The sequence below is a fragment of the Yersinia sp. 2540 StPb PI genome, assembly GCF_052217165.1.
Lineage (GTDB): Bacteria > Pseudomonadota > Gammaproteobacteria > Enterobacterales > Enterobacteriaceae > Yersinia > Yersinia enterocolitica_E.
Map to the genome: position 1 here is coordinate 1,268,493 of NZ_JAZGQC010000001.1, position 922,746 is coordinate 2,191,238.

The following is a 922,746-nucleotide window of genomic DNA, read 5'->3' on the forward strand; positions in this document are numbered from 1 at the left end:
TCAGGTGAAACTCTTCGTTAGTATGTTCTGCTGCCGGAACTAATCGGGCATATGCTAATCAGAGGTTGCGGTAAGCGATATAATGATGTGGCGATAAGTAAAGTGCAGTAGCCAACAACCAGTGAGGAAATAGTAAGTATGGACAAGTGGCGATATCTGGCGATTGGCGTGTGTCTGGTGACGACTTCAGGAGTGGCATTCGCTGACTCCATTGATGCCCAACGGCAACGCTATCAGCAAGTTAAACTGGCCTGGGACAGCAATCAGATGGACACAGTGACACAACTGATGCCCACGTTGCGTGATTATCCCCTGTACCCATATCTGGAGTACCGCCAGTTAACGCAAGACCTGAGCCAGGTGAGCGCGGTGCAAGTGAACGATTTCCTTAGCCGTAATCCAACCTTGCCGCCAGCACGTTCACTGTCATCCCGTTTTGTTAATGAACTGGCTCGCCGGGAAGATTGGCGGGGGTTATTGGCATTCAGCCCGACAGCACCGAAGCCGGTTGCAGCCCGTTGTAACTATTACTATGCCAAATGGGCCACTGGCGAACAGCAGGTGGCCTGGGATGGTGCGAGTGAAATTTGGCTGAACGGCCAGACACTTCCGGGCAGTTGCACTAAATTATTCAGTGTCTGGCAACAAGCCGGGCATCAAACCCCACTGGCAACACTGGCGCGGATGAAGTTAGCCTTGAAAGAGGGCAATGCCAGTTTAGTGAGTTATTTACTTAAACAACTGCCAGCGGATTATCAGACCATGGGTACTGCACTGGCAAAACTGCAAAGTGACCCGGCCAGTGTTGAAAGCTTTGCCCGTACGGTCGGGCCGACAGATTTTACCCGTTCTGCCACCATCATTGCTTTTACCCGTTTGGCTCGCCAAGACGTGGAGAACGCGCGAGCGATGATCCCGACCTTGGCCCGGCTACAAAAAATGAGTGATAGCGAAAAGCTGGAGCTGGAAGAGGCGGTGGCCTGGCGTTTGATGGGGACCGATGCGACTTACGATCAGGCCAAATGGCGAGATCAAGTCACCTTGCGTAGCCATTCAACGTCGTTGCTGGAGCGGCGTATTCGCATGTCTCTGGGCAGTGGCGATCGTCAGGGGTTAGCGACCTGGCTGGCACGCTTACCGGCCGATGCGCAAGATAAAGATGAATGGCGCTACTGGCGTGCATCGCTGTTATTGGAACAAGGTAAAAAAACCGAGGGTGAAGCTATCCTGCGCAGCCTGATGCAGGAACGTGGCTTTTACCCGATGGTTGCAGCTCAAAAATTGGGCGTTCCTTACCCCATTAATGTTGAGGTAGCGACCAAACCGGATGCATCGTTAGCACAGCGGCCGGAAATTATCCGGGTGCGTGAATTGATGTACTGGAATATGGACAATCTGGCCCGTAACGAGTGGAGCTATCTGGTCGCTAGCCGCAGTAAGCCGGAACAGGAAGCACTGGCGCGCTACGCTTTTAACCAGAAGTGGGCGGACTTAAGCGTACAGGCCACCATCGTTGCCAAATTGTGGGACCATCTGGAAGAGCGCTTCCCGCTGGCATGGCCAAAGGAGTTCCGTCAGGCGACAGAAGGCAAAGGGATAACCCCAAGTTATGCCATGGCTATTGCCCGTCAGGAAAGTGCCTGGAACCCGAAAGCACAGTCACCAGTAGGGGCGACGGGGTTAATGCAGGTGATGCCGCGTACCGCTGAACACACAGTAAAACTCAATAATATCAGTGGTTATGTCAATAGCAGCCAATTACTGGATCCGCTTACAAACATTGAGATCGGTACCAGCTATCTGGAAGAGGTTTACCAGCAGTTCGGGTGCAACCGTATCTTATCCAGTGCCGCCTATAACGCCGGCCCATCGCGGGTGAATACCTGGTTAGGTAACAGTGGCGGGCAAGTGGATGCAGTGGCATTCATCGAGAGTATTCCTTTCTCAGAAACCCGTGGCTATGTGAAAAATGTGTTGGCATACGATGCCTTTTATCGGCACTTTATGAATCGCCCAGCGAAGGTGCTGAGTGATGCCGAGTGGCAGCGGCGTTACTAATCCCCCTTTGTACTTGAAGTCGCAGGGGTGTTAGCTACGCGCACTTACCCGAATCACTTACTGGAGTAAGCTCATCGGGATGCGTTTGCTTGCTGCCTACCTGCGACTCCAATTACTTTGGGGTTACTCTTCGTCCTTGACGCTGCGGCGGTGTTAGCGGCGCTCGCGCACCCGAATCACTTACTTGTGTAAGCTCATCGGGGTTTGCTCGCTTGCAGCCTTGCCGCAACGTCAATGACTTTGAGGATACTCCTTCGTTCTGGACGCTGCGGCGGTGTTAGCGGCGCTCGCGCACCCGAATCACTTGACTGTGTAAGCTCATCGGGGTTTGCTCGCTTGCAGCCTTGCCGCAACGCCAATGACTTTGAGGATACTCCTTCGTTCTGGACGCTGTGGCGGTGTTAGCGCACCCGAATCACTTGACTGTGTAAGCTCATCGGGATGCGTTTGCTTGCTGCCTGCCTGCGACGCCAATGACTTTGGGGTTACTCTTCGTCCTTGACGCTGCGGCGGTGTTAGCGGCGCTTACTACCTTGGCGTTGCAGGCTTGTTTACTGGCAGCTCTGCAACGCCAAGTTCTTTGGCTAAATCTCACGTTATGGTATGCTCTCGTACTAGTTAAATAGTACCTTGGGTATCTATCATGACAAAACTACGATTGACCGATGATCTGTCGGCTGACGAAATAAACATGCCTAATATCCACAGCCCGGTTAATACTGCTTTCGCGCCAGATCCGGCGTTATCCCCAGAAGATAATCAGCACTGGCTGAGCTTTGTTGCGCTATTGGAAAACGCGATTGCGCAAGACCTGCATTTGCCCTTGCTGCAATTGATGCTGACACCGGATGAGCGCACGGCTCTGGGTACCCGGGTACGTATCATTGAGGAGTTAATGCGCGGGGAATTAAGTCAGCGTGAATTGAAAACCCAGTTAGGTGCAGGTATCGCGACCATTACCCGTGGCTCTAACAGCTTGAAAACGGCCCCGCCACAGCTCAAAAGCTGGCTTGAGACCCAATTATTGACAAACGATGTAAAGCCTTCCTGAGTTTAGTATCACGGTGCCGGGCGTTGATATATTTCGTTGTGAAATGGTACCAGCGCTAACAGCAGTGCCTGGTGATAAACACTGGTGCGGGTCAATTTACCGTCGGTAAAAATACCGATGGCACCACCCTGATGTTTTACATTCGATATGCCGGTTAAAACTGCCATTTCGTCGCCCAGCTCACGGCCTTGGCGAATCCCATGCAATATAATGTCGGGCAGCATTAAGCTGGCAGAACGGGATTCTCCCCGTAACTGTAAGTGTTCAATTACCATCCAGGCAAAGGTCATATTATCTTCAATACCGGCTTCAACCCCAACCCAAAAATCAGCCTCAGGGCGAATCTTACGTGCGTTACTCACACGCTGTCTGGCGCCACTGAGTGTCTCAAGACTGCCGATGGGTTGCAGGGGAACACCGCTATCGACATTGACACCTTCAATACGATACTGGCCGGGGCCATAAACATCATCGAAGGCGAGGGTGATAGCCTTAATCTTTGCAGGGTTGGTAGTTGCGGCAACAACATGGTACATAATGAGTCTAGTATCCTATTCCCTTGGGAGTTGAAGCAGCAGGGCTGTTAGCTGTCTATCTGCCACGCCAACGTCTTTGGGTTTATCTAAAGTAATGGTTTTTGTGCCTATTTTACGCAGTATAACGGAAAAACGACATGTTACAGGTATATCTCGTGCGTCACGGTGAAACCCTCTGGAATGCCTCACGCCGCATTCAGGGCCAATCAGACAGTCCTCTGACCGACATCGGTATCCGTCAGGCCAACTTGGTTGCGCAACGGGTTAGCAGCCAGGGTATCACCCATATTATTACCAGCGACCTTGGCCGCACACAGCAGACAGCTAAAATTATTGCTGATGCTTGCGGCCTAACCATGGTGACAGACTCACGCCTGCGTGAGCTGAATATGGGCGTGTTGGAGGCGCGCCCCATTGAAAGCTTATCGGTGGAAGAAGAGCAGTGGCGTAAGCAGATGGTTAATGGTACCGAGGGCGGGCGTATTCCTGAAGGTGAGTCGATGACTGAACTGGGTAGCCGTATGCATGCAGCGCTGGATAGCTGTCTGAAGTTACCTGCTGGCAGCAAGCCACTGTTAGTTAGCCATGGTATGGCGCTGGGATGTTTGTTGAGTACATTACTGGGTCTGCCCGCGCATGCCGAACGGCGTCTGCGTTTGCGCAACTGTTCGTTATCACGGGTTGATTATCAAGAAAGCCCTTGGCTGGCCTCTGGCTGGGTCATTGAAAGTGCTGGCGATACCGCTCACTTGGATATGCCAGCACTTGATGAGCTACAGCGTTAACGACGGATAGGAATGAGATATTCACATTTCAACGAGGTTGGAGGCCCGTCTTTCGGCCTCCCCTGCGGGAAGAAGCGCTCTATATCGTACCCTCGCCGGCGGGTTAGCCCTAATTGCGGCAGACTGGTGCCATAGAGTGTCAGAATGAAGTTTTGCAATCCCTCCAGCGGCCCCTCATAGCTGAACTGCACGTACTCGCCACCTTGCAAGATAACCGGTTGCCCTTCCGGCACATTGCCCGGAACATGTTGTGGCTCAATGGCGGTGGTATAGAAAATCTCCTGCTCATCATCTTTCTCCTGATTAGGGCGGGAGTGATGTAAACCATAGAGCACTGGCGGCAAGTGATCGGCATCACCGAGATATTGTTGCCAAAAATGCGAACGTAGTTCAGTACGATAAGTTGATATCTGTTCAAGCGTACAAGAGTAGCTTTGTGTCAGACCAATCAGGTGCTGTTCAGGCAAGGTGATGAATTCAGGTTGAGGTAGCGTATATTCCCCCAGCCGAATCGGTGGGCAAATCCCAGCCGAGTGCCAATCTTCTGCCCGTCGGTACAGCGCCGGTGTTTGCGCAAACTGTTTTTTAAATGCCCGGGTAAAGGTTTGCTGCGAATCAAAGCGATATTGTAGGGCAATGTCCAGAATAGGACGGCTGGTTAATCGTAACGCTACAGCGGCTTTAGATAACCTTCTGGCACGGATATAGGCACCGATAGCATTCCCGGTGACATCCTTGAACATTCGCTGCAAATGCCATTTAGAATAGCCGGCTTTGGCAGCAACATTGTCCAGTGCTAAAGGCTGGTCTAAATGACTTTCTAGCCAGCTAAGCAAATCACGAATGATACTGGCTTGATCCATAGATCTTCCTCGTAAAGCGGCCTAAATTTAGGGTGTTAGTCATATGAAAAGAATAGCTCTGGCGAATAGTAGCAACTTTTTATGTTCCCGACTGCTTAAGAATTTTGTGGCATAGTGTGTTAAAAAAGAACCTAAGATTTATAAAATGTCTTTTTAACGAATATTTTATTTTTAGTACAAATAGTTAACGCTGAGTAACGTTATTCAGCGGAATGGAGTAAGTGTATGAAAAAGAATTGGATATTCCTTGGTTGTCTGCTTTCATTTGGGGCCATAACTGCTCATGCAGAGGAAATTGGCTCCGTCGATACGGTCTTTAAACTGCTCGGGCCAGATCATAAAATCGTGGTTGAAGCCTTCGACGACCCCGATGTTAAAAATGTAACTTGTTATATCAGCCGCGCTAAAACCGGGGGCATCAAAGGTGGATTGGGGTTGGCAGAGGATACGTCTGATGCAGCAATTTCCTGTCAGCAAGTGGGGCCGATTGAGCTGAGTGATAAAATTAAGAATAAAAAATCCGAAGGTACAGTGGTTTTCCAGAAACGGACTTCTTTGGTGTTTAAAAAGTTACAGGTAGTGCGTTTCTATGATCAAAAGCGTAATGCCTTAATCTATCTGACCTATTCCGATCGCGTTGTCGACGGCTCGCCGAAAAATGCGATCAGCGCCGTTCCGATTATGCCGTGGTAAAAATTGGATAGATATAAAAAAGCCAGCATAGAATGCTGGCTTTTTACTGTGGATAGCAGGCAGAGGTTTACTCTTCCAGGTCACCACAGAAACGGTAACCTTCACCATGGATAGTGGCGATGATTTCTGGTGTGTCCGGCGTGGATTCAAAATGTTTACGAATGCGGCGGATAGTCACGTCAACAGTACGGTCATGAGGCTTCAGCTCACGGCCGGTCATTTTCTTCAACAATTCGCCACGGGATTGAATTTTGCCTGGGTTTTCACAGAAGTGCAGCATGGCGCGGAACTCACTACGTGGCAGCTTATAATGCTCGCCAGCAGGGCTTATCAGTGAGCGGCTATTGATATCCAGCTCCCAGCCATTAAATTTGTAACTCTCAACCAAGCGGCGCTCTTCACCCACGCTACCCAAATTCATGGTGCGTGACAGTAAGTTACGTGCCCGAATGGTTAATTCGCGCGGATTGAAAGGTTTGGTGATGTAATCATCAGCGCCAATTTCCAAGCCAAGGATCTTATCTACTTCGTTATCACGACCTGTCAGGAACATTAGGGCAACACTTGCTTGTTCACGAAGTTCTCGTGCTAGCAACAGGCCATTCTTGCCCGGCAGATTGATGTCCATGATAACTAAGTTGATATCATTCTCAGACAGAATGTGGTGCATTTCTGCGCCATCATTGGCCTCATGAACTACATAGCCTTCCGCCTCGAAAATGCTCTTCAGGGTGTTACGAGTAACTATCTCGTCTTCTACGATCAGAATGTGCGGGGTCTGCATGTTTGCTACCTAAAATTGCCAACAAAATAGAAATAGGAAGTACAGAAGTCTTTGTTATATTAGGATTTTTATTGACTTGTTACTCGTCATCCCGTTCATCACATGACTAAAGTACGTAAACGCGTTCTTGATGCACTTTCCATCAACGTCAACAACATCACTAGCTTGGTCGGGGTGTTACTCCCTACAGCCCCAAAGGTGACAAAAGCGGCGCATATCCTAACCCTATTAACAGCAATATAACAGTGTGAGCCGAATCTACCACCCAACAAAACTACGCTTTGTTGACATATATCAAATTCAATTGTAGCACGTTAACACTTTTGTGAAAAAGACTTACAAGAATACCAGCTTATGCGCGAGTTGGTTAAATTATGTGATCGATTCAGTGTTATTAATATTAAAAATTGAATGTCAAACGTAACAAAAAAATGATTTTTCTAATCTATTGATTTTTATTGTTTAAAATCAATATTCTTTCAGCATTACAGCCATGAAGGGATTTTTCTTGTCAGCGCCCTATTTCGCCTAAAAGCATAAGAAGAATTATCGTCAATGTTAGTTAAATGTAAAGTAATAGAGGAAACTTTTCATATTTGTTGTTTTTTAAGTCACTCATGCAAATCAATGATGATTAATTTGCCATTTTATGTCTTCAATTGGATTTTGCTATCGCGATCCTATCAATTGTCCGTTGGCGTGTTTTCTGTCATTTAGTCGAAAAAAAATCTTACAGTGGATAGTAGTGATTAAAATTAACATTACAGATTTATTATCTGGTATATCGCGGGATTTTTTATTTGTATCTGCTGATTACCCCCATTGAATTAGTTGATTACCCATTGTGGGTGGGGGCGTTTCTTTAGGGAATTGGATGAAAAAATTTGACTTGAGGGGGCGATTGCTTTAACCAATAGAGGGACAGCTTCATTTATGAGACAGACAGACGACATGCGATATATCAGCCTGAACACAACAATTATTACCACCACCGAAACCACTGGTTACGGGGCGGGCTGACGCGTACAGGAAACAACAGAAAAAAGCCCGCACCTAGACAGTGCGGGCTTTTTTTTTCAATCAAATCTTTGCAAAAAAAGTTTGCGATAAAAAAAGCGCGAAAGCGGGAGAGAATCAGAAATGCGAGTGTTGAAATTTGGCGGGACATCAGTAGCAAATGCAGAACGCTTTATGCGTGTTGCCGATATCATCGAAAGTAATGCACGTCAGGGACAAGTGGCTACCGTGTTATCCGCTCCCGCTAAAATTACCAATCATCTGGTTGCGATGATCGACAAAATGGTCGCAGGGCAAGATATCTCGCCGAATATCAGCGATGCGGAGCGGATTTTTTCCGAGCTGTTACGTGGGTTGGCCGACACTCAACCCGGATTTGACTATGAACGCTTGAAAGCGCTGGTGGCGCATGAGTTTGCGCAACTCAAACATGTCCTGCATGGTATCTCATTGCTCGGCCAGTGCCCGGATAGCATCAATGCGTCAATCATTTGCCGTGGCGAAAAACTCTCCATTGCAATCATGGAGGCGCTATTTCAGGCCAAAGGTTATCCGGTTACTGTGATTAATCCGGTCGAGAAGTTGCTGGCGCAAGGCCATTACCTCGAATCCACTGTTGATATCACGGAATCTACCCGCCGTATCGGGTCCAGCAGCATTCCGGCCAACCACATCATCTTGATGGCAGGTTTCACTGCCGGTAACGACAAAGGTGAGTTAGTGGTGCTGGGGCGTAATGGCTCCGACTATTCAGCCGCGGTGCTGGCTGCTTGTTTACGCGCTGATTGTTGTGAGATCTGGACGGATGTTGATGGGGTTTATACCTGTGACCCGCGTACTGTACCCGATGCCCGTTTACTGAAATCGATGTCATACCAAGAGGCGATGGAGCTGTCCTATTTTGGCGCTTCAGTTCTTCACCCCCGCACTATCGCCCCCATTGCCCAGTTCCAGATCCCTTGCCTGATTAAAAACACCTCTAATCCACAGGCACCTGGCACCCTAATTGGCGGGGAAAGCAGTGATGATGGCTTCCCAGTCAAAGGTATCACCAACCTGAATAACATGGCGATGATTAACGTCTCAGGTCCGGGGATGAAAGGCATGGTCGGTATGGCTGCCCGTGTCTTTGCGGTGATGTCACGCAGCGGCATTTCAGTGGTACTTATCACCCAGTCTTCTTCTGAATACAGCATTAGCTTCTGTGTGCCGCAGGGGGAGCTAGAGCGTGCCCGTAGAGCATTGGAAGATGAGTTCTATCTGGAATTGAAAGATGGCCTCTTGGAACCCCTGGATGTGATGGAGCATCTGGCGATTATCTCCGTGGTGGGTGATGGTATGCGCACATTGCGTGGCATCTCCGCTCGCTTCTTCTCGGCGTTGGCGCGTGCCAATATTAATATCATTGCGATTGCGCAAGGCTCGTCTGAGCGCTCTATTTCGGTGGTGGTGAGTAATGATGCGGTTACCACCGGTGTGCGTGTCTGCCATCAAATGCTGTTTAACACTGACCAAGTGATTGAAGTGTTTGTAATAGGTGTTGGCGGTGTCGGTGGGGCATTAATCGAACAAATCTATCGTCAGCAGCCGTGGTTGAAACAGCGCCATATCGATCTGCGGGTGTGTGGTATTGCTAATTCCAAAGCCATGCTGACCAATGTCCATGGCATTGCGTTGGATAACTGGCGTCAGGAACTGGCTGAGGTGAAGGAGCCATTTAACTTAAGCCGTCTGATTCGGTTGGTAAAAGAGTATCACTTGCTCAACCCGGTGATTGTCGATTGTACTTCCAGTCAGGCTGTTGCCGATCAATATGCTGATTTCCTGGCCGATGGTTTCCATGTTGTGACGCCAAATAAGAAAGCCAACACCTCGTCGATGAATTACTACCGTCAGATGCGTGCGGCGGCGGCGAAATCTTGTCGCAAATTCCTGTATGACACTAACGTGGGTGCTGGTTTACCGGTAATCGAAAACTTACAGAATCTGCTCAATGCCGGTGACGAACTGATGCGTTTTTCTGGCATTCTGTCAGGGTCGCTGTCGTTTATCTTCGGCAAGCTGGATGAAGGGATGACATTGTCAGAGGCAACCTTGCAAGCCAGGGAGATGGGATACACTGAACCTGACCCACGCGATGACCTCTCTGGCATGGACGTGGCGCGTAAATTGTTGATCTTGGCCCGTGAAGCAGGTTACAAACTTGAGTTGACGGATATTGAAGTTGAATCCGTTCTGCCAGCCAGTTTTGATGCTTCTGGTGATGTAGATAGCTTCCTGGCGCGTTTGCCGTCACTGGATGCCGAGTTTACCCGTTTGGTGGCGAATGCGGCGGAGCAGGGCAAAGTGCTGCGTTATGTTGGGGTTATCGAAGAAGGGCGTTGTATCGTCAGAATGGATGCTGTTGACGGTAACGACCCGCTGTATAAAGTTAAAAATGGTGAGAATGCGTTGGCTTTCTATACCCACTATTATCAGCCTATTCCGTTGGTGCTGCGCGGATACGGTGCGGGTAATGACGTGACTGCTGCCGGGGTATTCGCTGATCTTTTACGCACATTATCCTGGAAGTTGGGAGTTTAAATATGGTTAAGATCTATGCTCCGGCATCGATTGGCAATGTCAGCGTTGGATTTGATGTGTTGGGTGCGGCGGTTTCGCCGCTAGATGGTACCTTACTCGGCGATTGTGTCAGCGTGACGGCGGCAGACCGTTTCAGTCTGCGCAATGAAGGCCGCTTTGTCAGCAAACTGCCTGATGACCCGAAAGAGAATATTGTTTATCAATGCTGGGAGCGTTTTTGTCAGGAAATGGGCAAACAGATCCCGGTGGCGATGGTGCTGGAAAAGAATATGCCGATTGGTTCTGGGCTAGGTTCCAGTGCTTGTTCGGTAGTTGCTGGGTTAATGGCGATGAACGAGTTCTGTGGCAAGCCACTGGATAAAGTCACGTTACTCGGCCTGATGGGGGAGCTGGAAGGGCGTGTTTCCGGCAGTGTGCATTATGATAATGTTGCACCTTGCTATCTGGGTGGGATGCAACTGATCCTCGAACAGGAAGGTTACATCAGCCAGAACGTTCCCGGCTTTGATGATTGGCTGTGGGTCATGGCGTATCCGGGTATTAAGGTCTCGACCGCTGAAGCGCGCGCCATTTTACCGGCGCAATATCGCCGTCAGGATTGTATCGCTCATGGCCGTAATTTGGCTGGATTCATTCACGCTTGTCACACTCAGCAACCTGATTTGGCCGCTAAGATGATGAAAGATGTTATCGCCGAACCTTACCGCACCCAACTGTTGCCGGGCTTTGCTGCCGCCCGCCAAGCCGCACATGATATTGGTGCATTGGCTTGTGGTATTTCCGGCTCTGGCCCGACGCTATTTGCTGTCTGCAATGATCATGAAACCGCACAACGCATGGCGGGCTGGCTACAAAATCATTACCTGCAAAACGACGAAGGTTTTGTTCATATTTGCCGTCTGGATACCGCAGGCGCACGACTACTGGGATAACGCATGAAACTGTATAACCTTAAAGATCACAACGAGCAGGTCAGCTTCGCGCAAGCGATCAAACAAGGCCTGGGTAAGCATCAGGGGTTGTTCTTCCCACTGGAATTGCCAGAATTTGAACTGACAGAAATTGATAAACTGCTGGATCTGGATTTTGTTACCCGCAGTAGCCGTATTCTGTCTGCTTTTATTGGCAGTGAGATTGCCCCTGAAACCTTAACCAAACGCGTTCAGGCCGCATTTGAATTCCCGGCACCCGTGGCTCAGGTTGAGAATGATATCGCCGCACTGGAGCTGTTCCACGGCCCGACACTCGCGTTTAAAGATTTCGGCGCGCGTTTTATGGCGCAAATGTTGGCTGAAGTGGCGGGTGATCAGCCGGTGACAATCTTAACGGCGACTTCCGGTGACACTGGGGCGGCGGTAGCACATGCATTCTATGGCCTGAAAAACGTGCGGGTGGTTATTCTCTACCCACGTGGCAAAATCAGCCCCTTGCAGGAAAAACTGTTCTGCACATTAGGTGGCAATATCCACACCGTGGCAATTGAGGGCGATTTTGATGCCTGCCAGGCCTTGGTGAAACAGGCCTTTGATGATGAAGAGCTGAAGCAGGAACTGAGCCTAAACTCCGCCAACTCGATCAACATCAGCCGCTTATTGGCACAAATCTGCTATTACTTTGAAGCGGTAGCCCAGTTGCCACAAGAAGCACGTAATCAACTGGTTATCTCGGTACCCAGTGGTAACTTTGGTGATTTGACCGCCGGGCTGTTAGCGAAATCATTAGGTTTGCCGGTTAAGCGCTTTATTGCTGCAACCAACGCCAACGACACAGTGCCGCGCTTCCTGGTTAACGGCCAGTGGCAGCCAAAACCCACCGTCGCGACGCTCTCGAATGCGATGGATGTCAGCCAACCGAATAACTGGCCACGTGTTGAAGAGTTATATCGCCGTAAAATCTGGCAGTTGAAGGATTTAGGCCACGGTGCGGTGAGTGATGAAGTGACCAAAGAGACCATGCGTGAGCTGGCGGAGCTGGGTTATATCTCTGAACCTCATGCGGCGATTGCGTATCGTGTCTTGCGTGATCAGTTGCAGGACGGTGAGTTTGGGTTGTTCATCGGTACCGCTCATCCGGCGAAATTCAAAGAGAGCGTGGAAGAGATCCTCGGCCAGGAACTTCCGTTGCCGAAACCACTGGCTGTTCGGGCGCAACTGCCTTTGTTATCCCATGATTTACCAGCCGATTTTGCGCAATTGCGGGCTTTCTTGATGGCTTTGCCAAAGTAATTACCCGTCTTACTTGGTGTTGCAGCGTTGTTAGCCGCTCTCACTCACCCGAATCACTTACTTGACTGAGTAAGCTCATCGGGATGTGTTCGTTTGCTGCCTGGCTGCAACACCAATTACTTAGGGTAATGCTTTTTCTACTTGAAGTTGTTAAAACTGCTCAGCGCGCTTAAATACCAGTTCATTTTTTGCCGACAGCCCGGCATCAAACTCATAGCCTTCCAGATTGAAATCAACCAGTTGTTCTGGTTTGGTTAACTTATTCTGGATGATAAAGCGGCTCATCAGGCCACGGGCTTTCTTGGCATAGAAACTGATGATTTTGTATTTACTATTTTTCTCATCCAAAAATACCGGTTTAATCAGTGAGCCTGCCAGTTTGGCCGGTTTAACCGCTTTAAAATATTCATCAGAGGCCAGATTAATCAGCACATTATCACCTTGTTGCTCCAATGCCTGATTCAGTTTTTCAGTTATCTGGTCACCCCAGAACGAATAGAGATCTTTGCCGCGCGGATTAGCCAGCTTAATCCCCATTTCCAGGCGGTAAGGTTGCATTAAATCCAGCGGGCGTAACAGGCCGTACAAGCCAGAGAGCATGCGCAAATGCTTTTGCGCAAAATCAAAATCGGCGGCGCTGAAATTCTGTGCTTGCATGCCGGTATAGACATCACCTTTAAAAGCCAAAATCGCCTGACGTGCATTGTCCGGGGTAAAATCAGGCTGCCAGTCGCTAAAGCGGGCAGCATTTAAACCGGCCAGCTTGTCGCTAATCCCCATCAGACGGCTGATTTGGGCTGGCGTCAGCTCACGACAAATCTCAATAAGCACTTGTGACTTATCCAACATTTCAGGCTGAGTAAACTTCTTGGTCGCTAATGGACTTTGATAATCAAGGGTTTTAGCCGGAGAGATAATAATAAGCATAACGATATCCTGTTAATACCCGTCATACTTCAAGCGGCATGTGCGTTGGCTACTTTCGTTCACCTCAGTCACTTACTTATGTAAGCTCCTGAGGATTCACTCACTTGCCGTCTTTCTGCCATTCGAATTATTTAGGGTATATTTAAATAAGACACTGTAGCAAAAAGCGCACGTCAGCAAAAAAAGATTGGGCGATTGCTAAGATAGGTATCCCCATCGGACATGACGTTGTAGGGTTGTCTGCGATGATAGAGCTTGGCTAAATCGTCTCAGCACGATAAGAATGGACGAAATTGCTATTAACCAACCGGATTCTGGCTGTTTTGCACGGCGAAAACGGTTGCTAAGCAAAAAGCCTGTCTTTGCGCTTTTTTTAATCAGTTTAACTGCCTTGCACCAAGGCTTACGCATGTTATTATCAAGACAAGGCAGTGCGTCCAGATAGCCACTATTGCGAAATGGCTAACATTTCGAAAGAGCAGAAAGCAGCTTGAGAAAACAGATTCTTGAGAACATGCGTTCTTTAGGAAATGAACAGTTTTGACATGCCAAAAGTTCATGCACAAACGACGAGAAACGACAACATGACCGATAAACTTACTTCCCTACGTCAAATTACCACTGTAGTAGCAGATACCGGGGATATCGCGGCAATGAAGCTGTACCAGCCGCAAGATGCAACCACTAACCCATCACTTATCCTGAATGCGGCTCAAATTCCTGAATATCGCAAACTGATCGATGAAGCCATTGCCTGGGCACGCGAGCAAAGCAGTGACCATGCTCAGCAGATTGTTGATGCCACTGACAAATTGGCTGTGAATATCGGTTTGGAAATTCTGAAACTGATCCCAGGGCGCATTTCTACCGAAGTTGATGCTCGTCTTTCCTATGACACCGTTGCCAGCGTGGCAAAAGCCAAGCGCCTGATTAAACTGTATAACGAAGCTGGCATCAGCAATGATCGTATTCTGATCAAACTGGCCTCGACCTGGCAGGGTATCCGTGCTGCGGAACAACTGGAAAAAGAAGGCATTAACTGTAACCTGACTCTGCTGTTCTCCTTCGCTCAGGCGCGTGCTTGTGCTGAAGCGGGTGTATTCCTGATTTCACCGTTTGTTGGCCGTATTCTTGACTGGTACAAAGCCAATGGCGACAAAAAAGAGTTCGCGCCACACGAAGATCCAGGTGTCGTTTCAGTAACCGAGATTTATCAGTATTACAAAAAACACGGTTATAGCACTGTGGTGATGGGCGCAAGCTTCCGTAATCTGGGTGAAATAATTGAACTGGCGGGTTGTGATCGCTTAACTATCGCACCTTCTCTGTTGAAAGAACTGGCAGAAAGCGAAGGCCCGATCGAGCGTAAACTCGCTTATACCGGTGAAGTTCAGGCGAAGCCTGCACCACTGACCGAAGCTGAGTTCTACTGGCAGCATAATCAGGACCCTATGGCTATCGATAAACTGGCTGACGGTATCCGTAAGTTTGCTATCGACCAAGGCAAACTTGAGAAAATGATCTCTGACCTGCTGTAATTCGAGCGGTATGTCTGATAAAAGGTGGCGTAAGCCGCCTTTTTTATTGCCTGTTAGCTGGCCAGGTTTGTGCTGCTCCCCCCACGTTAATTATGTTGGATATGCTATTATTCGCCCTGGATAACAGGCATTTCGTCGAGGTAGTCGCATGAATACATTACGTATAGGTTTAGTCTCCGTCTCTGATCGGGCGTCAAGTGGGGTATATCAAGATAAAGGCATTCCGGCACTGGAAGAGTGGCTGGCAAGTGCGTTAACCACCCCTTTTGAAATAGAAACTCGTCTTATCCCCGATGAGCAAACTCTGATTGAGCAGACATTGTGTGAGTTAGTCGATGAAATGGGCTGCCATTTGGTGCTGACCACTGGCGGTACCGGCCCGGCGAGACGTGATGTTACCCCTGATGCCACGCTGGCAATTGCGGATCGGCAAATGCCAGGTTTTGGCGAACAAATGCGTCAAATCAGCCTTCATTTCGTTCCCACCGCTATTTTATCCCGTCAGGTAGGGGTTATCCGCAAGCAGGCATTGATCATCAACTTGCCGGGGCAGCCTAAATCAATCAAAGAGACGCTTGAAGGCGTGAAAGACGCCGAGGCGAACGTGGTGGTTGCCGGTATTTTTGCCAGTGTGCCTTATTGCATTCAACTACTGGATGGGCCTTATATAGAGACCAGTGCTGAAGTGGTAGCGGCTTTTCGCCCGAAGAATGCCATTATCGATATAAAAAGCTAAATTAAAACTTTTTACAACATAAGGCACCATTCTAACCGTGTGGGGAATTTTGTACGGTATAGTCCTATTAACTTTACAAAAAGCTGAAAATATTTTTCTTCCCCAACTCTGGTTTATTACGGTGTCATATGTCTCAAGAACACAATTCATCTCAAGTCGACTTATCGCAACCGCATGTTGCTCAAGAGCATAATCCTAACCGTCGATTGAATAAGCAAGATTATAAAACGCTCACTCTGGCTGCATTAGGGGGCGCTTTGGAATTTTATGATTTCATTATTTTCGTCTTCTTTGCTGCGGTTATCGGCGATCTTTTCTTCCCGGTAGATATGCCTGAGTGGCTGCGCCAGGTACAGACATTCGGTATTTTTGCGGCCGGTTATCTGGCTCGCCCATTAGGCGGCATCATCATGGCGCATTTTGGTGATCTTGTTGGCCGTAAAAAGATGTTTACTCTCAGTATTTTGTTAATGGCCTTACCCACGTTGGCGATCGGTATGTTGCCGACTTACGCTTCGATCGGTATTGCTGCGCCATTACTGTTGCTGTTAATGCGGGTGTTACAAGGGGCGGCAATTGGCGGCGAAGTCCCCGGAGCATGGGTTTTCGTGGCTGAACATGTACCGCGTCGGCGTATCGGGATCGCTTGTGGCACGTTAACTGCGGGTCTGACCGCGGGGATCTTGCTGGGGTCGCTGGTGGCTACCGCCATGAATACCACCTTAAGTCCTCAGGCTATTTTAGATGGCGGCTGGCGTGTACCATTCTTCCTGGGGGGAATTTTTGGTCTGTTCGCGATGTATCTGCGCCGTTGGTTGCAAGAAACACCTATCTTTAAAGAGATGCAGGCACGTAAAGCCTTGGCTGAAGAGTTACCGCTGAAATCTGTCGTGGTTAATCATAAGAAAGAAGTGTTTGTTTCCATGCTGCTGACCTGGTTGCTCTCTGCCGGGATCGTGGTGGTTATCCTGATGACCCCGACGTATTTACAAAAGCAGTTCGGCGTACTGCCAGCGCTGGCATTGCAGGCCAATAGTTTGGCGATTGTCGCATTGGTGTTTGGCTGTGTGATTGCCGGGCTGGTCATTGACCGTTTCGGTGCCAGTAAAACCTTTATTGTTGGCAGCCTGATGCTGGCGGCATCCACATGGTCGTTCTACCACACAAATTTGACTGATCCAACTCAACTCATTACGCATTATATGATGGCCGGATTTTGTGTCGGCATTGTCGGTGCGGTACCTTATGTGATGGTCCGTGCATTCCCGGCAGAGGTCCGTTTTACGGGGATATCCTTCTCTTACAATGTGGCCTACGCCATTTTTGGTGGTCTGACACCGATTGTGGTGACCCTATTAATGAAAATGACACCGATGGCCCCGGCCTATTACATGCTGTTGTTATCGCTGGTAGGATTGTTGCTGGGGATTTATCTGCGTAATGATATTAATAGCGATGTGAAAGTGCATCTGCCAAAGAAGGTTTTGGTTGAGTAAGAGAGCGGGTAAATAGATCTCATCTTCAAAAATAGCCCATACAATATATGGGCTATTTTTTGACCCATATAATTTAAAATTCATTCTTAAAATTAAAACCAACCTTCTGTTTGACTCGAGCCGAGGGCTGAGTAATGACTTCAGAGAATAATATTCTGGCACCCTGTTGCTGTAAATATCGGCTTAGCTCTCTGACTGCTGCTGTGCCAGCGCCTCTTACGGTTCCTTCGCGATCAGGAAATAAGACATAGTCTGGCAGTGTTGCCGACGCGACTAGTTCAACTTCATCCCGGCTATTAAAACGGTCAGCAAGTACTATCGCGATAACTCTTCCCCGCAGTTTAACTATTACATATATTTCACCGGGACGATGGAGAATGAGTCTTCGATTGATAATACCCGTCACAACATTTCCAGCAAGAAGCAGTTTATTGAGGGCATCATTAATTTCATCTGTAGCGGCATCTGCATTGGCACCTTGATCGGGGTAACCTCGCTGATACTGTTGCTCCCAGTGAGCAATGATTTCTTTCAGTTTTTTCCGCATCGCTTGGGCATTACTAATTTCTACACCTGAAAGCTTTTCTTCTTCCTCTGGTGTCGGTGTTGGGAGTATTTCTATTTCGAATTCTAATTCAGTTTGCTCAACAAATTCACCCTGTGAAATAATTTTTGGAGGAGTTGGTTTAAAGATGAAAGTCTCCAATAGCAACTCATAAATGCCTAATGGTAAGAGCTCCACCTGTGATGGTGACTCATCAGATAAGGAAAGAAGGTTATAAGAGGTATAACTAAGCTGAGCATAATCAAAAGCGGTTTTAATATCGGCAAGGGCATTATTAGTGGTTCTATCGGTTATTTTTTCTGTTATAGCATGGATGAGCCTATTTTCTACTGCTGCATTTTCGGCGGTGACGCCGGTACTTCCTGTTCTTATTATTGAATCTACTATTTGGCCAAAAAATGCTGTATTCCAGGTTTCTAAGCTATTACCAAACAACAAAGTAAAGTCAGTCATGATTTCTAATGTCCAGTCAATGCAATGGGGTCTTACTTGACGTGTTGGACGAGAGTTAAATAAAGAGTGGAGCGAAACCATGCAGGCTTTGGCTACCGCCGGGAGGCTTAGAGATTGTCTACGTTGACTGTAATCTATATAAGTCAATGTCATGTAGTTATCTACACTCTTAGGTATGCGTAACTCTGCTTCTTTGCTGGACTTTGGTTTTAGTGGGGAGCTGTTTCCAGCAATATGTAATGTTTTTCCTTTTGTATTATGGTTGAAAAAATCATTTGCACTGAATATGATGCCATTCAATTGTTGGCATTTACCTTGTATAATATAATTATAGATATTTAAAAAAGGAGTGAAAGCACATAATATTTTACTTGCTTGTGCTAAATCTCTTTTTTCCCAATCCTTATCTCCTGTATCTGCGGTAAGTATAGTTTTGACGATAACTAAAGGTTTATCTTTATTGTAGTTAGTTATTACTATCTCTGGGGGGTCGCTAATGCCATTATCCCAATCAAAAAAATAATGGGGGATGTATCCACTAAATGATTTTCCAATGTCCGAATGTATTGTACTTTTACTGTGTCTTTTTCTATTTGTATAATGAAAGACAGATTGTCGCTGCGTCTATAATGTTCAAAATAAAACTTATCATTCATTTTTTCATTGTAGAAATTAATTGTATTTTTATTAATGTTAATGTTCGCACCGTTAAATAATGTGAGAACATAATTATCGTCTTCTCCTAAATTCATAGTGTTAAAAACCAATAAAATCTGCTTATTTTTCAATCGTTCGTCGTTCCAGTATTTACCAAATACATCAGCGAGTTTTATTTTATGGTTGGTTACAATGACACACTGTTGATCACAGCTCAGGCCTTTGCTTTCTGATACCTTGATACCAGTGATTGTATTACTCATTTCCAGTGCTTTTAAACTATTATCAGTAATGCTTTCTGTTAACTTAAAAAAAGGAGCATTGAAATTATCATTCTTGTAGATTGTTGCTATCATTCCTTGGGGTATGGTGATGGATTGAATACTATCATTATGAATAGGTAGTACTTCTCTGTCAGACTCAAGGATATTCTCTGTATCGTGATAAAAATCTATTTGTTGATTGGATGCTAAACAAGTAGTTTCACCCTGAAACCCATCTTCTGTATAAAAACAGATTGCCGGTGCTATTTGATATGATTTTATTCTGTTATAAAACCCTGATGATTTTAGTTGCTGTAGATTAATATCATTCTTTAATGTTATTTTTTCACCATAAAGATCAATGTCATCATAAAGGGTTACAATCATGCCCGGTGGGACCGAAATTGATTCTATTTTACTATTAAATTTATGATTATAAGCAGACATTGATTCACTCTCTACTGAGCAAAATGATTCCCCACTAAAATCCGCTAGTTCATAAAAACAAACATTTCCCTCACTTGAATAGACTGATTCTGATATTATTAATATAGTGTTTATCAATAGTTTTGTGACTATTCGCATAGGTTAGCCCTTAAGTCTATTAACTTGAATGTTTCATATTACTTACCTCATCTTGATGTTATATGATTTGTTTTTTATTTACTTTATCTATTTTAATTATTCTATTTAATTATTTTGTAATGCTAATTTTAATCAAGTAATCAATTTTTTTAGACGTAATAAGTAAACATAAAAAAGCCCCTGAAACATGAATGCTCCAGGGGCTTTAAATCTAAACTTCCTAATTAAACTACATGTTGCGCTTGTAAAGTTGGGCTTGGTTCACCAATCGGCAATACGGTACGGCCATATTGTTCGTTCAATACTTCTGCCATTGCCAGGTAAATTGCACTTGCACCACAAATGATGCCTTCGAAACCGGCGAAAACCAGCAGTGAATGGTTGCCGGTGAAGTTACCGACGGCCAGCAGCGCAAACAGCAGCGTCAGGCTACCGAACACAAACTGCAAAGCACGGTTAGCGGGCAAAGTTCCGAAGAACATAAACAGTGTGAAGATGCCCCATAAACCTAAATAAACGCCGAGGAATTGTGCATCAGTTGCGTCAGCCATACCCATCTTAGGTAACATCAGCAAACCGACCAGGCTCAGCCAAAATGCGCCATAGGAGGTAAATGCAGTGGCCGCGAAAGTATTACCCTTCTTATATTCCAGCATACCCGCCAGAATTTGTGCCAGACCGCCGTAAAAAATCCCCATACTCAAAATAACAGAGGTCAGGGGGAAGAAACCTGCATTGTGTAGGTTGAGCAAGACGGTTGTCATCCCAAAACCCATCAGGCCTAACGGGCCAGGATTTGCCAACTTGGTGGTGTTCATAAGTCCTCTGCAATTAACAGAATGCTAAAAAATGGATAGTTATCCGAATAAGTATCAAACGCCTGAATGACCAAAAAGTCGTCGATTCCCTCAGTGCGCGCCGCATCATAATGATCCACGCGGTTGGAAACAATGATCTCGAGGGTGATAAAAAGTAATTTTTTTTCATCTCCCCCCTTGATGCTGCGTTTCGTGGCCCCATCTTATTCCCAACCGCAGGGACTAATCGTGGATCAGCGGACACATGCATCAGTAAAATATTGGGCATGAAAACATTGATTAACAAAATACGGGCAGTTGAAAACAAACAATCCGCCCACATATAGATTAGTAACTTGACCGAATATGACTTTTTAGTGGAGGCGTTTTAGATGGGTAAAATTATTGGTATCGACTTGGGTACTACCAACTCTTGTGTAGCAATTATGGATGGCACTAAAGCTCGTGTGCTGGAAAACAGCGAAGGCGACCGTACTACGCCTTCTATCATCGCTTATACCCAAGATGGTGAGATTCTGGTTGGTCAACCGGCTAAACGTCAGGCTATTACTAACCCACAAAACACACTGTTTGCCATCAAACGTTTGATTGGCCGTCGTTTCCAGGATGAAGAAGCGCAGCGTGATAAAGATATCATGCCGTACAAAATCGTGGCAGCCGACAATGGTGATGCTTGGGTTGAAGTAAAAGGCCAGAAAGTTGCACCACCACAGATTTCTGCTGAAGTTCTGAAGAAAATGAAGAAAACAGCTGAAGATTTTCTGGGTGAACCAGTCACTGAAGCGGTTATCACTGTACCGGCTTACTTCAACGATGCTCAGCGTCAGGCAACGAAAGATGCTGGCCGTATCGCCGGTCTGGAAGTAAAACGTATCATCAACGAACCAACCGCAGCGGCACTGGCCTACGGTCTGGACAAAGAAGTCGGCAACCGTACTATCGCGGTTTATGACCTCGGTGGTGGTACTTTCGATATCTCTATCATCGAAATCGACGAAGTTGACGGTGAAAAAACCTTCGAAGTTCTGGCAACCAACGGTGATACTCACTTGGGTGGTGAAGACTTTGATAGCCGTCTGATCAACTATCTGGTTGACGAATTCAAGAAAGACCAGGGTATGGATCTGCGTACCGATCCACTGGCAATGCAGCGCCTGAAAGAAGCCGCTGAAAAAGCAAAAATCGAGCTGTCTTCAGCTCAACAGACCGACGTTAACCTGCCGTACATCACGGCTGATGGCAGCGGTCCAAAACACATGAACATCAAAGTGACCCGCGCTAAATTGGAGTCACTGGTAGAAGATTTGGTTAATCGTTCTATTGAACCACTGAAAGTGGCTTTACAAGATGCTGGCCTGTCTGTTTCCGATATCCAGGACGTTATCCTGGTTGGTGGTCAGACTCGTATGCCAATGGTTCAGAAGAAAGTTGCTGATTTCTTCGGTAAAGAACCACGCAAAGACGTTAACCCAGATGAAGCTGTAGCCATTGGTGCGGCAGTGCAGGGTGGTGTTCTGTCTGGTGAAGTGAAAGACGTTCTGTTATTGGACGTTACCCCACTGTCACTGGGTATTGAAACCATGGGTGGTGTGATGACCCCGCTTATCACTAAAAACACCACTATCCCAACTAAGCACAGCCAGGTGTTCTCTACTGCAGAAGACAACCAGTCTGCGGTAACCATCCATGTGCTTCAGGGTGAGCGTAAACGCGCTCAGGATAACAAGTCTCTGGGTCAGTTCAATTTGGACGGTATCCAGGCTGCTCCTCGCGGTATGGCGCAAATCGAAGTGACTTTCGATATCGACGCCGATGGTATTCTGCATGTGTCTGCTAAAGACAAGAATACCGGTCGTGAGCAGAAGATAACCATCAAGGCATCTTCTGGTTTGAACGAGGAAGAGATCCAGAAAATGGTACGTGATGCAGAAGCTAACGCAGAAGCAGACCGTAAGTTTGAGGAACTGGTTCAGACTCGCAACCAGGCTGACCATCTGATTCACGGCACCCGTAAACAGTTGGAAGAAGCCGGCGACAAACTGCCAGCAGAAGACAAAACTGCGATCGAAGATGCTTTGAAAGCGCTGGAAGCTGCTCTGAAAGGCGAAGACAAAGCTGAAATTGAAGCGAAAACTCAGGCTCTGGTGCAGGTTTCTGGCAAATTGCTGGAAATGGCTCAGCAGCAGCAAGCAGCCGCAGGCGGCGATGCTGGTGACACCAGTGCCAAGAAAGAAGACGACGTGGTAGACGCCGAATTCGAAGAAGTGAAAGACAAAAAATAATCGCCCTTAAGCGGGCACAGCAGTGGTAGGCCTTACTGTTGCTGGAAACCAGCACGGGCGTCGAGGAAACTCTACGCCCGTGCACGCATGTTAAGGGTAGGAAAAAAAGAGAATGGCGAAGAGAGATTATTACGAGGTTTTAGGCGTCAGTAAGGGCGCCGATGAACGTGAAATCAAAAAGGCCTATAAACGCCTGGCAGTAAAGTATCACCCGGACCGTAATCAGGACGAGAACGATACCGGTGAAAATTTTAAAGAAGTTAAAGAAGCTTACGAAATTCTGACTGACCCACAAAAACGTGCAGCATATGATCAATATGGTCATGCAGCCTTTGAACAAGGTGGCATGGGCGGCGGCGGTTTTGGTGGTGGCGGTGGTGCTGATTTTAGCGACATTTTTGGTGATGTTTTCGGTGATATCTTTGGTGGTGGCCGCCGTCAGCGTGCTTCCCGTGGTTCCGATCTACGCTACAACATGGATCTGACACTGGAAGAAGCCGTGCGCGGCGTGACTAAAGAAATTCGCATCCCAACGCTGAATGAGTGTGATGTTTGCCACGGTAGTGGCGCTAAGCCGGGAAGTTCGCCAGTCACTTGTTCGACTTGCCGTGGTGCAGGTCAGGTACATATGCGCCAAGGGTTCTTTACCGTCCAGCAGGCATGTCCTACTTGTCAGGGTAATGGTCAAATCATTAAAGATCCTTGCAACAAGTGCCATGGGCATGGCCGTGTTGAAAAATCCAAAACACTGTCGGTTAAGATCCCCGCCGGTGTTGATACCGGTGACCGCATTCGCTTAAGTGGCGAAGGTGAAGCGGGTGAACATGGCGCGCCAGCAGGTGATTTATATGTTCAGGTGCAAGTTAAAGCGCACCCAATCTTCGAACGTGAAGGCAATAACCTGTATTGTGAAGTGCCAATTAACTTTGCTATGGCAGCCTTAGGCGGCGAGATTGAAGTCCCAACGCTGGATGGCCGGGTTAAGCTGAAAGTCCCAGCAGAGACCCAAACCGGCAAGCTGTTTCGCATGCGTGGCAAAGGTGTTAAATCTGTGCGTGGCGGAAGTCAGGGTGACCTGTTATGCCGTGTTGTGGTTGAGACACCAGTCCATCTGAGCGAAAAACAGAAACAGCTACTGCGTGAACTGGAAGAGAGTTTCGTCGGTGCTGCGGGTGAGAAAAATAGTCCCCGCTCTAAAAGCTTCTTAGATGGCGTTAAGAAATTCTTTGACGATTTGACTCGCTGATCAATGAGTTGTTAATCGGCTAAGAAAGTGCAAGAAAACGAAAAATCCTCGATTAACGTCGGGGATTTTTTTCATCATCGACTAAATATATATGTGAAGTAAATCATCAATGGCTCGGTTTTTTCGATCATTTGATGTCATAAAAACGACTTTTTTCGAGTTGAAGACTATCTTAAAATTGATGCATTGATTCGCCGGGCACAGGCTCACTGTCCGATGTAAGGAGTTATTCATTGTGACAAACATGATCCGTCAATTTTTACGCCAAGAGGCCGCGGGTGGGCTGATTCTAATTTTTGCTGCCACCGTCGCTTTATTTATGGCTAACAGCCCCCTATTTAGCATTTACCAATCATTTCTTGATGTACCGGTATCGGTAAAGATAGCCTCGCTGGATATCAGCAAGCCACTATTACTGTGGATTAATGACGGTTTAATGGCGATATTCTTCCTGATGATTGGGCTGGAAGTTAAGCGCGAACTGATGGAAGGTTCGTTAGCTGGCCGCGATAAAGCGGTTTTTCCGGCCATAGCAGCATTAGGTGGTATGCTGGCACCGGCTTTGATTTATCTATTATTTAACGCTGCTGATGAGGTTACCCGCCAGGGCTGGGCAATTCCTGCGGCTACTGATATCGCCTTTGCGTTAGGTGTGATGGCTCTGTTGGGGAATCGGGTTCCAACCAGTCTTAAAGTCTTTTTACTGGCGCTGGCCATTATTGATGACTTGGGTGTCATCATCATTATTGCGTTGTTCTATACCCACGAGGTTTCACTGCAAGCCTTAGGCATAGCTGCTGCGGCTATTGCGCTACTGGCTTACATGAATTGGCGTGGGGTAGGGAAAACCTCTGCCTATCTACTGGTGGGATTGGTATTGTGGGTCTGCATCCTCAAATCAGGTGTGCATGCGACCTTAGCCGGGGTCATTGTCGGCTTTATGATACCGTTGCACACTAAAGATAAGCGTTCACCGTCAGAATCGCTCGAACATGGTTTGCACCCATGGGTTGCTTATTTGATCTTGCCACTGTTTGCGTTTGCCAATGCGGGGGTTTCATTGCAAGGCGTTTCACTCGCTGGATTGACATCGCTATTGCCTCTGGGGATTGCGAGCGGTCTGTTTATTGGTAAGCCACTGGGGATTTTCCTCTTTAGTTGGCTCGCGGTTAAGTTAGGGGTGGCTAAACTACCTGACGCGATAAACTTTAAGCAGATTTTTGCGGTGTCGGTGCTATGCGGTATCGGTTTTACTATGTCGATATTTATTGCGTCGCTGGCATTTGATGGCGCCGATCTCGCTTTGCTTACCTATTCTAAGTTGGGCATATTATTAGGCTCCACCACCGCAGCCATTGTGGGTTATAGCTTGTTGCGTATGGCCTTGCCAGCAACAAGAAAAATAACTCGCTGATTACTATTTGAATGACCAGTGCCGCTCGTAAAGGTACTGGTGTTCTACCTGATGGATTTCTAGGCTTACCGTCAGAACAGGGAACGTTTAGTCGTGCATGAGGTTATATACACCCTAAATAATTCGAGTTGCAGGAAGTCGGCAAGTGAAAGGCAGATTGGTTGTAAACCATTTTGAACGCTGCCAATGCACATGCAACTTGAAGTAGGACGGGTATATCTGGCTCGCCGATATGTTAAGGGGATAACAACATGCGAATGTCACATATCAATTTCAATCATCTTTATTACTTTTGGCAGGTCTGTAAAGAAGGTTCAGTCGTCGGTGCAGCAGAAGCATTATTCCTGACGCCACAAACAATTACCGGGCAAATTAAAGCGTTGGAAGAGCGTCTGGGGGGGAAGTTATTTAAGCGACAAGGGCGAGGCTTGGTGCCATCAGAGTTGGGGCAGTTGGTCTTTCGTTATGCGGATAAAATGTTCATGCTTAGCCATGAAATGCTGGATATCGTTAATTATCGCAAAGAATCTAATCTACTTTTCGATGTTGGTGTTGCCGATGCATTATCCAAGCGCTTGGTGAGCCAGGTTCTGGAAACGGCTGTCGTTGAGAACGAAAAGATTCATCTGCGCTGTTTTGAATCGACCCACGAAATGCTGCTGGAGCAGTTGAGTCAGCACAAACTGGATATGATTCTGTCCGATTGTCCGGTTGATTCCAGCCAACAAGAAGGGTTGTTCTCTGTCAAACTGGGCGAATGCAGCGTGAGTTTTTATTGTCGTCAGCCGATCCCTGATTTACCTTTCCCTGCTTGTTTACAGCAAAAGCGTTTGTTGATACCGGGCCGTCGTTCCATGCTTGGGCGCAAATTGCTGAACTGGATTAACAGTAAAGGGCTACAGGTAGAGATTTTGGGTGAGTTTGATGACGCGGCACTGATGAATGCTTTCGCTATTTATAACAATGCTATTTTTGTTGCACCGACAATGTACGCTGCTGATACCTACGCTAAAGATGACCAGATAGTCGAAATTGGCCGCTTAGACAGTGTGCAGGAAGAATATTATGTGATTTTTGCCGAGCGTATGATCCAACATCCGGCAGTGCAGCGGGTATGTAACAAAGATTTTTCCGCGCTCTTTAGTGGCTAAATAGCCACGTTACCTTGCAAACTACAGCTGTGTTGATTGCACTCGTTCATAAATATGTCAGCTTATCGGGATTAATGAGTGCCACCCTAGGGGCTGACATAAATGCTGTCACCTCGGGTTTATACCAATTTGTCATTTGATGGCTGACTTTCTGCGTTTTGAACTCTATAGGCTATAAATGGGTCTTGCCGTGAATAGGCTAAATTATAAGCAATTCAAAAAATAGATATAAAAAAACCGGCCTAGGCCGGTCTTTTTACTAAGCAATCGACGTAATGCAATTACTGCATTGCGTTGATTTGCGCGACTAAGTTTGACTTATGGCGCGCTGCTTTGTTTTTGTGGATCAGACCTTTACAGGACTGACGATCCACGATTGGTTGCATTTCATTAAATGCTTTTTGCGCTGCGTCTTTATCGCCAGCTGCAATTGCCGCATACACCTTCTTAATGAAGGTACGCACCATTGAGCGACGGCTAGCGTTATGCTTGCGGCGTTTCTCAGACTGTACGGCGCGTTTCTTAGCTGATTTGATATTAGCCAAGGTCCAACTCCCAAATATATTCTATTGAGGACAATTCAAAGGCCGAGGAATATGCCCTTTTAGCCTTCGTTTGTCAATGGATTTGTGCAAATAAGCGCCGTTTGTACGGGCGGCACTTGCTACGTTGTGATGGAGCGGGATTTTACCAGCTTCGCACTGCGGAATACAGTCTTTCGAAAGAAAAATCCACAGTTCACTGCCTTGAAGGGATTCGACGGTGGTTCTTGTAAAAATCTCAGCCTGCTTCTGTATTCAAACTCCGTGCGCATTCTACAGGATAAAGTCAGTAAAAGGGATTTTACCTGCACAATATTGGCAAAATGGTATGACTTTCGGTTAAAGGTACCAATCGCGGGTTAACCTTAACGGCTGTACAAGGTATAATCCGGCGATTTCCACTGTTTTGAGCCAGCTATGGAGCTAATTCGCGGTATACATAATATCCGGGCACGCCACCATGGTTGCGTGCTAACTATCGGTAACTTTGATGGTGTCCATCGTGGACATCAGGCCTTATTGGAGCAGCTAAAGTGTGAAGGTCAGCGCTTGGGCTTGCCCGTAATGGTTATGATATTTGAACCGCAACCACTGGAATTGTTTGCAGCGGACAAAGCACCAGCAAGGCTAACGCGCCTGCGGGATAAAGCCAGATATCTGGCTGAGGCCGGCGTTGATTATCTGTTGTGCGTAAAATTTGATCCGCGTTTTGCAGCTAATACTGCGCAAGCTTTTGTTGCTCAGTTGCTGGTAGAGAAGTTGGGTGTTAAGTTTTTAACTGTTGGTGATGACTTCCGCTTTGGCGCAGAGCGTCAGGGGGATTTTCAACTGTTACAGCAAGCCGGTGCTGAATTTGGTTTCGATGTTATCAGCACAGATAGCTTTTGTGATGGTGGGTTACGCATTAGCAGCACCGCAATTCGTCAGGCACTTTATAATGACGATTTGATGTTGGCTGAGGCGTTGCTTGGCCACCCCTATAGCATTTCCGGCCGAGTGGTTCATGGTGATGAACTGGGGCGCACGATTGGCTTCCCCACGGCGAATTTGCCATTAAAACGTTTAGTCGCTCCGGTGAAAGGAGTGTATGCGGTTGATGTGTATGGCTTGGGTCCAGAGCCATTACCCGGAGTTGCCAACATTGGTACCCGGCCTACCGTTGCTGGTGTTCGCCAGCAACTAGAGGTTCATCTGCTGGATGTAACTATGGATCTTTATGGGTGCCATATTGACGTGGTGCTCCGCGCGAAACTGCGCAACGAACAGCGTTTTGCTTCGCTCGATGCCCTGAAGCAGCAAATCGCCCATGATGTGGTGACGGCCCGAACATTTTTCGGGCTAAAGACACCGGTTTAATATTTCTAGCCGAAACGGAACCGAGAATCTAATGAGTGACTACAAGAATACCCTGAACTTGCCTGAAACAGGGTTCCCGATGCGCGGCGATCTGGCTAAGCGTGAACCTGACATGCTGAAACGTTGGTATGAGCAGGATCTGTACGGGATTATTCGTACGGCCAAGAAAGGTAAAAAAACCTTTATTTTGCACGACGGCCCTCCTTATGCGAACGGCAACATTCACATTGGTCACTCTGTTAACAAAATTCTCAAAGACATTATTGTTAAATCGAAAGGAATGGCGGGTTACGACTCTCCTTATATTCCAGGGTGGGACTGCCATGGTTTGCCGATTGAGTTAAAAGTTGAACAGTTAATTGGTAAGCCGGGCGAGAAAGTCAGTGCCGCAGAGTTCCGTACTGCTTGCCGTAAATATGCGGCTGAGCAGGTTGAAGGTCAGAAGAAAGACTTCATCCGCCTGGGGGTATTGGGCGATTGGGACCATCCTTATCTGACGATGGATTTCAAAACTGAAGCCAATATCATTCGTGCATTAAGCAAAATCATTGATAACGGTCACTTGCACAAAGGCGCGAAGCCAGTGCATTGGTGTACTGATTGTGGTTCGTCACTGGCTGAAGCAGAAGTTGAATATTACGATAAAACCTCACCTTCCATTGATGTGCGCTTTAATGCCGTCGATGTAGCGGCTGTTGCCACCAAATTTAATGTTTCGGCGATTAAAGGCCCGATTTCACTGGTTATCTGGACGACAACTCCGTGGACCTTGCCCGCTAACCGTGCGATTTCACTGAATGCTGAATACATTTACCAACTTGTTCAGGTTCATGGCGAATGCCTGATTCTGGCAGAAGATCTGGTGGAAAGTGTCATGAAGCGCGCAGGGATTGCTGAATGGACGGTATTGGGGAGCTGCAAAGGCTCTGATTTGGAACTGCTGCGTTTCAATCATCCGTTTATGGGCTTTGATGTTCCGGCAATTTTAGGTGATCACGTTACACTGGATGCCGGTACTGGTGCAGTTCACACAGCACCTGGTCACGGCCCGGATGACTTTGTTATCGGCCAGAAATACGGTTTAGAAGTTGCCAACCCGGTGGGGCCGAATGGCTGTTATTTGGCGGGGACGTATCCTACTCTGGACGGCATGTTCGTGTTTAAAGCCAACGATGTGATTGTTGAGCTGCTACGTGAAAAAGGCGCACTGCTGAAAGTTGAAAAACTGGTTCACAGCTACCCGTGCTGCTGGCGTCACAAAACACCGATTATCTTCCGGGCTACACCGCAATGGTTCATCAGCATGGATCAAAAAGGTCTGCGCAAGCAGTCGCTGGAAGAGATAAAAGGCGTGCAGTGGATCCCCGAATGGGGCCAGGCGCGTATCGAAACCATGGTAGCAAATCGCCCAGACTGGTGTATTTCGCGTCAGCGTACTTGGGGGGTGCCAATGTCTCTGTTTGTGCACAAAGAGACTGAAGCACTACATCCACGCAGCACTGAGCTGATGGAAGAAGTCGCCAAACGCGTTGAGCAAGACGGCATTCAGGCATGGTGGGATCTGGATCCTGCTGAAATTTTAGGTGCCGATGCTGCTGATTACATCAAAGTGCCAGACACCTTGGACGTATGGTTCGATTCCGGCTCAACCCACTCTTCTGTGGTCGACGCGCGCCCAGAATTTGGTGGCCATAGCCCTGATATGTATCTGGAAGGTTCTGACCAACACCGCGGCTGGTTTATGTCTTCACTGATGATTGCGACCGCGATGAAAGGCAAAGCGCCTTATCGCCAAGTGCTGACTCATGGATTCACCGTTGATGGTCAGGGGCGTAAAATGTCCAAATCCATCGGGAATACTATCAGCCCGCAAGATGTGATGAACAAACTGGGTGGTGACATTCTGCGTCTGTGGGTGGCATCAACCGATTACACCGGTGAGATCGCGGTTTCTGACGAAATCCTCAAACGCTCTGCTGACTCTTATCGCCGTATCCGTAACACTGCGCGCTTCTTGCTGGCGAATCTAAATGGGTTTGATCCTGCGCTGCATCAGGTGAAACCGGAAGATATGGTAGTCGCGGACCGCTGGGCAGTCGGCCGTGCCCAGGCAGCTCAAGCTGAGATCATGGCAGCGTACGAAAGTTACGATTTCCACTTGGTGGTGCAGCGCTTGATGCAGTTCTGCTCGGTTGAGATGGGGTCCTTCTATTTGGATATCATTAAAGACCGTCAGTACACCGCGAAAGGCGACAGCGTTGCCCGCCGCAGTTGCCAGACCGCGTTGTTCCATATCGCAGAAGCATTGGTGCGCTGGATGGCACCTATTATGTCCTTTACCGCAGATGAGATCTGGAACCAACTGCCAGGCAGTCGTCCACAGTATGTCTTCACTGAAGAGTGGTATGACGGTCTGTTCGGGTTGGCGGGTGATGAAAGTATGAACGATACTTTCTGGGCCGAGCTGTTAAAAGTCCGTGGTGAAGTCAACAAGGTGTTAGAGCAGGCCCGTAGTGATAAGCGTATCGGTGGTTCATTGGAGGCGGCAGTTACCTTGTTCGCCGAGCCTGAACTGGCTGCGCGATTGAACAGTTTGCAAGATGAATTGCGTTTTGTGCTGTTGACCTCAGCTGCGAAAGTTGCCCCTTATGCTGATGCGGGTGATGATGCGCTGCAAAGTGAGTTGATTGCCGGGCTGAAAATCACCTTTAATAAGGCTGATGGTGAGAAGTGCCCGCGTTGCTGGCATTACACTCAAGATGTCGGTTTGGTAGCGGAACATGCTGAATTGTGCGGCCGCTGTGTCACTAACGTTGCCGGAGACGGTGAAGAGCGTAAGTTCGCCTAATGAGTAAACCTATTTGTTCGACCGGATTGCGCTGGTTATGGCTGGCGGTATTGGTGGTTATTTTGGATCTCAGCAGCAAACAGTGGGTCATGACCCACTTTGCCTTGTATGAGTCAGTGCCGCTGATCCCGTTTTTTAACCTGACCTACGCACAGAATTTTGGCGCAGCCTTTAGCTTCCTTGCCGATAAAAGTGGCTGGCAGCGTTGGTTCTTTGCGGGCATAGCTATTGGTATTTCAGTGGTATTAATGGTGCTGATGTATCGCTCTACTGCCAAACAACGCCTGCTCAATTGTGCTTATGCTCTGATTATTGGTGGGGCATTAGGTAACTTATTTGATCGCATGGTGCATGGTGCGGTGATCGATTTTATCGATTTCCACGTCAATAACTGGCATTTCCCAACCTTTAACATCGCCGATACCGCTATCTGTATCGGTGCTGCGTTGGTTATCTTTGAGGGTTTTTTAAGCCCTGCTGAAAAAACGGCCATGAATAAAGGTGAATGAGATGTCCGAGCGTGTACCCGCTAATCAAGTACAAAACCATTTTGTACAAGACAAGAGCGCCGTATTGGTGCACTTCACTCTGAAACTGGAAGATGGTTCAACGGCGGAATCAACACATATTCACGGCAAACCTGCGCTGTTTCGTTTAGGTGATGACAGCCTTTCTGATGCACTTGAGCAGCAGTTAATTGGTTTGAAAGTAGGTGATAAGCATGCTTTCACTTTACAACCTGAAGATGCGTTTGGTTTGGAAAGCCCTGATCTGATTCAGTACTTCACCCAGCGTGACTTTGCTCAAACCGGCGTGCCAGATGCCGGTACTATTATGCTATTTACCTCCCGTGATGGCAGTGAAATGCCAGGTGTGGTGCGGGAAGTGGCGCAAGAGTCTATTACTGTTGATTTTAATCACCCGTTGGCAGGGCATTCCATTAGCTTTGAAATTGAAGTGTTGGAGATTGACCCGCAACAGGAGGCAATGCATGCAGATATTGCTGGCTAATCCACGCGGCTTTTGTGCCGGAGTTGATCGGGCTATCAGTATTGTTGAACGCGCGATCGAAATGTATGGTGCGCCAATCTATGTGCGCCATGAAGTGGTACACAACCGTTATGTGGTTGATAGCTTGCGTGAACGTGGTGCTATCTTTATCGAGGAGATTTCAGAAGTGCCAGATGGCTCTATTCTGATTTTCTCGGCCCATGGCGTGTCGCAGGCTGTGCGAGCAGAAGCTCGTGAGCGCAAGCTTACTATGCTGTTTGACGCAACCTGCCCATTGGTGACCAAAGTTCATATGGAAGTCGCACGTGCTAGTCGCAAGGGTAAAGAAGCCATCTTGATAGGCCACGCCGGTCACCCGGAAGTGGAGGGTACCATGGGGCAATACAGCAACCCGAAAGGGGGGATGTATCTGGTTGAATCACCTGATGATGTCTGGGCTTTGCAGGTTAAAGATGAGAACAATCTGTGCTTTATGACACAGACGACCTTGTCGGTTGATGACACCTCTGCAATTATCGATGCCTTACACCAGCGTTTCCCGAAGATTGTCGGTCCACGCAAAGATGATATCTGCTATGCCACGACCAACCGGCAAGAAGCGGTGCGCAATCTGGCTAATGATGCCGATGTGGTCTTAGTGGTTGGCTCGAAAAACTCCTCTAACTCTAATCGGTTGGCTGAGTTGGCACAGCGGATGGGTAAGCCTGCTTATCTCATTGATTCAGCGGCCGATATACAAGAGTTATGGTTACAGGGGGCTGCGTGTATCGGTGTTACCGCTGGCGCATCTGCTCCCGATATTCTGGTACAGCAAGTTATTGCGCGCTTGCAAGCTCTCGGTGCTGGTGGGTCTATCGAACTTAGTGGCCGTGAAGAGAGTATCGTCTTCGAAGTACCTAAAGAATTACGTGTCGATGTAAAACAGATCGACTGATTGATACCGTGCTTCAACGTTAAAAAGCAGCCCTCAGTGGCTGCTTTTTTATGGGTGTATTTCACCATAACTGCATGAATATGCGAAATAACCGCATTATGCCAGATGAAGTGTTACCGCGTATTTAAGGAATTAAGTGGTTTCACTGATAAAAGCATGCGTATATCATTTTTTTCTAATACAGATTAAATAGGCTGGCAGAGTCCATAGCGGGCGGCTAATCTGAACCTTGGTCAGGGTAGATGACACAATATGAGAGGAAGTATGACTGATTCAACAATTCGTATCGCTGTTGTCGGCGCGGGCGGCCGTATGGGCCGACAACTTATCCAGGCAATTACTCACACTGAAGGTGTGGTGCTGGGGGCTGCTGTTGAACGTGTTGGATCGACATTAGTGGGGAGTGATGCTGGCGAACTGGCCGGAGCGGGGTTGTTAAAAATCACAGTAAGTGATGATTTATCTAATGTAATTGATGATTTTGATGTTTTGATCGATTTTACCCGGCCTGAGGGCACGCTGGAGCATTTAGCCATTTGTCATCAATATCGTAAGGCGATGATAATTGGCACTACTGGCTTTGATGATGCAGGTAAAGAAGCAATCAGGGCTGCGGCAACGGACATTGCTATTGTGTTCGCTGCCAATTTCAGTGTTGGGGTTAATGTGGTGCTAAAGCTGCTAGAGAAGGCAGCGAAAGTGATGGGTGACTATACCGATATCGAAATAATCGAGGCACATCATCGGCATAAAGTTGATGCACCTTCAGGTACCGCGCTGGCGATGGGGGAGGCAATTGCTGACTCATTAGGGCGTTCACTGAAAGATTGCGCGGTTTATAGCCGTGAAGGTCATACCGGCGAACGCAAACCCGGCACTATTGGTTTCGCAACCGTACGTGCTGGCGATATTGTTGGAGAGCATACGGCTATGTTTGCTGATATTGGCGAGCGCGTTGAAATCACACACAAAGCGACCAGTCGCATGACTTTCGCCAATGGCGCGGTTAAATCGGCTATTTGGGTGTCAATGCGGGATAATGGCTTATTTGATATGCGTGATGTATTGAATTTGAATGAACTTTAAAGATGTAAAGCACAGCCAGTGATGTGGTTGTTTTTATCATAATAGTTTGATAACAGGGCAATATTTTATTGTCCTTTTTTATTTGTATTTATAAATAACATGTTTAGCTTATATTGTTTGTGTAATCTGTTTTTTGTTGTGTTTTTACTGTTTTTTTTCGTCTTTAAATCCCTTCTTTAGATATTGGTAGTGATTTTTACTGCCCCAGAGCGATATTTCTCAGTCACTACACCTCGCAACCGTTTACTATGTTAAGTTAGCATGTGTTTTTACCGCTATAATCCACTCATTTTAATGAGAACGGTAAAAAACAGAGAAAAAATGGCACTTTGGCTAGACAAGAGCGTCACTCATCATTAAAATGCGCCCAATTTGCCAAAAATTAGCTTTGAGGGCGGTTTTTGCATTGATTTAGATCGCTAGATATGAATTAATATGCAAATAATGTGACTGTTTATTCCTTGGAGGATGTTTTGATTAAGTCAGCGCTATTGGTTCTCGAAGACGGAACCCAATTTCACGGTCGGGCCATCGGGGCAGAGGGTACGGCAGTGGGGGAAGTGGTCTTCAATACGTCGATGACCGGTTATCAAGAAATCCTCACTGATCCTTCCTACTCCCGCCAGATCGTTACTCTTACTTATCCTCATATCGGCAATGTCGGCACTAATGCTTCCGACGAAGAATCCTCCGCAGTACACGCCCAAGGTCTTGTTATTCGCGACCTGCCTTTGATTGCCAGCAACTACCGTAATGAAGAAGGCTTAGCTGAGTATCTCAAGCGCCACAACATTGTTGCGATTGCTGATATCGATACGCGTAAGCTGACACGTTTGCTGCGTGAGAAAGGGGCACAAAACGGCTGCATTATTGTGGGTGATTTGTCTGATGCCACTTTAGCACTAGAAAAGGCGAAAGCATTCCCGGGCCTGAAGGGGATGGATCTGGCAAAAGAAGTGAGCACGAAAGAGCGTTATGACTGGTTGCAAGGTAGCTGGACTCTGGAAGGTGACTTACCTGCGGCAACGCCACCAGAAGATTTGCCATTCCATGTGGTGGCATACGACTACGGCGTGAAGCGCAATATTCTGCGCATGCTGGTGGATAGAGGCTGTCGTCTGACGGTAGTTCCGGCACAGACACCGGCAGAAGAGGTGCTGAAGCTGAACCCAGATGGCATTTTCTTATCCAACGGCCCAGGTGACCCAGAACCATGTGATTATGCTATCGCGGCCATTAAGCGTTTTCTGGAAACTGACATTCCGGTGTTCGGCATCTGTTTAGGCCACCAATTACTGGCGTTGGCCAGTGGTGCAAAAACGGTAAAAATGAAGTTTGGTCACCACGGTGGCAACCATCCGGTGAAAGATTTAGATGCCGATTGCGTGATGATCACCGCACAGAACCACGGTTTTGCGGTAGATGAAACCACATTGCCATCCAACCTGCGAACTACGCATGTTTCTTTATTCGATGGTTCTCTGCAAGGGATTCACCGTACTGATAAAGCCGCATTTAGCTTCCAGGGGCACCCAGAGGCCAGCCCAGGCCCGCATGATGCAGCGCCATTGTTCAATCACTTTATCGAACTGATTGAAGCTTACCGCGCAACAACTGCAAGCCGTAACAGTAGCCATACCAATAAATAATCAGGAGCGTCAAACCATGCCAAAACGTACAGATATAAAAAGCATCCTGATTCTGGGCGCTGGCCCAATCGTTATCGGCCAGGCCTGTGAGTTTGACTACTCCGGTGCCCAGGCTTGTAAGGCACTGCGTGAAGAAGGTTACCGTGTCATTCTGGTGAACTCCAACCCGGCAACCATCATGACTGACCCGGAAATGGCCGATGCCACTTATATCGAGCCAATCCACTGGGAAGTGGTACGCAAAATTATTGAAAAAGAGCGTCCAGATGCCGTTTTGCCCACTATGGGTGGCCAAACCGCACTGAACTGTGCGCTGGAGCTGGAACGCAAGGGCGTTCTGGCTGAGTTCGGTGTCACCATGATTGGTGCCACTGCCGATGCTATCGATAAAGCAGAAGACCGCCGTCGCTTTGATATCGCGATGAAGAAAATTGGTTTGGACACTGCACGTTCAGGTATCGCGCACAATATGGAAGAAGCACTGGCCGTAGCGGCTGATGTGGGCTTCCCTTGTATTATCCGCCCTTCCTTTACTATGGGTGGCACCGGCGGCGGTATCGCGTATAACCGTGAAGAGTTTGAAGAGATTTGTGAACGTGGGCTGGATTTATCGCCAACCAAAGAGCTGTTGATCGATGAGTCACTGATTGGTTGGAAAGAGTATGAGATGGAAGTTGTGCGCGACAAAAACGACAACTGCATCATCGTCTGCTCCATCGAAAACTTCGATGCGATGGGTATCCACACTGGTGACTCGATAACCGTTGCTCCAGCTCAGACTCTGACTGATAAAGAATACCAAATCATGCGTAATGCCTCGATGGCAGTGCTGCGTGAAATCGGCGTAGAAACCGGTGGCTCCAACGTGCAGTTCTCGGTTAACCCGAAAAATGGCCGTTTGATTGTTATCGAAATGAACCCACGGGTATCCCGTTCTTCCGCTCTGGCCTCTAAAGCAACCGGCTTCCCGATTGCTAAAATTGCCGCCAAGTTGGCAGTAGGTTACACGCTGGATGAGTTGATGAATGATATCACTGGTGGCCGCACGCCGGCCTCCTTTGAGCCATCTATCGACTATGTTGTGACCAAAATTCCACGTTTTAACTTCGAAAAATTTGCCGGTGCGAATGACCGTCTGACCACACAGATGAAATCGGTCGGCGAAGTGATGGCGATTGGCCGCACCTTGCAGGAATCGCTGCAAAAAGCCTTGCGCGGTCTGGAAGTTGGCGCGACCGGTTTTGACCCGAAAGTGAGTTTGGATGACCCAGAAGCACTGACTAAAATTCGCCGTGAGTTGAAAGAAGCCGGTTCTGATCGTATCTGGTATATCGCCGATGCTTTCCGTGCAGGCATGTCGGTTGATGGTGTTTTCAATCTGACTAACGTTGACCGCTGGTTCCTGGTGCAGATTGAAGAATTGGTTCGTCTGGAAGAGAGCGTGGCAGAGTGCGGTATCAATGGCCTGAATGCTGATTTTATGCGCCAGTTGAAGCGCAAAGGCTTTGCCGATGCCCGTTTGGCAAAATTGGTCGGCGCGGCGGAAAGTGAAGTGCGTAAGCTGCGTTACAAGCAGGGTTTGCATCCGGTTTATAAGCGTGTAGATACCTGTGCGGCTGAATTCTCTACCGATACCGCTTACATGTACTCAACCTACGAGGAAGAGTGTGAATCCAACCCAACCAGTGATCGTCCGAAAGTGATGGTACTGGGCGGCGGCCCGAACCGTATCGGTCAGGGTATTGAATTCGACTACTGTTGTGTACATGCGTCACTGGCGCTGCGTGAAGACGGTTACGAGACCATCATGGTGAACTGTAACCCTGAAACAGTTTCGACCGACTACGATACCTCTGATCGCCTCTATTTCGAATCTGTCACCCTGGAAGATGTGCTGGAAATCGTGCGTATTGAGAAGCCGCAAGGCGTTATCGTGCAGTACGGTGGTCAGACTCCATTAAAATTAGCACGTGAACTGGAAGCCGCCGGTGTTCCTGTTATCGGTACTAGCCCAGATGCTATCGACCGTGCAGAAGATCGTGAGCGTTTCCAACAGGCGGTAAATCGTCTGGGCTTGAAACAACCCGCGAACGCGACGGTTGCTACTATCGAACAAGCCGTAGAGAAAGCCACGGGTCTGGGTTATCCACTAGTGGTCCGCCCATCGTATGTCTTGGGTGGTCGCGCGATGGAAATCGTTTATGACGAAGTTGACTTGCGCCGCTACTTCCAAAATGCAGTGAGTGTCTCCAACGATGCACCAGTGCTGTTGGATCGTTTCCTCGATGACGCTGTTGAAGTGGATGTTGATGCCATTTGCGACGGTGAGCGCGTGTTGATCGGTGGCATTATGGAGCACATTGAGCAAGCAGGGGTGCACTCCGGTGACTCAGCCTGTTCATTGCCCGCTTACACCCTGAGTAAAGAAATTCAGGATGTGATGCGCCAACAAGTTGAAAAACTGGCGTTTGAACTCTGCGTGCGCGGTTTAATGAATGTGCAGTTTGCCGTAAAGAATAACGAAGTTTATCTGATTGAAGTTAACCCTCGAGCAGCCCGTACCGTACCATTTGTGTCTAAAGCCACCGGTATGCCACTGGCAAAAATCGCCGCACGCGTGATGGTGGGGCAGTCATTGGCAGAGCAGGGTATTCTGGAAGAAATTATTCCGCCTTATTACTCGGTAAAAGAAGTGGTATTGCCGTTTAACAAGTTCCCAGGTGTGGATCCGATTTTAGGGCCAGAAATGCGTTCTACCGGTGAAGTGATGGGGGTGGGCCGGACCTTCGCTGAAGCTTTCTCTAAAGCGATGCTGGGCAGTCAATCGGGCATGAAAAAGAGTGGCCGCGCACTGTTATCGGTTCGTGAGGGAGATAAACACCGGGTGGTTGACTTGGCTGCCAAGTTGCTCAAACAGGGCTTTGAATTGGATGCAACCCACGGTACTGCGGTGGTTCTAGGCGAGGCAGGGATAAATCCACGCTTAGTCAACAAGGTACATGAAGGTCGTCCACACATTCAGGACCGTATCAAGAATGGCGAATATACTTATATTGTGAATACAACGGCAGGGCGTCAGGCGATTGAAGATTCTAAACTGATTCGCCGTAGTGCTTTGCAATATAAAGTGCATTACGACACCACCTTGAATGGTGGCTTCGCAACCGCAATGGCTTTGAATGCGGACCCTACCGAGCAAGTGATTTCAGTACAAGAAATGCATGCCAAGATTAAGAATATGAAAGCTTAATTTGGGCGCTAAGAAAGGGGGCGATGGAAACATCGCCCTTTTTTATGCTTACTATTTATAAAATCGCGCTTTTTACCCGCATAAACAGTATTTTTTATGCGCAGAAGTATTATTCATAAACGATAGTATTGTTCATAAACAACATTGGTGAAGATCAATGTTCGTGCGGGTTGTGGATAGTAGCTTATAGCCAGGCGTTAACAATCGGCGCAGCTAGCTTAATGCAACTTTGATACCCAGGCCGATTAACAGGCCGCCCAGTAATTTATCGACAACTTTTTGCACTTTCGCCAAACCGCGACGTACCGGCGCACTTTGAATCAGAATTACCAATAGAGGCCACCAGATAACGGCCAGTAGCCAGATGATTGAGGCGTACCACAGTTTCTCACCCACGCCGGAGTCTATCTGTAATATTTGTGTGAAAACGGCGAGAAAGAAAAGAGTCGCTTTGGGATTCAATAAATTGCAAAGATATCCCTGCAAGAATGCGGCTTTCAGCGTGACGGGATATTGTGCAGTGTTATCGATACTAAGCTTACTATCTCCTCGTGATAGCAGTGCCTGGATACCAATCCAGATCAAATAACCGGCTCCGGCATATTTCAGCAGGTTGAATAGCCATGGTGTGGTAGTGATAACAACTGCCAGGCCAGCCACGCAATAAGACATATGTGTCGCAACACCCAAAATTACGCCAAGGGCTGTCATCATGGCTGCGGGGCGGCGATAGCGGGCAGCATTTTTGATTACCAGAAAGAAATCTGGCCCGGGGGAGAGCATGCCCAAGGTAGCAAGGGTGGCAACAAATATAGAGGTTTCAAGCATAAGGATTACCGAGTGATAGTGGTGCTATCTGGCGATCATAACGCCACTTGGCTCCCTCTGCATTATTCTTATTTGTTATCTGTGGTGGTTTGGTTATCAGTAGTGATGGGATTGCAACAGATGTCTTTTACTTTTTGACGGATAGCGATGCACGAATATGAGCCTGGAAAATGTAATAAACAGTGATGTTTCGCATCAACAGCAGCGAGAGATTACGCGATTGTGCATCAAATGCGCCCTAATGCTGTTGCAGCATGGGGCTGAAAGTATGCTAGTTGAGCAGCTATCTGCACGGCTTGGTATGGCTCTGGGGATGGACAGCGTTGAGAGTTCTATCTCGGCTAACGTAATCGTGTTGACCACTATCAGCGAAGGTAACTGCCTGACATCTACCCGTAAAAATACCGATCGTGGCATCAATATGCAGGTAGTCACTGAAGTACAGCATATTGTGATTATGGCGGAGCATCGCTTATTGGATGCAAAAGATGTGGAAAAACGCTTCGAGCATATCAAACCTCTGCGTTATCCGCGCTGGCTGGTCGTTGTGATGGTGGCGCTCTCTTGTGGCTGTTTCAGTAAATTAAACGGTGGTGGTTGGGATGCGTTTTCCATTAGCTTTTTAGCCAGTGGGTTGGCGATGTTTGTTCGCCAGAGTCTGACGATTAATCATATGAATCCGCTGATTAATTTCTGTATCACTGCTTTTGTTGCCACATCCGCATCCGGTTTGTTGATGCGTTTACCGTTTTTCCAGGAAGCATCCAGCGTGGCGATGGCGGCCAGCGTACTGCTACTCGTGCCTGGGTTCCCGCTGATTAATGCGGTAGCCGATATGTTTAAGGGCCACGTTAATACCGGTTTGGCCCGTTGGGCGATGGCAAGTTTATTAACGTTATCAACCTGCATTGGGGTGATATTCGCGATGGCGTTATGGGGATTGCGGGGGTGGTAATGAATTTACTTTGGGCATTATTACAAGACATGGTGTTGGCGGCTATCCCGGCACTGGGTTTTGCTATGGTATTTAATGTGCCGGTACGGGCATTGCGTTACTGCGCATTGCTGGGAGCGGTCGGGCACGGTTCGCGTATGTTAATGATCCATTTTGGTATGAATATCGAGCTGGCTTCATTATTGGCTTCAATTATGATTGGCGTCATCGGGATTAACTGGTCACGTTGGTTGCTGGCACATCCAAAAGTTTTCACTGTCGCGGCTGTTATTCCTATGTTTCCGGGTATTTCCGCCTATACCGCAATGATATCGGTCGTTGAGATTTCTCACTTGGGTTATAGCGAAGCGTTAATGTCCACGATGGTGACCAATTTCTTGAAAGCGTCATTTATTGTTGGAGCGTTGTCGATTGGTTTATCTTTGCCAGGATTATGGTTATATCGCAAACGTCCTGGTGTATAAGACTTTTTTTCTGCTCTGTTCATGTATCAGGCTAAGAGCAATCTTATATGTGTGATTAGCCTGCTTATCGCTATCGACGCTTGATTAGGCTTTACGTATAGTGTGAGCAATTTTTCGGTACTGGCTCTTGTAGCCTACAGGGTTTAAAAATGATTATCAGCCTGATCGCTGCGTTGGCGGCGGATCGCGTTATTGGTATGGAAAACGCCATGCCATGGCACTTACCGGCTGATTTAGCGTGGTTCAAACGTAACACGTTAAATAAACCGGTAATTATGGGTCGTAAGACCTTCGAATCAATCGGTCGTCCTTTGCCGGGGCGGTTGAATATTGTTATCAGTAGCCAGCCGGGTACTGATGAGCGCGTGACCTGGGCTACGTCAATTGAAGAAGCTCTCTCTTTCGCTGGCGACGTAGAAGAAGTTATGGTGATGGGGGGGGGGCGGGTCTATAAGCAATTCTTAGCTCGCGCGAATCGTATGTATCTTACCCATATCGATGCGGAAGTAGGGGGGGACACTCATTTCCCTGACTATGAGCCGGATGAGTGGGAAAGCACATTCAGTGAGTTTCATGACGCAGATGAAGCGAACTCGCACAGCTATTGTTTTGAGATCCTTGAGCGCCGCTGATTATTGCTACCATCCCAAATAAGACCTGCCTGCCTCAAACAAGAACGGCACCAACAATAAAGGCGCATATTATGCGCCTTTATTGTTTAACATATAATTATCAGTATGTTACAGATAACTAAAGGGATCTTTTGCCGCTGCTATTTCATCAGTGTTACTTACTTCTGCTTCCACTTTGAATGCATGCTGTGTGAAATAGCGTTTATCTTCCCAGCGCAGCAGCGTTAAATCGCCGCCCCAGCAACAACCGGTATCCAAGCCATAAATACCTTCAGGAACACCTTTTCCTTCCAGCGACGCCCAGTGACCAAAAATAATTGAATAGTCAGGGGAGACCAATCTTGGCAACTCGAACCAAGGCTTGAGTGGAGCGGGGGCATTTTCTGGCGTATCTTTACAGATCATATCCAACTGCCCGTTCGGGAAACAAAAACGCATGCGGGTCAGTGCATTAGTACTAAAACGCAAGCGTGCTAGCCCGGATAGCTCTGGTGACCAGTTATTCGGCATATCGCCGTACATGGCATCGAGGAAGAGTGGATAGCTATCACTACTTAATACCGCCTCCACTTCACGTGCACACATTTGGGCGGTTTCAATATCCCATTGAGGTGTTATCCCGGCATGAGCCATGATCAATTTTAATTCATCATCAACTTGTAAGACCGGTTGGCGACGCAGCCAATTAATCAACTCATCAGCATCCGGCGCCTCAAGCAGTGGAGTAATACGATCTTTGGGTTTATTACGGCTGATACCGGCATAAACGGCCAGTAAATGCAGGTCATGGTTACCCAGAACCATACGAACAGCAGGCCCTAATGAGCGGACATAACGTAAAACATCCAGTGATGCTGGGCCACGGGCAACTAAATCACCGGTTAACCACAAAGTATCCTGCTGCGGATCAAAGCTTACCTGTGCTAATAGCGCAAGCAGCTCATCGAGGCAGCCATGAACATCGCCAATAAGATAAGTAGACATAGTTGAAAGATCAGAGTTAATGGATCAGTGCTGGGATCGCTAAGCGGAACACCGGAATTGCAGTACGGAAGGGCTGACCAAGGTGATCAACCATCTCATAATGCCCTTCCATGGTACCCAGCGGGGTTTCCAGTACAGCACCGCTGGTGTATTGAAACTCATTACCTGGCTGGATCAATGGCTGTTCGCCGATGACCCCTTCACCCTGAACTTCAGTCTGCCGGCCATTACTATTAGTGATTAACCAATAACGGCCAATCAGTTGCACATTTGAACGACCCAAATTGCGTATCGTCACGGTATAGGCGAAGACGAAACGTTCTTCATCAGGTATCGACTGGGTTTCCACATAGATACTTTGCACCTGTACACAAACGCGGGGCTGTTCAATCATAATGTGCTCCTGCTTATTCTTGCGGTGTCGATTGAGCTGAAAGCCAGTTAGCCAGCTTACAGTATTGCGCTACCGAAATATTCTCTGCCCGTAATATCGGGTCAATACCTAATTCGATTAACTGCTCTGGGGTGAATAGATCACCTAAGCTGTTACGCACGGTTTTTCTGCGCTGATTAAATGCTTGCGTGGTAATGCGGCTAAGCATACGAACGTCACCAACCGGATTCGGCATGTTGACATGCGGAATCAAGCGCACCACGGCCGAATCAACTTTTGGCGCGGGGGTAAACGCCGTTGGCGGTACTTCTAGCACCGGGATAACATTGCAATAGTATTGCGCCATCACCGTCAGTCGGCCATACGCTTTACTATTAGGTCCTGCGACCAGACGATTAACCACTTCTTTTTGCAACATGAAATGCATGTCACGAATAGCATCAGTATAGCTGAAAAGATGGAACATCAGCGGGGTGGAAATGTTGTATGGCAAGTTACCAAACACACGTAATGGCTGCCCAGCAAGCTCTGCTAACTCAGAAAAATTAACTTTCATCGCATCTTGTTGATGGATGGTTAGCTTGTCTTTCAGTTGCGGATGGCTGGCTAAACGAGCCGCCAGATCGCGATCAAGCTCGATCACCGTCATATGATCCATACGCGCAGCAACAGGTTCAGTCAATGCCCCTAAACCGGGACCTATTTCAACTACGGCTTCGCCAGGAACGGGGTGAATTGCAGAAACAATACTGTCGATGACAAACTGATCGTTTAAAAAGTTTTGTCCAAAGCGTTTGCGGGCAAAATGCCCTTGGTGGACTCTATTATTCATTGCTGTTATTTATCATTTTAATGGCTAAGTTTAATGCCGTAATGAAACTGCCAACATCGGCAGAACCGGTTGCGGCGAGTTCTAAAGCGGTACCGTGATCCACAGAAGTGCGGATAAAAGGCAAACCGAGAGTGATATTTACTGCCCGGCCAAACCCTTGATACTTCAGCACTGGCAATCCTTGATCATGATACATCGCCAGAACCGCATCTGCATGTTGTAGATATTTAGGTTGAAATAGGGTGTCTGCTGGTAGAGGGCCGATAAGATTTATACCTTGCTGACGCAGTGCATCTAGTGCAGGAATAATGGTATCGATCTCTTCATGGCCCATATGGCCACCTTCACCTGCGTGAGGATTCAGTCCGCACACATAAATCTGTGGTTGGCTAATGCCAAATTTGGTTTTCAGGTCGCTATCAAGAATCGTGATCACTTCATGCAGGCTAGCTTGGGTGATCGCGCCAGGTACGGCCAGCAGAGGTAAGTGGGTTGTCGCCAATGCCACACGTAACTCTTCAGTTGCCAGCATCATCACTACCCGTGGGCAGAGGCAGCGATCTGCAAAAAACTCGGTGTGTCCGATAAAAGGGATGCCAGCATCATTGATAATACTTTTTTGTACCGGGCCGGTGACCAATGCAGAAAATTCCCCGCTTATCGCGCCATCACAAGCCTTGGCCAATGTTTCCACAACATAGTGGCTGTTTTGGACGTCGAGTTTGCCGGGGATCACCTCTGTGGCCGTTTTTACCGGTAAGATAGTCAGTGACCCCGCTTGTTGCGCTAACGCAGGCTTGCTGGCTTGATATTCACGTAACTGCAAAGGCAGATTAAGCTGACGGGCCCGAGCAAGTAGCAAGGCCGGATCGGCACACACCACTAACTCAACAGGCCAATCCTGTTGAGCCAGAGCGACGACTAAATCTGGCCCGACCCCGGCTGGCTCACCGGGGGTAATAACAATACGATTATTGTGGTTGTGCATTACTACCATCAAGAATTTTTACATAAGCAGCAGCACGCTGCTCTTGCATCCAAGTTTGAGCTTCTTCAGCAAATTTACGGCTAAAGAGCATACGGTATGCCTTGTCTTTCTGTGCTGCATCAGTCTTGTCTACCTGACGTGTATCGACAACCTGAATTAAGTGCCAGCCGAAAGAAGAGTGAACCGGTGCACTGATCTCACCTTTTTGCAGTTTCATCAGCGCATCACGGAACGCCGGGTCATAAATATCTGGTGATGCCCAACCTAAGTCACCGCCTTGCATTGCAGAACCAGGATCCTGAGAGATCTCTTTGGCAATAGTGGCGAAGCTGGATTTACCACTCTTAATATCTGCCGCCGCTGCCGCTAACTTGGCACGAGCCTGATCGTCGGTCATTACCGGTGAAGGCTTCAGCAAGATGTGGCGGGCGTGAACTTCAGTCACGGAAACGGTCTTATCCGCACCACGGATATCATTTACTTTCAGGATGTGGAAACCGACACCAGAACGGATTGGCCCGACAACATCACCTTTGTTCGCAGTTTGTAATCTTTCAGCAAACAAAGAAGGCAGTTCCTGTAATTTGCCCCAACCCATCTGGCCGCCTTTCAGCGCCTGAGAGTCCGCCGAGTTGGCGATAGCCAATTTACCAAAATCAGCGCCGCCTTTAATGTCGGAGACTAATTTATTAGCCAGCTCTTCAGCCTGATCAACTTGCTGCTGAGAGGGATTTTCTGGCAATGGGATAAGAATGTGGCTGAGGTTCAGTTCAGCATCACCGCTGGTCTGGTTCCCAACTTGTTTGGCCAATGACTCAACTTCCTGTGGCAGGATAGTTATTCGGCGGCGTACTTCGTTGTTACGCACTTCAGAAGTCAGCATCTCTTTACGGATCTGCTCGCGGTAAGTGTCATAATTCAGGCCATCAGCAGCCAGACGACTACGCATCTGAGCGGGAGTCATGCGGTTTTGCGCAGCGATATCAGCAATGGCTTTATCCAATGCTTCATCACTGATAGTAATACCCATCTTCTTCGCCATCTGTAACTGGATATTATCCATGATCAGACGCTCAAGAATCTGATGACGTAACGTCGCATCATCAGGAACTTGTTGCCCAGACTGCTGTGCATTCAGTTTCACGGATTGTAACAGACCGTCAACGTCACTTTGCAAAACGACGCCGTTATCAACCACTGCGGCAACTTTATCAACTTCTTGTGGTGCTGCGAACGCGGTATTGGCACAGACAACCAATCCGAGAATAAGCGTTCTCCAGTTCTTCATACCTTTTCCATTTATGTAATCCGCTTTAGCGGGTTAAAATTCACTGTATTCAGTGTGTTACACAGTATCAGAATGCACTTTGATAAGGCAGAATGCCTGAGCGCAGCATTTGTGCAGTACCCAGGTTGTGGTCGCTGCTCAGACCACGTAATTCGATGTTAAAACCAATCTTGTTATCATACTTACTGGCTTCTGTTTGTGAATTCCAGCCAGTAATTTTACGTTCATAGCCCACGTTTATTGCCCAGCAGCACGTGTTGTATTGTAAGCCAACTAACTGGCTAGCGGGCTGATTGGCTTTGGTATCGTAGTAATAAGCACCGACTAGTGCCCAACGATCCGCAATCGGCCAACTGGCGGTAGCACCAATCTGAGAAATGCCTTGCTGATAACCAGGACTTTTTACATTTGGTACTGCTGCCTGAATATATTCCGGGCTGGCATAGCGGTAATTCAATTGCATCATACGCTCTGAGTCTTTTCTATACTCCATTACCGCGTTACCCAGGGTCAAACTCCCCAAGCGGGTATCATACTGCACGCCACCTTTTAGGCCCACTTGATCACTGATACGCCAGAATGTATCACCAGCCCAAACAAGGCTACCAGTATCATCACTGTTATCAATTGTTTCGCTATTACCGGTACGCGAACGGCTGAAGTAATAGATTTGACCCACAGAAGCATTAAAACGTTCAACCAGCGCATCATCATATATGCGTGAAGTTAAACCGGTAGATACCTGATTCGCAGACGCTATACGGTCCAGGCCACTATAGGTACGGTCACGGAACAGTCCCGAGTAGTCTGACTGCATCAGCGTGGTGTCGTAAATATAGATATCATCCTGATTGCGGTATGGAACATAGAGATACTGCATTCGTGGTTCGAGTGTCTGGGTGAAGCCTTCACTCCAATCCATTGGCCGATCAAATACCACTTTGCCATCAATTTTAAATTGCGGCATCACCCGGTTAATCGAGTCTTTCAGATCAGGAACCGTCGCGTCCTGCCCATTCTGGTTTTTGTAATTACCGGCAAAACCATTTGGGATATCCTGCTGATAATGGGTTGCCAGTAATTTGGCTTCGGTATTCAGGCTACCCCAACCGTTGGACAGTGGTAGGTTAATCGCCGGTTCAATATGGAAGCGGCTGGCTTCTGGGTTTTCTGGATTGACGCTGGTGAATTTGGCGGCTTGACCGTAAACATGCAGATCAAACAGGCCAATATCATTTTTATAGTAGTTCATATCCAACTGAGGTTGGGCACGGTAAGCATTATTATTACCGGCGTTAGTAAAGACTTGGAACTGTTTAGAGGACAAGGTGGCATCCCAGTTTTGATCAGCATAGCCAACGCTGAATATTTGGGTTGCATAGCCGTCAGTGGTCGATCCGTATTGCGACGTTAAATCAGTAAAGTAATCTGGGTCACTAACACGGGTATAGTTGACGTTGAAACGCCAGACTTTATCCATCACACCGGAATGGCCCCAGTAGTACAACCAGCGGGTGGCCTCTTTATCGGTACCATCGGTGCCGTGGTATAAGCGATCACTCGGTAGCCAGTCTAATGCCATGGTGCCGCTGCCCGGAGCCAGCAAGTAGCGGAACTCGTTCTGCCACTGTAACCCACGCCGTTCCATGTAGTAAGGCGTAATTGTAGCATCGAAGTTGGGCGCAATATTCCAGTAGTATGGCAGCATAAATTCGATGCCGTTATTACTGGTATATTTAGCATTAGGGATCAGGAAGCCTGAGCGGCGTTTATCACCAATCGGTAATTGCATATAAGGACTGTAGAACACCGGTACTTTGCCAATCTTAAAGCGGGCATTCCAGATTTCTGCTACTTCTTCTTCGCGGTCATGAATAACCTCAGAACCCACGACACTCCAGCTATTATCACCTGGTAGACAGGAGGTAAACGTCCCATTTTCTAATATGGTGTAACGGTTCTGACCTCGTAACTTCATTAAATCCGCATCACCACGCCCTTGACGGCCAACCATCTGATATTTGCCTTTATCCATATCAGTGTCTTTGGTATTCAAGTTTGACCAGCCTTTCGGGCCTTTCAGCTTGATTTGCGGATCGTCATAATTAACGTCGCCAGTGGCCGTGACAGTACGAACCGGGATAGCTTCACCAGGTTTTTGTACCTGCGTCAGTTCAACCTGATTCGCGGTCAGGGTGCTATTGCCCTGCTGGACAATGACATTGCCGGTGAACAAGGCATTATCGGGATAATTGGCTTCGGTTTTATCCGCATTAATACGGACCGGTAGCTGATTCGGATCACCGCTGACCAATGGCTGGTCATAGGTGGGTACACCAAGCATACATTGCTCAGCGAGGCCGGCCAGCGATTGCTGGCTATATAGTGCCGTCCATATCAATGTGGCCAGCAGTGTTGGGAATCTTTTTTTCATACGCGGTTTTGGTGTTCCGTCATCGGGGGGCATCATGCCGGCAAACGGTCTGAGACTATATTACTCATCACAGTTGCGCTAGCGTTAAATCCGGCCGTTTGCACGTCTCGTTGTTAGGCGCTGAGCTGAATGCCGAGTATGATAATGCAAATTTTGACTGACGGCATGATGAATTGAGGAGTATATGCGGTATTGGGGAAAACTGCTCGGTCTGGTATTGGGCTTAATGTCTGGTGCTGGTTTCTGGGGTGTGGTACTGGGGTTGCTTGTCGGCCATATGGTAGACAGGGTGCGAAGCACGAAGCGCCGCGGCTATTTTGCCGATCAACAAACACGACAATTAATTTTTTTCCGCGCCACTTTTCAGGTCATGGGGCATTTAACCAAGGCTAAAGGGCGGGTTACGGAAGTTGATATTCAACTCGCCAGCCAGTTGATGGATCGAATGCAATTGCACGGTGAAGCTCGAACAGCCGCACAGCAAGCGTTTCGCGAAGGGAAAGAAAGCGATTTCCCGTTGCGTGAAAGATTGCAGGAATTACGTGGTGTCTGTTTTGGGCGTTTCGATTTAATTCGGATGTTTCTGGAAATTCAATTACAGGCCGCATTTGCTGATGGATCTTTGCATCCTAACGAGCGGCAAGTGTTGTATGTCATTGCTGAAGAGTTAGGGATTTCGCGCGGCCAGTTTGATCAGTTCTTGAGCATGATTGAAGGCGGCCGTCAATTTGGTGGTCACGGCGGTTGGCAGGGCCAGCAGGGTGGATATTCTCAGGGGGGCTATCAGCAAGCCTCGAATGGCCCGACCTTAGAGGATGCCTGCAAAGTGCTGGGTATTAGCAATACTGACGACAGTGTGACCATCAAGCGTGCTTACCGTAAGTTAATGGGGGAGCATCATCCAGATAAGTTGGTGGCAAAAGGTCTGCCACCTGAAATGATGGAGATGGCGAAGCAAAAAGCCCAAGAGATTCAAGCTGCGTATGATTTGATTAAGCGCGAGAAGGGATTTAAATAGGTTTTGTTTCAACAGTGCCCACCTCAGATCGGCGTTAATGCGCCGTTCTGAGGTAATTTCGGGCCAATATTCTTACGACAAAAATTAAAATTCCGCCTCACATTTAAAATGCATCGCCGTTCCAAACTCAGGGTGAGTAATACACAGCTCCTGCGCATGTAACTGCAAGCGGGATGCCATCGCTTTGGCCTCTGGATGGGCGTAGAAGCCATCACCAAGGATTGGGTGACCCATCGCCAGCATATGGACCCGTAATTGGTGTGAGCGCCCTGTGATGGGCGATAACTTCACTCGTGTGCTGCCATCAGTATCGCGTGACAGCACCAGATACTCAGTTTGTGCAGATTTACCGGTTTCATAACAGACTTTCTGCTTTGGCCGGTTTGGCCAGTCACAGATTAACGGCAGATCTATCAGCCCTTCATCTTCGGCCAGATGCCCCCAGACGCGGGCAATATAAGACTTTTTCGGTTCACGTTCGCGAAATTGGCGCTTAAGCTCGCGCTCAGCCGCTTTGGTCAGTGCCACGATAATTACGCCACTGGTGGCCATATCTAGCCGATGAACGGACTCTGCCGCCGGAAATTCAGCCTGAATACGAGTCATCACACTGTCTTTATTCTCCGGTGCGCGACCGGGCACAGAAAGTAACCCACTAGGTTTGTTGACCACCATGATGTGCTCATCCTGATACAGGATGTGCAGCCAAGGGTCGCGTGGGGGATTATAGGGTTCCATTAGTGCTCCATTTATACCCTGCATCGTTCAAGTCACAGGTGTGTTGGCTGCTCTCGTTAACCCGAATCATTTGACTGTATAAGCTCATCAGGATTAATGCGCCTCATCCTTGAGGCTAGCATAAATGCTATTCAAATCGGTTCCCAACCGATTTGTCGCTGCTTGGTCGCCTGCCTGCATCTTGAAATCTATGGGGTATATTGCAGAAACAGATGATTACTCAGGGTTACTGATGTGTGACCACCACCAGGCGAATAGCATCTAAACGCCAGCCCGCTTGATTGAGGTTTTCCAGTACCATTTTACGGTTATGCTCTAGTGCTTCTATTTCGTCATCACGAATATTCGGGTTAACCGCTTTCAGGGCTTCCAAACGCGCCAGTTCGGTACTCAGCTTATCATCTGCTTCGTGCTTGGCCGATTCAATCAACAGTTGTGCCTGCTCTTCAACCAGTGCTTCTGCTTGTTGCAACATGGCGTGGACTTCTTGTTGCACAGCGTTGACCAGCTTACTGGAGGTGTGACGGTTTACCGCATTCAACTGACGGTTAAAGGTTTCAAATTCAACTTGTGCCGCCAGATTGGTGCCGTTTCGGTCCATCAGCATCCGCACTGGGGTGGGTGGCAAGAAACGGGTTAATTGCAAGTGTTTCGGCGCTTGAGCTTCTACCACATAAACCAATTCAGCCAACAGTGTTCCTACCGGTAATGCTTTGTTTTTCAATAAAGAAACTGCACAGCTTCCGGTATCGCCGGACAAGATCAAATCCAAACCATTACGGATGATCGGGTGCTCCCAACTCACAAACTGGGCATCTTCCCGCGATAACGCCTGTTCACGATCGAATGTCACGGTACAGCCGTCTTGCGGCAGCCCAGGGAAGTCCGGTACCAGCATATGATCAGAGGGGGTCAGTACGATCAGGTTGTCACTGCGATCTTCTTGGTTAATCCCGACAATATCGAACAGGTTAAGTGCGAAACTAACCAAATTAACGTCATTATCTTGATCTGCAATGATCTGCGCCAGTTGTTGACCATGCTCGCCACCGTTGGAATGCATCTCCAGTAGCCGATCACGACCTTGCTCCAGTTGCAGTTTCAGCTCTTCGTGCTGTTGACGGCAGGCGTGAATAAATTCATCCAACCCTTCTTGTTCACTTGGCGTTGCCAGATAGCCGATCAGTTCTTGATAGCCACTGTCATAAATGGTGCGCCCGGTCGGGCAGGTGTGCTCGAAAGCATCCAAACCTTCATGATACCAACGCACCAATATCGCCTGCGCAGTATGTTCCAGATAAGGCACCATAATCTGGATTTCGCGGTTTTGACCGATACGGTCCAGACGGCCAATACGTTGTTCCAGCAAGTCCGGGTTAAACGGCAGGTCGAACATCACCAACTGGCAGGCAAACTGGAAATTACGGCCTTCTGAACCTATCTCAGAACACAGTAATACCTGAGCCCCATCTTCTTCAGAGGCAAAATAGGCCGCAGCGCGGTCACGCTCTATCAGTGATAAACCTTCATGGAACACGGCAGCACGAATAGCTTCACGCTCACGTAGCACCTGTTCAAGTTGTAAGGCAGTGGCTGCCTGGGCACAGATAACCAACACTTTCTCATTACGGTTAGCAATCAGATAGTTAAGTAACCACTCTACCCGTGGGTCAAAGTTCCACCAGGTGGCATTTTCCCCTTCAAACTCCTGATAGATTTGTTCCGGGTAAAGCATATCTTTGGCGCGCGCTTCCAACGTTTTTTTGGCACCCATGATGCCTGATACTTTAATCGCCGTCTGATATTGGGTTGGCAATGGCAGTTTGATTTGATGCAGGACGCGGTGCGGGAAGCCTTTCACCCCATTACGGGTATTACGGAACAAGATCCGGCTGGTACCATGTCTGTCCATCAGCATTGTTACCAACTCTTGGCGAGCGGCTTCGCTATCTGCACTTTGGCTGTTGGCCGCTTTCAGCAAGGGCTCAATATCCTGCTCATCAATGAGTTCGCCCAACAGATTCAGTTTATCGTCAGTTAAGCGCTCACCACCCAGCAGCAGCGTCACAGCATCTGCAATCGGACGATACTTCTGCTGTTCATTGACGAACTCTTCGTAATCGTGGAAGCGATCGGGATCCAGCAAACGCAGACGAGCAAAATGGCTCTGCTGGCCCAATTGCTCTGGTGTTGCGGTCAACAGCAGCACACCTGGGATATTCTCAGCCAATTGTTCAATGACTTGATATTCACGACTTGGGGCTTCTTCGCTCCAGGCCAGATGGTGCGCCTCATCCACCACCAACAGATCCCAAGACGCATCTGCCAGTTGTTCCAGCCGTTGCTTATTGCGGCGCACAAAATCCAGTGAACAGATAACCATCTGCTCGGTTTCAAACGGATTGGTGCTGTCGAGCAGGGCTTCGGAGTAGCGGCTGTCATCAAACAGTGAGAAGCGCAAATTGAAGCGGCGCAACATTTCCACCAACCACTGATGTTGTAGGCTTTCTGGCACTACAATCAGGATACGTTCAGCACGGCCTGATAACAGCTGTTGGTGAATGATCATCCCGGCTTCGATGGTTTTACCTAAACCTACTTCATCGGCCAATAATACCCTTGGTGCATGGCGCTGACCCACTTCATAGGCGATATGTAATTGGTGTGGGATCAGGCTGGCACGGATACCGCGTAACCCACTCCATGGCAGACGGAACTGCTCACTTTGATATTTACGAGCACGAAAACGCAGGGCAAAGCGATCCATACGATCGATCTGACCGGCAAATAGCCGATCCTGCGGTTTGCTAAACGTCAGTTTGCTATCGAGCAACACTTCACGCATTGAGACGCCGGTTTCCTCAGTATCCAAACGGGTCCCAATATAAGTAATCAGCCCATTTTCATGAGTCACTTCTTCCACTTTTAGCTGCCAGCCTTCGTGGTTGGTGATGGTATCGCCCGGATTGAACATGACGCGGGTGATTGGCGAATCATTTCTAGCGTAAAGGCGGTTTTCACCGGTTGCGGGAAACAGTAAGGTAATCATGCGTACGTCGATGGCAACGACAGTACCCAATCCAAGTTCGCTTTCTGTGTCGCTGATCCAGCGTTGACCAAGTGTAAAAGGCATAAATTATCGGCTCGATTTTTTGTTGGACAGTTAAGGAAATGCTTTTTAAATTATCTGGTTATAAATAATTAGTGGCAGCCAAATATCATAAAACCACTGGCAATAGTCTACCCTCCGCGCAGGCGATGCGGCCTGAGAGTCTGTCTGAAAATGTGGCATCTACAGGCAGCACCCAATAAGAAGGAGTATTACGGCTAGCGGTTATGTAATGTGATTAATGCGAATTTTGGCAAGGGCGCTATGGTAATGGAAGCGGAGCGTTTCGTCACCTGTAAAATACCCGTCATACTTCAAGCTGCATGTGCGTTGGCGGCCGCAGTTTACCCCAGTCACTTACTGCTCTTGATCTTAAAATTAATAAGCTCTTGGGATTATGAGCCTCATCAGAGGCTCACCCTACGGGCCAGAGCAAGCGCTGTTAAAATGGTTTACCACCAATTTGTCGCTCATTTGCCGTCTTCCTGCACTCGAATTATCTAGGGTATAAGTATCAGAATAGCCCCATCTGGCCTGTTATTAAGGTGGTGAAGTCATCGTGCATAAAAGGAAGTATAGCGTCTGCTACCGGTTGCAACTGTCGTGTCAGGTAGTGATCGTAGTCGATAGGGGATTGCCGAATCTCAAGGGGTTCGGGGCCAGCGGTGGTCATGACATAGCTTATCCAGCCCCCATTTTGATATTGCAGCGGGCGACCGAGCTTGCGGTTAAACTCATCCGCCAAGCGTGCCGCTCTGGCGTGAGGTGGCACATTACGCTGATAGTCATCCAGCCGTCGGCGTAGACGTTTGCGGTAAACTAGCTGTTCATCTAATTCGCCATTCAGGGTTCGCGCTACGTAATCCCGCAGATAATCCTGATAGGGTTGCCGCTGAAAAATGCGCAGATACAATTCTCGCTGAAATTGCTGTGCCAGTGGTGTCCAGTCAGTGCGCACGGTTTCCAACCCTTTGTACACCATCTGATCACCCTCGGGCGTAGAAATCAGCCCGGCATAGCGTTTTTTACTGCCTTGCTCGGCACCCCGGATGGTAGGCATCAGAAAACGTCGATAGTGAGTTTCAAATTCCAGTTCCAGGGCGCAGGGTAGATTAAAGGTTTGTTGTATATGATCTTTCCACCATAGATTGACCTGGCGTACCAACTCTTTACCTATCTGTGATGCCTGCTCTTCACTGTGAGCATTTTTCAGCCAGACGAAGGTTGAATCGGTATCACCATAAATCACCTGATAGCCCTGTGCTTCAATGAGCTCGCGGGTCTGGCGCATGATGTCATGGCCGCGCAAGGTGATAGACGATGCCAGTCTGGGATCGAAAAAGCGGCAGCCGCTGGAACCCAATACGCCATAAAAGGCGTTCATAATGATCTTCAGTGCTTGTGATAACGGTTTGTTTTTCTGACGTTTAGCCTCTTCCCGGCCCTGCCAGATTTGGTTAACGATGGCGGGCAAACAGTGTTTCTCGCGCGAGAACCAGGCACCGCGAAATCCCGGCACTGAGTGCTGTTCATCAGGCTGAGCCATACCTGCCACTAACCCGACCGGATCGATTAAAAAGGTGCGAATAATCGACGGATACAGGCTTTTATAGTCAAGCACCAATACCGAGTCATACAAGCCGGGTTGGGAGTCCATCACAAAACCACCGGGGCTGTGCTCTTCTGGCAACTCTCCTAAATTGGGGGCGACATAGCCGATGCGGTGCATCCGTGGCAGGTAAAGATGGGTGAACGCTGCCACGGAGCCACCGCTACGATCCGCGGCTAACCCCGTCACCGTGGCACGTTCCAACAGGAAGCTGAGCAGCTCGGTCTTGGCAAAAATCCGTGTCACCAGCTCGCAATCTTTCAGGTTATAGCGCGCCAGTGCCGGTTTGTCATGGGCGAAACGTTGATTGATTTCATCCATTCGTTGATAAGGGCTGTCGCTGGCTTTGCCTTCGCCCAGCAGGGTTTGCGAAACAGATTCCAGACTAAATGACGGGAAATTCCAGGTGGCGGATTTTAGCGCCTCAATCCCGTCGATAATCAATCGACCGGCTGCCGAGGCAAAAAAGTGCCCTTGTTTAAAGCCGTGTTCACGCCATTCCAGCAGGTTGCCACCACGGCCAAAGCGCAGTGGGATCTGATAGCGGTCAGCGTGTTTTTGCAGAACACGTAAGTCGAACTGCACCAGATTCCAGCCGATAATGGCATCGGGATCATGCACTGCCAGCCACTGGTTTAGTTTTTCCAACAACTGTGGGCGGCTGGCGACGTATTCCAGATTGAAATCCAGCGCCGCACTTTCAACCGTATCACCGTTAGGTGGCCCCAACATGTAAACCTGACGCTGGCCGCATCCTTCCAGCCCAATACAGTACAGCTCGCCATGTTCACTGGTTTCGATATCCAGCGACAGCAGTTTCAGTGTCGGACGATAATCCTCGGCCGGTTTCATTTGGGTATTAAGCAGCGGGCCATGGTTATTGTCATCACCGCTGAACCACACCGGCGCGGTAATAAATCGTTCCATCAGAAACCGTTCTGGTGGGCGAATATCACCTTCATAGACATTTACACCACTTTCGCGCAGCAGTTTCTCCAAACGAATTAATTGACGATGTTGGCTGCAATACAGGCCCAGCACCGGGCGCTGATGGAAATCGGTCAGTTCAAGTGGGCGCAACTGCCAGCGGCGTTCATCACGCAGCACGGTTTCAGCCCGTTGCCGTTGTTCGGCCGGGATAAATGCCACCGAGGGTTGCGGCGGCAGCCTGACTTGCTGCGGCCCTTCATCGGTAGCTAACCAGAATTCAACTTCGGTGCCTGCCTGCGTGTCGCGCCAATGGCGAGTGAGCAGGAAGCCCTGACGATGTTGCGCCACAATGCTAACCTTTATAGGTAATGTACAGGCTATTTTATTTGTCATTTTGAACTTGGGCAGTGCTCGATATCCTCACGTACTACGTGTACGCTCCGGTTTCTCCGCGCTGTCCCCATCCAAACTGACGGCAACAATTACGCCTGAGAGTTTATGCTATCTTAGTATGGTTATTTATACAGTATTTGTCTATTTTAATGATGATTTCCATTCGCTCCATGTATACCCAAAGTCATTGGAGTTGCAGGTAGGCAGCAAGTGGTCTAATCCCGATGAGTCTATTCATTTTAAGGTCAACGGCCAGTAAGTGATTTGGGTGAGTAAGCGCAGCTAACAACCCTGCGGCTTCAAGGACGAAGGGGAAATTTGTTGATTGACTCATTTCACGACACACCGGACAATCCTCCGCCCTGAACCTTGGGTGTTAACCAACGGACAACTCTATGGAAGCCTATTTATTACATTTATTGACGCAATCTCTGGCTTTCACGCTATTTATCGTCATGTTCGTTACTTTTCTCGAATCATTAGCACTGGTGGGGATGTTGCTTCCCGGCACGGTAATGATGACCAGTGTGGGGGCGTTGATTGGCAGTGGTGAAGTCGGTTTTTACTCGGCCTGGGCTGCTGCAACTGTCGGCTGCCTACTGGGGGATTGGATCTCGTATTTTATCGGTCGGCGCTTTAAAGAACCGTTGCACCGCTGGTCCTTCCTGAAAAAGCATAAGTCGATGCTGGATAAAACTGAGCATGCGCTGCATAACCACAGTATGGCAACAGTCCTACTGGGGCGCTTTATCGGCCCGGCACGGCCTATTGTCCCGATGGTTGCTGGCATGCTCAACCTGCCACCGGCAAAATTTGCCTTGCCCAACGTGATTGGCTGCCTGACCTGGCCACCGCTCTACTTTTTCCCAGGCATACTGGCAGGTGTTGCTATTGATATCCCACCGAGCGCCAATAGCTATATGTTTAAGTGGTTGCTATTTGTGGTGGTGATGCTGATTTGGTTGGCACTGTGGCTATCATGGCGCTGGTGGCGGTTTGGCAAACGTAGCCCCGACCGCCTGAGCCAATGGTTACCACTGGCTCGCCTGCGCTGGGTGACGGTGCTGGCTATGGTGGCAGCGATTGCCAGCTTTGCCTGGCTGCATATGCAGCCCATTATGCCGATTTATCGTCATCTGTTGTGGAAGGTTCTCGCTGGGTAATCCCCTTGGGTATACAAGTTATTATGGTCGGGTAGTAATGCCCAGCACACTGGCTTCGGGGGCACTGCCGTTAACCAGCGCCTGGGTTGGGCCGTCGTAGTAAATACGGCCATCGACAATGAGCAATGTCCGATCGGCGATGCGGGCGGCATCATCCAAATTGTGTGACACCATCAGTAATGTCAGTTGCCGATGGGTACAGACGTGATCGACCAATTGCAGCATCTCATTGCGCAACGCAGGGTCGAGCGCGGAAAATGGCTCATCCAGTAGCAGGATTGGCTGACTACGCACTAAACAGCGTGCCAATGCTGCCCGCTGACGTTGGCCGCCGGAAAGTTGTGCGGGTAACCTCTCAAGGCAATCTTCCAGTCCAACCTGCTGGGCAATCTGGCGTAACAGTAACTTTTGCTCATGGCTGAGTTTCAACCCCGGATGTAAACCCAACCCGATATTCTGTGCGACGGTCAAGTGTGAGAACAGATTGTTCTCCTGAAACAGCATCGATACTGGCCGCTCGGCGGGGGCTGTTGCCGTATTATCCTGATTATTCAGTAGTATACGTCCACTGGCGGGGGCGAGAAAACCAGCAATCAGGCTTAACAGGGTACTTTTGCCAGCACCACTTGGGCCAAGAATCGCCACCCGCTCACCGGGCTGAATATGCAAATCGAAACGCATCGGTAAGTGGTCATACAAATAGGTGATTTTCTCAAGCTTTAACATGGCGGCTCGGCAGTCGTTCAATAAGAGTAAACAGCAAGAAACAGAGTAACAACAGCAGTAGGGCGGTAACTGCACCGTCGTTGCTGCGATAAGAACCTATCTGCTGGTAAAGGTAAAACGGCAGCGTGCGGAAGTGCTCATTGCCAAACAGTGCCACCACACCAAAATCACCAATCGATAGCACACAGGCAAAGGCAAGTGCTTGAGCCAGCGGGCGTTTTAGTGCCCTTAATTCAATCAGGCGCACACGGTGCCAGTCACGAATATCCAGTGATAAACACAGCGGCGTGTAGCGTTCAGCCAGATCCCGCATTGGGTTATCCAACACTTTTAGTGCGTAGGGCACAGCCATCAGTGCGTTGGTGAGGATAACCAGCCCGTAAGGGGATTGTGGCAAGCCAAAGGTATCGTTGAGCAATAAAAAGAAGCCGGTCGCCAGGACAATGCCCGGCATCGCCAGAATCACCATACCACTGACTTCCAGTGCCTGCCCACAGGCCATCCGTTGGCGCAGTTTCAGTTCACGGCTGCTCCACAACAACATCATCGTGAGTGTCACGCACAGCAACCCCGCCCCGATAGCGATAGTCAATGAGGTAAAGAAGGCTTGCCATAGCGCAGTTTGTTGTAGCACCGTCACCATAGTTTGATTACTGCCATCAATCACTACCGCTAGCAATGGCGGCACCATCAATAGCAAAGCAGTACCAATTAACAGGGTGTCGCTGATGCGAGACCAATAGCTATCCTGCTGACTACGCCAAATTTGACCGTGAGTATTACCTACTGCCAATACTGTGTTTAACCGCAGGCTTAGCACCACTAAACCCAGACAGCAACCCAGTTGGATTAGCGCCAATAAGGCCGCACGCCCCAGATCGTAGTCATAACTGAGTGCCTGATAGATGGCCAGCTCGATAGTGGTGGCTTGCGGCCCGCCACCCAGTGACAGCACGGTGGCAAAACTGGCAAAACAGAGCATAAAAATCAACGCCGCGGTTGGCAGGATTTGGCGGCGCAGATAGGGCCATTCAACCCAGCGCAAGTGCTGCCAGCCATTCATCCCCAGTTGTGCGGCTAACTGGCGTTGTTCAACCGCGATGCTGTCCAGTGACTGCAATAGCAAGCGAGTCGCCAGTGGCATATTGAAGAAGATATGTGCCAGCAAAATGCCCTGTAAACCATAAGGTGAGAAGCGGTAATCAACCCCCAGCCAGCTAAACAGGGCTGCCAGCCAACCCTGACGGCCATAAACCGTCAGAATACCAAACAGCGCCACTAACACCGGTAGCACCAGTGTCATGGCGCATAAACGCAACATCAGTTGTCGGCCGGGAAAGCGGCGGCGATACAGGGCTCGTGCTAAGAAAATGGCAGGGATGACTGACAGCAGGGCGGATAAGAATGCCTGCCAAAAGGTAAAGCGGATCACATGCCACAGATAGCGGTCATGCCAGATACTGTGCCAGTCTGCCGCAGGCGCGTGACGCCAGATAGCGGTGAACGCCAGTAAGGCGACACCGACTATCAGTAAGGCCGCCAGTAGCCCTGGCCACAACCATGGAGGGATCAGTGGCTGACGGCGGATTGCCATGCCTGAATCCATTTGCCGCGATTATCTGCCACATCTTTAGCATCAAATTGCAACGCTTTTTGTGGCACGGTAAGGGTTTCAAACCCAGCCGGCAAATCCATTTTAATCACCGGATACATCCAATTACCGGTGGGAATATGGTCCTGGAATGCTGGCGTCACAATAAATTGCATAAAGCGCTGTGCCAGTTGCGGCTGTTTGCTCGAGGCAACTAAGCCTGCGACTTCGACTTGCAGATAGTGGCCTTCGCTGAAATTAGCCGCTGCATAGTTGCTTTTCTTCTCTTCAATCAGATGATAAGCCGGAGAAGTGGTATAGCTCAGCACCAAATCCCCTTCACCTTTCAGGAACAAGCCATAAGCTTCGCTCCAACCCTTGGTAACGGTGACGGTTTTTTTCGCCAGTTGCTGCCATGCCTGTGGCGCTTTATCACCATACACTTTCTGCATCCACAGCATCAGACCAAGGCCCGGGGTACTGGTGCGCGGGTCTTGATAAATCACTTTCCACGGCTCTTTGCTATCAACTAATTCTTGCAAGCTCTTCGGCGGATTTTTCAGTTTGTCTTTGTTATACACAAAGGCGAAATAGCCATAATCGTACGGGACGAAAGTCTTATTCTGCCACTTCTCCGGGAGAGTAAGGTTCGCGGTATCCACCTGACTTGGTGCGAATAATCCAGTTTGTTCTGCCGCCTGCACCAGATTATTATCCAATCCTAAAATCACGTCAGCCTGACTGTTTTTACCTTCCATCCGCAGGCGATTCAGTAATGAAACACCGTCTTCCAGCGCCACAAATTTAAGCTGGCAATCACACTCGGCTTCAAAGGCTTTTTTAATCGCAGGCCCTGGACCCCAGTCGGCGGCAAAGGAGTCATAGGTGTAAACCGTCAGTGTCGGTTTATCGGCGGCCACCGCAGCGGCAGATAGCAAAAACAAGCAGGGAATAATGCGTTTAAACACTTTGCACTCCTTAACAATAAAGGTGGCAAAGGTATCTGAGGCGGTAAATAACAGCGATATCATGATAATGCAGCGTTATTTTTCTCAAATCCCTCCGCCGGTGTTAGCCGGATCAGGTTCGACGGGTTTGCTCTCAGCGAAAAACTTGCTGCGGTTAGGTTGATCCGGTGTTGGGCAGTACTCGAAATCCTCACGTACTACTTGTACGCTCCGGTTTCTGCGTGCTGTCCGCCTCCGACTGAACCTACCTCGCGACGTTTTTGTTTCATTGTTAATGGAACGAACCAGCATGAATTCTGGACACGACCACAACAGTTTTTCCGCACCCCGTTGAGACAACGCCATTGTAGAGACTAATCTGGGCGGATGAAAGCAGGTTAGCCCTCTGGTGGTGTAAACCAGGCCGATTTGAAATCAAACCAGCCGAGCGTGTTCATGCGCACCCCGCGCATACTGTGCTGCCCATATAATTCTAACCAATGATGGAACAGTGGGTGGAATTGATTCTGGCTAACCAACCGTTGGCTCCAATCCGCCATCGGCAGGGTATTATTTCGCCATAATTCAACATCCTGATGCAGTTTTTCATCCAAACAATGTTGTAGTAGCGGCAGTTCGTACAGGGTGGCAAACAGGGAGAACTCCAGTGGCAGATAGAAATTCGCGCTGCCAAGCCAGATATCACTCTGTGCATCGCCCTGATACCAACTGACATAATCCAACACTTGTATCACCAGTGTGACGCCGTGTGCCGCCAACAATGTGGTTAATGTTTGGCTGATGGCGTCAAACTCGGAATGCTCGCTGTAAAATGTCAGCGTCAATTCGGTCAGCCCTACGGGCTTTGGCTCAAGGGTGGTTAGTCGGTTGTGATGCCAGCGGGGCAGCATGCCGTAGGCCGGTGACCAGTAGCGTTGATAGAAAGGATCTGCATGGCTGAGCAGGGCGACCGGTGTTATCAACTCACACAACCAGCGGCGGATCTCTGGGTTACTGGTCTGAGGCGATCGCTGATCAAACAGTAAAAAATAGCAGCCTTCCTCCAGCCGACTTTCCAGCTCGTTTTTACTGGTATCGTCAGCCTGCAATTGCACACCGGAATAAACCAGCTCCTCAGACAACTCAGGTAGCACCCAGATATTGACCTCATCAATCAGTGCGCGGAAACCAAAATAGTTATCAAAAGCCTGTATCTTCAACTGATTATGGTGATTTCTAATCACCGAGTAGGGGCCGGTACCAATAGGATGGCGGCGGAAGTCGGGTTGATTCTCCCACTCTTGCGGCAAAATCATGGCGTGAACACTACCCAACAACCATGGCAACCAGTGATCCGGGCAACTTAGATGGATATCAATCACATAGGGCGTTGGTGAGCGCACGGCGGTGATATGAGAGAACAAGGGCTGTGGAATCAGCCGGGTCAGGCTGCTGATGACATCATCCATTTCCAGTTCACGGCCATGGTGAAAATGGATGGCAGGGCGCAAATAAAAACGCCAATGCAACGGGCTGATAGCTTGCCAGTGATGGGATAAATCCGGTTCTAGTTCCCCATTTTCCTCATTTATGCGTGTCAGGCCATTAAAAATCTGCCGCACCATATGCGTTTCGGAGCGGCGCAGCGCGGTACCGGGCAGCAGGTTTTGTAGCGGGCGATAATAGAGCACCCGTAGGATGTGTTTCCCTTGGCGGAAACTGCGCCCCAACTGGGATAGCAGCATTTGGCGCACTGCTTTTTTATCCCCTACCAACTGCACTAACTGATCGATATGGTCCTGCTCCAGCAGTTCTTCGGCCCGCTGTTGTTGCAGTGCCAACCCGGAGTAGAGGAAGGCCAGTTGTGAGCGTTTACCGCGACCCGCTTCAGCCTGCCAGCTTAGCCAACCCTCTTGCTGCATGCTGCCCAGCAAGGATCGTACATGGCGGCGTGAACAACTGAGCACGTCTGCCAGCTCCTGCAAGGTGGTTTCCGTCGGCTGGCCATTAAAACGTTGCCAGAGGCGAATAAACTGCTGTTGTAGACGTGAGGCAGACATAAAAGAGGAACTCCACGGCAAATTTCATCAATTTTTCTTTCCCTATATTACGCAGATACTGATTGCCAATGAAAGCGGGTTATCGTGGCAATGCCGCCAACGGGAGGAATAAATGATTTTTAATTTACAGCGTTATTCCACCCATGACGGCCCCGGTATTCGCAGTGTGGTATTCCTGAAAGGCTGTTCGCTGAGTTGCCGTTGGTGCCAAAACCCGGAAAGCCGATCACGTAAAGCGGAGGTGTTATTTGACTCGCGCCTGTGCTTATCAGGTTGTGAGTTGTGCCAACAGACCTGCCCGCAGGCAATAGAGCGCATTGACGATTGCATTGTTATCACGCGCCAACGGCTGGAAGAGGATGACCTTCAGGCACTCACCGTGCGTTGTCCGAGTGGTGCACTGATGGTGTGTGGTAGCCCGATTGATATTGATACCACTATGGCAACACTGTTGCGCGATATGCCGTTTTATCGGCGCAGTGGCGGTGGTGTGACGCTATCCGGTGGTGAGCCATTTATGCAACCCGATGTAGCAGCTGAGTTATTGCAACGCTGTCATCAGCTTGGTATCCACACGGCGGTTGAGTCTTGTCTGCATACGCCGTGGCATTACATCGCGCCCTCTTTGCCGTGGCTGGATCTGATGCTGGCGGATTTAAAGCACACGGATGAAAACCGTTTTCGCCAGTGGACTGGAGGTTCGGCTAAACGGGTGATGGACAACTTTCGTCAGTTAGCGGCTGCGGGCACCAACATCACAGTACGGGTGCCGTTGATCCCAGATTTCAATGCAGATCGCCACTCGATACAAGGGATCGTCGATTTTGCGGCTGATGAGATAGGCGTTAAAGAGATTCACTTTTTGCCTTACCACACGTTGGGTATCAACAAATATTCGCTGCTGGGTGAAGAGTATCGGGCAGCAAGCACACCTTTGGATGCTCCTGAACTGCTTTACTTCGCGGAAAGCTATGCCCGTGATAAAGGCTTGACCGCAATTTTACGAGGATAATGCTATGACCACCCTTGATTTGGTAACGCTAAGTGAACGGACGAAACAGCATAAAAACGCACTGATCCACATTGTGCAACCGCCGGTTTGTACCGAACGAGCGCAGCATTATACCGAGGCTTATCAGCAGCATCAGGACAAACCTCTCCCCGTCAGGCGCGCGCTGGCGCTGGCGCATCATTTACAGCTTCGCACCGTCTGGATCAAAAATGATGAGCTGATTATCGGTAATCAGGCCAGTCAACTGCGCGCCGCGCCAATTTTCCCTGAATACACCGTGAGTTGGATTGAAAACGAAATTGATGAGCTGGCCGATCGCCCCGGTGCGGGTTTCTCGGTCAGTGCAGCAGATAAAGCGGTATTGCACCGTATCTGCCCGTGGTGGCGCGGCCAAACAGTGCAGGACCGCTGCTACGGCATGTTTACCGATGAGCAAAAAGCGTTATTGGCCACCGGCATTATAAAAGCCGAAGGTAATATGACCTCCGGCGATGCGCATTTGGCGGTTAACTTCCCGTTATTGCTGGAGAAAGGACTGGATGGCCTGCGCAGCAAAGTGGCAAGTCGCCGCGAACGGTTACAACTGACGGACTGGAGTGACCTGCATAAAGAGCAATTTCTTAAAGCCATTGATATTTCATTGGCGGCGCTGAGCGAGCATATCGAACGTTATGCGGCGGTTGCGCGGCAAATGGCAGAAGAAGAGAGCCGTGATTGGCGGCGCATTGAGTTACAAACTATCGCCACAAACTGCGAGCTGATTGCTCACCAGCCGCCACAGACCTTCTGGCAAGCCTTGCAGTTGTGCTATTTCATCCAATTGATGCTGCAAATTGAATCTAATGGCCACTCGGTTTCCTTTGGCCGCCTCGACCAATACCTCTATCCGTGGTATCGCCGTGACGTGGAGCTGGAAAATACCCTTAGTCGCGAAAAAGCCATTGAGATGTTGCATAGCTGCTGGCTCAAGTTGTTGGAAGTGAACAAGATCCGTTCCGGTTCGCACTCTAAAGCCTCGGCAGGCAGCCCGTTGTATCAGAATGTCACTATTGGTGGGCAGAAGCTGGTGCAGGGTAAAGCGATTGATGCGGTTAACCCGCTCTCTTATGCGGTGTTGGAGTCTTGCGGCCGTTTACGTTCAACTCAGCCGAATCTCAGCGTGCGCTACCATGCCGGTATCAGTGATGATTTCCTCGATGCCTGTGTGCAGGTCATTCGCTGCGGCTTTGGTATGCCTGCATTTAATAATGATGAAATTGTTATTCCTGAATTTATTAAATTGGGTGTAGAGCCACAGGATGCTTACGATTACGCCGCCATCGGTTGCATTGAAACTGCGGTGGGGGGGAAATGGGGCTATCGCTGTACCGGCATGAGTTTTATTAATTTTGCTCGCGTGATGCTAGCGGCGCTGGAGCAAGGTAAAGATGCGACCTCTGGGCAAGTATTCTTGCCGCAAGAGCAGGGGTTATCGAAGGGTAACTTCACTGATTTCTCACAAGTGATGGCGCAATGGGATCAGCAGATTCGTTACTACACGCGAAAATCCATCGAAATTGAGTGTGTGGTGGACACGGTGTTGGAAGAGAATGCCCACGATATTGTCTGTTCTGCACTGGTGGATGACTGTATTGAGCGCGGTAAAAGTATCAAGCAGGGGGGCGCGCGTTATGACTGGGTTTCCGGCTTGCAGGTGGGCATTGCCAATTTGGGTAATAGTCTGGCAGCGGTACGAAAACTGGTGTTTGAACAACAGCTTATCGGCCAGCAGCAACTGGCAACGGCGTTAACGAATGACTTTGCTGGCCTGAACGGTGAGCAATTACGCCAACATCTGATTAATTCAGCACCGAAATACGGTAATGATGTTGATGATGTAGACCAACTGCTGGTACGCGCTTATCAGACGTATATTGATGAGCTGAAGCAATATCACAATACCCGCTTTGGTCGCGGCCCGATAGGCGGTACCTATTACGCCGGGACGTCCTCTATCTCTGCTAACGTGCCGTTTGGTGCGGCAACGATGGCAACACCGGATGGCCGCAAAGCGCACAGCCCGCTGGCGGAGGGAGCAAGCCCTGCTTCTGGTACTGATCATCTGGGGCCAACTGCGGTGTTTAACTCCCTGTCAAAACTGCCGACAGCCTCTATTCTGGGCGGGGTGCTACTGAATCAAAAACTGAATCCGTCAACTTTGGATAACCCGCGTGATCGCGAAAAGCTGATGATGATGTTGCGTACCTTCTTTGAGGAGTATCTGGGCTGGCATGTGCAGTACAACATTGTATCGCGTGAGACATTGCTTGCTGCCAAGCAGCACCCAGACCGCTACCGTGATCTGGTGGTGCGGGTTGCCGGTTACTCGGCATTCTTTACCGCGCTATCGCCAGATGCACAAGACGATATCATCGCCCGAACCGAGCACACTTTGTGAGCTGTCGTAGATGATAATTGATATTGATGTTTGTTAAATGAACCAAGTCTTGCCTTGCTGTGTACCAAAAATTTCTGAGTAATGGTGACTTTCACCAGCCAGTGGGCTTAACAACCTGCTGGCTTTTTTTATCCTGACTCCTTAAGGCTATAGCGTTGTTAGCTGCGTTCACGCACCCGAATCACTTACTTGAGTAAGCTCATCGGGATTTGCTCGCTTGCTGCCTGGCTATAGCCCCAATGACTTTGGATAATATCCTGCCTCCTTGAGGCTGAAACACGGTCAGCCGCATCCATTATTTGGATGTGAAATTTATGCTGCTGGTATACTTTTCTCTATATAAATCTACCCGCTTCTGTAGCATAGCGTTTAATTGTTATTTCTGGCGCTGGAGCCTGGAATGAAATCTGCTTTGACCTTTTCCCGCCGTATTAACCCGGTGTTTCTCGCTTTCTTCGTGGTGGCTTTTCTTTCCGGTATCGCTGGCGCGTTACAGGCACCGACATTAAGCTTGTTCTTAAGCACTGAAGTGAAAGTACGCCCACTGTGGGTGGGATTGTTTTATACCGTCAATGCCATTGCCGGGATTACCGTCAGCTTTGTACTGGCCAAACGATCAGATTTACGTGGTGACCGCCGCAAGCTAATTATGGTCTGCTACTTGATGGCGGTGGGGAACTGCCTGCTATTTGCTTTTAATCGTGACTATCTGACGCTAATCACCGCCGGTGTGTTGCTGGCAGCAGTAGCAAATACCGCCATGCCGCAGATTTTCGCCTTAGCGCGAGAATATGCCGATAGCTCGGCGCGGGAAGTGGTGATGTTTAGCTCGATTATGCGTGCGCAGCTTTCATTGGCTTGGGTTATCGGCCCGCCGCTGTCGTTTATGCTAGCGCTGAATTATGGCTTTACGTTGATGTTCAGTATCGCCGCCGGTATTTTTGTCCTCAGTGCGCTGGTGGTGTGGTTTATTTTGCCCTCGGTGCAGCGAGCAGAGCCGGTAGTAGATGCGCCAGCGGTGGTGCAGGGCAGTTTGTTTGCCGATAAAGACGTTTTGTTGCTGTTTATTGCTTCAATGCTGATGTGGACCTGCAACACCATGTACATCATTGATATGCCTCTGTATATCACAGCAAACTTGGGGTTGCCTGAGCGGTTGGCTGGTCTGTTGATGGGGACTGCTGCCGGGTTGGAAATCCCTATTATGCTGCTGGCGGGTTACTCGGTCAGGCGTTTTGGTAAGCGCAAAATTATGCTGTTTGCGGTGCTGGCGGGTGTGCTGTTTTATACCGGATTGGTGTTATTCAAATTCAAAACTGCACTGATGCTATTGCAGATTTTTAATGCCATTTTTATTGGTATTGTCGCCGGGATTGGCATGCTCTATTTTCAGGATTTAATGCCAGGCAGAGCCGGAGCAGCAACCACGCTGTTTACCAATAGCATTTCCACTGGGGTGATTCTGGCTGGGGTTCTGCAAGGGGTATTGACCGAAACCTGGGGCCATAATTCGGTATATGTGGTGGCGATGGGATTAGCTATTCTGGCGTTAATCATCTGTGCACGGGTGAGAGAGGCATAGCGCCCGGTAGGGCGCTAAGGGTAATGACCAACCGATTTGGCAGCAATATTCCCCCAGCCTGAAGTGAGCAGGGGGAGAGTGGCAGTCGCGCTTTATTCGACCGGTTTTAATCGCGCAACAAAGTGGCGCAGAACCGGGGGTTCGTAGGTACCCTTGGAACTTGAAGCCGCAGCTAACGTTTCTGCAACGCCAATTATTTTGGGTATTTTTATTATTAATATTTAAGATGCAGTCATATTTTGGCGAGTGAAAATAGCCATTCACATTACCAATGACGGCAACAAAATAAAGAGATGAATTTTTTCAGCCTAAGCTGAATAAGCAATGGGGGAATTAACGCGGGAAATCGTTGGCGAGGCGCTAATCTATATTAAACCAGGCTCGGCTATCGCCGGAGATACGTGCTTCGTAACGCGGTATAATGCGTATCGCGTCGATGGTGAATAATAGCATACCGTGATTGAAGAAATAAAAAGTGACCGCCAGCACAAAATATAATCAAATAAATCAATATTAGAATAATTAATATCTAGTTAAAATAATGACTTGAGAATATTTCATGTAACCAATTGATTGGTGTGGGGTTTGTTTTTGTGAATGATGAAAGAAAGAAGGGGGCGTTTCAAAATGGGGTTTTTATCTATTTTGCATTGTTGGGTCAGGGCTTACCTGACACCAACAATATACTCACCAAATGAACTTAAAATAAATTAACGTAAAAATGCCGGTTGCTGTTTTTCATATGCAGAAATATTACTTTCATGCTGCAACGTCAGGCCAATACTGTCCAAACCATTAATCATACAATGGCGGCGGAAGCTGTCTATTTCAAAAGAATAACTATTGCCACCGGCATTCACTGTTTGCTGTTCCAAATCAACAATAAACTCGATGCCTTCACTATCGTTAACCAATTGGAATAAGGTATCGATATCTGCTTCGCTTAAGGTCACCGGTAATAATTGGTTATTAAACGAGTTACCGTAAAATATATCAGCGAAACTAGGGGCAATAACCACTTTAAAACCGAAGTCGGTCAATGCCCACGGCGCGTGTTCCCGTGAGGAGCCACAACCGAAATTCTCACGTGCTAACAAAATGGTTGCACCCAGATAGCGGGGTTGGTTCAGCACAAATTCAGGGTTTGGCACTTTGCCTGCGTCGTCGAGAAAACGCCAATCGTTAAACAAGTGTTGGCCAAAGCCAGTACGCGTCACTTTTTGTAAAAATTGTTTTGGGATAATCGCGTCGGTATCGACGTTTGCCGCATCCAACGGAGCAACCAAACCCGTGTGTTGAGTAAATTTAGCCATAATGGTGTCTCCGGTTAGTGGGTGGCGGCTTCTAAGGCGCGAACATCAGCAAAATGACCACTGACAGCGGCGGCGGCGGCCATTGCCGGGCTAACCAAATGTGTGCGGCCACCACGGCCCTGACGGCCTTCAAAGTTACGGTTGCTGGTGGAGGCACAACGCTCTCCGGGTTCCAGACGGTCGTTGTTCATCGCCAAACACATGGAACAACCAGGCAAACGCCACTCAAAACCGGCCTCGATAAAGATCTTATCCAAACCTTCCGCTTCAGCCTGTGCTTTTACCGGGCCTGAGCCGGGTACCACAATAGCTTGCACGCCAGTCGCGACTTTACGACCTTGCGCCACCGCTGCTGCGGCACGCAAATCTTCAATGCGTGAGTTAGTGCAGGAACCGATAAAGACTTTATCAATGGCTACCTCGGTCAACTTAATGCCGGGGCGCAAATCCATATATGCCAACGCTTTTTCCGCCGAGGCACGTTCAACGGGATCACTGAAGGACTCAGGAGCAGGAATCATGTCATTAACCGCAATGACCTGGCCCGGGTTGGTTCCCCAAGTGACTTGTGGCGCGATGTCGGCGGCATCCAGGGTGACGATAGTGTCAAATTTAGCATCAGCATCAGATTTCAAGGTGCGCCAGTAAGCCACGCCTTGTTCCCACTGCTCGCCAGTTGGGGCGAACTGACGACCTTTCAGGTAGTCGAAAGTGGTGTCATCCGGGGCGACTAAACCGGCTTTAGCACCCATCTCGATCGCCATATTACATAATGTCATCCGGCCTTCCATGCTCAGCGCTGCAATCGCGCTGCCACAGAACTCCACCACATGGCCGGTGCCGCCCGCGCTGCCGGTTTTGCCGATAATCGCCAAGACGATGTCTTTGGCGGTAATCCCTGCACCGACAGTACCGTTAACTTCGATTTTCATGGTTTTGGCTCGGCCCTGTTTCAGGGTCTGGGTTGCCAGCACATGCTCAACTTCTGAAGTGCCGATACCGAAGGCCAATGAGCCGAATGCACCATGGGTCGCGGTATGTGAGTCACCACAGACGATAGTCATGCCCGGTAAAGTCATACCTTGTTCAGGGCCAATCACATGGACGATGCCTTGGAACGGATGATTCAGGTCATATAAAGAGACACCGAACTCAGCACAGTTCTTAATCAGCTCCTGCATCTGGATCCGCGCCATTTCGCCGCTGGCATTGATATCTTTGGTTTGGGTTGAAACGTTGTGGTCCATCGTGGCAAAGGTTTTACCCGGCTGACGCACCGGACGACCCATGGCGCGCAAACCATCAAAGGCTTGCGGCGAAGTAACTTCATGCACCAGATGGCGGTCGATGTACAACAATGGGGTTTCATTTGGCGCTTCGTAAACGATGTGCGCATCGTACAATTTTTGATATAAAGTCTTGTTTTGATATAACGTCTTACCCATTTTACACCCCCTCCATCACGAATTTAGCGATAACATCGCCCATTTCGTTGGTACCGATGGCTTTACCTTCGCCGGCCAAATCAGCCGTGCGATAGCCTTGTTCCAATGCCTGGTTGATCGCATGCTCAATAGCATCGGCGGCCTTGTCTTTACCTAAACTGAAACGCAACAGCAGGGTTAATGACAAAATCTGGGCAATTGGGTTAGCGATATTTTTGCCCGCGATATCGGGTGCGGAGCCACCTGCGGGTTCGTATAAACCGAAACCTTGTTCGTTCAGGCTGGCCGACGGCAACATCCCCATTGAACCCGTTATCATGGCGCACTCATCAGACAAAATATCGCCAAACAAGTTAGAACACAGCAATACATCAAACTGGGAAGGGTCTTTGATCAACTGCATGGTGGCGTTATCGATATACATATGGGACAACACAACATCTGGGTAATCGGCCGCAATGGCAGTTACCACTTCACGCCACAGAATAGAGCTTTGCAACACATTGGCTTTATCAATAGAAGTAACTTTGCCACGACGTTTACGCGCAGATTCAAAGGCAATACGGGCAATACGTTCAATCTCAAAGCGATGATAAACTTCGGTATCAAAAGCACGCTCGTGCTGGCCTTGGCCTTCACGACCTTTGGGTTGGCCGAAGTAGATACCACCGGTTAATTCACGCACACACAGAATATCAAAACCTTTGGCGGCAATATCGCTGCGCAATGGGCAGAAGTCTTCTAACCCTTGATACAACCGCGCCGGGCGCAAGTTGCTGAATAATTTGAAGTGCTTGCGCAAAGGCAACAACGCACCACGCTCGGGTTGTTCCGCCGGTGGCAAATGTTCCCATTTCGGGCCGCCTACCGAGCCAAACAAGATAGCATCAGCCTGCTCACATCCGCTGACTGTCGCTGCCGGTAACGGGCTGCCGTGACGGTCGATGGCTGCACCACCTACATCATAAACGCTGGTTGAAATCTTGATGCCGAAACGTTGACGCACCGCATCCAATACTTTATTTGCCTGAGCCATTACTTCAGGGCCAATACCGTCTCCGGGCAAAACGGCAATATGATAAGTCTTAGTCATGTTCACACCATTTCCTGATTATTTTGTTGCAAGCGCTGCTTCTCAATCTCTACCTGATGAGCGCGCCAGATGTTATTTAATACGTGAACCAACGCTTTAGCGGATGACTCGACAATATCTGTTGCCAGACCCACGCCGTGGAAGCGGCGGCCTTTATGGTCAACCACGATATCAACCTGACCCAATGCGTCTTTACCCTGACCGTTGGCAGACAGTTGATATTTCACCAGTTCGATCTCATAACCGGTAATGCGATTGATGGCCTGATACACCGCATCAACCGGGCCATTACCTGTGGCCGCTTCTGATTTAATATCTTCGCCACAGACCAATTTCACGGATGCTGTTGCCATTACGCTGGAACCCGACTGCACGCTGAAATAGTCTAAACGGTAGTGTTCCGGCTCTTCCTGTTGTTTATTAATGAAGGCTAACGCTTCTAAATCGTAATCAAATACTTGGCCCTTTTTATCTGCCAGCTTCAGGAATGCGTCGTACAAAGAGTCCAAATTGTAATCTTTATCCTGATAACCCATCTCTTCCATACGGTGTTTGACCGCCGCGCGACCAGAACGGGAGGTCAGGTTCAACTGCACTTCTTTCAGGCCAATGGATTGTGGTGTCATGATTTCGTAGTTTTCACGATTTTTCAGCACGCCATCCTGATGAATACCGGATGAGTGAGCGAAAGCATTACTACCGACAATGGCTTTGTTAGCGGGTATTGGCATATTGCATAACTTACTGACCAACTGGCTGGTGCGGTAAATCTCTTGATGATTGATATTGGTATGCACGCCCAACATCTTTTCACGCACTTTGATAGCCATGATCACTTCTTCCAGTGAACAGTTACCTGCGCGTTCGCCCAAACCATTAATCGTGCCTTCTACCTGACGCGCACCGGCTTGTACTGCGGTGATGGAGTTGGCAACGGACATGCCCAAATCGTCATGGCAATGCACTGATATAATGGCTTTATCAATATTTGGCACCCGCTCATACAAGTCGGTGATAATTCCGCCGAATTGATAAGGAGTGGTGTAACCGACAGTATCAGGGATATTGATGGTAGTCGCGCCGGCATTAATCGCAGCTTCTACGATGCGGCACAGGTTATCAATAGGGGTACGGCCAGCATCTTCACAAGAGAATTCAACATCATTGGTATAGTTGCGAGCGCGTTTCACCGAGTGCACTGCCATCGCCAACACATCATCAAATGAGCGCTTTAATTTGGATTCGATATGTAAGGTGGATGTCGCCAAAAACACATGAATACGGAAGGCTTCAGCAATACGTAAAGCTTCGGCGGCGACATCAATATCTTTGTCTACACAGCGAGCCAGAGCACACACGCGGCTGTTTTTGACTTGCTGAGCGATGGTGCGCACTGACTCAAAATCGCCAGGGGAGGAAACCGGGAAACCGACTTCCATTACATCGACACCCATTCTTTCCAGTGCAAGCGCGATTTGCAGCTTCTCTTTAACACTCAGGCTGGCTTGCAATGCTTGTTCACCGTCGCGCAATGTTGTATCGAAAATAATGACTTGTTGGCTCATGGGTTGTTCCTTGTCGTGTTTACATTTGCGCTTAGCGGGTAAAAAAAAACCCGCGCATTTGCGCGGGCTTGTTAATCTTGATGACTGAATCAGTTCTGATTTCCGTCCACCAACATACCGCGCAAGTGAGATGCGTTAAGTAGTAGGCTTAGTAGGCGGGTTGAGTAGAACATAATTTTTCAGTTTCTCATGGGTTAAAATAGTGCGTTGCCTAAATTGATACGTGAATTTTGTGGTCATGTCAACTTTTGTTTAAAATGGCGTGTTCAACTGGTTGCACGGCTTATCAATTCCTTATGACGACACAAAAAACCTAAAAATTAAAAATATAGGATTTTTAATCTAAAAATAGATGCTGATGATTTTGTTTTATTTGGCATAGTCTTAATAATATGGATTATTGTGCTTTTTTGATATTTGGATAGTAAATTCTCTAGCTAGAGAGGTGAAAGTCAGTTTTGGGACGTTATATTTAAGTCTCCCGGAGATGGAATGAGGTAAGTAAGAGTAACCCATTAGTAATCCATTAGTAATCCATGATTATAAATTCACAATAAGCCTTATTATCTTTCTATTATATATTTGTTGAATATAAATATTCATCACTCTAATAAATGCTATTATTTATTGGCTTTAGATGTTATGAATATGGCGTGAATTCATACTTAAGTGTGGTTAGATCCAATCCACTATTTAATATATTCACACTAATAAATAAGAACTAATAAGTTTCAATTGATGAATTTATTATTTATTAATGGCATAGTTGTCAACTATCCCATTTTGTGATGTGATCATCTTGTTGATTTTATTATTGGTACTTATAATTTAATGGTTTGGTATTCCTGATGTAAATTACTGTATGAGCATATATAAGATACTTTATGTGAATATCTTGTTCACGCACTTATCTATGGGCGTTATTAACTGAAAGGTAGGGAGGGAGGGAATTAATACTTTTGCATTTATACAAGGATGAGACTCATTTTACCTGATAAGAGTAATGATGAGAACATTGGCATCGTTAATAGTAAGAGAATAAAGATATTTTGAGGTATGCAAAAGTATCAGCAGGATTCTTCTATTAATCATGTCATCTGCATAAAGATCAGTGGAGTTAAGCATGCTTGAACACAACTTAGTAGCCGACGACCAAGTAACTAAAAAAGAAGGTAGTGATGTTCACTTAAGAAGTGTCGACCTCAATTTATTAACGGTTTTTGATGCTGTGATGCAAATGCATAATGTAACACGTGCAGCCCAGTCACTGGGGATGTCCCAGCCTGCGGTGAGTAACGCAGTCGCCCGCTTGAAAGTGATGTTTAATGATGAGCTGTTTGTTCGTTATGGCCGTGGTATCCAGCCTACCGCCAGGGCTCGTCAGTTGTTTGGCCCGGTTAGACAAGCTCTACAATTAGTTCAAAATGAGCTACCCGGTGCTGGCTTTGAAGCCAAAAAAAGTGGGCGAATCTTTAATCTATCTATTTGTAGCCCGTTAGATATTAGATTGACGGCACAAATAATAGAAAGTGTTAAGCAATTAGCGCCTAATGTTCAACTCATTATCAAATCTTATTTGAATGATAATATTGAGCATCAGTTACGTTATCAAGAGACCGAGTTTGTGATAGGTTATACCAAGTTTGAGCGCCCAGACTTCCATTACTTATCAATATCTAATGATGAGTCCGTTTTGGCGGTCTCAAAAAATCACCCCCGTATTGATAATTCAATTACGCAAGAACAGCTCCTTTCAGAGTCACACGCGGTAGTGTCATTGGATAAAATAGGTTCTTTCAGTGAGCATTATTATGAATCAGAAATAAGTGCTCAAACTATTGTATATGAAAGTACCGATATGAATAGTGTGCTTAATATTGTATCCCAAACTTGCTTTGTGGCTATTGCCCCTCGCTGGCTTGTTCAAACATACAGTGAAGCACTTAATCTGAAACTTATCTCTTTACCTTGGAAGGAAACATGCCGCCCATGTTATCTCACGTGGCACGAATCTACTGATAGAGATAAAGGCCATCAGTGGATGAAAGAGTTACTCAGCCAATTGGATACTCCTGAGTAATTACTTTTGTTAACCCCTGCTGCTGGAATCATATTATTTTCAGTGGCAGGTAAAGGTAACAACTAAATTAAAACATATTTTGTTTCCAGCCATTGGTCAGTTCAATACAACGTTATTGCCGTGTTTACCCCTCACTCCTATGGTTTTAAACGCTCTCTTTTTCATCAAAGTCAATTTCAGCTCACACTTCTACTCTGAATTTTGTTTGCCATAGCCAATAGAGCAGGTAGACTGCGCGAAAAAAAGTGAACACATGTAAGCTGAATGCCAATTAGTGGTAAGTTACAGTACACTTTAATGGATAATCAATACCCAATAGATTTCAAGGTGTAGCAAGGCGGTAAATGAAAGGCTCCGAATGAACGGACTCCGTCACGTGATTTGGATGAGCACCCGCCATCACACAGTAGCAACTTGGAAGACAGCAAGTATATAGCGAGCGGCGATGTTATGACCCACACATTAGAGCAATACCACCTTGTGCGCCGTCTGCGCCAACAAATCAGCCACCGTGCTGACCAGATAGCTTGGCGTGAATGGTCACCCGAGGGTGAAAAACAACTAAGCTGGCAGCAGGTTGACACGCATGTCACCCGGATTTCAGCAGCTTTGTTATCCCTCGGGGTTGCCATTCAGGAGCGTATTGGGATTTTTGCCAACAACAGTATGACTTGGTCGTTGGCGGATTTAGCTATTTTACAGTTGCGTGGCGTCAGCGTCCCACTGTATGCCACCAATACCAGCACTCAGGCGGCTTATGTGCTCAATGATGCCGATGTGCGTATTTTATTTGTCGGTGGACAGACACAATTTGATGTTGCCGCAACACTAAAGCCGCTGTGCCCGCAACTTGCTCAAATTATTGTATTAGACCCCGCAGTCGATTTGCGCGGTTGTGAATACGCCCAACACTTAGCTGATTTTGAGCAACAACCTGATGCGGTCCAACAGCACCTACTCACTACGCGTATAGATAGTTGCGACTTAAATGATTTATTCACACTGATTTATACCTCGGGTACCACGGGTGAACCTAAAGGTGTGATGCTGGATTACCGTAATATGGCAGCCCAGCTTTATTTGCACGATCAGCGCTTAACCCTGACAGCAGAGGATGTCTCTCTTAGTTTCCTGCCATTATCCCATGTGTTTGAGCGGGCGTGGAGCTTCTATGTAATGCATACCGGCGCACAAAATGTCTATATCAGCGACACTGATTGGGTGCGCTCGGCGATGCAGGTAGTAAAGCCGACAGTGATGTGTGCCGTCCCTCGTTTTTACGAGAAGATATTCAGTGCCATCAATGACAAAGTTGCTCTGGCAAAATGGCATCGCCGGATATTGTTTCGCTGGGCGGTAGGCCGGGGTGAGCGCAAATTCCAAAGCCTGCAACGTGGGGAAACATTATCATTGTTATCCGAACAGCTGTACCAGCTGGCGGATCGTCTGGTGTTGAGGAAATTGCGAGGGGTGTTGGGGGGTAGAGTGCGCTTTTTACCGGCCGCCGGTGCTCGGTTAGATGACAATATCATCCTGTTTTTCCAGTCCATCGGTATCAACATTAAGTACGGCTATGGCATGACCGAAACCTGTGCCACCGTCTCTTGTTGGGAAGAGCAAGACTTCCGGTTCGGCTCTATCGGTAAGCCATTACCGGGGATTGATGTGCGTTTGGGCGCAGAGAATGAAATTCAGGTACGTGGCCCGATTGTGATGCGTGGTTACTTTAATAAACCGCAACAGACGGCAGAGTCGTTCACCGAAGATGGTTGGCTCAAAACGGGGGATGCCGGGGCGTTGGATGCTCAGGGTAATTTGTTTATCACCGAACGGCTGAAAGATTTGATGAAAACCTCCGGCGGCAAATACATTGCGCCGCAAATGATTGAGGGCACACTCGGTCAGGATCGTTTCATTGAGCAGGTCGCGATTATTGCCGATACGCGCAAATTTGTCTCAGCGCTGATTGTGCCCTGTTTTGAATCACTTGAAGAGTATGCTCGTTCGATAAACCTGAAATACCACGACCGGTTAGAGTTGTTACGCCATAGCCATATTGTCGGTTTGTTTGAACAAAGACTGAAAGATATGCAAAAAGAGTTGGCGATGTTCGAGCAGGTTAAGCGCTTTACGTTGTTACCACAGGCATTCACCATGGAAACCGGTGAACTGACACCGACGATGAAATTGCGTCGCAAAATCATTCTCCAGCGTTATCAGAATGAAATTGATTCGATGTACCGTGATTAATCGATAGTGTTATTACGTTGCTGTCTGTTGTTAACAGGCAGCCGCTGTTTTTCTGAACGTTCAGCACTTTCGCCACCTGGCTCGGTATCGCCCCCGGTTTTTTCTTCCTCCGATGCATAAAAATTATCAGCCTAATTAAGTTCTATGATTGGTCATCTTGACGGTGTTTAAACTAAGTTCACTCCTTAACAGGCAGTGTTTTATGTTTGGAATGCGAGCAAAAACAGAGTGCGACCAACAGAATTGTCTTTAGCGCAGCGAATTGCCATTTGCCTGCCAGAAAATCTGACGTTATGTTAATAAGTTGGTTACGTTAAAAATAATAAATATAGGAATCAGGGCGTAGTGCCTTTCCTACAGGATCCCGTGGAAATGACTTCCCGTTATCCAATGAGCAAACAAAGCCTGGAGGCAAAACCCATGGAGATGTTGTCAGGAGCCGAGATGGTTGTCCGGTCGTTAATCGACCAGGGCGTGAAGCATGTATTCGGTTATCCCGGCGGGGCCGTACTTGATATCTACGATGCCCTGCACACGGTCGGCGGCATCGATCACGTGCTGGTACGCCATGAACAAGGCGCGGTTCACATGGCCGATGGTTATGCTCGGGCAACCGGTGAGGTTGGCGTGGTGCTGGTCACTTCCGGCCCTGGGGCGACCAATGCCATTACCGGTATTGCTACCGCGTATATGGATTCTGTACCGATGGTGGTGCTTTCCGGTCAGGTACCTAGCTCATTGATAGGTTACGATGCTTTTCAGGAATGTGACATGGTGGGGATCTCCCGCCCAGTGGTGAAACACAGTTTTCTGGTGAAGCGCACTGAAGATATTCCAATGGTACTGAAAAAAGCCTTCTATCTGGCATCGACTGGCCGCCCAGGTCCGGTCGTTATCGATTTGCCAAAAGATATCGTTGGCCCTGCGGTAAAAATGCCTTACGCCTACCCGGATCAGGTTAGCTTGCGCTCTTATAATCCCACGGTACAAGGCCATCGTGGGCAGATTAAACGCGCGCTGCAAACTATTCTGGCGGCTAAAAAGCCCATCATGTATGTCGGCGGTGGGGCGATTAATTCTGCCTGCCACGAAGAGCTGCTAGCTCTTGCTGAGCAACTGAATTTGCCGGTGACCAGCTCTTTGATGGGGCTGGGGAGCTTCCCGGGCACTCATCGCCAAAGCGTGGGCATGTTGGGGATGCACGGGACATTCGAAGCCAATATGGCGATGCACAATACGGATCTGATTTTTGCCGTTGGCGTGCGCTTTGATGACCGAACCACCAATAATCTGGCGAAATACTGCCCGAATGCCACTGTGGTACACATTGATATCGACCCGACTTCAATTTCGAAAACCGTAAATGCTGATATTCCGATTGTTGGTGATGCCAAACAAGTCTTGGTACAGATGCTGGAGCTGCTGTCTCAGATTGATTGCACACAAGATTGCGATAGTTTGCGTGATTGGTGGCAATCCATCGAACAATGGCGTGCCCGTAATTGCCTGAGTTACAACAAAGACAGCGGAAAAATCAAGCCGCAGGCAGTGATCGAAACCCTACATCGCCTCACCAGCGGTGATGCCTATGTCACCTCTGATGTCGGTCAACACCAGATGTTCGCCGCACTTTATTATCCGTTTGATAAACCACGCCGTTGGATTAACTCAGGAGGCCTTGGGACAATGGGCTTTGGCCTGCCGGCAGCGCTTGGCGTTAAACTGGCGTTACCAGACGAAACCGTAGTTTGCGTTACCGGTGATGGTAGCATCCAGATGAATATTCAGGAGTTATCTACTGCACTGCAATATAACTTGCCAGTGCTGGTGCTGAACCTGAACAACCGCTATCTCGGCATGGTGAAACAGTGGCAGGATATGATCTACTCTGGCCGCCACTCACAGTCTTATATGGATTCGCTGCCTGACTTCGTCAAATTGGCTGAAGCTTATGGTCATATTGGTGTTTCCATCCGCACGCCGGATGAGTTGGAAAGCAAACTGGCTGATGCCCTGACACAATTATCCGCGACCAAGCGTTTGGTATTTGTAGATGTGACGGTTGATGAAACGGAGCATGTTTACCCGATGCAGATTCGTGGTGGTGGCATGGACGAAATGTGGCTTAGCAAAACGGAGAGGACATAATTATGCGCCGCCGGATTTTATCAGTTCTACTGGAAAACGAATCAGGTGCCCTCTCAAGAGTGGTGGGTCTGTTTTCTCAACGTGGTTATAACATTGAGAGTTTAACGGTTGCGCCGACCGACGATCCTACACTTTCCCGCATGACGATTCAGACCGTAGGTGATGCCAAAGTTCTGGAGCAGATAGAAAAACAGCTACATAAATTGGTGGATGTACTGCGCGTCAGTGAGCTGGTTTCTGGCTCACATGTTGAACGTGAGATTATGCTGGTGAAGTTGCAGGCCAGTGGCTACGGGCGTGAGGAAGTGAAACGGTGTGCGGAAATATTCCGTGGGCAAATTGTGGATGTTACCGCCACGCTCTACACCGTCCAACTGGCGGGCACCAGTGATAAACTGGATGCATTCCTCAATGCGGTGCGGGAAGTGGCAGAAATTGTTGAAGTTGCCCGCTCAGGCATTGTTGGTGTGTCACGCGGTGACAAGATTATGCGTTAATGAAACTTATTAACACTGACTAATCTCCAATAATCAGGCTCGGCAGGTGTGTCGGGCTTTTTTTTTCTTATTTTTTAACCGAGATAGCGTTATAGGGCGGTTAAAGCGGTTGCTCAATAGTGGGTTCTGCGGTTAGATCTACAGTGTGCTATATCCGTAGTTAAACTATGTCTATAAATCGTGTGTTTTAGCCTGTAACACTGCGGTTTATTGGCGTATTGAGAAACGCTGGGATATTTAGCTCTGGCAGACATCATGCCTTTCATCACTTTATTGGGTTTATAAGGGGTTAATGTGAAACTGGATGAAATCGCGCGTCTTGCGGGCGTTTCGCGTACAACGGCCAGTTATGTCATTAATGGCAAAGCGAAACAGTACCGAGTCAGCGATAAAACAGTAGACAAAGTTATGGCGGTTGTCAGGGAACATAACTATCACCCAAATGCTGTTGCGGCAGGATTGCGCGCGGGCAGAACCCGCTCCATCGGTTTGGTGATCCCGGATCTTGAGAATACCAGCTATACCCGCATTGCAAATTATCTGGAACGCCAGGCGCGCCAGCGCGGTTATCAACTGTTGATAGCCTGCTCGGAAGATCAACCAGATAACGAGATGCGTTGTATCGAACATCTGTTACAGCGTCAGGTTGATGCCATTATCGTTTCTACCGCATTGCCCCCTGAGCACCCTTTTTACCAGCGCTGGGCTAATGATCCATTGCCAATAATTGCATTGGATCGGGCGCTAGATCGGGAGCATTTCATTAGCGTCGTCGGCGCGGATCAAGAAGATGCACTGATGTTGGCACAAGAACTGCGTGCCTTCCCGGCGGAATCTGTATTGTATTTAGGCGCGCTGCCGGAGCTGTCAGTCAGTTTCTTGCGTGAGATGGGATTCCGTGAGGCGTGGAAAGATGATCCACGTAAAGTCGATTACCTGTATGCCAATAGCTACGAGCGCGAAGCTGCCGGTGTGCTGTTTGCGCAGTGGCTTAAGACCCACCCAATGCCACAGGCGTTGTTTACCACCTCATTTCAGCTACTACAGGGCGTTATGGATGTTACCTTAAAGCAAAGTGGGCGTTTACCCAGTAATCTGGCGATTGCTACTTTTGGTGATAACGAGCTGCTGGACTTCCTTGAGTGCCCAGTACTGGCGGTGGCACAGCGTCACCGCGATGTTGCCGAGCGCGTACTGGAGCTGGTATTAGCCAGTCTGGATGAACCGCATAAACCGAAACCGGGTTTAACCCGTATTCGCCGTAATTTGTTCCGCCGTGGCAGTTTGAGCCGCAAGTAACCGAGTAATAAACATTTCGGTTAAGACGCTTAATACCCAATAGATTTTATGGTGCAGGAGGCGGCAGCGGCCTCAACGAGGTGAGGCCCATGGATGGGCCGAGTAGTGAGCACAGCGAACACACCTGCACCATGAAAGATGACGGGTATTCAAATATAGCCCGCCACGCGGAACAATCGACGGCAATATTCCAGGAAATAGCCGTAAGCCACACCCATCGCCATAGAAACCAACGCGTTACTGGTAACCGCTGTAGTGATTTGCTCTAAATCAGCCCCGACCGACCACAAAATCATGGCATAAACCGGAGATTGGAAGCTGACATAGGCCAGTAAGTCTGCCAGATTCCGTGCCCAAAAATACTTGCCGACATGATGACGCGCAAAGCGGATAAAGGCATCCCGATACACCCCATAAGGCCAGGCAATAAGGATATTGACCGGTATTGAAACCAGGCGAGAAGAAAGAGACTGCTGGAAGGTCATTCCCGAGATCACGATTTCAATTATCATGCCGATGACAAAACAATACACTACCAGTGCAAAAGTATCGGCTGCGGCACTACGCAGACGGGACCCAGTTGAAAACATTGTGATTAACTCCCTACTTGGGGGAAAAATCTGCTAAAACGCCAATTCATGAGATTATTAGCAGGATTTATATATTGCTCATCATTTGAATATCAGGTGATTGTATTGCTTTTTTGCTTTTGATGTAGTTTACAGTGCTATTGTTTGTAATATAACCAGCTCAAAATTTTTATTTTTAACATTTGGCTGATTTTTATACTTTGTACTGTGAGGAATTGAGCTTTTGGTGGTTTTTTAAATGGTAAGGTGTCTTGTTTTACTTTAAAAACAGATAGTTGTGTTTCTACGTTATCAGCCGAGGGGGGCCGGCAAAGGTCAGTCAAATTTAAAATAATGAGTGAGGCAAAAACTAAATCATTCAATTTTGCTAATTTAAGATTTATCTGTCTGAAGGCATTCATATTTCAGTGATGCCCGGAAATAGACACCAATAATTTATTTCAAAATAGATTAATCCCCGTCGGTTAATTGAAGTAAAATGTCGCGCCAGTAACACTTGTTGTTCTCAAGGTTATTATTGTGTTGCTGTGGGTTTTGCCGTCGATTACCGCTGTTTTTCCTTAGGAGACGCCAGCGGCAGCGGGTTTTGTGCTCAGGCTGTTTATTTTTAGACCGTACAATTTTCATACTAAAAATGAGACATTCCTTGCAGAAGGAAATAATGAGACAATTAATCGACAATTAATTATTTATTTAAGTAGCTGGAATTACTGGCGGAAAAATAGCCCGTTTATCATGACGTTAATTTCTATTACAACCACTAAAATAGCCCCTTCTACGAGATATATCTCAAAAACGGCCCATAAATATTGTCAAAGCGCATCGGCTCTGGCTTGACAAGGTTTTCATACCATCCGTAAACTCTTTAATGTGGGGATTTGTGGGGTAAAGTGGCGAATTGGGTCATGAAGGGGTAACTCAGTCATGTTTCGTGGTGCAACGATGGTTAACCTCGACAGTAAAGGGCGGCTTGCCGTACCTACCCGTTATCGGGATCTACTGAATGAGGAATCGCAGGGCCAGATGGTCTGTACCATAGACCTTCACCAACCATGCCTGTTGCTTTATCCACTCCCTGAATGGGAAATCATTGAACAAAAATTATCCCGTCTGTCGAGCATGAATCCGGTTGAACGTCGGGTTCAGCGTTTGCTGTTAGGGCACGCCAGTGAATGTCAGATGGATGGTGCTGGGCGCTTACTGATCGCAGGAACACTGCGACAGCATGCCGGGCTGAATAAAGAAGTGATGCTGGTTGGGCAGTTCAACAAGTTTGAACTGTGGGATGAACAGACCTGGTATCAACAAGTCAAGGATGACATCGACGCAGAACAGTCCACTCAGGAACCATTGTCTGAGCGGCTACAGGACTTATCGCTATAAGCATGGTAGATAACAACAAAATTGTAGATAACAACTACAAGCATACAAGCGTATTGCTGGATGAGGCGGTAAATGGCCTGAACATCCGCGATAACGGCATCTATATTGACGGAACTTTTGGCCGTGGTGGCCATTCGCGTCTGATTCTGTCCCAGCTTGGGCCAGAAGGGCGTCTGATTGCAATTGACCGTGACCCACAAGCTATCGAAGCGGCAAAATCTATTACAGATCCGCGTTTCTCTATCGTACACGGTCCTTTTTCCGAGTTAGCACATTATGTGCGAGAGCTGGACTTAGTGGGCCGGATTGACGGTGTATTGCTGGATCTCGGGGTTTCATCACCACAGTTGGATGACCCTGAGCGTGGCTTCTCTTTCATGCGTGACGGGCCGTTGGATATGCGCATGGACCCCTCCCGTGGATTATCTGCTGCTGAATGGTTGATGAAAGCCAGCGCTGAAGATATCGCGTGGGTGCTGAAAACCTTTGGTGAAGAGCGTTTTGCCAAGCGTCTGGCCAAAGCCATTGTGGAGCGCAACCTTACTCAACCGATGACTCGCACCAAAGAGCTGGCGGATTTGATTGCCAACGCCAGTCCATTTCGCGAAAAGCACAAACATCCTGCTACCCGTAGCTTCCAGGCTATTCGTATCTATATCAATAGTGAGTTGGAAGAGATTGAGCGCGCACTTGATGGCGCACTTGAAGTCCTGGCCCCTGCGGGCCGTTTGTCAGTGATTAGCTTCCACTCTCTTGAAGATCGCATTGTTAAAAACTTTATTCGTCATCACAGCCGTGGACCACAGGTGCCGGCGGGGTTGCCATTGACGGAAGCGCAGTTGCGCAGCATGGGTGGGCGCACATTGAAATCGGTTGGCAAGATGATGCCTCCAGATGCTGAAGTGGCTGAAAACCCACGGGCACGAAGCTCGGTATTGCGTTTTGCCGAGAGGATTAAAGAGTGATAGGCAGCGAACGCCACGGTTTAGTTGGGGTCATCGGCGGTGATTTAATCCGCAATGCGAAGATCCCGTTGATTTTACTGATCGCGGTGTTGGTATCTGCTGTTTTCGTGGTAACCACCGCCCACCGTACACGCTTGTTGACCGCAGAGCGTGAGCAGTTGGTGCTGGAACGGGACGCGCTGGATATCGAGTGGCGTAACCTGATTCTGGAAGAGAATGCGTTGGGTGACCACAGTCGTGTGGAAAGTATCGCGACTGACAAATTGAAAATGCAACATGTTGATCCATCACAAGAAAATATTGTGGTTAAACAATAAATTTCTCCAATAAATAAAGGAATGAGTCGCCACCATGACGCCTAGCAGCCAAGGTAACGGATGAAAGCAACGCGCCCCGGGAAGTTAAAGCGCCAGGAAGAACAAGCCAGCTTTATTAGCTGGCGTTTTGCGTTGCTGTGCGGCTGTATTTTACTGGCATTGGTCGGTTTGATGTTACGTACGGCATACCTGCAAGTGATTAACCCTGACAGACTGGTGCGTGAGGGTGATATGCGCTCGTTGCGGGTACAGGAAGTGCCAACAGCCCGTGGCATGATCAGTGACCGTTCAGGCCGCCCGTTGGCGGTTAGCGTACCGGTTAATGCGGTTTGGGCAGATCCGAAAGAGCTGACCGAGCGCGGGGGTATTACGTTAGATACTCGCTGGAAAGCGCTATCGGATGCACTGGAAATCCCACTGGATCAATTGGCGGCCCGAATTAATGCTAACCCGAAGGGACGTTTCGTTTATCTGGCGCGTCAGGTTAATCCTGCGATTGGCGACTATATCCATAAACTGAAACTCCCCGGTATCTATTTGCGCCAGGAATCACGCCGTTACTATCCGGCAGGCCAAGTGATGGCACACATTATCGGTGTGACCAACATCGATAGCCAAGGTATTGAAGGGGTTGAGAAAAGTTTTGACCGTTGGCTTACCGGGCAACCGGGTGAGCGTACGGTACGTAAAGACCGCTATGGCCGTGTCATTGAGGATATCTCTTCTGTCGATAGTCAGGCAGCACATAATCTGGTGTTGAGTGTTGATGAGCGTTTACAGGCGCTGGTGTATCGCGAATTGAACAATGCGGTGGCATTCAACAAAGCAGAATCAGGCACTGCGGTGCTGGTAGATGTGAGTACCGGCGAAGTATTAGCAATGGCGAATAGCCCGTCTTATAACCCGAATAACCTGACCGGAACGCCGAAAGATGCCATGCGTAACCGGGCGATAACCGATATTTTTGAACCCGGCTCCACAGTGAAGCCCATGGTAGTGATGACGGCATTGCAGCATGGCGTTGTGAAAGAAAACAGCGTGCTGAACACCTTGCCGTACTTTGTTAACGGTCACCAGATTAAAGACGTGGCCCGTTATGCAGAACTATCTGTGACCGGGATCTTGCAGAAGTCGAGTAACGTCGGCGTTTCTAAGCTGGCGTTAGCGATGCCATCCTCAGCGTTAGTAGATACTTACTCACGGTTTGGGTTTGGGAAAGCGACCAATTTGGGGTTGGTCGGAGAAAGCAGTGGCTTATATCCTAAAAAACAACGGTGGTCTGACATAGAGAGGGCCACCTTCTCTTTCGGCTACGGGCTAATGGTAACACCGTTACAACTAGCGCGAGTCTATGCAACCATCGGCAGCATGGGGATTTATCGCCCGCTGTCGATCACTAAAGTTGACCCGCCAGTGGCCGGTGAACGCGTTTTCCCTGAACCGCTGGTTCGTACCGTGGTTCATATGATGGAAAGCGTGGCATTACCTGGCGGCGGGGGCACCAAAGCCGCCATTAAAGGCTACCGTATTGCCATTAAAACCGGTACCGCCAAGAAAGTTGGCCCGGACGGTAAATATATGGACCGATACCTCGCTTACACCGCCGGCGTAGCGCCCGCGAGTAACCCTCGATTTGCTCTGGTTGTGGTCATCAATGACCCGCAGGCAGGGAAATATTACGGTGGTGCGGTTTCTGCACCGGTGTTCGGTGCCATCATGGGCGGCGTCCTGCGTACCATGAACATTGAGCCAGATGCGTTACCCACCGGTGATAAAAGCGAATTAGTGATTAATACAAAAGAGGGTTCAGGTGGCAGATCGTAACTTGCGCGACTTACTCGCTCCTTGGGGGCTAGACGTCCCGGAGCGTGCGCTACGGGAAATGACATTAGACAGCCGTGTTGCCGCTGCCGGGGATTTGTTTGTCGCCATTGTCGGCCATCAGACGGACGGGCGTCGCTATATCCCGCAAGCCATTGCACAAGGTGTTGCGGCAGTGGTCGCTGAAGCCGATGGTGTAGCGCCGGATGCCAGTGTGGTAGAGATGCACGGCATTCCTGTTATTTATTTGCGTAATTTGAATCAACATTTATCCAAGCTGGCGGGGCAATTCTACCATCAGCCGGGTACAGCATTACGTTTGGTCGGTGTGACGGGGACCAACGGCAAAACCACCACCACCCAACTGCTGGCACAATGGAGTCAGGCACTGGGGGAAACCAGCGCGGTAATGGGTACGGTTGGCAATGGTCTGTTAGGGCAAGTGATTCCGACGGAAAATACCACCGGTTCAGCGGTTGATATTCAACATTTACTGCGCAATTTGGTTGAGCAAGGGGCTACTTTTGCGGCGATGGAAGTTTCTTCCCACGGTTTGATTCAGAACCGCGTAGCCGCACTGCCGTTTGCAGCAGCAGTGTTTACTAACTTAAGCCGCGATCATCTGGATTATCACGGTAATATGGCGAGTTATGAGGCGGCAAAATGGTTGCTGTTCTCCACCCATCAATCCGAACATAAAATTATCAATGCTGATGACGAAGTTGGTCGCCGCTGGTTAGGGCAGTTGCCGCAAGCTGTTGCTGTCAGCATGGAAGACAAAGTTCCTACGGGCTGGAATGGCCCGTGGTTATCGGCGAGTAACGTTCATTATCACGATAACGGTGCCAGCATCACTTTTGACTCAAGCTGGGGCGAAGGCCAATTAGAAAGCCGTCTGATGGGGGCGTTTAACGTCAGTAATCTGCTGGTGGCACTGTCAACCCTCCTTTCTCTGGGGTATCCGTTAGCACAATTATTAGCAACCGCACCAAGCCTGCAACCGGTGTGCGGGCGTATGGAAGTGTTTAACGCGCCCGGTAAGCCGACGGTGGTGGTGGATTATGCCCACACCCCGGATGCCTTGGAAAAAGCCCTGGCTGCGGCCCGCTTACACTGTAAAGGCCAGTTGTGGTGTGTGTTTGGTTGCGGTGGTGATCGTGACAAGGGTAAGCGCCCACTTATGGGCGGTATCGCAGAACAACTGGCGGATCGGGTGGTCGTCACCGACGATAACCCGCGCAGTGAAGAGCCGCAGGCTATCGTGGCGGATATTCTCAGTGGCTTGCTGGATGCCGGACATGCATTGGCAATTCATGGTCGTGCTGAAGCGGTGACCAGTGCCATTATGCAAGCCAAAGAAGAAGATGTCGTGCTGGTGGCGGGTAAAGGACATGAAGATTATCAATTAGTGGGTAATCGCCGCCTGGATTATTCAGACAGAGTTACCGTCGCCCGTTTATTGGGGGTGATGGCATGATTAAGGTCTCACTGCATTTCCTGTCTACGCTGCTTAATGCTGAATATATTGGCAGTGAAAACGTCGACATCACCGAAGTGACCATTGATACCCGTAAGATCACACCGGGGTGTTTGTTCGTGGCGCTGAAAGGCGAGCGTTTTGATGGGCATGATTTTGCAGAAGATGCTGTTGCCGCAGGTGCAGGCGCTTTGCTGGTAAGTAAACGCTTACTTGTGGGGGCACCTCAGTTAGTGGTCAAAGACACGCGTCTGGCACTGGGGCAATTTGCTGCGTGGGTGCGTGAACAAGTGCCTGCTCGGGTGGTGGCTTTAACCGGCTCATCCGGTAAAACCTCGGTAAAAGAAATGGTTGCCGCCATTTTGCGTCAATGCGGCAATGTGCTGTATACCGCCGGTAACTTCAATAACGATATTGGGGTGCCACTGACTTTACTGCGTTTGACGCCTGAACATGATTTTGCCGTGATTGAGCTGGGTGCTAATCATGTGGGCGAAATCGCCTACACCACGGATTTAAGCCGCCCTGAAAGTGCTTTGGTTAATAATTTAGCGGCCGCTCATCTGGAAGGTTTTGGTTCACTGGCAGGGGTGGCGAAGGCTAAAGGTGAAATTTTTGCCGGGTTGCCTGCTAACGGGACGGCAATTATTAATGCTGATAGCAATGACTGGCCGCATTGGCAGGAAATGCTGCACAACAAGCGTGTTTGGTATTTTTCACCTCGCGGCGCAGAAGATATCGATTTCCATGCCAGTGATGTGCGTATTACACCACAGGCGACACATTTCACCCTGCATTCGCCATTTGGCACCATAGCCATCGAATTGCCACTGCCGGGGCGACACAATATTGCTAACGCCTTGGCTGCAACGGCGTTAGCCATGTCGGTTGGCGCTGATTTAGCTGCCGTCCGCCAAGGGCTGGCACAATTACAAGCTGTACCGGGCCGTTTATTCCCGATTCAATTATCGGCAGGTAAATTGCTGCTCGATGACTCCTACAACGCCAATGTCGGCTCTATGACTGCCGCGGCCCAAGTGTTGGCAGAAATGCCCGGTTACCGCGTGCTGGTGGTGGGGGATATGGCCGAATTGGGTGATACCGCCGTAGATTGTCATCGCCAGGTGGGTGAGGCGGCCAGGCAGGCGGGAGTGGATAAAGTGCTGAGTGTTGGCACATTGAGTCAAACACTGAGTGATGCGAGCGGCAACGGCGAACATTTTCAGGATAAGAACACATTAGCAGCCCGTGTGAGTGAATTGCTGCTCGAACATCCGGTTATCACCGTCTTAATTAAAGGTTCACGTAGCGCCGCCATGGAAAATGTTGTGCGTGCGTTACAGGAGAATGCATCATGTTAGTTTGGTTGGCTGAATACTTAGTAAAATTTTACTCGGGCTTTAACGTCTTTTCCTATTTGACGTTCCGAGCCATTGTCAGTCTGTTGACGGCACTGTTTATTTCTTTGTGGATGGGGCCGCACCTGATTGCTTATTTGCAGAAATTGCAGATTGGTCAGGTAGTACGTAACGATGGGCCAGAGTCACACTTCAGTAAACGCGGCACGCCGACCATGGGCGGCCTGATGATTCTGTTCTCTATCACCATTTCAGTGCTGATGTGGGCTTACCCCTCCAATCCGTATGTCTGGTGTGTACTATTCATTCTTATCGGTTATGGCATCGTCGGTTTTATCGATGATTATCGCAAAGTAGTGCGTAAAAACACCAAAGGGTTGATCGCCCGCTGGAAGTATTTCTGGCAGTCAGTGATTGCACTGGCGGCAGCATTCGCCATGTACAGCATCGGTAAAGACACCGCGGCTACCGAGCTGGTGGTGCCATTTTTCAAAGACGTCATGCCGCAACTGGGTTTGATGTATATCTTGCTGGCTTACTTTGTGATTGTCGGTACCAGTAACGCGGTGAACCTGACTGACGGATTAGATGGTTTGGCCATTATGCCGACCGTGTTCGTCGCCGGTGGTTTTGCCTTGGTTGCCTGGGCGACCGGTAACGTGAATTTCGCCGCATACCTGCACATTCCTTATCTGCGCCATGCCGGTGAACTGGTGATTGTCTGTACCGCGATTGTGGGGGCTGGGCTGGGCTTCTTATGGTTTAACACCTATCCGGCACAGGTCTTTATGGGGGATGTCGGCTCGTTGGCCTTGGGTGGTGCGTTAGGCACTATCGCGGTATTACTGCGCCAAGAGTTCTTATTAGTGATTATGGGCGGGGTATTCGTGGTTGAAACGCTGTCGGTAATCCTACAGGTAGGTTCCTTTAAGTTGCGTGGGCAGCGTATTTTCCGCATGGCCCCGATTCATCATCACTACGAACTTAAAGGCTGGCCAGAACCACGGGTTATCGTGCGTTTCTGGATTATTTCGCTGATGCTGGTGCTGATTGGCCTGGCGACGCTGAAGGTGCGGTAATTATGGCTGATTATCAGGGTAAAAAAGTAGTCATTATCGGGCTGGGGCTAACCGGCCTTTCCTGCGTTGATTTCTTTATGGCGCGCGGGGTTACGCCGCGTGTGATGGATACCCGTATTAATCCGCCAGGCCTGGATAAATTGCCTGAAAGCGTTGAGCGCCATGTCGGCGACCTTCATCAGCAGTGGTTATTAGATGCAGATTTGATTGTGGCCAGCCCAGGCATCGCGCTGGCACATCCTGCCTTGAGTGACGCCGCTGAGGCGGGTGTCGAGATTGTCGGCGATATCGAGCTGTTCTGCCGTGAGAATCAGGCGCCAGTAGTAGCGATTACCGGCTCTAACGGTAAAAGTACCGTGACCACGCTGGTGGGCGAGATGGCTAAAGCGGCGGGCTGGCAGGTTGGCGTCGGTGGCAATATCGGTGTTCCGGCTCTTACGCTATTGAAACAAGAAAACCAGTTGGTGGTATTAGAGCTATCGAGCTTCCAGTTGGAAACTACCTCAAGCTTGCATGCCAGTGCGGCCACCATCTTGAACGTAACAGAAGATCATACCGACCGTTATCCGTTCGGTTTGCAGCAATATCGCGCAGCTAAACTGCGAGTCTATGAAAACGCTAAAGTTTGTGTGGTGAATGCCGATGACGCGCTTACCATGCCGGTGCGTGGCGCTGATAGCCGCTGTATCAGCTTTGGTGTGGATGTGGGTGACTACCACCTGAATAAGCAGCAGGGGGAAATCTGGCTGCGGGTTCGGGGTGAGAAAGTGTTGAATACCCGTGAAATGAAATTGACCGGTCGCCATAACTATACCAATGCGTTGGCAGCACTGGCGCTGGCTGATGCTGTGGGGATTCCCCGCTCGTCAAGTTTGAAAGCATTGACCACCTTTACCGGTTTATCACACCGTTTCCAACTGGTGTTTGAGCACAATGGCGTGCGTTGGATTAATGACTCTAAAGCCACCAATGTTGGCAGTACGGAAGCAGCGTTGGATGGCTTGCAGGTTGACGGCACCTTGCATTTATTGTTGGGCGGCGACGGTAAATCCGCTGATTTCTCTGGGTTGACGCGTTTTCTGCAAGGCGACCATATCAAAATTTACTGCTTTGGCCGTGATGGTGAGCAACTGGCTGAATTACGCTCTGAGGTCTCTCAGCTTACCGAGACGATGGAACAGGCCATGGTACTGCTGGCGCAGAGACTGGCACCGGGAGATATGGTGTTGCTGTCTCCTGCTTGCGCCAGTTTGGACCAATTCCGCAGTTTTGAACAACGTGGTGATGAGTTTGCTCGCCTGGCAGAGGAGTTGGGCTGATGCGCATGCCGGGGCTGGGGCTGTTTAATACCGTAAAACATTTTGTGATGGGATCGCGCGAAAGCGACACCACCAGCATGGTGCTTTACGACAGAACCTTGCTGTGGCTGACATTCGGTTTGGCGATTATCGGCTTTGTGATGGTGACATCGGCATCAATGCCGATTGGTCAGCGTCTGGCCAGTGATCCCTTCTTATTTGCCAAACGTGATGCTCTCTATCTGGCGCTGGCATTGGGTTTGTCGCTGGTGACATTACGTATCCCGATGGCGGTCTGGCAGCGCTATAGCAATATCATGTTACTGATTTCGATAGTAATGTTGCTGGTGGTGTTGGTGGTGGGTAGCTCGGTAAACGGGGCATCACGCTGGATTTCATTGGGGCCGCTGCGTATTCAGCCAGCGGAATTATCCAAGCTGTCACTGTTTTGTTATCTGGCCAGCTATCTGGTGCGTAAGGTTGAAGAGGTTCGCAGTAATTTCTGGGGCTTCTGTAAACCGATGGGGGTCATGGTTATTCTGGCGGTGTTACTGCTGGCACAGCCTGATCTAGGCACGGTGGTGGTGCTGTTTATTACCACGCTGGCGATGCTGTTTCTAGCTGGCGCGAAAATGTGGCAGTTTTTGGCGATTATCGGCTCTGGTGTGTTTGCGGTTTGTCTGCTGATTGTTGCTGAACCCTACCGTATGCGCCGTGTGACATCCTTCTGGAATCCATGGGCGGATCCGTTCGGTAGTGGTTATCAGTTAACCCAGTCGCTGATGGCTTTTGGCCGTGGTGAATTCTGGGGGCAAGGCTTAGGTAACTCAGTGCAGAAACTGGAGTATTTACCGGAAGCGCATACCGACTTTATTTTCTCGATTTTAGGCGAGGAACTGGGGTATTTCGGTGTGGTTCTGGCACTGTTAATGGTATTCTTCGTCGCTTTTCGTGCTATGTCCATCGGCCGTCGCGCGTTGGAGATAGATCAGCGATTTTCTGGCTTTTTGGCTTGCTCAATCGGCGTCTGGTTCAGTTTTCAGGCTCTGGTTAACGTTGGGGCTGCTGCCGGAATGTTGCCGACCAAAGGGTTGACCTTACCACTGATCAGTTACGGTGGTTCGAGCTTGATTATTATGTCAACGGCAATTGTGCTGTTGCTACGCATTGATTTTGAAACACGTCTGGCAAAAGCCCAGGCGTTTGTAAGGAGTGCCCGATGAGTGGCAAGACCAAGCGTTTAATGGTGATGGCTGGTGGCACCGGGGGGCATGTCTTCCCCGGATTGGCCGTGGCACATCATCTGATGGCGCAAGGCTGGCAGGTGCGTTGGCTCGGCACCGCAGACCGAATGGAAGCGTCATTGGTACCCCAAAATGGCATTGAGATTGATTTCATCCAGATTTCTGGTTTACGCGGCAAGGGGCTAATGGCTCAACTGATGGCACCCGTGCGGATTTATCGTGCGGTGCGTCAGGCCAGGAAAATCATGCGTGACTACCAGCCGGACGTGGTGCTGGGCATGGGCGGTTATGTTTCCGGTCCCGGTGGTTTGGCGGCATGGCTGTGCGGTATTCCAGTAGTGTTGCATGAGCAAAATGGCATTGCCGGTTTGACTAATCGCTGGCTAGCCAGAATTGCCAAAAAAGTGTTACAGGCCTTCCCCGGCGCATTCCCAAATGCTGATGTGGTGGGCAATCCGGTTCGTACCGATGTTCTTGCGCTGCCATTGCCGGCGCAACGTTTGGTCGGCCGTGAAGGCCCGGTTCGTGTGTTGGTTATCGGTGGTAGCCAAGGTGCGCGGGTGCTAAATCAGACGATGCCGCAGGTTGCCGCACAGTTGGGTGAGAAAATCACGCTGTGGCATCAGGTAGGTAAAGGCGCATTGCCAGAAGTATTACAGGCATACCAGCAAGTCGGGCAGGGCGATGATAAGCATAAAATTACTGAGTTTATCGACGATATGGCAGCCGCTTATAGTTGGGCCGATGTGGTGGTGTGCCGTTCAGGTGCGCTGACGGTCAGTGAAATTGCCGCCGCAGGTTTACCGGCGATTTTTGTGCCGTTTCAGCATAAAGACCGGCAGCAGTATTGGAATGCACTGCCGCTGGAAAAGGCCGGTGCGGCCAAGATTATCGAGCAGCCGCAATTTAGCGCCGAGGCGGTCAGCAGCTTATTGGAACAGTGGGATCGAGCAACCTTACTAACTATGGCTGAACAGGCAAGGTCCGTGGCTATCCCGGATGCTACTGAGCGCGTAGCTGCTGAAGTGGTCGCGGCCAGTAAGTAATAGTAAAAACAGATAATGAACAGCAGGTAGTTAGGTTAATGCGGGCTGTGAATATGCAACAGACAAAAAAGTGAAGAGAAACGTGAATACACAACAACTGGCGAAACTACGAACTATCGTGCCCGAGATGCGTCGCGTCCGGCACATTCACTTTGTTGGCATCGGTGGTGCCGGCATGGGTGGTATCGCTGAAGTGTTGGCTAACGAAGGTTATCAGATTAGCGGTTCAGATTTGGCACCTAACCCGGTCACTCAGCATTTGGCCTCTTTGGGCGCACAAATCTATTTCCATCACCGTCCTGAAAACGTTCTGGACGCCAGTGTGGTCGTGGTTTCAACTGCAATCTCTGCGGATAATCCAGAGATAGTTGCGGCTCGCGAGGCGCGTATTCCGGTGATCCGCCGCGCAGAAATGCTGGCAGAGTTGATGCGTTTTCGTCATGGCATTGCGGTTGCAGGCACTCACGGCAAAACCACCACCACGGCGATGGTTTCCAGTATCTATGCTGAAGCCGGTCTGGATCCAACCTTTGTTAACGGCGGGTTGGTGAAAGCGGCAGGGACCCATGCTCGTCTTGGGTCCAGCCGTTACCTGATAGCAGAAGCCGATGAAAGTGATGCGTCATTTTTGCATCTGCAACCGATGGTGGCGATTGTCACGAATATCGAAGCCGACCATATGGATACTTATCAGGGCGACTTTGAGAACTTAAAACAGACGTTTATTAACTTTTTACACAACTTGCCATTCTATGGTCGTGCGGTGATGTGTATTGACGATCCGGTGGTGCGCGAGTTGCTACCACGGGTAGGCCGCCACATTACCACCTACGGTTTCAGTGATGATGCCGATGTGCAGATCGCCAGCTACCGGCAGGAAGGCCCACAGGGGCACTTCACGCTCAAACGCTTGGATAAGCCATTGATGACGGTGACCTTGAATGCACCGGGTCGTCATAACGCGCTGAATGCAGCGGCGGCGGTGGCCGTGGCGACAGAAGAAGGTATCGAAGACGAAGATATTCTGCGTGCGTTGGCAGGGTTCCAGGGGACTGGTCGCCGCTTTGATTTCCTCGGCAACTTCCCGCTGGCATCGGTCAATGGCAAAGAAGGCAGTGCGATGCTGGTTGATGACTACGGCCATCATCCAACTGAAGTGGATGCCACCATTAAAGCTGCGCGCGCGGGTTGGCCGGATAAGCGCATCGTGATGGTCTTCCAGCCGCACCGTTATACCCGTACCCGTGACCTGTACGACGACTTCGCCAATGTGTTATCGCAGGTTGATGTGCTACTGATGTTGGATGTGTACGCTGCCGGTGAACCGCCGATCCCAGGGGCTGATAGCCGCTCGTTGTGCCGCACCATCCGTAATCGTGGCAAGTTAGACCCAATTTTGGTTTCAGACAGTGAAACCGTACCTGAAATATTGGCGCAAGTGCTGAAAGGCGATGACCTGATTCTGGTTCAAGGCGCAGGTAACATTGGTAAAATTGCCCGTAAATTGGCTGAGCTTAAATTGCAGCCACAGATAAAAGATGAGGAACATCATGGCTGAGAAAGTCGCGGTACTGCTGGGTGGTACCTCCGCTGAACGTGAAGTGTCATTGCTATCAGGTCAGGCGGTATTAGCGGGCTTGAGAGAAGCAGGTATCGATGCCCATGGGATTGATACCCGAGACTTCCCAGTGACTCAGCTTAAAGAACAGGGCTTCGATAAGGTCTTTATCGCTTTACATGGCCGTGGTGGTGAAGATGGCACCTTGCAAGGGGTACTGGAATTCCTGCAACTGCCTTATACCGGCAGTGGTGTGATGGCGTCAGCCCTGACGATGGACAAATTACGCACCAAATTGGTGTGGCAGGCTTCAGATCTGCCGATTTCGCCTTATGTCGCGTTGAATCGTCAACAGTTTGAAACACTTTCGTCAGAGGAATTAGCAGCGGGTGTCGCTAAGCTTGGCCTGCCATTAATTGTTAAGCCAAGCCACGAAGGCTCCAGCGTTGGCATGAGTAAGGTTGATCACGTCGATCAATTGCAGAGTGCCTTGGTTGAAGCTTTCCGGCACGACAGTGATGTGCTAATAGAGCAATGGTTGAGTGGCCCGGAATACACCGTCGCGATCCTCGGTGATGATGTTTTACCGTCAATCCGTATTCAGGCGCCCGGCGTGTTCTATGATTATGAAGCCAAGTATCTGTCTGACGAAACACAATATTTTTGCCCAAGCGGTTTGAGCAATGAGTTGGAGCAACAATTGGCGACGCTGGCATTGCAGGCTTATCAGGCGCTGGGTTGCAGCGGTTGGGGCCGGGTGGATGTCATGCAAGACAGTGACGGCAGTTTTTACCTGCTTGAAGTGAACACTTCACCGGGTATGACTAGCCACAGTTTAGTGCCGATGGCAGCCCGCCAGTCAGGGTTGAGTTTCTCCCAACTGGTCGCTCGAATTTTGATGTTGGCTGACTGATATGTCGCAAGCTGCCCTGAATGCGCGTGAACGTGCGGCTGAAAACAGCGTGGCCCGACGCAGTAACGGAGGCCAACTAGCAGGTCTGATTTTCCTGCTAATGGTTCTGGGTACCATGCTCTGGGGTGGGTGGGTCGTAGTGGGGTGGATGAAAGATGCCAGCCGACTGCCACTGTCAAAACTGGTGGTGACCGGTGAGCGCCATTACACCACCAATGATGATATTCGCCAGGCAATTCTGGCATTAGGCGCACCGGGTACCTTTATGACGCAGGATGTGAACATCATCCAACAGCAGATTGAAAGGTTGCCTTGGATTCAGCAGGCCAGTGTGCGTAAACAGTGGCCGGATGAGCTGAAAATCCATCTGGTGGAGTATGTGCCTTTTGCTCGCTGGAATGATTTGCATATGGTTGATGAGCAAGGGCGGTCATTTAGTGTGCCGTCCGAGCGGGTCGGCACACAGAAATTGCCATTACTGTATGGCCCGGAAGGCAGTGAACAGGATGTTCTGGAAGGCTACCGGGCAATAAATAAGGTGTTAGCGGCCAATAAATATCAGCTAAAGATGGTGGCAATGAGCGCCAGACATTCTTGGCAGTTGGCCTTAGATAATGATGTTCGGCTGGAGCTGGGACGGGATGACCGGATGGGGCGTTTGCAACGTTTCATCGAGTTATATCCGATGTTGCAACAGCAGCCAGATAAACGAGTCAGTTATGTTGATTTGCGATATGAGACAGGGGCTGCAATAGGTTGGGCTCCGGTATTTATCGGCAGTCAGGGTGGTGAGCCACCAATAAATGGCCAGCAGAACAGTAATCCGCAACAGAATCAGGCACAGGCAAAACAACAATGATCAAGTCGACGGACAGAAAACTGGTAGTAGGTCTTGAGATCGGCACGGCAAAGGTCTCCGCATTGGTAGGGGAAGTTCTGCCCGATGGCATGGTCAATATTATTGGGGTCGGCAGTTGCCCATCCCGTGGCATGGATAAGGGTGGGGTTAATGATCTTGAATCGGTAGTGAAATGCGTGCAGCGCGCTATCGATCAGGCTGAGTTAATGGCGGATTGCCAAATTTCATCTGTTTATTTGGCGTTATCGGGTAAACATATCAGTTGCCAGAATGAAATAGGGATGGTTCCTATTTCAGAAGAAGAAGTAACTCAGGAAGATGTAGAGAACGTAGTGCATACCGCGAAGTCGGTGCGTGTGCGTGATGAGCATCGTATCCTGCACGTTATTCCACAGGAATATGCCATCGATTATCAGGAAGGCATCAAAAATCCTGTTGGTCTGTCTGGCGTGCGGATGCAGGCTAAAGTGCACCTGATTACCTGCCATAACGATATGGCGAAGAATATTGTTAAAGCGGTGGAACGTTGTGGTCTGAAAGTGGACCAACTGATTTTCGCCGGTTTGGCAGCAAGTTATGCAGTATTGACTGAAGATGAGCGTGAGCTGGGGGTCTGTGTCGTTGATATCGGCGGTGGCACCATGGATATGGCGGTTTATACCGGTGGCGCTTTACGGCACACCAAAGTTATCCCTTACGCCGGGAACGTGGTCACCAGCGACATAGCTTATGCTTTTGGTACGCCGCCTACAGATGCGGAAGCGATTAAAGTTCGGCACGGCTGTGCGCTCGGGTCGATAGTCAGCAAGGACGAAAGTGTAGAAGTGCCAAGTGTTGGCGGACGCCCTCCCCGTAGTCTGCAAAGACAGACGCTCGCTGAGGTTATAGAACCACGCTACACCGAGTTGCTGAATTTAGTTAATGACGAGATTTTACAATTGCAGGAGCAGTTGCGTCAGCAAGGCGTGAAGCATCATCTGGCAGCCGGTATCGTGCTGACTGGCGGTGCTGCACAAATTGATGGGCTGGCTGAATGCGCACAACGGGTGTTCCATGCCCAGGTTCGTATCGGTCAACCGCTCAATATCACCGGGCTGACGGATTATGCACAGGAACCTTATTACTCCACTGCTGTTGGGTTATTGCATTACGGTAAAGAATCTCATCTCAGTGGTGAGTCAGAAGTAGAAAAACGTGCCTCAGTGGGCAATTGGTTTAAACGTATCAATAGCTGGCTGAGAAAAGAGTTTTAATGTTTCAACAAAGAGATCATGCTGAACATATTTTTTGATCTCGAAGCGACAGGCACAAAACGGAGAGAAACTATGTTTGAACCTATGGAACTAACCAATGACGCGGTGATTAAAGTCATCGGCGTCGGTGGTGGCGGTGGTAATGCCGTCGAACACATGGTGCGCGAGCGCATCGAAGGTGTTGAATTCTTCGCCGTTAATACAGACGCTCAGGCGCTACGTAAGACGGCTGTTGGCCAAACCATCCAAATTGGTAGCGGTATTACCAAAGGGTTGGGTGCTGGCGCGAACCCAGAAGTGGGTCGTAATTCAGCCGAAGAAGACCGTGAAGCTCTGCGTGCAGCTCTTGAAGGCGCGGACATGGTCTTTATCGCCGCAGGTATGGGCGGTGGTACCGGTACTGGTGCTGCTCCTGTTGTTGCCGAAGTGGCAAAAGAACTGGGTATTCTGACAGTCGCCGTGGTTACCAAGCCTTTCAACTTCGAAGGCAAGAAACGCATGGCATTTGCTGAGCAGGGTATTGCTGAGTTGTCCAAGCATGTGGACTCACTGATCACTATCCCGAATGACAAATTATTGAAAGTTCTGGGGCGTGGCATCTCTTTACTGGATGCTTTCGGTGCAGCGAACGACGTATTAAAAGGTGCTGTTCAGGGGATCGCCGAATTGATTACCCGCCCAGGCCTGATGAACGTTGACTTTGCCGACGTGCGCACCGTGATGTCCGAAATGGGTTATGCCATGATGGGCTCCGGTGTGGCTTGTGGTGAAGATCGTGCAGAAGAAGCCGCAGAAATGGCTATCTCCAGCCCGTTGCTGGAAGATATCGACCTGTCTGGTGCCCGTGGTGTATTGGTTAACATCACTGCTGGTTTCGATTTACGTTTGGATGAGTTCGAAACTGTGGGTAATACTATCCGTGCATTCGCGTCCGACAATGCCACCGTTGTTATCGGTACATCGTTAGACCCGGAAATGAACGACGAACTGCGCGTAACTGTTGTTGCGACCGGTATCGGCATGGATAAACGCCCAGAAATTACGCTGGTTACCAACAAGCAGACTCAGCCTGTTATGGACCATCGTTACCAGCAGCATGGCATGTCACCTTTACCTCAGGAAGTTAAACCTGCGGCTAAAGTGGTCAATGACCCTACTGCTCAAACCAATAAAGAGCCCGATTATTTGGATATCCCGGCATTTTTGCGTAAGCAAGCCGATTAATTTTCGAATATTTGGAATCTCCGCTCTTTGTGCTAAACTGTCCCACCGATCTTGTTATAAGCTTGGTCGGTAGGATGGATAACATTGCGAGATAAAACGATGATCAAACAAAGGACTTTAAAACGTATTGTTCAGGCGACTGGCGTCGGTTTGCACACCGGTAAGAAAGTCACGCTGACAATGCGACCCGCGCCGGCTAATACCGGGGTCATCTATCGTCGCACTGACTTGAATCCACCGGTTGATTTTCCGGCAGATGCAAAATCCGTGCGTGATACCATGCTCTGTACTTGCCTGGTCAATGAGCATGACGTGCGTATTTCTACTGTTGAGCATCTCAACGCTGCTTTGGCAGGGTTAGGGATTGATAACATTATTATTGAAGTTAACGCTCCCGAAGTGCCGATTATGGACGGTAGTGCCAGTCCATTCGTGTACTTGCTGCTGGATGCCGGTATCGAAGAGTTAAACTCTGCGAAGAAATTCCTGCGTCTGAAAGAGACTGTGCGGGTTGAAGACGGTGATAAATGGGCTGAATTGTCTCCATTCAATGGATTCCGTTTAGATTTTACCATTGATTTTAATCACCCGGCGATTGACTCAAGTACTCAGCGTTACCGTCTGGATTTCTCGGCCGATTCATTCGTCCGTCAAATCAGTCGTGCGCGTACTTTTGGTTTCATGCGTGATATCGAATATTTACAGTCCCGTGGTTTGTGCCTGGGCGGTAGTTTCGATTGTGCCATTGTGGTAGATGATTACCGCGTGCTTAACGAAGATGGCTTACGCTTTGAAGATGAGTTTGTTCGTCACAAAATGCTGGACGCGATTGGCGACCTGTTTATGTGTGGCCACAATATTATTGGCGCATTTACTGCGTTCAAATCCGGTCACGCCTTAAATAACAAGTTGTTGCAAGCTGTTTTAGCGAAGCAAGAAGCTTGGGAATTTGTGACGTTCCAAGATGAAGCCGAAATGCCACTGGCATTTAAAGCTCCGTCTACAGTATTAGCTTACTAAGTACTTTTGTACCCAAACTCATTGGCATTACAGCCAGCTAACATCGCTGTAAGTTCAAGTGTGAAGGGAAAAGCTACTTATCACTTTTGGTTGCGTTGGCACTCTCTCCGGCCAACGCAGCCAATCGTTCCAATATTATTCTAAGTTTTTCAGGGCTACGGCTCGCTAATCCTCTTAATTCCTTAGCACTTTCCAGACTTAAATGACGTAATGGCGGCGATTTCTCAGGATCTTGCGCCGATTTTGCCACATCTTGCGTAATGTTATGGCCCTTGGCCATTAACGACGGATTAATCCTGATGTCGATTGAAGACAATGATGGTAGAATTTGTGCTCGTAGTGCAGAGAGCAGAGCGGGTTGTTCATAACGTAAGCGCATTAACCAGCTAGCGTTCGCAGTCTCTAGCACTAAAACACTCTGTCGATAGTTAGCGACACGGCACCACGGCTGCATTTGTGAAGGGAGCAATCCTTTTACCGCACGGTTAAGTTTTAACAGTGCAGTAGCGCGTTGTTGTACGTTATGTAGCGGTCCGTTTTCTGCTGCAATGGCATCATCGAACAGAACATCTAATAATTGTGGGCGGTTTTCACGCATTGACAAGGCTCCGGCGGATTTTAAACTTGTGATCGGTATTCTAAATCGTTGGCGACAATTTGGTAGACGTTATTTCTGGCCGCATCTCTTGTTAGGGATGGTAGCGGCGAGTCTTGGCGTGCCATCAAACCTGTCTGGCGTTCCAGATCAAACTGCAATACCGAATACATCATCAAGCCAAAGCCGTCAGAATTACGGTGTGACAAACTTTAACAGTTTGGCATTGTTGCATGATATGCATCGCCGTCCTTCATTCAGCGTAGACTACTGGCAACAGCATGCACTGCGCACGGTTATTCGTCACCTCTCATTTGCGTTGGCACCTCAGGTCGCTTATGCGCGGGTGCAAGAAGTTACAGCAGTCGAGCAAGCTGAGCCATCACAAATTCAGCAGCTTGCACTGTTGGATACCCTCAATGCGCTACTGACACATGAGTTTAAGCCACCGGCTATCATTCGTTACACCGAGCAAGTTAAGCGGCCTATTCTTTCGTTACACAAACCCGGACTCTGGCTTGCACAAGTGCAAGGCATTCGTGCCGGGCCTACTATCCTATACCTTAAATAATTCGAGTTGCAGGAAGGCGGCAAGCGAAAGACAAATTGGTTGTAAACCATTTTGAACAGCGCTTGCGCTGGCCCGTAGGGTGAGCCTCTGATGTGGTTCATAATCTCGATGAGCTTACATAAGTAAGTGATTCGGGTGATTGAATGTAGCCAACGCACATGCAGCTTGAAGTATGACGGGTATAAGCTAATTATTCTCTTGGTTTACCTCAATTTTATACAACCTTTGGCCGCCGGTTTGGTGGTCTTGTAAGAGATATTAAGAATCATGCTAATCAAATTATTAACCAAAGTCTTTGGCAGCCGTAACGATCGAACTCTGCGCCGTATGCGCAAAGTAGTTGATCAAATCAGCCGTATGGAACCAGAAATTGAAAAACTGACCGATGCTGAGTTGCGTGCCAAAACAGATGAATTCCGCGAGCGTCTGGCAAAAGGCGCGGTGCTGGAAACCTTGATCCCTGAAGCTTTTGCGGTTGTTCGTGAATCAAGTAAACGCGTGTTTGGTATGCGTCACTTCGACGTGCAGTTGCTCGGCGGTATGGTATTGAATGAGCGTTGCATCGCAGAAATGCGTACCGGTGAAGGTAAAACGCTGACTGCAACGCTGCCAGCTTACCTGAATGCGTTGAGTGGCCGTGGTGTTCACGTGGTTACCGTCAATGACTATTTGGCTCAACGTGACGCCGAAAATAACCGCCCATTGTTCGAGTTCCTCGGTCTGAGCGTCGGTATCAACTTGCCGAATATGACAGCACCAGCCAAGCGTGCCGCTTATGCTGCTGACATCACTTATGGTACTAACAACGAATACGGTTTTGACTATCTGCGCGATAACATGGCTTTCAGCCCGGAAGAGCGTGTGCAGCGTAAATTGCATTATGCGCTGGTGGATGAGGTTGACTCCATCTTGATCGATGAGGCCCGTACCCCGCTGATTATCTCTGGTCCGGCGGAAGACAGTTCCGAGATGTATATTCGAGTTAACAAACTGATTCCAAAACTGATTCGTCAGGAAAAAGAAGACTCGGACACCTTCCAGGGTGAAGGCCACTTCTCGGTCGATGAAAAATCACGTCAGGTTCACTTAACTGAACGTGGCCTGATTCTGATTGAACAAATGTTAGTGGAAGCGGGCATCATGGAAGAAGGCGAGTCGCTGTACTCTCCAACCAACATTATGCTGATGCACCACGTCACGGCCGCGCTGCGCGCCCATGTGCTGTTTGCCCGTGATGTTGACTACATTGTGAAAGATGGTGAAGTTATCATCGTCGACGAACACACCGGCCGTACCATGCAAGGGCGCCGTTGGTCAGATGGCTTACATCAGGCTGTTGAAGCAAAAGAAGGCGTGGAAATCCAGAACGAAAACCAAACACTGGCTTCCATTACCTTCCAGAACTATTTCCGTCTTTATGAAAAACTGGCCGGGATGACCGGTACGGCGGATACCGAAGCGTTTGAATTTAGCTCAATCTACAAGCTCGATACCATTGTTGTACCCACTAACCGCCCAATGATTCGTAAGGATTTAGCTGATTTGGTCTATATGACTGAACAGGAAAAAATTGGTGCGATTATCGAAGATATCCGTGAGCGTACTGCGAACGGTCAGCCAGTATTGGTTGGTACTATCTCGATTGAGAAATCTGAAGTGGTATCTGCCGAATTGACCAAAGCTGGCATTGAGCACAAAGTTCTGAACGCCAAGTTCCATGCCATGGAAGCAGAGATAGTCTCTCAGGCGGGTCAACCAGGCGCGGTAACTATCGCTACCAACATGGCTGGTCGTGGTACCGATATCGTGTTGGGGGGGAGCTGGCAGAGTGAGATTGCTTTGCTGGAAGATCCGACTGAAGATCAAATTGCCGCCATTAAGGCCGCCTGGCAGATTCGCCATGATGCCGTGCTGGCATCTGGTGGTTTACACATTATTGGTACCGAGCGTCATGAGTCACGCCGTATTGATAACCAGTTACGTGGTCGTGCGGGCCGTCAGGGTGATGCCGGTTCTTCACGCTTCTACTTATCAATGGAAGATGCCTTGATGCGTATTTTTGCCTCTGACCGTGTGTCTGGCATGATGCGTAAATTGGGTATGAAACCGGGCGAAGCCATTGAGCATCCATGGGTGACGAAGGCCATTGCTAACGCACAGCGTAAAGTTGAAAGTCGTAACTTCGATATTCGTAAGCAACTGCTTGAATATGATGATGTGGCCAGTGACCAGCGTCGTGCCATCTACAGCCAGCGTAATGAACTGCTGGACGTATCTGATGTTAGCGAAACCATTAACAGCATCCGTGAAGATGTATTCAAAACAGTTATCGACAGCTACATTCCTACCCAGTCACTGGAAGAAATGTGGGATATTGAAGGCCTAGAACAGCGCCTGAAAAATGATTTCGACTTGGATATGCCAATTGCACAATGGTTGCAAGATGAGCCACAATTGCATGAAGAAACATTACGTGAACGCATTCTTCAGCAAGCGATTGAGGTATATCACCGCAAAGAAGAAGTTGTTGGCATCGATATGATGCGTAACTTCGAAAAAGGCGTGATGCTACAAACGCTCGACTCCTTGTGGAAAGAACACTTGGCTGCAATGGATTATCTGCGTCAGGGGATCCATCTACGTGGTTATGCGCAAAAAGATCCTAAACAGGAATATAAGCGTGAATCTTTCGCCATGTTCGCTGCCATGTTGGAATCACTAAAATATGAAGTGATCAGTGTGCTGAGCAAAGTACAAGTGCGGATGCCAGAAGAGGTAGAAGCGCTGGAAGTACAACGTCGTGAAGAAGCCGAGCGTTTGGCGAAACAGCAGCAACTAAGCCATCAGTCTGACAACAGTGCCTTGATGTCAAAGGATGAAGTCAATGTAGCCGCTAGCCTTGAGCGTAAAGTGGGTCGTAATGATCCGTGCCCATGTGGTTCAGGCAAAAAATACAAACAGTGTCACGGCAGCCTACAGTAATACTTTAGGCCATTGGTAATACTGAAAATGAGGGCGGCTTAAAAACCGCCCTTTATTTTGTCGTTCTTTTTAGGACAGATACCAAGAGGCCATATAACTTACTGTTTATGCTCTGATCAGGAGAAAGAGAATTGAAACATTTACAGATAGCGGTAGGGATTATCCGCAACCCCCAGCAGGAGATTTTTATTACTCAGCGCGCTGCTGATTCTCATATGGCGGGTTTTTGGGAGTTTCCCGGTGGCAAGGTTGAGCAGGGTGAAACAGCGGAGCTTGCTTTAAAACGTGAGTTGTCAGAAGAAGTAGGGATCGTGGTACAAGAGGCTGTTCTACTCAACGTCTTGGAGCATACTTTTACCGACCGTATCGTGACATTAAGTTTCTATATGGTTGAAGCGTGGGATGGTGAACCCTTTGGCCGCGAAGGGCAACCCATTCGCTGGGTAAGGCAATCCGAATTGGTTGCCGAGGAGTTTCCGCCAGCGAATGCCGCAATCATTGCATTACTCACCCGATAACTCCATGTTGCGCTTAATAAAATTGTAATTAATATAATGGGAAGGGAGCAAAATAGGGTTGCTCCCCAATGATATGCACATCAATGAGTTGGGGGTTCTTCCTCACTCCATTCATCACTGTCAGATAACTCGCCATGGCTTGAAATACGCTTTTCTTCGTCAGCCCACTCGCCTAGGTCGATCAGTTGACAGCGTTTGCAGCAGAAAGGGCGATATGGGCTTTGCTCTCCCCAGATAACGATTTTCCCACAGGTAGGGCAGTTAACTTCGATTTCTTCTAAGTCCATATTCTCTCCTTAAAAACCAACTGATTGATTGCCACATCAGCAGCAGGCTAATTCAAACGATAAACGGGCCGGAACAGTACCATTTTCACTGTCGAGCGGTAAAAAGCGAATAGCATACCGTGTTTTATGACCAGAAATTTGTGGGTATAGTTGTGGGTCTAATGGCAAGCGCAGCCGGAGTAGATCAGCACCTTCGGCATTATCTTGAAAGAAACCATTCAAGCTGATTTGTGCCCGTAACGGACCCGACTGACGAATTAAATCTAAAATGATGGTCAGAGACTGATTGAGTGGCGCTAAGCTTACCAGCAATTTATCAATATGTTGGTCACGCTGCTCCTGTGGCTGATGTAGCCAGGTATGTAACGTGGGTAAATCAAAGCTACAGTAGCCACCGGGAATGCTAAGGCGCTGGCGAACGACAGCGATTAAGCGGTCTTCTTTTAATGATTGTCCGATACGTGGTGCGGACATTAATACTGTGGCATGGTTTTTTAGTTTACTGCGCAAGGAGTCCACTCGCGACATATCCACACCGGGTATATCGGCCCATTGCTGTAACTTTTGTTGTTGGCGCTCAAGCTCTTTGAGCAAATCAGTGCGGACTTCGCCGCGATCCAAAACTTCAATCAAATCGCATGCGGCGCGGAAAAACGTTAATGCAGTGGCAATATTATCTAACGAACGTTGGCTTTCTAATTGTTGTAATAAAAATTCTATTCTCAGCCAGGTACGCATTTTTTCATTCAGCGGATGTTCAAAAAGTATTGTTGAGGTGAGGTCACTCATTGGTGTAGATCCTGTTGGGCCGCGGCTGCCAATATTAAATACTGTTGGTGTAATGAAGCAACTTGCGAGGCGATAATGGATGGATCGCCGCTATTGTCAATAATATCATCGGCACAGGCTAGCCGTTGTTGCCGCGAAACCTGTGACGCTAAAATATGTTCTGCCTGTTGGCGGGTAATACCATCTCTTGCCATCGTGCGCGTGAGTTGTATTTCAGGCGCTACATCTACCACTAACACACGATTAGCACGGTGCTGTAAACCATTTTCAAGCAACAAAGGAACAATCCAAAGTGCATATGGTTTATCAATATTCGCTAATTGGTGCTCAGTTTCTTGCTGAATAAGTGGATGCAACAGTGAATTTAACCATGCTTTTTCCTGTGGTTCACTGAAAATTTTTGCGCGTAATGCACTCCGGTTTAATGAACCATCTGCTTGCAAAATAGTGTCGCCATAGCGGGATGCGATAGCCGCTAATGCTGGCATACCCAGTTCAACAACCTGGCGAGCGATAATGTCAGCATCAACAAGGGGCACCCCAAAATCGGCGAATGCATCTGCTACGGTACTTTTGCCGCTGCCAATCCCGCCGGTGAGAGCCACAATATAGGTCATTACCTAGCCTTGTATACTGTTTATGAGTGGCAGAATTGTATCTGAAAGCGGGCGGGAAGGGATAGTAAGGTATGCATTCTGTTTGAGCTAGATGGAAAAATAAGTGAAGTGAGCGCGCAGATAAAAGAGTGGTTGCTATTCTCCAAGTAATTTGTGGGATTATAGCGTAAATAAAGGTGGATTCGCAGTCTTGCCGTAGAATTATTCATGCGTATGATAGCTTCACTGGGATGGCGTGATTTACGCCCGATCACTTTTTGCGATCTATCGCCACTAACCAGGAAATAATAAGCCATGCGCATTGAAGAAGGTTTGAAATTAGGTTTTAAAGATGTGTTAATCCGCCCTAAACGTTCCACACTGAAAAGCCGCTCTGAAGTAGAGCTCGAGCGCCAGTTTACCTTCAAACATTCAGGTTGGAATTGGTCTGGTGTACCTATCATCGCTGCTAATATGGATACTGTTGGCACCTTCCGCATGGCTGAAGTTTTGGCATCATTTGATGTGCTTACCGCAGTTCATAAGCACTACACGGTTGAACAATGGGCTGAATTTGTAAAACGGGTTCCTGAATCTGTATTGCGTCATGTCATGGTGTCGACAGGGACTTCCTCTGCCGATTTCGACAAAATGAAGCAAATTCTGGCATTATCACCGGCACTGAAATTCATCTGTATCGATGTAGCTAATGGCTACTCTGAGCATTTTGTTTCCTTCCTGCAAAAAGCTCGCGAAGCCTGCCCGGACAAAGTGATTTGTGCTGGCAATGTGGTGACTGGTGAGATGGTAGAAGAGCTTATCCTTTCTGGTGCAGATATTGTTAAAGTGGGTATTGGTCCAGGTTCTGTTTGTACCACGCGAGTTAAGACCGGTGTTGGTTATCCACAGCTATCTGCTGTGATCGAGTGTGCCGATGCTGCCCACGGTTTGGGGGGACAGATTGTCAGTGATGGCGGCTGCTCTGCACCGGGCGATGTGGCTAAAGCTTTCGGTGGTGGTGCTGATTTCGTGATGCTGGGTGGCATGCTAGCAGGACACGATGAGTGTGAAGGCCGCGTGGTGGAAGAAAATGGCGAGAAATTCATGCTGTTCTACGGTATGAGTTCAGAGTCTGCTATGAAACGCCACGTAGGCGGAGTCGCTGAATATCGCGCCGCAGAAGGTAAAACAGTTAAACTGCCATTACGCGGTTCCGTTGATAACACAGTGCGCGACATTATGGGTGGCTTGCGTTCTGCTTGTACCTACGTGGGTGCTTCGCATTTAAAAGAACTGACCAAGCGCACCACCTTTATCCGAGTTGCAGAGCAAGAAAACCGTGTATTTGGCAGTAACTGATTACTGATGGAAACAGGGCGTTATTTAACGCCCTGTTTCGACCTCCCTTTCCCCACGATACTTCGCCCTTAATACCCGTATTACCCAATAACATCCCCTAGTTGAAATATCGGTAAATACATTGCGATCACTAGAACCCCGACGATGCTGCCAATAATCAACATCAACAGTGGTTCCAACATTTGTGTGAGATTATCGGCTAAATCCTGTGTTTTTTGCCGATGCCAACCTGCTAGTTTTTCTAATAACACATCCAACGCGCCAGATTCTTCACCCACCCGAACCATTTGTTGGCATAGCGACGGGAATAGATGATGTTGTGCAAGAGCGATATGCAGAGGCTCACCTTGGTTGATCTGTTGTTGAATATGTTTTAGTGCTTGCTGATAGGTACAGTTATTGATGGAAAGGAGTGCGGCATCCAATCCGGCAGTTAGCGGTAATCCGGCATGTTGAGTGATAGCTAATGTTTGAAAAATTTGGCTAAGGCAACTTCCTCGGATTAATGTGGAGATGAGTGGGAGACGTAATAACAGTGTTTGCTCCCATTGTTGCACGTGCACCTGACGCCGCCGCGCATAAAGGTATCCCATACATATTGATGTTAATAACACCGCAATATACGGCCCGTAAGTAGTAAGAAATACTGAAATCAGCAGCAGCGTGGCAGTCAGTGTGGGTAATGGTGTATCAAATGATTGATAGATTTGTGCAAATTCAGGCAGCACCATGACCAGCATAACGAGGCTAACAACCATCGCGATAACGCAGACAAATATTGGATATTTGAGTGCCTTAATCACTTTCTTTTGTAATTTTTGCTGCCGTTCCTGGTGCTGTACTAACTGAATACAGCACTGTTCAAGGTTACCCGTCAGCTCCCCCATTGCAATCACTGGGGGGTATAATCGGGGGAATGTGTGTGGGTAACTCGCCATCGCTTCAGATAGTGATTGGCCCTGTGAAACCAGTTGGCTTATGTCCTGCAATAAGCAGCGCCACGGTAATGCATCTATCTCTTTCGCTAGCAGTTGCAGGCTATTAACCAAAGGCAGTCCGGCTTGCAGTAGCGTCGCCAATTGGCGAGTAACAGCCACCAGGTGCTCACCTTGCCAATAACTGATTGATAATCGCTTACCACCCTTAACGTTTAATGGTTGTAACCCTTGGCGGAACATTTGTTCATAAACAATATTTCGCTCTGTTGCCAATTGTGCTCCAGTCTGTAACTGTCCTGTAGTATCAATGGCTTTCCAGTAAAATAAACGTTGATAACTCACAGGATTGCCTCGAATTCTTTCAGAGTTCCCACAACACGATTAATTTCACTAAGCGTAGTAACACCGCTTTCAACTAATGCTAAACCAGCAGAAAGTAATGTTACTTGTTCTTGCTCTTGTGCAATCTGAGTGAGCTTTGCCGGGCTGACATTGTTGAGCAAAGCTTGCTGGATTGGCGGGGTGACACTTAACATTTCGTAAATACCTGTGCGACCATAATAGCCTGCGCAACAGTGTTCACAGCCCACGGCGAGATAATGTTGCAATGGACTCGCCCAAACACCTGCCGGAGCCTGAAAAAGAGTGGGAGATGCCTGGCGACAGTGCAGGCAGAGCCTGCGAACCAGTCGTTGGGCGATAACTAACGTCAGGCTCGATGCAATTAAGTGACGTTCTATTCCCATTTGTGTCAGGCGTATTAGGGTTTCAGATGTTGAGTTGGTATGCAGTGTTGAAAGTACCAGATGCCCCGTTAATGCGGCCTTAACCGCTATCTCGGCAGTTTCATTATCGCGAATCTCGCCGAGCATAATCACATCAGGATCCTGGCGTAGCATCGCGCGTAATACGCAAGAAAAATCCAATCCAATCCTATTGTTAGTCTGAGTCTGATTTATGCCATCAACCTGGATCTCTATAGGATCTTCAACACTACAGATGTTTCTTTGCGGTTGATTGAGTTGGTCTAAACTGCAATAGAGCGTCACAGTTTTTCCACTTCCGGTAGGCCCAGTCACCAGAACTAAACCTTGCGGAGCAGATAATGCGCGCGTGAGTTGTTGGTGGGCCATGGTTGTCAGACCCAGACTGGCCAGCGTTGGTTGTTGATGAATATTCAGTATACGCAGCACCACTTTTTCACCGAACTGTACGGGGAGGGTGGCTATTCTTATGGAGTAGCGGGTGCCATTTAACACTAAAGCTAGCTGGCCATCCTGCGGTAACCGTTTTTCCGCGATATTCAATTTAGCCATAACTTTTAGGCAACTGCTGATACGGCTGGCTAATTCAGTTGTTGGAGGTGGGGATTCGTGCAAAACACCATCAATTCTTAAACGAATACGATAATGATGCTGATAAGGTTCAAAATGGATATCTGAGGAACGTTTCTGAATCGCCAATCTGAGTGTTTGCGTTATAAATTGAATAACGGGAATATCACTTTCATTATCCAGCAATGTCTCATCTAAATCCTGTTGTGGCAGAGAAGCTGAGCCTCCTCCTCCTTGTCGTTTTCTCTCTTGTCGCGATACGCCTTGACTATTTTCGGTAGATTCTACTTCTAGGTTTAGGTGCTCTTTTGCTGATGGTTCAAGGTTTAATAACTGTTCAATCTTAGCCTCAGGCCAGTATTCTACGGTAATTTTACGACCACAGGTAAAACGCAGGGCAGTTAATAATTCGTCATTCACTGGTTTGGATGACGCTATAGCGAGGTTTTTGCCATCGAGTTTTAAGGCTATTGCCCTATAACGACGACAGAGTTTGTGTAATTCAGCGCTGATTCGCTCGGGTTGGTGTGCCATGAATTCAGTCATTGGATTAGGCCTTATCATTGAAACGGAACACGGTCTTACAGCTATCAGCAAGGTTGTTATCTACGGTGGTACATGTTCTGGTCCAGACAATATTTCCACTACTACTAAGTGTGGGGGTCATCGAGAGACTCAGGTCAGCAAGGGTATGTTGACCCGTAAGTGTAATCACACCTTTATCAATGGTTGTTGCACTGACATAACGCGATGGTTGCCCAGCCGGTACGCCGTTATTGCCCGCATTACAGCTATCGAACTTGGCATGCTCCAGAGCACAAAGTTCTACCGCCATTTTGTAGGGCACGATGGCTTGTAACATATCGGTGAGGGCTGCTTTTTGGATATAGCGCTGATAGGAAGGAATACCAATACCGCTAAGTACAGCAATGATGGCGATGGCAACCATTAATTCAATTAAGGTAAAACCCTGTTGCTTATTCATTTGTCACTCTCCTTGTGTGTGAGAAAACAAGGCAAGGGTGCAACTTTTTAATTGATGGCAACAGGGGCATTACATTGATTTGCGAAGCAGGCTGTCGAATATTTAGGTTGTTACAGTGAAATCACAGATAACTTCGGCGATGCTCGCAAAAACAGAATTAGAGTCTGCTAATGGCTATCATCGGCCGAAGATAATTTGGTAGGCTTATTTAAATCGCATGGACAGGTCTAAAGCTGTCACGTGTTTTGTTAGTGCACCGACTGAGATGAAATCAATACTGGTTTCGGCATAGCTTCGCAGTGTTTCTAGCGTAACGTTGCCAGAAACTTCCAGTTGAGCACTCTCTTGGGTCTTGGCCAACTCATTACGCATGTGCACAGCATCACGCATCATTGGGATGGTAAAATTATCCAACATAATGATATCGGCGCCAGCGGTTAATGCTTGTTGCAATTCATCAAGGGATTCAACTTCAACTTCGACGGGAACATCGGAATGAATCCAAAATGCTTTAGCAACCGCTTCTTTGATAGAACCAGCAGCAATAATGTGATTTTCCTTGATAAGGAAAGCATCAGATAAGCCGAGTCGATGATTATTACCGCCACCGCAGAGGACGGCATATTTTAAGGCGGTACGCAGCCCTGGCAAGGTTTTCCTGGTATCGAGTAATTGCGTATGCAACCCAGAGAGCTCCGCCACATAACGGCTGACCTCGGTAGCGACACCGGATAAGGTTTGCAAGAAATTAAGTGCGGTGCGTTCACCGGTAAGTAGGATACGGGCAGGGCCAGTCAGATGGCAAAGTGTCTGATTAGCTATCAACTTGTCTCCATCGTTGACTAACCATTCAACTGTCACTTGGGCACCAAGTTGAATAAACACTTCATTTAGCCAGCGCTGACCACAAAAGATACCAGCTTCGCGCGTAATAATCGTGGCATTAGCCTGTTTATCTGCTGGGAGTAATTGTGCGGTGAGGTCGCGATCTGCATTAACCTCACCACCCAGGTCTTCGCTCAAAGCTTGGGCAACAGTGAAAGGGATATCACATTGAATTCGTTCCAATAGCTCGGCACGGCGGCTGTCGGCATTATAGCTGCGGGTCGGCATATAAAACTCCGAAATGGCGGATAGATAATAGTTCAAACATGCTACTCTGTTGCTGGCTGAAGTGCCATAAAAGAGCCAGTTGAAGTGTACTATTAGGGGGCTTAGATAAACAATGCAGTTAGAAAATGGCTGGATTTTAGGGGTTAAACGGGTCGTTTCTCCCCATTTTGATCAACGGCCAGAATGCGAGGTACCTTCGCTGCTGGTAATTCATAATATCAGTTTGCCCCCTGGTGAATTTGGTGGCCCCTATATCGATCAGCTTTTCACTGGCACACTAAATGCCGATGAACATCCTTATTTTGCTGATATTGTTCACTTGCGAGTTTCAGCCCACTGTCTGATTCGTCGTGATGGTGAAATTATTCAATATGTTCCGTTTGATCAACGCGCTTGGCATGCTGGAGTCTCAAGCTTTGGCGGGCGTGAGCGGTGTAACGATTTTTCTATTGGGATCGAGCTGGAAGGAACGGATATGTTACCGTTTACGCCCGCACAATATCGGAGTTTGAATGAGATAAGTGTGCTGTTATTTGCTCATTATCCGATAACTGTTGATCGGGTGACGGGCCATAGTGACATTGCGCCACAACGTAAAACCGACCCTGGCCCCGCTTTTGATTGGGCTTTGTATCAGCAGAGTTTGGTGAAGTTAACATCGCCATCGTGATGCTGGTCAGTCTTCACCACAGGTTTGTTGTCGAGCAGCTCAGCTGCTTGTTGCCTGGTTTTATAGTGTGGTTTATACATGCCGGGAGGCATATGCCCTGTTTCCAGGGCTGGTTAAGTGCAAAGGGAGAATAAGAGCTAATGACACTGTTTACGCTGTTGCTGGTGCTAGCATGGGAGCGCTTGTTTAAACTCGGCGAACATTGGCAGTTAGACCACCGCCTTGAAGTCGTATTCACGCGTTTACACCGTTTTTCGTTGGCACAAACTATTTTGCTGACTGCCGTGTGGATGGCCTTGGTATGGCTGATTTTGCAGTTAGTGCAGAATATCTTGTTTGGTTTCCCCCTGTTGTTGATTTGGATTCTGATTTGCCTGCTATGCATTGGTGCCGGGGGGATTCGTAAACACTATCGAGCCTACCTTAAAGCTGCGCGCCAAAATGATGCCCATGCCACCGATAAAATGGCAGAAGAGTTAGCATTAATCCATGGTTTACCCATGGATAGCGGAGAGAAAGCTCGCTTACAATCCCTACAAAATGCCTTGTTGTGGATAAACTTCCGTTACTATTTAGCGCCTATCTTCTGGTTTGTTGTGTGTGTTAACTATGGTCCCGTGGCGCTAGCAGGTTATGCGATGTTACGCGGATACCAAACCTGGTTAGCCCGACACCATACGCCTTTACAGCGTTCTCAATCTGGTATTGATCGTCTGTTACATTGGCTGGACTGGATACCTGTGCGGTTGGTGGGCGCGGCATATGCCTTGTTGGGGCACGGCGAAAGAGCATTACCAGCTTGGTTTGCCTCATTAGGTGATTTCAGAACTCAGCAGTATCAGGTTCTGACCCAATTAGCGCAGTACTCTTTGGCTCGTGAGCCTCATTTAGACCCAGTACAGACGCCAAGGTCTGCGGTCTCGTTAGCACGAAAAGTGACACTAACGGTGATTGTAGTCGTGGCTTTACTGACCATTTATGGTGCACTAGTTTAGTTTTCTGATTTATGGCACTGGCCGGAGAGTTTGTGCCCGGCCAGTGCGGTCTTAACGAAATATGATTAATTAGCCCGCATACCTCACCCCCATCTCATATCTGATCTTTTCCTTCACTAATTAGTTCTATATTCATGGATATTCTCTCCGTTATGGATCAAAAACAGTCATTGAAGATGGATTATTGCTGTTCAATCGGGGAGATATCAGAAGTTAATGGTTATAGAGATGGACAAATGTACCATCGCCATCAAAGTCTGAACCAGACGGCAAAAAAGAGACGTGACAAATTCAATACATAAGTAATATCAAACTGTTCATTATCTGGTTTGTACTGTTGGGGGGAGCAGCACTATAGGATCAGTGGGTTATGGAAGATGGCGGGTCAGTCGAACACGGTTTTGTTAAACAATAAAATAAACGGGTCAGCGCTGTAGCTGACCCGTTAGCTATGATGTCGTCAGATTCTCGAGAGAAATCTGCTATGTTCTGCTATCAGGATTTGGCGCGTTGGTTACGATTTTTTAGGATGTAACCAATAGCTAGTAGCAATACCCAAGCTGGAATTAATAGCACAGAAATCTGGATACCCGGTGTCAGATACATAATGACCAAAATGCCGGTGAGGAACAGCAAGCACAGGTAGTTGCTGAACGGATACCAGAAGGCTTTGAACTGTGGGATCACGCCTTGGCGGTTTTTAGCGGCACGGAATTTAAGGTGCGCAAGGCTAATCATCGCCCAGTTGATCACCAGCGCCGATACTACCAGTGCCATCAGTAATTCGAAGGCTCGGCCTGGGATCAGATAGTTAATCAGCACGCAGAAAGCGGTGGCAAATGCAGAGACGGCGATAGCAATAACAGGTACCCCGCGACCATCGACTTTTAGCAGCATTTTCGGGCCGTTGCCTTGTTTGGCTAAACCAAACAACATGCGGCTGTTACAGTAAACACAACTGTTATAGACCGACAATGCTGCTGTCAGTACCACGATATTCAATACAGTTGCGACCACATTGCTGTTCAGTGCATGGAAGATCAGTACAAATGGACTACCGCCTTCGACCACTTTTCCCCACGGGTAGAGTGATAATAAGATTGCCAGAGAACCAATATAGAACAGCAAGATACGGTAGATAACCTGATTGGTTGCTTTGGGGATGCTTTGGGCTGGGTTTTCGGCTTCTGCAGCGGTAATCCCGACTAACTCAAGGCCACCGAAGGAGAACATGATCACCGCCATTGCCATAACCAAGCCCATGACACCGTTAGGGAAGAAGCCGCCTTGTGCCCACAAGTTAGTCACAGTGGCTTCCGGGCCGCCTTGCCCGCTAAGTAGTAACCATCCACCGAACAGAATCATTGCAATGATAGCGACCACTTTAATGATGGCGAACCAAAACTCCATTTCACCATACACTTTGACATTCGCCAGGTTGATGGCATTGATAGCTAAGAAGAATACTGCCGCTGACACCCATGTTGGGATCTCCGGCCACCAATATTGTACATAGATACCTACGGCGGTCAGTTCGGCCATCGCCACTAACACATACAGTACCCAGTAGTTCCAACCGGAAGCGAAACCGGCAAAGTTCCCCCAATATTTGTAAGCAAAGTGGCTAAAAGAACCCGCGACTGGTTCTTCGACTACCATTTCTCCTAACTGGCGCATAATCAGAAACGCGATAAAGCCGCCGATTGCATACCCCAGTAGCACTGAAGGCCCCGCCATTTGAATGGTTTGCGCGATACCAAGGAATAATCCGGTACCAATTGCGCCACCTAAGGCAATAAGCTGTATGTGGCGGTTTTTAAGCCCCCGCTTTAGCTCTGCACCTTCCTGTTGAACACTCATTGTTGCATCCTCTGTCGTTGTCACTTTTAGCGGGCAAACCCGTCATCTTTCAAACTGCAAATATATTGGCTGTACTCGTTACTCAGCCCATCCTTGGAATAATCTGTTACCGCCTTCCCGCAACTTGAAATCTATTGGGTATAAATAGGTGCCGTTTGCTATGCGTAAGGTTTTGATTACATTATTTGTATTATTTTGTTTACGGTGGCTTTTATGGGAATTTTCTCTTTAGGCTACCGTTTAAAAGAGAATAGTGGTAGGCGAGAATTATTGCATCTGCTTTTTATTTTAATCGGTGAAGTTTTAGCCAAAACAGCAAGAAAAATGTTGATGCGTGATCAAGCTGTTGTTTTGAGGAAAAGCAGGAATGTGCTTTTTTGGGTTGAAAAGCCACCAGTAAGCCATTTTTATAATGGTCATACCAGTTTTAAGGCGAGAGACCGAGGGATACAGACTTTTCTTGTTTTAGTTTGAATATAAATTCAAATTTATAGAAGTTATATTCACAAATAAAATCACTTTAACGCTTCAGCTTGCCTAATTACCCGTTTCATAAAAGTTAAAACCCGAGGCTGCCAGGTAATGGTATTACCACTGCTACGTTATCACTTTGCATTGCTTTATCAGTGAAGTTGTTAAAATGTGCTGGGTTTCATGATTTTGGTCAAGGTCCGTATGGACAGCTAGTGAATACTTTGTTACTTTATCGTCACGTTTTTGAAATTGGTATTACCAATTGACTCCGCGCTACTCGCAGAGACGATTCACTCAATACGGCTTACAGCGCGACTTACAACAAATTATGGCCTACAACAAAATACGTCAGCCCAAATTATCAGATGTCATCGAGCAGCAGCTCGAATACCTGATCTTGGAAGGGACGCTGCGTCCGGGGGAGAAATTACTGCCTGAACGCGAGTTGGCGAAGCAATTTGATGTTTCCCGGCCTTCTTTGCGAGAAGCAATTCAGCGCTTAGAAGCTAAGGGACTGCTGTTGCGTCGTCAGGGGGGCGGGACTTTCGTGCAAACCAATCTGTGGCAAAGCTTTAGCGATCCGCTAGCAGAGCTACTGGCTGACCATCCAGAATCACAATTCGATCTGTTAGAAACCCGTCATGCCCTCGAAGGTGTTGCTGCCTATTATGCAGCATTGCGCGGCACTGATGAAGATCTGCAACGTATCCGTGAATGCCATACTGTTATTCAGCAAGCGCAGGATAACGGCGATTTAGATGCTGAGGCAGATGCCGTTATGCAGTATCAAGTGGCTGTCACAGAGGCTGCGCATAATGTGGTTTTGCTGCATTTACTGCGTTGCATGGGGCCGATGCTGGAACAAAACGTAAGACAGAACTTTGAATTGCTTTACTCGCGCCGCGAAATGCTGGCAACGGTGAGCAGTCACCGCGCCGGGATTTTTGAGGCGATTGTGGCACGCGAGCCAGAGAAAGCCCGCGAAGCTTCACACCGTCACTTGGCGTTTATCGAGGAAATTCTGTTGGATCTTAGTCGGGAGCACAGTCGCCGTGAGCGATCTTTGCGTCGGCTCCAACAGCGCAAGGACTAGAAACGAATCATTCAGGTTGCGCCTCTGCAAGACCTCAATAACTCGTTTTGTACCCTTTGTACTTGAAGCTACAGGGTTGTTAGCTGCGTGAACTCACCCGAATCACTGACTTGGGTCAGCTTATCGAGATTCGTTCTCTGGCAGCGGCACGGTAACTTCAATTTCATTGGGTAGTTATTCTCATTTGAGAATTATTAGCGGCAACTATACCCAAAATAATTCGAGTTGTAGGTAGGCGGCAAGGGAATGACAAATCGGTCGTAGGCCGATTTGAACAGCATTTATGCTAGCCCGTAGGGTGAGTCTCAAAGAGACTCATTAATCCCCAGGAGCTTACTTGAGTAAGTGACTGGGGTGAGAGAGTACAGCCAACGCCTCTACAGCTTGAAGTATGACGGGGACAAACTGATGGGCCTATCTTCCGGTGTTTTCACCAGGGCACGTGCTTTAGCCTGGGGTTAAAGCACAGGAAGATAGGCTCCAAATAAACCATTAGAAACAGATAAGGAATACCACCATGTCAGAACGTTTAAATAATGACGTGGATCCGATCGAAACCCGCGACTGGCTACAGGCGATCGAATCGGTCATCCGTGAAGAGGGTGTTGAGCGTGCTCAGTATCTGATTGATCAGGTTTTGGGCGAAGCCCGTAAAGGTGGTGTGAGCGTTGCGGCAGGTTCTGCCAACCGTGATTACATCAACACCATCGCGGTAGAAGACGAACCCGCTTACCCTGGCAACCTGGAGCTTGAGCGTCGTATTCGCAGCGCTATCCGTTGGAATGCTGTGATGACCGTGTTGCGTGCGTCGAAGAAAGATCTGGATTTGGGCGGCCACATGGCATCCTTCCAGTCTTCCGCTACCTTCTACGAGGTTTGCTTCAACCACTTCTTCCGTGCTCGTAACCAAAAAGACGGCGGCGATCTGGTTTACTTCCAGGGCCACATTTCTCCAGGTGTTTACGCGCGTGCTTTCCTTGAAGGCCGCCTGACTCAAGAGCAAATGGATAACTTCCGTCAGGAAGTCGATGGTAAGGGTCTGTCTTCTTACCCGCATCCGAAACTGATGCCTGAATTCTGGCAGTTCCCAACGGTATCGATGGGCCTTGGCCCAATCAGTGCAATCTATCAGGCCAAGTTCCTGAAATACCTCCATCACCGTGGTCTGAAAGACACTGCAGCACAGACCGTGTACGCCTTCTTGGGCGACGGCGAGATGGATGAGCCAGAATCCAAAGGTGCGATCACCATCGCGACCCGTGAAAAACTGGATAACCTGGTCTTCGTTATCAACTGTAACTTGCAGCGCCTGGATGGCCCGGTTACCGGTAACGGCAAGATTATCAATGAGCTGGATGGCATCTTCAATGGTGCTGGCTGGCAGGTTCTGAAAGTGATTTGGGGTAGTCGTTGGGATGAGCTGCTGCGTAAAGATACCAGCGGTAAACTGATCCAACTGATGAACGAAACCCTGGATGGCGACTACCAGACCTTTAAATCCAAAGACGGCGCCTATGTCCGCGAACACTTCTTTGGCCGTTTCCCAGAAACTGCTGCATTAGTGAAAGACATGAGCGACGACGAGATCTGGTCTCTGAACCGTGGTGGTCATGATCCGAAGAAAGTCTTTGCCGCACTGAAGAAAGCACAAGAAACCACCGGTAAACCAACTGTTATCCTGGCCCACACCATTAAAGGTTACGGCATGGGCGAAACAGCAGAAGGTAAAAATATTGCTCACCAGGTGAAGAAAATGAACATGGAAGGGGTTCACCACTTCCGCGATCGTTTCAATGTGCCAGTTGCCGATGCTGATATCGAAAAACTGCCTTACATCACCTTCGAGAAAGATTCCGAAGAGCACAAATATCTGCATGAACGTCGTCAGGCGCTGGAAGGCTATGTGCCAACCCGCATGCCTAAGTTCACCGAGAAGCTGGAAATCCCTGCGTTGTCAGATTTCAGCTCCTTGCTGGAAGAGCAGAACAAAGAGATCTCTACCACTATCGCCTTCGTGCGTGTGCTGAACGTGATGCTGAAGAACAAATCTATCAAAGACAGAATTGTTCCAATCATTGCTGACGAAGCGCGTACTTTTGGTATGGAAGGTCTGTTCCGTCAGATTGGTATTTACAGCCCGAATGGTCAGCAGTACACCCCGCAAGACCGTGAGCAGGTTGCTTACTACAAAGAAGACGAAAAAGGCCAGATCCTGCAAGAAGGGATCAACGAACTGGGTGCTGCCTCTTCATGGCTGGCTGCTGCGACCTCATACAGCACCAATGATCTGCCAATGATCCCGTTCTACATCTACTACTCCATGTTCGGTTTCCAACGTATCGGTGACCTGTGCTGGGCTGCGGGTGACCAACAGGCGCGTGGCTTCCTGATCGGTGGTACTTCAGGTCGTACTACTCTGAATGGCGAAGGTCTGCAACATGAAGATGGTCATAGCCACATTCAGTCACTGACCATCCCGAACTGTATCTCTTACGATCCGGCCTATGCTTATGAAGTTGCTGTCATCATGCATGACGGTCTGGAGCGTATGTACGGTGAAGCGCAGGAAAACGTCTATTACTACCTGACCACGCTGAACGAAAACTACCACATGCCAGCAATGCCACAGGGCGCAGAAGAAGGTATCCGTAAAGGTATCTACAAACTGGAAACTGTTGCAGGTAGCAAAGGCAAAGTGCAGTTGATGAGTTCAGGTGCAATCCTGCGTCACGTTCGCGAAGCGGCTCAGATTCTGGCTAACGACTACGGTGTTGGTTCTGATGTGTACAGCGTAACATCCTTCACTGAACTGGCCCGTGATGGTCAGGATTGTGAGCGTTGGAACATGCTGCACCCAACAGAAACGCCACGTGTTCCTTATGTGGCTCAAGTCATGAACGACGCGCCAGCGGTTGCTTCTACTGACTACATGAAGTTGTTCGCTGAACAAATTCGTAACTTCATTCCTGCCAGCGAGTTCCGCGTGTTGGGTACAGATGGTTTCGGCCGCTCTGACAGCCGTGAGAACCTGCGTCACCACTTCGAAGTTGATGCTTCTTACGTTGTGGTTGCAGCTCTGGGTGAATTGGCTAAACGCGGTGACATCGACGCCAGCGTAGTTGCACAAGCAATTACTAAGTTTGGTATCGACGCCGATAAAGTTAACCCGCGTCTGGCATAAGAGGTAAAGAACAAATGGCTATTGAAATTAACGTACCAGACATCGGTGCAGATGAAGTGGAAGTCACCGAAATTATGGTGAAAGTAGGCGATACCGTTGAAGCGGAACAATCGCTTATCACTGTTGAAGGTGATAAAGCTTCCATGGAAGTCCCATCACCGCAGGCGGGCGTAGTTAAAGAAATCAAAATTGCAGTTGGCGATACTGTCGCGACCGGCAAACTGATGATGATCTTCGAAGCAACAGGTGCCGCTGCGGCGCCTGCAGCAGCCGAAGAAAAGCCAGCAGCCCCTGCTCAGGCAGCGGCGCCAGCGGCATCTGCGGTAAAAAATGTTGAAGTGCCAGATATCGGCAGCGACGAAGTTGAAGTGACTGAAATACTAGTGAAAGTGGGCGATACTGTTGCCGCTGAACAATCTCTGATCACAGTAGAGGGCGATAAAGCCTCTATGGAAGTGCCAGCGCCATTCGCCGGTACCGTTAAAGAGATCAAAATCAGCACTGGCGATAAAGTCAGCACCGGTTCTCCTATCATGATATTTGAAGTGGCAGGTGCTGCGGCACCCGCCGCGGCAACTGAGTCAGCTCCGGCCGCAGCGGCTGCTGCACCGGCTGCCTCAGCAGCAAAAAATGTCGAAGTGCCAGACATCGGTGACGATGAAGTTGAAGTCACAGAAGTGATGGTTAAAGTGGGTGATAAAGTTGCCGCTGAACAATCACTGATCACCGTTGAAGGCGATAAAGCCTCAATGGAAGTGCCAGCACCATTTGCCGGTACCGTTAAAGAGATCAAAATCAGCACTGGCGACAAAGTTAAAACCGGCTCGCTTATCATGGTGTTCGAAGTGGAAGGCGCAGCCCCTGCTGTTGCACCTGCCCAGCCAGCGGCTCCTGCGGCTCCTGCGGCACCGGCTAAAGCGGCCACCGCTCCTGGCGCGAAAGCTGAGAGCAAAGGCGAGTTTGCTGAGAATGACGCTTACGTGCATGCCACGCCGGTTATCCGTCGTTTAGCGCGTGAATTTGGCGTAAACCTGGCGAAAGTGAAAGGTACCGGTCGTAAAGGTCGTATCCTGCGCGAAGACGTTCAGGCCTACGTGAAAGATGCGGTCAAACGTGCTGAAACAGCCCCTGCTGCCACTGGCGGCGGTCTGCCAGGTATGTTGCCTTGGCCGAAAGTTGATTTCAGCAAGTTCGGTGAGATTGAAGAAGTTGAATTAGGCCGTATCCAGAAAATCTCTGGTGCGAACCTGAGCCGTAACTGGGTCACTATCCCTCATGTGACCCAATTCGATGAAGCGGATATCACTGAAGTTGAAGTGTTCCGTAAGCAACAGAACATCGAAGCTGAGAAGAAAAAACAAGATCTGAAAATCACCCCGCTGGTGTTCCTGATGAAGGCGGCTGCTAAGGCGTTGGAAGAGTTCCCACGTTTCAACAGCTCGATTTCTGAAGATGGTCAGAAACTGACATTGAAAAAATACATCAATATCGGTGTGGCGGTTGATACCCCTAACGGTCTGGTTGTTCCAGTATTCCGTGATGTGAACAAAAAAGGTATTGTCGAGTTGTCTCGCGAGCTGGCTGTTATTTCCAAGAAAGCGCGTGATGGCAAATTGACTGCATCTGACATGCAAGGCGGTTGTTTCACTATCTCCAGCCTGGGCGGCATCGGCGGGACGGCGTTTACGCCAATCGTCAATGCGCCAGAAGTGGCTATCTTGGGTGTGTCTAAATCATCCATGAAGCCAGTCTGGAATGGTAAAGAGTTTGCGCCACGTCTGATGCTGCCTCTGTCTCTGTCCTTCGACCACCGTGTGATCGATGGCGCAGCAGGTGCTCGCTTCGCAGCCTATATCGCGACCATTATGGCTGATATTCGCCGTTTGGTGATGTAATCGCCAAGGCCGGCTTCGTGCCGGCCTTGTTTTTATATAGATTAGGGTTGTTGAGACACTCGTCACTCGATGTTGCTTTTCAGATTATTAACAATTCTGTAAACTGCTCGCGGTGCAAGCGTCCCGGTGGATGAAGGGCGTTATGAAATTAATTAGCCTAATATATTCGATAGATTTCAAAATGATGTCTGACCCGCCGGACAAACAATTAAGAGGTCATGATGAGTACTGAAATTAAAACTCAGGTCGTGGTACTTGGGGCAGGTCCAGCAGGGTACTCTGCTGCTTTTCGTTGCGCGGATTTAGGTTTGGAAACCATTCTGGTTGAGCGTTACTCTACTTTGGGTGGTGTTTGCCTGAATGTGGGTTGTATCCCTTCCAAGGCATTGTTGCACGTTGCCAAAGTTATCGAAGAAGCTAAGGCGCTGGCTGAACACGGTATCGTTTTTGGTGAGCCTAAAACTGACATTGATAAAGTCCGTGTCTGGAAAGAGAAAGTTATCAATCAGTTAACCGGTGGTTTGGCAGGTATGGCTAAAGGCCGTAAAGTCAAAGTGGTTAATGGTTTTGGTAAATTTACTGGCGCGAACACCTTAGTGGTTGAAGGCGAAAATGGCCCAACTACCATTACCTTCGATAACGCGATTATCGCGGCCGGTTCTCGCCCAATCCAACTGCCATTTATTCCTCATGAAGACCCACGTGTTTGGGACTCAACTGATGCACTGGCACTGAAAAGCGTTCCTGAACGTCTGCTGGTTATGGGCGGTGGCATCATCGGTCTGGAAATGGGTACGGTTTACCATGCGCTGGGCTCGAAAATTGATGTGGTAGAAATGGCTGACCAGGTTATTCCGGCTGCTGATAAAGACGTGGTGAAAGTTTTCACCAAGCGCATCAGTAAGCAGTTCAACCTGATGCTGGAAACCAAAGTGACGGCGGTAGAAGCCAAAGAAGACGGTATCTATGTCACGATGGAAGGCAAAAAAGCGCCAGCAGAACCACAGCGCTATGATGCCGTTCTGGTGGCTATCGGCCGTGTACCTAACGGCAAATTGCTGGATGCCGGTCAGGCTGGTGTAGAAGTTGATGAGCGTGGCTTTATCCACGTTGATAAACAACTGCGTACCAACGTGCCGCATATCTTTGCTATCGGTGACATCGTGGGTCAGCCAATGCTGGCACATAAAGGTGTGCACGAAGGTCATGTTGCTGCTGAAGTTATCTCCGGCCTGAAACATTACTTCGATCCGAAAGTCATTCCATCTATTGCGTACACTGAACCTGAAGTCGCATGGGTGGGTCTGACCGAGAAAGAAGCGAAAGAAAAAGGCATCAGCTTTGAGACCTCCACCTTCCCGTGGGCGGCATCGGGCCGTGCTATCGCTTCAGATTGCGCAGACGGTATGACTAAACTTATCTTCGACAAAGAAACTCACCGTATCATCGGTGGTGCCATTGTTGGGACTAACGGTGGTGAACTGTTAGGTGAAATCGGTCTGGCGATCGAGATGGGTTGTGATGCGGAAGATATCGCGTTGACCATCCATGCTCACCCTACCTTGCATGAATCTGTCGGTCTGGCCGCGGAAATCTACGAAGGTAGCATTACCGACTTGCCTAACCCGAAAGCGAAAAAGAAATAATTTTCGCTAATACAGCAAGATAATGAAGCGGCTCCTTAACAGGGGCCGTTTTTTGTTTAAAGGTTTTTATCACTCAGGCATTTTTTAGCGATCAAAAATCGATCCCGCCCGTAGTTGACTGGGCGAGATATGAAAGGTCCGCCGCAGTGCGGTGGCAAAGTTGGCAGGGCTGGTATAACCAGCAATGGCGGCGGCTTGATCGATACTGACTCCTTCTTTCTGTAATGCCAGCATGGCCCGCTTTAAACGACAATGGCGCAGATATTCAAATACCGTAATGTGGTAACTTTCACGAAAACGTCGCTGCAAGGTACTCTGGCTCATATTCACCAGACCGGCTAATTCACTCATCGATAGGTGGTCAGCCTCACCACTTTCCAGCCAGTCACGTACCTGCTGAACCCGGTTCAACCCACGTAATGAGATTTTATTTTGCTGCTGAGCTTGCTGCTCCAGTGAACTGAACGCTTCAATGATCAGCCCAATACATTGTGTTTCCCATTGCAACCGCTCCAGCGGCGTTGAAAAGGGTGGGGCGCTCGCTATTTTCTGAGCAATGGCTTGCGAGTGAACTGATGGGCGCCATAAATGAATCGCCAGATGCTGTTGGGTAAAGTTATACAACGTATCCCATGCGCCGGCTTGTGGCAGCAAATCGCCATACAGCCATTCACGGTCAAAAGTCAGTGTTAACGTGCGCTCGTGACTGTTGTTTTTACCGTGGCGAGTAAACAGGGTGCTTTCAGTTAATGAGACCAGCGAGGCATCGCCTTTTTCCTGCAAATGCAACTGTTGACCGCCGAATGAGATATGCGCGCTGCCACTAACCACAATAGCCAGTTTCAGTGCTGGATTAAGCCGGTTTTGCGTCTTGATATCACAGAGGTTGGTGACATTCGCGGTATGTAAAATCAGATGTGGGTTCAGACGCAATACTTGAAAGTCGCCAAACAATACCGGGTCAGTGGACAATGATTTCACGCTGCTCAGTTGATAATCACTGGCAACCAGATTCGATTGTTGCACAATTTGTTCACGATAAATCGGTTTGGATGAAGGAGAGACATTGCGTAATTTGTTTTGCTTCACCGTCGACATGACGAACTCTCCACTGACATTATGACAACATTGACGTTCTGACAAACAGATTTGCTGTTTGCACAAACCTTTTCCCTATATGCAAATGTAACAATTAACGCGATGAATTGATAATGGAAATAATTATCAATCTTGTTCGTCTTTATCGCCCAACGAATAGATTGCCAGAGATTTTACTCTGCGGATATTTGCTGTGGGCTTTTTTGCATCAGGGGAAAGTGTAATGAAAGTAAAATGGCAACGGCGTTCTCTGACGACATTGATCGGTATTTGCATATCGACTCCGCTCTGGGCACAAACTCAAGCGACAAATCAAGCTGAGTCCACAGCAGCGACACAGGCGACAGCGCAAACAACCGCCACCACATCGCAGCAAGAGCCTGCTGTGGCCGGTGGGTCGGCAACCACCGGTGATACGCTGGTGGTGACCGCTCAACAGCAAGTTCGTCAGGCGCTGGGGGCATCAACTATCACCGCAGAGGATATCCGCAAACGGCCACCCGCGAATGACCTGTCCGAAATTATCCGCACCATGCCGGGTGTTAATCTTTCCGGTAACTCTGCCAGTGGTCAGCGTGGTAATAATCGGCAAATTGATATTCGTGGCATGGGGCCTGAAAATACGCTGATTATGATTGATGGCATACCGGTCTCCAGCCGTAATGCGGTGCGTTATGGCTGGCGTGGTGAACGTGATACCCGTGGTGATACCAACTGGGTTCCCGCGAATATGGTTGAGAAAATCGAAGTTTTACGCGGGCCGTCAGCGGCACGCTATGGCAACGGTGCAGCCGGTGGTGTAGTGAATATCATCACCAAACAGCCGGACAAAGAACTACATGGTAGCTGGAACGCCTACATGAACCTGCCGCAGCACAGCGAGGAAGGCGCGACCCGTCGTACCGATTTCAGTCTGTTGGGGCCGCTAAGTGATACCGTCAGTTTCCGCTTGTACGGTGGATACAATAAAACCGATGCTGATGATTGGGATATTAACCAAGGCCATGAATCTGCCCGTACCGGTAACCAGGCCGGTACACTGCCGGCCGGCCGTGAAGGGGTACGAAATAAAGATATCAACGGGTTACTGCGTTGGGAATTCGCCCAAGGCCAATCTCTGGAATTCGAGGCAGGTTATAGCCGCCAGGGAAATATTTATGCCGGTGATACACAAAACACAAACAGCAATGCCATAGTTCGCAGCTTATACGGTGCGGAAACTAACGTGATGTACCGCGATAATTTCTCGCTAACACACCGTGGTTTTTGGGATAACGGCGTCAGTACAACCTCCTATTTTCAGTATGAAGATACGCGCAACTCACGAATCAATGAGGGGCTGGCGGGCGGTACAGAAGGCATATTCTCAAATAAATATTTCAGTACTATCAAGCTGGACAACTATCTGGCCCACTCCGAGGTTAACCTGCCATTTGAATTGGGCGTTAATCAGGTGCTGACCGTGGGGGCGGAATGGAATGACCAGAAAATGAACGATCCAAGCTCTAATACCCAAACGACGAGTGAGGGTGGCAGTGTCAGCGGTTTGACGGGGACTGGGCGCAATACTCGTAGCTCGGCGCAGATAGCCTCGGTATTTGTTGAGGATAATATCGAGTTGACGGATACCACCATGCTCACCCCAGCACTGCGCTTTGATCATCACAGCACCGCGGGAAGTAACTGGAGTCCAGGCCTGAATCTGTCACAGGAACTGGGTGATTACTTCACCATGAAAATGGGTATTGCCCGTTCTTATAAAGCGCCAAATCTCTATCAAACCAACCCTAACTATCTGTTATATAGCCGTGGTCAAGGTTGCTATGGCGGTGGCGGCAGTTGCTACCTGATGGGTAATGATTCTCTGTCTGCTGAAACCAGCGTAAACAAAGAGATCGGGTTCGAGTTCCACGATGACGGCATTATTGCCGGTATCACTTACTTCCGTAATGATTATCGTAATAAGATCGAGCCGGGTTTGCTCTCCCTCGGGACTGCCAGTGGCGGTACCGGTGCTTATGCTAATTCCGATATCTTCAAGTGGAGTAACGTGCCGAAAGCGTTGGTGGAAGGGTTGGAAGGTAATCTGACTGTGCCCTTCACTGAGACAGTACAGTGGAGCAGCAATCTGACCTATATGCTGGAGTCGAAGAACAAAAGCACCGGCGATTACTTATCGATCACGCCGGAGTTTACTTTGAATAGTTCACTGAACTGGCAGGCAACTGATGATTTGTCACTGCTATCCACCGTGACCTGGTATGGGCGTCAGAAGCCGAAAAAATATGACTATCAAGGTCTGCCGGTTACGGGTACGGCACGCAATGAAGTCAGCCCATATGCCATCTTTGGTCTCAGTGCTAGCTATACAGTGACAAAAAATGTCAGTGTCACCACTGGGATTGAAAACCTGTTCGACAAACGCCAGTTCCGTGCCGGTAATGCCCAGAGCGTAGCCGGTATCGCGGGTGCAGGGGCAGCGACTTACAATGAGCCGGGCCGGACCTATTTTGTTAGCTTGAATACCCAATTCTAATTGCCCTTCATACTTGGGGCATAGAGTCTTTTATCAAAGCAGAAACAGTGGTTATCGGCTGTTTCTGCTTCATTTATCGCCACAATATCTTCCCTTCGTTATTTATCACCCTAAAAGTCATATCAATAGCACGAGATTCTCATAGAGAGATGGTATCCATTCATTTACTGTGGTTATCATACAGCGGTGTTTTTGCGGATATTGCCCTAGGGTGAGAGGCTAACTGAGAGCCATTATCAATACTTCAGGTGATTACACTGCGCTCAACGATTCAGCAAAAATTTAATGTTGCTTTTATGTGAACGAATTAACACTGAGTTCAAATACTGGTATGCTGGCTGGGCAAACAGGGCGTCTTACCTACACCTACTGCATCAGTGATGATGGCTGGTGACAACAGATAAGCCTGGAAAATATATGATAATTAAAGCGAGGAGAGAGTCGTGCTAGAAGAATACCGTAAGCACGTAGCCGAGCGTGCTGCTGAGGGTATCGTCCCCAAGCCATTAGATGCATCACAAATGGCCGCGCTGGTTGAATCATTAAAAAATCCGCCGGCGGGCGAAGAAGAATTTTTATTAGATCTGCTGATCAACCGTGTTCCACCCGGTGTTGATGAAGCAGCCTACGTTAAAGCCGGTTTCCTGGCGGCGATTGCCAAGGGTGAAGCCAACTCCCCTCTGATTAACGCTGAAAAAGCGATTGAACTGCTTGGCACTATGCAGGGCGGTTATAACATTCATCCGCTGATTGATGCGTTAGATAACGAACAGCTGGCACCGATTGCGGGCAAAGCGTTATCTCACACCTTGCTGATGTTTGATAACTTCTACGATGTGGAAGAAAAAGCCAAAGCGGGTAACCCACATGCCAGGAAGGTGATGCAATCCTGGGCTGATGCCGAATGGTATCTCTCCCGACCGCCTTTGGCCGAAAAAATCACGGTCACCGTATTCAAAGTAACCGGTGAAACCAATACCGATGATTTGTCCCCGGCGCAAGATGCCTGGTCGCGCCCTGATATTCCACTGCATGCCTTGGCGATGCTGAAAAATGCCCGTGAAGGCATTCACCCAGATCAACCGGGTAGCGTTGGCCCGATCAAACAGATCGAAGAACTGAACAAAATCGGTTTCCCGCTGGCCTACGTCGGTGATGTGGTCGGTACCGGTTCTTCCCGTAAATCCGCCACCAACTCGGTGCTGTGGTTTATGGGCGACGACATCCCTTACGTGCCGAACAAGCGCGGCGGTGGCGTGGTGCTGGGCAGCAAAATTGCCCCGATCTTCTTTAACACCATGGAAGATGCCGGTGCTTTGCCAATCGAAGTGGATGTTGCCAATCTAAACATGGGCGACGTGATTGATATCTTCCCGTATCTGGGCGAAGTACGCCGCCATGATACCGGTGAGATACTCGCGACCTTCGAGCTGAAAACTGACGTGTTGCTGGACGAAGTCCGTGCTGGTGGCCGTATTCCACTGATTGTTGGCCGTGGCTTGACCACTAAAGCTCGTGAGTCGCTGGGTCTGCCAGTCAGCGAAGTATTCCGTGTGGCGAAGCCAGTTGCCAAAAGCAATAAAGGCTTCTCGCTGGCACAGAAAATGGTTGGCCGCGCATGTGGCGTTGAAGGTGTGCGCCCAGGCGAATACTGCGAACCTAAGATGACCTCGGTCGGTTCACAAGACACCACCGGCCCGATGACCCGTGATGAGCTGAAAGACTTGGCATGTCTGGGCTTCTCCGCTGATTTGGTGATGCAGTCATTCTGTCATACTGCCGCTTATCCTAAGCCCGTTGATGTGACCACTCACCATACTTTGCCTGATTTCATTATGAACCGTGGTGGCGTATCGCTGCGTCCTGGTGATGGCATCATCCACTCGTGGTTGAACCGCATGCTGCTGCCAGATACGGTTGGTACCGGTGGTGACTCCCATACTCGCTTCCCGATTGGGATCTCCTTCCCGGCAGGTTCTGGTTTGGTGGCCTTTGCGGCCGCAACAGGTGTAATGCCTTTGGACATGCCTGAATCGGTGCTGGTGCGTTTTAAAGGTAAAATGCAGCCGGGTATCACTCTGCGTGATCTGGTGCATGCAATTCCTTACTACGCGATTCAGGAAGGCCTGCTGACGGTTGAGAAGCAAGGCAAGAAGAACATCTTCTCTGGCCGAATTCTGGAAATTGAAGGCCTGCCAGAGCTGAAAGTCGAACAGGCATTCGAGTTGGCCGATGCTTCCGCTGAACGTTCTGCTGCTGGTTGTACCATTAAATTGGATAAAGCGCCGATCACCGAATACCTACAATCCAATATCGTCTTGTTGAAGTGGATGATTGCGGAAGGCTACGGCGACCGCCGTACGCTGGAGCGCCGGGTTAATGGTATGGAAAGCTGGCTGGCGAATCCAAATCTACTGGAAGGCGATGCCGATGCGGAATATGCAGCGGTAATCGAAATCGATCTGGCTGATATCACACAACCTATTCTGTGTGCGCCAAACGATCCAGATGATGCTCGCTTGTTGTCTGATGTGGCTAACAGCAAGATCGATGAAGTGTTTATCGGTTCTTGCATGACCAACATTGGCCACTTCCGCGCGGCGGGTAAGTTGCTGGATCAACATAAAGGCCAATTGCCAACACGTTTGTGGGTTGCACCTCCGACCAAAATGGATGCCGCACAGTTAACCGAAGAGGGCTACTACAGCGTCTTTGGTAAGAGTGGTGCCCGTATTGAGATTCCGGGCTGTTCACTGTGTATGGGTAACCAGGCTCGTGTGGCTGATGGTGCGACAGTGGTTTCTACGTCAACCCGTAACTTCCCGAATCGCTTGGGGAATGGGGCGAATGTCTATCTGGCGTCGGCTGAACTGGCGGCGATTGCATCACTGCTGGGGCGTCTGCCAACGCCTGAGGAATATCAAACTTATATGGCTCAGGTTGATAAGACCGCAGAGGATACTTATCGCTACCTGAACTTCGATCAGTTGAGCCAATATACGGACAAAGCTGACGGTGTTATCTTCCAAACCGCAGTCTAAACAGCTATACCCTTTGTCTTTGGAGTGACAGGGCGGTTAGCTTGCCGCCTATCTGTAACCCCAATTACTTTGGGTATGATGTATAATACGTATCTGACGGGAGGCCTATGGCCTCCCGTTTCTATTTTAAACAAACCGTCTGGTAGTGAAATCTTAGCGGTATTTACCGGCTTTGCGAGCTTGCGCCAAGTGGGTGGGCTAAATACGGTTACAATAATTATAAGAGCATCAGGAGGGCATGCTATGGACTATGAATTCTTGCGTGATTTAACAGGGCAAGTGCTGGTCAGATTCTCCATGGGACATGAAGTGATCGGCCATTGGCTCAATGAAGAGATTAAGGGCGACCTGGCAAAACTCGATCAAATTGAAGCCGCCGCTATGGAAGTGAAAGGCAGTGAGCGCCAATGGCAGTTGACCGGCCATGAATATACCTTGTGGCTGGATGGGGAAGAAGTGATGGTGCGTGCCAATCAACTGGATCTCGACGGCGATGAGATGGAAGAGGGCATGAATTACTATGATGAAGAAAGCCTCTGTCTGTGCGGATTAGAGGACTTTCTGCTGGTATTGAAAGGCTATCGTAACTTCATTACTTCTAAATAAAATATTTACTCAAAGAACTTGGCGTTGCTGCCTACCTGCGGCTTCAAGTTCGAAGGGGATTGCGGCTGGCAGACCAGCACAGCAGAGAACCTACCACCACCATCGCCACTCCGGGCCAGAAAGCGGCTGAGGGCAGGGTATTGAGCCACAAGCTGGCAATCAATATCGATAGCAGTGGTGTGAAGTAGGACAGAGCAGCCACTAATGTGGCATTGCCCTTTTTCATGGCAATATCCCAACACAGATAGGCCAGCGCAGTGTTGGCTCCCATAAGTAACAGTTCAAACGTTGCCCGTGTGGTGAAATGCAACTTGCCGGGGGTCAGCATAAAGAACATGACCCACAAACACAGGGCGCAGGCGAGTAAAAACAGCGGCAACGCCCCTGGCCCACGGCTGTACAAACGGACCAGATTGGAATAAGCCGCCCAGGTAAACGCCGCGATGAGAGCCAGGCTGTAGGCCAGAGGGTTACTGCTAACATTGGTGCTCAATACATTGATATCTAGCCCGTTTCCACCGCTGACTACCCAGATTACACCGAATAGAGCAAGTGCAACTCCCAGCCATAACCACCAACGGGCGCGCAGCTTAAGTAATGGAACTGCTAACAGCAAGGTTAAACTCGGCCACAGGTAATTGATCAGGCCAATTTCCAGTGTCTGCTGACGGTCATTAGCCATACCAATAGCCAAAGCGAACGCCACCATATACACCACAAATAGCAAACCACAACCGTACAGATAAGCTGGATGCTGTCCACGCAACGTGGGTTTACCCGCCACCAACCACACCAAAACTCCACTCACGCTGTAAATTGCCGCTCCGGCCCCAAATGGACCCAAGGTTTCAGATAGTCCGCGCGTCAAAGCGACACTCATGCTCCAAAGTAGGATTGCAATAATGCCATACAGGGTGGGGAGGCGGTTCATTCGCGGGGTCATTCCTTGAGTTGGAGGTATTAACCGGGCAAAAAGAGTTATGCCCGATTAATTGGTTTCTTGTCTGACTTATTACTGATTAATAACATATAAATACAGTGGTATTACCGGCAACGTATCACATTTCTGGCAAATTACGCCCGTAGTAAATTTCCTGCATCTCTTTATATAACAGGCGAGTAATACGTTCTCTTTCTGCGGCACTCAGCTCTTCCGGCTTGGCGTTAAACAGATAATGCTTCAAATCGAAGTCTTTCAACATCATCTTGGTATGAAAGATGTTTTCTTGATAAACATTCACATCCATCATGTGATACAGCGACTTCATATCGTCAGACATGAAATTCTGAATCGAGTTGATCTTATGATCGATAAAATGCTTTATCCCATTGATATCACGGGTAAAACCCCGTACGCGATAATCCATCGTAACAATGTCGGACTCCAACTGATGGATAAGGTAATTCAGGGCTTTCAGCGGTGAAATCACTCCACAGGTAGAGACTTCGATATCTGCGCGGAAAGTGCATAACCCCGCTTCAGGGTGGCTTTCTGGGTAGGTATGAACGCAGATATGGCTCTTGTCCAAATGGGCAACCACTGCATTTGGCAGCGGGCCGGGGTGCTCAGAGGTATCAACATCGCGCGGATCGACCGGTTCTTCGCTGACCAGAATGGTAACACTCGCCCCCTGAGGGTCGTAATCCTGACGTGCGACATTCAATATATTTGCGCCAATGATCGAGCAGGTTTCGCTCAAGATCTCGGTCAGGCGGTTGGCGTTGTACTGTTCGTCAATGTAGGCGATATAGCCATCGCGGTCGTCTGCGGTCTCGGCATAACAAATATCGTAAATACAAAAACTCAGGCTTTTGGTCAGGTTGTTGAAGCCGTGTAGTTTAAGCTTGGACAATTTAGTTCACCTCCTTATTTGGCTGTTAAGGCATCCAGCAGATACTGCGGCAAGGCAAAGCTGCCGACATGAATGGCTGGGTTATAGTAGCGGCAGTTTAGGCCTGCTTTAGCAAAACGCTGTTGTAGCGTGGCAAGATCCAGCTGACGCAGCGAGGGGTTTTGAGTCGCCCACGCGAAGGTCATAATACCGCCATAATAGGTCGGAATTGCGGCCTGATAAAAACTGACATCACTGAAATAGTGGCTAAGCTTATTGTGGCTGCCGACGGCTTCATCCTGTTGTAGGAAGCATACGCCGTTTTGTGCCACAAAAATGCCGCCTTGGTTCAGGCTACGGGCACATCCCTGGTAGAAAACTGAGGTAAACAGGCTTTCTCCTGGGCCGATGGGATCGGTACAGTCGGAGATGATGACATCGAATTTTTCAGTGGTCTGGTTAACGAAGTTAACACCATCATCAATAACTAATGTGAAACGAGGATCGTCATAGGCACCCGCACTGTGATTCGGCAGATATTGGCGGCAGAACTCCACGACACCGGTGTCAATTTCCACCATGGTAATCTGTTCGATATTTTTATGGCGGCTGACTTCACGCAGCATGGCACCATCACCACCACCGATGATAAGTACCTTCTTCACCTGACCGTGGGCCAGTAAAGGCACATGAGTCATCATTTCGTGATAGATAAACTCATCGCGCTCGGTCGTCTGAACCACGCCATCCAGTGCCATGACACGGCCCAGCACGGGATTTTCAAAAATCACCAGATCCTGATGCTCGGTTTTCTCGTGGTACAGCACATTTTCTACTGAAAAATACTGACCGAAGTTGGCATGCAATGTTTCATACCATAGTTCTTTCTGTGACATGTTCGGGGCTTCTCCTTCGCAGTAACAGCCATGAAAAATGGGGGCAATATCATAGCCAACTCTGGATGAGGTTGCACGGTGGAATTTCAGACTGAAAGGGTAAAGGCGGGATTGTTAGTTCGCGTAAGCCAATAAACTCAACGAGTCACGGGCCAGAGACTTGCATTTGGTAGGAACTGGAATAGCAATACCACGCAGGTCGCGATAACTCTCTTCGCCCAACGCTTTCATATTAAAGCTATTATAGTTACGCAGGTCCCAGCGATTTTGCTGAGCAAAATAGACGATAGCCCGTTTGATTTCGTTATTGGGTAATTCGTTATAACCACAATCATTTTTCAGATAGACAAATACCGCAGTCAGATCCGCAAGATCTTCTGCTTCGGATTCACTTAATGCAGAACTGGCAGATGAAAATCCGCACAGAGTAAGCAGCAGCATAACTAACGTTGTTCTTTTCATAGCGGAAACAGGCTTGTTCATTGTTAACAGACGTTATCACACTGTGATGGTTCAGAGTAAATTTTATTATACCCTTCGTACTTGAAGCCGCAGGGGTGTTAGCGATGCAGGTGACTCTCCCGCACCCTGGACCTTGCCAGGCGAGGTTAGTGCAAGCAGATTTATCACCAGAATCACTTACCTGATTTGGATTGACTCACCAAGTGATTGATTACATCTTGACCTTCCTGTAAGGGGAGGGTTTAAGCTCACAAACTGCTGTTTTTGTGTCTTGCAGGCACTCACTCATTATCAAGATGGAGACGACCATGCATCGCCGTGATTTTATTAAGTTAACGGCAGCTCTTGGAGCCGCCACTTCACTGCCGTTATGGAGCCGCGCGGCCTTGGCCGCAGATTTATCACCACTGCCTATTCCGCCTCTGCTCCAGCCCGATGCCAATAGCAAAATTAATTTGAATATCCAGACCGGTACTGTGGCCTGGCTACCCTCCGTAGCAACGCAGACCTGGGGTTATAATGGCAATCTACTGGGGCCTGCCATCCGTTTGCAACGAGGCAAACCGGTCACTATTGATATCACTAATTCCCTACCAGAAGCGACCACGGTGCACTGGCACGGACTGGAAATCCCCGGCGAAGTGGACGGTGGTCCACAGGCACTGATTCAACCCGGCACAACCCGGCAGGTTGTTTTTAGTGTCGATCAACCGGCGGCTACCTGCTGGTTCCATCCCCACACTCATGGGAAGACTGGCCAGCAAGTGGCCATGGGCTTAGGCGGATTGGTCCTGATCGATGACAGTGAGAGCGAGAAACTTCCTCTGCCAAAGCTGTGGGGTGTAGACGATATTCCGGTTATTTTGCAGGATAAATTACTGGGTAAAGATGGGCAGATTGATTATCAGTTAGATGTGATGACGGCGGCTGTTGGTTGGTTTGGCGATCGGATGTTTACCAATGGAGCACATTATCCGCAGCAAATCACCCCACGCGGTTGGGTGCGACTAAGGCTGCTCAATGGCTGTAATGCCCGCTCCCTTAATTTGGCACTCAGCGATGGCCGCCCGATGTATGTGATTGCCAGCGACGGTGGCTTACTGGCCGAACCGGTAGCCGTGCGTGAGTTGCCAATACTGATGGGTGAACGTTTTGAGGTGCTGGTAGATACTGCTGATGGTAAGCCGCTTGATCTGGTTACTTTGCCAGTGAAACAGATGGGTATGACCCTGGCCCCGTTCGATAAGCCATTACCGGTATTGCGCATTCAGCCATCACTGGCCGCGGGTAGCAAGGTGCTCCCGGATTCGCTGGTTGTGGTGCCGGCATTAGCCGATGCCACTGGCTTGCAAGAGCGCTGGTTCCAACTGATGATGGATCCGAAATTGGATATGTTAGGGATGCAAGCGCTGATGAGCCGTTATGGTATGCAAGCAATGGCTGGCATGAACATGGGTAACGGTGCCATGAATGGCATGGATCACAGCAATATGGCCGGTATGGAGAGTGGCGCGATGAAAGGCGCGGCGGCTTTTGATTTCAGCCATGCCAATATGATTAACGGCAAACCGTTCTCGATGATTGAACCGGCGTTTGACGCGAAGCTCGGGAAATTCGAGAAGTGGACCGTTTCTGGTGAAGGCGACATGATGTTACATCCCTTCCATGTCCACGGGACACAGTTCCGTATTTTGACAGAAAACGGCAAACCACCGGCAGAGCATCGCCGTGGCTGGAAAGATATTGTACGAGTGGAAGGTGCGCGCAGTGAGATATTAGTGCGTTTTAGTCACCTCGCACCAGCCAGTATGCCTTATATGGCCCACTGCCATCTGTTGGAACATGAAGATACTGGCATGATGTTGGGCTTTACCGTCAGCGCTTAGGGGGTATCAACAGGTTATGTGTGCGGCGGGTGAGTCCGTCGCAACATCGCTTAGGCTATGGTAAACTCAGCGGCTTTCTTGTGGCAAGTAACGTAAAAAAGCGACGTAAATACTTATGAAACACACTGTAGAAGTCATGATTTCCGAGCAGGAAGTCAAAGCCCGAATTGCCGAATTAGGCCACCAAATCTCCGAACACTACCGCGATAGCGGCAGTGAAATGGTGCTGGTCGGGTTGCTCCGTGGCTCATTTATGTTTATGGCTGACTTATGCCGTGCCATTGATGTTTCCCATGAAGTCGATTTTATGACGGCCTCCAGCTACGGCAATGGCATGAGTACCACGCGAGATGTGAAAATCCTGAAAGATTTGGATGAAGATATCCGTGGTAAGGATGTGCTGATTGTTGAAGATATAATCGACTCCGGTAATACATTAAGTAAAGTGCGTGAAATTCTGCAATTGCGTGGGCCGAAATCACTGGCTATCTGCACGTTGCTGGATAAACCAGAGCGTCGCGAAGTTCAGGTGCCGGTTGAGTGGGTCGGCTTCGCCATTCCTGATGAATTCGTGGTGGGTTACGGTATCGATTATGCCCAGCGCTACAGGCATTTGCCATATGTAGGCAAAGTCGTGATGTTTGACGAGTGATCAGGAGCGGCTACTGCGCGTCGCCATTTTGAGATTCCGCAGTACTAAGAATCCTCACGTAGCCATGATTTATAAAGTCATGGTGTACGCTCCGGTTCTTGCGTACTGGGCGCACTCAAACTGATTTAGCTCGCTACGCCTTATTTGCCGATGGTCACGGCACGTCAATATTTTGAGTTCGAGTGTCTTTAGCAGCATTTAGGGATGGGATAGGGTGTGTTTTAACACCCTCCCGTAGCACTTATTAGTTTTGTCTGTTTGGTTGCAGTATTTTTGCCATTGCTTCGCGGTACTTTATTTCCAGTTCGCTTAGGCTGGTGGCCGAGACTTTCAAATCAGTCAGTTTGCCATCGTCAATACCATAGACCCAGCCGTGAATCATGGCTTTCTGCCCGCGCTTCCAGGCGGAACGGACAATGGTCGAATGACCCAAGTTATACACTTGTTCTACGACATTGATTTTACATAACATATTGCTGCGCTCTTCAGCTGGCAATTCACCCAGCAGTGAGCTGTGTTTAAACCAAAGATCCCGGATGTGCAGTAACCAGTTATCGATAAGCCCTAATTCAAGGTCTTTTTGCATAGCGGCTTCAACACCGCCACAGCCCAGGTGGCCACAGATAATGATATGCTCGACCTGCAAAACATCGATGGCGTATTGCACCACGGACAAGCAATTGAGATCCGTATGGATAACCAGATTGGCTACATTGCGGTGAACGAATAATTCACCCGCTTTCAGGCCGGTCAACTGTTCCGCGGGGACGCGGCTATCTGAACAGCCTATCCACAGAAAGCGAGGTTTCTGGGCTTGTGCCAGGTGTTCAAAAAAATCGGGGTCATCTTTACTGATTGAATTTGACCAGATGTCATTGTTCGCGAGAAGCTTCTCTATTTCTTTCATTAATGTAAATAGCCTGTAATGAACGGATTGCGATAGGATAATATACGGCAACGATAACGATTTTGAAATCGGAACAGTGACCCTGTTGATCGCGCAATTTTCGTCTGCGTAACATCTTCTCGGTATCGACCCATGATCCCTTCTGCTCCCCGTAACTTGCCCTGACAGGCGAGCTAAGTCAGGCATGGGTATGCTGTTATCGCTGAGAAACTCATAGAATAAGGTTCTTTTTTACTTATGACATATGCACTGGAAATAACGCAACTAACCAAAACCTATGCAGGTGGCGTTCAGGCACTACGTGGCATTGATCTGCGCGTAGAGGCAGGTGATTTTTATGCCCTGCTTGGGCCGAATGGTGCGGGTAAATCGACCACCATTGGCATTATCAGTTCATTAGTGAACAAAACGTCCGGTAAGGTACAAGTTTTTGGTTACGATATTGATAATGATATCGTGAATGCCAAACGCCAACTTGGGTTAGTACCACAGGAGTTTAACTTCAACCCATTCGAGACGGTGTTGCAGATTGTGATTACCCAAGCGGGGTATTACGGCGTCACGCGGCGTGACGCGTTACAACGTGCCGAGAAATACCTCACTCAGTTGGATTTGTGGAGCAAACGCAATGAGCGCGCTATCCGGCTGTCGGGCGGGATGAAGCGCCGTTTGATGATTGCGCGTGCGCTGATGCATGAGCCGAAGTTGCTAATCCTTGATGAACCTACCGCTGGGGTGGATATCGAGTTACGCCGCTCGATGTGGGGGTTCCTGAAAGAGCTGAATGCGCAGGGGACTACCATCATTCTGACTACCCACTATCTGGAAGAAGCAGAAATGCTGTGCCGTAACATTGGTATTATCCAGAATGGTGAACTGGTGGAAAATACCACCATGAAGCAGTTGCTTGGCAAACTTGAGTCAGAAACCTTTATTTTTGATTTGGGTATTAAAAGCCCGCTACCTAAGCTGGAAGGTTATGGTTATCGTCTGACGGACACCTCAACGCTGGAGGTTGATGTTAAGCGTGAGCAAGGTCTGAATGGTTTATTCAGTCAATTGAACGCTCAGGGAATTCAGGTACAAAGTATGCGCAACAAGGCTAACCGTCTGGAAGAGCTATTTGTCACCTTGGTTAATGGTAACGGGGGAGAGAAAGCATGACCCGCCTATATTGGGTAGCATTACAGAGTATTTGGATCAAAGAAATTACGCGTTTTGCTCGTATCTGGATTCAAACACTGGTACCACCGGTGATTACTATGTCGCTCTATTTCGTTATTTTCGGCAACCTGATTGGTGCCCGAATTGGTGATATGGGCGGTTTTAATTATATGCAATTTATCGTTCCCGGCTTGATTATGATGGCGGTTATCACCAACTCATATGCCAACGTCGCTGCATCGTTCTTTGGTGCTAAATTCCAGCGCAGTATTGAAGAGTTGCTGGTAGCTCCGGTACCCACACATATTGTGATTATCGGTTATGTCGGTGGTGGGGTCGCCCGTGGGATCTGTGTCGGTATTCTGGTAACGATTATCTCACTGTTCTTCGTACCGTTGCATGTCCACTCTTGGTCAATGATTGCACTGACATTGATGCTGACGGCCATTCTGTTTTCCCTCGGTGGGTTACTGAATGCGGTATTTGCCAAAACGTTCGATGATATCAGCCTGGTGCCTACTTTTGTGCTGACCCCCTTGACGTATCTGGGCGGGGTATTTTACTCGCTATCATTACTGCCCCCTTTTTGGCAGGTGGTATCGAAACTAAATCCCATTGTGTACATGATAAGTGGGTTCCGTTATGGCTTCCTTGGGATTTCTGATGTGCCATTGGTATTGACCATTGGTGTTTTGGTGGTATTCATCGCGGTGTTTTATGCGTGGGCTTGGTATTTGATAGAGCGTGGTCGTGGGCTACGCACCTAATACCCTTCGGCCTTGACGTTACAGCGGTGTTGGCTACGTTCACTTACCCGAATCACTTACTGATGTAAGCTCATCGGGATGCGCTGACTTACCGCCTTGCTGTAACGCCAATGACTTTGGCTATTAGCAGAGATTGATCGTGAATTATTAGTTAGTTAATTGTTGTTAATACTGGAATTTAAACGTAATAAATAATGTCCCCATCTAATATCGTCTTTCTCAACTTCTGGCGTCTCGTGCTATGCTGGCGCACCAGATTTTCCCCTTTTCAATTCAGCGCCAAATGCGCATAAGTAGAACGATAATGTGGCATAAAAACAGAATAGCTATTGGGATGCTACTCGGTCTTGTCATGTCGGTAATGATACCGGCAACCCATGCAGATCTCTTACCTGATGAAGCAACACTTACGCCTAAATATATGGTTGCACAGCGTGATAGCGAAATATATTCACTGGTTGGTGAGAAGGTCATTCCTGTCGGTGAGATTAAAGAAGATCAACTTATTCAGGTTTTACCCGCCGCGGCAGAATACTATGAATTTAAATTTGGTAATGGCATCGGTTTTATTGATAAGGACGATTTAGAAGATATCAACAAAGCACGAAAAACCAACGATATCTTGGGTGATCTGAATAAACCCCTACCCAATCAAAATATATTGATCAAGCGCGAAACTCCTGTCTATCTGGCGGCGGATGTGCGCAGTGAGCAGTTTGCTACGCTGGTAGATAACTTGCGTTACCCTATCGTGGGTAAATTGAAAGACCGGTTAGGGAATACCTGGTATCAGGTCAATATTGGTGATCGCTTAGGCTATGTCAGTAGTGTCGATGCTGAAATCGATAACGGCATCCCGATCCTGACCTATCACCATATGTTGAAGAATGAGGAGAATAAACGTTTCCTCAATACATCAACCACCACCTCTGATGCGGCATTCAGTAACCAGATGACCTATCTCAAGCAGACAGGTTACGACACGATTTCGCTCTATCAGCTTGAAGGTTATCTCAATAACAAGATTAATCTGCCCGCAAAAGTTGTAGTACTGACCTTTGACGATGGTCTTAAATCGGTCCACCGCTACGCATATCCTATATTGAAAGAAAATGGCTTCCGGGCTACGGCATTTATTATTTCATCACGAATTAAGCGCCATCCACAAAAATGGAACCCTGATTCATTACAGTTTATGAGTATCTCTGAATTGAAAGAGATTCAGGATGTATTTGATGTTCAGTCTCATACTCATTTCTTACATCGGACTGATAATAAACGTAACCCTATCTTATTGAGCCGTTCTTATCACAATATTGTTTTTGATTTTGAACACTCACGACGAGCGTTATCTCAATTTAATCCGCACGTGATCTTTCTGTCATATCCCTTTGGTGGTTTTAACCAAACCGCAATCGATGCGGCGAAAAATGCGGGTTTCCATTTGGCGGTGACCACCCTACAAGGCAAGGTAAAACCGGGTGATAATCCGTATACCCTTAAGCGGCTATATATTTTGCGTACTGATTCAATACCGACCATGGCTGAACGTATTGCCAATGAACCGGGTCAGATACCCGTACCTGCCGCACCGACAGTGATGGAATCAGATTAGCTGTTTGATAGTGTGAGTTTATGATGTGAAAAAGGCGCTGTATTTAAGCGCCTTTTTTATGGTGCAACTGCACGTGTAAAGGGCAATTAAGCGACTTGAACCGGCACTGCTTTGGCCTTGCGTTGCAGTTGATTCTGACCTTCAAAATACGCCACTTTAGGGTGGTGCAATCGGGCATCAGCATCAGACATCTGTACGTAGGAACAGATGATCAGCTTATCACCGACACAAGCACAACGCGCCGCGGCACCATTCACCGAGATAATCCGTGAACCGCGTTCGGCGGCGATAGCATAAGTGGAAAAACGCTGACCATTATCAACGTTATAAATATCAATGGCTTCGTATTCCAGAATGCCTGCGGCTTCCAGGAAATCCTGATCGATAGCGCAGGAACCTTCATAGTGCAAATCAGCTTGAGTGACTTTGACCCGATGCAGTTTGCCTTGCAACATAGTGCGTATCATAACTCTTACCTTTGACCCCGGTTATTACCCAGAATAAGTCTGGCATCCTATCCCATCATCGATTGATTTAGGGAGAAGCATCCAGTTTTGCTGATTTTATACCGCTTGTCTATGACTCAGCGATTGAGTGATAAAAACAGGGGCTTAAAACGGGTCTACGGCTGGCTGAACAGGGTTATGTGATCAAACCCCCGATCCCATACTCTCTCGGTTGCTTGTGCAGGCGTTGGTCGCAAAGATAGGGATGCTTTGGTGCCATCAGAGGTGGAGATTGAGTATTTATTGGTGTTAATGTTAATTATTATATTTAATATAAATGCGCCATTATTATCAGTAATAATGAAATGTTGCTCTTGCTCATTCGGGCTATCAGGATGAGAAAATCTATCTTCATATCCTGGTGCTGCTAACTGTTTTAATTGATTAAACGCTTTTGCTATGTTGTCGCGAATTTCCTCCGGGTTCATTGCATCGGTATTATTCACAGGATGGCACAGTTGATAGAGACAATCCAATGCTTCAGCATGATGGGTACAACAGAAAAAGTCCTTTATTATCTCCCATAGACTCATCGATGGTGGTGTTGTGTTTTTCGCTATATTTGCGATGACTGAGTGACTAATCTCAGTAGAAAACAGAGGGTTTCCAACCCTAATTTCCATCTTCAATCCCCTTTTATTTATTCGATGTATTACATACCAAAGACAGAGAAAATGCTTTCGGGTTAACACCTTGTTTAGTGAAGAATAAGAGGAGCAGGGAAAGGGGATGTGCGGTGAAAACCGGGCTAGGCCGCTATTCACCGCAGTCCGGGGTTAACTACGTAAATCAACCTGTTGGTTATCAATCAGGCGTGCTTTACCCAGCCAGGCGGCCAGCAGGATAACGGCTTGTTTACTGTCGACGGTCAATGGTTGCAAGGTGTGGGCATCGCGGATAAACAGTTCATCCGGGGTAAAACCGGCATGACGTAATTGCTCTGCGGTGTCAGCCAGCAAATCATCAATCTGCCTTTCACCCAAGATCAGTTTCTCGGCCAGAGCTTGCATTATCTTATTGAGCTGCGGGGCGATTTTTCGCTCTTCAGCCGTCAGATAGCCATTGCGGGAACTCAGTGCCAGACCATCTTTCGCCCGCACAATCGGCACCCCGATAATATTGATGTCATAGCCCATATCCGCCACCATTTTACGGATCAGTGCCAGTTGCTGATAATCTTTTTCACCAAAACAGGCAACATCTGGTTGCACCAGATTGAACAGTTTGCTGACGATAGTGGATACACCACGGAAATGACCAGGGCGACTGGCACCTTCTAAAATAGTAGACAGGGCAGGGACGTCGACATAGGTCTGGCTTTCCAGACCGGCTGGATAGACATCGACTGCCGCAGGGGCGAATACCAGATCCACACCGTGACGGGTCAACTTCTCGCAATCTTCCTGCAAAGTGCGTGGGTAGCGAGCTAAATCATCCGGGCGTTCAAATTGCAGCGGATTGACAAAAATACTCACGACCACCACATCGGCACGGGTTTTGGCATCTTCCACTAATGTCATATGCCCTTCATGCAGGTTACCCATGGTTGGTACCAGTGCAACTCGCTTTCCTTCCTGACGCCAACGGCGAATTTGCTGGCGCAATAGCGGCAGGGTTTCAATAATCAGCATTCTTTTCTCCGATACCGGTCATCTTTCAAATTGCAGGTGGTGGTTACTCGACCCATTCATGGGCCTCGCCTCTGCTTGCCGCCTTCCTGCATCTTGAAATCTATTGGGTATAAATAGGATGTAATAGCAGCGTATTATCAGCAAAATTTACTGGAATGTATGTTCTTCCGCCGGATATAGGCCACTTTCAACTTCCTGAATATACAGCTTAATGGCGGCGCGAATATCACCGGCACTTTGTGCTAGGAAATTCTTACTGAATTTAGGGGTATGACCGCCAGTAATGCCCAGCGCATCGTGCATAACCAGTATCTGCCCGTCAGTGACATTACCAGCACCAATACCAATCACCGGAATAGCCAGCTCTTCGCTAACCCGTTTTGCCAGTTCTACTGGCACGCATTCCAGTACCAATAATTGCGCCCCCGCGAGTTCAAGTGCCAGTGCATCTTTCAGTAGCTGATTCGCTGCTACTTCTTCGCGGCCTTGTACTTTGTAGCCACCGAAGATATTAACTGACTGCGGGGTTAATCCCAGATGTCCGCATACCGGAACGGCACGTTCAGCGAGCATGCGCACGGTATCACATAACCAGCTACCGCCTTCCAGTTTGACCATATTGGCCCCGGCGCGCATCAACTCTGCGGCATTAGTAAATGTTTGCTCTGGTGTGGCATAACTCATGAAGGGCATATCGGCCAATAATAGGCAATGAGGCGCACCTCGGCGCACCGCACGGGTGTGATAAGCCACATCCGCGGTGGTGACTGGCAGAGTCGAGTCGAAGCCTTGTAACGTCATACCGAGCGAATCACCCACCAGCAGTACCTCAATACCTTGCTCGACAAACAACTGGGCAAAACTGGCATCATAGGCTGTCAGTGTGGCGAACTTACGCTTTTCTTGTTTCCATTGACGCAAGTGGCTCATGGTGGTGGCTTTCATCACTCTTTTCTCCTGAGACAAGGGGTTAAGATGGAGGGGATATCAGATAGGGATGCTATATGTTGAATTTGGCAAGTATGAGTTACCAAGGCACCAGACCGTTTTTATCCACCCATTTAAGACGTTCTGATAATGCTTCGCCATCGGGGAAAATCAGATCAGGTGCGATATCAGCCAGCGGATAGAGCATAAACTCGCGCTCTTTCAAACCATAGTGCGGCACAGTCAGGCGATCGGTTGTTATCACCTGTGAGCCATACAGCATGATATCCAGGTCCAGCGTTCGTGGCCCCCAACGTTGTTCTTTCCTTACCCGGCCCTGATTGCGTTCAATAGCTTGAGTGTGGTCCAGCAGTTGCTCGGGTGGTAGTGAGGTATCTAACGCTACCACGGCATTAAGAAAATCTGGCTGATCTTGTGGGCCTAACGGTTTGGTGCGATAAAATGGCGAACATGCAACTAACCGGGTGCGTGGTAGATGCTCCAACGCTTCCAGGGCGGTTTTAACCTGTTGCAGTGGCATGGCCTGATTGCTGCCTAACGCGATATAGACCCGGATCATGATGCGAATTATGCCCCTTCTTTACGTGGTGCTGGCTTACGTGGGCGGCGGGGACGAGAGCGTCGTGGTGCCGGATCAGCCCCTAACGTATTCAGCATGGTTTTCTGCTGTAGCGGCGTGGCTTCCTGGAACTCCCCCCACCATTGTGTCAAACGCTGCAACTCATGGTTATTTTCCACTTCAGCCCGCAGCGCTAACAGATCATAAGCAGCACGGAATTTCGGATGTTCCATCAACTTGTGCGCACGTTTACCCTGACGGCGAGACAGGCGCAGTTGCAGCAGCCAGATATCCCGTACCAGTGAGGTAATACGTTTTGGAACGGCCAACGAACGGCACTCTTCATCCAGCACATCATTCATTGCCAGCGCAAAGGCATCGTAATACGCCAAACCGCTTTCCTGCGTCAGTTTTTGCGCATGTTCAATCAACGGATACCAAAGCATAGCCGCAAATAAGAACGCTGGGTTGACGCGTTGATCATTATGCAAACGATGGTCAGTATTTTTTAGTACCTGAACCAGAATGCGCTCCATCGGAGAGTCATGCTGCTCAGTGAAATTACGTGCAATCAATGGGAATAATGGTTGGAACAACTGATATTCACACAGTTTTAAATAGGTTTTATAACCATAACCCGATTGCAACAGTTTGAGTGATTCTTCAAACAGGCGCGCTGGCGGGATCTCGTGCAGTAATGAGGCCAGACGTGGGATCGGCTCAGCGGTTTCCGGGCTGATCGTCATATCCAATTTGGCGGCAAAACGCACTGCACGCAGCATGCGCACGGGATCTTCACGGTAACGAGTTTCAGGATCACCAATCAGCCGGATAATGCCCTCTTTCAGATCACGCAAGCCACCGGTGTAATCACGCAGGGCAAAATCAGAAATACCGTAGTAGAGGCTGTTAATGGTGAAATCACGGCGCTGAGCATCATCTTCGATGGTGCCAAAAATATTGTCACGCAGCAGCATGCCATTTTGCGCTTGCTGGGAAGAGTTCTTGTCGCTATCTTCCGCCGGTTGTTGCTCATGGTGGCCACGGAAAGTGGCAACTTCAATGATCTCAGGGCCAAACATGACATGGGCCAGGCGAAAACGGCGGCCAACCAGACGACAGTTACGGAATAATTTCCGCACTTGTTCTGGTGTCGCGCTGGTGGTGATATCAAAATCTTTCGGTTTTTTGCCCAGTAACAGGTCGCGGACGCCGCCGCCAACCAGATAGGCTTCATAGCCTGATTTATTCAGGCGATAGAGAACCTTCAGCGCATTATCGCTGATCTCTCTACGGGAAATATTGTGCTGATCTCGCGGAATAATCGTCATCGCACTCTGTTGTGAAGCAGGCACCGCATGATTCTTGCGGCCAGTATTTGTTCTGGCAGGCCTTTTCTCTTTGCGGGCCACGTTATCTTCACCGGGCACTTTATCTTTACGGGCACTACCATCACGGACAGCTTTGTTATCGCGTTCTGATTTATCATCGCGAATCAGTACCTTACGGCAGAAATTGGCTACTCGGGTAAAAATGGTACACCTCGATAGTGGCTAATAAATAACAGAACTACAGAAAAACAGCGGCTAATCATAGCTCACCGTGCTTACTTTGAGAATGCCGTTGTGTTTTCAGTGACTGCTATTGCCCCGTGAAGCGGAATTGCTGCCAACGTCCAATTTTCGACTGCAAAACGTAATAATAACGGTAAATCAAGATCTTGCCAGCATTCTGGCAGCGGTTGATGTAAAAACTTCAATGCATCAACCAAAATCGGGCGCGGATCGCCATCCGGTAGCGGTGTTGCATGGTTTTGCTTGGATAACTTATTACCGTCATGATTCAGTGCCAATGGCAAGTGCAAATAGCTCGGAGCGGGCTGCTGTAACTGTTGGTAGAGGGCTATTTGGCGCACGGTAGGTTCAATCAAATCAGCCCCACGCACAATTTCTGTCACGCCTTGAAAAGCATCATCAACCACCACAGCTAAATTATAAGCAAATAAGCCATCTCTGCGGCGGATAATAAAATCCTCTTGTGCCAGCGCAGATTCAACATGCAACTCACTCAGTAATTTATCATAAAAGGCATAAATCGGCTGTGTCTGTCGCAAACGAATGGCGGCACTATCAGCAGGTAAATGGCGGTCACGGCAATAACCGTCGTAGAATCCCCCTAGCTGTTGAATGCGGCTGCGTGTACACGTGCAGTAATAACTCAGGCCCTGCTGTTTCAACCAGTCTAATGTGGCGCGATAGGCTTCATGACGCTGGGACTGATAGATAACCTGACTGTCCCAATGGAGGCCATAGTGATCTAATGCCGCCAGGATACGGGAAGCAGCTCCGGGAATTTCTCGGGGGGGGTCAATATCTTCAATGCGAACTAGCCAGTTCCCGCGTTGAGCACGGGCTTGCAGGTAACTCCCGAGTGCGGCAATCAGTGAACCAAAATGTAAATCACCAGACGGGGATGGGGCAAAACGGCCCACGTACTTATGTTGCTGAACATAGTGTTGCTGAACATAATGTTGCAGCACACTGGGCTGTTGAGTACTGATATCTTCGGACATAAAAAGGGAAGGGAATTCCGCTTAATAGATACGGTGCCGGAGGTGACTCTGGCACCGTGTTATACCCTTCATATTTGGAGTTGTAGGGTTGTTAGCTACGCCTCTCGCCCGAATTACTTGTTTGTTAGCGCATCGGGATTCGTTCGCTTGCTGCCTATCTACAACGCCAATTTCATTGGGTATGCAGTTAGCCTGCCATCTGCTTTTCGCGGATTTCGGCCAGGGTTTTACAGTCAATGCACAAATCTGCAGTTGGCCGTGCTTCCAGACGACGGATACCAATTTCTACACCACAAGACTCGCAGAAACCGAAATCGTCATCCTCGACTTTTTTCAGCGTTTTTTCGATCTTTTTAATCAGTTTACGCTCGCGGTCGCGGTTACGAAGTTCAAGACTAAACTCTTCTTCCTGCGCAGCGCGGTCTACCGGATCAGGGAAATTAGCGGCTTCGTCTTGCATGTGCGATACAGTACGATCCACTTCATCCCTGAGCTGGTTGCGCCATGCTTCAAGAATCAGCTTGAAATGCGACAGCTGGGCGGCATTCATATACTCTTCGCCTGGCTTCTCTTGGTACGGTTCTACCCCAGCGATGGCGAGAATGCTCAAGGACGAGGTTTTACGTTTTTGCCCTTCTTGCATGATGCTTCTCCTACATTCATACGCACTATCGAAATCCCCAATACGGGGAAAAATCAGGCCGCTATAAATACCAGAAGGAAGGTAGGTTAGCAATTATTCCTGTCGCCTGCTTGACAATGGTGTGAAGGAAGGCGTATTTGGCGAACAACTTTCTCCAATAATCGCTTCTTTATTCAGCGCTTGTTGGTGAGAGCGTTTCGGCCAGTAATAACGGTAAGCGGGCGTCCAGCGCAATACCGTCAGGCGATAGTTGAAAACCGTAGCAAATAACCTCCACTCCTGCTTGCTGAGCCTGGGCCAGCAATTCTGCATAGCGATTGTCAATGTGTCGGGCCGCAGCGACTTGCCTGATGCCCGTATGCAATACGGCAAAAAAAAGTACCGCCCGGTGACCGTCGGCAACCATGCTTTGTAACTCCCTGAGATGCTTCTGACCCCGTAGGGTGACGGCATCCGGGAAATACCCACACTGTTGCTGTAATAAGGTAACCGACTTGACTTCAATATAGCAGTTAGACCTATTTTCTGCCTGCAATAACAAGTCTATACGGCTGTTCTCGTCTCCATATTTAATCTCTCTTTTGACAGAAGTGTAACCAGATAATTCAACAATATGGTTTTTATCTATAGCAGAGCTAACTAACTCATTGGCCCGTAAGGTATTTACGCAAATCCAATCACCACTTTGGGTGTGCGTTAACTCCCAACTGTGGGGATACTTACGTTTCGGGTTATCTGAGGTCGAATACCAAACTGTATCTCCGGGCGTCGCGCAACCCGTCATTGCCCCGGTATTAGCGCAATGAATAGTTAATGATTCTCCAGCGGGTGTCACAATATCAGCTAAAAAGCGTTTATACCGCAGGATAAGTGTGGCGGGCTGTAACCGTGGGTTAAAAGATAACAATTGAGGGTTAGACGTCATCAAATTTCCTTTCGCCGCCAGCCAGCGGCCAGCTTTGTATCAGGGTATAGCGGGTGCGACCGCGCACCAATACTGACTCATACAGTGAGAAGTGGTCTACGCACAAGCGTTGATTATTGGTTTTGGCCGGTATAACTACCGGGCGGGTAGCGCCACGCAACAAGGTCACATGGGGGTGGAATGGCAGTGATGTTTGGGCGCAACCACTGCGCGCAGCCTGAGATCGCAGCAACTGCGCCAACTGCAACAGGCCCCGGGGCGGATTTTTACAGCCAAGCCATATCACGCCCGAACCAGGCCAATGGCCGACATCATCTAAGGTTACGCTGAAGCCAGCCTGGCTGATACGCCCGGCTTGCTGCTGCAATACCTGTGCTTTAGCGGCACTTATATCGCCAAGAAATGCCAGTGTCAGGTGCATATTAGCGGCCTCGATAGGGCGACCGGCCTCTGGTGGGAAGCTCGCCGCCCGCCATTGCACAATATCCTGCTGCATGGTTTCAGGCAGTGTCAGGGCAAAGAACATGCGACGGAGACTTGTTTTAGTTTTATCAACGGTATCTATCATCTGGTTGGCATAATCACTCGGCTAAATACGCTCTACGACCATGATGTTACAATGACTGACGATGAAAGTAGAGCATGGAGACAAATGTGGTGGTGAACCAGAAAGAGCGTGATGCGACAGTGACTGCTTTACCGGTAAGTGAAGTGCTCAGCGAGATACTCTCTGCGTTGCAAACCTCATCGCAAGTCTTACTCCATGCCCCGACCGGCGCGGGAAAATCGACCTGGTTACCGCTGCAAATCCTGCAATACAGTGGGTTGCCGGGGCGGATTATCATGCTGGAACCACGGCGGCTGGCGGCGAAAAATGTGGCTTACCGCCTGGCGCAACAACTGGGGGAACAACCCGGCCAGACGGTAGGCTATCGGATGCGCGCTGAAAGCAAAAGCGGGCCAGATACGCGTTTGGAAGTGGTAACCGAAGGCATTTTGACGCGCATGCTCCAGCAGGATGCTGAGCTAACGGGCGTCTCGCTGGTGATCCTCGATGAATTCCATGAACGTAGTTTGCAAGCTGATTTAGCGCTGGCGCTATTGCTGGATGTACAGCAGGGGCTGCGCGATGACCTGAAACTGTTAATCATGTCCGCGACTCTGGACAATCAGCGTCTTTCCTCGCTACTTCCTTGCGCGCCAGCCATTGTCTCGGCAGGGCGCAGCTTTCCCGTCGATCGCTGCTATCAGCCGCTATCAAGCCATGAGCGGATTGAAGATGGGGTTGCCAGTCGGGTTAAGCGTTTATTAAATGAGCAAACCGGTTCTTTATTGCTATTTTTACCCGGTGTCGGTGAAATCCATCGCGTGATGGAGCGCTTGCACGGTGCAGTAGCCAACGACACAGATCTTTGCCCGCTGTATGGTGCGCTGCCGCTCAGTGAACAGCAGAAAGCGATTCAACCGGCTCTCGCCGGACGGCGCAAAGTGGTGCTGGCGACTAATATTGCCGAAACCAGTTTGACCATTGAAGGCATCCGGCTGGTGGTGGACAGTGGCTTGGAACGGGTAGCGTGTTTTGATGTTAAAAATGGCCTGACCCGATTAGTCACCCAGCGTATCAGTCAGGCCTCAATGATTCAGCGTGCCGGGCGTGCCGGGCGGCTGGAGCCGGGTATCTGCTGGCATTTGTTTGCTAAAGAGCAAGCCGAGCGAGCAGCGGAATACAGTGAGCCGGAAATCCTCAACAGCGATCTATGCAGCTTATGGTTGGAACTGCTGAATTGGGGCTGTCAGGATGTGGCACAACTGAGCTGGCTGGATCAACCGCCGCAGGCGGCACTCACTGTCGCGCGCGAGTTATTGATGCGACTCGGGGCCATCGACACCCATGGCCACCTTAGTGCTACGGGGCGCAGTATGGCGAGTTTAGGTTGTGAACCGCGTTTGGCGGCCATGTTGTGCTTTGCCGCAGAGCAAAGCCCCGATGCGTTGGCAACGGCGGCATTGCTGGCCGCCATTTTGGAAGAGCCACCCCGTTCTGGTCAGATTGATTTACACGATTGGCTTAGTCGGCCGCAACCTCACTGGCAGCGCCGGGCACGGCAATTGACGCAAAGAGTCAACCGCCGTTCAGGCAACGTGGACAGTAATCTCGCCGGCCAATTACTGGCACTGGCTTACCCTGATCGCATCGCGCAGCAGAGAGGGCTGGATGGTCGCTACCTGTTGGCTAACGGTATGGGGGCTGCAATGGCTCAGGATGAGGCGCTGTCACGTACCCCCTGGCTGGTGGCCGCCAACTTATTACAAAGCAACAGCGGGCCGGATGCGCGTATTTTGCTGGCATTGCCGATTGATGTTGAACAACTAGTAAAACAATTACCCCGGTTAGTCGACGAGCGGACGGTGGTGGAATGGGATGAAGAAAAGGGTACGCTGCGGGCCTGGCGACGCTGGCAAATCGGGCGTTTGACCTTACGGGCGCAACCGTTAGCCAAGCCGAGCGATGAGGCATTGCAATCGGCATTACTTAACTGGATACGCGAGCAAGGGTTGCAGGTACTCAATTGGGATGAGCATGCCGAGCAGTTACGCATTCGATTACAATGTGCTGCCCGCTGGCTACCTGAGGAGCCTTGGCCTGCGATGGATGATGACAGTTTGCTGAGCAAACTTGAGCTGTGGTTACAGCCGTCGCTGTCCGGCGTGCGGGCTTTCCGCGGATTGCGGCAAGTGAATATTAGCGAGGCATTAACCCGCTTGTTGAGCTGGCAGTTACGTCAACGGCTGGATACTGAGCTGCCAACTCATTACACTGTGCCCACGGGGAGCCGCCTGCCAATCCGTTATTATGTCGAGCGGCCACCGGTACTGGCGGTGCGTTTGCAGGAGGTCTTTGGCGAACAACACAGCCCGATGCTGGCCTGCGGGCGGGTGGCGGTGGTGTTAGAACTGCTCTCCCCGGCACATCGGCCATTACAGATTACGGGTGATCTAGCCGCTTTCTGGCAAGGCGCATATCGGGAGGTACAAAAAGAGATGAAAGGGCGTTATCCCAAACATGTCTGGCCAGATGATCCCGCGAACACCCGCCCGACTCGCCGGACTAAAAACTACCAAGATAAATAAGATCACATGGCCAACAGCCAATAATTTCAGATGTTTCCCCTTTCTATCCGACAAATTGGGGAATATATGATACCCAAAGTAATTCGAGTTGCAGGAAGGCGGCAAGCGAGTGAGTCCCGATGAGCTTACATAAGTAAGTGATTCGGGTGATTGAACGCAGCCAACGCGCATGCAGCTTGAAGTATGACGGGTATAAGCCGCAATAATCGCCAATGCGCGTGGAGAGAAATACATGTCTGGGGATGACCGCGAGCCAATAGGGCGCAAGGGCAAGAAAGCCCTACCCAAAGCCACATCGAAACGGCCACTGCGCCGGCGGCGTGATGAAGATGAGTTCGAAGAAGAAGACTATTTAGATGACGAAGAGCACGACGATGATGACTACGATGACGAGGAAGAGCCGATGCCAAGAAAGGTAGCATCACGTCCGCCCCGTAAAAAACGCCGCTGGCTCGGCTTATTTATCAAACTGTTTTTAGTCGGTGCCGTGGTGCTGGCTATTTATGGGGTTTACCTCGATTCGCAAATTCGCAGCCGCATCGATGGCAAAGTTTGGCAACTGCCAGCCGCTGTGTATGGCCGCATGGTTAACCTTGAACCGGGGATGTCCTACAGCAAAAAAGAGATGGTCGATTTGCTGGAAGGCATGCAATACCGGCAGGTTACCCGTATGACCCGTCCAGGTGAATTCACGGTTCAGGGCGATAGTATTGATATCTTGCGCCGCCCATTTGATTTCCCTGATGCGAAAGAGGGCCAGATCCGCGCGCGTTTGGTGTTTAAAAACGATCGTCTGGCCCAGATCCAAAATCTGGATAATCAGCGTGATTTCGGTTTCCTGCGCCTTGATCCTAAGTTGATTACCATGCTGCAATCACCTAACGGTGAACAGCGTCTGTTTGTGCCGCGTGCCGGTTTCCCTGATTTGTTAGTCGATACTTTGCTGGCAACCGAAGACCGCCATTTCTATGAGCACGATGGCATCAGCCCGTACTCCATTGGCCGCGCAGTAGTCGCTAACCTGACTGCCGGTAAAGCGGTGCAGGGCGGCAGTACCCTGACGCAGCAATTGGTGAAAAACCTGTTCCTGACCAACGAGCGTTCACTGTGGCGCAAACTTAACGAAGCCTATATGGCTCTGTTGGTGGATTACCGTTACAGCAAAGATCGGATTCTGGAACTGTATCTGAACGAAGTGTATCTCGGTCAAAGTGGTAGTGATCAGATTCGTGGTTTCCCGCTGGCAAGCCTGTATTACTTTGGTCGCCCGGTAAATGAACTGAGCCTTGATCAGCAAGCGATGCTGGTGGGTATGGTGAAGGGGGCGTCGCTGTATAACCCATGGCGTAACCCAACGCTGGCACTTGAACGTCGCAATCTGGTGTTGCGCCTGTTACAGAATCAAGGTGTGATTGACGCAGAGCTTTACACCATGCTTAGTGCCCGCCCGCTGGGGGTACAGCCAAAAGGCGGTGTTATTACTCCCCAGCCAGCTTTTATGCAGATGGTGCGTCAGGAACTGCAACAGAAACTGGGTGACAAGATTAACGATCTGTCTGGTGTGAAGATCTTCACCACACTGGATCCGGTTTCACAAGATGCAGCAGAAAAAGCCATTGAAGACGGCATTCCGGCGCTGAAAGCCGCTCGTCATTTGGATGATCTGGAAGCGGCGATGGTGATTGTTGACCGCTTCAGTGGTGAAGTTCGTGCCATGGTGGGCGGCGCACAGCCGCAGTATGCAGGCTTTAACCGTGCAATGCAGGCTCGTCGTTTAGTCGGTTCTCTTGCCAAACCACCCACTTATCTGACGGCATTGAGTGAGCCAGATAAATACCGCCTTAACACTTGGTTATCTGATCAACCGTTGTCGATCAAATTACCAAACGGTTCATCATGGCAACCAAAAAACTATGATCGCCAGTTCCGTGGTCAGGTGATGTTGCTTGATGGGCTGGCTAACTCGCTGAACGTGCCGACGGTGAATCTGGGAATGTCGGTTGGGTTGGATCAAATCAGTGCGATGTTGCAGCGATTAGGGATCCCGAAAGCTGCTATTACTCCAGTTCCGGCCATGTTACTGGGGGCGATTGACCTGACTCCGGTTGAAGTAGCACAGGAGTATCAGACTATCGCCAGTGGCGGTAACCGTGCACCGTTATCGGCGGTGCGTTCGGTTATTGCCGAAGATGGCACCGTGCTGTATCAGAGCTTCCCACAGGCGGAACGCATGGTACCTGCTCAGGCGGCCTATTTGACACTTTATGCGATGCAACAAGGGGTGGCCCGTGGTACCTCTCGTTCGCTGTCAGTGAAATTCTCCAAATACACACTGGCGGCCAAAACCGGTACTACCAACGACCTGCGTGATAGCTGGTTTGCCGGTATTGATGGTAAGGAAGTGGCGATTGCCTGGGTTGGTCGTGACAATAACGGCCCGGCAAAACTGACCGGAGCCAATGGCGCGCTAACCTTGTATCGCCGCTATCTGGAGAACCAGACTCCACTGCCGTTGGTGTTGCAACCACCGGAAGGGATTAGCGAGATGAGCATTGATTCGGCGGGTAACTTTGTCTGTGGTGAGACTGGTGGTATGCGCACCATTCCTGTCTGGACTGAGAATCCGCAAGGGTTGTGTAAGGCGGCCCAGCCCGCTTCGCAACCACAAGCCGAAGGCGACGGTGTTGCCGGTTGGATAAAAGATATGTTCGGCCAGTAACAGTTAACCCACTGGCACGGTTATCGCGACCGTGCCAGTCTATTCATGCCCCACAGCTCCACTGTTTTGCCTCCGCACCTTATCCTCTCATTTCTTACTACTCAATCGACTGGCTTAGCGCTTGCAGTTCGTCGCAGGTTACGCATAAACTACCTGCTTTGATAATTATTTCACTTTGATAATTATTATCGTTTCGATTCACTTTCTCGCTATTTTTCGATAACGTTCGGGTCGCAATAATTGTTAAACCCGTTAACTTTTAATCGCAGGGCACCATCTTGGACCAACAGGCAAGCCAATCCAGCACTTTTATCCTCCGTGAGCTGAGTTTTTCGGTTCCCGGCCGAACCTTATTACAGCCACTGTCACTGACATTCCCACAAGGCAAAGTCTGCGGACTTATCGGCCATAATGGTTCCGGTAAATCAACACTATTAAAAATGCTGGGTCGCCATCAGTCACCATCAAGTGGCGAAGCCTTACTCAATGATGTGCCATTAGCGCTGTGGGACAGCAAAGCGTTTGCCCGTGAAGTTGCTTATTTGCCACAACAGTTACCGGCGGCTGAAGGGATGACGGTACGCGAACTGGTGGCGATTGGCCGCTATCCGTGGCATGGCGCGTTAGGCCGTTTTCGTCAGGAAGACCGCCAACAAGTGGAAGAGGCAATTGCGCTGGTCGATTTAAAACCCTTGGCTAGCCGGTTGGTTGACAGCTTATCCGGTGGCGAACGGCAGCGTGCCTGGTTGGCCATGCTGGTGGCACAAAATAGCCGTTGCCTGTTGCTCGATGAACCGACTTCGGCACTGGACATTGCGCATCAGGTAGAGGTATTAGGGTTAATTCAACATCTCAGCCGTGAACGCGGATTGACGGTCATTGCTGTGTTGCATGATATCAATATGGCCGCCCGTTATTGCGACCACTTAGTGGCATTGCGTGGCGGGGAGATGATTGCACAAGGGCCGGCTGACAGCCTGATGCAGGGAGAGGTATTGGAGCAAATCTACGGTATCCCAATGGGGATATTACCGCATCCGGCCGGTGGTGCGCCGGTAAGCTTCGTGTACTAATGACAACACATTTATCCATGGTTGAATCTCATTGCGCGATGCCAGATCACTCTCGGCGCAGACTGCTTACCGCATTAGCATTATCGCCGTTACTGCTGTCATTGCCCAGTTGGGCGCAGAATAGCGGCAAGATTGATGTTAATCGAGTTGTCACGTTAGAGTGGTTACCCACTGAGTTACTGTTGGCATTGGGGGTTACACCTTATGGTGTGGCTGACACCCATAATTACCGACTATGGGTTGAAGATCCTGAATTGCCTGCCAGTGTTATTGATGTGGGGCAGCGTACTGAACCTAACCTGGAACTGCTACAGCAAATGGCACCGTCGCTAATCCTGATGTCGCAAGGCTTTGGCCCTTCGCCGGAAAAACTCGCTCCTATCGCTCCCTCGATGAGTTTTGCCTTTAATGAAGAGGGCAGTTCACCGCTGGCAGTTGGCCGGAACTCATTGCGTACGCTGGGCCAACGGCTAGGGCTAGAAACGGTTGCGGAGCAGCATATTGCTGACTTTACCCACTTTATGCAGGTAGCTCGTCAACGTCTTTATCGCACCAGCCAGGCACCACTACTGATGTTTACTCTGTTGGACACTCGCCATGCGCTGGTCATCGGCAAAGGCAGCCTATTCCAAGATGTATTGGACCAATTGAAGATTGAAAATGCCTGGCAGGGGGAAACCAATCTCTGGGGTAGCTCGGTTGTGGGTATTGAACGTTTAGCGACCATAAAACAGGGGCGCGCCATCTGCTTCGATCATGGTAATCGTGAAATGTTACAACAGGTTGCTCGCACTCCGTTGTGGCAATCTATGTCGTTTGTGCGTCAAAACCAATTACGAATATTGCCGCCGGTATGGTTCTACGGCTCAACGTTGTCTGCCATGCGTTTTGTGCGTCTTTTGGAGCAGGCATGGGGTAATGCATCATGATGGCAACCCATCCACGCAAGAGCGGGTTACTGCCCATTGGATTACTTGGGCTGTTATTGATAATTGCTGTGGCACTGACTCTATATAACCTGCGCCAATTATTACCCGTTTCATTATGGGCTGAAGCGTTATGGCGGCCAGACAACAATGATGTTCGCCAGATGTTATTCCATTACAGCCAGTTACCGAGGTTGGTCGTCGCATTGCTCACCGGTGCTGGATTAGGGTTAGTCGGTGTTTTATTCCAGCAAGTATTGCGTAACCCATTGGCCGAACCCGCCACACTCGGTGTCGCGGCGGGTGCCCAACTTGGGCTGACAGTCGCTACCCTATGGATGCTACCCGGTGGCGAATTGACCCGCCAACTGGCAGCAATGGCCGGTGGTATGGTCATCGGTGCGTTGGTATTTGGTGTCGCCTGGGGAAAACGACTCTCGCCTGTCACTCTGATTCTGGCCGGCCTGGTTCTTGGTTTGTACTGTGGTGCAGTTAATGGTCTGTTGGCACTATTTAACTATGACCAGTTGCAGGGGCTATTCTTATGGAGCAGTGGCGCACTGAATCAGCAGGATTGGAGTACGGTGCAATTTATTCTGCCACGCTTAGTGATTACCTGCATATTGGCAGCTTTACTGATACGCCCATTAACCTTATTGGGGCTAGATGATGGCATTGCCCGTAATCTAGGACTGGGGTTATCACTGGCGCGGTTGAGTGCGCTGGGCGTGGCAATTATTTTCAGTGCGATGTTAGTTAATGCAGTCGGAGTCATTGGGTTTATCGGTTTATTTGCGCCACTGTTGGCGAAAATTTTTGGTGCGCGGCGGTTATCTCAGCGCTTGATACTGGCACCGGTAGTCGGGGCGTTACTGCTCTGGGTTACCGATCAGAGCATCATCTGGCTGACGCAAGTCTGGCGGGAGATTCCTACCGGTGCGGCGACCGCCTTGATTGGTGCGCCACTACTGTTGTGGCTACTGCCACGTTTACACAGTGCGACCGCACCCAATATGGATTTTGGCGATAATGTTCCTGCTGAACGACAGCATTTAGGATTATGGATAAGTGTTGGTTTGCTGTTACTGCTGGCTGGGTTGACGGTAGCGCTTATGCTCGGCCGCGACAATCAGGGCTGGAGCTGGATTACCGGTGATGAACTTCAGGCAGTGTTACATTGGCGCTGGCCACGTGTGCTCGCGGCATTATCGGCCGGTATGATGCTGGCGGTGGCGGGGACCTTAATCCAAAAACTGACGGGTAACCCAATGGCTAGCCCCGAAGTTCTGGGTATCAGCTCTGGTGCTTCTTTCGGCGTGGTGGTCATGATGTTTATCGTGCCAGGTAATGCGTTGCTATGGTTGCTACCCGCCGGGAGCTTAGGGGCTGCGGCCACGTTATTGTTGATTCTGGTGGTTGCTGGTCGTGGCGGGTTCTCTCCCGGCAGAATGCTATTAGCAGGGATTGCACTGAGCACCGCCTTTACCACGGTAATCACGATGTTACTGGCCAGTGGCGACCCACGTATGCGCGGCTTGCTGGCGTGGATTTCTGGCTCTACCTACTCGGTTAATGGAACACAGGCAGTAACAACCGGTTTAGTTGCTTTGGTGCTGATTGCATTAGCGCCACTGTGCCGCAGATGGTTAATGATTTTGCCATTGGGCAGTGTCACCGCCAGAGCACTGGGTATGGCGCTTGCACCTAGCCGGTTAGCCATTTTGTTATTGGCTGCCATCTTAACTGCCGCTGCTACCCTGACAGTTGGGCCTTTAAGTTTTGTCGGGCTGATGGCACCACATATGGCGCGTATGATGGGCTTTCGCCGAGCCATTCCACAACTGTTTATCGCGGCTATTTTAGGTGGACTGCTGATGGTATTTGCCGACTGGTGTGGCCGCATGCTGTTGTTCCCGAACCAAATCCCCGCAGGGTTGTTGGCAACATTTATTGGTGCTCCTTACTTTGTTTATTTATTGCGTAAACAAGGGCGGTAAGCATTTATTATGTCAATAATCTGCTTCGTTTGAATATGGACTCTGATCCGTAGTTAGATTTTTATCAAATATATCATCGAGCTATTAATTATGAGTCGATGATATGGAGGGTATTGGGTTAATTTATAGTAATATCATTTAATAATTATTGTATTTAAAATTATTATAAATAAAAATACTACATGTATTGTTAATTATATTTAAACTCAGTTAAATTTAATAAGTAATAAAGTATTGCTCATGAGTTTTTATATGATAGTGTGAAAGAGTCAGGCAGAAAATCCATCGCGTTACTTAGACGCTAATTGTGATTGTCAATTTGATAGTTACCTGTATATTATCAAGCTAAATAATGCAATATAAATTATTTTTAAGTTATTAGTTTGTCTGATTATTCTACTCATTATTTAGTGATAATTAAATTGGAGAGAAATAAGATGACTGAATTAATTCATGAAAAAAGTAAGTTTTTTCTGCATGGAGTTAATGACAAGGTATTGATTAATATCTTGTTAATATATGGCCTGATAGTGACAGGCTTTGGTGTGTTACTCATTCTCGATGTATTAACTTTTTCTCTGACGACGCACATTGATACTGTTCAGCCAGTAACCCGTAATATAATAGATTATCACCCAGTTGAAGTTAAAATGCCTACACTTCCTATGGGGCCAAGTTGGAATGGTAGTAGTGGTGGTGATATTCCACAGAATGTGGAAATATCAGAATTACTTTATACCGTTAATCGGCATTAAATTAATTAAGCGCATTAAACCTCTGGGCTTTAATTTATAACCACCTCCAGTGTTTTGGCGGTGGTTATAGTATCTATAGATATTAAAGTTTGGCAAAACACCGGCGGGCAGCATCGACGGTTCTCTGGATATCGTCTTTGCTATGTGCGACGGACATAAAACCGGCTTCAAACGCAGAAGGGGCCAGATAGACGCCTTCTGCCAGCATCAAATGGAAGAAACGTTTAAAGCGTTCGACATCACAATTCATGACATCCTGATAGCAGGTGACAGTTGGTGAATTGCTAAAGAAGATACCAAACATGCCACCCACGTGGTTAACCACCAGCGGGATGTTCTCTGTTTGTGCCGCATTGAGCAGGCCAGTTGCCAGTAAATCGGTTAACTCGGTCAGGGTTTCATGAATACCTACCTGTGCCACTTCAGTCAAACAGGCATAACCCGCCGCCATAGCGATAGGGTTCCCGGAGAGAGTACCCGCCTGATAAACTGGTCCAGTCGGTGCCAGTGCCTCCATGACATCACGACGACCACCGAAAGCACCCACCGGCATACCACCACCGATAATTTTCCCCAGACAGGTTAAGTCAGGAATGACATGGTAGTAATCCTGCGCCCCGGCTAATGCCACCCGGAAACCCGTCATGACCTCATCAATAATCAGCAATGCACCAAATTCATCACATAGATCACGCAGCCCCGGCAGGAATTCTGGCTGCGGTAATATGCAGTTCATATTGCCAGCGACAGGCTCAACAATGATACAGGCGATTTCTTGTGGGTATTGCTCAAAGGCTTCGCGTACAGAGGCTAGATCGTTATAAATACAGGTCAGCGTGTGCTTAGCGAAGTCAGCCGGTACCCCCGGAGAGTTTGGCTGACCGAGGGTCAATGCGCCAGAGCCCGCTTTTACTAATAGGCAGTCGGCGTGGCCGTGATAGCAGCCTTCAAACTTGATGATTTTATCGCGCGCAGTGAAACCTCGGGCTAGACGAATGGCGCTCATGGTGGCTTCGGTACCGGAGTTAACCATCCGTACCATATCCATGGTTGGCACTAATTCTGTCACCAACTCAGCCATTTTGACTTCCATCGCTGTCGGTGCACCAAAGCTTAGGCCGCGCTCGACAGCTTCAATTACGGCCTGACGAATAGCGGGATGATTGTGACCAAGCACCATCGGACCCCAGGAGCCGACATAATCGATGTAGGCTTTACCATCGACATCAAATAGATAAGCGCCGTCAGCACGTTCGATAAACAATGGAACGCCACCGACACCGGTGAATGCACGCACCGGAGAGTTAACCCCGCCTGGGATCACCTGCTGTGCCTGGGCATACAGACTTTCGGACTTACTCATAAACTGGCTCCTGAATTGGGCTTGGTGACATTGGCTGAGATGATATTATATTAAATAACAGTGAGTTATATAACATCAATATTGTTAACATCAGCTATAACAATAGACAATGGTGCCTATTCTAAAGAACTGGCCGCGGTTATCAAATGATTGGGCATAATTAACTGCTAGCTTGCGCGACGTGCCGCATATCCGAAACTTTCATCGCTAAACTTACGTTCTAAGCCAGAGCGTTTCATCGACGTTTAAGCAGGCACATCATGATGATGTAGTCTAAACTCAGACTACTGTTCATTTGTATTACTTATTACTCAATTGATAAATAGACTAATCATGACTGATTCAACGCAACCAATGCCTGCTGAAGGCGTTACTGAACTCAAACGGGGTCGTTTTATTCGAGCATTGGTTAATCGTGATAAAACGCCGTTGGTTATTCTTATCATGGCTGGTGTGGTCGGGGTTGTTACCGGTTTGCTGGCTGTGGCTTTTGATCGCGGCGTCGATTGGATCCAACAACAAAGGTTGGCAACGCTGGCCAAAGTCGCGGATTACGCAATTTTGGTATGGCCGTTGGCTTTCGTTATGTCGGCGCTGCTGGCGATGGTAGGTTATTTTTTGGTGCGTCGTTTTGCTCCTGAGGCTGGTGGTTCAGGTATTCCTGAAATCGAAGGGGCAATGGAGGAGATGCGGCCAGTGCGCTGGTGGCGGGTTATTCCGGTTAAATTTATTGGCGGCCTTGGAACATTAGGGGCGGGCATGGTGTTAGGCCGGGAAGGGCCGATGGTACAGATGGGGGGTAATAGCGGGCGGATGATTGTCGATATCTTTCGTCTGCACAGCCCTGAAGCACGTCATTCATTGCTGGCAACCGGTGCAGCTGCCGGGTTGTCTGCGGCCTTCAATGCCCCGCTGGCGGGGATTTTGTTCGTTATTGAAGAGATGCGCTCTCAGTTCCGCTACAGTCTGGTATCAATCAAAGCCGTATTTGTCGGGGTGATAACATCTACTATCGTCTACCGCTATTTTAACGGTGAACATGCGGTTATTAATGTCGGTAAAATGAGCGAAGTGCCACTGGACACATTATGGCTTTACCTTGTGCTGGGGATTATTTTCGGTGCCATCGGTGTAATGTTCAATGCGTTAATATTCCGCACGCAGGATATGTTCATGCGTTTCCATGGTGGTGATTGGCGCAAGTTAGTTTTGCTTGGCGGCCTGCTGGGAGGAATGTGTGGTTTATTGGCATTGTTTCATGGCGAGGCTGTGGGGGGCGGTTTTGCATTAATTCCTATTGCGGCAGCCGGTAACTTCAGTATCGGCATGTTGCTATTCATTTTTATTGCTCGAGTTATTACGACACTATTGTGCTTTGGTTCTGGTGCACCTGGCGGGATATTTGCCCCAATGTTGGCTTTAGGAACTATTTTGGGCACCGCTTTCGGCTTGTCCTGTGCGTATTTTTTCCCCGAATACGGCATTGAGGCCGGGACTTTTGCTATTGCCGGGATGGGGGCGCTGTTTGCTGCATCGGTACGTGCACCACTGACTGGGATAGTTTTGGTGTTGGAGATGACCGATAATTATCAGCTTATTTTACCGATGATAGTGACCTGCTTGGGCGCCACATTAATAGCACAATTTATGGGGGGTAAGCCCTTGTATTCAGCTATTTTAGCCCGCACATTACAAAGACAAGAGCAGGCTGCATCTGCGAGTGAACAACAACAACCGGTGGTTGAAAATGATACTCAAACAGGTAGATAATATATAACATTAGCCAGCAATACTTGAATGAATTACTCAGGTATTAGATAATTGATGATTAGATCAGGCTGCCATTGTAGTAACCTGCAACTCGAACACCGGTTGGGAGTGATGAGTATGAGCGATGAAACAGTACTGCCCCTACAGTTTACTGAGGCAGCAGCTAAGAAAGTTAAACTGCTGATTTCTGATGAGGAAAATCCGAATCTGAAGCTGCGGGTTTATATTACCGGTGGCGGATGCAGCGGGTTCCAGTATGGTTTTACTTTCGATGATCAAATCAACGATGGGGATATGACCATCGAAAAGCAAGGCGTGGAATTGGTTGTTGATCCGATGAGCCTGCAATATCTGGTCGGCGGTGCGGTGGATTATACCGAAGGGTTGGAAGGTTCACGCTTTATTGTGACGAACCCGAATGCGAAAAGTACTTGTGGTTGCGGTTCTTCTTTCAGCATTTAATTTATCCTGTGTCCTTGATGCTACAGCGACGTTAGCTGTATTCACTTACCCGAACCACTGAATTGGGCCAGCTCATCGGGATTAGTGAGCCTCATTTTGAAGGTACACTCTACGGGCTAGCATCAATGCTGTTCAAATCGCTTCTGACTGATTTGTCGTTCGTTTGCTGCCCTGCTGTAACACCAATGACTTTGGCTATAATTAGTCCACTAAATTTCCGATAAAAAACCGCAACTTTAACAGTTGCGGTTTTTTTCATCTGAATATTACCATTCTACAGTGATCAACTGTGTCATCTGGCTGTTACTGGTTTGGCTGAGTAATGAGCCATCTGTCGCAATAAAAGAATGGCTGATTTTAGGTTCGCTAACCAAGCCACCTCCTCGTTGGCAGTGTATTTGTGGATAATTTACTTTTGCATCATTCGCTATGTGTTCATTTTGATTCGGTGATTGCACCTGACAAGATGGCACGATAGTTAAGCTTAATTCTATTGTGCCGCTTAGCCCCTGAGCCAGCGACGGACTGGCAATAAATGCCAGCCAAAACGTAAACAAAAAATATTTCATGATTTATGACTGCATTTTTATCTGTCGGTGTCCCATTCAGCCAGCTAAATGGGGATATCCTGCTTATTGACGCCGCAGCGTTGTTAGCTATCAGGGCCAATTATTTTGGATAGATATATCGGCTAATTATTTAAAAACTTGAAGATTTAGATCATACAAATTAGACCAATCACTCTATTAGTGCTCTATTTCAAATGTGGGTAGTTTTAAACGCCAGCGGATAGCTGCAAGCCGGATACCGAGCGTAATCACCATGCCCAGCATCATTGCTTGTTGTAAGGGCATACCAAAAGTATAGAACGCGGTAGCATGAACGATACCACCAATAATGCAGGCGGTAGCATAAATTTCAGTGCGCAGGATCATTGGGATCTCGCGGGCTAATACATCGCGGATAATCCCACCGCCGACTCCGGTTATAACACCCATACAGATAGCCACTAGCGGGCTGGCACCAGCAGCAAAGGCTTTATTGACGCCGATACCGACGAACACTGCCAGACCAATAGCATCAAGCACCGGCAGGATCCATTTCGGTGTTCGACGAGGTTGACGCACCAACAAAATGGTTGCCAGACAGGTCACCATTGCAACCACCAAGTCAGTAGGATCTTTCACCCAAAAAACCGGGCCATTGGCCAAGGCCATATCGCGGATTGTTCCGCCACCGACAGCCGTCACCACCCCTAAAACCAGCACACCAAACGGGTCCATACGCAACTTCCCCGCTAGCAATACACCAGAGATAGCAAATACCGCAGTACCTAAAATATCCAGCCAATAAACCAGCATTAATGTGACTCCGCCACGGGGGATTGAACGCTGGCCATTTGTTGGCACAACTGTTCAGCGGCCAGCAGGATACGCGGACCCGAACGATTAAACCAGTCCTCATTCAGCGTTATAACAGGAATTGCAAGCTGAGGTTGCCAGAAGTCTCTGACATTATCAGCCTGTGGCTGGTCACCGCTGACTACGATCACCTGTGGTTGGCGTGTCATGACTTGTTCCCGACTGACTTGAGGCCAAGGAACACGACTGCCAGCAAAAATATTTTCTCCACCACACAGGGAAATAACCTCACTTTGTAACGTATGCCCAGAGCTGGTAAACAGCGGCTGAGTACCAAACTGTAAAAAGGTACGCAAGGGCGTGTTACGGGCATTGTGGCGACGTAATTCAGTAACCTTCTGACGGAGTTGAGCTGCGGCTTGGTGGGCCTGTTCAGGATGCTGGCTGTATTGCGCCAATTTATCCAGATCACCAGCAATTTGATCAATATTTACCGGATCAGAATAGAAAATTGGAATACCAAAGGCGGCGAGTTGATCAAGCGGGCGTTGTGGATTACCGCCACGCCACGCGAGGATCAAGTCTGGCTTTAATGCCAAAATACGTTCGACATTCACGCCTTGCCAGGATGCAACTTGCTCAAGCTTTTTAGCCGCTTCCGGGTAATCAGAGTAAGCACTTACTGCAACCAGTTTATCGCCTAATCCCGCGGCATAAGCCAGTTCGGTGGTGCTGGGGGATAAGCTGATAATCCGCTCTACTGCCACTGCGTATGGTGCAAACAGGGCAAACGAAAACAGGCCGAGCAACAACGTTATTGCTGCTCGTGATAGGGAGAAAATACGGGAACGGACCATTAATTGCGATTAGCCAGTGTGGTTAACATGGCTTCGATCATAAGCGTCGACTGCTGAGCGGCGACCACTAAGAACTCTTCAAAGCTCAGGTGAGACTCCTGATCAGCCACATCAGAAATCGCACGAACCACAACGAAAGGTGTCTTGAACAGATGGCAAACATGGCCGATAGCGGCGGCTTCCATCTCGACTGCTGCCACCGACGGGAAGGCCGCGCGGATACGGGCCAGGGGGGCTGAACCATTAATAAAGGCATCGCCGCTGCAAATCAGGCCGCGTACTGCATGTAAGTTCAATTGATTAATGCAGCTTTCTGCCAGTGCAATCAACTCAGCATCAGCAATGAAAGCGGGAGGGCAACCGGCCATTTGGCCTGCTTCATAGCCGAATGCGGTCACATCAGCATCGTGATAGCGAACTTCGTTAGAAACAACGATATCACCCACTTTCAAACTGGAGGCTAAGCCACCCGCAGAGCCGGTATTGATTACCACGTCTGGCTGGCAATGCTCTAACAGCAATGTTGTTCCCATGGCCGCAGAGACTTTACCAATGCCGGATTTTAGTAATGCGACATCAACGCCATTGAGTTTACCAGTGTAAATTTCGCAACCTGCTCGCGCCAAGGTTTGGCGATTTTCAATTTTATCACGCAGCAACGTAACTTCTTGCTCCATTGCACCAATAATGCCTACTTTCATATGGATACCCGCTGATTTTAAAGAGTGGATTAAGTTGTAATTATCAACGCACAGTTTATCAGTTAAGTGAGATATCCGGGTAGCTCAGCAAAGATAATGCGTAATGTGCCGCAGTTCATGCGTAATCAATTGCATCTGTTGGCGGGAGTCGGTATCACTGTTTATATTAAATGATCAGGGGGATAACATGTCCGGGATCGACTTTAAGCAGAAAATCAGTTTTCAGCGGCCGTTTGGTAAATCCAGTTCGGCGGAAGATGAATATGAGATTACCCGAGTATTTGAAAGTGATCGGGGTCGGATTGTGAATTCTGCGGCCATTCGGCGTTTGCAGCAAAAAACGCAGGTCTTCCCACTGGAACGTAATGCCGCTGTTCGTAGCCGTTTAACCCATTCGTTGGAAGTGCAACAAGTGGGGCGTTACATTGCCAAAGAGATCCTTAATCGGTTTAAGCAGGATAAAAAAATCACAGCTTATGGGCTGGATAAGCTGCTTGATCCCTTTGAAAGCATAGTGGAAATGGCTTGCCTGATGCATGACATCGGTAATCCTCCCTTTGGTCATTTTGGTGAATCAGCTATCAATAACTGGTTTACAAAACAGATGGACCCTAACGGCGGTGGTGCGGAACCTCGTGGTAAGGATCATTGCCAGGTTAATGCATTAAGGCTGCGGGAAGGGGAAACAGAACTTAATATCCTACGCAGTAAAATCCGCCATGACCTAAGCCAGTTTGAAGGTAACGCACAAGCCATTCGGTTGGTTTACAGTTTATTAAAACTGAATCTGACTTATGCTCAGGTGGGATGCATTCTTAAATATACCAAACCGGCGTATTGGTCAGGCGATATTCCTGCTTCTCATCACTATTTGATGAAGAAACCAGGGTTTTATCTGGCTGAAGAAGACTATGTTAAAGATTTACGTCGTGAACTCAATATGGGAGAGTTCAATCGTTTCCCTCTGACATATATTATGGAAGCTGCTGATGATATTTCTTATTGTATTGCTGACTTAGAAGATGCAGTAGAAAAAAGTATTTTCAGTGTCGAGCAACTTTACGATCATATGATGCAAGAGTGGGGCGAAGTTACCCATGGTGACTTGTTTGATAAAGTTGTTGGTGGCGCATTTCGGCAATTAGGTCGCGGGCAAGGCCGGCGCAGTTCGGAAGATCAATTCTTTATGTATTTACGGGTAAATACTGTCGGGAAGTTAGTTCCCCATGCAGCACAACGGTTTATTGAAAATTTACCCACGGTATTTTCTGGCTCGTTTAATCAGGCATTATTAGAAGACTCCAGCCCCGCGTGTAAATTACTGCAAATTTTTAAAAAGGTGGCAGTAAAACATGTGTTTAATCATCCTGAAGTAGAACAGCTTGAATTACAAGGATATAGAGTTATTAGTGGGCTACTTGATATTTATAGCCCACTATTATCTATGCCGCAAACGGCCTTTACACAGTTAGTGGCAGAAGACAGCCACCGCCAGTATCCTATTGAGACGCGGTTATTCCATAAATTGTCTACTAAGCATCGCTTGGCTTATGCAGAATCGACAGAGCGGTTACGTAATTTATCGTCAGAACAACATGAGATCTATGAATATTATTATCGTGCTCGCTTAATTCAGGATTATATCAGTGGGATGACGGATCTTTATGCTTATGATGAATATCGGCGATTGATGGCTGCGGAATAGTATCCAAGCAAAGTAAGTTGTCCGTTTAATTAACTGTAGTTTTGTAAAGACGGACAATATTTTTTACTATTCCGATTATTGGTTCTATGAACTTCATCCCCCATATTTAATCTTACTATGCAAGACGGCTATATCCTTCTCTTGGCGTTGCCGCGTAGTGAGTGGCTTTCGTTACTCGACCCATCCCTACCGTTGAGCTTTAGTTCGCTCATTAGGATTCGCGCGATTGCTCACTGACTGCTACGTCAATTATTTTGGATATAAGTCAGTTATACCCTTTGTCTCTGAAGCTGCCAGGTTGTTAGCTGCAACTTCAATTTCTTTGGGTATATATACCATTTATTGACCCCTTATTAATTGTACAGCGAGAACCAGAATACATGAAAAAAACAACTTTAGTGTTAAGTGCATTGGCATTGAGCATCGGTTTAGCCATGGGGCCGGTTTCTTCTGCTATTTCGGCAGAGACGGCCTCTTCTAGCAGCCAGCAGCTCCCTAGCCTGGCGCCAATGCTAGAGAAAGTGATGCCTTCTGTTGTGAGCATCAACGTGGAGGGTAGCACCCAGGTTAGCAACTCCGGTGCTGGTGGTGTGCCACCACAGTTCCAGCAGTTCTTTGGTGATGACTCGCCGTTCTGTCAAGACGGTTCACCGTTCCAAGGCTCCCCGATGTGTCAGGGCGGGCAGGGTGGCAAAGGGGGATCACCTAGCAAGCAGGATTTCCGGGCGCTCGGTTCAGGTGTCATTATTGACGCTGCCAAAGGTTATGTCGTTACCAATAACCACGTGGTAGATAATGCGACTAAAATCAGCGTTAAACTGAGCGATGGCCGTAGCTATGAAGCAAAAGTGATCGGTAAAGATCCGCGAACTGATATCGCGTTATTGCAGTTAAAAGATTTTAAAAATCTGACTGCAATTAAAATCGCAGATTCTGATCAATTGCGTGTGGGTGATTATACCGTTGCTATCGGTAACCCATATGGTCTGGGTGAAACCGTAACATCCGGTATCGTGTCTGCTTTGGGGCGCAGTGGTCTGAACGTGGAAAACTACGAAAACTTTATCCAGACTGATGCCGCGATTAACCGTGGTAACTCCGGTGGCGCATTGATCAACCTGAACGGTGAGCTGATTGGTATCAACACTGCGATCCTGGCACCAGATGGTGGTAACATCGGTATTGGTTTCGCTATCCCAAGTAACATGGTGAAAAACCTGACATCTCAAATGGTTGAATTTGGTCAGGTGAAACGTGGTGAATTGGGCATTATGGGCACCGAGCTGAACTCTGAGCTGGCCAAAGCCATGAATGTCGATGCACAGAAAGGTGCCTTTATCAGTCAGGTCTTGCCAAAATCTGCGGCGGCCAAAGCCGGGATCAAAGCTGGTGACGTGATTGTCAGCATGAATGGTAAAGCAATCAATAGCTTCGCAGGTTTCCGTGCTGAGATTGGTACTCTGCCAGTGGGCAGTAAAATGACCTTAGGTCTGCTACGTGACGGTAAACCTGTCAATGTGGAAGTGACCTTAGAGCAGAGCAGCCAGACTCAGGTTGATTCCGGTAATCTCTATACTGGAATTGAAGGTGCGGAGCTGAGTAACTCTGATGTTAATGGTAAAAAAGGTGTGAAAGTTGATAGCGTGAAAGCCGGCACTGCCGCTGCACGTATTGGCCTGAAAAAAGGCGATATCATCATGGGGATTAACCAGCAGTCAGTTCAAAATCTGGGTGAGCTTCGGAAGATTCTCGATACCAAACCATCAGTGCTGGCGCTGAATATTCAGCGTGGTGACACTTCACTCTATTTATTAATGCAGTAATCGGCATTAATAACGCCAAAAGGGCGCAGTTCATTATGACTGTGCCCTTTTTTTATGCTGAAGCGGAGGTGTGCTAAGCAGTACCTAAATAGCTTTTGGCAGCATAGCGAACATTCTCTATCTCATCTAATAATTCAAGCCATTCAGGTTGCAAGTCTTGTAAATCTGTTTGCTGGCGCAATTGCTGCTCAATTGTCATGCACAATTGCTTCAGTCGCGGCACACCGCTACATGCACAACTGCCATGGAACTTATGAATTAGGTTCAGAATATCGTTGTCATGACTGCCTGCCAATATAGCCTGCACGCGACCTATTACTTGCGGCATAAATTCTAATAACATAGTTAACAGGTCTCTGGCGAGAGCCTCTTTATTGGCTGCTTGCCTGACTGCCAGTGGCCAATCTATCGCCCCATCACATTCAGATTGCAGTACCGGCAGGTGAGTAGCCTGCGCCAGAAGGGGGGCTGAACTATCATGCTGAAAGCGGGAAAGTGCCTGAATTAATCGAGCTTCATCAATCGGTTTTGCCAGATAGTCAGCCATCCCCAGTTTTAACAACTGTTCTTGCTGGCCTCTTACGGCGTGGGCGGTGACTGCAATAATGGGTGTATCCAGATGATGGGACATCTGATGAATGACTTCGCTGGCACGGATACCATCAATTTCAGGCATTTGAATATCCATTAAGATGATATCCAGCGTGTTTTCTCGGGCATAGGCAATGGCTTTCGCGCCACTGTCACACAACACGGTCTCTTCGACCTGTTCTTCAAGCAGGGTGCCAATGAGTTTTAGGTTAGCTGGATTGTCGTCAACTGCCATTACCTTAAACGGTAATTTAGCCAGCTTGTCCGCTTGCTCCACTACGGGTAATTCACTGTGAGGTTCTTCAGATAACAGTAATGGAATCAATCTATTCGATGACAAAGGTTTGACCAGACATGCTTTGGCACCGAGCTGTTTAAGTTGCTCTGCCTCCACCTGTGACTGGCTTGGTAGGGCCAGAATTACGCGCTCGGAAATTTTCAGCGCCGCTACCAGTTTATCTTGATGAACCGCCATATTATTACGGAACGGAATGGGTACCCCAACCAGCAGGAAATCATAATGTTGGCGCGGTAATTGCGCTAACGACGGACTATGAGTGACCTGCAAGGGCGTGACACTCAGAATATCTAGCGCGGCCCTTGCTGCACAAGTATTGCGCTCAACATAGGCGAGTGTTTTCCCCTCTAAGTACGACATATCAGGATGGCGATAAGAGAGGGTTTCGTTAAGATCCAGTGTGAGATGGAACCTAAAGGTTGAGCCGCGATCCACTTGGCTGTGAAAGCTAATATCGCCCCCCATCTCTTTGACCAATCTTTCGGTAATGACCAATCCAAGACCGGTCCCTCCGTGTCGACGCGAGATACTGGCATCTGCCTGACGAAAAGCCTGGAATAGCTGAGCCTGTTGGGATTCAGAAATACCAATGCCCGTATCGTGAATCTCTACCACCAGAGTGACTTGTTGTGCCGTCTTCGCCTGCACAGCAACCAGAATATCGATATTGCCCTGTTCGGTGAATTTAATCGCATTACCGAGCAAGTTCGTGACAATTTGCTGCAAACGCATCGCATCCCCGACTACCTGCTCGGGGACATCATTATTAACATGCAGTGTCAGCTCCAGCCCTTTCTCATGTGCGGTGTGTGCCAGTAAGATAATGACTTCATCCAGTGCACCACGTAGTGGGAAGGGAATGTGTTCAAGAATGAGTTTTTCGGCCTCCAGTTTGGAGAAGTCGAGAACATCATTAATGATACATAACAGGTTGTTGGCTGAACGTTGGATAGTCTGCAAATAGTCAGTTTGTGTGGGGGTTAGCGACGTTTTCAACGTTTGGCGCGTAAAACCAATGACACCATTTAGCGGAGTTCGTAGCTCGTGAGACATGTTAGCCAGAAACTCCGACTTAATGCGTGCCGCTTCCTGTGCCCGTTTTTTTGCCAGCCCCAGCTCGACATTTTGTATCTCCATCTGTTCCAGTGTTTCGCGTAAATCAGATGTTGCTTGATCGATATTTTGCTGCATCTCTTCGTGATAGGCCGCCAACGACATCGCCATCGAATTGATACCATTTTTCAGAATATTCAGCTCGCCGAGCATATGTCCTTCGACCCGGCTATCCAATTGCCCTCGACGAATACGGTCAACAGCATTCACCATGTTACGGATTGGGCCGGTAACATCGCGCATCAAACGATAAGCAAACAAAATCGCCACACACATGCAAAACAGCAACAGCAGGGTTGAAATAAAGATCTCTTTGTATTGCTGCAAACGCACCGATTGTAAATCCAAATCTATGGCGATATAGCCTAGTGGCTGATGGGTTATATCCGAATCCGAGACTCTGTCACTGGATAAGTTGGATTCCGAGACAATAGGCATTCGCATAATCAGCGAGTCGCCGCGATAAGAGAGCATCAGCGACTCAGGGATAGAATCACCTTTAGGTAACCTTAATTGTGAGGAATTGTAATTATAGTTAGATGTGACAAAAAGATTGTTATCTGCGTCGAAAACGGATATTGACCGAACAATATTCGAGTGACGGCGATGAAGCAGGTTAATCAACTGACGGACAGTATCGCGGTTGCGAAAGGTCATGCCATATTCACTGGCAACCGCCAACGGTTCGATAATATTAGTGCCTGCATTAACTATTTGTTTTTGAAGCTCATTATAACGATTTACCATAAAGGAAGTACTGAGTAACAGCCCAAGAAGCAGCGTGGGGGCCAGGATTAAAATCATCATGCGCGCGCGAAGACTGTATTTGGTCATGGTATTCCAATGTGGGAGAATCGGCAGCTTACAAAACCAGTGCTTGATCAATCAATATGGCGCAATTCTACTCTCCAAACCGACGTGTGACGACCCGACAAACGATAACTGTGACAGTAAATTCTCTTGATCCCTTTGGTCAGGGGGTTGCACGCGATAAAGGCAAAGCTATTTTTATCCCCGGGGTTCTACCGGGAGAGCAAGCTGAAATTGAGCTGATCGAGCAAAAACGCCAGTATGGTCGCGGTAAACTTAAACGTTTGTTGAACCAATGTAGCGAAAGAGTGGCTCCTCCTTGCCCTCACTTTGGAATTTGTGGAGGCTGTCAGCAGCAGCACGCTTGTAGCCAGTTGCAACAAGATAGCAAAGTAGATTCGCTCAGGCGACTGCTGGTGCAGGCCACGGGGGGCTGCCCTACATTAGACTCGGTTATCTGTGGGCCAGAGTATGGTTATCGGCGGCGGGCGAGGTTGGGGTTGCTCTATCAGCCAAAACAGCAGCGATTACAAATGGGCTTCCATCAAACTGAATCTCACGACTTGGTTAGCATAAAACATTGTCCCGTCCTGCGGCCTGAATTGGAGCGTCTGCTACATCCGCTCTATCAATGTTTATCTGCCTTACAGGCTGTGCGCCGGTTAGGGCATGTGGAACTGGTACTGGCTGATAATGGGCCGTTGCTGGTTTTACGTCACCTTGATACCCTTAATGAGGTAGATCGTGCAGCGCTTACAGATTTTGCCCTGCGGGAGGGGGTTGCCGTTTATCTGGCTGCCGACAGCGAGAATCTGGAAAAACTCTTTGGTGAGGACCCCTATTACCAGATAGACGGTCTACGCTTAGCATTTCATCCACGGGATTTTATTCAGGTCAATGATACGGTCAACCAACAAATGGTGGCTCAGGCTCTGGCATGGCTTGATGTACAACCTGACGAGCGGGTACTGGATCTCTTCTGCGGCATGGGTAATTTTACATTGCCGCTAGCAAAGCGTGCGCGTGAAGTTGTCGGGGTGGAAGGAGTTGCGGAGCTGGTGGCTAATGGGCAGTATAATGCGCAGAACAATGCATTAGCCAACGTGTCATTTTTTCATGAAAATCTGGAATCCGATATCAGTCGTCAGCCGTGGGCGATGCAAGGATTCGATAAAGTATTATTAGACCCCGCTCGCGCAGGTGCTGCCGGGGTGATGTCACATATAGTCAAACTGGCGCCAAAGCGGGTGGTGTATGTTTCGTGTAATCCCACCACGCTGGCACGGGATAGTCAGGTGTTGTTAGCCGCCGGTTACCGTCTTGCTCAGGTGCGAATGTTGGATATGTTTCCCCACACCGGGCATCTTGAATCTATGGCGCTGTTCATGCAGGAGCCAGGGGTCGCAAAGTAGGGAGAAGTTATGGTTGCGGTACGAAGTGCACATTTGAATCCGGCGGGTGAGTTTGCTCTCGACGACTGGATCGCCAGCTTGGGGCTTCCTAATCCGCAGTCAGGTGAGCGATTGGCCGAAACCTGGCGTTACTGTGAGCAACAGACGCAAAACCATCCTGATGCCTCGTTATTGTTGTGGCGCGGTCTCGAAATGGTTGAGATTCTTTCCACTCTGAGCATGGATAACGACAGTATGCGCGCGGCGCTACTGTTCCCGCTGGTGGATGCCAATGTGGTGGATGAAACCACCCTGACTGAGCAATTTGGCAAGGGTATCACCTATCTGGTGCATGGCGTGCGTGACATGGACGCTATCCGCCAATTAAAAGCCACTCACAACGATTCCATGAGCTCTGAGCAAGTGGATAACGTGCGCCGTATGCTGCTGGCGATGGTGGAAGATTTTCGCTGCGTGGTCATCAAACTGGCTGAGCGTATTGCTCATTTGCGTGAAGTGAAAGATGCACCGGAAGACGAACGCGTGCTGGCGGCCAAAGAGTGTTCCAATATTTATGCCCCGCTGGCTAACCGCTTGGGTATTGGCCAGATTAAGTGGGAGTTGGAAGACTTCTGCTTCCGCTATCTGCATCCCGATGAATATAAACAAATTGCTAAATTGCTTCATGAGCGTCGTATTGATCGTGAACAATTCATTGATGATTTTGTCGCTTCATTGCACAAAGCAATGGCGGATGAAGGTATCAAAGCTGATATTTATGGCCGACCAAAGCATATCTACAGTATTTGGCGCAAGATGCAGAAAAAGTCGTTGGCCTTCGATGAGTTATTCGATGTGCGCGCTGTGCGAGTGGTCGTCGAGCGTTTGCAGGACTGCTATGCCGCATTGGGGATTGTGCATACTCATTTCCGTCATTTGCCTGATGAGTTTGATGATTACGTCGCTAACCCTAAACCCAATGGCTATCAGTCAATTCATACTGTAGTCCTCGGGCCGCGTGGGAAAACGCTGGAGATTCAAATTCGTACCCGCCAGATGCATGAAGATGCTGAACTGGGGGTTGCTGCCCACTGGAAGTACAAAGAAGGTGCTGTGGCGGCGGGGCGTTCTGGCTATGAAGGGCGCATTGCCTGGTTACGTAAGCTGATTGCTTGGCAGGAAGAGATGGCAGATTCTGGCGAGATGCTGGATGAAGTGCGCAGTCAGGTATTTGACGACCGGGTCTATGTGTTTACCCCGAAAGGCGATGTTATTGATTTACCTGCCGGTTCTACCCCACTCGACTTTGCTTATCATATTCACAGTGATGTGGGGCACCGCTGCATAGGTGCTAAAATCAGTGGCCGAATTGTGCCGTTTACCTATCAGTTACAGATGGGTGACCAGATTGAAATTATCACCCAGAAGCAGCCCAACCCAAGCCGTGACTGGCTGAATCCTAACCTCGGTTATGTCACTACCAGTCGTGGGCGATCCAAGATCCATAACTGGTTTAGAAAACAAGATAGAGACAAGAATATTCTTGCTGGCCGGCAGATGCTGGACGACGAATTGGAACATATGGATATCAGCCTAAAAGAGGCTGAGAAGCTGCTGGTTCCGCGCTATAACATGAATTCGATGGATGAAGTGTTGGCGGCCATTGGCGGTGGTGATATCCGTCTGAATCAGATGGTCAACTTCCTGCAAGGCAAGCTGAACAAGCCAACAGCGGAAGAGGCTGATTTAGAGGCATTGCGCCATCTGAATAATAAGCATCAGCCACCACCACGCAACGCCAGCAAAGACAGCGGGCGCATTGTGGTCGAAGGTGTTGGCAATCTGATGCACCATATTGCCCGCTGCTGCCAACCGATTCCCGGTGATGAGATTATTGGTTTTATTACCCAGGGGCGGGGGATATCCATTCATCGTGCTGATTGTGAACAACTGGCTGAATTGCAGTCTCATGCACCAGAGCGGATTGTTGATGCGGTTTGGGGTGAAAGCTACTCCAGTGGCTATTCATTAGTGGTGCGGGTGACCGCCAATGATCGCAGTGGTTTGTTACGTGATATCACCACCATACTGGCGAACGAAAAGGTCAATGTATTGGGGGTTGCCAGCCGCAGCGATACCAAAAAGATGCTCGCCACCATCGATATGGATATCGAGATTTACAACTTGCAGGTGCTGGGTAGGGTGTTAGCCAAGCTGAATCAGTTGCCGGATGTGATAGATGCCCGTCGGCTCCACGGCAATTAGTGAACTTTAAACGGCTACTGCGCTTTAGCATCTTGATATTGGGCAGTGCTCGCCCTCCTCACGTACTGCGTGTACGCTCCGGGGGCTGTGCGCTGGCCGCAATCTGCCTGCGCCCGCTACGCCTCGAATTTTAAACAGCAAAAGTGAATAAATTGAGATGACCCAGCCAGTAACTACCCCTGATATCAACGCCTTAGCTTTGCAACGTTTGTTGGATATTATGCGTACCTTACGTGACCCGGAACACGGCTGCCCGTGGGATCGTAAACAGACGTTTGACACCATCGCTCCCTATACATTAGAAGAAACCTATGAGGTGCTTGACGCGATTGCGCGCAAGGATTTTGACGATTTACGTGATGAGCTGGGCGATTTGCTGTTTCAGGTGGTGTTTTATGCCCAAATGGGGCAGGAACAGGGGCTGTTTGCGTTTGATGATGTTTGTCATGCCATCAGCGACAAACTGGAGCGTCGTCACCCTCATGTATTCCCTAATGCTGCGCTAAACGCCACTGACGTAGCGATTGGCAGTGAAGCGGCGCTGGCGGGTTGGGAATCGCGTAAAGCCGAGGAAAGAGCGGAGAAAGCCCTGTATTCGGCACTGGATGATATTCCCGATGCACTACCAGCATTGATGAAAGCCCATAAAATCCAAAAGCGCTGCGCAGCGGTTGGTTTTGATTGGGACACACTTGGTCCGGTTTTGGACAAAGTCTATGAAGAGATCGATGAAGTGATGTTCGAAGCTCGCCAGGCGGTGGTGGATGAAGAAAAACTGGGGGAAGAAATTGGCGATTTGCTGTTTGCTACGGTTAACTTATCTCGTCATTTAGGCCATAAAGCTGAAAATGCCTTACAGGCAGCTAACCGCAAGTTTGAACGTCGTTTTCGTCAGGTAGAACAAATAGTTACGGCATCAGGGAAGAGCATGGAGCGCGCGACGCTGGAAGAAATGGAAGCCGCCTGGCAGCAAGTTAAAAAGCAAGAAACTGAAATTTAAGGTGTTTTAATTCATTCGGCGGATGGTTGTTGGATTTTAATTACGTTAATATATTGAATTATAACGGATAGCAAGACGATGTTCCGTGCGGTTTTGGTCGCGAAAATGGCCACTGGCGCGGAGATAGTTTGTAGCGAAACCAAGGTTCGAGTATACTACTTTCCCGTCTTGGTTCTTCCATCGTCTTTAAACCTAAACTCTCAGGTTCAGCATGACAACTAATTATATTTTTGTGACCGGCGGGGTCGTATCCTCTCTGGGTAAAGGCATTGCCGCAGCCTCTCTGGCGGCTATACTTGAAGCCCGTGGCCTCAACGTTACCATCATGAAACTGGACCCGTACATCAACGTGGATCCGGGCACCATGAGCCCGACTCAACACGGGGAAGTTTTCGTCACCGAAGATGGTGCTGAAACCGATCTGGATTTAGGGCATTACGAGCGTTTCATTCGCACCAAAATGACCCGTCGTAACAACTTCACCACTGGCCGTATCTATTCTGAAGTTCTGCGTAAAGAACGCCGTGGCGACTATCTGGGTGCGACTATCCAGGTTATCCCTCATATTACCAATGCTATCAAAGAGCGCATCATCGAAGGCGGCGAAGGCCACGATGTGGTTTTGGTTGAAATTGGTGGCACCGTGGGCGATATCGAATCCTTGCCATTCCTGGAAGCTATTCGCCAGATGGCAGTTGATGTTGGCCGCGAGCACACGCTTTATATGCATCTGACGTTGGTTCCTTACCTGGCGGCTGCCGGTGAAGTGAAAACTAAGCCAACGCAACATTCGGTAAAAGAGCTGCTTTCCATTGGTATTCAGCCAGATGTGCTAATTTGCCGTTCTGATCGCGCAGTTCCTGCTAATGAACGGGCCAAAATTGCCTTGTTCTGTAATGTGCCAGAAAAAGCGGTTATCTCCCTAAAAGATGTTGATTCCATTTATAAAATCCCAGGGCTATTGAAATCACAGGGCCTTGACGATTATATTTGTAAACGATTCAGCTTAACTTGTCCTGAAGCAAATCTTGCTGAATGGGAACAGGTATTATACGAAGAGTCGAATCCAGGTGGCGAAGTGACCATCGGGATGATCGGTAAATACGTAGAATTGCCGGATGCTTATAAATCTGTGATTGAAGCGCTCAAACACGGTGGGCTGAAAAATCGCCTGACGGTGAACATCAAGCTGATTGATTCGCAAGATGTTGAGACACGCGGCGAAGAGATGCTGAAAGGACTGGATGCTATTCTGATCCCAGGTGGCTTTGGTTACCGTGGTGTGGAAGGCAAGGTTCTGGCAGCGCGTTATGCCCGTGAACACAATATTCCTTATCTGGGTATTTGCCTGGGTATGCAAGTTGCACTGATGGAGTTTGCCCGCAACGTAGCGGGGATGGAAAACGCAAACTCCACCGAATTTGTGCCAGACTGTAAGTATCCGGTGGTTGCATTAATCACCGAATGGCGTGATGAAGACGGCAACGTTGAAGTACGCACGGAAGAGAGCGATTTGGGCGGTACCATGCGGGTGGGTGGGCAACAATGTCACCTGACCGAAGGTAGCCTGGTACGTCAGATGTATGGCGAACCTACCATCGTTGAGCGCCATCGTCATCGCTATGAAGTAAACAACATGTTGTTGAAGCAGATTGAAGCCGCCGGGTTACGTGTAGCAGGGCGTTCTGCGGATAACAAACTGGTGGAAATTATTGAGTTACCAAACCACCCGTGGTTTGTAGCTTGTCAGTTCCATCCAGAATTTACTTCGACGCCACGTGATGGTCACCCGTTGTTCGCCGGCTTTGTTAAAGCGGCTGGTGATTATCAGAAGCGCCAGGTGAAATAAAATATTTGGTAGAAGGGGCGGCAGCGATGTCGCCCCCTCTGTCTGGAGTTTTAGTTTAACTTGTACTGAGGAAAATCTAATGTCCAAAATCGTTAAAGTCATCGGTCGCGAAATCATCGACTCCCGTGGTAACCCAACTGTAGAAGCTGAAGTTCATCTGGAAGGCGGTTTTGTTGGTTTGGCTGCGGCACCATCAGGTGCTTCTACCGGTTCCCGTGAAGCACTGGAACTGCGTGACGGTGACAAATCCCGTTTCCTGGGCAAAGGCGTTCTGAAAGCCGTTGCAGCAGTAAATGGCCCAATTGCTCAGGCAGTTATGGGTAAAGATGCTAAAGACCAGGCTAACATCGATAAGATCATGATCGATCTGGATGGTACTGAGAACAAATCCCAGTTTGGTGCTAACGCCATCCTGGCTGTTTCTCTGGCAGCAGCGAAAGCAGCAGCAGCGTCTAAAGGCATGCCTTTGTACGAGCACATTGCTGAACTGAACGGCACCCCAGGCAAATTCTCTATGCCACTGCCTATGATGAACATCATCAACGGCGGCGAACATGCTGATAACAACGTTGATATTCAAGAGTTTATGATTCAGCCAGTAGGCGCGAAAACTCTGAAAGAAGCGGTTCGCATCGGTTCAGAAGTGTTCCATACTTTGGCTAAAGTTCTGAAGTCTAAAGGCATGAGCACTGCGGTAGGCGACGAAGGCGGTTATGCACCAAATCTGGGTTCTAACGCCGAAGCACTGGCTGTTATCGCTGAAGCGGTAAAACAAGCAGGCTACGTGTTGGGCAAAGACGTTACTCTGGCTATGGACTGTGCGGCATCTGAGTTCTACAAAGATGGCAAATATGTTCTGGCTGGCGAAGGCAACAAAGCGTTCACTTCTGAAGAGTTCACTCACTTCCTGGAAGACCTGACCAAACAGTACCCAATCGTCTCCATCGAAGATGGCTTGGACGAATCTGACTGGGCTGGCTTCAAATACCAGACCGAAGTTTTGGGTGACAAAATCCAACTGGTTGGTGACGACCTGTTTGTAACCAACACCAAGATCCTGAAAGAAGGTATCGAGAAAGGTGTTGCTAACTCTATCTTGATCAAATTCAACCAGATCGGTTCTCTGACCGAAACTCTGGCTGCTATCAAGATGGCGAAAGATGCAGGTTACACCGCGGTTATCTCTCACCGTTCAGGCGAAACCGAAGATGCTACCATTGCCGACCTGGCAGTAGGTACCGCAGCAGGCCAAATCAAAACTGGTTCAATGAGCCGTTCTGACCGTGTTGCTAAATACAACCAGCTTATTCGGATTGAGGAAGCGCTGGGCGACCGCGCACCATTCAACGGTCTGAAAGAAGTGAAAGGCCAGTAATTACTGCGCTTTACCTTCAGTAAAACAGTTTGTTGATAAAGCCCGCCTTAATAGGCGGGTTTTTTTATGGGATATGGCGGGGCAAGCTTCGGTAATATGCGGATCGTGAGCTGTCATTGTTACAAATTAGCCTGTTATTACCACTTACTTACCTCTGCGGGATTAATCTGAATCTCACCCACCCCACACATCGGCTTCACATCTCTTACACCGCTGCCGTGCAGATAATTCATCACCCGTTATCATTAATGTGTACCCGAATGATTCGACAATAATGCATAAAGGAAGATAACGGATGAAACTGAAATACTTAATGTTGCCAGCGATGCTTTTTACCAGCAGTGTGCTGGCTGCGGGCGTTACTGTGACCATGAACGAAGCACTCCCTGAAGGTAATGGTAAAGCTCTGGGCACGGTGACAGTGACTGAAACACCTTATGGTTTACTGTTCACGCCTAATTTGACCGGGCTGGTGGCGGGAATTCATGGATTCCATCTGCATGAATTCCCAAGTTGTGCACCAGGGCAGAAAGACGGCAAACCCGTGCCAGCCCTTGCCGCTGGCGGCCATTTGGACCCACAAAAAACGGCCGTACACCTTGGCCCTTATAATGACAAAGGGCATCTGGGGGATTTGCCGGGGCTGGTAGTGAATGCTGATGGCAGTGCGACTTATCAGGTATTGGCTCCGCGGCTGAAATCACTCTCTGAACTGAAGCAGCATGCCTTGATGATTCATGCCGGTGGTGACAACTATGCCGATCATCCAATGCCGTTAGGCGGTGGCGGTGCGCGCATGGCTTGTGGTGTGATTGAGTAATACTCTGATACAGACAAACTGGCAGCATAAGCGTTGCCAGTTTGGTCACAGTCAGAGAATCTGCGATAATCGCCGATTGGCTTGAATGAATATAGAGAAACTGATGCTGTACCCGATTAATGAGATGTTCCAAACCTTGCAAGGCGAGGGTTACTTCACCGGTGTACCGGCGATCTTTGTGCGTTTGCAGGGCTGCCCGGTAGGTTGTAGCTGGTGCGATACCAAACACACTTGGGAAAAGGAAGCCGATCGGGAAGTTGATATGCAGCGTATTATGGTGAAAACTGCCGAAAGTGATGCCTGGGGGGAAGCCTGCGCACAACAGCTACTGGAGATTTTCTCTCAGCAGGGATATACCGCTCGCCATGTTGTTATCACTGGCGGAGAACCCGCTATTTACGACTTATTCCCCTTAACCTCATTGTTGGAGCAGGCCGGTTATAGCTGTCAGATTGAAACCAGCGGCACGCATGATGTGCGGTGTTCAGCGACGACCTGGGTGACGGTTTCGCCAAAAGTAAATATGCGCGGTGGCCTGAAAGTATTGCCTCAGGCATTGCAACGCGCCGATGAAATCAAACATCCGGTTGGCCGCATGCGTGATATCGAGGCATTAGAGGCACTGCTTGCCACGCTGGATGACGACAAAAAGCGGATTATTGCGTTACAACCCATCAGCCAGAAAGACGACGCTACTAAGCTCTGTATCGAAACTTGTATTGCCAAGAATTGGCGGTTGTCGATGCAGACGCATAAGTATTTAAATATCGCTTAATCCCCTTCGTCCTTGCCGCCGCAGCGGTGTTGCGGCGCTCATTACTCGGCCCGTCCATGGGCCTCGCCTCTGTGAGGCCGCTGCAAGCAGCGTTCAAATCTGCTCCCGACAGATTTGTCACCCAAATCACTTACTCATGTAAGCTCATTGGGATTATGAGCCTTATAAGAGGCTCACCCTGCGGGCCAGCGCAAGCGCTGCAACATCAATGACTTTGGGTATCGATTTGTTAGTCGCGATTTATTATCCGCGATAAACGCAGCCCGCAGAACAGGTCTCTTTCACCATTACTGCGCTCAGTTCTGGTAACTGCGGTTTAAGCTGTTGCCAAATCCAACTGGCCAGTACTTCACTGGTCGGGTTTTCCAAACCGGGAATATCATTCAGATAGTAGTGATCCAGTCGTTCCCAAATAGGTTTAAATGCCGCTTTCAGATCAGCAAAATCCATCACCCAGCCGGAGTGAGCATCGACTTCACCGGTAACCTCGATACGGACCATAAATGAATGACCGTGCAAACGGCCACACTTATGACCTTCCGCAACATGGGGCAGCCGGTGAGCGGCTTCAAATTGAAAATCTTTAAATAGGGTGGTGCTCATAGTCCTGACCTTATTGACTCAAAAAACCGCCGCATAGTACCGGAAAGCACCTCTGCTGGCTATGAAAGCGCACAACGGGGAGCGCTTCCTGGCCCCTGGCAAACCGGCCTTTTACCCGTAGCTTACTGATTTATATGTAGACGTGGCAAATTAATAGCTTGATATGGGTTAGTGAAAATTTTCTTAATAAGTTGAACACTTTAACTCATATCCATTACCTGAAAAACCGCTTAGTCGTTTTGGTTATTTATTATTTCTATCGCTTCTTTAATTGTTATTATCGGGATGGTTAACCTTACAAACATTAAGAAATATGTGCTGAAAATAGATCGACTGACACTGGCTAAAGCTTAAGGGAATGCGTACTGCAATGACGACTCAGGTTCCTCCTACTTCTTTACTTCCGCTATCGCCGGAGCAGTTAGCCCGCTTACAGGCGGCGGTTGGTGAGTTTTCCCCAACCCAAATGGCATGGTTGTCCGGTTATTTCTGGGGCATGGTTAATCAACAGCCAGGTGTGGCTGCAACCCCAGCGGCAGTGGCTCCGCCAGCGCTGACGATTACCCTTATCTCTGCCTCTCAGACCGGTAATGCACGCCGCTTGGCGGAACAGCTACGTGATGACCTTCTGGCGGCTAAACTTAATGTCAATTTGGTCAATGCGGGTGATTATAAGTTTAAGCAAATTGCACAAGAACGCCTATTAATTGTCGTTGCCTCCACTCAGGGCGAAGGTGAACCCGCGGAAGAAGCGGTTGCATTGCACAAATACTTATTCTCTAAAAAAGCGCCTAAGTTGCCGGAAACCGCCTTTGCTGTGTTTGGATTAGGGGACACCTCTTACGAGCACTTTTGCCAGGCAGGTAAAGATTTCGACAGCAAATTGGCGGAACTTGGTGCTCAGCGCTTATTGGATCGTGTCGATGCGGATGTGGAATATCAGGAATCGGCACAGCAGTGGCGTCAGCAGATCGTTGCAGTGTTACAGGCTCGGGTGCCGGCACAATCGGCAACTGCGGCGGCGGTAACTCAAAGTGGTGTCGTGGATGAAATCACATCCAGCCCATACAGCAAAACGGCACCACTGACCGCGCAATTATCGGTACAGCAGAAAGTGACAGGCCGTAACTCCGAAAAAGATGTCCGCCACATTGAAATAGATTTAGCCGATTCAGGTCTGCGTTACCAACCCGGTGATGCACTGGGGGTCTGGTTTGATAATGACCCGGCCCTGGTAGACGAGCTGCTCGCTCTGTTGTGGCTTAAAGGTGACGAACAGGTCAGTGTCGACGGGCAGAATCTGCCACTGGCACAGGCATTGCGCAGCCATTTTGAACTGACACAAAATACGACGCTGATCGTTGATAAGTATGCGGCACTTTCCCGTGATGAGAAGCTGATTGCGCTGCTGGCAGATAAACCGGCGCTGCAACAATATGCCAAAAATACCCCGATCGTTGATATGGTTAGACAGGCCCCGTCTGATCTCAATGCTGATCAGCTGATTGCGCTGTTACGGCCACTGACGCCGCGCTTGTACTCCATTGCTTCCTCACAGGCTGAGACTGAAAACGAAGTACATATCACTGTGGGTGTGGTGCGCTATGACATTGATGGGCGGCCACGTACCGGAGGGGCGTCAGGGTATTTGGCTGATCGGCTGGAAGTGGAGGGTGATATTCGAGTCTTTATCGAACATAACGATAACTTCCGCCTGCCTGCTAACCCGCAAACGCCAGTTATCATGATTGGTCCCGGTACCGGTATTGCACCTTTCCGCGCCTTTATGCAACAGCGTGAGGCCGATGGTGCGAGTGGCAAGAATTGGTTGTTCTTTGGCAACCCTCATTTCACCGAGGATTTCCTCTATCAGGTTGAATGGCAGCGCTATGTTAAAGACGGCTTGCTGACCCGCATTGATCTGGCTTGGTCGCGCGATCAGGCCCATAAAATATACGTACAAGACAAACTGCGCGCACAGGGCGCAGAACTGTGGAACTGGATACAACAAGGTGCCCACATTTACGTCTGTGGCGATGCTAACCGCATGGCCAAAGACGTTGAGCAGGTTTTACTGGACGTGGTGGCTCTGCACGGTGCAATGGATACCGAGCAGGCTGATGAATATTTAAGTGAGCTGCGCCTGGCGCGCCGTTATCAGCGGGATGTGTACTGATGAATGAAAAACACCCAGGGCCATTAGTCGTTACTGGAAAACTGTCTGATGGCGAACGTATGAAGTCGGAAAGCAATTTCCTGCGTGGGACCATTGCCAAAGACTTGAATGACGGTCTAACGGGTGGTTTCAATGGCGACAACTTCCTGTTAATCCGCTTCCACGGTATGTACCAGCAGGATGACCGTGATATCCGCGCCGAACGCGCCGAGCAGAAGCTGGAACCACGTCATGCCATGATGCTACGTTGCCGCTTGCCAGGGGGGATTATTACCCCACAGCAATGGTTGGGAATTGATAAGTTTGCGGCGGATAACACCTTATACGGCAGCATCCGTATCACCAATCGCCAGACATTCCAGTTCCATGGCATTCTGAAAGGTAATGTTAAACCGGCCCATCAGTTGCTTAATCAATTGGGGCTGGATGCGTTGGCGACGGCAAACGATGTAAACCGTAATGTACTGTGTACGTCGAACCCGGTGGAATCGGTGCTACATCAGGAAGCCTACGAATGGGCGAAAAAGATTTCTGAGCATTTGCTGCCGCGTACTCGCGCTTATGCCGAAATTTGGTTGGATGCGGAAAAAGTGGCGACCACCGATGAGGAGCCGATTCTCGGCGCGACCTATTTACCGCGTAAATTTAAAACTACAGTTGTTATTCCTCCGCAAAATGATGTGGATCTACACGCCAACGATCTCAACTTTGTGGCTGTCGCCGATAAAGGCAAACTGATTGGCTTTAACGTGTTGGTAGGCGGTGGGCTATCCATTGCTCATGGTGATAAGAATACCTATCCCCGTAAAGCAAGTGAATTTGGCTACATTCCGCTACAGCACACGCTGGCTATCGCTGAAGCGGTTGTTACCACTCAACGTGATTGGGGCAATCGTACCGATCGCAAAAATGCTAAAACCAAATATACGCTGGAGCGAGTAGGGGTAGAAACCTTCAAAGCGGAAGTTGAAAAGCGCGCAGGCGTCAGTTTCGGCGCTATTAAGCCTTATCAATTTACTGGTCGTGGCGATCGTATTGGCTGGGTGAAAGGCATTGATAAAAAATGGCATTTAACCCTGTTTATCGAAAATGGCCGTTTGCTAGATTATCCTGGCCGTAGCCTGAAAACCGGTGTGGCAGAAATTGCTAAAATCCATCAGGGTGATTTCCGCTTAACTGCGAATCAGAACCTGATTGTGGCAGGGGTGCCGGAAAAAGATAAAGCCCGTATTGAGGCGCTGGCCCGTGAGCATGGCTTGATGGATGACAGTGTCAGCCCGCAGCGTGAGAACTCCATGGCGTGTGTTTCATTCCCAACCTGCCCATTGGCTATGGCCGAAGCTGAACGCTTCCTGCCAGAGTTTGTTACCCGTATTGAAGGTATTTTGCAGCAACACGGTTTGCCCAATGAACATATTGTGATGCGAGTTACCGGCTGCCCGAACGGCTGTGGCCGGGCTTTACTGGCAGAAGTAGGGCTGGTGGGTAAAGCCGTTGGTCGTTATAACCTGCATCTGGGTGGCAACCGGGAAGGCACTCGGATACCGCGGATGTATCGTGAAAACATCACCGAAGATGAAATTCTGGCAATTACCGATCAGTTGGTTGGGCGCTGGGCAAAAGAGCGCCATGCTGATGAAGGTTTCGGTGACTTTGTGATTCGCGTTGGTGTGATTGCTCCAGTGATTGATTCAGCCCGTGATTTTTATGACGTACAGGAGGCGGTGTGAGCCAATTTAACTTGAGTGAACTTAATGCCCTGCCGAAAGCAGAACAAGCGGCGGCACTGGTACTGGTTAACGGTCAACTTGAGCATTTAACCGCGCAAGAGCGGGTGAGCTGGGCATTGGAAAATCTACCGGGCGAGTTTGTACTTTCTTCCAGCTTTGGTATTCAGGCCGCCGTTTGTTTGCATCTTGTTACGCGGCAACGTTCTGATATTCCAGTAATTCTTACTGATACCGGTTACCTATTCCCAGAAACTTATCAGTTTATTGATGACTTGACCGAGAAGCTTCAACTTAACTTACAGGTATTTCGTGCCCCTCATAGCCCGGCTTGGCAGGAAGCCCGTTACGGTAAATTGTGGCAGCAAGGAGTCGAGGGTATTGAACGTTACAATGACCTGAACAAAGTGGAACCCATGAATCGGGCGTTGGAAACGCTGGGGGCTCAAACGTGGTTTGCTGGTCTTCGCCGTGAACAATCAGGCAGCCGGGCACAGCTACCGGTGTTAGCCATTCAGCGTGGCGTTTTCAAATTGCTACCGATTATCGATTGGGATAATCGGCAGATTTATCAATATCTGACCCAAAATGGCCTGAGCTATCACCCTCTTTGGGAACAGGGTTACTTATCGGTCGGGGATACTCACACTACCCGTAAATGGGAACCGGGAATGAGCGAAGAGGAAACTCGCTTCTTTGGGTTGAAACGCGAATGCGGCCTGCATGAAGGTTGAAGCTAATATCAACGCTATTTATAGCCCTGTGAGTGTTACAGCTCAGTGAATGAAGAGTAGACCATCCCCGATGGGCGTTCCGGCGACTGATGCGTAACGCCTACACCCAACCGCACGTTCTCCCTTTATTTGAATTTGTCTGTGGTCTGAGGGCGCTGCCTGTGCCCTCATTTTCATTATCTATTAGCTGATGATTCTCTCACGTGCCAATTCAGCCAGAAATTGGCTACGGTTCTTATAACCCCGGTGTGTGGCGATAAACTTATCAATGGCGGTCAGCAGATTTTGCGACATGGTCAGATTGAATTTGACCGCCTTACTTTCATATTTGGCCGGATCAATCTCAACAAACCCCAAAATCCCCGCTTCTTCTTTTAACCGGGGATCCCCAATGTAACGCTGTGGATCTTTCGGGGGCGTGGGTAATGGAAAACCTTCATCCATCAGTGCTTCAATATGAACAGCAAAGGCTTCTTCGGCATTTTTACTGATATCGGCAAAGGTATTGCCAGCAAAGAAACAACCGTCAAGATCGGGAAAATATCCATCGAATCCTTCAGTGGTACTGAAAATAAAAATAGGGTAGATCATGGTTAACTCCCTAAGCGTTTATACCCGTCATCATTCAAACCCAATGTGTGGAGGCGGTTCCCAGTGGGTGACTTCACACCTTCCTGCAACTTGAATGATTTAGGGTATACGGCTTTGTTTAAATCAATTTAATCCCGGCAATCTGCTGAGCCTGCCGCAGAACACCTTTGGATGTATCCTTGCGCGGATGGGGTAGCGTAATGATCTTGCGTACACCCGGTTTGCACATCGTGACATGGCTACCGCCATTGGTTTTTTACAGCCCCTGATTTGCCAGCCCGTATCCTGCAATCGCTTTATTAATTCGCCACTCTCCATGTGATCTCCTGGTGAGTTGCGGGTGGGCATTATACCCACTAGCGAGATTGAGTCAATTAATTATGGGTGCTATACCCACCAGGAGTTATACGTGAAAAGCACGAAAAAGGGCGATCATAATGATCACCCTGACGTTGAATTTGTTGGTTTTTATCTGTATTTTGCGCGAAGTTACGCAAAGCCAATATTATTTTTTATCAGCAGCGAGCGCTTGTATCAGGGGCAACAATATTTTCACACTATCGTGTGAACGTTTACTGATACGACCCGGTAAGTACTTATCCAGATAATTTAAGTTATCTAGCTGGCTTTGATGACGGGTTATACCTTGAGGAAAGTGGCTACTGATGGCCCGTTGCTGACAACCCTCTTTGTTACCCAGGCTGTAGTTGCTTGCTTCGACAGATAACACCGGTAATCCGGCGTTATAGAAGATATTTTTATCCGCCCTACAGGGGGAGCTAATCTGGTTTTTAACTGTGGCGGCAGTAATGCCATACCGACGTGCCAACGCAAGTGCCTGATCCCTTGCCGCAATGGCTGTGGGCTGGTTACTGGCATTAAAATAGAGCCGGTCACCGGTTATCAGACTATCTAAGTTGATCACCAGCAGTGTGTTGGCTTTCTCCGTTTTACTCATTCGTTGCAGATAGTTCTCGGCACCTTGTGCACCTATCTCCTCGGCGCTGAGTGCCACAAAACGCAAATCATAGCGCAATGGTGTGTCTTTCAGATGTTCAGCCAGTTCCAGCATAACGCCGACCCCTGCCGCATTGTCATCGACCCCTTGTAGCGTCAGCCCACCCAGATTCTTATCTAAATCTTTATCACTTTGCGGTGTGTAGGTATCAAAGTGCGCCATGATAATTATCTGTTTCTGGTCATCCGCTTTGCCAGTCGCCTGCTTTTTATCGAGAGTTGTTATGTTGCGAGCGGCAATCACCGAGGTGGCAGTCAGTGTGTGCCAGCTTGATTTACCGTTTTTACTGGTATACAGATAGCGGGTATTAAAACCCCGCAGGTTGCTTTGATAACCCATTTGCTGAAAACGGTGGTTGATATACTCAGCAGCCAGTAATTCTGCCGGGCTACCCGCCATACGGCCGGGAAAGTAGGTGCTGATATGGCGGATTTGTTGTTCAGCGATTCGACCAACGGCCTGAGTCGTAGCGGCATGCAACGGTAAGACGGTACTGAAACACAGGGTGAATAGTGCCCACTTTAGGCGACGGCGGGAAAACATACCGAAATATCCTTGTTATAGTCTGGGCCATGCCTCGCAGCATGGACAATACAACTCTTTCCGGTGCTTAGTATGAAACTGTCTACACCAATAGACAATTTGTATACTTCCTAAAGTGTAGAAATTTTATGTCAGTAAGTAAGAAAATCGCCCTGAGTGCGAATTGGCTAACTTAGCTGCAAGCCATGCTGTTACGCCTATATATCATTATGGAACTTGTAATTACTTTTCGTCATTTCATAAGGCCATGCCCCCCCCCTATAGTCACCCTACGCTTTATCATGTAATTGAAGGACGTTGTGGACTATCTACCTCTATTTGCCGACTTGAAACAGCGCCCAGTATTGGTTGTTGGCGGCGGCGAAGTCGCTGCGCGAAAAATTGATTTACTCCACCGCGCGGGTGCACAGGTGAGGGTAGTGGCACAGGCTCTTTCATCTGAACTGGAACAACAGCATCAGGATGGCCGCATTAACTGGCTTGCAAAGGTTTTCTTGCCGGAACAGTTGGATGATGTTTTTTTGGTGATTGCCGCCACCAACGATACCGTGCTGAATGCCGCTGTTTTTACCGCTGCGGATCAGCGACATCTTTTGGCTAACGTGGTTGATGACCAACCCCGCTGCTCGTTTATCTTCCCGTCGATTGTCGATCGCTCCCCTCTGGTGGTGGCTATCTCCTCTGCCGGTCAAGCTCCGGTGCTGGCGCGTTTACTGCGTGAGAAGTTAGAGGCTCTGCTACCTGCCAGCCTGAGTGATATGGCAGCCGTTGCCGGGCGCTGGCGTGGTCGGGTTAAACAGCATATCGCCTCGATGGGAGAGCGCCGTCGCTTTTGGGAAAATGCATTTAGTGGCCGCTTTGCGAGTCTGATTAGCCGTGGTCAGTTAGCACAAGCCGAAGAGGAATTACAACGGGAGCTGGAGGGGCAGCGCAGCACTCAGGGTGAGGTTGCTTTGGTGGGGGCGGGGCCTGGTTGTCCAGGTTTGCTGACATTACGTGGCCTGCAAGTGATTCAGCAGGCTGATGTGGTGTTATATGACCATTTAGTCAGCCCGGAAGTGTTGGATCTGGTACGGCGTGACGCTGAACGTATCTGTGTCGGCAAACGGGCGGGAGCGCACTCGGTAGCACAGGAAGAAACCAATCAATTACTTGTCTCGCTGGCGCAGCAGGGGAAACGGGTAGTGCGGCTGAAAGGCGGTGATCCGTTTATCTTTGGCCGTGGTGGTGAAGAGCTGCAAATGGTGGCGCGTGCGGGCATCGCGTTTCAGGTGGTGCCGGGAGTGACGGCGGCAAGTGGGGCGACAGCCTATGCGGGTATCCCCCTGACGCATCGTGACTATGCTCAGAGCGTGACCTTTATTACCGGGCATTGCCGCGCCGATGGCGATGATTTGGATTGGCCGGCACTGGCTCGAGGCCGCCAAACTTTGGCGATTTATATGGGAACAGTGAAAGCCGCCGAGATTAGCCGTCAGCTCATAGCCCATGGTCGGGCAAGCACCACCCCTGTAGCGGTAATTGGCCGGGGAACCCGTGCTGACCAACAAGTTTTGACGGGCACACTGGCCCAACTGGAATCATTAGCACATCAGGCGCCGACCCCAGCACTGCTGGTTATCGGTGAAGTGGTGGATTTACATCACCAAATCGCCTGGTTTGGGCAACAACCACAGACTGAACAGGCTATCAGCCCGTCAGTCGTGAATTTGGCATAAAGGATCTGTTATGGACGAAAAACGACTCACTCATTTGCGGCAATTGGAGGCGGAGAGTATCCATATCATCCGTGAAGTGGCCGCTGAATTCGGTAATCCGGTGATGCTCTATTCTATCGGTAAGGATTCCTCTGTGATGCTGCATTTGGCGCGCAAGGCCTTCTTCCCCGGTAATTTGCCATTCCCGTTATTGCATGTGGATACCGGTTGGAAATTCCGCGAGATGTATGAATTTCGCGACCGTACCGCTAAAGCATTTGGCTGCGAGCTACTGGTCCACCGCAACCCGGAAGGGGTAGCAATGGGCATTAACCCGTTTGTTCACGGCAGCGCCAAACACACCGATATCATGAAAACCGAAGGCTTGAAGCAAGCGCTGAACAAATATGGTTTTGATGCTGCATTTGGTGGCGCACGGCGTGACGAAGAGAAATCCCGCGCCAAAGAGCGTATTTATTCGTTCCGTGACCGCTTCCATCGCTGGGATCCAAAAAATCAGCGCCCGGAACTGTGGCACAACTACAACGGCCAAATTAACAAAGGCGAAAGTATCCGCGTGTTCCCGCTGTCCAACTGGACTGAGCTGGATATTTGGCAATATATCTTCTTGGAAAAAATCGACATTGTTCCACTGTATCTGGCAAAGCCTCGCCCGGTGGTTGAGCGTGATGGCATGTTACTGATGGTGGATGACGACCGAATTGATTTACAACCGGGTGAGGTCATTACTCAGAAGATGGTGCGTTTTCGCACCTTGGGCTGTTGGCCATTGACTGGCGCGGTAGAGTCCGAGGCTGAAACTTTACCGGCCATCATCGAAGAGATGCTTATCTCTACCACCAGTGAGCGTCAGGGGCGAATGATCGACCGTGACCAATCCGGCTCGATGGAGCTTAAAAAGCGTCAGGGATATTTCTGAGGAGCGCCCAATGAGCACGAAATTACAAGATCAGCCCGTTGTCGATGAGCTGTCAGTTTCAGAGAACAAATCGATGATTTTACAAAATACCTCTATCGCCCAGCAGATTGCCAACGAGGGTGGAGTAGAAGCTTACCTGCATGCCCAACAGCATAAAACGATGTTGCGTTTTCTGACCTGTGGCAGTGTGGATGACGGTAAGAGCACCCTGATTGGGCGTTTACTGCATGATACCCGCCAAATCTATGAAGATCAGTTATCAACGCTGCACACTGACAGTAAACGTATTGGCACTCAGGGTGAAAAATTGGATTTGGCGTTATTGGTTGATGGCTTGCAGGCCGAGCGTGAGCAGGGCATCACCATTGATGTGGCTTATCGCTATTTCTCAACCGAGAAACGCAAATTTATCATCGCGGATACACCGGGGCATGAGCAATATACCCGCAATATGGCGACCGGGGCTTCTACCTGCGATCTGGCGATTTTGTTGATCGATGCCCGCAAAGGGGTATTGGATCAAACTCGCCGTCACAGCTTTATCGCTACATTGCTGGGGATCCGCCATTTGGTAGTGGCGGTGAATAAGATGGATTTGGTGGAATATCAGGAAAGCGTCTTCGAACAATTTAAAGAAGATTACCTGGGTTTTGCCGAGCAATTACCCACGGATCTCGACATCAAGTTTGTCCCTCTATCTGCGCTGGATGGCGATAATGTGGCATCACCGAGCGAGAAAATGAATTGGTATTCCGGCCCGACACTCCTGGAAGTGCTGGAAAGTGTTGATGTGGTCAATACCAGCCGGCAGCAGCCGCTGCGCTTCCCGGTGCAGTATGTTAACCGGCCAAACCTGGATTTTCGTGGTTATTCTGGCACCTTGTCTGCCGGTGTGGTGCGCGTTGGGCAGAGAGTAAAAGTGCTGCCGTCCGGTGTGGAATCAAGTGTGGCGCGCATTGTTACTTTTGATGGTGACTTGGAGCAAGCCATCCCCGGCGAAGCCATAACCTTGGTGCTGACTGATGAAGTGGATATCAGCCGTGGCGATTTATTGGTTGATGCCAGTGAGACCTTAACAGCGGCGCAAAATGCGCTGGTGGATGTGGTGTGGATGGCGGAACAGCCGTTAGTGGCTGGACAAAGTTATGACATCAAAGTAGCGGGGAAAAAGACCCGTGCGCGGGTGGAAAATATTCAATATCAGGTGGAAATCAACTCATTGACCCAGCGGGTAGTTGACAGCCTGCCGCTTAATGGCATTGGTTTGGTTGAACTGGCATTTGATGAACCGCTGGTGCTCGACAGCTATCAACGCAATCGGGATACCGGTGGCATGATCTTTATTGATCGGCTGACTAATGTCACTGTTGGTGCAGGGTTAATTCGCGAAACGCTGGCGTCGGTTTATCAGGAAAATACTGAATTCAGTACGTTTGAGTTAGAACTGAATGCTTTGGTTCGCCGCCATTTCCCACACTGGGGCGCGCGTGATCTGTTAGGGGGTAAATAACTTGTACGCCGATCCGTTGAAAACGCATGATGTTAATGAATCGGGCGCTCTGCCGGCTGATGAGAATATCATCTGGCATCCCCATGCGGTGACCCGAGAGGATCGGGAGCAACAGCATGGGCACCAAGGGGTGGTGCTGTGGTTTACCGGTTTATCTGGCTCAGGGAAATCTACCCTTGCCGGTGCGCTGGAACAGGCACTGTTTGCTCGCGGTGTTAGCACTTACTTACTGGATGGCGACAATGTGCGCCATGGTTTATGCCGTGATTTGGGTTTTTCTGATACTGACCGGCGCGAGAATATTCGTCGCGTCGGGGAGGTGGCCAAACTGATGGTAGATGCCGGGTTGGTGGTGCTGACGGCGTTTATCTCACCTCATCGGGCTGAGCGGGAAATGGTGCGCAATATGTTGGCATCAGGCCAGTTTATTGAGGTATTTGTCGATACACCGTTGGCTATTTGTGAGGCCCGTGACCCTAAAGGTTTGTACAAAAAAGCCCGTGCTGGCGAGCTGAAAAATTTTACTGGCATTGACTCTATTTATGAATCACCCGAACACGCTGATATTCATTTGCCGGGTGAACAATTAGTAACAAATTTGATTGAACAATTGTTAGACGTACTGCGTGGTCGAGCTATTATCAAATCCTAAATGATACCCTTTGTACTTGAAGCTACAGGGCCGTTAGCTGCACGCATTCACCCGAATCACTTGACTGTGTAAGCGCATCGGGATGTATTAGCTTGCTGCCTACCTGTAACGCTAATTACGCTGGGTATCTATACTAATGGCTACCGGCAAAACGCCCTTAGAGCGTGCTGGTAAACTGTGCCCACAGGATTGCTATGCAGAATATCACCCAAATTATTATCGACGAACAGCGGGAAAGGGAGGAGCCGTCATACTCCTTTCTCGGTGGTGTTACAGGCTTTGTTTTCTATTGGCTGGCGTTTGCGATACCTTTCTTTGTCTATGGTCCCAATACCGTCTTCTTCCTGCTGTACACTTGGCCGTTCTTTCTGGCGCTGATGCCGGTTTCAGTGTTGGTAGGTATTGCTTTGAGTGTGTTATCGCGCGGTAATCTCTTATTTACCATTGGTGGGAGTGGTATTGCCGTATTGTGTTTATTCTGGATGCTGTTTTCATTTCTTACTGGTTGGTGAGCAAATCGGCGGGCTATTCGGTTTCACCCGATAATAACCCGCTTCAATTTGTAACATCTTCAATGGGTAACCGTTTACCCTTGCGCTGAAAGCACCTTACTGAGAAATGCCTGAGTTCGCGGGTTAGTCGGGGCGGTAAAGATTTTTTCCGGTTGCCCCTCTTCCTGTATCACCCCTTGATCAATAAACAACACCCGGTCGGCAACATCTCGGGCAAAGCCCATTTCATGAGTCACTACCACCATGGTCATCCCTTCCAGTGCTAATGCTTTCATCACCGCCAGCACTTCACCGACTAACTCCGGGTCCAGCGCTGAAGTCGGTTCGTCAAACAACATGATTTTAGGTTCCATTGCCAAGGCTCGGGCAATGGCGACGCGTTGCTGTTGACCGCCAGAAAGACTGCTGGGATAGGCATCAATCTTATCGAGCAATCCCACCTTGCGTAACAACAATTCAGCCCGTTCTATGGCTTGCGCTCGTGGCAGCTTTTTAACATCCATAGGTGCCATGGTTAGGTTTTCCAACACCGTCATATGAGGGAATAGATTAAAACGTTGGAACACCATGCCGACACTTTCGCGCATCCGGTTGAGATCGGTTTTCGGGTTATGGATCTCAAAACCATTAACGGTTATTTCCCCCCCGGATAACGTCTCCAACGCATTAATACAGCGCAAAAAGGTGCTTTTACCCGAACCGGATGGGCCAATGATGCAAACCACTTCTTTTGGCTGAATGTCGCAAGAAATGCCACGCAACACATGGGTTTCGCCAAATTGTTTTTGTAGGTTATGTACGTGAATCACTTTTACCGAACCTCTTTTCCATATGCCGCACTAATAGCGAAAGTAAGAATGTGATAACCCAATAAACCAGTGAGATGGTCAGGTAGGGTTCCCAATAAGTCGCATAGGCACCAGAAACGGTGCGAGCAGCATAGGCTAAGTCAGCCAGGCCAATCGCAGAGGCCAGCGATGAATCTTTTACGATAGCGATGGCATTGTTACCCAGTGGCGGTAACATCCGGCGGAAAGCCTGAGGCAGAATAACCTTGCGCATCGTTTTGCCGTAGCTCATTCCCAATGAGCGCGAGGCTTCCATCTGGCCGCGATCAATTGACTGAATACCCGCACGGAAAATCTCAGAAACATAAGCACCCGCGTTCAGCGTGATAGCCACGACGCAGGATAAAAAAGCACCGTAATCTGAGCGCAGCATTCTGGCAAAATCAGAAGACATAATGCCATTGGTGACCAGAATGCCATCCCGTGGGTTAATAAACAGTGGTACCAGCGCGAAATGCACCACCATTATTTGCACAAATAAGGGTGTGCCACGAATAGCACTAATATAGATGCGTACTGGCCATTGAACGAAATAGTACAATACTGGCTTCCAGATACCGTGAGGCGCTTGCGCCAGACGGCCCAGACCGAGGGTTAACCCCCAGGTTGTGCCCAAAATCACACAGATAATGGTGCACTTAATTGTCATCCAGGCACCGTCCATAAACAGTGGGGCGTATTCCTGAATGATTTCCCAACGAAATCCTGACATAGGGTGATCCGGTCAATCAAGCCACCGCGCATTCACGCAGCGGTGGCGTATATAAGAAAGGGTTATTTTGCTGGCTGGGTTGCGGCTGGCAGTGTTGGTACCTGTGCATCAAACCATTTTTCATAGATTTTGGCGTAAGTGCCGTCAGCAATGATTTTCTGTAAACCACTGTTGATTTTGGTGCGTAATTCTTCATTACCTTTCGCCACCGCAATACCGAAATATTGGCGCTCAAACTTGGTATCGGAAACCAGTTCAAAGGCTTTTTCCGGGTGGGTTTTCAGGTAGAACTTGGCGACACCTACATCACCTACGGCGGCAGCGATGCCATCTTCGTAGAGTTCTTGCAGCATCAGTGGCGTGTTATCAAAGCGTTTGATCGCAGTGCTGTTTTTACCCAGAACATCGGATACCACGATGTCGCCGGTGCTTGAGTTCACCACGCCAACATTCAGATCTTTCAGTGCCGCAATGGAATCAACTTTAGAGCCTTTAGCCACGACGATAGTTTGTTCGGCAGGGAAATAAGGATCTGAAAAATCAACCATTTGTTTACGTTTATCCGTAATGGTGATACCCGAAATGATGATATCGCGATCACCGGAGCCTAATGTGGCAAAAATCCCTTCCCACGGCGTATTCACCAATTTGACCTGAAAACCTTCAGCTTTACCGATAGCTTTGATGATATCTATATCAAAACCTTCCAGTTGTTTTTGGCTATTTTCATACTCAAATGGGCGGTAGGTACCACCGGAACCGACAACATAAGTCGGCTCGGCTGCAACAACGCTACCCGCAGACAATACGGCGGCCAGACAAGTTCCGACCAGCATTAAACGTTTAAACATGTGAATCTCCCGGTAAAAGTAGCAACGAGTTAAGGTAAATTTTTTATTTATGCAGTTTGAGTGCATAAAAATAAACTTTTATACCTATAAACTCAACTGTAATGGGGTTTATTTGTTTTAGGCGAGATTAAATATGCATTTTTAACTTGAGTGTTGGTATAAGCTAATGCCAAAAACAGTTTTTGCAGTGTTTATCTCTGCATGATTTGCAGGGGGCAATAAGAGGTAGTGACAGCAGGGCTTACCGCGCACTCAAAACCAGCAATTAATGACATTTTGTAGATTTGCATGGTATTTTTGCCGGAAATCATCCTTAATCTGAGCTTTATGACCTATTTCCTTCACAGAGTGGAGTCCGACGAAAAGTTGTGGGATGATTAGGCAGTTTTTCAGGGGGCGGGAATGGGAAAACTTACACTACTATTGCTGATTTTACTTGGCTGGCTACAGTATTCACTGTGGTTGGGCAAGAATGGTGTTCATGATTTTGTTCGGGTTAAGGATGACGTGGCGCTGCAAGAGGCCAATAACGGCAAACTTAAAGCTCGGAACGATCAGCTATTTGCTGAAATTGATGATTTAAATGGTGGTCAAGAGGCTATCGAAGAACGCGCACGTAACGAACTGGGCATGATCAAGCCTGGCGAAAGTTTCTATCGTCTGGTTCCTGACCAATCCAGACGTAATGCGGGTATCCCTTCGTCGTCCAATAACGCGCAATAATAAATAATGAGTAATTTTGCAGTTTCCCTTCCTGACGTCATTGCGGTATTACCGGCTGCAGGTATTGGCAGCCGTATGCAGGCTGATTGCCCTAAACAGTATTTAACTGTGGCAGGCAAGACAATCATTGAACATGCTATTTTTTCTTTGCTTCGGCATCCACGCGTTCAGCGGATTATTGTGGCAATACATCCGCAGGACACGCAGTTTTCAACGTTACCTATTGCGCAGGACCCGCGGATCACGCTTGTTCACGGTGGTGAGCAGCGGGCTGATTCGGTGATGGCGGGCTTACAATGTGCAGGGCAGACTGAGTGGGTGCTGGTCCATGATGCGGCTCGTCCTTGTTTACATCTCGATGACCTTGAAAGGTTGCTGTCGATTATCGACCATAGCCATGTCGGGGGCATTCTGGCAGCACCAGTACGTGACACCATGAAGCGCAGTGAGGCCGTTGTCCAAATTGGCGATCATCCAGCCATTGCCCATACTGTAGATCGTCAAGCGTTGTGGCATGCCCTGACACCTCAACTTTTCCCGCTTGAGTTATTAAAAACATGCTTGGCCCGCGCCTTGCGCGAAGGGGCGGTGGTCACTGATGAAGCTTCTGCATTAGAACATTGCGGCTATCATCCGATATTAGTGTCTGGTCGTTCGGATAATATCAAAGTGACGCGCCCTGAAGATCTGGCCTTGGCCGAGTTTTATTTAACCCAACGTCAATAGCCCAACTAATGGGTGTTGCCGCCAGTAAATTTCAGCAGGCCTGGCCCAGTCATTGTGATTCTGGTGAGTAACAGCGACTAATGCTGCTGCAACCTCAAGTAATAAAGGCATTATAAGGAGTGCAATTAATGCGAATTGGTCATGGTTTCGATGTTCATAAATTTGGCGGAGCTGGCCCACTTATTATCGGCGGTGTGCGTATCCCATATGAGATGGGCCTATTGGCACATTCCGACGGTGATGTCGCATTACATGCTGCTACCGATGCAATATTGGGGGCGGCTGCGTTAGGTGATATCGGCAAATTATTCCCTGATACCGATCCGGCATTTAAAGGTGCTGATAGCCGTGCTTTGCTGCGTGAAGCTTATCGCCGTATTCTGGCGAAAGGCTACCAGCTGGGTAATCTGGACATTACCATTATTGCCCAGGCGCCTAAAATGGCCCCCCATATCCCGCAAATGCGCGTGCATTTGGCGGAAGACCTACAATGTCATATGGATGATATCAACGTAAAAGCCACCACCACGGAACAACTTGGTTTTACTGGCCGTGGTGAAGGTATTGCATGTGAAGCCGTGGCGCTTTTGGTTAAAGCATAACAGGGTTAAGGCATAACGATGGACATGGAAAATCTAACCTGGCTGCACGGCAAACCCAAAGCGAGTGGCATTTTAAAAGCCAATCCCGAAGATTTTGTGGTGGTTGAGGACTTAGGCTTTGAACCTGATGGTGAAGGCGAACATTTGCTGATCCGTATTCGCAAAAATGGCTGTAATACGCAATTTGTTGCTGACTATCTGGCGCGTTTTGCCAAGCTTCATCCGCGTTTAGTGAGCTATGCGGGTTTGAAAGATCGCCACGCTGTCACAGAGCAGTGGTTTTGCTTGCACCTACCGGGCAAAGAAGCACCGGATCTCGCTACGTTCGAGCTGGAAGGGTGTGAAGTGCTGGAAGCAGTGCGGCAGAAACGTAAGCTGCGTATCGGTTCACTGAAAGGCAATGCTTTTACCCTGGTGTTGCGTCATATCACTGATCGTCAGGATGTAGAACAACGGTTGCAGCAGATTGCCGCACAGGGAGTGCCCAACTATTTTGGCAGCCAACGGTTTGGCCGTGGTGGTAATAATCTGGTGCAGGCTCGTCTGTGGGCGAATAATGAAATTCGGGTCAAAGAGCGCAGTAAACGCAGCTTTTACTTGTCCGCTAGCCGTAGTGCGATGTTCAACCTGATTAGCAGTTGCCGTCTGGCGCAACAGCAAGCAACCACGGTGCTGACAGGCGATGCTTTACAGTTATCTGGTCGTGGCAGTTGGTTTGTGGCCAGTGCTGATGAATTGGTGGCGTTACAGCAGCGTGTTGATGCGGGTGAATTGAATGTGACGGCCCCACTGCCAGGCGACGGCGAACTGGGAACGCAGGACGAAGCATTGGCTTTTGAACAGTCATGTATCGCGGATCAAAGTGAATTACTGGCGTTGATTAAGCGTGAACGTGTTGAGGCTGCTCGCCGGGCTGTACTGCTAAAGCCACAGAATATGGTGTGGAGCTGGTGGGATGACGTAACCCTTGAACTCAGCTTCTGGCTACCCGCGGGCAGTTTTGCCACCAGTGTGGTAAGAGAAATAATGAATCAGGATAATGCCGATGCTGCGGATATTGCTGAGTAACGACGACGGTATTTCTGCGCCAGGGATACAAGCGCTCGCCGCTGCATTGCGCGAGTTTGCGCAGGTACAAATCGTCGCCCCAGATCGTAATCGCAGCGGTTCTTCCAATGCACTGACTTTGGACTGTGCATTACGCATTACCACATTATCCAATGGCGATATTGCCGTGCAGCAAGGTACTCCGACAGATTGTGTCTATCTCGGGGTAAATGCGTTAATGCGCCCCCGGCCTGACATTGTGGTTTCCGGTATCAACGCAGGCCCGAACCTGGGGGATGATGTTATCTATTCCGGCACGGTGGCCGCCGCAATGGAAGGGCGGCATTTAGGCTTTCCTGCTCTGGCGGTGTCACTCAACGGCCATCAGCATTATGCTACGGCAGCAGCAGTCACTTGCCGTTTATTGCGTGCTTTACAACAAAAGCCGTTGCGTACCGGTAAGATACTTAATATTAATGTACCTGACTTACCCTTATCTGAAATTAAAGGTATTCGAGTTACACGTTGTGGTAGTCGCCATCCAGCAGAGCAGGTATTTTGTCAGCAGGACCCACGGGGGCAAGATCTCTATTGGATTGGACCGCCGGGGGAGAAATTTGATGTAGCACCGGACACTGATTTTGCTGCGATTGAACAAGGTTATGTTTCTATAACACCACTTCAAGTTGATTTAACCGCCTATGCGGCGCAAGACGTGGTTGAAAACTGGTTAGCCAACATTACTGGTTAAAACACCTAGGGTGACGAGGAATGGTAAATAAACGCATGCAGACATTGTTGATGCTGTTACGTCAGCAAGGTATTCACGACGAGCGCTTGTTACAAGCGATCGAAGCGGTGCCGCGCGAGCGTTTTGTTGATGAGGCGTTGTCCCATAAGGCATATGAGAATACAGCTCTACCTATAGGTTCAGGGCAAACTATTTCTCAGCCGTACATGGTGGCACGGATGACCGAATTGTTGCAATTGACACCGACTTCTCGGGTATTAGAGATAGGTACCGGTTCTGGCTATCAGACCGCAATTTTGGCGCATTTAGTCGAACATGTCTGTTCAGTTGAACGAATCAAAGGGTTACAGTGGCAGGCAAAACGTCGCCTAAAGCAACTGGATCTGCATAATGTCTCTACCCGCCATGGTGATGGCTGGTTAGGTTGGGCATCACGCGGGCCATTTGATGCGATCATTGTCACAGCAGCTCCGCCAGAAATTCCAAGTGCCTTACTTGAACAATTGGATGAAGGTGGGATATTAGTTCTTCCCGTTGGGGAGCAGGCTCAAACCTTGAAATGTGTGCAACGCCGTAACAATGAATTCCAAATTGAGACGGTAGAGGCCGTGCGTTTTGTTCCTTTGGTTAAAGGTGAATTGGCCTGAATAAATGCCTTTAGACCCATCATACTTCAAGCTGCATGTGCGTTGGCTGCGCTCAATTGCCGCCTTCCTGCAACTTGAATTATTTAGGGTATATTTCAGTCTTAATCTTTAACTAAAGTCGAAGTGCAGTTTTTTTGTGCTAAAGATTGGCCGAAAATCAGTAATATAAATTTTATGGTATGGCAGGCGCGGTATTGATAGCATGCGCGCTTCTGTATCTTGTTTCTTCAGTGCGAGTCAGCATGTGTCTTGCCTGCGCTGTGGAACCTTTTAATACTCGAAAATGAGTGGAATAGTCGTATTCGGCATGGCGTTTTAACAGTCGTTAACTGACCACTTTAACTACAGTGTAAAAGGTATTTTGGATATATCGCTTATTATTGCTGTCATGGGGGAAGCATGAGCACGGGAAGCCCAATGATTACATTACGCCGGGTAGCGGCATGTACGGTTATGAGTTTATGGTTGGTAGGTTGTAGTAATGACTCCTCAACATCTGCGCCAATCAGCAGTGTTGGCGGTGATCGTTCAGGTACCATGCTAAGTGGCTCGGATACGAATAGTTCCGGTAGCCGCATCGTTTATAACCGTAGTTACAACAGTATCCCCAAAGGAAGTTACAACGGTAATACCTATACCGTTAAGCGTGGTGACACGCTGTTTTATATTGCCTGGATAACCGGGAATGACTTCCGTGACCTGGCAGCAAAAAACAATATTGCTGAGCCATATAGCCTGAATGTTGGACAATCTATCCAGTTGGGTAATGGGTCGGGTGGTGGAATGTTAGCCGCGACCGATGCCACATCAGGTGGAATGACAAAACCGCCGGCAAATATTCAGAACACAACTACAACGGTTGATTCTCAATCAACTAGCGCGTATTCTGGAAACTCGGGTAAACAGAATGTTGGTAAAATGTTACCAGCGTCAGGGGCAGTTGTCGCTACGACCGCACCTGTTACCGCGCCAAGCAGTACCATCAGTGATCCAACCAGTAATGGTGGTCCAGTCAGTAGCTGGAAATGGCCAACTGAGGGTAAAACGATCGATAGCTTCTCGGCTTCCGAAGGGGGCAATAAAGGGATAGATATCGCCGGTTCTCGTGGGCAACCCATCTTCGCTACAGCAAACGGGCGAGTTGTGTATGCTGGGAACGCACTGCGTGGTTACGGTAATCTTATTATCATCAAACATAATGATGATTACCTGAGCGCCTACGCTCATAACGATACAATGCTGGTCCGGGAACAAGAAGAAGTGAAGGCGGGTCAAAAAATAGCAACCATGGGTAGCACCGGAACCAGTTCAGTTAGATTGCATTTTGAAATTCGTTACAAGGGGAAATCCGTAAACCCGCTGCGTTACCTTCCGCAGCGATAGATTGGGCAGAATACGCTGTATTCTGCTCGCCGGATTCACGGGTAGGAGCAGCATATGAGCCAAAATACGCTGAAAGTTAACGAGTTGCATGAAGATGCTGATTTTGATGAAAACAGTACGGAAACTGAAATTTTCGACGAAAAAGCATTAGTAGAGGATGAACCTACTGAAAGCGAGTTAGCAGAAGATGAGCTGTTGGCGCAAGGTGTTACCCAGCGAGTGCTGGACGCGACGCAGCTCTATCTTGGTGAGATTGGTTATTCGCCGCTGTTAACCGCAGAAGAAGAGGTTTATTTTGCCCGGCGTGCATTGCGCGGTGATGTGCCTTCACGTCGGCGTATGATTGAAAGTAACTTGCGGTTGGTGGTGAAGATCGCCCGCCGTTACAGTAATCGCGGTTTAGCACTGCTGGATTTGATTGAAGAGGGAAACCTCGGTCTTATTCGGGCGGTGGAAAAATTTGATCCTGAACGCGGTTTCCGTTTCTCCACTTATGCCACTTGGTGGATTCGTCAAACGATTGAACGGGCGATAATGAACCAAACCCGGACCATCCGTTTACCTATCCATATCGTTAAAGAATTAAACGTTTATTTGCGTACTGCACGAGAACTTTCTCATAAATTGGATCATGAACCGAGCGCTGAAGAGATTGCTGAGCAACTCGACAAACCGGTTGATGACGTGAGCCGTATGTTACGTCTGAACGAACGTATCACTTCTGTTGATACACCGTTAGGCGGCGACTCAGAGAAAGCTTTGTTAGATATTCTGTCCGACGAAAATGAAAATGGTCCAGAAGATACAACGCAAGATGACGATATGAAGCAAAGTATCGTTAAATGGCTGTTTGAATTGAATGCTAAACAGCGCGAAGTGCTGGCCCGTCGTTTTGGTCTTTTAGGATATGAAGCAGCAACGCTGGAAGATGTTGGCCGTGAAATTGGTTTGACGCGTGAGCGTGTCCGCCAGATTCAGGTTGAAGGCTTACGTCGTTTGCGGGAAATTTTGCAAACACAAGGCTTGAGCATTGAGGCGTTGTTCCGTGAATAAATTTACCCGCCTTTCTGCAACACGAAATAGTTAGGGTATAGATAGTTATTCTTATAAAACACAAAAACGGTGAACAGATGTTCACCGTTTTTTTATGCCCGTTTACACCATATTCTTCAGGCGATAAATCCATTCCAATGCCTGACGTGGTGATAGTGAGTCTGGATCCAGTGCTTCCAATGCTTCAACCGCAGGTGGTGTCTCTTCATTTAACAACGTCAGTTGTGAGCCATCAATCTTACTGGCTGCGGCATTATTAGACAGGGACTCCAGCTCTTTCAGTTTTTGCCGTGCCCGCTTAATCACATCACGTGGTACACCAGCCAGGGCTGCGACTGCCAGACCATAACTTTTACTGGCTGCCCCATCCTGCACACTGTGCATGAAGGCGATAGTTTCGCCATGTTCCAGAGCATCAAGGTGGACGTTTACCACACCTTCCATTTTTTCCGGTAGGGTGGTTAACTCAAAGTAATGAGTGGCGAACAGCGTCATCGCTTTAATACGGCTCGCCAGATTTTCAGCACAAGCCCAGGCCAATGAAAGGCCATCATAAGTGGATGTACCGCGACCAATCTCATCCATCAGCACCAGACTTTGCTCCGTGGCGTTATGCAGGATATTGGCTGTTTCCGTCATTTCGACCATGAAGGTGGAACGGCCTGAAGCCAGATCGTCAGCGGCACCTACGCGGGTAAATATGCGATCAACCGGGCCAATGATAGCGCTTTCCGCCGGAACATAACTCCCCATGTGTGCCAACAAAACTATTAAGGCTGTTTGGCGCATATAGGTACTTTTACCCCCCATATTCGGGCCGGTAATGATCAGCATCCGCCGCTGAGGTGATAACGTCAGCGGGTTAGAAATAAAGGGCTCACTGAGAACCTGCTCGACGACCGGGTGGCGGCCAGCAGTAATTTTAATCCCCGGTTTATCACTCAGGGTTGGGCAGTTGTAGTTGAGTGTTTCCGCTCTTTCAGCCAGATTCGCCAGTACATCCAGTTCCGCCAACGCATTAGCACTGATTTGCAATTCAGGCAGATGTGGCAACAGAAGATCGAAAATCTCTTCATATAACCCTTTTTCAATCGCCAGCGCTTTGCCTTTAGAGGTCAGAACCTTGTCTTCATACTCTTTCAGTTCTGGAATGATATAGCGCTCAGCATTCTTCAGGGTTTGTCTACGGACATAATGAATCGGAACCAAGTGGCTCTGACCACGACTTACCTGAATGTAATAGCCGTGGACGCCATTAAAACCGACCTTCAGTGTATCCAGGCCCAGCTTTTCACGCTCACGGATCTCCAACCGATCCAGATAATCGGTAGCACCATCGGCCAGAGCTCGCCATTCATCGAGTTCAGCATTATAACCCGGCGCAATGACACCACCATCACGTACTAACACTGGCGGTGCTTCTACAATTGCCCGTACCAACAGATCCTGTAATTCATCAAACTGACCGACTTGTGACAGCAAATTTTGCACGTGGGGAACATCCACCGATTGCAGTAGACGGTGAATCTCCGGCAATTGCTGGAAAGCATGGCGCATCCGCGCTAAATCTCTTGGGCGCGCAGTGCGCAGCGCCAAACGAGCCAGAATACGTTCTAAGTCGCCTACCTGACGCAACGGCGTTTGCAGTTCGGCGGTGATATCTTGCAAGCCGCCGATTGCTTGTTGGCGATCGCTTAATATCTTGATATCGCGCACCGGCATATGCAGCCAGCGTTTTAGCATACGACTGCCCATTGCGGTCACACTGCAATCGAGAATAGCAGCTAACGTATTTTCAGACCCACCAGACAGGTTCTGGGTCAGTTCAAGGTTACGACGGGTCGCGGCATCCATCACAATGCCATCTTGCTGGCGCTCCATGGTTAAACCGCGGATATGGGGTAGAGAGGTACGTTGGGTATCTTTGACATATTGCAGTAGGCAACCCGCAGCGCGCAGTGCCTGATGGGCCTGCTCTACACCAAACCCGATTAAATCACGGGTGCCGAATTGCAGATTAAGCTGCTGGCGGGCGGTTTCTAGCTCAAACTCCCATAATGGACGGCGGCGCAAGCCATGCCGGTGTTCTATCAACGACATCTGCTCAAAGTTTTCTGGGTAAAGTAACTCTGCGGGATGCGTTCGCTGCAACTCGGCAGCCATGGTTTCAAGATCTGCGGGTTCCGCAACCCTAAAGCGACCGGAACTGATATCTAACGTCGCATAGCCAAAACCGCGCGCATCCTGCCAGATAGCCGCCAGCAGATTATCCTGACGTTCTTGTAGCAGAGCTTCATCACTGACAGTACCTGGTGTCACGATACGCACTACTTTACGCTCAACTGGCCCTTTACTGGTGGCGGGATCACCGATTTGCTCGCAAATTGCGGCAGATTCACCTAACTGGACCAGCTTCGCCAGATAGTTTTCTATCGAATGATAAGGTACCCCAGCCATCGGAATAGGCTCACCAGCGGAGGCTCCGCGTTTAGTGAGTGAGATATCCAGTAGCTGTGAAGCTCGCTTGGCATCACTGTAGAACAGTTCGTAAAAATCCCCCATCCGGTAGAACAATAGAATGTCAGGATGCTGGGCCTTGAGCCGAAGATACTGCTGCATCATCGGGGTGTGAGAATCGAGTTTATCGGTATTATTCATGTGGTTATGATTTATAGTCCATTGAATTTAAAGTTAATTGTGATTTTTATTATTATCGTTAGCTATCACATGATTTTACGGTTAACACGGAAATCTCGCTATCAATGCCGGCACAACAGCCGATAAAAATAAGCTATGAGCTTGAAACAGAAGGGGATGTAATTACAACCATTTATCAAGTCCTTTTTCCAGCCGATATACTAGCCCAGCAGCCCCAAAACTGACATAGGTAAAACTCGAGGCTGCCCGCAAACGGTGTAATAAGCCCCTTGATTTAGGGGCCAGGTGATTTGTGATTGCTGATAAGGTCGGCGCTATTGAAAGGCCGGGTTGGCGGGGAATAAAGCGCGAGCAGTTTGGTACAACTGGTCGGCGTAAGCTGTTTCCTTCTGATACCGAGCAATCATGATCAGACTTTGATAAACATTCGGATCATTGTGTAATTGAATATACTGCTCGGCCCATACCCTAAATTGGCGCAATAACATGGGGTCAGGATGCTGGTTAAATTGCAATAATAGATTAATATTTCTTATGTATTGATACCTTTCCCACTGGATATAGGGATTGGTCAGGCTATCTAAAGGCTGCATGTTAACCAAGCCACTTCTCTCGGCCAGTGTGAGTACCCGGCCAGTTTTAAAGCCTGTCACCATAAACACCAGTGTGCATAGCGCCGATAAAATCACGGCAGTGCGCAGCCAGCGTTGCCAGCGAGTTGACTTCGATGTGGTGGGTTGCAGCATATCTTCTGTGACCATTAGGCGGCCAAGTAAAATCAGCACCAGCCAGTGGGCTGCTGATTGATACAGAGGGAACTCCGTCATCAAATGCAACGCGATCGGCAACGTGAGAACCCACAGAGGGAAAACGGTTTTTGGTTGCATTAAGAGTGGCTTCACATAGCCGATAGCCAATAGCAACATCCCGATCAGTGCGGCAATGCCACCCTCAACCCAACCATAAAGCACTTCATTATGAGGGTGGGAAGGATAAGTTAAGTAAGTCGGTACCCGCCAGTGCTGCGCCAATTCATGGGCAAAACTTGACTCAAAGCTACCATATCCCCAACCCTGCCATGGGTGCTGCTGTATCATCTGCCAGGTATATTGCAGTATCAGCCAGCGCTCGGTGTTGCTGGCATCTTTGGATACATGCATACCGATATTCATCTGTTCCAACAGATAAACGGCGACCAGTAAACTTAGCAGGCTACTCAGCCACACCCAGGCTATCTGTCGCTGACGCCAGTAATATAGCGACAGTAATAGCAAAGTTGTTATCCCGCCAACCCAACCTATCCTTGATTGCAACAGCACCAATAAGCCTGGGAATAGCAGCAGGGTAAGTGTGCTGATGCCTCGAACGGCCCGGTTGCTTGATAACATAAACAGATAGATTGCAATGCTATAACCGGTTGCCAGGTAACTGGCCAGTACATTGGTTTGCTGGAATATGCCATAAGGCCGCTGTGCACTATCAAATTCCATCCAATTATCGGATGTAAAAACAAAAAATTGCAACAGAGTCAGCACAGCTTGCCCCCAGGCCGACAAGAGGATGATCACCAGCCATCTCTGTCGCAGGGCTACATTCAGTTTCAGGCGGAACAACCCCAGTAGCAGTATTATCCCACCCCACAGGCCTAAAATCCGCGGTAACCAGGCAACGACATGCTGTAATGAGGCAGGAAATAGCCCCGGCAGGCTTATCATCAAGGCGCCAAACAGCAGCCACAAACGGCCAGGAGAATTTACACGCTGAGTGGCTTCAGTATGGGGTAAATAGAGTGTTATTGTCAGCAGTGCCATCATGGCCCAGATGACTATATTGGCAGGAAGATGAAGCCCAGCCCCTCCTCGGTTGATTTCATAGTGCATCATGGTGACAAAGGTAATGGACATCAGCGCCATAACAACAAGGTTGAGCACTGGTACTGAAAGAGTGGGTCTTATAGATGGGGGTAAACAAAGTTTCATTTTTCTATCAACAAGTTACATATATAGCTAACATCCTGTTGTACGGAAACAGGTTAACTAATTGTCCAATATTGGGGTTATAACAGCTCAATGGGATAGTGTCTGGCAGCAATTAAAGCTGACTCTTTATCGCTATTCGAATCTATCTCGTTGAAAAATAATGTCTTTACCCTAAGATGATGGCCGTTTCATTTTTTTTCTGGCTGAGTAACAAACCAGCGTAATGAGTTCATCACTTTGGTTTCTGACATTCTGGCCCTGTCTTCCTCTACTAGCTTCATTAATACTAATCTTGCCGTATAAATATCCAGGTGCGCTTTATCGGCAAGTTCTCTGGTTTTTGGCCAATTGATAACAGGTGGTGGCGACTCAGTAAACTGCTCCATTAACGAATTACAGTGGTCCTCCAGGATACCCATCACTTCTTCTTTTCTCTGATTCTTCGGTTTCATTGTTATTTACCCTATTAAGTTTATATGTTGAGAATGTATAACTTTAAATTTCCTATATTCTTTATTTCTAATCAGTGCTTCCTACATATTTTGTGGATATTTCCTACACTCGCGGTAATTGTTCTTACATTAACGTGGTTGTGTTCTCATTCCTTTTTATATGTTTTTATATTCTGTATTTTATCACCCAGTATCTTACGCTCAGGATTTAACTTTTTGTCATTTTTGCTACATAAGGAAAATAGGGTTATTAATTTACATGTGAAATAAATGATATTTTAAGTAATTAAATAAAAACCTTTAAAATCAAGTTGTTGCTTTATTTTTTATGGGTTTTGTTGAGATTTAACATATAAAAAAACCAAGCTAATCTAAGAAGGAATCAAAGGGTTCTCGGGTATTTATACCGTTATTACTAAGGTTTTTCTGCTTCTTAGGCTGAAATGTTAAGGATTTAATGTCGATTATAGATTGGGTCATGAAATAAGCAATCATTAATTTTGAAAAATCGCTCTTTAGCGATCAAATGTGTCGGGATGCTTATTTTGGGAGTGTTATATGTCGAGGGTGTAATGTTTATCGATCAATCTTATCGATTTTATTTCGTTACTGTAATCAATTAAGTTAAACACTCTGAATTATAGTTATTTGAATTAAATGACTATCAACTAGATGTCTATATTTGTATTATCTGCCTCGAACAAAATAAGGGCTTTAAACGTTATTTAAATTTTTTCTTAATGTGCAGGTGTTACCAATGCCTACATATTGACTTTATGGCTCTGTGCAGTTCTCAGCTTGTCCTTTGGTATTTTAATGGCAAGAAGCAACATGCATTTGTATTTTAAAACAACTTTTACGCGGTATTTACTTTGATTTTTTCAAAGCAAATCAGCGTATTAAATTTTAATTGTGTATAAAGGAATCACGTAATGAAACTGAATAAAACTGTCTTGGCTGCTGCTCTGGTATTAGGTTTTGCTTCTATGGCTAACGCTGCTGATCAAGGCCACGGTACTGTGACTTTCAATGGTTCAATCATTGATGCACCTTGCTCAATCGCAGCAGGTTCAGATGCACAGACTGTTGAAATGGGCCAGATCTCTAACGTGGCACTGCAGAATGGCGGCAAATCAACTGCACAAGATTTCAAAATCAAACTGGAAAACTGTGACATCACTACTCTGCAATCTGTAACCACCACTTTCGGCGGTGCAGAATCAGCAGCAGTACCTGGCCTGTTGGGCATTACTGGTGTAGCTGAAGGCGCTGGTATCGCTATCGTTGATGGTACAGGTACCGTTATTACTCTGGGCCAAGCAACTGCTGAGCAGACTCTGGTTACTGGTAACAACACCCTGGCATTCTCTGCTTACCTGCAAGGTAGCACTGCATCTGACGCTATCAAACCAGGCAACTTCTCAAGCGTTGCTGATTTCACCCTAGCTTACCAATAAGTCACCCTTTTCTAATTGGACATGCGGATTTTTCCGCATGTCTTTTTCTCTTGAGAAAGATACGTATTGGATGAGTTAGGTGATTTATGTTCAGGTCATTTTTTTTGATAGTGCTTCCTTCCTTACTGATGGCGTCATTGCTGAGCTTACCGGTAACGGCAGATCCCATGAAAACAGCCTGGGGCCGCGTGAGTATGGAAGGAAGTATTACTGATACTGCTTGTGCGATAGATCCCGGGAGCTTGGAACAGACCATCGATATGGCGATTTTGCCTATTGGTAAATTGGTTCAGAACGGCGCAGGGGATGAACACCCGTTTGAGATTCGGTTGTTGCATTGCACGATAGCTCACCCTGATCCAGATAAGTCGAACCAGCAGCATTTTGTTGTGACATTTGACGGTGCCGCGGACGGTAATAATTTTGCGGTTAATGGTGAAGCCGAAGGAGTGGCAATGCAAATTATTGATGATAAAGGCAATGTTTCGACGCCAGGGGTGGCATCACCGGAGATCAATATAATTCCTGCTGATATGAAACTCAATTATGCCCTGCGGTTAGTGGGCAATGGTAAGACACTGCGTGCTGGAACTTATCATTCTAGCGTTCGTTTCAAATTGGATTATTACTGATTTCAATGAGTAAGGTGACATATCCCATGGTATCCGCTCGTTCCATCACCTCCGGTTTTGCCCGTCGTGATTTATTGCGAATTTTGATTGCAGTTGCATTAAGTGGCAATGCTTATGGAGCGCAAGCCCGTGATGATATTCAGTTTAATACCGATGTGCTGGATACCAAGGATCGCGCTAATTTTGACCTGAGTCAGTTCTCCCAACGCGGCTACATCATGCCTGGGCACTATAACTTATTGGTTAGTATGAATAAGCAGGAGCTCAGCGAACAGCCGGTTGTGTTCTACGTCTCAGAAAAAGATCCTAATAAAAGTGAGGCGTGTTTAACACCCCAGTTAATTGAGTTGCTGGCATTGAAAGAAGACAGCTTCCAAAAGCTGACCTGGTCGCGTGATGGGGAGTGTCTCGATATCAGCAGCTTACCCGGTCTGACCGTGGAAGGTGATTTGGCGAAGTCAGCACTGCACCTGAGTGTGCCGCAAGCCTGGCTGGAATACAGCGAACCCGATTGGGATCCCCCTTCTCGTTGGGAGGATGGTATTCCCGGTGTGCTGTTCGATTACAACTTGTTAGGGCAATTGAACCGCCAGGAAACGAACAATACCAATAACAACTCGTTAAGCGGGAACGGGACCACCGGCGCTAACTTGGGTGCCTGGCGATTCCGTGCTGATTGGCAAACGCGGGTTGACCAATCATCGGGTTCATCGACTGAGCGTCAGTGGGATTGGAGCCGCTATTACGCCTATCGCGCTATCCCGAGTTTGGGTGCCAAGTTGACGTTGGGTGAAGATTTTCTGAACTCCGCCATCTTTGATAGCTTCCGCTTTAGCGGCGCTAGTCTGGCGACCGATGACAATATGTTACCGCCTAATTTGCGTGGCTATGCCCCTGAAATTACTGGTGTTGCCCGTACCAACGCGCGAGTTGTTGTGAGTCAGCAAGGGCGTGTGTTGAGTGAAACACTGGTCGCTGCCGGTCCTTTCCGTATTCAGAACTTGAACAGTTTTGTTTCCGGCACGCTGGATGTGCGGGTCGAGGAACTTGACGGACAAGTTCAACAATTCCAAGTGAATACCGCCAGTATTCCTTATCTGACCCGCCCTGGCATGGTGCGCTATCGCATGGCTGCCGGTAAGCCTTCGGATATCGGACATCGGTCTGAAGGGCCAGTATTTGGTACCGGGGAATTCTCCTGGGGGATCAATAGTGGCTGGTCATTGTTTGGTGGTGGGATCAGTGGTGAAAACGAATATCAAGCGGCATCCATCGGGGTTGGCCGTGATTTGATGGAATTTGGTGCCGTATCGGTTGATATGACCCAATCTTGGGCCAATTTACCCGAGCAAGGTACGTTGAGTGGCGGCTCTTACCGAGTCAACTATTCGAAAAACTTTCAGGAAACAGGCAGTCAGGTGACATTTGCGGGCTATCGCTTCTCTGAACGTAACTTTATGAGCATGACTGAATATCTCGATGCGCGTTATCGCAACAATGACGTGGGTGGCAATAAAGAGATGTACACCATCAGCTTCAACCAGCAATTTCAAGATCTGGGGCTGAGCGCGTATCTGAACTATAGCCATCAGACCTATTGGGATCGTTCGGCGAATGACCGCTATAACCTGTCGCTCTCGCGTTATTTTGATATCGGTAAAGTGAAAAACGTCAGTTTGACCTTCTCGGCTTACCGTAACCGCTATAACGAAAGCAATGACGATGGCGTGTATCTCTCCATGTCGATGCCGTTTGGTAACAGCGCAACAATCAGTTATAGCGCGACGGTGAGTGGTCGTGAACACAGTCAGCGAGTGGGTTATACCGATCGTCTGGATGCTCACAACAACTACCAGATCAATACCGGCGTAGCACGTAGCGGCGCGCTAGTCAGTGGTAACTATAACCACATAGGTAATAGTGCGGATATCAATGCCAACGCCAGCTATCAGGAAGGACAATACTCTTCTGTTGGTTTAGGTATTCAGGGCGGGGCAACTATCACCCCTGAAGGCGGGGCTTTGCATCGGGTTAATACCCTTGGCGGCACTCGCTTGTTACTCGATACCCAAGGGGTATCCGGCGTTCCGGTTCAGGGATATGGCTCATCGATACAGACCAACCAGTTTGGTAAAGCTGTGGTCGGTGATGTGAATAGCTACTACCGCAATCGGGCCAGTATAGATATCGATAACCTGGCAGACGATGTTGAAGCCAGAGGAACCATAGCCCAGGTCACATTGACTGAAGGTGCTATTGGTTATCGCCGCTTTAATGTGATTTCCGGCGAAAAAGCGATGGCCATGATACGTATGGCAGATGGCACATCACCGCCATTTGGGGCCACCGTGTTAAATGAAAATCAGCAAGAGACCGGCATTGTTAACGACGACGGTTCCACCTATCTCAGTGGGATCAAAGCCGGTGAAACCATGTCAGTACACTGGAATGGGAAGGCGCAATGCAGCATCACTCTGCCGCAGGCTCTTTCTCCAGCAATACTGGCGAATCTACTGTTGCCTTGCCAGCCAATAGCGACGGGGGATAAACCTCCGGTGTCGCAGTAGAAAGGTTTGGTAATGAACCTGCGGGTAACCGCCCGTTCAGCTAAGTGAAAACGATCGGCGCCACCAGGTTCTGACAAGATTAATTCGAAGGAAAAGGTAATGAAATTGAATAACAAACTGCGTATCACCGCGATTTTGGTGACGGCACTTATGGCTCAGCAAGCAACAGCAGCGATTGCACTGGACAGAACCCGGGCGATTCTTAATGGCGGCGATAAGTCGATCAGCTTGAACATCAGCAACCAGAATAAGGAGCTACCTTATCTGGCGCAGGGATGGATTGAAGATGAGCAGGGTAACAAAATCAATTCACCGTTGACGGTAGTTCCACCGGTTCAGCGAGTAGAGCCTGGCGCGATGAGTCAGTTAAAAATACAAAGCTTGCCTGCGGTGAGTCAGTTGGCGCAAGACCGGGAAACCTTGTTCTATTTTAACCTGCGTGAAATTCCACCGCGGTCGGACAAGCCAAATACTTTGCAGATTGCACTGCAAACGCGCATCAAACTTTTCTACCGCCCAGTTAGCATCGTGCCACAAAAGGCTGATATGTCGACACCTTGGCAAGAGAAGTTACAGCTGACTCGTCAGGGTGATCGTTATCAGGTTAATAACCCAACGCCGTATTACATCACGTTGGTCGATGCCAGTGACGGCAAAGCCGGGAAAACAGCAGCCGACTTCAAGCCGCTGATGATCGCACCAAAAGCGCAAAGCATGTTGGATGTCAGTGCCGCCGCATTGGGCAGCAAACCGGTACTAACTTATGTCAATGATTTTGGTGGTCGTCCCAAGCTGATCTTTAGCTGTTCGGGGAGCACGTGTTCTGTGGTTGAAAGCATCAAGTAACGGTGTATTTCAGGGCGCTGCATAAGAAGAATACTGGGCGGGTGTCAGGCTGAACGATGAATAAGGAATATGGGATGACTGTTGTTTGTAAGGGAATAGTTACCCGGCGGGCCATGACGTCCATCTTTGGGATGACAGCCATCGTAGGGACAGCGGCCGCAGTGATGGCTATGTTGTTTAGTAGCTCAGCATGGGCATTAAATAAGTCTGCGACAGTCAATGTCTCAGTCACTATTTTTGCCGCACCGCCTTGCGAGATTAACAGTAACAACACTATCAACGTTAATTTTGGCGATACCGTCCTGACATCAAATATTGATGGTAGCAACTACATACAGCCGGTGAATTATACGTTGAACTGTACTTCGGCCGCCTCTAATGCACTGAAATTAAGCATTAATGGTAATGGGGCAAATTTTGATACCAGTGTCTTGAAAACGAGTAATTCAGGTCTGGGGATCAAGTTGATACGTAATGGGCAGTCATTCCCACTGAATACGGCATCCAACTTTACTTATCCGAATGTTCCTGTATTGCAGGCGGTACCGGTTAAACAAACAAATGCAACGTTGAGCACGGGCTATTTTTCCGGCACAGCGACCCTGGTTGTGGAGTACCAGTAATGAAAATTAATTCACTGATTTCACGCTGTTCCATTGCGGTGGTACTGACTCTCGGCAGTACGTTGGCCTATGCGGACAACATGCTGTTCTCCGGCACATTAATTAATCCTCCACCCTGCGTGATTAACAATACCGGCACTATCCTTGTCGGTTTTGGCAATGATGTTCTGACTTCGCGGGTTGATGGCACTCAGTATATGCAGCCGGTGACCTATACATTGAATTGTACTGGGGCGGTATCCAATGCGCTGAAAATGACAATTAAAGGAAACGGTGCGGGTTTTGATTCCAGTGTCTTGAGCACGAATAATTCGGCGCTGGGGATCAAATTGCTACGTAATGATCAAGCATTGTCACTGAATAGTGCTTTCACCTTTTCCTATCCGACTATCCCGGTGCTGAAGGCCGTACCGGTCAAACAACCCGGTGCAACGTTGAGCGCGGGAGATTTTTACGGTACAGCGACCATGGTTGTGGAGTATCAGTAATGAAAAACGGATCACTGATATCGCGTTGTTCCATTGCGGTGGTACTGACACTGAGTAGCACGCTGGTGTATGCGGATGACGTATTGTTCACGGGGACATTAATTAACCCCGCCCCTTGTGTGATTAATGGGGGAAATACGATAGATGTGCCTTTCGGGGAAAATCTGGGCGTGAACAAGATTGATGGTATTAATTATACCCAGGATGTGCCTTACAGCATGACCTGCGAAACAACCAGTAGCAGTTTGGAATTAGGTCTAACGATTGTCAGTGCATCGGTTACTACATTTGACCCCGCAGCGATACAAACCGATGTTCAGGATCTGGGTATTCGTTTACTGAAAAACGGTGTTCCTTTTGCACTTAATACCCGTGTTGCTTATGACAAAAATAACCCACCGGTACTTAAGGCTGTACCTGTTAAAGCTGCTGGGGCAACATTAAGTGAAGGAAGTTTTGAGGCTACCGCTACTTTATTAGTGGATTATCAATAGGATCAAATGATGACTAATTTAAATCTGCTGATGCGCCGTGGGCGAGCTATTTTAAGTATTCTAATTCTGAATTTATTTTGGATGATACCGGTATCGGCCGCTGACAATATGCGTTTTCATGGCGCCTTGGTCGCAGAGCCTTGCACTATTCGTCCCGGTGATGAAGCTATTAGTTTGAATTTTGGCACTATCGTCGATAAATATCTGTATTCGAATCAGCGTACATCAGGCAAACAGTTTCAACTACATCTGGTCGATTGCGATATCAGCTTAGGTACGACAGCCAACATTGTATTTACTGGTAATGATAGTGTTAATTTACCAGGGTTATTGGCGGTTGATGGCAGTGATGTTGGAATCGCGATTGGTCTTGAAACAATGGCGGGGACACCTCTGTATCTGAATCAGTCGAGTGACGATATTGCACTTGATACAGGTAATAACGTTATTACCTTGAAAGCTTATGTTCGGGGTGAACCCGAGGCGATATCTCAACGTACTATTAAGCGCGGTGAGTTCAATGCGGTCGCAACATTTAATCTGCAATATTATTAATGGGATCTCCCCTCTAATCTTATTTCAATACGAATATGTTAACGCTGAAACTCATTATCAACAGCTTAAATGCCGATATGCGGATAGAGACAATGGAACTTAAACGAATGACAAAGCCTAATATGCGACTAAGTCATAAATATTGCTGGCTAATTGCTTGCGTACTGTTTTTATTTCCGCTTTATAGTCAGGCCAGTGCCTGGGTTTCGACACAAACGCGGGTAGGGCAACAATACCAAGGGACATTCTCTTGGCCGAGCGAAGAAATGCAGGGGACACTTTGTACTGCTGCATCTTGTTCTGTGGCGATATGTCACTACTCGACGGCGGCCAATGCTGAAATATGTGGTAACCCATCCAATGCCTTGACGCGAGTTATTGTTTCTCAAGGGGCAACGGCAGAGGTGATGAGAGCAGCCTTTATTGCTAAAAATGGGGTGTCGGGAAGTTGGAGTACTGTGACACCTGACCCATTGCGTGCGGCTGGTAGCTGCTTTGGTGTGATGTATTGGCAAGGTTCGAATGATGGTAATACCAGTGGTAGGGTTATTCCCGGCTCTTATTGTGGCGCTGTTCCACCGACCCCGGAAACCTGTGAAATCACCGGTGATGTCTATATCAATTATGGTTCACTTAATCAGCAAAATGTTGATGGTGCAATAAAAAGTGAGCCATTAAACATCAAATGTACGGTTAGCACATCGGTGATATTGACACTGGTAGGTGGCAAAAGTATCAATCTTGGACAAAACGGTAAACTGACTTCAACATTAAAAGTGTCAGGTCAAGACTTGTCCAGTGGTGTCACAGTCACCGCCCCCGTTGGGCAGACAGGTTTCCTGATTGAATCAACACTTCATTCGGTGGGATTACCTGATGCGGGTACGTTTAGTGGTAGTGGGGTGGTTATTATGTCCTACCTCTAAATACAAAATTATATGTACTCATTGGCTGAGTACATGATTATTGTGAATATAAAATAGCGTTTTAAATTCGCTACTTTTATATTCACAACTTGGGTTGCTTTACTGTTATTTAATTATAGCGGCGGGCTCCCGTGGCATTTATTTATATATTGGTTTAAATTAAATAAATGTTGTATTTTGGTTGTAATGTATTGCATTAATATAGTATAAATTCACTGCGTTAGATTAATTGGGTGTTGGCAATAAACCTGAAATTAAAAACGCATACTTCAATGGGCTATTAGATAATAGGCTATAAATTTTTATTTTCCTTTAAGGATTTTTCTCATGAAAAAAATGAACATGGCTGAAGCAAATACAATCGTTGGCGGTACTGGTGTAACTTGTAAAGATACTTATGAGTGGCTGTCAGGTAGTACTACTTTGACTTGCCAGGCTATTACTACTTGTACTGACAAGCACGGTAAAGTAACTAGCCGTACTGCTACAGCTACCAACATTGCTAACTGCAAATAAGATATAAATTAAGTATTCGTTAATTTTTATCGATATTTAATAGTATCCCAGGCAAGTGCGGGAGGGATTTCTGTACTTGCCTGATTTTTTAAAACTACCATCGATACTTAAATTCAAGAATTTTCGTATTAACTGAATATTAGAAAATTCATTTCTCGGACATAAATGTCATTTTACTCTGTTTATGTCTTACCTGAACTCTGATTGTGAATAGAACTAACTATGTCTACTGAAAAAAATATGTTTAGGAGTAAGGGATTCTTTATAGGCTACACACTGTTGGTTATCCTTATTTCTTCATTGATAACAACCGCTTATTTCCACTATTTCGTCCTCAATCAGGATGCGCAGGAAAGCTTGTTCGCTGTCAGTAGCAGCGACATTGAAAATAGCCCAATCAAAGACGATAAAAGCATTATCGAGATTTTCTCTTATGGCTGCCATTACTGCGCCATCAATGAAGAGAATGTCACCCAATTAGAAAACCGCATGCCAGAAGGGACGCGTTTTATCCGCCTGCATATCAGCAGTGATAAAACTACCGGTTTGGGGCGTTTTGCACCTATTTTCGCCACTTTATCCGTCATGGGTATTGAGCCGCAGCACCGCCAAAACGCATACAAAGCGGTACTGGAAGACAACATTGACCTGAGTGATAACAGCCAGCTCGAAACCTGGCTAAAAGCCAATAGCATTGATGTCGCCAAATATCAGCAAGTCAGCCAATCCGCTGAAGTGAAAGAGTTACTCGCCTATATGACGGCAGTGACTGCGCATTACAAGATAGACGCCACCCCGAGCTTTATTGTCGGCAAAAAATGGATAGCGTTGCAGGACAGGGAATTCCCTGCGTTCTCGGATCATCTCTTGTCATTACTCGAGCACGATAAGGCGCTGGAGAAATAATGAGACTGTTAGCCGTATGGAGCTATTTCGCCTGGAGAAACCAGCTCGATAAGCTGGCTTTGAGTGGGCGGTTACTTGCCCGCGGGCAGGCCAGGCTGGCTTGCTGGCTGTTACGGCACGGTGATTATCGTTTCTTACTGATGCTCGGTGCTTTGCGCCGGGCTTTAGGCTTGATGCCAAAGCGACAGAAGAATCTGGCGCGAGTGGCGGCGGCCAACAGCCAGTGTTTATTGAATGGTGACAATAGCCCATCAGCACAGAATTTTATGCGTACCGCCCAGCGCCGTCAGGTATTGGAGCTGGCGGCGACTTATGGTCAAAACCGGCGGGTTTTAGCTCAGTTAGCAGCATGTACTCAGCAGTTAGATAGCCAGGTTCGTGCACTGCATGAGGCCGGTTCACCGGTTATTTTAGCGCCGCTGCATATGGTTTCTGATGTGCTCGCCGGCATGGTGGGGGCTAATGCTTATCCGGGGCAGGCGACCGTGGTGGTATCAGCCAGTGCCGAGGCGTATGAAGAGCAGGCGCGGCAGATGGGCGGGGTGAATATTTCCTATTGTTCCATCCATGCTGACAGCCGTGCAATCGCCGGTAACCTGATGGAAGGCATCATGGAAGCGGCCGAGCATAAGCGCAATATTATGATTTTCCCGGATATTACGCCGGATTACACCGTCAATAACCAGATGGCTGAAACGGCAAAAATACCCTGCCAATTGTTCAACCGCCCAGCCAATTTACACAGTGGCATTATTCGCCTTGCCAGAGCACTTTCAGCGCAGGTGGTTTTTTATTATCTGTACTACGACAAAGAAATAAAAATAAATATTTATCCTGCACTTAGCGCGCGAGAAGTGAAAAGTAAATTACCCGAATTGATTGAAACATCAATGACGCAACATCCGCAAGATTGGCTGTTATGGCACTCACATTCGTTATTTTTTATTAACGAATAATGGCACTCATAAAGAATAGTAGAAAATGGAAAAGATAATCCCGACCCAAGTTTTTCAAAGCGAAACCAATGAATGCGGTTTAGCCTGTATTGCGATGCTGGCACAGACGCAAGGCATCAACGCGCCGTTGGAAAGCTTACGGGAGCGTTATCCTGCCTCGGCGCATGGCACATCATTGGCTACGCTTTGTACTATTTTATCTGAATTGGCGATACCCGCTTACCCTGTGGTGTTTGAACATCAGGAGCTGTCTGCCTTACCGCTGCCCGCCATTCTGCATTATGGCGCGAACCACTACGTGTTACTTGCTTACCGTAAAGGCAACTATGTCTGTGTGATGAATCCGGCAATCGGTCAGCAGTTGTTGCCAATGGATGCTTTGAAAGCGGAAATTAGCGGTTATGCCTTGGTGTTGGATCCAGAAACACCGGCAGACCCAGAGGCGGTGAAGAAAATTGAACACAGTACGCGATTAAGCGCACTGGACTGCATGAGCTTGAAAGAGACCGCCAGTGTTCGTGGCATCTACTGGCTGATGACACTGGCATTTTTGATCTCGCTGACACTGTTTATCATGCCGACCATGGTCAGTAGCGCCATTAATGACGTATTTTCTTCCGCGGGTGATAAAGACTTCCCCTATTTCTATTTCCTATTGGCTTTTGTGGTCTCAACGTCACTTGCTTTTTGCGTGCGATACATCACTGAGCGTTATATCAAACATTTTGTGGTGCTAAATAGTGTCGCCGGCTTCTCCCGTTTGCTCAGTCATTCGCTTAACTTTTTTGATAAACGCGCACCGGGTGATATTTTCAGCCGCTTCTCCAACTGGCAAATGGCGGCTACGCAAAAAATAGAACTGGATAACGGCCTGCGTACCGACTGGATAATTGGTGCTATTGCGCTGGCGGTGATGTGCTATATGAGTCCGGTGCTGGCGATGGTTTCTGCCGTCGGCGTGATGCTGATGGGGCTTATCAGTATTTGGGCCATCTACCGTGACCGTTATTACACCCAACAGTTACAAGTAAAAGGTGCTGAGCAAAGTGATTTTATTCTGGAAACCATTCAGGGATTTTCCACTATTAAATCAGCCGGTTTGGCCAGTCAACGCCAAGGGGTGTTTGCCGGTCTGGCACTTTCATTATTCAGTGCGTTACAGAAGAAGAAAATTTACGATCAGGTCAAAAATAGTCTGTATCAACTGATCGGCAGCCTGGAAATGGTGTTCTTTATGCTGTTGGCGTTGCCGTTGTTGAAGCAGGGGACGCTGAGTTTGGGGGAATTCTTTGCCTATAGCTTTGTCCGTGAGATCTTTACCTCGTATATCACCAAGATCTTCTATGCGATTTTGCAGAAAAACCAACTGCATGTCATTGATATCCGTGCCCGTGATCTGTTCCCTGCCGGGCAGGCAACACCCTCAACCAGCAGTTCACCGATTCCGCAGGCGATCCCGGCATTTACCCGCCAATTGGTCTATCAGAATATCCGTTTTGCCTATGACGCCAGTCAGCCGGTATTGCGCAATTTGTCGCTGTCACTGACGCGCGGGCAAAGTGTGGCGATCATCGGGGAATCTGGTGCGGGCAAAAGTACTTTGTTGAAAGTGATGGCGGGGTTGATGCCACCACAGCAAGGGCAGGTATTGGTGGATGGGGAGCCGGTAGATTTTCAGCAGGCCCATGCCTTGTTCTTCCTGCAAAGCCAGGAAGATATCCTGTTTAATGCCTCGGTATTACAAAACATCACTTTGTTTGATGGGCATGTCGATGCTGAAAAACGTCAACGTATTGAACGTTCACTCCAAGGGCTGCAATTAACCCCGGTTATCGATAAGTTGCCCGGTGGCCTCAGCGCTTTGGTACGTGAAAGCCATGCCGCACTCTCTTTAGGCCAGCGTCAGCGGTTATTGCTGGCCAGAGCGATGTACAGCGATTGCCCGGTATTGGTGTTAGATGAACCTACAGCCAATCTGGATGAAGACACCGCCCATCAGGTGATGCAGACCTTATTGGCACATTGCCGGGAATATCAGAAAACACTGATCACCGTGACACACAGTGAAAGTGTCTTACCCATGTTTGACAGTGTTTTCCGCTTAAATGACGGTCAGTTGGCGCGTTTTGCGCAATCTGCGGCATTAAGCCGCCTGACACCGGTTGCAGGTTAATCATGCGTATAAACATAGTGAACAACAGACCACGGTTACTCCTGATCCTGCTTATTACACTGCTGTTAGTTATCGGCGGTGGGGTAGTGCTGTGGCTATCTAATAGCGAGCAGGACGTACCGCAATTAACCGAAACTATTGGTCGCGGTGATATCGAACGAAACGTCATGGCAACCGGCAGCTTAAAACCCTCATTGCAGGTGAATGTTGGCGCACAGGTCAACGGACAGCTAACCAAACTCTATGTTAAACAGGGCGATCGCGTCACTCGTGGCCAATTGTTAGCTGAAATAGACCCGACCTTGCAGCAAAACGAGTTACGTAAATCGGAAGCTGAATTACAGAGCGCGCAGGCACAAAAGCAGGCGAGCCAAGCGTTGTTACGCCAATATCTACTTGAATTTCGCCGTCAACAGACTTTGGCAACGGAAGGTTCTGGTGTGAAAAGTGCGCTAGAAAAAGCGCAGGCGCAATACGACAGCCAGTTAGCACAATTGCACGTTAACGAAGCGCAAATTGTGCAAAGCCAAATGTCACTGGAAACCGCCAAAGCCAATCTGGGTTTTACCCGCATCATGGCGCCGATTGACGGCGAAGTACTGGGGATTGTCACCAAAGAGGGGCAAACCATTGTTTCCTCGCAAACTGTGCCGACAATTTTGGTGCTGGCGAATGTCGATACCATGACGGTTCACACCCGTATTTCAGAAACCGATATTCTCAAAGTCAGCGTTGGGCAGCCGCTATGGTTCTATGTGGTCGCTGACCCCGAGCGCCGCTATGAGAGCCGGATGGATGCTATTCAGGAAGCGTCGGCAGAAAGCTTACGCGAAGAGAGTTCCGGCACATCTAACAGTCAGCAACCTTCTGCCGTCTATTACAACGGCATATTCAGCATTGCCAACCGTGAGCGACTATTGCGCACATCAATGACGGCGCAGGTATTCATTATCACCGCGCAGGCGAAAAATGTGTTGCGAGTACCGCTGTCAGCGCTGGGGAGTCAACAGTCAGATAAACGCTATCAGGTTCAGGTCATCCAAGGCAAACAAACGGTGGTTCGTGAGGTATTGCTCGGTCTGTGTAATGATCAATATGCCGAAGTAAAAGAAGGATTACAGCCAGGTGATCAGGTGGTGCTAATGGGTGCACCTTCGGGAGTCACCAATGCGCGCTAATACCGTTGATTCTCCATGTCCGTTGATCGAACTTAATGGCATTTATCGCCATTTTGCGTCGGGTAGCCAATCGGTCGCGGTCCTTAAAGATATCTCGCTGTCTATTGGTAGCGGCGAAATGGTGGCGATCATCGGTGCTTCCGGGTCAGGTAAATCGACGCTAATGAATATCATTGGTTGTCTTGATAAGCCAACACAGGGGGAGATGTCGATTCATAACATCTCTACCCGGCAGGCCAGCAGTGAGCAACTGGCGCAATTAAGAAGCCAGTACATCGGTTTTATTTTTCAGCGCTACCACCTGATGCCATATCTGACGGCAACGGAGAATGTGGTCATTCCGGCACTTTACACTGCTATGCCATCTGCTGAGCGTCAGGAGCGTGCGACCTATTTATTGCGCCGCTTAGGTCTTGGTCAGCATCTGTTACACAAACCAGCACAGCTCTCGGGCGGGCAACAGCAGCGTGTCAGTATTGCCCGCGCTCTGATGAATGGTGCCGGTATTATTTTGGCCGATGAGCCGACCGGTGCGCTCGACAAAGCCAGTGGGCAAGAGTTGATGGGAATATTGCATGGCCTGCATCAGTCCGGCCACACCATTATTATCGTGACCCATGATCGTAATATCGCTAATCAGGCCCAGCGCATTATTGAGATAAGCGACGGTGAAATCATTGCTGATCGCCATAATGAGGCATCTGAGACAGAGGCTGTTCACGCCGCGTTACCCGCCACACTGGCAACGGGTCGGCCACACTGGTGGTTGAGTGTCAGGGAAGCTATCAAAATGGCCTGGCGCTCACTGCTCGGGCATCGCATCCGTGCTTTCTTATCGATGTTGGGCATCATTATCGGCATCTCATCGGTGGTCTCTTCCATGGCGGTGGGCGAAGGTGCGCGTCAAGAAATTCTAAGTGAAATCAGTCAACTGGGTACCAGTAATCTGGATATTCGTCCCGGATTGGGCTGGGATAAACCGCGCCCTGATTTTGAGCGCGCACTCACGCAGGCAGATGTGGCATTACTTAGCCAACAACCCTATGTCGATAGCTTGTCACCGGTGGTGAGCAAGATGGTTGCCGCGGTGCGTGGCGACAAACAAGTGATGATTTCGCTCTCTGGGGTCAGTAACGGTTTCTTTCAAGTAAAAGGGCTGAGTTTTACTGTGGGTGATGGTTTTACCCAGCACCACGTCAATGCGCGTGAGCCGGTGGTTATCTTGCAACCTGAGCTCAGTGACACCCTGTTTGCTGTCGGGGAAAATCCGATTGGCGAAATTGTTCAACTCGATGGTATTCCTCTGCGGGTGATCGGGGTCGCCAAGCGTAATGGTTCGTCATTTGGCGGGTTATTGGCCGCCTGGATGCCTTATACCTCACTCACCGAGCGCATTTCAGGTGATATTCCACTCGAATCAATCACCGTGCGGGTACGTGAGGGTTACAACCTGAATGAGGTGCAGCGCGAGGTTGAAACGCTGCTGGATATGGCCCACGGCCAGCGGGACTTTTTCATTCTGAGCAATGACCAGATGAGCAAAGCGATTCAGAAAACCTCTGATTCGATGACATTGTTAATCACCTCCATTGCCGCGATTTCGTTGCTGGTGGGTGGGGTCGGGGTGATGAATATTATGCTGGTGTCGGTGACTGAACGGACCCATGAAATTGGTATTCGCTTGTCAGTTGGTGCTCGCCCCAGCGACATCATGATCCAGTTTCTGATTGAGGCGGTGGTTATCTGTACTCTCGGCGGCTTGATTGGGATTATCGGTTCGGCACTGGCGGGGGTGATTTTCTCGTGGGTTACCCAAGAATTTACCCTAATTTTCACCTGGCCGCCGTTAGTGCTGGCGTGCAGTTTCTCTGCGCTTATCGGGCTAGGGTTTGGTTTTTTCCCGGCGCGCAATGCCGCCCGTTTGCACCCAACCGAGGCACTGGCACGAGAATGAGCAGACTGATTAATGTAGGACTTATCATGCTGCTGTTAACCGGCTGCGGTTCATTACTGAAAAGCGATTATCAGCGCCCCATGCTGTCGGTTCCCGAGGAGTGGCGGGTTAAAGATACCGGCGGGGGTTACCTGCATCACAGTGTGCACTGGTGGGAAAATTTCGATGATCCACAGCTGTCTGACAGCATCAGTCGCATGTTGGTCAGTAATAATGACTTAGCTGCTGCTGGCCTGAAATTACAGCAGGCGCGCCTGACGGCAGGGCTGACCAATACCAATTTGACACCGGATATCACCATGACCGGTGCGGGCAGTAATACCCGTTCGTTGAATGAAAATACCCAGCCGCGAGAAAGCTATAGCACCTCGCTTGGTCTGAGTTACGAGCTGGATTTGTGGGGCAAACTGGCCCGCGCCCGTGAGCAATCTGCCTGGCTGGTCAATGCGACCGAACAGGATCGACAAGAAACTGCGCTGTCACTGATTGGGACCACTGCGGATCTCTATTGGCAGATTGCTAAATTTAACCAGCAGTTGGGCTACCAACAGGCGGCGTTGGCTATTTCGCAAGATACGCTCAACATTGTGCGCTCGCGTCTGGCGGCGGGGGATGCCAGTGAAATTGAACTATTGCAGGCACAACAAGCCCTGCTGGATAGACAAAATCAGTATCAAAATCTCGAACAACTGCGGGAAGCTGCACGTAATGCCATGGCACTGCTGTTTAACCGCGCGCCTGATTATCGTCAGGCCGAACGCAAGTCATTGGATTTACAACAGCAAGTTGCGATAGCGGAAAGTTTACCGTTACAGGTGATTGCTCAACGGCCTGATGTGCAGGCTGCCGAATGGCGCTTGCGTGCAGCCTTGGCCGGATCTGATGTTGCCAAGCTGAATTTCTACCCGACCCTTTCGCTAGGAGCGAGTTTAGATGCCGGCAGCGCGGTGTTTTCACAATGGTTTAGCAACCCGAGCCGGACACTCAGTGTCAACAGCGCACTGCCTTTCCTCCAGTGGAACACTGTGCAGCTCACCATCGAGCAGTCAAAGCTGGAAGTGAAATTGGCGGCCATCGAGTTTCGCAGCAAGGTATATAGCGCCTTGAAAGATGTCGATGACGCGATGACGGCACGGCTGAGCTATCAGCAACAAAAACAGAATCAGTGGCAAAACCTGCAACTCAGCCAACGTCGGTTAATCCTGACCAACAGCCAATATCAAGCCGGTGCCGTCTCATTTCAGACCTTACTGGATGCGCAGGATGCCCTGCTGACCAGTGAAACCAATTTGCTCGAACTTCAATATAACTACCTAAATGCCACCATGAAACTGTGGTTGGCACTAGGGGGTGGTGTTGATAACAGCAGGGAAAGTAAAGGAATTAAATCATGACAAATACAAATAAACAGCGCCGCGTGGTGGTAACCGGCTATGGCAGCGTGACCCCGATGGGCATGACGGCACAGCAGAGCTGGGCGGCGATTATGGACTATCAATTGGGTTATCGTTATTACGATAAATCTGAGCAGGGTATCAAGTCGCGCTTTTTTGGTTTGCTTGATGCTGAGCCGAATCTGAAATCAGTGCCTGCGGCTATCCGCCGCCGCCTACCGCGTTATGCCCGTTTGGTACTGGCGGCAGCGAAAGAGGCGATGGGGATGGCCTTCGCCGAGCAATCTCCCGAGGCTCATTATGACTTGTTGGACTGCGGAACCATCATTGGTAGCGGTTGGGCGGGGCAGGATGAAACACATGATAACTATGAAGGTTATCTGGCAACCGGGCTGGGTACGCCTTTTGGCTGCTTCCTCTCAATGCCTAATGCGGGCACTGCGGCGTGCAGCCTGTACTGGGGGTTACGCGGCTATCAGAACTCCCCGATTGCTGCCTGCGCTACCGGGACCATAGCCATCGGTGATGCATTTGAAATTATCCGTAGTGGTCGGGCGTCAATGATGCTGGCAGGGGCGGGTGAATCATTGCGCAGCGATGCCGCAGTATGGAATATCGATATTCTGGGTGCACTGGCGCGCGAGCAAGACGATATCACCAAAGCCAGTTGCCCGTTTAGTTTGGATCGCAACGGCTTTGTGCTGTCTGAAGGTGCGGCGGTACTGTGCCTGGAAGAACGAGAAGGTGCGATTGCACGCGGTGCGACCATCCTCGGTGAGATCAAAGGTTACGGTAACTACTCTGATGCATTTGATTTCACCGCACCGGCGGAAGATCGGGTGGCGCGGGTGAAGACTATCCGTCACGCCTTGCAACAGGCCGGTTTGAGTGCTGATGAGATTGATTATGTGAACTTGCACGGCACCTCGACCCAGCTTAACGACCTCAATGAGACTCAGGCCATTAAACAGGCCTTTGGCGATGCGGCTTATACCACGCCACTGTCCAGCACCAAATCTTATTCCGGCCATCTGATTGCGGCGGCGGGCAGTTTTGAATCCATTATCTGTCTGCAAGCGCTTGAGCATCAGATAATGCCCGCCACCTGTAATTTGAAAAATGCTGATCCACAGTGCGATCTTGATTACATCAGCGAGGGGCATCGACCTAAAGTACTGCGCAATACCCTAAACCTGAGTTTCGGTTTTGGTGGCGCCAATGCCGCCTTGGTTATCGGGCTGGATTGAGCATGATATTCAACTACACCCTCAGTGATGCACAGCGTTGGGCTGCGTTTTCCGGCGATTACAATCCGATCCATTTTGATCTGCAACATGCACAACGGTTCGGCCAACAGGCACTTACCGTACATGGTATGCGTGCGATGTTAGATATCAAATATCAGCTCAGTGCTGGGTTATTACCCTGCTTGCCTGCAACGGATTTTCTGCGTTTTAACACCCGTTTACGTCAGCCGGTTCTGTGCAACACCCCCTACTACCTGCAACTCGAGCAAGGGGCAGGGCAAGCCAGTGGCAATCTGGTGGATATTGGCAGCGGCGAAAACTGTTTTAACAGCAAATTGCGCAGCGCACCGGCGTTGGTATTGTCAGAAAGCGAGCATTGGTCGGTCCTCTCGGCGGATAACCTTCATCAGTTAAGCCAACAGTATCCAGGAGATGCCACGCAACCATCTGAATGTTGGGGGTTTTTCGATGCATTGCTGTTTAAATTATTAGTCGCCGCCCCACAAACACTGGCCACCGCTAAACAGGTGTTACCGGGCATTCAGGCTGACACCTTGATTGATGTCTTTAAGCATGTGCCAGTCATCCAGACTCACCATGACGTGCATTTCAGTGCTGAATTTATGGGCGTCAATAACCCAAATTTATTTGTCCGTGGCGCATTGCGCTACAGCATCGAGCCAACACTTATTGTCGGTAATGCCGATGATGGGTGGGTATTGCGCGCCGCTATTCAGGCCCGCTTAGATGCTGGGGCATTAATTACCACCGCTGTAACATTAAAAACGTGGCCATTAGCCGCGCACTAAATAAGGATAAGACCATGGAAAAGTATCAACACGTCTATGACACCGTTTGTGAAATGTTATCTGACGCCAAAGATCTGGAAATGTCGGCATTGTCACCGGATATGCCGCTGCATCAGCTAAAACTCGACAGCCTTGATTATGTCGAACTGATGGTGCTGGCAAAGCGCGAATTCGGGGCGACGCTGAATGCGGAAATGTTTATGGAAAATCCAGATATGACTTTAGGCGAGCTTTGCCAGAAGTTGGCAGAACAGAAGAAATAATATTATGAGTAGGCAATGGGTATTAATTACCGGTGGCAGTCGTGGTATTGGCCGTGCTTTGGTCGAAGAACTGGCCAAAGAGTGGAATGTGGTCTTTACCTGGCGCAGTGGTGAGCAACAGAGTCACGATGTGATAGCAAGCTGTGCGGGCCTGCCCGGCTGGGTAACCCACTATCGTTGTGATGGTAGCGACGAAGCGGATGTCGACCACCTCGCGCCACAACTGCTGGCGAAGTATGGTGCGCCCGGCGCGGTAATCCATAATGCGGGTATTACTGGTGATGGCCTGCATATTCAGCAAAATGGCGATAACTGGCGCAATGTGATGAACACCAATTTGAACGCTATCTTCTATTGGAATAAGCACCTATTGCCGCCGATGATCATGCAGGGCGAGGGCGCAGTTTTGCTGATGTCGTCGGTAACCGCTAGCAAAGGCAATGTCGGGCAGAGCGCATATGGTGCCAGTAAAGCCGCAATGATTGGCCTTGGCCGCTCATTGGCGCTGGAGATGGGACGTTTTGGTATCCGGGTTAATTGCCTGCTGCCGGGGATAATCGACAGCGATATGACGCGCGCGATGCCTGCCGATGCCTTAAAAGGCTTGCGTAAACAGATACCACTACGGCGTTTAGGTGATGCGCAAGAAGTCGCCCGTGTCAGTGCTTTTATGATAGGCAATGACAGCCGCTATATGACCGGGCAAACACTGGTATTGGACGGCGGATTGACCGCCTAATTCAGGTTGCCTGTTCAAATGCACTTGGCCTGATCCCATCCTGAATTTCGTATGGATGGCGGGCAAAATCCCACTTTTCGCGGTGTTGTTATCCACGTATTTGTCGGGTAATCGGGGGGCCAGCCCCCCTTTATATCGTAGGTCGACATATCGTAAGTCGACACAGGATAACGGCGGTTACACCCAACCCTTGGTGCGGAACATTTTTAGCACCGAGACAAAGGCCATCATCTCTTCCGGCGTCCCTAACGTGAGGCGGTTCCAACCCACAGCGGGGGGAAATTCACGCCCGACAAACACGTGATATTGTTTCATGCGGTTTTGATAGGTTTTCACATCCCCGTTCACCTGATGAAAAACAAAGTTCGCCTGTGACGGAACATAGGATAATTTCAGTTCGTCCAGGGTCTGAGTAACAATTCGACGCGCCTGATCGGCTGACTGGCGGCTGTATTGTACAAAGGCTTTGTCTTGCAACGAGGCTAAAGCCGCCGCTGCGCCGGCGGTATTGGTGTTATCCAGCGAAACAAAATTTTCCACCGCGGCTATCAGTTCTGGATGCGCGATACCATAACCTACCCGAAGGCCCGCTAGCGCGTAAATTTTGGAGAATGTCCGAGTAACCAACAGATTTTTGTGGCCGGCTTGAACCAGCCCGATAGCACTGCGAAATGCAGGATCGCTGACAAACTCGGCATAAGCCTCGTCGATGATAAACAAGGTTTCCGGTGAGGCATTTTTAATCCAGGCTTCAATAAGGTTTGCCGGGGTAATGGTCGCGGTAGGGTTATTCGGATTACACAGATAGACGATTGAACGCCCTTTGAAGCTGGCGACTTTCTGCTGCATTACAGGCAGGTCAAATGCCATTTCTTTGGTCAGAACGACTTTCTCAATGGGAATGCCAAAAGGCTTGGCATAGAGTTCGGCGTAGTTAAATGTAGGGTCCGGCACCACGAGCTGGATTGGTGTATTCGCAAGTTCAGCCTGGCGGATAACCGCTTGAATGACTGCCTGAATCGTCTCTGATGAGCCATTCCCCAGCGAGATATTCTCAGTTTTGAGTTGGTATTGTGTGGCGATATTAGCAATCAATTGTTCGCGGGCAGCATCGGGGTAGCGAAATGCAGTCGGCAACGCGGCGATAATCGCCTGATGCGCTTTGGGTGACATTCCTAACGAGTTTTCATTAAAATTCAACAGCAGTGGCTGCTGTTCAGTAGGGATCAGCGGTTGTGCGTTTATCTTAGAACTTTTGGCCTGAGCCGTTGAAATAAAGTTACCCAGTGTTAATCCGCCCAGTAATAGACCGGATGATTTTAAAAGTGTACGACGATCCATGCTAACTTCCCCTGTATACCCCTTTACTTGTAGTTATAGGTGTATTAGCGACGTTCACTCACCCGAATGGCTTACTGACGTAAGTTGAACTGGATTAATGAGCCTTTTGAGATTCACCCTACGGGCATGGCATACATGCTGTTCAAATCAGTTCATAACCGATTTTCCCTTCATCTACCGCTCACCTGCAACTACAACTTCTTTGGGTATAACGCTCTGTTACATTTAGTTATAAGTGGGATGAGCATAGCCTGAGGCCTTATTTTTAAGCAATATCTTTTATCATAAACTCATTTTTTACCAGTAACTTACAAGATTATTCTTATCACTATCGGCGAATTCAATTTAGTTTGGGCTATTGGCTATTCATGGCGAAGATATCCGTTACCAAATGGATAATAGCCCCTCAACATCCAGCCGGTATTGCGGGGGGGAATACTCGTTATTGACGCGGAATATATCCCCCTATCGGCCTTTCCCGACCCGTCATCGTGATGCTGCTCACAATAATTTGTGCAGTTGCCTAAAAAAACACGTCTTTATTGCCAATTTTGCAGCCAATCTCCTAATGACTAATGCAGGGTTATCTTCAATACTGGTAAGGTGAAATGACATTCCATTTAAATAGATCCGATGTTTTATTATTTTAAGTGAGTTAAATAATCATAAAAAATAGGGGTTTACTGCGTTAACTGACCAGAGACTCAATGAATTATAAAGGCAGGTAATCAGGTGAAAATAATATCAGTAGATGTAACCGTTTTTTCTTATCCGACCCGGCGTGTTTCTGATACCGCAGGGCACTCGCATCCAGGCGCAGAGTCCTTAGCCAAAATGGCCATGCTGACGCTGACCACTGACGAAGGTGATTGCGGTTATGCATTTGCACCACCGGAAGTGATTCGCCCGCACATCGTCAATAGCTTCTTTAAAAAAGTTCTGATTGGGCAAAACCCGTTTGACCGCGAACGGTTATGGAATGATCTGGTGCATTGGCAGCGCGGCAGTGCCAATCAGTTAACCGACCGGGCGCTGGCCATTGCCGAGCAAGCCATTTGGGATTTGTTGGGGCGCAAACTGGGTCAGCCAGTCTATAAATTGCTGGGCGGATATCGCGACAAAGTATTGGCTTACGGTAGCACCATGTGTGGTGATGAGTTAGCTGATGGATTGTCGACCCCGGATGAGTATGCGCGTTTTGCCGAGCAACTGGTCGCCCGTGGCTATAAGGGGATTAAGCTGCATACCTGGATGCCGCCAGTCTCTTTTGCGCCAAGTCCGCAGATGGATGTTCGTGCTTGTGCGGCGGTGCGTGAAGCCGTCGGCCCGGATATTGCTCTGATGCTGGATGGCTACCATTGGTACAGCCGCAGTGATGCCCTCTATATTGGTCGCGAACTGCAAAAACTTAATTTCAGTTGGTTCGAAGAGCCGATGGAAGAGCAGAGCATGGCCTCTTACTGCTGGCTGCGGGAAAACCTGCAAATTGACATTATCGGACCTGAAAGTCTGGCCGGTAAATACTTTAGCCGTGCTGATTGGGTGAAGGCCGGTGCCTGCGATATTTTACGCGCTGGCGTCCAAGGCGTGGGCGGTATCACACCTTGTCTGAAAGTGGCTCATCTGGCGGAATCGTTCGGCATGGATTGTGAAATCCACGGCAATGGTGCGCCGAATCTGGCGGTAGTCGGTGCAATCCGTAACTGTCGTTGGTATGAGCGTGGGTTGTTGCATCCATTCCTGGATTATGACGAGCCTGCCGCGTATCTCAACAGCATCATTGACCCGATGGACAGTGATGGCTATGTCTCTCTGCCGACGAGAGCAGGCTTGGGCGAAGATATTAATTTCGATTATATCGCCGCCAATACCCTTAGTGCTTGAAGCCGCGGCAGTGCGAGCTGCCTACCTGCGACTCCAATCACTTTGGGGATAACCTATTGTATCGACCTATAAAAACAAGCATTCAGATCTAGCCTTTTCTTACCGGAGATGGTCCATGAACGCGATAATAATAGTAAGAACACTCCTCCTTACCCTACTGATCACCCTGACGTCGACCGGCGTCAGTGTCGCTAAAACACCCGATGACCAACTGATTGTTGGCATGAATATGAATAACCTGCTGTCGCTCGATCCGGCAGCCATGACCGGCAATGATGCTGTCGCTATCATTGTTAACCTGTACGACTCTTTGGTGGAACTGGATCCACACACTCCCAGTAAGGTGCTGCCCGGCGCTGCCACCGAGTGGAAAATCAGTGACGACGGCAAGTTGATCACCTTTACGTTGCGTGAGGGTATGAAGTTTCACTCCGGCAATCCCGTGACGGCGGCAGATTTTGCCTGGTCGATGAACCGCTTGATGCATCTGAATCTGGCACAGGCCACCACCTGGAAATCCTACGGTTTTACCGCCGATAACGTGGAGCAATTGATCCGCGCCAAAGATCCACTGACGGTCGAAATTGAGTTACCGAAACCCACCGATCCCAAGCTGGTAATTTATTCATTAGGTACCTTAGGCAGTGGATCGATCCTTGATCGCGCCACCGTCATGCAGCATGAGAAAAACGGTGACTGGGGTAATGGCTGGCTGACCACCAATGAAGCTGGCTCCGGCCCATTCAAACTGGATGTTTGGCAGGCAAAAGATGTGTTACGTATCAGCCGGGTAGATAATTACTGGCAAGGTGACGCCAAAATGAAGCGGGTGATATTCCGCCACATGACTGAGTCGCAGGCGCTGCGCTTAATGATTGAAAAGGGCGATATTGATATCGCCAGCGGGATGTCGGTACCGGATATCAATGCACTGAAAAGTAACCCGCAAATCCAGGTTGATGAGGTCCAGCGCGGCACTATTTATTATGTCGCGATGAGCCTGAAAGAGCCGCATTTCGCTAACCCTAAAGTACGGGAAGCGGTGCGCTACCTGGTTGATTATGATGGTATTAATAAAACGATTATGCCGGGTTATGGCATCTTCCATCAGCGGCCAATCCAGAAGGGTATGGATGTCACGCTACCGGATCCCGGCTACAAGTTGGATGTGGCTAGAGCTAAAGCATTGTTAGCAGAAGCCGGCTATCCCGACGGTTTCACCACCACCCTGCGGGTATTGTCTGATCCGCCGTTTATTAATGTCGCCACCTCGGTTCAATCGACACTGGCACAGGCAGGGATTCAGGCCAAAATTCTGACGGGCACCGGTAATCAGGTGTATGGCGCAATGCGTGATCGTCAGTTCGATATGCTGGTGGGCCGTGGTGGTGGTGGTGTCGATCCGCACCCGCACTCCAGTTTGCGTTCCATTGCCTATAACCCCGATAACAGCGATGCCGCCAAACTGACCAACTTCCAGGGTTGGCGCACTTCATTCTATGATCAACAACTCAACTCGCTGATCGACAACGCGTTAATCGAGAAAGATCCGGCTAAACAGAAGCAGATGTACATTGAAGTTCAGCAGCGTTATGACGCGCTATTCCCAGCCATTTTGCCGATTTCCCAAATGGTTGATTCGGTCGTCGTGCGTAAAGACGTGATGGATTATGTACCACATCCGTCGACCACAACCCGCCTGTTGCAGGTGTATAAGCAGCGTTAAACCGCTGCATGTTGGGGGAGATAGCATGAATGTTTCAGATTGGATGGCGCCACACGGGATCGTACGGCGTTTATCGAAGCGCTTTTTGCAGGTGGCCGTGACCTTATTCGGTTTATTGATTCTTACTTTTATTATTGGTCGGGTGATGCCGATTGATCCGGTACTGGCGATTGTGGGTCAGGATGCGGATCAAAGTACCTATCAGCAGGTCTACCTGCAATTGGGGCTGGATAAACCGCTATGGTCACAGTTCTTTATCTATTTTAACTCACTGATCCACGGTGATTTGGGCAATGCCTTACTCACCGGCCGTCCGGTAGTGGATGACATTATCCGGGTCTTCCCGGCCACCATTGAGCTGGCAACCATGGCGATTCTGGTCGGGGCTGGTCTCGGTATCCCGCTGGGGGTCATGGCGGCAGCACGTCGCGGCAAGTTTGCCGACTATGTGGTGCGGTTTATCAGTCTGGCGGGTTACTCAACTCCGATTTTCTGGGTGGGCATGATGGGCCTGTTGGTGTTCTACGCCTGGCTAAACTGGGTGGGGGGCGCGGGTCGGGTAGATATGGCCTACGACGGTTTAGTTGATCGCCGCACCGGCTTATTGTTGATTGATTCGGCGCTGGCGGGGGAGTGGGAGGTGTTTCGCAGCGCGGCAAACCATCTGGTGCTGCCCGCTACCATTCTCGGTTTCCACTCGCTGGCCTATATCAGCCGTATGACCCGCAGTTTTATGCTGGCGCAGTTGTCACAGGAATACATCATTACCGCCAAAGTGAAAGGATTGTCAGAGTTTCAGGTGCTGTGGGGCCATGCATTCCGCAATATTCTGGTGCAATTGCTGACCGTGGTGGCACTGGCCTACGGCTCATTACTGGAAGGCGCAGTCTTGATCGAAACCGTCTTTTCATGGCCCGGTTTTGGCTCTTATCTGACGGGCAGTCTGTTATTGGGTGACATGAATGCGGTGATGGGCTGTGTATTACTGGTGGGGCTGATCTTTGTTTCACTGAATTTACTGTCTGACATGCTGTATCAGATCTTCGACCCGAGGACGAATCAATGATGCTTTCCTCCGAACCCGATAATGTCGTAGCGCGCCCTGAGATGAAACCTCAGGGATGGAAGCGCGGGCTACGGCGGGTAGTTAATTTCTTCCGTTTGTTAATGGGCAACCCGCTGACGGCTATTGGTGTCGCTATCATCGGTTTGCTGTTAGTGGTGGCATTCTTGGCTCCGTGGCTGGCGACCCATGATCCATTGGCGCAAGATCTCAATAACTCACTACAGGCACCCGGTAGCCAACACTGGTTTGGCACCGATGAGTTTGGCCGTGATCAGTACAGTCGGTTGATTTATGGTGCCCGTACCACGCTGTATATCGTGGCGCTGGTGTCAGTGACTGTTGGGCCAATCGGCCTGTTACTGGGGGTGGTGGCGGGTTACTTCGGCGGTAAAGTCGACAGTATCCTGATGCGTATTACCGATATTTTCATCTCATTCCCGAGCCTGGTGCTGGCGCTGGCTTTTGTCGCGGCATTAGGCCCCGGTCTGGAGCATGTGGTTATTGCTATTACCCTGACGGCATGGCCGCCGATTGCCCGTCTGGCAAGGGCGGAAACCCTCTCTTTGCGTAATGCGGACTTTGTTTCTGCGGTGAAATTGCAGGGCGCGTCGCCACTGCGGATCTTGCTGCGTCACATTGTGCCACTGTGCCTGCCGTCGGTAATCATCCGTATCACCATGAATATGGCCGGTATCATTCTGACTGCTGCTGGTCTGGGCTTCCTTGGTTTGGGTGCTCAGCCACCGGACCCTGAGTGGGGAGCGATGATCTCCAGTGGCCGCCGTTACATGATGGAGTGCTGGTGGCTGGTGACAATTCCTGGTCTGGCGATTCTGCTGAACAGCCTGGCATTCAACTTCCTAGGAGATGGCCTACGTGACATTCTTGACCCCAGAACAGAATAAATCAGTGCCTTTGCTGGAAGTGGATGACCTGCGGGTTAGCTTCGTTAATGGCAAACAGGTGACCGACGCGGTGCGTGGTGTTTCGTTTTCCCTTGGTAAGGAGAAACTGGCGATTGTCGGTGAGTCTGGTTCGGGTAAATCAACGGTTGGCAGGGCGCTGCTCAAGCTGCATCCGGCCAGCGCGCAGATCCACGCTAATAGGTTGCGCTTTGCCGAAGTGGATTTGCTGAACGCAAGTGAAGCCCACATGCGTGAAGTGCGTGGTAAGCGTATGTCGATGATTATGCAGGACCCAAAATACTCGCTCAATCCGGTGGTGTGCGTGGGTGATCAGGTGGCAGAAGCCTATCTGGCGCACCATAAAGTCTCGCGACAGGAAGCGCGCGAGCGCGTATTGGCGATGTTTGATGTGGTGCGTATCCGCCAGCCACAAAGGGTGTATCACCTCTATCCGCACGAGGTATCCGGCGGGCAGGGGCAGCGCATCATGATAGCGATGATGCTGATAACCGGGCCGGAAATGGTGATCGCCGATGAGCCAACCTCGGCACTGGATGTCTCGGTGCGTTTGCAGGTATTGGCGATGCTGGATGATTTGGTGCAAGAGCGTGGCTTGGGGCTGATCTTTATTAGTCATGATATCAATCTGGTGCGCAGTTTCTGCGATCGGGTGCTGGTGATGTATGCCGGCCGGGTCGTGGAGTCGATCGCGGCCTGTGACCTTGATCTGGCGCAACACCCCTATACCCGTGGTTTGCTAAATGCATTACCGGATATCGGCAACCGCCGTGATCGCTTGCCGGTTATGGTGCGTGATCCGGCCTGGATGAATGGTTAAGGAGCCTGTTATGTCTGCAAATGCGATGATTGAAATCAATAACCTTAACCTTATTTTTGGTGAAGGCAGCCAGCAGAATCAGGTGCTGTTTGATGTTAATCTGACGGTGAATAACGGTGAGATTTTTGGCTTGGTTGGGGAGTCCGGTTCGGGTAAAACCACAGTGCTGAAATGCCTGGCGGGGCTGTTTAACCATTGGAGCGGTCAGCTAACCTTGAATCAGATCCCCCTGGCACACCGGATTGAGCGTGAGCGCTGCCGCCATGTTCAGATGGTGTTTCAGGATCCCTATGGTTCGCTGCACCCGCGTCATACCATCGAATACATTTTGTCTGAGCCACTGATTATCCATGGCATTGGTGATCGCGACCAACGGATCGACACTATTTTAGATAAAGTGGGCCTCAACCGGCAGTTTCGCCAGCGCTATCCCCACCAGCTCTCGGGTGGGCAGCGCCAGCGCGTCGCCATTGCGCGGGCATTGATTCTCGAGCCGCGGGTATTGCTGCTGGATGAACCGACCTCGGCTCTGGATGTGTCGGTGCAGGCAGAGATCCTTAATCTGCTGGCTGAGTTGCAACAGCGGGAGAAGCTAACCTATCTGATGGTAACTCATGATTTGGGGGTCATTGCTCACCTTTGTCATCGGGTCGCGGTGATGCAACATGGCCGGATTCTGGAAACACTGAACACTGAGGATTTGACCACTGACTGCGAAAAAACCGCCTATACCCATATGCTGGTAGATGCCAGCCGCCACTATAGCCGTGATTTGGCGCAAAAAGCCGCCGAGATGTCGTAATAGCCTCAGGCGCTTCTGTGAGGGAGCGCCTGTATCTTAGGACTCATCAGCCATCTTCTTAAGCCACTGAATAAACGCGTTAATCTTTGGCCATTGCCGGTCGGATAATGTTGAAATGTAATAGCGTTGTTCACATCTGACTTCCATGTCGGGGAACGGCATAATCAACTCTTGGTTTTCCAACCGTTTGTTGACCAGCTTTTTACGGCCCATCGCTACCCCAACGTGATTTATGGCTGCGATAATCGCTAAATCGGAGCGATCAAACCCCATGCTGCGCTGGGTAGGATCAAGATCAAAACCGATTTGCTGACTCCAGCTATTCCACTCACTGCGATCGGAGTCATAGCTCCAGGCTTGCCGATCGTGCAGTAAGGTGCACTGCCGCAGATTGATCAGATTGCCGTGTAACTGATGTTTTTCCGCATATTCCGGGCTGCATACGGGGACCATCGATTCATCCATCAGGTGCTGATATGACAGTTTCTCCGGCGTTTTATCATCGAAATAAATCGCTAAATCAATGCCGCCGCCCTGAAAGTTAACATTCTCATTACCGGTCAGAATATTCAGGCTAATGGCAGGATAGCGATGGGCAAAGTCCGCCAATTTCGGTACCAGCCAACATTGGGCGATGGATGGCCGGGAATAGACGGTTAATGTACCGGACAACTCCTGATTTTTTATCTCCAAAATTTCCTGATTCAGGTACTCCAGCGACGATTTAAGCACCCAAAAGACACGTTCTCCCTCGCCGGTTAGCTCCACTTTACGATGAAAACGCTGGAACAGTTTGAACCCTAACTCCTCTTCCAAACTATTGATCCGGTGGCTAACGGCACTGGGGCTGATGGATAACTCATCAGCCGCCAGCGCAAATGAGCTGTGCCGCGCGGCAATTTCAAAGGTATAGAGTTTGGATAGCTGATAACCATTAAGCAGCTTATTACGAGTGATATAGCTTTTTTCCGGGTACATGGCGGCGGCTCAGACAATCATTTTTGACTAAATAGCATACCGTATTTATTGCTGGAGCAGACATTTAGGGTTATCTAATGTGATGCAAACCTGAATAAATCATAAAACTTTGACCAATATTACATGTTTGGGTCAATCCAGTTCATCTTAAGCTTGGTTTTCATCATTTGTCAGCCCCGGCTAATTCTTATTCAATAGTGATAGAACTTATTATTAGATGAGGTTGGCTATGGACTCACAAATATGGGTAGTGGGTACGTTATTATCAAGTATCATTATTATCATCTTCACCATTGTAAAACTGAAAATACATCCTTTTCTGGCGCTATTATTAGCCAGTTTTTATGTCGGGCTATTAATGGGCATGAATCCCATTGAGATGGTTAACTCCATTGAAAGTGGGATTGGCGGGACGCTGGGCTTTTTAGCCGCAGTGATCGGGCTGGGCACCATTTTAGGCAAAATGATGGAGATTTCTGGTGCGGCAGAGCGCATCGGTATCACCTTACAACGTTGCCGCTGGCTATCACCTGATGTCACGATGGTGTTAGTTGGATTGATCTGTGGCATTACGCTATTTGTTGAAGTGGGGGTGGTGTTATTGATTCCACTGGCTTTTTCCATCGCAAAAAAGACCAATACCTCGCTATTAAAACTGGCAATCCCGTTGTGTACGGCGCTAATGGCCGTTCACTGTGTGGTGCCACCGCATCCGGCAGCCATGTATGTCACCAATGCCTTAGGGGCTGACATTGGCACTGTGATTGTCTACGGGCTGGTGGTTGGGCTGTCAGCATCATTAATTGGTGGGCCGTTATTCTTGCGGCTAGTGGGTAATCGACTGCCCTTTAAAGCGGTACCGCAAGCGTTCTCTGAAATTAAAGTGCGCAATGAAGATGAATTGCCATCTCTGGGTGCAACCCTATTTACCGTGTTACTGCCCATTATTCTGATGTTGGCGAAAACCGCCGCAGAACTGAATATGGAAAAAGGCACTCCGCTATATTCAGTATTATCGTTTATCGGTAACCCCATTACCGCCATGTTTATTGCCGCATTTGTGGCCTACTACATGCTGGGCATTCGCCAAAATATAGGTATGAGTACGCTGCTGGCTAAAACCGAAGATAGTTTCTCCTCGATTGCTAATATCCTGTTGATTATCGGTGCCGGTGGGGCATTTAACGGCATATTAAAAGCCAGTGGTTTGGCAGATACGCTGGCGGTGATTTTATCTAATCTGGATATGCACCCGATTCTACTGGCCTGGTTGGTGGCATTGATTCTGCATGCGGCGGTTGGCTCGGCTACGGTAGCAATGATGGGGGCGACGGCGATAGTGGCACCGATATTACCGATGTATCCCAATGTCAGCCCGGAAATTATCACCTTGGCGATTGGCTCTGGTGCCATTGGTTTCACCATCGTCACTGACTCGCTATTCTGGTTGGTAAAGCAATACTGCGGTGCCACCCTTAATGAGACATTTAAATATTACACCACCGCGACTTTTATCGCCTCGGTGATCGCATTAGGTACTACCTTCCTACTTTCTTACATCATATGACCGAAAAGAGACATGCTATGAAACACACTGAAATTGATAAATTGATTACCGACTTTCCTTTGGTCAAAAAGCTTATCAATTTAGAGGAGGTCACTTGGTTTAACCCGTTATCGACCATATTGGCAGAGGGATTGCCGTATGTTGGATTAACGTCGTGGGATGTGGCGGATGCCGAGGCACGGCTGCAACGTTTTGCGCCCTATCTGTGTCAGGCATTCCCTGAAACACAAAAGACTCACGGTATTATTGAATCTGATATCGTGGCGATTCCCACCATGAAAGAGACGTTGCAACAGCGATACGGCGTTGAAATTAGCGGTCGACTGTTATTAAAAAAAGATAGCCACCTGCCGATTTCTGGTTCGATTAAAGCGCGTGGCGGCATCTATGAAGTGTTAACCCATGCTGAAAAATTGGCGCTACAGGCTGGGCTATTGGCCGAAACCGATGATTACAGCAAACTGTTCTCAGATGATTTCCGCCAATTTTTCAGCCAGTACAGTATCGCGGTGGGGTCTACCGGTAATCTGGGGATGTCGATTGGCATCATGAGTGCCAAGCTGGGGTTCAGTGTCAGTGTGCATATGTCTGCCGATGCGCGTGAATGGAAAAAACGTAAACTGCGTGAACACGGCGTAAATGTGGTTGAGTATGCACAGGATTACGGCGTGGCGGTGGCACAAGGGCGCAAAGAGGCAGAATCTGATCCGAATTGCTTCTTTATCGACGATGAGAACTCGCCAACACTCTTTCTTGGCTACTCGGTGGCAGGCAGTCGGCTGAAAAAACAGTTTGCCGAGCAGCAGATTGTGGTTGATGAAAACCACCCGCTGTTCGTTTATCTGCCTTGCGGGGTTGGTGGCGGCCCCGGTGGTGTTGCTTTCGGCCTGAAGCTAGCGTTTGGTGACCATGTGCACTGTATTTTTGCCGAACCAACCCATTCACCTTGCATGTTGTTGGGGGTGTACACCGGCCTGCACGATGGTATTTCCGTGCAGGATATCGGTATCGACAACATCACCGCCGCCGATGGTTTGGCGGTAGGGCGGGCATCAGGGTTTGTTGGCCGTGCGATGGAGCATTTACTGGACGGTTTCTATACCTTAAGTGATGCTGAGATGTACGATCTGCTCGGCTTGCTAAATCGCGATGAAGGTATTCAGTTGGAGCCTTCGGCACTGGCTGGAATGCCGGGTGCAGCGCGGGTAAGTCAGTGTTCTGACTATTTAAGTAATAACCACTTTAGTGCTGAGAAAATGCAGAATGCAACCCATCTGGTTTGGGCTACCGGCGGTGGGATGGTACCTGCCGAAGAGATGAAAAAATATCTCGCAACAGCGAAGATTTGATTTCATGAGATGATAACAATATAAAAACGGGGTAAATGATTACCCCGTTTTTATATGGGGGATTATGTTATCGGCTGGGCGTCGCCAGCGATATCTGTACTCTCAGCCCTTGAAGGTCTGAAAATTGTTCTCCCAGACGCTCAACCCTATATTTATATTGGCACCATCAATTGGCTATTAATGATAGTGACTATATTTCTGGCTGTATTCTTTAAATCCTCTGAAAACCTGGCTGCAGCTTACGGTATTGCAGTGTCGTTAACGATGTTGATGACGTCTGGTTTGTTATTTGTCGCTATGCACAAGATATGGCGTTGGAGTTTACCAACCAGCATGTTAGTGGCGGGGGGATTTCTTATTATCGATACCAGCTTTTTAATCGCTAATCTCATCAAAGTGTTGGACGGCGGTTATATCCCTCTGCTGCTGGCGACCGTGGTCTGTACAGTCAGGTGGTAGAGATTAGCCGGCGGGTCGCTATCTAGCCAATTAAAAGCCGCCAGCGTAAAATTTTCCACTGGCGGCTGAGTATGTTACTGCGGTTTAACGTTTAGCCCTTACTGCCCCGGGCGGCAATAATCGTATCGGCGACATTACGTGGTGCCTCAGCATAGTGCTTGAACTCCATGGTATAGGTGGCACGGCCTTGCGACATGGAACGCAACACGGTGGAGTAACCGAACATTTCGGATAACGGCACTTCTGCGCGGATAATCTTCCCGCCGCCAATCATCTCTTCCATGCCTTGTACCAAGCCACGGCGAGAGGAAAGGTCGCCCATCACATTACCGGCGTACTCTTCCGGTGTTTCTACTTCCACACTCATCACGGGTTCCAGAATCACCGGTGACGCCTGTTTGACCGCTTCTTTAAAACCAAAGATGGCAGCCATTTTAAACGCCAGTTCCGATGAGTCCACTTCGTGATAGGAACCGAAAGTCAGTGTTACTTTCACATCCACTACCGGATAACCGGCCAATACACCGGTATTGGTGGCTTCGAGTACACCTTTCTCTACCGCACCAATATATTCACGCGGGACCACACCGCCTTTAGTTGCATCAACAAACGCAAAGCCGCTGCCCGCTTCCTGCGGTTCGAGGGTAAAGACCACATGGCCATATTGCCCCTTACCGCCAGACTGGCGCACAAATTTGCCTTCGACGTCAGTCACGGTTTTACGCACAGTTTCACGGTAGGTCACCTGTGGTTTACCGATATTGGCTTCCACACCGAACTCACGTTTCATCCGATCGACAATTATCTCCAGATGTAACTCGCCCATACCGGAAATAATAGTCTGGCCTGATTCCTCGTCAGTACGGATACGGAACGACGGATCTTCTGATGCCAACCGTTGCAATGCGATCCCCATTTTCTCCTGATCGACTTTGGTCTTCGGTTCAATCGCTTGCGAAATCACTGGTTCGGGGAACTCCATCCGTACCAAGGTAATCACGGCATCCGGGTCACATAACGTCTCGCCGGTGGTGACATCTTTCAAACCGACACAGGCCGCAATATCACCGGCGCAGATTTCATCGACTTCAATGCGGTTGTTGGCATGCATCTGAACAATACGGCCAATACGCTCTTTCTTGCCGCGAATCGGGTTATAAACGCTATCACCTTTTCGCAACACACCGGAGTAAACCCGCACGAATGTTAACTGGCCGACATAGGGGTCAGTCATCAGTTTAAATGCCAGTGCCGAGAATTTTTCATTATCATCGGCGCGGCGACTGACTTCATTGCCCTCTTCATCAGTGCCACTGACCGGTGGGATATCGACCGGTGACGGCATCAGTTCAACCACCGCATCCAGCATCCGTTGCACGCCCTTGTTTTTAAAGGCACTGCCGCACATCATGGGTTGTATTTCGCCCGCAATGGTACGGATACGCAGACCTTGGGTGACCTCTTCCAGCGTCAGGTCACCGGTCTCCAGATACTCGGTCATTAGCGCCTCAGAGGCTTCAGCCGCTTCAGCGACCATCTTCTCGCGCCACTGATTGGCGGTTGCCAGCAAGTTTTCCGGGATCGGGGCGTAACTGAATGTCATACCCTGAGAGGCTTCATCCCAGATAATGGCCCGCATCAAACGAAGATCTACCACACCGATAAAGTGCTCTTCACTGCCGATCGGAATCACAATGGGCACTGGATTGGCCTTCAGGCGGTCAATCATCATCTGCCTAACGCGGAAGAAATCAGCACCTGGGCGGTCCATCTTATTGACGAAAGCCAATCGTGGCACGCGGTATTTGTTGGCCTGACGCCAGACCGTTTCTGATTGTGGCTGTACGCCACCGACCGCGTCATACACCATCACTGCACCGTCGAGTACCCGCATAGAGCGTTCCACCTCAATGGTGAAATCCACGTGCCCGGGGGTGTCGATAATATTAATACGGTGTTCCGGTAAGGTACGGTCCATACCTTTCCAGAAGCAGGTCACGGCAGCCGATGTAATGGTAATGCCACGTTCCTGCTCCTGAGCCATCCAGTCAGTTGTCGCGCCACCATCATGCACTTCACCCAGCTTATGACTGACGCCGGTGTAGAACAGAATACGCTCAGTGGTGGTTGTTTTACCGGCGTCGATGTGGGCGGAGATACCGATGTTGCGATAGCGCTCGATAGGAGTTTTACGTGCCATATTAAGTCCTTAAAAGATAATGGCAATTTCGGGGCGGGCGGTTTGCTGCTCTGCCGGGAAGTTGTTAAGTGATGATCTTGGTTGATCAATCGGTCGAGAGCAGTATAGTCCAATTGTACGAATATACACGTACAATTTGATTATTTGTTCTTAAAATATGCAATAATGGCGGCGTACAACGGCTGAGGTAGCTTTCAGCATGGCATGAGAATTAATTGTAGGGTCGACATGGCGTATAGGCTATATTGCGGCGCGCTAAGCTGTGTAGCGGTAACCAAATCAGGCGTGCTGGCCTGTCACTTTTCTATAGGAATACTATGATTGCAAATCACCCTGAGCGTGAGCAGATCCGGCTGGAAAATGTGCTGACGGCTTTAGGTAATCCGCTGCGGTTAGCGGTAGTACGTAGGTTGGCGGCTGGTGGGGAGCATGCATGTGGCACCTTAGTGCAAGGGTTGTCTAAATCCACCCTGACCCATCATTGGCGCGTATTGCGGGAAAGCGGTGTTATCTGGCAGCGGCCTTGCGGGCGCGAGAGTTTGCTATCACTGCGACGCGATGATATCGATGCCCGTTTCCCCGGTTTATTGGATGTGTTGTTGAGCGCGGTGGAGAATGATGCAACCACCGATGAATCAACGGCGAAGCATCTGCCGGAGTGAGTTGAGGGCGACAGTGGCTATTTGCCGCCCTCAGTCAAAAGGTTAAATCTCTTGGGCGTGCGCCAAAACAAAATCTTCCGCTTCTTTCGACCACAAACCGTCGGTTTTACGCAAAATAGCCTGGAGTTGCTGTAATAACGGCAGCTCTTGTGATTGACTCATCAACTCACTTAATGATGTCAGCGGGATATTTTTACCGGTATAGACCAATTTCTTACCACCAATAATCTGCGGTAGATTTAAGGTGGTCTCTGCCGCGTCATTTAAACCCAGAATATGGGAGACCACTTTGCCGGCATTCACCTTCTTCGTTTCAATTAATTTTACCGCTTCGCGCATATCATCGGTATTACCGCCAGAGGTACCGACATAATGGGTAAATGAATAATGGATATCGTAGAAATTAACCGACGCCATAAAATTCTTATCCTGCGGGCCGGCAAAGAAATTAAAGCAGCCGTCCGGTGCCAATAAGCTTGAAGCCAGGGTGACTAATTCTGCAGAAGGTACGAAGACAAATATATCGTCGTAGCCTTTTCCGCCAGTCAGAGCCATTAAACGCTCAAACTGATCCTCTGTTTGTTTGGTATTGAGATAATGTACTGCTGTTGATGATTCGCTCGGATACAGGCGGGCGGCATAGTCTAGTTTTTGCTGGTGACGGTCAGTTATCACCAGTAATTGTGGATTGACTGGCCCGTGCAGCGCGTAATCAATGGCCAATAATCCCATCGGGCCAGTACCGCCGAGAATTAGCACATTCCCACCAGGTTTTATGCCCATTTTATGCTGGTATGTGCCGGGAATAAGATGGTAATTGGCGTTAAATGCGCCGATAACACAAGAAAGTGGTTCTACCAAGGATCCTTCGAAATAGCTTTCACCTTCATAAGGTAGCAGACAGTCTTGTTCCATCACCTCATTAGGGATAACCACATGGGTGGCTTCGCCGCCGACATAAGGGAATGAATAGCCTGGGCAGTCAGGGCGGTCGGGTAATTGCAAGTTGGCTTGAATCACATAACGGCTGCCGGGTTTAAATTTATGCTGCCATTTTTTACCCACTTGTAAAATATCACCGCAAAATTCATGACCGATAATAATCGGATTTTCTGCCACATTATCCGGCACCTTTTTATGCTCAGCCCCCAGATTGGCCTCTTTCCACGAAGAAAGACAAATACTGTCGGTCACTACCGTGGCCAGAATTTCATCATCATTTATTTCCGGTAAGGTGAAGCTTTCCAGTCGTAGGTCATTCTTACCATATAAACGCAATGCTTTGGTCTTCATTTGGAACCACCTCAATCATTTTTAAATATAAAAAAACAGCAGATCGAATAAAAAATCTCCCCGGCATAAATCAGGAAAGAATGCCAAGCCATGAGCCTAAAATACCAAGGCCAAACAAGGAGAAGATAAGCCAGATAGGGTTAATTTTACGTTTGAGTAATCGCATCATTAACAGGGTTAGTGCCAGTGCCAACAGGCCGGGACAGAGCTGATCCAGAATGTTTTGCACCGTCATGGTTACCGTGCTGCCGTCCTGTGCCGGTGTTTTCGAAATCACCAGTGGCACATTGATGCTGGTCCATTTGGTGATCAAAACCCCCATGATAAACAGGCCCAGAATGGACGCGCCTTCCGTCAGTTTTTGTAGCAGATTGCCGCCAAGGTCTTTGACGATATTGACTCCCTTGGTAAAGCCGTATTGCAGGCCAAACCATTTCAATGCCAGACGAACAGAGTTGAAGGATAAGAAGAACAGTATCGGGCCTAGTACATTGCCATTTAGCGCCAGCGAGGCCCCCAAGGCTGCGGTGATTGGGCGTAAGGTTCCCCAGATCAATGGGTCACCGACTCCGGCCAATGGCCCCATTAACCCGACTTTCAGACTATTAATTGCCCCTTCATCAATGTCGGCCCCATTGGCTCGCGCTTCTTCCATCGCCGCCGTCACCCCGATAACCGGGCCACAGACGGCGGGAGTGGTGTTGAAGAACACTAAATGACGTTTTAAGGCAGCAACCTGATCTTCTTTCAGTGGGTACAAACGCTTGATTGCGGGCACCATGTCATAGCAAAAACCTAAGCCGTGGATACGTTCATAGTTAAAAGAGGCTTGTTGTAAGTTACTGCGTAAGAACATTTTAAACAGATCAGAGCGAGTTAATTGTTTGTGAGGTGTGCTCATTTCAGCGTCTCCTAATCTTCTAATTCATCAAGTTTGGTGTGGCTGGCTGACGTCGCAGGAGCCGCCGGTTTCTGATACAGAGGATTTAACTGGATATATAGCAAGGCAATAATCAGGCCGATGCCACCGAAGGCGAGCAGGCTGAAACCAAGGTAGCCACCGACAATAAAACCGAGGAAGAAGAAGGGCATAAGGTATTTCACGCCCATCATGTTGAGTACCATGGCATAACCGACCACCACAATAAATCCGCCCGCGATTTGTAACCCATGGGTGACCACGGTTGGAATCGCGCTGAGCATGTGACTGACGGTATCGGCACTGACAAAGATGGATACGATCAAAACCGGTATCGCCACGCGCAGAGCCTGAACCAGTAGGGCTGAGACATGCATTAAGTCGATCATGGCAAAGTTGGCTTTTTCTGCGGCCCTATCTGCTGCGTGCTGGAAAACCACGGTAATGGTACGGGCGAACACTGTCAGCACCTGACCGGCTGCCGCCACGGGTAGGGCGATAGCAATCCCGGTGGCAATGTTTTGATGGCCGACAATCACCAGAATGGTTGAGATAATACTGGCGAGGGCGGAGTCGGGGGATTGCGCCGCACCGACGTTCATCCACCCGAGGGCGATCAATTCCAAGGTACCGCCGAGAATCACGCCGGTGGTCATATCACCGAGGATCAGGCCAGTAATGGTACAGGCGATTAATGGCCGGTGAGTTTGAAATTCATCCAGCACACTGCCCATACCGGCGATGCATGAGAAAATAAAGATTAAGATTATCTGTACTAAACTTATTTCCATGGTGGACCCCTTTCGGCAATATATTCCTATTAACCCTGGCCACTATCGCCATGGATTATCATTAAATAGTTTCATTACCCAGGTTGAGTAATCGGATTTAAATGTTTAATAAAACCTGAGTTATTATTTGTCGGTTGTGTTAAATGTCGTTATTTAGACTCCAGTTCACGTATTTTTTTAATCACATCTACCTGTGGGTCGGAAGTGACTACCCGTAAATCCAAATGTACGCCACGTTCAGCTAATGCATAAAAGGCTTTAATATCTTCCTGATCAACTGATACTGCTTTAGTTAATTGCCTTTTACCTTGTTTAAATGCCATGCCACCAATATTAATAACTTCAATCTTCACACCTTGATCCACCAGGCGCAAAACATCGGTCGGATTGGTAAATAAATAAAACACGGTATCATTACTGTAATTAGGATTGTGGTAAACCGCGACGGCTTTTTCTATATTAACCACGTTTACTTTTATTCCCGGAGGTGCTGCCTGTTTTAATAACGTTTTACGAATATCATCGTTATAGACTTCGTCGCTACAGATAATAATCCGCCCAGCTTTGGCCTCTTTCGCCCATACCGTGGTGACCTGACCGTGAATCAGCCGGTCGTCAATTCTTGCCAGATTGATTTTCATATAAAGTCGGCCTCTTCTTCTTCGACATTCTGTAAGTGGTGGAATGACTGCACACACTGCGCGCCGATTTCCAGTAAGTAATCAGCCAATTCTCTTACTGCCATCGAGTGCTGGTTATCGACAATTTCCAGTGCCAGTGGTAGTGATAACCCACTGATAACTTGAATGTTGTGATTGTTGAATGCCAACCGTGCGGCAGCGTTGTATGGGCTGCCACCTTGCAAATCAACCGCAATCAGCCAAGAGCAACTGTCACTATGTGCCATCACATCCTGCATTTTTGTCACTAAATCTTCGGCATTTTCACCACGGTTAAATAACAGCGGGGTAATATTTTGTGTTTCGCCATACACCATATTGACGGAGTTAAGCATTGAAACCGCTAAATCACCGTGAGCGCAAAAAATGACACTAACCATCATGCCTCCTGTTTAGCCTCGGGTTTTACCACCGGCAATGTTGTAGGTAACGCCGGTAATATAGCTGGCACGTTCGGATAATAAGTAAGTCACAAAATCAGCCACTTCTGATAGTTTTCCAGCCCGGCCAATTGGAATGGCATTCTTGGTATAACCGTCACGCAACTGCTCAACCGTTATATTACGGGTGTAGGCCAGTGCTTCTTCATAATCCAGGGTGCGCAAACCGGTTTTCTCCAAAATACCCGGGGCGACGCCCACCACACGGATACCGTATTTTCCCAGTTCTTTGGCCCAGGAGCGGGTAAAACTATATAGTGCGGCTTTAGTTGCGGCATAACAGCTTTGTCCTTCAGAGCCTTCTAATCCACTTTCCGACGTGAGATTAATAATGACACCGCGTTTATTCTCAACCATATTGCGTGCCACGGCTTGTGACATCAGATACACCCCTTTCTGATTCACATTTACCATTTTTTCAAATTCGTTATCTTTCAGTTCATATTGGCTGTGGCTCTGTTTCGGATCGACCAGCAGACGGGGGAGATTAATCCCGGCATTATTAACTAATGCATCAATATGCCCATGTTGGGTTAGAATATTATCAATTGCAGTCTGTACACTGCTACGGTCTGAAATATCCAATTGAATAAAATTCAGCTGTGGATTATTTTTAATGCCACCGTCAAGTTTATTAACATCGGCTAATTGCACCTTGGCACCTGCCGCCAGTAACTCTTCCACAATAGCGTAGCCAATCCCTGATGCACCACCGGTTACAATGACAACTTTATCTTTTAAATTAAGCCAATCGTTCATAGAAATTCCCTGCTGTTCTGAATTTTGCTAATACTCAGCCATACACCCTAAGGCGCAATTAATTGAGTTGTTTTTGATATAAAGAGGAAAGGTTAATGATGACTGACAGTAAGCTTTTCCTCATTGTATTTCTTTAGCTGCTTTTTATGCCGTTAGTTTGAGTATCTCCTCAGCAGTTTCTTTCGTGGTCACCAGACTATTAATATACTTTCCTTTAATTGCTCCGATGATCCCGCTGATTTTTTCATGGGAATGCGCAATACCGATGGAATAACGGGCTTTTTTAATTTTCTCTAAGTCGATAGTGATCGTCTTATCGCTAATGTAGGTTTCCACCGGGTTGCCCTGCAAATCGTAAAAACGTGAACAAATATCGCCAGCAACCTGTCGGTCATTAAAGTGATCAATAACATCACTGCCATAAAAAGCGCGCCAGGTGGAATTCCCCGAGATATTGGGTGAACCAATACCGAATATAGCGATATCCAGCCGCTGCCAATAGTCAGCGATAGCCTGATAATGCTGAGATTGCACAATGCCATCACGGATAACACTTTTTTCCAGAATTGCCGGGAAATCGATCAACAATGACTCGCCTTTTAATTTCATTGCGGCGCTATAAACCAGGGTATTCACATGATAACGGCTTTCCAGCTTACCTGAGGGGCCACCCACCATTGGGATACAGGTTAACTGACGCGATACCGGTGATATATCCATTTGCTCAATCAGGGTGGCAATTGCACTGCCCCAAGAGAAGCCGAGAATATCGCCATTTTCAATAATTCGGTTCAACAATGCGGCACACTGTTTTGCCATTAATATCAACTGATGTTCTGGCGATTGATCATGCTCTGAAGAGACGACAATCGCCTCACGTAATTTAAAGCGCGACTTCAACTGCTGTTCCAGTAACAGATTCTCGTTATAGTTATAATTGATTGAAATAGTAACAATGCCCTGTTCGCGTACTTTTTTTAGCATTCGGCTGATACTGGTGCGATAAATACCGAGCGCGCGTGCTATCTCCGCTTGCGTGAAGTTTTGCTCGTAATACATTTGTGCAATTTTCACCATCAGGCGCAGATCGTCGCTCTTTTCCATTTTCAACCTCTTGCACATTTGTGCAAATGTCATTAAGTTATCTATGGCTTGATATAATCACTTTCCATTTTTGAAGTCAAAAGCACAATATAACGAATAACTTCCAATATCTTCCATAAAAAACCAATTCAAACGCTATTACCCACTTTAGTTATTGCACAGATGTGCATTCATATTTAATGAATTGATTTATATTAAATAAATTGAAATAGGGTTTTTGTGTGCAGCAACGATCTTGACGACAAAATTTGGATTGTGATCACATTTTTATTTTGCGTGATGTGGTTGGTTTTGCACATATGTGCAGAATGGCGCGGTTATAGCACTAACCCCGGTAATACTTATCCGAGGTTAGTCAGGGAGAGGGACTAATTCAGTAACGGTTTGTAGTGATGGGGCTGGCGCATGGTGACCAGATCTTTACGGCGCACTACATTGGTTGGGTAGGGGCTGCCGGCGAGAGACGCGGTATTAATGGTTTGTGTTACGGCTTGCGTTTCTTGCCACAGCAGCCGCTCAAGACGTGGGAAAGTGAAGGTTTCCGGCCCGAATATTCCGCTATATCCTCCTTGCTGATTGAGGTCATCGACAGCATTGGCAAAGGCCAGATAAAGATTATTTTCCCCCGCGCGGGTTCTGAATAAGTGCCAGTGTAGCGGGTCGGCTCCCATTGGAATCGGATAGTTTTGCACCACGACACTGCCCGCATGCGCAGCAGTGAACCCCGCAGGAAGTGCGGCGGAACAGGCGATAATATCGCATCCCATCAGGGCCAAAATACGTGCTGATTCGGGTAACAGTGCATCATGGCCCAGCAGCAATCCGACTCTTCCGAGCGCAGTATCAAATACGCGCCAGTGCTCCCCAGCGCTAGCCCACGCTTGATGTGCTCGAGACAGATGTATTTGCCGATAGGTGCCAATGACCCCCTCCGGCCCCAATAGAATCTGGGTGTTGTAGCACTTATCTTGCTGTTTTTCGGCCATTCCTACTACCAGATATACCCGTAACTTTATAGCCAGACGAGCCAGCACCTGCACCGCGGGACTTTCTGGTGTTTGGGCCTGAGCCGCACCCGCGAGATAACCGGTCAGGGATAACTCCGGGAACACGATAAGCTCACTGTCTTGCTGTAACACCGCCTCTTCTGTCAGGGCGGTAATTGCTGCCAAATTGTCCTCCACCCGTTCTGTTGGGGAGAACTGCGCTACCGTGATCCGGCTCTGCTTACCGGGTGGCAACGGCCGTTGCCCGTAAAGCCCAAAGAAATCCTGTGGGTTCCACAAAAAACTGTCACTTAATAGCGCGTGATAATAGTCAGGGCGGCGCTGCTCAAACACTAACTCGCCTAACACTTGACGCTGACGGCTACGGCTGATGTCAATTTCGGCATAAGCAATTCCATCGCCGCCATCCACCACCGCAGCAATGTTGCCATCAGGCTCAATGATGCAACTGCCACCGCTAAATTGCACGCCGCGCTCTAATCCCCAGCGGTTGCTTTCCAACAGATAGCAGCCATTTTCCATGGCCCGGCTGATCCAGTAAGGGGCCGGAGTGCGCTCTGCCAGCCAGTTGCTGATATGGCAAATGACATCAACACCATCCAGTGCCAGCAGACGGGCCGTTTCGGGAAAATGAATATCCATACACACCAGCATGCCAATACGTCCCAGCGGTGTATCAAACACTTGATGCCCGACGTCACCCGCAGCAGCCCATTTAGGCTCTGAAATATAGGGGTGGCTTTTGCGATGGCAGCCAATCACCCCCTGTGGCCCGATGAGTACCGCACTGTTGTAATACAGCGCTGTTTGCGGATCCACTTCTGGCATCCCTAAGACGATATAGCATTGATAGCGCTGTGCCAGTTGCGCAAAGCGGGCGGTGCTCTCACCGGGGACGGTTTCGACCATGGGCGCAATCTCTTGTCGATCAAACCAACAGTAACCGGTGGTCGCCATTTCTGGCGTGGTAATCAGACGAGCACCTTTCTGTGCCGCCTGTTCAACCAATGCCAGTAACTGACGCACATTCGCTTCTTTGGCAAACATTAAGGGTTCAAATTGAATTGTGGCTGCAAGAAAAGGCGTTATCGACATGATTATCCTCATAAATAATAAGTTTTAGGTTCGGCATATAGCGGCAATTAAACTCAATTCTTCCGGCTATTAGCAGCAGCTGGGGTGGTCCAAGAGAAAATATCGTTGGCCTGAATCAATGCACACGAGATCTCTTCGACGGTAATGCGCTTATCCATGGCCTGATGGCGCAGGATGTCGTAAGCCTGCTCTTCACCAATGCTGTGCATCCGCATCAGGATGGCTTTGGCCTCACTGACCTGGCGAACCCCGAGCACTTTCTTCTCCAGCCGTTCGATTCGATCACTCATCTGCCGCTGCTGTTGGGCATGGTGTAAAGCAAACACCATGGCTGACAATAAGCCTGAGGCACGAATGGGAGTGGTTATCGAGGTGCCCGCGCCCATATTGAGTGCTTGATCAATAAACGTCGGATTTTCATAGGTAATAACTGCTATCAGGGCATGTTTGTTAGGGTTGAGCCATGACACATCTGGTTCCGGGTTATCTGACTGTAATGCATAGAAAATCAGATCCGTATCGGCGGGGAGTTGCTCAGGGGTAGGCCAGAAAGCCTGAACCTTAAACCCCATTCGGCGTAAATGATTGGTGAGGGTGGCACCGTCTTCGTCGTCGGGATGTAACACCACACAACGGATCCCACGACTGAGTAATAGGGCGGTCGCACTGATTCTGCTATCGCTAGGTCGCATGTGGATACCCCACTGTCGTTAACTTCGTGACCCAATCGCCCTGAATCTGATTGGTCATATAGGGGTCGGGTTCGACGATACGGCGAGACTCCTGCACGATGGTAAATTGCCCATGCTCATTCGCCATACCAATGCGTGGATACAGTCCGGTATGTTGATTCAGTGGGTCAATACGAATGCGGCCTTGAGGGGCATCAAATTGGCTCCCACGCAGTGCGGCAGACAGCGGGAAGATATGGTCGCTGCCGCATTCTGCCATGGCTTTGGCAAACAGATGCACCTGGCTGTAAGTGGCTTCCCAATTCATGTCGGTGGTGAGTCCCGGCCCAAATTGTTGATGGAATTGTTTAAGTGCTGATTGATTTGCTTTGGTGCTAATGCTTTGGAAATAGGGGGCTGAACTGAAATGGCCCTGTGCCACTTGTGCCCCCATAATGGCAATCTCGGTTTCTGATGTATTCAGACTGCCAATTGGCATGCGGCCAGGATCCAGCCCCGCAGCCTGATAAGCCTGATACAAAAAGGGGACTGTTTGACCTACCACGGTACTGAAGATGAAGTCGGGCTGCTTTTTGGTTATCTCCTCAATGATGGGCAGAAACGCCTCATAAGGTGCATTCAGATCTAAATAGCGTTCGCCAATGACCGCGCCATCGTGGCGTTGCAGAATTAACTCCTGCATGTTGCGATTACATTCATAAGGGTAAATATAACGGGAGCCAATCAAATAAACCCGCGCGCCAAACTGCCCGGTGAGATAGTCCGCCAGTTGTACACAGTTTTGATTAGGTGCCGCGCCGCCGTAAAAGATATTCTCCGAAAACTCAAAACCTTCATACAGTTGCGAGTAGAACAGCAGCCGACGGTACTTTTCGACGACGGGTGACATGGCTTTACGGCTACTGGAGGTGTAGCCGCCAAAAATCACATTAACCTCATGTTCGACGATCAATTGTTCGGCCAAGGCACGGAACTGCGTATCGTCAGATTGTGGGTCAAAATGAATCGCATTCAGTGGCCTGCCGTTGATGCCGCCATTTTGGTTAATTTCGGCAATAGCCTGTGTTGCTCCCCGCCATTGCGACAGCTCTTGTGCCGCCGTCACACCGCTGAAGGAGTACAGTAAGCCAATGTTGACCGGTGTATCTGAACTCATAGGCACCTGCTTATCCAAACTCGATGAATACCCGTCATACTTCAAGCTGCAGGGGGTTGGCTGCCCTCGTTACTCGGCCCGTCCATGGGCCTCGCCTCTGCGAGGCCGCTGCAAACAGCGTTCAAATCGGTTCCTGGCTGATTTGCCACTCACTTGCCGCCTTCCTGCAACTCGAATTATTTAGGGTCTAGAATGTTTACTGTGCTAGCTGTTTTTACTGCGCTAAAAGTTCTTTGTTAAGCATCGCGCCGACGGTGTATTTCGGGTCGACCATGTTGCCCAGCCGCACTTTGCCGCATTGGCTCAGTAACATGTAGGCATCCCACTGCTCGAAGCCAAAATCGGCCACCAGCCAGTAAATCAGGTCGCGATAAGCAATGCGGGTGGCATCCTCTAACGGGCGCGCACTGCCGATACTCATGATGGTTTCGGCGTTCTCCATTCGTGGCCAGGAGAGTTGCCAGTTCTTAATCAAATCCACTTTGATGGTGGTGATTGAGGCGAACTCCACCGCGGTGCCGCAAATCTCCCCATCCCCCTGACAGGCATGAGCATCACCAATAAACAGGCGTCCTCCGGGGGCGCGCACCGGCAGATAAGTAATACTCCCCGGCCCGATATCCGGGACATCCATATTTCCGCCGTGATTATCCGGCGTGAGTGAATTGATTGAGTCAATTTCTGGCGACACACTTAGGGTGCCAATGTGAGGTTTATAGGGCAGGGTGTGGCGCTCGCTCCAGTAGACCTTTTCGCTGTCGAGCTTAATCATGCGCACTTTTTCTGGCAGTGGGTCATTGAGCATGGCGGTTAGATCTGTTCCGGTCAGCCCGCCAAAATGGGGGATCATGGCACAGATGCCGTGCGGGTTAACGCCACGCGGCAACATGGATTCGATATAAACTGCAATCACATCCCCTTTCTCGGCACCATTGACCATGATCGGGCCATTTTGCGGGTTGAGAAAGGGCATTTTGAGCAGTTGACTCGGAATATCTTGCTCTGAGCTAATGGCACCTTCAAAGGCATCGCGGGTATCGACAATCACCCGATCACCCGGCTCAATGGTCAGCACCGGTGTTGAGTAGGGGCCGATGGTATAGTGAAATTCTTTTTGCATCTCTTCGGTCAGATGATGGGTCACCGGTTTACGTCCAGCACCGACACCGCGTTTGACCATGATTGATTCTTCCAGCCATTTCATTAGCAATTCTCCACGTAATAAGGGCATCCGGTTACAAAGCCAGATGACGGCGCATTAAAAGATCATCAGAAAGTTGTTGTTGGGTCAGGTTTTCTACTATTTGGCCTTTGTCCATCACCGCGCACCGTTGTGCGGCCCGCTGGATCATCGCGATATCCTGTTCAACCAGAATCACCGCCACATGCAGTTCGCGGGCAATGCGCACCAGGGTATCGGCAATGATATTGACGATAGAGGGCTGAACACCTTCCGAGGGTTCATCCAACAGTAATACTTTGGGTGAGCCGACCAAGGCTCTGGCGATAGCCAATTGTTGTTGCTCGCCGCCACTCATGGTGCCGGCTTTTTGTTTGAGTCTTTGGCGCAAGATGGGGAAGTAATCCAGCACCCGCTCCAGCAAGTCTTTAGCAAACTCACGGTGTTCTCGTACAAACTGCATGCCGACTTGCAGGTTCTCCGCCACCGTCAGACCAGCAAACACTTCACGTCCTTGCGGGACGTAACCCATCCCCAAGCGGGCACGGCGCTGCGGTGAGGCTAGGGTGATGTCAGTCTCGCCCAACAAAATGCTGCCTTGTTTCGTCGGTACCGCGCCAATTAAAGTGCGCATCAGTGTGGTTTTCCCCACCCCATTGCGGCCAATCAAACCTAAGACTTCTGCGGCGTGCAGTTGCAGTGTTACGCCATTAAGCACTTGCCCACCGCCATAACCGCCGGTCAGCCCCTCTATTTGCAACACCACGTTATTCATACCGCTTTCCCCAAATAGATATCCGCCACATCCTCACGGGCCAACACGTCGGCGGCATTGCCGTCAGCAAAAACCTGCCCGCCATGGAGGACCGTGACTTGTGAGGCAATCTGGCGCACGAATGTCATGTCGTGTTCCACTACCATCAGCGTCAGACCATCACTCTGCATCTGCTTAATCAGCTCGCCAGTGAGATAGGTTTCATCAATAGATAAGCCCGCCACCGGCTCATCAAGCATTAGCAACGTCGGTTGCAGCGACACAGCCATCGCAATTTCCAGCCACTGTTTTTTGCCGTGAGACAAGTTACCGGCCAACTGATGGTATTCAGCGCTGAGCTTAAAGCGCTCGAGTAGCTCATCGACACTGACCGCTTGTGAGCGAACCTCTGGGCGTAAGTGGCTGAGTGATAATTGCAAATGTTGCTCAACGGTCAATTCAGGGAAAATACCGGGGATCTGAAACTTAATGCTCATGCCCATCCTGATGCGCTGAAACGGTGCTAAAGTATTCAGCCGACGATTGAAGAAACGGATATCCCCATCACTTGGCGTATGTTCACCCGTCAGTAATTTGAAAAAGGTACTTTTACCGGCGCCATTCGGGCCAATGACACAGCGCACTTCACCGCGACGTATTTGCAAATCGACCTTATTGATAACCTGAATGCCACCGAAGCGCTTACTCAGCCCACGGGTTTCGAGGATCAAATCCTGTGATACCTGATTCATAGCGATTCCCCTTTCTTCTGACGTGCGGCAGATAAGCGGGTGATTTTCTCTGCCAGCCAAGGTAATAGGCCATTAGGGGCGGCCAGCACTACAAACAGCAAAATGGCACCCAGCAAAATCATGGCGTATTCGCTGCCATAGATAGCCAACCATTGGGATAACCACACCAGCAGGGCAGTGATGACCACCGTGCCGAAAATGTTTTTACGCCCAGCGGTCGCTACCCAGATAACCGGCATCGCGGCGGCGGTTAGCCCCATGGAAGAGGGGGTAATGTAAGAACCCCACAGGGTATAAAGTGCGCCGGATAACCCGGAGAGCACGCCACCCAGCACGAACACCAGTAATTGATAGCGGCGGATATCAATACCGAGCATTTCTGCCCGACGTGGGTTCTCACGGATAGAGGCCAGTGTCAGGCCAAAATCGGAGCGCAATAAGCGCCGAACAGCCCAATAAACCCCCGCGATCAGCACGATAATCAGGTAGTAGAACGCATTGCCTTCCAGTGTCAGTAATTCGCCGCCAAACCACGGTAGGGAGAGTGGCGGCATACCTGACATACCATTAAACCCATTCAGTCGCGCGCTGCCGATAGCCCATTGCGGGCCAGCGGTCTGGGACATAAAGGTTTCCAATACCAGCGTGAAAGAGAGCGTCACAATGCCGATAAAAATACCGGTCACCCCGCCGTAAAACATCAGATAACCCAGTGCCGCCGCCACGGTGGCAGCCACTAGCAGTGCCATGACCAGACCCGACCAGGTGGAGAGTACCCCATCGCCAAAATTCAGCGTCATCACGCCATAGGTGTAACCGGCAAGGCCAAAGAAGGCGGTCTGCCCGAAAGATAAAATGCCGCCATGCCCCCACATTGCGGCCAATCCGATGGCACAGAAGGTCCAGAGTAGGAAGTAGGAGAAGTCGCCTATCATGGCGCTATCGACCACTAACGGCAGCGCGAGTGCGCCGGCCAGAATTAACAGTGCCGCCAGCCGAGTGGTGGACGGCGTGCGTTGCTTCACCGTCGATAAATTAACAGAGGTCATTGTCACATTAGGCTCCTAGCGGTTACGGGTAAACAGGCTGCCAATACCGTTAGGCAGTAAGCGGATAACCAAGACAGCGGTGACCAGTAAGCCAATTTGCCCCGCCAGTTGCCCATACCAGGAGTTCAGCCCGGTTTGTATCGCACCTAAGGCAATTGCTGCAGGAATGGTGCCAACAAGTACATTGGCGCCACCGACCACTACCGAAACAAAGGCTTGAACAATAAAGCTGCTGCCCATGGTGGGTACGGCGGTTAGCGTCGGGGCATAAATGGCACCTGCGAGCCCCGCCAGCCCTGCGCCCAGCGCGAATGTCAGGGTATAAATACGATCAGTTTCTAACCCCAGGCAGGAGGCCATGCGGGCGTTTTGAATGGTAGCTCTGGCACAGACGCCGTAATTGGTGTGGAAGAACAACCAATAGAGCACCATTAATATGGTAATGGCGAAAAAGGGCAGTAATGCGCGGTAAGTGGCAAACGAGTATTCGCCAAGGGTGAAAGAGCCGAAAGGCGTAGACAATCCCTCCAGTGATGGACCGGCGATCAGCAACATACTTTGCTGCACAATCAGGCTGATAGCCCATGTCACCACCACCGAATCATACAAACGGCTATAGAGATGGCGCACCACAAGGCGCTCGACCACCCCGCCGAAGAACGCCGCCGCTAAGGTACCGGCGAGCATGGCAAAAGGCAGTGGCAAGCCTGCTTTGTTCATCAGGATGGTGACATAAGCACCACACATAATGAATTCGCCATGTGCCAGATTTATCACGCCCATCATGCCAAAAATAACCGCCAGCCCCAGTGCTGCCAGCACCAGATAGGCGAAGTTATCGCCAAACTGATAAATCACCGAATAGAGAAAGGATAGCGTTAACATCGTTTGGCAATCTCTGGTGTCCTGATTGACACTATTGAAAATGGATAACACAGGGAAGCCCGCTCAAGCAGTGACTTCCCTATAAAATAGCCCGTTCAAACTGCTGACAAAGTCAAATGAAGGGGAAACGTGCCGTTGGGGTCGCTCTTAGTTTCAAATACAAGTGCGTAAGCCACCGGAGCGCCCCGAGGTGTGGTCACCCCTTCACTCACCAAGCTATCAATAGCTTTGTCATTAGCGTGGTTTAGGCCTTTTTCGGCGGAGATGATGGCGTGTATTGGCTGTTATCCGGTTTCACCGGCAAGTTACAACCGGCTTCACCCAACCAATACGGTTTGATATCGGCCCACACTTTCGGGATCTCGATTGAGTGGTCATCTTTGACATGAGCCAGATAGATGGTGTGGCTCAAATGATGGCTTTTCGGATCGATACAGACTTTTCCTGAAGGGCCATCGGTACAGATATCACCACTTTCCAGTGATTTACGCACTGCGTCCATATCGGTGCTGCCTGCTTTTTCTACCGCCGCTTTGTACAGATAAACTGCGTCGTAGGCATTGGCCGCTTCCTGATTGATGTACGGTTCATTCGGGAATTTGGCGTGGAAACGCTGTTTGAAATCATTACTGGCGGGGCTATCCACCTCTTCAATGTAGTTAGCCGTGATATACATATCTTTCAGTGCCGGGGCTTTAAAGCGTTTGTGTTCATAAGCCTGGCCGACGTTAACTGAACTCCCCATCGGCAAGTTCAATTTTGCTGCGGCTTGTTGCTCGTAATAAGAAGATTGGTTCGCCCCGACCAGCAAAGTCATCACGAAATCAGGTTTGGCTTTCTGGATGTTCTGAATGGTTTGACCAAATTGCGAAACACTCAGCGGGATAAACTCCTCACCCACCATGGTGCCGCCATTCTCTTCCACAATTTTGCGCACCCATTCAGCCGAGATTTGCCCGAAGTTATAGTCGGCAGCAATGGTGTAAACTTTTTTGCCGTACTTCTCCATCATCCACGGGATCAGGGTTGAGAACTGCTGTTCAGGCACGGCGCCGGTGACGAAAACATTGGAGTCACACACGCCGCCTTCATACTGATTGTTATACCAATAGAGCTGCTTTTCACGATCCATTATCGGGCGGATAGCTTCGCGTGAGGCACTGGAAAACGCCCCGAATATCACATCTACTTTGTCATTTTTAATTAAGCGGCGAGCCATTTGTTGAAAGCGGGTGTTATCGGATTGCGTATCGTATTTGACCAACTCGATTGGGCGTCCGAGTATGCCGCCTTTGGCATTGATTTCTTCTACTGCCAGTTCTGTGGCATGAATTTTGGGAATAACCGGCAAAGCAAAGTTACCGGAAGCATCTTCCAATAAACCAATTTTCACCGGTTTTTCTGCCGCGATCGTCATACCTGAGTAGGTCACGGCAAATGCAGTTGCCAGCGCGATTGAGAGCGCAGCGTAATGACATTTTATTCTTGACCGTTTTATTCTGGACATAAGTACCCCTGATATTGGTTAAAAAAGTGGGTCTGAAAAAAAGCCAAAAAAAAAGCCCGGCAAAGTCAGATGACATTGCGAGGGCTCTATTGCCATAACCACAAGCCGACAACGTTGGCGTTCTTGCGGAGAAGTCAGGGTCACTATAAAAAGTAATCAGAGTTATTGTCAACGAAGAATTTTCAATAAAAATCAAATAGTAAAATTGAAATTCGTTGCACTAAATCAGGGCTTTACGTTGCACGTAAATGGTTCATTCGTTTGGGGCTGGTGGTCGGCGCTAACTGTGGATGATGAAAAGCAAAATGGCGAGATTATCCATGTAGAGCATAGCGAAGAGAATGGCGGAGGTTAATAAATTGCACCAGTGGGGTGCTTAAAAACTATTCGAAATTTTATCTGCTTTTTATCTGTAAATTTTTTATTTGTAAACTTTTTATTTGTAATAAATCCAACCCCGGCGAAACCACCGAGGTTGGATTTTAATGTTAACCGCAGCGGTTACATCTTGATGCCTGGATCTGTTGGAAGAAATCATTACCTTTATCATCTACCAAGATAAAGGCTGGGAAGTCTTCCACTTCAATTTTCCAGATGGCTTCCATACCCAGTTCAGGATATTCCACACACTCCAGACTCTTAATGCTGTTTTGTGCCAATACTGCGGCTGGGCCGCCAATGCTGCCCAAATAGAAGCCGCCATGTTTGTGACAGGCATCGGTCACTTGCTGGCTACGGTTGCCTTTTGCCAGCATGATCATGCTGCCGCAGTGGGATTGCAGAAGGTCCACGTAGGAATCCATGCGGCCCGCGGTGGTTGGCCCGAGGGAACCTGATGCATAACCTTCCGGTGTTTTGGCCGGCCCGGCGTAGTAGATCGGATGATCTTTAATGTATTGCGGCAAACCTTCACCGTTATCCAACCGTTCTTTTAATTTGGCATGGGCAATATCACGGCCAACAATAATCGTCCCACTCAGTGACAGACGGGTTGATACCGGATACTGAGACAGCTCTTTTAAGATATCGGCCATTGGGCGGTTAAGGTCGATTTTAACCACTTTGCCTTCGGTGCTCTGGCGCAAATGCTCAGGAATATATTTCCCTGGGTTTTGCTCTAGCCTTTCCAGCCAAATCCCTTTGCGGTTAATCTTGCCTTTAATATTACGGTCGGCAGAGCAGGAGACCCCCATCCCGACAGGGCAGGATGCACCATGACGCGGCAAACGCACCACCCGCACATCATGAGCAAAGTATTTGCCGCCGAACTGCGCGCCTAAACCTAAGTCCTGTGCCGCTTCCAGTAGCTCTTGTTCCAGCGCGGTATCACGGAAAGCTTGCCCGTGCTCATTCCCTTCAGTCGGCAGACCATCATAATATTTGGTTGAGGCTAACTTGACGGTCTTGAGGGTACTTTCAGCCGACGTCCCACCAATCACAAAGGCGATATGGTATGGCGGGCAGGCCGCGGTACCCAAGGTGCGCATTTTCTCGACCAGATACTCTTTCAGCTTGCCCGGAGACAGCAGCGCCTTGGTTTCCTGATACAGATAAGTCTTGTTGGCTGAACCGCCACCTTTGGTGACGAACAGGAATTTGTAGTCCTCGCCTTCAGTGCTGTACAGGTCAATTTGTGCTGGCAGGTTGGTGCCGGTGTTCACTTCTTGGTACATATCCAGCGCCGCGTTTTGCGAGTAGCGCAGGTTATCTTCAATAAAGGTGTTATACACGCCGCGTGACAGGGCTTCTGCGTCATTGCCACCGGTCCAAACACGTTGGCCTTTTTTGCCGACGATAATTGCGGTGCCGGTATCCTGACAGGTCGGTAAAATCCCTTTGGCGGAAATTTCCGAATTACGCAGGAATTGCAGAGCAACATATTGGTCATTTTCGCTCGCTTCTGGGTCATCCAAAATAGCGGCAACTTGCTTTTGGTGAGCGGGGCGTAGCAGGAATGAGGCATCGTGGAAAGCGTGTTGGGCGAGGAGGGTCAGGGCTTCTGGCTCGACTTTTAGCATGTCGTGGCCTTCAAACTGGGTAACCGAGACGTGATTATTACTGACAAGGTAATACTCAGTATCATCTTCCTTTAACGGGAAGGGATCCTGATAGTGGAACGGTTTGTTTGACATATTTTTCTCACATTCAACATCAGTTAGCGAAAGCGTTCGATAACAGAAACAATCGTTAGTAATCGATAGAAGAACCAAGCCGATATTTTTTAGTATGACTTTAACAAGAATTTTACTATAGATTGTCAGTGCGAGGCGACGGCTCCACCCTCTTTATAACGGGTGGATCTCATTTTCCGCACTTATCGGTGGTTCTGGCAGGATGATGTTATTGTATTTTTACTAAATTCTGCCTGTGATGCCGCTACATGACTCTGCTTAACGCCTCGGCAATGCACTTAAATTTGTCAAAACGCGCTCTCAATATCCGGTGTTTTTCAGCATTGGGTAACCACTACACCGATAGTGAATGGTTTATTGGCTTTTTGTGGCACTTTACTGTCATCCGCCCAAGCGGCATGGGAAGCTATTAATGTGGTTATTAAGCAGGGTAAGATTAACTTTTTCATTATTAAATCCTCTGAAAGAACAATTTTAGAAAGCATCAAGACGTCCTGCTTTGTATATATAAAGAGAGAAAGCAAAGCAGCTTGGCTTATTCTTATTGTGTGACTGTTTCACTGGTGTTGACGCTATTATTCTGATGAATAATTTTGTTATTTATCTGATTCAATAATATTTAATTTTGGATTGTCACTGCGATAGTTTTGCGAACTTAATCTATTAGTAATAAGAATATCGACTTCATCTAACATGCATATTTTACAAAATGCATATTGGTCAAATTTACTGGAGTCGGCCAATAATATTTTTTGGCCCGAAACTTGTAACATAACTTGTTTTAACTTGGCGTTAATATCGTTGCCATCACGCACCCCACTTTCCTGATTAATACCCTGGCAAGAGAAGAAAAAAGTATTGATCTGGAAATTGCGGATAGCATTCTCCGCCACCGGGCCATGGAAGTCATCATGGCGAGCAGAATACTCACCGCCAATACCAATGATGCGCACTTTGTCACGGCAGGCCAGTGCCTGGATAATCTTCACTGAGTTGGTGACGACGGTAATCTCAATGTCTGGGATTTGGCGTGCCAGAAACCAGCAAGAGCTACTGTTATCCAGTAAAATACAGTCGCGCGGATGGATAAATTGTAATGCTGCTTTAGCAATTTTCATTTTAGTATCAGGATGTTCCTCCGTACGTTTACGGAAGGATTCGGCCCGATCAATAGCATTAAGGCTGTAGTGGGTCTCTTTAATATCAATGACGGAGAGATCAGGGCCATCCAGTGCCACCGCGCCACCAAAGCTACGGATCAGTTTTTGCTTTTTTTCCAGCACCGTCAGGTCACGGCGAATAGTTTCTCGCGAAACCTGGCATAATACCGATAACTCAGTTACCAGCGCCGAGCCTTGCTGCTGCACATGGCTACAGATGATTTTATAGCGTTCGGCTTGTAACATATTTACCTCAAAAATTGTCTTAGCGCTTAATGCTAAAAAGCACCCGTAGCACCCGTAGCACCCATGCTGCTATACCTGAAGTGGTTGGCATTGCAGGTAGCACTTCTGCGGCTTCAAATACGATGATGGTATATTGGTATTTATCTGCTGTTTATACAGTGACTGAATTCAAGTATTGCTTTAAGGAGTATTTTTCGCTGAGATTGTGTGGTGAAGGTCACATATATTAATTACTGATCCATTTAATTATCATAAATAATGTGATTCATACCTCATATTAAGGGCCTCTTTGCCTTACGAATGGTCAATCTTGGTAATAAAAACACACATTCGGGCATGGTAAGTATGCCCGTTTGTGACCGAATACAACCGATTTCTTTTGTTTGATGATTGACTCGCCTTTCATCCTCTTTAATTTAGCCATAAATAGAGTTAGGTTAGTTTGCAGCCGGATATTATGTTTGGGGATAGATAAAGCCTGGGCTGAATAATAGATTTTGAATGACGGATTTAAGTTAGTTGTTTTTAATTAACAGTTTTCTTATTTATTAGGCTCATTGCCAATGATGGCTATTTATAGCGAGTTGCTTGTTTAATTACAGCCATTAAATAATCTAACGACATCATTTGCGTTATTGGTGATTGTTAATTGCCGTACTGAATATTATTTCATGAGGTGGCATCATGTTAGAACAGTTAAAACAACAGGTTTTTGACGCTAATTTAGCATTACCAAAATATAAGCTCGTGACTTTTACCTGGGGTAATGTCAGCGGTATTGATCGTGAGCGCGGGTTAGTGGTGATTAAGCCCTCTGGTGTTGAATACGAGGCCATGAGTGTGAATGACATGGTGGTGGTGGATTTGGCAACCGGTAAGGTGGTGGAGGGAAATAAAAAACCGTCTTCCGATACCGATACCCATCTGGTGCTATACCGGGCCTTTCCCGAAATAGGTGGTATTGTCCACACCCATTCTCGCCACGCCACCATTTGGGCGCAGGCGGGTAAGTCGCTCTCAGCATTAGGCACCACCCATGCTGATTATTTCTATGGCCCCATCCCATGCACCCGCCTTATGACTGATGCCGAAATTGCTGGCGACTATGAGTATGAAACCGGCAATGTCATTGTCGAAACCTTTGCCCATCAGGCGTTAAGTGCGGGGGAAATTCCGGCGGTTCTGGTCAATGGCCATGGCCCGTTTGCCTGGGGTAGCGATGCGGCCAGTGCGGTGCATAACGCGGTAGTGCTGGAAGAAATTGCTTATATGAACCTGTTTACTCATCAACTTCGGCCTGCGGTGGCTAATATGCAGCAAACATTGTTGGATAAACACTATCTGCGCAAGCATGGTGCAAAAGCCTATTACGGTCAGTAAGGTGAAGGGCAGCTTAGCGGCGTAGAGCAAGTCTGCGCCATCAGTTACTCTGCATCGACATTGGAGATGACCTGTTCTACATCATCCAGCGTCCCGATTTTTACCTCTCCCGTTCGGCACATTTTACTTTTGTCGATCAGTAAGATGGATTGCGTGGCCCGTTTTAACAGCATGGTCTTGAATTCGGCATTAAACGGGTTTGAATCCCATAAGGTACCGTCGGCATCAATGCCTTCGCACGAGAAAATAAACAGATCAATTTCGATGGTTTTTAGCAGTGAAAAGAGTGCGGGGTTAACGTAGCAGGCATATTTACGCTGTAAGCGGCCACCGGCACTGATCAACTCAATATTTTGGTGTTTCACCAATTCCTGGCAAATCCGCACACTATTGGTAAACACCGTTATATCGATATCGGGCAGCTTTTTGGCTAAATACCAGCAGGTGGAACTGGCATCCAATGCGATCACCATGCCACTGTCAATCAGTGACAGGGCATGGTCGGCAATGCTGGCTTTGCTGGATAGGTGACTTTTTAGCCGGGTGGTGAAAGGATCGCCGCTGTCTTTGGTGGCACGCTTAATGCTTTTGGCGCGCCCGTGCTGGCGGATGATCAGCCCTTGCGCCTGTAACTCGTTCAAGTCACGGCGAATGGTCTCTTGGCTGACCTCAAGTAACTGAGCCAGATCTGCGGTTGTCAGCGTTTCATGCTGTTTGATATGTTGCAGGATTTTCTGGTGACGAGATGCTTTCATGATCCTCTCCGTCAGCAAAGCCATGTATACATTGATTGATATTAATATATTGGTTAATACCAACACATCAGTTAATACCAACAAAGAGTACATGGCTAAAGGGATGAGGTTACGTGATCACGGGTTTAAAAAACAGGCGTCACCCCCTTCTTTAACAGAATATTACCGTATTTGGCGGTCTCTCCGGTGATGACGATGGCATAGGCTTGCTGAGCGCGCTGATAAAACGCAAAACGATCAATACGTTCCACTGGCAACGCTTCCTGGCTACCAAACAGGGCCTGTAAATAGCGTTTTTCAACCGCGGCATCAAGGGTGTCGCCTGCCACCGCGGCCATCATTACCAATGGTGGTGCGTAGCTGTCCAGTTCAAATAACGGAATAGTGGCCGCTAGCAATGCACTAACAGATAAACCATCGGCATGAATCACCAACGGGCCACCGTTTTTTCCAATCGCGTGCGCCGGGAAATGGGCATCCGAAAAGATTATTTCATCACCGTGCCCCATCTCTGCCAGCGTTTTTAGCAGTTGTGGTGACAGTAATGGCGAAATAGTTTTAAGCATGAATGGCTCCTTCAGTAATGGGATATGGGCTGTCGCTCAGTGCCTGATAAAGCGGTTGTTGCTCGCCAGGCTGATAGTATTGATAGCGGTAATTGACCTGCCCCCGCGCTTGTTCAGCACTGCGGTAATAGCCAGTGGCACTCCAGACAAACAACGCCGCCCCCAGAACCGTAGTTTCAGCTTCATCAATTACTTTGATGGGCAGATTGAGCACATCGGCTTTGATCTGGTTCCACAAGGTATTACGGCTACCACCGCCAACCAGCAGCAGTTCGCGGGTACGGAATTCACCAATCTCTTCGAGTAATGACAGATTGCTTTTTAACTGCCAGGTAAGGCTTTCCAACGCAGAACGGTAAAAATGCCCGCGCCGCGCCGCCAGCGAGACCCCTTGCCAGCCGCCCGATTGATGATGCTGAGCACTGCCCAGTAGGTTGCAATTCATACGTATGCCGTTTGCCCCGGGTACGATAGCCTCAGCTTCACTAATCATTTGCTGGTAGACCTCGGCACTGGCTTCGTTATGCCAATACAACTGCCGCACCCATTCCAGTACCCCTGAAGCCAGCCATTGCAAACCTGGGTTAAACAACCTTGGGCAGCTATCAAGTTCACAAGTGGAACCGGCAAATTGTGGCAATAGTGTCGTATTCACTTTTGGGGTCCGAACCATCAGAATTTCCCAGGTACCTGATGACAGTACCGGTTGATCCAAATCGGCACCCGAACCAAATAATGCAAACTGGGTATCGTGACCGGCTGATATCACCGGCAAACCCGCGGGTAACCCTAACTCTGCGGCGATATCTGGCAGTAGCTGACCAATGATTTCACCGGCGGCCACCATTGGTGGGAATAAATCAGCGTGAATACCGATCTTTTGTAAAATCGTGCTGCTGAATTGCTCACGTTTCACATCCAACAGTTGGCTGGTGCCAGCCATGGTGCGGTCGGTGGTAAATTCTCCGGTGAGGCGATGGTTGATTAAAGATGAAATAAACAGCCAGGCATGGGCTTGTTCAACTAAATCGGGTCGATTTTCCTGTAACCAAATCAACTTGTATAAGGTGTTAAAACTGAACTGACCGATACCGGATATTTGCTGTAACTTTTCAGCAGACATATAGCGGGAGATACTCTCCATCACCGCCACGGTACGTGGGCATTTCCAACTGATAATGGGGTACAGCATTTTGCCGTTGGCATCCACCAATGCACCGTCTACACCGAAGGTAGTGACAGTCATGCCATGGATCTTATCCTGATGAATCTGTGGCAGTAATTGGCGGCAACACTGAGCGAAACTGTGCAAGATGCCATCGAGCGGCCACAACTGCCATTGCGGATTAGCCGGATCGGGTTGGCTGTGGTTCGGCATCACAGCTTTCGCCACCACCACACCTTGAGGATCGACTGCGATCGCCCGGATATTGGTTGCGCCGCAATCTAAAACAATGACCACATCGCGCTTCATAAATGCTCCTGTTACTGCTGTCAGGCAGAAAATGTCTTGCCACGGGGGGCGAATAACGTGGAACGAAGGGAATATGGGGCGTCGAGGCGGTAACGATGTGAGTCGCTAAACCCTCGGGGCACGATAAACCCTTCGTTCACCTTGCTGACAGCAAGGGTTGTTTTATGACTCAGGTAAGGAGTGCTCCACACCTGCGACCCTGCTCAAACATCACATTATCTTTTATACAATGGGCCGTAGTTTTGGCAGGCGCGGTAATCCTGCCCTTCGATATCCATACCGTGCGCGCCCCACGCAGTTGGCCGGTAAACACTCTCTTCTTCGACGTTATGCATGCACACCGGGATGCGTAACATCGAGGCGAGTGTAATCAGGTCCGCCCCGACATGGCCGATGGTCAGCACGCCATGGTTAGCTCCCCAGTTCGCCATTACCGAGTAAACATCGCTGAATGGCCCTTTGCCGGTCAGGCGTGGAGCAAACCAGGTGGTTGGCCAACTTGAATCGGTTCGCTTGTCCAGGGTGTCGTGAACGGATTTCGGTAATTCGACACTCCAGCCCTCGGCAATTTGCAAGACCGGCCCGACGCCTTTAATCAGATTGATACGGCTCATGGTGAATGGCACACCGCCACGGGTCAGGAAACGCGAAGAGAAGCCACCGCCACGGAAGTATTCATGGATAGCGGGGCACCATTCGGTTGCCGCCAGACAAGCATCGGCTTCTTGCTGGCTCACTTGCCAGTGCGGTTTGATGGTCGGTTTACCTTGCGCATCGTTTTGGCGGCAAGTGCCGTCCAACGCGGCAGAACCGGAGTTAATCAGATGGATAATGCCGTGTTCGGCAACCCCCTCCAGTTGATGGCCGGTAACCCGCTGTACCGCTTCCGGTGACCAGTAGGTACGGACATCCGCAAAGATCTGCGCGGTGCCGGTCAGGGTATGGCCAAATAGCATCGCCACGCCGTTCAAACTGTCGTTTTCGGTGGCGACAACCATCGGTTCGCGCACGCCGTTCCAGTCGAACGAACTATTCAGCAAGGCTTCAGCGGTATCACCATTTGGATATTGATCGGTCCAGTGGCGCTGACCCTGGAAACCGGCAGCAATGGCGTTATAGCCCAAGGCTTCCTCACCAAAACCTTTCGTTGCCAGTGTTGGATTACCTTGCATCATGTCGCGGATACATAACGCCATTTGCAGGCTTTCACGCAGTACCGCGCGGCTGCTTTCCGGTGAACGGCGGTATTGTTCTGCGTTTTTATCCGGTCCGTATTTGAAGTTTTTATCTGCCCATGACAACGCCAGCTCTAGCTCTTGCTCGTCATAGATTTTCTGATCAATGCGGCGGCGCAACTCTGTCATATCGACCGCTTGCACTTTCATTCCTAACCAGGATTCAAAGAAGTTATGGTCAACAATGGAGCCGGCAATCCCCATGGATACCCCACCGAGAGAGAGGTAACTTTTGCCCTTTAAGCTGGCAACGGCTAAACCTGCGCGAGCGAAGCGCAGCAGTTTTTCCTGCACATCGGCAGGGATGCGGGTGTCATTAGCATCCTGCACGTCATGGCCGTAAATAGAGAAGGCTGGCAATCCTTTTTGATTGTGCGCCGCCAGTGCTGCTGCCAGATAGACCGCGCCAGGGCGTTCGGTACCATTAAAGCCCCAAATAGCTTTCGGGCGGAACGGGTCCATATCAATGGTTTCGCTGCCGTAGCACCAACAAGGTGTCACCGTGATGGTTAGGCCAATATTCTGTGCGCTGAATTTATCGTCACAGGCGGCGGATTCTGCCATGCCGGCAATGCAGGTATCAGCAATGACACATTCAACGGGCGTGCCGCAAGGATGGCGTACCACCTCTTGCAGAAACTCTGCGGTGGCACGGGCCATTTTCATGGTTTGCTCTTCCAGCGATTCACGCACACCCATTCTGCGTCCATCAATGACCGGGCGAATGCCAATTTTAGGTAATTGAATTGTCTTTTTCATTATTAGTCCTTGTGTTCAGTAGCAAGAATTTAATGTTAATTTGTCCGTTACCCGTATTATTAATTAACGGGAACTGTTTTGTACTTGGCAAAAATAAAGATAATGGCAAAACATAAAGCAGGAATAATTTCAGCCGTAGGTATATTCCCTGCCGCATCGCTAACTAATCCCATGATCGGGGTGACGATACCACCACCGACAATGGTCATAACAATAATAGATGCGCCATATTTAGTGTCTTGATTTAGATTCTTAATGCCTAATGAGAATATGGTTGGGTATTGGATCGACATAAACATACTGCACAGGGTGAGTGCTAATAATCCAATATGTCCGCCGAAGGCCGCAGAGATAATACATAACAGCATAGAGATAAATGCATAAGCCGCTAAAACTTTCTCTGGTGCGAAACGAGTAATTAACCAGGTGCCACTGAATCGACCGATAAAGAAACATACCATGGTGGCCGTTAAATAATTAGCCGCATATCCCGGTGTGATATTCGGTAGCTCTTCAATGGCATAACGAATTAAATAGCTCCAACATGCGGTTTGTGCGCCAACATAACAGAACTGTGCTAATACCGCCCAGCGCCAATGTGTTATCTTTAATAACCGTGGTAGTGATGCAAAGAAAGAACCGTTATGCGAATCATCCGATTCACTTTTTATTGCCGGGAAACGAGTGATTAAAATTAATAGCGCAACAAAAATAACCACAGCAACAATAATCAGATAGGGTAATTGAACAGCTTTTACTAAACTATGATGATAGCTATTCAAATCCTCAGCAGACAATTTATCCAGCACTTCCTGTGTTTGGTGGGGCACATTGGAGAGTATTAAGCTTTGGCCGAACACTACCGCAATAATGGCCCCGAAAGAGTTAAAGGTCTGTGCCAGGTTAATACGGAAGTGACCGGTTTTTTCTGGCCCCAATACAGTAACAAAAGGATTGGCAGCCGTTTCCAGGCAACCTAAACCGGCAGCGATAATAAATAATCCGATTAAAAACAAGGTGTAATTCATCGTTTCTGCCGCAGGCCAGAACAATGCCGCCCCGAAGGCATAGAACAGTAATCCAGTAATAATCCCCGCCTTATAGCTAAACCTTTTCATCAATATCCCGGCAGATATTGGGATTAAGAAGTAGCCAAAATAGAAGGAGGATTGAATCAGCCCCGCTTGAAAGTTGGTCAGGGTGAAAGCCTGCTGAAATTGAGGTAATAAAATATCATTTAGGTTGTTTGCTACTGCCCAAAGGAAGAACAGTGAACACAGTAATGCGAAAGGAATCAGATACCTTTTTTTATTTGCAGCCTCGTCACTTACCGAGGCGGAAATTTTAGTGCTATCTGTTTGTATTAAAATATTTCCCATGATGCCCTCGTCAGATACTTCACTAGTCCGAAAGTTTGTAATGTTCGACGGAATTATTTTTGTTTAATGAGTGATACTTTCTCTGGCGAGCCACAACTGCCTGAGTGACAAATTTAAATATCCTCATTGCGATAAGTCCCGTTCTTTATAAGGTAAAAATTGCTAAAAAGTATGAGCTGAATCACATTGGTAACTCAATGCTGATATTTTGTGATGACAGTCACTTTAAATAAAAACATTTCATGACCGTTTGAAATGAATTGTGTTTCAAACACACATGGGTAATGACCGATTTTTCTATTTCTGTCACAAACGGTCAGTTATTGGAAAATAGCCCGACACTTAATCATTCGGCGTCACTTGACCGTTTGTCCATATTGTTTTTTCAAACGGACATTTCATGCAAATAAATAAGATCTAAATTGCGATTAAGTTATGAATAGTCATGACATGGCTCACATTTTGGTGTGCTTTATTTCTCAGTTGAATTAAATGAGCGAAAGATATATCCACAGTTGTTAACGCTTATTCACCTACATCCATTATTCAATGCATTTTTATATTTAGGTATTTGCATCTTAAGAGAGGAACAAATGAAGAGAGAAGCACTGGCGCGCGATATTATCAATACTTGCCTGGAAATGACCCGTTTAGGGTTGAATCAAGGGACGGCTGGCAATGTTAGTGTGCGCTATCAGGATGGATTTTTGATTACGCCCTCCGGTATTGCCTACGACAAACTGACGGAGTCGCATATTGTTTATATCGATGCCAGCGGCCACCATGAGCCTGGCAAAGTCCCTTCCAGTGAGTGGCGTTTTCATCAGGCGGTTTATCATACCCGGGCAGACGCCAATGCGGTGGTACACAACCACTCAGTCCATTGCACCGCAGTATCGATTCTTAACCGCCCGATCCCGGCGATTCATTACATGATTGCCGCTGCCGGTGGCGATGATATCCCCTGTGCGCCCTACGCCACTTTTGGTACCAAAGCGCTGTCTGAACATGTCGCCGTGGCGATGAAGCACCGCAAGGCCACGCTGTTGCAGCACCATGGCCTGATTGCTTGTGAGGAGAATTTGGCCAAAGCGTTGTGGCTTGCTCATGAAGTTGAGGTGTTGGCAACACTGCTGCTGGCTATCTTGCCGATTATTGATGAGGTGCCGGTGTTATCCAAAGAAGAAATCAGCGTGGTACTGGAGAAATTCAAAACCTACGGTTTACGGGTTGAAGATTAGCGTGCGGGTTAAAATACCGAGAGGAATCAGTCATGAACAGAATGATTTTAAACGAAATGGCATGGTTTGGGCGCGGTTCACTGGATGCGCTCACCGATGAAGTGACACGGCGGGGATATAAAAAAGCGTTAGTGGTCACCGACAAAATACTGATGGAGTGCGGTGTCGCGGCTTGCCTAATCAGCCGCTTGCAACAGGCCGGTCTGGATTTTGCTGTCTTTGATGCGGTAACGCCCAACCCGACAATCGCCATCGTACAACAAGGTGTGGCTGTTTTTCGCCAAAGCGAGGCGGATTATCTCATCGCGCTGGGCGGCGGTTCGCCACAAGATACCAGCAAGGCCATCGGCATTATTATCAATAATCCTGAGTTTGCTGATGTGCGCAGTTTGGAAGGGGTGGCTGACACCCGCAACGCTTGTGTACCTATTCTGGCCATTCCAACCACAGCCGGTACTGCGGCAGAAGTGACCATTAACTATGTAATTACTGATGAAGAGCGGCGGCGCAAATTTGTTTGCGTCGATCCTCATGCTATTCCGGCAGTGGCATTTATTGATGCTGACATGATAGACAGTATGCCAGCGGCCCTGAAAGCCGCGACCGGGGTTGATGCGTTGACCCACGCCATCGAAGGTTATCTGACTAAAGGGGCTTGGGAACTGACAGATGCTTTGCATCTTAAAGCCATTGAAGTCATCAGTCGTTCATTGCGGGCTTCTGTGCAAGGTGATGCCGCCGCCACCGAAGATATGGCACTTGGGCAGTATATCGCTGGAATGGGGTTCTCAAACGTAGGGCTGGGGTTGGTTCATGGTATGGCACACCCTCTGGGGGCGTTTTACAACATGCCACACGGTGTCGCCAACGCCATTTTACTGCCTTATATCATGCGTTATAACGCCGCTTATACCGGTGAACGCTTGCGTCAAATCGCGATGGCGATGGGCCTCGACAATGCCCTGAGTGGGTCATTGGCACAGGTTCGTGAGCAAACCATTCAGGCAGTAATTGAATTGAACCGTGATATTGGCATTCCGTCATCCCTGAGTGCGGTGGGTCTGCTGGCTGATGATATTCCCGCGCTGGCAGCAGCAGCCTTCGCGGATGTATGTACCGGCGGGAACCCGCGTGAAGCATCGATTGATGAAATTATGGCGCTGTATCATCAGGCTTGTTAAACAGAACGGTTATTTGTCACAGATTCATCATAAAGCAGTGAGGAGAAGGTAATCCCCACTGCTTTATTGATACCAGACAACACCCGCACTACCCATAAGGGGTAGGCTCATAACTGCGGGAAGAACTGTTTATCATCCTAACTATAATAACTGCTGTAGCTGGGCCACTGCGCTCTCATTCATGACACAACCTCTCCCGCAGAATTACTCATTTTTTTGAATTAATCGGATTTCATCTATCACGGATGTTGTCCATTTTCTGGAATGCAACCAAGTGGGAATCTTATGAAAGAGACCAACGAATCCCGGCTATTAACGGCAGAAGTCACGCGCCGAAAACTGGTCCAAACGACGCTTATCGGCAGTCTTGCCATGGCAACCGGAGCCTTTTCGCTCCCGTTCTCCCGCGCCGCCCGCGCGGTGCAATCGGCAATAAATCCGCTCAATAATGACAAAGTGATCTGGAGTGCTTGTACTGTCAACTGCGGTAGCCGCTGCCCGCTACGTATGCATGTCGTTGATGGCGAAATCAAATATGTCGAAACCGACAACACTGGCAATGATGATTTTGATGGCTTGCATCAGGTGCGTGCCTGTTTGCGTGGCCGCTCCATGCGCCGCCGGGTATACAACCCTGACCGTCTGAAATACCCAATGAAGCGTATTGGCGCACGTGGGGAAGGCAAATTCAAGCGCATCTCATGGGAAGAGGCATTCGACACCCTTGCGGGCAGCATGCAAAGCATCATTAAAGAATATGGTAACGAAGCTATCTATCTGAATTACGGCACCGGCACCTTAGGTGGCACCATGACCCGCTCATGGCCACCGGGAGCGACGCTATTGGCGCGGCTGATGAATTGCTGTGGTGGCTACCTTAATCATTATGGTGACTACAGTACTGCGCAAATCGCTGCTGGCCTGAATTACACTTATGGTGGCTGGGCTGATGGCAACAGCCCGTCCGATATCGAAAACAGCAAGCTGGTGGTGCTGTTTGGTAACAATCCGGCTGAAACGCGCATGAGTGGTGGTGGGGTCACCTACTATCTGGAGCAGGCACGGGAGAAATCCGATGCCAAGATGATAGTGATTGACCCACGCTATACCGATACCGCAGCAGGTCGAGAAGATGAATGGATCCCGCTGCGGCCCGGTACCGATGCGGCACTGGCATCGGCCTTGGCCTATGTGATGATTAGCGAGAATCTGGTCGATCAACCGTTCCTCGATAAATATTGTGTCGGTTACGATGAGAAAACCCTGCCGGCAGATGCGCCAAAAAATAGCCACTACAAAGCCTATATTTTAGGGCAGGGCGCAGATGAAACCGCCAAAACACCACAATGGGCGCAAGCCATCACCGGTATTCCAGCCGCAAGAATCATTAAACTGGGGCGTGAAATAGGGTCGGTGAAACCGGCTTATATTGCGCAAGGGTGGGGGCCGCAGCGCCATTCCAACGGCGAAAATACCAGTCGGGCCATTGCCATGTTGGCTATCCTGACCGGTAACGTTGGCATTAATGGCGGTAATTCTGGTGCCCGCGAAGGCTCTTACGGTTTGCCGTTTGTCCGCATGCCAACACTGGAAAACCCAGTTAAAACCAGTATCTCGATGTTCCTGTGGACTGACGCGATTGAACGCGGGCCAGAAATGACCGCTACCCGTGATGGTGTGCGCGGTAAAGATAAGCTGGATGTACCGATCAAGTTTATCTGGAATTACGCCAGTAACTGTTTGATTAATCAGCATTCAGAAATCAACCGTACCCACGACATTCTGCAAGATGATAAAAAATGTGAAATGGTGGTGGTTATCGATAATCACATGACCTCGTCAGCCAAATACGCCGATATCATCCTGCCTGACTGTACCGCCTCTGAGCAGATGGACTTCTGCCTTGACGCTTCCAGCGGCAATATGGCGTATGTGATTTTTGCCGATCAAGTCATCAAACCGCGTTTTGAATGCAAAAACATCTATGAAATGACCACAGAACTGGCAAAACGCATGGGGGTGGAGCAGCAATTTACCGAAGGGCGCACGCAAGAAGAGTGGTTGCGTCATCTCTACCAACAATCGCAACAGGCCATTCCTGAACTGCCTTCTTTTGAGGCGTTCCGCGAACAGGGTATCTTTAAAAAACGCGATCCGGCGGGGCATCATGTTGCCTATAAAGCGTTCCGCGCAGACCCTATTGCCAATCCGTTGACCACACCATCGGGCAAAATTGAGATTTACTCTGCCGAACTGGCACAGATTGCCGCCACGTGGGAACTGCAACAAGACGATGTTATCGATCCGCTGCCGGTCTATGCCGCAGGTTTTGAAAGCTACGATGACCCGCTCAATCAGCAGTATCCATTACAGTTAACGGGTTTCCACTACAAAGCCAGAACCCACTCCACCTACGGCAACGTCGATGTTTTAAAAGCGTCCTGCCGTCAGGAAATGTGGATTAACCCAATGGATGCCCGCGAGCGAGAGATCAAAAATGGCGATATGGTGCGTATTTTCAATGGCCGGGGCGAAGTTCAGATTAACGCCAAAGTCACACCGCGCATGATGCCAGGGGTTGTGGCACTGGGTGAGGGGGCATGGTATAGCCCGGATGAGAAACGTATTGATCGCGCGGGCAGTATTAACGTATTGACCACTCAGCGACCTTCTCCGTTGGCGAAAGGGAATCCATCCCATACCAACCTCGTTCAAGTTACCAAGGCATAAGGAGCTGACTGATGACAACGCAATATGGTTTTTACATCGACTCCAGCCGCTGCACTGGGTGCAAAACTTGCGAGTTGGCCTGCAAGGATTTCAAAAACTTATCCACCGATGTTAGCTTCCGGCGTATCTACGAATATGCCGGTGGGGATTGGCAGCAAGATAACGGCGCATGGCACCAAAATGTGTTCGCTTACTATCTCTCTATCGCCTGTAATCACTGTAGTGATCCCGCCTGTACCAAAGTATGTCCGAGTGGCGCAATGCATAAGCGTGATGATGGTTTCGTTGTGGTAAACGAAGACATTTGCATCGGTTGCCGCTATTGCCATATGGCATGCCCATACGGTGCGCCGCAATATGACGAAGCAAAAGGGCATATGACCAAGTGTGACGGCTGCTATGAAAGAGTCGCTGCCGGTAAGAAACCGATTTGTGTCGATTCTTGCCCACTGCGGGCGCTGGATATGGCCCCTATTGATGAATTACGCGAGAAATACGGTGATTTGGCCGAAGTCGCACCATTGCCAGCAGCCCATTTCACGCTGCCGAATATCGTAGTGAAACCTAATGCCAACAGCCGTCCGGTCAGAGATACCACCGGTCATCTGGCAAATCCGAAGGAGGTATAATATGGGCATGGGATGGCATGAATGGCCTCTAATGGTCTTTACGGTACTGGGGCAGTGCGTGGTCGGAGGCTTTATTGTGCTGGGACTGGCGCTGATATTCGGTGGTTTGAGTCACGACCAGCAACAGCGGATTCACCGCAGCATGTTGGTACTGTGGGTGCTGATGGCACTGGCTTTTATCGCCTCGACACTGCATTTAGGTTCGCCAATGCGAGCATTCAATTCATTAAGCCGCATTGGCGAGTCGGCGCTCAGTAATGAAATAGCCGCCGGTTCGCTGTTCTTTGCGGTGGCAGGTTTTTACTGGTTGTTGGCCGTATTGGGTAAAATGCCTGCGGTACTCGGCAAAGTCTGGCTAGTGGTCGCCATGGTGCTGGGCGTCGTATTTGTCTATGCCATGTGTCGAGTCTATTCCATTGATACTGTTCCCACTTGGGACAACCTCTATACCCCGCTAGGTTTTGTTCTTACCACCTTGATTGGCGGCCCGATGTTGGGTTATCTGTTGTTACAACTGGCCGGGATTAATGGGCGAATGATGCTGCAACTACCGATGATCAGTGTATTGGCACTGATTATCAGTATTGCCAGTGTCATTATGCAGGCGGCCAGTTTGTCGACGATTTACAGCTCGGTACAGCAAGCCTCAGAGCTTATTCCCCACTATGGCACCCTGATGGTATGGCGTTTGGTGTTACTGGTTCTGGGGCTGGGTTGCTGGATTTGTCCGTTAATCAGAGGCCGCACACCGATGACGCTCGGCATGATCTTCGCTATGCTGCTTATCTTTGCGGGTGAGCTAATTGGCCGTGGCGTGTTTTACGGGTTGCATATGACGGTCGGAATGGCAATCGGCGGTTAAATGATAGCTTGATGGCGACTGAGCAAAGCCCTGCTGGGTTTACGCCCAACCTGGCTTTGCTCGCAATGCTTCACCCGTTTGATGGCGAATTGATCGCGCTTCTGAGGTAACGAAATGGTTGGAAACAATATGACTTATCAACAAATTGCGCTGACTGGCCACGTATTGGGTGCGCTGTTTTATTGTGAACCGGACAGTCCGGCGTGCAGTGATATTGTGGCGCAACTCAGCAGTGATGAGTGGGTAGCCCAGTGGCCTTATGGCCTGGAAACTCAACTAATGCCCATTGCCGCTTTATTGGTGCAAGACAAGTCAGATGAAACCCTGGAAGAGGCTTGGCAGCGGCTGTTTATTGGCCCATATGCACTGCCCGCTCCCCCGTGGGGATCGGTTTATCTGGATAAAGAAAATGTCCTGTTTGGCGACTCGACGCTCAAACTGCGTGATTGGATGGCGCAGCAGCAAGTGGAGGTGACACTGGAGCAGCAAGAGCCAGAGGATCATTTCGGCTTATTGCTGATGATGGCCGCCTGGCTGGCAGAACATCAACCAGCGGATTTACCAGTTTTACTGGCAGAACACCTGTTGCCGTGGGGGTATCGTTACCTCGCCTTGCTGCAATCTGATGCCGGACACCCGTTTTATCAGGGGCTGGCTGAGTTAACGACCCTGACGTTGACCCACTGGCAACACGAATTACAGGTGACGCCTGCGGTGATTGAGTTATATCGCTGACTCAGAATTTATTTATTCAATAACGAGTGTCACTTTTTTGCCAATATTGCCAGCCATACTAATCAGAGAATCAAGAGTGAATTTTTCAGTTTTTTGATTAACAACATCGGAAACTCTCGGACGCGACACATGTAATAATGTGGCTGCGTCCACTTGCCGTATTCCTTCTGATTTAATCCAATTGGCAATAGATGTCATGAGCGCTTTTTTCATTGCTAAAGCCTGTTCAATTTCTGCATTTGACTCCGCTAACAATTGAGTTGCTTTGTCATCAGTAAAGCCTAAATCAGTAAAAATATTGTCTCCAGCGGTAGTGATGTGACGTGATGCTGTGTCAATTTTATCTATCATTTTTTGTTCTCCGCTCATGAATAACTTCTTTATAACGAACCTTAATAATATTGACGTCTTTCTGACTGGTTCTTTGCGATTTTTTTTGGAAACTGTGTAATACGTAAATTTTATCTTCGAATTTGGCAATATAAACAACACGATAAGCTTTGGAATTATCATCTAACCGTATTTCAATAACCCCCGCTCCCCAATCATTTATAGGTTTGGAATCATTAGGTTCGATACCATGCTGGATATTGCGTAGTTGCTTCCCCGCTACCGCACAAGCACTTTCTGGGAAAGCCTTCAGATCCTCAAGTGAACTACCACGCCAATCGATTATTTTTCCAATCATTCATCACTCCTTGATGTCTGTATAAAATTTTATACATTCGAGTGAAATAATCAATCCGTTTTTTGTACTGTTACATTCTTATCTAAGCGGCTTTTATCCGAGCTATCTCTCTATCCGTGTCGACTAATTTGTGACCGGCTTCTACTTTCCTTGCACTCACATTGGACAAGCTGCGGGGCGTTTGTATTATTACGTTGAATATAAATTTAATAGTGAATATATATTCAATGCGGAGAAAAATAATGAAAAATACCCTACTGAAATCCTGTCTTACCGCAGCATTGATCTCAATGGCGGGTGTTGCTGGTGCCGCCAGTAACGGCCTGATCGCCATTATCACCCCATCCCACGATAACCCGTTCTTTAAAGCGGAGGCGGAAGGTGCTAAAGCCAAAGCAACGGAACTGGGATACACCGTACTGGTGGCTTCTCATGATGATGATGTGAACAAACAAAACCAACTGCTGGAAACTGCCATTGCTCGTAAGGCTAAAGCGATCATTCTGGATAACGCCGGATCGGATGCCACTATCGGGCCATTGAAAAAAGCCAAAGCGGCCGGTATTCCGACTTTCCTGATTGACCGTGAAATTAATGAAACTGGAATCGCAGTATCGCAAATCGTGTCGAACAATTATCAGGGTGCACAACTGGGCGCTGAGAAATTCGTTACGTTGATGGGTGGCAAAGGCAAATATGTTGAATTGCTCGGCCGTGAGTCCGATACCAATGCTCATGTTCGTTCACAGGGTTATCACGACGTGATTGACGAACATAGCGACATGAAGATGGTTGCCCAACAGACTGCAAACTGGAGCCAGACTGAAGCATTCAACCGTATGGAGTCCATTTTGCAGGCTAACCCAGATATCACTGGGGTGATTTCCGGCAACGACACCATGGCACTCGGTGCAGAAGCGGCATTGAAAGCTGCGGGGCGCAATGATGTCATTGTCGTCGGCTTTGACGGCAGTGACTATGTTCGCGACTCGATCATCAACAAAGGCAATATCAAAGCCACTGTATTACAGCCGGGTTGGGCACAAGCTCAGATGGCGGTGGTGCAGGCTGATAAATATCTGAAAACCGGCAAAACCGGGTTGGAAGAAAAGCAACTGATGGATTGCGTATTGATTGATGAAAACAATGCCAAGAATCTGAATGTCTTTGCACTGAAACAATAATCGCGACTGAAACACCCATCTTATAATCACCGGTTATTAAAACCATGGTTTAAGAATGAGGGGCGTAATCGCCCCTCCTGACAGGAGGCAGTATGTGGTTCAGTGCCTTATCGAAAGCAGGCGGTTTGTTGGTTATCAGTACGGTGCTGGTGGCTTGTACCGTGGTTGATTTGGATGAAAACGGTAAACCGATTCTGCCAGTCGATCCTAACGCGGTGGTCAGTGACTATAACCAGCCACCGGATAAAGTCGCCTCCACCATTTGGGTGAGTAAAGTTATGCCGTTTGCCAATAGCAATGCGCTCAGTTGGCAGCAGGTAAAGCAGCAACAAAGTCAGCCAGCAGCAGGGAAAAATAGCCAAAGTCGTTTTGTTCGTTTTAACGGCAAAGTGGTGGCGGTAGACACAGAAGGGCGGGAAGGGTTGATTCGTTTGGCCATTGACGGTGATGAACAAGTGCTGCAAGTGGGGCCAATCGTCAAAGGTAATGCCATTCGTGATGCATCAACGTTTATCCGCTTCGAAGATTTTAAAAATCAGGTGCAATACGCCCAGCTCTCTAAAGCATTAAGCAAGCGTGCTTTGCAGGATGTGGCAAAACCCGATGCCAGTTGGGTCGGGCAGCAAGTCGAGGTATTGGCAGCGGTGACACTCACCCCTACCGGTCTGAGCAATGGTGTGCCGCTCAGTTTGAATAAGGAGAGCCACTAATGGATCACAGACCTGACATCGTCATGCGTGCTGAGGACATTTCAATGCGTTTTCCTGGCACATTGGCGCTAGATGCCGTCAGTTATAACGTTTATCGCGGCAAAGTGAATGTGATTATCGGCGAAAATGGCGCCGGAAAATCTACCTTAATGAAGATCTTGGCTGGGGTACAGCAACAAACATCCGGCCAAATCTACCTGAATGGTAACGCGGTGAGTATTGCCAATACTCGTGAGGCGGCGGCGCTGGGTATTGGCATGGTTCATCAGGAGCTGAACCTGTCGGAAAACCTCAATGTTGCGGAAAACATCTTTCTGGGGCGTGAGATTCAGCAAGGCTTGAAACCCATTAATCAGGCGGCGCAGGAGCTGATTGCTGAACAGTTAATGGTGCGTCTTGATCAGGTTATTTCGCCGAAAGAGATGGTGTCAAACCTGAAAGTAGGCCAGCAGCAATTAATTGAAATCGCCAAGGCACTGGCAGAACAGGCGGATATTCTGATTCTGGATGAGCCGACGTCGGCGTTGAGTAAAACCGAAGTTGATATCTTGTTTCGGGTTATTCGCGAACTGACGCGACAGGGTGTTTCCATCGTCTACATCTCACATCGTTTGGAAGAGTTGATGGCGATTGGTGACTACATCACGATTTTGCGTGATGGCCGTTTTCAGGCTGAAGCTGCGGTAAAAGATATTGATGTACCGTGGATTGTGCGTGAAATGCTGGGCAGTGACCCGGTTTCCAGTTTTCTTCACCCGGACCGCACATTCGGTGCCCCGATGATGGAGGTTGATAATGTCACGTTAATCAATGAATCCGGCAACACGGTAGTGAATCAGGTCTCATTGCAAGTGCGGGCGGGTGAAATTGTCGGCATCTATGGGTTGATGGGGGCAGGTCGTACCGAATTGTTTGAATGTCTGCTGGGCACGCAGCAGAGCTATCTTGGCACTATCCGGCTCAATGGCACGTCGATTAATGCCAAAACCTCAACCGCAGAGCGCATTCGTCTGGGAATGAGTCTGGTACCGGAAGACCGTAAAAAAACCGGTATTTTCCCTGTGTCATCGGTGGCCAATAACCTGACTATTTCCAGCTTATGGCGTCGGTTAAAACACAGCTTCACTATCTGGCAAGAGAGTGAGTCACAAGTGGTGGCGTCGGTTATCGGGGATTTGTCGATCAAAGTCTCTTCACCGGAAGTAGAGATTCAGGCTCTCAGTGGCGGTAATCAGCAAAAAGTGGTGATAGGGCGCTCATTACTGACCAGTCCAAACATTTTGCTGTTGGATGAGCCAACGCGAGGCATTGATGTCGGGGCGAAAGCTGATGTGTTTGAAATGATGGTGAAACTCTCTGAGCAGGGGATTGGTATTTTGTTCTCAACCTCTGATCTGAAAGAGATCATGGCGGTATCTGACCGCATACTGGTGATGTCGAATGGCAAGCTGACCGCGAACTTATCCCGTCAGTCGGCCAGTGAATCGGCATTGGTTACGGCAAGCGCACAAGGGTTCGAATGATGAAAGCAACAACTGGCACTGCGTTGGCGAGTCACCGGCCCGGTGGCGCGTCGTGGTCACGGGAAAATATGCTGCTGCTTCTGCTCAAGATGCGCACTTTTATTGCCCTGTTTTTGATTCTTGGTTTCTTCTCCGTGATGGTTCCGGGCTTTCTGGCGACGGGTAGCTTGATCATTATGGTGAAGCATATCGCTATCAATGCCTTCCTCGCACTGGGCATCACGTTTGTCATTATCACCGCAGGGATTGACCTCTCTATCGGGGCAACCTTGGGGCTGTGCGGCATGATCGCAGGCTGGATGATCACCCAAGGTATTGTATTACCGATGTTTGGTATTGCCATTTTCCCTAGTGTTTGGGTGGTAGTCCCGGTGGTATTGGTCATCGGTGCACTGATTGGCGCGGTCAATGGTTGGATTATAACCCGCTATAACGTCGCGCCGTTTATCTGCACCCTCGGTACCATGTATGTGGTTCGTGGTGCGGCGATGCTGATTTCTGGCGGTGAAACCTTCCCAGGCTTACAGGGTAATCCACAACTCGGAAACACCGGTTTTGATCTACTGGGGTCTGGCACGTTACTGGGTTTGCCGATCGCCATCTGGATCATGTTCATTTTGGCTCTGGTGATTGCCTATGTAGCGCGTCGCCTACCTTTTGGTCGCCATGTCTACGCTATCGGTGATAACGAGAGAGCCGCCGAACTGTCTGGCGTTAAAGTCCGGCAGGTCAAAGTTTGGGTTTACACCATTTCCGGTTTCTGTGCGGCAATTGCCGGGATCATTGTTTCCGCTCAATTGGTGGCCAGCCACCCTGCGAACGGCAGCGGCTTTGAGATGAATGCGATAGCGGCCGTGGTATTGGGGGGAACTTCTCTGGCCGGTGGCCGTGGCACCATCCTCGGCACACTGATCGGCGCATTTGTTATCGGTATTTTGGCTGACGGGCTGGTGATGATGGGGGTCAGTGAATTCTGGCAAATGGTTATTAAAGGTATCGTAATTATTGTGGCTGTGATTATCGACCAGATGCAAAACCGTATGCAGCATAAAGCAGCAATTGTGTCGCAAAAAGCCAACGTAGTTGCGCAAGTGGGCAAAAGCGAGCAGGCATAAAGAACCCATAACGGCTAATGAGCTGATGGGGTAACACCTTGCCCTAAGCCGCAGAACACTGAAGAGGTAACGCCGGAGGAGGCTTTCCGGTCAGGCTTGATGAAAGCTATTTTTTAGCACCATCAGGAATAAATATTCGCTAATGAGTAAAAATTCAATGGCGAAGGAAAATATAAGAGAGGTAATGTCATGAATCCGTATTCACTGTCAATCGATGAGCTGGTGAGAAAGGCGCGGGCTATCCGCCGCCGGATCGTCCTGCTTAATGCGAACAGCCCCGCAGGGGGGCATACCGGTGCTGATCTTTCGCAGGTAGAGATTCTGACCGCACTCTATTTCCGCATCCTTAATTGCGCACCTGACCGGTTAACTGATCCTGAGCGCGATATCTATGTGCAATCTAAGGGCCATGCCGTTGGCGGCTATTACTGCTGTCTGGCGGAAGCGGGTTATTTCCCAGAGGAATGGTTGGCAACTTATCAACACGCTAACTCTCATCTGCCGGGCCATCCGGTAAAACACAAAACGCCGGGGATCGAATTAAATACCGGCGCGTTAGGACATGGTTTGCCGGTCGCCGTCGGGATCGCATTAGCGGCAAAACGCGCCAACAGCCAACGCCGAGTATTTGTTCTGACCGGCGACGGTGAGTTAGCCGAAGGCAGTAACTGGGAAGCGGCATTAGTGGCTGCTCACTATCAGTTAGACAATCTGATAATCATTAACGATAAAAACAAACTCCAACTGGCGGGCACCACCAAGTCAATTATGAATACCGACCCGTTGGCGGATAAATGGCGTGCATTTGGTTTAGAAGTAACGGAATGCCAGGGTAATAACATGCAATCGGTGGTGGAAACATTGGAGGCATTACAACCCAAGGGTAAACCCAATGTGGTGATTGCCAACACCGAAAAAGGTGCCGGTATCTCCTTTATTCAAGGGCGCGTGGAGTGGCACCATCGGGTGCCGAAAGGTGCTGAAATTGATCTGGCACTGGAGGAATTGAGCGATGAGTAATGCAGAACATTTGGCCTCAGTGATGGTTGAGCAGTTTATCAAAGCCGTGGATAACGGTGTTGATCTGGTTCCGGTGGTGGCTGATTCCACTTCGACGGCGAAAATCGGGCCGTTTACTGCTCGCTTCCCTGATCGCGTGGTTAACGTAGGTATTGCCGAACAAGCGATGGTCGGCACAGCCGTGGGCTTATCCATGGGCGGGAAAGTTGCAGTAACCTGTAATGCCGCGCCATTCCTGATTTCACGCTCCAATGAGCAGCTAAAAATCGATGTTTGCTACAACAATAGCAATGTTAAGTTGTTCGGTCTCAATTCTGGCGCCAGTTACGGGCCGCTGGCCAGTACTCATCACTGTATCGATGATATTTCTATCTTACGTGGTTTTGGCAATATCGAAATTTATGCTCCCTCTGACCCACAAGAGTGCCGTCAAATAATTGATTATGCTATCGCCCATCAGGGACCGGTCTATATTCGTCTGGACGGCAAATCCTTGCCACAACTCCATGATGAGCACTACCACTTTGTACCGGGGCAGATTGATGTCTTGCAGGATGGTCAGGATATTGCTCTGGTAGCGATGGGTTCTACAGTGCATGAGGCTGTAAGTGCTGCCGCGATACTGGCGGATAACAACGTTTCTGCTGCGGTGGTCAACGTTTCTTCTATTCGTCCGTGTGATACTCAGCAACTGTTAACCATTCTCCAGAAGAGTCAGCGGGTGATTACCATCGAAGAGCACAACATTAATGGTGGTGTGGGCAGTTTGGTGGCTGAAGTGTTGGCCGAAGCGGGCAGTGGGATCCCATTGGTGAGATTAGGTATTCCTGATGGCGGCTATGCGATTGCTGCCGACAGGGCAGATATGCGTGCCTGGCATGGTTTTGATGCGGCAGGCATTGTAGCGCGTGCTCTGCGGTTTTGCCGAGGAGAGTAATCATGTCAACGCCGATTATTCTGGCTATTGATGAAGGCACCACCAATGCCAAAGCCATTGCAGTGGACACTGCCGGGCAGATTCTGGCGAAGGCTTCAGTGCCTCTTCTGCTGAATCACCCAAGGCCTGGTTGGGCAGAGCAGGACCCGCTGGCTATCTGGCAGGCGGTCTGTTTGGCAATCGAAGGCTGTCTGAACCAGTTGGCAGGTGCGCGGGTGGCCGGTGTTGCCATCAGTAACCAGCGTGAGTCGGTGCTGATTTGGGAGCGGGATACCGGCACACCACTGACGCCAGTGGTGAGTTGGCAATGTCGGCGCTCAGAGCTTTTCTGTCAAACGCTGAGCCAGTTACCTGAGGCGGCAATGATTGCCGAACGCACTGGATTGCAGATTGATCCGCTGTTTCCGGCCGCCAAGGTTCACGGCATGCTGGCAGAAATCCCACGTGGTGTGGAACGTGCGGCTCACGGTGAACTGTGCGTCGGAACCATCGACTGCTGGCTAACCTGGCAGCTCAGTGGCGGCCAAAGTTTCTCGACCGATTTCTCCAATGCAGCCCGTACCCAACTGTTTAATATTCATTCCGGCCAATGGGATCCTGACCTGCTGGCGCTATTTGGTATTCCCAGTCTTTGTCTGCCTGCGGTATTACCCTCGGCGGCTATCCACGGACATACCGGTAATACCGGTATTATTGGCTTGCCACAGGGGGTACCGATTGTGGCACAAATCGGCGACTCCCACGCTGCGCTCTATGGGCAGGGCGGTGACCGTGCGGGCGAAATAAAAGCGACCTATGGTACCGGCTCTTCCCTGATGACTACCGTGAAGCAGGCGGTAACACAGAGCAATGGTCTGAGTACCACCATTGCCTGGCATGACGGCGAACTACGTTATGCCCTCGAAGGCAATATCACGCATACCGGTTCGGGGGTGGCGTGGGTTTCACGCATGCTAGGTATCACGGATTTAGCGCACTTGACCGAGATGGCGCAAAGTCAGTCAGGTAATCAGGGGGTCTATTTTGTTCCAGCCCTCTCGGGATTAGGGGCGCCTTATTGGGATAGCCAGGCTCGTGGTCTGTTCTGCGGCTTGACCGATGCTACCACCCCTGCGGTATTAGCCCGCGCCGGGTTAGAGTCGGTCGCCTACCAAATAGCCGACGTCTTTTTTGCTATGGAGCGGGCTGGCAACCATCGTCTTGAACGGCTGCGGGTAGATGGTGGAGCGACCAGCAACCGCTGGTTGATGCAATTTCAAGCCGACCTGTTGCAGCGCACGTTGATACGCAACCATACCGCCGAAGTATCGGCACTGGGAGCGGCATATTTAGGCGGGAAAACCCTCGGTTGGTGGCAGGATAACCAGCAATTAGCCGCACTTCCCCGTGAAGTGGAATACATCGAACCGCGCGCTCAAAGTGCGGAGATGCAAGATAACTATAGCCTCTGGCAAACGGCCATCGCGCGCGCGCGTTTTCAGCCGAAATAACCCACACTAGGAGTAAGCATATGTCAGCAATACCTCGTAAGTTAACTTTCGCGGTGATTATCGGCAACCGGGGGTTTTTCCCAAGCTATCTGGTGGCTGACGCGCGCCGTGATGCTCAGGCGCTGTTTGATAGACTGGGCATCAACATCATTATGCTCAATGAAGAGCAAACCCCCTTGGGGGGGGTTGAAAACTGGCGTGATGCCAACGTGTGTGCCGAGTTATTCCGTAAGCACAGCGAAGAGATCCATGGTGTAGTAGTGATTCTGCCCAACTTTGGTGATGAAAAAAGTGTCTCAGATGCTATTCGCCTTTCGGGCCTCAAAGTACCGGTATTAGTACAGGCTGAAGAAGATGCGCTGGATAAAATGGGGCTAGCGACGCGTCGCGACAGCTTCTGCGGCAAAATCTCGTTATGTAACAACCTGCGCCAATATGGCATTCCATTCACATTGACCAAGCAGCATGTTTGTAGTCTAAACAGCGAAATATTTAGCCACGACGTCGAGCAATTTGTACAACTGTGCCGTGTGGTGCATGCCATGAAACGGGTGCGTGTCGGGGCTATTGGTGCTCGTCCAACTAACTTTAATACCGTGCGCTACAGCGAGAAGTTATTGGAGAATTTGGGCATTACTGTTGAAACGCTCGATTTATCCGAAGTGTTCTTCCGCGTCGCTAATCTCAGTGATAACGATATTCGTGTTGGTGAAAAACTGGCGCTGTTAAAAGCCAACGGTGACACCAGTGCTATCCCACAAGATAAGTTACACAAAATGGCGAAACTGTTTGTGGTTATCAGTGAATGGATTATCGCCAACGATATCGATACCACCGCCATGCAGTGCTGGACCTCGCTGCAACAGAATTTGGGTATCAACGTCTGTTCCATTATGAGCGTGATGTCCGGGCAACTGATGCCAAGTGCCTGTGAAGTGGATGTCATGGGGGCACTATCGATGTATGCGCTGGCGAGTTGCTCACTGGCGCCGGCCTCAATTGCTGACTGGAATAATAACTTTGGCGCAGAGCGTGATAAATGTGTGTTATTCCACTGTGGCAACTTTGCCAGTGAAAGTCTGGAAAGCTCAACCATGGGCACCGCTGATATTATCGGAACAACTGTAGGTTGCGAGAATACCTGTGGTGCTGTCCATGGCCGCATGAAATCCGGGCCATTGACCTATTTCCGCCTCTCTTCTGATGATTTTACCGGCCAGGTTCGGGCTTATGTCGGTGAAGGCCGTTCTGTCAGTGACGAGTTAGATACCGTGGGTTGCCGTGCGGTAGTGGAAGTGCCACAGCTGGAAAGCTTACTTACGCATATCTGTAATAATGGTTTCGAACACCATGTGGCGATGAACCATTCAGCGACAGCTCAGGTATTGCAAGAAGCATTCAGTAAGTATCTGGGAGTTGATTGTTACTGGCATGGGAAGTCGCCGCTTTAGTTTCAATGACGTTATCAAATGCCGCACCAGGGAGGGCGCGGCGAATCATTATGGTGATTATTAACCGAGCGCAGTCGCTTTAAAGCAAGGTTTCGGCGGTTAATCTGTCGGTAATCAATACATCAACATAGTTACCCGTCAGTGCGCCACGAATGGCAGCACTTTTCCCTACCCCTCCTGCCAGCGCTACCACTCGGGGGCAGGCGCGCAGTTGTGGTAGCGACATACCAATCACTGGATCTTCTTCATCGCTGAGTACCGCATCGCCAGCAGCATCAAAATAATGCAGACATAAATCACCCACGGCGCCACGCTCTGCCAGCAACTTGAGCATCTCTTCGTGATAATAGTTACCGGAGTTTCTCAATAGCTGTGATGGCTCCAGATCACCAATTCCCACCAATGCCAGATCAACTTCGGCGAATTTATTCACTACATCGGCAACTTCACCACTGGATATCAGGCGTGCACGGTCTTCTGTCGAACGTTCAATGCTTTGAGCGGGCAGCAAGTAAGCCGGGCAATTTAAAATATTGGCTAATGCTTGAGTTAACAAGGTGGCTTGCACATTACCATTGGGGCCAACCCCTCCCAGTAATTGGATAACCCCGCTGGTTTTGATGTTAAGCGGATGAAGGTTATCAACCATCGCCCGGATAGTGCTACTCCACGAAGAGATCCCCACCATATCGTTTGGGCGAATACTGGTTTGCATGTAATGGGCAGCAGCAGAACCAATAGCTTGCTTTATTTGGACTGGGTTGGCGTCATCAGCAATATCCACCACAATGGCCTGATCGATTCCATAGTGTTTTTGAATCCGTGATTCGATACCAATAAACATATTGGCAGGCTGAATCACGCTGATTTTCACCACTCCTTCTTTAACGCAGCGGGTGATCGCTCGGGAGACAAAAGATTGAGATAAATGCAGGCTGTCAGCAATTTCAGATTGCTTCATACCTTCGCTGTAATACAGCGTGGCTATTTTCACCAGCAACCGTTGCTCATCTTGTCTCGACATGGTTCCGTCCCGCTAATTACCTGATGTTGGTATTTTTATTCAAAGCTGAATAAATAACAAGCTGTACCGAATTTTAACGTCAGAGAGGTTGCACAAACAAACTGATACCCCTATGACCCCGAGTTACGGGGCGTTAGGTGTGTCTGTTGCAGACGATTCCTCTGTTTTTTCTGCTTCTTCTTGTTGATCAGGAGGCGGCATAACATCGTGGATCATTTGCTCGTCAAAACTAGGGTTCAGCGCTGGTGACAGTGGGGAACTGACCAGACTGTCCGGTATTGCCATATGTGGAACCGGGGCATCGTTAACAAATTCGTCCTGATCTTGTTTCACCGTTCTGCTCAGTGTTATCAGGCCCACACCACACAGTACGAAGAATGCATACAGAATATTGCCACCCAATGGCTGAATCAGGGCACCTACAGCAAGCGGCCCGATGCTGGCGCCAACGCCAAATGACATCAGTAAGCATGCCGCCAGTGACACACGCCGCTCTGGTGCAATCAGGTCATTAGCCAGAGCGACCACCAGTGGGTAGAGGGTGAACTGCAACATGCTGACGACAAACCCCAGACCCAGTAAGAAATGGAACGAGATATGGGGCACCAGGGCCAACGGCAGCGCAGTTAATGCCAGTAATAATGCGTTAATACGGATCAATAGCGTGCGGTTATAGCGATCGGACAACCAACTGAGAGGAAGTTGGGCCACTAAACCGGCAAAGATAGATAATGCCATAAACAAACCGGTCTCCTGCGTTGATAGCGATTGCAGGCTGGCATAGACCGGTGCCAGACCATAGAAGGAGCCGACAATCATGCCAATCACCAAAGTTGATGCCAGTATTTTGGGAATTGAACTGATAAAGAATTTCAGCTCCATAGGGGCTGGGGACATTTGTTGGGCATTACTGCGCGTTGTCAGGGCTACAGGCACCAGGCAAAGGGCAAAAAATAGCGCAATAATCATCAGGGTGCTCAAACCCAACTCAGGTTGGAGCATTAATACCACCTGACCTAACGCCATACCGGCATAGGTTGCAGCCATATAAACACCAAACACGATACCGCGTTGATTAGAGGCTGCCTGATCATTGAGCCAACTTTCCAGCACCATAAACTGACACATCATACAGAGGCCAATAATCAAGCGCAGAACTACCCATGCGGGGATGTATTCAGTAAGTCCATGGCTTAACACGGCTGCCGTGATAATACCGGCACAGGCGACATAAGCGCGAATATGGCCTACGCGGGCAATCAGGAAATGGCCAACCTTGCCACCGATCACCAGACCAATATAATTTGCGGCAATAATTGCCCCAATTAATGCACCTGAGACATGGATGGCGGTCAACCTTAGCGAAATATAGGTCGTCAATAAGCCTGAACCCAGCAACATCAAAACGGTTGCACTATAAAGTGGGAAAAAGGCGTTAAGCGTTTTTTTCACTATCTCGTCCTTAGTTCATCATCCCGGATAACTATCCAGTACCCCTGATGCAACTTGCCGCATCCTACGTTGCCGATAAATTCGAACAGCCCTTTTGATACTAACAGCTAAGCCTGTGAGGTAAAGCTTTGTACGGGAAAGCGCTTTTTTTCATTCCTCCTTGCGAGAGGTTTCGCATAACTGACAGTGGTTGTCGTTACGGGCTAAAGAAGTGCTACTATCGGCGGCGGGAGATTTTATTAGAGTAGGGGGCAACAATGAGCGAGAAACAATTACGTCAGCTCAGTATTGCAATCGGGAATAAGCTAAAGGCCCGTGGTGCCTGGGTGACCTGTGCTGAGTCCTGTACAGGGGGTTGGGTGGCCAAAGCATTAACTGATATTGCGGGGAGTTCAGCGTACTTTGACCGTGGTTTCGTGACATACAGTAATGCAGCCAAACACGATTTGCTCGGTGTGGACGAAATCACGTTGGCAAATTATGGTGCTGTGAGTGAAGCCGTAGTACGAGAGATGGCGCTCGGAGCATTGAGAGAAGCGAATGCTGACTTCGCGGTATCTATTAGTGGCATTGCCGGGCCTGATGGTGGCAGTGCGGATAAACCGGTTGGTACGGTATGGTTTGCTTTCGCGGCACGTGAAGGGCAGATTTTGGCATGCAAACAGATTTTCCCCGGTGATCGCGATGCAGTAAGGCTGCAAGCGGCTGTTTTCGCGCTACAAACACTATTCGATGATTTTCTGTAAAAATAGGCTTGATACTGTATGATTGTACAGTATAATTAGCGGTAATTTCCTGCATAAAACAACATTCAGTGGTAATGGTAGGGGTAACCCCTGCATACCAGAGAGGGAGTAAAAATGGCTATTGATGAGAATAAACAAAAGGCGTTAGCAGCAGCACTGGGCCAAATTGAAAAACAATTCGGTAAAGGCTCTATTATGCGCCTTGGCGAAGACCGCTCAATGGATGTTGAAACCATCTCTACCGGTTCCCTTTCTCTTGATATCGCATTGGGGGCGGGTGGCTTGCCAATGGGGCGTATTGTTGAGATTTATGGCCCTGAGTCATCAGGTAAAACAACGCTAACGTTACAGGTTATTGCTTCCGCACAGCGTGAAGGCAAGACTTGTGCATTTATCGATGCTGAGCATGCTCTTGACCCAATTTATGCCAAAAAATTAGGTGTAGATATTGATAACCTGCTTTGTTCTCAGCCAGATACTGGCGAGCAAGCATTGGAAATCTGTGATGCATTGACTCGTTCTGGTGCTGTTGACGTTATCATCGTTGACTCGGTTGCTGCATTGACGCCTAAAGCCGAGATTGAAGGCGAAATCGGTGACTCTCACATGGGCCTTGCGGCACGTATGATGAGCCAGGCTATGCGTAAGCTGGCGGGTAACTTGAAGAATGCGAATACCTTACTGATCTTCATTAACCAGATTCGTATGAAGATCGGCGTTATGTTTGGTAACCCTGAAACCACCACTGGTGGTAACGCACTTAAATTTTACGCGTCTGTACGTTTGGATATTCGCCGTATTGGCGCAGTAAAAGAAGGCGATGTGGTTGTTGGTAGCGAAACTCGCGTTAAAGTTGTGAAAAATAAAATTGCAGCGCCATTTAAACAAGCTGAATTCCAGATTCTGTACGGTGAAGGCATCAATATTAACGGCGAACTCGTTGATTTGGGTGTTAAACACAAACTGATTGAGAAAGCAGGTGCATGGTATAGCTACAACGGCGACAAAATTGGTCAAGGTAAAGCGAATGCCAGCAACTATTTAAAAGAAAACCCAGCGGTTGCGGCAGAGTTGGATAAAAAACTGCGTGAAATGCTACTTAACGGTGGGAACGGCGAACAACCTGTAGCAACAGCAGCATTTGCCGATGAGACTGATGAAACTAGCGAAGAGTTTTAATTAATAAGGTTAAAACAGCGCGTTAATATCAGCAGATTAAGTAGTTAACAAGCGGCCCATCAATTGGGCCGCTTGAGTAAATAGCAATTCGTATTCAGCCCTCCACTCCTGCTCATATCCAAAATAATCAGAACCCGTACCTACCTGCAACGCCGAGAGAGAAGGCTGTTACCCAAAATAATTTGATTACAGCAAGGCAGCCAACGAATGAGTCCCGATGAGTTGACCCTTGTCAGTAATTCGGGCGAGTGAGCGCCGCTAACACAATAGTAACGTCAAGTAAGAAGGGTAATACCCAAAGTAATTGGGGTTACAGCAAGGCAGCCAACGAATGAGTCCCGATGAGTTGACCCTTGTCAGTAATTCGGGCGAGTGAGCGCCGCTAACACAGTAGTAACGTCAAGTAAGAAGGGTAATACCCAAAGTAATTGGGGTTACAGCAAGGCAGCCAACGAATGAGTCCCGATGAGCTGACCCTTGTCAGTAATTCGGGCGAGTGAGAGCCGCTAACACAGTAGTAACGTCAAGTAAGAAGGGTAATACCCAAAGTAATTGGGGTTACAGCAAGGCAGCCAACGAATGAGTCCCGATGAGCTGACCCTTGTCAGTAATTCGGGCGAGTGAGAGCCGCTAACACAGCAGTAACGTCAAGTAAGAAGGGTATATGAATGACCTGTTAAGCCGTGCCATGAGATTACTCTCTCAGCGTGATCATAGTGAATCGGAGTTGCGTCGTAAGCTTGCAGCCCAGCCTTTTTCGGCAAAAGGGAATTGGGGCAGGCGCACCAGCGGTGAAAATAGCAAACCTGTCGAAGATATTGATCCTCAAGCTATCGAACAAGTTATTGCTTATTGCTACCAACACGATTGGCTAGACGATTCCCGCTTTGCCACCAGTTATATTAATAGCCGTAGTCGGAAAGGATATGGGGCACAGCGCATCCGTTCGGAATTGATGCAAAAAGGGGTCGATAAAGAGCTAATTCAAGCTGCTTTTGAAATTAGTGAAATCGACTGGTGTCTGCTCGCAAAAGAAGTCGCACAGCGTAAATTTAGTGAAACTTTACCTCTTGAGTGGAAAGAAAAGGCGAAAGTTCAGCGTTATCTCCTCTATCGTGGCTTCTTCCAAGAAGAAATTCAGTCGATTTACAATGATTTTGTCGAATGAATGCACGCGGGATTTTACTTCCCCTCGAAGAAAATTTATCTTATTCCCACTTTTTGTTCGTGAGCTTACCCACTGCGTTATCAATAATTGATGCGCAATATGCTTGCGGGCCATTCTTTTAGCTTGTTTCCGGGGCAATTATGAGCAAGAGCACCGCTGAGATTCGTCAAGCGTTTCTCGATTTCTTCCATAGCAAGGGACACCAGGTTGTATCAAGCAGCTCTTTGGTTCCCAATAATGACCCGACGCTGTTGTTTACCAATGCGGGGATGAACCAGTTCAAGGACGTTTTCTTAGGTTTGGATAAACGGGCTTATTCTCGTGCAACGACCTCTCAACGTTGTGTGCGTGCAGGTGGTAAGCATAACGATCTGGAAAACGTAGGTTATACCGCGCGTCATCACACATTTTTCGAAATGTTGGGTAACTTCAGCTTTGGTGATTATTTCAAACATGATGCTATCAGTTTTGCTTGGGAATTATTGACCAGCGAACAGTGGTTTAACTTACCAAAAGAAAAACTTTGGGTAACCGTCTACGAAACCGATGATGAGGCCTATGAAATCTGGGCTAACGACGTTGGTGTTCCTCGTGAACGTATCATTCGTATCGGTGATAACAAAGGTGGTGCTTTTGCGTCAGATAACTTCTGGCAAATGGGTGATACCGGCCCATGTGGTCCATGCACAGAGATTTTCTTTGATCATGGTGACCATATCTGGGGCGGACCTCCTGGGTCGGCAGAAGAAGATGGCGATCGCTATATTGAGATCTGGAACCTCGTCTTCATGCAGTTTAACCGCCAGTCAGATGGCACTATGCTGCCATTGCCTAAGCCCTCGGTTGATACCGGTATGGGGCTTGAGCGTATTGCTGCGGTATTACAACACGTTAATTCTAACTATGAGATTGACCTGTTCCGCGATTTGATTAAAGCGGTGGCGCAAGCCACTGGTGCAACCGATCTTTCCAGCAAGTCGCTGCGTGTCATCGCTGACCATATTCGATCTTGTGCCTTCCTGATTTCTGATGGGGTTATCCCGTCAAATGAAAACCGTGGTTATGTTTTGCGTCGTATTATTCGCCGCGCTATTCGCCATGGCAACATGTTGGGGGCTAAAGAGACTTTCTTCTACAAATTAGTTGCTCCGTTGATTGCCGTGATGGGGTCTGCTGCTGCTGAATTGAAACAACAGCAGGCGATGGTTGAACAAGTTCTGAAAACTGAAGAAGAGCAGTTTGCGCGCACCTTAGAGCGTGGCTTAGCCCTGCTGGATGAAGAACTCAGTAAATTGACCGGTGACACCCTCGACGGTGAGACGGCTTTCCGCTTATATGATACTTACGGCTTCCCGGTTGATTTAACTGCTGATGTTTGTCGTGAGCGTAATCTGAAAGTGGATGAAGCTGGTTTTGAACAAGCGATGGAAGCCCAGCGTCGTCGTGCCCGCGAATCCAGTGGTTTTGGTGCAGATTATAATAGTATGATCCGTGTTGATAGCGCGAGCCAGTTCTCGGGTTATGACCATGTTCATCAACAAGCTACCGTTACCGCATTGTTCCGCAACGGGGTAGCCGTTGATGAAATTAATGCCGGCGAAGAGGCAGCTGTTGTCTTGAATCAAACACCATTTTATGGTGAGTCTGGTGGTCAGGTTGGTGACAAAGGCGAACTTAAAAATGCTACCGCCACCTTCGTGGTAGCGGACACTCAGAAATACGGTCAGGCTATCGGTCACTTGGGGCAATTGACTCAAGGCACTCTGCGAGTTAACCACAGTATTGATGCTCAGGTTGACGTCGCACGTCGTAACCGCATTCGGTTGAACCACTCCGCAACCCATTTACTGCATGCGGCATTGCGTAAAACGCTGGGTGAGCACGTTGCTCAGAAAGGCTCGTTAGTTAACGACAAGTATTTGCGTTTTGACTTCTCTCATTTTGAAGCGATGAAGCCAGAACAAATTCGTCAGGTAGAAGATCTGGTCAACGAGCAGATTCGTCGTAACTTGCCAGTCCAGACAGAAGTGATGGAACTGGATGCAGCCAAAGAAAAAGGGGCGATGGCCCTGTTTGGTGAGAAATACGACGACCAGGTACGAGTATTAACTATGGGCGATTTCTCAACTGAGCTGTGTGGCGGTATTCACGCCAGCCGCACTGGTGATATTGGCTTGTTCCGCATCCTGTCTGAATCAGGTACGGCGGCAGGTATCCGCCGTATCGAGGCGGTCACTGGAGAGGGGGCTATTGCACTGCTACACCAGCAAACTGACCTGCTGGCGGATGTTGCTCATCTGGTGAAAGGTGATACCCATAATTTGGCAGATAAAGTCCGCGCAGTGTTGGATCGCAGTAAACTGCTGGAACGTGAACTCCAGCAACTGAAAGATCAACAAGCCGCTCAAGAAAGTGCGTCATTGTCATCAAGTGCGAAATTGGTTAACGGCGTGAAGTTACTCGTTAGTCAGTTAGACAATGTTGAACCAAAAATGCTGCGTACCATGGTTGATGATCTTAAAAATCAACTGGGGTCGGCCATTATTGTGCTGGCAACGACAGCGGATGATAAGGTCAGCCTGATTGTTGGTGTAACCAAAGATCTTACCGGAAAAGTAAAAGCAGGTGAGTTAATCGCAGATATTGCCCAACAAGTGGGCGGTAAAGGCGGTGGACGCCCTGATATGGCACAAGCGGGTGGTACTGATGTTCTGGCATTGCCAGCGGCATTGGCAAGCGTAGACGCTTGGGTAGCTTCCCGGTTATAAGCAAGTAATGACCTATTAAATCAATACGCCATATCTCTATGCTGGGTATGGCGTTTTTCAATTTTCATGTCATAGTTCGAAAACAAAGTTAAACGCAAAGTTGTTTGCTTCAGCTAAACTTGTATTAGTTAGAGACTCGACCAAGCTACTTACATTTTATGTGAATGTGATGGCTTACGTTTTCACGGTGTATGATGGATAATGGCGGGGAAACTGAGAGACCCGACTCTTTTAATTTTTCAAGGAGCAAAGAATGCTTATTCTGACTCGTCGAGTTGGTGAAACACTCATGATTGGCGATGAGGTTACGGTTACTGTATTAGGGGTTAAAGGCAACCAAGTTCGAATTGGTGTAAATGCTCCGAAAGAGGTTTCTGTTCACCGTGAAGAGATCTACCAGCGCATCCAAGCAGAAAAGTCTCAACCGACGACTTACTGATTTTGAAGCAGCGTCTCGTGTTACACGAGGCGCTACTGCTGTCTATTCTCCTCAGTTCTGCTGTTTTATCTCCTTTTTACCTTCTTCTCCCTGCAATAATTTTCTATTTTCAATCTCTTTAATTGGCCGGTGGTGAGAGTTTTATTTTTTCCTCTATCGAATTACGCCGTAATAAACACTATCTTGCCTGTTGATAAAACACTCTTTTTGACGTCAAACTGGTCATGTTGTGTGTGAATTGTGCAAATGAACGTGAGTTGGGAAAAATTGTTTGACTTATAAGTGCGGGAAAGTAATATGTGCGCCACGCAGTGCCGATGAGCTTCTTCAAAAGCAAGTCAGGTACAATTCGAAAGAAGCGTATGGTGAGGTGGCCGAGAGGCTGAAGGCGCTCCCCTGCTAAGGGAGTATACGGTCAAAAGCTGTATCGAGGGTTCGAATCCCTCCCTCACCGCCATTTACTATGCACCCATAGCTCAGCTGGATAGAGTACTCGGCTACGAACCGAGCGGTCGGAAGTTCGAATCTTCCTGGGTGCACCATATTTTGCAGTATGGTGAAATAGTCAAATGAACATCAGGTAGTGTCAAAGAATTAATTGCACCCATAGCTCAGCTGGATAGAGTACTCGGCTACGAACCGAGCGGTCGGAAGTTCGAATCTTCCTGGGTGCACCATCTTCTAGGTCATACATATTGTTGTTAAGTTTCACTTGCTGAAACGCCTCCGTAAAATTAGAAATAAAAATCGCACCCATAGCTCAGCTGGATAGAGTACTCGGCTACGAACCGAGCGGTCGGAAGTTCGAATCTTCCTGGGTGCACCATATTAAGAAACCTCGCTACGGCGGGGTTTTCTGCTTTTTAGTAGCAGATAATTCGTAGAACCGAGCGGTCGGAAGTTCGAGCCGAGCGCAGCGAGACAACGTTGCTTTAGCAACGGCCCGTAGGGCGAGGCGTAAGCCGAGTCATCTTCCTGGGTGCACCATATTAAGAAACCTCGCTACGGCGGGGTTTTCTGCTTTTAGTAGCAGATAATTCGTAGAACCGAGCGGTCGGAAGTTCGAGCCGAGCGCAGCGAGACAACGTTGCTTTAGCAACGGCCCGTAGGGCGAGGCGTAAGCCGAGTCATCTTCCTGGGTGCACCATATTAAGAAACCTCGCTACGGCGGGGTTTTCTGCTGTTTAGTTTTTGCTTCATGTTCCCTATAGCCCAGCAAAACGAAATACCTGAATTCTCTTATCTCGTAATCAACGCTTCAACTCATTGGTTTCTTCTATATCAAATAGCAACTTTATTAAGCTGAATTTATTATTTATCAAGTAAATTCAGGCGATTATACAGTAAGCGACAATTTAGTTAGTTTGCGATAAAGTAGCTTTTCATTTATCCCTAGGCGCGGGGCCACGATGTACGATCGCTACGAAGGCCTGATTTTTGATATGGATGGCACCATTCTGGACACTGAGTCCACACATCGTCAGGCCTGGCGTCAGGTGCTAACGCCTTATGGTATGCATTTCGATGATCAAGCGATGGTGGCTTTGAATGGCGCACCGACTTGGCGAATTGCCCAGGCAATCATCGCTAATCATCAATCTGATTTGGATCCTCATTTATTGGCCACTGAGAAAACAGCATTAGTGAAGACGATGCTGTTGGATAATGTGAAGCCTCTACCGCTCATAGACGTTGTTAAAGCCTATCATGGGCGTATACCTATGGCTGTAGGGACAGGAAGCGAGCATGCTATGGCAGAGATGCTCTTGTGTCATCTGGGTCTGCGCGGTTATTTCGCGGCCGTTGTCGGTGCTGATGATGTCACCAAACATAAACCAGAACCTGAGACATTTTTACGCTGTGCGCAGTTACTCGGCGTGCAGCCAGCTAAATGTGTCGTCTTCGAAGATGCTGACTTTGGTGTTGAAGCGGCTAAAAGGGCCAATATGGCAATAGTTGATGTGCGCCTGTTGTGAGTAGTACGCTAGCTATTGCTTCTTTATTCGGGAGTAGCTTCCTTAGTGCGACGCTCTTACCCGGAAATTCTGAAATTCTGTTAGTCACCCTATTAACGGCAGATAGTGCGCCGGCAATGATGTTGGTGTTATCTGCCACTGTCGGAAATACCCTTGGGGGGCTAACAAATGTTGTTATAGGGCGTTTATTACCGGAGCTAAAGCCACAGCGGGGGATGAGTACAGCATTAGGCTGGCTCCAACGTTTTGGCCCAGCGGCTTTGTTATTGAGCTGGCTACCGATAGTGGGCGATTTGATGTGTGTGTTGGCAGGCTGGTTGCGAATGCCCTGGGGTCTTGTGGCTTTTTTTCTGTGTTTGGGAAAAGCATTACGTTATATCGTATTAACGGTAATTACGTTGCAAGGAATCGCCTGGTGGCAGTAAAGAATGTGACAAACTTACATAGTCACCTCGATGCAGTTTCAGTATGCTGGCGAGTTATGGTTTTCAAGAGCGGGAGGTCGATTTGATCCCGGATGTATCACACGCGCTAACTTGGCTGGAAGCGCATCCTAAAGCCCTGAAAGGGATCCGTCGCGGTATCGAGCGGGAAACATTGAGAGTGACTGCCGATGGCCAATTAGCCTCGACGGGTCATCCAGAGTCATTGGGTGCAGCTCTGACACATCAATGGATTACCACTGATTTTGCTGAGGCATTGTTGGAATTCATTACTCCAGTCGATGGGGATATTGACCATTTGCTGACTTTTTTACGTGATATCCACCGTTATACGGCACGTAAACTGGGTGATGAACGTATGTGGCCGCTCAGTATGCCTTGCTTTATTGAGGCTGAGCAGGATATTGAATTGGCTAAGTATGGTTCTTCTAATATTGGCCGTTTCAAAACACTTTACCGTGAAGGTTTAAAAAACCGTTACGGTGCGTTGATGCAAACTATCTCTGGAGTGCACTATAACTTCTCTTTGCCGCTGGAGTTTTGGCAGGCATGGGCGGGTGTCACCGATGAAAAAAGCGGTAAGGAAGAGATTTCAGCGGGCTATTTCCGACTGATTCGCAACTACTATCGTTTTGGTTGGGTTATTCCATATCTGTTTGGTGCTTCGCCGGCGATTTGTTCATCGTTCCTGCAAGGGCGCGAGACGGCATTACCCTTTGAGCGTAATGATAAGGGGATGTGTTATTTGCCCTATGCCACCTCTTTACGTCTGAGTGATTTGGGTTATACCAATAAATCACAAAGCAATTTGGGTATCACGTTTAATGACCTGCACACCTATGTTGCTGGGCTGAAACGTGCGATCCAAACGCCATCAGAAGAGTACGCAGCACTGGGGCTAAAAGACGGTGACCGTCATCTGCAATTGAATACCAATGTATTGCAGATTGAAAATGAATTGTATGCCCCTATTCGGCCAAAACGGGTTACCCGGGCTGGCGAATCACCGTCAGATGCTTTGCTACGTGGTGGCATTGAATATATCGAAGTGCGCTCTCTGGACATTAACCCATTCTCACCGATTGGCGTTGATGCAGTACAGGCACGGTTCCTCGATCTATTCCTGATTTGGTGTGTATTGGCCGATGCGCCTGAAATGAGCAGTGATGAACTACTGTGTACCCGTAAGAACTGGAATCGGGTTATTTTAGAAGGGCGTAAGCCGGGGCAGACAATTGGCAGGGGATGCAACGATACCCGTGAGCCGCTGGAAAAGGTCGGAAAAGATCTGTTTGCAGACCTGCGCCGTGTTGCAGAAGTGCTGGATGGTAAAGATAGTACTGAATATCAACAAGTTTGTGATGAGCTTGTGGCGTATTTTGATGATCCAAGCCTGACATTCTCCGCGCGTATTTTGCAAGCAATGAAAGAAGGTGGTATTGGTGGTATTGGCCTTGAACTCGCGGAGCGCTACAAGGAGATGCTGCAAAATGAACCATTGGAATTATTGACAGAAGAGCAATTAAGCGCAGAGCGAGATGCTTCATGGCAGCGCCAGCGTGATCTGGAACTCAAAGATCAACTAAGCTTTGAAGAATATTTGCTGCTTCATGGCGGCCAATAAAAAGAAAAGGCCACATTGCTGTGGCCAAATTAACATCTCTGATAACAGGGATGATGATAACAAATGCGCGTCTTTCACATATTAAGACGCACAGGATTCGAAAAAGTTTCACGGATTGCGAAAAAAGATCAGATAAAAAATTATTTTCTTATGAGGAGGTGACTAAATGCCATTATTGGATAGCTTTACCGTAGACCATACCATTATGAAAGCACCGGCTGTGCGTGTTGCTAAGACGATGAAAACCCCTCATGGCGACGAGATAACTGTATTTGATTTGCGCTTCTGTGTGCCAAATAAAGAAGTGATGCCGGAACGCGGGATTCATACACTGGAGCATCTATTTGCCGGTTTTATGCGTAACCACCTCAATGGCAACGGTGTTGAGATTATCGATATCTCGCCAATGGGATGCCGTACCGGTTTCTATATGAGCCTGATTGGTACGCCGGATGAGCAACGCGTTGCTAATGCCTGGAAAGCGGCAATGGCGGATGTGTTGAAGGTAACCGACCAACGGAAAATTCCTGAACTGAATGAGTATCAGTGCGGTACTTATCATATGCACTCACTGGAAGAGGCTCAGGCGATTGCCAAAGGTATCCTTGATCGTGATGTACGTATCAATCACAACGAAGAACTGGCGCTGCCGAAAGAAAAACTATCTGAATTACATATTTAGTTTTCGATAGGCTAATGCAAAAAAGACGCTGATAAGGCGTCTTTTTTATGTTCGCTAGCCGCATTGGTTACGCAGTTATGCGGAGCTGCCTTGAGATACTATGGGGGCGACTCGCACCTGTTTAATCATGTTCTCTTGTACATCCAGAACATCAATTAGGTAATTGCCGATACGGACCTGAGCACCGACCTGTGGGATCTCTTGTAGCTCTTCCAGCAGCATGCCATTGATGGTACGGGCATCGATCGGAAGTGACCAGTTGAATGCTTTGTTCAGTTCGCGAACACTGGCGCTACCATCAATGAGTACTGAACCATCGCTTTGCGGATTGACCTCTTCTGCCAGTGTTGGGGACATTGACGTGGTAAAGTCGCCAACGATCTCTTCCAAAATATCTTCAACTGTCACCAACCCTTGAATATCACCATATTCATCGACAATCATGCCGACTTTCTCTTTATTTCTCTGAAATTTCACCAGTTGTACATTCAGTGGTGTGCCTTCTGGAATAAAGTAGATTTCATCGGCTGCGCGCAGCAAATTCTCTTTATTGAACTCTTTTTTCTCCGTCATCAATCGATAGGCTTCCCGCACACGTAACATGCCGATGGCATCGTCCAATGACTGGCGATACAACACGATACGCCCATGTGGTGAGTGGGTTAACTGGCGCATGATTGACTTCCAGTCATCATTGATGTCAATACCGACCACTTCATTGCGTGGCACCATGATGTCGCTAACTGTCACTTTTTCCAAGTCCAGTACCGATATCAACATATCTTGATTACGGCGGGATATTTGTGAGTGGGATTCATTCACGATACTGCGCAATTCATCTTTGCTGACGGCATCGCTTCTGTGAACGTTCCCTCTAATGCCACACAGACGCATCAGCGCGCGCGTAATGGTATTTAACAACCATACCAGTGGCAGCATAATTTTCTGTAGGGGAACCAGTAAGAAACTGCTGGGGAAGGCGACACGTTCAGGATAAAGTGCAGCGATAGTTTTCGGCATCACCTCAGCAAAAATCAACACCACAAAAGTCAGCACCCCGGTTGCTATTGCGACTCCAGCATTCCCGTATAAGCGGATACCAACAATAGTTGCCAAGGCGGATGCCAAAATATTAACCAGGTTGTTGCCGATTAACACCAGACTTATCAGGCGGTCGGGGCGTCTTAGCAGTTTCTCAACTCGCCGTGCGGCGCGATTACCCTGTTTGGATAAATGGCGCAAACGATAGCGGTTAAGAGTCATCATACCGGTTTCGGAGGCAGAAAAATAAGCCGAGACCACGACCATAATGACCAGAATAATGATCAGCGTGCTAGTTGATACGTGATCCAACACTGTATTCCTTAATTGCGATGGTGGCTCTGTCAGTTCAACTGATCCATACGCTGATGATGGAGAGGATGATTAAGGAACTATAATTTCCTGCACCAAGCGGCTACCAAAATAGGCCAGCGTAAGTAGAAATGCACCAGCGAAGCTGAACCAAATCACTCTACGCCCGCGCCAGCCTTCATGGTAATGGCCCCATAATAGAACAATATAGACAAACCAGGCCATGATCGATAACACCGCTTTATGGACGTTTTCTTTACTAAATATGTTGTCCATATAAAGTAAACCAGTACACAGCGTCAGTGTCAGTAATACCACCCCAATTTGGGTGATATGGAACATTTTACGCTCAATACTCATTAATGGTGGCATGTCTGCATTAAATGTCAGTTTTTTATTCTTTAACTGATAATCGAGCCAGGCCAGTTGTAATGCATACAACGCTGCGATAATAAGTGTCGCGTAAGCAAAAAGCGCCAACCCAATGTGAACGAATATGGTAGGGCTGGTTTCCAGATGAGTAATAAACTCGCCCGGTAGCAAACTGGCAAGGGCCAGGTTGATCATGGCGAAACTATAGACAATCGGCAGCAAGAACCAACCGCGCCCCCGTGAGGCGACGATAGTCATGATAGTGCAGATCATCAACCCCACGATGGAGCCAATATTCAATAAAGTGAGGTTTTGGCCCCCACCGACATCAAAAATCTGATGCTTCAGAGCAATAGCATGGCACACTAGAGCCACGACGGCAGAAACCAGCGCTAACCGCCGGTAAGCACTATTTTTCTGCACCAGGCTTGGGACAATCAGGCCCAGGCTGAGCGAATAAGCGATCAAAGCCAAAATGGAGAACACGGGCATAGCGGTATATGAGCATCGGCTAAGTGAATTAGATAGCCAGTATAGCGTTGAGCGCGTTCCTCTCCAACCGTTCTCCGACGTGAGAGCAGAGATCGTTTAAGCTTCGTGTTATAATCCCCCCATTGTGTCGCCAGAGCGGCCTGTTTCCACGTTGAGTATGAGACAATGTTTGAGAACTTAACTGATCGATTGTCGCGCACACTGCGCAATATCAGCGGCCGTGGCCGGCTGACAGAAGAAAATATTAAAGAAACGCTGCGTGAAGTGCGCATGGCGTTACTGGAAGCTGACGTAGCCCTGCCGGTGGTTCGTGACTTTATCAACCGGGTAAAAGAGCGTGCTGTCGGGCATGAGGTGAATAAAAGCCTCACACCAGGCCAAGAATTCGTCAAAATAGTTAAAAATGAACTTATCACCGCCATGGGTGAGGTCAATAACGAACTGAATCTGGCCGCTCAACCGCCAGCAGTGGTGTTAATGGCCGGTCTGCAAGGGGCGGGTAAAACCACCAGTGTGGCCAAACTGGGTAAGTTCCTTAAAGAGAAACAGAAGAAAAAAGTGCTGGTTGTGTCTGCCGACGTGTATCGCCCTGCGGCGATCAAACAGTTGGAGACGCTGGCACAGGGTGTTGATATTGATTTCTTCCCGTCTGATGTACAAGAAAAGCCGATTGATATTGTTAATCGTGCCCTGCAACAGGCAAAACTTAAGTTTTATGATGTTCTGATTGTCGATACCGCCGGTCGCTTGCACGTCGATGAAGCGATGATGGACGAGATCAAACAGATTCATGCCGCGATTAATCCGGTTGAAACCTTGTTTGTCGTCGATGCAATGACCGGTCAGGATGCTGCTAACACGGCGAAAGCATTCAACGAAGCGTTGCCGCTCACGGGTGTGGTGCTGACCAAAGTTGATGGTGATGCTCGTGGTGGTGCGGCTCTGTCTATCCGCCATATTACCGGCAAGCCGATTAAATTCTTGGGCGTGGGTGAAAAGTCTGACGCACTGGAACCATTCCACCCGGATCGCGTGGCTTCACGCATTCTGGGGATGGGCGACGTGCTGTCGCTGATTGAAGATATCGAAAGCAAAGTTGACCGTGCACAGGCGGAGAAACTCGCCACCAAGCTAAAAAAAGGTGATGGTTTCGATCTCAACGACTTCCTTGATCAGTTGAAGCAAATGCGCAATATGGGCGGTATGGCCAGCATGTTGAGTAAAATGCCGGGTGCCGGTCAGTTGCCAGAAAACGTGAAATCGCAGATGGACGATAAGGTGACGGTACGTATGGAGGCCATCATCAATTCGATGACGCTGAAAGAACGTGCTAAACCAGAGATCATCAAAGGCTCGCGTAAGCGCCGTATTGCTACCGGTTCTGGCGTGCAGGTACAGGATGTTAACCGCTTACTTAAGCAGTTTGATGAAATGCAGCGCATGATGAAGAAAATGAAGAATGGTGGCTTGGCTAAAATGATGCGTGGCATGAAGGGTATGATGCCACCGGGTTTCCCAGGCCGCTAAACGTCATACCCAAAGTGATTGGGGTTTCAGGTAGGCGGCCAGTAAACTAATCACGATGAACTTACTCAAGTAAGTGATTCGGGTTAGTGCGCGCAGCCAACAACCCTGTGATTTCAAGTACGAAGGGTATATTTCACGCAGTGGTGTTAACCGTGTGAGATGAGTAATGATTTCCCGCTGAAAACGGCGGTAAACGAAGAAAACTGTACTCATTCCAAAACTAGCGCACAGGAATCTACGCTTTAGATTGCTTTTTGCGCCAAAATGAGTAAAATTTTCGGGCTTTTTATATTGCAACTGGACCCCGTTCCCCGATGGGGTCCAGTTGTTTTATTAACTAAAGAGGATGTTATGGTAACAATTCGTTTGGCTCGTGGCGGCGCTAAAAAGCGTCCGTTCTATCAAGTAGTAGTGACCGACAGCCGTAATGCTCGTGACGGTCGTTTTATCGAACGTGTAGGCTTCTTTAACCCGATCGCAGCTGGTCAGGCTGAAGCTCTGCGTTTGGACCTGGACCGTATCGAACATTGGGTTGGCCTGGGTGCAACAGTTTCTGATCGCGTATCTGCGCTGATCAAAGACGCTAAGAAAGCAGCTTAATCTGTCGCGGTGGTGGTTATTATGAGCAAGCAACTCAATCCAGTGGTTCCCGATCAGCCGATTGTACTCGGTAAAATGGGTTCAACTTACGGCATTCGCGGTTGGCTCAGAGTATTTTCATCCACCGAAAACGCCGAAAGCATTTTTGATTACCAGCCGTGGTTTATCCAGCAGGCCGGTAAGTGGCAGCATGTCGAGTTGGAAGACTGGAAGCGCCACAGTCAAGATCTGATCATCAAAGTTAAAGGTGTTGACGATCGGGATGCCGCGAATTTACTGACTAATTGCGAAATTATCGTAGATTCCAAGCAACTACCCGCACTAGAAGAGGATGATTACTACTGGAAAGACCTTATGGGCTGTCAGGTAGTAACAACCACGGGTTACGAACTGGGTAAAATCATCGATATGATGGAAACCGGTTCTAACGATGTGATGGTAGTGAAGGCAAACCTGAAAGATGCATTCGGTATGAAGGAGCGGTTGGTCCCGTTTCTTCATGGGCAGGTTATCAAGAAAGTCGATCTCACTGCTCAACGTGTTGAGGTAGATTGGGATCCTGGTTTTTGACCTCCGAATTAAACGGCAAAAGTGAGTGGAACAAAACGATGTGGATCGGTGTTATTAGCCTGTTTCCCGAGATGTTCCGCGCAATAACCGATTACGGGGTAACTGGCCGGGCAGTAAAAAATGGCCTGCTGAGCGTGCAGTGTTGGAGTCCTCGTGACTTTACCTACGATCGGCATCGTACCGTGGATGACCGCCCATACGGCGGTGGCCCGGGAATGTTGATGATGGTGCAACCGCTAAGGGAAGCCATTCATGCAGCAAAAGCAGCGGCAGGCGAGGGAGCAAAGGTGATTTATCTGTCACCTCAAGGGCGCAAACTGGACCAACAGGGTGTTTGCGAACTGGCTACCAATCAGAAGATGATTCTGGTATGTGGTCGGTACGAAGGTGTTGATGAGCGCGTACTGAAAACCGAAATTGATGAAGAATGGTCAATTGGTGATTACGTTCTCAGCGGTGGCGAGCTGCCGGCAATGGCTCTGATAGATTCAGTATCCCGCTTTATCCCGGGAGTGCTAGGTCATCAGGCTTCAGCAGAGGAAGATTCCTTTGTTGATGGATTGCTGGATTGCCCACACTACACTCGTCCTGAGGTGTTAGAAGGGATGGAAGTTCCGCCAGTATTACTGTCGGGCAACCATGCCGAGATTCGTCGCTGGCGCTTAAAGCAGTCGCTGGGCCGTACCTGGCTTAGAAGACCTGAACTTCTAGAAAGCCTAGCTCTGACTGACGAGCAAATGGTGTTGCTGGCTGAGTTCCAACGGGAACACAAGCCCTGAAGCAACAGAACTATGAAAGGAGTGTTGTGCCGCGTGCCAACTTCCTGATATATCAGTTTACCTAGGGTAAGAGACTTATTATGAGCAATATTATCAAGCAAATCGAACAAGAGCAGATGAAGCAGGACGTACCTGCATTCCGTCCGGGTGATTCCGTGGAAGTGAAGGTATGGGTTGTTGAAGGTTCTAAAAAGCGTCTGCAGGCATTCGAGGGCGTGGTTATCGCTATTCGTAACCGCGGTCTGCATTCTGCGTTCACCGTTCGTAAAATTTCCAACGGCGAAGGTGTTGAGCGTGTATTCCAAACTCACTCCCCAGTAATCGACAGCATTACTGTGAAACGTCGTGGTGCCGTTCGTCAAGCGAAACTGTACTATCTGCGTGAGCGTACTGGTAAGTCTGCTCGTATTAAAGAGCGTCTTAACTAAGAATCGCTTTTTCATTGCAGAAAAAACTCTTAGTTATCAAGGGGTTACCGATAAGGTGGCCCCTTTTTTTATTTGAGTGGCGGCAAAGTGGCGGCAGAGATTTAATAGATGGCGACAGATATAAAAAAAACCTGCTCACGCAGGCTTCTTTTAAAACCACAATGTACCTTGATTTGCTCTACTGGGGTGGGGTGGGGCAACAATAGTTTTACCTGGTTCGACTATGATGCGGTCAATCGTTTCGTGAGTCGCAAATGTACAACTACAATTTATATTTTGGCACTGGTGGTATCGTTCTTTTGTTTTGTCACTTAGATAGCGGCTCGATCTCGCGTGTGCTGCTGTTCGACACAGCGGGCAATGCATCATACCAATACCTCATTTTCATTAATCTACTGTATGTAAATCATTCTATCACCAATCTTGATAATTTGAAGTTGAATTTGCAAATGCAAGTTTATTCTATCGAATCATAGGTTACATCCGACAACAAAACTTCGAGAGACAGTTGGGTGGTGTAGCCACTGTTGCTCAGGCTGTGCGATACCTTGCTAATTATCCAACTCTGTTGGTCTATCACCGATTTAAAGCCGTTGACCGCGACCGGTGTTTCAGGAAATAAATCAGCGCGCCCCATGGCTAAGGTGATAGAGAACTCAGCAACTCCGCGCTGTAACTTCTCCCATTTAGACTGGGCAGCGCGCATGGCGGCTTTTTGCGTGGCGTAAACCGTCGTGATAACAAAGACATTATCCTCAGCCCCTGCCAGATAATCCCCTTGTTTTTCCTCTACCGGTTTTTTCTCTTTAGCCGCTTTGGTACGGGTCGGCTTAGCTTTGGGGTGTTCCAGTGCGCGGAGCTGTTTAAACTTCGGCTTGCGCTTTAACTTAACTTTTTTCGGCTTGGCCGGTTTGGGGTCTTTGGTGTGCAACCAACTGGCACTTACACCGGTATACGCGCCTCGGTCAGCAATACTAAAGCTGTGCTGGTCGCCATCTTGTCGGGTGATCGTCATTTGCGGAATGGGTTTACCACTGGCAGTGACACCGCTGCCCGGCTTGATAAACAACAATCGCCCGGCTTTGACGGCGGCCACTGCGCCGTTAAGCGAGGCTAACCGGGTGATAAACTTGGCGTCAGTCTCTTGGGTCTGGTCGATATGAGAGATAGCGATATCCGCCAGACCCTCGGCCAGCATCGCTTTCAGGTTGTTGCGCTCCGCCACTTGCGCCACGACTTTACCCAGCGTTGTCTCATGATAAGAGACCTCCCGCCGCGCATTGAGCGAACCCCGAAAATCGGCACTGCGGGCACGAATAGTCAGCGTATCGGGTGCGCCATGGTGCTCGACCTCATCCACGGTAAAATCACCCTTTCCAATCAGCGCCGCCCCTTTCCAGCCCAAGAACACCGACAACACCGCGCCGCGTTCCGGCAGGGCGAGTTGGCCGTCAGCGTCATCCAGTTCGACGTCGAGCTGGTCAGCTTCAAAGCCCCGATTATCTGTCAGGCTCAGGGACAACAGCCGGGCGCGAATATTTTGTGTGATATCTTTCGCGTTAATCGTCAGCATAAAGTCCGGAGCCATATCCGCCCCGGCCGGTAGAGACATGCCGGTCATCATGAGAATAATCCCCCGATAGCTGCCTGTGCTTTACCGGTCATTGCTGTCGCTTTACCCAGCAACTCGTCAGCCTGTTGTTTCATGTCGCCGAACATGGCCGTTAATGACTCGTCAACCCGCAACAGATTGAGGGTGAACTCAATGCGCCGGGCGCTACCGTCTTCAAATAATAGCGTGCCGGTCTGGCTCAGACTCTCGATGACAAACATGCCGTAAATCATGCCACTACCTTCAACCAGCGGCCATGCCTTGCCTTGGTCAGCCATCGCCTCAAGGGCCAGTAACGAAAGACGTCCGCCGGTAAGCTCAGGCAGTAATACACCGGACAGCGTAATTTTTTCACTGTCTACGCCAAGAAATTGTGCGGAGGGGCGCAAGCCCACCCGGCTGTTAGTCGGCCAACGGTAATCAATATTGCGCCCCATGCTTTGGTAAGGCGTGGTTTGGCGCATAAAGACAAATAGCCCCAGTGATAACATCATGATTAATAATTCTCCATCTGGCCGCGTTGGCGAGCGCGTTTGTTCCGTTCATTCTTGGCAAGGGCATCAACCATCATTCGTTCCGCATCCTGTCGGCTCATGCCCGGCGGAATAGTCATTTTGATATCATTGTTAGTGACACTGCTATCAACGATGGTGGTACCGGTATTGGCGGTGACGGGTTGATAACCGCCGTACAACACACCGCCACTGGGTGAGTATCCACCCGCGTAAGGGTTATCTTTCGGGACGTTATCGGCCAGCCCGGCAGATTTACTATCAATAATGCCGAGTTTTTCCAGCACCCAGTCAATGCCACTGCGCAGGGTTTTCAGCGCATCCATGGGCAGACTGAGCGCTGCCGCCAGCCCTTCGCCGAATAACTTGCCCGCATTGGTGGCTACATCCAACGTTTCCTGTGTGGCTTTTACCGGTTTAATCAGGTCAGCGAACCAGTTTGAAAGCTGTTTCACCTTGTCACTAAACCAGTTGAATACCGGTTTAAGCGGTTCAAACGCGGCACTGACCGGCCCCATGGCAGCGATAAAGCCCTCGGCCACGCCAGCAATAAAGGCGCTGATAGGCTCCCAGTATTTACGGATAAGTAGGCCACCGGCCACAATGGCCGCGACCACGGCCACTATCGGCCATGTCAGCGCCGTGAGCGCGGCGGCAATGGTTCCGGCCATCAGTGAAAAGCCAGTACTTAACAAACCAGCCCCAGCCAACAACAGGTTAAACCCAGCCATGACCGGCCATGCAATCAGACCCAGCGCCCCCAATCCGGCAACCAGTACCAACGCCGCGCCAGTAACGGTGGTAATGGTGCTGACCAGCTCAGGGTTTTTCTTGGCCCATGCAGCCACATTGACCAGCCAGTCGGTTGCGGTTAGGGTCAGTTTGCGCAGCGCGGAGTCTTGCTTCTCAAAGACTTCAATCTCTAAGTCTTCCCATGCCGAACTCAGGTTTTTCAGGTCGCCGTCAAGGTTATCCATTCTGACCGTGGCAATAGATTGCGCGGTGCCACCGGCCTGCATCAGCTTACTTTGTTTCTCCGCCAGCTTGCCGTTACCGGCAGCAGCCACCAGTTTCACCGCGCCTTTCATCGCCTCTTCACCGAATATCACTTTCAGATACTCGGCTTGCTGCGCGGTGCCTAACGTGTTCTTTTTAAACGAGCGGTCAATATCTTTGAGGATTTTCGCCACCGGCAACATATTGCCTTTGTCGTCGCGGGTCGTTATTCCCAGCTCTTTCAGTGCGGCCGGTGCTTGCCCGACAGGCGCTTGCAACCGGCTAAACACCGCACTGGTACTGGTGCCCGCCATGCTGCCCTTGATACCGTTATCAGCCAGTACACCGAGTAACGCGGTGGTGTCTTCAATGCTGGCCCCGGCGGCCTCAGCAATCGGGGCCACATATTTCATGGCCTCACCCAGTTCTAACAGGTTGGTGTTTGAGCTGGTAAAGCCTTTCGCCATCACGTCCGACACGCGTTTAATCTGGTCTAACGGCAGGTTAAACGCCGATTGCATGTTGGTGACAATATCTGCCGCCTCAGCAATATCCACACCGGACGCCAGCGACAGGTTAACCGTCGGTTCAGTCGCGGCCAGAATGGCGTTAGCGTCATAGCCAGCACGCGCCAGCGTGTCTTGGGTTCGCGCTACGTCAGTCGGGGAAAAAGCCGTTGAACCGCCGATATCTCGCGCCTGTTTACGAATGGCGGCCAGCTTGGCGTCATTTTTATCCAGCCCTAAAATCGCCTGAGTGCCCGACATCTTGCTGTCAAACTCCATACCTGGCGCAACCAGTTTCGCCGCGCCGTACAGCCCGGCGGTTGCTACGCCAAGACTCGCCGCACTGGTATTACGCACGGCACTGGTGGCGGCTTTGCCTTTCTGGTAACGATTGCTGATACGGTTGAGTTGTTCCTGTTTCAGGCTCAGGCGTTGCAGTTCTTGGCGCTGGCGACTCAGGGCAACAGTCGCCTCGGCGGCGCTACTGCGTAACCGGCGTTGTTCACTGCTCAGGTTTTTGGTGGCAATGCCGTCAGCGTTGAGAGCGTCGCGCTGGCGCTGCACTGACTGGCGCAGCCCGTTGTATTTGGTTTGCAGTTCAGACGCCGCGCGCTTGGCTCCCTCCATCAGTCGGGCTTGTTGAGCGGTGGGTTTCTCGGTGTTTTTAAAGGCAATAGCCAGCGCCGCCGCGTCTTCTTTGGCTTTTTTTAATGCCTGCCCGGTGACCGCCAGTTGAGCGCTGGCCTTGCGGAAACCGTCAATCTTCGCCGCCTGCGCATCAAGGGATTTGATGCTGCTTTGTGTATTGCGAATATCCCCAGTGAGGGATTTGCTGGCGGTTTGAATGGCTTTAAACGGGCGGGTGGCTTGGTCTACGGCTTTGAGCAATACCTGTAGCTGTAAGCTCTTACTCATGATTTACGGCTCCACTGCGTAGTAGGGCTTTATGACGCCAGCGCACCAGCTCTGTGAGGCTCAAGGCCCAAAGCTCTGACGGCGGCCAGTGAAAAATGGCGGCAATATCCGCCATCAGGTCGTCAACTTCCAGTTTCGGGTCGAGCGTTACGCCCCCTGTTTCGGCGACAAAAAACCAATCACCTTGCCCGCCAGTGCCACTAAATCCGGCAATTCTAAGCGGCTGCATTCTGCGGCGGTCAGTGTCGGTGTCGTGATGCGGGGTAACACCACAATCAGCGCATCCACATCAGAATGAGCGACATCTGAAAGCCGAACCCCGCGCAACGCCCCGGCATTCGGGCGGTAAACTTCGATTTCAGTAATCAGGGTATCGCCACGCTTTAGCGGGGTTTCCAGTACCACGATATTCTCGTTAACCTCGGCGACGGTTTCAGTTTTAACAGTGAGTTTTTTCATTGCTTTTTCCAATTTAGTTAGAGGCCAGCGGGTCAGCACTGGCCGTCAGGGGTTAGCGGCCAATGGCCTTGCGTTGGGCTTCCAGCAGGTCTACGCCATTAACAATTTCAATCAGGTTAACCACGTCAATTTCCATTACCACCTTGCCGTCAATGGTCAGCTTGTAGTAGGTGCACTGGGTGGACACCTTGGTTTCGGTGTCTTCCCCTTGCTTGGATTCACCGCCATCAATCTCTTTATGACGGCCACGGATTTCGACTTCTACCGCTGTCACTTCGCCGGTATCGTCACGCTGATAAGCGCCCGCAAAGCGCAGCGGAACCCCGTCAACTTTAGGCGTTCCCCATTGCTGCAACACCAGCTCGTCGAGGCCGCCCATCGACCACTCCATGGATAGCGCATCGTCATCCAGACCCAAATCAATCGGCGCAACGCCATTCATCCCGCCGCCCCGGTAGTTCTCCAGCTTACGAGTGAGTTTTGGCAGGGTGATGGCGGACACGATCCCCATGTAATCCCGGCCATCGTTAAACAGGTTCATCAATTTCAGCTTACGTGGCAGTGCCATAAGTCAGTTTTCCTTAGCTGTTGACGGCGGCGGCAAAGTTCACCAAATATTTATCGGTGATACGCTGGCGCAGGGTTAAATCTTCCAGTGGTGGCACTGGCGTGTAGTCGTAATCGATAAACAGCTTGCCCGCTTTCAGGGTGTCTTTATCGTTGGCGCTGTCGTCATACCAGCAAGCGCCGTCAATAATCAGCCCGGCGGATTTCATTTCGCGGAATTTGGCGTTGATGCTGCCAATCATGTCTTTGACCAGCGTCGGGTGCATCGGGCGGTCTATCGCCCACAACTGCGCCTCGGCCATGGTGTCGGCCAGAATCTGCGCGGTGCGGGTGTAGTTCTCAAAGGCAAACAGTGGGTCGTCAGAACAGGTACGCGAACCCCAAAACTTGAAGCCGTCTTTACGGATTAGCGTTGTTACGCAGGCTTTGTTAAGTAAGTCAGCGTCAGTGCCAACGGTCTGCAAATCCCAGTAGACGCTGGCAGAGATACCGGTCACGCCATTTACACCGACGTTAGACAGGGTTTTATGCCAGCCGGTATCGGTATCAATCTTGGCGCGCAGACCGAGGGCACGGGCGGTGGCATAAGCAATATCTGTGCTGTTGGCGGTGGTATTCCAGCTCAGGAAGTCCGGCCAAATCAACATCAACTCGCGTTGGCTGAAATTGTCACGGTACAAGATAGCTTCGGAAAGGGTTTTGCAGCCATAAGCGCTGATATAACCAAAGGCGCGCAACTGCTGGCAGATACTCGCCAGTGCGGTAGACACCTCCTGATTATCCAGCCCCGGCACACCAAGAATGCGCGGGCGCACACCGGTGACTGATTGCGCATCTAACAGCGCTTTCATACCGGTGTAGCGGCCGTTCTCGTCAGCGCCGCCGATGATATTAGACGTGGTTTCAGCTTCATCTTTACCGGTAGCCACTCGCACCACAATGGTGACCGGGCGCGACTGTTCAGCAATCGCCAGCAATGACGCGGCCAGCGTGCCTTTTTTACCGGCTTTACCGGCAGCGGCGCGCACATCAGTAATCAGTACCGGGGTGTTGAGGGGGAATGCGGTTGCGTCAGCATCGTCGCTGGTGCAGACCATGCCGACAATGGTGGTGGAAATAGTGGAAATGACACGCGTCCCCTCGTTGATTTCGAGAACGCGGACGCCGTGATGGTAATCACCCATGGGGTAACTCTCCGTTGGTTAAGGGTGAGAGTATGGTGACGGCTTAGTAAGCGCGAGGCACTAGATGGGGGGTGTGTGGGCGATGGCACAACAAAAGCCCCCTGAATCGGAGGCTAAAAAGAAATGTCAGGCAGTGACTGGCGGCCACTCTGGCACCACATAGCCATTATTCACCGCCTCGGTCAGTAGCCAGCGTGATTTATCCGGCTCGCCAATCACCGGTAATTCTATCAACGGCCAGCCTGCCAGCGTCGGCCACTGTTTGAAGGCTAAGCGGGTGGCAATTAGCTCACTGTGCTGGTCTTCCGTCAGTGGTACATCGTCAATAGAATAGTCGCTGACCATCATGGGATCGGTGGCAGCAATAAAGGCATCCCGATAATGTCGGGCACGGGCGGCTAATTCATCCTCGGTAGGGACATAAACGGGAATACCCCCCCAAACCGGCTGGCCTTGCTTTCCGGCTATTCTGGTTTTACCGGCCGGCGAAGCACAGGCAAAGAATGTCTGATAAGTCTCGTCCGTTATTTGAACCGCATCGTCCGGCCAAGTTTGCGCAGCTTGATATTCCGTTTTTAACGACTCTGGATACGCGGCATTATTCGTCGGGCTGTAGAAATAATTCATTTAAATCTCCTTAGTAACCAATCACTCGCCACATAACTCTTTGCGCTGTAGGGATGTTTTCCCCGTATTTCTTGCTCAGTGGGATCGCTGCCCATGTTGCTGCTAACATATCCGACGCGAGAGTTTTTCCTATTATCGAAATATCGGTGATGCCACGTAGTGTCACGCTCATATTTAAAACTTTATTAGGGAACGCTATTGGGAAAAAAGCGTCAGCATAAAAAAACTGGTCATTTGATCTGGAAAAGGGTGATTCTCCCCATTGCTCAATGAGTCCGTCCGGTCGCTTCATCCAGCCGGTTGCGGCGGCTGAACTGGCAAAGCTCGACATATCCGGGATTTGAGTAGCCGCTGTTCCTACCTCACGCTTTGCCGCACCTTTTAAATCCAAATTTTTGAGCGTCTCCGCAACAGCGATAGGGCCTAGCGCTTTAATTTCAGATAGTGAGTTTTCAATCTGCAAGTACTGGTCATGAGGGTTAGCGCTGCGAACGTGATCGGCTAATGCCGTTACCGCTGCATTAGCGGCGGCCTTAACCGCTCTCGGCGTCGCCGCGTCGGTTTCACTGTTGCTGTCGGTGGCATTGCTCAGTGCGACAAAGCCTTTTTCGCTTAACGTCGCATCGGGATGATGACGGGATTTCTCATGCTCAGCCAGTACGTTATCCGCGTACTGCTTAACTTCAATCACCTTATCATCGACATATTTACGTGTAGCCAGCACCACTGATGGGTCGATTTTCAGCGTGACAGCAGCCGTGCTACTGACAATTAAAATCATCCGAATGGTTTGGGTGCGCCCGCTGCCCTCTTGCAGTTGTGGTTTATAGGTTTCGGCACAGTTGGCAATGGCAACCAAATCACCGTCTTTATCCAGCAAGCCAATCTCCCGGATCCACCATCCGCCCTCAGTCTCAGGGATAACCTGTTCAGCAATAATCTGACTGGTGTTAATCGGGTCAATGGTCAACATATTCAGAGCAGCGCGGCGCTGCTCATTCATCAGTTTGGTTTGTGCCGGGCTAGGGGTTGGCAGGGTTCCGCCGCCATCCCCGACCGCCATTTGGGTAATTTCTAAGCGGGTGCCGAGCGCGGTGGCGTTCGCCAGCTTGGCCGCGCCGATGTTGGTCAGTAAAGCAAAGAATCTCGCTGTCATGGGTTCACTCTCAGGTCATCGATAATGTGGATTGCGGCACTGGCGTAACCCTCGCCGGTCACGGTTATAGTTTCAGGTAAATACGGGTATACGGTCAGCTCATCACCGCTGTAACTACCTGCGGCGACATACAGCGGGCCGCTACTGTCGAGATTGATAGACAGGCCGACTAAGTGGCGGCTGCATGGCTTGGCGTCGTCTATCAGCCGCTCAAGCTCTTGATACATTTCTTCGGTAATGCCGGTTTCCAATACACCTACATCAAGGCGAAAGGTGCCGGGTGTTTCGTTGGTCTTCCACCACTCAATCACCTTGATGAGATAACCCAGCGGCTCAACCACCCGACGAATTGCGCCAATGGTGCCCTTGTGTTTGTGCACGTACTGCGAGGACTTCACCACCACGCGCTTGGTGGCTTCCGGCCATTTCTCATCCCAGCGGTCAACCGACCACGCCCACGCCAGATAGGGCAACAGTGGCAGCGGGCAAGTGTCGGCGTTCCAGAGCTGCCGAATGGGTACCGGGGTATTCTCTAGCTCGGCGCAGGCGCGCGCGGCGGCCACTTCCAGCACCGACGAACCAACAGGCAATAAACGGTCAGTCATCCGTACCCCCGACAGTGATGCTGCTGCCGGTGCACCAAGCCGCTTGGGTTTTATCCAGCACCACATCAGCCAGGGGAGCATTAATTACCACCCGCTGGACACCCTCAACATGCAGTGCGGCATAGAGCGCCGACAGACGAATGTCGCGACCAAGGCGGCGCTGTGCGGTCACAAAGGCGGTCAGTTTCTTCTCTGCCGCAATGCGCACCGGTTCAGCCTCCGGCCCCGGATGCAGATAGAGCACCGCGTCAATCTCATAATCTTCAATGTGGGCGGATTGCACTGTCACCCGGTCAGCCACTGGCCGCGTATTCTCATCATTCAACGCGGCCTCAACCACGGCCAGCAGTTCGGCTGAGGCTTCGCCGTTGCCCTCACGCGATAACACCGTGACCGTGACACAGGCGGGTGTCGGACTGATTGCCGAGGCATCAGCGACCCGGCCGTCAGCACTTTTGGCGTGATATTCATACGCACCGGTTGGCCCGGCGACACTCAAGCCCTCAAAGGCTTGCGGGATACGCACCCGGAAATCACTGTCAGATTCCATCACCGCCTCAATGGGTGGAATGGCGGCGGGGTCAGCTGGGATAATCACCAGCCGCTCAACGTTGTTATTTGCGCCGAGCTGGTCTAAATCGCTACCGACGGCATAGGCCACCATCACCGCGCGGGCCGCATCATTGACGCGCTGGCGTAATATCACTTCGCGGTAGGCGTTTTCCTGTAGCAACTTGACCAGCGGCTCAGATTCTAGCGACAACGTGCGGGCCACGGCGGCGCGCTGTTCTTCCGGGTAAAGAGATATCAGCGTGGCTTTGCGCTCGGCCAGCAGGGTTTCATAGTCCAGTTCTTCCACCACAAACGGCGGGGGTAACAGGCTCAGGTCAATGGTTGCCATAGGGTTAGCTCACGGGAATGGTTAAAGAGAGAGGTGCCGCGCTATCGGTGCGGGTGCCGGTGATATCAACCACCATTTTTCCGTCAAAGGTGGTTTCAAAGGTGATACCAGTCAGCTTGACCCTCGGCTCCCAGCGCAAAATGGCACTGTAACTGGCGGCCATAATTTGCAGTCTCAAGGCCGGATTTTGCGGCTGGTCAATCAGCTCCGATAGCAGCGAACCATAAGCGCGGCGCATCACCCGCGAACCGACAGGGGTAATCAGAATATCTGCTATTGACTGGCTGATATGGTCAGCGTCGGTAATGGTCTGCCCGGCGGTGCGGTTCATGCCGAGATAGGTGGCAGTGGTCATTTAATTCCCTCCGTATAATCCCCACCACGCAAGACGCCGCCGTGGTCATGGTCATCAACCACCACACCATTGGATGAGAACTTGCCGCCGGAATGTTCAATATTGCCGCTCATCTGGCCGCCTTTCTTCACGTTCAACGTGCCGGTGGTCAGGTTGTTGGTGCATTCCACTTCGGGTGTATCCAGCAGGATTTTGACCAAGGCAGCACAGGTGATAGTGGGGGCAGTGGCATTTATCGATTCACTGGCATTGATAACCGCCGTTTTGATGCCATCAGCCTGCAACTCGCCGCTCTCAGGTTCATAGTGCAACGTGGCACCGTCAGGAAAGGCGATATACAGGCCATCCGCCGAGGCCGACGGCGGCGGGAAGTCATCAGAGAAAATGCCCGGCAGCACAAAGGCGGTATCCAGCTCGCCGCCGAGGGACAATATCAACACCTGCTCCCCCTCAGACGGTGCCCACCATGATCGCGATTGACCGGCGCGCAGCGTCAGCCAGTTTAACCAGCCGGTGGTATTGTCCCCTGTCGCCACACGGCACAGGGCTTGGTCGAGATCGACCTCGGCCACCGTACCAATACGGATCAGGTTGCGCAGCAGGCGCAGAATTTCAGTAAGTTGGGTTTGAGTGTTCATGGGGGAAGCATGCTTTGATTTTATGCATGCTTCCATTAATTGAAGTTAGTTGAGCGATGGCACAACAAAGATTACAGATGGAGGGTAATTTTAATGTTTGGACAGCACTTCAATTTCTTTAGTGAGCAATATTTCCTCTTCCAACTCGTCACAAATAACTCTAATATTGATATTCCCATGCCCAACAGCTAATGGAAGTAGGGTTATTTTCTTAAAAGCCACGCTCATCGTATGGAGTAGTTTTTTAGAGTTAAGCGTTAAATGATTATCATCAATACTTCCCCATTCCGTAGTATTAACTGGCTGAAAGTTGGGTAGTAAGTTACCAAGCAAAGCATTGTTTCTAGATAGTGACTGCATCCATTCACTGTTAAATAAACCCGCACCTATTGCAGCTATTGGAGTGTTACCAAGCATTAATTTTTGTTGGGCAATTTCTAGTGGGGAATGAGGTAGATATATATCTGGCTCTAGTAACCTCTCTTTATCGTAATGAGTTACAACTTCTATAAAATCGGGGAATTCAATAGTAATATGAATGTCATTTGCTGCTTTGTTACCATTATTGATTAGTTGAGGTGTTATAGTGAGTGAGTTATTAGTAAGGTTTGTATAGCGTACAAATTTGTCATTGTGATAATTTATTTCTTCTTCTGAAGGTAACTCTTTATTATATTTATCAATGGATTCTTTTGTTAAAAACTCACTCAATTCAGTTGTTATTACAGAGTAATCTAACTCATTAGGTCGTATGATATTTGGTCTTACGTCTTCATAATAAATGATAATTGGTTCGTCATCGAAAATGGAAAGTTCCAGTTCGGGTTTTGATTTAATTAATTTCGCCTCATATTCAGTGACCTTTTCACGAAGAACTCTGTTTTCAGATGACAGAAGTACTAACTCTTGAGACATTGTTTCTGGGGTTGCTTTGTCACCTCTAATCCACCCTGTGCGAGGTGATTTTTTAATAAATTTAGGTAATGCAATTGCTACTTCTTTAGCTAGTTCATCTTCATTCGTCCAGAAACTACACATCTTGTTTGCTTGGGCTTTAATAATAAAATAATTTAGCTTCTGAATTAGAATAGGGTCAGATTCTCTCTGGTGGGAATTAGTTGGTATGTCTCTACTCTGAATGAATGCAAGTATAGGTATTTGAAGTGACTTTGCATAATCGTATTCTCTTTCGGTAAAGCTAACTTCATTATCCGACAACGAACCATAGCGATGACCAATTATTATCACATAATAATCACTAGCTCTTATTGTTTCCTGAATAACTTCCCATTGCTCATCATCATCTGCACTAAACATTTCCATGCCAACAGGAAAATGATATAAGCTCAGAATGGTATCAATAACTTTCTTACGAGCTTGACTTAAATCCGTATAAGTTGAACTCACAAATACTTGATATTTTATGTCTTCCATTTAATAGCCCTAGGTTCAATGTTGTTATCAACCAATATAGAGCGTAATCTTTATTGTTTCTATATAATTATTTACTTAGGTGATTGATAATCATTAGTTCAATACTATCGACATCCGACAAATTGAATCCCAGCAACGGCCGCTCGTCATACTGCACATCTTTGCTGTGCACGTTCGGACGGTCACGCAGGCCAAAATGGTGCACTGCCGCCATTCGTTCCACGCGCCCGGCAAACTCAACCACCGCCTCATCAGGGCTACTGTTGGCTTTGATATAGCGGGCGGTGCGCAACTTGGCGAACATTTCCCGTTTAATGCGGCCTTTTGGCTTACGCAATGGTTGAGATTTACGGGCAGCATACGGGGTGCCGTCGGGCGCTTGCTGGCGTTTAATACGTTGCTGTTGACTGGCCCGCAGGCGTTTGGCAACTGTCACCGCCAGCGCTTTGCGGGCTTTGGGTGTCAGACTGGCAATCAGCCCGGCTAATGCGTCATCAAAGGGTTTCAGCGCATTCATTTAATCCGCTCACCGTGGAAATAAATTTCAGTTGGACGAGGAAGTGCGCCCGGCAATGCTGGCTCAAGGGCATGGTCAACATGCAATGCACCGCCTACCTCTTTCACAATAACCCGCTCAGTCAGTTGCAGGTCGATACGGATATCACTCAACACATCGCTCATCACATCAACCTTATGAATAAAGCCAGTGCGGCGCTTTTCCTCCGTCGCCATGATGTCCGGTTGATGTTCCCGCAGCCATGCCAGTATCGGTACAAAGAGATAATCAACATCATCGGGGAAATCCTCAATAAACAACGTCAGCGTATATTGATTTTCAAAAGACAGCGACGGGGCCAGTGTTGAGACAATGCGCCCGCCATCAACAAACATTTTCAGCCGCTCCGGGTTAGTCTGGAACAGTTGCAGACTGTCGGTTAAGGCTTGGCGTAGCAGTTTGGGCTTTAACATGGTGTTGTTCCTGACACTGTTTAACGGCTTCCACTTGCAGCCCGCAGGCCACCAGTGCGGCTTCTAACTGGCGGATATCGGCACTTAAATCACCGTTAACCGCCGGTGTGCTGCCCGGCAGCGGGCAACTGCTCACCGTCGGACAGCCAACGTAAATAATCGTTGGGGTTGGCGAACGCGGGGCGCTGGTGCAGCCGGATAACGTCAGCAGGCAAAGCAGTAGCGAACCAATCACGCAAGACTTTATTTTCATTGAGTAACCTTTGAATTCTCTGTTCACGAGATAATGACAAGGTGCTGGCGTGGCTCAGTGATTGCCGTAATGCCCGCTCATTGTCTGCCTGTTGCCGGGCCTCATCTTGCAGGTGGGTGATCGCGTTGTCCCGGCTCTCAATTCCGGCGGATAAAGTGCCAATCACCAGTTTGGCGCTGTCTAACTCTTTTTTAAGGTTATGGGCGTGCCACGCCAGCACCGCCATCATCAAAACCCATAACAGAAGTAATGTGCGCATATCAGACCCCGCTCAGGCAGTGTGTTTGTTCGGTGGTGCGGCGACGCTCTAACCCTTTGGTTTTCACGCCATTGACGTACACCCAGCGTGGCAACTGATTGCAGGCGCTGCGCCAGTCGCCCTTGTTGACAAAAAAGGCCAGCGTCGAGCGACAGGCCGCCCCCGCACCCACGTTAAAGGCGAATGACACTACCGCGTCATACACCGGTTGCGGCATGGCAACCGGCATACACACCGCCATAGCCCGTTCGACCCGCTGCACGTCAGCGACCAGATTGACCGCCACCTGTCGCTCACTGATAACACTGCCCGGCTTAACCCCGGCCGTGTGACCGATGCCATTTGTCCAGACGTTGGCGCTGCACTGATAGGCGTTGAGCTGGCAGCCCTCATAATCGGCGATCAGTTTTAGCCCGGCGGGCGATGTGTTGAGCGTCTGGTAATTTGGCAAGGTGGCGGCCAGCGCCAGAATCGCCCCGACCAGACAGCGCTTAACGATTGAGTTCATCGAACACCTCCCGCCTGATAGCCAACTCTTTTAGCAAGAAATAGCTCTTGCGCCGGTAGTACCAGTTGATAAAACAGGTCGCCGCAGCGGCCACCGCCGCGGCATAAAATGCGATATCTTGCGGACTCAGTGCGCCAATAAACGCCAGTACCAGCGCCAAGACATAGGCTACCGCAGAGCTAAATTTCTCCATTTTCAATCCCATAATTGAACGGTTTCACGTTGGGCCGCCGGGGCCATGTCGGGCAACTCCACCGGATAACCATGCGGCAGAATAGCCCCCAGTTCCGACAGACCCGGATTCGCGTCATAGACTTGCTCCAGCACATCTTGCGTGCGCCCGTAATAGCGCCAGCACAATGCGTCGAGCGTGTCGCCTTGCAACGCGTTGACCTGCATCAGATAAGGCCAATAATGTTGTGAGGCTTACCGGCAATGTTGCGAATGCTAATCCGCGCATCACGCCACAACTCATCCACCGTACTTTCAATGGCATCCGCGCGTTTATCACCACGCGCGCTGGCGTCATAGCCGCGATAACGCTCGGCCAACAGTGCGGCCGTAATGGCACAGACCGCCCGCTGGTACTCGGCCAACTGGATGCTCTCGCCGTCCAGTTGCTCGGCCTGTACCTCGTCCAGTGTTTTAAAGCCTGCCGCCATCTGGTCACGGCGGTACTCGTACAGTTCGGCGTTAACCTCGGCAATAGCGCCTTTGATGGTGAAGCGCAGGCGCTCGGCGGTGACGGTACCCTCAAGGCGCAACAGCTCGCGCAGTTTTATCGGGTCAACCGCAGGCCAGAAAAAGGTATTTTCAATCACCGGTTCGGCCGTTTTGTCTGGCCGTGGCGCGGGGATAACAACAGTGGTCATGGCAACCTCAATATCAGAATGGGTGGGCGGTGGACGACGGCGTTAACAAAGTAAACTCTGTTGCGGCCATCGTGCCGCCCGGCTCGGGGAGCGTTCGGGTTAGCGGCTGGCGGCGTTCTTTAACTTCACGGCCAGTCGCTCAATGTCTTTTTTGACGCCACAACCGGTATGCAGTTGGAGTGCGCGGTGAAGGTGGCTCAGGGCCAGTTCTCCCCGGTCACTGTCACGCAGCACATAACCGGTCATTTTGTGCAGTTTGGCGCGCACCTGGTCGGGCATGTCTTCGTCTTCCATTAGCTCAATGGTTTGCAGCAGATGGTCAACATCAACCGGCTTACCGGTGGCATAGGCTCGCCCGGCAGACTCGGCCACTTCCTCGGCAATCAGGTAAGCGGTAGAACGAGTAAAACGGTCTGTTGGCACTAACTGATAACGCAGAGCATAACGGGCGATATCCAGTGCGCCGGGGATATCCCCGGCATCCAGACGCCAAATCATGATGGTCATTACAATGGCGTCCTGCGCGCCTTTTCCCTCACTTAACACACCGGACACCCACGGCATGTACTCCGGCAATAACTGCCGCTTCAGCTCGGCTTTACGTTCATTTGAACGCACCTGTTTCAGCTTGCGTTTATCTTCATTGAGCTTGAGCAACATCAGCTCGTAGCCGGTGGCATGGCGTAACGGGTTATCCCGTAGCTGTGAGGCGGCAATAGCCGACTGTTGGATAAAATGGCGGCGCGCAGGACTGGTCATGGCTTATTTGCTCCCTTTGGTTGCCGGTGTTTCGGGCGTGCTTTCCGTCGCGGCCTGCGCATCGGTGGTGGCTTCCGGTTGGGTTTCATTCGGGTTGGCCGCAACGTTCACCGCAGCCATAATCGCAGCGGCAAGGCCGTCATAGTTCGGGGCATCAGATACCATCAGCGCGCTTGCACCCCTTACGGTTTCACCGCCATTTTTTGCCGGTAAAATCTCGATGTTTTCCACCAGACAACCGCAGGCGTAATCCTCCACCACATAATCCTGTTTAATGGATTCGTAGTTTTCGATGCGGTCACGCTTGGCGTTCTCATCGATATGGCGGCGGTGCGAGTCTTCCAACCAGTAAATAGACAGGTTATCGAGGCGGGTGATCATGAATGCGTTAGCCGGGAAGAACGGCACACGGATAGCCGGTAAATTGCCGATCCGCTTCTGGCTGATAATCAGGTCAGCGGCGAGGGTTTCGCTGTTTTCCTGCTCTTTATTGACGATGGGGAAATACTTATCCTGCATCAACTGACGGCCAGTGATAACCACCAGTTCAGGGTCTTCCTGATGCCATTCCGCAATCATGTTATTCGTGGCATCCATCACCAGCGCGTCCAGATTGACGTAATCACCGCCATGGCCGACACGAATTTTTTCCGACACTACCGCGCCATCTTCGCCAATGATGTTACTCATCACGCGGGTTGGCGCATTGGTGCGGTATTTTTGCAACCAGCCCGGCGCAATATCCTGCAACATCGGGTTGAGTGCACGGTTAGAGGTCTTGGCACGGTGGGTGCCATTGAAGCCCGCCATGATGCGGTCAAGTGCCTGCCGCTTGATAATCGCGTCGCGCAAGCGGGTCTGGAAGTCCTGATAACGCGCCCACAGGTCGAGGGTGTTATAGCGAATGTGGAAATCGTAGTTCACCTGCTCACAGAAATACTTCTCACTGTCCAGACCCGCAAACTCGGCGGTTTCGCGCTCGTCACCGCCGTCAGTGTCAGTATTGCTGGCAATTGACCCGGTAACACTCAGGCCCACTTTTTCAGCGGTCAGCTCGGCGACGGGCACAATATTGATGCGGCTCAGAAACTCTGAGGACTCTTGGACGCGGGTCATGATGGTTTGCGTGACGGAGGGTTCAACGCTGAATTTTTTATTCAGGTCGCCGGTTTCTACCCCGTTCAGCTCGGCTTGACGGGTCAGATAGGCATTAAATTTAAAACGGGTTGCTGGGCGCATAATAATCCTGATTCAGTTAAATAACGTGTTAATGAAATAACCAGTGGGCCGCACAACGGGCGGCCAGTGACCCCGATTAGCAGTCGGTCAATACATCGTTTTGATTGTTGCCGCCGGTGGATTCCGGGCGCTTGGCTTGGCTAAAGTTTTCAGTGATAGACAGTTTGCTTTCGAGGGACGTAACCCCTTGTTTTCCCTTTTCGATACTCTGTTTCAGCTCCACCACATGGTCAGTGAGTTTTTTCTCAATGGCGGTAAAGCGGGCTTCAATGGTTTCGCTATGCCCCTGCACATGCTCCGCCACCGCGTTTACGGCCTCATGCACATCATTAAAACGCGCATCGTCAGTCGCCTGCTTGCGACTGAATATTGACTTCACCACGTTAAACAACGTGATACCCGGCTCGGCTACGTCTTCAAATTCCAGTTGCACTTCAACCGCTGCTGAGAACAAGTTTTCTGGGTTAGATTTACGGGCGGCTAATGGGTTGTGTTTGGCTTTGGCGCTGAATTCCAGCATTTCAGTGCCGAGGCTGGCGGGGTCATCGGTCACAGCCAGCCCGACCAGATAGGCTTTACCGGTATTGGCAAAGTTCGGGCTAATTTCCATGGAGGTATAAATTTTCTGTAGGGCTTTGTTCATCTGTACCAAATCATCGGTTGGGCTGATTTGGGCGAACAACGCACGCTTACCGTTCAGGATGGAATCGTCTTCAATGGTTTCCGCTTTGAGTGCTGAGACATCGCCATAACGGCGGAAAGTGCTGTCCGGGGAGTAACTTTTCAAATGTTCCAGATTGATGCGGCAACCGTAGACACGCGGGTCAAATGACTCGGCCATCTGGTTGATATCGTCTGCGGAAATGATTCGCCCGTCGCAGGTATCACCTTCAACGCCGATACGAAAATACTTAGAAACTTTCTTAGCCATGAGCGGCTCCATTCAGTGTGATTATGGTTGTTCGGTTCGGGGCTTAGTTTCCTGATGTATGGCGGCAGCAACAACGAAAGCCAGTTGTGACGGGGCTGGCACAACAGCGAGGACGCGCAGAGGGTCGGGCTGGTCGCGTAGCCTAATGGCATGAATACGACACCGAGCACCATCATCAGCGACCCACGGCGACAGGCGGCCTTGCTTTACTGGCAGGGCTTTTCTGTGCGCCAGATTGCGGACACGCTGGCCCTGAAATCGCCGACTGTGCAGAGCTGGAAGAAGCGCGACGGGTGGGACGCCATTGCGCCCATTTCCCGCGTGGAAACCAGCATGGAAGCGCGGTTGATTCAGCTCATCATGAAAGACGCCAAAGAGGGGCGGGACTTTAAAGAGATTGACCTGTTAGGCCGACAGATTGAACGGCTGGCGCGGGTTAACCGCTACAGCCAGACCGGCAGCGAAGCTGATTTAAATCCGAACGTAGCGAACCGCAACAAAGGGGAGCGCAAGACCCCGGATAAAAACCTGTTCGGTGAATCTGCTATTGAAAAGCTGGAGTCTATTTTTCACGAAAATATCTTTGATTATCAGCGCAACTGGTTTGAGGCCGGACTCACTCACCGTATCCGCAATATTCTGAAATCGCGCCAGATTGGGGCAACCTTCTTCTTTGCCCGCGAAGCGCTGCTGGACGCCATCACGACAGGACGTAACCAGATATTCCTGTCAGCCAGTAAGGCACAGGCGCACGTGTTCAAAAGCTACATTATCGACTTTGCCCGCATGGTTGATGTTGACCTGAAAGGCGACCCGATGGTGTTACCGAACGGGGCGCGCTTGTTCTTCCTCGGCACTAACGTGCGCACCGCGCAGAGCTACACCGGCAATCTCTATCTTGACGAATATTTCTGGATACCCAAGTTTCAGGAGCTGCGCAAAGTCGCCAGCGGCATGTCATTACACAAAAAATGGCGTACCACCTATTTCTCCACGCCGTCGAGTCTGGCGCACAGTGCCTATCCGTTCTGGTCTGGTGAGCTGTTCAATAAAGGCCGCCGCAATAAATCCGACCATATCCAACTGGATTTAAGCCACAGCCATTTGGCCCGTGGTTCGTTGTGTGCTGATGGTCAGTGGCGACAGATTGTCACGGTTGAAGATGCACTGGCGGGCGGTTGTAACCTGTTTGACCTTAATCAGCTATCGCTTGAATACGGCCCGTCAGAATATCAAAACCTGTTGATGTGCGAGTTTGTGGACGATCAAGCGTCAGTCTTCCCGTTCAAGGAGTTGCAGGCTTGCATGGTGGACAGTCTGGAAGAGTGGGAAGACTACAACCCCTATTCGTTGCGGCCGTTTGGTTATCGCCCGGTGTGGATTGGTTATGACCCGTCCGAGGCCAACGGCGGTGACAGTGCCGGGTGCGCGGTGATCGCGCCGCCAATGGTGCCGGGCGGCAAGTTCCGCGTGTTGGAGCGCCACCAGTGGAAAGGGATGGATTTTGAGGCGCAGGCCAAGCATATCGAAGAGTTGACGCAGAAATATTGCGTGGAATACATCGGTATTGATGCGACTACCGTCGGGCAAGGCGTTTTCCAGTTGGTGCGCCAGTTCTTCCCTGCGGCAAGGGAAATCAAATATACCCCTGAAATCAAAACCGCCATGGTGCTGAAAGCCAAGCACACCATTAATAACGGCCGTCTGGAATATGACACCGGCCACACCGACATCACCCAGTCATTTATGGCCATTCGCAAAACCATGACCGCCAGCGGCAAGAGTTCGACTTATGTTGCCAGCCGCAGCGAAGAAGCCAGCCACGCCGATGTGGCGTGGGCGATTATGCACGCCCTGTTAAATGAACCCCTTACCGCGACATATGGCGGTCACAGCCCTAACTTCTTGGAGTTTTACGGATGAAATCAATGACTTTTACTGCTGGTCAAGTTGACGGCCTGCGCGAACATTTCGAAAACTCGGCCTTTGACTATCAAAAGACGTGGTATCGGGTGGGGCAGACCGGCGTAGCCCGAAATATCACCAAGTCGCGTCAGGTGGGGGCCGACTGGCTTTTCGCTTTTGAAGCGTTACTGGATGCCCTCACCACAGGCCGCAACCAGCATTTTTTAACCACCTCAAGATATAGCGCTCTAACGACCCGCGCCACGATTGCCGAGTTTTGCCGGGTAGTTAGGGTAAACGTGAACCCCTTCTCGCTGAATAATATGCTGTTAGGTAATGGCGCACTTATCGCCTTTCACGGTGAGAACAGTCACGCAGCCGCTCATGCCGGGAATGTGTACCTGGGTGAATATGCATGGGCTAAAAACCCGCGTTCAATACTGCAAATGGCTAAGGGGATGGCAATGCACAAAAATCATCGTTTAACGCTCTATACCACACCCTCCCGCTCACATACCGCGTTCAAGATTTGGAATGGCTCACTGCGCCGCCCACGAAAAGCCGTACCGGTGATACACACGGATAACGGCGTTTTTTGTGCTGATGGCGTATTCCGTCAATCGGTTACGGCTGATGATGCCATTCAGCAAGGTTGCACGTTATGGGAAAAAAATTGGGATAAGGATTGGCTGGAAAAACACATGACGGAGGATGATTTCAAGCTCTTATATTTGGGCGACTGGTCACAAGCGGCAAACAATGCAGGGGAAGTGAAATGAGTAAGCGCAAGGGCCGTAAGGCATTAAGCCGACCTGTCACCAATCACACCGCCAGCCAACAGCAGCCGGTGGAGGCGTTCACCTTTGGCGAACCTTCCGCCGTTCTCGACAAGCGGGAAATACTGGATTACATCGAATGCACCGGTAACGGTAAATGGTATGACCCGCCTATCAGCTTTGACGGGCTGGCGCGTAGCTTCCGGGCGGCGGTGCATCACAGCTCACCGCTGTATGTGAAACGCAACATACTGGCAAGTACATTTATCCCTCATGCAATGCTCAGTCAGCAGGCATTTAGCCGCTATGCGCTGGATTATCTGGTGTTCGGCAATGCGTTTTTAGAGGTGCGCCGTAACCAACTGGGCGCACCACTGCGCCTCGACCCCAGTCCGGCCAAGTACACCCGCCGTGGATTAGAAAAAGATTGCTATTGGTTTGTCCAGAACTGGAAAGATGAACACCTGTTCGAAGCCGGGAGCGTTTTCCACCTGATAGAACCGGATATCAATCAGGAGCTTTACGGTTTGCCGGAATACCTCAGCGGTTTAAATTCGGCATGGCTCAATGAAGCCGCCACGCTGTTTCGCCGCAAGTATTACCAGAACGGCGCACACGCGGGATACATCCTGTATATGACTGATGCGGCGCAAAGTAGCAGCGATATTGAGGCAATGCGTAAAGCGATGCGCGACACCAAAGGGCTAGGCAATTTCCGCAACCTGTTTATGTACGCGCCTAATGGCAAAAAAGACGGCATCCAGATTTTACCGTTGAGCGAAGTCGCCACCAAAGATGACTTTTTTAATATCAAGAACGCCACCCGCGACGACCTGCTCAGTGTGCACCGGGTGCCACCGCAGATGATGGGGATTATTCCCAACAATACCGGCGGTTTCGGTGACGTGGCGAAAGCCTCACAAGTGTTTGTCCGTAACGAGTTAACGCCGTTGCAAGAACGATTGAAAGAGGTGAATGACTGGATAGGGGAAGAGGTGATCCGGTTTAAGCCTTATGAACTGATAAGCGAGGATTGATATGGGACGTAAAGCGCCAACACCACCGCCATACAAACACGGCGACACAGTGAAGAGGCCAGCGCCACCGCCGCAGCCACCGCAAAAATACAAAACGAAAAAAGGAATAATTATGGAAACTCAAACTAACCAAAAAATCACAGCGCAACGGGCTGTTGATATTCTTAATCAAGCGTTGTCACTTGACCCGGATTGTATTACTGCCCTGGTATCGCATCGAATAGAGTGTAACGCGACGTTAGCCCATGACTCTGAGGTGATGTGTGGTATGTCCAAAGGCAAATACATGACTGGCGCGCTTGGCGTTATCAACTCACTGGTTACAGACGGCTTTGTCGCTGCACTGTATACAGATGAAAAAAAGCTGGCAGCGTTTCAAGTTTGCAAATAGTTAATTGATATTTTTGAATATCATAGCCGCCGAACCGGGCGGCTTTTTCATGCCCGAAAAGTAGCAATTCCAACACCTCGCACCATACGCCACCAGACGCCCGCTACGCCCTCGCAACCCATGAACACGCATTGATTCCCAACCCAACCGAACGCAGCACCACGGCCCGCCCAAGATCTATAAATAAGGGTATCAAAACCCTTTGCGCGCAATGCTATCCCCGCCACGCCTGCGCGCTTTGCAGGTCGCTTTTCATGCACTTGCATGAGGTGGTGAGAACCGCGCCGGGACTGGGGCTAGCAAGGGAAATAGGAGAGGGGATCGACATGCGGAATCATGCACTATATGCATGCATGACCCAAATCACGATGGGGGGCCACACATGCATCATTTTATGGGGAATTTATCAGTGGGACTTTTTGCCGTCGGCGTTATAGAAAATCTCATCATAATTTTGGCTCGTCACTATCTGGCTGGTCAGGTCTGATATCAACGACATGGCGACAAGAAACTCACTATTACTGCACTGTGCAACTTGCGAAACTTCAGCAATAAATTTAATTCTTGTTAGCGTTAGTTCTATCTTATCAATATGTTCCATGCAGGTTCCTTATTATACTGTATTTATATACAGTATTAAGTAAAAGAATATTAAGGTCAATACCGTATACGGCTATTTAGCTAAATCAGATGCTTGTGACGCGCTATATGTTGTAAAAGTAATCCGCTGTGACGCGTCACAATGGTTTAATTGCGCTAATTAATAGGCTGTTAATGCCTTTGGTCTGCCAGCAAGCAGCCTCACCCCGCAAACAGCATCCATTTGGATCGCCCGGCAAGGTATCGCCACATTTTCCGCAACGTTGTTTACCCAGCTCGGCCAGTTGCTCTTTTAGTCGCTGGTTATCTTGCCGAATCAGCAGCGCGATATATTCCGGCAAATCATAGGCTGGCCGGAACAGACGCCGGGCAGCCATGCCCTCGTTCAGCATGGCGAACTCTTCCGGCTCAAGTCGGGCGCGAACCTCATTGATACCGGCAGATTTATCACGCTGGCGCTGTGCCTGTTTGCGGGTAGTTGCGGCGGTTTTAGTCATGGTTTTCCTCACAGGTAGATTAATCATCGAATTCCGGCCAGTCGGACAGGGCCGGATACTGAATAACAATGTCGCCGAACGTCATTTTTGTCCCACGCGCTAACGATTCCAGCTCCCAGCGTTGGACGCTGATATCTTTCAGCAGTAAATTATTGCGGATTTGGGGGATACGCTGGCGTTCTTCGCGGGTTAAACGGGCCGATGGCGCAATAAGGCGGCCTTTGGTGGGGTCATAACTGCGTTGCATCTTACTGATCGTTGGCTGTTTCTCTTTAACGCGGGCCACAATCGCCTTTACGGCGGCAGTGTCCGACCAGTCAATAACGGCGTCCGGTGGGTATTCCATCGCCATCACAGGCGTTTTGGCCTGCCCGTTGGGGTCATTTGGCGCTTGTGTGTTTCCACCTAACCCACAGTTATTGACAGGACTCCGAGGCGCGCCAGAGGCGCTTTTCAACGTCAAAGGCTCAACGTCAACGGCACCCAAAACGATGCGCCATTGGGTTGTACGGGTTTCATGAACATGGTCAGCGCCCAAATGCGGCGCATAGATACCGACGACTTTCTGCACTTCCTCATCGTAAGCGTTCAGCTCATCGGCGATACGCTTGGCTACACGCACAGTCTGATTGCCGCTATTAGTTCCACCCTGCGCAGCGATGTAGGCAGCAAAATCACCCTCATCAGCAGCATGGCGCACAGCTTCCACCGTTTCATCAAACGACTCGGCCAGGCTGATAAAACGAATGCGGCGACACTCGCGATAGGCTCCCATGGAGGGAATACCCATCGGGCGAAACTGAGGGATGCGCCACGTTGCCGCCCACGCAGTAACCGCCGCAGCGGAATCGGTTAGCAACTCACCGGTTTCATGGTCGCGTTCACCCTCAAGCGCATAGCCGTCGATATTCTTGGCAATGTATTTAGCGATGTAACCAGCGGCTCCGCCTTTGTTCAGGTGCTTGCATTCAAAGCGGTATTTAGCGGCTCCGCGCTCGTCACTGTCTTCTTTCAACGCATAGCGGCGCATGATGTCGATAATCTGTTGGCGCTGGCGACGCTCGCAAAACAGCATCATGTGCCAGTGCGGGGTGCCGTCGTGGTGCGGCTCAACGACCCGCATCCCGTAGACGCTTAATTTATTGTCTTTAAAGGCGGTGCGCATTTTGCTCCAAATGTTGCAGAGATATTGCTGACCGTCTTTTGGGGAATAGGCTTCATCGTCCCACTTATGGTTAAGCTGGATTTTTGTGCTATCCCCTTTACCGATAAGGCGTGTCGGGTGATATTTTGACGGGGTGGTGATAGTCAGAAACATACCGACGTGCTTCTGTGAAGCTGCATATTTTTCGATACCGGCGATGGTGCTCATTAGCTCCATTCGTCGAATTTCTGGATTAGAAATACTCGCCATCACCTTATCAATCAGGTCGATGCGCTCACCGGTTTCAATGTTTTCTAACTGGCAGCTTTTGAGGTATTCCAAATTAGACTGGCGACGGGCGAACACTTCACGGATGGCCTGCTTACTCGCATAAGAAGAAGCCGACATATCACGGCTGACATTACCGACAGCAATCAATAGCGCTTCCCGCCAGCGGGTGCGCTGTGCTTTGAGTTTGCGCTCCCACCATTCAGGATTAACCAGCCGTGACAGGCTGGCGATAGCCGAGGTGATATCTAACCGGTCTTTCAGGTATTTGCGCCAGTGCATCGGGGTGATGTTAAAAGCGCGCGCCATTCTGGCAAGATCGCCGTATATGCGTACCTGTGTATCGGTCTGTAATAAAATAGCCCTATCACCCTGATTAGCCTTAATGCATTCATCACAATGATGGTTGTACGCCACCATTAGCTCATCGCCGATTTTGCGGGCAAAGCGGCGCAGCTCTTTATCATGCATACCCGCTAGGCTGGCATAAGTTGGGGCATCAGTGGAAAAACTCATTGACGCACTGAGGCACATAACATTTTTGCTATTGACCACTTTAATACGCGGCCAGATACGCTGGTCAAAGACAAATACCAGCCATTTGTTAGCGTCGCTTAAACCTTTATTGGCTAACAGATATTCATAGCGAGAAACAAACTGGCTACGCAGGAAATGGGGGAGTGTGTCGATATGGTCTAAAACAGCTTGCCCCTGAATCAGTTGTTCACGGGTAAGCGGTCTTTGAATGCCGGGTAAAGTTTCGCGCGGTTTACTGCCGGGGTAAGCATAGGCAGGAACAGCAGCGCCGCTGCCCGGATAAGGCAACGGCGGAGTTGGGGTAGTACGGCTCAGAAAGTTGAGGCTCATGCCTGTACCATCAACGCATCGATAATTTCTTTCATTGCAAGCGGTGGCACTGCATTACCTGCCATATGAACTGTCAATTTATGCGTACTAGGCCGGATATAACTAGATGGGAAAGACATTGCCAACATGTTTTCGTCAGCATCAATCATACGCATTCTATCGCCGTCAATAATCGCCCAACGATCACGCGTGGTGATGGTGCCGATAGGGCGCTCAAGAGAGCGTCCGGTTTTTGTATTCCCGTAATAAGAAATCAAAAACCGCTCACCAAACGCCTTACGACCATTTTTTACACGCTCAAGAGTCGCTAAAGCACGACCTTGCTTGTTGATGTCCTGCCACCGTCCAGCACCAAAATCAAGAAAGGTTGATGCGGGCACATGTGAAAACTTCGGTAATGTTAAATGCAATGGTTTTTTACTTCTGGTGCAAATGATAAACATGCGCACTCTATTTTGTGGGACACCTAGATCAGCACAGTCGATAACATGTGGAACCAGCGAATATCCCAAGGCATGCATAGCCGACTCCCATGCAGGGTATAGCCGCCATTGCAAAAACTCAGAAACATTCTCAACAATGATAATCTCTGGATGGTGATATTCGGCCGCAGAGACAACAGCCCAAGCAGTCGCCCGGCTATTATCGTGCTGTGGATTGCCTGATTTTTTACCCCTTGCCTTGCTGTGGCCCTGACAGCATGGTGAAGCCATCATGAGGTCATGGTGGGGAACTTGACTCCAATCAGCCTGATGTAAGTCTTGGCAAACATGAACCGCTAGCGGGTGATTCTCCGCGTGTGACCGGACAGCTTCCTGCCAATGATTAGCGGCCCAAACGACCTGAACACCTGCCATGGCTGCGCCGGTTGATGAGCCGCCAATACCAGAAAATAGATCTATAGCTTTCATGTTATTGCCTTGGGTGTATTGATTAATGTAATACTTTCTAAATACAAAAAGTGTTATTTATTTACAGAAGAGAATGCGTCTTGGCATAACTTACCAATACGGCCAATTTCATTAGCTAACGACATAAAGCTATTAATCTGTGCTTCACCTATATTGCGCTTTATTAAACCCTCCACCAGTTGTTCAATAGTTAGAAAGTAAGCAACAGGCTCTAAACGTTCTTGCCCCTCACTTTTACCTTTCTGACTAACTTTCACTTCATTAAGAATAAATTGCAGGCTGTCAGAAGTAACAACGTGTTTTTCGCCGATTTTAATATGCATAATAAATTCTTTATTTAGGTAATAAGTTAGGAGAGTGAAAGTCTTTAAATCCTTTTTCACATAATTCAGCAAGGCGTTTAGTTTCCTCAACCAACGTTGAAATAGAATTAACGCCAGAGCGATAAATACGATGATGGATTAAATCACTCACCAAACTAACTCTTGTCGGATAGTGAGCAATTACCGCCAACACCCTCTCATTTTCTTTGGTGAATTTAATCTCGTTAAGCACGAGGTTTGGAATGCAGCCTAGAGTTTTGGTTGGCTCACACAAAGTAATTGCGTAACGAGCATCAATGACAATTTCGTCAACCATCAGTGTTGTGCCTGCGCTTGGTTAAGGATCCCCTCGGCGATGTGGTTAAGCAACTCCGCCGCTTCTACACCGTTCAGTTCACGGTTTAGAATTTGGTTAGCAACCTCTTCCAGACGAAATGAAACCAGCGCGGCCTGATTCTTTCTTTCATCTATGCGCGCTTCATTTAGCATTAGCTCCATTGATTCAACTGACATCATTGTAATTGAACGATCACTTCCCGGCTTGGCGGGGTCTACACCCACCCATATATTTTGTGGTGTGTTCTGCATAAATAACTCCTATTTTAGGCAAGACGAAACCCGGCGAGTAAAACGCCATATATTGCGACTTTGGTTAGTTAATAATATTCAGAGTGCAGTCATCATTACTAATGAATGGTGGTAATGAACGAGTAAACTCAATTAAGTAATTCAACGTTTCAACTACACTTTCTCTTTCTGCCGGACTTAATTCTGAAAACTGCATGTTCACATGACGACTTTTTAAGCCAGCATGAAAACAGATTGTTTTACGCAAATGTGCAGGCGATTTATCAAAAGCATCTTTAGCAACATTTTTTCTATTGCGTAAATACTTTTCTTTAAATTCAGTAATGCGGGCAATACCCGTCATTCTTAATTTTTCAGCTTCCGTTAATTGCAGCATATAACCCCCAATTAACGCCCGAACAGACGGCGTAATATTGGCGTCTTCTTTGCAGAGGACAATTCTTGTAAAAGCGCCTTTTGATTACTTCCCGGCTTCCAGCGCTGGCCATTCTTCAACTCCAGCATACCGTGGCCGAAATGGCGCAGGTTTACTGGGCTTTGCTGTTTTAACAGTGGGGCAATAGAAATAATCATAAAGACACCTCAACTCAAACCGGCGACAGCACTCAATCCGCTAATAACATCAACGGTTGAAGCAAGCGCAGGGGTTGACTGAATGCGACATTGCACTGTCAGGCCAATCAGTGACAGGTGGCGAATCGCAGTATTGACACTATCCAGCAGGGCTGATTTGCTGAATGCTGTTTTATGGTTGCCTTGTACCGCAGCGGCTGCAATAGAACCCACTGCGGCAGTTGCTTTAAGTGCGTAGGTAGAAATGTTATCGGCGCTGGCCTCATTTACTGGCACTGACGGCATACAATTTATTTGCGCCAACATGGCATCGATAAGGCTGGCGTCTTCTGTTGCGTCGGTGATCGCAAGTAATTCAGTAACCGTAAGTTGGTGCGGTTGCTCCGGGTTGAGCTTGTTCCGCAACGTTTGCGCATTCATATCCAACTGTTTCGCCAACTGCGTCAGATTGTGACGCGTTGGAAACTGGCGGCATACATTGTCAAAGTGCGGATGTTTAGAAACAGAAAAATCAAACATGGCAATCACTCCTGTAAACTCGAATAATCAAACTCGACCTTTAGCTATAGAAGATTGCCCTTTGATGTACTTGCAATTGACCGCTTGCTCACTTAATTTTTCACGCCAAGCAACAGCATTAATTAATACTCTTTCACGTGATTTCTCTTTTTTTGGCGTTGTTGTGGATAGTTTCTTTTCGCGGCCAACCATAGATGGATCGGCTTTTGTTGGAGCCTTTAGTAGCACACCATCTTCAAGCCATTGCCATACAAGCCGCTGACTTACCCCTTGTGTTTTAGCAAAATCTTTAACTGTGACAGTGTCAGAAATTGCAGAGCAAACAAGGCGTTCAAGCACAGGTGTTAATGCTGAAACTAGATCTTCTAACTGAAATGGGAATGCAATATGGTGCTCTTCCCCTCGCTGTGGTGGTGCTGAATGACTTATTGCATTTGAAACTGTCATATCGCATTATCTCCGGTTAGTTGCATTTTAGTGCATTGACACGCATTTATAAGTTACAAAGCAGAATCTAATCTTAAATTTGCAAGTCGTCAAGGTGGATTTTTGCGTTAACGTGGATTTTTAAGATGAAACTAAATGAACTTGAGGGCGGTAAAGCAGTTCTGGATCGCATGCTTAAGGCATATGGCTTTAGTATGCAAAAAGAACTAGGCGATTTACATGGCTTATCATCTGGAACAATAAGTACATGGATTAGAAGGAATTACTTTCCCGGTGAAGTGGTTGTGGCCTGTGCATTAGATACAGGCGTTTCGCTCAGGTGGCTAGCTACAGGCAACGGAGTTATGCGGGATGATCATGTAAATAAAGATAGCGTTCAATATTCAAAACTTAAAAAATTAAGAATCAAGCAAGGGATAGTGGTTGAGGATGGGGAATGGGTTGCTGATAAATCGCTTATAGATAAATCGCTCGTTGAACCTGTGTATCTGGAAAAGAACACTAAGTCTTGGATAGTCGATTTAGGGGCTGATGTCATTGGCAATGGCCGATGGTTACTTGATATTGATGGTGATAGTGATGTGTATGATGTAGCACGAATTCCTGGCAATAGATTGAAAGTTACAGGTGCAACAACATCATTTGATTGCAAGGTTGAAGATGTTAAGACTATTGGAATGATTTACTTAACATTAGATAAAAATGCATAGAATTTTTGCACTATTTAGGCATGAAAATGCCCTGATAAAGGATGTTTTTAGTGAACTCAAAATTAATCTCTCTGGTTGTTGGCTTATCCCTTTGCGGCGCAGCAGTTGCAAAAAACAATACTGACGCGATTTATGAGAAGGATTTTGGTCAAGAGTGGGCGTTTACTTTTGACCGTGGAGTACTCATTTGCTACCCGAAAGAAGCTATTTTTATAGTAAATCCTTTTACCGAAGAAGCGTACCCTCTGAATGGTATGGCTGACATTTATATGTCAATAGGGAAAGTTAAAGCCTCACCATTAGATAGTGTTTGGAAAGATGATCCAGAGTATCCGGGTACCAAGATAAGTGTTGCCCCTTTCATTGATTTAGGCTCAAAACTCTGTGGCTAAAGTTGGTGGCAATCTGTTTTGTGACATCCTAGGGAGATGAAATGGCAGTACGTAAACTATCCACAGGCCAATGGATTTGCGAATCTTACCCCGATGGACGCGACAAAAAACGAATTCGTAAAAAATTCAATACTAAAGGTGAAGCTCTCGCATTTGAAGAATTTACTACAGCAGAGGTTAATAGTAAGCCTTGGCTTGGTGAGAAAGACGATCGCCGGACTTTGGCGGAGTTAATAAGCCTTTGGTCTAGTTTGCATGGACAAGCGTTAAGTGCTGGCAAGTCCAGAATGGGGAAGTTTAGTATTATCTGTAAAGGTCTAGGCAATCCCATTGCTGCTCAATTAACCGCGAAAGACTGGGCGCATTATCGCGATCGGCGGCTCAGAGGTGAGATTGATAACGGTTATCACCCAAATCCTGAAAAATGGGTAGTGAAACCGATCACTGTCAATCGTGAACAACAGTATCTTTATGCGATGTTCAATGAACTTAAACGGCTTGGTGAATGGAATTTACCAAACCCTTTGGACGGTGTGCGAACGTTTAAAGAGTCTGAGAAAGAAATGTCTTGGTTAACTCACAAGCAGATTCAGCAACTACTGGACGCTTGTGAGTCTTACGGAAAAATTTACTTAACGCGAATTGTTAAGGTTTGTTTAGCGACAGGTGCGCGGTGGAGCGAAGCAGAGAAACTAACCCGTTCTCAATTAGCGCCGAACAAAGTTACTTTTTTCAAAACAAAGGGTAAAAAAAATAGGACCGTGCCGATTAGCCAATGGCTTTATGATGAATTATCTCCTTTAGAGGGGCGAATGTTCCACCCTTGCTATCAAGATTTTAAAAAGGCCCTTGCATTAACAAACATTGAACTACCTGACGGTCAAAAAACTCATGTACTAAGACATACTTTTGCCTCACATTTTATGATGAATGGAGGGAATATATTGGTGCTGCAACGCATTCTCGGACATTCCAATATTCGTGAAACAATGCGGTATGCACATTTTGCACCTGACCACCTTGAGGAGGCTGTTAATCTAAATCCCCTCGCTGGCTATAGTGGCGGCAAAGTGGCGGCAGAGCTTGCATAACACTGCAATTCACTGCAATTAGTTGTAGAATAACTTGTTGTTTTTAAATAAAAAACGTTACTTTTCAATGGGTGCTGTTAAATGCGTCTTAACTAAGATACAGCTAGCGCTGCATCCAAAAGTTAATAGTTATGAAGGGGTTAGCCATCGGCTGACCCCTTTTTTTATTTCAATGACGACAAAAAAACGACAGAGATTTCAGCGCGATAAGTGGGGGGAATGGGAAGGTGAACTGAGATAATTAGCGTGGCATCACACCACGCTAAAGAGACTAATAGATGATTACAGGCCGTAAACCAGAGTTATTGATGTTGTGGTATCAGTATTTTTAGGCGCGCTGGCAGGTGGCTTAGTGTTATAAGTCACAACATAAGCCAGGCGCAGTGCGAAACTTTTATTGATTGCCACATTTAACGCAGTTTCAGAGTTTAGCGTAGTTTCTTCGTTCGCTAATGCGGAAACCCCTTCGCTAAACACCGTATTATCAGTTAGTTGATAGGTATAGTTCGCACCGCCATAAGCCAATGCTTTAGTGGCTCGACCACCACCATAAAATTCATCGTGGCGAACACCGGGACCAAATTCCACCCGTAGGTTGTGCAACGGTGTGGTCATAATCTGGCGGCCATAACCGGTAGTTAATACCGACCGGGAATCAAAACCGTTGTAGCGATCATTCAGCCAACTGGCTTGCCCGAACAGGTAGTTACTGTCAGTCAGATTATAGCGGGTACGCCCGCCTAGCTGGTAACGTTCGGAAGAGCGTTGATTGTTAGCGCTGGTATTACGCGCGGCTCCCCACAAACTATAGGCGGTGTTAGGTTGGAACCAGGTTAACGTTGAGTTAGCGGTCAACGTTGAGTTAGTGGTATTACCTGATTGTGCGGTATAGCCAGCCTCGACAGTACCATCAAAGCTCTTCTTGGCTGTAGCTGGATCATCTAAGGCAGTAAAAACAGTCCCATCAGCAAGAACTGAAGTGCTGATGAGGGATAAAGCGATTGCGCTGAGATAAAACGGCAACGCCCTGGTATGACGCAAAGAAAACATAATAGGCCCATGGTGAAAAAAATGATTTTTGTGCTGCGGCCCGCATTGTAGCAGTTGTGATCCAACTAAATCAGAAGATATTTCGGATTGAATAATTAATTATAATAAGAAGGTTTTTCCGATGAGTTAATTCTTAAAATGTAATAAAAAGAGTGTATCAACTTTTTACTGTGAGTAATAAAGTAATAAAAACAGATATTGCGTTCACAGAATGAAATTCTTATGCCACAAAATTAAAGAGGCCAGTCCATTGTGAACTGGCCTCTTTGCATATCATCTGTATACCGAGTAATTACATAAAGGTCGTTACCAGTAGGTAACCGGTGATACACGAGCTAATAACACCGATAAGGCCTGGGATGATAAAACTATGGTTAATGATAAATTTACCAATCTTGGTGGTACCTGAACGGTCAAAACCGATGCAAGCAAGGTCGCTTGGATAAGTTGGCAGAACAAAGTAGCCATAAGCTGCTGGGAAGAAGGCAATCAACATTTTAGGATCAACACCAAGTTGCAGGCCCATTGGTGCGATGGCGGCTAATGCTGCCGCTTGGCTGTTTACCAGTTTGGAAACCAAGAACAGAACAATGGCATAAGTCCAAGGCTTACTTTTCACGACATCTTCCAATACCAGTTTCAAATCACCCATATGGGCTTGGAAGAAGGTATCACTCATCCAGGCAACACCGAATACCGAGAAGATAGCAACCATGCCAGCTTTAAATACGGCACCGTTAGAGATATCACTGGGTTTAACTTTACAGCCCATCAATATAACCGCACCAGCTATCAGCATCATCATCTGAATAACCAGGTTCATCGACAGTGACTGCAATTTGTCCTTAACTTCAAAGGCTGGTCGCAGATCAGCAAAAGCGCCCAGTAATACTACTATTGCGATCGCTGCGAAGAATATCCAGGTAGACCAGTAGGCTTGTTTCGGGAAAACCTGATTCAATAATGTATCTGTTGAACCATAGATAAAGGAGCGTTGCTCTGGATCTTTAATTCTCTCTTGAAAATCAGGGTCTTTATCCAGGTCTTTACCACGGCGCAGGCTCCACAAGGCTGCCATTAGTACCCCAACTAAAGAGGCTGGGACTGATACGGCCAGAATCTCCAGAATGCTGTAAGCATGGCCGATACCGTGGTTGGCACCAATAATTGATACTAATGATACGACAGCTACCGATACGGGTGAGGCGGTAATAGCCATTTGTGAAGCAACGGATGCAACAGCCATTGGTCGTTCCGGGCGAATACCTTTCTTAATGGCAATATCAGAAATAATCGGGAACATGGTATAAACAACGTGCCCGGTGCCACATAAAAAGGTTAATGACCAGGTTGTAAATGGAGCTAGTAGCGTAATATGCTGAGGGTGCCGGCGTAATAAGCGCTCGGCAAATTGCATCATTACATTTAATCCACCGGCAGTTTGTAATACAGATGCACAACCAATAACAGCTAATATGGTGAGCATGACATCTACTGGTGGTTTCCCTGGTTCAAGCCCAAAGATAAAGGTTAGAATAAATAAGCCGATACCACTTATTAACCCCAGCCCCATACCTCCGTAGCGTGTCCCCAGTAGTAGACATATAATTATAATTATAAATTGTAGTGTTATCATAACGTTCCCTTGCTTCCAACATGAATGAAATTCGGTTAGGTATTTGCTGGTTTTAAGCAATGAGCATGGCTCTTACTCGACTTTCTCTATCAGAGCACAGATTGTATTGATTAAAACTTGGCTAATATCAAGGGAGTATTGTTTAGTTATGTAATTAATTAAATCTGAGATCTGCCTCTATTTTTATATCAGCCCAGACTTTTCTAATTAATTAAAGTGGCGTGAGGAGGGAATTATGGGATATATGGTCTGATTGTGAAAATAATGTATAAATATTGTATTCAATTAATGTGTTAATTTTCTAATAACACTTATTATTTCCCGTTTTAACACATTAATATTATCAATTGGATCATAATTTGAGGGCGGTTTTCCTTTTGCGTTGGCACCGCCATGCTGTTAATGATTGGCATGCATTGATAAAACGTATAATCGGTCGGGGAATTTTCTGTGATTTTTAACTGCCACATCCCTCAACTAATACCTAATTTCTCCTTCAGTGATTTTAAGTAGCGGCGACTCACCGGGATATGCCTACCGCTACGGGTAATCACTTCGGCTGAGCCATTATCCATCAGTTGAATTTCTCCCAGTTGTTCAGTATTCACCATATATTGACGGTGGCAGCGGATAAATGGTGTTTTTTCTTCGAGTGTTTTGAGTGACAACTGGGTATAGCCTGATTGCACTGTCCCGACGACATGCACCCCGCTAAGCTCAGAGCTTAGATATTCTACTTCTTCAATTTTCAGCAAAAAAATACGGTTATGACCGGAACAGGGGATATGCCGCAGCATGGGTTCAGTGATTTTATGTAAATTATTATTTACGGTCAGGCCGCGCCTTAAGCGTATTAGCGTTTTTGCCAGCCGTTGATAATCGAGTGGTTTTAACAGATAGTCAAAGGCGTGCTCTTCAAATGCACGGATAGCATATTCATCGTAAGCGGTAACAAACACGATGTGTGGCATGTTTTCTGGATTCAACATTGATGCCAATTCCAGGCCATTAATTCTTGGCATTTGGATGTCGAGAAACACCACGTCGGGCTGTAAGCGCTGGATTGCAGGGATTGCTTCCAGTGCATTACTGCATTCGGCGACGATCTCAATATCGTGTTCTTCACTCAGTCTTTCGCGTAAATCTTCACGCGCAGGTTGCTCATCGTCGACGATGATGACTCTTAACATACAGCCTCCACAAATTTTCCGCATTCTATCATGGCCTCCGAGGGAGGTTGGGACCATCTGCGGAAACTGCGACTTACCGCAAAAGTCGGACAGAAATAGGGCGGTAAAAGTGTGGTAATTATTTATTTACACATATGGATTGAAAACTTTACACGTCATGGTATTGTGTACCTCATCAAACGATAAATACGCTAAACGACATCCGCTAAACAGAGATAGGGTAAAGAATATGATCATGCAAAAAGATGCGCTCAATAATGTCCATATCAGTGCTGAACAAATACTGATAACCCCGGAAGAACTGAAAAACCAGTTTCCTTTGAGCGACAATGATCAGTATGCGATTGAATCTGCTCGCAAAACCATTGCTGATATTGTTCAAGGACGAGATCCACGTTTATTAGTCGTTTGTGGCCCATGTTCGATCCACGATGTGGATGCTGCTCTGGATTATGCGCGTCGTTTGAAAACACTCTCTGCGGAGTTGAGTGATAGCTTATATATCGTTATGCGTGTCTATTTTGAAAAACCAAGAACTACTGTCGGTTGGAAAGGCCTTATCAACGACCCGGCAATGGATGGCTCTTTCGATGTGGAAGCTGGCTTACATATTGCCCGTCGATTACTGCTGGATTTAGTGGGTATGGGCTTGCCGCTGGCAACTGAGGCACTGGATCCGAATAGCCCGCAATACCTGGGTGATTTGTTCAGTTGGTCAGCAATTGGTGCGCGTACCACCGAATCACAAACTCACCGTGAAATGGCATCTGGTTTATCCATGCCAGTTGGATTCAAGAATGGCACTGATGGCAGTTTGGGCACCGCAATCAATGCAATGCGTGCTGCGGCTATGCCACATCGCTTTATGGGAATTAACCAATCCGGTCAGGTTTGTTTGTTGCAAACCCAGGGCAATCCACACGGACATGTGATTTTACGTGGTGGCAAAACCCCTAACTACAGTGCACAAGATGTCGCTCAGTGTGAAAAACAGATGCAGGATGCGGGACTCACTCCATCCTTAATGATAGATTGCAGTCATGGTAATTCGAATAAAGACTACCGTCGCCAGACTGCCGTCGCTGAATCTGTGGTTGAACAGATCAAGGCGGGTAATCGTTCTATCACCGGTGTGATGTTGGAAAGCCACATCCACGAAGGGAATCAGTCATCTGAACAACCCCGTACTGCTATGCACTACGGTGTTTCAGTGACCGATGCCTGTATTAACTGGGAAAGCACCGAAACCCTGTTACGTGGCATGCATCAAGAATTGCGTTCAGTGCTGGCGGCACGGACTGTAGAGGAAGAGTAAGTATGGTGGCTGAACTGACCGCTTTACGCGATCAAATTGATGAAGTCGATAAAGCACTGTTAGACCTGCTGGCTAAACGCCTGCATTTAGTGGCAGAAGTAGGTGAAGTTAAAAGCCGTTATGGTTTGCCTATTTATGTTCCAGATCGTGAGGCTTTGATGCTGGCCTCACGCCGACAGGAAGCCGAGGCTTTAGGTGTACCGCCGGATTTGATTGAAGACGTATTGCGTCGGATAATGCGAGAGTCTTATACCAGCGAGAATGACAAAGGTTTTAAAACCTTGTGCCCACAATTGCGGCCCGTAGTCATTATCGGTGGGCAAGGGCAGATGGGGCGTTTATTTAGCCGTATGCTGGGCTTGTCTGGTTATCAGGTGAAAACACTGGAGCAAGGGGACTGGCCACAAGCTGAGTCCATTCTGGCGGATGCTGGTATGGTGATTGTTAGTGTACCCATCCATATCACTGAAGAAGTGATTGGGCGATTGCCAAAATTACCGCCAGATTGCATTTTATTGGATCTCGCTTCGGTGAAAAACAAGCCGCTGCAAGCCATGCTGGCTGCTCATGAAGGGCCGGTTGTGGGTCTGCATCCGATGTTTGGCCCTGATGTGGGCAGTCTGGCGAAGCAAGTGGTAGTGTATTGTGATGGTCGCGACCCGCAAGCATACCAGTGGCTGTTGGAGCAGTTACAGGTATGGGGGGCAAGATTACACCGCATCAGTGCTGTCGAACATGATCAGAATATGGCATTTATTCAGGCATTACGGCATTTTGCGACCTTTGCCTATGGGCTACATCTGGCTGAGGAAAACGTGCAGCTAGAGCAATTGTTGGCACTGTCTTCACCGATTTATCGTCTGGAACTGGCGATGGTTGGGCGGTTGTTTGCGCAAGACCCGCAGCTTTATGCCGATATTATTATGTCTTCGGAAGATAATCTGGCGCTAATTAAACGTTATTACAAACGCTTTGGTGAAGCGATTACTTTGCTCGAGCAGAGTGATAAACAAGCCTTTGTCCAAAGTTTTCAGAAAGTTGAGCACTGGTTTGGCGATTATGCAGAGCGTTTTCTGGTGGAGAGCCGTTCATTGCTGCGTCAGGCGAACGATAGCCGCCTATAATCATACCCGTCATTGGTTGCACTTGTTACTCGGCCCATCCTTGGGCCTTGTAAATCCTAAGCGTCGTGAATCTCTAACGCTGCGTTAACTTGGATTGACCGGAATCACGTTCTCGCTTGGGTAGCAACCCAATATTTTCAACGAACGGGTAATAGGTGCTAAGTCTGCCAGCGCTTTTTGCATCGAATCGGACCGTAAATTAGCCTGCACATCAATATAAAACATCTCTTCCCACGGATTGCCATTAATCGGGCGGGATTCCAGTTTCGTCATGATGATACCGTGGTCTCGCAGCACTAATAGTGCTTCAACCAGTGCCCCTGATTGCTGACCCGTCGCCATAATTAAGGTGGTTTTGGCCGGTATCTGCTCTGAAACTTCAATGGACTTACGGGCAAGAACAATGAAGCGAGTGATATTTTGTTGCTGATTCGCCAGATTATGTTCCAGCACCTGCAAATTATACAGTGCACCACCAGCTTCACTACCCAGAGCGGCGGCTGTCGGCGAGTTCATTTGTGCCACTTTTTCCATCGCCGCAGCAGTGCTTTCGCAATACTCAATTTTCCAATGAGGGAAACGATTAATGAACTGGCTGCACTGCTGGAAAGGTTGTGGGTGACTGTATACGGTTTCGATTTTGCTCAGGTCAGTTTCAGTTGCAACCAGAACACAGTGGTCAATAGGGTTGGTTATTTCCCCTACGATGAACAAACTGGTGTGTTGCAGCAAATCATAAACGTCGTTAATAGAGCCGGAACTGGTGTTCTCTATCGGTAAGACGGCGTAATCCGCTTGCCCGGTTTCTACCTGAGTGAAAATATCTTGGAATTTCTGACAACCACATTCAATCAGTTGCTCAAAATGACGAGCGGCATATTGACGTGCAGCCAGATGTGAATAAGAGCCCTTTGGGCCCAGGAAAGCGATACGGGCAGAATGTAGGGCGGTTTGATTAAGCTGATGTTGTAACAGTGCCTGCTGAGTTAAGACCGAGTCTTCGATAATAAGTTGGAACAGACGAGTGACATAGAATCCGTCGAGGTCATAGGGCTTAGCGGCAGTTATCAGGGCATCCAGTAAGTCACGTTCACGCTCTTTATCGCGAATAGGACGATGATGGAGCTGCTTAGCTTTAGCGACATCCACTGCTAATTCACGCCGCTCTGCCAGCAAGGCGAGCAGTTTTAAGTCTAGTGCGCTGATGCGTTCACGTAGCACCAGTAATGGATTATCGGTCATAGGGATTTGCCTTATTTTTCTGAATGATTATACCCTAAATAATTCGAGCAGCAGGAAGGTAGCCAATGCACATGCAGCTTGAAGTATGACGAGGATATACACATAAAAAAAGCCTCCCGCTTGGGAGGCTTTGTTGTTCGTCTTCGCATTCTTTATCACACGACGAAACGCCTCCCAATCAGGGGAAGGTAAAAAAGAATGCGAAGAAAAACACTTTATTGATCATCGTTACTGGTTACCTGTTTTACTCGTAAGTGTGTTGCCACGAAAATAAATAGTAAAGAAAGTCAGTTCTTAAAACTGATCAGACTCTAAATTAACCGCCAGCCTGAATTGCTGTCAATAAAAAACGCGCCCAAAGGCGCGTTAGATCCGAAATGAGATGGATGGCTCCGGCTATTGTTCTTGCTCGGATTCTTCTTCCTCTACATCTACTGACTCCAGATTAGCTTCTTTAACACTACTTGCTGCGCGGCGAGCTTCACCTTTGTGCTGCACTTTATTTAATTGGCGTTCTAGTTTGGTGATAAGCTCATTAATTGCAGCATACATATCATCATGTTTGGCACTGGCAACCAATGGCCCCATTGGTGTACTGATAGTTGCATCGGCAACAAATCCTTGTGGACCTTTAGACAGTACGATGTGCGGGTTTATTAACTGGGCCTGCCATTTATCCAGTTTGGTGAGACGGTCTTCAACATGCTTGCGAATTGCTGGGGTAATATCCATTTGCTTACTGGTAATGTTGACTGTCATATGACTTACCTCTCTGTCTGCTCCGTCTTGGATAACTTCAGCATACCTCTCTTTCTCACAAAATGTATGATCAAGGTCACTTTTTTTGTCACTTTTTGCAAAGGTCATGGGAACTGTGATTCAACGTCAGGAATAGCGGCTGGGGGCTTGAATCATTGATTATAATGCCGCATTATTGATAAGTTATATTGCCTGCATTCAGTTAAAAACGGCGTTATTTTTCTGTTTTAGATAGGGTATTAGCGCGATAGTCTGATGCAGTGAGTTTTATCGGCCTACACCAGTAAAGTGAACATCTGCCGTAAGGCAAGAATTGAAAACGGCAGCCTAGGCTGCCGTTTGTTATTTTATCGAGCCAGACAATATCAGGCTGGATTCGCTGCAATTATCTTGGCAACTTTGTCTGCCTCGGCATTGAGTTGCAGTTGTTTATAAGCATTTTCCATCAATGGCAACGCATCACGGGTTGCTTGAGTATCAGGATAATCTCTCAACATTTGTTCTACACGGTTAACTACCGCGACGTAAGCGCCTCGTTTAGTGTAATATTGCGCCACGGCCAGTTCATGCTTGGCCAGACGATTTTTCAAGAACGTCAGGCGTTTTTGCGCATCAGTTGCGTACTGGCTGTTCGGATAGTTTTGAATCAACTGGTTAAAATCGCGGAATGCGGCCTTGGCATGTTGCGGGTCGCGGTCTGAACGATCAATCCCGAAGAAACCTTGCAATGCGCTGTCATCCAGAGCCATGTCAGTCAAACCACGCATATATAATACGTAATCGATGTTAGGATGTGTTGGATTGAGGCGCATAAAGCGATCAATTGAGGCTTGCGCCAACGGCAGATCAGCAGATTTATAATACGCATAAATCAAATCAAGCTGAACCTGTTGGGAGTAAGGCCCGAAAGGATAGCGGTTATCTAACGCTTCTAGTTGCGTAATAGCTCCCTTAAAGTTACCGTCCTGCAGTTTTTGCTGAGCGGTAGCATAGAGCTCAGAAGGCGGGTTATCGGGAACCACGTCCTTGTTACTGGAGCAACCGGTCAGCACCAGGCTCAACGTGGCGGCAGCCACCAGATATTTCATACGCGTCATGACGTTTTGATTATCCTCGAAGTGTTATTCCGGGAGACTGTCCGTTAAGCTCCCGACAAAGATCTAGATACAATAGCACATTATATTAAACGGCATCGCCGTCAAAACCCAACGTTAACGAACAAGAAGCTGCATATGGCACAACAAGTACAACTCAGCGCAACGGTGGCCGAATCTCAACTCGGTCAACGGTTAGATCAGGCTTTGGCCGAATTGTTCCCTGATTATTCAAGATCTCGCATAAAAGAGTGGATTTTGGAAGACAGGGTCACAGTCGACGGTAAAACAATTAATAAGCCTAAAGAAAAAGTGTTGGGTGGTGAGCTCGTCGCCATTGACGCGCAAATTGAGGAAGATGCCCGCTGGGCGCCTCAAGACATCCCACTGGATATCGTCTATGAAGATAACGATATTTTGGTCATTAATAAACCCCGTGGTTTAGTTGTGCATCCCGGAGCCGGCAACCCAGATGGTACGGTTCTGAATGCGCTGCTCTATTATTATCCTGAAATCATGGATGTCCCGCGCGCGGGTATCGTTCATCGCCTGGATAAGGATACTACTGGTTTGATGGTAGTAGCAAAAACGGTTCCGGCACAAACGCGTTTAGTTGAAGCACTGCAAGCGCGTGAAATTACCCGTGAATATGAAGCCGTAGCCATTGGCAATATGACTGCGGGCGGTCGAGTAGACGAGCCAATTTCGCGTCATTCCACCAAGCGTACTCACATGGCTGTGCACCCAATGGGTAAACCAGCAACTACCCATTACCGGATTATGGAGCATTTCCGCGCCCATACCCGCCTGCGTTTGCGTTTAGAAACGGGCCGTACCCATCAGATCCGCGTGCATATGTCTCATATTAACCATCCGCTGGTGGGTGATCAGTTTTATGGTGGCCGTCCGCGCCCACCAAGAGGCGCCTCTGATTCCTTTATTTCCATTCTGCGTGGTTTTGATCGTCAGGCATTGCATGCCACCATGCTGCGTTTGTATCACCCTATCAGTGGTATCCAAATGGAATGGCATGCAGCATTACCAGAAGATATGGTTGAGCTGATAAATGCGCTGAAGGCTGATACTGAAGAATTCAAAGACCAGATGGATTGGTAATGAGTCCCCAACTGATACTCCCAGACTGGCCGATGCCTGCCGGTGTTAAGGCATGTAGCACCACCCGTCACGGTGGTATCAGCGAATCGCCTTATGATTCATTAAACCTTGGTACCCATGTTGGTGATGTTGCAGCCAGTGTGATAGCTAATCGCCAGCGATTAGTTGAACTGGCTGGCTTGCCGCAAATGCCTGTTTGGTTGGAGCAGGTACACGGTACTCGTGTCCTGCATCTGGATAGTAAGGCGGTAGCTGATGTACAGGCTGACGCGGCTTATAGCCGGGTTGCCGGGCAAGTTTGTGCCGTAATGACCGCAGATTGCCTACCGGTGCTGTTTTGTTCATTAGCAGGCGACGAAGTTGCGGCCGCACATGCTGGTTGGCGTGGTTTATGTGCTGGCGTCCTTGAACAGACGCTGGCGCAGTTCAACGCGGCCCCTGCTTCTATTATTGCCTGGTTAGGCCCAGCCATTGGCCCACAGCAGTTCGAAGTGGGTGAAGATGTGAAACAGGCCTTTATCAATATCGACCCAGCATCCGCCTCTGCTTTTGTTCCTTCAGGCACCAAATATCTCGCTGACATCTATCTATTGGCTCATTTGCGGCTACAGGCTGCAGGTATTCACGCTATTTATGGCGGTAATCGCTGTACTGTGAGTGAAAAACAGCAATTTTTCTCTTATCGGCGTGATGGAATCACTGGACGTATGGCAAGTTTAGTCTGGCTGATATAACCTACTGAATTAGGACGATCCGCTGACGCATAACGAATTACTTTAAATATAGTGTCGAAATAACCTTGAAAATTTGAGGGATGACCTCATCTAATCTCCAGTAGCAATTTTGACCAATATCGGAGGTGTTATGCGTCTGGATCGTCTTACTAGCAAATTCCAGCTTGCCCTCGCCGATGCCCAGTCTTTAGCGCTTGGGCGCGACAACCAGTTTATTGAACCGTTACATTTGATGAGCGCACTGCTCAATCAGGATGGGGGGACGGTTCGCCCATTGTTGACCTCGGCGGGTATTAATGTTGCCAGTTTGCGCAGCGACATTGAGCAGGCTTTAGGTCGTCTTCCACAAGTTGAAGGTACCGGCGGTGATGTTCAACCATCAAACGAGCTGGTACGTGTATTGAATCTTTGTGACAAATTAGCGCAAAAGCGTGCAGATAAGTTTATCTCTTCAGAACTGTTCGTGTTGGCAGTGCTTGAAGACCGCGGCACCTTAACTGACATGTTAAAGGCTGCCGGTGCAACAACTGATAAAATAGATAAGGCAATTGAAAATATGCGTGGTGGTGACAAAGTCGATGATCCAGGCGCTGAAGATCAGCGTCAGGCGTTGAAAAAATTCACTATCGACCTGACTGAACGTGCGGAGCAGGGGAAACTTGATCCGGTGATTGGCCGTGATGAAGAGATTCGCCGTACTATTCAGGTGTTACAACGTCGTACCAAAAACAACCCGGTATTAATTGGTGAACCCGGTGTCGGTAAAACCGCCATCGTGGAAGGGTTGGCACAACGTATCGTCAATGGCGAAGTGCCTGAAGGCCTGAAACATAAACGTGTGCTGTCATTAGATATGGGCTCACTGATTGCCGGTGCTAAGTATCGTGGTGAATTTGAAGAGCGTCTAAAAGGCGTGTTGAACGATTTATCAAAACAAGAAGGTAGTGTGATCTTGTTCATTGATGAATTGCATACCATGGTTGGCGCTGGGAAAGGCGATGGGGCGATGGATGCTGGTAACATGCTGAAACCTGCGTTAGCGCGCGGTGAGCTGCATTGCGTCGGTGCGACCACCCTGGACGAGTATCGCCAGTATATAGAGAAGGATGCGGCGCTGGAGCGGCGTTTCCAGAAAGTCTATGTTGCGGAACCGACAGTCGAAGACACCATTGCCATTTTGCGCGGGCTGAAAGAGCGATATGAACTGCATCACCATGTGCAGATCACCGACCCGGCAATTGTTGCCGCGGCAACACTGTCGCACCGTTATATTTCGGATCGCCAGTTACCGGATAAAGCCATTGACCTGATCGATGAAGCCGGTTCCAGTATCCGTATGCAAATGGATTCAAAACCAGAATCATTGGATCGGCTGGAGCGCCGAATTATCCAATTGAAACTGGAACAGCAAGCGCTGAACAAAGAATCCGATGACGCCAGTAAAAAACGGCTGGAAATGCTCAATACCGAATTAGAGCAGAAAGAGCGTGAGTACTCTGAACTGGAAGAAGAGTGGAAAGCTGAAAAAGCCTCACTGACTGGGACTCAGAATATTAAGACTGAGTTGGAACAGGCCAAAATTACCTTAGAACAGGCTCGACGTGTGGGTGACTTGGCTCGGATGTCAGAACTTCAGTACGGTAAAATCCCTGAGTTGGAAAAACAGCTAGCGGCAGCCAATGCGCTGGAAGGGAAAACCATGAAGTTGCTGCGCAATCGTGTCACTGAGGTTGAGATTGCTGATGTCCTGGCGCGCTGGACGGGTATTCCGGTATCACGCATGCTGGAAAGTGAGCGCGATAAATTGCTGCGCATGGAACAAGACCTGCATAAACGTGTCATTGGTCAGGATGAAGCAGTCGAAGCAGTATCCAATGCTATCCGCCGTAGTCGTGCTGGGTTATCAGATCCGAACCGGCCAATTGGTTCCTTCTTATTCTTAGGCCCGACGGGTGTAGGTAAAACTGAATTATGTAAAGCATTGGCCACGTTCTTGTTCGACAGCGACGATGCCATGGTGCGTATTGATATGTCAGAGTTTATGGAGAAACATTCCGTATCTCGGCTGGTTGGTGCACCTCCGGGCTACGTTGGCTATGAAGAAGGTGGTTATCTGACGGAAGCGGTGCGCCGTCGTCCTTATTCTGTAATCTTGTTAGATGAAGTGGAAAAAGCACATCCTGATGTGTTTAACATCCTGTTGCAGGTATTGGATGATGGTCGCTTGACTGACGGGCAGGGGAGAACGGTTGATTTCCGTAACACGGTTGTCATCATGACCTCTAACCTCGGTTCAGATTTGATTCAGGAACGTTTCGGTGAAAGAAGTTATACCGAAATGAAGAATATGGTGATGGAGGTTGTTAGCCATCACTTCCGTCCTGAATTTATTAACCGTATAGATGAGGTGGTTGTCTTCCATCCGCTTGGTCGAGCACATCTGGCCTCAATTGCCAGTATTCAACTGGAGCGGCTGTATAAACGTCTGGAAGAGCGTGGCTATCAGGTTACCATTACTCAACCTGCGTTGGAGTTCCTGGGGGAAACCGGCTTTGACCCTGTTTATGGTGCACGGCCATTGAAACGCGCGATTCAGCAGGAAATCGAGAACCCGCTGGCGCAGCAGATACTTTCCGGCAAATTAATCCCGGGAGTACCTGTTACTTTGGATGTGGAAAACGGGCATATCATTGCCAGACAGTAATCGTTAATCCTCAAGGGGGCGAGAAATCGCCCCCTTTTTGTTTTTTTTTTCGCCATATCTACGGTTTTTGCCGTATTAATGAGCAGTTGAAAAGTTTTTTCAAATTAGGGGTTGCAGGCTGTCGGGAACTCCCTATAATGCGCCTCCACTGACCGGGAACAACGAAACATACTTCGCCGGGTCAGGAAGCGAAAAGAATGATTTTGACTTCGAAAGAAACCAAAGAAACTCTTGACTCTTCAGCGGGAAAGCGTATTATCTGCCTCCCGCGTTACCGTAAGATTCGCCGAAAGGCAAACGGGTAACGAACGCTCTTTAACAATTTATCAGACAATCTGTGTGGGCACTCGCAAGACGATATCGAAGCCTGTTTCGGCAGGCAGAAGCAATATCAAAGTCTTGAAGAGTGACCAAAGCAGTACACATTTGAACTTCGGTTCGAATGCTTATTTGCAGAAAGTAATCTTTGAGCATCGCTGCTTTTATTAGTAGCAAATCAAACAAATCTTAAATTGAAGAGTTTGATCATGGCTCAGATTGAACGCTGGCGGCAGGCCTAACACATGCAAGTCGAGCGGCAGCGGGAAGTAGTTTACTACTTTGCCGGCGAGCGGCGGACGGGTGAGTAATGTCTGGGAAACTGCCTGATGGAGGGGGATAACTACTGGAAACGGTAGCTAATACCGCATGACCTCGCAAGAGCAAAGTGGGGGACCTTCGGGCCTCACGCCATCGGATGTGCCCAGATGGGATTAGCTAGTAGGTGGGGTAATGGCTCACCTAGGCGACGATCCCTAGCTGGTCTGAGAGGATGACCAGCCACACTGGAACTGAGACACGGTCCAGACTCCTACGGGAGGCAGCAGTGGGGAATATTGCACAATGGGCGCAAGCCTGATGCAGCCATGCCGCGTGTGTGAAGAAGGCCTTCGGGTTGTAAAGCACTTTCAGCGAGGAGGAAGGCAATCGTGTTAATAGCACGGTTGATTGACGTTACTCGCAGAAGAAGCACCGGCTAACTCCGTGCCAGCAGCCGCGGTAATACGGAGGGTGCAAGCGTTAATCGGAATTACTGGGCGTAAAGCGCACGCAGGCGGTTTGTTAAGTCAGATGTGAAATCCCCGCGCTTAACGTGGGAACTGCATTTGAAACTGGCAAGCTAGAGTCTTGTAGAGGGGGGTAGAATTCCAGGTGTAGCGGTGAAATGCGTAGAGATCTGGAGGAATACCGGTGGCGAAGGCGGCCCCCTGGACAAAGACTGACGCTCAGGTGCGAAAGCGTGGGGAGCAAACAGGATTAGATACCCTGGTAGTCCACGCTGTAAACGATGTCGACTTGGAGGTTGTGCCCTTGAGGCGTGGCTTCCGGAGCTAACGCGTTAAGTCGACCGCCTGGGGAGTACGGCCGCAAGGTTAAAACTCAAATGAATTGACGGGGGCCCGCACAAGCGGTGGAGCATGTGGTTTAATTCGATGCAACGCGAAGAACCTTACCTACTCTTGACATCCACAGAACTTAGCAGAGATGCTTCGGTGCCTTCGGGAACTGTGAGACAGGTGCTGCATGGCTGTCGTCAGCTCGTGTTGTGAAATGTTGGGTTAAGTCCCGCAACGAGCGCAACCCTTATCCTTTGTTGCCAGCACGTAATGGTGGGAACTCAAGGGAGACTGCCGGTGATAAACCGGAGGAAGGTGGGGATGACGTCAAGTCATCATGGCCCTTACGAGTAGGGCTACACACGTGCTACAATGGCAGATACAAAGTGAAGCGAACTCGCGAGAGCAAGCGGACCACATAAAGTCTGTCGTAGTCCGGATTGGAGTCTGCAACTCGACTCCATGAAGTCGGAATCGCTAGTAATCGTAGATCAGAATGCTACGGTGAATACGTTCCCGGGCCTTGTACACACCGCCCGTCACACCATGGGAGTGGGTTGCAAAAGAAGTAGGTAGCTTAACCTTCGGGAGGGCGCTTACCACTTTGTGATTCATGACTGGGGTGAAGTCGTAACAAGGTAACCGTAGGGGAACCTGCGGTTGGATCACCTCCTTACCTAAACGATACGCATTGCGTAGTGTCCACACAGATTGTCTGATAGAAAGTAACGAGCAAATAAGGCCGGACTGAGAGATTAGTCGGGCTTTAGTACCTTGTTGGGTCTGTAGCTCAGGTGGTTAGAGCGCACCCCTGATAAGGGTGAGGTCGGTGGTTCAAGTCCACTCAGACCCACCAACTCATCCTCATAGTGCGTTACAGACACACTCGTTTATACCCATAAACGTCGCGTGACTGCGTCTTGTCTGAGAATGAGTTATGCCGATAAGGTATTTTGCTTTTTATATGGGGCTATAGCTCAGCTGGGAGAGCGCCTGCCTTGCACGCAGGAGGTCAGCGGTTCGATCCCGCTTAGCTCCACCATATAAAAAAACTATTTCAAAACGTACTGCGGTCGTAAGGCACAGTGTGTTGTGAAATATTGCTCTTTAACAATCTGGAACAAGCTGAAAATTGAAACATTACAGCCGAAATTTATCTCTCCGTAGATATACTGAGATAAAGAGTAACCTGTAATAGAGTCTCTCAAATAATCGCAATGCCAATGTGCATTCTGATGAAGAGAGTCGCGTGAGCTAAGTGAAGGCAAGGCGTACGGCACGGAGGACGCGGAGTGAACTTAACGTTCATGAGCATTCCGAGTACCGCACAACGCTGTATTCACGACGCGCAACCGACTTGAACATAAGAAACATCTTTGGGTTGTGAGGTTAAGCGACTAAGCGTACACGGTGGATGCCTAGGCAGTCAGAGGCGATGAAGGGCGTGCTAATCTGCGAAAAGCGTCGGTAAGCTGATATGAAGCGTTACAACCGACGATACCCGAATGGGGAAACCCAGTGCAATTCGTTGCACTATTGCATGGTGAATACATAGCCATGCAAGGCGAACCGGGGGAACTGAAACATCTAAGTACCCCGAGGAAAAGAAATCAACCGAGATTCCCCCAGTAGCGGCGAGCGAACGGGGAAGAGCCCAGAGTCTGAATCAGTTTGTGTGTTAGTGGAAGCGTCTGGAAAGTCGCACGGTACAGGGTGATAGTCCCGTACACCAAAACACACTTGCTGTGAACTCGATGAGTAGGGCGGGACACGTGACATCCTGTCTGAATATGGGGGGACCATCCTCCAAGGCTAAATACTCCTGACTGACCGATAGTGAACCAGTACCGTGAGGGAAAGGCGAAAAGAACCCCGGCGAGGGGAGTGAAATAGAACCTGAAACCGTGTACGTACAAGCAGTGGGAGCACCTTCGTGGTGTGACTGCGTACCTTTTGTATAATGGGTCAGCGACTTATATTTTGTAGCAAGGTTAACCGAATAGGGGAGCCGTAGGGAAACCGAGTCTTAACTGGGCGTCTAGTTGCAAGGTATAGACCCGAAACCCGGTGATCTAGCCATGGGCAGGTTGAAGGTTGGGTAACACTAACTGGAGGACCGAACCGACTAATGTTGAAAAATTAGCGGATGACTTGTGGCTGGGGGTGAAAGGCCAATCAAACCGGGAGATAGCTGGTTCTCCCCGAAAGCTATTTAGGTAGCGCCTCGTGAACTCATCTTCGGGGGTAGAGCACTGTTTCGGCTAGGGGGTCATCCCGACTTACCAAACCGATGCAAACTCCGAATACCGAAGAATGTTATCACGGGAGACACACGGCGGGTGCTAACGTCCGTCGTGAAGAGGGAAACAACCCAGACCGCCAGCTAAGGTCCCAAAGTCATGGTTAAGTGGGAAACGATGTGGGAAGGCATAGACAGCCAGGATGTTGGCTTAGAAGCAGCCATCATTTAAAGAAAGCGTAATAGCTCACTGGTCGAGTCGGCCTGCGCGGAAGATGTAACGGGGCTAAACCATGCACCGAAGCTGCGGCAGCGACACTTAGGTGTTGTTGGGTAGGGGAGCGTTCTGTAAGCCGTTGAAGGTGACCTGTGAGGGTTGCTGGAGGTATCAGAAGTGCGAATGCTGACATAAGTAACGATAATGCGGGTGAAAAACCCGCACGCCGGAAGACCAAGGGTTCCTGTCCAACGTTAATCGGGGCAGGGTGAGTCGACCCCTAAGGCGAGGCTGAAAAGCGTAGTCGATGGGAAACAGGTTAATATTCCTGTACTTGGTGTTACTGCGAAGGGGGGACGGAGAAGGCTAGGCTAGCCGGGCGACGGTTGTCCCGGTTTAAGCATGTAGGCGGTACGACTTGGTAAATCCGGTTGTATATCAACGCTGAGGTGTGATGACGAGTCACTACGGTGATGAAGTAGTTGATGCCAAGCTTCCAGGAAAAGCCTCTAAGCATCAGGTAACATTAAATCGTACCCCAAACCGACACAGGTGGTCAGGTAGAGAATACTCAGGCGCTTGAGAGAACTCGGGTGAAGGAACTAGGCAAAATGGTGCCGTAACTTCGGGAGAAGGCACGCTGGCATTAGGTAATGGGACTTGCTCCCGGCGCCGAAGCCAGTCGCAGATACCAGCTGGCTGCAACTGTTTAATAAAAACACAGCACTGTGCAAACACGAAAGTGGACGTATACGGTGTGACGCCTGCCCGGTGCTGGAAGGTTAATTGATGGGGTCAGCCGCAAGGCGAAGCTCTTGATCGAAGCCCCAGTAAACGGCGGCCGTAACTATAACGGTCCTAAGGTAGCGAAATTCCTTGTCGGGTAAGTTCCGACCTGCACGAATGGCGTAATGATGGCCAGGCTGTCTCCACCCGAGACTCAGTGAAATTGAACTCGCTGTGAAGATGCAGTGTACCCGCGGCAAGACGGAAAGACCCCGTGAACCTTTACTATAGCTTGACACTGAACATTGAGCCTTGATGTGTAGGATAGGTGGGAGGCATTGAAGTGTGGACGCCAGTCTGCATGGAGCCAACCTTGAAATACCACCCTTTAATGTTTGATGTTCTAACTCGGCCCCATAATCTGGGGTGAGGACAGTGTCTGGTGGGTAGTTTGACTGGGGCGGTCTCCTCCCAAAGAGTAACGGAGGAGCACGAAGGTTAGCTAATCACGGTCGGACATCGTGAGGTTAGTGCAAAGGCATAAGCTAGCTTGACTGCGAGAGTGACGGCTCGAGCAGGTACGAAAGTAGGTCTTAGTGATCCGGTGGTTCTGAATGGAAGGGCCATCGCTCAACGGATAAAAGGTACTCCGGGGATAACAGGCTGATACCGCCCAAGAGTTCATATCGACGGCGGTGTTTGGCACCTCGATGTCGGCTCATCACATCCTGGGGCTGAAGTAGGTCCCAAGGGTATGGCTGTTCGCCATTTAAAGTGGTACGCGAGCTGGGTTTAGAACGTCGTGAGACAGTTCGGTCCCTATCTGCCGTGGGCGTTGGAAGATTGAGAGGGGCTGCTCCTAGTACGAGAGGACCGGAGTGGACGAATCACTGGTGTTCGGGTTGTCATGCCAATGGCATTGCCCGGTAGCTAAATTCGGAAGAGATAACCGCTGAAAGCATCTAAGCGGGAAACTTGCCTCGAGATGAGTCTTCCCTGGGGCTTTAAGCCCCCTGAAGGAACGTTAAAGACTATGACGTTGATAGGCTGGGTGTGTAAGTGCAGCGATGCATTGAGCTAACCAGTACTAATGATCCGTGAGGCTTAACCTTACAACACCAAAGGTGTTTTGATTTGAAAGATTGATATTTTCAGCGAAGTTCCGAGATTGGGCTGGCTGGCTGTGTGGAAACATATAGCGGGTTTAGTTTAGACAGAATTTGCCTGGCGGCCTTAGCGCGGTGGTCCCACCTGATCCCATGCCGAACTCAGAAGTGAAACGCCGTAGCGCCGATGGTAGTGTGGGGTCTCCCCATGCGAGAGTAGGACACTGCCAGGCATCAAACACGAGTTATCAGAGTGACATCTGGTAACTGACAAAATCGCTTAGAGCGGTTTTGCACAGCGCGGAGCGCTGGCCCTGTCAAGGGTAAGTATCGGGAAGATACACGTAAAAGAATCGGTGGAGCGGTAGTTCAGTTGGTTAGAATACCTGCCTGTCACGCAGGGGGTCGCGGGTTCGAGCCCCGTCCGTTCCGCCACTTATTGCAAAACCCTGGATCTCTGATTCAGGGTTTTTTGCATTATAATTTTTATATATTGTTGATCTGCTAGATATATCTCTGTGACAAAACCCAACCACAACTCTCTTATTGTCAGTTTGCGACTCCACCATCTGGCTCTCTGTGCTATTTATAATTTTAATTCAATGGGTTATTTACCATACTTTTAACCGAATAGAATGGTGTGGTTAAGAGCAGCCTGGATACACTATAGGAATAAGGAAATATCGATTCTTGATGGGGTAAGCCCTCAGACAGAGGGCTTAATGTTATGCGGGTTCTTTACGGCAAATTAATAATGTATGCCCAATACCAAGACCATCAATATCTTTCTCAACGTAGAATCCAGCAGTAGATAAGCACTGGTAAAAAGTATCTGAATGATAAAAACGGCTATTACCGTTAGCCATACATGTAAAATAAAGAGATGAGGCATTCAAACTGAATGCACCAGCTTCAAATTGTTGCCTATCCCAAAATATCTCCATGATGCATACGTAACTATCGGGCTTCATTGCATGATGAATAAGCTTAAGAATATGGACGATTCGTTCTTCACTAAAGCAGTCTAGAAACTGACTCATCCACCAAACGTCTGCTTCTGCTGGCAATCGATCGGCTAATAACAGATCCACAGGATATGTACTGATACGGTCGCTATAGCCTTTGCTTTTGACGTTCTCGTTGGCTAAGACTAACTGTTGTGGCAAATCCAGCAATGTTATTTTCACATCAGGGTCATAGGCCGCACACTGTAAAGCCCACTTACCAGTATTGGCACCAATGTCATATATATGTTTTGGTTCAAGATCAAAAATAGCTTTTAGCGCAAGCTGAAAGGCATTATCGGAATAAAAATGATCAAAGGCGAACCAACTTTCACGTGCGGCAGTCGGCAACTCGCTCAGTGCAGGGTAAATAGTAGGCCATTCACCAAATACGGATAATCCAGCTGGCTTTCCTGTCTCTAGTGCTTCTTTTAGATTGAATAAACCCTGATAACAAACGTCCTGAGTGAAGTCCATATTTACGCGGGTCATTTGATCATGCAATAAGTAGTGACCGACCTTGCCCAGATAAAATCGGTTTTCCTGCTGGTAGAGGATATTACCGCTAAGCCCCATGTCTAGCAGGATGCTGATTGCATATCGGCTTAGTGTGCAATGAGTCTGAAGCTCATCGAGTGTAATACCACCTTTACCTGATTCATCTAATGCAGCTAAAATTCCTGACTCTCTCAGGTTAAGCGCAGCTTGAAATAGCATAGGGGCAAAAGCTATTTTCTGAGCTTCAGTGATTGCCGCCAAAGCACTAATTTGGTCTTTATCATATCCGTAGCGCAAGCTTACGTCCTCGTAATTCAGGTAATAGCTCACCATTTAGCATTATTCAGCTTTAATGGTGAGCATAAAGTTAAGGTAACTATTTGTTATGTAATGTTTTTATATTGACAGACGATTTAGTTGAATCTGGATATCTTTATTCAAGTTAGCGATCCAGCGATTATATTTTGAGTGTATTTTCCCATTTTTGGCATCCATGTTAGTACTGCCAATATATTTGATTTGGTAATTATTAGCATTGTAATTAATTTGGATTTCAACAGTGTGATCGCGATTTATTAACTTCCCGTTAATCACGCCTTCAGCGCCAGGTATCATTACCCAACCACGGTTTATCCCACCAGCCAGAATCGCTTTTTGTACTTCTGAAGTCGTGTGACTACCAATTATTGTTTGGTTAACGTTTTGGATAGGCGTCGTACCTGCACATCCAGCAATAAATGTGATAGATACCAACCCGACCAAGAGTGCTTTTAATAGTTTCATGATGATCCAATTAATTAATGATTTTCATGTTAACCCATGATAGGAGTAACGGAATAATGCTAAATAGCAGAGATAAAATACTCTGACTTATTCTAATACACAAATATTCTTATGTTTGTTTTATTTTAAAGAAATGTAAAATTTATATTGCTATTTTGCGTCATTTTTTATTTTAAAATTATAATTACTTTTATTAAGTTTTTATTTAAAGAATGTTGAGACTATGCCGATAAATAAAATATTTTACTTTTTAATTTTTTAAAAAATGCGATACGAATGGCCGATAATCAAACCAAAAGATAATAGATAAAGTTTTTAAATGCTTTTTACTTAAAAATAGAATAAATTATCTCGCTTTGCTGTCTGGGAAGTTCTGATATCGTGGCTCATTCATTGAATGTATTGAACTGGCGTGCTTTGGCTCCTGGTATGGCGTCGCAAGAGCACTGGCTTGCCTGGGCACAGGAGGAGGCACTCCCGGCGACATGGCAAGGGGATTTACCCAAGTCATCGCATATCCCTATGATGTCCGCTAGAAGAATGAGTACAGGCAGCCGACTAGCCGTTGAAGCGGGGCTTTCGTTACTAGAGGAAGACACGGCTGATATGGCGATATTTACCAGTCGCCATGGGGAATTAGAGCGCACTTATAAGATATTGCAATCCCTCCATCAGCAGCAGAATATTTCGCCAACAGATTTTGCTATGTCAGTGCATAATACTGCCTCCGGCTGGTTAACTATCATGGCGAGCAATACCATGCCAGTGACGTCTCTTGCCGCAGGCATAGATAGTTTTCAACAAGGTATAGTCGAAGCTATGGGGATGCTGGCTTGCGGCGCTGAGCGTGTGTTATTGGTCGATTTCGATGGAGTAATGCCTGATTTTTATCATTCTCAGACTTCTCCAATAGGGTTGCCCTATGCCTTGGCATTAGTGTTAACCACCGGCGATGATTTACAGTGTGAACGTATTTCTAAGATTGATGTTAATAATTCTGAATTGCCTCAGGGTCTTAGCTTTTTACGTAATTGGTTGAGCAAAAAGGGTTCTTTCGTTATACAAGGCCAGCATAATAATTGGCACTGGAGTCAGTGATGGACAGCTCTCTTGCAGTACAAACTGCACCCCAACATTCTTCTTTGCTAAATCGGTTATGGCGAGTGGCTGCAACCGGTTTTTGTTTTGCACTTTTTGGTCTGGGTGGGCTGTTATTATCTATTCTATGGTTTACCTCTCTGCGCCTAATTGTTCGCTCTGAAGTAGTGCGTAACCAGATCACTCAGCAAAGTATTCGTTATAGTTTTCAACTGTTTTTGCGTATTGCTAAATTTCTGGGTGTTTTTGATTATCAAATAGAAAATAATGAGCTGTTTTGTGAGGACTCGGGGTGTCTGATTGTTGCTAACCATCCTAGCTTATTAGATTATGTGCTGTTGGCAGCACACATGCCAAGATGTGATTGTATTGTCAAAGAAGCATTGTTAAATAACATATTTGTTTCCGGTGTGATTAAATCCGCAGGATACTTAGTTAATGCTGAATCAGATAAATTATTAGCACACTGTAAAGCGCGTTTAGGCCGAGGGGTAAGTATCCTTATATTTCCTGAAGGGACCAGAACAACCGCAGGTTGTGCCCTGAATTTGCAACGAGGAGCGGCGAATATCGCGCTACATAGTGGGTGTGATATTCGCGTAGTATATATTGATTGCAACCCACCAATGCTGACGAAAGAACTAAAATGGTATAATATACCGCCGGTAAAACCTCAATTTAATATTATTGTTCAAAATAAAATCAATAGTAATGACTTTATTCAAGATAGCGATTTATCGTTAGCACTTGCTGCACGACGACTTACTAAACATTTAACCTGCGCATTAATGCCTGAATCTAAGAGAAAGAGTTAATGGAATTACTAAGTTGTGAGATTAAACAGCTAATTATTGATGCCCTAAATCTGGAAGGTATGTCGGTGGATGATATTGACTCACAGGCTGCATTATTTGGTGACGGTTTAGGTTTAGATTCAATCGATGCGCTAGAACTGGGATTAGCACTCAAAAACCGATATAGCGTTGTACTCTCTGCTGAGAGTGAAGATATGCGTCAGCACTTTTATTCGGTAGAAACGCTCGCGAAATTTATTTCTCAACAGCGTAACTAACAGGATATTGTCATAATGGAAAAACAAGAAATTTATCAGCAAATTACAGCTCTTCTGGTTAAGCTTTTTGAAATTGATGAGGCTGACATCAAACCAGAATCACGGCTTTATGAAGAGTTAGAGCTAGACAGTATTGATGCTGTCGATCTGGTTGTACATTTGCAGAAAGTGACGGGTAAAAAAATAATGCCGGAAATGTTCAAATCCGTTCGAACGGTTCAAGATATTGTCGATGCCGTCGATAATTTATTAAATACCAAGTCGTAAATGGTGAAATCAGGTGACAGCTAATCAGCGTAATTTATTCATTGGTCGCCTGACTGTTTTGCTCAAAATCCTCACCGTTATTGCACTTACAGCCTACCCACTGGCGGTATGGTTTGGTTTGTCGCGCTGGGGAATGCAGGTATTAGCGCCAATATTGTTATTAATGTTTACATTGCGCCTCGTTACCGTGCGCAGCAAAATTAAGCAACAACTTTGGTTAGGTAAAGCGCTGGCGCTTGCTGGCATTATTCTGTCTTTGGCAAGCTGGGGTTTAGGCAAGGCGCAATGGTTGTTGTTTTATCCTGTCGTGGTAAACATCATTTTACTGATGCTGTTTTCCTATTCTTTATTTCGCCCCCCACCCATCATTGAAAGATTGGCAAGGCTGTCCGAGCCTGAATTATCTTCCCGAGCGGTGGCTTATACCCGAAAGGTGACACAGGTATGGTGCGGATTTTTTGCAGTAAATGGCACCATTGCTCTGGCGACCTGTTTATACGGCAATATGCATATATGGGCTTTATATAACGGTGGCTTGAGCTATTTACTTATTGGTTCTTTGATGGGTCTGGAATGGATAATCAGGAAAAGGGTTCAACAGCAGTAAATCTACCCATGGCGAATTGGTTGGATCATTCTCGGGATGATGGCCTGGTTATCGCCATGTGTGGCGCAAAGATCATAACCTTGAGTCAATTCAGGTGCGATGTTACCTATCTATTTAATAAAATTAATTTTTTACCCAACCAGCGCTGGGCATTATGTTTTGAAAATAGCTATTGGTTTACTGTTGCACTGCTGGCTACGCTGTATTGCCAAAAAACGCCGGTAATTTTCGGCCATGCACGTGAGGCCGTTCTCAAAGAGCAATTGCATGAGTTTGATGGCCTGCTGACGGATCAATTACTGAATCTTGCCTGTCCAAGCGTTATAGTCGCAAGCCATGCCTCTAGTGAGGCTGCCTATCATCCACTACCTGATTGGCCTTCTGCTGCGTCATTAATCCTCTTCACCTCAGGTTCTACGGGGGCTCCCAAAGCAGTCGTTAAATCTGTTGCGAGTTTGGATACCGAAAGCCATTGGCTGGCTGTTCAATGGGGAGGGCGTTTTGATAGAAAGAATAACCCATTAATTGTTGCGTCGGTGTCTCATCAACATTTATACGGGCTGACTTTTCGTATCTTTTTACCCCTCTCGCTGGGTATTCCCTTTCAGGCTGAGTTGATTGGTTATCATGAACAACTTCAGTCACTACCTGAATCTTGCTCACCGATATTTATCAGCAGTCCGGCATTTTTAAAGCGCATGGATACAAAATTGTCGCCGATTTTGTGTCGACAGATATTTTCCGCTGGCGGGCCGCTCGGTTATCAGGATGCGCAATCTACCTTAAATACACTGGGTACATTGCCAACAGAGATTTATGGTGCCACTGAAACCGGTGTTATTGCTTATCGCCACCAATCAGCACCTGAACAAGCATGGCAGTTTTTCTCCGGTGTCAGTTTGGACATCAACAGCGACAATACTTTCACTGTTTACTCTGCCTTGATACCTGAATCAACAGGTATACCAATGAGCGATATTATTGAGCTATCTGATAACCGGCAGCGTTTTTATCTGCTGGGGCGTAAAGATCGAATAGTTAAAATAGAAGAGAAGCGTGTTTCACTCACCGAGATAGAACAGCGCTTAATATCACTTCCTGAAATTGCAGATGCGACGGTATTGGTCTTAAGCCAAAACGAAAGAGTGAACATAGCTGCTGTTGTGGTATTGACCGACACAGGTAAAGAGCAACTTGCAGCCGCGTCATTGAGGGCTTTTACTCAACGCTTACGCAACACTTTGCGTCACTGGCTTGAGCCGGTCTCTGTTCCTCGTCGTTTACGTGTGATTGATGTTATCCCGCTGAATCCACAAGGGAAGCGTGATTATGCCCGCTTACAGGAGCTATTCTTATGATGTTGCCCGTCGTCGTCAGTCAGCAAATAACAGGTGATCACTTTGCCAGCATCGATCTCTTATTACCTGCTGATTTACTGTGGTTTAGTGGTCATTTCCCCACCTGTCCAATATTGCCCGGAGTCGCACAAATCAATTGGGTTATGCACTACGCCAATCAGCTACTGGGTCAGTTGCCGGTCGTGAGAAGTATCGATGTCGTAAAATTCCAGCGGCCACTGATGCCTGATGATGAAGTCACTCTCGTACTTAATTGGGAACGAACAAATCATAAACTGATGTTTAAGTACCTTGTCCATGGCGAAATAACTGCCAGTAGTGGAAAAATATCCCTATGTCAGTAACCACTTTCGCACCGTGCGTGGTTATCCCTTGTTTCAATCATGGTGAGACTATGGCGGGTGTCTTATCTCAGTTGGCTATGTATCAATTGCCGTGTCTGATAATTGATGATGGCAGTGATGTTGATACTGCCAATGAGCTAACACGCCTGGCGGCGAAATACCCGTGGGTGGTGCTAATAACACAACCCGAAAATCGGGGGAAGGGGCATGCCGTTCTGAATGGATTGAGCGTGGCACAAAAGCAGGGTTACAGCCATGCGCTACAAGTCGATGCTGATGGTCAGCACCAATTATCTGATATTCCAATAATGCTGCTCGAGGCGGAGAAATACCCCCATCATTTGATTTCAGGGCGGCCGGTTTACGATGAGTCAGTACCGAAGGCGCGGCTTTATGGCCGCTATATCACCCACTTCTGGGTATGGATCGAAACCTTATCTCTGTCGCTGAAAGACAGTATGTGTGGTTTTCGCGTTTATCCGATTGCCGAAACACAGGCTTTGGCTGCCCGGCACCCATTGGGTGTGCGAATGGATTTTGATACTGAGGTGATGGTGAGATTATATTGGCAGGGAACTGAGAGCCGGTTCTTGCCAACACAGGTCACCTATCCCGCAGAAGGTATTTCACATTTTGATGCGCTGCATGACAACTTACGTATTTCGTGGATGCATACCCGGCTATTTTTTGGCATGTTGCCGCGTATTCCTGCGTTGCTAAAGCGTAACATGCAAAAGCCCGAGCACCATTGGTCCCAGACGAAAGAACGCAATGGTTTGTGGGGGATGCGCTTGATGTTACGCAGTTATAAAATTCTGGGGCGCACAACTTTTAACCTGTTGTTATATCCTGTTATTGGCTATTTTTGGCTTACCGGTCATCGTCAGCGCCAGGCATCAAACCATTATTTACAACAGCTTACGGCTTTCGCCAAACAGAAAAATCACCCCTTACCGGCATCCTTAAACAGCTTCCGCCATTTCATGCGGTTTGGTGAGTCGATGCTCGATAAACTGGCGAGCTGGCAAGGGGATTTAGTGATGGGTAAAGATGTGGTTTTGGTTGGGCGTGAGCGCTGTGAGGCACAAATTGCCAGCCGTCAGGGGGCGCTAATTCTGGCATCGCATTTAGGTGATATTGAATCTTGTCGTGCTTTGGCTGAGCTATCTGTTGGTGTAAAAGTTAATGCATTGGTCTTTACCCAGCATGCCGCCCGTTTTAATCAGGTCATGCAGGAGATTAACCCACACGCACTGATTAACCTTATCCAGGTAACCTCAATTGGACCTGATACCGCCATTTTATTGCGCCAGAAGCTGGATGAAGGGGAGTGGGTCGCGATTGTTGGTGACAGAACCTCCGTTAGCCCTTATCAACGAGATAACCAACCAAGAGTCATTTGGAGCACCTTCTTAGGCCACCCAGCACCTTTCCCGGTTGGGCCGTTTGCGTTAGCTGCGGCATTGCGCTGCCCGGTGTTTTTGATGTTTGGTTTAAAACTCGGCGGGCAAGGGAAGTTGGCTGCACCATCAGGTGTTATTGATCCCGCATCTGCTGCCCGATTACATGTTTATTTTGAACCTTTCGCCGATCCATTGATATTACCGCGAGCAAATCGTCAGTCGGCATTGCAACAGGCAGTGGATAGTTACGCCGCCCGCCTGGAGCACTACAGTTTATTAGCGCCGCTCGATTGGTTTAATTTTTATGATTTTTGGCATTTAAACGATGAAAAGCCAAACCAAGGAAATCAGTGACATGAATTTACCCGATGACCCGCGTTTTACTACCCGGATAGTTCACAATATCCCGTTTCATGATATTGACCCTATGGGGGTGGTGTGGCATGGCAATTATTTCCGTTATTTTGAAATTGCTCGTGAGGCTTTACTGAATCAAATTGATTATGGCTACCGCGCGATGCAGGCGTCAGGCTATGTGTGGCCAATAGTTGATACGCGAGTGAAATACATTGCTCCGCTCGAATTTGAACAGCGTATTCATATTTGTGCCTCTATTGAAGAATATGAGAACCGCTTACGTATCGGTTACCAGATTTATGATGCGACCAGCGGGAAGCGCATGACAACCGGCTACACCATTCAGGTTGCCGTTAAAGCATCCACGAAAGAAATGAGCTTTGTTTCACCGCCGGTACTGCTGGAAAGAATGGGTATCGTCTCATGAAATCGATATTCACCGTTCTCTTACTGTGTCTAAGTATCAGCGCTCATGCGGTAACGTTGGCATCATTACAACAACGATTCAGCGAACAACCGGTGTTGCGCGCCGAATTTGAACAGCAGCGCAGTATTAGTGGAATGAATAAACCTTTAAAATCAAGTGGTAATTTACTGATTTCACAGGATAAAGGGCTGTGGTGGTCACAGCAGCAACCTTTCGTTCTGACACTGCTACTCGACGATAAGCGCATGGTGCAAACCATGGCCGGCCAGCCTGCGCAGGTTATTACTGCTGACAGCAATCCGCAAATGTTCCAATTTAATCACTTATTAACGGCACTATTTCATGCTGACACGTCGATTTTGGAGCAGAATTTTACCTTAGCTTTCACTGATAGTGGCCAGGATCGTTGGGTGTTAGTGCTCACCCCGAAAACCACGCCATTGGATAAGCTCTTTAAAAGCATCACGTTGCACGGTCAATATTTTCTGGAAACTATCGATATTGAAGATATGCAGGGAGATGGGACCCACATCCGGTTTTTCAACCAATTAACTGAACCTAAGATACTGAGCCATGCCGAACAGCAGCTTTTTGCGCACTGATTGCCATCGAAAACTGGCTATCGGCTGGTTACTTATCTGTTTGCTGTTACTGGCAACATTACTCTGGCTGATCCCGCGTAGTCAGATTAACAGCAGTGTCTTGGCACTATTGCCCAAGCAGGAGTTGACTGGCGTACCTGTCGAATTAACCGCAGGGTTTAATCAGCGTCTGGATCGCCAATTAGTGTGGCTGGTTAGCCCAGCAGAAGACCAATTGGCTCCGGTGAACTGGTGGTTGCAGCAGTTACAAAAAATGCCTGCGCTGCATCAGGTCAGTGGTGAGATGACTGCTCAACGTTTACAGGAGTGGGGCGCCTTTTTCTTTCAGCATCGTAATGTATTGTTGGATGAGGCTACCCGTCTGCGATTAAGCCATGGTGGAGCGGCGCAGGCTCAGTGGATATTGGGGCAGGCGTATTCGGCATTTGCTGGCGTGAGTGGTAAAGAGTTGCAGTATGATCCTTTACTGCTGGTTCGTGGCTCTCAGTTAGCGCAACAACAAAACAGTGGGGCATTAGGTATCAGTAAGGGCTGGCTGGTGGCGAAAGATAGCCAGGGCCGCCCATGGTATTTGATTCACGGTGAATTACGCGCTTCATCTTATGATATGGCCAGTGCCCGTAGCACCGTTGAGTCATTGGCTGAATTAAAGCAGCAGCTTCAGCAGCGTTGGCCCGGTACTGAAGTCTTGGAACGCGGCACGCTTTTTTACAGTAATTACGCGAGTCAGCAGGCTGAAAGTGATATCTCGACCATTGGTTTGATCTCCGTCGCCGGTGTATTCCTGCTGATATTGATAATGTTTAAATCGCTATTGCCACTCGCCTTATGCCTTTTATCAATAACTATTGGGGCATTGGCTGGGGCGGTTGCCACGTTACTGGTTTTTGGCGAAGTCCATGTTATGACGCTGGTATTGAGTGCCAGTATCATTGGTATTTCAGCGGATTACACGCTTTATTACCTGACAGACCGCATGGCACACGGTGGTCAAACGACGCCATTGGAGAGCCTGGCAAAACTTTTCCCAGCCCTGTCAATGGCGCTACTCACCACCGTAATTGCCTATCTGATTCTGCTTATTGCGCCTTTCCCTGGGTTGCAGCAATTGGCTGTTTTTGCCGCCGCAGGGCTAACCGCCGCCTGTATCACGGTGATGTGTTGGTATCCGATATTGGCTAAACGGTTGCCGGTGCGCCCGGTTCCGCGCCTAAAGCTTATTTATCTGTGGCTAGAGAGTTGGCAAAACAACCGAATGTTACGTTTAGGCTTGCCGGCCCTGATTGCTATTTTGACTATCAGTGGGTTAGCCACATTAAAAATTAATGACGATATCAGTGAATTACAGGCGATGCCGCGTGAGTTCCAGCAACAGGAACAGCGCATTGCGGCACTTACCGGCCAGCACAGCGACCAGAAATGGTTCGTTGTGTATGGTGATAATGCTGAGCAGGCATTGCAACGTCTGGAGCAATTCTCACCACAGCTATCACAGGCGAAAAAGGCTGGATGGATTGAAAGTTATCGTGTGTTGCCGTTGCCATCATTATTGCGGCAGCAACAAAATCTGGCATTACTTGAGCAAACCGCGCCAACTATTATCCACCAATTGCAACAGGCGGGTATTAGCGTTTCTCTGCCAGGCTTGCCAGCACAAGGCAACCAGAAGACATGGGTGACCCCGGAGCAATGGCTTGGCTCGGTGGTCAGTGAGGGCTGGCGATTGCTTTGGCTCTCATTGCCTGATGGGCGCACGGCGATGTTGGTGCCGGTAAGTGGTGTCAGTAATCCGGCGGCACTGCAACAGTTAGCGGAGTCCGTGCCAGGAGTAACTTGGGTTGACAGGAAAACAGAGTTCAATGCGCTGTTTTCTCTTTACCGTGCCTATCTATCATGGTTGTTACTCATTGCAGTGGTTGCTATAGCTGTAGTCTATTGCTGGCGCCTGGGTCTGCGTCGCGGCCTCTATTGTGTGGCACCGACGATACTTTCATTGGGGATGGGGCTGGCGGTACTTTCTCTTACCGGCCACTCGTTAAATCTCTTCTCGTTGCTGGCATTAATATTGGTTCTGGGGATTGGCATCAATTATACCCTGTTCTTTACCAATCCCCGAGGGACGCCTAGCACGTCAATGTTTGCTATTTTTATGGCGGTGTTCACCACGCAACTGACTTTCGGCATGCTGGTATTTAGCCACACCCAAGCCATCAGTAGCTTTGGCATTGTGCTGAGTAGTGGTGTGTTTACAGCCTTCTTATTAGCGCCTCTGGCGCTGCCCAAGCCAAAAGGAGAGCCGGCGTGAATTATAAACGCTGTGGGGTGTTACTCGTTTTAGCCTTATTGATTGTAGGGTGTGCCAGTTCGCCGGACCAAACACAGCCTAAAGCCTGGCTTAAGCCCGGAGTGCGGGTCGCTTTGCCGCCACCGACTTTGGCACAACCTATCAATCAGCAGCAATTACTGACCGCAACAGCGCAGGGGAAGCAGCAGTCATTATTAGTGTTGCTTCAGGCTGATGGGCAGCGCTTAACCTTGGTGGGGCTGTCGCCGCTTGGGATCCGCTTGTTCAAGGTTTCCTATGACCTGCAAGGTATTCATTTAGAGCAAACCATGAAAATTGTTGGATTACCTCCAGCAAATCAGGTTCTTGCCGATATTATGCTGAGTTATTGGCCCATCACATCATGGCGTCCGTTATTACCCGAAAATTGGCGGCTGGTGGATGAAGGGGATACACGCAGACTCTATGATGACAAAAACCAAATAGTGACAGAGATTCGCTACCAGCTATCAGGTAACACCCGTAAGCCTATCACTATTGAGCAATTTGTCTTTCACTACCGTATTACTATCCAAAATGTGGAGGAGTAACAGCGATGGTCTATTTCTCTGCTGTTGGCATGGTTAATGCGTTAGGCAGCTCATTGTCTGAAGTGAGTGCGAGCCTTAGTGCCGGGTTAGCCCCAGGCATGGCCCCCCAGCAAGGGTGGCTCTTGGGTGATTCCCCGATTTGGCTGGGGGCCGTGAATACTGAATTGCCTACTTTGCCCGAGCCACTTTCGCAGCACAATAGCCGGAATAATCGCCTGTTGTTGGCGGCATTGTCGCAGATTCAACCTGAGGTTTCCGCATGCATTCTTCGCTATGGTGTATCACGGGTTGCTGTGATTATGGGAACCAGCACCTCAGGTATTTTTGAGGGGGAACGGGCGGTTAGAGAATATCAGCCTGGTTCTGGTGACGTCGCCGGGCAGTTTCCGCCAGGGTATCACTATCAACAGCAGGAGTTAGGCGATCCTGGCATCTTCCTCTCGCGTTATTTGGGGCTGAATGGCCCGAGTTATACCGTGTCTACGGCTTGTTCTTCCAGTGTACGGGCGATTATCAGCGGTAAGCGTTTGATCGAGTCTGGAATAGTCGATGCGGCGATAGTCGGTGGCGCTGACAGTTTATGTCGTATGCCCATCAATGGTTTTCATAGCCTGGAGTCACTTTCGGCTGAGCGTTGTACCCCTTTTGCCGCCGAGCGCCAAGGGATCAACGTGGGTGAGGCAGCGGCGTTGATTTTATTATCACGTGAACCTTCACCTGTAGCGTTACTCGGGGTTGGGGAGTCCTCCGATGCCTGGCATATGTCCGCCCCCCATCCTGAAGGGCATGGGGCGGAACAGGCTATCAGGATGGCATTACGTCAGGCAGAGTTGCAGCCCGCTGATGTGGGCTACATCAATCTGCATGGCACGGCGACGCGGTTAAATGATCAGATAGAAGCGCAGGTCGTGAATAGGGTTTTTGGTCATCAGACACCTTGTAGTTCAACTAAACATCTTACCGGGCATACGCTGGGGGCCGCTGGGGCCACAGAGGCGGCACTCAGTTGGCTGATATTGAGCCGGACTCTACCCTTACCAGTACAAGATTTTTCTCATGCTTCTTGGGATACTACTTTGGCCGAGATTAATTTGGTCACCAAGCCGGAAGTACTTAAAACCCCGGTTATTTTGTCGAACTCATTCGCTTTTGGTGGCAACAATGCGTGTGTGATATTAGGAGCCGGCTGATGGCGTATTCCGCTGAACATTACCTCCCACATCAATCACCAATGGTGATGCTGGATAACGTCCATTGGGTAGGGGAGGACGGGGCTGAATGCAGGGTCACCTTGAGTAAGCATGGGGTGCTTGCGCCGTTCCTCGATGCTCAGGGCTGCCTCCCCAACTGGTTTGCTATCGAATTAATGGCACAAACTATCGGCGTGTGGCGTGGCTGGCATGGCTTGGCGCAAGCGATACCTCCCACGATAGGGATGCTACTTGGTGGGCGAGCTATCAGCTGTGAATTACCGGCATTTCCTGCGGGTAGCGAACTTCAGGTTTGTGTCCAGTTAATCCTGCAAGATGAAAAAATTGGCAGTTTCGAGTGCAGTATCAACATGGCTGGAAAGCAGGTTGCTCGTGGTCGGCTAAATACTTATCAGCCAGATGCCGAAGAAATAAAAAAACTCACATTGGGGAAAGGCGCATGAAGCGTTCTGTTTTAGTCACCGGGGCCAGCAAAGGGATCGGGCAGGCCATCGCACACCGTCTGGCTGCGGATGGTTTTTTAGTGGTTGTTCATTATCACCAAGATCTTACTGGCGGTGAAGCGACACTGGCTCAGATTATTGAGGCGGGTGGTGAAGGGCGCTTGATCTGTTTTGATATCAGCGACAGGCCGCAGTGTAAAGAGGTACTCGAGCAGGATATCGCCACTCATGGCGCTTACTACGGTGTGGTGAACAATGCCGGTATCACGCGTGATGGTGCATTCCCAGCATTGACGCAAGAGGATTGGGATGGCGTCATTCATACCAATCTGGACAGTTTCTATAATGTGTTGCACCCCTGCGTAATGCCGATGATTGGTTTACGTAACGGCGGGCGCATTATTGCGCTTTCTTCGGTCTCCGGTGTGGTGGGGAATCGTGGTCAGGTGAATTACAGTGCGGCTAAAGCGGGGATTATCGGGGCTTGTAAGGCTCTGGCGCTGGAGTTGGCTAAACGCAAGATTACCGTGAATTGTATTGCACCTGGGTTGATTGATACTGGCATGATCAATATGGAGCCTATCGCGCTGCAAGAAGCCATGCGGATGATCCCACTTAAACGGATGGGAGAGGCTGAAGAGGTGGCTGGTTTAGCCAGTTACCTGATGTCAGATATCGCCGGTTATGTCACGCGTCAGGTGATTTCAATTAATGGAGGAATGGTATGAGCAGCAGGATGGTTGCCATCAATAGAGTTGTGATTACCGGCATGAGTGGGGTCACTGCCTTTGGCAATAACTGGGCGGATATTTCAGCACGTATTTATGCCGGTCAAAATGCGGTGCAATATATGCCGCAGTGGGAAGAATATCAGGGGTTGAATACCCATTTAGGTGCGCCGATTGATGATTTTGTGGTGCCCGCACATTACACCCGTAAACGCATCCGCTCGATGGGGCGGGTATCCTTATTGGCCACCAGAGCCACTGAGCTGGCGCTAGAGCAAGCGGGTCTGATGGGGGAAGATGTACTTACCAATGGGGATACAGGGATTGCCTATGGCTCTTCTACCGGTAGCACTAAGCCGGTGAGTGAATTTGCCACGATGTTAACCGAAAAACACACCAACAATATTACCGGCACCACCTATGTGCAAATGATGCCGCATACGGCGGCGGTGAATACTGGGCTGTTTTTTGGGTTGCGCGGGCGGGTTATTCCTACCTCAAGTGCTTGTACGTCAGGTAGTCAGGCAATTGGTTATGCCTATGAAGCAATCCGTCATGGCTACCAGAAAGTGATGGTTGCTGGTGGTGCAGAGGAACTGTGTCCTTCCGAGGCGGCGGTATTTGATACCTTGTTTGCTACTAGCCAGCTAAATGATTCACCAAAATTATCACCAAGGCCATTTGATCGCCAACGTGATGGCTTGGTTATTGGTGAAGGGGCTGGCACGTTGATTCTGGAAGAACTGGAGCACGCCAAAGCACGTGGTGCCACTATTTACGGTGAAATCATTGGTTTTTATACTAATTGCGATGCCAGCCATATTACTCAACCACAAAAAGAGACCATGCAAATCTGCATTGAAAAGGCGTTACTAAGCTCGGGCCTGGCTGCCGCTGATATTGGCTATATCAGTGCTCATGGTACCGCGACTGAACGTGGCGATATTGCAGAAAGCCAGGCTACGGCGGCTGTTTTTGGTAACCGGACCCCCATTTCCTCTTTGAAAAGTTATTTTGGTCATACCCTAGGGGCTTGCGGTGCTCTTGAAGCCTGGATGAGTCTGGAAATGATGCGGGCCGGGCGTTTCGCACCAACCATTAATCTAACTGACCCTGATCCTGCCTGTGGTGACCTGGATTACCTGATGGGCGAGGGGCGTTATATTGATACCGAATTCTTCCAGACAAATAACTTCGCGTTTGGCGGCATTAACACCTCATTGGTGATCCGTCGCTGGCCGTAACCGCCATTGCTTTCCTCATTGTTGATTTTTTATCAAAAGTATTGTGTTGAATATGGCATTTTTTGGCAATAAAACTCTGGGCATAATCAGTTCAGATTTTTACCGGGTGGCTCGGGTAAATGGCCCCCGGTAATCAGCCAATTTTAAACATGTTTAAGCACGATAAAAATTCAAAATGAGGAATTACTATGAGCGTACCTGCATTCGGCCTGGGAACTTTTCGTCTTCAAGATCAAGTTGTTATTGATTCAGTGAGTCAGGCATTAACCGCGGGCTATCGTGTTATCGATACCGCACAAATATATGAAAATGAAGCAGCTGTTGGCCAAGCTATTGCGCAAAGCGGCATCCAGCGTGATGAGCTCTTTATCACCACTAAGATTTGGATTGCTAACTTAGCGCAGGGCAAGCTCATCCCTAGCCTGCAAGAGAGCTTGCAGAAGCTAAGAACAGACTATGTGGATTTAACATTGATTCACTGGCCTTCGCCAAACGATGAAGTACCCGTCGCTGAATTTATGGCTGAATTAGTGAAAGCCAAAGAGCTGGGCTTAACCCGGCAGATTGGTATTTCTAACTTCACCATCGATTTAATGAAACAGGCCATTGCGGCGGTGGGGGCCGAGGCAATTGCTACCAACCAAATCGAACTGTCACCCTTATTACAGAACGGTAAGGTCGTTGAATTTGCGAAAGAAAATGGCATAGCGATCACTTCTTATATGACGCTGGCTTATGGTAAAGCGCTAGAAGAGCCCGTGATTAAAACGATTGCGGAGCAACATGGTGCCACTCCCGCTCAGGTGATTTTAAGCTGGGCGATGCAACTGGGCTATAGCGTGATCCCGTCATCGACCAAAGCCGCTAATCTGGCCAGTAACATGTTAGCGCAGGAATTGCGCTTGAGTGCCGAAGATATGGCACTGATAGCGTCGTTGGATCGTGGTGAGAGGTTAGTCAGCCCTGAAGGCCTGGCACCTGCATGGGATTGATCACGCTTTAAACCATTATCTGAACCACCCTATGTTGGGTGGTTTTTTATTTTGCTGGGAACATTTGTGCCAGACGTTCATTGATAAAATCAATAAAACAACGCAGCCGGTTACTGACGGCCTGATCACTGTAATACACTGCATTAATCGGCATAACGACGGGTAGAGTCTGTTCTACCAGTAGCGGCACTAAGTCCCCGCGTTGTAGATCGCCTCTGATCATGAAATCCGATAAGCAAGCAATGCCATTTCCCTCAAGGCAAAGGCGGCGTTGCGTCTCCCCATTATTTGACGTTAAATCTGAATTTATTTCATAAAGTTGCCCATCAGCACCTGCGAGCGGCCAACGATTTAGCACCGGTAAATCATTGAACCCCAGACATAAATGATGCTGTAAATCAGCCACCGTTTGTGGGGTGCCATGTTGCTTTAGGTAGGCCGGTGAGGCCAAAATATGGCGGTAACTGGTCATCAGCTTTCTGGCACGTAAGGTTGAGTCCTGTAACGTGCCGACCCGAATAGCAATATCAACCTTTCTTTCAATTAGGTTAATAAAGGTTTCTGACGAAACCAGTGATAATGTCACCAACGGATAACGCTGACGAAACTCCGCCATCAGCGGAGCCAGAATGTGCAACACCACTGGAGTAGAAGCATCGATACGCAGCAATCCTTTGGGATTTAACTGATTATCGAGTATCTAGTTTTCCGCAGTGGCCATTTCCCGCAGAATATTTTGCACTCGCCGAAAGTAGTGCTCGCCTTCTTGTGTCAGGCTGATTTGCCGGGTTGTGCGATTTAACAGCGTCACCCCTAGCTTGCTTTCGAGTTTTTTTACTGTCCGGCTGACGACTGAATTAGCTTGATCGAGTTGCTCTGCCGCACGGCTAAAACTGCCACATTCCACTACGGTAACAAAAGTAATCAGTTCATCTGAATGCGCTTTCATTGTTGCCACTCCAGCAAAAATATTTTGATATTTTGAGCATTTTTGTCATTTAACCATAGGTACATAATAGCCGCTATCAAATTGACCCGTATTTCTGGAGTAATTATGCCGCTTGCATTATGGGCACTGACCATCAGTGCATTCGCTATTGGTACCACTGAATTTGTGATTGTCGGGCTGGTTCCGACCATCGCAGAACAACTGGCGGTTTCTGTGCCATCCGCCGGTTTATTAGTTTCAATCTATGCATTGGGCGTTGCTATTGGTGCTCCAGTGTTAACCGCATTAACCGGGCGCATACCGCGTAAAATGCTATTGATTGGCTTGATGGTCTTGTTCACCCTGGGGAACTTATTAGCCTGGCAATCACCTGGTTATGAGACTCTGGTTGTTGCTCGTTTACTCACCGGTCTGGCCCACGGTGTGTTCTTCTCGATTGGTTCGACTATTGCTACCAGTTTGGTGCCAAAGGAGAAAGCGGCGTCGGCGATTGCTATTATGTTTGGTGGTTTAACGGTGGCACTGGTGACTGGGGTTCCGCTCGGGACATTTATCGGCCAGCATTTTGGCTGGCGGGAGACTTTCCTTGCGGTGTCACTGATTGGGGTCATTGCCATTATTGCCAGCGCCATTTTGGTTCCCAGTAATATTCCCAATAAGGCTTCAGCCAGTATAAAGCAGCAACTACAGGTGCTCACCCACCCACGTTTACTGCTGATTTATGCCATTACCGCCTTGGGATACGGTGGTTTCTTCACCATGTTTACTTTCCTCGCGCCAATGATGCAAGAGCTGGCAGGATTCTCACCTGCCGCAGTGAGTTGGATCTTACTGGCGTATGGGGTATCGGTCGCTATCGGCAATATCTGGGGCGGTAAACTCGCAGACCGCCATGGTGCAGTACCTGCTTTGAGTTTTATTTTTACCGCACTTGCTGTCTTACTGTTTGTTTTCCAATTCAGTGCCAACCACAGTATTGCGGCATTAATTACGTTGCTGGTCATGGGGATTTTTGCCTTTGGTAACGTCCCCGGTTTACAAGTTTATGTGGTGCAGAAAGCGCAAGAATATACGCCACATGCCGTTGACGTTGCTTCGGGCCTGAATATCGCGGCGTTTAATGTCGGAATCGCGTTAGGATCGATTATTGGTGGGCAGACAGTTATCCGGGTTGGGTTGGCTCAGACCCCTTGGATCGGTGGCGTGATTGTTATTGGTGCGCTATTACTGGTGACACTGAGTGGCAAGCTGGATAAGAAGCACCCACGGCAAGTTGCTGTCAGCTAAATCCCTGCCAGTATCTATTGAAGCCCGCGATTGTGGGCTTCTTTGTTAATAGCAGGCTTATTAGTGCATTATGAATCACATAGATTGAATCTCTGCTTGTGTATCCCAACATCAGAATAATATCGTGGCTAAAAGAAATTACTGACAGCAGCATCTGGGCGTATAATCAGTGAACTACCGGCTGTTGTTACCTCTCGAGCCAGAGTGATTTCGAATAAGGAATAGGCCATCAAAGTGCCGAAACGAACATATGCCATGCGATATGTTGCAGGTCAACCGGTTGAACAAATCTTCCCAGGTTCTGCTAAGCAACTGGGGCTGGGGTTACCGCCAGGCGCGCCATTGCCGACATCTGAATTTTTGCGGGTGATGGTGTGGAATATCTTTAAGCAGCAGCGGGCGCAATGGCTCTCGGTGCTCAAAGAGTTCGGGCGTGATACTCAACTGATGTTACTGCAAGAAGCACAAACAACACCTGAGCTGGTGCGGTTTGCTACGTCTCACTATCAGGCGGCCGATCAGGTTCCTGCCTTTGCACTGCCTCAGCACCCTTCAGGTGTGATGACGCTTGCAGCCACCCATCCGGTCTACTGTTGCCCCCTGCGTGAGAGAGAGCCGTTACTGCGGTTGTCTAAATCGGCCTTAATTACTGTTTACCCAATCCATGACGGCCGTTTATTGATGGTGGTGAATATTCACGCGGTGAATTTCAGTCTTGGTGTTGATGTTTACAGTAAACAACTCGAGCCCATTGGGGAACAAATCGCGATGCATCGTGGCCCGGTGATTCTGGCGGGGGATTTTAATGCCTGGAGCCGACAGCGGGTTAATGCTTTACAGTGCTTTGCCCAAGTGGTGGGGTTAGCTGAAGTTGAATTCCGGGCTGATAACCGTAGCCGTGCGTTTGGCCGACCGCTTGATTTTGTCTTTTATCGGGGTCTTACTCTGGCAGATGCATCGGTATTAGTGACTCGAGCCTCTGATCACAATCCACTGCTGGTTGAATTTCAGCCATAAAAAAAGCACCCCGAAGGGTGCTTTTTAACAGCTTTAATCGCGATTCTGACTCTACGTATCCGGGGTCGATTTGCCGTTAACGAACAACGTCAATTTCAAGCCTGGTTGTAAACTATTAGCCTTGCTGACTACCGAATTCCATCGCATCACATCGTCGGTGTTTACACCGTGACGCTTGGCAATACTGGCAAAAGAATCACCTTTACGAACCTGATAGGTGATGCTGTTGCTGGTCGTTGTATTGCTTGCCAGTTGCAGGGTTTGCCCAACTTTTAAGGTGCTCTTGGCACGTAAGTTGTTCCAACTCTGCAAATCGCTGGTCTTGATATTCAACCGCTTGGCAATCGTAGATAAGGTATCACCGGAGCGAACTTTATACTGCGAACCTGATGCTGATTTTGAGCTGTTCTGTGCCAACTTGGTTGGTTGAACGGCGGCAATATCAGTATCTGCCAATGAATCTTTAAGCTGCTCAGCATGGGCCTTTGGCAACATAATATAACGAGGACCATGTCCATCAGGTGCCGTTACATTGCGCTTATACCCAGAATTAAAGGATTTCAACTTAGTAAGTGACATCCCCGCCATCTCAGCCGCCTGAGTTAGCTGTATCTGCTGACCTACATCAACACGTGCTAATGCACGGTCTTTGTCGGGTTCTGGCAAGTTTATACCGTACTTTTTGCTGTTCTTGATTAAATCACCCAAGGCCAGCATTTTTGGAACATAAATTGACGTTTCACGTGGAAGCGACAATGCCCAAAAATTGGTCGGTTTACCCTTTGCCTTATTAGCTTTCACCGCTTGCATGACTCTGCCTTCACCACTGTTATAAGCAGCGACTGTTAACAACCAGTCACCGTCAAACATTTTGTTCAGGCGCTCCATCATATCAAGCGCTGCTTTGGTAGAAGCAACCACATCTCTGCGGCCGTCATACCATTGGTTTTGTTTCAAGCCATAGTTTCGACCTGTACTCGGCACTATCTGCCATAGCCCTGCGGCGTTGGCGGATGATGTCGCGTGTGGGTCAAAAGCGCTCTCCACTATGGGTAGCAGTACCAGTTCCATCGGCATTTTACGTTTCTTAATCTGCTCGACTATCAGGTACATGTACGGCTCTGCCCGTAATGTTACATCGTGGAGATAGCTCTTATTTCTTAAGTATTTTTGCTTTTGTTCACGGATCCGGGAATTTTCCGGAACCTTCATCTTCAGCTCGTCGCTAATGAAGTTCCACAAATCTTGCTGCGCGAGGCCACTTTCACTATCAAGCCATCGCGCGCTGCCCTCTCGGACGCTATTTGTGTACTCTCCTGCTTCACTCTCTTGACCTGCTGAAGACAAACTCTGCGCATGCTGTACGGGAACCTGTACGTCCTGCTTGGACGTCTGGCACCCAACAAGCAAGACTGAGGCGAGAAATATCGCTTTGGTCTTCATGTGTGTGTCAATGTCAGTTGCTTAAAAGACGACCAATCATACTTTGCTTCGACAAAAAACACAACTAAAAGCTCAGAAGCGGTCTTTCTGGGCGCGTAATTCGGAAAAAACTGAAGCAAGTGAGTCTGGTGGCGAGATAACGCCTATTTTCCTTTGTAAATCAATGTCATCACAACGTAAAAAAACATTAATTTTACGCTCTAATTGCAATTTTACCGGCAAACTAGGTAGGTTTTTTGCCCGTAATTGCATGATTTGTTGTTGATATGTAGCAATATCTTGATCTGCGGGCAAAATGAAACGAGCAAACTTAAGATTTGCGAGAGTATATTCATGCGCGCTGCAAATTAAGGTTTCAGCGGGAAGCTGCGCCAGTCGTTGAATTGACGCATACATTTGCTCTGGTGTGCCTTCAAATAGTCTGCCGCAGCCGGCAGAAAAAAGTGTGTCGCCGCAGAAAAGATAAGGTTCGCTGTAGTATGCAATGTGCCCAAGGGTATGGCCAGGGACGGCAATAATGGTGTAGTTTTGACCATCAATTGTCAGGTGATCACCCCCATTTACGATAACTGTCGCACCTTTATTTGCTGTTTCCTGCGGACCATAGACGGGAATATTGGGAAAATGGCGGTGTAATTGTGCCACACCACCGACGTGATCGTTGTGGTGATGGGTGAGCAGGATGGCCTGAGGAGTGTATTGGCCTTGTGCCAGTGCAGACAGCACCGGCGCTGATTCACCCGGATCAACAATAACGCAGTGTTTTTGTGGGTTTGCCAATAACCAAATGTAATTGTCTTGAAATGCCGGAATACTGATAAGATTCATTGGATACCTCTTTTTTGTTGGCAACCGCTTGAGTGTGAAAGAAGATAATATACCCGTCATCTTTCAAATCGCAGGTGTATTGGCGGCTCCCGTTCATCCGCATCACTTACGGGGATTAGCTTATCGGGGTTCACTTACTTGCCACCTTCCTGCACCTTGAAATCTATTGGGTAGAAACATGAAACTAGCGCAAACACACCAACAGATCGATGCGCCCGCATCTTGGGCGGAGTTACCTTGGGGAGAGTATTACCGTGCGGCGCTTGAACAGCAATTACAACCTTGGTGGCCGAAGCTATTTGGTTTTCATCTGTTGAAAATAGGCCAGTTGAGTGCGGAAATCGCCAGCGATAAATGTGCTATCTCCCATCAGGTTAATGTGGGGGAACAAGGTACTAATATGCAGGTGCTGGCCAGCCCATACCAGTTACCTTTTGCTGAAAAGTCAGTGGATGCCTGTCTGTTATCTCATTCTTTAGCCTATGCCACTGATCCACATCGTATTTTGCGTGAGGCAGATAGGGTGCTTATTGATGACGGCTGGTTGATTATCAGTAACTTCAATCCGATGAGTGTGCTGGGTGCCGGCAAGCTGGTGCCAATATTACGCCAGCGCCAGCCTTATATTAGCCGAATGTTTACTCAGATGCGTTTGCTGGATTGGCTGAGTTTGCTGAATTATGAAGTTATGCATATGTCGTGCTTTCACGTTTTACCCTGGCATAAAGAAGGTGGGCGCTTTATCAGCACCCATCTACATGCACTGGGGTGTGTCAGCCTGATTGTGGCCCGTAAGCGCACCATACCTTTAACATTTAATCCGATGAAGTTTGGTGCACGTAAGCCTTGGTTTAGCCGTGCGGTTGGCGCAACCAAAAGTTATCGCGACCAACCTTGATTCGGTGTGTGAAAGCCACTAATACCGTGGCAACGTCAGGTAAGAAGAGTTAGTTGGGGATATAACCAATATCGTCTTGTGTCGGTGAATTGGCCGCAAGGCGTGCCAGTTCATCGCAGCGCTCATTTTCAGGATGGCCAGCATGGCCTTTAACCCATTCCCATTGTACGGTATGGCCTTGGATTGCCAGATCCAGCCGTTGCCATAAATCTACGTTACGTACCGGTTTGCGGTCTGTGGTTTTCCACCCGCGCTTTTTCCAGTTGTGGATCCACTGTGTGATGCCCTGACGCACGTATTGGCTGTCAGTGCTGAGCGTCACGTGGCAAGGTGATGTCAATGCCTCCAAGGCGACGATAGCAGCCATCAACTCCATACGGTTGTTGGTTGTCAAACGGTAGCCAGCACTAAAGGTCTTTTCATGTTGTTTGTAACGCATAATTGCGCCATAACCACCGGGGCCAGGATTGCCAAGGCAAGATCCGTCGGTGAAAATTTCTACCTGTTTAGTCATCTCTGGTAGACTCTTCCTATCTGTTTAAACGTTAAGTCTGACATAAACGAGCGCTATGAGCACTGGCAATATGCAAGTTACCCCGACCAGACAGATTGTTCTGGATACTGAAACCACTGGTATGAATAAGCTGGGCGTTCATTATGAAGGCCATCGGATTATTGAGATCGGTGCTGTTGAAGTGATCAACCGCCGTCTGACCGGCAGAAACTTCCATGTGTATGTGAAACCGGACCGTCTGGTCGACCCAGAGGCCTACGGTGTCCATGGTATCAGTGATGAGTTTCTGGCCGATAAACCCACATTTGCTGATATTACACCGGAGTTTCTCGAGTTTATCCGTGGTGCTGAACTGGTCATTCATAATGCGGCGTTTGATATCGGCTTTATGGATTACGAGTTCCGTATGTTACAGCAAGATATTCCGAAAACGGAAACCTTCTGTACCATCACCGATAGCCTGTTATTGGCGCGCCGCCTGTTCCCCGGCAAGCGTAATAACCTTGATGCGTTATGCGATCGCTATCTGATAGATAATACCAAGCGAACGTTGCACGGCGCATTACTCGATGCCGAAATTCTGGCAGAAGTGTATCTGGCGATGACCGGCGGTCAGACGTCTCTGTCTTTCTCTATGGAAGGTGATCAGTCGCAGAATGATTCTTCTGAAAATATCCAGCGTATTACCCGGCCAGCATCTGCGTTGAAAGTAATTTATGCGGCTGAAGAGGAGTTGTCAGCCCATGAATCGCGTCTGGATTTGGTGATGAAGAAGGGCGGCAGTTGTTTGTGGCGGATGCCGCTTGAATCGGAAGATAGTGCAAATGCAGAATAAAATGATTTCCAGATGAAAAACTGCGCAACCGGCTTATTTTGCTGGAAAAAGTATTGACGAGATTGCATTCCATACGTAATATCCGTCTCGTTCTTAACCGGAACAGCAGCGTGGTGCGGTAGTTCAGTCGGTTAGAATACCGGCCTGTCACGCCGGGGGTCGCGGGTTCGAGTCCCGTCCGCACCGCCAACATTCAGAAGCCCTGAGTTATTGCTAACTCGGGGCTTCGTTGTATCTATACCCTTGGTACTTGAAGCTGCTGGGGGGCAAAATAATAGAACCCCCCCTTGGGTAACACATCAATAAACCCATTTAGAATTTACTGCGTAGCATTCGCATTACCTGCTTGCGCCGCTGTTTTTACCCAACCATCAAAGGTGGCCTGATGGGCCTGAATCCAACCATTCACATGACGTTCAATATCGGCATCTGACGATTCACCCGCGTGCATCCGCATGTTCTGAGCATTCACATCATTAATCGATAATTTCATGATAGAGAACAGCTTAGCGGCGGCCGGGTTAGCTTCAGCCCATTTTTTGTTAGCCACGATATGCATCACACTCGGTGGGAAGCCGTAGTTCGCACCGTTAGACAGCTTGGTGTCGATAGTTTTATCTGGCAGGGAAGAGAAGGGAACCTGCAACCATACTACGTCACGGCCCGGCACCAATACATCACTGACCCAATAAGGTGTCCAGGTGTAATACAGGATTGGTTTGCCTTCTTTGTAACGTGTAATCGTATCGGCAATCATCGCGGCATAGTTACCCTGATTATGGATAACGGTATCGCTCAGACCATAAGCTTTGATCTGATGATTTATCGGTGCTTCACAGCCCCAACCTGGGTTACAGCCGGTTAGGTCGGCTTTACCATCGTTATTAGCATCAAACAATTTGGCGATTTTCGGATCTTTTAGCTGCTCAATATTGGTAATGTGGTATTTATCAGCGGTTTTTTTATCGATCAGATAACCCTGTGCCAATCCTTCAATATAGTTACCCTGACGATAAAATTTGGCATCGCCACCGGCAGCATTATATTGGTCGTTATGCAGTGGTTCCCAATTTACCGCCAGATAGGTGGCATCACCTGCGCCGATAGTTGAATACGCGACGTTGTAATCTACCTCTTTGGTCGGTTGGACATCGTAACCGAGTTTTTCCAAGGCTTTATTGACCAGAGAGGTCTGGAAGGTCTCTTCCGAAATGGTACTTTGCAGCGGCTGGACAGTGATGCCTTTGCCCGGTAATTCTGCGGCGGATAACTGAGTGCTGATCAGTGTGGTGAGGGCCAAGGCCCAGATTCCTGTCGAACGCATAGTTGTTCCTTTTTAAGCTATTTTACTTGCCATTTTGAACGAGGACAGTGCTCATCATCCTTACGTACTGTGTGTACGTTGCGGTGATTGCGCGCTGTCCATGTCCAAACTGCCTGCGACAATTACGCTTAAATTTGAGCGTAATAATTTGAAATTACTTAGTATTTCTAAAGGGTTTGGTGATAAGCCCAATCGGGCCGGCTGTATACCAGAGGCCAATGCCTTTGGTACGGCGATCGCGGCCTAATGATTGGGTCAGGCGGTCAAGGATGATCGCCAGAATCACAATACCGACACCACCGACTGCGGCCAGCCCCATATCAAGGCGGCCAATACCGCGCAGTACCATTTGACCTAAGCCCCCTACAGCAATCATCGAGGCGATGACTACCATCGACAGTGCCAGCATCAGGGTTTGGTTCACGCCTGCCATGATGGTTGGCATCGCCAGCGGTAACTGCACTTTGAACAGTAATTGGCGTGGATTGGCACCAAAGGATTCAGCGGCTTCGATAAGATCTTCTGGTACCTGTTTGATGCCCAAAATGGTCAGACGAACAATGGGTGGCAGCGCAAAGATGATGGTCACGACCACGCCGGGGACGTTACCGATACCGAACAGCATGACGATGGGTACCAGATAAACGAATGCCGGTGTAGTCTGCATGGCATCCAGTAACGGCCGAATTATACGTGCGGCATTATTACTGCGTGCCAGCCATATCCCCATCGGTAGCCCGATAAGAATACAGAAGAACAGCGAAGTCAGAACCAGCGCCAGTGTCACCATTGCTTGTGACCACGCACCGATAGCGCCAATAGCAACCAGTGATATCAGGGTTGCTACGCCCATTCCTAAGGTGGAGAACTGCCAGGCGATCAGCGCGAAAACCAGAATGGCGATCGGTGCTGGCATGCCCAGTAGCAGGTGCTGAAAGCCACTGAGAATAAAATCAACCGGCACACGAATACCCTGGAACAGGGGGCGAAAATTCAGCACAACCCAGTCGATACCGTGGGTGACCCAGGAATCCAGTGGCACCCAAGTGTTATGAAACGGATCCATCAGACTGAAATGCTCGGGAGCAGCGGCCGGAGTACTATTCAACCAATCGGTACTTTGTGTCGCAGTGCTCTGAACGGCCTGAGAAGCAACCTCATGGCTGGTACTGCTGGCGGCATGGCTACCCTCAGCCATGCTCGCTCCCCACGGGTCAACAGCGGCTGACAGTGTCTGAGGGGCGGTATCTGTTGCCGCCGGTGCTGTTGAAGCTGCCGCATCCGTCGCCCAAGGATTACTGTCTACAGGGGTACTGCTTTGAATTGGATCACTCATTTGGCGTCTCCTTATCTAAAGCCTGCAACAGCATGGCTTTGGAAATAATACCGATATAACTGTTGTCTTCACCGACCACAGGGACCGCACACGGGGCCTGGGCAACCAGTGAAATCAACTCACTGAGGGGCATGTCTGCGGGAACCGGCGCAGGATCGGCCAGTAAGGCACTATCCAGCGACTGGCTCTCCGCCAAGGCTTTTTTCAGTGAATCTATCGATACCACGCCAATAAACTTCTGCCCGCGTTCCAGCACATAGCCATAATCGCGGTCTTCATCTTGAAGCAGTTTTAATGCTGAACGAGGGCCGAAACCCGGGGTTTTACGAATTAATGATACCGGGCGACGGCGCGCGATATCCTTGGCACTAAAGACGTGGCTGATATCGACGCCACGGAAGAAGGTGCGCACATAGTCATTAGCCGGATTATTCAGTATTTCATCCGGGGTGCCGACCTGTACTACTTCGCCGCCCTGCATAATGGCGATACGATCACCAATGCGCATGGCTTCATCCAAATCATGAGAGATAAAGACAATGGTCCTTTGATGTTTGGCCTGTAATTTGACCAGCTCATCTTGCATTTCTGTACGTATTAAGGGGTCTAGCGCTGAAAAGGCCTCATCCATTAATAAGATGTCAGGGTTATTGGCCATCGCCCGGGCTAAACCGACGCGCTGACGCATCCCGCCGGAAAGTTCATCGGGGTAGGAGTGGGCGTAGCTTTCCAGACTCACCTGACGCAGTGCTTCCAGCGCTTTGTCGTGACGTTCCTGCAAAGGGACGCCAGCCAGCTCCATACCGAATGCGGTGTTATCGAGAACATTCAAATGGGGCATTAATGCAAAGGACTGAAAGACCATACTGATCTTATTACGGCGTACGGTGCGCAGGGCACTATCAGATATTTTGGCAATATCTTCGCCATCGATCAGTACTTCTCCACGGGTGGGTTCTATCAGACGATTGAGAAGGCGTACCAGGGTGGATTTACCAGAACCGGATAACCCCATGATGACGAATATCTCGCCTTCTTCAATGGCCAGATTGGCATCTTTAACGCCAACGGACAAACCCGTTTTGGCAAATATCTGCTCTTTATTCTTACCTGATTCAAGCAGCTTAAAGGCCCGTTCTGGATGCTCACCAAATATTTTATATAGATTCTTTACTTCGAGTTTAATTGCCATGCAGCTGGTGTATTCCTCTGTCAATTTTGAATTATGTTTATTCGATCAATGTTATCCTGATGAAAAAATAGAGCGCCATATACCCTAACACAATGAGAATCTGAGACAACCCTCAATGTTCTTATAATCTGAATTGCAATAGTCCTTATCTCAGTATATATCTTTTTAATCTGTTAATTTATATACGTTAATATTGTGGTTTTTTGATGTTCACATCTTGCTTAATATTGATATGCTGAGTGGGCTATAATTAGCCAGTTAATAGCGTGAATATTGTCCATATATATTCATTCTATTGAGTATACTGTTATTGATTATATTCCCTCGATTTTTCTTGTGGTCAGCCTTCGGTTTGAGCATCCGTCATCATGCTGATATGACATTTTTATCGTCACAAGAGACATGCTGAATCCCCCTGATATACTGGCCTGCGCCTAAATTAGTAGTCAGGTAATAATTTCAGTTTTTAGTTGTGGTTCTGTTCATTGCGTAGGTAAATATAGCGGATATGTGGTGGTGAGTTTACAAGGTGACTGAGGCATTAAATCATCACCCAATAGAGGGCAGCCTTGCTGCGGCTGCCAGTGGATGTGGATCGCCTCATTTTTATGCCATAAAAGTGAGGGTGGGGCACCGATAGGGAACGCTTAAAAATCCCAATCTTCGTCTTCGGTGTTGACTGCCTTGCCAATCACATAAGAGGAGCCAGAACCGGAGAAGAAATCGTGATTCTCGTCTGCATTTGGTGATAATGCCGCCAGAATGGCCGGACTGACTGCTGCTTGACTGGCGGGGAATAAGGCTTCATAACCTAAATTCATTAATGCTTTATTGGCATTATAATGAAGGAACTTTTTGACATCTTCGGTCCAGCCAACCTTATCATACAGGTCCTCGGTGTAACGCACCTCATTGTCATATAAGTCTTGCAGCAGATCGAAGGCAAAGTTCTTTATTTCCTGGCGGCGACTATTGTCGACTTTCTCCAACCCTTTCTGAAATTTGTAGCCGATATAATAACCATGTACTGCCTCGTCACGGATGATTAATCGAATAAGATCGGCAGTGTTGGTTAATTTTGCCCGGCTGGACCAATACATCGGTAAATAGAAACCGGAATAGAATAAAAATGATTCCAGAAATACACTGGCTATCTTTTTCTTCAGTGGGTCATCATTATGATAGTGCTGTAAGATAATATTGGCTTTATTTTGTAGTGGGCCATTCTCTTCACTCCAGCGATAGGCATCGTCCACATCAGATGTCATGCAAAGAGTAGAAAAAATAGAGCTATAAGAGCGAGCATGGACCGCTTCCATAAAGCTGATATTCGAGAATACCGCTTCCTCATGGGGGGTAATGGCATCTTTAATCAGAGCCGGCGCACCCAATGTATTCTGAATAGTATCCAGCAGTGTCAGGCCGGTAAAAACCCGAATCGTAAGCTGTTGTTCATTAGGTGTCAGCGTTGCCCAAGAGGGAATGTCATTTGATAGTGGGACTTTTTCCGGCAACCAGAAATTAGCTGTCAGGCGGTTCCATACTTCCAGGTCTTTATCGTCTTCAATCTTATTCCAGTTAATGGCACTGACGTGTGTTATCGGTTTTACTGCGTTCATATCATTTTCCTTATCAACCATTTTTATTCATTCAGTGCCGCGAATTACAGCGAGCAAGAAACACAACCTTCGACTTCAGTGCCTTCGAGCGCCATCTGACGCAGCCGGATGTAATAAATGGTCTTAATCCCTTTCTTCCAGGCATAAATTTGCGCTTTATTAATATCGCGGGTACTGGCGGTATCACGGAAGAACAGGGTCAGTGATAGCCCTTGATCGACATGCTGTGTTGCCTCAGCGTAGGTATCAATGATTTTCTCCGGCCCTATCTGGTAAGCATCCTGATAATATTCAAGGTTATCGTTAGTCATGTAAGGTGCGGGATAATAGACTCGGCCAATCTTGCCTTCTTTGCGAATCTCAATCGGTGAGACAATCGGGTGAATGCTCGATGTCGAATGATTGATATAGGAAATAGAACCGGTAGGCGGCACCGCCTGCAAGTTCTGGTTATAAATACCGTGTTCCATCACTGACTGGCGTAACGCGGCCCAATCTTGCTGATCGGGCAGTACAATAGCGGCCTGAGCAAATAGTGCCTGTACTTTGGCGGTTTTAGGCAGCCAGCTCTGCTCGACATATTTTGTGAAATAAGTGCCCGAGGCATAATCTGACTGATCAAAGCCTTTAAAGTGGTGGCCTCGTTCTATTGCCAGTTGGTTCGAGGCGCGGATGGCGTGATATACCACGCTATAAAAGTAGATATTAGTAAAATCGAGCGCCTCTTCAGAGCCGTAGAAAATATGCTCGCGGGCCAGATAACCGTGCAAATTCATCTGCCCCAGGCCAATGGCATGGGATTCTTGATTACCTTTCTCGATAGAGGGTACTGAGCGGATATTGCTCATATCGGAGACGGCAGTCAGCCCACGAATAGCGGTTTCAATCGATTTGCCAAAGTCTGGTGAATCCATGGTATGCGCGATATTCATCGAACCAAGGTTACAAGAGATATCTTTACCGATATGGCGATAGCTAAGATCGTCGTTGTATTCGGTTGGTGAATTAACCTGCAAAATTTCTGAGCACAGGTTACTCATATTGATTCGACCTTTAATTGGATTGGCGCGATTAACCGTGTCCTCAAACATCATGTAGGGATAGCCGGATTCAAACTGGATCTCGGCTAGAATCTGGAAGAACTCGCGTGCCTTGATTTTGCTTTTATGGATGCGCTTGTCATTGACCATCTCGCGGTATTTTTCGCTGATGCTGATTTCTGACATCGGTAAACCGTAAACCTGTTCTACATCGTAAGGAGAGAACAGGTACATTTCTTCGTTATTCTTCGCCAGCTCAAAGGTAATATCCGGGATAACCACACCCAATGAGAGGGTTTTTATACGAACTTTTTCATCGGCGTTTTCGCGTTTGGTATCCAGAAAACGTAAAATATCGGGATGATGGGCATGGAGGTATACCGCCCCCGCACCTTGCCGTGCGCCCAACTGGTTAGCATAAGAAAAGGCATCTTCCAGCATTTTCATGATAGGGATGACGCCGGAGGATTGGTTTTCAATCCGTTTGATTGGCGCACCGACTTCACGAATATTACTTAGTAGGAAAGCGACCCCGCCACCACGTTTAGACAATTGCAGCGCTGAGTTAATAGAGCGGCCAATTGATTCCATATTATCTTCAATGCGTAACAAGAAGCAGGAGACAAGCTCACCACGCTGTTTTTTACCACAATTGAGGAAGGTCGGGGTGGCCGGTTGGAATCGACCAGAGATTATCTCTTCTACCAGTTCTTGCGCCAGTGTCGGGTCACCTGCTGCCAGTGTTAGCGCCACCATGCAAACACGGTCTTCGTAGCGTTCCAGATAACGTTTGCCATCAAAGGTTTTCAGGGTATAGCTGGTGTAATATTTAAAGGCGCCAAGGAAAGTGGGAAAACGAAATTTTTTGCTATAGGCCTGCTGGAATAAGCTTTTGATAAAGCTGAAATCGTACTGAGCCAGCACCTCTTTCTCGTAATATCCTTCTTCGACCAGATAATCGAGTTTTTCTTGCAAATTGTGGAAGAACACGGTGTTTTGATTGACGTGTTGCAAGAAATATTGACGTGCCGCCAACCGGTCTTTGTCAAACTGGATACGTCCATCAGCATCATAGAGGTTTAGCATCGCATTCAGTGAGTGATAGTCAAGCTCGCTACTGGATGGATCAGTGATATTCAGTTCTGTCGTTGCCAAAATTCAGTTACTCCCTTGCGCACGTTAGCCACATCTTCTGCTGTACCCAGTAGTTCAAAACGATACAGGTAAGGAACCTGACATTTTTGGGAGATGATTTTCCCTGCCAGACAATAGGCGTCGCCAAAATTAGTGTTACCCGCAGCAATAACGCCGCGAATCAATGAACGGTTGTGTGGATCATTTAGAAAACGGATCACCTGAATCGGTACTGCTCCTATCGGGCTGCCACCACCATAACTGGGTACTAACAAAATATAGGGCTGCTCGATCTGCGGTGTTTTACGGGCACCGGCAATAGGGATACGTATTGCCGGGAGTTCCAGCTTCCCGACAAAACGGTGAGTGTTCTCCGACGAGCTGGAAAAATAGACCAGCGGATTCATCTTGTCCCCCCATCAGGCACTGACGGCCTGAACCAGTGCGTTAATTTTGTCAGGGCGGAAGCCGGACCAATGTTCATTGCCGGCAACAATCACTGGCACCTGCTGATAACCAAGAGATTTCACATGATTTAATGCTTGTAAATCTGCTGTTAAATCAATGACCTGATAGGCTATTCCTTGTTTGTCGAATGCTCGGTAAGTGGCATTGCACTGGACACAATCAGGTTTACTGTAAATAATAATACTCATGATTCGCATTTACCTTTTGTAATGAGGAAAGGCGGATTAGTCAGGTTGTTAAGGTGCCGCGACGACCTGCCTCTGATAATCAACTGCGGTTTCATTTCCGTAGGTGATAAAACAAATACTATATCTAGTGTTTATTTAATTCAACCACACTACATGTAGTTATTTATTGAGAATTCATGCATTGTTCAGCGACAGGGCCGCCAGCACGGGGCTGGCGGTAGATTTAGTAATAATAAGGAGGATAAAAATATTTCTATTGCGGAGTTGTTGCGGGCAAGATGATTTACTGGCGCAGGCTGACGGCTAAGCGGTTAAAGGCATTCATGATACTGATAGCAAAAGTTAAATCGGAAATTTCAGCATCGGTAAAATGTACTTTTAAGGCGTCGAAGATATTATCAGGTGTGCCACTGGTGGTGATGTAAGTCACCGCTTCTGCCCAGTCTAATGCTGCTCTTTCTGCTTCAGTAAATGCATTACTGAGACGCCAGCCAGCTATCACATCCATTTTGGCATTATCAAAACCGTTCTCACGCAAGAATTTACCGTGCATATTCAAGCAGAATGCACAGCCGTTGATTTGTGATACCCGCATAAAAATCATTTCTATCAATGCTTTGGGTAACGAACTCTTATCTAATGAGAGAGACGCATTAACCAGTGCTTTATAGGTTGTAGGTGAAAGTTCGGAAAAATAAAGACGTTGTGCAACCATGATATGTTCCTGTGAGGTACCGTAGAGTATGGCGCTACTCTAGCGCGGTGATGACCTATACTATAGAGCCATAAATTACTTATTTTAGTGGGTCATGATGAGGGGTTTCTCACATCTTCTGAGCCTGGATAGCCGACAAAACGAGCCGGTCTACCGTCAGCTTTATCAGCGTATTAAAGATGCCATCGTGCAAGGGGTATTGCTGCCTGACTCGCGGTTACCCTCGATTCGGGTGCTAGCCAGTGAAGTGGGGGTGGCACGAGGTACGGTGGAAAATGCCTATGGTCAATTAATTGCCGAGGGGTATTTGCAAAGTCGTGGGCAGAGTGGGACTTACGTTTCAGCTCAGTTACGTGATGCCCCTTTGCTGCCATTAACTCAGAGTGCGCAACCTGTTGTGGTGAATAAAGTCTCAACGGTTAGTCCGGTGGCGCGGCCCTTCGAGCTAGGATTACCGGCGCTGGACGCTTTCCCCCGAGCGCAATGGGGGCGAATCATGGCCAAACAGTTACATAATCTCACCGCATCATCCCTTGGACATCCCCCCGCTACCGGGCTTGGGTTATTGCGCGAAGCAATAGCACATTACTTACAGTTATCACGCGGGGTGAGTTGCCAGCCTGAACAAGTTTTTATTTGCTCAGGCTATCAGTCATTGCTGGATCTGGTGATCAGTACCTTACTGCAACCGGGCGATCGTGGCTGGTTGGAGGATCCTGGCTATCCTGTGACACGGCAACTGATTCGCGAAGCTGGGCTTATTCCGCATCCGGTCGCAGTTGATCAGGACGGAATGGATGTCGGTGCGGCAATTAACGACTGCCCCCAGGCACGTTTTGCCATCGTCACCCCAGCCCATCAAAGCCCGTTAGGGGTGGCGCTCAGTCTGGCACGACGTATTGCCCTGTTGGATTGGGCCGATCAGCAGCATGCATGGATTATTGAAGATGACTATGACAGTGAGTTCCGGTATCAAGGGCGGCCACTGCCACCGCTGAAAACGTTGGACCGGCAGGGGCGGGTGCTCTATGCCGGTACCTTCAGCAAAGTGATGTTTCCGGCACTGAGGCTGGCTTATCTGGTCGTTCCAGCACAACGGGTGGCACTATTTAATCAGCGATGCCAGTTACGCATTTGTACCAGCCCACCACTGATACAGGCCAGTGTGGCGGAGTTTATCAATCAGGGGCATTTTTATCGCCATCTGAAACGTATGCGTCATTTATATGCCGAACGGCGTGAGATGCTATCGACAAGTCTGAGGCGGCAGTTGGCAGGCGTTGTTGAGGTTGAACAGCAAGCTGGAGGGATACAATTACTGGCGCGATTGGATAAGGGTTTTGCTGATTATGCCGTAGCAATACGGGCGCGGCAGCAAGGGTTAGCGGTTCAGGCGCTATCAGATTGGGCGTTGGCAGAAACGAGCCAGGCAACCGGTGGAAATGGATTGTTGATGGGATTTACTAATCTCACTTCTGTGGCAGAAACTGATCGGCTGGTGGCCCTATTGGCCAAAGTTATTACTTCTATGTCTGCTTAATAACCCTATGTCTGCTTAATAACCCTACGTCTGGTTAATAACCGCTATTTACCGGGTAAGAGAATTGGCCCGCAGTGCATCTATTATCACTGGGGCCACCGATTAACCAAACTGCCAGATATCGTCATCCCTATAAGTAGACACAGCAATGAGGGGGGATAAAATACCGGCGGTTTATCGGCTATCCGATTATTTTTAACGGCGTGCTAACAGCACACCCAGTACGATGCCGACCGCAGCACCAATCCCGACACCTTGCCATGGTTTGTCGCGGATGTAGTCATCTGCGTTACCTGCAACATCTCGGGCATGCTGTTTTAGGCTGGTCGAACCGTTGAAATGCGCTCGCGCATCACGTAATACACCTTCGGCATTGTGGCGCACTTTGGTCAGTTCCTCTTTGGTTTTCTCACCTGATGAACGCAATACATCGTCAAGAGTATCTGCCAGAAGGGTCACGTCCTGATTGAGATCTCTTTCAATTTTTTCTGATTTCTTGAACATTTGACTCTCCGTTTTGCCTGATGAACATTAAGCATAGTCCATCACGTCGATGTGACATGCGCTTCAGGACTAATCCGAAGGCGAGGGGATAATTAACCACCATGCCTCCCGAACAGGGCTGCTTTTAAATAGCGTGATTCATAATGTATGGCGTAAATAATAATCACTATTACTTTGTACATTTGGTTACTTAGCGAAACCAATGACTCACGGAAAGGAAAAATTGATTCCTCTATGATTCTTTCAACGGCCCCACCGGGGGCTTAGCGAAACAAACTCTGAGGATTTTAAAATGAAAAAAGTATTAGCGCTGATCGTTGCTGCAACCATGGGTCTGTCTTCTGTTGCTTTCGCTGCTGAAACTACTGCGGCCGCTACAGCAGCACCAGCTGCAACCAGCACTACTGCTGCGCCTGCCGCAGAAAATGCAGCACCAGCTAAAGCAACTCACCATAAAAAACATAAAGCAACCAAACAAACCACAGAACAAAAAGCACAGTCTGCTAAAAAACATGTGAAAAAAGCACCTGCTCAAAAAGCACAGGCCGCTAAAAAACACGTGAAAAAAGCGCCAGCTCAGCCAGCTCAGAAAGCCCAAGCCGCTAAAAAACACCATAAAGCCGTTAAAAAATCAGCGACAGCGCCAGCAGCATAATTATGCCGGAATGCGGGCACTCCGTACCGCACAGTCTAGCCAATTCCAGACACCCGGTTAACGCCGGGTGTCTTTTTTTATAGGCTAACCATCATGATCAATCGTTATCTGTTCGAGCTGATTTTCAGTGTGATGACCCTATGTGGTGTATCACTTGCCTGTGTGCTGTTTCTTACCGACACCTTTATTTAGCCTCGCACAGTTTGGATGGCTTGTGCGTCACCATTATTATATTGAAATATCAGTGCAAAATATGTTGTTGATGCAGGAACTCAACAATCTGTTGAACCGTTTGCTGATGTAACTTTTCTCTTTCCGTCACTGACGTCGCACAGATAAAGTCTTCGCCTTCCTGAGCCAGAACTGCGCGGGCTGTCGGTTTACATGTTGGCAGAAAATCGAAATGTCCGCTGTGGGCTAAGGTTATTGTGGTTATACCTGGCGGATTAAGCCGCTTTATCCACTCACTCCCGCCCAGATTTAGTGCCATATTCGGTGAGATAAAATAGTGAGCATTAATCAGAAGCAGTGGGGCTGTTAAATGAAACAGACTACTGTTTTGATAAAAAGGCACCATGCCGGGATCTAAAGCGACCGCAAAACGTAAACGTTTATCAGCATAATTTCCTTCAATTTTCCGCACTGGAAGTGCCTTTAATTTTACCTCCGCACGGGTATAAAACTGGCAGTTGACTTGTTCGGGCTGCTGTTGGCAGCCGGCAATGAAACGTGGAAATGAAAGCGTTGCACCCAATGCCGCAATAGCACTATAACCCCCTTTCGAATGGCCAATTACCCCAATAGGCTGATTATCCAGTACCGACTTCCAGCGCGAATCAGACAGTAATGTGCTAATAATAAAAGAGATATCTTCAGTTTGTAACCATAGCTGTGCTGATTTGGCCGGTATAGAGTTACCAGTGGTACTGCCTGGGTGATTGGCTGCGACTACCACCATACCTTGCTGCACCAGCTTATCTGCCAACCACGCCATACTGGTCTTGTTGCCACCACTGCCGTGGCTGAGGACAATCAATGGAAATTGGCCTGTGGCAAGGGGGGCATCAGGTAAAACCGAGATACCGTTGAAGATGGCACTATCACCCAGTAGGGCCGTTGTTCCCTGTTTCGCTGTTGGATAATAAATTAAGCTATCAAGTTGGCGCTGGCGTTGAGTGTCATTGAATGAAATGTGAGTAACCGCTGTTTGCCAGCCATAACTGACCATCGGGAAAAACAGCAAAAAACAGAAGCACAGCACAGCATTTTTCATGATTTAATATCCTGACTGATTGAGTTCTTTGTCAGCTTAGAGGGAAGGGCATTTAGCCGCGACCTCGATCATGATCCAGTCCCTGGACCTGCTTGTTTTCGCTTATCTGGCTGTCTACACTACAAAATCGTTATTCACGATATCCACTTGTTAAGGCAAGGGTTATGCCACTGATCCCCGTCTCTTTTCTGTTATCAATTTTATGTATTGGTTTGTTTTATCATTTGATTAAATCCGGTAAGCAGAGAGGATTCTTACTGCTGCTATTGCTGGTTTGTGCATTACAAAGCGGGTTGATTGGCTTGCGCTATGGCTATCATCTTGCCCTGTTTAATGGCTTACAACCTATCGTCGCTATGACTATCCCCCCGCTGACCTATTTAGCACTCCTTCGTACAACCGGGGAGAGGAGGGCGGGTATTTGGCCGTCTGGGATACATGCTTTAGGCCCTATCGGTACGGCAATTTGTCTCTGGATCGCGCCACAGTGGCTCGATGCAATGGTCATTATCAGTTATTTATCTTATGGCCTTGCGGTGCTGGTTTACTTGCGCCCTGGTGAGGATCGTTTGCAACAGATCTCTGTGGAAAAAATTTGGCTTAGCTACCGGTTATGGCTTCTGATGGCTATCTTGCTGATTGGGTCGGGGGTGGGCGATATCATTATCAGTGCTGACTATGCATTTTTTGCCGGAAATCAGGCTGGGTTAATAGCCAGCTTCAGCAACCTTTTGATTACGTTAACAATGTGCTACACCCTGGCGACCAGCGCACATCGTGAAGAGCCGATTGCTGCGCTGCCGGCTGAGTTGGCGGTAACGGATGATAAGCCATTAGCTGAATCGCTGGAGGCGCTTTTCTCTGTCATCTTATTGACCTTAAAGAAAAATAATCTGTATCTGGAGAGTCAACTCAACTTATCAACGTTGGCGCGCAAAGTTGGCGTTGCCCCGCGCAAAGTGTCTCAGGCCATTAATCAGCAAACGGGGCAAAATGTTTCGCGATACGTTAATCAGTTGCGGGTCGATCATGCCGCGATGCTATTGATGCGTACGGAGTTGCCAGTGATCGATATTATGCTAGAGGCGGGGTTCCAGACTAAATCAAATTTTAATCGCGAGTTTATGCGAGTTAAGGGCACTACCCCATCGCAATGGCGTGAAAACAAGCCCTCACTGGGGGCTGAATAAGATTTTATTATCCGTAACTCAGCCAGCCTCTTTTTGTGGCGGTTTTGGCGTGCGATGCTACCACGCCAGCAACGGATTATTAACGTGCCAGTCGAGTAGAAACAACGCTGATGAGATGAAAATGGTGTGTAGACTATTCCGAAATAGTCGTTTTGAGCCAATAAATACGTGGTTTCCCTTATTTATTACGGTAAGGTCGCTCAATAGTAGTCAAAAAGAGGGGAAATAAATGTATTTACGGCCAGATGAAGTGGCTAAGGTCCTGGAGAATGCCGGTTTTGATCGGGATTATACGGTTGATCAGGCTTACGGTTATCGTAAAGCGGAGCATTACGTTTATGTTAACCGTGAAGCCCGAATGGGCAGGACAGCATTGGTTATTCACCCAGCGCATAAAGATAAAAGCTTGTTGTTTGCCACACCCACGGCAACTATTCGTATCAGTGATAAGTATGTGGAGTTTCCGCTCTATCTGGCCGGTGACGCTGATGACCGCTACGGTATTGCCCACGGTTTTAGCTCAAGAGAAATGTTATTGCGCTATCTAAACAGTATGTACCCGTAAAACCAGCTCGCCTTGGCACAATAAATGTCACCGCGCCGTAGCGCCAGAATCAATGCAATACGGCGTCAGCTTCCTGATTAAACTGCATATTATATTGTCGGCGGAATTGCGCCAATTCAAAGGCATCTAAATCCAGTTCTGCGAAATAGAACAAAGCCGCTTCGGTATGTTCGGCCGTTAGCATTGGGGATATATGTGAGCGAATCAGCGTATTGCGCCATTGCATCACATTTTCATCGGAAGAGTCTTTGATAAAGGTTTGGTAAATAAAGACCAGATAAGCCGCCTTTCTCACATCCTCGGCATAGCCATTGCTGGTGGAGCGGATAAACATTTGTGTCTGACGTTGCCCCATCTCTTGCAACATGGATTCAATGTAAATCGGTTTTATCTTCAGTAAATTGGCCAGTGTATCCACCGCTTTACGGGTATCTGATGTCAACACACGGTAGCCGACAATAAAAACCACGATCAAAACAGCAATAATTATCCACGTCATTGAATGTTTCTTTGCGCCATAAAAGGTGTAATTGACAACGTAAAATTATCTGGCTGTTAAATCGCCTGAGTAGATAAAGTCAACGAAGTGTTTAAGGGTTATCGCCACTGAAATTATCGCTATTTTTTTGCTGATTATTCAGATGATGATTGAAAGCGGCAGCATCTTTCGCCAGAGCATCAAGATGTGCACCTAACACTTTAATCTGCCTAACTAATGAATGTTGTTCTGGTAAGGTATTGGCAGTATTAAGTTTTCTAAGCAACATATCATTTTTAGCACGCAATGCTGTTTCCCGTGCTTTTGACTGCTCCAGTTCATGTTGCAATGCATTGTAGCTTGCCTGCCATGTCTGATGCTGCTTCTCAAAAGTTGACTGCAACTCACTCATTGCATTAAGAAACTGTACTTCAAGCTCACGCATTGTCATTGCTTTTCCTTTATGACGGCTTCCGATTTTCATTGGCATTATAACGAAGTCTGAGCATAACCTCACCCGCTAGAATCTGTCTTTCTATCCCGGCACAGGATGCCACCGGACGATGTAGGACAGTTGGTTTTATATCCGTCATACTACTTCAAACTGCATGTGCGTTGGCTGCCATCACTACTCGGCCCGTCCATAGGCCTCGCCTCTGCGAGGCCGCTGCAAGCAGCGTTCAAATCTGCTCCTGACAGATTTGTCACCCAAGTCATTGCGTTATCTCAACTCCGTGGGTTCATTTCGTTGCCGCCTTCCTGCAACTTGAATTATTTAGGGTATATCATAATTTATGCACGATTTGTTTTTATCATTCATTTAATACTCAAAATAAATAAGCCTTGCTATTAATATCTCAGCATGCGTTAATAGCTTCATCGGTTTGTAGCACAGACCTATTTATGTAAGCCATTTAAGTAAAGCAGTTCCTAGTTAAAGCGATATTTTTTAGACATCACTTCTCCGACGAATTTCCTTCTTTAGTGCCCCCATAAGTAACTCTTGATCAGCAGACCACAATTGCCACGTTTTGGCACAAATAATGAAGGAAATATCTCTATGTCTAATAAAATGACTGGTTTAGTAAAATGGTTTGACGCTGGTAAAGGTTTTGGTTTTATTTCTCCTGCTGACGGTAGCAAAGATGTATTCGTACATTTCTCTGCAATCCAGGGCACTGATTACAAAACTCTTGATGAAGGCCAGAACGTAGAGTTCAGCATCGAGCAAGGCCAGAAAGGCCCTTCAGCTGTAAACGTAGTAGCACTGTAATTTACACTGCTATCTATCACGTTTAGCTGTAATTAAATCTGGCTCAGGTCAGATTTTTTTTGGTAAACGCATTGTTGGTAAAAAGTATTGCTGGAAAGTTGCGATAGCGATGATGGCCTAAGCCGGAGCAGACAATAATATCCTCAATAATATTATTCTTATCTCTTAAATAAGATTAACCAACAACCTAAAAACCTCGCCACGGCGGGGTTTTTTGTTGTCGAAAATCGTCGATATTGATTCATTACTCTGGAATATCCCCCTTAGTTATATTTAAACTGTCGCCGATACACCGCAGGGGTGATCCCTACTTTTTGGCGAAATGCATTTCTAAAACCTTCAATGGTCTGAAATCCGCAATATTCGGCAATCCTCGCAATACTCATCTGATCCCTTTCTAGTAATTCTTTCGCTTTGTGTATTCTCTCGTGCTGTAACCATATTTTGGGTGATTGGCCCGTGGCGGCAGAAAAATGCCGTAAAAATGTCCTGTCACTGAGTGCCAATTCGGCGGCCATCTGGCTGACACTCCAATTTTGGGCCAGTTGCCCGCGCACTTGCTGCATCATTTTTGCCATATCCCGATGCGTTTCTTTGGCAAGCGGCAGCGGAATAAATTGCTGTTGCCCGCCCCGTCGCTGGGGAGCCATGACTAACCGCTGTGCTACCTGATTGGCGATTTTAGCCCCAAAATCACGGGTAATCAGATGTAAGCAGGCATCAATACCGGCACTGCTACCCGCAGAGGTGATAATTTGCCCCTCATCTACATACAACACATTGGCATCGACATGAATGTCAGGATAGTGTTGTGCCAGATAATCGGTATAGCGCCAGTGAGCTGTGGCTGCAATATTTGAATATAAAAGTGCTTTTTCTCCTGCGATGGACAACCACTGCTATTATTTTTGGCGTTCATTATAGGTTAGCTGATAGAGTAATCGTGTTTACTCATTGCAGGAATTCTGTATGCGTTCTATTTATCTGTGGATAGTCGTGGTGGCTATTAGCATTACGGCGCTCATATCTCAGCTCAGCTTCTTTTTTATTGAACCTCAAATGGGGAACAGTGAAGGGAAAGTTTTAGTGCTTAAACGCACTCCTAAGATGGATTTTATCGATAGCCCTCGGGGATACTGTCAGCGCCAATATCCTACAGAAGACTATTCACGCTGCGAGCCAAAAATCCTCCCTTCGCTTTTGGAGAGTACTCAAGTTTGGTATGAGTTGCCGTTTAGCGCTTATTTTTACGAGATGACCTACCAGCCTAATGGTTAAGTATTCACTGTAAATTAGTATGTTCGCTAGAGTAGCTACTGCATATTGTGAATTTTAATATACGTGTAAGTAGTATAGTTTCATTACTTTAATATTTATCGCATAAAGGATCTAGCGGTGAATTAGATGGAGGTTATGATATCCAGGTATTGGTGTGGTTTTGTCAGATATCGCAACGACATTACGTAACAGAAATAAACGTAATAATATGGATGCTATTCTACGGGTATTATTCTAATTGGGGTTGGGAGCATTATTTATTACCAGTATATTAATCCGAACTGGCGACAGAGCGGATTCGTGCATGAAATGATTTACAGGTGTCTGAAAAACAAGCTACTCCTGATGTTGATCGTGACAAGGTCTGTGATATGTCCATCGATATGTATACCCAGATATTCAAGTATTTTACCTTCAAGGTTGGTGGGCGCGTAAAGGGCTGTGAGGGATAATCTGTGTCAGAAAAATTATTCTGGTGCGAAAGAATGTCTACTCAATCACTCTCTTTCTCTCATTATTATGATAGATTTCCCTCAATGGGTAATAATTCCCGATTGGAACTTATCTTAATATCCTCGCAGTGTTCCGATGCTTGACGGAAAAATAAAAATTGCACCAGTGGCTCGATAATTAATCTTCTTGATTGAAAATAACGCGGCCATGAATTAATAGGCTATATCTCTTGGTTTGTGGGTACTAATCGGCGAATCTTGTTGCAAGGCGATATTATAAGGAATATATCGATTATTTAATTTACTATTTTTGTCATTTTTATAGATGTAGATCAATTTTATTTATAATCAATTTTAGATCTGTCTTGGTTTTTTTTGATTTACCTCATCTAAACCTGACTTTTGTTAGTTGAATGCTGTTAAGTTCTAACTAAAGTGGTGAAAATTGGTCATTAATACTAAAAAAGACATCTATTACCCATATTAATGTTTAGTGCTACGCTTAATTATTTGTTGAATCTTTGCCTGACAGGCAATGCCCTATATTCACTGGCTAATTTATCAAAGGATGATTCATGTCTAAACGTCTATGGCTCCGAACTACCTTACTCACAGCCGCTCTACTCAGTGTTTTTTCTGTTCCCGTTAGTGCCGCAACACATACCCTGCAACTGGCTATCGGTGATGAACCCACCGAAGGCTTTGACCCAATGCTAGGCTGGAGTCATGGCAGTTATCTGCTATTGCATAGCCCGTTGCTAAAACAAAATGAAGATCTTAGCTGGAATAATTTTCTGCTGAGCCAGTATAAAACCAGCAACGACGGTAAAACCTGGACTCTGACGCTCAAGCCGGGCCTCAAATTCTCTGATGGATCTCCTCTGACGGCCAAAGATGTGGTGTTTACCTATAACAATGCTGCTGCCAGTGGCGGTAAAGTCGATATGGGTAATTTCCTCCGCGCCGAAGAAATCGATCCCCTCAATATTCGAATCCAATTGAAAGCGCCACAAAGTACTTTTGTAAATGTGTTGGGATCGCTGGGGATTGTTTCTGCTGATAAATATAATGCCAAAACCTATGCACAAAACCCTATTGGTGCTGGCCCGTACCGTTTGGTGAGCTTCCAACCGGGTCAACAAATGATCGTGGAAGCCAATCCTCATTATGCCGGAAATAAGAATGATTTCGATAAACTGATCTTTGTTTTTCTTGATGAAGACAGTGCCTTTGCAGCGGCGCAAAGTGGGCAGTTAGGGGTCGTCCGCATTCCACCATCGATGGCGGCAGGTCCGGTCAATAACATGAAGTTATGGGTGCGGCCAAGTGTAGAAAACCGTGGCATCGTGTTCCCGACCACTCCGGCGGGTAAGAAAGATGCTCAGGGTTATCCGATTGGTAATGATGTAACGGCGGATGTTGCTATCCGCCGTGCCATTAACTATGCCATTAACCGCCAACTCCTGGCCGACCAAATTATGGAGGGTCATGCTATTCCTGCCTATACAGGTGTACAGGGGTTGCCATGGAATAACTCAGATTCGGCCATTAAAGATGGTGATAGCGAAAAAGCCAAACAGATATTAGAACAGGCCGGTTGGGCGCTGAACAGTGAGGGTATTCGAGAAAAAAATGGGGTGCCGGCCAAAATCACGCTTTGGTATACCAGCGGTGATACTACGCGCCGCGATTTAGCCCAGGCGCTGCGTTCGATGCTGAAACCTATTGGTATTGATGTTGATTTGAAATCCGGTAGCTGGGAAACCGTTGAACGTAATATGCATGCTAACCCCACGTTGTTTGGCTGGGGTAGCCTTGATCCCATGGAGTTGTACCATCACTACAGCAGTAAAGCTGCCGGTGTTGAATATTATAATCCAGGCTACTACCAGAATCCGGTAGTTGATAAACATCTGCAACAGGCACTGGATGCGCCAACCTGGGAACAAGCGGTGCCATTTTGGCAACAGGTTGATTGGGATGGAACGACCGGTGCCGGTATTCGCGGTGATGCGGCGTGGGCGTGGTTATTGAATATTCAGCATACTTACCTGGCTAATGATTGCGTTGATTTAGGTAAGGGGGCACCGGAAATCCATGGTTCCTGGTCACTGCTTAATAGCCTGGATAGCTGGAAATGGACCTGTCAGTAATGAAGGGGATCTCGCTATTTACTCTGCGTTTAATTTGCCTGCTGCTAATCACCGCAGTAGGCACTTTTACGCTGCTGAGTTTTTCCCCGGTAGACCCAATACGCGCCTATATTGGCAGTGAGCTGTTGCATGTTCCACCGGAACAATATCCGCTGATTGCGGCGCGGTGGGGGTTGGATCTGCCTTTGTGGCAGCGTTTTCTGCATTGGTTTACTCAGGTTTTGCAAGGTGATTTGGGTTACTCCATGCTGTATAACGCGCCAGTCTCACAGGTCATTGGTGAACGTTTTGCCACCTCGTTTGCGTTACTGCTTTCGGCATGGCTATTCTCCGGCATTGTTGGGCTATTGCTGGGGCTGACTGCGGGGCGTTATCTTAATCGCTGGCCTGATCGTTTGATCTCAACCCTGTCATATCTATTAGCTTCGCTACCCACTTTCTGGATTGGTTTATTGTTGCTGTCATTATTTGCGGTGAAGCTGAATTGGGCGCCGATTTGCTGTGCATGGACACCTGGAAGCAATGCTGAAACAGCCAGTTGGAGCGACAAACTGCGTCATCTCATTCTGCCGATGCTGGCCTTGGGATTATTGGGGGTTGGCAATATTGCGCTGCATACCCGCGCCAGGGTTGCTGAGGTGATGAATAGCGAGTTTATCCGCTATGCTCGTGCTCAGGGAGATAAGGGCTGGTCATTGGTTCACTTCCATATTTTACGCCATGCCATTACGCCAGCGCTTTGTCTGCAATTTGCCTCTGTGGGGGAATTACTGGGTGGCTCGCTATTAGCGGAGAAAGTTTTTGCCTATCCCGGCTTAGGGCAAGCCACGATTGATGCCGGGCTTCACGGCGATATTCCGTTACTGATGGGGATCGTCATGTTTTGCGCCATATTGGTCTTTTGCGGTAACAGCGTTGCCAACGCACTGTTACACCGCTTGAATAGGGGAGCTGCGCGGCAATTATGACTTATAACCCAAACCGGGCGCTGTTTCGGCTGTTCGTTTCATTGGCGCTATTACTCATTTTAATTGTTTATGGCTGGGTTATTTATCCCATTGAAGTACCGATGGATCTGATGGCGCGCCGCCAGCCGCCATCACCGGCTTATTGGTTTGGTACTGATAGTCTGGGGCGCGACTTGTGGTTGCGCTGTTTTCAGGGGATGACAACCAGTTTACAAATTGGCCTGATTGCTGCTTTTGCCAGTGGACTGCTGGCGATGCTCACTGCCAGTTTGTGTGCTATCAATAAAACGCTGGATTATATTATTCGCGGATTAATTGACAGTATGTTGGCATTGCCTCACTTGCTGTTATTGGTGCTGATCTGCTTCACTTTGGGGGGCGGGAAACAAGGCGTTATTCTGGCGGTAGCCCTCACCCATTGGCCAAAGCTTGCCCTGATTTTACGCGCAGAAATTTTACGTATTCGCGAGACTGATTATGTGATGTTGTCTCATCGGTTGGGTAACAGTAATTTTTACCGTTGGCGTCATCATCTGCTACCGTTATTACTGCCACAATGGATTGTTGGCACACTGTTGATGTTCCCCCATGCGGTGTTACACAGCGCAGCGCTCAGTTTTCTTGGGTTTGGGCTGTCACCCCATGAGCCGTCGTTGGGGATCTTATTAGCGGATGCACTGCGTTACCTGAGCAGTGGGGCATGGTGGCTGGCTTTTTTCCCTGGCCTGATTTTGGTGGGATTGGTATTAGTATTTGACCAGTTTGCCCGGTCGCTGCAACAACTCTGGGTGAGGATAACCTGATGTTGAAATTTGCAAAATTTGCTATTGATGTTGCTCATTACCGCTGGCTGGGGCGAAAAACCTGGCATCCTCTGCTGAGTAATATTTCTTTGGAGGTGAATCCGGGAGAACTGGTGGCGTTAGTTGGCGGTAGCGGTGAAGGTAAAAGTCTGTTGTTACAAAGTGCATTGGGTTTATTGCCAGACAATATGCGTTGTCATGGCGAGATTATCCTTGATGGTGAGGTGTTGTGCGCCCAAGACAAAATTGAACGGCGCGGAAAAACGTTATGTTACGTCCCTCAAGGGGTCAGCGCGCTAAATCCATTAATTAAAGTCGGCTCACAAATGACCCGCGCCGCGCAGCTTAGTGGTGTAAAACTGCGGCTGGAAGATGTGGCAATGCAACTGCAAACCTACAATCTTGCGCCAGGGTTGGTGCATGACTTCCCTCGCCAACTCTCTGGCGGCATGGCAAAACGGGTGCTGACCAGCTGTGCCACCCTGACCAATGCCCGCTATATTTTGGCTGATGAAGTGACTTCGTGGCTCGATGACGAACATGCCTGCCAGTTACTTACTCACCTGCGGGCTTTTTGCCAACAAGGGCGTGGCATTTTATGGGTAACTCATGATCTGGCATTGGCGGCACGTTTTGCCGATAAGATTGCGGTGTTACATCAAGGTAAGCTACATGAGACGCTGAGTGCTGAAGAATTGAAGAATAACGGTGGTAGCCCCTGGCTACAGTCACTATGGGCAGCGCTACCGGAGCAACAATTTGTCAGTCAGCACATAGCCTTGTCGGAGGTGGGCGAATATGTTTAGTGTCGATAATCTGACGGTGGTTCAAGGTGGCAAACTGTTGTGGGATAGCATCTCATTTTCTCTAACAGCCGGAGAGCGCTTAGGTATTTCGGCTCCCAGTGGTTTTGGTAAAACGACCCTTGGCCGGGTATTAGCACAATGGCAGTCAGCCACTTCCGGCCAGATTTTGCTCGGTGGCGCGCCACTGGCAAAAAAAGGTTATTGTCCTATTCAGTTAGTGCCACAGCATCCAGAACAAAGTTTCAATCCTTACCGGACTACGGGGGAGAGCTTGCATGATGCCTGGCGACCCGCAGCACATTGGCTTGAGCGGATGGCCGTTAATCCTGATTGGTTGAAGCGCCGGCCTGATGAATTGTCGGGAGGCGAGTTGGCGCGTATCGCACTATTGCGGGCACTGGATCCGCGCACCCGATACTTGATTGCCGATGAAGTAACGGCACAACTGGATGCACATGTTCAGGCACAAATTTGGCGCGTTTTATTAGACGAAGCGGCACACCGCCCATTGGGGCTTATTGTTTTCAGCCACAATAAATCCTTATTGGAAAAGGTATGTTCACGTATATGGATACCAGAGCGTGAAAGTGAAATCCCTCTTTATCAAAAACCAGTAGTTAAGCCTCAAATTGGTTTGGCATTGATAAAAACAGGATGAATTAATAACGGTAAATTAAAACGTAATCGATTAAATAATTAGCTAGAGTGATAGTCACTCAATGTGTGAGATGTTTTATTTCCAAGTGAAAATAGAATTATTGATTAGGATCATATTCTGTTTAAATAATGATAAAAACGCGGGGTTATACATTGGAGATGATAATTAACATCACGGTAAGATAACTTTACATAAATAAATTGAGATAGCGTTCAATATTAACTTGAAGTAGGTGACTATTCTATACACAGTGATTAGTATTTTAACGTGTTTTTATCAGGCTCACACCCCTTAGGGTTTTGTGATTTTGTTTCTGTCTCAGCATGCCAATTTAACATCTATTTTTGGTAGGAGCTCTGGTATTCTTTATTTGTGATGAATATAAACCCGCATCATTTTACGCCTAACTAATTGATTTTTAATTGTATTAAATTAATTCGCCCTCATCGCTACAGTGTTTTTTATCAAGTTGGTAATTAATGATGAATTTTCCAGTTTTTGGTCTATATTGGTTAGAGGTGTTTTTTTTATAGCAACATATTGATTTATAATTATCTATGCTACAAAAAGAACATACCGAAACTGAGCGCTGAATAAGGGATTCGTTAGCTATGGGAAGCAAACGTTTAATCGATTCATCCGTTTGTTGTTTACTGTGGATAAATGCAGTAATCCTTTTCTGTTTTAGTAAAAAAATATTAGCGGATGCCATTCACCTATTGATTGGCATAACTAAACGCGGTAAAAAATACCTATCAAAAATTCATCATACAAACCAATCCAACGGGATAACACCTTTATACACGATTGTAATATCTTGCTGTATAACGGGCGGCAGTCGTTCTTTCGATATTTTAAGTTGTAGCGCAAATGTCGGGCAGCATATTGAGGGTAGTTAAAACGAAAAATCAGAACTCAAATGAAGAATCTAACAAGATATGCAGGAGGATGCGCTTAAATTCTGAAATATACTAATTAACTGACATCAAAAGCCTATTTTATCAGTAATAACAAGGGATAACCCTTTACTGATAAGGCAAGTTAGAGGGCTAGCAGTTATAGAGCTAGTAGGTTGTTTTTCTCACTTTCACTTTCTTAACACCATACAGGAGGGCTTATGCAGCTCACCCCAAGAGAAGTTGAAAAACTCATGATCTACACGCTGTCTGATGTGGCGTTCAAACGCAAAGCGCGTGGCTTGAAACTCAATTATCCCGAAGCCGTTTCTATCATCACCGTGACTGCAATGGAAGGGGCCAGAGATGGCAAATCGGTAGAAGATGTCATGAAAGAAGCCAGCAAAGTTCTCACTAAAGATGATGTGATGGACGGGGTAGCTGATCTGATTCCGAATGTTCAGGTTGAGGCAATTTTTACTGACGGTAGCCGGTTGGTCACGGTGCACGATCCTATTAAATAACACCGATGGCAGCATGCGAGTAAAACCTGAACTGATTATTGCAGAGGATTAAAGCATGAGCGCAAAGAAAAGCACTAAAGATAATGCAGAACAGAATACCCCTCTCGGTGGCTGTATTTTAGCTGATACACCGATCACCTTTAATGAAAATAAGCCAGTAACCAAAGTTAAAGTTCGCAATACCGGTGACCGACCCATTCAAGTGGGGTCGCATTTCCACTTCTTCGAAGTTAACCGTGCACTGGAGTTCGACCGTGCTGCGGCTTATGGCAAGAGACTCAATATCTCCTCAACCACCGCAATTCGTTTTGAACCCGGTGATGAAACCGAAGTTCCGCTGATCCCTTTCGGTGGCAAGCAAACACTGTATGGCTTTAACAATCTGGTGGATGGTTGGACCGGCGAAGGCGTGGTGCCTAATAGCGAACGCCCAGATAAGCTAGAGGCTATCCGTCGTGCGGCTGAGCGTGGTTTCAAATCGTCTAAATGACACCTTATCTTAATCAAAATCATCGAAATTCGCATACGTGTAATTAGCTATAACCAATAGATTTCAAGTTTCAGGAAGGCGGCAAACGAGAAAGTCCCGATGAGCTTACACAGGTAAGTGATTCGGGTGAGCGAGAGCAGCTAACACACCTGTAACTTGAAAGATGAAGGTTACACGCACCGAAAAAAAGAAAGGAGCGACAGATGCCTCAAATTTCTCGGCAAGAATACGCGGGTCTATTTGGCCCAACGACTGGCGATAAAATCCGTTTGGGTGACACCAATCTGTTTATCGAAATCGAAAAAGATCTGCGTGGATATGGTGAAGAGTCCGTTTACGGTGGTGGCAAGTCATTGCGTGACGGGATGGGGGCGAATAACCATCTGACCCGTGATAATGGTGTGCTGGATTTAGTGATAACCAACGTCACAATTGTTGATGCTCGCTTAGGGGTAATTAAGGCTGACGTCGGTATTCGCGATGGCAAAATTGCCGGTATCGGTAAAAGTGGTAACCCAGGTGTGATGGATGGGGTGACACCAGGAATGGTGGTCGGTGTCAGTACTGATGCCATTTCAGGTGAGCATTTGATTCTGACCGCCGCCGGTATTGATAGTCATATTCATTTAATCTCCCCACAGCAGGCCTATCATGCGCTGTCCAACGGTGTGGCAACCTTCTTTGGTGGCGGGATTGGCCCAACCGATGGTACCAACGGGACAACTGTGACGCCGGGGCCATGGAATATTCGCCAGATGTTGCGTTCTATCGAAGGTCTGCCTGTCAACGTGGGTATTCTGGGTAAAGGTAACTCCTACGGACGTGGTCCACTGCTGGAACAAGCCATTGCTGGTGTGGTTGGCTATAAAGTCCATGAAGACTGGGGTGCGACCGCCAATGCCCTGCGCCACTCATTGCGCATGGCAGATGAGATGGATATTCAGGTTTCGGTACATACCGACAGTTTGAACGAATGTGGCTATGTGGAAGATACCATTGATGCATTCGAAGGCCGCACTATTCACACCTTCCATACTGAAGGTGCGGGTGGGGGGCATGCACCCGATATTATCCGCGTGGCCAGCCAACCTAACGTGTTGCCAAGCTCAACCAACCCAACGCTACCATACGGTGTCAACAGTCAGGCTGAGTTGTTCGACATGATCATGGTATGTCATAACCTCAATCCAAATGTGCCAGCTGACGTCTCGTTTGCTGAAAGCCGTGTGCGCCCGGAAACCATCGCGGCAGAAAACGTTCTGCACGATATGGGTGTTATCTCCATGTTCTCTAGTGACTCGCAAGCCATGGGGCGCGTCGGGGAAAACTGGCTACGTGTAATGCAAACCGCTAACGCGATGAAAGCATCACGCGGGAAATTACCAGAAGATGCACCGAATAACGATAACTTCCGTGTACTACGTTATGTGGCAAAAATCACCATTAACCCCGCAATTGCACAGGGTGTCAGCCATGTTATCGGCTCAGTCGAAGTAGGTAAAATGGCCGACCTGGTACTGTGGGATCCGCGCTTCTTCGGGGCTAAACCTAAAATGGTTATCAAAGGTGGCATGATCAACTGGGCGGCGATGGGTGACCCGAACGCATCATTACCAACGCCACAACCGGTATTCTATCGCCCAATGTTTGGTGCGATGGGCAAAACCCTGCAAGACACTTGCGTCACCTTTGTTTCCCAAACCGCTCTCGACGATGGCGTGAAAGAGAAAGCTGGGCTGGAACGTCAGGTTATGGCGGTTAAAAACTGCCGTACCATCTCTAAACATGATCTGGTGCGTAATGATCAAACCCCCAATATTGAAGTGGACCCTGAAACCTTTGCGGTGAAAGTGGATGGCGTACATGCCACCTGTGAACCTATCGAAACAGCATCAATGAACCAGCGCTATTTCTTTGGTTAATAGGACGTTTGGACGCTAATCCGTTATTTCAGAATTCAGCTTGCCCGCAGTAAGTATTATTTAGTGCCAAGGAGGGGGCGCGTTTGGATGAATGATACAGAAAAGGATTTCATTACTGTGGGCAAGCTGACACAGGCAAGGAGTCAACAACATGATTTTGATAGAGCACATTCTTGGCAATGTGAAAAAGGATCCGGTTTGGCAGGCGAAACTTAAAAATGCCACTGTTGATCTGTTGGTTTTGGATCAACGGGAAGCGCAAAAAAGCCGCTGCCGTAAATCCACCATGCAGGGGTTGGATCTCGGTATTTCTCTCGACAGGAACGTGGTACTTGCTGATGGTGACGTGCTGACATGGGATGAAGAAAGCAACGTAGCAGTAGTGGTGCAGATCAATTTGCGCGATGTGATGGTGATTGATTTGAGTGAACTGAAAAACCGTTCAGCGGATGAGTTGATTAAAACCTGCTTCGAACTGGGCCACGCATTGGGTAATCAGCATTGGAAAGCGGTGACTAAAAATAATGAGGTGTACGTACCTCTCACGGTTGCTACCACCATGATGGACTCGGTCATGCGAACACATGGCTTCCAGCACTTACCTTTCCGTTTTGTTAAAGGGGCAGAAATTCTGCCATTGCTGACTAACTCTGAAGCACGGCTGTTGTTTGGTGGCGCTGAAGACACTGATACCCATGTTCATGTTGCCAGTCCTCTGGATGAACCCCATGGTTCTGGCTTACATATTCACAGTATTCACTCTCATGGTGAAGGTCATAGCCATAGCCATGACCATGACCACAGTCATGGTGATCATGATAGCGACCATAAACACTGATTGAGGCAGGGAGGCACCGCAATGAATGCATCAGATCTGATTCGTATCATGCAATTTGGTGATTCCGTACTGCCGGTCGGGGCCTTTACGTTTTCCAATGGTGTGGAATCAGCCATTCAAACCGGCGTGGTTCATGACGTGCCCACATTAAAAGGCTTTGTCCTGACGGCGTTAAAGCAGGCTGCGAGCTGTGATGGTATGGGGGTTGTCGCGGCCCATCGGGCCGTAATGGCGGATGATAGTGATGGCATCATCCGTGCTGACTGGGCAGTAAATAATCGTAAGTTAAATGAAGAAAGCCGCTTGATGGCAACCCGAATGGGGAAAAAATTGGCGGAGATGTCTATCCATGTGGTGGAGCACCCGCTGATCAGTTGGTGGCTGGGGCAGATAAAAAGTGGCAATACCGCAGGCACCTATCCGGTGACTCAAGCGGTGGTTATGGCTGCACAAGGGATAAGGCAGCGGGAAGTGGTGGTTATGCATCAATACGGTGTAGCGATGACGATATTAAGTGCGGCTATGCGTTTGATGCGCGTGACCCATTTCGACACCCAGCGCATCTTGTTTGAGTTGAACCATGACATTGAGACGTTCTGTGATATTGCCGAGATAGGTGATATTGACCAGATGTCTTCTTATGTGCCGATTGTGGATGTATTGGCGGCGGTGCATGTGAAAGCACACGTCAGATTATTTAGTAACTAACTGATTAATAAATCGTATTCTGAGTGCTTGGTTTTGTATTAACCGAGTGCAGAGCTAAAGCCAGATCAAAATTAAGAGGATTACCCCGTGAATAGCCATTCAACCGATAAACGCAAAAAGATTACCCGCATTGGTATTGGTGGCCCGGTAGGTTCAGGTAAAACCGCCATCATCGAAGTGATCACCCCGATTCTGATTAAACGGGGGATTAAGCCACTGATTATTACCAATGACATTGTGACAACAGAAGATGCCAAGCAGGTGAAACGTACCCTGAAAGGCATTTTGGATGAAGAGAAAATCCTTGGGGTCGAAACTGGTGCCTGCCCACATACCGCGGTGCGTGAAGACCCAAGCATGAATATTGCCGCAGTAGAAGAGATGGAAGAGCGTTTCCCAGACAGTGACCTGATTATGATTGAAAGTGGTGGTGATAACCTGACACTGACTTTCAGCCCGGCACTGGCTGACTTCTATATCTATGTTATCGATGTGGCTGAAGGGGAAAAAATTCCGCGCAAAAATGGTCCTGGACTGGTTCAGGCAGACATTCTGGTCATCAATAAGATTGATCTTGCCCCCTATGTCGGCGCTAGTTTGGATGTGATGGAAAGTGATACCAAAGTGGTGCGTGGTACGCGCCCTTATATTTTGACTAACTGTAAAACCGGTCAGGGGATTGAAGAGCTGGTGGATATGATTATGCGTGATTTTCTGTTTACTCACGTACAGCCTGAAGGAGCAAATGCATGACATCGCAGAGCCAGAATATCGTGGAGACACCTTCACGGGTTCGCGCTCACGCATTAGGTGTTAACGCGCCGGAATTAGCGAAATATCAGGATGAACCGGTGCAGATGCGTAGCGGGGCCGTAGGGAAAAGTGGTTATCTCAAACTGAGATTTGCCAAACGTGAGCATCGCAGTATTTTGGCCGAAATGGAAAGACGGGTGCCGTCGATGGTACAAAAAGCACTGTACTGGGATGAAGAAATGCCTGAATTACCTTGCGTCACCATGATTTCGACCTCGGGGTGCATTTTACAAGGGGACCGGCTGGCAACCGATATACATGTGGAGGCTGGAGCTTGCGCGCATGTTACCACACAATCGGCCACCAAAGTTCATATGATGAATGCGAACTATGCCTCGCAGATACAGAATTTCACCGTGGAAGAGGGGGGCTATCTGGAGTTTATGCCGGACCCGCTGATCCCACACCGGAATTCACGTTTTATTACTGATACCACTATTAATATTCATCCGACGGCAACCGCAATTTATTCAGAAATACTGATGTCTGGGCGTAAATACCATCATGCCGAAGAACGGTTCGGCTTTGATGTGTATTCGTCGAAAGTGGCGGCCCATGATTTGGCAGGAAAAGAGCTGTTTGTTGAGAAATATGTTCTGGAGCCGAAGTCAGAGAGTCTTGATGCTGTTGGTGTGATGCAAACATTTGATGCTTTCGGCAACGTGATTTTATTAACCCCGAAAGAGCATCATGACCGCATTCTAGCTCGGGTGGCGGCCCATTTTGACATTAAAGCCGGTATCGCCAGTGGGGCAACACGCTTACCTAATGACTGTGGTTTAGTGTTTAAAGCACTGGGTATCGACAGCGGCGGAGTGAAGGCGGAGATTCGCCAGTTCTGGAAGATAGCTCGTGAGGAGATTCTTGGTATCACGCTGCCGGCGCAGTTCTTGTGGCGCTAATACTCAGGCTGGGTAATCAACATTATGGAGGCGAGGCCCAAGGATGGGCGAGTAACGAGAGCAGCTAACACCGCTGCAGCTTCAAGCTAGAAGGGTATTACCCAAATTAATTGGAGTTGCAGCAAGGCAGCAAACGAATGACAAATGGGTTATAAACCATTTTGAACAGCGCATGCGCTGGCCCGAAGGGGGAGCCTCATCAGAGGCTCATAATCCCGATGAGCTTACATCAGTAAGTGATTCGGGTGCGTGAGAGCAGCTAACACCGCTGCAGCTTCAAGCTAGAAGGGTATTACCCAAATTAATTGGAGTTGCAGCAAGGCAGCAAACGAATGAATCCCGATGAGCTTACATCAGTAAGTGATTCGGGTGCGTGAGAGCAGCTAACACCGCTGCAGCTTCAAGTAAGAAGGGTAAAGATAATGAATGCAAAAACAGATAACCAATCTGGCTGGACACAACTGGCCGCTTCGAATGTTTTTATTGAATTTATTGATACAACTCTGCGTGGCTGTGCTCAGGTAATGTTCCAGAATAATCCACTCTCCGGGCTATTCTTTTTTATCGCCATATTTGTCGGTGCTTATGGTGAAGGTAACCCGGCTGTTGCCTATGGCTGTGTGTTAGGTACGGTGGTTGCCACCCTTACCGGTTTAACCATGCGTGACCGTAAATCATGGCGGGCAGGGTTATATGGCTATAATGGGTGCTTGGTTGGCGCGGCTCTCCCGACATTTTTAATGGCAACTCCGGTGGTATGGGCTTGCATTGTGCTGGGCAGTATCGTGTCGGTAATCGCCACCGTGTGTATTGCCGATATTTTAAAAACCTGGAAAGTCGCGGCATTAACTGCTCCCTTCGTGTTCACCACTTGGATGATTCTGCTGGCAAGTTACGCCTTTAGCGGTTTGCACAGTAGCGCATTACCCACACCGGCTTTGCCACATCAATTTATATTGGAATCTGGGAGCATCTTTGGTGGCGGCAATACTTTTGTCAGCATGTTTAACGGTATTTCTCAGGTATTCTTATTCAGTAGTCTGGTCGGGGGGATTCTATTTGTTATCGGATTGGCGGTGGAATCTTTGTGGGCGGCTATTTTTGCCGTTTGTGGTGCGATATTAGCCATCCTCACCGCCGCTTTTCTGGATGCTAATCCCCATGATATTAACGCCGGGCTTTATGCTTTCAGTGCGGTATTGACCGCGATAGCACTGGGCTCGACCTTTAATAAACCCAGTTGGCGTGTTCTGGCTTACACCATTGTGGGGGTTATATTTACCGTATTGGTTCAGGGGGCGCTGAATACCTTATTGTTACCGATTGGTATTCCAACACTGACCATGCCGTTTGTTTTAGCTTCATGGCTGTTCTTGGTTCCGAATAAAGATGTGATGCCAGCACATCGACAATAACTATTCCGCTCTGGACGTTTTGCTCTGAACATTTGATCGCTATACGGCTGAAAATAATCTGGAGTGCGAACATGACGACAGTGACAGAAAAAAGAGTGGCGTTTGGTAATCAGCAAACCAAACGCCACGCCATCTATCTGCTTATCGGTTTGCTGGTAGTTAATGGGTTAGCTTGGGTTTGGGCTTTTACCGAATTTAATGATAATGCAGTACTGATGGGGATGGCTTTTCTGGCATACAGTTTTGGCCTGCGCCATGCTGTTGACGCGGATCATATTGCGGCTATCGATAATGTTACTCGCAAACTTATGCAACAAGGTAAAACGCCGATTGCTGTCGGGACTTTTTTCTCGCTCGGCCACTCTACTATTGTGATATTAGCCTCGCTGGCTATTGCCGCGACGGCGATGGCATTTAAAGATGATATGGCGTGGTTTCATGAAACCGGTGGGTTGATTGGTACGCTGGTGTCATCGGTATTTTTATTACTATTCGCTTTTCTCAATTTAACTATCTTGCTTTCAGTGTATAAAAAATTTAAACAAGTCAAAGCGGGCCATGTTTATCAAGAAGAAGAACTGGATCTTTTAGTCGTCAACAATGGGGGGCTGCTGGCCAGAGTTTTCAGACGCGTATTTAATATGGTCAATAAAAGTTGGCACATGTATCCGGTGGGGTTTTTATTTGGCTTGGGTTTTGATACGGCGACCGAGGTGGGGGTGTTAGGGATTTCTGCCGCCAGTGCTACTCATGGCATGAACTTGTGGTCCATTATGGTATTCCCAATTTTATTTGCAGCGGGTATGGCATTGATCGACTCACTCGATAATTTTGTCATGATTGGTGCCTATGGTTGGGCTTTCTCTAAACCGGTGCGAAAATTGTATTATAATATTACCATTACGGCAGCCTCGGTTATTATCGCTTTCTTTATCGGTGGGATTGAAGCGTTAGGATTGATTGCAGATAAAATGAATTTAACCGGAGGAGTCTGGACCCCGATTAATAATATTAGTGAGAGTTTAGGCGAGATTGGTTACTGGATAATAGGCATGTTTATATTATGCTGGATAATTTCGGCTGTTAATTATTATGTGCGAGGTTATGATAAGTTGAGTGTTAGTCGTTAACTTTACATTCGTCACAAAAACAAGGCGCTAATTAAACATTTAAAGTTAATTAGCGCCTTATCTACTTCGTGACTCTGTGTTTAACGTTGCGCACCTACAAGTTACATATGTTTCTTAGCGAAACCTACAATATCCTGTCTAATTTCAGAAAGTTTACTTTCAGGTGCTTTCTTACATACTTCAACTACCTTCGGTGTCACGACAGTATCAGTTTCTTGCAGATCAACATAATCGCCTTTCTTATATTGAGTATCATCATTCAATACCCAATACACAACCGGAGTAAATGACTTAGGATTCAGATCGAGGAATTCTTTGCAGGTCATATCACTCGGGGTCGTGCCCGTTGCTTTAGTGGTTGTAGATGTTGCTGCAAAGGTTGTTGCGGCAGCGGAAAGCAGTAAACCAGTCAATGCAATATTACGAAGTGATTTGAAGGACATGCTTATTTCCTTATTTATTTGTCAAATATCATTGAATATTTACAAAGTTAAACTAAGGGTGATGTATATCACTCAACTATGGCGACTCAGGACAATGTTCTATTCCTGAGTGCGGCTGTATTATTATATATTAATAGCATTAATGCCAATAATTAAACGTATTATATGATTGGTCATCCAGTATGGATAACTTTACAATGTGTAAAGTGGGCTTTATATATTGTGGGTATAATCTATCCAGGAATGGTAATGAATGTTATTTTACTACTTTGTTTTAATTACATCCCGTGAATATTAGGCAGCTACAAATGAGAGCAAATAACCCACGATTAAATACAACTATTATTTGATTTTTATCAAAAATAATTCTACTTAACCATGATTTTTCTCGTTTTTTATCTATACTTAATTCACCTATAACAATTTTAGTCACTCTATTGATGAAAATATTACAGGAAATTAAGTCTAAAGTTTCGATACCATTTTGCCTCGCTATTCTGGTGGCAATAAATGGATATCTGGTCTTAAGCCCAGTGCTGTTGCGGGCGATATCTCATTCAACCGATGCTGTAAACAATTTCAGTACATGGAAGGAGGCATTAAGTTTTCTTGAATTATTTGAAATTCCTCGATTTATGATCGGTCTGGTATTGATATTGATGGCAATCGCACTTTCGATGAGAACCCGCATTGCATGGTTTTTCACCGTGTTATTGCTGTTTACTATCGTTGCTATCAATCTCTTTATTCTTAAAGATCATAATACGCTGACGACTTATTCTCTTGTGATTATTGTTGCCTTGCTTTTTTATTGGCGCGATTTTGATTATCACAGCCTCGGCAGCGGTACTTTCTTTGCGGTCGTCAGTATTGCATCATTGATCGTCTATAGCATGCTCGGTACGCTCTATATGGGGGATGAGTTTGCTCCGGCCGTTACCGATTTACCTACAGCTTTCTATTTTGCGATCGTTTGTATGTCGACAGTGGGGTTCGGGGATATTATTCCTCATTCTACGCTGGCACGGATGTTTACTCTTACGGTGATTATTTCCGGTATAACGGTCTTTGCTGCTTCAATTTCTTCCATTGCCGGACCGATGATCAGTAATAATATCAAACGTATAGTTAAAGGTAGGATTTCTCACGTGGAACGTAAAAATCATTTTATTATTGTCGGTACCAACTCCCTGGCACTGAATGTCTATAATGGTCTACGTGACCGGGGTGATGAGGTTACTGTGGTTTGCGCCGTCGGTAGCCAGCATGAATTTCCTTCCGATGCAGATATTATCGAGGGCGACCCATCATCGGTTGCGACATTGCAACTGGCGGGTGCGGCTAAAGCAAAATATATTATCGCCTTATGTAACAGTGATGCTGATAATACCTTTACCATTTTAGCGGCCAAAGAAATTGCGGGTGAGTCCACCAAGACGCTGGCATTAGTGAATGAAAGCCAGAATATGAAAAAAGTTAAACGGGTAAATCCTGATATGGTGTTCTCATTGCCGTTGCTTGGCAGTGAACTACTGGTTAGGACTCTGAATGGCGATACCATTAATAACGATCTTATTACGGAAATGTTCTTTGGTAACTGTCAGAAATTAGACTGATCTGGCGAGCTTAATCTGCAGTAGTACACAAAAACACCCTCAGCATTGAGGGTGTTTTATTGTTGGAGAGTATTTATTGGGTAGCTGCATGTGGGTCTTTTGGTTTTTCTTTAGGGCCAACCATCAAACCTAATTCAACCGCGATGAAGCCTATGATCAGGCTGGCGACCAAATAACAGATTGAGACTAAAATTCCGCCAGGGTTCTTCATCATTTCGACCGCACCAAAGACAAAACTGGAAAAGGTTGAAAGACCGCCCATGATCCCGGTTGCGACCATCAAATGCACATATTGGTTAATTTTATCTTTTTTAAATAAAGAGGTAGCCAGCCCTAATAAAAATGCTGCAATAATGTTGGCGACAAAAATATCCATTGGGAAGCCGTCGGCCAGTCGCGGCACGGATAACATAATAAACTCGCGACACATGGCACCAAAAGCACCACCAACAAAGACTAAAATAATAAGATTTAGCATAACATTTCCCTCTGATTAATAAGCCAACCAGGCACCCAATGCCGCTGCCGCCAGACCGACGATGACAGAAATAATTAAATATCCGGCAGCCATTGCTCTACCACGAGCAGTGGCCAGTTTTGCTGCATCCAATTGCATGCTACTAAAGGTGGTATAACCGCCAAGAATACCGGTCAGTACCGCTGCATTGATTAAATCACCATAGCGATCACGCCAGTCAACACTAAAGAGAATACTCAAATATCCAATAACAAATGCACCAGAAATATTAATCAAAAAAGTACCTAGGGGAAAATTACCTTGATATATTTTGCCAATCCTCAGCCCTATCCACCAACGTAAAAGTGATCCGATACCGCCACCAAATCCAACCCACATTACATCGATTGCCGTCATAACAACCCCCTCAATGGTAATTCGTCAGAATAAGAATAATTGTAGTATAAATAAATTACGTGATCGTTCGGATATGGCGAGTTATCGGCCTTAAGTATTATGTTTTATTCGAGTTTAATCAGCGGAACTAATATAAATAAAATGAAGATCGGCGAACAAGATAACCGGAAGTTAATATAGTTCATCCTCTGTATTGTTCTCCAGTGAAACTATATTGCTATTGCTGCCAACGATAGAACTTTATACCGATTGCGTGGGGGGTATCACTTGCAGGGACAAAGGATGGCGTTAAAATAGAAATGCCGTTTCAAAAATCCGATAAGCAGAGACAGGAGCCATCATGCCCTACCAAGCAGACCCTTCCCGATATAACCAAATGCAATATCGTTTTTGTGGAAAAAGTGGCTTGCAGCTTCCGGCGTTATCGCTTGGGCTGTGGCATAACTTCAGTTTTAACAATACATTAGAATCACAACGTACATTATTGCGCAAAGCCTTTGACCTGGGGATTACTCATTTTGATTTGGCCAACAACTATGGCCCACCTCCTGGCTCTGCCGAGCAAAATTTTGGTAAATTGCTGCACGACGATTTTAAGCCTTACCGTGATGAGCTGATAATCTCGACCAAAGCCGGTTATAACATGTGGCCTGGCCCGTATGGTGCGGGCAGCTCGCGCAAATATCTGCTTGCCAGCCTGGATCAAAGCTTACAGCGTATGGGGCTGGACTATGTTGATATCTTCTATTCGCACCGTGTAGATGAAAATACGCCAATGGAAGAAACCGCCTCGGCACTGGCTCAGGCGGTACAAAGTGGCAAGGCACTCTATGTGGGGATTTCTTCATATTCTTCTGAGCGTACCGCCACAATGGTTGAGCTATTGCAACAATGGAAGGTTCCGCTGCTTATTCATCAACCCTCCTACAATATTTTGAATCGTTGGGTTGAGCAGACTCATTTGTTAGATACGCTGGAGCAACAGGGGGTGGGTTGTATTGCTTTTACCCCATTGGCTCAAGGGTTGTTGACCGGGAAATACCTCAATGGCATTCCCGATGATTCTCGAATGAAAAAAGAAGCGGGCGGCTCGTTGAAGGAAAATATGTTATCAGCCGCCAATTTGCGCAGTATCAAGGCACTGAATGCATTAGCTCAACAACGTGGGCAATCATTGGCACAAATGGCATTGAGCTGGTTATTGAAAGATAATCGTGTGACCTCGGTATTGATCGGTGCCAGCCGCCCAGAGCAGTTGGAGGAAAACTGTGCAGCCCTGACTAACCTGAGTTTCAGTGCTGAAGAGTTACGTGCGATTGATCAGCATGTGGCCGAGGGGCAGCTTAATTTATGGCAGGCCTCTTCGGACCGCTAACCGGTGATAACGTGAGAAGCCGGAGATGTTCTCCGGCTTTTTTAGGGGCAAAACCCTTATTTTGCTTTGGGTGATGAGTCCGCTGCCAGCCCTAGCTTCAGTAGTTTACCGTCACTCTCATCAGTTAGCAGATAGACATAACCATCTGGCCCGACCCGGACATCGCGGATACGCTCACCGCGATCACCCAGTAAACGCTCTTCTGCAATCACTTTGTCGCCATCCAACTGCAAGCGAATCAACTCTTTCTGTGCCAATGCCCCGATAAATAGTGAATGTTGCCAGGTGGGGAAGCGGGCAGCGTCATAGAAGGCCATACCGCTGATACCGGGTGATTTCTCCCAGTAATAGGCCGGTTGCTCGGTACCCTCGACATGGGTACCTTTCGCCTCTGGAATGGCTAAACCTGAGTAGTTAACACCATGAGTGGCTAATGGCCAGCCGTAGTTTTTCCCGGCCTGTGGGATATTGATTTCATCGCCGCCTTTAGGACCATGCTCATTAGCCCACATCACTTCAGTCCATGGGTTAAGCGCCAGACCCTGTGGATTGCGATGGCCATAGGACCAGATCTCTGGCTTTGCCGGAGACTTATTGGCAAATGGATTATCTTTTACTACCTTACCATCAAGTGTCAGACGTACGATTTTACCTTGATGTAGGCTTAAGTCTTGAGCCGTAGGGCGCTGATTGTTTTCGCCCAGAGTAATAAAGATATGGCCTTGTTTATCAAAGGCTAATTTGCCACCAAAATGGTTACCGGTAGATAATTTGGGTTGCTGGCGGAAGAATACCTTGAAGTTTTCAATGGCTGTCCCCTGAGGATTAAGATGGCCATAACCCACGGCGGTGCCCGCTTTACCCTCTTTTCCCACTTCAGCAAAACTTAGGTATATACGGCGATCCTGAGAAAATGTCGGTGATAATGCCACTTCTAGCAGACCACCTTGCCCCTTGGCATAGACTTCTGGTACCCCCTTTAAAGGTTCTGATAGTGGCTTCCCTGCTTGCCATAAACGTAATTGCCCAGAACGCTCAGTGATTAAGATTCCCCCATTATCAGGCAGAAATGCCAGTGACCATGGATGATCCAATCCATCCTGTAATTCCGTTACGGTCACTGCCGGAGCGGCAAGGGCGGTCATCGAAACAAATACGCTAAATAACAGTGCACTCAAGCTATAGCCCAGTGTTCTATTTCCCAATATTGTCATCAGTTGCTCCTTTAAAATGCCAACAACTGTTAACTTTAGAGTATTAAGGGCAAGTCAGCGAATAACACCAGTAAAATCAGCGACTATATTACTGTAGCCAGTGCCATGCTGAGGAGTGCATTCCGATTTCGTTTCACAAAAAAAGCTCACAAGCTGAGCAGACGAAAAAGTGGCAAAGGTTAAGTTCAGACAATTCTGCAAACCGATAAGGTGTCCTAATTAATGATGCTGCCAGCCACTCATGGCTATTGCGAGTACGAGAAATCCATCATTGATGAGTGAATAATCATTAACTTAATGATATATAACTACATTAAACTTAATTCGCCGAGAAAAAGAATCATAATTTTGCGATAAACATCACATTGCATTTGCTTAGAAATGTGAAGAGCATCAATGTGAAAAGTCAATTAGAGATGATTATATGAGTAGTTGAATTACTGTCTTAACTATCAACGCCATATACTGCCGACAACCAGAAACAATGGGGCTGGGCAAGGGGCACGATAAAGTACAGATAAAGGGAATTCACCATTGCACTGGCATACAGTTAACGTGTGTCTTTTGAACATCAAAAGGTGTTGGGTATGGAAAAGAAAAAAATTTATCTATTTTGCTCAGCCGGTATGTCTACCTCGCTACTGGTTTCCAAAATGAAAGTACAAGCAGAGAAGTATGAGGTGCCAGTGATTATCAATGCTTACCCCGAGGCCCTGGCCGCAGAACATGGTGCCCAAGCAGATGTCATCTTGTTAGGACCACAAATCGCTTACATGTTGCCTGAAGTTGCAAAAATGTTCCCCAATAAACCAGTTGAAGTGATCGACGCGCTCCTATACGGCAAAGTCGACGGTCTGGGGGTATTAAAAGCTGCCGTAGCCGCAATAAAAAAAGCAAAACAATAAGGGGTGCACTGTGAGCGCATTTATTAATTCTCTGGAAAGGGTCATCTTGCCTTTTGCTATTAAAATAGGCAGACAGCAACACATTAATGCTATCAAGAATGGGTTTATTCGGCTGATGCCGTTAACCCTGACGGGTGCCATGTTTGTACTGATCAACAACGTTTTCTTAAGTTTTGGCGAAGGATCGTTCTTTTTCTCAATGGGCGTACGGTTAGATGCCGATACCATTACTATGCTCAATGGTTTTAAAGCGATAGGCGGCAACGTTTATAACGGTACTCTCGGTATTATGTCGTTAATGACGCCATTTTTTATCAGTATGGCGTTGGCTGAAGAGAAAAGGGTCGATCCTCTGGCTGCGGCTCTGCTGGCAATTGCTGCCTTTATGACCGTGACGCCATACAGTGTTGGCGAGGCCTATGCCGTCGGGGCTAATTGGTTGGGAGGGGCGAATATCATCTCCGGTATCATCATCGGTTTGGTGGTTGCAGAGCTCTTTACCTTTATCGTGCGACGTAACTGGGTTATCCGCCTGCCAGACAGTGTGCCGACATCAGTTTCCCGTTCTTTCTCTGCATTGATTCCCGGGTTTATCATTCTTTCCATCATGGGCGTGATTGCTTATGCCCTTGGATTGCATGGCACCAACTTCCACCAGATCATTATGGACACCATTTCAGCACCGTTGTCGAAAATGGGCAGTGTTGTGGGATGGGTGTATGTCATGTGCTCCTCGCTGCTGTGGTTCTTCGGGATACACGGTGCGATGGCCTTATCTGCACTGGAAAGTGGCATTATGATGCCATTTGCATTGGAGAACGTTGCAACCTATACCCAGTATGGTTCTGTTGCTGCGGCGCTGGCCGCCGGTAAAGAATTCCATATGTGGGCTAAGCCGTTTGTTGACTCCTATATCTTCTTGGGAGGCACTGGCGCAACACTTGGACTGGTTATTGCCATCTTTATTGCTTCTCGCCGTGAAGACTATCGTCAGGTAGCAAAATTGGGTGCACCGGCTAGTATTTTCCAGATTAATGAACCTATCCTATTTGGTTTGCCGGTCATAATGAACCCGCTGTTCTTTATTCCGTTCATCTTGGTTCAACCGGTATTAGCAATTATCACTTCAGTGGCGTATTACACCGGCCTTATTCCGCCAATCACCAATATTGCGCCGTGGACCATGCCAGTCGGCTTAGGTGCCTTCTTCAATACCAACGGCAGTATTGCCGCGATGTTATTAAGTTTATTCAACTTAGGTATAGCGACATTGATGTATCTGCCATTCGTAATAATTGCCAATAAGGCGCAGAGCGAGATAGATCGTCAGGTTGAAAGTGAAGAAGAGATTGCTGATAGCTTGAAATTCTAAGCGTTAAATCTGTTTATCGTATAAGGCTGGAGGCCGGAATGAAGTATCAATTTCCCGATGATTTTTGGTGGGGCAGTGCCACCTCCGCAGCCCAATCCGAAGGGGCGTCACTGCGGGATGGTAAGAGCAAGAACATCTTCGATTATTGGTACGAAATTGCACCGGAACGTTTTCATGGTCAGATTGGTCCTGAAAACACCTCCACCTTTTACGATAACTATCAGCAAGATATTTTGCTATTAAAGCAACTGGGCCATAACACGTTCAGGACATCGATTTCATGGTCGCGGTTGATTCCAAAGGGTGACGGTGAGCTTAACCCCAAAGCTGTCACGTTTTATAACGCAGTTATCGATAGCCTATTGGTGCAGGGAATTACCCCCTTTATCAATCTTTATCATTTTGATATGCCATTGTGTATGCAAGAGAAAGGCGGTTGGGAAAATCGTGCGGTTGTGCAAGCCTATGGCCGCTATGCCAAAAGCTGCTTTATGTTGTTTGGTGATCGGGTAAAGCATTGGTTTACTTTTAATGAGCCGATTGTGCCTGTTGAAGCCGGTTACCTGAACGACCTGCATTACCCTGGTGTGGTTGACTTTAAACGTGCGGTGACTGTCGCTTATCACAGCGTATTGGCCCATGCCAACGCGGTGCAAAACTACCGAGAGCTAAAGCAGGGGGGTGAAATTGGTATCATTTTGAACCTCACCCCGACCTATCCTCGCTCCGACAGTGCGCCAGACCTGATTGCAGCTAATCATGCCGATTTATTGCTTAACCGTAGCTTCCTCGATCCCGTCACCAAGGGTATTTACCCTGATGAACTGATCACGTTGCTGCGAGAGCACGACTTATTGCCACAAATTGAAAACGGTGATTGCCAGTGCATTGCGGCGGGCGTCGTTGATCTGTTAGGGGTTAACTATTATCAGCCAAGACGAGTTCAGGCGAAAGATATCCCAACCCCTCAAGGGCTGGTGAAAACGCCGGAGGATTTGTTCAGTTTTTATGCGATGCCCGGGCGCAAAATCAACCCGCATCGTGGTTGGGAAATCTACGAAAAAGGGCTGTATGACATCCTGAAAAATCTAAGAGAGAATTATAACAATATTGCGTGTTATATCTCTGAGAATGGCATGGGTGTTGAGGGCGAAGAGCAGTTTATCACGCCATCAGGTAGGGTTGATGACCAGTATCGCATTGAATTTATCCGTGCACATTTGCAGTGGCTACATCAAGCATTACAAGAGGGCAGTAACTGCAAAGGGTATCATCTGTGGACCTTTATTGATTGCTGGTCTTGGCTCAATGCATACAAAAACCGCTATGGTTTAGTTCGGTTGAATATCGCCGACCAGACGCGAGTATTGAAACAAAGTGGCTACTGGTTTGCTGATGTCGCCAGGCAGAATGGTTTTAATTAATGGCTTTAATTTACGGAGTAACAATAGCATGTTTGATTTAGATAAAATCGTGGGTGAGGTGCAGCCTACCGATGAGATGGAAGATGTGGTTATGGGGCTGATTATCAACGCCGGGCAAGCCAGAAGTTTGGCTTACAAGGCTCTGAAACAAGCCAAGGCGGGTGACTTTTCCCAAGCGGATGAGCTGATGGTGCAATCTCGCCTGGCGCTGAATGAAGCACATTTAGTTCAGACCAGGCTGATTGAAGCTGATCAAGGTGAGGGGAAAACCAAAGTAACATTGGTGCTGGTACATGCTCAGGATCATTTGATGACGGCCATGTTAGCCAGAGAGTTAATTGATGAGTTGATCGAATTGCATCGAAAGTTACAGTGAATTTTGTCTAACACATTGGCTATTTTGAACGAGAGTGAAGGTAAATAAGATGGAAGTCAGGTTAGTACGTCAAAAAGACTTTTTTAACGGAAAAGAATTCCATCTGTTTATTTATAATAAAACGGAAAGTGCCACCGGCTTACATCAGCATGATTATTATGAATATACGTTGATATTAACCGGTATGTGTTATCAGGAAATAAACGGTAAGCGAGTCTTTTTAGAGCGCGGCGATTTTGTTTTTATTCCTATGGGATCCCATCATAAAAGTTTCTATGAGTTTGGTGCCACCCGTATTCTGAATGTGGGAATAAGTAAAACCTTCTTTGAAGAGCACTATTCTCATCTATTATCGCGGCCTATTGTGGCCTCTCAGGCTTATCGCCTAAAGGGTGATTTTCTCTCTTATATTGAATCGGCAATTTCTGCGCCACACTTTAGGGACGATGAGCTTACTGAACTGGTAGAACTGCTGACTTTTTATGTCACTAACCGCATCAGCCATCATAAAGAAAGTGACACTAACGACGATATTCCGCTGTGGCTGAAGACCAGTATCGACAAAATGCATGATAAGTCGATGTTTGGTGAAAAAGCGCTGGTGAATATGATCGAACTGTCTGGCAAAACCCAAGAGTATTTGACCCGCGCTACCCGCCGTTATTACCAAAAAACGCCGATGCAGATTATCAATGAAATCAGAGTTAACTTTGCTAAAACTCAACTTGAAATGACCAATTATCTGGTCTCTGACATTGCTTTTGAAGCAGGTTACAGCGATACCACGTTATTTATTAAAAACTTCAAAAAACTCACCTCTTTTACGCCGGGGAACTATCGCAAAAAATTCAACTGCGTCAGAGAGGGGTTATCCGATTAGCTTCCGGCCAGATAACTGCTACTGGAATGGCCTGACAAGGTACCCTCAATGGAAAAGTTACTTATTGTTAATGCTGATGATTTTGGTCTATGCAAAGGTCAAAGTTACGGAATCATTGAAGCATTCCGGCATGGTGTTGTCTCATCGACTACAGCGATGATGAATTGTGCGGATATCTATCATGCAGCGGAACTGAGTAAGCAAAATCCAACGTTGCCTGTGGGGATGCATTTTGTTCTCACTTACGGGCGGCCGTTAACGTCAATGCCATCATTAGTTGATGCCAGCGGTGCTCTGGGCAAATGGTTGTGGCAACGCGCCGAAGCGGGTGAGCTGAATCCTGGCGAGATAGCTCGGGAGTTGGCGGCTCAGTTTGATAAGTTTGTTGCCGTCTTCGGCCGTGCACCCACTCACATCGACAGCCATCATCATGTACATATGTTGCCGCAAATTTATCCGCTGGTTGTTGCTTTTGCCCACGAGAAATCTCTTCCGCTGCGTATTGATCGCAATGAAGTACAGCGGCATGAGATTGTGCTTGATAACCCGCGAAGCAGTGAGTGGTTCGATGCCGGTTTTTATGGTGAGGCTTTATCTGAGCAGACATTTTTGCGGTTGTTGGAAAATGCCAGTCAAAAAGCAATTAACTCACTTGAGATTATGTGCCATCCGGCGTTTGTTGATAACATCCTCATGACCAGCGGCTATTGTTATCCACGCTTGACCGAATTGGAGGTGCTGACGTCGCCGGCATTAAAGCAAGCCATTGAGCAGCGTGGCTATAGATTGGGGTCATATTTGGATTGCTGAAATTATTAACATAAAGTCGCCCTTTGCCGATAATCATTATACTGACTTAGTGAGTGATAAGGATATGTCCGATGGGTATAAATGCGAGCTTACCAATAGCAGCAACGACGGGAAATGGCAGCAAGAATACTGCAAGTGCAGGAAATGATTTGGCATCTCAGATAAAGAATGTAATAGCAAAAATCGCTGAGGTTACGCAAAAACTCAAAGATGGCATTGATATGTCAGAAGATCAGCGAAAAAGTATTCAAGCTCAATTAACGATGTTACAGCAGCAACTGGCTGAGTTGTTACGTCGTCAGGCACAACAAGCGCAGCAAAAGCATGATGGGAAAAGTAGTGCTATTGAGAACGTAGACCAGATAAAAGCACAAGATGGCAATATAGATATCTATATTTGATTTATTAAATTTTAATAAACTAACAGTATTAGCTATAATTTTTCAGGCCTCGATTTTGAGGCCTTTTAACTAATAAAAAGAGTTCGTTATTATGTTTTTGGGAGTTTGAATATATTGTATTTTTTGATAAAAATTGAGTTAAGATCCGTGTCGCATACCTAAACGTATACCCATGTAGGAAAGTGATACGGGGATAAACGCCCAGCGGCTGTTGAGGTAATTGGTAAAGCATTAAAAAAAGTCGAGGCCGAGGTATAAATGACCGCAAAAGTTAAGGCTAGCTTGGCTGGTGGTATTTGTTCCGTGGCGGCAATTATTTCTATCCAACATCCCTTGTAGTGACTCATTTTATCCTTTTTACATCGGGGTGTTTTTCACTCGCGGCTTCATGGTAGATATCAGCTAACCACCCAGCTATTTCTTCCTCAGTCAAAAATGAAGGAATAATGACGTCATATATTCGAGATGATTTCCCCTCATTGCAATCTACTCGGAATAGCTGCCATTCATTGGCAACACTTTTAACACCCAAACGGCGACCAAAAACATCATAAATGAGCATAACAGGGTCCTCTATCTCAATATGTGCGTTCAGTTAACTCTTATAGCAAATAAACATCAATATGGAAATCATGAGGATATTCCTCATGCCTGAATAATTGTCTCACCAAAAGGTGGGGGATCAAAATATGGTGCGACGTCTATTAGTTATCTTGCTAATGGTGGTGTTCTTAGGTTTAGTATTTAACAGCTACCGCTCATTGTATGAAATAAGACCATTCTATATGGCTTATATAGATAGGATTAGCTAGATTTAATCTATATATAGCGACTAGCAAAGGTAATAGAAAATGTTTAAGCACCGTTTGTCTGTGATCGCATTAGCGCTGATTGCTTCTCTAGCGTTATCTTCAACCCCTTCCATAGCTAATCCCGGTAATGGGAATGGCGGTGGACACGGAAACAGTGGCGGAAACCACGGTAATAGTGGGGGCAATGGGCCCGCTAATAAGGGGAATAAAGCCAAAAATGGTAGTGATAATTTAGTTTCAGTGAATCTAACCTATGACCGTGTGCGCCCATTAGCTGTTAATTACGGATTGACTGGTTATCAGTCATTACCTCCCGGTATCGCTAAAAATCTGGCACGGGGTAAGCCGCTCCCACCAGGCATCGCTAAGAAAGCAGTCCCTGCATCTTTACTGGGGCAGCTACCTTCTTACCCAGGATATGAGTGGCGTATAGTTGGCAATGACTTAGTACTTATTGCATTAAGTACAGCGATTGTTGCATCAGTAATAAATGGCGTATTCGATTAAGTATCCAAAGAAGGATACTCATCAGCGATTTTAACCACCTACGAGTTTAAGCCACTGGCCTTATAAGCCGGTGGCTTTTCATTTGAAATATTTATCTAGTGGATCGAAGTATCGGTACTTTCTGTAGAAAGCTAACATTCTGGCGGGACTTAGACTATACCGGATCATACAACTTATGACTGCGGGATGTTCCACCACACACCGGTAAAACTTTCAATGACAGCAAGTCGTTTGTCTGCTGGAACCGGACAGGCAATATCAGCACAAGCTCAAATAACGATAATTCAATGACTGGGACGGAGATCTATGGTAGATCTCTGCTGTTATGGGATGGTATATCACAACAAAACAGACTTTAATTCTGAGTTAATTCAATATTAAATCCACCTTAAATATTCAGAGTGGTAAACAGGTTAAAGCCAAATAATAGCGAATGGAGTCTAAATGAAAGAACTATTAATACTAATAGCAACACTAGTAATCTGGGTGATTATTGCTAAATTTTTAGCAAAATATTTCATTCATAAAGGTCATCGATACTGGGTGAGTAAAACAAGTGGGGTTATTGTTGGTACAGTTGTTGCCTTTACCTTTTTGATTATTGTGGTAATCCCGATACCGGAAGAGACAATATTGACATCAGCCAACTCTCGCTCATCCGTCACAACGACTATACCAGAAAAAACAATTGATAAGCATGAAGAAAAGACCAAATCAATCGCGCCTCAAGTGCTTATAGAGGAACCTCGCAACCCTGATAATAAAAGTATAAAGACGTTGGGTATTAGCCCGGACATTTTTGAAAAAAGAATGAATGCCAACTTAGAAACGTCTAATAGTTCGCTTAGACTAAAAATTAATTTTAAAAAAAATGGCGTTAACAATACGTTCAATTATGCCTTTAATGATCATTTGGTTATTGTGGGAACGATCGACAAACCCAGTCAAAAATTATCAGAGATAACCCTGATAACAAGCGGCGATGGGACTGCTAAATCTGGTATAGATATTGGCGCTGTGGTTGTTTCTGCTTTCTCCGCCACGCTGGGAGAAAATACGATGAAAACGGGTGAGCCAGGAATAATAATGATGAAACTGATGGCAATGAATAAGAGCAGCACAAAAGATAATGAACCAAGCTCAACCATTTTTAATGGCATAAAATTTAGTTTTTTCAGCAGTGATACTACCGGTTATCGGTTTACAGCAGAACCAGCCTGATTCCATATTATCAGCGATATAGGAAATGCTATCGTTATCAAAATGGCGGGGTAATGCTAGGTGATTTCTACAGCCAGGGCATCGCTCAATTAGGATTATTTGATGATAATCAGCCAAAAATTAACAGTGCAGCGCTGACGATATTAATAGGTAAGGCAAAGGAAAGGTGTGGTTTGCCGGACAAGGCATACAGAAAGCATGGCAGATGAAACGTGAGATGCTATCGCCAGTTTACACGACTCGCTGGTCTGAGCTACCTATTGTCAGGTGAATGATGAAAGAGAGCGTCCAACGGCTCGATAAGTTCAGGGCCATTATTACGAATGTTGCCTACTTTCTTTATCACTGGATGCCAGTCGAACTCTTCTGCTGACGTCAGCGCTTCCAAAGCAATCTCCTTTGCTCTTTCTGGTGAAGTATCCGGATTCATCCATTCACGAGCGGCATCTGGTGGTAAGACGACAGGGCGCCGATCATGAATGTCCACCAATCCCGAATCACTGTCCGCAGTTACTATTACAAAACCATCATCCTCACGCTGATTGAGAATCAGAACGCGGGTACCTGCTGCAACGTTGTATCTGCCAATAGGAACGGGATCGAGAGCACCGTTGAATTCTAATTCAGATGCAAGAAATTCAAGGTAATCATAACGGGTTTTAATTTGAGTGAAACGACCACACATGGCACAACCTCAGAAGTAGGATGTGGGGTAATTATAGTCGTTAAATGGATCGGTGATTATGCAAAATAAATGACGGAGTTTTTCCCTTGGCTTTCCCCTAAATTTCCCTGCCACAAATTTAAGACATAAAAAAACCAACCCTAAAGGATTGGTTTTCTTTGGGATGTTTGGTCGGCATGAGAGGATTTGAACCTCCGACACCCCATGACGGCGATCTATAGGCGAAAAAAAACCTCTGGGTTAGCAGAGGCTTTTTAATCTTCAAAGGAGCCGCGTATCTTTTACGTATCCTTTTTGGTCCAAACTAGGTCAGTGCTTGGTCCGGTCATTTATCATAAGTCACTGGTTTATATGATACTGTCCGGTCACTGTCCTATCAAAAGTGGGCTGGGGGACGCTGAATAGATTAATCAATACATTGTATTTATTGATAAAAATTGAGTTCAAACTTTCTGTGTGTACCTAAACGTGTACCAATTATTGAAACTGACAGTGAAGTAGGCTGTGTTTATTAATGGATTTCTCTGCTGCTAGTTTATGTATTTGTAAGGTACCTTACGGAAAAAAAAGATTTATAGAAAAACTGTTCACACTGTTCACTTTTGAATTTAATCATTTAAATACAATGTATTAGATGGTGATGAGTTAGTGACGAGTTTATCCAAACTAGTCACTTGCTGTGAACAGTCGGCCATTGAATACAAAAACACCGGCCCAGGCCGGTGTGATTATTTTTGAGGTGCCAAGAGATGTGGGACGAATTGGGGATAAAAGAAAGGCCTGCAAGCAGGCCCGAGTACACACTGATACATTGCTCCCCGGTGTTGGATGTATGAGGTTTGTACAACGCAACTATAAGTGTCGTAACTGATAGCGTCCAATGGGTTAGGCAGATCAATAACGCCATATTGATCGGTAGAAACGATCGTGATGTTGTTTATTCAATGTGCTTCACATTTAGGCAACCAATCGGCCTCGCAGTCTTCACTTAATATCAGATTGGTTTGCATCCCCTGATTGGTCTTACGTTTTAATAAGGCTATTTCATATTCGCTCAAGGTTTGTGGCACAGCGCGCCCGAATGCGGTCAGGCTCATTGGCCGTTGATGGCCGCGCGCCTCCATAAATGACAGGTAAGCGTGATACAGGTATTTACGCGGGTTAGCCGGGATGATGTTGGCATTCCCCATATACAGGCCATTGGGGGTATTAACGGCCAGCAGATAACCACAAAAATCGACCAGCGGGTCAGCACCGCGTTTAATCTCCAGTGCTTCATCCGAGTTCTGCTGTGCTTCGAGTAGCGCACGAGCATCATTGGGGGCGGTAAAGCGCTGCATCAGGTGGCGCACTATCACTGCCAGTTCACCGGTAATTTTCGCCAGTAATAGCGGGTCGCGCTCATTGGCCGGAATAACCTCCGGGAACGGCAAAATAACCCGGCGACGGGATACGCCGCCACTGCGGTCACTGAACTGCATTGGGTTGTTATTGACGGCCAGAATCACCGCCGGAATATGAGTGGAATAGGCATCACGGTATTTCGGGTCTATGGCAACGGCATCACCGCCAGTAATGGCTTTAATGCCAGCCCCATCACCACTCCAACGCTCTTGGTCTGGCAGGATAATCAGTGAGAACCCCACCACGGAAGCACGTTCCCGCGATGACTCCAGCGTATCGATGGTAGCCGAGGTGGTATTGTCTTTACCGGCCAGCAAGCTGGCGATGGAGGCCATCACACTTTTACCACTGCCACCCGGCCCGGTCACTTCAAGGAACAGTTGCCAGTCATAGCGGTTCGCCAACACCATATAAAGCGCCGCGAGAATACGCTCCTGTTTCTCATGCTGTTGCCCGGCGGCCCGTGTTAACCAGCGCCAAAAGTGCGGGGCATGGTCGGACAGATTTTCCCCGGCTTTGGGCGGGGTGTAATCCACACTGTTCACGGTACGCAACCAGTGCGTTTTCTGGTGTGCGCTGAACTGGCCGGTAGTGGTATCAAATACCCCGTTACGAAAACCTATCAAGTGCCGAGCGGGTGTTCCCATTTGTGGCACCATCAGCTTGAGCGTATCGAGTACGCTATTAATCCCTGACGCTGAGAATGGGGCGCGGATTTTCTGGAACAGGGCGGCAATCTCTCGACTGAGAACCCGATATGGCAGCACCTGCCACGCCCCTTTTTCATAGCGACACAGGTCTTCACCCACCTGTGGTACGGCCAATAAGTGCTGATAGTGCTCTGCTAATAGTTCGGCCTTTTCACTGGCACTCATGGCTTTCAGGTCGGCGTCACTGAGCGTATCAAACGGGCTGGGCTGTTGCGGCTGATTGAATGCTTGTAACTGGGTCAGAGTAGCCAGTTTGCCTTGCTGCTGATAAACGTCGTTCCAGTCACCGACAACCGACGGCAACGCCAGCTTACCGCCGCTCAATTGGGCGGCCTCTGTTGCGCGGCTCTGGCCGGTGCCGTTCTCGTCATTATCGGCGGCCAACAATAGCAATGCATCCGGGTAGTGGGTACGCAACTGTTGCGCCAGTGCGGGCAGATTGTTAGCGCTGAGCGCGACACACACCGTTTCCCCTGTCAGATGATGCACCGTTAGCCCGGTAGCATAGCCCTCAGTCAGCCAGATAACGGCGTTATCCTGTCCGGCCAAAGAATGACAGGCTGTTTTCACTTGTCCCCCGGCCAGTGTGCGCTTGTCACCGTCGGCGTTAATCAACTGAACGTTAACCACTTCACCGCTACTGTCAGTCAGGGGGAATAACAGGTCGCCGGGTTGATAGGTAATACCCCCAACACACAACGGTTTACCGTGTAATGTCAGCGTCTCCAGCTCTGGCCAACCTTTGGTGGTCAGATAGGCATTCCCGGCCTGTGGTTGGGCGACAGTCAGCAACTGTCTGGCCTGTTCTGCGGCCTGCTGCCGTGCTTGCGCTTTCTCCTGCGCTTCCTGTCCGGCATTGTGTGCCGGTAATGGAGGGGTCGATGGTTCCCCTAACACCTCGGCCACTTTGCAGGCGGCTTCCTTGGTCGTGACCGCCAGCGCCTTTTCAACCAGATTCAGGCCATCGCCGCTGCCGCACTGGTTACAAAACCATGTGCCACGCCCTTGCAAATTATCAAAGCGGAAACGGTCTTTACCGCCACACATCGGGCAGGGCTGCGCTCGCCCTCCGGCGGTGATATGAATACCAAGCGCCGGGAGCAATACCGGCCACTGGCCGGTGGCTGCACGTGAGGTTTTTGAAACGTTTAATGTTGTCATTCTCTGTTTCTCCTCAGTGCAGGGTAGTCTTGCGGGTTGTGGCTATCTGCGCTTGGCACAGTTCATCCATCATTTTTTGCCCCAATACTGTCAGGCGTGGCGGAGCCAGCAAAATATCCGGTTGCACCATGTCACTGAGCATAGTGCAGGCCATATCCATACCGGCTTCTGGCCCGTGCTGGCGCACAAAGTAGCCCTCAATATCCATCGCAATCGCCATTTGCAATTCATCCAACGAGTAACCAAGGCTCACCCCGTGAGACACGCAGGTATCCAGATAGGCATGGGCTAACGCACGGCGATAAACAGCGGTACGGACTTCAACGGGCAGACAGGATTGATTCATGGTGTTCATACGATAGGTGCCTCCATGCGGGATAAGATTTGTGATTCGCAGGTGTTCATCACCTGTCCGAGCTGGTCAGTCAGTAACGCCACCATTGAGGCGAACGATTCAGGCGACGGTGGGGTAATGCCGTGTAGCAGACAGGTTTGTGCTTCCAGCATGTCGAGGAACGTCACGCCGACATTGTGCGCATGTTGGAGGCGTAAGAAATCAGCGTGAGGAATGGTGTACTGCGTATCGCTGAGAGAACGGGCGGCAAGGGTATTCATGCGACCTCCCCCAGCGGCAGACGGCCAGCAAACGACAGGATGTAGTCACGGGTTAAACGCAGGCGGGCATTCTTCTCACTGCTGGCGGTGGTACGCAACATACAGGGACGCGCCGTTAATTCAGTACGGCGAACAGCAGCAAACAGATAGATAAATTGCGGGTGTAACGGGGTGAGGGATGTAGCCATAGTGGCAGCCTCCAATAAGTATTGGTTATTGCTACCACGGAAGTTCTCACACTTGGGTGGTAGCCCAGACGGGGGTGAGAAACCGGCCTTATTGGAAACCGGCCAGCCCGAAGGCTGCCCCGCCTGAGCCACCATTGCTTGATAGCGACAGTGATGTCGAAACCACTGTGCAAAAAACTGGTAGGCCGAGGCCACGACATAAAAAAACACGCCTGGCGCGTGTTGTGTCGCCAATAAGTAACACGGGTTCTCACGCCCGGCTGTCGATTTTGCGACAGCACGGCGACTATAACGCAAGGCCTGCAAAAAATGCAAGCCAGAGAAAAGCCCTTTATGCGGGATGAGCGTCATCGGTTTAACAGTCAGTCTGAATATCAGGCTTGGGCTGTACGGGGGCACGGGCGTAGAAATTGGCCTGCGCTGGCGTGCCTGCCGCATTGCCCGACATCACTTGCACCACGCCGTTTAGCTGGCTGCGGTACTTGGGTAAAGCAAGGCCGGGTTGTTGCTGCGCAATCTGGAACGCCTCAGCGATGTATTGCACGTCTCCATCATTCAGAGTGAAGAATTGCTCGCCGATTTTTAGGGTGATCATGCTGATACCCCCTGACGGTTAGCAATACGCTCTGCCATCCAGCCCTCAATCTCAGAGGCCAGCCATGCGACGTTCTTACCGCCGAGGGAAATCTGTGCGGGGAAGTGGTCACGGCTAATCAGTTCATAAATGGTCGAGCGGGATAATGCGGTGGTGTTAATCACTTCCGGCAGACGCATAAAGCGGTCACGCGGGTAGTGTGTTGCCATGGGTGGTGGCGTATTGGATAGAGCCTGTTGGGTCATTGCAAGCATGAAAAGCTACCTTGTTGTTGTCCGGCCATATACCGCCGGGTTTGCTGGGATTCAGTTGGGTAACCCCCTATTGTGAGAATATTTTTACCTGATGCAACAAGCCGTTGTTGTGTGATTTACCACAACAAACACGCGTAAAAATGACGGTATTTGACTCTCTGGGTCTATGTGGGTGTATTCGGGTATATGTGTGGAAGGGGTGTTTTTTTGTACTGAGTCGTTAAAGCTAAAATGAATTAAAAGACATTGATTGATATTAAAATGCTCTAAAAAGAGTGGTGGTGGTTGAGCACAACAGTGAGGATTTGGCCTACTTTTTAAGCTAGCCAGAGAAAAAGCTCTTTTTAACCAAGTGAACAGTAGTGAACACTTGGTGAATAGTTTTAAATGGACTGTTCACCCTTTTATTTATTGATTATTAATACTTTTTTCCTAAAGTGAAGAGTAGTGAACAGTTTTTATAAAACTATTATTTTTATAGCCCTTTTAGTTTGATTTGAGAGTGTGTTGTATGGGAAATGGCACAACGGGCATTGATTGAGGCGTTGTGTGAGAGCTTGCAAAATGACTCCACCTTGACTGAAACGGAGTTATACCAATGAGCACGATCCCTGACATGACCCCTTTGGAACATTTTGAAGTGGCGAAAGCAGCACATCAGAAAAACATGCTAATACTGAATGAAGTTACCTCCGCAATTACTCGTTGCCATGAGCAACAACAAGAAGCAGAAATAAAAGGCAAGCAGGCGGAAAGTAGCTGGCGGAGCTTGTTTCGTAATATGCGCGGTGAAATGACCGATGAGCTGAAAGAACAGCATGGTCAGCGAATCTCACAAAAAGAATTAGCTAAGGAGTTCTCAACACTAATCAAAGAGCTGGAGCTTGATAAAGATTCAGCGATGCTGGCATGTTGTTATTCAGCAAAAAAACTTGAAAATACCTATAAAAATAACTTTAAAATTTATGCTGAACAAGAATGGCGACAGGCTTTACTGGAACTCCCCTCATCTCTGATAAGGGTTATTAAGTTGAAATTACGTGCTCTAGCACTAGCTGATGAGGGCAACGAAAATCAGCTTGGTTATGAAACCCCGGATAAGATAATGGAACGACAAGTAGGGCGGATATTAGTAGATGTTGCGGAGCGTCATAAGATCTCAATATACCCAGACTCAACTTTAGATAAAATCGGCTGGAATAGGCCTAATTTAGATGGAGTGGACTGGAAGTTATACAATAGCCCGGCTTCTTGCTCTAAATTAGCCAAAGAGATAATTATAAAAAGAAAAAAATTACAGCAAGAAGAGGAAAGCTAATATGATGCGTTGCCCAGTGTGTAAACATGCGTCTCATACTCGCGCCAGTCGCTATTTATCAGAGCAGACCAAAGAGGCATATTATCAGTGTCAGAATATAGAATGTTCTTGTACCTTTAAATCGATTGAGAGTGTGGATAAAATAATCACTAGCCCTCCGGTTAAAGAGCCAGAAATAATACCCGCTGTTATTCTACCAGAGCGAAAAGTATTAAATCGCTACGGTTCTAACGCACGAATTCATTAATAATCCCACCCTGCCTGTAACCTCTCAAGGCAGGGACTTTTCCCCACTCTCACCACTTTGCCCTTGCCGTTTGAGGGCTTTTTCTCTGGCTAGCCTGCCAAAAAGAGCACTGCATGCATATAGTGCATGATTTTGCATGCAACACCCCAGCATAAAAACATCTGAAACACCGCGCCACAAGGGCTTGTAGGCTCTCTATGCCATGCATGAAAAGTGCATGATAAAGTCAGAGCGCGTAGGCGGGGGACCATTGCGCGCTGGGGCGGATAAGCTACCATAACTTATCAAGATCAATAGTATCACTCTGCGGGGCGTCTGATTTATTTAATCGATCAATTTGTATTATTAATGGGGTGTGAAAAGCAGTTCCTGAAATAACACATGCCCCAGCAGGTAAGTTAGGGATTAGAGATCTTGATGCGTTATCTAAACTACTTACCGTATTTTTAAGTAGAAACAGGTCATTATCATTGACGAGTCGATGTAAAAAATAGTTATGCAATTGAGAAATAATTGTCGCAGATATATCTGCTGGGCGCTGGCTAGCAATGGTTACAAAAAATCCAAATTTTCGACCTTCCTTAATTATTTCTTCGAATAATTCTAATCTGTAGTCCTTCCATGTTTCAGACTCACGATTAGATGTGTCTGATAATATATTATGTGCTTCATCGATAATTAAATGAAAGCTAGAATTTCCATTGTTGTTTTTTTTGTGTTCTGAAAAAGAACATTTAGCAATCATCATTGGAATCATTTTTTTTGTATCTTGATTACAGTTCCTCAAGGATATGAATGTCAATGGTTTCTGTTTTGAATTTACGCCTTCTACTACTTCAATAACTTTCTCAAGTGTTTTTGCTGAGGCCATTATTTTATTTATTAATGGACTAATATGCTCGTATTGAACGTAGTTTCTTGATACAGACTGTATAAGTTGAAGAGTTGAACGTATGATTAAATTTTCAAAAACAGAAATTTTAGTAGTATCTATCTTTATCTTTTTTAGTTCAGGTGTTTTTTCTAGATACTCTTCTGGAGAATTAGGGTACGAACCATTAATGTAATACTTGTTATTTTCCCCTCTGGAAAACCAACTGAATTGAGAAAGTTCAGTATAAATCGCCCCTTCATTTTTCGGAGATATAATACTAATTATTGAACGAAGGACACTTATTGTTTCCCTATGTTGGTTTTGCCCAAACATAACCTTTAATGTTTCATGGAAATAATTGTTGAGGCCATCATTATATTTTTCTTTATTCCTTACTAGAATGCTCAAAAATGGTTTTTGAGTTTTTTCTGTTGCTGAAAATAAAACAGATAATAATTCAGAGTCCCAAAATTCAGTATGAGTTAACTTTAACTTATCTTTCCCTTCCCGCTCATGCGTATTAAGCTCAATGTAAGTACTGATTTTTTTGAATTGATTATGAATCGGCTTATACTCACCATTGAAATCAATAAATAAGAATGATGACTTTGATTCTAATTTCCCTTCGATCTTTTTAAATAACTCAGTATATATTTTTGCTAATGAGTTTGATTTTCCACTTCCTGTATTTCCAAAAATACCAATGTGTGTATTGAATAAACCATTTATTGGTATGTATATTGGTATTTCTTCTAAGAGAGACTTTCCAATTAGAATTTGCTTAATACTAACTTTGCTGCTAAACGTATATATACTTGAAATTATCTTGTCAGAAATCAAAAAAAGTTCATCTTGGATCATTGGTAAATATTTTATTCCAGGATGAAATTTGTCTCTATCAACATAACCTATTACTTTAATATCAATAAATCGATCATATCTATCCATATTAGATTTTACATCTGAATAAGATTTACTTTCTAATATTTCTTCGCCTTCAATTTTACCTACTATTTTATGATAACCTTTTTTTATAATTATAAACTCGTTTATAGATACACCCCTATATAAAGCTCCATCATATATGTAGGTAGTTTGATAAAGGTTTGGTAAAATCAAAGCACGGATAGATGTTCCTTTCACCGAAGTGATATTCCCAATTACAAATTGCATATAAGTCCCTCTAAAGGCAAAGACTCGTCTTTACTGAATATACAATTGATAAATCTTTTGAAGTTTAAATTATTCTCAACAGTGTTAGAGTCAGGGTAAATAAAAATAATCTTTTTATCTGCTAGTAACTTCTTTATTTCACCTTTATCGGATTGCTTATAACAAAAAATAAATACTACGAGAGAGGGATTGCTAAGTGATCGTTTAATTATTTCTCTTATATGCTCATCTTTAAATGAAAATCCAAAACAGATTAAAACAGTTTGTGGTTTTTCAAGCTCATAACTTAATAATCTAAGTGACTGATAATAATGTTGTTGCAATACGGTTTCTTCAAATTTCAATTTAGTTGGATTCACGATTGCAAGTTTATCATACTTAACCCTGAACTGTTTTAGTAAGTTTTTATCATTTTCACAGAGTGATAATGCTACATCAGCATCGTCTATAATATTCTGTTCTTCAATTATATCAATAGATGTTAGAAGACTATCGCGATTTTCCAATTTAATATTTAATAAATCAGGATATTTTGATGGATATATAATTCTTATTGCATCATCACCAACTTTATTCCATGATACTGAACCATGCATTTTTATTAAGTTGATCGTAGGGATCTCGAATTTATAAAGATCGTTAGTGCCTTGATGCCAAGTTGAAGTATGAAAATTACTAATGCTTAAGTGTCTTACATTTAGGCCTCGAGCACCATCATTAAAAATAAAACTTGAATTATTTGATAGGTTATCTGCTGCTCTTTCCATAAAGAGATCATAGTTAGTTGTAAAAATGTTCGCTCGGCGTATTTGATTCGCACTTTTATTTTTTATTAACTCAGAAAGTAATTTAATAAACCGCATGTAATCAATCAATGTTCTTCTGAAACTAATTTTTTGTTTTAATTGTAGAGGTTTAAGGCAGTAGCTTTTTTTTAGTATTGTTTTACAGTAATGATAGTAAATGAAATCTTCTACCATCTTATAATTTTTTGTTAGTTAGTAAATCCTCATATGTTAAATCATCTTTTATTTTTAATGTGGGAATATATGATGCAGAGGCACCGGAACCGAAAAGAAAATTTATATTCTTGTCATATAATTCCTTGGCTTTAAATGCTTTTGATAAATCATCTTTCATTTTTTATCCTTTTTGAATTTGATTTGTACAAAAAAATCCCCACCAACTTAGTAAGTCTATTCTTTGTTCTAAATAAGTCGAGCGATTATATGCTCTTCTGACTTCGTTCTTGTCACTGTGCGACAGCGCAGCCTCAATAACATCGGCGTTAAAGCCAGCTTCATTCATCGCAGTGCTTGCAATAGAGCGTAGGCCGTGTGCAACTAGTTTCCCACCATAGCCGATACGTTTTAATGCCGCATTTGCTGTCTGACTGTTCATTGGTTTTTTGGGATTATTACGGCTAGGAAATACATATTCCTGATGGGCACTAATAGGACGCATGATTTCGAGTATTTCTAGTGCTTGCTCTGACAGTGGAACAATATGATCGCGCTTTGCCTTCATCCGTTCTGCAGGTATACACCACTGCTTATTCTCAATATCGATCTCTGCCCATGTTGTTGCTGATGCCTCCGCGGGACGTATCAGCGTCAATAATTGCCATTCAAGTAAGCAGCGAGTTGGTATCGATAGATTGCTCATGGCTATAGTACGCATTAGCTTGGGTAATTCTTCTGGCCTTATGGTTGGCATATGCTGCTTTTTAGGGCGTTCAAAAGCGTTACCTATACCTGATGCAGGATTAGCATCAATCAAGCCTACATTTACCGCATAAATCATTATCTCGTTTATACGTTGCACCAATCGCCTGACCGTCTCTAATGCCCCACGTGCTTTGATTGGTTCTAACGTCTGTATCAACGTTCTCGCTTTGATATCCTGCACCGGGGTATTTCTGATAGATGGCAAAATATCTTTCTCTATGGAGCGCCAAATATCTTTTGCGTGTTCTTCGCTGACATGTGTTTTTTTTAGGCTAAACCATTTTTGTGCAACATTCTGAAAAATACTCTCTTGGGCTATCTGGCGTTCTTCAGCTTGTTGCTCTTCTTTCTCTTGGGGATCAATACCACGAGCGAGTAGTGTTAGTTTATCATCTCGTATTTGTCGCGCATCGGCTAATGAGAGTGCGGGATATGCCCCAAGACTAACATTTGTACGTTTGTCACTGGCAGGGCGTTGATAGCGTAAACGCCATAACTTCTTGCCACTCGTTTTAACAAGCAGGAATAGACCATTGCCATCATGCAGAGTGAAGTCTTTATCTTGAGGTTTGGCTTTCAAAATTTCATTGTGGGATAAAGGGCGTGTTATTCGCGCCATAGCTAGCCTTTTTCCATAATTGGTACACGTTTAATGGTACACATTATAACGTGTACCTAAACGTGTACCAATGTTTACTGGATTTAGCCGGATATCCTCGGACTACTACAGACACAAAAAAACCCGCAAACCTAGGTGGAATGCGGGCTTTCCGTACTTCTCCGGACTTATCTGGTAATACCCGGATCATTATTTGGTGGAGCTGGGGGGATTTGAACCCCCGTCCGAAATTACTACGCCGTCGGCACTACATGCTTAGTCCAGTCATTACATTCGCCGGTTAGCTGCGGACGGACACGCCACTAACAAACTATCCTGATTAGTTTTAATGCTTCAACCCCAGGCAAGGTTTCCACACGAGCTCTTTTGGGTTTGACCTCTCTTGATCCCCGTCCTAAGAGCGGAGGCTAGGGAGAGAGGGAACCTTCAGTTTCTTAGGCTGATTAAGCTGCTAAAGCAGCAGATTCGTATTGCGAGTCGTTTGCAATTATTTTTTTTGCGGTTTTTTACGAGGCCTCCGCACCTCGGCATGCACCTTGGGTTTCGCGAATCCCGTCGAATCCAGAATCAGCCCCAAAGAACTTCTATAGTATACCAGAACTATACGCTGATAAGCCAGAGACTTAACGGTTAGCGTGTTTCATTATTCTGGCTTTATCGACCTGCCATTCACGATCTTTGATGTCATCACGTTTATCGTGATCTTTCTTACCTTTTGCGACACCGATTTTAACTTTAACCCAGGCATTTTTCCAATATACGGAAAGGGCAACTACGGTAAAACCGTCGCGATTAACTTTACCGAGCAGCGAATCCAGCTCGCGTTTGTTTAGCAGCAGTTTACGGGTACGCATTGGCTCGCAGACAACATGAGTCGACGCAACGTTCAACGGCGTAATGGTGGCGCCAAACAAGAAGGCTTCGCCATTTCTAAAGGTTACGTAGCTATCACTAATGTTGGCTTTGCCAGCACGCAGAGATTTTACTTCCCAACCTTGCAGCGCAAGACCCGCTTCGAACTCTTCTTCAATGAAGTATTCATGGCGGGCTCGTTTATTTTGCGCAATGGTTGCGGAACCGGGTTTGTATGCTTTTTTCTTTGTCATAGTATTGATCATTATACTGTATGCGGAGGCGAATGAAATCCTTTCCCGCAGGATGCCTGTGCATTTTGTCTCATTTGTTGCGTAGAATGCCTAGCAGATTTTTTGTCTGGCGGTAGATAAATGGTATTATCAGCGCGTTTTATGTCTCACAGGAAATGTTATGCCACAGATTAGCCGCTCTGCGTTGGTTCCGTTTAGCGTAGAACAGATGTATCAACTGGTTAATGATGTTCGCTCTTATCCAGAATTTTTGCCTGGTTGCACCGGCAGCCGGGTGCTTGATGTTACTGAGAATGAAATGACGGCCGCAGTCGATGTCGCCAAGGCTGGTATCAGTAAAACGTTTACTACACGCAATACATTGACTGATAACCAGAGCATTAATATGCAATTGGTAGATGGGCCATTTCGGAAATTAATGGGCGGATGGCATTTTACCCCATTAAGTGCAGATGCTTGTAAAGTTGAACTGCACCTGGATTTTGAATTTACCAATAAGCTGATTGAGTTGGCTTTTGGTAAAATATTCAAGGAATTAGCTGGCAATATGGTGCAGGCGTTCACTCAACGTGCTAAAGAGGTATACAGTGTCTGAGATTCGCGTTGAGGTGGTTTATGCCTTGCCTGAACGCCAATATTTGCGCACTGTTTCACTTGAGGCTGGCAGTACTGTTGAGGATGCTATCAAAGCATCAGGTTTACTTGAGTTACGATCAGATATTGATCTGACAAAAAATAAAGTGGGTGTTTACAGCCGCCCGGTAAAGCTGGGAGATAAGCTTAACACGGGTGATCGTGTTGAGATTTATCGCCCTCTGAGCGCAGACCCTAAAGAGTTACGCCGACAACGCGCCGAACAGGCAAAAAAATAAGGCACCGTCTGTGCCTTATTTTTATTGTAGCCCTGAACTGCTATCGAAGAAAAAGCGTACGCCATCCTATGGTTGCATAAGTATTAGGCGGCTTGTTGCCTAAAACCATAATCAGTATTCGTTCCCTTCATCTGCTCTGCAATCTTCGGATAAATTAATTTCCTGCTAATGTTGGTTCGTTTTTGATATCAGTCAGCACGCCGCTGCTATCAAAGGTCAACGTCAACGTCTGTTGTGTTACTTTCTGGTGGCCAGGTTGTTGGCGGAACACATAGAACCAGGTTTTAGTGCCAAACGGGTCCTGTAGCATTGGTGTGCCTAAGGTATATGCCACTTGTTGCTGGGTCATACCTTTATGAATTTTGGACGCGTCATTAGGTGATAGATAGTTACCCTGATTAATATCAGGCCGGTAGACCACCTTCTCCAGCGTTGAACAACCCGCAGTAAGCATTGCAAGCATCACAGCGGCGGCAGTCAGCATTTTACAGCGCATAGTAATCACATTCCTTTAGGGCGTAGGATGACGATGATAATAGACCTTGCAGCAGTTGGAAACCTTTACAGGGCACCTGTATGACCTCTGGAAAGGAAAAAAGTTAATCTTTTCTATGCTGCGAGCAATTCTTTTGCATTTGCCAAGGTGTTTTTCGTCACTTCACTGCCGCCCAGAAGGCGCGCCAACTCTTGCAAGCGGGCTTTTTTATCTAGCCGATGCATATGGGTTTCGGTTTCAGTGCCATCGGTTTGTTTACTCACAAAGAAATGTTGATGGCCACAACCCGCAACTTGTGGAAGGTGGGTCACACACATAACCTGAGTCGATTCACCAAGCTGACGCAACAGGCGGCCCACTATGGCTGCCGTTGGCCCACTGATACCAACATCAACTTCATCGAAGATAAGCGCAGGAGTGTCCATTTTACGCGCTGTAATCACCTGAATCGCCAATGCGATGCGAGACAGTTCACCACCGGAGGCGACTTTGGCCAGTGCTTGTAGCGGTTGACCTGGGTTGGTAGTGACGCAGAACTCAATGCGGGTCGCCCCTTCAGCACTGAGGTGCTCTGGCTCAAAATGGGTGTCAATCGTGAATTGGCCATGTGGCATTGATAATTCATGCATGCTTTCGGTAATTAGCGCGGCCAATTCATCAGCATAATGCTGACGTTCTTGATGCAACCGGTTAGCTATCTCTAACGCGTGTTGATAGTGAGTATTTACCGCGTGGCTGAGTTGCTCATGGTCGTTTTCTTGCCGTGACAGCTGTTCTTGCTCATCCAGCAATTGCTGATGAAACAAGGGTAACTCTTCTGGTGCTACATGGTGTTTACGGGCCAGATTTAATTGACGAGATAACCGTTGTTCCAATTCATACAAACGGTTAGGGTCCATATCAAATTGCTCCGCATAGTGGCGTAGCTCATCACTGGCTTCACTGATTTGGATAGAAGCCTCTTCTAGCATATTTAATAAATTATTAAATTGTTCATCCATGCCAGCCAGTTCGGTTAACTGGTGTTTGGCTGAGAAGAGCTGGCTAAGAATGTTATTCTGTTCATCATCCGACAGCAATTGTAAGGCTTGTTGGCTGAGTGACAACAACTGCCCACTGTTTGCCAAACGCTTATATTCGATATCAATTTGTTCATATTCCCCCGCTTGTGGGACAAATGAATTTAGTTCTTTCAACTGATATTGCAGTAATTCCTTTCGGGCGTTACGTTCCAGAGATTGCTGTTGATGGAGTGCCAGTGCCCGGCAGCTTTGGTGCCAGATTTGATAGGCTGCTTTCATTTCGCTCAGCAAAGCAGACTGGTCTGCGTAGGCATCTAATAGCTGTTTTTGATGATCTGGTCTTAATAGCAACTGATGGGCATGTTGGCCGTGAATCTGGATGAGATGTTGGCCTAACTCTCGCAGTTGTGACAGGGGGACTGCCGTACCATTAATAAAGCCTCTTGAGCGGCCATCGGTTCCAATAGCCCGCCGCAATAGGCATTCATTGCTGTCATCAAGATGGTTGTTTTCCAACCACTGTCGGGCCGATGGGGTGTCTGTCAGTGAAAAGCGAGCACAAATATCAGCACGCGTTGCACCTAAACGCACCATGCTGCCATCTGAGCGGCTACCAAGGCATAACCCCAATGCATCTATGGCGATAGATTTACCTGCCCCTGTTTCGCCAGTAATTGCTGTCATCCCGGGTTGAAAATCGATTTCTAACTCACGCACAATTGCAAAATTACTGATGGTTAATTGGGCCAGCATGGTAAATCTCCTGTACATAAACACATAGCTGTATTTGAATACAGTATAAACTGGTTTTATATACAGTAAAGTCCTTGCGGCACTTTTTAGAATAATTTTTTCGACCAGCCTAATTTTGTACTTAACGTATTGAAATAACTGTAGTCCTTTGGATGAATAAGATTAAGGTGAAAATCACTACGGCGAATTAATACTTCTTCACCCTCCTGAATCGGTAGTGCTATCTGGCTATCACAGCTTATTTCCAGGTCGCTGGTGATTTGCGAAAACTTCAATCGGATGGTGCTGCTACTATTAATGACCAGAGGTCTGGCGGTTAGAGTGTGTGGGAACATCGGGACCAATACGATGGCGTCCAGGGTGGGGGTGAGGATTGGGCCACCTGCCGAGAGCGAATAAGCCGTCGAGCCGGTAGGGGTGGCAATGATCAGGCCGTCTGAACGTTGAGAAAAAGCGAAGCGGTTATCGATATACACTTCGAATTCAATCATATGTGCCACTTTACCCGGATGCAAAACCACTTCATTGATTGCTGTGCTGATGCGGCTTTGCTGATTGGTACGAGTCACTTGTACTTCTAGTAAGAAGCGTTGTTCGCTTAGATATTCGCCTTCCAGTACATCTGAAAGTTGTTGTTGGGCATTATCCGGGTCCAAATCAGTCAGAAAGCCCAGATTGCCTCGGTTGACACCGATGACTTTGATATCATAGCGAGCGAGTACTCGCGCGGCACCGAGCATATTGCCATCGCCCCCGACCACCACGGCTAAATCGGCTTTTTGGCCAATGTCAGCCAAGCTGCCGGTAATGGCATCGGTTAAATTTAGATCTTTGGCGATCTGCTGTTCAACCATCACGTCATAACCTTTGGCGTTTAACCAGTGGTAGAGCATCTCATGGGTGGCAAGTGCAGCCGGATGCCGTGGGTGACCGACAATACCAATACAATTGAATCTTTTATTATTCATTGCCGTGATTTTCCTTACTGGGGCGTCTTTTACCCCACATTATGACCGGTTCCCTTGAATCCCCGGTTTTGATCCCCATAATAAGCCAAGTAGCGAGATTAATGCTAAAACGCGGAGATATCCATGAGTAGTAAAGAACAGAAAACACCAAACGAGCAAGTCTCGGAAGAAATGGAAAATGCAGCAGAGCAGCAAGTGGAAGCGACACAAGAGACGGGTGAAGGTGTAGATCCGCGTGTTGCCGAGCTTGAAGCGCAGTTGGCTGCAGCCGTACAGCGTGAGCGCGAAAGCTTGCTACGCGCTAAGGCTGAAGTTGAGAATATCCGTCGTCGTACTGAATTGGATGTTGAAAAAGCGCATAAGTTTGCACTGGAAAGATTTTCATCTGAATTATTGCCAGTGATCGATAATCTGGAACGTGCACTGGATACTGCTGATAAAAGCAATACCGAACTGACTTCGATGATTGAAGGTGTCGAGTTGACGCTGAAATCACTGCTCGATGCAGTAGGTAAATTCGGCATTGAGGTTGTCGCTGATACCCATGTGCCGTTTAATCCTGATGTTCATCAGGCAATGACGATGCTTGAATCTGCTGATCATGAACCAAATCATGTGATGATGGTGATGCAAAAAGGCTATACGCTAAATGGCCGTTTGCTACGCCCGGCAATGGTTGCGGTATCTAAAGCGAAAGCTTAAGGTGTCCTGACGTGAAAAAGGCACCTTCGGGTGCCTTTTTTTATTTAACTATCTTGGTATTTTATTCTGCTGTTGGTAGTTTGGGTTGCCAATCAATAGCTTGTTGATTGTGCTGTTGCAGTAGCTGATTTGCTTGTGAAAAGTGCTTACAACCAAGAAAACCACGATGGGCAGACAGCGGCGATGGGTGCGGCGCTTTTAAAATAAAGTGGCGTTGGGTATCAATGATCCGGCCCTTCTTCTGGGCATGTGCTCCCCACAGCATAAAAATCACCCCATCACGATGTTCATTCAGGGCTGCAATGACTTTATCAGTGAAGGTTTCCCAACCAAGGTTAGCATGAGAGTGCGCATTACCTGCTTCAACGGTTAGCACGGTATTGAGTAGCAAGACCCCTTGTTCGGCCCAGCTTTGCAAGAAGCCATGATTGGGGCGCTCAAAGCCTGGGATATCGGTAGCCAACTCTTTGTACATGTTCGCCAAAGAGGGAGGCGCTGGCACCCCAGGTAACACAGAAAATGATAATCCATGTGCTTGATTGGGGCCGTGGTAGGGGTCTTGCCCTAAAATAACCACTTTAACCTGATCCAATTCAGTCAGGCGGAATGCGTTAAATACATCTTTTTGCGCAGGATAGATAGTCTTGCCAGCACTGCGTTCTGCTGCCACATAGGCCAGCGTATCTCTAAAGTAAGGCTGTTCTTTTTCCAGGCCGATCACATCGTGCCAGGTAAGGGAGGCAGACATAAACACTCTCCTTAGTTTCTGCAAAGTATTGATGTGCGTTAGCTTACCGGTTCAAACCGGTGAGTGAAACCGTTAAACCTGACTCTGTGACGTAATGATGATTTCTTGACCTTTTTATGCAAAAAATGTTGAAAATTTACAAAAATATTTGCTGTCAGTTGTTTTGATAAAATTGATATAAAACATAAATTTGGCGATGGAGTTATTACTGATGTGGTCGAAAGATTGATTTAAGTCAAAGAATTGCGGCGGTCTGACTGGTATACAGAACAATAAGACAACAATGGTTTTACCAAATAACCAAGATAGTTTCTCCCCCTTGGAATTTATATCCGCATTATGGAGGCACCAAATGATTACTGGTATTCAAATTACTAAAGCTAACAATGAAGCCTTACTGAACTCTTTTTGGCTGTTAGATGATGAAAAATCTGAACTGCGCTGCGTTTGCGCTAAAGCGGGTTATGCCGAAGATCAGATAGTTCCTGCCAGTGAGTTAGGCCAGATTGAATATCGCGAAGTTCCACTGGAAGTGCAGCCTACTGTGCGTGTTGAAGGTGGTCAGCATTTGAACGTTAACGTTCTGCGCCGCGAAACACTGGAAGATGCAGTGAAAAATCCAGAAAAATATCCTCAGTTGACGATTCGTGTTTCTGGCTATGCAGTGCGTTTTAACTCCCTGACACCAGAACAACAACGTGATGTAATTACTCGTACTTTCACTGAAAGTCTGTAATTTTTGTCATAACGTTTAAGTCATTCAAAAATTCTAAGGGAGCTTCGGCTCCCTTTTTCATCTCTTCTATTTAGTGGTCGATAAATTTGATAACGATCACACTTCTCTATATTTATAAGTAAATCTTATCATTTCTATTTAAGAACATCATCCGATGTGTCGATAGATAAACCCATAACGCCGAACTAATTATCTGGATTATCTTTCGACAAGGAGTTGGCATGAGTGGACCTGTCAGTTTGATTAGGCCTACTGCATTAGTAGGTTTAATGAGTCAAGTGAACCCATCGGAACTGCCAAAGAGGGATGTCACCACCGCAGACAAGCCTTCAGTGGGACAACCGACTCATCTTACTGCAGCAACGCTGGCAGGTAATGAGCTTTGTTATAGTATGCAAGCTAACGTTAGCCTGACACGAAGTAACGGAGCTGCGACGGGGAGTGAGTATGTTGCGATATCAAATGGACAAGGATCACAGCAAGGGGACTATTCATTAGCATTACTCGCTAAAGATGTTTACGCTCCTGCTGCTGGTAGCATCGGCGGGTTTACACGTTTGAGTGATGGTGAGTTACTGGCTGCGGGAATAGATCCGGCGAGTTTATTTAATAGTGCTTCAGGATTTCAGGCTGGGATTTATCATGATAATCAGCAGTATGTTTTATCCTTTGCCGGTACCAATGATGTAAATGATTGGTTAAGTAACATCCGGCAAGCCACTGGCTACGATGATGTACAGTATAATCAAGCCGTTGCTGTAGGGAAAACCGCAAAAATGGCATTTGGTGATGCGCTGGTGATTACCGGGCACTCATTGGGGGGCGGTTTGGCGGCGACCGCAGCATTAGCGAGTGGAACATTTGCGGTGACATTTAATGCCGCGGGTGTTTCAGACCACACCATAAATCGCCTTGGTATGGACCCCACTCAAGCACGGATTTCAGCAGGAAACGGTGGTGTGCGCTGCTATAGCGAACAATATGATTTGCTGACAGATGCACAGGAATCTACGTGGTTAATTCCTGATGCGGTAGGCCATAAAATCACTCTGACAAATAGTGACAAACTCACTGGGATAGATGATTGGCTGCCACATAAGCACCTTGAACGCCGCTTATCGGCACACAGTATTGATAAAGTGATCAGCTCAATGAGTGAACAACAACCTTGGGAGCGGCAGTATGCCTGAATCGACACTGGCAATGAGGGTGAGGCGCCATTTGCGTTATGCCATCTACGGTGTTTTGATGCCATTAATAAGTTTTGAGGGGCAGGCGATGACAGATATTAATACAGCTTTTACTGATCCGATTGTAATACCGATCGCTGATGCGATTGTCCACGGAGATGTAAAACAGATCCATCAGTTAGCAAATGAAAAGTTGTTGCAGCAGCAAGGTGATCGGTCGGTAACCCTGATGCAGTGGGCTATTCTCAACCAACAGCCAGAAAGTTTAGCGGCGTTGCTGCAAGAGCATGCTGATCCATTTCAGTCGGGCATGCAGGGTGATACCGCCTGGCATACGGCGGCTAGTGTGCAAGATGCGCATTACCTGCAAATTTTACTTGAAGGCCGTATGAAACCTAATGCGCGCAATAGTGTAACACTGGCGACGCCATTGGCTGCGGCTGTTATGGCGGGGCGCGGAGTTCAGGTTATCCTGCTGTTAGTTGCTGGGGTCGATCCGAATATGGCTGATCGGATGGGGGATACACCACTGCATTTAGCGGGCAAAACCAATGCGCCAGATCTGGCATTGCGGCTATTAAAAGCCGGTGCTGATCCTGAATTACGCAACAAGCAGGGGGCAACCTTTCAACAATATTTTGCCATGACGCCTTTGAATATTCAAAGTGCTGAAATGCAACAAAAACACCAGCAATTGAATACCTGGCTGCGTGGGAAGAAACTCGCTGAGGTTTATCAGCAGTAGCAGAATATTAGCCGGATAGGCTAAAACGCAACTTGAGTGCGGAATACAGTAAGGTTGTCGCCATCGTGCTGATAATAAAAAACCGCTGTTATAAGCGGCTTTTTCGCAAGAATGCTAAATCAATCAGCACTCTTGGTATCAGGTTTTTCCTTTGGCTTACGCCGCTTACCAACATTTTTGGCATCGCGGTGACGTACCTTAACCTTTACCTTCTCTTTGCTGGCTTCTTTTAGCTCTTTACGCTTTGCTAAAACCTTTTTAGAAGGTTTACCGGTGGTTTTTTCGCTTGGTGCCTTGCTGGTCGGGCGTAATTCATCAATAACCCGTGGCTTCAATGGTTCGTTCAGATAACGGCCAATTTTACCCAGCAATAGATGGTCATGCGCTTCAACTAATGAGATAGCAACACCTTTGCGCCCGGCGCGGCCAGTACGGCCAATACGGTGCAGATAGACATCAGATGTCAGCGGCAGATCAAAGTTGAATACATGACTGATATCGTCGATGTCGAGACCGCGTGAAGCCACATCAGTGGCAACCAGAACGTTAACCCGGCCATCGCCTAAACGAATAACGGCTTCGGTGCGTTTCGCCTGAACCATTTCACCTTCGAGGAACCAGGCGTTAATTCCGGCCTCACGTAGCCAACTGACCAGTTGGTGTACCTTTTCACGGGTTCTGACGAAAATGATGGATTTCTGCACTTCCGGTTGCTTGAGCAGATGCACTAGCAGCGCGGTTTTGTGTTCGATATTGTCAGCACGATAGTACCATTGCTGAATTTTTTTACGTTCGCGACGAGATGGATCGGCTTCCAACTCTACCGGCTCATTCAGGATGCGTTCCGCAAACTCACGGATAGCTTCACCTTCAAGCGTGGCGGAGAACAGTAAGGTTTGTTTACGCCAGCGAGTCTCTGCGGCGATGGTTTCAATGTCCTGCGCAAAGCCCATATCCAGCATACGGTCGGCTTCATCCAGAATCAGGGTTTCTACTGCCCGACAGTCAAAGTTCTCTTCTTTGATGTATTGCAACAAGCGGCCAGTGGTCGCAACAACGATATCCTGATTTTCACTAAACACTTCCGCGTGGTTCATATAAGCCACACCGCCGGTGATCGTGGCGATATCCAGCTGTGTATGCTTGGCCAATTCACGGGCTTGATCCGCAACTTGCATGGCTAATTCACGGGTTGGCGTCAGGATCAGTATCCGTGGCGGGCCAGATTTTTTGCGTGGGAAATCGAGCAAATGCTGCAAGGCAGGCAGCAAAAAGGCGGCAGTTTTGCCAGTACCTGTTGGAGCCGAACCCAATACATCGCGCCCATCCATAGCTGGCGGAATAGCCGCAGCTTGAATGGCGGTAGGGCGCTCATAGCCTTTGTCGCGCAGTGCGTCAATCAGGCGTTCATCGAGATCGAGTTCGGAAAAATTGGTTACAGTCATGGTCTTCCTCTACTTGGGGCGCCGATTATAGACGGGTTAGCCGAATTCTTCACCTGTTTAAGCGGTAATGATGTCTTTTCCCTTCAATCATATTGTCCTATGCTACGCCGGTTATGGATTCTGGTGACTAATGTGGGCGAACAATTGAAAAAAAAACCGGTGTTACGTGGTGGTGGTTTCACTTTTAAACAATTCTTTGTGGCACATGACTGCTGTGCGATGAAGGTAGGCACTGATGGTGTTCTACTTGGGGCTTGGGTGCCGGTGGAAAAAGCCCATAAAGTGTTGGATATCGGTTGTGGCAGTGGACTTATTGCTCTAATGATTGCTCAACGTTCAACATCTGAGGTATTGATTGATGGCGTTGAACTGGAGCCAGAAGCCGCACGGCAGGCAAGCAGCAATGCGGCGTCATCTCCCTGGGCTGAGCGGGTTCGTATTTATCAGCAGGACGTGCACCAGTTTGCTGAAAACCACCCTCATCAGTATGATCTGATTGTCAGCAATCCACCTTATTTTGCTCCGGCGCTCGCCTGCCGGGATGAGGCCCGCGATACTGCGCGTTACACCGGCTCCTTAACGCATGATGCTTTACTAAACTGTGCTGAGAAGCTTATCACACCGAGCGGTGCGTTTTGTGTGGTTTTACCTCATGACTTGGGAATTGAACTCTCCCGCCTTGCTATTCAACAAAACTGGTTCGTTCACTGCCAAGTAGACATCAGGGATCGTCCTGGTAAGCCGCTAAATAGAATGTTATTGACGTTATCGCGCCAGATGGGAGAGACGGAGTATCAGCATTTAGCTTTGCGTCAATCTGAAGGGGTCTATTCCCCAGAGTTTTGTCAGTTGATCAGCGAGTTTTATCTCAACTATTAGTTATCGTGATAAGTGGTTGTAGTGATAAGTCAAAAATCAGGATAAGCAGGGCGCGATAGTGAACCGCGCCCTGAAAAGCTATTATGGATGAAGAATGGTAGGCTGTGGATTCTCTATTTGATCAGGATAATCAAGCGTATAATGCAAACCACGGCTCTCTTTACGCTCCATGGCACAGCGCACGATTAACTCAGCGACCTGCACGAGGTTACGTAATTCCAGCAGATTATTGGAGATACGGAAGTTGGCATAATATTCATCAATCTCCTGCTGTAATGTATTGATACGGCGTAAAGCGCGCTCTAAGCGTTTGGTGGTGCGCACAATACCGACGTAATCCCACATGAATAAACGCAGTTCATGCCAGTTATGCTGAATGACGACACGTTCATCAGAGTTATCAACACGGCTTTCATCCCAGTCTGGCAAATGTTTCGCCAATTTGGCATGTGGTAAGCGCATAAGAATATCTTCAGCGGCAGACCAGCCATACACCAGGCACTCGAGCAGAGAGTTAGAAGCCATGCGGTTAGCGCCATGCAAGCCGGTATAGCTGACTTCGCCAATCGCATATAAACCATCCAAGTCAGTACGCCCATGTTGGTCTACCATTACACCGCCACAGGTATAGTGAGCAGCAGGTACGATAGGAATGGCTTCTTTGGTCAGATCGATACCGAGCGACAGTAGTTTTTCGTAGATCATCGGGAAGTGCTGCATCACGAAATCAGTCGGTTTATGACTGATATCCAGATACATACAATCAGCACCGAGGCGCTTCATCTCATGGTCTATGGCACGGGCGACGATATCACGCGGGGCCAATTCCCCTCGGGGGTCAAAATCAAGCATAAAGCGGCTGCCGTCAGGGCGCTTAAGGTAAGCACCTTCGCCACGTAATGCTTCGGTCAGTAAGAAGTTACGCGCTTGCGGATGGAACAAGCAGGTAGGATGAAATTGGTTAAATTCTAAATTAGCGACACGACACCCAGCACGCCATGCCATGGCGATACCATCGCCAGAAGAGATATCGGGGTTAGTGGTATATTGGTAAACTTTGGCGGCACCACCGGTAGCTAAAACGACCGCTTTAGCCCGAAAAGTTTCAACTTTCTCAAGCTCCCGGTTCCAGATATAAGCGCCGACCACACGTTTAGTGCCCGTCAGACCAATTTTATTGGACGTGATAAGATCGACAGCATTACAGCGTTCTTTCACTAAAATGTTAGGGTGGGTCCTTGCTTTACCTACCAGGGTGGTTTCTACTTCTTTACCTGTAGCATCAGCAGTATGCAGTATACGGCGATGGCTATGGCCGCCTTCACGGGTAAGGTGATAACGTTCTTCGCCGCTGGCATTGGTTTCGGTATCAAACAGGACGCCTTGATCAATAAGCCATTGCACGCAAGAGCGGGCGTTACTGGCAATAAACTCTACGGCGTCTTTGTCACAAAGCCCGGCCCCAGCAATCAGGGTGTCATCGACATGTGAACTAATGCTGTCAGTTTCATCAAAAACGGCAGCAATACCTCCCTGAGCATAAAAAGTGGCACCTTCATTAAGTGGCCCTTTGCTCAGAACAGTTACTTTACAATGTGGCGCCAGGCGTAAAGCCAATGACAAACCGGCAGCGCCACTCCCGATGATCAATACATCGCTAACGTGTTCAGATGATGATTGCATATCGTATGATGTGTGCAGAAGAAGAGTGAAATTCATGTTAGCCTATCTGCCAGAGCAAAAGCTATGGCTATAAGATGTCTAAAGAATATTCAGACAAATAATCTGGCAACATGGAACTTTGCAATTTTTATAAACTCCAAGCGTGTGCTTGCTCAGGAAAATAAAGATATGGCTGGCAGTACTACTTTTAGCGTGAGGATAGATTTCGGGAGAGTTCACCTCGGATGAGCGAGCAGTTAACGGATCAGATGCTGGTTGAACGGGTCCAGAAAGGTGATCAGCAATCGTTCAATTTACTGGTAATTCGATACCAGCATAAGGTTGCGAGCCTTGTATCCCGCTATGTGCCTCAGGGTGATGTCCCTGATGTAGTTCAGGAATCTTTTATCAAAGCTTATCGTGCATTGGAGTCATTTCGTGGCGATAGCGCTTTCTATACGTGGCTTTACCGTATTGCTGTGAATACAGCAAAAAATTACTTAGTTGCTCAGGGGCGGCGCCCGCCATCCAGTGATGTGGATGCAAATGATGCTGAAAATTACGAAAATGCGGGTGCATTGAAAGAAATATCGAACCCTGAGAACTTAATGTTGTCTGAAGAATTGAGGCAGATAGTTTTTAAAACCATAGAGTCACTTCCTGAAGATCTGCGGATGGCGATTACACTCAGGGAGTTAGATGGTCTAAGCTATGAAGAGATAGCTGTGATTATGGACTGTCCGGTCGGTACTGTTCGTTCCCGTATCTTCCGTGCCAGAGAGGCTATCGATAATAAAGTTCAGCCGCTAATTCAGCGATAAGCGGACACATAAAGGGTATTTGGCATGCAGAAAGAAAAGCTTTCCGCTCTGATGGACGGAGAAACTCTCGATAGTGAGCTGCTTGGTTCTTTATCGAAAGATAAAGCATTGCAGCAAAGCTGGCAGAGCTATCATTTAATCCGTGATACCCTGCGGGGGGATGTTGGTGAAGTCTTGCATCTGGATATCGCCAGCCGAGTCGCAGAGGCACTCAAAAACGAGCCTGCTCGTTTTGTACCTATTGCTGTGCCTGAATCTCAGCCACAACCTCATGTCTGGCAGAAAATGCCTTTCTGGCAAAAAGTTCGCCCATGGGCCAGCCAGATTACTCAGGTTGGGGTTGCCGCGTGTGTTTCTCTAGCGGTAATTGTTGGGGTTCAACAATACAACCAACCCGAATCAGGTAATTTGCAACCAGAATCACCTGCATTTAATACCTTACCGATGATGGGTAAAGCCTCGCCAGTAAGTTTTGGTGTGCCTGCTGATGGTTCTTTCGGAACGTCTCAACAGCATCAGGTTCAGGAGCAACGTCGGCGAGTCAATATGATGACTCAATTGCAAGATTTTGAATTGCAACGCCGCTTGCCACAAACTGACGTGTTGCAGCAGCCTTCAACATCGACACAAGCCGCTATTCAGGTTCCCGGAACTCAGTCCTTAGGAATGCAGCAGCAGTAATGAAGCAACTTTGGTTCTCCGTCTGTTTAATGACGGGCAGCCTGTTCATGCCAACAATTGCTTCGGCGGAAACGACGCCGATAGCAATGTTGCAGGAAATGAGCAGTGCCAGCCAGTCGCTCAACTATGAGCTATCCTACATTAATGTTAATAAGCAAGGGATTGATTCTCTTCGCTATCGACATGCTATTTTAGATAAAAAAACCTTTGCGCAATTGCTGCGTATGGATGGCCCACGCACTGAGATCTTACAGCGTGGTAATGAAATAAGTTATTTCGAGCCTGGTTTCGATGCTTTCACTCTGGCGGGTGAACATATAGTTGATGCATTGCCGTCTATCGTATTCCCCGATTTTGAAAAGCTGTCAAAATTCTATAACTATATTGCACTTGGCCGTGCCCGTATTGCAGACCGACCATGTCAGGTTATTCGGGTAGTCGCCCGTGACAGTACCCGATACAGCTATATTATTTGGATGGATGAAACGAGCAAACTCCCAATGCGGGTAGATTTGTTAGATCGTGATGGTGAAACACTTGAGCAATTTCGTGTGATTTCTTTTGCTATCGGTGAACCTATTCAGGATATTTTGCAAGGTATGGTAAAGCTCTCTTTACCGCCATTGCTTGCATTACCTGCTAAAACCAAGGTTGATTTTACCTGGGCCCCTCGTTGGTTGCCGGAAGGTGTTTCCGAGGTTTCACGCAGTCGCCGTACATTACCGAATATGGATGCACCAACAGAATCACGGTTATATTCTGATGGGTTATTCAGTTTTTCAGTAAATATAAATCCGGCGGGTAAAGATGCGCCTTCAGAGCAATCCTTACGTCAAGGTCGTAGAACTGTGCATACTGAAGCTCGTAATAGTGTTGAAATTACCATAGTTGGCGAGCTTCCGCCTACAACTGCAAAACGTATCGCTGACAGTATTGTTTTGGAATCAACAAAATGATGAAAGAATGGGCTACAGTTATTTCGTGGCAAAATGGTGTTGCTCTATTGCGTTGTGAACCACAGTCTGGTTGTGGGAGTTGCAATGCGCGCACTGGATGCGGTAGTCATTTATTAAATGAATTGGGGCCGGAGTCGGAGCACCAATTACAAATAGCTATCTCGCAACCGCTTGAACCTGGTCAAAAGGTTGAAGTCGGTATTAGTGAGGGGAGTTTATTACGTTCTGCTTCTTTGGTTTATCTAACGCCTTTAGCCGGATTGATTGCGGGTGGCGGTTTATTTCAGGCTTTATTTGTTACCGATGCTTTTACTGCTCTAGGCGCTATTTTAGGTGCTGGGCTAGGTTTTTTGCTCGCCAGAACATTAGCGAGCAGAATTGAAGGACAGAGTGACTATCAACCAATGATTCTACAGATTGGTTTACCCCCAACGACTATACGAATTCAGTAACAGAATAATTCCTTTCCTCTCAGCCATGATAGGCCGGAATACGGTTTTGTATCATGTGTTCAACTAAAGCAATAAAAAGATCGGCACTGATAAGCGCTGAGTAATCTACTGAGAAAAGTATGTTACCTTTAGCATCAAATAAGCGTATTTTATCATGATCTTTCTCGCGTAACGTCTCGACACGCAGGATGTCTTCAATGCTGATAATACCGTCTGTTGTAATTAATGAGTGTGCACTAAGTGAAAGTGGAGTTGTATCCATCTGAACATTTTTCACCATGATTACATTTAAAAGACCATGGTATATGAGTGATTTTAGCCAGTTGTCATTCTTTTTAATTACATCAAATACAATTGCTTTCCCTCGGGATAAAGAGTTTAAACTTACTATCCCGACATGCATGACTTGTTGATGGATGATTGTGTTTATCAGCGGGTAAGCATTAGTTATATTATTAATTATAATATTCCATGGCTGAAGTTTAGAGGTGCGAAATGCCATTGTGTTAATTTTGCCATTAGGGTTTACTCCTGTATGGTATTTATGAATGTATTGTATTTTATTAAATGTAATAAAATAGACATTTCCACTGTGATGATTGAAGACCCGTACTCCTTTCTCATAAAGAAAGTAGGTAAACATTGGATTACAGTGTAAGCGCAAATACAAAAAGGTACTCAGCGAGATAGCTGCAATAGCGACACATAAGATCGAAAGAATTGATGGGGTTGAAAAAATAGATGTCGCCATTGATAAAGTAATTATTATAAAACTAAATACTAATATAAGTATTATTGCGACGATAGTGGCTCTGGAGTTATTTTTTCTAAACTCATGGCGGCTCAGTATTTTTCCTTCATCAATCATAATATTCTCCATATGGCCGCCAAGAGGATATTTCACTTGGTTGTTATAAAATCACATGAATACTTTAAATTATTATCCAACAGGGTAAATGAGCATTTTCCGAAAATGAATTAATCATCAGTTCGACAAAATAGAAATATGTGCACCACTAAATTAGGCGCGTAGGGTATCTATCGTGCTGATTATAATCAGTTAAATAATACACACTAGCGAGCTTTATAAGCTATAGGCACAATAAAGTTATTGGTATTAAACTATTTTTACCGGGATATCAGCACGGAACAGCGCTAAGAGTATGTACTATCAATAGCGATGTAAGGTAAGGCGTTGATACATTTTAACAGGATAAATCAGCTAACAAGCTAAGTGTGATGCCTTTCACGAGGCAGACTTACAGTGTAAGATGCGTGCATATTTATGTGGGTAGTTTTGGGTTTGAGTCCATCGCTGTGTCCACCAATAATTAATTAAAGACAACGACTAGAGAAAAATTCATATAAATGAAGCACATAAGAAACTTTTCTATTATTGCCCATATTGACCACGGTAAGTCGACGCTGTCGGACCGTATTATTCAGATTTGTGGCGGATTATCTGAGCGTGAAATGGCCGCTCAAGTACTGGATTCTATGGATCTGGAGCGTGAGCGTGGTATTACCATCAAGGCACAGAGCGTGACGCTTGATTACCATGCTAAAGATGGTCAAACCTATCAGCTCAACTTTATCGATACCCCTGGTCACGTTGACTTCTCTTATGAAGTTTCCCGCTCCTTAGCGGCTTGTGAAGGGGCATTGCTGGTTGTTGACGCCGGGCAAGGCGTTGAAGCACAAACGCTGGCGAACTGCTACACCGCGATGGAAATGAATCTGGAAGTGGTTCCTGTTTTAAATAAAATCGACCTGCCGGCTGCTGACCCTGAGCGTGTTGCGGAAGAAATTGAAGACATCGTGGGCATTGATGCGACTGATGCGGTACGTTGCTCAGCGAAAACTGGTGTAGGTGTACCCGATATCCTTGAGCGTTTGGTGCGTGATATTCCGCCGCCAGAGGGTGATCCTGATGGTCCATTACAAGCGCTAATTATCGATTCCTGGTTTGATAATTATCTGGGTGTTGTATCGTTAATTCGTATTAAAAATGGCTCATTGCGTAAAGGCGATAAGGTTAAAGTAATGAGTACCGGGCAGAGTTATAATGCTGAGCGCCTCGGTATTTTTACACCAAAACGTATAGATCGCGATATGTTGAACTGCGGTGAGGTTGGCTGGTTGGTGTGTGCGATAAAAGACATTTTGGGCGCACCGGTCGGCGATACATTGACTCTGACCCGTAACCCGGCGGAGAAGTCATTACCTGGCTTTAAGAAAGTAAAACCACAGGTTTATGCCGGTCTGTTCCCTATTAGTTCAGACGATTATGAAGCTTTCCGTGATGCACTGGGCAAGTTGAGTCTTAATGACGCCTCTTTGTTCTACGAACCAGAAAGCTCCACCGCATTGGGCTTTGGTTTCCGCTGTGGCTTCCTCGGCTTACTGCATATGGAGATCATTCAGGAGCGTCTGGAGCGTGAGTACGATCTGGAGTTGATCACCACCGCACCGACGGTCGTATATGAAGTGATCACCACCAGTCAGGAAACCGTTTACGTTGATAGCCCATCCAAGCTGCCGGCGTTGAACAACATCGAAGAGCTACGCGAGCCAATTGCTGAGTGTCATATGCTGTTGCCGCAGGAATACCTGGGTAACGTCATCACGTTGTGTATTGAAAAACGTGGTATGCAGACCAACATGGTTTACCACGGTAACCAAGTGGCGCTGACGTATGAAATTCCGATGGCTGAAGTGGTGCTCGATTTCTTCGATCGCCTGAAGTCGACATCCCGTGGCTACGCCTCGCTGGATTACAATTTCAAACGTTTCCAGACCTCTGACATGGTGCGTGTTGATGTGTTAATCAACAACGAGCGTGTAGATGCGCTGGCGCTTATTACCCATCGTGATAATGCGCAATACCGTGGCCGTGATCTGGTTGAGAAAATGAAAGAATTGATCCCGCGCCAGCAATTTGATATTGCAATTCAGGCTGCTATCGGTAACCACATCATTGCCCGTTCTACTGTGAAACAGTTACGTAAAAACGTACTGGCGAAGTGTTATGGCGGTGACGTTAGCCGTAAGAAGAAACTTTTGCAGAAACAGAAAGACGGTAAAAAACGTATGAAACAGGTCGGTAACGTTGAATTACCGCAAGAGGCTTTCCTGGCTATTCTGCACGTTGGAAAAGACAGCAAATAAGGAGTTTTGATGGCTAACATGTTTGCCTTGATTTTAGCGATAGCAACACTGCTGACAGGGATTATCTGGTGCTTCGAGCGGTTTAAATGGGGACCGGCTCGCCAGGCAAAAATTGCGGCAGTTAATGCGCAAACTGCGGCGATCAAGGCACAAACGGGTTGTGCTGTAGATAATAAGACTTTAGCACAGGCGGCAAGGCAGCCTGGCTGGATAGAGACTTGTGCTTCAGTCTTCCCGGTGTTAGCTCTGGTATTTATCGTTCGTTCGTTTATTTACGAACCGTTCCAGATCCCTTCTGGTTCGATGATGCCAACGCTATTGATCGGTGACTTCATTCTGGTTGAGAAGTTTGCTTATGGTATTAAAGATCCCATCACGCAAACTACGCTGATCCCTACGGGACATCCAAAACGTGGTGATATCGCGGTATTTAAATATCCGCTCGATCCGCGTTTGGACTATATCAAGCGTGTAGTGGGCTTACCGGGTGACCGCGTTAGCTATAATCCAATCAGCAAGGAAGTGACGGTGCAGCCTGCATGTAATACCGGTACTTCTTGTGATAGTGCGTTGCCAATTACTTACAGTGCATCTGAGCCAAGCGATTTTGTGCAGACATTCCGCTATAGCGGCAATGGCGAGGCTTCTGCTGGCTTCTTCCAAATCCCGACAAATCAGGCAGTGCCTGATGGTGGGGTACGTTTGCGTGAGCGCACCGAAACTCTTGGGCCGGTGGCACACCATATTCTGACCGTCCCTGGGCGTCAGGAGCAGATAGGCGCTTATTATCAACAACCTAACCAGCCTTTAGGGGTTTGGGTGGTGCCGGAAGGTCACTATTTTATGATGGGCGACAACCGGGATAACAGTGCAGATAGCCGCTTCTGGGGGTTTGTGCCGGAACGTAATCTAGTTGGCAAGGCCACTGCTATTTGGATGAGTTTTGAAAAGCAAGAGGGTGAATGGCCAACGGGTGTTCGTTTAAGTCGAATTGGTGGAATCCATTAGTATCGGCTATACCCAGATGGTGGAGTTGCAGCCAGGTAGCAAACGAGCACATCCCGATGAACCGACAAAAGTCAGTAATTCGGGTGACAAATCTGCTAGAAGTAGATTTGAACGCCGCTAGCACTGCTGCAACTTCAAGTAAGCAGGGTATTTAAACGCAGCATTATATTTCCACTCGTTGTAGAATAACCCTTCGAGCGATAAAAGTTGGCTTCTTTATGGGAGCCACTGCAAACGAAACAGTTTTGTCCTGCAATATTGGCGGATCAGACCTGTTCCGTATGCTGTAGTTTTTGACGCATTCTTGATCTATTGGTAACTCATGAACCCCATCGTAATAAACAGGCTACAGCGGAAGCTGGGCTACACTTTTCAACAGCAGGAGCTCTTGCTGCAAGCACTGACTCATCGTAGCGCCAGTAGCAAACACAATGAGCGTTTGGAGTTCCTGGGTGACTCTATATTAAGTTTCGTTGTTGCCAATGAGCTGTATCGTCGCTTTCCCCGTGTCGATGAAGGGGACATGAGTCGGATGCGTGCCACATTGGTTAGAGGAAATACACTCGCTGAAATGGCCCGTGAATTTGACCTCGGTGAATGTTTACGCCTTGGGCCGGGTGAATTGAAAAGTGGTGGTTTCCGTCGCGAATCAATTTTGGCGGATACAGTAGAAGCCTTAATTGGCGGTATATTCTTAGATAGCGATATTCATATGATTGAACGGCTGATTCTCGACTGGTATCGCAGTCGGTTGGAAGAAATCAGCCCAGGTGATAAGCAGAAAGACCCGAAAACGCGCTTGCAAGAATATTTGCAAGGCCGTCATCTGCCATTGCCCTCTTATCTGGTTGTGCAGGTTCGCGGAGAAGCACATGACCAGGAATTTACTATCCACTGCCAGGTGAGTGGCTTGAATGAACCGGTAATAGGTACCGGCTCAAGTCGCCGTAAAGCTGAGCAGGCGGCAGCGGAACAAGCGCTGAAACAGTTGGAGCTTGAATGAGCGAAGTAGAAAAAACGTATTGTGGTTTTATTGCAATTGTAGGTCGCCCGAATGTGGGTAAATCTACTTTGCTAAATGAACTGTTGGGGCAAAAAGTCTCCATCACTTCACGTAAACCACAAACCACACGCCACCGTATTATGGGGATCCATACTGAAGGGCCTTATCAGGCCATTTATGTTGATACCCCGGGGCTGCATATTGAAGAAAAACGCGCGATTAACCGCTTAATGAATCGCGCGGCAAGCAGCTCTCTCGGTGATGTGGAATTAGTGATTTTTGTAGTCGAAGGCACCAATTGGACTGCCGACGATGAAATGGTCGTTAATAAGCTGCGCAGTTTACAATGCCCGGTATTATTGGCGATCAACAAAGTTGATAACGTAACAGACAAAACCAAGCTGTTGCCCCATATTCAGTTCTTAAGTAAGCAGATGAATTTCCTGGACGTCGTACCAATCTCTGCCGAGAAAGGGATGAACGTGGATACCATCGCTGGCATCGTGCGCAAGCTTATGCCGGAAGCGGGTCATCATTTCCCGGAAGATTATATCACTGACCGCTCTCAGCGTTTTATGGCGTCAGAAATCATTCGCGAAAAGTTGATGCGCTTCTTGGGTGAGGAATTACCTTACTCAGTAACAGTTGAAATTGAACAGTTTGTCCCAAATGAGCGCGGTGGTTATAACATCCATGGGCTGATTTTGGTTGAACGCGAAGGCCAGAAGAAAATGGTCATCGGTAATAAAGGTTCGAAAATCAAGACCATTGGTATTGAAGCCCGTCAGGACATGGAACAAATGTTCGAAGCAAAAGTGCATCTTGAGCTGTGGGTGAAAGTGAAATCAGGCTGGGCAGATGACGAACGTGCATTGCGCAGCTTAGGCTATACCGACGATCTGAAGTAAGACTCGCCAATGGACGGTTGGCAACGCGCATTTGTCCTGCATGGGCGACCCTATAGTGAAACCAGTTTGATGCTGGATTTATTTACTGAAGGGGAAGGTCGCATGCGGGTGCTGGCCAAAGGTGCGCGGGGTCGCCGCTCCAATCTAAAAGGCTGCTTGCAGCCTTTTACGCCATTATTGGTTCGCTGGACCGGGCGTGGTGAAGTTAAAACCTTACGCAGTGCTGAGCCAGTATCACTGGCTCTTCCATTGACTGGCTCTATGTTGTATAGCGGTTTATATGTCAATGAGCTGCTTTCCCGCGTGTTAGAACATCAAACCAATTACTCTGCTTTATTCTTCGATTATCTGCATTGCTTACAGGCTTTGGCAGGCAGTGATGGATCGCCCGAATATGCCCTGCGCCAGTTTGAATTGGCGATATTGGCTCATCTTGGCTATGGTGTGGATTTTCTCCACTGTGCGGGGAGTGGTCAGCCGGTGTCAGAGACCATGACCTACCGCTATCGGGAAGAAAAAGGATTTATCGCCAGCTTGGTGGTTGATCACTATAGCTTTACTGGCCGCCAATTATCGGCTTTGGCTAACCGTGAATTTCCTGATGCCGATACTTTACGTGCAGCCAAGCGCTTCACCCGCATCGCCCTCAAACCCTATTTGGGGGGGAAACCGTTAAAAAGTCGCGAACTGTTTCGTCAGTTTGTGATTAAGCCACCAGCGGATCCAGTGCCGTAGTAGCAATACCTTCATGTTTTAAACTGCCCATCATCAACTTTCCCGTACAGTAACCTATCCGCTGACAGTCTAGTCGGTGTAAACTGCAAGGCACTTATGCGTTTAAGGGCCGGTTTTTGCGTGCTCATTGACCTATTAAAGATGCATCCATATCTGGAGGGCTGTCATGGCTGATTTGTTGTTGGGCGTCAATATCGATCACATTGCGACATTACGAAATGCACGTGGGACCATTTACCCCGACCCTGTTCAGGCCGCGTTTATTGCCGAGCAAGCGGGTGCCGACGGTATTACCGTGCATTTACGTGAAGATCGCCGCCATATCACTGATCGAGATGTACGCATCTTGCGCCAAACTATCCAGACCCGCATGAATCTGGAGATGGCGGTTACCGATGAAATGGTTGATATTGCTTGTGAGTTACAACCGCACTTTTGCTGTCTGGTGCCGGAAAAACGCCAAGAAGTTACCACCGAAGGCGGGCTAGATGTTGCCGGTCAACTCGATAAAATGACCATTGCGGTGAGCCGATTATCTGAGGCCGGTATTCTGGTGTCACTGTTTATCGATCCCGATATGCGCCAGATTGATGCAGCTGTTACCGTGGGTGCCCCTTATATTGAAATCCACACCGGTGCGTACGCAGATGCCACCACCGATTTGGTGCGTCAAGCTGAATTAGTGCGTATCACCAAAGCTGCGACCTATGCCGCAGGCAAAGGGTTGAAAGTGAATGCCGGTCATGGCCTGACCTATCACAATGTGCAACCAATCGCAGCCTTACCAGAGATTCATGAGCTGAATATCGGCCATGCAATTATTGGTCAGGCCGTAATGACGGGCCTTGCAGCTGCCGTTACTGAGATGAAAGTATTAATGCGGGAAGCGCGTCGTTAATGGCGATTTTGGGGTTAGGCACTGATATTGTTGAAATTTCAAGGATTGAAGCGGTGGTGGAGCGCAGTGGCGAAAAACTGGCGCGGCGTATCCTTAGCCCATCGGAATGGCAGCACTATCAGCAGCATCAGCAGCCAATTCGTTTTCTGGCAAAACGCTTTGCCGTTAAAGAGGCCGCGGCCAAGGCATTTGGTACTGGTATTCGTAATGGCTTGGCATTTAATCAGTTTGAAGTTGTTAACGATGCACTGGGTAAGCCGACGCTGCGTTTACATCAGCGCGCGGCAGAATTGGCCGCTGAGCTGGGTGTCAAATCCTTACATGTAACGTTGGCCGATGAACGGCGTTATGCCTGCGCGACCGTAATTATTGAAAGCTAGGTCCGTTTTAGCCGCGAATAGTGGTGAAAGAGAGCAGGGGCGTGCATGCGAATGCCGCCCTTTTTGTTATGCGCGAGTATATTGTTGGTATTAAAAACGAGTCTTGCTGCGGGGATTACAAACGTTCGGCGTGATGCAGTTGGACAAACTTATCCCACAATTGTTCGTTACTCTCAACCCAGGCAGGATCGATAGCAATCGTATTATCGATAGGACAGACCAACTGGCAGGTTGGTGTTTCGTAATGACCGACACATTCCGTACAGCGCATCGGATCAATCTGATAGATCTCTGCACCCATGGAAATTGCCTCATTAGGGCATTCCGGCTCGCACATGTCGCAATTAATACATTTACGAGTGATCAACAGGGCCATGCTTTCTCTTACCTTAGGTCGGGTATTCTCAACTGCGGGGGATTATACCCCTCTGCTATCCTTAGACCAGTTTTTTTACCAGTGCCGCACTGTGCTTAATATGATCCTGCGCGCTTTCCAAGTCTTGTTGGATCATCGCCATAAATAATAGATCAGTCAGAGCATATTGCGCGGTACTTGAGGAGATCGCGGCACTGCGAATCGCGGGTTCTTCCGAAATGGTATATAAGCAATGATCGGCACGTTGCTGCAAACTGTTGGGGGAAAAACTGGTCAATGCCAGCACTTTGGCACCACAACGCTGTGCTTCTTCAGCCGCCAGATTTATCTCACGGCGTTCGCCGCTAAATGAGATAGCCAGCAGTAAATCCCGTGCATCCAATGCTTGTACTGCGGCCAGTTGTGCATGCATATCGGTTTCGGAGACCGCCATAATGCCTATTTTCAGTAACTTATAAGCCAGATCTTTTGCCACCAGCCCCGAAGCACCAATACCGGTTAGAATAATCCGTCGTGCCGACAATAACATCTCTAATGCTTGCGTAAGTCGTTCTTCACTATTGATATCCAAGGTGGCCCGTAGTGCTGCGGCTTTCTCGCTCAGGAGTTTTTCCCCAACGATTTTTAAACTGTCAGTGCTCAAGATCTGATTATGCAGTGTCACTGCCTGTGCCGGGGCCGCGACAATTTCACTCAGGGCCAGTTTTAGCGCCGGGAAGCCTTTATAGCCTAATTTTTGGGCAAACTTAACCACTGCAGATTGGCTAACCCCGGTTTGCAGCGCCAACTTTTGCGAACTAAGATGACGTGCCTGCTCAGGATTAGTGAGCAGAAAATCGGCTAACTTACGGTCATTTTGTGCCAGCGTTGGATAAAGCTGACGAATGCGAAGAAGACTACTCATAAATCAGTTCCTGAATGCGGGAGAGCTTAATAATACCCGGAAAGACTCAAGATAAAGGGCAAGTGATGGAGCATAGCACCCTTTTTTGCTGATCATTCGATGAATGGCGCAAGAAAATAGTCGCTTTATAGAATATAATATTCAATTATATATTATATTTTATGAATTAAATATTCAAAGAGGAACATGTCATGAATCTAGGAGCATTGATTTCAGAAAGTCGTAATCCGGCCACGATGGAGCTGGATAAGCTCTCTACGCTCGAAATGTTGACCTGCTTTAATGATGAAGATCGCAAAGTGCCGGAGGCCATTCGTTTGGTGTTACCGGCTATCGCTCAAGCGGTAGATTTAGCCGCGGAGTCCTTAAAGCAAGGTGGGCGGCTCATTTATCTGGGGGCCGGTACCAGTGGTCGGCTCGGCGTGCTGGATGCTTCCGAATGCCCACCGACCTTTGGTGTGCCTCATGGCAGGGTGATTGGTCTAATTGCCGGTGGCCCGGGTGCTTTATTCAAAGCGGTGGAAGGTGCTGAGGATGATATCGCGCTCGGTGTGCGGGATCTGCAAGATTTAAAGCTGACGGCAACTGATATGGTGGTCGGGCTGGCAGCTTCTGGTCGCACGCCTTATGTCATCGGTGCGCTACGTTATGCCCGCCAACTTGGGTGCCCAACGGCGGCTATTTCTTGTAACCCAGACTCTCCTATCGCGCAAGAAGCTCAGGTTGCGATTTCACCGGTAGTAGGGCCGGAAGCCCTCACTGGTTCTACGCGTATGAAGTCGGGCACCGCGCAGAAGTTGGTACTGAATATGCTATCCACTGGGGCGATGGTGAGACTGGGTAAGGTTTATCAAAATCTGATGGTAGATGTGAAAGCGACTAACGTGAAGTTGGTTGATCGCGCTTGTCGTATTGTGGTTGAAGCCACCGGGGCCAGCCGTGCAGAGGCTGAAAATGCTTTATCACAAACCGAGTTTAACGTAAAACCAGCCATTTTGATGATTCTGAAAGGCGTGAGTGCCGAGCAGGCTCGCCAGGATCTACAGCAACATAATGGCTATTTGCGTGCAGCATTGTAAGACGCACACTCAGGGGATTAGCACTCGTTGGTAATTGGCCTCGATGCCGCAGGCAAAGTGATGTTGTATTTAGTCGCGATGATTGTCACCATACTTGCAGGTTTCATATTTAACTGGTTTATGGGATTCAATGATCCTGAGGAGTAACGTTTGAGCGCAGAGCAGGCCACATCGACCTTTGAGCAAACTGACAGTAACCGCGAGGGGACGGCCGAGGCATTATCAGAAAACGCCAAACGCATTGTCTTCTTTGATCTGGATGGCACGTTGCATCAACAGGACATGTTTGGCAGTTTTTTGCGTTTTTTGTTGCGACATTTACCGCTAAATCTGTTGCTGGTGGTCCCATTATTGCCGGTGATTGGGCTGGGATTGCTGCAGGGCGGTCGTTGCGCTCGTTGGCCAATGAGCCTGTTACTGTGGGCGATAACCTTCGGTCGGCGTGAAGCGCATTTGAAAGATTTGGAATTACGTTTTGTGAATGATTTTCGCCAAAAAGTTACCGAATTTCCCGTGGTCGTGATGCGTTTGCGCCAATATCTGGAGAGCCATGACGCACAGGTATGGTTGATAACTGGCTCGCCGCAACGGCTGGTGGAACAGGTTTATCATGATTCGGCGTTTATTCACCGTTTGCGGTTGGTCGGTAGCCGCATGGCGCGGCGTAATGGCGGCTGGGTGCTACCTCTGCGCTGTTTGGGGCCAGAGAAAGTGGTGCAACTGGAACAGCGTTTGGGATCGCCGCTGAAACTTTATAGCGGATACTCGGACAGTAAGCAGGATAACCCGCTATTGTATTTTTGCGAGCATCGCTGGCGGGTCAGTAAAAGCGGCGAATTACAGCAATTAGAATAAACGCCCATTGCAGTCATTCGCCATTTTAAGTGGTTTTGGCTCTAGTGTGTGACGTCATTATCATGGTGGCCGAGCCGCCATATTCGTTCGGCATGCCGGCCCAGTAACCACAAGCTAATGCCGAGCAGCAGGAAGAAGATAGTTTTCGGCATCGCATCCCAGAAGAACTCAAAGAAACGGGTATACAAGTTGATGGCCAAAAATGTCAGGCCGAAGCCGCGCAACATGGCATCATCTCGTTTTAGTCCCAGCCAAATAGCGACGCTGGCGGCAATGGCAAACAATAGACTCCAATGCAGCAACTCTATCTGGCGCACCTGATACCAATAGTCCAGGTCACCGTAATTGCCAAAAATAGACAATAACCACAGGGCAATAAACAGATAAAGCAGCCCCATCGCCTGTGACACCCGATCTAGCCGACGTTGTGCCAACTGCGGTTGCAACACCAGTGCCGCTGCACAAAGTAGCAGGCCAAAAGCAATAAAGCGTATCGGGTAGCTCATTCCCAGCCAGTAGGCGCCCCAACCGGACAAATAGCCAGTTTCTGCCCCAAACGCATTACCCAGTGACAGCAAGGCAAATAGCCATACTAATGGCGCACGACCAAACCAGCCCACCACACCATAGATGACGGTACCCAACAGCAGTAATACTGAGATACGACCACTACCATTATCCAGCCACTCACCGAGTTGGCCGATGGCGGCTGCGGTAAATATTACGCCGAGAAAGAGTACGGCTTCATTACTGTAAATCTTACTGGGATCTCGCCGGTGGCGGTTAAAGCCCCAGCCGTAAAATGCGGCGGCCAATATCGCCGTGACCACCACCCGCACCGGGGGATCAAAGCGGAAAAACTGGCTTATCCAGTTGAGTAAGAAAGTATCAGTCATCAGGCTGCCAATGGCGATAACCAGCGAAGCCAGTGCGGCAAGAAAGGCGTAACCGGCTAATCTGCGCCAGTCAAACGGTTGAACATCAATATTCTGTAACAGACGTTGATGCTCTTCCTCAGGGATAACGCCTTCACTGGCCCATCCATTCAGGGTTTTACGTACTACCGCGGCATTTTTCTTGCTGAGCTTCATGTAGCTGGCTTCCATATGCTGATAATTTATATCAGGAATGATTTATATCCTGCCGGAACATTAACCGATCATTATGGACTGAGCTACTTTATATTGGAGATAGCGGGTATAGCGGTTGTCGCTGGCTGTGTATAATGCACGCCGCCAAAGTACCAGAGAGGTTAATGTGTCTGCTGATAAAAGTTTGTTTTCTGAATTTGATTTACCTGCTGAATACAGTGATGAGTACTGGATGCTACGGGCGTTGACGCTGGCTCTGCGGGCACAAGAAGAGGGAGAAGTCCCGGTTGGCGCGGTGTTAGTGCTGGGCAACCAGGTGATTGGCGAAGGGTGGAATAAGTCTATTCGCGATAACGACCCTACCGCTCATGCAGAAATCATGGCGCTACGGCAAGGCGGGCAGGTGGTGCAGAACTATCGTCTGCTGGAAGCCACGCTATATGTGACGCTGGAGCCATGCGTAATGTGTGCCGGAGCCATGATACACAGCCGGATCCGTCGCTTGGTCTATGGGGCCAATGATTTAAAAACCGGTGCTGCCGGTTCGCTGGTGGATATCTTGCGCCATCCGGGGATGAATCATCAAATAGAGGTCAGTGCCGGGGTACTGGCACAGACGTGTTCCCACCAATTAAGTGCTTTTTTCCGCCTACGACGTGAGCAGCAAAAGGCGTTGAAACTCGCGCGGCAGCCATGATTCGGCCCATCCGTGGGCCTTGCGACTAGGATGCGGTGGTTGGCAGCATCTTGAAATCTATTAGGTAGTTACGTGTTTTCGCATCATGTTAGTTATTGATTGACCAGCCTGGGCCGACAACCGGATAAGCTTTACCCAGCTCAGCTTCGATAGCGGCATGTTGGGCTGCTTTTTTCTCTCTTTCCTGCAAATATCCCACCAGACTGACCTGATAACGACGGATGTTTTCGACATAGTTATAAGCCTCATGGCCACGGGCGTAGCCATAAGTGGTACTTGGGTAGTAGCGCTTTTGACTCAACATCGGTAGGCGCATTTTTACATCAACCCAACTGTCTGGATTACCATTCTGATTTTTAGTCAGGCGACGAGCATCCAGCATATGACCATAACCCAGATTATAGGCAGCCAGCGCGAACCAGATGCGCTCATCTTCTGGAATACTCTCCGGCACTTTTTGCATTAACCGCTGCAAGTAAATGGAGCCACCTTTAATACTCTCCTCAGGATCAACCCGGTCTTTAACCCCTAAACCATTTGCTGTGGCGCGGGTTAGCATCATTAACCCCCGCACGCCAGTCGGTGAGGTGGCTTGTGGGTTCCAATGGGATTCCTGATAAGCAATTGCCGCTAGCAGTTTCCAGTCAATTTCCCCGGCATGTTTTTCAAACAAGGATTGGAAAGAGGGCAACACACTGTCGATGGCTGACAGGAATGTTTTGGTATCGACATAATCAAAGCTACCGACATGGCCGAGATATTTTTCCTCCAGCCGCGCCAGACTACCGTCTTCAACCATCTCGCTGTAGAAATCGAGCATGGCGGCATACAGGCTATCATCGTCCCCCTTCTGGAAATACCAGGTTACTGGCTCTTCATCCGTAACATCAAAGGCAACCGCTAATTGTGGATGGATGCGTTGCAGTAGGGCAATGGTCACCGAATCACCCAGGGTATAGTCAAGTTTGCCGTCCGCGACCTGTTCCAGTAACTCTTTGCCAGAACGATCAACGGATGATCCCCAGTTAAGGTCGGGATATTTGCTCTGTTTAAGTTGTTTGAGGGTGGTCATATGGGCTGATCCAGAGGCGACAATCAATTGGCCCTTCAGATCACTGAATGATTTTGGGCGTGGTTTACCCAATCGGTATACTAACTGTTGCGAGACTGAATAATAGGCAGGGCCGGTACGCGCCCGATTAAGACGTTCACGGTTATAAATTAGCCCGGCAGCCAGCATGTCTGCATCATCGTTATCAAGTGCATCAAACAAGTCATCAATATTATGATGAGGGGTAATGACGAGCTTAACCCCCAGATAGTCCGCAAAACGGTTGGCTAGCTCATAGTCCAGACCGGAAGGGCCATCCTTTCCGGTAAAGTAGATAAGTGGTGAGCTAATCGTGCTAACACGTAGCTCGCCACGGGCTTTTATACGGTCTAGTTGTCCTTCTTGACTACTGCGCCAGGGAATATTGGGCCACAGCGCGAGGGCCAGAAGTAAGGCAACTACACCGATAACAAAGTAATTTAATTTTATGCGCGTCAAATAGTTATCTCTCGGCAGCGCTCTTTATCTGTGTGTTGTGAAGTAAGAATCGACATGGTTAAAACCCCAGTGGAGTGGCATTTTGCGCAACAAATCGTCAGTGTGCAACTTTATTGCGAGCTTATTTATTCAGTATTGGTGTTCTATAGATAACGACAATTTCTGACTCAATTATTAATAATAGCTACGCAAACGGTTTCGTCGGAGGCGTAGATTCACTATAATGCCCGCGTTTTCCCCTGTTTTGCGCCAATAAATGCTGCGCCCAATGAAGTGCTGTTCCAGTCGCTTCGAAGAGAGAGAAACTTAGATTATGGAAATACTGCGTGGTTCGCCCGCTTTGTCGGCTTTTCGTATTACCAAACTGCTGTCCCGTTGCCTGGATGCTCACCTTTTGGTGAGTGATATCTACGCCGAATATGTTCACTTTGCCGATGTTAGCGCTCCGTTAAGTGCTGATGAACACGCCAGGCTCCAACGGCTGCTTAAGTATGGACCCTCTCTCCCTGAACACGCGCCAGAAGGGCGTTTGTTACTGGTTACGCCAAGGCCGGGGACCATTTCTCCGTGGTCTTCCAAAGCGACGGATATTGCGCACAACTGTGCGTTGCCACAGGTTCTGCGTCTGGAACGTGGCCTGGCTTTCTATATTCAAGGCCCAGACCTGAATGAAAGCCAATGGCAACAATTGTCGGCGCTGCTGCATGACCGCATGATGGAAACGGTATTCACCGATTTGCAGCAAGCAGAGCAGTTATTCTCTCATCATCAACCCGCCCCAGTACAACGGGTGGATATCTTGGCGCAGGGCCGCAGTGCACTGGAGCTGGCTAATATTAAGCTGGGCCTGGCTCTTGCTCCAGATGAAATTGACTATTTGCTGGCCGCCTTTACCGGTCTGGGGCGTAACCCGACCGATATTGAGCTGTATATGTTTGCTCAGGCAAACTCTGAGCATTGTCGGCATAAAATCTTTAATGCAGATTGGATAATTGACGGTGTTTCTCAGCCTAAAACACTGTTTAAAATGATCAAAAATACCTTTGAACACACACCGGATTACGTATTGTCAGCCTATAAAGACAATGCGGCGGTGATGGAAGGTTCTCAGGTCGGGCGCTTCTTTGCTGCACCTGATAATGGCGTTTATGATTACCATCAGGAAGCGGCGCATATTCTGATGAAAGTAGAAACTCATAACCACCCGACGGCAATTTCACCCTGGCCGGGTGCTGCTACCGGGTCTGGTGGCGAAATCCGTGATGAAGGTGCTACCGGGCGCGGTGCTAAACCTAAAGCCGGTTTGGTGGGTTTCTCTGTTTCTAACCTGCGTATTCCCGGTTTTGAACAACCGTGGGAAGAGAATTTCGGTAAGCCGGATCGTATTGTGACTGCGCTGGATATCATGACCGAAGGTCCACTGGGCGGCGCGGCCTTTAACAACGAATTTGGCCGTCCGGCGCTGCTGGGCTACTTCCGTACTTATGAAGAGCGCGTCAACAGTCATAACGGCACTGAGTTACGTGGCTACCACAAACCGATCATGTTGGCTGGTGGCATCGGTAATATTCGGGCCGACCATGTACAAAAAGGCGAGATAACGGTCGGTGCCAAGCTGGTGGTGCTCGGCGGCCCGTCGATGAATATCGGTCTGGGTGGCGGCGCGGCCTCTTCCATGGCATCGGGTCAGTCAGATGCGGATCTGGATTTTGCTTCGGTACAACGTGATAACCCGGAAATGGAACGCCGCTGTCAGGAAGTGATTGACCGTTGCTGGCAGTTAGGTGACCACAACCCGATTCTATTTATTCATGACGTCGGTGCAGGCGGTTTGTCTAATGCCATGCCAGAACTGGTCAGTGATGGTGGTCGTGGCGGCCGTTTTGAGCTGCGTGACATCCTCAATGATGAGCCGGGCATGAGCCCGCTGGAAGTGTGGTGTAACGAGTCTCAGGAGCGTTATGTTCTGGCTGTTGCCCCCGCGCAGATGGCTCAGTTTGATGAAATTTGTCGCCGTGAACGTGCGCCCTATGCCGTTATAGGTGAAGCCACGGAAGAAAAACATCTGACACTGAATGACCGCCACTTCGATAATCAACCAATTGACATGCCTTTGGATGTCTTGCTGGGTAAAACGCCGAAGATGCTGCGTGATGTCACCCGCCTTCAGGCACAGGGTGATGCATTGCAACGTGCTGAGATAAGCATCGCTGATGCGGTCAAACGGGTGATGCATTTACCGGCAGTGGCAGAGAAAACCTTCTTGATTACCATCGGTGACCGTAGTGTGACCGGCATGGTGACACGTGATCAAATGGTTGGCCCGTGGCAGATTCCGGTGGCCGACTGTGCGGTTACCAGTGCCAGTCTGGACAGCTACTATGGTGAAGCGATGTCATTGGGTGAACGTGCGCCAGTGGCATTGCTGGACTTTGCCGCCTCAGCCCGCCTGGCGGTAGGCGAAGCACTGACCAATATCGCGGCCACTCAGATTGGTGAGCTAAAGCGCATTAAACTGTCAGCTAACTGGATGTCAGCAGCCGGTCATCCGGGTGAAGATGCCGGTTTGTACGAGGCGGTGCGTGCGGTGGGCGAAGAGCTATGTCCTGCGCTGGAGATTACCATCCCGGTGGGCAAAGACTCCATGTCGATGAAAACTCGCTGGCAGGAAGGTGATGAGCAGCGCGAAATGACCTCGCCGCTCTCTCTGGTCATTACTGCTTTCGCCCGTATCGAAGATGTTCGCCATACGGTGACACCACAGCTACGCACTGATAAAGGCGATAACGCGCTGTTACTGATTGATTTAGGTGCCGGCCACAATGCTCTGGGTGCAACTGCCCTGACGCAAGTCTACCGCCAGTTAGGTGATAAACCTGCTGATGTGCGCGATGTACAGCAACTGGCTGGTTTCTTTAATGCGATGCAGCACTTAGTGGCCTCTCAGGCATTACTGGCCTATCACGATCGCTCTGACGGCGGCTTACTGGTGACACTGGCTGAAATGGCCTTTGCCGGTCACTGTGGGGTGCAGGTTGATATTCACACCTTGGGTGATGACGCGCTGGCGGCGCTGTTTAATGAAGAGCTGGGAGCAGTGATTCAGGTACGTGCTGAACAGCGTGCTGAGGTGGAAAAAGTTCTGGCAGACCACGGTCTGGCAAACTGTATTCACTATCTGGGCCGTGCTGTTGAGGGTGATAGCTTCGATATTCGCAGTGGTACTGAGGTGGTATACCGCGAGAAACGCAGTACTCTGCGCTTGTGGTGGGCAGAAACTACCTGGCAAATGCAGCGCCTGCGTGATAACCCTGATTGTGCTGATCAAGAGCATCAAGCGAAACAGGTTGAAACTGATCCGGGCCTGAATGTCCAACTGACCTTTGATCCCGCAGAAGATATTGCCGCACCTTATATCATCAAACAGGTACGGCCAAGAGTGGCAGTCTTGCGTGAGCAGGGGGTTAACTCCCACGTTGAAATGGCAGCTGCCTTCCATCGTGCTGGTTTTGATGCAATCGACGTGCACATGAGTGACCTGCTGGCAGGCCGAACTGATTTGCAATCGTTCCAGACCTTAGTGGCCTGTGGTGGTTTCTCTTACGGTGATGTGCTGGGCGCGGGTGAAGGTTGGGCAAAATCGATACTGTTTAACAACCGGGTTCGTGATGAGTTTGAAGCTTTCTTCCATCGCCCAGAAACATTGGCATTGGGGGTCTGCAACGGTTGTCAGATGATGTCTAATCTGCGTGAACTTATTCCGGGAGCCGAACATTGGCCACGCTTTGTCCGCAACCTGTCTGATCGCTTTGAAGCGCGCTTCAGTTTGGTTGAAGTGGCCAATAGTCCATCACTGTTTATGCAAGAGATGGCCGGATCTCGCCTGCCAATTGCTGTTTCTCACGGTGAAGGGCGAGTCGAAGTGCGTGATGCGGCCCATCTGGCGCTGCTTGAGCAGAACAATCTGGTGGCATTGCGCTTTGTGAATAATCAGGGTGAGGTGACCGAGGTTTATCCGGCTAACCCAAATGGTTCTGCTAATGGTATCACTGCGGTGACGAGTGCCAGTGGACGGGCAACGGTGATGATGCCACACCCAGAGCGGGTCTTCCGCACCGTCAGTAACTCCTGGCATCCAGAAGAGTGGGGCGAAGATAGCCCGTGGATGCGTATGTTCCGTAATGCGCGTAAGCAATTGGGTTAAGTGAATCGGCTTTGATTGTGATAACAGGGGCATCAGTTGATGCCCCTTTTTTACGCATGCTGATAAGGGTTTAAGATATATTCATTTATCTTTTATAACTTGAGTCATACCCAGTGGTCTGATTCGCTAGTGTCATATGAAAGGTTTTGCTAGAAATCTGGTGGTTGGTCGCCAATCCTGTAACAACCAATCGATAGTTTCCAGGTGGTAAGTTCACTAAAAACAAGGTCATATTCTTAGAGCGATTATCGATAAGTGTCGCGGTCTGTGTTTTCTCATCATCATATTGATCATAGAGATAGGTCGTAATTAGTAGGTGATCAAGCGTTGTTACCGTCATCGGTATCTCAGCCAAACTGTTTTCGAGCCAATAATGTGTTTGCACGCCATGTACGGAAAAATTATCAGTGAGAATATGACTATTATTTATCAGTATTGGTTTTACCCGTAAATCTTCAAGGGTTATGGGTTGTGCCATTGCAGATAAATTGATCAACATAATGTTGGCGAGAATCATAAGACTGATTTTCATATGAGTACCTTCCTAATGATAAGTTGTGAAACTCCAAGGCAGATACCTGTAAATCACCTTATGGGCATAAACAATTGCCAGTGTTTTCTTTTGCTGCATTTTGGCGGTTTCTTGTCGGTACCTGAGCCAGGTAATCAACGTGACTCATTCTTGTAAATTATTAAACATCATAATTTATAAAGTAATAATGATTTAAACAGCATGCTTCCAAAGGGAAGAGTAACGGGCGGCTAAAAGATGCGCGGATAATTAAATGCCATTATGTTTTTTAATTTACTGATTTTAAATGGTTTTATTATTTTGTCGGTAAATTGCGACAATAGCCCTGTAACCTGTCTCAAATAGGAGACATATAAATAGTTGATTTACATCATTTTTATTTAATAAGAGGATTGCTGTCGGGGATTGGCGACAAAACGGCAGTAATTGATGCAAGTTGGCGGGCATTACGTGGATAATAATCGGTATGATAAGTTTATTTTTCTTTTAAATCATGGCTTTAATTTATTTTTAATAAACTTGGCACGCAAGCTGCATTATTACTTACAGTTGCTCATTCAACTTATTATGATAGTCCCGCAGTTAAGCGGAATATGCGCTTCATAAATCATCGAATGATGCCTAAGACTGGTACCTATCGTCCACCAAACCGATATCGTGTGAATTCACTTTATCAAACATCGGACGACACGTTGAGTGAGGTACCGCCTATGTCCTGCTGTGATGAATGGTTCATCAATTTTGGACATGTTTGGATGCTATTCGTCTCATCCTCCCGATGATTGCTTCGGCTTCATCAAACTGGAGACGATGCTTAAGGGCATCCACATATTCTGCGACGGGGCAATTTATTGCCCCGTTGTCACATCTATACCCGTCATACTTCAAGCTGCATGTGCGCTGGCCGCCTCCCGCAACTCGAATTATTTAGGGTATATTATGGTCAAAGATAAGCTACGCTCTCCGTTTTTACTGCAAATAACAATAAAAGCAGGTCTGATGATGATTCTGACGATAATGGATAAGCCGCATTAATTAAAAGCACTTAGCTCAAAGCCAGGTGCTTTTTTTTTATCTCAATCAAGAGACGTTGTTCCTGGTACATACCCAATAGATTTCAAGTTGCGGGCAGGCGGAAAACGAGATACAAATCGGTCGGGAACCGATTTGAACAGCATTTATGCTCGCCCGCAGGGTGAGCCTCATTAATCCCGATGAGCTGACATAAGTCAGTGATTCGGGTTATTGAGTGCAACCAACACACCTGCAACTTAAAAAATGACGGGTAATTGTGCCACAAGCATTGTAATCCTCACGCAGTCAGTTAGCATCACCACAGCATGATAGGTAATGAGATGATTTCGTTGAAAAGATGGCGTTTATTTCCCCGTTCTTTACGTCAATTGGTACTCATGGCATTTCTGTTGGTGCTGCTACCTTTATTGGTGCTGGCATACCAGGCTTATCAAAGCCTTGACCACCTTAGCACGCAGGCGGCTGACATTAATCGTACTACGCTGGCAGATGCGCGGCGCAGTGAGGCGATGACCAGTGTGGCGCTCGAAATGGAGCGTAGTTATCGCCAGTACTGTGTATTAGATGATGCAACACTGGCAAAGTTATATCAGCATCAACGTAAACAGTACGCTCAAATGCTTGATACGCACGCCCCTATCCTGCCAGATGCCCGTTACTATCAGACTCTGAGCAGTTTACTGACACAACTTTCTGATATTAAATGTAAAAATAGTGGCCCGGAACAAAATGCGTCAACACTATTAGAGCAGTTTTCCCGCTCCAATGCCGAAATGGTACAGGCAACGCGCGATGTGATTTTCTCCCGCGGTCAGCAATTACAAAAAGATATTGCCGAACGTGGGCAATTCTTTGGTTGGCAATCCCTGTTGCTGTTTTTGGTCAGTGTGCTGTTAGTGGTGTTATTTACCCGGATGATAATTGGGCCGGTTAAAGGCATTGAGCGGATGATTAATCGCTTAGGTGAAGGGCGACCATTAGGTAATACGGCGCTATTTAAAGGGCCACGCGAGTTACGCTCACTGGCACAGCGTATTATTTGGCTCAGCGAGCGCTTAGCGTGGTTAGAGTCACAGCGCCACGAGTTTTTGCGCCATATCTCTCATGAATTGAAAACACCACTCGCCAGTATGCGCGAAGGGACCGAATTGTTAGCGGATGAGGTTGCCGGGCCATTGACGCAAGATCAAAAAGAAGTTGTGGCAATCCTTGATAACAGCAGCCGTCATTTGCAATTATTGATTGAGCAATTATTAGACTATAACCGTAAACTGGCAGATGGCCCCGGTGAACATGAGAATGTTGAACTGGCGGAAATGGTTGAGGATGTTATCTCAGCCCATAGTTTACCCGCACGGGCCAAGACTCTACATACTGAGACTGATCTGCAAGCGGACATTTGTTGGGCAGATCCGACATTATTAATGCGGGTATTGGATAATCTCTACTCCAATGCGGTGCACTATGGCGAGGAATCCGGTACCATTTGGATTCGCAGCCGTCGGGTGGATAACCGCGTACAAATTGATATTGCCAATACCGGGGCGCCGATCCCTATGTCCGAAGAAACCATGATATTTGAGCCTTTTTATCAGGGAAGCCATCAGCGAAAAGGGGCCGTCAAAGGTAGTGGGTTGGGGCTGAGTATTGCTCAGGACTGCATCAGACGTATGCAGGGCGACTTGCAACTGGTGGCTGTTGATTACGCTGCGGTTTGCTTTCGTGTTGAATTGCCATTAACCGCCGAGAATGAATGAATAATGTACAAATGGTCTATGAGCAGCATTATTAAAAAGACCGTCTTTTTATCATGTCCGACATCAACTGCGGCAGCTATGCCCGCGGGCAAATCTGGTACGGGTATTTTTTGGCGAGCATTGTTGCTGGCCCCACTCTTACTTACCGGATGTACTGATAATCCAGCCAGTAGCCGTTTTTCACAAGCAGTGCAGTTGGTCATACCGGAAACGAAAATCGTTGATTATCGGACCTTATCCTGCGATGTGCTGTGGGATCTTGATGATAAAGAGACACTGGAGAACTCCCTGTACTGGCTACGGGCAATGGACTGTGCAGAGCGTATGGGGTCTACTCAAGCGCGAGCATTAGCGAAGTCATTGCCGGTAGTGGCATGGCCTTCGGCCTTCAAGCAGGGCATTTTAGTCAGCAGTGCCGAGCCTTCAATGGCGGAACGTCGTCAAGTGGTTGAGCGTTTGAACAGTTATAGCCAAAGCGTCCCTGGCGCGGTGCGTCCACTGATTCAGCTATGGCGTGAGCAACAGGTGCTGCGCATCTCTCTGGCAGAAGAGCGCATTCGCTACCAGCGCTTACAGGACGAATCGGACACCCAGATTGATCGCCTGCGAGAAAGCCAGGTCCGGTTGCAATATAACTTACTGGATACTACCCGTAAGCTGGAAAACCTGACTGATATCGAACGGCAGCTTTCATCACGCAAGCAGTTGCAGAATGAAATTCCAGAAACGGATGTGGATAGCAAACCAGCCGTCGTGCCGAAACCGCTAGAAGCTAAACCACAGCCCAAAGTTGAGCCAGCTAAACCGGTTGAAGCTAAACCGACCGAAACTAAACCGACCGAAACTAAACCGGTTGAAGCCAAACCGACCGAAGCTAAACCGGTTGAAGCTAAACCGACCGAAGCTAAACCGACCGAAGCTAAACCGACCGAAGCTAAACCGGTTGAAGCTAAACCGGTTGAAACCAAACCGGCAGAAACCAAGCCGACAGCGCCTCAAGCTGATACTAAACCGGCCCCACAATCGGTAGAAAAACCGGCTGATACTTATACTCCGCCAGTGGTACCACCAACGGATGTACCACCTGCCACCAATAAGGAATCTCATGACGCCACGCAAACCGGCCAATCTACTGCTGGTTGATGACGACCCCAGCTTACTTAAGTTACTGGGGATGCGTTTAACCAGCGAAGGGTTTAATGTCACCACGGCTGAAAGCGGCCAGGAAGCATTGCGTTTGTTAATGCGTGAAAAGATAGACTTGGTTATCAGTGACTTGCGTATGGATGAAATGGACGGCATGGCGCTGTTCGTCGAAATTCAGAAACATCAGCCAGGTATGCCAGTGATTATCCTGACCGCCCACGGCTCTATCCCTGATGCGGTGGCTGCCACCCAGCAAGGGGTGTTCAGTTTCCTGACCAAACCGGTTGATCGCGATGCTTTGTATAAAGCCATTGATGCAGCTTTAGAGCTTTCTATTCCTGCCGGTGATGATACCTGGCGTGAAGAGATAGTGACCCGCAGCCCGGTTATGTTGCGCCTGCTGGAGCAGGCCAAAATGGTGGCGCAATCTGACGTCAGTGTGCTGATTATCGGGCAAAGTGGAACCGGTAAAGAGGTTCTGGCGCAAGCTATCCATGCTGCCAGCCCTCGGGCGAAAAAAGCCTTTATTGCCATTAACTGTGGCGCATTGCCGGAGCAGTTATTGGAGTCAGAACTGTTTGGTCATGCCAAAGGCGCATTTACCGGTGCGGTCAACAGCCGTGAAGGGCTATTTCAGGCCGCAGAAGGCGGCACGCTGTTTTTAGACGAAATCGGCGATATGCCGCTGTCTTTACAGGTGAAATTACTGCGAGTGCTGCAAGAACGCAAAGTACGGCCGCTGGGCAGTAACCGTGATTTAAGTATCGATGTGCGGGTCATTTCAGCCACCCACCGTGATTTGCCTAAAGCCATGGCAAAAAATGAATTCCGCGAAGATCTCTACTATCGTTTGAATGTGGTGAATCTGAAGATCCCGGCACTGCATGAGCGCTCAGAAGATATCCCGCTGCTGGCTAATCATCTGTTACGTGAATCAGCTAAGCGGCATAAGCCCTTTGTCCGCAGTTTCTCAACTGATGCTATGAAGCGGTTAATGACCGCCAGTTGGCCGGGTAACGTGCGTCAATTGGTCAACGTGATTGAACAATGTGTGGCACTCACCTCAGCTCCGGTCATTAGTGAAGCATTGGTTGAGCAGGCACTGGAAGGGGAAAACACGGCATTACCAACCTTTGTTGAAGCTCGTAATCAGTTCGAATTGAATTATTTGCGTAAGCTGCTACAAATCACCACCGGTAATGTGACCCAGGCTGCCCGGATGGCGGGGCGTAACCGTACCGAGTTTTACAAGTTATTGTCGCGCCATGAGCTGGATGCCAATGATTTTAAAGAATAACTTATACCCGTCATACTTCAAGCTGCATGTGCGTTGGCTGCTTTCGTTACTCGGCCCATCCATCGGCCTCGCCTCTACGAGGCCGCTGCAAGCAGCGTTCAAATCTGCTCCCGGCAGATTTGTCACCCGAATCATTGACTGGCGTCAACTCATCGGGATTTACTCGATTGCCGCCTTCCTGCAACTCGAATTATTTAGGTTATATATTATTTATCAATAAAATGTTAGCTACAGGCACACTGATAACCGAGTTTAAATACCCATGAGCAGAAAACTTTCCATTGCATTAGCCCAGTTGAATTGGCTGGTTGGCGATATTGAAGGCAACACTGAACGTATGTTGCAAACCTTAAATGAGCAGCAGAAGGCGGGTGCCTCACTGGTTATGTTCTCCGAGCTGGCTTTGTCCGGTTATCCGCCAGAAGACCTGCTGTATCGTGATGATTTTTATCAACGTTGTGAAGCGCAACTGGATCGTTTGCAGGCGGCAACGCAGCATACGGCGATACTGGTGGGGCATCCGTGGCGCGAAGAGGGCAACTTGTATAACGCATTGTCCCTGTTTGCTGACGGCAAATTGCTAGGGCGCTATTTTAAACAACAATTGCCTAACTACGGTGTGTTCGACGAAAAACGTTACTTCTCTGCCGGTCATGAAAGTTGTGTTGTGGAGCTGAACGGTTATCGTTTGGGGCTGCTTATCTGTGAAGATTTATGGTTCGATGGCCCGGTAGACGCCGCTAAAGCTGCCGGTGCAGAGGTGATATTGTCGATCAATGCCTCGCCATATAACCGTGAAAAACCGTATATTCGTAAAACTCTGATGGCAGCACATTGCCAGCGTACCGGGTTGCCATTGGTCTATCTCAACCAGATTGGTGGGCAGGATGAACTGATTTTTGATGGTTGCTCCAAGGTATTCGATGCGGCGGGTAATATGACGCATCGTTTGGCGGCTTTTGCGGAACAGACCACCTTATTGCAATTGAATGAGTGCAATGTGGTCCCTATGACGGCCCCTGTCGCAGAGTTACCGCCATTAGCGCAAGTGTATGAAGCGCTGGTGTTGGCGGTGCGTGATTACGTGACCAAAAATGGGTTTAATGGCGCGGTGCTGGGCTTGTCCGGTGGGATTGACTCGGCGCTGACACTGGCGATTGCAGTTGATGCGCTGGGCAAAGATAAAGTCCAGGCATTGATGATGCCATTCCGCTACACCTTAGATATCAGTATTGCGGATGCTAAAGAAGAAGCTGAAATTCTCGGTATTGAATTTGATGTACTGTCCATCGAGCCGATGTTTGATGCTTTTATGGGCCAACTGGCACCGATGTTTGCCGGTACAGGGCGCGATACCACGGAAGAGAATCTACAGGCACGCTGCCGCGGTGTCGTATTGATGGCCTTGTCTAACAAGCGTCGCAGTATTGTATTAACTACCGGTAACAAAAGTGAAATGGCGGTGGGCTATGCCACGCTGTACGGTGATATGGCCGGTGGTTTTGATGTGTTGAAAGATGTGCCAAAGACCTTGGTGTTTAAACTGTCGGAATACCGTAATACCGTCTCTTATGTGATTCCACAGCGGGTGATTACTCGCCCGCCATCTGCTGAGCTGGCTCCTGATCAGAAAGATGAGGACAGTCTGCCACCTTATGATATTTTGGACGCTATTCTCGAAGGGTACGTCGAGCAGGATAAGTCGGTGGCTGATTTGGTCGCAGACGGTTTTGATGAAACTATCGTGCGTAAGGTCATTCGCCTGGTAGATATCAATGAATATAAGCGGCGTCAGTCGGCTGTCGGGCCACGTATTACTGCCCGCAATTTTGGTAAAGATAGACGCTATCCGATTACATCAGGCTTTGGCCGCAAGAATTGGTAAAACAGGGATTCACCATGAAAAAAATTGACGCGATTATTAAGCCATTCAAACTGGATGATGTCCGTGAGGCATTGGCTGAAGTCGGTATCACCGGGATGACAGTGACAGAAGTAAAAGGTTTTGGTCGCCAGAAAGGGCATACCGAACTGTACCGTGGCGCTGAGTATATGGTGGATTTCCTGCCAAAAGTAAAAATAGAAATTGTGGTTGCTGACGATATTGTCGATACCTGCGTTGAAGCGATTATGCAAACGGCCCAGACCGGTAAAATTGGCGACGGCAAAATCTTTGTCTTTGATGTCTCTCGTGTGGTGCGTATCCGCACCGGTGAGCAAGACGAAGAAGCGATTTAAATTCTGGATATTTAAGTCATCAATAAAAAGCCCGTTTCGTTTCCACGAACGGGCTTTTTTACTCTCTACGCAGCACCCCTGCAACGTCAAGTACCAAGGATTTATGCTGGAACAAATAACCCCAGCCAGTAGAACAGGTTCAACACGATACCGGCAAGAATCACCGCCACCACTGGTGCGGCAATCTTCATCACCGGGCGACCAATGGCTTCATTCAGGAAATATAAGGCGGTAGTGATAGTGAAACCGGTATAACCGGCCATCTTGATCGACGCAAAAATTGCCCCGATTAACAGCGCGTATTCCATCAGCAAGTTCATGGCGTTACGGATATTATCAGACGCATTACGTACTGACGGGAAGCGGCCTAACCATTTTCCGATGGAACGCAGCATTAGCACTTCCAGTGATATCACCACTGCGCCGATTATCCCTGCCAGTAAGGGGTTTGGAACCAGATAACCGACCACAAACACGAAAGTGAAACCTGCAACGGCATAAACACCGGTCGCCAGTGCCGTAGTAGCAATCAGCGGCACAAATCCGAGGCCACGCATAAACTCAGCCAGTGATGCCTGATGGATTAATGCCAATGACTCTTCCGGCGTGATACCCGGCGCGTAAGCTTTTGCCAGTGTATAAATTGATACTTCGCTACCACCAAAAATCTTCATACTGGCGACGGCTGAAATTAATCCACCCACTACCGCCAGCATCGGCAAGTTCTTAATAATTCGCTGGGTTCGCTCTTCAAATACCGAGTGTCCGCCACCACCTCCCAGGTGGGTTTTTGCCCGTAAGTCTTGGGCAATGGCAATGCCGATAAGCAGAATCATACCGACAAAAATTTCAATTGATTCAGGGAATAGCCCGGTGAAACGGGTAATCAGCAGACGGGTCAGCAGCACGATAAAGGCGGAAATAACCGCGGTCTTCCAGCCAAATTGGTAGAAAATAGCCACCAATGGGAATAGGGCAAAGGCGGATATCACCGGGCTACTCAACTCCCCCAGAGAACCGATAAAATTCACTGGTAATGAGGTGAGCGCAGTATTAACTGCCGGTAAGCTGGTAAGGGCCAAAATACCCCACGCAGCACCCAGAGCAAATGCCAGATAGCTATTGATTGCCAGCACACCAATGATGTCAGTCGGCAAAAACAGTAACCAGGAATTAAGTAAGCCGGTCGAGAGGGTAAATGAGATACCGACTGAGGCGATAAAACCCACACTCAGACCGAAAGCAATACTCCCCGCTTCACGGCGGCTCATATTCCCTTCAACCAACTGTGGCAAAATAGGGCGGATACCGTCATGAAACACGGCAACGGAACGGTGAGAAAGCAGCGCGGTCATCCCTGTCAGCAGAGCAACCACAACAATATGAATATAATCCACGGTGGTGTCCCCTTTAGCGCAACTGTGTAATCAGCAGTGGGATTGCATGTTCAATATGTTCGACGGATAAGCCAAATGCCACTTTGCCCTCAGTCACCAACTTCTCTATTTGCTCAGGTTTCGCCTTGATTCCAGGCTTGGCGATAGTGGCACTTTTGTTATAACCAATAATCGCGATAGCCATTGATAATGCCGCTCCGGCACCGGTGTTACAGGCACCGATATAATAGTCCAATTGGCCTTCTTTCACTTTGATAGCCGCATCCATGTCCGAGAGAATAAATGTCTCAAAGATATTAGGTGCCGTCTGCTCAATCATTTCGCGTATTAACTCTCGTTGCAGCCCGGCAATGCCAATCTTCTTCATAATCACTTTCCTTGCGTGGCGAAAAATTTATTAGGATTGTGGCGCAACATCATTTCCACCTGAGCGTGGGAAATCCCTGCGGCCAGTAACATGGGAACAAACGAATCAACTAAGTAACTAAACCCGCTACCGCCATTGGCTTTTAAATGTGAGCGACGGGTGATATCCATCGACAACATGACTCTGTCCAGCAACCCGCGTTCAGCCAACGCCACTAACATCGCGACCCTGCGTTGGTCCGGGAAATAACTATTTTTACCTATGGTGTCGAATTGGACATACACGCCCATCTCGATCATTTGCACAATAAGATCAGTTTGCTCTTTCAGGTCACAATGGCCGATAACGACGCGATCGAGCGGGACACCATGTTGTTTGAGTAGTGCAATTTGCTGCAATCCCATGGTACTGAAACTGGTATGGGTTGAGATGGGCAGGCCAGTTGCATGATGAGTCAGTGCTGCGGCATGAAACACTTTCTCCTCATCAGGGGTAATAACCCCTTCGCTGGTCCCTATCTCGGCAATGACGCCCGCTTTTAGTGCCGTGCCATCAATACCTGTCTCGATCTCATCAATCATGGTTTGTGCCAATTGCTGTGCGCTACTTTCACGCACCCTCGGCGGGTAAAAACTGTCAGTGTAATAACCGGTTGATGCGATGATATTTATGCCACTGTCACGCATCAGATTCAATAAAAACTGAGGGTTACGGCCCATGTATCGGTTGGTCACTTCGATGATGTTCAGCACCCCTTTACTCACCAGTTCACGCATTTCGTCACAGATCGGCTGATATTGATCGAGGCGACAGTCCAGATTATTTTTAAATCCAGACAAATCAATGTGGAGATGCTCGTGCGCGTAGGTGTATCCGTTAGGATTGATCATCGGGTAGGCTCCGAAGAAAGTCAGTGTGTAAGACTATCATGGGTATACATTAAATAAACTAACGTATTGGTCTGATAGCTTTTTTATTGATTAACCCAGCCTATTACCCTGGCTGTCATAGCAGCCAAGAATGCGGGGAGTGCCACTTTGAATGCCATCTATCAAGACGACATCACTACGAGTTACAAATATCTGGGAGCGGAAACACATAATAACCGGACTACCAACTGGGAACTGGCCCGCCAGACGCAGACAATAATCGATACTGTCATTATCAATCGGTAATACTGAGGATTGGCTAAATTGGTTATCGTGCCAAATTAACGCATTTTGCAAATGGCCACGGCGATAATAACCGCCGCCAAATACATAGCTATTATCAGCAAAATGATGGGAAATCTCGGACAGATATAGCATAGATATCTGTTCTGGCTGGTCGCCATGCTGATTGGTGGGCATGGTTCCGGTGAGCGCATGGCCGGGTTCGCTGTGTGTTATCCCTAATTGGGCCAACTCGGGGAGGGTGGTACAACTAGTTGCTGAGGGGGCATTTAGCTGTTCAATGGTGACACCTTCTGCTTGCAGGGTATTCCGTGCGGTCAATAAAGTTCGCATGTTGGCTGTTGGCAAAGTTTGCCGCAACTGGGGGTCATACACCATGCAAGGGAAATGCGTTATTCCAACCAATCGTACGCCCGGCATCTCTCGTAGAGCCGCAATGACAGCCGGTAAATGATGTAACTCGAATCCCGCTTCTTGCCCTGAATAGAGCAAATCTCCTGATTGGCAAACCTTCAACATTATGGGTTGGATAATATGTTGGCGATGCGCCGCCTGTGATATCTCCACTGCCTTCTCCAACGAGAAAACAGTAATGACCTCTGGCCGCTGGCGCACTATCTCCTCGACCATTGCTGAGGGCGGCTGCACTAAATGACCTACATGGGCGACAGGAATAGCATGGCGGTAGAGCTGCCGCGCCTCCTTAAAATCAACCGCGACCATTCCCTGAAAACCACATGCCAGCAGACGGCGGCATAGTTCAGGGTTACGCCCGAACTGTTTACTCATCAGATACAGTTTTATCTGGTACCGACTGGCGGTTTCAACCAGTAGACGGGCATTAGCCTCAGTTTGTTCGACGTCAATAACATAGCTGTCTGGATAAATTTCCCCCTGTTGCCAATATGATATAGCGGCATCGATTAATTTAGTATTTTGTTTTAAAAGGGTTTTTAAAAACATTTGATGTCCTAAGGGCGCCCGAGGCAGAATTATTTTGCTAAATTATTATTATTTTGAATATTTAGTGAAAAAAGACCCTGATGTTGTTTATTTAACGATACTCCCGCGAAGCCCATTTCAGCGCAGCGGAGGGACGTCACTAGAAAGGTATAGACCGTAAAGGTTCGCGAGTAAATATCCTATTTCGTTTTCTGTCGGTTTTAGTGAAAAATAGGCCAATAAATCCTGATTGATCTCACGGATATAGTGAATTTCTTCACTTTGGGTAATTTCCGCTAATATCGCCGGATCCAGGGCATGGATCTCTTCGCCCCGGCGGGTGCGCATTAATGCATTCGCCATATGGGTAATGGCCATCATGCCCTGCTCACCCCTAACCGGTAGCTGCCAAAAATTCTCTAAACGGTTGATAACTTGGTCTAAACCTTGACCAATATCGGTATCGATAACCCCTGATTGACACAGAATATTAAGACGCGCATCAATACAAATTTCCAAAGAGTTGGCCTCCTGAAAATGGCTTAGTTTGCAGCCAGGCAAATAATATTAATAGCGAGGCTCTATCTCGCCATTCTGTACTGCCCGCTGATGGTTAAGCAACAATGTCTCATTGATGCCTTTTTCCAGTAATAATTTGATCGGATGGTTATCTGGCCGGATGAGGATCACCGCCTGAGAAGCCTGAATATATCGCTCATCACCTTGTAATTTGATCGCCTGCAAGTGTTCATGAGGAATATCTTCGGCCAGATTCCAGATAGCAGCATCAATATCACCACGGTTAATATGTGCGATACAGTCACTATAAGGTAATTCAACCCGCTCAATGGGTTGGCCAGCAAATTTAATGTCAGTCAGCAAACATTGGTCAGGTGAGCGCGGGTCCAATCCTACCCGCTGGATTTTGTGCTGCTCACCAGGGCGGCAAATAAGCTGGTGGCCATCCACGTAAGAGCCATTACCCAGATTTAATGCCAGTGACACTTTCCCTTCGTTCAGATAACTTTTCGCTGCCAGATGCGACACGACGGCCATATCGTAGACACCATCTATCAGGCATTCGATACGCACTTCGGCCCCACGCATATGGGCAAAATAGAGCGGAAGTAGGGTGAATTGTTCTCTTAAGCCGCTGGCCAGGCCTTCATAAAGCTTGGTATAGGGCAGTGGCATGGCGCATACCATATTACCTAAATCAGCCTGTTGCAGTAACTGCGGCATATTCAGGTCGATAAGCAAGGTACCATTACGGCCTCGACGCTCAACGATGATAGCCCCATCAGCTTCCAGTACTTTTAATGCGTGCTGAACTACACCGACTGAGATACCGAAATCTTCTGATAATTCATCGATGGTTTTAAGTCGATTACCGGGGCGCTCACCAATTAAATAGCGCGCCATGGATACCAATGCCAACCCTTCTTTTTTTATGAATTTCTTACTCATGGTAGGTCAATTCAGCCTTATTTCACTCAGCAATAAATTCTATTACCGGGTAATAAATAGTAAGGGGATAATTGTAGCCACACTATTAATTTTAGTTGTATGGATAGCTAGACATTCATCCGAATGTCTCATCGTGGCAATATTAAGGTAGGATATATGAGATCTATATCACGTTCTACCAAATTTAAACGTAATAACCAGATGGTTTTTTTAGAACAGAAATAGAGGAGAGGCTGAGCAGCCTCTCGATGATAAATTCAATAGTTAGATGACTTTATGTGGGCCGAAACACTCATAATGTATATGCGCGGATGCTACCCCTTGCGCCAATAACTGGCGGCCAGCATATTGCATAAATGCCAGCGGGCCACAGAAATAATAATGTCTATTGGGATCGGCCGCCAGCCACTGATGTGAACTGAGATCCATCAGCCCTTGGCTGTGATAATCATCACCGGCACGGTCCTGAGCGGTGGGTTCGCGGTACCACACGTGGCGGCTAAGATTCGGCATATTCTGTGCAATAGTCGCGACTTCATCGGCAAACGCGTGTACCCGGCCATTTTCAGCGGCATGTAGCCAATGTATCGGCGCTGCATGTTGGTTATCATGAAGGGTATTGAGCATACTTAACATTGGCGTCTGGCCGACACCGGCAGAAATCAATGCAACAGGCGTTTCTGGTGAGATATCGAGAAAGAAATCGCCACGAGGGGGAGCGATACGTACACTATCTCCTTCGTGCAGTTGCTGGTGTAAATAGTTAGAAACTGTGCCTTGCTCTTCGCGTTTCACCGCAATACGGTAAGTCTTGCCATTGGGTGCCGCAGTCAGGGAGTATTGGCGGATTTCCTGATATTCAAGTTGTTCATCTTCAATATAAATTCCCAGATATTGCCCCGGTTTGAAATCCAATACCCGGCCACCGTCTTCCGGCGCTAACACAAAGCTGCAAATCACCTCGCTCTGCATCTCTTTTTTAATGATACGAAAACGGCGTAAGGTCCGCCAGCCACCGGTGCTGGCCTCTCCCTGCTGATAAATCTGACTTTCTCGCTGAATAAAAACATCTGCCAACACACCATAGGCCTTACCCCAGGCATCTAACACTTCCTGGCCGGGGGAGAACATCTCATCCAGAGTGCTGATCAGATGATGGCCGATAATGGCATAGTGCTCAGGTTGAATATTCAGGCTGGTATGTTTCTGAGCAATACGCTCAACAGCGGGCAGTAGTGCCGCCAAATTATCGATATTGGCTGCATAGGCGCAAATCGCATTAAACAGAGCTTCACGCTGATCGCCATTAAACTGATTACTCATATTGAAAATGTGCTTCAGCTCAGGATTGTGCTCAAACATGCGATCGTAAAAATGTGCAGTGAGTTTGGGGCCGGTGGCGGCAAGTAACGGAATGGTGGCCTGAACTGTAGCGATGGTTTGGTTATCTAGCATGGTGTGCTCCTTATTCCCGTGGTATTTGGCGTCACAGCGGTTTTGTTACTCGGCCCATCTACGAGCCTCGCTGTCACGCTAATTACTTTGGGTATTATAGTGTGTAAATCAATACATGTATTTTAAATGCATCTTATAGATTGCACCCTAATTTGTAAATGCAGATTCCACTTATAAGGGATTACCTTGACGTGTCAGCTCACAGAATGTGAAAAAATCACATGATGAATATGAGGATAATTCCGTTGCACTGGATGAAGTCTGAACAGGTCAAAGCCTTACGCAGTCTGAAGCCAATCGTTTGCGTAAAAACCTCTGTCAAGACCTATCTTAACGGGGGGGAAACAGTTTACACTGTGGGCTAGAACCCAAACGGGTAGCCCACTATACCCTTCGTACTTGAAGCTGCAGCGGTGTTCGCTGCTCTCACTCACCCGAATCACTGACGTGAGTCAGCTCATCGGGATTAATGAGCCTCAAAGAGGCTCACCCTGAGGGCTAGCATAAATGCTGTTCAAATCGGTCTTCAACCGATTTGTCGCTCATTGGTTGCCTAGCTGCACCTCCAATGACTTTGGGTATAGGTATAACTTGTTAGCTAAGTCAGGAGAGCCGGATGTTAAAGCGTGAAATGAACATTGCCGATTATGATGCAGATTTATGGCGTGCAATGGAGCAAGAAGTGGTGCGCCAGGAAGAGCACATTGAGCTGATTGCCTCTGAGAACTACACCAGCCCGCGTGTTATGCAGGCGCAAGGTTCTCAGTTGACGAATAAATATGCTGAAGGTTATCCAGGCAAACGTTACTACGGTGGCTGTGAGTATGTTGACGTTGTTGAGCAACTGGCCATTGACCGTGCTAAAGCGTTGTTCGGTGCCGATTACGCTAACGTTCAGCCACATTCCGGTTCTCAGGCAAACGTCTCTGTTTACTCTGCATTGCTGCAACCCGGTGATACTGTATTGGGGATGAACCTGGCCCATGGCGGCCACCTAACCCACGGCTCACCGGTTAACTTCTCCGGTAAACTGTACAATATCGTACCTTACGGTATCGATGAATCTGGTCAGATTGATTATGAAGATCTGGCGCGTCAGGCCGAAATTCATAAACCAAAAATGATTATCGGTGGCTTCTCTGCTTATTCCGGTATCGTTGATTGGGCAAAAATGCGTGAAATCGCTGATAGCATCGACGCATGGTTCTTTGTGGATATGGCTCACGTAGCAGGTCTGGTTGCTGCTGGCGTTTATCCTAACCCGGTCCCACATGCACATGTCGTTACCACGACCACGCACAAAACATTGGCTGGCCCACGTGGCGGTCTGATCTTGGCGAAAGGCGGTGATGAAGATCTGTATAAGAAACTGAACTCTTCTGTTTTCCCTGGTAACCAGGGTGGCCCATTGATGCATGTTATTGCCGGTAAAGCGGTAGCATTGAAAGAAGCCATGGAGCCTGAGTTCAAAATTTATCAGCAACAAGTAGTTAACAATGCCAAAGCGATGGTGTCAGTGTTCCAAGAGCGCGGCTATAAAGTGGTTTCTGGCGGTACTGAGAACCACCTGTTCCTGTTGGATCTGGTGGATAAAGATATCACCGGTAAAGACGCCGATGCCGCTTTGGGCCGTGCGAATATTACCGTGAACAAAAACAGCGTACCTAACGATCCGAGAAGTCCGTTTGTGACTTCAGGTGTGCGTATCGGTAGCCCAGCGATTACCCGCCGTGGCTTCAAAGAAGCGGAATCTCGCGAACTGGCTGGCTGGATGTGTGATGTGTTAGATAACATCAACGATGAAGCAACCATTGAGCGCGTGAAACAGAAAGTACTGGCTATCTGCGCCCGCTTACCGGTTTACGCATAATATTGCTGGATATCGTTAAGCTGTAATGAAAACCCGCGAATGCGGGTTTTTTTATATCTAATATTGATATCTGTAGCGTGAATGTAACGATGCGATAGCGGCCGCGCAATCTGTTGTTACTTTGTAAATCACCCTATTTAAATGTGAAGCTCATCCCAAACTGTATGTTTGCATAATTACAACATTGCCAGCGGAAGAGGCCTCTGTCACAGTATCGGGCTGAGCCTGGAGGGATTCATGGTATTGCAATCAACACGTTGGCTGTCGCTCAGCTATTTCACCTATTTTTTTTCTTATGGCATTTTCCTGCCTTTTTGGGGCATCTGGTTACAAGGGGAAGGCATTCCACCGGAAACCATTGGTATCTTGTTGGGTGCAGGCTTAATCTCCCGTTTCCTTGGCAGTCTGATCATTGCCCCCAGCGTCAAAGATCCTTCTCATCTGGTTACAGCAATCCGAATTTTGGCACTACTGACATTGGCCTTTGCGGTGGGTTTTTGGTTTGGTAATGGTTGGGCCTGGTTGATGGTGGTTATTGCGGGTTTTAACCTGTTTTTTGGCCCACTAGTGCCACTGACCGATGCGTTGGCAGCCACCTGGCAGAAACAGATAACCATGGATTATGGCAAGGTCCGGCTGTGGGGGTCACTGGCTTTTGTTATCGGTTCGGCATTGACCGGTAAGCTGGTCTCTGTTTGGGGCCACACGGCTATTCTCTATAGCCTGACTTTCGGTATCGCCGCCATGTTACTCGGGGCGTTACTCAAACCCAGTATTATGCCGCAGGGTGAGATTAAACATCGTAATGTTGTCGCCACCCACTGGAAAGTATTACTGTCTGAGCCACAGGTCTGGCGTTTTTTACTCTGCGTGACCCTATTACAAGGTGCGCATGCCGGTTATTACAGTTTTAGCTCTATTTACTGGCAAGATGCTGGTTATTCCGCCGCCACCATTGGTTATTTATGGTCGTTGGGCGTGGTCGCTGAGATTCTGGTGTTCGCATTTAGCAATGTACTATTTCGCCGCTGGACTGCCCGCAGCTTATTACTGCTTTCGGCGATCACCGGGATAGTGCGCTGGAGCTTAATGGCATCAACCACCGAATTGCCGTGGTTGATCTTGATTCAGATTTTACATTGTGGCTCGTTTACTGTCTGCCACTTGGCAGCCATGCGTTTTATTGCCGCGCGACGTGGGCCGGATGTGATCCGTTTACAGTCAGTTTATTCTGCACTGGCGATGGGCGGGGGAATTGCGGTCATGACGGTGATCTCCGGTTTCCTGTTTGAGCATTATCAGGGAGGGGTGTTCTGGGTTATGGCATTGATTGTGATCCCGGCACTGTTTATTCGCCCTCGGGTAGTGCCGAGTCAGCCAGAGTCTGCCAGTTAAGGCAGCTCCAACACACTGCGTAACTGCTTGTTTTGTTGCTCAGTGAGCGGTAGTAGTACCTGAATCAGCGGGGGCGTTGATTCAGGTTGCCGTACGGCATACGGTGTGAGCACCACAGTAGTGCCGGGCGGGGCACCTGATTGCAGATAAACGTCGTGGGGCAAATATTTAATATGTAATGGCAGTAAGGTTAACTCACGTACCTGCTGTTCCACTTGCTCTTCCAATTCTGGATTATTCCGCGTCAGCAGTAAAATCTGCTTTTCCTGTAATGCATTTTCCTGCATCAGCCAGGCACCAAAGCTAATGGCAATCAGACCGACTTCGTCGACAGAGAATTGAATCTGATATTCCTGTTCAAAAGTAGCCAGCGCCTGTCGCGTGGTTCGTAACAGCCGCGGGTATTTTTGGATAACTTCTTCCAACAAAGAATTATCAATCCCGATATTGAAATAACAGCGCTCAATTGCGGGAGCGAGATGGGCAAAAAGTTGGCTGATCAGTGCTTCATTGCTACTAAGTGTCATCCCTGAAAGTTGCTGAAAATGCGTGATCAATTGGTGAATGGCGTTGATTAGACGGGCATCTTCCGCTGATTGAGTGCTGTGATAGCTGTGTGCTTTAATCATCGTTAGCATCAGAATCAGCATATCCCGTTCAACTCTATTCAGCGCATGACCTAATAATGGATTAAATGAATCAAACAAGCTGTCAGCCGCTGCCAGTGCGGGTTTGCATTCTAACCACTGCTGCTGGGTGGGTGATAATTCTGGCAACACCTGCTGTCGATTTTCCCAAGCACAATAAGCCAAATACAGTTGTAAAAACTGACGGTCTCTTTCATTTAACTGCCGACTGAGATGGGGTTCACATTGGCTGATTATCTGTGGCAGATGCTGCGATAGTAGCGTGTTATCCCATGACAAAGCCTGATACAGATGGGGAGCAAACTGGTTCTCAACGAAATGCGGGCAATAGCGTAACCCACGCCGTAGCCAATGAATTAGGCACAGTCTTTTATCAAGATGGCTACCGTGAATCAGACAACTATCGTCACTATCGGCGCTGAGCTGCAAATGGTAGAAACGCTGGATTTCATTAGCAACCTCGGTTATATCTTGCCGGGTAGTCGCTAGCCCGACGCCATTGAATTGGCTGATGGTGTCCAGTTGTACCTTGTGTGCAGGCATGAATAGCATCAGCACCATATGGCAGCGTCGTTGTTGACCGGATAGCGGTTGATCGGATAACTGGGGCACAGAGGGAGTGTCCAAGCTCATATAACCTTCCGTGATGAATGTGTTGTTGTTTATCAGGCTTAAGCATAGCAAAAGAGATTCTATTCGGTTTAGTGGGGCTGTGGGCTTTTACATCGACTTATAACTTACATCACAGTTTTCCCCGGAGTGCTTGAGCTATAGGGTCGTTAGCTGACTGCCTACCGGTAACACCAATGACTTTGGGCACATCATAGAATATCTAAGGATTGATTAATGTGTGATATGTTATACCATAACAATATGGTGATGGTTAAACGGCTGATAGCTTTGCTGCTGGCGGGGGGGATTTTTGTTTATAGCCAGTTGGCGCAGGCCCATCCGCACAGTTTTATTGATATGGATACCACTTTTGTTAGCGATAAACAGATGCTGGTGGGGATGAAAATGGTATGGACTATGGATGAAATCACATCTGCCGATCTGTTATATGATGCAGAAAATGCCAAAAGTGACTCTGAAATCTGGAAAAAACTGGCGGCTGAAGTGATGGCTAATGTGCTGGGACAGCACTATTTCACCGATATTTATCGTGACGGTAAGCCGGTGAAATATAAAAACTTACCAACAGAGTATCACTTATCCCGCAAGGGGCATCAGGCAGTTTTAGCGTTTATTTTGCCACTGGCAGAACCCCAACCGCTGGCGGGGAAGCCTTTCATCATCTCCACTTACGACCCGACCTATTTTGTTGACATGACCTATGCGGGCAACAAGGCGGTAAGGTTATCAACTGACATGGAGAAAAGTTGCCAGTTAACCTTATTTACCCCAGATCCCAATGCTTCGTTACAAGCGTATGCATTATCGTTGGATAAAAGTGATTCGCCAGGAGAAGACATGGAACTAGGAAAACAGTTTGCACAGCGGGTTACCGTACAATGTCAGTAGGTATCACGGCAGTTTCACGGCCCCGGCACTGGCTGATAAATTTATGGCCGCTAATACTGTTTTTACTGATCTTAGCCGGTGCAGCCCAGGTGGCATGGCTCTATTGGCCTGAGTTGCTGTTCAAAACAGTCATTTGGCAGAAAAGCATGCATCAGCAGATGGCCCAATTACTGCAACAAGTTAAAGCTAATCCCCATCAGACTGGTTTTACATTGATGATGTTTAGCCTGATTTATGGCGTATTGCATGCAATGGGGCCGGGGCATGGCAAAGTGGTGATTGTCACTTATCTGGCGACCCATCCGGCACAATTAAAAGAGAGTCTGAAGCTAACTTTTGCCGCCTCACTATTGCAAGGTGGTGTGGCTATCTTGTTGGTAACGTTACTGCTGGGTGTTTTACAACTCTCATCACGGTATCTGCATCAAAGCAGTTTCTGGTTGGAGAAGGGCAGTTTCCTGCTGGTTATCGCACTGGGGGTTTTGCTGTGTTTACGGGCCTTAAAGCGTCTTTATCAGCAGATTAAACTACTCAAACCGCAAAAAATCAGCATCCAACGTATACAACCGTTGCCTGCCAACCATGTTCATAGTGACCATTGTGGTTGTGGGCATCGCCATCTCCCCAGTGCTCAAGAGCTACAAGCTGGGGATGACTGGCGCACTCGTCTGGCGATTGTTCTGGCCATGGGGATGCGGCCTTGTTCCGGCGCGATTATGGTGCTGTTATTTGCCAAAGTGATCGGCGTCTACGGGTGGGGGATTTTGTCAGCGATAGCGATGGCAATCGGAACATCCCTGACCATTTCGCTACTGGCGCTGTTTGTCCATTATGCGCGGCGTCTGGCGGTGTACTTAAGCCGTCATCGTGCACCGGTAGCCTGGGGAGCTATTGCGTGGTCTACGCTGGCATTAACCGGCGGGATTATTCTGCTGTTTGCCGGTGTGCTGCTCTATCTTTCTAGTCAGCCGGAGTTTATCGGCGGCATACGGCCCTTTGGCCGCTAAAGTTAACAATGAAAAAAGCCAGTCGGTTAACCCAGACTGGCTTTTTTCATATGGCTGGATGCGTATATACCCTATAGATTTCAAGGTGTAGGAAGGCGGCAAACAAGAGAACCCCGATGAGCTTACACGAGTAAGTGATTCGGGTGAACGAGAGCAGCCAACACACCTGCAATTTGAAAGATGACGGGTATATGATATTAACGTTTCAATGCATCACTAATCTCATCGCTCATCGCTTGAACGATAGATTTAACAATACGTGGATTACCGGCTACGATATTGCCAGAACTGAAATGGTTATGACCGCCAGCAAAGTCAGTCACGATACCGCCAGACTCACGTACCAACAGTTCGCCACCAGCAAAATCCCATGGCTTCAGACCAATCTCAAAGAAACCGTCAACACGGCCAGCGGCCACATAAGCCAGATCCAGTGCCGCTGAACCGGTGCGACGAAAATCTGCACACTGTTCAAACAGTTTACCCACAACGCGCAGATAAGCTGGCGCATGTTGTTTTACTTTGAATGGGAAGCCGGTCGCCAGAATGGTGCCGTCTAAATCTTTAGCATTGGTGCCGCGCAGACGATAGCCGTTTAATTGCGCGCCCTGACCACGGGTGGCTGTAAACAATTCGTTACGCATTGGGTCATAAACCACTGCCACTTCGGTACGGCCTTTGATGCGTACAGCGATAGAAACGGCGAAATGAGGGAGGCGTTTGATGAAGTTGGTAGTGCCATCCAGTGGATCAATAACCCATTGTACATCATCGTCTTCACCAACCAACTCACCGCACTCTTCACCAATAATGGTGTGTTTTGGGTAAGATTTACGGATGACCTCGACAATCAGGCGCTCTGCATCACGGTCTACATTAGTAACAAAGTCGTTAGTCCCTTTCTGGCTCGCTTCGACAGCGTCCGGGGTTTCATAATTTTTGGCAATCAGGTTACCGGCCTTACGCGCAGCGCGTATGGCGATAGTCAGCATCGGATGCATGGGTATCTTCCACTAGGATGTTAAAGAACGAGAAACGGGGCGCAGTATAGCAGGGGTTCTGATAAATGCCTATACCCGTCACCCTTCAAGATGCAGAGGTGTTGACTGCCCTTATTTGCCCTGGTTACTTAGTTATCTAAGTTCCCAGGAACTAATGAGCCTCATCCTTGAGGCTCACCCTACGGGCGAGCATAAATGCTGTTCAAATCGGTTCCCGACTGATTTGTCACTCGGTTGCCGCCTGCCTGCAACTCGAAGTAGCTTGGGTATATGTCTGTGTTAAGATATGGCGATTCCCCGTTATCTTCAGAGTTTGTATGCTACACAATATTCGTATCGTTTTGGTCGAAACCTCGCACACCGGCAATATGGGTTCAACAGCCAGGGCCATGAAAACCATGGGATTAACCAATTTGTATCTGGTTAACCCTTTAGTCAAACCCGATTCGCAGGCGATTGCGCTATCTGCCGGTGCCAGTGATGTCATTGGTAATGCTACTATTGTCGATACTTTAGATGAAGCATTGGCTGGGTGTAGTCTGGTTGTCGGTACCAGTGCCCGTTCACGCACCTTGCCTTGGCCAATGTTAGAGCCGCGTGAATGTGGTGTGCGCAGCGCCCACGAAGCAGAACATGCTCCGGTTGCATTGGTATTTGGCCGCGAGCGGGTAGGGCTAACGAATGATGAACTACAGAAATGCCATTATCATGTGGCGATCCCGGCAAACCCCGAATACAGTTCATTAAATTTGGCGATGGCGGTACAAATTTTAGCCTATGAAGTGCGGGTAGCATTCCTTGATCGCCAGCAGGCTGCGGCACCGGTAATAGAAGAAGAGGAAGCCCCTTATCCTTTGGTGGATGATCTGGAGCGCTTTTATCTGCATTTGGAGCAGGTGTTATCCCATACTGGTTTTATCCGACAGGCACATCCAGGCCAGATTATGAGTAAATTGCGCCGTCTGTTTACCCGTGCACGCCCAGAGGCTCAAGAGCTAAATATCTTGCGCGGTATGCTGACATCCATTGAAAAACAGGATAAACACCCACAGCATGATGTGGGTGAAAGTGCGTTAGATAACAAAAAATAAGGTTTTATATCAATTGGTTATTATTAAAATCCTGCCATATTATTCAAAATGGAATAGGTTAATAATACTTGAGTAAATTACTAGGTTAAATAGTTGACTAAAACAGTCAAGAATGTCAGAATTCTGGCTTGTTTTCACCAACAGGTAATTTTAGCTATGAGACTGACATCCAAAGGCCGTTATGCCGTGACCGCCATGCTTGATGTGGCATTACATTCCCAGGACGGGCCAGTTCCTCTGGCAGATATTTCTGAACGCCAAGGGATCTCATTATCCTATTTGGAACAACTGTTTTCACGGTTACGCAAAAATGGCTTAGTTGCCAGCGTCCGTGGTCCAGGTGGCGGTTACCTGCTGGGCAAAGATGCATCAGCAATCGCGGTAGGTGCAGTAATCACCGCCGTAGACGAATCTGTCGATGCTACCCGTTGTCAGGGTAAAGAAGGCTGTCAGGGCGGTGATCGTTGCCTGACTCACACCTTGTGGCGTGATCTGAGTGAGCGCATCAGCAGCTTCCTCAACAATATTACGCTGGCAGAGCTGGTGAATAACCAAGATATCCTAGAGGTTGCGGATCGTCAGAATAACGATACGCGCCGTACGGCTAATGGCCGACCGCAAGAGACGATTAACGTCAATCTGCGCGCATAAGCAGAATCTGCGGAATTTTACGTTTTGGAAGTGATGTACGGAGCATAAGAGCAATGACCGAATCAAAAATAAAGACACCTATCTATCTGGATTATGCAGCAACCACCCCGGTAGACCCTCGTGTCGCTGAAAAAATGATGCAGTATCTGACTCTGGACGGTATTTTCGGTAACCCCGCCTCGCGTTCTCATAAGTTCGGTTGGCAGGCAGAAGAAGCCGTTGATATTGCACGTAATGATATTGCTGCTCTGGTAGGTGCTGACCCTCGTGAGATTGTCTTCACCTCCGGTGCAACTGAGTCTGATAACCTTGCAATAAAAGGTGCGGCTAATTTCTATCAAAAGAAAGGCAAGCACATCATCACCTGTAAAACCGAACATAAAGCGGTGCTGGATACCTGTCGTCAACTGGAGCGTGAAGGCTTCGACGTGACTTATCTGGCACCACAGTCTAACGGTATTATCGACCTAAAACAGCTTGAAGCGGCCATGCGTGAAGACACCATTTTGGTCTCTATCATGCACGTGAATAATGAAATCGGTGTGGTGCAGGATATCGCTGAAATCGGCGAAATGTGCCGCAGTCGCGGGATCATTTTCCACGTCGATGCAACGCAAAGTGTTGGTAAATTACCGATTGATCTGAGCAAACTGAAAGTTGATTTGATGTCCTTCTCAGCCCATAAAGTTTATGGTCCGATGGGCATTGGCGCGCTGTTTGTTCGCCGTAAACCACGCATTCGCATCGAAGCACAACAGCACGGTGGTGGTCATGAGCGTGGTATGCGTTCAGGCACCTTGCCAGTCCATCAGATAGCCGGTATGGGTGAAGCTTACCGTATCGCCAAAGAAGAGATGGAAAGCGAAGCTGCGCGTCTGCGCTCACTGCGCCTGCGTTTGTGGAATGGTTTGAAAGATATCGAAGAAGTTTACCTGAATGGCGATTTAGAGAATGGCGCACCTGGCATTCTGAACATTAGCTTCAACTATGTTGAAGGTGAGTCGCTGATCATGGCACTGAAAGATCTGGCTGTTTCATCAGGTTCAGCCTGTACCTCCGCGAGTCTGGAACCTTCTTATGTGTTGCGTGCGTTGGGGATGAACGACGAACTGGCTCACAGTTCAATCCGTTTCTCTCTGGGGCGTTTCACCACTCAAGAAGAGGTAGACTACGCCATTGTGCTGGTGCGTAAATCTATTGGCCGTCTGCGTGATTTGTCCCCGTTATGGGATATGTTCAAACAGGGCGTGGATATTAGCAGCATTGAATGGTCTCACCATTAATTCCAGACTTTAAGACTCAGGAGTAATCACATGGCTTACAGCGAAAAAGTAATCGATCATTACGAAAATCCACGCAACGTCGGTTCATTCGACAACGCAGACCCTACTATTGGTAGTGGCATGGTTGGCGCACCCGCTTGTGGTGATGTCATGAAATTGCAGATCAAAGTCAACGAAGCCGGTATTATTGAAGATGCTCGTTTCAAGACTTATGGTTGCGGTTCAGCCATTGCTTCCAGCTCTCTGGTAACTGAATGGATGAAGGGCAAATCTCTCGATCAGGCTGAAGCGATCAAAAATACTCAAATCGCGGAAGAACTGGAGTTACCGCCAGTCAAAATTCACTGCTCGATTCTGGCTGAAGATGCCATTAAAGCAGCTATCGCCGACTACAAAAGCAAACATACTGCCAAGTAGTTGTAACATAGGTTATCAATTGTTAGCAGAGTTGAGGAAGGTGTATGTCGATATCAATCAGCGACAGTGCTGCACAACGGGTCAGTGCCTTTTTAAATCACCGTGGTAAAGGCTTGGGTCTGCGCTTGGGCGTAAGGACATCAGGCTGCTCTGGTATGGCATATGTACTCGAATTTGTTGATGAAATGAACGACGATGACGTCATTTTTGAAGACAAAGGTGTGAAAGTGATCATCGACGGCAAAAGCATGGTCTATCTTGATGGCACCGAATTAGATTTCGTCAAGGAAGGGCTGAACGAAGGCTTTAAGTTTAACAATCCGAATGTCTCAAGTGAGTGCGGATGTGGTGAAAGCTTTAACGTCTGACTCCTGTTTTTGTTTCTACCTCAGGCACTTGTGCTTCATACAGCTCTCTTGCATAACAAGAGGGCTGTATAATATTTGCTAAGCCATCACTATATTCCAGAGCATGCTATGGATTACTTCACATTGTTCGGGCTGCCGCCTCGCTATCTGGTTGACGGCAACCAACTCACTACCCGCTATCAGGAATTACAACGTCAATTCCACCCTGACCGTTTTGCTAACCAGCCTGAACGCGAGCGTTTAGCCTCGTTGCAACAAGCCGCAACCATCAATGACGCTTACCAAACCCTCAAGCATCCGTTAAAACGTGCCGAGTATATGTTATCTTTGCAGGGTTTTGATTTAGGCAATGAACAGCACACCATGCGTGATACTGCATTTCTGATAGAGCAGTTGGAACTGCGTGAAGAGCTTGATGAGATTGAACGCAAACCCGATGCCGAAACGCAGCTTGCTGCATTCAGTAGCCGCTTAGCATTGATGACACAAACGCGCAGTCAGCAAATGGTGGAGCAACTGGATAAGCAACAGTGGGAACTGGCGGCTGATACTGTGCGTAAATTGCGTTTTTTGGATAAGTTACAACAGCAGGTTGAACAACTTGAAGAGCGTTTGTTTGATGATTTATCTTGATTTATACCCGTCATACTTCAAGCTGCATGCGTGTTGGCCGCTTTCGTTCACCCGAATCATTGACTGGCGTCAACTCATCGGGATTCACTCAATTGCCGCCTGCATGCAACTCGAATTATTTAGGGTATAACCGTGGTCTCTAATTGGTAAAATAACTAAAACTCAATTTATTAATTGTCGTAATGTCTGATTAATTCAGAGCCTATCACCGGATAGATTTTGCTCTTTAGACTCATGATTGATGGAAGTTCAACATGGCCTTATTACAAATTAGTGAGCCTGGTTTAACTGCGCAGCCGCATCAACGTCGGCTGGCCGCAGGCATAGACTTAGGTACGACCAATTCATTGGTCGCCACCGTGCGTAGCGGTAAAGCACAAACGCTGGTTGATGAGCAACAGCGGGATCTTTTGCCCTCAGTGGTTCATTATCAAGCAAATAGTATTGATGTTGGTTGGAATGCCCGCAATCTGGCGGCATTGGACCCGGTCAATACCATCAGTTCAATTAAACGTATGATAGGTCGCTCTTTGGCAGATATCGTACAGCGCTATCCTAATCTGCCTTACCAATTCCAGCCCAGCGAAAATGGCTTGCCGATGATCCAGACTGCCAGCGGGTTGGTGAATCCGATCCAGGTGTCTGCTGATATTCTTAAAGTATTGTCTGCTCGAGCCCAGGCGGCACTGAGTGGTGATCTGGATGGTGTGGTGATCACTGTGCCGGCGTATTTTGATGACGCTCAGCGTCAGGGTACCAAAGATGCGGCACGTCTGGCGGGGCTACATGTATTACGTCTGCTTAATGAGCCGACCGCAGCGGCAATTGCCTATGGCCTGGATTCAGGTCAGGAAGGGGTGATTGCCGTTTATGATCTTGGCGGTGGCACCTTTGATATCTCTATTCTGCGTTTGAGCCGTGGTGTGTTCGAAGTGTTGGCAACCGGTGGTGATTCTGCCCTGGGGGGCGATGACTTTGACCATCTATTAGCCGATTGGCTGCGTGAACAAGCAGGTATTGACTCCCGTGATGATCATGGTATTCAGCGGCAATTACTTGATGCAGCGATCGCGGCTAAAATCGCGTTGAGTGACGCCGAGGTTGCAGATGTCTCTGTTGCTGGCTGGCAGGGGCAAATAACCCGTGGGCAGTTTGAATCGCTGATTGCAGCGTTAATCAAACGGACATTAATGTCTTGTCGCCGTGCGTTGAAAGATGCCGCAGTGACCCCTGATGAGGTGCTGGAAGTGGTGATGGTTGGTGGTTCAACCCGTGTGCCGCTGGTGCGTGAGCAAGTCGGGCAATTCTTTGGCCGCACGCCGCTAACCTCGATTGATCCCGATAAAGTTGTGGCAATCGGTGCCGCCATCCAGGCCGATATTTTAGTGGGTAATAAGCCCGATAGTGACATGCTGCTGCTTGATGTTATCCCGCTTTCATTGGGGTTGGAAACCATGGGCGGTCTGGTGGAGAAAGTTATTCCGCGCAATACCACTATTCCAGTAGCCCGCGCGCAGGAGTTCACCACCTTTAAAGATGGGCAGAGTGGGATGAACATCCATGTGCTGCAAGGCGAGCGTGAATTGGTGCAAGATTGTCGTTCATTAGCCCGTTTTACCTTGCGTGGCCTACCGCCACTGCCTGCTGGTGGTGCGCATATTCGTGTTACTTTCCAGGTAGATGCTGACGGTTTATTGAGTGTTACCGCGATGGAGAAGTCCACCGGTGTTGAGGCATCGATTCAGGTTAAGCCATCCTATGGGCTATCTGATGATGAAATTGCCAATATGATTAAAGATTCGATGGCGAATGCGCAAAGTGATGTCAGTGCGCGTAAGTTAGCAGAACAACAGGTCGAAGCATCCCGTGTGCTGGAGAGTTTACAAGGCGCATTGGCAGAAGATGCAGCATTACTCAGTGAGCAAGAAAGTACCGCTATCGTTCAGGCGATGGCCTTATTACAGCAGCAGATGCAGGGTAACGACCCACAAGCAATCGAAGCTGCGATCAAAGCGTTAGATGCGCAAACGCAAGATTTTGCCGCGCGCCGGATGGATGCTTCCATTCGCCGTGCGTTGGCTGGTCATTCAGTGGATGAGGTTTAATCATGCCCAAAATAGTATTTCTGCCCCATAAAGATCTTTGCCCGGATGGTGCAGTACTGGAAGCAACCCAAGGTGAGACTATACTCGACGTTGCCTTGCGCAATGGGATCGATATTGAGCATGCCTGTGAGAAATCCTGTGCCTGCACCACCTGCCACTGCGTGGTGCGTGAAGGGTTCGATTCCTTACCAGAAAGCAGTGAGTTGGAAGATGATATGTTGGATAAAGCCTGGGGTCTGGAGCCGGAGAGCCGCCTGAGCTGCCAAGCCAGAGTGACCGACGAAGACTTGGTAGTTGAGATCCCGCGTTATACCATTAACCATGCGCGGGAGCATTGATATGAGCTTAACGTGGCAAGATACTCGGGAAATCGGTGAAGCACTCTACGACAGATTCCCGGATACCGATCCGAAAACCGTGCGTTTTACCGATATGCATCAATGGATTTGCTCTCTGGAAGATTTTGACGACGATCCGCAGAAATCGAATGAAAAAGTGCTAGAGGCCATTCTATTAGTGTGGTTGGATGAGTTTGAGTGAGTATTGTAGGGTCGCGAAAGCGGCCTTTTTTGTACCTGATCTGATATCCTATACCCAAAGTCATTGGCGTTGCAGGCAGGCAGCAGCTGAACGACAAATCGGTTGAAGACCGATTTGAACAGCATTGATGCTAGCTCGCAGGGGGAGCCTCTTTGAGGCTCATTAATCCCGATAAGCTTACTTATATTTTAAGGTCAAGACCAGTAAGTGATTCGGGTGACAAATCTGCCTGGAGCAGATTTGAACTCTGCTTGCAGCGGCCTCGCAGAGGCGAGGCCGATGGACGGGCCGAGTAGTGCGCGTAGCTAACACCCTGTAGCGCCAAGGACGAAGGGTATACAGCAAAAAATAATAACGAGGTAATAATGACAACAGAATTGATGCAAGTATCCCTGTCGCATAATCCGGCAGATGCCCGTTGGGGCGAGAAAACGCTGTTGAGTACCGATGCTGAAGGGATGACTATCCACCTGACGGACAACGGTAAATTAGGTGCGATTCAACGTGCTGCGCGCAAAATAGATGGGCTGGGAATCAAGCACATAAAACTGGCTGGCGAGGGCTGGGGGTTAGAGCAAAGTTGGGCATTTTGGCAAGGGTTCCGTGGGCCAAAAGGTCAGCGCAGCGTGGAGTGGGCAGAACTGCCAGAGAACGAAAAAACTGAACTGAAACAACGCATAAAAATTATCGATTGGGTGCGCGACACGATCAACGCACCGGCGGAAGACTTAGGTCCAGAGCAATTGGCTAAAAATGCCATTGATTTGATGTGTGCCGTCTCGTGCGATGCAATCAGTTACCGTATTACCAAAGGCGAAGATCTGCGCGAGCAGGGCTATGCTGGGATCTATACCGTGGGTCGTGGATCTGATCGCGCACCGGTATTGCTGGCCTTGGATTATAACCCAACCGGTAATCCTGATGCGCCGGTAATGGCCTGTCTGGTAGGTAAAGGAATTACATTTGATTCCGGCGGTTACAGCCTGAAGCAGAGTGCGTTCATGGACTCGATGAAATCCGATATGGGCGGTGCCGCCACCGTGACGGGAGCCTTGGCTCTGGCGGCGGCGCGTGGCTTGAAACAGCGTGTGAAGTTGTATCTGTGTTGTGCCGACAATATGGTTAGCGGTAATGCCTTTAAATTGGGTGATATTATCCGTTACCGCAATGGTAAAACTGTAGAAATCATGAATACCGATGCTGAAGGGCGTCTGGTACTGGCTGATGGCCTGATTGATGCCGCCGAGCAAAACGCACCGCTGATTATTGATGCTGCCACTTTAACCGGTGCGGCCAAAACGGCATTGGGTAACGACTACCATGCTCTGTTCAGCTTTGATGATGAGCTGGCACAAGCGCTGTTGAACAGCGCGCAAAGTGAACATGAACCTTTCTGGCGTTTACCTTTGGCGGAATTCCATCGCAGCCAGTTGCCATCTAACTTTGCTGAATTGAATAATGTGGCGGGCGCTGCCTACAGTGCGGGTGCCAGTACTGCCGCCGCATTCCTGTCGCATTTTGTGAAAAACTACCAACAAGGTTGGCTCCATATTGACTGCTCTGCCACTTACCGTAAAAGTGCGGTTGAACAATGGTCTGCCGGTGCTACAGGTTTAGGTGTTCGTACCATTGCTAATTTGTTGTTGGCGAAAGCAAAACAGTAAGTTTGGTGAATGAAGGGGCAAGCACACCTACGGGTACTCCGGCGGCTCACGCCGCTACGACCCGAACGGTGCGCTTCCCCTTCGTTTGGTTTTGTAAGCTACTAATGGGGCGCATTTACGTCCCTTTGTTCGATCTGCTTGACGTTTTTCGGAGTACAAGATGAGTTTGCTACAACCACCTGCCGATGATAACCACGATCACCACCATGATGAGGACCAGAGTCTGGAGTCGTTGCTAAAACTGGCGGCAACTGAGTCAATTTATCGCACTGCTTTTTTCCACAGGTTACTGGACGCCACGGTGTTAGTGCTGGTGGCCGGCTCAGAACCGGGCGGTGAGGATAGCGAGATGACCTTCACTGCGGGCAATGGGGTCAATATTCTGCATTGGGAAAAGCAGGATGGTGAATCAGTTATTCCTTTTTTCAGTTCGCCAGAAGTATTGCAACAGGCGCTGAGCCAGGCTGAGGATGAGCAAACTGACCTCGAAAAGCAGCCTTTTGTTGCTATGCCAGTACGGGTGTTATTTGAAATGACACAGGGTGCACATCTGTTCCTGAACCCGAAATCAGAACATGGCAAAGAGTTTTGGCCGCAAGAAGTGGCGATGCTATTGGAAAATGGCGGTTTAGCCCAACCGGCTGAAATGATGGTGGATAAAGAGAGCCAAATCTTGTTGGGCCAGCCGGAAGAGTATCCGGCGGCGATGGTTGATGCTTTGATCCAACTGTTTAGCCAGCGCAAACCGGTGCGGCGTGCTTTTCTGGCATTGATGCATGATAAAAGTGTGGATGAGCAACCTAACTTACTGATTGGGTTGGAAGTGGATGGTTCGCCCGAAGAGATAGATCAGCTAATTCAGGAAGCGGGCAATGTGGCCAGTGACCATGCACCGGATGAACACCCGGTCGATTTCTGTCTGGTTAATGAGAAAGAGCGTGGGGTAAGCCACTATCTGATGACCCATACGCAGGCGTTTTATCAGCGCCGCTGGGGCAGTTGGCTGAGAAATGTTATTCCCTCGACCAGCCATTAACTCGCTGTTGGCGGGCCAGATTAGCTAGCTATAGGAAAGGGAGCCGTAAGTGGCTCCCTTTTTTGACACACCATTCTCATTGCTACATGAAGAACTTAACGTGTTATTTAGAAGGTGTAAGCAACGCCCATATTAATGGTCATTGGGGTCGCAATGTTTTTACCTTTAGAGACTTTCACTTCAGAACCGATTGACAGGTTAGAGGTCAGGTTTACATTGACACCCACACCTGCGTTAGCTCGGGTCCCTTTCAGGCTGTTATCAAACATTTCGTTGTTAACCATCACCTTGTTACTGGCCATCAGGTCATGATCCACTGAGAAGATAGCGTAAGGCTTAATTTCAGTACCACCATTCAACACAAAGCGATAACCGGTGTTCATCCCCAGAGTACCGGTGGTAGAACGTGCGCCTTGGCTTTGTGCTTCCATACCGTTAGACAGTTGGTACTGGCTCTTACCGGAGCTAAAGGTGTTCAGCGCGACATAAGGGGAGATATACATTTCATTGATATTGATATGTTTACCTGCCTTCATGGCCAGACCCAGACCGGAGAAGTTAGTATTGCCGGTGGCGCTGCCGTCTTTAGCGGTCACACTGAGGTTCTGTTTAAACTGGTTAGTTTTCAGCACACCATTAATGTAATAACCGCTGTTAGCCAAATATTGCGCGTAAGCACCCAATGAGTTGCTTTCCACACTGCCGCTGCTCTGGTAATCCGATTTGATATTTGAGCTGCTGTAGCTGGCGAAACTACCCACACTGAATACGGCATTACCTAAATCAATGGCTTTATCGCCACCTAAAGTCATGCCATTCAACTTCTGGTTGAAGTTGGCCGCTGTGCCTTTCACGTTATAGCTGTCGTTCAGGTAAGTGAGCCACACACCGCTTTCGTTAGCTGACGAGCTTTGCTTATCCAAACGATTCTGAATCGAACTTAATTCAGCATTAAAGATAACCGGCATGGTATTGGCGACAGCCAGCACACCCGCAGTACTTGGTGTCAGGGCTGCTTTATCGGCTACCAGTTTGAAGCCGCCTTGACCATCACTGACCAGGTTGTGCTTATAGTTACCCAGATCTACCGGGCCATTAGCCAGTGCAAAGCGCGCGTTATTGGTACCCTGTACATCAACGACATTCAGGTTAGCCGGAGCAACACCGCTGGCATCGATCTGAACGTTGAAATCACCATCAGCATCACCCGTTACATTCAGTGGTGCCGTGGTATGGCTATGCAGGGCTGAACCTAAGTTAAAGCTACCGTTACCTGCCAATGAGTTCATGGTCAGTTGCGCTTTTGTTTGGCTCATATCGATAGAACCGCCCGCCAGCGTGACATCTTTAAAGGCGAATTTAGCGGGTTTGCCATTCATGGCGCTAAAGGCCGCACGGGAAGTTGGGTGTAGCCTGACATAAGGTGCATCTTCGGCCACCAGCACCATGTTACCGGCTAAATTCAGGTCTGCATCCTGGGTTACTGCACCGTCATGGACGCTCAGGAAACTGCCTCGGTTGGCATTAATGATCCCTTCGACAGCGGCAGTTTGGGTGAAAATGGTGGTACCGCCATTTAACTCCGCGTCTTTCAGCGAACTAGCGATCAGCGCATAACCGTCTTCAACCAGTATCTTATTGGCTTGCATGCGCGACTTAATCTTCAAGATACCGCCGTTTACCGTGGTGTTGTCAGCTTTCGCATCGCCACTAACGGTGAATTCTGCACCGTTATTAACCGTGGTATCTGTCGCTCCTGCGTCAGCTTCAACGGTGAAAACACCGCCATTCAGCGTGGTATCCATGGCAATGGCTTTATTTTGCAGGGTTAAGCTCCCACCCTTGATGATAGCTTTAGAGATAATAGCGTTATCTTTGGCAGTAATCTCACCTTCACTGACCAGATCACTGACAACAGAATTATTTCCCGCTGTAACCTGGCCGCCTTTGGCAACAATAGCCCCTTCTGATATGGCTCGTTCAGTGTCACTTATCCCTGTAAGGATCAACTGACCTTCTGCACCAACGATGGTATTCTTATCCGTACCACCGTTATTTTCCATGCTGCCTTTGGTGATCACGGTGCTATTTGCCAGTGCGCCAAGCGCCAACGTTACCGTGCCACCTTCACTAATAATACTGCCAATGATCTTACCGTCTTTTTCCACCTTTTGTGTGCCGCCCGATACCAGGGTATCGAGTGCAAAGGTTCGCGCAGCGACGGTTTGTTGCTCAGTGCCGGCAATTTTTTGCTCAAATGCAGGCATATCAACAGTCGTAGTCGTTACTGTCTCTAAACTAGCTAATGCTGTTGCCGCAGCCTGCATTACTGTGGTGCTAGTTAGGAGGTCAGCCGCAGCGTCAGTTTTAATCTGATTGGCAGCAATAACCTTAGCCTTAATATTTTTAAAATCATCATCGGCAGACTGATGTTTCTTGGTTGCGTCATCAGCTACCTGCTGTGCTGCCGCTGCATCCTTGATGGCCTTTTGCGCGGCTTCAATCTCAGTTTTTTTGTCCTGAGTAGTGGTTGAGTCTTTAATCAAATCCTCAAGCTCTTGTTCGAGATCTGGTGTGTTTTCATTCCAATTTGGATTGACAGTATTAATTGCAGTACTTTTTGCAGTATTAAGCAGTATTAAGCAGTATTAAGTTATCTTCAGCTTGAGTTTTTTCTTGCTCAGCGAGTTTGAGCTTTGCTTGATTAAATTTTAATTCAGGAGTCAGACGTACGACATCAACACTTGCTTTTTTTTCTGCTTCTTCTGCTTTTTTGTGCTCCTGTTTAGCCACAGCCAGCTCGTTGAACTTAGCTTGTTTCTCAGCAAAATAAGCCACCAGTTTTTCTGTTTGTTCCTGGCTTATCACACCTTGAGTCAGGTAGTTTTGCACCTTAGTCAGGGTATTTTGGCTTGCTTGTTGCTGCTGTTTGACTGCCGTGGCTTTTTGCTCAAGCCCTGGCGAAATAGCTGAGTTGTCGTTGGTTAATGATGCAATAAACAGTGAGTTGGCTTCTTCAGCGGTGAACTGCCCCGGCGCTTTGTTATTGAGTGAAGCTGTAAAAGCATCTATTGCTGCTGCATTGAGTTTATTTTTGTTGGCTTCGCTCTCGTCTTCTGCATAAGCAACAACGGCTTCTAACTGCTTAATGTGTTTTTCAAATGCATCGTTAAGTGAATCTAATTCGTTTTTTGCTTGTTTTTTTTGTGCAGGTTTTAATTTATCAATGCTGGTTGTAAAATCCTTAGTCTGCTGCTGGTGATCCTGTTGCGCTGTCGTAATTTGCGACTTAATCTGATTGATCATCTCTGTTGTGATTGTTTGACCCACAGGAGCGATGCTTTCCAGCAAGATATCTGCAGGGGCTTTGGCTACGGTAAAGTTGCTACCATTGCCCATACCAAGAGGTGTAACCGCAGATGTTGGTGCAGCAATTGCCCCACCAGATATCAATGATGAGACCAAAATAGATAACGGCAATAAACGTGTATTTAATGTGTTGCGATGACCCATGGTTTTATACATTCCTATTTACAGATGAATTTAAAAGACGAAATACTCAAGAAGGTTAATAACGACAAAATGTTGGATGAAATATAAATGAGTGTGCTGGGTATTCCTATTTATTAAAATATTAATCCAGATGGTTTATATTAATTTGATTTTTAATTTTATTTCGCTGTGGTTATTTTTGTGTTTATTTATTGATTTTATTGGTTTTTATTTTAAGTTGCGCCTTGTGGATCATTGGTGGGTTGAATTATTTAATTTTTATTAAAAAAATATTAAATAGGTTTTTGGGGTGTGTTGTTTAGAAAAATAGATATAAATGCGAGCCAATACGCATTTTTTATGAAGATAATCACTTGATTCTTCCCTCCCTATATTCCCTTTCATACCGATGCTATAATCTTGCTATCAGCCAGGGAGCAAGATATGAATCACAATGGTTTGCGTCGGTTAATGTCAGGAATTAAAGGGTATCGAACGACTATAGTGGTCGCTGCGGCGTTGTTATTAGCCGCCTGTGATGACAGCAATAATAAAGGTGTGGTCACACCGCCTGCGACTCAAACCAGTACCTCGGCGGGCAAAACACCGGCGAGTAAACCCCAAGATACGGTGGCGCTGGCGGCACTGGCAAAACGCCATGCGGGTCAGCCGCTTACCTTGCTGGATGCCTCTGAACTGCAACTTGACGGGGCCAGTGCCATGGTACTGACCTTCTCGCAGCCACTGAATCCAAATCAGGATTTCGCCGCGCAGGTGCATCTGGTTGATACCGTCAGTGGCAACATCGACGGTGCCTGGGAGCTATCCGATAATCTAATGGAGCTGCGTTTACGCCACCTCAAACCGGAGCGTAAATTGTTGTTGACTGTCGACAGCACGCTGCAAGGGGTAGGTGGCGCGCAACTGGGTGCACAACAACAGCAACAAATCACCACGCGTGATATTAAACCGAGTGTCGGTTTTGCCAGCAAAGGCTCTTTGCTGCCGGGCAAACTGGCGCAGGGCTTGCCGGTGATGGCGCTCAATGTTGATAACGTCGATGTTAACTTTTTTCGCATTAAGCAAAGCAGCCTGGCTAACTTCCTCGCTAACTGGCAGAACCGCAGTGCGCTCTCTAACTGGGAATCGGACGAACTGCTGAAAATGGCTGATTTAGTCTATACCGGCCGTTTTGATCTCAATCCTGCGGTTAATACCCGTGAAAAGCTGTTATTGCCCTTAGCCGATATCAAGCCGTTACAAGAATCCGGCGTCTATCTGGCCGTCATGCAGCAAGCCGGTCACTACAGCTATACCAATGCTGCCACCTTATTTACCCTAAGTGATATCGGTGTTTCGCTACATAGCTACCATAACCAGATGGATGTGTTCACTCAGGCATTAGCCGGTGGTGCGGCATTGCAAGGCGTGTCACTGCAACTGTTGGATGATAAAGGCCAGGTGTTGACTCAGGCCGAAACCGACGGCAAGGGCCATGCGCAGTTGGAAAAAAACGCTAACGCCAAACTGCTGCTTGCCGCGCAAAATGGGCAGACCAGTCTGATCGACCTTAATGCACCCGCGTTGGATCTGGCCGAGTTTGATATTGCTGGTCCTGAGGGTTTCCAGAAGCAGTTCTTTGTCTTTGGCCCGCGCGACTTGTATCGGCCAGGTGAAACCTTAATTGTTAATGGGTTACTGCGCGATGCCGACGGTAAACCCCTAACAACCCAACCCGTTAAAGTCGATATCCTCAAACCGGATAATCAAGTGGTGCGCAGCTTTACCTGGCAACCACAGGATGGCCTGTATCAATACCAATATGCCATACCTGAAGGTGGCCCAACGGGCGAGTGGTCACTGCGCCTGAATTTGGGTGATAACCAGCCACGATTGTACAAATTCAAGGTAGAGGATTTTCTACCAGAGCGTATGGCGCTCGATATTGCTACCAGTAAAGAACCGATCGCCACGGACAGTGAAGCCAGCTTTGCCGTCACTGGCCGTTACTTATATGGTGCCCCGGCCTCGGGCAACCGTCTGCAAGGCCAATTATTCCTACGCCCACTGCGTGAAGCTGTTGCCACGCTGCCCGGTTTTGAATTTGGTTCGATTATCGAAGAGAACCTCTCCCGCACCTTAGATGAGTTTGATACCACCTTAGATAACCAGGGGCAGACGAATGTTGCGGTGGATAACAGTTGGCAGCATGCCCAATCGCCGCTGAAATTGATATTACAGGCCAGCTTGTTGGAGTCGGGTGGGCGGCCAGTCACACGCCGTGCTGAGCAAGCGGTGTGGCCTGCTGATGCGCTGGCGGGTATTCGCCCGCTGTTCAATAAACAGCAGGTTTATGATTACCGCAGTGACAGCTATAAATCACAGGCGATGGTGGATCAAGATACGCAGGCTGATTTTGAAATTATCTATGCGAATGCCAGCGGCGAAAAGCTGGCCGCCAATGGCATTAAAGTTAAGTTGGTACGTGAGCGGCGTGATTACTACTGGCAGTGGTCAGAAAGTGATGGCTGGCAGTCGCTGTTTGATAAAAAAGATCTGACTCTGGCGGAACAAAGCGTGAATATCGCCGCCAATGGGAGTGCTAAAGTCAGTTTCCCAGTGGAGTGGGGCGCATATCGAATTGAGGTCAGTAATCAGGATAACTCGCTGGTGAGCAGTTCTCGCTTCTGGGCCGGTTACAGTTGGCAGGATAACACCGCTGGCAGTGGTGCGGTGCGTCCTGATCAGGTCAAATTAACGTTGGATAAACCCGCTTACCGCCCGGGCGAAAAAGTGAAGTTACATATTGAAGCGCCAACGGCGGGTAATGGTTATCTGCTGGTGGAATCCAGCGACGGCCCGCTGTGGTGGCAGGAAGTGACTATTCCTGCGGGTGGCGCGGAGGTCGACGTGCCGATTAACAAAGAGTGGAATCGGCATGACCTGTATCTCAGTGCCACAGTGATTCGCCCGGGTGATAAATCACAACAGGCGACGCCAAAACGGGCGATTGGTTTATTGCATCTGCCGTTGGTGGATGAAACCCGCAAGTTGGCATTGCAATTGGATGCCCCCGAGCGTATCCGGCCCAATCAAACTTTAACGGTAAAAGTGAAGGCCAGCCGGAGCGGCGCGCCGTTGCCGGAAAAAGTGCAAGTTTTGCTGTCAGCCGTTGACAGCGGGATCTTGAATATTACGGATTACGTCACGCCAGATCCGTACGACGCCTTTTTTGGCCGTAAGCGCTACAGTGCCGATCGCTATGATGTTTATGGGCAATTGATAGAAGGGCAAGGGCGCTTAGCCAGCTTGCGTTTTGGTGGTGATGGCGATGAGGAAGATGCGCTGTCCCGCGGGGGCAAGAAACCCATTACCGAAGTGACTATTGTAGCGCAGCAAGCCCAACCGGTGACATTAAACGCGCAGGGTGAAGGCACCGTTGAGCTGGCGATTCCAGACTTTAACGGTGAGTTACGTTTAATGGCCCAAGCCTGGAGTGATGAAGACTTCGGCAAAGCAGAATCGAAAGTGGTGGTGGCCGCACCATTGATTGCGCAACTGGCAGCGCCACGTTTTCTCGCCGGTGGCGACAGTACCCAACTGGCTCTGGACTTAAGTAATTTATCCGGTCAGGCGCAAACCTTAGTGCTGAAATTGGCCGCCAGTGATTTACTGGCGCTAAATGGCACGCAAGCTCAGTCAGTTACGCTGGCGAATGGTGAGCGTAAAACGGTACTGATCCCGGTTCGGGCGCTGAACGGGTTTGGGCAAGGTGATCTTGGTCTGACGATCAGTGGCATGGTACTGCCAAATGAAGAACTGCCAGATTACCAGCATCATTGGAAAATCGGCGTGCGGCCAGCCTATCCGGCCCAAACGCGCCATTTCGCTAATGTGCTGCGCAGTGGTGAAAGCTGGAGCCTGCCCGCGCAGGCTACGGCGGGATTGAGTGCTGAAACATTGCAAGGTCAACTGCTGATAACCAGCCGCCCACCTCTCAACTTGGCACGTTATATCAGCGAGTTGTACGCCTATCCTTATGGCTGTCTGGAGCAGACAGTCAGTGGACTGTATCCCTCACTGTACAGCAACCATGCACAGTTGACTGCACTGGGTATCAAGGCCGATAGCGATGAAAAACGGCGACAGACGATTGATGTCGGGATTGAGCATCTGCTCAGTATGCAGCGCTACAACGGCGGCTTTGGTTTGTGGAGCAACGACAGCCCGGAAGAGTTCTGGCTCACCGCCTATGCCACTGACTTCCTCTACCGTGCCAGCCAACAAGGCTACAGCGTGCCTGCGGCGGCACTGACGGCGGCGAATACCCGCTTACAGCGTTATTTACAGGATCCTAATCAGGTTGAAATTCGCTACAGCGAGCAAACCAAGCATACCCGTTTTGCGGTGCAAGCCTATGCGGGGCTGGTATTGGCGCAGCAGCAGCAGGCTTCGCTCGGTGCATTACGGCAGTTATATAGCCGTAACAGTGAAGCGCGTTCTGGCTTACCACTGGTGCAGTTGGGTGTGGCATTGAAATTGATGGGCGACATGCCGCGTGCCAAAGAAGCCATCACTCAGGGGCTAAATACCACACGCAGTGACAAAGATTACTGGCTGGAAGATTACGGTAGCCCGATACGCGATGATGCTCTTATTCTGGCGCTGTTAACTGACAACAATCTACTGCCGCAAGCACGTGATAGTCGTCTGCTGGCCCTGTCTGATGCCTTGACCAGCCGCAACTATCTGTCAACGCAGGAGAGCAATGCTATATTTCTTGCGGGGCGCACCTTGATGAATGGCGCTGAAACACCGTGGCAGGTTGCTATTGCGCCACAAGCTGAGCCAATTGCGGATAGCGTGACGCTGACCCAAAGCACCGCGTTAAACCAAAACTGGTCAGCATCACAACTGGCTGCGGGGATGCAACTGCAAAATCGGGGTGATACGCCATTGTATAGCCGCGTTGCTGTGGTGGGATATCCGCAGCAAACCCCTGCACCATTCAGTAATAATTTGCATATCACTCGTAGCTACATTGGGCTAGATGGCAATCCGTTGCAGTTATCACAACTGAAAAGTGGTGAGTTAGTCTTGGTGCATCTGGATGTTTGGGCCGATAGGCGGGTACCGGATGCGCTGGTGGTTGATTTGCTGCCTGCTGGTCTGGAACTGGAAAACCAGAATCTGGGCGATAGCAGCGCCAGTTTGGGAGAGAGTGCCAGCAGCGTGACTGAGCTATTACAGGATATGCAGCAATCGGATATCAAACATCAGGAGTTTCGTGATGATCGTTATGTCGCTGCCGTCAATGTCGATGGTTACCGTCACACCACGTTGCTCTATCTGGCGCGGGCGGTGACACCAGGCCTCTACCAGGTGCCTGCACCACAAGTAGAATCGATGTATGTACCCGATTGGCGTGCGCTGGGGAGTACTCCAGCGCAGCTTGAAATCGTTAAGTGAATACTCACTTCCCCTGAGCGGCGAAACAGTTGTCAGGGGAAGTAATACGATTCATGCGCAAAAATATCTATTCCCGCTATCGGCGTATGGGCTGGGCGTTGGCGCTTATCCTGGTGTTGTTTCCGGCCACTCTTTGGCTGGCAGATAGACTTTGGCCATTGCCTCTGGCCGAGGTCCAGGTCGCGCGGGTAGTGGTAGGCGAAGATGGTACACCGTTATGGCGTTTTGCCGATGCTGACGGCGTATGGCGTTATCCGGTGACGTTGAGTCAGGTTTCGCCGTATTATCTGCAAGCACTGCTCACTTTTGAAGACCGCTGGTTTTACTTTCATCCCGGGGTAAACCCATTGGCGCTAGCTCGTGCCGCCTGGCAGGATCTGCGCGCTGGTAAGATACTTTCAGGTGGCAGCACGCTATCTATGCAGGTTGCCCGCTTGATCGACCCACATCCGCGCACGTTAGCTGGCAAATTGCGTCAAGTCTGGCGTACTTTTCAGTTGGAATGGCATTTTTCCAAAGTTCAAATTCTCGAGATCTACCTTAATCGCGCTCCATTTGGTGGCACCCTACAAGGGATTGGCGCTGCCAGTTGGACCTATTTAGCTAAGCCGCCCTCTCAATTAACCGCGGCAGAAGCCGCATTGCTGGCAGCATTACCGCAAGCCCCTAGTCGGCTACGTCCCGATCGCTATCCTCTACGGGCAAAGGCTGCTCGAGACAAAGTGTTAACCCGACTGGCGGATTATCAGGTTTGGACAGCAAAGGATGTGGCTGATATTAAACAAGAAGAGGTCTGGCTGGCACCGCGTCAGATGCCACAATTGGCTCCTTTGCTAGCTCGCCGTTTAACCAGTGGTAATCAGCGCGAAGTGATCCACACCACGCTTGATACCGGATTACAGCGCCAATTGGAAGATATGGCGGCGAGTTGGCGTCACCAATTACCTGAGAAAACCTCGCTAGGCTTGCTGGTGGTTGACCATACCACGATGAAGGTGCGCGCTTATCTTGGGTCGGTGGATTTTCAGGACAACAGCCGCTTTGGTCATGTGGATATGGTCAGTGCATGGCGCTCACCGGGGTCGACACTCAAACCTTTCCTGTATGCCATGGCACTGGATGACGGCCTGATCCATGCTGAATCTTTGCTTCAGGACGTGCCACGCCGCTTTGGTGATTACCGGCCTGGCAATTTTGATACCGGATTCCATGGGCCGGTCAGTGCCAGTGAAGCTCTGGTGCGTTCGCTGAATTTACCGGCGGTTCAATTACTTGAAGCCTATGGCCCAAAACGTTTTACCGCCAATTTACGCAATGGTGGTCTGAACTTACGTTTCCCCTCTCACAGTGAACCCAGTCTGGCGGTCATTTTAGGCGGAACCGGTTCACGGTTGGATCAATTGGTTGCCGCGTATAGCGCTTTCGCCCGTGGCGGAATGGCAGCAACATTGCGTTTTGAACCGCAGCAACAAATACAAGAACGGCGACTATTCTCACCGGGAGCGGCATGGATTATCCGGCGTATTATGGCCGGTGAAGCCAGACCGTTACCGGATGATATTCTGCCAGCCAGCGTACCACTGGCATGGAAGACGGGTACCAGCTACGGCTATCGTGATGCTTGGGCTATTGGCATCAATGCGCGTTATACAATAGGCGTGTGGGTGGGGCGTCCAGATGGCACTCCGGTTGCCGGGCAGTTTGGTTATGCCACCGCAATACCGATACTTAATCAGGTCAATAACGTGTTGATGGCAGGATTGCAGCAAAGCATTCGCAGCTTACCGTCAGATCCGAGGCCATCGTCAGTCAGTCGGGAAGAGATTTGTTGGCCGGGTGGGCAACCGCTAGCGGTTGGTGATAGTAACTGTCGACAGCGGCGTCAAAGCTGGGTGCTCGATGGCACGGTACCGCCCACACTGACCGCACCCGGCCAGGAAAATATGCAGGGTAGTCAACTCAGTATCTGGCTAAATCAGCAAGGCGAGCGGGTTGCCGCGGATTGCTTAGGAGCCAAGCCAACGCAAGTGGCCTTGTGGCCACTGCCACTGGAGCCATGGTTGCCACTGGCTGAACGGCGTAATCAACGGTTACCCGCAGCAAGCCAGCAATGTCCACCGCAAGGGGAAGGCAGTGCTGCGCCATTGCTGATTTTAGGTATACGTGATGGTGCTGTCGTTAAGCGTTTACCTGGTCATAATAGCCTTGATCTGCGCCTGGTGGCGCAAGGCGGGAGAGGCCAACATTGGTGGTTCCTCAATGGTGAGCAAGTAGCGGTGACCGAGAATAATCAATCATGGGTACAAAACTTATCTGTGCCGGGCGGTTATCAGCTTAATGTATTGGATGAAAGTGGCCAGGTGGGTAATATAATTTTCCGTATGGAATAGTAATATTGATAAAACTAATTAATAACAATGGCTAATTGGTTTTTGTGTTTGTCATTTAAATAACATCCCTGTGATAAATAAAATGATATCAATGCTTTTATTAGCTAGATAAAGTAATCACATCACGATTTTTGACACTGTCATTTATTACTGGGGATTATTATATGAACCATAATTACTTTATTATATTTTTCACACTAATATTAACTGCAAACGTTTCTGCTCAACAGACAAAAGTGTGTTTCTTTGCTGATAGTGGCTATCTGGGCAAATCAATTTGTGCCAGCCAGGGACAAGAAGTTGATGATCTTAAGGAGGAATGGAATGACAAGATATCATCTATTTTTGTTCCATCGGGTATGATTGTTACGGTTTATGAAAATAATAATTTCTCAGGCAAGGCATTAACATTTAGAGATGATGTCGATTTACTCTCCTCCCGCAGTTGGGCTGATTTAAATAATGAAATTAGTTCCTTTAGAGTTAGAAGTGCTGCCTGTTTCTATGAGAAAGATAACTTTTTAGGTGAATCAATTTGCCTATCTGGTAACGAATACATTGATCTTTTCAATAATACAGATCGCCGTAGGAAACAATCACATATTTTAAACCCACTTAATGATCAAATTAGTTCGATCAAACTACCACAAAATACCCAAGTGACAGTTTATAAAAATGATAATTTTAGCGGCGATTACTTTATTCTGACTGATGATTATTCAGCTTTTGACTTGCAAAAAATAGGTATGGATTATGATATTAGTAGCATTCAGGTTTCTCAGCAAGAATATTTTATTTGCGACCAATATTGTGTTGTAAAAGATAAGATGATCATCCCGATACAATACACTTTCGGTGACTATTGGGGTGACGAACGAATAGGTTCAAAACAAACCTTGGTCAGTTTTCATTTGGATAGTAAAAATAATTATTCTGTAGGAATAGTCGATGGTGGTATATTTAAGATAATGGATCGTGAGCTTTTTTTTATTCATGAAAGCAGTAATAATAGCGCTATATTCAAATTGAGCGATGAAAGCGATACATTATCAATGTTATCGACATTTTATGGTGGTTATTTCGAAGTTCAATTTATGGAATCTATTGGCGAACAGGCAGTCGATTACTATCCATTGATCACCTATTTATTCGATGCGGATAAAACGGATGTTAAATTCTTCATTAATAATAACAGTAAAACTGAACCATTAATTATAAATAAAATAGTGCTGACGGCTGAAAAAAATCAAAGTCGAGCAGGGCGCAGTTTTGTTGGGAAAAGCGCTTGCTGGTTACTTCCCCTGCTTAATATTTATAATTATGTTGTCCAAGGGCGGTGTAATCAGGTAGACCGGTTTGTCACCAATATTTATGATTTTTTCAGTGGCGGTAACAATAAGATATTGCAAGTATCCGGCTCTTCGAAGCCCCTCCCTAGATTAATGACGAAAGAAGCGTTGTCTGCTGACGTGTTCTTGGCACCGCTGCCAACTGAGGCGGTTGGCATATTGACTCAAATTAATTCTGATATGAACGGGAAATCATTGACGGTACCGGCCAGTGCGCTGGCCTGTAAAGTTTCAATGAAAGATGAAGTGCTGCCTCATCTACGTTTTCGCCGCCAGCTTATTCCCCCTTGTATTGATTGGACATTGAGTATTTTGACTGACTTTACCATGCTCTTTGGTGGCAGTCTTGACAGTTGGAACGCCGAAAATTTTGGTCGGGTTATTGAGCGGATTATCAGCGTAGGCGATACCGGCTATGCGGCATCAGACACAGTGACCGATGCGCGGTTTATTGAAAGTGTCCAGCTCTATGTCGCTAATAATATTGATAATGCGATAATGTTAAAAACAGCATTTGATTTTTCACAGCTCAGCTATGCCGATTATTTATATCGTAATGTTCTGGATTCTAACGCCGAAATACCACAAGTAGCACAGATACTACCTCAAGGACGCTATGAGTTGGCACTGCAAAATTTCCAGTTTGTCGAAACCATCCCCAGAAGACGGCAACACAATCAATGGCTAGAACAGCCTGAAATGCATTTTGATATTGAAATCATTAGCGGCGTTACCGAAAACTCGCTGGCTGCCAGGGACAATATCCTCCCGTATATCGAAGAATGGGAACGAGTTTACAGTCGGGCCTGGCACACCTTGAAAACCGAGACGGATATTGAAAGTATTGACAATCCCAATGTGTATAAAGGGATGGATGCGGTTATTTCCGCCTCGAGTCTGGTGAGTGGCGTGGTGCAGAGTTGGCTAAGAACGGCCCGCGATGATTATATCTATGTGATTGTTCGTTTATCAGGGGTGGTCATTAGCATCACGCTGGCAGTGGATATTAATGAGTTTGATGTTGGTGTTGCCGGTTCATTGACTGACCCAGCTTACGTGCTTTATCCAATGGCTGAAGGCACTATCAGAGGCGCAGGTACCGCAGCTATCAGAGCATTAGCCGACTATTTGGCCAAAAAAGGGAAACGCGCACTGGTATCGGATGTGATCAGCCAACCTTCCGCCATTGTGAAAAAGAAGGTGGGCTTTCAATTTATCAATGAACTTTGATATTAATAACGTTTTGCCTACAAAACACTGCGAGTATGGCAAACGGTTTTTTATGCAAAGTGTGAGTTGTGCGTAAAAATGAGTAATTAAGATAAATATTTTTTAATGAAATGTTGTGATTCCCGTATGCAAGCGTTAATCACGCACCTATAATCGGCGGCCACTGTACAGGGGTCGGCATAATTTTGTAGTAAAGGAACCGTTCACCAGCCAAGTTTATATCCTTATTTAGGGTAGTTAGTGGGGCAGGTTCCACGTCCGGTCAATATTAGAAATTCAATAGAGGTTATCATGGCTTTAGAACGTACTTTCTCCATCATCAAACCCAATGCTGTTGCCAATAACGACATTGGTGCCATTTATGCGCGTTTTGAAAGTGCTGGTTTCGAAATCATTGCTGCAAAAATGCTGCACCTGACCAAAGAACAAGCAGAAGGTTTTTACGCAGAACATAAAGGCCGCCCGTTCTTCGATGGTTTGGTTGAATTTATGACCTCTGGCCCAATTATGGTACAAGTTCTGGCAGGCGAAAATGCCGTTCAGCGCAACCGCGATATCATGGGGGCTACTAACCCAGATAACGCACTGGCGGGTACTTTGCGTGCTGACTTTGCCGACAGTTTTACCGCTAACGCAGTACACGGTTCTGATGCGGTTGAATCAGCTCAGCGTGAAATTGCCTATTTCTTCGCTGCGGATGAGATTTTTCCCCGTCGCTAATGAGTTGATTCTGTGTAGGAATGGCCGAGATTTAATCAACTGAAACAATAAAGTTGCCCGGACACCTTTCCAATCATGGAATCCATGCTCTAAAATTTGTACAATGCCGCGCCCCGGTGGAGACATCTCTCCCGGGGCGTTCTATTATTTATTTATCGCCGTTTCGAAAGCCTATCCGGTTTAAAGCGCAGCGCCGTAAAGTGTAACAACGAGGCCACGACAACTCATGTCTGAACAATTACTAACTTCATCAGCGCCAATTGCTGCTGCCCCTACGCCTGACAGCACGGTCGTCACCACCGCGCCCGTCACTGGCAAAATTAATCTGCTCGATTTAAATCGTCAACAAATGCGCCAATTTTTTGCCGAAATGGGCGAGAAGCCTTTCCGGGCAGATCAGGTCATGAAGTGGATATATCACTATTGCTTTGATGATTTCGAGCAAATGACCGACATTAATAAAGTGCTACGCGCCAAATTGCAGCGGGTAGCAGAAATCCGTGCACCGGAAGTGACTGAAGAGCAGCGATCAACGGATGGCACCATTAAATGGGCCATCAAAGTTGGTGATCAGCAAGTTGAAACCGTCTATATCCCGGAAGGCGATCGCGCAACACTGTGTGTGTCATCCCAGGTAGGCTGCGCACTGGAGTGTAAATTCTGCTCCACAGCACAACAGGGCTTTAACCGTAACCTGCGGGTATCGGAAATCATCGGTCAGGTATGGCGTGCGGCCAAAATTATCGGCGCAGTAAAAGCCACCGGTATCCGCCCAATCACCAATGTGGTGATGATGGGGATGGGTGAACCTTTGCTCAACCTGAATAACGTGGTGCCGGCCATGGATATCATGATGGACGACTTTGGTTTCGGCTTATCTAAACGCCGTGTGACCTTGTCTACTTCCGGCGTGGTTCCGGCGCTGGACAAGCTGGGTGATATGATTGATGTGGCGTTGGCTATCTCATTGCACGCGCCGACCGATGATATCCGCGATGAAATCGTGCCAATCAACCGTAAATATAATATTGAAACCTTCCTGGCTGCGGTACGGCGTTATTTGGATAAATCCAAAGCCAATGGCGGGCGGGTTACCGTCGAATACGTTATGCTGGATCACATCAATGACAGCGTGGAACAAGCTCATCAACTGGCGGAATGTCTGAAAGACACACCATGTAAGATTAACTTGATCCCATGGAACCCGTTCCCTGGCGCACCTTATGGCCGTAGTTCAAACAGCCGGGTGGATCGTTTTTCTAAGGTATTGATGGAATATGGTTTTACCACCATTGTGCGTAAAACGCGTGGTGACGATATAGATGCTGCATGTGGCCAGTTAGCGGGTGAGGTGATTGACCGCACCAAGCGTACCTTGAAAAAGAAAATGGCCGGTGAACCTATCGTTATTAAGACAGTCTGATTGAAAGTATTGATTTGTTCTATATAACTAATTGTTATTTAACTTATAATTTGTTAGATGCTCAATACTGAAAAAGCTATACCCTAAATAATTCAAGTCGTGAGTATCGCGAACGAGCATGACGCTGAGGTATGACGGGTATCTTCACATATAAGGACAATTGAGAAAGCATGAAGCTGACAAGACTGTGGAGAGTTTGCCTGATTGCGACCGTATTGGCTGGTTGTTCCGGTTCATCGCCGGAAAAGGTTAGCCAATCCGCCGCCGGGCAGACGCGTTTACAACTGGGTTTAGAGTATTTGGCGCAGGGTGATCTTAATGCCGCGCGGCAGAATCTTGAGAAGGCTGTAGAGGCTGATCCACAGGATTATCGCGCTCAATTGGGTATGGCGTTTTACGAACAACGTATCGGTGAAAACAGTGCCGCAGAGCAGCGTTATCAGCAAGCGATGAAACTGGCACCTGGAAATGGCACGGTACTGAATAATTACGGTGCGTTTCTGTGTGGTTTAGGGCAGTATGTACCGGCCCAACAACAGTTTAGCGCAGCAGCGCTGCTGCCCGATTACGGTCAGGTGGCAGATAGTCTGGAAAACGCTGGATATTGCTTTTTACGGGCCAATCAAAATGACCAGGCTCGGATACTGTTGAGTCGGGCATTGAAGTATGATCCTGATAAAGGTGAGCCGCTGCTTGCAGAAGCTCAAAGGCATTTTGGAGAAGGGAATCGCGCTCAGGCGCAACTATTACTGGATGTTTACCAACATACACTTCCGGCCAGTGCTGAAAGTTTATGGTTACAAATTCGTTTCGCCGCGCTAGCAGGCCGTCAAGATAGTGTTCAACGCTATGGCAAGCAGCTTGCGCGAAGTTTTCCACAATCCAAACAGTACCAGCATTTTCTAGCTAATGAATACTGAAGCCTCCCAAGATCAAACTGTTCCAGAGACGACAGGTGTGCGCCTGCGTCAAGCCCGCGAAGCTCTAGGGCTAACTCAGCAGACGGTTGCAGAACGTCTGTGTTTGAAGGTATCCACAATCCGTGATCTTGAGGAGGATAAAGCGCAAGCTAATCTCGCCTCAACATTCCACCGTGGTTACATTCGTTCCTACGCCAAACTGGTTCACCTTCCTGAAGATGAACTGTTACCTATGTTGGCAAAACAAGCACCAATCAGGGCAGCAAAAGTGGCCCCAATGCAAAGTTTTTCATTGGGGAAAAAGCATAAAAAACGTGATGGCTGGTTGATGAGTTTCACCTGGCTTATTGTGTTGGTTGTGCTGGGGTTGACAGGAGCATGGTGGTGGCAAAATCATCAGGCGCAGCAAGCAGAGATAGCCACTATGGCTGATCAATCCTCTGCCCAGCTGTTGCAAAATGGCGGGCAATCTGTGCCGCTGTCTGATGAGAATAGCGATCCTAACGCGCCGACCGATACCCAGGCTCCGATTGCGAATAGTCAGCCTGCCTCTACACCAACGGCAAGTGGTACTGCACCGGTAACAAACAGTACAGCACCTGTGGATACGGTAAATAACCGTGTCGAGACAGCAACTAATCAGGGAGCGACTCCGGCGGAGTCTGTGGTTGTTTCCCCGAGTCAGGCAGTTGTGCCTGATGCTTCTACCGCGCAATCACCACTACCTACAGCAGACGCTGGGGTAAATGGTGCGGCATCATCTGTGGGTTCATTGGTAATGAACTTCAAAGCTGATTGCTGGTTACAGGTTGTTGATGCGAGTGGAAAAACATTGTTTAGCGGTATCCAAAAAGGAGGCGCGACCCTCAACCTATCGGGGAAATCCCCTTATAAACTGACTATCGGTGCACCTGGTGCGCTGACAATCACATATCAGGGTAATCCGGTTGATTTGAGTAAGTTTATTAAGGCTAATCGCGTAGCGCGCCTGACTGTCGGTGTAGAGTAATATTGTGGTTTTGACAAACTATGTTGTGGTTCAGCTAAACCGCCACTGTAGTTTTGAAAAACTGCTTTGTTGTATAAACTACACGACTGTAAAGGAGAGTGTGTAATGCATAACGAAACCCCAATTATCCGACGTAAATCTACCCGGATTTACGTCGGTAAAGTGCCAATTGGTGATGGTGCGCCGATTGCAGTGCAATCGATGACCAATACTAAAACCACGGATGTTGCTGCGACTGTTGCCCAAATCGTAGCATTGCAACGTGTTGGTGTGGATATCGTGCGAGTCTCAGTACCCACCATGGAAGCGGCTGAGGCGTTTAAATTAATCAAGCAGCATAAAGACGTCATTGTGCCGCTGGTTGCTGATATTCATTTTGACTACCGTATCGCCCTGAAAGTGGCTGAGTACGGTGTTGATTGCTTGCGCATTAACCCCGGTAATATTGGCAACGAAGCCCGTATCCGAGACGTGGTTGCTAGCGCTCGCCACTACAACATCCCTATCCGTATCGGTATCAATGGTGGATCGCTGGAGAAAGATATTCAGGAGAAATACGGTGAACCTACGCCGGAAGCCCTGCTTGAATCCGCGATGCGTCATGTCGACATTCTTGACCGCCTCAATTTTGATCAGTTTAAAGTCAGTGTTAAAGCCTCAGATGTTTTCCTGGCGGTAAACTCCTATCGTTTGTTAGCCAAAAGAATCGACCAACCTTTGCATTTGGGTATCACCGAAGCGGGTGGTGCGCGCAGTGGTTCAGTTAAATCTGCCATTGGATTAGGTTTGTTGCTGTCTGAAGGTATTGGCGATACGTTGCGTATCTCGCTGGCGGCTGATCCGGTTGAAGAAGTCAAAGTCGGTTTCGATATTCTTAAATCTTTGCGCATCCGTGCCCGTGGGATTAACTTTATCGCTTGCCCAACATGCTCGCGCCAAGAATTTGACGTTATCGGTACTGTGAATGCTTTAGAACAGCGGTTAGAAGATCTGATTACACCTATGGATGTCTCTATCATCGGTTGTGTGGTCAATGGCCCGGGTGAGGCCTTAGTGTCGACTATCGGTGTGACCGGTGCTCATAACAAAAGCGGTTTCTACGAAGACGGTGTTCGTCAAAAAGAACGCTTTGATAACAAAAATATGATTGACCAGTTGGAAGCCAAAATTCGGGCTAAAGCATCAATGCTTGATGCTAATAATCGGATTGTTATCAATCAATTGGATGATGAATAAACATCGTTGGTCATGGGTTGTCGGTCAGCACAAAAGCGGGTTTTAGCCCGCTTTACATTGCGCCAGTAGGGGTAACAAGTTGTCATCATTGAATATATGGGTGGCAAGCCTCTATAATCGGCTTTATTTTTTGCACCATGCCCAAAGTAATTAGAGTGGCTGCGAACGGCGCTGCTGCTTCAAGTAAACAGGGTATAAAACTACAGAGAACAGACGTGGCAAAGAACATTCAAGCCATCCGTGGTATGAACGACTACCTGCCAGCCGATACGGCAGTATGGCAGCGCATTGAAAGTATCTTGAAGCAAGTGCTTGCAGGCTACGGTTATAGCGAAATTCGCATGCCGATTGTAGAGCAGACCCCGTTATTCAAGCGCGCGATCGGTGAAGTCACCGACGTGGTTGAAAAAGAGATGTATACCTTTGATGATCGCAATGGCGAAAGTCTGACACTGCGTCCTGAGGGAACCGCAGGGTGTGTACGTGCAGGTATTGAACATGGTCTGCTGTACAATCAGGAACAGCGTCTGTGGTACATCGGTCCGATGTTCCGCTATGAGCGCCCACAGAAAGGCCGCTATCGTCAATTCCATCAGTTGGGTGCGGAAGTTTTCGGTCTGCAAGGGCCGGATATTGATGCTGAATTAATTTTGCTGACGGCTCGCTGGTGGCGTGCTTTAGGTATCTCAGAGCATGTGCAACTTGAACTGAACTCCATTGGTTCATTGGATGCGCGTGCTGATTACCGTGAAGCGCTGGTGACTTTCCTCGAGCAACACGTTGAGGTACTGGACGAAGATTGTAAGCGCCGGATGTACAGTAATCCGCTGAGGGTGTTGGACTCCAAAAATCCCGATGTTCAATTGCTGCTAAATGATGCGCCTAAGCTATCTGAATATCTGGATGAAGAGTCAAAACAACATTTTGCAGGTCTGTGTGAACTTTTAGACCAGGCCAGCATCCCATATACCGTCAATGAGCGTTTAGTTCGTGGTTTAGATTATTATAACCGTACGGTATTTGAGTGGGTCACCAATAGCTTGGGCGCACAAGGCACTGTGTGTGCCGGTGGGCGTTACGACGGTTTGGTTGAACAACTCGGTGGGCGTGCAACGCCTGCGGTTGGTTTTGCCATGGGCCTTGAGCGTTTGGTTCTGTTAGTGCAGGCCGTAAATGCTGACTTCCAGGTACCAGCGACAGTAGATGTTTATGTCATTTCGTCTGGTCAGGATACGCAAAGTGCCGCAATGCTACTTGCTGAAAACCTGCGTGATGCCATGCCAACGCTGAAATTAATGACCAATTACGGCGGTGGTAATGTCAAAAAGCAATTTACCCGCGCTGATAAGTGGGGTGCCCGTGTGGCATTAATGCTTGGCGAAAGCGAAGTAGCAGCACAGCAAGTGGTCGTAAAAGATTTGCGAAATGGTGAACAAGAAACGCTGGCGCAAGCGGATGTTGCTGCGCGTCTGGCTTTGATGTTGGGTTAAGGAGAGAGACACCGTGGAAGTCTATACCACTGAAAATGACCAGGTTGATGCAGTGCGCCGTTTCTTTAGTGAGAATGGTAAAGCGCTGGCCGTGGGTGTGGTGCTCGGGATTGGTGCATTAGTGGGTTGGCGTTACTGGCAGAGTCATCAGAACACTGTCTTGACGGAAGCCTCCTCTGCCTATCAGCAAGCCAGTGATGCTTTGTCAGCTAACAGTGCTGATGGTGTTGCTGTTGCTGAAAAATTTGTTCAGGGCAATAGCAATAACTACGGCGTACTGGCCGGGTTAGAGCTGGCTCATCACTTTGTTGAGCTAAATGAGTTTGATAAAGCGGCGCAACAACTCACTCAGGCGCTGGGTCAGACCAAAGATGAAAATCTGTTGTCACTGATTAATTTGCGTCTTGCACGTCTGCAATTGCAATTGAAGAAACCAGACGACGCATTGAAAACGCTGGATGCGGTGCAGGGTGATGGTTGGACTGCGATGGCTCAGGATGTCCGTGGCGATGCGCTATTGAGTAAAGGTGATACCGCAGGTGCGCGAGCTGCTTACAGCAAAGGCGTCGAATCAAATGCTTCTCAGGCGCTGCAAGCTTTGCTGCGCATGAAATTGAATAATTTGTCCAGCTAAGGGGTATTCCCATGCAATTGCGTAAAACACTCTTAGTAGGACTGGTATCTGTTGCCCTATTGAGCGGTTGTTCACTGTTTAACAGTGAAGAAGATGTGGTTACCATGTCACCACTGCCAAAAATTGAGAATCAATTCACACCAACTAAAGTGTGGAGTACCTCAGTAGGTGGTGGTGTCGGTGATTATTACTCCCATTTGCGCCCAGCCTGGCAGGGGACGACTGTCTTTGCCGCCGACCGTAAAGGTTTGGTGAAAGCCATGGATGCCGACAGCGGTAAGCAAATCTGGCAAACCGATTTGTCTGAAAAAACCAACTTCCTTTCCAGCAACCGTTCTGCAATGTTATCTGGTGGCGTCACTGCATCAGGTGCCCATGTGTACGTCGGCAGCGAGAAAGCGGTAGTTTATGCGCTTAATTCCGATGATGGTCAGGTTGCATGGCAGACCGTGGTGGCGGGTGAAGCATTATCTCGTCCGGTTGTCAGCGATGGGGTGGTACTGATCCATACATCAAATGGCATGCTGCAAGCACTGAATGAATCAGACGGTGCGATTAAGTGGACATTAAACCTCGATACACCAGCGCTCTCTCTGCGCGGTGAATCTGCGCCAGCAGTCGCATTCGGTGCAGCGATTGTCGGTGGTGACAATGGCCGCGTCAGTGCGGTAATGATGGAACAAGGCCAGTTGATCTGGCAACAGCGTATTTCCCAAGTGACAGGTACCACTGAAATTGACCGCCTGAACGACGTTGATACCACGCCTGTGGTTGTTGATGGTGTGGTTTATGCTTTGGCATACAATGGTAACTTGACTGCATTAGATCTGCGTTCCGGCCAGATCCTGTGGAAGCGTGAAATGGGATCAGTGAATGACATCATTGTCGACGCGGGTCGCATTTATCTGGTCGATCAAAATGACCGAATTGTTGCGCTGAAAACAGATGGCGGTATAACCCTTTGGAGTCAAAGCGATTTATTACATCGTAACTTGACAGCTCCTGTGATGTATAATGGGTATCTGGTTGTAGGTGATGCCGAAGGTTATCTGCACTGGGTGAATACCGATGATGGCCGTTTTGTCGCTCAGCAGAGCGTAGACAGCTCCGGCTTCCTGAGTGCGCCAGTGGTTGCCAGCGATAAGTTGTTGGTTCAGGCGAGAGGCGGCACGGTATACGCGTTCACCCGTTAATCCTGATTTAGTGCCTGTTTAACAGGCCAATAATAGGTCAATACCCAAAGTTATTGGTGTTGCAGCAAGGCAGCAAACGAATGAACCCTAATGAACTGATACCGTCAGTTATTCGGGTTAGTGAATGCCGCTAATATCGCAGCAACGTTCAAAACGCAGGGTTTTAAGCGGCTCCTGAGATTCAGGGGCCGTTTGTCTTCTAAAAACTGCGCTGTTGCAGGTTTGGTACAGCGCTGTAATGATTTGAAAATTAAGTAATGAGGCTTCAACAATGATACCTGTCATCGCGCTGGTCGGGCGCCCGAATGTGGGTAAATCCACTCTATTTAACCGTTTAACGCACACCCGTGATGCGTTAGTTGCGGACTTTCCCGGGCTAACGCGTGACCGTAAGTATGGTCGTGCCGAGGTCGAGGGTCATGAGTTTATTGTTATCGATACCGGAGGTATTGATGGCACAGAAGATGGCGTAGAAACCAAGATGGCAGGTCAATCGTTATTGGCGATTGAAGAGGCCGATATTGTCCTGTTTATGGTTGATGCCCGCGCGGGCTTGATGCCTGCGGATCAGGGGATTGCCCAGCATCTGCGCAGTCGTGAAAAAGCGACTTTCCTGGTTGCCAACAAAACTGATGGTATTGATCCAGATACTGCTACAGCAGATTTCTATTCATTGGGCTTAGGTGAAGTTCATGCTATCGCGGCGTCCCATGGCCGTGGTGTGACTCAGTTGATTGAAGATGTTATGGCACCTTATATGGATGCTGTAGAACCTGAAATTGAATTGACCGATGAAGAAGCGAATGCGGCTTATTGGGCCGCACAGGAAGCTGAGGACGACGCTGTTCCTGAAGATGACGCAGAAGATGATTTTGACCCACGGACTCTGCCAATCAAACTGGCAATTGTCGGGCGTCCTAATGTAGGTAAGTCCACACTAACCAACCGCATTCTCGGTGAAGATCGGGTGGTGGTCTATGATATGCCGGGCACCACGCGTGACAGCATTTATATTCCTATGACCCGCGATGAGCGTGAATATATCCTGATTGATACTGCGGGGGTGCGTAAACGCGGCAAAATCACCGAAACGGTTGAAAAATTCTCAGTAATTAAAACCTTGCAGGCCATCGAAGATTCCAATGTTGTACTGTTGGTTATTGATGCTCGTGATGGTATTTCGGATCAGGATCTGTCGCTGTTGGGCTTTATTCTCAATAGTGGGCGCTCACTTGTTATTGCGGTCAACAAATGGGATGGCATGACAGAAGAAGCGCGTGCGCAGGTTAAAGATATGCTGGATCTGCGTCTTGGTTTTGTCGATTTTGCGCGGATTCACTTTATCTCAGCCTTACATGGCAGTGGCGTGGGTAATCTGTTTGAATCTATTCAAGAAGCCTATGACTGCTCAACCAAACGTGTGGGCACTTCCTTACTGACCCGCATTATGCAGATGGCCGAAGAAGACCATCAGCCTCCTTTGGTGCGTGGCCGTCGCGTCAAATTGAAGTATGCCCATGCTGGGGGTTACAACCCGCCGATTGTCGTAATCCACGGCAACCAGGTTACTGACCTGTCGGATTCGTATAAACGCTACCTGATGAATTACTTCCGTCGTTCATTGAAAGTAATGGGGACGCCAATTCGCATCCAGTTTAAAGAGGGCGAGAACCCATTCGCGGGTAAGCGCAATCCATTAACACCAAATCAGATGCGTAAACGTAAGCGTTTGATGTCGCACTTGAAAAAAGGTAAATAATCTACCCTTCATCTGTCAAGTTGCAGGTGTGTTGGCTGCTCTCAATAACCCGAATCACTTGACTGCGTAAGCTCATCGGGATTAATGAGCCTCATCTTTGAGGCTCACACTGCGGGCTAGCATAAATGCTGTTCAAATCGGTTCCCGACCGATTTGTATCTCGCTTGCCGCCTTCCTGTATCTTGACATCTATTGGGTATACTAAAAAGCGCGGGCATTCCGCGCTTTTTGCACATTTAACGACCGCGGTCAGTAAAACGCAGCTTTGGCCGCTTAACCGTAAACAAAGGGAGTTGAAAGTCAGTCATGTCTTGGGAAACCTGGAGTTTTGCATTTAGTGTCACGATGCCTAACTTGCTGATGATGTTACTCGGTGTGCTGTTACGGCGCTTTGGCTTGATGGATGATCGCTTCTGCGATGGTGCCACCAAGCTGGTCTTCAATCTCGCCCTCCCTTGTCTGCTGTTTTTTAGTGTCGCGACCAATCATGTCAGCTTATTGGATAACCTACCCTTGGTTGTTTATGGCGCTATTGGTACGTTGGTGACCTTCTTGCTGTTGGAAGTCGCCGCCAAGTGGTTGGTAAAAGACCCAAAAGAGCGTGGTGTATTCGTGCAGGGAGGGTTCAGAGCCAATACCGCTATCGTGGGGTTGGCTTTTGCCATGACGGCGTATGGTGCCGAAGGGGTGGCACTCGGCTCGATGTATCTGACGGTGACAGTAATTTTATTTAATATGCTGTCGGTGATCACCCTGACTCGCAGTCTGCAAGCTGGGCAGGGCGGCAAAATCAGTAAATTGGCACTGTTACGCAGTATTGTGACTAATCCGCTGATAATTGGGCTACTGTGCGGTTTACTCTACGCACAAACGCAATTACCCCTTCCTCAGGTGATTGTCCAGACGGGGAGTTATATCTCTGCTTTGGCATTACCATTGGCTCTGTTATGCACCGGAGCGAGCCTCGACTGGCACGCGATGTTCCGTTCTTCCAATGTGGCAGCGTTATCTTCAACAGCTAAATTATTCGTGGTGCCAATATTGATGACCGTTGGTGGCTTGTTGATGGGCTTTCGTGGGGCGACATTAGGGATTATATTTCTGTTCTCTGCCACTCCAACGGCGGCTGGCAGTTATGTTATGACCCGCGCCATGGGAGGCAATGCCACCCTGGCGGCGAATATCATTGCCATCACCACGGTCGGTTCATTCTTTACCACCGCGCTGGGGATTTACTTCCTACGATCGCTCGGGGTGATGTAGTTTTTAAGGAGAAGTCGATGGATGCATTATGCCCGGTTTGCCAAAAACTGATGACCGAAGTAAGTGGCCACTTTCATTGCTCTAATTGCCATGGCAACTATCAGCAACAGGCGGAGTGCCCTGATTGCGCCAAACCGTTGCAGGTGCTGAAGGCGTGTGGCGCGATTGATTATTTCTGCCAGCACGGTCACGGACTCATTTCGAAAAGCCGCGTTCACTTTAGTTACTTGCCGACGATTTGACTGGCAGCAATTGAGCCAGGCGGCGTTACTCTTTTGCCGCTTTCCGTTGACGAACCTTCTTCGCCACATTGATTTGGGTGATTTCACTTTCTACCCAACCGTCCTGCAATCGGGTGGTCAGCTTATCACCTGTCTGCACCTGCTTAGTGGTTTTCAGCACTACCCCAGCCGGAGTCTGCGTGACACTGTAGCCACGGGCCAAGGTTGCTAATGGGCTGACGGCCTCTAACTGCGAGCAGGCGATACCAAAACGCTGCCGATAACCATTAAGCTGGCGCTCTAATGCCTGACGCAAACGGTATTCCTGCTGCTGCACTTGCTGGCTGTAACGGTGAATTTGCCCTTGCGGTTGCACTTGCGCGAGGCGCTGCTGGAGCCGTTCGGTGCGCCGGCTTAACCAGCGGATTTGGTTTTGCGCGCTCTCTTCCAGGCGGCGTTGCAGCTTTAATAACAGGGTCTGCTGACGTGCCAGTCGCAAATGTGGATGTTGTTGCTGTAAACGGTGTTCAAGGCGGGTGAATTGCTGGCCGCGCTGCGCCAGATAATAATCCATCGCCATTTCCATCCGCTGCTGCTGCCCTTGAATTTGCCTGACCAGCTCAACCTGGTTACGGCTTACTAATTCTGCGGCAGCAGACGGTGTTGGCGCCCGCAAGTCAGCGACAAAATCAGCAATAGTGATGTCGGTTTCATGGCCGACCGCACTGACTATCGGGATGTGGCTATTGAAAATAGCGCGGGCGACCCGTTCGTCGTTAAAACTCCACAGGTCTTCCAGCGATCCGCCGCCGCGCCCGACGATTAATATATCGCACTCGGCACGTAGGTTAGCTAACTGAATGGCACGGACTATCTGCAATGGAGCATCAACTCCTTGCACTGCTGTTGGGTAAATAATTACCGGCAATGATGGGTCACGGCGTTGCAAAACCTGTAGAACATCATGCAGCGCCGCACCACTGGCAGAGGTGATGACGCCAACTTGCCTGGCAGGACTTGGCAACGGTTGTTTATGATGTTGATCAAATAGCCCTTCCGCCGCCAGTTGTTGCTTGAGTTGATCAAACTGTTGTTGCAGCAATCCGTCACCGGCAGGCTGCATGCTTTCCGCAATTAACTGATAATCGCCACGCGGCTCGTACAGGGTAATCGATGCCCTGACCAACACTTGCTGACCATTTTGTGGACGAAACGTGGTGCGGCGGTTAGTGTTGCGAAACATCGCGCAACGCACCTGCGCTTGAGCGTCTTTTAGGGTGAAATACCAGTGACCGGATGACGGTTGGGAGAAATTGGATATCTCGGCCGTGAGCCAAATCTGGCCCATTTCCATTTCCAGCAGTTGTCGCACCGTCTGATTAAGACGGCTAACAGTAAAAATTGTTGATGCGGAAGATTGTGACATGTGACCTGGATCAAATTTTAAAACAAGCACTTAATTGACTGATATTACCTACCTCAGACCGGTTGGCAAGAAAAATTATGAGAAAGTGCTGGAGGCAACCGATTACGCTCTGTATAATGCCACGGCAATATTTTATCTTTTCACATCCACCTTGGTGAGATATTGCCCATGCTACGTATCAAGAAAGAAGCTCTGACATTTGACGACGTTCTCCTGGTTCCAGCCCACTCCACAGTTTTGCCTAATACGGCCGAACTTGGCACTCAACTGACCGCAACTATCCGCCTAAATATCCCTATGCTGTCCGCAGCCATGGATACCGTTACCGAAGCTCGTCTGGCCATTGCGCTGGCACAAGAGGGCGGTTTAGGTTTCATTCACAAAAATATGTCCATTGAGCGCCAGGCTGAAGAAGTCAGCCGCGTGAAAAAACACGAAAGTGGCGTTGTTACCGAGCCGCAGACTGTTACCCCAACCACCACACTGCGCCAAGTGAAAGAATTGACTGCCCGTAACGGTTTTGCTGGTTACCCGGTGGTAACCGAAGATTATGAGCTGGTTGGCATTATCACTGGCCGTGATGTGCGCTTTGTGACTGACTTAGACCAACCCGTGACGGCGGTGATGACACCGAAAGAGCGTCTGGTTACCGTCAAGGAAGGCGAAGCTCGCGAAATTGTCTTGCAAAAAATGCATGAAAAACGTGTCGAGAAAGCATTGGTTGTTGATGATAGCTTCCATCTGCGCGGCATGATTACTGTAAAAGACTTCCAGAAGGCAGAGCGCAAACCTAACGCCTGTAAGGACGAACATGGCCGTCTACGTGTTGGGGCTGCTGTGGGTGCCGGTGCCGGCAATGAAGAGCGTATCGACGCGCTGGTCACCGCAGGTGTTGATGTTTTACTGATTGACTCATCCCATGGTCACTCTGAAGGTGTTCTGCAACGAATCCGTGAAACCCGTGCCAAATATCCTAACCTGCAAATCGTTGGCGGTAACGTTGCGACGGGCGCGGGTGCAAAAGCCTTGGCTGATGCCGGTGTGAGTGCCGTAAAAGTAGGGATTGGTCCAGGTTCAATTTGCACCACCCGTATTGTGACTGGTGTAGGTGTGCCACAGATCACGGCGATTGCTGATGCGGTCGAAGCACTGGAAGGCACCGGTATTCCGGTGATTGCTGATGGCGGTATCCGTTTCTCTGGCGATATTTCTAAAGCCATTGCCGCGGGTGCTTCCTGTGTCATGGTGGGGTCTATGCTGGCAGGGACTGAAGAGTCTCCGGGCGAAATCGAACTCTATCAGGGTCGTTCATTCAAATCTTACCGTGGTATGGGCTCACTGGGCGCGATGTCCAAAGGCTCTTCTGACCGTTACTTCCAAACTGACAATGCTGCCGATAAACTGGTACCGGAAGGTATTGAAGGTCGTGTCGCATACAAAGGTTTGTTGAAAGAGATTGTACATCAGCAAATGGGGGGCTTGCGCTCCTGCATGGGGCTTACCGGTTGTGCCACTATCAATGAATTGCGTACCAAAGCTGAGTTTGTGCGCATCAGTGGTGCAGGGATTCAAGAAAGCCATGTGCATGATGTGACTATCACTAAAGAATCCCCTAACTATCGCATGGGCTAATTCCAGGGGCTTAAACCGGCGAATTTGGTCATCGTTCGCGGCTCGCATTGCTCATTGACTTAGTGTCAACTGCGTATGCTGTGCTGCGGGCGTTAACTAACTTCTTGGCTTCGCCGACTGGAATGATTCATAAATAATTATGGTAACTATTTAATTTTATTATTTCTCTGTGGAATACGCCGCACATGACAAAAAATATCCATAAGCATCGCATCCTTATTCTTGATTTCGGCTCGCAATACACCCAACTGGTGGCGCGACGCGTTCGTGAAATCGGTGTCTATTGTGAACTATGGGCGTGGGACGTAACCGAAGCTCAGATCCGCGAATTTAATCCAAGCGGCATCATTCTTTCTGGCGGTCCTGAAAGCACGACTGAGCACGACAGCCCACGCGCACCTGATTACGTGTTCACTGCGGGTGTCCCGGTATTAGGTGTGTGCTACGGTATGCAGACTATGGCGATGCAACTGGGGGGGAAAGTTGAAGGTTCAAATCAGCGCGAGTTCGGTTATGCGCAGGTGGAAATCAAAACTGACAGCGCACTGATCCGCGATATCAAAGATGCTATCAATCCAGCCAATGAAGCAATATTGGATGTATGGATGAGCCATGGTGACAAAGTCACTGCCATCCCAGCTGATTTTGTGACGGTTGCCAGCACCGATACCTGCCCGTTTGCCATTATGGCCAACGAAGAAAAGCGTTTTTATGGCGTGCAGTTCCATCCAGAAGTCACACATACCAAACAAGGCCAACGCCTGTTAGAGCGCTTTGTGTTGGATATCTGCGGCTGTGAAGCCTTATGGACCCCGGCCACCATTATCGAAGACGCCATTGTTCGTCTGCGTGAGCAAATTGGTGAAGACCATGTGATTCTTGGCCTGTCCGGTGGTGTTGACTCATCTGTGACGGCAATGCTGCTGCATCGTGCTATTGGTGACCGCCTGACTTGTGTGTTTGTCGATAACGGGCTGCTACGGTTGAACGAAGCCGACCAAGTGCTGGAAATGTTCGGTGATAAATTCGGCCTGAATATTGTTCATGTTGCCGCCGAAAATCGTTTCCTTGCAGCGCTGGCTGGTGTCGATGAACCTGAAGCGAAGCGTAAAATCATTGGTCGCGTGTTTGTCGAACTGTTTGATGAAGAAGCGTGTAAGCAAGATCAAGTGAAGTGGTTGGCACAAGGCACCATCTACCCTGATGTGATTGAATCAGCCGCGTCTGCTACTGGTAAAGCACACGTAATTAAATCTCACCACAATGTGGGCGGTTTGCCGAAAGAGATGAAATTGGGGCTGGTTGAGCCGCTGAAAGAGCTGTTTAAAGATGAAGTACGCAAAATTGGCCTGGAATTAGGTCTGCCGTACGACATGCTATACCGCCATCCATTCCCAGGTCCAGGTTTGGGTGTACGTGTTCTGGGCGAAGTAAAAAAAGAGTATTGTGACTTGCTGCGCCGCGCTGATGCCATCTTTATCGAAGAGCTGCATAAAGCTGATCTGTACAATAAAGTGAGCCAAGCCTTTACTGTATTCCTGCCAGTGCGTTCTGTTGGTGTGATGGGCGATGGGCGTAAATACGATTGGGTGGTTTCACTGCGCGCAGTAGAAACCATCGATTTTATGACCGCACATTGGGCGCATCTGCCATACGACTTCCTGGGCCGCGTTTCAAACCGCATTATCAATGAAGTGAATGGTATTTCCCGTGTAGTTTACGATATCAGTGGCAAGCCACCAGCTACCATTGAGTGGGAATAAATACTATCACTCGTCGATAAGATAGTGCTCTGACATTAATTAAGCCTCCGAACTTTCGGGGGCTTTTTATTTTGGCTGCGATTAAATAAAAATTTATATTTTACCTTCACGGATAAATAAAAAATGAACGATGCTTTTGTGAGTATCGCTTTTAAGTAAGGTTACTGTATGTGAATATAAAATTTGTGACGCTTACCTTCCCATTTGATGTGAAAAATTATATTTGGTTTCTTTATAATTAACAGGTGAAATATGAATGCTAAAATTAGTATTTTGATTGTTCCTTGTGTCTTTATATCAATATCCACAATGGCAGAGCATAATAATGAAGATAATGTCTGTTTTTATTCAAAAGATAATTATTCTGAAAAGGAGAACGGCACAAAATTTTGCGTGCCTTATTATACCGAGGATGAATGGCTATTTAGCCAATGGAATAATAATATTGCATCAATAAAAATTCCGCTAAATTTACGGGTTGAGGTTTTTAGTGATTATTCATTTTTGGGGAAGTCTGCTACGCTTTATAAAAGCACCAATGCGGCTGAGTTGGCGCAGTATGGATTAACAGCAGACATCAGTTCTTATCGTGTATTACCAAAGAATTTATATCCTGAGAATAAGAGGGTGACATTCAATTACCATTCAGACATTTTCGCTGAAAAATATTTCAGCTATGATTATTATGTTAACAATGGTCATAGCATCTTTTTAACCAAGCAAAGTCAGCCTATTGGTGCTGATGGACAAAGTTCTTACTTCTTTTATAGTCATGCAGGGCAGATAATGACGGCCTTTATCGGGCAAGGGTTTGATCGCAACCTTTACTGTTTGTCACCGGTGGTTCGGCGTAGTTCCCAGCTTGATGCTGATGTGGCATTTACCTATTGTGATTTTAATAATTCTGGCCAGTATTGGTTCCCTCAGGTGGTAGAAAATGAAATAAGATTAGTCAATCAAGGGACGGGTACCGCGTTATCATTAGATCAAATCGGTTTCTATGTGAGCTTACATACTAGCCCGATTAATATTCTACATGGCAGGGAACAACATTTTCAGCAGGGAACCGTGGATAAATACACTCTATGGTTTGATGCGTCTACTATTGAAACGTGGCAGGAAAAGGCAGTCAGACCATTATTACAATATAAGGAAACGCTTGAATCCAGGGGGGTAAATGACCAACGTGAGGTAATAACCCATCGTTTGGACCAACCAGATGATACCTATATCTATTTGGGAAATAAAGAAGGTAGGAATCATATTTATTATGATGCAGAAACTCAATCACTGATGGCTTATAATAAATTAAGTAAAGGTAAAGCGTTAATAGAGTCCTCGTGCCTTTCATTATTGAATGATGGCACTGACCAACCTTCGGCGATTAGCTTTACCTACCATCGCAGTAACTACAGTGATAATAGTTTAGAGTACCGTTGTGATAATGGAGTAGCTTATAATATATACAGCAAAAAATGGTACTTTATGGCTGACTGGGAATATCATTATCTGGTTAATGGATATAAAAATAAAGTTTTGCATTTTTATATGAATGAAAAACCACCATATATTAACTTCAAAGGTGTGATGACTGGGCCAAAATTAGGTGAATACATAGGTGCTGTAGTGAATTTTAATGAGCGAACCCCTCATGATGCTGTATTTATTAATAGTCCGGCCTTAGGCTATGTGCTTGATGTAGAAAAGGCTATTTGTGCATTGCACGGATTTACCGATGATCAAGGCACACATTGTGATTATCTAAGTGCCACATGGTCTGCAACAGATGCTGATACTTGGGATGTTAGCCTCAGTCGCGACTATATGCCCTGGCTGCTGGCGCAAATTTCTCACAAGTTGCATACAAGTGAATGGACTGCTGCGTTGGATGCTTACCTGCAAAAAGTTGAAACACTGGAAACCTTCTTTGAGACCAATAAAGAGCATCCGGTCGATGATGCAATATGGCAACAAACCAAAACACTGCTGGTGGAATTTTTACGTACCTATAACTCAACCGAATATCAGCAAGTTTGGCATCAAGTGGCATATGTCCTTAATCGTATTGAAGTAATGATTGAGGTGAAGGCATGATCCGGCTCTATAGTTACAAAATGTGATATGAATCACGTTTTGCTTTACCCCTTCACTGAGGAGGTATAATCTTGACGAATCTTTACAACTCAACTAAATATTTAACATCTGCATCTCATAACTTACATCGTCAATAAGACGAGAAGTCCATTCATTATTAGTCAAGATTGCCACTGCCGCTGTGTAACACGCAGGGTAGTTTAGCTCGCAGTAGCCCGCATCTGTTAGCACATGCCGATTAGCAGCATGTTCCTAAATACAACGGATGAATACTGCGTGCGTGCTGTTTTGTGGAGAAAAAACATGTCGGTAAATCTCTCTCCGATACCTCAGGTGCGGGGTATTTCACGCCGCCGTCTGCTGGGATATATCGGCGTCGGGCTAGTCAGTAGCCTGATGAGTCCCCTTTCATTAGATGCTTTCGCGGCATCGACCCAAACCTCGCCGCAGAATTTAGAAAGATTCATGTTGGTATCACGCGCATTGACCGGTAAGCGCCAGCTTAATGTGCAGATTGGTCAACGAATCTATCAGGTTTTGCTCGGGAAAATAGGCGGTTTTGACCAAAAACTCTCCTTGTTACAACCGTTGCCTGCGGGTGAACCTCAGCAATGGCCACCTCTGCAACAGCAAATCGCCCGGCAAATATTGCAAGGCTGGTATGTCGGCGTGATCGGTGAGGGAACCGATGCGGCGGTAATCAGCTATGAGAATGCGTTGATGTTCGATGCGGTATCCGATGTGTTGGTTATTCGCTCTTATTGCCCGAATAAACCCGGATACTGGGCTGTAAAGCCTGATGTCGCCTTATAATTTTGGAGAATACATTTATGGCTGACACACTAAAGGCGGATATCGTCGTTATTGGCTCGGGTGTTGCAGGAGGGCTGGTTGCCCATCAACTGGCCATGGCTGGCAAGTCAGTACTGGTTTTAGAGGCAGGTCCGCGCCTCTCTCGTTGGGAAATTGTAGAAAACTTCCGTAATCAGCCGGATAAATCAGACAACATGGCGCCATATCCTTCCACCGCGTATGCGCCTCATCCTGAATCTAACCCAAATAATAACTATCTGATTCAAAAGGGTGAACATCCGTATGATGTGCAATATATCCGCGCAGTGGGTGGCACAACCTGGCACTGGGCGGCTTCTGCCTGGCGCTTTTTGCCTAACGATTTCAAACTGAAAACCGTGTATGGCGTCGGGCGAGATTGGCCAATTGAGTATGCGGTGTTGGAAAAGTGGTATCTGCGCGCTGAACAGGAATTAGGTGTTTGGGGGCCAAGTGATGAAGATCTAGGATCACCCCGCAGCGAACCCTATCCGATGGCACCATTGCCATTATCGTGGAATGAACAGCGCATCAAGACGGTGTTAAATAGCCATGTTTTTAACGGTGGCAGCTTTAACGGCGGAAGTTTCAATGTGGTCACTGAACCGGTCGCCCGTAACAGTCGCCCTTATGATGGCCGGCCAACCTGTTGTGGTAATAACAACTGCATGCCTATTTGCCCTATTGGCGCCATGTATAACGGTATCACTCATGTCGAAAAAGCCGAGCAGGCGGGGGCAGTCGTGCGCCCCAAAGCGGTGGTTTATAAGTTAGAAGTTAATGATAAACAGCAGATTATTGCAGCACTGTTTAAAGATGAACAAGGCAATGAGCATCGGGCTGAGGGTAAATACTTTGTACTGGCCGCCAATGGCATTGAAATTCCGAAACTGATGCTGATGTCCACCGATGAGAAAAATCCACGGGGAGTGGGTAATAGTTCCGATATGGTGGGGCGCAATCTAATGGATCACCCCGGAACTGGGGTGACTTTTATGGCCAGTGAACCCTTGTGGCCAGGGCGTGGGCCGCAGGAAATGACGTCGATGATCGGCTTCCGTGATGGTGCATTCCGCGCTGATTTTGCAGCGAAAAAAATTCATTTATCCAATTTGTCACGTACCGATCAAGTCACGATTGAATTACTCAAACAGGGGGATTTGCAACTCGGGCCACAGCTTGAGGCCAAAATCCGTGACAGGGCCGCGCGTTTTGTACAATTCGACAGCTTCCACGAGATTTTGCCTCATGTCGAAAATCGTATTATCCCCAGCGCTAGCGAGAAAGACGCCATCGGTATTGCGAAACCCGAGTTTTACTATGCAATGGATGATTATGTGCGAAAAAGTGCGGTACACACTCAGCAGGTCTATGCCGAGGCGGCAAAGCTGATGGGGGGAACCGAGGTTAAATTCAACAATAACTTCGCCAATAACAATCATATTACGGGTACCACCATTATGGGCAGTGACCCGAAAGACTCGGTAGTGGACAGCGATTGTCGTACCCATGACCATAAAAACCTGTTTATCGCCAGTAGTAGTGTAATGCCAACTGTCGGTTCAGTTAATTGTACTTTGACGATTGCCGCACTCTCGCTGCGTATCGCTGAAACATTAAAGGCCGAGGTGTAAGATGAGAAAACAAACCTTGGGCTGTTCAGTGAATCTCCTGTTTATCGCATTAGGTTTAGCCGTAACTGGGTATGCCAGTGCTGATGCTGACCTGATTGCACGTGGTGAGTACCTGACTAAGGCCGCTGACTGTGTGGCCTGCCATACCACCAAAGACGGTAAGCCTTTTGCCGGTGGACTTGCCTTCAAGACGCCGATGGGAACGCTATATTCGCCCAACATCACGCCCGATAAAGAGACCGGAATTGGCAATTGGACGGATGAAGAGTTCTTGCGCGCATTACATGAAGGGAAAGGGAAAAATGGTGAGAATCTCTACCCGGCATTCCCTTACACCTCATATACGTTGTTGACGGATGCTGACGTCAAAGCCATTAAAGCCTATCTGTTTAGTCTGCCAGCAGTGCATCAAGCTAACCGCGAAAATGACATGCCTTTCCCATTTAACCAGCGTTGGGGATTGTGGTTCTGGAATTTGGTCAATTTCGAGGGGGAGCGCTTTCAGCCGGACAACACTAAAGATGCACAATGGAATCAGGGGGCTTACTTTGTTGAAGCATTGGGGCACTGCGGTGAGTGCCATACCCCGCGTAATATCACCATGGGGATGAAAGAGAGCAAAGCCTATGGGGGGGCAGAGATTAATGGTTGGACGGCGTTTAATATTACCGCTGATCCACATGCCGGTATTGGTGGCTGGAGTCAGCAACAGGTGGTGCAATATTTGCGCACCGGCCATGTTGACGGTAAAGCGCAAGCTGCCGGGCCGATGGCTGAAGTTATTGAGAACAGCACTCGCCACCTGAGCGAGAGTGATCTCAATGCCATGGCGGTGTATCTGCGTACCCTGGAGCCATTAAATCCAGATGACGAAACCAAGAGTCGTTCGGATTGGGGGCAAGCGGCGAGTAGTGTTAATTCCTTACGCGGTATGCCTTTCACGGCAGATAACAACACTGACGGCGCGCGCCTGTATTTGGGGAACTGTGCCAGTTGCCACAGTTTCACCGGTGAGGGCGTAAAAGACGGTTATTACCCTTCATTGATGAAAAACTCGGTGGTCGGGGCATCCGCGCCCAATAACCTGATTAATGTGATTCTCCACGGTGTGTCACGCAAAACCAATGACGGTGAAGTCTTTATGCCCGGGTTTGCCAACACCTTGACCGATGAGCAGGTTGTTAGTTTGAGTCATTATCTGCTACAGCAATTCGGACAACCGACACTGAATATAAAAGCCGATGATGTGAAGGCGCTGCGCGGAGAATAGAAAATAAGCACCAGGAAACCCGGTTCCCTTGTGCTTATTTAACCTTCTCATTATGCCAATGCATTAATGTATATTCGCCATCATTACTGATGCCGGTGGCTATAGCTACCCACCCCTGTTTTTGATAAAACGCCAGTGCCTGCTGGTTTTTTGCCAGACATTTGAGTGAGCCGTGGCTGGTAAATAGCTGTTGTGCTGCCTGCAATAAGGCTTTTCCCGTACCGGACTGTTGTAGCGCAGGGTCAATAAACAGATGATGCAGGAAACTCTCTTCCATAAAAATTGAGGCAAAACCTAAGTGTTGATCGCCATCAACGGCGACCAGCACAGTTTCACCGATGGTTGAGCGATCAAAATCTTCCAGCCTAAAGTGTTCAACGTCCAGCCAGGTAAAGGCTGCTTTACGTGATGCCAGATACAAGGTGCGCAGGAATGGCCGGTCACTTTCCTGATACTGACGAATCTTGATACTCATCCTACGGTTATACCTCCAAAACAGGGTGCTTTCGCGAAATTGATCATTGGTTGAGCCAATACATGATTGATCTTCTACCACCTGCCCATGATAATAACAATTCTGACTCGGGGTGCCTGCCACAAACAGTGGCATGGCTGAGATATTACCCGTATTACCTGATCTGGATTATGCCAGCGTAGGGAAGTCTCGGCACCTTAGGGTTCCGCCTTCTTGACCGCCGGTTAGGAGGAATATGTTCGTTCAACCTGCCGTTTTCTCTTTAGCTATTCTCGCTGTTGCTGCCATTCGAACTCCCATTGATATGAGTGTGGAGAGATATTCATGAAGCGAATTAATGCACTCACGATTGCCGGAACTGACCCTAGCGGTGGGGCCGGTATTCAGGCTGATTTGAAAACTTTCTCTGCTTTGCAAGCTTACGGCACCAGTGTGATCACCGCCTTGGTGGCACAAAATACCTGTGGTGTGCAGTCAGTTTATCCCATCGAACCGGCGTTTGTTGCAGCTCAACTCGATTCTGTTCTCAGTGATGTGCGCATCGATAGCGCGAAAATCGGTATGTTGGCTAATGCTGACATTGTCGAGATTGTTGCCACACAACTGCAACGTTATCCCATCTCATTTGTGGTGCTAGATACCGTTATGGTCGCCAAAAGCGGTGACCCTTTATTAGCGCCAGAGGCCGTAGACGCAGTACGTCAACTGCTGTTACCGCGGGTGGCTTTGATTACCCCGAATCTGCCAGAAGCAGCCGCGCTACTCAATTGCCAGCCTGCGCGCGATGAGCAACAAATGTGTGAACAGGGGCGAGCACTGTTGGCTCTGGGCTGTCAGGGAGTATTGATGAAAGGAGGGCATCTGAGCGGTGAGGATAGCCCCGATTGGCTGTTTACGGCACAAGGCGAACAGCGTTTTGTTACCCGCAGAGTAAATACTCGCCATACCCACGGCACCGGCTGCACCTTATCGGCCGCATTGGCGGCCTTACGGCCACGGCACCACGATTGGGCAGATACGGTGAATGCCGCCAAACACTATCTGCAAGGTGCATTAGAACAAGCCAATACCCTTGAAGTCGGGCAGGGGATCGGGCCGGTGCATCATTTTCACCAGTGGTGGTAATCCCCTTCGTCCTTGAAGTCGCAGGGGTGTTATCTGCGCGCTCCCCCGAATCACTGACTTGAGTCAGCTCATCGGGATGTGTTCACTTGCCGCCTACCTGTAGCTCCAATGACGAAGTGCATGCCTTATTTATTGAATTTCATGCTAATAAATAGCGCTGAGTCATCACAAACATCGCGATGGCACGTTGTAAGTGATGGGCATCAAAACGGTTAAGCAGATAGCTGTCCGCGCCTTTGCGTGGGCGAATACACAGTGAGAGTTTTGGCTCGCCTGTTTCATCGTTAATCAGATCAAATTGATAACTGCCGATATCTTTTTCATCTTCACGCCAGGAGATTTGTACCGCAGGTAATGGGTTGCCTGCGCTAGGTTGGCGAACGGCAAAAAAGTACTCTCCGGCCCAGAACCCGGCGTAATCCCCATCAGCCTGTAGATGTTTGGTGCGAAAAATAGGCGCATCGACTAACTGACGGATAGCCTCGGGCGTTATCTGTTGTCGGGTTTGTTGCCACAGCGGGGTGTCATTTTCAAGTTGCCAGCAGGCTGCACCAAGATAATCATTCAATTCGCGCCAATCGGCATCGAGTTGCTGTAGCAACTCTTCATCGAGGATATTACGGTACTGCTGCATACCGCTGGGTTGTTCGCCCAATGTTTCGTAGGTGATTAACTCCATGGTGCGGGGTTTACGGCGAAAGCTCATCCACAACACGGCCTTAGGAATGCGAAATTCAATGGATTGAATGCTCAGACGATAGCGATCGCCTTTATTCACCACAAAACCATTGGCTGTACCGCGCTTATTTTGGTAATTACGTACCACCACCACGCTATTTAGTCCCATCCAGCCAGTGACATAATGTTCGCTGTCGGAATTGGCAACATCCAGATCGATAACCATCTGGATAATTTTATCCGTTTCAAGCTTAGCCAGCGGGTGGGCATCCCCGGCAGAGTAATACAGCTTCTCGGGTTCTTCGGGTAACTCAACGGTTAACATGGCATGGCCTTTTATCGGGTGGGATCGGCTGATAGCTATCTGGTTCATAGCTTAACTCAAGCTGTCATACAGATTGTGGTATAACTGGAATTAGGATGAAAATTCGTGCTATGGATCAACTTTTTCGCCGGTTGATGGTCATAGACAGGCAAACTAATACCACGCCGCTAAGCCGTTGCACAGAGCCTGGCTCACTGTCCGGCGAGTAGATTAATCAGATAATAAGGATTTCGATAATGAAAGGTAACAAAACCCGCCATTGTCTTGTGGCTGCGGTGATGCTCAGTGTCAGCTCCTGGGCTTTCGCGCAGCCAGCCACCACAACTGTCACAGCCACGTCAGTTGCCCAGACTTCTTCTGTCAAAAACCGCCCGACCACGGCGGATCTGCTGCAACAGCCGGTTTATAAAAATAGCTGGCAAAAAATGGTGAAAAGCCAAAAGAATCTCCCCGCCTGGGCACGCAAAGGGGTGGGGACGTCAGCACCTTATGAGGTGATAAATTGGCAAGGGCAGCAATATAAGGTGGGGCGAATTTGTAAACCTCATGATTGCAGTAATAACTTTATGTGGGTGGCGTTTAGTCAGGATAAAAAACAAGTATGGCAGGCATGGGGAATGCGTATTTCCGTGGCGGACAAGCCACAAGCACTTGATAAACCGAGTGAGTTCGCGACCTATCAATGGCTCGGTCGCCCCAATGACAGTATCCAGGCCATGCTCAAAAAGCAGTTACAGCAAGATCCTAATTGGCACTGATTGCAGGCAGGCCGCTAATAAGTAAATTTATCTAGATTAATTGATTATATTGATGAAGATGTCACTGGCGGATTTGAATGCTGGTTGCAGCGGCCTCGCAGCAGCGAGGCCTGAATCGTGAATGCAACCAACACAGCTACAACTTGAACAATGACGGGGATATCAACCAACGCCAGCTTGATGCAGGTCGTGCAGATTAATGGCTCCGACCAGTTTCCCATCCAGATTCACCACCGGTGCGGCACTGAGATGGTGCTGATGCAGTGCCTCCAGCGCTTCTCCTGCGCGCCATTGCTCAGGTAATCGGTAGCCTGGCCGTGTGATGGCATTTTCTAAGGGGTGCTGTAAGGTGCCACCTTTTACCAGCCAGCGGCGTAAATCACCGTCAGTGAATACCCCCACAACCCGTTGCTCCGGGTCACATACAGCCACCAGCCCTAGTCCTGTACGGCTCAGTTCTAACATGGCTTCCATTACGCTGTCGGATTCATTCACCATCGGCAAGCGATCACCGGTTCTCATTAAGTGATGGACTCGATTAAGTAGCCTTGCGCCCAAGCTGCCGCCAGGATGTGAGCGGGCAAAATCTTCTGCACCGAAACCGCGATGGCGCATTAATGCCATTGCCAGAGCGTCCCCCATCATCAGGGTATTAACCGCGCTGGAGGTAGGAGCCAACCCCATCGGGCAAGCTTCGTGCTCGACACTGATATCCAAGACACAGGCAGCACCCAGCGCCAGCGGGGACTCTTTGCCGCCAGTGATGGCAATCACGGGGATCTGGCTATCCGCCAACAAGGGTAGAATCAGGTCCAGTTCTTTGGCGCGCCCTGAGTAGGAGATAAAAATCACCACATCCTGAGGGCCAATCATGCCCAAATCGCCGTGCAATGCTTCAGCCGGATGTACAAAGAAGGAGGGGGTGCCAGTGCTGGCCAGTGATGCAGCAATCTTTTTACCAATATGGCCAGATTTGCCAATCCCTGAAACTACAGCCTTACCGGTGCAGGCTAATAATAACTCACAGGCGCGAATAAAATTATCATCTAAACGTGACAGCAGCTTATGCGCTTCTGTCAGTTCAATTTCCAGTGTTTCACGGGCATAGGTAATCAACGGATTAGTCATTTTTATCAACCAGAATGATGTTAATGCCCATGTCCTGTAGCGCTTGCAAATATTCTGGGCTAATACCTTTATCTGTAATCAGGATATCAACGGCGCTTAACGGGCACACTACATTTGGGCTTTTACGGCCAAATTTGGAGGAATCAACCAGCAAAATAATGCGGCTAGCGGCACGGCACATCGCCGTACTAACATGATAAACTTCGTTAAACGTGGTGACACCTGCTTTCAGATCGACACCATCTGCACCGATAAACAGTTGATCGAAACTAAAATTATCAAATGCAGATTCTGCCAGACTACCATGAAAAGAGGCTGAACCTTTACGGTAAGTGCCACCCGGCATCAAGATAGTTTGATCGTTATCCAGCTCAACCAGTTCATTGACGATATGCAGGCTGTTGGTCATCACCGTGATATTGTTGAATTTTGTCAGGTGGGGAACCATTTGCAACACGGTACTACCGGCATCAAAAACCAGGCTATCACCGTCTTTAATCAGTTTGCTGGCAGCTTGAGCAATTTGTTTTTTCTTATCGGTATTAATGTGAGTTTTACGGTCAATGGGTTGTTCTATATCATCACGATTTAATACGACCCCACCGTAGGTACGGATAACCGCCCCTTCATTTTCAAGACTGGTTAAATCCTTACGAATAGTGGTACCGGTGGTTGAAAAATGTGCGGCGAGTTGATCGACGGCCGTCTTTCCGTGTTGTTGGAGATATTCCAGTATTGCAACCTGTCGCTGCTTTGGCTTCATAACGATCCCCGCTCAAGTATTTCCATTGCCTCTTTTTCAGGCATAACTTTCACATGAAAAAGAATAGCTTTCATTGTGAAAATATCATGATTTCGGTTTAATCGCTAATAATAGTGCAGTTTGACATGCTTTATCCGTAGGGAAGATCACATCCGGGATTAAATCCTGCTGATGTAAGCCATGAAGCTGAGGTAATGGGCGTGGGCGGGCGAAAACGCTAATGCCACGCATGATCATGCTGTCACTGACCCGCATATTTTCATCGAAAGCCAGCGCCATTACCACGCGGGGCTTAAAGCGCCCGCCAGATCGGCCAACACCAACTGATTTACTGTGCTGACACAGGCGGTCAAAAGCACGGTTAAACCGATTGATTTGCCACCAGCCAAGCATGATTTGCAGCACCCAGGCGATGATAACAATAGTGATCAGTGCTGATGTTGGAGACATATTTTTATCCTTCTTACTTGACGTTGCAGCAGTGTTAGCTGCGTTCGTTGCTTGGCCCATCCTTGGGCCTCGCCTCTGTGAGACCGCTAGAAACAGTCCCCTTCGCTTGCTGGGATGACAAACTGTTTTTTCAGACAACATCACACTTAAAACATCACCTGACCACCGGTAATATTAATTGATTGTCCGGTGCAATAGGCGGCTTTATCGCTAGCGTAGAACAACAGCATGTTAAGCACATCCTGATAATCACAACCCCGTTTTAGTGGCACTTTATCGGTGTAATATTTTTCAACTTCTTCTGGTTGAATGCCCAACTTTGCAGCGTACTGCGGTAAAAGTGATTGGAACATCGGTGATTTCAACAGATTGCCTAACATCAGGGAATGCACCGTGATACCGTAGTCAGCCAAGTCCAGAGCCAATGATTGGGTCAAACCAACGCCACCAAACTTGGCAGCACTGTAACCCGAGTTGTGTTTACTGCCCACTTTACCTGATTTGGAGTTGATCTGGATAATTCGCCCGGCAACGCCATCACGGATCATCAGGCGAGAGAATTCACGAGCACATAAGAAGTAACCGACCAGATTGACCTGTAGTGAGCGGTCAAAATCATCCAGTGGGAAATCAGTAATCGGTGCTGCCTTGGCAATGCCTGCGCTGTAAACGAGCAGGTTAGTTTGATGGAAACTTTGATCTACTGCTTTTGCCAGCATTTGCACGCTGCTTTCATTGGTGGCATCAACCTGAAAACCACGGGCGCTATCTGCGCCGTATTCGGCATTAATCTGATCAGCGACTAACTGTGCGTTAGCTGAATTTAAATCAGCAACTGCAACTTTATACCCTGCTTCGGCAAGACCATGACACAAGAATGCGCCTAATGTTTGTCCACCACCAATAACTACTGCTACTTGTGACATAACTACCTCCAAAATTATCCTTGGTACTTGAAGCTGCAGCGGTGTTAGTCGAACTCACTCACCCGAATCACTGACGAGTGTCAGCTCATCGGGATTTGTTCGTCTACTTCCTTTGCAATTCCAATTACTTCGGCTAATACCCTTAGTACTTGAAGCTGTCGCAGGGTTAACTGCGATGCTAATGACATCGGGTATAAATGAATAAATTAACGAATAAATTTCAGTGAGCTACCGATAGGAATATCATCGGGTGTTGGCCCTATTACATGGATAGAACCGGGGAACTCAGGCTGCTTATCACCATTAAAACGAATGGTGACATGACCCAATTCACGTAGGTTCTGAGTTGCCACCTCGCCAACTGCGGTGATGACATAGCGCAGATCAGCCAGTTCCATAATGTTGCCAGCCTGTAGCTCTCCATCGGTATCGCTGTGCTGATGGATAAAACAGAACTCTTCAATATCTTTGGGTGCCCCTTCGCGGAAGGTGATAAGCATGTCATCAAGCAGCGCCTCGCGGGCGCTGTCGCCGATATTGGTAATAGTTGTCTGATAAATAGTATTCATACGTACATCCTTAACCGTTGAATGTATTACAGATAATTTTGTATTTAGTGCTTACTGATAGATAAAGGCTGATGCTGCCCAGGCAATCAATACTGTTGGCGCTCCAGTAAGGAAACGGCCAACCAGAACCGAAGGGACACCGACACGAACGGTATCTTGTTTCGCTTCGGCCAAAGACAGACCTACTGGGATAAAGTCACATGCTGCTTGGGCATTAATTGCAAATAACGCTGGCAGGGCTAATTGCGGTGGAATATTCCCCAAACCAATTTGTACCCCAACCAATACGCCGATAACTTGTGCGATAACGGCCCCTGGGCCTAAGAACGGCGACAACAGTGGGAAGGAGCAGATCAGTGCCAAGAGCACTAAGCCTATCGGGCTGCTGGCCAGCGGTGTTAAGCCGTGGGCGATAAAGTCGCCCAAACCGGATGCCATAATGATGCCGATTAACGCCGAAACGAAGGCCATAAACGGCAGGATAGTTTTCAGTACGGTATCGATGGTGTCGCGGCCTGACTGGAAGAATACCGCCACAACAGACCCCATCCCCATCCCGACTTTCGCCAGTAACCCGTCACTTTGTTCGGTAATTTTCTTGCTGGTATCGTAATCACGACCAGCTTTGCTTGCGGTTGCTGTCGCCGGTTCTGCTGGTGCAGCCGTTGCGGTGGCGTGATCGGTTCCACTGACTTTATGGATATTTTTTTCACGCACACCGGAAACATAAATATCTTCCAGTATGTATTGCGCCATCGGCCCGGATTGACCGGTTGAATGGATATTAACGGTTGGAATACGGCGTTTCGGATACAGGCCACAGCGCAGGGTGCCACCACAGTCAATAATCGCCACGGCGATCTCTTCGGCTGGTGGCTCACCTTCTTTGAACCCATCCACCGCTTCCCAGCCAGTCAGTTCACTGATACGGTCAATAATGGCCGGGCGGGTACCCGCGGTGATATAGACAATTTTCTTACCCGGTACGATTGGCAACACTAATGGGCCACCCCAGCCGCCTTCGCCTTTTTCAATCCTGATGAATTCACTCATGCTCTGCTCCACACAGTATGTATTTAATTTACATATTAAAGTTGTACGTTACGGTCCAGACGGATGCCCATTTTGCGTTCAAAGATGGAGGTCGTCAGATCGGTAACCCAGCCACGGAAGAAGTTGGTGAACAACCCAACCAGGAAGTAGCTAACAGCCAGCGGGCCGAGGGGTAAGCCCAGTGTGGTTAAACCACTGGCAATACCTAAGAACACGAACAACTCACCTGGGTTAATGTGTGGGAACAAACCATTCATTGAGTGGCAACTGTAAGAGGCGGCCGCGTAATAACTTGGTTTATATTTTTCTGGCATAAAACGCCCGAGACTTAAGGTCATCGGGTTACAAAATACAAAGGTACCGATCAGTGGCAGCAACAGGTAACGGGAAACAGGGTTACCGGCACAGCGTTGAGCCAATCGTTCAATCCTATCCTGACCAACAAACTTGATCAGTGCATTCATGATTACTAACAAACTGATTAATAAAGGTAAGATCCCGGTGACCATGCCAACAAAAACTTCGCCCCCTTTTTGGAAGAGTCCGATAAACCACTCGGCTCCATGGGTTATGAGTTCAATCATTTTTTTCTCCTGTAATCGAGGTTATGGCTGTTTTTATAAACTTTTGTTTTGAAAAGAAACTTCAGGAACCGCGTGATAAAGCGGTATTCAAAATACTGAGGTTCCAGAATGGACTTCAGCATCTTGTCTGTCGCCATGTGAACTACCATAATCATTTTTTAGATCTATTTATTGCATATGGATCACACTTTGAAAGTAAAACCTTTCAAAGTGAAAATTAAATGTAAAAGAAAAGAGGTTTGAAATGAAAGGTTTTTGCGTAAAAAAATGCGTTAACTCGAGCTAAAGCCAGGTCAACGTTGAGTTAGGCAGAGCGATAAGGGTAATAAAATCGAGAGGGATCATGGGCTAACTGAAGATAGCCCACGGATAGATATTTAGCCCAGCAGTTCACAATTTGGCGGCAGACGGCAGCCAATCGCATTGGGGATTATTTCGATACGGAAATGCTTGCCTGCCAGTGGTTCGCCATCCAGATTAAAAGTGATGTCATGGGGGGCTGTAATTTCCAGCCAAGGCAAGGTAGCCTCCACTACATTTTTATTTTTCTCACCACTGAACACGCTGGTCAGTAGGGCAGGAAGCAATTCCTCTGCGGTCAGCAACCGCAATTGCAGCAAGCCATCATTAACTAGCGCATCGGGGCAGAGAGGCTGTCCACCACCGGCTTGCCGACCGTTGCCGATACCTATTACCAGTGCATCACCCGCCCATTCGAAACCTGGCCCATGTATTTCACAACTGTCTGCTTTAATCGCATCCATACGCATCAGGCCATGAATAAAGTATGAAGCCCCACCCAGTACGGCTTTGAGTTTTTCCGGTGTCTCAGTGGTAATGCGGGTGCCAAAGCCACCGGTCGCCATATTGATAAAGTAGTGTTCGCTATTTACTCGCGCGATATCAATGGTGACCGCCCGGCCTTTGACTGCCAATTGAAATGCATTTTCTATGTGCAGGGGAATGTTACAACTGGTGGCAAAATCGTTGGCTGTACCTAAGGGCACAATACCTAAATTGGGGCGGTTGTAGGAGGGCAGGGCCATCAGCGCGCTGGCGACTTCATTAATAGTGCCATCTCCCCCGCCCGCAATTACCGTATCGACCCCCAGACCGGCAGCTTCGCCAACATAACGCTTCGCATCCCCGTGTTCCCAAGTGACTCGAACATGAAGCATAATGCCTTCATCACGCAAGTTTTTGACGGCATTGCGAACTTCAAGATTACCCGATTCCTTACCGTTCAAGATGAGAAGGGTACGTGGCATTGAGGTCATAACGTGCTCCAATCGTTTCTGCGATAGGAGTAACAGTAACCCATAGCTGTTTAATTTACCTATCCCCTTCTTACTTGAACTTGCAGGGGTGTTAGCGGCGTTCACTTACCCGAATCACTTACTTGAGTAAGTTCATCGGGATTAGTGAGGGGCTAGCATAAATGCAGCTCGAATCACTTGCTGGTAGTGGGTTTGGCTTCTTTAGCTATATGAGATTATTCCGACAATATTGCAAATATCAATTATCTTTAAGTTTAATAAAAAGAGGTTTTATTTTTGTTGGGATATTTATTTAACGGAGATAATTATTATTTGATGGTGAGGTTATTCATAAAACAGGCTTTCTTATTATTAGTTAATAGCTTAACAAGAATCATTAATAATAAAATTTAGGAAAAATTAATTGTAATCAGATGGATAGGGCCGTAAAAAGAAAAGGCCAGCCCAAGGGAGATTGGGCTAGCCAAGGAGGTGGTTCCTAGTCTTGCTGTAAAACTTTTTTAGTTCTTGATTGTACTCGAGCTATGCTACCCCAGCGTAATTATAATTGATGTGATCCATTTCTAATATTTGCTAAAAATGCCATCTTGGCGATGGCATTATTTTTTTATCGCTTTACGTTACGCTTTTTCATGGGGGTTTCGGCTATTTGTCCCATTTAGATTACGTACCAGTAAGCCATATTCCACGTTAATGTCCGCGGGGATGGGCAAATACATGATATGACCATTACCCGGTGCAATATCTGCCGGCTGACCTTTTTTATCTTGCATGCTGTCGAGAATAAACTGGATATTGCCGTTTGGTGTCATCAGCTCAACACTATCACCAACCGAGAATTTGTTTTTGACCACCACTTCAGCCAAGCCGTCACGACGCACTCCGGTAAACTCACCGACAAATTGCTGGCGCTCAGAAACTGAATAGCCGTAATCGTAAGTTTGTTGCTCTTCATGCACATGACGGCGCAGGAAGCCTTCGGTATAACCCCGGTGAGCCAAGCCTTCCAGTGTGGTCAACAAGGTTGGATCAAAAGGTTTACCCGCAACCGCATCATCGATAGCGCGGCGGTAAACCTGTGCGGTACGGGCGCAATAGTAGAAGGATTTAGTCCGACCCTCAATTTTCAGTGAATGCACACCTAATTGCGTCAGGCGTTCCACATGTTGAATAGCGCGTAGGTCTTTTGAGTTCATGATGTAAGTGCCGTGCTCATCTTCGGTGGCGGTCATGTACTCACCAGGGCGCTGTGCTTCCTCAATCATAAACACTTTATCGGTCGGTGCACCGATACCCAGTGTTGGCTCGATATTCTTTACCGCAATCGGTTGGTGAATATGCACGATGTTGCCGATTTCATCTTCTTTGCCTTCCTGAACATTATATTCCCAGCGGCAGGCATTGGTGCAGGTTCCCTGATTCGGGTCGCGTTTATTGATATAACCAGATAGCAGGCAACGGCCGGAATAGGCCATGCACAGTGCGCCGTGGACAAAAATCTCCAGCTCCATATCAGGAACTTGTGCGCGTATTTCTGCAATTTCTTCCAGTGATAACTCGCGGGAGAGAATAACGCGGGTCAAACCCATCTGTTGCCAAAATTTGACGGTAGCCCAGTTGACGGCGTTAGCTTGTACTGACAGATGAATATCCATCTGCGGGAATGCCTCACGTACCATCATGATCAAGCCGGGATCCGACATAATCAGTGCATCCGGCCCCATATCGATCACCGGTTTTAAATCACGCAGAAAGGTTTTCAGTTTGGAGTTGTGGGGGGCAATATTCACGACCACATAGAAGCGCTTACCGAGGGCATGCGCTTCCTGAATACCTAATGCCAGGTTCTCGTGATTAAATTCATTATTACGCACCCGCAGGCTATAACGCGGTTGGCCGGCGTAAACCGCATCCGCCCCATAAGCAAAGGCATAACGCATGTTTTTAAGGGTACCGGCAGGCGATAATAATTCCGGGGTAAAAGGAATAGATGAAGACATATAAGTGGCTCTCAGTCTGAGTTCAAGTCAGAACCACGCCCGAAGGGGTGGTTAAAAGTCGGGGATTGTAACCTCGCCAATCATGAAAATCAGCCATTGCACAATTTTTGTAGGGTTTAAATGATCTGGATCAGTTTAAGCGGATTTTAATGTCTTAGAGCCTAAGGAAATAATCCGTTAATTGAGCAGTTTTTTGCACATAAATGCTGATTTATTCTTTTTATGAGCAGTTTTTTGCTCAAGAGGTGTTGGTGGCTAAACTAACGATACAGATCTTCAATCACGGTCTTTGGCATGATGCCGCAATACTGCATTAATTAAACGGCCTGAGGGGATCTGGCTCTCGCCTATCTATGATTTTGCCCCGATGAAAGCAGATCCTAAAGGTATTCCCAGAGTGACTCAATGGGGCTCGCCCTATGAAGAGGGAGGGAATTTTGACTGGAAGGGCATTATTACTGAGTTATCTGATCTTGCTGACCCTGACCCTGACCCTGACCGTGTCTTTTTGGCATTCCAGCAAATGGCTGAAAATCTAATAGGTTTGAAGGCTCGTCTTAAAATGCGAGGAGTACCGGACAGCATTCTTAATATGCCGAGAATGGCTTTTGATTATTTGGATGAAAAATTACAACGCTGGGCACATTTATGAAAGTGAAACTTTCACCGCAAGAGCGTGAGAACTTGTTGCTGCTGTTACTAAGCCAGCTATTTAGTGAACAGATATCTACAGGGGAATTACTGCGCAAACTTAGAAAAGAGATGCTAACCATGTCTCAGGACGAGTTTTCATCTTTGGTTAATATCAGCCGACGTACTCTGTCTGATATTGAAACGGATAAAGGGGGCCAGACGTTATCTGTGCTTGGGCGTGTTTTTCGGCCTTTTGGTTTGAAAATAGGTTTATTACCACGTAACCAGCAGGTATTGAAAAAAATGCTGGAGAAAGAGTTTGCAGCGGTAACCGAAGATCAGAAACGTTTGAAATGAGATGCGCGGTCACTCGCCCCGCGCAGGTACGTTTAAGCAACGAATGTAGGTTAAATAGCGCTATCAGATAAATAAAAATTACAGCGTCAAATCTTTAATTATGGTGGTCGGGCCATTTTTTATTACGGAGGCAATGCCTTTTTTGGCAGCAGCGTCAGAACTGTAGGATTCACTGACGCCAATAACCTGATGGTTTTTCGCTTTCAAAACGAAATAAGGTTCATTTTTGACGTTGTGCTTCAGCTCATATTGGCTTTCCAGTGGGGAGTTACTTTGCACTGATGATATGCCGTTTTCAGCCGAAGCCTTACTGGCGTACATCTCACTGGAGAGAATAGTTTCGCCATTGCTGGCTTTTAGATTGAAATAGTGCTGCCCATTCTTTGCCTTATTAAGCTCATAGTAACCCATGGTCATAGTGGTTCTCCTGTTGGTTGTGATACCTCTAATGAGTGTAGTCAACGTTGACCGGATGTCAGGTCAATGCGCCATGCACCACCAACATAACGCACCTTTGGCAAAGACGGCATTACAGTAAACGACAGATCTCTGCTTCCCAGCGATACCCCATACCGTACACTGCACGGATAAATGGCTTCTTGCCATCGAGTGATTCCAGCTTGCGCCGGAGATTTTTGATATGGCTATCGATAGTGCGATCCGTCACCACGCGGTAATCGTCATACAGATTATTCAGCAGTTGCTCACGGCTAAACACATGGCCTGGTTGGGTTGCCAGTATTTTCAGCAGACGAAATTCTGCCGGGGTCAATTCCAACTGATGGCCCAGATAACTGGCCTGAAAGCGGGATTCATCAATCAGCAGTGGCACCGTATCACTTGGCTGCTGCGGTAGCGGTCGGCAGCGGCGCAGAATGGTTTTGACCCGCGCCACCACTTCCCGCGGGCTATAGGGTTTGCAGATATAGTCGTCAGCACCGATCTCCAGCCCCAGTAATCGATCAATCTCTTCGGTTTTTGCCGTCACCATCATAATCGGCACATCAGAGAAACGGCGAATTTCTCGGCAAATGGTAATGCCATCGCTACCGGGTAACATTAAATCCAGCAAAATAATGGCCGGTGGCGACTGACGGACTGCCGCCACTACCTCGTCACCCCTGGTGAGCCATTGGGTCTGATAACCCGCAGCTTGCAGGTAATCGACCAATAACTGGCCGAGCTTCGGTTCATCTTCAACAATCAATACGGAGCCAGATTGGCTGGCAGACTGAAGCGGCTCGTGCATTACAATGAACTACCCTATGGAATGGAATAGCGGAAATACTACCGTAATCCGCAGGCCACCCAAAGGTGAATGTTCGGCGCTGATTTTGCCACCGTGGGCCTCGACAATATTGTGGCATATCGCCAGCCCTAGTCCTGAGCCGCCGCTTGCGCGGTTACGTGAGCTTTCGGTGCGATAAAAACGCTCAAAAATACGTTGTAGCTGTTCATCACTAAGGCCCGGTTTACTGTCCTGCCAGTGTAGGGTTAATGCTTCTTCTTCTGGCAGTGCGATAATCTCAAGCTGCCCGCCTTCATTGGTATAACGCAGACTGTTTTCCAGTAAATTATGAAATAGCTGATTCAATCGGTCGGGGTCGCCGAACATTATTGCCTGTTCAGGCAGATGGGCGGTAATGGTGATATTTTTACTTTGGAAACGACCATGGAAGCTGGCGATAGCGATTTGTAACAGACGCACGGCATCCAGTTGGGTTTTACGGTAGGCCAGTGCACCACGATCTGAGAGCGATAACTGATGCAGGTCGTTGACCAGTTTGGTCAGAATTCCTACCTCGGCTTGCAGTGAGATCAAGGATTCAGGTGTTGGTTGGCGCACACCATCCTGTAGCGCCTCCAACTCGCCGCGCAGTACCGCCAGTGGCGTGCGTAATTCATGCGAGACATCGGCCATAAAGTCGCGCCGCATTTGCTCGTTTTTCTCCAACGAACTGGCAAGTTGGTTAAAATCTTGTGCCAAACGACCCAGTTCGTCACGGCTACTGACCGCCACTCGAGTGCTGAAATCACCGGCAGCTAAGCGGTGAGTACCTTCCACTAACCGTTTTACCGGTGCCAACATCCCGCGCGATAAAACCCAGGTCACCGCTGCCGCCAGCAGGGTTGATAAGCCGACAATAATCCAACTGGTGCGGCGCTGTTGCTGGTCAAAGTTAATATCTGCATTACGCGTCAGTTTTTCGGGGGGAGTGGACATCACCCAGCCCACCACGTTTTTATTCACCTTGATGGCGCGACGGCTAGCTTCTTTCGGCACCTGACCGGTGTGCCCGACCAGTAGATTATTGTGATTATCGACCACCCAGAACTGAGCGCGCCAGCCTCGTGGCGGCAGATTGCGGCTGTTATCACCGCTCTGCTCGAAAGAGCGCATGATCTGATAAATCACCTGATCATTATTACGCAGGAAATCCCAGTTACCGTAACGCTGATATTGCACCTCAAGCGCGTCTCCCAACATGGCGATACGTTGTTCATTGCTTTGTTTGATGTAATCAATGAATCCGCGCTCGAAGCTGGCTCTAACCCCCCAGTGCATGGTGATCAACACCAGCATGCAGGTAGCAAATATTGCCATAAATAGTTTTCCGGTAATGCCGATTCTCATTATGTTTTCACCTGTTCTATCGGTTGGCCGGTTTAATGGGTTGGCGGACCAGATTACGATTGGTGCCGGTATCCGGCGGCACGTGATTAAATATCAGGGCGGGCAGAGCAATAATAATGGCCATACACATATAGCTGTACAAGAACGCGCTGTGGGTTGCCGGGGTATTGGTAACCACCTGATTATGTGCAAACACGCCCAACAATATCCCGGCGGTACTGACCCCCAGACTCATGGAGAGTTGCATCACCATCGACAGCAAGCTATTGCCGCTACTGGCAAGGCGGTTTGGTAAATCTTTCAGGGTTAAGGTATTCATGGTGGAGAAGCGCAGTGCGTTAACCATTCCCTGGAAAAATAGCACCACCGGCAGTAGCCATAGCCAGCCCATCAGTGCCACCAGCGGGAAGCTCAGACTAACCACCGCCAGCAGCAATGTCGCGCTGACCAACACTTGCCGGTAGCCGAAGCGGTTAACCACCTGCACGATAATTCGCTTCATGCCCATACTGCCGATAATCATCGGGATCATCATTAAACCTGCATGGAACGGCGTGAATCCCAGCCCGATTTGCAGGAAAATCGGGGTCATAAAGGGCAGCATGCCACTGCCAATGCGCGCAGTCATACTTGCAGTCAGGCCAAGGGCATAGGATTTGTTTTTGAACAATCTCAGTGAAAATAGCGCAGCGTTATTACCTCGGGCATGCCACCAATATCCGGCCAGAGCCAACATCCCAGACAAGACTAAACCCGCAATTGCCAGCGGTGGCAAACCCAGCCCTTTATGGCCATCTAACGCCAGTGTTAGGGTTGCCATGCCGATAGCCAGCATGATAAAGCCGCTGATATCAAAGCGACGGGTACGCATGGTGTAGTTAGGCATCAGCAGCAGAGTAGCTAACGCGCCAACCACCCCCACCGGTAGGTTGATCAAGAAGATCCAGTGCCAACTGGCGTATTCCACCAGAAATCCCCCCAGCGCCGGGCCAACCAATGGCCCAATCTGGCCGGGTAGGGTGACAAAGGCCATCGCCGACATATATTGTTCGCGTGGCACGATCTTCATCACCGTCAGGCGGCCCACGGGTACCATCATTGCGCCACCGACCCCTTGAATCACGCGAGAGGCGATAAGCTCATTCAGGGTTTCAGATTGCGCGCACATCAGTGAACCAAGGGTAAACAGAATGATTGCTGAGAAAAATACCCACTTAACCCCGACACGATCAGCCAACCACCCGCTAGCGGGCAGCATCACCGCCACCGTCAACACATACGACACAATGACCGATTGCATACGCAATGGGTTCTCACCCAAACTGGCCGCAATCGAGGGCAGGGCGGTATTGACGATGGTGGTATCCAGCGTCTGCATAAAGAAACCGAAGGCAACGATCCACAGTTGCCAGCGTATACTCGTCATCTTTCAACCTGCTGCTGTGTTGACTGCATTCGCTTACCCGAATCACTTACGGGTTTTGACCTTAAAATATAAGTCAGCTCATCGGGACTCTCTCGCTTGCCGCCTGGATATATCGCCATAGGCTATTCCAGCTTCATTAGCGGCTGCTTACTAAAGCGGCTACGTAATCGGTCAAAATAGAGGTAAACCACCGGTGTGGTATACAGTGTTAGCAATTGGCTCATTACCAGCCCACCGACAATGGTTATCCCCAGTGGTTGACGTAACTCTGCCCCATCACCACTGCTTAGCACCAGTGGCAGCGCCCCGAACAAGGCGGCCAATGTGGTCATTAGAATCGGCCGAAAGCGCAATAAACTGGCCTGAAAAATAGCATCGCGGGCGCTGAGATTGCCATTACGTTGCGCGTCGAGGGCAAAGTCCACCATCATAATGGCGTTCTTTTTCACGATACCAATCAATAGCATAATGCCAATAAGTGCGATCAGGCTAAAGGGGGCGTCGAACAGTTCTAGCGCCAGTAGCGCGCCCACCCCAGCAGAGGGCAGTGTGGACAGAATGGTCAGTGGATGAACATAGCTCTCATACAACATCCCGAGCACGATATACACCGTAGCGATAGCGGCCATAATCAGCCACAACTGCGATTTCAGTGTTTCCTGGAATACCTGTGCGGTACCAGTAAAGGTGCCGCGCACGGTGGCAGGCACCCCAAGTTCCGTCATTACCCGCTCAACGGCGGCGGTTGCTTCAGATAAACTGCCGCCTTCCGGTAAGTTAAATGAGATGGTCGAGGCGGCGGATAAGCCTTGATGATTAACCGACAGTGGCGCATTGGCCGGTTGCCACTTGGCGAAATAAGACAATGGAATTGACTGACCGCTACTATTAATCACAAACATCTTATCGAGCGAACTGACATCCTGAGTGTATTGGGGGGCGACTTCCATCACCACTTTGTATTGGTTCAACGGTTGATAAATGGTGGAGATCTGCCGTTGACCAAAGGCGTTGTTTAACAGGGCATTGGCTGTGGACACATCAATCCCCAAGCGCGCCATGGTCTCGCGATCGTAAGTCAGTGCCATCTCCGAGCCTTTATCCTGCTGGTCAGAGTTAACATCTGCCAGCTCCGGCAATTTAGCCAGCGCGGCGCGGACTTTGGGTTCCCATTCACGTAGTGCGGCTAAATCGTCAGCTAACAGCGTAAATTGATAACTGGCGTTGGCTTGACGGCCACCGACGCGAATGTCCTGCACTGGTGCAAGGAACAGGCTCGCCCCCGGTTCTTTGGCTAGTTTGGCACGCAGACGAGTGATAATTTGCTGAGCGCTCTCACTGCGCTCACTCAAGGGTTTGAGCGAGATAAACATCGACCCGCTATTCGTGCGTGAGCCACCGGTGAAGCCGGTGACATTGTCGACCGCTGGATCATCGTTGACTATCTTCATGAAATCCTTCAGCTTCTGCTGCATCGACTGAAACGAAATACTTTGATCAGCTTGGATAAAGCCCATCATCCGGCCAGTATCCTGCTCGGGGAAAAAGGTTTTCGGGATACTGATATAGAGCCAAACATTGAGCGCGATAGTGGAAAGCAGCACCACCATTACCCAACGTGTATGACCCAGTACCCAATTGAGTGAGCGACCATAACCTTGCTGAATAGACAGCAGCATTTTACCAAACCCGCGAATCCGGGGTTGCTGACCAACCGGGTGTGATCGTAGCAAATGGGCGCACATCATTGGCGTCAACGTGAGGGAAATGACCAGTGAGATGCCGATAGCCACCGACAGTGTTATGGCAAACTCGCGGAATAAACGGCCCGGTAACCCTTCCATCAGCAGCAGTGGAATAAACACGGCCACCAGCGAAATACTCATCGACAACACGGTAAAGCCCACTTCGCGCACCCCGCGCAGGGCGGCGGCCATTGGTTTTACCCCCGCTTCCAGATGGCGGGAAATATTCTCCAGCACCACAATGGCATCATCAACTACGAAGCCGGTGGCGATGGTCAATGCCATCAATGACAAGTTATTCAGGCTAAAACCGCACAGATACATAGCGGTAAATGTTCCGATCAACGAAACCGGCACGGCAACCGCGGGAATAAGCGTGGCACGGCCGGAGCGCAGAAACAGGAATACCACCAGAATCACCAAAGCTACGGCTATCATCAATGAGCGCTCCACTTCATCTAACGAAGCACGAATGGTCGGCGAGCGATCTTGTGCAATAGTCAACTGAATTGAGGCGGGGATCGAGGCACGCAGGGCCGGAAGTTCTGCTCGGATCCGGTCGACGGTGGCGATAATATTTGCCCCCGGCTCGCGGCTGATTACTAACAGCACCGCCGGCTTGCCATCGGACATCCCGGCGTTACGCACATCTTGCACTGAGTCCACCACCGTGGCGACATCCTGTAGCCGTACCGCTGAACCATTGTTGTAATGAATTACCAGCGGGCGATAACCCTCTGCGGTTTTGATCTCATCATTGGCCTGCACCTGCCAGTGCTGTTGGCTGGAATCGATAGCGCCTTGTGGGCGGCGGACGTTGGCGGCGCTGATTGCTTGTCGCACTGCATCCAGCGAAACGCCTTGGTTAAACAGCGCACCAGGGTTCAATTCAACCCGCACCGCAGGCAGGGAACTGCCTCCCACCGAGACATCACTGACCCCCTCGGTTTGAGCAATTTTCTGCGCCAATTTGGTAGAGGCAAAATCATACAACTGACCTTGAGTAAAGGTATCCGAGGTCAGCGTCATTATCATGATGGGTGCATCCGACGGGTTCATCTTGCGATAGGTCGGGCGGTTTGGCATGCCGGTAGGTAGCAAGCTTTGCGCGGCATTAAGCGCTGCCTGCACATCACGGGCCGCACCGTTGATATCTCGATTAAGATCAAATTGCAGAATGATCCGCGTGCTGCCCAATGAACTGGTAGAGGTCATTTCATTGACGCCCGCAATTCTGCCCAGAGCGCGTTCCAGCGGTGTGGCAATTGAGGACGCCATGGTCTCAGGATCGGCCCCTGGCATCGATGCACTCACCGAAATCACCGGATAATCCACCTGCGGCAGCGGTGATACCGGCAATAAGCTAAAACCGATAATTCCGCTGAGGGTGATAGCCAGTGTCAGCAGGGTGGTAGCCACCGGGCGATGGATGAACAGAGCGAAGAATTTCACGGCTGCTCCTGCCCATGGGGTAATTCAGGTGTGTCAGTATCCTGATGGCGATAGCGATTTTTGCCATGGGAGTTGCGTGCCAGTTTATCGAACAACAGATAGATAACCGGGGTGGTAAACAGGGTTAGTACCTGACTGACAATCAGCCCGCCGACCATACACACACCCAGCGGTTGGCGTAGCTCGGCCCCGGCCCCGGTACTGAGCATTAATGGCAATGCACCAAACAGCGCTGCCAATGTGGTCATCAGAATGGGGCGGAAACGTAACAAGCACGCCTGATAGATAGCATCATACGGGGTCATCCCCTGATCCCGTTCTGCGGCCAGTGCAAAGTCGATCATCATGATGGCATTCTTCTTCACAATCCCGATCAGCAGAATAATGCCGATAATGGCAATCACATCCAGCTCATTGCCGGTCAGCATCAGCGCCAGCAAGGCACCGACACCGGCGGTGGGCAGAGTTGACAAGATAGTGACCGGATGAATAAAGCTTTCATATAACACGCCGAGCACGATATACATCGCCACAATCGCGGCGATAATCAGCCACAGCGTGCTACCGAGTGCGGCCTGGAATGCCAGCGTAGAGCCTTGGAAGCGGGTGGTGATATCCGCCGGTAGCTGAATTGCCTGCTCAGCTTGTGTCACCGCGTTTACCCCCTCACCCAAGGAATATCCCGGCGCCAGATTGAAGGAGATAGTGGCTGACGGGAATTGATTCAAATGGTTAATCGATAATGGCCCGAAGCGCTCCTCAATGGTGGCAATACTGCTCAGCGGCACCCCTTTACCGTCGCTGCCGGTCAGGCGGATATCGTTAAACGCCGCCAACCCCGGCGTGGCCTGCACGTCATGTTCCAGCACCACGCGGTATTGGTTGGCTTGGGTATAAATGGTGGAAATCAGGCGTTGACCGAAGGCGTTATATAGCGCGCTGTCGATAGCCGCCATCGTGATACCTAAACGGCTGGCGCTATCACGATCGACATTAACAAACGCCACCAATCCTCGATCCTGCCAATCACTGGTGACATCCTGGAAGGGAGCTTGTTGCTGCAACTGACTAACCAGCTTCGGTACCCAAGTGCTCAACTCCTCAAGTGTCGTGGCTTGCAGGGTGAACTGATATTGTGTCCGGCTCAGTTGCGTATCAATGGTCAGATCCTGTACCGGCTGTAAGTAAAGTTTAATCCCCGGGACGCCGGTAACGCTTTCCTGTAAGCGGGTAATGATCTGTGGAATGCGATCGTCACGGCTGTTAAGTGGTTTAAGGTTAATCTGCAACCGGCCATTGTTCAGCGTGGCATTGGTACCGTCAACGCCGACAAATGAGGTCAAGCTTTCTACCGCTGGATCTTTAAGGATAATGGCGGCCACTTGTTGCTGGCGTTCCGCCATATTACTGAATGAAACGGATTGCGGTGCTTCCAGGGTTCCTTGAATCAGACCATTGTCTTGCAACGGGAAGAAACCTTTCGGCATCAGCAGGTAAAGCAGCACCGTCAGGACCAGTGTGCTCACCGCTACGCCCAATGTTATCCATTGATGATTAAGCACTTTTTTTAGTGCCACGGCGTAATGGGCGATCACCCAGTTAAAGAACTTCTCACTGGCGCGTGACAGGCGGTTTTGCTTACGCAGTGACTCATAACTGAGCATCCGCGCGCACATCATTGGGGTCAGGGTCAGCGAAACTACCGCTGAAATCAAGATCGCCACCGCCAGTGTTACGGCAAATTCGCGGAACAGCCGGCCCACGATATCGCCCATAAACAGCAACGGAATCAACACTGCAATTAATGAGAAGGTGAGTGAAATAATGGTAAAGCCAATCTCACCGGCCCCTTTTAGTGCCGCATCCAGCGGTCTCTCGCCTTTTTCGATATAACGGGAGATATTCTCTATCACCACGATGGCGTCATCGACCACAAAGCCGGTGGCAATGGTCAGCGCCATTAACGTCAGGTTATTGATTGAAAACCCGAGAAAATACATCGCCGCAAAGGTCCCAATCAGTGATAGCGGTACTGCGACACTGGGGATAATGGTGGCGGCGGCATTGCGCAGAAACAGATAAATCACCATCACCACCAGCACAATGGCGAGCAATAACTCAAACTGCACATCACTGACGGAGGCGCGGATGGTGGTGGTACGATCGGTGAGTACCTTGACATCAACTGACTTGGGCAAGCTTTTGATCAACTCCGGCAGCATCTCGCGAATACTGTCCGCGGTGGCAATGACGTTGACCCCCGGCTGGCGCTGGATATTCAACACAATCGCCTGCTGGGTATTGGCCCACGCAGCCAGTTTGTTATTTTCCGCGCCCTGCTCAATGGTGGCGACATCCTGCAAGCGGATCGGCGCTCCATTTTGGTATGCAATGATCAGATCACGGTAATCCTCGGCAGATTTCATCTGGTCATTAGCCGACAATGTCACCGAACGGGTGGGGCCATCGAGGCTACCCTTGGCGGAATTGACGTTAGCATTGCTGATGGCAGTACGAATGGTTTCGCTGTCCAGCCCCAATGCGGCGACCGCTGGGGCATTCAGTTTCACCCGCACGGCGGGGCGCTGTCCGCCGGAAATAGTGACCAGACCGACCCCGGTGACTTGCGATATTTTCTGCGCAATCCGGGTTTCGACCATATCTTCTACTTGCGTCATCGGGATGGCAGTGGAGGTCACGGCCAAGGTCATAATCGGCGGATCAGCCGGATTCACTTTGCTGTAAATCGGGGGATAAGGTAGGTCATTGGGCAGTAGATTGGTGGCGGAGTTAATGGCAGCCTGCACCTCTTGCTCTGCTACATCCAGTGGCAAGGTAAGCTGGAATTGCAGCGTAATCACTGATGCACCACCCGAACTTTGTGATGCCATCTGCTTGAGGCCGGACATTTGGCCAAACTGGCGCTCCAGTGGCGCGGTAATGGATGATGTCACCACATCCGGGCTGGCCCCAGGATAGAGTGTCACGACCTGAATCGTCGGGTAATCAACCTCCGGCAGGGCAGAAACCGGCAGCGCGCGGTAACCGAGAATCCCGGCCAGCAGAATGGCAATCATAAATAATGTGGTGGCAACCGGGCGTAGGATAAACAGCCGTGACGGCCCGCCACCAGGTGTTGGAGGCATCACTTGCATCAGGATTTCTCCGCAGGAACAGTGTTACTCGCTGCTCTTGTGCCCCGATGTGTGGCTTTCTCCCCCGTGGCTGCTTTCTCTGCGACACCCGTTTGGTTTGCTGCTGCGGCCCGTGGTGTTACTACTTCAACCTGTAAGCCTTCGGTCAGGCGATCAATACCGTCAGTGACCACGCGTTGACCTGCATTGAGGCCGGCGCTAATAACCACTTGTTTGCTGTCTTGAATACCGGTAGTGACCAGATGCTTACTGACTTTATTCTCATCATTTAGGGTCCAGACAAAGCTCCCTTCGTTGCCCATTTGTACGGCGGCGGTTGGCACCACCACGGCATTTTGCAGTAAATCTACTTTGATACGGGCGTTAACAAACTGGTTGGGGAACAGGATGTCATCGTCATTGGCAAAGCGTGCTTTCAGCTTAATGGTGCCGGTGGTGGTATCAATTTGGTTATCAATACTGAGCAAATAGCCCTGTGCCAGTCGCTGTTTATTGGTGCGTTCCCAAGCTTCTACTGGCACGGTAGTGTTATTTTTGGCCGCATTTTTCTGCGCTTGCATGATGGCGGGGATATCGCTTTCTGGCAGCGTAAAGACCACATCAACCGGATGTGTCTGAGTGATCACCACTATGGGGGCTGTGGTACCGCTGGTAATGTAATTACCGACATCGACCTGTTTTAGCCCCACTTTGCCAGATATGGGGGCGGTAATTCGGCTATAAGTCAGTTGCAGTTTGGCACTGTCGATAGCGCCTTGATCGGCTTTAACACTGCCTTCACTTTGGCGCACTAATGAGGCTTGAGTATCGAGCTCTTGTTGTGAAATGACCCCGGTTTTCACCAGTTTTTGGTAGCGGGCCAAATCACGGCGGGCATTGTCCAGCGTGGCCTGATCCTTTGCCAGTTGGCCCTGTGCTTGGGTCAGTTGTACCTGATAAGGGCGCGGGTCGATCTCCACCAGTAAGTCACCGGCGTTGACCTGTTGCCCTTCAGTAAAGTGGATTGCCATTAATTGGCCATCGACCCGGCTGGTCACGGTGACGGTATTGGCGGCAATCACGGTACCTAGGCCGGTAAGATAACGGGGTACGGCTTGTTCGGTGGCTGTGGCCGCCTGTACCGGCGACATGGGCATATTACGTCGGCCACCGGTGCGGGCTGTTGTCGTCCCGCCAGCGGTGTGCTGCGCACCTGGCGCGGTGTTGGTGGCGGCCGCGCTAAAATAGCGCCAGGCAAATATAGCAACAGTAATCGCCACCACCGCCCCGAGTAACATCAGTACCCTGGAAGTGCGTTTGGATTGAGCTTTCATGATGGCGGGAGTCCTTTTTGTTTATTTTGTTATGCGCACATAGATGCAATCAATTGGGTATTGATATGTTACTAGTTTAGCGGGGATTTACCGGATAAAAATGGAGGAAATATGGAAGTAGTGTCAGGGTATGTGGGATTTTGGTTTTTATAATTTTAGGATTCAAAACTGATAGGGTTTGGTTGCGGTTGATATTCGATTAAGTGATGTGATCTGTTTCTTGATTACCCACTGCGCAGTGGGTAATCAAAATAGCATTAACGATACAGGGTCTGCGCCCAACGGGCCAAACCGGCGGTCACTGAGCCGAAGTCATTGCCACCCACCAACGGGATACCCGGTAGTTGCTGTTGCAGAGCGGCTCGCAATAACGGGGAGCGAGCACTGCCGCCTGTCAGATAGATGACATCTGGAGTGATATGGCTGGTGGATAATGCCAAACTGACTTGTTCCTGAATCCGTTGTAGTGGCTGAGATATGGCTTCAGCAAGCTGTTGCTGGTTGATAGTCTGGCCTAACTCAGGCTCGACAAAATTCAGTGCAGTCGCCACTTGTGCTTGTTCGGATAGCGCGATTTTGCTCTCTTCCGCCGCCCGAACTAAACGATAACTCAGGCGCTGTTGATACACTTTCAGCAGGCGCTCTACTTGCTGTGGATTTGCCGCGTCACGAATCAAATCACGCAGGAAGCGGCCGTTAACCGTGCTGTAGAAATCGCTCTGTGCCGGAACATCGTTAGTCGCAACGGCATTCCAATAGGGCAGTGACGGCAGAGCAATCCCTTTTTCGGTTTCGCCCCCCATACCAAACAGCGGCATCAGTTGTTTAAACGCGAGCATAATATCCAGATCGTTACCACCAACGCGACAACCACTGTGACCCAGCAGGCTTTGTTGACGGTCTGCCAGCCCCTGCCATTTAGGCCCCATCAATAGCACCGAGCAGTCAGTGGTACCACCACCGATATCCACCACGAGTACGGTTTTTTCTTCTGTCAGCGTCGCTTCAAAATCCAGCCCTGCCGCGACCGGTTCAAACTGGAAAGCAATATCGCGAAAACCGGCGCGTTGGGCGGCGCGCAGTAAAATCCCTTCCGCCTGGCGGTTAGCATCCTCACCGCCAGAGCCTTGGAAGTTGACTGGACGGCCAATTACGGTCTGACTGATTTCTGATGCCAGTACGGATTCTGCCTGACGTTTGATATGGAACATCATGGCGCAGACCAAATCCTCAAACAGCGCCAATTGCTGAGGTTTCAGCCCATTGGCACCTAGGAAGGATTTAGGTGATTTTACAAAGTATACGTCTTCAGGGTCTTCGATATAGTGGGCGAGGGCAGACAGGCCAAATGTCAGACTGTCGGCGGCAACCGGAATATCCTCTTCGCGATTGAATGCCATGGCCCGGCGTAATAGCTGCTGATTTTCGTCGCTACCGGTGGGTACCTGCCAGTGGCGGTGCAGGCATTCACTGACCGCTTCCCGTGTTGGCGCGCACAACATGGAGGGCAGATAGACGTCATTATTTTCCAGTGCCAGTAAGTTGGGAGCATCATCCCGCATCACGGCAACTGAGCAGTTTGCTGTGCCGTAGTCAAAACCAATGAACATAATTGCCCCCCAGGCCAAATAAAGGGGTGCGACTTTACCCGAGAGTGGGCAGCGGGGCAATCGTCATGTTAGTGATTTTTTAATCATGGTTGAGGATGCAACATGATGAGCCGGTTATTTAATCGCAAAATAGCCACTGTCGAGTAAATCAGACAACGGCTGCGGCGGGCTAATGGTTTCACCGTCAGCTAAATCGACACCGATGGTTATCAGTTTATTGAGCGTCAGAGGGAGTTCTGCTGGCCCAGCCAGAGTGGCGATATTGGCTCGCTGAGCGGTACCATTAATGATAGAGACCAGCACTTCATCCATCTGATTAATATGGATATGGGAAATTAAGTCGCTGTTAAACTTAAGATAATCGATAGTGTGATCCGCCAGTAACTCGAAATCATTCAGGTTATGACCAAACTCTTTAACGATGAGTTTGCAGCCCAGTTGTTGCAATTTGGCGAGAAAATTGCCAATCGCGAAGGGGTATTGCAGTAAGGTGGATTCATCGACCATCCAATAGAGACTTTGTGTTGGCAGTACGGTTTGCCGCACCAAGGTCAGCAATGATTGGCGGAACTCTTCTTTGAGCAGCGCCGCCTCTGACAGCGGGATAGCCAGCGCCAGCCCTTTATGTTTGATAGCTTGGGCATGTGTCATTAACAGTTGCTCACAGACCCAATTATCAATCTGCGGCAGCAAGCTATAGAGCAGCGCGGCTTCCTGAAACTCGGCCTGGCTGATGTTAAGGCTATGTGGCCGATTAACCTCGAAACTGATTTGATAGAAACAGACAGACAACGGCGTTCTGGGGGGCGCGGTTGGGGTGAGTTGCAATACCAGTTGGTTATCATTGAGAATATTCTCAACATCTTCCCTGCTCAACAGCTCGTGTTGGCGTGCTAATAGCTGCTTTTGCCGTGGCTGATAGAGATAAACCTGACCGCGCCCACTGTGTTTAGCGGTGTAACAGGCGATATCTGCCTGTGCCATAATTTCACTGCGCTGATTGTTATTGCTACTTATTTGCGTCACACCGGCGCTGGCTCCAACACGATAGAGCTTATCTTCCCAGTAGAAATGATAGCCATTAATCAGTGATACCAGACTTTGGGTAATGGCTTTGGCATGGGGTAGGGTGCAGTTGAGCATCAGTAAGCCAAACTCATCACCGCCGAGGCGTGCAACACAATCGCTGTTACGTAAGTGCTGGCGCATCAACTGGCTCAACTCTTTCAATAATGCATCTCCTGCTGGGTGCCCGGCAGTGTCATTAATGGCTTTGAAATAGTCCAAATCAAGGAAAGCCAATGCATGTTGTTGGTTAAGTTCGACGCTAATTTGGATTGCCGCTTTCAATTTATTCTCAAAATTGGCGCGGTTTGGCAGACCCGTGAGATTATCGTGAGAGGCGCTGTGGCTGAGTTTGCGCATCATTGCGCGCGATTCCCCGACATCCTGGAACACCAGTACCGCCCCGACAATGTCCCCTTCCAACGTTTTCAGCGGCGCGACCGACTCCTGAATATCATAATACTGGCCATCACGATGGTGTAATACCATTGACTCATTGAACGAAGAGTATGGGCGATGATTAAGACAATGCTCTATCGGGTTATCAATCTCCGCGCCGTCTACGCCGTTAGTCAACTTGATGATATGGTTGACCGGTTGGCCCAATGCGATGGTATTTGCCCAGCCGGTCATTTTCTCGGCCACCGGGTTCATAAAGGTAATCTTCATCTCCTGATCGGTACAGACCACAGCTTCACCGATGGAGTCCAGCGTGATATGCAGTCGCTCTTTCTCTTCGTGCAGCGCTTCCGTCAGATTTCTGATTTCCGTCATATCCAGCGTGGTGCCAATCAGACGCAGAATATTGCCATTTTTATCACATATCATATTGGCTTGATTACGCAGATGGACAATTTCACCATCCGGTAATAACAGCCGGAATTCCAGACGGTATGGCTGGCGCTGCTTGAGGGCGGCGCTATATTCGCGATTAACCCGATTGATATCTTCCTGATGAATGTATTTCTGCCAAACACGCTCATCAACCTGGGTATTAAAAGGAATATGATAGAGTTCATACATCCGCTTATCCCAACTGATAACCTGCGTTTTGATATCCAATTCCCAGATACCGATCCCCCCAGCCTCGTTAGCCAGCGTAATACGCTCCATTAGGCGGCGGTTAATAATCTCGGTTTTTTTCAGCTCATTGATATCTTCAGCCTGCGAGATGAAATAGAGCGGTTGCTGTTGGTGATCCCGCACCACACTGACCACCAGTAGTGCCCACACAATTTCACCATCGCTGCGGATATAGAGCTTTTCCATCGAATAGCTGGGGATACGGCCATGATACAGGTCGTCGAGTAATTTCAGGTCCGCAGAGAGATCGTCTGGATGAGTAATTTGCTGGAAAGTCAGGGTCAGTAATGTCTCTTGGGAATAGCCTAATAACTTGCATAAGGCCTGATTGACCTGCATCCATTGGCCTTGCGGTGAGACCAAGGCCATACCGATGGCTGAATATTCCATCGCGTTACGAAAGCGATTTTCGCTTTCAATAATATGCTCTTTCTCCATGCGAAAAGAGTGCATTACCATTGCCATGGCATGGGGCGGAATTAACACCATTAATAAAGGAATAAAGGAGAACGCTTGAATTGACAGGTTAGTATCGGAATTAATGGTATACAGCTTGAAATTAAGCATCAATGCAATCAGCAATGTTGCCATAAAGCAGATGGAAAATGTCTCAAAACGCGGTAAGCGGATTGAGGTCCAGATCAACGTCATGATGACAAAAGTAAAGGGGAAAGGCAGATAAATCAGTCCGATATAACAAGCTGATAGTGATATTATCATCATAAAAATCATATCAAACAGCGCTTTGGATTTGGTCGCGATATCGAAGTAACCTCGACGGTAAAGTAACCCGACCGGCCCTAAGGCCAACATTCCTACCGCCTCGGACATAAACCACACCGTGAGCACTTGGGTAAAGCCCCCGTTTTGTGGGGATAAATACCAAGCCGCTGCCAGCCCACTGGCCAGAGGGACCACAATCACAGTGCAAACCGAGAATTTAAGCCAACTGAGCAGGTTATTGAGCGGGTCTTTGGTTTGCAGGAATTTACGCAGTAACCAGGCCCCGGCGGATGCCTCTGCCAGGTTGATAAATGTTAGGGGTAACGGGAACCAACTGAGGCCATATAAAATAAAATTAGCGGCAACAATACATATCCCTGCGGCCAATAATTGCCATAACCAGTAGCGCATAGGATGGTGGAACAGCGCCACCATTAATACTGCCGTCGGGAACCATAATGGGGCAAGGTTTTCTGACTGTTCAGAAAGCTGGATACAAAAGAGTGCGAGCAAAAATACGACTATGCTGATGATAGTAATGTGGAGAATGGTTCTATTGTCAGGTGCCGGTTTTTCGGACGCACTGAGATCCATATAACGCCTTATTTTGCTCACACAGATTTAGATTATGATAGGAAAAGCCCATCACATAAAGAATATACCGCCGTTAAAATACGGTCATATTCAAAAGTTTAGTATAGATAAACACTGTCGAGTGTTATTCCTCTTCTCAGTGCTTAATTAATGATTTGTTTATTAGCATAATAGTCAGACCAAGAATATAGTTGCCAGTCCCAGAAAGATGAAAAACCCACCGGTATCTGTGATGGCAGTGATCATAACACTCGATCCGATAGCCGGATCACGCCCCATCCGAGCCATGGTCATCGGGATAATAACCCCCATGAGTGCTGCCATCAGCAAGTTAAGGATCATGGCTAATGTCATCACCCCCCCCATTGCCGGATCGCCATAGAGCAGATAGGTGACTACCCCCATAATCCCGCCCCACACCAAACCATTAATCAACGCCACGCCCAATTCTCTGAACATCAGGAAGGTCACGTTACCTTGTTGAATATGGTGTAATGCCAACGCTCGGACAATCATGGTAATGGTTTGATTACCGGTATTGCCGCCAATACCGGCCACAATCGGCATTAATGCTGCCAGAGCCACTAATTGTGAGATGGTGTCCTCAAATAAGCCGATCACGCGTGAGGCAACAAATGCCGTACAGAGGTTGATTGCCAGCCATGACCAGCGGGTGCGAACCGCGCGGCCTACCGGGGAGAACACATCTTCTTCCGGGCTTAAGCCCCCCATGCGTCTTAGGGTGGTGTCGCTCTCTTCGTTGACCACATCAACAATCTCTTCGATGGTCAAACGACCCATCAGTTTGCCTTTGGCATCAATTACCGCGGCACTGATTAAGTCATAACGTTCAAAAGCACCGGCAGCATCTTCTGCTTTCTGTTCGGGTTGGAACGTGGTCGGGTTGCTATCCATCACCTCAAATACTTTAGCATCGGGCGCATTGAGCAGGATAGAGGTCAATGGTAACTCGCCAAGTAAGGTATTTTTGCGGTCAACCACAAAGATTTTATCCGTGGCATCGGGAATATTTTTCCGATAACGCAAATAGCGTTGCACGGCTGCCAGCGTAATATCGGCACGTACCGTCACCAGCTCGAAATCCATCATCTGACCGACAGTGTCACGGGCATATTGGATAACTTCCCGCACTCGGGCGCGTTGATCCGGGTCCAATGAGGTGAGCAGGCGGCCCATCAAATTACGTGGCAGGTATTCAGCCAAATAAGCCTGTTCATCGACATGCAAAGTGCGCATGGCCCTCAACAGGTCTTTATCACTCATCTCTTTAATCAGCGAATCCCACACTGTTTCAGAGACTTCAACCAGCGTTTGGCCGCGTTTCTCATTTTTGACCAACCGCCACAATGCCAAACGTTCGTCATGAGGCAACGCCTCCAGTAAGTCAGCAAGGTCGGCAGCATGCAGATCATCAAGTAGACTTCTGATTTCTAACGTTTGCTCGGACAGTTGTTCATCACTGAGCTTTTCTTTCTCTTCCTGACGGCCAAGAATGCCATCAACCAAAGCCTTATTATTCAATAATAGAGAAAGTATCCGGTTGCGTATTTCAGCCAGTTTTTTCGTATTATTTTTAGTTTTATTCTTTATAACGGCAGAAATTGGCACAGGAATAATCGGCACTGGCATAGTGTGTCCTTAATTCGAAAACGACCCTTTGCCCCTGAAGTCGTAGGGATAGGCACTAAAACATTAACGACAAAACATCTAGGGGCTGAGATCGCTCTCATGGGGGCCAGGTGGTTCGCCTTCTACAGTCAGTTCAAGTTGCTGTGACTGCCTGCGCTCCTGATGATGGGAAATAGAAGCGACCGCCGCATACAATAAACGGCCAAACAGAATGAGAAAGCTCACCAGTAGGATTATTTTTGTTAGCTGTGTCGATGGCCGTCTTCTCATCATTTACCTTCCTACCCTTCGCTCTTGGCGTTGCAGCTGTGTTTGTCACAATTAATGTTAGCTGCTCTCACTACTCGTCCCATCCATGGGCCTCGCCTCGTTGAGGCCGCTGCAAGCAGCGTTCAAATCTGCTCCCGGCAGATTTGTCACCCGAATCACTGACTACAGTCAGTGATGCGGGATTGATTCTGATTACTCTTTGACGGTAACCACATCCGCTGCTTCTGGCTCTTCTTCTTCAATGATCAGCTTCCAGCCTACTACATCATCCCAGTATGCCTGCTCACGCTCAAAATCCAGTTGTACCAGATTATTTTGTGTCAGATAACCGACGGGGAAACGTAATGTCCAATGGCTATCGTCAGTTATCAAACGCAGACTCTCTGGCGTGGTAGTCGACTGACGCTGATTATTCAGTAACGTACTCAAACGTAATAACTGAATTAACGGTAAATAATACTTTTTCTTGAATAAATTTAAACGCGGTAATTCATCCAGCTTGATGCCTTTACGATGCATCCGTACCAACGTTGCCAGCAGCAGTTGTTGCTCCTGATTAAAGCCCGGTAAGTTGGTGTTTTGCAGGATATAGGCAGAATGGCGGTGCATCCCACTGTGATTAATACTCAGACCCACTTCGTGCAACATTGCCGCCCATTTCAACAATGCTTCAAGCTGCGGCTGCACTAACTTGGTGTTCTGCGCTAACCACTGGGTATAAAGTTGTTCGGTTGTTTCCAGCACTCGGCGGGCTTGTTCGCGGTCAATATTATAGTGTTCCGCCAGGCTTTTTGCCGTGCGTTGACGAATATCCTGATGGCGGAAACGGCCTTCCATCTCATACAGCACACCTTCGCGCAGCGCGCCGTCGGATAAGCGTAACTCTTTGACTGCTAACGCATCAAATACCCCACACAAGATAGCCAGGCCCGGTACAAATACCGACTGGCGATCTTCTGACAATCCCGGCAGGCTCAGGGCTGAGAAGTGTTTGAATTGTAACACTTGCTCAACCAGCATTTCGAGGCGATCTGGTGTTATCAAACCGTCTTTTTCGCCCATTTCCACCAACACTTCATAGGTGGCCTTAATGGTACCGGATGCCCCCAGCGCATATTGCCAACCCTGAATGCGGTATTGCCATGCCAGGTTTTCCAGTTTCTGTGCTGCCGCAAGACGGGCACGTTTGAAATTGGCCTTACTTATCTCACCGTGTGGGAAGAACTGCTGGGCAAAACTCACGCACCCCATACGGCGGCTCTCTACCAACAGAGGCTCAAAATCTTCACCAATAACTAACTCTGTTGAACCCCCACCAATATCGATGACCAGCTTGCGGCCTTTTTCCGGCTGAGTGTGTTCGACGCCCATAAAAATCAAACGGGCCTCTTCTTGGCCGGAAATGATTTCGATCGGATACGGAATAACCGCCGCCGCCCGCTTGAGGAATGCCTCCGCGTTAGCGGCTTGGCGCAGCGAATGGGTGCCAACAATACACACATTATCAGGTGAGAAACCCTGCAAGCGTTCTGCAAACAGCGCCAAACAGGCTAAACCCCGTTCGATGGCTTCTTCGCTAAGCATGTTATTGTGGTCCAAACCATCAGCCAGATGTACGCGCTGCTTTAGGCGACCTAAAACCTGTAGCGCGCCGTTGACGACCCGGGCAATGACCATATGAAAACTGTTAGAACCCAAATCGATAGCTGCAATTTCCTGCGGCTTGGTGGTCGATGAACTGTTGGATAGCGGCATAATTTAGCTCGATGCGTCTGGTTGTTCCAGCGCTTTTAAATAATCATAGATGGCAATCTGTGCACGTACTTTGCGCCTATTACCACGCGGTACATAACGATTACTCAGTTCTTTATCAATATAACGGGCTTTTACCGTGTCGTTGAATAACAGCTCTAAAATATCTAGCACCCGTTGTTTTAATTTCGGATCCAGCAATGAGACCGCGACTTCAATACGGTAATCGATGTTACGGGTCATCCAGTCAGCGGAAGAGAGATACACCAGTTTGTCGCCTTTATTCTCGAACACATAGACCCGGTCATGTTCCAAGAAACGGTCAACGATACTGGTGACCTGAATATTATCGCTGATCCCCGGCATATTGGGGATTAACGAGCACATGCCACGTACCAATAATCGGATTTTTACCCCAGCACTGGAGGCGCTATATAACCTATCTACCAGACCTTTATCTACTAAATTATTTATCTTCAGGGTAATACCGGCGCTTTCTCCGGCCTGAGCATGAATAATTTCCTGATCAATCAATTGATACAACATTAAACGCGAGTTCTGCGGTGACACCATCAGATTATCGAATTTGACCGGGCGATAAGGATTTTCGATAAAGTTAAATACCCGCCGTACTTCATTGGTAATACGGGCATCTGCGGTCAGTAATGAGTAGTCGGTATAGATTCGGGCGGTTTTCTCATTGAAGTTGCCGGTACCGATATGGGCATAGCGCACGATCTCCTCGCCTTCAAGGCGGGAAATCAGGAATAATTTGGCGTGGATCTTCAGACCAGGTGCTGAGAAAATAACGTGTACACCTGCGGCCGTCAGGCTTTTGGCCCAGTGGATATTGGCTTCTTCATCGAAGCGCGCCTGTAACTCTACCACTACCGTGACTTTCTTGCCGTTATGGGCGGCATGGATCATCGATTCGATGATGCGTGAATCCTTGGCGACCCGATAAATATTGATTTTAATCGCTAATACGCTGGGATCGAAAGAGGCTTGACGCAGTAATTCCAATACGTGTTCAAAGGTGTGATAAGGGTAATACAGCAGGACATCTTGTTCACGGATAGCATCAAAGCCATTGCGGAATTTATCAAACCAAATATGGCGCAGGCGCGGCATTGGCCGGTTAACCAGATTGCTTTTGCCCACATTCGGGAAGCTGATAAAGTCTTTGAAGTTATGGTAACGGCCACCTGCAATAACCGAGTCATCATTAGAGATACCCAATTTATTGCGCAGTAATTCCACCATCTCATCGGGCATATCACGTTGGTAAACAAAGCGCACCGGCTCTGCCGTCAGGCGCTGTTTAAGGCTCGACGACATCAGCTCCAGCAGGCTGGATTCCATTTCAGTGACCAAATCATATTCGGCATCACGGGTCATCTTCATGGAGTAGGCGTTTAGCGCATCGTAATCAAAGAAGCCTTTAAAAATCTCATCGAGGCAAAATCTCAATATATTATCAAGTAATATCATTGGCTTGCGGCGGCGAGGTGCTTCTGGTGGCAAATTGACAAAACGCGGGACTTTATCTGAAGGAATCTCCAGCAGGGCATAGGCAATTTCCTGCCCGCGGATAATCTCCACCGCCAGATAGGTGTAATCGTCTTTTAAGAACTGCACCAGGTTGGTGTCATGGTTAATCAAGATCGGCGTAATGTGTTGGCGCAGATGCTGTTTAAAATAGATTTTTAGCCAGGCTTGCTGATTTTCGGAAATCTGCCGTTCATTAATCAGGAAAATCTGATTACGCGCCATTTCCAGTAAAAGATCATTATATAACCCATCAAATTCTTGATCGGCTTTCACCACTTTGCTCTGAATTTTTTTCAGCAAATGGCGAGAGGTCACGGCAGAGCCTTGCTCTTCGCTGATCAAAATGCGCCGTTTCAGATCGGCAAATCGGACTTTATAGAATTCGTCCAGATTATTGGAGTAAATGCCAAGAAATCGCATCCGCTCGATGAGTGGATTGCTCTTATCTGCTGCTTCCTGCAATACCCGCTCATTAAAAGATAACCAGCTAAGTTCTTTTTCGATGTAGAGCTTTTCCTGACCCATTGCAACTCCAGTAAGATTATTGTGGGAGTATTTAGTGTCCTCAATCATTATTGCGAAAGTTTGACAAGAAAGTCCAACAGATATCATTAGTTAACTTTGTCCGTTAAACCTTATACCCAATCGATCTTAAGTTGCAGGAAAGCGGTAAGCAACAGACAGATTGGTCAAAGACGGGTTTGAGCAACACACCTGCATTTTGAAAGATGATGGGTATAAAACATTGTCATGCAAACGCCACAAAAGTGACATAAGATGCTCGGTCATCTGGCGGTATAGATATACGCTTGGATTGATAATAGTAGACGGGGCATGGGGCAATCGAAGAGTATGCAGCGAACAGGCAAAGCAACACCATCAGGGAGAGATAAGCGCCGGGCTGCCATTGATCGTTTAGTGCACATGGCGGTGACGAGTAGTGGCTTGTTAGTGCTGCTGACACTGATGTTGATTTTCGTTTACCTATTGTATGCCGTATTACCGTTGTTTAAACCGGCCTCTATCAGTTTGCATAATCAGTTCGCTGTCACTCGCAGTGCGCCGACGGCCGCGCTGGGTATTGATATTCAAGGGCAGGTCGGATATCGCATTGATAATCAAGGCTATGGCTACTTTATTCGGCTCAATGCACTGGGGGCATCCCCGGCAGGTAGTCTGATAAGCGAACAGCGGTTATCGCCGCCACCGGTATCAATCAGCCGTGCAGCCAATGGGCAACCTTTGTATGGCGTTGGCCTGAGCAATGGCCGTCTTACTCTACTGCAACCCGATTTCTCAGCCACACCGCCACGCTGGCAATTTCCGCTGGGTGAACAGCCGCGGTTTATGGATTTGAAAGGCCAACGCTTGCAGCATTTGGTGCTGGCTGAACCGCAATCACAGCAATTTACCCTTGCCGCGGTTACCGATGATGGCCGCTTGCTGGCAGGGACGTTTACTGCCCAGGGGCAGCAGGTCACTGAACTGACGGATGTGCCGAAAACGGTCAGTCAACTGTTATTGGCACCTGACGGGCGTTTGCTCTATCTGTTATCCGGCCAGCAGTTATCTATCTATCAATTTGGTCCGGAACTGAAATTGCGTGAAACTGTGTCGTTACTGGATGACCAGCATGCGTCTGATGGGCCATTGACCCTCTCTTTGCTGCCAGGTGGCAAGTCGTTGCTGGTGCAAGCGCCGGGCGGCGTAATCAGCCAATGGTTTGATGTGCAGAAAGGGTCGGATAATCAATTTCACTTGACGCGCATACGCAGTTTCACTCCGACAGGTAAGGGCTTATTGACCACGGAGAGCGCGCGTCGGGTTTTTGCCTCATTATCGCCACAAGGCGAGCTATCACTCTTCTCCAGTATCCAGTCAACGCCTTTGCTGCAACATAAATTAGCTGACGGCGTTACCGACGCTGCGTTCTCCCCTTGGGGTGATAGTTTGCTGCTTGAGAATGCTGCCGGTTGGTCTACCTATCAATTGGACAATCGCTATCCAGACATTAGCTGGCGTAGCTTGTGGCAACGGGTGTGGTATGAGAATTACCCTGAGCCAGCCTATGTTTGGCAATCAAGCTCGGCCGAAGAGAGCTATCAGGCTAAATTCAGCCTGGTACCGATTATTTTCGGCACATTAAAGGCTGCCGCCTATGCCATGTTATTCGCCGTTCCATTGGCATTGGCGGGGGCAATTTATACGGCCTATTTTATGTCGCCAGGTTTGCGGCGAGTGGTTAAACCGGCCATTGAGATGATGGGGGCATTCCCAACCGTGGTTATAGGTTTGATTGCCGGTATTTGGTTGGCTCCGGTAATTGAACATTATCTGACGGGCATTCTGCTACTTCCGCCGCTGTTGGCGCTGGCTATTTTATTGTGTGGCTGGGGGAGTAGTTGTCTGGCGGAAAAGACACAATGGCGGTTACCTGCGGGCTGGGACGTGATTGTGCTGTTGCCGGTTATCCTGCTGACCGGCTGGTTCGCATTATGGTTGGGACCACAACTGGCGCAGTGGGTGCTAGGAGGGCCATTACATGAGTGGTTGGGTGACAACTACTCTCAACGTAATGCGCTGGTGGTCGGTGTCGCCATGGGGTTTGCGCTGATCCCGGTCATCTTTTCGCTGGCAGAGGATGCACTATTCAGTGTGCCGCCGTCACTCAGCCAAGGCTCATTGGCACTAGGGGCGACCCCGTGGCAGACGTTAACCCGGGTCATTCTGCCCTCAGCCTACGCTGGTATCTTCTCTGCACTGATGATTGGTTTTGGCCGTGCGGTGGGGGAAACCATGATTGTGCTCATGGCGACCGGCAATACACCCATTATTGATGGCAGCATTTTTCAGGGGTTACGGGCGATGGCAGCCAATATCGCTATCGAGATGCCGGAAGCGGTCGTCGGTAGCGGCCACTATCGGGTGCTATTCCTGACCGCACTGGTGCTGTTTTGCTTCACATTTTTAGTCAATACACTGGCCGAGGCTATTCGTCTGCGGTTGCGTGAACGCTATCAGATGGAGCGGACGGCGTGATGAACATTAAGCCTAACGTGTCTGGCGTGACCAAAAAGTGGTTTGCATCGGGTTCCCCGTGGATCTGGCTAACCGCCAGTGCTGTCAGTATCAGCCTGCTGGCGTTGCTTGGGATCATATTATTGTTGGCAGGCCAAGGGATGCGATATTTCTGGCCCGCCCCGGTCTATCTGTTTGAGCTTAAGCAAACGGCGGCAGGCTCGGTCAAAATGATTGGCGAAATTTATCAACAGCAGACGCTGTCACGTCAGCAATTAGAACAAGCCGGCGTGATGTTACCGTCGCAGGCCGGTGAGACCGTAACCCGCTATTTGATTAAAACCGGTAACCGCGAGATTCAGGGGCAGGATTTCCATCGCCTGCTGGACAGTGATATCCAGCAACGCACTTTGCCTAAAGATCTGCTGGTGCTGGATCGCCAAAACAATGGTATGGCATACGGTTTCCTCGCTGGCATGTTGGATAACGGCCAACCGTTAGTGGGCAATGATTTGGCTCAGGAACTGCAAAAACGTATTCCTGTGATACAAGGTCTGGTCAAGCGCGCGAATGATATTCAGTTCCGCCAAATGAATATGCTCAATCAACAGTTTGAGGCGTTGCGGCTAGAGAAAAAACGGCTACAAATGAATGGCGACCTTGACAGTAAATCGCAGGACCGTATCGAGGCGGAGTGGGGGGCGCTGCAACGTAGCCATCAAGCCATGATGGAAACATTACGCGGGCTACAAACCGAGCAAAGTCGCTACACGCTGTTATTGCGCGACATGAATGGGCAAATCCACCCACTGTCACTTAGCCAGATTAACCGCGCCTGGTATCCCAATGACATGACTTTCGGGCAAAAACTACATCATTGGGCAGCACAAACTCAGAAATTCCTGACCGATAATCCGCGCAATGCCAATACCGAGGGCGGTGTGTTCCCAGCGATTTTTGGCACGGTACTGATGGTGATACTGATGTCTATCGTGGTCATGCCATTAGGGGTGATTGCAGCGGTGTATTTACATGAATATGCCGGCAAAAACTGGCTGACCCGCATGATCCGTATTTCTGTGGTGAATCTGGCTGGGGTGCCCTCTATTGTTTATGGCGTATTTGGCCTCGGTTTCTTTGTCTATCTGATTGGTGGATCACTGGATAAACTGTTTTACCCAGAGGCGCTCCCCAACCCGACATTCGGTACCCCTGGCGTTTTATGGGCGGCGTTAACGCTAGCACTGCTGACGTTGCCAGTGGTGATTGTTGCCACCGAAGAGGGGCTGTCACGCATTCCGGCCAACTTGCGGCAAGGCTCGCAAGCGCTGGGAGCCACTAAGGCTGAGACACTGTGGCATATTGTGTTACCGATGGCGGCACCGGCGATGATTACCGGGCTTATTTTGGCGGTGGCACGGGCTGCGGGGGAAACCGCGCCGCTGATGCTGGTAGGGGTGGTGAAATCAGCGCCGCTCTTGCCAGTCGATGGTATCTTCCCGTTCCTACATTTAGAACGTAAGTTCATGCATTTGAGCTTCCAGATATACGATATGGCATTTCAAAGCCCCAATGTGGAAGCGGCTCGCCCATTAGTCTTTGCCACAGCTCTGCTGCTGGTGATCATTGTGGTCGGCCTTAATTTAGCGGCTATTGGTATTCGCCATCATTTGCGTGAAAAATATCGAGGTTTATTGTTGTGACTGAACTTTTTAACCCGCAGGACGAAATATGGGACTTTTGACGCCGGATTCGCTGCCGCTGCTTGATGTACAGCAATTGACCGACGAGCAAACGGCGCTGGCGGTCGAAAAGCTCAATTTATTTTATGGTGACAAACAGGTGTTGCACGATATTTCATTTAATGTGCCTAAGCACCGTGTTACTGCGCTGATTGGCCCGTCTGGTTGTGGTAAATCTACCTTATTGCGCTGCTTTAACCGCATGAATGATTTGCTGGATAACTGTCATCTTGAGGGTGAAATCCGGCTAGGTAGTGAAATTATCACCGATAAAACCACTGACGTTGCCGCATTGCGTCGGCGGGTTGGCATGGTGTTTCAGCGGCCCAACCCATTCCCTAAGTCAATTTATGAGAATGTGGTATATGGCCTGCGCTTGCAGGGGATTCGTGACCGTCGGGTGCTTGATGATGCTGTTGAGCGCTCATTGCGGGCCGCAGCATTGTGGCATGAAGTGAAGGACCGATTGCGGGAAAATGCCTTTCGTCTCTCCAGCGGCCAGCAGCAGCGCCTGGTCATCGCCAGAGCCATTGCTATTGAACCTGAGGTGTTATTGCTCGATGAGCCGACATCCGCTCTGGACCCAATATCCACCCTAACCATCGAAGAGTTGATAACCACACTCAAGCAGCAATACACCGTGGTACTGGTCACCCATAATATGCAGCAGGCGGCGCGGGTCTCGGATTACACCGCCTTCATTCATCAAGGGAGCCTGGTGGAATATAACGATACCGATGCGTTGTTCACTTCACCGCGTCAGCGCCGGACGGAAGATTATATCACCGGGCGTTACGGTTGAACATTTAGCGCCAGTACAGCAGTTTCTAAGGTGTTTGCTTTATTTATCAATTGCGATTTAAGTTTACACTTTCATGTGCCGCTCGTTATTTAGGTGACTACTGAATGGAAGCGTTAAGTGAAAGAGCTATTGATAACTCAGCCTGATTTTATGGAGACATTTAGTTGTGTCGGCACAGCATGTCGCGAACACTGCTGCAAAGGCCAAAATGTCACGCTTGATAGAAATCGTTATCAAAAATACATTAAAAGCCCTTACGCAGAAATTAAACGTATTGCCATTAACCAGATTTCGGTTACTCAAGCCAGCCTTGCCTCTTGGGCTAATATTCACCCGGATAGTCAGGGGAATTGCCCCTTTCTTGATGAACAACGGTTATGTCAAATTCACAAACATGCCGGCGCTCATGCACTGAGTCACAGTTGCGCAACTTTCCCCCGCGTTGAACATGTTTATAAAAATCAGAAAATCAAAAGCATGTCACTCTCTTGCCCTGAGGTAACCCGGCAGGCATTATTTTCCGATGACGCGCTAACGTTGCGTTTTTCTACTATTAACCAATATGACTATTACAAAGCACCGGATATTGTTATTGAAGAGCGGTTGGTTAATCGCGCTTGTGCGGCAATTGCAGCCAGCCAGCAACCGAATATTGAAGAAAATCTTTGGGCGATAAATTGTTTTTTACATAATTATCAAGCCTGGGATGACGTGAATAAAATTAAAATGGTTGAGATAGACAACCTGCGCACTGAACTTATCGCCACTATGACGGCAGGGCAAGCAGCCCATGAACTGGCAGCGATGAAGATAGCTCCGGCTATCAGTGATGAACTATTAAATTATTTGGCTGATTTTATTGCACAACTGGCTGATATTCGGGGGCGAAATACGCTGGCGGCTTATGCTCAACCGTTGCTGAGCTACGCCACTAATGACCTGATTGAGCAAAATAATAATAAGCAACAATTAAACAATGCATGGCAACAGTATGCCTTGCCCTTTTTTACCAAATACCCGTCGGTATGGCGCAATTATTTTCTGTTACGCATTCATCATGACCAATTGGCGATGGGGGATGAGCAAGCGGCGGTTACGGTATTTAATCTACAAGCCATAGATTTCTTCTATTTGAAAGCACTCATTTCAGCCTATGCCAGCCAGCATGGGGAGCTAACCGAAGATGACGTGATTGGTATTATCTATTCTTATCATGCGTGTCGGGAATCCACGGATAGCTCAAGCCAGAAATTTAAACAAGACGTTATGGCTTGGGCGCTAAAAGAAGATTTTTCATTATTATCGTTGTTGGCGTGAAATAGTATTTAACTAAGTGGCGGGTTGTGTCGTTTGTTATCTGTATATTATCAGTAACTAATAGGAATATATTCAGTGAAGGAATTACAGATTATCCAACCTGAATTTGTTAAGAATTTCAGTTGTATTGGGTCAGACTGCCGTGACCACTGTTGCAGTGGTTGGATTATCAGTCTTGATAAAAACACCTACCGAAAATATAAAAATAGCCAAAACCAAAGTATTAGAAACATAGCAATTAAGAATATTACAGTTACGCGCACAAACCCATCCAACTGGGCTAAAATACGCCTTAAAAGCGATGGCAACTGCCCTTATCTTGATGAGTCTCGTCTGTGTGAAGTTCATAAACGTTTGGGGAGTGAAGCGCTTAGTCATACTTGTTCGACATATCCACGTGGAAACCATCAGTACAAGACAGAACAATTTAATACTCTGACACTTTCCTGCCCAGAGGTTACCCGGTTGGTATTGTTTAATCCGCATGCATTTACTCTGCATGAGGAGAGCGTCTACCAAAAACAGTATTTCAATGATAGAGAAATGAATACTGAAGGGCAATTTATTCACTATTATTGCAACCAAATAGTGGCCATGCCGAATGATAATTTTGAAGAGAATATTTATGCGGTTCATGTGTTTATCCACTGTTGTAAAAGTATCGATAGTACTGTTGATGATAAGCCACAGATGATATTTGAGTTATATAAGACCATTCGATCCAAGTTGGCGGCTGGGGATATACTAAAAGAAGTCGTGGCAATCCCTTTTAATGCTAATGCACGCTGGCAATTTCTGATTATGTATCAAGAGTATACGGTTGGAGCTATAAATTTTAGAGGACATAAAACGCTATTTAATTATATGGCTTTTCTCATTCATCATTTGATGAATGAAGTAGATATTAACCAACTAGAAGAACGTATGGCAATGTTAAGCGCTACCTGGAATGACAGAGTTATGCCGTTGCTTAACCAACACCCTCATATTCTACGTAATTTTTTTCAATATAATTTTTACAATAATCAGTTTGCACTCAGTGAGATTGATGATATTGATAAGGATTTTAATTCCTACGTAACAGATTTCTTTATTATAAAATCAGTTATCAGCGCTTTTGTGATACACAATGGCACACTGAGTGAAGATGATATAATTAATATCGTCTATTCATACAGTACTTTTAAGCTGCACCGTCATGATGCTCAAAAATTTCTGTTATCGAACATAGATAAAGTTAATGAAAGTGATGATTTTTCTTTACTGAGTATGTTGAATTGATATTGGGGCCAACTGAACTGGCCCCAGTGGATTAAGCACTCTTTATCGATGGTGTTTTATATTTTGCCAAATATTGTGGCTGGAAAATACACATACGAATTACAGTACGGTATTCACCATTGATAAAGAACTCTTGCTTTAATTCCCCCTCTATTTCAAAGCCTAATTTTGTATAGATATGGATGGCTTTTTGATTTTCTTTATCAACAATCAGATAAAGTTTGTACAAATTCAGTACCGAAAAACCATATTCCATCGCCAGTCTTGCGGCAGCCCCGGCATGGCCTTGACCCTGATGAGCCGGATCGATAATTATCTGAAACTCAGCACGGCGGTGAATATGGTTAATTTCAACTAACTCCACCAGACCGACTTTTGTCCCCTGGCTTTCAATAATAAAGCGGCGCTCACTCTGGTCATGGATATGTTTATCATACAGATCAGACAGTTCAACAAAGGCCTCGTAAGGCTCTTCAAACCAATAGCGCATTACGCTGGCATTGTTATCTAACTGGTGAACAAACGGCAAGTCATCCCGTTCCAGTGGGCGTAACCTGACGCTGTTAGTGGTAGACATACATATTCCTCATTGGCGACAGCGGTTGCTGCCCTAAAAATTATACTATTAGCACAAGAGGTAAGCACAGGGAATTAAAAAAGGCGCTAACCATTAATGGCCGCGCCTTTAATCAATATTTATTAACTTGTTTTATTCAGCCGCGTAGCCTTGCGCAGGTAGGCGTTCACCATCCAGCCAGGCGGCATTATCACGCATAGCAAGACGGCCATCGGTAAACCAACTGACTACCAGCGGATAAATGCTGTGTTCCTGAGTTTGTACTCTTTCGACCACATCCTCTTCGCTATCCTCACTGAAAACCGGTACTTTGGCTTGCAGAATAACCGGGCCGCCGTCCAGCTCTTCAGTAACGAAATGCACCGAGGTGCCATGCTCCTGATCACCGTTTTCCAGTGCCTGACGATGAGTGTGCAGACCGGGGTATTTCGGCAACAGTGACGGATGGATATTTAACATTCGTCCAGCATAGTGCTGAACAAACTCTGCACTGAGAATGCGCATATAACCGGCTAACACCAGTAAGTCAGGCTGATAGTAGTCAATGGCTTGCGCCAATGCCAAATCAAAACTGGCGCGATCCGCATAGGACTTGGCATCCACAGCATGGTGGGGAATACCCGCCAATTCAGCTCGTTCCAACCCATAAGCATCGGGGTTATTACTGAACACGGCACTGATGGTGCCTGAAATACGCCCTTGTTGTTGGGCGTCGATCAACGCTTGTAGATTACTGCCCTGGCCGGAGACCAAAACCACTATCTTTTTCATATACCCTTCGTACTTGAAGCTGCGGGGGTGTTGGCTGCGCGCATTACTCGGCCCATCCGTGGGCCTCGCCTCGTTGAGGCCGCTGCAAGCAGCGTTGAAATCTGCTCCCGGCAGATTTGTCACCCGAATCACGGACTTGAGTCAGCTCATCGGGATTTTGAAGCTGCGGGCTGAATCAGCAATGTTATGGATTGATGATGACTTGATCTGCACCATCAGTCGCCGCCGCAATCACACCGATTTTCCAGGCTTTCTCACCGGATGCGGTCAGTAACTCAACGGCGATATCAGCCAGTTCTGCCGGGAGCGCAACAACCATGCCGACACCACAGTTAAAGGTGCGATACATTTCGTGGCGGCTGACATTGCCGGCTTGCTGCAACCAACTAAATACCGCAGGCCACTGCCAGCTAGCTTCATCGATAACCGCTTGAGTCCCTGCGGGTAATACCCGTGGGATGTTTTCCCAGAAGCCGCCACCAGTCAGATGAGCAATAGCATGAATATCAAGCTGCTCAATCAGGCTGAGAATGGATTTAACGTAGATTTTGGTCGGTTCCAGCAAATGGTCAGCCAGCGATTTACCATCCAACTGAGTTTGCTCAGGATTGGTGTTGCTGACTTCCAGAATTTTGCGTACCAGGGAATAACCATTGGAATGCGGGCCGCTGGCACCTAAGGCAACCAACGCATCACCCGGTGTCACTTTGCTGCCATCAATGATTTCAGACTTTTCAACTACACCAACGCAGAAACCGGCAACGTCATAATCTTCACCGTGGTACATCCCCGGCATTTCTGCGGTTTCGCCGCCAACCAGTGCACAACCTGATTGTTTACACCCTTCGGCGATACCGGTAATCACACTGGCGGCAGTATCCACATCCAGTTTACCGGTGGCAAAGTAGTCAAGGAAGAACAGCGGTTCAGCACCCTGAACCACCAGGTCATTGACACACATGGCCACTAAATCGATACCAATGGTATCGTGGCGTTTCAGGTCCATCGCCAGGCGCAGCTTAGTGCCTACGCCGTCGGTGCCTGAGACTAAAATAGGTTCACGGTATTTTTGTGGCAAAGCACACAGGGCACCGAACCCGCCCAATCCACCCATCACTTCTGGGCGACGAGTTTGTTTAACCACACCTTTTATGCGATCAACAAGGTCATTACCGGCATCGATATCTACGCCTGCGTCTTTATAGCTGAGAGAGGTTTTGTTGGTCACAGCGAGGTCCCCACGGCGGTTGGCTGTTTGAGCTTATATCCTTCATACTTGAAGCCGCAAGAGGGCTCGCTGCACGAACTCATCCAAATCACTGACTTGAGTCAGCTCATCGGGGTTCGCTTGCTGGCAGCCTACCTGCAACGCCAATTACTTTGGCTATAGGAAGAAAACGCGACAATTCTAACAGCGCAGGCAAACGTTTGCGAGTAGCTTGTGATATCACGCTGATTTTTAGCTTTCTTGACTTAAGATTGATTTTCTATTGATCTGAATCAGGCTATTCATTGTGGTGTTCAAAAAAAAAGGCGGTATAATCTCGCGATTTTTTTGGCCGTCAACCGCCTAACCAGGAGAAAAATAATGAAGATCGTTGAGGTGAAACACCCGCTAGTAAAACATAAACTTGGTTTGATGCGTGAGAATGATATCAGCACGAAGCGTTTTCGCGAGTTAGCGTCTGAAGTAGGGAGTTTGCTGACTTACGTGGCAACCGCCGATCTGGAAACTGAGAAAGTCACCATCGAGGGTTGGAACGGGCCGGTAGAGATTGAACAGATTAAAGGTAAGAAAATTACAGTGGTGCCGATCCTACGTGCTGGTTTAGGCATGATGGAAGGGGTGTTGGAAAATATACCGAGTGCCCGCATCAGCGTGGTGGGTGTCTATCGTGATGAAGAGACACTAAAACCGGTACCGTATTTCCAGAAACTGGTTGCTGATATCAACGAACGTATGGCGTTGGTTGTTGACCCTATGCTGGCAACCGGTGGTTCGATGATTGCGACTATCGATTTGCTGAAGAAAGCCGGCTGCCAGAGCATTAAAGTGTTGGTATTGGTTGCCGCACCGGAGGGTATCAAAGCGCTGGAAGAGGCGCATCCAGACGTAGAGCTGTATACCGCCGCCATCGATCAGTGCCTGAACGAACACGGTTATATCATTCCAGGTTTGGGTGATGCCGGGGATAAGATTTTCGGAACAAAATAAAAGGTCACACCATTATGCTATTCGCTTGCCATTTTGAACCTGAGCAGTGCTCGAAATCCTCACGTACTTATGATTTACAAGGTCATGGTGTACGCTCCCGGTTTCTGTGCGCTGTCCGTGTCCAAACTGCCTGTGCTCATTACCGCATACTGGAATAACCTTTAGATAGCCGACTCGATAGTCGGCTTTTTTTTGAATAACTTTTAGCATAATCATTTTTAAACACACCATTAAGAGGATAGAGAAATGAGCCGTCGCACCATCGGTGTCAGCGAGCGTCCACCGCTGCTCCAGACGATCCCCCTGAGTTTTCAACATTTGTTCGCCATGTTTGGTGCCACCGTTTTAGTTCCTATTCTATTTAAAATTAACCCGGCCACGGTGCTGCTGTTCAACGGTATCGGAACCTTGCTCTATCTGTTTATTTGTAAGGGAAAAATCCCGGCTTACCTCGGCTCAAGTTTTGCGTTTATCTCACCGGTACTGCTGCTATTACCCTTGGGATACGAAGTTGCCTTGGGCGGTTTTATCATGTGCGGCGTGCTGTTTTGTCTGGTGGCGCTGATTGTGAAAAAAGCCGGAACGGGTTGGCTGAATGTGCTGTTCCCGCCCGCGGCGATGGGGGCGATTGTTGCCGTTATCGGCCTTGAGTTAGCTGGCGTTGCTGCGGGTATGGCCGGATTATTGCCCGCCCAAGGTGTGACAGTAGATTCAACCACTATCATCATTTCAATGGTGACGTTAGGGGTAACCATTCTGGGATCGGTGCTGTTCCGTGGCTTCTTCGCCATTATCCCTATTTTGATCGGTGTGTTGGTCGGTTATGCTTTGTCATTCGTGATGGGGGTGGTTGATTTAACCCCAATTAGTCAGGCCCATTGGTTTGCCTTACCGACGTTTTATACCCCACGTTTTGAATGGTTCGCTATTTTAACCATCTTGCCTGCGGCGCTGGTGGTTATTGCTGAACATATCGGTCACTTGGTGGTGACTGCTAATATCGTGAAAAAAGATTTGATTCGCTCACCCGGTCTGCATCGCTCGATGTTTGCCAACGGTATTTCGACGGTGATTTCCGGCTTCTTTGGCTCAACCCCCAATACCACGTATGGTGAGAATATCGGTGTTATGGCGATCACCCGTGTTTACAGTACTTGGGTGATCGGTGGCGCTGCGATTCTGGCGATCATGCTGTCTTGTATCGGTAAATTGGCTGCTGCCATTCAAGCGGTGCCGGTACCGGTGATGGGCGGTGTTTCACTACTGCTGTACGGTGTTATTGCCGCATCAGGTATCCGCGTGCTGATCGAGTCAAAAGTTGACTATAACAAAGCACAAAACCTGATCTTAACCTCCGTTATCCTGATCATCGGGGTGAGTGGCGCGAAAGTGAACATCGGCGCAACCGAACTGAAAGGCATGGCTTTGGCAACGGTTGTGGGGATTGGCTTGAGCCTGCTGTTTAAAGTGATCAGTCTGATTCGCCCTGAAGAAGAGATTATTGACGCCCAGGAGGACGAGTCCACACGTTAATATCGGTGCAATAAAAAGTGATATCTGGCCGGGCGGTTATTGTGGGTTCGGCCAGTTTTTCGCTTCAGATCAGGTTTTTATGCTGTTGTTAATTTTTGTGGTAAGCTTGCCACGTTTTCCCGCCCGTTTTGTTGGTTGAGGTGCTTCTGAATACGCCGGCACAGCTTTCACTGCCACTCTATCTTCCCGATGATGAAACTTTTGCCAGTTTTTATCCGGGGGAGAACCCGTCCCTGTTAGCGGCGATCCAGTCCACTGTTCATCAGTCCCACGGCAGTTATATCTATTTTTGGTCGCGCGAAGGCGGTGGTCGGAGTCATCTATTACATGCAGCTTGTGCGGAGTTATCGCAAAAAGGCGAGGCGGTAGGCTATGTCCCGCTCGATAAACGCGCTTATTTTGTGCCTGAAGTATTAGATGGTATGGAGCAGTTGGCGCTGGTGTGTATTGATAACATTGAGTGTATCGCGGGCGATGAGCAGTGGGAAATGGCGATATTTAATCTCTATAACCGCATTGTTGAAACCGGCCGCACCCGTTTATTGATTACCGGTGATCGCCCACCACGGCAATTAAATCTCGGTTTGCCTGATTTAGCTTCACGTCTGGATTGGGGGCAGATCTATAAATTGCAGCCGTTGTCGGATGATGAAAAATTGCAGGCTTTACAGTTACGTGCCAAATTGCGTGGTTTTGAATTACCCGAAGACGTTGGCCGTTTCTTGCTAAAACGGTTGGATCGGGAAATGCGCACACTGTTTATGACCCTGGATCAACTTGATCGGGCCTCTATCACCGCCCAGCGTAAGCTCACCATTCCTTTTGTAAAAGAAACTCTTAGCCTTTAATACCCTTCCTTTGGCAAGTGGTAGGGGCGCTGCGTTGGTGACTCGGCCCTTCCATCGGCCTCGCTTCGATACGCAGCGTTCAATCATGGGTTGCAATCAAGTTACGGTAAAATCTCAAGCACCTGCTCTGGCGGGCGGCCGATACGTGCCTGGCCGTTATAAACCACAATCGGGCGCTCGATAAGTTTTGGATTATCGCTCATCGCTTGCAGTAACTGATCCTGCGTCAATGTCTCATCTGCCAAATTCAGTGTTTGGTAGAGATCTTCTTTGGTGCGCATAAGCTGCCGCGCGTCATGAAAGCCGAGTTGTTGCAGTAACGCTTTTAACCCCGCCACAGACGGTGGATTGTCTAAATATAATATGACCTGTGGCTGAATCCCCTGCTGTTCAACCAGTGCGAGTGTTTCCCGGCTTTTAGAGCAGCGTGGATTATGATAAAACGTGACATCTTTCATGATAAATTTCCTTAAGACTTCTGGTATTTCTGGAAGCGCTTATCTAGCTGGCGTAACTGGTCAATGCGCGCATCATAACGCGCCTGTTCCAGACTCCCCAATTTCACCCGAGCACTGGCATCGCTGAGCAGGCCGATGGCCTGTGGCAATTTGCCGCTCAAAGCCAGGCTCTCTGCCCGAGCAGCCAGTTCCTGATCACGTAAACCCAGTGCAGCAGCTGCCTGGGCTAACAGATCCCAGCCATTAGGGTCGTTTGGATTAGCAAAGGTGTAGCGATTTAGTATCTTGACTGCCGCTGCCGGTTGGCCACCTTGGACATAAGCGTTGGCCAGGTTCAATTGCAACACCGGCTCATCATTTTGTTTAGCGGTTGCCGCTTGCAGGCGGGCAATGGCGGCGGCGGCTTTGTTTTGCCCCAGATCAATATCAGTCATCAAATCAAGGAACCAAATATTGCCCGGTTGTTGCGCTAACAGGGGCTGTAACAGATTGCGGGCTTCATCGTACTTTTTGGCCTGATACCACAAAATGGCCTGACCGTATTTGGCCGCCAATTGCTCGCGCACCGTGCCTTTACTCAATGTTTCCAGTAGGTCTGGCGTGAGGCTGTTCTCAGTTGAGCCATACATGCCCAGAATACGAACTTTGGCGAATAAATAATCTTGTGATGACGCGATAGGGTGCGGTTTCATCTGATTAGCACGGTTACGCGCATCAGATAAACGGCTATCTGGTAAGGGGTGAGTCAGCAGCATTTCCGGTGGTTTTGATGTATATCGTGACTGATCGGCTAACTTTTGCAGGAAGTTAGGCATGGCCTGCGGATCAAACCCCGAACGCTGTAATACCTGAATACCTATACGGTCAGCTTCCTGTTCGTTGCCTTGAGTAAAGCTGATGACGCCTTGTTGAGCGCCTGCTAACGTACCGCTCAAACCCGCCATCCCTGCTTGTGGGCTGGCCATGGTTAACAGAATAGAACCTAGTACCCCGACCCACGTCAGCGGCGCCATTCTTTGCTGTTCTTCCATCGCGCGCGCCAGATGGCGTTGAGTCACATGAGATATTTCATGTGCTAATACAGATGCTAGTTCACTTTCGTTTTCGGTATAGCGGAACAGGGCAGAGTGGAGTACCACATTGCCACCGAAGAAAGCAAAAGCGTTAATTTGATCGTTATTCACTAAATAGAAATGAAACGGCGTACGTACTGAGTAGGCATTGGCGACCAGCCGATTACCCAGCGTATTGATATATTGAGTCAATAGCGGGTCATAAATCAGCGGGGTGCTGGCGCGCATTTGGCGGACATAAAAATCCCCCATTGCCTTTTCCTGATCGATACTCAAAGTGGCACCCGCAGAGGTACCAATATCGGGCAGCAGGTCTTGTGTCTCAGCGCTGGCAGGTATTGTGCCAGTGAGCAGCAAGCTACTGAGTAGTGTGGCGATCATTGTCTTACTTAACCGACCTGTTTTAGTTAACCGATAAGTCATAAACGAGGCTGCCCTTGCTAATGTAATGACAATTAGACTCCGAGATGTGTAAGAGTTCTTCTTCCTTACTCTACTCTCCAGTACAATTGGGTATAGATCACATAAATAGCATCAAATACGTCAAAGGTTAAGCTCAACCTCCGTGCTGAGGCCCGCAACTATCTTAGCCAGCATGTGGAGATAAGGGAACGTCTGACGAAAACAATTTACCTTCGTTATGTCCCTGCATGTCGGGGCGGTTAAAGGGATCGACTAATTTGTCGATCTCTCATGGCACTTAAGGAGCAATTACGGATGCTAGAGCTGTTGTTACAGTGGTATCGTCGGCGTTTTACCGACCCGCAGGTTATCGCTTTATTGGTTATTCTGTTGGCTGGATTCTGCATTCTCTACTTCTTCAGTGGCATTTTGGCTCCTCTGCTGGCGGCGATCGTGTTGGCGTATTTGTTAGAATGGCCAACCGCCCGATTACAACGTATTGGTTGTTCTCGCCCATGGGCGGCCAGTATCGTACTGGTGATTTTCGGTGGTATCACACTACTGGCGGTATTTGTTGTGGCGCCAACGGTGTGGCAACAGGGCAATAATCTGATATCAGACATGCCGAAAATGCTAAATAAATTCAATGCGTTTGCTCAGACGTTACCTGCGCGTTATCCCGCGCTGGTGGATGCCGGCATTGTCGATATGATGGCAGAAAATCTGCGAAGCAAGCTGTCGGGGATGGGGGAGTCCGTGGTTAAAATCTCTCTCGCTTCATTGATAGGTTTACTGACATTGGCAATTTATTTGATTCTGGTGCCACTGATGCTGTTTTTCCTGCTCAAAGATAAAGAGCAGATGCTGAATGCAGTACGGCGTATTTTACCGCGTAATCGCGGTCTGGCTGGGCAAGTCTGGCTGGAAATGAACCAGCAGATAACCAATTATATTCGTGGCAAAGTATTGGAGATGGTGATTGTTGGCATCGCCACGTATTTAGTGTTCTTTGTTATGGGCATGAATTACGCGCTGTTACTGGCGGTGTTAGTCGGCTTCTCGGTACTGATCCCTTATATTGGCGCAGTGATTGTCACTATTCCAGTGGTGTTGGTGGCGTTATTCCAGTGGGGGGTTGGGGCCGATTTCTGGACACTTTTTATCGCCTATTTGGTAGTACAAGGGCTGGATGGTAACTTGCTGGTGCCGGTACTGTTCTCTGAGGCCGTAAACCTGCATCCTTTGGTGATTATTCTGTCAGTGATCATTTTTGGCGGCATGTGGGGCTTTTGGGGGGTATTTTTTGCTATCCCGTTAGCTACGCTGGTGAAAGCGGTTATTCATGCCTGGCCGGAGGAGTTTATCCCCGACGCAGATTAACTATCCCCTGTGCCCTTGATGCCGCAGCGGTGTTAGCTGGCTGCGTTGCTGCAACAGCAATGGCTTTGGGGAACATTCGATTTATTGCCAATAAAAAGAGCGCTTGAGCGCTCTTTTTTTGCAACTTATCGGCCAGGGCCAGGGTGTGATGACTCAGGCACTTTGGCGCAAGTAATCCATTACGATATCGTGGTGGTTGGTGGTTTTGAAATTATCAAACACATGCTCCACCTTACCGTCGGCATCAATTAAGAAACTGATACGGTGGATACCGTCGTAGGTTTTACCCATAAAGCTTTTTTCGCCCCAGACACCAAACTGCTCTGCAACCTGATGATCTTCATCAGACAGCAATGTGAAGTTCAGTAGCTCTTTTTCAGCGAAACGTGACAGCTTTTCAGGTTTATCGGTGCTAATTCCGAGCACTTCGACACCCGCTTTCTTCAATTCATCCATGTTGTCGCGCAGACCGCAGGCCTGAACAGTACAGCCTGGTGTCATGGCTTTAGGGTAGAAGTAGACCAAGACACGTTGTCCCTGGAAGTCGGCCAAACTAATCTGCTCGCCATCTTGGTCGGGCAAACTAAACTTCGGCGCTATATCACCGGCTTTCAATGGGCTCATTACTAACTCTCCATTCGTGAGTCATGCTGTGGATAGTTCACAACGCTAATACTGCCTTGCGCGTTGAGTTCTGTACATAGCTGATAAAAAGCGTGTTCAATTATCGAACTGTTTTGGCTGGCGGGACTGTGCGCACTAATCTGGATATGCAACCGAGGAGGGTTGCCACCTTCAGCCGGCTGAGTTTTGGAAACCAACTCGGCGATATTCATATTGTGACAATGAAACAAGTTGGTAAACCGTTCAATAATATGGGGGGAGTCATTGACTTCAACTTTTACCCATACTGTGGCAGGCATCGCTTTTTGGTCCTGGGCATTGGTTCGCTTCATCACAATCAGCAAATCAAGCTCTGCCCCTTTTTGCGGTAAGGTGGATTCCAGTAGGGTAATCGCATTCCAACTGCCTGAAAGCAGCATAATAAATGTGAACTCCTCACCGAACATGGCTAGCCGGCTATCTTCAATATTACAACCGCAGCTACTGACATGGCGGGTGATGGTATTCACGATTCCTGGGCGGTCAGCACCCAGTGCGGTAATGACCAGATAATGTTCATCAAGCTGCGGCAAAATCGCTCTTCCTGTCATGCTCTTTGGGGTTACCATGGTAAACATAAAAAAAACCTGCTGCCAAGCGCTTACAACACAGTTGTTTGCTTGCTTTTGGATAGAGGTCAAAAGTACCATGAGGAACTTGTTTAAGGAGGGGGTGGGCAATGTTTACGGGAAGTCCAATGTTTACAGGAAGCATAGTTGCACTGGTAACGCCGATGGACGACAAAGGTGCGGTCGATCGTGCAAGCCTGAAGAAACTGATTGATTACCATGTAACCAGTGGTACTGCGGCGATTGTCTCCGTGGGCACAACTGGTGAGTCTGCAACACTGAACCATGACGAACATGTCGATGTGGTCATGCAAACGCTCGAACTGGCCGACGGCCGAATCCCAGTCATTGCCGGAACCGGCGCTAATGCCACCTCCGAAGCAATTTCTCTCACCCAACGGTTTAATAATACCGGTGTGGTGGGATGTTTGACTGTCACGCCATATTATAATCGGCCAATGCAGGAAGGGTTATATCAACACTTCAAAGCGATTGCTGAAAGTACCGATTTGCCACAAATTCTCTATAATGTGCCTTCGCGTACCGGTTGCGATATGTTACCGCCGACCATTGCTCGCTTAGCCAAAATTAAAAATATTGTTGCTGTTAAAGAAGCAACAGGGAACTTAAGTCGGGTTAGTCAGATCCAAGTGCTGGTTGATGATGAAGATTTCATCCTGCTCAGTGGTGACGATGCGAGCGGACTGGACTTTATGCAACTGGGCGGCAAAGGGGTTATTTCGGTGACAGCGAACATTGCTGCGCGCGAAATGGCTGAACTTTGTGACTTGGCTGCACAGGGTAACTTTGCAGAAGCACGCCGTTTGAATCAGCGCTTGATGCCGTTGCATCAGCATTTATTTGTAGAAGCAAACCCAATTCCGGTGAAATGGGCCGCGAAGAAGCTGGGATTAATGGCGAATGACACTCTTCGTCTGCCAATGACCCCACTGACTGACCCGGCTAAACGGATTGTGGAAGATGCGCTGAAAAGCGCAGGTTTGCTGTAACTCTTAGGGAAATTTGATGGCAATAACATTGCAAAAGTCGACGGTGGTAACGGTAGTGGGTGTTTCGCTGGCAATGCTGCTGGCAGGTTGCTCCACTGACCAACGCTACAAACGCCAGGTTGGCGGTGACGAGTCTTATCTTGAAGCTCCGGGGCTAAAGCCGCTTAACTCACCAGCAGGGATGATTCTGCCGATACAAAATGGTGAGTTTGATATCCGTTCCGTCAACTCTCAAGGTGCTGTGGGCAAACAGTTGGACATCCGTCCTCCGGTACAACCACTGGCATTGCTTAGCGGTTCTCGCGCTGAAAATGCTAACGATACCAGCAAGCTATTGTTAGAAAATAGCCCGCAAAACCGTAATCTTTGGGCGCAAGTTACCCGCGTTCTACAGGATAAAAACTGGGCGATAGCCAGCCGTCAGGATGCCAGCCAAACGTTGACAACTGACTGGGTCAAATGGAATCGTGCAGATGAAGACGTGCAGTTTGAAGGCCGTTATCAGATAAGCGTGCAGGAGCAAGGTTATCAGTTAGTGTTAGTGGTGAAATCTCTTGCTTTACAGCAAGGTGGGCAACCGGTCACCAGCTATACCGAAATCCAGCGCTACAACGGTGCAATGCTGAATGCCATTATCGAAGGTCTGGATAAGGTGCGTTCTGATAGCGAAAGCAGTCAGGCTTCCCGTAAAGTCGGCACGCTAGATGTTCAAAGCGGCAGCGATGATACTGGTTTACCGCAACTGATTGTACGTGCCCCTTATGCTGTATTGTGGGAACGTCTGCCAGCCGCCCTTGAGAAGATTGGCATGAAGGTTACTGATCGTAGCCGTCCACAAGGTTCGATTAACGTTACCAATAAATCCATGAGTAGCGGCAGTTGGGATGCGTTGGGTGCCAAAGACCCTGAATTGCCAGAAGGCGATTATAAGTTACAGGTTGGTGATCTCGATAACCGCAGTAGCTTACAGTTCATCGGTCCGAAAGGGCATACTCTGACTCAGTCTCAGAACGATGCTCTGGTCGCGGTGTTCCAGGCAGCATTTAGCCAAACTGGTGCTACAAGTACCAAATAAAACCAAAGGGGCTTCGGCCCCTTTAAACCCGTCATACTTCAAGCTGCATGTGCGTTGGCGACGTTCAATCACCCGAGTCACTTACAACACAGTAAGCTCATCGGGATTATGAGCCTCTAATGAGGCTCACCCTGCGGGCCAGCGCAGGCGCTGTTCAAAATGGTTTACAACCAATTTGTCACTCGCTTGCCGCCTTCCTGCAACTCGAATTATTTAGGGTTTAGTCATTTTATAGCGAGTTATATTTTCACATTACTGGAGTAATTAAGATGCAAAAGCTAGCTGAGTTGTATCGTGGGAAGGCGAAGACCGTCTATACCACCGAAAATCCTGACCTGTTGGTATTGGAGTTCCGTAACGATACGTCAGCACTGGATGGTCAGCGCATTGAACAATTCGATCGTAAGGGAATGGTAAATAACAAATTTAACTATTTCATTATGACTAAATTGGAAGAAGCCGGTATTCCAACGCAAATGGAACGCTTGCTGTCAGATACCGAAGTGTTGGTCAAAAAACTGGAAATGATCCCAGTTGAGTGTGTTATCCGTAACCGTGCCGCAGGCTCGTTGGTAAAACGCTTAGGAATAGAAGAAGGTTTGCAACTGAACCCACCACTGTTCGACCTGTTTTTGAAAAACGATGCTATGCATGACCCAATGGTCAATGAGTCTTATTGCAAGACCTTTGGCTGGGCGACAGAAGCACAATTGGCCCGCATGAAAGAGCTGAGCTATCTGGCGAATGATGTGTTGAGTAAACTGTTTGATGATGCCGGTTTAATCCTGGTGGACTTCAAGTTGGAGTTCGGTTTGTTCGGTGATGAAGTGGTTTTGGGTGATGAGTTCTCACCTGATGGCAGCCGTTTATGGGATAAGGAAACCCTGAACAAGATGGACAAAGACCGTTACCGTCAAAGCCTGGGTGGTTTGATTGAAGCCTACGAAGAAGTTGCACACCGTATCGGCGTAAAATTAGACTAACCGCGCAATCGATTCCGTTTTGTCTGGCGCAGGGGAGATAGTCGCTATCTCCCCCATGCTTTTCTTTCTTAACGCTACAGCATTATTAGCGATGTTCACCACTCAGCCCCTCTCTGGGCCAGCCGCAGCAAGCAGCGTTTAGTTTAGCTCCAGACAGATTTGTCTCTCACTTGCCGCCTCCGCTAAGTACTTTGAGCATGTATTTGAATGCCCAACTCCGCTAATAACACCAATCATTTAAGCTTTTAATGGTATTAGCTCAACAGATTTCCTACGATAATATGTAAGGAAAATATCTGGGAGTATTGCTATGCGTTGGCAAGGTCGTCGTGAAAGTGACAATGTAGAAGATAGGCGCGGGGATGCATCCGGGGGCGGTGGTGGGTTCCGGCCTCCGATTGGTGGCAAGGGCGGTATTGTTATTCTCATTGTGGTGTTGGTTGCGGGCTACTACGGGGTTGACTTGACCCCGTTGTTAAATGGCAGTGATCCGATGTCACAAACTCAAACACAGCCACGTTCTCCAAGTTCAGTCAGCACTAAAGATGACCAATATGCCAAATTCACCTCGGTCGTTCTGGCGGATACAGAAGACGCCTGGAAACCTATTTTCCAAAAGATGGGGCGTACCTATCAGGAGCCTAAACTGGTGATGTATCGTGGTGCAACGCGCACCGGTTGCGGTACCGGTCAGTCCGTTATGGGACCGTTTTATTGCCCAGCAGATAGCACGGTTTATATCGACTTATCTTTCTATGAAGATATGAAGAATAAACTGGGTGCGGGGGGCGACTTTGCTCAGGCCTATGTGATTGCTCATGAAGTTGGCCACCATGTGCAGCATTTGATGGGTATTGATACTAAAGTGCGTCAGCAGCAGCAGGGTGCATCTCAGGCTGAAGCTAATCGCCTCTCGGTCAAAATGGAATTGCAGGCGGACTGTTTTGCCGGCGTGTGGGGCAAAGCCATGGAAGACCAGCAGGTGTTGGAAGTGGGTGATTTACAAGCGGCACTAAATGCGGCACAGGCGATTGGGGATGATCGCTTACAGCAGCAAAGGCAAGGGCGTGTCGTTCCTGATAGCTTCACTCATGGCACATCACAACAGCGCTATACCTGGTTTAAACGTGGTTTCGATAGCGGTGATCCTAATAGCTGCAACACGTTCTCCACCCGTTAAACTGATCAGCTAAAATCATTGGCGTTACAGCGAACAGCGCTGTAGCGTCAGGTACGAAAAGTATAAATAGATTATCATAAGACCACTTTCCTCTTACCGGCACGCTAGCTGCCGGCATTTATTGCAAGGCAGGGATAACCATGGCCGCTCTTGATCCAACTTTATTGATTCTATTGGCGTTGGCTGCGCTTGGCATCATTAGCCACAATATGACCGTCACATTAGCTATTCTGACACTACTCGCCATTCGTATTACTCCGTTAAATCAGTTTTTCCCATGGATAGAAAAGTATGGCTTAACCATCGGTATTTTGATTCTGACCATTGGCGTGATGACGCCGATTGCCAGTGGTAAAATTAGCGCCAGCGAGGTGCTGCACTCCTTTGTGCAGTGGAAATCGATATTAGCCATTGTGGTCGGGGTTGCGGTCTCTTGGTTAGGTGGCCGTGGCGTGTCGTTGATGACTCACCAACCGTCCGTGGTGGCAGGGCTATTGGTCGGAACGGTACTGGGGGTTGCGTTATTTAGAGGCGTTCCGGTTGGGCCGTTGATCGCCGCGGGCTTGCTTTCACTGGTGATCGGTAAATCGTAACGTGATCGATCAAATTGTGCTCAGCCAACCACTAATGGCACGGCAGGGGATACGGCGTTTACTGGTCCTCAGCGGTTGCGCGGATTGGTCGCGCCAGCAGGCATTAAATCTGCGTCAGCAATTGCCGGGTGATTGGTTATGGATAGCAGAACAGGCCGCTGACACTGGCAATGCAATTCACCCGACAGCGGCAAAAACCTTACTCGGGCAGGAAGGGTTACATGGCGTATTTGATGCCACCGATGGTTTGAATACCGAAGCACTGGCGGTGCTGGCCGGCGCATTGCAAGCTGGTAGCTGGCTGGTGCTGCTAGTGCCGCAGTGGGATAGGTGGCCGTGCTTACCAGACGCTGATAGTTTGCGCTGGAGTGAACAACTCACCCCCATCACTACACCGAATTTTATTCACCATCTGCAACGTCAACTTCAGGCTGATCCTGATGTTATTTTGTGGCAACAGAACCAGCCGCTATCCATGCCTATGCTGTACTCTCGCCCAGAATGGCAGCAGCCCGACGGTTCCCCTACCACGGAACAGCATACTATCCTTCAACGCCTGATGCAGGCAGAACGCGGCACTTGGGTGCTGACGGCAGCCCGTGGGCGCGGTAAATCGACGCTGGCCGGTATGTTGGTAGCGCAGTGGCCCGGTTGCTGCTGGGTCACCGGGCCGGGTAAAGCAGCCACACAAGTGCTGAATCAGTGCGCGGGAGAACGAGCGCACTTCTGGGCGCCAGATGCACTATTAGACTACTGTCGGTTAAACGATGTCAGCGGAATTGACTGGTTATTGATTGATGAGGCTGCGGCTATCCCTGCCACACTCCTATCGGCGTTATTGGTGTACTTCCCACGGGCATTATTAACCACCACCGTGCAGGGTTACGAAGGCACCGGGCGTGGTTTCTTGTTGAAGTTCTGTACAACACTACACGATTGGCACCCTTTGGCGCTAACAGACCCTATTCGTTGGGCCAGCGGTGATCCGCTAGAGCGTGTCGTGGATGAAGTTATGCTATTTGACGATGAGCTACCGCGCCGCGAATCTCTCTCAGCGTCAGTCGATATTATGCCCTGTAAGCAGCGCGATTGGCTGCACTACCCCGAATTGCTGCGACGTTTTTATGGTTTGCTTGCCAGTGCGCATTATCGCACCACCCCCCTTGATTTGCGGCGTTTGATGGATGCGCCAGGGATGCATTTTTCTGCGGCCAGGGTGGCTGATTCAGTCATTGGTGCACTGTGGCTGGTGGATGAGGGGGGGCTTAGCAGTGCATTAGCCCATGCCGTTTGGGCAGGGAAACGGCGGCCAAAGGGGAGTTTGGTGGCTCAGTCACTGGCGGCTCATAGTGGGCAATGGCATGCACCCACCTTACGGTCGCGGCGAATCAGTCGAGTCGCGGTAGCACCGTCATGGCGGCGGCAGGGGATAGCACTACAGATGATTGCCGCCGAGCTTGCGCGTGGGCAGCGCGAGAGGCTTGATTATATTTCAGTCAGTTTTGGTTATACCCCCGAATTAGAACGCTTTTGGCGTGCCTGCGGCTTTCATCTGGTGCGTATTGGTAGCCATAAGGAAGCCAGCAGCGGCTGTTATGCGGCAATGGCGATATTACCCCTGAGTATAGCGGGACAATCGCTCTGTGAGGCAGCACGGCAGCAATTAGAGCGTGATTGGTATTGGTTGCAGCAATGGGTCGACATTCCAACGCCCTTATCGCTATCCCAGCCTCAACAACCTGACATTGCCTTAAATGACGACGACTGGCGTGAACTGGCTGGTTTTGCCTTTGCTTTTCGGCCGTTAGAGGCGAGTTTACCCGCACTACAGCGTTTGTTATTACGCAGTCAATTACCCCTTCCCGCATTACGGTATTATTTACAGCAGGGTATTTCGCCCGCGCAGATTGTTAACAATCTAGCCCTAACAGGGCGAAAAGCATTAGTGGCGCGGTGGCGGCAAGAGGCAGCCGAGGGGATGGCAGAGGATTGATGACAGTTATCTTTTATTGTCTTAAAACTCAATTTCTCATGATGTGGCGAAGAGGCTCTTAGGGTAAGGTATTCGCCATATTCAGGATGAGTATAGCGAGGATATCCACCGAGTCAGATCCAGCATCCGCCGTTACCTTCAATAATTCCCACCAACTCCATCAATAAAACCCAATATCTCTGCGAAACCAGCAGCGTATAGTAACGTTATTGTCATTTAATGATTAAAGGCCACTTGATGAATCAGACTTCTATCGTAGTGCAGCAACCCGCAACGCCAGAGCAATTAATACTATTGTTTCATGGTGTTGGTGATAGCGCCGCTGGAATGGCACCGGTCGGTAGCCATTTTGCACAAGCCTTTCCTCAGGCGCTGGTCGTCAGTGTTGATGGTATATTCGCCAGCAACATGGGGAGTGGGCGTCAGTGGTTCTCAGTGCAAGGTGTTACTGAAGATAATCGTCAGGAGCGAGTTGATGCAGTGATGTCGCAATTCATTGATATTATACGTTATTGGCAACAGAAGAGTGGCCTTGGGGCACAGCAGACCACCCTGGTCGGTTTTTCGCAGGGCACGATTATGTCATTGGAGGGGGTGAAAGCTCAGCCGCAGTTAGCCGGGCAAGTTATGGCGTTTAGTGGCCGTTTTGCAACATTACCACAGCAACCCATCGCTGACGTGGTGATCCATTTTATTCATGGTGAGCAGGATGGGGTGATTCGTGTGGAACATGCCAAGGCTGCAACCAGTAGCTTAATGGCTTTGGGCAGCCGCGTAACACTGAGTCTGGATGCCAATACCGGGCATGGTATTAATCAACCGATGCTCAAACTGGCTATCGACCATTTACGTGACGACCATTTGCGTGGCGACATTGTTGCGAGGTAATTCACCTTGACGAAGGGGCTGACCCCTTCGTTTGATGTGACTCGAGCTTCACTTATTTTTTCTTGTTCTTATCCGGCCAGTCGTCATCGTCGTCCCATTGCGCATTGTTATCGCGATGAGGCGGTAATTCTGGTTTGTTTTTTAAAAAGCTTTTATGATCAAGACGGCGTAACTCTTTGATACCGTTTAAGATAATACCTGCAAGCAGGATAAGTATGATCCACCAATAATCTGCTAACCAGTGCATGGTTAAGTTCCTTCCGTTGATATACCTGTCATCTTTCAAACTGCCAGTGTGGCTGCACTCAAGAACCTGAATCATCTGACTGCGTAAGAACGTCGGGATTAATCAACCTTATTCTCGCTTGCCGACTTCCTGCATCTTGAAATCTATAGGGTATGAATAAATCGCGAAAAAATCATGGGTAAATGGCTTGTCAGCCACTCACTGCCTGCCACATCCTGTGATTGCCAAGCTTCTAGTAGAATGTTGGGTGTCAGTAAATGTTCCGCCGCCGCAGCTAACGGGCGATAACTTAGGTGCCAAGGTTCTGCTGCAATACCGCCGTTGTCCTCGCTAAATGGCCGGTAAAAACCAAATTCAGCCATATGAACATCCAGCCACTGGGTCAACGGATAAAAATAGCCACTCGCTTGGTATTCCCATGGCTCCAGCTGTAATTTGGTCTCTGCGGGCAACAGGGAGGGATCGTAAATATCCAGATCACTGCCCCAGTGATGGCGGCTGGCTCCCGGGAGGGCAGACCAGCGTAAAATAGCCTCACAACGAGCCTGAGCATCAAGTTGGCAAATCTCTATCGGCTGGCTGTCTTTATCTAATACTGGTCGCTCACCGCGAAATTTACCATTCCAGATCGCTAATTGGCGGTCAAAATCGCGAAAAGTGCTGGCAGGTTGTAAATCAAACCCCGCTCGTTTAGCGGCTTGTTGCATAGCCTGAAAGGCCGCAACAGCTTGTGGTTGCAGGCGATGGTTGCCGCTTAACACCGTCAGATGATCGGTTGAACGGCCGGTAAGCATCTCTGGTGTTAATGTATTAGCTGTCATGCGATGAGCTGCTCCATAATTCGCTGATACATCCGGCTCAGTAGCTGCAAGTCAGCGGCGTGAACACATTCATTCACTTTATGGATAGTGGCATTAACCGGCCCTAACTCCACCACTTGAGCGCCCATTAACGCGATAAAACGGCCATCAGAGGTGCCCCCGGTGGTTAACAGTTGCGGCGTGATTTCAGTGTAGTGCTCAACAGCATTAATTACTGCATCGACCAGCGCACCCCTTGCGGTAAGGAAGGGTTGACCAGACAACACCCACTCGAGGGTGTAATTTAGTTGATGGCGTTCCAACAGCGCCTCTACTCGCTGCTTAATCATGCTGTCAGTCAGTTCTGTACTGAAACGGAAGTTGAACTGCACATAGAACTCACCGGGAATTACATTATTGCTGCCAGTTCCGGCATGCAAATTGGCGATCTGCATACTGGTAGCAGGGAAGAACTCATTGCCTTCATCCCATTGTGTAGCAACCAGCTCATTCAGCGCTGGTATTGCCCGGTGAACCGGATTATCCGCTAAATGAGGATAGGCCACGTGTCCTTGAATTCCATGGATACGCAAGTTGGCAGTAATAGAACCCCGGCGGCCATTTTTCACCACATCGCCGACTCGGTCAGTACTGGAGGGTTCGCCAACCAGACAGTAATCCAGCCGCTCGTTACGCGCCATCAACGCATTCACGACTTTGACCGTACCGTTAATGGCCTTGGCTTCTTCATCGGAGGTAATCATAAATGCCAACCGGCCTTTATGCTCTGGATGAGCCGCGACAAAACGTTCGGCGGCGACCACCATTGCAGCCAGTGAACCTTTCATATCGGCGGCACCACGGCCATACAGCATGCCATCACGAATGGTCGGCTCAAACGGTGGGCTGCTCCAATGGCTTTCATCACCGGTGGGGACCACATCGGTATGACCGGCAAATGCCAAGGTTTCACCTTCGCCGCGCCAGGCCCAGAAGTTAAGGGTATCGCCAAAATTCATAGGTTCTACCGTAAAACCGATAGCCTCTAAGCGCTTAATCATGATCGCCTGGCAGCCCGCATCAGAAGGGCTGAGCGACGGGCGTCTAATTAATTGTTGGGCCAGTTCGATTACCGGACAGATCATGTTATTGCACCTCGATAACGTGTTGTTTAATATTATGTTTCTTAATAAAGAGTTGATAACTTTCAATTTTGAAGCCCAGCAGCATTTCGCCATTGGTGGCTTCCAGTAGCGGGCGTTTAATTATGGCTGGCTGTTCTAGCATCAGCGCTTTGGCGGCCAGAGCATCGGTTATTGCATCACGTTGGGCTTGTGGCAATTTACGCCAGGTGGTACCGCGCGTATTGAGCAATGGTTCCCAACCCAGTTGATCGATAAAACCTTGCAGGCGTTCGTCACTCAATCCGTCTGCACGATAATCGTGAAACTGATAGGCAATACCTTGCTCTTCCAGCCAGCGGCGGGCCTTTTTTATGGTATCGCAATTTTTAATGCCATAAAGGCGCAATGATGGAGTGGCTAGGCTATCTGACATGGGAAAATAATACCTCGGCTAGAATGGCAAATCAGGTCAGCCGTATAGACGACTGCCCGGCTCAAGGGGAGCAATTTGCCCATAATGCGGGAAAATGTGATTTGAATCCAGACGGCTATGCGTTGTTGAGCGCGGCGGTAATCAGAACTGACCTGTTGATTTAGCCGATACGGTCAAGGTTAGCGGCATATTGGCGAATCGCTTTTTGGTAGAGGCTGATGTCCTGATGGCTTGAGGTTTCAGCCAGCAATATCAATAACGTAGCGACTGCCTCTTTGGTTTCACCGAGGTTATACAGTGTCATGGCACGGAATAAGGTAATCTCTTTCGCTTGTGGGAAATGGGCTAACGCGCGGTCAAATGTATCCAGTGACTCTTGATATAGCCCCAGAGCGCGATAAGTGCTGCCCAGCCCCAGATAAGCCTCCTGCAACTCTTTACCTACCAGATTGTGCTCAATAGCGGCCCGATAGAATGGGATTGCCTGCAACTCCAACCCCTGCACATCATACAGTGAGGCAATCTTATACAGCAGACTGGCGTTATCTGGTGAACGACGCAGTAAGTCCAGCGCCATTGCCACCGCATCATCATAACGGCCCAGCTCTTTTAATGAGTCGATGGAGTGTTTCATGGTTGTGCTCTGTATTTTGCCAATAACGGGTTTTGTCAAAAACGGCGTTTACCCCTATATATCTGAGCACGCTACTCTCGAATGATAAAACAGGCAAGTGATGTAATGCTGGCTGAGGAAACTCAGTGACAGGGCAAAATTCAAGATCTCTGCGACAGATCTCATTTCAACCGTTAGGTAGCTTACTTTCGATTTTGACTGTTCAAAAAATAGGCGTATAATTGGCCGCGATAATTAGAGAGGATGTTATGGTTGAATTTGAGTTAAGCACGTGGAAAGAGTTTATCGATGCTATGCTGCGTAAGGCATAAGCGAATAAACCGGCAGTAAGAGTAACTATCTTTTTGTTGTTTTAACGATTGACTTATTACACACCCAGGGGCGAAAAATCGCTCGCCAGAAAGGCAGAGACCATATTGGCTCTGCCTTTTTTATGCCCGTCATCTTGCAAACCGTAGGTGTGTTGGCGGCTCTCGTTCACCCGAATCACTGACTTGATGTCAGCTCATCGGGATTATGAGCCTTATTGAGGCTCACCCTACGGGCCAGCGCAAGCGCTGTTCAAAATGGTTTACAACCCATTTGTCTCTTGCTTGCCGTCTGCCTACAGCTTGAAATCTATTGGGCATAATCAGGAGTCATCTTTCAAACCGTAGGTGTGTTGGCGGCTCTAGTTACCCGGCCCATCCTTGGGGGTTAGCGGCTCTCGTTACTCTTTCGCGCGCGGTGGCCTGCCTGGGAAGCGACGACGCACCAGAACAAAGAACAGCGGTACAAAGAAAATCGCCAGCACGGTAGCTGAAATCATCCCCCCCATCACACCAGTACCTACGGCATGTTGGCTACCTGAGCCTGCACCCTGGCTGATAGCCATGGGTAACACACCAAAGATAAATGCCAGCGAGGTCATCAAAATAGGCCGCAACCGCTGGCGGGAAGCCTCAAGAGTGGCTTCGACTAAATCTTTACCTTTATTGTTTAATTCGCTGGCAAACTCGACGATTAAAATGGCGTTTTTGGCCGATAAGCCAATAATGGTCAGCAACCCGACCTGGAAATAAACGTCATTCTCCAACCCGCGCATCCAGGTGGCCGCCACCGCACCTATAACCCCGAGAGGCACCACCAACATCACAGAGAACGGTATTGACCAGCTCTCATACAATGCCGCCAAACACAAAAACACCACCAGTAACGAGATGGCATAGAGGGCCGGGGCCTGTGAACCCGATAGCCGCTCCTGATAGGACATACCTGTCCACTCCAGACCAAAACCATTCGGTAGCTGTTTGACCAGATTCTCCATTACATCCATTGCAGTACCGGTACTGATACCTGGTGCCGCCTCACCGACAATTTCCAGTGCAGAATAACCGTTATAGCGCTCCAATCGTGGTGAGCCATATTCCCAGCGGGTAGTAGAGAACGCCGAGAAGGGCACCATGCTGCCGCTTTTATTACGGACATACCATTTGTTAACGTCTTCCGGCAGCATACGGGCGGTGGCCTCAGACTGCACATAGACTTTCTTCACCCGCCCACGATCAACAAAGTCGTTAACATAAGTCGAACCCCAGGCCGTTTTCAGGGTGTTGTTAATATCATCCAGTGCTACGCCCAACGCTTGTGCTTTGCGTTGATCGATATCTATCTGCAACTGCGGACTATCGTCCAATCCGTTATGTCGCACCCGGGTCAGGGCTGGCTCTTTAGCAGCCATCTGTAATAACTGATCGCGAGCAGCCATCAATTTGTCATGGCCCAAACCGCCGTGATCTTGTAATTCCATATCAAAACCTGATGAGCCACCCAAGCCTGAAATGGCTGGCGGGCTACTGACCGACACTCTGGCCTCGGCAATTTTATTAAATACTTTGGTGGCGCGTTCAATAATGGCAAAAGAAGAGTTATTACTCTCTTTACGCTGATCCCAATCAGACAGCCGGATGAAGAGGCGTGCCACATTTTGGCCGTTACCACCTGGGCCGGACCCCACCGTTGAGAATACCGACAATACATTATTCTTTTCTTCCGTCAGGAAGTAGTTCTCTACTTTTTCAACCACTTTCAGTGTCTGTTGTTGGGTTGAACCCACCGGGAGCTGGACTTGGGCCATAAACACACCACGGTCTTCCAATGGTAAGAACGACGTCGGTAACTTGATGAACAACAGCGCCAGCCCGCCCAACAGCAGAAAATAGAGCAACATATAGCGCAGACTATGATGTAACACCTGAGCCACACCTTTCTCGTAACGGCGAGTGTTACTATCGAACATACGGTTAAACCAACCGAAAAAGCCACGCTTGGCGTGATGATGGCCCTGCTGAATGGGTTTGAGCATGGTGGCGCAAAGTGCTGGGGTTAGAATCAAGGCGACCAGCACCGAAAGCACCATGGCAGAAACGATGGTAATGGAGAATTGGCGGTAGATGGCCCCGGTGGTGCCACCGAAGAATGCCATCGGGATAAACACGGCAGACAGCACCAGCGCAATACCCACCAATGCGCCCTGAATTTGCCCCATAGACTTACGAGTGGCTTCGCGCGGCCCTAGTCCTTCTTCGCTCATCACTCGTTCGACGTTTTCCACCACCACGATGGCATCGTCAACCAACAGCCCGATCGCCAATACAATGGCAAACATGGTTAGGGTATTAATACTGAATCCGAACGCCGACAGTACTGCGAACGTGCCCAATAGCACCACTGGGACGGCAATTGTTGGGATAAGGGTGGCGCGGAAATTCTGCAAAAAGAGATACATCACCAGGAAAACCAACAAAATGGCTTCCAACAATGTTTTTACCACATCCTTGATTGAGGCTTTAACGAACGGTGTGGTTTCATAAGCGATTTTGGCTTCAAGACCGTGCGGGAAAAACGGGGCCAGTTCTGCTATCCGGGCCTTAACCAACTCATCGGTTTGCAATTCATTGGCACCGGAGGCGAGCTTGATACTCATCCCTGATGCAGCCTGGCCATTAAAGCGACTCAGATAATCATATCTTTCAGCACCCATCTCAATTTTAGCCACATCACCCAATGTGACCAGCGACCCGTCCTGGTTGACCCGCAGCGTGATCTCCCTAAATTGCTCTGGTGTCTGTAATTGAGATTGAGCATTAATGGTGGCATTTAATGCCTGATTATCGACGGCAGGGGTTCCACCTAATTGGCCCACCGCAATCTGACTATTTTGCGATTGGATAGCGCTGACAATATCTTGGGTGGTCAGTTGATAATTATTGAGTTTATTGGGGTCGAGCCAGATACGCATAGCATATTGGGAACCGAAGGCATCAATGCTGCCGACCCCTTCGATACGGCTAAGTGGGTCTTGTAGATTACTGGCGACATAGTCGGCAATATCTTGTTTATCCATACTGCCATCGGTGGAGACAAAGGCCACCATCATCAAGGTGTTATCACCGGATTTTGAAACTGAAACCCCTTGCTGTTGTACGTCTTGTGGCAGTTTTTTAATGGCAGACTGCAACTGATTCTGTACCTGCTGCATCGCTTCGTTAGGATCAGTACCCGCTTGGAATGTCAGGGTTATTGATGCGCTGCCAGAGTTGCTGCTTTGCGATGACATATACAGCAGTTTATCAAGGCCGGTCATGCTTTGCTCGATAACCTGCGTGACGGTATTTTCCAGTGTTTGTGCCGAGGCTCCTGGATATGAGGCACTAATGCGGACATTAGGTGGTGCCAGATTCGGGTATTGCTCAACCGGCAGCGTTGAGATTGCTAAAGCCCCGGTAAGACACAAAATTATCGCCAATACCCAAGCAAAGATCGGGCGGTCGATGAAAAAATTAGCCATGCAGTGCCAGCCTCTATAAATAAAAAATCATATCCAGCAGAATCTACTGTGCACTTTACGCGGGAATGCGGGTGGAAACGTGAAGAAAATATGGAGAACCTGTAAAAAACCTCGATAAAACTGAGTTAATCCATCTCAATGTAGAAAATAATGATAAACAGGTGTTTTTTCTGGCATCAGGTAAACTGATTATATCCCAAGAATTTAGCGTGGCAGCCAGGTTGCAATGTTAAATAAGCAGGGAATAGCAGTCACTCAAAATAGGAATTTTTATGGAGCTAAATCCAGTGTTTGCCCGCCGTCTCTATCTCTGCTGGTTAATCAGCAGTGGTGACTCGCTTAATGTACCGCGCTTGATGGAATTGACCGGCTGGCCACGGCGCACTTTGCAAGATGTCTTGAAGGCGCTACCCGGTTTGGGTATCACTCTGACTTTTGTGCAGCATGGCGTGCGCAATAACGCGGGTTATTACCAGTTAGATAGTTGGGGGCCACTGAACAAAAAATGGATATACGATAACCATGATTTTATTTTAGCGGCCATTGAGTAGCCTGACAGCCAGCGAATAGTTTGGTGGCTATTAAATAATTGGGTGGTGGTTAGTACTTTTTATTTTCCAAAAACAAAATGGTTGCTGCCACTCGCGAACGCACATTTAACTTACGCAATAAATTACGAATATGTACTTTTACGGTTTCTTCTGAAATGTGTAATTCAAATGCGACTTGCTTATTGGACATACCGCGCGCCACTTCTTGCAGCACATCTAATTCACGCTCGGTTAACTCGGAGAAAGGATTAATCTCTTCATGGCGGGAGGATAAGTACTGTGCAACTTCATTGCTGAATACACTCTCGCCACGCGCTGCCTGACGGATATTTTCCAGTAATACTTCCGGTTCGCTATCTTTGAGCAGATAACCATCAGCACCGGCATCAATCATGGCATATACATCGCTGCGCGCATCAGAAACTGTCAGCACGATAATTCGCGCATCAATCCCGTCATGTCGTAATGCTTTTAGGGTATCTAGCCCAGACATCCCTTTCATATTCAGGTCGAGCAGAATGACATCCGGCTGACATTTGGCCGCTGCGGTAATAGCCTCACTGCCGCAGTTAGCTTCGGCAACGACATCAAAACTGTGGTCCATCTCAAGTAATTGCCGAATACCACGGCGCATAAGGGGATGGTCATCAACGATCATAATGGTGTGACTTTTGGTCATATAAGTAATGTCCCTGTAACCGATATATGCCCATTATCTTGCAAATTGCATGGGGGGATTGACGGTTGATGTTACTCGGCCCCTGTGAGCGGTGAGCACATCTGTTCCTGACCGCCTTCCTGCACTTTGTAATCTATTGGGTATAGACGTTAAATATTTTGGCTGTTGAATACAGATTATTTTTGATAGCCAATTTAGCAGGCTACGTTATCCATTATTGTTAGTAAAACTGCGATCTAAGTGTACCTCAAAACTGAGGCCAAATTCATTTAACCGCAACAGTTTACCTGAAGAAATAATTACCAAAGTATCATCTTGTTTGATAGCTATTCTCATTAAACAAATCGTTATATAAAAAAGGTAATAACGCAAATAGATTTAACAGTGACAAACTGCGTAAATAACCACTAAATTAATTGATCTTGCTCAATATCTACCACCGATTAACCCTAAAGAGTAATTATTTTATTACTCATTATTCTGTATCTAATACCTAAACACTGGGGAAATCTTTTAATAAAAATAAGAATTATTATCACTAGCCAATGTAAACCTCCGGGCTTTGAATGAACTCTTTCTATCGCACATGCGGGCGCGCCAGTAGATGTTAAGGATATCAGTATGACTGATTTATCACGGCGTAAATTGCTGACTGGCCTTTGGCAAGCAGATAAACGAGAACTTTCAGTGCATAGGCCCCCCTGGTCGGTGATGGAAGCCGATTTTATTGCTGGCTGTACCCGCTGTCATGCCTGTGTGACTGCCTGTGAAACCGGCGTATTGGTGGTTGGCAGTGGCAGATTCCCCGAAATAGATTTCCAACGTGCTGAATGTAGTTTTTGTCAGGCCTGTGCACAGGTGTGTGAGGCCGGTGTTTTTACCGCAACAGCTCTGACGCCCTGGCGACTTAAAATCAACATTTCAGAGCGCTGTTTACCTTTCCACAATATTGAATGCCGTAGCTGTCAGGATAGCTGTGAGAGTAGGGCAATTCGATTTCGTCCGCGCGTAAACGGCATTGCTCAGCCCGAATTAGACCTTCCTGCTTGTAACGGATGTGGTGCCTGTGTGCCCAGTTGTCCGGTTCAGGCAGTAACCCTTACCCGGAGTGAAGATGGACGATAAAGAATGGCATGTCTGTGGATTGGTGCTGCAAGCCAAACCGGCGCGAATTGCACAACTGATCGACGACCTGTTGGCTATCCCGGGAACAGAAATACCCACCAGTGATGCCACTCTGGGCAAGTTGGTGGTGGTTATGCAGGCGGCGCGCTCAGACGTGCTCCTGAATCATATTGAGTCAGCACGTAATCTGGATGGTGTGCTGGCTGTATCGCTGGTTTATCACCAGCAGGAAAGCCAAGGTGAGGAAATGCCATGAAACTCAGCCGCCGGGATTTTATGAAGGCCAATGCTGCGGTAGCCGCAGCCGCAGCCGCCGGATTGACCATACCTACTGTCGCTAAAGCCGTGGTGGGTGAAACAACAAATGCAATAAAATGGGACAAAGCACCTTGCCGATTCTGTGGCACTGGCTGCGGTGTATTGGTCGGAACACAAAATGGCCGTATCGTGGCGTCGCAAGGGGATCCCGACTCTCCGGTTAACCGTGGACTAAACTGCGTCAAAGGCTATTTCCTGCCGAAAATCCTGTATGGCAAAGACCGACTGACTCAACCGCTGCTGCGCATGAAAGACGGTCAGTATGATAAAGAAGGTGATTTTACCCCGATAAGTTGGGAGAAAGCCTTTGATATCATGGAGCTGAAATTCAAAAACGCGCTAAAAGAAAAAGGCCCAACCTCGGTGGGTATGTTCGGCTCTGGCCAATGGACGGTATGGGAGGGCTATGCGGCTTCCAAGTTGCTGAAAGCAGGCTTCCGCTCCAACAATCTGGACCCGAATGCTCGTCATTGTATGGCCTCTTCGGTGGTGGGTTTTATGCGTACCTTTGGTATGGATGAACCTATGGGTTGCTTCGATGATATTGAAGAAGCAGATGCATTCGTGCTCTGGGGATCCAATATGGCAGAAATGCACCCGATTTTGTGGTCGCGCATGACCAGCCGCCGCCTGACCGATGACAATGTCAGGATCGCCGTCCTTTCTACCTTTGAGCACCGTAGTTTTGAGCTGGCAGATAACCCGATCGTCTTCACGCCACAGACCGATCTGGCCATCATGAATTACATCGCCAATTACATTATCCAGAATAATGCTGTTGATCAGGGTTTCCTCGACCGCCATGTGAATTTCCGCCGTGGTGCCACCGATATCGGTTATGGTCTGCGCCCAACCCATCCGTTGGAAAAAGCCGCCAAGAATCCGGGTAGTGATGCCTCCGAGCCGATGAGTTTTGATGATTTCAAAGCCTTTGTCGCGCAATATACCCTAGAGAAAACCGCTAAAATGAGCGGCGTGCCGGAGGATCAACTGGTGTCATTGGCGCAGTTGTATGCTGATCCGAAAGTAAAATTAGTCTCCTACTGGACCATGGGTTTTAACCAACACACCCGCGGGGTTTGGGCCAACAACATGTGCTACAACCTGCACCTGTTAACCGGCAAAATCTCTAAACCGGGGTCTGGCCCATTCTCTCTGACCGGCCAGCCTTCTGCTTGTGGCACAGCCCGTGAAGTGGGGACCTTCTCCCATCGTCTACCGGCAGATATGGTGGTGACCAACGAAAAACATCGCCAGATTGCTGAAACCAAGTGGCAACTGCCTGCCGGCACTATCCCTGAGAAGGTGGGGCTGCATGCGGTGGCGCAAGATCGCGCGCTAAAAGACGGCACCCTTAATGCTTACTGGGTGATGTGTAATAACAACATGCAAGCGGGTCCGAATATCAATGAAGAGCGCATGCCGGGTTGGCGTGATCCGCGCAACTTTATTGTGGTTTCTGACCCTTATCCCACTATCAGTGCACTGGCTGCTGATCTTATTTTACCGACTGCGATGTGGGTGGAAAAAGAGGGTGCTTATGGCAATGCAGAGCGACGCACCCAATTCTGGCGTCAGCAAGTCCCTGCACCAGGCGAGGCGAAATCTGACTTATGGCAGATTGTCGAATTCGCCAAACGCTTCAAAGTTGAAGAGGTTTGGCCTGCTGAGTTGGTCGATAAAAAACCGGAGTATCGCGGTAAGACGCTGTATGACGTGCTGTTTGCCAACGATGTGGTCAGCAAATATCCACTGAGTGAAATCCCCGCCGATCAACTGAACGACGAAGCACGCGATTTCGGCTTCTACATTCAGAAAGGGCTGTTTGAAGAGTATGCCGATTTTGGTCGCGGACACGGCCATGACTTAGCACCGTTTGACCGTTATCACCAAGAGCGCGGTCTGCGCTGGCCGGTGGTGAATGGTAAAGAAACCCTCTGGCGTTACCGTGAGGGGTTCGATCCCTTCGTGCCGAAAGGCGAAGAGGTGCGTTTCTACGGTAAGCCTGACGGTAAGGCGGTAATTTTTGCGCTACCCTACGAGCCTGCGGCTGAAAGCCCGGATCAGGAATATGACCTGTGGCTCTCTACCGGCCGTGTGCTGGAGCATTGGCATACCGGTTCCATGACCCGTCGCGTTCCTGAGTTACACCGTGCTTTCCCTGAAGCGGTGCTATTCATTCACCCACTGGATGCCAAAGCCCGTGATTTGCGGCGTGGTGACAAAGTGAAAGTAATTTCACGCCGTGGCGAAGTGACCTCATTGGTAGAAACCCGTGGTCGTAACCGCCCACCACAAGGACTGGTGTATATGCCGTTCTTCGATGCCGCGCAGTTGGTCAATAACCTGACGCTGGATGCCACCGATCCGTTATCCAAAGAAACTGACTTCAAAAAATGTGCAGTGAAGTTGGCACGGGTAGTGGCGTAATTGAGATTGCCTGCCCTGCGGGGCAGGCATGAGCAGCCAGTTATAACCCTCATCCAGGGATGCTCAGGATAAAGACGGTGTACTCAGGAGAAAATAATGAATAACACGATTTTTAAATCATTCAACCGCCGGTTTTTGTCAGTTATATCGCTGCTGGCGGTGTTGGTGATCGCCGGTGCAGCCACTGCTGCCAGCAATGTCGAAATGGACTTGACTCAATCACCAGAAGTGTCTGGCACGGCTGAAGGCAAAGTGAAAATGCCGAAACAGCAACAGCGCATGGCACTGAACTATGTTAACCAACCCCCGCTAATCCCGCATAGCGTGGATGGCTATCAAATCAGTAAAAATACCAATCGTTGCCTGCAATGCCACGGTGTGGAGCACTATCGCACCACTGGAGCACCGCGTGTCAGCCCAACCCACTTTATTGACCGTGATGGCAAAGTATCGAGTGAAGTCTCACCACGTCGCTATTTCTGCCTGCAATGCCATGTGCCACAAACCGATGCCGCACCGATTGTCGGTAACAGCTTCCAGCCAGCCCCTGGCTTTGGCCAATAACCGAAATGAGCGATAAGCGAGATAAGTTATGAGCGAAACTAAAAAGCCCGGTGTTATCAGACGTATATGGCAGTGGTGGCGCAGGCCAAGCCGGCTGGCGCTCGGGACTTTACTGCTGATTGGCTTTGTCAGTGGCATCATTTTCTGGGGGGGATTTAACACCGGCATGGAGATGGCGAATACCGAGAAATTCTGTATTAGCTGCCATGAGATGAAAGATAACGTTTATCAGGAATATATGGGGACCATCCACTACAGCAACCGCAGTGGTGTGAAGGCGACCTGCCCGGATTGTCACGTTCCCCATGAGTGGGGGCCAAAGATGCTGCGTAAAATCAAGGCGAGTAAAGAGCTGTATGCCAAGGCTTTCGGCCTGATTGATACCCCGCAAAAGTTTGAGGCTCACCGCCTAACCATGGCCGAAAATGAGTGGGCGCGAATGAAAGCCAATGGCTCGCAAGAGTGCCGTAACTGCCATAATTTCGACAATATGGACTTCACCGCACAAAAAACGGTCGCGGCGAAAATGCACAGTAAGGCGATAACCGAAGGGAAAACCTGTATCGACTGCCACAAAGGGATAGCCCATAAGTTACCGGATATGAAGGATATTCCTACCGGCTTCTAACATCGCCTTTCTCCTTGGCGTTGCCGCAGTGTTAGCTGTTGAGTGACCTTGAGATGCCCTGTGGACGTCGTGTCGACAGGGCATTTTTTATTATGCGGGTTCCTATTGCAAAAAAGCAGGCACTAGCGTTAGCTAAGTAAATAAAATTTTATGATGTTGTTCGGAGTAGAGAAGGGTTTATGTCAGTCAAAATTGAAAATATTCAGAGTGAATTATTATCCAAAAACTGGTTCAAACTACACAAATACACCTTTGATTTAATAACTGATAACGGGACTCCGGTACAACAGATTCGTGAAGTGTATGACCGGGGTAACGGCGCAACCATTCTGCTGTATAACCGCCAGAAGGGTACCGTGGTACTGATTGAACAATTCCGCATGCCAACCTATGTGAATGGCAATCCTGGTGGCATGTTGCTGGAAGCCTGTGCCGGTTTGCTGGATAACGACTCACCGGAAGAGTGTATCCGCCGTGAAGCGATGGAAGAGACGGGTTATCAGGTTGATAAAGTGCAGAAGCTGTTTGAAGCTTATATGTCGCCGGGGGGCGTGACTGAAATTATCTATTTCTTTGCGGCGGAATATCATCCAGATCAGAAAATTACTGATGATGTCGGCGTGGAAGACGAGGTGATCGACGTGGTTGAACTGCCGTTTAGCGAAGCCATTGCCATGATTGCTGATGGCCGCATTAAAGATGGTAAGACGATTATGTTATTGCAATACGCCCAAATTCATAATTGGTTCAAATAAATACCTTTCTTACCGATATTGCCGTGATGTTAGCGGCATTCACTCCCCCGATTGTTGACCATCCTCTCTGATTGATAAGTAAATTCTTCAATTGAAGCAAAAATGTTATGCAGAGTATGGCCTGCTTCATAGATTGTGATAAATCACTCACTATACTGGTTCTGTTATTGGTCATATATACCCTTCGACCTTGAAACCACCGTGGTGTTAGCTACGTTCACTCACCCGAATCACTTATCATCGTGCGCTTATCGGGATTGGTTCACTTGCTGCCTGCCTGCAATTTCAAGTTTATTGGGTATAACCTCGAAGAATAAAATCAAAGGGAACCTACAATGGACGAACAGTTGAAACAGAGTGCGCTTGATTTTCACCAATATCCAACCCCAGGGAAAATTCAGGTGTCGCCAACCAAACCGCTAGCAACCCAACGGGATTTGGCGCTGGCTTACTCGCCCGGTGTGGCGGCTCCGTGTTTAGAAATTGCTGCTGATCCTTTGGCTGCTTACAAATACACGGCGCGCGGCAATCTGGTTGCTGTGATTTCCAATGGTACTGCGGTGCTGGGACTGGGCAATATTGGCGCATTGGCCGGTAAACCGGTAATGGAAGGTAAGGGCGTTCTGTTTAAGAAATTTTCAGGTATTGATGTATTTGATATTGAAGTGGATGAACTCGATCCAGACAAATTGATTGATATTATCGCGTCGCTGGAACCGACATTCGGTGGCATTAATCTGGAAGATATCAAAGCACCGGAATGTTTCTATATTGAGCAAAAATTGCGTGAACGCATGAAGATCCCGGTATTCCACGATGATCAGCATGGCACGGCGATTATCTGCACCGCTGCGGTACTCAATGGCCTGCGGGTGGTGAAGAAAGACATCAGCGATGTGAAACTGGTGGTATCAGGGGCAGGGGCGGCATCGATTGCCTGTTTAAACCTGCTGGTGGCGCTGGGATTAAAACATCACAATATCACTGCATGCGATTCCAAAGGTGTGATTTATAAAGGCCGTGAAGCCAATATGGCACAAACCAAAGCGGCGTATGCGATTGAAGATAACGGTCAACGCACGCTGGGTGATGCGATGCCAGGTGCGGACATCTTCCTCGGCTGTTCTGGCCCGGGGGTTTTAACTCAGGACATGGTGAAAACCATGGCACCGAACCCATTGATTTTGGCACTGGCGAACCCGGAACCAGAGATCCTGCCGCCGTTGGCGAAAGCGGTGCGCCCTGATGCGATTATTTGCACTGGCCGCTCGGATTATCCCAATCAGGTTAACAACGTACTGTGCTTCCCGTTCATCTTCCGTGGCGCGCTGGATGTCGGTGCCACCACCATTAATGAAGAGATGAAACTGGCTTGTGTGCATGCCATTGCGGACCTGGCGCTGGCTGAGCAGAGTGATGTGGTGGCATCCGCTTACGGTGAGCAAGACCTCTCCTTTGGCCCTGAGTACATAATTCCTAAACCATTCGACCCGCGTCTGATTGTAAAAATTGCACCGGCAGTGGCCAAAGCGGCGATGGACTCTGGTGTGGCAACCCGGCCAATTGCTGATTTTAGTGCTTACATCGAAAAGCTGTCTGAGTTTGTCTACAAAACTAACCTGTTTATGAAACCTATTTTCTCGCAGGCGAAGAAAGAGATGAAACGGGTGGTATTGGCGGAAGGGGAAGAAGAGCGGGTGCTGCATGCTACTCAGGAGTTGATCTCGCAGGAACTGGCTTATCCTATTCTGATTGGCCGCCCGAGTGTGATTGAGACCCGACTGAAGAAGTTGGGCCTGCAAATTACAGCAGGTAAAGACTTTGAGGTGGTTAACAATGAATCCGATTCGCGTTTTAACGAGTACTGGCAAGAGTATTATCAAATCATGAAACGTCGTGGCGTCTCGCAAGAGCAAGCCCGTCGTGCAGTGATTGGTAATCCCACACTGATTGGTTCGATCATGGTGCATCGTGGTGAAGCTGATGCAATGATTTGTGGCACTATCGGTACCTATCATGAACATTACGATGTGGTAGAGAAAGTATTCGGTTTCCGTGAAGGTGCTCATGTGGCGGGTGCGATGAATGCACTGTTGCTACCTACCGGTAACACTTTTATTGCGGATACTTATGTCAATGATGATCCGACACCAGAGCAGTTGGCTGAGATTACCTTAATGGCCGCTGAAACTGTGCGTCGCTTCGGGATTGAACCGAAAGTGGCACTGTTATCTCACTCCAGCTTTGGCACCTCAGACTGCCCAGCCGCGCGTAAAATGCGCCGCACGTTGGAATTGGTTAATCAGATGGCACCAGAGCTGGAAATTGACGGTGAGATGCATGGTGATGCCGCGCTGGTGGAAAGTATTCGCCATAACCTGATGCCAGACAGCCCATTGAAAGGTGCTGCCAACGTGTTGATTATGCCGAATATGGAAGCGGCACGTATCAGTTACAACCTGCTGCGGGTGACATCATCGGAAGGAGTAACGGTTGGGCCAGTGCTGATGGGGGTGGCGAAACCGGTGCATATCTTGACGCCAATTGCTTCAGTGCGTCGGATCGTGAATATGGTGGCGTTAGCGGTGGTTGAAGCGCAAACCGAACCTTTATAAGTTACTTGCGTTATAACACAATGAGCCAAGGGGCGACCGCACCTACGGGCGCTCCGGCGACTTACGTCGCTACGACCCGAACGGGGCGTTTCCCCTTGGTTTAGCATCGTCAGTTTGCTGAAACCCATCTTCTGAAGTGGATCCTATTTATATTGAATACGTTATTTGGCGGTTTTTTGTTTATCAGGATCTAACCGCAGTTTTTGCAGGCTTGCTGTAACCACTTATCCAGTTCGTTGGCAAATTGCTGGCGGTCACGCTGATTTAAGGTGTTAGGTCCACCGGTTTGAATGCCGCTGGCACGCATGGTATCCATAAAGTCACGCATATTCAGCCGTTCACGGATGGTGTCTGGTGTATAGCGCTCACCGCGTGGATTCAGGGCGATACCGCCTTTGTCTATCACTTCGGCGGCCAGGGGAATATCTGCCGTGATAACCAGATCATTTTTCTCCACCCGTTGCACGATTTCATTATCAGCAACATCAAAACCGGAGGCGACTTGTAAGGTTCGGATAAATTTTGATGGTGGGGTTTTCAATGGCTGATTAGCCACCAGCGTGACCATCATGCCGGTACGATCTGCGGCGCGAAATAACACCTCTTTAATCACATTCGGACAGGCGTCCGCATCAACCCAAATTTGCATCAGTGCTGTTCTCCGGTCGCTAGCCACTCTTTTACGGGCAGAAAATCGCGATATAGCGCCGCTTCAGCGCTATCTTCTGCCGGCTGATAGTTATATTCCCAGCGCACCAGGGGTGGCAGCGACATCAAAATAGATTCGGTACGACCACCGGTTTGCAAACCGAACAAGGTGCCACGGTCCCACACCAGATTAAATTCCACATAACGGCCACGGCGATAAAGTTGGAACTGACGCTCACGCTCCCCCCAACTCAATGCTTTGCGCCGTGCAACAATAGGCATATAAGCATCAAGGAAACCATCACCTACCGCCTGAGTGAAGCGGAAACAGGTATCAAAATCAGGGCTATTCAAGTCATCGTAAAACAGGCCACCAATGCCTCGCGCTTCATTGCGATGCTTGATATAGAAGTAATCGTCACACCATTTTTTATAGCGTGGGTAGATTTCTTTACCAAAAGGTTGGCACAACTGATGGGCGGTCTGATGCCAGTGAATAGCATCTTCTTCAAAGCCGTAGTAAGGGGTTAAATCGAAACCGCCACCAAACCACCACACCGGATCTTCGCCAGGTTTCTCAGCAATAAAGAAACGCACATTGGCATGGCTGGTGGGCAGATAAGGGCTTAGTGGATGAATCACCAGCGACACCCCAAGTGCCTGAAAACTACGACCGGCCAATTCGGGGCGATGCGCAGTAGCGGATGCGGGTAATGCTGCACCAGACACATGAGAGAAATTAACCCCCGCCTGTTCAAATACCACCCCATTAACCAATACCCGACTGCGCCCGCCGCCGCCTTCTTCGCGGATCCAGCTCTCTTCTGTGAAGGTTGCTCCGCCATCGGCATGTGTCAGTGCGGCACAGATTTTATCCTGCAAAGCTAGCAGGTAGGTTTTGATTTGGGCGGTATCGGGTGAATTCATCAGCGAGGGTTCTATTAGCTTGCAAATATTTAGGGGCCAAGTATACCCCGATTCGCCGCCATTATTGTACTTTCTGTGTGGATTTGCGGCTATTAAACTACAAGATCGGCAAGATTTATCTGCTTCTTCTCAAATATCATTACTCACTATCACGGTGGGAAATATCACTTTAATATTGCGTGATATAATATTGCCACGATAATCAGAATATCCATATTACTCAAGGGTGCAAACATCCATGGAAATCCGCGTATTTCAGCAAGACGATTTTGAAGAAGTGATTCTGCTGTGGGAGCATTGCGACTTGCTGCGGCCTTGGAATGATCCAGAAATGGATATTGAGCGTAAGTTGAATCACTCGCCCGAACTGTTTTTAGTAGCGGAAGTGAGTGGGGCGATTGTGGGGTCAATCATGGGCGGTTACGATGGCCACCGTGGCTCGGCTTATTATCTGGGGGTCCATCCTGACTTCCGTGGCCGTGGCTTTGCCAATGCGCTGATCAGCCGCCTAGAAAAGAAACTCATTGCCCGCGGCTGCCCAAAGCTGAATATCATGGTGCGCGAAGACAATGACGCAGTGATCGGCATGTATGAAAAGCTCGATTACGAAACCCAAGACACGATTATGCTGGGCAAACGGCTGATTGTGGATCAGGAGTATTAAGGTCGCCCTTTTGGCCTCACCCTTAATATGGTAATAACCCTATCCCCAAAAGCTGATAAAGCCGCAGAGGATAGGGTAAAGATTAATTACTTAATCTTGGTAATACTTTTCACATCAACTTCTACCGAGTTCCAGTCTTTATCAACTTCGCCTTCGATTTGGACTTTATCTTGTGGCGAGATGGTTTGACCGTTCCAGCGCTTGTTATCAATATCAACGGTAATGGTACCGGTGCTGTCGCGGAAGGTGTAAGTATCGTGGCCAAGGCGCTCGACAATATTCCCTTGCAGAGTGACATGGGTGTCATCACGCATGGTTTTGACTTTATCTACCGTGGTATTGGCTGCACTTGGACCCGCAAATCCGCCCTGAGCCGTCGGTTGTGTCTGTGTTGCTGCCGGGCCGTCGAAGCCCCCTTGTGCTGTGGCACTCTGTGCCAGCAATGGCGTGCTGCATAACATAACCAAGGTTGCCGCTAAGGTTAATTTCTTCATTTTATTGCTCCTTCAATGCATGAATCATTACGTTTGAAAACAAAAACTACACAAGCCTTTGTGGTACCCAATAGTAGACCAAATTTGCGTTAAGGCGTGCTGAAGTATTGCAATACGATGGCCGCGAGTCTATCCGATTAGACCTATTTATTGGTTATAACAATTAAAGCCGGTAGTGTTATGGCACTTTTTTAGCTGTGTGGACTCAAACCACTGGTTATCATTTTTAAACTGCGCATGTAGATGCCCTCTGTAACTTGTACAATGCAGAACAGCTTACCGGATGCGGTGGTTTTATAAGGAGCTTTAGATGAATATTCGCCCACGGTTATCTGGGGTGAGATTGTTATTACTGGGTGCCCCTTTGTTGTTAGCCGGGTGCTCAACCATGTCAGGTTTTTCCTGGTCCAGTCTGTCACCACTGAATTGGTTTGGCAGCAGCAGTATGCAGGTGACTGATCAGGGGGTTGGTGGAATTACCGCCACTACTGCGTTGACTGAGAGTGATATCAAAGAGGGGTTAAAAGGCGATTTCCGGCTGCGTAGCGGTATGGCGACCAACGACGATAAATTGATTTCCTTCTATCAGGCGATGAAAGAGAACCAAATCAAACTGGTTATCTCAGGGCAACCGAAAGGCACGGTAGAGCGCATTGATGTTATGGATAAGTCTATTCCCAGCCAATGGGGTGTTACGATTGGTACACCATTCAGTGAACTATATAAAAAAGCCTTTGGTGTTTGCCGCAAAGGCAGCGGTGATGATAGTGCGCAAATAGAGTGTGCGGCACCGGACAGCAAGCACGTCAGCTATTTATTTGATGGCGACTGGCATGGTCCTGAAGGTTTAATGCCATCCGATGATACATTGCAAAGTTGGAAAGTGAGCAAGATTATCTGGCGAGCTAAAGGCGAATAACCATCCCTTGGTTCCTGACGTTATAGCAGTGTTAGCGGCACTCATTACTCGGCCCATTATTTGGGCATCTGAAGGTGAGGCCGCTGCAAACCGCGTCCAAATTGGCTTCTGGCAGATTTATCATTACTAGCTAATAATATTCCCACCTTTGGTCTCACTTCCTCTGCCTAAATTTATTTTGCGTTGCCGCAAGGTAATCCTAATCGGTTCAGCTATTATATTCGCCATAATTAATACCGATATTTTGTGAGGAACCAAACATGACTCAAGTTCAGAGTGGCATTCTGATGGAACATTGTCGTTTTGCCATTTTTATGGAAGCAAAAGTACAGGGCGAGCTAGATGCTATTCGTCAGGGGTGCAAACAATTCTGTCAGTCATTGCAGGAGTTACAGCAAAAATTTCCTAACGAGTATTTAGGTGCTGTGATTGCTTTTGGTTCTGATATTTGGCATGACCTATCCGGTGGTAAAGGGGCTAATGAGTTAAAACCTTTTGTGCCATTAGGCAAAGCACCAATGGTTGCCCCCGCAACACAACGCGATTTATTGATTCATATTCAGTCATTGCGTCAGGATATCAACTTTACTTTAGCCCAGGCCGCGATGGCTGCTTTTGGCGATGCCATCACCGTTGAAGAAGAGACACATGGTTTTCGCTGGGTAGAAGAACGTGATTTTACTGGTTTTATTGATGGCACCGAAAACCCACAAGGGGAAAGCCGCTCGGAAGTGGCGGTGATTGCGGATGGTGAAGAAGATGCCGGTGGCAGCTATGTGTTAGTACAGCGTTATGAGCACGACCTGAAAAAATGGCAGCGTATTCCTGAACATAAGCAAGAGCAAATTGTTGGGCGTACCAAGCATGCTAGCGAAGAATTGCCATCAGATAAGCGCCCGGAGACCTCCCATGTTAGCCGGGTCGATTTAAAAGAAAATGGCAAAGGATTGAAAATTCTGCGTCAAAGCTTGCCTTACGGTACCGCCAGTGGCAAACACGGTTTGTACTTTATTGCTTATTGCGCACGCTTACATAATATCGAACAACAATTATTAAGTATGTTTGGCGCGATAGACGATAAGCACGATCTGTTATTAGGTTTCAGTAAGCCAGTAACCGGTAGTTATTACTTCGCACCGTCGCTGACTCAATTATTATCGCTGTAATGACGAAAGGCTGAAGGGCCGGTTTTTCGCAACCGACAATTTTTACTCAATAAGTCTTTGCTATCACCCGGTGCCGGTTGGCCGGGTTTTTTAATGGGCAAAAGGGAGTGGCTTGCGACCAGCGTTGTTGCTGGCTTAGAGCATTTGATACTTGAACATCACTAAACGGTATATAAAAGCATTATAGGTATGCACCTAGTTATAAATACACTGAAGATATTAAAGGCACTGTTCACATTTAATGACATGCCTGTCGGATGAACTCAGTGAATAAGGTGCAGCATGAAACAGACTTCAGTGAAGAACGGTACGCGTAAAGGATGGCACCGTGTTGCCTTATTAAGCGCGTTAATTTTCGCCAGTGCAACTGCCTCTGCCACTGAGTTGCTTAACAGCTCTTATGATGTTTCCCGCGAGTTATTCACGGCCCTCAATCCCGGCTTCCAGCAACAGTGGGAGCAGCAAAATCCCGGCGACAAGCTGACCATCAAACAATCTCATGCTGGGTCGTCTAAACAGGCACTGGCTATCTTACAGGGCTTGAAAGCAGATGTGGTGACTTATAACCAAGTCACCGATGTGCAGATCCTACATGACCGGGGCAATCTGATCCCGGCCGACTGGCAGGCGCGGTTACCTAATAACAGCTCACCGTTTTATTCCACCATGGCATTCCTGGTACGTAAGGGTAATCCAAAGAATATCCACAATTGGGATGATCTGGTGCGTGAAGACGTCAAACTGGTGTTCCCGAATCCAAAAACTTCCGGTAATGGCCGTTACACCTATCTGGCGGCATGGGGTGCTACCCAACAAGCGAATGGTAAGGATGAGGCTAAAACCCGCGACTGGATGAAGCGTTTCCTGACCAATGTAGTGGTGTTTGATACTGGTGGCCGTGGTGCTACCACTACCTTCGTTGAACGCGGGTTGGGTGATGTGCTGATCAGTTTTGAATCGGAAGTTAACAATATCCGTAAAGAGTACGGCAGTGATAAATACGAAGTAATTGTCCCGCCGGTAGATATTTTGGCTGAATTCCCGGTTGCCTGGGTGGATAAAAATGTCGAGAAGAATGGCACTGAGAAAGCGGCTAAAGCTTATCTCAACTATCTCTACAGTCCGCCAGCACAGCAAGTGATCACCAGCTTTAATTATCGGGTTTACGACAAAGCGGCAATGGAAGCGGCCAAGTCCCAATTCCCACAAACCAAACTATTCCGTGTTGAAGATCAATTCGGTAGCTGGCCGCAGGTGATGAGTACCCATTTCGTGACTGGCGGCGTGCTGGATAAATTGTTAGCGCAAGGGCATCAGTAATGTTGTCGGCATCCAGTAAACGGGTTCTGCCCGGATTTACCCTCAGTCTCGGGAGCAGCCTGCTTTACACCTGCCTGATCTTATTATTACCGCTCAGCGCGTTAGTCATGCAGGTTGCACAGATGAGTTGGGCACAGTACTGGGAGGTGATTACTAACCCCCAAGTGGTTGCTGCTTATAAAGTGACCTTACTGGCCGCAGGCGTCGCCAGCGTATTTAATGCGGTTTTCGGTATGTTGATGGCGTGGATTCTGACCCGCTATCAGTTCCCCGGCCGTAGTTTGTTGGATGGTTTGATGGATTTGCCGTTCGCCTTACCCACGGCGGTGGCGGGTCTGACATTAGCAACGCTATTTTCGACCACCGGTTGGTACGGTGCCTGGTTGAACGAACTGGGGATTAAAGTCTCCTTTACCTGGTTGGGGATTGCCGTGGCGATGGCGTTTACCAGCTTGCCGTTTGTGGTGCGCACAGTACAACCGGTGTTGGAAGAATTGGGTCCCGAATATGAAGAAGCCGCGGAAACTCTCGGCGCCAGCCGTTGGCAGAGCTTCCGGCTGGTGGTGATGCCAGAACTGGCTCCGGCATTACTGGCAGGCACTGCTTTATCCTTTACCCGCAGTCTGGGGGAGTTTGGCGCAGTTATCTTTATCGCCGGTAACATTGCCTGGAAGACCGAAGTGACCTCACTGATGATCTTCATCCGACTACAAGAATTTGATTACCCGGCTGCCAGTGCCATTGCCTCCGTTATTCTGGCCGTTTCATTGGTATTGCTGTTTGGTATTAACACGTTACAAAGCCGCTTTGGTCGGCGGATAGGCGGGCACTGATGGCTGATATCACTGAATTTAACGGCGTAGCCCGCCCACCAATCAATTGGGGCAAATGGACCCTGATCGCCATCGGTGCGGTGTTCTCATTTTTACTGTTAGTGATCCCGATGGTGTGGATCTTTATCACTGCTTTTTCCAAAGGGATAGCGGTGGTCGGGCAGAATTTATTAGACCCGGACATGTTGCATGCCATTTGGCTGACTGTGCTGGTGGCACTGATTACGGTGCCGGTGAATTTGGTGTTTGGTGTGGTACTGGCATGGTTGGTGACGCGGTTTGTATTTCCCGGCCGCCAGCTATTGATGACCCTAATTGATATTCCGTTTGCGGTCTCACCGGTAGTCGCCGGCCTGATGTACCTGCTGTTTTACGGTTCAAATGGTGTGGTGGGGGGCTGGTTAGATTCTCACGACATTCAATTGATGTTCTCGTGGCCCGGTATGGTGTTGGTCACCATTTTCGTCACCTGCCCATTTGTGGTGCGTGAACTGGTGCCGGTGATGATGAGTCAGGGCAGCCAGGAAGATGAAGCCGCAGTATTACTGGGTGCATCCGGCTGGCAGATGTTCCGCCGGGTAACGTTACCGAACATTCGCTGGGCATTGTTGTATGGCGTGGTGTTGACCAATGCCCGCGCCATTGGCGAGTTCGGGGCAGTCTCTGTGGTATCCGGTTCTATTCGTGGCGAAACCTATACCTTGCCACTGCAAGTTGAGTTGTTGCATCAGGATTACAATACTGCCGGGGCATTTACCGCCGCCGCGTTACTGACCCTGATGGCAATATTGACCCTTTTTCTGAAAAGCGGCCTGCAATGGCGCTTAGCGCGTCAGGTTGTTCGTCTCGAACAGGAGCAAAAGCATGAGCATTGAGATTGATAATATCAGCAAGTATTTTGGTCGCACCAAGGTACTAAATGACATCCGGCTTGATATTCCTTCTGGCCAGATGGTGGCTTTGCTTGGTCCTTCCGGTTCGGGGAAAACGACCCTTCTGCGCATTATTGCCGGGCTGGAGAACCAGAACGCCGGACGTTTAAGTTTCCATGGCACTGACGTTAGCCGCCTGCATGCCCGTGATCGACGTGTCGGGTTCGTTTTTCAGCATTACGCCTTGTTCCGCCATATGACAGTATTCGATAACATTGCATTTGGTTTGACGGTGTTACCGCGCCGTGAGCGGCCGAATGCGGCAGCTATCAAACAGAAGGTGGAGCAACTGTTGGAGATGGTGCAATTAGGTCATCTTGCCAGCCGTTACCCATCACAACTTTCTGGTGGACAGAAACAGCGTGTGGCCCTGGCGCGGGCGTTGGCCGTCGAGCCACAAATTCTGTTGCTGGATGAGCCATTCGGTGCGCTGGATGCACAGGTGCGTAAAGAGTTACGTCGCTGGTTGCGCCAGTTACATGAAGAGTTGAAATTTACCAGCGTCTTCGTCACTCATGATCAGGAAGAAGCCATGGAAGTTGCTGATCGGGTGGTGGTGATGAGCCAGGGTAATATCGAGCAGGTCGGGACGCCAGATGAAGTGTGGCGCTACCCTGCGACCCGCTTTGTGCTGGAATTCCTGGGCGAAGTTAATCGCTTGAGTGGAGAGATTCGAGGCTCACAACTCTATATTGGCGCGCACCACTGGCCGCTGGATTTGGCCCCAATGCATCAGGGCAGTGTTGATTTATTCCTGCGTCCGTGGGAGATGGAGGTCAATACACACGCCAGTGATCGTTGCCCACTGCCGGTCCAAGTGCTTGAAGTTAGCCCGCGTGGTCACTTCTGGCAACTGACGGTGCAACCTATTGGTTGGCATCAGGATCCTATCAGTGTGGTACTGCCGGAAGGCGAAATTGACGCTCCGGTGCGCGGTAACCGTTATTATGTGGGCGGGTTAAATGCACGCTTATATTCTGGCGACCAATTATTACAACCCATTGCTTTAGCCCAAAGCGCCTGATAAGTTTTTCTTCTTTTGGTAAACATAGAATTATACCCAACGTCATTGGAGTGGCAGCAAGGCAGCTAACGAGCGAATCCCGATGAGCTTACATAAGTAAGTGATTCGGGTTCGTGAGAGCAGTGAACATAGCTGCCGCTTCAAGGAAGAAGGGTATTTAATAGGTATTTACAGTGACAACCCTCGAACAATGCATCGGCAACACCCCACTCGTCAAACTGCAACGTTTAAGCCAAGGGCTGGATGCGCAGATTTGGGTCAAATTGGAAGGCAATAATCCGGCAGGCTCGGTCAAAGACCGTGCGGCACTGACCATGATCCGGCAGGCAGAATTACGTGGAGAAATAGCTCCGGGTGATGTGTTGATCGAGGCGACCAGTGGTAATACTGGTATTGCGCTGGCGATGATCGCGGCGATGAAGGGCTATAAGCTAAAGCTACTGATGCCGGAAAATATGAGTCAAGAGCGGCAGGCCGCAATGCGTGCCTACGGTGCGGAGTTAATTCTGGTGAGTCGTGAGCAAGGAATGGAAGGGGCGCGCGATGAAGCGCTAAGGATGCAGGCTGAAGGGCAGGGTAAGGTGTTGGATCAGTTCAATAACAGCGATAACCCCTACGCACATTTCAGCGGTACCGGGCCAGAAATCTGGCAACAAACCGCGGGTAAAGTGAGCCATTTTGTGTCCAGCATGGGAACTACCGGGACGATTACCGGCGTTAGCCAATATCTGAAAAGCCAAAACCCGCAAGTTACCATTATCGGCCTGCAACCCGCTGAAGGAAGTAGTATTCCCGGTATCCGCCGTTGGTCACCGGGATACATGCCGGGGATTTTCCGCCCGGAGTTGGTTGATCAGGTACTGGATATCACCCAGTGCGAAGCAGAGGAAACGACACGAAGGCTGGCCACGGAAGAGGGTATTTTTTGTGGTGTCAGTTCTGGCGGTGCGGTTGCCGGCGCGCTGCGGGTGGCGGCACAGAACCCCGCAGCGGTGATCGTGGCGATTATTTGTGACCGTGGTGACCGATACTTGTCGACAGGTGTTTTTGATTAAGTAGGCCGAGCGTTACGTATCAACCCTATCTGATCGCGCTATCATATGGGGTTGATATGATATTTTGCCTTCCTCTCAATACTTCACTTTTATAGTTTTGCACCTATAAATTATAAAAAGGAACGGAGCTTTGGTGCCAGAGATTTTGATTTATAATTAATCATATTTAAAAGCCTCAGAACCCCGTAGCTGTCCTTTCCCTGTAAGCAAATTGTCTGCTAGATGCTATCTAGTGGTAAATGAAATTTATGCAATCAACTGTGGCTATTAGTACAAGCCTGCTTTGCTAATAGAGTTAATTCACGTCACATTGTTAGAATAAATATTGTAGGAATATTCGTACAATTAGCTTCATTGATTCCGTGGTGAATTTGAATGTGGGTTTTTTACAGGCATGAGTTATAAGGGTATTTTAATTTAATTTTGAGAAATTTCTTATAAATCAACTGACTATATCTAATTTATTTGGCTATCAATGGTTACATTCTGTAACATTTAACCAATTGGTGTTAGCTGTCTATTCTTCCTATACTGCTGCTGTTCGTATTTTTCTTATATTTTCTATTGGAATTACATATAGATTTTATTTGATTTTTTAGTTATGTGAGTATTTATTTCACTGATTTTAGCAAGTTAACGGGTTGTAATATTTATTAAAACTCGTTAAATGTAAATTATAATTATCAACAGTGTTGTAGCCGCAATTTTTATTGATTTACCCCTTCATTTAGAGTTTTGCTGGGCTTTGTTGAATAAATCGAACTTTTGGCCGTAATCAGGATCAGATCACCACATTCTCGATCCTGTAGCGGTATCCCGTGGCAAAACAAAAGTTCAAAATCACCAACTGGAACGTCTACAACAAAGCCCTCGTCAATCGGGGCTCACTGACATTCTGGCTTGATGAGTCGGCCATTCAGGCCTGGTATGACGAACCCAAAACCTCTTCACGTGGTCGTCCTCAACGTTATTCCGAGTTGGCCATTTCCACCGTTCTGATGCTCAAACGCGTCTTTCGCCTCACGCTGCGCGCTGTGCAGGGATTCATCGATTCCATTTTTATCCTGATGAAGCTCCCGCTCCGTTGCCCGGATTATTCCTGCGTCAGCAGGCGGGCTAAGTCCGTCAGCATCCCTTTCAAAAGCCCCACACGCGGTGAAATTGCCCACCTGGTTATCGACTCCACCGGCTTAAAAGTTTTCGGTGAGGGTGAGTGGAAGGTGAAAAAACACGGTCAGGAAAAGCGCCGCGTCTGGCGGAAGCTGCACCTGGCCGTGGACGCCAGTACGCATGAGGTTATCTGTGCTGACCTGTCCCTGAACAACGTGACTGATGCAGAAGCATTCCCGGGACTTATCCACCAGACACACCGGAAAATCAGGGTCGCTTCAGCCGACGGAGCTTATGACACCAGACGGTGCCACGACGAACTGCGGCGTAAGAAAATCAAAGCACTTATCCCGCCGCGAACCCGAGCGGGTTACTGGTCGGCTGAGTATGCCGACAGAAATCAGGCGGTTGCCCGGCAACGGCTCACGGGAAGCAATGCGTACTGGAAATGGCACACGGCTTACAACCGACGTTCGGTGGCTGAAACGGCAATGTACCGTGTCAAACAGCTGTTTGGTGGGCATCTTACGTTGCGGGATTATGATGCGCAGGTTGGGGAGGCTATGGCCATGATCCGCGCATTAAACAAAATGACGCGTGCAGGCATGCCAGAAAGCGTACGGATTGCCTGAGAAAGTCAGCGACGAGGGGAGCTTTTATCTAAATCCGATTTATTCAACAAAGCCGTTTTGCTGGCAAAACGTCTGTATTTTAGCCCAATGTGGGCTTATTCCTCTGGGCTAGTCGTATGTTGCGACATGTGTTGATTGAACATGATACGGACGATCGACGAATTTAATTTACCTGAGCTGGGTAATGATCATTTTATTACTCGAATTTTCTGTTGATGATTGCATTAGACGTGATGGGGAAATGCCCGCGCAAATAACAAATGATGAAACCCATGTTTATTGAAAAAATAAAGTCGGCTTGGCCAGGTGATATGTTGAAGCGCGTGCGCATGTCACACTTAACTCTGTCTAAGCTACAGCGCCATTTAGGTAAGGTTATGATTCTGATACCGATGTTGCTGCTGATTCTCTACTTGTTAATTTTTAGCCAATCACGCTATCTCAGTGAATCTAAAGTCGCCATCAAACATTCCAACGATATCAATGGCAGTAATCTGAATGTCGCTTTGCTGATGGGTGCTGGCAACCCTAGTTCTGCGGAAGATGCCTTATATCTGAAGGAATATATTAATTCTCCTGATATGTTGGCGGTCTTGGATAAACAGCTCGATTTTCGTCAGGCATTCGGCCATAGCGGTTGGGATTTTTTCTATCATTTGTCAGATAGTGCCACTCGCGAGCAATTCCTTAATTATTACCGTAACCGTATCTCCGTTTCTTACGATGACAAAACCGGTTTGCTCACCATTGGTACTCAAGGATTCTCGCCTGAATTTGCTCAACGGTTCAATCAGGCTGTTTTGAAAGAATCCGAAAGATTTATCAATGAGATCTCACACCGCATTGCCCGCGAGCAGTTGCTGTTTGCCGAAAACGAAATGCAGGAAGCACGCGTTCGTTTGAACAGCAGCAAAACCGAACTACTCACTTACCAGAACAGCAATAATATTCTTGACCCTGAAGCTCAGGCTTTGGCTGCCACTACGTTGATTAATACCTTGGTTAGCCAACGTATTCAGATGGAAGCGGAATTGCGTAACCTACTGACTTTTCTCCGTGAAGATGCACCTCAGGTCATCAGTGCGAAGAACGCACTCAAGTCGCTCTCCAGCCAGATTGATAATGAAAAAAGCAAAATTACTGCGCCCGATGGTCACAAATTGAACCGTATGGCGGTAGATTTTGAAGAGATTAAAGCCAAGGTACAGTTCGATACTGATATCTACAAATTGACCCTGACATCGATTGAAAAAACCCGTGTTGATGCGGCAAGAAAACTGAAAATGTTGTCAGTGATCAGCTCTCCTCAGCTACCGCAGGAGTCAAAGTTCCCCAACAGTTTGTATCTGCTTATCAGTTGGTTACTGGTATGTTGCTTACTTTTTGGTACTGTCAAATTATTGCTGGCGGTGGTTGACGATCATAAAGATTGACGCCGTTTTAACGCTATTTCTAGCTTGTCGGAATGACACCGCAGGCAGTAACTCAGAGCATGCTATGAAATTATTGAAATCTGTTCTTCTGATTATTGCCATACAGGCAACACCCGCTCAGGCCGTTGATCTGAATGCCGATCCAAATATGACCGGGGCCGCACCGTTACCGTCGATTATTTCAGGTCAAAGCCAGAGACCTTATAGCGATAGCCAGTTTGACGATACCCCCCCTCCGGTGATCCCGGTGGTGATGAGCCGGATGTTTGGCGCGCAACTCTTTACCTCGGTCTCGGCGGCAGATAGTGGTTCCAGTATCGGTTTCAATCCAAACTACGTAGTGAGTTTGGGGGATCAGATTCAGGTACGGTTATGGGGCGCATTTAACTTTGAAGGTGCGCTGAGTGTGGACCCGAAAGGCAATATCTTCTTGCCAAACGTTGGCCCGCTGAAAGTAGTTGGCATCCCGAATAGCCAGATCAACAGTGTGGTGACTGCCAAAGTCAAACAGGTCTATCAGTCGAATGTGAATGTCTACGCCTCTTTATTACAGGCCCAGCCGGTCAAAGTGTTTGTCACCGGTTACGTTAATAACCCCGGATTGTACGGCGGGGTGGCATCTGACTCGTTACTCTCCTATCTCAGTAAAGCCGGTGGTGTCGATACTCAGAGAGGCAGCTATGTGGATATCAGCATCAAACGTGGTAACCGCGTGCGCTCACAGGTTAATTTGTACGACTTTCTCCTCAACGGCAATTTGGGGCTATCACAGTTTGCTGACGGCGATACCATCGTAGTCGGCCCACGCCAGCACACTTTCAGTGTCGAAGGCGAAGTGTTCAACAGCTATGACTTTGAATTCCGCAACAGCACGATTCCAGTGAGTGAAGCGCTGAGTTGGGCGCGCCCTAAACCAGGGGCCACACATATGACCATTATCCGCCAGCAGGGTACGATTAAGCGCAGTGAATACTATCCACTTAGCTCTGCACCGGGGCGTTCATTACAAGATGGCGATAAGCTGATTATCAGCACTGATCGCTACTCAGGAACCATTCAGGTTCGGATCGAAGGGGCACATTCCGGCGAGCATGCCATGGTACTGCCTTATGGTGCGACTATGCGTCAGGTTCTGGCAAAAATCCGCCCTAATAGCATGTCGCAAATGGACTCGATCCAACTGTATCGCCGCTCGGTCGCGCTGCGTCAGAAAGAGATGCTTGACCTGTCACTGCAAAAACTCGAAGAAGCCTCTTTATCAGCACAGTCTTCCACTTCAGAAGAGGCTCGTCTGCGAATGCAAGAAGCGCAGCTTATCAGTCGCTTTGTTACCAAAGCCCGCAACGTGGTACCTAAGGGTGAAGTAGTGCTCAACGAAAGTAATCTTGATCAGGTGATTCTGGAAGACGGTGACATGATTAAGATCCCTGAAAAGACCTCGCTGGTCATGATCCATGGCGAAGTGATGTTCCCGAATGCGGTGAGTTGGCAGAAAGGTCTTAGCCCGGATGATTACATTACCAAGGTTGGCGGTTACACGCAAAAAGCCAGTAACACCAAAGTCATTCTGATTAAACAGAATGGTGAAGCACTGAATGCTGAAGACGTCAAAACGCTACAACCGGGTGACGAACTGATGGTATTACCGAAGTTTGAATCGAAGAACATTGAAGTGACGCGGGGAATTTCGACCATTCTTTACCAGTTGGCAGTTGCAGCTAAAGTGGTGCTAACACTCTGATGATAGGCATCTTTTCGGCAGGGATTTATCGTATCGAGCATCTGGAAAACTTTCTGGCTGAACCCTGCTGCAAGCTTTCATCGTTGCGCTCAATTCCACCGCAGATAAGTGCGGTGGCGGTGTGGGGCCATCGTCCAAGTGGTGATAAAGCGGTTGCGTTGGCGCGAGCTTCCAGCTTGCCTGTTGTTCGTCTTGAAGACGGTTTTATCCGCTCGTTGGGGTTGGGCGTGTCAGGTTGCCCGCCACTGTCGATGGTGGTGGATACTCAGGGTATCTATTACGACGCCAGCCGGCCAAGCTCGCTGGAAAGGCTGATTCTTGACCGGGCCGGCAACCAGCCACTTTATGCTGATGCGCATGAGGCAATGCAGTTGATTGTTGATGCTGACCTGTCGAAATATAACCTGGCTCCGGCATTCAGCGGCGCGCCTGCGCAGGGTGACGCGGTATTGGTCGTGGACCAGACTTTTGGTGACATGGCGGTTAAATACGGCAATGCCGATGCGGCAGACTTTGAGGCAATGTTGGATGCCGCGCTGAATGAAAATCCACAGGCTGAGGTTTGGCTGAAAATTCATCCCGATGTTTTACAGGGCAAGAAAGCCGGCTACTTCAGAGCAATACCAAAAAATCCACGCATTAAGTTGCTGGCAGAAAATGTCAGCCCGCAGTCGTTATTGCGCCAGGTCAGTCGTGTGTATGTGGTGACCTCGCAATATGGTTTTGAAGCACTGCTGGCGGGTAAATCCGTCACTGTATTTGGTCAACCCTGGTATGCCGGTTGGGGATTGACTGACGATCGCCACCCGCAAGCTGATGGGTTATCGGCACGACGTGGGCAGGCCAGTTTGTTGGATTTATTCAGCGCCGCCTATTTGCGCTACAGCCGTTATATCGATCCCTGTAGTGGCCAGCCGGCGACATTATTTGCTGTGTTAGACGGCCTGTTGATGCAAAAAAACCATCAACTACAACGCCAGGGTCAGTTATGGGCACCAGGGTTAACACTTTGGAAACGAAGCATTTTTTTACTTTTTTTAAAGACCACACTGAACAACCTCTCTTTCAGAGAAGGTAAAACATCGAATACAGCCTGTGTGGTGTGGGGCAATAAAGGCGAACAGCGCTGGCAAGCAAAGGCTCAGTCGCAAAAAGTACCGGTATGGCGTATGGAGGATGGGTTTATACGTTCATCGGGGCTGGGTTCTGACTTGCATCCGCCGCTGTCGCTGGTGTTGGATAAAAGCGGTATTTACTACGATGCCACCCGGCCAAGTGATCTTGAGTCGTTACTCAACAGCAGCCAGTTAACCGACCTACAGCGAGTGCGGGCCGCAAAGCTTCGCCAGCGATTGGTCAGTGACAAAATCAGTAAATACAACATTGGTGCGCCATTCAGTGTGCCGCCGCAAGCCAGTGGCAAACGTATTCTGCTGGTGTCAGGTCAAGTGGAGGATGATGCATCCATTTTGACCGGAACTATCAGTATTCGTACCAATAGTGAACTGCTGAAAACGGTGCGCCAGCGTAACCCGGACGCTTTCATTATTTATAAGCCGCACCCGGACGTGTTGGTTGGCAACCGGCAAGGGCATATTCCTGCGGCTGATATTGCGCGTTGGGCTAACACTCAGGCGCAGGATGCCGACATCATCCAGTGCATTCAGGCAGCGGATGAGTTGCATACCTTGACGTCGCTTTCCGGTTTTGAAGCGCTGCTGCATGGGAAGCAGGTATTTTGCTACGGCATACCCTTTTATGCCGGTTGGGGGCTGACACAGGATGAACATCGTTCACCGCGCCGGTACCGCACATTGAAGCTCGATGACTTGGTGTATCAGGCGTTGATCGCTTATCCGACCTATGTTGACCCCCTCCGGCGCGAAGCAATAACCGCAGAACGGGCGTTAGACATTTTGGCGGCTCAGCCACGTGCTGAAATGCAATTTAGCAAAAAAAAATCGGGCAGGATTATGCGTAATTATAGAAAACTGCTCATGTTAACTAAAGTGACAATGAATTTATAAATCAGTCTGTTAAATAATAATGGTGACGTGTTTATGCTTACAGATTGCCGTGCACTGACAACACTTCTTGCTGGGAAGAAGTACCTACTGTTACAAGGCCCGATGGGACCTTATTTCAGTGATACCGCTGAGTGGCTTGAATCTCAGGGGTGCGAAGCGGTGAACGTGGTATTCAACGGCGGTGACAAGTTTTATTGCCGTAAGCGTGACTATTTGGTGTTCAGGCAGACGCCGAAAGAGTTCCCCACCTGGTTGAAAGATACCTGGCAAGATTACCACTTCGACACTATTTTGTGTTTTGGTGATTGCCGCCCGCTACACCAAGTTGCCAGGCTCTGGGCGCAAACCAAAGGGGTGCGTTTTCTGGCGTTTGAGGAGGGGTATCTTCGCCCGCATTTTATTACCCTCGAAGAGGGCGGGGTGAATGCGTTTTCCGCCTTGCCACGTAATCCTGATTTTTACCGTAAGTTGCCAGAAATTAAAGCTCCGGTCGCCAAAAAACTGACATCGTGCTTTAGTCTGCGGGTGCGCCGCTGTATAGGTTATTATCTGGCTGGCTGGTTTTACCGCCATCAATTCCCGCAATATCGTCACCATAAATCCTTCTCGCCGTGGTACGAAGCACGTTGCTGGATACGTGCTGCCGCGCGTAAACAATGGTATCGATTCTTCCAACGAAAAGTATTGAGCCAACTACAAGGCGAGCTTGACCAGCGCTACCATCTGGTGGTTTTACAGGTCTACAATGATAGCCAGATTCGCAACCACAGCCCGTACAATGACGTGCGTGATTACATCAATGACGTGATGTATTCATTCTCAAAAAAAGCTTGTAGCGACCAGTGGTTAGTTATCAAACATCACCCTATGGACCGGGGGCATCGCCTGTACGGGCCATTAATCCGTAAACTGGGTAAGCAGTACAACATCAGTGAGCGCATCAAATATGTGCATGACTTGCCAATGCCGGAATTACTGACTCACGCCAAGGCGGTGGTAACGATTAATAGCACTGCCGGGTTATCAGCACTGATCCATAATAAACCGTTGATCGTGATGGGAAACGCCCTGTATGACATGAAAGGGTTAACGTTTCAGGGGCACCTTAATCAGTTTTGGCAGTCTGATTTCAAGCCCGATATGAAGTTATTCAAAAAATTCCGGTTGTATATACTGAGAAACACCCAGATTAACGCGGTTTATTATGGTGATAATCAGCTTGAACTGATACCTATGGTAAAGACCGAATATAAAGACGAATATTACCGGATCCCGGTTTAGTGAGTTTTGGGGATACTTTTCAGGATGGGGCGGAGAAATGATTATTGCTAATGCCGATAAATAATACAGATAACACTGCTGTAACCATTTCCCGATTGTTGTTACGTTGTCGCCTCGGGTTAATATTAACCTTAGCCATCTCATTCACTTTATCTTCACAAGCTGCTCAACTGCCATGCTATTTGCCTGATGCTACCGAGTTACAAGGGAATATCAGTTTGCAGCCGCACTGTATTTATCGTCAATCCCTACTGATATCGCACAGTAATACTCATCTCGACTGTCAAGGGGCTACGCTGGAAGGGGATAATCATCTGCCCTTTGGCATAATGGTCAATAGCAAAGGCAGCCCACTGAAAAATATCAGCATCAAAAATTGCCATATCCGCAACTTTAGTCGCAGTGGTATCCGCATTACCTCTAATATTCCGGCTAATCAACTTAGCACCGATCACCAGATTAATTATCACCGAACGCCGACGGCTATTCTTATCGACGCGGTGGTAGTGACCGGCAGTGGGCGAGTGGGCATCTATTTTGATGACTACGTGACAGACTCCACACTCAGTAATTCTACTGTTCAGCAGTCTTATATGTCGGGAATATATCTGGAACACTCATCACGTTACAACCGGATTATTAATAACCGTATAGTGAATAATGGTCACGAGAGTTTTGGACGGGGCAAGCGAGAAGGATTAGCGGTGGATTCATCTGCCAATAATCTGATCGAGGGAAATCTATTTGAAGGCAATGGTGCGGGTGGTGTGTTTTTGTATAAGAACTGCGGCGAGCATTACAGTAGTGGAAAGTCGGTTATCCGCTGGCAACACAGCGACAACAATATTATCCGCAATAACACTTTTACCCACGAGCAGGTCGGCATTTGGCTAGCTTCCCGCCAAAGCAGAGATCTCTCTGGTTTTGATTGTGGTGATAAAGCCAAAGATAACTCTGGTCAGTACTTTGCGGATTATGCCAATAACAATGTGCTGGAAGGGAATAAATTTATTGGTACTCAGGTAGATATTAAAGATGAGGGGGTGGGGAATATACATTAACGATTAATTTTATTTTTTAATTGCAGCTCTAAAAGGGAATTAATTAGTCGGAGCTGCAATGATATAAATTAATTTTTTTGATAACCATTAGGGTTTTTTACTTGCCAATTCCAACTGTCCTTTATCATTTCCGACAAGTCTTTCTGCGCTTTCCAGCCTAACTCTTTATTTGCCAATGAAGAGTCTGACCAACACTCTGCAATATCGCCTGTTCTTCTAGGTGCGATTTTATATTTTATATCTTTATTAGATACTTTACTTAAAACGTTAATGATTTCAAAAACTGAATATCCCTTACCTGTACCAAGATTATATACAGAAACACCATCTATACTACCAGATTTTCTTAAAGCAGCTAAATGACCTTCTGCAAGATCCATAACATGAATATAATCCCTTATACCAGTTCCATCAGGCGTAGGATAATCGTTGCCATAAATAGATACGGATTCTAACCGGCCAATTGCAACTTGCAATAAATATGGGACAAGATTATTGGGAATCCCATTAGGATCTTCACCGATCAGTCCAGACTCATGTGCCCCTACAGGATTAAAATAGCGTAAGCATGTAGCATTGAATTTTGGTTCAGCATTAGAAATGCTTTTTAGCATTTCCTCAACGATCAGTTTTGATTCACCATAAGGGTTAGTTGTTCCGCCAGTTCTACAGTCTTCAGTTAATGGTTTTTTTTCTGGTGAGCCGTAGACAGTAGCTGAAGAACTAAATATAAAGTTGTAGACTTCAGCTTTAAGCATTGCGTTAATTAAATTCAAAGTGCCATAAATGTTATTTTTATAGTATTTAATTGGTTTACTAATCGACTCACTAACGGATTTTAATCCCGCAAAATGAATTACAGACTCTACTTTGTTTTTTCTAAAAATATCATTTAGTATATTAGTATCTAATATATCTCCAACAATGAAATCTATTTTATTATTGGTAATTCGCTCAACCATCTCTATTGCTTGTATTGATGAATTTGATAGATTGTCCAGAACAATCACCTTATAACCGTCTTCGAGTAACTTTATTACTGTATGTGAACCAATATAACCTGCACCACCTGTTACTAATATTGACATATATTCACCTTAAATCATATTGATTTTTATTATTTCTTAGGTAAGACAGTATTTTACAATGTTTTTTGCAAGATCATTATAAGCTCTATCATTAAAGTGATATATATCATTCTCTCTAAGTAGATCAAGTGTTGATATTTCAATCTCTGAATGTATATATATATTTTTGAACGTGTAAGTTAATCCATTTATTGCTTCTAAATATAAATCGCTCCTTGATTTAAGATTTTTGTCATTCTTTAATGATATTGGGAATGGAAGGAAAATAATCTTACATCCCGGATTCTTTGAGGTTATATACTCAAATACACTATTATAACTTAGAATGTAACTTTCTACAGAAATAAAGCTATTATTAAATATAAACTTATCGGCCTTTTCAGTTAAATACTTCTCATTAATAAACATTGGCGTTTTAAGTTCAATATGCTCATATAGCTTGAAAAACAATTCAGCAAAGTTATCAAATATGAAAATATCAACTTTTCCAGATTCGATACAACTAAGAATATTATTAAGCGGTACTTTATCTTCTTTTTTAGGTAGAGCTCGCCCTAATCCGATATCAGCCAATTGGTTGTCTATAGTATTGACGTAATTAAATTCATCTAAAAGTGTTAAGCCAATATTGTTTTTAGTAAGTCTAGGGTAAATTTCCTTTATGTAAATTTGATCAAATTGGTCAATTCTATTATGTTGGACACTGCTTATTCTTAACCAATTATCAAACATTTTAGATAATTGTTCAGCGACACTTGCCGATAAGCAGCTTCCAAATGAACAAATTAATTTCATTATTTATGAATTACCTTGTTTTTTATGAAAGAGGTTTTTCCACATGTCGTGGATGAATGACTTAGGTTCTCTTACCAGTTTTCTTAATTTTCTAAATTTTTTATATATGACAGGGTTTTTTGAATATGTATTATTTTCAATAGTATGAGCTATCTGTTTAGGGGGTTTTTCTAGTTTTGAATTAATTATATGACTAAAATCGGAAATGTTATTTTCAATTAATGGAATTAACGAAATGTCATTTGGTTTTACTTTTTCTCTAATCGTCAAAAGGTTTATCTGTCTATTCTTTAAGTTATTAATTATGGAATTTCTAACTTTTCTCGAACCTTTTAGTGTATCTTGCCATATCAAACTTATCTCATCAGATATACAGTCAATTGATACGCCTTTGTTGTCTAGTATTGAGTGACCGTAAGTATAAATATTAACGTCAAATTCTAGAGACTGAAGTAATACTGTTGAATTTATCCCAATGACTGAGTGCGCATTTTGTATTAGGGTATTAGTATCTAAACGCTTCTCTATTTTTACTCTGTCACTTGCAAATTTATCATAGCGTTCAGTATTTTTATCCAACGGGTGAGGTTTTACTATTAATAATGTTCTGTCAGATATTTGATCAATGATATGTTTAATGAAGGTTTCATTATTTTTGAATCTTGGAGAGTTGACGATCAAGTTTGTATCATTCTCTAACTGTGTAACTAAAAGCGCATAGTCACCAGAAATTTTCACCTCAGCATTGTAATTATCAAATTTCTCACCGCATAACTGTTCAGATGTTTGACTGGCTAAATAAGATAAACCATTCACACCCCATTTATCAAAGTAAACATGATCTTTTTGAGGGAACCATCCTAATTCTGAATATACTATTGGGATTTTAAGTTCTTTTAATGCTCTCAATACATGTGTGTAAATAGGATGGGAGCCATTATGAAATAATATGAAATTTGGTCTGTAATTTTTTATCTGAGTTATTAATCGAGACGTATTTTTTACCCAATCGAAATGACAAAAATATTTTTTTTCTATTTCAAAAGGATCATGCTTAAAAACGGTATGGTGGCCCAATGGCTGTCTGGATACATACCTATACTCATAACCTAAATAAGAAATTACGGGTCCCCAAAGCTCTTCAATATGTTCATTAGAGTATGCGACTCCAAATACTCTTAATTTATTTATCTCTGGGTGGGATATTTCATGCCTAACAGGTTCATATACATGATGTTTTGCATTGTTCATGCCAAAGTAAGGTACTGTTTCTTTTTTGGTTATTTCTTTGATTAGAGAGTAAATTCCATTGCTAAAGTCTTCATTAATATTATTAATGCTTGTATCAAAATGTTTTTTTCCTGGTTGATTATCTACAAAGTTTATTATTTTTCTAGCAAAGTCTCTATAATCACCAAATTTTGCACATTGTAAAACAGTAGGGGGGGATATTTCCTTATTGCCACCAACATCCCAAGTTACAACCGGAACATGGGATGCTAATGCTTCTAGTATCACCATACTACAATTTTCAAAATTACTTGGTAGCATTAAACACTTAGACTTTCTGATTAAATCAAATCTCGCGTTACCTAATACTTGTCCTTTTTTATGAACTTTACATTTTACTTTAGGTGATATTTTAAGTGTTTCAGACTTTGCACCAAATAATAGAACATTGAAGTTATCTGGTAAATATTCAAGTATTCTATTTATATGAGCTGTGCCTTTTAATTCTTGAAATCTACCCATAAACACTAAGTCATATATTTTTTCAGGTTTACAATCCGGTTCTTCAATATCTATTGGGTTTTTATAATATGTGACTTGTGTATTTTTTAATTCATTCTCTATTTCTTTTATCAAAGCATAAGAAGGAGATGAAACTAATTTTGCTTTATGGATTACCCTAAGTTCATTTGAGTATTCCTGTTGATTTGGAGTGTGCCCATCGTATTTTTGAGCCACCGCCAAAGGACAATGTAAACGGATGTGAACATTATATTTTGATGGGAGGAGTAACGTTGATGCTCTTGCCTCTGGTGCTTCTATGATAACATCATCAAACCCAAATTTAGTTGTTATATATCTTAAGACTTCTTCCCTGAATTCAATTGGGGAGAGATTTTTTTTATTGTCAAAGCTGACTAAATCAATGTCATTAACTATATTTTTTAGATTTTTAATGTAATTGGAAATCCCATGACTTGCATTATGATAAGGGTTAATAACTAGATACTTCATGAACCATTCCTTAATTTTAATTTAATCTGCAGACTAATTTAATTAATTGAGACTTTCTATTTTTTGTATTTTTATGTTATATGTCCAATAGAGTTAAAAAATCCCTATATTTGAAATATATAAATAGATACTTTGTGATATTTTATGTTGTTTTTATCATTTCAAAAATAATTGCTGTTATATCAATAGGTTTATTTTTAATTCTATTTAAAATTGTTTTTTTACTTAAATTAAATAAAAACTATATCCCTTCATCCACTTTATAAACCGCAATAGCTTCATCCACTGACTCGAAATATTTCACCTGATTATCTCGGCCAATAAATAGCGCGGCATCGCAGAACTCTTTCAGTGAACCGAGGCTATGGGAAACCATAAGAAAGCTTGATTCCTGGTGGCGGGATTTGAACAGGTCTGCACATTTTTGTTTAAAGCGCGCATCACCTACAGCGGTGACTTCGTCCACCAGATAGTAATCAAACTTAAATGCCATACTCAGGCCAAAACCCAGGCGGGATTTCATGCCAGAAGAGTAGGTTTTGATTGGCATATCAAAGTATTTGCCAAGTTCGGCGAACTCTTCAACAAAGGCCACTTTCTCTCGTAATTCACGCTCTGCTGCATACAGGCGGGCGACAAACTTAACATTTTCACGTCCGGTCAAACTCCCCTGAAATCCACCTGCCAGTCCTACCGGCCAGGAGATCGTTTTATCGGTAATAACTTTGCCGCTATCAGGCCGGTCGATACCACCGATGACACGTAATAACGTTGATTTACCTGAACCATTGCGACCAATTAGGGCCACACTTTTATTGGCAGGGAACTCGACATGCAGATTTTTAAAAACATAATGGCGCCCAGCAGGGGTACGATAAGATTTAGTTAGATTTTCAATTCTGATCATGAGGTTAGCATCGCCTCTTCACCGTTACGGTACAACACAAGCCCAACAAACAGACTGACCAACGTACAGAAGGCCAGATAGTATAAGTTGGCACCTTCGCTGACATAACCCGGAACGACGGCTTCACGGCATAGCTCAACGACATGGACTAACGGATTCCACAGTAAGTACGGCCAGTAATCCTTTGGAATTGAATGGAGCGGAAACATAATGCAGGAAATAAAGTAGAGCGGCTTTAACAGAATGGGTAGAAACTTCTCGGTTTCGGGGAAGGTTTTTCCTATCACCATAAAACTCAGACCGACGCCGCAGGAGAAAATGATTAGCATTAACCAGACCAGAACCAGCGAAATAAGGTTAATGACTTCAAACTCCTCGCCAAGCAGGCCGACGATCGCCATCAGTAAGATGTAAACTACCGCATAAATTAATGATTCTAAAACAGCGCGGGCAATGATGGTGTCTATCGGTCTTACCGGGCGATAGTTAAATAAGCCTTGGTTGGCTTCTATAGCACCAATCGACCGGTTACTGATATTAATGAATACGAAGTAGGGAACAATCCCATTAATCAGAAAAACCGGGAAGGAAATATCTGGCATGGTACGCTGCATAATGTAGCCGAAAATGCCTAGTAGCATGAGCATGTGAGCCATAGGCTCTAGCGCCGCCCAAAGATAACCCAGCCGATACTTGCCAAATCTGGTTTTAATTTCCCTTAGAAACAAAGCGTTAACGGCAGCTTTTTGTACTTCGAAACCACTACGAGCCATCTGTTGTTGTCCAAAAATTTAATCTGGTTTGTCCACGCTACCGCCCCTGATTTACAGCACCCAGTATGCTGAAAACAAAAATAGATTGTGGAATACCAATATGACGAAAATAACTACGCCAAAAGGATAGAGATATTTATACGTGTATTATAAAAAATAGATAATACTATGCCAGGCATGGTCTGGAATTTAAATATGTATAGCCACACATTACCGTAGGTAATTAGAGGTGTAAAGGTTCTTCAGGCTATTAGCTTAAATTTAATAAAGTTAATTTGCTATTATTGAGAATAATCTTGTTTTGTGGGAATTGTCTTATAATAATATGGCGGTTATGATTGAGTTATATCTGATGCTCTGGTTGGTCATGACTTACTTTGTTGTTGATATAGGCTGCTGTTATTTTTATGTTTCTCTATTTTATCGATAAATAATATCGAGATTGTATTGATTGTTAGTCTATTGAAGGGGATATAGATGATGATCCTAATATCCCCAATCATCTTCACTCCCGCTCTAAAGCCCTGATAGGGTCCATCTCGGCTGCCCGTTTGGCAGGGAAAAAACCAAAAATAATCCCAATCAAACTAGAACATATAAAGGCCATCATGATGGATGTTGTTGAATAAACCATTGAAAAGTTACTACTGAACTGACTGAATATCAGGCCGATTGCTAGCGATAATATTACGCCAAGGCCGCCGCCCAATAAGCACACTAATACCGCTTCTATCAAAAACTGCTGCATAATATCGCTGGCACGGGCACCAACCGCCATCCGCACGCCTATTTCTTTAGTACGTTCGGTGACCGATACCAACATAATATTCATCACTCCAATACCACCAACGACCAAGGAAATAACCGCAATCATTGATACCAGCAATGTCATGGTTGAGGTGGTCTTCTTAATGGTTTGACGGATACTGTCGGTATTCATCACGAAGAAATCCTGTGTCCCGTGACGTTGAGTGAGCAATTTTGTTACACCCTGCTCAGCATTAGCCAGATCAATATCATCGTTCACCCGCACGGTAATACTCTTGAGATAAGACTGGCCGAGCATACGTTTCATCGCCGTCGTATAGGGGATCCACACATTGAGGTTCTCGTCGCTACCAAAACCACTTTGTTTCTTGGCCGCCACACCAATCACGCGGCAGGGCAGAGCGCCAAGTAAGATAACTTTTCCGATGGGGTTTTCGCCCTGGGCAAACAGCTTATCGCGGGTGTTTTCATCAATGACTGCCTCTTGCATCAGGCCATCGACGCTAGCACGGTTAAAGGCCATTCCCTGGTTGATATTGTAGCCACGCACCAGAAAATATTGCTCACCGACCCCATTGACGGTGCCACTGACCGATTTATTACCATAACGTAGCGTGGTGCTGGTCGAAACCGTTGGTGTCACGCTGTGAATATAACCTTGTTGTGCCAGGGCATCCGCGTCGGTCGCCCGTAGAGTATGGATCGCCGCTGAGCGCATATCACCAAAATCCTTGCCGGGGAAAATCTCCAGCGTGCTGGTCCCCATCGCATTGATATTAGCCAGAACCTGTTGTTGCGAACCTTTTCCTAGTGCCACCACCGATACCACCGAGGCAATGCCAATAATAATCCCCAGCATGGTCAGTACGGTGCGCAAACGCTGTGCGGCCATCGCCAGTATTGCCATTTTAAACGCCTCTTGTAGGCGGTCGCGCTGCGCTTTCCACGAGGTGAGTAGTGGTTTATTGGCAATGTCTGGTTCTTGTGCGACGGCTGCTGTACTTACTGATGTTGTCGACTGCATTTGTCGGTCAGCAATGACCTCGCCATCTCTCAATTCAATAATTCGCTGCGCATGTTCTGCAATCGACATATCGTGGGTGACAATTACCACGGTGTGGCCTTGCTGGTGTAAGTCTTTAAGGATATTTAAGACTTCATGACCACTGTGAGTATCAAGTGCTCCGGTGGGCTCGTCGGCCAGAATAACTTCCCCGCCGTTCATTAGTGCCCTGGCAATACTGACCCGCTGCTGCTGCCCACCGGAAAGCTGGCTTGGGCGATAATCCAGCCGCTCGGCCAGACCGAGGCGAGACAACAGGCTGGCGGCTCGCTTTTTACGTTCCTCGCGATTGATACCGGCGTAAATTGCCGGAATTTCCACATTCTCCCGCGCACTCAAATCATTTAGCAGATGGTAGCGCTGAAAGATAAAGCCAAAATGTTCACGGCGCAGTTCGGCGAGCACATCACGGTCCAAATGTTGCGGGATCCGGCCAGCGACCAGATATTCGCCTGCGCTGGGTTTATCCAGACAACCGAGAATATTCATTAGCGTTGATTTACCGGAGCCTGATGCGCCAACAATCGCCACCATTTCTCCGCGGTAAATAGTTAGATTGATATTTTTCAGCACTTGAACCGTCTGTTCGCCATTAATAAATTCACGGCTGACATTATCAAGCTGAAGTAAGATCTTACTGTGGTTGAGCTCTGGCATCAGTTACATCCCCATCGGCGGCCCCATACGTTGGGCCTTATTGTTGGCGGTGGTACTGCTGCCTTGGCTGACGATCACCTGTTCTCCGGCTTGCAGGCCTGAGAGGATCTGTGCATCAACATTGTTATTTAGCCCAACGGTCACTTCACGCCAACCGATGTTGCCGTTGTTGCCCACCACTTGAACCTGATACTTTCCTTTTACGTTGTTTAATGCGGTCGCGGGGATAACGATGGCGTTCTCGGCTTTGTTGAGCACGATGTAGACCTGCGCGGTCATTGAAATTCGTAACGCGCCATTTGGGTTAGCAACATCAAACAGGCCGTTATAATAAATAGCAGTGCTACTGGAGCTGGAGCTGCTACTGGAGCTGGATGAGGTGGTGGTGGTTTCATCGTTGATCGAATCAGGCGCCGGTTCTATTGCTCGCAGCGTGGCACTGAATCGTTCTTCCGGCTCACCTAAAATAGTGAAGTAAACCGGCATACCGGCTTTAACTTTCACCACGTCAGCCTCAGAAATTTGTGCTTCTATCGTCATGGTGTCGAGCTGAGCGACTTTGATAATCGTTGGCGCACTTTGTACTGCGTTGACGGTTTGCCCCTCTTCAACCGGGATAGCCACCACGGTACCTGTGATGGGTGAGCTGATTTTAGTGTACCCAAGATTGAGTTTGGCGGTACTGACGGCAATTTCCGCCTGTGCAATCTGGGCATCGAGCGCAGTAATTTCCGCCTGAGTGCTTTCTAATGTGGCTTTGGCGCTATCAAAATCAGCGCGTACGCCGAGACCTTTGGCCAAAATTTGCTGCTGCCGCTGGTAGGTCAATAGGTTGTTTTTCTGTGTTGCCACTTTCGCCGCTCGTTGGGCGAGCACATTTTTCAGCGCTTCTTCGGCATCTTTCAGGGTATTTTGCTGAGTCAGATCATCAATTTCAGCCACTAACTGGCCTTTCTCAACCTGCTGTCCTAGGGTGACATGGAGCGCTTTGATTTGCCCTGAAACCTGAGCCCCAACAGTGACTTGTTTTTGTGCCTTGATGGTGCCATCAGCCAAGACAGTTTGTTCCAGAGTGCGAGTTTCGGCGGCGGCGGTGATGTAAGCGGGTTTATCCGCCGGTGAAATCAATCTGAATAGTAGCACGCCGCCCGCTATCAGCAGCAGTACAGCCAGCCCGATAAAGCGTCGTTTCGACCTTGTAACCTGTTGCATAATCAATCAAAGATCCTTGAACCACAATGAAGAAAACGGTGAAACCAAATGCAGGGGGGATAATTTACCGCCAACACCGATGAGTGTGAGTTAAGTGAGATTCAAGAATATGTAAGGATTGAGTAAAACCGGCTGCGCGCGAGTCAAATAGGCATGAAAATAGCCGAAATCAGGCAGGAGAGTTAAAAATGAAGATTTTGTTAGTCGATGATGATGTGGAACTGGGCACTATGCTGAGAGAATACCTGAGCGGTGAGGGCTTTAATGCCGAATTGGTATTGACCGGTAAAGCGGGTATTGCCGCTGCCTTATCTGGAGACTATACCGCCTTGATCCTCGATATTATGTTGCCTGATATGAGTGGTATTGATGTTTTGCGGCAAGTGCGTAAAAAAAGTCGCTTACCGATCATTATGTTAACCGCCAAAGGGGATAATATTGACCGGGTTATCGGGCTGGAAATGGGGGCAGATGACTATATGCCTAAACCCTGTTATCCCCGTGAGCTAGTCGCACGCTTGCGCGCAGTATTGCGCCGCTTTGATGAACATCCTGAAATGCCGTCAGCCGATGACAGTATCATCAGCCATGGCGACCTCACACTCAACCCGTCAACGCGCAGCAGTGAATGGCAGGGTAAACCGTTTGATCTGACTGCATCGGAATTTAACTTGTTGGAACTGCTGTTGCGTTCACCAGAGCGGGTGGTTACCAAAGATGAGTTATCCGATAAAGGATTAGGCCGACCACGGGAAGCCTATGACCGCAGTGTTGATGTGCATATCAGCAATATACGTCAAAAACTTGCAGCCCTGCCGGGGAACAATCTGAATATTGAAACGGTACGTAGTATTGGTTATCGCATCAGATAATAGCCTTGGGTGGAGTGAGATTGCTTATGCGCGGACGGTTGTTTTGGAAAATTCTGCTGGGTTTTTGGTTTACCTTTATTTTAATGACCCAGATGCTGTGGCTGGTGTTCTCCTTTTACGGCAATCGCCATGAACCCCCTGAGCGTGAAATGGTGCGGCAAATTGCCAAATTACAGGTTGCCTCGGCGGCGTCGGTATTACATTCCGGTGGTTTGCCTGCGCTAAGTACCATGACAGCTAACTGGTCGGAGGCAGATAAAGCCCATTTTTCTGTATTACCGGTGGCGGCGCTGCCACCGTTGACTGAAGAGGCGCTTACCGGGAAATCGATTCCCCAAGGCGGTGAACCTGAGTTTTATCGTCGTGAGGTTACCACTTGGGCCCAAGGCCCTGATGGACAAAACTATCGCGTCAGCTACGACATCGATGGCTTGCGCCCCGTTAATCAGCAGGGTGGCCCCGATGAAAAGCGCCATGAAATACTGAATATTCCTATCCCTATGATTTGGATGGGCGTATTAGGCGGTTTGTTCTTCAGTGCGTTATTAGCCTGGAATCTAACGCGGCCGATGCGCCAGTTACGTGCCGGTTTTGAACGGGTGGCACAGGGGGATTTGTCGGTACGATTGCTGCCGGTAATGCGGCGGCGTCATGATGAGCTGACCGAAGTTGCACGTGACTTTGACTCAATGGCCGAACGGCTCGAAGCTCTGGTCAGTGCGCGGGAACAACTACTGCATGATGTGTCCCATGAGTTGCGTTCTCCGCTGGCGCGTTTGCAACTGGCGATTGGCTTAGCGCACCAGAATCCCGGCAATGTTGAAAGCTCATTACAGCGTATTGAGCATGAATCGGAACGGTTGGATAAGATGATTGGTGAGTTGCTGGCACTTTCACGAGCTGAAAACCACCTTCTGGCTGACGATGACGAGTATTTCGATTTGCATGAGTTGGTCAAAGTGGTGGTAAATGATGCGCGCTTTGAGGCACAGGTGCCGGGCGTTGAGATCTTGCTACAGGTGTTGCCCCCTATCGAGTATACCGTCAGAGGTAATGCTGAATTGATGCGACGGGCTATTGATAACATTGTCCGCAATGCGCTGCGTTTCTCCGTTCATGGGCAACAGGTAAAAGTGACACTTTCATTGGTGGATAAGAGTTATCAGATTCAGGTTGCTGACCAAGGACCAGGCGTTGAAGAGAGCATGTTATCCAGTATTTTTGACCCCTTTGTGCGCGTTAAGTCAGCGATGTCTGGCAAAGGTTATGGCTTGGGATTGGCCATTACGCGTAAGGTGATTCAGGCCCATGGCGGGCAGGTTGAAGCACGCAATGGTGAGCAGGGGGGATTAGTGATTACACTACGGATTTCACGTTGGCTTGCAGTAGAGTAGTTTGACAGTAACGGTAATAGCAGAAAACAAAAACGGCACCCTTAGGCGCCGTTTTTTTATTCGTATGAGATTACTTCTTGATACGAATAATTGGTGTTTCACCAACGGTGACACTACCGGACAGCTTAATCAGTTCTTTGATCTCGTCCATGTTGGAGATAACAACCGGCGTCAATGTAGACTTGGCTTTCTCTTCCAGCAGGGCCAGATTGAACTCAATAACCACATCACCTTTCTTGACGCGCTGGCCTTCTTCAGCGATGCGTTTGAAGCCTTCGCCTTTCAGTTCAACAGTGTCAATACCGAAGTGGACGAACAGCTCAATGCCGCTGTCTGATTCGATAGAAAAAGCATGGTTAGTCTCGAAAATTTTACCGATGGTGCCATCAACAGGAGCAACCATTTTATTGCCTGAAGGCTTGATAGCAATACCATCACCAACGATTTTCTCTGCAAAAACAACATCAGGAACATCTTCAATGTTGACGATTTCACCAGACAATGGCGCAACGATTTCAATAGTACCACTGTCTTTTTTATCATCTGAAACCAATGATTTCAGTTTATCGAACAAACCCATGATCTTCTCCTAAGTATTTATACTCGTCATACTTCAAGCTGCATGTGCGTTGGCTACGTTCAATCACCCGAATCACTTACAACACAGTAAGCTCATCGGGACTCTCTCACTTGCCGCCTTCCCGCAACTCGAATTATTTAGAGTTTATATTGGGCAGCGTTCCAGTATCGTGGAATTAGCAGAGTGTTTTTTCTTCGATGAATGTGGTAATCAAATCCATCAATTCTTTCGCTGTTGGTTGAGCTAATGCCTGCTCTGCCAACACCTTCACATCTTCGAAATTTGTATTACGGATAATTTTCTTGATGCGTGGGATCGAAATCGCACTCATGCTGAACTCATCCAGCCCCATGCCCAATAGCAACAGTGTAGCACGTTCATCACCAGCAAGTTCACCGCACATACCGGTCCACTTACCTTCAGCGTGAGATGCATCAATAACCTGTTTGATCAGGCCCAATACCGATGGCGACATTGGATTATAGAGATGAGAAATCAGCTCATTGCCACGATCTACTGCCAGAGTATACTGAGTTAGATCGTTTGTCCCAATACTAAAGAAGTCAACTTCCTTAGCTAAATGGCGAGCGATAACCGCCGCCGCAGGTGTTTCAACCATTACACCGACCTCGATAGTTTCATCGAAGGCCTTGTTTTCTTCACGTAATTGGCCTTTCAGCAGCTCAAGTTCTGCTTTCAGTTCACGTACTTCTTCAACCGAAATAATCATCGGGAACATAATACGTAATTTGCCAAATGCTGAGGCTCGCAAGATTGCGCGCAGCTGTGCGTGCAGAATTTCTTTGCGATCCATAGCAATACGGATAGCACGCCAGCCCAGGAATGGGTTCTCTTCTTTCGGCAGGTTCATGTACGGCAAATCTTTATCGCCGCCGATGTCCATGGTACGGACGATAACAGCCTGAGAGCCCATCGCTTCAGCAACGGCTTTATATGCCTGGAACTGCTCTTCTTCTGTTGGCAAAGAATCGCGGTCCATAAACAGGAATTCGGTACGATACAGACCAACACCTTCAGCGCCATTACGTTCAGCACCGGCGATATCACGCACAGTACCGATGTTGGCAACCACTTCAACCTGATGACCATCAAGGGTGATAGCAGGCAGGTCTTTTAATTTGGCCAGATCATTTTTCTCGGTGATGTATTGAGTATTCACCGCTTTCAACTGCTCAATAATATCGGCAGTCGGGTTTAAATAGACTTTGTTGTTTACTGCATCAAGGATCAAATAGTCGCCATTCTGGACTTGTTTGGTCACATCGGAGGTGCCGACGATAGCAGGGAGTTCCAACGAACGAGCCATAATCGAGGTGTGAGAGGTACGGCCACCTAAATCGGTGATAAACCCTAACACTTTATCCAGATTAAGCTGTGCGGTTTCTGATGGCGTCAAATCGGTGGCAACCAGAATAACTTCATCCTGAATGGCACTCAGATCAACAATGGTCAGACCGAGAATGTTCTTCAGCAGGCGTTTACCGATATCACGCACGTCAGCCGCACGTTCTTTCAGGTATTCGTCATCCAGTTCTTCCAGGGCTTTTGCCTGCCCTTCAATCACTGAATAAGCGGCTGCATCAGCAGAGGCATGCTCATCTTTGATGAGGGCTATGATTTCCTGCTCAAGCTCTTCGTCTTCCAACAGCATGATATGCCCTTCGAAGATGGCAGCTTTCTCTTCGCCGAGGCTTGCTTCAGCTTTGGTCTTAATCGCTTCTAACTGCTCAGACGCTTTGGCCCGCCCAGATTTGAAACGTTCGACTTCCTGCTCCACTTGGTCAGCAGAGATCTTTTTCCGGTTGATGACAATCTCATCTTCTTTCAGCAAAAGTGCTTTACCAAAAGCGATACCCGGTGATACTAAAATGCCTGAAATCATAACCCTACCTTACTCTTGACTGGTGTTAACTAAAAAAGCGTGCGTGATTACTCAAGCTCAGCCATCAGTTTTACCAGATGCTCAACAGCTTTCTTCTCATCTTCACCAACAGCCGAGATCGTAACAACAGTACCTTGGGTCAGGCCCAGAGTTTGTAGTTTAAACAGGCTCTTGGCGCTGGCGCTTTTACCGTTAGAGATCACAGTAATTTCAGACGCAAAGCCTTTTGCTTCTTTTACGAACTGGGCAGCCGGGCGGGTATGCAGACCATTTGGTGCAGTAATAGTAACTTCTTGCTGGAACATTGTATTTCCCCAACTTATTGGATTTATGTTGTGGAGCTAAAGTTTAGTGTAGAACCCAAACTTTAACCTGTATTGGTGCGCGTATAACAAGACCATCTGACTTGCGCATGACTATGCCTCAACCACCGGCAAGTCACAAAGACAGTTTCTGATGCAACCTGAATTCAGGTCTAAAATCGACACTGTCGTATCTAAGAATAATGCTCTCTTTGCGTTATGTCTTCAATCCACGTTCGGTGATGACATTTTTTGTCGCATTGCATAATTGTTAAATCGATTCAGCCAGAGATTCACTCAAGATACGATTAATTTCGCGTATCAAAATAATTGACCGGTTAAATACTAAACCCAGAGGGTAAAATCAATCTTTATGTAGTAAAAACTTTGAAGTGCGCCACAAAAAAAGCACCCATGAGGGTGCTTTTTTAGCATTTAGTGCGACAGCCTGACTACTGTTGCAGCTCTTGCTCAGTGAACAAATCTGCAAACAAAGCTGTGCTTAAATAACGCTCACCCGAGGAGGGAAGAATAACCACAATTGTTTTGTCAGTAAAGCCATCTTCTTCGGAAAGTTTGACTGCTGCCGCAACTGCTGCACCGGAAGAAATACCGGCCAAAATACCTTCTTCGTCCATCAAACGGCGAGCCATTGAGATAGCTTCATCATTGGTTACCAACGCTACGCGGTCAACCAAACTCAGATCGAGGTTGCCGGGAATAAAGCCAGCACCGATACCTTGGATTTTATGTGGGCCGGGTTTGATTTCCTGTCCAGCCAAAGCTTGCGTGATAACCGGGGAGTCAGTCGGTTCAACCGCCACAGTGATAATCGCTTTACCTTTGGTATTTTTAATGTAGCGGCTAACACCGGTCAGGGTACCACCGGTACCGACACCTGCGATAAAGACGTCCACTTCACCATCGGTATCTTCCCAAATTTCCGGGCCGGTGGTTTGTTCATGAATTTCCGGATTCGCTGGATTACTGAATTGCTGCAAAATCAGGTAACGGTCAGGGTCAGTTGCTTGAATCTCTTCCGCTTTAGCAATGGCTCCTTTCATCCCTTTGGCCCCTTCGGTCAGGACCAGATTAGCGCCGAGCGCTTTTAGTAGCTTACGGCGCTCAATGCTCATGGTTTCTGGCATGGTAAGGGTTAATTTATAACCGCGAGCGGCGGCAACAAATGCCAAAGCAATGCCGGTATTACCGCTGGTAGGTTCTACCAGCTCTTTGCCTGCGGTCAGAATGCCGCGCTTTTCGGCATCCCAAATCATATTGGAACCGATACGGCATTTAACGCTGAAACTTGGATTGCGTGATTCAACCTTCGCCAAAATGCGCCCGTTACCGATACGGTTCAGACGAACCAGCGGCGTATGGCCGATTGTTAAAGAGTTGTCTTCATATATCTTGCTCATAGCCCGTCCTTTAACTCTATGAAAATGTAGGAAACGTTCAAAGCATACGCTAACAGTATGGCTATGGAAGTAAGTAATTAGTATATCGATATGTTATTAGGAAATAAGTTTTAATCCCAATAGCTTTTGATCTTAACAATGAGGGCGTGGCTGGCACGCCCAGAGGAAATTAACGAGGTGGTTGAGTAAACTGGTCGCGGTAACGATCTACCCACATTGCGGTGGCTCCGCAAACGGCAACCGGCAGAATCACCAGATTAAGGAATGGGATCATAGTAAACAAACTCACCAGTGCACCAAATTGCAAGTTATCGACTTTATTCTGTCGCAATGCACTGCGCATCTGCTGGAAACTCACTTTATGGTTATCAAAGGGATAATCGCAATATTGAATTGATAGCATCCAGGCACTGAATAAGAACCACAATACCGGCGCAACGGTCTGACCAATGCCAGGGATAAAGTAGAGCAGCAGTAGCCCTAATGCCCGGGGCAGGTAGTAAGCCAGTTTTTGCCACTCGCGCGCCATGATGCGGGGCAAATCTTTAACTATTCCCCATATACCGGTGTCTGGCAGTGGTTTACCCGTCAGACTGGCCTCCAGTTGCTCAGCCAGCAAGCCGCTAAAGGGGGCTGCGATAATATTGGCCAGGGTACTGAACAGGTAACTGAATACCAGTAGCACCGAGATAACCATTACTGGCCACAACAAATAACTCAGCCACTGTAACCAGTCGGGAACATGGCTCATCAATTGTGGAACCCAATCACCTATACGGTTGAATAACCACCAGAAAGCGCCCCCCATCAGCAGAATATTTACCAGTAAGGGCAAAATAACAAATCGCCGGATACCCGGACGGGAAATTAATTGCCATCCTTGGGCAAAATAATGGACACCACTCACCTTTTTTACCGCTTTTTGCGTATACGCCATGCCATTCAGTTCTCTGTAAGTCTATTGACCCACGTATCATATCGGTATGATTTCCCACTGCATAGTCACATATTGTGCAAAAAACGAGCGAAACATCTAGCATAATCATCTTTCTTCGAAGAAAATTGAGCACGGACTTGCACTTGTGTTCGTTGGCAAATAGAGTTAAAGGGTGAATGTTTGCCGCGGTGGCAATGTATTGGAACAACAGAGATAGTAATGATGCAGGATTTGCGTCTGATATTAATCGTTGTTGGCGCGATCGCCATAATAGCGTTGTTATTGCATGGTTTATGGACCAGCCGTAAAGAACGCTCTTCACTTTTTCGCGATCGCCCAGTTAAACGTCCGAAACAAGAACGTGTTGAAACCCCGATCGAGAGTCTCGATGAAGGGGTAGGAGAAGTGCGCGTCCGCACTGCTCATCCACAGGAGAAGCCTTCGTTTACTCATATTGATGACGACGACGAAGACATGCCGGTTATTCAGCATACTGATACCAAACCGGCTCAGGTCAAGACGGAACCTCGTCACAAGCCTTTTGCTTCAGTGCCAACAGACTATGACGACCCTCTTTTGGGTGGGCTATCGGCTGAGCAACCACCGCATGCATCACCGCGTGATCCTTTGCTTGGATCGGTTGAAGAGTCGTATTCGCAACCGCGACACGCAGAGCCACAGCATGTGGCAGAACCTGCACCTCGTGTGGCACCACAACATGTGGAATCACAACCAGAGCCTGTCGCTCCGGCAGCAGAGGTGAAACCACAGAAACTGAAAGAGACCGTTTTGGTGCTGCATGTTGCTGCGCATCATGGTGGCGCTCTTGGCGGCGAGTTGCTGCTACAGAGTGTTCTTCAGTCTGGTTTCCAGTTTGGTGAGATGGGTATTTTCCATCGTCATCTTAGCCCGGCAGGCAGTGGCCCAGTATTATTCAGTTTGGCGAATATGGTAAAACCGGGTTCTTTCGATCCTGATACCATGTCTGATTTTTCAACGCCGGGTGTCTCAATGTTTATGATGGTGCCGTCTTATGGCGATGCCAATCAGAACTTTAAATTAATGCTGCAATCAGCCCAACGCATTGCTGATGATGTCGGTGGTGTAGTGTTGGATGATGATCGCCGCATGATGACCCCGCAGAAGCTGGAAACGTATAAGGCGCGTATCCGTGAAGTGCTGGATGCAAACGCTAGCGCCTGATAACGTTACCTCGCAATGAATCGAATTAACCCGAACCCCCGCATGCCGGGGGTTTTTTATCTTTGATGGTGAGCCATGGAATCGATAATTCAGCAAATTAATCAACTAAGAACCTCATTGCGCCATCACGAACATCTTTATCATGTGTTGGATGCCCCTGAGATCCCTGATGCTGAATATGACCGTTTGATGCAGCAATTACGTTCCCTGGAAGCACAACATCCTGAACTGATTACTCATGATTCACCGACACAGCGGGTTGGTGCCGCGCCGCTTGATGCATTTGAACAGGTTAGACACGAAGTGCCGATGTTATCTCTTGATAACGTTTTCGATGAAGAGAGTTACCTGGCTTTTGACAAACGGGTGCATGACCGGCTGAAAACCGCTGAACCGTTGACCTTCTGCTGTGAGCTGAAGCTCGATGGCCTGGCGGTCAGCCTATTGTATGAGAATGGTGAGTTAGTTAGAGCAGCTACCCGTGGTGACGGTACCACGGGTGAAAATATTACCGCGAATGTGCGTACCATCCGTGCCATTCCACTGCGCCTGCATGGGGAGAATATCCCGCATCGGGTGGAAGTTCGCGGTGAAGTCTTTATGCCACAAGCCGGTTTTGAGCAACTTAACGAAGAGGCGCGTCGCAAAGGCGGTAAAATTTTTGCCAATCCACGCAATGCTGCTGCCGGATCGTTACGTCAGCTCGACCCCCGCATCACAGCCAAACGGCCATTAATGTTCTTCTGTTATGGTGTGGGTTTACTCGATGGCGGTGAGCTTGCGCGCAGTCATATTCAGCGTCTGATGCAATTTAAAGCCTGGGGTCTGCCGGTCAGTAATCGAGTGAAGTTATGCACCGGTAGTGATGAGGTAATTGCCTTCTATCGTCAGGTAGAGCAGGACCGTGCCAGTTTGGGGTTTGATATTGATGGCGTGGTTATCAAGGTTGATTCGCTCGACTTGCAAGAAAGATTGGGATTTGTAGCACGCGCACCCCGTTGGGCTACGGCGTTTAAATTTCAAGCGCAGGAACAGATAACCCAAGTTCGCGACGTGGAGTTTCAGGTGGGGCGCACTGGTGCTATCACCCCGGTCGCACGTCTGGAACCGGTGCAGGTGGCGGGCGTGGTAGTCAGTAATGCGACACTGCATAACGCCGATGAAATTGAGCGTCTTGGTATACGCATTGGTGATACCGTTATTATTCGCCGCGCTGGAGATGTGATCCCGCAAGTGGTTGGTGTGGTGATGGAACAACGCCCGCAGGATGCCAAAGAGATAGTTTTCCCGGAGCACTGCCCGGTATGTGGTTCTGATATCGAGCGGGTAGAAGGCGAGGCGGTTGCCCGCTGCACCGGTGGTCTGTTCTGCGCAGCACAGCGTAAAGAGGCGTTGAAGCACTTTGTCTCGCGCCGGGCGTTGGATGTGGACGGGATGGGTGACAAGATTATCGAACAACTGGTAGAGAAACAGTATGTCGAGAACCCAGCGGATCTATTTGAGCTGACCGCAGGCAAACTGACCGGTTTAGATCGGATGGGGCCAAAATCGGCACAAAATCTGATTGCGGCGCTAGAAAAGGCGAAGCAAACGACGTTTGCCCGCTTCCTGTATGCTTTGGGTATTCGTGAAGTTGGGGAGGCGACAGCGGCTAATTTAGCAGCTCATTTTCGCAATCTGACTAATTTGCGCGCGGCAGATATCGATGCATTAAAAAGTGTGCCAGATGTCGGGGAAGTGGTAGCCAGGCACGTGCGGAATTTCCTCGGTGAAGAACACAATCAGAAAGTGATCGAGGCGCTAGAGCAAGTGATTAGTTGGCCTGAGCCACAGCAAATTGTTGCTGCAGAGATTGATAGCCCCTTTGCTGGGAAAACCGTGGTGTTGACGGGGTCACTGACCATTCTCTCACGGGACGAAGCGAAAGATCGTCTGGCTGCTTTAGGTGCCAAAGTGAGTGGCAGTGTTTCCAAAAAAACGGATCTGGTTATTGCTGGTGAGGCGGCTGGCTCAAAACTGGCGAAAGCGCAGGAGCTTGGGATTACAGTCATTGATGAAGCGGAAATGATTCGTCTGCTGGGTGAATAGTGGTAACGCCAGAGGGCTGTATGGAAAAAGAGAATTTGATTGAGATTGCCAATACCCGGATGCCGTTTGGTAAATACCAAGGGCGGGTATTAATCGACTTACCTGAAGAGTACCTGCTCTGGTTCGCCCGCAAAGGGGAATTCCCACCAGGCAAGTTAGGTATGTTGATGGAGCTGACGCTGACCATTAAAATCGAGGGATTGGATAGTTTGGTAAAACCCCTCAAGCGTGGTTGATTTTACCTTCTAAAACAGGGCGATAGCCGTTATGTTGCCATCGCCCTATCACTGTTTAACCGAACATCAATGTTATTAAATATAAACGTCAATCTGGTTCTGTGCGGAAGGGCGGTTTACTCCATCACCGGCGGGCGCAGTTGCCGCATTGTTGTCACCTTCTTTGGTTTTATCCGCTTCCTTGGCCTGAATACGGGCAAGCTCAGCTTGCAGCGCTGCAATTTGACTCTGAATCTGTTGCTGCTGCTTTTGCAATTCATCCGCAGTCAAACCAGAATCTTTTAAGGTACTTAATTTTTCGGTCAGTTTTTGGATCTGCTGATTAATGGATTTAATTTGTGCCGCCGCACTGTTGTCAGAAGAGCTACTGCTGCTCACTGACACGGATGCTGCAGAGATAGTATTCGACATCATTATTCCTTAGTAAAACCTGGATGGAGTAATGCTTATCGACGGGAGGATATTAACCTTTAACTTTTGAGGGCTACTTTACACAATCTTATCACTTGCTTATCACTTGGTTGTTTTTTAAACGCCGCCATACGGTTCTGAAACGTTAAATTACCAAACGCAGTTCAGGCCAATGTTGCAGCCAACCTTTGCTATTTACCCGTTGGTAGTAGGTATCGACCTCACCGTTTTTCGGGTTCAAGGTGATCGTGCGGGTAAACAGTGCGTCCAAACCCAGTGGAGCCACCAGCTCAATATCGCCGCTTGCATTGAGCCTGGCACCGATTGCTGTTTCTACTTCAACCCAGTAGCTAATGGCATCGTCGGTACTGGTATAAGGTTGGCGACCCCTATGCAGGTGCATTCTGGCTTGATTTTTTACTGACCAGGGGAAGGAGAGATGCTGAGCCGCACTTTTTTGCTGTAGCTGCGCTTCTCGCTGTAAGTCATGCTGCTCGTGGGCATGTTGCTTATCGAAATAGACTAAATCGATGTCATTGAGTGCGGTCGCTAACGGGTACCCGTGCAATTGATCCCACACCAGATTACGCACAAATCCTGCCGCCAGACACCACTGCTTTAACCCGAGCTCTCGGGCAATCGACAAAGCCTGCATACGATGAGGGTCAGCCTGTAGCCATTGAATGATTTGTTGCTGCTGATTCATGCCTATTTCCACCGTAATCAATACCTTTGATTAGTTCGCAGGATAACAGAGATAAATGACAAAGAGTGAGGGAGGCTTACGCGAGAAAGCAAAAAACCGGCCATAAGCCGGTTTTTTAAAGAGTGGTGGAGCTAGACGGGATCGAACCGTCGACCTCTTGCATGCCATGCAAGCGCTCTCCCAGCTGAGCTATAGCCCCACAAATGTGGTTGTTCGTACTGACTTATCTATGATGCCACCCTTTTCCGGCCTGATGATGCAATCAAACAAGAAAATTTGGTGGAGCTAGACGGGATCGAACCGTCGACCTCTTGCATGCCATGCAAGCGCTCTCCCAGCTGAGCTATAGCCCCAATGCGCACATAATAAATCGTGTGAACGGGGCGCATGATATGAAACCACTGAAACAGTGTCAACGGCTAATTCGATTTCTCGCGTTAAGCGCTGAAAAAGCCGCCAAATCAGCGGGTAATTAGCATTAAATATTATATGTCGCTCACAACTATCTAACGAGTAATAATAAAAAGGCGGCCTGAGTAGCCGCCTGATTGAATGAGCAATAACCGTATTATTGTTGTGTTTCGCGCTCGCTGATAAAGGCTAATGCTTTATCAATACGTGCCAGTGAGCGTGCCTGACCGATAGCATGGACAGTGACATCCATCCCTGGCGATTGACCCGCACCAGTGACTGCGACACGCAGCGGCATCCCCACTTTACCCATACCTACACCTAACTCATCAGCCGTGCCCTGAATCGCGTTGTGAACGTTTTCAGTGGTCCAGGCGGTGATGGCAGCGAGTTTGGCTTTAACTGCTTCAAGTGGCTGGCGGGCCACTGGGCGCAAATGTTTTTTAGCCGCATCAGCATCGAACTCGTCAAACTCTTCGTAAAAGTAACGGCAGGACTCGGCCATCTCTTTCAGCGTTTTGCAGCGCTCACCTAGCAGTTTTACGATTTCAACTAACTCAGGGCCATTACGGGTATCAAGCCCCAGTTGTTCAACATGCCATGACAGGTGAACAGCAACATGCTCTGGTGGCAGGCTATTGATATAGTGATGATTCAACCACTGTAATTTTTCAGTATTGAATGCACTGGCTGACTTACTGACCGCATCGAGGGTAAACAGCTCGGTCATCTCGGCCACAGAGAAAATCTCCTGATCACCATGAGACCAACCCAAACGCACCAAATAGTTCAGTAGTGCCTCTGGCAGATAGCCGTCATCGCGGTATTGCATAACACCAACAGCCCCGTGGCGTTTAGACAGTTTTTTACCGTCATCACCCAGAATCATTGATACATGAGCATACTCAGGCACTGGCGCGCCTAATGCTTTCAGAATATTAATCTGGCGCGGTGTATTGTTGATATGGTCTTCACCACGGATAACATGGGTGATTTCCATATCCCAGTCATCGATGACGACACAGAAGTTATAGGTTGGTGAACCATCGGTACGGCGGATGATTAAGTCATCCAGTTCCTGATTGCTGAATTCAATAGGGCCACGGATTTTGTCGTCGAAAATGACCGAGCCTTCCTGCGGGTTGCGAAAACGCACCACTGATGGCTCATCAGCGCCATGAGTGCACTGGCTATCGCGGCAACGACCATCGTAGCGAGGTTTCTCGCCATTGGCCATTTGGGTTTCACGCAACTCTTCCAGGCGCTCTTTAGAGCAATAGCAGCGATAAGCGGTGCCCTTTTCCAACATTTGGTCAATCACCGCATTGTAGCGATCGAACCGTTTGGTTTGGAAATACGGGCCTTCATCCCAATCCAGATTCAACCAGTTCATACCGTCCATAATAGCGTCGATGGCTTCCTGAGTTGAGCGCTCAAGATCGGTATCTTCAATGCGCAGAACAAATTCACCACCTAAATGACGGGTGAACAGCCAGGAATACAATGCGGTGCGTGCGCCACCTACATGGAGATAGCCGGTAGGACTGGGTGCAAAACGGGTTTTGATCTTCATTGGAATCGATGCCTTATTACGCTACGCCGGTCAGCAAAAGCTGACAGTTGCTCGAAATTTGAAAAAGTAGGCGACATTCTACCACCCTGTAGTAATTCCTCAACGATGTTACCGGTATGCAATTGATGATATTCCCATCATCTTTCAAATTGCAGGTGTGTTGGCCGCACTCACTCACCCGAATCACATACTTGGGTAAGCTCATCGGGTTCATTTGTTTGCCGCCGTCCTACACCTTGAAATATTTTGGGGATCATTTAATAAAGGTTCATAGCGGCGATAAATATCGCATCCTGTTTAAATTTGCGGCGAACGATTGTTTTCGTTTTAAAAACCGTTGACTCACTTCGAACTATCCCTATAATGCGACTCCAACAACACGGCGGGGCGATTAGCTCAGTTGGTAGAGCATCTCCTTTACACGGAGGGGGTCATCAGTTCGAATCTGGTATCGCCCACCAAACTCGACGTGTTATGCAATAAATGAGATAGATGAGGGCGATTAGCTCAGTTGGTAGAGCATCTCCTTTACACGGAGGGGGTCATCAGTTCGAATCTGGTATCGCCCACCACTCATCACTCATTGTTAAAAGTATTAAGATTCAAGGTAGTAGAAGTGGGCGATTAGCTCAGTTGGTAGAGCATCTCCTTTACACGGAGGGGGTCATCAGTTCGAATCTGGTATCGCCCACCACTTCTTTTACTTCGTATTATCATATAATGGGTCGTTAGCTCAGTTGGCAGAATGGTTACTTTTAATCAATTGGTTAAAGGTTCGAGCCGAGCGAAGCGAGACAGCAACGCGTAAGCGTTGACCCGAAGGGCGAATCCGCAGGATGAGTAATCCCGCATGACTCGTGTTAAAAATGTCGAATAAATCTATATAATGGGTCGTTAGCTCAGTTGGTAGAGCAGTTGACTTTTAATCAATTGGTCGCAGGTTCGAATCCCGCACGACCCACCATTATATCAAGTACCGTATTAACTCCCCCAGATCTAAAAACTCAAAAACTACACGAAATCGTGTGGGTGAGACCCTGCGTTCAGGTTCGAGCCGAGCGAAGCGAGACAGCAACGCGCGAGCGTTGACCCGAAGGGCGAGGCCAGAGGCCGAGTAATCCCGCACGACCCACCATTATATTTACTACCTTACTACCTTACTACCTTACTACCTTACTACCTCACTACCTCACTACCTTACTACCTCACTACCTCACTACCTCACTACCTCACTACCTCACTACCTCACTACCTCACTACCTCACTACCTTACTACCTTACTACCTCACTACCTCACTACCTCACTACCTCACTACCTCACTACCTCACTACCTCACTACCTTACTACCTCACTACCTCACTACCTTACTACCTCACTTAGAACGCCATCTATTGCTTATTAACGGGCATATCACATCAGTCGCGGCATTAAACTTACCCACTAAAGTTCTCCAGCCTTTGATTACTCAAAGAGTCATCATCCGTGTAAATAGTTCGGGTATGGATCGCAGGTATAAAAAAAGGCGCCGTAGCGCCTCTTTAGAGATTTTTTTCTGATACTTAGAGTACCAGGCCCGCAATAGAGGCGGACAGCACACTGACCAGCGTAGAGCCGTATAACAGCTTCAAGCCAAAGCGTGAAACCACATTCCCTTGGTGCTCATTCAAACCTTTAATCGCACCGGCTACGATACCAATAGAGGAGAAGTTAGCGAATGAAACCAGGAACACTGACAGAATACCCACGCTGCGTGGCGACAGTTCTGATGCCACTTTCTGCAAGTCCATCATTGCCACGAATTCGTTAGATACCAGTTTGGTTGCCATGATGCCACCAACTTGTAAGGCTTCATGAGTCGGTACGCCCATCACCCAGGCAAACGGGAAGAAGACATAGCCCAAGATACCCTGGAAGCTGATACCGAACAGCAAACTAAATAAGGCATTCATCGCAGAAATTAACGCGATAAAACCAATCAGCATGGCTGCAACGATGATAGCAACTTTGAAACCGGCCAGAATGTACTCACCCAGCATTTCAAAGAAGCTTTGGCCTTCGTGCAAGTTGCTCAGTTGCAACTCTTCCTCGTCCTCTGCTTTATACGGGTTGATCAATGACAACACGATAAAGGTACTGAACATGTTAAGTACCAGCGCCGCAACCACAAACTTCGCGTCCAGCATTGACATATATGCACCCACGATTGACATAGAAACTGTCGACATCGCGGTTGCTGCCATGGTGTACATGCGTTTTTCAGACATTTTGCCCAAAATGTCTTTATAGGCGATGAAGTTTTCAGATTGACCCAGAATCAGTGAGCTGACGGCGTTGAATGATTCCAGCTTACCCATGCCGTTAACTTTAGACAGCAAAGTACCAATGATACGAATAACGACGGGGAGAACTTTGATATATTGCAGAATACCAATCAGAGCAGAAATAAAGACGATAGGGCACAGCACTCTCAGGAAGAAGAACGCCAAACCTTTATCACCCATATTACCAAAGACAAAGTCGGTACCGTTGGCGGCAAATCCAAGCAACTTGTCGAATAAACCGGCGAATCCTTTCACAAAACCCAATCCAGCTTCCGAATGGAGGAAGAAGTACGCCAACAACACTTCAATTACCAGCAATTGAATAACAAACCGAATGCGGATGCTTTTACGATCCTTACAGATCGCCAGAGCTAATATGGCCACCACGACTAAGGCCAACGCAAACTGCAGAATATGGGACATGTGTGCTCCAAATTTGAGGCAGGCTAGATTTCGGTGGACATTTTATGTAACGGCTACATTAAAAACGAGATGTAGGCAGCAAATATAGAAATTCACTTGCACTAATGCAAACGAATTAGTGGAGTGGATCACAAAAAATAGGATGTTAATAATTTGCTACGGAAGTAGTTTAAATATGCTAGGTTGATCAATTGTAGTCATTCGTTACGAAAAGGGCGATGGAACATTTAACCCAACTTTTCAGAAAGCTACCACGGGTGATTGCTACACGGCTGATTATACGGTGTTAGCTATCAGAGAGATAAGTTCTACCACGCCAAGTGCGCTTGATAATTATTATCATTTAGATATTATTATTGATAAGAAAGTAGACGTAAGTTTTCAAGGGTAATACTGAATGCTGAATAGCCGTGCTGTCGATACATCCCGCCGTACATCAAGGAGGATAAAACTCTCCCTGATGGGGCCTGCTTTTATCGCGGCCATCGGTTATATCGACCCCGGTAACTTCGCAACCAATATTCAGGCGGGGGCCTCTTTCGGTTATACCTTATTGTGGGTGGTGGTTTGGGCCAACATCATGGCTATGTTGATCCAATTACTGTCCGCTAAACTCGGTATTGCCACGGGTAAAAATCTGGCTGAGCATATCCGTGACCGGTTTCCACGGCCTGCGGTATGGGCCTACTGGGTACAAGCCGAAATCATCGCTATGGCCACGGATCTGGCCGAGTTTATTGGGGCGGCAATCGGGTTTAAATTACTGCTAGGTGTGACCCTGCTTGAAGGTGCTGTCCTGACCGGCATTGCCACTTTCCTGATTCTTATGCTGCAAAAGCGTGGGCAAAAACCTCTCGAACTGGTTATCGGTGGGCTGCTGTTATTTGTAGCGGCGGCTTATATTGTCGAACTTATTTTCTCCCGGCCAGAACTGGCGGCGTTGGGCCGCGGTATGTTGGTTCCTGACTTGCCTAACCGTGACGCGGTGTTTCTAGCGGCCGGGGTACTAGGTGCCACTATTATGCCGCATGTTATTTATCTGCATTCATCCTTGACGCAAACGGCGGGAGAAAACTCCAAGGCTTCTCGTTATGCTGCGACTAAATTGGATGTGGCGATTGCCATGACAATTGCCGGTTTTGTGAATCTGGCGATGATGGCAACGGCGGCGGCGGCTTTCCATTTCAATGGCTATGGCAGTATTGCTGAAATCGAGCAAGCGTACCTCACACTACAACCCCTGTTAGGTAATGCCGCAGCCACTATTTTTGGTTTGAGTCTGGTTGCCGCTGGGTTGTCATCGACAGTGGTGGGGACCTTGGCAGGGCAGGTCGTGATGCAAGGCTTTGTCCGGTTTTATATCCCTATCTGGGTGCGCCGCACGGTCACGATGTTGCCTTCCTTTATTGTCATTCTGGCGGGTATGGATGCAACACGGATCTTGGTGATGAGCCAGGTACTGCTGAGTTTTGGTATTGCGTTGGCGTTAGTTCCATTGCTGGCCTTTACTGGCAATAAAGAATTGATGGGAGAGATGGTTAACTCAAAATTGATTCAGATTTTGGGGAAGATGATTGTGTTAGTGGTGGTTGGATTAAATGCTTATCTGTTGATTAGCTTGCTCTAACTTCTTCATACTGGCGGATCGATAGCCAATCATCCGCCAGAAGCTTTTTTAATTAGTCATCATCATGATGGCGGTCATGCCCTTTCCCGCGATGATGTTTCTTGCCGTGGTTGTCATAATGTTTATCGTGTTTCTGATAGCGCCCTTCACGGTAATAATAGTTCTTTTGCCACCAGTCTCTGTTTTGCCAGCGGTGCCCATCCCAGTAATGTCCATGGCGGTTTCGTTCGCCTAAATCCCGCCCCTGATGATCCTGCCACCATCGTTGATCGCGCCAGTCATAACCATCCCAATAATTGCCACGGCGATCTTGCTCACCAATCTGCAATGAAACACTGGGGAGTAGCTCAATACTTTCGGCATTTGCCATAGGAACGAGAGGAAACCAGGCTAATATCGTTACTAATAACAGTGGTCTTAACGAAATAGGTCTAAATATCGTTGGTTTCAAAACATCCACTTTTGACATGATTTATCCTTGCGCAGCTTTATTGGCTATGGCCTATCTTAAACTGCGGTTCGGCAACTGTGATTCAGATAAAACTGTAAAATAAAAAATTGAGATTTATCTGTAACAATGGTGGATTAGGGGCACCGGAGTGCCCCTGTTGGGGGACTTTGGAGAGAGCGTTTACACCAGAATATTTTCAATACGTTTGATTTCTTCGGTGCTGAAATCAGTGTTGGCTAGCATACCAACCGCGTCGTCAATCTGGCTGATTTTGCTGGCACCAATCAGTGCTGAAGTCACCCGCCCGCCACGTAATACCCAGGCTAAAGACATCTGTGACAACTTCTGGCCGCGCTCGTGGGCCAATGCGTTCAACTGGCGCACCTTGGCCAGTTTTTCTGCGGTAAGCTGCTCGGGATTAAGGAATTTACTGCCACTGGCAGCCCTTGAGTCCTGCGGAATACCCGCCAAATAGCGATCCGTCAATACGCCGCCTGCCAACGGAGAAAAGGCAATAGATCCTACGCCATACTCATCCAAAGTATCTTGCAGCCCGGCTTCAATCCAGCGTTCGAACATAGAGTATTTAGGCTGATGAATCAGGCAAGGCGTACCAAGATTTGCCAGAATTTCACAGGCCTGACGGGCTTGCGCCGCTGGATAGTTGGACAACCCGATATACAACGCTTTACCTTGGCGCACCAGCAGGTCCAATGCGGCCATGGTTTCTTCCAATGGTGTATTAGGATCCGGGCGATGGTGGTAGAAAATATCTACATAATCTAGCCCCATACGTTGTAGGCTTTGGTTGATACTGGCTACCAGATATTTCTTCGAACCCCAGTCACCATAAGGGCCGGGCCACATGGTGTATCCCGCTTTGGAAGAGATAATCAGTTCATCACGATAGGGGCGCAGGTCTTGTTGCAGGATGCGGCCAAAGTTCAGCTCGGCTGAACCGGGTGGCGGGCCATAGTTATTGGCTAAATCAAAATGGGTGATGCCACTATCGAAAGCGCGATGCACTAAATTGCGGCTATTTTCGTACAGCGTGCTGTCGCCAAAGTTATGCCACAGGCCAAGAGAAATTGCCGGAAGCATTAATCCACTACGACCACAACGATGATACTTCATCTCTTGATAGCGGGAGGAAGCTGCCTGATAGACCATGATGACCCTTATTAACGAGAGTAAACGACAGTTTAGTGTATGCGTTTTCACCGACGACGTAAGCTAACGGGATCACAAGATAAGGCGGAGAAAGGGATGTCAGAAAATAATTACAGTGGTAGCTAATTAATAATTTCAAAACATTAGATCTATTGATTAATTGCTTAATACTTAATGCAATATAATAAGTATTAAGGTTGGTGTCATGATGGCAAGCAGTTACAACGTGGCTGATTATCTCTTGGATCGCCTGGCGCAAGTGGGAATCCGGCATCTATTCGGTGTTCCTGGCGATTTTAATCTGCTTTTTTTAGACCGTGTCATCAGCCATCCCGTCATTAAATGGATGGGATGTGCCAATGAACTTAATGCAGCTTATGCCGCAGATGGCTATGCCCGGGTGATGCCAGCGGCAGCACTGCTGACCACGGTTGGCGTCGGTGAATTAAGTGCTATTAATGGTATTGCAGGCAGCTTTGCTGAATACCTTCCGGTGATTCATATCGTTGGTACCCCGGCATTGCGTTCGCAAAAAGCCGCAGAGTTGTTACATCACTCACTGGGGGATGGCGACTTCAGCCATTTTTCCCGTATGGCGAAAGAGGTCACCTGTGCGCAGGCCAATCTAACCGCTGAAAATGCAGTTGCTGAAATTGACAGGCTACTGGTGGCGGCGCTAAGTCAGCGGCGTCCGGTCTATTTGCAAGTACCCTGCGATGTTTCACAGGTGTCAGTCACCAGTCAGCCTGGCGCTTTGGCCCTCTATCAACCCCTGTTATCGCCATCATCATTACAAGCCTTTATTGACGCCGCACGTGAAAAGCTACAGTCAGCACACCGGGTCGCATTGCTAGCTGATTTTCTGGCGGATAGATTTGGTGGCCGGGAATCATTGAACCACTGGGTGTCGGAGGTTAACCTGCCATATTCGACATTATTGATGGGAAAAGGATTACTGGACGAATCACATCCGAGATTTATCGGTACTTACGCCGGGGCGGCCAGTGATGTCAGTATAAGAGAATATATCGAAGGGGCTGATGTTCTTATCACCGTTGGCGTTTGGTTTATCGATACAATTACTGCCGGATTCAGCCAGCATATCACTCAGGAAAATTGTATTGATATCCAGCCGGAACAGGCACGGATAGGGAAACAGATTTTCAGTCAGATTCCCATGCTGGCTGCGATTGGTGCCCTGCATGAGCTGTGTAAATCGTTACAAGGCGAATGGCAGCAGCCGACGATAACTCATTCAATAGCGCCGGCTACACAGCATAATTTACTGAACCAACAAACGTTTTGGTATCACATCCAACACTTTCTACGCCCAAACGACATTGTGGTTACCGATCAGGGCACCTCTTGCTTTGGTGCTGCCACATTGACCTTACCTTCCGGTTGTACTCTTATTGCTCAGTCACTGTGGGGCTCGATTGGTTTCAGTTTGCCTGCCGCTTATGGTTCGCAAGTGGCGCACCCCGCACGACGGGTTATCTTGCTCGTCGGTGATGGTTCTGCCCAACTGACCATCCAGGAACTGGGTTCCATGCTGCGAGATGGGTTAAAACCAATAATTTTCTTACTAAATAATCAAGGGTATACCGTTGAACGAGCTATTCACGGGCCACTGCAACCTTATAACGATATCGCTGCGTGGGATTGGAGCCAATTGCCACACGCATTCAGCATGAATAAAGCCCTTTTTACCCGCACTGTCACTGAGGTTGAACAATTACAACAACTCATGGCACAACTAGAACACTGCGATCAACTGGCTTTTATCGAGGTGGTGCTGCCGCAAATGGATATTCCTGAATTATTGAACAATGTGGCGAAATCTATTCAGGCGCGTAATGCGGCAATCTGATTTAGCTGACACTATTTTTTAGCTAACACTGTTTTTTAGCTAACATTGTTTTTTAGCTAACATTGTTATTACGACCAGTTAATTGGTCTAACAACCAATAGCCCGCTGGCCCCGGTGGGCTTTTTTTCGACCAAACCGCATCAATAGAGATCATTTTCGGCCAACCAATGGTGGGCAACGCGACCAGTTTTTGACGGCTGTATTGCTCCACCAGCCAGCGTGGCAAAATCGCCCAGCCGAAGCCTTGCTCCGCCATTTCTAACAACATTAAGTAGCTGGGGGCAGACCACATTAGCCCTTGCGACTGGTTGCGCTCAGTACGATTGTAAGTATTGAGGCAAAGTTGCCGGGCGGTAGCCAGTTGTTCGGGGTGAACCTGAGGGAGCTTTGCCAGCGCATGACCCTGCTGCACGAATATCGCCATTTCAGTCTGTGCGGCTAATCGGCTGGCCGCAATATCCGGTGGATAGTACGACTGAACTTCTACTACACCGATATGCGCTCGCCGTAGTTGCAGCAGGTCAATGACGTCGCCCTCTTCGGCAATCAGGCACTCAAATTCGATATCAGGGTAACGCTGCTCAAAGCGACGTAGTAAGTCCTCATGATGTGTTGGTTGATAAGTATCAGAAAGGACAAAAGTCAGTCGGGTTTCAACCTGACCTGCCAGACGTATTGATAGATTATCCAGCCGTTCGCTGGCCGCCAGAATTTCCTGCACATGGGATAGCACACGGCGACCATGGTCAGTTAATACCGGCTGGCGCGCCTGACGGTCAAATAAGGTCAAACCCAGATCGGCTTCCAGATTGGCGATGGCGGTGCTGATAGTTGATTGGCTTTTGCGTAGCTTACGGGCCGCCGCGGAGAAGGACCCAAGGGCTGCGGCTTCAACAAATGCAATTAAAGCTTCGGGAGAATAATGCATAAACTATCTATTTTATCGATGGGTTCTATTTTTAATCTATCTTAAAAAACGATGATAATCACCTCTAACAATCTGTCATCAGTTAATTTAAGTAGGTGTTTTATGCAAGTTCATCACCGATCTCTCTTGGAGCGGATTATTCATGCCGTTGGGTTTGAAGTGATTGCCGTCGCCATTTGTGCGCCCGTCGGCGCATGGTTACTGGATCGCTCCATACTGCAAATGGGAACATTGGCCTTGATCCTCTCCTCAGTGGCAATGCTGTGGAATATTGTTTACAACAGTCTGTTCGACCACTTCTGGCCAGTCAGTCGGGTAGCAAAGACTCTGCTCGTGCGAGTACTCCATGCGCTGGGTTTCGAGGGTGGTTTTATCCTGATAGGCTTACCTATCGCGGCTTTCACGTTGGGTGTTTCGCTATTACAGGCATTTATGTTGGAGATCGGTTTCTTCTTGTTCTTCCTGCCTTACACCGTATGTTACAACTGGGCCTATGACAGCCTGCGGATGCGGGTTATCCGCTCGCGCCAGCTTGCGACATTGCAGCCGGTTTCTGAGGAAGGGCGCAATTCACGCTAAATATTTACGTCATTTTTCACCTTCAGCAGCGGTATTTTGCTGTTGCTGAAACGTTTTTATGTGATCTTTATCGCAAAGCGAAAGGGTTTAGCGCATTGATATTGTTGTTTCTCCAGCCTGATTTTACAGTGGACATAGTTGAAGTTAAGCATCCCTGTAACGGAGAAGTTTCTGATGACAAGCTATGCCCTGGTGGGTGACGTTGGCGGCACTAATGCCCGTTTGGCGCTTTGCGCTGTGGCGACGGGTGAAATATCACAAGCAAAAACATATTCAGGGTTGGAATTCGACAGTCTGGAAGATGTCATTAAGCAATATCTGTCAGACCATACCGTCACCGTAAAGGATGCCTGTATTGCTATTGCTTGCCCGATTACCGGGGATTGGGTGGCGATGACCAATCATACTTGGGCATTTTCTATTGCAGCTATGCAGCAAAGCCTGGGGTTGGATCATCTGGAGGTGATCAACGATTTTACGGCAGTATCGATGGCGATTCCGGTGTTGTCCGAACAGGATGTGTTGCAATTTGGTGGCACAACGCCTCAAGCGGGTAAACCAGTGGCAGTTTATGGTGCAGGTACTGGGCTAGGGGTGGCCCATTTAGTTAATGTGGACCGCCGTTGGATTAGCTTACCGGGAGAGGGCGGTCATGTGGACTTCGCCCCGAACAGCGAAGAAGAAGACTCTATTTTGGCGGTATTGCGTCAGGAACTGGGCCATGTCTCTGCCGAGCGAGTACTTTCCGGGCCAGGGCTGGTTAATTTATACCGAGCTATTGTGATTTCTGATGCACGCCTACCGGAACATCTGGCACCGAAAGATATTACTGAACGCGCTCTGGCGGATAGCTGTACTGACTGTCGCCGCGCCTTATCACTGTTTTGTGTGATTATGGGCCGTTTTGGCGGCAATCTGGCATTGAATCTCAGCACTTTTGGTGGCGTTTATATTGCCGGCGGTATCGTGCCACGCTTTATGGAATTCTTTACAGCTTCGGGCTTTCGCAGTGCTTTTGAAGATAAAGGCCGTTTCAAAGATTTCCTGCAAGATATTCCTGTTTATATGATTACCCATCAGCAACCGGGTTTGCTGGGGGCCGGCGCTTACTTGCGTCAGACATTAGGGCATGAATTATAAGGTTTTTGTTCGCCATCGCTGAAACATGAAAGCAGAGCCAAGGCTCTGCTTTTTTACATCATTGCTTTAAACCAGCCCCCATACTTTACAAACTCTGGCTGAGTTGTATTAGTTATGGTGGTCTCCGTCACCCTCTATTAGGCATGGCTACGGGCAGTTACGCCCGCTGTTGCGGTTGGTGTACTTTCAGTCTCGGTTGCCGCACCTTTTGGCGGTTTGATTATCAACGTCAGCAGCAAGGAAAGTACTGACAGCACTGCGATAACCATAAAGGTCGCCTGATATCCACCCAGTTGTGCGGCAATAAACGAACCTGCCAGAGCACCCAAACCAAACCCTTGATAGATAACACCGTAGTTTTTACTGTGATTTTTCAGACCGAAGAAGTCGCCCACAATCGCCGGGAACACCGTAATATTGCCGCCGAAGCAGAAGGCTATCGCCCCGACACACAAGAAGAACAGGGCATGAGTCAGTGGAACAAAACTCAACACGGATACCGCTAATGTGGTGACCAGCAAGGTGAAGCTGATTACGCGCAAACGGCCCACTTTGTCTGATAGTGCGCCAAGGATAATGCGCCCGGCGGTATTAAAGATGGCAATGGCTGAAACGGTGTTGGCAGCCGTCACCAAGTCCATTCCTGCCAGTTGTACGCCTAAATCTTTCACGATACCAATCAGATATAAGCCACTCATACATGCGGTGAAGAAGATGATAAATAAGAAGTAAGACTCTTTAACCGCCAGCATCTCTTTGACACTAAAATCACGCCCGGCACGGGCGGTTTGCAGGCTGTTATTGACCTGTGGTGCCACCGCTTTTTCTTGTAGCAGGAAAGAGCCAGCCCCTACTAATACCATCACGATGAGGCCCCAGTAGAAGAATGCCAGCGACACTCCTTGGTTGGCAATCAGACTGGCATTTACATATTTGAACAATAAGCTGCCGGTACCAAATGCCCCCACTGAAATGCCGGAAATCAGCCCTTTACGTTCCGGGAACCATTTGATCAGATTCGATAGGGTGGTGATGTAGGCGGTACCATCGGCGAAACCGACCACGATACCAGCCAATAGATAAATCATTCCCAATGATGTGGCAAAAGAGCTGGCAATCAGGCCCAAACCAAGAATGATACCGGAAAGTAACGTCAGTTTACGGATACCGATGCGCTCTTGCAGGCGGCCAGCAAACAGAGTGGCAATAGCGAGAGAAAAACTGGTAATGGAAAATGTGGTTGCAACTGCCCCTAACGACCAACTGAACTTCTCTCCCAGTGGCTGATTAAATAAGCTCCAGGTATAGATAGTTCCCAACCCCATTTGAACGATGATGGTACCCGCAACAATTAGCCAACGATTTACCGGTTTACTGCTCATGCCGGACTCCTTAAACATCAATGCAATGTGGCCCGAATATGGCTATTGCGAACATAACAATGATTTGCAATAGCGTCGGAAGCCAAAGATTACGCGCTGATGGGGCACCGGAAATCTTGTCTTGAGGTGTTATCAGCCCGCCGAATGAAACCAGTATACGGGCGGGCTAATCACTATAGATCGAAAGGGGAATGAGCTGCATTCCACGCGGAATGAAATGCATTTAAAGGCGCATCAGTTGCCTGAATTCTTTTATCTTGCTGCGGCTGACAGGGACTTCAAAGTCCAAATCACTGAGCCGCAGAATATAGGTATTATTAAACCACGGCACAATTTCACGGATTTTGGCTAAATTGACACAATAGGAGCGATGGCAGCGGAAGAAGTACTCCTCCGGTAGGCGGCTGAAAAATTCAGTAATATTCATCGGCATAATGAATTCTTCGCGCCGCGTATAGACCAACGTGACCTTTTCCTGTGCTGCGGCATAATAGATATCATTGATGTCAGTGACGATAATGCGCTCATCTTTCATCAAATTGATGGTATGCGCCGCAGAACGGTGGTTGGTACTGCTGGTCTGTTCTCTATTTTGGTGCTCACGCTTATGCAGCGCTTCGAGTTTTTGCAGCATAGTGACAATACGAGACTCATGATAAGGCTTTAAAATATAGTCAAATGCTTCAATTTCAAAGGCTTCAACTGCATGCTCTTTATAGGCTGTGATAAAGATAATATAAGGCTTATGGGCAAATTTACTGATGTTCTGTGCCAATAACACGCCATCCAATGATGGAATATTGATATCGAGAAAAATAGCATCGACCTGATGGTTCTGCAGGTATTTAAGCACATCCAGCCCATCTTCAAAGGTTGCCTCAATGGTGATGTTGCTATGCTGGCGAATCAGGTAACTCAACTCTTCTTGAGCCAGAAACTCATCTTCAACAATGATTGCTTTCACGGATTAGACTCCGGCTGGAATACGGGGGTCAGCATGGATTTTGCCGCCATTTTTGCTGATATAAAAAGAGATCTCGGTGCCCGGTTCCATGCGGCGTATCTGTAAACCTTCCCCATACAGTAATTTCACCCGATGATGTACATTGAGTAAACCAATTTTATTGCCCGGCATTTCATTATTCGCCACGCGCTCAATTGTCTCTGGGTTAATACCATTACCGGTGTCTTTTACGGAAATTTTTATTTGGTCGCCACTGTCTTTAACCGCAATGACTACCACACCTTTACCACGACACGGCTGAATGCCATGCACAATGGCATTTTCAACCAAGGGTTGAATTAACAAACTGGGTATTTTCAGCGCAATATCGTCGTCAATATCATAAATCACAGTTAACTTGCTGCCGAAGCGGGCCTGCTCGATGGCGATATAATCCTGAATTTGATGTAGTTCTTTGCGAATATCAATCTGTTCGTCATTCAGCTCAAGGTTATAACGCAGATAACGGGATAAATTGATGATCAATTGGCGCGCGGTATCTGGATTAATACGAATTGAGGACGAGATAGCATTCAAGGCATTAAATAAGAAGTGCGGGTTAATTTTACTTTGTAGTGCGCGCATTTCCGCTTTATTTGCCATTTCGCGCAGTTGCTCTATACGGGAAACTTCAATCTGGGTTGAGATGATTTGTGACAAGCCGACCGCCATCACTTTCAGTGAATAGGTAATTTTATGTGCATGGCAATAGTAGATCTTCAGTGAGCCAGTGACTTCACCTTTTTCCCATAACGGAATAATGATGAGGGAGTGAATTTGTGGCGTGCGATGGACTTCATCATTATTGCGGATGGTAATCTTCCCACGCTGAATGCTCTCTTTGGTAATATCACTGATGATCTCATGACCGATATTATAGGCTTCAACGCCCACCCCCACATAAGCCAAAATATGTTGGGTGTCGGTAATGGCGACAGCATCTGCCTTAATATCGGTGCGAATAATCTCACACACACTGCGCAGTGATTCGCCATTGATATTGCGAAAATAGGGCAGGGTTTTATTGGCGATATCCAGTGCCAGTTTTGCTTGCCGCGCGGCAATAACCTCTTTTTCATCTTCGACACTCTGTACCAGCAGGACAATTAACCCGATACAAACCGCCCCTAAGATCATCGGAATGGCGATTTTAGACACAATATCAATACCTAATGCGGTCGGCCTGGCCCAAATAATCACCAATAGCATGGTGAGTGACTCACAAATCATGCCTGCCAGAATACCGATACTCCATTGCCGCTCTTTCTTTACTTTCAGATTTATATAGCCGGACATCAGGCCGGCTATAATGCTGGTAATCAGACAGGGGATTGATGTAATTCCATCAATATCAATTAAATATCGGTGAGAACCGGCGATAAGCCCGGTAATGATACCTACCCACGGGCCAAATAAAATACCGCCAGACATGACGGCAATAACCCGAACATTCACTAATGAACCTTCGACGTTAATACCGGAATAAGTACCAAAAATAGCGAACAACGAGAAGATAGCGGTTACCGCTGCCAGTTCCAGTGGTGTGTGCTTCTCTTTTTGCAATAACTGACGAAACAGGTGGGTGCGAGTCAGAAAGAATAAACAAATCAACATTAATGCGGCACGATCAAACACCGCCAGTAGCATTTCAAATATCTGGTGCACACTATTTTCTCTTGGCGACAGCCTTGAATCTTAGTTTGGGACCATCAGATTCGGCGGCGAATAAGCGGCTAACTATAAGGAAAATGAGCGGCAACTGCCACTTTATCCGCGTTATCCGGTGAATCGACGCGGCGGATTGCAGGGGAGTCTGCTGGCGGGTCGCGCCAGCAGAGATAACGTTGAGGAGATTATTTATATCGTTATTATTGGCAGAGAAACACGGGATTGATAGGAATGTTATTCAGCCATACCCAACTGTTGTTTGCCAAGGGTGGTTAGGTTATCGGCGGTGGCTCTGCCACTGAAATCCACCTCGAAATCATCGGCGGCAAAGTCTGGTGGTGAGCGGCCATCAATAAAACTGGCTAACTGGCGTGGCAGGTATGCGGCGTTCTTGTCGCACCATGGCGCCGCCGCGATATACATGACGTTGCTGTCAAACTCACCATTATGTTCATTTTCCACTGAGTGAATCACGTCGCAATGCCAGAATACCGTATCACCTGCTTCCAAATCTGGAATAGGGGAAATGGCTTCGATTAAAAGAGGATGCCACTGCTCAGAGGCGGATAAAGCGCGCCCTGGTGCTGCACCGCACAGATCATCGTCAGCAACATCATCTTGTAATGCGCGCAGCAGGATATAGGCCATGGCATTAGCGATCGGGATAACATTCAGCGTCCCCGCATGGGTTCGCTGTGGTGTCAGTGCTGTCCAGCCTTGGAAGGTGCGGAACATCGAGCACACTGCCGGTGAGGGGAACTCACGCACTTGTGGGCGGCCTTCAGCGGCGAATGGGTCATACTTCTGCCAGTCACCCGAGAACACGTGGCGGTACACATGACGGAAGTTCTCATCCAACCAGCGCTCTATGGAGCCACCATCAACATGGGGTGATAAGCCCAGTGACGATGATTTTGGCGGGCGGCGACGGGTCCGGTCGGCATAAGTCACCACCCGGTTAGCATCAAAATGTTGCTTGCCGTTACTCTCGGTTTGCCACAGATTATTTAAGAATACCTGCACCGCATTCATGCGCTGATCCTGGCGAGCCTCAACCTGCGGTGTTGACCAGTAAATTCCGTAAATTTGCGGTTTGCTGGCAGCCAGCGTACCGAAATAGTTATCTTCCGCCGCATTTTTCAGGCGTTAGACGAAATTATTACGTTCGAGATAGTTACCGATTTCACGGTTCCACGCTGCTGCTTTTTCTGTTGGGAAGACACCGAGAATGGCGCAGCATCCTCGTTGTTTTATTTGTGCTTTTTGTTCTTCAGTGACGTTACCATTGATAATATCATCGGCATGAATTTGGGGAACAGGGTTCTCACCCTGCGCCAAACTACGGCGGATTTCGGTGACTTGCTGGCGAATATTCTCTTCCACGGCTTGGAAGACCTGCTGATAATCAGGCAGCGCCTGACGTAATTGCTGCTTCACCGCTTTGATTGCTGCGGGAATATCGTTTATTTGTAATGAAGCCATAATACTGATTCTCCGATAGCTGTAGGGGAGGGCCGTGGTAATGGCGCGCGCGATGCTGACCATTTGTTTGTTTTTTGTTATCTTGAAGTGAACATTATTTAAGTAAAATGGAGAAGAATAAAGGGATGAGGTTATGGAAAAATTTCCTCTTTAATATTCTGCGTTCTGTTTATGGCTAACATCTTCAATTCGAGGGAAAAATGTCACCAGTGATCCCGATGTTCAGTAGCTCGCCGATTTCTCTGAGAACACCACGGTTGGTGCTCGAGAGCCTCAAAGAGCAGGATTGGTCGCTGTTTTTACGCTTATACCAGGATCCTGTGGTTCAGCGTTATATGGCAGATCCGATGGATATGGCCGAGATTCGCGCGCGTTTTGAATCACGTTTAACCCCTTGGGAAAAGACCTCCAGCCATTGGCTATGTCTGGTGGTTCGTGAACGCGCCAGCGGGCAGAGCATGGGGCTTACCGGCTTTTTGGCTGATTGGTTGCCGTTACAGCAAGCTGAAGTGGGTTATGCCATGTTACCGTCCTGCCAGGGCAAAGGTTTTGCCAAAGAATCCTTGTTGGCTGTATTGGCGTTTGGTTTCCAGCAATGTCAGTTTCATAAAATGAAAGCCACGGTTACTGTGGGCAACCATGCTTCACGCGGGTTACTGGAACGCTGTGGTTTTCAGTTGGAAGGGACGTTGCGTGATAATTATCAACTTGGCGGGCAATGGTGTGATGACTGGGTATTAGGGATGCTGGCTAGTGAGTTTGATTCTCAGTAACTTCTCCGATGAGTTAGATATTTGTTACCAGCCACTCGACAGCCCTTTAGCGCTGGGATATGTTCATAAACAGACCATCTGATGGTCAGCGTCGCTCGGACGGTCCGGGCGCTAACGTATCCTCGAGGAAATTATGGCTGAACTCCCTGCTAAGCGTCGTTTTACCCGTATTGATCGCCTACCCCCTTATGTTTTCAATATTACCGCTGAGTTGAAAATGGCGGCCCGCCGTCGCGGTGAAGATATTATTGATTTCAGTATGGGGAATCCCGATGGTCCGACACCACCACATATCGTTGAGAAAATGTGCAGTGTCGCGCAACGTGAAGACACCCACGGCTACTCAACCTCTCGGGGTATACCGCGGCTGCGTAGGGCCATTTCTAACTGGTACGCCGAGCGTTACCTGGTGGATATTGATCCTGAAACTGAAGCTATTGTCACTATCGGTTCGAAAGAGGGGCTGGCTCATCTGATGCTGGCGACACTGGACCACGGTGATACAGTGTTGGTGCCGAATCCTAGCTACCCGATTCATATTTATGGTGCGGTGATTGCAGGGGCGCAAGTTCGCTCGGTCCCATTGACCGAAGGCATTGATTTCTTTTGTGAATTGGAACGTGCGATTCGTGAAACCATTCCTAAACCGAAAATGATGATCCTCGGCTTCCCGTCTAACCCTACAGCACAATGTGTGGAGCTGGAATTTTTTGAACGGGTGGTGGCGTTAGCGAAGCAATACGACGTGCTGGTGGTGCATGACTTGGCCTATGCCGACATTGTATATGATGGTTGGAAAGCGCCGTCAATCATGCAAGTGCCTGGGGCAAAAGACATTGCGGTTGAGTTTTTCACCTTATCCAAAAGCTACAATATGGCCGGTTGGCGTATTGGTTTTATGGTGGGTAACCCGGAATTGGTTAATGCGCTGGCTCGCATCAAAAGCTATCACGACTATGGCACTTTTACCCCGTTGCAGGTGGCGGCAATTGCTGCCTTGGAAGGGGACCAACAGTGTGTTCGTGATATCGCTGAAAAATATCGCCAGCGGCGTAACGTGTTGGTGCGTGGGTTGCATGAGGCTGGTTGGATGGTTGAAAACCCCAAAGCGTCGATGTATGTCTGGGCGAAAATCCCAGAGCCTTACGCCCATTTAGGCTCACTCGAGTTTGCCAAGCGCCTGTTGTCTGAGGCAAAAGTCTGCGTTTCGCCGGGGATAGGATTCGGTGATTACGGTGATACTCATGTCCGTTTCGCCTTGATTGAGAATCAGGACCGGACTCGTCAGGCGGTGCGCGGAATTAAGAGTATGTTCCGTACTGATGGTTTGCTAAAACCGAGTAAAGCGGTTTCAGGTGACGGTATCTAACCCCGCGCTTACCATCAACTAAATAGCTAACTCTCTATTCTGACCGGCGACCCACGCTGTCCGGTCAGAATAAAGTACCTTGTGTTCAAAACGTTATCCGCCCTCCTTAATGTTTTCTTCATCTATTTTGCACCATACTGATTATTAACTTGATGAAGTCAGTGGAGCACCACAATGAGAAATCGCTATTCACTACCCCAAATAACCCTGCACTGGCTGACGCTAGTGATGATCATTCTGACTTATGCCGCCATGTTACTCAGTGACAGGGTACCGGATGAAGATCGTACATTAGTGAAAAATCTGCATTTCAATTTTGGTATTTCTGTCTGGCTACTGATGTTGGTGCGGCTGTGGTTGCGCCAGCGCAATACAACACCAGCGATCACCCCAAGGTTACCTAACTGGCAGTTGTTAGGGGCGCAGGTTATGCATTGGGGTCTGTATTTAATGTTCTTATCATTACCGGTGCTGGGCGTGTTGGCTCAGGCTTATGGTGGGAAAACCTGGTTCTTGCTGGGGTGGCAGGTACCGCAGTGGGTAACACCGGATGATGTCGCGCGTGGTTATCTTAAGCAGACTCACGAGCTAATTGCCAATTTAGGCTATTTTGTGATTGGCGCTCATGCACTGGCCGCGCTTTATCATCACTATATTCGCCGGGATGATACGTTACGCCGAATGATGCCAGGAAAATGATAAAGGGCGCGAATGCGCCCTCTATACGATGTCAGATTGTGGATGGTTCGAGTTAATATTACTCGACCATCATCATGAAGGTGCCAACCCAAACCACCAACATAATAGAGATACCCATAAAGAAATATTTCACTGAACAACTCCCCTTGGAGCTACCTCGCCAGTAACGATCCAAATTGCTGTGCTACGTTTACCCTTGTTACTTAAAATTACAGTGGTGTTCGCTACGCTTACTCACCCGAGTCACTGACTGATGTCAGCTTGTCGGTATCAACTCACGTTCTGCCTGACTGTAATGCCAAGTTCTTTGGGTATTAAATGTGGACGAATCACGCTTTTAATCAATGGTAGCCATTTCATCACAACTGGCCAGCTATCAATCTGAGATACATCCGAATTGTCGTGCCAGCCTGAGTTAACTCAGTGGTATACGACAGGATCGGGCTAATGTAATCCCAACAGGGAGAAACTTTCAATACTGTAATTTTATGCATTAGATCACGTTTTCGTATATAAACCGCAAATATTGTGAGCCAATGCATTGAAGTGTGAAGCTATTAACGTTTTTTTAAATTATCGCTAAATAACAATTTGTTACTCTCTTGGTTATAATCTAAGCCAATCTGGCCGACGTTAAGACAATCAGCTTATTTTTTTCACCGCGATATTGGCCTCAAAGCCCAGTAAATACAGGGCTTGCTCCAGTGCTTCAACCTTGGAAGCGTGGTACACATCCAGCAGGCGATCCATCTGTGCGGCATTCAAACCGAGCTTGCGCGCCATATCTGCTTTGCGGGTATTGGTGGTTAACATGGCATTGTGTAATTCAGCTTTCAGTCGCACCAGAATGGGCACATGAACTGCAATATCACCCGGTTGCAGCGCTGAGGGGGCGGGGACGGGGCGGCGCTCTTCCATTTCTGCTGCAATACCATTCTTAATCCCGTCCTGTGCTTCCAGTTCAATATCTTCCTGAGAGTAGGTCACTGATTCCAATTCAGGGAAGTCGCGATACTGGATGTGGTACTCGCCGCTGGCTTCATCAAGGGTATAATGGGCTGGGTAATGGAACACGGTGTCACTCCTGTGGGGTACAAGCTACGAAAGGTAGTGGCATTGTACTGACATCAGCAGGTCGGGGTTACTTATTTAACGTAGTAGCACTTTGATTCAATCGGCCATTTTGGGTGATGTCAGCCGCATTTCCAGCGCCCTTGCCGGGCATCTGAATGCACACTCACCGCAGCCATCGCACTGCGCTAAAGCCAGTATCGGCGGCTGGTGGGGCTGCCACGCCAAAGCCTGTTTATCACAGTAATCGGCGCAACTGTCGCAGTAGATATAGGTATTTTGACAGATGTTTTCTACGTGAGGGTGCGCCGTAATATAGTGGGTAGAGGAGGATAAAGCACCGGTTTGGCAAGCAGTGGTACAGGCCAGACAACGGCTGCAATATTGGGTAGAGAAATCCAACTCAGGCCGTTGACTGACCATGACTATCAGATGCTCGCCGCAGACGTGCATGCAGGCTTCACACCCCGTACACGTTTGCGTGAAAGCACTTTCAATAATGGCTCCCGGTGGTCTGATTGCGCTCCCCGATGGGAGAGTAAGTGGTTGTTGGCGGGCGCTTTTTAGCAAGCCACGAAATAGCCCACGGCGACTGATGGTGCGGTTTTCCAGATACGCCTTGTAGTAGCGCTCGTCTTTTATCACCGAAATAGCTCACGGGGCTGAGGAAATAGGCCCAGTTCAGTTTGTAAGGTTTTCAGGTAGCACTCGGCGATTTTTGCCAGCAACGGATATACCTGATGCTCGGTTTGGCTGTTGGTTACCAGCTCAAGATAGCGATAGGCCCACGGCAGTAAATGCTCAGTGAGCAGTGCTAGCGCGGCTTTATCCGATGGGGGCTTAGTTGTCGGCTGCTGTTCAATTAAATGAACCCATGCCAGTAACATGAGGCCAAATTGATCTTCCGGTTCACGTATCGCACTTTGATTCACCAACCCGAATGTTGACAGGAATTGGCGATATTGCAGGGTGCTCGTCCCCATCAAGATATTTTCTTTATCCAGATAAACTGACCCCCAAGGTGGGGCGGGCATTTCACCTTGTCCCTCAAACAAAATCGAGAAATCATATTCCAGTTGCTCGGGTTGGATACTCGGCATCTGTTGGCAATATCGTGCAATTTTAGCCGGATTGGGCCACGGAAAAATCTCAGCAATCTGTGGCAGTAGTGGCCAAAGGCGCTGTACGGTATTGGACTGTGGTGGATAGTAAAAACAGGCACCTAAAATCCTCGGCAGAGTGGTGTTCAGTAACATCAAAATTTTCTCTCTTCAGGTCCAGCTATCTCAATACGGCTTAGCCGCAGGTATCACGGCTAAACAGTTATTTGTCAGTAGGCCAATAGAATCAATATGTTAATTTACATTGGCACTTGCCAGAGATTGTAGAAAGCGATACGCCCAGCCAACTCACCGATCACCAGCGCCGAGGCACTGACCGCGAGCGTAACCCGAGGGATCCTGTCTTTCAGTAATGCTGCGGCAGCAACAAAGATACCGAGCGTTAGCAGCAGAATTTGAATTCCCCAAAACAGCGCCTGCTGGCTACTCAGTTGTGCTGAACTTTGACCCAGAAAGCTGAGGTAACCCGGTTTATTCACCAAAGTCACAATGGCACCGACCAACACGGCTGATGCGCCAAGCTGACGAGCGCCGGTCAGAATAGCGCAAGCGCCGCCCCCGACCAGTACCGTCATCCACAGTTGTAGGGCGGTGTACGAGGTATCCCAATTAGGCACGGTTGTCAGTTGATAAACTTGGGTGATTGACCAGGCGAAGGCCAGGCCGAAGATAACCGTTGCCACATTGCACAGCATTGCCAGTAATGTATTTTTGGCTATGGTTGAGAAAAATACGGTGCCACAGGCCATGGCGACAAACAATCCACTGAGCACTATCTCATTACTCATCGGTGAGCGACCAACACCCAAGAGCATGGTGGCGGCGCGCAATGGTTGCCCAACATGCAGTGTGCCAACGATCAGGCCTACCATCATCAGTATCAGGCCGATGATATTGGCTTGTTTGAGTTGCAGTGGCGTGGTCATACCGAGTTTGTGACTCAGTAGCACCAGTGCAAACAACCCGACAGCGGTTTGCCCCAGTACGGTAAAAAACACCAAGGGTAATTCATGCATTTTATACCTCCGCCGGATTTTGGATGCGGCCTGATGTATCACCGGATGGCTTGGCATCACGGTGGCTTCTGATAACCAGATTGGGGTGTGTCAGATGCGCGTGCGGCAATGGCGCAATGGCATTCTCTTCACCGTATTTATCCCTCAATAGCGTGATTTCATCAAAATCTAACGCCCGCTGCGGGCAGGATTCGACACAAACTGGCTTATCACCTGCGGCGACCCGCTGATAGCAGCCATCGCACTTGGTCATCAGTTTCTTCTTGGCATCAAATTGCGGCGCACCATACGGGCAGCGCATCTCGCAATAGCGGCAGCCGACACAGAGATCCTGATTAACCACCACCAAACCATCTTCTTCGCGTTTATGCATGGCACCGGTTGGGCAACCCGTTACGCAGGTAGGTGATGAACAGTGGTTACAGGCGATAGAGAGGTAGTAGTTAAAGACATTTTGTACCCAGATATTGTTCTGCTGAGTCCAACTGCCGCCGCCATATTCATAAACCCGACGCAGCTTCGGCCCGAGATCCAACTTCTTCTCATCCTTGCAACTGATTTGGCAGGTCTTACATCCGGTGCACTTGGTGGAGTCGACAAAAAAACCATATTGCTTCATTATTCAACTCCTTATATACGTTTTACTTCAACGAGGTTGGTGTGTTGTGGGTTACCTTTTGCCAGTGGCGACGGTCGCAGTGTTGTTAACGTATTGATACACCCTCCCACATCAATGCCGTCCTTATTGGTATTTCGCCATGCACCCTGCGGCACGGTAATAACCCCCGGCAACACCCGTTCGGTAACCTTTGCTGCAATACGCATGCGGCCTCGGCTGTTAAAAATTTCGACCATATCCCCTTGTTGGATACCGCGAGGCTGGGCATCAATAGGGTTAATCCAAAACTGATGTGGTACCGCTTCCCGCAGCATGGCTACGTTGTAGTAGGAGGAGTGGGTATGGCCTTTGATATGGAAGCCTGTCATCTGCAAAGGGTAGGTTTTCATGGTTTCTACATCGCTAACACCTTCAAAGGTTGGGCAATATTCGGCGACAGCGGTAATGCGATCACCGGGTGCCAGTTGCCACTCTTTTTCCAATGTTGCCAGCGCTTGCGAGTAGATCTCAATTTTGCCAGACGGGGTTTTCAACGGGTGGTTCACAGGGTCATCACGGAAATCTTTTAACGCGATATATTGACTGCTGTCGGCATAAATACGATCGATGATGCCTTGGTCGTTGGTCTGTTCAAAAGGTGGCAAGGCAGGGTTTTTCTCACGCATTTTGTTATAACTGATTTCAATCCATTCTTGCTGGGTATGGCCTTCGGTAAAAGCATCGCCAATTCCTAACTTGGTGGCAATTTCGGCTAACACATCATAAGACGGGCGGCACTCCCACAGCGGCTCGATCGCATTTTGCAACCGTGTGACGTAGTGATAAGCCCCACTGGCGTAGGAGTTATCAATTAAATCATTTGATTCAACTGAGGTGACATCGGGCAGTAATAAATCAGCATATTTGGCAGAGTTGGTCATGTGGTTTTCCCACACCAAAATAAACTCGCACAGTGATTCATCTTGTAAAATGCGGTGGGTTTTATTCAGATCAGAATGCTGATTGCCGATAACATTACTGGCGTAGTTCCACATAAACTTAATATTGGTATCAAGTTTATCTTTATTCTTCACATGCGCATTTTTCGCTGTCATTTCAGTGCCACGAAAAATAGCATCGGTCCACATAAAGCAGGGAATAGCAGTCTTCACTGGGTTCGGAATACTGAATCCCGGCACCGGATATTTCACATTCCCGCCCCAGGCTCCAGTATTGGTTCCGGCGCGGCCAATATTACCAGTCATCAATGGCAACATCATAATAGCGCGCGCCGCCTGTTCGCCATTAGCACTGCGCTGAATCCCCCAACCTTGTGATATCCATGCTGCACGGGCATTTCCCAACTCGCGGGCTAATTGAATAATCCGCGTTGGCGCAATACCGGTTATCTCACTGGCCCATTGCGGTGTTTTTTCTACCCCGTCGAGGCCGTTACCTAAAATATAGTCTTTGTAAGAACCATTGGCGGGGGCTGAGGCGGGTAATGTTGTGGCATCCCAGCCGACACAATATTGTGCCAGGAAATCTTCATCAGTCAGATTTTCTTTAATTAATACATGTCCTAATGCCGCCACCAGCGCGGCATCGGTACCTGGGAAGATGGGGATCCATTCTGCATTGAGGGTCGTTACGCTGTCGGTCATCCGTGGATCGATAATAATGACTTTGGCTTTGCTTTGCCCCAGAGCATGAACGGTTTCGATATATTGCCCGCCGCCCGACATCCGAGTCTCTGCCAGATTATGGCCAAACATAACCACCAGGTCTGAGTTTTTAATTTCATCCAGCAAAGTTTCGTCTGCATTGCCATAGATATACGGCATTACCGTATTTATTTGGGCGGTGGAATAAGTACCGTGTTGATCGAGAAAACCACCTAGCAAGCTCAGCATTCTTTTACAGGCATTGCGGCCTTGTAAATTAGCGCCGGTCGAACCAGAACCATATTGATAATAAATTGCTTCGTTGCCGTATTGTGCAATGGTTCTTTTTAGATTATCAGCCACAATAGTGGTAGCTTCATCCCAACTGATACGTTTAAATTTACCTTCGCCGCGTTTGCCAACACGCAGCATGGGATATTTTACTCGATCCGGATTATATGTTTTCCATCTTACCGATCTGCCACGTAAACAGGGGCGAATTTGATGCTCACCAAAGGTGGAGTCATCATAAATTGCTTCATTAGCAATCTTAATAATTTCGCCATTTCTCACATGTACTTTTAGTGGGCAGCGGCTACCGCAGTTGACCAGACAAGCACTGTATTTAATGGTTTCTTCTGTTGTTGCTGCGTGCTCTTCTGGCGCGGCATGTACTGAAAAAGGAAGGGTGATAGAACCGGCAATAGCCGCAGCCCCGGTGACTGCGGCGGATGTTTGAATAAATTCACGGCGGCTTAGTGAGCCGGTGATAGGTCTTTTATTGTTATTCATCGACATTACCTTTGCGGAGGACACTTTTTTAATGAAAAATAAGAAAATTAGGGTTGAGCGGTAATGTCTCACCTTAGGAAATAACTTGTTACTTTTATATGATGTAAATCAATTAAGACGATATAACGGAAATATCGCGCTGTTTTTTGTGAGTGAGGCGAAGGTTATTAATAATTTACCGTAAGATATTAACCATTTCCTATACATAAAATTAATGTATTTATATAAAGTTAGTGGTTGTAATAAAGAATCAATCTCAAATGACCGGGTGCTGTTATTATTTCCATTATTTTATGGGTTAATTTAATTTATCTTTATGATCTTAAGAAAAGTCTTAATAAAGCAACGGCTGTTTTTACCGCTATTCTTTATCACCATAACGCCAATGGTTGGTGATATTAACCCTAACTAAATAATGGCTAAAATGACATGCTGATCTATTTATCCAGATAAGAGGAGATCTACATCACGATTCTTATCTCTTCCAGCTTGCAGTCGTGCATTAACATGGTAGTTTACCGAATAGTTGGATTGTTACCGTCAATGGCGGGCAAAACCTGATTGAGTAGCGTGATGAATGCTGCTGAGTCGGGTTTTTTTGTTTTCAGGGCTAAAGCATGCAAATCGCTAAAATACTTAACAATAATGTAGTTATTGTTCTCGATCAGCATGGTCAGGAACAAGTCATTATGGGGCGTGGTCTTGGCTTTCAAAAACACCCAGGTGAATCGCTAGATAACACATTGATCGAAAAAGTGTTTGCTCTAAAAGACAATGAATTGGTTTCGCGGCTGAGTGAGTTACTGAGCTGTATTCCATTAGAAGTAATGATTGCTTGTGACTGTATCATCACGCAGGCAACGGCAAAACTGGGTAAGTTGCAGGATAACCTCTACATTTCGCTGACTGACCACTGTTTCTATGCGATTGAGCGGCATAAACAAGGTTTGGATATAACGAATGGATTGCAGTGGGAGATTCGTCGGTTGTATCCCAAAGAGTTTGCCTTGGGTCGTGAAGCCTTGCAGATTATTAAACAACGCCTTGGGGTGCAATTGCGTGAAGATGAAGCTGGATTTATCGCGCTCCATCTGGTGAATGCTCAGTTGAAGGGTGAAATGCCTGAAGTAATGCAAGTGACGAAGGTAATGCAGGAGATACTGCATATCGTGAAGTACCAATTTAAGCTGGAATATGATGAGGACGGGCTGAGTTATCACCGTTTTGTTACCCATCTGAAATTTTTCTCACAGCGAATGTTGGGCCGTAATGGGGTCACCAGTGATGATGATTCCTTACACGATGCAGTGAAAGATAATTATGCTGAGGCTTACCGCTGTGCGGGTAAGATTCAGCAGCATATGAAATTGCAGTATCAACAAGATTTGAGCAAAGAAGAGCGGATGTTTTTGACTATCCATATTGAACGCGTTCGCCGGGAAAGTTTTAATCTGCCAGATTAAATGATTTAAAAGGGAAGGGTTCTAAGTAGTAAGAGAATTTCGCCAAACTGGATTGTTACTGCTTCGGCAGGCAAAACCTGAATGTACTTGTGTCGCTGGGTCGCGGTGCGGAGTGCGTTTAGGTTTTTTTTTGCCCGAATCTTTACCTGTATAAACAAGAGTGTTACCGAAGGAAAACACGATGCAATACACAACGGTCGCCAGCGAGATCCTCGCCGGAGTAGGGGGTCAGAGTAATATTAATAGCGTAGTACATTGCGCTACCCGTTTGCGCTTTAAACTCAAGGATATGGCGCGGGCTGATGCCAAAGCGCTGAAAGATAATCCTGGCGTTATTATGGTAGTGGAAAGTGGTGGCCAGTTTCAGGTGGTTATCGGAAACCATGTTAGTGAGGTCTACCAGGCGTTAGTGAACCAAGCGGGGTTGGCTGATGCTGAAGAACATGACAACAAGTCAGGTAATCAAAAAGAGAGTTTGTTCAGTCACTGTATCGATATCATTTCGGGTATTTTCACCCCCTTGCTCGGTGTATTGGCCGCCTCCGGTATTCTTAAAGGTTTTCTGGCACTGAGTCTTGTTTGCGGCTGGTTACAACCCGACAGCGGCAGCTATACAATTTTATTTGCTGCCAGTGACTCACTGTTTTATTTCTTCCCACTGGTATTGGGTTATACCGCAGGTAAGAAGTTTGGTGGCAGTCCATTTATTACCATGGCGATTGGTGGTGCATTAGTGCACCCCTTGATGCTCGCTGCATTTAACGCAGCCGGGCAACCCGGTGCTTCTGAGGTCTATTTCCTTGGTATTCCGGTCACATTTATCAATTACAGCTCGTCGGTTATCCCTATCATATTAGCGGCTTGGGTTAGTAGTCGGTTAGAAAAAGGGTTTAACCGGGTGTTACACAGCAATATTAAGAACTTTTTCACGCCATTACTGTGTCTGGTAATAACCGTTCCAGCCACCTTCTTACTGATTGGCCCGCTGGCAACCTGGCTTAGCCATTTATTGGCGTCGGGGTTTCAAATTATCTATTCGGCTGCTCCTCCTGTTGCCGGTGGTGTATTGGCAGGGCTATGGCAGATTTGCGTTATCTTTGGGCTGCACTGGGGTTTGGTCCCTTTGATGATAAACAACCTGAGTGTACTGGGCTATGACGCCATGTTGCCGCTGTTATTACCCGCAGTTATGGGGCAAGTGGGGGCCACGCTCGGTGTCTTTTTACGTACTCGCGATGCAAAAATGAAGGTGCTGGCTGGTTCGGCATTTACTGCGGGGATATTCGGTATTACTGAACCCGCTGTTTATGGGGTGACGTTACCGTCGAAAAAACCGTTTGTTTTTGGCTGCGTGGGCGGGGCGATAGGGGGTGTCATCGTCGGTTTCTGCCAGACCCATGTTTATTCATTCGGCCTTGCCAGTATCTTCTCTTTTGCCCAAATAATTCCCGCTACAGGTGTCGATGCCAGCGTATGGGGCGCCATTATTGGCACCCTGATTGCGTTGATCTTTGCTGCCATCAGCACCTTCTTTTTTGGCCTGCCAGCGCCTGTTGCTAGCGCAGAAACAGAGGATTTGTCTCACACCTCATCCATCACCGATAACCACAGTGGTATCGGCGAAGTGATATTCAGCCCGATCAGTGGCGAATTGTTAGCGCTAGCGGATGTCAGTGACAGTATTTTCGCCAGTGGTTTATTGGGGGCGGGAATTGCGATTATTCCACAACAAGGGCGGGTCGTGTCACCGGTTAATGGCGTTGTAGCGTCACTGTTTAAAACCCACCATGCGATTGGCATTGAATCTGATTCTGGTGCTGAGGTCCTTATCCACGTTGGTATTGATACCGTCAAACTCGATGGCAAATATTTTACCGCTCATGTTAAAGCCGGTGACCGGGTCAACGCAGGTGATTTACTGCTGGAGTTTGATTGTGCGGCGATTACCGGAGCAGGTTATGACCTGACGACGCCGATAATTATCAGCAACAGTGAAAATTATCAGGATGTCCTGTGTGCTAAAGGCACCTCTATTACTGAGCAAGCCCCGTTATTAACCGTAATTCGTTAATACTGATTTAGGAGAAAACCGATGAAACATGCATTTCCAGATAATTTCCTTTGGGGCGGTGCGATTGCCGCTAATCAGGTAGAAGGGGCTTATCTTACTGAGGGGAAAGGGCTATCTACCTCTGATTTACAACCCCATGGAATTTTTGGCGATATCATTCCCAGGGTGAGTGGTGACAGTTATGTTAAAGATGTCGCTATCGATTTTTATCATCGCTACCCAGAGGATATCGCGCTATTTGCTGAGATGGGGTTTAAATGTTTGCGGATATCCATTGCCTGGACACGTATTTTCCCACAGGGCGATGAGCAGCAGCCTAATGAGGCAGGCCTGGCATTCTATGATCGTGTATTTGATGAAATGGCGAAATATAACATTACGCCATTGGTGACATTATCCCACTATGAGATGCCTTACGGGCTGGTTAAGAATTATGGTGGTTGGGGTAATCGTAAAACAATTGGTTTCTTTGAACATTATGCCCGCACCGTGTTTCAGCGTTATCAGCATAAGGTTAAATTGTGGCTGACATTTAATGAGATCAATATGTCGCTGCATGCGCCATTCACCGGAGTAGGATTAGAGCAAGCAAGCAGTAAGAGTGCCGTGTATCAGGCTATCCATCACCAGTTGGTTGCCAGTGCCAAAGCGGTTGCTGCATTGCATGAAATTATCCCTGATGGCCGAATCGGGAATATGCTGTTGGGTGGGCTGATGTATCCACTAACTTGCAAGCCTGCCGATGTATTGGAAACATTACAGCAGAATCGTGAATGGCTATTCTTTGGCGATGTGCAGGTTCGCGGTTATTACCCCTCTTATATGGCTCGTTATTTTAAACAGCACGGCATTAGTGTTGAAATCACTGCTGAAGATAAACTGGCATTAAAACAGACTGTCGATTTTATCTCCTTTAGTTATTACATGAGCGGCTGCGTGACCGCCGATGAAGAGTTAAACCGTAAAGCCCGAGGTAATATTCTTAGCATGGTGCAGAACCCGCATTTGGCCAGCTCGGAATGGGGGTGGCAGATCGATCCTGACGGGCTGCGTATCCTGCTCAATGAATTATGGGATCGTTATCAAAAACCCCTGTTTATTGTTGAGAATGGGCTGGGAGCGAAAGATAAGCCGGATGTTAATGGTCATATTGAAGATGACTATCGCATTGAATATCTCAATGACCATCTGGTCCAGGTCGGTGAGGCTATCGAAGATGGCGTTGAGGTGATGGGATATACCAGTTGGGGGCCGATTGATTTGGTTAGCGCCTCAAAAGCTGAATTATCCAAACGTTATGGTTTTATTTATGTTGATCGCGATGACAGTGGTAATGGCACATTGGAACGCCGTCGTAAGAAGAGCTTCTATTGGTATCGCGATGTGATTCAGAGTAATGGCGAGGCATTGAAACGCTAATAGCGACGTTTGTATGTTGCAGTGATATAAGCAGCTCTCAACTGTTTTGCCTCACTGCAACACGACTTATTTTTGGGGAAGTACTGAGTATTTATTATTAGATGTGCAGGTTATTCTAAAAAGGGAAAATAATGAAACCAACTTTATATCTGACTCGTCAGATAAATTCTGCTGCATTTTATTTACTGACCTCTACTATTTTATTTTCATCATCGGCATTAAGTGAAGGTTTAACGGGCAGTGGTGAATATGTGGAACAATCAACGCCGGAGTGGCAGGGGATCGCATTAGGTTTTGAGCCACAGCAAACAGGGCTGCTAGGCGATATGTTAGGTATTCGCCCTATTTTATCGGAGCACGGTTTTAATTATTCACTCGGTTACTTGAGTCAATTATCATATAACGCGGGTGGTGGCTATAATCATGATAAACAAGCGTCTTATATTGATCAGTTTTCACTGACTTTTCAGCAGGATCTTGCGTTATATACGGGGATTCCCGATGCAGTAATCGAAGGGAATATTGTTAACCGCAATCATGATAACAATCTCACGCGGGATCGGTTACAAGATCCTCGGGCGAATATAACCGATTTGTCGCAGGAAAGTTTTGGTGGTCAGTCGATTACTCGCTTGGGCTGGTTAACCTTTGCGCGCAGTTTTGCGAGTCAGAAACTGCACTGGCGAATTGGTTTGATGAATAAAGTACAGGATTTTGACCAAATTATTCCCTGCGATTTTCAAACTCTTGGATTATGTGGCGGTAAATCAGCAAACTCGCTGACCTGGTTTAACTGGAACGTTCATTATTGGGGAACCACGCTGCAATATAAGCTTACCGATGGCTTAACATTAAAAACCGGGGTGATGGAGCAAAACCCTGATGCACCGAGCCGTGGTAGGGCGTGGAGTTGGTCAACCAAGGGCAGCAAAGGCATATTACTGCCGCTGGAATTGGAATTAAAAACCAATGCGTTCCAGGATTTACCCGGTATTTATAACCTTGGTGTTCTTTATACCAATGCTGAACAACGGGATCTTTATAACGGGGTCTCTGGTGCTCCCGGAGCGACTGACCCAGGTGACTATCGTTACCATAATAATACTTGGTTCTTTTACAGTGGATTCAATCAGCAGGTAACAAAACATCAGGATGACGCCAACCGTGGTTTAAGTGTGTTTTACAGCATGTCGTTGGCGGATCAACGGACCAATTACATGCATTACGCTACCTCTGCGGGCATCCGTTATCGCGGCTTATTTGATAGCCGCCCACAAGATTGGTTGGGATTCGGCGTATCAATGGTTAAACTGAGTGATTATTATAAAGATAATCAACGCTATCTGAATCAAATCAATAATGTTTCTGATTATAATAATCCACGTTACTCTCCAATACCTGGGCATTCGGTTACTGCCGAACTGTATTATCGTTTCCGTGTCACTTCATGGCTGGAATTACAACCTGATCTACAATATTGGCACTCACCAGCAGGGGTAAGCCAAACGCAAGATGCATGGGTCACCGGATTAAAAACAGTTATTACATTCTAAATTGCACTTGTATTGCAGATAATACGGTTATGACGTGGTGCTTTAACTGGCACCACGTAAACTGTTACGCTATTCTCCATCGAGTATTATATTGTAGAGAATCAGCGTGATGTTGAATATGAAAAACAGATTCGATGGTAACAACATCTTAGGTGAAAGGAATATTCACGCAGTTTTTGAACTGAGCTTATTACTGAAAGCAATCTTAGCCGTGATGGAGATTATCAGCGGTATTTTAACCTATTTTGTGACGCCGCAGTTTTTGCTAAATATTCTGCATCGCATCACGCAAGTTGAATTTATTGAAGACCGTGGCGATGTAGTAGCCCATTATTTACTGCATGCGGCACAAAACCTCTCTATCAGCAGTCTGCATTTTGCCGCATTTTATCTGCTCATCCACGGCGTGGTTAAGTTGTGGATCATTATTGGATTATGGCGCAAAAAACTGGGTTATTATCCGGCGGCAATAGTCATATTCAGCTTATTCATTATCTATCAACTCTATCGTTATACCTTCACTCACTCGGTGTTATTGATCGTAATAACTGCGCTGGATGTGGTGGTTATTGTGTTGACGTTGCTGGAGTATCGAAGATTACGCCAGCAGCATAAAGCCCCTTAGCCGGATAAAGGCCATACTGAGCAATGCGAGCCAAAAACCAAGGTTGCAATGCCCAGTGAGGTTACTCAGTTAGCAAAAATATGCGCTTGGCCAATAATTGTCAGGTCAACCATTAAACCGATACTTATACCTTCGCGGCTGATGGTTTTAACCTCTACCGTTTCATTACTTTCAACCAGATATAGGGTGAGTGTTGAGATAAAACCCGCAAAATCAATATTGATAACCCTGGCCAGACAATGAGTGGTGTAGTGATGATCTGCGGGCAAAGGGGTGATAGTAATCTGTTCTGGCCGTAACATAATCCGGCTCAATCCATGGTGTTGCTCATCATCAACCCTGACGCTGCCCAGTGCGCAATCAGCCCATCCGGTATCAATATTGGCGGAAAGAATCAATGTTTCGCCAAGGAAAGTCGCTGTCGGTTCATCAATCGGTCGCAAATAGAGTTCTTGCGGCGGGCCAACATGCGCCAGTTTACCCGCCCGCATTACCGCGACTTGCGAGGCAAATGATAATGCTTCGGTTTGATCATGCGTCACTAAAATGGAGGCAATATTTGCCTGTGCCAACAGTTCAGCCACCGCTTTGCGCGTTGAGGCGCGTAAGGCGGTATCCAGAGCTGAAAAAGGTTCATCCAACAGCATCAGTACCGGCCGCTGTGCTAACGCTCTGGCGAGAGCGACCCGCTGCTGTTGCCCACCCGAAATCTCATGGGGCCAAAGTTGTGATAACCGCCGATCCAGTGCGACCATCTCCATCAGTTCATCAATTCGGCGGGCTTTGTCCTGCTTGCTCCCTTTTAGTCCATAACCAATATTGCCCGCGACGGTAAAGTGGGGGAACAGCGCACCATCTTGCGGTACAAAACCAATCCCTCTTTTGTGCGCTGGCACGTGGGTTGAATTGTCGAATACCGGATGACCTTGCAGAATAACTTTACCGTGATCGGGGGTTTCGAACCCGGCAATAATCCGCAACAACGTGGTTTTGCCTGAGCCGGATGGCCCAACAATTGCGGTGCGACTGCCGGCGGAAACCTGCAAGTCAATTCGGTCTAATACGGTAACAGACTGGAAAGACTTACCGATTTGCTGAAGTTCAAGCGTGCTCATAATCCTGCCGTACGTTGCGATTGAGAATAAAGAAGCCAGGTTAACGGCAGAGATAGTGCCACCATCAGCAGTGCATAGGGTGATGCCGCGACATAATCAATTTCACTGGTCAACGCCCAAAAGCCAGTCGCCAGTGTTCGGGTGCCGTTCGGGGCCAGTAATAGTGTGGCGGTCAGCTCATTGGAGATAGCGAGGAACACCAGTGCCGCCCCGGCAGCGGCGCCAGGTGCAGCAAGGCGCATGGTGGTGCTCCATACGGCTTGAGTGGGTGTTTTGCCCAAGCTGCGGGCCACGTTTTCCAATTCGACCGGGGCGGTCGCAATGCCGGCCCGTAAACTGATTAAAGCGCGTGGGGTAAACATCAATAAATAAGCCAGCAAAATAGTGAATTCTGTTTGATACAGCGGGCGAGCAACACGGATAGTGATGGTCACCAGCGCCAGCGCGACCACGATACCGGGCAGCGAGCTGGTGACATAATTACAGCCTTCCATCACACGGTGCAAGCGCCCCGGATAGCGCACCGATAGCCATGCCATGGGGACGGCACACAATGTGATAATAACCGCACCGCTCAGTGCTAATGCCAGTGTTTGCTTCAAGGCTGGTAGCAGTTCAGGATTCAGCCACACATCAATTCCACCAATATAGAGCCAGCGGGCCAGCGTGATAAAGGGCACGCCCAGCGAGAGTGCAGTGAGTAGCAATGGCAATAACAGACACAGTAGTGTGATGGTTGTACCCATTGAATATGCAGTTTGGCGCCTGGCGCTACCGGAGCCGACCCGGGCATAGCGGTTGTAGCCACGGCTGGTGGCTTCGATTAATAATAGCCCCAGGCAACATAACGCCAGAACCCCTGCCAACATATTGGCCGCCGGACCGTTAAACGTGGATTGAAATTGGTCAAAAATAGCGGTAGTAAAAGTATCGAAACGGATCATGGCATACAAGCCATATTCCGCTAATAGATGCAGCGCGATCAGTATCGAGCCGCCCCATACGGCTAATTTTAGTTGCGGCAGAACCACGCGAAAGAAGACCACTGTTGGGGGACTACCCAATGATGATGCTGCGTCTTCAAGGCCGGGATCAAGGCGGCGTAATACAGCGGATGCGGGCAGATAAATAAAGGGGAAATAGGCAATTACTGAGATAAACACGCCAGCGGCAAGGCCATGCATTGATGGCACCAGACTAATCCATGCATAACTTTGTACAAAAGCCGGTACGGCTAGCGGTGCAATAGCCAATAGTGACCAAATCCGCCTGCCGGGCAGGGCCGTACGCTCGGTCAGCCATGCCAGTGCAACGCCAATAATGGCGCAAAGCGGTAAGGTAAAGAGCACCAGGAGCGCGGTGTTAATCAGTAATTCGCCCACGCGGGGGCGAAAAACCAGGGCTTTGACTGTTGGCCAACCGGTATCAATAGCGATACCAATAACAAACCCTAATGGCAGCAGGGATAGCAGTGACAGCAGAACCGCAATAGCCACAATCCCAAACCCCGGGCGATGGTTATACTGCCGTTGGGCTGCCTTATGCAGTGGAACCGATACAATATCGGTGCTTATATTAGCCATAATAGTCAAGGCGCTCGGCTTGTTAAATGCCCGTCGCCATAGTGATGTGACGGGCTAAAAATGCATTCTATCAGTCGGTTGTCCTTATTACAGCAGACCGGCTTCAGTCATTAACTCAACCACTTTTTTACTGTTGAGTTTAGACGGCTCAACGTTCGGTGCTTGCAGGTCTTTCAGTGGCACCAATTTAGGGTTTGAAGCGGCATCGACACCAACGGCATACTCAAATGCGGTGTTGGTACGCAAGATATCCTGGCCTGATTTGCTGGTGATCCATTTGACGAATTCCTGCGCTTGTTTCTGGTGCTTACTGGATGCCAGAACACCGCCGCCGGAGATACTCACAAATGCGCCAGGGTCTTGATGTTTGAAATAATGCAGTTTGGTTTTACCGCTGTTCTCACCTGTTTTGGCCTGATCGACAAAACGGTAATAGTGATAGATAACTCCGCCATCGATTTGGCCCGCATTCACCGCTTTCATCACGGTGCTATTACCTTTGTAGGCAGTGAAGTTGGTTTTCATGGCTTTTAGCCATTCCAACGTCGCTTTTTCGCCTTTCAACTCCAGCATGGCACTGACAATGGCCTGGAAGTCGGCACCCGATGGTGAGGCAGCCCAACGGCCTTTCCATTCAGGTTTTGCCAAATCCATAATGGATTTAGGTAATTCGGCTTCGCTGATTTTTTCCGGGTTATAGACAAACACGGTGCTACGAGCCGCAATACCGGTCCAGCGACCATGTTCAGGGCGATACTCTTTCGCAACCTGTGCCTGTGTGGCTGCATCCAGTGGTGCAAACAATTTGGCGTTATCGACCAGCACCATTGCCGGCGAGTTTTCAGTCAGGAAAACGTCGGCGGGGGATGAGTTGCCTTCCTGAACCAGTTGATTACCTAACTCGCTGTCGCCGCCATTACGCAGAGTCACTTTGATGCCGGTATCTTTGGTAAAACCGTCAACCCAGGATTTCACCAGATTTTCGTGTTGAGCATTATAAATCACGATACCTTCATCATTTGATGCGGCATTGACGGAGAACGCCAGCATCATTGAGGAAGCCAGTAGGGCGACAGGGCCGAAAGAGGGGAAACGTAACTTCATAAACTGAGATCCTTTTAAAAGCTCAAAGAAGAAAACGAGATTGTCAGGCAACCGCAAAACAGAGCAATTGTATAGAAAGAAATTCACAATGATAGTGAAAATCATTCGCGTTATTTGCTACCAAATGTTTCATTTTCAGCACTATTTTTTGTATGGGTAATTTGGTTCAGAATAAAATCAGTGGACTGCTGCTTACGGTTCGGTAACTTACAGGTTTTGCGCAGTGTCTGTATAATCTCCTCCTCTGGTAGTGTGGGCAGCCAACATCTATATGGATGAGGTGCATCCAGGCAAGAAAATCGCTGATTTGTCCGAACCTGATAAGAGAATTATTAGTGCGATTAGTACCTTAACTGCCGGTATCCTGGGTGGCTTAAGTACTGATAGCAGCACCGGCCTTCTCATCGGCGCGCAGGCTGGGAAGAATGCGGTGGAGAATAATGCGCTGAGCTTCGGTTCTGGCATGGACAGTATCGGTGCGGCTTATGCATCGTGGAATCAGTACGCCGTGGACCACAATCTGACGCCAGAGGAAAAGCAGGTTGGACTGGATAAGATCGCGAAAGGTGATTTGCCGGAAGGGGCGAACATAACCAAAGCGATAGTAGAAGGTTATCAGAATGGGGTTACGATAGCGGGGGCGTGGTATTTGGGGCCTGCGGCATCGTTAGGTAAAGTCATAGGTGGTGGAGTTATTGCGGAAATTGCCAACGGAAGTTATCAGTGGTTTGATCTGAGCCAGCCGGATAATGGAAACAAAGCCTGGGATTACAAGAGCAGCGTCAGTTCCGGGATCTCGGGAATGCTTGCACCGGGGAGAACTGTCTGGCAGAACGTCGGAATAGCGGCGGGTAGTGCATTCTTTACTGATGGACCGAATACTGGTTCTATTGGCGGGGCTGCTATAGGCACTTGGGCTGGAGGAATGTTCGGGGAATATGCTCCTGGTATTGTAAATTCATTAACAGGTAAAGAAATCCCAGGATTTATTTATGATTATTGGGGAAGTGTTGCCTCAGAGTTTTCATCTGGATTTATTAAAGACCTTAATAAGCCAAAAGATGCTTCTGAGGAGAAAAAATAATGAAACAGCTATATGCTTATGCAGTATTATTTCTTTATAGTTGTTTATCTTCTACGCTTATGCTGTTGCTTTTAGGCGGAGTGATTGCGACTTTTTACTATTTGAAAGGTGATGGTTTTTATTTTCCACTAAATCAAGTAAGAAGGGCTATAATTTTCGGTTGTATAGCTGGCTCTGCAATCACACTGGCTACAACAGTCTTTAATTTAATAGATAAGTTTAACTCCCGTAAAAAGCCTCCTTCAGATCCTGAGTGAGATTTACAATAATCTCAGCCCATGCGGTTGGGGTTGTCGTGGAGAATAACTATCTGAGTGCAGATAAAGGACTCGCTTTCGATAAAGAATTGTCGGGTTGCCGTAAGTCGGGCGGTGACTGTCAATCGATTATCGCTAAATGGAGGCAGGTTAGTGATAAACAAAGTGCGGAAACTGACCAGAAGCTGAAAGACAACTCACTGGAAGCCCAAGTGATAGATAAGGAAATCACTCAGGGCGGTTCCGATATGTCTGAACGTCCAGGCTGGACGAAGTTTGTGGTATTTGTGTCTGACCCAGAAAATCAGACCATGCTTGCTTCTGGTGGACTATTGGTTAAAGATTTGGCCAAAGCTGCAATTTCATTTATGAGCTGCAATACGTCGACCGCGACAGTAAAAGCTTCTGAAGTGGGTATGCAATGGGGACAGGGCAACATGAAGCAGGGAATGCCATAGGAGGATTATGTAGGCAAATCATTACCAGCCGATGCCCGTTTACCGCAGAACTTTAAAACCTTTGATTACTATGATGGTGCAACTAAAACAGCGGCAATTGAAGATGTTATTCTTTATGTAGACAATTCCCCGACTGAAATCGGTGCCGGATTACGGTTCGTACTCGGTCGTTGTAAATTTTCACCTAGGCCAATAATCATCCGAAGATGATTTATAAATGCATCGGACCTAACTTTATTGTTCGAATTTTCCTGTTTGTTCGTGGCAGACAATGACTTAACATAGCTATCACTTTTTTGTATGGTTTATGGGTATTCGATGCGCTACCTGGCTATTATTGTTCCCTTACTTACGTTGCTCTCTGCCTGTAGTAGCAAACCGACACCTCCTGTTGCTGCCGAGCCCTCGGCGGGCCTGATACAAAGCGGTTTCTTGCTTGAGCCGCAACATGTGGGGCATTTGCAAAACGGTGATTTTGCTTATAACGCCGACACTGCCCGATTTGTTGACAAAATGGTGCGTGAACACGGTTTTGAGCCTCAACAACTGCATGATGTATTGGCCCAAACTAAAAAACTGGATTTTGTTATCCGCCTGATGGATAAACAAGCACCATCGGCAGGCCGTCCTTCTGGCCCTAATGGTGCTTGGAACCGCTATCGCAAACAGTTTATTACCCCTGATAATGTGCAAAACGGTGTTAACTTCTGGAACCAACATCAAGAGGCGTTGCAACGTGCCTATGAGGTTTACGGCGTGCCACCGGAGATTATCGTCGGAATCATTGGGGTTGAGACTCGCTGGGGCCGGGTGATGGGTAAAACTCGCATCATTGATGCCCTGGCAACACTCTCCTTTGCCTATCCACGCCGTGCTGAGTACTTTTCTGGCGAGCTGGAAACCTTCCTGTTGATGGCGCGTGCGGAGGGTAATGATCCGCTCAGCTTGCGGGGGTCTTATGCGGGCGCGATGGGGTACGGCCAATTTATGCCATCGTCATTCAAAAGCTATGCTGTTGATTTTAATGGTAACGGCCACATCAATTTGTGGGACCCGGAGGATGCCATCGGCAGTGTCGCTAACTACTTCAAATCCCATGGCTGGACCAAAGGTGCGATGGTCGCGGTGCCCGCTAATGGGCAAGCGCCGTACCTTGATAATGGCTTTAAGACGAAATACCCTATCTCGACGTTATCTGCCGCAGGGCTAAGCCCGTCTGGTTCGCTAGAGGGTTATCAAGAGGCCAGCTTACTGCGTCTGGATGTTGGCACCGGTTATCAATATTGGTATGGGTTACCCAATTTCTACACGATTACCCGCTACAACCACAGCACCCATTACGCGATGGCGGTATGGCAGTTAGGTGAGGCAGTAGGCAGGGCACGATCAATACAGTAAATGATGAGTGATAAGCGTTGCCGACGGTTCGTGCCGTGATGGCAAGCAGTAAAAGGGCCACATGTTACGATGTGGCCCTTTTCTATTAGTGGTTGGTGCTGCTTACAACAGGTGTGAAATATCATCTGGATTAACGGATGGCGGCGATTTACGCCAGCCGCGAGTCAGCCACAGCAAGTAGATAAAGCCTGCCAGCAACCACAATAAGCCGACTTCAAGCGCCCGTTGCTCAAGGTGAACCCACAGCCACACCGACATGACGAATCCCATCATGGGTAATAACCCGTACTTAAACATGGCCGCAGTACCGCGACGTTTCTCATTGATAATAAAATGCTTTATCACACTTAAATTAACAAAGGTGAAGGCGCCGAGGGCACCAAAGCTTATCATCGATACCACTAAGTTCAGGTCAAGGAATAGGGCCAGCAGCGAGATGGTGGCAACGAACAAAATGGCCCGCCACGGTGTGTGGAATTTGCGATGCAGATGGAAGAACACTTTGCGTGGCAGTACACCTTCACGCCCCATGGCATAGAAAATACGCGACACACTGGTCTGCGCGGTCATTGCGGAGGCATAAACGCCGGTCAAATAAGTGGCCATAAAGAAGTTATACATCCACTTCCCACCGACATGCTCGGAGATAATCAGGCTGGCGGTATCCTGATGTGGAATCAACGATTTCCAGTCGGGATAGGCCAATTGGGCAGCATAGGAAACGGCGATAAAAATAGCACCGGCGCTGATCACCGTAAAGAGAATGGCCCGTGGCAGAGTGCGTTTGGCGTCGTGCGCCTCTTCGGCCATGGTCGCGATGGCATCAAAACCGAGGAAGGCCAAACAGAGCACTGCCGCACCAGAGAGTAACCCGGATAGGTCACCGGCATTCACCAGAAGTGGCTTCATTAACGCTTCCGGGCTTAAATCGGCCTGACTGAAAGAGAGCGCAATAAATAATATGATAAAGACCATCTGTGCTGCGATCAGCGAGAAATTAACTGAGGTGAGTAAACGCACGCCCAGAATATTAAGCAGACTGACACTGATGATAGACGCAATAATAAATACCGGAGCAGGGATAGCCGGAAATGCCTCATGCAAGAAAATGCCTAAAACTAAATAATTAAGGATTGGCAGGAACAGATAATCCAAAATTTGCGCCCAACCCACCAAAAAACCGGTTTTCCCGCCAAAACTACGCTGAACATAGGAATAGGCGGAGCCAGACAGCGGCATGGCGCTGGTCATCCGGCAATAACTGAGGGCGGTAAACAGAATGGTGGCAACAGTCACCAGATAGGCAACGGGCAAATGCCCCTGACTTAATACGGTCACCTGTCCATAGGTAGTGAATACGCCTAAAGGCACCATGTAGGCAAGCCCGAAAGCGACCAGCGCGGGGGTTTTAAGCACTCTGCGCAACTGAATATTTTGTGGCATTACCGTATCATCTCCTGGTGAGAAAAAGCACCGTTACGCTGCATTTTTATGCAGCTATAGAACATAAAGGAGCGGATTTTGACATAAGGGTCGCTGTAACGCCAATGACTTCCTTCTTAGCCTATGTTGTCGTGCTCAACTCTGCTCCTGACAGATTTGTCCCCCGCATCACCGACGTGCATCAATGATGCGGGGCATTCACTAGGCTTGATAAACCACATTACCGCCGATCAGCGTAGATTCCACCAGTGTCTGGTAAATAGCGTTTGGCGACTGCTCAAACAGGTTATTTTTCAGAATGATAATATCGGCGAACTTTCCTGCTTCCAGTGAACCGATATATTGCTCTTTGGCAATCATATAAGCGGCATCAATGGTGGCAGAACGTAATGTTTCAATCAGCGTCAGGTCACGATCATTATCCAGCCGTGGGCCAGCCGGATGACCGTCGAGATCCCATGCACGACGGGTCATACCCACTTGCAGGTTGTACCATTCATCTAGCCGGTCAATGGGCCAGTCACTGCCATACGCAATACGTGCGCCAGCATCAAGGAAGCGTGCTGCGGGCTCCATATGCTGGAAACGGGCCTCGCCCAACATCTCACGCTCTTCATCAATTAGCACCCCCGGCAAGCCAGCCCACTGGAAGGAAAGCACTGCTGTTGCTCCCAGTTTGGCAAAACGATCATATTGATGGGGGGCAACCAGCTCGTTATGTGCTAATCCTGGGCGGATATCTTTGCCCGGCAAGGCGGCGCGCATCTGTTCCACTGCATCCAGCACCATCTCGATGGCCCCATCACCCACGGTATGAGTGTGTGGATGAAGACCTGCGCGGGCGCACTCCAGAATCACAGCATTGACTACTGGCGCGCTAAAATAGAGGTCGCCATAGCGCTCGGTATCTTGCCAGTCAGGTTGTTGTGCTGAACCCTGGTTGGCACGATACGGCTCCAGTAATGCAGCGGTCATGGTTGGGGGTTGCAATACCCCGTCGATAAACAATTTCAGGTGATCGACGGCGAAACCCGGTGCGGGTGTCCATGCGTGGCTTCCCCATTGGCGGGCGAACTCTACCACCTCTTGTACCACGCGAGCGGCGTCCTGTGGGCCTTGCAGGCTATCTGGCGTCACTTCTTTAGCGCCCAGAACCCGTAAGGTTAAGGCATCACGTTCATGCAAACGGTGGAAAGCCAACAACTGTTCGGCAAAAACACGAGTATCCATCACGGTAGTGACACCCTGCGCATTAAGTACTTGCTGCACATGGCCCGCAATTTGCACATTCTTTTCCGCTGTGGCGGAGGGGATACTGTCAAAGGCGCGCATGGCGGGCGCATCTTCCAAAATACCGGTCAATTTACCGTGGGTATCGCGGGCAATTTTGCCATCTGGCGGTACTGGAGTGTGTTCATCGATACCCAGCAATTCCAGCGCGCGGCTATTGGCCGCCAGCGTGTGGCAATCATTGGAAAACAATGCGATTGGACGGCTGGTATTGAGCGAATCCAAGGCCTTTCGGCTCATATCAGCGCCGACGGGTGTCATCGCCTGACGCTGCCAGGCGCGCACGGTCAGCCAGTCATTTTCACCGTTAAAAGGATCGCTATCGAGGTGTTTCTGGATAATATCCAGTGTCTGCTCAACACTTAGCGCAGCATAATTGAGGTTACAACCAATCAGTTGTTTCCCCCCCCAAAACGGGTGCATATGGCTGTCAATCAGGCCGGGCATCATAAACTTACCTGCCAGATCGATAAGTTGAGTTTGCGCGCTAGCGAATTGCTGTTTGATCTCATCACCGCCCGTGGCCAGAATATAACCTTGGCCGATGGCGATGGCACTGCAAACCGTGTTATCAGCATCTGCCGTATAAATTGTGCCATTGTAATAAATACTATCGGCGACAGGAGTCTGTTTAGTCATATTATGTACTTTATAAAATGCCCTTTCCTCCTTGACGTTAGCTGCTCCCGGCATGTTTATCACCTGAATTGCTAACCTCTGTCAGCTCATCGGGATTGGTTGCTGTGCTGCCACGCCAATGACGTTGGGGATTTGAGGAATCAGATAATCATTATAGCCTGTCCTATCAGGGAAAACTCTCCGAGTTAAGTACCGGCCAAGGTGAGAATCTATTAATGGTTTTTCAATAACTCGCTTCTCATCATTGCAGCCAGATGGCGCAAGATTTCTGCTTCTGAAAAACCTAACTCGGTAAACTGGGTTAGACCATCCAGACCGCACACCAACCCGATCAGCCGCCAGGCAACATCACTGGCATTTATGTCTGAGCGAAATTCATCGTTGGTAATGCCGGTATGGATCACCGCCACGGTAGCCGCATGCCAGTCTGACATCGACGCCGCATAGGCTTCCTTAATAAGTTCATCGCGTTCGGCTAGCATTGAAATTTCATTCCACAACCGGGTTTCTCTTCGGCCGGCTTCATCTTGTGGATAGCCCAACACTTGCTGTATCCGTTCAACGGCAGGTAAGTTTTGACTGTTTAGCGCGAAAGCAGATAACGACTGTTTAACTAAGAGTAGAAAAGCATCTGCTCGTAGTCGTGAGACTGATGTGAAATGGTGATGAACTTGCCCAACAGCCACGCCCGCCTCGCTGGCAACACGACGTACAGTGGTTGCCGCCATCCCTTCACTTATCGCGACACGCATCGCAGCCTGCAAAAGGGTGTCGTGGCGTTCCTCACGGTTCAAATAGGCCAAAGAGACTCCTTATCTGACTTATTAGTGTTTCAGCCATTATGTGATGAATTGGACGCTAGTTCAACTTTCCGCTATTATTGACATATTGAACAGGTGTTCAACATTAATCTATGCCTTATTTGAGCGTTTTGTATGTCTAAAAAGTGGATGATTTTCTACGTTATTATTCTGATGTATCTCCCAGTTTCTATTGATGCAACTGTATTACATGTGGCCGCCCCACGACTGGGTATTGCGCTGTCAGCCACGGGCAGTGAATTGCTGTGGATTATTGATATTTACTCACTGGTTATGGCCTGTTTGCTGCTGCCAATGGGGGCGCTGGGGGATCGCATCGGTTTCAAACGCTTGGCGTTGTTGGGGTCGGTACTGTTCGGGCTTGCCTCACTGGCGGCGGCTCTTGCACCATCGGTTGCCGCGCTCATTGCGGCACGCGCTTTTTTGGCGATAGGTGCGGCGATGATCCTGCCGGCAACCTTGTCGGCGGTGCGCCATATCTTTACCGATGAACGAGAAAGGGCATTGGCGCTGGGGATATGGGTTGCCATCGGAACGACGGGTGCCGCGATGGGGCCACTGGTTGGTGGATTATTGATGGAATATTTCTACTGGGGTTCAGTCTTCCTGATCAATATCCCTATTATTATTGCAGTGGTTATTGCCACGTTGCTGGTTATACCGAGCCTGCCAGTGCGGGTGGAACAGTCATGGAAATTGGCTCCGGCACTGGTATTGATTACTGCGATCCTATTGCTGGTCTATGCGGCCAAAACCGGGCTGCGCGGCGGGGGAGATATGAGGGTAACTTTCCTAACCGCGTTTATCGGGGGCGCGATGCTGTTTGCTTTTGTTCGTCACCAGTTATCAACGACAGCTCCAATGATTGATTTTCGCCTGATAAGCCAGCGGGTGATCGCTGTTGGTATGGCAATGGCCATGACGGCAATGATAACGCTGGTTGGTTTTGAACTGCTGCTGACACAGGAATTGCAGTTTGTGTTAGGTAAAAGCCCACTCGAAGCGGGTATTTTTCTAATGCCATTGATGATTGCCAGTGGTGTTAGCGGGCCGATATCCGGTTGGCTGGTGGCTAAATTGGGGTTACGTACCGTTGCAAGCGCGGGTATTGCATTTAGCTCATTGAGTTTTCTCGGCCTGGCCTGGACCGATTTTGCCACGCAAGTTTATCTGGCATGGGGATGGATGATAGTGCTGGGGTTCAGTATTGAAGCCTCGTTATTAGCTTCTACTGCGGCGATTATGAGTGCGGCTCCCCCGGAAAAAGCCGGTGCGGCAGGGGCGGTTGAGGGTATGGCTTATGAGCTGGGGGCGGGATTTGGGGTGGCAATATTTGGTTTGATGTTATCGCGGGCCTATACCGCGTCTATTGAATTACCAGCAGATTTACCCGCTGATCTGGTTGAGCAGGCCAGTGCTTCTATCAGTGAAACTATTCAGGTGGTCAATAGCCTTGGTGGGAACGAGCATCTACTGACCAGCGCCAAACTTGCCTTTTCTGCCTCGCATAGTTTGGTATTAGGTACTGCCAGCGCACTGTTAATTCTGCTGGCGGTGGTGGTGTGGTTTACCCTGCCGGGGAAGAAAATACGGCAATTGGGCAAACAGAGTGCCACACCTCACTGATTAGCGGGTGGTTAACACTTCATTAATTAAACAGTCATTACTCTTACTTAACTGTGTGATATACCTATTTAGGGTTTGAAACATTAGGGTTTGAAATAGGTAAGGTCTGAGCAATGACTGAGCAAACGTCCTCCGTACAACTTGATCTCGATAGCGCGGCTCAGCCTCCCATAGTGTATATCAGGGGGGATTGGGTACTGGCGCATTACCGCTTTTTGGAACCCCAAGTGGCGCAGTTGCGCGTTAATATGCCCAGTGGCGTGGTATTTGACCTCAACCAACTCGGGGCGTTAGATACCGCCGGTGCAACGTTGCTAGCTCTGCTTCTGGGTGAGGATCGTGTGGCAAATTTACGCGAACTTGCGCCTAAATTGCCAGAAGAACGGCGAACCTTACTTGAAACGGTAAGCCATGTATTGCCTGACTTAGCCCCTGAGCCGTCAGAAAAACCCGCACGATTTTGGCTGGATATGCTGGTTAACACCGGCCGTTCGGTCGATAACTTATGGCAAGATATTAAGTCACTATTGGGCTTTATTGGTCTGACGCTGGAAACCTTGCTGGGGACACTCTTTCGCCCCTCACGCTGGCGCATTACCTCATTAATTGCCAATATTCAACAGATTGGCCTCAATGCTGTACCGATCATTATGTTGCTCACCTTTTTGGTGGGGGCAGTTATCGCTTTTCTCGGTGCCACCGTACTCACTACCTTCGGCGCGGGCATTTTTACCGTCGATTTGGTGGTATTTTCTTTTCTGCGTGAATTTGCGGTACTGCTTACCGCGATCCTGATGGCAGGGCGGACAGCCAGTGCTTTTACCGCTGAAATTGGCTTGATGAAAGCCAATGAAGAGATTGATGCTATCCAGACGCTGGGCTTGAATCCGGTCGAATTGCTGGTGCTACCGCGCGTCTTGGCACTATTGATTTCTCTGCCGATGCTGACCTTTATTGGTATGGTTTGTGGTATTTTTGGTGGCATGGTGGTGTGCGCCTTAACACTGGATATCTCTCCAACCATGTTTTTGTCGATTATGCAAAACAGTAATGGGTTGCAGCATTTTCTGGTGGGTATAAGTAAAGCCCCTATTTTTGCTTTCCTGATTGCCATTATTGGCTGTCTGGAGGGGTTCAAAGTGACGGGTAGCGCTGAATCTGTCGGGGTCCATACCACCACCAGTGTGGTGCATTCGATCTTTGTGGTGATTTTGCTTGATGCCGTGGCAGCACTATTTTTCATGGAAATGGGGTGGTGAGCCAAATGACGCAAGATGCAATTATTCAAATTCGCTCTCTGGTTAACTGCTTTGGCGCACAGTGCGTGCATCAAGGGTTAAATCTTGATGTTAAGCGCGGCGAGGTTTTGGGCGTGGTTGGCGGCTCGGGTACCGGTAAATCGGTTCTGTTACGCAGTATTGTTGGGCTACGTCGTCCGACTGACGGGCAAATTCATGTTTTTGGTGAAGATTTAATGACTCTGTCAGGTCAATCCCGCTCCATGGTAGAGCGCCGATTTGGCGTATTATTTCAACGAGGCGCACTGTTCAGCTCTCTAACCGTGACCGAGAACGTGGCGTTGCCATTAATAGAAAACGCCGGGTTACCCCGGGCTGAGGCTGAGCGTCTGGCTCAGGTTAAACTGGCACTGGCCGGGTTACCGCCGGGCACTGGCAGCAAGTATCCGGCATCACTGTCGGGTGGTATGGTCAAACGTGTTGCGTTAGCCCGTGCCTTGGCGCTGGACCCAGATATTCTGTTTCTTGATGAACCGACAGCGGGCCTTGATCCCATCGGTGCGGCGGCGTTCGACAGTTTGATCCGCACCCTGCGGGATGCCCTCAATCTGACGGTATTTTTGGTAACTCACGATCTGGATACGCTGTATACGTTGTGTGATCGTGTGGCGGTGCTTTCGCAGAAAAAAGTGCTGGTGGTTGATACTCTGGATAAAGTTGCGGCGACTGATGATGCCTGGATTCAGGCGTATTTTCATGGCCCACGAGGCCGGGCTGCTTATCAGGCAGCGGCAATTAACAGTGGAGAGAGGTGGTAATATGGAAACCCGTGCTCATCATGTTGTTATTGGATTGTTCACTCTTATTGTGGTGAGTGCCGCGCTGCTGTTTTGCCTATGGCTGACAAATTCCGGTTCTGACCGCCAGTTCAGATTGTACGATATCGTTTTCAATGAACCGGTGAGTGGCCTGTCACAGGGCAGCACCGTTCAGTACAGCGGGATTCGAGTCGGTGAGGTGACACAATTGCGGTTGGACCGAGAGAATCCTAATAAGGTTTGGGCACGTATCCGCGTCTCTGCATCTACTCCGATACGCGAGGATACTCAAGCCCGGCTGACAGTTGCGGGTATTACCGGCACTTCAAATATTCAATTCAGCAGTGGCAGCCAAGACAGCCCGCTGTTGGAAGGCAAAGATGGCGATGTTCCTATCATTATTGCCACCCCTTCGCCGATGAGTCAGCTACTGGCTAACGGTGAGAATTTCATGACCAATGCTAATGAAGTGTTGGTGCGCTTGAACCAGTTGCTGGCACCGGATAACCAGCAGCGCCTGATAACGACACTGGATAATCTCGCGCTGGTCACTCAAACCGTGGCTGATCAACGTGGTGATCTTCGTACCCTGTTGCAGCAGTTGGCGCAGGCCAGTAAACAGGCTAATGAGACACTGGCCCAAACTAATCGCCTGCTGCGTAATGCTAACGGCTTAATGGATGGGCAGGGGAAACAACTGGTCAGTGATGCCGCCAAGACCATGGCATCGTTGCAAAATACCAGTACCATCCTCAATAAATTGGTGAGTGAAAATAAAACCTCACTCAATAACGGGATGCAAGGGATGAATGAGCTGGGGCCGGCTGTGGATGAGCTGCGCAGAACATTAGCGACATTACGTGCCGCCGTTTCTCGTTTGGAAGAAAACCCAGCGGCCTTGTTGCGCGGCCGTGAAAGAACACAGGAGTTTACGCCTTAATGCTCTCTCTTAATCTAATGCGCTATGCAGGCCGCCGTGTGTGGCTATTGATGATATCCGGCGGGGCGATACTGCTCTCTGCCTGTACCATTTTACCCTCGGCCCCCGTATCACAAGTTTATCTTCTGCCGGTGCCACCAGCAGTGAGTGCGCCGCGCGTGCAGACAGTAAACTGGTCATTACGGGTTTCACAACCGGCGACGAACCAGTTTCTTAATAGCTCACGCATAGCGGTGCAGCCTCAGGGCCAGGAGATTGCAGTTTATAAAAACTCTCGTTGGAGTGATTCAGCGCCGATTCTGGTGCGCAATCGTCTTATTCAGGCGTTCCGTAGTGATGGACGAATCCGCGCAGTCAGTAGCGATGATGACAGCCTACAGGCTGATGTGGAGTTGAGTGGTGATTTGTCTGCGTTCCAAGGGGTATATCATGTTGGTAGCAGCGAAGTGCTGATCCGCTTTGATGCCCGGCTGGTAAGAATTTCGGACCGTAGGATTATTGCGACCCGCCAGTTTGAAATTCGCCAACCGATAACAGGTAGCGAGATGAATGAGGTGATTCAGGCCTTTGGCCTGGCCAGTGACCAGTTAGCCACCCAAGTGCTCAACTGGACCATGCAGCAGTCTCCTCAGTAGCACGGGTTATCAAACCAGGACAGGCTGCAGCGAGTATATCGCGATAGCTTAGATTTTATTTCAGGCGAGTTGGCAGTAGCTAACTCGCCTTTTTTAATCGGCAGTTTACGGGTTCAGAGAAAGAATCTCGCCCAAGGGGGAAAATATTCTCTTTATTGTTTTGTGACTAGTATCTCATTGGGTGTAGTGCTTATGGTAAATAAATTATTTAACTTGTTGTATTGTATCAATTTTTAATTAAATTGATCTGTGTTTTAATTTTTCATTAAAGAGAATAATATTCTCCAGCTATTAAAAACAACAGGAAAATATGAAAAGTATTTCTCCCGTTAAAACCATAAGATAAAAATAAATAAAATCACTGATTAATTATTTCAAATGCAAAAAATTACGCATCAACAGTTGCTCGATTGGTTGAGAAAAGAAGTAAAACTTTCATTAGGTTGTACTGAACCTATTGCTATTGCGTATGCTGCTGCGGTGGCTGCCAAATATCTCAACGCACCGATATTAAAAATAACGGGGGAGATATCGGAGAATCTGTATAAAAATGCGATGGGGGTCACTATCCCAGGAACAACCTATTGCGGAGTGACTCTTGCTGCGGCGATAGGGGCTATTGGCGGTAACGCGGATGCCGATTTAGAAGTATTGAAAGACATTACTGCGGCACAAATTACCCAAGCTTATATGTTCAATGAATCAGGTAAAGTGTGTTTAAACGCAGTAGATGCTGCGGACTTTATTTTTATTGATATTACGTTATATAGCCTTGATGATCACTGCCGGGTTGTGATTCAAGGTGGCCATACCAATGTCACGCAAGTATATATTAATAATATAAAACAAATATTAGCCCGAGACTTAATCACCGACAATGAAAAGGGCGCACTACCCGAATTTTCACTTAACGACGCATTTAAATTTGTGACCGATGTTGGCGCTAAAGATATTATGTTTATGCTGAAAAGTGCTGAGATTAATACTGCGCTTTCTGATGAGGGGCAAAGGAAGAGCTATGGTTTGAACGTGAGTGGGGCGTTGTCGCAGGCCAGGAAAAACGGCTTTATCAGCACTGACTTACTGAGCCAAATGTTGATCAACACCACTGCGGCGTCAGATGCCCGTATGGGAGGCGCACCCTTACCCGCGATGTCAAATTATGGCTCAGGTAATCAAGGGATTACCGTGACAATGCCGGTAGTGACACTTGCCAGACATCTAAAGACCGATGATGAAACCCTGGCCAGGGCATTAGCATTGGCTCATTTGGCTGCAATTTCAATTCATATGCGTTATACCCGATTGTCTGCATTGTGTGCGGCTTCAACGGCAGCAATGGGCGCAGCGGCAGGTATGAGTTGGTTATTGACCCAGGATTTTCAGACTATCTCCTACGCGGTCAGTAATATGATCAGTGATATCAGTGGGATTATTTGTGATGGTGCATCAAATAGTTGTGCGATGAAAGTGTCTACTGCCACCGCCTGCGCATTTAAGTCGGTGTTGATGGCGCAACAAAATAGCGTTGCAGGGGAGCGTGATGGCATTGTTTCTTGTAATGTTGAAGGTTCTATCAACAATTTATGTAAATTAGTGTTATCGCCGATGAGGCAAACAGATAAAGAAATTATCAGTATAATGACACGTAAATAAATATTACGGTTTAACTGCGTGGCCTAACGTCATTATTAATAATGATCGGCGGGTTATCGTAAAAATTTAAAGGGACAAATAATGAATAAGTCAAAATCGATCGCGACTCTGGTTATCCATGCCGGAGATCAAGTTGACCGGGGCAATAATGCTATTTTTCCACCAATTACCACTGCCAGTTCTTTCATTCAACCCAATTTAGGCGAAGAAGGGGAGTTTTGTTATTCCCGTTGCAGTAACCCGACAAGATATGCGTATGAAACCGCCTTGGCTGAGTTAGAAGGTGGTATCTATGCTACGGCGACCGCTTCCGGTATGGCAGCAACTGCACTTATATTGGAGTTGCTACCTAAAGATTCCCATGTATTAGTAATGAAAGGGGTCTATGGCGGTACTTATCGGTTGTTTGAACGTCTGCGTAAACACACTTCAGGTACCACATTCAGTTATGTCGATCTTAACGATCTGGCGTCAGTAAATAGCCATATTCAGGAGAATACAGCTTTAATCTGGATTGAAACGCCCACTAACCCACTGTTGGAATTAGTTGATATTGAAGCGGTATGCCAGGTTGCCAAAAGCAGGGGCATAATGAGCTGCGTGGATAATACCTTTGCCAGTGCCTGGAACCAACGGCCGCTCACTTTAGGTGCTGATATCGTTATGCTCTCTACCAGTAAATATATTGGTGGGCATTCAGATTTAATTGGCGGTGCAGTTATTACCAATGTGCAGAATATTGCCGACCAACTGGATTTTTGTAAAACCACCGTTGGGGCTATTGCTTCGCCGTTTGATGCCTATTTGGCATTGCGCGGCATGAAAACACTTGATGTTCGTATGGAACGTCAATGCAGTAATGCTTTAAAAATCGCGCAGTTTTTAGCACAACATTCTAAGGTACTAGATGTCCATTACCCTAGTCTGGAATCACATCCTCAATATCAATTGTGTAAAAAACAGATGCGTTCTGGCGGGGCGGTAGTCAGTATCCGATTAAAAGGCGATATAACAGCGGTGAAAACCTTTATTGCCAAGCTAAATTATTTTGTTTTAGCCGAATCACTGGGGGGCGTTGAAAGTATGGTTAACCATTCTGCTTCAATGTCGCATGGTTCTATGTCTCAAAACGAGAGGGAAAATATAGGCATATACGATACAACACTACGGCTTTCAATCGGTATCGAAGATATTAATGATTTAATAGCAGACGCAGAGCAAGCCCTTTCCTTTATACAATAATTAATAGGGTAGTCATATGCATGATTATGGCGTGTGGACAATTATAACTCCACTAGTAACTATTTGTTTGGCGATTTTTACTCGGCAGGTAATATTGTCGTTATTAATGGGGATAGTTGTTGGATTTACGGTTATTAACGATCACAATCTACTTCAGGGGATCAGTGGCACTTTAAATGGAATTATTGATACATTCTCTTCTCCAGGTAATACTCGTACCGTTATTTTTATGGTGATGATTGGCGGGATCATGCGCTTAATTGTCGTGACCGGGGGCGTTCGAAGTTTAGTTCGCGCCTTAACAGAAAAAACTCAGTTTGTTACTAATAAAAAAGCAGTGCAGTTGTTGGCGATGGTGATTACGTCAATTATTTTCATTGAAAGTTCGATCAACCAACTTATTGCCGGTGCATCGACCAAAGATCTGGCAAAAAGATACGGTCTATCACCAGAGAAAATGTCTTATATTGTCCAAACCTCCTGTGTATCAGTCTGTTCTTCAGCAATGATAAATGGTTGGGGTGCGGCAATGATGGGGGTCATCGGTGTCCAGATCGCCAAAGGGTACATCGATGGACAGCCTTTTGAGATTCTGGCCAGATCGATGGTGTGGAATCTGATGGCATGGTTCTCGTTGGCGTCCGTACTGTTCTATATTTTCTCTGGGGCATCCTGGGGGCCGATGAAGAAGGCTGAAGCGAATTACATCAGCAAACAGGATCTGCACGTTGAGAAAGAAAAAGATGAAGTCATTGATCATCCGGCGTGTAATTCATTGCTAAACTTCCTTATCCCTATTCTGTCGACTGTTATTGCTGTGCCGGTTGCACTTTATGTCACTGGCGATGGCGATTTCACTAAAGGTAGCGGCTCTATGTCGGTATATAGCGCTGTGATGTTTGGGACAACGGTTTCTTTTGTTTGGTTCTGTGGGCGGCGGATCCTGAATATAGAATCCTTCTTTAAAGAGTTGTATATCGGTTACGCCAGTATGGTGAAAATCAGCTCAATTATGGTATTGGCATTTTTGATGGGGAATGTCTCTGCTGATCTCAATACCGGGCAATATATTGCTACTATCACCTCCGGTGTTATTTCTCCTGGATTCTCAATTGGCTTTATTTTTATTATCAGTGCAATTATGTCGCTAGCGACGGGGACGTCATGGGGCACGTTTGCCATTATGATCCCCATCGGTGTTCAGCTTGGGGTCTCTTTGGGGATGCCCGTGGAATATATGATTGGTGCGGCCATTGCAGGTTCTATTTTTGGTGACATGACATCGCCTATCTCTGGTGATGCCATTGTGGCGTCTATGGCGACGGATTGTGACCATATTGAGCATATTCGAACACAAATGCCCTATGCCATTGCAACTGCAAGTATTGTGTTGGCAATCTATCTCTATCTCGGTTTTACGGTATAACCTGATGGCCTTCTATCTTACTGTTAGATAAGAATGGTCAATAGATACCCCTCCAAATAATGCCATTATAAATATTTGTAATGGCATTATTTCTGCTTTTAACTCCTGCTATTTCCCGCTGGAAATGCTTAATTTAATGAATTCATAGCTTTTATTTCTGCTGTATTTACCTGCTTGCTTACTGTGCTTATGTCAGGTTAAGTAAAGTCCAACAATTAAACTGACCGAGTAATTATCGACTCCCGCAAAATAACTGACGGCGGTTGGAAAAATATATCTTATATAAAATAAGTGTTGATTTTATGTTTCGAAATGTTTGACTATTGCTCTGTAAATTGAGCAAAAGGGAATCATTATGCTTTGGAAAAATACCAGGGAGCAGTTCGGGCGCATGACTATTGCTATCCACTGGTTAGTGGCATTTACGGTGTATGCATTGTTTGCCCTGGGTTTATGGATGGTAACTCTGGGCTACTACGATGGCTGGTATCACCAGGCACCTGAAATACATAAAAGCATCGGATGCATATTGTTTGCGGTGATGTTATTTCGGGTGATTTGGCGCTTTATTTCGCCGCCACCTAAACCCTTATCGAGTTATAGCCGCTTAACTCGGGTAAGCGCGATATTGGCGCATTTGATTTTATATATTGTCCTATTTTGTATCATGTTCAGCGGTTATTTGATCTCAACAGCAGATGGGCAACCAATCAATGTATTTGGTTGGTTCAATGTCCCTGCAACACTGACCAATCTACCTGACCAGGCAGATACTGCCGGAACTGTACATCTCTATTTGGCTTGGGCAGTCGTCGTGCTTTCACTCTTGCATGGACTGGCCGCGATTAAGCACCACTTTATTGATGGTGATGTAACCCTTAAGCGGATGCTGGGACGTAGCACCGATTAACCAACTGTATTATGGAGAATTAAATATGTTTAATAAGACCCTGTTGGGCCTGGCTGTAGGTGCACTGATGTTTACCGCAGGCAGTGCCGTAGCCGCCGAATATAAAATCGATAAAGAAGGGCAGCATGCCTTTATCGAATTCAGGATTAAACATTTAGGATATAGCTGGTTATACGGCAGTTTTAATGATTTTGACGGTTCTTTCACTTTTGATGAGAAAAATCCGGCCGCTGATAAAGTTAATGTGGTGATCAATACCAATAGTGTTGATACCAACCATGCAGAGCGTGACAAACATCTGCGTAGTAAAGATTTCCTGAATGTCGGTAAATTCCCACAGGCAACGTTTGAGTCGACCGACGTTAAGAAAAATGCAGAAGGTTATTCGGTCGTGGGTAACCTGACATTAAATGGTGTCACTAAACCGGTGACATTGGAAAGCAAGTTGACTGGCCAAGGTAGTGATCCTTGGGGCGGTTATCGTGCTGGTTTTGAAGCCAATGGCACTATCAAGCTGAAAGACTTTAATATCACCACTGATTTAGGCCCGGCATCACAGGAAGTCGAACTGATTTTGTCAGTCGAAGGTGTTCGCGCCAAATAGTCAGAGCGATACCAATACCGTCGTTGTTTGACCTAAAGGAGCCTTGTGCTCCTTTTCTTTGGGTGCTACTCCGCACTGACTTCTGGCGTTAAATGCTAAACTAATTAATCAGATATCTTTCCAATGACTATACTTAAAAAAAACGAGCCGTAGCGTGCAAGCATCATTAAAAGATTGATCTGACTCACTAGTCGTATTTAATTGTTTGTGGGGTATATATGGCCAATGTTCCCAAAAAAACGCGCACTATCAAGCCTCCTTCCTATTTAGATGCCATTATCCCGATGTTGTCGTTGGTGTTACTCGTCGGCGCATCTGTCGCTCTGTTTGGCCTCAATGCCGTCAATGGACCATTACAGGTCGCGCTTATTCTTTGCACCATGATTACCGCTGTAATCATTATGAAGAATGGTCATGTATGGGAGGATATTGCCCAATCCACGCGTAAGGGAATATCAACAGTGGTTGGCGCGATATTTATCTTACTTGCTGTTGGTGCATTAATTGGGACCTGGAACATGTCGGGGACGATACCGACTTTAGTTTATTACGGCATTATTCTGATTACACCAAATTGGTTTTTCCCCATTACCTTTCTTGTTTGTGTCGGGGTTTCTCTAAGTATTGGCAGCTCCTGGACAACGGCGGGAACCATTGGGGTAGGCTTGGTTGGGTTATCCAATATGATTGGTGTCTCACCAGAGATAACCGCAGGTGCCGTGATTTCTGGTGCCTATGTGGGTGACAAAATCTCGCCATTATCCGAAAGTACTGTGTTGGCCGCACAGTTGAATGGTGTTGAATTGTATCGCCATATACAGGCACAACTTTGGACCACAATTCCTGCCGCATTGGTTGCTTTGGTGGCATTCATCATATTGGGTATCAATCAACAAGCCAGCTTTGATGCCACAATTACGCACGCCGAATTAGCCCGATTTGATGAGTTATTCAACATTACGCCTTGGAATTTACTGCCACTGGTATTCTTGCTTGGATTATCTGTCGGTAAAGTCCCGGCACCGTTGGCCATTATTAGCGCGGCGTTATTGGCTGGTGTGATGGCAGCATTTATTCAGCCGCAGGCCATTGCGCGTTTTATTGCTGAACCTGATACCGCGTTACCCATTGCTGCGGTGAAGGGCGTTTGGCTGGCGATGGCTAATGGTTTTCAGGAGAACTCCGGTATTCCACAGATGGATGCATTGTTGTCGCGTGGGGGAATGGACAGCATGCTGCTGACTATCTGGTTGATTATCGGTGCAGTGACGTTCGGTATTATGGTGGATGACTTTGGCCTGCTTAATAAACTGGTAACCCCTATTTTGTTGCGGGCTAAAACCGTTGGGCAACTTTTTGCTTCAGCGGTTGCTACGGCCATTGGGCTTAATATCGTCGCGGGTGATCAATATATTGCTTTATTGCTGCCAACACGGTTATTCCACGGTGAATTTGCCAAACGCGGGTTAGCACCTGAAAATCTCTCACGCCTGGTGGGGGATGCCGGTATCGTCACCTCTCCGTTGATTCCCTGGAATTCTTGCGGTGCTTATATGGCGGCGGTATTGGGTGTATCCACCATGGGCTATCTGCCATTTGCGGTATTTAATATTGCCGCACCGATAGTCACGCTAATACTGGGTATCACCGGCTATAAGGTCCGCCGTATTGTGGTTGAGAGAGCATCATCGGTGCCACCAATAGCCAGTGATCGCCGGGAGGATGGGCTATAAACACCAGTTGGCCCTTGCTATGCCCAATATACGCCCAGTGAACTGGGCGCTTTATTGATGGTTGAGCGTTGATTGGCTTAAATATGGCCCGTCACTGATTGAATCCCTGATAATCAGTTCAGACTGAAATATATTTTCAGTTGATAAATATCCTCCGTCCAGCATTGAAATTAGCCGATTAATGACGTCATTTATCATACCGCTGACCGGGTCTTTAATACTGGATAACGATGGACTTAGAAAAGGTGCTATGGGGATATTGTCGAAGCCAATAAGAGAGACCGCTTCAGGTACTCTGATCCCTGCCTGATTTAATCTTTTCATGGCACCAATTGCCATATCATCATTGCTGGCGATAATCGCACTAAATGGTTGTTGGCTGGTTAATAACGATTCTACCGCAGTTGCACCACTGAGCGGGGTCCATTTCCCTTGAATAATAAGGTTATCGCGCAGCGGAAGAGAAAATGCATTTAATGCTTCTTTATATCCAGAAAGGCGCTCAATCGCTGTCGGTGAATCCAGTGAGCCGGTGATAAATGCAATATCCTGATGGCCCCGCTCAATGAGATATTTTGTCGCATTATAACTGGACCCTTTATGATCGCAGAAAGTACAGTGGCTGTGGTTTTTTCTTAATTTTCTGTTGACCACCATAATGGGCTGCTTATATTTATCAATAATAAGATCCATATCATCCACAGTTAAAAATCGGGGATAAATTATTATTGCGTCGCAACGTAAGTCGAGCAGGAATTGGATTGCTTCTTGTTCCTCTTCCGCACTGTGTTTCCCGTCAACCAGCACCAGCTGACGGCCATTATTCTCTAATTTTTTGGCCGCTTGAGACAGTATCTCATTAAAGTAGTTACCATTATAAAGAGTATTGGTCACCACCAAACCAATACATTGTGATTTATTGGTCGCCAGATTTCTTGCCAGCAAGTTTGGCCGATATCCGCTCTCTTCAATCGCTTTATATACCTGCGCTTTAGTCACTTCACTGACATAGCCTTTGCCTGACAGAACACGCGAAACAGTGGCTTTCGAGACACCTGCTTTTTTTGCCACTTCTAGCATTGTAGACATAGGTCTTTCCTACCCGTTGAAAATTATTGTCATTCTATACCTTTCGCCCTCGAAACTGCACGGCTGTTAGCAATATTCACTTACCCTATGGGCGGGCAGACATGCTGTTCCAATTGGGTTCTGGACCATGCGCTATAGACTGGCGGCTGAATGGCAATACTCCGTTCTTTAGGCCCACAGCTATTGTCGTGCACAATAACACGCCTAATCAATGCTGATCGTTATCACAAAATAAGAATTTAATTGCTTCATCTATTGAATTGCAGTCAGTAATTTAAGATTCTCGTGTGGAACCGGTTACCTAGTTGCCTGATAATAACTAAAAGCAAGGGTGTATCGGCAGGTAATATTTAAATAATACTATGAATATAATAGCTAATTACCATTTATGCTGGTGAGGATAGTCCCTCTTCGATTACAAATGGTTTGCTTAGCTCGGCGTGCGTCATTACGGGGAGTTGCTACTCATGTCAAAGAATTATGCCGCAGTATCTGCATCGATAGTCGATGCCATTGGTGGGGCGAATAACATCGCAGCGGTGACCCACTGTATGACGCGTTTACGCTTTGTGCTTAACGATGATAATGCGGTTGATCTGGCGAAGTTGAAGTCCATCACCGGTGTGCTGGGTGTGGTGCGCAATGAAAACCAGTGTCAGGTCATTATTGGTAACAACGTTTCATATGCCTATGCTGAAGTGCTAAAACTGCTGCCGGAAGGCCTGGTAGCTGAAAATACGCTGCCGCAAAAAAATAAAATAACCTTGAAACGCATCGGCGCGGGGATCCTTGATGCGCTGATTGGCACCATGTCACCTCTGATTCCTGCCATTATCGGTGGTTCAATGGTCAAACTGTTGGCCATGATTCTGGATATGACCGGTGTTTTTGGCAAAGGCTCATCGACACTGATTATTCTCAATGTCATTGGTGACGGAGCGTTCTTCTTCCTTCCGGTTATGGTTGCTGCTTCTGCCGCACTCAAATTTAAAACCAATATGTCGCTGGCTATCGCCATTGCCGGGGTGTTGGTTCATCCCGCCTTTATTGATTTAATGGCTAAAGCTGCACAAGGTCAACAAGTTGAGTTTATGGGCGTTTCGGTCACGGCGGTGAAGTATACCTATACCGTTATTCCGGCATTATGTATGACCTGGCTGCTGTCTTATATTGAAAGATGGGTGGATCGCATTACACCGGCGGTGACCAAAAACTTCCTTAAACCAATGTTAATTGTGCTGATTTCCGCGCCTATTGCCATCATGTTTATTGGCCCTCTGGGAGTTTGGATCGGTAGCGGTATTTCTTCGTTAGTGTACACCGTTCATGACTATCTGGGCTGGCTCTCGGTAGCGATTATGGGGGCACTCTGGCCTTTATTGGTTATGACCGGCATGCACCGTGTCTTTACCCCAACCATTATTCAGACCATTGCGGAGACCGGCAAAGAGGGCATGGTTATGCCATCAGAGATTGGCGCTAATCTTTCACTGGGTGGCTCATCGTTGGCTGTCGCATGGCGAACCAAAAACCCGGAATTGCGCCAAACGGCGCTGGCTGCGGCCGCATCAGCGATTGTCGCAGGTATCTCTGAACCGGCACTTTATGGGGTGGCATTGCGCCTTAAACGCCCGCTGATCGCCAGTCTTATTAGTGGTTTTATTTGTGGTGCAGTCGCCGGAATCGGTGGGCTGGCAAGTCATTCGATGGCGTCCCCTGGATTATTTACCAGTGTCCAGTTCTTCGATCCGGCCAATCCAATGAGTATTGTATGGGTGTTTGGTGTGATGATTCTGGCCATCGTGATTTCGTTTATTACCACGCTGTTGCTGGGTTTTGAAGATATCCCGGTTGAAAATAGCGAAAGCGATACCGCCCATTCTGCTGTGGCGCCAAGCGCAGTAAAAATTAACTAAATACGAGGTATGTAATGCCAGTATCAACATTTCCCGACGGTTTCTTATGGGGCGGCGCATTAGCCGCAAACCAGGCCGAAGGTGCTTGCTTTGAAGGTGGAAAAGGGCTGACGACGGTTGATATGATCCCTCATGGACCACACCGTTTGGCAGTAAAGCTGGGGCAGGAGAAGCGTTTTACCCTAAGAGATGATGAGTTTTATCCCAGTCATCAAGCGATCGATTTCTATCATCGTTATAAAGATGATATCGCGTTAATGGCTGAAATGGGGTTCACCGTATTTCGTACCTCAATCGCATGGAGTCGGATTTTCCCTAACGGTGATGAGTTAACCCCGAATGAGCAGGGCATCGCATTTTACCGTGACCTTTTTGCCGAGTGTAAAAAGTACAATATTGAGCCGCTGGTGACGCTGTGCCACTTTGATGTTCCCATGCATCTGGTCACAGAATACGGCTCGTGGCGTAACCGGAAGATGGTTGATTTCTTCGCCCGTTATGCGCGCACATGTTTTACGGCGTTTGATGGATTAGTTAAATACTGGCTCACGTTTAACGAGATTAATATCCTATTGCATAGTCCGTTCTCTGGTGCCGGGCTGGTGTTTGAGCAACAGGAAAATCAGGAGCAAGTAAAGTATCAGGCGGCTCATCATGAGTTGCTTGCCAGTGCCTTGGCGACAAAAATTGCCCATGAGGTTAATCCGAATAATCAGGTGGGGTGTATGCTGGCGGGGGGGAACTTTTATCCGCGCACGTGTAAACCCGAGGATGTGTGGGCCGCGCTGGAGAAAGACCGTGAAAATCTGTTTTTCATTGATGTACAGGCCCGAGGTGCTTATCCGGCTTATACCAAACGGCTTTTCAGGGATAAAGGGATTTCAATTGTTACTGAAACGGGTGACGACGAGATACTCAAGCATACAGTGGATTTTGTCTCCTTTAGTTATTATGCCTCCCGCTGTGCGTCGGCCGATATGAACGACCATAACAGCAGTGCGGCGAATATCGTAAAATCGCTGAAAAATCCTCACATTGAGGCCAGTGAATGGGGGTGGGGTATTGATCCTTTAGGTTTACGCATCACCATGAATATGATGTACGACCGCTATCAGAAACCGCTATTTTTGGTTGAGAATGGGTTAGGTGCCAAGGATGAAATTAACCCGCAAGGCGAGATTGAAGATGATTATCGCATCAGTTATTTGCGCGAGCATATCAAAGCTATGGGGGAGGCCATTGCTGATGGCATTCCGGTAATGGGTTATACCTCATGGGGTTGTATTGATCTGGTTTCTGCTTCTACCGGTGAAATGAGCAAGCGCTATGGTTTTGTTTATGTTGACCGTGATGATCAGGGCAAGGGTTCTTTAGCCCGTAAGAGAAAGAAATCCTTTTATTGGTACAAAAAAGTTATTGCCAGTAACGGTGCCGATTTGGATTAAGTCATCTGCCGGGATATCGTCTATAGCCGATATCCCCAGTGGATAAATATAGTCGGGAGCGGGTCCATTTTCTCCTTATGACGTATTACCCGGCACTATCATTACTATCGTGCGGGCCTTTCTTCAGATGAATCATGAAATCGGTAAATGCGGTGCGCAGCGGCGCAAACAGTGGGTGTTTACGGTTCTCCAGCATCGTTTCTGAAAACAGTTTCAGCCCGAGAGCAAATGCTGCGGTTTTCTCTTTGCCGAAGTCTATATCTTCTCGCATTTGTAACCGTTCGATGATGCCGAGGATCTCGTCATGATTCTCGGCTTCGAACGTTAGCGGGGCTTTCTCAATAGCGTCACCTTTGCGGTCGGTCAGCGGCTCAATGGTGATGCGATAACGATATCCCGGCATCAGCTTTTCTCCTGATCTTTTTCATCAGTTGTAGCCGAAGGCGGTGCTAACTCTTGTTCAATCACTTCTACCGCCGCCAGTAGTGCCGCGTTAATGCGCACGACTTGCTCTGGTGCGACATCAGAACGCATCATACTGCTACGTAGAATGTGGCGTAAGCGATGCATAGCATCAGCAATACCTTCTGCCAGATTCCCTTCTGGCCGGCGATTTACCTGTGCCAAGCGGGAGAAAATCACATCCACCATCTGTTGATTTTGTTGTAATTCAACTTTACCGGCATCAGTGATTTGGTAGCTTTTACGGCCATTACCGGTTGCCACTGGCGTGACAAAATCTTGCTCTTCTAGCAGGGTTAGCGTTGGGTAGATAACCCCAGGGCTTGGAACATAGAGCCCGGAGGACGCCTCTTCAATTGCCTTAATCAGCTCGTAACCGTGGCTCGGTTTTTTATCAACCAGCGCCAAGAGGACGATGCGCAAATCCCCATGTTCGAACAAGCGATGCATTTTATCACCGCGACCACGCCTGCCGCCCCTTACTGCTTCAGCGCCTTCAGCGGTTATATGATGACGACCTCCGCGATGCATCCTGTCGCCACAGTGGCGCTGCCCTTCATGGTGTTCGCCGCCCTGATGATGACCACGTTTTGAAAAACCAAACATAATGTCTCTCCTTTAGATATATCTAAACAATTTAGATATATCTAATTTAGATCGATATATCTAAATTGACAAGCAGAGAGTGATAAATAGTGGATTTTCTGGGTAAAAATAGAGAGGATTGGTACTCTATTCATTGATATTTATGATAAATATTTATTATATGCCAACGAGGAATGGAGTGAAGATAAAGTCCATATAGTGAGGGGGATGGGTTGGCTGGTGATGTTTTATCTGGAGTAAATGAGCTAAAAACTCTGTGCGTTTCCACTGCTGGTCGTCGTTAGGCAACTTTTGTTTTAGTGTTTCAACCTTGATTATTAATTCTTTGTACTGAGCTTCAAAGTAGGGAGCGTAAGCAGTCTACCCAGTCGATTCTCTGGAAAATCCATATTGTTTAGTCTTTGTCGATATTGTTGTTTTCAATTGATTTCATGGACTTAGCGGGATGTGCTAATGGTGTCCCCGACTGGAATCGAACCAGTAACTAGCCCTTAGGAGGGGCTTGTTATATCCGTTTAACTACGGGGACCCGGACATTGGCAGAGTGACTGCCGCTGAAGTGTACTGCCGAGCATTATACGCATTTTTATCCAGATAATAAGCGGTTAGCTGGCTGTTTGGTCACTCTGTCACCAACTTAGAGTGATTAAGTGATAGTAATAACCGAAAAACGATGTTTTCTCGACACAGCTACAGTTACCCAATGTGATTAAGAGCCATCATCTAAGATGAGTGTGGCTATCGAATTGCGTCAGACGCGAGAGATGATTAAATTACACAATTAAACAAGACAGCTTAAGGCTCTAAGGATAGAATTTTTTGTATTGCATCCAGCGCGCTAATTTTTTTTAAATCTTTTCGCCAAGAGAGATAAATATTAATACCGAATTTATCTTCGTAATAAGGTGTCATACGTTTATAGGCAATTCCCGCTCTGCTAACCATGCACATAGAATAAGGAATAAAGGCCATTCCACGTCCTAATGCAATTTCTGATAACATCCGTAATGGATCACCAGGCTCAGGTTTTCGGGTTAGATTAAAAGGTAACGCATTGAAAATCTTCTCACATTTATCAAAGTAATCCATATTAGCCAGCCGGCTAAACCAATATAACGGGAGATCACTGACATCTTTTAAATCAATAAACTCTTTTTGACTGGCAGGATGACTACTTGGAATAGTTATCAAGTTTATCTCTTTATAGATGAATTTAAATTCCAATAATTCATTTTGGTATGGTTTTTCTGCAACAATCGAAAAGTCCAGATGTCCGTTAAGCATTTCCATTAAGAGTTGTTTAGATGTATAGGTGTCTTTGTAGATTTTATTTGTATGCGCTAAACCATCAAGCGTGTCCTGAATTTTAGGCATTAAATTAAAGTCTAACGTTTTAGTCGTACCTGCACGAAACCCTTGATCATAAGTGCTGTGTTTTTTTATTTCTGCCAAATCAGCAACCATGGTGTTCAAGAGCTTTCTACTCTGTAATTCAAACAGTTTACCGGCTTCTGTTAGAGATACCTGATGTGTATTGCGTAGGAATAGGGCTGTTCCCAGATTTTCTTCAAGATTACGAATTTGCGTCGATAGCGGAGGTTGTGAAACCCCTAGTCGCTCGGCTGCCCGTCTGAAACTCATATCGTCACACACAGCAAGGAAAAACTGTAACTGCCTGATAGTAGGAAGTCTTTTACTAAATATCTGCATCACTTTCTCCAACATCCGTGTTCACGTTTAAGCGACATTTCAGTAAGGTCTATCTCAAGTTTTAAACCTGCTGATATCTTTATACTATCACAAAATAAATATTTCAAAACATTGTTTTAAAAACGTAAGCTCCTTTCATCGAAATAACGATTAACCCACAATTGATTGAAAAGGAAATATACAATGTCATCTAACTACCTAATGATTTCTCGCTACCCTTTAAAGAAAGGGATGGAATCCAAACTCGCAGGGTTATTGCAGTCATCCGCAATGAAAAACTATTATCTTTCGATGCAAGGTGAAGATAAGGAATTGCTGGAATTCAATAGCTACACTGAGATAAGTGAAATTCAGTATGACGAGAATCATCTGAACGATATTCTTGCTGACCTTACGGCACTATTGTCTGGTGATGTAAAACGTGAACTGGTTAAGTATGTTGAAAGCCCGATTGTGTCAGAGAAATCTGTTCCTGACTCTGAATATGTCCAGTTACGACATGTAGAAGTTGTTCCAGAATTTCACTCGCAATATCGTAACTGGCGGGAAAATACAATTTTTAACGTTGTCCGTAGCAATAAGGACAAGATCGAATCTTTTGAAGCTTATCACTCAGTATTTAGTACTCAACCTGGTGTTATGTTTGTTTCATCTTTTTCGGTAGAACCTGAAGAATACATAAAATCATTCACCGATGAAAATTACCAGAGAATAATTCAACAAGCAGGTGATAGATATATCACTGGCGGCAATGACGGCTTGTATACAAAAATTTATCAAAAAATTTCATTTAATTAATGAAAAATGAGGCAGATGAACATGCTAACAAAACAAAAAACAGACCTATTGGTGGTCGGAGATAAGTTCCACGATTTCGCTATGGGTAATGATATTGTTACATTGAGTCAGTTAGACTTAATGACAAAGATTCCATCTAAAGTTTTAGCTAAAAATAATACTTTAGTTGTTGGGCAAGGTGTAAGAAAAGATACTATTAGTAATATATTAGAAAATTATCATCACTATAATAAACAGGTCAGCAATATTGACTTACATATGTTATTACAAGAGAGATATCCACAAGGTAGTAATAGTTATACCCATAAGAAAGAAGAGCATAATATCCTGATCGGCAAAGCCCAAAAGGTCGATAAAGATATTTATAACTTACCACTTATGATTGATGAGCGCTGTGAGTTAATGGGTGATCATCAATCAGGTAAACACTTGCAAGGTATGTTATTAGTTGAGGCATTTAGGCAAACATTTATTGCCGTTACTGAGGAGTTTTATCCGTTCCTCGGTGATATCAAAAAATACTTTGTTATTAATTCACTCAATATTAATTTTTATAATTTTGTTTTCCCAATCGCAGCTAATATTACCTATAAGGTTAATGATATTGATGTTAATGAGCGACGTGAGAAAATAAATTCCACGATAGAAGCATGGCAAAATGATATTTTATGTGCCTCTATGGAAGCAAGTTTTACAGTCTACCCACTCGATATTATCAGTAAGAAAGAGGCTGAACTTGCAGAAAAAGCTATTGGCGACCATTTTATTAAAATAAATTCAAGCAAGGTGATTTCAGAGTAAATATGATGGATAGTAATAAAAAATATATTTACGAATTATCAATTACTACACAAGGGCCACTTTATCCGCCAAGTGAAGTCATCGATAAAAATGGGGATTTTGTGGTTATTGGTACTTTGCCACAAAAGGATAAAAGCCTTTGGGGAATGGCGATTGTTGATAAAGAAACACCTGTCCCCCCATTTGGTAATATAGAACCTTATTTAATTAAGAAAGATTTATCTAGTGCCTCAATAGATGAATTAAGTGATATAGAGCTTTTTACGTTGCCGTTACCGTTGCCTTTAAATAATTACCCAATGGTATTTGCACCGGAACAATGCCCGAAGGCTAACGGAGTGGTTCGAGATAGCTTCTCTCTTAATCAGGCATATATTTCTGATTATCGTGAAAGTGATGGACGAAGGAAAATAGACAAAATAACTTTAGCGGACTGGGTAAAAGCGGAAGGGAAACTAACTGTTACTGTTTTGGATGACAGTAGGTCGGTACGGTTTGATTTCGATTTTAGTCATCTTATTCCTAATAGTTTATATACAGTAATGAGCCTTAGAGAAGATGATTTAAATCCAGATATGCTAACCAGACCTGGACCCCTTGGTATTCCAAATGTATTTATTACTGATGCACATGGATGTGCATCTTATTGGGCTATTTTAGATAATCCATTTCCAGCGAAAGTAAATAAAGAGGCTAATCGTATTATCAATGTAGTCGTGCTTTTTATGAGTTCACAGCAAAGCTATGGCGGAGCAATAGGGCTATATGGATTAGGCGGCGACATTCATGCTCATCTGAAGTTAAAACAGTCAGACTTTCACAATATTACGACACTAGGGTAGATAATTATGCTAATTATTAAGATAACGGCTTGGCCATTTGCTAATGAAAAATCGGCTAGTTTACTTATTGCAGACATCACACGAGTAGTTCATACCCAGCTAGGTTGCCCATTAGATAAAATTACAGTTTATATTGAAGAGGTCTCACCTGCTCGGTGGGGGGATGCCGGTATTGCAGGAAATGACCCTGATTTTAAGGAAAAAAGTCGAAGAATGCGCTATGAGGATGGAGAATAAATATGTGCCGGACTGCGTTTTATGATGTGGATGATACGCTAATAAATATAAAAAGCATGTTTGATTTCTTCCATTTTTGGGCAAGTGAAAATAAATTAGACAGTCAGAAAGAAAAATTTGATTCACAGTTTTCTGTTCTGGCTAGAAAAACGAATAGCCGCGAGGAATTAAATAGAACTTATTATCGTTTTTTTAAAGACGTCCCTTTATTAAAAATTGAAGAGTGTGCAGTTAGCTGGTTCAAAAAAACATTTTCAACTACTGATATATTCATAACTTACACATTAAAAAGTATTCTAGCGCATAGAGTTTTAGGTCATAATATAGTGTTAGTGTCTGGCTCAATGGCTCCGTTATTAAAACCTATCGCTAGGTTATTAGGTGTTACAGATATTCTCTGCACAGAATTAGTCATTGACAATTCAGGAGTAGTAACTGGGGAAATTTTAGGAACGCAAACAATTGGTGATGGTAAAGCTTTTGTTATTAGGCAATATGCCGAAAAAAATAACATTAAGCTATCGACGTGTTTTGCCTATGGGGATGATGTTTCTGATATACCTATGCTTTCCTGTGTTGGCCATCCAGTATGTATTGGTGAGGGAACGAAACTCAGTAATTATGCAGCAGATAATAAATGGCTTACTGTGAGTATTTAATTAACATTACCAGAATGCACATTGTGATAAATGCAATGTTATATTTTAATGATATTTTTTTAGAATAATTTAAAAGGAACTCTCCGTGGAAGACATTGTTATTGTAGGTGCCAAGAGAACAGCCATAGGTTCATTTCAGGGCGGACTGTCTACTGTCCCGGCTACTGAATTAGGTACTACCGTTATAAAAGACTTACTATGTACCTATAAGATTAAAGCTGAAGATATTGACCAAGTTATTATGGGGCAAGTATTAACCGCGGGTTGTGGTCAAAACCCTGCACGTCAGGCTGCATTAAATGCTGGTCTGCCAAATGATGTTTGTGCGCTAACTATTAATAAAGTCTGTGGGTCAGGACTTATTGCAATACAATTGGCTGCTCAGGCTATCCGCAATGGAGATGCTGAAATAATTATTGCCGGAGGGCAAGAGAATATGTCTCTGTCACCACATATTTTATTGTCCTCACGTCAAGGAACTCGTGTTGGTAATAGTAATATCGTTGATTCAATGGTTAATGACGGATTAACGGATGCCTATAAGGGCTATCATATGGGGATCACCGCTGAAAATGTTGCTAGTCAATATAATATTTCGCGTGAGGACCAAGATACATACTCAATACTGTCTCATCGCAAGGCACTGACAGCAATTGAAGAAGGGAAATTCAAAGCTGAGATATCACCTGTTATCGTAATGCATAAAAAAGGCTCACAGGTTATTGATACTGATGAAGGGCCAAGAGTAACTGAGCCTGGCAGGCTAGCAAAGTTAAAACCCGCATTTGATTCTCAAGGAACAGTAACGGCTGGCAATGCATCTTCATTAAATGATGGTGCCGCTGCAGTCATTGTTTGTAGTGCCAGTAAAGCCAAAGAGCTGGGGTTGATACCTTTGGTGAAAATTTCTGCTTTCGCTAATACAGGTATTTGTCCCTCAATCATGGGTGTTGCACCCATTGCAGCAATTACTCAGTGTTTGGATAAGATCAATAAAGATATTTCTCAGATAGATCTCTTTGAATGTAATGAAGCTTTTGCTGCACAGTCGTTAGCCATTAAAAGGGCATTAGCTATCCCGAAAGAGAAGATCAATATTAATGGTGGTGCGATTGCCTTAGGACATCCGATTGGTGCTTCAGGTTGCCGCATTTTGGTTTCACTTATCTATCAACTGAGTGCTCGTAATCTAAAAAATGGAATCGCGGCGTTGTGTGTCGGTGGTGGTGAAGGTTTAGCAATGGCAGTGACACGATTATAGCTACATATATTAAATATCTTTCTGCCTTGATTTTATATTAGAGACTCTTATCTAAGTGAATCGCTGAATCTAAATCTGACTATTGTAGTGAGTTATTATACAGCGGTGCCAAGGAAACTTTGGCATAACTGATAATACCTATCTCTAGCTAAATAGCGAAAGATATTTAATTATTATAAATGAAAGTAATAGGTGTAATTATGCATTCAAATAACATACTCGGAAATAGTAATTCAGACGGCGAGTTTTCTAGCCTGATCATATCGGTTATCGGGGTTATTTTATCGGTAGGTGAAGTTTATATCACACAGCTAATTTTTCAGGAAATATCAGAAAGTTTTCATGTGGCGGTACTAGATGCACGCTATTCATTTAGTGTGTCATGTTTTATTTATGCTATTTCATTTTTTATATTTGGTCCTCTATCTGACAGAGCGTCAGCTAAGTATTTGAGTTTGTTTGGATGCGCAGGTGTTATTTTCTGTTTGATTATTTGCCTTTATATTACAAACTATAATGTTTTTCTTCTCGTTATGGCATTACTTGGATTTTTGCTGCTGCGGTTCCTGCTGCTTTATTTGCTTATACTGCTAAAAATACTGCGGCGGATAGACTCCCACAAGCAATGGGATTAATGATATCGGCATCAATTGTCGGTATCATTTTTAGTCGTAGCATCATTGGTATTTTATCCGATCACTTTTCCTGGCGTACTGCGTTCTCTATGTATGCAGTGCTAGTTCTGATTTCAGCACTGCTGATAATTATTGGGCTAAAAGAAAACTCTACTGTCGAGCGTAATCATAAAAAATTGAGTCATGTTTATATAAATGCAGCAAAAATGCTCACTGATAGAAATATTATTCTGTTTTTATCTTTAGGTTTTCTCCTTTTCTTTAGTTATTTAGGATTGTCTTCATTTCTAACTTACTACCTTAGAGGAATGCCTTTTACTCTATCATCGACAGCCTTGGGTTGGTTGAACTTCGTTGGAATAAGTGCAGTTGGTGGGGCATTTATAAGTGCAAAACTTGCAATGGCTATTGATAAGAAAAAAATTATAATCACATTCTTATGTGGGGTATCTGCGTCTATATTAGTTATTGCCTGTAGCAATAATATTTATATTGTTGCGTTGGGGATTTTTGCTTTATTTATATTCGTTTTTGGTATACAGCCTATTGTTATGTCTATCCTTAACCAATTTGTAGATAGTTCATCTAAAGGAACAGTTTCATCATTATATCTTTTGTCCTGTCTAGCTGGAGGGAGTTTTGGCACATTTGTTCTTGGTTTAGTATGGCATTCGATGAATTGGTTGGGTGTGGTGATAGTCTGTGTTTCGGTATCAGTGATTAATATTATTCTGGCGATTAATTATATTGGGAAGTCTAAAGCCAGTAGTTTTTTTAACCCTATTGAGAGTTCAAAATAAAATCATGTTAAATAAATTAGCTATAGTGACGGGGGCAACGGGTTCCATTGGTAAGGAAATAGCCCGGGGGTTGGTGGAAAACAATTATAAAGTGGTATTGGTCGGGCGCAACGATAACAAATTGGAACGAGTAAAGCAGGAGATAATTAACCAGACGAATAAGCAATCTTATGTTGTTACGCAAAAGATAAATATATCTAGTCAGATCTCTGTGGATCAAGGGGTGGCCTATATTGATGAATATTATGGTCCAATTGATGTACTGATAAATGCAGCAGGGAATGGTGAGCCGACAGATTTTTTCTCTACTACAGAGGATGACTGGCAGGTGACGATGCAGGCAAAGCTTATGGGAACAATCCGAATGACCCAAGCGGTGTCCAGGATGATGTCAAAGTATCAACGCGGGAAAATAATTATTATTAATGGTACTTTCTGCTATGATCCTGATCCACTTTTTATTATTAATAGCACTGTTAATTCAGCATTAGCTGGGTTCACCAAAGCATGTTCAAAGTATTTAGCCGCTGAGAATATCAATTTAAATGCAATTAATCCCTGGATCACTGAGACTGAGTCTTGGAGTCAGACATGCGATAAATTAGCTAAGTTTAAAGCGATTGAAAAAGATGTGTTAGATGCAAATCTACAATCTATGAATCCATATAAGAGATACGCCCGTACTGAAGATATCAATAATGCAATATTATTTTTATTAAGCGAGAAGTCATCATTTATTAATGGTGCCTCATTGAATATCGATGGTGGCGCAACTATTGGTTATTAAAGAATGCTAATAAGGAATTTTTTATGAAAAAATTAAGTGTTTTTTTATTTCTACTGTCTGCTGTTTTTTTTAATGAGGGACTTATGGCTGATTCATCAATTATTTATACGGGATTTAATGCACCTACAGGGATTGCTGTCAACCAACAAGGCGTTGTGTATGTAACTAATTGGTCCGCTGGCTCGATCACTAAAATAAATACTAATGGTAAAAAGGAAGTTTTCGCAGATAATATATCATCTCCTGCGGGCATTACCATTAATCAGAATGGCGATGTCTATGTGTCCTCATATTCTGACAATTACATTCTAAAAATTAGTCCCGAGGGCGTTCAGCAGAAGATATCGACAGGTTACCGAACCCCAACAGGGATTGCATTTTCTAAGTCGGGTAATTTATTGATTACGAATCGGTCATCCGGTGATATATCTTCACTTAATCTAGATACAGGCAGTGTAATAACTCTTGTTACAGGGTTAAATCTTCCTGTGGGGGTTGTTGAACTCAACGATGGAAGTTTAGTCGTGACCCAATATAGCGGTCGGTTAACTCATATCAATAAAGCGGGCGATAAGCGGGAGTTAGGTCATGACTTTATTCGCCCCGGTGTGGGTATTGTTGCTGAGTCGGATGACGTTATTGTCGCTATCGATAATGGTGCGGATGCTGTTAAACGTGTCAATGTCATTTCGGGAAAAACCGAACTATTGGATGATAATTTTAGTGGCGCAGTTGCATTAGCGAAACACGGGAATAGTTATCTCGTAGGTACTTGGAATGACGGAAATATTCATTTAGTGAGATAATTAAGAAAATGGTTCAAGTGTAAAAATTGGATATAGATAGCGAGATTTGATCATTTAAATATAAGGAAATAAAATGAATAATAACGAATTGCCACAGCGAACTTTAGGTTCTCACTTACAGGTATCTGCGATTGGATATGGTGCTATGGGGCTGAGTGAATTCTATGGGCCTAGTGATGAGATTGATTCACTGAAAGTATTGCATACAGCGATAAATGAAGGGGTGACTTTTTTTGATACGGCAGATATGTATGGTCGTGGTCATAATGAATCATTGATTGGGCGCTGTTTGTCTGGTTTGACGGCTAATGATCGTGCAAACTTAACTATCGCCACCAAGTGTGGTATTGATCGCGGAAATAGCGCTGGTTATGAACGAAAAATCAATAATTCTCCTGATTATATAAAGCAAAGTTGTGAATCATCATTAGAACGATTGGGGTTGGAAAAAATCGACCTTTATTACATGCATAGGCTTGATACTGAAACACCTATCGAAGAGACTATGTATACTTTGGCGAACTTAGTCAAAGAGGGTAAAATATTGCATATTGGCCTATGTGAAGTTTCTGTTGATATTCTTCAGCGGGCGCTGTCGGTATTTCCTGTCGACGCTTTGCAAACGGAGTATTCTCTTTGGACTCGGGATATTGAAGATGAAATATTACCATTTCTGAAAAATAATAATATTGGATTGGTACCTTATTCACCACTTGGCCGAGGCTTTTTAACTGGAAAATATACTTCAGTAAACGACTTTTCAGTCGATGACTTCCGGCGTTTCAATCCTCGTTTCTCTGAAGAGAATATGGCCAAGAACCTTGCTATTTTAGAGGCTATTACACCATTAAGTCATAAATATAATTGTAGTCTTGGTCAGATAGCACTTGCCTGGTTATTGGCTCAAAGTGTTAATATCGTACCTATTCCTGGCACGAAAAAAGAACGATATTTAAGAGAGAACGTCGCCTCGTGTCATATTAAATTAGAAGATGCGGATATAAAAATTTTAAATGATATTAAGAATAAACTAGATATATATGGGGAACGGTACACCAGCGAAGGAATGAAAGGAATATCATACTAATTTTACCTTGTGTACTATCATTAGATGTTTGAGAAGGGCATTATTAATAAATACTCTTCTCATTTTTTATCTCTAGCCTAGCCTCCATCTTATTTACCGATAATTTCATATTTCTCCACATGACTAATAAAAGCACGTAAGCGAGCGGGAACATAATTTCTATCTCTAAACATAAGATAAGTTGGTCTAAGCCCACCATGCCACTCCGGTAAGATATGTACCAATTCCCCACGTTCGATAAGTGATGTGACAAATTGAAAAGGAGCCAGACAAATCCCTAAGCTTTTCTTTGCCGCACGGATAACTAACTCGGTATCATCAACCACCATATAGGGAGTGGCTGAAATAAGATACTCACTACCTGATGATTTATTTATTATCTGCCATTCTGTATCTGATTTCGGCATGATCAACTTATGTTGATTAACCAAGTCTTCAGGAATTAACGGGACGGTATTTTTAGAAAGGTATTCTATTGAGGCACAAAAAACATAATGTGAATTCATGATTTTTTTTGCTATCCAGTTGCTGTCCTTCAATTTACCGACTCTAATCGCTGCATCAATATTGAGAGATTCGAGATCAATAACTCGGTTGGTCACCATTAAATCAATGCTGATATCTGGGTACTTCTGCATAAAATCAAAAATACAATTGCCGACCCACTGGTGGGTAAGATTTATTGGCGCGGTTATCACCAATTTTCCCGTTAAGCTATGGTGGTAGTCATCAAGTAATGTTGTTGCTGACAAACATTCAGATAGCGGGCCAACACAGCTATCGTAATACATACGGCCTAAAGGGGTGAGAGTGATCGTTCGGGTTGAGCGATTAAGTAGCCGGCCACCAATGCATTGTTCAAGCTTTGTTATTCGGCGACTTAAGGTAGGCAGGGGGATGTCAGTTATTTCAGATACCTTTGTCAGACTGCCAGCATCGACGACACTTATAAACAGGTTAAGGTCGTCCAGAGAAATTTTATCTTTCATTTTTGAAATTCACCTATTCAATTTCAGCTCTTATCCTCAATAGATGAATATTATAGTATTTAACCCGAGATATAAACATCGCATCATATTTTTAGTGTAAATAAAGGAAAATAACATGAATATATTTATCACTGGTTGTGAAAGTGGAATTGGACAAAGCTTAACAAAACGGATTCTAAAAGATGGACATTCTGTTTTTGCCTGCCATTTTAAAGATATTCCAGAGAAAGAAACTACATTATTAAAAAATAAATACCAAGATAAAATACATTTTATTCAGTTGGATGTTACTCAGCGGGGAGCAGTAGAACAGGCTGTTTTAAATGCTTTAGAGGTTATGAGTTCTATTGATGTACTTATAAATGTTGCAGGTATTGCCTATTTCAGTAGTCCACTAACCACTACGGATTTAGAATGGAAAAATACATTTGATGTTAATGTGAATGGTTATTTTTATCTGACTCGCTCGCTGTTGCCGGTACTGATTAATAGCCCTTCAGCACAAATAATAAATATGTCATCAGTATGGGGTACCAGAGGAAACAAAGATATGTATGCATATTCTGTTTCTAAATATGCAGTTCAAGGTATGACTGATGGGTTACGAGAATATTGCAAACCATTAGGGATTAAAGTAACAAGTATTATATTGGATAAAGTTGATACGTCATTTAGAGAGCTAATGGATGACCATATTAATATTTCAAGGGAACAAAAGAAGAGAATGCTTGCGGCCTCTGATGTTGCTGACACGGTCAGTTATTTATTGAAAACATCCAAAAATGCACTTGCATCTTCTATTGTTCTTGACGCAGTACTTTGGAGATAGTCAGATGAATAAATATCTTGTTTTGCTTTGTGTTGTCCTCTCCACTTTTTTCTGGGGATCGAATTTTAATGTCGCAGCATTAATTGTCAACCACGTTTCTCCTCTGTTAGCTGCAACTGAGAGGTTTGTTATTGCTAGTGTCACTATATTAGCGGTACTTTTGTTACGAGAAAGAAATAGCTGGATTGTCCTGAAAAAGAATTATCTGGCATTTGTCTTACTGGGTCTTTGCGGTATTACAGGTTTTAATTTGGCTTTCTTTATTGGATTACAAACCACTACGCCGATAAATGGCGCGCTTATTATGGCTACCTCGCCAATTACAACTGCGCTTCTTTTCACTCTTTGTGAAAGGCAGAAAATATCACGGGTACAATGTGTCGGCATGCTGATCAGTTTATTAGGTGTTTTATTGGTTATCAGTAAAGGTTCTATTAGTAACCTACTTAATATGGAGTTTAATCAAGGGGATATGATTATCTTACTTGGGAATATTGCATGGGCTGCTTATACTGTTGGCTGCCGTAAATACACTGTAGGTGCTACCCCCTTGCAAATAACCAGTTTTACGATGCTGTTTGGTACGTTAGGTATCGTTATGTTTGCTTATTACACTGAAGGTACATTCAGTGGATTGTATAATATTTCTGCATTTAATCATGGCGCATTAATTTACATGGGAATTGCAGGGTCGGTATTGGCCTATTTATTCTGGAATGTGGGTATTAAGAATTTAGGCGCGGCTAATACGGCTGTTTTCTTCAACCTCGTACCGGTATTTACCATGATATTAGCTATTTTTAATCATATTTTACCTACGGGATTGCAGTTATCAGGTGCTGTTTTGGTCATCGCGGGTGTTATTTGTGCAACCCAGTCTTATAAAATGTTTTTTCGCCGCAAGCCATTAACAACACCGAATGTTGGCTCCGCGTGAGAAGTGAATAGTTTAATTAAGGACACGAGGCAGTCGCCACTCGTGTCCGGGAAACTCCGCAACCAGCGGTAACCCCCAGAGTCAGAATCGCTATTTGGGGGTAACTCATTGATTAAAATCTCAACTCTTCTTAACGAACTCTGATTTCAACTTCATTGGACCAAACCCATCAATTTTACAATCGATATTGTGATCCCCTTCAACCAGGCGGATGCCTTTCACTTTGGTGCCAATTTTCAGCGTTGAAGAACTGCCTTTTACTTTCAGGTCTTTAACAACAGTTACTGAGTCACCGTCAGCCAACAAATTACCGTTGGCATCGCGCACCACCAGGTCGTCCTGGCCGGTGGCTGAAGGGCTATTTTCCGACCACTCATGACCACACTCCGGGCAATTCAGTTGTTCACCTTCTTGCCATGTAAATTCAGAACTACATTTTGGACAGTTTGGTAAATCCTGCACGTTAACCTCTTGAAATTTAATTGAATAAATATAAAAAAGTGACAAATAACAGTCTGCTATATTGATGTTCACATATTTTACACTTTTTATCGCATTAAAGAATAGCCAGGTGGCCAGTAACCCAGGTAAATAATCACGGGTGTATCGGTGTAGCCATCTTTGAATCCTGCCACGTGATGGCATTTTTTATGGTTTAGATGATATAAGGATGATTGGCTGAACTAAGGGGATTTTATTAAAAATTGTCGGTATACCCTGTTACCACCTGTTAGTGGAACAGTGATAACTGAATCCCGCTTACTTTTGCCCTAAGCGCCGATGTTGTTCAAGTTCATAGTCGATAAAAGCATGGATCATCGTCCGGTAAACTTTCTCTATGATCTCTTCTGCTAATCCCGCTTTGCTGGCTTCTGCTGTGACACGATCTATTACCATCTGCACCCGATCTGGCGCCCGTACTGCGTTCTGATCCTGCTTAAATGCGGCGGCCGCTTTTACACATTGGCTCCGTTGCGCGATTAACGCGACAATTTGCGAATCTATGCCATCAATAGCCGCTCTGATATCCTCGATCGAAGAGAAATGCATTAGTTGTACCTCTTTGCTAGTACGAAATTATCACGTTAACACAGTGGTTAAGTTGGTGCTATTCAGAGGGGGGCGGAGTGTCTTTGGCTGCCTTATCACCATTTTTCGGTTGATGGGTCATATCACTGCGGATCTGCGCATGGCTTATCAGGGCAAAAATAAAAGTACCGCCGATAATGTTGCCTGCCAATGTTGGAATAGCGAACGGATAAATAAATTGCTGCCAGGGTAATGAGCCATTAAATACCAGATAGAAGATTTCGACCGAACCAACCACAATATGGGTAAGGTCGCATAGCGCCACTAAATAGGTCATCAGGAAAATGACCCAGATCTTAGCGCCTCCTGCTGATGGCATCATCCATACCATAGTGGCAATGATCCAACCGGAAAATATGCCGTTAGCAAACATCTCAGATGGCGAATTCTCCATCACCCCTTGTGCCAGAGTGACAAATGATGCGCGTGTCGACTCATCAAACACCGGCATATGGATAAAGGAATAGGCCGCAATTCCTGTACCGATAAGGTTGCCCAGTAGCACCAACCCCCATAGGCGAAATAACAGAAGAAAGTTTTGCCCACTCGGTTTTTGCATGATGGGCAGTACCGCGGTCACGGTATTTTCGGTAAATAGCTGTTGGCGGGCCATAATGACAATAATAAAACCAAAGGTATAACCGACATTCTCCAGCAGGAAACTTGCCGGTGAGTCAGGTAGTTTTGCGTGAAAAATGCCTTTGGCAATAAGCGATGCCCCCATTGAAAGGCCGGCAGCAATGGCGGACCACAGCAGTGCAAAGCTGTCGCGCTCTAACTCTTTTTGCCCCTCGAGGCGGATCAATTCATGGATTGCGGCTGCTTTTGAGGGAAGTTCCTTCTCATTTATTTCTATCTCTTTTCCCTGCTTTTGTTCCTCACTTTCCACTTTCAATTCACCCTTATTCTGCGACAGTTTTTCATCATTCATAGGGATTTCCCGGTTGGTAGATAAATAATTGTGGTGGTTGGAACACAAAAAATAAGGGAAGGCCGACATAATAAGCGTAGTCGCTATTTATTATTCTTGGGCTAATGGTGAGTTGTTAGTGGGTCTTTGTTGGGGGGAGTAAAATAGCCATCAGAAGAGGGGGAAAAGTAACCAAACGTTAATCTTGTTGGTTTTTTCTACAGAAATTTGATCTTATACCGAATAATACCTCTATAAGGGTAGGGTCAGGGTTAGACCCACGCTACGTAAGGATTAAGCCTTATGTTATCATTCGGTTTTCCTGAAACAACAATCCTACGATGGAAACCAATCCTTCATGTTGGAAGCTAAAAACCTGACCTGCATCCGAGATGAGCGAAGCTTGTTCCAACAGTTAAGCTTTTGTGTGGCTGCTGGGGAGATAGTGCAGGTTGAGGGGCAAAATGGTGCAGGTAAAACCAGTCTGTTGCGGATTTTAGCCGGACTGGCCGATGCAGATGAAGGGCAGGTGAGCTGGTTGGGGGCGAATATTCGCCGAGATCGCGCTAAATATCATCAGGATTTATTGTTTTTAGGCCATCAACCGGGAGTTAAGTCGGTACTGACGCCTTTTGAAAATCTGGCGTTTTATCAGTCGGTGTTACAAAAGGTCGATAGCGCCGCAATCTGGCAGGCTTTGTCTCAGGTCGGGTTGGTGGGTTATGAAGATTTACCGGTATCTCAATTATCGGCTGGGCAGCAACGGCGCGTGGCCTTGGCCCGTTTGTGGTTGAGCAAGGCTCCACTATGGATTCTGGATGAACCGTTGACCGCGATTGATAAGCAGGGGGTTGCTACCCTGTTAGATCTGTTTGTTGAGCATGCAGCTAACGGTGGCATGGTACTGCTTACCACACATCAGGATCTGAACGGTGTTGGTCAGAGTGTGCGTAAAATCCGTTTAACCAACACGCAGGAGAATTAATGTTTATCAGCGTGTTGCGTCGTGAATTAAAAATAGCCTTTAGAAAAGGGGCAGAGATAGTTAACCCGCTCTGGTTTTTTCTGATTGTCATCACACTGTTTCCGTTAGGGATAGGCCCAGAACCGCAATTATTGGCGCGTATTGCACCGGGGATTGTCTGGGTGGCGGCATTGCTTGCATCGTTACTCTCTTTGGAGCGGCTATTTCGCGATGATTTCTACGATGGCTCCCTTGAACAGTTGTTGTTATTACCCGCGCCACTGGCACTCACGGTGTTAGGCAAAGTGTGTGCTCACTGGGTCGTTACCGGATTACCTTTGCTTATTTTATCTCCGCTGGTCGCTCTGTTGCTGTCTCTTGATAGTAATACCGCGATTGCCATGGCGCTCACGCTGCTGTTGGGGACGCCAACCTTAAGTTTTATCGGGGCTATTGGTGTGGCACTGACGGTGGGGTTACGCAAGGGAGGGGTGCTGCTGAGTTTATTGGTGTTGCCGCTGTATATCCCGGTGCTGATATTTGCTACTGCGGCCATTGATGCGGCTTCTATGTCACTGCCGATTGATGGGTATCTGGCGATTTTGGGGGCAATGCTCGCGGGGAGTGTAACACTTGCGCCTTTTGCCACCGCCGCTGCATTGAGAGTGAGTGTGCACTAGCAGTTGAATGCCACTCAGAAGGTAACAATTTCTTAAAAGAAGCCTGTAGTTAAAATATAAGAATTTTCAGAAGCTTAAGCGCGGTAGCCAACGCAGTCAGAGCAGATTGTGCGCCGTACCCTGCGCCGGCATTGCCGCTGAGTGATGCCTGTCCAATTTTACTGTGAGCAATGAAAAATGTGGAAATGGTTTCATCAATTCGCTAAACCCGAGCGACTCTATACGCTGTGTGGTCGGTTTGTCCCGTGGCTGGGTATTGCTGCTGTGGTCTGTTTGATGGTGGGCTGGGTGTGGGGATTTGGTTTCGCCCCCTCTGATTATCAGCAAGGCAACAGTTTCCGTATCATTTACTTGCATGTTCCGGCGGCGATCTGGTCGATGGGGATCTATATGTCGATGGCGATTGCGGCACTTGTTGGCCTGGTCTGGCAAATGAAAATGTCTGATAACGTCGTAGCCGCCATGGCGCCGGTCGGCGCGGTGTTTACCTTTATTGCCTTGGTCACCGGTTCTATCTGGGGTAAACCGATGTGGGGAACCTGGTGGATTTGGGATGCGCGATTGACCTCTGAGTTAGTGTTGCTATTCCTCTATCTTGGCGTGATTGCGCTGTATAACGCATTTGACGACCGCAAGTTGGCCGGGCGGGCTGCGGGTATTTTGGTGCTGGTCGGTGTGGTCAATATTCCAATCATTCATTTCTCCGTGGTGTGGTGGAACACCTTGCATCAAGGTTCCACTAACATGCAACAAAGCATTGATCCAAGTATGCGTTCGCCGTTACGTTGGGCGATTTTTGGCTATTTGTTGTGCTTTATTACTCTGACATTAATGCGCCTGCGCAACTTGATTTTGCAGCAAGAGCGCCATCGCCCTTGGGTAAGCGCCCTATTGCGTAAGGAGCCACGTCTATGAATCCGGCCTTTAACTCTTGGGCGGCATTTTTCGCCATGGGCGGCTATGCCTTTTATGTCTGGCTGGCGGTGGCGGTTACTTTGCTGTCTCTGCTTAGTTTGTGGGGACATACGCTGTGGCAGCACAAACAATTATTAGCGGATATTCAGCGTCGTCAGGCGCGGGAACTGCGCATTCGGCAGGCAAATCAGACTCAGCATTCCGTCCGTTCGCAGGAGAAACAGCAGTGAACCCACGTAGAAAAAGTCGGCTCTATCTGGCGATGGTGGTTTTGATCGGTATCGGTCTGACCACCACTCTGGTGTTGTACGCACTGCGTGCCAATATCGATCTGTTCTATACCCCTGGCGAAATCTTGCAGGGTAAAGGGGAGCGCCACGAGAAGCCGGAAATAGGTCAGCGTTTACGTATCGGCGGCATGGTGATGCCGGGGTCGGTGAAACGTGATGATAAGACGCTGGAAATGAGTTTCAAGGTTTATGATGCGCGCGGCGCAATCACCGTCACTTATACCGGCATTTTACCGGACCTGTTCCGCGAGGGGCAGGGGGTGGTAGCGCAAGGTGTATTCGCTGAGGGCAATACGGTAAATGCGAAAGAAGTGCTGGCAAAGCATGATGAAAAATACACACCACCAGAAGTAAAAGAGGCGATGAAAGAAAACCACACCCGTCCCGCAGAGGCTTACAGTAGCACTAAGCGTGAGGATAATGCCTCATGATGCCTGAAATGGGGAGTTTTCTGTTATGCCTGGCACTGGCTATCTCGCTATTGCTGAGTTTGTATCCGCAATGGGGCGCTGCGCGTCAAGATGCCCGTATGATGGCGGTTGGCAGACCCTTGACGTACGGTATGTTCGCTACCATCGCACTGTCATTTATATGTCTGGTGTATGCGTTTGTGGTGAATGATTTCACTGTCTCCTATGTGGCGGCGAACTCAAATTCACACCTGCCGGTTTATTATCGTATTGCGGCGACCTGGGGCGCACATGAGGGATCGCTGCTGCTGTGGGTGTTGCTGCTAAGTTGCTGGTCGCTGGCTGTTGCGCTCTTTAGCCGTTCAATGCCGGATGATGCGGTAGCCCGAGTACTGTCGGTGCTGGGGATGATTACCGGCGGTTTCCTGTTGTTTATTATTCTGACGTCAAATCCGTTTACCCGCACCTTGCCGGACTTCCCAATTGACGGTAATGATTTAAATCCGTTGTTGCAGGATGTCGGGTTGATTTTCCATCCGCCACTGCTTTATATGGGTTATGTGGGGTTCTCGGTAGCTTTTGCTTTCGCGATAGCTTCCTTAATGGCTGGCCGACTTGATAGTGCCTGGGCGCGCTGGTCACGGCCGTGGACTCAAGCGGCATGGGTGTTCCTGACCATGGGGATCGTGCTCGGTTCGGCGTGGGCCTATTATGAATTAGGCTGGGGCGGCTGGTGGTTCTGGGATCCGGTTGAGAATGCCTCGTTTATGCCTTGGCTGGCAGGTACGGCGTTAATTCACTCACTGGCAGTGACCGAAAAACGTGGCACATTCAAAGCGTGGACGGTATTGCTGGCGATTACGGCATTCTCTCTATGCCTAATGGGCACCTTCCTGGTGCGTTCCGGCGTATTGGTTTCGGTGCACTCTTTTGCCTCTGATCCGGCTCGTGGCATGTTTATTCTGGCTTATCTGGTGATTGTTATCGGTGGCTCATTGCTACTGTATGCAGTTAAAGGCGCACAAGTGCGCAGCCGTACTCAGCATGAGGTGTTCTCACGCGAGACTTTCCTGCTCGGTAATAATGTGCTGCTGATCGCCGCAATGTTGGTGGTGCTTCTGGGGACTTTGTTGCCATTGGTGCACAAGCAACTGGGACTGGGCAGTATTTCAATCGGCGAACCGTTCTTTAATACCATGTTTACCTGGTTGATGGCCCCAATGGCACTGTTGATGGGGATCGGGCCGTTAGTGCGTTGGCGTCGTGATGAGCCGAGCAAACTCTGGAAACGCCTCAGTGTGGCTCTGGTCATCACTTTGTTGTTGTCGATATTGGTACCCTGGCTGCTGCAAGACACTATTGCCGGTATGACCGTGGTCGGTTTGATGATGTCTATCTGGGTCATTATCCTGACATTGATGGAGTTGCATGAGCGAGCAACTCACCGCCATGGTTTTTGGCGTGGTTTAACGCACTTATCTCGCAGTCACTGGGGCATGGTGTTGGGGCATTTGGGTGTGGCGGTGACGGTGATCGGTATTGCCTTTAGCCAAAATTACAGTGTTGAGCGTGATGTACGCATGAAGGCTGGTGATAGCATCGATATTCACGATTATCACTTCGTGTTCCGCGATGTTCACGATATCAAAGGATCGAACTATACCGGCGGTGTTGGCATTATTGATGTCACCCGTCATGGTAAACCTGAAGCCACCTTACATGCGGAGAAACGTTATTACAGTGTGGCCCGTTCTATGATGACTGAAGCCGCTATTGATGGTGGCTTCAGCCGTGATCTCTACGCCGCACTGGGTGAAGAACTGGATGACGGGTCATGGGCGGTGCGCTTGTATTACAAACCTTTTGTCCGCTGGATCTGGTTCGGTGGGGTATTTATGGCTATCGGCGGCATCTTCTGCATGCTTGATCCGCGCTATCGGATGAGCAAAAAGTTAAAGCGCAGTGCTGCATCGGAGGCTGAATAATGAAATCTCACTTTTCATTCAATAAGCTGATGTTTATTCCGTTGGTACTGTTTTTACTGCTGGTTGTGGCCTTTTTAGTGCAATTGACTCGCAATGCTAATGGCGAGGATCCGACGATGTTGGAGTCCGCGCTGATTGGTAAACCGGTGCCAACGTTCAAGCTTGAATCGCTTGAGCAACCGGGGAAAACCTTTGATCAGGCAGTATTACATGATGGTAAGCCGATGTTACTTAATGTCTGGGCAACCTGGTGTCCGACGTGCCGCGCTGAGCATCAATATCTGAATAAGCTGGCGGCCCAAGGCATCCGTGTGGTGGGCTTGAACTATAAAGATGATCGTGTCAAAGCGGTGCAATGGCTCAATGCACTGGGTAATCCTTACGCGCTGAGTTTGTATGATGGTGATGGCATGTTAGGGCTGGATCTGGGGGTTTATGGTGCGCCGGAAACTTTTCTGATCGACGGGCAGGGTATTATCCGTTATCGCCATGCCGGTGATCTGAACGATCGCGTCTGGCTGCAAGAAATTCTGCCGTTGTATAAGAAGTATCAGGGGGGCGCATGAGATTACTAAGCCTGATCTTCGGCCTTATGCTGAGTTGGAGTTTGTTTGCCGCCATCGATACCTACACCTTTAAATCTGAGGCACAAGAGCAGCAGTATCGGGAACTGACCGAACAACTGCGCTGCCCTAAATGTCAGAACAACAGCATTGCCGACTCCAACGCGATTATTGCTGCTGATATGCGTGCCAAAGTGTATGAACTGATGCAGCAGGGTAATTCCAAACAGCAAGTCATTGACTATATGGTGGCCCGCTACGGCAACTTCGTCACTTACGAGCCGCCGGTGACGGCTGCAACGCTGATTCTGTGGGTGGGGCCGGCTCTGTTTGTGCTATTTGGGGCCGTAGTGGTGATATTACGTGCACGGCGACGAGTGGAGAAAGAGACCCCACTGTCGGCGCAGGAACAGCAACGGTTACACCATCTGCTCGCCGAACATGCTCGCGGTGTGGAAAAATCGACGGTGGTGCAACACAGCATCGCGACTAAACACGCGAAGACAAACAGGAAACAACCATAATGGCTTTTTGGCTGATAGTGATCATTTTGCTGGCGGTCGCGGGTGCCTTGTTGGTTATACCTGCCATGCGGCAAGACACGGATTCACCGACGACCACCCGGGATGAATTGAACAAGGCTATTTATCAGGATCGGTTATCTGAACTGGCAGAAGATGAAGCGCAAGGCGTGGTAGAACAGCGACCTGAACTGATTCAGGAACTGCAACAAAACCTGCTGACAGATATCCCCCAACAACCGGATGAGGAGATAAGCCCGATTAACCGCTGGGTGTTACTGCCCGGGGTGGTGATACTGGTGGTGGTCGCCGTGGGGTTATACCTAAAAACCGGTGGTTTGGCTCAGGTGCAGGCATGGCATCAGGTTGTTGCACAAATGCCCGAATTACGTGCCAGAGTTGCCAATGAGCGGGCGGAGCCTTTGAGTATGGAAGAGGTAGCACGTTTAGGGCTGGGCTTGCGTACTTCTTTGCAGCAAGATATTGCTAACGTCAATGATTGGATGATGCTTGGCCGGGTGGGGATGGCACTGAATAATGCCACTACCGCAACCCAAGCTTTTGCTAAAGCTTATCAGCTTGCGCCCGATAATGAAGATGTCAGACTCGGTTATGCTGAGGTGCTGACACGTTCCAACGATCCACAAGATAATCAGCTGGCAACTCAGATGTTGCGAACGATGGTTGGACAGGATCATACCAATCTGCGCGCCATGAGTTTATTAGCTTTTAATGCTTTTGAGCAGGGTGACTTTAAACAAGCCATTGGTGCATGGGAAGTTATGCTAAAATTGCTGCCTGCTGGCGATTCCCGCATAGAAGTGATAAAACGCAGTATCCAGCAAGCCAAATCACAGGCTGGGCAGGAAACAGCTACACTGGGAATAGAGGTTTCACTCTCCTCTGATGCCGCTCAGAAATTACCTCAGCAGGGAACCCTGATTATATCGGTAACCGATGGAGCAAACCCGGTACCGGTTGCCGTCAAACAACTGCCTGTGAGCCGATTCCCGTTATCAGTAACGTTGGATGACAGTAATGCAATGATGCCAGAGCGTTTGCTCTCTTCGTTGTCTCAGGTGAAAGTGCGGGCACGTCTCTCGCAAGATGGTACGGCCAATCCGCAATCAGGTGACTGGTTTGGTGAGAGCAGCGTGCAGAGTTTCGGTGGGACAGCAAAGCCACAAACAATTAATGTACAGATAAACAAACAGATCCCTTAAGCGTAAGGGGCTGGACAGAATTTCATGGAGAAAATTATGAACTACCGCCTGACTGGGCTGGCTTTTGCCACCGTGCTATTAGTAGGGTGTGCCAGTAGCTCGCCGGATCATATGGAGCAGGGCCGCTCAGATCCGCTGGAAGGTTTTAACCGGGCAATGTTCAATTTTAACTATGAGGTTCTTGATCCTTACGTGGTGCGCCCGGTAGCCGTAGTTTGGCGTGATTACGTGCCACAACCCGCACGTAATGGCACAAGTAACTTCCTGAGTAACCTTGAAGAGCCAGCCAGTATGGTCAACAGCTTCTTGGTGGGTGACCCGTATAATGGCATGAAGCACTTTAACCGCTTCTTCCTGAATACTATTTTGGGCATGGGTGGCTTGATAGATGTGGCGAGTATGGCTAACCCTAAGCTGGCTAAACAAGTCCCTCACCGCTTTGGCAGCACACTGGGCCATTATAATGTTGGTTACGGCCCGTATGTAGTGTTACCGGGCTATGGCAGCTTCACCATTCGTGAGGATGGGGGGAATGCGGCTGATTACGTTTATCCGGTGTTGAGCTATCTCACGTTCTGGATGTCGGCAGGTAAATGGATGGTTGAAGGGATTGAAACCCGTGCTCAGCTATTGGATTCCGATGGGTTGCTGCGTAACTCGTCAGATCCTTATCTGATGGTGCGCGATGCCTACTTCCAACGTCATGATTTCCTGGCGAATGGCGGGCAGTTGAAACCGGAAGTCAATTCGAATGCACAAGCCATTCAGGGTGATTTGGACAGTATCGATTCAGCCAACTGATTCTGATACCTGATTCGAATAATAAAAAAGCGCCGAAAGGCGCTTTTTTATGGGCAAAGGAATTGCCAGTATCCGCTAATTAGAACGCGTAGTTAAAGTTCACGCCGTACAGCAGTGCCGTACCTTTGGAGTCGAACTGATAAGTAGTGCCGCCCACTGCCGCTGGTGTTTTTTCAGTAATATGCACGCTTTGGCCATGCATATAGGAAATACCAACATCCACTGAGGCATCTTTGTTGAAGGCGTAGGTAGTACCAGCACTGATCCAGAAACGGTCTTGGTCTGGAATTGAGATAGTGCGGTTATCTGCCGGAACCGGGCTGTCATCGAAGGCAATACCGGTACGGAAGGTCCAATTATCATCGTGATAATAAGTGGTACCCAGCGCGATGCGGTAAGCATCATGGAAGCCTTCATGTTTTTCAAACAGTGTCTGGCCATTAGTGCCGGTTGCTTTCAGTTCCTGGAACTGGCTCCAACTGGTGTAGGCCATGCTGTAGTGAATCGCCCACTGTGGTGCCACTTTGTTATAGCCAGACACTTCCCAGACTTCTGGTAGGTTCAGAGTTAAAGCACCCGGGATCGTATTACCGCCAGTGCCTCTTGGTGGTGGCAGTTGGTTGCTGAAATCACCATCAAAGTCGATTTTCACTTTTGAGCGGTAAGTGAAGCTATAACGGTTTTCTTTATCAACTTCATACAGCACGCCCGCATTCCAACCATACCCCCACTCTTTACCTTCCATACGGGTAACTTCGGTATTAGCAGGGCGACCCGATAACGGACCAACTTCACCGAGATGGCGTACAATCTTCGCATCGGCGTACACTGCATTAAAGCCCAGGCCGAAACTGAAGTTTTCATTCAGGCGATACGCGGTGCTCAGGTTCAGGTTGGCGGTTTTCAGATCAGTCTGACCGCCAAGAGAACCCGCAGGATAGTCGTCATTGAATTCAGTAGCCAAACCGTAGTTTGAGGTACCAGAGGCACCAATTGCCCATTGCTCATTCAGTGGCATAATAAAGTGGATATTTGGGATCCACTCTGAAGGCGCGATGTTATTGGCATCGGTACTTCTGCCTGAAATGGGTGATGTCCCACTAATGTTGACGTCAGGATCAACATAAACAAAGCCGCCAGAGAAAGAAGGGCGGTCGAACAAAGTCATTGCTGCGGGGTTACGGCTACCAACTGATGCGTTGTCGGCAACGGCGCCTTCACCAGAGAAAGAACGCCCCAATGCAGCGGCTGAATATTCATTCAACTGGAAGCCAGCCGCAGAAACGTTCGACGATATGATTGCCACTGCAGCTGCCAGAGCTGATCGGGTAAACAGGTTTTTCTGGTTCATGACCAAAACCTCATTGTTTTAATTAATGTTACACACCGTAACAAGAGAATGCGGGATTGTAGGGTCCGTTATCGGTCAGACAAAGCAGACCAGTGGCTGAAGTATAGGTCCGACCTGTGTCAGTGTTGCAAGTATGTTTTGGGATTTGTTCAGTTTTGATTGCAAAAAATAGACGTAGTTAACAAAAAACTCACAATTTAGTATCAATTATTACATTATCAATGAATGAGCATACAATTTGACTGTGACCTTTATCACTTAATAAGCCTATAAACAGTAAGTCCTAGTGCCAAGTGACCGACGGTAGTAAAATAGTGACAGAGAAAATATTTTTTTTTGCGCCATGCCTTTTTGTGCTATTTGCACTAACGAATTGGCAATTTGCACCTATTTTGAAATGTCCGTTGAGGAGAATTGAAGATGTCAGATGCAAGTATTCGATCAACAAGTAATCGCTGTAGTGCGGAAGAAACTGCTGCCTGCTGCTGTATAGATGTTGGTACTATAATGGATAATACTGATTGCACGGCCTCTTACAGTTGTGTGTTTGACAACCGTACTGAAGCTGAAGCGATGCTGAAATCGCTGACCGAAAAAGCGCGTGCTATTGAGTCAGAACCTTGCTTGATTGAGCATAAATTGGAAGAGAAGGACGGCGGTGTTTGTTTAACCATCGACTTTACTTTTGCCTGCCAGGCAGAAACCATGATTTTCCAGCTGGGTCTGCGTTAATTCATGCCGGTAGTCACCGCAACTCAGGTAAGTTGAACCGATCTCTAACGCGAAGCCTTTTGCTTCGCGTTTATTTTTGTCTAATTTCCTCTGTAAATTTATCGCGTTAGATTCATCATTCTTCCCCATCCCCAATGCATCTTTCCCACGATTTTGTCGCTAAAAGTTGCTCCTGCTCTCACTTTCCTGTTCTGTAGGTTTACCAAATGTAAATTTTTGGTTAAAAATAATTAGATCAGGTCAGACCTGTTATTTGTTATGCTTAACTAAAAGCCACTCTATTTATCAGGAGCGTTTATGAGTAAGCCATTACCGCTAGTGACGCGCCAGGGCGATCGCATTGCAATCGTCAGCGGTCTGCGGACCCCTTTTGCCAAGCAAGCAACTGCTTATCATGGCGTACCGGCCGTCGACTTAGGCAAAATTGTGGTCAGTGAGTTGCTGGCCAGAAGTGGCGTTGCTCCTGAGTTAATTGATCAACTCGTATTCGGTCAAGTGGTGCAGATGCCTGAAGCGCCAAATATTGCCCGTGAAATCGTGTTGGGTACCGGCATGAGTGTGCATACCGATGCTTACAGTGTCTCACGCGCGTGTGCCACCAGTTTTCAGGCGGTAGCCAATGTGGCAGAAAGTATTATTGCAGGCTCAGTCACGGTAGCGATAGCCGGTGGTGCCGATTCCTCTTCCGTGCTGCCAATTGGTGTCAGTAAAGCACTGGCGCGAACCTTGGTTGATGTTAATAAAGCGCGAACCCTCTCCCAGCGGCTGAAGTTGTTCAGCCGCTTAAAGTTACGCGATTTGCTTCCTGTTGCCCCGGCAGTGGCTGAATACTCTACCGGCTTGCGCATGGGGGATACCGCAGAGCAGATGGCAAAAACCTATGGTATCAGCCGTGAAGATCAGGATGCTCTGGCGCTACGATCGCACCAAATGGCCGCGATTGCCTGGCAGCAAGGGTTATTACACGATGAGGTGATGACGGCTTATATCCCGCCTTACCGTGATGCTATTACCGAAGATAACAATATCCGCAAAGACTCCACTTTGGCGCAATATGCCAAGTTACGCCCCGCATTCGATCGCCAACACGGCAGTGTCACGGCGGCCAACAGCACCCCTTTGACGGACGGTGCCGCAGCCGTGATGATGATGAGTGAAGCGAAAGCAAAAGAGTTAGGTTTGCAACCGTTGGGTTATCTGCGCAGTTTCGCCTTTTCCGCCATCGATGTTTGGCAAGATATGCTGCTAGGCCCATCTTATGCCACGCCACTGGCGCTGGACCGTGCCGGCATCACGCTGGCTGATTTGACCCTTATCGATATGCATGAAGCATTTGCGGCACAAGCACTGGCTAACCTGAAAATGTTTGCCAGTGATACTTTCGCGCGTGAAAAATTGGGTCGTAGCCAGGCTATTGGTGAAGTTGATATGAGCAAATTCAACGTATTGGGTGGTTCGATTGCCTACGGTCACCCCTTTGCGGCCACAGGCGCCCGGATGATTACCCAAACATTAAATGAATTGCGTCGCCGTGGCGGAGGATTAGGGCTAACGACGGCATGTGCTGCCGGTGGGTTGGGTGCCGCGATGATTTTGGAGGTGGAGTAATGCGTCAGGAAAATTTACTTAACAGCGGTAGTGAAACAGCCTCAGGGGATAGCCGTACCCCAACCGATTCGGTCTTTACCCTCAATGTGCGGCCAGACAATATCGGTGTGATCACCATTGATGTTATTGGTGACAAAGTGAATACCTTAAAGGCTGAATTTGCAGAGCAAATTGCCGAGATACTGCAACAAGCGCAGGCTTTATCACAATTGCAGGGGCTGGTTATTATTTCTGGTAAGCCAGACTCTTTTATTGCTGGTGCTGATATCACCATGATTGCCGCTTGTCGTACCGCGCACGATGCGCGTGTATTGGCACAGAAAGGGCAATCTGTTCTGGCGCAGATCGCTGCATTCCCCATACCGGTGGTGGCTGCTATCCATGGTGCTTGCCTGGGCGGTGGTTTGGAGCTGGCGCTAGCGTGCCATAGCCGCATCTGTTCGCTAGATGACAAAACGGTACTCGGTTTGCCAGAGGTTCAACTCGGTCTGTTGCCCGGATCGGGTGGCACACAACGCTTGCCGCGCTTGATTGGTGTCAGCAAAGCACTGGATATGATTCTCACCGGCAGACAAGTCCGTGCGCGCCAGGCGCTTAAGATGGGGCTGGTGGACGATGCGGTGCCCCACGATATCTTGTTAGATGTGGCGGTCAAACGGGCCAAAGCGGGTTGGCTCGACAGGCCAGTTTTACCTTGGCAGGAACGTCTGCTTAGCGGCCCATTGGGTAAAGCATTACTGTTTAAGATTGTGCGTAAAAAAACGCTGGCGCAGACCAAGGGCCATTATCCGGCGGCGGAGCGCATTATTGATGTGGTGCGTAAAGGATTGGACTACGGTGGCCCCAGTGGTTATGAAGCAGAAGCCAGAGCCTTTGGTGATCTGGCCATGTCCCCCCAGTCAGCTGCTTTGCGTAGCTTGTTCTTTGCCACAACATCACTGAAAAAGGAGACCGGTGGTACAGCGCAGCCTCGTGCTATTCATCGTGTTGGGGTCTTGGGTGGCGGTCTGATGGGTGGCGGAATTGCCAATGTAACGGCCACTCGTGCAGGCTTACCGGTACGTATCAAAGATATTAATCCGCAAGGGATTAATCAGGCGCTAAAATACACTTGGGATGCCTTAGGCAAGCGGGTTCGCAGTAAGCGTATGCGCCCGGCTGAACGGCAGCGCCAGATGATGCTGATTTCCGGCAGCACAGATTATTGTGGTTTTGACTCGGTTGATATCGTAGTTGAAGCTGTATTTGAAGATTTATCATTGAAGCAGCAAATGGTTGCTGATATCGAACGTTTCGGCGCAGCACATACCATTTTTGCCTCCAATACCTCCTCATTGCCGATAAGCCAAATTGCTGCGCAGGCACAGCGACCAGAACAGGTGATCGGCCTGCACTACTTTAGTCCGGTCGATAAAATGCCGCTGGTTGAAGTGATTCCTCATGCAAAAACCAGCGAAGAAACTATCGCAACCACAGTAGCTTTGGCGCGTAAACAAGGTAAAACAGCTATTGTCGTGGCTGATTGCGCTGGGTTTTATGTAAACCGAATTCTGGCTCCGTATATTAACGAAGCTGCTCGTTGTGTACTGGACGGTGAACCTATCGATTCTGTTGACAAAGCGTTGGTGAATTTCGGCTTCCCGGTTGGACCGATCACGCTGTTGGATGAAGTTGGCATTGATGTGGGTACCAAAATCATGCCGATTTTGGTTGAGCAACTAGGGCCGCGTTTTGCTGCACCTCCATCATTTGATGTCATCTTGAAGGATGGACGGAAAGGGCGTAAAAATGGCCGTGGCTTTTATCTCTATCCGGCAGCAACCAAAGGTATTAACTGGAAGAAAAAGCAGGATAAACAAGTCGATACCAGTGTTTATGTCTTGCTGGGTGTGACGCCGAAAGCCCATCTCGAGTCCTCGGTGGTAGCACAGCGTTGTACCATGATGATGTTGAATGAAGCGGCACGCTGTCTGGATGAATCGATAATTCGTAACCCACGCGATGGTGATATTGGTGCTGTGTTTGGCATCGGCTTCCCGCCATTCCTGGGGGGGCCTTTCCGCTATCTGGATAGTCTGGGGGCGGAGAAGGTCGTGAAAACACTCAGATTGTTAGCACAACAATACGGCGAACGTTTTGAACCTTGCCAACTGTTGGTGAGCATGGCCGAACAGCAACAGACGTTTTACCCGCAGGAACGTAATCCAGATGAGGTGCCTGGCGAAGAGCGCTGAGTCTGCAAAAGGGTATTGCTCACGGGGCTTGGCCGCATTTTTCCACTAAACAGGCGGCCGACTAACACCTATTCTTAAGAGTGTGAGCAGGATCACCACCTGCAATTCTAAGGGATTAGGTGGCTGTACACTGGGGGCAACCCGCGCTACCTTAACCAGAATCACGTTAAGTGACTATTCGTGCCAAAATGTATTAATAGGTACTTATTGCGCAGGTGATAAAGTTTAGATTAAGCTGTTGATATGGTTATTATGTAACCATTCAAGGTTGGCTGCCGGTATGCTCGGTGTAAAAAACAGCCATTTTCTTTACCTTAAGTTTCAGGCAAAATGCCCGGCCGCCATAGAGAGACGGCGCGTTATCGTTATGAAGTTTCTTTGCCCATGGCAAAGGTTTCGGCGGTACAGCACGCAAAGCGTTTCTGTATAGCGTTATTTTGTTAACAAAAACGGTGCAATATGCAAGTTTTCATTATGCGTCACGGTGACGCGGCCCTTGATGCAGCAAGTGATGCACAACGGCCTCTTACTCTGTGTGGTCAGGATGAGTCACGTCAGATAGCAAGCTGGCTAAGCGAGCAGTCTGTTGATATCGATCAGATTTTGGTTAGCCCTTATCTACGCGCAGCGCAAACATTAGATGTCGCGCGTGAGGTGATGACGCTACCGGCAGAGCAGGAAGTGATGCCAGAATTAACGCCGGGTGGGGATGCCGCTTTTGTCTGCTGCTATTTGCAGGCATTGGCAAAAGAAGATTGTGCCGCAGTGCTGGTTATTTCGCACTTGCCGCTGGTCGGGTATCTGGTTTCTGAGCTTTGTCCAGGGCAATGCCCACCAATGTTTGCCACCTCGGCAATCGCCTGTGTTGATCTTAATGGTGATACCGGGAAGGGGACATTTGATTGGCAGGTCAGCCCGTCACAACTGTTGGCAAAGGCTTGCCACGGTTAAAACAGTGTTAGTGAATATTCAATCGGCGCGGCATCTCTGTCGCGCCGTTGTTTTTCTGTCAAACCGCATTTCGCGTCTATTCTTCTAACTCAATTAAGACCAGTAATGCCGCAGTCCCACCCCATTCTTTAGGGGCTTGATGGAATGCCAGCACATCGGGATGTTGTGCCAGCCACAAAGGGGTTTGCTGCTTCAGAACATGTTTGCCGTGACCATGCATCACGCAGGCACAATGCACATGCTCCCGCTTACAGGCAGCAATCAGTGCGCCCAACTCCTGTTTGGCCTGTTTCTGGGTTAATCCGTGTAAATCCAAAAACATATCGGGCGAGTAATCACCGCGCCGCAGCTTTTTAACTTCAAAATGATCAACGCCAGGCCGCACATAGCGGGTGGGACCGTCGTAATCCAACTGCGGTTGGAATTCATCGGAAAAATAATAACTGGCATCAACCTGCTCTTGCAGTAATTTTTCCGGTGCGATTCTTTTGCCCAACTTGGGCGGTGTATGCAGAACAATCGTATCTTGTTTCAGCTTCTTCGCCCCAACTATTGACTCCTTAAATAGCTGTAAATCATCAGTCGTGAGGTGATATTTATTTTTCATCATCAGTTCGTTGTACTTATTTGATTACCTCCAGTTTACCTGTTGAGCGTCATCTGTCTAAATAAATGTCTATACCCGTCATATTTCAAGGTGTAGGTGTGTTGGCTGTTCTCGCTTACCCGAATCACTTACTTGTGTAAGCTCATCGGGATTATGAGTCTCATCAGAGGCTCACCCTGCGGGCCAGCGCAAGCGCTGTTCAAAATGGTTTACAACCAATTTGTCTCTCTGTTGCCGCCTTCCTACGCCTCGAAATCTATTGGGTATAGGTATGTCGTCATATTTCAAGGTGTAGGTGTGTTGGCTGTTCTCGCAATCAAGCGGTTATCCATACAATTTTCAATGTTAATGTGCTTTTCATTATTCGGTTATCATTCAACTGATGTATTGCTGCTGATTTGTCGCGGGCTTCATGGCAAACTAGGGGGATAGATAATGATTTTTCGCACCGTTGTTGGAGAATACCTTGGACAAGATTTTCGTCGATGAAGCAGTAAATGAGCTGCACACCATTCAGGATATGCTGCGCTGGGCAGTTAGCCGGTTTAATGCGGCCAATATTTTTTATGGTCACGGTACTGATAATCCGTGGGACGAAGCAGTACAACTGGTTTTCCCAAGCCTGTTTTTACCGATAGATATCCCTGAGGATATGCGCAGTGCGCGCCTGACGTCGAGCGAGCGGCACCGTATTGTCGAACGGGTGATCCGCCGGGTTAACGAGCGAATTCCGGTTGCTTATCTGACCAATAAAGCTTGGTTCTGCGGCATGGAATATTATGTTGATGAGCGTGTATTGGTGCCACGTTCACCGATAGCTGAATTGATTAATAACAGCTTTGATGGTCTGATCAGACACCAGCCTAAGCATATTCTGGATATGTGTACCGGCAGTGGTTGTATTGCTATTGCTTGTGCCTATGCCTTCCCAGACGCTGAAGTGGATGCTGTCGATATCTCTAATGATGTTCTGGCAGTAACTGAACATAATATTCAACAGCATGAGATGGAACATCAGGTCACACCGATTCGCTCTGACCTGTTCCGTGATTTACCACCAATCAAATATGACTTGATTGTCACTAATCCACCGTATGTTGATGCCGAAGATATGGCCGACTTACCGCAGGAGTTCCGCTTCGAGCCTGAACTTGGGTTGGCTGCTGGCAGCGATGGCTTGAAACTGGCTCGCCGTATTCTGGCTTGCGCCCCGGACTTCTTGCAAGATGATGGCGTGTTGATTTGCGAAGTGGGCAACAGCATGGTGCATTTGATGGACATGTATCCTGATGTGCCGTTTACCTGGCTGGAGTTCGACAACGGCGGTGATGGCGTATTTATGCTGACCAAACAGCAACTGATTGACTGCGCTCCGCATTTTAGTATGTACCGCGACTAATCGATCTCTGCTTATAAAGTCTGTCAGTGTGATAAATATCATGCTGGCAGATTGTTTATGACTAAATGGTAAGGAGCCGTGATGGCTGGCAACAGTATTGGGCAGTTTTTCCGCGTCACCACTTTTGGTGAATCTCACGGCATCGCCTTGGGGTGTATTATTGATGGCGTCCCTCCGGGCATTCCAATCACCGAAGCTGACATTCAGTTGGATCTCGACCGGCGTCGCCCGGGTACCTCACGCTATACCACTCAACGCCGCGAGCCGGATCAGGTGCGTATTTTATCTGGCGTGTTTGAGGGGGTAACCACCGGTACCAGCATCGGGTTGATGATTGAGAATACTGACCAGCGGTCACAGGATTACAGCACGATTAAAGATGTCTTCCGCCCAGGCCATGCTGACTATACCTACGAACAAAAATACGGTGTGCGTGACTATCGAGGAGGAGGCCGCTCTTCAGCCCGTGAAACCGCGATGCGTGTTGCCGCCGGTGCCATTGCTAAAAAGTATCTGGCGCAGAAATTCGGGGTGCAGGTGCGTGGCTATCTGGCACAAATTGGTGATATTAGTTGTGATTTGATTGATTGGGATTTGGTTGAACAAAATCCGTTCTTCTGTCCTGACGCCAGTAAATTGGAGCCGCTGGATGCGCTGATGCGTGAACTGAAAAAAGCCGGTGACTCTATTGGAGCCAAAATTACCGTGGTCGCTGAACACGTGCCAGTTGGTTTGGGTGAGCCAGTATTTGACCGTTTAGATGCAGATTTGGCCCATGCGCTGATGAGTATCAATGCGGTGAAAGGGGTGGAAATCGGTGATGGCTTTGCTGTTGTTACTAAGCGTGGTAGTGAAAACCGTGATGAGATTACCCCACAAGGTTTCCAGAGCAATCATGCCGGGGGCATTTTAGGCGGCATCAGCAGCGGGCAACCGGTTGTGGCCCATATCGCTTTGAAACCGACATCCAGCATTATGGTACCAGGGCAAACCATTAACCGGCAGGGTGAGGCGGTTGAGATGGTTACCCGTGGTCGCCATGACCCTTGTGTCGGTATTCGCGCCGTCCCTATTGCTGAGGCCATGATGGCTATTGTGTTAATGGATCACTTGCTGCGCCAGCGTGCACAGTGCGGTGATGTGGTTTCCGACGTTCCGCGCTGGTAGGCACAATGAACAAATGGATTGTGGCTGCAGTGGCACTTGCCGCTACCGTAGCACTCACCGCTATAGCCCCGGTCATGGCGGCGACGCCATGGCAACAGATAGCCAACCCGGTTGCAGGTTCTCCACAGTCGATTGGTGGTTTTGCCAACGGCTGCGTTATCGGTGCAATGCCTTTGCCGCTCCAATCGGCAGATTATCAGGTGATGCGCCCGGATCAGCGCCGTTATTTCGGTCATCCTGATTTACTGAACTTTATCCACCGTCTGAGTGCGCAGGCTGAGCAACATCGCTTGGGGACGGTATTGATTGGCGATATGGCAATGCCCGCCGGTGGGCGCTTTAGTAGCGGGCATGCCAGTCACCAGTCTGGTTTGGATGTGGATATCTGGCTACAACTGCCAGTACAGCGCTGGAGCCAACAGCAATTGCTGAAACCGCAACCTGTTGATTTGGTGGCAGCCGACGGCAAACGGGTCGTCCCCGCACTCTGGCAACCTCAGGTCGAGAGTCTTATCAAGTTGGCGGCGAACGATAACGAAGTGACGCGTATTTTCGTCAATCCGGCGATTAAAAAGCAACTGTGTCTGGATGCCGGAACGGATCGTAATTGGTTGCATAAAGTGCGCCCGTGGTTCGGCCATCGTGCACATATGCATGTAAGATTGCGCTGCCCGGCAGATAGCCTGGAGTGTTTGGATCAAGACACGCCTCCTGCGGGGGATGGTTGTGGTGCAGAACTGGAAAGCTGGTTCCAGCCCCATCAACCGAGTGCTAAACCGGGTAAAACCTTACCCCCACCATTGCCGCCTTCATGTCAGGCTTTGTTGGATAACCATTTTGCTGCGGAATAAATCATGGATTGGTTTACGCTGGGCCCTGAGGTTTTAGGGATACTGTTTGTCGTCGCCTTATTGGCGGGTTTTATTGATTCCATTGCGGGTGGCGGAGGCTTGCTCACCGTGCCGGCATTACTGGCGGTTGGATTACCACCGGCACAGGCGTTGGCGACCAATAAATTGCAATCGGTCGGCGGGTCATTATCCGCCAGCCTCTATTTTATCCGCCGTGGGGCGGTGAATTTAAAAGAGCAAAAGCTAACCATTGCTCTAACGCTGGTCGGCTCAATGCTGGGTGCTATTTTGGTTCAGCATATGCGGGCCGATATTTTGCGGCAAATTCTGCCATTGCTGGTGATAGGGATTGGTGTTTATTTTCTGCTCACCCCCAAACTGGGTGAGGTTGATCGGCAACGCCGTCTATCCGCACTACCCTTTGCCTTGATTGCTGGCGGTGGTGTCGGTTTTTATGATGGTTTCTTTGGCCCCGGAGCCGGTTCTTTCTATGCGCTGGCCTTTGTGACGCTGTGCGGATTTAATCTGGCGAAATCCACCGCTCATGCCAAAGTGCTTAATTTTACCTCCAACTTGGGTGGCCTGACCTTCTTCATCGTCGGCGGCAAAGTAGTGTGGAGTATCGGGTTGGTGATGCTAGTAGGACAGGTGTTGGGCGCACGCCTTGGTGCACATATGGTGTTGACCAAAGGCCAAAAATTAATCCGCCCAATGATTGTCGTGGTGTCATTCGTAATGAGCTGCAAGCTGCTGTATGACAGCCACGGTTCTGAGATCTCCTCCTGGTTAGGGTTACACGTTTTCGCATAACTTAAGGTATCAAAATAGCAGTGAGCCTGACTGTCGCTGACGATACCGCTCTTACGGACCCAAGTATGACCCATGATTATCAGCAATTAATCGATGTTTTTAATGCCTGTTTTAGCGACCAATATAATACCCGGCTGGTAAAAGGTGACGATGAGCCTATTTATCTGCCTGCCGATGACGAATTTCCCTATCATCGGGTGATTTTTGCCCATGGTTATTATGCCAGCGGGATGCATGAGATCTCCCATTGGTGTATTGCCGGTGAAGAGCGGCGCAAGTTGGTCGATTTTGGTTATTGGTACTGCCCGGATGGGCGTGATGCATTAACCCAGAGCCAGTTTGAAGTGGTTGAGATCAAGCCACAGGCACTGGAATGGATGTTCTGTGTAGCGGCGGGTTTCCCTTTCAACGTCAGTTGCGACAACCTGGAGGGTGATTGTGAGCCGGATCGCATCACATTCCAGCGCAAAGTACGCCAACAAGTGCTGTGGAATTTAGAAAACGGTATATCCCCACGACCTGCAGGCTTTATTCAGGCACTACAATCGTTTTACAATACGCCGCCGTTGGTAGCCGCGCTTTTCCCTTACCCGGAAGATCTCGTGTAGCTTGCAGCCTGGCTGCAACGCCATTATTTTTGGATAGAGAGGAAAATTGATGATCGCAGAGTTCGAAACGCACATATTAGCGCAGATTGATGACATGGTAGAGCACGCCAGTGATGATGATTTATTTGCCGGCGGTTATCTGCGCGGCCATCTGACTCTAGCCGTGGCAGAATCTGAAGAGTTTGGTGAACATACGGCTGAGCAGTTACATGCCCGCGTGCAGACCAGCCTGGAAAAAGCGATCAAAGCCGGGGAGCTTTCCCCACCGGATCAGGTTTTGGTATTGGGCTTGTGGGATCGTTTACTTGAGCAAGCTATTAAATAGCGTTCATTGCTGGAGTCGCGGGGAGGTTAGCGATGTTCGTGATTTGGCCTCGCCTCTGCGACTCCAATGACTTTGACGTCGCTGCAAACCACCCCGCGAGCTGCCCGCTAAGATAACCGCGCAACGCGCTGTTGTACCGGCCTGCCTTTCAGCAATTTTCGAATCCAAAATCGATTGGGATTGAGTGCCGCCAGCGTCGGCGCATCTAATGGCTGCGGTTCCCCGAACATTTGTGCGGCCAAAATTTCTGCCACCAATGGCGCACTGCACAACCCCCGTGACCCCAATGCCCCCACCATGAATAATTCCGGCCATACCGGCGCTGGCGCTATCTCATCACCACGCTGAATTTTGCGTGGCAGATCCTGATATTGTGCCAGTGTTGCAGCATAATCCGGTACCGCGCCCACCATCGGTAAGTGATCACGAATAGCGCACCGCACCCCGCAGCGCGCTTGATTATCACTGATATCAACCTGATGCGGCCAATTTACTTGTGGCAGACAGCGTAACAGGCGGTCCCGGTTCTCTTGCTGTTCATCGGCACGAAAATCAGTGGCAATATCGCCGCGCTGATAACTGGCACCAATACAGTGATGCTGGTTAGCCGGGTTCACTGGCGTCAGATAGCCGTCATAGCACAGCACTTGCTGCAACTGACTGAGTACTGAGGTCGTGGGAATGTGCGAGACCTGCCCGCGCACGGCTGACAGCGGCAGATGCTGGGTTTGTTGCCACTCAGCTAAGCGGTGGCCGGTGGCCAGCACCACTGTAGCATGTTGTTTCGCCGCCAGTGGTTGTTGGGTATCGTGTTGTTGGCTATCGGTGGGTTGGGCACTGAGTTGCTGGAAGCTGAGCTGCCATTGCCCGTCAACATGCTCTAACTGGCTCAGTTCATGCTGATAGTGGCAAGTCATGCCTTTTTGTTGGGCCAGCAGCACCAGCGCTGTGGTGAGGTCTGATGGGCATAACCAGCCTCCGGCGGGATAATGTATACCATCGTGGGCGCAATCCAGCCCAGCGAGCGCACTGAGCTGTTCACGGCTCATGGCTTCGGCGAATGATACCGGCCAGCTTATTTGCAGCATTTTATCAATCTTGCCACGGCTTTTTTCATCAAATGCCAATTGGCTGACACCGCACCATTGATGATCAAAATGAATGCCTTGTGCTAACAATTGGTCATATTGGCGGCGGGCAAAGGTAAATGCGCTGGTGAAAAAGTTTTCCAGTGCATCATCTTTGCCGTTTAGCAGGGGATAGAGCGCACCTTGCCGGTTACCTGATGCACCTTGCGCCGGTTGTGCATCGGCGCAATAGAGCGTGACCTTGGCCCCACGGCGCAATAAGGCTAATGCTGTCAATGCACTGACGATACCGCCGCCAATGATCGCGATATCATCACAACGGACCGCCGCTGGCCGATGGTAGCAAGGCGCTGAGGCTGACCCGATGCTTTGTGGCAATCTGCCCGTGAGCATTTCACGTTTTTGCCCAAAACCTTTCACTTTAGCTACGTCAAAACCTGCTTGTTGCAAACCACGGCGAACAAATCCGGCGGCAGTAAATGTGGCAAAAGTGCCCCCCGGCCTTGCCATCCGCGCCATGGCATTGAACAGCATATCATTCCACATATCGGGGTTTTTCGCCGGGGCAAAGCCATCAAGAAACCAGGCATCTACTTGATTATTCAGGCTGGCATCCAACTGGGGCAGCAAGGTATTGACATCACCAAACCACAGATCCAGAGTGATACTCCCCTGCGCTAGCAGAATACGATGGCAGCCAGCAAGAGGTAACGGCCATTGCGCGCGCAATTGTTCGGCAAAAAATGCCAGTTCTGGCCAGCGGTCATGGGCGGCAGCTAAATCTGCCACCTGTAGTGGGTATTTTTCGAAGCTGATATAGTGTAATCGCTGGAGTTTTGCACTGGCGTGTTGCTGTTTGAACTGAGCGAAATCGCGCCATAATGTCAGAAAATTTAAGCCAGTCCCGAAGCCCGTTTCGGCAAAAATGCAGTTATCCCGCGGGTGTTGAATGAAACGCTCAGGGAAGCCATTCCCCTTAAGAAAAACGTAGTGAGTCTCTTCCAGGCCATCTTCATTGGAAAAATAGATGTCATCAAACTGTTCCGATACAGGTGTACCCTGTTCATTCCAGCTTAATGTCGCGGTTTGGATTGGGGGGTGGCTCACGTTGAAAGACTCGTATCTCAAGGGGTAGGGCGATTCTAACTATGTGACCGGCCGCGTGCAAATCGTAAAATTATCTGGGTATATTACGCTGATCGGACTTGTTCGGCGTACAACTGTACGCTAAAGTGCGTTGCAAAATCCCGAATGTAAAATAAGTGGAAGAGGTATTGAATGAAGCGTGCAGTAATTACTGGCTTGGGTATTGTCTCCAGCATTGGTAATAACCAGCAGGAAGTTCTGGCATCTTTGCAGGAAGGCCGCTCTGGCATTACTTTCGCTCAGGAATTTAAAGACGCAGGTATGCGCAGCCACGTATGGGGCGATGTAAAGCTGGCATCTGAGCCTAAAGACCTCATTGATCGCAAAGTGCTGCGTTTTATGAGCGACGCCTCAATTTATGCTTTTCTTGCGATGGAAGAAGCGATAGCAGACTCTGGCCTGTCAGACGATCAGGTATCTAATTTCCGCAGTGGACTGGTGGTGGGTTCCGGTGGTGGTTCACCCCGTAATCAGGTTGCCGGTTCTGATGCAATGCGTACCCCGCGCGGTTTGAAAGGTGTTGGTCCTTATATGGTGACCAAAGCCATGGCATCTGGTGTGTCCGCGTGCCTGGCAACCCCCTTTAAAATCAAAGGTGTTAACTACTCAATCAGCTCTGCCTGTGCGACGTCTGCGCACTGTATTGGCCATGCTTTGGAGTTAATCCAACTGGGCAAGCAGGATGTCGTGTTTGCGGGTGGTGGTGAAGAACTGTGCTGGGAAATGGCCTGCGAGTTCGATGCCATGGGTGCGTTGTCGACCAAATACAATGAAACCCCGGCTAAAGCTTCTCGTACTTATGATCAAGACCGTGATGGCTTCGTAATCGCCGGTGGTGGCGGTATGGTGGTGGTTGAAGAACTTGAGCATGCTCTGGCGCGTGGTGCTCACATCTACGCTGAGATTGTTGGCTACGGCGCAACCTCTGATGGTGCAGATATGGTTGCACCATCAGGTGAAGGTGCTGTGCGTTGCATGCAGATGGCAATGGCAGGTGTTGATACACCAATTGACTACATGAACGTACATGGCACTTCTACACCGGTCGGTGATGTGAAAGAGCTGGGCGCGATTCGTGAGGTGTTTGGTGATAACACGCCAGCTATTTCCTCAACAAAAGCCATGACCGGTCACTCTCTGGGTGCGGCGGGTGTGCATGAAGCTATCTTCAGCCTGTTGATGGTAGAGCACGGCTTTATCGCACCAAGTATCAATATTGAAAATCTGGATGAGAAAGCGGCAGGGATGAATATCATCACTGAGCCAACTCAACGCGAACTGACTACTGTTATGTCTAACAGCTTTGGTTTTGGTGGTACTAACGCCACTCTGGTCATGCGTAAATACCAGAAATAAGGTCAATCGCAGATATTTCTGCTCATTGATACTGAGTCATTAAGGCCCGCGAGCAATCGCGGGCCTTTTTATTCGCTATAAATAAACACTTCTACGGAAAAATACTATAATCATCAGGTGATTAACCTTTTTTAGTAATTTCATCTTTTTGTATCAAAGAAGACTAGTTGATCACTGACTATTCATAAAAATATCTTATACTCAATAACCAAGGTGAATAACATTGTAAAATGTAGGTGATTGAATATTAATGCGTTAGCCCTAATTTCAGCTATTTTTAATGTTTTTTATTCCTTTAAAGCCAAATTTGAAGTTAAAAAATCCTTGCCTGCTCAAAAACGTTAATTACAATATTAGAACAATAATTAAACAATTTTATTTTTTTGTCTTTTAATTTACCAACACAGCAGGGTAGTTCAATGAGCCATAATCCAAGTGATCAGAAGGTTAAGATTGCCGATTTAAACGAGCGCGTTGTTCATGAAATTCTGGAAGTGATAAGTGATGGTATCTGGGATTGGAATGCCAACAATGGATTTGTTTATCGTAATACTGGCTGGTATGAAATGCTGGGCTATCCCGCCGATGCATTTGAAAATACAGTCCATACTTGGGAGAAAATCATCCATCCAGATGATTTTGACCGAGTGATGTTTCAGTTTGATGCCTATATTAATAATCAGGCCGAGAGATACCAGATTGAATACCGTTGCCGGACTCATGATGGCGACTATGTGTGGATTGAAGATCGCGGCAAGGTGATTGAGCGTAATAGTGATGGTTCAGTATCGAGGATGATCGGCGCTCACCGTAATATCCATGACAAAAAGCATCGTCTGGAAAAGTTAGAGTTAAAGAATAAATCTCTGGAAGCGTTAGTCGAAGAGCGAACCGTTGAATTACGCGAAACCAATTTCCGCTTACAACAGCAACTCGATATCAAAAAAAGTCTATCTGAAACAGATGTATTAACCTCTGCGGCCAACCGTTATTTGCTGGAAAAAGTACTCAAGCACGAATATAACCGCGCAAAACGATTTTGCCAGCCGTTGTCATTGCTTTCGTTGGATTTAGATAATTTTAAATCTATTAATGATAAGTATGGCCATTCTGTTGGGGACCTAACCTTGACGCATATTGTTGATGTAATTAGGAATAATATTAGGGAAATTGATGTTTTAGGCCGTTGGGGCGGCGATGAGTTTATGATTGTGTTACCTAACACGCAATTAAATGAGGCTAAATGTATCGCCGAGAAAATCAGGCAACGTATCGAAACCATGCCCGTGGAAGGGAGTATCAATGTGACAATGAGTTTAGGTGTGGTGGAGCTGGGGCAAAATGAAGCACAGGAACAACTATTAATTCGCGCAGATAAAATGCTCTATAACTCAAAAGCGGCGGGCCGGAATATTATTAGCGGTTGATATTCTTCGAACGTAATGGCGCATTGATGTAGCAGCCTTTATTATCCGGCCTATTGCTGAGCCTTGCAAGGGAGGCCGGAGTAAGCGGTGTTAAGCTCTGCTGCCATTGGGACATGGGGCATAATCACTATTAGTATTTCAGTGCATATTCTGCGGCCGCACAGGCATGTATTGCGGTGGTATCAAATACCGGCACGCTCGCGTCTTGTGCGTTAACCAACAATGTTATTTCAGTGCAACCAAAGATAATCCCTTGTACGCCTTGCTGCTCTAATTTGCCCATAATGCGGCGATATTCCTGACGGGAAGTTTCACTGATAACGCCCAGACACAGCTCTTCATAAATAATACGGTTAACAATCTCGCGATCGATACTATCGGGGGTAATCACCTCAATACCGTGTTTTTGCGTCAATCGTCCCCGATAAAAATCTTGTTCCATGGTGTAGCGGGTACCCAATAAGCCAATTTTATTGATCCCTTGCTGCTTAATTTGTGCGGCAGTGGCATCGGCGATATGCAATAACGGTAATCCGCTGGCCGCTTCAATGTCATCAGCCACTTTGTGCATAGTATTGGTGCATACCACGATGACGTCAGCCCCGGCCTTTTTTAATGAAACGGCGGCATCAGACAGCAACTGTGCTGCGGTTTCCCAGTCACCCTTGGCCTGAAGTTGTTCAATCTCATGGAAGTCGACACTGTAGAGAATGATTTTGGCACTGTGTAAACCGCCAAGTTGTTCTTTAACCTGCTGGTTAATCATCCGGTAATAAGGGATGGTTGACTCCCAACTCATTCCGCCAATAAGACCCAAAATTTTCATTAGTTTATTCCTATGCAAACATCAGCACTGAGTATGGATAAGAGTTTAACGATGCGGAAACACCCGGATACGTTGTAACGAAGCAATTAGCGGAACTGTGACAAGACTCCGACTATAGCTGTTATCTCTGTCTATCATGTTTGTTGTAACAAATCTGTAGCAATAGAAAAATCTATTTATTCTTCTATCTATTTTTACACTATTACCATCAACAGGATGACGGAGATTAGGATGATAAAAATAAAGACGGCATACACCCTGACACTATTAGCGCTACTCTTGCCAGCGTCAACCCATGTTGTAGCACAGGATAAAAGTGACAACTATAAACTTGAACAAGTGTTGGTGATGAGCCGGCATGGTATACGCGCACCTTTAGTTAATTATGGCGATATGCTTTCCAGTGCGACACCCGATAAATGGCCACAATGGACCACCCTAGGGGGGTATCTGACACCGAAAGGGGCAGAGCTTGAGGCGATGATGGGGGGGTATTTCCGCGAGTGGCTGGTTAATGCCAAATTACTGAAAGCGGCAGGATGCCCGGCAGATACCACCGTATTTACTTATGCTAACAGCTTGCCAAGGACCATTGGTACCGCGCAGCATTTCTTATTCGGCGCTTTCCCTGGTTGTAATGTGCCAGTGGCGCACCAAAAAGATATCGGCAAAATGGATCCGGTTTTTAATCCGATCATCACGCTAGATGTCACACCAGAATTTAAAGAAAAAGCCTTGGCATCGATTAATCAACACGCCGGGCCGGGTGGGGTCGAAGGGCTGAATAAACGTTTACAGCCTAATTACGACTTACTTTCCCGCGTATTGGATTATAAAAAATCACCCGCCTGTTTAACGGATAAGAAATGTGACTGGAGTACCCAGCCAACCAATATTGTATTGGTACAAAATAAAGAGCCAGGCATTACCGGCCCGTTAAAGTTAGGTACCGGTGCATCAGATGCGTTTATGCTGCAATATTACGAGGGTTTTCCGATTAAAGATGTGGCCTGGGGACGGATTCAGTCAGCGGAAGAGTGGCGTAAATTAATCGATATCAAAAATCTCTACCATGAGACGTTATTTGGTTCTCCTGCCATTGCGGATAATGCGGCTGAGAAGTTAGTCGGTTTTATCAGTGCTGCTCTTGATCCCGTCGGTGAGAAAACGCCTAATGAATTAGCGGCGCAGAAAGCTAAATTGGCGGTATTGGTTGGGCATGACTCTAATATTGCATCATTGTTGGCAGCCCTTAAGACTAAAGAGTACCAATTGCCAGACCAATATGAGAAAACGCCAATCAGCGGCAAAGTGGTATTTGAGCGTTGGAAAGATACGAAACAGAATAAAGATATGATGAAGATCGAATATATCTATCTGTCGACTGAGCAAATTCGTAATAAGACGCCGCTGACCCTTCAGGCACCACCAAAACGTGTCACGCTGGAAATTAAGGGCTGTCCTATTGATGCCAACGGGTTCTGTTCAATGGATGATTTCAGAAAAGCGATAAAACACAACACGCAAAGTTAAGTTCACACTACCTCGCCGCAGGGTGCGGCAGCCAGTAGATAATAGGGGCTGGCATAAAATGATAGGCTACGCTAACGTAATCTCTCTTTGTCAGCCCCAGGCCATTTGTAGATTTTCTGATGACATTATTTGCCACGACTCAGCGAGCAGTAAAAACACTATTCAGACCTTTTCTGGAAGATCGTCTATTACATATTCTATTGATTTTGGGGATAGGGTTAACCGTCTTAATGCCGGCCCAAATTGTCGCCTTTCCACAGTTTATTGACTGGACCACCATTGTTACTTTATTGGGATTAATGCTACTGACTAAAGGGGTTGAGGTCAGCGGTTACTTCGATTTTATTGGTCGGAAGATTATTAATACACTTCACACCGAGCGGCATTTGGCGCTGTTTTTAGTCTTAGCCGCGGCGCTGTTGTCATCCTTTCTAACCAATGATGTGGCGCTATTTATCATCATTCCACTGATTTTGACGTTGAAAAAAATATCGTCTCTGCCGGTTTCTCGTCTGATCATTTTCTCGGCGCTGGCAGTCAATGCCGGGTCGCTATTAACACCGATCGGCAATCCACAAAATATTCTGTTATGGAGCCGTTCCGAACTCTCCTTTATCGGTTTTACCCGCCAAATGGCACCTTTAGCAGCCATTATTCTGCTGACATTATTAGCGGTAACATGGTGGCGTTTCCCGGCGCGTAAAATAAAGAAACAGGCCTCAAGCCCGATTTATCCTTACCAGTTCCGCCTGTTGCTGAGTTGTTTGGCGCTGTATGTGATTTTTATTATCTGCGTGGATTTGGGCTGGGCAGGCTATGGGCTACTTATCGTTTTTGCCGGTTTATTGCTATTGGCGCGGCGGGTGTTACTGGCCATTGACTGGAGCTTGATTGTGGTCTTTATGGCGATGTTTATTGACGTGCGCCTACTGACGGAATTACCTGCTTTACAATCGCTGTTCGGTGAAATCAAAACATTGTCTACGGCTGCCGCCTATATTTTGGCTATTGGCCTATCGCAATTGATCAGTAATGTCCCCGCCACAATATTGCTGCTTAATTATCTGCCTTCCAGCGCGCTGGTGGCTTATGCGGTCAATATTGGTGGTTTTGGTTTTGCGTTGGGTTCTATGGCTAATTTAATTGCGCTGAGAATGGCGGCAGAGCCGGCCATTTGGTTAAAATTCCATGCTTACTCACTGCCATTTTTGTTGTGGAGTGCTCTGGTTGGCTGGTGGTTATTATGGTAGTCACAGGCGCGGCTCAGCGGGAAATAACCTGAGCCGACATCTGTCATTAGAAGAAGATAGCCAACAAAAAGACCATCACTATAATCAGCGCTACAAATGCCAGTGACGGTTTTTGCAACAATGGCTGTAATGATTGGGGTAAGGCGGCAATTAGCGGGTTAATCACTGGTTGCAGAATTTTTTGGTCTTCTGCTAAACGTTGGGCTGCATTGGCCCGATCCAATCTGGCGGTAAACAGGACATTGATAATGTCGTTCAACTGCGCTTGCGTCAGAGGCGTGGTGGGACTGGCCTGGAAGCGACTCTGGCTGTAATCAATTAATAATTGTTGTTCCTGCGCATCAGCGGGCTGTTTCAACGCGGTTTGCAAGTTAACCAATGTAGGTGCTGTTTGCTGGCTGAGTGCCACTTTGGTCTGTAAAAACTGGCTGAGTATCTGGAAATGGCGCGCAGGTAACGGATCATTACTTTTTACCCCCACCATATCAAACAATGCCTGCCATATTTTGGCCGGTTGCTCGCCGGTTGCGGCACTAAGTTTTGCTACTAGCGATTGAATATTCTGATGCTCCGCAGGCAGTAACGGCCGATCAGTTATTGTTGCCAGTTGTGGCTGTGGAATATTCAGTGTACCGGATTGCAGCAGCACCAGAACTTGTTGTAACTCTGAATGGCTTAACTGACTTAATACAGTATGACCAAAGTGCTGGCGGATAAAATCACTGACCGCCTGCCGGTTATTGCCTTGAGGCAGCAGTTCGGTCAGTTGTTGGCGCAACTGGTGATTGGCATGATTTTCCTGTGCCTGCGCCAGACGGATTTGCAGCAATTGCTCAGCGGGCTGGAAGTGGCGTGCCAGTAAGTCGCTAGTGCTACCCAAGGATAAATCATGACGCAGACCGGCCCAGATCTCGGCAGATTTGATTGGGCTAAGGGCCATGATCCGCACAATTAACTTCTCCAGCGTAGTGCGTTGCGCAGGGGTAAGTGCCTGATCTTCCACTTGGCCCTGATGAGGTATTTTGGTCGGTGCGACATTGCGATCATTGGCAATCGGCACACTTGGGCCGTTCAAAGGTTGCATATAACCGGTCCTTCGCTGTGGAGGCGATACTGTGGAAATTCATAAAGTACCCGGCAATAGATGCAGGCTACCAATATGATACGCGCAAATGTGGGCGACCCATACCGTCAGATTATGTTTTTTTGTTAACTACGTTTGTAATTAAATGTCACTTTGAGTGATTGTTTAAGTTCAGACATTGATAATCTTGATTATGCCGCTAAGATGGGCGCTCGGTCTTGAATGAGACTAATTTATCAATTTTACTGATGAATTATACGGGTCAGGATTAAATACGGATAATGGTTAAACACCAATAATGGTTAAACAACAGCGCGCGGCAAAGTGGTTCCTCTGCCTGGCTTGCCTGGTCATATTAGTTTGTATGACACAACGCATAGCCAGCCTGCACGCGTTGGAAAAAAACCTCCTTCAGACATCATCATCACAGGTTGCTGCCGATGCTGATGAGGCACCCACCCCTTGTGAGCTAAGTGCCAAATCCCTGTTGGCATCCCCGCCTGTTCTGTTCGAATTAGCGATTTTTTCTCTGGGTTTATTACTCTTGCTATTGGGGCCGGTGATCCCGACCCGCATGAGGTTTCCGCCACCCCGAGTGATATCACCCAGCCGTTTGAGGGTGCATCTGCGATTGTGCATTTTCCGGGAATAGAGATGCTTTTGGCATAACTACGGCACCCCTTTGGGTTGCTGTGATTAATCTATTTCTGGAGAAGAATCATGTTCAATTTAAGCAAGACAGCGTTGTTCTGTCTGTTACTGCTATGGATGCCCACCCTTTGGGCGGCAGACAGCGGCTGGTTGGTCAGCCCACAAAACTCACATGCTAAGGTGCGGATTCGTGCCGAACCTTCAACGAGCGGTGAAACCCGCCTGTTACTTTCCGTTCAACTGGAGAAAGGCTGGAAAACTTATTGGCGCTCACCGGGTGAAGGGGGCATTGCACCGACCATTGCCTGGAGCACAGCTCTTGACGCGGTAAAATGGTACTGGCCTGTACCACAACGGTTTGATGTTTCTGGTATCTCTACTCAGGGCTATCACGAGCAGGCCATGCTGCCGATCGTCATTTCCGCTAAGGCACCCAAAACGCTAACTGGCATCTTGACCCTATCGACCTGTAGCAATGTCTGCATTTTGACTGACTACCCGTTTAGCATCGATCTTTCCTCGCCGTTAAGTGGCGAAAACCAACAGCAATTCCAACATGATTTTGCCCAGGCGATGGGGCAGGTACCCATTGCCAATGCCCTGACCCAACAGATCCAAGCTGGTTTTGGCCATGGCGAGGTGCAAATTCTGGCGGTGCGTGACGAAGGTTGGCAACAGCCCGAGTTGTTCTTCGATACCTTGGCGGACGTGGATCTCGGTAAACCGCTGGTCAGTGTGCAGGGTAATCAGTTATCGGTACGGGTTCCTGCGACTGATGGTTGGGGGGAGGGCGTGGGGGATCTACGTGGTAAACCCCTGACGATGGTGATTACTGATGCGGGTCTGGCGCAAGAGGCCACGGTGACCATTGGGCAAGCGCTCACTTTACCGCAATCCTCCACTCGTTTTTGGTCTTGGATAGTGATGGCGCTGGCGGGCGGATTTATTCTTAATCTGATGCCTTGTGTACTTCCGGTCCTTGCCATGAAACTGGGGTCGATTTTGCAGACTGGGCAGCAAACCCGCCGTCAGGTCCGTTGGCAGTTTCTGGCATCGTCTGCTGGGATTGTGACTTCGTTTTGGTTGTTGGCATTACTGATGACCGCCTTGCGCTTAGGTAATCATGCCCTTGGTTGGGGAATTCAGTTCCAAAGCCCTTGGTTTATCGGCTTTATGGTGTTGGTTACCGCACTCTTTACGGCCAACCTGTTCGGCTTGTTCGAAATTAACCTCTCCTCATCGCTCAATAGCCGTATTGCCGCGCCTCGTGTGGAGCAAGCGGGAGCTCGCGGTTTGGCCGGCCACTTTGGACAGGGCGCATTGGCGACGCTACTGGCAACCCCGTGTTCCGCGCCATTTCTGGGGACGGCGGTAGCCTTTGCACTGGCCGCCCCTTTACCGGCGCTGTGGGGCATATTTACCGCCCTGGGGGTTGGCATGAGCCTGCCGTGGTTGGCGGTGGCGCTATGGCCTAGATTGGTGCTGTTGTTGCCCCGTCCAGGTCGTTGGATGAACCGTCTGCGTATCGGAATGGGGGTGCTGATGCTGGCATCAAGTCTGTGGTTACTGAGCCTGATGGTGAGCCATATTGGCTCACCACTGGTGATGGTGATTAGCGGAGTGTTGCTGTTAGCGCTATTACTGGCAATTGGCTGGCGCTATGGCGTGCGTGTTGCCGCAATCGTCAGCTTAATCGGGGTGTTGATTATCGGCGGATTACTGTTGGCGGGTTCGCTGACGGCTAATCTGTGGCGCAAACCGCTACATGACACCATCCCGTGGCAGCCATTAACTGAATCAGCCATTAAGAAAGCCTTGATGGAGCATAAGCGGGTGTTTGTCGATGTCACTGCCGATTGGTGTGTGACCTGTAAAGTTAACAAAATACACGTCCTGATGCGTGACGATGTACAGCAGGCGTTGCAAGCGCCTGACGTGGTGGCGTTACGCGGTGACTGGACGCGACCTTCTGCTGATATTACTGAGTTTTTGCGCCAGCGCGGCAGTGTCGCAATCCCATTTAATCAAATTTATGGGCCACAGCAACCGCAGGGTGTGGTGCTCTCGCCACTGTTGGACCGTGACGTGTTATTAAAAATTTTGGCCGATGCTAAAGGAAATAAAGAATGAAAATTATCATGGTTGTGTTGTTAGCGCTGATCTCGACGTCACTGTGGGCGGCTGCACCCTTTACGCCGGAGCAGGAAGTGCGGATTAAAGCGTTAATCCGTGAAACGCTGGTCGCCAATCCAGACATTCTTGAACAATCTATCAATGCCTTGCAGCAGCAAGCTAATGAAGCGCAAGGGCAGCAAATGGATCAATTTATCGCCGCCAATAAGCAGGCGCTGTTCCAAGACCCTGGCAGCCCACGTTTTGGGGCTGCAACTCCAGCCCTGACATTGGTTTCATTTACCGATTACAACTGCCCATTTTGTAAAACTTTTGATCCGTTGCTGGAAAAGGTAGTGAAGGAGTACCCGCAAGTGGCGGTGGTGATAAAACCGCTACCGTTTAAAGGGGAAAGCTCGGTGACCAGTGCACGGTTGGCGTTGACACTGTGGCAACAACATCCGAATCAATTTCTGCCATTTCATCAGCGCTTGATGGCGAAAAAAGGTTTCCACGATGCTGACAGTATTGCCGCGGCGCAGAAAAAAACCGGTGTTACGCCGGTAGCACCAAGCGAGCAGAGCTTGAATGTGTTGCGTACCAACCTGAAATTAGCGGATCAACTGGGTATCCAAGGCACACCTGCCACCTTGATTGGTAATCAGATAATCCCAGGAGCTATTTCCTATGAGCAACTGGAGGAGATAGTGAAGCAGCAACTGGCTAAGGCGGGTAAATGAGTCGCTTGAAGCGGTGGGGTAAAGAGCTGGTTATTCTGCTGGTATTGGTCACGGTGGTCTCTTTGGGGATGGATTGGTTGCGTAGCCCGCAGGTACCTGCTGATTGGGGCGATGTGTCATTACAAACCCTGGAGGGCCAGACTGTCTCGCTAAAGGCGATGAGCCAGGACAAACCGTTGCTCATCTATTTTTGGGCAACATGGTGCGGCGTGTGTAAATTCACCAGTCCCAGTGTCAATCAATTGGTGCAGGAGGGCGAGAATGTGATGACAGTGGCGCTACGCTCTGGTGAAGCACCACAGCTTGAGCGCTGGCTGACCAAAAAAGGCTACCGGTTACCGGTGATAAATGACCCACGCGGCGAGTTGTCAGCGCAGTGGCAAGTCAGTGTTACACCGACGTTAGTGATCCTTTATCAAGGCAAGATGGTACAAAATACCAGCGGATGGAGCAGCTATTGGGGGATGAAACTGCGTTTATGGCTGGCCTCGTTCTGAGGTAACGCTGTTTAGCCAACGCCACAGTGAAACGCACGCCAAACGTTGGACTCAGTCTGACTTTTGGTGGTGCGTTTTTTTGATTAATATTATGCTTGGCACTGACTAATCGCCGCACTTAATCTGGCTATTCCTTGGCTAATCAGCTCGGGCGAATTAGCGGCAAAATTCAAACGTAGGGTGAACTCTCCATCTGACTCTTCGCGGTAAAACCCGCCACCTTTAGCGAAAGTGACCCCCGCCTGCCACGCCAGCGGCATTAATTGAGTCATTGGCACGTTTGCTGGCAATTGTAGCCAGATAAATAATCCCCCATCAGGAACTTCAAACTGGCAGCCGAGCGGCAGTGTCTGCTGGAGGGCATCGACCATGGCATCACGGTGCTGGCGGTACAAACGGCAAGCCCGACGAAGTTGTTTGTCATAGCGCCCGACTGTGACAAATGCATCCAACGCCCGTTGGATCAGGTTCGAGCTGGTAAAACTGTCAACATGCTTTAAGCGCGCCAGTTGGATGTAATGGGGCGCGTCTGCCACCAGATAACCAATGCGCATGCTGGGCAGTAACATTTTGGAAAAAGTACTGACATAGATAACTTCACCCGCGGCTGCCAGTGAACGCAGCGAAGGCAGCTTTTTGCCGCTGTAACGCAAGTCACCCACATAATCATCTTCAAGTATCGGCACCCCAGCAGTTCTGGCTATTTGCACTAACTGATGGCGGCGCTCTTCACTCATACAGCGTCCGGTGGGGTTATTAAAGTTGGGAATGCAATAGATAAGTTTAGGTTGATGTTTGGCTAACAGCGCAGGCAGGGTCGCCAGATTCATGCCTTGTTGGTCGCTGGGCAGAGCAATAATATTCACTTTATGCAGGCGGAACAGGGCTAATGCTTCGGCATAAGTGGGTTCTTCTACCAGCACACTATCACCTGGGGCCAGCAGTGATTGACTGATCAGACTGATGGCGTGTTGCGAACCATTGGTTATCAACAGTTGCTCTGGCCGTGTTGGGATACCTTGTGCGGATAGAATGCGGCTGAGTGTATCGCGCAATGGATAATAGCCACAGTAATCGCCGTAACTGAATGCTTCTTCAGCATGGCGGCGCAGAATTGAATGCAAGATTTGGCGGAATTCATCCAATGGGAAAATTTTGGGGCTACCGATGCCAGCAGCAAAATTGATGGTATCTGGCGGTAACGGGATATCGGCATACCCGTCCAGCCTTGAGGTGACAGTGGTAAAACGATCCAGTGGGAACTCACCATGTAGCCGTGGATGCGGATGGCTTGGCGGCGGCGAGAGGTGACAGACATAGGCACCGCTGCCGCGACGTTGTTGTAATAACCCCTTCGCCGCCAGCTCGGCATAAGCATTATCCACTGTGAGGCGGCTCACTGATAATTCTGCTGCCAAGGTGCGGGTTGAGGGTAGTTTGTCGCCATCAGCAAACACCCCACTGAGGATAGCACGGCGCAATGCCTCTTCGATTTGTAGATACAGTGGAATGTCTTGCTGGCGATCTAACGGAATATGCATGTCTCACCGACCAAAAGTGGCTCACTGTGGATAATATATTGTCACTATACTCAAGGTTAACAAGGCTTCAAGAGGAAAAAAGTGGCCTGTATCAATCAGTGGGAAAGTGGCTCTGGTGGCCGAGAACATGGGGGGTACAATCGCTATCTGATTAATATCCTGAAAGTAGTTATGAGGTTGTTATGGCGATTCCGGCAGATTTATTCCCATCAGCATTTGGCTCTATCGGGGCGGGCAACGGCGGGTTTAGTGGCAAACGACAAGGCTATCTGCTGGCGATTATTAGTGCCATGTTGTTGGGTTTTACCGGCATCATAATTCGCATCCTCACGGCGCATTATCATCTACCCACTTCGGTATTGGCTTTCTGGCGGGCAGCACTGGTCGCCATGGTGTTATTACCTATTTTACTTCTGACCAAACCGGAATGGGCCAAATTACGCGGGTGCCAGCTAAAGTTCTATACGACGTATGGCTTATTGCTGGCGGTCTTTAATGGACTGTGGACTGAATCTGTCGCTTTAAACGGTGCGTCGATCTCCACCATTCTGGTCTATTGCTCAATCGGTTTTACCGTGTTTCTCGGCTGGGTTTTCTATAACGAATATATGGGCTGGCGTGAATTACTGGTTATTATTATCAGCCTGTTGGGTTGTTTCTTAGTCAGCGATGGCCTGAATATTACTGCATCAGACTTTAATTTTGTTGGCTTATTTATCGGATTGGCCTCCGGTATTGGTTACAGCTTTTATACTCTGGCTGGGCGCATTGCGACTGAACGCCGTTATCCGGTCTGGAACACTATTCTTTACGTCTTTGGTTTCTCCGCCATCTACCAACTGATATTTAATCAGTTATTGCTGTGGTTTCCATTGCCTGGGTTACAGCCAATGGTGGGTGATCTATTTTTCTTATCCCATGGAGCTAATGGCATTCAATGGTCTGGTTGGGGGCTATTGTTAATTTTAGCCGCCGGTCCAACGTTACTAGGGTTTGGCCTGTTTAATCTCAGTTTGAAAACACTCTCTTTGGCGGTGGCCAGCCTACTATTAACGCTGGAACTGGTCTTCACTGCGGTGATTGCATATTTCTTGTTGGGTGAAACACTCTCTCCCTCCCAATTGTTGGGCAGCGCGCTGGTATTACTGGGGGTGTTGATGTTGCATCGTAAAGATAAAGCTCAAGCAGCAATGGTGGCGGTTAGCGCGGAATAAAAAAAGGGCAGGGGGTAGCCGCGCAGAATATACGCCGCTACCTTATTTTTACTGCGCCGCCGCTCTTCGCAATGGGGTGCGCAGGCGCTGAGCTAATATCACCCCAGCCAGCGTGATACCCCCGCCAATCAGGTGATAGCTGTGTAATTGCTCATGAAGGAAGGCCACGGCAATAATGGCGGTAAATACCGGTGTCAGATTCATAAATATCGACGCAGTATTTGCCCCTAACCGCATCACACCGTGGATCCACAAATAAGGCGCAATAATTGAGGCTGGGATCCCAGCAAATAGCACCAATGGAATATTCTGCGCCGTCAATTGCACATCTGAGGCCATCAGGAAATTAGGCAATAACAGCACCACGCCGAAAACGATCTGCATATAAAGGGACTGCCAGTTGGGTAATTGAATCGCCCAGCGTTTGGTTAATACGCCATACAGCGCATAGGATGCCGATGCGCCGAACATCATCAATTCGCCTTTGCCGATACCATGTTGCAACAGTTGTGCCGGGTTACCTGCACTAACCAACCACACTAGCCCCCCTAATGACAGCACGCTACCTAATGCAATGCCTACCGTGGGGGCGACACGTAACACCACAATGCTAATAAGCACAGTCAGTAAGGGAATTAACGAACTGAGAATCCCCATAAACAGGGCGCTAACACTGTGAGCCGCGTAGTACGCCAGGCTTTGGTACAGCACCATACCCAGCATCCCCAATATCATCAATTTCCACCAATAAACGCGGATTGCCCGCCAATTGCGGATAACACCCAGCAGCAAGAATGGGGTTAACGTTAGCAACGCCAGCACCCAGCGATAAAACGAGATGGCGGCGGGATCAATTGCGGTGGCAGAGACCTTACTGACCACGGCATTGATGGACCAGATGATCACCGCGAACAGGGGGAATAACATATTCATGATAATAATTCTCATCTAAATAACATGTGACGTAGTCTACAGTTGTCTGATTTATTCTATATACTGAAAATCAGACAATAACTGCTGCGATTAGGACAATCTCGGCAGGAATCATTTTTTACAGGAGACAGTTCACGATGGCAGAACCCTCTTTCCCGGTGGTTGCCACGACCGTGCCACTGAGCCTTTCCTTTCGCTGTGAGGCCTTTAATGCCAATACTGAGTTTTTGCCGCATACCCATCCTTACGGGCAGTTGATCTGCGTAAAGTCAGGTGTGGTAGCGATGAGTATCGGCGGGCAGCGTTTTCTGGCCCCCCCTGAATTCAGTGTCTGGATACCGGCCGGCATGGAGCACTCCAGCCATAACCGTAAGCCGATGCAATTTCGTGCCATTGATATTGCACCTACGCTGTGTGATGAGTTACCGCTATCAGCTTGCCTGATTAATGTCAGTCCAATCTTTAATACCATTGTGGAAGATTGCTTCTCCCGTGGTTTATTGATGCCGGAAAGCGAGCAAGATATGCGCTTAGCCCACGTATTGATTGATCAGCTCAGGTTGTCACCGGTACAGCGCACCTATCTGCCCACCTCACAGGATAAATTACTGTCACCTATTCTGGCGGCGCTAGAGCGCTGCCCGGCGGACAATACCTCGCTGGCGCAGTGGGCTAAGCGGGTCTATACCACCGAGCGGACGTTATCGCGCCGCTGCCAACAAGAACTGGGTATGGCTTTTAGCGAATGGCGGCAGCGGCTGCGTTTTTTACATGCGATCTCATTGTTAGAAAAGGGTAAAACCGTGCAAAGTGTCGCACTGGATGTAGGGTATAGCTCCGCATCAGCTTTTATCGCCATGTTCCAGCAAATTGCAGGGACTACGCCGGAGCGTTTTCGTCGCAGTAATCCCCTTCATCCTTGACGCCGCAGGGGTGTTGGCTACGCTCATGCACCCGAATCACTGACTTGAGTCAGCTCATCGGGGTTTATTCGCTTGCCGCCTACCTGCAACGCCAATGATTTTGGGGATCATCTTCATCCTTGACGCCGCAGGGGTGTTGGCTACGCTCATGCACCCGAATCACTGACTTGAGTCAGCTCATCGGGATTTATTCGCTTGCCGCCTACCTGCAACGCCAATGATTTTGGGGATCGTCTTCATCCTTGACGCCACAGGGGTGTTGGCTACGCTCACGCACCCGAATCACTGACTTGAGTCAGCTCATCGGGGTTTATTTGCTTGCCGCCTACCTGCAACGCCAATGATTTTGGGGATCGTCTTCATCCTGAAGCTGTAGGGGGTTGGCTGCAACTCCAACTTCTTTGGGTATATACTAAGTCCCTGCTTTTCATCTATAGGGCAGTAAGCTGCCGGAGAATAAAGTGAAAATCCTGGTTGATGAGAATATGCCGTACGCAGATGTGCTATTTCGGCGTTTAGGTGAGGTACAGGCAGTGCCGGGGCGGCCAATCCCCCGTGAAGCACTGGTTGGTGCAGATGCGCTGATGGTGCGCTCGGTCACCAAAGTGAATGAGGCGTTGCTGCAAGGCACGTCAATTGGCTTTGTGGGAACGGCAACCGCCGGTACCGACCATGTCGACGATAACTGGCTACAGCAACAGGGAATCGGTTTCTCCGCAGCTCCCGGTTGTAATGCCATTGCGGTTGTGGAATATGTTTTTTCCGCACTGATGATGATGGCCGAACGTGATGGTTTCCAATTGCGTGACAAAACCGTCGGTATTATTGGGGTGGGGAATGTCGGGGCCAGATTGAATACCAGGCTACAAGCCCTTGGTGTGCGGACTTTGCTGTGCGATCCACCACGAGCAGACAGAGGTGATAACGACACTTTCTGGCCGCTGGAAAAACTGGTGCGAGAGGCAGATGTTCTCACTTTCCATACGCCGTTGAATAAAACCGGCCCTTATCAAAGCCTGCACATGGCGGATGATGAATTACTGGCAGCCTTGCCGGATGGCCGTATTCTGATTAATGCCTGCCGCGGAGCCGTGGTGGATAATGCCGCGCTGCTTGGTGCGTTGGAAAAAGGTAAAAAACTCAGCGTGGTTCTGGATGTATGGGAACCGGAACCGGAATTATCTTTGCCGCTGTTAGGGCGGATTGATATCGGGACGCCACATATCGCCGGCTATACGCTGGAGGGTAAAGCTCGTGGTACCACACAAGTGTTTGAAGCTTTTAGTCAACATCTGGGGCAGCCGCAGTCGGTAGAGCTAGCTTCTTTGTTGCCTCAACCGGAGTTTAGCCACTTGAGACTTAACGGTGCGTTGGATGAAGGCAAATTAAAACGATTGATGCACTTGGTGTATGATGTGCGCCGCGATGATGCGCCACTGCGCCATGTGGCCGGTATCCCCGGTGAGTTTGATCGGCTGCGTAAGCACTATCAGGAACGCCGTGAGTGGTCATCACTCTGCGTGCAGTGCGATGATGCTGCCAGTGCTGAACTGTTGCAGAAATTAGGCTTTAGTACACAGTTATTATAAACGCGGTATAAACGTTAATTTATTGATTGTCAGGCGGTTTTTTTACCGCCTTTCTCTTTCAATCGATCTTAGTATCTGAATGAACCCTTGTAATTTAATGAACGTTAGTGGAGAAAACCAACATGTCTGACGGCTGGAATATTGCTCTGTTAGGAGCAACGGGCGCAGTAGGTGAAGCTTTGCTGGAGCTGTTAAATGAGCGCCAGTTCCCGGTTGGTGAATTGTATCCGCTGGCCAGCGAACGCAGCGCCGGTGCTTCTGTGCGCTTTAATGGTAAAAGTTTACTGGTTGAAAATGTTGCTGAATTTGACTGGTCTCAGGCGCAGTTAGCTTTCTTTGTTGCCGGGCGCGAAGCCTCACAACTCTATGCGGAAGAAGCAGCGAATGCCGGTTGCCTGGTTATCGACAGCAGTGGCCTGTTCGCGATGGAACTGGATGTACCGCTGGTGGTGCCAAGTGTGAATCCTCAGGTGCTGGCAGAATATCGCAATCGCAATATTGTGGCGGTAGCTGATAGCCTGACCAGCCAGTTGCTGACTGCGATTAAACCACTGACGGAACAGGCTGGCTTGTCCCGCGTGCATGTCACTGCATTGATTTCAGCCTCCGCCCATGGCAAGGCCGCTGTGGACGATCTGGCCGGTCAAAGCGCCAAGCTGTTAAATGGTATTCCTGCTGAGCCAGGTGTTTTCGCTAAGCAATTGGCATTTAACGTGTTGCCGCTGCTGGCGGATGAAGAGGGCAGTGTGCGCGAAGAGCGCCGCTTGGTGGAGCAGGTGCGTAAAGTCTTACAAGATGATGGCTTGCCTATCTCGGTGAGTTGCATTCAATCACCGGTATTTTACGGTCAGGCACAAGTGGTTCATCTGGAAGCCTTGCGCCCGATCTCCGCGGAGGACGCTCGCAGTGAGCTGGAAAATTGCGACGATATCCAGTTATCAGAAGAAGATGATTACCCAACACAAGTCACTGATGCCTCTGGCAGTGATGTTTTGAGTATTGGTTGTATCCGCAATGACTATGGCATTCCCGAAGTGTTGCAGTTCTGGTCAGTGGCCGACAACATTCGTTTTGGTGGCGCATTGATGGCAATTGAAACGGCGGAGCGCCTGTTGCAGGAGCAACTGTACTGATGTCCGAACTTGAGTTGACTCAGCCACAAGAGATAGTGGCTGAAACGGCCGGTATAAAAATTGCGCTGGGTATTGAATATAACGGCAGCCGTTATTTCGGCTGGCAACGGCAGTTGGAGGTTGCCAGTGTGCAGGCTTGCCTGGAGGCTGCCTTGTCAAAAGTTGCCGATGAATCCATTGGCGTATTTTGTGCTGGGCGCACTGATGCTGGCGTACATGCCACCGGGCAGGTGGTGCATTTTGTCACCTCGGCGGTGCGTAAAGATGCCGCCTGGACGATGGGGGTCAATAGCCATTTACCGCCTGATATCGCCGTGCGCTGGATAAAAACAGTGGATGACGATTTTCACGCCCGTTTCAGCGCTACTGCCCGCCGTTATCGCTATATCATCTTTAACCATCGCTATCGTCCAGCGGTGTTGGCGCAAGGGGTAACTCATTGCTACCTGCCGCTGGATGCTGAAAAAATGGAACGAGCGGCGCAATGTTTACTCGGCGAGAATGATTTTACCTCGTTTCGTGCGATACAGTGCCAGTCGCGTACCCCATGGCGAAATGTAAAACATGTCAAAGTTACCCGACATGGCGCGTATATCGTGGTAGATATCAAGGCCAACGCTTTTGTTCATCATATGGTGCGTAATATTGTTGGTAGCTTGATTGAGATTGGCGCTGGTAATCAGGATGTCAACTGGATGGCCCAGTTGCTGGCACTGAAAGACCGATCACGTGCTGCGGCAACAGCGAAAGCCGAAGGGTTGTATTTAGTCGCGGTTGATTACCCCGAACGCTTTGCGCTACCAACAGCGCCAATGGGACCCCTTTTTTTGGCAGACGACTGATTTCTCTACATTGATGAGTGAGGTCGCCTTGGGCTAAGGAATACCTAAGGAAGTTCAGCTAATCTCACTCACTCAAAGCACAAGTATGTTTACCATTTGAGAGTATTTATGGAATTTATACGTTTCGTTATTGATTTTATTTTGCATATTGATGTCCATCTGGCGGAGCTGGTGGCGCAGTATGGGGTTTGGGTTTACGCCATTTTATTCCTGATCTTATTCTGTGAAACCGGTCTGGTGGTGACGCCGTTCCTGCCAGGGGATTCTTTGCTGTTTGTGGCCGGTGCGTTGGCAGCATTACCGTCCAATGATATCAATGTGCACATTATGGTGGCACTGATGGTTACCGCCGCTATTTTGGGCGATGCTATTAACTACACCATTGGGCGGGTGTTCGGAGAGAAACTATTCAGTAACCCGGACTCCAAAATTTTCCGCCGCAGTTATCTGGAAAAAACCCATCAGTTCTACGAAAAACATGGCGGTAAAGCGATTGTTTTGGCACGTTTTGTCCCGATTATCCGCACTTTTGCGCCGTTTGTCGCCGGAATGGGTAAAATGTCTTATCGCCACTTTGCGGCTTATAACGTGATTGGGGCGTTGGTATGGGTGCTGTTATTCACCTATGCTGGTTATCTGTTTGGTAACGTACCTATCGTGCAGAACAATCTGAAATTGCTAATCGTTGCCATTATTGTGGTGTCAATTTTGCCGGGTGTATTTGAGGTATGGCGGCATCGGCGCGCGCAATCACGGCAAAAAAATCAGTAAAAACGTTACCTAAGCCGTGGGTTCGACCAGTTTTTTATCTACACTGTCGAGCCAATATGGTTTAATGAGTGACATTTATGGTCTGTTCCTGCGGACAACCCGATTTCCTGTGCCTTAGCCACGTTGTAATGGCGTGTATCTCAGGCATTTTTTGTTGGGATGTTTTCAGGGAGATGGTTAAAGCATGAACAGCGGACTGGCAACAGCCAGGTTCAAACAGAAAGGTCATCGATGAGCTGGATTGAACGAATTCTTAACAAAAGCAATATTACACAAACCCGTAAAGCGAGTATTCCTGAAGGGGTGTGGACGAAATGTGACAGTTGCGGTCAGGTGCTTTACCGTGCCGAGTTAGAGCGTAATCTGGAAGTTTGTCCTAAGTGTGATCACCACATGCGTATGACAGCCCGTGCACGGTTACATATGCTACTGGATGCAGGCAGTGAAGTTGAATTGGGTAGCGAACTGGAGCCGAAGGATATCCTGAAATTCAAGGATTCCAAAAAGTATAAAGATCGCATTTCTGCCGCACAAAAAGATACCGGCGAAAAAGACGCTTTGGTTGCTATGAAAGGGACCTTACAAGGGATGCCGATCGTTGCCGCTTCATTTGAATTTGCCTTTATGGGTGGATCAATGGCGTCAGTGGTGGGTGCCCGTTTTGTGCGTGCAGTTGAGCAGGCGCTGGAAGATAATTGCCCGTTGGTGTGCTTCTCCTCCAGTGGTGGTGCTCGTATGCAGGAAGCATTGATGTCACTGATGCAGATGGCAAAAACCAGTGCTGCTCTGGCTAAAATGCAAGAGCGTGGCTTGCCGTACATTTCTGTGCTGACGGACCCTACCATGGGTGGCGTCTCCGCCAGTCTGGCAATGTTGGGTGATATCAATATCGCAGAACCAAAAGCCTTAATCGGTTTTGCTGGTCCACGGGTTATTGAGCAAACCGTTCGGGAAAAACTGCCGCCGGGCTTCCAGCGCAGTGAGTTCTTGATTGAAAAAGGCGCTATCGACATGATCGTTCGCCGCCCGGTGATGCGTCAGACAATTGCCAGCATCTTGTCTAAATTAACGCATCAGCCACAACCTGATGTGGCTGAGAGCAAAGCTGATACAGTCCAGGCGGATAATCAGGCTGAAGCCTGATTATCCCCACGGGCATCACCCTGATAAGGTGATGCCCGGTGGTTGTGCATGGTCGCAACTTAAGCTTTGCTGCTTTCAATAAGAAAAGATATACCCAAAGTAATTGGAGCCGCAGGTAGGCAGCAAGCGAATAAATCCCGAATCACTGACTTAAGTCAGTGATTCGGGTGAATGAACGCAGCTAACAACCCTGCGGCTTCAAGTACGAAGGATATAAAGGCCAGTGACGGGACTTATGAAAAACCATCAAACTCCCCAAGCCACGTCGCCTTTGGCCGCGTGGCTTTACTATCTTGAACGTTTGCACTCTCAACCCATCGAGTTGGGTCTGGAACGTGTTAAACAGGTTGCTGAGCGTTTGGATCTGCTTAACCCTGCCCCAAAAGTCTTCACCGTTGCCGGTACTAATGGCAAAGGCACCACCTGTTGTACCCTGGAATCAATTTTACTTGCAGCGGGTCTGCGGGTCGGGGTTTACAGCTCACCTCACCTTTTGCGTTACACCGAGCGAGTCCGTATTCAGGGGCAAGAACTGTCTGAGGCTGAACACAGCCACTCTTTTGCTCAAATTGAAGCTGGGCGTGCGGGTATCTCACTGACTTACTTCGAATTTGGCACCTTATCTGCGCTGCAATTATTTAAGCAGGCTAAGCTTGATGTAGTGATTCTGGAAGTGGGGCTGGGTGGACGTTTGGATGCGACCAATATAGTCGATTCTGATGTTGCGGCTATCACCAGTATTGCCATAGACCATACTGACTGGTTGGGCTTCGATCGAGAAAGCATTGGCCGCGAGAAGGCCGGTGTTTTCCGTGCGGGGAAACCTGCAGTGGTTGGCGAACCGGATATGCCGCAGTCGATTGCCGATGTTGCGGCGCAATTGGGGGCGCCGCTGTATCGCCGTGATGACGCATGGCGGTTTAGCCAACAACAGCCAGGTGAACAACAAGAAAATAGCTGGGATTGGCAGTGTGGCAACCATCATTGGACCCATCTACCCTTACCCAATGTACCCTTGGCGAATGCGGCGACAGCTCTGGCAGTATTGCACTATTCCGGCCTGCCTTTAAGCGATGAGGTTATTCGCCAGGGTTTGTTGGCTGCCAGTTTGCCGGGGCGTTTTCAGGTTGTCAGTGAGCAACCACTGCTGATTTTGGATGTAGCCCATAACCCGCATGCAGCACGTTATCTCACCGACAGGCTGGCTCGATTGCCGAAACACGGTAAAGTACGGGCTGTGGTAGGTATGCTATCAGATAAAGATATCGGCGGGACGCTGGCCTGTTTATCTGAACAAGTCGATGAATGGTACTGCGCGCCGCTTGAAGGGCCGCGTGGGGCGACGGCGGAGCAATTAGCCGAGCATTTGGTGTTATCACGCCAGTTTAGCGATGTAGAAACGGCCTGGCGTCAGGCTATGTTGGATGCAAAACCACAGGATGTGGTTATTGTCTGTGGTTCTTTCCATACTGTCGCTCATGTGATGGCTGTATTGGATTTGTGACAGCCTGAATTTGTGACAACTTGAGTTTATCAAGGCATTGAATTGGGAGTGCGAGTGGCAAGTAAGTTCCAGAACCGTTTAGTCGGGACCATAATTCTGGTGGCGTTAGGCGTGATTGTGCTGCCGGGGCTACTGGATGGTAAAAAGAAGCATTATGAGGATGAGTTCGCCGCTATCCCATTAGTGCCAAAACCAGGTGATAGTCAGGAGATCGATGCGGTTGGTCCGGTCAGTCAACCTCTGCCTATTGCTCCACCGGAAGGTGCGGCGCAAGCCGTGGATGTCCCCAAAGATGATTCCGCCTCTCAGGCTGCTAATGATGCTGGTAACCCTCCGTCTGAACCGACTATCGTGGCACCGCCAGTGATACAGAGTAAGCCGGTTGAGGTGAAACCTGTTGAGAAGAAACCGGTTGAGGTCAAACCGCTACCGGTAGAGAAAAAACCGCAGGAAGTGAAACCTAAACCTGAGGTTAAACCGGACGTTCAGCCGGAAACTAAACCGGTCACAGAAGAAAAAGCACCGGTAGGGCAGGCTTATGTCGTCCAACTGGGCGCGTTGAAAAACGCAGCTAAAGTGAATGAAATCGTGGCGACGCTGCGCTTGTCAGGTCATCGGGCGTTTACGGTGCCAGCAACGCCGGTTCAAGGCCAAATAACCCGTGTGTATGTCGGGCCAGATGCGTCAAAACAAAAATTGCAATCTGCGCTGCCAGAGCTTAATTCATTAAGCGGCCTGAATGGGCAAGTTAAGCCCTATGGCACGGCGCGTTAAGGTTTATGCCGAGAGTTAAGATATCAGGGTGTACGGGGTTTTTGAGCTAAGTTTGTGCGGCGATTGTTGTTTTTAAAATCGCCGCACTTTAATTTGTCGCGGGTAAGAATTCCCCTACGCAAACGTTTTCTTTTTCTGTTAGAATTCGCCGCGAACAGGATGCAGCGGCGATTTCGTCATTGGAATAGTCATGGTCTGGATTGATTACGTCATTATAGGGATTATCGGATTTTCTGCATTGGTCAGCTTAATCCGAGGTTTTGTCCGTGAAGCATTGTCACTTGTAACATGGGGATGTGCGTTTTTTGTTGCCAGCCATTTTTACACTTACCTTGCTGTCTATTTCACGCGTTTTGAAGATGAAGTAGTTCGCAACGGAATTGCCATCGGCATTTTGTTCATCGCGACATTGATCGTCGGGGCTATTGTTAACTATGTGATTAGTTCGTTGGTTGAACGTACTGGTTTATCAGGAACTGACAGGGTGCTGGGTGTCTGTTTTGGCGCGCTGCGAGGTGTTCTGATAGTCTCTGCCATGCTGTTCTTTCTGGATACGTTTACCGGCTTCTCACAGAGTGTTGACTGGAAACAGTCACAATTAATCCCGCAGTTCAGTTATATAATCAGGTGGTTCTTTGACTACCTGCAGAGCACGTCGAGTTTCTTACCGAATCAATTACCGATTCGGAGCGGCTTATGAGGAAAAGACAACATGTGCGGTATTGTCGGTATCGCCGGTTTTGCACCGGTAAACCAGTCGATTTATGATGCGCTGACGGTGCTTCAGCACCGAGGCCAGGATGCTGCGGGCATCGTTACCATTGATGCCCATAATGGGTTCCGGCTGCGTAAAGCAAACGGCTTGGTGAAGGATGTATTTGAAACCCGGCATATGCTGCGCTTACAGGGGAATATGGGTATTGGCCATGTTCGTTACCCGACGGCTGGCAGTTCCAGTGCTTCCGAGGCTCAGCCTTTCTACGTTAACTCACCGTTTGGCATCACTCTCGCTCATAACGGTAATCTGACTAACGCTCACCAACTGAGAAAGAAATTATTCGAAGTTTCTCGCCGTCATGTGAACACCACTTCTGACTCGGAAATTTTGCTGAATATTTTTGCCAGTGAATTGGACCGTTTCCAACATTATCCGTTGGAATCAGACAATATTTTTGCTGCTGTTGCCGCAACACATCAGTTGATCCGTGGGGCATACGCTTGTGTTGCGATGATTATCGGCCACGGGATGGTCGCGTTCCGTGACCCTAACGGTATTCGCCCGCTGGTTATTGGTAAACGCACGTTAGTTGATGGCCGCAATGAATATATGGTCGCTTCTGAAAGTGTGGCACTGGATACCCTTGGCTTTGAATTCCTGCGGGATGTTGCGCCGGGCGAAGCTGTGTATATCACGGAAAAAGGCCAGTTGTTTACCCGCCAGTGTGCTGAAAATCCGAAATACAATCCGTGCTTGTTTGAGTATGTGTATTTTGCTCGCCCAGACTCCTTTATGGATAAAATTTCTGTCTACAGTGCGCGCGTGCGCATGGGCCAGAAGTTGGGTGCCAAAATTGCCAAGCAGTGGGAAGATCTGGATATTGATGTTGTCATTCCTATCCCGGAAACATCTTGCGATATCGCGCTGGAAATCGCCCGTATTCTGGATAAACCGTACCGCCAGGGGTTTGTGAAAAACCGTTATGTTGGCCGTACCTTTATCATGCCGGGTCAGCAGGAACGTCGTAAATCTGTGCGCCGTAAACTGAATGCCAACCGCGCAGAGTTCCGTGATAAGAACGTCTTATTAGTGGATGACTCTATCGTGCGTGGCACCACATCAGAACAGATTGTCGAGATGGCGCGTGAGGCTGGGGCGAAGAAGGTCTATTTCGCCTCTGCGGCACCGGAAATTCGTTTCCCGAATGTGTATGGCATTGATATGCCAAGTGCGAACGAATTGATTGCCCATGGTCGTGAAGTGGATGAAATCCGCCAGTTGATTGGTGCCGATGCGCTGATTTTCCAGGACCTTAGCGATCTTATCGAGGCAGTACGCGAAGATAACCCAGACATCACCCAGTTTGAGTGCTCGGTCTTTAACGGCGTTTACGTGACTAAAGATGTCGATCAGAGCTATCTGGAATATCTTGAGTCGTTACGTAACGATGATGCGCAGGCATTACGTAATCATAACGAAGCCGAGAATCTGGAGATGCATAACGAAGGGTAATATACCCTTCATACTTCAAACTGCATGTACGTTGGCTGCCATCACTACTCGGCCCGTCCATAGGCCTCGCCTCTGCGAGGCCGCTGCAAGCAGCGTTCAAATCTGCTCCTGACAGATTTGTCACCCAAGTCATTGAGTTATCTCAACTCCTTGGGTTCATTTCGTTGCCGCCTTCCTGCAATTTGAATTATTTTGGGTATACCTGGGTATATTTAGCGAAAAGCAGATCATGAATCAAAAAGGTGCAACCAGCGTTCCGGCGCGGTGCACCTTTTTTGTTATCTAGCCGAGGGCCATGGGTATTGTGGAAAAACGGGGCCAATAACTTGCTAATCCGTACTTGATACGGCAAAGTCGGGCGATATTTCTTTATGTTATGCTCACTCTATAAGGCATAACGTCAGTGCGAGGCTATACCCCATGAAACGACTTATTATCGGCATTAGCGGTGCCAGCGGTGCCATTTATGGCGTACGGCTGTTACAGGTGCTGCAACATGTCGAGGGTGTGGAAACTCATCTTATTCTCAGTAATGCGGCGCGCCAGACGCTGGCGCTGGAAACGGAATTCAGCGTGAAGGATGTGCAGGCACTGGCCGATGTTGTACATGACTCACGTGACATTGCTGCTTGTATCTCATCCGGATCATTCAAAACGCAAGGTATGGTTATTTTACCCTGTTCAATCAAAACGTTATCTGGAATTGTCCATAGCTATACCGAGGGTTTGCTCACCCGCGCCGCGGATGTGATCTTAAAAGAGCGCCGCCCGCTAGTGTTATGTGTGCGTGAAACCCCGTTGCATTTAGGGCATTTACGCCTGCTGGTACAAGCCGCTGAGCTGGGCGCTACCATTATGCCGCCAATGCCTGCGTTTTATCATCGACCACAAACCATTCAAGATATTGTTGATCAGACCGTTAATCGGGTTATCGATCAATTTGACATCGAACTGCCTGAAGACCTGTTTACACGATGGCAAGGCAATAATTAACATTTTTCCCTTAATTGATACATTTGTGCAACATCGCACTGAAATGGGGCGGATTATGCACCACAATGATCCTGTTTTAGAACGCGTATCATGGCATGAGTGTGGTATTCGATTTTTGTATACGACTTGATGCCTGTATTTCGTGGTGATCGTGCTAATTAAGCGGTGGTGGAATTAGCTTTCCTACCAGATGATTACTGGCACGATTACTGCAAATTGATTTATGAACGCTCTGGGTTGTACAGAACATTAACGCGCTTTCTGGCATCGAAAATCAATTTGAGGGTTATGTATGAATAAGAAGATGTTGGTTCTTCCGCTAGTCTTAGCATTAGCTGCTGCCAGCAGTGCTTTTGCTGCCATTCCGAAAGATGTCAAAATTGGTACTGATCCAACTTATGCTCCTTTTGAATCCAAAAATGCCAGTGGTGAATTGGTAGGTTTTGATATCGATATAGCAAAAGAGTTATGCAAACGTATCGATACTAAATGTACTTTTGTTGAAAGTGACTTCGATGCATTAATCCCATCACTCAAAGCCAAAAAAATCGATGCCATTATCTCCTCACTCTCCATCACTGAAAAACGCCAGAAAGAGATTGCTTTCACCGACAAACTTTACGCTGCCAATGCCCGTTTAATCGCGACCAAAGACAGTAAAATCGAGCCAACATTAGTCGCCTTGAAAGGCAAACGTGTTGGGGTGTTGCAAGGCTCTACGCAGGAAGCATTCGCCAATGCTGAGTGGCAGCCAAAAGGTATCGATGTGGTTGCCTATCAAAATCAGGACTTGATCTACGCTGACTTGGCTTCAGGGCGCATTGATGCGGCTTTTCAGGATGAAGTTGCAGGCAGTGAAGGTTTCCTGAAACAAGAAGCGGGTAAAGGCTATGCTTTCGCCGGCCCATCAGTAAAAAATGATCAGTTCTTTGGCGTAGGTACCGGTATGGGCTTGCGTAAAGATGATGCGGAACTGAAAGCGGCGCTGGATAAAGCCTTTGCAGAAATGCGCAAAGATGGCACCTACGACAAGCTCGCGAAAAAATATTTCGATTTTGATGTTTACGGCGGTTAAGCACCTTTGCCGTTAGAGCCTCTGCCGAGAGTGGCAGGGGCCTCTACATGCAATTAAACATAGCAATTAACCAGACTCCTTACTCAGTAAAACAGGATAACCCAGATGCTGGATGGATATTCGAAACTGATATTTGAAGGTGCGCTGGTGACGCTGGAGTTGGCACTGTGTTCAGTGCTGCTGTCAGTGATTATCGGCTTGATTGGTGCCGGTGGAAAGTTATCATCAAACCGGCTGTTATCTGGCTTGTTTGAGTGTTACACCACGCTGATCCGTGGTGTACCCGATTTAGTCTTAATGCTGCTTATCTTCTATGGTTTGCAGATAACCCTAAATAGCATTACTGAATCAATTGGTTTTGAACAAATCAATATTGATCCTCTCTCCGCTGGGATTATTACCCTTGGCTTTATCTATGGTGCTTATTTCACTGAAACCTTCCGTGGCGCATATATGGCCGTACCCAGCGGCCAAATTGAGGCGGCGACGGCATTTGGTTTCACCCCTAGCCAGATTTTCCGCAGAATAATGTTTCCTGCCATGATGCGCTACGCACTGCCGGGTATTGGCAATAACTGGCAAGTCATTCTAAAGGCAACGGCATTGGTCTCTATTCTGGGATTAAATGATGTGGTTAAAGCCACACAGTTGGCAGGCAAAGGGACTTACCAGCCGTTTTTCTTCGCTTTAGTGGCCGGTGTGGTCTATCTCATCTTCACCACGGTATCGAATGGCGTATTACTGTGGCTAGAACGGCGCTATTCCCATGGGGTGAAGAGGGCTGAGCTATGATAGAAATCCTGCAACAATATTGGCAAGCGTTGCTCTGGAGCGATGGCTACCGCTTTACCGGGATGGCTGTCACCTTATGGTTACTTATTTCCTCGGTAGTGATGGGCGGGTTGCTGGCAATTCCTTTGGCCGTCGCAAGGGTAGCCGAACGGCGTTGGATTCGTTTGCCGGTCTGGGTTTTTACTTATATCTTTCGTGGCACGCCTTTATATGTACAATTATTGGTATTCTATTCCGGTATGTACAGTTTAGAGATTGTCCGAGGCAATGACCTGTTAAATGCTTTTTTCCGCAGTGGCTTGAATTGCACTATTTTGGCGCTGACACTGAATACCTGTGCTTATACCACTGAGATTTTCGCCGGTGCCATTCGTTCGGTGCCACACGGTGAAATCGAAGCCGCCAGAGCCTATGGTTTTTCACGTTTTAAATTGTATCGCTGTATTATTTTACCTTCTGCACTGCGTATTGCCTTACCGGCCTACAGTAATGAGGTCATCTTAATGCTGCACTCTACCGCTCTGGCATTTACTGCCACAGTGCCAGATATTCTGAAAATAGCGCGAGATATTAACGCCGCAACTTATCAGCCGTTTTATGCTTTTGGTATTGCTGCCGTACTTTATCTGATTATCTCCTTTACGCTAATTAGCCTGTTCCGCCAGGCAGAGAAACGTTGGCTGGCTCATATAAAACCTCAGGCATCGCATTAAGTACGGAGACCTTATGACTGACACATTAGAAACTAAAATAGCTGAAACCAAACTGTCTGTGACGGAATTGCATAAGCATTACGGTGAACACGAAGTACTCAAGGGCGTTTCACTTTCAGCTAAAGCAGGGGATGTTATCTCCATTATTGGTTCTTCCGGTTCAGGGAAAAGCACCTTTTTACGCTGTATCAACTTTTTGGAAAAACCCAGTGAAGGCTCGATTAGTGTAAATAATCGTGATATCCGTTTGGTACGAGATAAAGATGGGCAGTTGAAAGTTTTTGATAAAAAAGAGCTGCAACTGTTACGAACTCGCCTGACGATGGTATTCCAACATTTTAATTTGTGGAGCCATATGACGGTGTTGGAGAATGTGATGGAGGCGCCGGTTCAAGTCTTGGGGCTGAGTAAGTCAGTAGCCAAAGAGCGGGCTATCCGTTATCTGGATAAAGTCGGAATTGATGAGCGCGCACGCGCCAAATATCCGGTGCACCTATCTGGTGGGCAACAGCAACGCGTCTCCATTGCCCGGGCATTGGCGATGGAACCGGATGTATTACTGTTTGATGAACCCACCTCCGCACTTGATCCTGAATTAGTCGGTGAAGTATTGCGTATTATGCAAAAGCTGGCAGAGGAGGGGAAAACTATGGTGGTGGTAACCCATGAAATGGAGTTTGCCCGTCATGTCTCCAGCCATGTTATCTTTTTACACAAAGGCGTAATTGAAGAGGAAGGCCCGCCGGCTGAACTTTTTGGTAACCCAAAGAGTACCCGCTTGCAGCAGTTCCTTTCTGGTGCACTGAAGTAACATCTCTGCGGGATAGCGATTTTATCTATCCCGCAGCAGTTTGATTAAGCTGAGGGTTTGTGCAGCACATTGCGCAGTGCTTCTTCCAGTTCAAAATAACGAAAACCAAAACCGGCTTCTTCCAATCGTTTCGGCACTGCCCGTTGCCCGCCCAACACTAACGCTGCGGATTCACCCAGTAATAAACGAATCGCGGCGGCAGGTGTGCGGATAACCGCTGGTCTGTCTAACACGTCGGCCAGCGTGGCAATAAATTGCTCGTTATGTACCGGATAAGGCGAAACCATATTAAATGGACCCTTGAGGCCATCGGTGGTCAGCAAATAATGGATACCATGTACCATATCATCGATATGGATCCAGGGTAGATATTGGCGACCATCCCCTATCGGGCCACCCAATCCAAGACGTAATAGCGGGACCATTTTGGCTAGTGCACCGCCGTGTGGCGCTAATACAATACCGGTGCGTAACAGGCAAACACGGGTATGACTACTTTCAGCCGCCCGCGCCAGATTTTCCCAGCGCTCGCACAACTGATGGGTAAATTCATCATGTGGCGTCTCTTCTTCGGTAACCAGAGCTTGCCCCTGATCACCATAAAAGCCAACGGCGGACCCTGAAATAAATACTGCTGGCGGTGTAGTGCTGGCCTGTATTAGCGTGGTCAGGCGCTCGGTTATCTGCCAGCGGCTTTGGCATAGAATTTCTTTTTGCTGCGAGGTCCAGCGTTTTTCCGCAATAGGCTCACCGGCCAGGTTGATTACTGCATCAAAATCATTGAGATCATGTTTATCATCCAGCGTTGACCAGCAGGTGACTTGTGCGCCGAGTACCTGATTTGCCCGCTGAATGTCACGGGTCAGTGCGGTTACTTGATGGGCTTGCGATAAAAGGAAGGCAGTCAGACTGCGCCCTATTAGGCCTGTAGCTCCGGTTATTAATATACGCATAGCCAACCTCCATTTATTCCCTTCTTATTTGAAGCCGCAGAGGTGTTATCTGCGTTCACTTACCCAAATCACTTACTTGATGCCTGAATAGTGGCAGTCTGGTGTCTCTTTCAGCATAGGCTAACCTACGCTCTTCTCCTACGATACTGAGCATATCTTGAGATTAAAATTTTATCTCATCAGAGCGTCTGGTGAGTCACATCATTTGGAAAAATAAAATTTTTTAACTAAATAAATGCACCAATCTGTCCGATTAATACGGTATTGAGTGCTTAAGTAATACCACTTCGACGGTAGAAAACGGCCGGGATGGTTATTTTTTCTGAGCAACAAGAACGACTATAAGCCATACCCTGATTATTTTTAAAACACTGATTTTGCGAATTTCTGCTAGAGTAAACAGACTAACCTGAATGGACGAGAGGGCAGTTGGCCTTCTCCCTTGTGAAGTTTGGATGTTTTATAAATAAATATTGGGTGTTTTATAAAAACTCACGGTGGCTTATAAATCCTCCGGCTGAGATCTGGTTGTGATCTCATTGTTGTCCATACACTTTTTCAGGTGCGCATGAAGCTAAATATCGAAGTTAATTGTTCTTATGTATGCGAACCCATACATAGACAAGATGGTAGCTTACTGGCAGTAGAGCTATTAAGCCGATTTTCAGCTAAATCGGTTGATTTGCCCATCGATGTTGAAAAGTTTATTAAAGAATTAGATGTCGACGGAAAGACTAATTTATTCCAGGATCAATTGCGTGCAGTAAAAGCCTATAGCGCTTGGTTTATCACGCACCATGTTTTGCTCTCAATCAATATTGATTTTGATTTGGCGGGAGTGATTGTGACTGATGCCGCAACGCGCCAGTTGTTAGATGAGATGCCCTTCCTACGGTTGGAGATCATGGAGACTTTTTCTAATTTATCCGATGGTATGAATAACCCATTGTTACGGGAATTGGCGCAGCGGTATCCGTTATGGCTGGATGATTTGGGCAGCGGCGGCTCCACCTTGAATGCGGTCACAGCCAATATTTTTGAATATGTAAAAATCGATAAGCATTTTTTCTGGCAGCACAATAAGCATACCTTCCCGATCTTAATCAATAACATTAAGAAATATTGCCTCGGTGTCATTGTGGTGGGCGTGGAAAATGAAGATGAGTCAGCGCAACTTAAGGGTAGCAATATTGATGCAATGCAGGGATATTTATTCAATCCTGTGACATTGGATGAATTGGTATCTCAACCCTCATTATAACGGTTTCCTCGTATTGTCGTTCACCTTGCGCTGATATTTTTTTTCATGTCGGCGCTGCTTTTTGCGATAAAATTTTTGCATAACAGATATCGATTTTTATCGGATTAATCCGATCAATTGGATGATAGAATAGGCTTCTTTTATCTCTCATTAAGTGCCATGGCGTTTACGTCGCCTGATTTGCTGAGAGTAGACCTAAGAGAAGACGATATCATGAAGTTAATGTTTGCTTCTGACCTGCATGGTTCGTTGCCCGCAACGGAAAAGGTGTTGGCTACCTTCGAGCGCAGTGGTGCGCAATGGCTGGTGCTATTGGGTGATTTTCTTAACCACGGGCCACGCAATGCGTTGCCCGCAGGTTATCAGCCAGCAGAGGTGGCACAGCGCCTTAATGCCTATAAAGAAAGGGTCATTGCGGTTCGTGGCAACTGCGACAGTGAAGTGGATCAGATGTTATTGCAGTTCCCGATGATGGCGGGTTGGCAGCAGATTATTATGCCAGAAACCCGTCTATTTTTGACGCATGGTCACCTTTATCACCCTGGCGCACTTCCTCCGTTGCGTAATGGTGATGTCTTAGTCTATGGTCATACTCATCTGCCTGAAGCTCGGTGGCAGGGAGAGGTTATTTGCTTTAATCCAGGTTCAGTCAGTATCCCCAAAGGTGGGTACCCGGCAAGTTATGGCATGTTAGAAGAGGGGGTTTTACAGGTTCTGACCCTACATAATGATGAATCTGTCACCCAATTGAATTTAAAAAAACTATTATAAATAGTTAGTTACCCAAAGTGATTGACGTTATGTCAGAGGGTAAACATATAATTAACAATTGCGCGAGTCTCACCGCGCCCAGATAGAAGGTTTCAGAGGATGGTGGAGCAAAATCCAGCAGCAGTCATCGAGTGGGTTGATATTGTTGATGAGCAAAATGACGTTATTGCTCAATCCAGCCGTCAACAAATGAGAGCTCAACGACTACGCCACCGTGCTACCTATATTGTGGTGCACGATGGAATGGGGAAAATTCTGGTACAACGTCGTACCGAGAGTAAAGATTTCTATCCCGGTAAACTGGATGCCACTGCGGGGGGGGTGGTGCAGAGTGGTGAAAACTACCTGGAATCTGCGCGGCGTGAGGCAGAGGAAGAGTTAGGGATAGCCGGTGTCCCGTTTGCCGAACATGGCCTGTTTTATTTTGAAGAAGAGTGCTGTCGGGTATGGGGCGGATTATTCAGTTGCGTGTCCCATGGGCCGTTTGCACTACAGGCTGAGGAAATTGAAGAAGTATGCTGGATGGTACCGGAAGATATCACTGCCCGTTGTGACGAATTTACCCCTGACTCTCTGAAAGCGCTGTCACTGTGGCTGACGCGCAACAATGAGCAGGATTACGGTAAAATTACCCCACGCGAAGATTGATTCCCGCTTAGCCATATAAAAAGCCCCTTCTCAGGGGCTTTTGTGTATCTCACCGTCATCTCACTGATTATCTTACAATAATACCCAGCAAGATACCCAGCGCACCAAAGTCGGCATCACTGAATGTGGTATTGGCAAAGCCGATATCACCCAGCACTGGCAGTAGGAAGACTGGCAGGAAGGTAATCAACAAGCCCTGTGCGAAGGCACCTAAAATAGCGCCACGGCGGCCACCGGTTGCATTACCAAATACGCCCGCAGCCGCACCAACGAAGAAGTGAGGAACGACGCCTGGGATAATCACGGTCATGTTCATCAAATAGAGCGCGAACATACCGATAAGACCTGCGGCAAAGCTGCTCAGGAAGCCAACCAGAACCGCATTAGGTGCATAAGGGAACACCACCGGGCAATCCAATGCAGGTTTTGCATTAGGAACTAACTTATCTGAAATCCCTTTAAATGCTGGCACTATCTCAGCAATAACCATACGTACACCTTGCAGGATGATGTACACACCTGCGGCGAAAGTGATGGATTGCATCAGCGAGAACATGAACCAGTTCTTACCGCCACTCAGGCTTTTCACTACTTCCGGCCCGGCGAACAGGCAAGTCACGATGAAAATGATACACATGGTGAATGAGATAGCCACTGGTGTATCACGCAGAAACAGCAAGCTTTTCGGCACATTCATATCTTCAGTCGAATGTTCTTTATTACCGAATTTGCTACCAATAAAGCCAGCCAGCACATAAGACAAGGTAGAGAAGTGGCCAATTGCCACATCATCAGAACCGGTCACTTTTTTCATGTAAGGGTGGGCAATGGCTGGGAAGAACACCATCGCAACCCCAACCACCAACGAACCGATCACAATCAGTGTCACGCCACTGATACCTGCGGTGGCCAGAATTACTGCCACCATCATCGACATAAACAGGGTGTGGTGACCGGTCAGGAAGATAAATTTCCATGGCGTAAAGCGGGCAATCAGAATATTGATCACCATAGCGAAGAACATAATCATCGCCATCTCTTTACCAAAACTCTTTTGTGCCACAGAAACGATCGCTTCGTTATTTGGCACCACGCCCTGAATACCGAAAGCGTGTTGGAAGATATTGGCAAAATCACCCAGAGATGAAACCACCAGGCCAGCACCCGCACCTAAAATCACAAAGCCCATGATGGTCTTTACGGTGCCTTTAATACACTCAGTCACCGGTTTTTTCTGGGCAATCAGGCCGATTAACGCGATCAAACCGACCAGAACAGCCGGCTCAGAAAGCACATCACTCATTAAGAAACGAAAGAAATCCATACCAGCCTCCGCTTACAGCGCGCCTAATTCAGTTAATGCCACAGACAAACGTTCTTTCATGGCTTTTTTATCAATCATGTTATCAAGAGCAACGATTTTGCCACCAACGGCCTGAGCAATGAGCTGTTCGGCAATATCTTTGGTACCGATGAAGATGTCGCTTGGTGTCCCTTTGGCAGAGCCAAGATCCACATGATCCACTTCGGCTGTGACTGCCAGCTCTTTCAGAATACTTTTGATGCTGATTTCCATCATCAGGCTGGTACCTAAGCCGTTACCGCAAACCACTGTAATTTTCATTTTTTTTCCCCTTAAAATTATTATCCGTACAGAATGCTGTGATTAATAACGCGCAATGACAGATTGGATCTCTTGCGGCGTTTGCGCATTAAGTAGGGTTTGTACATCGTTATCGTTATCGAACAACTGAGCGAGTTGAGAAATAGCCTCGATGTGGCTGTTGCTGTCTGTCGCGGCTAACACTATGAGCAGTTTGACCGGGTCATTACCTTCAGCATTAAAAGTGACACCCTCGGTAATGACGGTTAATGCCAAAGCGAGTTTATTCACACCTTCTTCCGGGCGGGCATGTGGCATCGCAATGCCGGGGCCGACGACGTAATAAGGGCCAATCGCCTCATGGGAGCGATAAATAGCCTCGACATAGCGCGCTTCAATAGAGCCATTATCAATCAGTGGCTTACATGAAATGGCGATGGCATCACGCCAGTCTTTTGCCTGGCTAACTACCTGAATGACGTCTGACGTTAACAGTGTTTTTAACATGATATTGATGACTCCCGATGACTGTTAACCTGAGAGTAGATAGTTATCGTTGCTATTAATGTGACGAATATCTCAATTGGTAGCGCTACCTGATAGCGCTACCAAATTTTGTGATAGCGCTATCATTTGTCGCGCCAGGGCCTTTGGCTATCTCGGAATAAGCCATATACAATGCAATGTATTGTCGAGACCCCGCGGACTGGCTTGTTTTATCCAGACAGAAAATTTTAATCGACAAGAAATTTTAATTAGGCAGGAACTCAGCATGGAAAAAACGCGCAAGCGCCGTAATACCGGGCGGGTCACTCTATCGGATGTGGCGAATTACGCTGGGGTAGGGTCGATGACTGTTTCCCGAGCGCTGCGAACGCCGGAGCAGGTTTCAGATAAGTTACGTGAGAAGATAGAGCAAGCGGTTGAAACATTGGGATATATTCCCAATCGCACGGCAGGGGCTTTGGCTTCGGGGCATAGTGATACCGTGGCGGTTTTGATTCCGTCGCTGACCGATAAAGCCAGCTCCCGATTTATGCAGGCGCTGCAACAGATTCTGAACAAAAATGAATTTCAGTTATTGCTGGGTTGCCATGAATATAGTCAGCGGAAAGAAGCTGAAATACTGATGACGTTACTGCAAAGCAATCCGGCAGCCGTGGTGATATTTGGCTCACAACTGGCAGATAAAACCTATCAACTGCTCGAGCGGGCCAATATTCCTACCGTTAATGTGGTGGGGTCCTATTTTAAAGGGGCGAAAATTACCCTTGAGGCGGCATTTTTTGAATCCGCTTATGCATTAAGCCGTCATTTACTGGAGCGCGGCTATCACAATATTGGTTTTATTGGCGCTCATATGGATAACCGCTTACAACGTCAGCAACTGAATGGCTGGCATAAAGCGATGCTGGAACATTATAAAAATGCTGATCAAACCGTCACCACACCAGAAACAGCCAGCTTACAGTTTGGTCGCTATGCCTTGACGGAAATTCTGCAACGCCAACCTGAGCTGGATGCTGTTATTTGCAGCCACGAAGATATCGCTTTGGGAGTACTGTTTGAATGCCAACGTCGCTTACTGAAAATTCCCGGCGGGATCGCAGTTGCCTGCCTGGATGGTTCTGATAACTGCGATCAGACTCACCCGACGCTGACTTCGATGCGTATCGATTACCGGAAGATGGGTAAAGATGCTGGCAAGATGTTGATCGAACTGCTCGAGAGCGATGAAGATGACGAATGGAGTGAACCCGTTAGCCAGAGTTTCAACTATAAATTTGAGCCACGGCAAAGTACCTGAAGCTCGCGCCAGGCAATAAAGGAAAACCGCCCCGCAGGGCGGCCTACCGGGCTTACTTGCCTGACGTGTTGATTATTACCGTGATTGAGTTGTTGAAAATACGCCAACCCCCATTCCCGGATGTTAACAACGCACCAAATACAACGAGCACAATACAAAAGTATCGTTTCATTGTGCGGTCCATGCTTAAACCGCTTCACGCCAGCACCACCGGTGATACTACCGTGAATACAAGCACGTGGATGTACTTGTGTTTACGGCCATTGGAACTCCTTTCCTTAAACCGATGCCCGCTTGCTTAAGGCGGCGAAAAGGCCCGGTGCGATTGTACACCAATACCGAGTCGTTAAGCACTTGACAATCAACCACAAGCAAGACAGTATGCTCAACACGTGGGTGTACTTGCGTTACAACAGCAATACAAACCAGCTGGAAAGGCCGCTTACCGGACCAGCACAGAGAAACCGCCTATATGGCGGTTTTTTTGTTGGCGTATTTTACCGATGCGGTCTTTTGGCGAGTGTGGTTGCGAGGTGAAAGCGTTCTAACCAATCGCTTTGCCAACAAACAAAAACGCCAGCACAAGGCTGGCGTTTCTTAGACAACGTAATCTTAGAATTAAGATGCGCTGGCGTCAGCCTGAGCGGATTGAATCGCCGTTAGTGCTACGGTATAGACGATATCGTCAACCAATGCACCACGGGACAAATCGTTAACTGGCTTACGCATACCTTGCAGCATCGGCCCGATAGAGATCAGGTCAGCAGAGCGTTGCACCGCTTTATAGGTAGTGTTACCGGTGTTCAAGTCTGGGAAGATGAACACGGTGGCTTTACCTGCAACCGGTGAGTTAGGCGCTTTGGATTTAGCCACATCCGCCATGATTGCCGCGTCATATTGCAACGGACCATCGATGATCAAATCTGGGCGTTTTTCCTGTGCCAGACGGGTCGCTTCACGTACTTTTTCGACATCGCTACCCGCACCGGAATTACCGGTAGAGTAAGAGATCATCGCCACACGTGGTTCAATGCCGAATGCCGCAGCAGAATCCGCAGATTGGATAGCAATCTCAGACAGTTGTTCAGCCGTTGGATCTGGGTTGATTGCACAGTCACCATAAACCAGAACCTGGTCAGGCAGCAGCATAAAGAACACCGAAGAAACCAGTGAACTGCCCGGCGCGGTTTTGATCAACTGCAATGGTGGGCGGATGGTGTTTGCGGTGGTATGTACTGCACCGGAAACCAGACCATCAACTTCACCTTTTTCCAGCATCAGGGTGCCGAGAACGACGTTGTCTTCCAACTGTTCACGCGCGACCACTTCGGTCATGCCTTTGCTCTTACGCAGCTCAACCAGACGCGGAACATATTGCTCACGTACAGCAACAGGATCGATGATTTCAACGCCTTTGCCCAGCTCAACACCTTGCGCGGCAGCAACGCGTTGGATCTCTTCTGGGTTACCCAGCAGCACACAAGTTGCGATACCGCGTTCAGCACAGATAGAAGCGGCTTTAACGGTACGTGGCTCATCGCCTTCTGGCAGCACGATGCGTTTACCCGCTTTACGGGCCAATTCGGTCAGCTCGTAGCGGAATGCTGGTGGTGACAAGCGACGTGAACGCTCAGACGTTGCACTCAGAGAGTCAATCCAATCACTGCTGATATGGCTGGCAACATAGTTTTGCAGCTTTTCAACACGCTCATGGTCATCTGCAGGGACTTCCAGATTGAAGCTTTGCAGGCTCAAAGAGGTCTGCCAAGTATTGGTATCAACCATAAATACTGGCAAGCCAGTTTGGAAGGCACGTTCACACAGGCTGTTGATACGCTCATCAATAGCGTAACCGCCAGTCAACAGGATGGCACCAATTTCAACGCCATTCATGGCTGCCAAACAAGCAGAAACCAACACATCAGGACGGTCGGCTGAGGTAACCAGCAGAGAACCCGGGCGGAAGTGTTCCAGCATATGCGGAATGCTACGAGCACAGAAAGTCACAGATTTAACGCGGCGAGTGTTGATATCACCTTGGTTAATGATGGTGGCTTTCAGGTGCTTGGCCATATCAATGGCGCGAGTTGCAATCAACTCGAAGCTCCACGGCACACAGCCCAGAACTGGCAGTGGGCTGTTGGCAAACAGTTGGCTTGGATCGATGTTCGCGACGCTGGCCTTGGTGGAATCATCAAAGATTTCAGACAGGTCAGGGCGGGTACGGCCTTGTTCATCAACCGGCGCATTCAATTTGTTAATGATAACGCCAGTGATGTTTTTGTTTTTACTGCCACCGAAACTGGAACGAGCCAGTTCGATACGCTCTTTCAACTGATCTGGTGAGTCATTACCCAGAGCAATAACAAAGACGATTTCAGCATTCAGGGTTTTAGCAATTTCATAGTTCAATGCATTGGCAAACTGATGTTTGCGTGTTGGCACCAAGCCTTCGACCAGAACCACTTCTGCGTCTTTGGTATTTTCGTGATAACGGGCAACAATCTCTTCCATTAACACGTCTTGCTGGTTAGAACTCAGCAAGGTTTCCACATAACCCATATTCAGCGGCTCAGCAGCAGTGATGCTGGAGTTCGCACGAATGATGGTGGTGGTTTGGTCAGGTGCATCATCACCGGCACGAGGCTGGGCGATTGGCTTGAATACGCTCAGGCGTACACCTTTTTGTTCCATGGAACGGATGACACCCAAGCTTACGCTGGTTAAACCAACGCTGGTGCCGGTAGGAATCAACATTATTGTACGGGACACGGCTAAACCTCTTTACGGTTATGCCCTTCGTCCTTGAAGCCGCAGGGTTGTTGGCTACGCTCATGCACCCGAATTACTGACCTGAGTCAGCTCATCGGGATTTATTCGCTTGCCGCCTACCTGCAACTCCAATGACTTTGGGGACATCCTTCGTCCTTGAAGCCGCAGGGTTGTTGGCTACGCTCATGCACCCGAATTACTGACTAGTCGTTGACCTTAAAGTAAATAAGCTCATCGGGATTTATTCATTTGCCGCCTACCTGCAACTTCAATGACTTTGGGTATATGTCAAAAACTCTTACGCAGTCAGACGGGCTGCGTCTTGTGCGATGACCAGCTCTTCATTGGTTGGGATAACCAGAGCCAGGCGGCTGCCCTCTTTGGTGATGGTGCCTGATTTACCAAAGCGTGCTGCCAGGTTGCGTTCGTGGTCAATTTCAAAGCCCAACAGGCCCAGTTTGTTCAAAGTCAGTTCACGTACCATTGCGGCGTTCTCACCAATACCGCCGGTGAAGACCACGGCATCCAGACGACCATCCATCAGCGCAGTATATGCACCGATGTATTTCGCCAGGCGATGACAGAACACATCCATTGCGCGGCGTGCATCTGCTTTAGTTGCATAGTTGTCTTCAACATAACGGCAGTCACTGGTGACTTCAGTCAGGCCCAGCAGGCCAGATTCTTTGGTCAACAGCTTGCTGATCTGTTCCATGCTCATGCCCATGGCATCATACAAATGGAAAATGATCGCCGGGTCGATATCACCACTACGGGTGCCCATGACCAAACCTTCCAGTGGTGTCAGGCCCATAGAGGTATCAACACATTTACCGTTACGAACCGCAGTGACAGAACCACCGTTGCCCAAATGGCAAGTGATAACGTTCAGTTCTTCCAGCGGTTTGTTCAGGGTTTTAGCGGCTTCCTGACTGACGTAGAAGTGGCTGGTGCCGTGTGCGCCATAGCGACGGATACCGTTTTCTTTGTATAAACGGTACGGCAGGGCGTAGAGATAAGACTCTTCCGGCATGGTCTGATGGAAAGCGGTGTCAAAGACAGCGACATTTTTATCAGCCAGATTTGGGAATGATTTCAACGCTTCAGCGATACCAATCAAGTGAGCTGGGTTATGCAGTGGTGCAAATGGGATGGAATCTTTGATACCCTGAATAACTTCTTCGGTAACGATAGCTGATGCTGTAAATTTCTCGCCACCATGAACAATGCGGTGACCGATAGCTGTCAACTGAGCGGAAAGCTCTGGTTTTTGTGCCAGAATAGTATTAACAATGAAATTCAGTGCTTCGCTGTGTGCTGCACCAGCACCCAATGCTGCTTCCTGTTTGCCACCATCAAGTTTCCATTTGATGCGGGCTTCAGGCAGATGGAAGCATTCGGCTAAACCAGAGAGGTGTTCTTCACCGTTGGTCGCGTCGATGATAGCAAATTTTAGGGAAGAGCTACCGCAGTTAAGAACCAGTACTAGCTTACTCGACATGGAAGTACCTATTTTATAGTCGTGTTCAACATTTGTTTTGCAAAAACAGCGCGCATGCGACATTTTTGATGCAAAAACAGCGAAAAACATATGGTTAATAAAACGTCAATCATTCCAAAAGCGTAGCGCATATTGGCGTCGACATTAATGATTAACATCATGCGATAGAGAAAAAGGCATGATGATGGAAAAATCGCGGATTAAACGTTAAGTGCAAACGTTAAAACCTGGTGGTAAAAATCGGTGCGATTTAACAAAAATGATTTAAAAGCTGCAAAAAGTTGACATATTTAGTGTCATCTTCTAGCGGCCAAAAGGCCGAGTTAGGATACCGATAGCGGAGCCTAAAAACAAAATATATTTAACAGACTAATTTTTAGTTTGTGGATTACAAAAAAAATTTTAATTTTTGCTTGTGAAGTTGAGGTGAGCCATGACAACAAAACCCTCTGATTCTGTAAGTTGGTTTCAGGTACTCCAGCGCGGCCAGCTTTATATGAAGACCTGGCCTGCCGATAAGCGCCTGGCGCCGATGTTTCCCGAAAATCGCGTGGTTACGGCGACACGCTTTGGTATCCGCTTTATGCCACCACTGGCCATTTTTACCCTGACCTGGCAGATAGCCCTCGGTGGCCAGTTGGGACCAGCCATCGCTACGGCGCTGTTCGCCTGTGGTTTACCATTGCAAGGGTTATGGTGGTTAGGCAAGCGCGCGATAACCCCGTTACCGCCAACCTTACTCCAGTGGTTCCATGAGGTACGTAACAAGCTAACAGAAGCGGGGCAGGCTGTTGCGCCTATCGAGCAGACGCCGACTTATCAATCCCTGGCCGATGTGCTGAAACGAGCCTTCAAACAGTTGGATAAAACGTTTCTTGATGACCTCTAGTGGCGGTTTCATGCCAGCGGGCTTTTATGCCTCACAGGATTAGTGGTGCAAAATCCCCTGTCAAATCAAAGTATGGCCCAAGCCTGTGTGCGATGATTTCCTCATTATTTATGTCTTAGGAGTTAGTGATGGATATGACCAACGCCCAACGACTGATTCTGTCGAATCAGTACAAAATGATGACCATGCTGGATCCGGAAAATGCTGAGCGTTATCGTCGCCAGCAAACCATTGTCGAGCGCGGCTTTGGTTTGCAGATGCGTGAATTGGACCGTGATTTTGGTGAGATGAGCGAAGATACTTGCCGTACTATCATTAATATCATGGAGATGCACCACGCCCTGCAAGTCTCCTGTGGTAACCTGAAAGACAAGCAAGACTTGGATGAACGCCGTATCGCGTTCCTCGGTTTTGATGCTGCTACCGAATCCCGTTACCTGAGTTATGTGCGCTTTATGGTCAATACCGAAGGGCGCTACACCCATTTTGACTCAGGGACTCATGGTTTCAACTCTCAAACCCCAATGTGGGATAAATACCAACGTATGCTGGCTATCTGGCAATCATGTCCACGCCAATACCATTTGAGTGCTGTTGAAATTTCGCAAATTATCAATGCCTGATAGCGCGTAACTTGTTTGCTATCAGTAAGTTGAAAAATAGTTTTACTGATGAGGATGTGCTTGTGGAGTGTAAAGGTTTTCTTTTTGATTTGGACGGGACTTTGGTTGATTCTTTACCTGCTGTCGAACGAGCCTGGATTGGCTGGGCGCAAGGTCGAGGCATCAACCCAGCAGAAGTTCTTGATTTTATCCATGGCAAACAAGCAATTACCTCTTTACGTCATTTTATGTCGGGTGCAAGTGAGGCTGAAATTCAGGCTGAGTTTCTGGCATTAGAGCAGGTTGAAGCTAATGATACCGATGGTGTGAGCGCATTGCCGGGGGCGGTGGCGCTGTTGGAGCGACTAAACAGCCTGTCTATTCCGTGGGCTATTGTCACTTCAGGCTCAGTACCGGTCGCTTCTGCGCGCCGTGCCGCCGGCCATCTGCCGGTACCTGAAGTGTTTATCACCAGCGAACAAGTTAAGCACGGCAAACCGCAACCAGATGCTTATCTGCTGGGGGCCGAGCGCTTAGGGCTGGCACCGGCTGATTGTATCGTAGTGGAAGATGCCCCTGCGGGGATTTTGTCAGGCTTGGCGGCGGGCTGTCAGGTGATTGCGGTCAATGCTCCGGCTGATACTCCCAAACTTGATCAGGTTGATTTAGTGCTCAGTTCGCTGGAGCAGATTAGCGTTGAGGTTACCGCTAACGGCGCGCGGGTTGTGCGAGTAGGTTAATTTTTCGCCAGATACCTTAATGTCACCACTGAGAGCGCCTGATGGCGCTCTTTTACTGTCTGGCACCTCACAAATTGATAAACTTTTTTCAGGAAAAAAACACAATAAAACCCTTTGTGGGATGGTAAGCACATAAATTTGCAGTCATTATTGATCTCAGACAGCGGCCGCTGCTGATTTTAATGTTTTACTGCCAGAGCCGGATATTCCCTTTCACTTTTTGCCAACGAGGCCATTTTGAACCGCGAACTATTGTGGGTGTTGACGCTACTTCTAATCGCTATTGTGCTGTTTACTACCAATAAACTGCGCATGGACGTGGTAGCTCTGTTGGTCATTATTGCCTTTGTGATGAGTGGTACGTTGTCATTAGGTGAGGCGACCAGCGGATTCAGTGATCCTAACGTGATATTGATTGCGGCGCTGTTTGTTATTGGTGAAGGGTTGGTCAGAACCGGTGTTGCTTATCAGGTGGGTGATTGGCTGGTCAAGGTCGCCGGTCACAGTGAAACCAAAATGCTGGCGTTATTAATGGTAACGGTTGCCGGATTAGGCGCTTTTATGAGCTCTACCGGAGTGGTGGCAATCTTTATCCCAGTGGTATTGAGTGTTGCCAGCCGGATGAAAATTTCGCCGGGGCGGTTAATGATGCCGCTAAGTTTTGCCGGCTTGATAAGTGGCATGATGACGCTGGTGGCAACGCCACCAAATATGGTAGTTAACAGTGAATTACTGCGCGAAGGTATCAAAGGGTTTGGCTTCTTTGGCGTTACCCCTATCGGCATTATCATTTTGCTGATGGGTGTCGCTTATATGTTAGTGGCTCGGCGCTGGCTGGGCGGGAAGCAGGAAAGCTCAGAGAAAGAACAGCAATGGAAACGCCGCACTTTCCGTGACCTTATCCGCGATTATAAACTGACTGGCCGTGCGCGCCGTTTGGCTATCCGCCATGATTCTCCTTTGATTGGCCGTTCTCTTGACGAACTGCATCTGCGCGCCCGCTATGGGGCGAATGTGGTGGGGATTGAACGCTGGAAGCGTTTCCGGCGTGTGATGGTGAGTGCCACCGGTTCATCTGAATTACACGAGAACGATGTCTTACTGATCGATATGTCAGATTGCGACATAGATTTACGTGAATTTTGCACTGAACAGATGCTGGAACCGATGGTGCTGCGCGGTGAATACTTCTCAGAGCAGGCGCGCAACGTCGGGATGGCCGAGGTTTCGCTCATTCCTGATTCCGCTCTCTTGGGAAAGAGTCTACGTGAAGTCACTTTCCGTACCCGCTATGGTTTGAATGTGGTGGGTATTCGTCGTAATGGTAAGACTTTGGAAGGCAAACTGGTTGATGACAAATTACAGTTTGGCGATATCTTACTGGTGATCGGTGATTGGAAACTGATTCGCCAGTTGCAGTTAAAGACCCGTGATTTCATCGTACTGAACCTGCCGGCGGAAGTGGATGAAGTGGCACCGGCCATTTCGCAAGCCCCACATGCATTATTCTGTCTGGCGTTGATGGTTGCCATGATGATGACCGACGAGGTGCCAAATGTGATTGCGGCATTGGTCGCCTGTTTGCTGATGGGTCAGTTCCGATGTATTGATATGGAAAGTGCTTATCGTTCAATCCATTGGCCGAGCTTGATTTTAATCATCGGGATGATGCCCTTTGCACAAGCATTGCAAAAAACCGGTGGGGTAGATTTGATTGTCCGTGGTTTGATGGATGTGGCCGGTGGGATGGGGCCGCGCGTCATGCTGCTATGTTTGTTTGTGTTGTGTGCCACGATTGGGCTGTTTATCTCTAATACTGCCACGGCAGTTCTAATGGCACCGATTGCGATTGCTGCTGCGCGGGAGATGTCGGTCTCGCCGTATCCCTTTGCGATGATTATTGGTATTGCAGCTTCAGCGGCCTTTATGACGCCGGTTTCGTCACCGGTGAATACCTTAGTATTGGGGCCAGGTGGTTATAAATTCGGTGATTTTGTCCGCATGGGGGTGCCATTTACGATATTAGTCATGATTGTTAGTGTGATGGTGGTGCCGGTGCTGTTCCCATTCTGATTGGGATGCTACAGGGTAAGAGTTGTGTTTAGTTCGGTTGATATGAGATTGGTGCTCACCTTGCAGGTCCCCTTACTCATCGTTTCGGCTGACGGACGGCTATTATAGCCTCTTTGAGGCTACCCTCCGGGCCAACGCAAGCGTTGTTCAAAACTGCTTCGCAGTGTTGTCGCGTCCCTGCTCATGACGCCTAAATCCGCCGTCCTTGGCGGATTTCCCTGGCTACATTCTTCACTCGGCGGCTCAAATGTGCTTTTAAACGTCAAGGGCTGGAATATTCGTTGCTGGTTAATCCAGCGAATCGAGGCTGATTTCATCCAGTGATAGGCTAAAGCTGGGCACAAACACCTCCATAAAGTAATCCATTTCTGGGCTTTGGCGCATCGCGAGGGTTTTCTCCAACCGCGCTTTGGCTTGAATAAACTCGTTATTACCCGCCGATAACTCTTCCAGACATTTTAGATAAGCACACAGGGCATCAGCTTGTTTAACCAGCGCTTTCTCTTCTTCGCTGTAATAGTGCTCATCCAGCAGACAGCGGAAATCATGTTGTAACTCTTGCGGCAGCATTTCGATCAGTTTCTGTTGGGCAACTTTTTCGATCTTTTTGTATTCGTGGGCGATTTGTGGATTGTAATACTTGATAGGTGTAGGTAAATCCCCGGTAATCACCTCGCTGGCATCGTGGTACATCGCCAGCAGCGCAATACGATCGCCATTGAGATTGCCGTTAAACTTACGGTTCTTAATGATAGCTAGCGCATGAGCGACAAATGCTACCTGCAAACTGTGTTCAGAGACATTCTCAGTGCGAACATTGCGCATCAGCGGCCAGCGGTTGATCAGTTTCAGACGAGATAGATGGGCGAAGAAGTGACTCATTATTTACTCTCTTTGTACTTTTTAAGTGCAGGCATGGGGGTAGTTTATCAGATCGGGTTTCAGTTGATGCGCGATTAGTTCGGATCAGGTTTCGGTTGTTAGAGCTTCATCGCTCATCTAACCTCTGTAGTGGATTTGATCGGATCCTATTTCGGTTGTTATTCGTTCAGTGATTACTTTATCTCTGCGGCCTCAACCGAGCAGGAGGGCAAGCCGGCCCTCCTGCACCTGCGGCTTGCGCGAAATATTACTGCTATTTGCAGTCCCCTCCGGCAGCCGTTGGCCTTGTCGAGCCAGCGCGATGGGCATCCCTGCCCAAGCGCGCTTTTCGCGGGCGTCCATGCCCGCTTACTCGGGCCATCGCCTTTGTCGGTAATATTCCTGATTGCGCTTAAGGTCAAAATCCAATTCGAAACGCGGGTTTTGACCTTGATGTTTAAAAGCACATTTGAGCCGCCGAGTGAAGAATGTAGCCAGGGAAATCCGCCATGGACGGCGGATTTAGCCGTCCCGCCAGCGGAATGATGAGTGAGGGCACCCACGAAGTGGGCAAGCGATACGTGCGTAAGCGCAGGGGTTCCAAGGGGGTTACGCGCTTGTAACCCCTTTGGCGGTTGAGGCTACTGAGGTTAGGGGAACACTGAAGCCCTAACAACCGAACCAATCACCCAATAAAATCAAATAGTTACTGATGATATGTCTCCAGGAACCGCCCTAACTTCCTCACTGCCATCTCCAGCTCATCCACGCGCGGTAACGTTACAATCCGCACATGATCAGGATAGGGCCAGTTAAAGGCGCTGCCTTGAACCAACAGCACTTTTTCCTGCAATAGCAGATCCAATACCAGTTTCTGATCATCTTTCAGGTTAAAACGCTTCTGATCAATACGTGGGAACATATACAACGCGCCTTGAGGTTTCACGCAGGAAACCCCCGGTATTTGGTTGATCAGTTCCCAGGCACGGTCACGCTGTTCGTACAAGCGCCCGCCTGGCTGAATAAACTCGCTAATGCTCTGATAACCACCTAATGCCGTTTGAATGGCATGCTGCATAGGCACGTTGGCGCACAGACGCATTGATGCCAGCATCTCTAAACCTTCAATATAACCTTTAGCGTGTTTTTTAGGACCATTCAGCACCATCCAGCCCTGACGGAAACCGGCAACACGGTAAGTCTTGGATAAACCATTGAAGGTCACAGTTAACAAATCAGGTGCCAGAGCCGCAATAGAATGATGCTGAGCCTCGTCATATAAAATCTTATCGTAGATCTCATCGGCGAAAATAATCAGGTCATTTTGACGGGCGATTTCAACAATCTCCAGTAACAGCTCTTTGCTGTATACCGCGCCGGTCGGGTTATTCGGGTTGATAATCACAATCCCACGGGTACGCGGCGTGATTTTACTACGGATATCATCTAAATCAGGGAACCAGCCCGACTCTTCATCACACATATAATGTACGGCGGTACCACTTGAAAGCGAAACTGCCGCCGTCCATAACGGATAATCTGGTGCAGGTACCAGCATTTCATCGCCCAGATTCAGCAATGCTTGCATGGATTGCACGATCAGCTCAGAGACCCCGTTTCCAATGTAGATATCCTCGACTGTCAGGTCACGCATATCCCGTGCCTGATAGTGCTGCATAATAGCTTTGCGCGCCGAAAACAGGCCTTTGGAATCGCAATAGCCCTGTGCAGTTGGCAAATTACGGATCACATCCACCAGAATTTCATCGGGTGCATCGAAACCAAACGGGGCAGGGTTGCCGATGTTCAGTTTCAGAACTTTATTACCTTCTTCTTCAAGACGCTTAGCTTCTTTTAGCACTGGTCCACGAATGTCGTAACAGACGTTGTCCAGTTTGCTGGATTTCTCAATGGGGGACATAAAAAATTGAGCCTTTTGCTGGTAAAAGCGTGTCCTCAGCGTGGAACACTGCAAGGTATCCAATGTACTCCGACGCTGCTGCTTTTTGAAGTTCTATGCACATCTTTAGTGCCAATGGCTGCTCTTATTTTAAATGACTACCAGTTTCATTGGTATGGAATATAATCGATGTTTTTGTCTTTAAATCTACTTTTTTATGCCTTATTTATTGGATTATCTGGGTTTTTATCCTGGATAATTGCGTGACATACAGCAGTTACCAACAAAATATATCTATAAGATGAGGTTCACTTTCGCTGCCAAAATCGCGGGTTGATACCGGTGATAATGAGACGCGATTATGCTGCATCCTATTAGCCGGGATCTCAATCCAACAATTTATATCATCATACATATTATTAAGATGTGAAAAGAAACAAAACTGTAGATAGGAAAACTATTAAGAATAATTAATGTTAACTAGGCTGAATCTTAGAGAATAGCTATGTTATTAGTTGAATTTGCTCAATTAGATAAAAAATACACATAGAGATATATTGATGTTTTTTGATATTTCGAAAAGGGTCAGTGCGGATTTGTTTAATTAAAATAGCATTGCAGCACTTAAAAATGCCTGAGGAAAAGCAAGATCCTAAAGGAAAAAAATCTTCATTAATCGAAGATTTAGTGGTTTTTTATGACCGTATTCACAAATGAATACATAACTTACTCAATAGATTTTTATAAAAAGAGATAACGGTAACGAAATATAAGTAAATTTTTTGCCCTACTCTAGTGAGTGGGGTACTGTCATACTTAGCGTTGTCCCTTATTGATGGCGCGATACTTATACACCAGGGTAGTTTGTAATTAGAATTCAAAAAAGTGAAGAATACACTATGACAAATGCAAATCGTCCGATAATTAATCTCGACCTCGATCTGCTTAGAACCTTTGTAGCTGTTGCTGACTTGAATACTTTTGCCTCTGCTGCCGCAGCGGTTTGTCGCACTCAGTCAGCAGTTAGCCAACAAATGCAACGGTTAGAACAGTTAGTCGGTAAGGAGTTATTTGCCCGCCATGGGCGTAACAAATTATTGACTGAACATGGTCTCCAGTTACTTGGCTATGCCAGAAAAATTTTGCGTTTCAACGATGAAGCTTGTACGTCACTTATGTACAGCAATATAGAAGGGTCACTCATTATCGGCGCATCTGATGATACTGCCGATACGTTGTTGCCTTTCTTGCTGAACCGAGTGGCGACGCTATATCCTCGGCTAGCGATAGATGTGCGGGTAAAACGCAGTCCATTTATCGCTGATATGCTGAGTAATGGCGAAGTGGACCTGGCTATTACTACAGCCAAGGTCGACACTCATCCTCATGTGATCTTAAGGACATCACCTACGCTTTGGTACTGTTCCGCCGACTATCAGTTCCAGTCCGGTGAATCGGTACCGTTAGTGGTGATGGATGAGCCAAGCCCATTTCGCGATATGGCAATAGAAAATCTGACCAGAGCCGGTATTGCATGGCGAATCGCCTATGTAGCCTCTTCACTTTCTGCCATTCGTGCGGCAGTCAGGGCAGGGCTGGGTGTGACCGCCAGGCCAATAGAGATGATGAGTCCTGATTTACGCGTACTGGGTGAAACAGAAGGGCTACCTCGGTTGCCTGAAACACATTATGCATTATGTAAAGACAATCAGTGTGGCAACGAATTGGCTTTAGCCATTTTCGATGCCATGCAGACGGGCCACCAACATGGTTTGCAGTCTGGATCGGATTTAGTGCTGGATTCTGATTATTTAATAGACGAGAACAGTTGATCGTCTAACGTGATTAAAAAATCGTAAGCCCCTTATTTTAGGGGCTTTTTTATTTATACCTTTTATAAAAAACAGTTTTCTACTACTCCAGTTTAATTTCATGCTTCAAACGTCGTTTTATTTCATTTAGCGGTATATCTGCGTACTGGATCAGAGGGAATAAACCAGATAAAGACAGTGGTTAATATTTCTGCTCATTTTCTGTTATTTGTTTTTTATTAAAACAGCGTTCCATTATTTATTTTTTTAAAAAAACAACTTTTCATGCCGAATATTTATGAAATAACACTCAAAACGTGTTCTGGATCAAAAAAATACCCCTAGCTAGTGAGTGGAAGAACCGGTTATTCCTGAGACAATGGTATAGTTAAAGCGAACTTTCCACGTTGGGTTATATGTGTATGTTCTGACTTAACAAATTACTGACTCGATTTAGCTTTATACTTCGCACCAAATGTTAAGTAAGATCGTGCGTTTGTAAATTAATCTGTAGTTACTTTTGTCAAAGTTGACAAAAGGTTACTGAAAGGAGTAAAAAGCCCACAGTAAAACACTGGCTAAACAGTTGTAAAGACAGTGTGTTTCGTGTGGTTTTTATCCTTCCCTTTGAATCGATGTGGTGCACTAACTGCCAACATAAGAGCAGGATGTCCGACGCCACTTTTGATGAGTAAGCAATGAGTATGTCAACAACCACTGAAGTTATCGCTCATCATTGGGCGTTCGCTGTATTTCTGATCGGCGCTATCGGGTTATGCGGCTTGATGCTATTGGGTGCGTTCTTTCTGGGTGGGAGAGCTCGGGCCCGCGCCAAAAATGTCCCCTATGAGTCCGGTATTGACTCGGTTGGCTCGGCGCGTATGCGTTTGTCCGCCAAGTTTTATCTGGTCGCCATGTTCTTCGTTATTTTCGATGTTGAAGCCCTGTACTTGTATGCGTGGTCAATCTCTATTCGTGAGAGTGGCTGGGTAGGCTTTATCGAAGCAACCATTTTCATTTTGGTGCTCTTGGCTGGTTTGGTTTATCTGGTGCGTATCGGCGCGCTGGATTGGACTCCTACGCGTTCTAATCGCCGAGTGAGCAAACCGAGCATAGTCAAATACGCCAGCAGTCCTCCACAAGATATACCTAACGATCTTGGCGTTGCAGGTCGGCAGCAAGCGGGCGATAAATCGGTCACGATTTGAACCGCATGTATGCTAGCCCGTAGGGTGAGTCTCAACCATGAGGCTCATTAATCCCGATGAACTGACTCAAGTCAGTGATTCGGGTGAGTGAAAGTAGCTAACAACCCTGCAGCTCTAAGTACAAAGGGTATAGTGGTCAATAAATACAGCGAGGCATTAACATGGACTATACGCTCACCCGCATAGACCCTAACGGTGAGAATGACCGTTACCCCCTGCAAACTCAGGAAACCGTCAGCGGCGATCCTCTCGAGCAACATGTCCACCGTAGTGTTTACATGGGTAAACTTGAGAACGCCATGCACGACATGGTGAACTGGGGGCGTAAGAACTCTCTTTGGCCGTATAACTTCGGTCTTTCCTGCTGTTATGTGGAGATGGTGACCTCGTTCACTGCCGTACATGATGTGGCACGTTTCGGTGCGGAAGTGCTGCGTGCTTCTCCGCGTCAGGCTGACTTCATGGTCGTGGCGGGCACTTGTTTTACCAAAATGGCCCCGGTTATTCAGCGCTTGTATGAACAAATGCTGGAACCCAAGTGGGTTATCTCCATGGGTGCCTGTGCCAACTCCGGCGGCATGTACGATATCTATTCCGTAGTACAAGGCGTGGATAAATTCCTACCGGTCGATGTGTATATTCCTGGCTGCCCACCGCGCCCTGAAGCTTATATGCAAGCACTGTTACTGCTACAGGAATCTATCGGTAAAGAGCGCCGTCCTCTCTCTTGGGTTGTAGGTGACCAAGGCGTTTACCGCGCCAATATGCAACCAGAAAGAGAACGTAAGCATGCTGAACGAATTGCAGTAACTAACCTGCGTACACCTGACGAGATCTAAGCTTGTTATTTTGGAAAAAATAACGGCTCAGGATCGCGGTGCGTAAGTGATTTGTTTTGGGAATGAATGATTTTCTTCCAGAACATGTGTGCGGCAAATGACCACAAAATGACACATTCAGTGTGGTGAAAAAACAGTGTGGTGAATAAATAATGACCGATTTAACGACGTCCGATAGCACTCAGCCTGCATGGCAGACCCGTGACCATCTCGATGATCCGGTGATTAGCGAGCTGTCGAACCGTTTTGGGCCTGAGGCCTTTGTTGTTCAAGCGACCCGTACCGGTATGCCCGTGGTATGGGTAAAGCGTGAGCAATTGCTGGAAGTAATGACGTTCCTGAGAAAACAACCGAAGCCGTATGTCATGCTGTTCGACTTGCATGGTGTCGATGAGCGTCTTCGTACTCACCGCCAGGGCCTCCCTGAAGCGGATTTTTCTGTTTTCTATCATCTGCTTTCCATCGAGCGTAACCGCGACATTATGCTGAAAGTGGCACTGTCTGAAAAAGACTTGCACGTGTCCACAGCGACTAAGATTTTCCCCAATGCTAATTGGTATGAGCGGGAAACTTGGGAAATGTTCGGTATTACCTTCGATGGTCACCCACATCTGACGCGCATCATGATGCCGCAGACTTGGGAAGGGCACCCGCTGCGTAAAGATTACCCGGCGCGTGCTACCGAATTCGATCCCTTTGTGCTGACCAAGCAGAAAGAGGATCTGGAGATGGAATCTCTGACCTTCAAACCCGAAGATTGGGGGATGAAGCGCGGCACCGAAAACGAGGACTTTATGTTCCTTAACCTCGGTCCGAACCATCCTTCTTCACATGGTGCGTTCCGTATCGTGTTACAGCTTGATGGTGAAGAGATTGTCGACTGCGTACCGGATGTGGGTTACCACCACCGTGGTGCGGAGAAGATGGGCGAGCGCCAGTCCTGGCACAGCTACATCCCCTACACCGACCGTATCGAATATCTGGGTGGTTGTGTTAACGAAATGCCTTATGTACTGGCAGTTGAAAAGCTGGCGGGTATTGAGGTTCCTGATCGCGTTAAAACCATCCGGGTAATGTTGTCTGAATTATTCCGTATCAACAGTCACTTACTGTATATCAGTACCTTTATTCAGGACGTAGGCGCAATGACGCCAGTGTTCTTCGCCTTTACCGATCGTCAGAAAGTGTATGACTTGGTTGAAGCGATTACCGGTTTCCGTATGCATCCGGCCTGGTTCCGTATTGGTGGTGTGGCGCATGATTTACCACGCGGCTGGGAACGTTTGCTGCGTGACTTCCTTGACTGGATGCCAAAACGGCTCGATTCCTACGTCAAAGCGGCGTTGCAGAACAGTATCCTGAAAGGGCGTTCTATCGGCGTTGCTGCTTACAATGCCAAAGAAGCACTGGAATGGGGTGTGACCGGGGCTGGCCTGCGTGCCACCGGGGTTGAGTTTGACGTGCGTAAATGGCGTCCGTATTCCGGCTATGAAAACTTTGATTTTGAAGTTCCGGTCGGGAATAACGGCGACTGTTATGACCGCGTGATGCTGAAAGTGGAAGAGTTACGTCAAAGCCTGCGCATTCTGGAGCAATGTTATAAAAACATGCCAGAAGGGCCATTTAAGGCTGACCATCCACTGACGACGCCGCCGCCGAAAGAACGTACGCTGCAACATATCGAAACGCTGATTACCCACTTCCTGCAAGTTTCATGGGGTCCGGTAATGCCAGCCAACGAATCATTCCAAATGGTTGAAGCGACCAAAGGGATCAACAGCTACTATCTGACCAGTGACGGCAGCACTATGAGCTATCGCACCCGGATACGTACGCCAAGCTATGCCCATTTGCAGCAGATCCCCTCGGTTATCCGTGGCAGCCTGGTATCTGACCTGATCGTCTATCTGGGCAGTATCGATTTTGTAATGTCTGATGTGGACCGCTAATTATGAGCTACCAAAAAGAGACTCAGAATCATAACGAAAGCCAAAATGTGGTGGATCTGGCAGTCAATGCGGCTGAACCGGCGACCACAACTGAAGTTTTTGAGTTGAGTGCTGAAGAACGTGATGCTATCGAGCATGAAAAACACCATTACGAAGATGCCCGCGCCGCGTCGATCGAAGCACTGAAAATTGTGCAGAAACAACGTGGTTGGGTGCCAGATGGGGCGATTCACGCCATTGCTGAAGTGCTGGGTATCCCGGCCAGCGATGTCGAAGGTGTGGCCACATTCTACAGTCAGATCTTCCGTCAACCGGTTGGGCGTCATGTGATCCGTTATTGTGACAGCGTGGTGTGTCACATCACCGGTTATCAAGGGATTCAGGCCGCGATTTCGAAGAAACTCAGTATTGAGCCGGGCCAGACCACGTTTGATGGCCGCTTTACGTTGCTGCCAACCTGCTGCTTGGGCAACTGTGATCGCGGTCCGACCATGATGATCGACGACGATACCCACAGCTATCTGAAACCTGAAGATATTGAGAAGTTACTGGAGCAATATCCATGACAACTAATTCGGGTTTTACCAAAGAGGTTATTCGCACGCCAGAAATGCATCCGCTGACCTGGCGTTTGCGCGATGACAAACAACCGGTATGGCTGGATGAATATCGCAGCAAAAACGGCTACTTGGGTGCTGAAAAAGCGTTAAAAGGCATGGCAGCTCCTGATGTTGTCAATTTGGTAAAAGACGCTGGCCTGAAAGGGCGCGGCGGCGCAGGCTTTTCCACCGGTTTAAAGTGGAGCCTGATGCCAAAAGACGAAAGCATGAACATCCGCTATCTGCTGTGTAACGCCGATGAAATGGAGCCGGGTACCTATAAAGACCGTCTGCTAATGGAGCAATTGCCTCATCTGCTGGTGGAAGGGATGCTGATCAGTGCGTTTGCGCTGAAAGCTTACCGCGGCTACATCTTCCTGCGTGGCGAATATATCGAAGCTGCCGTGCATTTGCGCCGTGCGATAAGCGAAGCAACCGAAGCCGGCTTGCTGGGCAAAAACATCATGGGCAGCGGTTTTGATTTTGAACTGATTGTTCATACCGGTGCTGGCCGTTATATCTGTGGTGAAGAAACCGCCCTGATTAACTCGCTGGAAGGCCGCCGCGCCAATCCACGTTCCAAGCCGCCTTTCCCGGCATCGTCCGGGGTATGGGGCAAACCGACTTGCGTCAATAACGTTGAAACCCTGTGTAACGTTCCGGCCATTCTTGAGCACGGCGTTGACTGGTATCAGGGGATCACGGCGGGTAAGAGTAACGATGCCGGTACCAAACTGATGGGCTTCTCTGGCCGGGTGAAAAACCCTGGTCTGTGGGAACTGCCCTTTGGTATTTCGGCGCGTGAAATTCTGGAAGATTACGCCGGTGGCATGCGCGATGGCTTAAAATTCAAAGCCTGGCAGCCGGGTGGGGCAGGGACCGACTTCCTGACTGCTGATCATCTGGATTTACCGATGGACTTCGAGAATATTGCCAAAGCAGGTAGCCGGTTAGGCACCGCACTGGCGATGGCGGTAGACCATGAGATCGGTATGGTACCGCTGGTGCGCAATCTGGAAGAGTTCTTTTCCCGTGAATCCTGTGGCTGGTGTACTCCTTGCCGCGATGGGTTGCCGTGGAGCGTGAAGATCCTGCGCGCACTGGAGCGCGGCGAAGGTCAGCCGGGCGACATTGAGACACTGGAACAACTTTGCCGCTTCTTGGGGCCGGGCAAAACCTTCTGTGCTCACGCGCCGGGCGCGGTTGAACCACTACAAAGTGCTATCAAATATTTCCGCGAAGAATTCGAAGCCGGGATCGCGAACAAGGACTATGGCAACACCCGAGCCATAGCCGGTATTCAACCAAACCTGTTAAAAGCGCGCTGGTAGCATAGATACCCTTACGGTTTTGCCGTGGGGTCAGAATTTTGGATTAACGCCTGCCGTAAGGTAGGTCATTTGGAAGCATGCATATGGCTACGATTCATGTAGACGGCAAAGAATACGACGTAAACGGGGCCGACAACCTGTTACAAGCTTGTCTCTCCCTGGGACTCGATATTCCTTACTTTTGCTGGCATCCGGCGCTGGGAAGCGTCGGCGCTTGCCGCCAATGTGCGGTAAAGCAATACCAAAACGCCGATGATACCCGTGGGCGTTTGGTGATGTCCTGTATGACCCCGGCCACCGATGGAACCTTTATTTCCATTGATGACGGCGAAGCCAAAGCGTTCCGTGAGAGTGTGGTTGAATGGTTGATGACTAACCACCCACACGATTGCCCGGTCTGTGAAGAAGGGGGTAACTGTCATCTGCAAGATATGACAGTGATGACCGGACACAGTTTCCGCCGCTATCGCTTCAGTAAACGTACTCATCAGAATCAGGATCTCGGTCCGTTCATCTCACACGAAATGAACCGCTGTATAGCCTGTTATCGTTGTGTGCGTTACTACAAAGATTACGCTGATGGCACCGATCTGGGTGTTTATGGCGCGCACGACAACGTCTACTTTGGTCGTACTGAGAGTGGCACGCTGGAAAGCGAGTTCTCTGGCAACCTGGTAGAAGTGTGCCCGACCGGAGTATTCACCGATAAAACCCATTCCGAACGTTATAACCGTAAATGGGATATGCAGTTTGCGCCAAGTATCTGCCAGCAGTGCAGCGTGGGTTGTAACACCAGCCCTGGCGAACGCTACGGTGAATTGCGCCGCATCGAGAACCGCTATAACGGCAGCGTCAACCACTACTTTTTGTGTGACCGTGGCCGCTTTGGCTATGGCTATGTCAACCTGAAAGACCGCCCACGTCAGCCACAACAATTGCGTGGTAATGACTGGATCCACCTGAATGCCGAACAGGCAATGCAGGGGGCGGCGGATATTTTACGTCAGGCGAAGAAAACCATCGGTATCGGTTCACCGCGTGCCAGCCTGGAAAGTAACTTCGCGTTACGCGAGCTGGTCGGTGCGGAAAACTTTTATACCGGTATTGCCGCGAGTGAACAACAACGCCTGCAACTGATGCTGAAAGTGCTGCAAGAAGGTGGGGTTTACACACCATCGCTGCGCGAGATTGAAAGCTACGATGCGGTGCTGATTCTGGGTGAGGATTTGACCCAGACTGGCGCACGTATCGCACTGTCTGTCCGTCAGGCGGTGAAAGGCAAAGCCCGTGAAATGGCTGCAGCACAGAAAGTGGCTGACTGGCAAATCGCGGCGATTATGAATATCGGTCAGCACGCTAAACATCCGCTGTTTATCACTAACGTTGATAACACCCGTATGGATGATATCGCGGCGTGGAACTACCGCGCACCGGTGGATGATCAGGCACGTTTAGGCTTTGCTATCGCTAACGCGCTGGATGCATCGTCACCGGCTGTCACGGATTTGGACCCTGCGCTGAAAGGCAAAGTGGATATCATCGTGCAGGCCCTGGCGGGCGCGAAGAAACCACTGATCGTGACCGGCAGCAATGCAGGCAGCGAAGCCATCATTGCTGCGGCAGCTAACGTGGCAACCGCGCTGAAAGGCCGTGGCTCTGATGTGGGTATCACCTTTGTTGCCAGTGCAGCGAACAGCATCGGCTTGACCATGATTGGCGGTGGTTCACTGGAGAGTGCGCTGGAATTGTTGACCCGTGGTGATGCTGACAGCGTTATCGTGATGGAGAACGACCTCTATCGCCATGCGGCGCAAGACAAAGTTGACGCCGCGCTGGAGCAAGCAGCCAACGTGATCGTGGTTGATCATCAACGCACCGCGATCATGGCAAAAGCAGATTTGATTCTGTCTGCCGCCAGCTTTGCTGAAAGCGACGGTACGCTGGTCAATCAGGAAGGCCGCGCTCAGCGTTTCTTCCAGGTTTACGATCCAACCTATTACGACGACCCGAAAAAACCGGAAAACAACAGCATCATGCTGGAAAGCTGGCGCTGGCTGCACTCGCTGCATTCAACCTATACCAATCGCCATGTGGACTGGACGCAACTGGATCACGTGATTGCGGCTTGTGTTCGCGCATTACCACAGTTGGAAGGTATTGTTGAAGCGGCACCGGATGCGACCTTCCGTATACGTGGTCAGAAACTGGCGCGTTCACCTATCCGTTACAGCGGCCGCACGGCTATGCGCGCGGATATCAGTGTGCATGAACCGCGTCAGCCACAGGATATCGACACGCCGTTCGCTTTCTCAATGGAAGGGAACAACAGCCCATTGGCCGATCGTCAGCAGATCCCATTTGCCTGGGCACCGGGCTGGAACTCACCGCAGGCATGGAACAAATTCCAGGCTGAAGTGGGGGGGAGCTTGCGCTTTGGTGATCCGGGTGTGCGCCTGATTGAAGCAGGTGAGGGGACGCTCGGTTACTTTGATTCAGTACCGGCAGCCTTTACCGCGCAGGCTGATGGCTGGCAGATTGCCCCTTACTACCATTTATTTGGTAGCGAAGAGATGTCGCAGCGCTCAGATGTCATCCAGCAGCGCATGCCAGCACCTTATGTGATGGTCAATCCAGCCGATGCTGCAACGCTCGGGGTTAACCTCGGTACGCTGGTGGAGTTCAACTGTGCCGGTCAGACATTGCGTCTGCCAGTGCGTCTGAGTGAAACCTTGGCTCGGGGTCAGGTCGGCTTGCCGCTTGGCTTACCGGGCATTCCGCCGATTATGGTGGGCGCGCTGGTTGAGAATCTGCGGGAGGCAGTATTATGAGCTGGTTTACCCCTGAATTGATTGAGATTTTAATCTCTGTCCTGAAAGCGGTAGTGATTTTGTTGGTGGTGGTGACCTGCGGCGCATTTATGAGCTTCGGCGAGCGTCGCCTGCTGGGCTTGTTCCAGAACCGTTACGGGCCAAACCGTGTCGGTTGGGGCGGGTCATTGCAGTTGGTTGCTGACATGATCAAAATGTTCTTCAAAGAGGACTGGGTTCCGCGCTTCTCCGACAAGGCTATCTTTACGCTGGCCCCGGTGATTGCCTTTACCTCACTGCTGCTCTCTTTCGCCATCGTCCCGGTCAGCCCGACCTGGGCGGTTGCGGACCTTAATATCGGTATTCTGTTCTTTCTGATGATGGCCGGGCTGACGGTATATGCCGTGCTGTTCGCTGGTTGGTCCAGTAATAACAAATATTCTCTGTTAGGGGCGATGCGTGCATCGGCGCAAACCCTGAGCTACGAAGTGTTCCTCGGCTTATCATTGATGGGCGTAGTCGCACAGGCGGGTTCGTTCAATATGCAGGATATTGTTAACTCTCAGGAACACGTCTGGAATGTTATTCCGCAATTCTTTGGTTTTCTGACCTTTGCCATTGCGGGTGTTGCAGTATGTCACCGTCATCCCTTTGACCAGCCAGAAGCTGAACAAGAGCTGGCCGATGGTTACCACATTGAATATTCCGGTATGAAATTCGGTCTGTTCTTCGTCGGTGAATATATCGGTATCGTGACCGTCTCTGCTCTGATAGTCACTCTGTTCTTCGGTGGTTGGCAAGGTCCGTTCCTGCCGCCATTTATCTGGTTTGCGCTGAAAACGGCTTTCTTCATGGTGATGTTCATTCTGATCCGTGCATCCTTGCCGCGCCCACGTTATGACCAAGTGATGTCATTCGGCTGGAAAGTTTGTCTGCCGTTGACCCTGCTGAATCTGCTGGCGACTGCCGCGGTCATTTTGTACAACGCTCAATAAGGGGTGAATGAACCATGACGTTGAAAGAGTTAGTGGTTGGTTTCGGCACCCAAGTGCGCAGCCTGTGGATGATTGGCCTTCATGCCTTCCACAAGCGTGAAACCCAAATGTATCCTGAAGAGCCGGTTTACCTGCCGCCGCGCTACCGTGGTCGTATCGTGTTAACGCGTGACCCTGACGGTGAAGAGCGCTGCGTTGCTTGTAATTTGTGCGCTGTTGCTTGTCCGGTTGGCTGTATCTCATTACAGAAAGCTGAGCACCAAGATGGCCGCTGGTATCCTGAGTTCTTCCGTATCAACTTCTCCCGCTGCATTTTCTGTGGTTTGTGTGAAGAGGCTTGCCCAACAACTGCTATCCAGCTAACGCCGGATTTCGAAATGGGTGAATTTAAGCGTCAGGATCTGGTGTATGAGAAAGAAGACTTGTTGATCTCCGGCCCGGGTAAATATCCTGAATATAACTTCTACCGGATGTCCGGTATGGCAGTAGACGGCAAGCAGAAAGGCGAAGCCGAAAACGAAGCCAAACCGATTGACGTTAAAGGTCTGATGCCTTAGGAGCCGCTTTCCATGGAATTTGCATTTTATATTGCAGCATTGGTGGCAGTGGTGGCGACTATTCGCGTCATCACTCACGCCAACCCGGTACATGCGCTGCTGTACCTGATTATCTCTTTACTGGCTATTTCGGCGGTGTTTTTCTCGCTGGGTGCTTATTTCGCCGGTGCGTTGGAAATCATCGTCTACGCCGGGGCCATTATGGTGCTGTTCGTGTTCGTGGTGATGATGCTGAACTTGGGCAACGTCGAACAACAAGAGCGCGACTGGCTGAAACCGAGTCTGTGGATTGGCCCTGGCTTGCTAGCACTGGTGCTGCTGTCGGTACTGATTTATGCCATCAGTTCAGTGACTGATTCCGGTATTAGCGGTGAAATGGTCGATGCCAAAGCTGTGGGTATCAGCCTGTTTGGTCCTTATGTGCTGGCAGTTGAACTGGCGTCAATGTTGTTGCTGGCCGGCCTGGTGGTTGCCTTCCATATCGGGCGTGAACATAAGCCGGGTGACGTGATGGGCGCGAGCGACAGCGCGAAAAGAAAAACGGAGGAACAAGCATGATCCCTCTACAACATGGCCTGATTCTGGCGGCCATACTGTTTGTGCTAGGGCTGACGGGGTTGCTGATTCGTCGCAATCTGTTGTTTATGCTGATAAGCCTTGAAGTGATGATCAACGCAGCGGCGCTCGCCTTTGTTGTGGCGGGCAGTTATTGGGGTCAGGCTGACGGTCAGGTGATGTATATCCTGGCGATCACGCTGGCAGCAGCGGAGGCCAGTATTGGCTTGGCATTGCTGTTACAGCTATATCGTCGCCGTCATACTCTGAATATCGATACAGTCAGTGAGATGCGCGGATGAACCTATTATATTTAACAATTCTGCTGCCACTGCTGGGCTTCTTGCTGTTGGCATTCTCCCGTGGGCGCTGGTCTGAAAATACCTCAGCCACGGTCGGGGTGGGATCGATTGGCCTGACGGCGTTGGTCACACTGTATGTTGCTGTGGATTTTCTCAGCCAAAAGGCCACCGGTGTCCAAGTCTTTAACCAGACGTTGTGGAACTGGATGTCGGTTGGCACCTTCAACATTCCGTTGACCCTGACACTGGATGGCCTGTCGCTGACCATGTTGTCTGTGGTCACCGGCGTGGGTTTCCTGATTCACATGTATGCCTCTTGGTATATGCGTGGGGAGGAGGGTTACTCTCGCTTCTTCGCCTACACCAACCTGTTTATCGCCAGCATGGTGATTTTGGTGTTGGCAGATAACCTGATGCTGATGTATCTGGGTTGGGAAGGGGTGGGTCTGTGCAGTTACCTGCTGATCGGTTTCTACTACACCAATCCGGCCAACGGCGCGGCGGCGATGAAAGCCTTTATCGTGACCCGCGTTGGTGACGTATTCCTCGCCATTGCCCTGTTCATCCTTTACCAAGAACTGGGTACGCTGAATATTCGCGAGCTGATGGTATTGGCACCGCAGAAACTGGAAATTGGCTCTACCGCCATTACCTGGGCGACGCTGATGTTGCTCGGTGGTGCGGTGGGTAAATCGGCACAGTTGCCGTTACAAACCTGGTTGGCCGATGCAATGGCAGGCCCAACCCCGGTCTCCGCGCTTATCCATGCGGCAACCATGGTGACTGCGGGCGTCTACCTGATTGCGCGTACCCACGGCTTGTTCCTGATGGCGCCTGAAGTGCTGCATTTAGTGGGCATTATCGGTGCGGTAACCCTGGTGCTGGCAGGCTTTGCCGCGCTGGTGCAAACCGACATCAAGCGGGTGCTGGCTTATTCCACCATGAGCCAGATTGGCTACATGTTCCTGGCGCTGGGCGTTCAGGCGTGGGATGCCGCCATTTTCCACCTGATGACCCATGCCTTCTTTAAAGCGTTACTGTTCCTCTCTTCGGGTTCAGTGATTCTGGCCTGTCACCACGAGCAGAATATTTTCAAAATGGGCGGTCTGCGCAAGACGATCCCATTGGTTTATATCTGCTTCCTGGTGGGTGGCGCGGCATTGGCCGCACTGCCAGTGGTTACCGCAGGCTTCTACAGTAAAGACGAAATTCTGTGGGGCGCATTGGCCAGTGGTCATATTAATCTGATGGTCGCCGGGCTGGTTGGGGCATTCCTCACCGCGCTGTATACCTTCCGTATGATTTTCATTGTGTTCCACGGCGAGCCAAAAACCAAAGCGCATCCGGTTAAAGGGATCACTCACAGCCTGCCGCTGATGGTGCTGCTGGTGCTGTCGACTTTCGTCGGCGCGCTGATAACACCACCGCTGGCGGGTGTGTTGCCAGAGCTTCACTTCGGTGAAGAGGGTAAAATTCCACTGGAAATCTTCTCCGGCGTGTTAGTGGTTATCGGGATTGCACTGGCTGCGGCACTCTATCTGGGCAAGCGTCAGTTGGTCAACAGCATCGCGCAAAGTGCGCCGGGCCGCTTCTTTACGGTCTGGTGGTTCCATGCGTGGGGCTTCGACTGGCTGTACCACAATGTGTTTGTCCGCCCGTATTTGTGGATTGCAAGGCTATTGCAGCGTGATCCGCTGAACTCACTGATGAATACCCCGGCGATACTTTCGCGCTGGAGTAATCGCGGTTTGACGCTCAGTGAAAATGGACAGGTGCGTTGGTATGTCGCGTCTATGGGTTTGGGTGCAGTCGTCGTACTGGCTCTGTTGCTTTTCGTTTAATTAGGGACACAAAACGCCATGCTATTACCTTGGCTAATTCTTCTCCCCTTTATCGGCGGCCTGCTGTCTTGGCAGTGTGAGCGCTTCGGTACTAAGGTACCGCGTTGGATAGCGCTATTCGCGATGGGGCTGACATTGGTGCTCTCCTTGCTGTTGTGGGGGCAGGGCAACTATTCACTGGTTAACCCAGCGGGTATCCCGCAGTGGCAATCAGAGTTTATCTTGCCGTGGATCCCACGGTTTGGTATTGAATTCCATCTGGCGCTGGATGGGTTATCACTGCTGATGGTGGTGCTAACCGGCCTGCTAGGTGTGCTGGCTATCCTCTGTTCGTGGCGTGAAATTCAGCGTAATCAGGGCTTCTTCTACCTGAATCTATTGTGGATTCTGGGTGGGGTTATCGGCGTGTTCCTCGCCATCGACATGTTCCTGTTCTTCTTCTTCTGGGAAATGATGTTGGTGCCGATGTACTTCCTGATTGCCTTGTGGGGTCACAAAGCATCAGACGGTAAAACCCGTATCGCGGCGGCAACCAAGTTCTTCATCTATACCCAGGCCAGCGGTCTTATCATGCTGATTGCCATTTTGGGGTTGGTGTTTGTGCACTACAACGCCACCGGTATTTGGACCTTCAACTACGAAGATCTGTTGAAGACGCCGATGTCCCACAATGTGGAATATCTACTGATGCTGGGCTTCTTTATCGCCTTTGCGGTAAAAATGCCGGTTGTGCCACTGCACGGTTGGTTGCCAGATGCACACAGTCAGGCACCAACCGCAGGTTCTGTTGACCTGGCGGGGATTTTGCTGAAAACCGCAGCTTATGGTTTACTGCGCTTTAGTCTGCCGCTGTTCCCGAACGCCTCTCATGAGTTTGCACCTATCGCCATGTGGTTAGGTGTCATCGGTATCTTCTACGGTGCGTGGATGGCCTTCTGTCAGACTGATATCAAACGCCTGATTGCTTATACCAGCGTGTCGCACATGGGCTTTGTATTGATTGCCATCTATACCGGCAGCCAACTGGCTTATCAAGGTGCGGTTATCCAGATGATTGCCCACGGCTTGTCTGCCGCCGGTATGTTCATCATCTGTGGCCAGTTGTATGAGCGCCTGCATACCCGTGACATGCGTCAGATGGGCGGCCTGTGGGGCCGAATTAAATACTTGCCTGCACTATCGCTGTTCTTCGCGGTAGCTACACTGGGGATGCCGGGCACCGGTAACTTCGTCGGCGAGTTTATGATCCTGTTTGGCAGCTTCCAGGTGGTTCCGGTGATTACCGTGATCTCTACCTTTGGTCTGGTCTTTGCTTCGGTTTATTCGCTTATCATGATGCAGCGTGCTTATTACGGTGCGCCAAAATCACAAGAAGCGTTACCGGGCATGAGCGCAAGGGAACTGTCCATCATCCTGCTGTTAGTGGTGTTATTAGTGTTGCTGGGGGTTTACCCGCAGCCGATTCTTGACACCTCCCATGCTGCGATGAGTAATGTACAGCAGTGGTTCAATGCTTCATCTATTACAACTACAAGGCCGTAATTCGCCATGACAATAACTCCTCAACAACTGCAAGCAATGCTACCGCTGTTGATCGTCGGATTGACGGTGGTGGTTGTGATGCTGTCCATTGCGTGGCGACGCGATCACTTTATTAACGCCACCCTGACGGTCATCGGGCTTAACCTGGCGCTGCTGTCACTCTATTTTGTCGGCCAGGTCGGGCCGATGGATGTCACGCCGCTGATGCGGGTTGACGGCTATGCGATGTTCTATACCGGGCTGGTGATTGTTGCCAGTCTGGCAACCAGCACTTTTGCTTATCCTTGGCTAAATGGTTATCCAGATAACCGCGAGGAGTTCTACCTGTTGGTGCTGATTGCCACCATGGGCGGCATTCTGTTAGCCAGTGCCAACCATCTGGCGTCGCTGTTCCTGGGTATTGAGCTTATCTCCTTGCCGCTGTTTGGCTTGATTGGTTATGCCTATCGCCAGAAGCGTTCACTGGAAGCCAGTATCAAATACATGCTGCTGTCTGCGGCGGCATCGTCATTCCTGCTGTTCGGGATGGCGCTGCTGTATGCGGAGTCTGGCAGTTTGTCTTTCGCCGGTCTGGGCAAAAGCCTAAGTGACTCCGCTATCCACCAGCCGCTGATTCTGGCGGGCCTCGGGATGATGATTGTTGGTCTTGGCTTTAAGTTGTCGCTGGTGCCGTTCCAACTGTGGACGCCTGATGTGTATCAGGGGGCTCCCGCTCCGGTATCTACCTTCCTTGCGACCGCCAGTAAGATTGCTATCTTTGCGGTAGTCATGCGCTTGTTCCTGTACGCGCCGGCTGCCGACAGTGAAGCGGTGCGTTTGGTGCTCTCCTTGATTGCGGTGGCATCAATACTGTTCGGTAACTTAATGGCTATCAGCCAGACTAACATCAAGCGTCTGCTGGGTTACTCTTCTATCGCGCACCTTGGCTACTTGCTGATTGCGCTGGTGGCGGTGCAGACCCATCAGTTGGCACTGGAAACCGTCGGCGTTTATCTGGCCGGTTACCTGTTCAGCAGCTTGGGTGCGTTCGGTGTGGTTAGCTTGATGTCCAGCCCGTACAAAGGCCCGGATGCAGAGTCACTGTTCTCTTACCGTGGTCTGTTCTGGCACAAGCCAATTCTGTCGGCGGTGATGACTGTAATGATGCTATCACTGGCCGGTATCCCAATGACGTTGGGCTTTATTGGTAAGTTCTTTGTGGTGGCAATGGGTGTCAGCGCCAACCTGTGGTGGTTGACCGGTGCGGTGGTCTTAGGCAGTGCCATCGGCCTGTACTACTATCTGCGTGTGACGGTGAGCCTGTTCCTCAGCGCGCCGGAAACACTGGTGCGTGACACACCAAGCAACTGGGCATTGACTGCCGGTGGTGTGGTAGTGCTGATTTCCGCGATTCTGGTGCTGTTCCTGGGTATTTACCCGCAACCGCTGATTTCGCTGGTTCAGATGGCTCAGCCACTGATGTAATACTGCGTTAAGTTTGTCATGCCAACCCCCTGTAAGCTGAAACTTGCAGGGGGTTTTGTTTTTTTACTCTGCGCTGAAATTAAGGTTATTTAAGGTGGGGGTGGGGTAAATAGTGGATATGGCCGCTATTTAAGCCAGCATAAAATACAGACTTTATAGGCAGCACCATTAATGAACGTATTCATTATGGGAAATGTTTTTTAAGGTGGTATTTATGGGTTTAGTGGGTATTGTTTCTCAAACTTTTTGCACTATCAAAGAATTAGTTAATCATGATCCTAACGATAAGTCTTATTTAAAGGCTAAGCCGGAGGAATTCAGCCGACAAGAAGAAATACTGTTTAATATTTTAATAGAAAGGTTAAATATAAGGCTCAACGATACGTCTATAAACGAGCGACGCTCCACTCAAAGTGAAATAGATAAAATGTTAAATAAGAGCGAAAAACACCTTGGTCATTTTCTTTTAAAAGCACAAAAATATGAAAAATCATGTGGTCATCTTATTGAACGGGCATGTTTTAATCAGTATAAAATTGAATTTAAAAACGAGCATGAAGCGAAAGAACATTTGTCTTATTATGCAATAAAAACAATTACTAATGATATATTGGAAAAAATAAACCCTGAAATTTATTCACCTGATGGCGTATTAGATACAAAAGGAGACGTTAGCCATAAAGCTAAAGAGTATTTACCACCACACATGTGTAAAGGTCTAGTAATAAGATTGATTAATGCTGAGATGAATAATTTGACAAATGTAAAAAATAAATTATGTGCTGATATCTCTGATAAACCCTATGATAGTATGGCACTTATCTTGGCTGACTATATAAATAACCATGCCAGCTACACTGTTGGGCCTGAGAAGTTTAGTGATCTATTAATGGCATATTATGATTACAACGCGGGGAAGTTTGATTTTCCTTCGGCAGCACAGTTAAAAACAATCGTCGAGAAGACCGTAAAAAAATTTGAATTTGTAAAAAAATCTGATCTAAATATGTTAGAAAATTTGCTGAAGTGCTCTGACAACAAACGTAATGCTATATATGTGCCAGAAAGATATAATAAAGATTAAATGTGATTTTCATCACAAAATAAATGTATGTCATGTTGGTTAGTGGCTATTTTTGTGATCATTGTGCATGAAAAGGTATTGAACTCAGGTAAACTGCGTAACTTTCACTCAATAGATATTCTATTTAACGTTTTTTACGCAGGTAACACTGATGAACATTATTCTGATGATTGCCATTACCACCGGCATTCTCTCGGGTGTCTGGGGCTGGGTAGCGGTCAGTTTAGGGCTAATCAGTTGGGCTGGTTTCCTTGGCTGTACCGCCTATTTCGCTTGCCCACAAGGTGGTTTAAAAGGATTACTGATTACGCTGTTAACCTGCCTGAGCGGGGTGTTCTGGGCGATGATGATTATCCAGGGCAGTGCCTTGCAACCGGAATGGACCATCCTTGGGTATGTTTTAACAGGGCTGGTGGCGTTTTTGATGTGCATCCAGGCCTGCCAGCAGTGGTTATCATTTGTTCCAGGTACTTTTATCGGCGCTTGCGCTACTTTTGCCGGTAATGGTAATTGGAAGCTGGTGGTTGCTTCATTGTTAGTCGGGGTGGTGTTTGGCTACGCCATGAAGAACAGCGGGTTGTGGTTGGCGGCGCGGCGGGGTCAAGGGAGGCGTTCCTTGGGAGCGCCGGTTGATATTGATTAGATGATCCGATTCGGTTGACATGTTACGGGTTCGGGTTTCGGGGTATATTCGTTCAGATTATCGGTTCGGTTGATAGATACCGGATCAGGTTTCGGTTGATAGTCGTTCAGTTATCACCTTACCTCTGTCGCCTCAACCGAGCAGGAGGGCAAGCCGGCCCTCCTGCACCTGCGGCTTGCGCGAAATATTACTGCTATTCGCAGTGCCCTCCGGCAGTCGTTGGCCTTATCGAGCCAGCGCGATTCGCTCCTGCTCAAGCGCGCTTTTCGCCGCCGTCCATGGCGGCTCACTCTGGCCATCGTCTTTGTCGGTAATATTCCTAATTGCGCTCAAGGTCAAAATCAAAACCTTGCTTTTAGGTTTTGACGTTTAAAGCACATTTGAGCTGCCGAGTGAAGAGTGTAGCAAGGGAAATCCGCCATGGACGGCGGATTTAGGCGTCACGCGGAGGGACCCGCGTAAAGCCGTCCCGCCAGCGAAATGATGAGTGAGGGGACCCGCGAAGTGGGCAAGCGATACGTGCGCTAGCGCAGGGGTTCCAAGGGGGTTACGCGCTTGTAACCCCTTTGGCGGTTGAGACAATGGAGGTAAAGTGAGCCGTGAAGTTATGACAACCGAATTTTTTCACCAGCCAATATCAACCGAAACCTGATCCGGTATCTATCAACCGAAATAATACCGAATCACAAAAGATGATTCGCCACTTTAACCACGATCTTACGAATCGGCGCGACGTCACCTAATGTTCCCATCGGGCGATGTAACTCGCCGGGGAACAGCAGGGCAATATCACCCGGCGCCAGTGTTAACAAGGTTTCGGTAGTAATACCTTCAAACAATCCATAATCCCGCTCGCTATCAAAATCCATCGTCGGGCGCTGGCCCTGTGTGGATGGCGACGTACCAATCACTTCACTACCTTCCAGCAAAATATGAATATCAATATAGTAACGGTGTAATTCAGGGGCTTGTTCATATAGTGGCTTGGTCGCGGCGATAATATGATTTAAGTAAATCTCACGCCCTTCGATTTCTTGCTCGCCTGCTGGCAGGTTAACCAAATCCATTTTGCTGATAGCCGCTAGGGTGCGGCGGATAACATCTGGATAGATTGGATTATTCGCCGCGCTTTTCAGTTCATCAAGTATCATAACTCTTCCTATATGCTTATGTGGCCCGCGCGTTTAGGCGCAATGACTCACGCTATTTTCATGCTCCAGCGCGGCAATACAGTGCTTAACCACACCGGCGACGTCGGGCGAAATATCTATCTGGATAACATCCGGTTCACTGATACCCGGTACTTCCAGGGTTGCGAATTGGCTTTGCAACAGGCTTTCAGGCATAAAATGCCCAGCGCGCTGCTGCATTCTGTGTAGCACCAAATCGTAATCACCGCTCAGCCACAGAAAACGTATCCCTTGATTGCCGGCACGCAAACGATCGCGATACTGCTTTTTCAGCGCCGAACAGACTAAAAAACCGACTTCATTTTTCTGTTGCAGGCTATAGGCCACATCACTTAACCGTTCTAACCAAGGGGCACGATCAATATCATTTAGCGGCTGACCTGAGGCCATTTTTTGGATGTTGGCGCGCGGGTGTAGGTCATCACCATCAATAAACTTGGCGTTAAGTGCCTGTGCCAGCGCTTGTCCAACACAGGATTTACCCGTGCCGGATACGCCCATAACAATAATGCATTTACCAGACATAATGTTCCTCTGTTCCCAGTTAATTGAAGCATTAACCAACGTTATTGATGGGACGAATAACGAAGGTCGCTAATCCCCCAATCACTTCAAGCGAAGGTTAAACTGCAACTAACATCCCGCCATCAACAAACAACAGATGACCATTCACGAAATCAGAGGCTTTGGAGGAGAGATAAACCGCAGCACCAATCAACTCTTCCGGGTCGCCCCAACGGGCGGCCGGTGTCCGTTTGCATAACCAATCAGTAAAGGCTTTATCGTCTACCAGCGCTTTTGTCATTTCAGTTTTGAAATAGCCTGGTGCGATACCATTGACCTGAATATTATAGCGAGCCAGCTCAACACACATACCGCGAGTTAGCATTTTTACCGCACCTTTAGAGGCGGCATAGGGGGTAATAGTGTCGCGGCCTAATTCACTTTGCATCGAGCAGATATTGATAATTTTGCCACGTTGACGTTTAACCATATAGCGGGATACGGCCTGTGAAACCAAGAATACGGACTTCTGGTTGACCGCAATCACGTCATCCCAATCTTTTTCTGGGAATTCAGTAAAGGCATGGCGGCGCTGAATGCCGGCATTATTAATTAAAATATCGATAGCACCGATGCTACTTTCTATTTGTTCAATGGCTTCATTAACCGCATCGTGATTAGTTACATTAAAGGCGGCAGCATGAGCAATAAAACCGCTAGCACGTAATTCCGCCACGGCTTTTTCCGCTCGTTCTGCGGTAATATCATTAATAATTATCTCTGCACCAAATTCGGCCAGGCCTTTCGCTAATAAAAAACCAATGCCTTGAGCAGATCCCGTAATTAATACTTTGCGGTTTTCTAACGAAAATAAATTCTTCATAGTCATTCCTGATGGCGTTAATTTGGTCGTTATTTAAAATATACTCTAAATAATTCGAGTTGCAGGAAGGCGGCAAGAGAGAGAACCCCGATGAGCTTACGTCGTAAGTGATTCGGGTGATTGAACGTAGCCAACGCACATGCAGCTTGAAGTATGACGAGTATAAATATTATTGAATAATGACGGTGTGAAAACATGTGCATATCAAACCGTTTTCCGCCTGGGTAAACTGTGATGCAGATCACTTTAAATCATGTTACAACAAGCTGTTACCACATACGTGAGCGATATCCCCTTGATGAAGGGGAAATACTGCTGTTAGCCGGTTTTTTTGCTGTTTTATTGCAGAGTTGCAGATTAACTTATTGATAATAAATTAGATTAATAATATGTCACATGGCTGTTATTGTATTTTAAAGCAGTAACATGCTTTTCATTACACAAGCTAACAGTGCATAATCACCTTACCCATTGCGCACTCTTGTTCCAGGTATTTGCCATGAAAAACCAGCGTGTTACGTTACAGGATATCGCGTTACTTGCGGGCGTGACCAAAATGACTGTCAGCCGCTACTTACGCACGCCGGAAAAAGTGGCTCCAGAGACGGCTGAGCGTATTGCTCAAGTGATGGCGGAGGTTAACTATGTTACTGATTCTGAAGGGGAAAGTGGTCTTAATCAAAAGATCCCGCGTATTGGTATCTTAATACCTTCCTTTAATAACCAGATTTTCTCTGACTTGCTGGCGGGTATTGAATCGGTAACCGCTGCCAGCGGCTATCAAACGCTGGTGGTTAACTATAACTATGATAAAGAACGTGAGGAGCAGCAGATCGTTAATCTGTTGTCCTGTCAGATCTCAGGTCTGATACTCACCGATTCAGAACATACCTTACGTGCTGATAAGTATTTGAATGCAGCAGAAATTCCGGTTGCACAAGTGATGGATTTAGAGCCACAGTTCAACCGTATTACCGTTGGTTTTAATAATTATCAGGCTGCCTACGATATGACAGCGACACTATTGGCCAGTGGTAAGCAGAATATTGTCTATTTTGGCTCGATGTCAGATGTACGAGATCGCAAGCGTTATCAGGGATATAGTCAGGCGATGGTAGATACAGGTTTTACGCCATTGCATATCACTCCTAATAAGGTCTCTTCTGTCTCGATCGGGGCTGGGATGCTAGCTCTGGCACGACAAATGTATCCGCAGGTTGATGCTATTTTTTGTACTAATGATGATATGGCCGTCGGCGTGTTACAAGAATGTCTGAAAATAGGCATGGCGATACCGGCTGAAATGGCAATTTCGGGTTTCCATGGCTTAGATATCGGCCAGGCAACCACCCCGGTGCTGGCCAGTGTTACCACCCCACGGTTTGAAATGGGTAAAGTTGCAGCGGAAATTCTGATTAAGAAAATAAATAAAATCCCTACAATTGAACAGGTTGACTTGCATTATCGCATTTCACTCGGTGGGACTATCTGATCTTCTTATCACCGCTAGCAGCCATGGCTCTGGATGATGGCTGCGAATCACTTTGGTCAATGGCCGCTAAATTATCCCTCCGTCAATCAATAACAAATAACGCCAACCGATAACATTTTACTGAGTTAATTCTATAAGTTTTTAACCGGTATTTGCCTGGCTGAAACAATTCAGCACTAGCAATGATAGGTCGATCACGTTACCGGTAACATGTTTTCTTAACATGATTTACAGTGACCTGCATCACAAAATAAAACATTGAAAACGGGTCTTATAACGACATTCGCTGAATGGCTAAATCATCCGATGATTACCTGTCGCCATTCTGGTTTTTTATGATTTATTGACATGATCAGGTACCCGTAATGAAAAACAGCAAACAAGCCGTATTAATCATCGCTCCGGTAATGGACTATTTAACTGAAAAATTGGAGCAAACCTTTACTGTTCATAAACTCTTCCAGGTTACCGATCATGCTGAGTTTTTTGCAGAACAGGGTCAGAATATTAAAGGCATCGTGACCCGTGGTGATATTGGTGTCAGCAATGAGGTGTTGGCACTGTTGCCTGAAGTGCAGATAATCTCAATCTTTGGCGTCGGTACCGATGCGGTGGATTTAGCAACCACCCACGAGCGCAATATTATTGTGACTACCACTCCCGGTGTACTGACTGACGATGTTGCTGATACCGCGCTGGGGCTAATCATTGCCACGTCTCGCCGCCTGTGTCTGGCTGATAAATTCCTGCGTGCCGGACAGTGGCCGCACAGTACTTTGCCATTATCATCTAAGGTTACCGGCAAGCGTTTGGGGGTCTTCGGTATGGGGCAGATTGGCCAAGCCATTGCTCGCCGAGCCGCGGGGTTTGATATGCAAATTGCTTACACCGACAAAGCACACAACGAAACTCTGCCCTACCAATATGTGCCTGATCTTATGAGCCTTGCCAGTCAAAGCGATATTCTGGTGGTCGCAATCTCGGGAGGGAAAGACAGTGCCGGTTTGGTTAATAACACCGTTTTTGCTGCGATGCCTAATCACGCCATTCTGATCAATATTGCCCGTGGCAGTATGGTGAATCAGGATGATTTAATCCTTGCGTTGCAGCAGCAAAATATTGGTGGTGCGGGCTTAGATGTTTTTGCCGATGAGCCTAATGTGCCACTAGCATTGATCGAGATGGATAATGTGGTCTTGCTGCCACACATTGCCAGTGCAACGACTGAAACTCGAATTCAAATGAGCGATATTGTCTTCTCAAATATATTAGCCCATTTTTCTGGTGAAAAAGCCCCTACGGCGATCACCTATAAATAATAGATAATTACTTTTAATTAAATATTAAAAATGGCCAGTGAATTTTAATTAACACCAGAGAATAAACTTCTGTTTATTTGCTTGCGGCATTCCCTACACCATTATTCATGGTGCGGGTAATACTCTGCTATTATCATGAGGCGTGTTTATATGGACAGTAAGATCCCTAATGCCCGTTGGTTTCGCGTTATTGTTCCAATAATGATTGCTTGTATTATTTCTTTTATGGACCGGGTAAATATTAGTTTTGCATTACCTGGTGGTATGGAAAGTGATCTGGCAATTACCAGTCAAATGGCTGGTTTAGCGGGCGGTATTTTCTTTATTGGTTATTTATTTCTACAAGTACCGGGTGGCCGTATTGCGGTTCATGGCAGCGGCAGAAAATTTATTGCTTACTCTCTTTGTGTTTGGGCCGTCGTCTCGATTCTGACCGGTTTTGTCACTAATCATTATCAACTGCTATTCCTGCGCTTTGTGCTCGGGGTGTCAGAAGGCGGCATGCTGCCAGTGGTGCTGACTATGGTCAGTAACTGGTTCCCGGAACGCGAAATCGGCCGGGCCAATGCTTTTGTTATGATGTTTGCCCCAATTGGCGGCATGTTCACCGCACCGCTATCGGGTTTCATTATTAATGCTCTGGACTGGCGTTGGCTGTTTTTCCTCGAAGGTTCACTGTCAGCCGTGGTGCTGGTGATGTGGTGGTTTGTTATCAGTGACCGACCAGAGGAAGCCAAATGGTTGTCGGCAAGGGAGCGCGATTATCTGGTGACTGAGTTGGCGCGGGAACGGGCTGAACGGATGCTCGATGCTCCGGTGACCAATGCGCCATTAAAGGCGGTATTCCTGAATAAAGGCTTGATGAAACTGGTCGCACTGAACTTCTTTTATCAGACCGGCGATTATGGTTATACCTTATGGCTGCCGACCATCTTGAAAAACCTAACCGGCGGTAATATGGCTTCCGTCGGTATTCTGGCGATTTTACCCTTTATTGCCACCACTGCCGGTATCTACCTCATTTCTGCCTTGTCGGACAGAACCGGTAAGCGCCGGCTGCTGATTATGGTTTCCCTGTTCTGCTTCGCCGCCGGTCTGGTGACGTCGGTGATTTTCCGCCACAACGTACTGGTCTCTTACTTGGCACTGGTGGTGTGCGGTTTCTTCCTCAAAGCCGCAACCAGTCCATTTTGGTCAATTCCGGGCCGTATCGCGGTGCCAGAAGTGGCGGGTGGCGCACGCGGGGTGATCAATGGCTTAGGCAATCTGGGCGGTTTCTGCGGCCCGTATCTGGTAGGTGTGATGATTTTCTTCTATGGACAGAGTGCGGCAGTTTGCATGCTGGCAGGCTCCCTGATTATTGCGGGATTGATAACCTTAACCCTGCCGAAAGAGTGTGATGTTGAAGTTAGCACGGCGGGGAAGGGCATCGCTGACAAAGGTTTGGCTAAAGCTAAACGCGCTTAAGCCGTGGTGGGGTTTTGGTGGATAACCACTATGCCCCACCATTTATCACCGGAGAATTTCATGAATCTACAACAGCAATTAGCTCGCTGTCAGCAGCATCAACAACTACTGCAATTGCCTCATTTTAATCATGAAACGGCCTGGCGGTTGGGTGAGAAAATAAAGTGTCAGGCTGAGCGGCAAGGCGTGGCTCTGGCCATCGATATCACGGTAAATCGTCAGACACTGTTTAGTTATGCCATGTTGGGGACTAGCGCTGAAAACCATGACTGGCTGCGACGTAAACGCAATGTGGTAGAGCTACTTAATACCAGCTCTTATGCCGCTGGCTTGATGTTACAGCAGCGTCAAACCTCACTGGAAGCACGCTATGGTGTCAGCTTGCGGGATTATGCCGCCTTGGGCGGTGGCTTTCCGTTACAGGTTCAACAGGCTGGTGTGATTGGTAGTGTGAATGTGTCCGGCGCCCCCCATCTGGATGATCACAATCTGTTGTTACAGGTATTGGCAGATTTTATCGGCCTGCCTCTGGGCAGCATTGAACTTTTAACACCCTTGAGTGAATAAGGAATGGCGATGAACGCGACCCTCACCCGAGTCACGCAACGTATTACTGCGCGATCGGTAGCCACCCGTACTGCCTATTTGCAACGTATCAGCGCGGCTAAGGAAAATACAGTTCGCCGTTCGCAACTGGCCTGTGGCAATTTGGCGCACGGTTTTGCAGCCTGCCAACCGGACGACAAAATTGCGCTGAAGAACATGGTGCGCAGCGATATTGCGATTATTACCTCCTATAACGACATGCTATCGGCACATCAGCCGTATGAACATTATCCGCAACAACTAAAAGATGCCTTGCATGCGGTGGGGGCGGTCGGCCAGGTGGCGGGCGGTGTTCCGGCGATGTGTGACGGGGTGACGCAAGGGCAGGATGGCATGGAACTGTCGCTGCTGAGCCGCGATGTAATTGCGATGTCTGCGGCGATTGGCTTGTCACACAATATGTTTGATGGAGCACTCTATCTTGGGGTGTGCGACAAAATTGTCCCCGGTTTGTTAATGGCGGCGTTGTCATTCGGTCATTTACCGGCGGTTTTTGTTCCTGCCGGGCCGATGGCCAGCGGCCTGCCTAATAAAGAAAAAGTGCGGGTGCGCCAGTTGTTTGCGGAGGGCAAAGTCGATAGACAGGCTTTATTGGACGCGGAAGCTGCCTCCTACCACAGCGCCGGTACCTGTACTTTTTACGGTACCGCCAACTCCAACCAAATGGTGATGGAAGTGATGGGGTTACACTTGCCCGGCTCTTCCTTTATCCAGCCCAATACGCCGCTACGTGATGCGCTCACCGCCGCCGCCGCCCGTCAGGTCACGCGCCTGACAGAAACCAGCGGTAGCTATTTACCCATTGGTCAGTTGGTGGATGAAAAGGTGGTGGTCAATGGCATTGTGGCACTACTGGCGACCGGCGGTTCGACTAACCACACCATGCATTTAGTGGCGATGGCGCGCGCGGCGGGGATCATCATCGATTGGGATGATTTTTCTGAGTTATCGGAAGTGATACCACAGTTATGCCGCATTTATCCCAATGGCCCAGCAGATATCAACTATTTTCAGGCGGCCGGTGGTGTAGCGCTGCTGGTAAAAGAGCTGTTGCAGGGCGGTTTACTCCATGAGGATGTCCATACCGTGGCCGGATTTGGCTTGCAGCGCTATACCCAAGAGCCTTATCTGGAGCAGGGGCAATTATGTTGGCGTGACGGGGCGCAGCAATCGCTGGATGAAACTGTTATTGCCAGTATCGCGATGCCTTTCTCACCACATGGCGGCACCAAAGTCTTAAGTGGCAACCTGGGGCGGGCAGTGATGAAAACCTCGGCAGTACCGCGTGATCATCAGATCATTGAAGGCCCGGCCGTGGTGTTTGAAAGCCAGCACGACGTCGGTCCGGCATTTGACGCCGGCGCACTGGACCGCGATTGCGTGGTGGTGGTGCGTTATCAGGGGCCGCGTGCTATTGGTATGCCGGAGTTGCATAAACTGATGCCACCATTAGGTGTATTACTGGACCGTGGCTTTAAGGTGGCACTGGTCACCGATGGCCGCTTGTCTGGCGCGTCAGGTAAAGTGCCCTCAGCCATCCATGTGACACCCGAAGCGTATTGTGGTGGTTTGCTGGCGAAAATCCGTAATGGCGATCGGGTGCGTGTTGATGGTGTCACTGGCGAGCTTTCACTGTTAGTGGATCAAGCTGAATTGGCTGCCCGCCATACCGACTTGCCAGATATTGCTGCCTTCCACGTAGGATGTGGCCGTGAATTGTTTGGTGCATTGCGCGAACAACTTTCCGGTGCTGAGCAAGGGGCTTGTTGTATCCGTTTTTAGTCATAAAACAGGGGGAGGGGCATCAGTAACCCTTTTTCCCCTCATATTACTTGCCATACAGATTAATCCTGAAAACTCCATTTCCACCTTGAATCAATATTACGCCGGCTATTTTCGACTATCCTTATGAGATGTCCTTTTTTCACTCATGGAGAACGCATATGAACCGAGATAAAGAACAGCAAACCTCGCTGGATGACGATCTGACTATGCTGACCGATACGCTGGAAGAAGTGCTGCGCGCCTCGGGTGATGCGGCTGATGAAAGCTATCAAGAGATTAAAGCCCGGGCGGAAAAAGCATTAAAGGAGGTTCAGAACCGTTTGAATGGCCGCAGTGAATGCTATATCAAACGGGCGAAAGCACTGGCGTGTTGCACCGATGATTATGTGCGTGAAAAACCTTGGTGCAGCGTAGGGATAGGGGCGACTGCTGGCTTGATCGTGGGGCTATTGATCGCCCGTCGCTGAAGGATTGACGGCTGATCACTGGATCCATTACCCGGGGCTGCGGCCCCTTTATTTTTCAATTGCCACTTTGCTGCAACGCGACATAATTGGAGGCTAGCCAGTAGACACCTGTGCTGAGTGTCAGATAACACTTATTGAGTATACAAAACCATCAATATCAAATATTAGTGTGATAACTAACAATAACTTTTGAATCTGACTTTTCTTATTATTCACGCCCCGTATAATCCCACTCTTTCTGTTGATTTGCCGAGGTGGTCGTGAAACAACTTTCTGGTTTGCTGGGTGAATTACGGCAGAAATTACGTGCCGGTTTCCCTGACCAGGCAGGTATCCGGCAAATTATCGTGCCCGCACCGGGTCGAATCGGTAGCCAACTATTAGAGTGGCTGGCCGCCCAATGCCATTTCCCACAATTTTACTGGCTCCATCGCGAAGGCCATGAAGAGGCTGCGGTCTGCGGTCAAACTCGGCTCTTCAATGATATGCAAGCGGCTGACCATTTTATTCAGCAGCATCGGGATGCGAGCGGATTACGTATTTGGGGCTTGAATGCCTTTGAACCGGTGATCGTTAACCAGCATGCCGATGGCGCGCCACAGGCGCAGGCCAGTTTCCTGTTTCTGCCCCGCATTGAAATATTACGTCGGGGTGAGCAGACCTATTTAACGCTCAATTTGACCAGCGACTTCTCCCTACAGCAAGATGCTCTGCACGCAATTAGCTTTATCGACCAACTGGTGGCTGCCAGGCCGTTGCCTGCACTTGATACTCAGGTGCAACATGCCCACCATATGCCGGAATATCCGCAGTGGCGCCATCTTATTCAGCACGCGTTGGCTGAGATTGAGCAGCAGAAGATGGAGAAAGTGGTACTGGCGCGTGCCACCCAACTGACGCTGGATAAGCCTCTCTCCAGTGGGGCATTTATGGCCGCCAGCCGGCAGGTCAATCATCACTGTTTCCACTTTATGCTGCGTTTTGATGCGCGGCGCGCATTTCTCGGCTCCAGCCCTGAGCGCCTCTATCTACGCCAGCAGTTGCATCTGGAGACTGAGGCTCTGGCGGGCACGGTATCCAGCGCAGAAAACCCGCAGCAGGCGGCAGAACTGGCCGATTGGCTGATGCATGATGAAAAGAATCAACGCGAGAACTTGTTGGTGGTAGATGATATCTGCCAGCGATTGCAGGGCGGGGTGGCAGCAGTCGATGTAATGCCACCGGAAATCATCCGTTTGCGTAAAGTGCAGCACTTGCGCCGCTGCATTCACGCCCAACTTACCCGCGCCAGTGATACCGATTGTTTGCAGCGTTTGCAACCGACGGCGGCCGTCGCCGGTTTGCCTCGCAACGTCGCGCGGCAGTTTATTGCGCAGCATGAACCTTTTTCCCGCGGCTGGTATGCCGGTTCTGCCGGTTATCTTTCGGCAAAACAGACTGAATTCAGTGTCGCCCTGCGTTCTGCCAGGGTAGAAGAACAGCAGGTCCATCTGTATGCCGGAGCCGGCATTGTGGCAGGCTCTGACCCGGAACAGGAATGGCAAGAAATTAACAATAAATCAGCCGGGCTACGCACCTTGCTGGAAAGTCAGCCGTAGGATAATAAAATGCTGTAATTAACCGCACTCATTATGTGGGCGGATTGTGACACCTAAGCGGCAGGTGTAAACTGTGAGCACTTTCCTTACTTATAACCATTAATCAGTCACTCCGGGCTTTTTTAACAGGATGAAGCACTATCCTCATGTTGATTATCGGGGTCGCAGTGTCTGTTAACTGACTGTTGAGCGAACCATGTCGACAAGTGTTTTTAACCGTCGTTGGGCGGCGTTGCTACTGGAAGCCTTGACCCGCCACGGTGTGCGTCATATCTGTATTGCTCCCGGCTCCCGCTCGACTCCGTTAACACTGGCGGCAGCGGCCAATCCCGCGCTGGTTTGTCATACCCATTTTGATGAGCGCGGTTTGGGCCATTTGGCCTTAGGTCTGGCAAAAGCTTCCACCGAGCCTGTGGCCGTTATTGTCACTTCCGGTACTGCTGCCGCCAATCTTTATCCTGCTCTGATTGAAGCCGGGCTGACCGGTGAACGGCTGGTGTTATTGACCGCAGATCGTCCGCCAGAATTGATTGATTGCGGTGCCAATCAGGCTATTCGCCAACAAGGGCTATTTGCCAGCCACCCCGCGGTAAGCCTCAACTTACCCCGCCCGACGCCCGATATTTCTGCCAATTGGCTGGTTTCTACACTTGATAATGCGATGGCGCAATTACAGCACGGTGGCTTACACATCAACTGCCCGTTTGCCGAACCCTTGTATGGCGGTGATGAGCGCGCCTATGCCGAATGGTCTGCCACCTTAGGCGACTGGTGGCAGGGGAGCCATCCGTGGTTGCGTCAATCTTTATCGGTACCACAAGGCCAGCAAGCGGACTGGTTTTTCTGGCGACAAAAGCGCGGAGTGGTGATTGCCGGGCGGATGACGGCACAAGAGGGGCAGTTACTGGCTGAATGGGCTGATCTGCTCGGTTGGCCACTGATAGGTGATGTGTTGTCACAAACCGGACAGCCGCTACCTTGTGCTGACTTATGGCTTGGGCATCCCACCGCTAAAACTATTCTCTCGCAGGCGCAGATTGTGCTGCAATTGGGTAGCAGTCTAACCGGTAAGCGGCTGTTGCAATGGCAGGCTGGGTGTCAGCCGCAAGAGTACTGGTTGGTCGATAACCTGCCCGGTCGCCTCGATCCGGCGAATCATCGTGGCCGCAGAATTATTTCACCGGTGAATGCATGGCTGGAGGAACATCCAGCACTGCGCCGCACGCCGTGGGCCGGTGAGCTGACCGTCTGCTCGGAGAATGCTCAAGCCCATGTGGCTGAAGCCTTGAATGAGCAATTTAGCGAAGCCGCGGTCGCGCATCAACTGGCAGAATTATTGCCAGATAATGGTCAGTTGTTTGTCGGTAACAGTTTAATTGTGCGTTTGATTGATGCGTTGGGCCAACTGCCTGCTGGCTATCCGGTTTACAGTAACCGTGGTGCCAGTGGCATTGACGGTTTATTGTCAACGGCAGCCGGTGTTCAGCGCGCAACCGCTAAGCCGACGTTGGTTATCGTGGGTGATTTATCGGCCTTATATGACCTTAATGCTCTCGCCTTATTGCGCCAAAGCTCGGCCCCTACGGTGCTGCTGGTGGTGAACAATAATGGTGGGCAGATTTTTTCGTTGTTGCCTACCCCAGAAGCAGACCGCCAGCGCTTTTATTGTATGCCGCAAGATGTGAGTTTTGAGCACGCCGCAGCTATGTTCAGTCTGCATTATGCCCGACCGGATAGCTGGCTCCAGCTCCAACAACAGGTGGCGCAATGTTGGTTGCAAGGTGGCGTTACATTGATTGAAATCGTGGTGCCGCCAAGTCAGGGGGCAGAAACACTACAACAACTGGTGCAACAGGTGGCCCAATTATGACGCTGGCTTGCCGTAAACTCGATCCCCACCCGCAGTCTCCCGCCCGGCATCATAGTGGGCCATGGTTGGTGTGGTTACATGGTTTGTTAGGCAGTGGTCTGGATTGGTTGCCGGTTGCTGAGTTATGTGGCGATTATCCCTCGCTGCTGATAGACCTGTCCGGCCACGGTAAATCGGCCGCCGAGACTACCTGTGGTTTTGCGGATATCAGCCGTCAGTTAGTACAAACGTTACAGGCTAACGGTATTCGCGAATATTGGCTGGCAGGCTACTCTTTAGGGGGGCGAATTGCGATGTATCACGCCTGCTATGGTAGCCATCATGGTTTGCAGGGCTTATTGGTCGAAGGGGGTAACCTCGGGCTGGAAAGCGCTGAATTGCGTGAAAAACGCTTGCAGCAAGACCGCCTGTGGGGGCAGCGTTTCCGCCAAGAGCCGTTGCCGCAGGTGCTGGCTGACTGGTATCAACAGGATGTATTTGCTGATTTAGACCCACAACAGCGCGAGAAATTGGTGTTACTGCGGGCGGACAATCATGGCCCATCTGTCGCTGATATGCTCGAAGCAACGTCACTCGGTCATCAGCCTTGGCTGCTACCGGCGTTACAACGGCTCACGGTCCCTTACACTTATCTGTGTGGCGATCGCGACCATAAATTCCAGCAATTGGCTGTTCAATACCAGTTGCCATTACGCACACTGGCACGTGCCGGACACAATGCTCATCGGGCGAATCCCGGTGCTTTTGCCGCGCAGGTACTTTCATTTTTATCACAGTCTTCATTTTTGTCACTCTCCCGTTAAAGGAATGCTTACTATGCTTTATCCGAGCGAAGAACAGTTGTACGCCGCTATCGACTGGCAGGATTGCTCTACTGGATTTGAAGATATTCGTTATCACAAATCCAGCGATGGTATCGCCAAGATAACCATCAACCGCCCCCATGTGCGTAACGCATTCCGCCCGTTAACGGTTAAAGAGATGATTCAGGCGCTGGCTGATGCCCGCTATGACGACAATATCGGGGTGATCATTTTGACCGGTGAAGGTGATAAAGCGTTCTGTTCCGGCGGTGATCAGAAAGTCCGTGGCGACTACGGCGGCTATAAAGACACCAGTGGCGTCCATCATCTGAATGTGTTGGATTTCCAGCGCCAGATCCGCACCTGCCCGAAACCGGTTGTGGCAATGGTTGCAGGTTATTCCATTGGTGGCGGTCATGTATTACACATGATGTGTGACTTAACCGTCGCCGCCGATAACGCTATTTTCGGCCAGACCGGGCCAAAAGTCGGTTCATTCGACGGCGGCTGGGGTGCGGCTTATATGGCGCGCATTGTCGGCCAGAAAAAAGCGCGTGAAATCTGGTTCCTGTGCCGCCAATATGATGCTAAACAAGCCTTGGATATGGGGCTGGTGAATACCGTAGTGCCCATCGCTGAACTGGAACGTGAGACGGTGCGTTGGTGTCGTGAAATGCTGCAAAACAGCCCCATGGCGCTGCGCTGCCTGAAAGCTGCCCTGAATGCTGATTGTGATGGTCAGGCGGGTCTGCAAGAGTTGGCCGGTAACGCCACGATGCTGTTCTATATGACCGACGAAGGTCAGGAAGGGCGTAACGCATTCAATGAGAAACGCCAGCCGGACTTCAGCAAATTCAAGCGTAATCCGTAATGCGCGCGGCCACGCTTTACCACTATAGCCTTCCGATGGAAGCGGGAGTGATACTGCGCCACCAGCGGCTGAAAAGCCGCGATGGGCTACTGGTTAAATTACAGCAGGGCGACCAGATTGGCTGGGGGGAAATTGCCCCCTTACCGGAGTTCAGCCAGGAAACCCTGCCTGAAGCTCAGGTTGTGACACAGCATTGGCTGCAAAACTGGGTGAATGGGGCAGAACCTGAATTTGATGCTTTGCCATCAGTTGCTTTTGGCCTTAGTTGTGCGCTGGCGGAGCTGAATCAAACGCTGCCATTAGCGGCAAATTACCGCAAAGCACCACTGTGCACCGGTGATCCAGATGAGCTATTTGCAGTGTTACAAGCACTGCCTGGGGAAAAAGTCGCCAAGGTGAAAGTCGGGCTGTATGAAGCGGTGCGCGATGGCATGATTGTTAATGTGCTGCTGGAAGCTTTGCCGGATTTGACACTACGGCTGGATGCCAATCGTAGTTGGACGCGGGCGAAAGCTGATGGGTTTGCGAAATATGTCAATCCTGAACTGCGTGCCCGCATTGCATTTTTGGAAGAACCTTGTAAAACCCGCGCCGAGTCTCGAGAGTTTGCCCGTGACTCGGGGATTGCTATCGCTTGGGATGAGAGCGTGCGCGAGGCTGATTTTAAGGTTGAAGCCGAACCCGGCGTGGTGGCGATTGTTATCAAACCGACGCTGGTGGGCAGCATCAGCCGCTGTCAGCAACTGGTGCAGCAAGCGCATCAGGCGGGATTAGTGGTGGTGATCAGTTCCAGCATTGAATCCAGTCTTGGCTTAACCCAACTGGCCCGGCTGGCTGATTGGCTGACACCGGATACCGTGCCGGGGTTGGATACACTGAACCTGATGCAGGCACAGTTAGTCCGTCCGTGGCCGGAGAGTCCCTTGCCTATGGTAACAACCGAACAGTTGGACGTGCTATGGCACAGTTGAATGATTGGCCCTGGCAATATTCTTCTCCCTGGACTTACTCTTCTCCTTGGAAATACTGGGCCAATCTGCGACCTCAGGCGATCGCCATCCGCTCGGGGTCACAACTGATCAGTTGGCAACAATTGGCGGCTGATATCGATAGCCTGGCGGCGGGTTTTCAACTGCAAGGTGTCGTCCCCGGTAGTGGTGTGGTACTGCGTGGTAAGAATAGTCACACATTGTTGATGGCTTATCTGGCGGCATTGCAGTGTGGCGCGCGCGTTTTACCGCTCAATCCACAGTTACCTGATGCGTTGCTGGTACCGCTTCTGCCCCAGTTGGATATTGATTTTGTGCTGAACCTGGCAGCCCCGTTGTCAGCGGCTCTCTGCTTCACGCCACTGGTACTTGATACCGATAACGCCGTTATGACACCGGTTGTCTGGGATAGTCTACGGCTGGCGACGATGACATTAACGTCGGGCTCTTCCGGTTTACCCAAAGCCGCAGTGCATTCGCTGGCGGCGCATCTGGTTAGCGCCGATGGCATATTAAAGCTGATGAGTTTCACCTCGACGGATAGCTGGTTGCTGTCGTTACCGCTGTTTCATGTCTCGGGGCAGGGGATTGTCTGGCGCTGGCTGAGTGCCGGGGCCACCTTGGTGGTGCAAGAGGGGATGGCATTGCATGATGCACTGGCCGGATGTAGCCACGCTTCTTTAGTTCCCACTCAGCTATGGCGGTTACTGGCAACAGATGACTTGGTGTTAACACTGAAAGAGGTGTTACTGGGGGGAGCAACCATCCCGACCACCCTGACACAACATGCCGAAGCCCGTGGCATCCGCTGTTGGTGCGGTTATGGGCTGACGGAGTCGGCCTCAACGGTTTGTGCCAAACGTGCCGATGGCTTGCCCGGTGTGGGGGTAGCGCTGGCGGGGCGCGAGGTAAAACTGGTAGCAGATGAAGTATGGATAAAAGCAGATTGCCTTGCGGCGGGTTACTGGCAGCAGGGAAAGTTGCGGCCAATAACTGACAGTGAAGGGTGGTTTCATACCCGCGATCGCGGTCTGTGGCGGCAAGGTGAACTGCATATTCTCGGGCGGCTGGATAATCTGTTTTTCAGTGGTGGCGAGGGCATTCAGCCGGAGGATATTGAGCGGGTTTTGTCACAGTATCCGGGGATACAACAAGCTTTCGTCGTGCCGATGGTTGATGCTGAATTCGGCCACCGACCGGTCGCGGTGATAGATGCTACCGATGAGGTGGATGAGGTGAGTTTATCAGATTGGCTGATACCACAGTTGGCGGTATTCCAGCGACCAATTGCGTTTTACCGTTTACCGGCGGCGCTTAAGCAGGGGGGGATTAAGGTATCCAGACAGGCGGTTATTGATTTTGTGGCTAAGTTGATTTGATTTGATTTGGTGATCGGGTTCGGTTGTTAAAGCCCCGGGCAAACAGCCATCGTCTTTATCGGTAATATTCCTGATTGCGCCTCAACGTCAAAAGAGAAAATCAAAACCCTGTCTTTAGGGTCTTGACCTTAAAAAGCACATTTGAGCTGCCGAGTGAAGAATGTAGCAAGGGAAATCCGGCATGGACGCCGGATTTAGGCGTCACGCGGAGGGACCCACGACAACACTGCGAAGCAGTTTTGAACAACGCTTGCGTTGGCCCGGAGGGTAGCCTCGAAGAGGCTATAATAGCCGTCCCGTCAGCGAAATGATGAGCCGAGGGTACCTGTGAAGCAGGCAGGCGATACGTGCGCAAGCGCGGGATTCCACAAGGGGGCCGCTGCCCCCTTTGGCGGTTGAGGCGACGGAGGTAGGTTAATCACTGAACTGATATCAACCGAACCCAATCACCGAAGCAATTAGCAACCTAACATGATCACTTAATCGATTAACAACCGAACTAATCACGAATAATGATAGATAAGCCCTAATTTAACCCTAGCGCCTTTTTAACCCCATCACCATAATCCGGGTGAACCTGAGTAAACAACGCCACCTGACGGCGCTGAATATCTTCCGGTACTTGTGACAACTCACCGGCAATGCGGGTAAACATCCGCTGATGCTCCTCTTCACTCAGCAGGTTAAACAACGCCCGTGGCTGGGAGAAGTAATCATCATCCTCACGGTGATTCCAGTGATCTGCTGCGCCTTCCAGTGTTAATGGCGGTTCGCTGAAATCAGGTTGTTCCTGGAACAGGCCAAAACTGTTTGGCTCATAAGTTGCACCATTACCACTGTTACCATCAACACGCATTGCGCCATCGCGATGGTAGTTATGGAACGGGCATTTAGCACTGTTGACAGGGATCTGATGATGGTTCACACCTAAGCGATAGCGTGCAGCGTCGCCGTAAGAGAACAGCCGGCCTTGTAACATCCGATCAGGGGAGAAACTCACCCCCGGCACCACGTTAGCCGGATTAAATGCCGCTTGCTCAACTTCGGCAAAGTAGTTTTCCGGGTTACGGTTCAGTTCGAAGAAACCAACATCAATCAGTGGGTAATCGCCGTGTGGCCACACTTTGGTCAGATCAAACGGGTTGTAAGGTGTTTGTGAGGCTTCATGTTCCGGCATCACCTGAATTTGTAGATTCCAGCGCGGGAAGTCTTTACGTTCAATAGCGTCATACAGGTCACGTTGGGAGCTTTCCCGATCAGTTCCAACCAGTTTTTCAGCCTCATCATCCATAAGGTTTTCAATGCCTTGTTGGCAGCGGAAATGGAATTTAACCCAGAAACGCTCATTGTTGGCATTGATAAAACTGAAGGTATGGCTGCTGAACCCATGCATATGACGATAAGATTTTGGCAGGCCACGGTCACTGAAATCGATCGTTAACTGATGCAGAGACTCAGGGAGTTGGGAGAAGAAATCCCACTTATAAATAGGGTTGCGCAGGTTAGTGCGAGGGTCACGTTTAACCACGTGGTTCAGGTCAGGGAATTTCAGCGGGTCACGTAGATAGAACACCGGCGTATCGTTACCCACTAAATCCCAGTTCCCTTCCTCGGTATAATATTTCATGGCGAAGCCACGAATATCACGTTCGGCATCGGCAGCACCACGTTCACCAGCCACCGTTGAGAAGCGGACAAACATTTCGGTTTGTTTGCCTATTTCTGCGAAAATTTTTGCGCGGGTATATCGGGTAATATCGTGGGTAACAGTAAAGGTACCGTAGGCACCGGAGCCTTTAGCATGCATGCGGCGTTCTGGGATCACTTCACGATCGAAATGGGCCAGTTTTTCCAGAAACCACACATCTTGTAATAGCATTGGGCCACGTCGGCCCGCAGTAACAACATTATTATTATCAACAACGGGTGCGCCCGCAGCAGTAGTTAATCCTTTCTTTTTGCTCATCATTTTCTCCAGTATGGCTGTTGAATTGATTGCTTTCTCGGGTGTTTTACAGCATTACATCGCGTCAAAAGCCTGATTGACAAAATAATAATTTAAACAACAACAAGGGGTTATTCTTTGATCTCCACACTAGTTGTAGCCTTATTGGTTGTATTCAGCAAATAGGCATACCTTATCGTTGTTATTGTTAGCATAATACGGATCTATAGCTTCGATATTTACAATCATTTGAATTACTGTGGTATTTAATCGGTTTTTGGTATGTTTATGCTGTTTTTTTCGGTTAAACTCGGACAGGAAAAACCTGTCGGCCAGAATTTGCTCGCGGGTGACATCACGAATAACGAGAGAAAAATATGAAAAAGCATTTAATCGCGTGTGCAGCCAGCCTGCTGTTTGTGGCGGGTTCCGCCAGTGCCGTGAGTTTTAATGGTGAAGTCGGCAGTGATTACACCAATTTAGGTTTTGGCATGGGCACCAACACTGGCGGTTTGGCTATCAATGGTAACTGGGCACGTAGTGATCACGATGGTGATGTCTACGGACTGGGGCTGGGCTTCAACCTCCCCCTCGGCCCAATGATGGCAACGGTCGGTGGCAAGGGTATCTATATGGCACCGGAAGACGGTAGCAGCGGTGGTGCAATTGCGATTGGCGGTGGGTTAACCTATCCTATCAACAAATCGTTCACTCTGTACGGTGAAGGTTATTTCGCCCCGGAAGAGCTGACCAGTGGCATGAAATCCTATAGCGAAGCTAACGGTGGTTTGCGCTGGAGTGTATTCCGCCCGTTAACCGTGGATGTCGGTTACCGCTATATCAATATGAAAGGTAAAGACGGACATCGGGATAACCGTGTGGCGGATGGCGTGTATATCGGCGCAGGTTTAGCATTTTGATTATCCTTCGTCCTTGATGTTGCAGCGTTGTTGGCCGCGCTCGCTCACCCGAATCACTGACGTGAGTCAGCTCATCGGGATTTTCTCGTTTGCCGCCTAGCTGCAACGCCAATGGCTTTGGATAATAAATTGATTTTAATGATAAATCGGTAATATTTGATTAAAAAAGGGCGCATTCCTGACAGGATATGCGCCCTTTTAATTGGGGAGGGTATTAGCCGACAGCCGGTAATGCGCCAGTCACTATCCCCACTTGAATGGCAATGACCATCACACCACAGGCAAATACCGCAGCCAGTGCTGGTTTCCCACCCCAGACCCGATAGTGCCCCTGATGGACCTTACGGGCTTTCCACGCCAGCATTGCAGGCAGCAGTAATGCCAGAACTGACAGCGCCACCGCAGCAAAGCCCAATGCCATAATAAAGCCACGCGGGTAAAACAGCGCAAACAGCAACGGGGGGGTGAAGGTGATAACCCCCGTTTGCAAGCGGCCTCGCACTGAATTACGACGTTTAAATAAGTCGGCCAGATAATCGAACAACCCTAAGGCCACACCAAGGAATGAGGTAGCCAGTGCCAGGTCTGCAAACAGGTGTACTGCCAGCTCAACGTGAGGTGAGGCCACGACATCGCGTACCGCTTGTAATAAGCCGTTCAAACCTGCCTGTTGCGCCAAAATACCGACAAAGGTATGAGAGGAAATAGCCCCAAGCGTGGTCAACTGCCAGAAGATATAGGCAACCAGCGGAATGGCGCTGCCGATAATAAATACCCAGCGCAACTTGCGAATATTGCCACCCATGTAATTGACGATACTCGGCACACTGCCGTGGAAGCCAAATGAGGTGAATATCACCGGAATAGCGGACAGTGCCAACCCTTGTTCCAGCGGCAGTGTCAGTAGGTTGGTTTTTTCGATATGCGGCATCATCAGTGCCAGCATCACAATCAGAAAAATGATTTTGGCGCTAAATAAGATGCGATTGAATAAGTCGACTGAGTGGGTGCCGATACAGACCACACCGCCCGCGACCAGTGTAAACAGCAATACGCCGAGTGAGGTTGGAAACGATTGTTGCGTCCATTGGCTGATACTGGTTGCCAGTAATTCACCGGCGCCGCTGATATAGGCAGCAGTCAGGGCATACATCAGAAACATCATACTGAAACCAGTCAACCATTGGCCCCGGTTGCCAAGATAGCGTTTGGCCAAAGTACCAAGCCCGGTATCTGCCGCTTCATGCTGATAAACTTCAACCAGCAGTAAAGCGGTGTAACACATTAATATCCAAAGAGAAATAAGCAATACAAGTGTGACACCAAAGCCCACGCCTGCGGCTGCCAATGGCATCGCCAACATACCTGCACCAATGGTGGTGCCGGCAACGATAAATATACTGCCCAGAGTGCGATTCTTCACGCTTTCCTCTACTACATGACAATTTATTGGAATTATTGAGTGCAGCAGGGTAGTGGATTGCCCTGTTTGTGTCAAATGGACGTTACGCAAGGTGTAAACTTATCGTTACTATGATGAATGCACTGAAAAATAGATTGTTCGCGGGGTTGTTTATTTCGATGATGGATAACCATTGTGTTTATACGGTGAGATTTATAAAGTGAATGTATTCCCGTCATACTTCAAGCCGCATGTGCGTTGGCTGCGTTCATTACTCGGCCCGTCCATGGGCCTGGCCTCTGTGAGGCCGCTGCCTGCCGCCTTCCTGCAACTCGAATTATTTAGGGTATATAAGTAACCACGGAGAAAAAAATGATCAGAGTTGAGATGTTGAGTACCGGAGATGAAGTGCTGCATGGGCAGATTATCGATACCAACGCGGCATGGCTGGCTGACTATTTATTTAATCAAGGCTTGCCAATCAGCAGTAGGGAAACGGTCGGTGACTCACTTTCGGCACTGATAGAAGTGCTGACCGAACGCAGTCAGGTTGCTGATGTGTTGATTGTCAACGGCGGGCTGGGGCCAACCAGTGATGATCTGAGCGCATTGGCTGCCGCCCGCGCCGCCGGAACGGAGCTGGTTGAACACCCGGAATGGATCGCACGTATGGAGGCTTTCTTCCATGAGCGCGGCAGGGTGATGTCGGCGACTAACCGTAAACAGGCACATATTCCGGCTAATGCTGAAATGCTGGATAACCCAGTAGGCACGGCGTGCGGTTTCGCGTTACGGCTAAATAAGTGCCTGATGTTCTTCACACCCGGCGTGCCATCAGAGTTTAAAGTAATGGTTGAACAGCAAATCATGCCACGTTTACGCCAACATTTTGATGTGGCCGAACCCCCATTATGCTTACGTATGACCACTTTTGGCCGCTCGGAAAGTGATTTGGCACAGGAACTGGACCCACTGCGACTCCCTGAGGGGGCGGTGTTAGGCTACCGTTCATCTGCACCGATTATTGAATTGAAGCTGACCGGTCCTGCCTCGCAACATCAGGCGATGGAACAGGTATGGCAGCAGGTGAGGGAAGTGGCGGGAGACAGCACCCTATTTGAAGGTACGCGAGGGTTGCCGGCATTGTTAGCTGAGCAATTGAACCAACGCGGCTTGCTACTGGCGGTGAGCGAACAATTTACCGGCGGGTTGATGAACTGGCAGTTGCAGAGTGCTGGTGTGCCATTGGCGGGCGGTGAACTGCTACCGGCGCATTGTCAGGAGACATTAGACGAGATTGCCTGCCGTGCACAATCGTTATCTATGTTGTGTGGTGCGCAAGTGGTGCTGGCGGTCGGCGCTATGCAAAATGATCACCTGAGTGTGGCTCTGTATACCCCTGAAGGAACATTTGCTCAAACAGTACGTTATCAGGCCAGCCGTCATGGTCTGCGTATTCGCCAGGAAAGCAGTGCGATGCTGGCGCTGGATATGGTGCGCCGTTGGTTGAATGGTCGCCCGGTGTGTGGTCAGCATGGCTGGTTAGATGTAGTTAAGATTTTGTAGTTAATCAATAACTCTCGATAATAAAAAGGCGCATATTTAAATTGCGCCTTTTTATTATATTCATATTATTTATTATCCTGATTTTATATTTATTACTGCTCTGTTGTTTTATTTGTTGTTTTGTTTTTACACTTGCGTTATTTTTACTTTATCTATTTAACTGCTTAGGTGCTGACTTATGTCGATTTTTTGAATTACTTGAATCGGGTGGTTTTATTATGATTCGTAATTATTTATATTTTAGTTATGTTAAGTGCCAATAATTATAAAATGCCATCACATGCCAAAAATGAGATATTATTCTGACTGCTGGCTTGTGTTTGCTTTACCAGAGATACAATCGGCGGTTAATGTTCCTTTTCATAAAAATAAACTACCACAATGGAAGGGAATTTCCATATCGACTAAAAGGTTTCTTTTATCACATATTAAACGTTAAGGAAGATAATTATGTATCCTAAGATAAATATAAGCAGGCTGTTATGTGATAAAACGCGGGTGAGATATTTAATAACATTGTTGATAATGTTTTTACTAATGATGCCACCATTTTCTTCTGCCGAAAATCGCCCCGATTTTGTTTGTGGTAAATTTAATGGTCATGTAATGGAAGTGCCGAATAGCTATGTTTTTTACTGGACAGAATATAGCGGTACCAGCGCCTGGGGCTACAGTTTTACTGAAAATACAAAAGGGTGTGATACCGATTTCGTAGCATTACCGATGATAATAAATTGGCCGGATATGCAACCTGGTGATAAATTACTATGGTATAAGAAAAAAGAAAATTTTGGTGGAATAAGAGTAAGTATTCACCCGTTAAAACGACCTGACACCGATATGAATTATAAGCGTGATGTTTATCTTGAAAAACAAAATAATAAAGTATTTGAACCTGTGGTTGATCTTGATGAATTAGAATTGTTTTCTGTCAAGGTAACCAAAAAAATAATTAGAAAAAATACAAGGGACAAAAAAATCATTATTGGTTAGATAAGGATGTCATTACTTATTACTGGTCAGAGGTTGATGGGCGAGTACCGGTAGTATTTGACTGTAAGTGGTTACCGATGAAGAAAATATATTATCTTTGTGAAGCTTGGTTTATCATGCCGGAAATAGGCTCACTGGTTAGGGTTATTTTCACCATAGATAAACTTCCTCAGTGGCAAGCTATTGTGAATAATACTCAGCAATTTATTTTATCGCATATTAAATATTAAGGAGAATAATGATGCCTCCTGATATAAACACCAATTGGTTATTAAATAATAAAACTAAAATGAGAAGGTTAATACTGTTACTTTTAATAATGTCACCACTCGGTTTCGCCGAAAATCGCCCCGGTTTTGTTTGTGGTAAATTTAATGGTCATGTAATGGAAGTGCCGGATAGCTATATTATTTACTGGGCGGAATATGAAGGGGCCAGTGCCTGGCATCCGGACTTTATTAATAATAAAAAAGGTTGTGATGCCAATTTTGTGGTGCTGCCAATGATCGCCAGTTGGCCGGATATGCAGCCGGGGGATCAGGAGCTGTGGTATAAACAGGGGCTGGAGTATGAAGGGCTAAGAATGCGTGTTGAGCCGTATAGACGATCTGATACTGATGTTGCTTTTATGCGCGATGCCTATCTTAGACTTAGAAAATACGAGAATAAAACTTTTGATCCGGTTGTTTATATTAATGAATTAGGGCTTTTTTTTGTTAAAGCTACCAGTAAATTATTACGGGCAGAACCACAGGATAGGAATAGTCCTTATTGGTTTGATGAGGATGTTAATGGTTATTACTGGGCAGAAGTTAACGGGCGGGTGCCGGTGGTATTTGACTGTCAGTGGTTGCCGTTAGAGAAAAGATATTATATCTGTGAGGCCATTTTTGTGATGCCAGAAATAGGCTCACTGGTTGAAGTGATTTTTACAGTAGAAAAATTACCGCAATGGAGAGCCATTGTGAGTAATACCCAACAATTTCTTTTATCGCATATTAAACGTTAAGGAAGAACATTATGTTCCCTAAGATAAATATAAGTAGTTTGTTATGTGATAAAACACGAGTGAGATATTTAATAGCATTATTGATAATGTTGTTACTAATGATGCCACCATTTGCTTCTGCCGAAAATCGCCCCGGTTTTGTTTGTGGTAAATTTAATGGTCATGTAATGGAAGTGCCGGATAGCTATATTATTTACTGGGCGGAATATGAAGGGGCCAGTGCCTGGGATCCGGACTTTATTAATAATAAAAAAGGTTGTGATGCCAATTTTGTGGTGCTGCCAATGATCGCCAGTTGGCCGGATATGCAGCCGGGGGATCAGGAGCTGTGGTATAAACAGGGGTTGGAGTATGAGGGATTAGCAATAACTGTCAGACCATTTAGACGAACCGATATCGACATCACCTATAAGCGTGACTTTTTTCTAAGAAAACAAAAGAATAAGACATTTAGTCCAGTTGTTTATATCGATAAATTAGGGCTGTTTTTTGTCGAGGCAACTGAAAAACTAAACCGAGGTAAGCCACCGGATAAAAATGCCCCTGATTGGCATTATTGGTTTGATGAGGATGTTAATGGTTATTACTGGGCAGAAGTTAACGGGAGGATACCCGTGATATTTGACTGTCAGTGGTTGCCGTTAGAGAAAATATATTATATCTGTGAGGCCATTTTTGTGATGCCGGAAATAGGGTCACTGGTTGAAGTGATTTTTACAGTAGAAAAATTACCGCAATGGAGAGCCATTGTTAGCAGTACTCAGCAGTTTCTTTTATCGCATATTAAACGTTAAGGAAGAATATTATGTTCCCTAAGATAAATATAAGCAGGTTGTTATGTGATAAAACGCGGATGAGATATTTTGTCATATTATTGCTAATGGCTTTTCTGCTAATGTCACCACTCGGTTTCGCCGAAAATCGCCCCGGTTTTGTTTGTGGTAAATTTAATGGTCATGTAATGGAAGTGCCCAAGGCCTATATTATCTACTGGGCGGAATATGAAGGGAAAAGCTCCTGGACACCTGGTTTTACTAAAAATAAAAAAGGCTGCGATGCCAATTTTACCTCTTTACCCATGATAGCCAGTTGGCCGGATATGCAGCCGGGGGATAAATCGAAATGGTATAAACAGGGGTTGGAGTATGAGGGATTAGCAATCAGCGTCGAGCCATTTAAACGCACAGATACTGATGTTGCTTTTATGCGCGATGCCTATCTTAGACTTAGAAAATACGAGAATAAAACCTTTGATCCGGTTGTTTATATTAATGAATTAGAGCTTTTTTTTGTTAAAGCCACCACAAAATTATTCCGGGCAGAACCACAGGATAGGAATAGTCCTTATTGGTTTGATGAGGATGTTAATGGTTATTACTGGGCAGAAGTTAACGGGCGGGTGCCGGTGGTATTTGACTGTCAGTGGTTGCCGTTAGAGAAAAGATATTATATCTGTGAGGCCCTTTTTGTGATGCCGGAAATAGGTTCGCTGGTTGAAGTGACTTTTACAGTAGAAAAATTACCGCAATGGAGAGCCATTGTTAGCAATACCCAACAATTTCTTTTATCGCATATTAAACGTTAAGGAAGAACATTATGCTACAGCAAAATAGCAAGGCAGGAAAATTACAACTTAATGCCGCCGATCTGGCTTATGCCCGGCAATTATTGGAATCTCACAGGGAGAGTAAAGACCCCGGCCCGATGTATGATTTTTTAGCCAGCAAAGGCGATCGCTATGCCATATTAGCCAATGGTGTGGCCAGGGGGGATTCTATCGCCGGTGCCATGGCTATTCACAATATGGAAAGTGTGGGGGTCCGTCATAATAGGCCCGTCACTGAAACGGATATTAAGCATATTCGCTATGATATGGCGCACGGCTATCTTAATACCCAGCAAGACAGGCTGGACAAAAGCCTGACAGGCATTATCTATGGTGATATCGGCCATAAGCAAGCTGCACAGTTTCACAATAGTGTTTTTAAGAAGCATGGATTACCGCCAGAGGCCTGGACGTTAACCGAGGTTTTCAACGCGATGACTGAAGATAGTCAGCCAATTTATTGGGAACAAACGTTGAGCACCTGCGGCAGGCCATTTGAAGAACTAAAGCACTCGTTTAAAACCTATCAATTGATGGCTTACAGCTCGTCGTTTGGTCCTGATGATACCCAAAAAAGCTCCCGCCAATGGTTGGACAGAATGGATTCTCTCCCAGGTTACTGGGCGCTAGGGAAAAGTGCCACCAGCCAGCTCTTTAGCTCCGACGAAGAAGTCGCACCAGTCTCAACCGAGATGTGCAATATCGACATCACCATCAATCCAACCCCACAAGCGGTTCAGCGCATTGCCGATGAAGATCAGGCGCGGCGTGATGTCACCAACGGCTATCTGGTGAATAAGCCCACTCACAGTTTCTCCTTTACTGACGGTAGCTTGGATAACACCGATTTTGCCTCGGTGCAGATGGGCGCTATGGCATCGGGCGGAGTTCGCCCGGGTGAAGTTCAGCTTGATCCCAATATCCAGCCCAGCCGCTATTTATCTGATTACTATCTGGAACGACCCAGTTATATGCTGCCGGAAACCGGGCTGTTTGATGCCGCCACCCTCAATGGTTTATCAGCACAAACCACGGTTAACACTTATGTTGACCCGCTGCTGCTGGATTTAAGTGGCAAGGGGGTCTCCATGACCGGCATTGAAGATGGGGTGCTGTTTGATACCGATAACAGCGGCACGCTGAAACGCACCGGCTGGGCAGGGCCGGATACCGGTATGCTGGTTATCGATAATGGCAGCGGGAAAATAGATAATATCAGCCAGATGTATTCGGAATATTACGGTGGCACGGCCGGTGTGAAGGGGCAGCCGGGGGAAAAACGCTATCAGGACGGTTTTGCTGCACTGGCCAGTGAAGATGACGATAGCAGTGGTGTCATTGACCGGCGTGATCCAATCTGGCACAAATTGCGTATTTGGCAGGATAGCTCCCATAACGGCAGGGTCGATCCCGGTGAGTTGAAAACGCTGGATGAGTGGGGGATTACGCAAATCAAAGTTAATGCTAACGCGGTTGAGGATAATCGTCAGGGCAATAGGGTGCTGGCGCGTAGCAAGTTTACTATCGAGGGACAGCTACGGGAAGTGCTGGCGGTGAATTTTGTCAGTTCCCCCGTCAGTAACACCGTCACTAAGCGTGGTAATGAGGGGGCAATTATTCGTTCTGTCACCGCTGAAACGACCACCACCGCTTATGTGCATCTTGCTGATAAAGGCGCCGCGTTATCGGCCAATATTCTGAAAACAAATAATATCTATGGCGGCAGCAGGGATGACATCTTAACCGCCAGCCCTAAAGGGAGCTGGTTAGCCGGGCGTGGTGGCAGTAATAGTTATATTGGTAAGAGCGGCAACGATGTATTTGTTATCAGCGCCAGTGATGATCCAACTCGAATTCGTGGCAATGGCGGGCGCGATACGGTGTTGATTGTCGGCGATAAAGGGGTGGCGCTGAATATGGCGCGCAGTGGTATCACTATTGCGCAGGGCGGCGATGGTGACGACATTATTGTCAGTGGCGGCAATAACAGTGTGTTTATTAAAGGTGGTAACGGCAATGCCACACTGGTCGGCGGTGGCGGTAATGACGTACTGGCCGGTGGCAGTGGCAAGAACCGTATTGTCGGCGGTAGCGGTAAAGCGGTTATTTATGCCGGATCACAGGGCGATACCATCTATGCCGCTGAACAAGGCAGTATTATCCACGCTGGCGGTGGGGCAGATCGCATTTATGGCAATAAGGGCCATGATGTGATTGAAGCCGGTCAGGGCAATGCGCTCATTGATGGTGGCGGTGGTATCAATCTGGTCACCCTGCATGGCAGCTATGCGGATTACGCCATTACCCGCACTGACAGTGGCTACCAGATAAGGGATAGCGTGGCTGGTCGTGATGGCACCCTGACACTGAAAAATATTCAAAAACTGAATTTTGCTGATATCTCTGCGGTGGCGTTGGATTCGAATAATGTGATCCCGGTGGATGATCAGTTACGAATCACTAAATTTGGCAAACCAATTAATCGTAACTGGCCGCAATACATTCCTTCTGCTGATTTGTTGGGGAATGATATGCGTTTTAATGCTGGCGCACCCTTACAAATTGCTGCGCTAAGTGATGCCATCGGTTGTCGGGTTTGGCTCGTTCCGAATGGAGACGTGAAGTTTATACCTGACAACAAATACAGCGGCGTGATGAGTTTTAAATATCAAGTAAAGAGTGCCACCGGCGATCCGGCGATTTCTGTGGTTGATTTATCTAGCGGAGAATCCGCGCTGATGCAGGCAACGGTAACGCTATTAACGCCGGATATCCCTCAAGATCCCTTGGTCGCCAAACAAACTTATTTGAATAAAATCAATGTGATACCTGTCTGGTCTGATTATACCGGTAAAGGTGTGCGCATTGGTCAGTTTGAACCGGGCGGGCAGTTCGCCACCGGCCCAGAGATTTTCGATATTCAGCATCCTGATTTAAGCGCCAATGTTGATTCCGCCTGGCTGGAAACACAAAAGAGCACCGGAACACTGCCCGCCGATGTTTCCAACCATGCCACGATGGTGGCCGGTGTGATGGTGGCGGCAAGAAATAATCTCGGTGGGGTGGGAGTGGCCTATGATGCCACTTTAGGCGGGCACTATCTTAGCAACGAAGGGGCGGATTTTACCACCCTGGGTAAGATGTCCAGTTATGATGTGGTTAATCACAGTTGGGGCTTCGCCCATGATTTTGCTCTGAGTAACTTACCGGGCAACAGTGTTAATTTACCGAATATCCTAAACATGACACTGCAATATGCAGCGGAAAATGGCCGTGGCGGATTAGGCACCATTATTGTTAGTGCGGGAGGTAATTAGCGTGAACAGGGGGGCAGCGCGCAAGGTTCACTCATCAATAACAGCCGCTTTGGTATTCAGGTCGGGGCGGTCAATGCGCTGGCTGATCTTTCCACCCTTCAGCCGCGGTCAGTGCCTTTCTCTAACCCTGGCGCCAGTTTGCTCGTGTCGGCTCCGGGGAGTCAGGTTATTTCCAGCAGCAACCAGCTTGAAACCGAGCGTGGTGCCGTGTTTGGTGCCAGATACAGCACTGAACAAGGAACCAGTTTTGCCGCCCCCATTGTTTCAGGGATTGCCGCATTGATGTTGCAAGCCAATCGCAATCTGGGTTACCGCGATGTGCAACAGATCCTCGCCTTGTCGGCTCGTCGGGTGGATGATTCAGGCACCCAATGGCGCAGCAATAATGCCAAAAACTGGAATGGTGGCGGTATGCATGTGAGCCATGATTACGGTTTTGGTGCAGTGGATGCGCGGGCGGCAGTGCGTTTGGCTGAAACATGGATCCCCCAACAGACCGGTGCTAATCAACAGGTATTGGAGAACAGCTATGATTACCCGGCAGGGGGCAGGTTATCTGCTGGGGAAACAAACGATTCATATCTCACTTTGGTCGATGGTCTCAATGTTGAGCAGGTCGAAGTTGATTTTAGCGCCAATGTAGGTCGTTTGGGGGATTTGACCGTGAGATTAGTCTCGCCGGGTGGCAGTGAAAGTATTTTGGTTGATGGTGTTGGCAGAAAAAAAAGCGCAGATAGCCCCCATGCTACGGATACCGGTAGTACTCTTGCAGGCGATTTTAACTATACCTTTATGTCTACACATCATCGGGGTGAGAACTCGGGTGGGATATGGCGATTAGCGGTTAAAGATGCCAGTAATGGTTTACCCATCAGGTTGAATAGTTGGTCATTACGGCTGTTTGGTAACAATCTGAGTGCAGATGATACCTACTTTTATACCGACGAGTTTGCCGACCAGGCTGCGCGGCAACCCGCCCGCATGCTGCTTGATGATGCCGTTAATGGGACGGTTGGTGGGCGTAATACGCTGAATATGGCGGCGATATCAGGCGATATTAAGGCTAACTTAGCCGGTGGGAATGTGGCACTCGGCGGGGCCAATTTGATCATTCGCTCACCGGAGACTATCCATAATTTGATCAGTGGTGATGGTGACGATCATCTCACTGCGGCTGGGGGCAATAGCTTGCTTGACGGGGGGCGCGGCAGAAATGTGCTGACCGGGGGGGCAGGTAAAGATGCTTTTGTGGTTCGTCAGCGCGCCAATGGCCGGGATGAGATAATCAATTTTGATGCCAACAAAGGAGAAGCTATCCACCTGGTGGGCTTTTCTGGTTTAAAATTTAGTGAGTTAGAGTTGATGCAATTGCGGACCGACACCAGAATCTCACTGCCAGATAAGCAAAGTATTATTATCAAAAATCGACAAGTTAATACGTTCGGGCCACAAAATTTTGTCTTTCAGAATACCTTTAGCGCCCCTGTCGGCTATGTAAACAGCACGGTATTGATAAATGACTCAGCGCCAGCAGAACCCGAGCAAATGGGGATTATGCTCAACGGAGGGGCCAGTGGCATCAGTTTAACTGTTGGGGAAAATGGTAAAATGATTGCCTCACTCGCGGGAACGGTCTATCAGCGTAAGGATGCAGAGCCTGGTGTGTTTGTGGTGTTACAGCAAGAGGGTACATCGGGCTTTGGTAATGCTGTTCGGGGGTTCCGACATGGTATTGATAAAATTGATTTGAGTGCCGTGGGGATTCGGAGTTTTAGTCAATTAACGGTGACGAAAAGAAACGCGGTGATTATTAATGGGCTTGCACTTATCCAGGGAATAAATGTTGACTCTTCAGTACTCAACGCTGAAGGGGAGAGTATCAACCTGATGTATTTGGATGGGTTGGATGTTGAACAACTCGATGCGAACGATTTTATTTTTTCAGCCACTGATGCCATGCAAGCGGATGCCCCCGTTATTGATAACGATGTGGCACAACTGATAACTATAATGCCTGATTTTGTTGATTCTAACCCTGAATTTGCTGGCGTTTATCCACAGCCTAAACTGCCTCAGTTCCTTGCTCATACCCTGACTGCAAGCAGCTATGTGTCATGAGCACGCGATTGGCTACCGCATTTAGATACCCACTCAGTTGAATGGGTATTTTTAATGTGGGTTTTTAATAATTTTGCTTATGGTTTATTTTACCTGCGCGTTTCTTACATCTTTGCCTGCTTCCCAAATGCGGTATTTCACATCAACTCCTTTTGGTACATAAACCACGATCGGTAGGCGACTGTTATAGCGCTGCATAGCGGCGTCCCCCAGATTGGCGGCGACAAATTGTGGATGGCGGCTGTTATCAGGGCATGCCATCATCGTCGAAGCGGGTGGTGAGATCTTATCCATTACCAGATAGTCAAAGCCCCAGCCAGATAAGGTTCTGGTTTCCAGCGTGCCGCCGAGCATATGGCGGTTGCAATCAACTTCCAGCGTCTTGCCAATCAGTAATTCTACTTTAAAGCGGGTTTCATCTTGCTGTGGTTCAAGGAAAATCACCTGACGGCTCATGCCTTTTTCAGGCTGCGGGTATGGTGCAATTTTATCTAACGGCTGCTGAGGATCGAGTGGCTGAGGTGTCGCCGCCATGGTACTGGCCGATACTGCCATTAGCAGACTGGTTATTGCGATTGGAAGTTTTTTCATGTTTGTCCCTATGATTTATCAGGTAATACCGGCTGCAAAATACCACACAACAAGATGGTAGATTACAGGTGAAATCTGACGTGTTCCCTATGAGGAATAAGCTAAGCTTATGTTTTGGCGGCGTAACAGGCAAGTAATGTGGTGACGAATTGGGCGATAAAATATCTTATGCGGTATATAACCAAGGCCCATCCAGACCTTGGCATCAAAGCTCTATTTCAATATCACCCACCGCCTGGCAGCAGCAGGGCAGAATTTCACCGCTCTGAATAAACGCCAGTGGTTGCTGATGATAGCTAACTTCGCCTTTTAGTAACCGCAGGCGGCAAGAGCCGCAATAGCCAGAGCGGCATTGGTATTCGATCGGTACCTGATGGTGCTCGAGGGTTTCCAGCAGATTGCGGCTATCAGCAGGGCGGTTAAGTTGAACACCACTGGTGCTCAACGTCACAGTATCCCCGTCATCTTTCAAGCTGCAGGGGTGTTGGCTGCCATCACTTACCCAAGTCATTGAGTTATCTCAACTCCGTGGGTTCATTCTGTTGCCGCCTACCTGCAACTCGAAAGCTATTGGGGATGGATTTCATGGATTACAGCTCGAAATCACTCAGGTCGTCAGCACTGACTTCTGAATCAATTTGACCGACCAGATAAGAGCTGACTTCAACTTCTTGCGGTGCCACCTGTACGTTATCGGAGACTAACCAGGAGTTGATCCATGGAATCGGGTTGGTTCGAGTAGCAAACGGCACACCCAGACCTACCGCCTGCATGCGGATATTAGTGATGTATTCCACGTACTGGCACAGAATCTCTTTGTTCAGACCAATCATTGAACCGTCACGGAACAGGTATTCAGCCCACTCTTTCTCTTGTTGCGCAGCCAGAACGAACAGGTCATAACACTGTTGTTGACACTCTTCGGCAATTTCGGCCATCTCCGGGTCATCTTCGCCAGAACGCATCAAATTAAGAATATGCTGGGTACCGGTTAAATGCAGGGCTTCATCGCGGGCAATCATTTTGATGATTTTGGCATTGCCTTCCATCAATTCGCGCTCCGCAAAAGCAAAGGAGCAGGCGAAACTGACATAAAAACGGATGGCTTCCAGCGCATTGACGCTCATCAGACACAGATAAAGCTGTTTTTTCAGCTCATGCAAATTGACGACGACAGTTTTACCATTAACTTGATGGGTGCCTTCCCCCAGCAGGTGGTAGTAGCTGGTCATTTCGATCAAATCATCATAATAGGCTGAGATATCTTTTGCGCGTTTGAGGATCTCTTCGTTGGTCACGATATCATCGAAAACTATCGACGGATCATTCACGATATTACGGATGATATGGGTGTACGAGCGTGAGTGGATGGTTTCTGAGAATGACCAGGTTTCCACCCAGGTTTCCAGTTCTGGAATTGAGATAAGCGGCAGTAAGGCAACGTTAGGGCTGCGGCCCTGAATTGAGTCCAGCAAGGTCTGGTATTTCAGGTTGCTGATAAAAATGTGTTTTTCATGATCTGGCAGTGCGTTGTAATCGATACGATCACGGGAGACATCTATCTCTTCTGGACGCCAGAAAAATGACAATTGCTTCTCAATCAGTTTTTCGAAAATAGCGTGTTTTTGCTGGTCGAAACGCGCCACGTTAACGGATTGACCAAAGAACATCGGTTCGAGCAACTGGTTATTTTTATTTTGCGAAAAAGTGGTATAGGCCATGATTTCCTCAGGGGACAACAATGCAAGGGCAAATGAAGAATGGCCCGGCGATAACCGTATTTGCGATTATCGCGTAGGGCCAGAACTATAAATCAGATCTTACATGCGCCGCCTTCACAGTCATCATCACCCGGCTGACTTTGAATATCTTCCTGCACATCATCAGCACCGTCGCGGGTGTTTTGATAGTAAAGGGTTTTCACACCAAATTTGTAGGTGGTCAGCAAATCTTTCAGCAACTGCTTCATCGGCACTTTGCCCGATGGGAAGCTGGTTGGGTCATAATTGGTGTTAGCTGAAATCGCCTGATCGACGAATTTCTGCATTAAGCCGACCAGTTGCAGGTAACCATCATTATTTGGCATATCCCACAGCAGTTCGTAAGCATCTTTCAAACGCTCATATTCAGGCACAACCTGGCGTAAAATGCCATCTTTCGAGGCTTTGATACTGACGTAACCACGCGGTGGCTCGATACCATTAGTGGCATTCGAGATCTGCGAAGACGTTTCAGATGGCATCAGCGCAGACAGTGTGGAGTTACGCAGGCCGTGAGTCTTAATATCGTTACGCAGCGTTTCCCAATCGTAGTGCAGTGGCTCGTTGCTGATGGCATCCAAATCTTTCTTATAGGTATCGATCGGCAGAATGCCCTGCGAATAGGTGGTTTCATTGAACCACTGGCAGGCACCTTGCTCACGAGCCAACGCGTTAGAGGCTTTCAGCAAGTAGTACTGAATCGCTTCGAAGGTGCGGTGAGTCAGGTTATTAGCGCTGCCATCGGAATAACGCACGCCATTCTTCGCTAAGTAATAAGCAAAGTTAATCACCCCAATACCTAAGGTGCGACGGCCCATCGCGCCACGCTGTGCGGCGGCAATAGGGTAATCCTGGTAATCGAGCAAGGCATCCAGCGCACGTACAGCCAGTACCGCCAACTCTTCTAAATCGTCAAGGCTATCAATGGCACCTAAGTTGAAGGCAGACAGGGTGCAGAGCGCAATTTCGCCATTCTCGTCATTGATGTCATTGAGTGGTTTGGTTGGTAATGCAATTTCCAGACACAGGTTTGACTGCCGCACGGGGGCAATTTTCGGGTCAAACGGGCTGTGGGTGTTGCAGTGGTCAACGTTCTGAATATAGATACGGCCAGTCGAAGCACGTTCTTGCATCATCAGAGAGAATAACTCAACCGCTTTTACCCGTTGCTTACGGATGCTGCTGTCTTGTTCGTATTGGGTATAAAGGCGTTCAAACTCATCCTGATCAGCGAAGAACGCGTCATATAGCCCCGGTACATCCGATGGGCTAAACAGGGTGATATCTTCACCTTTTAGCAGGCGTTGATACATCAGTTTGTTGATTTGGACGCCGTAATCCATATGGCGCACGCGGTTGCCTTCAACACCACGGTTGTTCTTCAACACCAGTAGGCTTTCAACTTCCAGATGCCACATCGGGTAGAATAACGTGGCAGCACCTCCACGCACGCCACCCTGCGAACAGGATTTCACCGCAGTCTGGAAGTGTTTATAGAACGGGATACAACCGGTATGGAAAGCTTCACCACCACGGATTGGGCTACCTAACGCACGGATACGACCCGCATTGATACCGATACCGGCACGCTGTGACACATATTTAACAATGGCACTGGAGGTGGCATTGATAGAATCCAGGCTGTCACCACACTCGATTAACACACAAGAGCTGAACTGACGAGTTGGGGTACGCACCCCTGACATAATCGGTGTCGGCAGCGAAATCTTAAAGGTTGAAACCGCATCATAGAAGCGTTTCACGTAATCGAGACGAGTTTCGCGCGGGTAGTTAGAGAACAGGCAGGCGGAAACCAGAATGTACAGGAATTGGGCACTTTCATAGATCTCACCGCTGACGCGGTTCTGCACCAGATATTTACCCTCCAACTGCTTAACCGCAGCGTAGGAGAAGTTCATATCGCGCCAATGGTCGATGAAAGTGTCCATCTGTTCGAATTCTTCTGCGGTATAATCTTCCAGCAGATGCTTGTCGTATTTACCCATTTCCACCATTTTCGCGACATGATCGACGAGTTTTGGCGGTTCAAACTGGCCATAAGCTTTTTTGCGCAGATGGAAAATAGCCAGACGCGCAGCCAGATACTGATAGTCAGGCGCATCGCGCGAGATAAGATCGGCCGCTGCTTTGATGATAGTTTCATGGATATCGGCAGTCTTAATGCCATCATAAAACTGAATGTGTGAACGCAATTCTACTTGAGAGACCGAGACGTTATGTAAACCTTCTGCGGCCCAGTCGATGACCCGGTGGATTTTATCCAGATTGATGCGTTCTTTGCTGCCATCGCGTTTAGTAACAAGTAGGCTTTGGTTCATGTGTTCTTGACCTTTTATCCCCGTTCTTCATGTACAAACAGCACAAATTTACACTCTCGATGATTACGAAAATCATTGAGGCTGTAGTGTATTGTTTAGTATGTAAACACTATATGTAGGGGGTGGGTAGTGGATAGATAACAAGATAGTGAGTATTGCGGCTTTTGGCAAGTGAACAAGATCGCTTAATTGTGTGGATAACTTGGGGGTGAATTGTTACGAAACGCTCTCAGACTGCGCCATCACTGGATCTTACCTACTGTCGCTTTGGGGGATAAGATTTTACTGAAAACCTTAAAAAGTGGATCGTTTGCCGGTTTATTAAACATTAGGAAAATCCCCTTCATCTTTCGCGCCGTAGCGGTGTTGGCTATCCTCACTCACCCCAGTCACTTAGTGGACTAAGCTCCTGGGAATTAATGAGCCTCATCCTTGAGGCTCACCCTACGGGCTAGCATAAATGCTGTTCAAATCGGTTCCCGACCAATTTGTTGTTCAGTTGCCGCCTTGCTACAACGCGAAATCTATTGGGTATTGTTTGATTTTTACACTACCCACGCGATGAATTTATTCGCTATCTCGTTGAGTATGCACCATATAATTCACATCAACATTACCGCCAAGCTTAAAACGATCTGTTATCGGATTGTAATGTAGCCCGATAATGTGGCGCTCACGCAACAGGGTTTGATCAACCCAACCGATAAGTTCTGATGGGCGAATAAATTTTTTCGAATCATGGGTGCCTTTCGGAACCATTTTCAATATATATTCTGCACCGACCACGGCCATCAGCCAGGATTTGGTATTGCGGTTAATAGTTGAGAAGAATACGTGGCCACCGGGTTTGACCAATTGAGCGCAGGCGCGGATAACCGAGGCGGGATCTGGCACGTGTTCGAGCATCTCCATGCAGGTCACCACATCGTAGTGTTGTGGGTGCGCTTGCGCGTGGCTTTCAACTGTTTCTTGCACATAATCCAGTTTGGTACCGGTTTCCAGCGCATGTAGGCGAGCCACTTGCAACGGCTCATAGCCCATGTCCAGACCGGTGACGTGTGCCCCTTCCCGAGCCATGCTTTCGGCCAAAATTCCACCACCGCAACCGACATCCAGCACTTTCTTATCAAAAATACCGCCAGAGCGCTGTAAAATGTAATCAAGGCGCAGCGGGTTAATGCGATGAAGAGGTTTGAATTCACCTTCTAAATCCCACCAGCGAGAGGCAACTGCCTCAAATTTAGCGATTTCTTGCTCGTCGACATTCTGATGGCTAGCTGTGTTATCTACACGCATGGAGAGTTCTCACTGTTCTGTTTCTTTGCGCAGATTATACATGTTCCCTTTCAATTGACGCAGAATAATACCGTTAAGTTAGGCGGATAAGCCCGACATAAAGTCGTTTCGACAAACATCACGTAGTTTCGCCAAAATCTGGGTTTTGTGATATAGTTTCGTACCTTTAAATCCGGTAATTAGTAGAGGGATAGCGGCTCAATGAGCGACCTTGCCAGAGAAATAACACCGGTCAACATCGAGGAAGAGCTGAAAAGCTCCTATCTGGATTATGCGATGTCCGTTATTGTCGGACGTGCTTTACCAGATGTCCGGGATGGACTGAAACCGGTGCACCGTCGCGTACTGTATGCGATGAATGTACTGGGTAATGACTGGAATAAACCATACAAAAAATCGGCCCGTGTAGTCGGGGACGTTATCGGTAAATATCACCCGCATGGTGACAGCGCGGTCTACGACACAATAGTGCGTATGGCCCAGCCGTTCTCACTGCGCTATATGCTGGTGGATGGGCAGGGCAACTTCGGTTCCGTCGATGGCGATTCTGCTGCGGCGATGCGTTATACCGAAATCCGTATGTCTAAAATTGCTCACGAATTGTTAGCGGATTTAGAAAAAGATACCGTTGACTTCGTGCCTAACTATGATGGTACGGAACAGATCCCCGCAGTCATGCCAACCCGAATCCCTAACCTGTTGGTTAACGGTTCGTCAGGTATTGCCGTAGGGATGGCAACCAATATTCCGCCACATAACCTGTCTGAGGTTATTGATGGCTGTCTGGCCCTGATCGAAGATGAAAACATCACCATTGAAGGGTTGATGGAGTTCATTCCGGGTCCAGACTTCCCAACAGCCGCCATTATTAATGGTCGCCGTGGTATTGAAGAGGCTTATCGTACTGGCCGTGGCAAGGTCTATATCCGTGCCCGTGCTGAAGTTGAAGCTGACGCGAAAACCGGCCGTGAAACCATTATTGTTCACGAGATCCCGTATCAGGTGAACAAAGCGCGGTTGATTGAGAAAATCGCTGAGCTGGTCAAAGAGAAACGCGTAGAAGGCATCAGCGCGTTACGTGATGAGTCTGATAAAGACGGCATGCGTATCGTGATTGAGATTAAACGTGACGCCGTCGGGGAAGTGGTTCTAAATAACCTCTATTCACTGACGCAACTTCAGGTGACTTTCGGTATCAATATGGTGGCTCTGTCCCAAGGGCAGCCTAAATTGCTTAACCTGAAAGACATTCTGGTTGCATTTGTGCGCCACCGCCGTGAAGTGGTGACGCGTCGTACCATTTTTGAACTGCGTAAAGCACGTGACCGCGCGCACATCCTTGAAGCATTGGCAATTGCACTGGCTAATATCGATCCGATTATCGAATTGATCCGCCGTGCCGCCACTCCTGCTGAAGCAAAAGCGGGCTTGATTGCCAATTCATGGGAATTAGGCAACGTGGCGTCAATGTTGGAACGTGCCGGTGATGACGCTGCCCGCCCTGAGTGGCTGGAAGCTGAATACGGTATCCGTGACGGCAGATATTTCCTCACCGAGCAACAAGCTCAGGCAATCTTGGATCTGCGTTTGCAGAAACTGACGGGTCTGGAGCATGAAAAACTGCTGGATGAGTATAAAGAGCTGTTGACCTTAATTGGTGAGTTGATCTTTATTCTGGAAAACCCGGATCGCCTGATGGAGGTTATCCGCGAAGAATTGGTTGCTATCAAAGAGCAATATAACGACGCACGTCGTACTGAGATAACGGCTAATACTTCCGACATCAACATCGAAGATCTGATTAATCAGGAAGATGTGGTTGTGACGCTGTCCCATCAGGGCTACGTCAAATATCAACCGCTGACGGATTACGAAGCTCAGCGCCGTGGTGGTAAAGGTAAGTCGGCTGCCCGCATCAAAGAAGAAGACTTCATTGATCGTCTGTTGGTTGCCAATACCCATGATACTATTTTGTGCTTCTCCAGCCGTGGCCGTCTCTATTGGATGAAGGTCTATCAGTTGCCGGAAGCCAGCCGTGGTGCACGTGGTCGTCCGATCGTCAACTTATTGCCGCTTGAGCCAAATGAGCGTATTACCGCCATTCTGCCAGTGCGGGAATATGAAGAAGGCCGTCACATCTTTATGGCGACCGCCAGCGGCACCGTGAAGAAAACCGCTTTGACCGAGTTCAGTCGTCCACGCAGCGCCGGTATTATTGCCGTCAATCTGAATGAAGGCGATGAGCTGATTGGTGTGGATCTGACCGATGGCAGCAATGAAGTCATGCTGTTCTCTGCATTGGGTAAAGTGGTTCGCTTCCCTGAGTCACAGGTCCGTTCGATGGGCCGTACTGCGACCGGTGTACGTGGTATCAACCTCAATGGTGATGATCGGGTTATTTCTCTGATTATCCCACGTGGTGATGGCGAAATCTTGACTGTGACTGAAAACGGTTATGGTAAGCGTACCGCAGTGGAAGAGTACCCAACCAAGTCCCGTGCGACTCAGGGTGTTATCTCCATTAAAGTCAGTGAGCGTAATGGTAAGGTTGTGGGGGCTGTTCAGGTGGCTCCGACTGACCAGATCATGATGATCACCGATGCGGGTACTCTGGTACGTACTCGCGTATCTGAGGTGAGTGTCGTGGGGCGTAATACCCAAGGTGTGACGCTGATCCGTACCGCAGAAGATGAGCATGTCGTTGGTCTGCAACGTGTTGCTGAGCCAGAAGAGGATGATGAAATCCTTGATGGCGAATCATTAGAAGGTGAAGAGGGCGGCGAAGACGATGCTGCACTGAATACACCAGAAGATGAAGATGCTGCTGATGAAGCAGAAGAAGGCGATGCTGAAGATGAGGACGACAACGTATAATGCGTTGTTGAAAACAAGAGCCAGCTTACGAGCTGGCTTTTTTATGGGCTATTGGTAGTGTATTCTGTTGCTCATGCAGCCTGTCTGGCCCTACTTTCCACCCTGGAATCAGATTGAAATATCTCTCTTCATTTCGCACGACACTGAAAATATCCCGTTACTTGTTTCGGGTATTGGCCATTATGTTATGGTCACTTGGTGCACTGTTGACCACTTTTTATATCCTGAACATCCTCAACGAGAAAAAATCTGACATCCGTCAGGAATATAATACTAACTTTGAGCAGGCTCAGAGCTACATCAGGCACTCTGCCGATATCATCCGCGATATCAAATATATGGCGGAAAACAGATTAAATCAGGATTCGGCGAGCAGTGATATCGCTGCTGGCGCTTTTATCAAAAACAAAACGACACCACAATATCATCCGCTTAATACCGGTGCGGATTGTGCTGCACTTAATTCGTCGCGCCACTCTTCATTAAGTTCTCTTAGTAACCTGATTTTGTACTGGAAAGAGAACTTTGCCGCAGCTTATGACCTTAACCGGATATTCTTTATTGGCAGCGACACGCTGTGCATGGTGGATTTCGATATTCGCAATACCCCGATGGAGCAGGAGAGTCTGCTTAAGTCATTGAATGAAAATATTTTAAAATATCGAGATGCAAAAAATCAGGATAAAGACAGCACGTTGTATTGGATAGTACCGGGTGTGCGGCCTGAAATTGGTACCTTATATGTCCTGACCCCCCTCTATGTGGGTAACAAGCTAGAGGCAATGGTGGGTACTGAGCAAACTATCCGCCTGGAGGATTTTATCTCTTCCGGGACATTGCCTGTCGGCGTGACATTACTTGATCAGGATAATGAGCCGGTATTACGGTTAGCAACAGGGGAACGGTATGCTTCGATGTTAGACGATTACCCTGATTCTCCGTCTTATTTTGGCTACGTTGATGACTACAACTCGCTTATTCTAAAAAAGAATTTACTGCCATCAACCCTCAGTATCGCTTATTCCTTGCCGGTTAGAACGATAATAGATACGTTCAAGTTATTAATTTTTAATGCATTTCTTCTGAACGCGCTTTCTGGTGTCGTGATCTTTACTCTGGCGTGGCTATTTGAGCGAAAAATGTTCCATCCAGCAGAAGATAACGCCTTGAGGCTGGAGGAACATGAACAGTTCAACCGCAAAATTGTCGCTTCGGCTCCAGTGGGCATTTCCATTCTGCGCATTAGTGACGGGACCAATATCCTCAGCAATGAATTGGCACATAACTATATTAATTTGCTGACGAACGAGGATCGCGAACGTATTACACGCATTATTTGTGAGCAGCAGGCGAACTTTGTCGATGTCATGACCAGCAATAACAATAATCTACAAATTAGCTTTGTTCACTCCCGTTATCGTAATGAAGATGTGGCTATCTGTGTGCTGGTTGACGTCAGCTCGCGGGTCAAAATGGAAGAGTCACTGCAAGAGATGGCGGCGGCGGCGGAGCAGGCCAGCCAATCAAAATCGATGTTTTTAGCCACGGTCAGCCATGAGTTGCGCACGCCGCTATATGGGATTATCGGTAACCTCGATTTGTTGCAAACCAAAGAGTTACCTCAGGGTGTTGAGCGGCTGGTGACGGCGATGAATAATTCGTCAGGCTTATTACTCAAAATTATCAGCGACATCCTCGATTTTTCTAAAATAGAATCTGAACAACTGAAAATTGAGCCGAGTGAGTTTTCTACCGTGGAGGTGATAACCCATATTACGGCTAACTATTTACCGCTGGTGGTCAAAAAACGCTTAGGTCTCTACTGCTTTATTGAGCCTGATGTGCCACGACAGATGCTCGGCGATCCTGTCCGTTTGCAACAGGTAATTTCTAACCTGTTGAATAATGCTATAAAATTTACAGATACTGGCTGTATTATCTTGGAAGTACGGGTGCGCGGTGATTATCTGGAATTCCGAGTGCGAGATACCGGCGTGGGGATTAATTCACGTGAGATTAACCAGTTATTTGATCCATTCTTTCAGGTCGGAACTGGGGTGCAGCGCCATTTTCAAGGGACTGGGCTAGGTCTGGCTATCTGTGAGAAGTTGGTCAACCTGATGGATGGCGATGTTGAAGTGGTTTCAGAGCTGGGAATGGGCAGTATTTTTGCTATCCGCATTCCATTATATTTTGCCGAAAATGGCAATCGGGCCAAAAATGCCGTGTTACCGCAAAGCGACCGTTGGCAAGGGAAAACCTTGTGGTTGGATATCCGCAATGCGCGGTTGGAAAGCTATTTACTTGATTTATTGCGTCATTTTGGAGCCACGATCCGGCGTTACAGTAATGAACAGACCTTGCAGGAGCAAGTGCTGATTTGTGATTACTTACCGCAAATAAACGCACCTCTATCGACGTGGATTCAAATCTCCATTGAGCACATTGGTCTGCCACAAGAGACGCGTCCAGGCTATTGGTTACTGAGCACATCGACCCTGCTAGAGATTATCCCGCTATTGGACCAGATATTGCTGGAACAACAATTAGTTGAGTGCGCGCCATTACAGTTGCCAGCACCGAAAGCAAATCAGGATGAGAATGCAGACTTGCAAATTCTGGTTGTGGACGATCATCCCATTAATCGCCGCTTGTTAGCCGATCAGCTCACCACCCTGGGCTACCAAGTGATTACCGCGAATGATGGGTTGGATGCTCTGGCTGTATTGAATGCCAATAATGTCGATATTGTACTGACTGACGTGAACATGCCAAATATGGATGGTTATCGTCTGACTCAGCGCCTGCGGCAGTTAAACCATCATTTCCCGATCATTGGCGTAACCGCCAATGCATTAGCTGAAGGCAAACAACGCTGTATTGAAGCAGGGATGGATAACTGTTTGTCCAAGCCCGTGACACTGGATACATTGCGCCAGATGTTGGTTTACTATAGCGATAAAGTCCGCCGTTCACGTTAAAGCCTTCGTACTTGAAGCCGCAGGGGTGTTAGCTGCACTCACGCACCCGAATCACTTACTTATGTAAGCTCATCGGGATTTATTCGTTTGCTGCCTACCTGCAACTCCAATTACTTTGGCTTATGCCTTGGTCTTGAAGCCGCAGGGGTGTTAGCTGCACTCATTACTTGGCCCATCCCTGGGCCTCGCCTCTGCGAGGTCGCTGCAAGCAGCGTTCAAATCTGCTCCTGGCAGATTTGTCACCCGAATCAATTACTTATGTAAGCTCATCGGGATTTATTCGTTTGCTGCCTACCTGCAACTCCAATTACTTTGGCTTATATCTTGGTCTTGAAGCCGCAGGGGTGTTGGCTGTTTAGGTCGTTTGGTTGTTATAACGAGAGTTAATGCATTAATAACTTGAATGGAAAAATGGATAAAAATAAGCCCGATGTCACTGAGCAAATTTTGCTGAGCAAGACCGGGCTTGAGAGTATATCGGTAGATAAAGATTATTGTTCTTTATCAACCTGACTAATGGTTACAGATGAAAGATAGTTTAACAGCGCGATATCATTATCTACGCCCAGCTTCAGCATCGCCGATTTCTTCTGGCTACTGATGGTTTTAATGCTGCGATTGAGTTTTCTGGCGATTTCAGTCACTAAGAAACCTTCAGCAAATAACCGTAAAACTTCACTCTCTTTCGGTGATAAACGTTTATCACCGTAACCATTAGCACTGATTTTCTCTAGCAGTTTAGCCACGCTCTCTGGGGTGAATTTCTTCCCTTTTTGTAGTGCGGCCAATGCCTTAGGCAAGTCGGCTGGTGCGCCTTGCTTTAATACTATCCCATCAATATCCAAGTCCAAAACTGAACTAAGAATAGCGGGGTTATTATTCATGGTCAGAACAATTATGGCTAAATCTGGGTAATGCCTTTTTATATATTTTATCAGAGTGATGCCATCACCGTACTTATCCCCAGGCATGGAGAGGTCGGTAATTAGCACATTGGCATCAAGTTTAGACAAACTGTTAATAAGCGCTGTAGAGTCTTCAAACTCCCCGACAACGTTTACCCATTCAATTTGCTCAAGCGACTTTCGGATGCCAAACAACACAATTGGATGGTCATCAGCAATAATTACATTAAGGTTGTTCATGGTTATGGGTTACCTTGCTGCAACAGTCTGGTGACGAAAGAATCAATTTGACTGATGCTATTTTCGATCTTCAACCGATCGCCATCTGCGATATGCTGTTCTAATGTTTCACATAGCTGTTTGCCAAGTATCAGGTTCAACATAGCAAATACGCCTTTCAATCGATGTGCTGTCTGCGAAAGCGATATGAAATCACGTTGCTGAACTTCAGTATACAGTTTCTTCAGATCTACCGGTACTGTCTCAACAAATAAGGAATAATAGTCACTGGACTTTAGTTGTTGCTCGTAGGTATTTATATCATCAGCAGCAATGGATTCAGACTCTTCAGGTGACTCATCTGATAAGATTCGTTGCTCGATTAATAATAATATTGCATCAATGACAGCGCTGCCCAAATTATAATTTACCCGAATATAATTATCCTGCAACTGCTGTAAACCCACCTCGTCGGAGACTAGCAATAAGGTAAAGTTATCATACTGTTGTGGGTTATCCGTTAAGGTTACATCGTAATCCCGCCCTGGCAAACGATCATCCGCGACAATGCAATTGGCACCGAATGAATTCAATAACGTGGTGATGATTGAACGTACTTCTTCTGAAGTTATATCTAATAGCGCTGTAACTCCGTCCAATAATTTTTCTTGCTCCTCCACTTGTTCATTTTGGATAGCCATGGTTACACGGATAGTATAGCGAGTACCTATATCTACTTTACTGCGAATCTCAAGTTGGCCGTTTAATTTCTTACATAATTGGTTACATAAAAAGAATGTTAACCCCGAGCCATGGTTGTATCGGTCAACCAATGTTTGACTGAGGAAAGGATAATTAAGATTACTGATCTCTTCATCAGAAATACCGACACCAGTATCGGTTATCTGGATAATCAGTTGTTCTGGATGCCCAGGTTCGTGGCCAACATTGAGCGTGATTTTCCCATAAGCTGTGGTGATAACAGAATAATGCAGTAGCAGCGACAGTATTTTACGTAAGATTTTTTCATCGCCGATGTAATCCTGATCGATATTGACATGATAGTGATTAAACAGCGTTAAACCTTTCTGATTTATCGCAGGCAGTACCTCTAGCAGTAGCGCATCGATTAATGCTGATAGAGAGAAGGCTCCCTGTTCAGGCTGCCAGTCCTGAGTCTCCAGCCGCGTTAGGAGGGTAATGTTATCTATCAACTCGGCGATAGTGTCAGTTTGCGCGACCAATTTGGCCTTCAGCGCATGCTGTTGCTGTAAGTCGGTGGTGTTCTGGAGCTCATGGGCTATCTGATTGAGGTTGTTGATAGGTTGATTCAGCTCAATCCCCAGGTTGTGCAACATCAATTTGCGGGCTTGCAGGTTTTTGTCGTATTCACGCCTTGCTTGTTGCAGCTTTTTATTTACCAGTACCTCTTTATCCTGATCATGAAGCAGGAACAGATAGGTTTCTGGTGAAATCTGGCTGCGGAACATCCGAATCTCATAAACTTCATTATTTACCGTGCCCTGAATCACCCCGTGGTGCTGTTCCGCCATATGAGCAATTTTTTGCAGATTTAGATGGGGCATCAGATTATCGGCAATCTGGTTACTGGCGACTACAGTGCTGTTGCTGAAGTTATAGACCAATAACCCTTGTGGCAGGCTGGTAATAATCTCCTGACTCAGTGATTTCTGTGTTTCTAACTGTTCGACCATATCTGCACTTGGGCGCACATATTGGCGGCGCACAAAATAGATGCCTAAAACAGCCAGTACTAGCAACAATATATTGGACAAAAGGAGCCAAAAGTTATTTCTCAGCAAATCAATGGCTAACCCTCCGACCGGGACACGATAGACAATTTTCAGCGCGGCATTTGCCAGAGGGGCTGAAAATTCTAGCCAGGAACCATTCAATGCCACGCTGGTTGCTACAATGTCCTCGGGCGCCATACCTTCATTAATGGGGGTCTTATCTTGTTGCAGCAAAAAGTTAGAACGCGCCATATTGGAAGGTATTAAGTCATTAATTGGTAAGTCAAAAGCGATAACGGTAGCCAAATGTCCAGGATGGTTAAATGTGGTTCTCAGCGTAAAATAGTAGGCGTTCTGAAAGCGAAATTTACGTAACGGTGAGAAACTTTCACGTTCGTCTAAGGTATTGGCCTGTTGCAACATTTCCGCGCGCCGAGATTCAGCAGCAACGGTCAGGTAACTTTCTTTAAAACGCGAAGTGACTTCTTTTAATGCCTGGGTGGTGATAAGTGTCAGACTATTATCTTGGCCGTTAAGATAATACATCGAGTAGGTATCATTTTGTGACCCCCAATGGCTATCAAGATAGTCAGATATCTGCAAGATCATCGGCAGTGTTGCTGGCTCGTGATTGCCAAAAATGACCGAGTCAGTTTTTCTGCGCGGCTTTTCGATATAGTAAATATCAGGGCGTAGCCGGACCTCTTGTGCGGAGAGGATACTTTTCTCAGACATATTGGGGTTATTGGCTAAATCGTATATCTGATAGGTATGATAGCGGTAATCATCGATACGTTGTTGCAGGCCCGCGGCGATAGTCGTTAGCGCGTATTTTTTTTCTGCCAGATAGGCATTGGTATAGTTGTAGCTATACAGGCCCATCGTGACGAGCAGCAGGACGATAAACAGCCAGAAACAGCGAGTGATATTCGCAGAACTGGTAGATAACGAGTTATTTTGCATAACGATAATGCATATTCCTTGATTAGCGCGTGACGGCTCTGGCGCTGGCAGTGACGGTCAGTAATAGTAACGCCACACAGCCAAAAGCCACCGATAAATTGCTTAATTGTGCGACAAACCCAATTGCCGCAGGCCCGGCTAAAATCCCGGCGTATCCGATGGTGGTAATCGATGCTACCGCCAAATTGGCAGGCATCACGGTTTGGTTACCGGCGGCGGTAAATAAGATAGGCACGACATTGGATGCCCCAAGCCCTACGAGCATAAAGCCCAAAAGAGCGGCAATTGAGCTATCAACGCTTATCGCAATGATAATCCCAAGCGCAGCACACAGACTCCCACCTAATAATACCTTGTATCGGCCCAATCCGTTGACAATCCGATCGCCATTCAAACGCCCGAGTGTCATGGCGATGGCAAATACCGCATACCCCATTCCTGCTTGTGAGGGGTCCATACCGCGCAGTGTAGTCAGGAAAACCGCACTCCAGTCAAGCATCGAGCCTTCGGCCAGAAACATAACAAAGCACAGGAAGCCAATAAACATCACCCAACCGCGCGGCAAAACAAACAGTGGCCCGTCATGGGCTTCTCCGCTACCTCGTAGCAAATTCTTATTGGCAGTGAGCAGGAGAACAATCATTAGCACCACGGTAGCGATAATCGCCGCCAATGGGCTTAGCCCCAACCATAATAAAGCACTCACGCCACCGGCACCGGCAATCCCTCCGACACTAAACAGACCGTGGAAACCGGACATCATGGCCCGGCCACTGGCTTTTTCAACAATAACCGCCTGAATATTCATGGCGACATCTATTATGCCCATAGCAGCACCGAATACGAGCAGAGCGAGAGCCATCGTCACCGGGGTATTCATCAGGACTAACAAGGGAAGAGCGAGGCACAGCACTGCCCCTGCCAGTAAAATCACTGGGCGGCAACCCCATTTTGCCGTTAGTACCCCGGTCAGGGGCATTGCCAGCATCGAACCGATACCAATACACAATAGCAGTAAGCCCAACGACGCATCGTTAAGACCGATACGTGCTTTGGCAAAAGGCACTAGAGGGGCCCAAGCGGCCATACCCAATCCGGCAATAAAGAATGCCAGTCGGGTCGAGACTTGCTGTGCAACACCTGGCTGCAATGTTTGTTGGAGTACTTTGGTGGTCATGAGGTATCAGATCTGCGATTGAAACGAACAAGTGATATTGACAGACGTTTCTATCACAAAGAGAAATGCGGGTCGAAGGGATTTGTCTGGATTAGTAGAATAGTTGCTTTTTATATACGGTTGCTGCGGGTACCCCATGACTCTAAGCCCCATATATGCATGGCATAGCTGGCTTCTCTTTAGCTACTCATTAGGCCAAAATGTGGTTTTTATCATCCTAAATACACCTCAGGATAGCCGTATCACTCAATAAGATTGTGGCTTAAAATCAAAAATGATTAGCCGAGGGTTATTTCTAGTAGAGGGTGAACCGTTCAATTATCGATTGTTGATGAATAATTGAACGGTCATGCATAGGGCATTATAATCACTGATCGGATACTTTTAAGCTATTTGTGCTTAAATAAAATCATGAAACTATATTATTCGGCTACTATTTCATCTTGTTAATACGCGCTCACTATAAATATACTTAACTATATATTATTGGCAATAAAAAAGCCGGTCAAAGACCGACCGTAACACTAACTAATTATCTGGCCACATAAGCCATAATGTGAATAAAAGTAAAAATAATGATGATAGCGGATGTATTATAGTCCTCGGTTATTGTATTTTACTTATCAATTTGTGCTGCTGATGTATTTTTTCAACTTTTTGTTTTATATGTAAATTGTATTTGTTCTTGATTATAAGTGCTATATTTTTGGTGTTTTTAATATTTGTTAAAGTTCGCCAGTATTTACATTCTGAAATACTTTATTGGACATATGAAACATTATCCGTCACTTAGTAGCATTTTCTGTATAGATTAATCCTAATCTTATTCCCACAATAGAGAAACCCCATTGGGATTAATTGCTCGAAAGAGCAGTGGCATAATCAAATCTAATAATAGAGGATAATAACGATGAAACTTCGAGTTCTTTCTCTGCTGGTTCCGGCTTTATTAGTCGCAGGTAGTGCAGGTGCAGCTGAAATTTACAACAAAGACGGCAACAAACTGGACTTGTTCGGTAAAATTGATGGTCTGCATTATTTCTCTGACAATAAAAGCAACGATGGCGATCAGTCCTACATGCGTTTCGGCCTAAAAGGCGAAACACAAATTAATGACCAACTGACCGGTTATGGCGAGTGGGAATATCAGGCAAACCTGAATAAAGCTGAAAGTCAGGATCAAGGCAACTTCACCCGTGTTGGCTTTGCGGGGCTGAAATTTGCGGATTACGGTTCTCTGGATTACGGCCGTAACTACGGTGTGCTGTACGACGTAACTTCATGGACTGACGTGCTGCCAGAGTTTGGTGGCGATACATATGGTGCGGATAACTTCCTGTCTCAACGTGGTAACGGCATGGCGACTTACCGTAACACCAACTTCTTTGGTCTGGTGGACGGCCTGAACTTTGCGCTGCAATATCAGGGCAAAAATGGTAACGGTACTGAAACCAATAATGGCCGTGATGTACAAGGGCAGAATGGTGATGGTTACGGTATGTCCGTATCTTACGATTTGGGCTGGGGGGTGAGCGCTTCTGCGGCGATGGCCAGTTCTCTGCGTACTACTGATCAAAATAACCTGAAATTTGGTCACGGTGACCGTGCAGATGCATACACCGGTGGTTTGAAATACGATGCCAACAATGTCTATCTGGCGGCTAACTATACTCAGACTTATAACCTGACCCGCTTCGGTGATTTCGGCAATAACAATGCCGATGCAGGTTATGCTAACAAAGCGCAAAATATTGAGTTAGTGGCTCAATATCAATTTGATTTCGGCCTGCGTCCATCCGTGGCTTACCTGCAATCCAAAGGTAAAGACCTTGGCAACGGCTATGGTGACCAGGATCTGTTGAAATACGTTGATGTCGGCGCAACTTATGCCTTCAACAAAAACATGTCCACCTACGTTGATTACAAAATCAACCTGTTGGATGAAAATACCTTTACCAAAAACGCCGGTATCAACACTGATGATATCGTAGCTGTTGGTGTGGTTTACCAGTTCTAATTCTGATTACAGGATAAGTTCTGAGGCAGAACGCGGTCACCTGGCCGCGTTTTTTTTGTGTCGGTCATCAGGCTGGTATTGTTAGGGCAGGATGTTTATCCGCCGAAGGCAGCTCTTACGTGCATTGAAAACAGCCGATGGTTTATCAAAAGTCGCACTATTTTTAGCCGCACAGACTTTTTTTGACCAATTTTGGTGTGAAGTTTAACCAAACGAATCGAATTTCAATTTTTTCTGAATGAAACACTAGACATATCATCGCGCTATAGATGATAATGCTGCCCATTGGAAGGATGGCCGAGTGGTTTAAGGCAACGGTCTTGAAAACCGTCGACTGTAACAGGTCCTAGAGTTCGAATCTCTATCCTTCCGCCAAATTTAAAGCCCAAGCTTATCGCAAGCTTGGGCTTTTTTGTTTGTGTTTTTTTCGGGTATGTCATATCGCCCCTGTTGCCCGGGATCGTTTTTTATCTGTTTTTGTGTATGTAATTCATCCCTGATGACAGCCCCCCATCGGGAGTAACCCCGTTTTTTTCGTGATTTACTTCACCATGTAGTTTTATATGCCACCATTTTCCCATTAAATCTGAGGAAAATATTGGTGCTTTTATTGGGTAATTTCAGATATTTATTGTAGGACATGATTTATTATCGTGTAGGACGAAGGCCTCGCTGTCTGTCGATTTATGCCATATAAAATGGGTGGTTAAAAATAAATACCTTATATAACAAGGTTCTTATGATTATTTAATAATTATCGATTAATCGATATCTGAGGATATTCCTATGTGTGGTTTTCTTTTGTGAACTTTTTAAAGGAAATAGGTAATAACGTTAATGCCTAGCTTTAAATATTGTTAAATTATATTTTGTGATCTATTGGTCTGTCTGACTCATGGTAAGTAGTGTTTTATTTTGTTAATTGCTACATCATATCAACATAATGGTTTTTTATTTTATGCAATGGGATGTGACGATCAATTATTTTGTTATAAATGAGTTTGCTTGTAGTATCTGTTGTATGCGACATGTGTGGTGAGATGATTATCAAGTGAATATTTTCCTCCGTATTAATGACCACTCTTCTTTATTCTTCGAGTGTATAAGCTCTATATTTTAGGGCGATATTTTCCTATGGGTGGGGGTTGTTATTCTCTGGATACAGAGTGTATGAGATGGAATTAATTCATTAGATAATTACATTTAACCTGGCATGTTCATTTTCTACCGCCAGGATAATTTTATTTCAGGGGGAGGGGATGTTTAATTGCGTTATTGATGTGAAAGATAATTACTTTCGGCACGGTCTGTTTATTCTGCTCAGCGAAACACTGGCGGAATATCATACTGAGCAAGGAATAAGTAATGAGGTGAACAACGGTCAAATTACCTTCAGCGGTACCCCGAATACCCAGACGCGGCTGGTATTTATTGATGCAGACAACACCTATTTTTGTCAGGCATTCGAACAGACGATCAGGCTTAATCAACGTTGGTCCCCGAGTGTTTTCATCATTCTCAAGTCAAGACATGTTCGCCAGCCTCGCGAGATGGCGTTGGATGAGGTGGTGCGCATTCTCTATAAAGATGACGAGGCCACTGACATTAAACAAAAAATCAGGGAGGCGCTCATCTCATGGGCCTTGACGAAAAAGCCTGCGACTGCCCTGCCGATTTCGGGGGAACTTGGTGATGAGAATGATGTGCGCCTGGTGAGTCTGACGAGAGGCGAGCGTGTTGTTATTTACTTGTTTGGCGAGGGTTTTACCGGAAAAAGTATCTCCCAGATTTTGAGTAAAAGTGAAAAGACCATCAGCGGACAGAAGCGGTCAGCGATGAGGAAGCTGGATGTATGCAGTGATGTGGAGTTGTTCTGTAAAGTCCATCAAGGTCAGGGGGGGTTATTGCATTAAGGGTTGCGTGTTATGCCATTGCATTCGCAGCTGATATTAATTTTATTATCCAGGGTTCGACTCAAATATTGATATTAAATTGTTAAAAATGCCAAACTTTATTGTAATGGCATAACTAACTATTACATCAATAAAAATAATTAAATATTATAATAAGGGAAGTGCTAGTTATGCCAATTTTATACCATTTAAAAAATAACTCCTTTATGAATATTGTTAATATAATCAGTGGAGTTAAGCTTACTAAAGTCGCTGTAGGCGTCATTATTGCCTGCAGTGGCGCATTGTATTTTTCAAATGCCGCCAACGCCTCGAGTTGCCAAACGGTAGACGGGACTCAAGGTGGAGTCAGTGTCAGTAATAATGGCAGTTGCACCATTACCAACAAATATTCCCCCACGACAAACGACAATGAGTTTGGTGCAGTTTATGTCAATAATGGTGACAGGATCACACTGACAGGCGATGCATCTACGATTATTCAAGGTGAGTCTGGCTATACCGGCAAACTGTTTGGTGACCTTTATCCAGACGCGAATGGTCAAGAGCATTTAATGTTGGGTGATAAAACCCAGGGCGTGACAACATGGGATGATATTACCGGCTCAAATATCGTGGTTGCAACCTATGATAGTAGTAAAATCACTTCGTCAGACTGGGGAGCCTCTAATTATTGGTTTACGGCCATTCCCCATGATGTTAATGGGCAACAATATATTAACACGCGTTTCGGCACAGTCGAAAATGGCACGCTAGCTATTAATCTGGGTAATTCTGCGTTGCCATCAACCGCGGCTGAAAACAAAATAAGAATTGCTGCGAAACAAAGTTTTTTAACGGTAGCTAAAGGGAATAACAGCACTGTTGAATGGACATCAAAAAATATGGTGGTATTCGAAGCCTGGAGCCCAGAACAGGCTGGAGTAGGGACCACTAATTTCGAATATAGTATACCAAACTATCAGGGCACTTTTATCGGCTTTGATAACAACAGTTATACTGTCAATAATGACGTTGAGTTAAAAGCCTATAATGATGTTCTGATCCAGGCATTAAAACAGGGTCAATTAAAATCCCAGCAAGCCTATGATAATGCCTTAGCACAGGGCGTAACTTTTACAAATAAAACAGGTAGCTTCAACTATACAGTCACCCCTGGAGATGAAGTTACCATGTCTATTGGTGATAACGCGGTGATTGTTGCCGATGGTTATGGTGCAAAAGGGGTTATTAAAGATGGTGGGCAGTTAGATGCCCGAATCAATAATTTAGGCGCTATGCTAGCTAAAAATGGTGCCCACATTGAAGTAGAACAGGGGGGGCAACTTTCCGGTCAGTATTATTTGATGAGAATAATGGAAGATAGTACTGGTTCAAATAACGGTATTATTTCGAGTGGCTACCTCGTAGGTGATAATTGGGATACCACATCACCTAACCCCTATCCTCAAGATTTAGCTTATGTTCAGGGCTTTGCTGTCACCGCTGAGGGGGCAAATGCGCGCTTTATTAATAACGGAATTATGAATCTGGCCGGATGGAGCTATGTGGAGAATGCCAGTTCTGTTCTCGACACCAATTATCTGATTAAGACTGCGGCAGGTGCGATAGCAAGTAATACCGGAATAATGAATATTGGCGTTAATAATAATTTTCTTGATGCCGATCTTGCTGGGGCGATTATTGATGGTACGGGTTCTTCGTTTACCAATGAAGCTGGCGGCCATATCTATATTGGCAGAGCTGCGCAATATGATATTGCTAATCCAGAAAATGTGAGTGATACAGCCAACAAACGCTTACAACAGGGCATCCGCCTGATTGAAGGTAATGCAACCAATAATGGCCGCATTACCATTGGTAGCAAAACCGAAAATGCCATTGGAATGATTGCGACCGGAGACAATGCCGGCACCTCTCTGACGAATAATGGTCAAATCATCATTAATGGTGATGCATCAACTCATCCATTACAAAATGTCGCCATGTGGGCTGAAAACACCGGTGATACTGATATTCATCATAATGGTCTTATCGAACTCAATGGTGTTAATGCCGTTGCTTTAAAGGTGTTATCTACCAATAAAAATGCCTCAGCAACTACCAGCTCGAATAGCAGTATTAATATTGAAGGTGGTGCCAATATTTCTAACGGCACGCGAAACTTTGGTATATGGGTTGAAGGTAGTGATGCTTCCGCAGAGATCGAGGGGCAAGTTAATCTGAAAGGTGAAGGTGCCATCGGTGTACATGCCCGTAATGGTGCCAAGATTGATGTCAAAGGTAACGCCCAAGTTAATTTCGTTGATGGCGATAACCAGATTGGCTACTTCGTTCACGGTCTGGGATCCCAGATTCTCAATAGCACATCTCAGGCGCAAACATTAACCACCAAGGGTTCAACACTATACCGTCTGGATGGCGGGGCTAGTTTTATCGGCTCTGATGTTATTGATTTATCTTCGCAACTAACCGCCCAATCAAAAGATACCACTCTATTTTTAGTGACAGGAATGGATAATGCTACCGGCACTGCCAGTAACTTTACTTCGGGTAAACTAAAAATCGACGTTAACGGTGAAGGTTCTACCGGTATTCGCGTGGAAGGTGGCGCAAGCGGCACAATTACCGAAACAGCCGATATTATCCGGGTAGCAGGTAATGGTGCGACAGCAGGCATTGTTGACGGTAAATATTATGGCATTGATGGCCTGGAAGTACCGGAGAGTTTCAGCACTAACTCTATTTTAACCAGTTATGCCCAATTAGGTTCAGCACATTCTGTTGATGGTGCTTTTGGCTATATTGCCCGTAACAGCGGGACTCTGCTTCATAAAGGTAGCCTTGATTTTTCAACTAGTGGAACAGGTAAAACTGGGGTGCTGGTTGATAATGGAATATTGGATAATCAGGGTGCCATAAAAGTTAAAGGCACTGCCGTTCATATTAAAGGTGAGAACGCCCGAGTAAATAACACCAGCACGATTGAAGCGACGGATGAAACCGCAGCTTATTTAATCGATAACGGTGCTTCACTGACACTGGATGGAACGGGCCAAACAAAAGCCGGAGGCACAGCTCATGGTGTGTTATTACAAGCTGGCGCAAAAGGTTTGGCTATCGAACGTGCAATTATTGATATGCTTGGAAGTGGTAATGGTATAGAGAATACGGCTGAAATTAGTAATATCAAATTGAGCGATGCAGTCATTAATGTCGGTACTGGGGCGGGTATACGCACAGCAACAGCTCTGGCACAGACTGATAATGTGACGATTAATGTTGAAGGAACTAACGGCACTGGCTTCTTATTTGAGAAAAATATAGCCGGAAATAAAATAACGGATGTTGAGCTCAACCTGGCGGGAACTGAGGGGCTAACGATTAACGTTAATTCAGCCAGTGGGCAAGGTTTGATAACTAATTCATCTGCCAGTGTTACCAGCGGTGCAAATATTAATGTTAATCAGGCAACCGGTGGTTCAGCCTTAGTCGTTGGTGGTATCAGTAATACAGTGAATCAGCACGGGAAACTTGAATCGAAGTCCACAGTGAGTGGTGTTTCGGTTGTTGATATCAATAATGGTCAAGTAAATACCTTTACTAACTATGGCCAAATCTTAGCGGCAAATGTCACGCAATTAGCCCTGCAAACGCTTTCTGGCCCTGCGGTAGCATTTACCAATGCGGCTAATGCCATTATCAGCGGTCAGGTCAATCTACTCAACGACCAGGATAATAGTATTACGCTGGTCAGTGGTAGCGAAGGCACCGACTTTAAAACCAGTGCTGGTGATGACCGCTTTTTCTTAAAAGATATCACCGCTAGTGAGCAAGATACTTTATTCCATACACTAAACGGTGGTGTTGGTCACGACACCCTGCAACTGGATAATTCTGTTTATCGTGTTCTGAATGAAACTACCATTTTGAACATGGAAGATATTGAACTAAAAAATAACTCGATGCTGACATTAGACAACGCCTTACTCACACTAGGTGATGCTAAAGATGATGCCGCTGATACTGGCTATAGCATTGATGCGACCAGTGAACTTGCCATTGTTAATAATAATGCTGTGGCTTTTAATAGCCATTTATCGGGCACTGGGTTACTGAGCGTCAATACTTCTGGTCAGAGTTTTGATTTCACAACGAATAACTATGCTGACAGTTTTGCCGGTACGGTTGCCTTGGGGCACAGTACTTTCCAATTGAAAGAGGGCAATACGCAAGCGCTAACCGATGCCACATTGAAATTAGGCCAAAATAGTGTGACTTACGTTGGTGATAGCCTACAGAGTATCGGCGGGCTAATTTTTGACGGCGGCACAGTTAATTTCAATACCGGAACACCGGGTCAGCCGGAAAAAAGTCAAATCCAGACCAGTAATGTATTAGACCTGACAGGTACCGGCAAAGTCGGTATTAATATTGAAAGCGTTCAAAACTATCTGCCACCATCAACGCCATCGACCGATGTTACCCCGTTAATGGAGCAAGATGATGCCAATCTATTACTCAAACTGGCGGACTCCCTTGGCGTTGTCACCGGAAGCGGTGGCGCATTACAGCTAATTGATAATCGGACTAATACAGTAATAACCAATAAAACAATGGCGGACATCGAGCAAAATGGTGTGCACGTTGCTAATGGTTCTTACGATTATCGATTAACCACGGGCGCCAATAATAATGATGGTTTGTTTGTGAACTATGGCTTAACCCAAGTGGAGTTATTGAGCGATGGTGCAAATGCTTTAACACTGAGTTCTGGTGGGAAAACAGGTGCGGCCGCCGATCTTAGTGCAAAAGTAGTGGGTGGCGGAGATTTATCAATCGATACCGGTGCAGGAAATACTGTTTCGTTATCAAATACACTCAACAGCTATACCGGTGTTACTGATATTCGCTCCGGCACCTTATCGATGGGCGCGAATAACGTTCTGGGTAATACCGAAAAATTGCAGTTAAACAATCAAAGCATATTTGAAATGGCCTCTTTTAGTCAGACCATTGGTCAGCTTGAAAGCGCGTTAGGAACATGGGTTAATTTGAGTGGTGGTCATCTGACTATCAATCAAGGTGGTGTTTCTAATGGTCATTTGACCGGGGCAGGAACGTTGACCGTTGCGGATAATACGCTAACGGTAAATGGTGCCAATGATCAACTTTCTGCCAAAACTGAGATTGCTAATACTGCTCAAGTTAGTCTGAACCATATCAGCGGCTTAGGTACGGGTGATATTGATAATGGCGGTAAACTTAATCTGACGGGTGCTACAGGGCATTTCGTTAATAATCTGAGCAACAGTGGTGATGTTAAACTGAACAACAGTCAGGCGGTATTACAAGGAGATAATGCATCATTCTCCGGACGCTATCAGATTGATAATACATCTGTATTGACCGCATCTCAGGCTCAACATCTAGGCAGTGCTGATGTGGAAGATGATGGAGCGTTGGTATTGAATACCCGTTCTAACTGGACGCTGTTAAATAATGTCAGTGGCGTTGGTGACCTGACTAAATTAGGTCAGGCAGTGCTGACCTTAATGGGCAATGTGACTTACACCGGCCTGACCGATATTAATCAGGGTGGGATTACCTTAGGCAATAGCAATACATCTGTGACTTTAGCCAGTCAGCAAGTCAATATTGCCGATAATAGCTTTATGTCAGGCTATGGTGGTGTTGCCGGTAATATCGATAATCTGGGGTCGTTATATGTAGGCGATAGAGCGCTCACCCGTTCATTATCACCTGCCACGACCTTTAGAGTGGGCGGCAATCTCATTAACAGCGGTTCAACCTATATTGGTTCGGCATCAACTTCCGTCGGTAATCAACTGCATGTCAGTGGCGATTATCTGGGAAATAATGGCAATCTGTATCTTAATACTGTTCTGGGTGATGACAACTCACTGACAGATAAACTCATTGTTGACGGTAACACTCAAGGTAATACTTTAGTGACGGTTGCGAATGTGGGTGGTCAGGGTGCTGAAACGCTCAATGGTATTGAGGTTGTGCATGTTGGCGGTGACTCTGCCGGTACATTTACACAAGATGGCCGTATCGTTGCCGGGGCTTATGAATATAGTTTAGGTCGTGGCAATGGGGTGAATACAGGCAACTGGTATTTGACCAGCCAATTGACCAGTGGCCCGACCGATCCGACCACGCCAACAGATCTGTCAAAACCATCGGTTTTACGGCCTGAGATAAGCAGCTATGCAGCGAATATTGCTGGGGCCAATACCTTATTTATGACCCGACTGCATGATCGTTTAGGTGAAACCCAATATATCGATGCCTTAACGGGCGAAGAGAAAGTGACCAGTATGTGGATGCGCCAGGTTGGTAGCCATAACCGCTCCCGTGATACCTCTGGTCAATTGAAAACCCAGAGTAATAGTTACGTGTTGCAGTTAGGCGGTGATATTGCTCAATGGAGTGATGATAATCTCAATCGCTGGCATTTAGGCGCGATGGCGGGTTATGCCAATCAGCAAAGTAACACGAACTCTGGTGTTACCAGCATCGGGTCCAAAGGTAAGGTTGATGGCTATAGCGCCGGCTTATATGGCACTTGGTATGATAATGATGCTGATAAGAACGGCACTTATGTTGATACCTGGGTTCTGTATAACTGGTTTAACAATACTGTCAGCGGTGAAAGCCTTGCCAGTGAAAGCTATAAGTCCAACGGCTTCACGGCCTCAGCCGAGCTGGGCTATACCTTCAAAATGAGCGAATCGCCGGAAAATAACAGAATATTTTACCTGCAACCAAAAGCTCAGATTGTCTGGATGGGCGTCAAAGCTGATAGTTTCAGCGATGCACGTGGCACCCAGATCAGTAGTGAAGGTGAGGGTAATATCCTGACCCGCTTAGGTCTTCGTTCTTATATCAATGGTTATAGTGATATTGATAAAGGTAAACAGCGAGTATTTGAACCCTTCGTTGAGGCTAACTGGATCCATAACAGTAAGAGCTTTGGCGGCAATATGGGTGGCACGTTAGTTGAGCAAGATGGCACTAGAAATATTGGTGAGCTAAAAGTTGGTGTTGAGGCCCAGTGGAATCCTAAGTTAAATCTCTGGATGAACGTTGGTCAGCAAGTGGGGGGTAAAGGCTACAGTGATACCTCTGCCGTAGTAGGCGTTAAATATAACTTCTAGTTTAGTCATTGTTTACGGGCCACCATCAGAGTGGCCCGTTTCTCAAACTCATCGTAAATCAGATTGTTACTGCTATTCATCCCGCCAGCGGCGCGCTATTCTGACAATCAACGCACCATTTATCTGTAAGTAACACCCAGTGCTATCGTGATATTGCTGCCTGGTTTCGCATTCGCATTCTTTTTAGCAGACCATCCTTGCGCCAAATTTAAAGCCCAAGCTTATTGCAAGCTTGGGCTTTTTGCTTTTTCAGCGGGAACAAACAGAGAGCGGCTATTACTTGGCCTGCGCCTCGAGAGTAAATGTCTCTTGAATCACCGCCATCTCTTTAACCATGATAGTTTCCGTGCGCGCTTTTGCCACGCCACGGCAGCCTTCACCATAGTGTTCACCTTCCCAACGCCCAACCAATGCCGCACCAACTGCGTTACTCATCACATTAGTGGCAGAACGGCCCATATCGAGGAAGGGATCAACCCCCATCAGTAGAATCAACCCTGCTTCCGGGATATTGAACTGGCTCAACGTTGCGGCAATAACCACTAATGAAGCACGTGGAACACCCGCCATGCCCTTAGAAGTCAGCATTAGAATCAATAACATGGTGACTTGCTCACCCATGCTCAAATGGATATTACATGCCTGAGCAATAAATATGACCGCGAACGAGCAATATGCCATGGAGCCTACAAGGTTAAAGGAATAACCAATCGGCAACACAAAACTGGCAATTTTGTTGGATACGCCAAACTCTTCTAATTTCTCTAACGTACCAGGGAAGGCCGCTTCAGAACTTGAGGTGGTAAAAGCTAACAGCGCAGGTTCGCTGATGCCTTTAATTAAGCGCAGCGTGCAGCGGCCAATCAGAAGGATTGAACAACCAATCAAAATAAGCCACAGCAGGCCGAGGGTGAGGTAGAACTCGCCCATAAAGATACCGGCACTGACTAATACACTTAAGCCACGCTCAGAAATCATGGCTGAAATGGCAGCGAATACGGTCAGAGGGGCAAACAACATGACGTAACCTGTGAGTTTTAGCATCAGGTGTGCCAACGAATCTAATACCGAAACGATAGGGGTAGCTTTTTCACCGATGGCGGACAGGCTAATCCCCATAAATATAGAGAACACAACAATTTGCAGGATTTCATTACGTGCCATCGCATCCACAATACTGGTTGGGATAGCGTGTGAGATAAACACCTTAGCCGAGAATGGTACCGGTGCGATACCGTCAACAGCGCTGGCAGTTTCCGCCACGAAGTTAATCCCATCCCCGGGTCTTAACAGGTTAACAATCACCAACCCGAGCAGAATGGAAATGAATGCGGCGCAAATGAACAAGAACAGCGTTTTTGAGAAAACGCGCCCTAAGGTTTTGGCATCCCCCATTTTGGCAATCCCAACCACTAATGTTGAGATGATTAATGGAGCAATGATCATTTTGATCAATCGCAGGAAAATATCGGTGAAAATAGATATTTCAGATGAGTATGATTTAGCGAACTCAGGGCTGCTAAAGGAATTAATTAAAAATCCGACAATAATACCTATTATCAGACCCAATATGATCATTGTGGTCAAATTTTTTGATTTCATAAGGATTCCATTTATAAGTAGGGTGGTATCGTTGCTCTAAACTTAATTAATAACAGTGCTGATGTTGTATTTGCCTCTATATTAATCACGGTGCAGGGCGAAGCGAATGACGCAGCGCAGTGCACCGGATTATTAGAGTGTTTTTTCTATTGCTACAGTTAATGAAATACTAAATGCTAAACTCGAGTTTCAATAATGGTGCATGTTGCTGAGCACCATAGACGTCAGTATCGCCTACTGCACCCGATACCAGGCTGCGCGGCATGACCACCTTGACAGCATTGGCGGGATCGAACCAAACAATGCGGTGTACAAATTTGGCGTCAATTTTATAGAGCTGCGCAATCAGTTCTTTTTTAAATTGCCCTGACGCTTTAATGCTTGAATATATCTCTTTATCCTTAAATAAAATATCCAGCACTAATTCATAAGGACCGGCATTTTTCGATCTGACAACGTGTGCCAAATCTAAAATTGATTTTTTCATGCTACCACTCCTTCGGTTGTTACATTTTCCAGGCGGAATTTAAATGCAACTTCTGGTGTGTATTCCATCAAATGATAAATGGAGAATTCATAAACCAGTCCCGCTCGAATATCTGACGGAGAGAATGGGAAGGCCAAATTACCCGCAGTAGCTATTCGCCCGGCATAACCATAATGAAGCAGAGTAGAGCGGGCGAGTGAACATATGCTATCAGCCATGGCTTGAGTCGGGGCGACAACATCCAGCAAAATACCCAATTCATAAGAAGTGGTATCCGGCTCTGGCTCCATTTTGCCCATGACACCGTTCTTGCCGTACAGATGAAAATTGAGCTTCACCGCATCAGGATCGATTTTGAGGTTTTTTTCGACACTGTTGCGCACTTCGACCAAAATATTATCAATACCGGCAATCATAATGGAATCACGGGTGCCGGCAATACTCAGGGTACGATAGCCCACCGGACGTGCGCCTTCCAACTTCACGGTGTATGGCGTGTTTTCATGCACTGATCCGCTGACACGAACCTGGCCGTTGCCGACATTTTCAAAGCGACAGGCTTTCAGGTTCAACACCCCGCCGGGGCCGGGCAAGAAGTATGGGTCAGATTTTTCATACAAGGTATGTGCCGCGGCCGAGGTTTCGGTAAATTGACGTTTCTCGTTGAAGGTTTTTAAGGTAAAGCCAGTTTCGTCCAGAATACCCATTGCGCAGTCGGAGCCTGATCCCGGTGTTGCTGCAATAGCAGCACATTCCAAAATCTTGCCACAATGCAACGCCAGACCTTCATCGAATCCCCTCATAATCGGTAACGCCGCAAAGCAGGCGGGATCATAAGCACGGCCACCTAACACCACTTGTGCACCCGCTTGCAATGCTTCCTGAAAAGGCTCGATCCCCATTTGAGCAACGATATAGGTTGTGGCATCAATGGCTTCATGAGTCAGTTCAGGGACAAAATCCAGCGACTGAATCTTGCCGGCATCAAGGGCGGCGTGCACCACTTCTTTACTGACGTCGGCAGGGATAACAGCCAGCGTAAAGTTGAGCGATTCTTCTTTGGCAATCTCTAAAATTATCTGGCGACACCACTCCAGGTGCGGTGCAGCCCCTGAACCACCCGCAGTACCGATAACCACAGGAATACCATTTTTCACCCCTGCGGTTATCATATAGCGCAGATCGCGTTTTACTCCAGCGCGGTCGGTAAAAGGTTTACCGGCACCCAAATAGTGAGGGCCGGGATCAGAGGAACCCGCATCTACAGCGATTAAATCAGGTGACTCCTCCATCGCTTTCATAAAGCTCTCTTCCGGGAATCCGTACCCCAAGATGGCCGTTGGTGAGAGAATTTTAAAGGTCTTAGACATATCAGTTAGCCTTTGCATTAAGTTGCGCGATGGTGCGAGACATCTCGTTGAACACCATGTTCATCCCTTCATCAAAACCCATCCCCGGTTTGATTAGCATCCGCATCGGACGGGAGGCGATAGCGACATGCACACAGGTGCGGGCGCTGATATCGGTTTCGTTACAAGTCCCCCCCTGGTACGCTTCCATCCCTTTTTTATTGCAGTAAAGAACCGCGTCCACAATGTTGTGAATACTGCCCAAATCAGGGGTTTTGATCTGCACCATGTGGCAACTACCCGCATCAGTAAAATCGATGATGTCTTGATAGGTGTTACACCATTCATCGGCCACAATTTTGACTTTCGAACCGAGTTTTGCCAGATTGCGGGTAATTTCAGTTAACAGGCGGATTTGGTCTGGTTTATTGCCTGCATCAACCGGCCCTTCGATATACAGACTCAGATCGCCGGCTTGTTCTTGCAGACTGGCGATGTACTCGGCGCACCGCATTGGGTCCATGTCAAAAATCAGGCCAATGGTGCCGTAAACATCAATATGCAGATTCGGTTTGTAGTTAGGATCAACGCGCAGTTCAGCCACGCGTTTGGCTAACCAACTCACATAGTCACGCAGTTTTTCGCCATTGCGCCCCAGTTTTTCATCAACGTTGTTGATAAGACCATGTGGCAGAACATCGACGCCTTTAACGATCATTTTATCCACGGCGATATAACGGTCATCGCCACTTTGACCAAACAGCGGAATAGGTTTGGCAACCAGCGGCAGATGCCATTCGTCACACACTACCTCGGCTTTTAAACGCCCGGTGGCTAACGCAGTGGCATCCAACAATGCCTGAGAAAGGCCGTAACGAATGGCAGTATGTAGCTGTTTGCCATTAATGGTCACGTCGTCAAAGAAACGGGCATTCAGGCGAAACTCACTGATATCGCGCCCTTCCAGTAGGGGTTTGATATGTTTTTCTAAGAAAGGAACAAAATTTGCTGCGATAAACAAAGGATCACGACCACCAGCGCCTGAGTATTGCACTGCGGCACAGTCACCCACTGCTACGGCCCCATTTTCTAAAATTAATTGGATGTTGACGCATTCACCTGCCTGCCGAATGGACGTGAATCCCTCAGTCACCGGCTTGCCTTGATAGATAAACCCATCCAATTTCGCGCCATTTTTGATTGCTTGTTGGTCATCGAAGTAGAAAGATGAGTAACCTGCGGTGAACAGAGCGTGTTTGATTTTCATTATGGTCTTCCTATTAATTTACTGTGGGATACAGCGTTAATGTCATCAATAATCATTTGGAATGAAGGTACACGGCCTTCTTCTTTAGCGCGTTCAGCAACAAAATCATGGTGGAGTGCCAGTACATCTTCAGGCAGGGGTACTGAACCCGGATCGAAGACGCGAATTGCGCCGTGGTTATCGCGGATGGGCATCATCTTGCCAGAGTTACAGGTGGCGGGGGCAAATGGCACATCAAGGACTCCCGCTTCAAAGGCACGTACGGTACCTATCGCAATATCGCCCTGACCCAGCTCCAGAACTTTGTTCATAACGGCGCGAACTTCGCGTTTAATCAGATCAACCTCGCGGTCAACCTCCAGACAAGGTGGGAATTTTTGGTCACGAACCATGTTCAGCATTTGGTTCGAGGCTCTTAATCCTTGACCATTTGCCTCGGCAGTTGGGATCCCGTAGGCCTCATGTGGGCTTTTGGTAATTACCTTGGTAGCACCAGCCATCCCCGCTACTGCGGCCCCCCAAGAGATAACCGCGAATGCACGGGACTCATCTTCCGGGAATCCCCCCATCCATTGATGGAACACGGTACTCAACTCGTAATTGTCGTAGCCATTAGCGTGGAAATACTCATGAGCCAGCTCGCGTAATGATTGGATAGCCGCGATATCTTGCACAATATTACCCACCTGGCCGTAGCCCACGGTGATAGACCGGACACCTTGTTCCAGCGCGAGTAAACCTTCAATAATCGCGACCGCATGGGACACAAACGGCGGGATTAAGGTGCCGGTCAATGGGCCAAATGGCTCGCGGTTAATACGAATACCATGCTCTTCATATACCCCAATCAAGCGATCGCAGTACTGCCAGTCACGAATGGATTTCTCCAGCGTTACGCGTTTTGCATAAGGAATGTTGTAGGAGATCCCGCCGCCTTCGTAGCTGGTAAACCCACTGGCCATTGCTATCTCGGCCAGCAGCCGTGCATCAGGTGTTCCGTGACGGATCTGCAACGGTTTAGACAAACTTTCAGTAATGCTGCGACAAGCTGTTACACCGTGGTTGACGACCGGTAAACCATTGAGTTTTGATGTCCCTGCTTCGATAGATTTTTGGATGCCGATGGCCGCATCTTCGTAACGATTAAGGCGGGTATAGGCATCAATCGTGGTAGGCAGGAGGTCGCAATCTTTTTGCAACGCGGTCAGCAGCGCGATATGTTCTTCGATTAATGCGACCCCGGCACGAGGTTGGCTTAAGGTAATACCTTGGCGGTCAGCTTCAAACAGCGCTTTGGCAAAATTTTTCGACTCAGGAATTGTTTGCTGATACTTGACGCCATCCTCAAATTTCTCAACGTCTTTGCCGGTGTGCCACGTTTGTAAGACGTGAAAACGTTCGGACATAAAGTGATCTAAAGAAATCTTTTTGTTGCGAAGTTCCATCATGACTCCAGTTTTTACTTGTTCAGAATTCGAACGCCAGTTTGGGCGGCAGCTTTAGGAAAGCGACGGGCGACATTGGCGAGCAGGGGAAGTAAACCTTGTGTATCTCTGTAATATTCAAACTTGCCGGGGAGCAGAACCTGCTTGCCCTCATCATCTAAATTGCGATATTTCAGCCAGTTATGAATATCGAATGATTCTGCTCGGGATAGCCACCCGCCAGTGCCAATCACCTTTTTAACCAGGCTTAAGTCGCGACCGACCTGTAGGTCAATATTGCCTGCACAGGTACAAACCTGTGTTTTTTTGCCCGCATGACGTTCAGTGGCATATCCGACACAAATCCCAGCCAACAATTGGTCAAAAACAACTTCTTCGTCGCTACGGGGTAAATAGCCCGGATGTGCAGTGATATGGGTTAAATATCGATAAAAAGCATCAATTTGGCTTTGTTGGTGTGAGAAGTAATGAGCAATCATTGGCATACCGGTTTCGCCGGCATTCATCGCTGAAACGCGCATCCCCAGGTCACCTTCGACGGTTCGTTTAATCAGCGGTTCTGGGATCCCGTGTATCACGGTGTCGGGCAGCATATGACTGTTATAGGAGGAGTAAACATCGGTGGTGGCGCCCCCCATATCTATCAACATGAATGTTTCCCAATCGGGCACGTATTGGCGAATTTGTTGCACCAGTTCGAAGACTGAATAGGGCGTAGGCAGTGGGTCTTCACCCGTTTGATCAACGATGACGTCTAAACCTTTCCCTCTAATAATCTTCTTAAGGAAAATGTTGCAAATAGCTTTACGCGCATCAAACGGATTAGGGCTGTCGAGATTGGGCAGCACGTTATTAACAATGGTTAAATCTTTATCCCCGAGGATCTCCAATACGTCATCTTGCAAGTCGCGATTTCCGGCATAAATAATGGAGCACTTCAATTTAGATTGAGCCAATAGTTTTGCGTTCGACAGGCCATGAGCGTAGTCACCGCCGTCAGTACCACCGGTAAATAACAGGATATCCGGCGGTGATGCTTCTAAAGCCCGTACATCTGATTTATTCAGGTTATAGGCGAAGTGTTGTGACACTTTAGCCCCCGCAGAGTGCGCGGTGACCTTGGCGGATTCGAGGGTAATATTGGGCACCAGCCCAATAGCAGCAACCGCTAATCCGCCTTTGGCCGATGAGGAGTAATCAATATTGACCTGCCCTGACGCTAATAAAGGGCGTGCATCGGCAACATTTAGGATCTTATTCAATACCGAAAAAAATCCTTCAGCCAAATGGTGTGGCGTAGTAGGAGATAATGCATAATTCTTCACATTAATATGGTCATCATCTCCCACCTCGAACACTGCCCCTTTTGTCCAGGTGGAGCCGATATCGATAGAAACGGTGATCATTGCACGCCCCCAGCCGCTGCTTCTGGTTGCATGGCATGTTCAATATCGCCCTTCATTAAAGAACAGACTAATTCCAAATCAGTGTCGGGTGCGAAGACGCGGTTGAATCCCATCTCTTTGAATTTTGACTCAATTTCTGAGAACGCATGTTTACCAATAACCAAATTTCCGCCGACATACAGCAAGATTTCGCCAATTCCGCGTTCAATGCAGTTCTCACGCATACCAATACAATCCACTTCACCGTGCCCATAGATAGAGGAGATGACAATGGCGTGAGCACCGGTTTCAATGGCAGCATCAATATATTCATCCTGACTCACCATCACTCCGAGATTGATGACGTTGAAGTTGTGCACTGTAAACACTCGGTCTAGCACCTTATTACCAACAGCATGGCAATCAGCACCAATGACGCCAATAACAATTGTTGGATTTTGCATGTTAAGTCCTCTATGTAGATTACGATCCGTATATTGGTTTTGTGAGTAGAGAGCTAAATTTATGTTTTTAGCTCTCCACGCGTAAATCAAGATTATTTATTTTATTCTTCAGGTATCGATGGCAATTCACTGGGAATTGGCTGGCTTACAATGTGCTTTTCTAACAAATTAAATACAATTGATTTATTGTCAGGACATCTTGAAAAAAATAAAAAAGTAAAATAAATTATTTTAAACAGGCGGTTAAAATTAAATAAACCCTTTAAAATCAATTTGTTGTTTGTGTGATTTGTTTTTTGTTAATGCATGGTTATAAATATAATTAAAAATGAATGTGATTATTTAGAGTGAAAGTGTGATCCATATAAAAGTTATGGGTTAATTCTGTTTGTGTGATGTTTGTCATATTTATATTTCTAGGGTTGAGTTTTGTTTTCTGTTAATTGGCTATATTTAATGGATTAATATGAGATATTTTATAGATGTGAGAGTTATAATGTTAAAAATAATGGTGAGTTATTATCACATTAGCTGAATATTAAAAACAAATGATGTTTGCGAAAATAATATGTTCATCAACGCACGCCACCCGCCACCATTTTGACGATATGAATATGCGGATAGTGCTTAATTATCTGTGGTTGATGCAGTGTGCTGATAAGTCGGTCTAGATCGTGTCGTTGATGATTGAACAGCAAACCAATAACGCTGCCACTGTGGGCGACGTTCAAACCATAAATTCCGCTGCGCTCAACGATATTCAGTAACTGATGAAATTCAGGCTTAGGCAGTATTGACTGACTGGCGATGGCACTTAGCGTGGCGGCTTCGCCCAAACGATAGTGGCACTGGGTATCGTTAGCCTGTTGAAACAGTTGCATAGCATTGGCTAAGTTGGCTGCCTGTTTAAGTAACAAGGGTTGGTGATTTCGTTTATGGAACTCTTCGGTTAACAGCGTTTGTGTACTTTCAAGTAGCAGAATGTCGATGTCGGGTCGCCAGGTAAAGGGATGATGACTTTGCGCGGTCTGGTGATCAAAAAGGGTGAGATCTTTAAATATCGTGCTGTCGGTGGGTTCAACTGCTACGCAGAGTTTGGCCAGTGACTCGTCACTCAGTGATTTGCCCAGTAAGCGGCTGGTCGCGATAGCTGTTGCGGCAATATCGGCAGTGCTACTGGCTAATCCTTTAGCCACAGGAATAGTGGATTCAAACGCAATGCATATATTCTCGCTATATTGGGCAGGCTCGCCAAAATGCGCCAACACTTGCCTGACCATGTGACGCATACGTGGTCGTTCACGCCAGCCCGGTTCCCCTTCGGTAACTGAAACGGTGCTAAACCAGTTAATTGGGCAAGAGATAAGTTTTTCTCCGCCCAAAATCCACCCTTGGATCAGTTCACCACAAGAGGCAGGGCAACGGGCCTCAGCCATGAGAAACAGCCTGTGGCCAGATGTGGTCTGGATGCCTGATATAACTGACGGGTTGAATGCCGCTCTTATGCACTACTGACCCCCTGGAACAAATAACTATTGCTGACAACATACTCAGATTGCCTGCAATAGTGGTTCATGACTGATATCAATTTGGTGGGCAGTAAAAGCCAGAACATCACTAAGATTGACGACATGACCAATCACTAACAGTGCGGGGGCATGTAATTTTTTACGTACAATTTCATCTTTTAGCGTGGTCAGTGTCCCTTTTGCTATCTCTTGCCGGTGCTGACTGGCATACATCACGGCGGCGGCGGGGGTGTCGGGTGATTTACCTCCGTCGATTAGGCGTTGGCAGATCTCCTCTTGTCGCGTCATTCCCATTAATACGATTAACGTCCCATCCAGTTGGGCCAAAATATCCCAGTTTTGTGGTTCATTTCCCTGACACATATGCCCGGTGACCACATGAAAGCTGGAAGCGTAGTGCCGATGGGTCACGGGGATACCGGCATAGGCTAAACCGCCAATAGCTGAGCTGATACCTGGAATTATCTCAAAAGGGATCTCTTCATGGGCAAGTGCCTCGGCTTCTTCTCCACCTCGGCCAAATACATAAGGGTCGCCTCCTTTAAGACGAACAACATTTTTACCCGCCAGGGCATGCTCGACCAAGATTTGATTGATCTGTTCTTGTGGGACTGGATGATGATTTGAGGTTTTCCCCACATTAATAATCTGGCAATGGGGTGGTGCTTGAGAAATTAACTCAAGATTAACCAGACGGTCATGCACAATAACTTGAGCTTCACGAATGGCTAGCAATCCTTTTACAGTGATTAGAGATGCATCCCCCGGTCCCGCCCCAACTAACAATACTTTTCCTTTACTCATTCGAGCAACCTTTATGGCCGATAAGATTTATAATTTTATTAAAAATTAATCACCAGAAATGCGTTATATAAAAACGGCATATGATTATTAAACTCCGCATCATTATTCATAAATATGGGATTATATATTTGACCTTGCTCCCAATATTTAATCATTTTATGGAATGATCTCTTTCAAATATTTCTCATTTGATGTTTTATTTCATAACTATATGATTTTTATATTAAATTATGATTTTATTTTATTTATGTTAACGCTAAAACATCAATATTTAAATGTGCAATGTCCTTAGTTATAGTTTTGGTTTATTCGCTTATTTTTTATCTTTAATATGATATTGCTATTGATAATTATGAAGGCTATCACAAAAATGATGGAGACCCATGTCTATCTAAATAGAAATGTGTATTTTAAAAATCAAAAAAAGAAGCGTCGCTATCAATATTTGAATATTAGTTGTGCCCAGGTGCACACAACTATTTAATCGGTGTTTTATGAAATAATGGGTGAGCTATAATGCGGTGTAAAATTCCTAAAACTGATTTATTAGTGACATTTGAAGCTGTTGCTCAATATGAAAGCTACACGCGAGCGGCAGAAAAGTTAGCGTTAACCCAAAGTGCTGTTTTCCGTCAAATTACAGCATTGGAGGAGCTACTTAATGTGTCATTATTCCACCATGTCCGTAAGCGAATTTTCCTCAATGATGCGGGTCGTTATTATCTTGGTTTAGTCAGAGATACATTGGAGCAACTGGAAAGAGATACGCAAAGCATTATGTCTTACCAGTCAACTCAGCAAGTGTTGGAGCTGGCGGTTACACCAACATTTAGCACACATTGGCTCATTCCAAATCTCAGTGACTTTCATGAGAAGCATCCTGAGATTGTCCTCAATTTAGTGGCGCTGACTACGCCTGCTGATTTTCTAAATTTGAAATACGATGCGGCAATTATGCGTGAGGATTTCTGTAGCCCGTGGGCTGAAAATGAGCACTTGTTTGAAGAAGAGCTAGTGCCTGTCTGCAGCCGGATGTTGTGGCAGGATGAGAAAAAAGTGATGCTTGCAGAGCAGTTGATGGATGAACTTACGTTGCTTCATCAAACAACTCGTTTAGATTCGTGGCATGACTGGTTTACATTATCAGGCGTTAATAGCCCTAAAGTACGAATGGGGCCGCGTTTTGATCTTTTATCGATGTTGATTTCTGCTGTGCGCTCCAATCTTGGCATGGCGTTATTGCCCCGATTTGCTATTCACAAGGATTTGGAAAATGGTGATATGGTCATTCCATGTGATTTACCCATGAGCACGGGAAACCATTTTGTACTGACCTACAAAGAAGGTAAAAGAGGGTTGAGAAGCTTGCAAAAATTAAGTCGTTGGCTCCATGATAAATCTAAAGAGGAAGAGCTAAAAAGAGCATGGGTTAATTAATTTTTTAAAGCGACAGATAAAGAATTATATTTTATTTTTTAAAATAAAATATATGTTTTGAGTGTGGTATTAAATTAATGTTGTGTTCTGAATTTACGATGATAATTGAGTTATCGTATTTTTATGGCATATTACCATAGCGCAGCCATTTTTGGTGTGTGCCTATTTCTAATGGGCTATTATCTTGGTTTTTCTTTCTTTTTCGGCTGTAAATATTGTGCTGGAGTTATTCACCAATACGCATTATGTGTTGCAGATAGAACAATTGCTTTTTATTTTACTCTATTAATAATAGCACGATGATACCAGCGACTTACTGAGGTTTTTTTATTCTTTGATTTTTTAAATACAAAGGGTCAGCGATATTTTCTTACTATTTCCCATTCAGCTAATCGAGTGAAAATAATGTATAAAAATGATTTTTTCTACCAAGATCTCTTCCCTCTGTCTGAGGACCGCACAGAATATTACTTGTTAACGGATAAGTATGTTTCCACTATTGAGGTTGATGGCAACGAAGTATTAAAAGTTGAACCTGAAGCGCTGACATTAGTCTCCCAGCAAGCGTTCCATGATGCCTCATTCTTCCTGCGCCCAGCACATCAGCAGCAAGTTGCCGCCATTTTGCATGATCCGCAAGCGAGCGAAAATGACAAATATGTCGCATTGCAATTATTGAGAAACTCGGAGATTTCAGCCAAAGGTATTTTGCCGAACTGCCAGGATACGGGCACATCCACCATTGTGGCGAAAAAAGGCCAACGGGTTTGGACTAATACTGATGATGCCGAAGCATTATCACGCGGCATCTATAACACCTTCCGCCAAGATAATCTGCGCTATTCACAAAATGCGGCGTTAGATATGTATAACGAAGTGAATACCGGCACCAATCTTCCTGGGCAAATTGATATTTTTGCTACCTCGGGTATGCAATATTCGTTCTTGTTTGTGAATAAGGGCGGCGGTTCCGCCAATAAAGCAGCGCTTTATCAGGAAACAAAAGCGGTGTTGGAACCGGCAAAACTCAAAGCCTTTTTAATTGAGAAAATGAAGAGCCTGGGAACGGCTGCTTGTCCTCCTTATCATATTGCTTTTGTTATAGGAGGTACCTCCGCTGAATTAACCTTGAAGACCGCCAAACTCGCCTCGACAAAATATTACGATAACTTACCTGGCGCGGGTAATGCGTTCGGTCAGGCTTTCCGTGATAAGGCGCTGGAAGAGGATCTGTTACAAGCTTCACGTGAATTTGGCTTGGGTGCTCAGTTTGGTGGCAAATATTTTGCACATGATGTTCGGGTTATTCGCTTGCCGCGTCATGGTGGCTCTTGCCCGATAGGGATGGCAATTTCATGTTCTTCTGATCGGAACATTAAAGCCAAAATTAATAAAGAGGGCATATGGCTGGAGAAATTAGAACGCCACCCTGAGCGATATATTCCTGAAGATTTGCGGATTAATAACGAAGGGGCGGTAGTTAACATTGATCTTAACCGCCCGATGGATGAAATTCGTCAACAGCTTTCACTCTACCCGGTATCCACCCGCGTATCACTCAATGGCCCGTTAATTGTTGCCCGCGATATTGTGCATGCCAAGCTGCAACAGCGTTTGGAACAGAACCAGCCATTACCTCAATACATGAAAGATCATCCCGTCTATTATGCCGGACCTGCAAAAAAACCGGATGAATTGGTATCCGGCTCGATGGGGCCAACCACCGGAGGGCGCATGGATCCTTATGTCGATCTGTTTCAATCCCAGGGGGGCAGCTTAATCATGTTGGCAAAAGGCAATCGTAGCCAGCAAGTCACCGAATCATGCCATAAACACGGTGGCTTCTATTTGGGCAGTATCGGCGGTTCTGCGGCCATTCTGGCACAGGAGTATATCGAAAGTCTGGAATGTCTTGAGTATCCCGAGTTGGGAATGGAAGCTGTGTGGAAGATGGAAGTCAGGAATTTTCCGGCGTTCATACTCGTTGATGACAAAGGCAATTCATTCTTTGATCAAATTCAAATCAAGGCCTGTGCCGGTTGTCAGAAATAACGTTGTGCTGAGGAAACCACCATGTACGAAGAACGCTATCAGCAGCGGCAGCAACATCTTAAGCAACAGGTTGAGGAGCGGGTTGCTGCCGCGACAAAAAACGGCGGGATCATTATTGTATTTACCGGTAATGGCAAAGGGAAAAGCACCGCCGCATTTGGAACCGCAGCCAGAGCCGTTGGCCATGATATGCGGGTAGGTGTGCTTCAATTTATCAAGGGGGACTGGGAGTGTGGTGAACGTAACCTGCTGGAGCGTAACGGAGTCGAGTTTCATATCATGGCAACCGGTTTTACCTGGGATACCCAAGATAAAGCGGCGGATATCCAAGCGGCCAGGCTAGTGTGGCAGCAGGGCGCGCGGATGTTATCTGACCCTGGTTACCATCTTGTGGTTTTGGATGAGCTCACTTATATGCTCACTTACGGTTATTTGAGCTTGGATGAGGTGTTGGCGGCGTTAAAAAATCGGCCTGTACATCAAAGTGTGGTCATCACCGGGCGAGCCTGCCACCGGGAAATTATCGCACTGGCAGATACCGTTAGTGAGTTACGACCGGTGAAGCATGCATTTGATCATGGAATTAAGGCGCAGAAAGGTATCGATTGGTGATGGGAATCCGATTATGATCACTGCCACGCTCATTTATTCATCAATCTGTTGTTTTATGAAGCGGGATACAAATAATTTGTTGATAACGCTTGATTGTTTGTTCTGAGTTATACTATATTGCGCGCCAAGGAAACGTACTAACGTTCCAAAAAAATTCGCCGGCATAGCTCAGTTGGTAGAGCAACTGACTTGTAATCAGTAGGTCCCGAGTTCGACTCTTGGTGCCGGCACCAATTAAAAACCCGTTATCTGAATAAGATAGCGGGTTTTTGCCTTTGTACTGCTGCCATTGCTGATTTTCTGCTGCCCCCTCCTGAGTTATTTCTTTTTGTGATCCCATTCTCTTTTTGTCTGTTCTCTGCTTGTTATCTATATTCAATTATTGTTGGCTGATCACAGCACGGGCGTTGAACGCCGGGCAGCAACCCAATGACTAAAAGCTATCAAGGGAGTTGGCGGTATGGAGAATCGGCTAAACGTGCTATATCAGGCAGGGGTTATTGATAAGGACATCTGCGATGGCATGAAAAAGGCTGTCGCACAGTTGGAAACGGTATGGGCACTGCCGGTGCGCACGGAGCAGGGGGAAATGGCGCTCACGCATATGGCAAATGCATTAATGCGCAGTCGCCGTGGTGAGGAAGTTGGGCCGCTTGATGATGAATTGTTGGCTGAAATCAGAGCCTCTGACGCGTTTCCACAAATTTTACAGATCCATTTGGCGCTGCTGTCACGGTTTAATTTGGCCCTACACCCGAATGAAGAGGGGTATTTATTAGCTAATCTGTTCAGCTTGTGGATGGCGCATAAAGGTTAATGCCAGTGAGTTTTGCTTTCATGTTAAATATTCAAAAAAATGATTATTAGGCTTTTAATCTGATGGAGTCTAGCGGCAAGCTATGTCTCCCGGCCTTGCACCTAAGTCATTCGGTGCAGGTAAGTCAGTTTCCGTACTCAGATTGTCGTCACGCGTAGCGATGTGGCACTGGTTTTCGCTATTGTGTCTGGTCACCCAGTACTCGAAGCGCTGTATGACAGACTCGGCAATGTTATTCAGGGGGCAAGGTGAGTAAATTCGTGGTGGTAGTCATAGACAGCTTTGGTGTAGGAAGCATGGCCGATGTGCCTCAGGTCAGGCCGCAGGACCTCGGTGCGAATACTTGTGGGCATATTCTGGAGCGTTTTCCGCAATTGAGTCTACCGACACTTGAACAATTGGGGCTCATCAACGCTCTGGGGTTCGCGCCGAACGTGATGAAACCTTCGCTAACGGCGGTATACGGCAGGGCAGCGCTGCAACACGAAGGTGGTGACACCTTTATGGGGCATCAGGAAATACTGGGTACCCGCCCGCAGTCACCGCTGCGCATGCCGTTTTCCGAGGTGATCGATAAGGTCGAGCAAAAACTGGTCGCGGCGGGTTGGCGTGTCGAACGTCAGGGAAGCCGCTTGCAGTATCTGTTGGTGAATCAGGCAGCGGCGGTCGGCGATAACCTGGAAGCGGATCTCGGACAGGTGTTTAACATCAGCGCTAACCTGAGTGCGATTTCGTTTGCTGATGTCCGTGCCATTGGTGAGATAGTGCGTAGCTGTGTGAAGGTGGGTCGGGTGATTGCTTTTGGTGGCTTGCTAGCGAGCAGTGAGCAGCTACTCGCTGCCGCAGAGGAGAAACAGGGTCGTTATATCGGGATTAATGCACCACGCTCCGGGGTTTATCAACAAGGATTTCAGGTCGTACATCTGGGCTATGGCGTAGATGCCAGCGTTCAAGTTCCACAGCAGCTCTATGATATTGGTATTCCAACGGTGCTGGTGGGCAAAGTGGCCGATATCGCACTCAATCCGCACGGTACCAACTATCAAAATCTGGTCGATACCCAGACCATCATGGATATCACCTTGGCGGAATTGCAAAAACCAGGAGATGGATTTATCTGCACTAACATTCAGGAAACCGATCTGGCGGGTCACGCACAGGATGTGGCGCGCTACGCCGAAAGGTTGCAGGTAGTGGATCAGAATCTGGCGATCTTGATGGGGCGAATGCAGCAGGATGATTGCCTGGTGGTGATGGCAGATCACGGTAATGACCCGACAATTGGGCATAGTAATCACACTCGCGAGAATGTGCCCTTACTGGTGTGGCGACCAGGAATTGCCGGAGGGGAGATTGGTTACCGCACAACGCTGTCTGATGTAGGGGCCACTGTTTGTGATTTCTTTAACGCGGCCCCGCCACAGAACGGCACGTCCTTTATGGCGCAACTGTGCGCCTTATCTTCCTCACGGCCCGAGAGTTAGCATCATTGAGCGGCAGCATATTGATGCGACGGGCTACATCTATGCGCAGGTATGTTTGCCCATCGCCGATCCGGTGCTACCTACCAGCACCGCGGGTTGTGCTGTGTTGGGGCGGTTTGCGGCAAACTGACATCGAATGCCCGCATATGTCACCTAACAATCTGATACCGAAGGAATACTCACCGAGCTGTGATTCGGTCGATATATCGAAAAATGCTGGGAACTAAAACGGGCCTATGTTCACCGCAATTGAGCTGATGCTAACTATTCTTCGCCAATTGAGCGACTAATCGATTAACGCCATCACTCATATTAGTAAATTTAGTCAGTTGGGTACGGGTCACCACGACGAAAACCCCAATGTTCTTTTCTGGAATCATCGCCATATAGGTAATAAACCCACCGCCACCACCGGTTTTTTGCATAATTCCTGGTAGTTCGGCATTAGGCGCCATGTAGACCCAGCCTAACCCCAGTGCGTCTGCCTGACCGGCAACATCCATACCTTTTAATGACACCAAATCACGACGTTGGAAATAGAGCGCCTGTTCACGTTTGGCTGAGCTTTTGCGCGCGCTGTTATCAGAAGCTAAGAATTGCTGCATCCAACGCTGCATATCTTCCGGTGTTGAGTAAATCCCACCACTTCCCGCCGCCGCCAGGGTGTTTTCACAACGACTACTGCCTACTCCGACCATCAGACGGTTACATTGTTCTGCCGTTGGGGTCAGGGTGGTGTTTTTCATCCCCAACGGAGCGGTGATTTTATCACGCAGCAAACTGCTATAAGGCTTGCCTGATGCCCGTGACAGCGCATCGGCCAGCAAGTCGTAGGCCAAATTGGAGTAGGCGGCTTTAACCCCAGGCGGCACGGTGACCGTGGCCTGCTTCATCCATTGCCAGCGGTTATCTTTAGTCGGCCAGGTAAACACCGGTCTTTTTTGTGGGCCACCGGGTTGCTCGCGCGGCAGGCCACTGGTGTGGCTGGCCAGATTCAGCAAGGTAATCGGCTGTTTTGCGTTATAAGCAGGGACTCGCGCGCCCTTAGGTGCGTATTTTCGCAGGGGATCGGTCAATTTTACCGTGCCGTCATCGGCCAGTTTTACCATCACTTCACTGGTCATTAGCTTGGTAATTGATGCAATGCGAATCAGTGAGTCTGGCCGTGGACGCAGGTTGTTACCGGGTTTGGTTTCCCCAAAACTACGGTTTACCACTTGATTGTTATCAATAACCACCAGAGCCATTCCCATGGCACCACTGTTATAGAAAATATGTTCGGCATATTGATCAACAACTTGTGAGGTCAAAAGCTCTGTCTTGGCATCGCTGTGCAATGGAATAGTGAATAGAGCAGCGGCCAGTAGCGGGGCAGTGAAATGTTTCAACAATCTTTTATCCATGTTCAAAAACAAAGTAAGTGGTCGTGTGCTTATAGTAATCGGATATTGGCATAAAACATGCTGAAATTTTCAGACAGACGAATAATTTACATTACCGGGAAGTACTTGCCGGGTGTCACGCCAAAAACGCGCTGAAATTGATCAATAAAAGCGCTGAGGTTTTCGTAGCCGACATCCAACGCGACATGGGTCACGGGTATTTTCTCTGCCAGCATTTCTAGCGCGCGCATGAAACGTGCGCGTTGTCGCCAGTGGCTAAAACTATAGCCCGTCTCTGCGATGAAACGACGGCCCAGTGTTCGGGGTGACATCCCTGCCCAGTGTGCCCATTGATCCATTCTCTGTTTGTTAGCCAGGTCGCTCAGTAACCCATGCGCGACTTTTATCAGCCGTGGATCTTGTGGCATTGGTAATTCAAATGGTTCGGCAGGTAATGATGCAATTTCGTCTAGCATCACCGCCATAATCCGCTGCTGGTTCTCAAGTAATTCCCCTCGGGGCCATTGCGCTGCGCGATTTACGGTTTCTCGTAATAAGCCACTTAATTGCATCGTTCGCGGCTGTAGCGGTAAAGATGCACAGACATCTTCGCGCAAATATACACTCCAGCCGTGAAAAGGGCCGTGCGAGCGGAAACCGTGCTGTTGATGAGGGGGAAGCCAGACCACATGTGTTGCCGGTACCACCCATTGACCCTCGGGTATGACTATAGTTAGCAAGCCATTTATTGCTGCTAATAATTGGCCCGCACTGTGGCGATGCGGCGGCGTCATTCGCGCCAGCTTGTCGTGACGCTGTACCACGGTCAATACTGGCATCGTTGTCAGCATCAGTTGTGAAGGATCAATTAAATGAGCTTGCATGGCGTAAAAACCGTATTGAATGACTCAGATACGTTATCAAGGCCACAAGGATATTGCTAGTCTGGCATTCTCAGCATTGGCGCTGGATAACCGGAGTCACCATGATGAATTCGCAACAGGCAAAACAATTTCTTCAACAGGTATTTACTGCTTTGGCTGACTCGAGCTATAGCACTCAAGATGTTGCTGCATTTTTTTCGACCGATTATCAACAGCAAGCTGATGGTAATCAATTAGATTATGAGGCGTTTATTCGCCATGTGCAGGTGTTGAAAAGCACACTTGCGAGTGGAACCATCACGCTGGAAAAAGTGATTGCGGATGGTGATCAGATTGCCAGTGTGCACTTGGTTGATGTGGTCAAAAAGAGCGGGCAAAGGGTCTTGATGAAAGTTATCGCTTTTTACCGCATCGAACATGGGCTGATTCAATGTGTTGAAGAACTGACACATCTGATCCACGGCGAAACCCAGGATCGTGATTTAGGCTCGCGAGTTGCTCACTAGCGGGATATCGTCAAACGAATGAAATTCTGCGGTTAATTCTGCAGAATCATAAGGTTATTCCACGTAATAAAAAACGCACCGGTGTTGGCCGATGCATTTTGTGGTTAAAACCGAAAATCAATTAGCTTTCAGTCACAGGCTTTGGAGCCACATTGGATGATTCTTTCATGCCAAGGTGGTTGTTGCCCCAGCACTGTTCATATTTCCAGCCGGTCAGTTCTTCAGCAACCGCTCTGGCATGGGCCGGAATATCTGCCATGGCACCGCCACCTTTAATCCGCTCAATCTCTTCTAGCAGGATTTTGTGATTATTACGGTCCAGTTTCATTTGGGTGGTGTAGTAGATAGCCACCAGTGCCAGAGCGATAACGCCGATGGCAAATACCCCTACAATGGCTTGCACGGCAACTTCCGGTTGGCTCGATTGCCCAGAGACAAAACCAAAGCGACTTAATGTCCAGCCCATGGCGAAAACAATAATCGAACGTACCATTTTACCTGCAAAGGTCATGGCTCCGGCGTAGATCCCTTCACGGCGACGGCCGGTCAATACTTCGTCCACATCCGCCAGGAAGGTATAAACCGTCCACGGAATATAATAAATACCCCCGGTGCTTAAACCGAAAACTGCGGTAATACAGAACAGTACAATCACAGTTGTTGTCTGCGACCAGCCAGTGAAATAGAGCGCAGCATAGGCAATCACACTGACAATAACTACTTGCAGAGCGATGCGGAACGGCGAGCAAAGCCCATTTTGACGCAGATACCGATAAAGACGGCGGTGGAAATCAACTGCATTATTGAACTGAAACTATTGAGCTGAGAAACCAGTGCGGCATCTTGACCTAAACCAAAAATAATAAAGTAGGTAAATGCCGATGCGAATAACCACTCCGCGCCAAAGCCGAACAGATACATACCCAGATGCTTGCGGAAAATGCGCAGATGGAAAGTAGACGCCATATCAACACACAGCTTTTTCAGCGCCTGGCCGAAACTGCTGGTGGTTTCACGGACCACTTCGCTCGCAGGGCGTTCCCATGATGAGCTATAAAGCCAGATCATCGCGCAGCACATAATCAGACCGTAGGCGATACCGGTATAAAGGAAGGGGGTTGCAGAATCTTTACCGTAAATGGCAATAAACTGACCGGGAATGAAAGCGGCCAAAAAGTTTGCTACTTTACCGAAAATGGCTTTAGAACCAGTTAATTTGGAGCGTTTGGCAAAATCGGTGGTCATCTCGGTCGCCAATGTTTCATATGGCACCATGATGGAGGTATAAATCAGTTCAAACAGCGCGTAGGTCAGTAGGTAATACCAAAAGCCAAAACCGCTCATCCATAACATTGGATAGACAAGTACCAGCGGGATCCCCAGTAAGATAAAGAAGCGACGACGACCAAAGATGCGGCCCAGTCTGGTGTTATAGAAGTTATCGGTGATATAACCCATTACTGGATTACTAATCGCATCAAGAATACTGGCGATTGAGAAAATAGTCGCAGCCTCTACGACTGATAGCCCGCAAAAGGTGGTGTAGAAATACATCAGCCAGGCTCCGCTGATTGCCAGTGCCCCACTTCCCAGTAAGTTGGCACTCCCGTACGCCAGCGTATGCCTTGTTGAAATCTGTTTACTCATTTTTACCGCCACCTCAAATTAAAACAATGTTTCATTAATAATGGATAATCGTTTTCTTTATAAAGGTATGGCGTTTATAAAAATGAGTGTTCGATCACGAAAAAGGGTTTTTCGGCCAGAAAAGGCGCCTATTACAGTAAAAATTGATATGAATCAAATTAGTAGCCAGAGTGGTATTCAGCAAAAAACAGAATATCCATGATAATGCGAATAATTGATAATGCCATTTTGTGACAATAATGACCGTGACACGTGTGGCAAGATTTTAACCAGCAAAATGAAAGACTATTACTAGAATTAGCGCTATTGCTTACAGTGTGAAAATATCACTTTTGTGAAAGGGCGAATTATTGCGGGCATAGCCCATGAATAAATGTTGGTTGCAATCGCGGCTGACAGTGAAGGACGTAGAATGGCAAAGAAAAACCCCTATTATGATGCCAGTAAGCCACATCACACTGAGTTTGGATTTCAGAACCTGGAGCCGGTTGTTCATCATCCACAAGATTTGAAGCGCTGGCGTGAAGAGCGAAAACGCCAGTCGCTACCAAAACCGCCGCAGCAAGGATATGCGCAGTTTGTCACTGACTGGTGGCAAGCGGCTGATTTTAGCGGTCAGCAGGATGCGTTGTGGTGGCTAGGCCATGCGTCGCTGTTATTGCGGGTCAGTGGGAAAACGGTTTTGTTTGATCCGGTACTCTCCGGGCGTGCCTCGCCGCTCAATTTTTACGGGCCAGCACGGAGAACACCGGTACCTGCCAGTGTAAAAGAGTTACCCCATATAGATGTGGTAGTGATTTCTCACAACCATTACGACCATTTGGATGTGACAACGATTAGCCAATTATTGCGCCGCTTCCCCAAGCTGATTTTTCTGGCACCGTTAGGGTTAAAAAGTTGGTTACTACAGCAGGGTGCTCGCCATGTTCATGAACTGGATTGGTGGGATAAACACCTCGCAGCTGAATTTGAGTTTCATTGTGTACCGGCACGGCATTGGAGCATGCGTACACCCTGGGATCGTAACCAAAGTTTGTGGTCTGGTTGGGTGGTCAAGCGTGATGATATTAACTTTTACTTTACCGGTGATACAGGTTATTGCCAGCAACTGTTAACCATTGGCGAAAGGTTAGGGCCATTCAATTATGCCGCCTTGCCCATTGGTGCTTATGCTCCGCGGTGGTTTATGCAGGCCCAACATATGGATCCACAGCAGTCGGTGCAGTTATTTAAACAATTACAGCAGCCGATGACAGTACCGATTCATTGGGGGGTGTTTGAACTGGCTGACGAACCACTGGATGAACCACCACAACAACTCAAGCAGGCATTAACTGAAGCGGGTATGAAACACGACAATTTTGCACCGATTAAAATTGGTGCACGAATATTGCTGGGGTAGGGGGTTTCAGTGGGTGATTTTCAACCCACTGAAACCAATCGGTATTTTATCTATGTATACCGATGCTGAACTAGATCCTAAATTGATTCACTGCACTGGTTAAATCAGCAGCCTGAGCTTGTAACGCCGCAGATGCTGCGGTGGATTCCTGCACCAATGCGGCATTTTGTTGCACCATGGTATCCAATTGCGCGACCGCACTATTTATTTCGTGAATGCCGCGCATTTGTTCATCGGCTGCGTTGGTTATTTCAGACATAATGGTGGTGACAT

Annotated in this window: 801 protein-coding genes, 17 tRNA genes, 3 rRNA genes, 5 other RNA genes, 12 pseudogenes, 1 riboswitch and 2 other annotated features (1 of these 841 cut by a window edge); of the genes and pseudogenes, 504 read left to right on the forward strand and 334 right to left on the reverse strand. The window is 48.0% G+C overall.

Annotated elements, in window-relative coordinates:
- The first annotated feature begins 138 nt into the window (after positions 1-138).
- Complete coding sequence (gene sltY, locus V1956_RS05695) at positions 139-2,058, forward strand: murein transglycosylase (RefSeq protein ID WP_442824896.1); 1,920 nt, start codon at positions 139-141, stop codon at positions 2,056-2,058.
- 643 nt (positions 2,059-2,701) lie between these two features.
- Positions 2,702-3,109 carry a trp operon repressor gene (trpR, locus tag V1956_RS05700; protein ID WP_420072228.1) on the forward strand — a complete coding sequence of 136 codons (408 nt, stop codon included), beginning with the start codon at positions 2,702-2,704 and terminating at the stop codon, positions 3,107-3,109.
- Positions 3,110-3,117: 8 nt separating this feature from the next.
- Here the strand turns inward: trpR and yjjX are convergent, their stop codons facing one another.
- Positions 3,118-3,645, reverse strand: a complete 528-nt coding sequence (gene yjjX / locus V1956_RS05705; RefSeq protein ID WP_420072229.1) for an inosine/xanthosine triphosphatase — start codon at positions 3,643-3,645, stop codon at positions 3,118-3,120.
- A 137-nt stretch (positions 3,646-3,782) separates the two neighbouring features.
- Between yjjX and gpmB the strand changes: the two genes are divergently transcribed.
- Complete coding sequence (gene gpmB / locus V1956_RS05710; protein WP_372557963.1) at positions 3,783-4,430, forward strand: 2,3-diphosphoglycerate-dependent phosphoglycerate mutase GpmB; 648 nt, start codon at positions 3,783-3,785, stop codon at positions 4,428-4,430.
- On the opposite strand, the gene robA is transcribed toward gpmB, so the two are convergent.
- A complete protein-coding gene (gene robA, locus V1956_RS05715; RefSeq protein ID WP_372557964.1) occupies positions 4,427-5,293 on the reverse strand; it encodes an MDR efflux pump AcrAB transcriptional activator RobA in 867 nt (288 codons plus the stop codon). The genes gpmB and robA overlap by 4 nt on opposite strands.
- Positions 5,294-5,518: 225 nt before the next feature.
- On the opposite strand from robA, the gene creA reads away from it, so the two are divergent.
- Positions 5,519-5,986 carry a protein CreA gene (creA, locus tag V1956_RS05720; protein ID WP_083160643.1) on the forward strand — a complete coding sequence of 156 codons (468 nt, stop codon included), beginning with the start codon at positions 5,519-5,521 and terminating at the stop codon, positions 5,984-5,986.
- Between the two features lie 67 nt (positions 5,987-6,053).
- Here the strand turns inward: creA and arcA are convergent, their stop codons facing one another.
- Positions 6,054-6,770: a two-component system response regulator ArcA gene (gene arcA / locus V1956_RS05725; protein ID WP_004706052.1), complete on the reverse strand. Its 717-nt coding sequence runs from the start codon at positions 6,768-6,770 to the stop codon at positions 6,054-6,056.
- Positions 6,771-6,872: 102 nt separating this feature from the next.
- Between arcA and V1956_RS05730 the strand changes: the two genes are divergently transcribed.
- From V1956_RS05730 to thrC, 5 genes are all read left to right on the forward strand, one after another.
- Positions 6,873-7,013, forward strand: coding sequence for a hypothetical protein (locus tag V1956_RS05730; RefSeq protein WP_004706054.1), 141 nt, complete (start codon positions 6,873-6,875; stop codon positions 7,011-7,013).
- Positions 7,014-7,721: 708 nt separating this feature from the next.
- On the forward strand, positions 7,722-7,790 hold the full coding sequence (gene thrL / locus V1956_RS05735) for a thr operon leader peptide (protein WP_002231504.1): 69 nt from the start codon (positions 7,722-7,724) through the stop codon (positions 7,788-7,790).
- Positions 7,729-7,847, forward strand: a sequence feature (Thr leader region). It overlaps the preceding gene by 62 nt.
- Before the next feature lie 63 nt (positions 7,848-7,910).
- Positions 7,911-10,370, forward strand: coding sequence for a bifunctional aspartate kinase/homoserine dehydrogenase I (thrA, locus tag V1956_RS05740; RefSeq protein WP_372557965.1), 2,460 nt, complete (start codon positions 7,911-7,913; stop codon positions 10,368-10,370).
- Between the two features lie 2 nt (positions 10,371-10,372).
- Complete coding sequence (gene thrB / locus V1956_RS05745) at positions 10,373-11,302, forward strand: homoserine kinase (protein ID WP_372557966.1); 930 nt, start codon at positions 10,373-10,375, stop codon at positions 11,300-11,302.
- Positions 11,303-11,305: 3 nt separating this feature from the next.
- Complete coding sequence (gene thrC / locus V1956_RS05750) at positions 11,306-12,595, forward strand: threonine synthase (protein WP_083160635.1); 1,290 nt, start codon at positions 11,306-11,308, stop codon at positions 12,593-12,595.
- A 150-nt stretch (positions 12,596-12,745) separates the two neighbouring features.
- On the opposite strand, the gene yaaA is transcribed toward thrC, so the two are convergent.
- Complete coding sequence (gene yaaA, locus V1956_RS05755; protein WP_420075093.1) at positions 12,746-13,522, reverse strand: peroxide stress protein YaaA; 777 nt, start codon at positions 13,520-13,522, stop codon at positions 12,746-12,748.
- A gap of 584 nt (positions 13,523-14,106) precedes the next feature.
- On the opposite strand from yaaA, the gene tal reads away from it, so the two are divergent.
- The 3 genes from tal to V1956_RS05770 all read left to right on the forward strand — a co-directional run bounded on the left by tal (position 14,107) and on the right by V1956_RS05770 (position 17,292).
- A complete protein-coding gene (gene tal / locus V1956_RS05760) occupies positions 14,107-15,060 on the forward strand; it encodes a transaldolase (protein WP_005192439.1) in 954 nt (317 codons plus the stop codon).
- A 148-nt stretch (positions 15,061-15,208) separates the two neighbouring features.
- A complete protein-coding gene (mog, locus tag V1956_RS05765; protein ID WP_442824897.1) occupies positions 15,209-15,796 on the forward strand; it encodes a molybdopterin adenylyltransferase in 588 nt (195 codons plus the stop codon).
- A 128-nt stretch (positions 15,797-15,924) separates the two neighbouring features.
- Positions 15,925-17,292: an MFS transporter gene (locus tag V1956_RS05770; protein WP_372557969.1), complete on the forward strand. Its 1,368-nt coding sequence runs from the start codon at positions 15,925-15,927 to the stop codon at positions 17,290-17,292.
- A 73-nt stretch (positions 17,293-17,365) separates the two neighbouring features.
- Here the strand turns inward: V1956_RS05770 and V1956_RS05775 are convergent.
- Together V1956_RS05775 and satP are read right to left on the reverse strand one after the other, a co-directional pair.
- Positions 17,366-19,815, reverse strand: a pseudogene (locus V1956_RS05775) (peptidase inhibitor family I36 protein).
- A 224-nt stretch (positions 19,816-20,039) separates the two neighbouring features.
- Complete coding sequence (satP, locus tag V1956_RS05780; RefSeq protein ID WP_083160623.1) at positions 20,040-20,633, reverse strand: acetate uptake transporter; 594 nt, start codon at positions 20,631-20,633, stop codon at positions 20,040-20,042.
- 371 nt (positions 20,634-21,004) lie between these two features.
- On the opposite strand from satP, the gene dnaK reads away from it, so the two are divergent.
- From dnaK to nhaR, 4 genes are all read left to right on the forward strand, one after another.
- Positions 21,005-22,915 carry a molecular chaperone DnaK gene (gene dnaK, locus V1956_RS05785; RefSeq protein ID WP_420071882.1) on the forward strand — a complete coding sequence of 637 codons (1,911 nt, stop codon included), beginning with the start codon at positions 21,005-21,007 and terminating at the stop codon, positions 22,913-22,915.
- A 112-nt stretch (positions 22,916-23,027) separates the two neighbouring features.
- A complete protein-coding gene (gene dnaJ, locus V1956_RS05790; RefSeq protein WP_083160619.1) occupies positions 23,028-24,161 on the forward strand; it encodes a molecular chaperone DnaJ in 1,134 nt (377 codons plus the stop codon).
- 235 nt (positions 24,162-24,396) lie between these two features.
- Positions 24,397-25,575, forward strand: a complete 1,179-nt coding sequence (nhaA, locus tag V1956_RS05795) for a Na+/H+ antiporter NhaA (RefSeq protein WP_372557972.1) — start codon at positions 24,397-24,399, stop codon at positions 25,573-25,575.
- Positions 25,576-25,826: 251 nt separating this feature from the next.
- Entirely contained in the window at positions 25,827-26,726 is a 900-nt protein-coding gene (nhaR, locus tag V1956_RS05800) for a transcriptional activator NhaR (protein ID WP_083160614.1), read from the forward strand.
- A 281-nt stretch (positions 26,727-27,007) separates the two neighbouring features.
- Here the strand turns inward: nhaR and rpsT are convergent, their stop codons facing one another.
- A complete protein-coding gene (gene rpsT, locus V1956_RS05805; protein ID WP_002220715.1) occupies positions 27,008-27,271 on the reverse strand; it encodes a 30S ribosomal protein S20 in 264 nt (87 codons plus the stop codon).
- A gap of 414 nt (positions 27,272-27,685) precedes the next feature.
- On the opposite strand from rpsT, the gene ribF reads away from it, so the two are divergent.
- From ribF to carB, 8 genes are all read left to right on the forward strand, one after another.
- Positions 27,686-28,624 (forward strand): bifunctional riboflavin kinase/FAD synthetase, encoded by a 939-nt coding sequence (ribF, locus tag V1956_RS05810; RefSeq protein WP_442824898.1) that lies wholly within the window; start codon positions 27,686-27,688, stop codon positions 28,622-28,624.
- Positions 28,625-28,655: 31 nt separating this feature from the next.
- Positions 28,656-31,472 (forward strand): isoleucine--tRNA ligase, encoded by a 2,817-nt coding sequence (ileS, locus tag V1956_RS05815; protein WP_442824899.1) that lies wholly within the window; start codon positions 28,656-28,658, stop codon positions 31,470-31,472.
- Positions 31,472-31,981: a signal peptidase II gene (gene lspA, locus V1956_RS05820; protein WP_372557975.1), complete on the forward strand. Its 510-nt coding sequence runs from the start codon at positions 31,472-31,474 to the stop codon at positions 31,979-31,981. The genes ileS and lspA overlap by 1 nt, the downstream gene beginning before the upstream one ends.
- 1 nt (position 31,982) lies before the next feature.
- Complete coding sequence (gene fkpB / locus V1956_RS05825; protein WP_442824900.1) at positions 31,983-32,483, forward strand: FKBP-type peptidyl-prolyl cis-trans isomerase; 501 nt, start codon at positions 31,983-31,985, stop codon at positions 32,481-32,483.
- Complete coding sequence (gene ispH, locus V1956_RS05830; RefSeq protein WP_372557977.1) at positions 32,464-33,417, forward strand: 4-hydroxy-3-methylbut-2-enyl diphosphate reductase; 954 nt, start codon at positions 32,464-32,466, stop codon at positions 33,415-33,417. Before fkpB ends, ispH begins: the two co-directional genes overlap by 20 nt.
- A 264-nt stretch (positions 33,418-33,681) precedes the next feature.
- Entirely contained in the window at positions 33,682-34,503 is an 822-nt protein-coding gene (gene dapB, locus V1956_RS05835) for a 4-hydroxy-tetrahydrodipicolinate reductase (protein WP_442824901.1), read from the forward strand.
- A gap of 473 nt (positions 34,504-34,976) precedes the next feature.
- On the forward strand, positions 34,977-36,152 hold the full coding sequence (gene carA, locus V1956_RS05840; RefSeq protein WP_420072208.1) for a glutamine-hydrolyzing carbamoyl-phosphate synthase small subunit: 1,176 nt from the start codon (positions 34,977-34,979) through the stop codon (positions 36,150-36,152).
- Positions 36,153-36,168: 16 nt separating this feature from the next.
- On the forward strand, positions 36,169-39,402 hold the full coding sequence (carB, locus tag V1956_RS05845) for a carbamoyl-phosphate synthase large subunit (protein WP_005192981.1): 3,234 nt from the start codon (positions 36,169-36,171) through the stop codon (positions 39,400-39,402).
- A gap of 213 nt (positions 39,403-39,615) precedes the next feature.
- Here carB and V1956_RS05850 read toward each other — a convergent pair whose 3' ends face one another.
- Positions 39,616-40,230 (reverse strand): LysE family transporter, encoded by a 615-nt coding sequence (locus V1956_RS05850; protein WP_372557980.1) that lies wholly within the window; start codon positions 40,228-40,230, stop codon positions 39,616-39,618.
- Positions 40,231-40,387: 157 nt separating this feature from the next.
- Between V1956_RS05850 and V1956_RS05855 the strand changes: the two genes are divergently transcribed.
- The 3 genes from V1956_RS05855 to folA all read left to right on the forward strand — a co-directional run bounded on the left by V1956_RS05855 (position 40,388) and on the right by folA (position 42,281).
- Entirely contained in the window at positions 40,388-41,185 is a 798-nt protein-coding gene (locus tag V1956_RS05855) for a threonine/serine ThrE exporter family protein (protein WP_442824902.1), read from the forward strand.
- The gene (locus tag V1956_RS05860) at positions 41,185-41,649 is read left to right on the forward strand and encodes a threonine/serine exporter (protein WP_193784728.1); all 465 of its coding nucleotides are present in this window, start codon (positions 41,185-41,187) and stop codon (positions 41,647-41,649) included. The genes V1956_RS05855 and V1956_RS05860 overlap by 1 nt, the downstream gene beginning before the upstream one ends.
- 149 nt (positions 41,650-41,798) lie before the next feature.
- Positions 41,799-42,281 (forward strand): type 3 dihydrofolate reductase, encoded by a 483-nt coding sequence (gene folA, locus V1956_RS05865; RefSeq protein WP_083160596.1) that lies wholly within the window; start codon positions 41,799-41,801, stop codon positions 42,279-42,281.
- Positions 42,282-42,389: 108 nt separating this feature from the next.
- On the opposite strand, the gene apaH is transcribed toward folA, so the two are convergent.
- From apaH to lptD, 6 genes are all read right to left on the reverse strand, one after another.
- The gene (gene apaH / locus V1956_RS05870; RefSeq protein ID WP_083160594.1) at positions 42,390-43,265 is read right to left on the reverse strand and encodes a bis(5'-nucleosyl)-tetraphosphatase (symmetrical) ApaH; all 876 of its coding nucleotides are present in this window, start codon (positions 43,263-43,265) and stop codon (positions 42,390-42,392) included.
- 16 nt (positions 43,266-43,281) lie between these two features.
- Complete coding sequence (apaG, locus tag V1956_RS05875; protein ID WP_083160592.1) at positions 43,282-43,659, reverse strand: Co2+/Mg2+ efflux protein ApaG; 378 nt, start codon at positions 43,657-43,659, stop codon at positions 43,282-43,284.
- A gap of 13 nt (positions 43,660-43,672) precedes the next feature.
- Positions 43,673-44,491 (reverse strand): 16S rRNA (adenine(1518)-N(6)/adenine(1519)-N(6))-dimethyltransferase RsmA, encoded by an 819-nt coding sequence (rsmA, locus tag V1956_RS05880; RefSeq protein WP_083160590.1) that lies wholly within the window; start codon positions 44,489-44,491, stop codon positions 43,673-43,675.
- A complete protein-coding gene (gene pdxA / locus V1956_RS05885; RefSeq protein WP_420074403.1) occupies positions 44,484-45,479 on the reverse strand; it encodes a 4-hydroxythreonine-4-phosphate dehydrogenase PdxA in 996 nt (331 codons plus the stop codon). Before pdxA ends, rsmA begins: the two co-directional genes overlap by 8 nt.
- The gene (surA, locus tag V1956_RS05890; protein ID WP_372557983.1) at positions 45,463-46,767 is read right to left on the reverse strand and encodes a peptidylprolyl isomerase SurA; all 1,305 of its coding nucleotides are present in this window, start codon (positions 46,765-46,767) and stop codon (positions 45,463-45,465) included. The genes pdxA and surA overlap by 17 nt, the downstream gene beginning before the upstream one ends.
- A 67-nt stretch (positions 46,768-46,834) precedes the next feature.
- Positions 46,835-49,201, reverse strand: a complete 2,367-nt coding sequence (gene lptD / locus V1956_RS05895) for an LPS assembly protein LptD (protein WP_420074404.1) — start codon at positions 49,199-49,201, stop codon at positions 46,835-46,837.
- Between the two features lie 184 nt (positions 49,202-49,385).
- Here lptD and djlA point away from each other — a divergent pair, with 184 nt between their 5' ends.
- Complete coding sequence (gene djlA / locus V1956_RS05900; RefSeq protein WP_083160582.1) at positions 49,386-50,219, forward strand: co-chaperone DjlA; 834 nt, start codon at positions 49,386-49,388, stop codon at positions 50,217-50,219.
- An 84-nt stretch (positions 50,220-50,303) separates the two neighbouring features.
- Here djlA and rluA read toward each other — a convergent pair whose 3' ends face one another.
- The 3 genes from rluA to V1956_RS05915 form a co-directional block, all read right to left on the reverse strand.
- Positions 50,304-50,957 carry a bifunctional tRNA pseudouridine(32) synthase/23S rRNA pseudouridine(746) synthase RluA gene (gene rluA / locus V1956_RS05905; protein ID WP_372557985.1) on the reverse strand — a complete coding sequence of 218 codons (654 nt, stop codon included), beginning with the start codon at positions 50,955-50,957 and terminating at the stop codon, positions 50,304-50,306.
- Between the two features lie 226 nt (positions 50,958-51,183).
- Positions 51,184-54,090 carry an RNA polymerase-associated protein RapA gene (rapA, locus tag V1956_RS05910; RefSeq protein WP_420074405.1) on the reverse strand — a complete coding sequence of 969 codons (2,907 nt, stop codon included), beginning with the start codon at positions 54,088-54,090 and terminating at the stop codon, positions 51,184-51,186.
- Positions 54,091-54,580: 490 nt separating this feature from the next.
- Positions 54,581-56,953: a DNA polymerase II gene (locus tag V1956_RS05915; RefSeq protein WP_420074406.1), complete on the reverse strand. Its 2,373-nt coding sequence runs from the start codon at positions 56,951-56,953 to the stop codon at positions 54,581-54,583.
- 440 nt (positions 56,954-57,393) lie between these two features.
- On the opposite strand from V1956_RS05915, the gene V1956_RS05920 reads away from it, so the two are divergent.
- Positions 57,394-58,161 carry a DedA family protein gene (locus V1956_RS05920; RefSeq protein ID WP_083160572.1) on the forward strand — a complete coding sequence of 256 codons (768 nt, stop codon included), beginning with the start codon at positions 57,394-57,396 and terminating at the stop codon, positions 58,159-58,161.
- 21 nt (positions 58,162-58,182) lie between these two features.
- On the opposite strand, the gene thiQ is transcribed toward V1956_RS05920, so the two are convergent.
- From thiQ to sgrR, 4 genes are all read right to left on the reverse strand, one after another.
- The gene (gene thiQ / locus V1956_RS05925; RefSeq protein ID WP_420074407.1) at positions 58,183-58,887 is read right to left on the reverse strand and encodes a thiamine ABC transporter ATP-binding protein ThiQ; all 705 of its coding nucleotides are present in this window, start codon (positions 58,885-58,887) and stop codon (positions 58,183-58,185) included.
- A complete protein-coding gene (gene thiP / locus V1956_RS05930; protein ID WP_442824903.1) occupies positions 58,874-60,481 on the reverse strand; it encodes a thiamine/thiamine pyrophosphate ABC transporter permease ThiP in 1,608 nt (535 codons plus the stop codon). Before thiP ends, thiQ begins: the two co-directional genes overlap by 14 nt.
- Complete coding sequence (thiB, locus tag V1956_RS05935; protein WP_372557990.1) at positions 60,457-61,446, reverse strand: thiamine ABC transporter substrate binding subunit; 990 nt, start codon at positions 61,444-61,446, stop codon at positions 60,457-60,459. Before thiB ends, thiP begins: the two co-directional genes overlap by 25 nt.
- 377 nt (positions 61,447-61,823) lie before the next feature.
- A complete protein-coding gene (gene sgrR, locus V1956_RS05940; RefSeq protein WP_372557991.1) occupies positions 61,824-63,485 on the reverse strand; it encodes an HTH-type transcriptional regulator SgrR in 1,662 nt (553 codons plus the stop codon).
- Between the two features lie 112 nt (positions 63,486-63,597).
- On the opposite strand from sgrR, the gene V1956_RS05945 reads away from it, so the two are divergent.
- The 3 genes from V1956_RS05945 to V1956_RS05955 all read left to right on the forward strand — a co-directional run bounded on the left by V1956_RS05945 (position 63,598) and on the right by V1956_RS05955 (position 68,516).
- The gene (locus V1956_RS05945; RefSeq protein WP_442824904.1) at positions 63,598-64,497 is read left to right on the forward strand and encodes a glycyl-radical enzyme activating protein; all 900 of its coding nucleotides are present in this window, start codon (positions 63,598-63,600) and stop codon (positions 64,495-64,497) included.
- Positions 64,498-64,501: 4 nt separating this feature from the next.
- Entirely contained in the window at positions 64,502-66,934 is a 2,433-nt protein-coding gene (locus tag V1956_RS05950) for a formate C-acetyltransferase/glycerol dehydratase family glycyl radical enzyme (protein ID WP_442824905.1), read from the forward strand.
- Positions 66,935-67,334: 400 nt separating this feature from the next.
- A complete protein-coding gene (locus tag V1956_RS05955) occupies positions 67,335-68,516 on the forward strand; it encodes a sugar efflux transporter (RefSeq protein ID WP_372557994.1) in 1,182 nt (393 codons plus the stop codon).
- 710 nt (positions 68,517-69,226) lie between these two features.
- Here V1956_RS05955 and leuD read toward each other — a convergent pair.
- Genes leuD through leuA form a run of 4 tightly spaced genes read right to left on the reverse strand, consistent with a single transcriptional unit; the run spans position 69,227 to position 73,932 of the window.
- Complete coding sequence (gene leuD / locus V1956_RS05960) at positions 69,227-69,829, reverse strand: 3-isopropylmalate dehydratase small subunit (protein ID WP_442824906.1); 603 nt, start codon at positions 69,827-69,829, stop codon at positions 69,227-69,229.
- A gap of 14 nt (positions 69,830-69,843) precedes the next feature.
- Positions 69,844-71,274, reverse strand: coding sequence for a 3-isopropylmalate dehydratase large subunit (gene leuC / locus V1956_RS05965; protein ID WP_372557995.1), 1,431 nt, complete (start codon positions 71,272-71,274; stop codon positions 69,844-69,846).
- A 1-nt stretch (position 71,275) separates the two neighbouring features.
- Positions 71,276-72,367 (reverse strand): 3-isopropylmalate dehydrogenase, encoded by a 1,092-nt coding sequence (gene leuB / locus V1956_RS05970; protein WP_420072334.1) that lies wholly within the window; start codon positions 72,365-72,367, stop codon positions 71,276-71,278.
- Between the two features lie 2 nt (positions 72,368-72,369).
- A complete protein-coding gene (gene leuA / locus V1956_RS05975; RefSeq protein ID WP_372557997.1) occupies positions 72,370-73,932 on the reverse strand; it encodes a 2-isopropylmalate synthase in 1,563 nt (520 codons plus the stop codon).
- Positions 73,933-75,055: 1,123 nt separating this feature from the next.
- Here leuA and leuO point away from each other — a divergent pair.
- From leuO to cra, 5 genes are all read left to right on the forward strand, one after another.
- Complete coding sequence (gene leuO, locus V1956_RS05980; RefSeq protein WP_372557998.1) at positions 75,056-76,012, forward strand: transcriptional regulator LeuO; 957 nt, start codon at positions 75,056-75,058, stop codon at positions 76,010-76,012.
- A 450-nt stretch (positions 76,013-76,462) separates the two neighbouring features.
- Complete coding sequence (locus V1956_RS05985; protein WP_442824907.1) at positions 76,463-78,262, forward strand: AMP-dependent synthetase/ligase; 1,800 nt, start codon at positions 76,463-76,465, stop codon at positions 78,260-78,262.
- A gap of 420 nt (positions 78,263-78,682) precedes the next feature.
- Entirely contained in the window at positions 78,683-80,410 is a 1,728-nt protein-coding gene (gene ilvI, locus V1956_RS05990) for an acetolactate synthase 3 large subunit (RefSeq protein ID WP_372559820.1), read from the forward strand.
- 2 nt (positions 80,411-80,412) lie between these two features.
- Positions 80,413-80,907 carry an acetolactate synthase small subunit gene (ilvN, locus tag V1956_RS05995; protein WP_004388986.1) on the forward strand — a complete coding sequence of 165 codons (495 nt, stop codon included), beginning with the start codon at positions 80,413-80,415 and terminating at the stop codon, positions 80,905-80,907.
- A gap of 294 nt (positions 80,908-81,201) precedes the next feature.
- The gene (cra, locus tag V1956_RS06000; RefSeq protein ID WP_005181395.1) at positions 81,202-82,206 is read left to right on the forward strand and encodes a catabolite repressor/activator; all 1,005 of its coding nucleotides are present in this window, start codon (positions 81,202-81,204) and stop codon (positions 82,204-82,206) included.
- 149 nt (positions 82,207-82,355) lie between these two features.
- On the opposite strand, the gene V1956_RS06005 is transcribed toward cra, so the two are convergent.
- Complete coding sequence (locus V1956_RS06005) at positions 82,356-82,796, reverse strand: L-alanine exporter AlaE (RefSeq protein WP_442824908.1); 441 nt, start codon at positions 82,794-82,796, stop codon at positions 82,356-82,358.
- A 137-nt stretch (positions 82,797-82,933) separates the two neighbouring features.
- Entirely contained in the window at positions 82,934-83,197 is a 264-nt protein-coding gene (locus V1956_RS06010; RefSeq protein ID WP_372558001.1) for a hypothetical protein, read from the reverse strand.
- A gap of 523 nt (positions 83,198-83,720) precedes the next feature.
- On the opposite strand from V1956_RS06010, the gene mraZ reads away from it, so the two are divergent.
- The 16 genes from mraZ to lpxC all read left to right on the forward strand — a co-directional run bounded on the left by mraZ (position 83,721) and on the right by lpxC (position 101,611).
- Entirely contained in the window at positions 83,721-84,179 is a 459-nt protein-coding gene (gene mraZ, locus V1956_RS06015) for a division/cell wall cluster transcriptional repressor MraZ (RefSeq protein WP_442824909.1), read from the forward strand.
- A 2-nt stretch (positions 84,180-84,181) separates the two neighbouring features.
- Complete coding sequence (rsmH, locus tag V1956_RS06020) at positions 84,182-85,144, forward strand: 16S rRNA (cytosine(1402)-N(4))-methyltransferase RsmH (RefSeq protein ID WP_442824910.1); 963 nt, start codon at positions 84,182-84,184, stop codon at positions 85,142-85,144.
- Entirely contained in the window at positions 85,141-85,461 is a 321-nt protein-coding gene (gene ftsL, locus V1956_RS06025) for a cell division protein FtsL (protein ID WP_083160535.1), read from the forward strand. The genes rsmH and ftsL overlap by 4 nt, the downstream gene beginning before the upstream one ends.
- Positions 85,462-85,521: 60 nt before the next feature.
- Positions 85,522-87,285: a peptidoglycan glycosyltransferase FtsI gene (locus V1956_RS06030; protein WP_083160533.1), complete on the forward strand. Its 1,764-nt coding sequence runs from the start codon at positions 85,522-85,524 to the stop codon at positions 87,283-87,285.
- Positions 87,272-88,759, forward strand: a complete 1,488-nt coding sequence (gene murE / locus V1956_RS06035) for a UDP-N-acetylmuramoyl-L-alanyl-D-glutamate--2,6-diaminopimelate ligase (RefSeq protein ID WP_372558002.1) — start codon at positions 87,272-87,274, stop codon at positions 88,757-88,759. The genes V1956_RS06030 and murE overlap by 14 nt, the downstream gene beginning before the upstream one ends.
- Positions 88,756-90,120, forward strand: a complete 1,365-nt coding sequence (murF, locus tag V1956_RS06040; RefSeq protein ID WP_442824911.1) for a UDP-N-acetylmuramoyl-tripeptide--D-alanyl-D-alanine ligase — start codon at positions 88,756-88,758, stop codon at positions 90,118-90,120. Before murE ends, murF begins: the two co-directional genes overlap by 4 nt.
- Complete coding sequence (gene mraY / locus V1956_RS06045) at positions 90,114-91,196, forward strand: phospho-N-acetylmuramoyl-pentapeptide-transferase (protein WP_083160529.1); 1,083 nt, start codon at positions 90,114-90,116, stop codon at positions 91,194-91,196. The genes murF and mraY overlap by 7 nt, the downstream gene beginning before the upstream one ends.
- 2 nt (positions 91,197-91,198) lie before the next feature.
- Positions 91,199-92,515, forward strand: coding sequence for a UDP-N-acetylmuramoyl-L-alanine--D-glutamate ligase (gene murD, locus V1956_RS06050; protein ID WP_420070980.1), 1,317 nt, complete (start codon positions 91,199-91,201; stop codon positions 92,513-92,515).
- A complete protein-coding gene (gene ftsW / locus V1956_RS06055) occupies positions 92,515-93,717 on the forward strand; it encodes a cell division protein FtsW (RefSeq protein WP_050086107.1) in 1,203 nt (400 codons plus the stop codon). Before murD ends, ftsW begins: the two co-directional genes overlap by 1 nt.
- On the forward strand, positions 93,714-94,784 hold the full coding sequence (gene murG, locus V1956_RS06060) for an undecaprenyldiphospho-muramoylpentapeptide beta-N-acetylglucosaminyltransferase (protein ID WP_420070981.1): 1,071 nt from the start codon (positions 93,714-93,716) through the stop codon (positions 94,782-94,784). Before ftsW ends, murG begins: the two co-directional genes overlap by 4 nt.
- 82 nt (positions 94,785-94,866) lie before the next feature.
- On the forward strand, positions 94,867-96,342 hold the full coding sequence (murC, locus tag V1956_RS06065) for a UDP-N-acetylmuramate--L-alanine ligase (protein WP_420070982.1): 1,476 nt from the start codon (positions 94,867-94,869) through the stop codon (positions 96,340-96,342).
- The gene (locus V1956_RS06070) at positions 96,335-97,255 is read left to right on the forward strand and encodes a D-alanine--D-alanine ligase (protein ID WP_372558007.1); all 921 of its coding nucleotides are present in this window, start codon (positions 96,335-96,337) and stop codon (positions 97,253-97,255) included. The genes murC and V1956_RS06070 overlap by 8 nt, the downstream gene beginning before the upstream one ends.
- Position 97,256: 1 nt before the next feature.
- Positions 97,257-98,114, forward strand: coding sequence for a cell division protein FtsQ (ftsQ, locus tag V1956_RS06075; RefSeq protein WP_083160517.1), 858 nt, complete (start codon positions 97,257-97,259; stop codon positions 98,112-98,114).
- Complete coding sequence (gene ftsA / locus V1956_RS06080) at positions 98,111-99,367, forward strand: cell division protein FtsA (protein WP_002210431.1); 1,257 nt, start codon at positions 98,111-98,113, stop codon at positions 99,365-99,367. The genes ftsQ and ftsA overlap by 4 nt, the downstream gene beginning before the upstream one ends.
- A 72-nt stretch (positions 99,368-99,439) precedes the next feature.
- Positions 99,440-100,591 (forward strand): cell division protein FtsZ, encoded by a 1,152-nt coding sequence (gene ftsZ, locus V1956_RS06085; protein WP_004389003.1) that lies wholly within the window; start codon positions 99,440-99,442, stop codon positions 100,589-100,591.
- 99 nt (positions 100,592-100,690) lie between these two features.
- Entirely contained in the window at positions 100,691-101,611 is a 921-nt protein-coding gene (gene lpxC / locus V1956_RS06090) for a UDP-3-O-acyl-N-acetylglucosamine deacetylase (RefSeq protein WP_005181431.1), read from the forward strand.
- Positions 101,612-101,684: 73 nt separating this feature from the next.
- Here the strand turns inward: lpxC and V1956_RS06095 are convergent, their stop codons facing one another.
- Positions 101,685-102,209 (reverse strand): DUF721 domain-containing protein, encoded by a 525-nt coding sequence (locus V1956_RS06095; protein ID WP_193784725.1) that lies wholly within the window; start codon positions 102,207-102,209, stop codon positions 101,685-101,687.
- A gap of 28 nt (positions 102,210-102,237) precedes the next feature.
- On the opposite strand from V1956_RS06095, the gene secM reads away from it, so the two are divergent.
- The 3 genes from secM to mutT all read left to right on the forward strand — a co-directional run bounded on the left by secM (position 102,238) and on the right by mutT (position 106,277).
- Positions 102,238-102,777 (forward strand): secA translation cis-regulator SecM, encoded by a 540-nt coding sequence (gene secM, locus V1956_RS06100; protein ID WP_420074533.1) that lies wholly within the window; start codon positions 102,238-102,240, stop codon positions 102,775-102,777.
- A gap of 267 nt (positions 102,778-103,044) precedes the next feature.
- Complete coding sequence (gene secA, locus V1956_RS06105) at positions 103,045-105,759, forward strand: preprotein translocase subunit SecA (protein ID WP_372558009.1); 2,715 nt, start codon at positions 103,045-103,047, stop codon at positions 105,757-105,759.
- A 131-nt stretch (positions 105,760-105,890) separates the two neighbouring features.
- A complete protein-coding gene (mutT, locus tag V1956_RS06110) occupies positions 105,891-106,277 on the forward strand; it encodes an 8-oxo-dGTP diphosphatase MutT (RefSeq protein ID WP_372558010.1) in 387 nt (128 codons plus the stop codon).
- Positions 106,278-106,357: 80 nt separating this feature from the next.
- Here mutT and yacG read toward each other — a convergent pair whose 3' ends face one another.
- The 3 genes from yacG to coaE are packed head-to-tail and all read right to left on the reverse strand — an operon-like array spanning position 106,358 to position 107,970.
- Positions 106,358-106,564 carry a DNA gyrase inhibitor YacG gene (yacG, locus tag V1956_RS06115; RefSeq protein WP_050086102.1) on the reverse strand — a complete coding sequence of 69 codons (207 nt, stop codon included), beginning with the start codon at positions 106,562-106,564 and terminating at the stop codon, positions 106,358-106,360.
- A gap of 36 nt (positions 106,565-106,600) precedes the next feature.
- The gene (gene zapD / locus V1956_RS06120) at positions 106,601-107,353 is read right to left on the reverse strand and encodes a cell division protein ZapD (RefSeq protein ID WP_420074532.1); all 753 of its coding nucleotides are present in this window, start codon (positions 107,351-107,353) and stop codon (positions 106,601-106,603) included.
- Entirely contained in the window at positions 107,350-107,970 is a 621-nt protein-coding gene (gene coaE, locus V1956_RS06125) for a dephospho-CoA kinase (protein ID WP_372558012.1), read from the reverse strand. Before coaE ends, zapD begins: the two co-directional genes overlap by 4 nt.
- 294 nt (positions 107,971-108,264) lie before the next feature.
- On the opposite strand from coaE, the gene V1956_RS06130 reads away from it, so the two are divergent.
- On the forward strand, positions 108,265-109,308 hold the full coding sequence (locus V1956_RS06130) for a GMP reductase (protein WP_083160502.1): 1,044 nt from the start codon (positions 108,265-108,267) through the stop codon (positions 109,306-109,308).
- A gap of 80 nt (positions 109,309-109,388) precedes the next feature.
- Here the strand turns inward: V1956_RS06130 and hofC are convergent, their stop codons facing one another.
- The 4 genes from hofC to nadC all read right to left on the reverse strand — a co-directional run bounded on the left by hofC (position 109,389) and on the right by nadC (position 113,678).
- Positions 109,389-110,588 carry a protein transport protein HofC gene (hofC, locus tag V1956_RS06135; RefSeq protein WP_420070984.1) on the reverse strand — a complete coding sequence of 400 codons (1,200 nt, stop codon included), beginning with the start codon at positions 110,586-110,588 and terminating at the stop codon, positions 109,389-109,391.
- Entirely contained in the window at positions 110,585-112,126 is a 1,542-nt protein-coding gene (gene gspE / locus V1956_RS06140; protein ID WP_420074531.1) for a type II secretion system protein GspE, read from the reverse strand. The genes hofC and gspE overlap by 4 nt, the downstream gene beginning before the upstream one ends.
- 4 nt (positions 112,127-112,130) lie before the next feature.
- Positions 112,131-112,565 carry a prepilin peptidase-dependent pilin gene (gene ppdD / locus V1956_RS06145; RefSeq protein ID WP_420070986.1) on the reverse strand — a complete coding sequence of 145 codons (435 nt, stop codon included), beginning with the start codon at positions 112,563-112,565 and terminating at the stop codon, positions 112,131-112,133.
- Between the two features lie 204 nt (positions 112,566-112,769).
- Positions 112,770-113,678 carry a carboxylating nicotinate-nucleotide diphosphorylase gene (nadC, locus tag V1956_RS06150; protein ID WP_420075388.1) on the reverse strand — a complete coding sequence of 303 codons (909 nt, stop codon included), beginning with the start codon at positions 113,676-113,678 and terminating at the stop codon, positions 112,770-112,772.
- 112 nt (positions 113,679-113,790) lie between these two features.
- On the opposite strand from nadC, the gene ampD reads away from it, so the two are divergent.
- Both ampD and ampE read left to right on the forward strand, forming a co-directional pair.
- Positions 113,791-114,348 carry a 1,6-anhydro-N-acetylmuramyl-L-alanine amidase AmpD gene (gene ampD / locus V1956_RS06155; protein ID WP_372558016.1) on the forward strand — a complete coding sequence of 186 codons (558 nt, stop codon included), beginning with the start codon at positions 113,791-113,793 and terminating at the stop codon, positions 114,346-114,348.
- A 140-nt stretch (positions 114,349-114,488) separates the two neighbouring features.
- Positions 114,489-115,343, forward strand: coding sequence for a beta-lactamase regulator AmpE (gene ampE / locus V1956_RS06160; RefSeq protein ID WP_372558017.1), 855 nt, complete (start codon positions 114,489-114,491; stop codon positions 115,341-115,343).
- A 495-nt stretch (positions 115,344-115,838) separates the two neighbouring features.
- Here the strand turns inward: ampE and V1956_RS06165 are convergent, their stop codons facing one another.
- The gene (locus tag V1956_RS06165; protein ID WP_083160490.1) at positions 115,839-117,203 is read right to left on the reverse strand and encodes an amino acid permease; all 1,365 of its coding nucleotides are present in this window, start codon (positions 117,201-117,203) and stop codon (positions 115,839-115,841) included.
- Positions 117,204-117,416: 213 nt separating this feature from the next.
- On the opposite strand from V1956_RS06165, the gene V1956_RS06170 reads away from it, so the two are divergent.
- From V1956_RS06170 to lpdA, 5 genes are all read left to right on the forward strand, one after another.
- Positions 117,417-117,677, forward strand: a complete 261-nt coding sequence (locus V1956_RS06170) for a hypothetical protein (protein ID WP_372558018.1) — start codon at positions 117,417-117,419, stop codon at positions 117,675-117,677.
- 328 nt (positions 117,678-118,005) lie between these two features.
- A complete protein-coding gene (gene pdhR, locus V1956_RS06175) occupies positions 118,006-118,770 on the forward strand; it encodes a pyruvate dehydrogenase complex transcriptional repressor PdhR (protein WP_049613280.1) in 765 nt (254 codons plus the stop codon).
- Positions 118,771-119,287: 517 nt separating this feature from the next.
- Entirely contained in the window at positions 119,288-121,951 is a 2,664-nt protein-coding gene (aceE, locus tag V1956_RS06180) for a pyruvate dehydrogenase (acetyl-transferring), homodimeric type (protein WP_372558019.1), read from the forward strand.
- 14 nt (positions 121,952-121,965) lie between these two features.
- Positions 121,966-123,846 (forward strand): pyruvate dehydrogenase complex dihydrolipoyllysine-residue acetyltransferase, encoded by a 1,881-nt coding sequence (aceF, locus tag V1956_RS06185; RefSeq protein ID WP_442824912.1) that lies wholly within the window; start codon positions 121,966-121,968, stop codon positions 123,844-123,846.
- 221 nt (positions 123,847-124,067) lie between these two features.
- Entirely contained in the window at positions 124,068-125,492 is a 1,425-nt protein-coding gene (lpdA, locus tag V1956_RS06190) for a dihydrolipoyl dehydrogenase (protein WP_372558021.1), read from the forward strand.
- Between the two features lie 84 nt (positions 125,493-125,576).
- Here lpdA and V1956_RS06195 read toward each other — a convergent pair whose 3' ends face one another.
- Positions 125,577-126,590: a helix-turn-helix domain-containing protein gene (locus V1956_RS06195; RefSeq protein ID WP_083160484.1), complete on the reverse strand. Its 1,014-nt coding sequence runs from the start codon at positions 126,588-126,590 to the stop codon at positions 125,577-125,579.
- Positions 126,591-126,813: 223 nt separating this feature from the next.
- Here V1956_RS06195 and V1956_RS06200 point away from each other — a divergent pair, with 223 nt between their 5' ends.
- The 3 genes from V1956_RS06200 (at position 126,814) to yacL (ending at position 132,773) form a co-directional block, all read left to right on the forward strand.
- Positions 126,814-129,126: a TonB-dependent siderophore receptor gene (locus tag V1956_RS06200; RefSeq protein WP_420074611.1), complete on the forward strand. Its 2,313-nt coding sequence runs from the start codon at positions 126,814-126,816 to the stop codon at positions 129,124-129,126.
- A gap of 443 nt (positions 129,127-129,569) precedes the next feature.
- Positions 129,570-132,167, forward strand: coding sequence for a bifunctional aconitate hydratase 2/2-methylisocitrate dehydratase (gene acnB, locus V1956_RS06205; RefSeq protein ID WP_420070972.1), 2,598 nt, complete (start codon positions 129,570-129,572; stop codon positions 132,165-132,167).
- 243 nt (positions 132,168-132,410) lie between these two features.
- A complete protein-coding gene (gene yacL, locus V1956_RS06210) occupies positions 132,411-132,773 on the forward strand; it encodes a protein YacL (protein WP_083160480.1) in 363 nt (120 codons plus the stop codon).
- Between the two features lie 43 nt (positions 132,774-132,816).
- On the opposite strand, the gene yddG is transcribed toward yacL, so the two are convergent.
- The 4 genes from yddG to V1956_RS06230 all read right to left on the reverse strand — a co-directional run bounded on the left by yddG (position 132,817) and on the right by V1956_RS06230 (position 135,963).
- Entirely contained in the window at positions 132,817-133,704 is an 888-nt protein-coding gene (yddG, locus tag V1956_RS06215; RefSeq protein WP_372558024.1) for an aromatic amino acid DMT transporter YddG, read from the reverse strand.
- 127 nt (positions 133,705-133,831) lie between these two features.
- Positions 133,832-134,626: an adenosylmethionine decarboxylase gene (gene speD, locus V1956_RS06220; RefSeq protein ID WP_372558025.1), complete on the reverse strand. Its 795-nt coding sequence runs from the start codon at positions 134,624-134,626 to the stop codon at positions 133,832-133,834.
- A gap of 14 nt (positions 134,627-134,640) precedes the next feature.
- On the reverse strand, positions 134,641-135,501 hold the full coding sequence (speE, locus tag V1956_RS06225) for a polyamine aminopropyltransferase (RefSeq protein WP_442824913.1): 861 nt from the start codon (positions 135,499-135,501) through the stop codon (positions 134,641-134,643).
- 114 nt (positions 135,502-135,615) lie between these two features.
- On the reverse strand, positions 135,616-135,963 hold the full coding sequence (locus V1956_RS06230; protein ID WP_016266377.1) for a YacC family pilotin-like protein: 348 nt from the start codon (positions 135,961-135,963) through the stop codon (positions 135,616-135,618).
- Positions 135,964-136,271: 308 nt separating this feature from the next.
- On the opposite strand from V1956_RS06230, the gene cueO reads away from it, so the two are divergent.
- Together cueO and hpt are read left to right on the forward strand one after the other, a co-directional pair.
- Entirely contained in the window at positions 136,272-137,849 is a 1,578-nt protein-coding gene (gene cueO, locus V1956_RS06235; RefSeq protein WP_420074614.1) for a multicopper oxidase CueO, read from the forward strand.
- 115 nt (positions 137,850-137,964) lie between these two features.
- Entirely contained in the window at positions 137,965-138,501 is a 537-nt protein-coding gene (hpt, locus tag V1956_RS06240; RefSeq protein WP_372558028.1) for a hypoxanthine phosphoribosyltransferase, read from the forward strand.
- 244 nt (positions 138,502-138,745) lie between these two features.
- Here the strand turns inward: hpt and can are convergent, their stop codons facing one another.
- Complete coding sequence (gene can / locus V1956_RS06245; protein WP_372558029.1) at positions 138,746-139,408, reverse strand: carbonate dehydratase; 663 nt, start codon at positions 139,406-139,408, stop codon at positions 138,746-138,748.
- 237 nt (positions 139,409-139,645) lie between these two features.
- Here can and V1956_RS06250 point away from each other — a divergent pair, with 237 nt between their 5' ends.
- The 3 genes from V1956_RS06250 (at position 139,646) to V1956_RS06260 (ending at position 142,954) form a co-directional block, all read left to right on the forward strand.
- Positions 139,646-140,572, forward strand: a complete 927-nt coding sequence (locus V1956_RS06250; protein ID WP_420074615.1) for an ABC transporter ATP-binding protein — start codon at positions 139,646-139,648, stop codon at positions 140,570-140,572.
- Positions 140,569-141,339 (forward strand): ABC transporter permease, encoded by a 771-nt coding sequence (locus tag V1956_RS06255; RefSeq protein WP_372558030.1) that lies wholly within the window; start codon positions 140,569-140,571, stop codon positions 141,337-141,339. The genes V1956_RS06250 and V1956_RS06255 overlap by 4 nt, the downstream gene beginning before the upstream one ends.
- Positions 141,340-141,643: 304 nt before the next feature.
- Entirely contained in the window at positions 141,644-142,954 is a 1,311-nt protein-coding gene (locus tag V1956_RS06260) for a polysaccharide deacetylase family protein (protein WP_372558031.1), read from the forward strand.
- An 86-nt stretch (positions 142,955-143,040) separates the two neighbouring features.
- Here the strand turns inward: V1956_RS06260 and panD are convergent, their stop codons facing one another.
- The 10 genes from panD to thpR form a co-directional block, all read right to left on the reverse strand.
- The gene (panD, locus tag V1956_RS06265) at positions 143,041-143,421 is read right to left on the reverse strand and encodes an aspartate 1-decarboxylase (RefSeq protein ID WP_032905470.1); all 381 of its coding nucleotides are present in this window, start codon (positions 143,419-143,421) and stop codon (positions 143,041-143,043) included.
- A gap of 155 nt (positions 143,422-143,576) precedes the next feature.
- On the reverse strand, positions 143,577-144,083 hold the full coding sequence (locus V1956_RS06270; RefSeq protein WP_442824914.1) for a hypothetical protein: 507 nt from the start codon (positions 144,081-144,083) through the stop codon (positions 143,577-143,579).
- A gap of 153 nt (positions 144,084-144,236) precedes the next feature.
- The gene (gene panC, locus V1956_RS06275) at positions 144,237-145,091 is read right to left on the reverse strand and encodes a pantoate--beta-alanine ligase (protein ID WP_372558033.1); all 855 of its coding nucleotides are present in this window, start codon (positions 145,089-145,091) and stop codon (positions 144,237-144,239) included.
- Between the two features lie 147 nt (positions 145,092-145,238).
- Complete coding sequence (gene panB, locus V1956_RS06280; RefSeq protein ID WP_083160460.1) at positions 145,239-146,036, reverse strand: 3-methyl-2-oxobutanoate hydroxymethyltransferase; 798 nt, start codon at positions 146,034-146,036, stop codon at positions 145,239-145,241.
- Between the two features lie 82 nt (positions 146,037-146,118).
- Positions 146,119-146,598: a 2-amino-4-hydroxy-6-hydroxymethyldihydropteridine diphosphokinase gene (gene folK, locus V1956_RS06285; protein WP_083160458.1), complete on the reverse strand. Its 480-nt coding sequence runs from the start codon at positions 146,596-146,598 to the stop codon at positions 146,119-146,121.
- An 8-nt stretch (positions 146,599-146,606) separates the two neighbouring features.
- Complete coding sequence (gene pcnB, locus V1956_RS06290) at positions 146,607-147,929, reverse strand: polynucleotide adenylyltransferase PcnB (RefSeq protein WP_372559821.1); 1,323 nt, start codon at positions 147,927-147,929, stop codon at positions 146,607-146,609.
- Between the two features lie 275 nt (positions 147,930-148,204).
- Entirely contained in the window at positions 148,205-149,170 is a 966-nt protein-coding gene (gene gluQRS, locus V1956_RS06295) for a tRNA glutamyl-Q(34) synthetase GluQRS (RefSeq protein WP_442824915.1), read from the reverse strand.
- Between the two features lie 187 nt (positions 149,171-149,357).
- The gene (dksA, locus tag V1956_RS06300) at positions 149,358-149,813 is read right to left on the reverse strand and encodes an RNA polymerase-binding protein DksA (protein ID WP_002209354.1); all 456 of its coding nucleotides are present in this window, start codon (positions 149,811-149,813) and stop codon (positions 149,358-149,360) included.
- 169 nt (positions 149,814-149,982) lie between these two features.
- Positions 149,983-150,738 carry a DNA/RNA nuclease SfsA gene (gene sfsA, locus V1956_RS06305; protein WP_372558036.1) on the reverse strand — a complete coding sequence of 252 codons (756 nt, stop codon included), beginning with the start codon at positions 150,736-150,738 and terminating at the stop codon, positions 149,983-149,985.
- Entirely contained in the window at positions 150,728-151,306 is a 579-nt protein-coding gene (gene thpR / locus V1956_RS06310; protein WP_372558037.1) for an RNA 2',3'-cyclic phosphodiesterase, read from the reverse strand. The genes sfsA and thpR overlap by 11 nt, the downstream gene beginning before the upstream one ends.
- Positions 151,307-151,380: 74 nt before the next feature.
- On the opposite strand from thpR, the gene hrpB reads away from it, so the two are divergent.
- From hrpB to V1956_RS06340, 6 genes are all read left to right on the forward strand, one after another.
- Positions 151,381-153,870 carry an ATP-dependent helicase HrpB gene (hrpB, locus tag V1956_RS06315; protein ID WP_420070963.1) on the forward strand — a complete coding sequence of 830 codons (2,490 nt, stop codon included), beginning with the start codon at positions 151,381-151,383 and terminating at the stop codon, positions 153,868-153,870.
- A gap of 232 nt (positions 153,871-154,102) precedes the next feature.
- The gene (mrcB, locus tag V1956_RS06320; protein ID WP_420074858.1) at positions 154,103-156,589 is read left to right on the forward strand and encodes a bifunctional glycosyl transferase/transpeptidase; all 2,487 of its coding nucleotides are present in this window, start codon (positions 154,103-154,105) and stop codon (positions 156,587-156,589) included.
- A 278-nt stretch (positions 156,590-156,867) separates the two neighbouring features.
- A complete protein-coding gene (gene fhuC, locus V1956_RS06325) occupies positions 156,868-157,662 on the forward strand; it encodes a Fe3+-hydroxamate ABC transporter ATP-binding protein FhuC (RefSeq protein ID WP_372558040.1) in 795 nt (264 codons plus the stop codon).
- Positions 157,662-158,591 carry a Fe(3+)-hydroxamate ABC transporter substrate-binding protein FhuD gene (gene fhuD, locus V1956_RS06330; RefSeq protein ID WP_442824916.1) on the forward strand — a complete coding sequence of 310 codons (930 nt, stop codon included), beginning with the start codon at positions 157,662-157,664 and terminating at the stop codon, positions 158,589-158,591. The genes fhuC and fhuD overlap by 1 nt, the downstream gene beginning before the upstream one ends.
- Positions 158,588-160,585, forward strand: a complete 1,998-nt coding sequence (gene fhuB, locus V1956_RS06335) for a Fe(3+)-hydroxamate ABC transporter permease FhuB (RefSeq protein WP_372558041.1) — start codon at positions 158,588-158,590, stop codon at positions 160,583-160,585. Before fhuD ends, fhuB begins: the two co-directional genes overlap by 4 nt.
- A 437-nt stretch (positions 160,586-161,022) precedes the next feature.
- Positions 161,023-161,340 carry an E492 group microcin gene (locus V1956_RS06340; protein WP_372558042.1) on the forward strand — a complete coding sequence of 106 codons (318 nt, stop codon included), beginning with the start codon at positions 161,023-161,025 and terminating at the stop codon, positions 161,338-161,340.
- Positions 161,341-161,422: 82 nt separating this feature from the next.
- On the opposite strand, the gene hemL is transcribed toward V1956_RS06340, so the two are convergent.
- Positions 161,423-162,703, reverse strand: a complete 1,281-nt coding sequence (hemL, locus tag V1956_RS06345) for a glutamate-1-semialdehyde 2,1-aminomutase (protein WP_442824917.1) — start codon at positions 162,701-162,703, stop codon at positions 161,423-161,425.
- Positions 162,704-163,036: 333 nt separating this feature from the next.
- Between hemL and clcA the strand changes: the two genes are divergently transcribed.
- Positions 163,037-164,473 carry a H(+)/Cl(-) exchange transporter ClcA gene (clcA, locus tag V1956_RS06350; protein ID WP_420074248.1) on the forward strand — a complete coding sequence of 479 codons (1,437 nt, stop codon included), beginning with the start codon at positions 163,037-163,039 and terminating at the stop codon, positions 164,471-164,473.
- A 117-nt stretch (positions 164,474-164,590) separates the two neighbouring features.
- The gene (gene erpA / locus V1956_RS06355; RefSeq protein ID WP_004706254.1) at positions 164,591-164,935 is read left to right on the forward strand and encodes an iron-sulfur cluster insertion protein ErpA; all 345 of its coding nucleotides are present in this window, start codon (positions 164,591-164,593) and stop codon (positions 164,933-164,935) included.
- Between the two features lie 266 nt (positions 164,936-165,201).
- On the opposite strand, the gene V1956_RS06360 is transcribed toward erpA, so the two are convergent.
- The 4 genes from V1956_RS06360 to mtnN form a co-directional block, all read right to left on the reverse strand.
- Positions 165,202-165,504, reverse strand: coding sequence for a hypothetical protein (locus V1956_RS06360; protein ID WP_372568694.1), 303 nt, complete (start codon positions 165,502-165,504; stop codon positions 165,202-165,204).
- A gap of 177 nt (positions 165,505-165,681) precedes the next feature.
- Positions 165,682-166,296 carry a TRIC cation channel family protein gene (locus V1956_RS06365; protein WP_019211026.1) on the reverse strand — a complete coding sequence of 205 codons (615 nt, stop codon included), beginning with the start codon at positions 166,294-166,296 and terminating at the stop codon, positions 165,682-165,684.
- Positions 166,296-167,153: a vitamin B12 ABC transporter substrate-binding protein BtuF gene (gene btuF / locus V1956_RS06370; protein ID WP_420070874.1), complete on the reverse strand. Its 858-nt coding sequence runs from the start codon at positions 167,151-167,153 to the stop codon at positions 166,296-166,298. Before btuF ends, V1956_RS06365 begins: the two co-directional genes overlap by 1 nt.
- Complete coding sequence (gene mtnN / locus V1956_RS06375) at positions 167,153-167,854, reverse strand: 5'-methylthioadenosine/S-adenosylhomocysteine nucleosidase (protein ID WP_372558047.1); 702 nt, start codon at positions 167,852-167,854, stop codon at positions 167,153-167,155. The genes btuF and mtnN overlap by 1 nt, the downstream gene beginning before the upstream one ends.
- A 187-nt stretch (positions 167,855-168,041) precedes the next feature.
- On the opposite strand from mtnN, the gene dgt reads away from it, so the two are divergent.
- Together dgt and degP are read left to right on the forward strand one after the other, a co-directional pair.
- On the forward strand, positions 168,042-169,559 hold the full coding sequence (dgt, locus tag V1956_RS06380) for a dGTPase (RefSeq protein ID WP_083160434.1): 1,518 nt from the start codon (positions 168,042-168,044) through the stop codon (positions 169,557-169,559).
- A 380-nt stretch (positions 169,560-169,939) separates the two neighbouring features.
- Positions 169,940-171,382 carry a serine endoprotease DegP gene (gene degP, locus V1956_RS06385; protein WP_083160432.1) on the forward strand — a complete coding sequence of 481 codons (1,443 nt, stop codon included), beginning with the start codon at positions 169,940-169,942 and terminating at the stop codon, positions 171,380-171,382.
- 73 nt (positions 171,383-171,455) lie between these two features.
- Here degP and barA read toward each other — a convergent pair whose 3' ends face one another.
- The gene (gene barA / locus V1956_RS06390; RefSeq protein WP_442824918.1) at positions 171,456-174,218 is read right to left on the reverse strand and encodes a two-component sensor histidine kinase BarA; all 2,763 of its coding nucleotides are present in this window, start codon (positions 174,216-174,218) and stop codon (positions 171,456-171,458) included.
- A 56-nt stretch (positions 174,219-174,274) separates the two neighbouring features.
- Here barA and rlmD point away from each other — a divergent pair, with 56 nt between their 5' ends.
- From rlmD to queE, 7 genes are all read left to right on the forward strand, one after another.
- Positions 174,275-175,606 carry a 23S rRNA (uracil(1939)-C(5))-methyltransferase RlmD gene (gene rlmD, locus V1956_RS06395; RefSeq protein WP_442824919.1) on the forward strand — a complete coding sequence of 444 codons (1,332 nt, stop codon included), beginning with the start codon at positions 174,275-174,277 and terminating at the stop codon, positions 175,604-175,606.
- A 9-nt stretch (positions 175,607-175,615) separates the two neighbouring features.
- Positions 175,616-177,850, forward strand: coding sequence for a GTP diphosphokinase (gene relA / locus V1956_RS06400; protein ID WP_372558050.1), 2,235 nt, complete (start codon positions 175,616-175,618; stop codon positions 177,848-177,850).
- 157 nt (positions 177,851-178,007) lie between these two features.
- Positions 178,008-178,850: a nucleoside triphosphate pyrophosphohydrolase gene (gene mazG / locus V1956_RS06405; protein WP_420074250.1), complete on the forward strand. Its 843-nt coding sequence runs from the start codon at positions 178,008-178,010 to the stop codon at positions 178,848-178,850.
- 211 nt (positions 178,851-179,061) lie between these two features.
- Positions 179,062-180,699: a glutamine hydrolyzing CTP synthase gene (gene pyrG / locus V1956_RS06410; protein WP_004701112.1), complete on the forward strand. Its 1,638-nt coding sequence runs from the start codon at positions 179,062-179,064 to the stop codon at positions 180,697-180,699.
- 79 nt (positions 180,700-180,778) lie between these two features.
- Positions 180,779-182,074 (forward strand): phosphopyruvate hydratase, encoded by a 1,296-nt coding sequence (gene eno / locus V1956_RS06415; RefSeq protein ID WP_050086475.1) that lies wholly within the window; start codon positions 180,779-180,781, stop codon positions 182,072-182,074.
- A 295-nt stretch (positions 182,075-182,369) separates the two neighbouring features.
- On the forward strand, positions 182,370-182,894 hold the full coding sequence (gene sodC / locus V1956_RS06420; RefSeq protein ID WP_372558052.1) for a superoxide dismutase [Cu-Zn] SodC: 525 nt from the start codon (positions 182,370-182,372) through the stop codon (positions 182,892-182,894).
- A gap of 103 nt (positions 182,895-182,997) precedes the next feature.
- On the forward strand, positions 182,998-183,669 hold the full coding sequence (gene queE / locus V1956_RS06425) for a 7-carboxy-7-deazaguanine synthase QueE (RefSeq protein ID WP_372558053.1): 672 nt from the start codon (positions 182,998-183,000) through the stop codon (positions 183,667-183,669).
- A 243-nt stretch (positions 183,670-183,912) separates the two neighbouring features.
- Here the strand turns inward: queE and queD are convergent, their stop codons facing one another.
- Positions 183,913-184,272 (reverse strand): 6-carboxytetrahydropterin synthase QueD, encoded by a 360-nt coding sequence (gene queD, locus V1956_RS06430; protein WP_372558054.1) that lies wholly within the window; start codon positions 184,270-184,272, stop codon positions 183,913-183,915.
- Between the two features lie 370 nt (positions 184,273-184,642).
- Between queD and cysJ the strand changes: the two genes are divergently transcribed.
- The 3 genes from cysJ to V1956_RS06445 are packed head-to-tail and all read left to right on the forward strand — an operon-like array spanning position 184,643 to position 188,909.
- Positions 184,643-186,448, forward strand: a complete 1,806-nt coding sequence (gene cysJ / locus V1956_RS06435) for an NADPH-dependent assimilatory sulfite reductase flavoprotein subunit (protein ID WP_442825784.1) — start codon at positions 184,643-184,645, stop codon at positions 186,446-186,448.
- On the forward strand, positions 186,448-188,178 hold the full coding sequence (gene cysI, locus V1956_RS06440; protein ID WP_372558055.1) for an assimilatory sulfite reductase (NADPH) hemoprotein subunit: 1,731 nt from the start codon (positions 186,448-186,450) through the stop codon (positions 188,176-188,178). The genes cysJ and cysI overlap by 1 nt, the downstream gene beginning before the upstream one ends.
- Positions 188,175-188,909: a phosphoadenylyl-sulfate reductase gene (locus V1956_RS06445; protein ID WP_372558056.1), complete on the forward strand. Its 735-nt coding sequence runs from the start codon at positions 188,175-188,177 to the stop codon at positions 188,907-188,909. The genes cysI and V1956_RS06445 overlap by 4 nt, the downstream gene beginning before the upstream one ends.
- 183 nt (positions 188,910-189,092) lie before the next feature.
- Here the strand turns inward: V1956_RS06445 and V1956_RS06450 are convergent, their stop codons facing one another.
- From V1956_RS06450 to V1956_RS06460, 3 genes and pseudogenes are all read right to left on the reverse strand, one after another.
- Positions 189,093-189,500 carry a type II toxin-antitoxin system HicB family antitoxin gene (locus tag V1956_RS06450; RefSeq protein ID WP_372558057.1) on the reverse strand — a complete coding sequence of 136 codons (408 nt, stop codon included), beginning with the start codon at positions 189,498-189,500 and terminating at the stop codon, positions 189,093-189,095.
- A gap of 118 nt (positions 189,501-189,618) precedes the next feature.
- A pseudogene (locus V1956_RS06455) lies at positions 189,619-189,818 on the reverse strand (type II toxin-antitoxin system HicA family toxin).
- A gap of 187 nt (positions 189,819-190,005) precedes the next feature.
- Positions 190,006-191,061: an aminopeptidase gene (locus V1956_RS06460; protein WP_442824920.1), complete on the reverse strand. Its 1,056-nt coding sequence runs from the start codon at positions 191,059-191,061 to the stop codon at positions 190,006-190,008.
- Between the two features lie 299 nt (positions 191,062-191,360).
- Here V1956_RS06460 and cysG point away from each other — a divergent pair, with 299 nt between their 5' ends.
- The 5 genes from cysG to V1956_RS06485 all read left to right on the forward strand — a co-directional run bounded on the left by cysG (position 191,361) and on the right by V1956_RS06485 (position 196,372).
- Entirely contained in the window at positions 191,361-192,779 is a 1,419-nt protein-coding gene (cysG, locus tag V1956_RS06465; protein ID WP_372558059.1) for a siroheme synthase CysG, read from the forward strand.
- Between the two features lie 10 nt (positions 192,780-192,789).
- Positions 192,790-193,698, forward strand: coding sequence for a sulfate adenylyltransferase subunit CysD (gene cysD, locus V1956_RS06470; protein WP_004706274.1), 909 nt, complete (start codon positions 192,790-192,792; stop codon positions 193,696-193,698).
- A 10-nt stretch (positions 193,699-193,708) separates the two neighbouring features.
- The gene (cysN, locus tag V1956_RS06475) at positions 193,709-195,208 is read left to right on the forward strand and encodes a sulfate adenylyltransferase subunit CysN (RefSeq protein WP_442824921.1); all 1,500 of its coding nucleotides are present in this window, start codon (positions 193,709-193,711) and stop codon (positions 195,206-195,208) included.
- Between the two features lies 1 nt (position 195,209).
- A complete protein-coding gene (gene cysC, locus V1956_RS06480) occupies positions 195,210-195,860 on the forward strand; it encodes an adenylyl-sulfate kinase (protein ID WP_372558061.1) in 651 nt (216 codons plus the stop codon).
- Between the two features lie 194 nt (positions 195,861-196,054).
- The gene (locus tag V1956_RS06485) at positions 196,055-196,372 is read left to right on the forward strand and encodes a DUF3561 family protein (RefSeq protein WP_083160403.1); all 318 of its coding nucleotides are present in this window, start codon (positions 196,055-196,057) and stop codon (positions 196,370-196,372) included.
- A gap of 74 nt (positions 196,373-196,446) precedes the next feature.
- On the opposite strand, the gene V1956_RS06490 is transcribed toward V1956_RS06485, so the two are convergent.
- From V1956_RS06490 to V1956_RS06500, 3 genes are all read right to left on the reverse strand, one after another.
- Positions 196,447-197,181: an amino acid ABC transporter ATP-binding protein gene (locus V1956_RS06490; RefSeq protein WP_372558062.1), complete on the reverse strand. Its 735-nt coding sequence runs from the start codon at positions 197,179-197,181 to the stop codon at positions 196,447-196,449.
- Complete coding sequence (locus V1956_RS06495; protein WP_005181636.1) at positions 197,165-197,932, reverse strand: amino acid ABC transporter permease; 768 nt, start codon at positions 197,930-197,932, stop codon at positions 197,165-197,167. The genes V1956_RS06490 and V1956_RS06495 overlap by 17 nt, the downstream gene beginning before the upstream one ends.
- A gap of 62 nt (positions 197,933-197,994) precedes the next feature.
- Positions 197,995-198,783 (reverse strand): basic amino acid ABC transporter substrate-binding protein, encoded by a 789-nt coding sequence (locus V1956_RS06500; RefSeq protein ID WP_372558063.1) that lies wholly within the window; start codon positions 198,781-198,783, stop codon positions 197,995-197,997.
- A gap of 402 nt (positions 198,784-199,185) precedes the next feature.
- Between V1956_RS06500 and ftsB the strand changes: the two genes are divergently transcribed.
- The 8 genes from ftsB to rpoS all read left to right on the forward strand — a co-directional run bounded on the left by ftsB (position 199,186) and on the right by rpoS (position 205,715).
- Positions 199,186-199,506 carry a cell division protein FtsB gene (gene ftsB, locus V1956_RS06505; protein ID WP_083160397.1) on the forward strand — a complete coding sequence of 107 codons (321 nt, stop codon included), beginning with the start codon at positions 199,186-199,188 and terminating at the stop codon, positions 199,504-199,506.
- A 6-nt stretch (positions 199,507-199,512) separates the two neighbouring features.
- Positions 199,513-200,232, forward strand: a complete 720-nt coding sequence (gene ispD, locus V1956_RS06510; RefSeq protein ID WP_372558064.1) for a 2-C-methyl-D-erythritol 4-phosphate cytidylyltransferase — start codon at positions 199,513-199,515, stop codon at positions 200,230-200,232.
- A 128-nt stretch (positions 200,233-200,360) separates the two neighbouring features.
- Positions 200,361-200,834 (forward strand): 2-C-methyl-D-erythritol 2,4-cyclodiphosphate synthase, encoded by a 474-nt coding sequence (gene ispF, locus V1956_RS06515; protein ID WP_442824922.1) that lies wholly within the window; start codon positions 200,361-200,363, stop codon positions 200,832-200,834.
- A gap of 18 nt (positions 200,835-200,852) precedes the next feature.
- A complete protein-coding gene (gene truD, locus V1956_RS06520) occupies positions 200,853-201,902 on the forward strand; it encodes a tRNA pseudouridine(13) synthase TruD (RefSeq protein ID WP_420070881.1) in 1,050 nt (349 codons plus the stop codon).
- Positions 201,880-202,632, forward strand: coding sequence for a 5'/3'-nucleotidase SurE (gene surE / locus V1956_RS06525; RefSeq protein WP_083160391.1), 753 nt, complete (start codon positions 201,880-201,882; stop codon positions 202,630-202,632). The genes truD and surE overlap by 23 nt, the downstream gene beginning before the upstream one ends.
- A 20-nt stretch (positions 202,633-202,652) precedes the next feature.
- On the forward strand, positions 202,653-203,279 hold the full coding sequence (locus V1956_RS06530; RefSeq protein ID WP_050086457.1) for a protein-L-isoaspartate(D-aspartate) O-methyltransferase: 627 nt from the start codon (positions 202,653-202,655) through the stop codon (positions 203,277-203,279).
- 417 nt (positions 203,280-203,696) lie between these two features.
- A complete protein-coding gene (nlpD, locus tag V1956_RS06535) occupies positions 203,697-204,662 on the forward strand; it encodes a murein hydrolase activator NlpD (protein ID WP_372559824.1) in 966 nt (321 codons plus the stop codon).
- Positions 204,663-204,716: 54 nt separating this feature from the next.
- Positions 204,717-205,715, forward strand: a complete 999-nt coding sequence (rpoS, locus tag V1956_RS06540; protein ID WP_019210991.1) for an RNA polymerase sigma factor RpoS — start codon at positions 204,717-204,719, stop codon at positions 205,713-205,715.
- Between the two features lie 102 nt (positions 205,716-205,817).
- Here the strand turns inward: rpoS and mutS are convergent, their stop codons facing one another.
- The 3 genes from mutS to V1956_RS06555 all read right to left on the reverse strand — a co-directional run bounded on the left by mutS (position 205,818) and on the right by V1956_RS06555 (position 210,804).
- On the reverse strand, positions 205,818-208,373 hold the full coding sequence (mutS, locus tag V1956_RS06545) for a DNA mismatch repair protein MutS (protein ID WP_442824923.1): 2,556 nt from the start codon (positions 208,371-208,373) through the stop codon (positions 205,818-205,820).
- A 314-nt stretch (positions 208,374-208,687) separates the two neighbouring features.
- A complete protein-coding gene (locus V1956_RS06550; RefSeq protein ID WP_442824924.1) occupies positions 208,688-210,277 on the reverse strand; it encodes a Wzy polymerase domain-containing protein in 1,590 nt (529 codons plus the stop codon).
- Positions 210,278-210,540: 263 nt separating this feature from the next.
- Positions 210,541-210,804, reverse strand: coding sequence for a faeA-like family protein (locus tag V1956_RS06555; protein ID WP_083160383.1), 264 nt, complete (start codon positions 210,802-210,804; stop codon positions 210,541-210,543).
- A 932-nt stretch (positions 210,805-211,736) separates the two neighbouring features.
- Here V1956_RS06555 and V1956_RS06560 point away from each other — a divergent pair.
- The 20 genes from V1956_RS06560 (at position 211,737) to V1956_RS06655 (ending at position 231,527) form a co-directional block, all read left to right on the forward strand.
- Positions 211,737-212,261, forward strand: a complete 525-nt coding sequence (locus V1956_RS06560) for a fimbrial protein (RefSeq protein WP_442824925.1) — start codon at positions 211,737-211,739, stop codon at positions 212,259-212,261.
- 128 nt (positions 212,262-212,389) lie between these two features.
- Positions 212,390-212,893 (forward strand): fimbrial protein, encoded by a 504-nt coding sequence (locus tag V1956_RS06565; RefSeq protein WP_372559825.1) that lies wholly within the window; start codon positions 212,390-212,392, stop codon positions 212,891-212,893.
- A 26-nt stretch (positions 212,894-212,919) separates the two neighbouring features.
- The gene (locus V1956_RS06570; protein ID WP_442824926.1) at positions 212,920-215,460 is read left to right on the forward strand and encodes an outer membrane usher protein; all 2,541 of its coding nucleotides are present in this window, start codon (positions 212,920-212,922) and stop codon (positions 215,458-215,460) included.
- 99 nt (positions 215,461-215,559) lie between these two features.
- Positions 215,560-216,306 carry a fimbria/pilus periplasmic chaperone gene (locus V1956_RS06575; RefSeq protein ID WP_372568708.1) on the forward strand — a complete coding sequence of 249 codons (747 nt, stop codon included), beginning with the start codon at positions 215,560-215,562 and terminating at the stop codon, positions 216,304-216,306.
- A gap of 74 nt (positions 216,307-216,380) precedes the next feature.
- On the forward strand, positions 216,381-216,929 hold the full coding sequence (locus tag V1956_RS06580; RefSeq protein WP_442825785.1) for a fimbrial protein: 549 nt from the start codon (positions 216,381-216,383) through the stop codon (positions 216,927-216,929).
- A complete protein-coding gene (locus V1956_RS06585; protein ID WP_083160371.1) occupies positions 216,929-217,417 on the forward strand; it encodes a fimbrial protein in 489 nt (162 codons plus the stop codon). The genes V1956_RS06580 and V1956_RS06585 overlap by 1 nt, the downstream gene beginning before the upstream one ends.
- Positions 217,417-217,911 carry a fimbrial protein gene (locus V1956_RS06590; RefSeq protein WP_372558071.1) on the forward strand — a complete coding sequence of 165 codons (495 nt, stop codon included), beginning with the start codon at positions 217,417-217,419 and terminating at the stop codon, positions 217,909-217,911. Before V1956_RS06585 ends, V1956_RS06590 begins: the two co-directional genes overlap by 1 nt.
- 9 nt (positions 217,912-217,920) lie before the next feature.
- Positions 217,921-218,466 (forward strand): fimbrial protein, encoded by a 546-nt coding sequence (locus V1956_RS06595; protein ID WP_083160367.1) that lies wholly within the window; start codon positions 217,921-217,923, stop codon positions 218,464-218,466.
- Between the two features lie 92 nt (positions 218,467-218,558).
- Positions 218,559-219,392 carry an MrpH family fimbial adhesin gene (locus V1956_RS06600; RefSeq protein WP_372558072.1) on the forward strand — a complete coding sequence of 278 codons (834 nt, stop codon included), beginning with the start codon at positions 218,559-218,561 and terminating at the stop codon, positions 219,390-219,392.
- A 327-nt stretch (positions 219,393-219,719) separates the two neighbouring features.
- The gene (locus V1956_RS06605; RefSeq protein WP_372558073.1) at positions 219,720-219,908 is read left to right on the forward strand and encodes a DUF4762 family protein; all 189 of its coding nucleotides are present in this window, start codon (positions 219,720-219,722) and stop codon (positions 219,906-219,908) included.
- A gap of 279 nt (positions 219,909-220,187) precedes the next feature.
- On the forward strand, positions 220,188-220,814 hold the full coding sequence (locus V1956_RS06610) for a DsbA family protein (protein WP_372559827.1): 627 nt from the start codon (positions 220,188-220,190) through the stop codon (positions 220,812-220,814).
- Positions 220,814-221,770, forward strand: a complete 957-nt coding sequence (locus V1956_RS06615; RefSeq protein ID WP_372558074.1) for an ABC transporter — start codon at positions 220,814-220,816, stop codon at positions 221,768-221,770. The genes V1956_RS06610 and V1956_RS06615 overlap by 1 nt, the downstream gene beginning before the upstream one ends.
- 25 nt (positions 221,771-221,795) lie before the next feature.
- Positions 221,796-223,943 carry a peptidase domain-containing ABC transporter gene (locus V1956_RS06620; protein WP_372558075.1) on the forward strand — a complete coding sequence of 716 codons (2,148 nt, stop codon included), beginning with the start codon at positions 221,796-221,798 and terminating at the stop codon, positions 223,941-223,943.
- A gap of 2 nt (positions 223,944-223,945) precedes the next feature.
- Positions 223,946-225,121 carry an efflux RND transporter periplasmic adaptor subunit gene (locus V1956_RS06625; protein WP_442824927.1) on the forward strand — a complete coding sequence of 392 codons (1,176 nt, stop codon included), beginning with the start codon at positions 223,946-223,948 and terminating at the stop codon, positions 225,119-225,121.
- Positions 225,111-227,075, forward strand: a complete 1,965-nt coding sequence (locus V1956_RS06630; RefSeq protein ID WP_420071414.1) for an ABC transporter permease — start codon at positions 225,111-225,113, stop codon at positions 227,073-227,075. The genes V1956_RS06625 and V1956_RS06630 overlap by 11 nt, the downstream gene beginning before the upstream one ends.
- The gene (locus V1956_RS06635) at positions 227,072-228,469 is read left to right on the forward strand and encodes an efflux transporter outer membrane subunit (RefSeq protein WP_442824928.1); all 1,398 of its coding nucleotides are present in this window, start codon (positions 227,072-227,074) and stop codon (positions 228,467-228,469) included. The genes V1956_RS06630 and V1956_RS06635 overlap by 4 nt, the downstream gene beginning before the upstream one ends.
- A complete protein-coding gene (locus V1956_RS06640) occupies positions 228,466-229,716 on the forward strand; it encodes a beta-ketoacyl-[acyl-carrier-protein] synthase family protein (RefSeq protein WP_372558079.1) in 1,251 nt (416 codons plus the stop codon). The genes V1956_RS06635 and V1956_RS06640 overlap by 4 nt, the downstream gene beginning before the upstream one ends.
- Before the next feature lie 2 nt (positions 229,717-229,718).
- Positions 229,719-230,525 (forward strand): hypothetical protein, encoded by an 807-nt coding sequence (locus V1956_RS06645; protein ID WP_372558080.1) that lies wholly within the window; start codon positions 229,719-229,721, stop codon positions 230,523-230,525.
- Between the two features lie 14 nt (positions 230,526-230,539).
- Positions 230,540-230,788 carry an acyl carrier protein gene (locus V1956_RS06650; protein WP_042568505.1) on the forward strand — a complete coding sequence of 83 codons (249 nt, stop codon included), beginning with the start codon at positions 230,540-230,542 and terminating at the stop codon, positions 230,786-230,788.
- A gap of 4 nt (positions 230,789-230,792) precedes the next feature.
- Complete coding sequence (locus tag V1956_RS06655; protein ID WP_372558081.1) at positions 230,793-231,527, forward strand: SDR family NAD(P)-dependent oxidoreductase; 735 nt, start codon at positions 230,793-230,795, stop codon at positions 231,525-231,527.
- A 177-nt stretch (positions 231,528-231,704) separates the two neighbouring features.
- Here the strand turns inward: V1956_RS06655 and V1956_RS06660 are convergent, their stop codons facing one another.
- On the reverse strand, positions 231,705-232,868 hold the full coding sequence (locus V1956_RS06660) for a pyridoxal phosphate-dependent aminotransferase (RefSeq protein ID WP_372558082.1): 1,164 nt from the start codon (positions 232,866-232,868) through the stop codon (positions 231,705-231,707).
- 732 nt (positions 232,869-233,600) lie between these two features.
- On the opposite strand from V1956_RS06660, the gene V1956_RS06665 reads away from it, so the two are divergent.
- The 6 genes from V1956_RS06665 to V1956_RS06690 all read left to right on the forward strand — a co-directional run bounded on the left by V1956_RS06665 (position 233,601) and on the right by V1956_RS06690 (position 240,089).
- Entirely contained in the window at positions 233,601-234,752 is a 1,152-nt protein-coding gene (locus V1956_RS06665) for a mandelate racemase family protein (RefSeq protein ID WP_372558083.1), read from the forward strand.
- 223 nt (positions 234,753-234,975) lie between these two features.
- Positions 234,976-236,478, forward strand: a complete 1,503-nt coding sequence (locus V1956_RS06670; protein WP_372559828.1) for an ABC transporter substrate-binding protein — start codon at positions 234,976-234,978, stop codon at positions 236,476-236,478.
- Positions 236,479-236,503: 25 nt separating this feature from the next.
- Positions 236,504-237,544 (forward strand): ABC transporter permease, encoded by a 1,041-nt coding sequence (locus V1956_RS06675; RefSeq protein ID WP_420071410.1) that lies wholly within the window; start codon positions 236,504-236,506, stop codon positions 237,542-237,544.
- Between the two features lie 41 nt (positions 237,545-237,585).
- Positions 237,586-238,449: an ABC transporter permease gene (locus tag V1956_RS06680; protein ID WP_072088690.1), complete on the forward strand. Its 864-nt coding sequence runs from the start codon at positions 237,586-237,588 to the stop codon at positions 238,447-238,449.
- Entirely contained in the window at positions 238,412-239,287 is an 876-nt protein-coding gene (locus V1956_RS06685) for an ABC transporter ATP-binding protein (protein WP_442824929.1), read from the forward strand. Before V1956_RS06680 ends, V1956_RS06685 begins: the two co-directional genes overlap by 38 nt.
- 25 nt (positions 239,288-239,312) lie before the next feature.
- Entirely contained in the window at positions 239,313-240,089 is a 777-nt protein-coding gene (locus V1956_RS06690) for an ABC transporter ATP-binding protein (RefSeq protein WP_083163844.1), read from the forward strand.
- 36 nt (positions 240,090-240,125) lie between these two features.
- On the opposite strand, the gene dsdC is transcribed toward V1956_RS06690, so the two are convergent.
- Complete coding sequence (gene dsdC / locus V1956_RS06695) at positions 240,126-241,067, reverse strand: DNA-binding transcriptional regulator DsdC (RefSeq protein WP_372558085.1); 942 nt, start codon at positions 241,065-241,067, stop codon at positions 240,126-240,128.
- A gap of 229 nt (positions 241,068-241,296) precedes the next feature.
- Here dsdC and dsdX point away from each other — a divergent pair, with 229 nt between their 5' ends.
- The 3 genes and pseudogenes from dsdX to V1956_RS06710 form a co-directional block, all read left to right on the forward strand.
- Positions 241,297-242,634 carry a D-serine transporter DsdX gene (dsdX, locus tag V1956_RS06700; protein ID WP_420071409.1) on the forward strand — a complete coding sequence of 446 codons (1,338 nt, stop codon included), beginning with the start codon at positions 241,297-241,299 and terminating at the stop codon, positions 242,632-242,634.
- A 17-nt stretch (positions 242,635-242,651) separates the two neighbouring features.
- A complete protein-coding gene (locus V1956_RS06705) occupies positions 242,652-243,983 on the forward strand; it encodes a D-serine ammonia-lyase (protein WP_372558087.1) in 1,332 nt (443 codons plus the stop codon).
- 150 nt (positions 243,984-244,133) lie between these two features.
- A pseudogene (locus V1956_RS06710) lies at positions 244,134-244,424 on the forward strand (KUP/HAK/KT family potassium transporter); the annotation flags it as partial.
- A 109-nt stretch (positions 244,425-244,533) separates the two neighbouring features.
- Here the strand turns inward: V1956_RS06710 and fusA are convergent.
- A complete protein-coding gene (gene fusA / locus V1956_RS06715; protein ID WP_442824930.1) occupies positions 244,534-246,642 on the reverse strand; it encodes an elongation factor G in 2,109 nt (702 codons plus the stop codon).
- 317 nt (positions 246,643-246,959) lie between these two features.
- On the opposite strand from fusA, the gene V1956_RS06720 reads away from it, so the two are divergent.
- Positions 246,960-247,304, forward strand: coding sequence for an ArsR/SmtB family transcription factor (locus V1956_RS06720; RefSeq protein WP_005181869.1), 345 nt, complete (start codon positions 246,960-246,962; stop codon positions 247,302-247,304).
- Positions 247,305-247,346: 42 nt separating this feature from the next.
- Here the strand turns inward: V1956_RS06720 and V1956_RS06725 are convergent, their stop codons facing one another.
- The 19 genes and pseudogenes from V1956_RS06725 to V1956_RS06815 all read right to left on the reverse strand — a co-directional run bounded on the left by V1956_RS06725 (position 247,347) and on the right by V1956_RS06815 (position 266,905).
- Positions 247,347-248,597, reverse strand: coding sequence for a zinc-binding dehydrogenase (locus tag V1956_RS06725; RefSeq protein ID WP_420072132.1), 1,251 nt, complete (start codon positions 248,595-248,597; stop codon positions 247,347-247,349).
- 70 nt (positions 248,598-248,667) lie between these two features.
- The gene (locus V1956_RS06730; RefSeq protein ID WP_442824931.1) at positions 248,668-249,498 is read right to left on the reverse strand and encodes a PTS system mannose/fructose/sorbose family transporter subunit IID; all 831 of its coding nucleotides are present in this window, start codon (positions 249,496-249,498) and stop codon (positions 248,668-248,670) included.
- Positions 249,499-249,509: 11 nt separating this feature from the next.
- Positions 249,510-250,307: a PTS mannose/fructose/sorbose transporter subunit IIC gene (locus tag V1956_RS06735; RefSeq protein ID WP_442824932.1), complete on the reverse strand. Its 798-nt coding sequence runs from the start codon at positions 250,305-250,307 to the stop codon at positions 249,510-249,512.
- Positions 250,308-250,456: 149 nt separating this feature from the next.
- Positions 250,457-250,948, reverse strand: coding sequence for a mannose/fructose/sorbose PTS transporter subunit IIB (locus V1956_RS06740; RefSeq protein ID WP_372558090.1), 492 nt, complete (start codon positions 250,946-250,948; stop codon positions 250,457-250,459).
- Entirely contained in the window at positions 250,945-251,367 is a 423-nt protein-coding gene (locus tag V1956_RS06745) for a PTS sugar transporter subunit IIA (RefSeq protein ID WP_372559831.1), read from the reverse strand. The genes V1956_RS06740 and V1956_RS06745 overlap by 4 nt, the downstream gene beginning before the upstream one ends.
- Before the next feature lie 12 nt (positions 251,368-251,379).
- Positions 251,380-252,186, reverse strand: coding sequence for an SDR family oxidoreductase (locus V1956_RS06750; protein ID WP_372558091.1), 807 nt, complete (start codon positions 252,184-252,186; stop codon positions 251,380-251,382).
- A 144-nt stretch (positions 252,187-252,330) separates the two neighbouring features.
- Positions 252,331-253,290, reverse strand: coding sequence for a sugar-binding transcriptional regulator (locus V1956_RS06755; RefSeq protein ID WP_083160323.1), 960 nt, complete (start codon positions 253,288-253,290; stop codon positions 252,331-252,333).
- Positions 253,291-253,658: 368 nt separating this feature from the next.
- A complete protein-coding gene (locus V1956_RS06760; protein ID WP_442824933.1) occupies positions 253,659-255,392 on the reverse strand; it encodes a nitrilase-related carbon-nitrogen hydrolase in 1,734 nt (577 codons plus the stop codon).
- A 53-nt stretch (positions 255,393-255,445) separates the two neighbouring features.
- Positions 255,446-256,084 carry an ANTAR domain-containing response regulator gene (locus V1956_RS06765; protein WP_372558093.1) on the reverse strand — a complete coding sequence of 213 codons (639 nt, stop codon included), beginning with the start codon at positions 256,082-256,084 and terminating at the stop codon, positions 255,446-255,448.
- A complete protein-coding gene (locus V1956_RS06770; RefSeq protein WP_372558094.1) occupies positions 256,074-257,240 on the reverse strand; it encodes a transporter substrate-binding domain-containing protein in 1,167 nt (388 codons plus the stop codon). Before V1956_RS06770 ends, V1956_RS06765 begins: the two co-directional genes overlap by 11 nt.
- A gap of 214 nt (positions 257,241-257,454) precedes the next feature.
- Positions 257,455-258,444, reverse strand: a complete 990-nt coding sequence (locus V1956_RS06775; protein ID WP_004389165.1) for an acetamidase/formamidase family protein — start codon at positions 258,442-258,444, stop codon at positions 257,455-257,457.
- Between the two features lie 31 nt (positions 258,445-258,475).
- Positions 258,476-259,195, reverse strand: a complete 720-nt coding sequence (locus V1956_RS06780) for an ABC transporter ATP-binding protein (protein ID WP_372558095.1) — start codon at positions 259,193-259,195, stop codon at positions 258,476-258,478.
- A complete protein-coding gene (locus tag V1956_RS06785; protein WP_372558096.1) occupies positions 259,192-259,926 on the reverse strand; it encodes an ATP-binding cassette domain-containing protein in 735 nt (244 codons plus the stop codon). The genes V1956_RS06780 and V1956_RS06785 overlap by 4 nt, the downstream gene beginning before the upstream one ends.
- Positions 259,923-260,981 carry an ABC transporter permease subunit gene (locus V1956_RS06790; protein ID WP_442824934.1) on the reverse strand — a complete coding sequence of 353 codons (1,059 nt, stop codon included), beginning with the start codon at positions 260,979-260,981 and terminating at the stop codon, positions 259,923-259,925. The genes V1956_RS06785 and V1956_RS06790 overlap by 4 nt, the downstream gene beginning before the upstream one ends.
- 9 nt (positions 260,982-260,990) lie before the next feature.
- On the reverse strand, positions 260,991-261,860 hold the full coding sequence (locus V1956_RS06795; protein ID WP_442824935.1) for an ABC transporter permease subunit: 870 nt from the start codon (positions 261,858-261,860) through the stop codon (positions 260,991-260,993).
- 244 nt (positions 261,861-262,104) lie between these two features.
- Positions 262,105-263,271, reverse strand: a complete 1,167-nt coding sequence (locus tag V1956_RS06800) for an urea ABC transporter substrate-binding protein (RefSeq protein WP_019080392.1) — start codon at positions 263,269-263,271, stop codon at positions 262,105-262,107.
- A gap of 584 nt (positions 263,272-263,855) precedes the next feature.
- Entirely contained in the window at positions 263,856-265,499 is a 1,644-nt protein-coding gene (gene fumA / locus V1956_RS06805) for a class I fumarate hydratase FumA (RefSeq protein ID WP_442824936.1), read from the reverse strand.
- 329 nt (positions 265,500-265,828) lie between these two features.
- Positions 265,829-265,948, reverse strand: a pseudogene (locus V1956_RS06810) (autoinducer 2 ABC transporter substrate-binding protein); the annotation flags it as partial.
- A gap of 147 nt (positions 265,949-266,095) precedes the next feature.
- Positions 266,096-266,905 carry a DeoR/GlpR family DNA-binding transcription regulator gene (locus tag V1956_RS06815; protein ID WP_442824937.1) on the reverse strand — a complete coding sequence of 270 codons (810 nt, stop codon included), beginning with the start codon at positions 266,903-266,905 and terminating at the stop codon, positions 266,096-266,098.
- A 684-nt stretch (positions 266,906-267,589) separates the two neighbouring features.
- On the opposite strand from V1956_RS06815, the gene V1956_RS06820 reads away from it, so the two are divergent.
- Complete coding sequence (locus tag V1956_RS06820; RefSeq protein ID WP_372558100.1) at positions 267,590-268,285, forward strand: L-ribulose-5-phosphate 4-epimerase; 696 nt, start codon at positions 267,590-267,592, stop codon at positions 268,283-268,285.
- A gap of 44 nt (positions 268,286-268,329) precedes the next feature.
- On the opposite strand, the gene fucR is transcribed toward V1956_RS06820, so the two are convergent.
- From fucR to fucP, 5 genes are all read right to left on the reverse strand, one after another.
- Positions 268,330-269,064, reverse strand: coding sequence for an L-fucose operon activator (fucR, locus tag V1956_RS06825; RefSeq protein ID WP_372558101.1), 735 nt, complete (start codon positions 269,062-269,064; stop codon positions 268,330-268,332).
- A gap of 101 nt (positions 269,065-269,165) precedes the next feature.
- Positions 269,166-269,606, reverse strand: a complete 441-nt coding sequence (gene fucU / locus V1956_RS06830; RefSeq protein WP_442824938.1) for an L-fucose mutarotase — start codon at positions 269,604-269,606, stop codon at positions 269,166-269,168.
- Entirely contained in the window at positions 269,599-271,080 is a 1,482-nt protein-coding gene (fucK, locus tag V1956_RS06835; protein ID WP_420074480.1) for an L-fuculokinase, read from the reverse strand. Before fucK ends, fucU begins: the two co-directional genes overlap by 8 nt.
- Before the next feature lie 215 nt (positions 271,081-271,295).
- Positions 271,296-273,074, reverse strand: a complete 1,779-nt coding sequence (gene fucI, locus V1956_RS06840; protein WP_442824939.1) for an L-fucose isomerase — start codon at positions 273,072-273,074, stop codon at positions 271,296-271,298.
- A 59-nt stretch (positions 273,075-273,133) separates the two neighbouring features.
- On the reverse strand, positions 273,134-274,453 hold the full coding sequence (gene fucP, locus V1956_RS06845) for an L-fucose:H+ symporter permease (protein WP_442824940.1): 1,320 nt from the start codon (positions 274,451-274,453) through the stop codon (positions 273,134-273,136).
- A 593-nt stretch (positions 274,454-275,046) separates the two neighbouring features.
- On the opposite strand from fucP, the gene V1956_RS06850 reads away from it, so the two are divergent.
- The 6 genes from V1956_RS06850 to dmsD all read left to right on the forward strand — a co-directional run bounded on the left by V1956_RS06850 (position 275,047) and on the right by dmsD (position 281,831).
- Positions 275,047-275,694: an L-fuculose-phosphate aldolase gene (locus V1956_RS06850; protein WP_442824941.1), complete on the forward strand. Its 648-nt coding sequence runs from the start codon at positions 275,047-275,049 to the stop codon at positions 275,692-275,694.
- 32 nt (positions 275,695-275,726) lie between these two features.
- Positions 275,727-276,875, forward strand: a complete 1,149-nt coding sequence (gene fucO, locus V1956_RS06855; protein ID WP_442824942.1) for a lactaldehyde reductase — start codon at positions 275,727-275,729, stop codon at positions 276,873-276,875.
- Between the two features lie 285 nt (positions 276,876-277,160).
- Positions 277,161-279,605 (forward strand): dimethylsulfoxide reductase subunit A, encoded by a 2,445-nt coding sequence (gene dmsA, locus V1956_RS06860; RefSeq protein ID WP_420074478.1) that lies wholly within the window; start codon positions 277,161-277,163, stop codon positions 279,603-279,605.
- An 11-nt stretch (positions 279,606-279,616) separates the two neighbouring features.
- Entirely contained in the window at positions 279,617-280,234 is a 618-nt protein-coding gene (locus V1956_RS06865; protein ID WP_005181957.1) for a DMSO/selenate family reductase complex B subunit, read from the forward strand.
- Position 280,235: 1 nt separating this feature from the next.
- Positions 280,236-281,096, forward strand: coding sequence for a dimethyl sulfoxide reductase anchor subunit family protein (locus V1956_RS06870; RefSeq protein WP_420074477.1), 861 nt, complete (start codon positions 280,236-280,238; stop codon positions 281,094-281,096).
- Between the two features lie 129 nt (positions 281,097-281,225).
- Positions 281,226-281,831 (forward strand): Tat proofreading chaperone DmsD, encoded by a 606-nt coding sequence (gene dmsD / locus V1956_RS06875; protein ID WP_372559832.1) that lies wholly within the window; start codon positions 281,226-281,228, stop codon positions 281,829-281,831.
- Between the two features lie 12 nt (positions 281,832-281,843).
- Here dmsD and V1956_RS06880 read toward each other — a convergent pair whose 3' ends face one another.
- Positions 281,844-282,182, reverse strand: a complete 339-nt coding sequence (locus V1956_RS06880; protein WP_372559833.1) for a helix-turn-helix domain-containing protein — start codon at positions 282,180-282,182, stop codon at positions 281,844-281,846.
- Positions 282,172-282,519 (reverse strand): type II toxin-antitoxin system RelE/ParE family toxin, encoded by a 348-nt coding sequence (locus tag V1956_RS06885; protein ID WP_420074476.1) that lies wholly within the window; start codon positions 282,517-282,519, stop codon positions 282,172-282,174. The genes V1956_RS06880 and V1956_RS06885 overlap by 11 nt, the downstream gene beginning before the upstream one ends.
- A gap of 242 nt (positions 282,520-282,761) precedes the next feature.
- On the opposite strand from V1956_RS06885, the gene V1956_RS06890 reads away from it, so the two are divergent.
- From V1956_RS06890 to V1956_RS06925, 8 genes are all read left to right on the forward strand, one after another.
- Complete coding sequence (locus V1956_RS06890) at positions 282,762-283,703, forward strand: D-ribose ABC transporter substrate-binding protein (protein WP_050086418.1); 942 nt, start codon at positions 282,762-282,764, stop codon at positions 283,701-283,703.
- A gap of 92 nt (positions 283,704-283,795) precedes the next feature.
- Complete coding sequence (locus V1956_RS06895; protein ID WP_083160269.1) at positions 283,796-284,413, forward strand: DUF2291 family protein; 618 nt, start codon at positions 283,796-283,798, stop codon at positions 284,411-284,413.
- On the forward strand, positions 284,413-285,936 hold the full coding sequence (locus tag V1956_RS06900; RefSeq protein ID WP_083160267.1) for a sugar ABC transporter ATP-binding protein: 1,524 nt from the start codon (positions 284,413-284,415) through the stop codon (positions 285,934-285,936). The genes V1956_RS06895 and V1956_RS06900 overlap by 1 nt, the downstream gene beginning before the upstream one ends.
- Positions 285,936-287,051 carry an ABC transporter permease gene (locus tag V1956_RS06905; RefSeq protein WP_372559834.1) on the forward strand — a complete coding sequence of 372 codons (1,116 nt, stop codon included), beginning with the start codon at positions 285,936-285,938 and terminating at the stop codon, positions 287,049-287,051. Before V1956_RS06900 ends, V1956_RS06905 begins: the two co-directional genes overlap by 1 nt.
- A 189-nt stretch (positions 287,052-287,240) precedes the next feature.
- Positions 287,241-288,071, forward strand: coding sequence for a transketolase (locus V1956_RS06910; protein WP_372558109.1), 831 nt, complete (start codon positions 287,241-287,243; stop codon positions 288,069-288,071).
- A complete protein-coding gene (locus V1956_RS06915; RefSeq protein ID WP_420071255.1) occupies positions 288,064-289,008 on the forward strand; it encodes a transketolase family protein in 945 nt (314 codons plus the stop codon). Before V1956_RS06910 ends, V1956_RS06915 begins: the two co-directional genes overlap by 8 nt.
- A 2-nt stretch (positions 289,009-289,010) precedes the next feature.
- Positions 289,011-290,498: an FGGY family carbohydrate kinase gene (locus tag V1956_RS06920; protein ID WP_442824943.1), complete on the forward strand. Its 1,488-nt coding sequence runs from the start codon at positions 289,011-289,013 to the stop codon at positions 290,496-290,498.
- Between the two features lie 20 nt (positions 290,499-290,518).
- Entirely contained in the window at positions 290,519-291,949 is a 1,431-nt protein-coding gene (locus tag V1956_RS06925; RefSeq protein ID WP_372558112.1) for an L-fucose/L-arabinose isomerase family protein, read from the forward strand.
- Positions 291,950-292,028: 79 nt separating this feature from the next.
- On the opposite strand, the gene V1956_RS06930 is transcribed toward V1956_RS06925, so the two are convergent.
- Together V1956_RS06930 and V1956_RS06935 are read right to left on the reverse strand one after the other, a co-directional pair.
- On the reverse strand, positions 292,029-292,973 hold the full coding sequence (locus V1956_RS06930; RefSeq protein ID WP_083160256.1) for a sugar-binding transcriptional regulator: 945 nt from the start codon (positions 292,971-292,973) through the stop codon (positions 292,029-292,031).
- Positions 292,974-293,096: 123 nt separating this feature from the next.
- On the reverse strand, positions 293,097-294,425 hold the full coding sequence (locus V1956_RS06935) for an MFS transporter (RefSeq protein ID WP_372558113.1): 1,329 nt from the start codon (positions 294,423-294,425) through the stop codon (positions 293,097-293,099).
- A 257-nt stretch (positions 294,426-294,682) separates the two neighbouring features.
- Between V1956_RS06935 and pncC the strand changes: the two genes are divergently transcribed.
- The 15 genes from pncC (at position 294,683) to luxS (ending at position 305,450) form a co-directional block, all read left to right on the forward strand.
- Positions 294,683-295,171 (forward strand): nicotinamide-nucleotide amidase, encoded by a 489-nt coding sequence (gene pncC / locus V1956_RS06940; protein ID WP_083160252.1) that lies wholly within the window; start codon positions 294,683-294,685, stop codon positions 295,169-295,171.
- A gap of 114 nt (positions 295,172-295,285) precedes the next feature.
- Positions 295,286-296,350 carry a recombinase RecA gene (gene recA, locus V1956_RS06945; protein WP_083160250.1) on the forward strand — a complete coding sequence of 355 codons (1,065 nt, stop codon included), beginning with the start codon at positions 295,286-295,288 and terminating at the stop codon, positions 296,348-296,350.
- A gap of 664 nt (positions 296,351-297,014) precedes the next feature.
- The gene (gene recX / locus V1956_RS06950) at positions 297,015-297,518 is read left to right on the forward strand and encodes a recombination regulator RecX (protein WP_083160248.1); all 504 of its coding nucleotides are present in this window, start codon (positions 297,015-297,017) and stop codon (positions 297,516-297,518) included.
- A gap of 140 nt (positions 297,519-297,658) precedes the next feature.
- On the forward strand, positions 297,659-300,286 hold the full coding sequence (gene alaS, locus V1956_RS06955) for an alanine--tRNA ligase (RefSeq protein ID WP_420075414.1): 2,628 nt from the start codon (positions 297,659-297,661) through the stop codon (positions 300,284-300,286).
- A gap of 253 nt (positions 300,287-300,539) precedes the next feature.
- Positions 300,540-300,725, forward strand: a complete 186-nt coding sequence (csrA, locus tag V1956_RS06960) for a carbon storage regulator CsrA (protein WP_002209449.1) — start codon at positions 300,540-300,542, stop codon at positions 300,723-300,725.
- 364 nt (positions 300,726-301,089) lie between these two features.
- Positions 301,090-301,182, forward strand: a tRNA-Ser gene (locus V1956_RS06965).
- Positions 301,183-301,190: 8 nt separating this feature from the next.
- Positions 301,191-301,267: transfer RNA gene (locus V1956_RS06970), tRNA-Arg, on the forward strand.
- A gap of 58 nt (positions 301,268-301,325) precedes the next feature.
- Positions 301,326-301,402: transfer RNA gene (locus V1956_RS06975), tRNA-Arg, on the forward strand.
- 72 nt (positions 301,403-301,474) lie between these two features.
- Positions 301,475-301,551, forward strand: a tRNA-Arg gene (locus V1956_RS06980).
- A gap of 30 nt (positions 301,552-301,581) precedes the next feature.
- A non-coding RNA gene (locus V1956_RS06985) (RtT sRNA) lies at positions 301,582-301,712 on the forward strand.
- Between the two features lie 29 nt (positions 301,713-301,741).
- Positions 301,742-301,872, forward strand: a non-coding RNA gene (locus tag V1956_RS06990) — RtT sRNA.
- A gap of 262 nt (positions 301,873-302,134) precedes the next feature.
- Positions 302,135-302,701, forward strand: coding sequence for a fructose-1-phosphate/6-phosphogluconate phosphatase (yqaB, locus tag V1956_RS06995; RefSeq protein WP_420075109.1), 567 nt, complete (start codon positions 302,135-302,137; stop codon positions 302,699-302,701).
- Entirely contained in the window at positions 302,698-303,126 is a 429-nt protein-coding gene (locus V1956_RS07000; protein ID WP_372558116.1) for a YqaA family protein, read from the forward strand. Before yqaB ends, V1956_RS07000 begins: the two co-directional genes overlap by 4 nt.
- A gap of 43 nt (positions 303,127-303,169) precedes the next feature.
- Positions 303,170-304,768 carry a glutamate--cysteine ligase gene (gshA, locus tag V1956_RS07005; RefSeq protein ID WP_193784717.1) on the forward strand — a complete coding sequence of 533 codons (1,599 nt, stop codon included), beginning with the start codon at positions 303,170-303,172 and terminating at the stop codon, positions 304,766-304,768.
- A gap of 166 nt (positions 304,769-304,934) precedes the next feature.
- On the forward strand, positions 304,935-305,450 hold the full coding sequence (gene luxS / locus V1956_RS07010; RefSeq protein WP_083160240.1) for an S-ribosylhomocysteine lyase: 516 nt from the start codon (positions 304,935-304,937) through the stop codon (positions 305,448-305,450).
- Positions 305,451-305,525: 75 nt separating this feature from the next.
- Here luxS and V1956_RS07015 read toward each other — a convergent pair whose 3' ends face one another.
- Together V1956_RS07015 and V1956_RS07020 are read right to left on the reverse strand one after the other, a co-directional pair.
- A complete protein-coding gene (locus tag V1956_RS07015) occupies positions 305,526-306,803 on the reverse strand; it encodes an HlyC/CorC family transporter (RefSeq protein WP_193784716.1) in 1,278 nt (425 codons plus the stop codon).
- Between the two features lie 72 nt (positions 306,804-306,875).
- Entirely contained in the window at positions 306,876-307,667 is a 792-nt protein-coding gene (locus V1956_RS07020; protein WP_372558118.1) for a cytochrome C assembly family protein, read from the reverse strand.
- Positions 307,668-307,832: 165 nt separating this feature from the next.
- On the opposite strand from V1956_RS07020, the gene ffh reads away from it, so the two are divergent.
- The 5 genes from ffh to rplS all read left to right on the forward strand — a co-directional run bounded on the left by ffh (position 307,833) and on the right by rplS (position 311,571).
- Positions 307,833-309,194, forward strand: coding sequence for a signal recognition particle protein (gene ffh / locus V1956_RS07025; protein WP_083160233.1), 1,362 nt, complete (start codon positions 307,833-307,835; stop codon positions 309,192-309,194).
- Positions 309,195-309,545: 351 nt separating this feature from the next.
- Positions 309,546-309,794, forward strand: coding sequence for a 30S ribosomal protein S16 (gene rpsP / locus V1956_RS07030; protein WP_005182026.1), 249 nt, complete (start codon positions 309,546-309,548; stop codon positions 309,792-309,794).
- A 21-nt stretch (positions 309,795-309,815) separates the two neighbouring features.
- Positions 309,816-310,364: a ribosome maturation factor RimM gene (gene rimM / locus V1956_RS07035; RefSeq protein ID WP_032905542.1), complete on the forward strand. Its 549-nt coding sequence runs from the start codon at positions 309,816-309,818 to the stop codon at positions 310,362-310,364.
- 38 nt (positions 310,365-310,402) lie between these two features.
- Positions 310,403-311,143, forward strand: coding sequence for a tRNA (guanosine(37)-N1)-methyltransferase TrmD (gene trmD / locus V1956_RS07040; protein WP_005182033.1), 741 nt, complete (start codon positions 310,403-310,405; stop codon positions 311,141-311,143).
- Positions 311,144-311,223: 80 nt separating this feature from the next.
- Entirely contained in the window at positions 311,224-311,571 is a 348-nt protein-coding gene (rplS, locus tag V1956_RS07045) for a 50S ribosomal protein L19 (RefSeq protein ID WP_005182038.1), read from the forward strand.
- 150 nt (positions 311,572-311,721) lie between these two features.
- On the opposite strand, the gene V1956_RS07050 is transcribed toward rplS, so the two are convergent.
- From V1956_RS07050 to V1956_RS07175, 26 genes are all read right to left on the reverse strand, one after another.
- Positions 311,722-311,940 carry a DNA-binding transcriptional regulator gene (locus tag V1956_RS07050; protein WP_442824944.1) on the reverse strand — a complete coding sequence of 73 codons (219 nt, stop codon included), beginning with the start codon at positions 311,938-311,940 and terminating at the stop codon, positions 311,722-311,724.
- Positions 311,941-312,028: 88 nt separating this feature from the next.
- Positions 312,029-313,195 (reverse strand): phage late control D family protein, encoded by a 1,167-nt coding sequence (locus V1956_RS07055; protein WP_442824945.1) that lies wholly within the window; start codon positions 313,193-313,195, stop codon positions 312,029-312,031.
- Positions 313,192-313,677 (reverse strand): phage tail protein, encoded by a 486-nt coding sequence (locus V1956_RS07060; RefSeq protein ID WP_442824946.1) that lies wholly within the window; start codon positions 313,675-313,677, stop codon positions 313,192-313,194. The genes V1956_RS07055 and V1956_RS07060 overlap by 4 nt, the downstream gene beginning before the upstream one ends.
- 2 nt (positions 313,678-313,679) lie before the next feature.
- On the reverse strand, positions 313,680-316,112 hold the full coding sequence (locus V1956_RS07065; RefSeq protein ID WP_442824947.1) for a phage tail tape measure protein: 2,433 nt from the start codon (positions 316,110-316,112) through the stop codon (positions 313,680-313,682).
- Positions 316,105-316,227, reverse strand: a complete 123-nt coding sequence (locus V1956_RS07070) for a GpE family phage tail protein (protein WP_004875948.1) — start codon at positions 316,225-316,227, stop codon at positions 316,105-316,107. The genes V1956_RS07065 and V1956_RS07070 overlap by 8 nt, the downstream gene beginning before the upstream one ends.
- Positions 316,228-316,259: 32 nt before the next feature.
- Positions 316,260-316,571 carry a phage tail assembly protein gene (locus tag V1956_RS07075; RefSeq protein WP_241915673.1) on the reverse strand — a complete coding sequence of 104 codons (312 nt, stop codon included), beginning with the start codon at positions 316,569-316,571 and terminating at the stop codon, positions 316,260-316,262.
- A 52-nt stretch (positions 316,572-316,623) separates the two neighbouring features.
- Positions 316,624-317,139: a phage major tail tube protein gene (locus V1956_RS07080; protein ID WP_005163776.1), complete on the reverse strand. Its 516-nt coding sequence runs from the start codon at positions 317,137-317,139 to the stop codon at positions 316,624-316,626.
- A 13-nt stretch (positions 317,140-317,152) separates the two neighbouring features.
- Positions 317,153-318,322 carry a phage tail sheath protein gene (locus tag V1956_RS07085; RefSeq protein ID WP_442824948.1) on the reverse strand — a complete coding sequence of 390 codons (1,170 nt, stop codon included), beginning with the start codon at positions 318,320-318,322 and terminating at the stop codon, positions 317,153-317,155.
- A gap of 126 nt (positions 318,323-318,448) precedes the next feature.
- The gene (locus V1956_RS07090) at positions 318,449-318,949 is read right to left on the reverse strand and encodes a phage tail protein (RefSeq protein WP_442824949.1); all 501 of its coding nucleotides are present in this window, start codon (positions 318,947-318,949) and stop codon (positions 318,449-318,451) included.
- 10 nt (positions 318,950-318,959) lie between these two features.
- Positions 318,960-320,105 carry a phage tail protein gene (locus V1956_RS07095; protein WP_442824950.1) on the reverse strand — a complete coding sequence of 382 codons (1,146 nt, stop codon included), beginning with the start codon at positions 320,103-320,105 and terminating at the stop codon, positions 318,960-318,962.
- Positions 320,102-320,710 carry a phage tail protein I gene (locus V1956_RS07100; RefSeq protein ID WP_442825786.1) on the reverse strand — a complete coding sequence of 203 codons (609 nt, stop codon included), beginning with the start codon at positions 320,708-320,710 and terminating at the stop codon, positions 320,102-320,104. Before V1956_RS07100 ends, V1956_RS07095 begins: the two co-directional genes overlap by 4 nt.
- Complete coding sequence (locus tag V1956_RS07105; RefSeq protein WP_064515216.1) at positions 320,703-321,611, reverse strand: baseplate assembly protein; 909 nt, start codon at positions 321,609-321,611, stop codon at positions 320,703-320,705. The genes V1956_RS07100 and V1956_RS07105 overlap by 8 nt, the downstream gene beginning before the upstream one ends.
- A gap of 4 nt (positions 321,612-321,615) precedes the next feature.
- Positions 321,616-321,966, reverse strand: coding sequence for a GPW/gp25 family protein (locus V1956_RS07110; RefSeq protein WP_442824951.1), 351 nt, complete (start codon positions 321,964-321,966; stop codon positions 321,616-321,618).
- A complete protein-coding gene (locus tag V1956_RS07115; RefSeq protein ID WP_064515220.1) occupies positions 321,963-322,604 on the reverse strand; it encodes a phage baseplate assembly protein V in 642 nt (213 codons plus the stop codon). Before V1956_RS07115 ends, V1956_RS07110 begins: the two co-directional genes overlap by 4 nt.
- Before the next feature lie 90 nt (positions 322,605-322,694).
- Complete coding sequence (locus tag V1956_RS07120; RefSeq protein WP_442824952.1) at positions 322,695-324,038, reverse strand: DUF4062 domain-containing protein; 1,344 nt, start codon at positions 324,036-324,038, stop codon at positions 322,695-322,697.
- A 67-nt stretch (positions 324,039-324,105) separates the two neighbouring features.
- On the reverse strand, positions 324,106-324,555 hold the full coding sequence (locus tag V1956_RS07125; protein WP_442824953.1) for a phage virion morphogenesis protein: 450 nt from the start codon (positions 324,553-324,555) through the stop codon (positions 324,106-324,108).
- Positions 324,552-325,007 carry a phage tail protein gene (locus V1956_RS07130; protein ID WP_442824954.1) on the reverse strand — a complete coding sequence of 152 codons (456 nt, stop codon included), beginning with the start codon at positions 325,005-325,007 and terminating at the stop codon, positions 324,552-324,554. The genes V1956_RS07125 and V1956_RS07130 overlap by 4 nt, the downstream gene beginning before the upstream one ends.
- Positions 324,946-325,218, reverse strand: a complete 273-nt coding sequence (lysC, locus tag V1956_RS07135; protein WP_442825787.1) for an Rz1-like lysis system protein LysC — start codon at positions 325,216-325,218, stop codon at positions 324,946-324,948. The genes V1956_RS07130 and lysC overlap by 62 nt, the downstream gene beginning before the upstream one ends.
- A complete protein-coding gene (gene lysB / locus V1956_RS07140; protein WP_442824955.1) occupies positions 325,103-325,519 on the reverse strand; it encodes an Rz-like lysis system protein LysB in 417 nt (138 codons plus the stop codon). The genes lysC and lysB overlap by 116 nt, the downstream gene beginning before the upstream one ends.
- 1 nt (position 325,520) lies before the next feature.
- Entirely contained in the window at positions 325,521-326,027 is a 507-nt protein-coding gene (locus tag V1956_RS07145) for a lysozyme (protein WP_442824956.1), read from the reverse strand.
- Positions 326,011-326,220 (reverse strand): HP1 family phage holin, encoded by a 210-nt coding sequence (locus tag V1956_RS07150; protein ID WP_442824957.1) that lies wholly within the window; start codon positions 326,218-326,220, stop codon positions 326,011-326,013. The genes V1956_RS07145 and V1956_RS07150 overlap by 17 nt, the downstream gene beginning before the upstream one ends.
- A gap of 2 nt (positions 326,221-326,222) precedes the next feature.
- Positions 326,223-326,426, reverse strand: a complete 204-nt coding sequence (locus tag V1956_RS07155) for a tail protein X (RefSeq protein ID WP_011192217.1) — start codon at positions 326,424-326,426, stop codon at positions 326,223-326,225.
- Positions 326,426-326,899 carry a head completion/stabilization protein gene (locus tag V1956_RS07160; protein WP_442824958.1) on the reverse strand — a complete coding sequence of 158 codons (474 nt, stop codon included), beginning with the start codon at positions 326,897-326,899 and terminating at the stop codon, positions 326,426-326,428. The genes V1956_RS07155 and V1956_RS07160 overlap by 1 nt, the downstream gene beginning before the upstream one ends.
- A 99-nt stretch (positions 326,900-326,998) precedes the next feature.
- Positions 326,999-327,658, reverse strand: a complete 660-nt coding sequence (locus V1956_RS07165; RefSeq protein ID WP_032909039.1) for a phage terminase small subunit — start codon at positions 327,656-327,658, stop codon at positions 326,999-327,001.
- Positions 327,659-327,661: 3 nt separating this feature from the next.
- Positions 327,662-328,897: a phage major capsid protein, P2 family gene (locus tag V1956_RS07170; protein ID WP_442824959.1), complete on the reverse strand. Its 1,236-nt coding sequence runs from the start codon at positions 328,895-328,897 to the stop codon at positions 327,662-327,664.
- A gap of 76 nt (positions 328,898-328,973) precedes the next feature.
- The gene (locus V1956_RS07175) at positions 328,974-329,828 is read right to left on the reverse strand and encodes a GPO family capsid scaffolding protein (protein ID WP_050941453.1); all 855 of its coding nucleotides are present in this window, start codon (positions 329,826-329,828) and stop codon (positions 328,974-328,976) included.
- A 150-nt stretch (positions 329,829-329,978) separates the two neighbouring features.
- Between V1956_RS07175 and V1956_RS07180 the strand changes: the two genes are divergently transcribed.
- The 4 genes from V1956_RS07180 to V1956_RS07195 are packed head-to-tail and all read left to right on the forward strand — an operon-like array spanning position 329,979 to position 333,937.
- Positions 329,979-331,751: a terminase ATPase subunit family protein gene (locus V1956_RS07180; protein WP_050297549.1), complete on the forward strand. Its 1,773-nt coding sequence runs from the start codon at positions 329,979-329,981 to the stop codon at positions 331,749-331,751.
- Positions 331,748-332,512, forward strand: a complete 765-nt coding sequence (locus tag V1956_RS07185; protein WP_442824960.1) for a terminase large subunit domain-containing protein — start codon at positions 331,748-331,750, stop codon at positions 332,510-332,512. The genes V1956_RS07180 and V1956_RS07185 overlap by 4 nt, the downstream gene beginning before the upstream one ends.
- Positions 332,509-333,546: a phage portal protein gene (locus V1956_RS07190; protein ID WP_050297551.1), complete on the forward strand. Its 1,038-nt coding sequence runs from the start codon at positions 332,509-332,511 to the stop codon at positions 333,544-333,546. Before V1956_RS07185 ends, V1956_RS07190 begins: the two co-directional genes overlap by 4 nt.
- 1 nt (position 333,547) lies before the next feature.
- Entirely contained in the window at positions 333,548-333,937 is a 390-nt protein-coding gene (locus V1956_RS07195) for a hypothetical protein (protein WP_442824961.1), read from the forward strand.
- A 406-nt stretch (positions 333,938-334,343) separates the two neighbouring features.
- Here the strand turns inward: V1956_RS07195 and V1956_RS07200 are convergent, their stop codons facing one another.
- The 11 genes from V1956_RS07200 to V1956_RS07250 all read right to left on the reverse strand — a co-directional run bounded on the left by V1956_RS07200 (position 334,344) and on the right by V1956_RS07250 (position 340,694).
- Positions 334,344-334,538, reverse strand: coding sequence for a hypothetical protein (locus V1956_RS07200; protein WP_050133841.1), 195 nt, complete (start codon positions 334,536-334,538; stop codon positions 334,344-334,346).
- 136 nt (positions 334,539-334,674) lie between these two features.
- Positions 334,675-335,034: a hypothetical protein gene (locus V1956_RS07205; RefSeq protein WP_050088544.1), complete on the reverse strand. Its 360-nt coding sequence runs from the start codon at positions 335,032-335,034 to the stop codon at positions 334,675-334,677.
- Positions 335,035-335,053: 19 nt separating this feature from the next.
- Positions 335,054-337,333: a replication endonuclease gene (locus V1956_RS07210; RefSeq protein WP_442824962.1), complete on the reverse strand. Its 2,280-nt coding sequence runs from the start codon at positions 337,331-337,333 to the stop codon at positions 335,054-335,056.
- Positions 337,330-338,244, reverse strand: a complete 915-nt coding sequence (locus tag V1956_RS07215) for a DNA cytosine methyltransferase (RefSeq protein WP_411937110.1) — start codon at positions 338,242-338,244, stop codon at positions 337,330-337,332. Before V1956_RS07215 ends, V1956_RS07210 begins: the two co-directional genes overlap by 4 nt.
- Positions 338,245-338,297: 53 nt before the next feature.
- Positions 338,298-338,567, reverse strand: a complete 270-nt coding sequence (locus V1956_RS07220) for a DUF5405 family protein (protein WP_442824963.1) — start codon at positions 338,565-338,567, stop codon at positions 338,298-338,300.
- A gap of 10 nt (positions 338,568-338,577) precedes the next feature.
- Positions 338,578-338,883 carry a DUF5405 family protein gene (locus V1956_RS07225; protein ID WP_442824964.1) on the reverse strand — a complete coding sequence of 102 codons (306 nt, stop codon included), beginning with the start codon at positions 338,881-338,883 and terminating at the stop codon, positions 338,578-338,580.
- On the reverse strand, positions 338,883-339,155 hold the full coding sequence (locus tag V1956_RS07230; protein WP_442824965.1) for a DUF2732 family protein: 273 nt from the start codon (positions 339,153-339,155) through the stop codon (positions 338,883-338,885). The genes V1956_RS07225 and V1956_RS07230 overlap by 1 nt, the downstream gene beginning before the upstream one ends.
- Before the next feature lie 64 nt (positions 339,156-339,219).
- The gene (locus tag V1956_RS07235; protein WP_442824966.1) at positions 339,220-339,531 is read right to left on the reverse strand and encodes a hypothetical protein; all 312 of its coding nucleotides are present in this window, start codon (positions 339,529-339,531) and stop codon (positions 339,220-339,222) included.
- An 11-nt stretch (positions 339,532-339,542) separates the two neighbouring features.
- Positions 339,543-339,728 (reverse strand): phage filamentation protein Fil family protein, encoded by a 186-nt coding sequence (locus V1956_RS07240; RefSeq protein ID WP_032909021.1) that lies wholly within the window; start codon positions 339,726-339,728, stop codon positions 339,543-339,545.
- Between the two features lie 9 nt (positions 339,729-339,737).
- Complete coding sequence (locus tag V1956_RS07245; protein ID WP_050088549.1) at positions 339,738-340,247, reverse strand: phage regulatory CII family protein; 510 nt, start codon at positions 340,245-340,247, stop codon at positions 339,738-339,740.
- 27 nt (positions 340,248-340,274) lie between these two features.
- A complete protein-coding gene (locus V1956_RS07250) occupies positions 340,275-340,694 on the reverse strand; it encodes a Cro/Cl family transcriptional regulator (protein WP_442824967.1) in 420 nt (139 codons plus the stop codon).
- Positions 340,695-340,819: 125 nt separating this feature from the next.
- Here V1956_RS07250 and V1956_RS07255 point away from each other — a divergent pair, with 125 nt between their 5' ends.
- The 3 genes from V1956_RS07255 to V1956_RS07265 are packed head-to-tail and all read left to right on the forward strand — an operon-like array spanning position 340,820 to position 342,887.
- Positions 340,820-341,404 (forward strand): phage repressor protein CI, encoded by a 585-nt coding sequence (locus V1956_RS07255; RefSeq protein ID WP_442824968.1) that lies wholly within the window; start codon positions 340,820-340,822, stop codon positions 341,402-341,404.
- Between the two features lie 50 nt (positions 341,405-341,454).
- Positions 341,455-341,796 carry a DUF2511 domain-containing protein gene (locus V1956_RS07260; protein WP_442824969.1) on the forward strand — a complete coding sequence of 114 codons (342 nt, stop codon included), beginning with the start codon at positions 341,455-341,457 and terminating at the stop codon, positions 341,794-341,796.
- 41 nt (positions 341,797-341,837) lie between these two features.
- The gene (locus V1956_RS07265) at positions 341,838-342,887 is read left to right on the forward strand and encodes a site-specific integrase (RefSeq protein WP_442824970.1); all 1,050 of its coding nucleotides are present in this window, start codon (positions 341,838-341,840) and stop codon (positions 342,885-342,887) included.
- 282 nt (positions 342,888-343,169) lie between these two features.
- Here the strand turns inward: V1956_RS07265 and V1956_RS07270 are convergent, their stop codons facing one another.
- The 3 genes from V1956_RS07270 to btsR form a co-directional block, all read right to left on the reverse strand.
- Positions 343,170-343,937 carry a DUF481 domain-containing protein gene (locus tag V1956_RS07270; protein ID WP_083160229.1) on the reverse strand — a complete coding sequence of 256 codons (768 nt, stop codon included), beginning with the start codon at positions 343,935-343,937 and terminating at the stop codon, positions 343,170-343,172.
- A 292-nt stretch (positions 343,938-344,229) separates the two neighbouring features.
- Positions 344,230-345,573, reverse strand: a complete 1,344-nt coding sequence (locus V1956_RS07275; protein ID WP_442824971.1) for an anaerobic C4-dicarboxylate transporter — start codon at positions 345,571-345,573, stop codon at positions 344,230-344,232.
- 473 nt (positions 345,574-346,046) lie between these two features.
- Positions 346,047-346,763 (reverse strand): two-component system response regulator BtsR, encoded by a 717-nt coding sequence (gene btsR, locus V1956_RS07280; protein ID WP_083160225.1) that lies wholly within the window; start codon positions 346,761-346,763, stop codon positions 346,047-346,049.
- Between the two features lie 235 nt (positions 346,764-346,998).
- Between btsR and V1956_RS07285 the strand changes: the two genes are divergently transcribed.
- Together V1956_RS07285 and tyrA are read left to right on the forward strand one after the other, a co-directional pair.
- Entirely contained in the window at positions 346,999-348,078 is a 1,080-nt protein-coding gene (locus V1956_RS07285; protein ID WP_083160223.1) for a 3-deoxy-7-phosphoheptulonate synthase, read from the forward strand.
- 2 nt (positions 348,079-348,080) lie between these two features.
- Positions 348,081-349,202, forward strand: a complete 1,122-nt coding sequence (gene tyrA / locus V1956_RS07290; protein WP_420071952.1) for a bifunctional chorismate mutase/prephenate dehydrogenase — start codon at positions 348,081-348,083, stop codon at positions 349,200-349,202.
- Between the two features lie 84 nt (positions 349,203-349,286).
- Here tyrA and pheA read toward each other — a convergent pair whose 3' ends face one another.
- The 3 genes from pheA to bamD all read right to left on the reverse strand — a co-directional run bounded on the left by pheA (position 349,287) and on the right by bamD (position 352,300).
- Entirely contained in the window at positions 349,287-350,444 is a 1,158-nt protein-coding gene (gene pheA, locus V1956_RS07295) for a bifunctional chorismate mutase/prephenate dehydratase (protein WP_083160219.1), read from the reverse strand.
- A 102-nt stretch (positions 350,445-350,546) separates the two neighbouring features.
- Positions 350,547-350,671 (reverse strand) — a sequence feature (Phe leader region).
- Positions 350,672-350,840: 169 nt separating this feature from the next.
- Positions 350,841-351,203, reverse strand: a complete 363-nt coding sequence (gene raiA, locus V1956_RS07300) for a ribosome-associated translation inhibitor RaiA (protein WP_083160217.1) — start codon at positions 351,201-351,203, stop codon at positions 350,841-350,843.
- Positions 351,204-351,568: 365 nt separating this feature from the next.
- Positions 351,569-352,300, reverse strand: coding sequence for an outer membrane protein assembly factor BamD (gene bamD, locus V1956_RS07305; RefSeq protein ID WP_032905545.1), 732 nt, complete (start codon positions 352,298-352,300; stop codon positions 351,569-351,571).
- Between the two features lie 135 nt (positions 352,301-352,435).
- On the opposite strand from bamD, the gene rluD reads away from it, so the two are divergent.
- From rluD to V1956_RS07350, 9 genes are all read left to right on the forward strand, one after another.
- Positions 352,436-353,413 carry a 23S rRNA pseudouridine(1911/1915/1917) synthase RluD gene (gene rluD, locus V1956_RS07310; protein ID WP_083160215.1) on the forward strand — a complete coding sequence of 326 codons (978 nt, stop codon included), beginning with the start codon at positions 352,436-352,438 and terminating at the stop codon, positions 353,411-353,413.
- Positions 353,413-354,147, forward strand: a complete 735-nt coding sequence (yfiH, locus tag V1956_RS07315; protein ID WP_372558123.1) for a purine nucleoside phosphorylase YfiH — start codon at positions 353,413-353,415, stop codon at positions 354,145-354,147. Before rluD ends, yfiH begins: the two co-directional genes overlap by 1 nt.
- Before the next feature lie 130 nt (positions 354,148-354,277).
- On the forward strand, positions 354,278-356,851 hold the full coding sequence (gene clpB / locus V1956_RS07320) for an ATP-dependent chaperone ClpB (protein WP_372558124.1): 2,574 nt from the start codon (positions 354,278-354,280) through the stop codon (positions 356,849-356,851).
- 509 nt (positions 356,852-357,360) lie between these two features.
- A 16S ribosomal RNA gene (locus V1956_RS07325) occupies positions 357,361-358,903 on the forward strand.
- Positions 358,904-359,006: 103 nt separating this feature from the next.
- Positions 359,007-359,083 (forward strand) — tRNA-Ile (locus V1956_RS07330).
- 110 nt (positions 359,084-359,193) lie between these two features.
- A tRNA-Ala gene (locus tag V1956_RS07335) sits at positions 359,194-359,269 on the forward strand.
- Between the two features lie 345 nt (positions 359,270-359,614).
- Positions 359,615-362,521 (forward strand): 23S ribosomal RNA (locus tag V1956_RS07340).
- Between the two features lie 111 nt (positions 362,522-362,632).
- A 5S ribosomal RNA gene (rrf, locus tag V1956_RS07345) occupies positions 362,633-362,748 on the forward strand.
- The 16S, 23S and 5S rRNA genes sit together here with 3 tRNA genes alongside, the layout of an rRNA operon.
- 125 nt (positions 362,749-362,873) lie before the next feature.
- Positions 362,874-362,950, forward strand: a tRNA-Asp gene (locus V1956_RS07350).
- 290 nt (positions 362,951-363,240) lie between these two features.
- Here V1956_RS07350 and V1956_RS07355 read toward each other — a convergent pair.
- Together V1956_RS07355 and V1956_RS07360 are read right to left on the reverse strand one after the other, a co-directional pair.
- Entirely contained in the window at positions 363,241-364,350 is a 1,110-nt protein-coding gene (locus V1956_RS07355) for a methyltransferase (RefSeq protein WP_372559750.1), read from the reverse strand.
- Positions 364,351-364,413: 63 nt separating this feature from the next.
- Positions 364,414-364,800: a hypothetical protein gene (locus V1956_RS07360; RefSeq protein WP_372559749.1), complete on the reverse strand. Its 387-nt coding sequence runs from the start codon at positions 364,798-364,800 to the stop codon at positions 364,414-364,416.
- Positions 364,801-365,181: 381 nt separating this feature from the next.
- On the opposite strand from V1956_RS07360, the gene V1956_RS07365 reads away from it, so the two are divergent.
- The 17 genes from V1956_RS07365 to dkgB all read left to right on the forward strand — a co-directional run bounded on the left by V1956_RS07365 (position 365,182) and on the right by dkgB (position 379,827).
- Positions 365,182-365,898 (forward strand): beta-ketoacyl synthase chain length factor, encoded by a 717-nt coding sequence (locus V1956_RS07365; protein ID WP_372559748.1) that lies wholly within the window; start codon positions 365,182-365,184, stop codon positions 365,896-365,898.
- Positions 365,898-366,713 carry a lysophospholipid acyltransferase family protein gene (locus V1956_RS07370; RefSeq protein ID WP_442824972.1) on the forward strand — a complete coding sequence of 272 codons (816 nt, stop codon included), beginning with the start codon at positions 365,898-365,900 and terminating at the stop codon, positions 366,711-366,713. Before V1956_RS07365 ends, V1956_RS07370 begins: the two co-directional genes overlap by 1 nt.
- Positions 366,713-366,970, forward strand: a complete 258-nt coding sequence (locus V1956_RS07375) for a phosphopantetheine-binding protein (RefSeq protein ID WP_083162977.1) — start codon at positions 366,713-366,715, stop codon at positions 366,968-366,970. Before V1956_RS07370 ends, V1956_RS07375 begins: the two co-directional genes overlap by 1 nt.
- A 15-nt stretch (positions 366,971-366,985) precedes the next feature.
- Positions 366,986-367,237, forward strand: coding sequence for an acyl carrier protein (locus V1956_RS07380; RefSeq protein ID WP_083162978.1), 252 nt, complete (start codon positions 366,986-366,988; stop codon positions 367,235-367,237).
- Positions 367,238-367,250: 13 nt separating this feature from the next.
- Positions 367,251-367,844 (forward strand): hypothetical protein, encoded by a 594-nt coding sequence (locus V1956_RS07385; RefSeq protein ID WP_420074607.1) that lies wholly within the window; start codon positions 367,251-367,253, stop codon positions 367,842-367,844.
- An 8-nt stretch (positions 367,845-367,852) separates the two neighbouring features.
- On the forward strand, positions 367,853-369,202 hold the full coding sequence (locus V1956_RS07390) for an AMP-binding protein (RefSeq protein ID WP_420071034.1): 1,350 nt from the start codon (positions 367,853-367,855) through the stop codon (positions 369,200-369,202).
- On the forward strand, positions 369,199-369,546 hold the full coding sequence (locus V1956_RS07395) for an ApeI family dehydratase (RefSeq protein ID WP_372559746.1): 348 nt from the start codon (positions 369,199-369,201) through the stop codon (positions 369,544-369,546). The genes V1956_RS07390 and V1956_RS07395 overlap by 4 nt, the downstream gene beginning before the upstream one ends.
- Positions 369,537-371,303, forward strand: a complete 1,767-nt coding sequence (locus tag V1956_RS07400; protein ID WP_372559745.1) for a glycosyltransferase family 2 protein — start codon at positions 369,537-369,539, stop codon at positions 371,301-371,303. The genes V1956_RS07395 and V1956_RS07400 overlap by 10 nt, the downstream gene beginning before the upstream one ends.
- Position 371,304: 1 nt before the next feature.
- Entirely contained in the window at positions 371,305-371,733 is a 429-nt protein-coding gene (locus tag V1956_RS07405) for an acyl-CoA thioesterase (RefSeq protein ID WP_372559744.1), read from the forward strand.
- Positions 371,730-372,335, forward strand: coding sequence for a LolA family protein (locus tag V1956_RS07410; RefSeq protein WP_083162984.1), 606 nt, complete (start codon positions 371,730-371,732; stop codon positions 372,333-372,335). The genes V1956_RS07405 and V1956_RS07410 overlap by 4 nt, the downstream gene beginning before the upstream one ends.
- On the forward strand, positions 372,307-374,640 hold the full coding sequence (locus tag V1956_RS07415) for an MMPL family transporter (protein WP_442824973.1): 2,334 nt from the start codon (positions 372,307-372,309) through the stop codon (positions 374,638-374,640). The genes V1956_RS07410 and V1956_RS07415 overlap by 29 nt, the downstream gene beginning before the upstream one ends.
- The gene (locus V1956_RS07420) at positions 374,637-375,209 is read left to right on the forward strand and encodes a DUF3261 domain-containing protein (protein WP_372559741.1); all 573 of its coding nucleotides are present in this window, start codon (positions 374,637-374,639) and stop codon (positions 375,207-375,209) included. The genes V1956_RS07415 and V1956_RS07420 overlap by 4 nt, the downstream gene beginning before the upstream one ends.
- Positions 375,210-375,214: 5 nt before the next feature.
- Positions 375,215-376,399 (forward strand): beta-ketoacyl-[acyl-carrier-protein] synthase family protein, encoded by a 1,185-nt coding sequence (locus V1956_RS07425; protein WP_372559740.1) that lies wholly within the window; start codon positions 375,215-375,217, stop codon positions 376,397-376,399.
- A complete protein-coding gene (locus V1956_RS07430) occupies positions 376,399-376,863 on the forward strand; it encodes an ApeP family dehydratase (RefSeq protein ID WP_372559739.1) in 465 nt (154 codons plus the stop codon). Before V1956_RS07425 ends, V1956_RS07430 begins: the two co-directional genes overlap by 1 nt.
- Positions 376,860-377,591, forward strand: coding sequence for a 3-ketoacyl-ACP reductase FabG2 (locus V1956_RS07435; protein WP_442824974.1), 732 nt, complete (start codon positions 376,860-376,862; stop codon positions 377,589-377,591). The genes V1956_RS07430 and V1956_RS07435 overlap by 4 nt, the downstream gene beginning before the upstream one ends.
- Positions 377,592-377,599: 8 nt before the next feature.
- Positions 377,600-378,835 (forward strand): beta-ketoacyl-ACP synthase, encoded by a 1,236-nt coding sequence (locus tag V1956_RS07440; RefSeq protein ID WP_442825788.1) that lies wholly within the window; start codon positions 377,600-377,602, stop codon positions 378,833-378,835.
- 188 nt (positions 378,836-379,023) lie between these two features.
- Entirely contained in the window at positions 379,024-379,827 is an 804-nt protein-coding gene (dkgB, locus tag V1956_RS07445; RefSeq protein WP_372559737.1) for a 2,5-didehydrogluconate reductase DkgB, read from the forward strand.
- 46 nt (positions 379,828-379,873) lie between these two features.
- On the opposite strand, the pseudogene yafC reads toward dkgB, so the two are convergent.
- Positions 379,874-380,776: pseudogene (gene yafC, locus V1956_RS07450) on the reverse strand (DNA-binding transcriptional regulator YafC).
- Positions 380,777-380,881: 105 nt separating this feature from the next.
- Here yafC and V1956_RS07455 point away from each other — a divergent pair.
- Both V1956_RS07455 and V1956_RS07460 read left to right on the forward strand, forming a co-directional pair.
- Entirely contained in the window at positions 380,882-382,063 is a 1,182-nt protein-coding gene (locus V1956_RS07455; RefSeq protein ID WP_420074603.1) for an MFS transporter, read from the forward strand.
- Between the two features lie 234 nt (positions 382,064-382,297).
- On the forward strand, positions 382,298-383,080 hold the full coding sequence (locus V1956_RS07460; RefSeq protein WP_083163001.1) for an endonuclease/exonuclease/phosphatase family protein: 783 nt from the start codon (positions 382,298-382,300) through the stop codon (positions 383,078-383,080).
- 51 nt (positions 383,081-383,131) lie between these two features.
- On the opposite strand, the gene mltD is transcribed toward V1956_RS07460, so the two are convergent.
- Together mltD and gloB are read right to left on the reverse strand one after the other, a co-directional pair.
- Positions 383,132-384,523, reverse strand: coding sequence for a murein transglycosylase D (gene mltD / locus V1956_RS07465; RefSeq protein WP_083163003.1), 1,392 nt, complete (start codon positions 384,521-384,523; stop codon positions 383,132-383,134).
- Positions 384,524-384,595: 72 nt separating this feature from the next.
- Positions 384,596-385,351: a hydroxyacylglutathione hydrolase gene (gene gloB / locus V1956_RS07470; protein WP_372559734.1), complete on the reverse strand. Its 756-nt coding sequence runs from the start codon at positions 385,349-385,351 to the stop codon at positions 384,596-384,598.
- A 178-nt stretch (positions 385,352-385,529) separates the two neighbouring features.
- Here gloB and V1956_RS07475 point away from each other — a divergent pair, with 178 nt between their 5' ends.
- Positions 385,530-386,249: a class I SAM-dependent methyltransferase gene (locus tag V1956_RS07475; protein ID WP_442824975.1), complete on the forward strand. Its 720-nt coding sequence runs from the start codon at positions 385,530-385,532 to the stop codon at positions 386,247-386,249.
- Between the two features lie 49 nt (positions 386,250-386,298).
- Here V1956_RS07475 and rnhA read toward each other — a convergent pair whose 3' ends face one another.
- A complete protein-coding gene (rnhA, locus tag V1956_RS07480; protein WP_050074222.1) occupies positions 386,299-386,763 on the reverse strand; it encodes a ribonuclease HI in 465 nt (154 codons plus the stop codon).
- A gap of 70 nt (positions 386,764-386,833) precedes the next feature.
- On the opposite strand from rnhA, the gene dnaQ reads away from it, so the two are divergent.
- Complete coding sequence (gene dnaQ / locus V1956_RS07485) at positions 386,834-387,598, forward strand: DNA polymerase III subunit epsilon (RefSeq protein ID WP_083163009.1); 765 nt, start codon at positions 386,834-386,836, stop codon at positions 387,596-387,598.
- A 112-nt stretch (positions 387,599-387,710) separates the two neighbouring features.
- Positions 387,711-387,787, forward strand: a tRNA-Asp gene (locus V1956_RS07490).
- A 130-nt stretch (positions 387,788-387,917) separates the two neighbouring features.
- Here the strand turns inward: V1956_RS07490 and proX are convergent.
- The 8 genes from proX to V1956_RS07530 form a co-directional block, all read right to left on the reverse strand.
- Positions 387,918-388,922, reverse strand: coding sequence for a glycine betaine/L-proline ABC transporter substrate-binding protein ProX (gene proX / locus V1956_RS07495; RefSeq protein ID WP_442824976.1), 1,005 nt, complete (start codon positions 388,920-388,922; stop codon positions 387,918-387,920).
- A gap of 154 nt (positions 388,923-389,076) precedes the next feature.
- Entirely contained in the window at positions 389,077-390,258 is a 1,182-nt protein-coding gene (proW, locus tag V1956_RS07500) for a glycine betaine/L-proline ABC transporter permease ProW (protein ID WP_372559733.1), read from the reverse strand.
- The gene (proV, locus tag V1956_RS07505) at positions 390,251-391,450 is read right to left on the reverse strand and encodes a glycine betaine/L-proline ABC transporter ATP-binding protein ProV (RefSeq protein ID WP_083163015.1); all 1,200 of its coding nucleotides are present in this window, start codon (positions 391,448-391,450) and stop codon (positions 390,251-390,253) included. Before proV ends, proW begins: the two co-directional genes overlap by 8 nt.
- 647 nt (positions 391,451-392,097) lie before the next feature.
- Complete coding sequence (nrdF, locus tag V1956_RS07510; protein ID WP_372559732.1) at positions 392,098-393,069, reverse strand: class 1b ribonucleoside-diphosphate reductase subunit beta; 972 nt, start codon at positions 393,067-393,069, stop codon at positions 392,098-392,100.
- 44 nt (positions 393,070-393,113) lie between these two features.
- Positions 393,114-395,264, reverse strand: coding sequence for a class 1b ribonucleoside-diphosphate reductase subunit alpha (nrdE, locus tag V1956_RS07515; protein ID WP_372559731.1), 2,151 nt, complete (start codon positions 395,262-395,264; stop codon positions 393,114-393,116).
- The gene (nrdI, locus tag V1956_RS07520) at positions 395,246-395,650 is read right to left on the reverse strand and encodes a class Ib ribonucleoside-diphosphate reductase assembly flavoprotein NrdI (RefSeq protein ID WP_372559730.1); all 405 of its coding nucleotides are present in this window, start codon (positions 395,648-395,650) and stop codon (positions 395,246-395,248) included. Before nrdI ends, nrdE begins: the two co-directional genes overlap by 19 nt.
- Before the next feature lie 12 nt (positions 395,651-395,662).
- Complete coding sequence (nrdH, locus tag V1956_RS07525; protein WP_372559729.1) at positions 395,663-395,899, reverse strand: glutaredoxin-like protein NrdH; 237 nt, start codon at positions 395,897-395,899, stop codon at positions 395,663-395,665.
- Positions 395,900-396,182: 283 nt separating this feature from the next.
- Positions 396,183-396,614, reverse strand: a complete 432-nt coding sequence (locus tag V1956_RS07530) for a carboxymuconolactone decarboxylase family protein (protein ID WP_420071025.1) — start codon at positions 396,612-396,614, stop codon at positions 396,183-396,185.
- A gap of 94 nt (positions 396,615-396,708) precedes the next feature.
- Here V1956_RS07530 and pdxR (V1956_RS07535) point away from each other — a divergent pair, with 94 nt between their 5' ends.
- Positions 396,709-398,154: a MocR-like pyridoxine biosynthesis transcription factor PdxR gene (gene pdxR, locus V1956_RS07535; RefSeq protein ID WP_420075070.1), complete on the forward strand. Its 1,446-nt coding sequence runs from the start codon at positions 396,709-396,711 to the stop codon at positions 398,152-398,154.
- A gap of 195 nt (positions 398,155-398,349) precedes the next feature.
- On the opposite strand, the gene V1956_RS07540 is transcribed toward pdxR (V1956_RS07535), so the two are convergent.
- Positions 398,350-398,658 (reverse strand): DUF883 family protein, encoded by a 309-nt coding sequence (locus V1956_RS07540; protein WP_420075071.1) that lies wholly within the window; start codon positions 398,656-398,658, stop codon positions 398,350-398,352.
- A 292-nt stretch (positions 398,659-398,950) separates the two neighbouring features.
- On the opposite strand from V1956_RS07540, the gene asr reads away from it, so the two are divergent.
- Complete coding sequence (gene asr, locus V1956_RS07545) at positions 398,951-399,313, forward strand: acid resistance repetitive basic protein Asr (protein ID WP_083163029.1); 363 nt, start codon at positions 398,951-398,953, stop codon at positions 399,311-399,313.
- A 241-nt stretch (positions 399,314-399,554) separates the two neighbouring features.
- On the opposite strand, the gene V1956_RS07550 is transcribed toward asr, so the two are convergent.
- Complete coding sequence (locus V1956_RS07550) at positions 399,555-400,586, reverse strand: alpha/beta hydrolase family protein (RefSeq protein ID WP_442824977.1); 1,032 nt, start codon at positions 400,584-400,586, stop codon at positions 399,555-399,557.
- 164 nt (positions 400,587-400,750) lie between these two features.
- On the opposite strand from V1956_RS07550, the gene V1956_RS07555 reads away from it, so the two are divergent.
- Positions 400,751-401,776 carry a helix-turn-helix domain-containing protein gene (locus tag V1956_RS07555; RefSeq protein ID WP_420075073.1) on the forward strand — a complete coding sequence of 342 codons (1,026 nt, stop codon included), beginning with the start codon at positions 400,751-400,753 and terminating at the stop codon, positions 401,774-401,776.
- A gap of 229 nt (positions 401,777-402,005) precedes the next feature.
- Positions 402,006-402,341 carry a DUF2002 family protein gene (locus V1956_RS07560; RefSeq protein WP_372559724.1) on the forward strand — a complete coding sequence of 112 codons (336 nt, stop codon included), beginning with the start codon at positions 402,006-402,008 and terminating at the stop codon, positions 402,339-402,341.
- A 49-nt stretch (positions 402,342-402,390) separates the two neighbouring features.
- On the opposite strand, the gene V1956_RS07565 is transcribed toward V1956_RS07560, so the two are convergent.
- Positions 402,391-402,840, reverse strand: a complete 450-nt coding sequence (locus V1956_RS07565) for a DUF1198 domain-containing protein (RefSeq protein ID WP_083163035.1) — start codon at positions 402,838-402,840, stop codon at positions 402,391-402,393.
- Between the two features lie 91 nt (positions 402,841-402,931).
- Positions 402,932-403,270 (reverse strand): MbeD/MobD family mobilization/exclusion protein, encoded by a 339-nt coding sequence (locus V1956_RS07570; RefSeq protein WP_372559723.1) that lies wholly within the window; start codon positions 403,268-403,270, stop codon positions 402,932-402,934.
- A gap of 609 nt (positions 403,271-403,879) precedes the next feature.
- Between V1956_RS07570 and cspE the strand changes: the two genes are divergently transcribed.
- A complete protein-coding gene (cspE, locus tag V1956_RS07575) occupies positions 403,880-404,092 on the forward strand; it encodes a transcription antiterminator/RNA stability regulator CspE (protein WP_005275958.1) in 213 nt (70 codons plus the stop codon).
- A gap of 263 nt (positions 404,093-404,355) precedes the next feature.
- On the opposite strand, the gene V1956_RS07580 is transcribed toward cspE, so the two are convergent.
- Complete coding sequence (locus V1956_RS07580) at positions 404,356-404,985, reverse strand: helix-turn-helix domain-containing protein (RefSeq protein ID WP_420075529.1); 630 nt, start codon at positions 404,983-404,985, stop codon at positions 404,356-404,358.
- A 76-nt stretch (positions 404,986-405,061) separates the two neighbouring features.
- Between V1956_RS07580 and V1956_RS07585 the strand changes: the two genes are divergently transcribed.
- The 15 genes from V1956_RS07585 to V1956_RS07655 all read left to right on the forward strand — a co-directional run bounded on the left by V1956_RS07585 (position 405,062) and on the right by V1956_RS07655 (position 420,848).
- Positions 405,062-405,370 carry a DNA-directed RNA polymerase subunit beta gene (locus tag V1956_RS07585; RefSeq protein WP_420071020.1) on the forward strand — a complete coding sequence of 103 codons (309 nt, stop codon included), beginning with the start codon at positions 405,062-405,064 and terminating at the stop codon, positions 405,368-405,370.
- 1,027 nt (positions 405,371-406,397) lie between these two features.
- Positions 406,398-407,975 (forward strand): ABC transporter substrate-binding protein, encoded by a 1,578-nt coding sequence (locus V1956_RS07590; RefSeq protein WP_372559719.1) that lies wholly within the window; start codon positions 406,398-406,400, stop codon positions 407,973-407,975.
- Positions 407,975-408,943 carry an ABC transporter permease gene (locus V1956_RS07595; RefSeq protein ID WP_372559942.1) on the forward strand — a complete coding sequence of 323 codons (969 nt, stop codon included), beginning with the start codon at positions 407,975-407,977 and terminating at the stop codon, positions 408,941-408,943. The genes V1956_RS07590 and V1956_RS07595 overlap by 1 nt, the downstream gene beginning before the upstream one ends.
- Entirely contained in the window at positions 408,940-409,746 is an 807-nt protein-coding gene (locus tag V1956_RS07600) for an ABC transporter permease (protein WP_372559718.1), read from the forward strand. The genes V1956_RS07595 and V1956_RS07600 overlap by 4 nt, the downstream gene beginning before the upstream one ends.
- Positions 409,746-410,552, forward strand: coding sequence for an ATP-binding cassette domain-containing protein (locus tag V1956_RS07605; RefSeq protein ID WP_083163051.1), 807 nt, complete (start codon positions 409,746-409,748; stop codon positions 410,550-410,552). The genes V1956_RS07600 and V1956_RS07605 overlap by 1 nt, the downstream gene beginning before the upstream one ends.
- On the forward strand, positions 410,545-411,210 hold the full coding sequence (locus tag V1956_RS07610) for an ATP-binding cassette domain-containing protein (protein WP_372559717.1): 666 nt from the start codon (positions 410,545-410,547) through the stop codon (positions 411,208-411,210). Before V1956_RS07605 ends, V1956_RS07610 begins: the two co-directional genes overlap by 8 nt.
- Positions 411,211-412,327: 1,117 nt before the next feature.
- Complete coding sequence (locus tag V1956_RS07615) at positions 412,328-412,630, forward strand: urease subunit gamma (protein ID WP_002215288.1); 303 nt, start codon at positions 412,328-412,330, stop codon at positions 412,628-412,630.
- A gap of 55 nt (positions 412,631-412,685) precedes the next feature.
- Entirely contained in the window at positions 412,686-413,120 is a 435-nt protein-coding gene (locus V1956_RS07620) for an urease subunit beta (RefSeq protein ID WP_083163055.1), read from the forward strand.
- A gap of 203 nt (positions 413,121-413,323) precedes the next feature.
- A complete protein-coding gene (locus V1956_RS07625) occupies positions 413,324-415,042 on the forward strand; it encodes an urease subunit alpha (RefSeq protein WP_442824978.1) in 1,719 nt (572 codons plus the stop codon).
- Between the two features lie 151 nt (positions 415,043-415,193).
- Positions 415,194-415,880: an urease accessory protein UreE gene (gene ureE / locus V1956_RS07630; RefSeq protein WP_372559716.1), complete on the forward strand. Its 687-nt coding sequence runs from the start codon at positions 415,194-415,196 to the stop codon at positions 415,878-415,880.
- 21 nt (positions 415,881-415,901) lie between these two features.
- The gene (locus tag V1956_RS07635; protein WP_083163061.1) at positions 415,902-416,588 is read left to right on the forward strand and encodes an urease accessory protein UreF; all 687 of its coding nucleotides are present in this window, start codon (positions 415,902-415,904) and stop codon (positions 416,586-416,588) included.
- Between the two features lie 87 nt (positions 416,589-416,675).
- Complete coding sequence (ureG, locus tag V1956_RS07640; protein WP_005188826.1) at positions 416,676-417,341, forward strand: urease accessory protein UreG; 666 nt, start codon at positions 416,676-416,678, stop codon at positions 417,339-417,341.
- Entirely contained in the window at positions 417,338-418,303 is a 966-nt protein-coding gene (locus V1956_RS07645; RefSeq protein ID WP_372559715.1) for an urease accessory protein UreD, read from the forward strand. Before ureG ends, V1956_RS07645 begins: the two co-directional genes overlap by 4 nt.
- A gap of 422 nt (positions 418,304-418,725) precedes the next feature.
- The gene (gene yut / locus V1956_RS07650; RefSeq protein WP_420075151.1) at positions 418,726-419,718 is read left to right on the forward strand and encodes an urea transporter; all 993 of its coding nucleotides are present in this window, start codon (positions 418,726-418,728) and stop codon (positions 419,716-419,718) included.
- Between the two features lie 71 nt (positions 419,719-419,789).
- A complete protein-coding gene (locus V1956_RS07655) occupies positions 419,790-420,848 on the forward strand; it encodes a HoxN/HupN/NixA family nickel/cobalt transporter (protein WP_442824979.1) in 1,059 nt (352 codons plus the stop codon).
- A gap of 101 nt (positions 420,849-420,949) precedes the next feature.
- Here V1956_RS07655 and hdeB read toward each other — a convergent pair whose 3' ends face one another.
- Positions 420,950-421,291 carry an acid-activated periplasmic chaperone HdeB gene (gene hdeB, locus V1956_RS07660; protein ID WP_372559713.1) on the reverse strand — a complete coding sequence of 114 codons (342 nt, stop codon included), beginning with the start codon at positions 421,289-421,291 and terminating at the stop codon, positions 420,950-420,952.
- A 440-nt stretch (positions 421,292-421,731) separates the two neighbouring features.
- Here hdeB and kch point away from each other — a divergent pair, with 440 nt between their 5' ends.
- A complete protein-coding gene (gene kch / locus V1956_RS07665; RefSeq protein ID WP_442824980.1) occupies positions 421,732-422,907 on the forward strand; it encodes a voltage-gated potassium channel protein in 1,176 nt (391 codons plus the stop codon).
- 73 nt (positions 422,908-422,980) lie between these two features.
- Here kch and crcB (V1956_RS07670) read toward each other — a convergent pair whose 3' ends face one another.
- Positions 422,981-423,385 carry a fluoride efflux transporter CrcB gene (crcB, locus tag V1956_RS07670; RefSeq protein ID WP_372559712.1) on the reverse strand — a complete coding sequence of 135 codons (405 nt, stop codon included), beginning with the start codon at positions 423,383-423,385 and terminating at the stop codon, positions 422,981-422,983.
- A 15-nt stretch (positions 423,386-423,400) separates the two neighbouring features.
- Positions 423,401-423,781, reverse strand: a complete 381-nt coding sequence (crcB, locus tag V1956_RS07675) for a fluoride efflux transporter CrcB (protein WP_442824981.1) — start codon at positions 423,779-423,781, stop codon at positions 423,401-423,403.
- Positions 423,782-424,121: 340 nt separating this feature from the next.
- Here crcB (V1956_RS07675) and mgrA point away from each other — a divergent pair, with 340 nt between their 5' ends.
- The gene (gene mgrA, locus V1956_RS07680; RefSeq protein WP_372559710.1) at positions 424,122-425,156 is read left to right on the forward strand and encodes an L-glyceraldehyde 3-phosphate reductase; all 1,035 of its coding nucleotides are present in this window, start codon (positions 424,122-424,124) and stop codon (positions 425,154-425,156) included.
- 56 nt (positions 425,157-425,212) lie between these two features.
- On the opposite strand, the gene V1956_RS07685 is transcribed toward mgrA, so the two are convergent.
- The gene (locus V1956_RS07685; RefSeq protein WP_372559709.1) at positions 425,213-426,370 is read right to left on the reverse strand and encodes a PQQ-dependent sugar dehydrogenase; all 1,158 of its coding nucleotides are present in this window, start codon (positions 426,368-426,370) and stop codon (positions 425,213-425,215) included.
- Positions 426,371-426,957: 587 nt separating this feature from the next.
- Between V1956_RS07685 and V1956_RS07690 the strand changes: the two genes are divergently transcribed.
- From V1956_RS07690 to V1956_RS07720, 7 genes are all read left to right on the forward strand, one after another.
- Entirely contained in the window at positions 426,958-427,275 is a 318-nt protein-coding gene (locus V1956_RS07690; protein ID WP_005276021.1) for a PTS sugar transporter subunit IIB, read from the forward strand.
- A gap of 10 nt (positions 427,276-427,285) precedes the next feature.
- Positions 427,286-428,647 carry a PTS N,N'-diacetylchitobiose transporter subunit IIC gene (gene chbC, locus V1956_RS07695; RefSeq protein ID WP_083163081.1) on the forward strand — a complete coding sequence of 454 codons (1,362 nt, stop codon included), beginning with the start codon at positions 427,286-427,288 and terminating at the stop codon, positions 428,645-428,647.
- A 38-nt stretch (positions 428,648-428,685) separates the two neighbouring features.
- Entirely contained in the window at positions 428,686-430,071 is a 1,386-nt protein-coding gene (locus V1956_RS07700) for a glycoside hydrolase family 1 protein (protein WP_442824982.1), read from the forward strand.
- Between the two features lie 28 nt (positions 430,072-430,099).
- The gene (gene chbA, locus V1956_RS07705) at positions 430,100-430,447 is read left to right on the forward strand and encodes a PTS N,N'-diacetylchitobiose transporter subunit IIA (protein ID WP_083163086.1); all 348 of its coding nucleotides are present in this window, start codon (positions 430,100-430,102) and stop codon (positions 430,445-430,447) included.
- 49 nt (positions 430,448-430,496) lie between these two features.
- Positions 430,497-431,327: a transcriptional regulator ChbR gene (chbR, locus tag V1956_RS07710; protein ID WP_083163087.1), complete on the forward strand. Its 831-nt coding sequence runs from the start codon at positions 430,497-430,499 to the stop codon at positions 431,325-431,327.
- A 48-nt stretch (positions 431,328-431,375) separates the two neighbouring features.
- On the forward strand, positions 431,376-432,137 hold the full coding sequence (gene chbG, locus V1956_RS07715; protein WP_442824983.1) for a chitin disaccharide deacetylase: 762 nt from the start codon (positions 431,376-431,378) through the stop codon (positions 432,135-432,137).
- 71 nt (positions 432,138-432,208) lie between these two features.
- Entirely contained in the window at positions 432,209-432,538 is a 330-nt protein-coding gene (locus V1956_RS07720) for a FlxA-like family protein (protein WP_083163089.1), read from the forward strand.
- 343 nt (positions 432,539-432,881) lie between these two features.
- Here V1956_RS07720 and V1956_RS07725 read toward each other — a convergent pair whose 3' ends face one another.
- Positions 432,882-433,100: a DUF7661 family protein gene (locus tag V1956_RS07725; protein ID WP_372559706.1), complete on the reverse strand. Its 219-nt coding sequence runs from the start codon at positions 433,098-433,100 to the stop codon at positions 432,882-432,884.
- Between the two features lie 289 nt (positions 433,101-433,389).
- Between V1956_RS07725 and V1956_RS07730 the strand changes: the two genes are divergently transcribed.
- From V1956_RS07730 to V1956_RS07740, 3 genes and pseudogenes are all read left to right on the forward strand, one after another.
- A complete protein-coding gene (locus V1956_RS07730; RefSeq protein ID WP_372559705.1) occupies positions 433,390-433,857 on the forward strand; it encodes an anti-virulence regulator CigR family protein in 468 nt (155 codons plus the stop codon).
- A gap of 444 nt (positions 433,858-434,301) precedes the next feature.
- Positions 434,302-435,078, forward strand: coding sequence for a hypothetical protein (locus V1956_RS07735; protein ID WP_372559704.1), 777 nt, complete (start codon positions 434,302-434,304; stop codon positions 435,076-435,078).
- Between the two features lie 29 nt (positions 435,079-435,107).
- Positions 435,108-435,349: pseudogene (locus V1956_RS07740) on the forward strand (DUF4113 domain-containing protein); the annotation flags it as partial.
- On the opposite strand, the gene V1956_RS07745 reads toward V1956_RS07740, so the two are convergent.
- The 7 genes from V1956_RS07745 to V1956_RS07775 form a co-directional block, all read right to left on the reverse strand.
- A complete protein-coding gene (locus V1956_RS07745; protein ID WP_442824984.1) occupies positions 435,332-435,763 on the reverse strand; it encodes an SOS response-associated peptidase family protein in 432 nt (143 codons plus the stop codon). The pseudogene V1956_RS07740 and the gene V1956_RS07745 overlap by 18 nt on opposite strands.
- A 941-nt stretch (positions 435,764-436,704) precedes the next feature.
- Positions 436,705-439,038: a primase-helicase zinc-binding domain-containing protein gene (locus V1956_RS07750; RefSeq protein ID WP_442824985.1), complete on the reverse strand. Its 2,334-nt coding sequence runs from the start codon at positions 439,036-439,038 to the stop codon at positions 436,705-436,707.
- 13 nt (positions 439,039-439,051) lie between these two features.
- Positions 439,052-439,393 (reverse strand): DUF5375 family protein, encoded by a 342-nt coding sequence (locus V1956_RS07755; protein ID WP_442824986.1) that lies wholly within the window; start codon positions 439,391-439,393, stop codon positions 439,052-439,054.
- Positions 439,390-439,653 (reverse strand): hypothetical protein, encoded by a 264-nt coding sequence (locus tag V1956_RS07760; protein WP_050328778.1) that lies wholly within the window; start codon positions 439,651-439,653, stop codon positions 439,390-439,392. The genes V1956_RS07755 and V1956_RS07760 overlap by 4 nt, the downstream gene beginning before the upstream one ends.
- A complete protein-coding gene (locus tag V1956_RS07765) occupies positions 439,650-440,192 on the reverse strand; it encodes a host cell division inhibitor Icd-like protein (protein ID WP_442824987.1) in 543 nt (180 codons plus the stop codon). Before V1956_RS07765 ends, V1956_RS07760 begins: the two co-directional genes overlap by 4 nt.
- Before the next feature lie 4 nt (positions 440,193-440,196).
- A complete protein-coding gene (locus V1956_RS07770; RefSeq protein WP_241916160.1) occupies positions 440,197-440,436 on the reverse strand; it encodes a hypothetical protein in 240 nt (79 codons plus the stop codon).
- Complete coding sequence (locus V1956_RS07775; RefSeq protein WP_025381895.1) at positions 440,433-440,690, reverse strand: helix-turn-helix transcriptional regulator; 258 nt, start codon at positions 440,688-440,690, stop codon at positions 440,433-440,435. Before V1956_RS07775 ends, V1956_RS07770 begins: the two co-directional genes overlap by 4 nt.
- 598 nt (positions 440,691-441,288) lie before the next feature.
- Here V1956_RS07775 and V1956_RS07780 point away from each other — a divergent pair.
- Together V1956_RS07780 and V1956_RS07785 are read left to right on the forward strand one after the other, a co-directional pair.
- On the forward strand, positions 441,289-442,008 hold the full coding sequence (locus V1956_RS07780) for a hypothetical protein (protein WP_042547993.1): 720 nt from the start codon (positions 441,289-441,291) through the stop codon (positions 442,006-442,008).
- A gap of 1 nt (position 442,009) precedes the next feature.
- Entirely contained in the window at positions 442,010-442,255 is a 246-nt protein-coding gene (locus V1956_RS07785; protein WP_442824988.1) for an ogr/Delta-like zinc finger family protein, read from the forward strand.
- Positions 442,256-442,526: 271 nt separating this feature from the next.
- Here V1956_RS07785 and V1956_RS07790 read toward each other — a convergent pair whose 3' ends face one another.
- The 6 genes from V1956_RS07790 to smpB all read right to left on the reverse strand — a co-directional run bounded on the left by V1956_RS07790 (position 442,527) and on the right by smpB (position 447,754).
- The gene (locus V1956_RS07790) at positions 442,527-444,302 is read right to left on the reverse strand and encodes an ATP-binding protein (protein WP_442824989.1); all 1,776 of its coding nucleotides are present in this window, start codon (positions 444,300-444,302) and stop codon (positions 442,527-442,529) included.
- On the reverse strand, positions 444,290-445,069 hold the full coding sequence (locus tag V1956_RS07795; protein ID WP_442824990.1) for a hypothetical protein: 780 nt from the start codon (positions 445,067-445,069) through the stop codon (positions 444,290-444,292). Before V1956_RS07795 ends, V1956_RS07790 begins: the two co-directional genes overlap by 13 nt.
- Positions 445,070-445,283: 214 nt before the next feature.
- Entirely contained in the window at positions 445,284-445,442 is a 159-nt protein-coding gene (locus V1956_RS07800) for a hypothetical protein (RefSeq protein ID WP_442824991.1), read from the reverse strand.
- Positions 445,443-445,445: 3 nt separating this feature from the next.
- On the reverse strand, positions 445,446-446,648 hold the full coding sequence (locus tag V1956_RS07805; protein WP_338679945.1) for an integrase domain-containing protein: 1,203 nt from the start codon (positions 446,646-446,648) through the stop codon (positions 445,446-445,448).
- A 194-nt stretch (positions 446,649-446,842) separates the two neighbouring features.
- Positions 446,843-447,223: a transfer-messenger RNA gene (gene ssrA / locus V1956_RS07810) on the reverse strand.
- A gap of 48 nt (positions 447,224-447,271) precedes the next feature.
- Positions 447,272-447,754 (reverse strand): SsrA-binding protein SmpB, encoded by a 483-nt coding sequence (gene smpB, locus V1956_RS07815; protein ID WP_049608454.1) that lies wholly within the window; start codon positions 447,752-447,754, stop codon positions 447,272-447,274.
- A gap of 160 nt (positions 447,755-447,914) precedes the next feature.
- On the opposite strand from smpB, the gene V1956_RS07820 reads away from it, so the two are divergent.
- Entirely contained in the window at positions 447,915-448,349 is a 435-nt protein-coding gene (locus V1956_RS07820; RefSeq protein ID WP_005188672.1) for a type II toxin-antitoxin system RatA family toxin, read from the forward strand.
- Positions 448,342-448,626 (forward strand): RnfH family protein, encoded by a 285-nt coding sequence (locus V1956_RS07825; protein ID WP_032907001.1) that lies wholly within the window; start codon positions 448,342-448,344, stop codon positions 448,624-448,626. The genes V1956_RS07820 and V1956_RS07825 overlap by 8 nt, the downstream gene beginning before the upstream one ends.
- A gap of 154 nt (positions 448,627-448,780) precedes the next feature.
- Here V1956_RS07825 and bamE read toward each other — a convergent pair whose 3' ends face one another.
- The 3 genes from bamE to nadK all read right to left on the reverse strand — a co-directional run bounded on the left by bamE (position 448,781) and on the right by nadK (position 451,865).
- On the reverse strand, positions 448,781-449,122 hold the full coding sequence (gene bamE / locus V1956_RS07830) for an outer membrane protein assembly factor BamE (RefSeq protein WP_083163108.1): 342 nt from the start codon (positions 449,120-449,122) through the stop codon (positions 448,781-448,783).
- Positions 449,123-449,235: 113 nt separating this feature from the next.
- On the reverse strand, positions 449,236-450,897 hold the full coding sequence (gene recN, locus V1956_RS07835; RefSeq protein ID WP_193784794.1) for a DNA repair protein RecN: 1,662 nt from the start codon (positions 450,895-450,897) through the stop codon (positions 449,236-449,238).
- Positions 450,898-450,983: 86 nt separating this feature from the next.
- A complete protein-coding gene (gene nadK, locus V1956_RS07840; RefSeq protein WP_083163112.1) occupies positions 450,984-451,865 on the reverse strand; it encodes an NAD(+) kinase in 882 nt (293 codons plus the stop codon).
- Positions 451,866-451,988: 123 nt separating this feature from the next.
- Between nadK and grpE the strand changes: the two genes are divergently transcribed.
- Complete coding sequence (gene grpE, locus V1956_RS07845; RefSeq protein ID WP_372559701.1) at positions 451,989-452,567, forward strand: nucleotide exchange factor GrpE; 579 nt, start codon at positions 451,989-451,991, stop codon at positions 452,565-452,567.
- Between the two features lie 61 nt (positions 452,568-452,628).
- Here the strand turns inward: grpE and ung are convergent, their stop codons facing one another.
- A complete protein-coding gene (ung, locus tag V1956_RS07850) occupies positions 452,629-453,315 on the reverse strand; it encodes a uracil-DNA glycosylase (protein ID WP_442824992.1) in 687 nt (228 codons plus the stop codon).
- 352 nt (positions 453,316-453,667) lie between these two features.
- On the opposite strand from ung, the gene grcA reads away from it, so the two are divergent.
- From grcA to V1956_RS07865, 3 genes are all read left to right on the forward strand, one after another.
- Positions 453,668-454,051 (forward strand): autonomous glycyl radical cofactor GrcA, encoded by a 384-nt coding sequence (gene grcA, locus V1956_RS07855; RefSeq protein WP_005188661.1) that lies wholly within the window; start codon positions 453,668-453,670, stop codon positions 454,049-454,051.
- A 221-nt stretch (positions 454,052-454,272) separates the two neighbouring features.
- Complete coding sequence (locus V1956_RS07860) at positions 454,273-455,241, forward strand: phospholipase (protein WP_420074724.1); 969 nt, start codon at positions 454,273-454,275, stop codon at positions 455,239-455,241.
- An 88-nt stretch (positions 455,242-455,329) separates the two neighbouring features.
- On the forward strand, positions 455,330-455,986 hold the full coding sequence (locus V1956_RS07865) for an ankyrin repeat domain-containing protein (protein ID WP_372559941.1): 657 nt from the start codon (positions 455,330-455,332) through the stop codon (positions 455,984-455,986).
- A 119-nt stretch (positions 455,987-456,105) separates the two neighbouring features.
- On the opposite strand, the gene srmB is transcribed toward V1956_RS07865, so the two are convergent.
- The gene (gene srmB / locus V1956_RS07870) at positions 456,106-457,431 is read right to left on the reverse strand and encodes an ATP-dependent RNA helicase SrmB (RefSeq protein WP_005188653.1); all 1,326 of its coding nucleotides are present in this window, start codon (positions 457,429-457,431) and stop codon (positions 456,106-456,108) included.
- 132 nt (positions 457,432-457,563) lie between these two features.
- Here srmB and trmN point away from each other — a divergent pair, with 132 nt between their 5' ends.
- A complete protein-coding gene (trmN, locus tag V1956_RS07875) occupies positions 457,564-458,310 on the forward strand; it encodes a tRNA(1)(Val) (adenine(37)-N(6))-methyltransferase TrmN (protein WP_442825789.1) in 747 nt (248 codons plus the stop codon).
- Between the two features lie 81 nt (positions 458,311-458,391).
- Here the strand turns inward: trmN and nadB are convergent, their stop codons facing one another.
- The gene (gene nadB / locus V1956_RS07880; RefSeq protein WP_193784795.1) at positions 458,392-459,993 is read right to left on the reverse strand and encodes an L-aspartate oxidase; all 1,602 of its coding nucleotides are present in this window, start codon (positions 459,991-459,993) and stop codon (positions 458,392-458,394) included.
- A gap of 224 nt (positions 459,994-460,217) precedes the next feature.
- Here nadB and rpoE point away from each other — a divergent pair, with 224 nt between their 5' ends.
- Genes rpoE through rseC form a run of 4 tightly spaced genes read left to right on the forward strand, consistent with a single transcriptional unit; the run spans position 460,218 to position 462,882 of the window.
- The gene (gene rpoE / locus V1956_RS07885) at positions 460,218-460,793 is read left to right on the forward strand and encodes an RNA polymerase sigma factor RpoE (protein ID WP_005159396.1); all 576 of its coding nucleotides are present in this window, start codon (positions 460,218-460,220) and stop codon (positions 460,791-460,793) included.
- A 24-nt stretch (positions 460,794-460,817) separates the two neighbouring features.
- Positions 460,818-461,474 carry an anti-sigma-E factor RseA gene (rseA, locus tag V1956_RS07890; RefSeq protein ID WP_083163122.1) on the forward strand — a complete coding sequence of 219 codons (657 nt, stop codon included), beginning with the start codon at positions 460,818-460,820 and terminating at the stop codon, positions 461,472-461,474.
- Positions 461,474-462,430, forward strand: coding sequence for a sigma-E factor regulatory protein RseB (gene rseB / locus V1956_RS07895; protein WP_442824993.1), 957 nt, complete (start codon positions 461,474-461,476; stop codon positions 462,428-462,430). Before rseA ends, rseB begins: the two co-directional genes overlap by 1 nt.
- A complete protein-coding gene (gene rseC, locus V1956_RS07900; protein WP_083163126.1) occupies positions 462,427-462,882 on the forward strand; it encodes a SoxR-reducing system protein RseC in 456 nt (151 codons plus the stop codon). Before rseB ends, rseC begins: the two co-directional genes overlap by 4 nt.
- 19 nt (positions 462,883-462,901) lie before the next feature.
- Here rseC and V1956_RS07905 read toward each other — a convergent pair whose 3' ends face one another.
- Complete coding sequence (locus V1956_RS07905; protein WP_372559696.1) at positions 462,902-463,750, reverse strand: hypothetical protein; 849 nt, start codon at positions 463,748-463,750, stop codon at positions 462,902-462,904.
- Between the two features lie 500 nt (positions 463,751-464,250).
- On the opposite strand from V1956_RS07905, the gene lepA reads away from it, so the two are divergent.
- The 7 genes from lepA to acpS all read left to right on the forward strand — a co-directional run bounded on the left by lepA (position 464,251) and on the right by acpS (position 470,982).
- Positions 464,251-466,050 carry a translation elongation factor 4 gene (lepA, locus tag V1956_RS07910; protein WP_083163131.1) on the forward strand — a complete coding sequence of 600 codons (1,800 nt, stop codon included), beginning with the start codon at positions 464,251-464,253 and terminating at the stop codon, positions 466,048-466,050.
- Positions 466,051-466,059: 9 nt separating this feature from the next.
- Positions 466,060-467,058, forward strand: a complete 999-nt coding sequence (gene lepB, locus V1956_RS07915) for a signal peptidase I (RefSeq protein ID WP_083163133.1) — start codon at positions 466,060-466,062, stop codon at positions 467,056-467,058.
- A gap of 322 nt (positions 467,059-467,380) precedes the next feature.
- A complete protein-coding gene (gene rnc, locus V1956_RS07920) occupies positions 467,381-468,061 on the forward strand; it encodes a ribonuclease III (RefSeq protein WP_083163135.1) in 681 nt (226 codons plus the stop codon).
- Positions 468,058-468,969, forward strand: a complete 912-nt coding sequence (gene era, locus V1956_RS07925) for a GTPase Era (protein ID WP_083163137.1) — start codon at positions 468,058-468,060, stop codon at positions 468,967-468,969. The genes rnc and era overlap by 4 nt, the downstream gene beginning before the upstream one ends.
- A 9-nt stretch (positions 468,970-468,978) precedes the next feature.
- The gene (gene recO, locus V1956_RS07930; RefSeq protein ID WP_083163139.1) at positions 468,979-469,704 is read left to right on the forward strand and encodes a DNA repair protein RecO; all 726 of its coding nucleotides are present in this window, start codon (positions 468,979-468,981) and stop codon (positions 469,702-469,704) included.
- 166 nt (positions 469,705-469,870) lie between these two features.
- Positions 469,871-470,602, forward strand: a complete 732-nt coding sequence (gene pdxJ, locus V1956_RS07935) for a pyridoxine 5'-phosphate synthase (protein ID WP_083163141.1) — start codon at positions 469,871-469,873, stop codon at positions 470,600-470,602.
- Positions 470,602-470,982, forward strand: a complete 381-nt coding sequence (acpS, locus tag V1956_RS07940; RefSeq protein WP_083163143.1) for a holo-ACP synthase — start codon at positions 470,602-470,604, stop codon at positions 470,980-470,982. The genes pdxJ and acpS overlap by 1 nt, the downstream gene beginning before the upstream one ends.
- A gap of 115 nt (positions 470,983-471,097) precedes the next feature.
- On the opposite strand, the gene V1956_RS07945 is transcribed toward acpS, so the two are convergent.
- Positions 471,098-471,358 (reverse strand): YfhL family 4Fe-4S dicluster ferredoxin, encoded by a 261-nt coding sequence (locus V1956_RS07945; protein WP_032906988.1) that lies wholly within the window; start codon positions 471,356-471,358, stop codon positions 471,098-471,100.
- A 61-nt stretch (positions 471,359-471,419) separates the two neighbouring features.
- Positions 471,420-472,262, reverse strand: a complete 843-nt coding sequence (locus tag V1956_RS07950; protein WP_372559695.1) for a MurR/RpiR family transcriptional regulator — start codon at positions 472,260-472,262, stop codon at positions 471,420-471,422.
- A gap of 191 nt (positions 472,263-472,453) precedes the next feature.
- Here V1956_RS07950 and murQ point away from each other — a divergent pair, with 191 nt between their 5' ends.
- The 3 genes and pseudogenes from murQ (at position 472,454) to yfhb (ending at position 474,196) form a co-directional block, all read left to right on the forward strand.
- On the forward strand, positions 472,454-473,341 hold the full coding sequence (murQ, locus tag V1956_RS07955) for an N-acetylmuramic acid 6-phosphate etherase (protein ID WP_372559694.1): 888 nt from the start codon (positions 472,454-472,456) through the stop codon (positions 473,339-473,341).
- Positions 473,342-473,392: 51 nt separating this feature from the next.
- Positions 473,393-473,488, forward strand: a pseudogene (locus V1956_RS07960) (PTS transporter subunit EIIC); the annotation flags it as partial.
- Between the two features lie 3 nt (positions 473,489-473,491).
- A complete protein-coding gene (yfhb, locus tag V1956_RS07965; protein WP_193784796.1) occupies positions 473,492-474,196 on the forward strand; it encodes a phosphatidylglycerophosphatase C in 705 nt (234 codons plus the stop codon).
- A gap of 41 nt (positions 474,197-474,237) precedes the next feature.
- Here yfhb and V1956_RS07970 read toward each other — a convergent pair whose 3' ends face one another.
- Complete coding sequence (locus V1956_RS07970) at positions 474,238-475,287, reverse strand: DUF2157 domain-containing protein (RefSeq protein WP_442824994.1); 1,050 nt, start codon at positions 475,285-475,287, stop codon at positions 474,238-474,240.
- 127 nt (positions 475,288-475,414) lie between these two features.
- On the opposite strand from V1956_RS07970, the gene tadA reads away from it, so the two are divergent.
- A complete protein-coding gene (gene tadA / locus V1956_RS07975) occupies positions 475,415-475,984 on the forward strand; it encodes a tRNA adenosine(34) deaminase TadA (protein WP_372559692.1) in 570 nt (189 codons plus the stop codon).
- Positions 475,985-476,072: 88 nt separating this feature from the next.
- On the opposite strand, the gene mltF is transcribed toward tadA, so the two are convergent.
- On the reverse strand, positions 476,073-477,533 hold the full coding sequence (gene mltF, locus V1956_RS07980) for a membrane-bound lytic murein transglycosylase MltF (protein WP_372559691.1): 1,461 nt from the start codon (positions 477,531-477,533) through the stop codon (positions 476,073-476,075).
- Between the two features lie 313 nt (positions 477,534-477,846).
- Here mltF and purL point away from each other — a divergent pair, with 313 nt between their 5' ends.
- Positions 477,847-481,737, forward strand: a complete 3,891-nt coding sequence (gene purL, locus V1956_RS07985) for a phosphoribosylformylglycinamidine synthase (RefSeq protein ID WP_442824995.1) — start codon at positions 477,847-477,849, stop codon at positions 481,735-481,737.
- Between the two features lie 85 nt (positions 481,738-481,822).
- Here purL and V1956_RS07990 read toward each other — a convergent pair whose 3' ends face one another.
- Entirely contained in the window at positions 481,823-482,269 is a 447-nt protein-coding gene (locus V1956_RS07990) for a hypothetical protein (RefSeq protein WP_372559689.1), read from the reverse strand.
- Positions 482,270-483,624: 1,355 nt separating this feature from the next.
- Between V1956_RS07990 and V1956_RS07995 the strand changes: the two genes are divergently transcribed.
- The 5 genes from V1956_RS07995 (at position 483,625) to glnB (ending at position 489,742) form a co-directional block, all read left to right on the forward strand.
- The gene (locus tag V1956_RS07995) at positions 483,625-485,061 is read left to right on the forward strand and encodes a sensor histidine kinase (RefSeq protein ID WP_372559688.1); all 1,437 of its coding nucleotides are present in this window, start codon (positions 483,625-483,627) and stop codon (positions 485,059-485,061) included.
- Between the two features lie 78 nt (positions 485,062-485,139).
- Entirely contained in the window at positions 485,140-486,204 is a 1,065-nt protein-coding gene (gene qseG / locus V1956_RS08000; RefSeq protein ID WP_442825790.1) for a two-component system QseEF-associated lipoprotein QseG, read from the forward strand.
- Positions 486,167-487,504 carry a two-component system response regulator GlrR gene (gene glrR / locus V1956_RS08005; RefSeq protein WP_442824996.1) on the forward strand — a complete coding sequence of 446 codons (1,338 nt, stop codon included), beginning with the start codon at positions 486,167-486,169 and terminating at the stop codon, positions 487,502-487,504. Before qseG ends, glrR begins: the two co-directional genes overlap by 38 nt.
- Before the next feature lie 262 nt (positions 487,505-487,766).
- Positions 487,767-489,389, forward strand: coding sequence for an NAD+ synthase (locus V1956_RS08010; RefSeq protein WP_420074488.1), 1,623 nt, complete (start codon positions 487,767-487,769; stop codon positions 489,387-489,389).
- Between the two features lie 14 nt (positions 489,390-489,403).
- On the forward strand, positions 489,404-489,742 hold the full coding sequence (gene glnB, locus V1956_RS08015) for a nitrogen regulatory protein P-II (RefSeq protein ID WP_002231018.1): 339 nt from the start codon (positions 489,404-489,406) through the stop codon (positions 489,740-489,742).
- A 101-nt stretch (positions 489,743-489,843) separates the two neighbouring features.
- On the opposite strand, the gene V1956_RS08020 is transcribed toward glnB, so the two are convergent.
- The 7 genes from V1956_RS08020 to hmpA form a co-directional block, all read right to left on the reverse strand.
- Positions 489,844-491,139 carry a YhfT family protein gene (locus V1956_RS08020; protein ID WP_083163153.1) on the reverse strand — a complete coding sequence of 432 codons (1,296 nt, stop codon included), beginning with the start codon at positions 491,137-491,139 and terminating at the stop codon, positions 489,844-489,846.
- 13 nt (positions 491,140-491,152) lie between these two features.
- A complete protein-coding gene (locus V1956_RS08025; RefSeq protein WP_442824997.1) occupies positions 491,153-491,506 on the reverse strand; it encodes a DUF2620 domain-containing protein in 354 nt (117 codons plus the stop codon).
- Positions 491,507-491,508: 2 nt separating this feature from the next.
- Complete coding sequence (locus tag V1956_RS08030) at positions 491,509-492,396, reverse strand: phosphotriesterase-related protein (protein WP_420074487.1); 888 nt, start codon at positions 492,394-492,396, stop codon at positions 491,509-491,511.
- A gap of 90 nt (positions 492,397-492,486) precedes the next feature.
- A complete protein-coding gene (locus tag V1956_RS08035; RefSeq protein WP_372559684.1) occupies positions 492,487-493,641 on the reverse strand; it encodes a YhfX family PLP-dependent enzyme in 1,155 nt (384 codons plus the stop codon).
- A gap of 117 nt (positions 493,642-493,758) precedes the next feature.
- Positions 493,759-494,139, reverse strand: a complete 381-nt coding sequence (locus tag V1956_RS08040; protein WP_372559683.1) for a PRD domain-containing protein — start codon at positions 494,137-494,139, stop codon at positions 493,759-493,761.
- A gap of 48 nt (positions 494,140-494,187) precedes the next feature.
- Entirely contained in the window at positions 494,188-495,087 is a 900-nt protein-coding gene (yhfZ, locus tag V1956_RS08045) for a GntR family transcriptional regulator YhfZ (RefSeq protein WP_372559682.1), read from the reverse strand.
- A 264-nt stretch (positions 495,088-495,351) separates the two neighbouring features.
- Entirely contained in the window at positions 495,352-496,542 is a 1,191-nt protein-coding gene (hmpA, locus tag V1956_RS08050) for an NO-inducible flavohemoprotein (RefSeq protein ID WP_420071477.1), read from the reverse strand.
- A gap of 616 nt (positions 496,543-497,158) precedes the next feature.
- Between hmpA and glyA the strand changes: the two genes are divergently transcribed.
- Both glyA and V1956_RS08060 read left to right on the forward strand, forming a co-directional pair.
- Entirely contained in the window at positions 497,159-498,412 is a 1,254-nt protein-coding gene (glyA, locus tag V1956_RS08055; protein WP_372559680.1) for a serine hydroxymethyltransferase, read from the forward strand.
- 237 nt (positions 498,413-498,649) lie between these two features.
- Positions 498,650-499,807 carry a 3-phenylpropionate MFS transporter gene (locus V1956_RS08060; RefSeq protein WP_372559679.1) on the forward strand — a complete coding sequence of 386 codons (1,158 nt, stop codon included), beginning with the start codon at positions 498,650-498,652 and terminating at the stop codon, positions 499,805-499,807.
- On the opposite strand, the gene csiE is transcribed toward V1956_RS08060, so the two are convergent.
- Positions 499,804-501,087, reverse strand: coding sequence for a stationary phase inducible protein CsiE (gene csiE / locus V1956_RS08065; RefSeq protein ID WP_442824998.1), 1,284 nt, complete (start codon positions 501,085-501,087; stop codon positions 499,804-499,806). The two genes, V1956_RS08060 and csiE, sit on opposite strands and share 4 nt — an antisense overlap.
- Before the next feature lie 213 nt (positions 501,088-501,300).
- On the opposite strand from csiE, the gene V1956_RS08070 reads away from it, so the two are divergent.
- Together V1956_RS08070 and V1956_RS08075 are read left to right on the forward strand one after the other, a co-directional pair.
- A complete protein-coding gene (locus V1956_RS08070; protein ID WP_442824999.1) occupies positions 501,301-501,975 on the forward strand; it encodes a DUF1007 family protein in 675 nt (224 codons plus the stop codon).
- Positions 501,966-502,982, forward strand: a complete 1,017-nt coding sequence (locus V1956_RS08075) for a nickel/cobalt transporter (RefSeq protein WP_372559676.1) — start codon at positions 501,966-501,968, stop codon at positions 502,980-502,982. The genes V1956_RS08070 and V1956_RS08075 overlap by 10 nt, the downstream gene beginning before the upstream one ends.
- Before the next feature lie 197 nt (positions 502,983-503,179).
- Here V1956_RS08075 and suhB read toward each other — a convergent pair whose 3' ends face one another.
- A complete protein-coding gene (gene suhB / locus V1956_RS08080; RefSeq protein WP_005192722.1) occupies positions 503,180-503,983 on the reverse strand; it encodes an inositol-1-monophosphatase in 804 nt (267 codons plus the stop codon).
- 317 nt (positions 503,984-504,300) lie between these two features.
- Here suhB and trmJ point away from each other — a divergent pair, with 317 nt between their 5' ends.
- The 11 genes from trmJ to sseB all read left to right on the forward strand — a co-directional run bounded on the left by trmJ (position 504,301) and on the right by sseB (position 513,771).
- On the forward strand, positions 504,301-505,074 hold the full coding sequence (gene trmJ / locus V1956_RS08085; RefSeq protein WP_442825000.1) for a tRNA (cytosine(32)/uridine(32)-2'-O)-methyltransferase TrmJ: 774 nt from the start codon (positions 504,301-504,303) through the stop codon (positions 505,072-505,074).
- Positions 505,075-505,230: 156 nt separating this feature from the next.
- On the forward strand, positions 505,231-505,725 hold the full coding sequence (gene iscR / locus V1956_RS08090; RefSeq protein ID WP_004707916.1) for a Fe-S cluster assembly transcriptional regulator IscR: 495 nt from the start codon (positions 505,231-505,233) through the stop codon (positions 505,723-505,725).
- A 68-nt stretch (positions 505,726-505,793) separates the two neighbouring features.
- Complete coding sequence (locus V1956_RS08095; RefSeq protein WP_372559939.1) at positions 505,794-507,008, forward strand: IscS subfamily cysteine desulfurase; 1,215 nt, start codon at positions 505,794-505,796, stop codon at positions 507,006-507,008.
- Positions 507,009-507,038: 30 nt separating this feature from the next.
- Entirely contained in the window at positions 507,039-507,425 is a 387-nt protein-coding gene (iscU, locus tag V1956_RS08100) for a Fe-S cluster assembly scaffold IscU (protein ID WP_005159510.1), read from the forward strand.
- Positions 507,426-507,469: 44 nt separating this feature from the next.
- Complete coding sequence (gene iscA, locus V1956_RS08105) at positions 507,470-507,793, forward strand: iron-sulfur cluster assembly protein IscA (protein WP_005192709.1); 324 nt, start codon at positions 507,470-507,472, stop codon at positions 507,791-507,793.
- A gap of 108 nt (positions 507,794-507,901) precedes the next feature.
- Positions 507,902-508,426, forward strand: a complete 525-nt coding sequence (gene hscB, locus V1956_RS08110) for a co-chaperone HscB (protein WP_372559674.1) — start codon at positions 507,902-507,904, stop codon at positions 508,424-508,426.
- Positions 508,427-508,680: 254 nt separating this feature from the next.
- The gene (gene hscA / locus V1956_RS08115; protein WP_442825001.1) at positions 508,681-510,531 is read left to right on the forward strand and encodes a Fe-S protein assembly chaperone HscA; all 1,851 of its coding nucleotides are present in this window, start codon (positions 508,681-508,683) and stop codon (positions 510,529-510,531) included.
- A 2-nt stretch (positions 510,532-510,533) separates the two neighbouring features.
- Positions 510,534-510,869: an ISC system 2Fe-2S type ferredoxin gene (gene fdx / locus V1956_RS08120; protein ID WP_004713939.1), complete on the forward strand. Its 336-nt coding sequence runs from the start codon at positions 510,534-510,536 to the stop codon at positions 510,867-510,869.
- 1 nt (position 510,870) lies between these two features.
- Positions 510,871-511,071, forward strand: coding sequence for a Fe-S cluster assembly protein IscX (gene iscX, locus V1956_RS08125; protein ID WP_372559672.1), 201 nt, complete (start codon positions 510,871-510,873; stop codon positions 511,069-511,071).
- Positions 511,072-511,436: 365 nt separating this feature from the next.
- Positions 511,437-512,735 carry an aminopeptidase PepB gene (pepB, locus tag V1956_RS08130; protein WP_420071474.1) on the forward strand — a complete coding sequence of 433 codons (1,299 nt, stop codon included), beginning with the start codon at positions 511,437-511,439 and terminating at the stop codon, positions 512,733-512,735.
- A 160-nt stretch (positions 512,736-512,895) separates the two neighbouring features.
- The gene (gene sseB / locus V1956_RS08135; protein WP_442825002.1) at positions 512,896-513,771 is read left to right on the forward strand and encodes an enhanced serine sensitivity protein SseB; all 876 of its coding nucleotides are present in this window, start codon (positions 512,896-512,898) and stop codon (positions 513,769-513,771) included.
- Positions 513,772-513,878: 107 nt separating this feature from the next.
- On the opposite strand, the gene V1956_RS08140 is transcribed toward sseB, so the two are convergent.
- Together V1956_RS08140 and V1956_RS08145 are read right to left on the reverse strand one after the other, a co-directional pair.
- Positions 513,879-516,317 (reverse strand): autotransporter outer membrane beta-barrel domain-containing protein, encoded by a 2,439-nt coding sequence (locus V1956_RS08140; RefSeq protein ID WP_442825003.1) that lies wholly within the window; start codon positions 516,315-516,317, stop codon positions 513,879-513,881.
- Positions 516,318-516,399: 82 nt separating this feature from the next.
- Positions 516,400-517,284: a hypothetical protein gene (locus V1956_RS08145; protein ID WP_442825848.1), complete on the reverse strand. Its 885-nt coding sequence runs from the start codon at positions 517,282-517,284 to the stop codon at positions 516,400-516,402.
- 423 nt (positions 517,285-517,707) lie between these two features.
- Here V1956_RS08145 and V1956_RS08150 point away from each other — a divergent pair, with 423 nt between their 5' ends.
- From V1956_RS08150 to V1956_RS08215, 14 genes are all read left to right on the forward strand, one after another.
- Entirely contained in the window at positions 517,708-522,732 is a 5,025-nt protein-coding gene (locus tag V1956_RS08150; RefSeq protein WP_442825004.1) for an alpha-2-macroglobulin family protein, read from the forward strand.
- Positions 522,733-522,785: 53 nt separating this feature from the next.
- Entirely contained in the window at positions 522,786-525,122 is a 2,337-nt protein-coding gene (gene pbpC / locus V1956_RS08155; RefSeq protein WP_442825005.1) for a peptidoglycan glycosyltransferase PbpC, read from the forward strand.
- Positions 525,123-525,286: 164 nt separating this feature from the next.
- The gene (locus tag V1956_RS08160) at positions 525,287-527,701 is read left to right on the forward strand and encodes a peptidase inhibitor family I36 protein (protein WP_442825006.1); all 2,415 of its coding nucleotides are present in this window, start codon (positions 525,287-525,289) and stop codon (positions 527,699-527,701) included.
- Between the two features lie 291 nt (positions 527,702-527,992).
- Complete coding sequence (ndk, locus tag V1956_RS08165; RefSeq protein WP_372559665.1) at positions 527,993-528,421, forward strand: nucleoside-diphosphate kinase; 429 nt, start codon at positions 527,993-527,995, stop codon at positions 528,419-528,421.
- Positions 528,422-528,647: 226 nt separating this feature from the next.
- On the forward strand, positions 528,648-529,844 hold the full coding sequence (locus tag V1956_RS08170) for a bifunctional tRNA (adenosine(37)-C2)-methyltransferase TrmG/ribosomal RNA large subunit methyltransferase RlmN (protein ID WP_420071665.1): 1,197 nt from the start codon (positions 528,648-528,650) through the stop codon (positions 529,842-529,844).
- Positions 529,845-530,014: 170 nt separating this feature from the next.
- The gene (pilW, locus tag V1956_RS08175; protein WP_420071666.1) at positions 530,015-530,764 is read left to right on the forward strand and encodes a type IV pilus biogenesis/stability protein PilW; all 750 of its coding nucleotides are present in this window, start codon (positions 530,015-530,017) and stop codon (positions 530,762-530,764) included.
- Positions 530,754-531,773: a cytoskeleton protein RodZ gene (gene rodZ, locus V1956_RS08180; protein ID WP_372559662.1), complete on the forward strand. Its 1,020-nt coding sequence runs from the start codon at positions 530,754-530,756 to the stop codon at positions 531,771-531,773. Before pilW ends, rodZ begins: the two co-directional genes overlap by 11 nt.
- 105 nt (positions 531,774-531,878) lie before the next feature.
- Positions 531,879-533,009 carry a flavodoxin-dependent (E)-4-hydroxy-3-methylbut-2-enyl-diphosphate synthase gene (ispG, locus tag V1956_RS08185; RefSeq protein ID WP_420071667.1) on the forward strand — a complete coding sequence of 377 codons (1,131 nt, stop codon included), beginning with the start codon at positions 531,879-531,881 and terminating at the stop codon, positions 533,007-533,009.
- 215 nt (positions 533,010-533,224) lie between these two features.
- A complete protein-coding gene (gene hisS, locus V1956_RS08190; RefSeq protein ID WP_083163201.1) occupies positions 533,225-534,499 on the forward strand; it encodes a histidine--tRNA ligase in 1,275 nt (424 codons plus the stop codon).
- A gap of 13 nt (positions 534,500-534,512) precedes the next feature.
- Positions 534,513-535,133, forward strand: a complete 621-nt coding sequence (locus V1956_RS08195; RefSeq protein WP_372559659.1) for a YfgM family protein — start codon at positions 534,513-534,515, stop codon at positions 535,131-535,133.
- Positions 535,134-535,144: 11 nt separating this feature from the next.
- A complete protein-coding gene (gene bamB / locus V1956_RS08200) occupies positions 535,145-536,326 on the forward strand; it encodes an outer membrane protein assembly factor BamB (RefSeq protein WP_083163205.1) in 1,182 nt (393 codons plus the stop codon).
- Between the two features lie 271 nt (positions 536,327-536,597).
- Positions 536,598-538,085, forward strand: coding sequence for a ribosome biogenesis GTPase Der (der, locus tag V1956_RS08205; protein WP_372559658.1), 1,488 nt, complete (start codon positions 536,598-536,600; stop codon positions 538,083-538,085).
- Between the two features lie 306 nt (positions 538,086-538,391).
- A complete protein-coding gene (locus V1956_RS08210; RefSeq protein ID WP_083163209.1) occupies positions 538,392-539,348 on the forward strand; it encodes an AEC family transporter in 957 nt (318 codons plus the stop codon).
- A 17-nt stretch (positions 539,349-539,365) separates the two neighbouring features.
- The gene (locus V1956_RS08215) at positions 539,366-539,590 is read left to right on the forward strand and encodes a zinc ribbon domain-containing protein (RefSeq protein WP_372559657.1); all 225 of its coding nucleotides are present in this window, start codon (positions 539,366-539,368) and stop codon (positions 539,588-539,590) included.
- 25 nt (positions 539,591-539,615) lie between these two features.
- Here V1956_RS08215 and xseA read toward each other — a convergent pair whose 3' ends face one another.
- A complete protein-coding gene (gene xseA / locus V1956_RS08220; RefSeq protein WP_420074973.1) occupies positions 539,616-540,995 on the reverse strand; it encodes an exodeoxyribonuclease VII large subunit in 1,380 nt (459 codons plus the stop codon).
- Between the two features lie 168 nt (positions 540,996-541,163).
- Here xseA and guaB point away from each other — a divergent pair, with 168 nt between their 5' ends.
- The 6 genes from guaB to V1956_RS08250 all read left to right on the forward strand — a co-directional run bounded on the left by guaB (position 541,164) and on the right by V1956_RS08250 (position 550,219).
- On the forward strand, positions 541,164-542,627 hold the full coding sequence (gene guaB, locus V1956_RS08225; RefSeq protein WP_083163216.1) for an IMP dehydrogenase: 1,464 nt from the start codon (positions 541,164-541,166) through the stop codon (positions 542,625-542,627).
- Positions 542,628-542,812: 185 nt separating this feature from the next.
- Positions 542,813-544,390, forward strand: a complete 1,578-nt coding sequence (gene guaA, locus V1956_RS08230) for a glutamine-hydrolyzing GMP synthase (RefSeq protein ID WP_083163218.1) — start codon at positions 542,813-542,815, stop codon at positions 544,388-544,390.
- 252 nt (positions 544,391-544,642) lie between these two features.
- Positions 544,643-546,484: a hypothetical protein gene (locus V1956_RS08235; protein WP_442825007.1), complete on the forward strand. Its 1,842-nt coding sequence runs from the start codon at positions 544,643-544,645 to the stop codon at positions 546,482-546,484.
- Between the two features lie 303 nt (positions 546,485-546,787).
- Positions 546,788-547,297, forward strand: coding sequence for a sugar dehydrogenase complex small subunit (locus V1956_RS08240; RefSeq protein ID WP_420075349.1), 510 nt, complete (start codon positions 546,788-546,790; stop codon positions 547,295-547,297).
- Between the two features lie 17 nt (positions 547,298-547,314).
- Positions 547,315-548,949 carry a GMC family oxidoreductase gene (locus tag V1956_RS08245; protein ID WP_372559652.1) on the forward strand — a complete coding sequence of 545 codons (1,635 nt, stop codon included), beginning with the start codon at positions 547,315-547,317 and terminating at the stop codon, positions 548,947-548,949.
- A gap of 1 nt (position 548,950) precedes the next feature.
- Positions 548,951-550,219 carry a c-type cytochrome gene (locus V1956_RS08250; RefSeq protein ID WP_442825008.1) on the forward strand — a complete coding sequence of 423 codons (1,269 nt, stop codon included), beginning with the start codon at positions 548,951-548,953 and terminating at the stop codon, positions 550,217-550,219.
- Positions 550,220-550,253: 34 nt separating this feature from the next.
- Here the strand turns inward: V1956_RS08250 and V1956_RS08255 are convergent, their stop codons facing one another.
- Positions 550,254-550,694 carry a GNAT family N-acetyltransferase gene (locus V1956_RS08255; protein ID WP_372559650.1) on the reverse strand — a complete coding sequence of 147 codons (441 nt, stop codon included), beginning with the start codon at positions 550,692-550,694 and terminating at the stop codon, positions 550,254-550,256.
- A gap of 98 nt (positions 550,695-550,792) precedes the next feature.
- Positions 550,793-550,896, forward strand: a riboswitch (TPP riboswitch).
- Positions 550,897-551,018: 122 nt separating this feature from the next.
- On the opposite strand from V1956_RS08255, the gene thiD reads away from it, so the two are divergent.
- The gene (gene thiD, locus V1956_RS08260) at positions 551,019-551,819 is read left to right on the forward strand and encodes a bifunctional hydroxymethylpyrimidine kinase/phosphomethylpyrimidine kinase (RefSeq protein WP_442825009.1); all 801 of its coding nucleotides are present in this window, start codon (positions 551,019-551,021) and stop codon (positions 551,817-551,819) included.
- Positions 551,820-551,958: 139 nt separating this feature from the next.
- Here thiD and V1956_RS08265 read toward each other — a convergent pair whose 3' ends face one another.
- Positions 551,959-552,822 carry a hypothetical protein gene (locus V1956_RS08265; protein WP_420071792.1) on the reverse strand — a complete coding sequence of 288 codons (864 nt, stop codon included), beginning with the start codon at positions 552,820-552,822 and terminating at the stop codon, positions 551,959-551,961.
- 236 nt (positions 552,823-553,058) lie between these two features.
- On the opposite strand from V1956_RS08265, the gene V1956_RS08270 reads away from it, so the two are divergent.
- Positions 553,059-553,580: an inhibitor of vertebrate lysozyme family protein gene (locus V1956_RS08270; protein WP_442825010.1), complete on the forward strand. Its 522-nt coding sequence runs from the start codon at positions 553,059-553,061 to the stop codon at positions 553,578-553,580.
- 162 nt (positions 553,581-553,742) lie between these two features.
- Here the strand turns inward: V1956_RS08270 and gutQ are convergent, their stop codons facing one another.
- From gutQ to trhP, 9 genes are all read right to left on the reverse strand, one after another.
- Complete coding sequence (gene gutQ, locus V1956_RS08275; RefSeq protein WP_372559647.1) at positions 553,743-554,708, reverse strand: arabinose-5-phosphate isomerase GutQ; 966 nt, start codon at positions 554,706-554,708, stop codon at positions 553,743-553,745.
- Complete coding sequence (gene srlR / locus V1956_RS08280; protein WP_083163232.1) at positions 554,701-555,471, reverse strand: glucitol operon DNA-binding transcriptional repressor SrlR; 771 nt, start codon at positions 555,469-555,471, stop codon at positions 554,701-554,703. The genes gutQ and srlR overlap by 8 nt, the downstream gene beginning before the upstream one ends.
- Positions 555,472-555,555: 84 nt before the next feature.
- A complete protein-coding gene (gene gutM, locus V1956_RS08285; protein WP_083163234.1) occupies positions 555,556-555,921 on the reverse strand; it encodes a transcriptional regulator GutM in 366 nt (121 codons plus the stop codon).
- A 146-nt stretch (positions 555,922-556,067) separates the two neighbouring features.
- Positions 556,068-556,847 (reverse strand): sorbitol-6-phosphate dehydrogenase, encoded by a 780-nt coding sequence (gene srlD / locus V1956_RS08290; protein WP_372559646.1) that lies wholly within the window; start codon positions 556,845-556,847, stop codon positions 556,068-556,070.
- Positions 556,848-557,053: 206 nt separating this feature from the next.
- Positions 557,054-557,416 (reverse strand): PTS glucitol/sorbitol transporter subunit IIA, encoded by a 363-nt coding sequence (gene srlB, locus V1956_RS08295; RefSeq protein WP_083163238.1) that lies wholly within the window; start codon positions 557,414-557,416, stop codon positions 557,054-557,056.
- A 51-nt stretch (positions 557,417-557,467) separates the two neighbouring features.
- On the reverse strand, positions 557,468-558,469 hold the full coding sequence (gene srlE / locus V1956_RS08300; RefSeq protein ID WP_083163240.1) for a PTS glucitol/sorbitol transporter subunit IIB: 1,002 nt from the start codon (positions 558,467-558,469) through the stop codon (positions 557,468-557,470).
- A gap of 35 nt (positions 558,470-558,504) precedes the next feature.
- The gene (srlA, locus tag V1956_RS08305; RefSeq protein WP_004877312.1) at positions 558,505-559,053 is read right to left on the reverse strand and encodes a PTS glucitol/sorbitol transporter subunit IIC; all 549 of its coding nucleotides are present in this window, start codon (positions 559,051-559,053) and stop codon (positions 558,505-558,507) included.
- A 377-nt stretch (positions 559,054-559,430) separates the two neighbouring features.
- A complete protein-coding gene (gene yegS, locus V1956_RS08310) occupies positions 559,431-560,321 on the reverse strand; it encodes a lipid kinase YegS (protein ID WP_442825791.1) in 891 nt (296 codons plus the stop codon).
- 629 nt (positions 560,322-560,950) lie between these two features.
- Positions 560,951-562,330, reverse strand: coding sequence for a prephenate-dependent tRNA uridine(34) hydroxylase TrhP (trhP, locus tag V1956_RS08315; RefSeq protein WP_372559645.1), 1,380 nt, complete (start codon positions 562,328-562,330; stop codon positions 560,951-560,953).
- A 367-nt stretch (positions 562,331-562,697) separates the two neighbouring features.
- Between trhP and V1956_RS08320 the strand changes: the two genes are divergently transcribed.
- Both V1956_RS08320 and V1956_RS08325 read left to right on the forward strand, forming a co-directional pair.
- Positions 562,698-562,982, forward strand: coding sequence for a hypothetical protein (locus tag V1956_RS08320; RefSeq protein ID WP_442825011.1), 285 nt, complete (start codon positions 562,698-562,700; stop codon positions 562,980-562,982).
- Positions 562,979-563,320 (forward strand): helix-turn-helix transcriptional regulator, encoded by a 342-nt coding sequence (locus tag V1956_RS08325; RefSeq protein ID WP_372559643.1) that lies wholly within the window; start codon positions 562,979-562,981, stop codon positions 563,318-563,320. Before V1956_RS08320 ends, V1956_RS08325 begins: the two co-directional genes overlap by 4 nt.
- A 78-nt stretch (positions 563,321-563,398) precedes the next feature.
- Here V1956_RS08325 and V1956_RS08330 read toward each other — a convergent pair whose 3' ends face one another.
- The 13 genes from V1956_RS08330 to ppk1 all read right to left on the reverse strand — a co-directional run bounded on the left by V1956_RS08330 (position 563,399) and on the right by ppk1 (position 585,869).
- Positions 563,399-563,737 carry a YegP family protein gene (locus V1956_RS08330; protein WP_372559642.1) on the reverse strand — a complete coding sequence of 113 codons (339 nt, stop codon included), beginning with the start codon at positions 563,735-563,737 and terminating at the stop codon, positions 563,399-563,401.
- Between the two features lie 112 nt (positions 563,738-563,849).
- Positions 563,850-564,569, reverse strand: a complete 720-nt coding sequence (gene baeR / locus V1956_RS08335) for a two-component system response regulator BaeR (protein ID WP_083163251.1) — start codon at positions 564,567-564,569, stop codon at positions 563,850-563,852.
- Between the two features lie 9 nt (positions 564,570-564,578).
- A complete protein-coding gene (gene baeS, locus V1956_RS08340; protein WP_372559641.1) occupies positions 564,579-565,955 on the reverse strand; it encodes a two-component system sensor histidine kinase BaeS in 1,377 nt (458 codons plus the stop codon).
- Between the two features lie 16 nt (positions 565,956-565,971).
- Complete coding sequence (locus V1956_RS08345) at positions 565,972-567,381, reverse strand: MFS transporter (protein WP_420070838.1); 1,410 nt, start codon at positions 567,379-567,381, stop codon at positions 565,972-565,974.
- A gap of 122 nt (positions 567,382-567,503) precedes the next feature.
- Complete coding sequence (mdtC, locus tag V1956_RS08350; protein WP_372559639.1) at positions 567,504-570,578, reverse strand: multidrug efflux RND transporter permease subunit MdtC; 3,075 nt, start codon at positions 570,576-570,578, stop codon at positions 567,504-567,506.
- On the reverse strand, positions 570,575-573,733 hold the full coding sequence (locus V1956_RS08355) for an MdtB/MuxB family multidrug efflux RND transporter permease subunit (RefSeq protein WP_083163259.1): 3,159 nt from the start codon (positions 573,731-573,733) through the stop codon (positions 570,575-570,577). Before V1956_RS08355 ends, mdtC begins: the two co-directional genes overlap by 4 nt.
- Positions 573,733-575,046 (reverse strand): MdtA/MuxA family multidrug efflux RND transporter periplasmic adaptor subunit, encoded by a 1,314-nt coding sequence (locus V1956_RS08360; RefSeq protein ID WP_442825012.1) that lies wholly within the window; start codon positions 575,044-575,046, stop codon positions 573,733-573,735. Before V1956_RS08360 ends, V1956_RS08355 begins: the two co-directional genes overlap by 1 nt.
- 257 nt (positions 575,047-575,303) lie before the next feature.
- Complete coding sequence (yegD, locus tag V1956_RS08365) at positions 575,304-576,656, reverse strand: molecular chaperone (RefSeq protein ID WP_372559636.1); 1,353 nt, start codon at positions 576,654-576,656, stop codon at positions 575,304-575,306.
- A 114-nt stretch (positions 576,657-576,770) separates the two neighbouring features.
- Positions 576,771-580,121 (reverse strand): diguanylate cyclase, encoded by a 3,351-nt coding sequence (locus V1956_RS08370; RefSeq protein ID WP_442825013.1) that lies wholly within the window; start codon positions 580,119-580,121, stop codon positions 576,771-576,773.
- Positions 580,122-580,295: 174 nt separating this feature from the next.
- Positions 580,296-581,771 (reverse strand): magnesium transporter, encoded by a 1,476-nt coding sequence (mgtE, locus tag V1956_RS08375; RefSeq protein WP_083163267.1) that lies wholly within the window; start codon positions 581,769-581,771, stop codon positions 580,296-580,298.
- 78 nt (positions 581,772-581,849) lie between these two features.
- Positions 581,850-582,041: a YfgG family protein gene (locus V1956_RS08380; RefSeq protein ID WP_372559936.1), complete on the reverse strand. Its 192-nt coding sequence runs from the start codon at positions 582,039-582,041 to the stop codon at positions 581,850-581,852.
- Between the two features lie 192 nt (positions 582,042-582,233).
- Complete coding sequence (gene ppx, locus V1956_RS08385) at positions 582,234-583,796, reverse strand: exopolyphosphatase (protein ID WP_442825014.1); 1,563 nt, start codon at positions 583,794-583,796, stop codon at positions 582,234-582,236.
- Between the two features lie 3 nt (positions 583,797-583,799).
- The gene (gene ppk1, locus V1956_RS08390; RefSeq protein WP_083163271.1) at positions 583,800-585,869 is read right to left on the reverse strand and encodes a polyphosphate kinase 1; all 2,070 of its coding nucleotides are present in this window, start codon (positions 585,867-585,869) and stop codon (positions 583,800-583,802) included.
- Positions 585,870-586,196: 327 nt separating this feature from the next.
- Between ppk1 and V1956_RS08395 the strand changes: the two genes are divergently transcribed.
- From V1956_RS08395 to fliB (V1956_RS08415), 5 genes are all read left to right on the forward strand, one after another.
- Positions 586,197-588,383 (forward strand): ABC transporter permease subunit, encoded by a 2,187-nt coding sequence (locus V1956_RS08395; RefSeq protein ID WP_420070841.1) that lies wholly within the window; start codon positions 586,197-586,199, stop codon positions 588,381-588,383.
- Positions 588,383-590,065 (forward strand): phosphate ABC transporter permease PstA, encoded by a 1,683-nt coding sequence (pstA, locus tag V1956_RS08400; protein ID WP_442825792.1) that lies wholly within the window; start codon positions 588,383-588,385, stop codon positions 590,063-590,065. The genes V1956_RS08395 and pstA overlap by 1 nt, the downstream gene beginning before the upstream one ends.
- 28 nt (positions 590,066-590,093) lie before the next feature.
- Positions 590,094-590,906: a phosphate ABC transporter ATP-binding protein PstB gene (gene pstB / locus V1956_RS08405; RefSeq protein ID WP_083163277.1), complete on the forward strand. Its 813-nt coding sequence runs from the start codon at positions 590,094-590,096 to the stop codon at positions 590,904-590,906.
- Positions 590,907-591,023: 117 nt separating this feature from the next.
- On the forward strand, positions 591,024-592,223 hold the full coding sequence (fliB, locus tag V1956_RS08410) for a flagellin lysine-N-methylase (RefSeq protein WP_442825015.1): 1,200 nt from the start codon (positions 591,024-591,026) through the stop codon (positions 592,221-592,223).
- A 75-nt stretch (positions 592,224-592,298) separates the two neighbouring features.
- On the forward strand, positions 592,299-593,504 hold the full coding sequence (gene fliB, locus V1956_RS08415) for a flagellin lysine-N-methylase (RefSeq protein ID WP_442825016.1): 1,206 nt from the start codon (positions 592,299-592,301) through the stop codon (positions 593,502-593,504).
- 31 nt (positions 593,505-593,535) lie between these two features.
- Here the strand turns inward: fliB (V1956_RS08415) and speG are convergent, their stop codons facing one another.
- The 3 genes from speG to purM form a co-directional block, all read right to left on the reverse strand.
- Positions 593,536-594,081: a spermidine N1-acetyltransferase gene (speG, locus tag V1956_RS08420; protein WP_083163283.1), complete on the reverse strand. Its 546-nt coding sequence runs from the start codon at positions 594,079-594,081 to the stop codon at positions 593,536-593,538.
- Positions 594,082-594,213: 132 nt separating this feature from the next.
- A complete protein-coding gene (purN, locus tag V1956_RS08425) occupies positions 594,214-594,852 on the reverse strand; it encodes a phosphoribosylglycinamide formyltransferase (protein WP_372559631.1) in 639 nt (212 codons plus the stop codon).
- A gap of 184 nt (positions 594,853-595,036) precedes the next feature.
- Positions 595,037-596,080: a phosphoribosylformylglycinamidine cyclo-ligase gene (gene purM / locus V1956_RS08430; protein WP_083163287.1), complete on the reverse strand. Its 1,044-nt coding sequence runs from the start codon at positions 596,078-596,080 to the stop codon at positions 595,037-595,039.
- A gap of 360 nt (positions 596,081-596,440) precedes the next feature.
- Here purM and upp point away from each other — a divergent pair, with 360 nt between their 5' ends.
- The 3 genes from upp to hda all read left to right on the forward strand — a co-directional run bounded on the left by upp (position 596,441) and on the right by hda (position 599,448).
- Positions 596,441-597,067: a uracil phosphoribosyltransferase gene (upp, locus tag V1956_RS08435; protein ID WP_005183956.1), complete on the forward strand. Its 627-nt coding sequence runs from the start codon at positions 596,441-596,443 to the stop codon at positions 597,065-597,067.
- Between the two features lie 246 nt (positions 597,068-597,313).
- Positions 597,314-598,600 carry a uracil permease gene (gene uraA, locus V1956_RS08440; protein WP_420070844.1) on the forward strand — a complete coding sequence of 429 codons (1,287 nt, stop codon included), beginning with the start codon at positions 597,314-597,316 and terminating at the stop codon, positions 598,598-598,600.
- 140 nt (positions 598,601-598,740) lie between these two features.
- A complete protein-coding gene (gene hda / locus V1956_RS08445) occupies positions 598,741-599,448 on the forward strand; it encodes a DnaA inactivator Hda (RefSeq protein ID WP_032906019.1) in 708 nt (235 codons plus the stop codon).
- Positions 599,449-599,549: 101 nt separating this feature from the next.
- Here the strand turns inward: hda and arsC are convergent, their stop codons facing one another.
- Positions 599,550-599,906 (reverse strand): arsenate reductase (glutaredoxin), encoded by a 357-nt coding sequence (arsC, locus tag V1956_RS08450; RefSeq protein ID WP_372559629.1) that lies wholly within the window; start codon positions 599,904-599,906, stop codon positions 599,550-599,552.
- Positions 599,907-599,917: 11 nt separating this feature from the next.
- Complete coding sequence (locus V1956_RS08455; protein ID WP_372559934.1) at positions 599,918-601,360, reverse strand: beta-barrel assembly-enhancing protease; 1,443 nt, start codon at positions 601,358-601,360, stop codon at positions 599,918-599,920.
- Between the two features lie 336 nt (positions 601,361-601,696).
- On the opposite strand from V1956_RS08455, the gene V1956_RS08460 reads away from it, so the two are divergent.
- Positions 601,697-602,761: an AI-2E family transporter gene (locus tag V1956_RS08460; RefSeq protein WP_372559628.1), complete on the forward strand. Its 1,065-nt coding sequence runs from the start codon at positions 601,697-601,699 to the stop codon at positions 602,759-602,761.
- Between the two features lie 153 nt (positions 602,762-602,914).
- Here the strand turns inward: V1956_RS08460 and bcp are convergent, their stop codons facing one another.
- Together bcp and V1956_RS08470 are read right to left on the reverse strand one after the other, a co-directional pair.
- A complete protein-coding gene (gene bcp / locus V1956_RS08465) occupies positions 602,915-603,385 on the reverse strand; it encodes a thioredoxin-dependent thiol peroxidase (protein WP_372559627.1) in 471 nt (156 codons plus the stop codon).
- A gap of 2 nt (positions 603,386-603,387) precedes the next feature.
- Positions 603,388-603,957 (reverse strand): glycine cleavage system transcriptional repressor, encoded by a 570-nt coding sequence (locus V1956_RS08470; RefSeq protein ID WP_083164144.1) that lies wholly within the window; start codon positions 603,955-603,957, stop codon positions 603,388-603,390.
- Between the two features lie 164 nt (positions 603,958-604,121).
- Between V1956_RS08470 and dapA the strand changes: the two genes are divergently transcribed.
- The 7 genes from dapA to ypfH all read left to right on the forward strand — a co-directional run bounded on the left by dapA (position 604,122) and on the right by ypfH (position 611,715).
- Entirely contained in the window at positions 604,122-605,003 is an 882-nt protein-coding gene (gene dapA, locus V1956_RS08475; protein ID WP_372559626.1) for a 4-hydroxy-tetrahydrodipicolinate synthase, read from the forward strand.
- A gap of 16 nt (positions 605,004-605,019) precedes the next feature.
- The gene (bamC, locus tag V1956_RS08480; protein ID WP_083163303.1) at positions 605,020-606,078 is read left to right on the forward strand and encodes an outer membrane protein assembly factor BamC; all 1,059 of its coding nucleotides are present in this window, start codon (positions 605,020-605,022) and stop codon (positions 606,076-606,078) included.
- A gap of 269 nt (positions 606,079-606,347) precedes the next feature.
- Positions 606,348-607,061, forward strand: a complete 714-nt coding sequence (purC, locus tag V1956_RS08485; protein ID WP_083163306.1) for a phosphoribosylaminoimidazolesuccinocarboxamide synthase — start codon at positions 606,348-606,350, stop codon at positions 607,059-607,061.
- A gap of 310 nt (positions 607,062-607,371) precedes the next feature.
- Positions 607,372-608,241, forward strand: coding sequence for a KPN_02809 family neutral zinc metallopeptidase (gene ypfJ, locus V1956_RS08490; protein ID WP_083163309.1), 870 nt, complete (start codon positions 607,372-607,374; stop codon positions 608,239-608,241).
- A gap of 140 nt (positions 608,242-608,381) precedes the next feature.
- Complete coding sequence (locus V1956_RS08495) at positions 608,382-608,834, forward strand: DUF441 domain-containing protein (protein WP_004876835.1); 453 nt, start codon at positions 608,382-608,384, stop codon at positions 608,832-608,834.
- Between the two features lie 34 nt (positions 608,835-608,868).
- Positions 608,869-610,827 carry a tRNA(Met) cytidine acetyltransferase TmcA gene (locus tag V1956_RS08500; protein ID WP_420074596.1) on the forward strand — a complete coding sequence of 653 codons (1,959 nt, stop codon included), beginning with the start codon at positions 608,869-608,871 and terminating at the stop codon, positions 610,825-610,827.
- Between the two features lie 237 nt (positions 610,828-611,064).
- A complete protein-coding gene (gene ypfH, locus V1956_RS08505; RefSeq protein ID WP_420074594.1) occupies positions 611,065-611,715 on the forward strand; it encodes an esterase in 651 nt (216 codons plus the stop codon).
- 52 nt (positions 611,716-611,767) lie between these two features.
- On the opposite strand, the gene V1956_RS08510 is transcribed toward ypfH, so the two are convergent.
- The 6 genes from V1956_RS08510 to acrD form a co-directional block, all read right to left on the reverse strand.
- Positions 611,768-611,962, reverse strand: coding sequence for a YpfN family protein (locus V1956_RS08510; RefSeq protein WP_083163315.1), 195 nt, complete (start codon positions 611,960-611,962; stop codon positions 611,768-611,770).
- Between the two features lie 143 nt (positions 611,963-612,105).
- Entirely contained in the window at positions 612,106-612,783 is a 678-nt protein-coding gene (locus tag V1956_RS08515) for a M15 family metallopeptidase (RefSeq protein WP_083163318.1), read from the reverse strand.
- Positions 612,780-613,907, reverse strand: coding sequence for a succinyl-diaminopimelate desuccinylase (gene dapE, locus V1956_RS08520; protein ID WP_372559622.1), 1,128 nt, complete (start codon positions 613,905-613,907; stop codon positions 612,780-612,782). Before dapE ends, V1956_RS08515 begins: the two co-directional genes overlap by 4 nt.
- Position 613,908: 1 nt before the next feature.
- The gene (locus V1956_RS08525) at positions 613,909-614,319 is read right to left on the reverse strand and encodes an ArsC family reductase (protein WP_420070846.1); all 411 of its coding nucleotides are present in this window, start codon (positions 614,317-614,319) and stop codon (positions 613,909-613,911) included.
- 160 nt (positions 614,320-614,479) lie between these two features.
- On the reverse strand, positions 614,480-614,953 hold the full coding sequence (locus V1956_RS08530) for a tetratricopeptide repeat protein (RefSeq protein WP_372559620.1): 474 nt from the start codon (positions 614,951-614,953) through the stop codon (positions 614,480-614,482).
- A gap of 709 nt (positions 614,954-615,662) precedes the next feature.
- Complete coding sequence (gene acrD / locus V1956_RS08535; RefSeq protein ID WP_372559619.1) at positions 615,663-618,782, reverse strand: multidrug efflux RND transporter permease AcrD; 3,120 nt, start codon at positions 618,780-618,782, stop codon at positions 615,663-615,665.
- A 272-nt stretch (positions 618,783-619,054) separates the two neighbouring features.
- Here acrD and V1956_RS08540 point away from each other — a divergent pair, with 272 nt between their 5' ends.
- Entirely contained in the window at positions 619,055-619,333 is a 279-nt protein-coding gene (locus tag V1956_RS08540) for a winged helix-turn-helix domain-containing protein (protein ID WP_372559618.1), read from the forward strand.
- A 49-nt stretch (positions 619,334-619,382) separates the two neighbouring features.
- On the opposite strand, the gene narP is transcribed toward V1956_RS08540, so the two are convergent.
- On the reverse strand, positions 619,383-620,012 hold the full coding sequence (gene narP / locus V1956_RS08545) for a nitrate/nitrite response regulator protein NarP (RefSeq protein ID WP_442825017.1): 630 nt from the start codon (positions 620,010-620,012) through the stop codon (positions 619,383-619,385).
- Positions 620,013-620,633: 621 nt separating this feature from the next.
- Here narP and napF point away from each other — a divergent pair.
- The 7 genes from napF to maeB all read left to right on the forward strand — a co-directional run bounded on the left by napF (position 620,634) and on the right by maeB (position 628,447).
- The gene (gene napF, locus V1956_RS08550; RefSeq protein WP_442825018.1) at positions 620,634-621,137 is read left to right on the forward strand and encodes a ferredoxin-type protein NapF; all 504 of its coding nucleotides are present in this window, start codon (positions 620,634-620,636) and stop codon (positions 621,135-621,137) included.
- Positions 621,127-621,393 (forward strand): chaperone NapD, encoded by a 267-nt coding sequence (gene napD / locus V1956_RS08555; protein ID WP_083163344.1) that lies wholly within the window; start codon positions 621,127-621,129, stop codon positions 621,391-621,393. Before napF ends, napD begins: the two co-directional genes overlap by 11 nt.
- On the forward strand, positions 621,390-623,885 hold the full coding sequence (napA, locus tag V1956_RS08560; RefSeq protein WP_420074824.1) for a nitrate reductase catalytic subunit NapA: 2,496 nt from the start codon (positions 621,390-621,392) through the stop codon (positions 623,883-623,885). Before napD ends, napA begins: the two co-directional genes overlap by 4 nt.
- Positions 623,886-623,981: 96 nt before the next feature.
- Positions 623,982-624,449, forward strand: coding sequence for a nitrate reductase cytochrome c-type subunit (napB, locus tag V1956_RS08565; protein ID WP_372559614.1), 468 nt, complete (start codon positions 623,982-623,984; stop codon positions 624,447-624,449).
- Positions 624,450-624,477: 28 nt separating this feature from the next.
- Positions 624,478-625,077, forward strand: a complete 600-nt coding sequence (napC, locus tag V1956_RS08570; RefSeq protein ID WP_372559613.1) for a cytochrome c-type protein NapC — start codon at positions 624,478-624,480, stop codon at positions 625,075-625,077.
- Between the two features lie 179 nt (positions 625,078-625,256).
- A complete protein-coding gene (nudK, locus tag V1956_RS08575) occupies positions 625,257-625,832 on the forward strand; it encodes a GDP-mannose pyrophosphatase NudK (protein WP_372559612.1) in 576 nt (191 codons plus the stop codon).
- A 335-nt stretch (positions 625,833-626,167) separates the two neighbouring features.
- Positions 626,168-628,447 (forward strand): NADP-dependent oxaloacetate-decarboxylating malate dehydrogenase, encoded by a 2,280-nt coding sequence (maeB, locus tag V1956_RS08580; protein ID WP_083163356.1) that lies wholly within the window; start codon positions 626,168-626,170, stop codon positions 628,445-628,447.
- A 190-nt stretch (positions 628,448-628,637) separates the two neighbouring features.
- Here maeB and V1956_RS08585 read toward each other — a convergent pair whose 3' ends face one another.
- Together V1956_RS08585 and hemF are read right to left on the reverse strand one after the other, a co-directional pair.
- Positions 628,638-629,096 (reverse strand): YaiI/YqxD family protein, encoded by a 459-nt coding sequence (locus tag V1956_RS08585; protein WP_372559611.1) that lies wholly within the window; start codon positions 629,094-629,096, stop codon positions 628,638-628,640.
- Complete coding sequence (hemF, locus tag V1956_RS08590) at positions 629,096-630,022, reverse strand: oxygen-dependent coproporphyrinogen oxidase (protein ID WP_420071680.1); 927 nt, start codon at positions 630,020-630,022, stop codon at positions 629,096-629,098. Before hemF ends, V1956_RS08585 begins: the two co-directional genes overlap by 1 nt.
- A gap of 238 nt (positions 630,023-630,260) precedes the next feature.
- On the opposite strand from hemF, the gene V1956_RS08595 reads away from it, so the two are divergent.
- The gene (locus V1956_RS08595; RefSeq protein WP_050073546.1) at positions 630,261-630,686 is read left to right on the forward strand and encodes a GNAT family acetyltransferase; all 426 of its coding nucleotides are present in this window, start codon (positions 630,261-630,263) and stop codon (positions 630,684-630,686) included.
- Between the two features lie 86 nt (positions 630,687-630,772).
- Here the strand turns inward: V1956_RS08595 and V1956_RS08600 are convergent, their stop codons facing one another.
- Positions 630,773-631,180 (reverse strand): YgiW/YdeI family stress tolerance OB fold protein, encoded by a 408-nt coding sequence (locus V1956_RS08600; RefSeq protein WP_372559598.1) that lies wholly within the window; start codon positions 631,178-631,180, stop codon positions 630,773-630,775.
- A 310-nt stretch (positions 631,181-631,490) separates the two neighbouring features.
- On the opposite strand from V1956_RS08600, the gene V1956_RS08605 reads away from it, so the two are divergent.
- The 13 genes from V1956_RS08605 (at position 631,491) to V1956_RS08665 (ending at position 647,714) form a co-directional block, all read left to right on the forward strand.
- A complete protein-coding gene (locus V1956_RS08605) occupies positions 631,491-632,099 on the forward strand; it encodes an RpoE-regulated lipoprotein (protein WP_420071681.1) in 609 nt (202 codons plus the stop codon).
- Between the two features lie 260 nt (positions 632,100-632,359).
- Entirely contained in the window at positions 632,360-633,265 is a 906-nt protein-coding gene (locus tag V1956_RS08610; protein ID WP_420071682.1) for a Dyp-type peroxidase, read from the forward strand.
- Positions 633,266-633,547: 282 nt separating this feature from the next.
- Entirely contained in the window at positions 633,548-634,585 is a 1,038-nt protein-coding gene (locus V1956_RS08615) for a sulfate ABC transporter substrate-binding protein (RefSeq protein WP_372559595.1), read from the forward strand.
- Positions 634,585-635,418, forward strand: a complete 834-nt coding sequence (gene cysT, locus V1956_RS08620) for a sulfate/thiosulfate ABC transporter permease CysT (RefSeq protein WP_372559594.1) — start codon at positions 634,585-634,587, stop codon at positions 635,416-635,418. The genes V1956_RS08615 and cysT overlap by 1 nt, the downstream gene beginning before the upstream one ends.
- On the forward strand, positions 635,418-636,293 hold the full coding sequence (gene cysW, locus V1956_RS08625) for a sulfate/thiosulfate ABC transporter permease CysW (protein WP_083163401.1): 876 nt from the start codon (positions 635,418-635,420) through the stop codon (positions 636,291-636,293). Before cysT ends, cysW begins: the two co-directional genes overlap by 1 nt.
- Positions 636,283-637,374 (forward strand): sulfate/thiosulfate ABC transporter ATP-binding protein CysA, encoded by a 1,092-nt coding sequence (cysA, locus tag V1956_RS08630; protein ID WP_083163403.1) that lies wholly within the window; start codon positions 636,283-636,285, stop codon positions 637,372-637,374. Before cysW ends, cysA begins: the two co-directional genes overlap by 11 nt.
- A 173-nt stretch (positions 637,375-637,547) precedes the next feature.
- The gene (gene cysM / locus V1956_RS08635) at positions 637,548-638,429 is read left to right on the forward strand and encodes a cysteine synthase CysM (protein WP_420071684.1); all 882 of its coding nucleotides are present in this window, start codon (positions 637,548-637,550) and stop codon (positions 638,427-638,429) included.
- 818 nt (positions 638,430-639,247) lie between these two features.
- The gene (locus V1956_RS08640; protein WP_442825019.1) at positions 639,248-640,171 is read left to right on the forward strand and encodes an IS5 family transposase; all 924 of its coding nucleotides are present in this window, start codon (positions 639,248-639,250) and stop codon (positions 640,169-640,171) included.
- 260 nt (positions 640,172-640,431) lie between these two features.
- Entirely contained in the window at positions 640,432-641,604 is a 1,173-nt protein-coding gene (locus V1956_RS08645; protein WP_372559591.1) for a capsule biosynthesis protein, read from the forward strand.
- 64 nt (positions 641,605-641,668) lie between these two features.
- Positions 641,669-643,345, forward strand: coding sequence for a polysaccharide biosynthesis/export family protein (locus tag V1956_RS08650; RefSeq protein WP_372559590.1), 1,677 nt, complete (start codon positions 641,669-641,671; stop codon positions 643,343-643,345).
- Positions 643,345-645,372, forward strand: a complete 2,028-nt coding sequence (locus tag V1956_RS08655) for a capsular polysaccharide biosynthesis protein (protein ID WP_442825020.1) — start codon at positions 643,345-643,347, stop codon at positions 645,370-645,372. The genes V1956_RS08650 and V1956_RS08655 overlap by 1 nt, the downstream gene beginning before the upstream one ends.
- 33 nt (positions 645,373-645,405) lie before the next feature.
- Positions 645,406-646,653: a capsule biosynthesis protein gene (locus V1956_RS08660; RefSeq protein ID WP_442825021.1), complete on the forward strand. Its 1,248-nt coding sequence runs from the start codon at positions 645,406-645,408 to the stop codon at positions 646,651-646,653.
- 50 nt (positions 646,654-646,703) lie between these two features.
- Positions 646,704-647,714 carry a right-handed parallel beta-helix repeat-containing protein gene (locus V1956_RS08665; RefSeq protein ID WP_442825022.1) on the forward strand — a complete coding sequence of 337 codons (1,011 nt, stop codon included), beginning with the start codon at positions 646,704-646,706 and terminating at the stop codon, positions 647,712-647,714.
- 68 nt (positions 647,715-647,782) lie between these two features.
- Here the strand turns inward: V1956_RS08665 and galE are convergent, their stop codons facing one another.
- From galE to V1956_RS08700, 7 genes are all read right to left on the reverse strand, one after another.
- Complete coding sequence (gene galE, locus V1956_RS08670) at positions 647,783-648,802, reverse strand: UDP-glucose 4-epimerase GalE (RefSeq protein WP_442825023.1); 1,020 nt, start codon at positions 648,800-648,802, stop codon at positions 647,783-647,785.
- Between the two features lie 36 nt (positions 648,803-648,838).
- Positions 648,839-649,597, reverse strand: coding sequence for a hypothetical protein (locus tag V1956_RS08675; RefSeq protein ID WP_442825024.1), 759 nt, complete (start codon positions 649,595-649,597; stop codon positions 648,839-648,841).
- Between the two features lie 3 nt (positions 649,598-649,600).
- Entirely contained in the window at positions 649,601-651,841 is a 2,241-nt protein-coding gene (locus V1956_RS08680; RefSeq protein ID WP_442825025.1) for a glycosyltransferase, read from the reverse strand.
- A 241-nt stretch (positions 651,842-652,082) separates the two neighbouring features.
- A complete protein-coding gene (locus tag V1956_RS08685) occupies positions 652,083-652,748 on the reverse strand; it encodes an ABC transporter ATP-binding protein (RefSeq protein WP_372559584.1) in 666 nt (221 codons plus the stop codon).
- Positions 652,745-653,521: an ABC transporter permease gene (locus V1956_RS08690; protein ID WP_083163420.1), complete on the reverse strand. Its 777-nt coding sequence runs from the start codon at positions 653,519-653,521 to the stop codon at positions 652,745-652,747. The genes V1956_RS08685 and V1956_RS08690 overlap by 4 nt, the downstream gene beginning before the upstream one ends.
- A 505-nt stretch (positions 653,522-654,026) precedes the next feature.
- Positions 654,027-656,009, reverse strand: coding sequence for a MacB family efflux pump subunit (locus V1956_RS08695; RefSeq protein WP_442825026.1), 1,983 nt, complete (start codon positions 656,007-656,009; stop codon positions 654,027-654,029).
- Between the two features lie 3 nt (positions 656,010-656,012).
- The gene (locus V1956_RS08700) at positions 656,013-657,221 is read right to left on the reverse strand and encodes an efflux RND transporter periplasmic adaptor subunit (RefSeq protein ID WP_442825027.1); all 1,209 of its coding nucleotides are present in this window, start codon (positions 657,219-657,221) and stop codon (positions 656,013-656,015) included.
- A gap of 188 nt (positions 657,222-657,409) precedes the next feature.
- Between V1956_RS08700 and V1956_RS08705 the strand changes: the two genes are divergently transcribed.
- Both V1956_RS08705 and V1956_RS08710 read left to right on the forward strand, forming a co-directional pair.
- Complete coding sequence (locus V1956_RS08705) at positions 657,410-658,093, forward strand: response regulator transcription factor (RefSeq protein WP_372559582.1); 684 nt, start codon at positions 657,410-657,412, stop codon at positions 658,091-658,093.
- 26 nt (positions 658,094-658,119) lie between these two features.
- Positions 658,120-659,487, forward strand: coding sequence for an ATP-binding protein (locus V1956_RS08710; protein WP_442825028.1), 1,368 nt, complete (start codon positions 658,120-658,122; stop codon positions 659,485-659,487).
- 70 nt (positions 659,488-659,557) lie between these two features.
- Here the strand turns inward: V1956_RS08710 and crr are convergent, their stop codons facing one another.
- The 5 genes from crr to cysZ all read right to left on the reverse strand — a co-directional run bounded on the left by crr (position 659,558) and on the right by cysZ (position 664,630).
- The gene (gene crr, locus V1956_RS08715) at positions 659,558-660,067 is read right to left on the reverse strand and encodes a PTS glucose transporter subunit IIA (RefSeq protein ID WP_004392561.1); all 510 of its coding nucleotides are present in this window, start codon (positions 660,065-660,067) and stop codon (positions 659,558-659,560) included.
- A gap of 175 nt (positions 660,068-660,242) precedes the next feature.
- Positions 660,243-661,970 (reverse strand): phosphoenolpyruvate-protein phosphotransferase PtsI, encoded by a 1,728-nt coding sequence (gene ptsI, locus V1956_RS08720; protein WP_372559580.1) that lies wholly within the window; start codon positions 661,968-661,970, stop codon positions 660,243-660,245.
- Between the two features lie 47 nt (positions 661,971-662,017).
- Complete coding sequence (ptsH, locus tag V1956_RS08725) at positions 662,018-662,275, reverse strand: phosphocarrier protein Hpr (protein WP_083163435.1); 258 nt, start codon at positions 662,273-662,275, stop codon at positions 662,018-662,020.
- A gap of 449 nt (positions 662,276-662,724) precedes the next feature.
- On the reverse strand, positions 662,725-663,693 hold the full coding sequence (gene cysK, locus V1956_RS08730) for a cysteine synthase A (protein ID WP_083163436.1): 969 nt from the start codon (positions 663,691-663,693) through the stop codon (positions 662,725-662,727).
- A 169-nt stretch (positions 663,694-663,862) separates the two neighbouring features.
- On the reverse strand, positions 663,863-664,630 hold the full coding sequence (gene cysZ, locus V1956_RS08735) for a sulfate transporter CysZ (protein WP_372559579.1): 768 nt from the start codon (positions 664,628-664,630) through the stop codon (positions 663,863-663,865).
- Between the two features lie 219 nt (positions 664,631-664,849).
- Between cysZ and zipA the strand changes: the two genes are divergently transcribed.
- The 3 genes from zipA to V1956_RS08750 all read left to right on the forward strand — a co-directional run bounded on the left by zipA (position 664,850) and on the right by V1956_RS08750 (position 668,157).
- Positions 664,850-665,833: a cell division protein ZipA gene (gene zipA, locus V1956_RS08740; RefSeq protein ID WP_442825029.1), complete on the forward strand. Its 984-nt coding sequence runs from the start codon at positions 664,850-664,852 to the stop codon at positions 665,831-665,833.
- A 75-nt stretch (positions 665,834-665,908) separates the two neighbouring features.
- Positions 665,909-667,921, forward strand: a complete 2,013-nt coding sequence (gene ligA / locus V1956_RS08745) for an NAD-dependent DNA ligase LigA (protein ID WP_442825030.1) — start codon at positions 665,909-665,911, stop codon at positions 667,919-667,921.
- Positions 667,922-667,941: 20 nt separating this feature from the next.
- Complete coding sequence (locus V1956_RS08750; RefSeq protein ID WP_372559576.1) at positions 667,942-668,157, forward strand: DUF3820 family protein; 216 nt, start codon at positions 667,942-667,944, stop codon at positions 668,155-668,157.
- Positions 668,158-668,232: 75 nt separating this feature from the next.
- Here the strand turns inward: V1956_RS08750 and V1956_RS08755 are convergent, their stop codons facing one another.
- The 5 genes from V1956_RS08755 to gltX form a co-directional block, all read right to left on the reverse strand.
- Entirely contained in the window at positions 668,233-668,568 is a 336-nt protein-coding gene (locus tag V1956_RS08755) for a FlxA-like family protein (protein WP_372559575.1), read from the reverse strand.
- 145 nt (positions 668,569-668,713) lie between these two features.
- Complete coding sequence (locus V1956_RS08760; RefSeq protein ID WP_420071704.1) at positions 668,714-669,274, reverse strand: nucleotidyltransferase family protein; 561 nt, start codon at positions 669,272-669,274, stop codon at positions 668,714-668,716.
- 123 nt (positions 669,275-669,397) lie between these two features.
- Positions 669,398-669,473 (reverse strand) — tRNA-Ala (locus V1956_RS08765).
- Positions 669,474-669,551: 78 nt separating this feature from the next.
- Positions 669,552-669,627: transfer RNA gene (locus V1956_RS08770), tRNA-Ala, on the reverse strand.
- Between the two features lie 215 nt (positions 669,628-669,842).
- The gene (gene gltX / locus V1956_RS08775) at positions 669,843-671,258 is read right to left on the reverse strand and encodes a glutamate--tRNA ligase (protein WP_372559573.1); all 1,416 of its coding nucleotides are present in this window, start codon (positions 671,256-671,258) and stop codon (positions 669,843-669,845) included.
- A 385-nt stretch (positions 671,259-671,643) separates the two neighbouring features.
- On the opposite strand from gltX, the gene V1956_RS08780 reads away from it, so the two are divergent.
- From V1956_RS08780 to V1956_RS08805, 6 genes are all read left to right on the forward strand, one after another.
- Positions 671,644-671,719 (forward strand) — tRNA-Val (locus tag V1956_RS08780).
- Positions 671,720-671,754: 35 nt separating this feature from the next.
- Positions 671,755-671,830: transfer RNA gene (locus V1956_RS08785), tRNA-Val, on the forward strand.
- Between the two features lie 46 nt (positions 671,831-671,876).
- Positions 671,877-671,952, forward strand: a tRNA-Val gene (locus V1956_RS08790).
- Positions 671,953-671,991: 39 nt separating this feature from the next.
- Positions 671,992-672,115, forward strand: a non-coding RNA gene (locus V1956_RS08795) — RtT sRNA.
- Positions 672,116-672,146: 31 nt separating this feature from the next.
- Positions 672,147-672,222 (forward strand) — tRNA-Lys (locus tag V1956_RS08800).
- Positions 672,223-672,267: 45 nt separating this feature from the next.
- Positions 672,268-672,393, forward strand: a non-coding RNA gene (locus tag V1956_RS08805) — RtT sRNA.
- 425 nt (positions 672,394-672,818) lie between these two features.
- Here V1956_RS08805 and V1956_RS08810 read toward each other — a convergent pair.
- The gene (locus tag V1956_RS08810; protein ID WP_083163451.1) at positions 672,819-674,003 is read right to left on the reverse strand and encodes a NupC/NupG family nucleoside CNT transporter; all 1,185 of its coding nucleotides are present in this window, start codon (positions 674,001-674,003) and stop codon (positions 672,819-672,821) included.
- Between the two features lie 397 nt (positions 674,004-674,400).
- Here V1956_RS08810 and V1956_RS08815 point away from each other — a divergent pair, with 397 nt between their 5' ends.
- Positions 674,401-675,630, forward strand: coding sequence for an Nramp family divalent metal transporter (locus tag V1956_RS08815; RefSeq protein WP_372559572.1), 1,230 nt, complete (start codon positions 674,401-674,403; stop codon positions 675,628-675,630).
- A 52-nt stretch (positions 675,631-675,682) separates the two neighbouring features.
- Here V1956_RS08815 and V1956_RS08820 read toward each other — a convergent pair whose 3' ends face one another.
- Complete coding sequence (locus V1956_RS08820; protein WP_420071418.1) at positions 675,683-676,099, reverse strand: DUF2502 domain-containing protein; 417 nt, start codon at positions 676,097-676,099, stop codon at positions 675,683-675,685.
- Positions 676,100-676,261: 162 nt separating this feature from the next.
- Positions 676,262-677,251: an aldo/keto reductase gene (locus V1956_RS08825; protein ID WP_420071419.1), complete on the reverse strand. Its 990-nt coding sequence runs from the start codon at positions 677,249-677,251 to the stop codon at positions 676,262-676,264.
- A gap of 208 nt (positions 677,252-677,459) precedes the next feature.
- On the opposite strand from V1956_RS08825, the gene V1956_RS08830 reads away from it, so the two are divergent.
- Positions 677,460-679,121 (forward strand): alpha-keto acid decarboxylase family protein, encoded by a 1,662-nt coding sequence (locus V1956_RS08830; protein ID WP_442825793.1) that lies wholly within the window; start codon positions 677,460-677,462, stop codon positions 679,119-679,121.
- A 52-nt stretch (positions 679,122-679,173) separates the two neighbouring features.
- Here V1956_RS08830 and V1956_RS08835 read toward each other — a convergent pair whose 3' ends face one another.
- On the reverse strand, positions 679,174-680,049 hold the full coding sequence (locus tag V1956_RS08835; RefSeq protein ID WP_372559569.1) for a LysR family transcriptional regulator: 876 nt from the start codon (positions 680,047-680,049) through the stop codon (positions 679,174-679,176).
- Between the two features lie 102 nt (positions 680,050-680,151).
- On the opposite strand from V1956_RS08835, the gene V1956_RS08840 reads away from it, so the two are divergent.
- Together V1956_RS08840 and glk are read left to right on the forward strand one after the other, a co-directional pair.
- Positions 680,152-680,628 (forward strand): multidrug/biocide efflux PACE transporter, encoded by a 477-nt coding sequence (locus V1956_RS08840; protein ID WP_083163464.1) that lies wholly within the window; start codon positions 680,152-680,154, stop codon positions 680,626-680,628.
- Between the two features lie 174 nt (positions 680,629-680,802).
- Positions 680,803-681,768 carry a glucokinase gene (glk, locus tag V1956_RS08845; protein WP_420074649.1) on the forward strand — a complete coding sequence of 322 codons (966 nt, stop codon included), beginning with the start codon at positions 680,803-680,805 and terminating at the stop codon, positions 681,766-681,768.
- Between the two features lie 137 nt (positions 681,769-681,905).
- Here glk and V1956_RS08850 read toward each other — a convergent pair whose 3' ends face one another.
- The 4 genes and pseudogenes from V1956_RS08850 to V1956_RS08865 all read right to left on the reverse strand — a co-directional run bounded on the left by V1956_RS08850 (position 681,906) and on the right by V1956_RS08865 (position 687,303).
- Positions 681,906-683,150 (reverse strand): L-lactate MFS transporter, encoded by a 1,245-nt coding sequence (locus tag V1956_RS08850; RefSeq protein ID WP_083163469.1) that lies wholly within the window; start codon positions 683,148-683,150, stop codon positions 681,906-681,908.
- Between the two features lie 223 nt (positions 683,151-683,373).
- Entirely contained in the window at positions 683,374-684,114 is a 741-nt protein-coding gene (locus tag V1956_RS08855; protein WP_372559567.1) for a LytR/AlgR family response regulator transcription factor, read from the reverse strand.
- A gap of 3 nt (positions 684,115-684,117) precedes the next feature.
- Positions 684,118-685,818 (reverse strand): LytS/YhcK type 5TM receptor domain-containing protein, encoded by a 1,701-nt coding sequence (locus tag V1956_RS08860; protein WP_372559566.1) that lies wholly within the window; start codon positions 685,816-685,818, stop codon positions 684,118-684,120.
- A 237-nt stretch (positions 685,819-686,055) separates the two neighbouring features.
- Positions 686,056-687,303, reverse strand: a pseudogene (locus V1956_RS08865) (DUF1479 domain-containing protein).
- A gap of 260 nt (positions 687,304-687,563) precedes the next feature.
- On the opposite strand from V1956_RS08865, the gene V1956_RS08870 reads away from it, so the two are divergent.
- The 3 genes from V1956_RS08870 to V1956_RS08880 all read left to right on the forward strand — a co-directional run bounded on the left by V1956_RS08870 (position 687,564) and on the right by V1956_RS08880 (position 690,144).
- Entirely contained in the window at positions 687,564-688,076 is a 513-nt protein-coding gene (locus V1956_RS08870; RefSeq protein WP_442825794.1) for a GNAT family N-acetyltransferase, read from the forward strand.
- Between the two features lie 133 nt (positions 688,077-688,209).
- Positions 688,210-689,445, forward strand: a complete 1,236-nt coding sequence (gene alaC, locus V1956_RS08875) for an alanine transaminase (protein ID WP_420071422.1) — start codon at positions 688,210-688,212, stop codon at positions 689,443-689,445.
- 174 nt (positions 689,446-689,619) lie between these two features.
- A complete protein-coding gene (locus tag V1956_RS08880; protein WP_442825031.1) occupies positions 689,620-690,144 on the forward strand; it encodes a cytochrome b in 525 nt (174 codons plus the stop codon).
- A gap of 58 nt (positions 690,145-690,202) precedes the next feature.
- On the opposite strand, the gene ypdK is transcribed toward V1956_RS08880, so the two are convergent.
- From ypdK to V1956_RS08915, 7 genes are all read right to left on the reverse strand, one after another.
- A complete protein-coding gene (gene ypdK, locus V1956_RS08885; protein ID WP_098057507.1) occupies positions 690,203-690,277 on the reverse strand; it encodes a membrane protein YpdK in 75 nt (24 codons plus the stop codon).
- Between the two features lie 509 nt (positions 690,278-690,786).
- Positions 690,787-691,218: a hypothetical protein gene (locus V1956_RS08890; RefSeq protein WP_372559562.1), complete on the reverse strand. Its 432-nt coding sequence runs from the start codon at positions 691,216-691,218 to the stop codon at positions 690,787-690,789.
- A gap of 96 nt (positions 691,219-691,314) precedes the next feature.
- Positions 691,315-691,860 (reverse strand): 4Fe-4S dicluster domain-containing protein, encoded by a 546-nt coding sequence (locus tag V1956_RS08895; RefSeq protein ID WP_442825032.1) that lies wholly within the window; start codon positions 691,858-691,860, stop codon positions 691,315-691,317.
- Positions 691,857-692,471, reverse strand: a complete 615-nt coding sequence (locus V1956_RS08900) for a TorD/DmsD family molecular chaperone (protein ID WP_420071423.1) — start codon at positions 692,469-692,471, stop codon at positions 691,857-691,859. The genes V1956_RS08895 and V1956_RS08900 overlap by 4 nt, the downstream gene beginning before the upstream one ends.
- Positions 692,472-692,575: 104 nt before the next feature.
- Positions 692,576-693,352 carry a dimethyl sulfoxide reductase anchor subunit family protein gene (locus tag V1956_RS08905; RefSeq protein WP_420071424.1) on the reverse strand — a complete coding sequence of 259 codons (777 nt, stop codon included), beginning with the start codon at positions 693,350-693,352 and terminating at the stop codon, positions 692,576-692,578.
- Between the two features lies 1 nt (position 693,353).
- Positions 693,354-693,971 carry a DMSO/selenate family reductase complex B subunit gene (locus tag V1956_RS08910; RefSeq protein ID WP_372559558.1) on the reverse strand — a complete coding sequence of 206 codons (618 nt, stop codon included), beginning with the start codon at positions 693,969-693,971 and terminating at the stop codon, positions 693,354-693,356.
- An 11-nt stretch (positions 693,972-693,982) separates the two neighbouring features.
- Positions 693,983-696,406: a DmsA/YnfE/YnfF family dimethyl sulfoxide reductase gene (locus V1956_RS08915; RefSeq protein ID WP_442825033.1), complete on the reverse strand. Its 2,424-nt coding sequence runs from the start codon at positions 696,404-696,406 to the stop codon at positions 693,983-693,985.
- A gap of 617 nt (positions 696,407-697,023) precedes the next feature.
- Here V1956_RS08915 and licT point away from each other — a divergent pair.
- The 5 genes from licT (at position 697,024) to V1956_RS08940 (ending at position 703,537) form a co-directional block, all read left to right on the forward strand.
- Entirely contained in the window at positions 697,024-697,869 is an 846-nt protein-coding gene (gene licT, locus V1956_RS08920) for a BglG family transcription antiterminator LicT (protein ID WP_083163501.1), read from the forward strand.
- Positions 697,870-698,050: 181 nt separating this feature from the next.
- Positions 698,051-699,940: a PTS beta-glucoside transporter subunit IIABC gene (gene bglF / locus V1956_RS08925; protein ID WP_442825034.1), complete on the forward strand. Its 1,890-nt coding sequence runs from the start codon at positions 698,051-698,053 to the stop codon at positions 699,938-699,940.
- A 21-nt stretch (positions 699,941-699,961) separates the two neighbouring features.
- The gene (locus tag V1956_RS08930) at positions 699,962-701,359 is read left to right on the forward strand and encodes a glycoside hydrolase family 1 protein (RefSeq protein ID WP_372559554.1); all 1,398 of its coding nucleotides are present in this window, start codon (positions 699,962-699,964) and stop codon (positions 701,357-701,359) included.
- A gap of 131 nt (positions 701,360-701,490) precedes the next feature.
- Positions 701,491-702,912, forward strand: coding sequence for a carbohydrate porin (locus tag V1956_RS08935; protein WP_420074685.1), 1,422 nt, complete (start codon positions 701,491-701,493; stop codon positions 702,910-702,912).
- A 109-nt stretch (positions 702,913-703,021) separates the two neighbouring features.
- Entirely contained in the window at positions 703,022-703,537 is a 516-nt protein-coding gene (locus tag V1956_RS08940) for a DUF2127 domain-containing protein (protein ID WP_372559552.1), read from the forward strand.
- 65 nt (positions 703,538-703,602) lie between these two features.
- Here the strand turns inward: V1956_RS08940 and V1956_RS08945 are convergent, their stop codons facing one another.
- The 3 genes from V1956_RS08945 to V1956_RS08955 form a co-directional block, all read right to left on the reverse strand.
- Entirely contained in the window at positions 703,603-704,652 is a 1,050-nt protein-coding gene (locus tag V1956_RS08945) for an ABC transporter ATP-binding protein (protein WP_420072061.1), read from the reverse strand.
- Positions 704,649-706,235 carry an ABC transporter permease gene (locus V1956_RS08950; RefSeq protein WP_420072060.1) on the reverse strand — a complete coding sequence of 529 codons (1,587 nt, stop codon included), beginning with the start codon at positions 706,233-706,235 and terminating at the stop codon, positions 704,649-704,651. Before V1956_RS08950 ends, V1956_RS08945 begins: the two co-directional genes overlap by 4 nt.
- Before the next feature lie 87 nt (positions 706,236-706,322).
- Complete coding sequence (locus V1956_RS08955) at positions 706,323-707,339, reverse strand: iron ABC transporter substrate-binding protein (RefSeq protein WP_372559549.1); 1,017 nt, start codon at positions 707,337-707,339, stop codon at positions 706,323-706,325.
- Positions 707,340-707,610: 271 nt separating this feature from the next.
- Here V1956_RS08955 and V1956_RS08960 point away from each other — a divergent pair, with 271 nt between their 5' ends.
- From V1956_RS08960 to mltB, 5 genes and pseudogenes are all read left to right on the forward strand, one after another.
- On the forward strand, positions 707,611-708,423 hold the full coding sequence (locus tag V1956_RS08960; RefSeq protein ID WP_420074684.1) for a VENN motif pre-toxin domain-containing protein: 813 nt from the start codon (positions 707,611-707,613) through the stop codon (positions 708,421-708,423).
- Positions 708,423-708,680, forward strand: coding sequence for a hypothetical protein (locus V1956_RS08965; protein WP_050084865.1), 258 nt, complete (start codon positions 708,423-708,425; stop codon positions 708,678-708,680). Before V1956_RS08960 ends, V1956_RS08965 begins: the two co-directional genes overlap by 1 nt.
- Before the next feature lie 38 nt (positions 708,681-708,718).
- Positions 708,719-709,138, forward strand: a complete 420-nt coding sequence (locus V1956_RS08970) for a hypothetical protein (protein ID WP_372559547.1) — start codon at positions 708,719-708,721, stop codon at positions 709,136-709,138.
- Between the two features lie 12 nt (positions 709,139-709,150).
- Positions 709,151-709,348, forward strand: a pseudogene (locus V1956_RS08975) (hypothetical protein); the annotation flags it as partial.
- A gap of 108 nt (positions 709,349-709,456) precedes the next feature.
- Positions 709,457-710,536 (forward strand): lytic murein transglycosylase B, encoded by a 1,080-nt coding sequence (gene mltB / locus V1956_RS08980; protein WP_372559546.1) that lies wholly within the window; start codon positions 709,457-709,459, stop codon positions 710,534-710,536.
- 102 nt (positions 710,537-710,638) lie between these two features.
- Here the strand turns inward: mltB and V1956_RS08985 are convergent, their stop codons facing one another.
- The 3 genes from V1956_RS08985 to V1956_RS08995 form a co-directional block, all read right to left on the reverse strand.
- On the reverse strand, positions 710,639-711,979 hold the full coding sequence (locus tag V1956_RS08985; RefSeq protein ID WP_442825035.1) for an APC family permease: 1,341 nt from the start codon (positions 711,977-711,979) through the stop codon (positions 710,639-710,641).
- A gap of 201 nt (positions 711,980-712,180) precedes the next feature.
- Positions 712,181-713,908, reverse strand: coding sequence for an amidohydrolase (locus V1956_RS08990; protein WP_420074682.1), 1,728 nt, complete (start codon positions 713,906-713,908; stop codon positions 712,181-712,183).
- Between the two features lie 212 nt (positions 713,909-714,120).
- Positions 714,121-714,711, reverse strand: a complete 591-nt coding sequence (locus V1956_RS08995; RefSeq protein WP_372559543.1) for a TetR family transcriptional regulator — start codon at positions 714,709-714,711, stop codon at positions 714,121-714,123.
- Between the two features lie 132 nt (positions 714,712-714,843).
- Between V1956_RS08995 and V1956_RS09000 the strand changes: the two genes are divergently transcribed.
- From V1956_RS09000 to V1956_RS09050, 11 genes are all read left to right on the forward strand, one after another.
- Positions 714,844-716,355: a SmvA family efflux MFS transporter gene (locus tag V1956_RS09000; protein ID WP_372559542.1), complete on the forward strand. Its 1,512-nt coding sequence runs from the start codon at positions 714,844-714,846 to the stop codon at positions 716,353-716,355.
- A 113-nt stretch (positions 716,356-716,468) separates the two neighbouring features.
- Positions 716,469-717,614 (forward strand): MlaE family ABC transporter permease, encoded by a 1,146-nt coding sequence (locus V1956_RS09005; protein ID WP_442825036.1) that lies wholly within the window; start codon positions 716,469-716,471, stop codon positions 717,612-717,614.
- Positions 717,615-717,619: 5 nt separating this feature from the next.
- Positions 717,620-718,411: an ABC transporter ATP-binding protein gene (locus V1956_RS09010; RefSeq protein WP_193784620.1), complete on the forward strand. Its 792-nt coding sequence runs from the start codon at positions 717,620-717,622 to the stop codon at positions 718,409-718,411.
- Position 718,412: 1 nt separating this feature from the next.
- Positions 718,413-719,351 (forward strand): MlaD family protein, encoded by a 939-nt coding sequence (locus tag V1956_RS09015; RefSeq protein WP_372559540.1) that lies wholly within the window; start codon positions 718,413-718,415, stop codon positions 719,349-719,351.
- Positions 719,352-719,368: 17 nt separating this feature from the next.
- Positions 719,369-719,986 carry an ABC-type transport auxiliary lipoprotein family protein gene (locus V1956_RS09020; protein ID WP_442825795.1) on the forward strand — a complete coding sequence of 206 codons (618 nt, stop codon included), beginning with the start codon at positions 719,369-719,371 and terminating at the stop codon, positions 719,984-719,986.
- Positions 719,987-720,364: 378 nt separating this feature from the next.
- Entirely contained in the window at positions 720,365-721,642 is a 1,278-nt protein-coding gene (locus tag V1956_RS09025) for an L-cysteine desulfidase family protein (protein WP_420072398.1), read from the forward strand.
- 81 nt (positions 721,643-721,723) lie between these two features.
- Complete coding sequence (locus tag V1956_RS09030; RefSeq protein WP_420075419.1) at positions 721,724-722,884, forward strand: trans-sulfuration enzyme family protein; 1,161 nt, start codon at positions 721,724-721,726, stop codon at positions 722,882-722,884.
- A 16-nt stretch (positions 722,885-722,900) separates the two neighbouring features.
- Positions 722,901-724,310, forward strand: a complete 1,410-nt coding sequence (locus tag V1956_RS09035) for a Na+/H+ antiporter NhaC family protein (protein WP_372559536.1) — start codon at positions 722,901-722,903, stop codon at positions 724,308-724,310.
- 355 nt (positions 724,311-724,665) lie between these two features.
- Entirely contained in the window at positions 724,666-725,220 is a 555-nt protein-coding gene (locus V1956_RS09040; RefSeq protein WP_372559535.1) for a cytochrome b, read from the forward strand.
- 25 nt (positions 725,221-725,245) lie between these two features.
- Positions 725,246-725,824 carry a YceI family protein gene (locus V1956_RS09045; RefSeq protein WP_083158188.1) on the forward strand — a complete coding sequence of 193 codons (579 nt, stop codon included), beginning with the start codon at positions 725,246-725,248 and terminating at the stop codon, positions 725,822-725,824.
- A 218-nt stretch (positions 725,825-726,042) separates the two neighbouring features.
- Entirely contained in the window at positions 726,043-727,557 is a 1,515-nt protein-coding gene (locus V1956_RS09050; protein ID WP_083158189.1) for a Na+/H+ antiporter NhaC family protein, read from the forward strand.
- Positions 727,558-727,608: 51 nt separating this feature from the next.
- Here V1956_RS09050 and V1956_RS09055 read toward each other — a convergent pair whose 3' ends face one another.
- Positions 727,609-728,646, reverse strand: a complete 1,038-nt coding sequence (locus tag V1956_RS09055) for a LacI family DNA-binding transcriptional regulator (protein WP_420075413.1) — start codon at positions 728,644-728,646, stop codon at positions 727,609-727,611.
- A 467-nt stretch (positions 728,647-729,113) separates the two neighbouring features.
- Here V1956_RS09055 and ascF point away from each other — a divergent pair, with 467 nt between their 5' ends.
- Both ascF and V1956_RS09065 read left to right on the forward strand, forming a co-directional pair.
- Positions 729,114-730,562, forward strand: a complete 1,449-nt coding sequence (ascF, locus tag V1956_RS09060; protein WP_442825037.1) for a PTS cellobiose/arbutin/salicin transporter subunit IIBC — start codon at positions 729,114-729,116, stop codon at positions 730,560-730,562.
- Between the two features lie 14 nt (positions 730,563-730,576).
- Positions 730,577-732,007, forward strand: coding sequence for a 6-phospho-beta-glucosidase (locus V1956_RS09065; RefSeq protein WP_420075424.1), 1,431 nt, complete (start codon positions 730,577-730,579; stop codon positions 732,005-732,007).
- Between the two features lie 85 nt (positions 732,008-732,092).
- Here the strand turns inward: V1956_RS09065 and V1956_RS09070 are convergent, their stop codons facing one another.
- From V1956_RS09070 to V1956_RS09085, 4 genes are all read right to left on the reverse strand, one after another.
- Positions 732,093-732,410: a DUF3861 domain-containing protein gene (locus V1956_RS09070; protein WP_372559531.1), complete on the reverse strand. Its 318-nt coding sequence runs from the start codon at positions 732,408-732,410 to the stop codon at positions 732,093-732,095.
- Positions 732,410-733,075 (reverse strand): PadR family transcriptional regulator, encoded by a 666-nt coding sequence (locus tag V1956_RS09075; protein ID WP_420075423.1) that lies wholly within the window; start codon positions 733,073-733,075, stop codon positions 732,410-732,412. The genes V1956_RS09070 and V1956_RS09075 overlap by 1 nt, the downstream gene beginning before the upstream one ends.
- Before the next feature lie 454 nt (positions 733,076-733,529).
- Positions 733,530-733,604: transfer RNA gene (locus V1956_RS09080), tRNA-Arg, on the reverse strand.
- Between the two features lie 266 nt (positions 733,605-733,870).
- Entirely contained in the window at positions 733,871-734,785 is a 915-nt protein-coding gene (locus V1956_RS09085) for a LysR family transcriptional regulator (protein WP_420075441.1), read from the reverse strand.
- Between the two features lie 183 nt (positions 734,786-734,968).
- Between V1956_RS09085 and V1956_RS09090 the strand changes: the two genes are divergently transcribed.
- The 11 genes from V1956_RS09090 (at position 734,969) to V1956_RS09140 (ending at position 743,498) form a co-directional block, all read left to right on the forward strand.
- Positions 734,969-735,583, forward strand: coding sequence for a hypothetical protein (locus V1956_RS09090; protein WP_420072416.1), 615 nt, complete (start codon positions 734,969-734,971; stop codon positions 735,581-735,583).
- Between the two features lie 21 nt (positions 735,584-735,604).
- The gene (locus V1956_RS09095; protein WP_442825038.1) at positions 735,605-736,384 is read left to right on the forward strand and encodes an AfsA-related hotdog domain-containing protein; all 780 of its coding nucleotides are present in this window, start codon (positions 735,605-735,607) and stop codon (positions 736,382-736,384) included.
- Positions 736,385-736,386: 2 nt separating this feature from the next.
- On the forward strand, positions 736,387-737,226 hold the full coding sequence (locus tag V1956_RS09100) for a hypothetical protein (protein WP_442825039.1): 840 nt from the start codon (positions 736,387-736,389) through the stop codon (positions 737,224-737,226).
- A gap of 6 nt (positions 737,227-737,232) precedes the next feature.
- Entirely contained in the window at positions 737,233-737,463 is a 231-nt protein-coding gene (locus tag V1956_RS09105) for a tautomerase family protein (protein ID WP_442825040.1), read from the forward strand.
- A gap of 2 nt (positions 737,464-737,465) precedes the next feature.
- Entirely contained in the window at positions 737,466-738,122 is a 657-nt protein-coding gene (locus V1956_RS09110; protein WP_442825041.1) for an HAD family hydrolase, read from the forward strand.
- 85 nt (positions 738,123-738,207) lie between these two features.
- Entirely contained in the window at positions 738,208-739,383 is a 1,176-nt protein-coding gene (locus tag V1956_RS09115) for an acetyl-CoA C-acetyltransferase (RefSeq protein WP_372559523.1), read from the forward strand.
- A gap of 200 nt (positions 739,384-739,583) precedes the next feature.
- A complete protein-coding gene (locus V1956_RS09120; protein WP_442825042.1) occupies positions 739,584-740,018 on the forward strand; it encodes a hypothetical protein in 435 nt (144 codons plus the stop codon).
- On the forward strand, positions 739,931-740,818 hold the full coding sequence (locus V1956_RS09125) for an MFS transporter (protein ID WP_442825796.1): 888 nt from the start codon (positions 739,931-739,933) through the stop codon (positions 740,816-740,818). The genes V1956_RS09120 and V1956_RS09125 overlap by 88 nt, the downstream gene beginning before the upstream one ends.
- Before the next feature lie 4 nt (positions 740,819-740,822).
- Entirely contained in the window at positions 740,823-741,605 is a 783-nt protein-coding gene (locus tag V1956_RS09130; protein ID WP_442825043.1) for an SDR family NAD(P)-dependent oxidoreductase, read from the forward strand.
- A 23-nt stretch (positions 741,606-741,628) separates the two neighbouring features.
- Positions 741,629-742,411: a Vgb family protein gene (locus V1956_RS09135; protein WP_442825044.1), complete on the forward strand. Its 783-nt coding sequence runs from the start codon at positions 741,629-741,631 to the stop codon at positions 742,409-742,411.
- Positions 742,412-742,499: 88 nt separating this feature from the next.
- The gene (locus V1956_RS09140; protein WP_442825797.1) at positions 742,500-743,498 is read left to right on the forward strand and encodes an aldo/keto reductase; all 999 of its coding nucleotides are present in this window, start codon (positions 742,500-742,502) and stop codon (positions 743,496-743,498) included.
- 89 nt (positions 743,499-743,587) lie between these two features.
- On the opposite strand, the gene V1956_RS09145 is transcribed toward V1956_RS09140, so the two are convergent.
- Positions 743,588-744,487: a LysR family transcriptional regulator gene (locus V1956_RS09145; RefSeq protein WP_372559520.1), complete on the reverse strand. Its 900-nt coding sequence runs from the start codon at positions 744,485-744,487 to the stop codon at positions 743,588-743,590.
- Between the two features lie 115 nt (positions 744,488-744,602).
- Between V1956_RS09145 and V1956_RS09150 the strand changes: the two genes are divergently transcribed.
- Together V1956_RS09150 and V1956_RS09155 are read left to right on the forward strand one after the other, a co-directional pair.
- Positions 744,603-745,316, forward strand: a complete 714-nt coding sequence (locus tag V1956_RS09150) for an SDR family oxidoreductase (protein ID WP_372559519.1) — start codon at positions 744,603-744,605, stop codon at positions 745,314-745,316.
- A 4-nt stretch (positions 745,317-745,320) separates the two neighbouring features.
- Entirely contained in the window at positions 745,321-746,253 is a 933-nt protein-coding gene (locus V1956_RS09155) for a DMT family transporter (RefSeq protein ID WP_442825045.1), read from the forward strand.
- Between the two features lie 120 nt (positions 746,254-746,373).
- Here the strand turns inward: V1956_RS09155 and V1956_RS09160 are convergent, their stop codons facing one another.
- The 3 genes from V1956_RS09160 to V1956_RS09170 all read right to left on the reverse strand — a co-directional run bounded on the left by V1956_RS09160 (position 746,374) and on the right by V1956_RS09170 (position 748,273).
- Positions 746,374-746,715 (reverse strand): zinc ribbon domain-containing protein YjdM, encoded by a 342-nt coding sequence (locus V1956_RS09160; protein ID WP_083158195.1) that lies wholly within the window; start codon positions 746,713-746,715, stop codon positions 746,374-746,376.
- A 297-nt stretch (positions 746,716-747,012) separates the two neighbouring features.
- A complete protein-coding gene (locus V1956_RS09165; RefSeq protein ID WP_372559517.1) occupies positions 747,013-747,303 on the reverse strand; it encodes a chorismate mutase in 291 nt (96 codons plus the stop codon).
- A gap of 58 nt (positions 747,304-747,361) precedes the next feature.
- Positions 747,362-748,273, reverse strand: a complete 912-nt coding sequence (locus V1956_RS09170; RefSeq protein WP_083158197.1) for a formate/nitrite transporter family protein — start codon at positions 748,271-748,273, stop codon at positions 747,362-747,364.
- Between the two features lie 337 nt (positions 748,274-748,610).
- On the opposite strand from V1956_RS09170, the gene ccmA reads away from it, so the two are divergent.
- The 10 genes from ccmA (at position 748,611) to mlaA (ending at position 756,604) form a co-directional block, all read left to right on the forward strand.
- The gene (ccmA, locus tag V1956_RS09175; protein ID WP_083158198.1) at positions 748,611-749,237 is read left to right on the forward strand and encodes a cytochrome c biogenesis heme-transporting ATPase CcmA; all 627 of its coding nucleotides are present in this window, start codon (positions 748,611-748,613) and stop codon (positions 749,235-749,237) included.
- Entirely contained in the window at positions 749,237-749,896 is a 660-nt protein-coding gene (gene ccmB, locus V1956_RS09180) for a heme exporter protein CcmB (RefSeq protein WP_083158199.1), read from the forward strand. Before ccmA ends, ccmB begins: the two co-directional genes overlap by 1 nt.
- Positions 749,897-750,073: 177 nt before the next feature.
- Entirely contained in the window at positions 750,074-750,811 is a 738-nt protein-coding gene (locus tag V1956_RS09185; protein ID WP_442825046.1) for a heme ABC transporter permease, read from the forward strand.
- A complete protein-coding gene (gene ccmD / locus V1956_RS09190) occupies positions 750,808-751,041 on the forward strand; it encodes a heme exporter protein CcmD (RefSeq protein WP_372559515.1) in 234 nt (77 codons plus the stop codon). Before V1956_RS09185 ends, ccmD begins: the two co-directional genes overlap by 4 nt.
- Entirely contained in the window at positions 751,038-751,532 is a 495-nt protein-coding gene (gene ccmE / locus V1956_RS09195) for a cytochrome c maturation protein CcmE (protein WP_372559514.1), read from the forward strand. Before ccmD ends, ccmE begins: the two co-directional genes overlap by 4 nt.
- Positions 751,529-753,496: a heme lyase CcmF/NrfE family subunit gene (locus tag V1956_RS09200; RefSeq protein WP_372559513.1), complete on the forward strand. Its 1,968-nt coding sequence runs from the start codon at positions 751,529-751,531 to the stop codon at positions 753,494-753,496. The genes ccmE and V1956_RS09200 overlap by 4 nt, the downstream gene beginning before the upstream one ends.
- Positions 753,496-754,062, forward strand: a complete 567-nt coding sequence (locus V1956_RS09205; RefSeq protein ID WP_083158204.1) for a DsbE family thiol:disulfide interchange protein — start codon at positions 753,496-753,498, stop codon at positions 754,060-754,062. Before V1956_RS09200 ends, V1956_RS09205 begins: the two co-directional genes overlap by 1 nt.
- Positions 754,059-754,583 carry a cytochrome c-type biogenesis protein gene (locus V1956_RS09210; protein WP_372559512.1) on the forward strand — a complete coding sequence of 175 codons (525 nt, stop codon included), beginning with the start codon at positions 754,059-754,061 and terminating at the stop codon, positions 754,581-754,583. The genes V1956_RS09205 and V1956_RS09210 overlap by 4 nt, the downstream gene beginning before the upstream one ends.
- Entirely contained in the window at positions 754,583-755,803 is a 1,221-nt protein-coding gene (gene ccmI, locus V1956_RS09215; RefSeq protein WP_420071307.1) for a c-type cytochrome biogenesis protein CcmI, read from the forward strand. The genes V1956_RS09210 and ccmI overlap by 1 nt, the downstream gene beginning before the upstream one ends.
- 36 nt (positions 755,804-755,839) lie before the next feature.
- On the forward strand, positions 755,840-756,604 hold the full coding sequence (gene mlaA, locus V1956_RS09220; RefSeq protein WP_372559510.1) for a phospholipid-binding lipoprotein MlaA: 765 nt from the start codon (positions 755,840-755,842) through the stop codon (positions 756,602-756,604).
- A 79-nt stretch (positions 756,605-756,683) separates the two neighbouring features.
- On the opposite strand, the gene fadL is transcribed toward mlaA, so the two are convergent.
- A complete protein-coding gene (gene fadL / locus V1956_RS09225) occupies positions 756,684-757,955 on the reverse strand; it encodes a long-chain fatty acid transporter FadL (protein WP_193784622.1) in 1,272 nt (423 codons plus the stop codon).
- Between the two features lie 420 nt (positions 757,956-758,375).
- On the opposite strand from fadL, the gene V1956_RS09230 reads away from it, so the two are divergent.
- The 4 genes from V1956_RS09230 to sixA all read left to right on the forward strand — a co-directional run bounded on the left by V1956_RS09230 (position 758,376) and on the right by sixA (position 763,480).
- Positions 758,376-758,687 (forward strand): YfcZ/YiiS family protein, encoded by a 312-nt coding sequence (locus V1956_RS09230; RefSeq protein WP_372559509.1) that lies wholly within the window; start codon positions 758,376-758,378, stop codon positions 758,685-758,687.
- A 297-nt stretch (positions 758,688-758,984) separates the two neighbouring features.
- Positions 758,985-760,295: an acetyl-CoA C-acyltransferase FadI gene (gene fadI / locus V1956_RS09235; RefSeq protein WP_420074549.1), complete on the forward strand. Its 1,311-nt coding sequence runs from the start codon at positions 758,985-758,987 to the stop codon at positions 760,293-760,295.
- Complete coding sequence (fadJ, locus tag V1956_RS09240) at positions 760,295-762,529, forward strand: fatty acid oxidation complex subunit alpha FadJ (protein WP_420071305.1); 2,235 nt, start codon at positions 760,295-760,297, stop codon at positions 762,527-762,529. The genes fadI and fadJ overlap by 1 nt, the downstream gene beginning before the upstream one ends.
- Before the next feature lie 459 nt (positions 762,530-762,988).
- The gene (gene sixA / locus V1956_RS09245) at positions 762,989-763,480 is read left to right on the forward strand and encodes a phosphohistidine phosphatase SixA (protein WP_372559507.1); all 492 of its coding nucleotides are present in this window, start codon (positions 762,989-762,991) and stop codon (positions 763,478-763,480) included.
- Positions 763,481-763,556: 76 nt separating this feature from the next.
- Here sixA and smrB read toward each other — a convergent pair whose 3' ends face one another.
- A complete protein-coding gene (gene smrB / locus V1956_RS09250) occupies positions 763,557-764,087 on the reverse strand; it encodes an endonuclease SmrB (protein ID WP_420074548.1) in 531 nt (176 codons plus the stop codon).
- A 466-nt stretch (positions 764,088-764,553) separates the two neighbouring features.
- Between smrB and prmB the strand changes: the two genes are divergently transcribed.
- The 6 genes from prmB (at position 764,554) to V1956_RS09280 (ending at position 769,247) form a co-directional block, all read left to right on the forward strand.
- Entirely contained in the window at positions 764,554-765,486 is a 933-nt protein-coding gene (gene prmB, locus V1956_RS09255) for a 50S ribosomal protein L3 N(5)-glutamine methyltransferase (RefSeq protein WP_420071304.1), read from the forward strand.
- Between the two features lie 81 nt (positions 765,487-765,567).
- Positions 765,568-766,653, forward strand: a complete 1,086-nt coding sequence (gene aroC, locus V1956_RS09260; protein WP_005183428.1) for a chorismate synthase — start codon at positions 765,568-765,570, stop codon at positions 766,651-766,653.
- 5 nt (positions 766,654-766,658) lie between these two features.
- The gene (gene mepA / locus V1956_RS09265; protein ID WP_372559505.1) at positions 766,659-767,504 is read left to right on the forward strand and encodes a penicillin-insensitive murein endopeptidase; all 846 of its coding nucleotides are present in this window, start codon (positions 766,659-766,661) and stop codon (positions 767,502-767,504) included.
- A 3-nt stretch (positions 767,505-767,507) separates the two neighbouring features.
- Complete coding sequence (locus V1956_RS09270) at positions 767,508-768,314, forward strand: sulfite exporter TauE/SafE family protein (RefSeq protein ID WP_372559504.1); 807 nt, start codon at positions 767,508-767,510, stop codon at positions 768,312-768,314.
- A gap of 65 nt (positions 768,315-768,379) precedes the next feature.
- Positions 768,380-768,922 carry an elongation factor P hydroxylase gene (locus V1956_RS09275; protein WP_420071311.1) on the forward strand — a complete coding sequence of 181 codons (543 nt, stop codon included), beginning with the start codon at positions 768,380-768,382 and terminating at the stop codon, positions 768,920-768,922.
- A gap of 49 nt (positions 768,923-768,971) precedes the next feature.
- Entirely contained in the window at positions 768,972-769,247 is a 276-nt protein-coding gene (locus V1956_RS09280; RefSeq protein WP_005183422.1) for a YfcL family protein, read from the forward strand.
- Between the two features lie 107 nt (positions 769,248-769,354).
- On the opposite strand, the gene mnmC is transcribed toward V1956_RS09280, so the two are convergent.
- Positions 769,355-771,442, reverse strand: coding sequence for a bifunctional tRNA (5-methylaminomethyl-2-thiouridine)(34)-methyltransferase MnmD/FAD-dependent 5-carboxymethylaminomethyl-2-thiouridine(34) oxidoreductase MnmC (gene mnmC, locus V1956_RS09285; protein WP_442825047.1), 2,088 nt, complete (start codon positions 771,440-771,442; stop codon positions 769,355-769,357).
- Between the two features lie 171 nt (positions 771,443-771,613).
- On the opposite strand from mnmC, the gene fabB reads away from it, so the two are divergent.
- Together fabB and V1956_RS09295 are read left to right on the forward strand one after the other, a co-directional pair.
- Positions 771,614-772,837 (forward strand): beta-ketoacyl-ACP synthase I, encoded by a 1,224-nt coding sequence (gene fabB / locus V1956_RS09290; protein ID WP_083158217.1) that lies wholly within the window; start codon positions 771,614-771,616, stop codon positions 772,835-772,837.
- 419 nt (positions 772,838-773,256) lie between these two features.
- Positions 773,257-774,264, forward strand: a complete 1,008-nt coding sequence (locus tag V1956_RS09295; RefSeq protein WP_372559929.1) for a sensor domain-containing diguanylate cyclase — start codon at positions 773,257-773,259, stop codon at positions 774,262-774,264.
- Between the two features lie 130 nt (positions 774,265-774,394).
- On the opposite strand, the gene V1956_RS09300 is transcribed toward V1956_RS09295, so the two are convergent.
- Positions 774,395-775,090, reverse strand: coding sequence for an aspartate/glutamate racemase family protein (locus V1956_RS09300; protein ID WP_372559502.1), 696 nt, complete (start codon positions 775,088-775,090; stop codon positions 774,395-774,397).
- A 231-nt stretch (positions 775,091-775,321) separates the two neighbouring features.
- On the opposite strand from V1956_RS09300, the gene agp reads away from it, so the two are divergent.
- Positions 775,322-776,623, forward strand: coding sequence for a bifunctional glucose-1-phosphatase/inositol phosphatase (agp, locus tag V1956_RS09305; RefSeq protein WP_420074323.1), 1,302 nt, complete (start codon positions 775,322-775,324; stop codon positions 776,621-776,623).
- A 119-nt stretch (positions 776,624-776,742) separates the two neighbouring features.
- Complete coding sequence (locus V1956_RS09310; RefSeq protein WP_372559500.1) at positions 776,743-777,873, forward strand: SLC13 family permease; 1,131 nt, start codon at positions 776,743-776,745, stop codon at positions 777,871-777,873.
- A gap of 46 nt (positions 777,874-777,919) precedes the next feature.
- Here V1956_RS09310 and flk read toward each other — a convergent pair whose 3' ends face one another.
- Positions 777,920-778,957, reverse strand: a complete 1,038-nt coding sequence (flk, locus tag V1956_RS09315) for a flagella biosynthesis regulator Flk (protein WP_372559499.1) — start codon at positions 778,955-778,957, stop codon at positions 777,920-777,922.
- 298 nt (positions 778,958-779,255) lie between these two features.
- On the opposite strand from flk, the gene V1956_RS09320 reads away from it, so the two are divergent.
- From V1956_RS09320 to V1956_RS09335, 4 genes are all read left to right on the forward strand, one after another.
- A complete protein-coding gene (locus tag V1956_RS09320; RefSeq protein WP_372559498.1) occupies positions 779,256-779,609 on the forward strand; it encodes a copper resistance protein in 354 nt (117 codons plus the stop codon).
- A gap of 68 nt (positions 779,610-779,677) precedes the next feature.
- On the forward strand, positions 779,678-781,738 hold the full coding sequence (locus V1956_RS09325; protein WP_420070931.1) for a protein-disulfide reductase DsbD family protein: 2,061 nt from the start codon (positions 779,678-779,680) through the stop codon (positions 781,736-781,738).
- A complete protein-coding gene (locus tag V1956_RS09330; protein WP_372559496.1) occupies positions 781,735-782,460 on the forward strand; it encodes a DsbA family protein in 726 nt (241 codons plus the stop codon). Before V1956_RS09325 ends, V1956_RS09330 begins: the two co-directional genes overlap by 4 nt.
- Positions 782,457-782,957, forward strand: a complete 501-nt coding sequence (locus V1956_RS09335) for a protein disulfide oxidoreductase (RefSeq protein WP_372559495.1) — start codon at positions 782,457-782,459, stop codon at positions 782,955-782,957. Before V1956_RS09330 ends, V1956_RS09335 begins: the two co-directional genes overlap by 4 nt.
- Positions 782,958-783,046: 89 nt before the next feature.
- Here the strand turns inward: V1956_RS09335 and pdxR (V1956_RS09340) are convergent, their stop codons facing one another.
- Positions 783,047-784,498, reverse strand: coding sequence for a MocR-like pyridoxine biosynthesis transcription factor PdxR (gene pdxR / locus V1956_RS09340; protein WP_442825048.1), 1,452 nt, complete (start codon positions 784,496-784,498; stop codon positions 783,047-783,049).
- A gap of 182 nt (positions 784,499-784,680) precedes the next feature.
- Here pdxR (V1956_RS09340) and V1956_RS09345 point away from each other — a divergent pair, with 182 nt between their 5' ends.
- The gene (locus V1956_RS09345) at positions 784,681-785,712 is read left to right on the forward strand and encodes a DMT family transporter (protein ID WP_442825049.1); all 1,032 of its coding nucleotides are present in this window, start codon (positions 784,681-784,683) and stop codon (positions 785,710-785,712) included.
- A 48-nt stretch (positions 785,713-785,760) separates the two neighbouring features.
- On the opposite strand, the gene V1956_RS09350 is transcribed toward V1956_RS09345, so the two are convergent.
- Complete coding sequence (locus V1956_RS09350) at positions 785,761-786,645, reverse strand: DMT family transporter (protein ID WP_372559493.1); 885 nt, start codon at positions 786,643-786,645, stop codon at positions 785,761-785,763.
- A gap of 137 nt (positions 786,646-786,782) precedes the next feature.
- Between V1956_RS09350 and V1956_RS09355 the strand changes: the two genes are divergently transcribed.
- From V1956_RS09355 to hisP, 15 genes are all read left to right on the forward strand, one after another.
- Entirely contained in the window at positions 786,783-787,568 is a 786-nt protein-coding gene (locus V1956_RS09355; RefSeq protein WP_372559492.1) for an AraC family transcriptional regulator, read from the forward strand.
- A gap of 461 nt (positions 787,569-788,029) precedes the next feature.
- On the forward strand, positions 788,030-789,157 hold the full coding sequence (gene pdxB, locus V1956_RS09360; RefSeq protein ID WP_420070934.1) for a 4-phosphoerythronate dehydrogenase PdxB: 1,128 nt from the start codon (positions 788,030-788,032) through the stop codon (positions 789,155-789,157).
- Between the two features lie 122 nt (positions 789,158-789,279).
- Entirely contained in the window at positions 789,280-790,290 is a 1,011-nt protein-coding gene (locus V1956_RS09365) for an aspartate-semialdehyde dehydrogenase (RefSeq protein ID WP_420074325.1), read from the forward strand.
- Positions 790,290-791,132, forward strand: coding sequence for a tRNA pseudouridine(38-40) synthase TruA (gene truA / locus V1956_RS09370; RefSeq protein WP_372559489.1), 843 nt, complete (start codon positions 790,290-790,292; stop codon positions 791,130-791,132). The genes V1956_RS09365 and truA overlap by 1 nt, the downstream gene beginning before the upstream one ends.
- Before the next feature lie 108 nt (positions 791,133-791,240).
- Complete coding sequence (locus V1956_RS09375) at positions 791,241-791,903, forward strand: DedA family protein (RefSeq protein ID WP_083158234.1); 663 nt, start codon at positions 791,241-791,243, stop codon at positions 791,901-791,903.
- A 231-nt stretch (positions 791,904-792,134) separates the two neighbouring features.
- Positions 792,135-793,046: an acetyl-CoA carboxylase, carboxyltransferase subunit beta gene (accD, locus tag V1956_RS09380; RefSeq protein WP_372559488.1), complete on the forward strand. Its 912-nt coding sequence runs from the start codon at positions 792,135-792,137 to the stop codon at positions 793,044-793,046.
- A 235-nt stretch (positions 793,047-793,281) separates the two neighbouring features.
- Positions 793,282-794,550 carry a bifunctional tetrahydrofolate synthase/dihydrofolate synthase gene (folC, locus tag V1956_RS09385; RefSeq protein ID WP_372559487.1) on the forward strand — a complete coding sequence of 423 codons (1,269 nt, stop codon included), beginning with the start codon at positions 793,282-793,284 and terminating at the stop codon, positions 794,548-794,550.
- Between the two features lie 54 nt (positions 794,551-794,604).
- Positions 794,605-795,324, forward strand: a complete 720-nt coding sequence (gene dedD / locus V1956_RS09390; RefSeq protein ID WP_372559486.1) for a cell division protein DedD — start codon at positions 794,605-794,607, stop codon at positions 795,322-795,324.
- Positions 795,325-795,514: 190 nt separating this feature from the next.
- The gene (gene cvpA / locus V1956_RS09395) at positions 795,515-796,024 is read left to right on the forward strand and encodes a colicin V production protein (protein ID WP_005192693.1); all 510 of its coding nucleotides are present in this window, start codon (positions 795,515-795,517) and stop codon (positions 796,022-796,024) included.
- Between the two features lie 12 nt (positions 796,025-796,036).
- A complete protein-coding gene (gene purF, locus V1956_RS09400) occupies positions 796,037-797,554 on the forward strand; it encodes an amidophosphoribosyltransferase (protein ID WP_083158238.1) in 1,518 nt (505 codons plus the stop codon).
- 420 nt (positions 797,555-797,974) lie between these two features.
- The gene (locus V1956_RS09405; RefSeq protein ID WP_083158239.1) at positions 797,975-798,547 is read left to right on the forward strand and encodes a UbiX family flavin prenyltransferase; all 573 of its coding nucleotides are present in this window, start codon (positions 797,975-797,977) and stop codon (positions 798,545-798,547) included.
- A gap of 292 nt (positions 798,548-798,839) precedes the next feature.
- The gene (gene hisJ, locus V1956_RS09410) at positions 798,840-799,622 is read left to right on the forward strand and encodes a histidine ABC transporter substrate-binding protein HisJ (protein ID WP_083158240.1); all 783 of its coding nucleotides are present in this window, start codon (positions 798,840-798,842) and stop codon (positions 799,620-799,622) included.
- A 105-nt stretch (positions 799,623-799,727) separates the two neighbouring features.
- Positions 799,728-800,414, forward strand: coding sequence for a histidine ABC transporter permease HisQ (locus V1956_RS09415; RefSeq protein ID WP_083158241.1), 687 nt, complete (start codon positions 799,728-799,730; stop codon positions 800,412-800,414).
- Entirely contained in the window at positions 800,411-801,127 is a 717-nt protein-coding gene (locus V1956_RS09420) for an ABC transporter permease (protein WP_083158242.1), read from the forward strand. Before V1956_RS09415 ends, V1956_RS09420 begins: the two co-directional genes overlap by 4 nt.
- A gap of 13 nt (positions 801,128-801,140) precedes the next feature.
- Positions 801,141-801,938, forward strand: coding sequence for a histidine ABC transporter ATP-binding protein HisP (gene hisP, locus V1956_RS09425; RefSeq protein WP_005192680.1), 798 nt, complete (start codon positions 801,141-801,143; stop codon positions 801,936-801,938).
- Positions 801,939-801,982: 44 nt separating this feature from the next.
- Here the strand turns inward: hisP and V1956_RS09430 are convergent, their stop codons facing one another.
- Positions 801,983-802,891 carry a TIGR01777 family oxidoreductase gene (locus tag V1956_RS09430; RefSeq protein ID WP_372559485.1) on the reverse strand — a complete coding sequence of 303 codons (909 nt, stop codon included), beginning with the start codon at positions 802,889-802,891 and terminating at the stop codon, positions 801,983-801,985.
- Positions 802,892-803,459: 568 nt separating this feature from the next.
- Here V1956_RS09430 and V1956_RS09435 point away from each other — a divergent pair.
- The 3 genes from V1956_RS09435 (at position 803,460) to yfcD (ending at position 805,571) form a co-directional block, all read left to right on the forward strand.
- Positions 803,460-804,152, forward strand: a complete 693-nt coding sequence (locus V1956_RS09435; protein ID WP_193784623.1) for an EAL domain-containing protein — start codon at positions 803,460-803,462, stop codon at positions 804,150-804,152.
- Positions 804,153-804,365: 213 nt separating this feature from the next.
- Entirely contained in the window at positions 804,366-804,923 is a 558-nt protein-coding gene (gene yfcE / locus V1956_RS09440) for a phosphodiesterase (RefSeq protein WP_372559484.1), read from the forward strand.
- Positions 804,924-805,022: 99 nt separating this feature from the next.
- Positions 805,023-805,571: an NUDIX hydrolase YfcD gene (gene yfcD, locus V1956_RS09445; protein WP_083158246.1), complete on the forward strand. Its 549-nt coding sequence runs from the start codon at positions 805,023-805,025 to the stop codon at positions 805,569-805,571.
- Between the two features lie 67 nt (positions 805,572-805,638).
- Here the strand turns inward: yfcD and V1956_RS09450 are convergent, their stop codons facing one another.
- Genes V1956_RS09450 through V1956_RS09460 form a run of 3 tightly spaced genes read right to left on the reverse strand, consistent with a single transcriptional unit; the run spans position 805,639 to position 807,681 of the window.
- A complete protein-coding gene (locus V1956_RS09450; RefSeq protein WP_005277900.1) occupies positions 805,639-806,895 on the reverse strand; it encodes a PTS ascorbate transporter subunit IIC in 1,257 nt (418 codons plus the stop codon).
- Positions 806,896-806,907: 12 nt separating this feature from the next.
- Positions 806,908-807,195 (reverse strand): PTS sugar transporter subunit IIB, encoded by a 288-nt coding sequence (locus V1956_RS09455; RefSeq protein ID WP_083158247.1) that lies wholly within the window; start codon positions 807,193-807,195, stop codon positions 806,908-806,910.
- A gap of 42 nt (positions 807,196-807,237) precedes the next feature.
- Complete coding sequence (locus V1956_RS09460; RefSeq protein ID WP_372559483.1) at positions 807,238-807,681, reverse strand: PTS sugar transporter subunit IIA; 444 nt, start codon at positions 807,679-807,681, stop codon at positions 807,238-807,240.
- A 265-nt stretch (positions 807,682-807,946) separates the two neighbouring features.
- On the opposite strand from V1956_RS09460, the gene V1956_RS09465 reads away from it, so the two are divergent.
- On the forward strand, positions 807,947-808,981 hold the full coding sequence (locus V1956_RS09465) for a LacI family DNA-binding transcriptional regulator (protein WP_372559482.1): 1,035 nt from the start codon (positions 807,947-807,949) through the stop codon (positions 808,979-808,981).
- A 618-nt stretch (positions 808,982-809,599) separates the two neighbouring features.
- Here V1956_RS09465 and pta read toward each other — a convergent pair.
- Both pta and ackA read right to left on the reverse strand, forming a co-directional pair.
- Positions 809,600-811,738 carry a phosphate acetyltransferase gene (gene pta, locus V1956_RS09470; RefSeq protein WP_372559928.1) on the reverse strand — a complete coding sequence of 713 codons (2,139 nt, stop codon included), beginning with the start codon at positions 811,736-811,738 and terminating at the stop codon, positions 809,600-809,602.
- A 313-nt stretch (positions 811,739-812,051) separates the two neighbouring features.
- Positions 812,052-813,254: an acetate kinase gene (gene ackA / locus V1956_RS09475; protein ID WP_372559481.1), complete on the reverse strand. Its 1,203-nt coding sequence runs from the start codon at positions 813,252-813,254 to the stop codon at positions 812,052-812,054.
- A 433-nt stretch (positions 813,255-813,687) separates the two neighbouring features.
- Here ackA and yfbV point away from each other — a divergent pair, with 433 nt between their 5' ends.
- The 4 genes from yfbV (at position 813,688) to V1956_RS09495 (ending at position 817,558) form a co-directional block, all read left to right on the forward strand.
- Positions 813,688-814,143 (forward strand): terminus macrodomain insulation protein YfbV, encoded by a 456-nt coding sequence (gene yfbV / locus V1956_RS09480; protein ID WP_083158252.1) that lies wholly within the window; start codon positions 813,688-813,690, stop codon positions 814,141-814,143.
- A 128-nt stretch (positions 814,144-814,271) separates the two neighbouring features.
- On the forward strand, positions 814,272-814,766 hold the full coding sequence (locus V1956_RS09485) for a YfbU family protein (protein ID WP_083158253.1): 495 nt from the start codon (positions 814,272-814,274) through the stop codon (positions 814,764-814,766).
- A 62-nt stretch (positions 814,767-814,828) separates the two neighbouring features.
- Positions 814,829-815,485 (forward strand): sugar phosphatase, encoded by a 657-nt coding sequence (locus tag V1956_RS09490; RefSeq protein WP_372559480.1) that lies wholly within the window; start codon positions 814,829-814,831, stop codon positions 815,483-815,485.
- A gap of 237 nt (positions 815,486-815,722) precedes the next feature.
- Positions 815,723-817,558, forward strand: coding sequence for an SLC13 family permease (locus tag V1956_RS09495; protein ID WP_372569382.1), 1,836 nt, complete (start codon positions 815,723-815,725; stop codon positions 817,556-817,558).
- A 288-nt stretch (positions 817,559-817,846) separates the two neighbouring features.
- Here the strand turns inward: V1956_RS09495 and yfbR are convergent, their stop codons facing one another.
- Positions 817,847-818,440, reverse strand: coding sequence for a 5'-deoxynucleotidase (gene yfbR / locus V1956_RS09500; RefSeq protein WP_372559478.1), 594 nt, complete (start codon positions 818,438-818,440; stop codon positions 817,847-817,849).
- Between the two features lie 685 nt (positions 818,441-819,125).
- A complete protein-coding gene (locus V1956_RS09505) occupies positions 819,126-820,340 on the reverse strand; it encodes a pyridoxal phosphate-dependent aminotransferase (RefSeq protein ID WP_083158257.1) in 1,215 nt (404 codons plus the stop codon).
- Between the two features lie 878 nt (positions 820,341-821,218).
- On the opposite strand from V1956_RS09505, the gene rovM reads away from it, so the two are divergent.
- From rovM to V1956_RS09585, 16 genes are all read left to right on the forward strand, one after another.
- Entirely contained in the window at positions 821,219-822,151 is a 933-nt protein-coding gene (gene rovM, locus V1956_RS09510) for a virulence transcriptional regulator RovM (RefSeq protein WP_083158258.1), read from the forward strand.
- Positions 822,152-822,828: 677 nt separating this feature from the next.
- Complete coding sequence (gene nuoA / locus V1956_RS09515) at positions 822,829-823,338, forward strand: NADH-quinone oxidoreductase subunit NuoA (protein WP_372559475.1); 510 nt, start codon at positions 822,829-822,831, stop codon at positions 823,336-823,338.
- A 161-nt stretch (positions 823,339-823,499) separates the two neighbouring features.
- Positions 823,500-824,177 (forward strand): NuoB/complex I 20 kDa subunit family protein, encoded by a 678-nt coding sequence (locus tag V1956_RS09520; RefSeq protein ID WP_002210278.1) that lies wholly within the window; start codon positions 823,500-823,502, stop codon positions 824,175-824,177.
- Positions 824,178-824,329: 152 nt separating this feature from the next.
- Positions 824,330-826,126: an NADH-quinone oxidoreductase subunit C/D gene (gene nuoC / locus V1956_RS09525; protein ID WP_420074849.1), complete on the forward strand. Its 1,797-nt coding sequence runs from the start codon at positions 824,330-824,332 to the stop codon at positions 826,124-826,126.
- Positions 826,127-826,128: 2 nt separating this feature from the next.
- Positions 826,129-826,692, forward strand: a complete 564-nt coding sequence (gene nuoE / locus V1956_RS09530; RefSeq protein WP_227746524.1) for an NADH-quinone oxidoreductase subunit NuoE — start codon at positions 826,129-826,131, stop codon at positions 826,690-826,692.
- Entirely contained in the window at positions 826,689-828,056 is a 1,368-nt protein-coding gene (nuoF, locus tag V1956_RS09535; protein WP_050085129.1) for an NADH-quinone oxidoreductase subunit NuoF, read from the forward strand. The genes nuoE and nuoF overlap by 4 nt, the downstream gene beginning before the upstream one ends.
- 83 nt (positions 828,057-828,139) lie before the next feature.
- A complete protein-coding gene (gene nuoG / locus V1956_RS09540; protein ID WP_420071762.1) occupies positions 828,140-830,884 on the forward strand; it encodes an NADH-quinone oxidoreductase subunit NuoG in 2,745 nt (914 codons plus the stop codon).
- A complete protein-coding gene (nuoH, locus tag V1956_RS09545; RefSeq protein WP_049613037.1) occupies positions 830,881-831,858 on the forward strand; it encodes an NADH-quinone oxidoreductase subunit NuoH in 978 nt (325 codons plus the stop codon). The genes nuoG and nuoH overlap by 4 nt, the downstream gene beginning before the upstream one ends.
- A 14-nt stretch (positions 831,859-831,872) precedes the next feature.
- Complete coding sequence (gene nuoI / locus V1956_RS09550) at positions 831,873-832,415, forward strand: NADH-quinone oxidoreductase subunit NuoI (RefSeq protein ID WP_004704400.1); 543 nt, start codon at positions 831,873-831,875, stop codon at positions 832,413-832,415.
- A gap of 12 nt (positions 832,416-832,427) precedes the next feature.
- Positions 832,428-832,973, forward strand: coding sequence for an NADH-quinone oxidoreductase subunit J (nuoJ, locus tag V1956_RS09555; protein WP_372559471.1), 546 nt, complete (start codon positions 832,428-832,430; stop codon positions 832,971-832,973).
- Positions 832,970-833,272: an NADH-quinone oxidoreductase subunit NuoK gene (gene nuoK, locus V1956_RS09560; RefSeq protein WP_032815102.1), complete on the forward strand. Its 303-nt coding sequence runs from the start codon at positions 832,970-832,972 to the stop codon at positions 833,270-833,272. Before nuoJ ends, nuoK begins: the two co-directional genes overlap by 4 nt.
- A complete protein-coding gene (nuoL, locus tag V1956_RS09565) occupies positions 833,269-835,113 on the forward strand; it encodes an NADH-quinone oxidoreductase subunit L (RefSeq protein ID WP_442825050.1) in 1,845 nt (614 codons plus the stop codon). Before nuoK ends, nuoL begins: the two co-directional genes overlap by 4 nt.
- Before the next feature lie 18 nt (positions 835,114-835,131).
- Positions 835,132-836,655 carry an NADH-quinone oxidoreductase subunit M gene (gene nuoM / locus V1956_RS09570; protein WP_083158262.1) on the forward strand — a complete coding sequence of 508 codons (1,524 nt, stop codon included), beginning with the start codon at positions 835,132-835,134 and terminating at the stop codon, positions 836,653-836,655.
- A gap of 6 nt (positions 836,656-836,661) precedes the next feature.
- A complete protein-coding gene (gene nuoN / locus V1956_RS09575; RefSeq protein WP_442825051.1) occupies positions 836,662-838,119 on the forward strand; it encodes an NADH-quinone oxidoreductase subunit NuoN in 1,458 nt (485 codons plus the stop codon).
- 214 nt (positions 838,120-838,333) lie between these two features.
- Positions 838,334-839,203, forward strand: a complete 870-nt coding sequence (locus V1956_RS09580; protein WP_372559468.1) for a hypothetical protein — start codon at positions 838,334-838,336, stop codon at positions 839,201-839,203.
- Between the two features lie 151 nt (positions 839,204-839,354).
- The gene (locus V1956_RS09585) at positions 839,355-839,846 is read left to right on the forward strand and encodes a DUF1097 domain-containing protein (RefSeq protein WP_083158265.1); all 492 of its coding nucleotides are present in this window, start codon (positions 839,355-839,357) and stop codon (positions 839,844-839,846) included.
- 683 nt (positions 839,847-840,529) lie between these two features.
- Here V1956_RS09585 and V1956_RS09590 read toward each other — a convergent pair.
- From V1956_RS09590 to idnO, 3 genes are all read right to left on the reverse strand, one after another.
- Entirely contained in the window at positions 840,530-840,997 is a 468-nt protein-coding gene (locus V1956_RS09590) for a YhcH/YjgK/YiaL family protein (protein ID WP_372559466.1), read from the reverse strand.
- A 33-nt stretch (positions 840,998-841,030) separates the two neighbouring features.
- Complete coding sequence (locus tag V1956_RS09595; protein WP_372559465.1) at positions 841,031-841,561, reverse strand: gluconokinase; 531 nt, start codon at positions 841,559-841,561, stop codon at positions 841,031-841,033.
- A 97-nt stretch (positions 841,562-841,658) separates the two neighbouring features.
- Positions 841,659-842,423 (reverse strand): gluconate 5-dehydrogenase, encoded by a 765-nt coding sequence (gene idnO, locus V1956_RS09600; protein ID WP_420072294.1) that lies wholly within the window; start codon positions 842,421-842,423, stop codon positions 841,659-841,661.
- Positions 842,424-842,922: 499 nt separating this feature from the next.
- On the opposite strand from idnO, the gene V1956_RS09605 reads away from it, so the two are divergent.
- From V1956_RS09605 to menE, 12 genes are all read left to right on the forward strand, one after another.
- Entirely contained in the window at positions 842,923-843,915 is a 993-nt protein-coding gene (locus V1956_RS09605; protein WP_442825052.1) for a substrate-binding domain-containing protein, read from the forward strand.
- Positions 843,916-844,280: 365 nt separating this feature from the next.
- A complete protein-coding gene (locus V1956_RS09610; protein WP_372559462.1) occupies positions 844,281-845,234 on the forward strand; it encodes a 2-hydroxyacid dehydrogenase in 954 nt (317 codons plus the stop codon).
- 150 nt (positions 845,235-845,384) lie between these two features.
- Positions 845,385-846,701: an MFS transporter gene (locus V1956_RS09615; protein WP_372559461.1), complete on the forward strand. Its 1,317-nt coding sequence runs from the start codon at positions 845,385-845,387 to the stop codon at positions 846,699-846,701.
- Positions 846,702-846,761: 60 nt separating this feature from the next.
- Positions 846,762-847,268 (forward strand): heme-degrading domain-containing protein, encoded by a 507-nt coding sequence (locus tag V1956_RS09620; RefSeq protein WP_372559460.1) that lies wholly within the window; start codon positions 846,762-846,764, stop codon positions 847,266-847,268.
- A gap of 9 nt (positions 847,269-847,277) precedes the next feature.
- On the forward strand, positions 847,278-849,089 hold the full coding sequence (gene edd, locus V1956_RS09625) for a phosphogluconate dehydratase (protein WP_442825053.1): 1,812 nt from the start codon (positions 847,278-847,280) through the stop codon (positions 849,087-849,089).
- 161 nt (positions 849,090-849,250) lie between these two features.
- Positions 849,251-849,559 carry a DUF883 domain-containing protein gene (locus V1956_RS09630; protein ID WP_083158274.1) on the forward strand — a complete coding sequence of 103 codons (309 nt, stop codon included), beginning with the start codon at positions 849,251-849,253 and terminating at the stop codon, positions 849,557-849,559.
- Positions 849,560-849,819: 260 nt separating this feature from the next.
- Positions 849,820-851,157 carry an isochorismate synthase MenF gene (gene menF, locus V1956_RS09635; protein WP_372559458.1) on the forward strand — a complete coding sequence of 446 codons (1,338 nt, stop codon included), beginning with the start codon at positions 849,820-849,822 and terminating at the stop codon, positions 851,155-851,157.
- Between the two features lie 196 nt (positions 851,158-851,353).
- A complete protein-coding gene (gene menD, locus V1956_RS09640) occupies positions 851,354-853,027 on the forward strand; it encodes a 2-succinyl-5-enolpyruvyl-6-hydroxy-3-cyclohexene-1-carboxylic-acid synthase (protein ID WP_442825054.1) in 1,674 nt (557 codons plus the stop codon).
- Positions 853,021-853,830 (forward strand): 2-succinyl-6-hydroxy-2,4-cyclohexadiene-1-carboxylate synthase, encoded by an 810-nt coding sequence (gene menH, locus V1956_RS09645; RefSeq protein ID WP_442825798.1) that lies wholly within the window; start codon positions 853,021-853,023, stop codon positions 853,828-853,830. Before menD ends, menH begins: the two co-directional genes overlap by 7 nt.
- A gap of 13 nt (positions 853,831-853,843) precedes the next feature.
- Positions 853,844-854,701, forward strand: coding sequence for a 1,4-dihydroxy-2-naphthoyl-CoA synthase (gene menB, locus V1956_RS09650; protein WP_005191245.1), 858 nt, complete (start codon positions 853,844-853,846; stop codon positions 854,699-854,701).
- Complete coding sequence (gene menC, locus V1956_RS09655) at positions 854,701-855,672, forward strand: o-succinylbenzoate synthase (RefSeq protein ID WP_372559456.1); 972 nt, start codon at positions 854,701-854,703, stop codon at positions 855,670-855,672. Before menB ends, menC begins: the two co-directional genes overlap by 1 nt.
- Positions 855,660-857,069, forward strand: coding sequence for an o-succinylbenzoate--CoA ligase (gene menE, locus V1956_RS09660; RefSeq protein WP_420074844.1), 1,410 nt, complete (start codon positions 855,660-855,662; stop codon positions 857,067-857,069). The genes menC and menE overlap by 13 nt, the downstream gene beginning before the upstream one ends.
- A gap of 526 nt (positions 857,070-857,595) precedes the next feature.
- Here menE and V1956_RS09665 read toward each other — a convergent pair.
- Positions 857,596-859,035 carry a catalase gene (locus V1956_RS09665; RefSeq protein WP_420071724.1) on the reverse strand — a complete coding sequence of 480 codons (1,440 nt, stop codon included), beginning with the start codon at positions 859,033-859,035 and terminating at the stop codon, positions 857,596-857,598.
- A gap of 356 nt (positions 859,036-859,391) precedes the next feature.
- Here V1956_RS09665 and V1956_RS09670 point away from each other — a divergent pair, with 356 nt between their 5' ends.
- Entirely contained in the window at positions 859,392-859,934 is a 543-nt protein-coding gene (locus V1956_RS09670) for a YfaZ family outer membrane protein (protein ID WP_372559453.1), read from the forward strand.
- A 214-nt stretch (positions 859,935-860,148) separates the two neighbouring features.
- Here the strand turns inward: V1956_RS09670 and tyrP are convergent, their stop codons facing one another.
- Positions 860,149-861,357, reverse strand: coding sequence for a tyrosine transporter TyrP (gene tyrP, locus V1956_RS09675; RefSeq protein ID WP_372559452.1), 1,209 nt, complete (start codon positions 861,355-861,357; stop codon positions 860,149-860,151).
- A 351-nt stretch (positions 861,358-861,708) separates the two neighbouring features.
- On the opposite strand from tyrP, the gene V1956_RS09680 reads away from it, so the two are divergent.
- The 6 genes and pseudogenes from V1956_RS09680 (at position 861,709) to V1956_RS09705 (ending at position 871,945) form a co-directional block, all read left to right on the forward strand.
- Positions 861,709-862,902 (forward strand): nicotinamide mononucleotide deamidase-related protein YfaY, encoded by a 1,194-nt coding sequence (locus V1956_RS09680; RefSeq protein WP_083158283.1) that lies wholly within the window; start codon positions 861,709-861,711, stop codon positions 862,900-862,902.
- Positions 862,903-863,427: 525 nt separating this feature from the next.
- Positions 863,428-864,125 (forward strand): annotated as a pseudogene (locus V1956_RS09685) (hypothetical protein).
- An 11-nt stretch (positions 864,126-864,136) separates the two neighbouring features.
- On the forward strand, positions 864,137-864,904 hold the full coding sequence (locus tag V1956_RS09690; RefSeq protein WP_442825799.1) for a hypothetical protein: 768 nt from the start codon (positions 864,137-864,139) through the stop codon (positions 864,902-864,904).
- 11 nt (positions 864,905-864,915) lie between these two features.
- Positions 864,916-865,698: a hypothetical protein gene (locus V1956_RS09695; protein ID WP_442825055.1), complete on the forward strand. Its 783-nt coding sequence runs from the start codon at positions 864,916-864,918 to the stop codon at positions 865,696-865,698.
- Between the two features lie 59 nt (positions 865,699-865,757).
- Positions 865,758-866,489, forward strand: a complete 732-nt coding sequence (locus V1956_RS09700) for a hypothetical protein (protein WP_442825800.1) — start codon at positions 865,758-865,760, stop codon at positions 866,487-866,489.
- 11 nt (positions 866,490-866,500) lie between these two features.
- Positions 866,501-871,945 (forward strand): annotated as a pseudogene (locus V1956_RS09705) (S8 family serine peptidase).
- A gap of 84 nt (positions 871,946-872,029) precedes the next feature.
- Here the strand turns inward: V1956_RS09705 and eco are convergent.
- The 5 genes from eco to ubiG all read right to left on the reverse strand — a co-directional run bounded on the left by eco (position 872,030) and on the right by ubiG (position 877,931).
- Positions 872,030-872,536 carry a serine protease inhibitor ecotin gene (gene eco / locus V1956_RS09710; RefSeq protein WP_420071480.1) on the reverse strand — a complete coding sequence of 169 codons (507 nt, stop codon included), beginning with the start codon at positions 872,534-872,536 and terminating at the stop codon, positions 872,030-872,032.
- Positions 872,537-872,741: 205 nt separating this feature from the next.
- Complete coding sequence (gene yfaE, locus V1956_RS09715) at positions 872,742-873,047, reverse strand: class I ribonucleotide reductase maintenance protein YfaE (protein WP_420074656.1); 306 nt, start codon at positions 873,045-873,047, stop codon at positions 872,742-872,744.
- Positions 873,048-873,126: 79 nt separating this feature from the next.
- Entirely contained in the window at positions 873,127-874,257 is a 1,131-nt protein-coding gene (gene nrdB, locus V1956_RS09720) for a class Ia ribonucleoside-diphosphate reductase subunit beta (protein ID WP_372559446.1), read from the reverse strand.
- 92 nt (positions 874,258-874,349) lie between these two features.
- Positions 874,350-876,635 carry a class 1a ribonucleoside-diphosphate reductase subunit alpha gene (gene nrdA / locus V1956_RS09725; RefSeq protein WP_442825056.1) on the reverse strand — a complete coding sequence of 762 codons (2,286 nt, stop codon included), beginning with the start codon at positions 876,633-876,635 and terminating at the stop codon, positions 874,350-874,352.
- A 567-nt stretch (positions 876,636-877,202) separates the two neighbouring features.
- Positions 877,203-877,931 carry a bifunctional 2-polyprenyl-6-hydroxyphenol methylase/3-demethylubiquinol 3-O-methyltransferase UbiG gene (gene ubiG / locus V1956_RS09730; RefSeq protein ID WP_372559445.1) on the reverse strand — a complete coding sequence of 243 codons (729 nt, stop codon included), beginning with the start codon at positions 877,929-877,931 and terminating at the stop codon, positions 877,203-877,205.
- 201 nt (positions 877,932-878,132) lie between these two features.
- Between ubiG and gyrA the strand changes: the two genes are divergently transcribed.
- Together gyrA and rcsC are read left to right on the forward strand one after the other, a co-directional pair.
- Positions 878,133-880,805: a DNA topoisomerase (ATP-hydrolyzing) subunit A gene (gyrA, locus tag V1956_RS09735; RefSeq protein ID WP_083158301.1), complete on the forward strand. Its 2,673-nt coding sequence runs from the start codon at positions 878,133-878,135 to the stop codon at positions 880,803-880,805.
- A gap of 113 nt (positions 880,806-880,918) precedes the next feature.
- The gene (gene rcsC, locus V1956_RS09740) at positions 880,919-883,786 is read left to right on the forward strand and encodes a two-component system sensor histidine kinase RcsC (protein ID WP_372559444.1); all 2,868 of its coding nucleotides are present in this window, start codon (positions 880,919-880,921) and stop codon (positions 883,784-883,786) included.
- A gap of 491 nt (positions 883,787-884,277) precedes the next feature.
- Here rcsC and rcsB read toward each other — a convergent pair whose 3' ends face one another.
- From rcsB to V1956_RS09755, 3 genes are read right to left on the reverse strand one after another with little or no spacing between them, the layout of a single operon-like run.
- A complete protein-coding gene (gene rcsB / locus V1956_RS09745; RefSeq protein WP_372559443.1) occupies positions 884,278-884,931 on the reverse strand; it encodes a response regulator transcription factor RcsB in 654 nt (217 codons plus the stop codon).
- Between the two features lie 2 nt (positions 884,932-884,933).
- Positions 884,934-887,627 (reverse strand): phosphotransferase RcsD, encoded by a 2,694-nt coding sequence (gene rcsD / locus V1956_RS09750; protein WP_372559442.1) that lies wholly within the window; start codon positions 887,625-887,627, stop codon positions 884,934-884,936.
- A 22-nt stretch (positions 887,628-887,649) separates the two neighbouring features.
- The gene (locus V1956_RS09755; RefSeq protein WP_372559441.1) at positions 887,650-888,804 is read right to left on the reverse strand and encodes an MFS transporter; all 1,155 of its coding nucleotides are present in this window, start codon (positions 888,802-888,804) and stop codon (positions 887,650-887,652) included.
- A 910-nt stretch (positions 888,805-889,714) separates the two neighbouring features.
- Between V1956_RS09755 and ompC the strand changes: the two genes are divergently transcribed.
- The 4 genes from ompC (at position 889,715) to V1956_RS09775 (ending at position 899,918) form a co-directional block, all read left to right on the forward strand.
- Entirely contained in the window at positions 889,715-890,821 is a 1,107-nt protein-coding gene (gene ompC / locus V1956_RS09760; protein ID WP_083158305.1) for a porin OmpC, read from the forward strand.
- A 287-nt stretch (positions 890,822-891,108) separates the two neighbouring features.
- Positions 891,109-891,196, forward strand: a tRNA-Ser gene (locus tag V1956_RS09765).
- 884 nt (positions 891,197-892,080) lie between these two features.
- Positions 892,081-892,734 carry a helix-turn-helix transcriptional regulator gene (locus V1956_RS09770; protein ID WP_442825057.1) on the forward strand — a complete coding sequence of 218 codons (654 nt, stop codon included), beginning with the start codon at positions 892,081-892,083 and terminating at the stop codon, positions 892,732-892,734.
- Between the two features lie 206 nt (positions 892,735-892,940).
- Positions 892,941-899,918 (forward strand): autotransporter outer membrane beta-barrel domain-containing protein, encoded by a 6,978-nt coding sequence (locus V1956_RS09775; RefSeq protein WP_442825058.1) that lies wholly within the window; start codon positions 892,941-892,943, stop codon positions 899,916-899,918.
- Positions 899,919-900,194: 276 nt separating this feature from the next.
- Here the strand turns inward: V1956_RS09775 and V1956_RS09780 are convergent, their stop codons facing one another.
- From V1956_RS09780 to cobA, 9 genes are all read right to left on the reverse strand, one after another.
- A complete protein-coding gene (locus V1956_RS09780; RefSeq protein WP_083158306.1) occupies positions 900,195-901,520 on the reverse strand; it encodes a dicarboxylate/amino acid:cation symporter in 1,326 nt (441 codons plus the stop codon).
- A 169-nt stretch (positions 901,521-901,689) separates the two neighbouring features.
- The gene (locus V1956_RS09785; protein WP_420071848.1) at positions 901,690-902,007 is read right to left on the reverse strand and encodes a DUF4387 domain-containing protein; all 318 of its coding nucleotides are present in this window, start codon (positions 902,005-902,007) and stop codon (positions 901,690-901,692) included.
- On the reverse strand, positions 902,004-903,377 hold the full coding sequence (locus V1956_RS09790; protein ID WP_083158308.1) for an acyclic terpene utilization AtuA family protein: 1,374 nt from the start codon (positions 903,375-903,377) through the stop codon (positions 902,004-902,006). Before V1956_RS09790 ends, V1956_RS09785 begins: the two co-directional genes overlap by 4 nt.
- Before the next feature lies 1 nt (position 903,378).
- A complete protein-coding gene (locus V1956_RS09795; protein ID WP_372559437.1) occupies positions 903,379-904,623 on the reverse strand; it encodes a methylaspartate ammonia-lyase in 1,245 nt (414 codons plus the stop codon).
- Complete coding sequence (locus V1956_RS09800) at positions 904,623-906,068, reverse strand: methylaspartate mutase subunit E (RefSeq protein ID WP_372559925.1); 1,446 nt, start codon at positions 906,066-906,068, stop codon at positions 904,623-904,625. Before V1956_RS09800 ends, V1956_RS09795 begins: the two co-directional genes overlap by 1 nt.
- 14 nt (positions 906,069-906,082) lie before the next feature.
- Positions 906,083-907,474, reverse strand: a complete 1,392-nt coding sequence (gene glmL, locus V1956_RS09805; RefSeq protein WP_372559436.1) for a methylaspartate mutase accessory protein GlmL — start codon at positions 907,472-907,474, stop codon at positions 906,083-906,085.
- Positions 907,471-907,917 carry a methylaspartate mutase subunit S gene (gene glmS / locus V1956_RS09810; protein WP_372559435.1) on the reverse strand — a complete coding sequence of 149 codons (447 nt, stop codon included), beginning with the start codon at positions 907,915-907,917 and terminating at the stop codon, positions 907,471-907,473. Before glmS ends, glmL begins: the two co-directional genes overlap by 4 nt.
- 575 nt (positions 907,918-908,492) lie before the next feature.
- Positions 908,493-909,353 (reverse strand): GHMP family kinase ATP-binding protein, encoded by an 861-nt coding sequence (locus V1956_RS09815; RefSeq protein WP_442825059.1) that lies wholly within the window; start codon positions 909,351-909,353, stop codon positions 908,493-908,495.
- 114 nt (positions 909,354-909,467) lie between these two features.
- Positions 909,468-910,250, reverse strand: a complete 783-nt coding sequence (gene cobA, locus V1956_RS09820; protein WP_442825060.1) for a uroporphyrinogen-III C-methyltransferase — start codon at positions 910,248-910,250, stop codon at positions 909,468-909,470.
- 516 nt (positions 910,251-910,766) lie between these two features.
- Between cobA and V1956_RS09825 the strand changes: the two genes are divergently transcribed.
- The 6 genes from V1956_RS09825 (at position 910,767) to V1956_RS09850 (ending at position 916,652) form a co-directional block, all read left to right on the forward strand.
- Positions 910,767-911,687, forward strand: a complete 921-nt coding sequence (locus tag V1956_RS09825; protein ID WP_083158314.1) for a LysR family transcriptional regulator — start codon at positions 910,767-910,769, stop codon at positions 911,685-911,687.
- Positions 911,688-912,092: 405 nt separating this feature from the next.
- Positions 912,093-913,739, forward strand: a complete 1,647-nt coding sequence (locus V1956_RS09830; protein WP_442825061.1) for a fumarate hydratase — start codon at positions 912,093-912,095, stop codon at positions 913,737-913,739.
- A gap of 21 nt (positions 913,740-913,760) precedes the next feature.
- Positions 913,761-914,351, forward strand: coding sequence for a cob(I)yrinic acid a,c-diamide adenosyltransferase (cobO, locus tag V1956_RS09835; RefSeq protein WP_420071933.1), 591 nt, complete (start codon positions 913,761-913,763; stop codon positions 914,349-914,351).
- Between the two features lie 157 nt (positions 914,352-914,508).
- Positions 914,509-914,584, forward strand: a tRNA-Thr gene (locus V1956_RS09840).
- A gap of 227 nt (positions 914,585-914,811) precedes the next feature.
- Positions 914,812-915,168 carry a PRD domain-containing protein gene (locus V1956_RS09845; protein ID WP_420071932.1) on the forward strand — a complete coding sequence of 119 codons (357 nt, stop codon included), beginning with the start codon at positions 914,812-914,814 and terminating at the stop codon, positions 915,166-915,168.
- A 248-nt stretch (positions 915,169-915,416) separates the two neighbouring features.
- Complete coding sequence (locus V1956_RS09850) at positions 915,417-916,652, forward strand: phosphopentomutase (RefSeq protein WP_372559428.1); 1,236 nt, start codon at positions 915,417-915,419, stop codon at positions 916,650-916,652.
- 260 nt (positions 916,653-916,912) lie between these two features.
- On the opposite strand, the gene ampH is transcribed toward V1956_RS09850, so the two are convergent.
- A complete protein-coding gene (gene ampH / locus V1956_RS09855) occupies positions 916,913-918,055 on the reverse strand; it encodes a D-alanyl-D-alanine-carboxypeptidase/endopeptidase AmpH (protein ID WP_372559427.1) in 1,143 nt (380 codons plus the stop codon).
- A gap of 86 nt (positions 918,056-918,141) precedes the next feature.
- The gene (locus V1956_RS09860; RefSeq protein ID WP_420071930.1) at positions 918,142-918,918 is read right to left on the reverse strand and encodes an AraC family transcriptional regulator; all 777 of its coding nucleotides are present in this window, start codon (positions 918,916-918,918) and stop codon (positions 918,142-918,144) included.
- A 101-nt stretch (positions 918,919-919,019) separates the two neighbouring features.
- Between V1956_RS09860 and V1956_RS09865 the strand changes: the two genes are divergently transcribed.
- Positions 919,020-919,424 carry a nuclear transport factor 2 family protein gene (locus V1956_RS09865; RefSeq protein WP_372559425.1) on the forward strand — a complete coding sequence of 135 codons (405 nt, stop codon included), beginning with the start codon at positions 919,020-919,022 and terminating at the stop codon, positions 919,422-919,424.
- A gap of 121 nt (positions 919,425-919,545) precedes the next feature.
- Here the strand turns inward: V1956_RS09865 and V1956_RS09870 are convergent.
- Positions 919,546-921,071: pseudogene (locus V1956_RS09870) on the reverse strand (MFS transporter).
- A 373-nt stretch (positions 921,072-921,444) separates the two neighbouring features.
- Between V1956_RS09870 and V1956_RS09875 the strand changes: the two are divergent.
- Positions 921,445-922,473 carry an MBL fold metallo-hydrolase gene (locus V1956_RS09875; protein ID WP_083158322.1) on the forward strand — a complete coding sequence of 343 codons (1,029 nt, stop codon included), beginning with the start codon at positions 921,445-921,447 and terminating at the stop codon, positions 922,471-922,473.
- Between the two features lie 70 nt (positions 922,474-922,543).
- Here the strand turns inward: V1956_RS09875 and V1956_RS09880 are convergent, their stop codons facing one another.
- Positions 922,544-922,746, reverse strand: partial view of a methyl-accepting chemotaxis protein gene (locus V1956_RS09880; RefSeq protein ID WP_372559423.1) — the final stretch only. The gene runs 1,585 nt beyond the window's last position; 203 of the gene's 1,788 nt are visible here — the last part of the coding sequence; its start codon lies off the right edge, out of view; it ends in the stop codon at positions 922,544-922,546.

Coding starts and splice junctions, on each gene's coding strand:
- V1956_RS06815 (WP_442824937.1), bottom strand. CDS start 266,905: ATGTTACAAGCCGAACGCTATAAAATCATCTGTAGCCATGTGCAGCAG.
- V1956_RS06660 (WP_372558082.1), bottom strand. CDS start 232,868: ATGGATCGTCGTACACTTTTAAAATCATCCGGTCTATTACTGGGCGGA.
- mutS (WP_442824923.1), bottom strand. CDS start 208,373: ATGAATAATACCGATAAACTCGATTCTCACACCCCGATGATGCAGCAG.
- accD (WP_372559488.1), top strand. CDS start 792,135: ATGAGCTGGATTGAACGAATTCTTAACAAAAGCAATATTACACAAACC.
- V1956_RS09780 (WP_083158306.1), bottom strand. CDS start 901,520: ATGAAATCAAAAAATTTGACCACAATGATCATATTGGGTCTGATAATA.
- V1956_RS09230 (WP_372559509.1), top strand. CDS start 758,376: ATGTCAGATGCAAGTATTCGATCAACAAGTAATCGCTGTAGTGCGGAA.
- V1956_RS09485 (WP_083158253.1), top strand. CDS start 814,272: ATGGATATGACCAACGCCCAACGACTGATTCTGTCGAATCAGTACAAA.
- panB (WP_083160460.1), bottom strand. CDS start 146,036: ATGAAAGCCACCACCATGAGCCACTTGCGTCAATGGAAACAAGAAAAG.
- V1956_RS09435 (WP_193784623.1), top strand. CDS start 803,460: ATGAAGCTAAATATCGAAGTTAATTGTTCTTATGTATGCGAACCCATA.
- V1956_RS08830 (WP_442825793.1), top strand. CDS start 677,460: ATGGCAAGCAGTTACAACGTGGCTGATTATCTCTTGGATCGCCTGGCG.
- V1956_RS06570 (WP_442824926.1), top strand. CDS start 212,920: ATGGTATCCGCTCGTTCCATCACCTCCGGTTTTGCCCGTCGTGATTTA.
- xseA (WP_420074973.1), bottom strand. CDS start 540,995: ATGTCACAATCTTCCGCATCAACAATTTTTACTGTTAGCCGTCTTAAT.
- guaB (WP_083163216.1), top strand. CDS start 541,164: ATGCTACGTATCAAGAAAGAAGCTCTGACATTTGACGACGTTCTCCTG.
- V1956_RS06775 (WP_004389165.1), bottom strand. CDS start 258,444: ATGAAATGGCTGGAAGAATCAATCATGGTCAAACGCGGTGTCGGTGCT.
- rnhA (WP_050074222.1), bottom strand. CDS start 386,763: ATGACTAAACAGGTAGAAATTTTCACCGACGGATCTTGCCTTGGCAAT.
- V1956_RS05945 (WP_442824904.1), top strand. CDS start 63,598: ATGATTTTTAATTTACAGCGTTATTCCACCCATGACGGCCCCGGTATT.
- V1956_RS09155 (WP_442825045.1), top strand. CDS start 745,321: ATGAATAAATATCTTGTTTTGCTTTGTGTTGTCCTCTCCACTTTTTTC.
- trmD (WP_005182033.1), top strand. CDS start 310,403: ATGTGGATCGGTGTTATTAGCCTGTTTCCCGAGATGTTCCGCGCAATA.
- yfaE (WP_420074656.1), bottom strand. CDS start 873,047: ATGACTTGGGTAAGTGATGGCAGCCAACACCCCTGCAGCTTGAAAGAT.
- V1956_RS09605 (WP_442825052.1), top strand. CDS start 842,923: ATGAAAAACCAGCGTGTTACGTTACAGGATATCGCGTTACTTGCGGGC.
- V1956_RS07165 (WP_032909039.1), bottom strand. CDS start 327,658: ATGACCAGTCCTGCGCGCCGCCATTTTATCCAACAGTCGGCTATTGCC.
- V1956_RS06925 (WP_372558112.1), top strand. CDS start 290,519: ATGTCAGCAATACCTCGTAAGTTAACTTTCGCGGTGATTATCGGCAAC.
- V1956_RS06340 (WP_372558042.1), top strand. CDS start 161,023: ATGACTGAATTAATTCATGAAAAAAGTAAGTTTTTTCTGCATGGAGTT.
- mtnN (WP_372558047.1), bottom strand. CDS start 167,854: ATGAAAGTAGGCATTATTGGTGCAATGGAGCAAGAAGTTACGTTGCTG.
- thiP (WP_442824903.1), bottom strand. CDS start 60,481: ATGGCAATCCGCCGTCAGCCACTGATCCCTCCATGGTTGTGGCCAGGG.
- dmsD (WP_372559832.1), top strand. CDS start 281,226: ATGACTTATCAACAAATTGCGCTGACTGGCCACGTATTGGGTGCGCTG.
- rcsD (WP_372559442.1), bottom strand. CDS start 887,627: ATGCAAAATAACTCGTTATCTACCAGTTCTGCGAATATCACTCGCTGT.
- V1956_RS09350 (WP_372559493.1), bottom strand. CDS start 786,645: ATGAATATGTTATTCCCCCTGTTCGCGGTGATCATCTGGTCCATCAAT.
- V1956_RS06495 (WP_005181636.1), bottom strand. CDS start 197,932: ATGTCAGGATTTCGTTGGGAAATCATTCAGGAATACGCCCCACTGTTT.
- V1956_RS06360 (WP_372568694.1), bottom strand. CDS start 165,504: ATGAAATATTTTTTGTTTACGTTTTGGCTGGCATTTATTGCCAGTCCG.
- cysK (WP_083163436.1), bottom strand. CDS start 663,693: ATGAGCAAGATATATGAAGACAACTCTTTAACAATCGGCCATACGCCG.
- kch (WP_442824980.1), top strand. CDS start 421,732: ATGAAAATATTACAGGAAATTAAGTCTAAAGTTTCGATACCATTTTGC.
- V1956_RS06195 (WP_083160484.1), bottom strand. CDS start 126,590: ATGTCGACGGTGAAGCAAAACAAATTACGCAATGTCTCTCCTTCATCC.
- V1956_RS09020 (WP_442825795.1), top strand. CDS start 719,369: ATGCGCTATGCAGGCCGCCGTGTGTGGCTATTGATGATATCCGGCGGG.
- V1956_RS08320 (WP_442825011.1), top strand. CDS start 562,698: ATGAAAGCAGATCCTAAAGGTATTCCCAGAGTGACTCAATGGGGCTCG.
- guaA (WP_083163218.1), top strand. CDS start 542,813: ATGACAAAAAATATCCATAAGCATCGCATCCTTATTCTTGATTTCGGC.
- V1956_RS09150 (WP_372559519.1), top strand. CDS start 744,603: ATGAATATATTTATCACTGGTTGTGAAAGTGGAATTGGACAAAGCTTA.
- V1956_RS07655 (WP_442824979.1), top strand. CDS start 419,790: ATGACGACAGTGACAGAAAAAAGAGTGGCGTTTGGTAATCAGCAAACC.
- V1956_RS07375 (WP_083162977.1), top strand. CDS start 366,713: ATGGAATTACTAAGTTGTGAGATTAAACAGCTAATTATTGATGCCCTA.
- pncC (WP_083160252.1), top strand. CDS start 294,683: ATGAGCGAGAAACAATTACGTCAGCTCAGTATTGCAATCGGGAATAAG.
- V1956_RS09770 (WP_442825057.1), top strand. CDS start 892,081: ATGTTTAATTGCGTTATTGATGTGAAAGATAATTACTTTCGGCACGGT.
- rlmD (WP_442824919.1), top strand. CDS start 174,275: ATGGCGCAATTCTACTCTCCAAACCGACGTGTGACGACCCGACAAACG.
- V1956_RS06650 (WP_042568505.1), top strand. CDS start 230,540: ATGGAAAAGTATCAACACGTCTATGACACCGTTTGTGAAATGTTATCT.
- crr (WP_004392561.1), bottom strand. CDS start 660,067: ATGGGTTTGTTCGATAAACTGAAATCATTGGTTTCAGATGATAAAAAA.
- V1956_RS07730 (WP_372559705.1), top strand. CDS start 433,390: ATGTTTAAGCACCGTTTGTCTGTGATCGCATTAGCGCTGATTGCTTCT.
- mrcB (WP_420074858.1), top strand. CDS start 154,103: ATGTCTGGGGATGACCGCGAGCCAATAGGGCGCAAGGGCAAGAAAGCC.
- ispH (WP_372557977.1), top strand. CDS start 32,464: ATGCAGATATTGCTGGCTAATCCACGCGGCTTTTGTGCCGGAGTTGAT.
- V1956_RS09670 (WP_372559453.1), top strand. CDS start 859,392: ATGAAAAAGCATTTAATCGCGTGTGCAGCCAGCCTGCTGTTTGTGGCG.
- V1956_RS05920 (WP_083160572.1), top strand. CDS start 57,394: ATGGAAGCCTATTTATTACATTTATTGACGCAATCTCTGGCTTTCACG.
- menB (WP_005191245.1), top strand. CDS start 853,844: ATGCTTTATCCGAGCGAAGAACAGTTGTACGCCGCTATCGACTGGCAG.
- V1956_RS06920 (WP_442824943.1), top strand. CDS start 289,011: ATGTCAACGCCGATTATTCTGGCTATTGATGAAGGCACCACCAATGCC.
- V1956_RS09090 (WP_420072416.1), top strand. CDS start 734,969: ATGTCATCTAACTACCTAATGATTTCTCGCTACCCTTTAAAGAAAGGG.
- V1956_RS08025 (WP_442824997.1), bottom strand. CDS start 491,506: ATGAAGAAGATTGGCATTGCCGGGCTGCAACGAGAGTTAATACGCGAA.
- queE (WP_372558053.1), top strand. CDS start 182,998: ATGCTGTACCCGATTAATGAGATGTTCCAAACCTTGCAAGGCGAGGGT.
- cysT (WP_372559594.1), top strand. CDS start 634,585: ATGTTGTCGGCATCCAGTAAACGGGTTCTGCCCGGATTTACCCTCAGT.
- V1956_RS07265 (WP_442824970.1), top strand. CDS start 341,838: ATGGCAGTACGTAAACTATCCACAGGCCAATGGATTTGCGAATCTTAC.
- rpoS (WP_019210991.1), top strand. CDS start 204,717: ATGAGCCAAAATACGCTGAAAGTTAACGAGTTGCATGAAGATGCTGAT.
- alaC (WP_420071422.1), top strand. CDS start 688,210: ATGGCTGAACTCCCTGCTAAGCGTCGTTTTACCCGTATTGATCGCCTA.
- V1956_RS08810 (WP_083163451.1), bottom strand. CDS start 674,003: ATGTCCCATATTCTGCAGTTTGCGTTGGCCTTAGTCGTGGTGGCCATA.
- V1956_RS08665 (WP_442825022.1), top strand. CDS start 646,704: ATGCCGATAAATAATACAGATAACACTGCTGTAACCATTTCCCGATTG.
- fhuB (WP_372558041.1), top strand. CDS start 158,588: ATGATGGCAACCCATCCACGCAAGAGCGGGTTACTGCCCATTGGATTA.
- V1956_RS09095 (WP_442825038.1), top strand. CDS start 735,605: ATGCTAACAAAACAAAAAACAGACCTATTGGTGGTCGGAGATAAGTTC.
- pta (WP_372559928.1), bottom strand. CDS start 811,738: ATGTTGATTCCTACCGGCACCAGCGTTGGTTTAACCAGCGTAAGCTTG.
- V1956_RS08355 (WP_083163259.1), bottom strand. CDS start 573,733: ATGCAAGTGATGCCTCCAACACCTGGTGGCGGGCCGTCACGGCTGTTT.
- V1956_RS07430 (WP_372559739.1), top strand. CDS start 376,399: ATGGCGTATTCCGCTGAACATTACCTCCCACATCAATCACCAATGGTG.
- gshA (WP_193784717.1), top strand. CDS start 303,170: ATGCTGGCGAGTTATGGTTTTCAAGAGCGGGAGGTCGATTTGATCCCG.
- V1956_RS08940 (WP_372559552.1), top strand. CDS start 703,022: ATGTTGAATATGAAAAACAGATTCGATGGTAACAACATCTTAGGTGAA.
- rseA (WP_083163122.1), top strand. CDS start 460,818: ATGCAGAAAGAAAAGCTTTCCGCTCTGATGGACGGAGAAACTCTCGAT.
- fhuD (WP_442824916.1), top strand. CDS start 157,662: ATGACAACACATTTATCCATGGTTGAATCTCATTGCGCGATGCCAGAT.
- bamD (WP_032905545.1), bottom strand. CDS start 352,300: ATGACGCGTATGAAATATCTGGTGGCTGCCGCCACGTTGAGCCTGGTG.
- V1956_RS06130 (WP_083160502.1), top strand. CDS start 108,265: ATGCGCATTGAAGAAGGTTTGAAATTAGGTTTTAAAGATGTGTTAATC.
- degP (WP_083160432.1), top strand. CDS start 169,940: ATGAAAAAAACAACTTTAGTGTTAAGTGCATTGGCATTGAGCATCGGT.
- mgrA (WP_372559710.1), top strand. CDS start 424,122: ATGCCCTACCAAGCAGACCCTTCCCGATATAACCAAATGCAATATCGT.
- V1956_RS07785 (WP_442824988.1), top strand. CDS start 442,010: ATGATGCGTTGCCCAGTGTGTAAACATGCGTCTCATACTCGCGCCAGT.
- V1956_RS07185 (WP_442824960.1), top strand. CDS start 331,748: ATGAAATCAATGACTTTTACTGCTGGTCAAGTTGACGGCCTGCGCGAA.
- iscU (WP_005159510.1), top strand. CDS start 507,039: ATGGCTTACAGCGAAAAAGTAATCGATCATTACGAAAATCCACGCAAC.
- V1956_RS06720 (WP_005181869.1), top strand. CDS start 246,960: ATGATTGCAAATCACCCTGAGCGTGAGCAGATCCGGCTGGAAAATGTG.
- cysI (WP_372558055.1), top strand. CDS start 186,448: ATGAATGAAAAACACCCAGGGCCATTAGTCGTTACTGGAAAACTGTCT.
- yut (WP_420075151.1), top strand. CDS start 418,726: ATGAATGCAAAAACAGATAACCAATCTGGCTGGACACAACTGGCCGCT.
- arsC (WP_372559629.1), bottom strand. CDS start 599,906: ATGAAAGATGTCACGTTTTATCATAATCCACGCTGCTCTAAAAGCCGG.
- V1956_RS07425 (WP_372559740.1), top strand. CDS start 375,215: ATGGTCTATTTCTCTGCTGTTGGCATGGTTAATGCGTTAGGCAGCTCA.
- V1956_RS08675 (WP_442825024.1), bottom strand. CDS start 649,597: ATGAAATTAATTTGTTCATTTGGAAGCTGCTTATCGGCAAGTGTCGCT.
- V1956_RS07805 (WP_338679945.1), bottom strand. CDS start 446,648: ATGGCGCGAATAACACGCCCTTTATCCCACAATGAAATTTTGAAAGCC.
- V1956_RS09450 (WP_005277900.1), bottom strand. CDS start 806,895: ATGGATTTCTTTCGTTTCTTAATGAGTGATGTGCTTTCTGAGCCGGCT.
- speG (WP_083163283.1), bottom strand. CDS start 594,081: ATGTCTACCACTAACAGCGTCAGGTTACGCCCACTGGAACGGGATGAC.
- V1956_RS06580 (WP_442825785.1), top strand. CDS start 216,381: ATGACTGTTGTTTGTAAGGGAATAGTTACCCGGCGGGCCATGACGTCC.
- V1956_RS06365 (WP_019211026.1), bottom strand. CDS start 166,296: ATGCTGGTTTATTGGCTGGATATTTTAGGTACTGCGGTATTTGCTATC.
- V1956_RS07360 (WP_372559749.1), bottom strand. CDS start 364,800: ATGAAACTATTAAAAGCACTCTTGGTCGGGTTGGTATCTATCACATTT.
- hrpB (WP_420070963.1), top strand. CDS start 151,381: ATGGAGACAAATGTGGTGGTGAACCAGAAAGAGCGTGATGCGACAGTG.
- V1956_RS07210 (WP_442824962.1), bottom strand. CDS start 337,333: ATGAGCCTCAACTTTCTGAGCCGTACTACCCCAACTCCGCCGTTGCCT.
- V1956_RS07990 (WP_372559689.1), bottom strand. CDS start 482,269: ATGAAAATCAGTCTTATGATTCTCGCCAACATTATGTTGATCAATTTA.
- V1956_RS09610 (WP_372559462.1), top strand. CDS start 844,281: ATGAAAAACAGCAAACAAGCCGTATTAATCATCGCTCCGGTAATGGAC.
- V1956_RS06885 (WP_420074476.1), bottom strand. CDS start 282,519: ATGATTGGAAAAATAATCGATTGGCGTGGTAGTTCACTTGAGGATCTG.
- V1956_RS06010 (WP_372558001.1), bottom strand. CDS start 83,197: ATGAATGCCTTCAGACAGATAAATCTTAAATTAGCAAAATTGAATGAT.
- fucU (WP_442824938.1), bottom strand. CDS start 269,606: ATGCTTAAAACTATTTCGCCATTACTGTCACCACAACTGCTAAAAACG.
- fucO (WP_442824942.1), top strand. CDS start 275,727: ATGAACAGAATGATTTTAAACGAAATGGCATGGTTTGGGCGCGGTTCA.
- V1956_RS08700 (WP_442825027.1), bottom strand. CDS start 657,221: ATGCAACAGGTTACAAGGTCGAAACGACGCTTTATCGGGCTGGCTGTA.
- V1956_RS08380 (WP_372559936.1), bottom strand. CDS start 582,041: ATGAGAAGACGGCCATCGACACAGCTAACAAAAATAATCCTACTGGTG.
- surE (WP_083160391.1), top strand. CDS start 201,880: ATGCTGCGGATATTGCTGAGTAACGACGACGGTATTTCTGCGCCAGGG.
- sfsA (WP_372558036.1), bottom strand. CDS start 150,738: ATGACGTCTAACCCTCAATTGTTATCTTTTAACCCACGGTTACAGCCC.
- V1956_RS08605 (WP_420071681.1), top strand. CDS start 631,491: ATGAATATTCGCCCACGGTTATCTGGGGTGAGATTGTTATTACTGGGT.
- ampD (WP_372558016.1), top strand. CDS start 113,791: ATGCAGTTAGAAAATGGCTGGATTTTAGGGGTTAAACGGGTCGTTTCT.
- cysD (WP_004706274.1), top strand. CDS start 192,790: ATGGACGAAAAACGACTCACTCATTTGCGGCAATTGGAGGCGGAGAGT.
- yaaA (WP_420075093.1), bottom strand. CDS start 13,522: ATGCTTATTATTATCTCTCCGGCTAAAACCCTTGATTATCAAAGTCCA.
- proX (WP_442824976.1), bottom strand. CDS start 388,922: ATGCGTTCGACAGGAATCTGGGCCTTGGCCCTCACCACACTGATCAGC.
- hmpA (WP_420071477.1), bottom strand. CDS start 496,542: ATGCTAGATAACCAAACCATCGCTACAGTTCAGGCCACCATTCCGTTA.
- ispF (WP_442824922.1), top strand. CDS start 200,361: ATGCGAATTGGTCATGGTTTCGATGTTCATAAATTTGGCGGAGCTGGC.
- mlaA (WP_372559510.1), top strand. CDS start 755,840: ATGAACTACCGCCTGACTGGGCTGGCTTTTGCCACCGTGCTATTAGTA.
- V1956_RS09580 (WP_372559468.1), top strand. CDS start 838,334: ATGGGTTTAGTGGGTATTGTTTCTCAAACTTTTTGCACTATCAAAGAA.
- V1956_RS08835 (WP_372559569.1), bottom strand. CDS start 680,049: ATGCATTATTCTCCCGAAGCTTTAATTGCATTTGTTGAAGCCGCAGCC.
- V1956_RS07800 (WP_442824991.1), bottom strand. CDS start 445,442: ATGAAAGATGATTTATCAAAAGCATTTAAAGCCAAGGAATTATATGAC.
- V1956_RS09045 (WP_083158188.1), top strand. CDS start 725,246: ATGTTTAATAAGACCCTGTTGGGCCTGGCTGTAGGTGCACTGATGTTT.
- cvpA (WP_005192693.1), top strand. CDS start 795,515: ATGGTCTGGATTGATTACGTCATTATAGGGATTATCGGATTTTCTGCA.
- V1956_RS06095 (WP_193784725.1), bottom strand. CDS start 102,209: ATGCGTGAAAACCGCCCACAATTATTAGATGTTCTGTTCGATGATGCC.
- V1956_RS09010 (WP_193784620.1), top strand. CDS start 717,620: ATGACGCAAGATGCAATTATTCAAATTCGCTCTCTGGTTAACTGCTTT.
- V1956_RS06590 (WP_372558071.1), top strand. CDS start 217,417: ATGAAAAACGGATCACTGATATCGCGTTGTTCCATTGCGGTGGTACTG.
- V1956_RS08905 (WP_420071424.1), bottom strand. CDS start 693,352: ATGCATGAATTACCCTTGGTGTTTTTTACCGTACTGGGGCAAACCGCT.
- V1956_RS07725 (WP_372559706.1), bottom strand. CDS start 433,100: ATGCTCATTTATGATGTTTTTGGTCGCCGTTTGGGTGTTAAAAGTGTT.
- ppx (WP_442825014.1), bottom strand. CDS start 583,796: ATGCCGCTATCCAACAGTTCATCGACCACCAAGCCGCAGGAAATTGCA.
- leuD (WP_442824906.1), bottom strand. CDS start 69,829: ATGGCTAAATTTACTCAACACACGGGTTTGGTTGCTCCGTTGGATGCG.
- V1956_RS09875 (WP_083158322.1), top strand. CDS start 921,445: ATGTTGGTTGCAATCGCGGCTGACAGTGAAGGACGTAGAATGGCAAAG.
- V1956_RS09465 (WP_372559482.1), top strand. CDS start 807,947: ATGGAAAAAACGCGCAAGCGCCGTAATACCGGGCGGGTCACTCTATCG.
- V1956_RS07075 (WP_241915673.1), bottom strand. CDS start 316,571: ATGAAAAAACTCACTGTTAAAACTGAAACCGTCGCCGAGGTTAACGAG.
- pepB (WP_420071474.1), top strand. CDS start 511,437: ATGACAACAGAATTGATGCAAGTATCCCTGTCGCATAATCCGGCAGAT.
- menC (WP_372559456.1), top strand. CDS start 854,701: ATGCGCGCGGCCACGCTTTACCACTATAGCCTTCCGATGGAAGCGGGA.
- zapD (WP_420074532.1), bottom strand. CDS start 107,353: ATGAGTGACCTCACCTCAACAATACTTTTTGAACATCCGCTGAATGAA.
- V1956_RS08820 (WP_420071418.1), bottom strand. CDS start 676,099: ATGTCAAAAGTGGATGTTTTGAAACCAACGATATTTAGACCTATTTCG.
- mepA (WP_372559505.1), top strand. CDS start 766,659: ATGAACAAATGGATTGTGGCTGCAGTGGCACTTGCCGCTACCGTAGCA.
- V1956_RS06780 (WP_372558095.1), bottom strand. CDS start 259,195: ATGAATAACGTGGTGTTGCAAATAGAGGGGCTGACCGGCGGTTATGGC.
- bglF (WP_442825034.1), top strand. CDS start 698,051: ATGCAATACACAACGGTCGCCAGCGAGATCCTCGCCGGAGTAGGGGGT.
- btsR (WP_083160225.1), bottom strand. CDS start 346,763: ATGTTAAGAGTCATCATCGTCGACGATGAGCAACCTGCGCGTGAAGAT.
- V1956_RS09785 (WP_420071848.1), bottom strand. CDS start 902,007: ATGAAAAAATCAATTTTAGATTTGGCACACGTTGTCAGATCGAAAAAT.
- pheA (WP_083160219.1), bottom strand. CDS start 350,444: ATGACCGATAATCCATTACTGGTGCTACGTGAACGCATCAGCGCACTA.
- V1956_RS09015 (WP_372559540.1), top strand. CDS start 718,413: ATGGAAACCCGTGCTCATCATGTTGTTATTGGATTGTTCACTCTTATT.
- hemF (WP_420071680.1), bottom strand. CDS start 630,022: ATGAATTCACCCGATACCGCCCAAATCAAAACCTACCTGCTAGCTTTG.
- V1956_RS06630 (WP_420071414.1), top strand. CDS start 225,111: ATGCGCGCTAATACCGTTGATTCTCCATGTCCGTTGATCGAACTTAAT.
- nuoN (WP_442825051.1), top strand. CDS start 836,662: ATGACAATAACTCCTCAACAACTGCAAGCAATGCTACCGCTGTTGATC.
- V1956_RS07060 (WP_442824946.1), bottom strand. CDS start 313,677: ATGATGTTATCACTGGGGCTATTTGTCTTTATGCGCCAAACCACGCCT.
- V1956_RS06250 (WP_420074615.1), top strand. CDS start 139,646: ATGACATATGCACTGGAAATAACGCAACTAACCAAAACCTATGCAGGT.
- V1956_RS09520 (WP_002210278.1), top strand. CDS start 823,500: ATGGACTATACGCTCACCCGCATAGACCCTAACGGTGAGAATGACCGT.
- mgtE (WP_083163267.1), bottom strand. CDS start 581,771: ATGCCAGTGCCGATTATTCCTGTGCCAATTTCTGCCGTTATAAAGAAT.
- fadL (WP_193784622.1), bottom strand. CDS start 757,955: ATGAACCAGAAAAACCTGTTTACCCGATCAGCTCTGGCAGCTGCAGTG.
- V1956_RS08910 (WP_372559558.1), bottom strand. CDS start 693,971: ATGAAGCAATATGGTTTTTTTGTCGACTCCACCAAGTGCACCGGATGT.
- V1956_RS09005 (WP_442825036.1), top strand. CDS start 716,469: ATGACTGAGCAAACGTCCTCCGTACAACTTGATCTCGATAGCGCGGCT.
- smpB (WP_049608454.1), bottom strand. CDS start 447,754: ATGACAAAGAAAAAAGCATACAAACCCGGTTCCGCAACCATTGCGCAA.
- V1956_RS09690 (WP_442825799.1), top strand. CDS start 864,137: ATGCCTCCTGATATAAACACCAATTGGTTATTAAATAATAAAACTAAA.
- V1956_RS07155 (WP_011192217.1), bottom strand. CDS start 326,426: ATGCAGGTCAACGCGTTGCAAGGCGACACGCTCGACGCATTGTGCTGG.
- iscR (WP_004707916.1), top strand. CDS start 505,231: ATGAGACTGACATCCAAAGGCCGTTATGCCGTGACCGCCATGCTTGAT.
- V1956_RS05985 (WP_442824907.1), top strand. CDS start 76,463: ATGACCCACACATTAGAGCAATACCACCTTGTGCGCCGTCTGCGCCAA.
- V1956_RS07610 (WP_372559717.1), top strand. CDS start 410,545: ATGTTTAGTGTCGATAATCTGACGGTGGTTCAAGGTGGCAAACTGTTG.
- dapA (WP_372559626.1), top strand. CDS start 604,122: ATGTTTACAGGAAGCATAGTTGCACTGGTAACGCCGATGGACGACAAA.
- V1956_RS05850 (WP_372557980.1), bottom strand. CDS start 40,230: ATGCTTGAAACCTCTATATTTGTTGCCACCCTTGCTACCTTGGGCATG.
- V1956_RS08265 (WP_420071792.1), bottom strand. CDS start 552,822: ATGTTAACCGTTGAGTTACCCGAAGAACCCGAGAAGCTGTATTACTCT.
- ffh (WP_083160233.1), top strand. CDS start 307,833: ATGTTTGAGAACTTAACTGATCGATTGTCGCGCACACTGCGCAATATC.
- V1956_RS07700 (WP_442824982.1), top strand. CDS start 428,686: ATGAAGTATCAATTTCCCGATGATTTTTGGTGGGGCAGTGCCACCTCC.
- V1956_RS07750 (WP_442824985.1), bottom strand. CDS start 439,038: ATGACAACATTAAACGTTTCAAAAACCTCACGTGCAGCCACCGGCCAG.
- alaS (WP_420075414.1), top strand. CDS start 297,659: ATGAGCAAGAGCACCGCTGAGATTCGTCAAGCGTTTCTCGATTTCTTC.
- V1956_RS07690 (WP_005276021.1), top strand. CDS start 426,958: ATGGAAAAGAAAAAAATTTATCTATTTTGCTCAGCCGGTATGTCTACC.
- murG (WP_420070981.1), top strand. CDS start 93,714: ATGAGTGGCAAGACCAAGCGTTTAATGGTGATGGCTGGTGGCACCGGG.
- glmL (WP_372559436.1), bottom strand. CDS start 907,474: ATGATCACCGTTTCTATCGATATCGGCTCCACCTGGACAAAAGGGGCA.
- bamC (WP_083163303.1), top strand. CDS start 605,020: ATGGCAATAACATTGCAAAAGTCGACGGTGGTAACGGTAGTGGGTGTT.
- napB (WP_372559614.1), top strand. CDS start 623,982: ATGAATAACACGATTTTTAAATCATTCAACCGCCGGTTTTTGTCAGTT.
- grcA (WP_005188661.1), top strand. CDS start 453,668: ATGATTACTGGTATTCAAATTACTAAAGCTAACAATGAAGCCTTACTG.
- V1956_RS06200 (WP_420074611.1), top strand. CDS start 126,814: ATGAAAGTAAAATGGCAACGGCGTTCTCTGACGACATTGATCGGTATT.
- V1956_RS05855 (WP_442824902.1), top strand. CDS start 40,388: ATGAGCCTGGAAAATGTAATAAACAGTGATGTTTCGCATCAACAGCAG.
- V1956_RS08960 (WP_420074684.1), top strand. CDS start 707,611: ATGGATGAGGTGCATCCAGGCAAGAAAATCGCTGATTTGTCCGAACCT.
- gloB (WP_372559734.1), bottom strand. CDS start 385,351: ATGAATCTTATCAGTATTCCGGCATTTCAAGACAATTACATTTGGTTA.
- yhfZ (WP_372559682.1), bottom strand. CDS start 495,087: ATGAGTAAGAAATTCATAAAAAAAGAAGGGTTGGCATTGGTATCCATG.
- rplS (WP_005182038.1), top strand. CDS start 311,224: ATGAGCAATATTATCAAGCAAATCGAACAAGAGCAGATGAAGCAGGAC.
- V1956_RS07405 (WP_372559744.1), top strand. CDS start 371,305: ATGAATTTACCCGATGACCCGCGTTTTACTACCCGGATAGTTCACAAT.
- V1956_RS08495 (WP_004876835.1), top strand. CDS start 608,382: ATGGCCGCTCTTGATCCAACTTTATTGATTCTATTGGCGTTGGCTGCG.
- tal (WP_005192439.1), top strand. CDS start 14,107: ATGACCGATAAACTTACTTCCCTACGTCAAATTACCACTGTAGTAGCA.
- purL (WP_442824995.1), top strand. CDS start 477,847: ATGGAAATACTGCGTGGTTCGCCCGCTTTGTCGGCTTTTCGTATTACC.
- nuoM (WP_083158262.1), top strand. CDS start 835,132: ATGCTATTACCTTGGCTAATTCTTCTCCCCTTTATCGGCGGCCTGCTG.
- V1956_RS06765 (WP_372558093.1), bottom strand. CDS start 256,084: ATGCGACCTAGCGATAGCAGAATCAGTGCGACCGCCCTATTACTCAGT.
- V1956_RS07380 (WP_083162978.1), top strand. CDS start 366,986: ATGGAAAAACAAGAAATTTATCAGCAAATTACAGCTCTTCTGGTTAAG.
- V1956_RS08455 (WP_372559934.1), bottom strand. CDS start 601,360: ATGATCGCCACACTACTCAGTAGCTTGCTGCTCACTGGCACAATACCT.
- nlpD (WP_372559824.1), top strand. CDS start 203,697: ATGATTACATTACGCCGGGTAGCGGCATGTACGGTTATGAGTTTATGG.
- nudK (WP_372559612.1), top strand. CDS start 625,257: ATGTCAGTCAAAATTGAAAATATTCAGAGTGAATTATTATCCAAAAAC.
- V1956_RS09055 (WP_420075413.1), bottom strand. CDS start 728,646: ATGTCTACAATGCTAGAAGTGGCAAAAAAAGCAGGTGTCTCGAAAGCC.
- nuoK (WP_032815102.1), top strand. CDS start 832,970: ATGATCCCTCTACAACATGGCCTGATTCTGGCGGCCATACTGTTTGTG.
- V1956_RS09145 (WP_372559520.1), bottom strand. CDS start 744,487: ATGAAAGATAAAATTTCTCTGGACGACCTTAACCTGTTTATAAGTGTC.
- V1956_RS06685 (WP_442824929.1), top strand. CDS start 238,412: ATGGCCTACGTGACATTCTTGACCCCAGAACAGAATAAATCAGTGCCT.
- V1956_RS07585 (WP_420071020.1), top strand. CDS start 405,062: ATGCGTTCTATTTATCTGTGGATAGTCGTGGTGGCTATTAGCATTACG.
- pbpC (WP_442825005.1), top strand. CDS start 522,786: ATGCGCAAAAATATCTATTCCCGCTATCGGCGTATGGGCTGGGCGTTG.
- V1956_RS07820 (WP_005188672.1), top strand. CDS start 447,915: ATGCCACAGATTAGCCGCTCTGCGTTGGTTCCGTTTAGCGTAGAACAG.
- fucK (WP_420074480.1), bottom strand. CDS start 271,080: ATGAAGCGCGATGTGGTCATTGTTTTAGATTGCGGCGCAACCAATATC.
- ccmI (WP_420071307.1), top strand. CDS start 754,583: ATGGCTTTTTGGCTGATAGTGATCATTTTGCTGGCGGTCGCGGGTGCC.
- coaE (WP_372558012.1), bottom strand. CDS start 107,970: ATGACCTATATTGTGGCTCTCACCGGCGGGATTGGCAGCGGCAAAAGT.
- V1956_RS06795 (WP_442824935.1), bottom strand. CDS start 261,860: ATGTTAACGCTATCCTTTCTCTATTCGGTGATTTATCAGTTTGGCGAT.
- proV (WP_083163015.1), bottom strand. CDS start 391,450: ATGGCAATTAAACTCGAAGTAAAGAATCTATATAAAATATTTGGTGAG.
- V1956_RS06255 (WP_372558030.1), top strand. CDS start 140,569: ATGACCCGCCTATATTGGGTAGCATTACAGAGTATTTGGATCAAAGAA.
- leuC (WP_372557995.1), bottom strand. CDS start 71,274: ATGGGTAAGACGTTATATCAAAACAAGACTTTATATCAAAAATTGTAC.
- V1956_RS08930 (WP_372559554.1), top strand. CDS start 699,962: ATGAAACATGCATTTCCAGATAATTTCCTTTGGGGCGGTGCGATTGCC.
- V1956_RS07095 (WP_442824950.1), bottom strand. CDS start 320,105: ATGACAGCGAGATTCTTTGCTTTACTGACCAACATCGGCGCGGCCAAG.
- V1956_RS08270 (WP_442825010.1), top strand. CDS start 553,059: ATGAAAGGTAACAAAACCCGCCATTGTCTTGTGGCTGCGGTGATGCTC.
- hemL (WP_442824917.1), bottom strand. CDS start 162,703: ATGAGTAAGTCCGAAAGTCTGTATGCCCAGGCACAGCAGGTGATCCCA.
- V1956_RS07600 (WP_372559718.1), top strand. CDS start 408,940: ATGACTTATAACCCAAACCGGGCGCTGTTTCGGCTGTTCGTTTCATTG.
- V1956_RS06585 (WP_083160371.1), top strand. CDS start 216,929: ATGAAAATTAATTCACTGATTTCACGCTGTTCCATTGCGGTGGTACTG.
- V1956_RS09355 (WP_372559492.1), top strand. CDS start 786,783: ATGGCAGAACCCTCTTTCCCGGTGGTTGCCACGACCGTGCCACTGAGC.
- trhP (WP_372559645.1), bottom strand. CDS start 562,330: ATGTCTTCATCTATTCCTTTTACCCCGGAATTATTATCGCCTGCCGGT.
- mltD (WP_083163003.1), bottom strand. CDS start 384,523: ATGAAGACCAAAGCGATATTTCTCGCCTCAGTCTTGCTTGTTGGGTGC.
- V1956_RS09280 (WP_005183422.1), top strand. CDS start 768,972: ATGATCGCAGAGTTCGAAACGCACATATTAGCGCAGATTGATGACATG.
- cobA (WP_442825060.1), bottom strand. CDS start 910,250: ATGAGTAAAGGAAAAGTATTGTTAGTTGGGGCGGGACCGGGGGATGCA.
- V1956_RS06680 (WP_072088690.1), top strand. CDS start 237,586: ATGAAACCTCAGGGATGGAAGCGCGGGCTACGGCGGGTAGTTAATTTC.
- V1956_RS08240 (WP_420075349.1), top strand. CDS start 546,788: ATGTCGGTAAATCTCTCTCCGATACCTCAGGTGCGGGGTATTTCACGC.
- crcB (WP_372559712.1), bottom strand. CDS start 423,385: ATGCTAAATCTTATTATTTTAGTCTTTGTTGGTGGTGCTTTTGGTGCC.
- srlE (WP_083163240.1), bottom strand. CDS start 558,469: ATGAGTGAATTCATCAGGATTGAAAAAGGCGAAGGCGGCTGGGGTGGC.
- nuoG (WP_420071762.1), top strand. CDS start 828,140: ATGGCTACGATTCATGTAGACGGCAAAGAATACGACGTAAACGGGGCC.
- V1956_RS07285 (WP_083160223.1), top strand. CDS start 346,999: ATGCAAAAAGATGCGCTCAATAATGTCCATATCAGTGCTGAACAAATA.
- V1956_RS05730 (WP_004706054.1), top strand. CDS start 6,873: ATGACTAAAGTACGTAAACGCGTTCTTGATGCACTTTCCATCAACGTC.
- V1956_RS05955 (WP_372557994.1), top strand. CDS start 67,335: ATGAAATCTGCTTTGACCTTTTCCCGCCGTATTAACCCGGTGTTTCTC.
- V1956_RS06625 (WP_442824927.1), top strand. CDS start 223,946: ATGCGTATAAACATAGTGAACAACAGACCACGGTTACTCCTGATCCTG.
- ilvI (WP_372559820.1), top strand. CDS start 78,683: ATGGAGATGTTGTCAGGAGCCGAGATGGTTGTCCGGTCGTTAATCGAC.
- bamE (WP_083163108.1), bottom strand. CDS start 449,122: ATGCGCTGTAAAATGCTGACTGCCGCCGCTGTGATGCTTGCAATGCTT.
- thpR (WP_372558037.1), bottom strand. CDS start 151,306: ATGATAGATACCGTTGATAAAACTAAAACAAGTCTCCGTCGCATGTTC.
- V1956_RS09105 (WP_442825040.1), top strand. CDS start 737,233: ATGCTAATTATTAAGATAACGGCTTGGCCATTTGCTAATGAAAAATCG.
- cobO (WP_420071933.1), top strand. CDS start 913,761: ATGTACGAAGAACGCTATCAGCAGCGGCAGCAACATCTTAAGCAACAG.
- V1956_RS08250 (WP_442825008.1), top strand. CDS start 548,951: ATGAGAAAACAAACCTTGGGCTGTTCAGTGAATCTCCTGTTTATCGCA.
- V1956_RS08695 (WP_442825026.1), bottom strand. CDS start 656,009: ATGCCAGAGCTCAACCACAGTAAGATCTTACTTCAGCTTGATAATGTC.
- V1956_RS07065 (WP_442824947.1), bottom strand. CDS start 316,112: ATGAGTAAGAGCTTACAGCTACAGGTATTGCTCAAAGCCGTAGACCAA.
- rcsB (WP_372559443.1), bottom strand. CDS start 884,931: ATGAACAACCTTAATGTAATTATTGCTGATGACCATCCAATTGTGTTG.
- V1956_RS08060 (WP_372559679.1), top strand. CDS start 498,650: ATGGTATTGCAATCAACACGTTGGCTGTCGCTCAGCTATTTCACCTAT.
- ftsQ (WP_083160517.1), top strand. CDS start 97,257: ATGTCGCAAGCTGCCCTGAATGCGCGTGAACGTGCGGCTGAAAACAGC.
- V1956_RS09825 (WP_083158314.1), top strand. CDS start 910,767: ATGCGGTGTAAAATTCCTAAAACTGATTTATTAGTGACATTTGAAGCT.
- V1956_RS06930 (WP_083160256.1), bottom strand. CDS start 292,973: ATGTCGAGACAAGATGAGCAACGGTTGCTGGTGAAAATAGCCACGCTG.
- V1956_RS09120 (WP_442825042.1), top strand. CDS start 739,584: ATGCATTCAAATAACATACTCGGAAATAGTAATTCAGACGGCGAGTTT.
- V1956_RS07790 (WP_442824989.1), bottom strand. CDS start 444,302: ATGCAATTTGTAATTGGGAATATCACTTCGGTGAAAGGAACATCTATC.
- V1956_RS06740 (WP_372558090.1), bottom strand. CDS start 250,948: ATGAAAATCAATCTGGCAAGAATTGACGACCGGCTGATTCACGGTCAG.
- speE (WP_442824913.1), bottom strand. CDS start 135,501: ATGTCACAGAAAGAACTATGGTATGAAACATTGCATGCCAACTTCGGT.
- ptsI (WP_372559580.1), bottom strand. CDS start 661,970: ATGATTTCAGGCATTTTAGTATCACCGGGTATCGCTTTTGGTAAAGCA.
- sltY (WP_442824896.1), top strand. CDS start 139: ATGGACAAGTGGCGATATCTGGCGATTGGCGTGTGTCTGGTGACGACT.
- V1956_RS09455 (WP_083158247.1), bottom strand. CDS start 807,195: ATGAAAATTACAGTGGTTTGCGGTAACGGCTTAGGTACCAGCCTGATG.
- V1956_RS08825 (WP_420071419.1), bottom strand. CDS start 677,251: ATGGTCTATCAGGCAGCTTCCTCCCGCTATCAAGAGATGAAGTATCAT.
- V1956_RS09310 (WP_372559500.1), top strand. CDS start 776,743: ATGACATTATTTGCCACGACTCAGCGAGCAGTAAAAACACTATTCAGA.
- V1956_RS08370 (WP_442825013.1), bottom strand. CDS start 580,121: ATGGATCTCAGTGCGTCCGAAAAACCGGCACCTGACAATAGAACCATT.
- nuoJ (WP_372559471.1), top strand. CDS start 832,428: ATGGAATTTGCATTTTATATTGCAGCATTGGTGGCAGTGGTGGCGACT.
- purN (WP_372559631.1), bottom strand. CDS start 594,852: ATGAAAAAGATAGTGGTTTTGGTCTCCGGCCAGGGCAGTAATCTACAA.
- V1956_RS09365 (WP_420074325.1), top strand. CDS start 789,280: ATGTCTGACGGCTGGAATATTGCTCTGTTAGGAGCAACGGGCGCAGTA.
- V1956_RS08945 (WP_420072061.1), bottom strand. CDS start 704,652: ATGAGCACGCTTGAACTTCAGCAAATCGGTAAGTCTTTCCAGTCTGTT.
- nuoF (WP_050085129.1), top strand. CDS start 826,689: ATGACAACTAATTCGGGTTTTACCAAAGAGGTTATTCGCACGCCAGAA.
- pyrG (WP_004701112.1), top strand. CDS start 179,062: ATGACAACTAATTATATTTTTGTGACCGGCGGGGTCGTATCCTCTCTG.
- V1956_RS09040 (WP_372559535.1), top strand. CDS start 724,666: ATGCTTTGGAAAAATACCAGGGAGCAGTTCGGGCGCATGACTATTGCT.
- nhaR (WP_083160614.1), top strand. CDS start 25,827: ATGCGAATGTCACATATCAATTTCAATCATCTTTATTACTTTTGGCAG.
- V1956_RS08525 (WP_420070846.1), bottom strand. CDS start 614,319: ATGTCAGATAGCCTAGCCACTCCATCATTGCGCCTTTATGGCATTAAA.
- ppk1 (WP_083163271.1), bottom strand. CDS start 585,869: ATGGGTCAGGAAAAGCTCTACATCGAAAAAGAACTTAGCTGGTTATCT.
- chbA (WP_083163086.1), top strand. CDS start 430,100: ATGTTTGATTTAGATAAAATCGTGGGTGAGGTGCAGCCTACCGATGAG.
- tyrA (WP_420071952.1), top strand. CDS start 348,081: ATGGTGGCTGAACTGACCGCTTTACGCGATCAAATTGATGAAGTCGAT.
- luxS (WP_083160240.1), top strand. CDS start 304,935: ATGCCATTATTGGATAGCTTTACCGTAGACCATACCATTATGAAAGCA.
- idnO (WP_420072294.1), bottom strand. CDS start 842,423: ATGAAGAATTTATTTTCGTTAGAAAACCGCAAAGTATTAATTACGGGA.
- sgrR (WP_372557991.1), bottom strand. CDS start 63,485: ATGTCTGCCTCACGTCTACAACAGCAGTTTATTCGCCTCTGGCAACGT.
- V1956_RS07625 (WP_442824978.1), top strand. CDS start 413,324: ATGCCTCAAATTTCTCGGCAAGAATACGCGGGTCTATTTGGCCCAACG.
- V1956_RS07050 (WP_442824944.1), bottom strand. CDS start 311,940: ATGATGCATTGCCCGCTGTGTCGAACAGCAGCACACGCGAGATCGAGC.
- folA (WP_083160596.1), top strand. CDS start 41,799: ATGATTATCAGCCTGATCGCTGCGTTGGCGGCGGATCGCGTTATTGGT.
- V1956_RS08850 (WP_083163469.1), bottom strand. CDS start 683,150: ATGAGCAGTAAACCGGTAAATCGTTGGCTAATTGTTGCGGGTACCATC.
- V1956_RS07170 (WP_442824959.1), bottom strand. CDS start 328,897: ATGCGCCCAGCAACCCGTTTTAAATTTAATGCCTATCTGACCCGTCAA.
- fumA (WP_442824936.1), bottom strand. CDS start 265,499: ATGTCAAACAAACCGTTCCACTATCAGGATCCCTTCCCGTTAAAGGAA.
- V1956_RS07685 (WP_372559709.1), bottom strand. CDS start 426,370: ATGACAATATTGGGAAATAGAACACTGGGCTATAGCTTGAGTGCACTG.
- cspE (WP_005275958.1), top strand. CDS start 403,880: ATGTCTAATAAAATGACTGGTTTAGTAAAATGGTTTGACGCTGGTAAA.
- eno (WP_050086475.1), top strand. CDS start 180,779: ATGTCCAAAATCGTTAAAGTCATCGGTCGCGAAATCATCGACTCCCGT.
- V1956_RS09800 (WP_372559925.1), bottom strand. CDS start 906,068: ATGGAACTTCGCAACAAAAAGATTTCTTTAGATCACTTTATGTCCGAA.
- V1956_RS06785 (WP_372558096.1), bottom strand. CDS start 259,926: ATGAATCAGGTATCACAGGATTTGATCCTCGAAACCCGTGGGCTGAGT.
- sixA (WP_372559507.1), top strand. CDS start 762,989: ATGCAAGTTTTCATTATGCGTCACGGTGACGCGGCCCTTGATGCAGCA.
- flk (WP_372559499.1), bottom strand. CDS start 778,957: ATGCAACCTTTGAACGGCCCAAGTGTGCCGATTGCCAATGATCGCAAT.
- V1956_RS09420 (WP_083158242.1), top strand. CDS start 800,411: ATGATAGAAATCCTGCAACAATATTGGCAAGCGTTGCTCTGGAGCGAT.
- murD (WP_420070980.1), top strand. CDS start 91,199: ATGGCTGATTATCAGGGTAAAAAAGTAGTCATTATCGGGCTGGGGCTA.
- lpxC (WP_005181431.1), top strand. CDS start 100,691: ATGATCAAACAAAGGACTTTAAAACGTATTGTTCAGGCGACTGGCGTC.
- V1956_RS09200 (WP_372559513.1), top strand. CDS start 751,529: ATGATGCCTGAAATGGGGAGTTTTCTGTTATGCCTGGCACTGGCTATC.
- ptsH (WP_083163435.1), bottom strand. CDS start 662,275: ATGTTCCAGCAAGAAGTTACTATTACTGCACCAAATGGTCTGCATACC.
- acpS (WP_083163143.1), top strand. CDS start 470,602: ATGGCGATTTTGGGGTTAGGCACTGATATTGTTGAAATTTCAAGGATT.
- V1956_RS09065 (WP_420075424.1), top strand. CDS start 730,577: ATGCCAGTATCAACATTTCCCGACGGTTTCTTATGGGGCGGCGCATTA.
- clpB (WP_372558124.1), top strand. CDS start 354,278: ATGCGTCTGGATCGTCTTACTAGCAAATTCCAGCTTGCCCTCGCCGAT.
- recN (WP_193784794.1), bottom strand. CDS start 450,897: ATGCTGGCCCAATTAACCATCAGTAATTTTGCAATTGTGCGTGAGTTA.
- hscB (WP_372559674.1), top strand. CDS start 507,902: ATGGATTACTTCACATTGTTCGGGCTGCCGCCTCGCTATCTGGTTGAC.
- ftsZ (WP_004389003.1), top strand. CDS start 99,440: ATGTTTGAACCTATGGAACTAACCAATGACGCGGTGATTAAAGTCATC.
- V1956_RS07100 (WP_442825786.1), bottom strand. CDS start 320,710: ATGACTGACCGTTTATTGCCTGTTGGTTCGTCGGTGCTGGAAGTGGCC.
- V1956_RS06565 (WP_372559825.1), top strand. CDS start 212,390: ATGGCGTCATTGCTGAGCTTACCGGTAACGGCAGATCCCATGAAAACA.
- menD (WP_442825054.1), top strand. CDS start 851,354: ATGTCGACAAGTGTTTTTAACCGTCGTTGGGCGGCGTTGCTACTGGAA.
- V1956_RS09615 (WP_372559461.1), top strand. CDS start 845,385: ATGGACAGTAAGATCCCTAATGCCCGTTGGTTTCGCGTTATTGTTCCA.
- lpdA (WP_372558021.1), top strand. CDS start 124,068: ATGAGTACTGAAATTAAAACTCAGGTCGTGGTACTTGGGGCAGGTCCA.
- V1956_RS08245 (WP_372559652.1), top strand. CDS start 547,315: ATGGCTGACACACTAAAGGCGGATATCGTCGTTATTGGCTCGGGTGTT.
- rsmH (WP_442824910.1), top strand. CDS start 84,182: ATGGTAGATAACAACAAAATTGTAGATAACAACTACAAGCATACAAGC.
- V1956_RS07645 (WP_372559715.1), top strand. CDS start 417,338: ATGACATCGCAGAGCCAGAATATCGTGGAGACACCTTCACGGGTTCGC.
- V1956_RS07115 (WP_064515220.1), bottom strand. CDS start 322,604: ATGAACACTCAAACCCAACTTACTGAAATTCTGCGCCTGCTGCGCAAC.
- era (WP_083163137.1), top strand. CDS start 468,058: ATGAGCGAAGTAGAAAAAACGTATTGTGGTTTTATTGCAATTGTAGGT.
- lptD (WP_420074404.1), bottom strand. CDS start 49,201: ATGAAAAAAAGATTCCCAACACTGCTGGCCACATTGATATGGACGGCA.
- V1956_RS06880 (WP_372559833.1), bottom strand. CDS start 282,182: ATGATAGATAAAATTGACACAGCATCACGTCACATCACTACCGCTGGA.
- purC (WP_083163306.1), top strand. CDS start 606,348: ATGCAAAAGCTAGCTGAGTTGTATCGTGGGAAGGCGAAGACCGTCTAT.
- V1956_RS06755 (WP_083160323.1), bottom strand. CDS start 253,290: ATGGAAAAGAGCGACGATCTGCGCCTGATGGTGAAAATTGCACAAATG.
- V1956_RS07590 (WP_372559719.1), top strand. CDS start 406,398: ATGTCTAAACGTCTATGGCTCCGAACTACCTTACTCACAGCCGCTCTA.
- trmJ (WP_442825000.1), top strand. CDS start 504,301: ATGCTACACAATATTCGTATCGTTTTGGTCGAAACCTCGCACACCGGC.
- ilvN (WP_004388986.1), top strand. CDS start 80,413: ATGCGCCGCCGGATTTTATCAGTTCTACTGGAAAACGAATCAGGTGCC.
- nrdH (WP_372559729.1), bottom strand. CDS start 395,899: ATGAGTATTATTATTTACAGTAAACCTGATTGTGTCCAGTGCAATGCC.
- ackA (WP_372559481.1), bottom strand. CDS start 813,254: ATGTCGAGTAAGCTAGTACTGGTTCTTAACTGCGGTAGCTCTTCCCTA.
- apaG (WP_083160592.1), bottom strand. CDS start 43,659: ATGATTGAACAGCCCCGCGTTTGTGTACAGGTGCAAAGTATCTATGTG.
- can (WP_372558029.1), bottom strand. CDS start 139,408: ATGAAAGAAATAGAGAAGCTTCTCGCGAACAATGACATCTGGTCAAAT.
- V1956_RS08150 (WP_442825004.1), top strand. CDS start 517,708: ATGAATCACAATGGTTTGCGTCGGTTAATGTCAGGAATTAAAGGGTAT.
- V1956_RS07355 (WP_372559750.1), bottom strand. CDS start 364,350: ATGGTGAGCTATTACCTGAATTACGAGGACGTAAGCTTGCGCTACGGA.
- ascF (WP_442825037.1), top strand. CDS start 729,114: ATGTCAAAGAATTATGCCGCAGTATCTGCATCGATAGTCGATGCCATT.
- V1956_RS09165 (WP_372559517.1), bottom strand. CDS start 747,303: ATGCATTTCTCTTCGATCGAGGATATCAGAGCGGCTATTGATGGCATA.
- V1956_RS08750 (WP_372559576.1), top strand. CDS start 667,942: ATGGAAAAAGAGAATTTGATTGAGATTGCCAATACCCGGATGCCGTTT.
- V1956_RS09335 (WP_372559495.1), top strand. CDS start 782,457: ATGAGTCGCTTGAAGCGGTGGGGTAAAGAGCTGGTTATTCTGCTGGTA.
- V1956_RS08615 (WP_372559595.1), top strand. CDS start 633,548: ATGAAACAGACTTCAGTGAAGAACGGTACGCGTAAAGGATGGCACCGT.
- V1956_RS07150 (WP_442824957.1), bottom strand. CDS start 326,220: ATGGAGAAATTTAGCTCTGCGGTAGCCTATGTCTTGGCGCTGGTACTG.
- nuoL (WP_442825050.1), top strand. CDS start 833,269: ATGAACCTATTATATTTAACAATTCTGCTGCCACTGCTGGGCTTCTTG.
- V1956_RS08955 (WP_372559549.1), bottom strand. CDS start 707,339: ATGAAGTTACGTTTCCCCTCTTTCGGCCCTGTCGCCCTACTGGCTTCC.
- gutQ (WP_372559647.1), bottom strand. CDS start 554,708: ATGACTAATCCGTTGATTACCTATGCCCGTGAAACACTGGAAATTGAA.
- chbR (WP_083163087.1), top strand. CDS start 430,497: ATGGAAGTCAGGTTAGTACGTCAAAAAGACTTTTTTAACGGAAAAGAA.
- galE (WP_442825023.1), bottom strand. CDS start 648,802: ATGTCAATATTAGTAACAGGTGGTGCAGGTTATATTGGTTCACATACA.
- V1956_RS08900 (WP_420071423.1), bottom strand. CDS start 692,471: ATGTTACTGAACACCACTCTGCCGAGGATTTTAGGTGCCTGTTTTTAC.
- V1956_RS08760 (WP_420071704.1), bottom strand. CDS start 669,274: ATGAATCAGCAGCAACAAATCATTCAATGGCTACAGGCTGACCCTCAT.
- V1956_RS07415 (WP_442824973.1), top strand. CDS start 372,307: ATGCCGAACAGCAGCTTTTTGCGCACTGATTGCCATCGAAAACTGGCT.
- upp (WP_005183956.1), top strand. CDS start 596,441: ATGAAGATCGTTGAGGTGAAACACCCGCTAGTAAAACATAAACTTGGT.
- V1956_RS09845 (WP_420071932.1), top strand. CDS start 914,812: ATGGAGAATCGGCTAAACGTGCTATATCAGGCAGGGGTTATTGATAAG.
- V1956_RS06895 (WP_083160269.1), top strand. CDS start 283,796: ATGTGGTTCAGTGCCTTATCGAAAGCAGGCGGTTTGTTGGTTATCAGT.
- glnB (WP_002231018.1), top strand. CDS start 489,404: ATGAAAAAAATTGACGCGATTATTAAGCCATTCAAACTGGATGATGTC.
- V1956_RS07255 (WP_442824968.1), top strand. CDS start 340,820: ATGAAACTAAATGAACTTGAGGGCGGTAAAGCAGTTCTGGATCGCATG.
- cysJ (WP_442825784.1), top strand. CDS start 184,643: ATGACGACTCAGGTTCCTCCTACTTCTTTACTTCCGCTATCGCCGGAG.
- thrA (WP_372557965.1), top strand. CDS start 7,911: ATGCGAGTGTTGAAATTTGGCGGGACATCAGTAGCAAATGCAGAACGC.
- V1956_RS06555 (WP_083160383.1), bottom strand. CDS start 210,804: ATGAAACCGAAGAATCAGAGAAAAGAAGAAGTGATGGGTATCCTGGAG.
- rimM (WP_032905542.1), top strand. CDS start 309,816: ATGAGCAAGCAACTCAATCCAGTGGTTCCCGATCAGCCGATTGTACTC.
- V1956_RS08235 (WP_442825007.1), top strand. CDS start 544,643: ATGAATGCTAAAATTAGTATTTTGATTGTTCCTTGTGTCTTTATATCA.
- V1956_RS07225 (WP_442824964.1), bottom strand. CDS start 338,883: ATGGTTGACGAAATTGTCATTGATGCTCGTTACGCAATTACTTTGTGT.
- V1956_RS07745 (WP_442824984.1), bottom strand. CDS start 435,763: ATGTGTGGTCGTTTCACTCAAATTAAAACCCGTTATGATTACCTTGAA.
- V1956_RS08325 (WP_372559643.1), top strand. CDS start 562,979: ATGAAAGTGAAACTTTCACCGCAAGAGCGTGAGAACTTGTTGCTGCTG.
- yfiH (WP_372558123.1), top strand. CDS start 353,413: ATGAGTCCCCAACTGATACTCCCAGACTGGCCGATGCCTGCCGGTGTT.
- baeR (WP_083163251.1), bottom strand. CDS start 564,569: ATGCACGAGCCGCTTCAGTCTGCCAGCCAATCTGGCTCCGTATTGATT.
- lepA (WP_083163131.1), top strand. CDS start 464,251: ATGAAGCACATAAGAAACTTTTCTATTATTGCCCATATTGACCACGGT.
- V1956_RS09415 (WP_083158241.1), top strand. CDS start 799,728: ATGCTGGATGGATATTCGAAACTGATATTTGAAGGTGCGCTGGTGACG.
- V1956_RS07190 (WP_050297551.1), top strand. CDS start 332,509: ATGAGTAAGCGCAAGGGCCGTAAGGCATTAAGCCGACCTGTCACCAAT.
- napA (WP_420074824.1), top strand. CDS start 621,390: ATGAAACTCAGCCGCCGGGATTTTATGAAGGCCAATGCTGCGGTAGCC.
- V1956_RS09865 (WP_372559425.1), top strand. CDS start 919,020: ATGATGAATTCGCAACAGGCAAAACAATTTCTTCAACAGGTATTTACT.
- asr (WP_083163029.1), top strand. CDS start 398,951: ATGAAAAAAGTATTAGCGCTGATCGTTGCTGCAACCATGGGTCTGTCT.
- thiQ (WP_420074407.1), bottom strand. CDS start 58,887: ATGTTAAAGCTTGAGAAAATCACCTATTTGTATGACCACTTACCGATG.
- V1956_RS08345 (WP_420070838.1), bottom strand. CDS start 567,381: ATGACGAGTATACGCTGGCAACTGTGGATCGTTGCCTTCGGTTTCTTT.
- V1956_RS07865 (WP_372559941.1), top strand. CDS start 455,330: ATGACAGATATTAATACAGCTTTTACTGATCCGATTGTAATACCGATC.
- murF (WP_442824911.1), top strand. CDS start 88,756: ATGATTAAGGTCTCACTGCATTTCCTGTCTACGCTGCTTAATGCTGAA.
- V1956_RS06260 (WP_372558031.1), top strand. CDS start 141,644: ATGTGGCATAAAAACAGAATAGCTATTGGGATGCTACTCGGTCTTGTC.
- V1956_RS07435 (WP_442824974.1), top strand. CDS start 376,860: ATGAAGCGTTCTGTTTTAGTCACCGGGGCCAGCAAAGGGATCGGGCAG.
- yfbV (WP_083158252.1), top strand. CDS start 813,688: ATGACAACAAAACCCTCTGATTCTGTAAGTTGGTTTCAGGTACTCCAG.
- satP (WP_083160623.1), bottom strand. CDS start 20,633: ATGAACACCACCAAGTTGGCAAATCCTGGCCCGTTAGGCCTGATGGGT.
- yqaB (WP_420075109.1), top strand. CDS start 302,135: ATGTACGATCGCTACGAAGGCCTGATTTTTGATATGGATGGCACCATT.
- ispD (WP_372558064.1), top strand. CDS start 199,513: ATGAGTAATTTTGCAGTTTCCCTTCCTGACGTCATTGCGGTATTACCG.
- V1956_RS06270 (WP_442824914.1), bottom strand. CDS start 144,083: ATGGAAATTAGGGTTGGAAACCCTCTGTTTTCTACTGAGATTAGTCAC.
- V1956_RS09130 (WP_442825043.1), top strand. CDS start 740,823: ATGTTAAATAAATTAGCTATAGTGACGGGGGCAACGGGTTCCATTGGT.
- V1956_RS09070 (WP_372559531.1), bottom strand. CDS start 732,410: ATGCCGGGATATCGTTATCGCATCACCATTGAGCCGCTGACCGACCGC.
- nuoH (WP_049613037.1), top strand. CDS start 830,881: ATGAGCTGGTTTACCCCTGAATTGATTGAGATTTTAATCTCTGTCCTG.
- V1956_RS08460 (WP_372559628.1), top strand. CDS start 601,697: ATGCTAGAGCTGTTGTTACAGTGGTATCGTCGGCGTTTTACCGACCCG.
- V1956_RS08070 (WP_442824999.1), top strand. CDS start 501,301: ATGTGTGATATGTTATACCATAACAATATGGTGATGGTTAAACGGCTG.
- V1956_RS09590 (WP_372559466.1), bottom strand. CDS start 840,997: ATGATACTTGATGAACTGAAAAGCGCGGCGAATAATCCAATCTATCCA.
- nadB (WP_193784795.1), bottom strand. CDS start 459,993: ATGCAATCATCATCTGAACACGTTAGCGATGTATTGATCATCGGGAGT.
- menE (WP_420074844.1), top strand. CDS start 855,660: ATGGCACAGTTGAATGATTGGCCCTGGCAATATTCTTCTCCCTGGACT.
- V1956_RS06560 (WP_442824925.1), top strand. CDS start 211,737: ATGAAACTGAATAAAACTGTCTTGGCTGCTGCTCTGGTATTAGGTTTT.
- ccmA (WP_083158198.1), top strand. CDS start 748,611: ATGTTGGAAGCTAAAAACCTGACCTGCATCCGAGATGAGCGAAGCTTG.
- V1956_RS07070 (WP_004875948.1), bottom strand. CDS start 316,227: ATGGCGGATATTGCCGCCATTTTTCACTGGCCGCCGTCAGAGCTTTGG.
- V1956_RS08510 (WP_083163315.1), bottom strand. CDS start 611,962: ATGCACTGGTTAGCAGATTATTGGTGGATCATACTTATCCTGCTTGCA.
- ung (WP_442824992.1), bottom strand. CDS start 453,315: ATGTCTGCCTCCCTTACCTGGCACGATGTGATCGGCCTGGAAAAAGAA.
- V1956_RS06655 (WP_372558081.1), top strand. CDS start 230,793: ATGAGTAGGCAATGGGTATTAATTACCGGTGGCAGTCGTGGTATTGGC.
- pstB (WP_083163277.1), top strand. CDS start 590,094: ATGGGACTTTTGACGCCGGATTCGCTGCCGCTGCTTGATGTACAGCAA.
- clcA (WP_420074248.1), top strand. CDS start 163,037: ATGACTGATTCAACGCAACCAATGCCTGCTGAAGGCGTTACTGAACTC.
- hscA (WP_442825001.1), top strand. CDS start 508,681: ATGGCCTTATTACAAATTAGTGAGCCTGGTTTAACTGCGCAGCCGCAT.
- V1956_RS07770 (WP_241916160.1), bottom strand. CDS start 440,436: ATGATCACCCTAAAAATCGGCGAGCAATTCTTCACTCTGAATGATGGA.
- nrdI (WP_372559730.1), bottom strand. CDS start 395,650: ATGAATCCGCTGGTCTATTTTTCCAGCTCGTCGGAGAACACTCACCGT.
- V1956_RS07755 (WP_442824986.1), bottom strand. CDS start 439,393: ATGAACACCATGAATCAATCCTGTCTGCCCGTTGAAGTCCGTACCGCT.
- dapB (WP_442824901.1), top strand. CDS start 33,682: ATGACTGATTCAACAATTCGTATCGCTGTTGTCGGCGCGGGCGGCCGT.
- V1956_RS09775 (WP_442825058.1), top strand. CDS start 892,941: ATGAATATTGTTAATATAATCAGTGGAGTTAAGCTTACTAAAGTCGCT.
- V1956_RS07635 (WP_083163061.1), top strand. CDS start 415,902: ATGAATGCATCAGATCTGATTCGTATCATGCAATTTGGTGATTCCGTA.
- glrR (WP_442824996.1), top strand. CDS start 486,167: ATGACGCCACGCAAACCGGCCAATCTACTGCTGGTTGATGACGACCCC.
- yjjX (WP_420072229.1), bottom strand. CDS start 3,645: ATGTACCATGTTGTTGCCGCAACTACCAACCCTGCAAAGATTAAGGCT.
- V1956_RS09025 (WP_420072398.1), top strand. CDS start 720,365: ATGCAAAAAATTACGCATCAACAGTTGCTCGATTGGTTGAGAAAAGAA.
- V1956_RS07080 (WP_005163776.1), bottom strand. CDS start 317,139: ATGGCACTGCCACGTAAGCTGAAATTGATGAACCTGTTTAACGATGGC.
- pdxJ (WP_083163141.1), top strand. CDS start 469,871: ATGGCTGATTTGTTGTTGGGCGTCAATATCGATCACATTGCGACATTA.
- V1956_RS09680 (WP_083158283.1), top strand. CDS start 861,709: ATGATCAGAGTTGAGATGTTGAGTACCGGAGATGAAGTGCTGCATGGG.
- nuoC (WP_420074849.1), top strand. CDS start 824,330: ATGACCGATTTAACGACGTCCGATAGCACTCAGCCTGCATGGCAGACC.
- ndk (WP_372559665.1), top strand. CDS start 527,993: ATGGCTTTAGAACGTACTTTCTCCATCATCAAACCCAATGCTGTTGCC.
- V1956_RS09830 (WP_442825061.1), top strand. CDS start 912,093: ATGTATAAAAATGATTTTTTCTACCAAGATCTCTTCCCTCTGTCTGAG.
- V1956_RS09375 (WP_083158234.1), top strand. CDS start 791,241: ATGGAATTTATACGTTTCGTTATTGATTTTATTTTGCATATTGATGTC.
- V1956_RS06170 (WP_372558018.1), top strand. CDS start 117,417: ATGGGAATTTTCTCTTTAGGCTACCGTTTAAAAGAGAATAGTGGTAGG.
- V1956_RS08255 (WP_372559650.1), bottom strand. CDS start 550,694: ATGAGTATCAAGATTCGTCAGTATCAGGAAAGTGACCGGCCATTCCTG.
- V1956_RS09050 (WP_083158189.1), top strand. CDS start 726,043: ATGGCCAATGTTCCCAAAAAAACGCGCACTATCAAGCCTCCTTCCTAT.
- licT (WP_083163501.1), top strand. CDS start 697,024: ATGCAAATCGCTAAAATACTTAACAATAATGTAGTTATTGTTCTCGAT.
- V1956_RS09790 (WP_083158308.1), bottom strand. CDS start 903,377: ATGTCTAAGACCTTTAAAATTCTCTCACCAACGGCCATCTTGGGGTAC.
- V1956_RS06865 (WP_005181957.1), top strand. CDS start 279,617: ATGACAACGCAATATGGTTTTTACATCGACTCCAGCCGCTGCACTGGG.
- fucR (WP_372558101.1), bottom strand. CDS start 269,064: ATGGCTTTGCTGACGGAGAGGATCATGAAAGCATCTCGTCACCAGAAA.
- V1956_RS06645 (WP_372558080.1), top strand. CDS start 229,719: ATGATATTCAACTACACCCTCAGTGATGCACAGCGTTGGGCTGCGTTT.
- V1956_RS07620 (WP_083163055.1), top strand. CDS start 412,686: ATGAGCGCAAAGAAAAGCACTAAAGATAATGCAGAACAGAATACCCCT.
- V1956_RS06230 (WP_016266377.1), bottom strand. CDS start 135,963: ATGAAAAGAACAACGTTAGTTATGCTGCTGCTTACTCTGTGCGGATTT.
- thiD (WP_442825009.1), top strand. CDS start 551,019: ATGAAGCGAATTAATGCACTCACGATTGCCGGAACTGACCCTAGCGGT.
- V1956_RS09405 (WP_083158239.1), top strand. CDS start 797,975: ATGAAACGACTTATTATCGGCATTAGCGGTGCCAGCGGTGCCATTTAT.
- napC (WP_372559613.1), top strand. CDS start 624,478: ATGAGCGAAACTAAAAAGCCCGGTGTTATCAGACGTATATGGCAGTGG.
- chbG (WP_442824983.1), top strand. CDS start 431,376: ATGGAAAAGTTACTTATTGTTAATGCTGATGATTTTGGTCTATGCAAA.
- dnaQ (WP_083163009.1), top strand. CDS start 386,834: ATGCAAGTTACCCCGACCAGACAGATTGTTCTGGATACTGAAACCACT.
- V1956_RS09300 (WP_372559502.1), bottom strand. CDS start 775,090: ATGAAAATTTTGGGTCTTATTGGCGGAATGAGTTGGGAGTCAACCATC.
- V1956_RS06760 (WP_442824933.1), bottom strand. CDS start 255,392: ATGTCGATAACGCCTTTTCTTGCAGCCACAATTCAATTTGAACCCTTA.
- gltX (WP_372559573.1), bottom strand. CDS start 671,258: ATGAAGATCAAAACCCGTTTTGCACCCAGTCCTACCGGCTATCTCCAT.
- napF (WP_442825018.1), top strand. CDS start 620,634: ATGACTGATTTATCACGGCGTAAATTGCTGACTGGCCTTTGGCAAGCA.
- V1956_RS06910 (WP_372558109.1), top strand. CDS start 287,241: ATGAATCCGTATTCACTGTCAATCGATGAGCTGGTGAGAAAGGCGCGG.
- baeS (WP_372559641.1), bottom strand. CDS start 565,955: ATGAGAATCGGCATTACCGGAAAACTATTTATGGCAATATTTGCTACC.
- queD (WP_372558054.1), bottom strand. CDS start 184,272: ATGAGCACCACCCTATTTAAAGATTTTCAATTTGAAGCCGCTCACCGG.
- V1956_RS06460 (WP_442824920.1), bottom strand. CDS start 191,061: ATGTTTTCCCGCCGTCGCCTAAAGTGGGCACTATTCACCCTGTGTTTC.
- V1956_RS07860 (WP_420074724.1), top strand. CDS start 454,273: ATGAGTGGACCTGTCAGTTTGATTAGGCCTACTGCATTAGTAGGTTTA.
- fucP (WP_442824940.1), bottom strand. CDS start 274,453: ATGGGAAATATTTTAATACAAACAGATAGCACTAAAATTTCCGCCTCG.
- V1956_RS09430 (WP_372559485.1), bottom strand. CDS start 802,891: ATGCGTATATTAATAACCGGAGCTACAGGCCTAATAGGGCGCAGTCTG.
- V1956_RS07180 (WP_050297549.1), top strand. CDS start 329,979: ATGAATACGACACCGAGCACCATCATCAGCGACCCACGGCGACAGGCG.
- nrdA (WP_442825056.1), bottom strand. CDS start 876,635: ATGAACCAAAGCCTACTTGTTACTAAACGCGATGGCAGCAAAGAACGC.
- dnaK (WP_420071882.1), top strand. CDS start 21,005: ATGGGTAAAATTATTGGTATCGACTTGGGTACTACCAACTCTTGTGTA.
- V1956_RS07145 (WP_442824956.1), bottom strand. CDS start 326,027: ATGAACTCAATCGTTAAGCGCTGTCTGGTCGGGGCGATTCTGGCGCTG.
- V1956_RS07615 (WP_002215288.1), top strand. CDS start 412,328: ATGCAGCTCACCCCAAGAGAAGTTGAAAAACTCATGATCTACACGCTG.
- nadK (WP_083163112.1), bottom strand. CDS start 451,865: ATGAATAATAAAAGATTCAATTGTATTGGTATTGTCGGTCACCCACGG.
- V1956_RS06890 (WP_050086418.1), top strand. CDS start 282,762: ATGAAAAATACCCTACTGAAATCCTGTCTTACCGCAGCATTGATCTCA.
- V1956_RS09325 (WP_420070931.1), top strand. CDS start 779,678: ATGTTCAATTTAAGCAAGACAGCGTTGTTCTGTCTGTTACTGCTATGG.
- carB (WP_005192981.1), top strand. CDS start 36,169: ATGCCAAAACGTACAGATATAAAAAGCATCCTGATTCTGGGCGCTGGC.
- V1956_RS09665 (WP_420071724.1), bottom strand. CDS start 859,035: ATGAGCAAAAAGAAAGGATTAACTACTGCTGCGGGCGCACCCGTTGTT.
- V1956_RS08330 (WP_372559642.1), bottom strand. CDS start 563,737: ATGACCATGGGTTACTATGAGCTTAATAAGGCAAAGAATGGGCAGCAC.
- ypfH (WP_420074594.1), top strand. CDS start 611,065: ATGAATCAGACTTCTATCGTAGTGCAGCAACCCGCAACGCCAGAGCAA.
- sodC (WP_372558052.1), top strand. CDS start 182,370: ATGAAACTGAAATACTTAATGTTGCCAGCGATGCTTTTTACCAGCAGT.
- V1956_RS09110 (WP_442825041.1), top strand. CDS start 737,466: ATGTGCCGGACTGCGTTTTATGATGTGGATGATACGCTAATAAATATA.
- csiE (WP_442824998.1), bottom strand. CDS start 501,087: ATGAGCTTGGACACTCCCTCTGTGCCCCAGTTATCCGATCAACCGCTA.
- V1956_RS07595 (WP_372559942.1), top strand. CDS start 407,975: ATGAAGGGGATCTCGCTATTTACTCTGCGTTTAATTTGCCTGCTGCTA.
- V1956_RS08755 (WP_372559575.1), bottom strand. CDS start 668,568: ATGTCGAATACTATCTCTGCAGCATCCGTGTCAGTGAGCAGCAGTAGC.
- lepB (WP_083163133.1), top strand. CDS start 466,060: ATGGCTAACATGTTTGCCTTGATTTTAGCGATAGCAACACTGCTGACA.
- rpsP (WP_005182026.1), top strand. CDS start 309,546: ATGGTAACAATTCGTTTGGCTCGTGGCGGCGCTAAAAAGCGTCCGTTC.
- V1956_RS07720 (WP_083163089.1), top strand. CDS start 432,209: ATGGGTATAAATGCGAGCTTACCAATAGCAGCAACGACGGGAAATGGC.
- V1956_RS07410 (WP_083162984.1), top strand. CDS start 371,730: ATGAAATCGATATTCACCGTTCTCTTACTGTGTCTAAGTATCAGCGCT.
- V1956_RS09585 (WP_083158265.1), top strand. CDS start 839,355: ATGAACATTATTCTGATGATTGCCATTACCACCGGCATTCTCTCGGGT.
- ileS (WP_442824899.1), top strand. CDS start 28,656: ATGAGTGACTACAAGAATACCCTGAACTTGCCTGAAACAGGGTTCCCG.
- leuB (WP_420072334.1), bottom strand. CDS start 72,367: ATGACTAAGACTTATCATATTGCCGTTTTGCCCGGAGACGGTATTGGC.
- V1956_RS08515 (WP_083163318.1), bottom strand. CDS start 612,783: ATGACAGCTAATACATTAACACCAGAGATGCTTACCGGCCGTTCAACC.
- dkgB (WP_372559737.1), top strand. CDS start 379,024: ATGAGCGTACCTGCATTCGGCCTGGGAACTTTTCGTCTTCAAGATCAA.
- aroC (WP_005183428.1), top strand. CDS start 765,568: ATGGCTGGCAACAGTATTGGGCAGTTTTTCCGCGTCACCACTTTTGGT.
- yacG (WP_050086102.1), bottom strand. CDS start 106,564: ATGGACTTAGAAGAAATCGAAGTTAACTGCCCTACCTGTGGGAAAATC.
- V1956_RS07945 (WP_032906988.1), bottom strand. CDS start 471,358: ATGGCCCTGTTGATCACTCGTAAATGTATTAATTGCGACATGTGCGAG.
- glk (WP_420074649.1), top strand. CDS start 680,803: ATGACAAGCTATGCCCTGGTGGGTGACGTTGGCGGCACTAATGCCCGT.
- V1956_RS07950 (WP_372559695.1), bottom strand. CDS start 472,262: ATGAGTAGTCTTCTTCGCATTCGTCAGCTTTATCCAACGCTGGCACAA.
- V1956_RS06770 (WP_372558094.1), bottom strand. CDS start 257,240: ATGAGTTCAGATACACCGGTCAACATTGGCTTACTGTACTCCTTCAGC.
- V1956_RS08655 (WP_442825020.1), top strand. CDS start 643,345: ATGATAGGCATCTTTTCGGCAGGGATTTATCGTATCGAGCATCTGGAA.
- V1956_RS08990 (WP_420074682.1), bottom strand. CDS start 713,908: ATGACTAAACAGACTCCTGTCGCCGATAGTATTTATTACAATGGCACA.
- panD (WP_032905470.1), bottom strand. CDS start 143,421: ATGATACGCACTATGTTGCAAGGCAAACTGCATCGGGTCAAAGTCACT.
- V1956_RS08710 (WP_442825028.1), top strand. CDS start 658,120: ATGCGCGGACGGTTGTTTTGGAAAATTCTGCTGGGTTTTTGGTTTACC.
- recX (WP_083160248.1), top strand. CDS start 297,015: ATGAATGACCTGTTAAGCCGTGCCATGAGATTACTCTCTCAGCGTGAT.
- rsmA (WP_083160590.1), bottom strand. CDS start 44,491: ATGAATAATAGAGTCCACCAAGGGCATTTTGCCCGCAAACGCTTTGGA.
- V1956_RS09185 (WP_442825046.1), top strand. CDS start 750,074: ATGTGGAAATGGTTTCATCAATTCGCTAAACCCGAGCGACTCTATACG.
- der (WP_372559658.1), top strand. CDS start 536,598: ATGATACCTGTCATCGCGCTGGTCGGGCGCCCGAATGTGGGTAAATCC.
- yfbR (WP_372559478.1), bottom strand. CDS start 818,440: ATGAGTCACTTCTTCGCCCATCTATCTCGTCTGAAACTGATCAACCGC.
- cysA (WP_083163403.1), top strand. CDS start 636,283: ATGAGCATTGAGATTGATAATATCAGCAAGTATTTTGGTCGCACCAAG.
- V1956_RS07200 (WP_050133841.1), bottom strand. CDS start 334,538: ATGGAACATATTGATAAGATAGAACTAACGCTAACAAGAATTAAATTT.
- truD (WP_420070881.1), top strand. CDS start 200,853: ATGGACATGGAAAATCTAACCTGGCTGCACGGCAAACCCAAAGCGAGT.
- thrC (WP_083160635.1), top strand. CDS start 11,306: ATGAAACTGTATAACCTTAAAGATCACAACGAGCAGGTCAGCTTCGCG.
- V1956_RS06575 (WP_372568708.1), top strand. CDS start 215,560: ATGAAATTGAATAACAAACTGCGTATCACCGCGATTTTGGTGACGGCA.
- V1956_RS09205 (WP_083158204.1), top strand. CDS start 753,496: ATGAAATCTCACTTTTCATTCAATAAGCTGATGTTTATTCCGTTGGTA.
- V1956_RS07245 (WP_050088549.1), bottom strand. CDS start 340,247: ATGTTTGATTTTTCTGTTTCTAAACATCCGCACTTTGACAATGTATGC.
- V1956_RS08600 (WP_372559598.1), bottom strand. CDS start 631,180: ATGAAGAAATTAACCTTAGCGGCAACCTTGGTTATGTTATGCAGCACG.
- murQ (WP_372559694.1), top strand. CDS start 472,454: ATGAATCTAGGAGCATTGATTTCAGAAAGTCGTAATCCGGCCACGATG.
- rovM (WP_083158258.1), top strand. CDS start 821,219: ATGACAAATGCAAATCGTCCGATAATTAATCTCGACCTCGATCTGCTT.
- folK (WP_083160458.1), bottom strand. CDS start 146,598: ATGATCCGGGTCTATATCGCGTTAGGCAGCAATCAGGCCATGCCACTG.
- V1956_RS07390 (WP_420071034.1), top strand. CDS start 367,853: ATGGCGAATTGGTTGGATCATTCTCGGGATGATGGCCTGGTTATCGCC.
- gluQRS (WP_442824915.1), bottom strand. CDS start 149,170: ATGTCCGAAGATATCAGTACTCAACAGCCCAGTGTGCTGCAACATTAT.
- V1956_RS07230 (WP_442824965.1), bottom strand. CDS start 339,155: ATGCAGAACACACCACAAAATATATGGGTGGGTGTAGACCCCGCCAAG.
- V1956_RS09295 (WP_372559929.1), top strand. CDS start 773,257: ATGAGCCATAATCCAAGTGATCAGAAGGTTAAGATTGCCGATTTAAAC.
- V1956_RS07795 (WP_442824990.1), bottom strand. CDS start 445,069: ATGGAAAGAGCAGCAGATAACCTATCAAATAATTCAAGTTTTATTTTT.
- panC (WP_372558033.1), bottom strand. CDS start 145,091: ATGCTGATTATTGAAACCCTGCCGCTATTGCGCCAGCAAATTCGCCGT.
- V1956_RS06005 (WP_442824908.1), bottom strand. CDS start 82,796: ATGTTTTCAACTGGGTCCCGTCTGCGTAGTGCCGCAGCCGATACTTTT.
- ppdD (WP_420070986.1), bottom strand. CDS start 112,565: ATGAATAAGCAACAGGGTTTTACCTTAATTGAATTAATGGTTGCCATC.
- V1956_RS09035 (WP_372559536.1), top strand. CDS start 722,901: ATGCATGATTATGGCGTGTGGACAATTATAACTCCACTAGTAACTATT.
- zipA (WP_442825029.1), top strand. CDS start 664,850: ATGATGCAGGATTTGCGTCTGATATTAATCGTTGTTGGCGCGATCGCC.
- gutM (WP_083163234.1), bottom strand. CDS start 555,921: ATGTCTCCAACATCAGCACTGATCACTATTGTTATCATCGCCTGGGTG.
- V1956_RS06550 (WP_442824924.1), bottom strand. CDS start 210,277: ATGTCCATTACCTTTGTCACCATGATGCACTATGAAATCAACCGAGGA.
- relA (WP_372558050.1), top strand. CDS start 175,616: ATGGTTGCGGTACGAAGTGCACATTTGAATCCGGCGGGTGAGTTTGCT.
- V1956_RS06165 (WP_083160490.1), bottom strand. CDS start 117,203: ATGAGTGTTCAACAGGAAGGTGCAGAGCTAAAGCGGGGGCTTAAAAAC.
- djlA (WP_083160582.1), top strand. CDS start 49,386: ATGCGGTATTGGGGAAAACTGCTCGGTCTGGTATTGGGCTTAATGTCT.
- V1956_RS07395 (WP_372559746.1), top strand. CDS start 369,199: ATGATGTTGCCCGTCGTCGTCAGTCAGCAAATAACAGGTGATCACTTT.
- robA (WP_372557964.1), bottom strand. CDS start 5,293: ATGGATCAAGCCAGTATCATTCGTGATTTGCTTAGCTGGCTAGAAAGT.
- V1956_RS09630 (WP_083158274.1), top strand. CDS start 849,251: ATGAACCGAGATAAAGAACAGCAAACCTCGCTGGATGACGATCTGACT.
- ompC (WP_083158305.1), top strand. CDS start 889,715: ATGAAACTTCGAGTTCTTTCTCTGCTGGTTCCGGCTTTATTAGTCGCA.
- ftsB (WP_083160397.1), top strand. CDS start 199,186: ATGGGAAAACTTACACTACTATTGCTGATTTTACTTGGCTGGCTACAG.
- ccmD (WP_372559515.1), top strand. CDS start 750,808: ATGAATCCGGCCTTTAACTCTTGGGCGGCATTTTTCGCCATGGGCGGC.
- V1956_RS07055 (WP_442824945.1), bottom strand. CDS start 313,195: ATGATGACCGGCATGTCTCTACCGGCCGGGGCGGATATGGCTCCGGAC.
- V1956_RS08965 (WP_050084865.1), top strand. CDS start 708,423: ATGAAACAGCTATATGCTTATGCAGTATTATTTCTTTATAGTTGTTTA.
- V1956_RS07550 (WP_442824977.1), bottom strand. CDS start 400,586: ATGAAAAATGCTGTGCTGTGCTTCTGTTTTTTGCTGTTTTTCCCGATG.
- V1956_RS08610 (WP_420071682.1), top strand. CDS start 632,360: ATGACTCAAGTTCAGAGTGGCATTCTGATGGAACATTGTCGTTTTGCC.
- V1956_RS08585 (WP_372559611.1), bottom strand. CDS start 629,096: ATGCAAATTTGGGTTGATGCGGACGCCTGTCCGAATGTGATTAAAGAG.
- crcB (WP_442824981.1), bottom strand. CDS start 423,781: ATGACGGCAATCGATGTAATGTGGGTTGGATTTGGTGGCGGTATCGGA.
- V1956_RS07530 (WP_420071025.1), bottom strand. CDS start 396,614: ATGGTTGCACAACGTCTTTATTTTTCCGAACTTTCACCTACAACCTAT.
- V1956_RS08530 (WP_372559620.1), bottom strand. CDS start 614,953: ATGAAACACTCCATCGACTCATTAAAAGAGCTGGGCCGTTATGATGAT.
- erpA (WP_004706254.1), top strand. CDS start 164,591: ATGAGCGATGAAACAGTACTGCCCCTACAGTTTACTGAGGCAGCAGCT.
- ftsA (WP_002210431.1), top strand. CDS start 98,111: ATGATCAAGTCGACGGACAGAAAACTGGTAGTAGGTCTTGAGATCGGC.
- V1956_RS07240 (WP_032909021.1), bottom strand. CDS start 339,728: ATGATTATTTCTATTGCCCCACTGTTAAAACAGCAAAGCCCAGTAAAC.
- V1956_RS06735 (WP_442824932.1), bottom strand. CDS start 250,307: ATGGAAATAAGTTTAGTACAGATAATCTTAATCTTTATTTTCTCATGC.
- dapE (WP_372559622.1), bottom strand. CDS start 613,907: ATGATCTGTCCGGTAATCGAACTGGCCCAACAATTAATTAGACGCCCG.
- rluA (WP_372557985.1), bottom strand. CDS start 50,957: ATGGAACCCTATAATCCCCCACGCGACCCTTGGCTGCACATCCTGTAT.
- V1956_RS08680 (WP_442825025.1), bottom strand. CDS start 651,841: ATGAAGTATCTAGTTATTAACCCTTATCATAATGCAAGTCATGGGATT.
- V1956_RS09085 (WP_420075441.1), bottom strand. CDS start 734,785: ATGCAGATATTTAGTAAAAGACTTCCTACTATCAGGCAGTTACAGTTT.
- V1956_RS08880 (WP_442825031.1), top strand. CDS start 689,620: ATGAGAAATCGCTATTCACTACCCCAAATAACCCTGCACTGGCTGACG.
- leuO (WP_372557998.1), top strand. CDS start 75,056: ATGCTTGAACACAACTTAGTAGCCGACGACCAAGTAACTAAAAAAGAA.
- lspA (WP_372557975.1), top strand. CDS start 31,472: ATGAGTAAACCTATTTGTTCGACCGGATTGCGCTGGTTATGGCTGGCG.
- yacL (WP_083160480.1), top strand. CDS start 132,411: ATGGACTATGAATTCTTGCGTGATTTAACAGGGCAAGTGCTGGTCAGA.
- purF (WP_083158238.1), top strand. CDS start 796,037: ATGTGCGGTATTGTCGGTATCGCCGGTTTTGCACCGGTAAACCAGTCG.
- V1956_RS09320 (WP_372559498.1), top strand. CDS start 779,256: ATGGTTAAACAACAGCGCGCGGCAAAGTGGTTCCTCTGCCTGGCTTGC.
- V1956_RS07270 (WP_083160229.1), bottom strand. CDS start 343,937: ATGTTTTCTTTGCGTCATACCAGGGCGTTGCCGTTTTATCTCAGCGCA.
- glmS (WP_372559435.1), bottom strand. CDS start 907,917: ATGCAAAATCCAACAATTGTTATTGGCGTCATTGGTGCTGATTGCCAT.
- V1956_RS06450 (WP_372558057.1), bottom strand. CDS start 189,500: ATGATCTACCCTATTTTTATTTTCAGTACCACTGAAGGATTCGATGGA.
- qseG (WP_442825790.1), top strand. CDS start 485,140: ATGCCCGCGGGCAAATCTGGTACGGGTATTTTTTGGCGAGCATTGTTG.
- dsdC (WP_372558085.1), bottom strand. CDS start 241,067: ATGTACCCGGAAAAAAGCTATATCACTCGTAATAAGCTGCTTAATGGT.
- V1956_RS09030 (WP_420075419.1), top strand. CDS start 721,724: ATGAATAAGTCAAAATCGATCGCGACTCTGGTTATCCATGCCGGAGAT.
- V1956_RS08035 (WP_372559684.1), bottom strand. CDS start 493,641: ATGTTTTTAAAAACCCTTTTAAAACAAAATACTAAATTAATCGATGCC.
- V1956_RS06745 (WP_372559831.1), bottom strand. CDS start 251,367: ATGGTTAGTGTCATTTTTTGCGCTCACGGTGATTTAGCGGTTTCAATG.
- ypfJ (WP_083163309.1), top strand. CDS start 607,372: ATGCGTTGGCAAGGTCGTCGTGAAAGTGACAATGTAGAAGATAGGCGC.
- V1956_RS06620 (WP_372558075.1), top strand. CDS start 221,796: ATGGAAAAGATAATCCCGACCCAAGTTTTTCAAAGCGAAACCAATGAA.
- V1956_RS08210 (WP_083163209.1), top strand. CDS start 538,392: ATGTCTTGGGAAACCTGGAGTTTTGCATTTAGTGTCACGATGCCTAAC.
- iscX (WP_372559672.1), top strand. CDS start 510,871: ATGAGCTTAACGTGGCAAGATACTCGGGAAATCGGTGAAGCACTCTAC.
- bamB (WP_083163205.1), top strand. CDS start 535,145: ATGCAATTGCGTAAAACACTCTTAGTAGGACTGGTATCTGTTGCCCTA.
- napD (WP_083163344.1), top strand. CDS start 621,127: ATGGACGATAAAGAATGGCATGTCTGTGGATTGGTGCTGCAAGCCAAA.
- ampE (WP_372558017.1), top strand. CDS start 114,489: ATGACACTGTTTACGCTGTTGCTGGTGCTAGCATGGGAGCGCTTGTTT.
- secA (WP_372558009.1), top strand. CDS start 103,045: ATGCTAATCAAATTATTAACCAAAGTCTTTGGCAGCCGTAACGATCGA.
- fusA (WP_442824930.1), bottom strand. CDS start 246,642: ATGGCACGTAAAACTCCTATCGAGCGCTATCGCAACATCGGTATCTCC.
- cysN (WP_442824921.1), top strand. CDS start 193,709: ATGAGCACGAAATTACAAGATCAGCCCGTTGTCGATGAGCTGTCAGTT.
- yfcD (WP_083158246.1), top strand. CDS start 805,023: ATGGTGGAGCAAAATCCAGCAGCAGTCATCGAGTGGGTTGATATTGTT.
- V1956_RS06030 (WP_083160533.1), top strand. CDS start 85,522: ATGAAAGCAACGCGCCCCGGGAAGTTAAAGCGCCAGGAAGAACAAGCC.
- lysB (WP_442824955.1), bottom strand. CDS start 325,519: ATGCGCACATTACTTCTGTTATGGGTTTTGATGATGGCGGTGCTGGCG.
- V1956_RS07020 (WP_372558118.1), bottom strand. CDS start 307,667: ATGCCCGTGTTCTCCATTTTGGCTTTGATCGCTTATTCGCTCAGCCTG.
- V1956_RS09460 (WP_372559483.1), bottom strand. CDS start 807,681: ATGTTAAAAACACTGTTAACGTCAGACGTCATTCAGGTAGTTAGCCAG.
- suhB (WP_005192722.1), bottom strand. CDS start 503,983: ATGCATCCGATGCTGACTATCGCCATACGCGCTGCGCGTAAGGCCGGT.
- pdxA (WP_420074403.1), bottom strand. CDS start 45,479: ATGCACAACCACAATAATCGTATTGTTATTACCCCCGGTGAGCCAGCC.
- cueO (WP_420074614.1), top strand. CDS start 136,272: ATGCATCGCCGTGATTTTATTAAGTTAACGGCAGCTCTTGGAGCCGCC.
- V1956_RS06820 (WP_372558100.1), top strand. CDS start 267,590: ATGTTAGAACAGTTAAAACAACAGGTTTTTGACGCTAATTTAGCATTA.
- V1956_RS08650 (WP_372559590.1), top strand. CDS start 641,669: ATGAAATTATTGAAATCTGTTCTTCTGATTATTGCCATACAGGCAACA.
- V1956_RS05770 (WP_372557969.1), top strand. CDS start 15,925: ATGTCTCAAGAACACAATTCATCTCAAGTCGACTTATCGCAACCGCAT.
- yfcE (WP_372559484.1), top strand. CDS start 804,366: ATGAAGTTAATGTTTGCTTCTGACCTGCATGGTTCGTTGCCCGCAACG.
- surA (WP_372557983.1), bottom strand. CDS start 46,767: ATGAAGAACTGGAGAACGCTTATTCTCGGATTGGTTGTCTGTGCCAAT.
- srlA (WP_004877312.1), bottom strand. CDS start 559,053: ATGATTGAACTCATAACCCATGGAGCCGAGTGGTTTATCGGACTCTTC.
- V1956_RS07455 (WP_420074603.1), top strand. CDS start 380,882: ATGCCGCTTGCATTATGGGCACTGACCATCAGTGCATTCGCTATTGGT.
- uraA (WP_420070844.1), top strand. CDS start 597,314: ATGAGCCGTCGCACCATCGGTGTCAGCGAGCGTCCACCGCTGCTCCAG.
- dsdX (WP_420071409.1), top strand. CDS start 241,297: ATGGACTCACAAATATGGGTAGTGGGTACGTTATTATCAAGTATCATT.
- pilW (WP_420071666.1), top strand. CDS start 530,015: ATGAAGCTGACAAGACTGTGGAGAGTTTGCCTGATTGCGACCGTATTG.
- V1956_RS06070 (WP_372558007.1), top strand. CDS start 96,335: ATGGCTGAGAAAGTCGCGGTACTGCTGGGTGGTACCTCCGCTGAACGT.
- V1956_RS06905 (WP_372559834.1), top strand. CDS start 285,936: ATGAAAGCAACAACTGGCACTGCGTTGGCGAGTCACCGGCCCGGTGGC.
- V1956_RS07370 (WP_442824972.1), top strand. CDS start 365,898: ATGGACAGCTCTCTTGCAGTACAAACTGCACCCCAACATTCTTCTTTG.
- mraZ (WP_442824909.1), top strand. CDS start 83,721: ATGTTTCGTGGTGCAACGATGGTTAACCTCGACAGTAAAGGGCGGCTT.
- V1956_RS09700 (WP_442825800.1), top strand. CDS start 865,758: ATGAGATATTTTGTCATATTATTGCTAATGGCTTTTCTGCTAATGTCA.
- V1956_RS06670 (WP_372559828.1), top strand. CDS start 234,976: ATGAATATGAATAACCTGCTGTCGCTCGATCCGGCAGCCATGACCGGC.
- rapA (WP_420074405.1), bottom strand. CDS start 54,090: ATGCCTTTTACACTTGGTCAACGCTGGATCAGCGACACAGAAAGCGAA.
- V1956_RS07440 (WP_442825788.1), top strand. CDS start 377,600: ATGGTTGCCATCAATAGAGTTGTGATTACCGGCATGAGTGGGGTCACT.
- V1956_RS06675 (WP_420071410.1), top strand. CDS start 236,504: ATGAATGTTTCAGATTGGATGGCGCCACACGGGATCGTACGGCGTTTA.
- ribF (WP_442824898.1), top strand. CDS start 27,686: ATGGAGCTAATTCGCGGTATACATAATATCCGGGCACGCCACCATGGT.
- V1956_RS06730 (WP_442824931.1), bottom strand. CDS start 249,498: ATGAGCACACCTCACAAACAATTAACTCGCTCTGATCTGTTTAAAATG.
- V1956_RS08660 (WP_442825021.1), top strand. CDS start 645,406: ATGCTTACAGATTGCCGTGCACTGACAACACTTCTTGCTGGGAAGAAG.
- nrdB (WP_372559446.1), bottom strand. CDS start 874,257: ATGGCCTATACCACTTTTTCGCAAAATAAAAATAACCAGTTGCTCGAA.
- ureE (WP_372559716.1), top strand. CDS start 415,194: ATGATTTTGATAGAGCACATTCTTGGCAATGTGAAAAAGGATCCGGTT.
- mog (WP_442824897.1), top strand. CDS start 15,209: ATGAATACATTACGTATAGGTTTAGTCTCCGTCTCTGATCGGGCGTCA.
- V1956_RS07970 (WP_442824994.1), bottom strand. CDS start 475,287: ATGAAGCTCAGCAAGAAAAATGCCGCGGTAGTACGTAAAACCCTGAAT.
- apaH (WP_083160594.1), bottom strand. CDS start 43,265: ATGTCTACTTATCTTATTGGCGATGTTCATGGCTGCCTCGATGAGCTG.
- srmB (WP_005188653.1), bottom strand. CDS start 457,431: ATGACTGTAACCAATTTTTCCGAACTCGATCTCGATGAACGCCTGATT.
- agp (WP_420074323.1), top strand. CDS start 775,322: ATGATAAAAATAAAGACGGCATACACCCTGACACTATTAGCGCTACTC.
- V1956_RS07560 (WP_372559724.1), top strand. CDS start 402,006: ATGTATTTACGGCCAGATGAAGTGGCTAAGGTCCTGGAGAATGCCGGT.
- V1956_RS07125 (WP_442824953.1), bottom strand. CDS start 324,555: ATGAATGCGCTGAAACCCTTTGATGACGCATTAGCCGGGCTGATTGCC.
- truA (WP_372559489.1), top strand. CDS start 790,290: ATGTCCGAACTTGAGTTGACTCAGCCACAAGAGATAGTGGCTGAAACG.
- V1956_RS06600 (WP_372558072.1), top strand. CDS start 218,559: ATGGAACTTAAACGAATGACAAAGCCTAATATGCGACTAAGTCATAAA.
- srlB (WP_083163238.1), bottom strand. CDS start 557,416: ATGAATACTATTTATCAGACAACTATTACCAATATCGGCGACAGCGCC.
- V1956_RS06605 (WP_372558073.1), top strand. CDS start 219,720: ATGAAAAAAATGAACATGGCTGAAGCAAATACAATCGTTGGCGGTACT.
- V1956_RS07220 (WP_442824963.1), bottom strand. CDS start 338,567: ATGCATATTAAAATCGGCGAAAAACACGTTGTTACTTCTGACAGCCTG.
- V1956_RS08360 (WP_442825012.1), bottom strand. CDS start 575,046: ATGAAAGCTCAATCCAAACGCACTTCCAGGGTACTGATGTTACTCGGG.
- V1956_RS07765 (WP_442824987.1), bottom strand. CDS start 440,192: ATGACGCTCATCCCGCATAAAGGGCTTTTCTCTGGCTTGCATTTTTTG.
- V1956_RS07205 (WP_050088544.1), bottom strand. CDS start 335,034: ATGACTAAAACCGCCGCAACTACCCGCAAACAGGCACAGCGCCAGCGT.
- V1956_RS06750 (WP_372558091.1), bottom strand. CDS start 252,186: ATGAACGATTGGCTTAATTTAAAAGATAAAGTTGTCATTGTAACCGGT.
- ispG (WP_420071667.1), top strand. CDS start 531,879: ATGCATAACGAAACCCCAATTATCCGACGTAAATCTACCCGGATTTAC.
- dksA (WP_002209354.1), bottom strand. CDS start 149,813: ATGCAAGAAGGGCAAAAACGTAAAACCTCGTCCTTGAGCATTCTCGCC.
- recA (WP_083160250.1), top strand. CDS start 295,286: ATGGCTATTGATGAGAATAAACAAAAGGCGTTAGCAGCAGCACTGGGC.
- V1956_RS07160 (WP_442824958.1), bottom strand. CDS start 326,899: ATGACCACTGTTGTTATCCCCGCGCCACGGCCAGACAAAACGGCCGAA.
- V1956_RS09135 (WP_442825044.1), top strand. CDS start 741,629: ATGAAAAAATTAAGTGTTTTTTTATTTCTACTGTCTGCTGTTTTTTTT.
- yegS (WP_442825791.1), bottom strand. CDS start 560,321: ATGCCACGTACCCTTCTCATCTTGAACGGTAAGGAATCGGGTAATCTT.
- V1956_RS09755 (WP_372559441.1), bottom strand. CDS start 888,804: ATGACCACCAAAGTACTCCAACAAACATTGCAGCCAGGTGTTGCACAG.
- V1956_RS09620 (WP_372559460.1), top strand. CDS start 846,762: ATGAATCTACAACAGCAATTAGCTCGCTGTCAGCAGCATCAACAACTA.
- csrA (WP_002209449.1), top strand. CDS start 300,540: ATGCTTATTCTGACTCGTCGAGTTGGTGAAACACTCATGATTGGCGAT.
- sseB (WP_442825002.1), top strand. CDS start 512,896: ATGAGTTTGCTACAACCACCTGCCGATGATAACCACGATCACCACCAT.
- V1956_RS09000 (WP_372559542.1), top strand. CDS start 714,844: ATGTCTAAAAAGTGGATGATTTTCTACGTTATTATTCTGATGTATCTC.
- ccmB (WP_083158199.1), top strand. CDS start 749,237: ATGTTTATCAGCGTGTTGCGTCGTGAATTAAAAATAGCCTTTAGAAAA.
- smrB (WP_420074548.1), bottom strand. CDS start 764,087: ATGAAAAATAAATATCACCTCACGACTGATGATTTACAGCTATTTAAG.
- mazG (WP_420074250.1), top strand. CDS start 178,008: ATGACCCAGCCAGTAACTACCCCTGATATCAACGCCTTAGCTTTGCAA.
- fabB (WP_083158217.1), top strand. CDS start 771,614: ATGAAGCGTGCAGTAATTACTGGCTTGGGTATTGTCTCCAGCATTGGT.
- V1956_RS07555 (WP_420075073.1), top strand. CDS start 400,751: ATGCCACTGATCCCCGTCTCTTTTCTGTTATCAATTTTATGTATTGGT.
- arcA (WP_004706052.1), bottom strand. CDS start 6,770: ATGCAGACCCCGCACATTCTGATCGTAGAAGACGAGATAGTTACTCGT.
- V1956_RS07250 (WP_442824967.1), bottom strand. CDS start 340,694: ATGACAGTTTCAAATGCAATAAGTCATTCAGCACCACCACAGCGAGGG.
- V1956_RS07120 (WP_442824952.1), bottom strand. CDS start 324,038: ATGGAAGACATAAAATATCAAGTATTTGTGAGTTCAACTTATACGGAT.
- V1956_RS08645 (WP_372559591.1), top strand. CDS start 640,432: ATGATGAAACCCATGTTTATTGAAAAAATAAAGTCGGCTTGGCCAGGT.
- ligA (WP_442825030.1), top strand. CDS start 665,909: ATGGAATCGATAATTCAGCAAATTAATCAACTAAGAACCTCATTGCGC.
- thrB (WP_372557966.1), top strand. CDS start 10,373: ATGGTTAAGATCTATGCTCCGGCATCGATTGGCAATGTCAGCGTTGGA.
- V1956_RS07905 (WP_372559696.1), bottom strand. CDS start 463,750: ATGATTGATGAAGGAAAAATACTGAGCCGCCATGAGTTTAGAAAAAAT.
- trpR (WP_420072228.1), top strand. CDS start 2,702: ATGACAAAACTACGATTGACCGATGATCTGTCGGCTGACGAAATAAAC.
- V1956_RS06725 (WP_420072132.1), bottom strand. CDS start 248,597: ATGAAGACCAAAGCATTGCGTTTATATGGTAAGAATGACCTACGACTG.
- V1956_RS09100 (WP_442825039.1), top strand. CDS start 736,387: ATGATGGATAGTAATAAAAAATATATTTACGAATTATCAATTACTACA.
- leuA (WP_372557997.1), bottom strand. CDS start 73,932: ATGAGCCAACAAGTCATTATTTTCGATACAACATTGCGCGACGGTGAA.
- ampH (WP_372559427.1), bottom strand. CDS start 918,055: ATGGATAAAAGATTGTTGAAACATTTCACTGCCCCGCTACTGGCCGCT.
- fkpB (WP_442824900.1), top strand. CDS start 31,983: ATGTCCGAGCGTGTACCCGCTAATCAAGTACAAAACCATTTTGTACAA.
- hisJ (WP_083158240.1), top strand. CDS start 798,840: ATGAATAAGAAGATGTTGGTTCTTCCGCTAGTCTTAGCATTAGCTGCT.
- V1956_RS08915 (WP_442825033.1), bottom strand. CDS start 696,406: ATGAATAACAATAAAAGACCTATCACCGGCTCACTAAGCCGCCGTGAA.
- V1956_RS08030 (WP_420074487.1), bottom strand. CDS start 492,396: ATGATCAATCCTAACGGATACACCTACGCGCACGAGCATCTCCACATT.
- pdhR (WP_049613280.1), top strand. CDS start 118,006: ATGGCCTACAACAAAATACGTCAGCCCAAATTATCAGATGTCATCGAG.
- V1956_RS09330 (WP_372559496.1), top strand. CDS start 781,735: ATGAAAATTATCATGGTTGTGTTGTTAGCGCTGATCTCGACGTCACTG.
- V1956_RS06915 (WP_420071255.1), top strand. CDS start 288,064: ATGAGTAATGCAGAACATTTGGCCTCAGTGATGGTTGAGCAGTTTATC.
- V1956_RS08500 (WP_420074596.1), top strand. CDS start 608,869: ATGGCACGGCAGGGGATACGGCGTTTACTGGTCCTCAGCGGTTGCGCG.
- gyrA (WP_083158301.1), top strand. CDS start 878,133: ATGAGCGACCTTGCCAGAGAAATAACACCGGTCAACATCGAGGAAGAG.
- V1956_RS09695 (WP_442825055.1), top strand. CDS start 864,916: ATGTTCCCTAAGATAAATATAAGTAGTTTGTTATGTGATAAAACACGA.
- creA (WP_083160643.1), top strand. CDS start 5,519: ATGAAAAAGAATTGGATATTCCTTGGTTGTCTGCTTTCATTTGGGGCC.
- V1956_RS07475 (WP_442824975.1), top strand. CDS start 385,530: ATGAAACTAGCGCAAACACACCAACAGATCGATGCGCCCGCATCTTGG.
- gspE (WP_420074531.1), bottom strand. CDS start 112,126: ATGACTGAATTCATGGCACACCAACCCGAGCGAATCAGCGCTGAATTA.
- srlD (WP_372559646.1), bottom strand. CDS start 556,847: ATGTCACAAGTAGCAGTAGTTATTGGTGGTGGACAAACATTAGGCGCA.
- maeB (WP_083163356.1), top strand. CDS start 626,168: ATGGACGAACAGTTGAAACAGAGTGCGCTTGATTTTCACCAATATCCA.
- pdxR (WP_442825048.1), bottom strand. CDS start 784,498: ATGCATATTCCGTTAGATCGCCAGCAAGACATTCCACTGTATCTACAA.
- V1956_RS08170 (WP_420071665.1), top strand. CDS start 528,648: ATGTCTGAACAATTACTAACTTCATCAGCGCCAATTGCTGCTGCCCCT.
- iscA (WP_005192709.1), top strand. CDS start 507,470: ATGTCGATATCAATCAGCGACAGTGCTGCACAACGGGTCAGTGCCTTT.
- V1956_RS06485 (WP_083160403.1), top strand. CDS start 196,055: ATGCAGAATATCACCCAAATTATTATCGACGAACAGCGGGAAAGGGAG.
- V1956_RS06530 (WP_050086457.1), top strand. CDS start 202,653: ATGGTAAATAAACGCATGCAGACATTGTTGATGCTGTTACGTCAGCAA.
- V1956_RS06615 (WP_372558074.1), top strand. CDS start 220,814: ATGAGACTGTTAGCCGTATGGAGCTATTTCGCCTGGAGAAACCAGCTC.
- V1956_RS09860 (WP_420071930.1), bottom strand. CDS start 918,918: ATGCAAGCTCATTTAATTGATCCTTCACAACTGATGCTGACAACGATG.
- nadC (WP_420075388.1), bottom strand. CDS start 113,678: ATGCCGACCCGCAGCTATAATGCCGACAGCCGCCGTGCCGAGCTATTG.
- fadI (WP_420074549.1), top strand. CDS start 758,985: ATGAGTAAGCCATTACCGCTAGTGACGCGCCAGGGCGATCGCATTGCA.
- V1956_RS09505 (WP_083158257.1), bottom strand. CDS start 820,340: ATGTCCCCCATTGAGAAATCCAGCAAACTGGACAACGTCTGTTACGAC.
- V1956_RS07090 (WP_442824949.1), bottom strand. CDS start 318,949: ATGAATTATTTCTACAGCCCGACGAATAATGCCGCGTATCCAGAGTCG.
- gpmB (WP_372557963.1), top strand. CDS start 3,783: ATGTTACAGGTATATCTCGTGCGTCACGGTGAAACCCTCTGGAATGCC.
- folC (WP_372559487.1), top strand. CDS start 793,282: ATGAAAAACCATCAAACTCCCCAAGCCACGTCGCCTTTGGCCGCGTGG.
- V1956_RS08705 (WP_372559582.1), top strand. CDS start 657,410: ATGAAGATTTTGTTAGTCGATGATGATGTGGAACTGGGCACTATGCTG.
- rpoE (WP_005159396.1), top strand. CDS start 460,218: ATGAGCGAGCAGTTAACGGATCAGATGCTGGTTGAACGGGTCCAGAAA.
- rluD (WP_083160215.1), top strand. CDS start 352,436: ATGGCACAACAAGTACAACTCAGCGCAACGGTGGCCGAATCTCAACTC.
- V1956_RS09345 (WP_442825049.1), top strand. CDS start 784,681: ATGGCGATTCCGGCAGATTTATTCCCATCAGCATTTGGCTCTATCGGG.
- V1956_RS08950 (WP_420072060.1), bottom strand. CDS start 706,235: ATGGCTAATATAAGCACCGATATTGTATCGGTTCCACTGCATAAGGCA.
- fdx (WP_004713939.1), top strand. CDS start 510,534: ATGCCCAAAATAGTATTTCTGCCCCATAAAGATCTTTGCCCGGATGGT.
- V1956_RS06640 (WP_372558079.1), top strand. CDS start 228,466: ATGACAAATACAAATAAACAGCGCCGCGTGGTGGTAACCGGCTATGGC.
- V1956_RS06850 (WP_442824941.1), top strand. CDS start 275,047: ATGAAGAGAGAAGCACTGGCGCGCGATATTATCAATACTTGCCTGGAA.
- aceF (WP_442824912.1), top strand. CDS start 121,966: ATGGCTATTGAAATTAACGTACCAGACATCGGTGCAGATGAAGTGGAA.
- pstA (WP_442825792.1), top strand. CDS start 588,383: ATGAACATTAAGCCTAACGTGTCTGGCGTGACCAAAAAGTGGTTTGCA.
- V1956_RS09795 (WP_372559437.1), bottom strand. CDS start 904,623: ATGAAAATCAAACACGCTCTGTTCACCGCAGGTTACTCATCTTTCTAC.
- barA (WP_442824918.1), bottom strand. CDS start 174,218: ATGACCAAATACAGTCTTCGCGCGCGCATGATGATTTTAATCCTGGCC.
- rnc (WP_083163135.1), top strand. CDS start 467,381: ATGAACCCCATCGTAATAAACAGGCTACAGCGGAAGCTGGGCTACACT.
- V1956_RS07085 (WP_442824948.1), bottom strand. CDS start 318,322: ATGGGTGATTACCATCACGGCGTCCGCGTTCTCGAAATCAACGAGGGG.
- V1956_RS07275 (WP_442824971.1), bottom strand. CDS start 345,573: ATGATAACACTACAATTTATAATTATAATTATATGTCTACTACTGGGG.
- V1956_RS08935 (WP_420074685.1), top strand. CDS start 701,491: ATGAAACCAACTTTATATCTGACTCGTCAGATAAATTCTGCTGCATTT.
- V1956_RS08540 (WP_372559618.1), top strand. CDS start 619,055: ATGGAGCTAAATCCAGTGTTTGCCCGCCGTCTCTATCTCTGCTGGTTA.
- V1956_RS09815 (WP_442825059.1), bottom strand. CDS start 909,353: ATGGCTGAGGCCCGTTGCCCTGCCTCTTGTGGTGAACTGATCCAAGGG.
- yegD (WP_372559636.1), bottom strand. CDS start 576,656: ATGTTCATTGGTTTTGACTACGGCACAGCAAACTGCTCAGTTGCCGTG.
- cysW (WP_083163401.1), top strand. CDS start 635,418: ATGGCTGATATCACTGAATTTAACGGCGTAGCCCGCCCACCAATCAAT.
- V1956_RS09270 (WP_372559504.1), top strand. CDS start 767,508: ATGGATTGGTTTACGCTGGGCCCTGAGGTTTTAGGGATACTGTTTGTC.
- V1956_RS09170 (WP_083158197.1), bottom strand. CDS start 748,273: ATGAATGATGAAAAACTGTCGCAGAATAAGGGTGAATTGAAAGTGGAA.
- V1956_RS06635 (WP_442824928.1), top strand. CDS start 227,072: ATGAGCAGACTGATTAATGTAGGACTTATCATGCTGCTGTTAACCGGC.
- V1956_RS08160 (WP_442825006.1), top strand. CDS start 525,287: ATGAACCATAATTACTTTATTATATTTTTCACACTAATATTAACTGCA.
- pdxR (WP_420075070.1), top strand. CDS start 396,709: ATGATGAGGGGTTTCTCACATCTTCTGAGCCTGGATAGCCGACAAAAC.
- edd (WP_442825053.1), top strand. CDS start 847,278: ATGAACGCGACCCTCACCCGAGTCACGCAACGTATTACTGCGCGATCG.
- V1956_RS07105 (WP_064515216.1), bottom strand. CDS start 321,611: ATGGCAACCATTGACCTGAGCCTGTTACCCCCGCCGTTTGTGGTGGAA.
- V1956_RS06705 (WP_372558087.1), top strand. CDS start 242,652: ATGAAACACACTGAAATTGATAAATTGATTACCGACTTTCCTTTGGTC.
- V1956_RS07130 (WP_442824954.1), bottom strand. CDS start 325,007: ATGTTAAAGCCCAAACTGCTACGCCAAGCCTTAACCGACAGTCTGCAA.
- V1956_RS07215 (WP_411937110.1), bottom strand. CDS start 338,244: ATGAAAGCTATAGATCTATTTTCTGGTATTGGCGGCTCATCAACCGGC.
- glyA (WP_372559680.1), top strand. CDS start 497,159: ATGTTAAAGCGTGAAATGAACATTGCCGATTATGATGCAGATTTATGG.
- btuF (WP_420070874.1), bottom strand. CDS start 167,153: ATGGTCCGTTCCCGTATTTTCTCCCTATCACGAGCAGCAATAACGTTG.
- hpt (WP_372558028.1), top strand. CDS start 137,965: ATGAAACACACTGTAGAAGTCATGATTTCCGAGCAGGAAGTCAAAGCC.
- V1956_RS06900 (WP_083160267.1), top strand. CDS start 284,413: ATGGATCACAGACCTGACATCGTCATGCGTGCTGAGGACATTTCAATG.
- V1956_RS08145 (WP_442825848.1), bottom strand. CDS start 517,284: ATGGGTCATCGCAACACATTAAATACACGTTTATTGCCGTTATCTATT.
- V1956_RS05860 (WP_193784728.1), top strand. CDS start 41,185: ATGAATTTACTTTGGGCATTATTACAAGACATGGTGTTGGCGGCTATC.
- V1956_RS07775 (WP_025381895.1), bottom strand. CDS start 440,690: ATGCTTGCAATGACCCAACAGGCTCTATCCAATACGCCACCACCCATG.
- nuoE (WP_227746524.1), top strand. CDS start 826,129: ATGAGCTACCAAAAAGAGACTCAGAATCATAACGAAAGCCAAAATGTG.
- V1956_RS05950 (WP_442824905.1), top strand. CDS start 64,502: ATGACCACCCTTGATTTGGTAACGCTAAGTGAACGGACGAAACAGCAT.
- grpE (WP_372559701.1), top strand. CDS start 451,989: ATGAGTAGTAAAGAACAGAAAACACCAAACGAGCAAGTCTCGGAAGAA.
- V1956_RS07760 (WP_050328778.1), bottom strand. CDS start 439,653: ATGAATACCCTTGCCGCCCGTTCTCTCAGCGATACGCAGTACACCATT.
- cysZ (WP_372559579.1), bottom strand. CDS start 664,630: ATGGCGTATACGCAAAAAGCGGTAAAAAAGGTGAGTGGTGTCCATTAT.
- dgt (WP_083160434.1), top strand. CDS start 168,042: ATGTCCGGGATCGACTTTAAGCAGAAAATCAGTTTTCAGCGGCCGTTT.
- hdeB (WP_372559713.1), bottom strand. CDS start 421,291: ATGTCCTTCAAATCACTTCGTAATATTGCATTGACTGGTTTACTGCTT.
- V1956_RS08690 (WP_083163420.1), bottom strand. CDS start 653,521: ATGGCTCGTAGTGGTTTCGAAGTACAAAAAGCTGCCGTTAACGCTTTG.
- V1956_RS07735 (WP_372559704.1), top strand. CDS start 434,302: ATGAAAGAACTATTAATACTAATAGCAACACTAGTAATCTGGGTGATT.
- V1956_RS09595 (WP_372559465.1), bottom strand. CDS start 841,561: ATGTCTGGTAAATGCATTATTGTTATGGGCGTATCCGGCACGGGTAAA.
- yddG (WP_372558024.1), bottom strand. CDS start 133,704: ATGAACCGCCTCCCCACCCTGTATGGCATTATTGCAATCCTACTTTGG.
- V1956_RS07175 (WP_050941453.1), bottom strand. CDS start 329,828: ATGGCTAAGAAAGTTTCTAAGTATTTTCGTATCGGCGTTGAAGGTGAT.
- bcp (WP_372559627.1), bottom strand. CDS start 603,385: ATGAGCCCATTGAAAGCCGGTGATATAGCGCCGAAGTTTAGTTTGCCC.
- V1956_RS08010 (WP_420074488.1), top strand. CDS start 487,767: ATGAGCAGAAAACTTTCCATTGCATTAGCCCAGTTGAATTGGCTGGTT.
- recO (WP_083163139.1), top strand. CDS start 468,979: ATGGACGGTTGGCAACGCGCATTTGTCCTGCATGGGCGACCCTATAGT.
- fucI (WP_442824939.1), bottom strand. CDS start 273,074: ATGAAAAAGACAATTCAATTACCTAAAATTGGCATTCGCCCGGTCATT.
- pcnB (WP_372559821.1), bottom strand. CDS start 147,929: ATGACGATTATTCCGCGAGATCAGCACAATATTTCCCGTAGAGAGATC.
- proW (WP_372559733.1), bottom strand. CDS start 390,258: ATGAGTGATCCAATTCAAAGCAGTACCCCTGTAGACAGTAATCCTTGG.
- fadJ (WP_420071305.1), top strand. CDS start 760,295: ATGCGTCAGGAAAATTTACTTAACAGCGGTAGTGAAACAGCCTCAGGG.
- V1956_RS08215 (WP_372559657.1), top strand. CDS start 539,366: ATGGATGCATTATGCCCGGTTTGCCAAAAACTGATGACCGAAGTAAGT.
- rseB (WP_442824993.1), top strand. CDS start 461,474: ATGAAGCAACTTTGGTTCTCCGTCTGTTTAATGACGGGCAGCCTGTTC.
- narP (WP_442825017.1), bottom strand. CDS start 620,012: ATGACCAAAAGTCACACCATTATGATCGTTGATGACCATCCCCTTATG.
- nrdF (WP_372559732.1), bottom strand. CDS start 393,069: ATGAACGCAGTAAAACCGATAACACACGTCAGTGCCATTAACTGGAAT.
- V1956_RS09075 (WP_420075423.1), bottom strand. CDS start 733,075: ATGTTTGGTTTTTCAAAACGTGGTCATCATCAGGGCGGCGAACACCAT.
- dnaJ (WP_083160619.1), top strand. CDS start 23,028: ATGGCGAAGAGAGATTATTACGAGGTTTTAGGCGTCAGTAAGGGCGCC.
- V1956_RS07605 (WP_083163051.1), top strand. CDS start 409,746: ATGTTGAAATTTGCAAAATTTGCTATTGATGTTGCTCATTACCGCTGG.
- V1956_RS07195 (WP_442824961.1), top strand. CDS start 333,548: ATGGGACGTAAAGCGCCAACACCACCGCCATACAAACACGGCGACACA.
- V1956_RS06870 (WP_420074477.1), top strand. CDS start 280,236: ATGGGCATGGGATGGCATGAATGGCCTCTAATGGTCTTTACGGTACTG.
- dmsA (WP_420074478.1), top strand. CDS start 277,161: ATGAAAGAGACCAACGAATCCCGGCTATTAACGGCAGAAGTCACGCGC.
- acrD (WP_372559619.1), bottom strand. CDS start 618,782: ATGGCTAATTTTTTCATCGACCGCCCGATCTTTGCTTGGGTATTGGCG.
- hisP (WP_005192680.1), top strand. CDS start 801,141: ATGACTGACACATTAGAAACTAAAATAGCTGAAACCAAACTGTCTGTG.
- rseC (WP_083163126.1), top strand. CDS start 462,427: ATGATGAAAGAATGGGCTACAGTTATTTCGTGGCAAAATGGTGTTGCT.
- mraY (WP_083160529.1), top strand. CDS start 90,114: ATGTTAGTTTGGTTGGCTGAATACTTAGTAAAATTTTACTCGGGCTTT.
- V1956_RS08985 (WP_442825035.1), bottom strand. CDS start 711,979: ATGCCACAAAATATTCAGTTGCGCAGAGTGCTTAAAACCCCCGCGCTG.
- V1956_RS08075 (WP_372559676.1), top strand. CDS start 501,966: ATGTCAGTAGGTATCACGGCAGTTTCACGGCCCCGGCACTGGCTGATA.
- V1956_RS07995 (WP_372559688.1), top strand. CDS start 483,625: ATGATTTCGTTGAAAAGATGGCGTTTATTTCCCCGTTCTTTACGTCAA.
- V1956_RS06595 (WP_083160367.1), top strand. CDS start 217,921: ATGACTAATTTAAATCTGCTGATGCGCCGTGGGCGAGCTATTTTAAGT.
- nuoA (WP_372559475.1), top strand. CDS start 822,829: ATGAGTATGTCAACAACCACTGAAGTTATCGCTCATCATTGGGCGTTC.
- nuoI (WP_004704400.1), top strand. CDS start 831,873: ATGACGTTGAAAGAGTTAGTGGTTGGTTTCGGCACCCAAGTGCGCAGC.
- ftsW (WP_050086107.1), top strand. CDS start 92,515: ATGCGCATGCCGGGGCTGGGGCTGTTTAATACCGTAAAACATTTTGTG.
- V1956_RS07400 (WP_372559745.1), top strand. CDS start 369,537: ATGTCAGTAACCACTTTCGCACCGTGCGTGGTTATCCCTTGTTTCAAT.
- V1956_RS08815 (WP_372559572.1), top strand. CDS start 674,401: ATGCTGAATAGCCGTGCTGTCGATACATCCCGCCGTACATCAAGGAGG.
- V1956_RS07570 (WP_372559723.1), bottom strand. CDS start 403,270: ATGACAATGCGTGAGCTTGAAGTACAGTTTCTTAATGCAATGAGTGAG.
- mltB (WP_372559546.1), top strand. CDS start 709,457: ATGCGCTACCTGGCTATTATTGTTCCCTTACTTACGTTGCTCTCTGCC.
- rodZ (WP_372559662.1), top strand. CDS start 530,754: ATGAATACTGAAGCCTCCCAAGATCAAACTGTTCCAGAGACGACAGGT.
- raiA (WP_083160217.1), bottom strand. CDS start 351,203: ATGACAGTCAACATTACCAGTAAGCAAATGGATATTACCCCAGCAATT.
- V1956_RS08685 (WP_372559584.1), bottom strand. CDS start 652,748: ATGATCAGAATTGAAAATCTAACTAAATCTTATCGTACCCCTGCTGGG.
- V1956_RS07565 (WP_083163035.1), bottom strand. CDS start 402,840: ATGACGTGGATAATTATTGCTGTTTTGATCGTGGTTTTTATTGTCGGC.
- eco (WP_420071480.1), bottom strand. CDS start 872,536: ATGAAAAAACTTCCAATCGCAATAACCAGTCTGCTAATGGCAGTATCG.
- V1956_RS07780 (WP_042547993.1), top strand. CDS start 441,289: ATGAGCACGATCCCTGACATGACCCCTTTGGAACATTTTGAAGTGGCG.
- V1956_RS09210 (WP_372559512.1), top strand. CDS start 754,059: ATGAGATTACTAAGCCTGATCTTCGGCCTTATGCTGAGTTGGAGTTTG.
- V1956_RS08840 (WP_083163464.1), top strand. CDS start 680,152: ATGCAAGTTCATCACCGATCTCTCTTGGAGCGGATTATTCATGCCGTT.
- V1956_RS08595 (WP_050073546.1), top strand. CDS start 630,261: ATGGAAATCCGCGTATTTCAGCAAGACGATTTTGAAGAAGTGATTCTG.
- ubiG (WP_372559445.1), bottom strand. CDS start 877,931: ATGCGTGTAGATAACACAGCTAGCCATCAGAATGTCGACGAGCAAGAA.
- aceE (WP_372558019.1), top strand. CDS start 119,288: ATGTCAGAACGTTTAAATAATGACGTGGATCCGATCGAAACCCGCGAC.
- srlR (WP_083163232.1), bottom strand. CDS start 555,471: ATGAAGCCAAAGCAGCGACAGGTTGCAATACTGGAATATCTCCAACAA.
- V1956_RS08395 (WP_420070841.1), top strand. CDS start 586,197: ATGCAGCGAACAGGCAAAGCAACACCATCAGGGAGAGATAAGCGCCGG.
- V1956_RS06500 (WP_372558063.1), bottom strand. CDS start 198,783: ATGTTTAAACGTTTAATGCTGGTCGGAACTTGTCTGGCCGCCGTATTG.
- V1956_RS07110 (WP_442824951.1), bottom strand. CDS start 321,966: ATGACCACTGCCACCTATCTCGGCATGAACCGCACCGCCGGGCAGACC.
- V1956_RS09275 (WP_420071311.1), top strand. CDS start 768,380: ATGACCCATGATTATCAGCAATTAATCGATGTTTTTAATGCCTGTTTT.
- V1956_RS07540 (WP_420075071.1), bottom strand. CDS start 398,658: ATGTTCAAGAAATCAGAAAAAATTGAAAGAGATCTCAATCAGGACGTG.
- V1956_RS07235 (WP_442824966.1), bottom strand. CDS start 339,531: ATGCTGCAATTAACGGAAGCTGAAAAATTAAGAATGACGGGTATTGCC.
- V1956_RS06690 (WP_083163844.1), top strand. CDS start 239,313: ATGATTGAAATCAATAACCTTAACCTTATTTTTGGTGAAGGCAGCCAG.